The sequence below is a fragment of the Pseudomonas kulmbachensis genome (assembly GCF_963681935.1).
Classification (GTDB): Bacteria; Pseudomonadota; Gammaproteobacteria; order Pseudomonadales; family Pseudomonadaceae; genus Aquipseudomonas; species Aquipseudomonas kulmbachensis.
On record NZ_OY817088.1, the window covers coordinates 2,280,678 to 3,203,423 of the forward strand.

The following is a 922,746-nucleotide window of genomic DNA, read 5'->3' on the forward strand; positions in this document are numbered from 1 at the left end:
GAACCCTTCGACGTGTTTGAGCGGTTCTGGATTACCCCAGGATACGGTCCGGGTTTGATGCCAGGTTCGATTGAAGTCGTCCAAACCTCTGAGCACCGGCCTCATAATCTCCGTATCACCGGATCATGTCGATTGCAGTCCTTTGTGACAGGAAGCAATCGGTGGTGGATTTAACCGGTCAACGCAACAGATAAGCTAAATCCTTCGTGGCACTTTCCGTATCGATGTCGTTGTTTAAACTTGCTGAAACGTTTCTTCAAGTTTATAAAGCGGAACAACTCCAAGAAAGGCTGCTGCCATGACCCCGCTTAAACTCTTTGTTGCCCTCAGCGCACTGTCCGCTGCTTCCCACGCCATGGCCTGGGACTACGTTCTGCTCGACACCGATCATGCCGCCCAGAACTGGCAGATCACCAGCCAGCAACTCGGCGTAAAAACCGACAAACCCTTCAGCGTCACCTTGCGCACCTTGCACGGCGGGCGGCAGGAGGGTGTCAGCATCGTCGACATCGACAACGGTACGATGAAACTGTCGGTAGTCCCGACTCGTGGAATGAACGTCTTGCAGGCTTCGGTCGGCAATGTGCGTATGGGCTGGGATTCGCCGGTCAAGGAAGTGGTCAATCCGTCCTTCGTCGAACTCAATGGCCGCGGCGGCCTGGGCTGGCTGGAAGGTTTCAATGAGCTGGTCGCCCGCTGCGGATACGAATGGGTTGGCCACCCCGGCCTCGACAACGGCGAACTGCTGACCCTGCACGGTCGGGCCGCCAACATTCCTGCGAACAAAGTCACCCTGCACATCGATGAGAAACCACCGTATGCCATCACCCTGCGCGGCGAGCTGAAAGAGCAGGCGTTCAAGAAGGTCGACTTCTCCGTCGCGACCGAACTGGTCACCGAGCCCGGCAGCGTAGTGTTCGCCCTCAACGACACCCTGACCAACAACGGCGATTATCCGAAGGAATACCAGGCGCTGTATCACAGTAACTTCAGCACTCCGTTCCTGGAGCAGGGTGCTCGTTTCGCCGCGCCGGTGAAACAGGTGTCGCCGTTCAACGACAAGGCCAAGGGCGATCTGCCCGACTGGCAAACCTACCGCGCACCGACCAAGGACTACGACGAAACGGTTTACAACGTGGTGCCGTATGCCGATGCCAAAGGCGATACGTTGACCGTATTGCATAACAAGGCCGGCAGTCTGGGTGTTTCGGTCGGTTTCAACACTCAGACGCTGCCGGTGTTTTCTCTGTGGAAAAACACCGATACCCAAGGGCAGGGCTATGTCACGGGTCTGGAGCCAGGGACCAGTTTTTCCTACAACCGCCGTTATCAGCGACCACTGAACCTGGTGCCGACCATTGGGCCGAAGGAGCACAAGCAGTTCCGCATCAGCTACAGCTTGTTAGCAGACAAGGCGGCTGTGGATAAGGCCTTGAAGCAGGTGAGCGAGATTCAGGGTGGGCGGGAGACTGAGGTGCGGCAGACGCCGTTGGTTGATCTGACCAAGGGGTAACACCGGCTAGAGCATTGTCGGCCGATATTGCAGTGTATCGAGCATATGCTTGCGTCTAGTCACATCGGTTTGCTCAAGGTCCGCTAGCGTGTGCGCGACCTTGAGTAGGCGATGGCTGCTCGCAACGATAGAGTTAAACCCTCGTGGCGGATACCTGCCTGTTATTCATACCCTGGATCTGCATTACAAGCCTGTTGCGTCAGATGGGCTTGTATATCGTGCAGCTCTTGTCATTGCGTCATCAAAGCATTAATCGTGATTTGCCGCTGTTAAAGTCACCTGCGCCTCTCTACATTCGCAGGTACAGTTTTCCACTCAAGTCCACAACGGACCATCAACCCCACCAAGGTCTATCGGAAAGCTATTCATGGATCGGGATAAATCTTTGCCCGCTAGAGACTGGGTTCTGCGTAATGCCGAACCAGGGCGAATAGAACGAATCGAGGCATGGTTCGGGGGGCATGGCTACGATCCGCACCGCCATGATACCTACTCCATCGGTCGGACGATGTCGGGGGTACAGAGCTTTCACTACAAAGGTTCTATGCGCCACGGTATACCGGGGAATACGTTGGTGTTACACCCGGACGAGTTGCATGACGGCATGGCCGGGACCGAAGCGGGCTTCCGCTACAGGATGGCCTATGTTGACCCTGCCTTGATTCAGCAGGTGTTGGGAGGTGAGTCACTGCCCTATGTCCCGGGTGGGCTGTCGGACGATTTACGCCTGTATAACGCAAGCCAACCTTTCGTGCAGGCAATGGACCACCCGCTCGACTCCCTTGAGGAACAGGACGCTTTGTTTGACCTCGCCATGGCGCTGCGCGCTGTCGCAGGCAAACCGCGCGGGCGCAAGATGTTGGACTACCAGGCTACCAAGCGAGCGCGGGATTTCATCATGGCCAATCTTCATATGACTATCACTCTGGGGATGCTTGAGCATGCCAGTGGCAGAGAACGATGGAGCCTGTCGCGAGACTTCAGGGCGCTATTTGGTACAAGCCCTTACCGCTTTGTTACGTTGCGTCGCCTCGATCTTTTTCGCGCACTGATCCTTGATCAATTCACCCTCGTGGATGCGGCACTGGCAGCGGGGTTTCATGACCAAAGTCATATGACTCGGCATTTCACCATATGCTACGGAGTACCACCGATGCGCTGGCTTGAGCGTATCCGAGCCCAGCGTCAGCTTGCAGGATCGTACAAGCCGGGACCCGCGCCCGTTCGTTAGTGTGATGGCTCCCTAATGTATAGAGAATCCGTCATGCGCCACACTCAACAACAACCAAGCGAACACGCCATCAATCTTGCCCAAAAAGCCTCCCTCATTGAGCAGCAGTGGAGCCCTCGAGTAATCGCCGAAATGAACGAGTACCAGTTCAAGGTGGTACGCATTGAGGGGGAGTTCATTTGGCATTCACACCCGGAAACCGACGAAGCCTTTATTGTAATAGAGGGCAAGCTGCGCATCGATCTACCCCATGGCAGCGTGTATGTCGCTCCGGGAGAGCTTTATGTAGTGCCACGAGGGGTAGAACACAGAACAGCTGCCGAAAGCGAAACCAAGCTCATGATGATCGAACCTCGCGGGATACTGAATACCGGCCATGAGGGGGGTGAGCGTACGGCCGACAGCGACGTCTGGATCTAGGGCCTACGGTTTTCAAAACCTTGGTGGTGTCTCTGGGTTATCGGCAAACGCTAGCTTCAAATCCTCCACCAAGGCGAACTGTGCCTCACTAGGCTCGCGCCCGCGATGGTTGGCTAAATAAAATTGCACATTAAAACCCAGCGTTTCCGGACCGAGCGGTTGCACAAGGCCACGTGCATGCCAGGGCGCGGCAATGTGGCGGGGCAGGTATCCGATGTGGCCCTCGGGCCATTCGCGCCGCATCAGTGCAGAGCGCCCGGGAGCGCCACTATCCCTGGATGTTTGACCCCTTCGACCATTTGGCCGTGATCGATTACGGTGACTGCGACTTCGACCACAGTCAGCCACAAAAGACCCGGCTGCCATTGAGGCCCATGCCGAGCGCATCCTCGACGCGGGTTGCGCCATGCTGACCCTGGGCGGAGATCATTTCATCACCTACCTATTGCTCAAGGCCCACGCCAAAAAGCACGGGCCAATCTCCCTGGTGCATTTTGATGCCCACAGTGACACCTGGCCTGATGCCGATGATAGCCAGCAGGGCATCAGTCACGGCACCATGTTCTACCACGCCGCCCGCGAAGGCCTGATCGACCCGTCGCGCTCAGTGCAAATCGGCCTGCGCACCACCAACGACGACGTCATGGGATTCCTGGTGATCGAAGCGCGTGAGGTGCATCGCAATACGCCAGAAATCATTGCCGAAATGATCCGCGCCAGGGTAGGGGATAACCCGGTCTACCAGACGTTCGATATTGATTGCCTGGACCCGGCCTTCGCCCCTGCCACAGGCACCCCGGTATGCGGTGGGTTGACCACCCACCAGGCGCTGGAAATCCTGCGGGGTTTGTGCGGCATCAACCTGATAGGTATGGATGTGGTAGAGATCTCACCCCCTTACGACCATGCAGAAGTGACTGCGTTAGCCGGAGCGACATTGCTATGGAGATGGTTTGCTTATATGCGGCGCGGCATAAGGTTAAGGGGTGAGGTGAGGAAGAGGTTGGTATCCCTTAAAAACCAACATGGCCTGTCTTGTCCCGAACGTGCAGATGAAAACAGTGTTTTTGAACCTCGGCGCCTCGTTTTAAGCTCACGCAAACAGATATGCCTTGCTCACGACAAAGTCCTAGAGCAGGGCTCCCTGGTTCAGCTTGTTTGAGAATATCTACGATGTAACTATCTGAAAACGTGCTGTTTTTACAAAAATATCTTTATGTGATTAAGAGAAAGCTCTGCTTTTTGGGGTAATTTTTCATGGGTGATTACCTTTTTATTCTGAATAATTTATACTTGATAGGTGTCAAATCAGTCAGCCCAGGGAAGTGGAGAGAGTTAGATGTCAGTAAGTAAAATTAAAAAAGTACTTCTCCCGTATGTAAATCATATAAGAAAATTACGTATTCGATCGACAATAAGAGAGTATGACCGGAGTGTTGATGTTGGTTCGTGGTCTGGAGCCAGTTTCCATGAAAACTATTTTATACCGTTTGATATTTCTCCACCCGACACGTTCAATGCTCAAGGGGTTGCTAGAAGTAATAAAATCACTCTCGAAATAGCCGAGGTTGCAAAAAATATTATTGATGGTTTTGGTGATTTCGTTACAGGATATTTGGGCGAAAAATCAAGACTTGATGATATGTATCTGTTCTGGTTTGATCCGGAAAAAATAACAGATTGGAGTCTCTCTAATTCTTGGCATGATGATAATGTGGGCAGCCGAGTAAAAATATATATTTGCTTTAGTGGTAATGGGAATACGCCTACAGTGGTTTTGCCGAACTCGCATAACAAACCGTACTCGCCAAGATGGGGCGAGATATCCAGATTTTCTGGTGTGAGAAATATCAGTTCCCTCGATAATCAAATTGCTTTGAGATATAAGTCCGGAGATGTAGCTATGTTTGATACAAGCTGCTTGCATCGAGGGCTCTATGAGCAGCCAGCGGCGAAAAGAACTGTAATGGTTCTTGAGTTTATAAATAGAGATAAATCTAATGTGATTTCAGGGTTTTCGCCGTGCGGCCCTGGGATGTCGCGAACGGGTGAGGTTGTTTTCGACGCAAAAGCATATGAGCTTCTGCGAAATACCGGAACTTTAGACGACGATTTGATATCACAGAGAGGCGGGGATTATATTTATTCATTGAAAAATAAGGGCTAGAGACAGCTTAATTTGAAGTGCTCGCTCCATAGGTATTCACCTATCCCCGGACGGGGCGATGGAGCACGGATTATAGTTTATCGGCGAGGCGTGCTGTTGTCATTCCAGCACGTAGCGCAGAAATGTATAGAGCTCTTAGCCGTTTGTCTTTGTGGTTTCGTCTGTTGTATACGCTAATAGTGAGGGTTACTATTTTGGGGGGGGCGCGTAATTTTCAGGCCTTGGCCTCTATTAAAAAGGTCTGACTTCGCGCTCAACAATTTTCTTATTGATTGGTGAAGAACTGCCTTCCTGTAACGCGCCACTGGACAACAATGGGTTACCTAAAAACTAACTGCCTGCCCCAGAGTAATTTGTGCTGCACTTGGAGGTGGGTGGGGCTTGTGAAGTGGTTCTTATAGCTGGTGGAGAACTTACACTATGAAAGTTGTGAAATTTCGTTTTTCCAGATGAAAAAAACCCGCACAAGGCGGGTATTAATATATGTTTAACATCACTAGCTAGATCAGGAGCCACAACCGTGAGCTTCCTCGGTCGTTACATTCACCTCGCGCTTTAGCTGTTGAGCGGAGCGCGTTGTAAGGCATAGCTGGTGTTGTGACGCTATAATCTCTTGCGCCTAGACGCAGCTTTAACCAAGTATCATCAAGGCTTTTGTGCGGCCTCGCTGATAATGGGACTATCTTTTAGCGCCTCAACCTTGGCCATGAATAACTCATATTGCTTTGATTCTTTGAATAACCACGCTGACATTTTAGAACCATGAATACTAATATGGCTTCCATCGAGAGAGTAGGGCATCCCGTCTTTCGCAAGCCCAGTGTACGCTCCCTCAGCGCCAAAAAGGGACTCTCTATTTAAGTATAAGACATTTTTGTACTTGCGAGAGTACTCTTCTAACTGCAAATTCGCCTGAACCGTACTAATATCCTTTTTCCTATCAAGCTTCTCTATCTGAAATTCAGCCCCGGAAAAAAGTGCTCTTCTGTACATCAAGCCAACATCGACATCGAATCGAATAGGCGCAGCCATTATAACGACAAGATGGCTATTTTTTGCTGCAAAATCGATAGCAGATAGAAAGCTATCCATTTGTTCTTGTTCACTAATCGCTCCCCAATTCCCAGCAAAAACAACAAAGTCATAGTCAGATATGTTTGATTTTAGGTATTCTCTATTTATCAAACACTGCTTATAAGCTCGGCTGGACTTAGGGCCGGTAAACTCGTCATTTATTGCGGGATAACACCAGTTTGTGGCCACCGAATTAATTTTAATATTGCTATCAGAGGCGACAGAGTTCCAGAAAGGATCATAGTGTCCCGCGTAAGAGTCTCCAAACAACAGCCCCTTAGTCCCACCCTTTTTATCTCCTAGCTCACACGTTAGGCCTTTCGAGCCAACCGAGAGATTTTTTGCACTATCGACATTGTAAAAGCACCAACCATTGCTAGTAAGAGGCATTACTAACTCATTCAATTGTTTTTCAAACGCCTCGCTTGCTCGCCATGAAAGTCCCCCGGAGGTAAAAATGATCATACTGCAAACTGCAGCCGTTGCGAACAGGCAAGAAACCTTTACGGATGCTGCCCACTGACCAATCGCCACGGGCCTCTTGCTTGCAAGTTGCTCAACAAAAATAAATGATAAATAACCAAGTGCAATTGAGGCACTAATTGCAAAAACAACCCAAGGTAATTTTTTCTCAACGCCAAAATAGACCAACGCTACGACAAGAGGCCAGTGCCACAAATAAATGGAATATGAGGCCCGTCCTAGAAACTGCGAAATAACGTTAGATGTTACAGCAGAGTCACTTCTGCCGGCCCAGATCACCAACGCTGCTCCCGACACTGGGATGAGTGCTAGCCATCCTGGCCAAACATTACTCTCACTAAAGAAGATGATACTAAAGGCAATTAGAGCAAGACCTGCTGTTTCAAAAAGAACTCGCCATCCTTTACTAAAATTAACAGGAAACAAAAATACGATGGCACCTGCAAGCATTTCCCATGCGCGGGTCGGGAGCAGGTAAAAAGAAGCAGTTTGGTAGCGAGATGAAGCGTAGACCGAAAGAGCAAATGACAGGAAAGCCAAAATTGCTACAACCCATCGTACAATATTAAGCGCTAAAAACTTTCGAAGCAAAACTAGCAGCACCGGGTACAACATATAAAATTGCCACTCAACAGAGAGCGACCAAGTATGGAGCAGCCACTTGCTATGAGACGTCTGATCAAAATAGCCTCCCTCACGCCAAAAAACTATATTGGAGAGAAAGATCAAACTACTGCCTACATGCTTTCCCAGAAGTGAGTATTCAGTAGGATCGAGAAATATAAATCCAAACGCAACTAATGCCAAGCACATGACTGCTAATGCGGGAATGATTCTACGGGCGCGATCAAAATAAAACCCGCCAAACGAAAATTTAAAGCTGTCAATTTTTTTAAAAATAATTCCGGTCATTAAAAAACCTGAAATTACAAAAAAAACATCAACCCCAACAAATCCGCCCTCAAACCCAGAAAAACCGAAATGAAAAAAAACAACGGCCATTACGGCTATCGCCCTTAACCCGTTAATATCTCTTCGAAATTCCATTCAATACCAAGCCTTGGTGATGTGCGGATGAGGCAATCATGTGCACGAGTTTTTTTATAAGCGGTTTACGGTGCATAATTTTTCTTGCCCGCAAAACCGAGGTCCGGTGTAACTATATCATCAAGAGATGATCTGATGCCCACGACACGCTAATCCATGAAACAGATTTCAGAACTAAGTCACACGCTGATATTTGGTGGGTTATCGATATGTTAGTGTTTTATTGACGCGCCTAGCTCGGATAAGGCCTAAACTTTAGCATCAGCCACTGGACAATGGGATGCAGTAATTTGACTTGACCGTCCCCATCGTAAGCGCTCAATCATCCCCTCATTCAAACTGCGAACTGAAGCTTGATGCTACGCCCTAGATCTCTTTAGGTTCTGTTCATCGAACCCGATAGTATTTAATTGATAGTGCTTGAAGGTGATGAAGAACTAGTTGTCCCCGCCCGCGTTGCAGCAAGCCCCAAATCTATTTCGGCAGACCACAGTGTGACGAAATCATCCGTGGGTTCACTGAGCACGAACTGACTCGTAGTGCGGTTGCCGTAAGAACGCCCGCGCCGAAAAACTGGCGCTATTGATCGAAATGGCTAGTTCCTGCGTCCTGGCGATGCTGCGATATCGAAATACATCGGCAGATGACCTGCTTTAATGTTTCGAAAAATCTTTAGTTGGTATGATGTTGATAACTCAGCTCAAATGCTGCTCTGCAGGGCAATAAGCTATAGTGTTTGACCCTTCCCGGTAAGCATCAGATTCGAATGAATATTTTGTGCGAGAGGGAGTAGGACCTGATATGCAGTTTAGGAACGGAGCTTGAGGCGGTTCGACACGTATTTCGAGGCTTGTGATAGGTGTTTGTTATTCGACACTTTTATATTCAGTGTGAATTTTTACTTAAGTTATGAAACTGATCACAGCACAGTCTTAGATGGCGAGACATTGAACTGCGCAAATATACAGCCCTCACTCACTTCCTGTGAGGAGGGCTGTGGTTTCAGTAAATATCTTTTGATATCAATGTAAACGGTGTCTTGATCATGATTTTTATATCGAGCCACAGCGACCAGTTGTTGATGTAGTCGAGGTCGATTTCAACCCGTTTCTGCATCTTTTCAATGGTGTCGGTTTCGCCGCGACAACCACTGATTTGTGCCAGGCCGGTAATTCCGGGCTTGATGCGGTGACGAGCCATATAGGCGTGTATTTTGCCGGTGTAGTAGTCGTTATGGGCAACTGCGTGAGGCCGTGGCCCTACCAAGGCCATATCACCATGTAGCACATTGAAAAGTTGCGGCAATTCATCCAGCGAAGTGCGTCGAATAAAGCGACCTACCGCTGTTACGCGTGAATCATTGCGACTTGCCTGCTTCACTTGCTTGTCGTCGTGCACCTGCATCGAACGAAACTTCCACACTTTAATAACCTTGCCGTTCCAGCCATGGCGATGCTGCTTGAACAGGATCGGGCCTGGTGACGAGAGTTTTACTGCCAGCGCAATGGCTGCAAGTAGGGGGCTCAGGCAGATAATGGCAGCAAGTGACAGCGAGCGTTCCATCAATGCCTTGCTTATAGCTGCAGTGGGGTAGCTTGTTAGGGGGCTTTCATTCAAGTGGATGGCTGGCCGGCCACCAATTTCGCTAACTGAATGGTTGAGCAGCATCATGCTATCCAAGTCTGGCACCCAGACGACGTCGACGTTCAAGTCAAGCAGATCGATATAGAGCGCTTCAATACGTTGGGCTTCTTGCAGAGACAGCGAAATATAAAGTCGACGTATATTATGTTCGGCGATCAGCGAGCGCAGTTGTGCTAGTTCTCCGACGATAAGTGGCGAATTAGTTAAATCTTCAAAGGGGCTAGCGCTGACAACGCCAATCAGCGGGAATTGGTTTTGTCGAATAAAACTGTCAGCCAGCTTGAGAGCGACGCCATCGGAGCCAATAATAAGGCTATTGTAGTGATGGTTATTACGCTGGTGATAAAATTTAGACAATTGGTGCAAAATCAGATAAGGCGGAACTTGAATCAGATAACCTAGCAAGGCCCAGCTAATTAGGGTTTCGCGAGAAAATAATTCACCAGATTTTGTAATAAACCCAATGGTACTCAGGCATGTCAGTGTTAGCGTCCACCCGAGAAACAAGCGGACGGAGCCGTTAAAAACCTTGTGTCTTTTATAATAAACGTGGGTGGCTGAATAGGCCGGTACTGATACGAGCATGGTCAAAATGGCGAGCATGCGGTAATGGAAATCAATGGTGCCGAATTTGGTATAGACCAGTGCTAATAACAATGCGATGACAAAGCACATGGCAACGGACCACTGCCCCCAAAAAGTAAGCCCTCTGGCCACGGTTTTGCGATCTAGACGTGTATGTATCAAGGTAGCAGCCTTGTGATAAGTACTTGACTATAGGGGAGCGGCTGGAGGGGGTAGGTCACAGCACTCTTCCATGTGCAGGCGTCGAGCGGCGCTATTGCTGGAATAGGTAATTGCCGCACGAAACACTGATAATAAGGGTTATCAGCAATAAGGGTTCGACGTTTTATAACAGTGAGGCGGGAGGTGCTATTTTCAATAGAATAATAATCTAAAGGGTGCCGTGATGTCGTAGCGATAGCGTCGCGTCCGGTTATTGCTCTCATATGATTGTAAAGTGCCATCTATCCCGCAACTCGAACATCCTGAACCAGGCAATACCCGCGATTGCGTACTGAACGAAACAGGCGCTCACCAAAAGCATCTCTGAATTTACTCTGAAGTCGGCTCAGGCACATTTCCAGGCCACTGTAACTGTGCGGGTCTTTATTTATGCCGATAACAAGTTCTTGCTTGCTGCAGATGCGCTCTTCTCTGAGTGTTAGTGTTTTGATAAGTAACGATTCAATAGTTGTAAGCTGAATGCAGATGCTATTGTTGCACAGTTTTTGTGCCGCAGAGCAAAATAACCAGATATCAGGGCTTTCCGAATACAGAAAATCTGCTGTTTGTGCAGGAAAAGTCGAAGTTGTTTCCAGCGCTTGACTGGCAGTAAGGTCCGAGGAGCAGGAATGGATGCTCAATGATTGAACTTTTTTTACCGTTATCAAGTTGGAAAGCTCACTGGCGAACTTGTTTGCCGGTGCAAAGCCTGGCTGGTCACTTGCCCATCGTGCCCAGGAAGCAACGTGTGTCGCGCGCCACTGCTGATCTGTGCGTTGGGTAGCATGCTGGTTTGCTGGGTGATATTTGATTTTATCTTGTAGCAGGCTATTTTTTGGTGCAGATGAATGATCATTTGCAGGGGCCATATAACTGGAATGTCCGAGTGTTACCTTCATGCTTCAACGTCTCCATTCGTCGGTGTCAGGCTGGTGCCAGTTGGCGAACTACAGCGGTCTGCAGAGCAGTGCATGAAGTCAGATAATGCCTATTCGCTAATCGTCCCTCGGCGCAGGCGATAGCCAAACGCGCGAACACTAAAAATCAATTCAAGTTCGTAGGCTTTTTTGATCTTTGTTCTCAGGCGGCTAATGGTTTTTTCCAGTGCTCGCGGGTCATAGAAAACAATATTAGGGTCCAGAGTTTTAGCAATACTGTCCTGGCTTAATACATGCTGTGGTGCATGTATCAGGGCATCGATAATTGTCATTTCCGTATATGAGATTTCAAGTCTTTTTGCGGCGCCGCATAATAAAAGACGCGTGCGGTCAAGAGTTAATTTGGTCGTTGTTTTCCAGTGTGACTCTTCGAGAGTACGCGATAATAATGTCGATTTTTCTAGTGGACTGGCAGGTAACTTTATGCAGTGATCGGCGCCTGCCAGATAATAATTGATGCTGGTAAATGACTTGCTATGGGTGGCCAATATAAAAATACACACAATCTGATTGATCAGCCGGATGTGCTTTACCAGTTCCAGGCTGTCGTTAATAGCTTCTGGAGAATTAACTTCAATAAAAACAGCTTCTACCTGATTAAAATCGCACGTCAGGTTCGTCTTGGCGTCGCAGGCATCAAGATGCCTCACGCCAGAAGTGATGAGCTGTTCAATATCGTCGGCCAGCGCTTTGCTGTGTACAAAATTGAGCGCTTTTGGGGCCAAAATATCGGTCTTGCATCCTGCGAAAAGCATATCACCTAACCCAAATACTTAGAGGCTATTGGATTTTGCCATACAAGGATATATGAAATCGGACATTTTGTAACATTTTCCCACGCGGGATGTGATCAGATCTAGTAATCATCAACTCGCTGGTATCGAAGATCGATTTCTATGAGGGTGGTTTTTGCGTGTATTAATAACTATTTTGGTTGTGGGTGAAATACCATGCCACTGTCAAGCCCAGGGTCACCCCAGCCGTGTTAGCCAGCGCATCGTAAAACGATGCGCTGCGTAAAGGCATTAGCGCTTGAGCATATTCAATCAGCACCCCTGCCAGTACGCAGCCGCTGGCGATCCAATACAACTTGCTCTGCAAAAATGCCAATCGGCAGCTGAATGACAGGGCAAAAAAGCCAATAAAGTGATGCAGCTTATCTTCCTGGACAAAAAACTGCGGAATCGGCCGAGAGCGCAGCCCTGTGAACAGCAGGCCCGCGCACACTGCCATAAACAACAGGGTGCGCAGCCAGGATGGCAGCTCAACAAGGCGCTGGATCAGTAGATTCACTCGGTGATCTTCTCGAAATTCTCATAAAACGCATCGCGGTTGCGGCCATCGGTCATGGTATGCAGTGAGTACTGACGATGAAGCATAGCGCCACCGTCTCGAGTCAGTGGAGCCCAAGCGATATTGGCTCGGCTCATGGTTGACACGCTCATGATTTCGTCAAACGGAATCGAGATATAAATCCCTTTGTCAAAACTGCCCTCGCCGTACTCTTCTGCTGAAGCGGTGGTTCGAGTCACCCAGCCACCGAACTTCACGCCATTGGTAAATTTGCGGGAAATATCGATGGTGGTACCCCAGTCGCGAGCGAGATAACGGCCCACACTGACTGCCGCGTCAAGATCAAAGGGCAGTTTTGTATAGGAGGTAATATGACCGGTCACTGTTCTGTAGTCGCGCAGGCCAAAACCTTGGTCAAAGTCCCTTTGGCGAACATAGTTCAAGTCGGCACCCACCGACCAGCGTTCGCCCATAGGGCGGTACAGCAGTTCGCCGCCGACCCCGGCGTACATCGGTTCCAGATAACCGCCATAGACCATGCCATACAGGTCCTGGTCCAGTTTGCGGGCCTGGTTCAGTTGCAAGGCTGGCATGGTCACGTCTGAGGTGGTGATATATTGGCGCAAGTCGGTACGCACACGCGGCAGATTACTCGCTGAGTCGTATTTGAACTTGTCGAAGTTGTTGAACAGATTGACGCTGACGCCACCGCTCGCCCAGGTATTAGGGGTAAAGCGGTATTGCCCTTCGGCATACGTGCTTACCTGATACAACAGAAAACCGTCGGGGCCACCCAGGTTTTGCTGGTAACCCAAGCCAAAACCATAGGTGAAAGGGTTTGGCTTTTGTTGATACAAAGTTTTATCAACGTGAGCGGTCGCGCGGTTGACCTCGGTGGTGCGGTGCAGATCTACCAGATCTTGCTCGTTATTGACCACATTGCGGAAGGTTGCGCGGGGCACGCTGGTTTCTTCCATCGGCATGTCATAACGCTTGTTGACCAGGGTAAACCACTGAATCTCGTCATTGGCGTTATTATCCAGAATTCGACTGGCTCGGCCCACGCCCTTGGCGGAGTAGAAGTATTTAGACTGCTCGCCATAAATCATCAGCTCGGAATCATGCTGGGCAATACGCTCTACGGTATAGCCGGCATTTTTTTCCAGCTTTTTGGAGACCTCGGCCCAGTCAACCTGATCCAGTGGTGTGGTCGGTGCATGTGGGGGGAGGGGGGTTGCAGGCGGGTCGTAACTTTTCACTGGAGCCTTGCGGCTGACGAAGTTGGTATGCAAGGTAATACCAAACAACGCGGTATTGCCACGTTCCCAGCCTGCAGTCAAATCTACAGAGTCGCTCAGCTTGTAGACTGCGCCAATGTTAATTGGTGAGTCCTGTACCTGATTGTTGTTTTGGGGTTCGTGTTTGTAGTCATTGCCGTCGTATTCGACCTTTAGGCTCAAGGGAGCCCATGGTGTTTGGTATACAACCCCGCCAAACAGGGCAGGTGAGCCGCGAAAGTACGAACTAGTATTGACGTCACCGGTGGTCGAACTAGCCGGACGAGTATCAAAACGGTCATCAAGATAGCCCAGTGGGTTGTCCATATCGCCACGATTACCGATGTAACCCCAAGCGATCCCTAGGCTGAAATCCAGGTCTTTATAACGCTTGTTGGCAACAAAATACTCACTGGAGAACAGGCCAGTACCGCCGATATCCCTGAAGCCCAAAGCAACCTCAGGCAGCCAGTGGCTTTCCTGCCAAAGCCTGGCCTTGGCGTCTACCGCCTTGTCCTTGTAGCTTTGGCTGCCACTCAATGCTTCGGAGCCGTACTTGCGGTTACTGATCGCGGTGTAGCGAAAGGTTCCTTCAAGCCAGTCGAGGGGTTGCAACGAAAGGCTATAGCGCGAATACGGATCAGTACGGTTAGCGTTGAAGCTCAGCTCGCCAGCAGGCGCCATACGTGCCGTCGGGGTTTGCAGCAACCCGACGCCACCAAAATCATTCTGGGTATAGCGCGGCTCGGCATGGGCCAGACTGCAGGGCAGTAATACAACAGCAGCAAAACGTAACTTCAAGGGGCAACCTCGGCCAGCGGTTGAGTGGCTAGAAACTGGGCCAGCTGCTCATTTAAATCGGGTGTGGGCAAATCAGCATTGTCGTTACGCACCGGCACTAGAATCGTGCTGCCGGCGACCGCATATACGCCGTCCTGTCGATTCCAAGCGGCAATTGCGACTTGCTGGTAGCGACCGTCGGGATGGATCAGCCATAAAAAGTCGGCATCGGCTTCGGCCAGTCGAGGGCAGCTATCGAGGTAGTCGCGAGCTTCTTGCAGGGCGCGAAAGGGCAGGGTGCAGGGCTGTTTCACTGCGCCCAGTACCTTGATACTGTTAGTCGGAGCAGGGTAAATCAGCTGGTCGCCATCGCTCAGCAGATAGTTGCGAGCAAAGCCGACTTCCAGTGCAATCGGGTCAAGCACGGCGACTTTACGCCCGGTAACGGGTAGCTGATTGACCTGATCAAACAGGCGCGCAGCCAAGGCGGCAAGGGCATCATTATTATTAAGCAAGGCACCACGTTGCAGCATTTTCAGATCAAACAGCACTCCGGCCTTGAGCCGTATCTGCTGTTCCAGCAGCGGAGTGTGCAGCCACGCGGCAGCCAGCCAATAACCTTCAGGGTTTGGTAAGGCCTGGTTGATGGCATCTTGCATGCGCATGCCAGGGGTATATGCCAAATTGCCAGGCTTACCCACGTCACCACTCACCGTCACAGCTGCCTGGCTTTCTATGCTCAGGCACAGTATTGAGCAGCTCAACAATAAGCAGGCGCTCAGCTTCTTCAAATGGCTCACCGTGCGGTCTCCCAGTCTGGGCGCAGATGCACAATCTTCAACGCAAGCTCCGGTGTCAGGTGTTGTTCGCTCTGCAGCACCAGGCCATTGTCTGGGCGGACCCAAAATCGGTTGGTCGCGCTAAACCCGAGTGCCGGGATCTCGATGGCTTCATCTATGCGCTGTAGCACATGGGGCTGGCCGAGAATGGTCACGGTCTCGAGGCCTTTGCGGCGAAAGCGGCTATTCAACGCCAGGCCTACCTGTTCACCTTTATAGATGTCGATCCAGCGGGTGCTGGTCTCACCGTCGGTAATTTGTTGCAGGCCGCGCTTAAAAGGCGAATCACCATCAAAGCGCGTGCCATCCAGGCTGGGCTCCAGCCCTACAGAGCGCACCACCAGTCCGTCACGCATCAACAGTACTTGCTTGCCAGAGGCAACCCAGAACTGCAGATCGCCTTGCTGACGCAGCTTGGCCATCACCCCCTCGCTGGAGGGGGTGGTGACCAAAATTTGTGCGTAAGGCACCGCAGCAACATCAGCCGCTGTTAATTGCAACGGTTCGGTGTTGTTGACGGCGGCCTTGAGGGTGTCGATGGAGCCTTGCATCAGAGGGCTGCAGCCACACAGCAGCAGGCACGCCACCAGGCATGAGCGGTTACGAAGAGTTTTCAAAACGGCTCAAACCTTATCGGTTGTTGGCTTCACTGAGGTTGTTACCCGCGGCGGCGCTAGTACCCAAAATAGTTGCCGATGGCAGCAACTGACTGATCAGACGGTTCCAGCGGGTGACCTGGGCCGGGCCTACATAAACGATGTCTTGTGGTTTTAGTCGAAAGTGGCTGGCAACTGCAAAGGCCACTGGTGACTCGGCATCCAGCTGATAAACCTTGGCCGGTTCGGTCTCAAAGTTATCGGCGCCACGAATGACATACAGTGCATTGCCGTTGGAGGTGGTTTGATTCAAACCGCCAACCGAGCCGACTACATCAGCAAGGTTCATGTTCTTGGTTTTAAACCTGATTGCCTGAGGCATCAGGACTTCGCCCATCACATAGATTTTTTTACGATCATTGTAAGGGAGGTACAGTTGGTCGCCGTCTTTCAAAAACACGTTCTGCAACTGCGATCCGGAGGTGTTGAGGGAGTCTATATCCAGTACAAATTCACGACCATCGCGGGTCAGAGTCAGTCCGGACAGATCGGCATTCCCCGGTTCGATACCAGCAGCTCCAATAGCCTCGACCACACTTAACGGTGACGTGGTAATCGGCATTGGCCCTGCTTTTAGCACGGCACCAGCAAGAACCGCCTTTTGGCTGGCAAAGCGCAGAACACTCAAATCAACCTGCGGGCTGTCTACATATTGCTTAAGGCGTTCAGCGATTGTCGAACGTAACTCTTCGATGGTTTTACCCGCTGCATCGACCTGGCCGATATAGGGATAAAAGATCGTGCCATCCGGACGCACAAGGCGCCCGTTGGCATCAATCTGTTGTTGTGCGCCCGAAGGTGCCGTCAATTCGGGATGGTCCCAAACGGTGATATACAGCACATCGTTGGCTCCGATCCGGTAAGCCGCAGGCTTGAATGCCAGCAGTTCTGCTGGCACCGAGCTTGAGACGTATGTCGCCGCGTTTTGCGCAATCAGCTTGGGGGTGATGGGGATCAGCTCGACCCGACTGCTCTCAGGCGAGCCCTCTTGACCGATCGCACTGGTATCCAGGTATTGACCGGGCGCAAACATACAACCTTGCAGGGCGAACCCTGCAAGTACCGCGAGCGACAAACTACGAATCATCATTGAGGACACTTGTAAAGGAAACACATCAAAATCAAATGCCTGGAAAGCTCCAGGTGGTTTAGTCCTTTCGACCTGGCAGGTACTTAGTGAGTCCCTGTGGTACCTGTTGTGCCTGTGGTGCCTGTAGTGCCGCCGTTGCTGCCACCACCACCACCGCCCGATGCTGCTGCAGCAACAACAGCTACTACAGCAACGCCTGCAGCTACGGCAGTTTTAGTGTTGACGCCACCGAGGACACCGGTATCAGTATTCAGAGAGCCGCTTGCTGCGGGAGCTGGAGCTTCTGCTGCGATTGCAGAGGCGCTCAAGGCTAGGGCGAGTGCGGAAACGAGGAATTTATTCATGGGGAAATCCTTTTGGTAAATAGTCTGTATTGGGGGTAGTACTTGAGTGTGCGTACCCAAGATTACAAACTTGGGTGTTTGCGTGTTGCGCGAAGCTGCAAGCATAGCCCTCAAGAGGTTTCGTTACAGGTATTTTATTTTACAATAACAGCTCAAGAATACCCGTGTAGAGCCCCTTGGGTTGCTGACGTTTTATAACGTGCCGGTTAACTCAGCAATTACTGGCTGATATGTGCGTTGACTGCTGAACCCTGCAAGTAAACTCTGAGTAAGCCCGCTGTTTGCACGGGCTAATGTCATTTCGATAGCCACCTAAAGTGATTCTGCATCAATGTAGGCCTGCCAGCTCTAGTTTCCCAATAACTGGCGAAGAGTCGGGTTGGATTGATCTTTTGCGGACAGTTTAGGGTCTGCTACTGGCCAAGGAATATTAACCTCAGGGTCATTCCAGATCAATCCACCTTCATCTTCGGGATAATACAAATCGGTACACTTGTACTGAAAATCGGCAATATCACTGAGCACACAGAAGCCGTGAGCATAGCCTGGCGGTACCCAGAACTGACGGTGATTTTCATCGCTAAGTTCGACGCCAACATACTGGCCGCAGGTCGGCGATTCAGGGTTTATATCCACTGCCACATCATAGACTGAGCCCTGGCTGACACTCACCAGCTTGCCTTGTGGGCGCGTGCGCTGAAAATGAAGGCCGCGCAGAACTCCGCGCTGCGAGCGAGAGTGATTATCCTGAACGAAGGGCAGGGTGATGCCTGCTTCGCGGTAGCGTTCGGCCTGAAAGGTTTCGAGAAAAAAGCCTCGCTGATCTCCGAACACCTTGGGTTCGATGATCAAGACCCCCGGCAACGCGGTTTCAATAATTTTCACTGCCCTGCCTCCTGGACAAGCAAACGCTGCAAATATTGACCATAACCAGTCTTGCACAGTGCTTCGGCCTGGCAAGCCAATTGCTCCGCCGACAACCAGCCTTGGTGATAGGCGATTTCTTCCAGACACGCGACTTTCAAGCCCTGACGCGCTTCAATGGTATGCACAAAGTGACTGGCTTCCATCAACGAGTCATGCGTGCCAGTATCTAGCCAGGCAAACCCACGGCCCAATAAACTCACATGCAAGTCGCCACGTTGCAGGTAGGCGTTGTTGACATCGGTGATCTCCAGCTCGCCGCGCGCAGAGCGTTTCACCTGTTTTGCAATCTCCACAACCGAATTGTCATAGAAATACAGCCCGGTGACGGCATAGTTGGATTTCGGCTGCTTGGGTTTTTCTTCGATGGAAATTGCCTTGCCAGTGGCATCAAATTCCACAACCCCGAAACGCTCCGGGTCACTGACGTGATAGCCGAACACCACGGCACCGGTGGTCCGACTAGCCGCCTGTTGGAGCATCGCGCTGAATCCGTAGCCATAAAAAATGTTATCGCCAAGGATCAGACAAACATTACTGTCACCAATGAATTCCTCACCAATCAAGAATGCTTGGGCCAAGCCATCTGGAGAGGGCTGTTCAGCGTAGCTGAGTTCAATCCCGAACTCCGATCCGTCGCCCAGCAACTTGCGAAAGTTAGGAAGGTCTTCAGGGGTAGAAATAATCAGCACTTCGCGGATGCCGGCGAGCATAAGCACCGACAATGGATAGTAGATCATCGGTTTGTCGTAAACAGGCAGCAGCTGTTTCGATACGCCACGGGTAATAGGGTGCAAGCGTGTGCCGGAGCCACCCGCTAGAATGATACCTTTCATATGGAATGTCCTTTTTTAAATGATTCGAGAACTGGCTTTTTACGCATGCGGTGATGCGGGATAAGCATTGGTAGGCGCTGAGTGCTTGAGTTAATTATCGCCACCCAACCGACCTAATCGATAGTCCCCGGTCAATACGCGCTGCCACCATTGGTCATTGTCCAAATACCACTGCACTGTCTTGCGCAACCCTGTTTCAAAAGTTTCTTGCGGCACCCAGCCCAACTCTCGTTCGATTTTCGATGCGTCGATTGCATAACGTCGATCGTGTCCAGGTCGGTCCTTTACAAAGGTAATCAGTTCTTTGTAAGAGCGGGAGCGCTCGCTATTGGTATCAAGCGGTACCAGCTCATCCAGCAACTCGCAAATGGTTTCCACCACTTCCAAGTTGCGCTTTTCGTTGTGCCCACCAATGTTGTAGGTCTCACCAACGACGCCTTTGCTCACTACCTCAACCAATGCCCGAGCATGGTCTTCAACGTACAGCCAGTCGCGAATCTGCGAACCGTCGCCGTACAACGGCAATGGTTTACCCTCCAAGGCATTGAGAATCACGTGGGGAATCAGCTTCTCCGGGAAGTGGTACGGGCCGTAGTTGTTGGAGCAGTTGGTCACCAGCACTGGTAAGCCATAGGTACGCTGCCAAGCACGCACAAGGTGGTCTGAACTGGCCTTGGAGGCAGAGTAGGGCGAGCTGGGTGAATAGGGTGTTGTTTCAGTAAACAGGTCCGTTGTACCTTCCAGGTCGCCATACACCTCATCTGTGGATATATGGTGGAAACGGAAGGCTTTCTTGGCCTCGGGGGGCAAGTCATTCCAATAGCGCCGTGTTGCTTCCAGCAGACTATAGGTGCCAACGATATTGGTCTGGATGAAGTCTGAAGGTCCGTCAATAGAGCGGTCCACATGGGATTCTGCTGCCAGATGCATTATCGCAGTTGGCTGAAATTCGGCGAACACTGTATCGAGTGCTTGGCTATCGCATATATCAACCTGATAAAAGCAGTAGCGTGGCGATGCTGCTATCGAGGCCAACGACTCCAGGTTGCCGGCATAGGTAAGTTTGTCAAGGTTGGCAACTTCCATGGCGGTGTCGTCGATCAGGTGACGAATTACGGCTGAGCCGATAAAGCCAGCGCCGCCAGTAACAATAACACGCATCAGTATTTCTCCAAGTAAAGGCTCTTTCAACGACCTTTTAATTTTTCAAACTTTTAATTGTGCCCGGGTATTACTTTTATGGGGTGGCGCCCCATTCGATAGCCTGACTGTCTTGAGTGCTATAGTTGAAATTTGGGTGCAGAGTGAGATGCTTGATGTGAAAGCAGAAGGGCATTAAATGAAATTAACCCGTGTAGTACTTATAGGCATCGATTACATGCATTCTAAGCGCGTGACTTGTAAACAAAGACATCGCTCCACCTTCACTGCATCTTTTACCATCAGCCAAAGCTGTATGCGAGGGGTCATATAATACATAACCTCCATGCTCATAAGCTTTTTCGCAAACTTCTATATCTGCCATAAAAAGGAAATATTTAGGGTTTAGTCCTTTTACTTGTTCCCAGTAACTTCTACGTATAAATACGCAAGATGACTGTAGCCATGGTACTTTTTGCTTCTTGCCAGGATTGAAGTCGCTGAGAAGATATTCAGATATTTTTTTCTTTCCCCATGATGTGTGCTTCAAGAATGTTCTTTTTGCAACTAGGGCTGATACGGAAGGGTAGCCCCGAGCAATGGTAGGTCTTGAACCATCATCATTGATCTGCGCGGGGCCGACAACATAGCACTTTGGGTCTTCAAAGTTTTTTATGATGCCAGAGAGAGTATTCGGATCTTCAATTATTATGTCTGGGTTTAAAAGCAAAATAAAGTCGGTGGGGCGAGACTCTGAGTGGACAGCCATGTTAACTGCTGCAATGTACCCTATGTTTTTTTGTGTTCGAAGTACTTTTACTTGGTGGTCAGACAGGCTGTGTAAGATTTCAAAGTTCTCATCGCTGCAAGAGTTGTCGATGACGGTGATATAAATATCTTCTTGAGAGTAAGACTGGTCGCGCAAAGACTTTATCGAGTCGACAACTCGGTATGCTTTGAAGTAGTCGATGAGAACGACGTGAATTGTTTTGTGATGTTCCATTTAGCGACCTATGATGTGAGTTGCAAGTGAATCCCAACCAAGAATTTTCATATGCTTGCATACTTTAGGTTTTGAGTCGTCAGGCGTTTCTTTATGACGGGCTCGATGAATCGCCAATGCTAATGATTCCGCAGACTCTGGGTCAAACCAATAGATCTTCGAGTAGTTGCCGATGGTTTCATGCGCATATTCAAGGTCAGCAGCGATAATGGGTTTGTTGAATTCTTTAAATTCAGTCAATGGTAAGCCCCATGTTTCGAGCAGCGAGGGGAAAATTAGAGCGTCGCATGTCTCGTAACGCTCCTCTACCTCTGCTTTCTGGAGAAGACCCAATAGGCTTATATTGGTTAGAGGGTACTGTTGAATCAGTTTTCTTGTGTAGTTATTTTCTCGCCCGGAGAGCGTTAGCCAAAACGAAGTGTTTTTTACTAAATGTTGTGTTTTGAATATGATCTCGTGGTTTTTAAAGTAACGCGGATAGGCAGGATAAAATAATTTGAAGGTATCACTGTTAGTCGAGGTATCAGTTTTTTGAGTGCTCTTGGTTCTGATGTCGACGTCAGGAGCAGCAACTATTACATTTGAGATGTCGAAGCGTTTGCAAAATTCATCCGCCATCCATGCTTGTTGAGTAATAACCGAGGTGTTCTTTTTTATATTGATCTTGTACAGATATTTATAAAATTTCGAGAAGGCAAATTGTTTTGGATCCATTAATGCCGATGATAGTGGCATTTTCAGAAAAATTGATGGGTTGTGGCAGTAGACATATCGTTGAGAGGCTTTGACACTGGGTGTCGTGTCGTGGAGGGAAAACCATGTATGAGGTTTTATTTTAAGAGATAAGAGGTAAAAATAAACGTATTCATAAAAAAAACGCAAAAACCAACTTTTTTTAGAGAGAGGAAAATAAATAAACTTTATATGCTTTAGCTCAATGCCGCTGTGCACTGAAGGGTTCGATACAAGAAATATTACTGAGTGTTCCGTGTCGGCGTTAGAGTCAAAAGCCTTCATGGCATCTTGTAATACCGTCAATGCTCCGCCATCGACTATGTTAATGGCAGAGACTACAGTAGTTTTTATCATTCTTACGCTCACGTTTAAATGCGGGTTAACTTTTGTTGGTGAGTAGAGTGCCCATATTTAAAGATGTGTTGGTTCAGGCCGCTTGTGTTCAGGCTGATCTCTAAACTAGGTTTTTTGGGCTATCTGTATATGGGGTCTCTGTGTGTTTGGAATGTTGTGCTTTGTAAGTGTTTATTATGATGATCGTGTTATTTTGGTAAAGTCCGAATCAGGTCTTTTCCCAAGTATTGCTAGTGAAGTTAAACTTTTTAATTACTTTTGCAGGAACACCTACTGCAATAGAGTATTTCGGAATGCTGTGGGTGACGACGGCATTTGCCCCGATAATACTGCCTTCGCCGATAGTTACTCCAGATAAAACAACAACACCCTCTCCGAGCCAAGAGTTACTTTCTATTGTTATAGGAGAACCTTTTAGTTCGCGACTATCGGGCGGCGTGTCCGGGTGAGAAAGGTTGCTACCAACAGCGTCCACATAGACCCCATGTTCGTGATCTACAATAGTCACGCGACTACCGATAAGGCAGTTATCGAAGATGGAGATCGTTGTTATTGCACCTATGTGGCAGTAATCATTTATTTTAACATTGTCTCCGATAAGCACTGCGGCTTCACTTTTTAAAACCTCCAGGCGCAGATCCAATCCCGCTGTAAATTTATCACCGAATGTCAGGCGACCTTTATTTATTAATCGAGGAAAACCTTTTATTATTCTTACTTTTTTGCCGAAAAATACTTTTGACCATAAGAAGAAAAAGATATTTCGGATGGTTATTGTAAAAGAGGTTCTGATGTTTTTGTCTTTGGGTGATTGAATGTATGCTGATTTCATAAGTTACCATGTGCTTTTTTTGATGAAAACATCTTGGCCTCGGAACAGCAGGCTATAAAGATGACAAATACAAGGGAGCTGACGCTGGCAGTACTTTCGAAATTGGAAATTAACAGGTACAGAGAGATAATCAGAAGCTCTTTGGATTTTCTCCTCTTAAAAAGATCGAACATGATGTAGGAGACAAATAAGGAGACTGCAAAAAATAAGACAAGCCCCTGGCTAATAATATAGTTGACGAAAAGAGAGTCAATTTGAATTTTTTTGTCATGAATGCCTGACATGAGCTCTATTCCCGATAACGGTTCAATTACTCTCCGCGCAATAGAAATTCGATAGCTAAAGAGTTGATCCAGGGCTGTTATCGCAGCAGGCCCAAGGAACGAACTCAGCGCTTGCGGGACGGTAACTAACCAAGCTATGAGCATTGATGTTATGCCGAGTAGCAAAATAGGAAGCGTGAAAAAAGCGGTGCGGTGCAATGAAAAAAATTTGGCGGAATAGTAAATGAATATTACTATTGGAATTGGGATGTAAGTTCTGCTTACTGTTTCTTGAATGATGAAAAGATACACGAGTACAGTAGTGAAGATTAGTTTTTTATCGTCTAGATAAAATCCGGAAATCATACAGCTTATAATTAATAGGGATACAACGTTGGGCTGCCAAAATCCAAGGCTTTCTTTACTGCCTGTTGAGAAGGCGACATCGGAATACAGAGTGTTGGTGAATGTTGCTGATTGAATTAAGCCTAGTTTTGCGAGCACTATAGTTAATGTAGTGATTAAAATTAACCACCAGGCTGTTGAGCGTATTATCTTGTCTTTGTCTAGGCGGATTATTAAAATTGATAAAATGAATCCACATCCAGCATCCAGAAAAAACCAATCTTTAAAACCGATACTCCATATTAAGAAGAAAAGACCAACTATGAGCATTTTTCGTGAAATGGAGTAATTGAAAGCGTAAAATGCGATAAAAATTAAAATAGAAGCGCCGCGCGTGATATCAAAAATTATTTTAATGGCAGGGTTATAATATACTTCTTGAGTGGAGGAGAGTGCAAACAAGATAAAACTAGCTATCGCTATTCGGCTGAGCAGTTTTGTTTTAGATATTGCTAAGAGGTTGGCGGTTCGAGTGTTCGTCCTGTATAGCATTTAGTATGTCTTCATTGCTGTGATCTTGATTTGACTGTTTTTTTCGAGGCTTGACGTCAATTCGTTTTTGATGTCTGGGTACAGTTGTTCAACTAAGCTCTGTGCTTTGTCCTTGTCTAGCATTATGTTGAGTCCACCTTTTATTGTGTTCATATAATAGGCGGCAACGAAATTTTTGTTATATGTCTCAGTTATGGTGTTTGGTTTGGCTAATTCGTTTTTCAATGTTTCGAATAGTTTTGACGGGTTTTTTATTGAAGTGACATTCGCATGTTGCTGGTAAAAAACACTTCCAAATAAAAACACTTTTTTCCCCAGTAAAAGGGCTTCATAACCTACCGTGCTAGTTAAGGTTATAACAGCTTTGGAAGCTTTGATTAACTCTTTTGTCGGAGAGTTCGGGTGCAAGATTTTTACGTTTGGCAGCGAAGCAATTGTTTTGTAAAATTTAATCTCAGGGTAGGCAAAGGCACTCATGTGGTCTTTCACATATAGTGTAAGGCCTTGGGGTAGGTTGAAAGCAATGTTGCGGATTACCTCGAGTTCATTTAAATAGGTGCCGGCAAGTATAGAGGTTGATGACTCGGGGTGATAGTGAAGTGGGTAAAGTAAGAAGGCGTCGTCTGTGTTTGGTAGCGAATAGTATTGCATGACCGACGAGGATCGAAGTTTTCGTAATAAACTTCTTTTAAACATTTGCCAGGTTCGATTCAGAGGGTTGCCTCTCTGAAAACTATGATAGTGGTCATCGTTCAAGTGTCTTTTATAAATGAGCAGTTTTTTTATTTTCCCTTTGTTGTAGTATTTGTTTATTAGGTTTGTATTTTCAAGATTGTTGAATTTCATGTAGTCGGGAACAATGTTCTCGATATTTTCAATGTATTCTGAACACCAGTTTCTTATTTCTTGAGGTACTATAATTTCGCCGTTATTTATTTTTTCAAAGGTGTCTTGGATCTTTATATCTTCGCTCAGAGGGTTGTCAGATATGGCGAATCGCCCCGGAAGTCGGCTGCTAGTTACTCCGCGGTAAATGATATTGTTTTCTTGGCAGGCAAACCATGCGAAATGGGCGAATGCATTTGAAACGTTTTCGTATATGACAACATCGATATTTCGTTCTTTGATTATTTTTTCAAAGAACGAAAGCAGTGCGCTTTTCAGGTTTTCATAAAAGTCAGGCTTCTTTGGGCCCCATAAACTGTACACTTCAGCACGTTCGAAGTCTGATAATAGTGCTGAGTTCATGTTGTATGCTGCATAGCGCTCTAATAGGGCGAAGTCTGTAGCGTGGTCTGCGAAAAAAGATGAGAACTCATACACTTTATTCCCAAACTGGTGGAGTTCGTTCTCATCTTCCGATGTTTTGCAGTCAACGGCAAAGAAAACGTTAGCTTCATCGGAGCTGAATTTGTTTGCAAGGCTGTTAAAAAAATTGTGATAACCCGGCGCGCCATTGGATAGTATTAAAATATTCATAGATACCTTAGAGGCTAAAGCCAGGCGTGAAGTGTGCTAGCGTAACTGCGCTATTTGCAGTTGCAGGAGCCGTTAAACGCGCCCCTATTACTTTTGTAAGGAATTTTGGAGGCAAGCCATATCCAGGTCGCACGCTGCGTATTGACTCTTCTGTGATTACATCTCCGGCCTTGAGATCTTTTACGAAATAAAGTGATCGTCTAAATTTGGCATTTCCTTGCTCACTAGACTTGCGCCCGTAATCAACCTGGCCTAGCGCCGCCCATGCAGTTTTGCTATCGCGACACAGAGCTACCAACTCTGCTGGTTCCAACGAGAAACTGTCATCAGGACCGCCGCCACTGCGATCAAGGGTGAAGTGTTTTTCAATAATCGATGCACCCATCACGACGCTGGCAATAGCAGTTGTATTGTCCAGTGTATGGTCCGACAGGCCAGTAACCAGGCCAAAGCGCTGCATCATGTCTGGGATCGTGCGCAGATTGTAGTCCGCTGCTGGAGCCGGGTAGCCACTTACGCAGTGAAGAATAGCCAGTTCCTTGCAACCACCTTCGCGAGCGGCGTCAATGGCTTCCTGGATTTCATCAGCATCGGCCATCCCGGTTGAGATGATCATCGGTTTGCCTGTGCTGGCAACGTACTTGATCAACGGCAGGTCAATGGCTTCAAAGGAAGCAATTTTGTAGGCTGGAGTGTTGAGGCTTTCCAGCAGATCAACAGCGGTGTTGTCGAACGGGGAGCTGAAAATGGTGATTCCCAGCTTACGCGCGTACTCGAACAGCGTTGCGTGCCATTCCCACGGCATTTGGGCTTCTTTGTACAGCTGATAGAGGTTCTTGCCATCCCATAGACCACCGTGAATCTGGAAGTCTTCAGAGTCACAATCGAGGGTGATTGTATCGGCGGTATAGGTCTGCAGTTTGACCGCATCAGCGCCGGCTTTCTTTGCTTCCTCGATGATCTTTAGTGCCGTTTCAAGCTTGCCGTTATGGTTGGCGGAAAGTTCGGCGATGATGTATGGCGGTGCATCTGCAGCAATGCGGCGACCTGCAATGTTAATGCTTGGAATATTTGACATGATTTGATCTCTTAAGTATTCGCGGGTCTATCGGAGGCAAGAAGGCCGAAACATACAACGTCGTGGTATTGCTCACCATCGAAGTGCTGGTGGCGCAGGATGCCCTCCTGTTGGAAACCCTGATTCAGATGGAACTTGATTGAACGTTCGTTATACGCAATTGCTTGACCACAAATTTTGTGCAGTCCTGCATGGCTGAATGCATATTTCAGTGCAGCTTCACCTAATCTACGGCCTGTACCCTGTGGCGCATCGGGGGCGGCGTAAAAACCCCAGTCGGCTATGCCGCCAGGCGCAATTTCATGGATGTTGATAAAACCGACTGGCACAGAATCGATTTCGAAAACCAGTAAATGGCGGCTGCTGTCCAACGTGGCCCGCTCGAACCAGCGAGTGTGCTCCTCAAGACTGATTTCATGCTGCGTGTACATATAACGGCGTACATCTGCATCATTGCGCCAGCTGAGTACTTGCTCGAGATCTTCGTGGGTCATCGGCCGTACACGTGAATCCGTTGGTGCGCTTGCAGTCAATTTAAAACTCCAAATATTGGATGACCCTTGCTACTCCCATGCCATCTGCTATCTGCGAGGCAGCTTGGCTCATGCTTGTTCGTTTAGACGCTGATGCAGCAAGTCTGTTTAATAAATCAGGCAGGCGATCGGGTATTTCCTGCGGTTCATGCAACACGTACACCGCATTGGCATGCTCAAGACTCTGGGCGATTTTCCGTTGGTTATCGGCCAGTACGAGCATTATGGTTGGCAAACCCAAACAGCAGCGCTCCCAGGATGTTGCACCCGCGGCGCCGATGGCCAAGTCACTTTCGGCCATCAATTGGGCCATATCACTGATACCGACTTTGACCGTTGTGGGCCAGGGCATTTGACTGGCCTGTTGGCGAACGTCGTCAAGCCAGGGCGCGGTGCTGCCCATCACCACGCTGATATTGCAGTTGGCTGGCAACTCTGCGCTTCTCAATGCCTTCAGAATCTGCCCGGTGGCATTGTCTTTATCGACGCCACCCATGGTGATCAGCAGGTGTTCGAGTTGCGGTGTTTCCCTGCGTTTCAGGCTGAAGTCACGCAAGTTCGCGAACTCCGGACGCAGCAGGGAATATTGCGAACCACAGAGTAGGGTGCAGGTCTCTGGGGTCCAGGGAGCATAGTCCTTGGCATCACGGCCAAAGGTCTGATCCAGCAGCAGGTCACACCGGTGAGGCCGGTCTGCCAGATCGTCGATCACCATCAGCTTGCGGTAGCGCGGCATTAACGCCGTTTCCCAGCGTGCATCGAGGGCATAGTGATCAACGATCAGCCAGTCAGGTGTCAGTTGCTCAAGAATGGCAGCGCATTCAGCTGCGTCCTGTTCCTGTGTTGCTCCTAACCAAGCAGCATGAGCCAGTTGTGACGGGTTGATCGTCGTCTGTTCAACTGCATGAGCCAGAAGCGGTAAAACATGAACTTGAAAGCCTTTATTGCGGATGTGCTCAACCAGGTTGCCGGGATGTTCCCGGCAAATAAACTGGCATTCGCCGCCTTGCTGCTTGAGCGAGTCGGCCAGGGTCAGGCAACGCATCACATGCCCTGTACCCATTTGCAGTGAGGCATCAACGCGCAAGGCAACCCTGATGGCTTGCTTGCTCACTGTGCTTCAGCCTGCATGGCCTTGAACAACCATTCGGCACGGACCCAGTCTTCCGGGGTGTCGATGTCTTGTACGCGATGTCGCGGCAGAGCCACCGGGACCGAGGCAGGGCTGAAGATCATCCGACCTTGCAGCCAGGCATCGGCCTTGCCCCAATAAAACTGGCCTGCGTCATGAAAGGCCTCTTCAAGGTCTTGCGAGCGGGTGTTGAAGTGCTCAGGGTTGAACATTTCAACCTGCCCTTCAGCATTGAGGCGGATCGCCCGCTGAATCGGGAAGGCGTAGCTGGTGACCGAGAAGGCGTAATCGCTGCCAGTCTCGAGCAGGGTGTCAAAACCACGACGAATATCTTCGGGGCTCACAAATGGGGCCGTGGCATACAGGCAGCAAGCCTGTTCCACGGATTGCCCTTGTGCATTGACCCACTCAATGGCGTGGCGAATAACCGGAATGGTCCCGGTATGGTCGTCAGACAGTTCGGCCGGGCGCACAAATGGCACCGTGGCACCGTAGCGGCGCGCCACATCGGCGATCTCTTCGTCATCGGTAGATACAATGACCTGATCAAAGCAGCCGCTTTGCAGGGCTGCTTCAATGGACCAGGCGATCATCGGCTTTTCGCAGAACAGCTTGATGTTTTTGCGTGGGATACGCTTGCTGCCTCCGCGGGCAGGGATGATCGCCAGCTTCATGCCTGCACCGCCTGGCGCAGGGCAGCAATGACTTCGTCTTGCTGCTCATCGGTCATGGTCTGGAACATCGGGATGCTGATAGCTTCCTGATAGTAGGTTTGCGACTGTGGGAAGTCGTCCGGTTTGAAGCCCATGCGCTCGTAGTAAGGCTGGGTGTGCACCGGGATGTAGTGCAGGTTGACGCCGATTCCCAGTTCGCGCAGTGCTTCAAAGACCTGGCGGTGAGTTTTCTGGATTTGATCCAGGTGCAGGCGAATCACGTACAGGTGCAGACCGGAGTAGCTGTCTGCGTGCTGCCAAGGCGCGGTAACCGGCAGGCCAGCCAGCAGATCGTCATAGCGACGGGCCAGTTGATGGCGGCGGGCTACGTACTGATCCAGACGCTCCATCTGGGTAACACCCAATGCGGCCTGCAGTTCGGTCATGCGGTAGTTGAAGCCCAGATCGATCTGCTGGTAGTACCACGGACCGTCGGCTTCATGAGTCATCTGCGCCGGGTCACGGGTGATCCCGTGGCTGCGCAGCAGGCCCATTTTGGTTGCCAGTTCGTCATCGTTGGTCAGTGCCATGCCGCCTTCTGCGGTGGTAATGATCTTGACCGGATGGAAACTGAAAACAGTGATATCGCTGTAGCGGGAGTTGCCGATGAACTCGCCCTGGTATTTACCACCAATGGCGTGAGAAGCATCTTCAATAATCTTGAAGCCATAGCGCTGGGATAATGCATGAATGGCTTGCATATCGCAGGGCTGGCCACACAAATGCACGGGAACTACTACCTTGGGTAGCGTGCCCTCGCGTTCGGCCTGTTCCAGTTTTAGAGCAAGCGCTTGCGGGCAAAGGTTGTACGTGCGCGGGTCGATATCGACAAAATCAATTTCGGCACCGCAGTACAGCGCACAGTTGGCCGAGGCGACAAAAGTGATCGGTGTAGTCCACAACCGATCGCCCGGGCCAAGCCCAAGGGCCAGGCAGGCAATGTGCAATGCCGAGGTGGCACTGTTCACGGCCAGGGCATGGCGGGCTCCGACGTGCTGAGCAACACTTCGCTCAAAACGCGGCACCATGGGGCCTTGGGTCAGGAAATCAGATTGCAGCACCCCCACGACCGCATCGATATCGGTCTGGGTGATGTCTTGGCGGCCGTAGGGAATCATGCTTTAGATGCTCCCGATCTTGGCGCGGTTGATTTCGATCCAGTTTTCCAGATCGGCATCGCTCATCCATTCGGTGTTGTTGTCGCTGGCGTAAACAAAACCTTCAGGCACGCGCACACCATCTTTGATGCGTTTAGGGCAGTCGGCCCAACCATTGATGGTAGGCAGAATCTTGAAGTGTTCCGGGTATTCGTAGGTGTAGTAGGCGTCTTCAGCGCTGATCATCTGCTCATGCAGCTTTTCGCCTGGGCGGATACCGATAACTTTCTGCTCGGCTTCCGGGGCAACTACGCGGGCCAGATCAGTTACTTTCATCGACGGGATCTTTTTAACGTAGATCTCGCCGCCTTCCATATCTTCGAATGCGTGCCAAACCAGTTTTACTGCATCTTCCAGCGAGATCATGAAACGGGTCATGCGCTCATCGGTAATTGGCAGTACGCCCTTGTCCTTGATCGACATGAAGAACGGGATCACCGAACCACGCGAACCCATTACGTTGCCGTAACGAACTACAGAGAAGGTTGAGTCATGGCTGCCGGAATAGGAGTTGCCGGCGACGAACATTTTGTCGGAAGCCAGTTTAGTAGCACCGTACAAGTTGATCGGGCTGCTCGCCTTATCGGTAGACAGGGCAACGGTACGATGTACGCGCTTGTCAATACAGGCGTCGATCAGGTTCATGGCGCCATTGATATTGGTTTTTACGCATTCAAACGGGTTGTACTCGGCAGTCGGCACGATTTTGGTCGCAGCGGCATGCACTACATAGTCAACACCGTCCAGGGCGCGGTACAGACGCTCTTTATCGCGTACGTCGCCGATGAAGAAGCGTACTCGCGAGTCGCCCTCGAACTTCTTGGCCATGTCCCATTGTTTCATCTCGTCACGGGAGAAGATGATGATTTTTTTCGGGTTGTACTTGGCCAGGGTCATCGGTACGAAAGTATTACCGAAAGAGCCGGTGCCGCCAGTGACAAGAATCGTTTTGTTAGTAAGCATTCAACAGGTTCCTTTGTGAAATTCTTAAACAGTTGGGTGATACGTTATCGGTACTGCGCCGGAGTCAAACGGATAAAAGCCAGGCATTTCCACAGCAAGATAAACAGAAAAGCTACGCACAGCCCCGCAGGCACTGCTTGTACGGGCCAATAGTGGGACAGCAGCCATGTAACGGGAATAAAGATCAGCAGGCTGGCGATATGGCTATGAATAATCGGTCGATCCAGTCCCTGGGCATACAGTGCATAGTGCGGGATCATACCCAGCGAATAGAGAAGGGTAATTAACAACGTCCAGGGGAATAGGTTCTCGTGTTCAAGGTACAGGGGCTTGTTAAGCCATCCCAGCAGGGGATTAATAATTAAGAGTGCAACTATCGAGAATGCAGCAGAAAATATCAGTGTCTGCCACAACAATGCTTTCAGTTTAAGTCGAAACGCAGCAGCATCTTTGTCATGGTGAGCACTGATCAGTCCAGGGTAGATAAAAGCAAAAACACCAGCGTCAAGAAATGATAGCAGAGCACTGCTGATGCCCATAAACAAGACATAAGCACCGAGGGTGTCCAAGTTGGCCAAATCTGCAAACCAATAACGATCTACTGTAAATAAGCCGCGAAGTGCTAAGGTGGCTACAAGTAAGGGGATGGCTGTTTTTAGACCTTTGCTAATCCATTGCCAGTCAATTTTCTTATGCCACCCTGAGACTTTTAGTTGTTTTAGTCTATAAGAACCCAGCACGAGTGCCGCAAAGCTTCCCAGTGCCCAGCCGCCTAGTACCACGTTAAGTTCGCGAGTGTCGGCGCGAAAAAACATTAGTCCTGTCACCATAACGGCCCAGATGCCAGAGCGCAGAAATAGCATTACGCTGGCAAGCAATTGTTCTGAGATAGTGATTAGGAGTCGACTCAACTCCTGGGTCAGGTGCTCAAGAATTAGCAGTATGAAAAACCAGCCTGCAACACTCCATGGTAGGAGCCCTTTTATAAAAATCAAACTCAAAAGCGGCAGGAAAATCATATATAGCACCAAGGATAATGCACCTTGGTCTTTTAGTAGTCCGCCCCACTCATGACGCTCTCGTTTCAAAATTTCTCGAGTTGTGAAAGCGTAGAAATCAAATCCCAGTAGGTAAAGGGCATAACTAATAGTCACCGTCAGCAAACCGTATAGACCAAGTTCCTTTGGCTCGAGAAATTTAGCCAGGAAAAAGATCAACAGAAATTTGCTTGCGAGAGTTATGCCGCGCAGAGCGATATTTGTAAAGCGTGTGAGGCTTTGCTTCGGCATGATTCATTGTGTCTTTTTAAAAGGCGAGCGGGGCGCCAGAAAGTAGTAAGTATAACTACGTAATGCCGCAGGTGATGCGGATTAGTATCGGTTTTTGAATGCTCGGTCTGCTTCAGACACGCTACCGCCCCAGGATTATATGCTAGTCCCTGAAAGCGGCTTAATCAGTTGCGATGTCATGACTTGGTTTGCTTGGACAGTAAAAGAGCGCCCCTAACCATTTAAGGGCGCCCGGAATTCATCTTGCAGTACGGCTTATTAAACGCTGTCAGATTTGTATTCGTAATTGTAATAACCATATGCGCCATAGCCATATTTGGCTGATGCGCGCTTCTCAACACCATTAAAAATCGCACCTTTAAGTTCAATGCCACTTTGGGCAAAGCGCCGTATGGTCAATTCAATCTCGCGTGCCGGGTTCAGCTCAAAGCGAGTAACAATCAAGTTGGTGCCTGATTGGCGACCGACAATCGCAGCATCGGTAACGGCCAAGAATGGTGGTGTATCGAGAATTACCTGGTCGTACTTGGAGCTGATCAAGTCTAGGAACTCGGTAAAGTTCTTGTGCATCAACAATTCGGACGGATTAGGCGGAATCTGTCCACGACCTATAACATCGAGGTTTTCTATTTCAGTTTTATGAATCGCGGTGTCAAGGTCGCAGCGTTTTGCCAGGTAGTCGGACAGCCCGTTCTCTACGGGAATACCGAACATCTTATGGATATAGCCTTTACGCATATCCACGTCGACTAGAAGTACTCGTTGGCCAGATTGTGCAATTACGGCGGCCAAGTTAGCGGAGACGAAAGACTTGCCGACCTTGGGGCTTGGGCCAGAAATCATCAGGCGGTTGTTATTGGCTTCCAGCATGGCGAAGTGCAGGCTGGTGCGCAGGCTGCGCAGCCCTTCAATCGCCAGGTCCGTTGGATGGCTACTTGCCAGTAACGGAGTAGTGCGACTGCCACGACCGTTAGGGCTTTTTTCGTCTTCAACTTTTTGCAGTGAGCTAAACGGAATTGAGGCGTACACCGGCAAGCCAAGCTTCTCGATGTCATCCGGGTTTTCCACGCCGCGGTTAAGCGCCTTGCGAAACAGTACATAACAAATGGCCAAGAAGGCGCCGAGTAGAGTGGCAATCAGTACGATCAGGGCTTTCTTGGGTTTGACAGGGTTTCGCAGGTCTACATCGGCGGTGTCGATCAGGCGCACGTTGCCCACGGTACCTGCCCGCATAACGTCAAGTTCCTGAGATTTATTCAGCAACTGGGTATAAATCTCGGTGCTGACTTTCAAGTCGCGGGTCAGGCTCAGCAATTCTTGTTGGGTAGTAGGCAGCCCTTCAACTTGCTTGGCTAGCCGGTGCTGCTTGCTAGTCAGTTCGGCAAGTTGTCCCATCAACGCACGATAAGCTGGGTGCTGCGGGGTAAATTTTCGGTCCATCTCGGCTTGTTGTAATTTCAGGGTCGAGATATTGGTGTCCAGTGACACGATCTGGTCGAGAATCGCTTTGGCTTCAAGACTGATATCAATCGATTTACTGCGAATCTGGAATTGGTTTAGCGCAGTTTCGGCTTTCTCCAAGTCTTTACGCACCTGTGGTAGCTGATCCTTGAGAAAGCTTAAGCTTTGCGCTGCTTCTGCTGAGGTACGCTCAATATTTTGCTGCACATACAGGCGTGCAATTTCATTCAAGATTTGTATGGACTTTGCCGGATCTGTACTTTCAAGTGCGAGCCCTACCATGCCGGACTCTTTGCCGCGTTCGGTCACATCCAGTACTTGCTGATAATTCAATATCGTGGTTAGGCGTGGGGATCGAACCACGCTAAATGTAGTGCCGGGGTTAGCTTGCAGCGCTTCGACTTCTAAAGTAACCCCATTATCATTTACTGTCTTGCCGACCTGACCCTGGACTAGCAGGTTGCTGTCGTCATCCAGCAGGGTAAAGTTGCCTGCCTCACCGCTGATTAGGGTCAGTTTCTTGCCAAGCAGTTCTTGTGGTAACTCTAATTCAGCAAGCTTCAGATGCTCTCCGCCCCAGGCAAAGCTATTCATTCCGAGTAATGGGCTGGCCACAGGTTGTTCGGCATCAGGCTTAAAGCGACGGGATATAAACTGACCTATAAGCGGAAAAAAATTGGGCTGAGCTTCAATGTCCAAATCAAGGTTGTCGACCGCGGCACCGATATTTTTGCGTGATTTGATCAATTCGATTTCTGTGGCAGACGGTGATTCCTTGCCAAGCATGCTGCTGACATCAGAGAAACCCAGCATGTCGTTTTTCTTGGCTTCAACCTGAATCAGCGCATTCGCCTGATACACCGGTGTCGCCAGCAGGGCATAAGCCACGCCTGCAGCCATAAAGACGCCAGTCACGCCAGCAATCAACCATTTGTGGTCGAGCAATGTGCCCAACAACCCCATCAAGTCAATATTGTCGTTATCGTCATCATGCTCATGGGGCTTTGTCACGGGTGCTTGCTGCATAGGTCGGTTCTTTTTCTTCAAATATAATTCGTGGAGTGACTCAACGCTTAATGCGCTGGGCCCATGCATTTACAGCGACGTCAATCAACGCGTACGCATGTTCAAAGGCTGGCTTGCCTTGACGGTACGGGTCTTTGATTTCGCGGTTGTCTTGCCATTTGCCCAGCAAAAAAACTTTGCCCCTTGCCTCTGGAGCGAGGCTTAGGACACCACCAATGTGCTGTTGTTCCATGACCAATATAAGATCGGCCTCATTGATGGATGCAGCCGTCAGTTGGCTGCCGCTGTGCTCGGTCAGCACGTTGCCGTGTTCTTCGAGGACAGCACGGGCGGTGGCTTCGATGGGCTTGTTTTTGAGTGCACTGAGGCCTGCGGAGCTCACGACGATGTCGGAGGGCGCAAGTGCGACCCGCAAGAGGTGTTCGGCGGTAGGGCTGCGGCAAATATTGCCAATGCAGACAATCATGATTCGTTTAAACAAGGCAGCTTCCTTTGTGCCAAACATGCTCAGCCTGCGAGAGCACTTAACGAATCGTCACGACCAATATCCCCTATCCAGGGAATGGCGGTGCCTATCAATAAAGGCTGCCCTCATCAGTTTGAGTGGCTATGGCCTGGGCTGGAGCACAGGTGCTCCCGCTTTATTACGGATAAAGGGTCGGTACGAAGTTGAACACTTAAAATATTAACTGTGAAGCGAATGCAATATCAACCTTTAAATCAGCAGATGATTTTATTCGAGCTATATAGATGCTTTTCAATAAATATTGCCCGACAATAAATAACATTTTGCCCTTCCTGACCAAAAATAACCCTCGCCAAAGGCCGATATCTCGGGCTTTGCGCGCTGCTGGGTGGGGTTCCGCCTGGGGTTGTCAGGTCTATTGTCATGGGGGTCCTGGTGGCGAGGCGGAACCTTGTCGGCGCAAAAGTGGTTTTTCGGCAGGGTCTGTCTGGTGCGGATTTGCGACCAGTGCTCGGCTGTCTTTTGTAATGGTGGCAATATGATATATGCCAATAAGTTGACTCTATAAATCTGTCGCGACAAATGGCCGTTATTGGTAAGGCCATGATTATTATTTTTCAATAAGGGCATATATAACCGTCGCCTCATTATTCAAACCGTTTAGTTATTGCATGTATCTACGACTGAACCACTGTTTTGTTACCAAAGCATGACTTGCAGGGGCGTTGTGGTCATTGCGGGTGTCGACGATGCTCCTCCCATGGCCGCCTGGTGTTGCGGTAAGGGGTTTTTGAGCGAGGGAGTGTTTGCGTCTGGCGTGGTGAAGGGGTCGTAACAGTGCTTTACTGCACTCTTAATATGGACAAAAAACGCCGAGCAAGGATGCAGCAGATCGGGCATAAACCCGCCTTCACAGCCGCTTATTTGAGCGCTATCCATGTCCAATACCTCTGCCACACTCTTGATTGTTGACGACGATGCCGAAGTTCGTAATCTGCTGGAAATCCTGTTGCAAGAGCAGGGCTATCGCACGTTGACTGCCAGCACGGGTGAGCAGGCCTTGGCCCTGGTTGCCCAGCAGCCACCGGACTTGATCCTGCTCGACGCCATGATGCCCGACACGAACGGTTATCAAGTCGCCCGCCAGCTCAAGGCCAGCGCATCTACTGCAAATATCCCGATAATCATGCTCTCGGGCCTGGGTGAGCAAAGTGCCCGACTTTTGGGGTTGGAGGCGGGTGCCGAGGATTTCCTCTGCAAGCCGTTTGCCAGTGACGAGTTATGGTTGCGGGTGCGCAACTTGTTGCGGCTCAAGGCGTTTGGTGACTATCAGGCAGTCCATACCCTGATGCTTGAGCAGCAACTGCAAAAACGCACTCTGGATCTGGAGCGGTTCCGTTCCGCAATGGGCTCCGATGAGCGTTTGCTGAAAATGGCCAACTACGACCCGTTGACCGGGTTGCCCAATCGCAACCTGTTTTACACCACGTTGCAGATGGGCCTGACCCAGGCGGCGCTCAGGGGTTGGCAATTGGCTGTGGTCACGGTTGGTCTGAACGATTTCAAGAGTATCAACCTGACCTGGGGGCATTTGCTGGGGGATCAGGTGCTGGGTGAGTTCAGTCAGCGCTTGTCCAACTGCTTGAATGTCAGCGACACCCTGGGTCGGATGGATGGTGACGAACTGGCATTGATCCTGATGATCCGCAAGGGCCAGGCTGGCCCGCGCCAAATGGTGGATCGCATACGCGAAGTGTTGCGCGAACCGTTCAAGCTGCAGGGCAATGACATCCCGATGACGGCGAATATCGGTATTGCGCTGTACCCGGACGATGGCGCCGACGCGCATCGTCTGGTCAAGCATGCGAATACGGCCATGGGCCTGGCCAAGCAGGCGGGTAGGGATACTTACCGTTTTTACACGGCGCAAATGAATGTCGAGGTTCTGGCGCGTCAGGAGCTGGAAACCGCGTTGCGTGATGCCGTGCGCAAGCAGGCGTTCGAGGTGTTTTACCAGCCTAAAATCAGTCTGAGTGACGGCCGTATTTGCGGGGTCGAGGCGCTGTTGCGTTGGCCGCGGCCTGGGGGGGAGGCGGTGTCCCCGGCGGTATTTGTGCCTGTGCTCGAGAGCCTTGGGCTCATATCTCGCGTGGGGCAGTGGGTGATCGATCGCGTGTGCAGCCAGATAGCGCACTGGCAGAGCACGGGGTTGGGGGCGGTGGAAGTTGCCGTCAATGTTTCGGCGCTGCAGATCAGCGAAGGCGACTTGATTGACGATATACAGCGCTCGCTCAAAGCCCATCAGCTCGAGCCGCAATGGCTCGAGGTTGAGTTGACAGAAGGCTCGCTGATGGAAAATACCCCGCATACGATTGCCAGCCTGCTGACGCTGCGGGATATCGGGGTGAAAATTTCCATTGATGACTTCGGTACGGGGTACTCAAGCCTTGCGTACCTGAGTCGTTTTCCCATCGATAAACTGAAAATCGATATCGCGTTTATTCGTGAGGTTACCTTCAATCCTCAAGACGCTGCGATTGCCCGCACGATTATTGAGTTGGCTCATAGCCTCAACTTGCAGGTTATCGCGGAGGGCGTAGAGACTCGTGAGCAGTTGGCATTCCTGGCGGATAACGGCTGTGATCAGGTGCAAGGCTATCTGTTTTGTCGGCCTCTGCCTGCGCGCGAGCTGGAAGCCTTGTTGCGGGATCCGCGCAGCTTTATCTGAGCCTGTGTGGGCGATGATTCGGTTGCCCACCCTGCTGTGGGAGTGAGCCTGCTCGCGAAGGTATCAAGGGCATCGCGATTATCCAGCAAGCACGCGGTATCGTTATTGGCCTTCGCGAGCAGGCTCGCTCCCACAGAGGCGCCGCGATATCTGTGCCCACGGTTTATCCCTGCAGCAGCGCCAAAATCCGTTTGCCCAGCGCCTCGGCGCTGGCTTGTGACTCAATATTGGCAAAGCCCAGCAGCAGTCCCGACGTTTTTTCGCCCAGCTGGCTCCACTCGCTCAGAGCTTCTGCAGATAGGCCATCTTGTTGCATGCGTTCAATCAGTTGTGTGTCTGACTGTTGCCCATCAAGGCGCAGGATCAAGTGCATGCCGCCCGGATTGCTGTCGATGTGTACATGGTTGCCCAGCACTTTTTGTAAGCCGTTTACGGTGAAGGCCCTGCGCTCGCTATAGAGTTTGCGCATGCGCTGGATATGTCGCGCGAAATGGCCTTCGCTCATAAAGGTCGCAACAATGGCCTGGGTGAGCTCCGGGCAGCTGCTGCGCAAGGTCTGGCTGGCGTGTTGAAAGCATTCGATCTGAGCCTGCGGGATCACCAGGTAGGCCAGGCGCAATCCCGGAAACAGTACTTTGCTGAATGTGCCGCTGTAGAGCACTCGTCCATCGCGGTCCAGGCTTTTCAGTGCTGGCAGCGGGCGGCTGATATAGCGGTACTCACCGTCGTAGTCGTCTTCGATGATCCAGGCTTTGTGCCGATTGGCCCATGCCAGCAGTTCCAGCCTGCGCGCCAGTGAGAGTGACACGCACAGCGGGCTTTGATGAGCGGGGGTGACCACGGCCGCCTGCGCAACAAGGTCCGCTGATGGTCCGCGCATACCGTCCTGGTCGACGGGCAGGGCGACGGTGTGTATTTGCAGTTGTTCCAGCAATTGGCGGGTAGGTGGGTAGCCGGGGTCTTCAATCAGCACTCGATCCGCAGGCTTGAGTAGCGCGTGGGTGATAAGTGACAAGCTGTCCCGGTAGCCCGAGGTGATAAACACCTGTTCAGGCGAGCAGGCAATGCCTCGGGAAACCTGCAGATAGCTGGCTATGGCTGCGCGCAATGCTTGCAAGCCAGGCCCTGAAGGGTTGGCCATGTCCTGGGCGCGGGTGCTGCGCACGCAGCGTGCGCCAATTTGGGCCCAGATTTTTTTCGGGAAGGCATCCAGTGCGGGCAGTCCCATTTGAAAGGGCAGGGTTGCAGGTGGGTGTCGGGTGACCGGGCTGGCTTGGGGGCTGCGGGTGTCTTGTGCAGGTTTGATCGTGATGTCCGGCGCCACGATGGTCCCGGCCTGGCCGCGAGCTTGCAGGTAGCCCTCCGAGGTCAGGAGTGAATATGCGGTGTCGATGGTGCCTCTGGCCAGCCCTAGCTCCTTGGCCAGCGCTCGGGCGGCAGGTACGCGTTCTCCCGGAGCCAGCAAGCCATTGGCGATGGCATCCCGGAAGCGCCAGTAGAGTTGCCGGTAGATGGGCTCGCTGGAGGTCGGGTCGAGGGGTGAGAGGCGTGATGCGGGGGTTGTCATTGGATAGCCTTGTTCTTGATCCCGGGGCTGAAGTGATCATGGCCTGGAGATAAAGGTAGATCATGGCTCTTTTGGACAGGGCCAAGAAACCGCACTATGGCGTCACTTAAACAGCCAATGCAAGGGCCAGTCATGAATCAACGTATCGATTATTCCAAGGCGTCACCCGAGGGCTCCAAAGCGTTTGGTGGTGTGCATGTATATCTGCAAAACAGCGGTTTTCCCAAGGCGCTGATTGATCTGGTTTACCTGCGGGTTTCGCAAATCAATGGCTGCGCGTACTGCATCGACCTGCATTCGCGGGATTTGCTCAAGGCTGGTCTGGCGGTCGAAAAGCTGGTGCTGGTGCCCGTATGGCACGAAGCCGGAGCACTGTTCACCACCCGTGAGCAGGTTGCACTGGCCTGGGCCGAAACAGTTACTCGAGTTGCTGAAACCGGGATTCCGGATGCGGATTACCAGGCCGCTGCAGATGAGTTCGACGACAAAGAGCTGGCGGATTTGACCTATGCAATCGGGTTGATGAATGCCTACAACCGTTTTGGTGTTGCCTTCCGCCTGAAGCCTGCCGCCGCACGGGTTTGAGCTGCGCTTAAAGCCCGCGGTTGCTCTTGATCAGCTCATAGGCCCGACGCACCAGCGGGTTCACGGTATTGGCGCGAATCCACAGGTAGTAGGTCACGTCCGGCAGGCGGGGCAGGCCATCGTTTTCACCGAGAACGCGCATGTCCGGGCCGAGCATTTCCATGCTTCTTGGGGTCACCCCGAGCCCTGCGCGGATTGCCGCCTTGATACCTATCAGGTTCGATGCCAGGTACGCCTGGCGCCAGGCGATATTAGCCTGCTCCAGGGCCTCCAGAGCATAGCGCCGATAAATGCTCGGTTCATCCACCAGGATCAGTGGCAACGGTTCGCCGGGGTTGTGCGCGTATTGCGCTGAGCAGATCCACCACACCGGGGACGTGCGCAGGGGGAAACCTTCGAGGTTCGGTCCCTGGCGTGTGGAAATCACCATGTCGACCTTGCCCCGGTGCAGGTCGTCCATCAGGAACGGACTGCGGCCGACATCAATCTCCAGGCGCAAGCGAGGTGCCGAGCGGGCGATATGGCTGAGGATCGGCGGCAGGATGGTGTCGGCAATATCGTGGGGCGATCCAATGCGCAGCACGCCACTGAGACTGCTTTCGCGCAGGGAGCTCAAAACATCATCGTTGAGGGCTAGCATTTGTCGCGCATGGCGCAGTAATTGTTGGCCCGCTTCGGTGAGTGTTTTTTGTCGTCCGCGTTTCTCGAACAGGCCGACCCCGACCTGCTGCTCCAGGCGCTGCATCTGCTGGGTGACTGAGGATTGGGTGCGGGCCAGTTGGGTGCCGGCCTGGGCAAAGCCGTGGTGATCGACCACGGCTATAAAGGTGCGTAGTAATTCGAGATCAAGGGTCGACATGGCGTTTTTTGAGCTGCCTTGTATCAAGGGAGTGAACTTAAAGATTACATATTCTTATGTATTTGTTGAGTGTGTTTTTGGGTGGGTGGAGTTATGACCAATAAATACGGGGATATGCATTTTTAGTCTGTCCTTGGAGTGCGTAGAGTTATAACGATATTAGATATTTGCATTTCCGTTGCTTCAGCGCTGTACCTAGGATGCTCGCTTATCAGATCGGGGAACGCCGATCATCCATAAGGGGATATCCATGTTTGAGCGCTCACCCGTTACCCGTTTGTTGCCTGTCATGCTGGGCGCCCTGATCTCCCTTGCGGGAACCACGGCGGCCCACGCCGATGCGACGCTGGACAAAATCGAGCAACGGCATGTGCTGGTGGTCGGTGTGCTGCTTTCTGGTGGCCCCTTTGGCGGGATCGATCCTGCAACCCAAAAACCGCGAGGTTTGAATGTTGATCTTGCGCAAGAGTTGGGGCGCCAACTGGGGGCGCAGGTGCAACTGGTGCCTGTGTTGCCTGCCAACCGCGTGCAGTTCTTGCAGCAGGGTAAAGTCGACCTGCTGATCGCCAATATGGAGTGGACACCTGAGCGTGGTGAGATCCTCGGCTCCGTGCCCACGCCGTTTTACCGAGTTGGCGGGAGCGCAGCGGTGCTCAAGGACAGCCCCATCACCCGTTGGGAAGATTTGAAAGACCAGCCGGTGTGCACCTCCCAGGGCAGCAGTTACGTCAAGCCGCTGACCGAATTCGGGGCGCAGATCAAGGCATTCAAAAGCTCATCCGAGTCGTTGTTGGCACTGCGCGGCAACAACTGCGTAGCCGCCGTGCATGACGCCACGCTGATCAATCCGCTGCTTGCCGACTCTGCCGAATGGCAGGGCTATCGTGCCTTGACCCCCGAGCTGAACCCGGCGCCTTCAGTGATCTGGACCCGACGTGGAGAAACCGACACCCAGGCCAGGCTCGACCCCATTGTCCAGGGGCTGCATCGCAGCGGCTGGCTGATCGAGGCCCAGACCCGTAACCACATCACCCCTGCATCACCGGCACTGGTGGAGTTGCAACAGAAGTTCCAGGCCAGCGGCGCCTGAAATCGTGAATCACTGGCTAGAATTTTTCGTCCACTGGGCTTCCAGCCTAGGCCTCAACTACGGTTTTTTGCTGGATGCCTACCCGCGCTCAACCCTGGCGCAGGGGGCGCTGACCACGTTGTGGCTGTGCCTGCTGACCATCATCGGCAGTTTGCTGACGGGGTTGGGGCTGGCGGCGTTGTTGACCTCGGGCAAGCGCGCGCTGGCAGTCCCGGCGCGGGTGTTTATTGAAGTCACGCGCAATACCCCGACGCTGGTGCAGTTGTACTGCGCCTTTCTGGTGCTGAACATGCTGCTCAATCAGGCCGTAGGCACGGCGAACCCGCTGACGCCCTTTGCCTGGGTGGTAATCGTGATTTCGTTGCACAAAGGGGCGTTCCATGCAGAAGCCTTGCGCGCCGGTATCGAGGCGGTGCCGGCCGTGACCCTCGAGGCCGCCAGATCGCTGGCCTTCAGCAACCGCCAATTGCTGTGGAGCGTGCAACTGCCACTGGCCCTGCGCTTTGCCTTGCCGTCGTTGATCAACAACCTGATCGATCTGGTGAAGATGACAGCTGTGGCCTCTGCCATTGCGGTGGGGGACATTACCTATTCGGCGATCATGATCTGGACCCAGAGCGATAACGTGCTGGAGCTGATGATTCTGTTGCTGGGCTTTTATGGGTTGCTGAGCTTTATCGTCAACTGCGTGGGGCGCTACCTTGAAGCGCGCCTGAGGATGCCCGGTTATGGCCATTGAGTCGGTGTGCATGGCCTTGCTGCAATGGTCGCCCGCGCTGATCGCAGGCTTTGGCCAAAATATTCTGATCAGCCTGCTGGCCATCGGCCTGGGGACAGTGCTGGGCTTACTGGTGGGGATGCTGGCGTTATCGCCGTGGCGTCTGCTGAGCTTGCCGGCGCGGCTTTGGGTGCAAGTTTTTCGCAATGCGCCCTGGCTGGTGCTGATTTACTTCACGACCTATGTGTTTCCGTTCGAAATCCATGTTGGCAGCGCTTACATCCCGTTCCCGGACTGGGTCAAGGTCACTATCGGCCTGGCATTGCCGGCGAGCGCCAATGTGGCTGAGATCCTGCGCGGGGCTGTTGCCTCGATCCCCGGTACACAGTGGGAGGCCGCACGCTCACTGGCTTTCAGTCGCTGGCAGATTGCTGTCTCGATCATTATGCCGCAATGCCTGAAACGCATGCTGGCGCCGTGGATGAACCTCTACGCGGTCGTCACCATGGGTACGGCGCTGGCGTCGCTGGTGGGCGTACATGACGTGATCGACACCGCACAAATTGCCAGCAATACCGTCAACCTGACCGGGTTTACCGTACTGGTTTACCTGAGTCTGCTGGTGCTGTTCTTTGCGTATTGCTATCCGATTTCCCGACTGACCCAACGCCTGGAGCGACGTTATGCCTTCTATTGAATCCGTCGTCGAGCCTCTGGTCAGCCTGCGCGATGTACACCTGGCATTTGCCGGTAACCCGGTGCTCAAGGGCATCAATCTTGATGTCTATCCAGGTCAGGCGGTGTCGATCATTGGTCCTTCGGGCTCGGGCAAGTCGACGATCCTGCGCTGCATCACCGGCCTGTTGCAGCCCCAGCGTGGGCAGATCCGGGTTGCCGACACGCGGGTTGACGCCCTGACCCGCGAGGCCCAGCGTATTGAGTTGCGCAAACGCGTGGGCTTTGTGTTCCAGCAGTACAACCTGTTCCCGCACTTATCGGTGCTGCAAAACCTGATGATTGCGCCGCGTAAGGTGCTGGGGCGTAACCGTATCGATGCTGAGAAAGACGCCCGGGCCCTGCTGGCCAAGGTGCGCATGGAGCACAAGGCCGATGCGTATCCGGGGCAATTGTCCGGCGGCCAGCAGCAACGGGTGGCGATTGCCCGGGCGTTAACGATGCGCCCGCAACTGATCTTGTTCGATGAGGTTACCTCAGCCCTTGACCCCGAGACCGTAGGCGAAGTGCTGACGGTGATTCGCGAACTGACGCAGGAGGGCATGACTTGTGTGCTGGTGACCCATGAAATGCGCTTTGCCGAGGAAATCAGCGACGTCGTGTACTTCACTGAAAATGGCGTGATTGTCGAGCACGGCAGCGCCGAACAGATTTTTGAACACCCTGCCAACGAGCGCACCCGGGAGTTTCTACGTCACGCCCTGGGTGCACCGGCGCGGCGTGGGCCTATCGTCAGCGACCCGTATCTGTTGACAAATCTGAGCCGCTACAGCCTGTCCGTGTAACACCGAGGAGCTACTTTATGAGTACCGATAACCGTGCTGTCGTCATCGAGGATTTCCTGCAGAAAATCCGCCTTATCAACCAGCGCGGTGTAGACCGCGAGGCACTGGAACACATCGTCACCTTGCTCGAAGACCTGGCCGAGCGCCGTGACCTGTTCAATTTCGAGCATTTCCCGGCACCTGTGCCGGGGCAGGGCAGCACCGCGTTTCGCTACCGCCTCAATGACGATGGCAACACCCCGACGCTGTACCTGAACTCGCTGTTGCCAGGCAAAAGCACGCTGGCGCACAACCATGAAACCTGGGCCATTATCAGTGCGGTTGAAGGCCAGGAAATAAACTACGTCTACCGGCGCAGCGATGAGGGGCGCGAGGCGGGCTTCACCTCTCTGCATCTGGAGCGTGAAGTGATCGTGCAGCCCGGCACTTCGATCTCGTTTCTGGGTGAAGACCTGCACGGGATCAAGGTCGAGGGCGAGCAGGCGACCTTGCATTTCCATCTTTACGGCCTGCCGCTGGAGTCCCTGAACGGACGTTATGGCGTCGATGCCCAAGGGCGGATTCTCAATTACAACGCCTCGCAAATGGCCCCGTCGATCAAGGCCTACTGAACACCGACCACGGTCAATAATTCAATTTTTCAGACGGTACATTTATGAGCCAGACCCTCACACCGGGGCAGTTGCAGCAGTGGTTGTTCGACGGGCATGAAATTGCCCTGTTTGACGTGCGCGAACACGGCCAGTATGGCGAAGCTCATCTGTTTTACGGGGTTAATCTGCCCTATAGCCGCCTTGAGCTGGAGGCGCGGCGGCTGGCGCCCAATCTTCAGGTACGGCTGGTGATCTACGATCAGGACGGCGGCGCCGTGGCTGCCGCTGCCGCCGGGCGTTTGCTGGCGCTGGGTTATGCGCAGGTGCACATTCTCGACGGTGGCGCCGATGGCTGGCAGGCCGCCGGGCTGCAACTGTTCGCCGGGGTGCATGTGCCGTCCAAGGCCTTTGGCGAACGGGTGGAAGAAACCAGCCATACGCCGCATATCAGCGCCCAGGAACTGGCCCGCTGGCAAGCTGGCGGTGCGCCGCTGGTGGTGCTCGACGGTCGCCCGTTCGATGAATACCGCAAAATGACCATCCCCGGTTCGATCTGCTGTCCGAACGGTGAGCTGGGCTATCGGGTGCATGATCTGGTGCCGGACGACAGCACGCCGATCGTGGTCAATTGCGCCGGTCGTACCCGCAGCATCATTGGCGCCCAGACGTTGATCAATCTGGGCCTTAAAAACCCGATCTACGCTCTGGAAAACGGCACTCAGGGCTGGTTTCTGCAAGACCTTGAACTTGAGCACGGCAGTAGCCGTCGTTATACCGATGCCGTATCAGCGCAGCACTTGCCTGAACAGCGATTGGCAGCAGAGCAACTGGCGCAACGGGCCGGGGTGCTCAGCGTTAATGCAGCGCAGGTTGAACAGTGGGTCGCAGACGTCGGGCGTAGCCTGTTTGTGTGCGATGTGCGTACCGCCGAGGAGTTCGCGGCAGGCAGCTTGCAGGGTGCGCAACACACACCGGGCGGGCAGCTGATCCAGTCCACCGATTTGTATATCGGCGTGCGTCAGGCGCGGGTGGTGCTGGTCGATAGCGATGGCATCCGCGCACCTGTCGTCGCCAGTTGGTTGCGGCAGTTGGGGCATGAGGCTTATGTGCTGACAGGTGGGGTGAACAGCGGCCTGGTGCTGCCTGTGCTGGATGCGCCCATCGTGCAGGCCTTGCCATTGATCTGCCCGCAGGCTTTGGCCCAAGCCTTGAAGAATGACGCAGTAGCGCTGATTGACCTGCGTCCGAGCATGGCCTGGCGCAAAGCGCATATTGCCGGTTCGCGCTGGTCGACCCGCCCGCTGCTGGTAGCTGAGCCGCGTCCGTTGGTGGTGATCGCGGATGATCCGCGTCTGGCGGCATTGGCGGTTCAGCAGTTACCGGATGCACAGCGTCAGCAGGTGCGACTGCTGGACGGTGGCGTCGATGCCTGGCGCGCCGCCGGTTTTGGTCTGCATGCTGATATCGGCACACTGCCTGATGCGCAGTGCATCGACTTTCTGTTCTTCACCCATGACCGCCATGCGGGCAACAAGGACGCCGCGCGTCAGTATCTGGCCTGGGAAACCGGTTTGCTGGCGCAGATGAGTGCCGCCGAGATTGCCGGTTTCAAACTGCTCCCGGCGCAGCAGAGCGGTGTACGTACCCGGTTGGTACATGCGGCACGTACCGAAAAAGGCCCGGGCGGTCGAGCGGTCAATGTGCCGGTTACACGGGTGAGCACGGTGCTGTTCGACAGCATGGCGCAGATGCGCGACGCCCGTAACCGGCGCGACAGCGAACGCGTCCTGAGCTACGGCGCCAGGGGCAACCCCACGGCCTTCGCCCTGGAAGATCTGGTCACCGAGCTTGAGGGAGGCTATCGCACCCGGCTGTTCGGCACCGGTCTGGCCGCCATCGCGCAGACCTTTTTGGCCTACCTGCGTCCCGGCGATCATGTGCTGATTACCGACGCGGTATACGCCCCCGTGCGGCATCTGGCGCTGGAGCTGTTGGCGCCGTTTGGTATCGAGGTCAGCTACTTCGCGCCTGACGGTCACGACCTGCATGGCAAGCTGCAAGCCAATACCAGAATGGTCTACACCGAAGTGCCCGGTTCGTTGTTGTACGAACTCAGCGACCTGCCAGCCATCGCCGCGCTGTGCAAGCCAAGGGGCATCCTGCTGGCCGTGGACAACACCTGGGGGTCGGGTTATTTGTATCGGCCGCTGGCGTTGGGGGCTGATATTTCGATCATGGCTCTGACCAAATACCTGTGCGGGCACAGCGACGTGATGATGGGCAGCGTGTGTACCCTGCAATCGGCCTGGCGACCGCTGATGTCAATGAGTGACACCTGCGGCACCACCGTCAGCCCGGATGACGCTTATCTGGTACTGCGTGGCGCCCGTACCCTGGCGCCGCGGCTGGAGGTGCATGAGCGCCAGGCACTGCAAATCGCCCGCTGGCTACAGGCGCAACCGCAGGTGAAGCAGGTTTTCCATCCGGCGTTGCCCGAGCATCCTGGCCATGCACTGTGGCGGCGTGATTTCACCGGGAGCAACGGTCTGCTTTCGTTTGAGCTGGGTGATGTTGATGAGCGTTACGTCGAGCGTTTTATCGATGCGTTGCAGTTATTTGGGCTGGGTGCGTCGTGGGGGGGTTATGAAAGCCTGGTGATCAAGGGCGACCTCAAGGACCGCGAGAGTGCGCAGGACCGGGCATTGAACCCGGTCCTGCGGTTGCATATTGGGCTTGAGGACGTGGGAGCGTTGATTGAGGATTTGCAGCGAGGGTTTGCGGCTGCGCAGCCGAACGCAGCCTCGTTTCACTCGTCAGCGGCTACAAGAATGTAGCCGCTGTCGAGCCTCGGCGAGGCTGCGTTCGGCGACGAAGTCGTCGTGAAATCGGACGCTATGGTGTGTCAGTTGAATCCGGTACCGCGGCTGCGATCAATGGGAATGACGCGGTACTTCTGATCCCCGGCAACCTACCAGAAAGTCAAAGTCGCAGCCCTGGTCGGCCTGCATCACATGGTCGATATACAGTTGGCGATAACCGCCTATCAGCAATTTTTGCGGCGGTTCTATATCGGCCAGGCGCGCTGCCAGTTCTGCATCGCTGATATCCAGATGCAAGCGCCCGCTGGCGCAGTCCAGTTCAATCCAGTCACCTTCCTGTACGGCAGCCAACGGTCCGCCCGCAGCCGCTTCCGGCGCTACGTGCAACACCACGGTGCCGTACGCGGTGCCGCTCATCCGAGCGTCCGAAATACGTACCATATCGGTCACGCCCTGGGCCAGCAGTTTGGCCGGCAGGCCCATGTTGCCTACCTCAGCCATTCCCGGATAACCCTTGGGCCCACAGTTTTTCATCACCAGAATTGAATCCGCCGTGACCTCCAGCTCCGGGTCGTTGATCCGCGCTTTGTACATGTCGAAGTTTTCAAACACCACGGCTTGCCCGCGATGTTTCATCAGCGCCGGGGTCGCAGCCGAAGGCTTGAGTACCGCGCCCAATGGCGCCAGGTTGCCGCGCAATACGCAAATACCGCCGTCCGCCACCAAAGGGTTTTCAATGGCGCGGATCACTTCGTCGTCGCCATAAATCGGCGAGTTCTTGACGTTTTCCCATAGGCTTTTTCCGTTGACGGTCAAGGCGTCCGGATGCGGAATCAGGTTGTTTTCACCCAGGCGGCGCAATACCGCAGGCAAGCCGCCCGCGTAGTAGAACTCTTCCATTAGAAAACGTCCCGATGGCTGCAAGTCCACCAGGGTAGGGGTGCCACGGCCGATGCGGGTCCAGTCGTCCAGCTCCAGATCTACACCGATGCGCCCGGCGATGGCTTTCAGGTGAATCACCGCGTTGGTCGAACCACCGATGGCGGCGTTGACCCGGATCGCGTTTTCAAAAGCTTCCTTGGTCAGCACCTTGGATAGGCGCAGGTCTTCGCGCACCATCTCCACGGCCCGCATGCCGGACATGTGGGCCAGTACATAGCGACGCGAATCCACCGCCGGAATCGCCGCGTTATGCGGTAGCGAAGTACCCAGCGCTTCGGCCATGCAGGCCATGGTCGATGCCGTGCCCATGGTGTTGCAGGTGCCTGCGGAGCGCGACATGCCGGCTTCAGCCGAGAGGAATTCGTCGAGGCTGATATTCCCCGCTTTATAGGATTCGTGCATTTGCCAGACGATGGTCCCGGCGCCGATATCCTTGCCCTTGTGCTTGCCGTTGAGCATCGGCCCGCCGGTGACCACGATGGCGGGCACGTCACAGCTGGCCGCGCCCATCAGCAGGGCCGGGGTGGTTTTGTCGCAGCCGGTCAACAGCACCACGCCGTCAATCGGGTTGCCCCGGATCGCTTCTTCCACATCCATGCTTGCCAGGTTGCGGGTCAGCATGGCGGTAGGGCGCAGGTTGGATTCGCCGTTGGAGAACACCGGGAACTCCACTGGCCAGCCGCCAGCCTCGATCACGCCGCGTTTGACGTGTTCTGCGATGGTTCGAAAGTGTGCGTTGCACGGGGTCAGTTCCGACCAGGTATTGCAGATGCCGATGATTGGCTTGCCCTGAAACTGATGGTCGGGGATGCCCTGATTCTTCATCCAGCTGCGGTACATAAAGCCGTTTTTATCCGCGCTGCCAAACCATTGGGCCGAACGCAGTGGAGGGGTTTTATCAGACATGGCGGACATCTCTTATTGTATGACTAATTAGTTTTTATTGATGCAACATAACCCATATATAGTCGCTGGTGAAGAGTTGTTGGGTAAATAGTATTACTATATAGTCGCTGCAACTGAGAGCTGATCCTGGCGTTTCACGCCTGAGGCCACTCCAGAGGTGCCATAACAAAAACAATGGGAGACCGTCTCATGAGCCAGGAACTCGGGCTTATTCGTCGCATTACGCTAAAACTCATTCCGTTTCTGATCCTGCTCTATCTGATTGCCTATGTGGACCGCTCTGCGGTGGGCTTTGCCAAGCTGCATATGGGCGCAGACCTGGGCATTGGTGACGCGGCTTACGGCTTGGGCGCGGGGCTGTTCTTTATCGGTTACTTTCTGATGGAGATCCCCAGCAACCTGATGCTTGAGCGCTTCGGCGCCCGACGCTGGTTTGCCCGGATCATGATTACCTGGGGCGCCATCACCATCGGCATGGCGTTCGTACAGGGACCGCACAGCTTCTATGTGATGCGCTTTTTACTCGGTGTGGCCGAAGCGGGGTTCTTTCCAGGAGTTCTGTACTACATCACCCAATGGTTCCCGGTGCGCCATCGCGGCAAGATCCTGGGGCTGTTTATCCTCTCGCAACCTATCGCCATGATGATCACCGGGCCTGTGTCCGGCGGCCTGCTGGGCATGGACGGGGTGCTTGGCCTGCACGGCTGGCAGTGGTTGTTTATCGTGATCGGCCTGCCTGCCATCTTGCTGACCTGGCCGGTGCTGCGTTATCTGCCGGACGGCCCGCAACAGGTCAAGTGGATGAGCCAGGGCGAGAAAGACTGGCTGGTAGGTGAGCTGGAAAAAGACCTGCAAGCCTACGGCCAGACTCGTCACGGCAACCCGCTGCATGCCTTGAAAGACAAGCGCGTGCTGCTGCTGGCGCTGTTTTATCTGCCAGTCACCCTAAGCATTTACGGTCTGGGCCTGTGGCTGCCGACGCTGATCAAGCAGTTTGGCGGCAGCGATCTGACCACCGGGTTTGTGTCTTCGGTGCCGTACATCTTTGGCATCATCGGCCTGTTGATTATCCCGCGCAGTTCCGACCGTCTGAATGACCGCTACGGCCATTTGGCGGCCTTATATGTGGTGGGCGCGATCGGGCTGTTTTTAAGTGCCTGGCTGACGGTGCCAGTGCTGCAACTGGCAGCCTTGTGCCTGGTGGCATTCTCGTTGTTCTCCTGTACCGCAATTTTCTGGACCTTGCCGGGGCGCTTTTTTGCTGGTGCCAGCGCGGCGGCCGGGATTGCCTTGATCAACTCGGTGGGCAACCTGGGCGGTTATATCGGTCCGTTCGTGATCGGCGCGCTCAAGGAGTACACCGGCAACCTGGCTTCGGGCTTGTACTTTCTGTCGGCAGTGATGGTGTTCGGACTGTTTCTGACCTTCGTGGTGTATCGCGTGCTTGAGCGCAAGCATGTGCTCAAACCGAATGAATTCGCGGCCAGTGCTCGCTCGGCCACTCATCTTTAAGGAGACTCAATATGCGTTTGGTACAGTTTGAATTGAATAACGGTGAGCGCCGCGTGGGTCTGGTGGACGGCGTGCTGGTACGTGAAGTACAGGATGCAACCAGTGTGCGGGATCTGGCACTGGCGGCGATTGAAGCGGGCAAGAGCCTGGCCCAGCAAGTCGATTTACAGGGGTTGGGCACCACGCACGATTACCCGGCGCTGCTGGCCGAGTTGCGCATTCTGCCGCCACTGGATCACCCGGACCCGGCGCATATGCTGATCAGCGGCACCGGCCTGACCCATCTGGGTAGCGCTTCGGCGCGGGACAAAATGCATCAACAGGCGGGTGACGAAGCCACCCTGACCGACACCATGCGCATGTTCAAATGGGGCGTGGAGGGCGGCAAACCTGCAACCGGGCAAGCGGGCATGCAACCGGAATGGTTTTACAAGGGCGATGGCAGCATTGTCGTGCGCCCCGGTGCGGCATTCCCGTTGCCACCGTTTGCCGAGGATGCCGGTGAAGAACCGGAAATCGGTGGCCTGTATGTGATTGGTCATGATGGTAAGCCTTACCGTTTGGGCTTCGCCGTGGGTAATGAGTTCTCCGACCATGTGATGGAGCGCAAAAACTACCTGTACCTGGCCCATTCCAAACTGCGCAGTTGCTCATTCGGCCCGGAACTGCGGGTTGGCGAGTTGCCGCAGCATCTGGCTGGCAGCAGCCGCATCGTGCGCGATGGCAAGGTGCTGTGGGAGAGCGAGTTTCTCAGCGGCGAAGCCAACATGTGCCACAGCCTGGAAAACCTTGAATATCACCACTTCAAATACAGCCAGTTCTTGCGCCCGGGCGATGTGCATATCCACTTTTTTGGCACCGCTACCTTGTCGTTTGCCGACGGCGTTCGCACGCAGCCCGGTGACCATTTTGAAATCAGCCAGACCGAATTCGGCGCGCCATTAATCAACGGAATCGCCCCGGTTGGTGCGGTGTTTGAACCAGGCGCCATTGGCACTCTTTAAAGGAAACCTCGGCATGACTCAGATACTCGGTCACAACTATATCGGCGGCCAGCGCAGCGCCGAAGGCAGCATCATCGTCAAGAGTGTCGATGCGACTAGCGGTGAGAACCTGGCTGCGGATTTTTACCAGGCCACTCCCAGCGAAGTCGACCGCGCAGCCAAAGCTGCCGCCAGTGCGTACCCGACCTTTCGCGCCTTGAGCGCTGAGCGCCGCGGCGAATTTCTCGACGCCATCGCCGATGAACTGGATGCGTTGGGCGATGACTTTGTCGCCATTGTGTGCCGCGAAACAGGATTGCCTGCAGGTCGCATTCAGGGCGAGCGCGGACGTACCAGCGCACAGATGCGCCTGTTCGCCAAAGTGCTGCGCCGGGGCGATTTTTATGCGGCACGGATTGATCGGGCGTTGCCGGATCGCACGCCATTGCCACGCCCTGATTTGCGCCAGTACCGCATTGGTCTGGGGCCGGTGGCGGTATTTGGCGCGAGTAACTTTCCGTTGGCATTTTCAACGGCCGGTGGCGATACCGCCTCGGCACTGGCGGCCGGTTGCCCGGTGGTGTTCAAGGCCCATAGCGGGCATATGGCAACCGCTGAGCTGGTAGCTGATGCATTGCTTCGCGCTGCCGAGCGTACGGGCATGCCCGCTGGCGTGTTCAACATGATTTATGGCTCGGGGGTGGGCGAAGCTCTGGTCAAGCATCCGGCTATTCAGGCGGTGGGCTTCACCGGTTCGCTGCACGGTGGGCGTGCCCTGTGTGATATGGCCGCGGCGCGGCCACAGCCGATTCCGGTGTTTGCCGAGATGTCGAGCATCAACCCGGTGATTATCCTGCCCCAGGCGCTGGCCGTGCGCAGTGCCAACATTGCCCGTGAACTGGCCGCTTCGGTGGTGCAAGGCTGCGGGCAGTTCTGTACCAATCCGGGGTTGGTGGTCGGTATACGTTCGGCAGCTTTCAGCGCATTTATTCAACAACTGGCCGCGCAAATCAGCGAGCAACCGGCACAGACCATGCTCAACGCCGGGACTCTGCGCAGCTATGGCAAAGGTTTGAACGCATTGCTCAAGCATGAGCGCATTGCGCATGTGGCGGGTCAGGCGCAGCTGGGCAATCAGGCCCAACCGCAGCTGTTCAAGGCGGATGTAAGCCTGCTGCTGGAAGGGGATGAGGTGTTGCAGGAAGAGGTCTTCGGGCCGACGACGGTGGTGATTGAGGTGGCGGACCAAGCCCAGCTCAATGCCGCGCTCAACGGTTTGCGTGGTCAACTTACTGCCACCCTGATTGGTGAAGAGGCGGACTTCGCACAGTTCAGTGAGTTGACCGGGCTGCTGGAGCAGAAAGTCGGGCGCATTTTGCTGAATGGCTATCCGACGGGCGTCGAGGTTTGTGATTCGATGGTGCATGGCGGCCCGTATCCGGCCACCTCCGATGCCCGTGGCACCTCGGTGGGCACCTTGGCGATTGACCGTTTTCTGCGCCCGGTGTGCTTGCAGAACTACCCCGACAGCCTGCTGCCCGAGGTCTTGAAAAACGCCAACCCGCTAGGGATTCAGCGCTTGGTGGATGGCCAGTTTACTGACCGTGCGCTTGGCTGAAAAGGCCGGTATTGATCAGTCAATAAACTAAACGCAGGGCAGAGCGCACCCATAACCGTGCAATCACTTGTCACGGTTATGGGTTGCATTGCTTATTTGACCTATCATTACGCCTTTCCTACAGGTGATTGATGAATGAGCGATTCAAACCAGACCTTGCGCGCAGCCCTTGAAACCAGCGATATGCTGGTCATTGACGGGCTGCATGCCTGGGACTTTTCTCTGGATGATGTGCAATTGCTCATCAAGTGCATGGACGGTCGTGCCGAAAAACGCTGGAAGTTCACCCTTGAGCAGATCGACGCCAGCGTTTTTGACGACACCCTGCAAAGCTGGACACTCGTTGGCGATTCCGGTGAACACCGTCTGGTTTGCCTCAGCGCCCTGAGTGCAAATAATGATGACGATGAAGCCGAGGTTGCTGATGAAGTTTAAGAGTCTGCCAGTGCTGATGGCGCTGAGCGTGGGCGCGATGTCGGCTCAGGCCGCGTCGAGCCAGGAAGTCGAGTTGCTGGTTGGCTCCTATACTCAGGGCACCAGCGAGGGTATTTACCGACTGCAATTTGACAGCGAAAAAGGGCGCATCACGCCTGAGCCGCTGCAAGTGTTCAAAGCGGCCAACCCTTCCTGGCTGACCTTGTCCGATGATCAACGGCGTCTGTTTGTAGTCAATGAAAACGGTCAGGGCCAGGCCGATGTTGTCGGCCGTGCCAGCAGTCTGGCTATCGACCCCCAGACCAACGAGCTGATCCTGGTCAATCAGGTCAGCACCCTGGGTGAAGAGCCGACTCATTCCAGCTTGAGCCATGACCAGCGTTACCTGTTTGTCGCCAACTACGGCGTGCACGCCGACCCGGGTGGCAGCTTGGCGGTGTTGCCGATCAATGCACAGGGCCAACTGCAACCCGTGACGCAGATGAGCAGTCATCCGGCAAGCCGGGTCAACCCCGAGCGGCAGATGTCTGCCCATGTGCATTCGGTGGTGTCCTCGCCCGACGGCAAGTTTGTTTACGCCAGTGATCTGGGGGCAGACAAGATTTTTGTTTATCGCTATGACCCGGCCGCCAATCCCGAGCATCCGCTGGTAGCCGCAGACCCGGCGTTTATTGAATTGCCGGCAGGCAGCGGGCCGCGTCATCTGCTGTTTTCCAAAGACGGCAAGCGCGCCTACCTGACCACAGAAATGAGTGCGCAGGTGTTTGTGTTCGACTATGCCAATGGTCAACTCAAGCAGCGTCAGGCGCTGGACCTGGCCCACGGCATGCCCGCGCAAAATCGTGCGGCCGGTGCCGTGCATGCTTCGTCAGACGGCAAGTTTTTGTACGTCAGCAACCGTGGCAAGGCCAATGAGATCCTGGTGTTTGCGATTAACCCGGGCAATGGCCAGTTGACTGAGATCCAGCGCCGCTCGGTGGAAGGCGACCACCCGCGAGAGTTTGCCTTGAGCCCCAATGGCAAGTTCCTGTTGATCGCCAACCAGATGAGCAATGCCATTGTGGTGCTGGAGCGCGACGTCAAAACCGGCAAGCTGGGCAAGACCGTGCAAACCCTGGCAATGGATGCACCGTCTGACCTGAAGTTTATCAACCGCCCTTAATTCAAGGGCGTGCAGCCCTGTATCAATCGTACTGATAGACGCTAGTGCTGCAATGAATTTCTACGCGACAACCCTTGGCGTTAAGTTGGTTTCACGGCCTGAAAAGGCAAGCAAGCCAACTGAATCGTCGAGGGTTAGTGCCATGAACTTGAATCTTTTTTCCGTTATTGCGGCTTCCGCCATCTCCGCCACCGTGGCCCTGCCTGCCAGCGCTACGACCGTGGTCAGCGACAAAAAATCTTCGGCCTATACCCAAAAATATCTGCAACAAAGCGCCAACTTCTATGCTGCGCTGGATCACAAAGCCCACTCCTGAAAAATACGAAAGCCTCGTAGCAGCTGCCGAAGGAACGAGGCTGCGTTCGGCGGCGAAGCCGTCGTAAAACCTGAGCTTGCGGTATCCCAGTTAAACCGAGGGCTCAGGTTTTACGATCGCTTCGCCGCCGAACGCAGCCTCGTTCCTTCGGCAGCTGCTACGGGTTTTGTGTGTTTCTTTACAGCCCCACCGTATCCAGCAACTTTGCTGTCGGCGCGTCAGCCGGGCCGACCATCGCGTAGTTGTAGCCGGGGCCAGACCAGTATTGGGTCTGTAATTCCCCATCCCGTCGATTGCCCCTTGGCAGCAAACTGTTTTGTGGGCCAGGCGGGCGGATATAGAAGCTGATCTGCCGCCCTTGCTGATCTTCGTACAACACCATCGCGGCGCCGCCCTGGTCGGTGGTAAGCAGGCGACAACTGACGGGTTTAAAACCCGCGCCAGTCAGATCCGGCAAGCGTTCAGCGTGACTGAAATAGCGGTCAATCCAGCCCTGCATATCACTGCTTTGCTGGACCTTATAGTCGGCCGGCAGAAATCCCTGTTCAGCAAACATGCGATGGGCAGCGAGGGCGTCACTCATGGGCAGCACATTGCTGGCCTGGGTCAAAAGCCTGGCCTGCCAGCCACCCAAGCCACCAATGCCCACTGCAATCAGCAGCACCGCCGCACTGGCCCATTGGCGCCGGGCTTGGCGGTGCTGGCGCTGGCGAATGGCGACCGGGTCGAGGTTCGGGTTGGCAGGTTGCAGCAAGCTTTGATGCAGTGCGGTGCGCAAGGCTTGAGCGTCGCATTGCCAGGCCTGTACCTGCGCGGCGATGTGCGGGTTGGCCAGCAAGTAGTGCTCAACCTGCTGGCGTTCTGCATCGCTGAGCGCGTGGTCGACGTAAGCGTGCAGATCGCGCTCACTGGGTGGTGTGGTGATCATTTGAGTCTCCGCAGGGCCGGGCGGTTGATTTCGCCCTCACTGAGTTGGCGCAAGGCGTTGCGCGCCCTGGACAGGCGCGACATGACGGTGCCAATGGGTACGTCGAGTATTTCGGCGACTTCCTTGTAGCTCAAACCTTCGACCGATACCCACAGCAGCAAGGCGCGTTGCTCGGGGTTCAGCTGTTCGAAAGCTTCGAGGGTTGATTGGGCAAGCACGGTGCGTTCGGTTGACGGCTGGGTGTCATCACGGCCGGTAAAAAACTCGAGCATGCGCGCATAGCGTCGGGAACGCCGATGGTTGTCGACAAACTGGCGATACAGGATGGTGAACAGCCAGGCCCGCAAATCGCCCTCGGGGCGCTTGCCGGCAACACTGCCCAGCGCCCGTTCCAGGCAGGTTTGCACCAGGTCGTCGGCATTGCTGGCATGACGGGTCAACGACAATGCAAATCGTCGCAGGCGCGGGATGAGTTCGCGCAGTTGCTCATCAAATGAGGTCATGGAGGGGCCAATTGACTGGGTGGGTGCCATAAAGACGCCCGGGATCAGACGTTATTCCCCGTGGCTTGAAAAAAACAGTCAAAAAAATAAAACGTCGTCTGCGGGAATAAGCCTCGGCGGCCTGCGTCTCATAGGCTATCTACCTGACGGCCCGTGGCCCCGGAGTTATTTATGGTTGATCAATTGCCGCCTGCAAGGCCCGCCAAAACGCCGTTGAGTCCTACCAGTGTGATGCTGCGTCTGGCAGGCATTGGCGGCGTAGTGGCCGTTATCCTCGGCGGGTTTTATTACGTCAACGGCACTCTGGACTCGCAGCGCCTGCGGCCCAAAAGCTTTATCAATGCACTGGAGCACAACAACGGCGTACACCCCGGTTACAGGCGCAATCATGCCAAGGGCATGTGCGTAGTGGGTTATTTTCAGGGCAGCGGCGATGCCCATGCGTTGTCTACGGCCCAAGTGTTCGGTGCCGGGCGTACTCCGGTGGTGGGGCGTTTTGCCTTGCCCAGCGGCAACCCGTATGCCCCCGACAGTAGTGTGCCGATCCGCAGTTTTGCGCTGCGCTTCACCCAGGCCAATGGTCAGCAATGGCGAACGGGGATGAACAGCATGCCGGTGTTCCCGGTCGGTACGCCCGAGGCGTTCTATCAGATGCTGCAAGCCGGTGCGCCAGATCCGGCCACGGGCAAGCCCGTGCCCGGTGCGATGCCGGTTTTTTTTGCGGCGCATCCCGAAACAACGGCGTTTTTGCAGTGGGTCAAAACCGCGAAACCTTCGGCCAGCTATGCCACCGAAAGCTATAACGGGATCAATGCGTTCTATCTGGTCAACGCTGCCGGGCAGCGTCAGGCCGTGCGCTGGGGGGTGATCCCGCTAGGGCAGGACGCAGCAGGCGCTACGGCGCCAAACGATGCCGATTATCTCGAACAGGACCTGGCCAAGCGCCTGGCTGCCGGGCCCTTGAAATGGCAGCTCAACCTGACCCTGGCCGAGGCGGGCGACCCCACGGCGGATGCCAGCAAAACCTGGCCTGCAGGGCGCAAAGTGGTGAATGCAGGCACGCTGGTGCTGGAAAAAGCCGAAGCGCAGAACACCGGTGAGTGCCGCGATATCAACTACGATCCGCTGATTTTGCCCAGTGGCATCGAAGGTTCGGATGACCCCTTGCTGGCGGCACGTTCGGCGGCCTATGCCAGTTCCTATGTGCGACGTACCAGTGAAGTTGATCAACTGCCCCAGGAGTCCCGTCCATGAGCGCACCCACCTCGCATTTCGCCCCTTTGGCGCGCCTGCTGCACTGGCTGATGGCACTGATGATTATTGCCATGCTGTTTATTGGCGCGGGTATGGCGGCTTCGGTGTCCGAGCGCCATGAATGGCTGCTCAATCTGCACAAGCCGTTGGGCATCGCCATTTTGCTGTTGGTGGTGGTGCGTCTGTTTGTGCGCTTTGCCACCCGGCAACCGCCTTTGCCAGCTGACTTGCCCGCGGCTCAGGCGCTGGCGGCCAAGCTGTCTCATGTGTTGCTGTATGTCTTGATGTTTGTGTTGCCGCTGGTGGGGTGGGCGATGATATCGGCAGCGGGCGATCCGGTGATGTTGAGCAGTTCATTGCAGTTGCCGGCCATATTGCCGGCCAACCCGAGCACCTTTGCCGTCTTGCGCAAGGCACATACGTTCTTGGCGTATTTGCTGTTTTTTACCGTACTGGTGCACTTGGCGGCGGCGCTGTTCCATGGTTGGGTGCGTCGGGATGGAGTACTGGAGAGCATGCTCAAAGGCAAGGATTAAGCGTGAAGTCCTGTAGTCGCAGCCTCGTACCTCATCAGCGGCTACAGAGATACTTCAAGCGTGGGAGCGAGCCTGCTCGCGAAGTGATCATTCGCGAGCAGGCTCGCTCCCACAGGGGGTTTGACCTAGAACAGAGTATCTACAGGTGGTGTTTTTAGCCATCACCGAGTTAAACAACTCTGAAGCTAAAAACCGTTCCAGCCAGGCATTCAAGTGCGGGAAGGGTGACTGCGCAAACCATTCGCGATCCACATGGGCGAACTGGCGCACAAAAGGTGCCAGGGCCACATCCGCCAAGCTCAATGCGGGCCCGGCCAGGTATGGGGTGTGCGTCAACACGTCTTCGAGCCGCTGCAAAAACTCGGCACCCTGTGCCCGGTAATACTCCATTGGATATTCCGGGTAGCGGATGGCGTATTTGTAGCGGTCCAGCAGCACCTTGAACCTGCGGTCATTGTCTTCGATCAGGTGCACGCCACTCGCCTGTAACCAGTTGTCCGGGTCATGCTGGGCCAGCGCCCAGTGCATGATGTCCAGGCTTTGCTCTATCACTCGGCCATCGGCACACACCAGTACTGGTACCGTACCCTTGGGCGAGGCCGCGAGCATTTCGGCCGGTTTGGCTTTAAGGCTGACCTCGACAATCGACAGCGGCACGCCGCTGTAGCGCAAGGCCATGCGCGCACGCATGGCGTAGGGGCAGCGGCGGAAGGAATACAGCAGGTGTTCGCTCATTTCACCTCCACGGTACTCAAACCGTTGCCTTGGCGTCGTACCTGGATCTGTACGGGGATGCGTTCGTGCATTTCCTGAACGTGGGAGATCACCCCCACCTTGCGCCCCTGGGCTTGCAAACCGTCCAATGCGTCCATCGCCAGTTGCAGCGATTCGGGATCGAGGCTGCCAAAGCCTTCGTCGATAAACAACGATTCGATTTTCAGGGTGCTGGAGGCCATCGAGGCCAAACCCAGGGCCAGGGCCAGCGATACCAGGAAGGTTTCACCGCCGGATAACGAATGCACCGAGCGCAGTTCGTCGCCCATTTCGGTGTCCATCACCAGCAGGCCGAGCATGCTACCGCCGCGCTTGAGGCGATAACGGCGCACCAGTTGGCGCAGTTGCGCGTTGGCGTGATGCACCAGCAGGTCGAGATTGTAGGCCTGGGCGATTTTGCGGAACTTGTCCCCCGTCCCCGAACCGATCAGTTCGCTGAGTCGCGCCCAGCGCTGCCATTCTTCATAGGCTTGGGCGATGCGCTGGGCCAAGGCCTGATTGGCCTGCTGACGACGTTGGTCTTCACTTTGCTGCGCGCGCAATTCGGCGCATTGCTGTTCGCTGGCCGCCAGTTGTGCGTGCAGTTCATCAAGTGCGCGGCTGAGGGCCTCGGCATCCAGATTGCCATTGGCTTGCGCCTGATGTTGGGCCAGACGCTGCTCGCGTTCTTGCAGGAGCACGCGGGTTTGCTCGACGGCTTTTTCGCTGTTTTGCAGTTGCTGGCGCAGTTCGCGCACCTGTGCGTCGTCATACCCGAGTAACTGCTGCAAGCGACGGTCATCCAGTTCGCCATGTTGCGCACGCCACTGTGCGAGCAGGGCGCTGAGGTTGCCGTGTTCCTGTTGCAAGGCCTGCTGGCGTTCCTGTTCGGACTTGAGTTCGGCTGCGAGCTGCAGCAACTGGTTAGCCGTGGCCTGCACGGTTTGCTCGGCCAGGGTCTGGGCGCTGCGGCTCTGTTCGACGGCCTGCTCCAGCGTTTGCTGCCACTGTTCGGCGCTGCTGTAGTCGCCCAGCAACTGCTTGAGGCTATGCTGGCTTGCCTGTTGCTGCTCGCTCAGTTCACTGACACTGTGCTGCAGGCTGTGCAGTTCCTTGCTGCGACTGGCTTGCTGATACTGCTCACGCTCGATGCTGCTCGCCCGTTCCGCCTGTTCGGCTTGTTCGTCGCGCTGCTGATCGAGTTGTGCCACACGATCAGCCACTTGCTGGTCGAGGGCCATAAAACAGGTGGCGGCGTTATCGCGCAATGCGTCGAGAATTGCTGGCGTCAGTACGCTGGCAAACTCGTTAAGTTCATCTTCGAGGCGCTGACTGTCGGCATTCAGGTGCAGTTGCTGCTCTGCCAGTTGCTGGGTCGCGAGCTGGCTGGCTTCGGTACAGCGCTGCACTTGCTGTTGCAGGTGAGCAGCTTCTTTTTGCAGGGCGAGTAACACGTTTTGGCGCTGTTCGTCCTGGGTGATGCTGTGCTGCAACTGATTCAGGCGCAGGGTCAGCCAGGGTTCACGCTTGGCCGGGTCCTGGGCCAGCCATTGCTCATGCAGCGGATGCGCTTGAAGGCTCGGGGCAAGGGCCTGCTGCTCTTGATGGATCCGTTCTTGCTGAAGCAGAAACTCTTTCTGCTGGGCGATCAGGCCGCCGACCTTTTCGCGCAGTTGGGCGAGGGTTTCCTTGAGCCCGTCGACCACGGCCCGGGCGCTGGCTTCTTCCTCTTCATCGTGGCGGGTCAGGCTTTGCAGCAAGGCTTCGGGCTGATGATACGGATGTTCGGCGCTGCCACACACCGGGCAGGGCTGGTCATCCTGCAACTGCCCGCGTAGTTCTTCGACGCTGGCGCTGCGGGCCAGGCGCTGGCGTTCCAGCAATTGGCGGGTGACCTGCAATGTTTGCTCGGCCACTTCAAGGTCGGCCTTGGTCTGTATGCCTTGCTGGCTCAGGCGGTCGCGTTCCTGTTGCACGCTGTGTTGCTTGAGTTGCAGCTCTTGCAGGCGGCTATCGAGCACCTGCTGGCTGCTGCACAAGCGCTGCAAGTCTTCGAAGGCGCGCTGTTGCAGGCGGTTGTCCTTAAGCAGGCTGCCCAGGGTGTGGATTTGTTCGTTGACCGCATGGGGCTCGGCCCCGGCTTCCTGGAACAGGATTTCAAGGCTGTTGCGCAGCTCGCTCAGTTGTTGCGTGGCCTGCTGGGCTCGCTGCTCAAGGCCGGGTAATTCCTTGCGCCCGGTGCTGAGATTATTGCTCAGACGCACCAACTGCTGCAGCCTTGGGCGATAGGCGTCCCAGGCGCTGGCCAGTGGCGCCAGTTGGTTGCTGTGCTCGAGTTGGGAGGCAATCTGCGCCAGGCGTTCGGTGCCTTGTTGCTGACGCTCGAGCAGGGTGTTGAGTGCCTGCTGCCCTTGACTGCAAGCCAGCTCGGCCTGCTGTTGCAGAGATTGCTGGGTGTGCAGGGCCTGGGTCAGGCGATTGAGGTTGGCCTGTTCCAGATGCGCCTGTTGGACCCGTGGCGCGCATTCGCGTTGGTGGGTTTGCGCCTGGGTTGCCGCCAGTTGCGCGCTTTGCAGTTCTGCTTCAAGTCGGGTCTGAGCCTGGCCCAGCTCGGTTTGCTGCTGCAGATGGGCACGAATTTGCTCGGTCAACGGGCTTAGCTGAGCATTCAGTTCGGCCAATCGGGCAAATTGATGACGTTGTGGCGCCAGTTGCTCCAGCAGATGCAGGGTCTGGCGCTGTTCGGTCTGGCTGTCCCACAGGGTTTGGGCCTGTTGCAGTTGTTCTGCAGCGCTGTGGCGTTGCTCTTGCAGGTCGCTCAGGGTTTTGAGCCAGGTGTGTTGCAGTTCAAGTTGCTTGAGCTGGCCTTGCTGGTCTTTTAGCTGCTGCTGCGCCTCGTTGAAGCGCTGGTCCAGTTCGACGCGGGCTTGCGGCTCAAGGGGGGTGACGCCGACGGCCTGGTCCTGCAGTTGCTTGTGCGCGTCCTTGGCTTCTTTGGCCTTGTCGAATGCACGCTTGCCCAGGCGGGTGTAAAGCGCGGTATCGGTGAGTTTTTCCAGCAGCTCGCTGCGCTCGTTGTCATCGGCCTTGAGAAAGGCGCTGAACTCGCTTTGGGCCAGCATCACGGCGCGGGTGAATTGCTCGAAGTTGAGCCCCAGTCGTGCTTCCAACTGGACTTTGTAATCGCCTTTCTGACTGGCCAGCAGTTGGTCGCTGTCCAGATCGCGCAGGCTCTGGCGACTGGCTTGCAGCTTGCCGGTGGCCTTTTCGCGGGCGCGGTTGGCTTCCCAGCGGGCGCGGTAACGGCGCCCGTCAATGCCGACAAAATCGACTTCGGCATAGCCGTCGCCAGTACCACGGCGCAGCAGAGTGCGCGGGTCGCCGGTGGCGATTTCGCCGTCGGCATCCGGCACCTTGGCATCGCGCCCGGTATTGTTCAGCCGTGGCACAGCACCAAACAGCGCCAGGCACAGAGCATCGAGCAGAGTGCTTTTACCGGCGCCGGTGGGCCCGGTGATGGCAAACAACCCGGCACTGGCCAGCGGCTCGGCGGTGAAGTCCAGCTCAAAGGGCCCGGCCAGCGAGGCGAGGTTTTTCAGGCGAATGGCGAGGATTTTCATGGTTGTTCACCTTCCAACTGAACTTCTTGCAGCAACACGGCAAAGTCCTTGAGAGTCTGTTCATCGGCTTCACTGCCGTAGTTTTCTTGCCAGGCGCGGCTGAACAGTTCCTGGGGCGTCAGTTGGTCGAGTTCGATCAGGCGCGTGGCGTCGTCATCGCCGTTGCGGCCGCCGCTACCGGCATATTCGGCAGCAATGCGGACCAGGCGCACGGACTTGCCTTGCAGCGCAGTTTCGATCTGCTGGCGCAGATCGGGCTGTGGTTCGTCGAGTTTTACCCGCACTTCGAGCCAGGGCTGGCGCTGGATATCGGCCAGCAAATCGATATCCGGCAGCTCAGCAAGCTGCGTGAGGATTTCAGCCAGGGGTAACGGGCCGATGCGTTGCAGGTTCACTGCACGCGGAATCAGGCGTGTTTCAACGCTGACCAGGGTTTCGCCTTTGAGTGTGACGTCGAGGATCTGGTGCTGATAGCCGATCTCCGAGAAGGACAACGGGATTGGCGAGCCGCAGTAGCGGATCCGCTCTTCGTTATTGACCCGTTGCGGTTTGTGCAAATGGCCGAGGGCGACATAGCTGATGCTGGGGCCAAACAGGCTGGCGGGCAGGGCCTCGGCATTGCCGATGATCAGGCTGCGTTCGGAATCTTCCGAGATCGAGCCGCCAGCCATATGGGCGTGGCTGATGGCGATCAGGGCTTGGCCCGGCTTGCGTTTGGTGTTGGCCGCTTCGATCAGCCATTCATGGACCTGACCGATACCGCGCAAATAGTCATCGCCAAGATGCGCGCCGGTGACTTCGGCGGGCCTAAGGAAGGGCAGCGCCAGGCACCAGGCGGCGATTTCGCCACTGGCATCGGGCAAGGGAATCAGCAGGCGTTCGGCGTCGAGCTGGCCGTCGTCGAGCCACAGCACCCGGCCCAATGCATGGGTGCGCAAACGGCGCATCAAGGGCGCGGGCAGTTCGATACGCGAGCCGGAGTCGTGGTTGCCGGCAATCATCACGATGGTCAGTTTTGGCTGTTGCTCATGGGCGCTGACGATAAAGTCGTAGAGCCGTTCCTGGGCTTTGACGGGTGGGTTGACGGTGTCGAAGATATCACCGGCAATCAGCAGCACGTCAGGTTGCTCGCTGGCCAACTGGGCCAATAACCAGGTCAAAAAGCAGGCGTGTTCGAAGTCGCGTTCCTGGCCATGGAGGTTTTGCCCCAGGTGCCAGTCGGAAGTGTGAAACAAGCGCATAACAGAATCCGTTTTCAAAGGGGCTGGCAACCCGCTCGCTCAAGCGGGCACGGGTTGCCGTGAAATTATTTAGGGTAGAGCGGTGGCAGGCTGCTCGGTTCGCTGGCGGTGTCTTGCTCGCGTTCGGCGGCAGGGATGCTGCGAATCGCCTTCCACAGTTCTTCGCCTTGCCAGTATTGGCCGGTTTCGCTGTACAGCGCGCCGTTGAGGCCATCGAGGGCATCGGACAGCAACACAAAGCGCGCGGCCATGTCGGCCAGGGTTTCCGGCTGTTGCCGTGCCCAGGCATCCAGTGCCTGGCGCGTGGCGTGCGGGTCATTGGCCAGGCTGGCGCGTTTCAGGTCGTCAAGCAGGGTGCGCGGGCTGGGTCCGGTTTGCGCTGCGCGCAATATTGCCGGTTGCCAGCGCGCACGCCACCACAGGCCCAGGCTCGCCAGGGTGGTACAAGCCAGGAACAGGGTGCTGAGCTGCCAGATCCACAGCGATGACTCTTCGCTCAATGCCGTCGGCGTACCGCTGGCGGGAGTGTCCACGGCCAGGTTGGGATTGGCCGCAGCCATTAGTGTACGGGCGGGCAGATAAGTGCGTTCCAGGTGGTCTTCATGGGTGTTCCACCACACCACTTCGACAGCGGGCAGCTCGATTTGGCCGACCCGTGTCGGCACCAGTGCTTCGCGCTCTTCGCGGCTGCCGATCAGGCCGCTTTCGGTGACTTGGTTGCTCAACTGCGGCAGATCGGGATAGCGCCGCAAGCCGTTGACGTCAGTGGCGGGCAGTGGCGGCAACTGGGCGCTGGACAGGCCCTCGGCCTTGAGGGTGAGTGTGCGGGTCAGCGACTCACCGACCAGCGTATGGTCCGGTTCGGGGTTCCAGGTTTCGCTCATGCTCAAGCTGCGCGCAGGCAGCCATGGAGCATTGGGCGGGTAGGCTTCAGGCTTGGGCAGGACATTCAGCGCGATTTCGGTCGAGGTCACATGGACCATTTTTCCAGGTTTGGGGCCTAGCGGGGCAGGGGCCGTGGCCTGCTGGCTGTCGACCTGGGTGGCGCTAAAGGTTTGAGCCGGGATCATCAGCTCGCCGCTGTGTTGCGGGTAAATCCCGTAGCGGCGCTCAATCACGCCGTGGCGTATGCCGTTGATCAGTTTTTCGTAGGTGCGCGATTCACCTAGTTGCTCGACGATGGCGTCGTCCAGGTGCAAGGGGGTCAGGTTGCTGTCGTCGTAGAGCGCTACGGAATGGTAGATGCGCAGGGTCAATAACGCTTGGGCCTGCACATAGACGCTGGGCTGGTCGAGGCTGGCTTCAATAAACACCGGGGCCAGCTCATTGTCACTGGCCACGCTTTGGGTCACGTTGAGGTTGATCGGCTGGCTGTGGTAATTGCCGATTTGCAGCGCCGGAATAACCACCGTCCCGGTTTGTTTGGGTTGCAGGGTGATGATCCAGCGGGTGGTGCCCTTGTTGTCATCGCTGATGCTGTTGAGTTGGTTGACCTGGCGCGTGCCGCGGACTTCAAACAGCCCGTCCAGCGGTGTCAGGTCCGGCTTGCCGAACAGCGTGACGTCATCGGATTCCAGGGTCAGCTCCACGGTTTCACCGGAGTTGAGCTGGTCGCGGTCAACGCTGGCGGCCAATCCCAGGGCGTGTGCGGGGAGGGTCCAGCAACACAGCAAAAGAAGCAAAACGCAGAGGCGGTTCATTTAGGCGTGTCCTGATGTAGCTGCTGTTCGTACCAGAATTTGCGTCGCAACAATTCGCTGGGGTTGTCGGGAATCTGTCTGAGCCATTGTTCCAGCGCCTGGCGCTGTTCTTCGTCGGTCTGGTTGGCCGCCGGTGCCGGCGGGCGCGTGGGCGGTTCTTCACCTGGCTCGGCCTCGGCATTCGGGGCTGTTCCCGGTGCGAGCTGCTCGTTAGCAGGCGTCTCGGTGGTGGAGCCGCTGGCCGAGCTGTTGTCTTCATTCTGCGCCGTGGTGCTGGAGGCGCCCTGCGCGCTGGTACTGAGCGGGGTTTCAGACTCGGCAGGTGCAGGAGGGGGCTCGGGTGTTTGCTCAGCCTGGGCCTGGGCTTGCTGCTGTTCAAGCAACTGTTCGACCAAGGCCTTGTTCTGTGCGGCGGCCTGCAACTCGGGTTGCAGCTCAAGCGCCTGTTCATAGGCATCGATGGCCGCGGCCAGCTCGCCATTCATGGCCAGTGCATTGCCGCGATTATAGTGCGCGCTGGCGTTGTTGACCTCGGCAAAACGCAGCGCGGCACCGGCGTAGTCGCCCGCCTGATAGAGCGCCAGACCTTGCCAGAGCGGGTCGCTGAAGTGCTCGATGGCTTGCAGCGGCTGTTTTTGCTGCAGCAGACGCATGCCTTGCTGGTCGGGGCGCAGCCACAGATCGGTAAAACTCATGGCATAGCCGGGTTGGGGCGCCAATATCAACAGCAAGGGCAGGCAGAACAGCCAGCCGCGCCGCCCAGCGCAGGCAACCAGCAGCAACAGTGGCAGCAACAGCCAGTAACCCTGGTCAGCCCAGGTATCCAGATGCAGGGTCTGGCCGTCATCGCGCAGGTGTTGAGGGCCGTCGAGCAGGCCCAGCCCGCGCAGGTCATTGTCATCCAGACGTGCCTGGCGATAGCGCCCGTCCACATCCAGGGCAAATGAGCGCAGGCTTGGGCTGTCGAGGCGCGGCAGGAGGATGGCGCCCTGATCGTCCTTGAGGAACTGCCCGTTTTCGTCAACCACCGGCGCTCCCTCGCGGCTGCCAATCCCGAGTATCAGCAACTGTGGGGTGTGGCCATTCAGCGCCTGGCGAATGCCGTTACGCTCCTGTTCGCTGAGCGAAGATGTGATCAGCAGCAAACGACCCTGGCCCAGGGCGCCCTGATCGAGCAGGGCCAGGGCCTTGGTAATCGCCAGGTCTGCGCGATGGCCCGGTTGCGGCATGATTGATGGCTTGAGGGCCTCAAGCAGGTTGCGGCTGGTGGCCAGATCATCGGACAGCGGCACCAGCGTATGGGCGCTACCGGCGTAGACGATCACCGCGGTTTGCGCATCGCTGCGGTTTTGCAGCAGGTCGTAGAGCTTGCGGCGCGCCTGCTCCAGCCGGTTGGGCGAGCTGTCGGTGGCGAGCATCTCGGGGGTCAGCTCAAGCATGACCACCAGCGGGTCGGCGGGTTTTTGTGTGGGCTGCTCAACCCGTTGCCAGCTGGGGCCGAGCAATGCCAGCACTGCCAGTAGCCAGCCGAGCCCGAGGGCAATCCACGGTAACTTGCTGTTGCGGCCATTGCCGCCGCTGAGCAGTACGCGATGGAAGGCGACCGGCAGGATCATCTGCCAGCGACCTGCGCGCTTTTCCCGGTGCCAGCGCTTCCATAGCAGCCAGCCGAGCAGCGGCAGGACCAGCAGCCATTCGGGACGAAACCAGTGTGGCCAGAGTGCGCTCATCGGCGTCTACGCAGGCGCAGGCGTTTGAGCCGTGCGCGCCAGTCAGGGTGTTGCTGCAAAAAATGCTCCTTGCTCAGCCAGCGTTGCACGGGGTTGTTGGGCCACAGTTCGCGTATCACCAGCAGTACGCTTAGCAGCAGGGCAACGGCCAATGGCCAACTGTAAAGTGCATGCGCCGGGCGCGCCTGGGTCGGCTGCTGGGCCACGGGCTCAAGTTGGTCAAGGGTGTCCTTGATGGCCGAGAGTTCACCGCCATCGCGGGCACGGAAATATTGGCCACCGGTTATTTTGGCGATTTCTTCGAGGGCCGGTTCATCAAGATCGACCCCTGGGTTTATGCTGAACATGCCCTTGCTGCTGCTTTCCTGCGGGTCGGCGCCAATCCCGATCGGATAGATTTTTATGCCTTCATCGCCAGCCAGGCGTGCTGCCGTCAACGGGTCGATCTGGCCGCCGTTGTTGGCGCCGTCGGTGATCAAAATCAGCACCCGGCTCTGTGCCGGGCGTTGGCGCAAGCGCTTGAGCGCCAGGCCAATGGCGTCGCCGATGGCAGTGTTTTTACCGGCAATGCCGATCCGCGCTTCGTTGAGCCAGGTGTGAACGGTGTGGCGGTCGAAAGTCAGTGGCGCTTGCAGGTAAGCCTGGCTACCGAACAGGATCAGCCCGACGCGGTCGCCTTCGCGGTTTTCCAGAAAGTCCCCGAGCAGGCTTTTGACCAGGTCGAGGCGGCTGACGTCTTCGCCCTGCCATTGCATATCCGGGTAGTCCATCGAGCCCGATACATCCACCGCCACCAGCAAATCACGGCCACTGGCGGCTATCGGCAGCGGCTCACCCAGCCACTGCGGGCGGGCGGCTGCCGTCAACAGCAGTAGCCATAGCAGCACATAGGGAATTTGCTGGCGCCAGGAGGGCATGCTGGCTCGTGCCTTGCGTTGCACCAGTTGCTCGAGGTCGCCGAGAAAGCTGACCTGCAGCGCCGCTTCGCCGCTGTCGGCAGGCGGCAGCACCAGGCGCATCAGCCAGGGCAGAGGCAGCAGGGCGAAGAGCCACGGCCAGGCAAATTCAAACATGTTTGCGAATCCAGGTTTCCACCGCCTGATTAAGCCCGGCGATGGCTTTGTCATCGAGCTTGCATTCGGGCTTGTAGGCACCTTCAACCAGCACCATCCAGCGGGTCAACCCGGCTGCAGGGCAGCGGTTATCGAGGAAGGCCAGCCACTTGCGGCCATTGAGCGTATGGCTCTGGCTGTACGGGTAGTGGTTGCGGCACAGGCGTTTGAGCAGGCCGTTAAGCTGTTGCAGCCAGGCACCGGCGGGCGCGCCGTCGTAGGGCTTTTGAAAGCGTGCCAGTTCCTCGAGGGCCGCCAGGCGAACCGGGTCCAGTGGCTGCTCGGTGCGACCTGGCTGGCGTTTGGCGGGCAGGTAGCGGCGCAGCCACCACAGCCCCCAACCCAGCGCGGGCAGCACAATCAGCAGCACCCACCAGCCTGGCGCTGGTGGCCACAGGCCAATCGCCGGGGGCGTGATCAGGGGTTGCAACTGTTCGAGTTCTTTCATGAGGCTTTGCCGGGACGTTTGGCGTTCAGGTATTCGCGCAGTTGTTCGATCATTTCACTTTGGGTGCTCAGCGGCATAAGCAACACCCGCAGTTTTTGCGCCAGCAGTTCCCAGCGGGCGATCCGGGCTTCGGCCTGGGCGCGGTAGGCCTGACGCAAATCATAGTTGAGCGTATCGAGTTCCAGCTGGGCGCCGCGCTCGGCAAAGCGTAACAGCCCGGCAGCGGGGAGGGCGTGGTCCAGCGGGTCGGACAGCGGCAGGAGAATCAGGTCGCAGTGGCGCGACAGCAGGCTCAGTTGCTGCTCGGCGGCGTCGGTGAGGGCGCGCTCATCGCAGATCACGATCACCAGGCTGCCGGGGCGCAGTACTTCGCGGGCGCGGATCAGCGCCATGCCCAGGGCATCGCGGTCCGATTGCACCTCGGTGTGCAATGACTGATTGACCCGCACCAGCCGGTTAAGCAACTGCAACAGGCTTTGCTTGCTGCGTCTGGGTTTGATTTCGTAGTGTTCGTGGTCGCCAAACACCAGCCCGCCGACGCGGTCGTTGTGCCCCAGTGCGGCCCAGCCAATCAGGCTGGCGGCCTGGGCGGCAAGCACTGATTTGAACATCAGCCCCGAGCCGAAAAACAGCCGTCGGCTTTGTTCTGCGAGGATGAAAATCGGCCGCTCGCGTTCCTCATGGAACATCTTGGTGTGCGGCTCCTGGGTGCGTGCCGTAACGCGCCAGTCGATGGTGCGTACATCGTCACCGGCCTGATAGACCCGTACCTGGTCGAAGTCGACCCCGCGCCCGCGTAATTTCGAGTGATGCAACCCCACCAGCGGGCTGCGCTGGCTGGGGGAGGAGAACAGTTGCACTTCGCGCACCCGATGGCGCATCTCGATCAGCTCGGCGAGGGTGACGCGGATTCCGGGTTCGGCGGGCAGAGGGTTGTTCATCGGTCAGGCAACGGCAACGACGTCGAGGATGCGTTGCACCACGCGGTCCTGGTCGATACCGGCGGCTTCGGCTTCGAACGACAGGATGATGCGGTGACGCAACACGTCAAACAGCACGGCCTGGATGTCTTCGGGGCTGACGAAGTCGCGCCCGGCCAGCCAGGCGTGGGCCCGCGCGCAACGATCCAGCGCAATTGAGCCTCGAGGGCTGGCGCCGTAGGCGATCCAGTCGGCCATCTCGGGGTCGAACTTGCCTGGGGTACGGGTCGCCATCACCAGTTGCACCAGGTATTCCTCCACGGCATCGGCCATGTACAGCCCGAGGATTTCCTTGCGTGCGGCGAAAATAGCCTGCTGGCTGACCCTGCGCTCTGGCTTGGTTTCGCCGTTGAGGGCTTCGCCACGGGCCTGTTGCAGGATGCGCCGTTCGACGGCAGCGTCCGGGAAGCCGATTTTGACATGCATCAGAAAGCGGTCGAGCTGGGCTTCGGGCAACGGGTAGGTGCCTTCCTGCTCGATGGGGTTTTGCGTGGCCATCACCAGAAACAGCGGTGACAGTTCGTACGTGCTGCGCCCGACACTGACCTGGCGCTCGGCCATGGCTTCAAGCAAGGCGGATTGGACCTTGGCCGGGGCACGGTTGATTTCGTCCGCCAGCACCAGGTTGTGGAAGATTGGGCCTTGCTGAAACACGAAGCTGCCGGTTTCGGGGCGATAGATCTCGGTACCGGTGATGTCGGCGGGCAGCAGATCGGGGGTGAACTGAATTCGATGGAACTGCGCTTCAATGCCTTCAGCCAGTTCTTTGATGGCCTTGGTCTTGGCCAGACCGGGTGCGCCTTCGACGAGCATATGGCCGTCAGCGAGCAACGCGATCAGCAAGCGGTCGATGAGTTTTTCCTGACCGAGGATCTGCGTTGAGAGAAAGGTTCGCAGCGCAAGCAGCGCTTCACGATGTTCCATCGATGACTGTTCCTGAAAAGGACACCGGCGGCGCAAGAGTTACGCCGGGGCTGGGGGCGTTACTTTAATCCATTGAGGGTGCTGCGGACTAATGGCGGGGGGGCTTTTTATGGAAAAATCTGAAATGCGCAGGGTTGTTGAGAATGGTGCTCATCTGTATGGGGTTTGGGAGGTATGAAAGCTGACGGGCATCCCGTAGCAGCTGCCGAAGGAACGAGGCTGCGTTCGGCGACGCAGTCGTCGTAAAACCTGAGAACTCAATATCGCTGACACACCGAGGCGCCTGATTTGCGACGACTGCGTCGTCGAACGCAGCCTTCGTTCCTCGGCAGCTGCTACGCAGGCAGGTCCGCCTGAAAATGCTCCGTCAACAGCGCCGCAAAGGCATCTCGCGGCCCGTGCAGGCCGGTTTCGCTGTGCCAGAAAAACAGGTTGGGCATGGGCGCCAGTTCGGCAAAGCGATAGGTAGTCAGGTGCGCGGTCCCGCCAAAGCGCTGCAGGATGCTCTCCGGCACCAGTGCCAGACCTGCGCCTGCGCTGACGCAACCAATAATGCTGCCCCAGTTGGCGTAATCGACGCTGTTGATTTGCAGGCGGTGCTCAGCCACCCAGTTCTCCAGTGCCGCACGGTACGGGCAACCCACAGGCCACATGAACACGGTGTGTTGATGCACATCGCCCAGTTGTGCGAGAGGCTCAAGTTCGGGGCTGGCAATCAACACCAGTTGTTCGTGATACAGCGTTGTTTTGGACAGTTTGGGCAGGTTGATCTGGCCTGCGACCAGTACGCCGTCAAGGCGGTGGTGTTTTACGTCTTCAAGCAATTGCTGCGACTTGCCTGTCACCAGTTCCAGCGATACCTGCGGGTAGCGCTGATGAAATATCGCCAGTAAGGGTGGCAGTCGGGCCGTGGCGCAAGACTCGATAGCACCGATGCGCAGCTTGCCGGTGGGCACGGCGTGGGGCGTTACGGCGCGTTTGGCCTGATCGACCAAGGCCAGGATCTGTTCGCTGTAACCCAGAAACACCTGGCCCGCCGCACTGATGCACAGCCCCCGACCTGCGCGGGTAAACAGCGCAGTTCCCAACTCGCTTTCGAGCTGTTTGATACGGGTGGTGATGTTGGACGGCACGCAATGCAACTGCCGGGCGGCCAGTGCAATGCTGCCGCACTCTGCCACGGCCTTGACCATGCGCAACTGGCTGAGCTCCATTGTTCACTCCTGATGAATTCTGGGCTCTTTATATCTCACTTGTGGCCGCTTGCGAGCGCGATAAACACTGCTCGCTACTTCATTCGGGTGTACAGGTCGTCAACGTGTCGTTTTCTCTCAAGCTTGTCGCGGCCATGGCCGCCGTTGTGCTGTGTTGGGCATATTCACCGATCGGCATTCATATTGGCCTGGAGAGCTATACACCGGGGCATCTGGCTTTGCTCCGGTTTTTGATTGCATCGGCCTTTATGGCTGTAATTGCGCTGTTTGCCGGGATTGGCCTGCCCCGGCTGCGTGATGTGCCATGGCTGATGTTGCTGGGTTTTTTTGCGGTGGTGTTGCATCACGTGGTGTTGAATATGGGCCAGCGCTGGGTCAGCCCGGGAGCTTCGAGTGTACTGGCGCAGACGGCGCCGTTGTTCAGCACACTAATTGCCGCCATTTTTCTCAAGGAATCGGTGAGCCGCTGGCGCTGGCTATGGGTGGCGGTGGGGCTGGTTGGTGTGGTGCTGGTGATCTGGGCGGACAAGGGTGTTGGTGAGTTTCGCCCTCAAGGGTTACTGCTGCTAGTGGCTGCGCTGTCGTGGAGCATCTACTTCGCCTTGCAAAAGCACTATGGCAATCGCTATAGCCCGCTGACCATCGTCTGTTACATGGTCTGGGCCGGGACGCTGATGTTGTGTGCCTATTGGCCTGGGCTTGTAGATGAAGTGCGCAATGCTCCGGCTCGAGTCAATTGGGCGATATTGCTGCTAGGTCTGTTCCCCAGTGCCCTGGCGTATCTGTTGTGGGCCTATGTGCTGGCGCATACCGAGGTCAGCCGCTCGGTAGGGGTGATGTATCTTATCCCGCCGGTGGCCATGGTGATGGCGGCGGTTGTTCTGGGCAGCCCCGTCTCGGCCGGGGTGGTTGTGGGCGCTGCAATCGTGGTGGGTAGCGTGATTGTGATGAGTCGGCTCAAGGGCTAAAAGTAAAACGCCCTTGCGTTCTGCCACAGGGCCCTGCGCGCACCGTCTTCACCCAGGGCATCAATCAACAGTGGGATGTCGTTGTCGGCAAAGGGGCGGGGAGCACGGGTTGACGGCAGGTCGGTGCCAAACATCAGGACGTTGGGGTTGGCGCTATGGATCTGTTGCAACACGTGCGGTACGGCAAAGTCGACCCGACCAAAGCCACAGGCCTTGACGCGTACGCCGTGCTCGGCCAAACGCAGCAGGCAGGGCAGGCCTTCATGGCTTAACCCCAGATGGTCGATGCTCAACGCAGGCAAGCGTCGCAGGCGGGTTTCTATGGCCTCCAGCTCGCGTGAATCGATATACAGCTCCGAGTGCCAACCCACCTGCTCATATACGCGCCTGGCCAGTGTTTCGAGTTGATCGAGTTGCTCTGAACCACCGCGCTTGAGGTTAAAGCGCAGGGCGCGTACGCCGTGCTGGTGCAGGGTTTGCAGCTCGGCGTCGGTGACACTGGCAGGAAGTTGCGTGACCCCCACAAAGTCTGGCCCCAGCCGCTTCAAGGCAGCGATCAGGTAAGTCTGATCAAAGCCTTGAAATGAGCCGGAAACCACGGCGCCACCGACGATGCCCAGCGGTTCTGCCCGCGACAGGTAATCATCGACACTGAAAAAGTCGGGTAGATAGCCATTGTTGGGAATCAACGGGTAAGCGCTGTCGATGATATGGCAGTGGGCATCGAAGATCGGGGGCATGGCGGTGCTATCTGTGAGCTTCAGTGGAGGTGCATAACTGTGGGAGCGGGCTTGCTCGCGATGGTATTAGTGCAGTGTGCCAGATACACCGCTTCGCCTGCATCGCGAGCAAGCTCGCTCCCACAATGGTCCCTGCAAGGCTCGAGAGTTAATTCAGCTCGCTGATATAGGTGCCGGTGCCTTTGAGGATGTTCTGCAAGGTCTCTTCGACTTCGGCCAGGTCTGCGGCTGCGGTGTTGTGAAGGATTTCCAGATGGTCGTCGCCCTTGAGCACGTCAGTATCGCCAGCGCTGATTTCAATCAGCAGGCGGGTCGGGCTCAAGGTGACTTTGATCCCGTCCAGTGTCGAGGGCTCGTCTTCTAGGGTGATTTCCAGCTCGTCTTCGTCCGGGTAACGGGTCATCAGGAACATTTCGCCCTGATCCGTGTGGCAGCACAGCATGGCCATGTTGTCTTCTTCGTCATCGCACGGGTTGGCGAGCAGGTGGTCGGTGGTCATTTGCATGGGAAATTCCTGGCGCTCTGGGCGCGGGTAGGTCGAACAGAAGCCAATTTTGCCAGCCTGAACCGATTTGTGCTGGTTTGAATGGTGCAATGGGCTAAAAGCTCAGTATTTTCTAATATGCGCTACAGAAACTACGGGGCTTTTATGAAGGTTTTTCGCGTGTGAATGCTAGGGTTGTTCAGTAACCGCGCTTGAGGTTGCGTGCCGATGACCGAATATGTCGCCGCACCGTAAGCAGGCTGTACGGCTCAATCGTTAAGCTGCGCGGTGATAGTTATCTCTAAAGGCACAGCCTGTTTATCCGGCAGTCGTTTTTGTAGATACCCATCCTGGAACGTGAATGTGACCCGCGGGTCACGGCCAGCTTCACCTCCCTGTCATGCTGTGTTTTGCAGGTGAATTGCCAAGTCCGGCCTTGCACAGTATTGGCAGCTCCCCACGCGGGAATAACACGCGACGCTTCTCTCAATAACAAGCCCAAGCGGAGTACCACAGATGGCGTTCTTCACCGCAGCCAGCAAAGCCGACTTCCAGCATCAACTGCAAGCAGCACTGGCGCAGCACATCAGTGAACAGGCACTGCCACAAGTGGCGCTGTTCGCTGAGCAATTCTTCGGCATCATTTCTCTGGATGAACTCACTCAACGTCGGATGTCCGACCTGGCAGGCTGCACGCTGTCGGCCTGGCGTTTGCTGGAGCGTTTCGACCCGGCCCAGCCGCAAGTGCGGGTCTTTAACCCTGATTACGAACGTCACGGCTGGCAGTCGACGCACACTGCGGTCGAAGTACTGCATCACGACCTGCCGTTCCTGGTGGACTCGGTGCGTACCGAGCTGAACCGTCGCGGTTACAGCATCCACACCCTGCAAACCACGGTATTGAGCGTACGCCGTGGCAGCAAGGGCGAGTTGCTGGAAATCCTGCCCAAGGGCACTACCGGTGAAGGCATCTCGCAAGAGTCGCTGATGTATCTGGAAATCGATCGCTGCGCCAATGCCGCTGAACTGAATGTGCTGAGCAAGGAACTGGAGCAGGTTCTGGGCGAAGTGCGTATTGCCGTGGCTGATTTTGAGCCAATGAAGGCCAAGGTTCAGGAGTTGCTGGCGAGTGTCGACAACTGCCAGTACGTGGTTGATGCTGGTGAAAAGGCCGAGGTCAAGAGCTTCCTGGAATGGCTGGTGGGTAACCACTTCACCTTCCTGGGCTACGAAGAATTTGTGGTACGTGACGAGGCAGATGGCGGGCATATCGAATATGACGCCGACTCTTTCCTCGGTCTGACTAAGCTGCTGCGCTCCGGCCTGACCGCCGAAGACTTGCGGATTGAAGATTACGCCGTCAGCTACCTGCGCATGCCGACCCTGCTGTCGTTTGCCAAGGCTGCGCACCCAAGCCGCGTTCATCGCCCGGCTTACCCTGACTATGTGTCGATCCGTCAGATCGATGCCGACGGCAAGGTGATCAAGGAATGCCGCTTTATGGGCCTGTATACCTCTTCGGTGTACGGCGAAAGCGTGCGGGAAATCCCTTATATCCGTCGCAAGGTTGCGGAGATCGAGCGCCGCTCCGGCTTCCAGCCCAAGGCTCACCTGGGCAAGGAACTGGCTCAGGTAGTTGAAGTACTGCCCCGCGATGACCTGTTCCAGACACCTGTGGATGAGCTGTTCACCACCGTGATGTCGATTGTACAAATCCAGGAGCGCAACAAGATTCGCGTGTTCCTGCGTAAAGACCCGTATGGCCGTTTCTGCTACTGCCTGGCTTACGTGCCGCGTGATGTGTACTCCACCGAAGTTCGGCAGAAAATCCAGCAGGTGCTGATGGAGCGTCTGCAAGCGTCGGATTGCGAGTTCTGGACCTTCTTCTCTGAGTCGGTGCTGGCCCGTGTGCAGCTGATTCTGCGGGTTGATCCGAAAAACCGGATCGATATCGACCCGCTGTTGCTGGAAAAAGAAGTGATCCAGGCCTGTCGCAGCTGGCAGGACGACTACGCCAGCCTGGTGGTTGAGAGCTTCGGCGAGGCCAATGGCACCAAAGTGCTGGCGGACTTCCCCAAGGGCTTCCCGGCAGGTTACCGCGAGCGCTTTGCCGCGCACTCAGCCGTGGTCGACATGCAACACCTGATGAGCCTCAGCGAGAAAAACCCGCTGGTGATGAGCTTCTATCAGCCGCTGGGCCAGAGTGCCGGTCAGGAGCTGCATTGCAAGCTGTATCACGCTGATACACCGCTGGCGCTGTCGGACGTGCTGCCGATTCTGGAAAATCTTGGCCTGCGCGTACTGGGCGAGTTCCCGTACCGTCTGCGTCATGCCAATGGTCGTGAGTTCTGGATTCATGACTTCGCCTTTACTGCTGGCGAAGGCTTGAATCTGGATATCCAGCAACTCAACGACACGCTGCAGGATGCATTCGTGCATATCGTCAGCGGCGACGCCGAGAACGATGCCTTCAACCGCCTGGTACTGACTGCCGGTTTGCCGTGGCGTGATGTGGCGTTGCTGCGTGCTTACGCCCGTTACCTGAAACAGATCCGCCTGGGCTTTGACCTGGGTTATATCGCCAGCACCCTGAACAACCACACCGACATCGCCCGCGAGTTGACCCGGTTGTTCAAGACCCGTTTCTATCTGGCGCGCAAACTGACGGCCGAAGACCTGGAAGACAAGCAACTGCGTCTGGAACAGGCGATTCTGACGGCACTGGACGATGTTCAGGTGCTCAACGAAGACCGCATCCTGCGTCGTTACCTGGACCTGATCAAAGCCACTCTGCGCACCAACTTCTACCAGCCGGATGCCAACGGTCATAACCGTTCGTACTTCAGCTTCAAGTTCAATCCGCACCTGATTCCAGAGCTGCCAAAACCTGTACCGAAATTTGAAATCTTCGTGTACTCGCCTCGGGTCGAAGGCGTGCACCTGCGCTTCGGTAACGTTGCTCGTGGCGGCTTGCGCTGGTCGGACCGTGAAGAAGACTTCCGTACCGAAGTGCTGGGCCTGGTAAAAGCCCAGCAAGTGAAGAACTCGGTCATCGTGCCGGTGGGCGCCAAGGGCGGTTTCGTGCCGCGTCGCCTGCCATTGGGTGGCGGCCGTGACGAGATCCAGGCTGAGGCGATTGCCTGCTACCGGATCTTTATTTCCGGCCTGCTGGACATCACCGATAACCTCAAGGACGGCGCACTGGTGCCGCCATTGAACGTCGTTCGTCACGACGATGATGACCCGTACCTGGTGGTTGCCGCCGACAAGGGCACTGCAACGTTCTCCGACATTGCCAACGGCATCGCCATCGATTACGGCTTCTGGCTGGGTGATGCGTTCGCGTCGGGCGGCTCGGCCGGTTATGACCATAAAAAAATGGGCATTACCGCCAAGGGCGCCTGGGTCGGCGTGCAGCGTCACTTCAAAGAGCGCGGGATCAACGTTCAGCAAGACAGCATCAGCGTGGTCGGTGTCGGCGATATGGCCGGTGACGTGTTCGGTAACGGCTTGTTGATGTCTGACAAGCTGCAACTGGTCGCGGCTTTCAACCATCTGCATATCTTTATCGATCCGAACCCAGAGCCTGCGAACAGCTTCGTTGAGCGTCAGCGCCTGTTCGACCTGCCGCGTTCGGCTTGGTCGGATTACGACACCAGCATCATGTCTGCGGGCGGCGGTATCTTCTCTCGTAGCGCGAAAAGCATCGCTATCTCGCCCGAGATGAAAGAGCGCTTCGCAATCAGTGCCGACAAGTTGACCCCGACCGAACTGCTCAACGCCTTGCTCAAGGCGCCAGTAGATCTGCTGTGGAACGGCGGTATCGGTACTTACGTCAAAGCCAGCAGCGAAAGCCACGCCGATGTTGGCGACAAGGCCAACGATGCGTTGCGCGTCAATGGCAACGAATTGCGCTGCAAGGTAGTGGGCGAGGGCGGCAACCTGGGCATGACCCAGTTGGGTCGTGTCGAGTTCAACCTTAATGGCGGTGGCTCCAACACCGACTTTATCGACAACGCTGGCGGCGTGGACTGCTCTGACCACGAAGTGAATATCAAAATCCTGCTCAATGAAGTGGTGCAGGCTGGCGATATGACCGAGAAGCAGCGCAACCAGTTGCTGGGCAGCATGACCGACGAAGTGGGCGGTCTGGTGCTGGGCAACAACTACAAGCAGACCCAGGCCATCTCGCTGGCGGCCCGTCGTGCCTATGAGCGGATTGCCGAATACAAGCGCCTGATGAACGATCTGGAAGCCCGTGGCAAGCTGGACCGTGCCATTGAGTTCCTGCCGTCAGAAGAGCAGCTTAACGAGCGTGTCGCGGCCGGTCATGGCCTGACTCGTGCCGAGCTGTCGGTGCTGATCTCGTACAGCAAGATCGACCTCAAGGAGGCCTTGCTCAACTCCCAGGTGCCTGACGACGTTTACCTGACCCGCGACATGGAAACCGCATTTCCGCCGATGCTGGTCAGCAAGTTTGCCGAAGCCATGCGTCGTCACCGTCTGAAGCGCGAAATCGTCAGCACCCAGATTGCCAACGATCTGGTCAACCACATGGGCATCACCTTTGTCGAACGCTTGAAAGAGTCGACCGGCATGAGTGCAGCCAACGTAGCTGGTGCTTACGTGATCGTGCGCGATATTTTCCACCTCCCGCACTGGTTCCGTCAGATCGAAGCGCTGGACTATCAGGTGCCGGCTGAAATCCAGCTGGCGCTGATGGATGAGCTGATGCGTCTGGGCCGCCGTGCTACACGCTGGTTCCTGCGCAGCCGTCGCAACGAACTGGACGCGGCGCGCGATGTGGCGCACTTCGGTCCGCATCTGGCAGCGTTGGGCCTCAAGCTCGACGAATTGCTGGAAGGTCCTACCCGCGAAGGCTGGCAGACCCGCTACCAGGCGTACGTCGAGGCTGGCGTGCCGGAGTTGCTGGCACGGATGGTGGCCGGTACTACGCACCTGTACACCTTGCTGCCGATCATCGAAGCGTCGGATGTGACCGGTCAAAATGCCGCTGATGTGGCCAAGGCGTACTTCGCCGTTGGCAGCGCACTGGACCTGACCTGGTACCTGCAGCAGATCAGCAACTTGCCGGTTGAGAACAACTGGCAGGCGCTGGCCCGCGAAGCGTTCCGCGACGATATCGACTGGCAGCAGCGTGCAATTACCGTCTCGGTATTGCAGATGACGGATGCTGGCGAAAGTATCGAAGCGCGCCTGGCGCTGTGGCTTGAGCAGAATAACTCGATGGTTGAGCGCTGGCGCGCGATGCTGGTCGATCTGCGGGCCGCAACCGGCAACGACTACGCGATGTACGCGGTGGCCAACCGCGAGCTGCTTGACCTGGCGTTGAGCGGTCAATCAGGGCTCTGACAGCCTGAGTAGCAAAACGAAGCCCCGGCTCATGTGAAGTGAGTCGGGGCTTTTTTGCAATTGATCAACTGTGGGAGCGAGTGTATGGGCTGTAGCGGGCAGGTCAGATCCCGATATTACCCAGGGTTTGCACGATATTGCGCAGCGTCACGGCCAGGGTAGGGTGCTCGACCTCAAAGCGTTCTACCGCGAGGTTGACGCTGTCGGCGAGGCTGGAATCGTTGGTGGCCTTTTCGATGTCGATCTGAGCCTGGATTTGGGTTGAGAGCTGGTTCAAATGATCACGCTCTTCTTGGGTGAGCGGTGGATTCTGTTCCAGTTGCTCGCGCAGGGTGTCGAGTTGTTCTTGCAGTTCGCGGGCAGGCATAGCATTCATCCTTTATTGATAGGCTCTGATGTAGACCTTGGCAGTGAACAAAAGGTCTGCAAGTGAACTTCTAGATTAATCCACTCGTGTCCAGAGTGCATGATCTCTATCAAAATCACTTGGGTACATTGCCCAGCGGGATAAAAGAATTGCGGAGGGCGGAACGTCTATCGTTAATACAAGTCTGTTTTGAGGCTTGCTTGGGGGCTGCCTAAAACAGATTTACCGTTATACTACGGGCCTGACTCAGGGCATAGCGCCCAAGTATCAAGTAACTTCAGGGAGTTTTGCTATGCGCTGGACCGATCGTCTTGCTCAATTATGTGTCTGTGCCGGTGTGGCCATGCTGCCATTTGCTGCCAATGCAGCCTCCGAAGATGACCCGTGGGAAGGGGTCAACCGTGTGGTTTTCAAATTCAACGACACGATTGATACCTACGCCTTGAAGCCGCTTGCTCAAGGCTATCAGTACATCACTCCGCAATTTTTGGAGGATGGCATCCACAACATGTACCGCAATATCGGTGATATTCGAAACCTGGCCAACGATGTCTTGCAAGCCAAGCCTCACGCCGCCGGTGTAGACACCGCTCGTTTGTTGCTCAATACCACCCTGGGTGTAGCCGGTTTCTTTGACCTGGGCACCAAAATGGGCCTGCATCGCAACAGCGAAGACTTCGGTCAGACCTTGGGCCGTTGGGGCGTTGAAAGCGGTCCTTACGTCGTGCTGCCGTTACTGGGCCCGAGCACCGTGCGTGACGCGGTCGGCATTTACCCTGACTCCTTCACCGAACCGTACCGCTACATCAATGATATCCCGGCACGTAACATGACCATCGGCATGGACTTGATCGATACCCGCGCCAGCTTGTTGTCGGCCGAAAAACTGATCACCGGCGACAAGTACATCTTTATCCGCAATGCGTATCTGCAAAACCGCGAATTCAAAGTCAAGGACGGGCAGGTTGTCGACGACTTTTAAGTCGCTCGGCGTGTGCGCAAAAAACGGCCCGGGTGGCCGTTTTTTGCATTGTTGCAGATGAGAAATAGTCTGCTTTAGAACACTTCTGACCTTGGTTTTAGTTGCCGTATTCGTGGTTCTTATAACCCGCGGGAATTTAACGTGACGAACACCTCAAGCCACCATCGGCCTGAGCTTGAAACCCCCCGCGGATGGGAGTACCGTCTGCGCCTTACACGGGCACCTTTGTAGGATCGAGCAACACAGTCGATTTGAATCAGGGATGTTCACAAGCCAATTCAGTCGCTGAGCTCGACGTAATCGAGCCTCCACGACAACCTAATTCTGGCGCCGTTTGCCCACATGCAAAAAACCAGTGCCACGCTGCTGATCATTGATGACGACGACGTAGTGCGCGCCAGCCTGGCGGCCTACTTGGAAGACAGCGGCTTCAGCGTCCTTCAGGCCAGTAATGGCTTGCAAGGCCTTCAGGTGTTCGAGCTAGAGCAGCCAGATTTAATCATCTGTGACCTGCGCATGCCGCAAATGAGTGGTCTGGAGCTGATTCGCCAGGTCACCCTGCGCTCGTCGCAAACGCCTGTGATCGTCATCTCGGGCGCAGGTGTGATGAGTGATGTGGTCGAGGCGTTGCGTCTTGGCGCTGCCGACTATCTGATCAAGCCGCTCGAAGATCTCGCCGTTCTGGAGCACTCCGTACACCGGGCGCTGGATCGTGCGCGTTTAGTACTTGAGAATCAGCGTTATCGCGACAAGCTTGAGTCTGCCAACCGCGAGCTCGAGGCCAGCCTGCATTTACTGCAGGAAGACCAGAACGCGGGCAGGCAGGTGCAGATGAACATGCTGCCGGTCAGCCCTTGGTCCATTGATGAATTCAACTTCGCTCATCAGATCATTCCATCGCTGTACCTGTCCGGTGATTTTGTTGACTACTTCCGAGTCGACGAGCGTCGGGTAGCGTTCTATCTGGCTGACGTTTCCGGTCACGGCGCGTCTTCAGCGTTTGTCACGGTGCTGCTCAAGTTCATGACCACACGCCTGCTGTTTGAATCCAAGCGCAATGGCAGCCTGCCGGAGTTCAAGCCTTCCGAAGTGCTTGGGCACATCAACCGTGGCCTGATCAACTGCAAGCTGGGCAAGCACGTAACCATGGTGGGTGGGGTGATTGATGAAGAAACCGGCTTGCTGACCTACAGCATTGGCGGACACCTGCCACTGCCGGTGCTCTACACTCCTGACAGCGTTAGTTATCTCGAAGGGCGAGGGCTGCCCGTTGGCTTGTTCAACGAAGCCACGTACGAGGATCATGTGCTGAAACTGCCTGAAACCTTCAGCCTTACGCTGATGTCAGACGGGATACTGGATCTTTTGACCGAGCCTACGCTCAAAGAGAAAGAAGCTGCTTTACCGCAATTGGTGAAAACAGCAGGCGGCAGCCTGGATGGTCTGCGCCAGGTTTTTGGATTAGCTACGCTAGGGGAGATGCCGGATGATATCGCCTTGTTGGTGTTGAGCAGGAATCTTAAATGAGTACCGGTAGAATTCAGTTCGCCGAACAGGATGGCACCTTCGTCCTGAAGTTTGTGGGTGAAGTGCGTCTGACGTTGTGTTCGGCACTGGATGCGACAATCGAGAGGATTTTCACGGCGCTGAATTTTAACGCCATCGTGATCGACCTCACCGAAACCCGCAGTATCGACAGCACCACACTGGGTTTGCTGGCGAAACTGTCGATTTTGTCGCGTCAAAAAATAGGCCTGTTGCCAACGGTGGTCACCACCCACGAAGACATCACCCGTCTGCTGCAATCGATGGGCTTCGATCAGGTGTTCAACATCATCGGCAAGCCAATCCCATGCCCTGAGTGCCTGACAGATTTGCCTTCGCAGGACCAGTCCGAAGAAGTGGTTCGGGTCAAGGTGCTTGAAGCCCACAAGATCCTGATGGGGCTCAACGACTCCAACCGTGAAGCGTTCCACGACCTGGTGAATGCGCTCGAGCGTCACTGATCCAAAAGCTGCAGCATCAAAAAAGGGGCCGTCCTGTGCAGGAACGGCCCCTTTTTGATTGCGCCTGGTTTAGCGGCCTTCCAGCAGCTCCCCAGCTTGATCCAGAAGGGCCAGTGGATCCTTGGCCTTATGGATATCCACCGACAGCAACTGGCGGAAGCGTCGGGCGCCTGGGAACCCTTGGCCCAGCCCCAGAATGTGCCGCGTGATGTGATGCATCGAGCCGCCCGCAGCAATATGCGCTGCGATATAGGGCCGTAACAACGCCAGCGCCTGGGCCCGTGAAATCACAGGTGCAGTGCTGCCAAACAACAGTTGATCAACCTCGGCCAAAATGTACGGGTTGTGGTAGGCCTCACGGCCCAGCATCACACCATCGAACACCTGCAAATGCTCCTGGCATTGCTCAAGCGTCTTGATCCCGCCATTGAGAATAATCTCCAGCTCAGGAAAGTCGGCTTTCAACTGCGCAGCCACATCATAACGCAGGGGGGGGATATCGCGATTCTCTTTCGGCGACAGCCCTTCCAGAATGGCGATACGCGCATGCACGGTAAAACTGGTGCAACCCGCATCACGAACTGTGCCGACAAAATCGCACAACTGCTCGTAGCTATCGCGCCCGTTAATGCCGATCCGGTGCTTGACCGTAACCGGAACAGACACCGCATCACGCATTGCCTTCACACAGTCGGCAACCAGCGCCGGGTGCGCCATCAAGCAGGCGCCGATCATATTGTTCTGCACCCGATCGCTCGGGCAGCCGACATTAAGATTCACCTCGTCATAACCCACATCCTGAGCCATACGCGCGCACGCCGCCAAATCGGCCGGCACACTGCCGCCCAACTGCAGGGCCAGCGGATGCTCAGTCTCGTCATGACGCAAAAAGCGTTCGGCATCCCCATTGAGCAATGCGCCCGTGGTGACCATTTCGGTGTAAAGCAGCGCGTTTTTGGATAGCAGGCGCAGGAAGTAGCGGCAGTGGCGATCTGTCCAATCCATCATCGGGGCCACACTGAAGCGGCGAGACGGCTCAGAACGGTTAAGTCTAGTAATTGCTGGTGTTTCAGGTTGTTCTAAATTCATTGATACTGATCTTTTATACAGCGGTTTTTACCCATTATTCCTTGTTTTCTGAGAGCGATTACTACAATGTAGCAAGCAAGATCAGCAATGTAGCAACTGGAAATGGGCACGATCACATCACGCAAGCGCAAGGACAACTCGACGGCCTACACGGCGCAGATACGGATCAATCGGGACGGGAGGACAGTTTATCAGGAAAGCCAGACCTTCGACCGCAAGCTGGCCGCCCAGGCCTGGATCAAGCGGCGCGAGACGGAGTTGTCAGAGCCGGGTGCCATAGAGCGCGCAAATCGCAATGGCGTGACGATCAGGAGGATGATCGAGCAGTACCTAGATGAGTACGAGAAGATCCGACCACTTGGTAAAACCAAAAATGCGACGTTAAAGGCGATCAAGGAAACCTGGTTGGGTGAGATCAACGATTCGGATTTGACCAGCCAGAAGCTGGTCGAATTCGCACAATGGCGGATGAGCGAGAAGGGCGGTGGGGTGCAGGCGCAGACAGTCGGTAACGATTTGGCGCACTTAGGTGCTGTCCTCTCTGTGGCGCGGCCGGCTTGGGGCTATGAGGTAGATCCGCTGGCCATGCCGGATGCGCGGCGGGTCTTGCGAAGGTTGGGAATGGTTAGCAAGAGTAAAGAGCGTAACCGCCGGCCGACACTGGAGGAACTGGACAAGCTCATGGTGCATTTCTTCGAGATGCAGACGCGGCGCAAAGCCCAGATCAATATGCCGAAGATCATTGCCTTTGCGATTTTCTCGACGCGCCGGCAGGAGGAAATCACCAAAATACGCTGGGACGATCTCGACTGCGCCCGGCAAGCTGTCTTGGTGCGGGACATGAAAAACCCGGGGCAGAAAATCGGCAATGATGTGTGGTGTCATCTGCCCGATGAGGCGTGGGCAATCATTCAGTCCATGCCTAAAAAGGAAAAGGAGATTTTTCCCTACAATGGTAAGTCAGTGTCGGCGGCCTTCACTCGGGCCTGTCCCCTCTTGGGAATCGAAGATCTGCATTTCCATGACCTGCGGCATGAAGGGGTTAGCCGGCTGTTTGAAATGGATTGGGACATTCCGAGAGTGTCGAGTGTATCGGGACATCGAGATTGGAATTCTCTGCGTCGCTATACTCACCTGAGAGGTATGGGCGATGTATATTCGAAATGGTCTTGGCTAGGGGTAATCCTTACAGGCTAATTTTTTTGGTGAGGTTTTACACCATGTGCGCTCTCTAATTTCGGCGTATTTACACTGTGTTTGTCTCGGTAATCAGGGAAAGGGGAGAGGGAAATGAAATTCCAGATTTTGGACGTCAAGCGGGAAGGGGGCAGTAGCTGTTATCTGGTTAAGGCCACTTTGCAGGAGTATCTGGCGGCGTTACCGAGTAACTATAGCTCATATGGCGTACAGAGATCTATTGTCAGTAATATCTATTTGGATCGCATGATAAATACGGTCTTGGATAAGGCGCATATTCCCTCAATAACGTTGGTTTCTACCGCTGGTGGCTTAGCTGGTGGTGCATTTCTTGATAGTGATTTTAAGATACTGGACGGGCTGCAAAGAACGCATCGGTTGAAAGTGATTAGTGATACGAAGGATCTTTTTTTAAAGCGAGTAATGAATGATGGCGAGCTAGGTGACTTTCAAATTAGAAGAAAATATCGAGAAGAGCTGGTAGCGATTGGGTCCTCAGGTAATATTCTTTTAGCAATTAAAAATTTCTGTGAGGAGAAAGGAGAAGTTGAGCTTGAACGCTGTTTTTCTGATGCCTCCCAGTGGTTTGAGATTTGGGTTGGCCTAACTCCAAGTGAAGAAATAAAAAAGATGCTGCTGTTAAATGCTGGGCACAAACCTGTCAGCATAAAACATCAGCTGGAATTGTTGTTTCTTAATATACTGCCTATGATGTCTGAAATAAAAGTTGGGCAGATAAAAATTCTGCGAGATAAGGATGTTTCGGCTACGTCGTTCAGTAAGATACGTAAGCTGGGAGAATATCAATTCTCCCAGCTCATATCAGCTCTTGTGTCTTTTGTAGAAAAAAAACCAATTGCTACCAATGCGGAATTTGTAGAGAGTGTCCAAAATGATGAGGGTCGACTGGAAGAGTACATAGAAAAATTTTCATTCGAGTTCTTACAGTCGTTTGTTAGATCTGTATTTGCCATAGATGCTGCTTGTTTTGAAAATTTTGGCGATTTGGGTAACAAATGGGTTGCTCGCGAGGTTTCTTTGGTTGCGGTTTTTGCTGCGATTGGGGAGTGTTGCGTTAATGCTCAAGATATCGATGTTGTTGTGAGTGGGTTGACCCGGAATTTTTCCAAATGCAAGCTTGATGCATATGAGGATGCCAGAAATAGTCTTGATCTTGCAAAAGTTAATATCGGTAGAGTCAATAAGGTGGCAATTTTCTCCGGTTTCAAATACTTCATAAAATCGGAGTTCGCAAGCGAGATCGATTGGTCCAATGCTTTCATGGATGTAGCATGATGAAAAAGGCAGATGCGTTATATTCATTCTTAATTGAGCAGCTGACCAATATCTGTGATGATGAGGAGCGAGCAGTACAGTATATCGAATTTCTTCAGGATGAAAACGAAGGTGAAGAGTTCGAGAGTATTGTCGAAAGCTTGGTTGTTGTAAGGGATGCATTGGTAGAGTGCCACCAGCAGTTGGAGCCCTACGATAACCTCCCTCACTTAGAAGCCTTACTGTTGAATTTTAAGCAGAAGTTTAGTGCGTACCCAGAATTTGATTACAAAAAATGCCTTTATTCCATCAGGCTTGCAGAAAGAGTGTTTCAAGGCATTCAAGAAATTCCTAGTGAGGATGTGATTGCTGGCTTTGATTTTTTTTATGCTGATTTAAGTTTTGAGTGTAAAGCCTTTGCCACCAATTTGGCAGAGGAAAGCAAGAACATTATATGGCTCACCCCTGGATCAAATGATTCCTTGAATGAGCTTTTGAATTTAAGCACCAACCCAGAATTTTGGTTCTGCTTGGCTTCAAATGTTAACGCTATCGATTTTACAAACGGACTGTCGATTGTTTTTTGCCACGGCGGATGCGTGGATGGGCACAGAAAAAACCCTAACGTATTATCTTTGTTGAAGCTGCACATGGTAAGCGCTGGGTATAAGATAAATCGCTCATTTAGTTATAATTGTCCCCCTTCCAATTCTTCTTTGGCTAAATATGACCCTGCCTCAAGTTACTCTCAGTTTGGTGATGTGATTAGTATTCTAGGCGAATATGTTGATCGGCAGGATGTTCTTTCCAAATACCTGTCAATCTATCATGTGATCGAGAATTTCATGTTTAAAAGCCAGATCGTCAAGCTTGAGCGTGCAAACCAAGGTGTAATGTTTTCCATTCGAGATTTTAAAAGGCTTTATAGATCGGTTGATATGGAAGAGCAGAAAGTTTTAGGGAGACTCGTGAGCTCGGTGTTTGATCTTCCATATAATAATGGAGTCTTTGGTGTAGATGCGCTTGCGAAGTGGGAGGCTTTTTTAATTGCTCATGCAGCGGATAGAGCAGAAATCGATACCTTTTTGGCGAAATTGATTTCTCCAGCGATGCCATATGCTCCTTTAGGTAATTTTCGTACGTACTTTTCAACTCTGCTTTACCAGATAAGATGCTCGATTGTTCATAACAAAGAAACTGAGTATCATATATCAAGTGAGACATATACGAATGGGTGTGCCTTGGTTTTGGAGAGATTTTTCTTGCCGGTGCTAGAGGAATTTGTATTCCTAACCATGGCTGAGGATAACTCAATAGTTTGGTATAGCCAAGATAAGATAACTTTGTGGGATAAGACGGCTTGATAGGCGTGTAGTGATCAAGAGAGGGCTGGAAGTGTGTTCAGCCCTCATTGATTAGAAGCTTCTGTTCATCAGTGTGTTTTGTTCTTGTATTGCTTTCTTACGTTGTTTGTCAATATATGCTGCAAGGTCCTGGATGTGGATGCCAAGCGCTGCTTTCTGACTGTTTGCACCTAATCGAACAACTGGAATGTCTATTTCTCCGTGCAAACGCTTGTATTTGAATTTTTCAACGGATAAGTTCATGTAATCTACACATACTCTCTCAATAGGGATCACAGCCTGGCCCTCATATTGAGCCATTAGGAGAAATAATGTGTTCACGTTAGGGCTCCACTATTTGACAGCAGGCTAAATGTTGTCGACGCCACGATAGGAACTTGGCCATTTCCAATGGTTTTAAGTCTGTCCACCCGATGGGCCACCCCATCAGCCACTCGGTCCATTCTGGGTTCAGATGCCCACCGTCCGAGGCCATCACAGCATGATCTAATCGATCGTTGGACCGGTCTGCTCCAGATTTTCGGGTCAGCGCAGCCATCGAGGATCCTTTTGACATGCTGGCCACGGGTGTCGGCCATTTCCTGGTGATGGGTGCACTTTGGATCTTTGGCAACGATCCAGATCCGGTTTCGTTGATGTGGGGCGCCGAGATCAGACGCTCCCACAACACCCCAGCACGCGTCATACCCCATGTCGGTAAGATCACCGAGAACCACGGCAAGTCCTCTTCCCACAAGCATTGGTGAGTTTTCCACGTCGACGAATTTGGGTCGTACCTCATCGATAATTCTTGCCATTTGCTTCCAGAGCCCCGAGCGGCTGCCATCAATTCCAAGTCCGTTCCCTGCGGCAGAGATGTCCTGGCAAGGAAATCCTCCCGAAACCACGTCAACAACGTCTCTCCACGGTCGGCCGTCAAAACTGCACACGTCAGACCAAATTGGGAAAGGCGGGAGTAGGCCATCGGTTTGTCGTTGCGCCAAAACTTGTGCGGCGTAGGCATCACGCTCAACAGCGCAGACGGTGCGCCAACCGAGGAGGTGGCCGCCGAGTATTCCGCCACCAGCGCCTGCGAAAAGAGCCAGCTCATTCACTTGGCCTCCAACGAACGACGCTTAGACCCCACCACAAGCTGCGCGGGCGGGCGATTTTTAGCGTTTAGCGGGGCATCAATGGGCGCTGCCTCGGGCAGCTTTGTGTGGGGTATAAGCACCCCCGCAGTGGTGCGAAAAGATTTAGTAATGCCTGCTGCTGCGCAGCAGAGACTTTTTTTCACAGGCGTGTCGATACCGCTAGTGTTGCGGAGCAAAGCGGGTAGGAGCAAGCGATTGGTCAGTGAGTGCGTCATGCCGCTTTTCTCCGGGTGCGAGGTTCAGGTTGATGCTTGCGACCATCGGCCAGGCCGTTGCGGTAGCCGAGCCAATAGAGCAAGGCCGCGCTCAATATCAAAAAGATCAGCGCACTGATCTGCGTAGGGGTCATGTGGTGTGCTCCTGGTGCTGGTGGTGGCAGCGCTTGGCTAGTCGTCTTTATCCGGTGAGTCGCTTTGCGGTCTGGCCAGCTCCTCATCAGCCTTGTAGGCACGAATATCAATTAGCGCGGCAACGTGGCGGATGTGAGCGAACTTCGGCGCCTTGCGACTGCTGTCGAGCGTGATCACGGGTATTTGTATCCTGCCGCTGATGATCTCTGCCGCAAAGGACTGCTCGTTGAGGTGGCGGAAGTACTGCACGCGCAGCTTGTCGAGGGGGATCAGCACGTCACCGAAATTTCGGTACAGCAGCTCTATGGTGTCCGCGTCCGGTGCTGGCAGCAGCCGTAGCGGACTTTGGTTGGCATTACTCATGGGCTGGCGTGCTCGGTTTAGGGTGGAGTCGGGCCGGGTGGTTCCAGGCATTCAGGCAGTGGCGCTTGGTCAGTTCGCGCAAATGCTCCGGCACTTCAAGGAGTGCAGCGTTGCGCTCCTCGCGTGTCGACATGGCCACGATCTGCCGAGCGTATTCCCTAGGCCACGTCACGGTGATCAGCCGGAATTGCTGGAAGGGCCATGCCCAACTGCTCGGCCAGCCAAGCGATGCCGGACTGACGTACCCGGGTTGATTGGCTGTACTGCATGCCGAGTTCAGCGTGGAACCAGTTGCTGTCCTTTATCCGTAAATACTCACGGTCCCGAACCGGGAAGGCAGGCAGGTTGCGCTCGTTGAGCAGTCCTTTTTCGCGCATCAACTTGATCAGTTTTGGCCGGGTAGTGCTTAGGCACGCAGCGGCTTTGGAGAGGGTGCGTTCCATAACACCCCCTAGGCTGCGAGCGCGGCAGGAGTTGCCGACGCGACCAAGTGATCGAGCGACTGCAGCAGCCGGCTAAAGCTGTGCAGGTCGTCGCCATAAGCGGTAAAGCACTGAGTGCGCGGGGAACTGTCGCCGGCGACCAGAATCGCCGTGATGCCTTTACGGCTCTGCGTGCGATGCACTGCCAAGCTGACAGCTTCATCTAGACCGACATCGAGCAACAACGAGCCGCCATTGCGCACCAACTGGTGCAGCTGATCTTCTTGATTGGTATCCAGTAGTTGGCCGCGGTCGATAGATTCAGCACGCCCGCGCGGTGTTGCTGGCTCGGCAGTGTCCATGCGGCCGTTGGCGATGGACTCAATAAAGTCAGCGAGTACCAGGTGTGTGTCTCTGTCGGGGTCGTAAACTGTCAGGGTGTGCTTCTCTTCGCCGGAAACAATGGTGAAAAGCGTGCCAGAGGAGCCGCGCTCAACCTGCAGCACAAAAAACAACGGAAGGTTGGTATTTTTGAAGCTGCACGAGTGGTGAAATGTGCCGTTCAAATTAACTTGGGCGGCCAGCAGGCGAAGGGTTTTATCAGCCAAAGAAAACCGGTTCATGCTACATGCCCTCCGTTGTTCGGATCGAACGGGGCAGGGCGGTTGCTGTGCGGAACCAGCCGGGGCTTATGGTTGTGGAGGACGACCAGGCAGCCAGTGGTGGCTTGCAGTTGCTCGATCAGTCGACGGTTACTGGTGCACGCTGGGTGGACGTGCAGGGTTGCTGTGGTGTGCATGGTGGTACATCCCTTTGTGGTGAAGAGAAGCACCAATGTCAACCTACGATTGATATATGTCAACAACCGCTTGTTGATATTTTCGTCTGGGGTTGGTTGCTAAGAATTTATGGTGGCGAAATAGTGTCTCGGCAAGGTAGAGTTGAAAATATGGAAAAATAAAGACGTAGTGGTAGAAGATACTGATGTCGATCGTTACCGCTATTTAAAATAAGTATGTTGAGTATTTTGAATTGGATTCAGAACTTTTAGTAAGGGTTGACTATAATGTTGGCCGTAAAGATCCCGCGCAAATATTTGAAGCTATGGCTCTTTATATCAATGCTCAGCGGGATTTTTGCCAGTTGCTGGCAAACTCTCTCGATCTAGATACTGATTTTGAGTTTAGATTGAATGCAGTCAAAGAAGGGTCGATTGTTACTAAACTCGATTCTTTGTGTAAAGTTATAGATGGATACATGCAAAATGCTTTTTACAACTCTGGAAAAGACTTATTTGAAAGCTTAGTTGATGTTGATGTGACAGAGACTGAGGAGCAAGTCGATCAAATCGCCAGTTCTCTTGAAGACAAACTGGCGGCAATGGTTCCTGATACCATCGTGCATCCGGATATTGATAGGCAGGGGTTAGCATTTGTTTTGAAGAAAATGTCTGATGCCAATAAGAAAATGCAGTCCGGAGAAACTGTATCGATTTCTGCTGGTGAGGCTGATGGATATATGGCACTCAACACAGAGTGGAATTTTGTTGGTGATCCAAGAAAAATGTTTTCTGGTACAACCGAATTTTTTGATGGGAGAGATAAACTTTATGCGACAGTTCAGGTCAATGAAGGGAACTCAGTGTGGACTTTTAAAAGTCCGGCTACCCAAAGAAGGTTTCCGGCAAGAATCATTGATAAAGATTGGCTCGGACGCTACCAGGGCGGGTTGGTAAAGGCGATTGGCCCGCTCGATATGATCGAAGCAGATTTGTCATATTCGATATATACTCCTCCTGATGGTAAGGGGAAAGTTGAAATAAGGAATGCAAAAATCAAAAGTATCTTGAATATACATAGGAATGGTGATTATCAGCATGCGTTCAGTATCTGATGAGCGAGAGCGTAAAGCGGTCTTTGCTGATCTAAAAGCTGAGTATTTATATGTGCTTATACCATTTGTACTTTTGGTCGGTATAAAACTATACTCAGCTTGTTGGAAGGAGGGGTTGAAGCAGATTTTTCTCTCCGCGGACTGGTCCCTAATATCATGCGTTGTATTCGGGCAAGTTACATTTAAGATGTCAAAAGCAGTAGCTGCTACAAAGCATAAAACTAATAACCAAATCTATGGTTTTTATACAGCTAAGAGGTTTTTTTGGGTTGTTGTGGCTGCTGCTTTCTATTTTGGCATGGTATCGAAACCCACTTTGGGTCTTGGAGTCGCCCAGATTTTTCTATTTCTACTTGCTACATATTTTCATTTTTCTGATGGCTATGCAGTGTATATGTTGCAAAAAGTCTCTCAAGAAAAGCCATAGTGAATTTATTCTGGCAGAAACGACCCAACCACCTTCCCACAAATCTGCGTCTCTTCCGTAATATCAATGATTGGATATTGCGGATTGATTGGCCGCAGGTAAACCCTTCCTGCATCGGAATCCAGCACCTTGAAGGTCACTTCATTGGTACGCGGCACCCGTGCGACCACTCGATCACCGTTATTGGCCTGCGCTTCTGGATCAACAAAGATGATGCAGCCAGTTGGATAGCTTCTACCCGGCCCTGGGTTGGTCATTGAGTCACCCAAAACCTTCAGAGCATAGCCGCTTTGGCTGATAGGTACTGGGCAGGAGATCCACGCATCTGCGTCGAAAGGCTCAAAATTGCAGATGGCCTCACACCAGGCCCCAGCCTGAACCCACGATAAAAGTGGAACCTTACCGAACTGCTTAGTCATACCGCTGACGTTACTTTCTTCGCCCACCTGGAACTGTTGAGCAACGTTTTCAGTGGACTGCTCTTTCGGCAAAACCCCGTACTCTAGCCATTCACGGCGCACTTTCAACCAGTCGCACAGTGCAACCATGCTGTCAGCTTCAGCCATAGCCTCGCCATTCAGCCACTTGCTGATGGCCTGGGTGGTTTTGTGAACCCCCACGATTTTAAGGCGTTTGTGAATGTCCACCCCGCGTCCACGGCTACGGATGCCGGCGTCGTCGAGTGCTTCGTGTAGGCGCGAGCTGAACTCTGCGCGTAATTCGTCTTTATCAACCATAGGTTGAGACTCTCATATAGCTTGCGCAATTGTCAGTTGATGTTTAATATCAACTGCGAGTTGATAAATGGAGCTTCCCATGCTGAACCCCGCAGATTTTCCGAATGCCATTGCGTTCGCGTTTGAAGCTGTAGGTGGCATCGGTGCCGCAGCCAAGGTGTGTGAGCGTAGCTACCAGGCGCTGAATAAATGGCGTCTGGCGGCATGTTTGCCTCGGACTGATTACACCGGTGAAACCCGTTATGCCGAGTTACTGGCAACAGCGGCACAGAAAAAAGGCCACTCGTTTGAGGCTGCATGGTTGCTTGAAGCATCTTCGCCACACAAGGCTGCAGCATAGTTTAGAAAGAAAAAAGGCGACCAATAAGGCCGCCCAGTTCCTCCCGGCACACACCACCACAGTGTCGCCGGGTCGCGGTCAAGGTAGGCGGGCACACCACATGCAATACCGCCTCCCTTCACCGCGCTTTCCAAGGCTCGGAAGCTTTGGGTTGCTGCCTTCTCCACCACAGATCTGGCAGCTGTTGCGCCAGAGGTGAGCGACGGATCGCTTGCCTCGGCACGGTGCCGGTTTTGGTCTTGCGGACCTCGCCGGCTTTTGGGCCCTTTCAAGCCACGCGGCAAATGTACCACCACAGCACGCCGCGCGGCACTGGCAACATTCAAGGATTAATGCCATGAGCCGTATTGCTCTTAGTTGCACCCAACGAGCGCGTCGCGAAATTCTGCCGCTCGATCTGGCCCTGTATCACGCTGCTCGCGACTACCCGGGCGGCGCCGCTGCCATCGCCGCCACCACCGGCCGTAATCCCACCACGCTGCAGCACAAGCTGTCTCCGACCCACCCAAGCCACGCAGTAAATGTTCAAGAGTTCGCCGAGATCCTGGAGCTGACCAAAGACCGCCGCATCCTGGATGCTGTGCATGCGTTGGTGGGCGACACGATCTGGCAGGAACTGGCCGAGGCCTATACCGACGATATGCCCGAGACGCTGACCACTGGCCTTGCTGTGTATTTCCGTCAGGTAGCCGATCTGGCTGACACTTGGGCCAAGAGCATCGGCGACGGGGTGGTCAGTGACCGCGAACTGGCCGAGATCCGCCTGCAGGTGTTTCGCGGTATTCAGGGACTGTTGGGCATGTTCAATCGTGCCTGCTACGTCAACTCGACCACGCGGGGTACCGATCGTGGCTGATATCGCTGACTTTGCTAATGACCTGGTGCAGGAACGCATCGACCTGGCACTGGCAGCGCGTAAAACGAAGCCTGTGTTTGCGTCTTACGAGTTTTGCGTGGACTGCGATTCATCAATTCCCCTGGCCCGCCGCTTGGCCGTCACCAGCTGCACGCGCTGTGCAGCCTGCCAACAACTGAATGAACAAATAGGTACCCGTTATGCTCGATGACGTTCTCGGTCAACTCGCTGACCACGGCCTTGAGCCTGCGCAACCACTCACGTTCGGCAAGCTGACCCGCTGCAAGACCACGCAGGACAAGGGCAAAGAGAAAAACGGCTGGTATGTGATCCATGAGCATCACACCGAGAAAAACGAGACGCTGATTTTCGGCAGCTTCGGTGACTGGCGTTCTGGCGACAGCAACAAGATCAAGGTTAAGGCCGGCCGTATGAGTCAGGAAGAGCGTGATGTGATGCGCGCTCGCCAGGAGGAAGGTAAACGCCGCGCCGCCGAGATTGCCGCGAATGCCGCACGCCGTGCTGCCAATCGCGCATCTGGCCTGTTCCAGCGCATGCCGGAGAAGGGCCGTAGCGCCTACCTGGATCGTAAACAGATCGTCGGCATGGGCGTGCGTTACGCCCCGCGCTCCGGTGCTGTGTTGGTGCCGATGAGCAATGTTCGGGATCAGATCGTCGGGTTGCAGGTTATCTACCCGGAGAAGCAGCAGGACACTGGCCGCGACAAGTCCTATTGGCCTTATGGCATGTCCAAAGAGGGTGCTTTCCACCTGATTGGCCCACACCCTGAACCGGGCGAGCCGGTCCTAGTCTGTGAGGGCTACGCTACCGGCGCAAGCCTGCATATGGCCACCTCGTTGACGGTGGCCATCGCGTTTGACGCGGGTAATTTGAGCGTGGTGGCCAAGGCCATGCGCGAGCGTTTCCCGGGCCGCGCGCTGATCGTCTGCCGCGACGATGACTGGAAGACTAAGCGCCCCAACGGCGAGCCCTGGAACCCGGGTGAAGAGAAGGGCAGCAACGCGGCCTTGATCGTTGGCGGCCAGGTGGTTGGCCCGGTCTTCTCGGGCGAGCGTGATATCAAGTGGACCGACTTCAACGACCTGCATTGTGCCGAAGGGTTGGATGCTGTCCGCCGCCAGGTGTTATCGGTGGTCAGGCCACCTGCTGCAGGTGGCTGGAAAGACCAGCTGGCACGCACTGAGAACGGCTCATTGATCGCCCATATGCAAAACGTCGAACTGATCCTGGGCAACGATGAGCGCTGGGCCGGTGTGATTACTTTCAGCGCCTTCAGCTCCAAGATCGTCAAATTGCGCACGCCCCCATATGGCGGCGGTACCGGGGACTGGGGCGATATCGACGATATCCGGGTGATGAAGTGGCTGGCCCAGCAGTACAACCTTCGGGTCAAAGCCTCCAGCGTGATTGAGGCGGTCAGCGTTGTGGCCCATGACAACTCCTTTCACCCGGTACGCAACTACCTGAACAAGCTTGAATGGGACCGCGTGCCGCGCCTCGATACCTGGCTGACCACGGTCATGGGTGTGGCCCAAAGCGGTTACAGCGCCAAGGTCGGCAAACGCTGGATGATCTCGGCGATCGCACGGGTAATGCGGCCGGGCTGCAAAGCTGACTCGGTAATGATCCTTGAAGGCGGGCAGGGCGAAGGCAAGTCCACGGCCATGAGCATCCTTGGCGGTTACTGGTTTATGGATACGCCGTTTGCCTTGGGCGACAAGGACGGCTTTCAGGCGATCCGTGGTAAATGGATCATCGAACTGGGCGAGCTGGACAGCTTCAACAAGGCCGAAAGCACCAAGGCCAAGCAGTTTTTCTCGGCATCCACCGACACCTACCGTGAGAGCTACGGCCGCAGAACAAATGACGTGCCACGCCAGTGTGTTTTCGTGGGTACCACGAACCAGGACGAATACCTCAAGGACGCCACGGGCAACCGTCGTTATTGGCCGGTGGCCTGTACCAAGGTCGACCTCGAGCAGTTGCGCGAAATCCGCGACCAGCTCTGGGCCGAAGCAATGTTCTGTTATGAGGCCGGCGAGATCTGGTGGGTCAACCGTGACGAAACTGCGATGTTCTCCGAAGCCCAGGACGAGCGTTTTGTGGTGGATGAATGGGAAGGTCCGATCCTGATCTGGCTGGAAGAATCGCAGATCGGCGAAACCACCACCGGCAGCGAAGTACTGGCCAGCGCGCTCAAGCTCGACTTCGGCCATTGGGGCAAGCCCGAGCAGATGCGCGTCGGCGCGATCATGCACCGGCTTGGATGGCGTCGTGTGCGCCTGCCAGCCCTGGCCAAAAGCGGGCAGCGTCCCTGGGCTTACAAGAAGCCTGATAACTGGGGCGGCCAGTCAGCCTTGCAAGTGCAGAAGATTGAGGAGCCTTGCTTTGATTAAGCACATCGACGCCATGCTCAAACTCTGGGCAGAGGATCTGCACAGCGAAGCGCCCGAAGGCACTGGCAGCGGCAACATGATTGCCATGCTGATGGAAACCAAGGGCGAACTGATTCGCGGCACCCGGGGCAGTCGGATACTGCTCGATGAGTCGGCCGACATTGAGTTGATCGTCAATAAACACCTGCCGCCGCAGTTGTCGGTGGTGGTGCGCGAGCACTACTGCAACCACGACAGCTTCCTGTCGCAGAAGATCACTCACTGCGGGTGCTGCCGGAAAACCTACTACGAGCGGCTGCACGAAGCTCATGAGTGTATTGCTGAACTGCTGCTCGGGAAAAAAGCTGCGTGATCGATGCCTCTCCCTTTGCCCACCCATTATCTATGGCCCACCTTGCCCCGCTGCTTTCAACAGCAGTGGGTCAAGCGCAGCCCGCGCCGTTACTGGGCTGTCCCACCGTCCCGCCTGTAAATGCCCCTCGCACATGTGAGCGTAGCGGGCAGCAATACGCGCGCTTCACGCGCATGCGTGTTCTTAATAATCTTTCTATATATGAGGAAAAAGTAAAAGAAGTAGGACAGTGGGGCACAGCCTTTGATTTAGGCACTCTCCTTTGTCCCACCTTGATCCTGAACAGTGGGGCAGGACAGACAAGCCTCCAAAAGCGCTAGCCGGGGTGATGTATTCGCCGACATTCGCCGGGCGTTCAGCTGCCTAACCCACTTATTGGCCGGTGGCATTAAAACCTGCTTGCTGCCAGTAAATTCCACCTGTAAAAAGTAGTCATCTTCGATAGGTGCGACCGCAGAGAGCGGCCGACACCCACCACTAAACCCGGCCATTGCGCCGGGTTTTTTGCGTTTAGGGGCAGGCAATGACAACAGAGCAACATGCGTTAGCGGATATGCCGATCTGGCTGGTGATTGCACTGTCCTTGATCGGTGGGGTGTCGGGTGAGATGTGGCGAGCGGACAAGGATGGCGCCCGGGGTTGGTCACTGGTGCGGCGCCTGGCCTTGCGGTCAGGTGCCTGTATCGGCTGCGGGCTGTCCACGATGATGCTGCTGCATGCCAACGGCGTGTCGATCTGGGCCGCATCGGCGGTGGGCTGTCTCACCGCAATGGCCGGCGCGGACGTCGCCATCGGCCTTTACGAACGCTGGGCCGCCAAGCGCCTCGGGGTTTGTGAAATTCCACCCCGTTCTGACCAATCAGAATAATTCTCGTCTCTCAAATCCTGTCGGGGACCCTGGGAGATTTTCGGGGGTACGGGGCAGGAAACCCGCGGGAAAGCGTTAGCGAACAGTTCACCAGCTTAGTGAACTGGGGTGAACAGGTGAACCCCCGTATTCATTAGGTGAACAGGACACTTCATCATGACGGTAATCAGTAAAACCGAGTTTGCGGCGAGACGCGGCTGGGCCAAATCGTACGTTTCAAAATTGGCCAATCAGGATCGGCTGGTGTTGACCGAGGATGGCAAGGTGGATCTGGAAGCCACCGAAGCACTGTTGGCTGAGTCTGCTGACCCCAGCAAGGCTGCCGTAACAGCTCGACATCAACAGGAACGGATTCAACGCGGCGTCCGCAGCCAACTGTCGCCCGAGGTCGAGCCGACTTCAACGGCTGCGCCACAGCCAGCGATCAGCCCGGCAAGCAAATTGCCTGACTTCCAGAAGGCCCGCGCCCATCGCGAGTACTACCTGGCACAGCTAGCCGAGGCTGAATTCCACAAGGTCCAGGGTTCGCAGGTCCAATTGGAAGCTGTCAAAACCGGCGCCTTCAATGCGGGGCGTCTGCTGCGCGATCAGTTGTTGGGCATGCCCCCACAACTGGCGCCGGAGTTGGCCGCCATGACTGACCCTTGGGAAATCGAGCGCCGTTTGACTGACGCTATCCGGGCCTCGTTGGAGGAAGCCGAGCGCATGTCTACGGCTGACCTAATCACGGCCCTAAACAACAAGAGCTAATCCATGCACACGGAAATCCCGAACGGTGCAGAGGTGTACCGCGAGGCGTATTTCCGTGGGCTACGACCTGACCCTTCGTTGTGGGTCGACCAGTGGGCCGACGAGTACATGCGTATTCCGCGTGACACCGGTGCCGCAGAGCCTGGTAAATATCGCACCTCGCGGACGCCTTATGCTCGCGAGCCCATGCGCTGTTTGTCACCGGCTCACCCCTGTAAACGCGTGGTCACAATGGTGGCCTCGCAGCTGATGAAAACCCAGATCGCGTTGAACTGGATCGGCGGCCTGATCCACATGGTGCCGTCCAACATCCTGACTTTGCTGCCCAGCCTTAGCTTGGCCAAGCGTGTGTCATCGCGGATCAGCAAGACCATCAAGGCCACGCCGGTCCTGTCTGAGCGTGTCGCGGCCAACCGATCGCGTGACTCGCGCAACACGATGGACACCAAGGAGTTTGAGGGCGGCTCGCTGTACGTCACCACTGCAGGCTCGGCGGCCAACTTGGCCGAGCTATCAGCCCGCTATATCTACGGTGACGAGATCGATCGCTGGGATGTGGACGTGGGTGAGGAGGGCGATCCGATCGAACTGGCCGAAACCCGGGGCAGTACGTTCGGGCGCAACGCCAAGTTTTACTTCTCCAGCTCGCCCACGATCAAGGGCGCTTCGCGCATCGCCGATCTGTTTGAGACCAGCGATCAGCGTTATTACTACGTGCCATGCCCGCACTGCGGCCACATGCAGATTCTTGAATGGGAAAACCTGCATTACTCGGCCGACTTCAACGTGGTGCATTACCAGTGCGCTGGGCCGGAGTGTGACGTGCTGATCGAGGAACACCAAAAGGGGCTGATGCTGGCTCGGGGCGAGTGGCGATCGCACGCCCCGGGTGATGGCGAAACCATAGGTTTTCACCTTAACGCGTTGTATGCACCACTTGGCTGGACAGATTGGCGCTCGCTGGCCAAGCAGTTTGAGAAGGCCAAGAAGGCACAGAATCGTGGCGACCTTGAGCCCATGCAGGTGTTTTACAACACCCGTTTGGCGAAGGTTTGGGACAGCGCCCAGGAGCAGACCAAAGCCGAAGTCCTGAAAGAGCGTGCTCGCCGTGAAACCTACGGCCTCGGCTCGATGGCCTATCGCGTGCTGATGCTCACCGCTTCGGTCGACGTACAGGCCAACCGGCTGGAGCTAATGGTCATGGGCTGGGGCGTTGGTATGGAGCGCTGGGTCATCGACTACCAGGTGATCTGGGGTGACCCGGCGGACGAGCGCACCTGGGCTGTGCTCGATGACAAACTCAAGTTGCGCTACCCGCACCCGTGTGGCGTTGGTCTCGGAATTTTGGCCACAGCCGTCGACTCTGGTGGTCGCCACACAGATGAGGTGTACCAGTTCTGCCGCCTTCGCCGGTGGCGCAACATCTTTGCCATCAAGGGGGCGAGCAAACCGGGCAGGCCAGTGATTGCGCAACGCCCATCGATGGTCGACGTAACCTGGAAAGGCCAGACCGAGCGCAACGGTGCCGAGCTGTGGTTTGTCGGTACTGACACCGCCAAGGACTGGATCTACAACCGCTACCCGTTTGAAGACGGGCCTGGGGCGCTGCACTTTGCAAATGACTTGCCGGACGACTTTTTTGAACAGTGTGTGGCCGAGCGTAAGGTCGCGCGCTACGTCAAAGGCTACAAGCGTATCGAGTGGGTCAAAGGTAAAGCCGAGCGCAACGAAGCGCTCGACCTGATGGTGTACAACCTGGCAATGGCGCATTATTTGGGCCTGAACCGCTACAAGGAACACGACTGGGAGCGCACTCGACAGGCTTTGGCACAGGCCGGGTTGTTCGACGAAAAGCCCCTGCCAGTCGAACGCGTTGCACTGCCAGCTGCAACACAGACGTCACCGGTTGAGAAACTGTCTGAATGTGCTCCAGCACCAACCCCAACCCCGGCCGCACCACCGCAGCCGGTTGCACGACCCCCTCAACGTCGCAGCTCCAGCAGCGGCTATCTCAAGAGACGCTGATTATGTCCTTTACCCAGAAGCACCTCGACGCGGTTGAGGCGGCCATCGCTCGCGGTGAGAAAACCGTGCGCTATGCCGATCGCACCGTGGAGTACCGCACGGTGGATGAGCTGCTCAAGGCCCGCGACCAGATCCGCACTTCGCTGGTCGCCTCGGCGGGGCCGCGCTCGCGGGTCATACGGCTCTACCACGGAGGCAAGGGACTCTAATGGCGCGCCAATATCCAACCCTGACCCGCAACGGCTTCTTGCTGCCGGAACGGATCAAAGCCAGTTACGAAGGGGCCGGAGAGGGCAGGCGCTCGGCCAGTTGGGACGCGCCCGATATCGGCATCAACAGCATCAATACCCCGGCCTTGCGCAATCTGCGCGCTCGATCGCGGGCGGCGGTGCGCAATGATCCGTATGCCTTCAACGTCATCGACAAGCGCGTCAGCAACTTGATCGGCACCGGCATCACCCCACGACCCAAGATCGAGGACGACACCCTGCGCAAAGTGCAGCAGGAGCTGTGGGAGGACTGGGTGGATGAGTCGGATGCTGATGGCCTGACCGACTTCTACGGGCAGCAAGCATTGATTGCCCGCACCGTCGAAACCGCCGGTGAATGCTTTGTGCGCCTGCGACCACGGGGCCAGGACGAAAATCTGGCGGTACCGCTGCAGCTCCAGGTGCTGGCCCCCGAGTTTGTGCCACACGATAAGTTTGAGCCTGCCAAAAACGGCAACAGCATCCGCGCCGGGATTGAGTTCAACCCGGCTCACCAGCGCGTGGCGTATCACATGTACCGGGTGCATCCCCGCGATGCGTCGTCGCTAAACGCCGGTTACAACCAGTTGGTGCGGATACCAGCCGAGCAGGTGCTGCATATCTTTGAGCCGGTTGAACCGGGGCAGTTGCGCGGTGTGCCGCGATTGGCGCCGGTGCTCAAGCGCTTGCGCAGCCTGGACAACTACGACGATGCGGTGCTGTTTCGTCAGGAGGTAGCCAACCTGTTTGCCGGGTTTATCTCTCGGCCGCCACCCGAAGCCACACAGCAACCCCGCGATCCGGTCACCGGCCAGTTGTTGACCGAAGACCGCGACGGCTTCACCCCGATGGTCGCGCTGGAGCCCGGGACCATGCAGGAGCTGGGGCCGGGCGAAGAGGTGGAGTTTTCCAAGCCACCGGACGCCGGCAACAACTACCCGGACTTTATGCGGCAGCAATTGATGGCCGCTGCGGCCGGTACCGGCACTCCTTACGAAATCCTCACAGGCGATATGCGCGAGGTCAACGACCGGGCGCTGCGGGTCGTACTCAACGAATTCCGCCGTCGCCTGGAGCAACTGCAATTCGGGGTGTACGTGCACCAGTTGTGCCGCCCGGTGCGTGCCGCATGGATGGACATGGCGGTGTTGGCGGGTCGTCTGAGATTGGATGATTACGCACAACGGCGCCGCGAATACCTGCGCACCCGTTGGGTACCGCAGGGCTGGGCCTATATTCAGCCGGTGCAGGACATTCAGGCGCGAATGATGGAGGTCAACGCGGGCTTTAACTCCCGTAGCGAAATGGTCCTGCGTTCGGGCTATGACGCCGAAACCGTCGATGCTGAAAACGCCGCCGATCAGGCCCGCGCCCAAAAGCTTGGCCTCAATTACAAAACGCTCGTCGACCAGCCTGAACCGGCTGCTGACAAGGAGACACCATGATCAAGCAGCAACCGCTACGCATTTTCAACAAGGCCGGTGACCCACCGGTGCCGCAGAACAAACACTGGTACAGCCTGAAGGCCAGCGGCGAGGCCGAGACCCGAAGCATTGAGGTCTACGTCTACGGCGAGATCGGCACCTGGGGCATCACTGCCAACCAGTTTGTCCGCGACCTGGCTGCGATCGATGACGGCGTATCACCGATCGTGGTGGCGTTTAACAGCATCGGCGGCGACTTGTTTGACGGCCTGGCAATTCACAACGCGCTGTCGCGGCTTGGCGAGCGCTGTACCGGCCGGGTTGATGCCCTGGCAGCCAGCGCGGCCAGTGTCGCAGTGTGCGGGGCTCACAAGGTCGTGATCGCGAGCAACGCGATTTTGATGATCCACAACCCGTATACCTATGCTTCAGGCGATGCCGAGAATCTGCGCAAGGTCGCTGCTGTGCTGGACCAAGCCACGGAAGTCATTATCGCCGCCTACAAGTCCAAGGCCCCGGACATTGACGAGGTTGAGCTACGGCGCTTGGTTAACGCTGAAACGTGGCTAACGGCCAACGAAGCGGTGGCCTTGGGCTTGGCCGACGAGGTGGGTGAGGGCGTCACGGTCAAAGCCTGTTTGGGTCAAGGGAGTGCGCTGCAGCGTTTCCAGCACGCACCGCAGGCATTGCTGGCACAGCTGGAAGAACCGCCTGAGCCGACCCCGGAGACCATTCCGCCTGAACCCGAAAAACCTCCCATCGCGGACTCGGCCAAGCTGGCCTTGCTGATCACTCAAAGCTGCAACACGGCCGGGATCAGCAATCTGATCGAGTCGCTGATCACCAGTACCAAACTGGCCGATGAAGCCACGGTCAACGCTGCGCTGACCAATGCCAAGGCCGTGCGCGACCTGTGCGTGGCGGCGCGCTTGCCGGAGTTCACCCAGGAGTTTGTTGCGGCCGGGCTGAGTGCTGAAGCCGTGCGTTGCCGGTTGTTCGACAAGCTGGTCAGCGGCGGCGGTTTTGAAATCGATAACAGCCTGCCGATCAACGATGACCCAGCGCCGAAAACCCAGGCCAAACAGCCTGACACCAACGCTATTTATGCGGCCCGTCGCGCCGCCCAGACAGGGGTAAAAGCATGACCATTAAAAAAGAGCCGATGCACGCGGGTGAGTTCCTGCTGTCCGAAGGGGCCGGGAACATCTCTCGTGAAGCGATCAATGTTGCGGCTGGCCCGGCGTTGTATCCAGGCCAAGTGCTGGGTCTGGTGACCGCCTCGGGCGAGTTCGCGCCTTACGTGCCAACTGCCGAAGACGGCAGTCAGCACGCTGTCGCCATTCTGTTCGGCCCGCTGGGCGAGTCCGACATCGTGCGCCGTGGTCGTGCAGTGGTTCGCTTGGCTGAAGTCAGTGAGGCGCATTTGACTGGGCTTGATCCAGAGGGTGAAAAATCCCTGGCTGAACACTTTGTGATCGTGCGCTAAGCCGACCGCCTCTTTATCGCACCCCGCCATCGAGCGGGGTTTTTACTTTCTGGAGAGTCCCCAATGGCCGATATCGCCATCTTTGACGACGAAGCGTTTTCTGTTTCATCGCTGACCGCCGCCATCAACGAACAGCAATACCTGCCCGGCCGCCTGAGCAGTCTTGGCTTGTTCCGTGAAGAGGGCATCACCACCCTGACCGTGCAGATCGAAAAAGACGGTGACACCCTGGCATTGGTCCCGGCCGGTGAGCGCGGTACTTCGGGTCTGGTCGTGGGTGCCAGCAAGCGCACCTTGATTCCGTTCAACACCGTGCACTTGCCTGAGCGTTTCACCATCAAGGCCGACGAGATCCAGGGCATTCGCGCTTTCGGTACTCGTAGTGAGCTGCAGGCTGTACAGGACGTGGTTAATGCGCGCTTGCTCAAGGCCCGCCGTCAGTTGGACGTCACCCATGAATATCAGCGCATGGGCGCGTTGAACGGGCAGATCCTGGATGCGGACGGCAAGACGGTGCTGCTCGACCTGTATCAGCGCTTCGGTGTGGAAAAGCAAAGCCTGAAAATGGGTTTTACTACTGCGGGCGTCAAGTTGCGCGTCAAATGTATGCAGGCCCTGGACAAGCAAGAGGAGGCCTTGGGCAGTACTACCACAAGCGGCTCCCGAGCGTTCTGTGGCAAAACCTTCTGGGAAGCACTGGTCACCCACGAAGATGTCGAAAGCACCTACCTCAACACGCTTCAAGCGGCAGCCCTGCGCGGTGATGCCCGTGAGGCGTTTGAGTTTGGTGGCATCATCTGGGAGCGTTACCGAGGTCGCATTGCTGGCCAGCCTTTTGTCCACGACGACAAAGCGCTGCTGGTCCCCGAAGGCGTCCCTGACCTGTATATCTCGGCCTTTGCCCCGGCCGACTATATGGAAACGGTCAACACCCAGGGCATCCCGTACTACAGCAAGATCGAGCCGATGCCGTTCAACAAAGGCATGGCCGGTGAAGCCCAGTCCAACCCGTTGCATATCTGCACCCGTCCACGCGCCCAGATCCTGCTGGAGCTGTAACCGTGGGCATTCGTGATCTGGTGGCCGATATCGATAGCGTGATCTTCGACGTGCTGGGCGATAGCGCGCGCATCGAAGGTCGCGCCGAACCGGTGCTGGGGATGTTCTCAGCACCGTGGAAACAGCCGCAGATTGGTCGTCTCAATACGGGCCTTCGCGAGCCGCACTTTGTGGTGCGGGTTGCGGACTCGGACGGACTGAGCAAAGGGTTGCTGGTCACCATCGATCTGCCCGATCTGGACGGCGGTGGTGACTACGATTTGCTGCAGCTGGAGCCCAGCGGCGACGGTCTGGTATCGCTGATCTTGAGGAATCGCGCATGAGCATTGGCAGCTTTAGTGAGAACAGGGCCAGCAGCGGGATTTTCAATATTCAGGTCTCGTCCGAGGACCTGAAAGCGTTTGCGGACTTGGCCACGTTGGTGCCAAAGGCTGCTGCTAACGCGCAACGCCGCGCAATCAATAAAACCCTGGGCTGGCTCAGCACCCATATCGCCCGGGCCGTAGGCAAGCAGGAACGAATCGCGGTCAAGGCGGTGCGGCAGCGTTTGCGCAGCTACCCGATTGCAGGCGGCGCGATGCGCGGCAAACTCTGGTTTGGTATCAACCCGCTGGAAGCCAGCCGGACAGGGCGCCCGCGGCAGACTAAGGCCGGTGTGTCCGTGGGCAGTCGTCGCTATCGCGGCGCCTTCTATAAAAAGGTGTACGGCAATCAGGCCGATATCTGGATTCGAACCGCCAGTAAACACTTCGCCAGAGCCGACTACCCCGACAGCGAAGTCACTTCGCAGACCGGGGCCAGCTCCGGTTTTGTGGGGGAAAACAGCGATCGCTTCCCGTTGGCCAAGGCCAAGATTTCACTGGACTCAGTACGACCGCATTTTGAAGCCTGGAGCCGCAAGGCCGATGAGCGCCTGCTGCAGATTCTCCGGCAAGAAATGAACTTTGAAGTGCAGAAGTTTTTGAAGGGGACAAGCCGTGTCTGAGCAGCTGTTTAGCCTCGACCTGTTGTATCAAACCATTGAACAGTATCTGCAGGAGAATCTGTCAGGTGTTCAGTTGGTCCGCTTCTGGCCTGACATCGAGCAGCATATCCCGCTGCCAGCCGTCTTTCTCGATATCGCCGAGATTGAGCCCGGTACCGATATTGGCACCGGGGAAAGCACCCTGAACGTCACCTTTGAAGCACGGGTGATTGTCGACGTGATCCGCGACCAGCATTACCAGCAGGCTATTCACCTGGCCACGCAACTGGCGGTGTTGTTGCGAGCTCAGACGTGGGGCTTGGCCGTTGAGCCTGCCGAGTTCAAACGCTCAACCCAGGACTGGACTCGCCCGGAGCTGGATGGCTATACGGTGTGGTTGGTGGAGTGGACCCAGACGATTTACTTGGGTGAAAAGGAATGGCCTTGGCCGGATGAGAAACCCGGCTCGCTGGTGTTCAGCATGGACGGTGAGGTTGACCCATGAGCCACGCCCTTTCCGAGCACGACCGCATGATCGCGGGCCTGGTCAAGGAGTGCTATGTGGTCGCCCTGGACCTGACAGTCCGCCCGCCCGTGTGTCGTGTTTCTGATGGCGAGTGGATCAGTGCCTGGGTGCGCTGGCACAGTCAGGCAGCGGGCAAGGCGCGGCACTGGCGGGTGCCCAGCATGGGCGAGCAGGGCGCTTTGCTCAGCCCGAGCGGTGACGTGTCACAAGGCACCTTTGTGCCGGGCTTGTTTGGCGATGCCGGGCCTGCCCCGGATAACCGCGATCACGTCGAGCGCTGGCTATTCGATGATGGCGGGTCGCTGATTTACGACTGGCAGGCCCACAGTTACAGCATTGAGCTGCCGTCAGGCTCGGTGGATATCAAGGTTGGTAGTTCGTCAGCCGCCGTTACTGATAACGCCGTGGTGGTGACGTCCGGAGCGATCGCGCTCGATGGTGATGTGACTATCTACGGTGAAGTGCTGATCAACGGCGGGCTGCGCGTTACGGGGGATATCAACGGTGGTGGAGCAATCATCGACACCAGCGGCAATACGCCCAACCACAAACACTAAACGCAACCATCAACCAGCCCGCCCAGTGCGGGCTTTTTTATGCCTGGAGAAAACGATGACGAGCAAAACCGTCTCGATCGACAAACCTGTCAGCCCGGTCGTTTACCGCGACCGAGCCTTTATTTCTCGCGTCCTGGTGATGCCCAGCGGCCGCACATTGGCTGTCAGCGCTCACCGCGTCGAGACGTCTGACGCTGCAGCCCAGGCCTATCTCGATAAACACCCTGACTTAGAGCGTTTGCAGGAGTAGCCCATGATCGGAATGGACCGCCACACCGGGCAGCCTATCTCGGGCCTTGATCACCTGCTGCAGTCCATTGAAGACATTTTAACCACGCCTCTGGGGTCGCGGCTGATGCTTCCCGAGTACGGCAGCACGATCCGCCGCTTTGTCGATTTGCCCGTTTCTGAGGGCTGGAAAAGCGCCGTACAGGCCGAAGCCGCCCGAGCCTTGAAACGCTGGGAGCCGCGTCTGGAGCTGACCCGAGTTCAAGTCGTGTCCGCGCTGAGCGGGCGTATCACCTTTCGCCTGTCGGGCACCTATCTGGGCGACAGCAAGCTATTGGACGTGACTGTATGAGCACACTGGACCTGTCCCGATTACCGGCGCCGACTGTGTTGGAATCACTGGATTTTGAGACGTTGTATCAGGAGGCACTGACCGAGTTTCGCGACTTGATGGGTAAAAACTGGTCGGCTCCGCTGGAGTCTGATCCGGTGGTCAAACTGCTGGAAAAACGCGCCTACGACAAGATGATGGAAAGGGCGCGGATCAACGACGCGGCCAAGGCGCTGCTGTTGGCGTTTGCCCGGGGCAGTGATGTGGATCATCTGGCGGCCAACTACAACGTCAAGCGCTTGACTGTGGTCGAGGCTGATCCCACTGCAGTGCCGCCGATCGAGGCGCAATACGAGTCGGACGATTCTCTGGTCGAGCGCACGTTGCTGGCCTTTGAGGGCATGTCGATCGCGGGGCCCCGGGATGCTTACGTGTTTCATGCGCTGTCAGCGGACGGTCGGGTGGCGGATGCCCGGGCCAGCAGCCCAAGCCCGGCCACGGTGCTGGTCAGCATTTTGAGCCGTCTGGGCAACGGTCAGGCCTCGGCGGACTTGCTGGAAAAGGTGCGGGTTGCGCTCAGCGATGAGGACGTGCGACCGGTGGGTGATCGGCTCCTGGTGCAGTCGGCTGAACTGATCGACTACGAAATCGAGGCGGTCTTGTACCTCTATCCGGGGCCGGAGATGGAGTTGAGCTTGGCCGAGGCAAACGCTTCGCTGGTGCGCTATGTGAACACGCAGCGTCGCCTAGGCCGGGACATTCGCCATTCGGCCATTCATGCCGCGCTGCATGTGTCGCGTGTGCAGCGGGTCGAGCTGATTCATCCGGCGGAAGATGTGGTGGTGCTCGATCACCAAGCGGCCAACTGCACCAAGGCCAGCGTAAGAATCGGTGGCACCGATGAGTGATACCAGCCTGCTGCCGTCCAATCGAACGCCGCTGGAACAGGCGCTTGCGCAGCTTTCGACGGGTGATGTTGAGTTGGCCAACGTGCTGCGCCAAGTCCACTCGGTCGAGAACTGCCCGGCGGCGCTGCTGCCGTGGCTGGCCATCCAGCGCAGCGTCGATCGCTGGGACCCGGAATGGTCTGAGGCGATCAAGCGCAAGGTGACCAAGGATTCGTTCGAGGTTCACAAGCGCAAAGGCACCGTGGGCGCGCTGCGTCGGGTGGTCGAGCCGTTTGCGGACATTCTGGAGATTGTCGAATGGCACGAGCTGGAACCGATGGGCGTACCCGGCACGTTCACCATGAGCCTAGCCCTGTTCGACAGCGGCCTGAGCGACACGGCTATTGCCGAGCTGGAACGGATGATCAACGACACCAAGCCGCTCAGTCGGCATCTGGTGGGTCTGAGCATCACCTATAGCCCGAACGGCAGTTACTACGTCGGCGCCGGTATTTCTTCGGGTGACGAGGTGACTATTTCCTCACCTGAACTGTGGTCTGACGACCTCGACCTGATCAACCTGGAGCTGTCGGCCAATGACCTCCATTACTTCGCCAACTTCGCCTTACCGGGCCTGATGAGGGTTACATGAGCGAGCTTACCGACCGCCAACGCGCTGCCATTGAGAAGTTTGAAGCGGCGGCGCAAGTGGCCAGCGACATCGTCAATAAGCCAGCGGATACCACTGTTGAAACCGGATCCGGGCCGTCCCCCACGTTCCTGGCACTGGCCAAGATGATCACCGACTTGACCGGTGGCCTGTTGCTGCCGCGCAAGCAGACGATCGTGTCAGCCGGTGCCGCGCTGGCTTTGGACGTGGCCTACACCCGCGGCGTGTCGTTCTTCGACGTGACGCTGGATAAGCCGCAATGCGCGCTCAGCTTTCTGAATGCCGATGTACCTGCGGGTTATATGTGGTCATTCACGATTCGCCTGCGCCAAGGCACCGGAGCGAACAAAGTCACGTTCCCGGCCAGTGTTCACTGGTCGAGCAATCGCCCGCCAGTACTGGCCTACGAGGCTGGCACGGCGGATCTGCTGACGTTTATCTCAGACGATAACGGCTGGCTGGGTTTAACCGATGGGAGTTGGTTCGATGTTTCCGTCACCGCTTAACAGTCGTCTCCCGGCCAGTAACAAAACCGGCCTGAACAATGCGCTAAGCATGATTGAAGGCCATCACCGTTTTCTCAAGCGCAACACCGGCGACACAGACGACGCCACGCTGCAGCACTATGCGCAGAACCTGCAGGGCGTGCTGGCCAACAATCGGCACTTTATCGCGCACTCGCAAATGGAGTACCAGCCCAACGGCGACGGCACTACCGAAGGGCAAGCGCTGCATATTCTCGGCTATGCCCATGCGTATCTCGCGACCAAGGATCAGCGCTTTCTGGATGCTGCGGTGTGGCACTGGGAGGCCTACGAGGCGTATTTCTACGCGGGGCAGCCAATCCCCGAGACGCCACAGCGACGGATTGCCAACTGGATCGTTAACTCAAAAGAGCCGGTGCTGGCCAACTGGCCGATCGATGCGACCGAGCCCACGCACAGCGGGTTCAAAGGCGTGCCGTTAGAATTCACAAACGGCGCCTTGAGCATCCCACACGGCGAACCGCACTGGGGTGAGTACCTGGACAAGGCCACCTTTGCCTTTGACGGCGCATTGGCTTGGGAGGCGATCAACGCCACGGTGCAGGCAGTCAAAGAAGACGGTTCGATTGACTGGGACAAGACGGGCAGTCAGTTCGATGTGGACTGGATCATCGCGTGGACCGGGCAAAAGATTAACGCCGATGGCGACGTGCTCTCCGAAGGCCATACCCTGGAAGAGCGCGGCCAATTACAACTGAAGAGCATCACACTCAACGGTGTGCACAAACTCAATTATGCGACCCGGCAACCCGTTGAACACGGCGGCTACTTGATCCCGCGTAATGCCGTCCAGCACAACCGACCGTTACATGTCCCGCTGCTGGGCAGCGTCAACCAGATGGGCAACGCGGCGGACGGTGAGCAGTGGTACATGGATGCCTGTTACATGCTCTGGCGAATCACGGGCGAAACCCGCTACAAAAAGGCGATGGACGCCTGCCGGTTTACCGCGCACGAGTACACGCAGATCGACTCAAGCGACCGTTTCTTTCGTCAGAGCCGCACCGAACTGACGCCTTACACGGACGGTATCGCCTACCAGTTCAGCTATCCAAGTGATGCGGCGCCGGTGATCAATCGCGATTCGATGGGTTTTATTACGGTGGACTGCGATGAGGCGGCGCAAGTGTCCCTAGAGCAGCAGGCGGTGTGGTTTCGGATCACCAAGGATTCACTGGTGCGCACCTGTTACGGCGGTGTCGACACCTTCAACGCGCCGCTCAATGCCAAGGTCGAGCTGGTGGTTTCACCGAGTAAGGCAGAGGGCTCGGGCATTCGTTACAGCTGTGCGCTGCCCAAGTCGGTTTCTAATGTCGAGGTTGTGACGCACGATATACCGCTGACCAGTTTCACCAGGCTGACCAAGGATGACGGTTCTGAGTACATCATGGCTGACCTACGGGCGGTCTCGCACTCGGACGATATCGTTTCGCAGGAAGGCTACGAGCCGGGGATTTTTGAAGGGCGCGGCGGCAACGTGGTCAGCTCGTTGTTCCCCACCGATGACGGCTGGTACAGCGTCGGGCACTGGTTGTTGCCGACCGAGAAGGCGCCGCTGCAGAGCATCACCTACCGCGCGGACGGTAATTTCAATCTGCGCATTGTCGATGATGACGGTTGGCGGTGGTGGTGGATGTTGCCCGCCACGGCAGGGGCTTGGGTCACATTACCTCTACGACCAGAGGATGCCACGCTGTCGGGCTACCAGCCTGGGGCGGCAGATCGCCCTGATCCGGCCGCGCCGGTTTATACCGAGCTGAACGGCTTTTCAATCCTGATGGATGACAGCTCAGACACCAACCTGACGTTCTCGTATTACTGCATCAATGACGTGCCGCCAGCCTTCGCGGCTGAGGACGGCTACACCCTCAACTACCGGCTAACGGTCAAGGGGCAGGCCAAATTCCGGGCGCTGGTGGGCGATTGCACCATCCTGAAGTACCGGGACGACTCTCTGGCGTACTGCCCGGGAGTGATTCCGTTTTCCAACATCTACGCCGAGGGCACTGACCAGATCGGTGCTTGGCACGGCATGCCGTACCCGGGCTATCAGTACCCACTGATTTACTGCATCGACCCGCTCAATGAATACGGGCCGAGGCTCAATCAGATGGTCGAGTTCCTGTATGACTCTCAGCAGTGGTACGCGCAGAAATTCGGTCAGCTTGGCCCGGGCGCCTCGGCCTATGTGTGGAACCGCTGGGACAACTACAAGTACGGCGATCCGGATACCTGGACCATGTACCACTGGGGCACGGGGACTGCGTGGAGTGGCTACCAACCCAGGGCAATGATGGGCGCGTGCCGTGCGTGGTACGAACTGGTCAGTCAGGGCAGGGCGGTACCGCCAAAGCTCAAGGCCTACGCGGAAAACTGGCTGGCCTGGTTGATCACTTTCACCAAGGCTTCGAGCGGGATCTTACCCACCGACTTTCCCATGACCGGCGTGCCGCAACCGGATCCTGATGACTTCACCGGCCATATGACCGGACTGTGGTTGTCGGGCGCCTGCCTGGCGGGGTTGGCGGGCTGTCAGGTGGCGGGGCTGGACGAGCTGATTGAGAACTGCGTCACAGAATTGCAGAGCCACTACGTAGTCACGCCGGTACCGGGCCAGCCCATGAACGGCAGTTGGTCGCCTGCAGTACGACTGGGCACGGATAACGGCATGTTCTTCGGTTTTTGGGCTGGGGAGATTTTGCGCGGCCTGGGCTTGTACATCCTGTACCGCAACCTTGGCCCCGGGGCGAATATCTACGGCGCTCCCATGCCGGTGTAACTTAATTAATAGGCACATTCATGGCAGAGCAAAACACGCTGTATATCGCCATGCTGACGGATGTTGGCGCGGCGCAACAAGCCAAGGCGATCGCAAACGGCACGCCCTGGAACATCACCCATATGGGCGTTGGCGACGGTAACGGCATAACCCCTATCCCGTCGAAGCTGCAGAAAAAACTGATCAACGAAAACGTGCGTCTCAAACTGAACCGTCTGACGGTCCGCGCGGACCGCCCGGTGATCAGTGCCGAGCTTATTCTGCCGCCAGATATTGGCGGCTGGTGGGTGCGTGAGGTTGGGTTGTATGACTCAACAGGCGCCCTGGTGGCGGCGGCCAGTTATCCGGCCACCTACAAACCGACACTGGCTCAGGGCACTGGGCGCACCCAAGGTATCCGCCTGCAGATCCTTGTCAGCAGCACGGCCAACATCACGATCCAAGATGACCCGACACTGGTGACTGCGACCCTTTCGACCGTGCGCGAAGAGATCGAAAAGGGAGAGGCGGGCAGTGCCGTTAAGCTGAAGACGGCACGCAAGATTTCAGTAACGGGCGATGCAACAGGCGAGGCTCAGTTTGATGGGTCGTCCAATGCAGGTATTGCGCTGACACTTGCGGATACAGGGGTGAAGGCGGGTACTTACCCCAAGGTCACGATCAACTCAAAAGGATTGGTTGTTGGTGTTAGTACACTCATTCAGAGCGATATCCCCGCTCTGGATGCAGCCAAAATCACCACTGGCACCTTGAGCCGCCCGACCTCGGCCAACGCCGGTACGGCGACCAAGTTGCTGAATGGCCGGGCGTTGACCTTCAGCGGCGGCGCCACAGGTATCGGCTGGTTCGACGGCAATAGCGACCTGAACATCCAACTGGCCTTGGCTGCGTTCGATGCCAGCAAGGTTGGCAGCGGCATTTTGCCGATCGTGCGAGGGGGCACTGGCGGAGGTACACCCGCGACGGCACGGGCTGCGTTGGGGGCGGGTGTGCCGTCGAGCCTGTATCACGACCCAGCCGGGTTCTGGTGGGACAAGGACACCGGTTTTTTTGTGCAGTGGGGGGCATCGAGATTTGGCGATCAGCCCGGGCTTGCCGCTGTTCGCCCGTTTAAATTCGCTTATGAGTTCGATACGCCGCCTTTTATGGTCATTCCAACGGTGACGGAGATTTTTGGGGGTGCTGTTTCGGCGGCGACGGTGACTTGCGCGCTGATGGAGAAGGATCTGACAGCGTCAGGTTTTAGCCTGTCATTTATGGAGTACACCAGTCTTGTGCAGAACCACGGTGTGCGCTGGATTGCGATCGGGTATCGCATCACACCCATGTAGCTAATGAAGTTTCAGATGTACCGCAACCGCCTATAGGGCGGTTTTTTCGTGTCTATGGAGAAAACCATGAGTCTTACCGACTTCTTTCACGGCATTACCGTGTCGCTGGTCGAGACCGGCGCCCGTGTTATCGCGCTGCCTTCGTCCTCGATCATTGGCCTGGTCGACACCTTTACCCCAGGGCTGGGTCTGGCAGCGTCCAATGTGCCCACTTTGCTGACCCGTGAGAGCGAAGCGGTGGCCGCGTTCGGTGCTGACTCGGCTTTGACCCAGGCGTGCAAGGCGATCTTTAACCAGACGGCGGCGGCCATCGTGGCAGTGGGTGTGCCAGCGGACACCGAGGCGGCTGTGCTCACCAGTGCGGTTATCGGTGGCGTGGCGGCGGACGGAAAGCGCACCGGCCTGCAAGCCCTGCTCGATGGTAAGAGCCTGTTCAACCTGCAGCCGCGGCTGATTATTGCGCCCAAACACAGCGCCACTGAAGCGGTGGCCACCGCAATGGATGTGCTGGCCGGCAAGTTGAAGGGCATCGGCATCATTGACGGGTCAAACACCACTGACGAGGCCGCGATCGCCTACGCCGAAAACTTCGGCTCCAAGCGCCTGTTTATGGTCGATCCGGCGGTTAAGCAGTGGAGCACAACGCTCAACGATGATGTGTCGGTGCCGGGTTCTGCGGTCGCTGCAGGCCTGTTTGCCCAGACTGATTCGCGCTTTGGTTTCTGGTCGTCGCCGTCGAACAAAGAGATTGCCGGTATCACCGGCACGGTGCGCCCAGTCGAGTACCTGGACGGTGACAAGACCTGCCGCGCCAACCTGCTCAACGGCGCCAATATCGCCACCATCATTCGTGACGGCGGTTATCGCCTGTGGGGCAACCGCACCCTGTCGAGCGATTCCAAGTGGGCCTTTGTCACCCGCGTGCGTACCACCGACATGGTGATGGACGCCATTCAGGCGGGCATGAAATGGGCGGTCGACCGGGGCATTACCAAAACCTACGTCAAGGACGTGACCGAGACGATCAACGCCTTTATGCGTGACCTGAAAGCTCAGGGCGCAGTGATCAACTTTGAGGTCTACCCCGACCTGGAGAAGACCACGGCGGCACAGATCGAGCAGGGCAAGGTGTATTGGACCATCCGCTTTACCGATGTGCCGCCTGCGGAAAACCCGATTTTCCAAATCGAGGTCACTAACCAGTGGCTGACTGAAGTTCTGGAAGCCTAAGGAGGCGTTCAATGATTCCGCAAACCCTGTTTAACACCAACATGTTTGTCGCAGGCATGAGCCTGCAGGGCGACGTCCCCAGCCTGAGCCTGCCCAAGGTCACGGTAAAGACCGAGGAGTATCGCGGCGGCGGTATGGATGCCTCGGTGGCAATGGACATGGGCTTGGAAAAGCTGGAGGCCAGCTTTGCCACCAACGGTATCCGCCGTGAGGTGCTGAAGTACTTCGGTGCCTTCGACCAGACCGGTTTCAATGCGTCGTTTCGTGGTGCCTTCAAGGGCCTGAAGGGCGCTACTACCGGTGTGGTAGCCACCTTGCGCGGTGGCCTGCGCGAAGTAGACCCGGGCGAGTGGTCGGCGGGTTCCAAAGCCGAGTTCAAGTACACCGTGGACGTCACCTACTACAAGCTCGAAATCGACGGGCGCGTGATGTTTGAAATCGATCCTATCAACTCTGTGCGCGTCATCGATGGCGTCGACCAACTGGCTGACGTGCGTAACGCCCTGGGCCTTTAAGGAGCAATGAACATGACCACTACCAAAAAACTGCCAAGCTGGCTCGAACTGACGGCGGAAGGTGCCACCATCACCTTGCGCAAACCGACCGAGATCAACCAGATCAAAGTTGATCGGGTCACCCTGCGCGCTCCTACCGTCAAGGATGTACAGCAGGCCACCGTCCAGTCTGGCGGTGATGCGGAAAAGCGCGAGCTGATCTTGTTCGCGTCCCTCACTGGCTCGGGCGACAAGGACATTAGCGCCATGAGCATCGTCGACTATAACCGCCTGCAGGCCGGTTATTTTCGCCTGGTCGAAGATGATGAACCTTACCCCTACCACGATTAAAGCGGCGGCCAAGTACCTGGCCCGAGAGTTTCATTTCTCGGCCAGTGAAATCGAGACCATGCCGTTTAACCGCATGCTGTGGTGGCTCACGGATTGAGCCGCCCCCTCCGTTACGCGTAACAGGGCATTCCTATGGCAAACAACATGTCGCTCGGCCTGGTGATCGGCGGAGCGGTGAGCTCGACCGTGGGCGCTGCATTTAAGGATGTGGAAAGCCGCGTCAAAAAGCTGAGCGAGCAGGGTAAGAAAGCCCGGGTACTGCAGAGCACGATCGGCGAAACCATGCGCCTGCGTGATGAGTGGAGAAAGTCTCACGCTGCAGGTGAAAAGGGTGCGCAAGCGCTGCTGAACCGGCTGGAGCGCAACCTCGGCGTATTGCGCAAGGAAGGTGTGGAGGTCGGCCGGTTGGCCAAGGAGTACGACCGCCTGGGTCGTGCCGGGCGCAGCGCTGAACTGAAGGCCAAAGGCTTTGGCCAGATTGATCAGGGCAAGAAACAAGTACGCGCGGGAGCTGCACAGGGCGTGGTGGCCACCGGCATGGTGGCCGTGACGGCCAAGGTCAGCGCCGATTATCAGGCGATCATCCGGGACATTGCGATCAAGGCCGGTGTGGCGCGCACAGCCCAAGAAGGCGACATGTCGCGCGGCATCATCAAGACGTCGAACGATATCGGTATGGGTCGCAACGAAGTGGCCGATGTGGTTAACCAGTTGGTCGGCGCGGGGATGGATCTGAAGCAGGCGATGAAGTTTGCGCCGGTGGCGGCCAAGTTCGTCGTGGGCCAGGGTTCCAGCGGCGTCGATACCGCCAAGATGATCCAGGCGCTGCAGAGTAACGCCAATATCACCGATCCCAAGGTGCTGGAAAAGGCGCTGGAGGCGGTGGCGTTCCAAGGCCAGGCGGGCAGCTTTGAAGCCAGCGACATGGCGCGCTGGTTTCCGCAGTTGTTGGCGAGTATGCAGAAACAGGGCATCACCGGCATGGATGCGGTGACGCAGCTGGGGGCAATGCTCCAGGTGCAGATGAAAACGGCTGGCACTTCAGACGAGGCGGCCAACAACCTCAAAAACTGGATGGAGAAAATCGGTTCTGGCGAAGTGGTGGATGCCTATTCAAAGGCTGGCATCGACTATCAGGGGTCTCTCAACACGGGTATTCAGGGTGGCATGTCCACGCTGGAGGCCAGTTTTGGGTTGGCCAAGCGTTACATCGAAGCCACCGACCCGAAGAAAGCCGCGAAGATGGCCGAGGCCACGGCCCAGATCAGCAAAGAGGCGAACCCGGAAAAGGCCAAGGCCATGCTCAGCAGCTTGGAGCAGGCCCTGCGCACCGGCGATATCTTTGCCGATATGCAGGTTAAGTCAGCGCTGACGGCCTATGTGCAGAACAAGGCGCTCTACGAGCAGCTTAAAAACGATGCGGCCAGCGCCTCGGGAATCCTCGACAAGAACCTGGCTGAACGACGTGACACCTCGTCTCAGAAGTGGGCCGAGATGTTTCAGGCAGGCAATGACGCCATGCGCAGCGTGGGAGATGCCATTCGGCCGGTCACGGATGCAGTGGCTACCGGGCTGACTACGGTAGTCAAGGGCATCACCAAACTGTCGGACGAGTCACCCAAGCTGGTGATGGGGCTGACGGCGCTGGCCACCGGTGCCAGCGTCGTGACCAGTCTGCTGGGTGCGCTCAAGATCGGCCGGGGTCTGGTCAATCTGGCCCGAGGCGGATTGGGCGGGGGTAGCGGTGCAGGTCGGGCCGGTGTGCAATCGGTCTTTGTGACCAACGCGAAGGATGCACTGGGCGGAGGTGAAGATGACGGCAAGGGGGACGCGGTCAAATCGCTGGTCTCGTCGGGACTCAATGCGTTGCTGGGCCGTAAGGACGAGGGCAAGGAAGGTGAAGATACTCCGGATACCAAGCTGGATCCGGTCGAGACTGGTCTGAAACTGCTCGATGTAATTCGGGATGCCAAGAACGGTGACGATGGTGAAGGCTCCGAGCCGCAGAAGGTGTTTGTGGTCAATGCCCGCGACATTGGCGGTGGTCCTGGTGGCGGTCGCGGCGGGCGTCGATCGCGGCGCCGAGGGCCGCCCCGTCCACCGACACCCCCACCTGTGCCGCCGCGTTTGGGCGATCGGTTGATGAATGCGGTGGGAACAATCAGTAAGGCCGGGAAAGCCATCCCTGCCGGCACAGTGTTTGAGGCCGGTATCAAGGCTTTCGACACTTACACCACAGCCAAGACCGCCCAAGAGAAAGCCGAAGGCTACGGCGGTGCGGCCGGTGGTTTGGCTGGGTCGGTAGCCGGTGCTGCAGCGGGCGCCGCGATTGGTTCCGTGGTGCCGATCATTGGCACGGCGGTGGGTGGTCTGGTTGGCGCGTTCCTGGGAGGCATGGGCGGCGATGCCGTGGGCGGCATGTTCGGCAGGTCGTCGTTTGCCAAATCGCTGTTCGGCAACGATGCAGAACCGGGGGATGTGGTGCGCTCGATGTCGGCTCGGTCCGGCCGTTCAGAATCCCCATCGCCGTTGATGCTCAAGCTCGATCCCAAGCCAGCAATGGTCGATCAGAAAATCACCTTCTCCCCGCATATGCCCATCACCGTACAGGGTGATGTCAAAGATCCGGATGAGTTCATGCGCAAGCTGCAGCCGATGATGCAGGTCCAGTTTCAGGACTTCGCCCGGCAGATGGAAGACGACGCCCGCCGGGCCAATGACCGCAAGTTATACGACGCCCCACATATCGGGTAAGGAGGTGATATGCCCTATATGGAGCAGATGCAAAGCACGCTCAGTTACTTGGCCACGGCCGGGGAGGCTGGGCGGCGAAGTCTGGATGGGATGATGGGCCCGGTAAACGGGGCGATCAGTGAAATCACCGGCGCGGCCTCGGAGTTGGAGACCCTGCCGGTGATTGGCCCGTTGGTTGGGGAAAAGCTGCAGCGGGTCATGCGTGGTATCAGCGCCGCACAGTCCAAGGTGGGTTCGGTGATCGCGGTTTATAACCAAGCCACCCGCGCGGCTTCGCAGATCGAGCAGCGTCTGGGAGTGTTTGGCGAGCAGGCCACCCGGGCTAAAAATGCGATCAACCAGATTGCGGGCCAGATCAATCCCGCGCTGGGCAACATCCTGCCCACCAGCGTGTTTGCGACTGATAACACCCCAGCCGTGGAGGCGGTTAAGCCGTTTCCGCACCTGCTGATTTTGCAGCCGCACAAGCATGAGGCGCCGCCGTACTACTTCAACCTGGACACGGCGGCCTTTGAGGAACTGAACCGGCAGAGCGGTTTCCGCTGGGCCTCACAAGAGCGCTTGATGCGCCGTCCGGCACAGCAGGCGGTGGGCATGGGGGACGACAAAATCACCCTCAAGGGCTCGATCTTTCCCGGGCATCGAGGTGGCCTCAAGCAACTGGACACCCTGCGCAGCATCGGCGGGTTGTTGGTGCCTTTGGGCCTGACCACGGGCTATGGCTACGTCCTGGGGGATTGGTGCCTGACCTCGATCACCGAGGATCAGACCGCGTTCCTGCAGGGTGGTATCCCACGCAAGCAGGCCTTTAGTTTGGAGTTTGTCCGTTATGGCGATGACCTGCAGAACACTTGAGGGCGACAAGCTCTACACCATTTGCCAGAACGCCTATGGCCACCTCAATGGCAGCGTTGAGGCGGTGCTGGAAGCTAATCCCGGGCTGGCCGCCGAACCGGAGCCGTATCGCGGCGGCGTGCTGATCGTGCTGCCGGACTTGCCGCTGGCCAGCGATGATCAGGCCGTCCAGCTCTGGAGCTGATCGTTACGCGTAACGCGTCTTTAAAACCTGAGCCCCGCCTTTGTGCGGGGCTTTTTGTTGGAGCTGGATATGACCCCCGTTTTTCGCATCGTCGCCGATGGCAGCGATATCACCCGCATGATCAATGACCGGCTATTGCTGTTGCGCACCTCGGACAAGCCCGGGATGGAGTCGGACGAGTTTGAGTTGCGCATTGATGACCGGGACAGCACCGTGACGTTGCCGTCTCGGGGTGCCAGCATCGAAATCTATCTGGGCTATGCCGAGTCGACCTTGTCCCGGGAGGGCCGATACGTTGTCGATAAGGTCGAAGTCTCCGGCCCTCCGGATACCTTAGTGATACGCGGCAAGGCTAGCGATATGCGCGGCAGCGGCAAGACCACCCGTAGCGGTAGCTGGGAGGGCGACAGCTTGGCCACCATCGTCAGCACCGTGGCGCGGCGTAACGGTTGGGAGCCTGCCTGTACGGTGGCTACGATCGTGCCCCGGGCTGACCAGTTGGGCGAGTCGGACTTTAACTTTATTACCCGCTTGGCCCGGCAGCACGACTGCACGGCCAAGGTCGCTGACGGCAAATTGATCGTTATGCCACGTCAGGGTGGTGTCACGGCCAGCGGCAAGACGCTGGGCGTCGTCACCATCAACAAAACGGACGTCAGCCGTTACAGCTTTAGTCTGGGCGACCTCTCGACCCACAAGGCCGTCAGAACCAAGTACCAGGACAAAGCCACCGGCAAACTGGCGGTGGTCAATCTGAACAACGACGACGCCCCGGATGGCCTGCCGCCGGTGCATACCGATCGGCATATTCACCCGAACAAGACCGCCGCCGAGCAGGCCGCTAAGGCGCGCCTGGCCGCATTCAACCGCTCGACTGCAGGTGTGCGGCTGGAAATGCCCGGGCGCTCTGATCTGTTCGCAGAACGGATGATCAACGCGCAGGGGTTCAAGGACGGGCTTGATGGCGAGTATCTGGTGGACTCCAGGGAGCAGGTATTCACCCAGTCCGGCTGGTCGACGACGATCGAGTGCAACGCTGGCAAGAAGGGCAAGGCCAAGGCCAAGGCCAAAGGCAAGAAGCCCGCTAAGACGCTGAAAATCGTTCAGCTCTAACCCAATCAAATCTAAATCTAGCCCGCCTTGTGCGGGCTTTTTCGTGAGGGCAATTTATGTCGATTACCCAGCAACAACTGCTGCAGATCCTTCCCAATGCTGGCCAGTCAGTTGGCGTTTATGTGCCGGTACTCAATGCCGCGATGGGGCATTACCAGATTGTTGGAACGAAGCGCGTAGCCGCGTTTATCGCCCAGATTGGGCACGAGTCCGGCCAGCTCAAATACGTTAAGGAAATCTGGGGCCCAACGTCTGTCCAAGCCAAATACGAAGACCGCAAAGACCTGGGCAACACCGTGGCCGGTGACGGCTCCAAGTACCGGGGCCGTGGCCTGATCCAGATCACCGGCCGGGCCAACTACATGGCGTGCGGCGAAGCGCTGGGCCTTGACCTGATCACGCAGCCCGAGCTGCTGGAGAAGCCACAGCATGCCTGCATGTCGGCAGCATGGTTCTGGGCGACCAAGGGCCTCAGTACCCTGGCTGACGCAGGCCAGTTCGACAAGATCACCCGGCGCATCAACGGTGGCCAGAACGGCGCGGCCGATCGGCAGGCGCTACACGCCCGGGCGCTCAAGGTGTTGGCGTGAAGATCGATGGGGTGAAGTGGGGCGGGGGGCTGCTGATCATCCTGGCCCTGATGGCGTGCAGCGCCTGGACAGCATGGGCGTGGCAGGCCAACGCCTACGGCCAGCAACTGGCCGCCAAGGAAGCCGCCCACCAAACAGAGCGCACCAATATGGCAAATGCCAACTCAGCACAAATTCTGGTGGAGCAGGGCAAGCGCCTCGCCCTGGAACAGTGGTTGGCAGCCAGCGACCAATCCCATTACCGAGCCCTTACTAATGAGAAAACGAAACAGGCACTCCTGCGTGATCGTCTTACTACTGCTGACCTGCGGCTGTCAGTCCAACTCGACGCCGCAGCAGCAACTGGTTGTGACGGAGTGCAAGCCGCCACCCGCACCGGCGGCGTGGTTCATGGCGCCCGTAGAGCCCAACTTGACCCAGCGCATGCTCAACGAATTATCGGAATCACCGGCGACGGCGATCAAGGATTGATCGCGCTGCAGGCCTGTCAGACCTATGTTGCAGGAGTGATGGCCTCTGAGTGATGGGTTTAGACCCATGGCCCGGAGTGATCGGAGTACATCTTTCAGAGAACTCAGTATTCTGGTCTTGGTTATTTAGCGGAATTCAAAAAGCTCGATGTGCAAGTTGGTTTTTGGAATATTCAGTGCTCTCATGATTTCACGAACGCTAACCAATAGGCCCTTAGGACCGCAGAAGCTGATTTGAACCTTGTCGGGTGAAGTTTTTTTAACGGCTTGACGCATTGTTTCAGCCAGTACATCAAGGCCCTTGTCATTGCTCACAAACTCGACGCCACGAGCTTGTGCCATACCGAGCAAATGTTCTGCGGGCGGGAAGGCGCGGGCGGGATTAAAGCAATATACAAGCGTAGCTTTATCCAAATTTTTTGCGCTAGGGTCTTTTAGCCAGGAAACAAATGGTGAAATGCCCACGCCTGCGCCAATCCAGATTTCACGTTCGGCTTGGGGCTGGCGTTTAAAGCGGCCATACGGGGCGTAAACATCTGCGAGCATGCCAATCTTGACCTGTTCGCTAAGTTTTTTGGTGTAATCCCCCAGTGGCCGGATCAAGAACTCGATCTGTCCACTTTCATCATTGGCGCTTGCAATGGTGAAAGGATGAGGCTCGCGCAGGCCATTTTGCTTCATTGCCAGAAAAGCAAATTGCCCAGGTCTAAAGGCAAACCCTTTGTGTACCGGAGTTAGTGTTAAGTGAAGTGTTCCGTTTTTACTCGTAACTGCGGTTACCCGATATTCTCCAGCGCGGGCGACAAAGGGGTACAGCGTTAATTTGTAGACTGCTGCAATCACACCCAATCCGCATAGTGAGGCCAGCCATACTCCGGAAGGGCTACTCAAGGTGATCGGTGATTTGAAACTGAGCCAATGCACAATTACGATCAGGAACAAGGGACCAGACAGTTTGTGCCACCAACGCCAAACGTTGTAGGGAATATTACGGTTTAAGGCGAGCAGAACAATCAAACCCAAGGCTACGTAGCTCAATTGACGTACGAGCCTGGTCCAGTACTTGGGCAGTTCCCAAATAGGTACGCTGTTCCAGACATCCAGGTTGGCCTTGAAAACAAAGTGGTAGGTGGCGAATACCAAGGCCCAGACACCTAGCCATTTGTGTGCATCATAGACTCGGTCTAAGCCACCAAAAATGTTCTCAATCACCCTCCAGCGACTCGCCATCAGGCAGGATACGGCCATGTAAACCAAGGCTGTAGCGCCGAGCACTAAACTAAGGGTCGCCGAAGTTAGCCAAGTATTGGCAGGGATCTCGATCAACAGAGTAAAGGTTGTGATTAACAATAAGCCGAGGATCCAGTGCCAGTTCTTCAACGCTTATGCTCCTTTTAGCAGCCCGAGGTATGGTTTGAGACTTAACTTTCATCTTCATTAAGAAGGTGCGTGTCTAAGACCTTAGCAGGTTGCAAAAAAGGGAGGGTGATCTCGATCAGCACCATGGCAAGTGGAGTGTGAGCCTCGTCGGTATTCGAGTGAGGTACAGATAAACACAGAGCTCGTGTCAGCCAGTCCGGCGCTGTGCCACGACTACAAGGAGTAATGCCGATGGCAGATTTTTTGATTGGTGATGTAAAACAGGTGCGTGAGCTGACTCAGCAAAGAATGGTGAATAGCCACCTCAAAGGCGGTTGGTATTGTTGAGCGCGGCCACCGCTGCATCGCTGGAAATGGATGGTCTTGTGTCGTCTACGAAACCCGGGGCGATTCAGTGTTTGCCGAAAGTAAAGCAACTTTCCTCGTTCGGCGACAAGGAAACCTAACTCAGAAAAGACCCACAGTAGGGTGATAGCGCCTTCACGAGCTTGGTGGATAACACTCTTTGCTCACTCATCTATCCCTGACTAATTCGGGCATCGAGACAGTTGAGTGACCACAGACGGTAGTTATGCACCATGGACGGAAAGCCCGATCAGCTCCAACAACCTTCCAAGCATAGCTGCTCATTTGCTGATCGCTCCGTCCACCGTATGCTCATGGCCGATTGCAGCCTTTCGTGACAGGCAGCATCCGACCCGAAGCTGCCTGTCTATAACGGTACCTGTCGCACATGGCAGTGTCTGTTAACAGAGACGTTGCCGCGTATCTCAAGGTCGGATGTTCTGGTATAAAAAAACCCTACCCAAGTCACGGACGACGACCATGCAAATACGCAAGATGACTCAGGAAGACCTACCGAGCGCCAATGCGCTGTGCCTAGAGGCGTTCATGCTGGCGGTTGCGCCCTCGCTGTCGGCGCAGGGCGTGGAAACCTTCGGAAAGGTGGCTGCGCAGAAGGCGTTTGCCGAACGAATGGTAAGTGACAACCTGATGCTGGTTTGCGTCGCAGAGGGAACCCTGGTCGGGCTGATCGAGCTAAAGGAAGGGCGCCATGTGGCGATGCTGTTCGTTTCGCCGGTCTGGCAGCGCAACGGCGTTGGCAAGCGCTTGGTGAATGCAGCTCTGGAGCAGGCTAGGACCAATGTAGTAACAGTCAGTGCGTCGCTGTCTTCAGTGGCCGCTTATGAACGTTACGGTTTTGCGTTGGCAGGGGAAGTGGGCGAGCTTGCCGGGCTGATCTATCAACCGATGGAGAAGCGGTTGACCATTTGAAGGGCCGCTTTCGACCCAAGCTGCCGTTCACTAAAGACTCCAAATGGCCGATTGCTGCCTGTCACGAAAGGCGGCAATCGGCCAAAAGCGGCCCTTCGCGAGGTTTTCTCTAATGACGATAGACCTACTCTAGCCAGTAGATGACCAGGGGCATATGCCAGTCTAACGGGCGTTGGTTTGCGTGGGCACACAAAAAGGCCCCCGCACCTGGTCAACGTGTGGGGGCCTTTTTGACATAAGCGGCGTTACGCGTAACGCCGCCTGCGCTTACCAGCCGGACTGGAACGGCACCTTGACCGGATCACCGGCGCCTTGCCAGCCCAGGGTGTACTTGCTGATTGTTGTACCCTCTATCGGAACGTCAGTCGCGGTCAGCAACGTCCAGCCCGCAGCTAGGTACGCATTGGCCTCAGGCAGGCTAGTGGTAACGAACAATTTCTTGGTCGCTTCAATTGACATGTGCTGCTCCTTGCGATGAATGATGACCCATTGTAACGACGGCCATCAGGGCGGAGGGTTCTTTTCAGATCAAGTTTTGTAGAAAGTCATTTTACTCTGCACGTACGTGGTTTTAGATAGCGAAAAAACGCCTATAGAGAAAACCTTATGCCCTTACTGCATCGTTATGAATCACTTCTACTTAAAAAAAACGTATGCCTATCACAGCCCTATGCGCACCGTATGAGTCAGTGCTTAGCCTTGCGGCTTCAATACTATTCGTCGCTCAGAACGCTAAATAAATTTTCGGTACTAGATGAGATCGCCCTGCTAGAAAAAACATCGACAAGTCGGCCTACGGGTACAAAAGCAGCCGAAAAATTCAGAGGCCCAATTTTAGGGCGGTTCTGGCACAAGCATTACTTTGACGCAAAGCATCTCCCCCAGAACATCTTGAACAAATGGTTCGGCGATTATGCAGTCAAGCAGGGACTGCTGAAGATGAAGCTACATGAAGTTTTGATGGTGGACGAGGATGATACAGACATGGAAAAGTACTGGGAGGCTAAGGCCAACCATGTGTCACACGCACTCGTCTACGGGGGGATTGAGGCGAGAAGAGATAGAGGCGCGTTGACAGGAGAATGGATAGTTTATTATGAGCACGCTGGACTGAATTATTACTTAGATTTAGCTGACCACAAGGAATTAGACGATCAGCAAAAACTTTTCAATCGCCTAAGGGATGAATGCGCATGGGAGTTCCCGTTTGCGTTTAACTCATCAGGTACCAGCAGCCATCCACGCTCTAACTCGTGACGTGTGCGGCTGTCTATGACCGGCGTAATCTCATGATCGCGTCAGTCAGCGCTTGTGCGTTGGTGTCCAAGGTTTCCATAGCCACGGTCGCATTAACGGCCACTTCACCTTCGCCGTTCTCCGAAAGCCATTTCGTGACCTCATCTATTGCCGCACCGATCGCATATTGATTATGCAGAAGCAATGTCAGCGCATCCGCCATGGCGATATTGGAATCTGAGTTATCGGCCATCGAGTCCTTCCTGGATTGAGGGTTTGGAAAAGCGTAGCCCAACCGGCGGGATTGGATGGCTCAACGCCTTTCTTTAGAGTCATTTTTTCGCACCAGAACTGGGCGCCAGTCCCATGTCAGTCCCATATGGCCTTTTTTCATACGCAAAAAAACCACAAACCCTCGACTTTCTCTTGGAAAATCAGTGGTTTGTGGTTTCAAAATTTGGCGGTGAAGGAGAGATTCGAGCCCACATCACAACAGACGCCCATCGCTTCCCATTCAGCATCCGCGCAGTGACTGCTTTTGGCCGATTTCTGCCAGTGACGACAGGCAGGAATCGGCCAATAGCGGTCATTGAATCGCATTTACAAAAGTGAGGGCGACTCATATGACGGCTCAGGAGTATCGCGAACAGCGCCGCCGATCGTCTTTGAAAAAGCCGCCAAAAGCCGCAGCCTTAAAGTCGATAAATTCGTCATCCGCTTGGTAGCTGACTCAATTGTGCAAGCATTAGCATGGCGCCTGGACTGGCCGCGTAAGTTGCTGACGCGCATATAGTTTCATGAGATGAGTATATGCAGCTAAACCATCACCGAATAAGGAAAATGCTGTCAATCCAGCTAGCCGCTGCCCGGGGATCAGTGGCATTAAGGTGCAGGTTTCGCATAATATCTCCAGGAATCTACAAGCACGCTATAGTCTTATCTGAACCATCCCGACTGGACTCTATTAGTTCAGAAACGTTGAATACCTGTTTGTATGGAGCAACCCATGCCTAGTAAACAACCTCAGCTAGAAGCCTTCTGCAAGCTCATAGGAATGTTAGAAACTGTTATTTTTAACGGTAGCACGGGAGGGCCTGATCGAGAGTTTTATACAGTTCCACACCCGGGAATATTCATCGACCCAAGACTTACTGACAAACCTAACAGCAAGGACATGGAGTCAGTTTCCCAACTACTCAATGGATGCTTTGGTGCATCACTACTTTACAACCCTTTAATAACAACAGTAACACAAACGTATAGCGACATCCTTGAACAGGCAGCACTGCCTGAGATGAAGTTAACAGCGGATCAAGAAAAATATTTGACCGCGAAAGAAGCAGAACTGCTCAAAATATTAGATGCCTACATGAAGTATAAGCAACGATATGATGAGATCGTCGGAGGCATTTATCGCGAGCAGGAGAATGGTGCGCCATCAAGCGTTATTTATGAGCTATACAAAAAAAGGGACCTAGCTGACATTGAGTGGAAGCGCAGAGGCTACAAAGAACAATATCAGGACCTCGAGGCTGAAGTTTCGTATTGGAGATCTGTCTCACCTCGTCGGCATTTTGCAAATCTGAAGGCTCGTTTTGACCAGCATACCGCTCAGGCAGGAACCTCTACATACCAGGCGACTTATCTGTCACCGCCTATCCAAGAGTGGAGTTCACCATATGCGGGCTGGGCTCAATTTGAGAAAATATTCAAGTACTCAGAGCTACATACCTTTTCCAAACATACATCCTGGTCAGGTTCTGTAAGTGGTAATTTCGGACTTTGGCATGCTGGAGGCGGGGCAAGTGGGTCAAATACGGAGAAATATGAAAACTCGGAAAATATCGATATAGAACTAAAATTTGAGTATCTGAGAGTGAAAATTCTTAGACCGTGGTTGATTCCTGATGTTTTCAAATATCGCTTTTGGACCTACAAAAAAGCTTTCGGCTTCCGACCAATCAGTGAAGGTTACATACCTGGATCCACATCCCCGCTAGGTCCTCAGGGGCTGATGCCGGTGCTGCCCACGGATATAGTTCTAGCGCGCAACGTATCCATTTCTGCTACCTTTTCTGAGGAGGAGAAGAAATTCGTCCAAAGCACACTATCCGGGTCGGTAAGTGGCGGATATGGTCCGTTCAGTTGTCGTGGCTCTTACTCTACGACGACAACTAAAGAGGATGTCGTAGGAAGTTTCGATGGTACCACGTTAAGAATAGCAAACCCTCAGATTATTGGTTATTTAGGTACACTGCTCCCCCGCTCACCGGATCCAGATAGACGGCTACCATGGACATCTGATGCTGATTTTGGAGATACCACAAAGCAAGATCGGAAAGCAGATGACTATCTAAAAAAAGCTAAAACACAAAGCGAAGTTGCGAATAAAATATTCGACGGGAAGAAAACACCATGAAAAAAACAGCCAGAATTCTGCTTCCATTATTATTAATGTCTGGCTGCACTTTCGATGTCAATGTCTTCGACCATAGAGGAGAGGCCGCTGAGTTCCCAACCTCAGGCAAAAGTGATTTTGCGGAACTGTATTTTAACTCAACTCCTCTATTGGCGACCGTGCGGATAATTTCGGACGGCCTGGATAACTCAATAGACAAAGATATTGGCAAGACGCCACAAACCTTTCGAATGGGCGGGAGCAATACGAGCCCATTTAATAGATCTGTTTGTGGGCGAACAATAATAGTTCTGTTCGAAAAAGAAGGCCATAAAACAGAAAAGGTCGCAACTAAAATAAACTGCTATAAAACTGAGCAACAGTCAGAGGCTAACCCAAATCTCATTAGAGCTTCTTTAAGCCCGACCTAGGTTTGATTTGTTTTGTTGTACAAGGAACTAAGCAAGTACCTTCCTGCCCTGCTAATGCAGGGCTTTTTTAAACCCCCATGAGCCCTACATTCAAACAGCTTACCTGATCCCCGTTCGGGGGAAGCGATCGCTCGTGAAGGGCTGCTTTTGGCCGACTTCGGCCATTCATCAATGGCGGCTTTGGGTCGATTTCTGCCCTTCGCGACAGGTAGAAATCGGCCAGAAGAAGTCACTCAATGCTTTACAAAAGCAGGGGGGATGCACTTCAGGTCTCCACTAAATGCGTAGAGCAACTGCTTCTTAGCGTGCCTCAGTTACACCCGCTCTTGCATGAACCCACTCGGTTATCGTTTCAAGGGCACTAGGGCCTAGGCATGACGACCTTCCGTGAGAAATCTCAGCGTGGTTAGCCAGGGCCATTCGCTGGTTAGTAGTGTGTTGTAGGGACGCTGCTGCGTGCAGAACAAGCTCTGCGGTCTCTTAAGACTTTGCCACCGATATTCCACACCTTTACCTATATTCAGCAAGCATGGTTGCTGATACTCACTCCGCCAAAATGATGTCCATCCTGTTCCGCAAATGTTTTAAGCGTGTCGCCTTCCATTCGGTAGCGCACCCACTCGGGTTGCGGTCTAGCACCAATCGATTGGTAGAACTGAATGGCTGGCTCATTCCAGTCAAGAACACTCCATTCAAATCGGCCACACCCTTTGTTGCGTGCCTCACAGGCCAGGAACTGAAGTAACAACTTGCCAGCGCCAACGCCTCGATGCTCAGGGCTGATGTAGAGGTCTTCAAGATAAAGACCGCTGCGGCCTAACCAGGTGGAATAGCTCAAAAAGTACACCGCGAAGCCGATGGGCTGGTTGCCCCTCATACAGATCAGCGCATGAGCCGGAGCCCCTTCGGTAAACAAAGTGCTCTGAATGTCTTCGACGGTGGCGGTTACTTCCTGCCTTGCCCTTTCATAGTCAGCCAGTTCCGTGATGAAGGTCAGTATCTGTGCGGCATCGTTGGGCTGGGCTGGACGAATATGAAGTTCCACGATGATGTATATCCATGTGAGAAAAGGAGGCTAAATGCTAAATGAGGATTTAAGATGCATGTACTGCAATTTATTCAGTAAAAAGTGAATCCTATGCATTCAGCTCTTCGCCGCCTTGATCTTAATCTCCTGCTTACATTTGACTCTTTATATCGCCATCGAACGGTAACGAGTGCCGCCAAAGAACTGTCGATCAGCCCGTCAGCCTTTAGCCATGCCTTGAACCGCTTGCGCGAGGGGTTGAACGATGCGCTTTTCATCCGACATGGTAATCGCATGCATCCGACTCAACGTGCAGACGTATTAGCGTCGGCTGTGAGCGAAAGTCTGAGGATTCTTTCTGATCAGTTGGGCCAGTGGGAGCCTTTTGACCCGGCTACCAGTCAGCGCACTTTTGTATTCGCCGCGACCGATTACACAGCATTTGCGTTGCTGCCAGAGCTAATTGATACGCTTCAAAAAGTAGCTCCGCATGTAGGTTTGCGAGTGGTTTACTCTGACCGCAAGGTATCGATCGAGGACTTAGCGTGCGGGCGTATCGACTTCGCTCTGGGCTACAGTGAGGAGAAAGATGCGTTACCCGCCGGCGTCGATAGCGAGGATTGGCTGACTGACGATTACATTGTCATTGCTAGCCAGAATCATCCACGCATCAAGGAATGTCCGAATCTATCCGAGTATCTTGCAGAGAGGCATGCGGTCATTACTCCATGGGGGGAAAATCGAGGCGTGGTCGACCATGTTCTGGAGGGTATGGGGTTGAAACGCAGGGTGGTATTGCAGCTTCCAGCGGTGATGATTGCCCCCTTCATCGTTGCCGGTAGCGATTTACTGATGACCATCCCACGCTATGCTGCTGAAACACTCCAGATGGCAGCGGCCATTGCTCTCTATCCTGCGCCTTTTGCCATACCTCCCTATACGCTGAAGCTCTATAGCCATAGCAAGTATGCGCGCACCGACGGGCATGCCTGGATGAGCCAGCAACTGCGATCGTTGTTTGCTAACAAGAATATCTCGCCAAAATCTGATGCCGGTACGTAGTGGGTTGGCTGTGACTGAGGTGTCAGGAAACGTTGTAGGCAGCTTTTCTGGTCTATGGCCGAAGCCTCTGAGATTTTTGATGATTTAGTTTTAATGTAGAGTGGTTTTTCTTGTTGTGTGCCTGCTAGGATTGGGGTGAATTGAACAAGGATGATGATACTGTTATCGCTGTCTGGAGTTGTGATACAAGTGCGTGGGTATACTATTTTTACCTGGCTGATTATAAGTGCAAAAACCCCTTGCAAGGAGGCGATATATGAAAGGTAAAGTGCAGAAGAAACATGTAATTTTAGTCGGTTTTATTGTATTTGCTGTGTTTAGCTTCTTAATGACAAACTGGGATCAGTCACTGTAACTGTGTGAGCGTAGTGATGTAGCGATCTAATGAAACCGGAAATACTTTTAGGCGAGAATGCTCGCCTTATCGAGGTGTCAGATGACCAAACAGCGCCCGTTTCTTTTCTGCTGAATTCAAAAGCCAGGCTGCTGACCTCGTACTAAAGAAAAATTACAGCTTCATCGAAGCCAATCGCTCACTCGGCATTGGCGAGTCGGCTCTGCGCCGTCGGGTTGGCTGAATCGCCCCGGGTTTCGTAGACGTTAGGTGATCGCTATTGGCCGAGGCTGTGTAAAAACGTTTTTCAGTGCGACAGGCACTCAAAACCAGACTGGAAGTCGCGGTTCTACGGAAAATCCACATCAGCAGATGTGCCGATAAATTCCAGATTTGACGTAGAAGCGTACACTTCAATTCTGGCGACACGTTTTTACACGCTCTGGGCCGAAAGCAGACCCTTATACATCACTGTCAGTTTTGGAGTGCCATAAGAAATTATCAGTCAGCAGAACGCTGTAGGAAAAGACAAGAACTCGTACTGTCTTTGATTGGACGGATCGGTCGAGAGCGCTTCAGGATCTGTTTCAATCAAGTCGCACTGGCTGCTTTAATTTTGCTACAGCAACACTAATAGCAATTGTAATATATTGATTTATAAGGATTTTTTAGTTATATGGTTGCGATCCATCATGGGTGCAACAGAAAAGCGCCGAGACAGCGAAGGCCCTGTATTTACTGGCTTTGAAGCAATTTTTTGTACCATTTTGCTCAACGTTTTTGAAGCGGTTTTGGGGGGAAAGGGCGTTTTTTGAAGTCGACTGGTACAAATTACCAATCCAAACAACAACTGTACCAGTTGACTATGGCCACGATCAGAGCTCGAAAACGCACAGACGGCAGCATCAGTTACACGGCACAAATACGCCTGCTCCGTGATGGGGTGCAAATCTACCAACAGAGCCAGACCTTCGCCCGTAAACAGGCCGCTCAAGTATGGGTTGGTAGGCGGGAAGTGGAACTTGATCAACCCGGTGCCATTGAGCGGGCAAACCGTATCGGGCTGCGCGCAACTTCCTTGGGCGATGGAACGGCAAGCTGCTATGCGACGATGTCGCTGGCTACAAAGCCGGTTTCGAGAAAGGCATCACCGAAATTGACTGCATGGTCCACGCCCGTCGCAAGTTTTTCGATCTGCCACGCTATCGGGACGACGGGGCTGTGCCCGTTGACAACAACCAAGTTGAAAGCCAGATCAGGCCGTGGGCACTTGGGCACTCCAACTGGTTGTTCGCCGGATCGCTACGCAGCGGTAAACGGGCGGCAGCAATCATGAGCTTGATCCAGTCTGCATGCATGAATGGGTATGATCCGTATTCGTAATTGAAGGACGTTTTTACTCGTCTGCCAATGCAGTGGGCGAGTGAGATCGCTCGGCTGCTGCCGCATCAGTGGGGCACTGCTAATTTATCGGAGATGGCAAACTCGTTTTAGAGTGGTTGAAAGCGAAATGATAAAAGAGACGGCACGTTACATCTTGATCACAGGCGCGGCAGGTACCGGCACCTCGACCTTAGCGGATGCTTTAGCAAAGGAACTGAGCACAACTCACCTGGAAGCAGATGATTTTTTGTGGCTGCCGAGTAACCCGCCATATCAGCATCTGGCAGACAAAACGCAGCGAGGAGAGCGCTTGCTACAAGAAATGCGCTCTCATGGTCGTGCCGTGGTTGCCGGATCAGTAATGGGCTGGGGTCAACCGCTTGAGAATGAATTTGATCTTGTGGTGTTCCTTTATCTTCCTGTTGAACTCAGGCTGGAGAGATTAAAACGTCGAGAGATAAAACGCTTCGGTCAAGCAAGGCCGGAGTTTTTGGCTTGGGCAGCTCAGTATGATGAGGGAGGCGTCCCTGGACGGAGCTTGGCCAGGCATCAGGAGTGGCTGTCTGTGCTTACTTGTGCTGTCTTAAAGCTTGAGGGGGATATGTCCGTTACAGATCGCGTACGGCAAATACTGGATGCAGTCGACGGGCTGAACCACACACCGCCGGTCATGTGAACGTGTGTTGGCATACGCTTACGAGCGCGGGTGGGTTTGGGTCGATTTGGGAGGCGGCGCAGATCTTTGTGGTCAACGAACTGGAGCCAACTCAATCGTGCATGACGCAGTTGAATGACTGGCTGGGGGAGGAGGTTGTGAAGTTCAAATCGTATGAGATAGCGGTGGATGAAAACCATCCACCGCGAGCAGTAATTTAAGTGCTAACAACCGACTGGGGTAGTTCGACACGCTGTACGGACGAAAATCCTGTGGTCTTTTTGAAGGACATGTTGTTCAGGAAGTTCTTCATCGTGTCCGATGGATCCAGGTGCTCGGTATTAAGACGCTTCAGCGTCTGCCGTGAGAACGCCACACTCAATATCGGGAGGTCCTCTACATGCCCTGTGGCTGTATTCAATATGGAGTCGACTGCTGTGACGACGATCTCGTCTGGCAGGAGTGACAGCAGTTCACGTCCTTTCCGCCATCCGAGTGCTGCGCGCAGGCCTGCAGTCTTTCCTGAAGGTCTATTGATCAACACTGTCCCTTGGGTTACATATTGCTGGGCACCACGTCGCGGATGTGAGTGCTGTATGCCGTACCGAAAGCTGAGGATCGACAGTGCTATTGACTCCCGAAGTTCTGGTTGGCATCGCCATGACCAATCCAGTTAATGTTCAGATTGCGTCGCGCTTGCCTTCTCTGGGGTTGAGCCAATGCATGCTGACAGCTGGCTGTCTGTTTCAGGCTGTCTGGAATTATCAGTTGGATCTGCCACCCGCATCGGGTGTGAAGGACTACGATATTTTCTACTTCGACTCGGATCTGTCCTGGGAGGCAGAGAACGAGGTCATTCTTGAAACCCAGCAGATGTTCAAGGATTTGGGCGTCAAGGTTGATATCAAGAATCAGGCCCGTGTCCATCTGTGGTACGGCGAGCGGTTTGGCAGACCTTGCCCTCGGCTTGAGTCCACCAGGGACGGAGTTGATCGTTACCTTGTTGCAGGGACGTGCATTGGTTTGGATCCTGAGACGGGGGAGGTGTACGCACCTTACGGTTTGGATGATGTCGGGCGGGGCGTGCTACGTCCCAACCCCCAAAATCTCCAGCCGGACTTATTCGTGCACAAGGCAAGAAGTTATCAGGAGCGCTGGCCTTGGCTACGGATACTGGAGTCCAGCTCGCAGGGGGGCGGTTAGTTTGGCTAAGACGACGGGCTGACTTTAAACGCAAGCTTGCTCAGATTTGCTGCCCTGAATAACGCTGCGCTCAGCGTGCTTTAAGTTTAATTGTTGTAGTGCCGGGTACTAGCAGGGTTTGGATATTTGGGTGAGTTAATAGTTGCCATGGGTTGGCACTTTTTATAATTGTTCGCTGCTATATAGGGTGGCGAGTTTTTAATTGTACTTGAAGTTCAAGTATTGGCTTTTGCATGCTGGCGGTAAATGGTATCTGTTGATCGTGGTGTTGTCGTTGCTTGCGTAAAGCTCTCATTAACTTTCATCTTTGCGTTCTCAGGGTTGACGGGTTATTGGCGCCATTAGGCTGGCTGGTTAATAGTGCTCCCTTGCTTTTTGCTTTGTATGGCTTTTCTTTTGTTTTATAATTTTATAAATTGACAATAATGACGCCAGGTCTTGTATCGCTTGGGTTTCTAGCTCCTTACGCGGCAGGCTGAATAATTTCTGGGGCATGGATCCGCCTGATAACAACAAAAAATCATCTGACAGGCCGCTCATGGCTGACTCCTGGGTCCTCCAGGATCATGATCGTTATAAATCGTCTGTATTTTATGTTCTTGGGCAGGTTTCTGTAGCGGGAGGTGAACTAATTTTGCCATGTAGCACTTTGACTTGGTTTCAGGTATCGCCGCTGCAATCTCGCAGGATTCTTCAAGTTTATGGCTAACGTGACCAAGTTACCCCGCGCTTTACGAGAGTCTCCACACGTAGCACATGGAAGGGAATAGAGAGCATGGAACACGGGCATTTTGTGCAGGTTATCGCCGTAACAAGCGGTAAGGGGGGCGTCGGAAAGACAGTTGTAGCTATCAACCTTTCGTTGGCGTTGGCAGAACTTGGCAAGCGGGTTGTGTTACTGGAAGCCGATTTGGGGTTGCCGAATATAGGTGTTCTGCTGGGGCTCTCCCCGCAGTACACGCTTGCCGATCTGATGGAGGGCCGTTGCGAGTTGTCCGATGTGCTGATGCAAGGACCTGGCGGGGTGCTTATTGCCCATGCAGCATCAGGAGCCCAGAGTCCGGCACATTTGTCGCCTGCTCAGTACGCAGGATTGATTCAGGTCTTCAGTGATATAGCGGACACGCTCGATGTGCTGGTTATTGATACCGCTTCCGGTATCGGTGAATCAGTAGTTACTTTCGTCCGGGCGGCCCAGGAGATTTTGCTGGTTGTATGTGATGACCCTGCCTCTATTACTGATGCGTATGCACTCATCAAGCTGCTTAATCGGGAGCACGGAATAAACCGTTTTCGGGTACTGATTAACCTGCAACACAATGCTATTGACGGCCAACGATTGTTCGCTAGGTTGAGGAAAGTTATTGATAGTTTTTTGGATGTAACCTTGCAGTATGTGGGCACAATTCCGTATGACCAGGATATACGCAAGGCCGCGCATCAACACCGCGCGCTCTACCAAAAATTTCCTGCTTCCAAAAGTGCAAAAGAATTCAGGGCTATTGCTAAAAATATGAGTACCTGGCCGATGCCGGGTAGTCCAAGGGGGCATGTTGAGTTCTTCGTAGAGGCGCTGGTTAATAATTCCAGAAGGTGACTCTGCTGTTTTCGGCAGGCGGGAGGAGGGCACGCCTCCTGTTCCTGGTAACAAGGATAATTGTGCTTGCGCATTCTTAATGCGTTTGCAATCACCCTTAATATTGGGAGCGCTCTGTATCGTAACTACCCTTCAATTTTACTCACCTGTTTGTGTCCGGTACTTTTCTTCCTCAAGAGAGCAGGCCCTCTACTCTTGATACCTGCTCATGAAGACAGGAGGCAATCCGCTAGGCCAGGGAGCCCCACATTTGCACCAGGCCGAACAGATGTACCAGCCCATACACCAGACAGACCGCCGAACTGATCGCGATAAAGCGCATGCTGCGCCCGGTGCCGGGCAGCGTGAAAGGGCCTAACAGGCCGCGCAGCAGGTAAATCAGGGTGATTGCGCACAATGCCGGGCGCAGCAGGGGCAGGGGTTCGATCACTCCAGCACCGGACAGTGCGTAGACTGCCCATGCGCCAAGCACCAGGGTAATCCCCATCGTAACCACTGCAGGAAACCAGCGACCGTTCTGGGCCGCACGCACAAAGCGATCGCCCGCCCCAAACAAGTGATACCAGGAAGGCCCGCCAATGATTACTCCGATATGCATCAGGGCAGCCAACAGACTGAGCCCGGCCCCGATCATCAGTGCCATATTGTATTCGTTAGCCATTTCATCGCTCCTTGATGTTCGCCAGTAATGGCGCCAAAGATATCATTTGCGCTGGGCGGTATCACTGGACCCTGCCAACAGGGTTTCGAAAAATCCGGGGGAGCCGGATACACCGCCAAACGCGCAATGCTATTCACTCAAGCGAGCGGTACTGCTGTGGGAGCGAGCCTGCTCGCGAAGGTCGTAAACAATAGTGCGTGTTTACTGGCTAATCGCGACGCCTCGAGATCTTCGCGAGCAGGCTCGCTCCCACAGAGCCCACAGAGCCCACAGAGCCCACAGAGCCCACACGGACCTTACGTGAGCAGCATTGCGCCAAACGCGAGTTTTTCGAGCAATTGGATGAGTTCTTCTAGTCTGATTTTCGGCAGCTTATCTGCACATCAACACTCAGGCTGTTGGCTGAAAAATGGAATTCAAGGCCGGATAAACCCCGGCCAGAAGCGCCTGTCTGCCCGGGATCATCACTAAGTAGCTGTTTTTGAATAAATTTATTTAAAAAGTGCTTCCCCAATCCAAAGAGTGTTGGTATATTTGCGCCCGTTCTTGCAGCGAACCCTTACAGGCTCGCAGCGAATGGCAACATTTGCAGGCTGCAAGCATCAGTAAAAGAGTGCCAGGCACTCATCGCTACAGATACAGGGGCGTCGCCAAGCGGTAAGGCAGCAGGTTTTGATCCTGCCATGCGTTGGTTCAAATCCAGCCGCCCCTGCCATTTTTCAGATCTTGTCCAACACGGACCAGAATCTTCAAGTTCAGCGTCAACGCCGTCCGGCCTGACGCATCATCGCCAGTAACCCACTCCTTTGCTATATCGCCAACAGTCTTTCTGCGTGCCATGCCGGCTTCAGCAGCATGGCCGCATTTTGGCCGGATCAGTCCTGCTCGGTCATCGGGGTTTTGGGATGGGTGGCGGCAAAGTGTTTTTCGTACGCGCGACATACCCGCAGCACTTGATCATCGGCAAACCGCGCACCGACCACTTGCAAACCCACCGGCAAACCGTTTTGGGCGAGGCCGCAAGGGACTGAAGCCGCCGGTTGCTGGGTCAGGTTGAAGGGGTAGCTGAAGGGCGTCCAGTGCATCCACTCGGTGAGTCCCGAATCAGGCGGCACGTTGTGCCCGGCGGCAAACGCGGTGATGGGCAGCATCGGCGAGACCAGTACATCGTAGCGTTGATGGAATGCCGCCATCTGTGCGACCAAAGCCGCTCGCGCTTCAAGGGCCGCGCTGTATTCGCTTAAGGTGATGCGTTCACCCAGCGCGGCAATACGTTGCAGGCCCGGGTCGAGCAGGTCGCGCTGTGCGCTGTCGAGTTGCCCGGCCAAGCGTGCGGCACCGGCAAACCACAAAGTGTTGAAGGTGTCGAGCGGGTCGCTGAACCCCGGATCAATCTGCTCCACCTGGGCACCCAGTTCCACCAGCCTTGCAACGGCGCGCGCGACCACGCTGGCAACTTGCGGATCGACTTTCACATGCCCGAAATCCGGGCTATAGGCGATACGCATGCCTTTGAGGCTGTCACCCTCAGGCAGCCACGGGGTGCTGCGCGGTGCGCCGATCAGACCGTCGCGAGGGTCCGGTTGGGCCACGGTTTGCAGCATCAGCACCGCATCTTCCACGGTGCGGGTCATCGGCCCCAGATGGGAGAGGATGGTCATCGAGCTGGCAGGCCACTGTGGCACATAGCCGAAGGTCGGTTTGATCCCGAAGGTGCCGGTAAAGGCGCAAGGGATACGGATCGAACCGCCCGCGTCGCTGCCCTGGTGCAACACCCCCAGGTTGAGTGACGCCGCCGCCGCCGCACCGCCCGAAGAACCACCCGCTGTCAGGCGGGTGTCCCACGGGTTGCGGGTGATGCCGTAAAGCGGGTTGTCGGTGACACCTTTCCAGCCAAATTCCGGGGTGGTGGTCTTTCCCAGCAGCACGGCTCCGGCCTGGCGCATAAAGCCTGTAAAGGGTGCGTCCACCTCCCAGGGGCCCAGCGCCGAGGTGGTGCGCGAACCTTTGCGCGTGGGCATGCCACGGGTCAGGGTCAGGTCCTTGATTGATGCTGGCACGCCATCCAGCGCACCGCAGGGCTGCCCTTTCAACCAGCGCTGTTCGGATGCCTTGGCAGCCTGGAGTGCGCCTTCGTGAGCCACGTGGCAGTAAGCGTTGACCGCCGGGTTGTAGCGTTCGATACGCAACAAGGCGTCTTCGGTAACTTCCACCGGCGACAGGCTTTTGTCGCGAAAGCGGTTCAGCAGCTCAACCGCGTTCATTTGCCCGATATCCGTCGTGCTCATCGTGCGACTCCTGATTGTGCCGCATTGACCATGGCGCGCAGCAGGACTGCGCAGCCGTCGGCCAGATCCTGAGGCGCGGCGTTTTCGATTTCGTTATGGCTGATCCCGCCTTCGCAGGGTACGAAGATCATTCCCGCCGGGCCCAGTTCGGCGACAAAGATCGCGTCGTGGCCTGCGCCGCTGACAATCTCCATATGGCTCAGTCCCAGTTGTTGCGCACCCTGGCGTACGGCTTCGATACAGGCGGGGTTGAAGTCCAGCGGCGGAAAATCTGCAGTTGGCGTCAGTTCGAAACTCAGACCGTGCTTGGCGCTGGCGACTTCGATGGCTTCGCGCACTTCATCCACCATGGCCTGCAACCGGTCGGCATGCAGATGACGCAGGTCGATGGTCATGTGCACTTGCCCCGGAATCACGTTACGTGAACCCGGATGCAGGGTCAGGCAACCAACCGTACCGCATGCGTGGGGCTGATGTTGATGGGCAATACGGTTGACAGCGCTGACCACATGCGCAGCGCCCACCAGCGCATCCTTGCGCAAATGCATCGGCGTGGGGCCTGCGTGAGCTTCGACGCCGGTCAGTGTCAGGTCGAACCATTTTTGGCCCAGGCAACCCATTACGATGCCCAGGGTGATGTTGCGATCCTCCAGCACCGGGCCTTGCTCGATATGCGCCTCAAAATAGGCCCCCACCGGATGCCCGAGCACAGCCCGGGTGCCGGCATAGCCTATGCGCTGTAATTCGGCCCCCACTGACAGTCCTTGCTCGTCCTGTTTATTCAGGGTTTCGTCGAGGTCGAACTTGCCGGCGAAGACCCCGGAACCCATCATGCACGGCGGGAATCGTGAGCCTTCTTCGTTGGTCCACACCACTACTTCGATGGGGGCCTCGGTGGTCAGGTTGAGATCATTCAGGGTGCGGATCACTTCTAGTCCGGCCATTACTCCGTAGCAACCGTCGAACTTGCCGCCCGTAGGCTGGGTGTCGATATGGCTGCCGGTCATTACCGGTGCCAGGTGCGGTTGACGCCCGGCGCGGCGGGCAAAAATATTACCGATGGCATCCACCGTGACGTTGCACCCGGCTTCCTCACACCATTGCACAAACAGATCGCGGGCCTGACGGTCGAGGTCGGTCAGGGCCAGGCGGCAGACACCGCCCTTGGCCGTGGCGCCGAGTTGCGCCAGATCCATCAGCGATTGCCACAGGCGATCGCGATTGATCAGGGGCGCATTGCTGTTGAAAAGCTCGGATAACAGGATTGGACTGCTCATGGACACGGATCTCCCTTCAGGCGCTCAGGGCCAGGTAACGGTTCTTGATGGCCGGGTTGGCGCGAAAATCAGCGGCGCTGCCTTCGTACACCACGCGGCCTTGCTCCAGTACGTAATGACGGTCGGCCAGCTTGTCGCAGACCATCAGGTTCTGCTCCACCAGCAGCACCGGCAGGCCGTCGTCCTTGATCTTGCGCAGGATTTTCACCAGCTCGTCGACGATCACCGGGGCCAGGCCTTCGGTAGGCTCATCGAGGATCAGCAGCTTGGGGTCATTGATCAGCGCCCGGGCGATGGCGAGCATTTGCTGTTCACCGCCGGACAACGCATGACCGGCATTTTTGCGCCGCTCCTTGAGGCGCGGGAACATGCTGTAGACATCCTCCAACTGCCAGCGGCTGCTTTTGCGTTGGGCAATGCGCAGGTTTTCCTCGACGCTGAGCAGGCGGAAGATGCCGCGATGCTCAGGCACCAGCGCCAACCCTTCGCGGGCGATTTCGAAAATCTTGCGCCCGACCATGTCCTGGCCGTTGAAGCGGATTTGCCCCTGACGCGGGCAGATAATCCCCAGAATGCTGCGCAACGTAGTGGTCTTGCCCGCACCGTTGCGGCCTAGCAACGTCACCAGTTCTCCAGGGTTGACCTGCAGCGAGACGCCTTCGAGGACGTGGCTTTTGTCGTAGTAGGAATGGATGTTTTCGACGGTCAGCATCAGGCGGCTTCTCCCAGGTAGGCGACACGTACGCGCTCATCGGCACGCACGAACTCGGGTGTGCCCTCGACCAGAATCTGGCCGTGGCTCATGACGGTGATGCGTTGGCTGATGGACATGACGATGCTCATGTTGTGTTCGATTAGCAGCACCGTGTGATCGCGCCCCAGATCGCTGATCAGCTGGGTCATGATCGGAATATCGTCAATGCCCATGCCGGAGGTGGGCTCGTCGAGCATCAGCAGCCGGGGTTTGGAGCAGATCGACATGCCCACCTCCAGCACCCGTTGCTGCCCGTGGGACAACTCACCGGCCAGGGTGTCGGCGCGGCGGGTTAGTTGCAGGCGCTCAAGCACCTGATCGGCCATTTCCAGATGCTCGCGACGACTGTCGACCCGGCGCCAGAAGTTCAACGCTGCCAGGCCATCGCGGCCCTGTGCGGCCAGGCGCAGGTTTTCCCGCACGCTGAGGTTTTGAAACAGGCTGGTCAGCTGGAACGAGCGGGCCATGCCCAGGCCAACGCGGCCGTGGGACGGTTTTTTGATGATGTTCTTGCCATCAAACATGATCGCGCCGCCGGTGGCCTGACGCTCGCCGGTCAGGCAGTGGAACAGGCTGGTTTTGCCTGCGCCATTGGGGCCGATCACGGTATGGATAGTGCCTTGCTCGACCTTCAGGCTGACGCCGTTGACCGCATGAAACGCACCATAGGCCAGCTCCAGGTTTTCGGTTTGCAGCAGATATTCAGGCGCGTTCATGGCAGCTCCTCCTGAGTGGGCAGGCTGGGTTTGCGCTGGCCCTTGATACGCTCGTACAAGCTTGAAAAACCGCCCCACAAGCCGCCGCGCATAAACACCACCACCAGAATCAGGATGACCCCCAGCAGCATCAGCCAGCGTGGCCATAGATCAGACAGGAACTCGCCCAGCAGCACGATGGAGCCCGCACCCAGCAAGGAACCGAACAACGAGCCGGTGCCGCCGACAATGGTCATGATCAGAATGTTTTCCGACATCGCCAGGTCGATATTGGACAGTGGTACAAAATGCAGGAGCATGGCGTACAGCGCCCCGGCGATCCCGGTGACGGCGCCCGAGAGCATAAACACCAGAATTTTGAAGTGCCGGGTGTCGTAGCCGATGGCGGCGGCGCGGGTTTCGTTTTCGCGGATTGCCATCAGCGTACTGCCAAAGGGCGAAGCGATAACGCGGCGGGCGCCGATGAAAATCAGCAGGAACAGCACCGCGACAAAAGCATAAAAGTAACGTGCGTCACTCAGGGACATCAGCACGGTATCGCCGATGCGGATTTCGGGCCGTGGCACGTTGAGCAGGCCGTTGTCGCCACCGGTCCAGTCGCTCAGGGTGTAGGTCAGAAAGTACGCCATCTGGCTGAAGGCCAGGGTCAGCATCACGAAGTAGATACCGGTACGGCGAATCGCCAGAGCGCCCACCAGAAACGCCAGGAAGCCGCCAGCCAGTGCTGCGCCCAACAAGGCACTGAACAGCCCCAGTTGCAGATGGATCATCAGCAATGCCGCGCAGTAGGCTCCGGCACCAAAGAAGATCCCTTGGCCGAACGACAACAGTCCGGTGTAGCCCAGCAGCAGGTTGCAGGCCAGGGCCGCCATGGCGAAGATCAGAATTTCGGTAGCCAGGGTCGCCGATGGCAACACCAATGGCAGGCCGATCAATACCGCAACCACCAACAGCAGCATGGAGCGCGACTGGGTTTTGGCGAAGGGCAGGGGGTTTTTCTCGCTCATGTCAGGCTCTCCCGAACAGGCCGTAAGGACGCAGCAGAATGACCACGGCCATCGCGCCGTAAATCATCAGGCTGGCACCCTGGGGCCAGATAGTTGTCATCAGGCTTTGCACCACGCCCACCAGCAGGCCACCCACCAGCGCGCCGCTGAATGAACCCATGCCGCCGATCACCACCACCACAAACGCCACCCCGAGAATTTCCGGGCCAACAAAGGGCTGGGCCCCGCGCAAAGGTGCGAACAGCACACCCGCAACGCCTGCCAGCCCGGCGCCGAGTGCGAAGGTCATGGAAAACAGGCGGAAAATATTGGTGCCCAGCAGCGATACGGTTTCAGTGCTTTCACTGCCTGCACGCACCAGTGCGCCAAAGCGCGTGCGCTCCAGCAACAGCCATAGACCGAAGCCCACCAGCGCAGAGAACACAATCAGGAACAGGCGATAGTAGGGGTACACAAAATCGCCGATCACCAGCACCCCGCGCAGCAATTGCGGGACCGCGACGCTTTTGCCCACCGGGCCCCAGATCATCACGCTGGCTTCCTGGATAATCAGCGCGATCCCCAGGGTTACCAGAATCTGGAACATGTGCGGCAAGTGATAGATCCGCTGGATCAGCAATCGCTCGATCACCCAGGCCAGAGCGGCCACCAGCAATGGAGCAAGCAATAGCGACAGCCAAAAGCTGCCAGTGAGGCTGACCGCGGTGTAGCAGATGTAAGCGCCCAGCAGGAAGAATGCACCGTGGGCGAAGTTGACGAAGTTCAGCAGGCCAAAAATGATCGTCAATCCGACCGCAATCAGAAAGTAGATCATCCCCAGGCCCAGGCCATTGAGAATCTGAAACAGGTAAAGTTCGAGCATGCAGATACCCTCTGCAGGCGATCACGGGTGACCGGCTGCCAGTAGCAAAAGCTGAAAAGTGACCGGGGGTCAGCCCAGAACGCAGCCGGTGTCTTGTACCGGCGCAAACGACTGACCGGAGCTGACCACCTGGGCCAGGTCGTCCTTGTCACTCATTTGGTCAGCTGGCTTGCCAATCAACAGGTAGTAATCCTTGATCACCTGATGGTCACCGGCGCGGATCGACTCGGGGCCGGTCGGGCCTTCGTAGCTCAAGCCCTGCATGGCTTTGGCCACTGTGGGGCCATCGAAACTGCCGGTGGCAGCGATGGTGTCGAGCATGACTTTGGTGCTGATGTAATCAGCGGCCAGCGGGTAGGTGGGGTTGATCCCGTACTTGGCCTTGGTGATCTTGACCAGCTCGCGATTGAGCGGGGTATCAACTTGATGCCAGTACTGGGCGCCGAGGTACACGCCTTCCAGTATGTCGCTGCCCAGTTCCTGAAACTGATCCAGCCCGGCCGACCACACCAGCAGGACTTTCATCCGCTCCTTGATCCCGAAGTTAACCGCCTGGCGCAGGGTGTTGGACGACTGGCTGCCGAAGTTGAGCAACACCAGCACATCGGGTTTGGCAGCAATGGCATTGGTCAGATAACCCGAGAACTCCTGTTCCTGCAGCGAGTGATAACTGTTGCCGACATGTTCCAGGCCATGCTCCTTGAGCACCTGTTTGGTGCCATCAAGCAGCGCTTCGCCGAACACATACTGTGGGGTGATGGTGTACCAGCGCTTGGCTTCGGGCAGACGTTTGATCAACGGCACCAGAGTTTCGCGCACTGCGCCGTAGGTGGGCACCGACCAGCGAAATGTCGCTTTGTTGCAGTCCTTGCCGGTCACTTCATCGGCGCCCACCGGGGTCATGAAAACGCCACCAGCCTTGTCGACTTCCTTGGCCACCGCCAGCGCCGAAGACGACAGGGTGCAGCCCTGGAAGAAGCGTGCACCGTCCTGGGCAATGGCCTCCTGTACCTTGCGCACCGCCTTGCCTGCATTACCCTCGGTGTCGATCACCTTGTAGTTCAAGGGCCTGCCCAGTAACTGTGGATACTGCTCGACAGCCAAGCGTGAGCCCATGTCGGCGAACTTGCCATAACTGGCAAAGGCACCGGACATGGACTTGAGGCCATAAAAGGTAAAGGGATCTGCGGCGAAGGCATGACGCATGCCCAGCGGCAGGCTCAGGGCGCCGGCCGCAGCCAGGCTCGCTTTCAACAAAGTACGACGTTGCATGGGGAAACTCCCTGGTTTGATTAGTTATTGGCAGGAGTAGCAATGGCAAACGGCGGATCAGGGCCTGTGGGCAGACCTTTTATTGGGACAGCTTTTTAACTAGTGGTTGTGATCGAATTCCAGCAGGAAATGCGGGCTGACCTGGCCTTCAAGGGCTGTCATATGGTGTTCGGCGTCACACATGTGTTCATGCATCAGGCTGCGCACAGAGGCTTCATCCTCGGCCTTTAAGGCAATCAACAGTTGTTTGTGATAATCGAGGTTGGCGGCGTCGAACTGTTTGCGTTTGGGTTTGTAGGCTTTTTTCAGCACCACCAGATCGCGCAGCAGGTCGTTGAGAAACTGCGCCATAAAACTCAGCAGCGGATTGGGGCAGGCCCGTGCCAGCAGGTTATGAAACTCCAGCTCAGCCAGGCGTTGCTCGCGCTGACCGGCTTCGCTGTCTTCCGGCGCGCTGCAAAAGTCCACGTTGGCTTGCAAGGCCTGATAATCCTCGGCACTCAGGCGGCCAATCACCGACACCGCCAGTTCGACCTCGATCACCTTGCGTAGTTGATAGACCTGCTCACCGTCCAGATGCTGGAAGTGCAGGTAATTACGCAGGGCGCGGCTGGCCGGTTCGGTCCCGGCCTGGTTCAGGTAGGCACCGCCGCTGGGGCCGGTGCGGGTATTGACCAGCCCTTCGACTTCCAGCGCCTTGAGTGCCTCACGGGCCGAGCCCTTGGAGCACTGAAAGCTCTCCATCAGCTCCCGCTCGGTGGGCAGACGGTCGCCGGGCTTGAGCGCGTCGGTGACAATCGAGCGCTTGACCGACTCGACGATCACATCGGAGAGCTTCTGACGTTTACGGTGCAGCGGGCGACTGAGCATATTTTCTATTTATCGTATTAATGCGGATTAATAGTAATAAATAGCGCTGAGCCCGATCAGTCAATAACTGGCCGGGCGAGGTGTCGCTTTCAGTGGCAAAGGGTCGTAAACCGATAAGAAGTTGCGGCAGTAGACTTGCTGGACCTTGAAGGGTGGTTGCTTGCAACGCAGGTGATGTGATCGCGAGCAACCCGGTGTATCAGCCAATGGCCTGCGAAACGAGGGCGAACTGGCGCATGCCGTCGGCGGGTTGCGGGGGCGTGCCCAGGGCCATTTGCGTCACCCTGTCTACCGGCTCAAGGCCTGCCAGGGTCAGCCACTCACTCAGGCCGCTGCCCGCCGGGACGTCGATGCGTACAAAGCGGTTGGCAATCCGGGCGAGCAGGTTGGCGATCAGGTGTTTGGCCTGTTCGAGGTTTTCAGCAACCACCGGGCCAATACAGTGACCGCGTCCGGCACGCCGCAGCAGGGCAAAAGCCTGCAACTGACCGTCGCGCTCGATGCCGATCGAATGTTCGAGCGTATCCTGCAACTGCGCGAAGATGGCGTGACGATCAAGTCCACTGCCTGCATTGGCCAAGGCAAGTTGCCGGGCTTGATCTGTTGCGCAGAGGGCGCGGCACTGCTCATCTTCGGCCAGGGGCTCGAGTGCCACCGCTTGCGCCAGGCCTTGGCGCTGCTCAATGGTGCCGAACTCGACAAAGCCTTGGCTGAGATAGAGCGGCGCTCCGGCAACCGAGGCGTTGAGGATTGCAACACCTGGCAGGCAAGCGTCGAGCACCTGCTCCATCAATTGGCGGCCAATACCCTGGCCCTGATAATCGGGATTGACCACCACCAGGCCAATGGTTGCATACGCGCCTTGGGGGCAAGCGAATGCCGTGCCGATCAAACGCCCATCCGCGCAAGCCACAAACCCTTTAAACGTCCGATGCAACAGGGCCCAGTCTTCCGGGTTGTGGGGCCAGTTCAACTGTGAAGACAGCGCATGGGCCGCGGGCAAATCCGCCCGGGTCATGGGGCGATAAACACAGGCAGTCTGATGCAGAGCGGACATGGTGAATCTCCTTGAACATGTGCGCACTATCTACCGGTATTGCGCCTGCGTTTTCAACCCCCAGGCATGGTTTCATGCCGGGCCGAGACAATACTCGCCACCTGCCGTGGCTGGCAGTTGAGGTAAGCCGAGGATTGCAGCCAGCGCTTGTCGGGGTACCAGGCGAACATGAACTGGCCGTCCTTGAGTTTATCGACCACTTGACGTGCCACTTGCGGGCGTACCGCCGGGCAGCCAAGGCTACGACCGATGCGGCCCTGGCTCTTGCTCCACAGCGGGTTCACGTAATCGGCGGGGTGGATCACGATCGCACGTTCACGGGCCTGATCGTTGATGCCCGGCTCCAGACCATCCATGCGCAACGAATAGCCGTGGCTACCTATATAGCTTTCCCGGGTACTGAACAGCCCCAGGCTGGACTGGTTGCTGCCTTCTGCGTTGGAGAAGCTGGTGGCGAAGTTCTCGCCGGATTTTTTCCCGTGGGCCACCAGGTCGCGTAGAACCAACGTCTTGCGGTTCAGGTCAAAGATCCAGAGACGGCGCGCGGTTGAAGGTTGCGAGTAATCGATCACCGCCAGATGCCGTGCTTGTTTGGCACCATTGTTGACCGCGCATTGCATGGCGCTTAGAGCGCTTTTCAGCGCCTGTGGGTTGAGTTCGGGAGCAGCATGGCTGAGTTTGTTGAGTAATACCGGGTTGGCCGCGTATGCAGTGCTACAGGTTGCACTCAATGCAATGGCTGCCAAACAGAAGCGACGTAAAAAGATGAGCATAAGGAGCGTTTTCTCGATGTAGTCAGACCAGCAATCCTGCGCCGATAACTTGGCGGTCCTGTTTTAGATGCTAGCCTGTGGGTTTGCCGTGACTGCTCAACCAGTTGACCTTTCAGGTGACGGCCATTGATTGGAGTAAAGCAGTTGTTCAAAAAACGCGCATTTTACTTGAGCATTGCCTTACTGACTGCGCCACTGGTCGCTGTAGCCGATCCCCTACAATCGGATGCCGCCAACCCGGTGCAACAGGCGCTCAGCCAACTGCCCCAGACTTGTCCGAGCCTGGCCCCGCCAGTCAATGAGTCTACCCAGAGTCTGTTGCGGGCTTTTTATCAGGGTCAAAACGACCAGCCGGTATGGACCGACGCCGGACGCCTGAGCGCCTTGCAAGGGGCATTGGCACAACTGGCGGATGACGGTCTGGACCCCAATCACTACAAATTGCCTGCAACCCGGGATCTGTGTGCCGACATCCAGATCAGCCAGCAGTACCTGCAAGCATTGCAGGATTTGCACTATGGTCGCCTGCCGCAAGCACGATTTGAGCCGGTTTGGCATGCCAGCGAAGTGCCGCAAGATCGCCAGGCGGCGATCCTGGCCCTTGCCGGTCCAGGCCTGCAGGACATTCCCGGGGCCTTCGAACGGGCCCGCCCACAAAGCGAGATGTATCAAAACCTGCGCCGGGTTTATGCCCGCCAGCGTCAGCAGCCGCTGGAGCAATGGCAACCTCTGGCCAGTGGTCCGTTACTGCGTCCAGGGATGCAGGATTCGCGGGTGTCCGAGTTGGCCAAACGGCTGGTCAGCGAAGGTTACCTGAGTCATCAGCCGCCGATTATCGATAACACCTACAACAATGAACTGGTGGCAGCGGTGAAGAGCTTTCAGCTTGATCACTCGTTGCAGCCGGATGGGGTGATCGGGGCGGGGACGCTCAAGGAGCTGAACGTCACGGCAGCAGAGCGGCGTGAACAGTTGCGTATCAATTTGGAGCGCTTTCGCTGGATGGCGCAAGACTTCGAGCCTACCAGCCTGCTGGTCAACGTACCCGCCGCGCAGTTGACCGTTTACCAGGGCGGTGTGCCCGTGTGGCAGACCCGTACCCAGGTTGGACGTGCCGAACGCCAGACCCCGCTGCTTAAATCCCGGGTCAACCGCCTGACCCTCAACCCCACCTGGACCATACCGCCGACCATTTTTCGCGAAGACAAACTGCCGCAGATCCGCCGTGATCCTTCTTTCCTCAGTCGCCAGGATTTGCAGATAGTGGACAGCAACGGCCAGCCGTTGGCGGCTCAGGATGTTGACTGGGACCGCCCGGGCAATATCCTGCTGCGCCAGGGTGCCGGGCCGAGAAACCCGCTGGGACGAATCGCCATCCGCTTCCCCAACCCGTTCTCGGTGTACCTGCACGACACGCCCAGCCAGGCGTTATTCAGCAAGGGCCCACGGGCCTTCAGTTCGGGTTGTGTGCGGGTCGAATCGGTATTCCAGCTGCGTGACTTGCTGGTGACCCCGGCCGAGAAAGCGCGCACCGAAGAGCTGTTGGCCACCGGCTTGACCCACGAATTCAGGCTGTCCAACCCCATGCCGATCCTGATGACTTACTGGACGGCCCAGGCGGACAAGGAGGGCAAGGTGACCTATGCGCCGGATATCTATGGTCACGATCCGGTGTTGATCGCGGCGCTGGCGGGTAAAAAATAGTTTTGGGCACATGCAACCCTTGTAGCCGCTGTCGAGCAGCGCGAGGCTGCGTGCGACGGCGCAGCCGTCGAGAAATCAATTTATGCGGTGTGTCAGGCAATGCTCGGCGCCAGGTTCTACGACGGTTGCGCCGCCGCACGCAGCCTCGTTCCTTTGGCCGCGGCTACAAGGATTTGCGCCATAGTCGCTGGAGAACACTATGTAGCTTGCCTCAACCGTAAATCCGCACCTAGTATCCAGCTCCCGATCATTGACCGTGAGAGCCCCCCATGAGCCGCTGGCCCGATACTCGTGTTATCGATTTGCTGGGTATCGCCCATCCCATCATCCAGGCACCAATGCTGGGTGCTGGCGCCGAGATCATGATTGGCGTTGCCAGGGCCGGTGGTTTGGGTTCTCTGGCGTGCGCCACGTTGAATCTGGAGTCGATTCGCGCCGAGGTGGCGGCTTTTCGGGCTGCCAGCGAGCAGCCATTCAATCTGAATTTTTTCTGCCATCAATCCCCTGAGTACGATGAAGCGGCAGTGTTGCAGTGGAAGTCGCTGTTCAAGCCCTATTACACCGAGCTTGGCGTCGACTACGACGCACCGACACCAGTGTCGAGCCGGGCGCCTTTTGACGAGGCTACGTGTGCGCTGGTCGAGGAGCTGCGCCCGGCTGTGGTGAGCTTTCACTTCGGCCTGCCGGCGCCGCAACTGGTGGCTCGGGTCAAGGCCTGTGGGGCGAAAATCCTCAGTTCCGCCACCACGGTGGAGGAGGCGCAGTGGCTTGAACGCCACGGTTGCGATGCGATCATTGCCACAGGCTACGAGGCTGGAGGGCACCGGGCGATGTTCTTGAGCAATGAGCTGACCCGGCAAATCGGCACCTTTGCCCTGGTCCCGCAAATTGTCGATGCGGTATCCGTGCCGGTGATTGCCGCTGGCGGTATTGCCGATGCGCGCGGTATTGCCGCTGCGTTTGCGCTGGGTGCCAGTGCTGTGCAAATCGGCACCGCGTATCTGTTTTGCCCGCAGGCCAAGCTGGCCATACCTCATCACCGCGCATTGCGCCAAGCGGGTTCCAGCGACACGGCGCTGACCAACCTGTTTACCGGCCGACCCGCTCGCGGCATCGTCAATCGAGTGATGCGCGAACTGGGCCCGATCAATCCCCAGGCGCCAGCCTTTCCACTGGCCGGGGGTGTGTTGCTGCCACTCAAGGCCAAGTCAGAGCCCGCAGGCTCTGGGGACTTTATCAATCTGTGGGCAGGCCAGGGTTTTGCCCTGAGTCCCGGTCGCACGGCCGAGCTGTCGTCTTATGAGTTGACCCGCAAATTTGTCGATGACTACGCGGCACGTTCTGCAGGCAAATAGTGGGTTTGCGCGGCATGGCTGGAGGTGCGGATCAGCAGCACGATCGCACCCGCCACCGGCAGGCTTACCAGCAGTAACGCATAGCGCAGCGACTCAACGCCGAAGGCTGGTTGCAGGGCATCACTGAACAGACCGGCCAGCAATGGCCCGACCCCGACCCCCAGGAGTGTCGAGATAATGGTCTGCAAGGCCATCGCCGTACCTCGGCGGTTGGCCGGGACCAGTTGCGTGACCAGGTTGTAAGACGGCGCCACCCACCACACCGCAAAAAAACTGTAGAACGCACACCACAGCATTGAGCTGGGGATGGGCACGCTGCCCAATTGCGTCCACACCGTGTTGGGCCACAGCAGGTAGGCGAACAGCGCACTGAGTGCCGCTACATGGCCAATCACCGGGATCCCGACTTGCCAGTGCGGATTGCGCGGGGTCAGGTGGTCGCTTAACCAGCCGCTGAACAACGCGCCGATCCCGGCAAACCCGCCACAGATAAAACCGGCCAGCAGCCCCGCATGTTGTAGCGACAAACCGTGGGAGCGCACCAGGAAGCTGGTGTTCCACATGCCGATAGCATAGGAGCCCAGCGTAGTCAGGCCACCCGCCATGACCAGGCAGCGGTAGGCGGGCAGGGCCCAGAGTTTGCGCGCCTCGCTGCCCATGCTTTGCAGCGGGTGGGCAGCATGGGCGCTGGCCAGATCCCAGCGGCCCCGGGTCGGGTCTTTTACGACAAAGGCCAGCAGCGTGGAAAACAACAATGCGGGCATGCCGATCACGATAAATGCCGTGCGCCAGCCATAGTGCTCGACGACCCACGCGCCTAGGCTGAGGCCGATAACCGCGGAGAAGGTCGGTGCCGCAGTGAAGCAACTGATGGCAAACGAGCGCCGATGCGGTGGGTATAAATCGGCAATGATCGACATTGACGCCGAGGTGGTCGGCGACTCGCTGACCGCAACCGCCATACGTGCCAAGGCCAGCATCCAGAAGCTCACCGCCAGACCGCAAACCATGGTTGCGACGGCCCATAACAGGCAGGCCATCGCCAGCAAACGGGTGCGCGACATACGATCGGCCAGGCGCCCAGCGGGCAAGGCGAGCAGGGCGTAGACCCCAGCAAAGGCCAGACCGGAAATCAGCCCCATCGCTGTGTCGCTGACCCCGAATTCTGCTTTGATCGGCTCAATCATCACCGCCAAAATCTGGCGACCGACAAAGTTGTCGGCAAACATGGCCGCCAGCAACAACAGCAAAGCATGGCTGCGCCAGCCGACCTGAGCATTGGGCATGGTTGATTTCCTGTCAGATAAAAACACCAAAGGCGCTGACCCGGTCAGCGCCTTTGGCAAGGAGCAAAGCCTCAGGCCCGCTGACGGGCCAGGGTCATCGCGGTGTCTTCGATCATGTCTTCCTGACCGCCAACCATGCCGCGACGACCCATCTCCACCAGGATTTCGCGGGCCGGTACACCGTATTTTTTCTCGGCGCGTTTGGCGAACAGCAGGAACGAGCCATATACCCCGGCGTAACCCATGGTCAGGGCATCGCGATCGCTGCGGATCGGGAAGTCCATGATCGGCACCACCAGGTCTTCGGCGACATCTTGAATGCCGAACACACTGACTCCGGTTTCAATGCCCATGCGGTCACACACCGCCACCAGAATTTCCATCGGTGTGTTGCCCGCACCGGCGCCCAGCCCGGCAGCAGCGGCGTCAATCCGCGTCGCCCCGGCTTCGATGGCGGCGATGGAGTTGGACACGCCCATCGACAGGTTGTGATGGCCATGAAAGCCGATTTCGGTGTCCGGGTGCAGCGCTTCACGCAAGGCTGCTACGCGGGCCTTGATGTCGTGGGGCAGCATGTAACCGGCCGAGTCGGTGAGGTAAACGCAGTTGGCGCCGAAGCTCTCCATCAGCTTGCCCTGCGTGACCAGCCCTTCAGGGCTGTTCATATGGGCCATCATCAGAAAGCCCACGGTGTCCATACCCAGCTTGCGTGCATAGGAAATGTGCTGCTCCGAAACATCGGCCTCGGTGCAATGGGTGGCGACTCGGATCGTGTTGACCCCCAGCTCATAAGCCATTTGCAGGTGATCCACGGTGCCGATCCCGGGCAACAGCAGGGCCGAGACCTTGGCCTGCTTCATCATCGGGATTACCGCCGACAGATACTGCTCATCGGTATGCGCCGGGAAGCCGTAGTTCACCGAGCTGCCGCCCAGGCCATCGCCGTGGGTGACTTCAATCAATGGCACACCAGCAGCGTCCAGGCCACAGGCGATGTCTTTCATCTGTTGCAGGCTGATCTGGTGACGCTTGGGGTGCATGCCGTCGCGCAGGCACATGTCATGCACGGTGATTTTTTTGCCGCGAAGATCCATGGTCGGCTCCTTAAGCGAGGGCAGGTTGAGGGGTGGATGCCTTGAGTTGCAGCTCGCCCTTGAGGATTTCCTCGGCGAACATCTCGGCAGTGCGCGCAGCGGCGGCGGTCATGATGTCGAGGTTGCCGGCGTACCTGGGCAGGTAGTCGCCCAGGCCTTCGACCTCCATAAAGATCGACACTCGATTGCCGTCAAACACCGGCCCGTTCACCAGCTTGTAGCCTGGAACGTACTGCTGTACTTGCTCGATCATGTTGGCAATGGCCAGGCTGATCGCGGCCTGATCCGGCTCGGTTTCAGTCAGGCAATGCACGGTGTCGCGCATGATCAGCGGTGGCTCGGCCGGGTTGACGATAATGATCGCCTTGCCTTTCTTCGCGCCGCCTACCTGCTCGATGGCGCTGGCGGTGGTGCGGGTAAATTCGTCGATATTTTTACGTGTGCCCGGGCCGACTGACTTGGACGCTGCTGTGGCCACGATCTCGGCGTAAGCCACGGGTTGTACGCTGCTTACTGCAGCTACCAGCGGAATGGTCGCCTGGCCGCCGCAGGTGACCATATTGACGTTCATCGCGCCGCGCTTGAGGTTGGCCTTGAGATTGACCGGTGGCACGCAGTACGGGCCAATGGCGGCGGGGGTGAGGTCGATCATCAGCACGCCCAGCTCGTTGAGTTTGCGGCTGTTCTCGGCATGGACATAAGCCGATGTAGCATCGAAGGCGATCTGGATATTGTCCGCCAGCACGTGCGGCAGCAGACCGTCGACCCCGTCACTGGTGGTTTTCAAGCCCATTTCGCGGGCACGGCTCAGGCCTTCGGATGTGGCATCGATGCCTACCATCCATACCGGCTCCAGCACGTCGCTGCGCAGCAACTTGTAGAGCAGGTCGGTGCCGATATTGCCCGGCCCGATCAGGGCGCATTTGATCTTTTTGGTCATGGGAAAGGTCTCGAACGGGGTTTAGGACACAAAGCGCAGTCGGGCCGAGCCCAGGCCGCTGAGGGTCAGGCTGACCTCATCGCCGGGTTGCACCGGCACCAGCGGCGCCAGAGCACCGGAAAGGATGATTTCACCCTTGCGAAACGGGATGTCGAACTTGCCCAGGGTGTTGGCCAGCCAGGCTACGGCCTCGCAGGGGTGGCCCTGGACTGCAGAGCCAAAACCGTTACCGGCGGGCAGGCCGTTTTTCAGCAGGTGCAGTTCGACCTTGGCCAGGTCCAGCTCACGGGGGTTGATGCGCTGCTCGCCGAGGGCAAACACGCCACACGAAGCGTTGTCGGCCACAGTGTCCTGGATGCGGATTTTCCAGTCGGCGATGCGCGAGTCGACAATCTCGAAACACGGCACCACCCATTGACTGGCGGCCATCACGTCCTCGGCAGTAATGCCGGGACCGTGCAAATCTTCGCCAAGAATAAAAGCGATTTCGCCTTCGGCTCGTGGTTGAACCAGATGGTTGGCGGCAAAGCTCACATCGCTGTTGTCAGCCACTTGCATGCGATCGGTCAAAAAGCCGAAGTCGGGTTGATGCACATCGAGCATCTCTTGCACGGCACGGCTGGTGACGCCGATCTTTTTGCCGATTACCTGTTCGCCCAGGGCTTGGCGGCGCTGCAAAAAGCGCAGTGAAATCCGGTAGGCGGTTTCCAGGGTCAAGTCCGGGTAGCGCTGGGTCAGGGGCGCAAGGCTGCGGCGCTCGCGCAAGGCGTGAAACAACTCATCGCCCAGGGCTTCAATCAACTGTGTGTCCATTAATACGCTCTCTCTAAAACCCAATCCCTTTGTGGGAGCGGGCTTGCTCGCGATGCAGGCGACGCGGTCTATCTGATAAACCGCATTGATGCGATCGCGAGCAAGCCCGCTCCCACAGTTGTTATGTGTGCTGGATTAGCCCGGCCAAACGCTCGATTCAGCGCCGCCGTCCACTTCCAGGATCTTGCCGGTGACCCAGCGCGAAGCCGGGGTGGCCAGGTACAGCGCAGCGGCGGCGATATCTTCAACTTCACCCAGACTTTGCAGCGGGGTGGCCTTGATCATGCCTTCGCGCATGGCCACCGGCAGGACGCGGTTCAGGGCGTCGGTCAGGACCGGGCCAGGGGCAATCGCATTGACCCGTACCAGTGGTGCGAAATCCTGGGCCAGCAAGCGGGTCATATGGCTCAGCGCAGCCTTGGCGGTGCCGTAGGCGCTGAATTGGGTTTGCGCATAACGCGCCGCACCCGAGGTGATATTGATAATGTTGCCGTTACCTGCCTCGCGCATGTGCGGCACACACAACTGGCTCAGGTGATAGGCCGAAGACACGTTGAAGCGCATGATTTCTTCAAAGCGTTCAACACTCAGTGTCAGCGGATCATTAGGGCCGGCGCCGCCAGCGTTATTCACCAGATGGGTGATGCGCCCCATCTGCTCACGGGCTTGGGTAACCAGCGCGCTGCGCTGCTCGCTGTCATTCACATCGCAGGTCAGGGCCAGGGCCCGGCGGCCAAGGGCACGTACTTCTTCGGCCACGCCTTCAACGTCGCTCAGGGTGCGGGCTGCCAGTACCACATCGGCGCCTGCTTCGGCGTAGGCCAAGGCGATTCCACGGCCAATGCCGCGTCCGCCGCCGGTGATCACGGCCACGCTACCGGTCAGGTTGAAGCGCTGAATAATGTTCATAAAGGGTCCTGTTCCTTTTTGGCTAAAGACTTAGCGGGGCGCCCACAGATCAGGCAAACCGGGATCACTGGCGGCAATCAAGCGCTTGAGCAGCACCTTGAGGGCCTGGGCATCCCCGGGGCCGAGTTTGGCCGACACGTTCTCTTCCACCGCCTTGGCCAGCGCCAATTGTTGCAGCGAAGCTTCGCGGCCGGTGGCGGTCAGTACATAGCACGGATCTTGCTGGCTGCCTTCGAGGGCGACCAGGTTCTGCTTCTCGAGAAAACGCATGCTCGCCACGCTGACCACATGCCCGGTGTAGCTGACGAAGGTGTTGATTTCGTTGAGGGTCAGGTTGTCGCGGATGCACAGCACCGAGAGGATAAAAAATGCATGCTCGTCCAGTTTCTGGTTGCTCAGCAGGCGATGCAGGGCATCGAGCAACTGGTAATGAGCGCGGCCCAACAAATACCCGAGCAAGTCCTCGGTGTAGCTGCACTCCGGCGGTGGCGGGGTGGTTGCCAAGCGCAACTCGCTGCGTGGTTTGCGGGTCGCCAGAGCGTATTGGCCGCTCTGAAAGGCCAGCGGGGCACGGTCGCTGTGATCGAAGGCGAGCACTTCGCCAACAAAAATCACATGGTCGCCGCCTTCATATTGAAAGGCGGTGCGGCACTGGAAGCGGGCGGTACAGTCCTGTAACAGCGGCGCTTCGCTGATCCCGTTGTCGAGTTCAATCTCGGCGAACTTGTTCTCGCCCTGCATCGCAAAGCGCCCAGACAGAGGCTCCTGCTCGGTCGACAGCACATGCACGTTCCAGTGCTTGCCGGAACTGAATACCGGCAGGCTGCGAGCGGACTTGGCCAGACTCCACAGCACCAGCGGCGGGTTGAGCGACACCGAATTGAAACTGTTGGCGGTAATGCCGATGGGAGAGCCGTCTTCAGCCTGGGTGGTGATGATCGTCACCCCGGTGGTGAAGGTGCCCAGCGCGGTACGGAATGCCTGCGGATCGAAACTGCTTTGCATTGCCATGACGAACCTCATGGATTGGATTTTCGTGCTGGCAGTATTCCCCTCGGCGCAGGGTGCTACATCGTCTTAATGGACTAACGAATCCAGCCGATTATCGTCCGATTGGACGAGGCATTCCGGGGCGCAGTTCGCTAGCGTCGGCTCATCGAACCGGTGTATCAGAGGACTCATCCATGACGTTCAGCAGCACTGCTCCAGAACAGCTGCCCAGCCTGTTGGCGGCGCAGAAACAGGCCTTTGTCGCGGCCGGGCCCGTCAGCGCAGAGCTGCGCCGGGCGCGGATCCAGCGCGTGATAGAACTGCTGGTGAGCTACCAGCAGCCGCTGATCGAGGCTATGGATGCAGATTTTGGCGGCCGACCCCAGGGTTTTTCGTTGATGAATGATGTACTGGGCTCGCTGGCATCGCTCAAATATGCGCGCGATCATCTTGAGCACTGGGTTGAAGACGAGCCACGCCAAGTGTTTTCACCCTATGACCAAATGGGCGCCAAAGCCTGGGTGATGCATCAACCCAAAGGCACCATCGGCATTCTTGGCACCTGGAATGCACCGCTGTTTACCTTGCTCAGCCCTCTGGCGTGCGTATTGGCGGCGGGCAACCGGGCCATTCTCAAACCCTCGGAAGTGGTGCCACGTACCGCTCAGGTGTTGGCCCAGGCTTTTGCCGAGTGGTTCGACCCGCTGGAAATTGCTCTGGTGACCGGTGATGCCGAACTGGCGCAGGTGTTTACTGCGCAGCCTTTTGATCATCTGGTGTTCACTGGCAGTACCGCGGTAGCACGCTCGGTGATGCGCAATGCCGCAGAGAATCTGGTGCCGTTGACCCTTGAGCTTGAGGGAAAGTCCCCGGTGATCATTTCCCGCAGCGCTGACATGAGCAAGGCAGCCTTCAGCATTGCGGTGGCCAAGGCCAATAACGGCGGGCAAATCTGTATCAACCCGGACCTGGTGTACGTGCCGCGAGAGCAGATGGAAGATTTTATCGACCTGCTGGGTGCGGCCTACAGTGAGCTATTGCCCACCACGCAAGACAACCCGGATGTGGTGGCGGTGGTCAACGCCAGGCATTTGCAGCGTATAGAAGGTTATGTGCAAGACGCCCGCGCGCGTGGTGCCCGGGTCGAAAGCTATCCGCAGGCGCTTGAGGCCGATGCCGGTTCACGTCGGCGGCCATTACAAGTGGTGATCAACCCGCCCTGCGACAGCCAGGTCATGCGCGAAGAAATTTTCGGCCCGGCGCTGGTGGTGCTGCCCTATGAGCAACTTCAGTCAGCGCTGGACGACATCCACTCCAGGGAGCGTCCGCTGGCGCTGTACTATTTTGGCCAAAGTGAAGAGGAGCAGCGTCATGTGCTGCAAAACACCATTTCCGGTGGTGTGAGCATCAACGATGTGATGATGCACGCAGCTTTGCACGATGCACCGTTTGGCGGGATAGGCGCCTCTGGCATGGGGCACTACCATGGCCGCGAAGGGTTTCTTGAGTTCAGCCACATGCGCAGTGTTTACAAAGCCCCACCCCATGATCCGCGCCGCGAATGGGGCCTCCTGCCGCCCTATGGCGAGCATTTTTTGCCGACCATGCAATCGATGGTAACGGCCGACTGAAAAACGGCTGCCCTGTGGGAGCGAGCCTGCTCGCGAAGACTTCTATTGCGTCGTAACCTTCGCGAGCAGGCTCGCTCCCACGGTGTGTAAGTCCTCAATAAAAACAAGATATGTTCTGGAGATTGACCTTGCAAAACCCTGTTGAAACACCTGAAGAACCTACTGGCTGGCAGCGTCGTCACGTACTCAAGGCAGGCGCCCTGGCTGTGGGGGCCGGTCTGTTGGGGCGCTTTGCCAATGCCACCAGCGGCACCGGGATCTCGCCCACCGAGTATGGGGCGATGGATGCCACGGATATGGCCCGCGCCGTGCAAAAGGGCGAGCTGAGCCCGGAGAACCTGCTTGCAGCGGCGATGGCCCGTTGCGATGCGGTCAACCCCAAGGTCAACGCCGTCAATATGCGTCATGACGAATACGCCAACGCGCTGCTCAAGGCCCGGCGCGCCAGTGGCGCATCGAGCACTGGCGCGCTGGCCGGGGTGCCGATCCTGATCAAGGACCTCAATACCTACCTTGAAGGCACCCGTACCACCAACGGTTGCCGCCTGTACAAGGATGCGCCGCCAGCACCTCACACCAGCACCCTGATTGCGCGCTATCAGGCGGCCGGTGCCGTGCCGTTTGGCAAAACCACTTGCCCGGAATTCGGCCTGACCACCACCACTGAGTCACTGCTGTGGGGGCAAACCCGCAACCCGTGGAACCTGGCTAAGAGCGCAGGTGGCTCGTCCGGTGGTGCGGCTTCGGCCGTTGCCGCAGGTATTGTGCCGGTGGCCCATGCCACTGACGGTGGCGGCTCGATCCGTATACCGGCGTCCTATTGCGGCCTGGTCGGGCTTAAGCCGACGCGCTACCGCACCCCCAGCGGGCCGGGTAAATATGAAGGCTGGTTTGGTGCCAGCGTGGCTAACGTGGTGTCGCGTAATGTGCGCGATATGGCGTTGTTTCTGGATGTCGGACAGGGGCATGAGGCTGGCAGCCCGTATTGGGCCAAGCCACTGGTCAGGCCCTATGTCGAAGAGCTGCGCACTGCGCCCGGTCGTTTGCGTATCGGCGTAGTGCGCGACTCGTTGACCGGCGCACCGCTGGACCCCGCCGTAGTCAGGGTGCTCGACGATACCGCCAAACGCCTGGCAGCGCAGGGGCATGAAGTGGAAGAACTGCGACTCAACATCGACCCGCGACAGTTGTTCGGTGCCCACGGTTCGGTAATTGGCGATGCGTTACTGACGATGGTTCACGACCGCGAACAAGTGCTGGGCCGCAGCGCCACAGCCGACGACTACGAGCGCATCACTCAGGTAGTGTTGGGCAATGCGCAAAAGGTCACCGGGGAGGGCTTGTACCGGGCGCGTCAATCGTTCGAAAGCATCGGCGGCTACATGGAAGATCAGTTTCAGAAGTACGACGTGATCCTGTCGCCGGTGACAGCCAACGTCACTCCGGATCTGGGCCTGTTGAGCCTCAATCAGCCCTGGGAGAGCTATGCCCACAACGCCATGGGCAGCGCGTCTTTTACCGTGCTGGCCAACGTCAGCGGGCAACCGGCGCTGTCCTTGCCGGTCGGCATGAGCGACAACGGCCTGCCCATCGGCATGATGTTCACCGGGCCGTTGGGTGGGGAAGACGTGTTGCTGCGCCTGGGGGCACAGATCGAGCAGGATCGTCCTTTCGCGAAGTTGCCAGTACTTTAAAGGCATCCTCACCCGAGCCCTCTCTCTTTGGGAGAGGGCTCGGGTGATGGCCAGCCTCCCCGCGATATCCCGACTAGTCCACTTTGACGATGATCCACATCCCGCCTGGCGGGATTATCCGTCATACACCGCCCGCGCATTCGCGCAGCGAGAGACTGACGGAGAACACACGGATGGATCAGCTACGAGAGAAAAGTCCGATTGAGCTTGAGCTGCTGCAACGCGCACGCAATCTGATTCCTGCGCTCAAAAGCCGTTCAGCCCAGGCGGACAAGGACTGCAAACTGCCCGATGAAACCGTGCGCGATATGCAAGAAGCCGGTTTATTTCGTGCCCTGCAACCGAAGATGTGGGGCGGGCATGAAGTCGACCTGCGCACCTTCTTTGAAATTCAGATGACCCTGGCCGAAGGCTGCATGTCCACCGCCTGGGTTTTTGGGGTCGTGGGCGTGCATCCGTGGCAACTGGCGCGTTACCCGGTCGAGGCCCAGCGCGATGTCTGGGGCGAAGACAGCTCAGTACTGGTGGCTTCGACCTATATGCCGGTGGCCAAGGTCACGCCGGTCAAGGGCGGTTATCAGGTCAGCGGGCGCTGGGGTTTCTCCAGCGGCAGCCAGCATGCGCAGTGGTGCCTGCTCGGCGGCATCGTGCCGCAAGACGAAACCGGCCCCACCGAGCATGGCACTTTCCTGATCCCGGCCAGCGACTATCGCATTGAGCAGAACTGGGACGTAGTGGGCCTGCGCGGCAGCGGCAGTCACGACATCGTCGTGGAAGATGCGTTTGTCCCGGCCCATCGGGTACAGCGCACCAACAACTACAGCATCGAAGCCACACCGGGGCGCCTGGTCAATACCAACCCGATGTACTCCATCCCGTTTGCCCAGGTCTTTGCCCGCGCCGTATCGACTTCGGCCCTGGGCGCGCTGCAAGGGGCAATCAACGAGTTCCGTGACAACGCGGCAAAACACATCGGCAAGCACGGTGCCAAAACCGCCGAAGACCCGGCTGCCCAGGCCGTTGTGGCCGAAGCCATCATTACTGTCGACTCGCTCAAACTGGTGCTGATGCGCAACTACGGACACCTGCTGGCGCTGGCTGGCGCCGGAGAATACCCGGATGTTGAGACCCGCCTGCTGTATCGCTACCAGTCGTCCCATGTGACCAATGTGTGTGCCGACCGAGTCAGCGACTTGCTGCGTTGCATGGCGGCTTCGGGCTTGTACAACACCAACCCGGTGGCGCGTTTCTTCCGCGACCTGCACCAGGCACGCGGGCATATCGCCAATAACGAGGCGGCTTACCGTCGTAGTTATGGCCTTGTGCAACTGGGCCTGCCCAATGCAGACCCGTTTGTTTGACTTGATCCTGCACTAAACCTCAGACCTCAGCGCAAGGCATAACAATAATGACGGCTCACGATCAGTCTCAGTCCAGCTATGACGTAATTGTTGTCGGCTCCGGTGCCGGCGCCATGACCTCGGCCCTGTTTGCGGCTGATCAGGGCCTGTCGGTTCTGATTGTCGAAAAAAGCGATAAATACGGCGGCACCTCGGCGATTTCAGGCGGCGGTATCTGGATCCCGAACAACCATTATTTTGCCGCGATAGGCGGCCAGGACAGCCCTGAACTGTCGATGCAATACCTCAAGGCCGCCACCGGTGAACACGGCGACCCGGTCCGCCTGCAGGCGTATCTGGACCACGCCGCACCGATGATCAAAAAGCTCACCGACAACAGTCGCGTGCGCTATGCAGTGGCCGACAAATACCCCGATTACTATCCGCAACTGCCCGGCGCATTGCCGGGCGGTCGTACCCTGGACCCCGAGTTGTTCGACACCAGCCTGCTTGCCGAAGAACTGCCCAACCTGCGCAAGCCTTCGCCCTCGACCCTGTTGATGGGGCGCATCGCCTGGACCGCGCGCGACGCACACAAGGCCATGGCCCGCAGCTTTGGCTGGCAATGGCTGATTTTCAAGCTGATGGCACGCTACAAGCTTGATTTCAAATGGCGCCGCAAAAGCAAATACGATCGTCGCGCTGCCCTGGGCAGTTCGCTGGTGGCCTCGTTGCGCCGCTCCCTGATGGACCGCAACGTACCGCTTTGGCTCAACACCAACTTTGAGGATGTGCTGCTCGACGGTGATCGGGTGTGCGGGATCAAAGTTGCAACCGGCGGCAAAATCCTCGAACTCAAGGCCCGTCGTGGGGTGATTTTTGGTTCGGGCGGTTTTGAGCAAAACCAGACCTTGCGCGAGAAGTACCTGCCGCAACCCACCCGTGCCAGCTGGAGCGCCACGCCGCCGGGCAACAACACCGGGGCTGCGCTTGAAGCCGGGCTCAATATTGGCGCCGCCACGGCACTGATGGATTGGGCCTGGTGGGCACCGACCATTGCCGTACCCGGCGAAGAAAAACCCCGTGGCGTATTTGCCGAGCGGGCGTTCCCTGGGGCGATTGTGGTCAACGGGCTAGGGCAGCGCTTTGTCAACGAGGCAGCGCCGTATTTGGAGTTCGTCGACGCCATGTACACCGACAACCACAAGACGGGCGGCCGCTCGGTGCCGTCGTGGGTGATTTTTGACGGTCATTTCCGTTTCACCTACGCCATGGGCCCGCTGATGCCCGCCCAGGTGGTGCCTGACAGTCGACTGCGCAAGGAATGGCTCAACACCGTGTACTGGAAGGCCGACAGCCTGGAAGCGCTGGCCCGGCAAATCGGAGTTGATACCCAAGGATTAAGCAGCACAGTGGAAAAGGTCAACCGCTACGCGCAAACCGGTGTCGATCTGGACTTCGACCGTGGTGGTAACGTATTTGACCGTTATTACGGCGACAGCAATATCAAACCCAACCCGTGCCTGGCGCCGCTGCGCAAAGGCCCGTATTACGCTATGCGTCTGGATGCCGGGGATATCGGCACCAAAGGCGGATTGCTGACCAACCAACACGCTCAGGTGGTACGTGAAGACGGTGAGCCGATCCCCGGTCTGTATGCCATCGGCAACTGTTCGGCTTCGGTGATGGGCATCAGCTATCCCGGCGCCGGTGGCACCCTGGGCCCGGCCATGACCTTCGGCTATATCGCCGCTAACCATATCGCCAGCGGCGTATCGGCAACAGCGAGCAACAAGGCACGGGTGCTGTTATGAGCCGGAGCAGAAACACCAGCAGCAACAGCAAGATCCTGGCGCCATTGCAAGCCGACCGACTGAGCGGCCGCGACTGGCACGACACCTGCGATGTATTGGTGATCGGCTGGGGTGCGGCGGGTGCCTGTGCCGCGCTGGAAGCCTGCAGTACTGGTGCCCATGTGATCGTTGCCGACCGTTTTACCGGCGGCGGCGCCAGCGCTAAAAGCGGTGGCGTGGTGTATGCAGGCGGCGGAACCCGGCACCAACAGGCTGCCGGTTTTAGCGACAGTACCCAGGCAATGTTTGATTACCTCAAGCATGAAACTCAGGGCGTAGTCAGTGATGCAACCCTGCAAAAATTTTGCGATGACAGTGTCAGTAACCTGAACTGGCTTGAAGGTCATGGTGCGAGTTACGCCCACAGCGTGCCGCCAGGGGGGAAAACCTCTTACCCGTCCGATGGCTATTTTTTGTATTACTCCGGCAATGAGCTGGTGCCATCCCATGCCGGTACTCAGTCACCGGCACCACGCGGGCACCGCACCGTGGGCAAGGGCCAGTGTGGCGCTGTGCTTTACGGCCACTTGAAAGACGCGTGTCTGCGCGCAGGGGTGCAACCCTTGCTGCAATCCGCCGCGCGGCGGTTAGTGGTGGATGGCAGTGGCCGGGTAATTGGCGCGGAGCTCTGGAGCCTGCCTGAGGGCAGCCGCGCGGCCCGGCTACACGCACGCTTGGCGGCGCGGGCCGAGCGCCTGCAAAACTTCGCCCCCGGGTACTCTGACCGCCTGCGGCAAAAACTCAGCCAGCTGGAGCGCGATCACGGTCAACCGGTACTGATTCGGGCCCGACGCGGAGTCATTCTCAGCACCGGCGGTTTTATCTTCAATCGCGAGCTGATCCGCGACTACGCGCCCGATTTTCGCCGCAACTTCAAGGTTGGTGCTACCGGTTGCGATGGCAGTGGCTTGCTGTTGGGGCGGTCAGTGGGGGGCAAAAGCGAGCGCTTGGGACGGGTTTCAGCCTGGCGCTTTATCAACCCGCCGCACTGCTGGCCCAAGGGGATTGTGGTCAATACCAACGGCCAGCGTTTTTGCAATGAAGAAGTGTACGGCGCCACCCTCGGCCAACCGCTGTGCGAAGAGCAGGGGGGGCAGGCCTGGCTGGTGCTGGATGCGCGTTTGCGCAAACAGGCGATCCGCCAGGCGCTGTTCGGCGGCTATTGGTGGTTCCAGACCCTGCCTGCACTGGCCCTGATGTTGTTCAAGGTGCGCAAGGGCGACAACCCCGACCAGTTGGCAAACGCCTGTGGCATGCAGGCCGGTGAGTTGAGCTGTGCGTTACGCGCCTACAACACTGCTGCCCGTGGCGAAGGGCCGGACGCTTTTGGCAAGTCCCAAGGCAGCCGTCAGGTACTGGACAAGGGGCCGTTCTATGCCTGCGATATCAGCGTCGGCAACCCGATATTCCCCCTGGGGGCGCTGACGTTGGGCGGGCTTAAAGTCGATGAATCCAACGGCGCAGTCCTCGACACACAGGGCCTGCCGATTGCCGGCCTGTTCAGTGCCGGGCGCACCGCTATTGGCGTGGCGTCACACCTCTATATCAGCGGACTGTCGCTGGCCGACTGCGTGTTTTCGGGGCGCCGGGCTGGCTTGTCAGCCTCTTGTGGGAGCGAGCCTGCTCGCGATGCAGTACATCAGTCAGATCAGGTTGATGCCTTCGCGAGCAGGCTCGCTCCCACAGAAGCTACAGGGGTGACCTTATGAGCGCACGAGTCAAAGGCAAGATTGCATTGATCACCGGTGGTGCCAGTGGCGTGGGCAAGGCCTCTGTTCTGCTGCTGGCCCGTGAAGGTGCCAGCGTGGTGATCAGCGATATCGATGTTGCTGCCGGGTTGGCCCTGGCCGAAGAAATCGGCCCCGGGGCGCAGTTCATTGAGCACGATGCAAGCAGCGAAGCCGATTGGACGCGGGTGATGGACACTATCCGCCAGCGTCATGGGCGCCTGGATATCCTGTTCAACAATGCCGGCATTCTGCTCAAGGGCGATATTGAAAACACCGATTACGCTGACTGGCAGCGGGTGCAGCGAATCAACTCGGACAGCGTATTTCTGGGCTGCCGGGCCGCCATCAGCCTGATGAAAGAGGGCAAGGGCGGCTCCATCATCAACATGTCCTCCATTGCCGGGATTGCCGGGCGTGATGACTACGTCGCGTACAGCGCCTCCAAAGGGGCGGTTGCCGCGTTGTCGCGCACGGTGGCGGTGCTGTGCCGTCGGCGCAAGTACCGCATCCGCTGCAACTCCCTGCACCCGGACGGCATCCTCACCCCCATGACCACCGCCAGTTTGCCGGCCGGGCTGGACCCCTGGAGCCTGACCATCGACGCCGACCCCATGGGGCGTATGTGTTTACCCGAAGATGTCGCCGCCAGTGTGCTGTTTTTGGCCAGTGACGAGTCGCGGGCCATCAGCGGTATCGAGCTGCGGATCGACAGCGGCCAGTTTGTGATGAGTATCTGATATGAGCCAACCTTCCTATTTCTCCCTGCGCGTCGCGCAGATCGTGGCTGAAACACCGGACTCCAGATCCCTGGTATTCGACGTGCCCCCGGCCTTGCGTGAACAATTTGCCTATAGGCCCGGGCAGTTCTTGACCTTGCGCGTGCCCTTTGAGGGCAGCTGGTTGCCGCGTTGTTATTCGTTGTCCAGCACGCCGCTGCAAGACGAGCCGTTGCGCGTCACCATCAAGCAGGTGCGCGATGGCCGTGCATCCAACTGGCTGTGCCAGCAATTGCGTGAAGGCGATCAGCTTGAGGTGCAGGCCCCGGCCGGGGTATTTGTGCCGCGCCATTTTGACGATGACTTCGTGCTGTTTGGCGGCGGCAGCGGGGTCACGCCAGTGCTGTCGATTTTGCGCTCGGCGCTGATCGCAGGCACAGGTCGCATCCTGTTGATCTACGCCAACCGCGATGAGGCTTCGGTGATCTTCGCTGCCGAGCTCAAAGCCCTGGCCAGTGCCTACCCGCAACGCCTGCAAGTGATTCACTGGCTGGACTCGGTACAAGGTATTCCGGCGGTGGCGCAACTGGCACAAATGGCCCGGCCCTTTGTGCATGCCCAGGCGTTTATCTGCGGCCCCGGCCCGTTTATGGATGCCGCCGTCAGTGCCTTGCACGACATCGGCATGGACCACGGGCGAATTCACGTCGAGCGCTTTGTGTCGTTGCCCGAAGAGGGCAGCGTAGCCGCCCCGGCCCCGGTCAACACCGATGTGATTGGCAGCCAGCTCTCGGTGCGTCTGGACGGCGAAGAGTTTGAAGTGCCCTGTGCCGAAGGCGAAACCTTGCTTAACGCCATGCAGCGCGCCGGTTTGAAACCGCCCAGTTCCTGCCTGGTGGGCTCCTGCGCAACGTGCATGTGCACAGTTGAGCGCGGCAGTGTCGAGATGCTGCGCAATGACGCCCTGGACCAACAAGAACTGAACGATGGCTGGGTGCTGGCGTGTCAGTCAGTGCCTAACAGCGAGCAACTGCGCGTGTGCTTTCCCGAATAATCAGCCAGACGAGTGACCGATGACTTCCAGCCTGCAACAGAGCCTGCCGCGTTCGATTCCGCACATGCTGTTCAACGCGTCGAAACTACATGCCGGGCGTACAGCCATTGAAGAGCATGGCGAGTGCACCGACTACAGCGATTTGCCGCGCCTGGCACTGGCTGTGACCCGCAGCCTGATGGCCCAAGGCATCGGTAAAGGTGATCGAGTGGCGATTTGGGCGCCCAATGGGCGCGACTGGATCATCGCCGCACTGGGCATCCATTGCGCGGGTGCCGTGATGGTGCCCATCAACACCCGAATGAAAGGCAGCGAAGCCGCCGACATTTTGCAACGCAGCGGCAGCCGCCTGTTATTTGTGCAGCCGAGCTTTCTGGGTACGGATTATCTGGCTCTGCTGGCGCCTTATCGACCGGCCAGTCTCAACTGTCTGGTGTTGTTGGGCGAGAACACGGCAAACAGCGGCAGCGGTCTGGACTGGGATGGCTTTTTATCTTTGGGGGCGGCCATCAGCGAGTCTGCTGCGCTGTTGCGTGCGACCGATGTGAGCGCTGATGACCTCAGCGATTTGCTGTTTACTTCCGGCACTACGGGCAAGCCCAAGGGCGTGATGAGCGCCCATGGGCAAAATATCCGCGCCTTTAGCGAGTATGTGACGGTGATTGGCTTGCGGGCCGGTGATCGATATCTGGTGATCAATCCATTTTTCCATGCCTTTGGCTACAAGGCAGGTTGGCTGACCTGCCTGCTGGCGGGTGCGACGATCCTGCCGCATCCGGTGTTCGATGCCGAAGCGGTGTTCCAGCGCATCGCCGCGGAACGCATCAACGTGTTGCCCGGGCCGCCAACTTTGTACCTGTCGATGCTGGCCCATCCCAAACTGGCTGAAACCGACCTGTCGAGCCTGCGCATTGCGGTGACGGGCGCGGCCACCATCCCGCCGATCCTGATCGAACGCATGCGCCGCGAGTTGGGGTTCTCGGTCGTCACCACCGCCTATGGCCTGACTGAGTGTGGCGGGTTGGCGACCATTTGCGACCCGAGCGACCCGGCCTCCATCATTGCAGGCACCAGTGGCCGGGCGATTGCGGGTACCGAAGTCAGCATCCGCGACCCACAAAACCGCGTCTTGCCAGCGGGCGGCACGGGGGAGATTTGCCTGCGCGGCTTTCATGTGATGCAGGGCTATTTTGAAGACCCCAAGGCCACGGCTGAAACCATCGACAGTGAAGGTTGGCTGCACACCGGCGATATTGGAGAGCAGGATGCAGCTGGCAACTTGCGTATCACTGACCGGCTTAAAGACATGTTTATCGTTGGAGGTTTCAACTGTTACCCGGCGGAAATTGAAGCCGGCCTGATCGAGCACCCGGCTATTGCCCAGGTGGCGGTGATCGGTGTGGCGGACGAGCGTATGGGGGAAGTGGGGTGTGCCTGCGTGGTGTTGCGTCAAGGCCAGCAAATGGATGAAGCCGGTTTGATCCTGTGGGCGCGTGAGCATATGGCCAACTACAAGGTGCCGCGGATGGTGCGGTTCTATGAAGCGCTGCCGGTGAATGCGTCAAACAAGGTGGCGAAGAACGAGTTAAGGGCGCAGATGCAAGGTTAGCCCCAATTCTGGGGTGTAGCCGCTGAGGAGCGCAGCGAGGCTGCGCTCCTCAGCGGCTTCTCAATTACCCTCAAACCGCGCCGCCCGCTTCTCGATAAATGCCTGCATTCCTTCTTTCTGATCCCTCGATGCAAACAGCAGCGCATTGGCCTTGCGCTCCAGTGCCAGGCCCGTCTCCAGCGGCGCATCAACCCCGGCCAGAATCACTTCCTTGATTTGTTCGGCAGCCAGCGGCGGCATGGCGGCGATCAGTTGGGCCATCTCCAGGGCATATGCCTGTACCTCGGCATCGTCCACAACGTTACTCACCAAGCCTGAAATCCAGGCTTCATGCGCCGTGATCGGCTGCCCGGTCAGGGCCATGCGCATGGCCTTGGCCTTGCCGACCGCTCGCACCAGGCGCTGGGTACCGCCAATGCCGGGCATGATGCCGATGCGGATTTCAGGCTGGCAAAACTTCGCGCTGTGCCCGGCCACGATAATGTCGGCCAGCATCGCCAGCTCGCAACCACCGCCGTAGGCGTAGCCGCACACCGCTGCAATCACCGGTTTCGGGCAATGCTGGATCGGCGCCCAGACGCGCTCGGTATGGCGCTGGTAAATATCGATGGGGCCGACACCGGCCATGCTGTTGATATCGCCACCGGCAGCAAACACCTTGTCGCCACCCGTCAGCAGGATGCAACGCACTTGTGGGTTTTCAGCCAGCGCAATGAAGTAGCGCGACAACAGCGCCTGCAGCTCAAGGCTCAGGGCGTTGGTGGCTTGGGGGCGGTTAAGGCGCAGCAGCGCCACACCCGGGGTCGGGAATTCAAGCAATACCGGCGCGGCAGATGGGTCTGACATGGGGTTCCTCATTAACGGGAGCTGTCACCACAGCGTGCGCTGGATTGTTGCGCTCAGCCGGGTGGGCTTCATCGTCCGTTCAGACGACGAGCAGCCCCAGGATTGTCCCTAGAGTGGCTCCATCAGTAGAAAAGGAGCACGTCATGGGCCAACTCTCAGGGCTGGACTACAGCGGTAAGGTGGTACTGGTCACCGGTGGCACCAAAGGCATCGGCGCAGGTATCGCCCGCAGCTTTCTGGAAGCAGGAGCACAGGTGATTGTGTGCGGCAGGGCGACGCCAGAAGTGTTGCCCAAGGCGGGTGCGGCGCAGGCGGTTTTCATGGCCTGCGATGTGCGCGATCAGGACTCGCTCAAGGCGTTGTTCGATGGTATTCGCGCTGATTTCGGTCGGCTCGATGTGGTGATCAACAATGCTGGCGGCAGCCCACCGGCCGATGCTGGCAGCGCTTCGCCGCGTTTTCACGAAGGCATCATCCGCCTCAATCTCATCGCCCCTTTGAATGTTGCGCAACAGGCCAACGCCCTGATGCAGCAACAGGCCGAGGGCGGCTGCATCGTGTTTATCGGCAGCATCAGCGCCTTGCGCGCGTCTCCGGGCACCGCCGCTTACGGCGCGGCCAAGGCCGGTGTATTGGCCCTGGTGCAATCGCTGGCCGTGGAATGGGCGCCAAAGGTGCGGGTGGTCGCGGTCAGTCCGGGACTGGTACGCACTGAGCAGGCGCATCTGCATTACGGCGACGAACAGGGCATCGCAGCGGTCAGTGCGGGGATTCCGGCCGGGCGCATGGCGCTACCCGAAGACATCGGCAATGCCTGCCTGTTTATCGCATCGCCCATGGCCGGCTATGCCAGCGGTTGCAATCTGTTGTTGCACGGCGGCGGCGAACGCCCGGCTTTTTTGAGCGCTGCGCACTGACGACCTTCAGCGGCGACCACGGGGTTGCTGCACTTGACACGCAGGAGACGAACTTGGCTGATTCTCAATTGCTAACCGACGTGCGCGCCCTGGTGGGGCGTGAATATGGTCGCGTCTACGCCTGGGACGAAGTCAACGCCCCGATGATCCGCCAATGGTGCGAGATCATGGGCGTGGACAACCCGCTTTATATCGACCCGGCCTTTGCCGCCAACAGCGCCCATGACGGGCTGGTGGCGCCGCCCGCGATGTTGCAGGTGTGGTGCATGGAAGGCTTTCACCTGAACAACTACGCACCGGGTTCGACTACCGAGAACCCGTATGAAGTGCTCAAGCTGATCGAGTCTTACGGCTATCCGTCGGTGGTCGCGGTCAACTCCGAACTGACCTTCGAGCGCAATCTGCGCCCGGGCGAAAAAGTCTACTACACCACTCGGCTGGACTCGGTCGGTGATGAGAAAACCACAGGTCTGGGCACGGGCTTTTTCGTCACCCTGGTGATGAACTACTTCGTTGAGCACAAAAGTGGCGATGAAGCCGTGGGCCAGTTGCTGTTTCGGGTATTCAAGTTCCGCCCGGCCAACAACCATACCGTTGAAGCTGCCCCGGCCAAGGTTGAAGACAAACCTGTGGTCAAGCGTCCGAAGCCGGGCATGAGCGATGACACGCGGTTTTTCTGGGAAGGTTGTGATGCGGGCAAGCTGCTGATCCAGCGCTGCACCCAGTGCCAGACCCTGCGCCATCCACCCGCCCCGGTGTGTATCGAATGCCACTCGTTCGATTGGGACAGTGTGCAGGCCAGCGGCCGCGCCAGCCTGTATTCGTTCGTGATCATGCATTACCCCGAGGTTGCACCGTTCGACCACCCCAACCCGATCGGTCTGATCGAGCTGGAAGAGGGCGTGCGTCTGGTGGCAGGGCTTGTGGGCGTCAAGCGCGAAGAGCTGAGCATTGGCCAGCCCTTGCAACTGGAGTTCCAGACTTTCGACGGCGAGCTGACCTTGCCTCTGTTCAGACCTGTGGTCGGGTAAGGGAGCCAGCATGGATTTCGAATTTACCGAAGACCAGAGCGCTATCGCTGAAATGGCCGGTAGCGTATTTGCCGACTATTGCACCGATGACCGCCTGCGCCAGTTCGACACTAGCGAACAGCCCTATATGCAGCCGCTGTGGCAACTGTGCGTGGAAACTGGGCTGCAGGCTCTGGCCATCCCCGAAGCCCTGGGTGGCAGCGGGCTGGGCATGACCGAGTTGATGCAGGTGCTGCTGGCTCAGGGACGGGCGCTGGGGCAGGTGCCGCTGTGGCGTCATCAACTGACGGCCGCGACCCTGGCGCAGTTTGCCGATCCCGCATTGCAGTCGTGGGCAGTTGAAGCGGCTGCGGGCAGGGCACTGCTGACCCTTGATTTGAGCGGTTTGGATAACGCCCAGGGCATGCAGTTGCACGCCCGGCCAACTGACGGTGGCTGGCGCATCGACGGCCGGGTTGGCGCGCTGGCGCTGGCTGAACAGTCACAGGCTGCGCTGTTGCTGGTGAGCGTTGAGGGGCAGCCCCGGCTGGCTCTGATCGAACTGGTCAACCAGGCGATCAAGCACGTACCGGGGCGCATGACTCACGGCGAGGCGATTGCCGATTTGCATATCGACGGGTTGCTGATCAGCGCCGGGCAATTGCTTCCGGCCAGCGCCTTGAGCTGGCTGGAGCCCCGTGCCATCGCCGCATTGGCCTCGCTGCAACTGGGGGTCAGTAGCGAACAGATCCGCCGCACCGTGGAGTACGTCACCGAGCGTCGCCAGTTTGAACGCAGTATCGGCAGTTTTCAGGCGGTGCAAATGAGCATGGCCAATGCCCATATCGCCCTTGAAGCGTTGCGCAGCAGCCTGTGGCAGTTGTGCTACCGCCTCGACGCCGGTTTGCCTGCGCCGAGCGAGGCCCTGGCCACGGCCTGGCAAGCCTGCGAAGCGGGGCATCTGATCGGGCATAACGCCCAGCACGTACACGGCGGTATCGGCGTCGACCTGACCTACCCGATGCATCGCTTTCTCTACTGGAGCCGCGCTCTGGGCTGTGCCCTGGGTGGATCGGCAGCAAGCCTTGAACGCCTCGGCGACTGGCTGAGCCATAACGACAAGCTGGGATGGAAATATGACCTTGCAGAACACCAAGCGCTTTGACGACGTGCGCCCCGGCGAAACCCTGCCGGAACTGGCGATCCCGATCACCGTGGGCCTGGTCACCGGCGGCGCTATTGCCACCCGCGACTACTTCCCCGGCCACCATGACCTGAACGCAGCCAAGGCCCTGGGTTCACCGCACATCTTTATGAACATCCTCACCACCAACGGGCTGGTGCAGCGTTATGTCGAAGACTGGGCCGGCCCGGAGGCGCGTTTTGCCTCGCTGAAGATCAAGCTCGGCGCGCCGAATTATCCCGGCGACAGCATGACCTTCAATGGCGCGGTTACCGGCCATGACTCCGCCACCCGCACGGTGGAAATCACCCTCAGCGGCAAAAATTCCATGGGCAACCACGTGACCGGTACGGTCGCGCTGGTTCTGCCCTGATCGCGGGAGACAGCACACATGACGCAATCGTCACTATCGGGCAGCGCGGCCATTGTTGGCCTTGGCGCGACCGAATTCTCGAAAAATTCCGGGCGCACCGAACTGCGCCTGGCGCTGGAAGCCACCTTGGCGGCATTGAAAGATGCCGGTATCGACCCGTCCGAAGTCGAGGGTTTCAGCTCGTACTCGGTGGACAAGGTTCCGGAATACGAAATCGCCCGTTTGCTGGGTTGCAAGGACGTCAAGTTCTTCTCCCAGGTGCCCCACGGCGGTGGTGCGGCCTGTGCGCCGATCATGCACGCGGCGATGGCCGTGGCCACCGGTGTGGCCAAAGTGGTGGTGGTATATCGCGCCATGAACGAGCGCTCGTGGTATCGCTTCGGTAGCGGTAGTTACGGCTTTGCCTCCACGCCGATCTTCGAGAATGTGAACTACGGCTGGTACATGCCCCACGGCCTGCATACCCCGGCATCCTGGGTCGGCATGTTTGCCCAGCGTTATATGCACACCTACGGCGCCACCTCCGAAGACTTCGGTCGCGTGGCAGTGGCGGTACGGGATTTTGCCGCCACCAACCCGGCGGCATTCTTTTACGGTAAGCCGATCACCCTGGAAGAACACCAGGCTTCACGCTGGATCTGCGAGCCGCTGCACTTGCTCGATTGCTGCCAGGAATCCGATGGCGCGGTGGCGATGGTGATCACCTCGGCCGAGCGCGCCAAGGACCTGCGCCAGAAGCCGGTGGTGATCAAGGCAGGTTCGCAGGGGATCACCTCGGGCCAACAAATCATGACCTCGTTCTACCGCGACGACATTACCGGCCTGCCGGAAATGGGTGTGGTCGCCAAAGAACTGTATCGCCAGTCGGGCCTTGGCCCTGAGGCGCTGCAAACTGCGGTGATTTACGACCACTTCACCCCGTTTGTGTTGCCGCAACTCGAAGAGTTCGGCCTGTGCGAACGCGGCGAAGCCAAGGAATTTATCCGCGCCGGGCACCATGCCCGTGGCGGCAAGTTCCCGATCAATACCCACGGTGGGCAATTGGGCGAGGCCTATATCCACGGCATGAACGGCGTGGCGGAAGCGGTGCGTCAGGTGCGCGGCAGTGCAGTCAACCAGGTCGATAACGTGGAAAACGTATTGGTGACTGCCGGGACCGGTGTGCCTACCAGCGGCCTGATTCTGGGAGCAGCCTGAATGTTCGTCGACCTCACGCCCGAACAGCATGCCCTGCGCCTGAAGGTGCGGGACTACTTCCAGAACCTGATGACCCCGCAGCTGCGTGAGCAATTGCGCGGCAAAGAGGGCGGCGAACTGTACCGCGACACTATCCGCCAGATGGGCCGCGACGGCTGGCTGGCCGTGGGCTGGCCCAAGGAGCATGGGGGGCAGGGCTATGGTCCTACCGAGCAATTTATCTTCTTTGAAGAAGCCAATATTGCCGGTGCACCACTGCCGTTTGTGACCATCAGCACGGTCGGGCCTGCACTGATGGCCCATGGCACTGAGCTGCAAAAGGCCAAATTCCTGCCAGGGATCGCAGCGGGCGAAATCATCTTCGCCATCGGCTACTCCGAGCAGGATGCAGGCAGCGACCTGGCCGTGCTGAAAACCTCGGCCCGCCTTGAAGGCGACGAGTTTTTGGTCAATGGCGCCAAGCTCTGGACCTCGGGCGCGGAGTCGGCGGATTACATTTGGCTGGCAGCCCGTACCGACCCTGAACGACCACGGCACAAAGGGGTGTCGATCCTGATTCTAGACACCCAGGCACCGGGCTTTTCGACCACGGTGATTCCAACTACCAGCAACCCGACGGCGGCTACCTACTACGACAACGTACGGGTGCCAAAAGACATGCTGGTAGGCGAGTTGAACGGCGGCTGGAAGTTGATCACCGCGCAACTGAACCATGAGCGGCTGGGTCTGGGTGCCTGGTCGGACAAGGTAGTGGGGCTGTTTGGCCGGGTTCTGGCGTGGGCCAAGGCGGCGGATGAAAACGGCGTTCGTGCTACCGACAAGGCTTGGGTGCGCGTTGGTCTGGCGCAGTGTTATGCACGGCTTGAAGCCATGCGCCTGATCAACTTGCGCATTGCCGCTGACCTCGAGCGTGAGCGCATGGATGTAGCGCTGGCTTCGACTACCAAGGTCTACGGCTCGGAATCGGCGATCGAGATATTGCGCGTATTGAGCAACATCGTGGGTGCCAATGGACTGGTGCGCGGTGGTTCGGCGGCCTCCTTGCTGCACGGTGAACTGGAGTACGAAGTGCGTGCCTCGGTGACCCTGACGTTTGGCGGTGGCACCAATGAAATCCAGCGTGAGCTGATCGCCCAATTCGGGCTGGGCATGCCGCGTACCCAGCGTTGAGGCCATTTACGTAGCAGCTGTCGAGCTCCGCGAGGCTGCGTTCGAGGACGAAGTCATCGTAAACCCGGTGAATTCGATATGTCTGGAGTATCTGGTCGCAGGGTTTACGGCGGCTGCGCAGCCGGACGCAGCCTCGCGGAGCTCGACAGCTGCTACGAAAGCTTTCATTACAGGTGAAACATATGAACCCGATTGACCAGTTCAGAGAGCAAACCCGCAGTTGGCTTGAGGCCAATTGCCCGCCATCGCAGCGCAAGGCCATTCCTGAAGGCGAGTTGGTATGGGGCGCGAGCGATGTCGAGTTTCCCAATGCAGATGCTCAATTGTGGTTTGAGCGAATGCGCGATAAAGGCTGGTTTTGTCCGGACTGGCCCGTCGAATACGGTGGTGCAGGGCTGAGCGCGGAATATAACGCGGTGCTCGAAAGCGAACTGCGTCGTCTCAAATGCCGCCCGCCGCAAATCAATCTGGGCATCTGGATGCTTGGCCCGGTGCTGCTGGAATTCGGCAGCGAAGAGCAGAAAAAAAACCTGCTGACACCCATGACCCGTGGCGAAGTACGTTGGTGTCAGGGCTTCTCCGAGCCTAACGCCGGTTCTGATCTGGCCAGCCTGAAAACCTCAGCCCGGGATGCTGGCGATCACTTTGTGGTCGATGGCAGCAAGATCTGGACTTCCTACGGTGACAAGTCGGACTGGATGTATGCATTGGTACGTACCGATGCCAAAGCCAGCAAGCACGCAGGTATCAGCCTGATCGTGCTCGACATGAAAAGCCCCGGGGTCAGCGTCGCACCGATTGATTTGATCAGCGGTAAGTCGGCGTTCTGCCAGGTGTTTTTCGATGGCGTCAAAGTCCCTAAAAGTCAGCTGATCGGCCCGCTGCACGGCGGCTGGAACCTGGCCAAGCGCCTGTTGCAGCACGAACGCAAAGCCATGTCCAAGTTTGGCGAGTTCAGCTTGCCGACCCATTTTCACCTGTTGCCACTGGTCAAGCAGTACTTGCCGGAGCCTGTGGGGCAAAGCGAGTCGGCATTGGTGGCGCGAGCCGTGGCCAGCGCCATGAACGAGCACAGCTACAACCTGACTGTGCAGCGCATGGGCGAAGAAGCCCGGGCAGGGCAGGACGTCAACGGTCTGATGTCGATCATGAAACTGGTCCACACCGAACAGGAACGCGACAAGTTCGAAGTGCTGATGGATGTCATGGGTTATCACGCCCTGGGCTGGGACAAGGGTGCTTTCACTCCTCAGGAACAGGCCATCACCCGTGGCTGGCTGAACAGTTTTGCCCTGACCATCTCTGGCGGCGCGTCAGAAATCCAGCTCAACGTTATTGCCAAGCGGGTCCTGGGCCTGCCTGACGTGAAGTAAGGAAACTCACCATGCACCTGCTTTATAACGACGATCAACGGCTGTTGGCCGACAGCGCCCGCGAGTTTCTGGCGGCGCGCAGCCCGGTATCCCGCCAGCGCGCCTTGCGCGATGAAGCGCAAGCAGGCGGCTTTGACCCGCAACTCTGGCAAGACGCGGTGGCGTTGGGCTGGAGTGCCATTCCATTCCCCGAAAATCTCGGTGGGCTGGATTTTGGCTGCATGGGCCTGGGCCCGATTTTTGAGTCTATCGGCTGCAATCTCAGCGCTTCGCCGCTGCTTTCCAGCGTGGTACTCAGCGGTTCTCTGCTGCATCTGCAAGGCAATGCCCAGCAGCAGGATCGCTGGCTATCGGCGACCATCAGTGGCGAACGACGCCTGGCGCTGGCGCTGGACGAACAGCCGCGGCACAACCCCTCAAAAGTGGCACTGCAAGCTGTGGCCAATGGCGACGGCTATAGCCTGACCGGGGATAAATATTTCGTCATTGATGGGGTCGGTGCCGACGGCTATCTGGTGGCTGCACGCACTGGCGCGGCGGCGGGCATCAGCCTGTTTTTGGTGCCAGCAGATGCTCCGGGGCTGACCGTCAAGGCGTTGCCGCTGATTGACTCGCGTAACCATGCGCGATTGCAGTTGCAACAGGTGCAGGTCGGTCCTGATGCGCTGTTGGGGGACATTGGCTGTGCAATGCCGGCATTGAATATCGCGCTGGATCGCGGGCGTGTGTGCCTGGCTGCCGAGATGCTGGGCATGTCTGAAAAACTTTTCGAACTGACCCTCGATTACCTCAAGACCCGCGTTCAGTTTGATGTCGCGATTGGTACTTTCCAGTCGCTACAACATCGGGCAGCGCAGTTGTATGTCGAGCTGGCACTGGCGCGCAGCGCGGTGATGGCGGGCCTCGCCGCCCTGGACGATAGCGCCTTGAGCGAGGGTGAGCGTCAGCGGCTGGCCAGCCTGGCGAAATGGAAGGCGGGGCAGATGGCACTCAAGGTGGTCAATGAAGCGGTGCAAATGCATGGCGGTATTGGCGTCACCGACGAGCTGGATGTGGGGCTGTTTCTCAAGCGTATCCGCGTTGCACAGGCAAGCTTGGGCGACGCCGATTTTCACTGCGAGCGCTATGCAGCCCTTGAGCTGGCACACGCTTGAGCTGATAGCGAACTGTTCGAGTCAGGAGAATAACAAGATGAAACTTGAGCAATGGCAGAGCGCCTGGCAGCAGTTGATTGGTGTCGGCTCGCCTTTTGAAGTACTGACGCCTTCGGACGGCGGGGCGAAGTATTTTCGTCATAGCGCAGCCAGCGTTTGGGCCGTGATTGACAGTGGTCGCGTACATGCAGATCGCGAATTTCTGGTGTGGGAGCAACAACGCCTGACATTCAGCCAGTTTTTCGATCAGGTGGATCGTCTGGCCGGGCAACTGGTACAGCGCTTTGGTGTACGCAAGGGCGATCGCGTGGCAATTGCCATGCGTAATCAGCCCGCATGGCTGGTGGCCTTTGCCGCTATTCAGCGTTGCGGTGCAGTGTGCGTACCGCTCAATAGCTGGGGCCTGCGAGACGAGTTGTTCCATGGATTGCAGGACAGTGGTGCGTGTTTGTTGCTGTGCGACGAGCCGCGCTTGCAACTGCTTGTTGGCGACTTGCGTGAACAAGGGCTGGCGACGATTGTGGTGGGGCTCAGTGCAGGCGCACCGCTGGACGAACACTGCCAGCGTCTGGAAGACCTGCTGGCCGCCTCGGCGCTAAACGTACCTGTGCAGCAAGTCAGCGCCCAGGATCCGGCCATGATTCTCTACACCTCGGGCACCACCAGCCTGGCCAAGGGCGTTCTGTCGACCCACGGCGCAGTGTGTCAGGCACTGGCAGCGCTTGAGTTTCAGGGCGCGTTTTGCGCGCTGAGTTCACCTGAACGTATCAGCGTGGTGATCAACAGCGGCTATGCCCCCACCACCTTGATGGCGGTGCCGCTGTTTCATGTCAGTGGTTTGCATGCACAGTTCTTGTTGGCTTTGCGCAGCGGCCGGCGCTTGCTGCTGATGTACAAGTGGGACGTGGAAAAGGCTTTCGACCTGATCCGCGATGAGCAGTGCACCCAGTTCAACGGAGCGCCGGTGATGATGCAGCAGTTGCTGACCTCACCACGTTTCGGCAGCCCCGACACCGCGAGTCTGTTTGGACTGGGATTAGGTGGTGCGGCACCTTCCAGCAGCTTGCTGGCCAACCTGACGCAGCGCAAACCCGAAGCGGTCGGTGGCAGCGGTTATGGCCTGACCGAAAGCAACGGTATTTGTGCCGCGATTGGCGGTGATCAGTTTGTCTACAAACCAGCTTCGGCGGGCTGGCCGTTGCCCATTGTTGACGTGCGCATTGGCGACAGCCCGGATCGACCGTTGCCCAGTGGGGTCAGTGGGTTGATCTGGGTGCGCTCGCCAACGCTGATGAGCTCGTATTGGAACCTTCCCGAGGCCAGCGCCCAAACCTTGTGCGATGGCTGGCTCGACACCGGCGATATTGGCCTGCTGGACGACGAGGGTTTTCTCTACATCACGGACCGGGCCAAGGATTTAATCAACCGCGGCGGCGAGAAGATCTCCGCTGCCGAGGTCGAGTCCTGTGCCTGTGAAATGCCCGGTGTGATTGAAGCTGCAGCCTTTGCCGTACCTGACGATGTGCTTGGCGAAGTTGTGTTTCTGGTGGTGCGCGGCGACCCGGCTTCAACCCCGGACAGCGCGGCGGTACGCAGCTTTATCGCGCAGCGTCTGGCGAGCTTCAAGGTCCCGGCGCAGATCCATGTTCAGCACACACCGTTTGCCCGGAATGCCTCGGGCAAGATGCTCAAGAACTTGCTCAAAGAGTTGTTGGTAACGGCCTGAGGGAGGGGCTGATCAAGCCCTTTCTAGTCTTACTGGACGATGTGCTCGCCTGTGATTGGCGAAGAATGGACGCATACCCCCAGCAAGCTTTATCCGCGTAGGAGGCAATACATGAAAATAACAAGAGCAGGCGTAATGCTCGCAGCCGCCATGGCCGTCAATGTGTGCACCATCGGCACGGCAACTGCCCAGGTATCCCCCGCAGAAGCGGCCAAACTAGGCAAAGAGCTGACCTGTGTAGGGGCAGAGCAGGCAGGTAACGCCGCGGGGACCATCCCGCCGTATACCGGCAAGTACCTGGGCGAAGTGCCGGGCTGGAACCATGTGAAGTTCTCGGGCGACCAACCGGTTGATCCGTACGCTGCGGAGAAGCCGATTCTGGTGATCACCGCGCAAAACATGGCCCAGTACGAAGACAAACTCAGCGAAGGCCAGAAGGCACTGTTCAAGCGTTATCCGACCACTTACAAGATGAATGTCTACCCTGGTCACCGTGATTTCCGCTACCCGGACTACGTGTGCCGACGTGCCATGAGCAATGCCCTGAACGCCAAGCTGGTGCACGATGGCATGGGTATTGAAGGATTGGGCCAGGTACCGTTCCCGATTCCAAAAAGCGGCATGGAAGTGCTGTGGAACCACCAGCTCCCAGCTCGAGCCTGGACCGAAGAAAAAACCAGCGACCTGGCCTCCGTATTGCCCAATGGCAGTATCGGTTGGGGACGTGCTTATGCACGCGGGCTGTCACAGGCCAACTCGCCGACAGTCGAACCTAAAACTGAAGACAAGATTCAGGCCATGGGCAACAACACGACCCTTAAACCGGCCCGTGACAATGGCGTGATCAGCATTTCCCACGAACCTTACGATTTCCAGACCAACCCGCGTCAGGCCTGGAGCTACAGCCCGTCCACCCGCCGCGTGCGTTTGTTGCCGGGCTACGGCTATGACCAGCCGATGATCGGCACCAACGGCACCATGACGGTGGACGAAGACCGTTTATTCAACGGCTCGCCGGAGCGGTTTACCTGGAAACTGCTAGGCAAGCGTGAAATCTACATCCCGGCCAACGCCTATAAGCCTAACGCCGGTACGGTCAAATACGCGGACATGCTAACCCCCAACCATCCCAACCCTGAGCTGATGCGTTATGAACTGCGTCGCGTGTGGGTGGTAGAAGGTGACTTGAAAGAAGGTTACCGCCACGTGTATGGCAAGCGTGTGCTGTTTATCGACGAAGACACCTGGAACTCGGTCATGGCGGACAATTACGACGCCCGTGGGCAACTGTGGAAACACGCCATGATCAACTATTACTACCACCCGGACATGAGCGGCTGGCAGGCAGGATCGCAGTTTTTCATGGACTTGAACTCGGGGCAGTACACCGGTTACGGCATGACCAACGAGGCCAAGAAGGGCCCAATTCTCAACGAAGGCAAATTCACTCCTGACCAGTACACCGCAGATGCGGCGCGGGCCATGGGCAGATAAACAACAAGTATCAAGCAGCAAGCTTCACGTTAAAGCCCCGTCGGTTTGCACTGACGGGGCTTTTTCATGGGGGCAGGTCAGCGAGGCAAAGGTCATTTCGGTGGCATGCACCACCTGGCGCATGGTGCGCAGTGTCGGATTGCCTTTGGGGGACAGGGCGCGGTACAGGCTTTCGCGGGAGAGACCAGCCTTTTCGGCTATTTGTGCCATGCCGCCCCGTGCTTCTACAACGTGGCGCAGCGCGGTCAGAAAACTGGCCTGGCCGCCTTCTTCATCCAGCTCTTCAATGGCAATGCGCAGGTATTCAATGGCAAATTCGGGATCCTGGCGGATCATTTCGATAACGGATTCGTCGTGACTGTAGGTTCTGTTCATGGCTTCCTCTTCTGATACGCGTTCCAGCAGCGTACCGCTTTGTCAATGTCGGTCTGCTGCTGGCGCTTGTCGCCACCGAGCAGCAACAGCACCAACTTTTTGCCGTCCTGAGCGTAATAAAGCCGGTAACCCGGCCCATGATCTATGCGTAATTCCCACACCCCCTAGCACAGTGGCTTGCAATCGCCAAAGGCGCCTGCTGAAAGCCGGTTAACCCTCACGGTGATGCGCGCCTTGGCCGTTCGATCCTTTAGGTGGTCCAGCCACTGCTGGTAATGGTCGTTACCCGTTTCGCTGACGTAATGTCTTATCTCGATCATAAGAGATGTAGCTTTAAAGCTACCCTTGGGCAATGGTTTTTAACCGCCAAATGCGGCTGTTCGTCTGATGAGACCCACATCCAATGTGATAGAGGGCAACCGCTGAACGTTAGGAGGGTGGTGTTTCGAGGGTCAATTGAGACAATTCGCAAGGTTGTGCAGGTTTTTTTACTTACGTTCAAATGACGGGGCGACAGTTGGCCCCGGTATTAAGACTGGTCGTTACCGGGGTCAGGGGAGGAGGGTTTTGCTGGAAATGTGTCGTTATGCCTGTGACCAGACCGCCAGCTCATAGCCGTCCGGGTCGGTGAAGTGGAAACGACTACCGCCCGGAAATTTGAATTCAGGCCGGGTAATCAGGCCTCCGGCAGCGGTGATTACCTGCTGAGCCCGGGCCAGGTCGTCGGCATACACAATGATCAGCGGGCCGCCGGGGCGTACCGGTTCGCCCGTGGTGAAACCGCCACTCAGGCGCCCATCAGTGAATTCGCTGTAGGTGGGGCCATAGTCAGTGAACGTCCAGCCGAATACGGCGCCATAGAAGGCTTTGCTGCGCGCAATGTCGTGGACGTTGAATTCGATGTTGTCGATTTTGTAATGGCGGTTATCTGCAGTCACGAGTATCTCCTAGGGTGGTGCTGGCAGGAACTCTTTGGATCCTTAATGGTTCATCGGGAATCGCCTTTTTACAATAGCTGCAGTTCTAAAGTAGTCAGGGACGAGAGCAGTTAACAGAGGATGTTTGATGTGCATCAATTTCAGGTCCGGCTGCAACGTCACCTTTGTCAAAGAAGACGAGTAAGCCAGGCCTGAAATTGTGGGAACGCTGTATTCAGGCCTCTCGCCCAGCCCGGTGGCCAGCACTGATAGCACCCTCGATGTAGCCAATGCTATGGCAATCACCAATGCTGGTAGCGCTCAACCCTGCGCGGGTCAATTCGTCGAGCAGCCCGGTATCAGGCTGTGCACCGATGGCCAGTACCACGGAGTCGGCCTCGCTCTGTGCTGCGGTTCCATCTGCCAATTGGTAACGCACGCAATGCCCATCAATGGCGGTCACGCTGGCGCCAGTGATCAACTTTGCGCCATGCACGCGAATTTCATGCAACACCCGCCAGCGGCGCACGATGGCCAGTTCGCGGCCAAGGTGGGTGCCACTTTCCAGCACGGTTACCTGACGCCCGCGGGCAATCAGGAACTCTGCCAGCTCAAGGCCCACCAGTCCGCCACCGATAATGGTCACGCGCTTGCCCAAGGGCATCCATACCCGCGACAGTTTTTCCATGGCTTCACGGCTGTCGGTAATGCCGGTCAGGCTGCCGGCTTTCATCAGCGCACGCTGGGTAAAGGACAGTTTGCGCTTGGCAATTTCCTCGGCGCGGTCGCCGGTCATCAGGCGGCGTAGTTCGTCGCCGCTCCATACGTGGTCTTGATCGGCGCCGGGGATCGCCGGTGCCGCACGCTCTGCACCGACAGCCACCAGCACCTGATCGGCACCCAGATCGCGGAGCAGGGCGGGACTGGCCTGGGTGTTCAGGCGGATATCGATGGCTGACTGCTGTACCTGAACCTTGAGGTTATCCAGCAGGCGGGCGTTTTCGGCATAGGCCAGGCCCGCAAAAAACAGCGTACCGCCCAGGCGGTCGCTGCGTTCGAGCAGAGTCACGCGATGCCCACGCAAGGAGGCGATGCGTGCGGCTTCCATCCCGGCAGGCCCGGCACCGACCACCACCAGATGTTTTGGCGTGGCCGTGGGGCCAATGACGTATTCGAACTCATGACCGGTCATGGGGTTGACCGCGCATTTGACCCGCTCGTTGATGAATATCTGGCTGACGCACACGTAGCAGTAAATGCACGGACGGATACTGGCTTCCTGATCGTTGAGCAGTTTGTTCGGTAGTTCCGGGTCGGCCAGCAGTTTGCGAGCCATGGCGATAAAGTCGCAGTCGCCACGTTTCAGGGCTGCTTCACCGGCGTGCGGCTCGATACGCCCCACGGCAATCACCGGCACTTGCACGCTGCGCTTGAGCGCGCCGGTCCACTCCAGAAAACCGCCGGGCTGGTGCACCAGAGGCGCTTCGGTAAAGACCACACCGCTGGTGATGCGGGCGCTGGCAGATACGCTGACAGCATCGACGCCAGCCGCCTCGGCCATGCGTGCCACGGCCTTGGCGTCTTCCAGGTTGATGCCGCCGGGGGTGTGCAGCTCTTCGGCGTCCAGACGCAACCAGACAGCGAATTCGTTACCGACCTTGGCGCGTACTGCCGCGATGATTTCCAGGAGCAACCGGGCGCGATTTTCCAGGGTGCCGCCATACGCGTCTTCACGCTGGTTGTAATAGCCGGAGAGAAAGCCGGCAATGATGTAACCGTGGGCCGCATGCAGCTCCACACCGTCGAAACCGGCTCGCTTGGCACGGTCGGCGGCGCAGGCGAACCAGTCGATCATCTGCGCGATATCGGCGCTGTCCATTACCCGGATCGGTGAGCCTTCGGCGCGACGCTTCATGGAACTGACAAAGTTGGCCAGCTCTTCGGGTGTCAGCGCGGCCATCATGTCGCTTTGCAGTACCGGCGGTACGGAAGGCACCCACAGTTGCCGACCTTCGGCCATGTCGCGTACCGAGGTCTTGCCCGCATGCTGCAATTGCATGGCGATTTTTGCCCCGTGCTGGTGGACGCGTTCAGCGAGGCGGCTTAGCCCAGGGATAAACTCATCGCTGGAGACACCAACCTGAAACGGCTCGGCGGTCCCGGCCGGAAACGCCACCGAGCATACGCCCATGATCAACAGCCCGGCGCCGCCACGGGCGCGAGCTTCGTAATAGGCCTGAATACGTTCGCCACACTGGCCGTCGGCTTCGGCGAAATTGGAGCCCATGGGCGCCATGATGATGCGGTTACGCAGCTCAAGAGAGCCAATGCGACCGGGTGCCAGCAACTGAGGGTATTTTGTCATTGTTATTTCAGCCCGAGCGGGTATCTGGAAGGGGATACGGCCGCCCGCAGGCAGCCGTAGGTCATGCGTGTTCAGGGTTCAGCTGCGCAGGAACTCCAGGCACGCCTTGTTGAACAACTCGCGGTGTTCAACTTGCACCCAGTGGCCGCATCGGTTGAGCATGATAAAGCGCGCATTGGGTGCGTGGTTCAACACTTTGAGCGCGCCACTGGCGGGGTTGAAGTTATCGTCGGTGCCCCAGAATCCCAGAATGGGTGCCTGCAGTTCTTCGAGGCGTTCGGTCATGTTCGGCACCATCATGGTGGTAAACAGATTGCGCGGCTGGTGCACGGCCACGGCGACCCGTTCGGCCAGCAGATTGTCGTCCAGCTGCGAGCTGTCAAACAGTTGCAGGCTCATGATCCGGCGCATTTGCTCGATGCCCAGCGGGCCTGCGTTGTACAGCTCGACCATGCGTTGAATACCGACCATTTTGAAGTAGGTTTCGCGATCTTCAACGCCGCCGGGGGCCATCAGGATCAGTTTCTCGACACGCGCAGGCTCGGCCAACGCCAGGCCCAGGGCAATGGCGCCGCCCAAGGAGTTACCGAGCAGGGTCGCCCGTTTTACTCCGACAGCCTTGAGAAAACCCGACATGGCATTGACGAAGAAATCGAGGTTGTACTGCGCATCTTCAGGCTTGTCGGAGCGCCCGAAACCCGGCAAATCCACCACCAGATTGCGAAAACCTGCGGCAACAAACTGCGGATAATTGCCTTTGAAATTGCTGTAACCGCTGGCGCCCGGGCCGCTGCCATGTAACCACAACACCACTGGGCCGCTGCCTTCGTCGAGAAAGTGCAGGCGCAGGCCGCTGTCCAGTGTCACAAAGTGGCCGATGGGCAGGGGAAGGTCTTGTTCAGTCATCACTCAATCTCCAAAAAATCAGGCTGTAGCCGCGTCAGCCAGCTGTGCTGGGGGCAGGGTCTTGTTCATCAGGTGGTTGCGATAGCGCGGCAAGGCCATGGCCAAAAACACCGAGGCAAATACCAGCAGCGAGACACAAGAGGCCAGGGCATAGCGCAAGCCTTCGTTGCCCAGGGTATGAGCGAAACCGTCACTGAGCATGCCGATCAACAGTGGGCCGACGCCGACGCCGAGCAGGGTCATGGCCATTACAAAAATCGCCGTGGCCTGGGCCAGCCGGGTGGCCGGGAACAGATGGGAAATCGCGCCCAGGCACGGTGTTGCCCACCATGTACCGAAGAAACTGAATACGCCGTAAAACAGGAAGGCGGTCGGCACCGGCGTGCTGCCTACATGGAACGCAGTGCCCACTGGCCACAGGAAATAAGCCAGCGCGAACGGGATACTGATCAGCGTGCCCAGCAGCGGCACGCCGATTTGCCAGCCCTTGTCGCGACGCGCCAAGCGGTCACACAAAATGCCGCAGGTCAGGGTGCCGAACGTAGCCCCGGCACCGCCCGCTACACCGGCCAGCAGCCCGGCGTCCTGCAGGCTCAAACCGTGGGAGCGGATCAGAAAGCTTGGGCTCCAGGTGCCGATGGCATAACCGGCAATTGCTGCAGAGCCGCCGGTGAGCACTATCCATAGAAAGGACGGGGTCTGGAACAGTTCGCGCACGGTGACGGCCCAGTGTGCCTGCACCACCTGATTGGGATTGACCAGCATCGCGGGTTTGGGCGCGCGCACGGTGAACAGTAGCAATAGGCCGAGAAAAATCCCTGGTGCACCGATAACCACAAATGCAAAACGCCAGCCGTAATGCTGCGCGATCCAGCCGCCCAGCCCCAAGCCGAAAATCGCCCCCAGGCTTGAGCCGAGCATCAAGACTGACAGCGCGGTTGAACGGCGCTCGGGTGGGTACAGGTCCGAGACCATCGCCATGGACGGTGCCGTGCCACCGGCTTCACCGATAGCCACCCCGATCCGCGCCACCACCAGCATCGAGAAGCTGGCTGCGAAGCCACAGAAAATGGTCATTACGCTCCAGGCGATGCAACTGAATGCGATGACTTTTTTGCGCCCGATACGGTCGGAAAGACGTCCCAGCGGGAAGCCGAAAATTGTGTAAAACACCGCAAAGGTTACGCCTGACAGCAGGCCGATACCGGTGTCGGAAATGCCGAACTCGGCTTTTACCGGCTCGATCAAAATGGCCATCAGCAGCCGGTCGATATAGTTGAAGATATAGATGGCAGCCAAAACGCCTAGTGCGTAATGGGTTCGCCAGGTGGGGCGCAAGGGTATGGACACGACGGGCTCTCCCGGTTTTTGTTCTAGTGAATCAGTTATTCCACGAACCGTGTGGCGAGTACATCGTCCATTTAGACCAGCCGATCATATTGCTGCACCTGCACCTGCACCTGCACCTGCACCTGTAGCCGCTGACGAGCTCCGCGAGGCTGCGTTCGGCGGCGCAGCCGTCGTAAAACCGGATATCGCAGTGAGTCTGAGGGGGTACGGCCGTTCCGCAACCGGACGCAGCCTCGTTCTACTCGTCAGCGGCTACAAGGTGGGGTAGACGGCGCAGCCCTGGTAAAGCCGGATTTAACGGTGAGCCAGGAGCGCGGGCTCGGCTGCTTAGTCCCATCGGACGATGTTCAGCTTTTTTCTCCAGTCAATGATTGCTCCCATACACCGCCCAGGCTTTAGGGCGGCCGACATCGGGCAGGCGGGAGAAACCTATGAAATTGCTGAATAAAGTGGCGTTTGTAACCGGCGCAGGTCAGGGCATGGGGCGAGCTATTGTGCGTCACTTTGCCGAGCAGGGGGCCAAGGTTGTCGCTGCCGATATCAATCTGGACGCCGCGCGCCAGAGTATAGAAGGGCTCGGCGACAAGGCACTGGCCGTGAGCTGCAACGTGGCTGACAGCGACTCGGTCGCCACCGCGATGGCCGCCGTTCACGCACACTTCGGCAGTCTCGATATTCTGGTTAACAACGCTGGGATCGGCTCTATCGATGCCTTTGCGCAAACCCCCGACGAGAACTGGCAGCGGGTGATAGGCGTCAACCTTACCGGCCCGTTTTACTGCAGCCGTGAAGCGGTAAAACTGATGCTCGCAGCCGCCACCCCCGGCGTGATTATCAATATCTCCAGTACTTCGGCCCTCACCGGCGAAGGCCCTAGCCATTACTGCGCGGCCAAGGCTGGCGTGATGGGACTGACCCGCAGCATGGCTCGCGAATTGGCTGGCAACGGTATTCGCGTCAACACCATCGTTCCCGGCCCGACCAACACCCCGATGATGGCGGACATCCCGCAAGACTGGATGCAAAGCATGCTCAATGCCATCCCTCTGGGCCGCATGGGTGAAACCGATGAGATCGCTCGCGTCGCAGCCTTTTTGGCCAGCGATGACGCGGCATTTATCACCGGTCAAAACCTCGCGGTCAACGGCGGCATGGCGTTTATCTGATAGCTGGAGACGGCAATGGGAGAGCAGAGCATGGGTACTCGTTTACAAGGCAAGGTTGCATTTATCAGCGGCGCCGGATCGGGCATTGGTGCAGCCACTGCGCTGCGGTTTGCCGAGGAGGGCGCGCGGGTAGTGCTCTGCGGTCGTCGTATCGAACCGCTGCAAGCAGTGGCTGCGCAGATCCATGATGCCGGTGGCCGCGCTGAATGCGTGGTGGCAGATGTCAGTAATGAATCTGCCTATGTCAGCGCAATCAGCGATGTTGCACAGCGCCACGGTCGATTGGATATTTTGGTCAACAACGCCATGGCTTACAGCTGGGGGGCGATTGACAGCACCTCGACGGCAGATTGGCACTCCAACTTCGCCACCACCGTGGACGGCACCTTTTGGGGCACTCGCACGGCCATGAGTCTGATGCGGGCCCAGGGCAGCGGTTCGATCATCAACCTGGCCTCGATCTGTGGTCAGTTCGGTACGCCCTGGATGGCCGGTTACTCCGCCGCCAAGGCCGCAGTGATCAATTTCAGCCGCGCTGCCGCCAGCGAGGGTGCTAGCCACAACATTCGCTGCAACGTGGTCAGCCCCGGTGTGGTCGAGACGCCAGCCACGGCGGGCATGCTCACCGACGACAAAACTCGCATCAATACCGAAAAGCTGATTCCGCTTCGGCGTGTCGGCCAGCCCGTTGAAGTGGCCAACGCCATTCTGTTTCTCGCCAGCGATGAAGCCTCGTATATCACCGGTGCCTGCTTGCCGGTCGATGGTGGACGCAGCAGTGAGCTGTACACGGTATTGGAATAAGGAATTTTTATGGAACAGAACGCCTTGCTTGCCCGTCTCGACCGGCTTGAGTCAATTGATGAGATCCGCCAGTTGGCCGGCAAATATTCGCTGTCGCTGGACATGCGCGACCTCGATGCCCACGTCAATCTGTTTGCCGAAGACATTCGTGTGGGCCGCGAAAAAATCGGGCGTGCACACCTTAAAGCCTGGGTCGATGACACCCTGCGCGATCAATTTCACGGCACCTCGCACCACCTGGGCCAGCACCTTATCGAATTCACCGATCCGGACCATGCCGTTGGCGTGGTGTATTCCAAGAACGAGCACGAGACCGGCCCCGAGTGGGTGACCATGCAAATGCTCTATTGGGATGACTACGAGCGGATGCAGGGGCGATGGTATTTCCGGCGCCGCTTGCCGTGCTACTGGTACGCCAGTGACCTCAACAAACCGCCGATCGGCACGCAAAAAATGCGCTGGCCGGGCCGCGAACCCTACGCCGGAACCTTTCACGATCTGTTCCCGTCCTGGACCGAGTTCTGGGCCAACCGCCCAGACAAGGATCAACTGCCCCAAGTGGCCACCGCCGCTCCAGTTGAACAGTTTCTTGCCACCCTGCGCCGAGGGGCTGGCGCACCGAAAATTCGCGTGCGCTAAGGAGCCACCATGAGCATTTTGTTTGAACCTGTGCGCCTCGGCGAGCTGGAACTGGCCAACCGTATAGTCATGGCACCGATGACCCGCAGCCGCGCGGATCAGCATGGCGTACCGACTGCCGAGATGGTTGAGTACTACCGCCAGCGCGCGACCGCCGGCCTGATCGTTGCCGAAGGCACTGCTCCTTCGGCCAGTGGCCTGGGCTATTGCCGCACCCCGGCGATTTACAACGCAAAACAGATCGCCGCCTGGAAGGCCGTGACCGATGCCGTACATGCCGAGGGCGGGCTGATTGTGTTGCAACTGATGCATGTTGGCCGTGCATCCAGCGCTCACAACAAACCTGCAGGTGCAGCCACGGTTGCGCCATCAGCCTTGCGCGCACGCACCCAGCTGTTTACCGACACCGCGGGGATGGTCGACACCGACGAGCCTCAGGCCATGTCGCTGCAAGATATCGAACAGGTGATCGAGGAGTATCGCCAGGCGGCGCTGAATGCCCGTGAAGCCGGTTTTGACGGCGTTGAGCTGCACTGCACCAGCGGTTATCTACCGATGCAGTTTATGGCCTCGGGCAGCAACCTGCGCGAAGACCAGTACGGTGGCAGCGTCGAGAACCGCGTGCGTTTCCCGGCACAGGTGCTGGCAGCGATGGCCTCGGCGATTGGTGCCGGGCGCGTGGCGCTGCGGCTGTGCCCAGGTAATCCGTTCAATGACATAGATGACGAAGACCCGTTGGCCACTGCGGTTGCATTGTGCAAGGCCGCCGAGCCTATGGGCCTGGCTTACGTACATATCATGCGTTCGCCTTTGGCGGAACTGGATGCCTTTGCCCTGGCCCAGCGCCATTGCAGTAACGGGCTGATTTTGAATGACGGGTTCGACGGTGAATCGGCAGCTGCTGCGTTGCAGGCCGGGCAGGGTGAAGCGGTGTCGTTTGCCCGACACTTTATCGCCAACCCGGATCTGGTCGAGCGCCTGCGCAAGGGCCTGCCCCTGGCCCGCTTCGACCGCAAGACCTTGTACTCCCCTGGCCCCGAAGGCTACAGCGATTACCCGCTGAGCGAGACGGTGGCGCAATGAACGATATGTCGCGGATCAGCGCTCTGGCAGCGCCAAAACAACAGCCTGTACCACGGGAGCAGACCCAGGCGCTGCTGGACTTGCGTTCTGCGGCCAGCGCCCGGATCAAACCGGCAGACCTGTACACCTTGGCCGACCGTCTTGAGGAGCAGGCGCGGGCTTATCCCGAGCGGGCTTTTTTGATCGACGGCGAGCAGCGTTTCACTTATGCCACCGTGGATGCCCAAGCCAATCGCATGGCTCATGTGCTTTACGCCAAGGGCCTGCGCCCTGGTGATGTGTGCGCGATTGCCATGGAGAACCGCCCGCAGTTTTTCTTCAGTTGGTTCGGGCTGGTCAAGCTCGGTGTTGTGGTGGCGTTTATCAACACTCAGGTCAGCGGTAAGCCGCTGGTTCATGCACTGCAATCCACCGCTGCCAAGGCCGTGGTGGTGGGCGAAGAGTGCCTGGCCAACCTGCTGGGCACTGAAGGCCTGCCGGATGTACCGCTATGGCTGGTCGAAGATGCACTAAACCCTTTTGACGGTGAGCTGCCGACTTTTGTCGACAGCCATTTTGGCGAACTGATTTGCGCGGCACCGGAGACTGTCTTCCCCCGTGAGGTGCGTGCCGCGATCACGGCTGAAACCACCACGCTGCTGATTTTCACCTCGGGCACCACCGGGCTACCCAAGGCTGCGCGTTACAGCCATATGCGCTGGATGTCGTCGGGTGACGTGATGGAAGTTACCCTGGGCGCTACCTGTGACGACGTATTTTACTGCTGTCTGCCGCTGTACCACGGCGCGGCAGCTACTTCGGTGACCTCGACTGCGCTGCGCGTGGGCGCGAGCATCGTGGTGCGGCGCAAGTTCAGCGTGCGCGAATTCTGGGCTGATGTGCGCCGCAACCGCATCACCGTGTTCCAGTACATCGGCGAGATCTGCCGTTACCTGCTCAACCAGCCCGTGGTGGCCGGTGAACGCGAACACAGTTTGCGTTATATGCTCGGTGCCGGTCTGACGCCTGAATCGTGGCAGCGCTGGCTGGAACGTTTTGGCCCGATTCAGGTGTTCGAGGGCTGGGGTGCCACCGAAGCCAACGCCAACCTGATCAATGTCGATAACTATGTGGGCTCCTGTGGTCGCGTACCGGACTGGAGCCGTACCAATCTGCGATTGGTGCGTTACGACGTCGAAAGTGACACGCATCCACGGGACGAGAACGGTTTTTACCAGCTGTGCCAACCCGGTGAATTGGGTGAGGCCATGGGTTTTATCGTTGATCATCCACAGATTGGCGGTGGCCGTTTCGAGGGGTACACCAGCACGGCTGCCAGCGAAAGCAAGATCCGCCGCAACGTGTTCCAGGCCGGGGATGCCTACTGGAGCTCCGGTGATCTGCTGCGCTATGACGACGACGGTTATTTCTATTTTGTCGACCGCATTGGCGATACCTTCCGCTGGAAAAGCGAAAACGTCTCGACTCTGGAGGTGGCCGATACCCTGAGCGACATGCAAGGCCTGGAACTGATCAACGTGTACGGGGTGCAGGTGCCCGAACACGAGGGGCGCGCCGGGATGGCTGCGATTCTGATGCAGTCCGGACACAGGTTTGATCCGCAGGCTTTCTATGAACTGACAGAAGCGCGCTTGCCACGCTATGCCGCGCCAATCTTTGTACGGGTCTCGGCAGCGGCCGACCTGACCAGCACCTTCAAGTTGCGCAAGGTCGATTTGCAGCGCCAAGGCTACTCGCCGGGTTTATTTGCCGATCCGCTGTTTGTGCGCGATGAAAGCACTCGCACCTATCAGCCGTATTCGTTGCAAGTGTTGGCCCGTGCCGGTTTGCCACCCTTTGTGGGCAGCAGCCATGAGTGAATTGGACGCCCAAGGCCACCAATGGCGTGATGGCCTGCGCTATCCCTGGCCGCAAGCACCGGCCAACGGGCAGGTTCAGGAAGTTGCCGAGGGCGTTTTATGGCTGCGCATGCCGCTGCCGTTTGGGCTCGATCACATCAACCTGTATTTGCTGCGTCACGGCGACGGCTGGGTGGCGGTGGATACCGGCCTGAACAGCGATCAATGCCGTGAAGTGTGGGAGCGGGTGTTTGTTGAAGTGCTTGCAGGTTTACCGCTCAAGGCGGTGATTTGCACCCACTTTCACAGCGACCATACCGGCGTGGTCGGCTGGTTGGCCGAGCGTTTTCGTTGTCCGGTGCTGATGACTCATGGCGAGTTCGAAGCGATGCATCATGGCCCGCCAGAGGCCGCTGCACCCGATTGGGCATTTGTGGATTTTTATCAAAAGGCCGGGTTCAGCACCGAGCAGACCTTGGCAATTTTACCGCTGATTCAGGGTGAGCACTTTCGCCCGCAACGGGTGGCGGGCTTTACCCGTTTAACTCAAGGCAGCCAACTCACCATCGGCGGGCGCCGCTGGCAGGTGGTGATGGGCAACGGGCATTCACCGGAGCACGCCTGCCTGTACGCGCCGGACGACGGCTTGCTGATTTCGGGTGACCAGGTGTTGCCGCGTATCACCTCGACCATTGCGGTGTATGTCACCGAACCGCACGCCAATCCATTGCGTGACTGGCTGGACTCTATCGAACGGTTGCGGGTAATCCCCGACAGCGTGCTGGTGCTGCCGGCTCATGAGCGGCCGTTTTTCAATCTGCATCTGCGACTGGATCAGTTGCGTGATCACCATCTCAATCATCTGCAGCAGTTGCTTGTTGCCTGCCAGGAACCACGCACGGCGCTGGAGATGATGGCGGTGTTGTTTAAAAAGCTGTCAGGTCGCTTTGACGAGCTGATGGCGCTTGGGGAGACGTTGGCTCACGCCAATTACCTTATGGCCGAGGGGGCGCTCGTTCGTGAGGAACAAGGAGGGCTGCATCGTTATCGACAGGCCCCGACAGGAGTCGTGAAGTTCGACCCGCTTGAGTTGTTTTGAGCAGTGGCTATAGGCGCGGTACGCAGAACGCAATGACGCTTGAACCCATCGAGGCGGCCACCGAGTCGTCAACCAGGAGAGGCAGAGTGATCAATAAAAATAACAATAAATGTCCAGGGCCGCGCCCGCACCGTTATCAGGTCAGTGGCCTGGCGGTCGCCGTGGCACTGGTCTCCAGCCCAGTGTGGGCAGGGGATACCATCGAGTTTGATGACGGCACCACCATCGATTGGTCGGTCACCACCAGTTATGGCATCGGCATGCGCTTGGGTAATCCCAGCGACAGGTTGATGGGGGTAAACGCTGATGATCCTAACCGCAACTTCGATCAGCACAGCCTCACCACCAACCGAGTCGGCGCGCTGGGCGAGATGATCCTGCGCAAGGACAACTACGGCGCGGTGGTGCGTGCCAGTACCTTTTACGACGATGTATACCACCGTAATAACGACAATAATTCGCCTGCGACCGTCAACAAATACGGCAGCAATGACGAGTTCACCAGCGATACCCGCTATTACAGCGGAGGTCGTACGCGCTTGCTCGACGCTTATGTGTTTGGCGGCTGGCGTTTTGAGAACGACACCATGCTCGATGTTAAAGCCGGTCGACATATCGAGTCGTGGGGCGAGAGCCTTTACTACCCTGGCGTGAATGGTGTGCAGAACCCGTCCGATGCGGTCAAGGCTGCGCAGCCGGGGGTTGAGGTCAAGGAAGTGCTGCTTCCAGTCGGGCAGTTCTCGGCGTCCTACCGGATCAACCCGCAAATTACCTTGGGCGGCTATGTGCAGTACGAGTGGAAGGGTACTGAACTGCCGCCGGTGGGCAGCTTTCTGTCGACCTCGGATGTAATCGGGCCGGGTCGCGAGTTTCTGTATATGGGCGCCAACAAGGTGCCTTACCTGGGCACGGATGAACCACGTGACAGCGGGCAGTGGGGCGCGCAGATCCGTTATCGCCCGGTCAGCGAGCTTGAACTGTCGCTGTTCCATGTGGTGTACCACGACAAAAACCCGGCCACCGCACTGGTGGGCTGGGACCCGATCCCGGCCGGGCCCGGCGGGCTGGCGTACAAGGCCAACGGTTATCGGGTCAAGTATTTTGAAGACATCAAGCTGACCGGTATCAGCGCCACCACCAAGCTGGGCGAGTACCAGCTCGGTGCGGAATGGTCGTATCGCGACGGTGCGCCAGTGATGGTCAACACCGGGCTGGGGCCTGTACCTGCCAGGGGCAAGGGCCAACAGCTGCAGTTTTCGGCCATGCGCATTCTGGGTGACCGCCCATGGGCCAGCCAGACCACATTGACCGGTGAAATCGTCACCGTGCGTGCCGACCATGCCGACGACACCTCGGCAGCACCCAACCTTGAAGGCTTGCCTCTGTTGCCATCGCTGGCACCGTCGGTGCAACCGTCCAATGACTACACCTACAAGACCAGCAGTGCATGGCGTACTCGCTCATCCAGCGCGTACACCGTCGGTGCTTCGTTCAGTTATCCGGGCGTATTCCAGGGCTGGGACCTGGAGGTTCCGTTCACCTTCTCGGACGTGTTCAGCGGCGCGGCGCCGATGTCGGGGACGATTGCCGGGGTAGCGGGTGACCGTCGCCTGAGTGCGGGCACCACCTTCAAATACCTGAGCAACCTGGAAGTGTCGCTCAAGTACATCGGATATCTGGGCTCGCCTGACCCGATCTACCGGCCTCTGGCAGACCGTGACTACGCCACGTTCTCGATGAAATACACCTTCTAAAACACGCCCCACCCTGGTGTGGGAGCGGGCTTGCTCGCGATGCAGGCAGCGCGTTGTTTCTGTCTGATCGCATTGATGCCATCGCGAGCAAGCCCGCTCCCACAGGTGATCCAGTTCGCATTCAAAGAGAGAAACCCATGGGTCTTAAAGGTCACGCGGCCATTGTCGGCAGCGCACAGTACAAACCGGAGAAATACGCTACGGCCCCGCGCATGTTCCATCTGGAGCAAGTTGCCGACCTGGCGGCTCAGGCATTGCAGGATGCAGGTTTGCAGGCATCCGATCTCGACGGGCTGGTGATCAACGGCCCGCAATTTCACGAAGCTTCGGTGTTCGTACCGGCCATGGCCGCCGAATACCTGGGCTTGCGACTCAATTTTGCCGAAGTCGTCGACCTTGGTGGCTGTACCTCGGTGGGTATGGTCTGGCGCGCAGCGGCCGCCATCGAACTGGGTTTGTGCCAGGCGGTGCTGTGCGTATTGCCTGCACGCATGGCACCGATGGGGCCGGATGAAGACGCCAGTTGGATGGCCCGGGCCATGCGCTTTGGGGGGCACAGCACGGCGTTTGGCGCACCTGAAGCCGAGTTCGATTTGCCATACGGCCATATGGGTCAGAACACCGGTTACGCGATGATCGCTCAGCGCTATGCCGCGCAATATGGCTACGACCCGCGGGCGATGGCAAAAATCGCGGTGGATCAACGCACCAATGCGCAGTTCAACCCGCAAGCAATGTTCTACGGCCAGCCGTTGACTATTGAGCAAGTACTGGCCAGCAAAAAAGTCGCTGACCCGCTGCATGTACTGGAAATCGTCATGCCTGTGGCGGGTGGCGCCGCGATGATCATCGCCTCCAAAGAGGTGGCAGCGCGAGCCCGCAAGCGACCGTCCTGGATCACTGGTTTTGGCGAGCACCTGGCATTCAAGTCGCCGTCCTATGCCGCTGACATGTTGCACACCCCAATCGGGCCTGCTTCGCGCCGCGCCTTCGAGATGGCCGGGCTCAAGCCAGGTGATGTGGATGCGGCACAAATTTATGACTGCTACACCATCACTGCCTTACTGACCCTGGAAGACGCCGGATTTTGCGCCAAGGGCGAAGGCATGAGCTTTGTGCGTGAACACGATCTGACCTGGCGCGGCGACTTCCCGATGAACACCCACGGCGGCCAGCTCAGCTTTGGTCAGGCAGGCTCGGCCGGCGGCATGAGCCAGGTAATCGAAGCCGTGACGCAAATTGCCGGTGAAGCCGGTGAACGCCAGCTCAAACGTTGCGACACGGTGTATGTATCAGGCACCGGTGGGGTGATGAGTGAGCAGGGCGCATTGATACTTCAGGGAGCTTGAATCCGATGTCGAATAACAAACCAATGCCGGTAGCGACCGAAATTTCTGCGCCGTTCTGGGAAGGTCTGAAGGCTGAGCGTCTGCTGATTCAGCAATGTGAGCACTGCAGCCATTGGGTATTTTATCCGCGTCGGCATTGCCCGGCGTGCTTCACCCATGCCCTGACCTGGCGTGAAGTCAGCGGCGGGGCGACGTTATACAGCTTTACCGTAACCCGCATCGCGACCCTGCCGGATTTCGCCGATGAAATGCCGCAAATGCTGGCGGTGGTCGAACTGGATCAAGGCGTACGGATCAATACCAACCTGGTGGGGCTGGACGAGTCAGAGGTGAAGATCGGCATGCGTCTGCAACCGGTGTTTGCCGAGGTCGATGGCAAAGGAAATCGGCTGCTGCGTTTTACCGGGCTGGACAAGGACGCAGATGCGTTGAAGACCTTACGCGTGGTCGAGCAACCGGTTGCAGCAGCAGTAGCGGTGCGTCAGATTGCTCTGGATGACGAAGCAGGATTACAGGCCTTGGTCAGCGACCAATTCAGCCCTTGGAGCAATCAGGTGGTGGTCGATCAGGCCTTGATCGACACCTTTGCCCAGTTGTCGGGCGACGACTACTGGATTCATACCGACCCAGAGCGGGCGCGCAAGCAAAGCCCGTTTGGCGGCACCATTGCCCATGGGGCGCTGGTGCAGATTCTGCAATCACGGATGAAACTGAACCTGGGGTACGAGATCACCGGTTTCAGCAACATGATCAACTACGGTTCGGATCGACTGCGCTTTCCGGCACCGGTGCCAGCGGGCTCGACGATTCATGCGCGGGCACGGGTGAAGAAGGTGGAGCGCGTCAAGAGCGGCACCCAGTTGACCCTTGAACTCAACACCCATGTACTGGGCAGCGAGCGGCCGTCGGTGATCAATGAACTGGTGATTCTCTATATGTAATCCCCCCCCCTGTGGGAGCGAGCCTGCTCGCGAAAGCGTGTTTGACTGGATGATCGCTTTCGCGAGCAGGCTCGCTCCTGCAGTTTTTATGTGTGTTCCGCCAATCAAGCTTTAGTCTCAACGGACGATGAGCCTCGCAACCTTCCTTCCCATACTGCTCTCAGCCAATAAATACAGGCATTGAGGAGCAGGCACATGATCGACATTCGTGGTTTGAGCTACTTCGTTGCAGAGTCTGCCGACCCCGTTCAGTGGCAGCGTTATGCCCAGGACGTGCTCGGGATGATGGTCAGCGAAGCACCCGCCGGTGGCGTGTACGTGAAAATGGATGAGCGTCCGTTTCGCATGCTGATCGTGCCAGGCGGTGAGTCGCGCTACCTGGCCTCCGGTTGGGAACTGGCCAGCGAGAAGGCATTCAATGCCGCCATCGAAGTACTGGATCAAGCTGATGTGAACTGGCGCTTGGGCACCCCCGAGCAGTGCGATCAGCGCGGTGTGCAAGCGCTGCTGCATGTCACCGACCCGTCGGGCAACCGTCATGAACTGAGCTGGGGCCATCGCTCCGATTGCCAGCCGTTTATCTCGCCGCAAGGCGTACCGGGTTTTATCACTGGCGATATGGGCCTGGGCCACACCGTGCTGCCTGCACCGAATTTCGATGCCACGCTGGCGTTTGCCAAGGATGTGCTTGGCTTTGAACTGTCGGACATTTTCAACTTCCGGCCCGACCCTTCGGCGCCACCGGTCCGCATCCATTTTTTACATTGCAAAAACAGCCGTCACCACAGCCTGGCGCTGGCCGAATACCCGGTGCCGTCCGGTTGTGTGCACGTGATGGTCGAGGTCGAGTCGATGACCGAAGTCGGTCGCGCCCATGACCGGCGCATCGCCCACCAAGTGCCGTTGTCGGCCACCCTCGGCCAGCACCTGAACGACCGCATGACCTCGTTCTATATGAAAACCCCTTCAGGCTTTGACCTGGAGTACGGCTACGGCGGCTTGCTGGTGGACTGGCAAGAGCACAGCGCTTTTGAATTCACCCGGGTAAGCCTGTGGGGCCACGATTTCTCCGTGGGCCAAGAACAGTAAGGAATCACCATGAACAAGCAAATGACAGCGGCAGACGTGGTCGGCCAGTTGCGCGACGGCATGACCATCGGCTTCGGCGGCTGGGGCCCACGGCGCAAGCCCATGGCGATTGTGCGCGAGATCCTGCGCTCGGACGTCAAGGACCTTACTGTGGTCGCCTACGGCGGTCCTGAAGTCGGGATGCTGTGCGCGGCCGGCAAGGTCAAAAAACTGGTTTTCGGCTTTGCCACCCTCGATGCGATCCCGCTCGAAGCCTACTTTCGCAAGGCCCGCGAGGCCGGTGAACTGGAGCTGATGGAACTGGACGAAGGCATGCTGCAATGGGGCCTGCGCGCCGCGGGTATGCGCCTGCCGTTTTTGCCGACCCGATGCGGCCTGGCCACTGATGTCAGCCGCCTGAACCCCGAGATCAAGCAGGTGCAGTCGCCCTATGACGATGGCGAAGTGTTGCTGGCGATGCCGGCATTGAACCTGGATATGGCCTTTTTGCACGTCAACGTGGCGGACCGTCTGGGTAACACTCTGGTCACCGGTCCTGATCCGTATTTCGATCATCTGTTCGCCCGTGCTGCCAAGCAGTGTTTTGTGTCTTGCGAGCGGATTGAGGAACGCTTGAGCCTGGATGCCGCTCAAGCCCGCTTCAACACGTTCGAGCGCTATCTGGTCAGCGGCGTGGTGCATGCACCGTTTGGCGCGCACCCGACGTCGTGCCCGTCCGACTACGGCTGGGACATGAGCCATTTGAAACGCTACAGCGCCAGTGCCGCTGAGGAAGGCGGCTGGGAAGGCTATGTAGCCGAGTTTGTGACCCCGGGCGAAAGCGCCTACCAGGCCAGCAATGGCGGTGTCGATCGACTCAGCGCTTTGCCGCTGCCCGTGTTTTAAGGAGTTTGGACATGACTGCTATTAGCGAATACACCCTGGCTGAACTGTTGATCGTGGCTGCCTGTGAAGCCTGGCGCGGCAACGGTGAAGTGATTGCTTCGGGCCTGGGCGTGATTCCGCGCCTGGGTGCGAGCCTGGCCAAATTGACCCACAGCCCTGAACTGTTGATGACCGACAGCGAAGCATTTCTGGTGGAAGAACCGATCCCGCTGGGGCCTCGTGGTGATTATGTACCGCGCTACTCGGGTTACCTGTCGTTCGAGCGGGTGTTCGAGTGCGTATGGGGCGGACGCCGCCACGCGATGATCGGCCCGACCCAGATCGATCGCTGGGGCCAGACCAATCTGTCATGCATTGGCGACTATCAAAAGCCCAAGGTGGCGATGCTTGGGGTGCGCGGCTTGCCGGGCAACAGCATCAACCATATCAACTCGTTTTTTGTTCCGGCCCATAACACCCGCGCTTTTGTCTCGGGCGAAGTGGACATGGTATCGGGTGTCGGCTTCAAGGCTGAGCGTTGGGAAGAGGGTATGCGCAGCGACTTGATGGATATCCGCCTGATCGTCACTGACCTGTGCGTGATGGACTTCGGTGGCCCGGATCGAGCGGTACAGGTGCGCTCCCTGCACCCCGGTGTGAGCTTTGAACAAGTGCAGGAAAATACTGGCTTCCCGTTACTCAAGGCTGCCGACCTCAAGCAAACCGTTGCCCCGACTCCGGAGCAACTGGCCCTGATTCGCCGTCTGGACCCCCACGACTATCGCGCAGCAGCGCTCAAGGGCAACCCGCCCGGCATTCGCCAGGCCTGAAGGCAAGGAATTCACATGAGCAGCGACAGCGAATTTGTGCAGCGGGCTGATACCGCTGTGTATGAAACCGAAGAGCCGGTGCTCTATGGGGTGGCCGATGGTATTGCCACACTGACCATGAACCGGCCGACCGTGAACAATGCGCAAAACTCGCAAATGACCTACGCCCTGGACGATGCTTTTCGCCGCGCGGTGAATGACGATGCGGTGAAAGTCATAGTGCTGCGCGGCAATGGCAAGCACTTCTCGGCGGGTCACGATATTGGCACTCCCGGGCGCGATATCAACAAGGCGTTCGATCGCGCCAGCCTGTGGTGGGATCACACCAACAAACCCGGTGGCGAATACCTGTATGCCCGCGAGCAGGAGGTGTACCTGGGTATGTGTCGGCGCTGGCGAGAACTGCCCAAGCCGACCATTGCCATGGTGCAGGGCGCGTGCATTGCAGGTGGGTTGATGCTGGCCTGGGTATGCGATTTGATCGTGGCCAGCGACGATGCATTTTTTCAGGACCCAGTGGTGCGCATGGGCATTCCGGGGGTGGAGTATTTTGCCCATCCCTATGAACTGAACCCGCGTATCGCCAAGGAATTCCTGTTTACCGGTGATCGTATGAACGCCGAACGCGCCTATCAAATGGGCATGGTCAACCGCCTGTTTGCCCGCGAGGAGCTGGAGGCGGGCACATACGCACTGGCCGCGGCCATTGCCAAACAGCCGCGCATGGGCTTGGCCTTGACCAAGCAGGCGATCAATCACGTTGAAGATTTGCAGGGCAAGCGCACGGCGATGGATGCGGTGTTTGCCTGGCATCACTTTGCCCATAGCCATAACGAGTTGCTCTCGGGCGACAAGCTTGGCGGCTATGACGCCAAGGCCATGATTGAAGCGAACAAGACCGCTGCAGGTGATCGTCGATGAGCGAGTATTTGCAAACGGCATTGACCGATGCCTTGGGCTGTCGTTATCCAATCGTGCAAACCGCGATGGGCTGGGTGGCGGACGCCAATCTGGTGATCGCCAGTACCCGGGCCGGAGCTTTCGGTTTTCTGGCCGGGGCGACCATCGCGGCGGATCAACTGGAGGCTGAAATTCAGCGGGTGATCGAGGCCACGGGTGGCAGCAACTTTGGCCTTAATTTCCATATGTTCCAGGAAAATGCCGCGCAGTGCGTGGATCTGGCCATTGAATACCGCTTGCGTGCTGTGAGCTATGGCCGTGGGCCGGATCGCCAGACCATCGACCGCTTCAAGAAAGCCGGGGTGTTGTGCATTCCGACTGTGGGCGCGCTTAAGCATGCGATCAAGGCCGTGGAGCTTGGCGCGGACATGATCACCGTGCAGGGCGGTGAAGGTGGCGGGCATACCGGTGGCGTGCCAAGCACCATTTTGCTGCCGCAGGTACTGGATGCAGTACGGGTGCCGGTGATTGCAGCGGGTGGCTACTCCACCGGCCGTGGGCTGGCCGGGGCGCTGGCCAGCGGCGCTGCCGGGATTGCCATGGGTACGCGGTTCCTGATGACCCAGGAATCGCCAACCCCTATCGCAACTTTGGACCGTTACGTAAAAGTCTCTGATCCCCAACACATTCGCGTGACGACGGCGGTGGACGGCATGCGCCATCGGATGATCGAGAACGCGTTTATCAATCGCCTGGAAAAGGCCAGTGCCTTTGGCCGCCTGCGCATTGCTCTGGGCAGCGCCTGGCACTGGAAGCAACAGACCGGCATGAGTCTTGGGCATATGCTCAGCGTGTTCGTCCAATCGGTGAAGGAAGACCCCGCAGCCTTGTCACAAACCGTTATGGCAGCCAACCAGCCGGTGTTGTTGCAACGCTCGATGGTCGATGGCGTGCCGGATGAAGGGATCCTGCCGTGCGGGCAAGTAGCGGCCGCTATCGGCGAGTTGAAAAGTTGCCAGCAATTGATCGACGAGATGGTGCAAGCAGCTGAACGTTGTCTGATGGCAGTGAATGCACGTCATCAGGCTGTACGCACCAAGGCGTCACAGCCAGCAGGCATCTGAAACGGCTTCCAATGTTGTATCTGTACTTGGTTGGATAACAACACCATCCCCATCCAGGCGGTGGGGCAGGTAGCCAGCCAAGCTGGCCCTACGACAAAAAACCGCCATCCACATTCAGCGAAACACCTGTGGTGTAGCTCGATGCATCGCTTGCCAGATACAACACTGCTCCGGCCATTTCACTCGGCGCGGCCACGCGCTTGAGCGGAACCTGCTGCAGGACGGTCTTGAGGATGGCGTCATTCTTGACCAGCGCCGAAGCGAATTTGGTGTCGGTCAGGCCTGGCAGCAGGGCGTTGCAGCGGATGCCGAATGCCGCACATTCCTTGGCAAACACCTTGGTCATGTTGATCACCGCCGCCTTGGTCATCGAATACACCCCCTGGAATACCCCCGGTGAAACGCCGTTGATCGAGGCCACGTTGATGATGCTGCCGCCGCCGTGCTCGCGCATCAGCTTGCCGGCCTCGACCGACATAAAGAAGTAACCGCGAATATTCACGTCGACGGTTTTCTGGAAGGCGCTGAGGTCGGTGTCCAGCACGTTGCAAAATTGCGGGTTGGTGGCGGCATTGTTGACCAGAATATCGAGGCGCCCGAAGTCTTCGCGGATACGCGCAAAGGTCCGGGTGATGTGTTCCATTTCGCCGATATGGCAAGCGATGGCTGTGGCCTTGCCGCCATCGGCGATGATCGCATCGGCCACGGGCTGGCAGCCTTCGAGCTTGCGGCTGGAAACGATCACGTGGGCACCTTGCTGGGCCAGCAGTTTGGCAATGGCTTCACCGATACCGCGACTGGCACCGGACACGAACGCAATTTTGCCATCAAGGTCGAACAGTTGAGTCCTGGACATGCGGGTTCCTTGTTATCTCGGGCTTAGAGGCTGGAGCGGCGAATGACATTGAGGCTCATCTGCTCAAGCAGGGCGTTCATTTGCACGAATTGCGCGAAGCGTTTGTCCTGGGTCTGGCCGTGGTAGTAGCGGTAGTAGATTTGTTGAACGATACCCGCCAGACGGAACAATCCATAGGTGTAGTAGAAATCGTAGTTGTCGATCTGGATCCCGGAGCGCTCGGCGTAGTAATCGACGAATTCGCGGCGAGTCAACATGCCGGAGGCATTGCTTGGCTGGCGTCGCATTAATTGCACCGGTGCGGGGTCGCCCGCTTCAATCCAGTAGGCGAGGGTATTGCCCAGGTCCATCAGCGGGTCGCCCAGAGTGGTCAGCTCCCAGTCCAGCACACCGATGATCTGCATCGGATCGGCGGGGTCGAGGATCACGTTATCAAAGCGGTAGTCATTGTGAACAATGGCCGGGGTCGGATGGTCGGCCGGCATGTTGGCCTGCAGCCAGTCTTTAACGGCTTCCCAGCGCGGTGCATCCGGGGTCAGGGCCTTGTCGTAGCGCTCGGTCCAGCCACTGATCTGGCGTTGCACGTAGCCTTGCGGCTTACCCAGATCACCCAGGCCGCAGGCGTTGTAGTCGACCTTGTGCAGCTCGACCAGTTTGTCGATAAAGCGCTTGCACAGCGTCCGGATATTGTCGGCGCTAAGCGCCAGTTCGTCGGGTATGTCAGAGCGCAGGATGATGCCCTTGACCCGCTCCATCACGTAAAATTCGGAGCCGATCAGGGTTGTGTCGGTGCAGTGGGCATAGGCTTTGGGGCAGTAGGGGAAGGCGTTCTTGAGCTGGTTGAGGATGTGGAACTCGCGGCCCATGTCGTGGGCTGACTTGGCTTTTTGGCCAAACGGCGGGCGGCGCAGCACCAGTTCCTGCCCGGGGTATTCAATCAGGTAGGTCAGGTTGGAGGCGCCTCCAGGGAATTGACTGATTGCCGGTTGCCCTGCAAGCCCCGGGATATGCGCCTTGATATAAGGATCGATGCGGTTGGCGTCGAGTTCTTCGCCGGAACGGATGCGGGTGGACGAGTCGGTAAGCGCCATATCTATCTCTTCTGCTTATATTTAGGGCTTGGCAATATTCGTTAATCTAATGGGCGGCCACGTCGTCGACAAGGCATGCAGGGCCTTAATAGGTGTGGGTGTTAGTGCGCGATCAGCATCCTTGATAAGCATTGCCTGAGTGAAGTGCAGGCCAAAAAAAACCGAAGCGCGCAGGCTTCGGTTTTGGGTATTGCCTGCTGCTTAAGCCGGGAACAGTTCGCTCAGCTTCATGGCCAGCATCATGTCGCCTTCGGCGCGCAGTTTGCCACCCATGAACGCTTGCATGCCGTCAGTTTCGCCGCTGACGATGCCTTCCAGGGTTTCACCGTCCATTACCAGTGTTACCTGGGCGTCCGGGTTTTCGCCTTCTTTCAGTTCACAGGTGCTGTCTTTGACGATCAGCGAGAAGTTTTTGTCGTCATCAATGCGGAAACCAAATACCAGGTCCAGGCCTGCAGCAGCGGCTGGGTTGAATTTGGCTTTCATTGCTTGAACGGCATCAGCTACAGAAGTCATGGTTCGATCCTTTTGTGGTGGGTTTCAGCGGCGCTGGGCCGCGGTTGCCGACGCTCAACGATAGGTGATGAGTGACGGCGTCTTCAACAGTTGCAAATGCACATGACTGTTGAAGGAAGCCAGGGTCACCTCGCGGCCATGGAACTTGAGTTGGCTGAGCGAGGTATTAACAATTTGCCAGGCCAGCTTGAAGGCATCGTTGGCCGCAATGTTGGTCAGTATGTGGATCAGGGCAGTAATGGTACCTGCCGAGGTGAACACGGCAATGGTCTGTTGGCCTTTGGCCAGGTCGAGAATCCGGTTCAAGCCCGCCTGGGCCCGTTCGACAAACCCCAGCCAGGTTTCCAGCCCAGGGGTGTCGTAGGTGCCACTGAGCCAGCGGTCGATGATCAGCTCAAAGATGCGCTGGAATTCCGCCGGGTTATGGGCGGCATCAGTCATCGCCGCCAATGCGCCAGGTTCGTCTGGCAGCAGGCCAGGAAGCAGGGCGTCAAGTATGGCGAATGCATCGAACTCGTTGAATGCGGCGTCTACTTCAAGTTCTGGGGTAGGCAGTCCGGCAGCGCTGAACTGTGCCAGTGCATGACGCGCGGTGTCTTGCTGACGGGATAGATCCCCCGACAGGCAGCGGTCAAAACGCAGACCCAGATCGACCAGATGCTGGCCGGCAATTTCTGCCTGGCGCACACCCAGTGACGACAGCATGTCGTAGTTATCTGCGCCGAAAGAGGCCTGGCCATGTCTTATCAAGTAGATGCTGCCCACGTCCGCGTCGTCCCGGTCCGCTGAAAGTCTGGCGAGGTTAGGAGGATGGCAAGTGGCTGTCAATGAAAAAACATACGCTTGTTTGAATTCCTGCAAGTGCCAGCGCGTAAGGTGTTTCACGGCTGGCAGGCCCCGGTTGGCGCCGGTATGCTGGTTGCCATTGCGCAGCCCTGACCTGAGGGCTGCAGACGTTCTAAGGAGAGGCTGTGGAATTTCTTGCCGAGTACGCCAGTTTTCTGGCTAAAACCGTGACCTTGGTGATTGCCATTCTGGTGGTACTGGTGACCCTGGCGGCATTGCGTGGCAAAGGACGCCGTTCTGCCGGGCAGTTGCAGGTCACCAAGCTCAATGACTTTTACAAAGGTCTGCGTGAGCGTCTGGAGCAGTCCCTGTTGTCCAAGAGTCAGCTCAAGGCGCTGCACAAACAGACCGCTAAAGCTGAGAAAAAGCTGAAAAAACAGCCTGAAGACAAACCTAATGTCTACGTTCTGGACTTTGCAGGCGATATCAAGGCATCGGCTACAGAAAGCCTGCGTCACGAAATCACCGCATTGCTGAGCCTGGCGAAGCCGACAGATGAAGTGGTACTGCGTCTGGAAAGCGGCGGCGGCATGGTACATAGCTATGGCCTGGCATCGTCGCAACTGGCACGTATTCGCCAGGCGGGCATTCCGCTGACAATTTGTATCGATAAAGTCGCGGCCAGTGGTGGTTACATGATGGCGTGCATCGGGCAGAAGATTATCAGCGCCCCGTTTGCAATCCTGGGCTCCATTGGCGTGGTTGCACAGTTGCCTAACGTCAACCGCCTGCTTAAAAAGCATGATATCGACTATGAAGTGCTGACCGCCGGTGAGTACAAACGAACCCTGACAGTGTTTGGCGAAAATACCGAAAAAGGTCGTGAGAAATTTCAGCAGGACCTGGATATCACCCATCAATTGTTCAAGAACTTCGTGGCCAAATATCGGCCGCAACTGGCGATTGACGAAGTGGCCACTGGTGAAGTCTGGTTGGGTGTAGCGGCGGTGGACATGCAACTGGTCGACGAACTGAAAACCAGTGACGAGTATTTGTCCGAACGCGCCAAGGAAGCCCAGCTGTATCACTTGCACTTTGCCCAGCGCAAAAGTTTGCAGGAGCGTGTGGGGTTGGCTGCCGGTTCTTCGGTAGAGAAGGTAGCCGATTCGTTGTGGTCCCGTTTGACCCAGCAGCGTTACTGGTAAAGCTGTAACCCTGTTGTAAGTGGGTAATTGCAACAGGGTCATTATTTTGGTTGCTAAAGTGCGACTTCAGGTGCGGTAATTATCTAGTATTTAAAGCGTGTTTTTAATTGCGTTAGCCGATTCTTGAACAAGTAATTAACGCGCTAGGTTTTAAGGCTGTCTATAAGCTTGAGGCATGAACTCCATGCCAGGCTAGAATCATGACAGACGCGACCAACGCTCTTGTATCAGATGCTGAACGAACCGTTATTGAACACTCCCGCCGATTGGCCAATACGCTGGCCGTCAATCAACATAAAACCTATATTCCGCCTTTGCTGGAACCTTGGTTCATTCACGCGCCGCCCCGGATACGTGAGGCGTTGCGCGACAGCTTCAAGCAGGGCCAGGCTACCCAGCGCGTAGTCTCTGCGGTATTGGCTCAGGTAAAGCCGATCGAACAGTTTGCCGAGCCGTTGCTCAAGACCGCGCTGGCAGCCCGCGGGTGGGGTGACGTGAACCCCAGGACTTACGGCCTCAAACAGGTTCGATTATTGAGCAACCTGACACTGTTCTTCGCTCGTCAGCAAGTTAAATTGGTCGATACCTTTGCCCAGTTAACCATGCCTGATCTTCTCACGCCCGAGTCGTTGGAGCTGAATCTGGTCTCCGGTATTACCCAGCACAGTTTGCTGCAGGCCGCTCTGCAGAATTTTGAGATTGAAGAAACCGCCAGTGACGGGTTTGATTCAGGCAGCTGTATTTATGAAGTCAGCGCGCGCCGGGCGATTGAACATCTGGCACTTAAGCCGGAACACTTTGCACTGATATGCCGCGACCTCGATCTGGGCTTTCAGTATCAATGGCACTTGGCGCGTGTGTTCGAACCGGTTGATGATAACGTGTCCGCTGAAGATATTAATTCCAAAGCCTATAAGTTGAAATTTGCGTTCACCCAGAACTTACGCCATGAATTTACCTGCGCCTTGCACATGGCTTATATGAAGAAGGAAATAACGACAAATATTCATGCATTCATGATGACCCTGTTAGGCGCGCCTACTGCCCTGTTTTCACTTCTGCAATCAGCCCACGGCACTTTGCAAATCATGGGGTTTGAAGTCCCGGGCGTCATTGTCTTCTGGCCAGAAAGCAAGTCGACCGCACAGGCGCAATCCTGTGTGCTTTATCTGCCGAACAGTCCGCACAAGGCCTTTCATGAATTTGAGTCGTTTGAACTGTTGAAGGCGACGTTACGGGAGTGGTTGAAGGGCCGTGTGTTCGCCAATTATTTTGTTAAATTGGTGCCGCTTCGCCATCGTGCTGAGTTTATGCGCCGCACCGATATGCAGAACGTGACCTGGGACTCGTTATTACTGCGTAGCCCACCCATCATCAATGAACCTGCCCTGATGTCCGAGAGCCGGCATGTGCCTCAGACAGATGATCCGTTTGTTGTGGCCTGGCGCCTGCAACTGGCGCAAATAAAGGACGATGCCAGATTACTGGTCGTGCCCACCGAAGACGAAGACTCCAAAAGTCGTTTGGAACGCCAGGCGTCCTTTTTGAATATCGGGCTGAGCCTGCTCACCATTGCGCTAGGGTTTGTGCCTGTTTTGGGTGACATCCTGCTGGTCACCAGTGTCATTCAATTGGGCGTCGAGTTGTACGATGGCATCAAGGCCTGGGAGCAAGGTGACCGTGCCGCAGCCCTGGAGCACTTGTTCGATATTGCGCAAAACTTTGCCTTGGTCGCGAGCAGCGCCGGGGCGGCAAAAGTACTCAGGCCCGAACCTGTGGTGGATGCTCTGGTGGCAGTGCGCTCGGTAACCGGTCGCCAGCGCCTGTGGCGGCCTGACCTTGAGCCTTACGCGGTGAAAAATGGATTGCTGGCAGGACTTAAGCCTGATGCTCATGGGCTGTATAGCTTGGGCGAGAAGCAGTATCTCCAGTTTGAGCAGCAGATATTCCAGGTCGAAGTTTCCCCGGATAGTCGCCAGGGCGTTATCCGGCATCCCACCGATCCCCAGGCCTACAGGCCGCGGATTGAACATAACGGCAGCGGTGCATGGGTGCATGAACTGGAAACCCCCCGGAAGTGGTCGCGTATGCAGTTGTTCCGTCGTCTGGGGCCTGAAGTACGAGGGTTTTCGGATGCCACGGCCGAGCAGGTTTTGCTGGTGACCGACACCCGTGAAGCGGTGCTGCGCAAGCTCTATATGGATAACCGCCCTATGCCGCCAGCGCTGGCGGACAGCATCAAGCGTGTGCGCTTGAGTGAAATGATCGAGAGTTTCATCGCGCAGATGAAACAGGGGGTCAATAGTTCGCCGGACAATGGGCCATTGCAATTGGAACTGTTGACCCGGCTTCCCGGCTGGCCTGCGGATCGTGTACTGCGTGTGGTTGATATGCAGGGCGTGACAATCAGGGAGTACGGCTCGGATATGGCGCCGTCCAATCCACGGCTGCAAGTCGTCGAAACCCAGGTGAGCAGGGGCGACCTGTTGAAAGTCACGCTGGATTTTTTTTCCACCCAGCAAATTGAAGCGTTGCTGGGGCGGCTAGACCTGGGGCTGGAGCAGCAGGTTCAAGCGCTTTCGCGCAAGCTGGGTCAGTATGCCGAGTCCACCAGGCAGGAGTTGTTTTCGCGTCTTTATGACATTGGCGAAGTTGCTCCGACGCAGACGCATAGCCTGAAAGATCAGTTCCCCGGATTACCAGTGGTGGTGTTGGAGGAGTTGATCAGTCACCTGTCGCCTGAAGAGCTTATAGCGCTGAACAGTGGCGGCCGCTTACCGTTGCATGTGCTCGAGGAGGCCCGCAGTTATGCTCAGGTCATGCGCTTGAATCGTTCGATCGAGGGCCTGTACTTCGAGGCTTTGCGCAGCGCCGACAGCTCGGAGCTGGGATGGCGCACCTTGCTTGATTTGCCTGGCTGGCCAGCCAATCTGCGTCTGGTAGTTCGGGATAAAAGCAACGGTACAGTGCTCAACACTCTGGGCCGTGACACGGCCATCTATAGCCAAGAGCTTTTTAAAACCGGCGATGTTTACGAGTTTCATGGAACCGTAGATCAAGACATTTACCGCAGCCCTGATCTATTGATGTGTGTGGCGCAAGGGTTAACGCCATCGCAACGTACTGCACTGAGTTTGCCCGCCACTGACCCTGGCGTGGTTTTGAAGCGTAAGGTTGCCGACCTTGCGGCCATCAATCGGGGGCGCAGTGCAGGCATATTGGGAATGCAGCGGATAAAACCCTGGTTCAGGTCGCCGCTTCGAATGGCTTCTGGCCGGTTGGGGTACACGCTGGGTGGTCGTTCGGGGCATCTGCTGGAAGAGGACCGTGCCGTGCTGCTTCAGGATCTGGTTGCCGATCTGTTTCCGTTGATGAACGAGGGGCAAGCGGGGCAGTTCTTGTACCGCTTGAAGCTCACCCCGGAGCTGACGATTCGGGCACTGAACAAGCTCAAGGCAGAGCTGCAGACGCTGCGTAGCGGGCTTGACCATTGGGTGGCAGCAACGGTGTGGACTCAAACCTCTGCAGCAGGGCCCCGCGTGTTGGTCCCGCCCCATATCAAGCGGGACATCAGCCAGGCACTGATCAGCACTTGGCGCAGGCAAAGTGAAAGTGTGCAGTTTGCGGATCACTCCGGTTATGCGCTCGATCTCAATGGTTGGCCGGTGGATTGCCTGCCTGAACTGTCGGCCGATTTTGGCCATGTGAGCTCACTGCGTTTACACAACTCGCCAAACGGCAGATTCCCGGTTCAATTTCTGGAACGTTTCCCCAACTTGCGGGTGCTGTCTATAGTCAGTAGCCAACTGACCGAGGTGCCTTCGGCAGTTTTGCTCATGCCTGAATTGATCGATCTGAACCTGCAGGGCAATCAGATTGTTTTGAGCGATCGCACGTCCACGTTGTTGTCTGGGCTGACCAGGCTGAAATCGCTGAATCTGATGGCAAATCCTCTGGGGCGACGTATCTCGGTGCGCCGTATGACTGACCTGGTGCATCTGAGATTACGTTATACCGGCCTGCAAACCTGGCCTGAGGGGGTTGAGGCGCTCAGCCATCTGGAAACCCTTGATCTGCGCGATAACGACATTACGCGTATTCCCCAGGATGTGTTTGATGCCCAGAGAACGTCGGTCAATCGTGTCACTCACTTGCATGACAACCCCCTGAGTGCAGACTCCTTGCGGCGCCTGGATAATTACCGGCGCGAAATGGGTATCGATTTCGGCATCACCCCGCGCCGTCAACATATTGCCCAGGCTGGCGGCGTCCTTAATTGGTCGGTTCAGCCCAGTTACGAGCAACACAGGGTGTGGCGCAACCTAAGCGGCATTGGCCCGTCGGCTGATTTTTTCCGGGTGCTGGAAGACCTCACCGCGTCGGCGCAGTATTTGCACCACCGCGAAAATTTGAGTCGGCGTGTCTGGGCCATGCTCAATGATATGCACTCGCACAGTGAGTTACGCGATCAGTTGTTTGAGGTGTCGGCCAACCCTAATACCTGTGCTGATGGCATTCCGATGATTTTTGCGGATATGGAACTTCGTCAGCAAATCTTCACTGCCCTGAACACGGGCAATACTGAAGGCAAGTTGCTGAACCTGGCACACGGGCTATTTCGCCTGGAGTTGCTGGACAAGCATGTGTTGGGCGTCATTGAAGGCCGAGTGGCTGAGGTTCATGCCGAGCAGCGCGCGTATGTCCAGCAGCTGCAGGGTTTGATTGATGCCGTCAGCCCGGACTTTGTATCCGGCCCGTTGTCCGCCATGACGGCGCAGGAGCAGCAGGGTGTCGCGTATCGGCTGGGCACGGGAGCTGCGTTGCGGCTGGCGCAGCGGTTGAGCCCTGCCGACTTGCAAGCACGCATTGACCGTATTGAGCCTTTGGAAGTGCAGATGTTTTATCAGGTCAAGCTGGCACGGGACCTTGGCTTGCCCGCCCGGCCAAAAAGAATGATTTTTGAGCGGATGGCTAATGTAACGCCACAGCAACTGGAGGTCGCCAAGCAGCTGGTATTGAGTGAGGACACTCCGGCGGCGAAGACGGCTTTTATCGAAAAACAGGGTTTTTGGGGCGCGTTTCTGGAGAAGAAATACCCTGATGAGTTCAGCGCTGCCGACTCTCCCTTGCATGCACGCATGCAGGTGATTTACATCGCGCGTGAGGGTATGTCCAGTCAGGACTATGTTTCGAAGACACATGCAGTGGGCGAAAGCCGTCAGCAGGTGAGGGATGCACTGATTGCCCGGCTGACCAAAAAGGAGCTCGAAGAGCACCCCTTTACCGAGCCGAAAATCTCAACCTCCAGTGATGTCTGACCGGCTGCCCGCGGGCCTTGGGCGAACCCAAGGCCGGCGGGGTGATCAGCGTCGGCGGAACAGTGGCATCGGCTCATCGGTAGACGACTGGTAGGTCACTGAAAAATCTCTCAGGCCTTCCAGCGCTTCGTATGGGTCTTTGTCGGCACGAATGGCAAATGCGTCAAAACCGCAGCGGTGCAGGTAGAACAGCTGGTCGCGCAATACATCGCCAATGGCACGCAATTCGCCTTTGTAACCGTAGCGGTCACGCAGCAGGCGTGCATTGGAGTAGCTGCGGCCATCGGTGAAGGCCGGAAAATTCAGGGCAATGACCTGAAAATTGGCCACATCGTCGCCAATTTCTTCCGCTTCTTCATCGCTGTCCAGCCACACGCCCAGGCCGCCATCGCGAGCCTTGAGGGCGTGGCCGTGTTCGCGCCACATCACCAACGGGACGATAAGGTCGTCGCAGTTGGAGATTTCGTCAAAGGTGGTTTCCTTGGGCAACAAGTGCCAGGTTTCATCGATGACTTGGTTGTTCTTAATTATTCGCTGCATAGACGCGCTCCTTGAAAGGGTCGATGCCGATACGCTGGTAGGTGTCGATGAAACGCTCATCTTCGGTACGTTTTTCAACATACACGTCGATCAGCTTTTCAATCACATCCGGCATGGCGTCCTGGGCGAACGATGGGCCGAGGATTTTCCCCAGGCTGGCATCACGGCTGGCGCTGCCACCCAAAGACACCTGGTAGAACTCGGCGCCTTTCTTGTCCACTCCCAGAATCCCGATATGACCGACGTGGTGGTGACCGCAGGCGTTCATGCAACCGGAAATGTTCAGGTCCAGCTCGCCGATATCGAACAGGTAGTCCAGGTCGTCAAAACGGCGCTGGATTGACTCTGCAATCGGGATCGATTTGGCGTTGGCCAACGAGCAGAAATCGCCGCCAGGGCAGCAGATCATATCGGTCAGCAAACCAATGTTTGGCGTGGCGAAACCGTTTTCGCGCAACTCGCCCCACATGGCAAACAACCGGTTTTCTTCAACATCGGCCAGGATGATGTTTTGCTCATGGGAGGTGCGCAGTTGGCCGAAGCTGTAGCGGTCGGCCATTTCTGCAATGGCGTCCCACTGTTTGTCGGTTACATCGCCCGGTGCAACGCCAGTCGGCTTGAGCGACAGGGTCACGGCGACATAGCCCGGCTTCTTGTGGGCCAGGGTGTTACGGGAGCGCCAACGGGCGAAGCCCGGATGCTGCTTGTCGAGTTCGGTCAGTTCGGCGCCGAAGTCGGGCAGGTCTTTGTAGTCGGGGTCCACGAAGTGCTTGGCGATACGCTGGACTTCGGCTTCGGTCAGGGTGTTGGAACCACCGCGCAGGTGAACCATTTCGGCTTCAACACGCTCGGCGAACACTTCAGGCGTCAGCGCCTTGACCAGAATCTTGATCCGCGCCTTGTACTTGTTGTCACGACGGCCATAGCGGTTGTACACACGCAGGATGGCTTCGAGGTAGCTGAGCAGGTCTTGCCACGGCAAGAACTCATTGATGAAGGCACCGATCACCGGAGTACGGCCCAGGCCGCCACCCACGAGCACACGGAAGCCCAGCTCGCCAGCTTCGTTGAACACCGGCTCCAGGCCAATGTCATGCACTTCAATGGCGGCACGGTCAGACGCCGAACCGTTGATAGCAATCTTGAACTTGCGCGGCAGGTAGGCGAATTCCGGGTGGAAAGTCGTCCACTGACGCACGATTTCGCACCAAGGGCGCGAATCGATCAGCTCGTCGGCAGCGACACCGGCAAACTGGTCGGTGGTGACGTTGCGCAGGCAGTTGCCGCTGGTCTGGATTGCGTGCATTTGCACGGTGGCCAGTTCTTCCAGGATGTCCGGAATGTCTTCCAGCGCAGGCCAGTTGAATTGAACGTTCTGCCGGGTGCTGATGTGGGCATAGCCCTTGTCATAGTCGCGAGCGATTTTGGCCATCATTCGCGCTTGGCGCGAAGTCAGCTGACCATAAGGCACGGCAACCCGCAGCATTGGGGCAAAGCGTTGAACATAAAGGCCATTTTGCAGGCGCAGGGGGCGGAACTCTTCTTCGCTCAGCTCACCTGCCAGATAGCGTCGGGTCTGATCCCGGAACTGCTTGACGCGGTCCTCGATGATCCGCTGATCGTACTCGTCATATACGTACATATAGGTCCTGTTCTCAGGCTGCTAACAGCTTATCTGCGCGCACGGCCGCGCACTCCCCACGGAGCGGGGCACGATACCAGTTTGTAGTTATGCGCAAAAGTGATGTTTAAGCATATGCAAAGAACCAAAACGACTATAAGAGGTTGATTCTCAATCCCTTACTTGTGAGAAGGGCATTGCTGGGCTTAACTGTCCGGAAGTCTTCAAGCAATCACCCATAAAACCGAAAAGAGGCGATGCGATGAGTACTCCAGTCAAAGTGCGTAAAAACGACAGCAAGGTCGATGCGTGGGCCATCTTTTTTCTGATTGTTCTGGTGGTTTCAACTGCCGTGTTCTGGGTCAGTCACCAATAACCTTTAACGTCTGACGCTTTGCCGGTCTTTTGATAAATCCGGCGATGCTCGGTATACGGTAATCGGCTGCGTGCCTGATGGTATTGTGCCTGCAATAATGCAGGTCAATTCCTTGGGGCAGCAGTCCATGCTCAAATTTCTCTGTCAGTGCGCGCTTGTCGTGTGCCTGCCTTTCTCGGCTGTGGCGCACGGGGCTACGGTGTTGTTTCTTAACCCTGGCCATGCCGATGAAACCTTTTGGGTCAGCTATTCGCAGTTCATGCAGGCTGCCGCCAAAAATCTACACCTGCAGCTTCAAATCCGCTATGCCGACCGATCGGCACCAACGGCCGTCGCGCAGGCGCGTGAAGCCTTGAAGGGCGAAGTTCGCCCCGACTATCTGGTATTCGTCAACGAGGAGTACATCGCTCCGCAAATCTTGCGCATGGCCAAGGACAGTGGTGTAAAGCTGTTTATGGTCAACAACGCCCTGACCCCTGAGCAATTGAGTCTTGTGGGCCCTGAACTGGAGCGTGATCCATACTGGATTGGCAGCATGGTGGCCAACGACGAGGAGGCGGGTTACCTGATGCTCAGCGAAATAATTCGCCAGCACGGCCCGGTCAGTGCGGGCCAATCGGTGGATTTGCTGGCGTTCTCGGGGCCAAAAAATACTCCAGCCGCGCAACTGCGGGAGAAGGGCCTGTACAGAGCACTGGCCGAGCATCCTGAAGTTCGTTTGCGGCAACGGGTCTACGGTGAATGGAACAAGAACCGCGCCTATGATCAAGCAACCCTGTTGCTCAAGCGCTACCCCGCAACGGCACTGATCTGGTCGGCCAATGACGAGATGGCGTTTGGCGCCATGCAGGCTGCGCAAGAGGCAGGCAAGGTGGTGGGGCGAGATGTACTGTTCAGCGCGGTCAACAGTTCAATTCCGGCGCTTGAGGCTCGCATCGACGGGCGTTTGAGTGCGTTGGTCGGCGGGCACTTTACCTTGGGCGGTTGGGCCATGGTGCTGATCGGCGATGATGCCAAGGGCATCGATATTAGCCAATTCGGTGGCAGGAACCGCAAAGTGCCGCTGTTGCAACTGATTGATCGCCAGCAGGCGCAACACTTGCTGGTACAGGTTCGTAGCGAAACCTGGCAGGTGCCTTTTGCGCGCCTTTCAGCCCAGGGTAAGCCCGCGTCCTGGCACTATCCCTTCAGCCTCAATACGGTGCTGCAAGCACCCTAGACCCCCGCCAGATACAGGATCAACTTGACGATCCCGAACAGGCTCAGCGCGAAAATCAGCGTAAACAGCAAGCCCATCAGCAGAAACTGACTGGGCTTGCCGTGGCTGAAATCGCGGGAGCGGTTCTTTGCGCTTTGCACCCCGAAAGCGGCGGCCATCACGCTGTGCAGCACTTGCCAGAAGGTCGGGGGCTTGTTGTCTGGATCGTCCATGAGGTCCTCGTGCATCGTCAAGCGAGACTGCTCACATCACAGGATAGTCAAGATGGCCACTGTTTGAAGGCAGGGCCGACATATACATACCGCCATAGCCGCCAACCCTTTCGTTGTACTGGGGCTTCTTAATCGAGCATCAGGAGAGGCTCAATGACCACATGGCGAGTATCCGCAGGCCTTGGGCCGCATGCGGCATTTATCAAAGGCAAAGTCCCCGGCTGGATCAAGCACAGCAGAGTTGCCGATATAAAGCGGCTCAAACAGGGGCTGTTTGTGCACGCGGATGCCGGGGATCACACGCCGCCGTCATGGTTGCGCCGGGCGTTGGCTGCTAGCCAGGAACGTAGTCGTCGGGCCAATGACGAATTGGCTGGAACCCTGAAAGACCTCCAGGGCATCACCCAGTTTGCCGAGCCCAGGCTTAAGGAGGCGTTGCACAGCCACAGTACGACAGGTGTCGAAATTGACGTTAACCAGAACCGTCTTTATTACCTGCGCCGTGAACAACCCGTGCAGCATCAAAGCCTGCTCCAAGCAGCGTTGCAGAACTTTGAAGGCAATGAAGAGTTTTCTCTGGTGGTCAATGGGCAGGTCAGCGCCTTGGCGCCCGAGGGTGCTTTGGATATCGACAAATGGACTCCCGTAAGTTCAACGGGTATCTACTCGCAAATGGCCGATGCGCTGGTGCATGGTTCGGGTTATGCCGTTGGGGCAATTGAGCAAGCCCGGGAAAGTCTCAAGCCTGTGTCGGGCTTCAGTTACCGAGAAGAACTCGATATGACGCCCCAGGTTTTCTCGGATATCTGCCGTGCGCTGGATCTGGGGCAGCAGTATCAGGATCATCTTCATGCCGTGTTCGAGGCACCCGACACAGCGCCTGTGGTGAGCTACCAGATGGTTCGGGCGCAGAAGGAGTTGCTAAGCGTACGGATGAACATCGCGCTGTTGAAAAAGGATATATCCCGGCAAACCTACGCCATGTTGCAGTCAGTGCTGGCCAGTGCTGCGGCCCCGATGTTGTATGGAAAACCCGTGGTTTTAAGTCAACTCCAGTTGTATGGCTTTACCTTGGGCGAGGTCTTGCTCATCGGCCCGTATCGTTCAACGCTACCGGTAACAGAGTGGGCGGATACACGGCTGGGCTTTGAGCTGCCAGTAATGAAAAAGCCTGATATGGAACCTCTGGTGGTTTATATCCCTGGGGCACCGCGGTATCCGCTCAAGGAATACCCTTCGCTCGAAGCATTCCAGTACGAGCTGGGGCTGAACTTGCGCACCGCGCCCTATCAACAGTTGTTCGCAAGCCTGGTGCCGCAAGGGGCCGCCGGGACCTTTTTGGCGCGCCTGAACGACCAGTTGTATAAAACCAAGCCCGACCCCGGCACGGGGCAAGCGCCGGTTTATGTTGATGAAGTGGACCTCAAACTAAACCAGCGTTACATCGAGGCCGCGCCCGCCGACTTGTTCAGCGAGCTGTACAGCTTGCATCTGCAACGTATCAAGGCCAATGCCCGGTTGCTCGCTGTGCCAACCGCCGATGCCGACCGCCAGTTGTTGCAGCAGCGCCTGGATTACTACCTGGGCCTGGGATTGGACGTGGTGAATGTTGCCGCGTTTTTTATCCCCGGTGCAGGGGAGGTGATGATGGCGGTTATGGCGCTGCAAATGAGCCTGCAGGTGTATCACGGCATCGAGTCATGGAGCGTCGGCGATACAGAAGGGGCCTGGTCAAATTTTGAGAGTGTGGCGATAAACCTGGCAGTAGCCGGTGTGGTGGGTGGTATCGGCCATGGCATCAGTAAAATTCCGCCAGGCGCGGTGTCCCGCTGGGGCGATCAACTGGTCTCGATTACATTGCGCGATGGCCAAACCCGTTTATGGAAGCCGGACCTGATCCCGTATCAATGTGATGGCTCGTTGATTTCTCAGCTCAAGCCCAATGCGCTGGGACAATATGAGGTCCAAGGGAGGCTCTATGTTCAGGTGGATCAACAGGTTTATAAGCAGGCCCATGACCAGGTACTGAACGTATGGAAGGTCTTGCACCCGACGGACAGCGAGGCTTATCAGCCGGTGCTCCAGCACAACAATGCCGGTGCCTGGCGTCACAGCCATGAGCAGCCCTTGCAATGGGATCGCCCGACCTTGCTGCGGCGGCTGGGGCATGTGACTCAAGGGTTTGATGACGCAACCCTGGCCCGGATTGGCGACGTCAGCGGTGTCACGGACGACGCATTGCGCAAGATGCATGTTGATGGGCTGCCACCGTCTGCGCTTTTGCTGGATACCCTTGAGCAGTTTTGGGTTGAACGGCAACTGATTGAGCACAAACCATCGCTTAACCAACATTACTACGATGAATTGCGTACCCGAGAAAAAAACCTGTTCAGGCGCCTGACTGACACTGGCGACCGGGAAAAACCGGACGTTGAAAGGTTGTGTCGCAGGTTTCCCATGTTGTCGGAGCGCACGGCGGGGGAGGTACTTGCCCAGGCCAGTCAAAGCGATCTGGCACAGCTTCGCACGCTGGGGCGGATGTCGGGTGCCCTCGATGACCTGGCGCGTGCCGCTGCGCAGCAAAGCCGTCTGAATCGGGCTTTGGCCGGTTTGTATCTGCCGGGTCTGGCGTCGGTCGACAGCGAGCGTCTGGCAGAGTATTGCCTGAAGATACCTGGGGTCAGCCAAGACACACTGGGAAGCTATGCAACCACCCATCGTCTCGAGATGGCGCGCGCCCTGAAGATCCGCCTGCCGCGCTCCAGGCCTGGTCTGCAACGGCTCAATGGGCAAATCGGCTATCCCTTGTCGGGACGTGGAGAGGCGACGGAGGTCGCCCCTTCGCTACTCTCCAGAATGCGCGCCATCTACCCGAACATGACTGACGAGGCGGCCAGCCGCTATCTGTACGACCGGCAGAGTGGGGGCGAGACGGCTCAGCACCTGTTTCACTTTCTGGCCAATCAGCAGCGCGAACTGGAGGGTTTGCGCGCCACGCTGGAGCGCTGGATGCGTACGGGCAACGACTGGGAACGTCAGCCGGTGGCAGACAGGGTGATTGCCTGTTGGCGAACAGGCTTGCTGCGCAATCCGCAGCCCTCTGCGTACCTTGATTTCGGGTCGGTGAGTGATTTCCCTGCTCTGGACGCCGACTTCTCTCATGTCAGGGCAATAAAGCTCGACGTAGACCTGATGTTGAGTGAACCGGGTGCCGGTTTTGTGAAGCGTTTCCCCGGTGTGCAACGATTGGAGTTGAGTGATATCCAGGGTCACATGAGCCCGGTAGCCGCCGCCCTGGCTGAACTACCAAGCCTCAAGGAACTGTCGCTGGAGGCAGGCTACCCGGGGTTCACCCAGGCGTTTATCGAGAGGCTTTACGCCTTGGGGCAAATTGACCATTTGGCGTTGAACGGGTTTGTGGATGCTCTGGATGTGAGTGCCTGGCCACAGTTGCAGGTATTGCGAGTAACCGGGCAACTGGCGCAGTGGCCAACCGGGGTATTCGCGCTTGAGCATCTCCAGACCCTTGACCTGTATGGAACATCAATCCAGACACTGCCTGATGAGCTGTTTGCCGAGCATTTGCAGTTATGGAAGGGGCTGCGTCTGGACTGGTCAAATATAGACCCGCAAACAGTAATGAAAGCCTATCAATACCTGCGTGCCGAGCCGGCCCACTTTAGGGATTTGCAACAGTGGCTGGCGCAGTACTGCCAGGGTTGCCTGAGACGATTTACGGATCAGGATCAGCTGTTTTTCGAGATGGTGCTGGCCCAGTCCGCCCTCAAGGAACAGGGGTTTGCTGAACTGTTCAGCCAGCTCAATAGGCTGCATGAAGAGCATCGGGCACTTGTGGACGCTTTGGACACCTGGTTAAACCAGAGGCCGATGGCCCTCGACATGTTTTTTCGCAGGCACACGGCTGACAGGATTCAAAACTGCTGGAGGCTCAATATTGCTGCTCGGCTGGGGATGGAGGACCAAGCAGCGGGGGCTGCTTGGCGGAGAAACTCAAACTCCGGAGTGCTGGAAGTATCAGCCGGTGTGGTGGGCGATTTGCCGCAGTTGCCTGCGAGTGCCTTTGCTCATGTAGAGCATTTGGATATGAGCAACTTAAGCGTTCCTCTGAATGAAGTTGATCGGTTTTTGGCCGCGTTCACCAATGTTCAGACCCTGGACCTGAGCCGCAACGGCATGACTTCATTGCCAGCAGCACTGAGTGACATGAGGCGGCTCACGGAGCTCAATCTGTCCTATAACGAGTTGACGGTCAGCCCCCCGATACAGGGGTGTTTGAATCGGTTGAGCGAGCTTTGCAAATTGAATCTTGAGCGTAATCGCGTTATGTCCCTGGACGTGCGATCCCTGCCCAAATTGCAGGCGCTCAACCTCAGTGACACGGGTATCCGGGAGTGGCCCACCGGTGTGTTGGAACTGGGGTTGTTGCGACAGCTGAATTTGAGTCGCAGTGCCATCACTCACGTCCCGCAGGCGGTATTGACTGGCCATGAGTTGCTGATGCCGGGCATTCGCCTGAACGGTTGCCAGTTGGCGCCTGCCAGCTGTGCAGAGCTGCTTGCCTATGCTCAACGGGCAGGACGTGACAGTGCGGGAGGGATCGGCGTGCACTTGCTGGAGCAAGGCAAAACCGGAGGCACGCCCGAGTATTTCCCCCGGTCGATATCAGATAGCCCGGAACTGTTGCTGGCCTACCTGCCGGAACTTGCGCAAGGTGCGTCGCAATTGACCCCGGCGGCCATACTCCAGAGGTTGAACCCTGAGCTGACGCTAAGAGATGCGATTGCCTGTATCGATGATCTGCAGGCCACTGGCATGGGGTTGAGCGAGATTGAACTCCAGCTTGCCGAGTGGGGCCAACAACATGGCGCTCTGGTCCAGAAACTCAATGGCTGGATTGACACGCCTGGCTACAGAGAAGGCGGGCGGTGGGTCAGTGCCCTCGATCGCAGACGTGCGGCTGACCGGATCATGCAGGCCTGGGGTCAAACGCTGGGCACCCGGCATGCACAGAGCAGCCAGACGCTGGATTTTTCGGATCTGTGCCTGGGGGATATGCCGCAGCTACCTGTCCAGCTGGAACATGTAATGACGCTGAATTTAAGTGGTGTCAGGCTTACAGCTCAAGGTTCGGATGTCTTCATCGCCGATTTTCCGGAGTTGCAAACCTTGCGACTCAATAACAATGCGCTGACCAGTCTGCCCGAGGCTGTCGGTTCACTGGGCAACCTCACCCGGCTTGAGGCCGGATTTAACAGCCTGGAAGACAGCGAACAGTTGCATCGTCAATTGCAGCCGCTGGCGCATCTGGAGTGGCTCGACCTGAGCCATAACCGCCTTGAGAGTTTTGACTTGAGCGGGCTGGCACAGCTGCAAACCCTCGATCTGAGCGGTAACAATCTGGCGCGATGGCCCACCCGAGTACTCGACACGCCCAACCTCAGAACCCTGAACCTGAGCAACAATCAAATCGAAGACATTCCCACGCAGCTGTTTGCAGGCAACAACGATACGCTGATGGCAGGCACCGATCTGTCCGATAACCTGCTGTCGTACTCGGGGTACAGAACACTGCGCGACTATATGGACTTTTCGGGTAATAACCTTGGCTTTACCCGAGAGGAAGTTGACAGTGCGCTGCAGGAAAGCGACGAATCAGACAGCACCATCAATGATTCCGATGAGGATTACGACCACTTGGTCTCGGAGCCCGTGGCGCAGCAAAAGGCCCGATGGTTTGAAGGTGTTGCCCATGACTCACCCAAGCACGGGATCTGGGCTGGCCTGCAGGCTCAGGAAGATAGCGAAGCGCTTTTCCATCTGCTCAGTGAACTGAAGAACTCCCGCGACTTTATTCAGGACAAGACCGATCTGACAAAACGGGTGTGGGACGTTCTGCGGGCTATAGACTCGGATCCAGAGTTATGCAGAGATGTATTTGCCCGCGCACGCTCCCAGTACACCTGCGGCGACGGCAGAATCCTGTTGTTCAGTAATATCGAAGTGAAAGTGTATGAGTTCACTGTGCTCAAATCAGTGGTTGCGGGTGAGGAGGGGGCCGCTCTGCTCAAACTGTCCAGAGGGCTGTTCCGTCTGGGGCAAGTGGAAGAAATCGCCCAGGCGGCGATTAACCAGCGGCCGAAAATCGACCCTGCGGAAATTCGTATGGCTTATCGCGTCGATCTGGCCAAGCGCCTTGAGCTTCCCAGGCAGCCGAAGGACATGCTCTACAGAAACGCAGCCAAAGTCAGTAGCCAGGAGCTTGAGGCGGCATACGTCGACGTGTTGGCTGCCGAAAACACCCCCGCATTTATGGAGCAACTGCTGGCGCGGGAATATTGGGTGGATTACCTGAAGCGCAAATACCCGCAAGAGTTCACGGAACTTGAGCAGCTTCGCCAGGAGCAGGCTGAAGCGCTGGAAGATCGTCATCCGGATTTTGGTACGGCTTACAGTGTTGAGGTCGAAGCGCTGGGTAAAAAGAACAGCAGCGCAGAGCGGGAGCTACTCTTGCGCCTGACACAGCGTGAGCGAACAGAGATAGAGCACATCTGACAAAAGCCTGCAGGAGCCGTGATGGCTCCTGCAGGTGCATCAGCCCTTAGTTGTCATACCCAAGGTTTGGCGCCAGCCAGCGCTCGGTTACGGCCAAGTCCTGGCCTTTGCGCGCGGTGTAACTGTCGATCTGATCCTTGTCGACCTTGCCCACGGCAAAGTATTGCGCTTGCGGGTGGGCGAAGTACCAGCCGCTGACCGCTGCCGCAGGGAACATGGCGTAGTGTTCGGTAAGGAACACGCCGCTTTTGCCTGCGCGCATTTCTTCGGCTTCTGGGTCCAGCAAGGCGAACAAGGTGCCTTTTTCGGTGTGATCCGGGCAGGCCGGGTAGCCGGGAGCAGGGCGGATGCCGCTGTATTGCTCCTTGATCAGATCCTCATTGGCCAACTGTTCGTCCTTGGCGTAGCCCCAGTAGTTAGTTCGCACTTGCTGGTGCAGCCATTCGGCACAGGCTTCGGCCAGGCGGTCGGCCAGGGCCTTGACCATGATCGAGTTGTAATCATCGCCTGCGTCCTGGTAGGCCTTGGCCACTTCTTCAGCGCCGATCCCGGCGGTGGTGATAAAACCACCTACGTAGTCGGTTACGCCGCTGTCTTTTGGCGCGACAAAGTCGGCCAGCGAGAAGTTCGGCTTGCCGTCGGTCTTGATGATTTGCTGGCGCAAGTGATGCAGTTTGGCCAAAGGCTGGCCATCATCACCGTACAGTTCCAGATCATCGTCGTTGACCTGATTGGCCGGCCAGAAGCCGAACACGGCACGGGCGCTGATCAGCTTTTCGTCGATCAGTTTATTCAGCATTTCCTGGGCATCGGCATACAGTGCAGTCGCCGCTTCGCCGACCACTTCGTCAGTCAAGATGCGCGGGAATTTGCCCGCCAGGTCCCAGGAAATAAAGAACGGCGTCCAGTCGATATATTTGGCCAGTACCTTGAGATCGATATTGTCCAGCACCTTGGCGCCGGTAAAGGTTGGTTTGACCGGCTGATAGTTAGCCCAGTCGAACTGCGGCTTCTTGGCGATGGAGGCCGCGTAGCTCAGGCGTTCGGTGCGCGCGCTGCGGTTGGCGGTGCGCTCGCGGACTTCGATGTACTCGAGACGGGTTTTTTCGACGAAAGCCGGTTTCAGTTCCTTGGACAGCAACTGCGTGGCCACGCCCACGGCGCGTGAGGCGTCAGTCACGTAGATCACTGCATCGTTTTGATACTTGGGTTCGATCTTGACCGCGGTGTGCGCCTTGGAAGTGGTCGCGCCGCCGATCATCAGCGGCAGATAGAAGTTCTGGCGCTGCATCTCGCGGGCGACGTGGACCATTTCATCCAGTGACGGTGTGATCAGCCCCGAAAGGCCGATGATGTCGCACTTCTGCTCCTTGGCCACCTGCAGGATTTTCTCCGCAGGCACCATCACCCCCAGGTCCACGATGTCGTAGCCGTTACAGCCCAGCACCACGCCGACGATGTTCTTGCCGATATCGTGGACATCGCCTTTTACCGTGGCCATCAGGATCTTGCCCTTGGCCTCGGGTTTATCGCCTTTTTCCAGCTCGATAAACGGGATCAGGTGGGCCACGGCCTGTTTCATCACTCGGGCGGATTTCACCACCTGAGGCAGGAACATTTTGCCCGCGCCAAACAGGTCGCCGACGATGTTCATGCCCGACATCAGCGGGCCTTCGATCACTTCGATGGGGCGCTTGAAGGATTGGCGCGACTCTTCGGTGTCTTCGACGATATGGGTGGTGATGCCCTTGACCAGTGCGTGCTCCAGACGCTTGTTGACGTCCCAGCCGCGCCACTCTTCGGTTTCTGCTTCCTTGACGCTGCCGTCGCCCTTGTACTTGTCTGCTATCGCCAGCAAGTTGTCGGTGCCGTCCGGGGTGCGGTTAAGCACCACGTCTTCCACGGCATCGCGCAGCTCGGCGGGGATCTGGTCGTAGATTTCCAACTGGCCTGCGTTGACGATACCCATGGTCAGGCCGTTGCGGATTGCATACAGCAAAAACACTGAGTGGATCGCTTCACGCACCGGGTTGTTGCCGCGGAACGAGAACGACACGTTGGACACGCCGCCCGAGGTCAGTGCATATGGCAGCTCGTCGCGGATATAGGCGCAGGCGTTGATGAAGTCCACAGCATAGTTGTTGTGCTCTTCAATACCGGTGGCCACGGCAAAGATGTTCGGGTCGAAGATGATGTCTTCCGGCGGGAAGCCCACATCATTGACCAGAATGTCGTAGGAGCGCTTGCAGATTTCCTTCTTGCGCGCTTCGGTGTCGGCCTGGCCGGCTTCGTCGAAGGCCATTACCACCACGGCGGCGCCATAGCGCTTGCACAGTTTGGCGTGATGGATGAACTGCTCGACGCCTTCTTTCATGCTGATCGAGTTGACGATGCCCTTGCCCTGGATGCACTTGAGGCCCGCTTCAATCACTTCCCACTTGGAGGAGTCGATCATGATCGGTACGCGGGAGATATCCGGCTCGCCAGCGATCAGATTGAGGAAGGTGACCATCGCCTTCTTCGAGTCCAGCATGCCCTCGTCCATGTTGATGTCGATGATCTGCGCACCGGCCTCAACCTGTTGCAGCGCGACTTCCAGGGCTTCGGTGTAGTTGTCTTCCCGGATCAGGCGGGCGAAGCGGGCAGAACCTGTGATGTTGGTACGTTCGCCGACGTTGACGAACAACGAGCTGCGATCGATGGTGAACGGCTCAAGGCCCGAGAGGCGGCAGGCCTTTGGGATATCCGGGATCTGACGCGGCGCGTAACCGGCCACGGCGTTGGCGATGGCCTGGATATGCCCCGGCGTGGTGCCGCAGCAGCCACCGACAATATTCAGGAAACCGCTTTGGGCGAATTCTTCAATCACCTTGGCGGTTTCGGACGGCAGCTCATCGTACTCGCCGAATTCGTTGGGCAGACCGGCGTTGGGGTGAGCCGAGATGTAGGTGCTGGCCTTGTTCGACAACTCTTCGAGGTAGGGGCGCAACTCGCTGGCGCCCAGGGCGCAGTTCAAACCCACCGAAATCGGCTTGGCGTGGCTCACCGAGTTCCAGAACGCTTCGGTGGTCTGGCCTGACAGGGTACGGCCGGAGGCATCGGTGATGGTGCCGGAAATCATGATCGGCAACTCGATGCCCAGCTCTTCAAACACCCCTTGGACGGCAAAGATCGCGGCCTTGGCGTTGAGGGTGTCGAAAATGGTCTCGATCAGGATCAGATCGGAACCGCCTTCGATCAGGCCTTTGGTGGCCTCGGTGTAGTTTTCTACCAACTCATCGAAGGTGACGTTGCGGTAGCCGGGGTTGTTTACGTCCGGCGACAGGGAACAGGTACGGCTGGTAGGGCCGAGCACGCCCGCGACAAAACGTGGTTTGTTCGGGGTTTCGAGAGTCTTGGCGTCGGCAACCTTGCGGGCAAGGCGTGCGCCTTCTACGTTTAACTCGTAGGCCAGCGCCTGCATGCCGTAGTCGGCCTGTGAAACCTGGGTGGCGTTGAAGGTGTTGGTTTCGAGAATATCGGCACCGGCATCCAGATACGCCTTCTCAATGGCCCCGATCACATCGGGACGGCTGAGGATCAAAAGGTCATTGTTGCCTTTGACGTCGCTCGGCCAGTCGGCGAAGCGTGTGCCACGATAGTCGTGTTCCTCTAGGCGGTAGCTTTGGATCATAGTACCCATGCCGCCATCGAGAATCAGAATGCGCTCTTTGAGGGCTTGCTGAAGTGCTTGGAGACGAGCGCTGCGGTCAGACATAGGACTACCTGTTAGAGCCATGCAAAAGATGCGAAATCATAACAAACCTGCGTGGGATTTGAGTGCTCTGGAATTTACATGAATTTCATTCATGTTGCTGCAGGTGCTCGACGGGTAGAATCGCGACATATTTTTGATATCAGGACAATGGCACATGTTTTTTCGCCTACTCACCAGCGCCGTGACGCTGGTGGTGTGCAGTACAGCGATGGCACAGGCCCCGTTGGTAAGCCCGGCTATTTCCTACACCAGGGATATACAGCCGATCCTCACTGAAAAATGCGTTGCCTGCCACGCCTGTAACGACGCAGCCTGTCAATTGAACCTGGGGAGCGCGGAGGGCGCGACCCGGGGTGCCAGCAAGGTGCCGGTGTACAAAGGGGATCGTGTTGATGCCGTGGCGCCGACGCGGATTTTTTATGATGCCAGCGGCCCAAGTGAGTGGCGTAACAAAGGCTTTTACTCGGTGCTTGATGCTCAGGGCGCCCAAGCTGCCTTGATGGCTCGCATGCTTGAGTTGGGCCACCGTACGCCGCTGACCCCCAATGCCAAATTGCCTGCAGAAATCGTCCTTGGCCTCAATCGCGAGAATGTCTGCCCGGCACCGGGTGAGTTCAACGCTTACGCTCAAAACCATCCCAAAGAGGGCATGCCACTGGCCGTAACCGGGCTGACAGACAAGCAATACACCACGGTGCAAACCTGGCTGGCCCAGGGTGCCAAAGTTGATCAGCACGCGATCCAACCCACTGCCGCTGAGTCGGTACAGATTAGCGAGTGGGAAGAGCTGCTCAATCGCTCGGGTTCGACCGAAGCCCTTGTCGGGCGATGGTTGTACGAGCATCTGTTCCTGGCCCATGCCTATTTCGACAACGGTGTGCCGGGGCATTTCTTCCAGTGGGTGCGCTCGCGCACACCAAGCGGGCAGCCCATTGATCTGATCGCGACCCGCCGTCCGAACGACGACCCTGGCACGGCTTTTTACTACCGGCTGATGCCGGTGCAGGGCGTGATCGTGCATAAAACCCACATCACCTACCCGATGGGGGCCAGCAAGTTGGCTCGGGTCAAACAGCTGTTCTACAGCGGCGACTGGCATGCCACCAGCCTGCCAGGCTACGGGCCGCGCGGGCGAGCCAATCCGTTTGAAACCTTTGAGGCGATTCCGGCGGTTGCGCGATATCAGTTTATGCTCGATAACGCCGAGTATTTCGTGCGTACCTTTATCCGTGGTCCGGTATGCCGTGGGCAAATTGCGACCGATGTCATTCGCGACAATTTCTGGACTGTGTTCCAGGAGCCGGCCCATGACCGCTACGTGACCGATGCTGCCTATCGTGGCGAAGCCACGCCGTTGCTGGCAATGCCTGGCCAGATCGACGACGTTGGTAGCGTCATTTCGCTGTGGCATAACTACCGCGACAAGCGCAACGACTATGAAAAGCTGCGCCAGGAGGCCTATGCCGACATGCCGCCGCCAAGTTGGTCGACCCTGTGGGCGGGCAACGACAACGCCTTGCTGACGGTATTCCGTCACTTCGACAGCGCCAGTGTCAGCAAGGGGCTGATCGGCGAGATCCCGCAAACCCTGTGGCTGTTTGACTACCCGTTGCTGGAACGCACCTATTACCAATTGGCGGTCAACTTCGATGTGTTCGGCAACGTCTCGCATCAGGCGCAGACGCGCTTGTACTTCGACTTGATCCGCAACGGTGCCGAGGTCAACTTCCTGCGCCTGATGCCAGCCTATTCACGCTCTACCATCCTGAGCGACTGGTATCAGAACAGCGGCAAGCTGAAAATGTGGATGGACTATCAAAAAATCGATACTTCCACCCCGACCGGCATGCAGCTCGAACCGGCGGACCCCAAGCGTGACTTCGCGCTCAAGTTGATTGAGCGCACTGGAACCCTGAATGCGCGGCCAGATCCGATCAATCGCTGTACTGGAGCGTACTGTTCGCGGCCCGATATCCCGCAAGAGTTCAAATACGCTGAGCAATCCCTTAGCCGCTTGACCTCGCGCCCCGCGGCCGGGCTGGCAGTCATCAATCAATTGCCGGAAGCCACCATGCTACGCATCGAAGGTGCCGACGGCAAACGCGAGATGTACAGCATGCTGCGCAATCGCGCGCATACCAACGTTGCCTTTATGATGGGCGAGGAATACCGCCTGGTGCCGGGGCTGGACACCCTGACCATTTACCCTGGCGTGCTCAGCAGTTACCCGAACTTTATGTTCAATATCCCGCCGGGTCAGGTCGAGGCCTTTGTTGAGGCCATGGAGCAATGCAAGGACCAGGAGACTTTCGACACCATCGTCGAGCGCTGGGGGATTCGGCGCAGCCATCCGCAATTTTGGCAGTACTTCCACGATATTGGTCAGTACATCAATGAAACCGATCCGGTCGAAGCGGGCGTGTTGGACATGAACCGCTACGAAAACCTGTAAAGGTCCGGTTGTATTCGAACGAATGGGGCGTAGCTTTCCTGACAAAAACACTAGGACTTTGTCAGGGGCGCCGATTGGCGTAAACTCTGTCCCATGTCTGCGAGGAGATTCCATGAGCGCCATAACGATTACCGACGCTGCCCACGATTACCTGGCTGATCTGCTGTCCAAGCAGAACACCCCGGGCATCGGCATCCGCGTCTTTATCACCCAACCTGGTACCCAGTACGCCGAAACCTGCATTGCTTACTGCAAGCCGGCTGAAGTTAAATCTGAAGATACCGCCATCGGCCTGAAAAGCTTCACGGCCTGGATCGATTCGTTCAGCGAACCGTTCCTGGACGATGCCGTGGTGGACTACGCCACCGATCGCATGGGTGGCCAACTGACCATCAAGGCGCCAAACGCCAAAGTGCCGATGGTTAACGCCGATAGCCCGATCAACGAGCGCATCAACTACTACCTGCAAACCGAGATCAATCCCGGTTTGGCCAGCCACGGTGGTCAGGTCAGCCTGATTGAAGTGGTAGAAGACGGTATTGCGGTGCTCAAGTTTGGTGGCGGTTGCCAGGGCTGCGGCCAGGCAGACGTGACCTTGCGTGAAGGCATCGAGCGCACCCTGCTTGAGCGTGTGCCGGAACTCAAAGGCGTACGTGACGTGACCGACCACTCGCAGAAAGAAAACGCCTACTACTAACAGGGCGTTCGCTGCGAAGCTGAAGAAAAAACGGTGCCCCGTGAGCACCGTTTTTTTATGCCTGTATTTTTGTGTGTTGTTGTCGGCGAAACCCGTAGCAGCTGACGAGCTCCGCGAGGCTGCGTTCGAGGACGTAGCCTTCGCAAACCCAATAATCGCGGTGTATCTGAACAGTCAATTTCTCAGGTTTTACGACTGCTGCGCAGCCGAACGCAGCCTCGCGGAGCTCGTCAGCTGCTACGGGTATTCACCGGTTTGGGGGCGATACAAATGCGCATGCCCGGCCCGGTACAGCGACGAGTCAGCAAAGCTGTCACTGGCCAGTACCCGGCCCACCAGAATCAGCGCCGTGCGCCGAAAACCCTTGGCCTGGACCTTGGCTGTAATGTCCGCAAGCGTGCCTTGCACCCAGTCCTGATCCGGCCAGCTAGCACGGTGGATCACCGCAATCGGACAATCACTGCCGTAATGCGGTGTCAGCTCGGCCACAATATTTTCAAGGTTCTTGACCCCCAGGTGAATGGCCATGGTTGCTTTGTGCTGCGCCAGACTGGCCAGTTCTTCGCCCGCAGGCATCACGGTTTTTTCCGCATAACGGGTCAGAATCACGGTTTGTGAAATATCGGGCAGGGTCAATTCTGCACCCAAAATGGCTGCGCAAGCCGCAGTGGCCGTCACCCCAGGAATGATTTCAAAGGCGATATTGAGCTCGCGCAAGCAGCGGATCTGTTCGCCAATCGCCCCGTACAGGCTCGGATCGCCGGAGTGGACGCGGGCCACATCCTGGCCTTTGGCGTCGGCCGCCTTGATCAGCGTGATGATTTGCTCAAGGTGCAGCTCGGCGCTGTTGATCACCTGCTCGGCCTGATGGCCTTGCAACACCGCTTCGGGGACCAGTGAGCCTGCGTAAATGATCACCGGGCAGCTGCGAATCAGGCGCTGGCCTTTGACGGTAATCAGCTCTGGATCGCCGGGCCCGGCGCCGATGAAATAAACAGTCATGGCAGTCTCTTGAAAGGGTCGTGATAGAGCTGTTCTTGAACAACGCTCATAGTGAGGCGGGGGATTATCGCGGGTTTTGCTCGATAGAGGCCAACGCAAAGGTTGCCCCCGGCGATTTTTGTCGTGTTATCAGAAGGCTTGCCGCTGCACCGCCGAGTTGTTCGGCCAGGGCCAGTGCGGCACTTTCGGCAATGCCGAAACATCCGGTTTGTTCGAACGCAAGGGACGAGCGATGGCTCAGTTCTGGCGCGTACGGTGCAAGTTGTTGCGCGCTGAACACCTCGAAACCGAGGTTGAGTTGCGCGGCCAGTTGCAGCAAACCAGGTTCCAGGCGTTTGCGATCGATACTGGCCAAGGCGCTGACTGCGCTCAGTGCGATCCCGGCCCGGCCCAGTGACTGTTCGATCAGCGTCAACAGTTCTTGTGTACTGCAACCCTGACGACAGCCCAGGCCAATCACCAGGATTGGCGCGGTGCTGTGTACTGTCACGCCGAGTACTGACCAGCAGACTTGCGGCGGAACAGCCAGGCGCTGATTACACCCAGAGCCAGCCAAAAGGCAAAGTTGGTCAGTTGCGAGGCAATTTTGAACTGCGACTCCAGCTCTGCGGGCGCCAGGCTGGAGTGCACCAGTGGCTGCGGTGCGCCAAAGAGATGGGGAACCACCAGAATGGCTACGCCCAGCACTTTCAGTGCCCAGTGCTTACCGAATACCAGCAGTGCGATTGCGACGGCGGTTGAGGCTGCAGTGCTGACCCACCAGATTTGCCTTTGCAGCAGATCAGCCGCGGCGGTGCCCGGCAACTCGGGCGGCAAGCCCAAGGTTGGCGCCAGACAGAACACCGCATAACCGGCAAGGCCCCAGAGCAAACCCTGGGATGTGCGAGTTGGCGCGCGCAAGGTGTACAGGCCCGCCAGCATCAGGGCGAAACCAACAGCAACTACCAGATTGCCGCCAGTGTTGGACAGCACGCGCTGCCAGCCGTCCTCCGGCTCCCAGGCCTCGGCATCATGTTCGTGGGCAGGCATGGCCATATCTGCATGCTCGTGTGCTTCGGTGGCGGCCGGTTTCTCGTAGGTTTCCGCTTGCAGAATCAACGGGGCGACCCAAAAACTTTGCAGCAAAGTCAGCAGTAGAGCGGCCAGCAGACCGGTGAAGCCTGCGGTTTGAGCGATACGCTTAATCATGGCAGGCACTCTCAATGGCACGGGAAGGCGGAGCTGTGACGGGTGTCATGGGCCGCGTTGTGGACCGCATCGATATGCGAGAACCCGGCAAAGTACACGAGAAAAGCGCCCAGCACGGCAGCGCCGACAGCGGCCACAATGCGTTGGCTTTGGGTAGCGGTAGTAGCGGCGGAATGGGTACGGCTGGTGCTGATAGACATGGCGCTTGCCTCTGGTCGGACGACGGGCAGCAAAGCGCAAGAAAACCCCGCGAACGAAGCTCGCAGGGTTTAACAGCGCCCGCCCACCGCGGGTTTGTTATTCATATTAACCAGGCCGGTCTCCGGGCTTGCGAGGGGCTCAACTGTTGAGCCTGCAAACATCTCCTTCCCATGCATCGAGCACAGTGGATCTGATGTTTCTCTCGCTTACCGTTGCGGGGGCAGCGCCGGACTTGTCAGAGCAAAACGCCTGACGCACCGGTTTCCCGTTTCACCCTGTGAAGGGCACCTGATACAAGATGTGTAGGAAACCACAGGGATGTGGGTATGCACAAGTCCTGTGGGAGCGAGCCTGCTCGCGAAGGCCTCAAGCGCTTCGCGAGCAGGCTCGCTCCCACAGTTATGAATTCATGCAGTTGCCAGCATGCTTTTGACCTTGTCGCGCAATTGATCAATCGAGAAGGGCTTGCCAATCACCGCCATGCCTTCTGCAATCTCAAGGGTTTCGGCGTAGCCGCTGGCAAACAGGATGGGCAGCCGTTGGCGCAACTCGCGGGCTTTGTCTGCCAGCGCCCGGCCGTCCATGCCCGGCAATCCGACATCGGTCATCAGCAAGTCGATGTGCTGGGCCTGGTCTGCCAGCAGTTCCATGGCGCGCTCGCTGCCATCGGCTTCAAGCACACTGAACTCCAGTTCTTGCAGCACGTCTACGATGAGCATCCTAACAATGGCGTCGTCTTCGACCACAAGGATGGTGGAGGGTGTAGCGGACATAATCATGATCTCGATAAAAATTTAAGCGCGGGTCTCACAGGCAGCAAGAATAGCCTTCACCCGCATTTGAGTGTGTTTGTTTGTGCGTAAAAGTGCTCTTAAAGGTAAGAAAATAGAACTATTGCTCGGTAATCCGGCAAACTCCAGTTTTTTATGACAGTACACGGGCCTGAAGAATGAACTCACCCGCATCAATTGATGAGCGCAGCTTTCGTAAGCTCTTGAGTCGCAACGTTGGCTTGCCCTTAGCCGTCGGTGTGCTTAGTGCCGCACTGTTTGTGGTTATGGTCAGCTATTTGTTGTCAGTGATCAGGTGGGTTGAACACAGTGACCGGGTTATCAGTAATGCCAACGAAGCCGTGCGCCTGACGGTCGATTTGGAGACCGGCATGCGCGGCTTTCTGATCACCGGCGATGAACATTTTCTCGACCCCTATGCCGTGGCCAAACCGCAGATCAATGTGCAATTGAAGAGTTTGCAGGAATTGGTCAGCGATAACCCGCAACAGGTCGACCGCCTCAAGCGCCTGGAAGCGCTGCAAGAGGAGTGGAATACCTATGCGCAATCGATGGTCGATATGCGCCGTCAGGACGGTGACTACCGCTCGGCGGTACAGGCCGGTCTAGGTAAGCGCCTGAGCGATGTCATTCGCAAGGAATACGACGACTTCATCCAAATGGAGCAGCAACTGCGGGTCACCCGCAGTGAAGATGTCAGTCGCACGACAATCATCAGTGTTGGTCTTTATCTGTTTTTTGTATTGGGTTTGAGCGGCTTTCTGGCCTATATCGGGCGTCGTGATTTAATCGAACTTTCAAGTAGTTACAACAATGCCTTCGAGTCACAAATCAAGACTGCGCAGCGTCTCGAGCAGCAGGCATGGCTGCGTAACGGGCAAACTGAACTGGCCGAACAGGTGCTGGGCCGTCTGACCCTCAATATGCTGGGCCGTAATATTCTGCAGTTCTGCGCCCAGTACCTGGGGTCAGTGGTCGCTGCGGTGTATGTACGTGAAGATCACGGTGGCCTCAAGCGTGTGGCCAGTTATGGTTTTTCTCGCGAGCAAGAAGCGCAGGATCAACTGATCCACAATGACGAAGGCATTGTTGGGCAGGCCGCACAGCAGGATCAGCTGATTCGCCTGGACGACGTGCCCGCCGACTACTGCTTAAAAGTCAGCTCAGGGTTGGGCGAAGGCAGTCCGCGCAGCGTGCTGGTAGTACCCACCAGCGATGATGATCGGGTCAATGGCGTCATCGAACTGGGCTTTCTCAGGCCTCTGACCGATCGGGATATCGAGCTGTTCGAACTGATTGCCGACAACATTGGCATGTCGATTGAGGCCGCGCGCTATCGTCAGCGTCTGCAAGAGGTGCTGGCCGAGACTCAGCAGCTCAATGAGCAACTGCAAGTGCAGCAGGAAGAACTCAAAACCGCTAACGAAGAGCTCGAAGAGCAGTCGCGCATACTTAAAGAGTCGCAAACCAGCCTCGAAACCCAGCAGGCCGAGCTTGAGCAGACCAACGAAGAACTGGCAGGCCAGCGCGACGCGATGGACCGCAAGAACAGTCAGCTTAATCAGGTGCAAGTACAGCTTGAAGAGCGCGCCGAAGAGTTGCAGCGCTCCAGCAAGTACAAGTCCGAATTCCTGGCCAATATGTCCCACGAGTTGCGTACGCCGCTGAACAGCTCACTGATTTTGGCCAAACTGCTGTCGGAAAACCCGCAACAGAACCTCAGCGCAGAGCAGGTCAAGTTTGCCGAGTCGATCTATTCGGCGGGCAATGACCTGCTTAACCTGATCAACGACATTCTGGATATCTCCAAGGTCGAAGCCGGCAAGCTCGAAGTACGCCCCGAGAACACCAGCGTGGCGCGAGTGGTCGAAGGTTTGCGCGGCATGTTCCAGCCACTGGCGGGTGAAAAGTCGCTGGCCTTTGAAGTCCAGTTGCAGTCTGGCACTCCGTCGATGATCTACACCGACAGCCAGCGCCTGGAGCAGATTCTTAAAAACCTGCTGTCCAATGCGATCAAGTTCACTGAAAAAGGTCGGGTCAGCCTGGCCGTATCGCGTCAGCCGGGTGTTGGCATTGCGTTTGCGGTCAGTGATTCCGGGATCGGTATTGCCCCGGAGCAACAGGACAGCATCTTCGAAGCCTTCCGTCAGGCCGATGGCACCACCAACCGCCGTTATGGGGGCACTGGACTGGGCTTGTCGATCTCCAGGGATCTGGCGACCCTGCTCGGTGGCTCGATCAATGTCAGCAGTAAACCGGGGCAGGGCAGCATCTTTACCCTGATCCTGCCTGAACAGTATGTAGAGCACGGGCAAGAACCTGCCCAACTGCCGATTGCCGCTGCGCCACGGGTTGCGCTGGTGGCCGCCAAGCCCCAACCGCTGCCAGCGGTGGTTGCACCGCTCGACATCCCACGTTTTATGGATGACCGGGAACAGGCTCCGTTTTCCACGCGCTGTATTTTGGTGATCGAAGACGAGCCTAATTTTGCGCACATCCTCTTCGATCTTGCGCATGAGCTGGGCTATCGCTGCCTGGTTGCCCATGGCGCGGACGAAGGCTTCAGCCTGGCCGCAGAGTTTATTCCTGACGCAATCCTGCTCGATATGCGCCTGCCGGATCACTCCGGGCTGACTGTGTTGCAGCGCCTTAAGGCGCTGGCACCTACCCGGCACATCCCGGTTCACGTGATTTCCGTCGAAGATCGAGTCGAGGCGGCGATGCACATGGGCGCCGTGGGCTATGCGGTTAAACCCACCAGTCGCGAGGAACTGAAAAATGTATTCGCCCGTCTGGAGGCCAAGCTCACGCAGAAGGTCAAGCGCGTGTTGCTGGTTGAAGACGATGACCTGCAGCGCGATAGTATTGCCCGCCTGATCGGCGACGATGATATTCAAATCACCGCAGTTGGCTTCGCCCAAGAGGCACTCGACCTGCTGCGCAGCAATATTTACGACTGCATGATTATCGACCTCAAGTTGCCGGACATGCTGGGCAACGATTTGCTCAAGCGCATGTCGACCGAGGATATCTGCTCGTTCCCGCCGGTGATCGTGTACACCGGGCGCAACCTGACCCGCGATGAAGAGGCCGAGCTGCGCAAGTATTCGCGCTCCATCATCATCAAGGGTGCCCGCTCGCCGGAGCGCTTGCTGGATGAAGTGACATTATTTCTGCACAAAGTTGAATCTCAGTTGTCCCATGAGCGGCAAACGATGCTCAAGACCGCTCGCAGCCGCGACAAGGTCTTTGAGGGGCGCAAGATTTTGCTGGTGGATGACGATGTACGAAATATCTTTGCCCTGACCAGTGCGCTGGAGCAAAAAGGCGCCATTGTGGTCATTGGCCGCAATGGCCGCGAAGCCATCGAGCGCTTGAACGAAATTGAAGACATCGACCTGGTGTTGATGGACGTAATGATGCCGGAGATGGACGGCTACGAAGCCACCGTTGAAATTCGCAAGAATCCACGCTGGCGCAAGCTGCCGATCATTGCGGTCACGGCCAAGGCGATGAAGGACGATCAGGAACGCTGCCTGCAAGCGGGCTCGAATGATTACCTGGCCAAACCGATTGACCTGGACCGGCTGTTTTCCTTGATCCGGGTCTGGCTCCCGAAAATGGAACGACTCTAAAGTGCATCGAAACACCGATATTGAGTTAAGGCTGCTGATCGAAGCGATCTATCTCAAATACAGTTATGACTTTCGCGATTACTCCGGCGCTTCGATCAAGCGTCGGGTCAATCACGCATTGCGTCAGTTCGACTGCAACACCATTTCGGCCCTGCAGGAGCGCATCCTGCATGACCCTACGGCCTTTATGCAGTTGCTGCAGTTCCTGACCATTCCCGTGAGCGAGATGTTTCGCGACCCGGAGCATTTCCTGGCAATTCGCCAGGAGGTGGTGCCGATCCTCAAGACCTACCCGTCGCTGAAAATCTGGATTGCGGGTTGCAGCACCGGCGAGGAGGTGTACTCGATGGCCATCCTGCTGCGTGAGGAAGGCCTGCTGGACCGTACCATTATCTACGCAACCGATATCAATCCGCGGTCCCTGGAAAAAGCCAAGCAGGGGATTTTTTCCCTGGAGAACATTCGAGCTTATACCCACAACTACCAAAAGGCCGGTGGTCAGCGCTCGTTTGCCGATTACTACACCGCCGCCTATGACTACGCGATTTTTGACAAGACGCTGCGCGAGAACGTGACGTTCGCTGATCACAGCCTGGCGACCGATAGTGTGTTCTCAGAAACCAATTTAATTTCATGCCGTAACGTATTGATTTATTTCAATAAAAATCTTCAAAACAGAGCCTTTGGGCTGTTCGAGGAATCGCTCTGCCATCGCGGCTTCCTGATGCTTGGCAGCAAGGAAACCCTGGATTTTTCGGACTACAGCAAGCAATTCACATCCGTGCTCAAACAAGAACGGATCTATCGCAAGCTATGACTGTCCAAAACAGCTGCTGGGCTAACCAGGGACCTGTCGAAGCGGTGGTGATCGGGGCTTCTGCGGGCGGCGTCGAAGCCTTGCTGACGATTTTCGCCGACCTCAAACCCGGTTATCGCCTGCCGATCATTGTGGTCCTGCATTTGCCTGACGAGCGTCGCAGCCAAGTGGCCGAGGTGTTTGCCCGGCGCTTGCCAGTACCGGTCAGGGAGGCTCAGGACAAACAGCCAATCGAGCCGGGCACCTTGTACTTTGCAGCCCCTGGGTATCACCTGTCGATCGAGCATGATCACAGTTTTTCCTTGAGTCAGGAGGAGCGCGTGCATTACTCACGACCTGCCATTGATTACCTTTTTGAATCCGCAGCCGACGTGTATCAACAGCGTTTGGCTGCGGTATTACTGACGGGCGCCAACCAGGATGGTGCGCGGGGAATGAGCCTGGTCAAGGAATTGGGTGGTTTGACGATCATCCAGGACCCTGACGAAGCTCAGGTTTCGACCATGCCGCGAGCGGCACTGGATCTGTGCCAACCGGACTGCATTCTTCCCTTGCGCGGCATTGGCCGTCTGCTCGTCGAGCTGGAACATAACGCATGCTACTAAGTGATATTCAAGCCAAACTGCTGATCGTCGATGATCTGCCGGAAAACCTGCTGGCGCTCGAAGCGCTGATCAAGCGCGAGGACCGCATCGTATACAAGGCCCTGTCTGCGGATGAGGCGTTGTCGTTGCTGCTGCAGCATGAATTCGCAATGGCCATTCTTGATGTGCAAATGCCCGGCATGAACGGTTTTGAACTGGCCGAGCTGATGCGTGGCACGGCCAAGACCAAAAACATCCCGATCGTGTTTGTCAGCGCCGCCGGGCGCGAAATGAACTATGCCTTCAAGGGCTACGAAAGCGGCGCGGTCGACTTTTTGCACAAACCGCTGGATATCCATGCGGTCAAAAGCAAGGTCAATGTATTTGTCGAGCTGTATCGCCAGAGCAAGGCCATGAAGCAGCAGGTCGAAGCCTTGGAACAGAGCCGTCGCGAGCAGGAAACTTTGCTGGCACAGTTGCAATTGACCCAGGTTGAACTGGAACATGCGGTACGCATGCGCGATGACTTTATGTCGATCGTCTCCCATGAGGTGCGCACCCCGCTGAACGGCCTGATCCTGGAAACGCAACTGCGCAAGATGCACCTGGCCCGCGATAACGCGGCGGCGTTCACCATGGACAAGATGCAGGCCATGGTCGAGCGTGATGAGCGCCAGATCCAGAGCCTGATCCGCCTGATCGAAGACATGCTCGACGTATCGCGGATCCGCACCGGCAAGCTGTCTATCCGCCCTGGCCAGTTCGATTTGGCCCAAACCGTCGCGCAGCTACTGGAAAGCTTCTCGGCGCAGATCAGCGCGGCGCAGTCGAGTGTCAACTTCACGGCAGAGCAGCCAGTGGTGGGGCAGTGGGATGAGTTCAGAATCGAGCAGGTGATTTCCAACCTGCTGACCAACGCCTTGCGCTATGGCGCAAAAAAGCCCATTGATGTGTCTGTTTATATCGAAAGTGGCCAGGCGGTGGTCGACGTGCGCGACCAAGGCATTGGCATCAGCGAAGAAAACCAGCAGCGGGTTTTTCAGCAGTTTGAACGGGTTTCATCCAGCCATGTCATCGCGGGGCTGGGTTTGGGCCTGTTTATTTCGGAGCAGATAGTCGCCGCCCACAGCGGTACAATCAGCGTACAGAGTGCATTGGGCGAGGGTGCCTTGTTCAGGGTTTGCCTGCCGCTGGTACAAAAGACATAAACTCGATGCAACCTGTGACCATGCCCGGAGTCTTACTGGGCAGCGACTGCATGAATTAAGGTTCCCCATGAGTGAAGATGCGCAAGATGTTGTTTTGATTGTCGAAGACGATCCCTCGATCCTGATGGTCCTTAGTGCCTACTTGTCCGGCGAGGGCTATCGGGTATTGCAGGCTGAAAACGGTGAGCAGGCCTTCGAAATATTGGCCAGCAAGCCGCACCTGGATCTTATGGTCACCGACTTTCGCCTGCCGGGAGGTATTTCGGGGGTACAGATCGCCGAGCCTGCGCTGAAGTTGCGACCTGATTTGAAAGTCATCTTTATCAGTGGTTACCCGGCAGAAATCCGTGACACGGGCAGCCCGATTACCCTCACGGCGCCGATTCTGGCCAAGCCGTTCGACCTCGACACGCTGCAGGCCCAAATCCAGAAACTGCTGGCCTGACCCAAACTTGTAGCAGCTGCCGAAGGAACGAGGCTGCGTTCGAGTGCGCAGCGCTCGCAATCCCGGCAATCGGGGAGTACCAGATTACCGTGTTGCTCGATTTTACGACGGCTACGCCGCCGAACGCAGCCTCGTTCCTTCGGCAGCTGCTACGTAATCAGGTGTTTCAAAGCCCCTGCTGCAACGCCGGATCATCCGGGTTCTGCTGCTCCAGTTGCGCGAGCAACACCTGCACGTTCTGCAATTGCCCGGCTTCTTTCCAGTAGCCGATCAACAACACCCGTGCCTTGCGATTGGCAGGCTGGCGTTGCAGCAGCTCTTCGAGCTGGCGTTGCGCAGCTTCCAGTTGGTCGAGGTCATGCAGGGCGGTGGCCAGCTTGTAGCGGTAATCACTGTTGTCAGGCTCCAGCTCCACGGCCTTGGCTAGACCGAGCAGGGCGTACTCGGTCTGGCCGTGATTGAGCAGCCAGATTCCCAGCGTATGTTGCAAGTAAGCCGAGTCAGGATGTGCCTCAAGTTGGCTGGCCAATAATTGGCGCGCTTGCTCCGCTTGGCCGCGCTTATCCAGCAGGTCAATCTGCGCGGCCACGGCCTTGATGTCGTCCGGGGCCAGGCGGGTCATTTGCTCCAGTGCAGCCTGGGCGTTATCCAGTTGCCCTTCGTGCAGGTACAGCCGGGCAAGCTGACCCTGAGCTTGCGGGTCGTCGGGACGGGTCTTGAGGTCGCGCTCGAACTCGTCGATTACTTGCTGCAACGGGCCGAAGTACAGCCCCTGTTCATCCGGGGACAACCCGAGCAGGGCATTGGCCGCAGCAAAACGCACAGTCTGCTCCGGATCATCCAATAGCGGCCCCAGCAGCAGCGTGCGCTGGGCGTTGGGTACCAGCCCGACAATGCTCTGGATCGCAGCCGTGCGCACCAGTGGTGAGGTGCTGTGCAAATCGGCGTCGGCCAACTTCAGCGCCTGTGGGCTTGGGTAGTTAGGCAACTCGGCATGCAGTTTGACGCGGCGCGCATCGGTCAAGTCGTTGCGCGCCAGTTGCTGATAGAGCACGCGAGCGGCACCGGGCTTACCGTTTTGGGCCATATCCAGTGCGATGGAATAACGTTGGCTCAGAGTGGGCGTCGGGACAGTCGGAGCAGGGCGCATCGAATACCAAAGACCCGCAGCAATAACCGCGGACAGAAGGCTGATGACGAGGTAGCGGCGTGGCTGGGTCATCCAATATCCAGAAACAGGCGAGCGTATGAGGTGCAAGATTGGGACAGTAGAGGGCTTGAGTCAAACGCTGTAGCCGTTGAAGAGCGAGGCGAGGCTACGACCGGCGCCGCAGCCTGGCGACACTGGCGGATAAAAAAAGCCCCGCGACCGAATGAGCGCGGGGCTAAAAAATGGTTGGTTGCGGCCAACCAAAGGAGCTCGTTGAATCAGTGCGCGCTTGCGACGGTCTCGGCTTGCCAGCCGCCACCCAGCGCTTTGTAGATGGCCACTACGCCGCGATACAGCTCAACCTCGGCCTGGGCCTGGCTGTCTTCAGCCGCCAGACGCTCGCGCTGGGCGTCGAGCAGGACCAGAAAGTCCACTGTGCCTTCGCGGTAGCGGATAGCAGCCAGGTCAGCGGCAGTTCGGCTGGATTCGCTTTGACGAATCAGCGACACCAAACGCTGCTGGCGTTTGCCGTAATCACTAAAAGCGTTTTCTGATTCTTCCAGTGCCAACAGCACTTGCTGTTCATAACTGGCCAGGGCGCCATCGGCTTCTGCGTCGGCACCGCGCAGGCGTGCACGCACGCTGCCCAGATCAAACGCTGGCCAGGTAATGCGCGGGCCGAGGGCCCAAGCATTGGCCGCAGCCGAACCGATTTGCGAACCACGCCCGGCGGTAAAACCGAGGAAGCCGCTCAAGCTGACCCGAGGGAACAAGTCGGCCTTGGCCACCCCGATCCGGGCAGTGGCCGCGGCCAGCTTGCGCTCGGCACTCATGATGTCGGGTCGGCGCTGCAGCAGGTCACCGGGGTTACCGATGTTCAAGGCTTTGGCAATCGCCGGCAGCTGCGCCGGGCTCAGGTCAACGCTGAGCTGCTCAGGGCGTTGGCCCAGCAAGGTGGCGATACGATTGCGTTCGCGGACTTGTTCGGCCTGCAATTGCGGCACACTGGCCTCAACCGCCGCCAAGCGAGCATCAGCGCGCATCACGTCCAGTTCGTCACCAACGCCTGCGTCACGCAGGCTTTCGGTAATGGCCTTGGAGTCTTGCTGGTTTTTCAGGTTGGCCAGGGCAATACGCTCGCGCAGTTGTGCACCGCGCAACTCACCGTAGGCGTCCACCAGCTCGGCAATCATGGTCACTTGCAACTGATACAAATCGGCTGCAGCCCCTTGCTCGTCGGCGTCGCTGGCCTCCAGCTCACGCTGGATGCGGCCAAACAGATCGATTTCCCAGGCCATGTCCAGGCCCAGGTCATAGCGCTCACTGTTGACGCGCTTCTCGGTGGTCCCTGGAATCTGGCCCTTGCCGACATCGCTGCTGACTCGGCTGGTGATGGTCGGCATGGTGTCATTGCTGACGTCATCACGGATCGCCCGGGCCGCGCGCAGGCGGGCAAATGCCACGCGCAGCTCGCGGTTGCCAGCCAGTGACTGAGTCACCAACTGGTTGAGGGTCGGGTCATCAAACTGCTGCCACCAGATCCCTTCAAAATGCGCTCGGTCAAAACCCTTGAGGTTGTCGGCACTGATATGTGCAGGTTCTGTCGCCGGGGTTTTGTAGTCCGGGCCAACGGCGCAGGCGCTCAAGGCCAGTACCAACAGGCTTGGCAGGAATACTCTCACGCTCATTGTTGCGACTCCAGCTTGAGGTGTTTGGCGGCTTTGCGCGCTTCACTGCGCTCCACATAACGGCGGATCAAGACGTAGAACACCGGCGTCAGCAGCAGACCGAAGAAGGTCACCCCGAGCATCCCGGAGAACACCGCTACACCCATGGCGTGACGCATTTCTGCACCGGCGCCGCTGGAGAGCACCAGAGGCACCACACCCATGATGAAGGCGAACGACGTCATCAGGATCGGCCGCAGACGCAGGCGGCAGGCTTCCAGTACCGCATCCAGCGGGTTCATGCCTTCTTCCTGCTTGTCCTTGGCAAACTCGACAATCAAAATCGCGTTCTTGCACGCCAACCCCACCAGTACGATCAATCCGATCTGGGTGAAGATGTTGTTGTCGCCTCCCGACAGAATCACCCCGGTAATCGCTGATAGCAGCGTCATCGGTACGATCAGGATCACCGCCAGCGGCAGGCTCCAGCTTTCGTATTGGGCGGCCAGTACCAGGAACGCCAGCAGTACGCAGAGCGGGAACACGAACAGGGCGGTATTGCCTGAAAGGATTTGCTGATAGGTCAGCTCAGTCCATTCGAAGGTCATGCCGTTAGGCAGTTCTTCCTTGAGCAGTTTCTCCATCGCCGCTTCAGCTTGACCCGAGCTGTAGCCCGGTGCCGCTGCGCCGTTGATTTCTGCGGTGACAAAACCGTTGTAGTGCATGACGCGATCCGGGCCTGCGGTGTCGCTGATCTTGATGAAGGTCGCCAGCGGGATCATTTCGCCCTTGTTGTTGCGCACTTTCAGTTGGCCAATCTGCTCGGGCTCCAGACGGAACTGCTGCTCGGCTTGTACGTTGACCTGATAAGTGCGACCGAAGCGGTTGAAATCGTTGGCATACAGCGAGCCCAGATAGATCTGCAGGGTGTCGAAGATGTCGCTGATGGCAACGCCATGAGTCTTGGCTTTTTCGCGGTCGATGGCAGCATCGACTTGCGGAACGTTGACCTGATAGCTGGTGAACAACCCGGCCAGTTCCGGCACGCTATGGCTCTTGGCAATTACGTTCTGCACTTCCTTGTACAGTTCGTCATAGCCCAGGCCAGCGCGGTCCTCGACTTGCAGGCGAAAGCCGCCAATGGTGCCCAGCCCTTGTACTGGTGGTGGCGGGAAGATCGCGATATAGGCTTCCTGGATATCCGCAAACTCTGCATTCAGCGTGGCGGCAATAGCGGCGGCTGACTGGCTTGGGTCCTTGCGTTGATCGAAGTCCTTGAGCGCGACAAACACGATGCCGCTGTTCGGGCTGTTGGTGAAACCATTGATCGACAGGCCGGGGAAGGCGATCGAGTTGGCAACACCGGGCTGCTTGAGGGCCAGCTCCGACATGCGTTTGATCACCTCTTCGCTGCGATCCAGGCTCGCGGCGTCTGGCAGTTGAGCAAAGGCCACCAGATATTGCTTGTCTTGCGGCGGTACAAAACCGGTCGGGGTGTGGGCAAAACCGGCCCAGGTCAACACCATCAAACCTGCATACACCAGCATTGCGATCCCGCTGCCACGAATAATCCGGCGCACGGTGCCGACGTAGCCATTACTGGCCTTGACGAAGAAGCGGTTGAACGGACCGAACAGCCAGCTCCCGAACAGTCGATCAAGTACACGGGTGAAGCGGTCTTTCGGTGCGTTATGACCCTTGAGCAGTACAGCGGCCAGGGCAGGGGACAAGGTCAGCGAGTTGAAAGCCGAGATCACCGTCGAAATCGCGATGGTCAGAGCGAACTGCTTATAGAACTGTCCGGTCAGGCCCGAGATAAATGCAGCCGGGATAAACACCGCACACAGTACCAGGGCGGTGGCGATGATCGGGCCGGTCACTTCACGCATGGCCCGCTTGGTGGCGTCCACCGGGTTGAGCCCCAGTTCGATATTCCGCTCGACGTTCTCCACCACCACAATGGCATCGTCGACCACGATACCGATGGCCAGCACCAGCCCGAACAGCGACAGGGCGTTGAGCGAAAAGCCGAACATATGCATCACAGCGAACGTACCGATCAGCGATACGGGCACGGCCACTAACGGAATAATCGAGGCGCGCCAAGTTTGCAGGAACAGGATAACAACCAGTACTACCAGAATCAGTGCTTCAAACAGGGTATGGACTACCGCTTCGATCGAACCGCGAACGAAGATTGTCGGGTCATACACGATGTCGAAGTCCATGCCTTCCGGGAAGTTCTGTTTCAGTTCGGCCATCTTGGCGCGAACGTCATTGGATATCTGGATTGCATTGGAGCCCGGGCGCTGGAAGATCGGTATCGCCACCGCCGGTTGGTTGTTCAGCAAGGAACGCAGGGCGTACTGGCTGGAGCCCAGTTCAACCCGGGCTATGTCTTTGAGGCGAGTGATCTGGCCATCATCGCCGGAGCGAATAATGATGTTTTCGAACTCTTCCTCACTGACCAGTCGGCCCTGGGTGTTAACCGACAGCTGGAAGCTGGTTGCGTTGGGGGCAGGGGGGGCACCCAGCGCACCGGCAGCCACCTGGCGGTTTTGCTCGCGGATGGCGTTGACCACATCGGTAGCGGTCAGGTTGCGCGACGCGGTCTTGTTTGGATCGAGCCACACCCGCAACGAGTAGTCACCCATGCCGAACAGTTGCACATCGCCGATGCCGTTCAGCCGTGCCAGCTCATCCTTGATATTGAGGATGGCGTAGTTGGACAGGTACAGCATGTCGTAGCGCTGGTCCGGGGAGGTCAAGTGCACAACCATGGTCAGGTCGGGCGAAGCCTTGTCTACCGTGATACCGATGCGCGTCACTTCTTCGGGCAGCTTGGGCTGGGTCCGGGTGACGCGGTTTTGCACCTGCACCTGAGCGTTGTCCAGGTCAGTGCCCAGGGCAAAGGTGATGGTCAGGGTGATCTTGCCGTCAGCGGTGGACTGCGAAGACATGTACAACATGTTTTCAACACCGGTAATGGCTTGTTCCAACGGCGCGGCGACGGTTTCGCCGATCACTTTAGGGTTGGCACCCGGGAAGCTGGCGCGCACCACGACGGTAGGTGGAACCACTTCCGGGTATTCACTGATAGGTAATTGGAACAGCGAAATGCCGCCCGCAATCAGTATCAACAGTGAAAGCACAGCGGCGAAAATCGGCCGCTGGATGAAGAACTGGGAAAAATTCATCGGTGTTTTCGTCCCTTAACCGCGAGGAGTCGCGACGCTGGCCAGCTTCGGCGCGCCAGAGGCGGGCTTGGCAGGTGACAGGTTGCTGGCTTCCAGGGCTTGTCGTTGTTGTGCCAGTGCGGCGAGGGTTTGTTCGTTGGCCATCGGGATCACCTCAGGCGTCACCGGTGAGCCAGGGCGCACTTTCTGCAAGCCCTTGACGATGATCGTGTCGTCCTTGTTCAGGCCGCTGCGAACAATGCGCAGGCCTTCGATTTTCGGACCAAGATCAACGGCGCGGTACACCGACTTGTTGTCGTCACCCATCACCAGCACGAATTTTTTGCCCAGGTCAGTGCCGACCGCTTCGTCATTGATCAGCACAGCGGAGTAAGTGCCGCTGCCGACCAGCTTCAATCGCGCATACAGCCCAGGAGTGAAGCTGCCGTCGGTGTTGTCGAACACGGCGCGACCACGGATGGTGCCGGTTTTCGGGTTGACCTGGTTATCGACGAAATTCATCTGGCCCAGATGCGGGTTGCCGTCTTCATTGGACAAACCGAGGTACACCGGCGTGCTCTGGCCGCGTTGGCCCTGGCGGGCAAGCTGGCTGTACTTGAGGAACACACGCTCGTCTGCGTCAAAGTAGGCATACACCTTGTCGGTGGACACTACGCTGGTCAGCGGCGTGACATCCGCGCTGACGATGTTGCCTGCGGTGATTTCGGCACGGCTGACGCGGCCACTGATTGGCGAGGTGACGCGGGTAAAGCTCAGGTTGAGTTTTGCCAGGTCCAGCTGTGCCTGAATCGCCGCGACACCGGCGCGTGCAGCCTGGGAAGCTGTGCTGCGCGAGTCGGCCAGCTCAGCCGAGATGGCATTGCTTTGGCGCAGACGTTCGCCGCGCTGGGCTTCGTTTTCACTGCGGGTAGCGTTGGCGCGGGCTTGTTGCACCTCGGCTTCAAGACGACGTACTTCAGCCTGGAACGGGCGCGGATCAATCTGGAACAGCAGGTCGCCCTTTTTCACCAGGGCGCCCTCGGTAAAGGCGACCTGATCAATCTGGCCCGACACGCGCGGACGAATTTCTACGGTTTCCGGTGCTTCGAGGCGACCTGTGAACTCGTCCCATTCATTGACCGGCTGTTCCAGCACCTTGGCCACACTGACTTTTGCAGCGGAAGCAGGAGCAGTCGCTTGTGGTGTTTTACCGCATGCGCTCATCACCACGATGGCCAAGGCCGCGAGTGGGAAGCGCAAATGTTTAAGTGACCGTTCCATGGGGGGAGTCCGCCAATCTATTGAGATGGGCGGATAATGCTGGCACGCGAGCTGGCGCACGAATCGAACCCAGCGAAGATCAATATCATCCGGAATGATAGAAAGCCGAACCGAGCCCTCTAGCCTGCGCTTTTTGTTAGGGTACTATCAATTAAAAAAAGCATGAACTCATTATTGATGTGGAGCGAGCCTGCTCGCGAAGAGCCCTGGTGAGACCTTCGCGAGCAGGCTCGCTCCCACGGTTGCTTCACTGTAATCCTCAAAAGTTGATCGAGGCACTCAACCTGGCCGTCAGCGGAGCACCCTGGAATGCATAGTTGTCACCCATGTATCCGCCCACATCGCGCCAGTAGCGCTTGTCGAACAGGTTGTCGACGCTCAGCCGGAACACTGTGTCATAGCCCTCGATTCGGGTGCTGTAACGGCTGCCGATATTGAAGATGGCGTAGGCGTCCGCCTGTACCCCACCTTGCTGGCTGGCGTACTTTTTGCCGCTGTATTGCACGCCACCCAGCAGCGCCAGCCCATCGACCCATGGCAGGGCGTAATCGCCGTAAAGGCTGGCACGCAGGGTTGGCACATTGATGGTTTGGTGCCCTTCATAGTCAGGGGTGCCGCTACCCGTAACCCGCGAGCGAATCGCCGCCACACTGGCTGCAATCTGCAGGCGCTCGCTGGCCCAACCATTGGCGGCGAGTTCCAGACCGGTGTTTTTCTGCTCGCCCTGCTGCACGTAGGTGAACTCACCCGGAGTCGCATCGGGACGTGCGTACTGGTAGTCCTGACGGATCTGGAACAGCGTGGCGCTCAGGCTGATGCGCCGCCAGTCGTACTTGACCCCAGCCTCGATCTGCCGCGACACGCTAGGGGCCAGGATTTCAAAGGCATTGCTGGCATACCACGGCGCTGTGCCGCCCAGCGACAAGCCCTTGCTGTAGCGGGTATACAGCGACAGGTTTTGCACCGGCTTGTAGATCAGTGCGGCCTGGGGCAGGAACTCGTAGCGTTGGGTATGGCGGGTGGTGTCGCCCTGATCGTCGAAGGTACGCTCATCCAGACGCACTTCACGCCCGCCAATTACGGTCTGCCATTGTTCGTTAAAGCTGATGCGGTCGTTGAAAAATACCCCGTATTGGCGGCTGTCCAGACGGCGATAGCTGTCTTGGAGCGGCCCGTCGTAGCGCGCAAAGTCCTGCGGTTCGCTGTCGATATTGCCGCTGCCGATCATTTCGTTGACCAGCTCGCGCTGATCGACCACACGTCTGAATGCACTGCTGCCGACGGTCAGTTCATGGCCGATGCCGCCCGTATCAAACTGACCACTCAGTGCGGCCTGTACTTCGTCGTTGCGCCGGGTATCGTCCGGGCTCTGGAAGTCGTAAATGTCGTAACCGCCTTCGGGGCTGAAGTAGTTGGGCACCGTGCTGGTGCAACTGGTTGAGCCGTAACAGCCCCAGGCAAACGAGCTGTAGTCATCAATCACCACCTTGCTGCGCGAGGCGCTGAGGCTGCCTTTCCAGTTTTCGCTGAAGTGGTATTCGAAGTTGCCGTTGATATTCAGCGAATCAATGGTCACCGGCCTGGAGCCGCTCTGGTGCGCCAGCAGTTTTTTCGGCGAGGCATGGTGCGGCAACTCGGTGCCACCGAGCAGTTGATAGCCCGGCACCGAACGCTGCTCCTTGTTTTGATACTCCACATCCAGTTGCAGCAGCGCGTCAGGGCTGATGTTCCAGTCAAACGCCACCGCCGCGAAATCGCGCTGGCCATTGGCGTGTTCTACATAGGAGTGGAGATCTTCATGGGCGAAGTTGGCACGTAGCCCGAACTGCTGCTCACTGCCGAACCAGCCACCCACATCGGTGGCCAGGTAGCCACTGCCACGGTCGTCGGTCGAAACGGTGACCGAACGCACATCGGCCGCCCGTTTGGTCACGTAGTTCACCACGCCGCCGGGCTCGGAAACGCCGCTTTGCAGGCCGGACAGGCCCTTGAGCAACTCCACCTGCTGTTTGTTTTCCAGGCCGACGTTTTGCTCGCCGGTGATGGTGCGGCCGTTGATCTTGTAGCTGCTGGCCGAGTTCAGCGAGAAACCGCGCACCACGAAGTTCTCGTAATAACCAATGGGCGCATAGCTTTCACCCACGGAAGCGTCATTGCGCAACACCTCGCTGAGCAGCCGGGCTTGTTGATCCTTGATCAGGGTGTCGGTAAACACCGAAATCGCCGCAGGGGTATCCAGCAGGGGCGCCGCCTCGAAGCCACCGACCCAGGCGTTGTCAGCCTGGTAGCCGCCGGTGTCATCGGCGGTAATGGACGTCGCGGGCAGTTCGGTGTTGGCCGCGTGGGCCACAGGCACTGTGCTGGACAGCAGCAGGCCAAGGGTCAGCAGGTTGAGCGTGAACCGCGGGGCGGACTCTCCCTCGTTGAAAGTCCGGTAAAGCATGTTCATGCAAAGCTCCTGAACGATGGGCAGGCTTGAGGCCAGGCCTGTTTCTCAAGCGCGCATCATACATAACCGTCCGCACAGGGTAGCGGTCAGATGATTTTAAGGCGCGTTTTTTTAGTTTAAATATTGAGAAAATCCCTACATAAATAGCTTGCTGACGTAAGTTAAAGTGCGTGACTTCCAGTATGGATTTTGCGTTTAAAGCCATTTTTATCATTTTGTTTTTCTATCACCCGCAGATGTTGCTTTGCTGTATCCAGCGTGGTTAACGGCGCTCGTCAACTCAATGAATTTACACTTCCCCTCAGCGATATATGCAGGTTTGAGCAGATTGAGGGCAACAAGAGCACCAGGATGAAAGATCAAATCATGAAAGTTTCTGATCGACCCCGTTCCGGGGGGCATGTATTTAAAAGTTGTTTGTTGGGTGCTTGTCTGGTTTTCCTGGCAGGGTTTGCAGCGCCCCAGGTGCTGGCGACGACGGTCGAGATTTCCGCCAAGTTCTCCCCGGATCCGAACAATCCACAGGTCAATAAGTTTAAAAACACCACGCCCAGCACCGGTTTGTGCAACACGTTTCAGTCTTTTTGCACTACTCAAGGGCTGTACAGTATTCGTCTCGGAATCGAGGCACTGACGCAGCGCCCGATCTTAGCCAACCATGAAAATATTCGTGACGGCGCGATGATCAAGGTTCCTGCCGAGGTCAGGTCTGTTCAAGTGACAAACACGACGACGGGGCAGACAGCTGAGGTGCAATTTTCCATAACTGCCTTTAGCGCAACCAACCGGACCCGTAGTGTTTATGACATTATCGATGTGTCAGCTACGGGCCCCAATGGAGCCAACAGTACTCTTTGGGGTGGGTCGGCCTGGTCATACAATGCGCCTGCACCATGTGTACTGGGAGCATCGATGGGTACCTCCAGCTATATCGACGCTGATTACTTCTGGTCTACACCGGTGGCAGCGCCTTGTGGCAAGTCTCCTGCGTATGATATCGACATGCTCAGACTCCGTAATGCCAGTGTGTCTTACCTGATGACTACCCCTGATCCGCTGAAAATGGAGAGTGGCGTGTATACAGGCACGATCAACTACTCAGTTGGCCCGAATGGCGACTTCGACTTTGGCGATAATCTGCTCGCCACCGACAACGTCGTCACGATGAATCTCACCCTGACCGTTGAACATACTCTCAAGTTTCAGTTTCCGGCTGGCTACGGTTCCGTCACCCTTAACCCTGCAGGCGGTTGGCAGCAATGGTTGAACAAGGGGCGACGTCCGGAAAAGTTGTGGGCCGACCAGCGCTTCAAAATATGGGCATCCTCGCCGTTCAGTGTAACGCTGCAATGTGATAACGCATTGAATGACCAGTGCGCGATCAAGAACGCTGCGGGCCACACTGTCCCAGTGGCTACGCGATTAACGTTGCCCGGCGGCTTGCGTAATGCCTCGAATCAAACGGTCGAGCGCTTTCTATTAAGTACCAACCCTGAGGTTATTTCGCCCAGCCAGTACGTGGATAACGGCAATGCTACGTTGCACTTCGAAGTCGATCGAGATCAGGTCAAAACAATGATTGATGAGCACTCGGGTAGCACATACAAGGGCAATATCACGGTGATCTGGAACAGCGAAATCTGAAACTGTCCTGTAGCCGCTGCCGCAGGCTGCGACAAGGCCCAAAGGGCCTTCAAAAGCGGGGCTGGTGCACCGCCCATCGCATCCTGTTGCAGTGGCTACGGCCTGGCAATCAGCAGGTTGGTAGTGGGGCAAACCTTGATTTAGAGGCTTTGGATGGGGTATAGCTAATAGGCCGACTCAACGTAATACAGGAAATTTCAACGCCATATGGATGGAATCACACGTATCAATCGCCAGTTGGGCTCACACTTCGCATCCCTGATTGCAAGCTGTGGGCCTCACGTCAAATGCTGCTTCAGTGCAGTCACAGGGTTTGTTTCCCGCCTTCTTGCACACTTCGCTTTACCTCTCCTGAGACCCTGCTTCTCAGGCAGTTGCGCCAATGGGCGCCTGTGTTACTTCCCTCCGCCTGATCATTTCTGACTACTAGCCCTTCCGGCTCGCGCATGCCCCGCTTTTAACGGTGCGTTCTGCTGCCCGGTTTTTGTATTTGAAACCACTTTTTGATCCGAAGCGTTTCAGCGAGCGGCCCCATCGACGTTCGCGCTACAAGGAGCTGTACTCATGATTTATTTTCAGGGCAAACGAATTTTCAGTGCCATCTTCGATATGGACGGCACCATGTTCGACACCGAGCGCCTGAGGTTCAAGACCCTCAAGCAGGCAGCTCTAGAGATTTACGGTACGCCGCTTAGTGAAGAGACCCTGATCGGCTCACTGGGTTTGAGTGCCAAAAAAGCCGAGGAACTGGCCAAGGCCAACCACGGTCAGGACTTCCCCTACGCACAGGTCAGGTTGCGCGCCGATGAGCTGGAACTGGCTTTTGTGCGTGATCATGGCGTGCCGATCAAGGATGGCCTGCTCGAAGTGCTGGAGCGCCTGCGTAAATACGGTCTGACCATGGCCGTGGCTACTTCAAGTCGCCGGGCTATCGCCGAGGAGTACTTGATCAATGCCAATGTGCTCAAGTATTTCGATGTCACGGTGTGCGGTGATGAGGTCAGCCAGGGCAAACCCCATCCCGAAATCTTCCTCAAGGCGGCCAGCGCGCTCAATTGTCTGCCACAGCATTGCCTGATGCTCGAGGACTCGCAAAACGGTCTGCTGTCGGCCATACGCGCCGAAGGGCAGCCGATCCTGATCGAAGACATCAAGCCTCCGGCGCCCGAGGTCAAGGCCGGGGCACTCAAGGCGTACCTGAGCATGCACGGCTTTTTGGGCGACCTGAACGAGTGCATGCCTGACCTGGGCACCCCGGCGCTGACCGAGAGCTTCCCGCCGACCCTCAATCAATTCAGTGCCGGGATTCATGGTTTCGGTGCGATGGGGGGCGGCTACCTGACGCAAATTTTCTCCCATTGGGATGGCTACACCCGACCGTGCGAGATTATCGCCGCGACCCGTTCACGGATGCTGCGCGAAACCATTCAGGCGTTTGGCCGCTTCAGCGTGCGTTACAGCGCCACGTCTTTCGACCAGACCATCGAAAACCTGAACATGATCGACATGGACGACGCCGAAGCGGTGATCCGCATGTACGACGTGGCAGAAATCATTGGGCTGAGCCTCCCTGAAACGGCAATCCGCAAGCAGGCCGGGGTTATTGCCAAGGGCCTGATCCGTCGCTACGAGCGCCGTGGTCGTGAATTGACGATTCTGATTGTGCTGAACAAAGTCGGCGGCGCGGACTTTGTCCGTCGACATGTGCAGGCGCAACTGGAGCTGCTGGTATCCCCTGAACTGTCGCGCAAGATTCTCGACAACACCCATTTTGTCGAGACCGTGGTCAGCCGCATTGTCTCCAAACTGTCCAACGAAGCGCTGGTGCGCCAGTTGCGGATCAAGTCGAAGATGTTCCAGAACAGCTTGAGCGATGAACCGGTTGTGCCTACGGCAGCCCCGCGGACCCCGGTGCCGGAATACGAGCGTCTGATCAGCCGCTTTCGGCCTTTCGCCCAGTCCAGTAACGCTTTGAGCCAGTTGCATTTGATCCTGTTCAACAGTGAGCCGGACATGCCGCTTTATGCCCAGCGCTGCAGTAATTTGCTTGAGCGCTTGCGCCAGGTGAAGACTGTTGATGACATCACCCAGACCCAGGTAATCAAGAACCTGTTGTGGAACGGCCCCCACGCAATCATTGCCTGGTATGCCAGCCTGCTGGGGTATTCCTGGTTGGGGCAGGGCATGGGCGATCCACGGGTCAGCGAGTTGGCGCAGCGCCTGATCGGCGAGGCAGTCGGCCCGGCACTGGTGGCCGAAAACCCGCATATGGCCGATGCCGTGACCGGGTTTTCGAAAACCTTTCTGCAGCGCTGCAACACTTCCTTCAAGGACCCCTGCGCTCGAGTGGGGCGTGATCCGCTGCGCAAGCTGCAACGTAACGAGCGGATTTTCCGCAGTATCGACCTGGCCAAAAAGCACGGAATTGACAGCAGCGCCCTGGAGTTCGGCACTGCACTGGCGCTGCACTACGCGCTGCGCACAACCGACAGCAAGGATCAGGAGTGCCAACTGATGCGTACTCTGTATCAGGCCAGCGGCAGCATCGAGGCTGTGCTGACCTATACCGGGAGCTACAACGGCCAACCGTATCCGGGGCTGGACCCGATCAAGGATGCAGCGCTGATCACCTCCGTCTGCGGACATTTCCATGGCCCCGTCTGTGCTGAATTCGTCATGCCTGTGATCTGATTCGATCAAGCGGTGAGGTCTGCAATGGGCCAGTCTGGAAGGTCTGTTAAAGGAGCTGATGATGATCCGACTGACCCTGGCCGAGGCTTACGAGCTGGCCGAATCGATCTTGTTGCATAACGGTTTCAACCAGGCCCATGCCCGTGCGGTGAGCGCTACGGTGCTGGCCGGGGAGCGCGATGGCTGTGCTTCCCACGGGCTTTACCGGGTACTCGGTTGTGTGAACTCACTGCGTGCGGGCAAGGTTTGTGCTGATGCCGTGCCACAAGTGATCGATCAGGCGCCTTCAATTGTGCGTGTGGATGCGGCGGGAGGTTTTTCCCAATTGGCATTCCAGGCAGGTTTGCCATTGCTGGAGGAAAAAACCCGGGCTAACGGTATCGCGGCATTGGCGATCAATCGTTGTGTGCACTTCTCGGCACTCTGGGTGGAGATCGAACAGTTGACCGCAGCCGGGCTGGTGGCGCTGGCCTGCAACCCGAGTCATGCCTGGGTGGCGCCGGCAGGCGGTAGCCAACCGGTGTTCGGCACCAACCCCATTGCATTCGGCTGGCCACGGGCGGGGCGTGATCCGTTTGTGTTCGACTTCGCCACCAGCGCTATCGCCCGTGGCGATATCGAGCTGCATCGCCGGGCGGGCAAGGCGATTCCTGAAGGTTGGGGGGTTGATGCCCAGGGGCAGCCGAGCACCGATGCCAATGTGGTGCTCGATACGGGCGCGATGTTGACTTTCGGCGGGCATAAAGGCTCGGCGCTGGCGGCGATGGTGGAGTTGATTGCCGGGCCCTTGATCGGCGATTTGACCAGTGCCGAGTCCTTGGCGTATGACGCGGGCAGCAAGTCGTCGCCGTACCATGGCGAGTTGATTATCGCGTTCGATCCGCAGCGTTTTCTGGGGGCTGCCACCGAGCAGCATCTGGCGCGGGCCGAGGTATTGTTTGCCGGTATTGAAGGGCAGGGTGCGCGTTTGCCGTCACAACGACGCTATGAGGCACGGGCGCGTAGCGAGGTGGAGGGGGTGCAGATCCCGCAGGCTTTGTATAACGATCTGCAGGCGTTGGTGCTTAACTGATCCTGCTGCGTTTGTAGATACTCTGTTCTAGGTCAAGCTCTGGTGGGAGCGAGCCTGCTCGCGAATGTTCTTCGCGAGCAGGCTCGCTCCCACGCTTGAAGTATCTCCTCAGCGGCGACGGTTGTGTTTACGCCAATGAGTCACTACGACGAGAAGCTGGCGCAACAGGCTCGCCCAGCGCCGAGATCCGCGCCGCAGATTCCGCATCAACCTGATGCAGCGACTTGCCACGAGTCTCGCGGGTCAGGGCGACGGCAACGATCGAGATCAGCGATGCTCCGACCAGATACCAGGCGATGGGTGTCGAGCTGTGGTACTTGTTGAGCAAGGTGATGGCGATCAGCGGGGCCAGTGAACCGGCAAAGATCGGCGCTACCTGGTAGCACAGCGACAACGCTGTATAACGCACGTGGGTCGGGAACATCTCGGCCATCAACGCCGAGTACGGTGCGTAGGTCATCGACTCAATCGCCAGCCCCAGCGTAATGGCCGCCATGATCAGCCAGTTGTTGCCGGTGTCCATCATCGGGAATCCGACAAAACCCCAGAACGCAGTGAGTACGGCACCCACCAGATATACTGGCTTGCGCCCGACCAGATCGGACAGATAGCCCATCAGCGGGATCATGAAAAAATGCAGCAGGTGAGCACCGAACATCAGCAGCAGTATTTCTGAGGTGTCCTTGTGCACCACCAGTTTCAGGTAGGTGATCGAGAAGGTCACCACGGTGTAGTACAGAATGTTTTCCGCAAAGCGGGCACCGATGCCCACCAGTACCGAGCGCCAGTGGTGACGCAGCACTTCAACCACACCAAGCTGTTGTTGCTTGTTTTGCGCCTGGCGCGCCTGGGCTTCCTTGAAGATCGGCGCATCATCGACGCTGGTGCGGATCCAGTAGCCGATCAGTACCACAACTGCCGAGAACCAGAACGCTATACGCCAGCCCCAAGCGAGAAAGTCCGCTTCAGACAAGGTTGTCGACAACAGCAGCAAGGCCACGGTGGCTACCAGATTGCCTGCGGGCACCCCGGCTTGCGGCCAACTGGCCCAAAAGCCCCGGCGGTTATCCGGGCAGTGTTCGGAAACCAGCAAAATGGCACCGCCCCATTCTCCGCCGAAGGCGAAGCCCTGAATCAGGCGCAGCAGCACCAGCAGCACCGGCGCGGCATAGCCAATACTGTCGAAACCAGGCAGGCAACCCATCAGGAAGGTGGTGATGCCGACCACCACCAGGCTCAGTTGCAGCAAGCGCTTGCGGCCGAATTTGTCACCGTAGTGACCGAACACCAGACCGCCTATTGGCCGTGCGAGAAAACCGACCGCGTACAGGGCGAAGGCGGCGATGATGCCGTCAATCGGGCTGTCGGTCTGGCGGAAAAACAGCTGGCCGAAGACCAGTGCCGAGGCGGTGCCATAGAGGAAGAACTCATACCACTCGGCGACTGTGCCGGCCATGGCTGCGGCCACGACGCGTTTCAGTCCCGCCGGAGTGGTTGTAGCGTGAGAGGGTTTGGTCGACATGGAGTGTGTCCTGTAGGGCCGTGAAAACAGGTGGGCCGGGCGGTCGCTCAAACGCCCGCCCCGGCAATCAATCAAAGACCGACATCGGGCAGATGCGGACGGTTGGCCAGAGCCTTGGCCATGATCCGCTCGACAAATTCACGATCTTCCCGGGGCAGGGCCAAACGCGGTGGGCGGGTCAGCGCGCTGCCGCGACCGGCAATCGCTTCACACAGCTTGATGCACTGCACCAGGTCGGCGCGGGCGTCCAGGTGCAGGATCGGCATCAGCCACTCATAGATCGGCATGGCTTCGGCAAAACGCCCGGCCTTGGCCAGACGGAAGATGGTTTCGCCTTCTTTTGGGAACACGTTGGACATACCCGATACCCAGCCTTCGGCACCCACCGCGAGGCTTTCGAGGACCACGTCGTCGAGGCCCGCAAACAGCACAAAGCGGTCGCCGACTTCATTGCGAATATCGATAAAGCGGCGGGTATCACCCGAGGAGTCCTTGAAGCACACCACGTTGTCGCAATCGGCCAGGGAAATCAGGATTTCGGGGGTTACGTCGTTTTTGTAGATGGGCGGGTTGTTGTAGACCATCAGCGGCACGTCGGCGTTTTTGGCCACGTAGCGGTAATGCTCGGCGGTTTCGAAGGGCTTGGAGCCATAGACCAGCGCGGGCATCAGCATGACGCCATCGACGCCGACCTTGCGCACCGCGTTGGCCACCTTGGCGGCTTGCACGCTGGTGAATTCGGCCACGCCGCAGATCACCGGCACCCGACCGCGGGAGGCGTCCACCGCGACTTCAGTCACGGCGATTTTCTCTTCGGCGGTCAACGAGGTGTTTTCCCCCACCGAACCGCACACCACCAGGCCCGAGACGCCGTCACGGATCACGTTGGAAATCACCTGGTGGGTCTTGTCCAGGTTGATGGTGAAGTCATCGTTGAATTGAGTGGTCACCGCAGGGAAGACGCCACTCCAGTTGATGCGCTTGCTCATGTTTGTTGCCTCCGGTTTTATAATGGTATTTCGTATACGATTAATTTCGAGCGTTTTGTACAAATTCCAATTGTGGGAGCGAGCCTGCTCGCGATAACGACCTTCGCGAGCAGGCTCGCTCCTACAGGGTGTATCTGGTTCCAGTTGTTCAGGCCCCCGGCCAGGTATCGGAAAGGCGATAGCCCTGCGGCCACGGGTCGCTTGGGTCGAGCAGGTGCTGGTGGGTGCCGGTAATCCAGGCACGGCCTGAAATGCACGGGTAGATCGCTGCGCGCCCGGCGACTTCGGTCATGGAGTCGATGCGGCAATGGAACTCGGAGCCGATGATCGAGCGCCCCACAAAACGATCCCCAACCTTCAGCACGCCCTTGGCCTGCAACACCGCCATGCGTGCCGAGCAACCGGTACCGCAGGGGGAGCGGTCAATCTTGCCCGGACGGATCACTACGGCGTTGGCGCCGCTGGCAATACCGTTTTCATACACCACGGGGGCGGCGATCTGGCAGAAGGAGATATGCGACCAGTCCGGGTTCAGCGGGTGGACGAAGCCCAGTTGCTCGTTGGCGGCGCGGGTGATCTTCAAGCCGACTTCGACGATGTCCTTGGCTTCATCCGGGCTGATGGAAAAGCCCAGTTCCTTGGCATCGGCGAGCACGAAGCTGTCGCCGCCATAGGCGGTGTCGACCTTGATCGAGCCCAGGCCTTGCACTTCGATCCAGGCATCCAGACGGTCAGCGAAGGAGGGTACGTTCTTGATCTCGACCCGCTGCACCTTGCCGTCGCGGCAATCGGCAACCGCTTCGATCAGCCCGCCAGGGGCTTCGAGCACCAGCCGGGTTTGCGGTTCGGTCATCGGCAAAATGCCGCTGTCGAGCAGTACGGTGGACACGCAGATGGAGTTGGAACCCGACATCGGCGGCGTGTCGGCCGGCTCCATGATGATCCAGGCCATTTGTGCCCGTGGATCCTTGGCTGGCACCAACAGGTTGACGTGACGGAACACGCCGCCGCGAGGTTCATTGAGGACGAAGTTGCGCAGGGTTTCGTCCTGGGCAATCCAGCGTGACTGCTCCCACACCGTAGCCCCGGGTGGCGGCGCCACACCGCCAACGATCACGTCACCGACCTCGCCCTCGGCGTGACAGCTGACCACATGAATGACCTTCGATGAACGCATGTTCTGCTCCTATTTGACCGATTTGAGGAACGCCGCGGTTTCCGCGTGCACAGGGTTGCCGATGACTTGATCGGGGGTGCCGATTTCGTGCACCAGGCCATTGCGAAAGAACGCCACACGGTCGGACACATCCCGCGCAAAACGGATTTCGTGAGTGACCAGGACCATGGTCATGCCGTCTTCGGCGAGCATGCGCATGGTGTCCAGCACCTCGCCCACCAACTGCGGGTCGAGGGCCGAGGTGGCTTCGTCGAACAGCATGTAGTCCGGTGACATGGCCAGGGCGCGGGCAATCGCCATGCGCTGTTGCTGGCCGCCGGAGAGCTTGCCGGGGAAAGCTTTAAGCTTGTCGCCAAGGCCCACATGGGTCAGTTGCTGCACGGCCAGCGCCTCGGCTTCGGCCTTGCTTTTGCCCAGTACCTTGCGCGGCGCGAGCATCACGTTTTCGAGCACGGTCAGGTGCGGGAAGGCGTTCCATTGCTGGAACACGATGCCGATTTTCTGCCGCAGGTGGTTGAGGTTGGTGGCGCGGTCGTGGACTTCGATGCCGTCGACGCGGATATGGCCTTTCTGGATCGGTTCCAGGCCATTGATGCACATCAACAGGGTCGACTTGCCGGAGCCTGAGCCGCCGATAATCGATACCACTTCGCCCTTGTTGACGGTCAGGCTCACGCCCTTGACCACTTCAAGTTCGCCGAAGGATTTGTGGACGTTGTCGATCTCAATCATTTTCTTGCCACCTTTTTTCCAGGCGAGCGCCAAGGCGGGCAACCACCAGGCTCATGACGTAATAGATAAGGCCCGCGATGCACAACACCAGCATCGGTTCCTGAATACGAGTGACGATGGTTTGCGAGGCGCGCAGCAGTTCAACGATGCCGATCCACATCACCAGGGCGGTGTCTTTCATCACACTGAGCACCAGGTTGAGCCAGCCGGGAAAGGCCACCCGCATGGCGATGGGCAGCACGATGTAACGCAGGTCCTGCAAGTAGCTCAGGCCCAGCGAGCGGCTGGCCCGGCGCGTGGTAAATGGCACCGCGAGCACACCGCTGCGCACGATTTCGGTGAAGTACGCGGCGGCGTAAACCCCAAGCACGATGCACCCGACGCTGAAGGCGCTGATGTTCAGGCCGACAATGCTTTTGAGCGAGTTGAACAACACAAACTGGATCAGCAACGGCACGCTGCGAAACACATCCAGCACCCAGGCCAGCGGCAGGCTGGCTCGTGGCAGCAAGGCGCGCAGCAGACCGAACAACAACCCGGCAACGGTGCCGAGCAAAATTGCCCAGGTTGTCAGTTGCAGGGTGACCCAGGCCCCGTCCAGCAAAAACAAAAAGTCGTTCCAGGTAAAACTGGTGGAAAACATGGGTGAGTCCTCAGTAACGGAACAGTCGCCAGGCCATCAGCCGGGCTACTGCAACGATCGCTTTGGCAATCAGGTAATACAGCACCGCGGCAATGGCGAAGTATTCGAAGGTGCGGAACGTTTTGACGTTGTAGTCCTGAGTCACGCCAGTGAGGTCATTGTTGAGCCCCACGATCACCCCCAGTGAGGTCATCAGCACGGCCCAGACCATCTGGTTGGTCAGCGGGTAGAAGACAATGCGCAACAGTTGCGGAACCACGATCATGCGGTAGGTCTGAAACGCACTCATGCCCAGTGAGCGTGCCGCGCGGATCTGGGTATCGGGCACGGCTTTGAGGCCGCCGCGAAAGTTTTCCGCCAGGTAGCCTGCGTTGTTGAACGTGATCCCGGCCAACAGAGCGATCCATGAACTGACATGCAGGCCTAGGGAGCCGAGACCGAAGTACAGGACATAAATCTGGAACAGCGACGGGGTATTGCGGGCAATGGATACCCAGGCATTGCCAACGCCGCGCAACAGCGGGTTTTTGGTTTCGCGCATCACCGTCAGGGCCAAGGCGATCAGCACGCCGAAAATCATCGACAGTGCGGCGGTCTCGAAGGTGACCACAGCGCCTGCGAGCATGTCGGGCAAGGCCCGCAGGGCAGAGCGCCATTGGAAGGTGTAGTCAAACATGGGCAGGGTTCTCCAGTGAGGCAGTGGTTTGCAGCCACAACGGCAAGCGACCGCTGGCCGTGGCGCTGCATGCCGCATCCACACACTCGGCGAGGCTGGCGAAATGCACCTTGCGCCCCACCAGGCCGGGGGCGTAATGGGCGTATTTACCCGAATTGGTCATCAGGTTTCTGGCGGCAGGCGGGATCACCGGCTCACCGAGCATGCACCAGCAGGTATCGCTGACCAGCGTGGCGCCGAAGGCTTCGAGCACGGCGATATGCCCGGCTGCGCGAGCTTGTTCCAGGATGGCGCGACCACAGGTGATCGCCAGCACCACCTCCGGGTGGCGCTGGCGGCCCTGACACAGGCGTGCCAAATGGGCGAATTCGCTGAGGGAGAAGTGCGGGTTGCCCAGCGACACCACATCCACCTTGGGGTCGCGGGCACTGTTGAGTTCCTGCCAGCTCAGCCGCAAGTCCTGCAGGCTGATCTTGATCACCGGTAACGGGCCATCCACTACCTGTTCCGGATTCAGCGCTTCGGGTGTAACGCCTGCGATATGAAACAGCGGTGCAGCGCTGGTGGTTGCAAAGGCCGCGCCGAAGGCTTTGAGGTCGTCCTGGTCCGGGTGCTGCTGCTCCAGTCCTGAAACCAGCGGGATGCGGCTGCCGGCCAGGGCTCCAATGTGATAGCCGAGCAGGGGGTAGAAGGCGTCGTCGAGGTTGGCCAGTGGCGGTAACTCGACGTGCAGACGGGCCTTGCGCTGACTTTCCAGATGGCAACCAATCAACGGCGCACGGCCGGTGAGGGCGATGCAAATATCCAGATAGTCGGGGTATTTGAGCGTGCGTGCGCCAAGCACGCTGTTGGCGTAAACCACCGCGTTGGATTCGGCCCAGACGATCTGCTCGCCCGCCTTGGGCGCGCTGTCGAGCAGGTAAGGCGCGCAGGTGAAGCTCAGTTGCGCGCCCATGGCCATATACGCATCGCCCAGCGCACTGGCCGGCACGCCGAGCGCCGGGTCTATGCCCAGTTCACGCCAGCGCCGCTGGTCTACGGAAATCGAATTAAGAGTGGTGGGCACTCGTACCTTGGCGCCCCATTCAACCAGTTGCTGGGCAAAGCGCAGGCTCGCAGGCCCGGTATAAATGCAGCCGTCGATATGGGCCTGGGTAATGTCAATCAGTTGCCCGGCACCTTGCAGTTGCGCCATGCGCAGCACGATTTGCATCGCGACTTGGGCCGCCTTTCCGTAACTACCGTCGAGCAGTGCCCGATCGTGCTCGGTCAGCTCAATCGGGGTAGCGGAATCTGTAGTGGGTACATCGCTGAGCGGTTCTGATGTGGTGTCGTCAGGCACCGAGTCGAACAGGCTCAGGTGTGTGCCGTCGACCCTGGCGAACGCTTTGCCGCGCAAGGCGCCAAACGCTTCCTTGCCGATGCACAGCACCGGCAGGGAACGTTCGAACAGGGTCCGGGCCACCAGCACGCCAAGGGTCAGGATCTCATCGGCTTCAGCCAGCACCAGTGCGGCGGGGGCGTGGCCGTTGCTGATCAATTCCATCATCACGCTGCTGCCGGTACAGGAGCCGCGCCCGCTTGGAATTGCCAGTACCCGGCCAGCCAGGCATTGCCCGCTGAGCGGGTGGTGACGGTCAATCACCTCACCACTGAACGGGTCGACGCCGCCCCAGAAACTCAGGCCGACATCGGCGTACAGCAAAGGGCCAAAGGCCGCGCCATCAACCAGGCTGCGACCGGCAAGAGAACTTTTCCCGGACATGCTGGATACCTCAGTAGTAGACGTGAGGTACGGTCAGATCAGCCGGTGGAATCTCGGTACCGACCCATTTGACCCACAGCTCCTTGTAGCGTCCGGTGCGTACTTGCTGGTTGACGAACAGGTTGAGGTAGTTGAGCAGGCCGTACTCGTTGCGCTTGGCGCCTAGGGACACGTAATCAACCACGTAAGGCGCGTTACCGGCGACTTTGAGGTTTTTGTACTTGCCTGATTTAAGGGTAGCTGCGGCCACGGTATTGGTGACGACGGTGGCTTCAATATGGCCTTGGGCAACGGCCAACAAGGTGTCGTTTTGCGACTGATAGGCACGGAACGAGCCGCTGCCCCAGTTTTTCACGTCTTTTTCCAGGGCGATGGCTTCATAAGTGCCGCTGGTGTTGCCCAGCGCCTTGCCTTTGAGGTCGGCGAAGCTGTTGATGCCGGTATCGTCGCGGGTCAGCACCACCATCTGGAACGCGAAGTACGGAATGCTCAGGCCAACGGTTTTGGCGCGCTCCAAGGTGTCCGAGGTGGATGCCACGATAACGTCGGCGCGACCCGAGACCAGCGCCGGGATACGGTCGGGGAAAGGTGTTTCGACAATTTCGGCATCGACTCCGAGTACTTTCGCCAAGTCGTTGCAGTAGTCCACATCGAAGCCTACCGGCTTGTTGGCGGCATCACGCGAACCCATCGGCGGGAAGTCCAGGGTCACGGCGCAGCGCAGTTTGCCCGAGCCAATAATGTCATCAAGCTTGTCGGCCTGGGCGGTGGCAATAAAGGAGGTACTGAGAACAGCGCTGAGGGCTACGGCAAATACGGGGTTTTTCATAGAAGCCTCGAAGTCGTTGAAGTGCTGTTAAATGTCGTATTGAGAATTTCGTATACGATATTTGTTTAGCAAATCATGTGCCGATTTTTCCTACAGGCCCGCAATTAGTTCGCGAATGAGGTTTTTGCTGGCTTGTGTGATGGCACTCAGGAGCAGGAGGGATGGCCGGGTAGCAGGGTGGTGTTACAGAAGGGAGCATTGCCGTAGGAAATGCCCCACAAGGGAACACTTAGTGGCATTTTGCGGTATTGGTTATGGCTTTGGCTTTGGGCAGTATGGGCGCGAGGGGATTTCTTGAGAGCGTGAACCATCGTGAGCTACATCAATACAGACTTGCTACTGACGGCTCCTGTTGACCTGACTTTACTCGCGCAGGCCATGGCGCCGGAGCATGAGGACAATTGTCCGGTCAGTTGTTTGCAGGATTCTTATTTAGAAGGTGTTGGCCATAGAGTGGTTTTGGAAGGTTTTGGCCCGCAGGGTAGTTACGACACACCTGAAGAGAGCATCAATGTGCTGCTTGATGCTGTTGAGCAGCTCCCGCAAGCGCTGAAACCCCTGTGGCAAGCCTGTACGCAAAAAACAATGGATATCGGTTTTCGAAGTGATGAGTTTTCGCACAGCCTGACTTACCCGCTCTGTTTCGGCACGCTTGCCCGCATGCACATATTGGGGATTGATCTGGCTATCACGGTTTACTGAAACCTGCCTGAGGAGCGTACAGAGATACTTCAACCGTGGGAGCGAGCCTGCTCGCGAAAATCATTCGCGAGCAGGCTCGCTCCCACTAAGGGCTTGATCTGGAACAGAGTATCTACTGGTGTTTGGTCCTTGCGCAGGTCAATGGCTCTGCGGCAAATGCTCAAACAGGGTTTTGCATACACCGGCAATGTGCTCGTCGAGCAATTTGACCGCCCGCTCTACATCACCGGCACGGCAGGCGTCGAGAATCTCGCGGTGTTCGTGATCGGCGCGGTGTTTGCCTGCCGATAAACTCATCTGCATACGCAGGTAGCGTTCAAGCTTGTCATTGACCGAACGGATCAGGCTGATCATGAACGGGCGCTGCGCAGGCTCGTAAAGGCAGGCGTGCAGTTCCCAGTTGAGTTCGGCCCAGCGCCCCACATCATCTTCGCCGACAAATTCCTGGCAGATGCGCTCGGCGCGGGCGAAGGTGTCTTCGGTCATATTAGGAATGGCCAGGCGCAGCAACTTGTCTTCAAGTAGCATGCGCACTTCGAACATCTGTGCCAGTTCCACCTCGGAAATCCGCGTGACCATGGCTCCGCGATTACGCTGGAACATCACCAGCCCTTCAGCTTCGAGGCGTTTGAGGGCTTCGCGCACCGGGATTTTGCTGACATTGAACTGGCGGGCGATATCGTCCTGACGGATCGGCTCGTCTTCAGCGAAGTGCCCGGCAACGATGGCATCACGCAGGTGCAGGGTGATGATTTCCGACGTGGAAGGGGAGTTGCCCAAGTCGGGAGCATTAAATTTTGGGTGGGCCACGGCGGTCATCGTTCGCTGGAAAAAAGATATGGTATACGAAAAACATAGGGTATTCCTTGTGCCGATGGTCGGCCAGGTCTGATTTTTGTGCGGGCGGGCTTGCACCCGCGTCATTATCCAGGTCGTGGCGCTTGCCTGCCCACAGCCGTGCATCACGAAACATCGGGCTGTTCTGGAACGACGCCAAATGGTCGAGTTCGGAGTAGGCCTGGCGCACGTTGAACTTGCTGTCTGCGGCACCGTCGTTCAGGTCTACTGGCAGCACGTTCGCAGCAACCGGTTTTTTTGGTGCTTGCAAGCCGCCGTTACCGGGCAGGGCGCCTGGCCGCAAGTCGGCTGCCCTGCTGCGGTTTGCGCCACTGCAGGCTTGATGTCATGCTCCGGGTCGATATGACTCATGCACAGAGAATCACACAAGGGCAGCTGTAAATGGCTTCGGTTAAAGATGTCGCACGATTGGCAGGGGTCTCCCTGATGACCGTGTCCCGAGCGATCAATACCCCGCAAAAACTCAACGCAGAAACCCTGGCCACAGTGCGCAAGGCCATCGAGACCCTGGGTTATGTACCCAGCGAGTCTGCACGCAAGATGCGCGGCGGTCTTTCCAGCAGCAAGACAATCGGCGTCTTCGCCCTCGACACCGCAACCACGCCTTTCGCCGTGGACATGCTGCTGGCACTGGAGCGCACGGCGCGGGAGAACGGTTGGAGCGTGTTTATCATCAACGTCTTCGAAACCCCTCCAAACCAGCAAACCATCGACCTGATGCTGTCCCATCGACCTGACGGGATTGTGTTCAGTGCCATGCAATTGCGTGAGTTGGATATTCCCGCAGTGTTGCGCGATTACCCTTTGGTGCTGAGCAACTGCTTGAGCAGCAGTCCTGATGTGGCGTGCTATGTCCCGGATGATGAAGACGGCCAGTACCAGGGCGTGCGTCTGGCGTTGCAGCGCGGCTATCGACGCCCGCTGTGCATCAATCTGCCGCGCCACAGCATGGCCTGGCAACTGCGTCAGCAAGGTTTGGCGCGCGCCCTTGAGGAGGCCGGGCTTGCCCTGGACAGCATCCAGCAATACGACCTGTCCGCGGATGATGGCTATGAAGAAGTCATCAGCGAGCTCAGCCGGCAGTTGGCTGAGTCGCCCTCAGTGCCCGGTTTTGATCTGCTGATTTGCGGCAATGATCGTATTGCCCTGATCGCCTACCAGTTTCTGCTCGGCCAGGGCCTGAAAATTCCGGCTGACATTGCCGTGCTCGGTTTCGACAATATGGTGGGCGTTGCAGAGCTGTTCTATCCGCCATTGACCACTGTGCAATTGCCCTATTACGCAATGGGTCAGCGTGCAGCTCTGCACCTGATCGAGAGCAAGGACGAACCCTTCACCCACAGGGTGGGTTGCCCGCTGGTGGAGCGCCTGTCCCTGTAGCAGCCCCTTCACTTGTCGGCTTTCAGTCCGAGTGCTGCAGCAGGCGATTCAGCCGCTGTGGATCGTCCGATTTGAAGGGCGGACGCTGTCGCAGGCGGGCTCATTTCTGAAAAGCGCAACACTTGCTGCCGAAAAATCGGATAATGGCCGCCATTTTGTTTAGCTCGTTATTCTGGTAATCCCGCATGGAAATTAAGGTCAACTTTCTCGACAACCTTCGACTTGAAGCCAAGTTCGATGATTTCACGGTCGTTGCCGATCAACCGATTCGCTACAAAGGCGATGGTTCGGCTCCAGGCCCATTCGACTACTTTTTGGCTTCGTCGGCGTTGTGTGCGGCGTATTTCGTAAAGTTGTACTGCGCGACCCGCAACATTCCCACGGAAAACATCCGCCTGTCGCAGAACAACATTGTTGACCCGGAAAACCGCTACAACCAGATTTTCAAGATTCAGGTCGAACTGCCGGCAGATATCTCTGAAAAGGACCGTCAGGGCATTTTGCGTTCCATCGACCGTTGCACCGTAAAGAAGGTCGTGCAAGCGGGCCCTGAGTTTGTGATTGAAGAGGTGGAAAACCTCGACGCCGATGCCCAGGCGCTGCTGATGCCCGTTTCCGATTCAGAGACCGGCACTTACATTGCAGGCAAGGATCTGCCGCTGGAGCAAACCATCGCCAATATGTCCGGCATTCTGGCTGGCCTGGGCATGAAAATCGAAATCGCTTCGTGGCGCAATATCGTCCCCAATGTGTGGTCGCTGCACATCCGCGATGCGCAATCGCCGATGTGTTTTACCAACGGTAAGGGCGCGACCAAGGAAGGCGCGCTGGCGTCGGCATTGGGTGAGTTTATCGAGCGTCTTAATTGCAACTTCTTCTACAACGATCAGTTCTGGGGCGAAGAAATCGCTAATGCAGCGTTCGTGCATTACCCGGAAGAGCGTTGGTTCAAGCCGGGGCCCAAGGACGCGCTGCCGAGCGAGATTCTTGATGAGTACTGCCTGAAGATTTACAACCGCGAAGGCGAGCTGCGTGGCTCGCATCTGATCGACACCAACTCCGGTAATGAAGAACGCGGCATCTGTTCGCTGCCGTTTGTGCGTCAGTCGGATGGCGAGGTGGTGTATTTCCCGTCCAACCTGATCGAAAACCTGTTCCTGAGCAACGGCATGAGCGCCGGCAATACCCTGCCTGAAGCTCAGGTGCAGTGCCTGTCGGAGATCTTTGAGCGTGCGGTAAAACGCGAAATCATTGAAGGTGAGTTCGCCTTGCCGGATGTGCCGCAAGAGGTGCTGGCCAAGTACCCGGCCATTGTTGCCGGGATCCAGGCACTGGAAGAGCAGGGGTTTCCTGTGCTGGTCAAGGATGCGTCCCTGGGCGGTGAATTTCCGGTGATGTGCGTCACCTTGATGAACCCGCGTACCGGCGGTGTTTTCGCCTCGTTCGGTGCCCACCCAAGCCTGGAAGTAGCACTGGAACGAAGCCTGACCGAGTTGCTTCAGGGGCGCAGTTTTGAAGGCCTGAACGATCTGCCCCAGCCGACTTTCGAAGGTCATGCGGTGACTGAGCCGAATAATTTCGTCGAGCACTTTATTGACTCCAGCGGTGTGGTGTCATGGCGCTTTTTCAGCTCAAAATCCGATTACGAATTCGTTGAATGGGACTTCACCAGCCAGGGTGAAAACGCCAACGCCGAAGAAGCCGCGACCTTGTTCGGCATTCTCGAGGGCATGGGCAAGCAAGTGTATATGGCGGTGTACGAGCATCTCGGGGCGAAGGCCTGTCGCATCCTGGTACCGGACTATTCGGAAATCTACCCGGCTGACGATCTGATTTGGGATAACACCAACAAAGCGCTGTTCTTCCGCGCCGATATTCTGAACCTGCACCGCCTCGACGAAGAAGAGCTGAAAGCGCTGGTTGAGCGTCTGGTTGAAAGCGAGCTGGATGACTACACCGATATAACCACCTTGATCGGCATCGAGTTTGACGACAATACCGCCTGGGGTCAGCTGACGATCCTGGAGCTGAAGCTGCTGATCTACCTTGCCCTCAAGCAGTATGAAGAGGCAAAAGAAGCGGTGGAAATGTTCCTCCAGTACAACGACAACACCGTTGATCGTGGTTTGTTCTACCAGGCCGTGAATGCGGTGCTGGAAATGGAACTGGACGAAGACCTGGAACTGGAAGACTACGAGGTCAACTTTCGCCGCATGTTCGGCAACGAACGGATGGACGCGGCGATCGGCTCGGTGCGAAGCAGCGTGCGTTTCCATGGCCTGACACCTACCAGCATGAAGCTGGAAGGGCTCGACAGGCACCTGCGGTTGATCGACAGCTACAAAAAACTGCATTCGGCACGGGCCAAGGCGGTGGGCCTGTCGGATTGATCTGACGTTGCCATCGCGAACAAGCCCGCGCCCACAAGGTTTAAATAACCACTGTGGGAGCGGGTTTGCTCGCGATGACAACAAGCCGGTCAGTCAGTTATGCCAAGGCATCGCTGTCAATGATGGATCGCAATTGATCGCTCAGCTCCAGGCAGCAATGCTTCAATGAACTGATGAAGTTATCGACCAATGGAGAGTAGGGACGATGCTGGGGGCGCACCACACTGACGGTGAACGGAATGGAAAGTGACAGCCTGCGAATTTCCAACCCGAGCTTCGCGTAGGCCAGTGCCGTGAGCGGGTTGATAATGGAAATGCCTACCCCCAGGGCTACCGTTGCGCAAACTGCCGCTGCGCTGTGCGTTTCAACGACCAATTGCCTGCTGATCCCCGAACTGTCGAATAAATTGTCGATCTTGTTGCGATAGGGATCGTTGCTCGCCAGAGAAATGAACGGCTGGTGCTCAAAGTCTTCGGGGTACAGAACCGCCTTGGCACACAGCGGGTGCCCGGTGTGCAGGATACAGACGATATCCGAGGTGAAGATGGTCTCCAGATCGGTGCCCGGGGGAGCGCTGTTGTCTTCTATCAGCCCCAGATCAAAACGCTGCGAAGAAAGCCACTCGTTGAGCAACGGCGAATCCTGGGGCGTAATGCTGATTCCAACTGCGGGGTATTGATCCAGGAAATGTTTGCAGACCTTGGGCGCCACTGCTTGGGAGAAAGCTGGCAGGCAAACGATGCTGATTTGCCCGTGCCGGTACTGGCGAATGGCGTCAGCGGCCTTGACGATCCGTTCCAGGCCGAAGTAAGACCTCTTGACCTCATCGAAGAGCAGTAGCGCCTGTTCAGTCGGGACCAGCCTGGCATTGGTGCGCTTGAACAAGGTCAAGCCGGTCAGCGACTCCAGCCTGCCCAGTTCTCGACTGATGGTCGGTTGTGAGGTGCGCAACAGGGCCGCTGCGGCGGTAGCGCTACCGGCTGTCATGACCGCCCAGAATATCTCGATATGCCTGAAGTTGAGCGACGCCATGGCGATCCTTGCCTCGGTAATGGTGAGTTTTTGACCATATCAGATATGAATTGATTACGTATAAAGTAGTATTTTTAATCTATCTGAACCTTGCAGAAAATGGCAGGCAAGCAAGTATGCCCGCTGATTTTCAGAGAGGTTCCAATGGATGGTTTCAGTTACAAGCAAGGTGTTTTGCATGCCGAAGGGGTGGACTTGGAAAGCCTGGCTGAAAAGTTGGGTACGCCGTTGTTTGTCTATTCCACGAGTACCCTGGCGGCGCATTTAAAGAGCATGCGTGACGCTTTTCAAACGATTGACCCGCTGATTTGTTTTTCGGTCAAAAGCTGCAGCAATTTGAGCATCCTGAAGCTTCTGGTTGAGCAGGGGGCGGGGCTGGATGTGGTCAGCGGGGGCGAAATCTACCGTGCGCTGTTGGCCGGTGCTCGCCCTGAAACCATTGTGTTTGCAGGCGTGGGCAAGTCTGTGCAAGAGATCACCTATGCACTGCAGGCAGGGATCTATCAGTTCAATGTCGAGTCTGAGGGTGAACTGGCGAGGATCGATGCGATTGCCGCTCAGTACGGCTGCAGGGCCAGGGTTTCAATCCGGATCAATCCCGATGTGGCGGATCGCGATACGCCGCAGAAAACCGCCACAGGAGGGCGTCAAACCAAGTTCGGCATTCCGGTGACACGTTCGGCACGTCTTTACGCTCCAGGGTTGTACGGCAACGTCGACGTTGTCGGAATCCATGCACACATTGGTTCGCCTATCCATGACAGCGCGTCTTATCTGGCTTGCATTGATGTCATCGAGAAACTGCTGGATGAGGTGGAGCAGGCAGGCGCCACTGTCGAAACTATCAATATTGGCGGTGGCTTTGCGGCCATTTATGAGGCCTCTGATTGCGCGAGCATTTCGTTGCAGGAAATGGGGCGGATTATTTCTCAGCGGCTACTGGGGCTCAAGGCGCGGGGGGTGCGGTTCGTGATCGAGCCCGGCCGCTCTATCAGCGCCAATGCTGGTGTGCTGTTGACGCGTGTCGAATACATCAAGGAGGGCTGGGATCGGCAGATTGTGATTGTCGATGCGGGCATGAATATCTTGCTCCGGCCCACGCTTTACGGCGCACACCATGCCATGTGGCCGATCCGATATGGGCATTTCAGCGGGCACTGGACACACCTGAGCACTTCTTCGAAGTCCGATTCACACGCCACGCTATCGCCCGCGGATGTAGTGGGGCCGATTTGTGAAACCGGCGACTTTTTTGCGTTGTCGCGACCTCTGCCAATACTTTCGGAGCGTGACACCCTGGCCATTTTTTCGGCAGGTGCTTACGCCATGAGCATGGCCAGCCAATACAACTCGAAAGTTCGCCCGGCTGAAGTGCTGGTCATGGGCGAGGAGTATCGGATCGTGCGTCACAGAGAGCGCTTTGAGGATCTGGTTGCCAGGGAGATGGATGCTATTGGCTGAGGATCGATCTGGTAAGGCCAATTAAGATAAATAATAAATTGGTCTTGCCAATATTTTTTCCTGCGTGTAGTTTTCGAGGCGTGATCATCCAGGCGGCACTCAAGCCAGCCAACAACAATAGGAGATCCAGATGCCCTGTCTTGCTCCCTGCGTTGCTGCGCCCCCTTGTTTGCCCCCCCCTCACTCGTCTCGCCAATACCCGTTAGCCCTTGCACTAACGACGGAGAATAAAAAATGCTGACTGTGATCTGTAACGAGCCGCGCTCGCTCACCGCTATCGAAAGCCCGATGCCTGACCGCCAGCCCGGCGAAACCCTGATCAGAATCAAGCGGGTGGGGGTGTGTGGCACTGACCTGCACATTTTCACCGGCAACCAGCCGTTTCTGGAGTACCCGCGGGTCATGGGGCACGAGTTTTCCGGGATCGTCGAAGCCAGTGACGAGGGCAGTGGCCTGGTCGCTGGGGATGTTGTGTACGTAATGCCCTACATCTCGTGTGGCTCTTGCATCGCCTGCCGCCAGGGCAAGACCAACTGCTGCACCCGTATCCAGGTGCTCGGTGTGCACTGTGATGGCGCCTTTACCGAATACCTGAGCGTCGCCCATCAGTTCATCCACAAGGCCGTGGGGGTTTCGCTGGACCAAGCGGCAATGATCGAGTTTTTGTCCATCGGTGCCCATGCAGTGCGCCGCTCCAACCTCCAGGCCGGGCAGCGTACGCTGGTAGTCGGCACCGGGCCGATAGGCATGGCGGCGGCAATATTTGCCGGGCTGCGCGGGGCTGTGGTCACCGTGCTCGATACCCGTGACGACCGCCTGGATTTTTGCCGCAAGCACTTGAATATTCACGCGGCAGTGAAAATTGGCGAAGGTGATAAAGAGGCGCTGGCCGAGCTGACTGAAGGCGATTTCTATGATGTGGTGTTCGATGCCACCGGCAACGCCCGGGCGATGGAGCGCGGATTTGAATTTATCGCCCACGGCGGTACCTACGTGATGATCTCGGTGGTGCGTGACTCGATTACCTTCTCCGACCCTGAGTTCCACAAGCGCGAAGCCACCCTGATGGGCAGTCGTAATGCCACCGTTGAAGACTTCCGCTATGTCGAGCAATGCCTGCGCGACGGTTTGATCCCGGATCAGGCACTCAACACCCACCGCATCCCGCTTAGCGAAGTTGCCACCCGGTTCACCACTCTGCTGGACCCGCAGCAAGGCGTGGTCAAAGCCATTATCGAGTGCTAGGAGCGTGGCGCTGCCTCTGCCGCCAAGGCCTGAGCAGCGCACCTGAACCGTTGAGGAACCACCATGAACCCTGCTAACTCATCATTACTGGTACTGACTGCAGGTGATGACGTCGCGGTTGCACGCGGCGATATCGCCTGTGGCCAGCTACTGTGTGCCGATGGCCTGTGCGTTACCGCGCTGGCCGATATCCCGTCGGGACATAAAATCGCCCTGCGCGATGTGGCCCAGGGACAGCCGGTACGCAAATATGGCCAGATCATCGGCCAGGCAAGCAGCGATCTGCGTCCCGGTGAGCATGTTCACGTGCACAACCTGCAGATGCCGCTGGCCAGTTCCACCCACTCGTTGGCCAACGTCTACCAGCCCACCGTTTACCACACTGACCAGGCTCGTTTTGCTGGCTATGTTCGTGCAGACGGTCGTGTCGGTACGCGCAATTACATCGGGGTAATTTCCAGCGTCAATTGCTCGGCCACCGTGTGCAAACAAATTACTGCGGCGTTCGATGCCGGGTATCTGCGCGATTACCCCAATGTTGACGGCGTGGTCGCCATCACCCACGGCAGCGGCTGCGGCATGGGGGCCAAGGGCGAAGGTATCGAGATCCTCAAGCGCACACTTCACGGCTATGCCGATCATGTGAATTTCGCGGGTGTGCTGGTCATCGGTCTGGGATGTGAAGTCAATCAACTGGCCCCGCTGATGGAGCAGTTGGCCGACCGCACTGCAGTACTCAAGGCCAGTCTGGTGATCCAGGACGCGGGGGGCACCCGTGAAACGGTGCAGCGTGGCATCGGTCTGGTACGGGCCATGCTCGCGCAGGTTAACAGCCAGCAACGCAGCAGCGTGTCGGCCAGCCACCTCATTGTTGGCCTGCAGTGCGGTGGCTCGGACGGTTATTCCGGGATCACCGCCAACCCGGCGCTGGGTGCGGCAGTTGACTTGGTGGTGCGTCATGGCGGTACTGCGATCCTCTCGGAAACCCCTGAGATTTATGGTGCCGAGCACTTGCTGACGGCCCGCGCGGCCTCGGCGCCGATAGCCGACAAACTGATGGGGCGGATTCATTGGTGGGAGGAGTACGTACGCCAGCATCACGGCGACATGAACAACAATCCATCGCCTGGGAACAAGGCTGGAGGTATCACCACCATTCTCGAAAAATCTCTCGGCGCAGTGGCCAAGGCCGGTTCTACAGGCCTGATGGGGGTGTATGAATATGCCGAGAGGGTCGAGCACCAAGGCCTGGTGTTCATGGACACTCCCGGGTACGACCCGGTGTCGGCCACTGGCCAGGTAGCGGGCGGGGCGAACCTGATTTGCTTCACTACCGGGCGTGGCTCGACCTATGGTTGCAAACCCACCCCGTCACTGAAAATCGCCACCAACACCCGGCTGTTTCAACGCATGTCATTGGACATGGATTTCAATGCCGGAGGGATTGTCGACGGTGAAGAATCGGTGGCCGAAGCGGGCTCACGCTTGTTCGAACTCATGCTCGCAACAGCCTCTGGGCGCAAAACCTGCAGTGAAGAAAACGACATGGGTGACAACGAGTTTGTGCCCTGGCAAATCGGCGCGGTGATGTGAGACCAACAAGCCAAAGGCCCCAGCACCGAGGTTAGTGCAATGCGCCTCGACCGCTGTGGTAGCCTTTGGCATCATTTCTCGGACTCTGCCTCGATGGTCTCTTCCTTTGCGTCTTCAGAGCGCAAGCTCTACCAGAAAATCGCCGACCGGTTGCGTGAATACATCGTTCAGGGTGACTTCAAGGTAGGCATGCGCTTGCCTCCTGAGCGCGACCTGACGCAGTTGCTCGGTGTATCGCGACCGTCGCTGCGAGAAGCGCTGATTGCTTTGGAAATCGAAGGCAGCATCGAGATCAGGATGGGGTCGGGCGTCTACGTCGCTGCACGCTTGCGCGAGGGTGGCGCACGAACGGTTACGCTCGGCGAGAGCCCGTCCGAACTGATGCAGGCACGGGCGCTGATCGAAGGCGAGGCGGTGGTGCTGGCGTGCATGCACGGGAAAAAAAGCGACTACCGTTACCTCAAGGATTGCATCGAGGCCATGCGTGCGAGCATCGAAGCCAATCGCCCACCGCTGGAAGACGACCGCAAGTTTCACCACCGCCTGGCAAAAATGACCGGTAACTCAGCGTTGCTAAGGATCATAACTTCGCTGTTCGATGAGCGTCACAGTCCAATTTCTGCGCACCTTAGCGAGCGCTCGGAAAACCACGGCACCTGGGATGCAGCAGTGATCGAACATGAAGCGATCTTGCACGCCCTGGAATGCAAGGACGTCATTGCTGCCCAGACTGCCATGCGCCAGCATTTACTGTGTTCCGAAGCGCGTTGGTTGGGGGCGCTGGAGGCTCCCTAGCCTCACACACATCGAATACATGCTCGAACACGTGCAGTGGCGGGCGGCTGAAATGCAAGGCTCGTTACGAAAATCCTCTAGCCGCTGCCGTAGGAACGAGGCTGCGTCCGGCAGCGCAGCCGTCGTAAATTCAGGCAGCGCGGTGTATCAGTCAGACAAGGGGCCTTGATTTTACGATTGCCTCGCAACCGAATTCAGCCTCGTTCCTGCGGCAGCGGCTACCAAGGCCTGCGTTCCCTGTCGGCAGATGAAATCGCGCAATTACCCGCTGAAAAAATCCGCTGGAGCCCTTAATCTAGACGCCTTTATCCTGTGTGCGGATTGACCATGCCTTCAGTTGCCGATGGGTTGCCCAGTAATACACGCTTGCCAGCGGTCATCGCGATCTCCCTGGGGATCGGCATGGCGACCCTGGATACCGCCATCGTCAATACGGCGCTGCCGACCCTGGCCGAAGGCATCGGCACTGACTCTGCCTCAGTTATCTGGGTGGTCAACGCCTACCAACTGGCGACCATTGCTGCGGTACTGCCTTTCGCCGCGCTCAGTGACGTTTTGGGTCATCGAAGGGTGTTTCTCGGCGGCCTGCTGGTATTTATCGTCGCGTCACTGTTCTGCGGTCTGGCCTGGTCACTGCCGACGCTCACAGCAGCGCGAGTGGTACAGGGCTTGGGCGCGGCGGCGATCATGAGCGTGAACATCGCGCTGTTGCGGCATATCTACCCGGCGAAAATTCTTGGCCGTGGGCTGGGCTATAACTCACTGGTGGTGGGGCTGGCCTTTACCTTGGGGCCGACGGCAGCGTCGGCGATCCTGTCCGTAACCACCTGGCATTGGTTGTACCTGATCAATGTGCCGCTGGGCCTGCTGGCCGTTGTTCTCGGGCTGCGTTCATTGCCGGTAATCCCCATCAGCGGGCATGCCTTCGACCGTCTGGCCGCGATCCTGTGTGCCGGGATGTTCGCCTTGCTGGTACTGGGCCTGGGCTCATCGGTGCACGGGGGCGAGGGGGGGTTGAGTCTGGGCCTGATCGGCGTGGCGCTGGCGTGTGGGCTATGGCTGATGCGGCGCCAGGCCGGGCATCCAGCGCCGATGCTGGCGATTGATCTGTTCAAGCGGCCGCTGTTCGCCTTGTCCTCCCTGACTGCCATTTGCGCGTTCAGCGCCCAGGGTTTGGCATTTGTGTCGCTGCCTTTTCTGTTGCAGACGGGGCTCGGCCACAGCCAGGTGGCCACGGGGTTCCTGATGACGCCCTGGCCTGCGGTGGTGGCAGTCATGGCGCTGATTGCCGGGCGCTTGGCGGACCGGGTGTCGCTGGCGCTGCTGTGCGGGACCGGGCTGCTGATGTTGAGCGCGGGCATGGCGTCCCTGGCGCTGTTGAGCAACAACGCTTCGACCTTTGACATCGGTTGGCGCATGGCCTTGTGCGGTGCCGGTTTTGGTTTCTTCCAGTCACCCAACCTCAAGGCAATCATGACCAGCGCCCCGATGGCCCGCAGTGGCGGTGCCAGTGGCATCGTCGCCACCTCGCGGCTGATGGGGCAAACGCTCGGCGCGTCACTGGTGGCGTTGTGTTTTCACCTGTCTACGGACAGCGGTCCGCAATACGCGCTGTGGCTGGGCTGCGCTTTTGCCCTGGCGGGCGCGCTGGCCAGTGTTTTGCGCCTGATGCAGAGCCCGGAACAGAGCTGAAGGGGTCAGGCTCTGCCAATTAAATAGTCAATGTTGATCACAGCACCCGATGATGAAATACCTGCATCTGGTGCTGCCGGTAAGGCGCCAGAGAGGGTTTACTGCGCGACCTCGACAACCCTTGAGCGCAGCCGCGCCGTTTGGCGGCTATAAGCAGTCGGGTAATGGGCGTGAGTGGGGGGAGTCGGGGTTTGACGAATACCTGGAAAGAGCGGTCCGTTCACCTGCTCGACCGTCGTCTGCAGGTGATTTCGATCTGTTTTGTCTTGAGGCTGATTACAGATGATTAGTTGGTGAGGTATCTGGCACCCGCGTGATGTCGGCTTACTTCGATCCAGCGCCGATCTGCCAGACGTAGGGCGGCTCGGTATTGTTGATTTCCCAGTCGCCGATAATGCGTTCCTTGTAAATGAGCGGGTTGTGCGAGGCCGCAGTGCGGGCGTTGCGCCAGTGACGATCGAGGGCCTTGCCAGTGCTGGTGGCCGAGGCGCTGAGGGCGTTGAACAGGTCACTGGTGGCGCGCAGCACAAGGTCGGCGATCACCACTTGGGCCTGGGCCGATTCCAGTTCGGCCGCGATGTTGGCCTCGCGTTCTGCGACTTCGTTATGGGCGAAGCGGCTTTCATACGCTATCTGCAAAGCGGTCGCCGCGCGCAGGGTGGTGGCGCGTGCGGCATAGACCTGCGCCGATGCCTTTCCTACCACTTGCTGCACCTGGACGTCCTGGCTGACGTGGCTGGCATTGCCGGTGCTGAAGATGCGCGTGCGTGTGCGCACTTCTTCCGTGATGTCGCGCACCGCGGCACGGCCGGCACCGGTCTGAACCGCCAACAGCACCAGTTGATAGAAGGCCGTTTGGTACTTGAAGCGGGTGGCGAAGTCGAGCAGGTTTTCGGGCTCCACCACGACGTTTTCGAATACCGAGGTGCCGCTACCAGTGGTGCGCTGGCCAAAGCCATCCCAATCGTCGCTCTGCGTGATGCCCGGTTGTTGCACGCGGACGGCGGCAATCACGTCGGCACCGTTGTCATCGCGCTGGGCATAGAGGTCGATCCAATCAGCGAAGATGCTACCGGTGCTGTAGTACTTGGTGCCATTGACCACCCAGTGTTCGCCCAGACGCGAGACACGAGTGCCGACCTGGCCGATCTTGACACTGCCGATTTCGGTCCAGGCATTGCCCACCAGCTCACCCTCGACAAAACGCTTGAACCAGGTGTCCTGTGGTGCGTCGGCTTGGGCATTGAGGCGGTCTTCGACAAAGGCAAAGTGACCGCGCAACGCCTGTGGCAGATTGGAGTCCGCTTCGGCCAACTCGATCAATAATTCAAACAGTTGGGGCAGGGAAGCGCCTGCGCCACCGTACGGGGTTGGCACACGCACAGCGCCAAAGCCGGCTTCCTTCAGCCATTTCACTTGTTCAAAGGGCAGGCTGCGGCTTTGCTCGCGTTCCAGTGCACCAGCGGCGATGCGTGCAAAGATCGGCCGGAAGCGCTCGGCCAGGGCCTGGTAGTCAGTACCGGTGGAGAGGGGGCGTGGTAGGTGTTGTTGCTGGACTGTCATGGTGCAACTCCTTTTGGAAGGCAAGAGACGCAACAGCGCGGTCGATCTGTTGCGTACTGCTGTCAGTGCACAGGTCGTGCCTGGCGCTGTAAAAGCCGTTTTACAGGCCATGCGAGGTGTCAACGGTCCTCACTCCTGTCGCCTGCCGGGCAATTTGTTGAAGCGCTGACCGCCCGACAACAGAGGTCCGGGTGGGGCTATGTGCCAAACGCCGCGTGACAACTGTTGTGAGTGCAACAGTTGATCAACAGCATGTCCGTCGGGCGACACTGAGCGTTTACGAAATATACATAACTAATTGATTTATATTGAATTACTGAATTGGCACGGTTGCTGCTCTAGTCCTTGCGCAGGTGCCGCGGTGGCCTCTGCCATCACGAGGACGGGCAATGAGCAGCACACTGAAAGTGGTTGCGGTATCCGGGAGCGTGCAGCGGCCTACGCGTACCCTGGTGCTGCTTAAGGCACTGATCGCCGGTCTTGCGCAAAAACTTCCGATCGAGCTGCACCTGATCGAGTTGTCCGAGGTCGGACCGCAGTTTGCCGGGGTGCTGCGCCGTGAAGACTTGCCCGCTGCGGTCGAGGCCGATCTGCAGGCCATTGAAACGGCCAACCTGCTGATTGCTGCCAGTCCGGTATACCGTGCCTCATACACGGGGCTGTTCAAGCACCTGTTCGATTTCGTCCATCACCAGGCGTTGAACAACGTGCCGGTGTTGCTGGCCGCCACCGGTGGCTCGGACCGCCATGCCCTGATCATCGATCACCAGTTGCGCCCGCTGTTCGGCTTTTTCCAGGCCCTGAGCTTGCCCATCGGTGTGTATGCCGCCGAAGCCGATTTCACCGATTACCAAATCACCAGCCCGCAGTTGCTCGAGCGCATCGAGCGCGCTGTCGAGTCGGCGGTATTGAGCCTCACTCCGACTGTTCAACCGGACGCCAGCGCAGCCTGACGTTCCGGCTCAACCCTCACTTCAACGAATCAATGGAGTACATGCAATGAGCCAGGACAACATTAAGTTTGCCTACTGGGTTCCCAACGTCAGTGGCGGCCTTGTGGTCAGCAAAATCGAACAGCGCACTAGCTGGGATATCGATTACAACCGCAAGCTGGCGCAAATCGCCGAAAAGGCCGGCTTCGAATACGCCTTGTCACAGATCCGCTTTACCGCCGGTTATGGCGCCGAAAATCAGCACGAATCGGTGACCATCAGCCACGCACTGTTGGCCGCCACCGAGAAGCTCAAGGTGATCGCGGCCATCCTGCCTGGCCCATGGAGTCCGGTGCTGGCAGCCAAGCAGCTGGCCACCATCGACCAGTTCACCAACGGTCGCGTCGCGGTGAATATCGTGTCGGGCTGGTTCAAAGGCGAGTTTCGCGCCATTGGCGAGCCATGGCTGGACCACGATGAGCGCTATCGTCGCTCGGAAGAATTTATCCAGGCGCTAAAGGGCATCTGGACCCAGGATAACTTCAGTTTTCATGGCGATTTCTACCGTTTCCACGACTACACCCTCAAACCCAAGCCACTGCAGCAACCGCACCCGGAAATCTTCCAGGGTGGCAGCTCGCGCGCGGCGCGGGACATGGCTTCGCGGGTCTCCGATTGGTACTTCACCAACGGCAACACTGTCGAAGGCATCAAGGCCCAGGTCGACGACATTCGGGCCAAGGCCGCGATCAATGGCCACTCGGTGAAAGTAGGGGTGAATGCCTTTGTCATCGCCCGCGAAACCGAGGCCGAGGCCCGCGCGGTGTTGCAGGAAATTATCGCCAAGGCCGACCCCGAGGCCGTTAACGGTTTCGGCAGCGAGGCGAAGAACGCCGGAGCTTCCAGCCCGGAAGGCGAAGGCAACTGGGCCAAGTCCACCTTCGAAGACTTGGTGCAGTACAACGATGGTTTCAAGACCAATCTGATCGGTACGCCTAAGCAGATTGCCGAACGTATCGTCGCACTCAAGGCGGTGGGCGTGGACCTGGTGCTCAGTGGTTTTCTGCACTTTCAGGAGGAGGTGGAGTACTTCGGCCGCAAGGTGTTGCCGCTGGTGCGTGAGCTGGAGCGCGAGGCGGTGGCGACCAAAGCTGTGGCGTAAGAGGAGGGCTTCGCCCTGCACCATAAGCGCCTGGGAGCTCGCCGTCGGCGTGTTTGCCGGGCTTGGGGCCCTCGTCTGTCGCGATCCCGAAACTGGCGGGTTACGACGTGACATTCTGCGAGGGGCCACTGCTGCTGATTTTGACGTGTGTCAGAACCCATGCGTGTTTCGAGAGTCTGAAAAGACTAACGTTCTCAAAGCTCTGTAGGGAGAGGGCGTTCACCCTCTGCAAATCGCTGGGCGCTGAGTGGCCCTGTGAGCGCGTGTAGGACCTGTTTTCATCAATGAACAAGGGATATTCCATTGATCAAGCAATTCGTTTTAGGGCTGTTGGCTGTGTCTGTACTGGCCGGATGTGGTGACGACAAAGAGAAGGTTGTGCGGGAGAAGATTGGGGAAGTGAAGGTCGCTTTCGATAACCGACCACAAGGGGCTCTAAACGAGGCTGGGACTCATAGTCTGACCTCTGCTGACATTAACGCCTGTGTATCTCAGTTGACTGATGCCAAGGCGAAGCTGGACCAGATTCAGACTGAATACGCTTCTACGCAAGCCGTTCAGTCAATGGAAACTCAGATGTTTGCTGGAAAGCTTCGTGGTCAGTTAGCGACCTGCAAGCAAACCAAGGCTCAAATGGGCTGGTAATGCTCGTTGCGGTCCGGTTTGCTTTCTCGAATGGAATCGCCGGACCTCATGACATATGCCGTTGAATGTTCAATAGGTGTTACAGAGAGTTTGAGTGCCTATCTGGTTGCAGTACGTCTGTTTCGGACGATTGCTTTCATAGTTTTGCCACGCTTGGGCTGCTTGCTGAGCCTGAACTGGACATTACTTGCGCTTCGTTTGCGAATTTCTGCATGTCGAATTGGTAGTTGCTCAAATTGGCTGCGATATACCGTTTACCCAAAGCTCCTGTTTCTGGAGACATGTGACCATTTACGACGTATTTATGAACGGCTTTAAATTGTTGTGGCAGTTACCCCTCCACCTCCAATCTGGATCTAAGGTGCCTCCCAAATGTAAGCCAGCGATTAGTCTTCAGGGCAAAGTCAGAGTGATCACGTAAGCTCCCGACAGCACCGGTTTTCCCGAACCTTCCACCAACTCGTATTGTTGATTGTAATAGCGACCATCTGGACTGCTGCCAGCGAGCAACTTGACTTTGACGTTGGAATGCCCGGTAGCACTGACAGAGCTGACCGATTCAACTCTACGCACGCTTACCGCACTGCCAAGCTGTGGGCTCGGGCACCTTTTGAACTCAAAGGTCGAACTCATTTTTACATTGGTGATACAGCCCGACTCCTCAATACTGCCGTGAAACTGGATAACCCCTTGCCCTAACGGGACGGCAGCCAAGCTAACACCGCTCAACGCAAAGACCAGGAATGTACCTATCGCCAATCGATTATTGTCCATGCTAATGCTCCTTTGGATTGTAAGGAACGCATCGATAATTCTGGCTGATATTTTGAGTTTATTTTGGAAACTTCAGATGTTTTTTCTCGAAAGTGAATCGTCCCTAATGTTGTAGAGTCATTGGAGATCCGCTTTTGTCCGATTTCTGCCTGTCGCTATCGGCAGCTATAGGTCGATAGTGTAGTGGTTAACTAATCCCGGACACGACGTTAAGTTTTGTCTCGGCCTGGTCAGCATCCGGGTTTCCTGACAACGCCCAGCCCACTATCTGACGCGCATACAGATCCATAACCACGGCCAGGTAGTGCCATTTTTCTTGCGCCCAGATGTAGGTGATATCACCGCACCAAACCTTGTTTGGCTCGGGAACATCGAACTCACGATTCAGTGTGTTTGGAATGTCAGGCCGCTCTACCGTTGCTTTTTTGTAGGCATGTGCGCCAGGCTGCTTGCTGATCAACCCCAACCCCCGCATCAAGCCACGCACCTTGAAACGTCCGATCTGCTCGCCATCTTCCTGTAACATCAACACAATACTGCGGCTGCCAGCAGCGCTTCGACTTTGGGTGAACAGCTCGTTGACTCGACTACGTAATCGAATCCTCTCAACACCCGGAGATCGCCGCCTCAGGCGATGGGCGTAGTACGTCGAACGGGTGATTTCGAACACCTCGCACAAGCTTTCAATGGGTTCATGGGCGCTTAGCAGATGGATCGGCGCGTGCGCTAGAGGTCTTCCTACATCAAGAGCGCGGTAGTCTTTTTTAGTATCGATTTATCTCGTTCGAGACTAGCGATTCGAGCTTCCCGCTCCAGGATTTTTTGCTGCTATGGGGTCAACGCCTTGCTCTGTGGGGTTACACCTGTGCGTTCCTGTTGAAGCTGGCCAACCCAACGGCGCAGAGCCGACTCGCTAATGCCGAATGAGCGACTGGCTTCGATGAAGCTGTGATTTTGCTTAGCACGAGGTCAGCAGCCTCGCGTTTGAATTCAGCGGAAAAGACACGGCGTTGTTTGGTCATCTGACACCTCGATCTGGCGAGCATTCTCGCCTAAATGGGTGTCCGGAATCATTAGACCACTACAAGAGCACGCCATAGCTCTTGAAAGGGAACCACTCACTTGACTCGCAGCGAGGAGTGTAAATAGTGGGCCGACTTTTCATCGGCTTCACCTGACGCTAAAAGATGGGCAGTTGAATTGGTAAGCTTGTAAATCCGCCACAAAGTTGCTGCATGACGTGGCACCACCGATGAAGAAGCCTTGCGCTTGGTCGCATTCGATACTGCGTAGAAAGTCGAGTTCTGCTCGGGTCTCTACACCTTCAGCAACCACCGTAAGGCCCAGTTTTCGACTCAGATCCACGAGGCTGCTCAGTGCTGAGGCTAGACTTTCATTTTCAGCACAACCATGCACCAATGAACGGTCTATCTTGAGCTCACTGAAGGGCGTGGAAACCAGATTGAAGTAGGAGCTGAATCCCTTGCCGAAGTCATCCTGAGCTAAACCAAACCCCATCATGCGCAATCGGCAAGCGCCGGCGTAATAATTGCCCAGCTCTTCGGTGGTTGAGCTTTCCATCAACTCAAAGACGATGCGGCTCGGCTCAGTACCATGGTTCACAACGTAATTGTGCAAACGGTCAACCAAGTCGTGCTCATTCAGTAAGTGAGTAGGCAAGTTGATTGACACAGGCATATCCCGGCCCAGCGCGCGCCACTGTCTTTGCGCCTGCAAGGTTTGCTCGAGCATCAGCCACAGTAGTCGCTCTTCCAGCCCCAGGCTGATCAGTGCGGATAGAAAATCTTTGGGCAATAACAGCCCGGATTCTGGATGGGCCCAGCGCACCAGGGCTTCGGCACTGAGAATGTTGCCATTACGCAGCGATATCTTGGGTTGGAACCAGGCTTGAATCTGCCCATTGTTCATGGCCAGTTCGATACTGCGCGGGTCAATATTGAGGGTATGTACGCAGGCCGATTCAGCATTGAGTCGGGCTACCGCTAGGCGTGCTTTCAAATGTCTGAGCGCATCGGTCTCAACCGGCTTGGCGATCAGGCCGAGGACTGAGAGCCCAAGGTTTTTAGCCGCCAACTCGGCACTGACCAGCATGCGACGCGGCGCGGCACTGACCAATGCCAGCGCTGGTGGTTGTTCCAGGGCAGCAACTTTCTGGATCAATTGCACGCCGTCCATGATGGGCATCAGTAAGTCGCAGAGAAGCAAATCATAGGCATGACGGGCTAGACACTCCAACGCGACAACGCCATCCCGGACGGTGTCTACGGTAAAGCCGCCAACCTCATTAAAAACTTTCAGCACATACTCAAGCTGAAAAGGATGCGCCTCAACGATCAGTACACGATAGGGTTTCACGGGTCCCTCCTTAAATTGTGTTGAAAGCAGTAATGCCTGATCAGCCAGTTATTCAATCCCGCATTCACACGCGAGCCCGTCCGGCCACCAGTGGGCATCCATGCCCATGCCGTCCAGTCAGTTAAAAACGTGCCAAACGGTTATCAACGCCAGGATTTAAATCGTGATACGGGCAACCTCCGTTACGAGTCGAGATGGATTTCCGGGAGGCTCATAACACCCGAGTTGAGAAGGTCTACACGCTTCCAGGTATTAACCCACCACACTAATGCTTTCAAAATAACGGTATTCATCGAAACCATTAAGATGTTTGCTTGTTCTTTAATTTGGTGCACTTGGCCTGTTTTGAACTTGCAAAGGTGGTGTTTTATGTTGCTCGGTGCCGTACGAAGACTGATGTGCGTATCGGTTGATTCAGCCGCGTTGCCGTTCTGGGATGTAAGAAGCGCCAATATGAGTTTCAGGCTCGATAGCTGGTCGGTCCACTGCATCCACGCTTGTTTTATTTCGCCGCTTATGCTTCGGTCGTGTCGGGTAGCAAGAGTCACTAGGGATTCATAGAGGTTCTGTGGAATGGTCACGTCGAGTTTTTCTGCAGATGTGACTTCTACGTTGTTACTTTGATTCATAACGCTTCTTCCTCCTGGAGCTATATGCAGTCCTGATGTCGCATATGTTGTGTGTATGTGCGGGGTCAATAGGTTTTTGCCCGGCAGTCACCCGTCACAGAGGCAATACTCGGTGATCAAGTTATCGGCTTTAGTGATGATGATGCCAGGGCACAGATTATTTAAATCCATGCCCATTAATGTGGTTATAGAGGGTGAGGACATAGTCCGCACCAGGTGTTATTAAAGAGACCTCACATTAATAGCGGGTAAAGGTACAGCGCTTCAAAAGGCCGATATTGTTTGTGCATTGCGGTACTCATAATTGATGGCAGGTGGCCATTATATATTACTTGAAGGTAATATCGATGTTCGCAGATGCTCGAAAAGGGCCAACTTTAGGCGTAGTACTGAGCCACTTAAGGCTCGCTAAAAAGTTTTTTCTGACGTTGGTGCCATTCACCAGTCCCAGCTCTACGGGGGTGTTCATAGGGATAAAGCTCATCGGTGTATTTTGCTGTGATAGCACAATCCCGAAGCCGCTGTTGCTGGTCGGCAGGATAGTGGTTGTGTCCTGCACGGGGTATGTCGAGCTGAAGCTGGCGTTCAGAACCTGTCCCTGGCAATCCTGGCCACTGTCGGGCCCTGAGATGTCGGCGCTTATGGAGAAGGGCACCTGTTTTTCGATGAACCCCACCCTGGCATTTTGACGTGGAATGCTACCAAAGTTTACAGCCGAGCCGTTATTTGCAGTCACGGTCACTTTAGGGTTACACGAGATAAACCTGATATTGCCCAGCCCGGATACATAGGCATTGAAGTTGCTGTCGGCGACATTGTTAAGTCCGCCCACACCATCGACCTGGAACAAGGAGTACGCCCCGGTGTTGGTTATCCTGCCGCCCGGTGGCGGTGCGGCTCCGGTGGCCTTTATATATATCGAATAGGACACCGTCAAACTGAGAGATTGCGCAGGCGACAAGCAGGTAGAGCCTCTTTTTCGGCAACGTGTTCCGGGGCCGATATCTTGCCGCGCTGAATTCACCAACTTGTAGTCAATACTGCCGTAGTTAACCCCTATTTCAATTGAATTATGAATGCTCTTCAAATTGTTTTTTGGGTCCCAATACAGGTAGGCATTTTCTCCGCCAGGATGGTTTCGATCGTCAACACACTGGAAGGTCGACGTGAACGTCGGGGAGCGCCACAGCAATGCGCCCGGCACGGTATTGGCAGTAGAGACCTTGATCTGTTCAGCGAGCACAATATCCTGACGGATGCTGCCGTTCTTTTTACATGACAAGGCATAACTATTAGATGAGACCGCTGCCAGGGTGATTATCAATCCGGCGGTCAGTCCTCGATGTTTATGCGTTAATAAAAAAAACATATGGTGTCCTTTTATGGCTTCACGCAGGCCAGCGAAAGCTCTTGATAACCGATGTTCTGTTCTTCCATGACGGCCAACTCGGGCACGCGCAATGAGCACGTTTCGTTTATGCCGGCTCCCCATTTCACCAACAAGAGATCACCCGTGGAGGCACCCGAGATGTAGATGTCTCCGTTAGTGCCAACCGTGCCGCTGTTTTTGCCTGTCGCGCTGAAAATATTGGCACCCAAGGGAGGCGAGTTGCCGTCGCTCATCGTGCTGTGTACCAAAAGGCTTTGGCCGGAGTGAGTTTCAAACGTCACACGAGGAATAGCCCCACGTGTTGGCACCACATCCCTGGCCGCCAGAGGGATATCCAGGCCGCTGCCAATGTCTTCAGTCCTTAACGCGATACGGTTGTGACGATAGGGAGTAGCAGAAGTCATGACTGCATAGCCGGAGCTGTCAATTTCCACGCCAGGCTGGTTTTCCAGGCGCACGCCCTTGGCGTTTTCGGCTTCGATCAGTACGAATGTACTTTGCAGCGGCTGGGTCAGAGTGAGCCCACGTGCGTGTGCCACGATGCCCCCTGACACGCCCAGTGTGGTCTGTTGGTAGTCGTTGCTGTAGCTATAACCCGCGTTAATCAGGCCCTTGTTGCCCTGGTAGCCGATGTTGGCCGAGGACGTCTGCCCGGAGTATTCGTCATGTCCGGTCTGCACTACGTAATTGAGCCGGTCATCGTCAAGTGCCGTGCCACTCAGGCCAGAGCTGTAGGTGTTACCCGACTGCTCGCTGTGACCGACATTGAAACTGGCCGTCATGTCTGACGATTCCTTACTGAAAAAGCTGAACGGAACCGATACGGTCACATTCACACTGCGGTCCTTAAAGCCATAGTTACTGCGGCTATCCTGATAGAAAATGCCATAGCTGGTATTTTTGTAGCTGCTGTTAAAACCTGCCTGCACCGTTCGGTCTTCACTGGAGCCGCCCCAGTAAGACTGATTGCTCACGTTGGCATATAACGTCGAACTGGCGCCCATGCGCTGGTTGATAGACAGCTCGACACGTTGGCGTTTATTGCCGAAGTTGTCGGTATAAGTGGTCCGACGACGAGACTCTGCCCAACCTGGCACACCCAGATTGCGGTAATCATTTTCATCGTAGTACTCGTTACGGTAAGTGCCGCTTTCATAGCTGTCACGTTCAGCTACAGCATCAGAAAAGTCGTAATAACCGGAGGTCGAATAACGGTAACCGGCAATGCGAAATTCGGTCCCAAGGTCGCTCAGCGACTTGGAATACAAGAAGCGCACGCTCTGACCTTGTTTGCTATCGCCGTTGGCCAGGTCGGTATCGGAGTAAGAGGCGTCGAACGACACCGCGCCCCAACGGCCCATGTTTTTACCCAAGCCTGCTACGGCGGAACGATAGTTCTGCGCCACCATCAGACCGCCGTAGGGGGTAACGTCATAAGTCATCCCGCGTGACAAAGTGCCCTGTACAAATGACGGTTGGTAGTGGGTAGTCCCGTCATGGTACTTGCCGACTGTCAGCTGATAGTCCCAGATCCCTTCACGCAACATGTTGGGCACCGAGGAAAAGGGCAGGGTAAAGCTGCTTTTTGAGCCATTGGCTTCAGTGATCGTTACATCCAGATTGCCGCTTAAAGAGCTGGGGTAAATATCGGTAAGCGCAAACGGGCCAGGGGGGACGTTCGTGCTGTAGATCGTGTAACCATTCTGCCGGACTTCAACCCGGGCAGCGGTCAATGCAACCCCGCGCACTACCGGGGCGTATCCACGCAGGCTCTCTGCCAACATGTCATTGGCGCTAGACAGTTGCGCGCCACGGAACTGAATACTGTCGAAAACGTTACTGTTGGTGTTGGTTTGCCCAATGATCAAACGGCTACGCCAGGGCACAATATCTGTTTCAGCCCAGGTCGAGATATTATCGAAACTGGAACCCGCGCCTGATTGCTGGCTCAGCGTAGAGTTATTTCGCAATCGCCAGCTGCCGACGTTGATACCGTTGTTGAGGCTCAGAAAGGAGTAATCCGAAGATTTATCCGCTTGCTGATGGCCGTAACGGTTGTGGCTACCATTGAAGTTGTAATTGATAAAGGCGGCATTCACGCCCTGATCATAAACCTTGGGTGAGATGGAACCTTGCGCGCGAGGCTCCAGAAATAATTGCGGCACCTCAATGTCCATGCGTTGCAGCGCAGCGTCATGACTCAGCTGTGCACCTTGGACTTCTTTGTTCAAGGCAAAGCACCCCGTGGGATCTTGCACTTGGCGATCGGACAGTTTGATCCCGTAGCCCCGGTAAGCCAGAGCCGTCAGGCACGGCACTATTGGCTGGTCGGGGGCGAGCTTTTTGAATTCGATATCACGATGATCGATGCGTTGACCATTCAGGAAAACGTCGAACGGATAGCTGCCGGGCAGAATATCGTCGCTGCCCGAAAGTGCCGCCACCTGAGCCGCATTTTCGTTGCCACGAATGAATGACGTGTTGAACTGGTCCGTGGCCTTGGCAAGAGGGGCGAGTAGAAATGGCACAACATAAAAATAACCTGCGCGGTTAACCATTTTAATTCTGCGTGTCAGCTTGTGTGTAGCTGTTTTTAGGTGCACCACGACTCTTTCCCCTGCGAAGCATGACTCATTTCAACGAGACGTTTTTGATCTCGGTGTGCCCGCCATAATTATTGATATAGGTAAACGACAGGCCGTTTGCGGACTGTGCATTTGATGGCAGGGCAATCTTGAGACTGTCATATGGGCCGACCATATCGGCATTTACTTTCCAGGTTTTATCGCCGTTGCTGAGCGTTAAAATACCTAGTGTTACGTACATGGGGCCGTTATTGGTCACGGTTAACACCTGGCCTTGACGCTGCCATTTCAAGGCTTCAGCCTGGGCTTGCAAATTGGTTTGCAACGCCTGTGGCCGATAAAATAATTTAATACGCGTACGAATCGCTACTTGCAGTACATTGTCCTGTTTAGGGGCAGGAGGAATTTCCTGTACATTGACCCAGAACAGGGATTCGCGATCTTGTGCCAGTCCTTTCCCTGAATAGATAAAACGTAAAACAGCCTCTTTATGAGGCGCCAGTTTCAAGATGGGTGGCGTCACAATAATCGGTATGTCGCGCGGTATTTGACTTGCATCGCCCGTATCCAGCCAGGTTTGAACCATGTAGGTTTCCTCGCTGTCGTTATTGATAGAGAGCGATGCGGACTTGCTGTCACTGTTATAAATAACGCGTGTTGCATCTACCTGAATGCCAGCAAACGTGTTCGCGGAACAGGCGAGCAACGCACACAAGAGTACTTTTTTCATAAGGGGTTCAAGCGCTCAGAAAAGTGGCCATCCTTGGCCAGTGATTCTCCTGCGGGGTTATTTACTTGTACTCGATAGCGAATGTCGCGGTAGCGTTCGCCTGACCTGCCGTTACAACGTCCTGGTAAGACTTGTAACGGGCGCGCAGGTTGAATGTGGCAGAGCCCGGGTTAGCGCCGTCAGCAGCAACGGTGACGAGCGCGGGGCTGGTGACATTCTGGCTGATTGGCAATGTGGCGCCATTGTGGTCCAGTACTTCAATACCTACACCGCCTGCGCCGCCAGTCACAGACAACAGTTCTGGATGGCCCGCTGGAGTGTTGCCATCAAAACGCAAGGTGTAATCACCTGCTTCACATTTTTCGAGGTTGATGTCGAATGCTTTCGCGCCGCTGGTAGAACCTGACGTCGGGAATGCAGTGGTTGGGTATTTACCCAGGTAAACTTGTTTGTTCTGGTCTTGGTCCGACACTTTACAGGTGGACTGTACAATTTCGCCGGTGAAGGCTACGTTGCCATTTGCAGCCACTGCGTTATAAGCACTCATGGACAGTGTCAGTGCAGCTACGGACAATACAGTTTTTTTCATTTTTCTTTACTCATCAATTAATAGGGGGGCAAGCAAATAACTGGCAGCACTCTTTTGAGTGAGCCCGCAACTAAAGGGTAATAAAATTCACAGAATAAATAATTACCACCGCGTAAGTCATGACACATCATGGCAAGGGCGGATTAAGTAACTTTCTATTAAGGTATGTCAGATCGCTTAATTGCTGGGCAATACACTGGTTTGTGATATTCGCATCAACATACTCGATGACATTGAAAGATTATTGCCGAGCCGAAACTAGCATGTCAATACAATGGAATTTTTCCAGTACTATGCTCGGTGTCGTTTTATTGACGCTGCATTTGCGCCTGTCTAATATTATTTATGTGTTTAAGATCAGTAAGTAGCTTGCCAATGAGATCTTGAGTGGATAGATAGCCTTAAAATTCAATTTACTAAGGTGTCAGGCAGATGGTCGAAGCTTTACATTGTTTTTGAAAAACGAACTTCATCGTCAAAAAACAGACAGTGCTAAATTTTTTTTGTGAACAAATATCCCCTGAAACTAGTACTCGTCAGATGTGATTTTTTTCTTGGCTGGAGCAAATGTCTCCCAAAAGGGTCAATCCCTGAATGGCCCGGGGTGGATAATGTGGTCGAAACCCAAAGGCGCCGAGTCGACGATTGGGTGAGTGAAGTATCACAGGAGCGGGGAGAAGAGCCTGCAGTTGGACGAAGCGATCTCGAGCAACGATTTCTCAACGCTCAGAACGACATCAAGTCATGGACGGAGAGAAACGACCTCAGGGACGACAGCGGCTTCAGTTCATATGCGAGCGTGTGTAAGGTAAGCCAGGAGAGGAGGCAGTGGTCTTCATCCTTTAAAGCAGTGGAGATCTCGCTCGCTTACTGGACGAAGATATTGACCCTCCTTTTCGGGCTTAGTTTGATCAGATCTGCGAGTCGCATGGCTTCTGGTTCGAGAACAATGATGGCTACTCCTGCTATTTCTTCCAACGACCGCTGCGGTTGGCGTTCCTGGACAGGATTTTCAGGATTTCAGAGGCGCCAGGAGATCGCTTCAGTCTACAAACGGACGTGATTGGATCGCGCTCGACGGCGATTTGAGAGCAGCAGCGTGTGACTTTTCGAGAAGGGGGCTGTTGGACTTCAGGCTGAGGGCATCCTTTTCAAGCCATCCCAAGTATGCCTTCAGATATGCCCCCAATTGCGCCTAGTGTTCGAGCGAAACTGGGGTTGGCTGGGGTGTAGGGAAGTGGCACGTTCAAAGGTTCTCCCTTGGTGAACCGGAACCAAAGCAGGTTAGGTGTAACCCAATTCTTGTTCGGCCCTGCTAATGCAAAGTAACCGGTTCGGTTTCGACACATGTCGGGTAGCGAGGCGCAGCACGCGGGCGGTCGAATGCGAGTGCCCGCGTGCTCAGGTATGCTCGTACAGCTTGGACAGCAAGTGAAATGGCAGGGCGCCCCCGCTTTGGTTAAAAGGAAAATACCCCAGCTCATCAAGTATCACCAGGTCTTTGCGAAGCAGTCCCTGGGCGATTCTCCCGGCCTTGCCATCGTACTTTTCAAGACCTCGGCCACCGTCAGTCCGTTGTACTGCAGATGCACAAGCTCGCTCCAGAGCGACCGGCAGCGTTGACCGATCCAGATATTCAGTTCTTCAAAGGTGGAGTCCCAGCATTTTCCCAAAATCAGGAAGTCTTCTTCAGGATATCCCTAATCGGCAAGTTCAAAGGATCGGGCAACTATTCGACAGAATTGGGTGAGGGGGCGAGGTGAGTTTCAAGTCCAGCCTCGTGGGTGGACTTGAATTGGCGGGGCTCTCGGCGCTTTAGCGGGTTTTTTCGGTGCTTCGCTCCGAATGAAGCGCCTGCCAATGTGAAATCTGCTGTTGGATGTTCCAGTAAATGATGTGCTCGTAGAGTTTTTCCACAAAATCCACATCGAATCCAGCGTCGACGGCCCAATCGCGGCGGTCCTGCAGCATCGCCGCAACCCGTTCCGGTGCGGGGATCGCTTGTTCGTTGGCCTTGAAGCGCACGGCGGCCTTCACGTAACCCAAGCGTTGTTGCAGTGACTCCAGGATCTGGCGGTCGAAAAAGTCGATGCCGGCGCGGATGTCGGTGAGGCTTTCGCACGCCTCGGGTTTTTTCAGTGACGACATGGTGTTTGTCTCTAATAAAAAAGTTCGGTTTCAGATGACGTCGAATCGTGGGCATGCCAGCCGGGAAGCGGCGGGCGGGCGTTGGTGAGTGCCTTGATGGGCACGGGTAGCGCCAATGCCCCAGGCATCGGTGTCACGCTCGGCGATGACCTCATCGATCAAGGCATCGATCATGCAGTTGTCGTGATGATGGGGCGTGGTGATCAAGTGCGCGGTGTCGCCGGAGGTAGCCAGGCAATACTTTTTCGCGATGCGTTCTGACGGGCATGGAAACACCACGGTGATGGAGTTTTCATTGCGCCATGCATCGATGCCGGCTGCCTGAAAGCGATCCACGGCATATTGCGCCTGGTCCAGGCAGTGGCGGATACGCTGGCGCCAGTCGGCGAACGAGTGGCTGCGCAGCGCTGCCCACATCATCAACGGCGTGTGGCCATTGCGTGAGCCGCTGATGGTTTTGTCATGGGCCAGGATGTAGTCGACTTCCACGGAAATGCGCGCCACGTTCTTGCGCTTTGCCACCACGATGCCGCAGGGGATCGGCGACCCGATCATCTTGTGCCCGGACACGCAGATCGAATCGATGCCATCTGCAAATGTGAAGGGTTGCGGATGGTCGACGAAGGGCAGGATCATCCCACTCAGCGCCGCGTCGGCATGCAGGTAGTAGTCGCGCCGGGCAATACCCGCCAGTTGCAGGCGTTGTTGGATGGTCGCGATGTTGTCCACCGCGCCACGCATCGTCGTGCCGATATTGGCGAAGATGATCGGGTGGCGCTCCTGGTCTGCGGCGATCTTGAGCATCAGGTCGTCGTAGTCGATCTCGCCGTTGGGCAGGGATTCGACGGCACGGCATTTGATGCGCAGCAGCTTGACGATCTTGGCCACCGAGTAGTGTGTGTCCTTGGAGTAATACAGCGTGCCGTCGGGGAACAATTCGCGGGCCAGGTAGCAGCCGAACATATTGCCTTCTGTGCCGCCATTGGTGACGTAGCCCCAGCTGTCTTCTAGTGCAATGTCGAACAGCTGGGAGAAGTACGTCATCACGTCCTTTTCAAAGCCGAACGAGTTCAGCACATAGTTGCTGTACTCGTTCCAGTCCCCGCAGTTGTTGATCGAAAACTGCAGAAAGCGGTGCAACTGGGAGTAATCGAAATCGGCGGATTCGGGGTAGCCGATATTGAAGTACTGGTGGGTCACGCAGTGCTGCCAGAAGTGTTCAAGCCTGCTTTGATCGGCCGTTGATAAGGTCATCTCTAACTCCTTTTAAATCGACTGGGCGAAGCGGCCCGGTCAGGCCGCTATTTGCCGTGTGTCCACCAGCAACCACCAGCTGGCGAGCGTGGGCGAGTCGGCCAGCTCTTCAAAGGTGACGGTGATGCCACGTTCCTTGAGTTCGGCGGCGAGTTTCATCACTTGCAGGGAGTCGAGTCCGTAGAAAATCAGGTTTTCCTCCGGGTCCAGTTCTTCACCGTCTTCGATCAATTGCAACACGCGGGTTTTCAGCCAGGCGCGGGTGGTTTCCGCCGTCAGCAGTTGGCGCAGCTGTTTTTTGTCGATCTTGCCTACGGCGGTGAGCGGCATGGTGTCGATCAGCCGGATGCGGTCGGGCAGTTTGTATTCGGCGATGCCCAGCTCCATCAGGTGGCGGCGCAGGGCGGGCGGCTTGAGGTTGGGATTGCGCGAGACGACGAAGGCGCAGCTCTTTTCCCCCAGTGCGGCGTCGGGCATGGCGACCAGCCCGGCGTGGGTGACGTCGGGGTGCAACACGATGAGGTTTTCGATCTCTTCGGAAGCGACTTTTTCGCCACCTCGGTTGATCTGATCCTTGACCCGGCCGACGACGCGCAGGTCACCGCTGGGCGTCATTTGCACCAGGTCACCGGAGTAGTAGTAACCCTCGTTATCGAAGGCTTGGGCGTTCTGTTCGGGGCTCTTGTAGTAGCCGCAGAAGGTGTAGGGGCCCCGGGTAGCCAACATGCCGGGCTCGCCGTTCGCTACGGGCACACCTTGTTCATCGACGATTTTGATTTCGTCCCCTGGGCTGATCGGGCGGCCTTGGGTAGTAAAGATTTGCTCGTCGGTGTCATCCAGGCGGGTGTAGTTGATCAGGCCCTCGGCCATGCCGAACACCTGCTGCAGCTTGCAGCCGAGCACACCGGGGACCTGGCGGGCCAGCGAGTCGGCGAACACAGCGCCGCCGACCTGGAGGTATTCAAGCGATTGCAGTTGCTCGCTGTGCTCCGGCGCGGCTTGCAGCCACAACGCGACGGCACTGGGCACCAGGGCGACGGTGTTGACTTCGTGGCGCTGGATCATTGCGAAGCAGGTCTGCGGCTCTGGGCTCGGTGCCATGATGATGGTACCGCCCGCGTACAACACGCCCAGAGCGCCCGGCGAGCTGAGCAGGAAGTTATGCGCTGCCGGCAGGGCACACAGGAAGCGTGTTTGTGCGGTCAGGCCGCACACCTCGGCACTGGTACGGGCGTTGTAGTGGTAGTCATTGTGGGTGCGTGGGATGAGCTTGGGGGTTCCGGTGCTGCCGCCGGACAACTGGAAGAGGGCAACTTCATCCGGTGCGCTGGGGGAGAAATCCACGCGGCTGTCGCTTGGGCTTTTGATCCAGGCAGCCAGGTTGTTGGGGGCGTGCTGTTCGCCGAGGAACAGCGTGACCTGAGGGCTTGCGCCGACTTCGTTGAGGTCGGCGAGGTAGCCGTCATCACGAAACACTTCATGCTCACGGGAGGCGATCAACAGCTTCGGCGTTATTTGTTTGGCGTAGCTCTTGAGTTCCAGTTTGCGATGGCTGTAGAGCGCGTTGAGCGGCACGATGCCGGCCTTGAGCAACGCGAACAGCACGATGTAGAACTCGGCGATGTTGGGCAGTTGCACCAGCGCGGTGTCGCCGTGGCCAAGCCCGTTGGCGGCCAGGCGCGAGGCCAGGTTGGAGGACAGTTGGTCCAGCTCGCCGTAATTGAAGCGACGCTCGCCGCAAATGATCGCGCAAGCCTGGGGCTGTGCTTGGCTGCGGGCCTGGAGCAAGTGGGTGAGGGGTTGATCGATCCAGTAGCCGTTTTCCCGATAGCGTTGTGCTCTGTCGAGGGGCCAGTGCGTGAATTCTAGAGTCATGGGGGTCACTGATAAAAATGGGGAAGTTAGTGGGCCAGGCCGCATGCGCGCAGCATGGTGCCAAGCTTGGTCTGGACTTCTGTCCATTCGGAGTCGGGGCTTGAGGCTTCGACGATGCCGGCGCCGGCGAACAGGCGGACCTTGTTGCGCTTGATGGTGCCGCAGCGGATGGTCACGACCCATTCGCCGTTACCTTGGGCGTCGCACCAGCCGACCATGCCGGTGAACAGGCCTCGCTCGACGTGTTCGACGAAGCGGATCAGGTGCCGGGCGCGTTCGGTCGGGAAACCACAGACCGCAGGGGTAGGGTGCAGGCGGCAAGCCAGCTGCAGGGCAGAGATATTGGGGGCGGCCAGGGTGCCTTCGATACGGGTGGAGAGGTGCCACAGCGCAGGCGTGCTGATCAGGCTGGGGCGCCGTGGCACGTTCAGTTGTGTGCACAATTCGCCGAGCTGGGAGGCGATGTCTTCGGTCACCAGGCGGTGTTCGTAGTGGTCTTTTTCCGAGGCGGCCAGCCAGTCGGCGTTGCGACGGTCGGCTTCGGGGTCAGCCATGCGCTTGGCCGAGCCGGCCAGGGGGTTGGACACGAAGTCCAGGCCGTCCTTGTGCACCAGCAATTCGGGGCTGACGCCGATCAGCGTGGCGCCGTCCGGCATGGGCACGCGGAAGTGGTAGCCGCTGGGGTTCTGGGCACGCAGATTGTTCTGCATGGTGCTCACGTCCACATCTTGGGCAAACAGCAATTCGCGCTGAACCGAGAGCACTGCCTTGCGTACGTCGCTGTAGCGGAAGTTGACGATGGCGTGTTCGACCGTGCGCTTGAAGCCTTGCTCGTCCGGTATGTTTTTTTGTTCAAGCAGTTCCGGCATTGAGGCCGCACCGGTTTGCACGGCACCGCTGCGGGCGCGCCACTCGGCGTGTTCGGGGATGTAGAGGCAGGACGCTTCAGCGGGATCGAAGGGGATGGCGCCGACGATGATCGGGTTGGCCTGGCCCGCTTTGCGCGCTTGTTCAAAGGCATGCGAAACGGTTTTTTGAAACAGGCTGCTGGCGTTTTCGCCGGCGATGGCCGGAGTTTCGATGCGTTGCAATATGCCGCTGACAGCTAGTTCACGATCACCGGAGGTGAATGAAAAACTCCGCGTTGGGTCCAGCTGTTGCACCTCATCCATGTCGCTCGTCCTAAGGGTGCCCGTTCTCATTTGCAGAAAGCCTCCGTGGCTTGTGGTCAAAAATTTTTACCTTGAAGTATAATCATTATCGTTTCTAATAGGTGACGCTAATCATTTAGATTTGTCAATCACATGAGTGGACCATGAGAGAGTTAACTTCGATGCAAGCCGCCTGTTGGATCGGGCGTACTGCTCATGCCTTTTTAGGGAGAGTTTCGGCTCATCTTTATGTCGAGTTCGATGGACATTCCATCGAACTCGACCGGTTACGCGAAGCGCTTGGGCGGGCCAGCCTGCTGCATCCGATGCTGCGGATGCGGGTGGATGCGCAAGGGCTGCAATCCATTGCTGCCGTGGACCAATCGCCTCAGTTGGAAGTCGAAGACCTGCGTGCGATGACCGAGCCGGAGGCCGCCCGGCACCTGCTAGCCAAACGGGAAACGTGGACACATCAGCAACTGGACCTCGGTCATGAGCCGGGCGCACGGTTTTCAGTGAGCCTGTTGGCGGACGATAGGTTTCGCCTGCATGTCGATACCGACATGATCGCCATCGATCCATCCAGTTTCCGCACGCTGATGGAAGACCTGGCCCGGCTTTACGAGCAGCCCGATGACACGCTGCCGAATACGCCATCCTTCTTTGATTGGTACGATAAGGTCCGTGTCGACCCGGCACTCAAGGCCGCCCGCGATCGCGACCGTGCCTGGTGGCGTGAGCGCCTGGCGCACGTTGCCCCGGCACCCACCTTGCCATTGCTTGAACACCCGCCGGAGCAAGCGCATAGCCACCGACTCCATACCTGGCTGGGTCCCGCCGAGCGCCAGGCCTTGGAACAAGTGGCACGGGAACGCAGGATTACCCTGTCGACCTTGATGATGGGGCTGTTTGCGGCGGCGCTCGGGGCGCAGACCGGCGACCGTAGTTTCCGTCTCAATGTACCGACGTTCTGGCGCCAGCCGTTGGTGGATGATGTTGAGCGCGTGGTGGGTGACTTCGCCAATGTGTTGATTCTGGATGTTGACATCGAGTCCGCCGCCACGCCTGCCGCGCTGTGTGCGCAACTGGCGAAAAAAGTGGTCGGCCTGCTTGAGCATTGTGCCTATCCGGGCGTGAATGTGATGCGCGATCTGTCCCGCCATCAGGGCTCACCACAGCTGGCGCCGGTGGTCTTTACTGCCGCGCTGGACATGCCCGGCGGCGACTTGCTTTCGCCGCGCGTGCGGCGTGTATTCGGCTCGATGAATTGGGTCATCTCCCAAGGGCCGCAGGTGGCTCTTGATGCACAGATTGCCTGCGCCGATGGCGGTATCCTGATCAATTGGGATATCCGTCTTGATGCGTTGCCACTGCCGTGGGTAACGACGCTCTTTGACCGTTTTGTGGCGATCACGCAGGAAGTGGCGGCCGATTCTCGTGCGTTGGATCAAACGCTCAACGTCGGTGTTTCGCGCACTCTCGAAAAACCGCTGTCAGCCCTACAGCAGGCGTACTTATTGGGCCGTGGCACTCAGATGCCTCTTGGCGGTGTGGCCATGCAGGAGTTTCGTGAATACCACGGGGCCATGGACCCGACGCTGCTGCGCAGTCGCCTGGTGGCGATGGTGCAGCGCCATGACAGCTTGCGCACACGGGTGGATGCGCTCAAGTTGGTGAGTTATGTCAGCGATGAAACTTGCATCAATCTTGAGGAAGTTGACCTCACATCGATGTCGTCGCAAGCAGCGCTGGCGCACGTCGATGAGTATCGTGAGGCATACGCCCACACCATCTTCGAGCTGGACCGTTCGCCTTGGAATGTCACGATCTTCCACCTGCCCGACGATCAGCTGACAGTGTTCGTGCGCCTGGATGCGTTGATCCTCGACGGCCGCTCCATTGCTGCGTTGTTGGTCGAGCTGTTCGATGGCCTGATAAGCGATGAGCCCGCTGCCGAGGCTGTGCCTGCCTCTGTGGATCAGACGTGCCAGCGCAAGGCCGACGCGGTTTACTGGAAGACCAAACTCACCGACGTGACGGGCGCACCACGCCTGCCATGGCGCGTGCCGCTCGATCAAGTGCGGGCATCGCGCTACGAGCGCCAAAGCCGACAAGTGCCCAAGGCGGTATTCAACGCATTCTGCAAATTAGGCGCCCGGCAGCGGCTATTCAAGAACTCCGCCCTGATGGCGCTGGTGATGGAAGTGCTGTCCCACTGGCTCGATGAAGGTGGCTTGTGCGTGGCGGTACCGGTTGCGCCGCAAACGGGCGGTGCATTTGCCAACCGTTCCAGCTTTATCGCGATCAACCGAAGCGAGGCTCCCAGCACCTTTACGGAGCGTGCGGCGAAGCTGCAAGTGGACGTGCTGGAAGGGCTGCAACACTTGGCCTATTCGGGCGTGGACCTCGCCCGGTTGCTATTCGAATCCCACGGCCCTGGACCGGTGCTGCCGGTGGTGATTACCAATGGTTTTTCCTGGCCGGTGTTGGCGGCGGATAGTCTCATGCAGTTGCAAGGCGGCCTGACCCAGACGCCTCAGGTGGCCATGGATATTCGCTTCTGGACCAACGCCGAGGGCGCGCTGGTGCTGGATATCGACTATGCACGGGAAGTCCTGGACCCAGCGGTGGTTCACGACATCCTGGATGCGCTGGAAAAGGCCATCAGCCAAATCAGCGCCAGCGGTGAGTTCACCATGGACGCCGCCGCGATCATCGACACGTCTCACTATTGCCTCAATAGCTCGACGACCGAAGCTAGTGCCGAAGGGTTCCTGGCGCAAATCGCCAAGCACCTGTTCGACCCCACCAACCAACGGATCGCCCTGATCAGCGGCGAGCGGCAGATCAGCTACGCCGAACTGGGATCGGGCGTGTCGCGTGTCATTGCGGCATTCAAGGCCCGTGGCATCGGGCCGGGCCAAGTGGTCGCCATCTGCCTGCCACGCAGCCCGGAGCACACCATGCTGACCTTGGCCTCTGCATTGACGGGCGTGATCTGGGTGCCTATCGACGCCTCGGCGCCAGAAGAGCGTCGGCAGTATCTGTTGGAAAACTGCCGGCCAGATCTGGTGGTCATCAGCTCGGGCGAGACGGTCGGGCATGCCCAGGCCACGCCGAACGAGTTGCTGGCCGGGCCGCAAGCCAGTGCGCCAATATTGGATGATCGCTCAATGAGCGAAGCGCCGGCGTATTTCCTCTACACCTCGGGCACCACTGGCAAGCCCAAGTGCGTGGTGCTGTGCAACCGCGCCACGGCCAATGTCATCGGCAGCACCTTGTCACACTGGCGCGTGAGCCAGATCGACGTGTTCATGTCGGTAACCCCGCTGCACCACGACATGTCCGTATTCGATGTGCTCGGCTGCCTGACGGCCGGCGCCACTCTGGTACTGCCTGGCGTCGGCGAGGAAAAGGATGCGGTGCGTTGGAATCAGTTGATCGCCAGGCACCGTGTGACGCTGTGGTGTTCCGTACCGGCTATTCTGGAAATGCTGCTGTCGTGCCGTGGCGAACATGACTTGGCCAGCCTGCGCCTGATCGCCCAGGGCGGCGACTACATCAAGCCGGGCGTGATCGCCGAGTTGCGCGGGCTGCTGCCATCGTCCCGCCTGATTTCCCTGGGCGGGCCGACAGAAACCACGATCTGGAGCATCTGGCACGACATCACTGCCGATGACCAGCTGCAAATTCCCTACGGGCGACCGTTACCGGGCAACCGCTATCTGGTTCTCGACGCCCAGGGAGCGCATTGCCCAGCAGGCGTTGTCGGCCGCATTCATACGGCAGGCGTCAACCTGGCCCTGGGCTACCTGGAAAACGGCGCGCTGGCACAAACCGAATTCATCAGTGTCATCGATGAGCACGGCCGGGCCGTACGTGCATTTCGTACCGGTGACTGCGGGCGCTATCGCCATGACGGCACGTTGATGTTCGACAGCCGCGTGAATGGCTACGTGAAGGTGCGCGGTGTGCGCGTGTCGCTGCCCGACATCGAGATCGAGCTGATCAAGCATCCTGCGGTCAGGCACGTGCTGGTGGTGGACTACGGCGAACAGCGCCAGGGCGAGGTCAACATCGGTGCGCTGTACGTGAGTGCCGAAGACGCCGCACCCTTGACCGCCGCCGCGTTGCGCCAGTTCGCCCGCGAGCACTTGCCGCAATCCCATGTGCCCACGCAATTCCTGGCGGTGGAGGTGCTGCCGTTGTCGCAAAACGGCAAGCCTGATCGCCCGCGTGCCCGCAGCTTGCTGCTGGAGCCTGCCGAAGAGGTCGTTGAAACGCAGGGCAACAAGGTCTTGGCGATCTACCTGAGTGTGTTGGGCAGGCCGCCGCAGGACGGCGCCAATGCTTCGGTCGACTTCATCAGTCTGGGTCTGCGGCCCCAGCATTTGAAAGCCATCGCTGCCCGGTTCCAAGAGGAACTTGCCGTGACGCTTTCCCCCGGACAATTACTGCGTTGCCGTAACGCACAAGATGTCGAGCGATTGCTCGCCTGCGCATAACCACATAGCAATACCCAAGGAGACAGATTGGATGACGGATTTACCCACTGTAGATATCGCCGGTGTAGGCATCGGGCCCTTTAACCTCGGGTTGGCCGCTTTATTGTCCAAACATTCCGGCGTGACCAGCCTTTTCCTGGATCGCAAAGCTGAATTTCGTTGGCATGAAGGGTTGCTCTTGCCGGGCACCACGTTGCAGGTGCCGTTTCTGGCGGACCTGGTGACGATGGCCGACCCGACCCACGAACTGAGCTATCTGAATTACCTGCACCAGCACGATCGCCTGTACCAATTCTATTACTACGAGAACTTCCAGGTGCCGCGCCGCGAGTACGACCACTATTGTCGTTGGGCTTCGCAGCAGTTGCCGACGTGCCACTTCGGCGAGGATATCTGTGATGTGACTTACGACGCGGGAGCCGGGAAATTCCTGATTGAAAGCCAGTCCGTGTCAGGCTTCAAGCGCTACTATTCCAGCCGAAACCTGGCGGTAGGCATCGGCACTACACCGATATTACCGCAATGGGCTCAGGTGAAAAGTACGGTACCCATCATGCATTCGGCGGAGTTTGGCAAGCGCCAGGCGCAGTTGTCGGAATGTCGGCGTGTCACCGTGATTGGCTCTGGCCAGAGTGCCGCCGAGTGCGTGCTCGCATTGTTCAATGAGCTGACCCCCGAGCGGATTGCCGCAGGCGCCTCGATCTGCTGGATCACTCGTTCGGCGGGTTTCCATCCCATGGAATACTCCAAGCTGGGGCAGGAGTGCTTTACGCCGTCCTACATGGAGTACTTCCACAGCCTCCCGCGTGAGCGCCGTCGTGAGGTCGTGGCCAAGCAGGGCTTGTTGTACAAGGGCATCAGTTTTTCCACTATCGCCGCTATCTACGACTTGATCTATGAGCGCTCCATTGGCGGCAGTGATCCGGGTCTGACGTTGCTGTCGAACTGTGAAGTCGAGACGGTCGAGGATGTCGCCGGTACGCTGCGTATTGCCTATCGGCATCGTGAACTGGGCCAGACCAGCAGCCTGGAGGCGGACGCGATTGTGGCCGCGACGGGCTACGGGCATGCCTGGCCGCAGTGGTTTGAGCGGCTCAAAGGCACGGTGCTGGAAACCGATGAGTACGGTGACTGCCTTGTGGAGGATGACTTCACCGCACGTCGCTGTGATGACGGGGCAGGGCGTATCTTTGTGCAGAACGCAGAGATCTTCCAGCATGGCGTGGGCTCGCCGGACCTGGGCGTTGCCGCGATTCGTAATGCGAGCATTGCCAATCAACTGCTCGGCCGTCCGCACTACCGCCTGCCCAAGCGCTCGTCGTTCCAGCGTTATGGCATGCATGAGGTTTAGTGCGTGAAAGGCAGGGCCTTGGTGTTACCAAGGCCCTGTTGAAGGTCAGACGCGGATGTGGTCCAGGGTGATGCCGTCGGCGCCAGGTGTCGCGAACAGCGCGAACATCTGCTCGATCGTAGCGCTCATGCGGGTCATCTGCGCTGCGCTGTAGCGATCCGAACGGTAGGTAATCACTAGGCGCAATGCGCGCTTGCCGTCGAGCGTGTTTTCCATGATCTCGAACTGAATACCGAACATCGACTGGTTCTTGTCCGGGTCAATCTGGCGGTAGCGGATCGCGCCGTTATCCGGTGTGCTCAGGGCGCCGTTCAAGGCGTTGTTGGCGTGAATCTGGATGTACACGTCGAACAGCAGTCCATCCGCTGGCGTCATGCCCAGGGCCTGTTGAATCTGCTCCATCGGCACATCGGCGTAGGCCATCGAATCGTTGATCAAGCGGCTGACGTTTTCAATCATGGCGCCGACGGCTTGCCGGGAATCGAATTGCACGCGGTGCGCGACCATGGTGGTGAAGTAGCCGACCGTGTCGTAATACGCGGGATCTGTGCGACCGGAAGCCGACGTGCCCACTACCAGGTCTTTCAAATCCCCGAGCTTGTGCAGGGAGAGCACGATTGCCGAATAGACCACGCCGAACAGTGAAGCGTTGTTCTGCCGGGCGAAGGCGTACAGGTGGTCGGTCGTGCCTTGGGTGGGCTTGATCTCAAACCACTGGGCCTTGGTCGATACCTGTGCGGGCTGTGCCTCGGAGGAGGGTAGCGTTAGGCCACGGGTGGCATCGCGCAGCATGCTGGTCCAGTAGTCGAGGTGCTTCTGGTTGATCCCGGCAGCTTGCTGGCGCACGGCGAATTCATGGAAGGACGGTGCCGGGCTTTTCCAGACGGGCGCTTTGTCGGCCGCACGGGCCAGGTAAGCCTGGGCCAGTTCTTCCATCATCACGTTGAGCGACCATTCATCAATGGCCATGTGATGGACGAGCAGCGACAAGGTTTGGCGTTGATGTTGCGCGTCCTGAATGAAGCGCACCCGCAGGGGCAACTCGCGGGTCAGATCGAACTGATAGGTGGCTTCGCTTTGCAGGGTGGCACCCTGGCTTTCGCGGCTCGGCCAGAACCACTTGAACTGCGGTAGCTGCGAGGTTGGCACGATTTGCTGGTATGCCTCACCACTCTCGAAGTGGAAGGTGCTACGCAGGCTGGCATGGCGCTCAAGCAGGTCATGGAATGCCTGCTCGAACAGCGCTTCGTCCACCGTGTCGAGAAACTCCATGGCAAACGGCAGGTTGAAGATCGTGCCGAATTCGAAGGCGGCGTAAGCGCGTCCGAGGGATGCCTGGGCCAGTGCAAACGGTGCTTTTTGTACGTCTTGCGGCGAGCAGGTGGCGGTCGTTGGTGCAGCGTTTCTCGCGATGACCTGGGCGCGTGCCGCCAAGGCGGTTGCCGAGGGTGCGCTGAAGAAATCGTTGAACTGGACTTCGATGCCGTGGCTGCTCAACAGCTTGCCGATGATGCGGGTGGCCAGCAGCGAGTGGCCGCCAAAGTCGAAGAAGTCATCCGTCGCCAGCATGCCCGGTTCCGCCAGGGCTTCTCGGAACTCGGCGAGGATAATGGCTGCAACTTCAGGTGTTTCGGTTTGGGCGGCGTTCTCGCCGATGTCCGCATGGCGGTGCAGCCAAGGCAGTGGCGCATCAGGAGTGTGCATGATCTTGCGGTACAGGTCGTTTGCCTGGCAGGTCTGGTCAAGAATCGGGTGAAGGACCAGCGCCAGGATGGGCGCATCCGGCGTTTGCATAATCAGCGCCTTGAACGGCGGCTGATGCTCAGCGTCCCACGGCGCGGCTTGTTCGGGGAGCAGGTAGTGGCTGGCGTCACCGGTCACCTGAATGCGCTCGATGCACGCTTGCCAGTCGCGCGCCTGGACCTTGTCGACTTCGCCGTCATCGTTGAACTGGTAGCGGGCATTCAGCTCGGGGATTGATTCGATCACCGCCTGGAGTGCTGACTCCAGTCTTGCGGAATCGGCATCCGCGTCGAGTTTCCAGGCACTCAAGTGCTTGAGAATGCGATCAGGATATTGCTGCTGCAAAAGCCAGATATGCGCTTCGTAATCGGTGGCAGACCGTTTCGAAAACGTATCTGGAGTGAGTTCCATCATGGAAGTTTCCCGCCTTATCAAACTGAACAGTAAGAAGTAGAGATGGCACCAAGTGCCGACAGACCCATCCTCGGTCTGGTGTAACGCCTGGGAACCCGGGCGTCAGAGGACGTGCAATCCGGTTGCGTTGCAGGAGCTTTATGAACACCGTATGATCGCAAATAATAATCATACATATTCGCATTAGTCAAAAGCTGATCGCGGGTGGATTCGTCTCAGGAGAGGTGTTGTGAACAACGGAGCGTTTGCGTCCAAACAGCAATTCGAAAAGCTGTATGTCGACCATCACCGCTGGCTGTGCAGCCTGCTGCGGCGCAGGCTGGGCAATTCGGCGGACGCTGCGGATCTGGCCCACGATATCTATCTCAACCTCATCAAGAAGGGCTGCGTGCCTTCGATTGAAGACTCGCGCTGCCACCTGACCCAGATCGCCAAAGGCATGGTGATTGACCTGTATCGTCGCCGTCACCGCGAAGCCTGCCACCTGGAATCCCTGATGCAGCAGGCCGAACCGCTGGTGCCGTCGGAAGAGGTGCGGGCGCTGGCCACCGAGGCGCTGGTGCAAATCGATGACGCGCTGCATGCCAAACCGCCCAAGGCCCGCGAAGCACTGTTGCTGTGCAAGCTGCATGGCATGGGCCATCGGGACATCGCCGCCGAATTGAAAGTGTCGGTGTCCTCTGTCGAAAAATACATCGCGGCGGGCCTGCGGGCCTGTCATCCCTTCGCATCGGCGACCGGGCCGTGAACAATTAAATCCGCAGCGCCATTGAGGGTTTTGCCGCGTTGTTCGGAATACACGGTATGCACCGTGCAAAACGCTCAAACGCAAAGGACGCCAGGCACGCCACACGGTGGCCGGCAGTGGTTATTCAGGAGAGCTCATGAGCGTTAAAGACACACCCGTCGGTTCGGTATCCCAAGTATTACGCCCTATTCGTGGGCGGCTGATACTCGCCGCGGTACTGGCCGCTCTTGGGACCATGCTGACCATGGTGCCCCTGGCTGGCATCGCCCACATTGCGCAACTGGCCATGAGTGAAGCAGCCAGTTGGGTCCAGCTGCAAGGCCCAGTCTGGCAAGTGGTGGGTGTCAGTCTGGCCTGCCTGTTCCTCGGCATGACCTTGATTTCGCTGGGGGAGATGGTCGCCCACCTGGCCGACAATCACATCACCGGCCACCTGCGCCAAGCCATCACCCGTCGGTTGGCCAGGGTGCCGCTGGGTTGGTTCACCAGTCGTGCTTCGGGTGAGGTCAAGCAGGCGATGCAGGATGACATCGGCACCTTGCACAGCCTGACGGCGCACTTTTTCACGACCCTCGGCCGTACGCTTGGGGCCGTGATCATCGCTATCCTTTACCTGTTTGCCATGGACTGGCGCATGGCGATTGTCTCGCTGTTGCCATTCCCGCTGTTTTTCCTGTTTTTCACCCGCGCCACCAAGGCCAGTGGGGCGAACATGCAAACGTTCGGCGCGGGCATGATGCGCATCAACAATGCCGTGATCGAGTTCGTCAACGGCATTCCCGTGGTCAAGGCATTTGGCGCCGAGGGCAAGGCCCATGGCAGCTACCGGGGTGCGGTGGATGCCTTTGCTGCTGCGTTTACCGACTTCACCCGGCCACTGGTCAGTGCGATGGCCAACGCCCACGCCATGATCACGCCCGTGGCGGTACTCGGCGTGGTGCTGGCCTTCGGTACGCTGGGGGTGAGCCAGGGCTGGCTGGCCCCGGTAGACATCCTGCCGTTTGCCCTGGTTGCCCCGGGCATCTGCGCGCCGCTGTTGCTCCTGAGCTATATCACCCACGACCTGAACAACGCGACCGCCGCCGCCCAACGCGTGCAGACCCTGCTACAAACCCCTGTGCTCGAAACCCTGCCAAGCACGTCAGCACAATTGCCTGCAAACGCTGAAATTCGCGTCGAACACCTGAGCTACCACTATAACGACGAATCCCCGGTGCTCCAGGACCTGAGCTTCACCCTCAAGCCGGGCACCGTGACCGCCATTGTCGGCGCATCAGGTTCCGGCAAGTCGACCCTGGCCCGCCTGCTGCTGCGTTTTTTCGACCCTACCGAAGGGCGTATCACCTTGGGTGGTGTCGACCTGCGCCACATCGAGAGCACCCAGTTGTACCGGCGCATCGGTTTCGTGTTGCAGGAAGTACGCCTGATTCACGCCAGCCTGCGCGACAACATCGCCCTGGGCCGTCCCTCGGCCAGCCAGCAGGAAATCGAGGCCGCCGCGCGTATCGCGAACATCCACGAACGCATCCTGGACCTGCCACGGGGCTATGACTCGGTGATCGGTGAAGATGTACAGCTCTCCGGCGGTGAGTTGCAGCGCGTCAGCATCGCCCGCGCCGTGTTGCTCGACCCACCCGTGTTGGTACTGGATGAAGCCACGGCGGCAGCCGATGCCGAGAATGAGGTGAAGCTGCAACAAGCGCTGTCGCGATTCGCCCAGGGTCGCACCCTCATGGTGATCGCTCACCGGCTCGACACGGTGATGCACGCCGACCAGATCATCCTGATCGACAACGGCATCCTCTGCGAGCAAGGCACCCACGCCGAGTTGCTCGCACGCAAAGGCCGCTACGCCAGGCTGTGGGCGTTGGGCGGTTATGAACAAGCCAAGGAACAGGCGGTGTCGTCATGCTGAAAACCTTTATTCAACTGCTCGGCGAAGACGCTTCGGTCCTGCGCCGCTATCTGGCGATGGCCCTGGTCTATGGCCTGCTCTGCGGGGTGACGATTGTCATGCTGGTGCCGATCCTCACCCACCTGTTGGGTGGTGATACCTACGCCGCCGCGCAATGGCTGATCGCGCTGGTCATTGGTGTGGTTGCGTGCTGGGCGCTGCGGCGCAGCGTGGAAAAAGCCGGCATCCGCGTTGGCATCGCCGTGCTCCAGCGCGGCCGTCACCGCCTTGGCGACCATGTGGCGCAGTTGCCCGTAGGCTGGTTCAGCGCGCAAAACACGGCGCGGCTCAGCCATCTGGCGACCTCGGGCATGATGGAACTGGCGCAGTTGCCCGCACACGTGTTCACGCCACTGTTGACCGGTGTGGTTACGCCGGTGGTGATTCTTATCGCGCTGTTCACCCTGCACTGGCAAATGGGACTGGTTGCCCTGGCGACCCTGCCGGTGCTGCTGGGCGTGTTCGTGTTGACTGCACGGTTGGGGCAGCGAGCCGACCACGACTTCCAGCACAACGCCGCTCTGACCAGCCAGCGGATGGTCGAGTTCGCCCAGGCGCAGTCGGTATTGCGTGCCTTCAATGGCGAGGACGGCGGTACACAGTTCCTCGAACAGGCCATCGGTCGCCAGCAGCAGGCTGCCAAGCATCTGATCCACGTATCGGCGATGTCAGTGGTGTTCAATGCGTGGGCGGTGCAGGCCGGTTTTGCTGCGCTGCTGGTGGCTGCCACTCTGTGGCTGGGCGACCTGCTGGGCGCCGGTCTGGAAGTGGGCTCGGTCATCGCCGTGATGATTACGCTATTGCTGGTCAGCCGCTTCATCGACCCGCTGCTGGAAGTGGCCGGCTACAGCGAAGTGCTGCGCGGTGCCCGTGGCCAGTTGGGCGCCGTGCGCGAGATTTTTGCAGTCAAGCCACTGCCACAGCCACAGGCACCCGAGGCGCCTCTCGATAGCTCCGTCGAGCTGTGCAACGTCAGCTTCGCTTATGCAGAGGGCCAGCCCGACGTGCTGCGCGATGTCAGCCTGCGCATCGAACCGGGCAGTATGACCGCACTGGTGGGCGCTTCCGGCTCGGGCAAGACCACATTGGTGCGCTTGATCGCACGCTTCTTCGATGTGACCCAAGGCCGCGTGATCGTCGGCGGCGTGGATGTGCGCCAGATGTCCGGTGAGCAACTGGCCGGCCAGATCAGCCAGATCTTCCAGGATGCCTACCTGTTCCAGGGCAGCATTGCCGACAACATTCGTATAGGCAAGCCAGCGGCCAGCGATGCCGACGTGATGGAAGCGGCGCGACAAGCCGGCGTTCTGGAAATCATCGAGCGACTGCCCCAAGGCCTGGACACGCCGGTGGGCGAGGGCGGGGCACGGTTGTCCGGTGGCGAACGCCAACGGATCTCCATCGCCCGTGCGCTGATCAAGGATGCACCGATACTGCTCGTCGACGAAGCCACCGCCGCCCTCGATGCCGAGAACCAGGCCGCCATCGCCGAAGCGCTGGCACGGCTGCGTGGCAAACGTACGCTGATCGTTATCGCGCACCAGCTTTCGACCGTGGTCATGGCCGACCAGATCCTGGTGCTGGATCAAGGCCAGCTCAGCGAACAAGGTTCCCATGCCGAATTGAGCGCCAAGCCTGGGCTGTATGCCCACTTTCTCGCACAGCGCAGGGCGGCAAAAGGCTGGCGGATTGCGGGTGAGGACGCTTCTTGAGTCGTGCAGCGTTAGCCGTCCTGTTTGTAGTGCTGTGCGGCCTGTCGCTGACGGTGGGGGTCAAACAGGTGTCGTGGGTCGAGCTGCTGAGCTTTTCCGATGATGCCTGGCTGACCTTCACCGCCAGCCGGCTGCCACGCCTGGCCGCTCTGATCCTCACCGGGGTCGGGTTGGCCGTGTGCGGGGTGATCCTGCAGCAGATCGTGCGTAACCGCTTCGTCGAGCCCGGTACTTCCGGTGGGTTGGATGCCGCCAAGCTGGGCATCCTGATTTCCCTGACGGTAGCTCCGGGAGCCGGTGCCGCCGGTAGAATGCTGTTCGCCTTGGCCTTTTGCTTTGCCGCCAGCCTGATCTATGTCGCGATCATCCGGCGCATCCAGTTCAAGAACACCGTGATGGTGCCGGTGATCGGCTTGATGTACGGCAGCGTGCTGAGCGCCATTGCCGAGTTCTACGCCTACCGCCACAACATCCTGCAGAGCATGCAGGGTTGGATGCTCGGCGATTTCTCGAAGATCGTGCAGGGCAATTACGAGATCATCTACCTGATCCTGCCCATTGTCGTGCTGACCTACCTGTATGCCCATCGTTTCACCGTACTGGGCATGGGCGAGGGTATGGCCAGCAGCCTGGGCCTGAACTACGCCGCCAACGCGGCGCTGGGCTTGATGTTGGTGGCCGTCACCGTCTCCGCCACGGTGATTACCGTGGGCGCGATTCCTTTCGTCGGGTTGGTGATTCCCAATCTAGTGGCCCTGCACTACGGTGAAAACCTGGAGCGCACGCTGCCCATCGTCGCCCTGTGCGGTGCCTCGTTGCTGTTGGCCTGCGACATCCTCGGCCGCCTGCTGATCTACCCCTTCGAAGTGCCGATCGGTCTGACTGCCGGCTGCATTGGCGGTGTGGTGTTCCTGGTGCTGCTGATCCGGAAGTACACATGAGACACATGGCTACCCGTTATGGCCTTTGGCTGCTGGTCCTGTTGCTGGCCCTTGGGTTCCTGTTGCTGGGCTCGGGCCTGGATTTCGATTACGTCATTCCCAAGCGGCTTACCCGCCTGGCCGCAATGGGCATTGCCGGCGTGTGCATTGCGTATTCGTCGGTGATTTTCCAGACCATCGCCGGCAACCGCATCCTCACGCCAGCCATGATGGGCTATGAGGCGATCTACCTGTTGTTCCAGGCGTTGCTGATTCTGGTGCTGGGCACCCAGAGCCTGGTGCTGCTGGGGCGTGACGGCAACGTGCTGTTATCGGTGCTGTTGATGCTCGGCTATTCGTGGCTCATCCATCGTTGGCTGTTCCGCGACGGCAGTCACAACGTGTACCTGCTGTTGCTGCTGGGGTTGGTGTTGAGCATGGTGATGGGCACCTTCACCCAATTCATCCAGTTGAAGATCAGCCCCGGGGAGTTCTCGATTTTCCAGGGATTCAACTACGCCTCTTTCAACAAAGCGCAACCGGGGCAGGTGATCTATTCGGGCGTATTGGTGGCGGTGGTGTGTTTGATCGCCCAGCGCACGTTGCCGGTGCTCGATGTCCTGGCCCTGGGACGTGACCAAGCGATTTCCCTGGGGGTCGACTACCCACGCAGCGTGCGCCTGCAACTGGCACTGATCGCCATTCTGGTGGCGGTATCCACCAGCCTGGTGGGGCCGACCGCGTTCATGGGCGTGTTCGTCGCCAACATCGCCTATGCCCTGGCCCGCACCACGCGGCACCGGGTCACCTTGCCCCTAGGCTGTGCGATTGCTATTGGCATTTTCATCATCGCTCAGTATCTGGTGGAGCAATGGTTCAACTACAACACCTCGGTGAGCATTCTCATCAACCTGGTGTGCGGTGTGTATTTCCTCGCGCTGATGATCCGAACCCGAGGCACGGCATGATCTCTCTCCAACACGTATACAAAACCTATGGCGCCAAGCATGTGCTGAGTGACGTCAGCGTGCAGTTCCCACCGGGGCAAGTGACCTCATTGATCGGCCCCAACGGGGCGGGCAAATCCACCTTATTGATGTTGATCGCCCGTCTGTTGACGCCTACCCGTGGCGACGTACTGATGGGCGGCCGCAGCATCGCCGACGTACCGGTACGCGACTATGCCAAGCGCGTCGCCACCTTGCGTCAGTCGCCGGATTTCAACCTGCGCCTGACCGTCGAAGAGCTGGTGGCCTTCGGGCGTTTCCCCTACAGCCGAGGCGCGCTCACCACCCAGGACCGGGTGGTGATCGACGAGGCCATCGAGTTCCTTTCACTGCAACCGCTGCGCCTTTGCTACATCGACGAGCTCAGCGGCGGGCAGCGGCAGATGGCGTTCCTGGCAATGACCATCGCCCAGCAAACCGATTACCTGCTGCTGGATGAGCCGCTCAATAACCTCGACATGAAACACGGTGTTCAAATCATGCGCGCCTTGCGCCGCTTGTGTGATGAGCAAGGTCGCACGGTGATCCTGGTGGTGCATGACATCAACTTCGCGGCCAATTATTCCGACCATATCGTGGCGATGAAAGGCGGCGCCATCCACCGTCACGGCCCAGTCGACCAGGTAGTGACTGAGGCCAACCTGCGCGAGCTGTTCGACTTGGATTTCGAGATTCTGCACAGCCAACAAGGCTTCGTTTGCAACTACTTCAACCCATCACCTTCAAGGGAACTGACATGAGCACTGATCACACGAACAGATTGCGCGCGCTGCTGCTGACGATGGCCGTGGCGGCCGGGTTGCAGGGGTGTGACAAACCGGCGCCAGAGGCCAAGGCCCCGGTTGCGGCGCAGGCGGCCTATGCGCCGATCACCATCGAGCATCCGCTGGGCACCACCGTGGTCACTCAGTTGCCCCAGCGTGTAGTGGCCTTCGACATGAGCGAGCTCGACACCCTGGATCAACTCGGTGCCCCGGTGGTCGGCATCGCCAAGGACTACGTCACCAGCTTCCTCACTCGCTACCGTGACGACACGAATGTCGCGGATGTGGGATCGACCATCCAGCCCAACCTGGAACGCCTGCATGCGCTCAAGCCCGACCTGATCCTGATCTCTCCGCTCCAGGCCCAGAGCTATAAGGAACTCAGCCAGATCGCTCCAACCGTGTACGACGACGTGGACCTGACCAACAAAAAAGGCAATCTCATCGAGACCGCCAAGGCCCATTTGACCCTGCTGGGGCGCATCCTCGACAAGCCGGAACTCGCCCGCCAGAAAGTCGCGGAAATGGATGCCAAGGTCGAGCAGACCCGCCAAGTCACTGCCGGTCGCCCCGAGAAGGCCTTGATCGTGCTGCATAACAACGGTGCCTTCACCTCTTACGGCGTGAAATCGCGCTACGGTTTTGTGTTCGATACCCTGGGCGTTAAACCGGCCAGCACCGACATCGAGGCCGGCTTGCATGGTCAGCCGATTTCCAATGAGTTCATTCAGCAGGCCGACCCGGACATTCTGTACGTCATCGACCGTACGGCAGTGATGGAGCACCGCCCGGCCCTCGACCTCAAGAGCCTGGACAACCCACTGTTGCGCAAGACCAAGGCATGGAACAACGGCCGGGTGATCTTCGTCGACGCCCAGACCTGGTACCTGTGCACGGCCAGTGTGACCTGCCTTAACCGCATGGCGGACGAGGTGGTCGAAGGCTACAAAGGCTGATCCAGACACGCGTTCGTGGTACCCAAAGCCGCTGCCATTCAGGTTGCGGCTTTTTATTGTGAATATTTATCATTTAGATTGAGGGTTTGTGGTTCTGGTACGGAAATCTAGTGAATGCACTTCAATACTTCGCATCGAAAGGAATCCAGCATGTCGGAACACGGCCGCCCAACTCGCGCCCACCCTGATTTATCCCAGGCCACACCGCGTACTTTCCCGTTTACCTTGAACCGCACGTACTCCGCCGTGCAGATCGCCTTGCTGCTCGGTTTGAGCGGCGGCTCGCTGGCAGTGTCGGCGGCGCCTGAACCGGAGCCGGCCACCCAGGTCCGGGCCGAAGCGGAAAAGAACAGCCTGGTGCTGTCGGAAACCACCATCGAGGGCGAGCGGCTCGCCACAGATGACCTGCCACCTGCGTATGCGGGTGGGCAGGTCGCCACGGGCGGTCGTATCGGGCTGCTGGGCAACAAGGACTTCATGGAAACACCGTTCAACGCCATCAGCTACACCGATGAATTCGTGCGCAACCACCAGGCCAAGGACATCGGCTCGGTGATCGGTGCCACTGACCCGTCGGTCAACGTGCCGTCCAAGCGGGCCATCCTCGAAACCTTCTTCATCCGGGGCTTCAACACCAGCGCCAACGACATCACCTTCAACGGCCTGGCCGGCATGGCGCCGAACCTGCGCGGTTCGACCGAACTGGCCGAACGCATCGAAGTGCTCAAGGGGCCGTCTGCGCTGCTCAACGGCATGCCGCCCGATGGCAGCGTCGCCGGTAGCATCAACATGGTGCCCAAGCGCGCCGCCGACGAACCGCTGACGCGGATCACCACCAGTTACGAATCCAACGGTCTGTACGGCGCCCACGCTGACGTGGGTCGACGTTTTGGCGAGCAGAACCAGTTCGGTATTCGCTACAACGGCGTGTACCGCGATGGCGATACCAACGTGGACGACCAGCAGCAAAAGATGCAACTCAACGCCCTGGGCCTGGACTGGCGCACTGAGCGCGTACGCCTGTCCCTGGACGCTTACAAGCAGCGCGAGCGCCTGGATGGCGCCAACTATTTCGGCATTTTCGGCATCTCACCGACGGTCAATAAAGTGCCCAGCCCGAAGAAGGGCAACAACTCCCTGGCGCCGGACTGGGCCTATACCATCAACGACACCGAAACCGTGTTGATCCGTGGTGAGGCCGACCTGAATGACTCGCTCACCGCCTTTGCCGCCTATGGCCAGCGCGACGGTGGCCGCAATGCCCTGATGACCCGTGACACGCTGATCAACAACGCAGGGGACATCAACGTGCTGGCTTATCGCTCGGACGGGCAGGGCACGCAGAAATCCGGTGAAGCCGGCCTCAAGGGCACTTTCGACACAGGCCCGGTAGGCCACGCCTGGTCCTTGGCAGCCACCCAGTACAAATCGGAGATGAGCTACAAGGACTTGATGATCCCCAACTATGTGGTCACCAACTACGACAACATCGACTTCGGCCCAACACCGCCTCTGGGCAAATACGGCGCCGTCACCTCCCGCAGCGAAGCCAAGCTGAGAAGCTTTGCGTTCCTCGACACGCTGTCGTTCCTCGATGGCCGCGTGCAATGGACCGTTGGCTGGCGCAACCAGACCGTGGAAAGCGCCAGCCTGACGCCGGCTCGGGTCAAGACGTCCCGTTACAGCGACAGCAAGGTGTCGCCGGCGACGGCGTTGCTGGTCAAGGTCACCGACGATGTTTCGCTCTATGCCAACTACATCGAAGGTTTGTCCCAAGGGGGCACGGCACCCACCAGCGCCGCCAACTCGGGGGAAATCCTCAGCCCTTACCAGACCAAGCAGTATGAGGTCGGCGCCAAGTTCGACCTGGGCACCTTCGCCACTACGCTGGCCGTGTTCCAGATTGAAAAACCGAGCGCCTACACCGACCCCGTCACCAATATTTACGCCACCAACGGCGAGCAGCGTAACCGTGGCGTGGAATGGAGTTTCTTCGGTGAAGCCCAACCCGGCCTGCGCCTGATGGGCGGCGCGTCCTATACCCAGGCTGAGCTGACCAAGGCGTTGGTCAAATCCAACGAAGGCAACCAAGTGACCGGCGTACCGAAGATCATCGCCAAACTGGGCGTCGAATACGACCTGGAGATGGTGCCGGGGCTAACCCTGACCGCCAACACCAACTACGTTGGCAGCCGCTACGTCACCGACGACCATCGTATGGAACTGCCGTCCTACACTGTGTTTGATGTGGGCGGCCGTTACACCACCAAGGTCATGTCCAAGCCAGTGACCTTGCGCGCCAATGTCGAGAACATAGCTAACCGCGCTTACTGGATCGGTTCGTACAACGGTGGCGACGGCAGCGGATTGTCCGGTGGCCTGGGTACGCCACGTACGCTACAACTGTCGGCCTCGGTGGATTTCTGACTACGGGCCAACAGGCGGGGGAGCGCTCTCCCGCCTGATCGCTTAGAGCGACATTCGCCGCGATCTACCGCTCAGTGGCACTACGCTAAATGATGGCAGGCAAAAATGATCAGATGAACAGCCCGCCAGACGGCCCCTAAAGACTCTCAGGATCGCCAAAAAACATCTGAATCCGCGAACGTAACCAGCGTTCCCCAGGGTCGTTGTCCTGGGCGCCGCGCCAGGCCATGTGCAGTTCGAAGCTTTGCACGTCCAGCGGTGGATCTTCGGCGCGCACGCCGCCAGCCGCGGTGAGGGCTTCGGCGGTGTAGTCGGGGACAGTGGCGATGATGTCGGTGCCCGCCAGTAGGGTGCTCAGGCCATTGAACTGCGGTACGGCCAGCACTACGTGGCGCTTGCGGCCCATTTTTTCCAGTTCGGTGTCGATAAACCCGCTCAGGTCACCGGCGAATGACACCAGGGCATGGGGTCGCTCGCAGAAGTCGTCCAGGCTCAGTGCGCCGGGCATGGTGTCGGCGCGCAGCAGTTTGGGTCTGCTGCGGCGCAATACCTTGCGTTTGGCGTTGGCGGGCAGATCGCTGGTGTAGCTTACTCCCACCGAGATTTCACCGGAGGCCAGCAGCGGGGGCATCAGGATGTAGTTGACCCGCCGCACCACCAGAACGATACCTGGCGCTTCAGCACGCAAACGCTTGAGCAGCAGGGGCAGCAGGGCGAACTCGACATCGTCCGACAAGCCGATCCGAAACACCGAGGTACTGGTTGCCGGGTTGAACTCGGAAGCACGGCTGACTGCCGTTGAAATCGAATCCAGGGCAGGCGACAGCAGGGCGAAAATCTCGATCGCCCGGGCTGTGGGTTCCATACTGCGACCGGTACGTACGAAAAGCGGGTCGTCGAACAAGTTGCGCAGGCGTGACAGTGCTGCGCTGATGGCCGGCTGCCCGAGAAAAAGCTTCTCGGCGGCGCGGGTCACACTGCGCTCATGCATCAAGGTTTCAAAGACGATCAGCAAATTCAGATCGACGCGACGCAAGTCGTTACGGTTCATCAGGCAGGCTTCGCTGGGGGGCAACAGGTAGTGAAGTAACGGATCTTACTGGCAAAATTGATTTTTCGTCACTCGGTAGATTTTCTTTCTTGCTGACGGATGGTTGGCTTCTCATCTGTTTACTGCGGTTTCGTTGGCTTTTATCGACCACTCTGGCTTCCAATCTGTCGGCGGATCAATGTCAGGCATGTCGACTATTAATGCTGTCTGTTAGTCTTGCGCACAAAGCCCGGATAAAGTCCTGTGGTATTAGCGATTAATTAGGCGAGGTTTGTAATGTCGCGCACGATCCGTTTTCACAAGTTTGGCCCGGCCGAGGTGCTCAAGTGCGAAGAGCACGAAGTCGCCGCGCCTGCGCCTGGCGAAGTGCAGGTCCGTGTCCAGGCTATTGGCATCAGTTGGTATGACGTGCTGTGGCGCCAGAACCTGGCTCCCAGCCAGGCTCGTTTGCCTGCCGGTATCGGCCATGAAATGGCAGGTATTGTTACCGCCGTCGGTGCGGGTGTGGATGACCTGGCGATTGGTGACAAGGTCGCCAGCTTTCCCGGTCAAAGTGCCAACGATTACCCAACGTACGGCGAGCTGATCCTGATGCCGCGCTCCACGCTGACCCGCTACCCGGATGTGTTGTCTGCGGTTGAAGCCAGCGTGCATTACACCCCTCTGCTGATTGCCTACTTTGCGTACGTCGATCTGGCACAGGTCAAGCCTGGGCAAGCAGTGTTGATTACCGATGCCAGCCATTGTGCCGGGCCATCGTTTGTACAGTTGGGCAAAGCCCTGGGCCTGAAGGTGATTGCCGCGACCAAGGATGCAGCCGAGCGCGAATGCCTGCTGAGCCTGGGTGCCGATCATGTGATCGTCACCGAAGAGCAAGACCTGCTGATGCAGGTCAACAAGATCACCGACAACAAAGGCGTGGACGTTGTGCTGGATGGCCTGGGCGGTCCGCAAATGTCGGTGCTGGGTGATGTGCTGGCGCCCCGTGGCAGCCTGGTTCTGTATGGTTTGCAAGGCGGCAATCAAACGCGCTTCCCGGGTTGTGCGTGCTTCCAGAAGAACATCAAGTTTTTTGTGCATTGCATCGGCAATTTCACCGGCAAGCCGGAGTTGGGCATTAGCCAGGACGAAGAGGCCATGAAGCGCGCCCTGCGTGATATCAACCAGTTGACCGCTGACCGGGTGCTGACGCCACTGGAGATCAAGGTTTTCCCTTTTGAAGCCTATGTCGAAGCGCATCGCTACATGGATGACTGCCCGTGTCGTGGGCGAGTCGCGTTGCAACTGACCACGGCCTGAAGCCTGGCGGGTAACCGCCGTAATTGCTCAAGCGATAAACACGCCCTGGAACATAATGTTCCGGGGCGTGTTTTTTTGTGCTCGCTGAAAGACTTTTTGCTGCCCCGTATTTACGAAATACATGTGTGAATTAATACACCTCAACGGAAGATCAATATTTTTTTATGAATTCATAAAAATGTAATTCAAAACGTTATGTATTTTTTTGAATGTATTTTTGTAGGCGTATTCCTGTGCGTACGTACGCCAGGTCTGTTATGGGTCAAAGAGTTGAGGTAAGTGTGGGCGCGTCTAATCGGGCTGCTGATAATGCGGAAGTCGATCTGGAGGAATAATCCATGAACAACTTTCATGAGCAAGCCATGTGTTTTGTCTATCAGCAAGTATTGCAGCGCCTACTTGGGTTTTTCAGCCGCCCCGAGCGCATTGCATTGCAGTTGTTGATTCAACGTTTATTGGTCGCGGCAGGAGGCGTGGAGCATATAGGGCGCTATCGGGTAATGGTTGTTCATGAAGGCGGCAAGGAGTGTGCTTATACATTGGCATTTTTGCGCGCCGCCCAGCTCAGTATTGCGGGGCGTTCGCCGCATACATTCATATTGCGCATTGCAATATTGCGCCAGCCGCGAATGACGGCCAATGTGATGGAGCGTATCCAGGCCCAATGCAGCGAGTTGTTTATTTATGACGATAGCCGTGTGGAGCTGCTGCTGGTGGATGAGCAGGGCACTGCGCAATTGCATAAGCAGGTTGCGTTTGAAAGCCTCTCGTCGGTCATGGACCGAACGCAGGTACTGATGTCGGGCCATCTGACCCAGGGTGATGCAAGGGCCACATTCTTTTATGCCGATCTGTTGGCGCGGGCCAAGTTGTACCGGCGTGCCTGCGAGTGGGGGGTCAAGGTTGACGCGTTGATTGACCGTCGCCCTCCCGCCCACCTTGGGCAATATGTGCTGTGGATCCAACAGGTAGCTAGGCAGCACGGGCATGCGCCCTATGGCGAGCACCGCGAAGATTTTGAAGGTGCGGTCAAGTTGTGTAGCAAACTGGATGACGACTATAAACAGCAGTTGCAGCTGACGACGGTGCCCAGCCGTGAAATCTCGGCCGTGGAAACGGATAATGATATAAATGTGATCAATGTATTTGATTGTCTCTGCCATGAAGTGGATGTTTTGCACTCTCAGGTGCTGATGTTTATTGAGGGGCCGTGGAATATAAAGACCCTGGATATTGAAGAGCCTCAAACCGCCGTAGTGTTGTTGGCCGCTCATGTGCACGGATTACGGGGAGCCTATCAACATGGAGTTGAATACAGCGTCGGAGTGGATGCTTTTTTGCGCCGCGCTTCGATTGAAAACAAATGCAATGAGCGATTTAAAGGGCAGCTGATAAAGCACTTGGGAACGGTGTTTAATACACCTAAAAGGATAAGCAAGTTGCACGGCGCTGCAACCCGGTATTTGCGTGAGTTGCACGGTGTCAGCGATGAGCAACTGGGCTGTTTGATATGTTCGCCCTTTGTGAATCAGGCGCGTGGCCTTGAACCTTTCCTGCAGAGTTGCTACCCCGAGAAGCTGCAGTTCATTCACCGGTTTCGGCAGGTGTTGATAGACCACAATGCAGCATCCCAGGCTGATGTGAGTTGGCTGGAGTCCGTGAGCGGGCTGTCTCTGGCATCGCTGCAGGCGCTGTATCACATGCAAAAAATCGACTCCAGGCCAGGTAACTCTTTGATTGCCACCCTATGGGCCCACGATCCGAACAACAAGCCCTGGTGTGCAGCACCAGCAGGCCAGGTTTAGCCATATGAGCGCGCAGAAGGGTACCCGCGACGCAAACCGCTCATCCAATAGGATTTGCCAGACCACGGAGCAAACTGCTATCTGTACGCATATCCAGTATCCAAAGCCAGTGGTTTGTTCTGCCAGTGATTTCCAATCCCCTTGAAGACCCGTTTTATTACCTTAAAAACTTCCAGCATGTGCTCGACTGGATTGCAGCCCGTTATGACGACGTATTAAGTGTCGACGAGCAGCGGTTTATCCAAGGTTTTGCTTTGCTGCCTGGTCCCTCGCAAGCGTTGTGGGTACGCATGGTGATGCGCAAGGGGGAGCACTTCAGGGCCAGCAAGCTCAATTACCCGGAAATCGGCGATACACCGCAGGCGGCAGCTCCCTTGCTGGCCTTGGGGTGGCTGGACGATCAGGCACCGCTGGCCCTGGCCGAGGTGTTCGAGGTGCTGCAAAAGCCTGAAATCATGGCCCGGTTCAGCGCAGATATTGCCCGGCCCAAGGCCAAAAAATCGGACTGGCTCGATGAACTTGCCGCCACTTTCACCCAGCGTCAGAGCCTGGCCCAATGGCATCCCGCCCTGGCGGAGCCGCTTTACACGCTCAACCACCGGGCGCTATGCGATCGTCTGCGGCTGATGTTCTTTGGCAACCTTAGCCAGAGCTGGTCAGATCTGGTGTTGGCAGACCTGGGCCTGTTTACCTACGAGAAGGTCGACTTCTGCCGTGAGTCCCGGGCGTTGCGTTGTCGCGCCGATATTGAGGGTTACTTGCACCTTTATGCCTGTCGCGAGCAATTTGAAGGCAGTGGCGATGTAGACGCTGTATTACAACAGGTACTCGACTACCAGGCGGATAACCGCTGGCTGCAGCGCCGTCGCGGGCGCTTGCTGTTTCAGTTGGGTCAGCATCTGGAGCGGGCAGGGGACTTGACCCGGGTGTTGCAGGTCTACCAACAAAGCCAGCACCCCGAAGCCCGTCAGCGCAGCATTCGCGTGCTTGAGCGTCAGCAACAATACCAATCGGCGTTGTCTCTGGCTGAGGCCGCCCAAAAAGCGCCACTTACCGACGCCGAAGATCAGCACCTGCTGCGGATCATCCCGCGCCTACGGCGCAAGCTAGGGCTGCCAGCGCTTGCGGTGGCCAAGCCGAAAGCTCCCGAGCGGCTTGACTTGAGCCTGCCACGGGACGACGCCAGTTGCGTCGAGCTAATGGTTGTAGCGCATTTGCAGGCCCCCGAAGCGCCAGTGCATTACGTGGAAAATACCCTGATCAACGGGTTGTTCGGTCTGCTGTGCTGGCCCGCTATTTTTGCGCCGCTGCCGGGAGCGTTTTTCCACCCGTACCAGAGTGGCCCGGCGGACTTGCTTGAGGACGACTTCTATCAGCAGCGTGCCGCGCTGTTTGAAGATTGCCTGGCGCAATTGGATGACGAGCGTTACCTGGCGACCATCCGTGGGGCGTATACCGCCAAGTTCGGTGTGCAATCGTCCTTTGTCGCTTGGGGCTACTTGAGCGAAGACCTGCTCGAAGAAGCGCTGCTGTGCCTGCCGCCCGAGCACCTGAAGCTGTGGTTTCGGCGCCTGCTGCTGGATATCAAGGCCAATCGAACCGGTATGCCTGACCTGATCCAGTTTGACCCGGTGCAAAAAACCTACCGCATGATTGAGGTCAAGGGGCCAGGTGACCGCCTGCAAGACAACCAGTTGCGCTGGCTGGCCTTTTGCGAGGCGCATCAAATGCCGGTGACCGTGTGCTACGTGCAATGGCAGGAGCCGCAGGAGTGAGCTATCGCGTTGCAGTGCGTGCCTTGTGCGAGTTCACGGCCAAGGTTGGTGATCTGGATTTGCGTTTCACCCCGTCGCCCACGGCGCAACAGGGGATCGCCGGGCACCGCACGGTAGCGTCGCGGCGCAGTGCGCAGTATCAGGCGGAGCTGTGCCTTGAAGGTCAATACCAGGCATTGACCGTGCGCGGTAGGGCAGACGGTTATGATCCCGACGCAAATGTGCTGGAAGAAGTGAAAACCTATCGTGGTGATTTCACCGCGATACCGGCCAATCACCGCCAATTGCATTGGGCACAGGCCCGTGTCTATGGCTGGTTGCTGTGCCAAAGCCTGCAATTGGCGCAGGTCAATCTGGCGCTGGTGTACTTCGATATTGTCAGCGAAAAGGAAACCCGCCTTCAGGAAACCTGGTCGGCTGCGGATTTGCAGCAGTTCTTCGAGCAGCAATGCGGGTTGTTTCTGGCCTGGGCCGAGCAGGAAATGGCCCATCGTCAGGCCCGCGATGCCGCCGCCCGTGCCTTGGCCTTTCCCCATGCGCAGTTTCGTACCGGGCAGCGAGCATTAGCCGAGGCGGTGTACAAGACTGCCAGCACCGGGCGCTGCCTGATGGCCCAGGCACCCACCGGGATTGGTAAAACCATCGGCACCCTGTTTCCGTTGCTCAAGGCCATGCCCGGTCAGCAGCTTGATAAATTGTTGTTCCTGACCGCCAAGACCCCGGGGCGCAAGCTGGCGCTCGATGCCGCGCAGGTGCTCTATCCCGAGGGGGTGGCTGCACCGTTACGGGTGCTGGAGCTGGTAGCGCGGGACAAGGCCTGCGAGTACCCCGAAAACGCTTGTAATGGCGACTCCTGCCCGTTGGCCAGAGGCTTTTATGATCGCTTGCCTGCTGCGCGCCAAGCGGCGGTCGCCCAGTCGGCCCTTGACCAGCAGACCTTGCGCAACGTCGCTCTGGCCCATGAGGTGTGCCCGTACTACTTGAGCCAGGAAATGGCGCGCTGGGCGGACCTGGTGATTGCTGATTACAACTACTACTTCGACTTCAGTGCGTTGCTTTATGGTCTGGCCCAGGCCAACCAGTGGCGGGTCGCGACCCTGGTGGACGAAGCCCACAACCTGGTAGAGCGGGCGCGTCAGATGTACAGCGCAAGCCTGGACCAGCAAACCCTCAACAGCGTGCGTCATTCGGCCCCGGCGCCGCTGGAAAAACCCTTCAAGCGCCTTAATCGCGAATGGAATGCCCTGCACAAGGAGCAAGTCGGGCCGTATCAGGTTCACCCGCAATTGCCGGCCAAATGGCTGAGTGCCTTGTCGGCGTGCATCACCGCTATCGGTGACTACCTCAACGATCACCCCCAAGGGCTGAGCGGCAATCTGCAAGGGTTTTACTTTGAAGCCCTGCAGTTCAACCGGGTGGCAGAGCTGTTCGACGGGCATTTTCTGTTTGACGTCAGTTTGCGCGAAGACGGCAAGCGTCGCTTGTCGCAGCTCAACCTGCGCAATGTGGTGCCCGCCGGGTTTATCGGCCCGCGACTCAAGAGCGCGCAGAGCAATGTGCTGTTCTCGGCCACCCTGAGCCCGCAAATCTATTACGCCAACCTGTTGGGCTTGCCGTCAGACACGGTGTGGATGGATGTCGAGTCGCCGTTCCAGGCGGAGCAACTTAGTGTGCATCTGGTCAACCGGATCTCGACCCGGTTTGTGCACCGCCAGGCCTCGCTGGAACCGATTGTCGAGTTGATCGCTCGCCAGTTCGAGCAGAGCCCGGGCAACTATCTGGCGTTTTTCAGCAGCTTCGACTACCTGCAACAGGTCGCCGAGCTGCTCGCCGAACGCCATCCTCAGGTTACCCAGTGGCTGCAGGCGCGGCGCATGGATGAAGCTGCGCGCCAGGGTTTTCTCGATCAATTCACGATGTCGAGCCAAGGCATCGGTTTTGCGGTACTGGGCGGGGCATTCGGCGAAGGTATCGACTTGCCCGGAGCACGCTTGATCGGTGCCTTTGTTGCCACCTTGGGGCTGGCCCAACTGAACCCGGTCAACGAGCAGATCAAACAGCGCATGGCGGCATTGTTTGGCGCCGGTTATGACTACACCTACCTGTACCCCGGTGTGCAGAAAGTAGTGCAGGCCGCCGGGCGGGTGATCCGCACCCAGAGTGATCAGGGCACGCTGTTCCTGATTGATGACCGCTTTGCCGAGCCCAAGGTGCAGCAACTGTTGCCGCGCTGGTGGCAATTGGGCTGATGGCCCAGGGTATGGCAGACTGCTCTACCCGTGGCGCATGAGGCGCCTTTTTTATCCTGGAGTTCACCCCAATGAGCATCAAACGTTTCGGTACCGGCGCCGTGGGCGCAGGCGGTCAGCCTTTGCCTTTCGCTCGTGCAGTAGAAGCCGATGGCTGGTTGCACGTATCCGGCCAGGTTGCCATGGAAAACGGTGAAATCATTAACGGAGGGATTGTCGAGCAAACCCACAAAACCATGCAGAACCTCATCGCTATCCTCGAAGAAGCCGGTTATGGCCTTGAGGATGTGGTCCGCGCTGGCGTATGGCTGCAAGACCCTCGCGACTTCTGGAGCTTCAATAAAGTGTTCGCCGCGTATTTCAAAAGCGAACATGCCCCGGCCCGCGCCTGTGTGCAGGCAATGATGATGGTCGACTGCAAGGTCGAGATCGACTGTATCGCCTATAAGGCCAAACGCTGAAACCCGAGGACTTGAATGTGTCGAACCCACAGGTACTCAAAGGCGCAGCTAACCCCGCCGACCATTTGGTGCGTGACGTAAGCCTGCCCGCGCTGGTGATCCACCGTGACGCGCTGGAGCACAATATTGGCTGGATGCAGGATTTCGTTACCCGCAGTGGTGCGGTACTGGCCCCACACGGCAAAACCAGCATGGCCCCGGCGCTGTTTCGTCGCCAGCTGGAGCAGGGCGCCTGGGGCCTGACCCTGGCCACGGCAGTGCAAACCTGCACCGCCTATGCCGCCGGGGTACGGCGAGTACTGATGGCCAACCAACTGGTGGGCCGGGCTAACATGGCACTGATTGCCGATTTGCAGGCAGACCCGGCATTCGAATTTCACTGCATGGTCGATCACCCTGACAACGTGGCGGCCCTGGGTGCTTATTTTGCCGAGCGCGGCCAGCGCTTGAACGTGATGATCGAATACGGCGTGGTAGGTGGGCGTTGTGGCTGCCGCAGCGAACAGGAAGTGATGGCCCTGGCGGCTGCGATCAAGGCCCAACCAGCGTTGGCCCTGACCGGCATCGAAGGTTATGAAGGGGTAATTCACGGCGAACAGGCGGTCAGCGGGATTCGCCAGTTTGCTGCTTCGTTGGTGCGTCTGGCCCTGCAACTGCAGAGGGACGGCGCATTTGCATTGGACAAGCCGATCATTACTGCGTCGGGCTCGGCCTGGTATGACCTGATTGCCGAGGGCTTCGAGGCCGAGGCGGCCAGCGGGCGTTTTCTCAGTGTGTTGCGCCCTGGCAGTTATGTGGTCCACGACCACGGCATCTACAAGGATGCGCAGTGCTGTGTGCTGGAGCGTCGCAGTGATCTGCACGAGGGGTTGCGCCCGGCGCTGGAGGTTTGGGCCCACGTACAGTCGTTGCCTGAACCCGGTTTTGCGGTGATTGCGCTGGGCAAGCGTGACGTGGCCTTTGATGCGGGCCTGCCGCTGCCGCTAAAACGTTATCGAGAAGGTGTGTTGCCGGCAGTGGGTGAGGACATCAGCGGCTGCAAGGTCACGGCGGTAATGGATCAACATGCCTTTATGTCGATTGCTGCGGGTACGCAGCTGCGTGTAGGCGACATCATCAGCTTTGGCACCTCGCATCCTTGCCTGACCTTCGACAAGTGGCGCACGGGGTGCCTGGTGGATGAGCAGTTCACTGTGATCGAGAGCTTTGCAATCGAGTTCTGATTTACGGCTGGGCGCATAACCTGTGGGAGCGAGCCTGCTCGCGATGGCATCAGCGCGGTTTGCTTGACAGATCACCGCCTGCATCGCGAGCAGGCTCGCTCCCACAATGACCCCTGCAAAGTTTGAGTTTTGTGGGTGCTGCCAAATCTGATCCAGACAAGTCAATGATGGGAGCGGTTGTGTTTCAGTCCCGGTAAAACACCTGCACCAGGTGATAGCCGAACTTGCTCTTGACCGGGCCATGCACCACTCGCAGCGGCTTTTTAAAGATTATCTGGTCGATAATGCCGACCATCTGCCCCGGCCGCACTTCCCCCAGATCACCGCCACGTTTGCCCGACGGGCAGGTGGAGAATTTTTTCGCCAGCACATCGAAGGCTTCGCCCTTGGCGATGCGTTGCTTGAGCGATTCGGCTTCTTCGGCGGTTTTCACCAGAATATGGCGGGCTTGAGCTTTCATGGGATCTTTACCTTGGAACTGTGGGGCATAGTGCGCGGGCGCGGATTATGCCTGAGTTTTCCCCGGGAGGCAGTGATAGCGCGGCAGGTACAGGCACACGCGGGTGCCACATCCGCTCTTGCTGTTGATACTGACATGCCCGCCCGACTGCTGGGCAAATCCGTAAATCATCGATAACCCGAGCCCCGTACCCAGGCCAACCGGCTTGGTGGTGAAGAAGGGATCAAAGGCCTTGGCAAGAATTTGCGGGGTCATGCCGGAGCCGTTGTCACGGACCTCGAGCATCACGTAGTCGCCTGAACTGACCGATTCCAGGGTGCCGAGATCGCTGGCATCGAGATACTGGTTGGCCGTTTTGACCACCAGGGTTCCACCGTCGGGCATCGCGTCACGGGCGTTGATCATCAGATTGAGCAGGGCACTTTCGAGCTGGCCGGTGTCGGTGTTGACCGGCCAGATGTTCTGGCCCAGTTCGAGGATCAGGTCGATATGGGGGCCTTTGGTGCTGCTGAACAGCGTTTGCAGCGACCTGACCAGCTGGTTTGGGTCCAGCGGTTTGCGGTCCAGTGACTGGCGGCGGGAGAACGTCAGCAGGCGGTTGGTCAACGCGGCGGCACGCTGGGCGGAATTCACCGCAGTATCGGCAAAACGCTGTACTTCATCAATGCGGCCAGCAGCAATGTAGCGCTTCATCAAATCCAGGCTGGTGATAATCCCGGTCAGCATATTATTGAAATCATGGGCGATACCGCCGGTCAACTGGCCCACAGCTTCCATTTTTTGCGCATGCCGCAGGGCCTCTTCCGCCCGCTCGCGTTCCTGCATCTCGCGTTGCAACTGCTGGTTGGCCTCAGCCAGTTCCCGGGTGCGTTCGGCTACACGCTCCTCAAGGGTTTCGTTCAGCTCAAGCAAGGCTTGTCGGGTGGCGTTGGCCTGCAAGCGTTGGCGCCGTCTTGAACTCTTGATTGCCATGGTAGGTCCTGAGAGCGAATCTCGAAATATGCCTATTTAATGCTCGATCCAGGCTAAAGCCCATTAAGCATGCTGCAAGGCTCTATCTTGCCCGTGCGACTAAGGTCCAATGAGGCGCGGGCTAAGCCTTTCGTACAATTGCGCCCCTTTTTTGGGTTGAACAATCGCACGGATCCGCAGTGTGTCTTCGATCGATTTTATCTTGCCAATGTTTGGCGCTGGAGCTTGTACATGGTTCATCCTTTTTCATTGTTGGCGCAGAGCCGGGTAACACACTTGGGCGCGCTGGCAGTGTGTGCCGGTTTTGCTGCGCAGTCACAGGCCGCCGGTTTTTTTGAAGACAGCAGCGCCAAACTGGAAGCGCGTACGGTGTACTTCAATCGCGACTTTCGCGATGGCAGCAGCTCAAACCCCCAAGGCGCCTCCAAGCGCGATGAAACGGCGCAAGGGTTTATCCTCAACCTGCAATCGGGCTATACCGAAGGTACCGTCGGGTTTGGCCTTGATGCATTGGGCATGCTGGGTCTGAAACTGGACTCCAGCCCGGCTGACAGTAACAGCGGCCTATTGCCTTCGACCGGCAGCGATCCGCGTCGTTCCAAGGATCAATACGCGAAATTCGGTTTGACCGCCAAGATGCGCGTGTCGCAAACCGTGCTCAAGTACGGCGCGCTGCTGCCCGACCTGCCGTTGCTCAAGTACAACGATGGACGCTTGCTGCCGAACATGTTCAATGGCGCCATGCTGGTGTCCCAGGAAATCAAGGATCTGAAGTTCATGGCTTCGCGCCTTGATCGCTATACGGCTCGTGATTCTACCGACTCCCAGGACTTGCGTCTGAACTGCAAGAACAAGCGCTATGCCTGCAATATCACCGCCGATCATTTCACTATGTACGGGCTGGACTACAAGGTTAACGAGCGTCTGACCGCGCAGTATCACTACGCTGAACTGCAAGACATCTACCGTCAGCAATTTATCGGTTTGCTGGCCAGCCAGCCGGTTGGTCCGGGTGTGCTCTCAGCCGATGTACGTGTGCTTAAAAGTGATGACGCAGGTTCGGCCAAGGCTTCAACCATCGATAACCGGGCGCTTGGCGCCATGCTCGGTTACTCGCTGGGCGGGCATAAAGTCAGCGCGGGCTGGCAGCGCATGAACGGCGAGACGTCGATGCCGTACCTGGATGGCAGCAACCCGTATCTGGTCAACTATTTGCAGGTCAATGACTTTGCCAATGCCCAGGAGCGCTCCTGGCAATTGCGTTACGACTATGACTTCAAGGCCATTGGCATTGACGGTTTGTCGTTCCTGACCCGCTATGTGAATGGCGATCACATCAAAGTGGTTGGCAGCAGCGAAGAAGGCAAAGAGTGGGAGCGTGACAGCGAGCTTAAATACATCGTGCAGAGCGGCACGTTCAAGGATGTCAGCCTGCGCTTGCGTAATGCGACCTACCGCACCAACTACAGCCAGTTCGCCCGCGACGTGGACGAAACCCGACTGATCGTCAGCTATAACCTGTCAATCCTGTAGATACTCTGTTCCAGATCAAGCCCCAGTGGGAGCGAGCCTGCTCGCGAATGATTTTCGCGAGCAGGCTCGCTCCCACGCTTGAAGTATCTATGTAGCCGCTGAGGAGCTACGGGTTGTGGGGGGGGTTACAGCTGCGTGCGATATGGCAGGTCCGGGCCGGTTTTGCTGCAGGTGAGGGCAGCGGCGCGTGTGGCGAAGTCGAGCAGGGCGTCCAGTTGTGACGCACTCAGCTGTTGCAACCCTTCGATGGAGTCCAGCTCATGCTCCGTCAACCAGGCAATTACTGCGGCTTGAAAGGTATCGCCAGCACCCACGGTGTCCGCGACTTTTACCTTGCTAGCGAGGACTGTGCGCTGGCCATGCTCGCGGCTGAACACACTGGCGCCCTGGCTGCCACGGGTCAGAAATACCAGTTGGCAACGATGGCCCAGCCATGAGCGGGCAATCTGCTGCGGGTCTTGCCCCGGATACAGCAGTTCAAGGTCTTCATCGCTGACTTTGATCACGTCGGCATAGGGGATCAGTTCACTGATCCGTTGGCGCCACACTTCAATATTCGGCTCAGGGTTGAGGCGCACATTGGGGTCGAGGCTGATCAGGCGGCGTCCACTTTCACGCTTGACCAGTTCCAGCAAGGTGTCGGCAATCGGTTGCACCACCAGCGAAAAAGACCCCACATGCAGCCCCCGCACTTCAGCGCCCAACAGCGGCAAATGCCGCGAATGCAATTGCCGGTCGGCGCAGCCTTCGCCGCGAAAGCTGTAGGCGGGCGAGCCGTTGGCATCCAGTGCGACCATGGCCAGGGTGGTTGGCGCTTCCATTTCCAGCAAGTAGCGATCACTCACGCCTTCGTCCAGCAACACTTGCTTCAAACGTTGGCCCAGGTAGTCAGTCGACAGCCCGGCAAACAGCGCCGTCTCGATCCCCAGGCGACGCAAGCCAACGGCTACGTTGAACGGCGAGCCTCCGGCAATTGCCTTGAACTCCACTTTATTGGCTTGCGCGCCGGTGTCCGCTTGCGCGAAAAAATCAAACAGTGCTTCGCCGCATATCACATACATATTTATTACTCGCTTAAGGTCGCGACCTGTTGTCGGTAGCGTCGATAGTAGTGTTCATAGGCCCGCACATTTTCGGGGGCGGGCCGGGTTTCGCTAGTGAGGTCCAGGCGCACGCAGCGCTGGCACAGCTGCGCCAGCGTTGGTGATCCTGCGCCGACACACCATGCCGCCTGGATTGCAGCGCCCAGGGCGGCGGCTTCGCTTTGCTCGGTGCAAACCACCGGGGTATCCATGATGTCGGCGACGATCTGGCGCCACAGCGGGCTTTTCGAGCCGCCGCCCACCAGCCGTATGGCGTGACTTTGCAAACCGTTATGGCGCAACAGGTCCAGACCGTAACGCAGGCCGTATGTGGTGCCTTCGATGGCCGCCCGGCACAGGTTGGCCTGGTTTAGATTGGTCAGGGTCAGCCCTTGAAAACTGCCTGTGGCGTTGGGTAGGGCGGGGACACGTTCGCCATTGAGAAACGGCAGCAGGCTGACCCCTTCAGCACCAATGGGTGACTGGCTGGCCAACCGATTGAAGGCGTCCAGCTGCAGCCCGAACAAATCGCGCACGGCGCTGGTGACATTGGTCAGGTTGAGGGTACAGATCAGAGGCAGCCAACCGCCGCTGGACGAACAGAAGCTGGCCACTGCCGCGTCGGGGCTGACCTGTGGCTGCGGATCAAAGGCATACACGGTGCCAGACGAACCCAGGCTCATGGTGATGATTCCTGGCTCGATATTGCCGGTACCGATGGCCCCCAGCATATTGTCGCCACCACCGCTGGAGACCACCGCGCTGGGGTTTAGCCCCAGTAAACCGGCAATTTCCGGGCGCAAGCAACCGACCGGTTGGTGAGACTCGATCAATTCAGGCAAGGCGCGCTCAAGACGGCCGCCAGAGTCGATATGGCGCAGTATATCGAAGTCCCACTGGCGAGTGCGCACATTGAAGTACCCAGTGCCCGAGGCGTCCCCATACTCACTGCAACAACGGCCGGTGAGCCAGAAGTTCAGGTAATCGTGGGGCAGCAGGACGTGGGCGATTTGATCGAAGATTTCAGGATGATGGATTTTGGTCCAGAGCAGCTTGGAAACCGTATACCCCGGTGCAATCACCAGGCCCAGACGCTCCAGAGAACCGGCTTCGCCCCCCAGCCATTCCAGCAGTTGCTGATTTTGTGCGGTGGACTCGGTATCGCACCAAAGTTTGGCTGGGCGCAAGACTTCGCCGTGCCTGTCCAGCAGCACCAGCCCGTGTTGCTGGCCGCTGACGCCAATACCCTGAATCTGCTGGCCGCTCACTCCGGCCTCAGCCAAGGCCTGGCGGGTGGCCTCTTGCAGTGCGTGCAGCCATTGCCCGGTGTCTTGCTCGCGGCGTCCGTGCTCGCCCTGGATCAGCGTATGCGGCGCCGCGCCCAGTCCTAAGGTCTGGCCGGACTCGCTGTCGAGAATCAGGACCTTGGTGCCCTGGGTGCCGCAGTCGATGCCTAGATACATCTTTGGAGTCCTCGGTTAAGGCAGTTAGCGAGCGCTGATCCCATCGCGGTCTATAAGCTGTTCCAGGGTTTTACTCACCCCCCGTTCACGCAAGCTGTTCAGGCACCACTCAAACGCTGCCACAAATTCCGCCGAGTGAGGAATCGTGGTGCCAAAAATCTCTTCCACCGCCAATAACCGCTGCACGATCAGCGCATCATCGGCGACCAACGCCTGACAAAATGCCGCCCGTGGATCAGGAATGGCATAGGTCTGGCCATTCTCGTCGACACCCTTGAGGTACAACGCCCACGCTGCAACCACCAGGGCCGCTCGCTTCAACTCGGCGCCATCGCTGATCAGGCGGTTAATGGTTGGGATGGTGAACTTGGGAAACTTCGACGAACCATCCGAGCAGACGCGCTCCAACTGGTCGGCAATGGCCTGGTTGGAGAAGCGCTGCACCAGGGTCTGTTTATAGGCAGCAAGGTCAATGCCGGGCACCGGTGCCAGTTGTGGGGTTACGTCCAGGTCCATATAGGCGCGCATATAGGCCACAAACAGCGGGTCGTTCATGGTCTCGTGGACGAAGCGATAGCCTTTGAGAAACCCCAGATACGTCAGCGCCAGATGACTACCATTGAGCAGTTTGATTTTCATCTCTTCGTAGGGCGTAACGTCGTCGGTAAGTTGCACGCCTACGGTTTCCCAGGCCGGGCGGCCATCGGCGAATTTGTCTTCCAGTACCCATTGGATAAACGGCTCGCAGACCACTGGCCAGGCATCGTCGATCCCCAATTGATCGTGCAGTTGCAAGCGGTGGGCGTTACTGGTCATGGGCGTGATGCGGTCGACCATCGCATTGGGGAAACTGACGTTGGCGCCAATCCAGTCATGCAAACTCGCATCGCTCAGTGCGGCATAGGCCAGCAGAGCCTTGCGTGCCACATTGCCGTTGTGTGGCAGGTTATCGCAGGACATCACGGTAAATGCCCGAACGCCGTTGGCCCGGCGTTGGCCGAGGGCGGCACAGAGCACACCAAAGACCGTTTTCGGTGCCTTGGGGTGGGCCAGGTCGTACTGGATTTGCGGCAACGCGACCATAAACTCGCCGTTGCTGTCGTCGATGCAATAACCGCCTTCGGTGATGGTCAGCGAGACGATGCGAATCGCCGGGCTTGCCAGTTTGTCGATCAGTGTTTCAATACTGTCTTCAGCCAGCAGCATGTCACTGATGGAGCCGATGACGCGGCTTTGGGTGTCGTCGCTGTCGCCCAGTTCGAACAGGGTATAGAGGTAGTCCTGTTCGGCCAGATCGTCACGCACCTTGCGGTCCTCGGAGCGCAGGCCGATACCGCAGATGCTCCAGTCCAGATCGCGGCTCTGGTTCATCAGGGCATCGGTGTAAAACGCCTGATGGGCGCGGTGAAAACCGCCCACCCCGATATGGGCGATGCCGTGCTGCGTATTGCTCGCCAGGTAGGTTGGCTTGGCCACTTTGTCGTTGAGATTGTCGAGGTTTCGGCGATTGAGTTTCATGGGTGCAATCTCATTAAATTAGGCAGCTGCGCGCAATGGGCGGGTAAGGGCCAGGCCGTCAGCATCGAATAAATGGCAATGTTCGCTGTCCAGGTGCAGGTGTAGCTGTTCGCCATAGCGGCTGGCCATATCGCCACGGATGCGCATGGTCAGCGGCTCGCCACAGGCAGTGTTGACATGGCAATAGGTGTCGCTGCCCAAGCGTTCGCCTACGTCGGCAGTGACGGTCAGGCTGCACTCACCGGGCTTGGCGAGGTTCAGGTGTTCAGGGCGAATGCCCAGGGTGACCGGGCTTCCCAAGCTCAGCGAGGGGCCGCTCAGGGGCAGTTGAATGCGGGTTCCGGCGTCCAGCTCGACTTCACAGCCCTGGCTGTCGAGGCGGCTGATCCGGCCTTTCAGAAAGCCCATTTTCGGTGTGCCCAGAAACCCGGCAACAAACAGATTTGCCGGCTGGTGATACAGATCGAGAGGTGAGCCGACCTGTTCGATTTTACCGGCATTGAGCACCACCACCTTGTCGGCCAGGGTCATGGCTTCGACCTGGTCGTGGGTCACGTAAATCATCGTCGCTTGCAGTTCCTGGTGCAGGCGCGCCAGCTCCAGGCGCATTTGTACCCGCAGTGCCGCGTCGAGGTTGGACAAGGGCTCGTCGAACAGGAAGATTTTCGGGTTGCGCACAATCGCTCGGCCAATTGCCACGCGCTGACGCTGGCCACCGGACAAGTGTTTGGGCTTGCGCTCAAGCAAGGGAGCCAGTTCAAGAATGCGCGCCGCTTCGTTGACCTTTTTCTCCACCTCGGCCTTGGGTACGCCCGCCAGATCGAGGGCAAACGACATGTTTTTACGCACGCTCATATGCGGGTACAGGGCGTAGGTCTGGAACACCATCGCCAAATCGCGCTTGGCCGGGCTGACTTCAGTGATATCGCGACCATCCAGCTCGATGGTGCCGTCAGACACTTCCTCGAGCCCGGCGATCAGGCGCAGCAGCGTGGATTTACCACAGCCCGAAGGGCCGACAAAAACCACGAACTCGCGGTCATGCACTTCAAGGTCGATACCCTTGATAATGGAAAAGCCTTCAAAACCCTTTTGCAGATTCTTGATTTTCAGGTTGGCCATGATGGGCCTCCAGTCATTATTTTTATTTAACTGCGCCAAAGGACAAGCCGCGTACCAGCTGCTTCTGGCTGATCCAGCCGAAAATCAGGATGGGCGCGCAGGCCAGGGTCGATACCGCCGACAACTTGGCCCAGAACAGACCTTCGGGGCTGGAGTAGGACGCGATCAGTGCAGTCAGCGGCGCCGCACTGGACGACGTCAGGTTCAGCGACCAGAAAGCCTCGTTCCAGCACAGGATCAACGACAGCAGCAGGGTTGAGGCCAGGCCGCCCTTGCTGATGGGCAGCAGCACTCGCACCACCTCTTGCCACAGGGTGGCACCGTCAAGGCGGGCGGCTTCGAGAATGTCCTTGGGGATGTCCTTGAAGTAGGTGTAAATCATCCACACCACAATCGGCAGGTTAATCAGGGTGTAGATGATGATCAGCGCGGTGCGCGTGTCGAGCAGGCCCAGGCTCTTGGCCAGCAGGTAGATCGGCATCAGCACGCCCACCGGCGGCAGCATTTTGGTGGAGAGCATCCACAGCAGCGTGCCCTTGGTCCGCTTGGTTTCATAGAACGCCATCGAATACGCGGCCGGGATGGCAATCAGCATGCACAGCGCGGTGGCGGTGAAGGAGATCACTACCGAGTTCCAGGCGAAGTGGAAATAGCCGCTGCGATCCTCGATATGCAGGTAGTTTTCCAGCGTCGGGGTGAAGATAAATTGCGGCGGCGTGGCGAACGCATCCAGCTCGGTTTTAAAGCTGGTCAGCACCATCCAGAAGATCGGGAAGAAGATCAGGATGGCGATGGCCCAGGCCAGGGTGCCAAGCAGCAGGCTTTGCAAGCGGCGCGATTGTTGAAGAGTCATCACTTTGCCCTCACGGCTTGTCTGTCAGGTTTTTGCCGAGCATGCGCACCAGAATGATGGCCGCGATATTGGCGATCACGACGGCAATCAAACCTCCGGCCGAGGCCATGCCCACATCGAACTGCACCAGTGCCTGGTTGTAGATCAGGTAGGCCAGGTTGGTCGATGCATAGCCGGGGCCACCGTTGGTGGTGGTGAAAATCTCGGCGAATACCGACAACAGAAAGATGGTTTCAATCATCACCACCACAGCGATCGGGCGCGCCAGGTGCGGCAGGGTCAGGTGCCAGAAAATCGCAATGGGCCCGGCGCCATCGAGGCGGGCAGCTTCTTTCTGTTCCTGGTCCAGCGACTGCATGGCAGTCATCAGGATCAGGATCGCGAAGGGCAACCATTGCCACGACACAATGATGATGATCGACAGCAGCGGGTAATGCGCCAGCCAGTCCACTGGTTGGGCGCCGAACAGCTTCCAGACGGCGGCCAGCACTCCGGAGACCGGGTGGAAAATCAGGTTTTTCCAGATCAGCGCGCCCACCGTGGGCATGATGAAAAATGGCGAGATCAGCAACACCCGCACAATCCCGCGGCCCATGAATTCGCTGGCTTCAAGCAGGGCGCTGATCAATACCCCGAGCACTACGCTGATCAGCAACACACTGCCTACCAGCAGCAGGGTATTGGTGGCCCCGGGCAGGAAGCCGGAATCGGTGAGAAAGTAGGTGAAGTTCTCCAGCCCCACAAACTGGTTTTCGCCGGGGTACAGCAGGTTGTAGCGGATCAGAGAAAAATACAGGGTCATGCCCAAGGGCACGATCATCCACAGCAGCAAGAGCGCCACTGAAGGGGTGACCAGAAACCAGCCGGGGTTGAACAGGCGGGATCGGCGAGCCGTTGGCAGGGCCTCCGGCGCTGTAATAACAGTTGAAGTTGTCATGGTGAATACACCTGAGTTGCTGTGCGTGGGAGCGAGCCTGCTTGCGAAGAAGTCGACGCGGTTTGACTGATCGCGAGCAGGCTCGCTCCCACAGGCCAATATGTGCGGTTGGCAGTGCTACTTGGGGTAACCCGCCCGTTTCATTTCGCGCTCGGTGGTTTGCTGGGCGGCTGCCAGGGCTTGATCCACTGTGGTCTGGCCGATCAGGGCAGCGCTGAACAGCTTGCCGACCTGAGTGCCCACCGCCTGAAATTCGGGGATGGTGACCAGTTGAATACCCACATAAGGCACAGGTTTGAGGGTTGGGTCCTTCGGGTTGGCAACTTTCAGGGACTCGAGGGTGACCTTGGCAAACGGCGCGGCCTTGAGGTAAGCGTCGCTGTAGGTCGAGGCGCGGGTGCCCGGTGGTACATTGGCTACGCCGTCTTTTTCGGCAACCAATGCGCCATATTCCTTGGAGGTGGCCCAGGTGCTGAAGGTTTTGGCCGCATCCTTGGCTTTGGAACTGGTGGGGATGGCTAGCGCCCAGGAGTAAAGCCAAGCGCTGCCTTTGTCGGTTACCGCGTGCGGAGCGAAGGTGAAACCAACGTGCTCAGACACCTTGCTTTGGCTGCTGTCGGTGACAAACGAACCGGCGACACTGGCATCGACCCAGATCGCGCATTTGCCGCTGTTGAACAACGCCAGGTTTTCATTGAAACCATTGCTGGTCGCGCCCGGCGGGCCTGAGGCTTTCATGGTGTTGACGTAAAAATCCAGGGCATTTTTCCATTCCGGTCCGGTGAACTCGGGCTGCCACTGTTCATTGAACCAGCGAGCCCCGTAGGCGTTGGCAATAGTGCTGATCAACGCCATGTTTTCACCCCAGCCCGCTTTGCCGCGCAGGCAGATACCGTATTGCTCCTGGGCAGGTTTGTTGAGGGTTTTGGCGAAGTCCGCGATCTGCTCCCAGGTTGGGTGTTCGGGCATGGTCAAGCCCGCGTCCTTGAACAGGTCAGTGCGGTAATAGGTCATCGAGCTTTCGGCATAGAACGGCAGGGCGTAAAGGGTGCCCTTGACCGACAAGCCGTCGCGTACCGAGGGGAACACATCATCGAGGGCATAGGTGGCGGGCAGGTCGGTCATGGGTTCGAGCCAGCCTTTGGCGCCCCAGAGTGCGGCTTCGTACATGCCGATGGTCAGCACATCGAACTGGCCGCCTTGGGTGGCAATGTCAGTGGTCAGGCGTTGGCGCAATACGTTTTCTTCCAGCACCACCCAGTTCAGCTTGATCTCGGGGTGCTCGCTCTCGAAGATTTTCGCCAGTTTTTGCATGCGGATCATGTCGCTGTTGTTGACCGTGGCGATGGTCAGGGTCTGCGCGCCCAGGCTCAAGCCGCTGAGGGTCATGCACGTAGCGACACATAACGCTTTGACAGGAATATTCATTGAGCACTCCACTTCATCGGCCAGGCGGCTTTTGAAGGACGGTTATTGTTTTTATAGCGGCTCGCAAGGGGCAAGCGCCTGGGCCGATTACAGCCCTCAATCACCGTTGTGACAAATCACTGGCAACACTCAAACCGATACTATTTTGCACTGCGCAGGCGTTCATTCAGTCCTGGATGGTTTTGCTCGGTCAAACGCTGCACCGCCAGGCGTCGATAGTGTGACGGGGTCATGCCTTTTAGTTGCTGAAAACGGCGATTGAAGTTGGAAATATTGTTGAAACCCGACTCGAAGCAGACATCGGTGACAGGTTTTTCGCCATCGGCGAGCAGCTCGCAAGACTTGCTGATACGCAAGCGATTGACGAACTCGATAAAACAGCGTCCGGTGGCCTGCTTGAATACGCGGGAAAAGTAGGTGGGTTTCATGCCCATGTAGGCGGCCACCTCTTCAAGCGGCAGCTCTCGTGCGTAGTGGCTGAAGATATAGTCCACGGCCCGGTTGGTACGGTCGATGGTCTGTTCGTCGGCGAGTTGCCCGGCCATGACCCCTGACAGCAACTGGTAGTCATCACAGTCCGCCAGCAACTCCAGCAGAATCAAAAAGTGCCCCAGACGGGTGACGCCAGTGGAACTGGCAATGCATTGCATCAGGTCCACGGCCTTGCGCAGGGTGGCTTTGCAGCGAAACTCGATGCCGTAGTGGGAGCGCTCCAGCATCGGCGTCAGTGTTTTAAGCTCGGTAAACACTGATGCGGCGCCTTCGAGCAACTCATCGGTGAAATTCACCAGCATGTCGCGCGTGCTGATTACTTCGCCCTCGGTGATCTGGCTGATCCAGTTATGGGGCAGGTTGGGGCCGGTGAGGAACAATGTATCGGGGTAGAAATTGCCGATATAGTCGCCCACAAACACTTTGCCGCTGCTGGCGACAATCAGGTGCAGCTCGTATTCCTTGTGAAAGTGCCAGCGCACCAAGGGGCAGGGAAAACCATGCTGGCGATATATGATCGACAAGCCATTGTGGTCGTCCATCAGTTCGTAAGACGGGTCTGTAGCTCTGGCGAGTCGAGTCATGGGCTTAACCGTTTCAGGTTTTCTTGTTCCGGCGATGATGCCGTCTTCTCAAGCTTCCTGCCAGTCAAGGATAAAACGCGATGAAAACACTGTTGTTGATAGGGATGGGCGCTGGCGACCCTGAACACATCACCGTGCAGGCAATCAATGCGCTGAACCGCGTCGCCGTTTTTTTTGTGCTGGATAAGGGGCAGGCCACTGAAGACCTGGTGCGCCTGCGGCTGGAAATCTGCGAGCGCTATATTCGTGAGCCGGATTACCGCGTGGTGCAGGTCAGCGACCCCAAGCGCAACAACTCAACGCCTTCGTACACTCAGGGGGTTGAGGACTGGCATGAGCAGCGGGCCGAAGTGTTCACGAACTTGATCGAGAACCAGTTGGGCGAAGGTGAGTGCGGTGCATTCCTGCTGTGGGGTGAGCCGGGCTTGTACGACAGCACCTTGCGTATTTTGGATCGGGTACGGGCCAATGGCTGCAGCGGTTTCGACTATCAGGTGATTCCGGGCATCAGCAGTGTTCAGGCTTTGGCGGCGCGGCATCGGGTGCCGCTCAATGACATAGGCCAGCCGATTCGTATCACCACGGGTCGGCGTCTGGTGGCCGAAGACCTCGATAATGTGGTGGTGATGCTCGATGCCAACTGCGCGTTCCAGGCCTTTATCGATGAGGATCTGGATATTTACTGGGGCGCGTATATAGGCACTGCGGACGAGATTTTGATTGCCGGCAAGCTGGCTGACGTGTGTGAGCAGATCAAGCAAACCCGTGAAGCTGCACGCCAGCGCAAGGGTTGGATCATGGATACCTACCTGCTCAGGCGTACACACTGACCTACTGGTGGGGTCTTTTAGACGGTGCTTGGACGGTTCTTGGCTTCGATCCACTGCGACATGTATTGGGTACTTTTGTGCTGGTGATGACGCAGCATCGCCCCGGTAAAGTTGTTGCGCCGATGTTGCTCAAGCCCCGCGCGGCAGGCTTCGATGCGCTGCACCAGCGCCGGGCCGTGTTTGCTTTGCAGGTAGCGGGCCTCAAGCAATGCCTGGCCATGGCGTTGGGCCTGATGCCAGGATTCGGAGTTCTGGTACAGCTCAACCGCAGCCGCGGCAATCGCGCTGGCACTCTGTTCGATGGCGCCGGCCCACGGCAAATCGCCGTGCATGCCTTCGGCGCCCACCGGGGTGGTCACGTTGGGGGTTCCGCAAAGCATGGCGTCAGCAATCTTGCCCTTGATCCCCGCGCCAAATCGCAGCGGAGCCATGCAAATGCGCGCATTGCTCATCACTTCAAGGGCATCTTCAGCCCAGTTGAGCACGTGAAAACCCTGCGCCGGATTGTGCAACGCGGTGGCTTTAGGTGGGGTATAAGCACCGTAGACATGCAGTTGTGCTGTCGGCAGTTGCTGGCGGATCAGGGGCCAGATATGAGTCTTCATCCATAGCACCGCGTCCCAGTTCGGCGCATGACGAAAGTTGCCGATGCTCAGGAAGTGCTGGCGCTGTTCATAGGGCACGAACTCGGCGGGCACGCTGTCGACCATCAGCGGGCACCAGTGCAGCAGGGCCTTGGGTACATGGAACTGCTCGACCAGCAGGTCGATCTCGTATTCGGAAATCATCAGGTTCAGGTCGCTGCGATAGATCGCGGCGATTTCCCGTTGTGCCAGATCAGCGTCTGCCATCTGTTCGAAAGTTTCGCGTTGCGCAGGGGCGAACAGGCTGCTGAAGTCGTCCTGTTCGGTGTTTTGCTTGAGGCGCGCCTTGAGCTGTTGCTGACGGGCGTCACGCAGGCTTTGCAGGTCGGAGGTTTCCAGCACGCGCAAGGCCTGCGGGCAATGCTTCTCGACACGCCAGCCAAACTGCTCCTCCATCATGAATCGGTCGAACAGCACGATATCCGGGGCCAGTTCAGTGATAAAGGCATCAAAGCTGCTGTTATTGAGTTCGATGGTCACTTCATCGATGCCCAGCACAGCCAGGTCGGCCTTGTGCTCGCCGATACCGGCCGGGCTGCTGAAGGTGATCTGCCAGCCTTGCTGCAAAAAGCTCTCGATGATTTGCATCATGTGCCCGCCTGCCGCCGAAGAGCGCGGTTCAGGCCACACGTAACCAATAATCAGGACGTGGGTCGGTTTAGAGGCGGGCATGGGCAGATCCTTGAAGCGTGGCGGCTGAAAAAAGGCGGCAATTAAACCACAACTCATGAGCCAGCACCGTAGCCGCAGCCTCGCTCCTCAGCGACAGAGATACTTCAATTGTGGGAGTGAGCCTGCTCGCGAAGAGCATTCGCGAACAGGCTCACTCCCATAAGGGGCTTGACCCGCAATAGAGTATCTACAGCGTGTTGACCTGTTACAAAGCACTGCGTAGCCTTGCGGGTTCGAGGTTCTTCGCCACGCGAAGCTAAGAAGGGAACGCGGTATGCCGCGGCTGCCCCCGCAACTGTAAACGGTCATTGACCCTGCAATGCCACTGCCTCACAGGCGGGAAGGCGCAGGGTTGTGCATCATCAGCTTGATGCACAGCCGTAAGCCAGGAGACCTGCCTCGTGACAGATTCTTACTTCAACCGGGCGGGGTGATCCGGTGGCGAAGACTGACCGCGCTCTGCCTGCGGTCGTCGTCCCGTATGCCCGCCGCTTTGCCAAAGGGCATCCGATGAAAACACTGGCCAAAACCCCTGTCACGATCGTTACCGGCTTTCTCGGTTCGGGCAAAACCACGTTGCTCCGTCATATGCTCGATAACGCTCAGGGCCGCCGCATCGCCGTGATCGTTAATGAGTTCGGTGAGCTGGGCATCGACGGCGAAATCCTCAAGCAGTGCAGCATCGGTTGCACCGAAGAAGAAGCCAACGGTCGTGTTTATGAACTGGCTAACGGCTGCCTGTGCTGCACCGTGCAGGAAGAATTCTTCCCGGTGATGCGCGAGCTGGTGGCGCGTCGTGGCGATATCGACCATATCCTGATCGAAACCTCGGGCCTGGCCCTGCCCAAACCACTGGTTCAGGCCTTCCAGTGGCCGGAAATCCGCAGCGCCTGCACCGTTGATGCGGTGATTACCGTGGTCGACAGCCCGGCTGTGGCCGCTGGCACTTTTGCGGCGTTCCCGGATCAGGTGGATGCCCAACGCAAACTTGATCCGAACCTGGATCACGAGTCGCCGCTGCACGAACTGTTTGCTGACCAACTGGCCAGCGCCGACCTGGTTATCCTCAACAAGGCTGATCTGATCAGCCCTGAAGACCTGGCAAAAGTACGTGCCGAAGTTTTTGAAGAACTGCCGCCTGCGGTCAAGATCATCGAAGCCAGCAGCGGCCGCTTGCCACTGGACGTATTGCTGGGCTTGGGCGCAGGTTCGGAAGATCATATCGATGGCCGCCACAGCCACCACGACCATCACCACGACGGCGATGACGACCACGATGATCACGACCATGATGCCTTCGACTCGATTTCCATCGAGCTGCCACAGGGCGAAGAACGCGTATTGATGGAAGCCCTGACCCAACTGGTGGTCAAGCACGGGATTCTGCGGATCAAAGGCTTTGCCGCAATCCCGGGCAAGCCGATGCGTTTGCTGATCCAGGGGGTGGGCACACGCTTTGACAAGCACTTCGACCGCGCCTGGGGCAGCGATGAAGCGCGCACCACCAAACTGGTACTGATCGGCCAGGATCTGGACGCGGCACTGCTTGAATCCACCTTGCGTACAGCGTTGAGCGTATAAGCCATGCATTTGCTCAGGACCCAGCCCGGTGGCTTTGTATCGGACGACAATATTGCCGATTTAGGCCAGACCCCCGCCGAGTTGGTGATCCTGTGCAGTGGTGATTCAAGCCTGGCACTGCTGGCCGAAGCGGCGCAGCAGTTGCCTGAAGATTATCCAAGCCTGCGTCTGGCCAACCCGATGCAGGTGCAAAACCATGGTTCAGTCGATTTATATTTCGATGAGGTGCTGCAGCACGCCAAGGTGATTTTGCTGTCGTTACACGGCGGTATTGGCTATTGGCGCTACGGTATCGAGCGTCTGGTGCAATTGGCCGAGCGCGGCGTGACCCTGATTCTGGTGCCCGGCGACGACCGCCCCGACCCGGAACTCAGCGCACTGAGCACCGTGCCCGTTGAACAGGGCGAGCGGCTCTGGCATTTTTTGCGTCAGGGCGGGCGGCATAACGCCTTGCAACTCTATCGTTGCCTGGCCAGTCAGTGGCTGGGCCGCGATTATGAGTGGGACGAGCCGCAAACCTTGCCGCGCACCGCGATTTATCATCCGCAGCACTCCAGCGCCGAGCTCAAGAACTGGCAGGCCGACTGGCAAACTGGGCAACCGGTGGCGGCGCTGTTGTTCTATCGCTCACACCTGCAGGCTGCCAACACCGCATTCGTCGATGTGTTTTGCCAGCGGCTGCAGGCCGCCGGGCTGAATCCGTTGCCGATTGCCGTGGCCAGTCTCAAGGAGCCGGGGTGCCTGGCGGTGGTGCAGGACTTGTTGGATGACGTCGAGGCCGGGGTCATTCTCAACACCACAGGCTTTGCCCAATCGAGCCCAGAAGCCCCGCACCTGCGTCCGTTTCGGCGCAATATTCCGGTGATTCAGGCCATTTGCGCCCAAGACAACGAACCCGGCTGGCAAGCCAGTGAACAGGGGTTGGGGCCGCGCGATCTGGCGATGCATATTGCTTTGCCCGAACTGGATGGGCGAATTATCAGCCGTCCAGTCAGTTTCAAGGACCTGGCATGGCGCAGTGAGCGCAGCCAGTCGGATGTGGTGTGTTATCGCGCCCACCCCGAGCGCATGGACTTTGTCGCAGAGCTGGCGCGGCGCTGGGTTGAGCTGGGCCGTGTGGCCAACCCGCAAAAACGTATTGCGCTGATCCTGGCCAACTACCCGACCCGCGATGGCCGGATTGGTAACGGTGTGGGGCTGGATACACCGGCGGCGGCGCTGAACATTTTGCGTGCCTTGCAGGCCCAGGGTTATCCCGTGGACTGCGAACTGCCTGAAACCGGCACTGCACTGATTCAAGCCTTGCTGGGAGGGGTCAGCAATGACCTCGACAGTCTCGATCTGCGCCCGTGCATGCAGAGCCTGGCTCTGGATGAGTACCTGGCGATGTTCAATCGTCTGCCTGAGGCCAATCGTCAGGCAGTGACCGAGCGCTGGGGAGGGCCGCAGAACGATCCGATGTTTCGCAGCGGTCGGTTGATGATTGCCGGGCTGCGTTTTGGCCTGACGTTTGTCGGTATTCAACCGGCGCGGGGTTATCAGGTGGATGCCAGTGCGGTGTACCACGACCCGGACCTGGTGCCGCCCCATGCTTATCTGGCGTTCTACTTCTGGCTGCGCAATACCTATGGTGCCCATGCGGTGGTGCATGTGGGCAAGCACGGCAATCTGGAGTGGCTGCCGGGCAAGGGCGTGGGGCTATCCCAAAACTGCTGGCCGGACGCAATTTTGGGGCCGATGCCCAACGTCTACCCCTTTATTGTCAATGATCCGGGCGAGGGTGCCCAGGCCAAGCGCCGTACGCAGGCGGTGATCATCGATCATCTGATGCCGCCGCTGACCCGTGCCGAAACCTACGGGCCGCTGCGTAATCTGGAGTTGCTGGCCGACGAGTATTACGAAGCGCAGTTACTTGATCCACGTCGCGCCCGCGAGCTGCAGCGCGACATTCTTGCGTTGGTACGTGAAACCCGCATCGACCGCGAGCTGCAACTGGACGAGAAGCTGGACAGTGACGCAGATGCGGCGATCTGGCTACCGCGGCTCGACACCTATCTGTGTGACCTTAAAGAGTCGCAAATCCGTGACGGGCTGCATATCTTCGGTGAATCGCCAGCCGGGCGCCTGCGTATTGACACGCTGCTGGCGTTATTGCGCATCCCCCGTGGTGATGGCCGTGGCGCGCAATCGAGTGTGCTGCGGGCACTGGCCAAAGCCTTTGAGCTGGGCTTTGACCCGTTGGACTGCGCGTTGGCCGAACCCTGGACAGCACGTCAGCCTCGCGTGTTGCAGGCCATCAGCGCCGAGCTTTGGCGTACAGCCGGAGACACTCGCGAGCGTCTGGAATTGTACGCTGCGCAACTGATCGAACAGGCTTTACAGGGCACCCTGCAACTGCCCGATACCGCGCAATGGGCCGAGGTTCGGGCAATTTTCGACGCCTTGCTTGAGGTCGTGGCCCCGCGTCTGGATGCCTGCGGCCCAGCCGAGATGCAGGGCCTGCTGGATGCCCTGGCCGGGCGCTTTGTACCGGCAGGCCCCAGCGGTGCACCGAGTCGTGGGCGGCTGGATGTACTGCCGACTGGGCGCAACTTCTTTTCGGTGGATGTGCGCAACCTGCCCACGACCACGGCTTGGCGGATAGGTTTTCAGTCGGCCAACCTGATTCTTGAGCGTCACCTGCAGGACCACGGCGACCATCTGCGCCAGTTGGGTCTGTCGGTGTGGGGCACGGCGACCATGCGTACCGGCGGTGATGATATCGCCCAGGCCATGGCACTGATGGGCGTGCGCCCGGTATGGGCCACCGGTAGCCAGCGGGTGGATGACTTTGAAATCCTCCCGGTCAGCCTGCTGGACCGCCCGCGAGTGGATGTAACCTTGCGCGTGTCGGGTTTTTTCCGCGATGCGTTTGCCAACCTGATTCGCCTGTTCGATGCTGCCGTACAAGCCGTGGCGGCACTGGACGAGCCAGATGATCTGAACCCGTTGGCGGCCAAGGTCCGTACTGAGCGCGAACAGCTTGAGCGCGATGGCCTCGCGCCTGAACTGGCGGCGCGCCAGGCAGGTTGGCGGGTGTTTGGCGCCAAGCCCGGTGCTTACGGCGCGGGTGTCCAGAACGCGATAGATGGCCGCTTGTGGGAAAGCCGTGATGACTTGGCGCAGGTCTATCTGAACTGGGGTGGGTATGCCTATGGCGGCGCCGATGAGGGCACTGCGGCACGCGGCCAGTTCGCCCAGCGCCTGGGACAAATGCAGGCAGTGGTACAGAATCAGGACAATCGTGAGCACGATTTGCTCGATTCCAACGACTATTACCAGTTCCAGGGCGGCATGCTGGCTGCGGTCGAAAGTTTGAGCGGGCAGGCGGCGGCCAGTTACCACGGTGATCACAGCCAGCCGGACTTGCCGAAAATCCGCACGCTCAAGGAAGAGCTGAACCGGGTGATCCGCTCCAGGGCGGCCAACCCGAAATGGATCGACGGGGTCAAGCGGCATGGCTATAAAGGCGCGTTCGAAATGGCCGCGACCCTGGACAACCTGTTTGCCTTTGATGCGACCACGCATTTGATCGACGACCACCAGTACGCCCTGCTTGCGGATGCTTATTTGCTGGACCCGGATACCCGCGAGTTTGTGCGCCAGCACAACCCGCATGCCTTGCGCGACATGACTGAGCGTTTGCTCGAAGCTCAGCAGCGCGGGCTCTGGAGCGAGCCAGGCGAGTACCAAGCGGCGCTGGAAAACCTGTTGCTGGATATAGAAGAAGAGTGACAGGGCTGGGGTGAGGGGCTTTTTGAAGTGGATCAATATTCTAAAATTTGGAACCCGAAAACATGACTGACACCCCGCATTTCCCGTTATCGGCGGTGGTCGGCGCGGACTCTTTGAAGCTTGCGCTGTGCCTGACAGCCATCGACCCGAAAATTGGCGGGGTACTGATCGAAGGGCCGCGAGGCATGGCCAAATCGACCCTGGCCCGTGGTCTGGCTGATCTGCTCGCCAGCGGTCAGTTCGTCACTTTGCCTCTGGGCGCCACCGAAGAGCGTCTGGTCGGCACCCTCGATCTGGACGCGGCGCTGGGGCAGGGCAAGGCGCAGTTTTCCCCAGGCGTACTGGCCAAGGCCAATGGTGGTGTGCTGTATGTCGATGAAGTGAATCTGCTCGCTGACCATCTGGTGGATGTGCTGCTGGATGTCGCAGCAAGCGGCACCAACCTGGTCGAGCGCGATGGCATTTCCCATCGGCACGCGGCGCGCTTTGTTCTGATTGGCACCATGAACCCGGAAGAGGGAGAGTTACGCCCTCAACTGCTCGACCGTTTTGGTTTGAACGTGGCCATGAGCGGCCAGCCTCAACCGGCTGAACGCGGCGAAATCATCCGCCGTCGCCTGGACTTTGACGCTGACCCGCAAGGGTTTTGCGCGCAGTGGGAAACGGCACAGACAGCTTTGCGCCTGCGTTGCCAGCAGGCCCGTGAATTGCTGAACAGCATTGCGCTGGATGATCAGTCCCTGGCGATGATTACCGAGCGCTGCTTTGCCGCTGCGGTCGACGGCATGCGTGCCGATCTGGTGTGGCTGCGTGCTGCGCGGGCGCATGCCGCATGGCACGGAGCAATGGCGATCAGCCTGGAAGATATCGATGCCGTGGCCGAGTTTGCCTTGCGCCATCGGCGTCGCGCGCAAACGGGGCAGGCACCGACACCTGAACCGCCGCAGTCGCAACCGCAATCCAGCAGCGCTTCGCCCGGTTCGGGGCAGGGCCAGTGGGGTGAACTGCCAGCACAAGCCCAGGCATTGGGTGCGCGCCGAGAAGTGCCGAGCTGGCCAAAAAAGCCCTAGGCATTCGCCCTCGATCTGTTGCGGGGGCGGATGCCAGACCCCGGCCAGGGCAACTCGCCACGGGCAAGCAGGGGGCCAGTCGCAGTGCTGGTAGCGGAATGATCGACTGGGTACAGACTTTGCTGCGTGGGCGTCCACGTCAGCGTGCCGATCTGGCCTGGAAAACCCGGCAAAGTGCTGCCCAGGAACTGTGGCTGGTTGTGGTCGATGCATCGGCCTCGACCCGGCGGCATCAGGCCCTGAGTGACGCCAAGGGGCTGTTGGCGCAATTGTTTGAGGATGCTTATCGACAACGTGCCCGTGTCGCGGTCATGACGGCCAGCGGGCAGACTGCGCAGTGGCAAGTCAGTGGTGCCAAGGCATCCTCAGCCTTGAATGCGTGGCTGCAAGCATTGGGGGCGGGGGGCGGCACGCCGTTACTGGAAGCTTTGCAGGAAGTTGCCAAATGGCTTGAGATGCGGCGCAAACACTACCCGCAAGAGCAGCAGCGCTTTTTACTGCTGACCGATGGCCGTTTGAAACAGTGGTCAGGGATGCCCGCAATAGACTGCCCGGGGCTGTTGATCGATATCGAGAGAGGCCCGATTCGACTGGGTCGCTCGCGTCAGATGGCGACGGAGCTGAATGTCGACTATCAGCATATTGACGGGTTGGAACCCGTGTAAACATGGTTAACCCGCTGTGGGAGCGGTGCTGCGACGAAACGCATTGATTTTGCTGGAAGACCGTTGCGTTTCAATCGCGAGCAAACCCGTTCCCACGTATCAGCTGTGCAGCTGATTACGCTGGCATGACCCAAGGCTGCAGGGTGTAGCCTTCGCTGCTGATTTCAGCGCGGGCTTGTGCCAGCAGGCTTTCGAGCTGGGCAGCGTCTGCGCAGGCGCTGCGCGGGATCTGTTTGCGGCCGATACGGGTGTTGGTGCGGTCAATGACAGTCAGGCTCAATTCGCCGTTGCCATCTTGGGCAGCCCATGCGACGCATTGAAAAGGTTCAAAGGCGTGGCCGGCAATCAAAAGTGCTTCGTTGAAACGGAGCGGGGCGTTCATAGGGTCGTCTCTCTGGTGTGCCCATCAAGTGATTAACCGTCGGCTGGGCGTACCGTTCGGTTGGTTACTTGTACTGATGACTTCAGACCCGTATCAGGTCACACACTTTCGTCACTTTTTTAAAACTTTCTTGACCGGACTGATCCAAGTCAATTTTCAGGCTGTGTCACATCTTGAGCGTAGCTGGCTATTGGCCTTGTTGGTAACCCGCAATCGATTTTGCTCGCCAGCAATCGCTCAACCGCCGCGCAAGCCTGTTGCTGACGAGCCTGCCAGTCGCCGGCAATCACGAGCATGGGTTGCTGATGCTGTTCGAGCCACTGGCGGCTGGCACTGAAAAACGCTTGGCGCTCAGCCAGGGAGGGTTGGCAGCGTTGGCCATCAGCTGTCCACTCCACACCTTCGGGGGACAGCAGTAAATGCAGGTCGTAATGACGGCTCAACAACTCAGGCTCAAGCCAGGAGGGACAGTCGCCAAACAGGGTCTGGCTCCACAGGATATTACTCAGCAGATGAGTGTCCAGAATCAGCAATTCGGGCTGTCTGGCACGGGCTTGATCTTCCCATTGAAGCTGGCCGCGGGCGATGGCCGGGATGTCCGCCAGGCAGGTATCCCGAGGGTTTTGCTCGATAAAGTAACGAACGTATTCGCCCACCAAAATGCCGCCAAAACGCTGCTGCAATAGCGCCGACAACCAGCTTTTACCGCTCGACTCGGGCCCTGCCAGCACCAATACCTTCATGTCCGTAGCGCCGGGTCGCGGTGCCAGTCACGCAAGCCTTGAATGGCAATCACGGTAAACAGCGCGTAGAGACCGGCGGTCAGGTACAGATCCTGATAGGCGAAAAAACCGATGTAAAGCACGTCTATCACGCACCACAGGGCCCAGCACTGCAGGCGTTTTTGGGCCATCCACAATTGCGCAACCAGGCTGAAAGCCGTCAGCGTGGCATCGGACCAGGGGAAATCGGAGTCTGTCCAATGGGCCATTGCGGCGCCCAGTGCAACACTGCCCATGGCGCCTATAGCCAAGCCTGCAAGGACTTGCAAGGTGCTTAATCGAGAGACTACGCGGCCTTCATGTTGTGCGCCGGTGCGAGTCCACTGCCACCAGCCATAGACTTGCAATAGCGCAAAAAACACCTGCAGCAGCATGCCTGAATACAGCTTGATCTCGAAAAAGATCCAGCTGTAAAGCAGCACCATTACCAGGCCAATGGGCCAGCACCAGGGGTTTTGTTTGACTGTTAACCAGACGGCAATGACGCCGAGTGCGGCGGCAAACAGTTCAAGCCCTGACATTGGGATTCCTTGGAAGAAAGAAGAGGGCGCAGATTGTACCTGCAGGCGCAATGTTTGTGGGCGTAACTGCACGCGATACGCGGTATGTAGATACTCTGTGCCAAAGTGGGAGCGAGCCTGCTCGCGAATGTTTTTCGCGAGCAGGCTCGCTCCCACGCCTTGCAATCAAGGCAGATGCAGCAACACGTAATCGTTCTTGTCGAAACGCCCGCTGAGTGCCGGAGCCATGTTGCCCAGCTCGCTGCCTTGCAAGGCCTGATAGTCCTTGCGGTCCATGACGATCCAGGCCGGAGATGGCAATGCTGTCAGCTCGGCGGGCGATTGGGTGAACAGCGGCAGCAGATCGCGGTCAACGTTGACCATGAACTTGATCGCCTTCGCATCCTTGCCCATGCCGTGCAGCACCACAGGAGCCGGCGCCTGATCGATCAGTTGCATAGCCTTTAAAGTAAAGGTGCGGGTGTCATACAGGCTGCGTTCAGCGGGTTCAAACACCGTGATATAGCTGCTCCACAGTGCCAGTACCGCACACGCCGCCAGTCCTGCAACCCGCCATTGGGCCTTGAACAGCAGGCCCAGGGCCAGAACTTGCAGTACCGCGAGGATGACGAAAGTAGCAGTCAATGACGGCAGCTGTTCGCCAAACCGCTGGCGTACCACCACCAGACCGACAATCAGCAAGCCTGGCAGCAGCAAGAACAGGCCTTGAATCAACCCGCGCAAGACCCCAAACACCCGTCCGCTCATGACCTGAAACGGATACGCCGCAATGATGGCCGCCATCGGCAACATGGGCAGCAGATAGCGGGCTTTTTTCGCCTGGGGAATCGACAGCCCTATCATCACTACCAGAGCAGCTGCAACGCAGTATTTGACCAGTTGCAAGGCTGGCCCCGAGTGCTTGCGCCCGGCAACCAGAATCGCCACCAGCACTACAACGGCTAGCGGATAGGCCAGCGCATAGTTGCCCATCGAGCTGGTGAAGTAATACAGCACGCTGCTCGCGCCTTCAGTGCCGTCCATGCGCCCGGTAACTTGCATGCGGATCACTTCGTGGACAAAGGCTTCGCCACCACTGATCCAGGCCAACATCAGCAATGTGCCAATGCACAGCACCAGCAGTGCCAGCGCTTGTAGCCCAAATCTGATCAGGCGGCGCCACTGGCCGTTGAGCAGGTAGTAACTGCACAGAATGCCGGTAGGGATCACCAGGCCGATCGGGCCGCGAATGGCAAACCCCAGCACCAGCAGGGCCAGTAGCCAGAAATGACGGCGTGGCGTGCCAAAGTGATCGTGGGAATAGGCTAGGTAAAATGCACTGAAGCTCACGGCTGCAAGCATTTGGTCCAGCGAAACAGCCCGGGTTTCGGTGATAAAGGTCATGCTCAGTAACAGCAAGGCCACGCTGACCAGCGCCCAGGTTGTCGATTGCGGCGCAACCAGGCGGTACATCAACGTCACCAGCGTTGCGCTGGCAATGGCCGTTGGTAGCCATGCAGTCAGGCTGGTGACTTTGCCAAAGGGCAGCGCCAGTAACCAGGTAAATACCGTGGAAGTAGCGCTGTAGTCCGCATAGGGTTGGCCATAGGTGGTCGGGAAAAAACCGGGGCCATGGCGCAGCATTTCGTTAGCAAACATGACAAAGCGCGAATCAAAGCCTATCGCCGCCTCTTGATGGTTGCCCAGGATAAACAGCAGCAAAGCGAATGCACCCAGAATCAGGGATTGCCTGCGCAGGGTGAGCAAAGCTGTGTCGTTGAAGTCGGCAGGCATCTCGAGTCTCCTTGACTCATCAGGGCGCATAAAAAAGCGCCGCCACTGTTACCAATGGCGGCGCTGTCAGATCATTAAATGGCTGTTGAACCTACCGGCAAGTTGCACGACTCACCCCGGCCCATCGGGAAGTATTGCAGGCCGACCTTGGCCAGACGCTCGCCTTCATACAGGTTGCGGCCGTCGAAAATCACCGGAGTGTTCAGGCGCTGTTTGATCAGGTCAAAATCCGGCGCCTTGAATTGTTGCCACTCGGTACACACGATCAACGCATCTGCGCCGTTGAGGGTCGACTCCGGGGTGCCCATCAGGCTCAGGCGTGGCTCATCGCCGTACAGACGCTGGGTTTCCTGCATGGCTTCGGGGTCAAAAGCGCGCACATCAGCACCGGCTGCCCACAGGGCTTCCATCAGCACACGGCTCGGCGCGTCGCGCATGTCGTCGGTGTTGGGTTTGAATGCCAGGCCCCACAGAGCAAACGTCTTGCCTTTGAGGTCACCCTTGAAAAATGCATTGATGCGATCGAACAGCTTGTGTTTCTGACGTTCGTTGATCGCTTCGACCGCTTGCAGCAAGTCGCTCGAACAATTGACCTGCTGGGCACTGTGGATCAGCGCGCGCATGTCTTTAGGGAAGCACGAACCGCCGTAGCCGCAGCCAGGGTAGATAAAGTGATAACCAATGCGCGTGTCGGCGCCAATACCCAGACGCACGGCTTCGATATCCGCCCCCAGGTGTTCGGCCAGTTCGGCAATCTGGTTGATAAAGCTGATTTTGGTCGCAAGCATGCAGTTGGCAGCGTACTTGGTCAGCTCTGCGCTGCGCAGGTCCATGAAAATAATGCGGTCATGGTTGCGGTTGAACGGCGCATACAGGTCACGCATGACCTCGCGCACTTCTTCGCGGGCGCAGCCAATGATGATGCGGTCCGGGCGGCGGCAGTCGGTAACTGCCGAGCCTTCCTTGAGGAATTCGGGGTTGGATACCACGTCAAATTGCAACGAGCGCCCGGCCAGATCCAGGGCCTGGTTGATATGCGCAGTCAGTGCGTCGCCGGTGCCCACGGGAACGGTGGATTTCTCGACCAGAATCAGTGGTTCATTGCGGTGGCGGGCAACCGCATCACCCACAGAGAACACCTGGCCCAGGTCAGCCGAACCGTCTTCGCTCGGGGGCGTACCTACAGCGATAAACAGTACCTGGCCGTGTTCAACGGCGAGTTTTTCATCGCTGGTAAAACGCAGGCGTTTGCTTTCAAGGTTTTCACGCACCAGGCTGGAAAGCCCGGGCTCAAAAATGCTGACGTGACCTTGCTGCAGCAACTCGACCTTTTTCTGGTCAATGTCCATGCAGATTACGTCGTGGCCGACTTCCGCCAATACCGTCGCCTGCACCAGGCCTACATAACCACTACCAAATACACTGATTTTCATGCGCAGTTCCTGGAACTTGGGGTACGTCGAGAGTTGATCGTAAGCACCCCTAGAATGACCAGCGTCACACCAAGGGTTTTTGAAAGGGTGAAGCTTTCATGGAATACCGGCAGGCTTGCAGCCAGCAGGTAAACCAGTGCGTAACTGATGCTTAACAGCGAATAGGCGCGGCCCAACGGCAAATCGCGCAGAGCCAGCAGCCAGCACAGCATCGACAAGGCATAAGCAGCAATTGCCGCAATCACCACGGCCAATGCCGATATTGATACCTCGCCCTGACTGATTGCACTCACCCATTGGGCAGGTTCCGGCAAGCGGGTCATGCTCCAGCGCATACCCAGTTGGGCAGAACTGACCAGCAACACGCTGCCCGAAGCAAAGATAAATCCACGGCGCAGGCTCATGCGTGTTGCCCCAGTAAAACCACCCCGGCAATGACCAGTCCAACACCCACCCAATGACGCAGGTCGATGGTTTCTTTAAACAGGTAGCGGGCGACCAGAGTGATCAACACAAAATTGAGGCTGAGCATCGGGTAAGCAATCCCGACCTCCAGCCGTTGCAATACCAGCAACCACACCAGCAAACCGAGACCCAGACACAGCAGTGCCAGCCATAACCAAGGGGAGCGCAGTTTTTGCGCTACCCCGGTGTCGATTCCGCGCCAGCCCTCGACGGCATACTTCTGGGCGATCTGGCCGGCGCAAGTCAACAGGCAAGCCAGCAGTAGCAGGGTCAAGGTCATGGAGTGATCTGCGGGAATATCAGAATCACCATATTGCCTTCGTCATAACGCTGGGCATCTTTGGGCAACTCGTCCATTTCATGGCTTTCATCGCTGTCCTTGACCCGCATTACCACGCCTACAGGACCTTGGAGTCGTGCGTCGGTCATCCATTGGCCAATCTGATCCAGGCCAATGCTTTTGCCTTTGGCATCGTCATAGGTGAGGCCGTATTTGACCTCGCCCTGGGTGTTGTAAAGCGTCACGTCCGGACGACGCAGGCGCCAGGCCAGGGCAGAAGCCGCACCCAGGTCGTTGCTGAGAAAGGTTTTGGCCTGGGCCAGTTCGTCGATGTGTTCAAGGATGAACTGGTCGGGCATCTTGTTGTGCACCACGCTGGTCGGCATAGCCGCAGGCAGCGCAAGTACCAGCACGCCCATGGCCACGGCAGGGGCTGCCCACATTTTCAGCGGTTTGGACAAGGTCAGCAGGCCGGTCACGATCCAGGTCAGCAGCACCACGACCAACAGCGCCATGTGCTGCGGCTCGTTGTCATAGAACGGTTTTTTGATCTGGAAGTAGACCAGCGCCAGCAATGCCGCGCCGCCGACCAACAGATTGACCAGCCCGTTAACGCGCAAGGCGCCAGTTTTGGCCTGCTCGACACGTTGCATCATCGCGTGGCCCAGCAGCAGTGCCAGCGGCAGCATGCACGGCATGATATAGGTCGGCAGTTTGCCCTTGCTCAGGCTGAACAAGCCCAGTGGCAGCAACAGCCACAGCAGGATGAACACAACGCTGGCATGGCGTTTGTTTTGCCAGGCGTCCTTGAAGGTCGCGGGCAACAAAGCTGCCCACGGCAAGCTGGAGACCACCATCAGCGGCAAGTAGAACCACCACGGACGACCGTGCTGGGCATCGTCACCGGCAAAGCGGCGGATATGCTCGTGCCAGAAGAAGAAGCGCCAGTAATCGGGCTCCTGGGCGTGAACCGCGAGCACCCATGGCAGCGAGACGGCAGCGGCGACCAGCATGGCTACCAGGCCATACTTGACCAGTTCCAGAAAGCGTTTTTGCCAAATCATGTAGGGCAGGGCGATCAGAACCGGCAGCAGCAGGGCCAGAAAGCCTTTGGTCATAAAGCCCATGCCGCAGGCAAAACCCAGTACCGCCCAGCTGATCAGGCGATCACGGCGCGAGCGGCTGTCCACGGCAAACCATAGGGCAACCATGCTCAGGTTGACCCACAGAGTGAATTGCGGATCGAGGTTGGAATACCCGGCCTGGCCTGCAATCAGGCCAAAGGTCATGTACACCAGCGCGCAGGCAAAGCTCTTGCGCGGGTCATTCCACAGGCGACGGGCCACGGCATAAGCCAGGAACACGCTCAGGCCGGTGGCGATGGCTGAGGCAATGCGTACGCCAAACAGGTTTTCGCCAAAAATGGCCTGACCGATGGCGATCATCCAGTAGCCGGCAATCGGCTTCTCGAAGTAACGCAAATCCATGAAGTGCGGGGTGATCCAGTTACCGTCGACCAGAATTTGTTGGCCGATTTGTGCGTAGCGCGTTTCGTCAGGAATCCACAGGCCGTGAGTGCCCAGCGGTAGCAGGTAAAACGCGATAAAGGCTAAAACCAGCAGCGGTATCGTCCAGCGCTGAGTCATGGCTTCTGCACTCCCAACCAGCCTTCACGGCCTTCAAGCACGCCGCGACTCAGTTGCCCGGCTGGCAGGCTGTCGAGATCGGCGGGGAGCAAGTCCCGCAGGGGTTGGAAATGAATGTCACGCGCCCGGGCCTGGGCAAGCAATTGACGGAAGTCGTTGGCCATTAGAATCCCTTCTACTTCTGCATGGATGGTGTACGCATTCAGCTTTTGTGGGCTGAAGCGATCAAGAATGAATGAGTTGAAATCGGCGGCACTCAGCTCGGGCCCGACCACTTCATCGAAGGTGGGTAAATCCACAGGGATTTGCGGCGCGCCCAGCCTGCCATCAGCCAACCTTGGCCGAAACAGACTGTGCCCGCGGCAATCACTGTTGTAACGAAAGCCAAAGGTTTCCTTGGCCTGGACTACGCGTTCATCGGCACGCCAGCCTGCGGCGGCCGAACACTCGACGGCTTGCCCGGTGATGTCGCTCAACGTCTCGACACCACGGCGGATCTGCTCGATCAATTGCGCTTCGCTCCAGCGTGCGGTGTTGGCTTGCCAGCCATGGTGATCCCAGGCGTGCAAGCCAACCTCGTGGCCCGCGGCCAGGGTCTGGCGCATCAAGTGCCCCAGATCCTTGCCGATCGGTTTGCCTGGCCAGGCGGTGCCGGCCAGCAAAATATCCCAGCCGTACAGGCTGGCAGCCTTGGAGCGCATCATTTTCCAGAAAAACTGGGGCTTGATCAGCCGCCATAAATGGCGGCCCATGTTGTCCGGCCCCACGCTGAAAAAAAACGTGGCTTTGATCTGGGCTTCGTCGAGCAGTTCGAGTAACCGTGGAACCCCCTCACGGGTTCCACGGTACGTGTCGACATCAATACGTAGTCCAGCTTGCATCAGCGTTTTTCCGCGATTTCTACCATGGCTTCACGCAGGAAGAAGTCCAGGGTCTTGCCAATGGTTTCGCTCAGCTCGGTGGTGGGTGTCCAGTCGATCAGACGACGGGCGTTTTCAACACTTGGTTTGCGATGGCTCACGTCCTGGTAGCCGGTGCCGTAGAACGACTGGCTTTCTACGTCGCGGAAACCGGCAAACGGAGGGAAGTTGGCACGCAGTGGATGCGCTTCGAACTGACGCAGCAACTCTTCACCCAGTTGACGAATGCTGGCTTCGTTATCCGGGTTACCGATGTTGATGATCTGGCCGTCGCACTTGCCACCCTTGTTGTCGATGATGCGTGCCAGAGCTTCGATACCGTCGGCCACGTCTGTGAAGCAGCGTTTTTGTTCGCCGCCGTCAACCAGACGGATCGGGGTGCCTTCCACCAGGTGCAGGATCAGTTGAGTGATCGCACGCGAGCTGCCAACCCGTGCCGAATCCAGACGGTCAAGGCGTGGGCCCATCCAGTTGAACGGACGGAACAGGGTGAATTTCAGGCCCTTCTGGCCGTAGGCCCAGATAACGCGGTCAAGCAGTTGCTTGGAGACCGAGTAGATCCAGCGTTGCTTGTTGATCGGGCCAACGATCAGGTTGGAGGTGTCTTCGTCGAAGTTCTTGTCCTGGCACATGCCATACACTTCGGACGTGGACGGGAAGATCACGCGCTTGTTGTATTTGACGCAGTAGCGCACCAGCTTGAGGTTTTCCTCGAAGTCCAGTTCGAATACGCGCAATGGGTTGCGGGTGTATTCGATAGGCGTCGCGATGGCCACCAGCGGCAGAACCACGTCGCATTTCTTGATGTGGTATTCGATCCACTCGGTGTGGATGCTGATGTCGCCTTCCACGAAGTGGAAGTTGGGATTGCTGCGCAGGCGCTCGATGGCGTCGGAGCCGATGTCCAGGCCATACACTTCGTACTGGTCGTCTTGCAGCAGACGCTCGGACAAGTGGTTACCGATAAAGCCGTTTACGCCCAGGATCAGGACGCGGGTACGACGTGCCGGGCGACCGGACTCGCTGCCACGCAGGCGCGAACCTTCAACCAGACCCAGTTCGCGGGCCAGTTGCGGGCCGCTCAGGTACAGGCCGTTGTCGTTGCGCTGACCGGCAGTGATCAGCAGGGAATCTTGAGCGCAGGCAATGCGCAGTGGGTCGCAGCTGATGACCTGGCCAGGTGCAAGGCCCTCATTGCCGGCAACCACTTCGGCGCCCCAGACAATCAGTTTGTGCTCGCCCACGGCGCAGAAAGCGCCCGGGTACGGCTGGGTAACGGCACGCACCAGGTTGAACAGTTCTTCGGCCGGGCGAGTCCATTGCAGCAGGCCGTCAGCCGGGGTTCGGCGACCGAAGTAGGTGGCCTTGGATTCGTCTTGCGCAGTTTCGGTCAGCTTGCCCTGAGGCAGCAATGGCAAGGCTTCGGCAAGCAGTTGAGCGGCGGTTTCGCGCAGCTTGGCGTGCAGGCTCAGTGCGGTGTCCGAGCGCTCGATGCTGATGCGCTGCTGAGCCAGAATGTCGCCTGCGTCAGCACGCTTGACCATGCGGTGCAGGGTGACGCCGGTTTCGGTTTCGCCGTTGACCAGTACCCAGTTGGCTGGTGCGCGACCACGATAACGCGGCAGCAACGAGCCATGCAGGTTGAAAGCACCTTTGCTGACGCTGGCCAGCAGTTCTTCGCCCAGCAGGTGGCGGTAGTAGAACGAGAAGATGTAATCGGCGTTCAGCTTGCGAATGCGCTCGATCCACAGTGGGTGGTTAGCGTCTTCCGGTGCGTGAACCGGGATACCTTTACGGGCACACAGTTGGGCGACCGAGCCGTAAAAGTTATTTTCCTTGGGGTCGTCAGCATGGGTAAATACAGCTGCAATTTCGTAGCCTGCATTGAGCAAGGCTTCGATGCCTGTGCAGCCAATATCGTGATAGGCGAAAACAACGGCTTTCAAACTCATGATTGGACCTGTGTCGAAGTAGAAGAAGTCGAGTTGCAAGTTGAAACAGTGGACGTCGAAGATTCGGCGCGAACAATTTTTTCAATGAAAAACCGTGGTCGTGCACGCACATCGCTGTACATGCGGCCCAAGTACTCACCCAAAAGGCCCATGCCGATAAATTGGCCGCCGGTAAACACGAAGAGCACCGCAAACAGTACAAAAGTACCGTCGCCGGCCCAGCTTGCACCGAAGATCAGGCGCAGCATGATCAGCGCAATCGCGAACACGACGCCAAGGGCAGCCATGCTGAAGCCGATAATGCTCAGCAAGCGCAAAGGCGTGGTGGTCATGCAAGTGATCAGGTCAAACATCAGGTTGATCAGGCGCATCGGGCTGTACTTGGAGTCGCCGTGCTCGCGCTCGGCATGCTCGACCAGCACTTCAGTGGTATGGCGGGCAAAGCTGTTGGCCAGAATCGGGATAAAAGTACTGCGCTCACGGCAGGCGAGCATGGCGTCGACGATGCTGCGGCGGTAAGCGCGCAGCATGCAGCCGTAGTCGCTCATGGCAACCCCGGTGGAGCGTTGCACGGCCAGGTTGATCAGGCGTGAAGGCCAGCGGCGCCAGGCAGAGTCCTGGCGGTTGTTGCGTACGGTGCCGACCACGTCGTAACCCAGTGCTGCCTGCGCAACCAGTCGCGGGATTTCTTCTGGCGGGTTTTGCAGGTCGGCGTCGAGGGTGATGACCACATCGCCCTTGGAGTGCTCGAAGCCGGCCATGATCGCGGCATGTTGCCCGTAGTTGCGGTTGAGGATAACCGCGACCACATGGCTGCCTTCACGCTCAGCGGCCTCTTGCAGGATTTGCGCCGAGTTGTCACGGCTGCCGTCATCGACCAGCACGATTTCGTAGGCTTGGCTCAGTTGTGCGCAGGCAGCTTCAGTGCGGCGCAACAGTTCTGGCAGGCTCTGTTCTTCGTTGTAGACCGGAATGACGATCGACACACACTGGATTGGGTAAGGTTTCAAAGTATTCGTTCCAGTCAGTTTCATTGGCACAAGACGACATGTCTAAGTCAACCTGGTTCAAGCGCACTGTAAGGACTCGCGCCCGCTCCCAGTAAAGCCTATTACTGACAAAGGTAAAGTCACTCGATTGTGTTATCTACATGATTTTCTTGATAACTCTATGGTCTTTGCCATTTGAGATAGTGCATACGTTAAACGCCTCCTTGTGAAAAACCTATGAAAGTTGGATCAACAGTGCATGTTTTCCAGCTGCTAGACAGGTGCTATTCAGGAAAGTATTTGCAGCCCCCGAACAGTATTTGCACAGATGATAATGTTTCTCCTGGATAACAAGCTTCTTACAGTAGAGAAATGACTTTGAACAGTGATGCACGGCAAGAAGCAAGTTTGCGGGGGGGGGGGCGTACGAGGTAAATGCTGCGGCGCCAACCTGTGGGTATGTGACGCGTGTCACATTGGCTGGCGCCGTCGATAAACTTTAGTTCAGGCCCAACTTGCCGCGCAGGGTCGACAAGTCTTCAGCCAAGGTGTTGACCGGGCCGACCAGTGCCTTGCGGTCGTTTTCCTTGACCTTGTCGTAGGTTTCAAAGCCACCGTCGGCAGTTTTGTACTTGGCCAGGATCTTGTTCACCGTGGCGAAGTTTTTATCCACCTTGGCGGCAAAGGCTTTGTCGTTCTGTTCTATTTGCGTGCGGAACAGATCGAAGATCTTTTTCGCGCCATCTACGTTGCCTTGAAAGTCGTAGAGATCGGTGTGGCTATAGCGGTCCTCCTCGCCGGAAATCTTGGTCGCGGCCACTTCTTCCATCAAGGCGGCAGCGCCACCGACGACTTTTTCGGGCGGGAAGGTCAGTCCAGCGACTCGGGCTTGCAGGTCCTTGACGTCTTTGTTCAGGCCGTCGGCCAGTTGATCAAGGCCCTGGGTGCTGTTCTCGGAGAACAGGCTGTATTCGATGCGGTGAAAGCCGGTGAAGTCAGGTGCCGTTACGCCTTTTTCATGATCGTCGACCCGTGAATCGATGGAGGCGTCGAGGTCGCTGAACAGTTCGGCAATCGGCTCGATCGACTCATAGTAGACGCGGGTCGGGGCGTAGAGTTTTTTGGCTGTGGCCAGATCACCCTTTTTTACGGCATCGGTGAATTTTTGCGTGTTGCTGGCCAGCTCATCCAGTTGCTCGGTGACGTAAATCTTATAGTCCGAAACAGGTTGCACCAAATCCAGTGGCGCGGTTGCCGCCAATACCGGGAGCGGGGTGTGGAGCAAGCCTAGGGCCAGGAACAGTGCGAGCGGCGTCTTCTTCATGGGACTCTTTCCGGTTGGGTTGAGGTTCAGGTGCGGGTAAGGGGGGTGGCTGCATCGAGCAATGAACGGCCAATAAAGTCCTGGTTGTCGCGAACGCCCGGCAGGGTGAAGAAGTAGCCGCCGCCCACGGGCTTGAGGTATTCCTCCAGTGGCTCGCCGTTGAGGCGGGTTTGCACGGCAATAAAGCCTTGTTCCAGATCGCGCTGGTAACAGATAAACAGCAGGCCCATGTCCAACTGGCCGTTTTTGTTGACGCCATTGGAGTAGTTGAATGGCCGGCGCAGGATCAAGCTGTTGCGCGTTTGCGCGGTGCGCGGGTTGGCCAAGCGAATGTGGGCGTCCATTTTGGTGATTTTGCCGTGGGGGTCCTTGCTGTAGTCCGGGACGTCGGTTTCGCGACTGCCGTCCATGGGCGCGCCGGTGGCCTTGTTGCGACCGAAGATGCTTTCCTGTTCTTGCAGTGGCGTGCGATCCCAGCGCTCGACAAAGTTGCGGATGATGCGCACTGCCTGATAGCTGCCGTTGACTGCCCAAGCGGGCTCGTCGCTACCGGACTGCACCCAGACAATCTGGTTCATCGTGGTGTTGTTGTTGGAGTCGGGGTTGGCCGAGCCATCGCGAAAGCCTAGGAAGTTGCGTGCGCTCTGCGCTGGTTCGCCAGGCTTGGCGGGAGCTTGTGGTGGTACGGTGCCTTCCTGCTTCCAGCGTACCAACAACAAGTCAGGCAGATTTTTTACGATATCGCGCAGGGCGTGAATATTGGTGTCGGCGGTATTGGCGCAAAATTGCAGGCTCAAATCGCCATGGCACTGCGCAGGCTCCAGTGCGTCGTTGGGGAAGCCTTGCATGCGACTCAGGCGTTTGGGTTTGACGGATGTCAGGCCGAAACGCTCATCAAACAGCGATTCGCCCACCGAGACTGTGACGGTCAGGTTATCCGGGGTTACAACCGGGCCGAGAATCCCGGAGTCAACCGGTGGCAACTTGGGATCTATCTGGGGGACTGCACCGCCCTTCATCAAGAAGGCAATGCGTTCATTCAGGGTGCGAAACAAGCGCTCCAGGTCTTGCCGGTCGCTGGCCAGCACATCAAAGGCCACCAGCATGCCCGCGGCCGGGCGCGGGGTGACAATGCCATTTTGGTGTTGGGCATGAAAAACGTGATGGTCTTGGGTCTTGTCACTGCTGGGCGCTTGGGTCACTTGCGCGCTGGCCGGGTTGCCCGCAGCCAGCGCTGGGCAGCTCAGGGCGCCACCGGCCAGTGCAGCCCCCGCGACCCCCATGCCCATCAGGATGCGGCGGCGTTGCAGGTTGAAGGAGTCCGGGTTGTGTTCTGAATCGCTCATATGCGTCTCGTCTGCAATTACAGGCCGCTAAGGCCGAGGGCGGGATCGATTCCATCGAGTGCATCGGCCAGAACCTTGGCCTTGTTACTGATTTGTTGGCGTTGTTCGGAACTGACCGTGTCGTAGGTGCGGTAGCCCTGTGCGGTTTTCAGACCATTGAGCTCGGCCTCAAGAGAGGTACTGGCGCTGTCTATGCTGTGCAGTAGATCGGCATTTTTCCTGGCCAGCAGTGGGCGCAGCAGGTCAACCACCTTGCGCGCAACTTCAAGATTGGCGGCAAAGCCGCTGAGGTCGATATGGCTGTAGCGTTCCTCTTCGCCGCTGTTGGCGCGAGTGTCGGCCAAGTTGTGGAGGGTGCGCGCAACAATGCTCACCAGTTGCTCGGGGGGCAGCGATTGCGCCAGTAACTGTTGCTTGAGTTGTATGGCATTGGCTTGCAGTTGTTGGGCAACAGGTATCAGGCCCTGGGTGCTGCGTTGATCGAACAGGCCGTATTCCAGGCGATGGAAGCCGGTGAAGCCCGGGTCCTGCTCGCGTTTTTCGAAATAGTCGGCACGCGCGTTGATCGCGTTATCCAGTTCGGCGAGGCGCTGTGCTGCCGGAGCCAGGCGCTGATAGGCCTCGCGGGCGGGAATATATAAAGCCTGCGCCTGCACCAGGTCATCGGCGGCAATGGCCTGCGACAGTGCGTCAACGGCCTTGATCAGTGCGCTGCCCTGGCTGCTCAGGTACACCCGGAACTCCGACAGCGGGCCGATAAACGCTACCATTGACGGTCGCGCATTGGCGCGGGCTTCGGACTCTGCGGTGGGTGTTACGTGCAATGTGCCGCGGGGGTTGCTGAGCAGCCCGCAAGTGATGGCGTAATCACCTGGAGCCAGGGTTGCGTTAATTACTTGGCTCAGCCCAGGAGCGATATTCTCACGCTCTTCAACTACCAGTACGCCGTCCAGGATCTCCCATTCAACCGCCCGTTCCGAGGCGTTGACGATACGAAAGCTGTTGAAACCAGCCGGTACGGTCAGTGCATTGGGTTCACAGCTGTGGGGGTGAATGGTCACCGTGACTTCGTTGTTGTGAACCTTGCGTTTGGCCGCAGCCAGTTGCGAGGCGTAGTAGAACAATCCGCCGGCCGCGATCATCACGATCACCGAGCCGGCCACCGCCCAGCGCAAAGCGCGTGGGGGTGTACCGCTTGCAGGGGTAGGCATGTTTGGCCTTATGGGTTTGTTACTGAGGAGGTGTGTGCAGTTTTCGCTGGTGCCGGCGGGCGGAAGAACATTGCCAGGGTTACCACCAGATAAATCACATAGGCACCGAGCACGCTGACGGTTGGCGCATCCTGATAACCGAACATGCCTGCCAGTACCGAGCCCAGGGGGCCGTCCATTGGCAGGTGGGCGCTGATATCGAACACCACGTCTTGTAAGTGATTCCATAGACCGGCTTCATGCAGGGCTTGCACCGAGTTGGCCAAAATTCCTGCGGCAACCACCAGGATGAATAGACCGGTCCAGCGAAAGAACAGACCCAGGTTCAAGCGCATACTGCCGCTGTAAATCGCAAAACCCACGAAAATAGCCAGAATCAGGCCGAGCAGGGCGCCCAGAGGCGCGGCCGGGCCTTCGCTCTGCTGGAATACGGCGAGCAGGAAGAACACCGTTTCGAGCCCTTCGCGGGCGACCGCAAAGAACACCATGGCAATAAGGGCGGTGACTTGATGTTTGGAGCCAGCCAAAGCCTGGTCGAGAGATGTGTGCAGCGAATGTTTGATGGAGCGCGCCACCTTGCGCATCCAGAACACCATCGAGCTGAGAATGCCGACGGCGATCAGGCCGACGATGCCTTCGAACAACTCCTGCTGCTTTTGCGGGAATTCGGCGCTCATTAATTCCAGGCCGCCACCGACCAGCAGCGACAGTGCAGCGGCCAGAAAGACGCCGATCCACACGGCGGGCATCCACTGACCGCGGCCAGTTTGCTTGAGGTAGCTGGCAATGATACCGACGATAAGTGCGGCCTCAATCCCTTCGCGCAGCATGATCAGAAATGGAACCAGCATGGTGAAAGCCCGCGTGATTAATAGTCAGGGGGCTAATTTGTAACATATTGATACGTATTCCCAAACAGGAATCGATTGCATTAGCTGAACGGTTGCTGAACGAGGATTGCGGATCATTTGTAGCAGCTGCCGAAGGAACGAGGCTGCGTCCGGCGGCGTAGCCGTCGCGAAATCAGACACCGCGGTGCGCCAGTTAAAACAAGTACTCAGGGTTTACGACGGCTACGCCGCCGGACGCAGCCTCGTTCCTTCGGCAGCTGCTACGGGGCTTTGCTTTCGTCCTCATTCTTCTTTCGTGCTTGAAGGCTTTCCAGTGCCGCTTCGGCCTTGATGGCGCGCAGGGCAAGCTCGCTGTTGCTGTGTTGGGTTTCGCTGTGTGCCTGTTTCAAGCCTTCGCTTTCTTGCGTGGCCACACGCAGGCGTTCCTGAAGCAGAGTGCATTCGCTTTGCAGCTTGCTCAGTTGCGCGCTCAACTGTCCGTTGAGATTGCTCAGTTTGTGCTGCTGGTCGTTGGCCTGGTTCAGCTCTTTATTGAGTGCGCGGCTTTCGCTCAGTACGCGTTCGTTGTCGCGATGCAGCTGGGTGATTTCATCCTGGCGTACCAGTGCGCTTTGTTGCGCCTGCCGCAGCTCCATCTGCACTTGTTGCAATTGCCCCTCATGGCGCCGCTGATCCTGCTCGCGTTGTTCCTTGACGGCGCTGCGGTAGTGCTCAAGCGCGTCGCGGGCGTGAAGGTGCTTGTCTTCCAGCGAGCGAATCTGCTCGTCACGATCATTGAGGCGTAGCTCAAAGTCGCTGCACGCCTGGTTCAGCGCGGCGTTGCGGGTCTGTTCGGTTTGCAGCATTGAACGAGTGGCTTCAAGGTTGGTGCTTTCCAGGCTCAGTGCCGCGCCTTGAATCTCAAGCTGTTGTTCAAGTTGTGCCTGGGCGTTTTGCGCCTCGCTCAGTTGATCCTGCAACTGGACTTTCAGCTGCTCGTAATGCGCCTGGGCGCGGTCTATAGGCTCTTGCGCCTGTTCCTGCAGGCGCTGAGCGAGGCGGGCCACCAGCTCGGTCAGCTCGTCACCTATCTGTTCTTGAGGTGCGCCACGGCGCGAATCGACCTCGTCCAGCTCTTTAAGGTAGCGATGGATCGTGGTTTTCGATCCGGTATTTCCCATCTCGATACGTACCGCATCAATGCTCGGGTGTTCACCGCGGGCCAGGATCGCCGTGCGTGCAATTTGAACGACCGCCTTGTTTACGCCGCCACGAGCCATGGCTCTCTCCTACGATTATGTACTGTGGTATGTATCATGTAATTACATACTATATGAGTGTTTAAATTTTGTCTTTATTTGTAATTATAGACACGGGATATACTGGTATTATCCCGTGTTATAGCCTTTAAAGTGCTTTTAACGGCCGTTTTCAGTACGCCAACCAAGAGAACTGCCCATGAGCGAGCTGGATCGCTACTTAAATGCCGCGACCCGTGACAACACCCGCCGTAGCTATCGGGCTGCTATCGAGCACTTCGAAGTGACCTGGGGCGGGTTTCTGCCTGCCACCAGCGACAGCGTGGCGCGCTATCTGGTGGCCCATGCCGGTCAGCTTTCGATCAACACCTTGAAGCTACGCTTGTCAGCGCTGGCTCAATGGCACAACAGCCAGGGCTTTGCTGATCCGACCAAGGCCCCGGTGGTACGCAAGGTATTCAAGGGCATCCGCGCCTTGCACCCGGTACAAGAGAAGCAGGCGGAGCCGTTGCAGTTGCAGCATCTGGAGCAGGTGGTCGACTGGCTTGAAGGTGAGGCGCAGGCAGCGCAAGCCGCTGCAGATCAGCCGGGGCTGTTGCGTGCACGACGCGACGCAGCCCTGATTCTGCTTGGATTCTGGCGCGGGTTTCGCAGTGATGAGTTGTGCCGCCTGCAGATTGAGCATGTTCAGGCCGTCGCAGGTTCAGGCATCACGCTCTATCTGCCGCGCAGCAAAAGTGACCGTGACAATCTGGGCAAGACCTTTCAAACCCCGGCACTACAGCGCCTGTGCCCGGTTCGGGCCTATATCGAATGGCTCAATACTGCAGCGTTGGTGCGCGGCCCGGTGTTCAGGGGGATTGATCGCTGGGGCAACTTGGGCGAGGAGGGGTTGCACGCCAATAGTGTGATTCCGCTGCTGCGTCAGGCACTGGAGCGCGCAGGCATCCCTGCAGAGCAATACACCAGCCACTCCCTGCGTCGCGGTTTTGCAACATGGGCGCATCAAAGTGGTTGGGATTTGAAGTCGCTGATGAATTACGTCGACTGGAAGGACGTCAAGTCAGCCATGCGCTATGTTGAAGCGAGCCCGTTTACCGGGATGAGTCTCACCGCTGAAAAACGTATCGGTAGCTGATCGGCGTCAAGTTGAAAACCTTCAGTGAGGGCCATATTTAGTTTTCAGCTATATATAGGTACCGCTGATAGCCAAAACCAATCGCCAGCATCAGCTTTGCCAATGAGCCAGATACGAAATGTGTTGTTAGGATTCACCTCATCAACTTTTCAACCCTGACGGAGAGTCAACGATGCCTATCATCAACAGCCAAGTTAAACCGTTCAAAGCAACTGCCTACAAAAACGGCAGCTTCGTGGAAGTCTCGGACGCTGACCTGAAAGGCAAGTGGTCTGTCGTGTTCTTCTACCCAGCCGACTTCACCTTCGTTTGCCCAACCGAACTGGAAGACCTGGCTGACAACTACGAAGAGTTCAAGAAGCTCGGCGTGGAAATCTACAGCGTGTCGACTGACACCCACTTTGCCCACGCTGCCTGGCACAACACTTCGCCAGCCATCGGCAAAATCCAGTACACCATGATCGGCGACCCTACGCTGACCATCTCCCGCAACTTCGACGTGCTGATCGAAGAAGCAGGCCTGGCTGACCGCGGTACTTTCGTGATCAACCCGGAAGGTCTGATCAAGATCGTCGAATTGAACGACGGCGGCGTTGGCCGTGACGCTTCCGAGCTGTTGCGCAAAATCAAGGCTGCTCAGTACGTTGCTGCTCACCCAGGCGAAGTTTGCCCAGCCAAATGGAAAGAAGGTGAAGCTACCTTGGCTCCATCGCTGGACCTGGTCGGCAAGATCTAAGTCTGTGAATCAGACAAGGGCGGTGATCCGCACCTGAGTAGTAAGCAGCATCGCCCTCAAAACGCCCGGGCGACATTCGCTCGGGCGTTTTTTTTACACAGAATTCAGTATTAAGGAGATCGCCCGTATGTTGGACGCCAATCTAAAAGCTCAGTTGAAGTCATACCTGGAGCGGGTCACACAGCCGATCGAGATCGTTGCTTCCCTCGACGACGGTGCGAAATCCCGTGAAATGCATGACCTGTTAAAAGAAGTCGCCAGCCTTTCCAGCATGATTACCCTGCTGGACAACGGCAACGATGCGCGCAAGCCTTCGTTCTCGCTGAACCGCCCGGGCGGCGATATCAGCCTGCGTTTCGCAGGTATCCCTATGGGCCACGAATTTACTTCGCTGGTACTGGCCTTGCTGCAAGTAGGCGGCCACCCATCGAAAGCCAGTAGCGACGTGATTGAACAGATTCGCTCCCTTAAAGGCGAGTTCAACTTCGAAACCTATTTCTCGCTGTCATGCCAGAACTGCCCGGACGTGGTACAGGCACTGAACCTGATGGCGGTGCTTAACCCGAACATTCGCCATGTGGCGATTGACGGCGCCCTGTTCCAGGACGAAGTCACCGAGCGTCAAGTGATGGCGGTCCCAAGCGTATACCTGAATGGGGTCAATTTCGGTCAGGGCCGCATGGGCCTGGAAGAAATCCTTGGCAAGCTGGACACCAGCGCCATTGAGCGTCAGGCCGAAAAAATCAGCGCCAAGGAAGCCTTTGACGTGCTGGTGATCGGCGGTGGCCCGGCCGGTGCTGCAGCGGCAATTTATGCTGCGCGTAAAGGCATTCGTACCGGTGTTGCGGCTGAGCGCTTTGGCGGTCAGGTGCTGGATACCATGGCCATTGAGAACTTTATCTCGGTTCAGGAGACTGAAGGGCCAAAGCTTGCAACGGCACTTGAAGAACACGTCAAGCAATACGACGTCGACATCATGAACCTGCAACGTGCTGACAAGCTGATTCCTGGCAAGGCGGGCGAGTTGCACGAAGTGAAATTCGCCAGCGGTGCTTCGCTCAAGGCCAAGACTGTGATTCTGGCGACCGGTGCGCGCTGGCGTGAAATGAATGTGCCCGGCGAGCAGGAATATCGCAGCCGCGGTGTTGCCTACTGCCCGCATTGCGATGGTCCGCTGTTCAAAGGCAAGCGCGTTGCGGTAATTGGCGGCGGTAACTCCGGCGTTGAAGCGGCCATCGACCTGGCAGGTATCGTTGCCCATGTGACGCTGCTTGAGTTCGATACCAAACTGCGCGCCGATGCTGTGTTGCAGCGCAAGTTGCACAGCTTGTCCAACGTAACGGTCATCACCAACGCTCAAACCACCGAAGTCACAGGTGACGGGCAGAAAGTTAACGGTCTGCGTTACAAGGATCGTCAATCGGGTGATGTACACACCGTCGAACTGGAAGGCATTTTTGTGCAGATTGGCTTGCTGCCAAACACTGATTGGCTCAAAGGCTCTATTGAGCTTTCGCCTCGCGGCGAGATCATTGTCGATGCTCGCGGTGCAACGTCTATCCCCGGCATTTTCGCTGCAGGTGACGTGACTACCGTACCGTACAAGCAGATCGTGATAGCGGTAGGTGAGGGCGCCAAGGCTTCGCTGAGCGCATTCGATCACTTGATCCGCTCATCTGCGCCGGAATAAGCGGCCAGATACAAAAAACCCATGAGCAATCATGGGTTTTTTTTGCGTCCGATTTTTACATCGGTTGCGGCTGGATGATCTCGACCCAGTAACCGTCCGGGTCTTTCACGAATGCCAGCGATTTCATGCGGCCATCGTTCAGACGCTTCTGGAAGTCCACGCCCAGGGTTTCAAAACGCTCGCAAGCGGCGCGAATATCCGGCACCGAAATGCAGATGTGACCAAAGCCGCGCGGGTCGGTGTTGCCGTTGTGGTAGACAACGCTATCGTCGGTTTCCGAACCGTGGTTGTGGGTCAACTCCAGGATGCCGGGAATCGACTTCATCCACAGCGTGCGCGCTGCGTCATCTGCCGGGATCTGTGCCTTGTCCACCAGTGCCAGGAAATACAGGCTGAATTCAGCTTCGGGGAAATCACGCTTTTCAACCAGCGAGAACCCCAGGACGCGGGTATAGAAATCCAAGGATTTCTCGATGTTCTTTACACGCAGCATAGTGTGGTTGAACACGAAGTTCTGGGTAGCGCTATCTGGTTCAGCAGTTACGCCGGGAATGTTGTTCAGGTCTTGCAGGCTCATGAACCCTCCGAAAATGATGCGTAGGTGATCGGTCGCTACGGTGAGCGTGATGGGCGAATGATACGGAATGTGACGCCATGCGCCAAACCCGATTCAGGGTAATGGCTGCGTGAGTCAAGGTTCAGGCAGGGAGGTTGGCAAATTTCGGGCAAAAAGAAGCCCGCCGAAGCGGGCATGGGGCGCTAGTCCTTTAGCAGCCCCTATCCTGTGATCTTCCATGTGAAAAAATTGTGAAGCAGCACACTCTTTACCCGCTTTCGGTCGCATGGCTGGCACAGCAAGACAATTCCTACATGGTATTACTGCTTTAGCGGGGGGTTATTCATTTTTGGACGAGTGATACAGGCTAAATAAACAGGCGCCATTTATCAGGAAGCGGATACGACCACCCTGATGCGAGCAATTAGGCCAGCTTTAAATCTTTAGAATTGAATGGCTTGAATTCAAGCTATAAAAAAGCCCTGCACAAGCAGGGCGTTGATCAAGTACAAACTTATGCACGAAGCCAAGTATCTACCGTTGCGGCACCGTACTCTTCTTTCCATGCTTTCAGGCCGCGATGATTGCCGCCCTTGGTTTCAATCAGTTCACCGGTATGCGGGTTTTGGTAAACCTTCAGCACGCGAGCCTTACGCTGTTTAGGTGCTGCCCCGCCCTTTGAAGCTGAAGGATTAGGGTCAAGGATGGCGATAATATCCCGAAGGCTCTTGCCGTACGTTTTCATCAAGTGTTGAAGTTTTTCTTCAAACTCGATTTCTTTTTTCAGTCCGGCATCATTTTTCAAGGCTTCCAATTGCGCCAGCTGTTCTTGAAGCGCTTTTTCGGCAGCGCGAAACTCAGCAAGTCTAGACAAAGTCATTACTCCATTCACAGGTTCGGTGGGGTGATACCGAAGCGAATTAATGATGTTTGGAATGCACAAGATTTACCGGGTTACGCCTCGCTGTTGCTTCTTGTGAGCGAGCCCGCTGATGCAAACATTCAAAAGTTCTTATTGGCACAAAAAAATTGTAGTAGTTAATTCGCAGGCTGCCAAGTGATACAGGCTTACTGTTTAAAATTGTTTTAATCAGTAAGCCTGCTTGTTGTTAAGCAGGTGTTATCGCCCCTGTAAAGCGTTGATAAATTCGGCGGCGGGCATGGGCCGCGCAAACAAATAGCCCTGTAGAAAATCAACGCCTTGAGCGGCCAGGTATTCGCTTTGCTCTTCGGTCTCAACGCCCTCGGCAACAATCCCCAGGTCGAGTTTTGCGCTCAACTCAATGATGCTGTCCAGAATATGTCTGGACAGGGCGTCCACGCCAATCAGGGCGACAAAACTCTGATCAATCTTCAAATAGTCGACGTTGAACTCGCGCAAGTAACTCAAGCTTGAGTGGCCGGTGCCAAAATCATCGATGGCAATCATGACTCCCAGGGTGTGCAATTGACTGAACAATTCATGGGTGGTGGGGGTCGGTACGATCAGGTCGCGCTCGGTAAGTTCCAACACAAGGCTGATTTTTCCGGGTGGGAACGCTTTTAGAAAGCGTCGGCAATCTTCTACCAGTTCAAGGTTCTGGCAATGCCGGGCCGTAATATTGAAGCCTATATGGAAGCCGGGCTCCATATGGCTGGAATGGGGGGCAAGCAGGCGTGATGTTTGCTCCATGAGTGAACGCGTCATGGGCACAATCAACCCCGAATGTTCTGCAAAAGGAATAAACAGGTCCGGGCGAACCAACCCCTCATTAGGATGCTGCCAGCGCATCAATACTTCCGCCCCTGCCCACTGCTTGGTATCACCCCGTACCACCGGCTGAAAGTATGGAATGAACTCTGCAGCGTCCAGGCCGCGGCGCATTTCACTGGAGGGTGATGATGAGCGTTTTTGCAGCCTGTGAACCGTCGCTGCTGAAATAGCGCCTAAAAAGATCAATAAACCCAGGAAGCCGGGGTATTCCACAATGACATGCTGCCAGACTTCGCCCTTGTTAAACCCTGCAATTACTTGGTAGGGGAATTCGGGTGAGGCTACTGCAGTTTGCGCCACTGGAAAATGTGGAGGCGGGGTGTTGCGTACTTGGCCGTAACGATCGATCCAGGCATCGCCCACTGTAATCATTAGTTGGGTCTTGTGGTTGATCAGGCCCAATACGTTAACCAGATGAAAGCCGTACAGGCTGATCAACACCCCACGTTTTTCATCGTTGCGGCGGTACACCAGAACGGGGTCATTGGGTGTGACCATAGTGCCGGGCATCAGCCACAACTCACCATTGGCATAGTTGGCGGGGTTAACCACTTCCTTGTAATTGCCAAATAAAGAAGTGCAGTAAATCTGGTTATCCCACACCAGGTTTACGGAGCGTACAAAAGGGCGGCGCGCGACCTGCTCGCGCAGGGCCAGTTCAACCTGAGCACAGTCCTGACCGGCCAGCGGCAAGACGACATCGGCGGCAAGCCTGGCGTTGTCCAGCATCAAGTCAAACTGGCGTACTGCTTCAGTAGCGGTTTGTTCGGCTTCCAGCTCGAGCGAGCGGTTGGCCTGCCAAAATAGAATAAACATCCCCAGCACAACTGGCAGCAGCCCACTGAGCACAATCAGCGCGTAGCGGTCAGTCCATTTGCGGCTCAGCTTCAGAGTGAGTGGCATTCAAAATCCTGCTCATGCGTTGGGGGGGGGCTTTGGCGTACGCTACAGAACAATAGTAAAAGGCTAGCAGCACAGGCCGGCTATTTTACAATGGGTAGGACAAATAAGATTACGCCATGTAGAATCGGCTTACGCATACAAGAATAACGACTTCTGCATTCAGAAGCCCTACCGCGTAAGAGATGGATCGAAATGAAGCGATTCGGGTTCCAATTGATCTACGGTGATTTCCTTGCGCGCAGTGTACGCGGGATCTCCTGCGCGCCTCCTGCCAGCCTCAGCATTCTTAGTAAATAACCCCTGTTTATTCTAAAAATGACCATGATGAGGCGCCGAAAATGGCTGATCTATACGAAAACCCAATGGGCCTGATGGGCTTTGAATTCATCGAATTCGCGTCCCCTGTACCCAACACTCTCGAACCTGTCTTTGAAATCATGGGTTTCACCAAGGTGGCAACCCACCGTTCCAAGAACGTGCACTTGTATCGCCAGGGCGATATCAACCTGATCCTCAATAACGAACCCAACAGTGTCGCGTCATACTTCGCAGCGGAGCACGGCCCGTCGGTTTGCGGTATGGCTTTCCGCGTGCGCAATGCGCAGCAAGCCTACACCCGAGCGCTTGAACTGGGTGCCCAGCCGGTCCACATTCCTACAGGTCCAATGGAACTGAATTTGCCGGCTATTAAAGGCATTGGCGGTGCGCCGCTGTACCTGATTGACCGTTACGGCGAAGGCAACTCGATTTACGACATCGACTTTGTGTTTATCGAAGGCGTCGACCGTCATCCCGTGGGTGCTGGGCTGAAGATCATCGATCACCTGACGCACAACGTCTATCGCGGCCGCATGGCTTACTGGGCCAACTTCTACGAGAAGCTGTTCAACTTCCGTGAAATTCGCTATTTCGACATCAAGGGCGAATATACCGGCCTGACGTCCAAGGCCATGACGGCTCCGGATGGCATGATCCGTATCCCCTTGAACGAAGAGTCGTCCAAAGGTGCAGGTCAGATTGAAGAGTTCCTGATGCAGTTCAACGGCGAAGGCATTCAGCACGTGGCTTTCCTCAGTGATGACCTGATCAAGACGTGGGATGCGCTGAAGAAAATCGGCATGCGTTTCATGACTGCGCCGCCAGAAACTTACTACGAAATGCTCGAAGGCCGCCTGCCGAACCACGGTGAGCCGGTTGAAGAGCTTCAATCGCGTGGGATTTTGCTGGATGGTTCTTCCGAGTCGGGCGACAAGCGTTTGCTGTTGCAGATATTCTCGGAAACCTTGATGGGCCCGGTGTTCTTCGAGTTTATCCAACGCAAGGGTGATGATGGCTTTGGTGAAGGTAACTTCAAGGCGCTGTTTGAATCCATCGAACGCGATCAGGTGCGTCGTGGTGTGCTGACGGCTGACTAAAAGCCGGTGGCTGCCGCAATGGCAGCCACTTTGCTGATGCAGGCCCAGCTCTTGTGGGAGCGGGCCTGCTCGCGATGTGGGCCGCAGAGATGGCTTCGCGAGCAGGCTCGCTCCCGCAACTTTGAGAGTCTCGTTAGAACAACCCCGCCGCAATATTGATCGAAAACCCCAGCACAGCCGTGTTAAACAAAAAGCCCAACAGGGAGTGCCCCAATACGGCTTTGCGCATTTCGCGGGTGGCAATGCTCACATCAGCTGTCTGCACCGCAACGCTGAGGGTGAAAGAGAAATACATGAAGTCCCAGTAATCCGGGTCCAGTTCCCCTTCAGGAAAGCGCAACGCTGGCTCCGTCCCTTCGTTGTTATAGAACAGCCTTGCGTAATGCAGGCTGAAAATAACCCCGATCATCAACCATGAACCCACCACAGTCAGTCCGGTAAAACCGTAATGCATAAGGCGGTCGCCATCGCTGAGCTTGTTGCCCGACAGCTCAAGGGTAACGGCGGCCAAGCTGGCAATCGATGCAATGCACACGGTGATCAGCACCATACTGGCGTTTTCATCTTCTACTTCAGCCGTGCGTTTTACGTCACAGGCTTTGGAGCGCATCACCAACCACAACGTCAGAGCCAGATACAGCCATACACCGGCGTTCCAGCCCAACAAAAACTTGGTGGTTATTGTGGCAGCGGGGGCGAAAATGCCGACCGCGACCCCCAGCAGGGTAGCGGCGGTCAAGCGAGGATGCGTGCGAGCAAGGTGCGGCATAAACAATCCCTGTTTCTGAGTGTTACTGCACCTTAGCACGCACCGCAGCGTCTTAACCCTGACGTGGTTTGCTTCTTGCGAGTTTCATCACCACCACGAAGAACACCGGCACAAATACCACGGCCAGGGTTGCGACGATCATGCCGCCAATAACCCCGGTGCCAATGGCTTGCTGACTGGCCGAACTGGCGCCCGTGGCAATGGCTAACGGCACCACGCCGAGGATAAATGCCAGGGAGGTCATCACGATCGGACGTAGCCGCAGGCGGGCAGCTTGCACGGTGGCGTCAATCAGATCATGACCTTCGTCGTAGAGAGTCTTGGCAAATTCGATGATCAAAATGGCGTTTTTGGCCGATAAACCAATGATAGTGATCAGCCCCACCTTGAAGAACACGTCATTGGGCATCCCGCGCAACGTCACGGCCAGTACTGCGCCGAGCACTCCCAGCGGCACAACGAGCAACACCGCAGTCGGGATCGACCAGCTTTCGTACAGCGCCGCAAGGCACAGGAACACGATCAGCAGTGACAGCCCCAGCAGAATCGGTGCTTGAGCCCCGGACACGCGTTCCTGCAACGATAACCCGGTCCATTCCAGGCCCAGACCTGTAGGCAGCTGGCTGATCAGACGCTCCATTTCGGCCATCGCCTCGCCGGTGCTGTGCCCTGGAGCCGCCTCACCGGAAACGCTGATCGCCGGGTAGCCGTTGTAGCGCGTCAACTGCGACGGGCCCTTTATCCAGCGGGCTTCGACGAAGGCCGACAGCGGCACCATCTTGCCGAGGTCGTTGCGCACATTCATTTTCAACAAGTCTTCAACCTGACTGCGCTGATCGCCTTCGGCCTGAACCACTACCCGCTGCATGCGGCCCTGGTTCGGGAAGTCGTTGACATAGGCCGAGCCCACCGCGGTAGACAGCACTGCACCGATGTCAGCGAAGGAAATGCCCAGCGCATTGGCACGTTTGCGATCAACCTCAAGCTGCACTTGCGGGCTTTCTGCCAGTGCCTCTTGACGCACATTGGCCAGCACCGAGCTTTTTGCGGCCAGAGCCAGCAGTTCGCTACGGGCTTGCATCAACGTGTCATAACCGACGCCACCACGGTCTTGCAGGCGCAACTCAAAACCGCTGGAGGTGCCCAGGCCACTGACCGGAGGCGGCAGAATGGCAAAGGCAATCGCGTCCTTGAGTTCGCTGAAAGCACCGTTCGCCCGGTCAGCGATAGCCGATGCGGAGTCCTCGGCGCCACGCTGCGACCAGTCCTTGAGGGTGGTAAAGGCCAGCGCTGCGTTTTGTCCGCTCCCCGAAAAGCTGAAGCCCAGAATCATCGTGGTATTACCCACGCCCGGCTCGCTGGCGTTGTGTGCCTCGATCTGCTCGACCACACTGATCGTGCGGTTCTGGCTGGCGCCCGGCGGCAGTTGTATGTCGGTGATGGTGTAACCCTGATCCTCGACCGGCAAAAAGGAGGAGGGCAGACGGGCAAAACACACCACCAGAATCACCAGCAAGCCACCGTACACCAGCAGATAACGCCCGCTGCGCTTGATCAGGTGTACTACCCAGTTCTCATAACCTGCTGACAGGCGTTCGAACTTGCGGTTGAACCAGCCAAAGAAACCGCCCTTGGCATGATGTTCACCCTTGGCAATGGGCTTGAGCAGGGTTGCGCATAGCGCCGGGGTCAGGGACAGGGCCAAAAACGCCGAGAACAGGATCGAAGTCGCCATCGACAGCGAGAACTGCTGGTAAATCACACCCACCGAGCCCGGCATAAACGCCATCGGAATAAACACCGCCACCAGCACCAGGGTGATGCCGATAATCGCGCCGCTGATCTGGGTCATTGCCTTGCGCGTAGCTTCACGGGGCGATAGTCCTTCGCTGACCATGATCCGCTCGACGTTTTCCACCACCACAATGGCATCGTCCACCAAAATGCCGATCGCCAGCACCATGCCGAACATGGTCAGCACGTTGATCGAAAACCCCAACATCAGCATGGTGGCGAACGTGCCCATCAGCGCCACCGGCACCACCAGGGTAGGGATCAAGGTGTAGCGGATGTTCTGCAAGAACAGGTACATCACCAGAAACACCAGCACCATGGCCTCGACCAGGGTGTAGATGACCTTGGTGATCGAGACTTTGACAAACGGCGTGGTGTCATACGGGATGGTGTACTCGACACCGGCCGGGAAATAGCGGCTCAGCTCGTCCATCTTGGCGCGGATCAGGTTGCCGGTATTCAGAGCGTTCGCCTCCGGGGCCAGCTTGACGCTGAAAGCGCTAGCGGACTTGCCGTTCAGACGGGTGCCGTACTGGTATTCCTGGCTGCCGATTTCGACCCGCGCGACATCGCCGACCCGCACGGTAGAGCCATCCGGGTTAGCACGCAGAACAATGTCAGCAAATTCTTGCGGGGTAGATAGCTGCCCTTTGACCAGAACCGTGGCAGTGATTTCCTGTGTAGAGCGGCCCGGCAAGTCACCGATGCTGCCTGCTGAAACCTGTGCGTTTTGGCTGGCAATCGCTTGGTTGACATCAGCCGGGGTGAGGTTGAAGCCAATCAGCTTTTGCGGGTCGATCCAGATACGCATCGCTCGTTCGGCGCCATACAACTGGGCCTTGCCGACCCCGTCGATGCGCTTGACTTCGTTCATCACGTTGCGCGCAAGGTAATCGCTGAGGGCGACCTCATCCAGCGTGCTGGTACTGTCGGCGGTCAGGGTCACCAGCATCAAAAAGCCCGAGGAGATTTTTTCGACTTGCAGGCCTTGCTGAATAACCGCCTGTGGCAGGCGCGACTCGACCGCTTTAAGCCGGTTCTGCACATCGACCTGCGCCATTTCCGGGTCGGTGCCGGGTTTGAACGTTGCGGTAATGCTGGCACTGCCCAGGCTGCTTTGGGATTCGAAATACAGCAGGCCGTCCGTGCCGTTGAGCTCTTGCTCAATCAGGCTGACCACACTTTCGTCCAGGGTTTGCGCAGATGCACCGGGGTAAATCGCGTACACCTCAACCTGTGGCGGTGCCACGTCGGGGTATTTGGCTACTGGTAACTGCGGGATGGCCAAGGCCCCCGCCAGCAGAATGAACAACGCGACGACCCAGGCAAAGACCGGGCGGTCGATAAAGAACTGCGGCATGCTCACTGATCCGTGGAGTGTGCGAGAGGAAGTGTCGGGTCATCGATTTGTACTTGCTCGCCGGGGCGTGCGTGCTGCAGACCTTGAGTGACAATACGGTCACCGGCCTTGAGGCCTGAAGTCACGGCCCAGCGATCATTATGTGCGCTGCCCAGTTGCACTGATTGCAACTGCACACGGTTGTCGGCATCAATCAACAACACTTGGGCAACCCCGGCGCTGTCACGCAGGACTGCGCGCTGCGGCACGCTGATGCCTTCCTTGTTGACTGCCTGCTCCAGACGCACACGCACAAAGCTGCCAGGCAGCAAATCGTAGTCAGGGTTGGGGAACTCGCTGCGCAGAATAATCTGCCCAGTGCTCGGGTCCACGGTCACATCGGTAAACAGCAGCTTGCCCGGCAGCGGGTACAGGCTGCCATTGTCGCGAATCAAGGTGGCCTTGGCTTGCTGCTTGCCAACCTGCTGCAACTCCCCGGCACGGAAAGCCTCGCGCAGGTTGTCCAGATCGCGGGTGGACTGCGTCAGGTCGACATGGATCGGGTTCAGTTGCTGGATGCGTGCCAGCGGCGTGACTTCGCCCTGACCGACCAGTGCGCCCTCAGTCACCAGTGCACGACCAATGCGACCGGAAATCGGCGCGGTGACGGTGGCGTAGCCCAGGTTCAGTTTGGCGCGCTGAACAGCGGCCTGGTTGGCGGCAACATCGGCGTTGGCCTGCTGTGCAGCCGCGCGCGCATTGTCATGGTCCTGGCGGCTGATGGCGTTGATTTCAATCAGCTCGGCGTAGCGCTGGTCTTGCAGTTTTGCCTGCAAGGCAACTGCCTCGGATTTGCGCAGTGCTGCCTGGGCGCTGTCCAGGTCCGCCTTGAACGGTGCCGGGTCAATCAAAAACAGTACATCGCCCTGTTTGACCTCCGAACCTTCGGTGAATGCGCGCTTGAGCACGACACCGGCAACCCGGGCGCTGACTTGCGCCACGCGCGGGGCTACAACCCGGCCGCTCAGCTCGTTGCTGACGGACAGGGGCGCAGTGGCGATGACTTCTGTACGAACCTTGGCCAAAGCAGGTTTGGTTTCAGCGACCGGGGTTTTATCACAGGCACTGATGGCCAGGGCCAGCGCCGTTAGGAATAGCGGGGCGAAGAGCTTTTTCAACGATCGTGCCTTCTTAAATAAGCGGGTTGTTTCTGTAGGCATGCTAAGCGCAGCACGCAAGAGGCGTTGTGAAGCTATGTAGAGGGTGTGTGAAAAAGTGTGAAGGTTGTGCTCCTATCCCTGTGAGGTTGTATATCCTTTGGGTTTTCCCCGGTTGTAAGCACATATTATGCCCACTATTTTGCTGGTCGAAGACGATGCCGCTCTTTCGGAGCTGATTGCCAGCTATCTGGAACGCAATGGCTATCAGGTCAGTGTGATTGCCCGTGGCGATCAAGTCTGTGACAGAGCAAGAAGTAACCCTCCGGATCTGGTCATTCTTGATCTGATGTTGCCAGGGCTCGATGGCCTGCAAGTCTGCCGTTTGTTGCGCGCCGAGTCTGCAAGCCTGCCGATCCTGATGTTGACAGCCCGCGACGATAGTCATGATCAGGTGCTGGGGCTAGAGATGGGGGCTGACGATTATGTGACAAAACCTTGCGAGCCCCGTGTATTGCTGGCTCGCGTGCGTACTCTTTTGCGCCGCAGTAGCCTGGCCGAGCCACAGTTGGCCAGTGACCGGATCATTATTGGCAACCTGTGCATCGACTTGTCAGAGCGCACGGTTCACTGGCGCGGGCAAGTGATCGAGCTGTCCAGCGGCGAGTACAACCTGCTGGTGGTGCTGGCGCGGCATGCCGGTGAGGTGCTGAGCCGTGATCAGATCCTGCAGCGTTTACGCGGAATTGAGTTCAACGGTACGGACCGTTCTGTCGATGTGGCAATCTCCAAGTTGCGGCGCAAGTTCGATGACTGCGCCGGTGAAGCGCGCAAGATCAAGACTGTGTGGGGCAAGGGTTACCTGTTCAGCCGCTCTGAATGGGAATGCTGAGTCCATGTTCAAAATACTGATACGCCTGTATCTGGTAACGATCGTGTCGTTCGCCATGGCCAGTTATCTGGTGCCTGGGGTAATCGTGTCGCTGTTTCATGAGCGTTTCATGAACTACAACGTCGATATGTCGCGGGGCATGCAGACCCTGCTGGTCAAACAGTTCCATCATCTGCCCCCCGAGCAATGGCCGAGTCTTGCCCAAGAACTCGACACGCAATTCCAGCCGATGAGGGTCAATCTGCTGCCCATTACCGATGCGAAATTCACCGCCGAGGAGCAACGCCAGTTGCAGCAAGGGCAGGGCGTATTGCGTATTGGCGAGTGGGGTTGGCGCACACTGGTGGTTTCACCACTGGACGATCAGGTCGCCATTGAATGGGTCATGCCCCCTGATCCGTTTGATATGAGTGTGTTGTACTGGAGTATCAACGTCTTGATCGGTGCTGCCATGCTTGGCGGTTTGCTGCTGTGGCTGCGCCCGCACTGGCGTGATCTGGAGCGCCTCAAGCTAACGGCGGCGCGCATCGGCCAGGGGCAACTGAGCGAGCGTACGCAGATATCCCAACGTTCGAACATTTATGGCCTGGCCACGGTGTTTGACGCCATGGCGCAGGACGTCGAGCATCTGCTCAATCAGCAGCGCGACTTGTTGAATGCGGTGTCCCATGAATTGCGCACGCCGTTGACACGTCTGGACTTTGGGCTGGCGCTGGTACTGTGCGACGACTTGCCTGAGCCCAGTCGTCAGCGCTTGCAGGTATTGGTGGGGCATATTCGCGAACTGGATGAGCTGGTACTGGAGTTACTGTCGTTCAGTCGCCTGCAAAATCCGGCATTGATGCCAGAACGGGTAGAGGTGTCGCTGGATGAGTTTATCGACAGCATTCTCGGCAGTTTTGATGAGGAGCTGGAGGCGCCCGATATCGTGCTGGATGTATTGCTGCACGGAACTCAAGAGCGCTTTGCCCTTGACCCGCGGTTGACTGCGCGGGCGCTGCAAAACCTGCTGCGCAACGCCATGCGTTACTGCGATCGGCGAATTCAGGTGGGAGTGAATGTTACCGGCCAGGGCTGTGAACTGTGGGTGGATGACGACGGGATTGGCATTCCGGAACAGGAGCGTGAGCGTATTTTTGAACCGTTCTACCGTCTGGATCGCAGCCGGGACCGAGCGACCGGGGGCTTTGGCCTGGGGTTAGCGATCAGTCGGCGCGCCCTGCAGGCGCAGGGCGGTACGCTGAACGTCGAACAGTCACCGTTGGGCGGTGCTCGCTTCAAGCTCTGGTTGCCGGCTTGAAGCGAGGTTTTGCACTTTAGATGGAGCGACGCTGACGGCTCACATGCTTCAAGCCTTCAATAATCAACACCACCACCGCAAGCCAGATCGGGCCGTAGGTCAACCATTGACCCTCTGCCAGGCTGTCACCCAGCAACAGGGCGACAGCGACCAGCAGCACCGGCTCGACATAACTGAGCAAGCCGAACAGGCTAAATGGCAGCAGTCGGCTGGCCAGAATATACGCGAAGCCTGCCGCAGCACTGATGATGCCCATCAGCGGCACCAGGGCATACAGCGCCTGGCGTTGCTCGCCAAGGTCGACATGCGGCCCTGCCAGCACAAACCAAAGTGCGGCAGGCACCATCAACAGCATATCCAGCCATAGCCCGCCGAGGTTATCGATGCCGATCTTCTTGCGCAGCACGAAGTACATCGGGTAACCGACTGCGACTACAAGAGTTGTCCAGGAAAAACCTCCCGTGCGGTACAGCTCATTGGCCACGCCGATGACGGCCAGGGCCGTGGCGATTTTCTGCAAGTGTGACAAGTGTTCGCCGTACACGATGCGTCCGGTAAGGATCATCGTCAGTGGCAGCAGGAAATAACCCAGTGATACATCCAGACCATGCCCGTTAAGCGGCCCCCACATAAACATCCACAACTGCAGGCCGACCAGGAAACTGGTGAGCAGCACGCAAGGAATCAGTAGAGGTTTTGCACGTAAGCGATTGAAAATTATGGGAACCCATTTCCAGTCGCCGGAGAGGCAGATAAACAGAGTCATGAAGGGCAGCGAGATCAGTATTCGCCAGCCGAAGATTTCCTGGCCATCGAGGGGCCAGAGAAGGGAAGTGAACCAGTACAAAACGCCAAACAAGCAGGAAGCCAAAATCGATAGAACAATACCTTTAGACACAACAACCTCAATGGATCTACAGCGTTACTCGTGTGAGTGGGCACATAGCTTGAGGGTGTTGGGGGATGTTGGCAAATGCCTTTTAAACCAATTACTTGGGACTGATTCTTGTTGGGGATGCTCAACTCTAAAAAGCGCAAGCAATTACTGGGCCAAAGTCGTTTTAAACGAGCGTTCGTGTTTTTCAAAAAACTGATTAACGGTAGCGCTATGGGCGCGAGCAAGCCCGCACCCACATGCACAGCTACAACCAGGCCGATTACATCGACCTGCGTTGACGCACCAGATGCTTGAAGCCTTCAAAAATCAGTACCAGCACCGCCAGCCAGATCGGCAGATAGGTCATCCATTGCCCGGCGCTGATGCTTTCGCCCAGCAGCAACGCAACAAGAACCAGCAAAACCGGCTCCACGTAGCTGAGCAAGCCGAACAAGCTGAATGCCAGCATCCTGCTGGCCAGGATGTAGCTGATCAGGGCCAGCGCGCTGATGCCCCCCAGTATCGGAATCAGCGCGTACAGCGCGGGGCGCTGGCTGGCCACTGCAAAGCCTTGCTCACCGCTTTGCACAAACCACCAGGCCACGGGTATCAGCAGCAACATGTCGAGCCACAGGCCGCCGAGGTTGTCGGTACCTGCACGTTTGCGCAGCACGAAGTACAGGGGATAACCGATGGCCACCACCAGCGTGGTCCAGGAGAAGCCGCCCACCCGGTACACCTCATTGGCGACCCCGAGGGTAGCCAGTGCTGCGGCGATTTTTTGCAGATGTGACAGTTGCTCGCCATACACCATGCGGCCGGTGAGGAGCATGGTCAGCGGTAGCAGGAAGTAGCCCAGGGACACGTCAAGACTGTGACCATTGAGCGGTGCCCAGAGAAACAGCCAGAGTTGAACGCCCACCAACGCGCTGGACGCAAACAGCACGGCCCAGAGTCGGGGTTGCTGGCGAAGTCGCGAGACGATTGCCGGAACCAGTCGCCAATCACCGGAAATACACATGAACAGGGTCATGCAGGGCAGGGTCAGGAGCATCCGCCAGCCGAAGATTTCGGCTCCGCTCAAGGGCCAGAGCAGAGATGTGAAGTAATACATGACACCGAACAGGCTCGATGCCAGAACAGACAGAACAATACCTTTGGACACAACAGCCTCGTTGAAACACGCATTTTGATTATTAGAAGTGCGTAGCTTGAGGCCCCGTGAACGATAGGGCAAATTCTCGTAGCAGCTGCCGAAGGAACGAGGCTGCGTTCGGGTGCGAAGCGCCCGTGAATCCTGAATCCGGGATTTGCCTGACACACCGCAGTGTCCGGTTTTACGACGGCTGCGCCGCCGAACGCAGCCTCGTTCCTTCGGCAGCTGCTACGGGGATATGCGTATTAGCGTTATGCGTTACTTATGCCACGGGTCATGCGCAGTGCGAGCAGGCTGCCACCCACAATCACCGCTGCCAGCACATACAAGGCCACGTCAGTGGAGCCGGTGGCGTCTTTGACAAAACCCACCAGGTACGGGCTGAGGAAGCCAGCCATTTGCCCCATGGAGTTGATCAGTGCCAGACCGCCTGCTGCCGCACCGGCGCTGAGCATCGCCGTAGGAACTGGCCAGAACATCGGCAAGCCAGTCAGTGCACCCATGGTCGCAATGGTCAGGCCCAGGATCGCAATCGCCGGTTGGGTGGCGAAATTCACCGCTATCACCAGCCCCAGCGCGCCCATCAGCATCGGCACCACCAAATGCCAGCGACGTTCCTTGTGCAAGTCTGCCGAGCGACCCACCAGCAACATGAACACCGCCGCCAGCAGATAAGGAATCGCACTGATCCAGCCGATCACCAAGGTGTCGCTGAAACCCAGGCTCTTGATGATTGACGGCAACCAGAAGTTAATCGCATACACGCCACTCTGGATGCAGAAGTAGATCAGGCCAAAGGCCCAGATGGCCGGGTTTTTGAACACGGCCAATAGCGAATCGGTAGAAGAGGCCGGTTTGCTTGCCGCATCCAGCCGATGATCCGCTTCAAGCACCGCACGCTCATGAGCGCCCAGCCATTTAGCGTTGGCAAAGCTGTCGCTCAGCAGGTAAATCGCCAGTGCGCCCAGCAGCACGGTAGGGATCCCTTGCAGCATGAACATCCACTGCCAGCCTGCAAGGCCGCCCTGGCCTGCAGCGAAGTGGCTAAGAATCCAGCCCGAGAACGGGCCACCAATCAGCCCTGAAACAGGAATGGCGCACATGAACAACGCCATGATCCGGCCACGGCGAAAGGTCGGGAACCACTGCGAGAGATACAACACCACGCCCGGGAAAAAGCCCGCCTCAGCAGCACCGGTCAGCAGGCGCAAGGTATAGAAGCCGGCAGGTGTCGTGACAAACATCAGGCAGGTCGACAGCGTGCCCCAACTGATCATCATCACGGCGATCCAGCGCCGCGGGCCGAACCGGGTCAATGCCAGGTTGCTCGGTACGCCGCACAGCACGTAGCCGATAAAGAAAATCCCGGCACCGAGGCCGTAAACGGTTTCGCTGAACTTGAGTGCGTCGAGCATCTGCAATTTGGCAAAGCCAACGTTTACCCGGTCGAGGTAATTGAACAGATAGCAGATGAAAATGAAGGGGATCAAACGCAGGGTGATGCGCTTGTAGATGGCGTTTTTGTCGTCATCGCTGATCGGCGATGCGTTGGCGCTCTGTGGCATCTTATGTCTCTCTTTATTATGTTTTTTTGCGATCCGGGGGTAACGTTGACCGCTGCTTGAGTCTCGGTCACCGCAACGTCGCTGTCTTTGTGCTATCGCACAGCATTTTGCCGAGTCGCCTGTGCCCGTGAACAAATGTATCCAAGGATAGTCACCCTATGTTTGAACTGGACCATGATTTGGCACAGGACATCGTGGATCGCGCGATGGCCATCTTGCCGTACAACGTAAACGTGATGGACAGCCAGGGCCTGATCCTGGGCAGTGGCGAGCCTGAACGTATCAACACCCGTCACGAAGGAGCGCAGTTGGTACTGGCCAATGGACGGGTGGTGGAAATTGACGCGCAAACCGCCAAATGCCTCAAGGGTGTGCAGCCCGGTATCAATTTGCCGCTGTTGCTCGATCAACGCTTGATCGGGGTGCTGGGGCTTACGGGCGAGCCCGAGTTGCTGCGCACTTACGCCGAACTGGTGCGCATGACCGCCGAAATGTTGGTGGGCCAGCGTTATCAGCAAGCCGAACAGCAATGGCGACGGCAGCGCTGTGATGATCTGGTGGCCCTGTTGCTCAGCGAGGGCGGTGACTCCCCGCGATTGATCGATGAAGCCCAGCAGTTGGGGCTCAAGCCGCAGCTGGCGCGTATTCCGTACCTGTTCGAGCTGGGCAAGGGGCAAAGTGCCGAGGCCTTGAGTGCCTGGCTGCAATCACGTTACCCGGACAGCTGGTGCGTTTGCCCTGCGACGGGTTCGCTGTTGTGGTGCCGACCGGCAACCGCTGTGCTGGACGATGTGCGCCTGCTGGAAAAACTCGACGGCCAGGGCTGGAAGGTCTTGCGCATTGCCGCGGGCGGGCAGGCAGATGCGCTCAAAGGCTTGCGCCGCTGCTATCGCCGGGTCGGTGACTTGTTGGCGTATGGCCGCGATGTACTGCCGCAGACACGTTTGCTGACTCTCAATCGCTACCGCTTACCGGTAATGCTGTGGCGCCATCGCAATGACGATGCGCTGGAGGAGTTGCTCGGACCGTTGCACAAGGTGGTGGCCAAGGACGCCAACGGCCAACTGATTGCTACGCTGCGCAGTTGGTGCGAGCACGATGGCCAGAGCCAGGCCTGCGCCGACGCCCTGGGGATCCATCGCAACAGCCTGCGTTATCGCATGGAGCGCATCGCCGAATTGAGCGGTGTCGATCCGCTAAGCCTCAATGGCATGCTGGCGCTGTATTTGGGCGTTCAGCTTTTACCGCAAAGTTAGTCGCGCACCTAGCTGTGGCCGCTCCTTGTAACAATGAACAACAAACCCTGTGATTGCTTGTGCGCCCGACTGGCGTGTTTGTGCCCGGATACTGGCAGCATGGAAGGCATAAGAACTGGAGATGCGCCCCATGAAAATCGTGATTGCCCCCGACTCGTTCAAAGACAGCCTGAGTGCCGAAAAAGTTGCCGACGCGATCGCCGCAGGCTTGGCTGAGGTATTGCCCCACGCGCACCTGGTCAAATGCCCGATGGCCGACGGCGGTGAAGGCACGGTCGAGGCGATTGTCGCCGCAGGCAATGGCCAGTTACGGCGCAATCAGGTGCAAGGCCCGCTTGGAGAGCCCGTCGAGGCGCATTGGGGCTGGCTGCCGGACAGTCACACAGCAATCATTGAAATGGCTGAAGCCAGCGGTCTGCAACTGGTTGCTCCGGCACAACGTGACGCGTGCATCAGCAGCACTTACGGCACCGGCGAACTGATCAGGGCTGCGCTGGATGCAGGCGCGCGGCGCGTCATCCTGGCTATCGGCGGCAGTGCCACCAATGATGCCGGAGCGGGTGCACTACAGGCATTGGGTCTGGGTTTGTTCGATGACCAGGGCAATAGCCTGGCTCGTGGCGGCCTGGCGTTGGCCGGGGTAGTACGTATCGATCTGACTGGCCTGGATCCGCGCCTGACCGAAGTGCGCTTTGAGATTGCCGCCGACGTTAACAACCCGCTGTGCGGCGAGCATGGCGCCTCGGCAATTTTCGGCCCGCAAAAGGGCGCGTCAGCAGAACAAGTGCGCTTGCTGGATCAGGCCCTGGGGCATTTTGCTGACCATTGCGCGCAGGTCTTGCCCAAGGATGTACGCGACGAGCCCGGTTCGGGTGCTGCCGGGGGCTTGGGCTTTGCCGCCAAGGCGTTTTTCGGCGCGCAGTTTCGCCCAGGGGTGGAAGTGGTCGCCGAGCTGGTAGGGCTGGCCGAAGCGGTAAAGGACGCTGATCTGGTGATTACCGGTGAAGGCCGTTTTGATGCGCAGACACTGCGCGGCAAGACCCCCTTTGGCGTTGCACGTATTGCCCAGGCAAACGGGGTTCCGGTAGTGGTGCTGGCTGGCACCTTGGGCGAAGGTTATCAGGCCCTGTATGAGCACGGGATCAACGCCGCATTTGCGATTGCCAGTGGCCCTATGACCCTGCAGGACGCCTGTGATCGGGCAGGGCAGTTACTGACCGACCGGGCGCGGGATATTGCACGTTTGTTGAGTTTGTAGCAGTTGCAGAGGAACGAAGGCTGCGCTCGGCGACAAAGTCGTCGTAGATCAGACGGCCAAGTGTGTCAGATGTATTGAGAGCCAAGGTTTTACGACGGCTGCTTCGCCGAACGCAGCCGTCGTGCCTCGGCAGTTGCTACAGACTTGAGGCCCAATCGTGTAAGCTTCGCGGTTCTTCGCATTCGACCCTTAGCGAGCCCTATGCCGTCGCTCTTCAAACGCTCTTTGCTGCCCAAGCTGCGCAGCTTTCCGTTGTCCGCCGATGCATTCAGCATCTTGCCCAGCGCTGCGGACTTTCGTCGCTGCCTGCTGGAGCAGATTGCTGGCGCACGCCATCGCATCACGCTGGTGGCCTTGTACCTGCAACAGGACGAGGCGGGGCAGGAAATCCTGGATGCCTTGCATGCCGCTAAAGCCGCACGGCCCGAACTCGAAATCGCAGTGGTTGTCGATTGGCTGCGTGCCCAGCGCGGGCTGATCGGTGCAGGCAAGCAGCCCGGCAATGCGGCCTGGTATCAGGCACAAACCGCGGCTCACGCGAGCCATGTGCCGATTTATGGCGTGCCGGTACAAACCCGTGAGCTGTTCGGCGTGCTGCACCTCAAGGGTTTTATTGTTGATGACTGCGTGATCTACAGCGGTGCCAGTCTGAATAACGTGTACCTGCACAAGCTCGACAAGTATCGCTTTGACCGTTACCACCTGCTGCACAACAAGCAGTTGGCCGACACCATGCAGCGCTTTGTCCAGCAAGACCTGATCGAGGCCAAGGCGGTGCATCGCCTGGACGTGCCAACACTGCCGACGACCCGCAGTTTGCGCAGTGCTATCGGTGATTTGCGCAGCCATCTGAAAAAAGCCAGCTATGACACCAGCGCCGGGACTGTCGGCCACTTTGGCCTATCAGTCAGCCCGTTGCTGGGCGTGGGTAAAAACAACCAACTGAGCCGGGTGATTTGTGAACTGATCGCCAGCAGCCAGCAACAGCTGACTATCTGCACGCCGTACTTCAACCTGCCATTACCGGTGACCCGCGAGATCAATCGGGCCCTGGAGCGTGGAGTGCGGATTGATATCGTGGTCGGCGACAAGACTGCCAACGACTTCTATATCCCGCCGAGCGAACCCTTCCGGATTATCGCAGCGTTGCCGTATCTGTATGAGTTGAGCCTGCGTCGGTTTGCCAAAAACCATCAGCGGATGATCGACAACGGCCTGCTGAACCTGCATTTGTGGCGCGAAGGTGACAACACCTACCACCTCAAAGGCATGTGGGTGGACGACCGCTATACCTTGTTGACCGGCAACAACCTCAACCCACGGGCATTCCGTCTGGATCTGGAAAACGGCCTGTTGATCGATGATCCGCGTCGTGAACTGCTGGAGCCGCGGCGCAAGGAGCTGGACGCGATTTTTGCCCACACCCAGCGCATCGACAACTTCAAGAACCTAGAAACACTGGCGGAGTACCCGCCAGCGGTAGCCAAGTTTTTACGTCGGGTCAGCCGGGTACGGATTGAGCGCTTGTTGTACCGGATTCTCTAAACACCTGTATTTGTGGGAGCGAGCAAGCCCGCTCCCACATTCAGTTGGCTTCAGGGATATACACCACGCTGCCACCCTCACGCCGATGCAACAGCCGGTCGCCGTTGTCCGGCTGGCTGATCACGGTCTGGTGATCCACGCTCAGATAGCCGAGGGGCAGGGGATCACCACTGCGGTATTGGGCGAAGATCAGCGTACGCTGCGGGTTGAAATGCTGGCCGCTGGTTTTATCCAGCCAGGCCATCAGACCGGCACTGTCGCCATTGCGGGGGAAGTCCTGGCTCAGGTCGACAAAGTAGAACGGCTCGTTCTGGTTCTGCACATACATCGGCAATTTGTTGTCGACATCGATCATTACCATGCGCCATTGATCCCAGGGCGCTTGCTCGCTGGCACGTGCTTTCACGTCCTGGCCGAACTGAACAACCCCACCACCACCGTTGGACCACGGGTAAAACACCCCCAGAACCAACAGCACCAGCATAGCGCTTGCGCCAAAACCGATGTTCCAGCGGCGCTGGCTGCTTTTGCCTTGGGCAATGCGGCGTGTGACCCACCAGGCGGCCAATAGTTGGGCGAAGGGCACCAGCGGCAACACGTAATAACTACGCCGACTGCCGCTGGCAGTGAAGAACACAAACAGCAGACCCAGGCCCCACACCAACCAACGGGTATTGGGCTCGATATGCCGCCACTGACGCACGGCAACCCATAGCCCGATCATCCAGAATGGAGCCCAGGGCAAGGTGTAAGCGGGCAGGTAAATCAGGTAGGTGTAAATCGGCCCCATATGGTCAAAGGGGTTGAAAAAACGCACCACGTTTTCACGCAACACCAACCCCAGGCCGCTTTCACCATAAGTAGGTGCGCCATACAGATGCGACAGTACAAAAGGCAGCATGTACACCGCCCCGGCAACGATCAGGGCCAGTAACAGACGCAGGTTCAGGTGCCGCTTCCAGCGTTGCTCGCCGAGCAAATGAGGCAGCAACACCAGCCCTGGCAGGATAAAACCGATCAGTCCCTTGAGCAGCGACGTCAGGGACAGCAGCAGGAAGAACACGCAATAACGGCTAAAGCGTGTGTCCTCCGGGCCGCGCCAGTACCACCATACCGCCGCCAGCAGGCCGAACACGGTGAGAATGTCAGCCGTGGCCACCCGTGCCCAGAATACAAAGTAAAAAGTGGTAGCCAGCATCCAGCCAGCGATCAGCCCGGTGCCTTTGCGAAACAGTTGCTCACCGATCAGGTACACCAGCCACACGCTAAGCCAAGCGGCGATAACTGAAGACAGGCGCAACGACCAGTGCCCCAGGCCACCCATCAGCCCGGCCGTTGCTGTGATCAGCCAATAGGAGGGCAAGGGCTTGTCGTAGTAGGGTGAACCCTTGAGGTACGGGTCCAGATAATCACCGCTTTGCAGCATCTGCAGTGCGATATTGGCCCAGCGGGTTTCCGGCCCCCAGAGTTCCCGCGATCCCAGGCCGAGCAACAAAAGCACGGCAGATACGGCCAATAGCACCAGCAAGGCTTTCTGCTCGGGGTTCCAGCGCTTGATGTCAATCATTTAAGGCTGAACCTTGGGGAAGATGAATATCGACAGATCGCCGCGCTCGTAGCGTTTGCCACCCAACGGCAGCAACTCGACTTCATGGGTTTCCAGTGCCGAATGAACCCGCATGACCACCCCTACGGAACCGCGCAGTTGGGCGTCTTTCATCCAGCGCACGATGTTATCCATATCAACCTGACGCGCAGCTGAATCGGCATAACCAAGGCCGTACTTGAGTTCGCCCACGGTGTTGTAAAGATTCACTTCAGGTCGCCCCAGGCGCCAGGATAGAGCCGATGCCGCGCCCAGATCGTTGCTCAGCAAGGTGCTGGTCTGACTCAGCTCCTGCACATGCTCGGCGATAAATTGATCCGGCATTTTGCTGTTGACGATTTGGCCTGGCATCGCTGCGGGCAACAAGGCCACCAGCAAGCCCATGCCCAGTGCCGGTGCGGCCCACAGCTGCAAGGGGCGCAGGGCTTGCAAGGCATTACTCAACAACCAGCCGAGCAACACAATGTAGCCCAGCGACAGGCTGAATATCTCGGTGTTGTCATAGACCGGGCGGCTGATTTGCAAATAAATCAGCCCCACCAGCCCGGCCACGGCCAGTAGTGTGTTCAATACGCCATTGATGCGGATGGTCCGGCTGCGCGCCTGGGCCAGCCAAGTCACCAGCGCATGGCCCATCAGCAGCGCCAATGGCAGCAGGCACGGCATGATGTAAGTCGGCAATTTGCCTCTGCTCAAACTGAAGATGGCCAGCGGCAGCAGTAGCCACAGCAACAGAAAGCCAATCGCTGGCTGGCGCTTTTGCTTCCAGGCATCAATCAAGGTTGCAGGCAACAAGGCCGCCCACGGCAAACTGGCTGCGAGCAGGATTGGCAGATAGAACCACCAAGGCTGGGTATGTTGTGCATCGGTTGCGCTGAAACGGCGGATATGTTCATTCCAGAAGAAGAACTGCCAGAAGTCAGGCTCCTGATGCTGGATTGCCAGCGCCCACGGTACAGAGATGGCCACGGCAACCAGGATCGCCAGCGGGCCGTAAATCAGGACTTCTTTCAGGCGCCGTTGCCACAGGGCATACGGCACCGCGATCAGCACCGGCAGCAACCAGGCGAGAAAGCCTTTGGTCATAAAGCCCATGCCACAGGCAATGCCGAGCACAGCCCATGAGCTCAGGCCCCCGCGCCGGGTCGTGCTGTCAAAGGCAAACCACACAGCAACCAGGCTCAGGTTGACCCAGAAGGTGAATTGCGGGTCCAGATTGGCGTACCCGGCCTGGCCTGCGACCAGCCCGAAACTCATATAAAGCAGGGTGCTGGCAAAGCGCTTGCGCGGGTCATGCCACAGCCGCCCTGCGATCAGCCAGGCCAGCCACACACTCAGCCCGGTGCTGAGCGCAGAGGCAATGCGCACGCCGAACAGGTTGTCACCGAACACCGCCTGCCCGATGGCAATCATCCAGTAACCGGCGATGGGCTTTTCGAAATAGCGCAAACCCATGAAGTGCGGGGCAACCCAGTTGCCGCTGTGGAGCATTTCCTGACTGATTTGGGCATAGCGGGTTTCATCAGGGATCCACAACCCGTGAGTCATCAGTGGCAACAGATAAAACAGCACAAAAGCCAGTATCAGGCTGGGCAAGGCCCAGCGCTCCAGGCCCCGGGTTCTAAAAGTGTTAGGTACAACGGCAACCATGCTTTCCACCTGCGAGCCCGTTATAGACAGTAGTTATGGGCGGCACGTTAAGCGGGGGCAGGTGGGCGAGAGGTGAAGCCAATGTGAAAAAAACGAATGCCGAAAATTCTCAGGGTGGGCGCAGTCAGCCGATACCGGCAGCAGCGGCTGCCCGTAATCGTCCAAAACTGCCCCTGAGTCGATTTGTCGCAGGCTGGGTGCATCCCCCGGTTTTACTGGCTGCAGGAGACGAAGTGCACCATTGCGGGGCGGGCTAGCCGTGCGACGAACAGGCGACAGTGGTAGATTCTGCGCCCATGCAACACGTCCATCCCACAGCAATCGTGCGCACCGAGCCTGGCCACTCCAGGAATCGAGCAGCGTACACACCTGCCTCGTAGTGCGCAGGGTAAAGGCCTTTATCGTTTCAAAGGCCGCTTAAAGGAACCTTACATGAATGAATTACTGACTCGCCGCCGCGTAGTCACCGGTCTTGGCTTGCTCAGCCTGGGCTTGATCGCAGGTTGCGACAGTGGCAGCGGTTTGTCATACAAGTACGGAAAAGACCTGAGCAATGAAATCCTGGGGCGCAAGTTCAAGCTGCGCGATGCTGATGGCACCGAGATGATGCTGGGCAGTTTTCGCGGGATGATGCCGATGATCTTCTTCGGTTTTACCCAGTGCCCGGCGGTGTGCCCGACCGCGCTGGCGCGCGCCGCACAGGCCAAGAAAATGATGGGCCCTGACGGTGACCGGTTGCAGGTGGTGTTTATCACCCTCGACCCTGAACGCGACAAGCCGGCGATGCTCGATGCTTATGTGAAAGCCTTTGATCCGAGCTTTATTGCCTTGTCCGGCACCCTCGAAGAAACGGCTGCCACGGCTAAAGAGTTCAAGGTGTTTTACGAAAAAATCCCTACCGGTGATTCGTACACCATGTCGCACACCGCCACCAGTTTTGTCTTCGATTCCCGTGGTGTGTTGCGCCTGGGCCTGTCGCCTTCGTTGTCAGCCAAGCAGTGCACCGAAGATCTGCTGACAGTGATGTCCGTCTGTTAATCCACGCCTCCTCAGAAAGAGTCATGCATATGAAGCCTGTAAACTACCTGTTGCTGTCGCTGCTGGGCATGAGCCTGCAAGTTTCGGCACAAACCGTTGTTGACGATGCCTGGGTCCGGGCCACGGTTGCCGGGCAACCTTCGACCGGGGCCTTTATGCACATTACGTCGAGCACCGACAGCAAGTTGGTTGAAGTTCGCTCGCCCGTTGCCAAGACTGTGCAAATCCATGAGTCGAAGATGGCAAACGACGTGATGAGCATGCAGCCGGTGTCATCGGTCGCGTTGCCAGCGGGTAAAAGCGTGGCTATCGAGCCTGAGGGCTATCACGTGATGCTGATTGACCTGGTGGGTCAGGTCAAAGCCGGTGATCAAGTGCCATTGACCCTGATTGTCGAAGACAGCAAAGGGGTAAAGGAGTCGATTGAGGTCAAGGCCCAGGCTCGTGCGTTGAACAGCATGCCGATGCACGACCACGGCGCGATGCACTAAAGGGGGTAGCCGCTGAGGAGCGAAGCCTCGCTGTGCTCCTCAGCGGCTACGGGTATAGCTGGTCAGAACCGCCCCGTCAGCGGGTACTCGACCGCCAGACGGATCTGGTCGGTATCCAGTTCGGCCTGCGCAACATTGCCGCGATGCACATTATGTTGCAATGACAGGATGGTGCCCTTGGCCGCACCGCTCTGGATCACATAACGCGCTTCCAAATCCCGCTCCCAATGTTTCCCGCCTTTGCCATAGCCCAAGTAGGCATAGCCGCCACGCGGGTCGACATGACTGCCGTCGATCTGGCTGCCCCGCACATATGCAGCGCTGAACACCAGACCGGGCATGCCCCAGGGCGTCATCGCAAGGTCGTAGCGTGCCTGCCAGGATTGTTCGTTGGGGGCGTTGAAATCAGACATTTGCACCGAGTTGCTGAGGAAGATTGCGCCACGGGTCACGTAATCGAACGGCGTGTCGCCATGTACCTTCTGATACCCCAGGCTGAAGCTGTGCGGCCCCAGGGCGTAAGTGCTCAGCAGGCTCCAGGTGGTGTTGTCGATATTGCCCGACAACGCCTTGCCTTCATCGGTAGTGCGGTACAGGTTGAAGTTGAACGCCAGCGAACTGTTTTCATCAATTGCCTGGCTAAAGATCGCGCCTAAATACTGCTGGTTCCAGGTGTCCTGATAGCGGGAACTGTAGAGGCTGGCGCTAAGGTTCTTGCTTGGGGTGTAAACCAGCCCGGCGAGGTCGAAGGCATCACCTTTGGGGCCATTCGAGTAATTCACCACAAAGCCCTGGTTGTGGCTGCTGGCATTGCGGTCGGTGCTCTCGGTGAAATGCCCACCGACCATTTTCAGGGCGTTGAACTCGTTGCTGGCCAGAAACACCCCGGTGGCGGTTTCCGGTAGCAGGCGACTGTCGGATGAACTGAACACCGGCGTCTTGACCCGCTGCTCACCATAAGAGACCACGGTATTGGACATGCGCAATTTTACCGCTGCGCCGCCGCGGCTGTAGTTGTCCTTGGGATAGCCGTCGTTATCCAGCGCGAGAAGGCGCGCCTTGCCTGCGCGGCCGCCGCCGCTATCCAGTTTTAGCCCCAAATAGGCGTGGGCATCCACCCCGACGCCGATCAGTCCTTGGGTGAAGCCGGACTGCAAGGTGCCCATCAAGCCGTAGGCCCATTCTTCGGCATAGCCACTACGCTCGGATCGCGGCTTGTAGGCATTGCGTGCACTGCTGTTGCTGGCGCCGTGGCGATATTCACGATTGTCGTAGACCGTGCGATTGAGCACGTTCCAGGTGCTGTCTTCGATAAACCCCCTGGATTGCTCCTGGGCTGACTCGGCAACAGCCAGCGGGCTGGCGAGGGCGATCAGGATCGCGGAGCGCGATCGCACGCGACTCACGGGTTGACCTGTTGTTGAGGCATCAACCTGCCGGCGGTGGCGCTGCGGGTGAGCATTTTTACTTCGAAGGTCTGCGCCAGTGCCGATGAGCAGAGCAGGGCGGTGGACAATAACGGGGTAATGGAAGAAATACGCATACCTGGCTTTCCATACAAGGGCTCAAAAGGGCCGCATTCGTAGAATCCGCGCGCCAGCAGAATGGTCAGTTGCTGCTGGGAGAGTCGATCTTGTTTGTCAAATGGACATGGCGTCGGGTTCAGAAGTACTTGAGCCAGGCGATATCCCTGCGACGGGCTTTCAAGGCCGCGAACCAGCGCACCGGCAAAAACAGCGCTGCCGAGAGTAAAACCGCCGTCAACCACACCGCACCCATGCTGTCGAAGCCGAAGTAATCGCCGTGATTAAGGCCAAACAAAGCAACGCTCGCCAGATACAGCACTTTGAGCACGTACAAGTGCAGCAGGTAGAAGAACATCGGCGCGGCGCCAAACACCGCCAGGGTGGCAATCCATTTGCGTTGTTGCGCGCGCTCAAACCCCCACAACAGCAATAGGCCTACCCCCAGAGTCAAGGCGAGAAACAGCAGCGAGGGCGGGTATTTGGTGATGTTGAAAAAACTCATCAGGCTCTGGGTGACGTTGTCATGAGCCACCCAGGGTGCCTCACCGTAGCCATTGAGCAAACGCAGCACGACAAAACCGAGCAGGGCCCCCACGCCTGCCAACAACAGATACCGCTGACGCACGCCAGCCGGGGCGGAGCGGGCAAACCACGGCCCCATGCAATAGCCCAGCGCAATGACGCCGATCCACGGCAGCACCGGGTAAGAGGTGCGTAGACGCAGGTTGTCCGAGAACTCGAGCCAGCCGCGATCATGCAAAATGGCCCAGGGCACATGCATCACCGAGCCTGCCGGGAAGTGCAGGTTATCGAGCAGATTATGCCCGCCTACAATTACCAGGCCGAGCACCAGCAGTACTGGACGGGGCAGCCAGACCAGCGCGGCGAGGGCAATCATGCTCACGCCAATGGCCCAGATCACCTGCATGTAAATCACCGAGGGCGGTAACTGGAAGGTCCAGGCGAAGTTGACCAGCGTAAATTCCAACACCACCAAAAACAGCCCGCGCTTGAACAGAAACGCCGAAACATCGCGCTTGCCCTGGTATTTTTCGCCATACAGATACGCCGACAAACCGGTGAGCAAGACAAATACCGGCGCACACAAGTGGGCAAGGGTGCGACTAAAAAACAGGGTTGGGTCAGTGATGTCGACGTTCATGGGATCGGACACCTGGCGGTGCAGGAAGAACGTCTCGCGCACGTGGTCCAGCAACATAAAGAGAATCACAAGGCCCCGTAGGGCATCGATGGACAGCAGGCGCTGACTTGGGGAAGGAGTAGCGGTCGTCATTGAGGGATCACAGCAGATAAGCGTTATAGGGTGTGGTTACTTTATAACATATCCAATTGAGCTGTCATCCCCTCTGAGAAATATTCGCAATTGCGCGGGTGGTGCGCATTGCCTGCAGCCGCTGACGCAGGCAGCGGCTGCACTTGCGTTTTAACGCCGTACTTTCACCCAGCCCATTAGCAGCGCCGAGGACAACACGCCCGCAGTCATGAAGATATAAGCCGCTCCGGGATTGCCAGTCAGGCCGATCAGATAACCCACGATCCACGAGCCGACAAAAGCCCCAAGTGCTCCACAGGCATTGATCAGGCCAATTGCACCTCCGAAAACGTTGGCCGGGATAATCTCTGGAATCAACGCGAAGAACGGGCCATACGGTGCGTAAAGCGCAGCACCGGCAATCGTCAGCAGCGCAAACGACAGCCAGAAGTGCGATGACCCAAGCAGGTACGAACAAAAGAAGGCCAGCGCGCCCAGTGCCAGCAGCGGCCAGACAAAGTGTTTGCGTTGCTGGGTTTTGTCCGATGCCCAAGAGACCGCAAGCATCGCCGCAACAGCAGCGACATAAGGCACAGCGCTTAACCAGCCGACGGTGACAATATCTGCCGATGCCGCCTGTTTGATAATGCTGGGCAACCACATGATGAAGCCATACACGCCGATGCTCCACAGCGCGTGCACACAGCACAGTTGGATCACGATAGGGCTGGTGAATGCCTGACGGTAATTGCGAACTTGCTTCATTCCTTTCTGTTCGTCCGCGAGGGTCGCGGCCAATTGGGCTTTTTCCTGGTGGGTCAACCAGTCGACCTGCTCGGGCTTGTCCCGCGCCAGGCGCCACCAGACAAAGGCCCACAGCACCGCTGGCGCGCCTTCAATCACAAACATCTCGCGCCAGCCCCAGGCCTGGATCAGATAACCGGATACCACCGACATCCACAGCACGGTGACCGGGTTACCCAGTACCAGAAAGGTATTGGCCCGCGAACGCTCTTTGCGGGTGAACCAGTTGCTGATGAAAATCAGCATCGCTGGCATCACTGCCGCTTCGACGATGCCCAGCGAGACCCGAATAAACATCAGCATCGGGATATTGGTCACCAGCCCCGTGGCCATGGCGCAAAAGCCCCACAGGATCAGGCTCCAGAACACCAGTTTGCGCACGCTGTATTTCTGCGCGTAGATCGCGCCCGGCACCTGAAAGAAAAAGTAACCGAGGAAAAACAGAGCGCCGATCAGCGAGGACATGCCCTTGGTGATGCCAAGGTCCTGCTCGATTCCCGCGGCACTGGCAAAGCCATAGTTGGCCCGGTCCAGATACGCGAGGCTGTAGGTAATGAAAATCAGCGGGATCAAATACAGCCAGCGTTTGGACGCAAAGCCTTTGCCCGTTGCTTGCGCATTGCCGATATCGTTTGCCGGCAGGGCTTGTTCGTTCAAGTTGCTCATTGGGTGTTCCTTGTTATTGTTTTTTTGCCGGTACGGGTCAAACAACGCTGGTCAATCCTCCGTCTACAAACAGCGTCTGCCCATTGATAAAGTCAGAGGCGGGGGAGGCGAGAAACACCGCCGCGCCGCACAACTCCTCAACCCGTCCCCAGCGCCCGGCCGGAGTGCGTTTGCACAGCCACTCGGAGAACTCCTGGTTGTCGACCAGCGCGCGGTTCATCTCGGTTGCAAAATAGCCTGGCGCCAGGCCATTGGCTTGAATGCCATGGCGTGCCCATTCGGCGCACATGCCCTTGGTGAGCATTTTGACCGCGCCCTTTGAGGCTGCGTAAGGGGCGATGGTCGGGCGCGCCAGTTGGCTTTGCACCGAGCAGATATTGATGATTTTGCCGCGCCCGCGGGCAATCATGTGCCGCGCAACCGCCTGGGAAACATGGAACACACCGTCCAGGTTGGTCCGCATTACGTCGTGCCAATCGCTGGCGGAAAAATCCTCCAGCGGTGCGCGACGTTGAATACCCGCATTGTTGACCAAAATATCGATGGCGCCGATATCGGTCTCAAAGCTGTTGACGGCTGCAAGCAACTGCTCACGGTCGGTGACATCAAACGCCAAGAACTCGGCCTTCAAACCCTCATCGCGCAACTGACCTGCAACCGCACGGGATTTTTCGATATTGCGAGTGTTGATCACCACGATTGCGCCGGCAGCGCCCAGTCCGCGTGCCAGTTCCAGCCCAATGCCTTGCCCTGATCCGGTGATCAGGGCGCGACGACCCTCAAGCTGGAAGCTGCTGATATTGAATGACATGCTGTTCTCCACAAACGGCCGCTTATTATTTTGACCGGCCCTGTGGTTACTTCACCGCAGCCTAAAGGTGGAGTCCAATCGTCATTGATGATCTCGTAATCAATATTTTTGATCAGTGCGTCGGAACGTTACGAGTCCCTGACTTGTCCATCAAGTCTGTACTCCTATTCGCTGAGGTAAATATGCGCAGCTTGATTTCTGCATCGATAATGGCTGGTTTTTTGTGTGTCATTCCTTACGCAGCGCAGGCTGACGACGATAAGCCCGGTGACTGCAAGCCTGGGCAGATACTGGCCGAGTCCATGGACCTGAGCAGTTGCTATGGCCATGGCGACAAGGCACCGGATCAATACTCTCGGGATGACGTGGCGATCAAGGACTGGAAAGCCAAAGGGCTACCGAAGCCCGATGAACATGAGCAATGGGTACTGATCAGCGGGCACTATGTTTTGGTCAACCGGGTGAATGCAGTGATCAAGGAGATCCGCACCAAAAACGCCAAGCTGCTGGGTCAATAACAATATGCCCGGCTCCCGCAACCTTTGCGGGAGTTGTGGCTTGGCTGACAGACCGCGTGCTGGCATCGCAGGCAAGCCAGCTTCCACAGGCTTTGTGTCACTCACAGGACCACTGTGGCAGCGAGCCTGCTCGCGAGGGTATCGACCTTCAAACAGCTTCGCGCCCATGGGCGGCGGTCGCCAGTTGCTCGGTATCGACGCGAACAAAAATGGAATCGCCGACAGCCGTCAGCACATCCCCCGCATACACCTCACAGATGATCCGAGTTTTGCGCCCCACATCGCCTTCCACTTTCGCCCGTAGAGTCAGTGGCACGCCCATTGGCGTCGGCTTGATGAACTTGATCCCCAGGTTTCCCGTCACGCAATTGATCCGCGGATGGCTGTCTGCTTCGCGGTTTTCCATGCGGTAGTGGTAAGCCATCGCCGTCCAGTTCGAATGGCAATCAACCAGCATCGCGACCATGCCGCCGTAGACCAGCTCCGGCCAGCCGCAATACTTGGGGTCCGGCAAGTGTTCGGCGATGACATGCACGCCGTCCTCATGCCAGAAACTCTTGATATGCAGGCCGTGGGGGTTGTTGCTGCCGCAGCCGTAGCAAACGCCATCAGGGGCGGCAGTGTCTTGCAAAGAAGGGGCAAGCCGAGACATACCTTGATCATCCTTGGAAATGTATTCAGACCCGCGAGTCGGGGTCACGTTATTGGCTTTACGTTAACGTAAGGCAAGCGCCGGCTGTGATCAATATCGGCGCCCACAAATAAGTGTCGTTTAACAGGTGTGCAGACCCTTGTGGGTCAGAGGTATCGCGGTGATGCCATCGCGGGCAAGCCCGGCTCCCACAGGTTTTTGGTTGTACAAGAGCCCACTGTTAGGCACACAGACCTACAGCTAAAGATAAAGAGTGGATGCGACGTAAACTTATCAGTTGGCGACACTTGCTTTATAACTTCAGGGTATTTCAAGCGGCTGATTAATTATATGACGAGTGTTATTTCAGTGGGGGCCAAGGCCAAGTTAATAAACGAATGTAGTGACGCTTAATTTAAGTCAATGTACTTAGACTGGGCAGTCAGTATTAGGCCAGTCGTGCCAAAAAAAATACTTTAAATTGATTGTTCAATGTTTACGGCTACTTCATGAGTTTGCGCAAATCGATATTAAAATAACGCTGGACTAAATATTTCTAGTTGTGTCAGTTTCTCCCGGCCATAAACGGCGAGTGATAGGACGATCTCGCCATGGGGTCGTCGTGGTCTGTCAAAATCTTTCTACTGCTAAACAAGGAAATGTTTACATGTCGAAACTTAAAGAGAATGCGGCATTGTCTGTTGGCCAGGTGCAAGCGGCAAACACCGGCAGTTCCGCCTTCACTCAGATTGATAACTTCAGTCATTTCTATGACCGCGGTGATCATCTGGTCAATGGCAAACCTTCGTTCACCACCGATCAAGCGGCCGATCAGCTAACGCGTTCCGGCGCCAGTTGGCATGACTTGAACGGCGACGGCGTGATCAACCTCACGTATACCTTCCTGACGGCGCCGCCGGTGGGCTACGCCACCCGTGGTCTGGGTACTTTCAGCCAGTTCTCCTCGCTGCAAAAGGACCAAGCCAAGCTGTCGCTGGAGTCATGGGCCGACGTGGCCAAGGTGACCTTCACGGAAGGCCCGGCTGCGCGGGGCGATGATGGTCACATGACCTTCGCCAATTTCAGCGCAAGCAACGGTGGTGCGGCGTTTGCCTATCTGCCCAGCAGTTCGCGCAAAGGCGAGTCGTGGTACTTGATAAACAAGGACTACGAGGTCAACAAGACTCCGGGCGAAGGTAACTACGGTCGCCAGACCCTGACCCACGAAATCGGCCACACCTTGGGGTTGTCCCACCCTGGAGACTACAACGCAGGGAATGGCAATCCGACGTATCGCGACGCCGTGTATGGCGAAGATACCCGTGCTTACAGCGTTATGAGCTACTGGAGCGAAAGCAACACCGGTCAGCATTTCACCAATAGCGGCGAAGGTGCTTACGCATCGGCCCCGTTGCTGGATGACATCGCCGCGGTACAGAAGCTCTATGGCGCCAACATGGAAACCAGGGCTGACGATACGGTTTACGGCTTTAACTCCACAGCCGATCGTGATTACTTTCACGCAACTTCGGCCAGCTCAAAACTGATTTTCTCGGTGTGGGATGGCGGTGGCAATGACACGCTGGACTTCTCCGGCTTCACTCAAAACCAGAAGATCAACCTGACAGCAGGCTCGTTTTCCGATGTCGGCGGTATGACAGGTAACGTCTCCATCGCTCAAGGCGTGGTCGTGGAAAATGCGATTGGCGGCTCGGGCAATGATCTGCTGATCGGCAACAGCGCAGATAACGTGCTCAAGGGCGGTGCCGGCAACGACATCATCTTTGGCGGCGGAGGTGCCGATACGCTGTGGGGTGGTACGGGTGCTGACGTGTTTGTGTTTGGCGCGGTGTCAGACTCTGCGCCCGGTGCAGCCGATATCATCATGGACTTCCAGTCCGGGATCGACAAAATCGACGTCTCGGCCATCTCCAAGCTGGCCGGTCTGAGCTTTGTTGACGCCTTTACGGGCCGTGCCGGTGAAGCGATCATCAGCTATGACAAGGCCAGCAATCTGGGCCACTTTGCCGTCGATTTCAGTGGTCATGCGGTCGCTGATTTCCTGGTGAACACTGTGGGTCAAGTGGCAACTTACGACATCGTCGTCTAAGCCTGCCGGTACACGGGCAGCGCGCAAGCGCTGCTCTCTGCCAGGAAGCCTGAATTCATGAGTCATATGGCACGCAGATTTTTCAAGGTGATGGGGTGTATTGCCGCATTGCTGACCTTTACCACAGAGAGCACCATGGCCAATTCCTTGCTGCTGATGAGCCCCGCACAACTGGCGGGCAACTGGACGTTTTACCCGCAGGGTGATGAGAAACAGGCCTGCACGGTGCAGTTGATTGCCGAGCAGAAAACCTTTAGCCCGCAAGTAAAATGCCTGGAAACATGGCTGGGCGAAACACCCAAAAGTTGGTCGCCCACTCCAGACGGTCTGTTCTTGATGGGCAGCAGTGGTACGGCTTTAGTGCATATGAACCGTATTGAACCGGGGCATTATGAGGCACAGCTTAACCCCGAAACTGTACTGGTTATGGTGCGTGTTAATAATTAAGACGCACTAAAAAGCACAACGTCAATCGTCAAAGGTTGAGCAGGCACCTGCAAGGGGCGGCTCACGTGCGTCTGTCTGTTTTGTTTGTGCAGGCCTGCAGTGTTTTATCGATCAAGGAAGATTCATGAGGCGATTGAAAAACAGCACCGTTGCGCCGTTGATACATGCACTGGCCGACTATAAAAGCATTCTGATCAGCGTTGGCTGTTTTACCGCCTTGATCAATATATTGATGCTGGTGCCATCGATTTACATGCTGCAGGTCTATGACCGGGTATTGTCTTCGCAGAACACTACGACGCTGGCGATGTTGTCATTAATGGTGGTGGGTTTTTTCATCTTTATCGGGCTGCTTGAAACTGTCCGCAGTTTTATTGTTATCCGCATTGGTAGCCAACTGGAGCGTAGGTTTAACCAGCAGGTGTACCGTGCCGCGTTCGAGCGCAACCTGTTCAGTGGCCAGGCCCATGCCGGGCAGGCATTAGGGGATTTGACCCTGATCCGCCAGTTTGTCACCGGCCCTGCATTATTTGCCTTCTTTGATGCGCCGTGGTTTCCCGTCTATTTATGGGTAATTTTTCTGTTCAGCCCCTGGCTCGGGCTGATGGCGACCGCAGGCGCGCTGCTGCTGATTGCCCTGGCGTGCATCAATGAAGTGATGACGCGCAAGTCCCTGAGCCAGGCCAGCCAGTATTCCCAGCAGTCCAGCCAACTGGCCACCAGCCATTTGCACAATGCCGAGACGATTCAGGCCATGGGCATGCTGGGCGTGTTGCGCAAACGCTGGTTTAACCTGCACTCACGGTTCCTGGCCGAGCAAAACAAGGCCAGCGACACCGGTGCCGTGATCGGTTCGGTGAGTAAAACCTTGCGCTTGTGCCTGCAATCACTGGTGCTCGGCTTGGGTGCCCTGCTGGTGATCAAGGGTGAGATGAGCGCGGGGATGATGATTGCCGGTTCGATTTTGATGGGCCGTGTGTTGAGCCCCATCGATCAACTGATAGCCGTCTGGAAACAATGGAGTTCGGCCAGGTTGGCCTATCAACGGCTGGACAGCTTGCTACGCGAGCATCCGCCAGGCGAAGACAACATGCAGTTGCCAGCGCCCAAGGGCCAGTTGAGCTTTGAGCAGGTCAGTGCCGCACCGCCGGGCCTGCGATTGCCCACCTTGCATCAGGTCAGTTTCAACCTCAACGCGGGCGAGGTGCTTGGCGTGCTGGGCGCGTCGGGCTCCGGCAAGTCGACCCTGGCGCGGGTGCTGGTGGGTGTATGGCCGACGTTGGCGGGTACGGTGCGCCTGGATGGTGCAGATATTCATCAATGGTACCGCGATCAATTGGGCCCGTATATCGGCTATTTGCCACAGGACATCGAGCTGTTCAGCGGCAGCATTGCTGAAAATATCGCCCGCTTTCGTGATGCAGATCCTCAGCAGGTAGTTGCGGCGGCGCGTCAGGCCGGGGTTCACGAGATGATTTTGCGTCTGGCGCAAGGTTACGACACGGTCCTGGGGGATGAGGGCAGCGGCCTGTCAGGCGGGCAGAAACAGCGGGTGGCGCTGGCCCGTGCTCTTTATGGCAACCCGCGACTGGTGGTGCTGGATGAGCCCAACTCCAACCTCGATGCGGTCGGTGACGCGGCGCTGACCCAGGCCATAGCTCACCTGAAGGCGCAGGGCTGCACTGTGGTGCTGGTGACGCATCGTTCGTCTTCGCTGGCCCAGGCCGACAAGCTGCTGGTACTCAACGAAGGTCGCTGCCAGGTATTCGGGCCGAGTGCCGAGGTGCTCAAGGCGTTGTCCGGGGCCCAACAGCAACACGCCGCGCCCCAAGCGGCGAGTATCAACCGTCAGAGCGCTGACGCATGAGCAAGGACGCTGCAAGCATGAATCAACACGATCAACCATCATCGCGCGAACGCGGTGCCGGGTACTACGTGCGAGCAGGCTGGGTGCTGACCCTGGTCGGTGCGGGTAGTTTCTTCCTGTGGGCCAGCCTCGCGCCGCTGGACGAAGGTATTCCGGTGCAAGGCACGGTGGTGGTGTCGGGCAAGCGCAAGGCCGTGCAGTCGTTGGGCGCTGGGGTGATGAACCGGATTTTGGTGCGTGAGGGCCAGACGGTGCGTCAGGGCGAGCCGTTGTTTCGACTGGACCAGACCCAGGTCGAGGCGGATGTGCAATCGTTGCGCGCCCAGTACCGGATGGCCTGGGCCAGTCTGGCCCGTTGGCAAAGCGAGCGTGACAACCTGGCGCGGGTGAGCTTCCCCCTGGAATTGAGCCAGGACCCTGACCCACGGTTGGCGCTGGTGCTGGAAGGCCAGCAGCAGTTGTTCAGTAGCCGGCGCGAAGCCTTTGCCCGCGAACAGGCCGGGCTCAAAGCCGGTATTGAAGGCGCAACCCAGCAGCTAAGCGGGATGCGCCGAGCGCGTGGCGATCAAACGGCTCAAGCCGACTCCTTGCGGCAACAGTTGAGCAATCTGCGGCCCTTGGCTGAAAACGGCTATATCCCGCGCAATCGCCTGATGGAGTACGAGCGACAGCTGTCCCAGGTGCAGCAGGATCTGGCGCAGAACGCCGGTGAAAGCGGGCGTATCGAACAGGGCATTCTGGAGTCGCGGCTCAAACTGGCGCAGCACATTGATGAATACCAGAAAGAGGTGCGCAGCCAACTGGCCGATGCCCAACTCAAAACCCTGACCCTTGAACAACAATTGGCATCGGCCGGTTTTGATCTATTGCACAGTGAAATCAACGCGCCAGCTGATGGCATCGCCGTCAATCTTAGCGTGCACACCGAAGGCGCGGTGGTGCGGGCGGGCGAAACCCTGCTGGAGATCGTGCCCCAAGGCACGCGCCTCGAGGTGGAAGGGCGCCTGCCAGTGCATCTGGTGGACAGGGTGGGCAGCCAGTTGCCGGTGGACATTCTGTTTACCGCGTTCAATCAAAGCAGTACCCCACGGGTGTCGGGGCAGGTGAATCTGGTTTCAGCCGATCAGTTGCTCGATGAAAAAACCGGCATGCCGTATTACGTGCTGCGCAGCTCGGTCAGTGACCAAGCGCTGGAAAAACTCAACGGACTGGTGATCAAGCCCGGCATGCCTGCCGAGATGTTTGTGCGCACGGGCGAGCGCTCGTTGCTCAACTACTTGTTTAAACCGCTGCTGGATCGCGCAGGTTCTGCGCTGACTGAGCGCTAGGATGCTGCGACTTATGAAGATAGCTGCAAGGGTGGGCCTGGGTTTTGCGCTATGGGTCGGTGTCGCTGGCAGTGCCCAGGCACTGGGTCCGTTTGAGGTATACGAACAGGCGTTGCGCAATGATCCAGAGTTCCTCGGTGCCATCAAGGAGCGCGACGCAGGCCTGGAGAGCCGCAATATCGGCCGTGCCGGGCTGCTGCCCAAGCTGTCGTACAACTACAACAAAGGCCGCAACAACTCCAAGGCCACGTATATGAATGAACGTGGCAATACCCACGAAGACCGCAACTACAACAGTTATGGCTCGACGTTTACGTTGCAGCAGCCATTGATCGACTACGAAGCGTACGCAAATTACCGCAAAGGTGTGGCCCAAGCGCTATTTGCCGATGAGACCTTTCGCAGTAAAAGCCAGGAACTGCTGGTACGGGTACTGACCCATTACACCCAGGCCTTGTTTGCCCAGGACCAGATCGACAATGCCCGTGCCAAGAAAAACGCCTACGAGCAGCAGTTCCACCAAAACGAGCATATGTTCCGCCAGGGCGAGGGCACGCGCACCGACATCCTGGAAGCCGAGTCGCGTTACGAGCTGGCCACCGCCGAAGAAATCCAGGCCCATGACGAGCAGGATGCCGCCTTGCGCGAGCTGGGTGCGCTGATCGGTGTCGCTACGCTGGATATTGAGCAACTGACGCCATTGGCCAGCCGTTTCAACTCGTTGCCGCTGGAACCGGCGAACTTCTCGACCTGGCATGAAATGGCGCTGGAACGTAACCCGTTACTGGCCTCTCAGCGTGAGGCACTGGAAGTGGCGAGGTATGAGGTTGAACGTAATCGGGCAGGGCATCTACCCAAACTTAATGCGTATGCCAGTGTGCGCAAGATGGAATCCGACAGCGGTAATACCTACAACCAGCGTTACGACACTAACACCATCGGTATTGAGATCAGCCTGCCGCTGTATGCGGGGGGCGGGGTGTCGGCGTCGGTGCGTCAGGCCAGCAGCAATCTGGCCCAGGTGGAATACGAACTGGAGGGCAAAACTCGAGAAACCCTTATCGAACTGCGGCGCCAATTCAATGCCTGCCAGTCGGGTGTCAGCAAGTTGCGCGCCTATCAAAAAGCCCTGATTTCGGCCGAAGCGCTGGTGGTGTCGACCCGTCAGAGCATTCTGGGGGGTGAACGGGTCAACCTCGATGCGTTGAATGCCCAGCAGCAGCTGTACAGCACGCGCCGCGACCTGGCCCAGACGCGTTACGACTATTTGCTGGCCTGGACCAAATTGCATTTTTACGCAGGGACCTTGGGCGAGCAGGACCTGGCACGGGTCGATGAGGCGTTTGTGGTGCACGATTGATTTGATCAACCAGGAGAGTAGAACCATGGCAGTGTTTGACTACAAGGATGTGGGTTCCAGCGCATCTACGGCACTTTTCAAGGATGCAATGGCAATCACGCTTTACAGCTATCACAACCTCGACAACGGTTTTGCCGTGGGTTACCAGCAACACGGTCTCGGCACAGGTTTGCCTGCCACACTGGTCAAGGCCGTACTGGGCGGCACCGATTCTCAGGGGGTAGTGCCGGGGATTCCCTGGAACCCGGACTCGGAGAAACTTGCCCGTGAAGCGGTGGAAAAAGCCGGGTGGACCCCCATCAGCGCCGAGCAATTGGGATACGCGGGCAAGGTAGATCAGCGTGGGACATTTTTCGGCGAAAAGGCATATGGCAGCGCCCAAGTGGAAATCCTCGGCAAATACGCCGCCGATGGTCATTTGACGTCTATCGGTATCGGTTTTCGTGGCACCAGCGGGCCGCGTGAGTCGTTGATTACGGACTCCATCGGCGATGCAATCAGCGATTTACTAGCGGCCATCGGGCCTGCGGACTACGCCAAAAACTACAGCGCCAACGCCTTTGACGCGCTGCTCGGCAAAGTGGCTGCCTTTGCCAGTGCTCAAGGGTTGAACGGCAAGGATGTGCTGGTCAGCGGCCATAGCCTGGGTGGTCTGGCAGTCAATAGCCTGGCAGACCTGAGTGGCGATCACTGGTCGGGGTTTTATCGGGATGCCAAGTACATCGCGTTTGCGTCACCCACACAAAGCGAAACCACGTCCAATGTGTTGAATATCGGTTACGAAAACGACCCGGTGTTCCGCACCCTGGATGGCTCGGATTTCAATCTTTCGTCGTTGGGTGTGCATGATGCGTATCAGCCGTCCGCCACCAACAATATTGTCAGTTTCAACGATCACTACGCTTCCACCGCGTGGAACCTGATGCCCTTTTCAATTGCCAATATCTCGACCTGGATCACCCACTTGCCCAGTGGCTATGAAAGCGGGATGACGCGGATTCTCGACTCGGCGTTTTATGACCTGACCCACAAGGACTCGACCATTGTGGTCGCCAATTTGTCCAACCCGACGCGAGAAAACACCTGGGTTCAGGACCTCAATCGCAATGCTGAACCTCATAAAGGCAGCACTTTTATCATTGGCAGCGACGGCAACGATTTGATTCAGGGTGGCCGCGGCAACGACTTCCTGGAAGGGCGCGACGGTAATGACACCTTCCGCGACAGTGGCGGCTACAACATCATTCTGGGTGGCAAGGGCGTCAACACCCTGGACCTGCAGCAATCGTTGAGTCGTGTGGATGTGGTCAATGATGGGCAGGGCAGCCTGTATGTTCGCGATGCCCACGGCGGGATCAGTATTGCCCGTGACATCAGCTTTTTAATAACCGAAGAGCCCGCCTGGCTAGGGTTGAGCCACCACGAGGTTAACCATCGGGTGGCCGATGATGGCTTGTGGTCCGGCAAAGACCGCACTGACTACACCCACTCGATCAAGGCCGGACCGGGCGACAGCACGCTCAAGGCGGTTGAACAGGGCGATTGGCTGCTGGGGCAGGGCGGTAACGATCATTTGATCGGTTTGCAGGGCAACAATGTGTTTATTGGTGGTGCCGGCAATGACCTGCTGGAGGCCGCTGGCGGCAACAATACGTTCGTTTTCAGCGGGCATTTTGGCAACGACACGCTGCTGGGCTATCAGCCCACCGACACGTTGGTGTTTTTGGGGGTTGAGGGTGGCCACGTCGCCGACTACCGGGCCCATGCCAGTGCATCAGGGCATGACACGGTGCTCAGCTTCGGCAGCGACTCGGTAACTCTGGTCGGTGTCGGGCTGGCCTCCCTGGCGGGCACGGATATTGTGATTGCCTGACGGCAAGCTTCACGCTTGCAACTTGCCGTTTGCAGCTGCTTCTAAACCTTGAACTGGCGTAGTTGCCCATTGAGCTGCACGCTTAACTCCTTGAGGTGCGCGCTGGCGGTGCTCGATTGTTCGGCGGCCTGGGCTGTGCCCTGTGACAGTTCGGCGGCCCGGGTTACATTTTGGTTGATGTCTTCCACGACATGGGCCTGTTGCAGTGTGGCGCTGGCAATCGAGGCGTTGAGGTCGTTAAGGTTGTTCAGGGCCTGGCCAATGCTGGTCAGGCTCTGCCCAGCTTGCGTGGCCTGCTCGATGGTCAATTGCGAGGCGCGACTGCTGCTGCCAATCACATTCACCGCCGCTTCGGAGTGTTTTTGCAGGCCCTCGATCATGGTCTGGATTTCAGCCGTGGATTTCTGTGTGCGCTGGGCCAGCAGTCGAACCTCGTCAGCCACCACCGCAAAGCCACGACCTTGCTCGCCTGCGCGTGCAGCTTCGATCGCCGCGTTGAGGGCCAGCAGGTTGGTTTGATCAGCTATCGAACGGATCACTTCCAGCACGCTGCCGATTTCGCTGCTTTGGGTGGCCAGGGTGCGGATCACCTCGACTGCCTGATTGATGGTGCCGGACAGTTGGTCGATCTGGTGCAGGCTGCTGTCGATGTTCTGCTGACCAAGCTCGGCTTGCGACTGGGCACCGCGCATTTCACTGGCCGCGTGCTCGGCGTTTTTGGCGACCTCGTGCACGGCGTAGGTGACTTCGTTGATCGCCGTCGCCACCTGATCCATTTGCAGCGCTTGCTGCTGGCTGCGCTGTTGTGCGTCGGTCGCGTCGTTGCCCAGCTCAGCCGAGGACTGGTCCAAGGCTGTGGCGGTGGACTGCAAGTGGCTGATTACATTTCGCAGCTTGGCGGTGAAGGCATTGAAGTGTTGCGCCAACAGCGTGACTTCATCCTGGCCGTGGGTATCCAGGCTACGGGTCAGATCGCTTTCGCCGCTGGCAATATTGGCCATGGCCTGCACCGCCTCTTGCAGGGGGCGCACGATGCTGCGGGCAATCAGGGTAACCAGCAGCGTCATGATCAGCGCGATGCCAAGGCCTGCCCAACTGGCCTTCCAGGCTTGTGCCTGGAACTCGGCCTGCATGTCATCGATATACACACCAGAGCCAATGACCCAGCCCCAAGGCTCGAACAGCTGTACATAGGAGGTTTTTTGCACCGGTGCGTCGGCACCCGGTTTTGGCCAGCGGTAGTCCACCATGCCGGCGCCCCTGGTTTTGGCCAGGTTGGCCATTTCGTTAAAAATCGCGAACCCGTCGGGGTCCTTGATACTCGACAGGTCTTTGCCGTCGAGCTTGGGGTTGGTGGGATGCATGACCATAAAAGGGCGCAGGTCATTGATCCAGAAATAGTCGTCATGGTCATAGCGCAGTTTGCTGATCACGCTCAGCGCCTGTTGTTGCGCGGCTTCACGGCTTAAACTGCCTGTCGTTTCGAGGCCATGGTAATAGCTGAGAACACCGCTGGCCGCTTGCACCACATGCTGCGTCTTCTGGGCTTTACCTTGATACAAATCGTCATGTATCTGCTTTAGCATCAGCAAACCCAACGCCAGCAGCATGGCGATGGCCACGATCAAAATCAGCCATAGACGTCGGCTGATGGATAACCCGCGCAGGGTATTCATAACTGGTCACTCCTGGTTTTTTATTCTTGTGGTGATTCACTGAACCGCCTTCTGGCCTGCATGTCTTAGCAGCGAAAGTGGAACGTGTCTGATAGGATCTCGGCCGAAATTGGCAAAGCTGCATCTTTATTGATTTCTGACAGTTTTTTCACACCGTTCTGGGGAACATGGCGCACCTGTAACCCACTCCAGGGCAGCGGTTGCAAACACTTAATCAAGACTAATCAGCTCTGCATGAGGCAGGGCTTTATGGGGGAATAATGGATCTTTGGACTGCCGCTCAGGCGTTGATACTTGGCGTCGTTGAAGGCTTGACGGAGTTTTTGCCGATTTCGAGCACTGGCCACCAGATTATTGTGGCCGACCTGCTTAACTTTGGCGGCGAGCGCGCAATGGCGTTCAACATCATCATCCAGCTGGGCGCGATTTTGGCCGTGGTCTGGGAGTTTCGCCGCAAGATCATCGATGTTGTCGTCGGTTTGCCCACCAAACCTGAAGCACGGCGCTTTACCACCAACCTGATCATCGCGGTAATGCCAGCGGTGGTATTGGGGGTGATTTTCGCCGATGTGATCCACGAGTATCTGTTCAACCCGATTACCGTTGCCACGGCACTGGTGATAGGTGGTGTGATCATGTTGTGGGCTGAACGCCGCCAACATGTGATTCGCGCCGAGACAGTGGACGACATGACCTGGAAAGACGCGGTAAAAATCGGCTTCGCGCAATGCCTGGCGATGATTCCAGGCACTTCGCGTTCGGGTTCGACGATTATCGGCGGCCTGCTGTTTGGCTTGTCGCGCAAGGCGGCCACCGAGTTTTCATTCTTCTTGGCGATGCCAACCATGGTTGGTGCGGCGGTGTACTCGGGTTACAAGTACCGTCACCTGTTCCAGCCTGACGATTTGCCGGTCTTTGCAATCGGTTTTGTGACCTCGTTTATCTTCGCGATGATCGCGGTACGCGCATTGCTGAAGTTTATTTCGAACCATAGCTATGCGGCCTTCGCCTGGTATCGCATTGCGTTTGGCCTGCTGATTCTGGCCACCTGGCAGTTCGGCTGGATCGACTGGTCTGCGGCGTCGGCGTGAAGAAACAGGTTAAAGAACGGCGCGAGCCGGTTGCTGCCCGCGAGCAACATGGCGCGCCGATCCGTGGTTTGAAGCTCAAGCTGCTGGTGTTGGCGCTGCTCTGTGCGTTGCCCCTGGGCGGCTCGGTAAGCCTGCTGCTCCACGGGGTTAGCCGGGTGCCGCTGTTGGTCTATGGGGTTGCCAGCGCCCTGGCGTTTGGCCTGTATTGGTACGACAAGCAACAGGCCAAAGCAGGGCAGTGGCGTACCCCGGAGAAGGTCTTGCACGGGGTTGAGCTGCTTGGCGGCTGGCCGGGGGCATTGGTGGCACAACAGATGTTTCGCCACAAAACCCGCAAGCTGTCCTATCAGGTCTGGTTCTGGCTGATCGTGGCGGTGCATCAGGTGGTATGGATTGATGTTTTGTTCCTGAAACTGACCTTTCTCGATCTATAGCGATCAGAGCAGCAAACCGATCTGACGCTTTTTCGCCAGCTTGCCGACCACCAACTGGTGGGAGCGGCGCAACAGCTCCTGCAGTTCTGCAGCGCCCATCGGGTAGGGCGCTTGCATGTTGATCCAGTACGCCCGCGCCAGATACGGCGACGGGCGTATGCCTGGACGGTCGATATAACCTAGAAACAGCTCTTTCTCGACCTTGAACGAGAGTCCGTCGCTATTCAGGTTGAACAGGGCAAACATTTTGCTCTCATCGACAAAAAACACCTCAACACCACCCCATTTCACTGCTTCCTGAGCACCGGGCAGGCTACGGCAGAATTCGGCTACATCCTGTTTGGTCATGCGGCTCATAGCAGTTTGTCTCCACAGCTTTCGAATGATTCGACCAAGTGATCGATCCAGGCTCGGACCGCAGGCATCACTCCGCGTCTATGCGGGTAGACCGCATGCAGCCAGCCACCGGGCAAGGTCCATTTTGGCAATAGTTGAACAAGCTGGCCATTCTGTAGTTCCTGTTCGCAATACATCATTGGCAGCACGGTGAAGCCCAGACCGTCCAGGGTGCAGGCTTTGCGCACGATAAAGTCGTCAATCCCCAGCCGCGCTTCAAGTACCAGATTACAGTCCTTGCCGTGTTCATCGAGCATGCGCAAATGGACCATACGATCCGCCTCGAGCGCTCCCAGCAACGGGACGTTTTTAAGGTCGTCAGGATTGCTGACAGGCCACTTGCCGGCAAACTCGGGGGTAGCCACCATCACGGTGCGGGCCTGACGCAGCCGCCGGGTCACCAGCAACGGGTCCTCATCACCTTCTTCGCGCACGCGCAAGGCCACATCGATGCCTTCGGTGACCAGGTCAACGCGCCGGTTGAGCAAGCTGACTTCCAGTTGTACCAGGGGGTAGGCCAGCAGGAACGAGCTGATTACACCGGGCATAAATTCATGGGCCAGGCCCACCGGGCACGTAACACGCAGGCGCCCCCGTGGTTCACTGGACATGCTGGCAACAGCCTCGTCGGCCATTTCGGCCTCCAGCAGCATGGCCTGGCAATGGCGCAAGTAGCGTTCACCCACCGCGGTCAGTTTGAGCTGGCGGGTGGTGCGTTGCAGCAGGCGGGCGCCGAGGCGTTCTTCCAGTTCGGCGACCCGGCGCGACAGGCGTGATTTGGGAACGCCCAGCAGGCGCCCAGCCGCGGCAAAGCCACCGGCTTCGACAACCTTGGCGAAGTAATAGAGGTCATTCAGGTCTTGCATGGCGTGCTCACTGTCCTACAGGTAGGACGAACTATCGCACGATGGCTGACTTATCGTCGATTGCTTTCATCGGTAGCATTACCTCCATCAGATCGCCCAGTGCGGTCCTCATCTGGAGATCACCATGAAACTTTTGCATATCGATTCGAGCATTCTGGGCGACAACTCGGCTTCGCGTCAGTTGAGCCGTGAAGTGGTCCAGGCCTGGCAGGCTGCCGACCCGCAAGTTGTCGTCAGTTACCGCGATCTGGCTAGCGAGGCCATTGAGCATTTTTCGGCCGCGACCCTGGTGGCTGCTGGCACACCGGCCGAGTTGCGGGATGCGGCGCAAAAGCACGAAGCGCAATTGAGTGCTGACACCTTGGCGCAATTTCTGGCGGCTGACGCGGTAGTGATCGCGGCACCGATGTACAACTTCACCATTCCAACCCAGCTCAAGGCCTGGATCGACCGTATTGCAGTTGCCGGCCAGACGTTCCGTTACACCGAAGCTGGCCCTGAAGGCCTGTGTGGCAACAAGAAGGTGATCGTAGTGTCGACCTCTGGCGGTCTGCATGCTGGCCAGGCGACAGGTGTGGCCCATGAGGACTACTTGAAAGTGATGCTGGGCTTTATGGGGATCACTGACATCGAGTTTGTGCGCGCCCACGGCTTGGCCTATGGCGACGACGTGCGTAGCAAAGCGATGAACGATGCTCATGCGCACATTAAGCAGGATCTGTTCAGCGCAGCGTAAGTTATCTGAACCGCGGCAACAGCTAAACTCTGTACTCTGGACGTCTAGAAATGACCAGAGTACGGAGTTTTTTGCGTTTGGCTTGGGTTATGCAGAGTTGAAGGTCAACGCTCTGGCATTGCCGGTTGCAAGTCACACGCTAGCCAAGGTGAGCATCGATGATGCGTTTATGTATGGTACTGGGATTACTGCTGGCATATTGCCCTCTTGTGGTGCAGGCCGAACCCGCGGTCCAGTGGGGCGTGGGTTTTCATCGCCTGAATTTTCTCGATCCGCTGGATGAGCAGCCCATGCGCGCCATCGCCTTTTATCCTTCCAGGGAAGCCGAAGGGCTGACGAAAATGGGCGGCTATGAGGTCGAGGCCACTGAAGACGCCAAGATTGCAATGGGCCGCTACCCGCTGCTGATGCTCTCTCACGGCAACACCGGCACGCCTCTGGCATTGCATGACCTGGCCACGTCACTGGCGCGCAAGGGCTTTGTAGTGGTGGCGGTGTTGCATCCTGGTGACAACTATAAAGACCACAGTCGCCTGGGCACTCTGAGCAACCTTTATGGGCGACCGATGCAGATATCGGCGGCCATCAGCGCGACATTGGCTGACCGCAGCTTGTCACCTTATGTCTACGACGACCAGGTAGGGGTGATCGGCTATTCGGCGGGAGGGGAAACCGCATTGATCCTGTCTGGCGCCCAGCCTGATCTGGACCGTTTGCGGCGCTACTGCCAGGAGCGCCCGGATGACCATGATGCCTGCACGACAAAGGGTGAGTTGATTGCTGACCGCGATGACCTTGTGCCTGTGGCTGATTCTCGAGTGCATTCACTGTTGCTGCTGGCGCCGCTGAGCTTGATGTTCGGCAGGCAAACACTGGCAGATGTGCATGTGCCTGTGCTGCTGTACAGCGGCGAAAACGACAAACTGGTGTATCCCGATAAAAACGCCGATGCTCTGGCGCGCAAGCTCCCGACAGAACCAGAGTTCAAAGTGATTCCCGGTGCCGGGCATTTTGTATTTATGGCGCCGTGCAACGATGAGCAAATGGCCGCAATGCCTGGTTTGTGTACGGATGCCCAAGGGGTTGATCGAGAGGATATCCATCGCGACCTGATTTACGAGGCGGGCCGGTTTTTCAGCAAGACTTTGCAGGCCCACCCGCACACCGGAATGCGTACTGCCGACCAGTGATCTAAGCAGCCGCGCGCCGCGCCAACCCCAGACTCAACAGCAAGCCCATGCAACACATCACTGCCGCGCTGAAGAAAATCCACGGATAACCCATGTTCAGCGCAATGGCCCCCATGATCGGCCCCGCAATGGCCAGCGCCAAATCGAAAAACACCGCATAAGCACTTAGCCCCGCGCCTCTGCTTGAGACCGGCACTTGCTTGACTGCCTCAACGCCTAGCGCCGGGTACACCAGAGACAGGCCAAAGCCGGTCAGACCAGCGCCAATCAGGGCATAGTTGGTCGAGGGTGCCAGCCACAGCAATATCAGGCCGACGGTTTCGATGCTCATACAGCCGATCGCCACGCTGTAGCCGCCAAAACGATTGATGCTATTGGTGAAAATCAGCCGCGCAAGAATAAAACACACGCCGAAAACCGACAGGCAATAGGCCGCCCCGGTCCAACCGCGATCGATATAAAACAAGGTAATAAACGTGGTCAGCGTGCCATAGCCAATGGAGGCCAGGGTCAGGCTGATGCCGTACGGGGCAATCAGGCTGAACACCGACCAAAAGGGCAGGCGTACGCCGCTGATTATCGGGATGGATGGTTTTTTGCGAATCAGCAGCAACGCCAGTAGAGCCAGCAGTAGCAGGGTCACCCCAAGACTGGCGAAGCCCAACTGGTCGATCATCACCACACCCAGCGGTGCCCCAATGGCGATAGCGCCGTAGGAGGCGATGCCGTTCCAGCCAATTGCCCGGGCGGTGTGTTGAGAGCCGACCTGGGCGATCCCCCAACTGATCGTGCCGACACCGATCAGGCCTTGGGCGATGCCGAGAAAAACCCGGCCGACAATCAAAATGCACAAGCTCAGCAAAGGCCAGCCTTGAAGCGCCACTGCCAGGGAGGTGAGCACACCGCTTATGGCGATCCCGATCAGGCCATAGACGATGGCGGGCTTGGTCCCGAGGCTGTCTACCAGTCGCCCGGCCGAGGGACGGCTGAGCAGCGTTGCCAGGTATTGCGAAGCGATGGTCAGCCCCGCGACCACGGCGCTGAAGCCCAGTTGGTCATGTACGTAGCCCGGCAGCACGGCAATCGGCAGGCCAATGCAGATAAACGCAATGAAGGTGTAAAACACGATCGACAAAATTTGCAGGGTGACCGACAGGGAGCTCGTGGGGGAGGGGTGTTGCGCAGGCATAAGCACATAATCCGGCTGACGATCGATGATCGGCATGATGGCGCGGCGTCGGGATAAATGAAAGCAGGCTAACTATGTTCGCTCCCACAAAACCTGCGGGAGCGAGCTTGCTCGTGATGCAGGCGCTGCGGTTTGTCAGGTAACCCGTCTTAAAACGAAAAACCCCGTCACCAGGACGGGGTTTTCGTTACGACTAGTTGCTTAGCGATACGGGGTGTCTGAAATCAGAACACAACGCCTTGGCTGCGCAGGTAGTCATCGTAGGTGCCGCTGAAGTCGATCACGCCGCTTGGGCTCAGCTCGATAATACGAGTGGCCAGCGAGGATACGAACTCACGGTCATGGCTGACGAATACCAGAGTACCCGGATAGTTCTCGAGTGCCAGGTTCAGTGCTTCGATGGACTCCATATCCAAGTGGTTGGTTGGTTCGTCCATGATCAGCACGTTGGCCTTTTGCAAGATCAGCTTGCCGAACAGCATGCGACCTTGTTCACCACCGGAAATCACTTTGACTGACTTGAGGATGTCATCGTTGGAGAACAGCATGCGGCCCAAGGTGCCACGTACCATTTGCTCGCCTTGAGTCCACTGGCCCATCCAGTCGAACAGGGTCATGTCGTCTTCGAAGTCGTGGGCATGGTCCTGGGCGTAGTAGCCCAGCTCCGCAGCGTCAGTCCACTTCACAGTACCGGCATCCGGGGTCAGTTCGTTGACCAGGGTGCGCAGCAGGGTAGTTTTACCGATACCGTTCGGGCCAATGATCGCGACGCGCTCGCCGGCTTCAACGGTGAAGCTGAAGTCCTTGAACAGAATCTTGCCATCAAAGCCTTTGGCCATGTGCTCGACCATGACTGCCTGGCGGTGCAGCTTTTTGTTCTGTTCAAAGCGGATGAACGGGCTGACACGGCTCGAAGGCTTGACCTCGGCCAGGGTGATCTTGTCGATCGCCTTGGCACGGGAGCTGGCCTGCTTGGATTTCGAGGCGTTGGCCGAGAAGCGGCTGACGAACGCTTGCAGCTCGTTGATCTGAGCCTTTTTCTTGGCGTTTTCCGACAGCAGTTGCTCGCGCGATTGGGTGGCGACGGTCATGTACTCGTCATAGTTGCCCGGGAACAGACGCAGTTCGCCGTAGTCCAGGTCAGCCATGTGGGTGCAGACACTGTTCAGGAAGTGCCTATCGTGAGAGATGATAATCATCAGGCTGTTGCGCTGAGTCAGAATGTTTTCCAGCCAGCGGATAGTGTTGATATCCAAGTGGTTGGTTGGTTCGTCGAGCAGCAGTACTTCAGGGTTCGAAAACAGCGCCTGAGCCAGCAGAACACGCAACTTCCAACCCGGCGACACTTCGCTCATCGGGCCGTTGTGCTGTTCGATACCAATACCCAGGCCCAGCAGCAGCTCGCCAGCGCGGGATTCGGCGGTATAACCGTCCATTTCTGCAAACTCGGTTTCGAGTTCGGCAACGGCCATGCCGTCTGCTTCAGTCATTTCCGGCAGCGAATAGATGCGATCGCGCTCGGCCTTGACCTTCCACAGCTCCTCGTGACCCATGATCACGGTGTCGAGAACGGTGAATTCTTCGTAAGCGAACTGGTCCTGGCGCAATTTACCCAGACGCACGTTCGGCTCCAGCATGACCTGGCCGCCAGACGGTTCAAGATCATCGCCGAGGATTTTCATGAAGGTGGACTTGCCGCAACCGTTGGCACCGATCAGGCCATAACGGTTACCAGCACCAAATTTTACGGAAACGTTCTCGAAAAGCGGCTTTGCGCCGAACTGCATCGTGATGTTAGCTGTGGAGATCAAAGGGGTTACCTATCAAGGAGTTACGCGGTGTGCTTTTGTCGCTTGGGCCAATCCTGGGCCATTCAAGAGCTTTTCCATCTCATCCCGATCACCGCTAGGGTTAAGCCAGCGCGCATAAGTAAAGAGCAACATTTGGACGCTACGGCCAAGTTGCTGAGCAATAAAGGCGGGATTCATGCCGGACATTGAGCATATTGTCGCATAGGTGTGACGACAGTTATATGGCAGGTGGTAGCGTATCCCCAGCTTTTCTTGGGCAGGATGCCTTTGGTGGCGCAAAACAGGGGTTTATTTACCGGGTAGGCTCATTTGTGACGCAAGGACGCCATAGGGTAATTCTCTACTGCCCATCCAGCTATGCCATGAACGATGCCGACAGGCGGGGGCGAGCTGGATTCTGCAGGAGAGCATCTGATGCTGGGTGGCGCCAGCGTCGTTGTGGTACGCCGTTGGCACCTGTGAGCCAGAGCTGTGTTGGCCAAGACTGATAATAAAAGAATAAGTATATTCTTTTTAGTTAATTGACTTGTTGCTGTCTTGTAAGCAACAGCCTCAAGTAAGAGTTGGTTTTAACAAGCCTCCCACGAGATGCTGCCCAATAACTTTACAGTAGGCCGATCAACGGTTTATTCGAATTTTTTTGTGCGTTACTTCACATATAAAGGTGCCCGTATCGCCGCGGAGTACGTAAAGGGCAGCCCTGTAGGCCGCAGAAGCGCGCGAGCAGTGCAGATCGCGCAACTTGCGGTATGCCCATTTCCAGCCACGCTTATTTGTTACGTTCATATGACTCTTCCATAAATGGCATTATGACATGAGTGTAACAGCGCGTTATAAATAAGAAATGTGTCTGAGCAGGTTTATTTTCGATGAATAACGTAAATATATTAAAAATTAAAGGCTTATAGCGCGTTTCGAATGCATTAAATTATGAATGTAATCCATATGAGTTGCGCACCACTTTAGTGCGCTCTAAAACATGGCTATGCACTCGATTGGGCGCTGACGGTAATTTCCTTTGGCCAGCGCTGGCCCAGATGCTCGGTCAAGTAATCCATAAACGCTTTAACTTTGGCAGTTATGGCTGCGCGATCCTGAACACAGGCATATATATCCAGCGGTTCGGCGCTAGATTCACTCGATTCATGGCTGTGCTCAAGCAGGGCAACCAGTTGGCCTGATTCGATCCAGGATGCAGCTACGAACTCGGCCAGACGTGCGATCCCGGCGCCGTGGATGGCCATTTGAGCCAGCGCATCGATATCGTCACTGATCGCGGTGAAATTCAACGTTGCGTAATAGTGCTCCCCCTCGCGAATAAACCCCCAGCGCAACAGCCGTCCGTCCAACGGGTAGCGAAAGGCCAGGCAGGCATGTTGCTGGAGTTCTTCAGGGGTCCGCGGGATGCCGGCGTGCTCCAGATAGGCTGGGGATGCGCAAACTACAAAAGGGATTGAAGCAATTTTGCGCGCTACGATGCCTTCTTCCAGTTGCGGTTTGATCCGCAGGCTCAGGTCGATTCCATCCTGAATATGATTGATCTTGCCATCGGTGGTGCGCAGCTCAAGGGCCAGGCGCGGGTGGCGTTCAGCAAAACCGGCAATCAATGGCGCCAATACATGCCGCCCGAAGGCGGAGGACGCTGCAATACACAGCCGTCCTTGAAGCTCGGTTTCGCCAGTGCTAATGGCCATTTGTGCCGAATCCAGATCTGAAGCAATGCGCTGCACCCGCGCGAAGTACAGCGCACCGTTTTCGGTCAGCGCCATACTGCGCGTGGTGCGTTGTAGCAGACGCGCCCCCAGATGCTCTTCCAGGCGGTTGATGGTCTGGCTCACAGCTGGTGCGCTAACCCCCAGGTTTTTGGCTGCCCCCACGATGGAGCCTGTTTCTACCACTTTGATAAAGCAGGCAATCGCCGCTAACAGGTTCACGTTGGTTGGCTCCCAAAGGCTATTCGTAAGTTTTTCTTTATAAAGTAACTATGCGTAAGCGTCTAGTTGCCTGTTTTTGATCTTGTTAAGGTTCATGCCTCCTGAAATTCAACGCTTAAAAGGGCCTGTCATGACATCAAAAGCATCTTCCGATACCGCTTCTACGACACGTTTCAAGCTCACAGCACGTGCTACGCCGTACGTGTTCGCTTTTTACATGGCAACGATCATGGCGTTTTTGATGTCGCTGGTGATCACTGCAGCAAACTCCGGGATTGAGGGTAATTTCCTAAGCAATGCGCTGCATGCCTATCAGTTGGCGATGCCTGTCGCGTTCCTGTGCATTCTGGTGGTACGCCCAATTGTGACCAAGCTGGTATTTTTCACGGTTCATCCGCACCGCTAGTCAGGAAACGCTTTTTGTGACCTGCGGCAAGGGCGCGCCTGAAAAAGGCTGCTTAACTGCATCAATGATTTTGAGGGCTGCCGTGAGGGGTGCACCTGAGTGGCAGCTGTTGATGATTTTTGATCCGGTAAAGGAAAGCCATCATGAAAGCGCTCACCTATCAGGGGCCTGGCGAAAAAGCCTGGGCCGATATCCCAAAGCCGGTCATTGATAAACCGACTGACGCCATTGTACGAATCCTCCACACCACCATCTGCGGTACGGATTTGCACATTCTCAAAGGCGATGTGCCAGAAGTTACCCAAGGCACAGTTTTGGGTCATGAAGGGGTAGGGGTGGTAGAGGCAGTCGGCTCGGCCATACGCAATTTCAAGCCCGGTGACCATGTCCTGATTTCATGCATCACCTCATGTGGCAGTTGCGCCAACTGTCGCCGCCAGATGTATTCCCATTGTGCTGATGGCGGCTGGATCCTGGGGCATCTGATTGACGGCACCCAGGCTGAATATGTGCGTATTCCCCATGCCGATAACAGCCTGTATCCGGTGCCGGCAGGCGCGGATGAGGAAGCCCTGGTAATGCTGAGCGATATTTTGCCCACCGGGTTTGAAATTGGCGTACTCGCGGGCAAGGTCAAGCCGGGTGACAGTGTTGTGATCGTTGGTGCGGGCCCAGTAGGGATGGCTGCGCTGCTGACTGCACAGTTTTACTCTCCGGCTCAGTTGATCATGGTGGATGGCGATACCAATCGGCTCGAAGTCGCCTTGCGCTTTGGAGCTACAGATGTCATCGATATCAATACGCAAAATGCGGTTGAACGTATTTTCGAGCTGACCCAAGGGGTCGGGGTAGATGTTGCAATTGAAGCGGTAGGCATCCCGGCATCCTTCGATACCTGTCAATCGGTGATCGCTCCGGGCGGGAGTATCGCCAACGTTGGGGTTCATGGAAAAAGCGTTGAGCTGCATCTGGAAAAACTGTGGATTCAAAACGTCACTATTTCAACCGGGCTGGTCAACACCAATACAACGCCCATGCTGATGAAAACCGTGCAATCCGGAAAAATCGATGCAGGCAAGTTGATTACTCACCGCTTTGCACTGTCTGACATCCTCCAGGCATATGAGGTGTTCGGGAACGCGGCAAAGGAGAAGGCGATGAAAGTTATTCTTTCTCAATAAAAGCAAACGTATTACCACCCAGCCGGCTGGGTGAGCAGATGGCTGAATCAGGGGCGAGCTTATAAAGTTATCGCGCGCGAGTTGGTGTGGCTTGATGTTGAGTGTTAAATATTATCAGGTCGGCGCATGGCGATGAAGTTGCTGATAAGTTGGTTGTTTTTTTGACAGACACAACATTCGATACTATGTTCTTTGCGGCAGAACACATGTTACTGAATCTTTGAAAATAGGGATATTTATATATGAAGAAGCACATTCTGTTTGTGGGCGCTGTGGGTCTGGTTGCACTGTCTTCGTTGGTTCAGGCTGAAACCAAACAACCCGTCGCACAGTGGACGTGCGCTGATTTCCTGGCGGTGGACGAAAGCTTCCAGCCGACCGCCGTGGGTTTGGGTGAAGCCATTAACAAAAAAGGCAAAGTTGAAGATGCAGTACTGGATGTAGACGGCATCGCTAAAATCACCCCGCTGGTGGTGACTGCCTGCAAGGAAACCCCAAAAGAATCTTTCGTGTCCAAGCTCAAGGCTGAATGGGCCAAAGTCAAAAAAGACGTATAACCTCGCGCCCCAGGCCTGTACTTCGCAAGAGTACAGGCTGCCCCTATGCTTGAGCCCACCTGCGGCTAAAAACTCCCCAGCTGTTGTGAATTTCCTGCCCGGTTACCCCTCTATATAAAGACAGGCCTGCCTTGCTGGTCAGAAGGGCGTAGTAGACTACGCTGGTTTTATCTCTAACTGTCGGGGAACTCTATGTTAATCAGATCATTAGCCGAACTTGATCGCATTCGTGACGAGTGCAGGTCCATGGTCACCAAACGCTCCGCAGTGTCGGCAGGTGCCGCCGCAATCCCGCTGCCGGGCCTCGATATTGGCACTGATGTGGCGCTACTGGTTGAGATGTTGCCCGCGATCAACGGTAAATTCGGGTTAACCCCGCATCAGATCGAGCAAATGGACTCGCGCTCGAAACGTTTGATTATCGTGGCTGTCACCGGTATTGGCAGTGAAGTTATCGGCAAGTTCATCAGCCGAACGCTGGTCATGTCGCTGGTACGCAAGATGGGCGCCAAAGTGGCGACCAAGTCAGTGATTCGCTTCGTCCCGTTTGTGGGCCAGGCGGTGGCTGCCACCATCAGCTTCGGGGTGATGAAAATGGTCGGCAATGGCCATATCGAAGACTGCTATCAAGTTTGCCGCGAGGCGCTTCTGGCGCAAGCGCGAGAGTCAACAGTGATCGAGATTGGCCCTGAAATCGACACCTGACACGTTTATTTGACCGTGAAACCGAACCTGTCACTCACAGGGCCATCAAAGGTTTAAGGTCGACCAGAAATGGAGGGTGTGATGCATACGGTTAAATTCAGTCTTTTGCTGCTGATAGGGGGGATACTTACCTTCCAGGCGCAAGCGGGTTCAAATGTCACGGATGGCTCAACGCCAACTAACCGCAGCGCGCTGATGGCGCAAAACACCCCGTTAACCAATACCCCACCCGCGAATAATGTCATCCAGCGCATAAATCCCAACAGCCGTCAGGGCTCGGGACCTTCAGTGCCCGGCCCAAGAGGACCGTCGACCGTCCCCATGCAGCCAAACCAGGGCATCGACAACGGCAGAATAGGCAATGGTTACCAGCGAAACCAAGCGCCCCCTCAGACCCTCAAACCGACCGCTCCGTCGCTACAACCGCGAGACAAACCATAATCGAACAAGGAATGACTGATGTTGAGAAAAACCTTGCTGGCCACGTTGTGCGCCGCTTCGCTGCTCAACGTTACGTTATCGGTTCAGGCCGATGCGCAGAAGACGTTTGCTTCCGAGGCTGGAACGGTTACCGCAACTGCGATCGTAGAAGGGCTTGATCATCCGTGGGCGCTGGCTTTCCTGCCTGACAAACAAGGCATGTTGGTGACCGAACGCCCAGGTAACCTGCGCGTTGTAAGCCCTGAGGGCAAACTATCGGCGCCGCTATCGGGGGTGCCAAAGGTGTGGGCCAAAGGGCAGGGCGGCCTGCTCGATGTGGTGTTGTCGCCAAGCTTTGCCGAAGACCGACTGGTGTATTTGTCGTACGCCGAAGGAGGGGAAGATGGAAAGGCGGGAACCGCCGTTGGCCGCGGACGCTTGTCGGATGATTTGACCCGTTTGAGCAACTTTGAAGTGATTTTTCGTCAGCAACCCAAGCTGTCTACCGGCAATCACTTTGGCTCACGCCTGGTGTTCGACCGTGACGGTTACCTGTTTATTGCCCTGGGCGAAAACAACCAGCGCCCGACCTCACAGGACCTCGATAAGTTACAGGGCAAGGTTGTGCGCATCTACCCGGACGGACGTATCCCCAGCGATAACCCTTTTGTCGGCCAGAAAGGCGTGAGGCCGGAAATCTGGTCATACGGGCATCGCAATCAACAGGGCGCTGCGCTGAACCCATGGACGGGGACCCTGTGGACACACGAACACGGTCCCAAGGGGGGAGATGAAATCAACCTGATCGAGCGCGGCAAAAACTATGGTTGGCCGCTGGCAACTCACGGCGTTGACTACTCTTCACTGCCGATCTCCGAAGCTCAGGGCAAAACCGCCGAAGGCACACTTGGCCCGCATCACGTATGGGAGAGGTCGCCCGGCATCAGTGGCATGGCCTTCTACGACTCGGACCGTTTCAAGCCTTGGCAGCACAGCCTGTTTATTGGCGCCTTGGCAGATCAAGAGCTGATCCGGCTACAACTGAGCGACGACAAGGTAGTGCATGAGGAACGCTTGCTGGGTGATCTCAAGGCACGTATCCGCGACGTACGCCAAGGCCCGGATGGTTATTTGTATGTGTTGACCGACGAGGACGATGGCGTGCTGTATCGCGTGGGTTTGCAGTAGCCACAGTCATCTTGTGGGAGTGGTTTGCTCGCGACACCGGTAACGCGGTTGATCCGAGATAGCGCGGTGCTTTCATCGCGAGCAAGCCCGTTCCCACGGAAACAAATCAGGCAGTGCTTACTCGCTCACAGCCTGCTTGATCTGCTTGGAGGCCGACCAGATCCGGTAACGCACTTCGATACCCTTGGGCACGTACACCACGATTGGCAGCTTGCTGTTGTAACGCAACATGAACCCTTCACCCACGACCGGCACAAACTCGGGATGCGCCTTGCCTTCAGGGCAGGCCATCATGGTGCTCATGGGGCCGCTGACCTTGCTCAGGCGATACATCGGGTAGCCCCAGCCCTTGAGGGTCTTTTCTTCCAGCTTACCGCCCAGGCGCTGCTGATTGCAGTCGACCTGCAAGGTCTTGCCCGCGATGATTTGTACTTTGAAGTCGTCTTCATTCTTCTGTTTTGGCAGTTGAATGACCTGACGGCTAAAGCCCGCTTCGGCTTTAGGGTAGGGGGCGACGTCTTCCAGTTTGGCGGCGTTGGCCACGCTGCACAGCGTACTCAGGGAGAGTAATACGGCTGCACTGATCACCAGTGGTTTCATGCTGCTTCCTTATTTCAGAACTAAAAATGTATACCCAGGTGAATTAAACAACGTGTCTGGATCAATATCAGACAACGAATAGTGCATTAAAGTGCAAAACAGAGCACGTGGCGTGGATAGATTGCTTCTCGCCAATGTCGAACTGCCAGTAAACTGTTTTTTTTTCCTCCGAATCATTAATTTCCCGAGGTTTTGCATGACACTCAGTCCTCTTGCGGGCAAACCGGCTCCCGTTCAGTTGCTGGTCGATATACCGCGACTGGTGACCGCTTATTATACCGGTCAACCCGATGCAGCGATCGCCACGCAACGGGTCGCCTTTGGTACTTCCGGGCACCGCGGCAGTTCGTTTGAGCTGAGCTTCAATGAGTGGCATGTGTTGGCTATCAGCCAGGCCATTTGCCTCTACCGTCAAATGAAGGGTATCAACGGCCCACTGTTTGTCGGTATCGACACCCACGCACTGTCGACCCCGGCCGGTGCCAGCGCCCTGGAAGTGTTTGCCGCCAATGGTGTCGAAACCATGATTGCCGCGGGCGACGAGTACACCCCGACGCCAGCCATTTCCCACGCAATTATCTGCTACAACCGTGGCCGCTCCACCGGCCTGGCAGATGGCGTGGTGATTACACCGTCGCACAACCCGCCTGAAAGCGGTGGCTTCAAGTACAACCCGCCTAACGGTGGCCCGGCCGATACCGATGTCACCAAATGGATCGAAGCCAAGGCCAATGAACTGCTGGCGGCCAAACTGGCCGGGGTCAAGCGCATCAGCTATGAGCAGGCACTCAAGGCCAGCACCACGCACCGCCATGACTACCTGAACACCTATGTTGCCGATCTGAAAAACGTGATCGACATGGACACCCTGCGCGGTGCCAATTTGCGTCTGGGCGTCGACCCGCTGGGTGGCGCCGGTGTGCGCTACTGGTCGGCGATTGGCGAACACTACGGTCTCAATCTGGAAGTGGTGAACACCGCGGTCGATCCGACGTTCCGCTTCATGTGCGTGGACTGGGATGGCCGGATCCGCATGGACCCGTCCTCCAGCTACGCCATGCAGGGCCTGATCGGGCTTAAAGAGCGTTTCGACGTGGCATTCGCCTGTGACCCGGATCACGATCGTCACGGCATAGTTACGCCATCAGGCGGCTTGTTGGCGCCGAACAACTATCTGGCTGTGTCCATCGACTACCTGTTCCAGAACCGCCCGCAATGGCGCGCAGATGCTGCGGTTGGCAAGACCGTGGTCAGCAGTGGCTTGATTGACCGCGTTGCTGCGCGTCTGGGGCGCCGTCTGTATGAAGTGCCGGTAGGCTTCAAGTGGTTTGCCGACGGCCTGTTCGAAGGCTCGTTGGGTTTTGGCGGAGAAGAAAGTGCCGGGGCTTCGTTCCTGCGTATGGACGGCAGCGTCTGGTCGACCGACAAGGATGGCTTGATCCCATCGCTGTTGGCCGCAGAAATGACCGCTCGTACTGGCCGTGATCCTTCGCAGCTGTACCAGAAAATGACTGAAGAGCTGGGCCTGCCGTTCTCGACCCGTGTCGATGCCAAGGCTACCCCGCAGCAGAAAGCCCTGCTCGGCAAGTTGTCACCCGAGCAAGTCAAGTCGACGAGCCTGGCCGGTGAAGCCATTACCCGGATCCTCAGCCATGCCCCAGGCAACGACCAAGCGATTGGCGGGCTTAAGGTAATGACCGAAAACGGTTGGTTCGCAGCACGCCCTTCGGGCACCGAAGACATCTACAAAATCTATGCCGAGAGCTTTATCGGTGACGAGCACCTGAGCCGCCTGGTCGAGGAAGCGCAAGTGCTGGTAGATACTGCCATCGCCTGACAACCCAAAAAAAAGCCTGACCCCGCAATGGGGTCAGGCTGATTGTGGGTGATCCAGCCGCTATCAGCCCTTGCTGTTGAGTTGCACCACTTGCTGCATCTTTTCGTTGCAGGCACGGGCTTGCTGGAGCATCGCTTCGAACGGCGCGCTCATGATCTCGTCGTGACTTAACCAACTGTGCTTTTGGGTCATGGAGTACAGGTAGCGATACTCATCCTTGTTACGCTTGCTGCTCAGTTCCATATCAAACCACGGCGAGCTCACGGAGCAGGTGTTGATTGGTTTGCCAACCCTGGCACCTGACAACGTGATGTCGTAGGTGACTTTCTCCGGATCCGCCATATACAAATCAGCCAGTTGCCCGGTGCGGCGATAGTTCATCAGGCTGTCCCAGCGCTCGCTCATAAACGCCGGCTTGTAGATTTGCTGCCCGGACAGGTTTTCCAGTGCCCGCAAATTAGTCAGGGTGGCGTGTACCTTGTAACGCTCGGGCACCACAAAGCCGGTTTTCTCGCGGCTGATCTTGCAGTCGCTGATTTCCTTGCCAAAGTGATTGCACAAGTTCAGATCCGTGGCGGAAACCCCTGAGTCGGTGTCGGCATAGCTGAGCTGCATCAGCGTCATCTGGCCCATTTCGACTTCAGCGGTGGTGCGTGCCTGGCCATCGCGGTTGAAGTGTTCGAACTTCTTCACGGCCATGCTCAGGCTCGGTGCTGCTTCGGGGATGTGATCCTGACGCACCTTGCCTTCGGCATCGACGACCAACGCCCAGCGATTCTGGATGTCGGGCATGCTGCGACCCGGCAAGAACACCGGGTTGGTTGGGTCAAGCCACCAGACCTGGCCGTCGACCTGGGCCCTGACGATTGCATGATTCGCTGAGCTGGTGCCAGGCAGCAGCAGACCCAACGGATTGCTGCCGCGGCTGACCCAGCTGGTTTCAGCCTGGATGCCGCTGGCCTTCAACATGGCAGTCAGCAGTATCGAAAGGTCTTTGCAGTCGCCGTAACCACGTGCTTCGATTTCACTCAAGGTAAATGGCACATAGCCGCGATCTGTGGCGCGCCAGTCGCCCAGATAACGGTACTGATCGTGGATAAATTGCATCAGACCGGACACTTGTTGCGCGGGCGGTAAACCCTTAAGGCCAGACACGGCTTTGGCGGCGTTAGCAGGCAGCTTGGCAGCCAGAATTTCGTTGTAGCGTGTGGCCAGGTTGCCAAAATACTCCTGCACCTGGTTTGAGCTGCCGATTTCAACCCGTGGCATCTCACGGATATAGGCGTTCCCGGCTTCATTGATGTAATTCACGAAACGCGGTTTTTTCTGCTCGATCACCAGTGTCTTGTTGTCGGCAGACGGGGTGAACGTGAAGTCTTCCATCAGCTCACTGCGCCAGACAATCGGCTGCTCGGCGGTAAAAGTACTCTTGAACCCATCGGAGCGCACAGGGGTAGGGCCGAACATCATCAGGTAATGGAAGTGCTCCATCAGCGGTTTTGCCGCCGTATGCTCGCGCACGGTGTAAGTGATCCGGGTGCCAATGCGCAGGTTCGGGAAAGCAATCGAGGTTTGTCTGGCCCGTAAAAAGCCCTGATCCGGGTTGGGCGCCATGCGCGTGTCGATTTGCGATTGGGCAAGTGCCACCGGCTTGGCACCGGGTTGTGTCGATTGGGCGTCGATGATCTCCAGTTGATCTGTCTCGGGAAAACTGAAGTCAATACGCGACAGCATCTCTCGCCCATTGTTGGTGAGGATGGTGTAGCGGTAGGTCGTGGTGCAATCGGTGCTGGTATCTTTGTTGAAATGGCAGGCTCTTTGGGTTTCGCCCGCCAAGGCAGCCTCTGATTCTGGTTGCAACGCCGCGAAAGACGGCAGGCTGATAATCCCCAATGTTGCGCAAATCAATGATTTGCTGAAAGTAAAGCGGTGCATGAGCGCCTCAGGTCATTCCCTTTAAACAGCACCCTGCGACGTTTTGATTTTCTTTAAGTGGAGTAACAGGGTGCTGCGCGAACCGCGGATGATAATTGATCGCAACTGTATTTTCTACATTGTCAGACAATAAATATCGACAAAAGGCCCGTGCTAGAGCCTTTGTCGAGGTTTTTACGCTGTGGGGATGGGGTGTTTGTGGGAGCGCGCCTGCTCGCGAAGGCCTCAAGAGCGTCGTGATTATCCAGTAAAGATCTTCGCGAGCAGGCTCACTCCCACATCAGTACCGCTCGCTTAAGTGAAGGCTTAGATGTCCAGAATGATCTTGCCGAAATGCTGGTTGGTTTCCTGGTACTTGAACGCTTCGACAATCTCGCTCAGCGGGAAGTGACGATCGATCACGGGGCGCATGCCGTTGGCATTGATCGCACGAACCATGGCCTGCTGCTGGCTGCGGCTACCGACCAGCACGCCTTGCAGGCGTACTTGCTTGATCAGCATCGGCACGAAGTTCATTGCGCCGGTTATGCCGCTGAGGATGCCAATGATTGAAATGTGGCCGCCCACCCGAATCGCAATCATCGATTGCTCAAGGGTCGCTGGGCCGCCTACTTCAATGATGTGATCAACACCGCGACCACCAGTAAGGGCCAGGGCAGTTTCGCCCCACTGGGCGTCCTTGCGGTAGTTGATCACGTGATCTGCGCCCAACGCCTTGAGGCGCTCCAGTTTCTCGTCGCTGGAGGAGGTGGCTATCACCGTGGCGCCAGCCATTTTGGCGAATTGCAGGGCGAAAATCGAAACCCCGCCGGTGCCTTGTACCAATACCGTGTCGCCAGGCTTGAGGGCGTCATCAGCCATCAGCGCGCGCCATGCGGTCAGGCCTGCGGTGGTCAGGGTTGATGCTTCGGCATGGCTATAGCCGGTGGGAGCGAGGGTGAACGAAGTGGCCTGGGCGGTCACTTGCTCACGGGCGTAGCCGTCAATGCCGTCACCGGGGACGGTGACAAAACCTTCAACCAGCGGTGTGCCGTCGATCCAGTCCGGGAAAAAGGTGCTGACTACCGAGTCGCCAACCTTGAACTCGCTCACCGCAGCGCCAACGGCAATCACTTCGCCCGCGCCATCGGCCATGGGGATGCGCTTTTCGCTCGGCCCCCACATGCCGCTTACAACTGCAAAGTCATGATAATTCAGAGAGTTAGCGTGTAAACGTACAGTGATTTCACCGATACCGGGGGCACGCGCTTCGCTGCTGCCAACCACTACATTCTGATAACCGCCGCCGGGTTGGACGAAGATTGCTTTAGTGCTCATGGGGCTTCCTCATATTTTTACATTGCGCGAAATAACGAAATGTATAAGTAAAAATTACAACTCGATTTTCAGCCTAGCCGCAAAGTCGTCGATCGCCTGTTCATTGCGTCGATAGTAGGTCCATTTGCCGATGCGGGTGGTCAGGACAAACCCGGCACGCTGCAAAATGGCCAGGTGCGCCGAAGCGGTAGAAGGTGACAGCCCGGCCTTGTGCTGCAAATGGGTCACGCATACGCCAATCGCAGGATCACCGTGATCCTGAGGCGGGAAATTGCTGAGCGGGTCTTTGAGCCACTCCATCATTTGCATGCGAGTGTCATTGCCCAGGGCTTTAAGCTGTTCGAGAATCATGGGTGGCCATGCTACGCTTTTTTACGAAATGTTCAACCGGTACTCAACTCCAGCATTCCCACAAGAAATCCCCCGCGACAACCGGCCGCAGACCGGGCGGATGTTTTGCAATTGCAGGTTCAATCCTGTATTTGTTTCGCCATTGAGCCTTGGCCAAGGCTCGTTTGTTTTTTGAATCTGCCCATCAGGAACCATGATGCCTAACCAGTTCCCCGCTGTTCGTCCGCGCCGCTTGCGCCGCTCCCAGACCCTTCGCGACATGTTCCAGGAAACCGAATTCAGCCTCAAAGACCTGGTGCTGCCGATTTTCGTCGAAGAAGAAATCGACGACTTCGTGCCGATCACCAGCATGCCGGGCGTGATGCGGATTCCTGAGTCGAAGCTGGCCGGTGAAATCGAGCGTTATGCCCGTGCGGGTATCAAGTCGGTGATGCTGTTTGGTGTTTCTCACCATCTGGATGCCACCGGCAGCGATGCCATGCGTGAAGACGGCCTGGTTTCGCGCATGGTACGTATCAGCAAGGATGCCGCACCGGACATGGTCGTGATGAGCGACACCTGCTTTTGCGAGTACACCTCCCACGGTCATTGCGGCGTGATGCACGACCACGGTGTCGACAACGACGCGACTCTGATCAACCTGGGCAAGCAAGCGGTAGCTGCCGCCGCTGCAGGTGCAGACTTTATCTCACCATCCGCCGCCATGGACGGTCAGGTGCAGGCAATCCGCAGCGCACTGGACGGTGCAGGTTTTATCGACACCTCGATCATGGCGTACTCGACCAAGTTTGCGTCAGCACTCTACGGCCCGTTCCGTGAAGCCGGTGGCAGCGCGCTGACAGGCGATCGCAAGTCGTACCAGATGAACCCGATGAACCGTCGTGAAGCCATTCGCGAGTCGTTGCTTGACGAACAGGAAGGCGCGGACGTGTTGATGGTCAAGCCAGCCGGTGCTTACCTGGACATCATTCGCGACATCCGTCAGGCCTCGCATCTGCCTCTGGCCGCGTATCAGGTCAGCGGTGAGTACGCGATGATCAAATTCGCCGCCATGGCCGGTGCCATTGACGAAGCACGGGTTGTGCGTGAGAGCCTGGGCTCGATCAAGCGTGCCGGTGCGGACATGATCCTGACCTACTTTGCGATGGACCTGGCATTGCAGGGCATCTAAGCGGTTAGCTTAAAACGGCCAGTTAGACACTTGCTTCTGACTGGCCGTCTGCATTTGACGATTGCCTTCAAACACAAGGAATGCATCCATGCACAGCGCTCGGCTCGAACGGATTTTGATCACTAACGACGACGGCATTGATGCCCCCGGCCTTGAAGCGCTAGAGGCAGTGGCACACGAGCTGGCGGATGAGGTCTGGGTAGTGGCACCGGACCATGACCAAAGCGGCATCTCCACGGCCATCAGCATTCACCACCCGTTGCGCGTCACCAAGCGCGGTGAACGGCGGTTTTCGGTTTCCGGGACGCCTGCCGACTGTGTCGCGATGGCGTTGCAGCAGTTGATGGACCAGCCGCCGCAGTTGTTGCTGTCAGGTATCAACAAAGGCGCCAATCTGGGGGTTGAAACGCTGTATTCCGGCACTGTAGGCGCGGCCATGACCGGCTTGTTGATGGGCGTTCCGTCCATTGCCTTGAGCCAGTATTTCACCCGTCGCAGCTCGGTACGTTGGGACACTGCCCGCACATTGGCCCCAGGGGTGATTCGTCAATTGCTGGGTAAAGGCTGGGAGCAATCGGCCTGCCTGAACATCAACTTTCCGGACGTACCGGCAGAAGAGGCCGGGCCAATACAAATCACCCGTCAGGGCGCCGGGCGCATGGAGGGAGTGGACGCCATCGAACGCACCGATTTTCGCGAGGCCAAGTACTACTGGCTGAGCATTACTCGGCACCAGCACCCGGAAGCGGCCGACACCGAAACCCAAGTCGTCACCCAGGGCGGCATCTCGGTCACCCCCCTGCAATTTGACCGCACCGCCATTGCCTTGCGCGAGCAACTGCGCGCGGCCACCCAAGTCACTTAGGCCCAGTGTGCCGGGTCATCGACGATGGCCTGGTGTCCTTCCAGTACTTTGGGTATTTCCTGCTTCAAAAACTCGACCCAGGTTTTGACCTTGGCATCCAGAAAACGCCGGGAAGGGTAGAGCGCGTAGATACTTTTCTCATGCAGCCGATACTGCGGCAGCAAGCGCACCAAAGAACCACGCTGATAAGAACCTACCGCCACGTAGTCGGGTAGCAGGCACACCCCGAGCCCGGCCTCGGCCGCTTGCGCCATGGCTTCGGCCACGTTGACCTGAAATACGTTGCCGGGGCGGATCACTTGCTCGCCCTGATCATCGCGAAAGGTCCAGCTGTCGGTAAACAACGGGTCCACAAGATGCAGGCAGCGGTGCTCGTGCAGTTCGTTGGGGGTTTTCGGGATGCCCTGGCCCTTGAGGTACGACGGCGCGGCACTGATGACGCTGAAGATGCTGCCCAGTTGCTGGCCGACCAATTCCGAGTCCGGCAAGTTGGCAGACAGGGTAATCACCACGTCATGGCCTTCTTCAAGCAGGTCTGGCTGGCGTTGCGAGAGGGTCAAGTCGACGTTGACCTGCGGGTAAAGCTCCGTGTAACGGGCCACCAGTGGTGCCAGCAACTGGATGCCCAGCCCGGTGGTGGACTGCACGCGTAAATGACCACGCGGGATCAGGTGCGCACCGGCAGCTTCGGCATTAGCGTCCTCGATTTCCCCAAGAATCATTCGGCAGCGCTCCAGATAGCGCGCTCCCACTTCGGTCAGCGCCAAACGTCGAGTACTGCGTTGCAGCAAGCGGGCTTGCAATGAGGATTCCAGCTCAGACAACAACCGCGACGTCTGTGCGGTGGAATAACCCAGCGCCTGTGCCGCGGCGGTAAAGCTGCCGGTCTCGACCACGCGGACAAACACCCGCATTGCCTGAAAAATATCCATCCTGATTATTACCTCACACGTAAGCGTGCTTTCTTGTGGCGGCAATAATTACACAGACCAGGCAGGCATGCCGTGTTGCAGTCGTTCTTTGCGGCCAATGCTTCAGGCGAGCACTGCCACCGCCTTGATCTGGGCCCAAAGTGCTTGCCCGGGGTACAGATGCAACTGGTCACGTGAGAAGCGGGTGATTCGAGCCAACAGGGTGGTGCCGTCAGCATCCAGGCGCACCAGCACATGGGCCCGGTTATCGGCGGCAGTTTCGCTGACCACCGTCACCCGCAGGCAATTAAGAATGCTGCTGTGTTCGCCAGGCACCAGGCTCAGGCTGATGTCCCGGGCCTGGACCTTGACTCGCAGGGTCTGGCCAACAGCCAGCGATGCATGCGCGACCCGCAACTGCTGGGTGCTACCAGGCAGTTGCAACGTCAGAAGCTGATAGTGCAGGTTGTAATGGCAGACCTGCCCGCCAATCACCACCCCAGCATCATCGCCCCGTGCCAAAGGCAGGTCGAGCCTGGCCAGGGTTTCGCCGATAGGGCCGCTGGCAAGTGCCTTGCCTTCCCTGAGCAACACAATATGGTCGGCGAGGCGCGCAACTTCATCCTGGGAGTGGCTGACGTAGAGCACCGGAATATCCAGCTCCGCGTGCAGACGTTCGAGATACGGCAGAATTTCGCGTTTGCGCTGGTTGTCCAGCGCGGCCAGGGGTTCGTCCATCAGCAACAGTTTGGGACTGGTCAGCAATGCACGGGCGATACCGACCCGCTGACGTTCGCCGCCCGACAAGTTATTCGGTGCGCGCTCCAGCAGGTGGGTGATGCCCAGCAGCTCGGTGGCGTGGGCCAGATCAACCCGGCGCTCATGGCGCGCAATACGCTTGAGCCCGAACTCCAGGTTGGCCCGTACCGAGAGGTGAGGAAACAGGCTCGCCTCTTGAAAGATGTAGCCCAGTGCGCGTTTGTGCACCGGGACAAAGTGATCTCGCTGGCTGTCTTGCCAGACTTCATCGTTGATCTGCACATAGGCCTGGGTAGCGCGTTCAAGACCGGCAATGCAGCGTAGACAGGTGGTCTTGCCAGAGCCGGAATCACCGAAGAGCGCGGTCACCCCCTTGCCGGGCAGTTGCAAGTCCAGATCCAGGGAAAAACCTGGATAGCTGTGCTGCAGTCGAAGGTTGATCTGCGACGTCATGTTCAGCTCCAGCTGGTTTGAGATTTGCGGCTCGAATACAGTGCCAGCAGCACCAGAAACGAAAACACTACCATCGCCCCGGCCAGCCAGTGCGCTTGAGCATATTCCAGTGCCTCGACGTGATCGTAAATCTGCACCGAGACCACGCGGGTTTTTTCCGGGATATTGCCGCCGATCATCAGCACCACCCCAAACTCACCGACTGTGTGGGCAAAGCCCAAAATCGCGGCCGTGATAAACCCGGGCCGGGCCAGCGGCAGGATCACGCTAAAAAAGGTGTCCCACGGGTTTGCCCGCAGGGTGGCAGCAACCTCAAGCGGTCTGGGGCCAATGGCCGTGAATGCGTTCTGCAAGGGCTGCACGACAAAGGGCATGGAGTAGATCACCGAACCGATCACCAGCCCGGCAAAACTGAAGGTCAGCGTGCCAAGCCCGAGGAATTGGGTGAACTGGCCAACATAGCCATGCGGCCCCATTGTCAGCAGCAAATAGAAGCCGATAACCGTAGGTGGCAAGACCAGGGGCAGGGCCACGATTGCGCCGATGGGGCCGCGCAACCGCGACCGGGTATGCGCCAGCCACAATGCAATGGGAGTGCCGACAATCAGCAAAATGACGGTAGTCAATGACGCCAGTTGCAGGGTCAGCCAAATCGCAGCAAAGTCAGCACTCGTGAGCGGCATTTACAGGTGATAACCATAGGATTTGATGATGGCAGTGGCCTTTGGACCTTTCAGGTACTCGGCCAAGGCCTTGGCGGCAGGGTTGTTCTCGCCTTTTTTAAGGATTACCGCGTCTTGCCGGATCGGGTCATGCATCGCCTCCGGGACAATCCACGCGGAGCCGCTGCTGACTTTGCCGTCTTTGTAGATCTGTGACAAGGCTACAAAACCCAGTTCAGCGTTGCCGGTGGAAACAAATTGATAGGCTTGGGTGATGTTCTGGCCTTCAACGATCTTGTTTTTGACCTTGTCTGTCAGGTCCAGCTTTGCCAGCACTTGGGTGGCCGCCAGGCCGTAGGGCGCTGCTTTGGGGTTGGCAATGGACAGGTGCTTGTATTGATTGCCGATCAGCGTCTTGTCAGTACCATCGATGTAGCCGTCTTTGGCCGACCACAGCGCCAGGGTGCCAATGGCGTAGGTGAAGCGCGAGCCCGGAACAATATCGCCTTCTTTTTCAAGCTTTTCGGGGGTGCTGTCATCCGCAGCCAAAAAAACCTCAAACGGCGCGCCGTTCTTGATCTGGGTATAGAACTGGCCTGTGGCGCCATACGCCGCAATCAGCTTGTGCCCGGTGTCTTTTTCAAAATCGCTGGCGATGGCCTGAATCGGCGCCGTGAAGTTGGCAGCTACTGCGACCTGCACCTCATCTGCCTGGGCCGAAGTGAAAGCACTGCACCCGATCAATATGGCGAGCACGGATGGGACAAAGGGGCGAGCACGAGCGGTCATGACAAAACTCCATTTAGAGGCGAGGGCGGCCCATCTGTATTTAGTTGTGTTGGGCGCTGGGAAGATAGTCGCTATATATAAATATTTATAGCGCTTTGTAAACCCGCAAAGGCTCGGGGAGGGGGTAAAGGGTTAAATCCGGTTCACCCTGCCTGGCGCAGGGTGATATTGATTCGCTGCTCGCCCAGCAACGAATGGTGCCCTGGCTTGATCGGCAGCACGCCGTGATAGCGCAAGCGGTCAACGCCACCCCAGACCACAATGTCACCGTGGAACAGCGAAATACGCTGTGTCGGTGCGCTTCGTTGGAACCCGCCAAACTGAAAGGTCGCGGGCAGGCCCAGAGAAATTGACACGATGGGCGCCGTAAGGGAGCGCTCATTCTTGTCTTGGTGCAACGACATTTTGGCGCCTGGAGCGTAGGAATTGATCAGGCAAGCATCAGGTACAAAACCATTGAACCCTGCCGCTTCGGCTGCCGTTCGCGCCAGTGTGAGAAAGGCTGCAGGCAGGGCTGGCCAGGGCTGGGCGCTTAACGGATCGACAGGGCTGTAACGATAACCGTCGCGGTCGCTAGCCCAGCCCAGATCGCCGCAACTGCTCAAGCGGGCGGACATGGTAAAGCCGCCAGGCGTCTGCATCTGCCGCAAGGGCGATTGGCGCAACACGCCATCAAGGGCCGCCAGCAGTTGGGTGAGTGCGGGCAAGGCGAAGCCGCGAAGCACATACGCCTGATCGCCGATGCGCTCGACCCGGGCGGGCTGCTGCAAATCCTGCTCGGCAAACAGATCCAGAGACATGGGGCTTAGAGCGCCTTGCTCGCCTTGATGTCGGTGATTACATCGTCTGCATCGTTGTGGAGCTTCTCAAGTGCTGCGCGGGCTTCTTCTTCCGAGCCTGACTGAAGCTGAGCAAACTCAAAACGGCGTTCGCCATTGAGCTTGTACTTGATCACGTACTTGGTAGTTTGCACTGTAATTCCTGCCTTGGGCTTAGCGGAGTTTGGAGCTGGAGCGACGTACGATTTTAATGGTCGGCTGGAAGCTCGGCTTGCGGGTTACGCTGATGGCGCGGGTGGTGACGGTATCAATGGTGATATTCCAGAAACCGGTGCTCGGCGCAGTGATGCGAGCCGGGAAATCCTTGAAAGCACCGCCATGGTAGGAGTGACGGCCACCATTTTTGAAGCTGCGAAAGTGTGCATCGCTCATCAGGCGAATATTGCAGGGTTGGGAGCACTCGATGACGACAATATCGTCTTCGTTAAGGTGCTCGCGCTGGTGAATAAATTTCATGGGTGCTCCAAAAAGGTGGAATCTGCTGAAAAATCAGCACGATAGCATGTGCTCGAGCCCCGTCAGGGGGCTAAAGCCGAGTATTATGCCGTGATGCGGGTGAGTTTGACGTAAAACGTGGATAATCCGCCACTATTGAGTATTTATTCACTATGACCCGGGAGAAATTCTGAGTTTCTGCGGTCGTAGGGTCTTTAACGGAGAATGTATATGAAGTGGGGCGTATTAGCGGCGATGCTGGTTTTGGGTGGCTGTGCATCTGTCACAGACATAGAACAGACGCTGCCCACGCTGAATGTGATTTCGGGCAAGAAGCCGGACGCCTACGCACAATGCCTGGTGCAGCAGCTGTCCATCACGCGCAAGGCACCCCAGATCGAACCGCATAAAGAAGGGTTCCGGATCATTGTTCCGCAAAAGCTGACTTCCAATCCAACGGCAGTCATCGATATTGAAGAGCGCTCCGGCGGGAGCAGTATCAAGGTCTACGAAAGCATGTCCAATGTGCCGGTGCGTCCGGGAGACATTCGCAAAGCGGCAACACACTGCATTTCCGGTTGATTGAAGCGCCGCTTCAGCTCATCCGTAACTGCCCCGAACCTGACGACTGCCTTGCGCCGCGTCAGGTTTTTTTCGCGACTTCATTGTAAACAGGCTAAAAGCAGTGTTGTGACCTTGTAGGAATTCTCCTACGCTCCATATGCTTATATTTTATAGGCCTAAGCATATAACAATAATGGAGCTGGTCATGATTCCACTTAACCGAACGCTATTGAGCAGCGTAATGTTGCTTGTTTTCAGCAACGTTCAGGCGCAACCCAACATCTACTTGCAGGGCGGAGCCCAGCCGGGCGCAATCGCCTGCGTGGCTTGCCACGGTGCAGATGGCATGGGACTGGCGCCAGCCGGTTTTCCGCGATTAGCCGGTATTTCTGCCGATTACCTGAGCAAGCAGTTACATGATTTTCAAAGTGGCAAGCGGGTCAGCCCCGTGATGCAACCCTTGGCCAAGGCATTGACGGACCAGGAAATCACTTCCGTGACAGGCACTATCGCCGCTATGCCGGCTCCTGCAGTACCCGCCATCAACCGCAGTCGCATGCCCGCCAGCCTGGGTGAGACACTGGCCTTGCGTGGCGCCTGGGATCGCCAGATCCCCGAGTGCGTCAGCTGTCATGGGCCTGGCGGGGTTGGCGTGGGGAGCGCTTTCCCGCCACTGGCCAATCAGCCTGCGTTGTACCTGACCGCGCAGTTGAATGCCTGGCGCGATGGCACGCGTAAAAACGATCCCAATGACCTGATGGGCCATATCGCCAAGGCCATGACCGAGGATGAAATCAAGGCGGTTGCCGACTATTTCGCCACTGTGGGTCACAAGGAGGTCACACCATGAAAATCCTGATGCCCGTCTGCACATTTTCGATTCTCCTGAGCCCGGGAGTGGGTGCGGCGACCATTGCGATGGAGGATCAGTCGCAGATCAAAGTTCCTGTGCCTGCCGAACACATCACCTACTTTCAGCCGCCGCAACAGAGCGAACTGCCGGACAACGCCTACGGCAAAATGGTCATGGACGGTTATGCCCTGTTTGTCGATACCAAGCGTCAGGCGCCACAGTTCGTTGGCAACGGGCTTAACTGCACCAATTGCCATCTGGATCAGGGCCGGCTGGCCAACTCGGCGCCGCTCTGGGGCGCTTACCCCATGTACCCGGCGTATCGAAAGAAGAACGACAAGGTCAATACTTTTGCCGAACGCCTGCAAGGCTGCTTTCAATTCAGCATGAACGGTGGCAAGCCTCCGGCGGCCGATAGCAGGGAAATTACAGCTCTCTCGACATATGCCTACTGGCTGTCGACCAAGGCTCCTGTAGGTGTTGAGCTGCCTGGCCGCGGCTACCCCGATGTGTCAGAGCCTAAAGGTGGCTACAACCTGGTGCGTGGTGCGGCTGTGTACAAGGATCAGTGCGCGATTTGTCATGGCGACAACGGACAAGGGCAAAAGGCTGGCGATGATTACGTAATGCCGCCGCTATGGGGCAAGGAGTCCTACAACTGGGGAGCCGGCATGCACAGGATCAATACAGCGGCCTCGTTTATCAAACACAACATGCCGCTGGGCAAGCCCAACAGCTTGAGTGACGAGCAGGCGTGGGATGTAGCGGCGTATGTAAACACCCATGAACGGCCACAGGACCCACGTTTGGTCGATGGATCAGTGGAAAAAACCCGGCTCAAGTACCACGCCAATGACGGGGTAAACGTCTACGGCCAGACCGTGAATGGCGTGCTGATCGGACAAGGCATCCAATAACCGCAAATGCCGCTGAAGCCTTGCGCTTTAGCGGCATCCGTCAACAAACCCTATTTGCACGTAACCACAATATTTCGGCTGTTGAAATTACCCACATCGACGCCCAAGGTCTTGTCGTCTTCCCTGATCGCAGGCGAACCATTTCTGCCGACGATGTTATATCCCGTACCGGCGCAAGAGGCGTCCGCCTTTTCGTAGCACTTGGCCCACGACATGGCCTCGCCCGAGCAGTCTATGCTCAGTCCTTGTTTGCCGTCGGCAAGGTAGGTATTGGACGCTGTTGCACAACCGCCTAGTGAAACCAGAGCGAGCAAGGTCAGAATTTTTTTCATCGAAGTGTTGTCATCACGAAAGTAGGGTTAGTTTTTCTTGTTGCGCCGACGGGCTGGTGGCGCAGGCTGGTCCTGAAGCACCGAAGCCACCTCAATGGCCGCTTCCTGCGTGTTGAATGGACCTGCAATGTTTTCGCCGGATGCGTCAAACACGCACCATTCGCCCGTTTCGTTGGGTTTGATTTCGTAACCGTTGACGCTGATGGGTGCGGACATCTAAGAACTGCCTTGTTAGCTGCATGAATTGCGTGATGATAGCGCAAGGGCATTACGGGTGTTGCCAGTATGTGAGCAGGTATTTACAAGCGGGCAGGCGTGCGGTTTGATTGGTTGGAACACCCGCTGGGGAACAACCCGCAACAATAGCAATGGAACTAATGCCCTAAATATTTATCTACGTTGGCATCAGTTTGCTATCGAGAGGCATTGTAACGTCGATGCCGCCTGATTAGACTGCGCCAAATTTGGAACACACAGCCCTTTTAAGGACTCATATGATCAAGAAATGCTTGTTCCCAGCAGCCGGCTACGGCACTCGCTTTTTGCCAGCGACCAAGGCCATGCCTAAAGAAATGCTGCCGGTGGTGAACAAGCCACTGATCCAGTACGGGGTTGAAGAAGCACTGGATGCTGGCTTGACTGAAATTTCCATCGTGACAGGACGTGGCAAACGCGCACTGGAAGACCACTTCGACATCAGCTACGAGCTGGAAAACCAGATCAAGGGTACTGATAAAGAAAAGTACCTGGTCGGTATCCGTCGTCTGCTGAGCGAATGTTCGTTCTCTTACACCCGTCAAACCGAAATGAAAGGTCTGGGTCACGCAATTCTGACCGGCCGCCCACTGATCGGTGACGAACCCTTTGCCGTAGTACTGGCGGACGACTTGTGCGTCAACCTGGAAGGCGACGGCGTTCTGACGCAAATGGTTAAGCTGTACAACCAGTACCGCTGCACCATCATTGCGATCCAGGAAGTTGATCCGGCAGAGACCAACAAGTACGGCGTGATCGCTGGCGAAATGATCGGCGATGATCTGTACCGCGTGCGCAACATGGTTGAAAAACCGGCACCGGAAGACGCACCGTCGAACCTGGCCATCATTGGCCGTTACATTCTGACCCCGGACATCTTCGACCTGATCAAACAGACCGAACCGGGCAAAGGCGGCGAAATCCAGATTACCGACGCCCTGATGAAACAGGCACAGAACGGTTGCGTGATCGCGTACAAATTCAAAGGCCAACGTTTTGACTGCGGTGGCGCTGAAGGCTACATCGAAGCAACCAACTTCTGCTTCGAAAACTTCTACAAAACCGGCAAGGCTTACTAAAAGCGCGGTGTTGTAGAGAGCTTCAAGACAAAGCCACCCTCGGGTGGCTTTTTCGTTTTTTTGCCTTCGGCAACCTCCCGCGCTGGTCAATCGCGCTGGAGTGATTATGCTGATGGCCTGCCTAGGAGAGAGAAATGGCCTACGAATTTGATTTGTTTGTAATTGGTGCGGGTTCTGGTGGCGTGCGTGCTGCGCGTTTTGCCGCAGGTTTCGGTGCAAAAGTTGCTGTGGCCGAAAGCCGCTACTTGGGCGGGACGTGCGTCAACGTTGGCTGCGTCCCCAAGAAACTGCTGGTCTACGGTGCGCATTTTGCGGATGACTTCGAGCAGGCCTCAGGCTTTGGCTGGACGCTTGGCGAAGCCAACTTTGACTGGGCAACCCTGATCGCCAACAAGGATCGCGAGATCAATCGCCTGAACGGCATTTACCGCAACCTGCTGGTCAACAGTGGCGTGACCTTGATCGAAGGCCACGCGAAACTGACCGGGCCTAATGAGGTGGAAATCAACGGTCAGCGCCACACTGCCAAACATATCCTGATCGCAACCGGTGGCTGGCCGCAAATCCCTGAAATCCCGGGCCATGAGCACGCAATCAGTTCCAACGAGGCGTTTTTCCTCAAGGAGCTGCCCAAGCGTGTGCTGGTGGTGGGAGGTGGCTATATCGCGGTTGAGTTTGCCGGGATTTTCCACGGCCTGGGGGCCGAAACCTCCTTGCTGTATCGCGGCGACATGTTCCTGCGCGGTTTTGATGGCGCAGTGCGCAAGCATTTGCATGAAGAACTGACCCGTCGCGGTATGGACGTGCAGTTCAATGCCGATATTGAGCGTATCGACAAGCAGGCCGATGGCAGCCTCAAGGCCACGCTTAAAGACGGGCGCGAGCTGATTGCCGATTGCGTGTTTTACGCCACTGGCCGTCGCCCGATGCTCGACAACCTGGGCCTGGAGAACACCGAGGTTAAACTCGACAAGCGCGGTTTTGTCGAAGTGGACGATCTGTACCAGAGTGCCGAACCGTCGATTCTGGCCATTGGTGATGTTATCGGCCGCGTACAATTGACACCGGTGGCGCTCGCAGAAGGCATGGCGGTTGCACGTCGACTGTTCAAGCCTGAGCAATACCGTGCGGTGGATTACCGGATGATCCCGACAGCGGTATTCAGCCTGCCCAACATCGGCACCGTGGGCCTGAGCGAAGAACAGGCAATTGAAGCGGGGCACAAGGTGCAGATTTTCGAGAGCAGCTTTCGGCCGATGAAACTGACGCTCACTGAGTGCCAGGAGCGTACGCTGATGAAGCTGGTGGTCGATGCGCAAACCGATAAGGTGCTGGGTTGCCACATGGTTGGCCCGCAAGCCGGTGAGATCGTGCAGGGGTTGGCGATTGCTCTGAAAGCAGGCGCGACCAAGCAGCATTTCGACGAAACCATCGGTGTTCACCCGACGGCTGCCGAAGAGTTCGTGACCATGCGTACGCCGGTCAAGCGCTAACCGTCAATGTAGCCGCTGCCGAGGAACAAAGGCTGCGATGGGCCGGGAAGGGTGGGTCTTCGCCCCTTATCGCAGCCTTCGTTCCTCGGCAGCGGCTACAATCAGGCGCCGTTACCTGAAGTCGGCATAAGGTATCAACGGTTGCACCGGCATCGGCAAGTTGCCTTGCCAAGTATCGAAGGTATAGCGCAGATAAAGCATCGCCCGGCTTGGGGCGTAGCTTTCACTGTGTTGATAGAGCAAGCCGCCTCCCAGCACCAGGTTGTCCGTCAGCCTGCGCTCCACCAGCCCTTGTAAACGATAGCCAATGCCTGTGCTGCTGCCGCCCGAAGTTTGTCCCAGGGGGTCGGCCAGCTTGTAGCCTTCCTGATCCACCACCTGCAGGATCTTGTCATTCAGCCCGCTGAGCGGGTACAGGTCGTTGGCATCGCTTTTGGAATACGACCAACTCACCGAGCTTTCCAGTGACACCGACCAGTTCGGGGTGCGGAATGCGTAGTTCAGCGGTACGCCAATCGAGTAGTACTTCTGCGGGCTGTAATAACCGCCCTGGCCCAGGGTGTACTCGCTCAAGTCCTTGTCATAACCCCAGTACATCAGCGTCAGGCCGGTGCGCATACGCTCGTCGGCGCGTTCGACCAAGCGATAGTAATAACCCGCCATGGCTGTGCTCTTGTGGTTGTCTTCGACATTCTTGCCGCGTAACCAGTGCTGCCCCAGGCTCGCCCAGACACCGTCCACGCCACCTTCGTCGTGGCTCAGGCTCAGGGTCAGACCGTTCGAGGTCACGCCGCCCCAGGTGACGCCGGTATTGGGATCGGTTGCACCGGCATAAGACAGGATTGAGTTGCTCAATGGGCGACGCGAACCGGTCAGAGTCCAGCCCACTGAAGCAATCTTGCTGCTGTAGGCTACGCCTCCCAGCCAATTGGGTACTTTGAAGGTATCCGGAGTGCGGCCGATATCGACGTTCCAGACCTCGTTTTTCCAACCGGCCGCCATCATGGTGCCGTTAGCCGATTGAGAACGGTCATCGCAACCCGAGAAGTTCGGGCCATTGGTGCCCTTGCGATTGACCGCCACCGCACAGGTGCCGTAATTCTCACGAACGAGGCCGTCCGGATCGGCCTTGAATTGACCCGCGTCCATACTCAGCTGCTCAGCCCGGACAAACCCGGTGCCATCGGCAATCGGCAGGTCCAGCTGCAGGATGGTGGTGCGCGTGTCGGTATCGGAAGTCCCGGCAGAGGCTTTGTCCGAACGCCAGCCGTAATCGGTGTACAGGTGAACCGTAGGGTTTTGCCGCTGGTACAGTTCATCCACATCACTGCGCAGGCTACTGGCCAGCCATTGGTCATCGTCCTTTTCGCGGCTGGCCATGGTCATGGCGCGATTGTCACGTGGGTTAGCCTGCTCAGGTGCAAGCAAGCCCGCCGCGGCCATGCTTTTGGCGTAGTAGTCCAGCGCCTGTTGCGGTTGCTTGACCGCTATCAGCCGTGCCGCATCGCGGTACATCAGAGGGTCGGTCTGGGGTGACTTGAGTAACTGGGCATAAATGGCCTGGGCCTTGTCGGGCTCGCCCACGGCGACCCAGGCATTGGCCACACGACGTTGTTGCGAAGGAGTCAGCACAGTCCCTGGTGCGGGCTGGAACTGTGTCAGCTGCTGTCGGGCAGGGGGCAGTTGCTGACTGGCAATCAGGGTTTCGATTTGCCCCAGTCGTGCATCAGTATTGCCAGGTTGCTTTCTCAACACCTGGGCATAGAGATTTTGCGCCTGGGTAAAATCTCCACGCTCCTGGGCCCAACCGGCGACCGTCATCAGGTCGTCGTTATCCGGGTTCTTCATCAGCAGGGCAATGGCCTGCGGCTCTTGTCCGGCAGCCCGCAGGCTATCGGCGCGGGCCACCAGTACGTTGCGTTGCAAGCGGGTGTCCAGTTCACGCATGGAGGCGGTCCACTGCGTCTTGGGCAGTTGCTCCAGCACGCTCAAGGCACTGGCATCACGATCGGTACCCGACAGGTAAAGCGCATAGGCATACAGTGCTTCGGGGTTTTGCCCCTGACGGCGAATCAGTTGCTTGAAGCTGTCATCTGCCGCACCCGGTTGGTTGATTTCACGCTGGGCGTTTGCCAGGCGGTAAGTCAGCCAAGGTTCATCGGGGGTCAGCTCACGAATCTTGCTGAGCAACGCCACGACTTGCGGCCAGTCCTTGCGTGCCGCCGCCGCGTCGGCTTGCTGGTTCAGCTCGTCCAGCGCCATGCTCTGGCGCAGCCCGGCGAAGTCCTTTTGACTGGAAGGCGGCAGGCTATTGAGAAAATCCTTGGCTTTTTGTGGTGACTGCGCGCTGTACAAGCGCACCAGAGCACGGACGGCACCGCCATTGCCGGGTTCCAGGCGTCGGGCCTGCAACAGCAAAGCTTCGGCCTGGATGTCGTTGTGCTCGGCGAGGGCAATGTTTGCCAGCCCGATCACCGGGTCGGCATCGCTGGCCTTGGCCTTGCGCGCCTGGGTATAGGCTTTGCGCGCCACTGCAAGGTTATTCTGCTCCAGGGCCTTGTCGCCCTGGCTGAGCAGCATGCGGTAGCGGCTGGCATCCATCAGGTCCTGCCACTTGCTGATATTGGAGGTGTCCTGATCCTTGGTCCGCGCCGTGGCGAAGTTGGCACTCGACTCTGCATAGCGGCCCTGGCGAAACAGGGCCATGCCCAGCGCGCCATACAGGGTCGGATCTTCGGGGTATTGCTTGAGGGCACGGCGCAACAGGCCTTCAGCTGCAACCGGGTTGCGCGACTGATCGATCATCTGCTTGCCTTGAGCCCCGGCAATCCAGGCCGGGTCGCCGAGCAAATGCTGCTGTTGTTGCAGGTTTTTACTGGCTTCGCCGATCAGTGGCGAGGTCGGGTAACGGCCGACAAACGATTGCCAGGCCCGGGCCGTAGAGCCATTGACGGGCAATGTATTGAGGTAGATGTATTCGCGCTCGGCCGCCGCGTTACTGGCCAGCGGATCGGTGGACAGTTGTTGCAATACGGCCAGGGCTTCGGGGGCGCGTTTTTCCCGAAACAGCAGGTCGGCCAGGGTTTGGCGCAGACCGACGTTGCCGGGGTACTGTTTGTCCAGGACCTGCAACTGCTCGATGACCTTGGGGTGCTGGCCCGGGATGTTGCTGCGGATGCGCAGGTATTCCAGGGCCGTGGCGAAATCCGGCGGGTCATTGCCGAACAGCTTTTCGAAAATCGCCGCCGCTTCATCCGGTCGGCCGGCAGCGGCGTACAGCCGTGCCTGTTGCAAGTCCTTCTGGCTTTGCGGGTCTTGCAGCTTCATCAGGCTCTGCGCTTGGCGTAGCGCCGCAGAGTTTGGGGCAATGCTTTGCAACTTGGCCAGACGCTGGTTGGCCAGTTCAGGATTCTTGTCCAGCAAGGCCTGGCGAATCGAAGCCATCAGCGCTTGCGGGTTGTTCGGTGCGATCAGTTGCAACCGCGCCAGTGAGTCACGCACCAGGTCTTCGCGGTACATCGCTTCGCCGATCCGCACCTGCTCCAGTAGCCACTGCTGCTGTTCCTGCACGGTGTTCGGTTGGGCAATGGCGGCAGAGGACAACCCGCTGAACAGAAGCGCCCATGTTGTTAGTTTTGGCATGTGTTGGCCCACGCTGGTAAAAGCTGTCCATCCTTGTCAAAGCGATAGCGTTGTTCATCCCAGCCTTGGCCAAACATCAGCAGTGACTGGTTGTAATAAGCATCGGCCGCAGGCGGTTGCTGTTGTACATTTGCCTGTTGTACTGCCAGCGCAGGGGAATCGAGACTGGCCAGCAGTGGCAGCATTGCAGCAGAAAACCCCACTGGGGCCTTGCCGGTGTACTTGCCAGTCAGGGCATTAACGCTTTCAGGCACATAACCCAGGGTCTGGGTGAGGCTGGCCATGGGCGCAAAGTGCTGTTGCAGGGTTTGGCGGTTGGCCGCGTCCTGAGCCAGCATGCCGACCCACAAATAGACCCGAATTGCATCGTAGTCCCCGAGCGAGCCGTCCTTGGGGTCGGGAGCCCAGCCGCCACCGGCCTTCCACAACAGCCAGTCAGGCGCAAAACCCTTGGGTGAGCCTTCGATCAGCATGCGCTGTTGATTACGCGCCAATTCCGCCCAGACCGGAGAGATGCGGGCAAACCGTGCCAGCAGTTGTGGCGGCAAATAGCTGGGGTTCAGGCGCCAGCCTTGGGGGCTGTCAAAACCGACATCCCCCGGCAACAGCATCAGGCCCAGGCCGGGCATCTTGCGCAGACTTTGCGCGGCAGTGCGCCAGAGCATGTTTTGCCCCAGCGCCACGTACTGCGGCCACTGCCACAGGCGTCCTGCTTCAAGCAAGCTATAGGCGATCCACAGATCGGCATCACTGGCATTGTTAGTGTCCAGGATTTGCCACTTGCCGTTTTTGGCACGCCCCCATTGCCACGCCGGCAAATGGTCCTCAAGGCTGCCGCTGGCCAGGTTATTACGACTCCAGTTGAGAATGCTGGCGAAACTTTTCCTGTCGTTGCCGAGCAGGGCGAAAAACAGCCCGTAACTTTGGCCCTCGGAGGTGGTGATCATCTGCTCCGAGGAGCCATCAATGATGCGTCCATCGTTGCTCATCATGGCTTTTTTGTAACTGTCCCAAGCGGGCCAGTTACAGGATGCTGCACTCGCCACCAGAGGAGCGCAGCCTAGGGTCAGAGTCAGGGCGAGTGCCGCCAATCGTTGCATAGCTTCAGTCATCCTTGTGCAGGCGACGGTTGGCCGCCCAGCTGAGGGCACGCCACAACAGGAATGCACTGAGCACCACGCTGATCACTGCCAGTACTGCCAGCAACACCGGGTGTTCAGACAGCTGATACCACAGCAGCAGATACCACGGCAGGTTGCCGACGAAGTACTGGTCACCGACCAGTTGGCTGTAAACCCCACTGCTGCGGATCAAGGCCACCGAGCCCGCAACGGCGTCCATCTTGCCGCTGTCGCCCAAGGCCTCGCGCAGCAGGCTGTAGTCGGCATCGTCATTGCCCAGCAGTGCCACGATACTGCGCTGGTTATGAGACGGCGACTGCATGCCCAGAATTGCCGCAATCGGTGCTTGTGCTGTCACTTCGACCCGGTTGGCCGGCATGTTGCGACCGTCAGTTGAGGGGCCGCGGCGATTACTGGCATCGATGCCGGAAGTGCCGTAAGGCTGTACCAACATGTCGCGCTGGCGCTGCAACAACAGGGTCAAGTCCGGGTTGTCGCGCATATCGGGGGCCATTTCGCCCAACAACAGCAGGTCGGCATCTTCCTTGGATGCGGCTTGCCAGTCATTGCTCAAGCGCACGCCAAAGGCCGGGTAGCCGGAGCGGGCGGAGATGCTGGCCACGGCTTCCAGCAGGGTGCTGATTTGGGTCGGTGTGGTTTTGCTCGGCACCACCACGATGGATTCCGACATATCGGCCATGCGGCTGAACGGGAAGCCGCTACGTGCGAATGCCTTGAGGTCCGGCATGCTGATGTAGTGGTGATAGCCGGACATGTCGATCGTCGAGTCTTCGTCGATGATCGCCTGGGTGTTGGCCGGGAGGATAGTCTGGCAGCGATCACGCTGGGCGCTGCCCATGGTGCTGGCGAAGTTGAAGTCGAAACGCAGGCGGTTGCGGTCGCCAATTTTCAGCGAAGGTACGATCAACTTGTCGTTGACGTTGGCCGTGTCATTGGACAGCACTGCCAGGCGCAGCTCTTCAAGGTTGCTGGTGTCTTTGCGCAGCAACGGCAGGCTGGTGATGAACTGGTCGTTGAGGCTGATGTTAAGGCGCGAATCATCATTGGCCGATGGCGCGGTGTAGCGGTATTGCGTGCGCAGCGGAATACCCTGGTTGCGCCACACAAAAAGGTCGGGCGGCAGGTTCACATCCAGGGTGATAGGCCGTGGTTGCAGCCCGCTGACTTGCAGCTGCTGCGGATAGGAGATCAGCTCGGCAAAGCGCACGGGCCGGTCGGTACGCATCCAGGCCGGGGCGTCATAAGGTTTACGCGGTTGAAGCTCCTGGACCTTATCGATGGTCACGCGTGAGCCACGCAGCAGGTTACCACCCAGCGCGAGCGCCTTGGCGGCTGTTGCCAGGTCTTCCTCGTTGCGGCCCATGACCAGCAAAATCTTGCTGTAAGGCGCATCCGGGTGGTCAATCATCTCGACCACAGGTGCCGTCACGGCCGGGAATTTTTCCAGATCACTCATGAATGCAGGTCGGTGATCGTTGGTGGCGAACACGACTGTTGGCTGGATTGCATCCTTGTTAGGCACCTTGGGCAGGGTGTCGAACAACACAGGGAAATTTGCTCCGCGCCAGTTGGACTGGCTACCGAAGTATGACGCCAGGATGGTTGCCGCTTTTTGCTCGCCAAGCGTTGGGTTGGCGGCGAACACAAACGGCAGCTCCAGCGGGCCGTTGTTGCGTGGATCGAAGAACGGCAGCGGGAAGAACGCCAGGTCATTTTGCAGGCTCAAGGCCTGTTCTTGCAGAACGATGCCGCTGCCACGGCTGATATTGACCCACAAGGTGTTGTTGGCCGGATCTTCGCAGATATCGGTGTAGTGACCGATAAACTCCAGGCGTACCCGGTTAAAGTCCGAAATCAGTCGTGGATCGAGAGCCATTTTCTGCGAGGTTTTGCGCCCCAGCTGGTCTTTCTCGATCGGTAGCACGCCCATCAGCACGTCGTTGAGGTAAACCCGGATATGCGACAGCGTCGGGATCAGCGCAGGCGAGGGTGTGTATTCCAGTTGCAGGCTGGCATCGCTGGCGATTCGGTCGCGACGCAGGCCGAACTCCACTTGCTCGGCGCTGTTGATACCCAGCAATAGGGTGTCGGAAGCGCGCCCCAGTTGCTCAAAGGTGTAGGTCACCGGCCAACTTGGCAACACCTGGTCCGTGTGCTCGGCCGGTGGTTTTGGCAGTGCAGTGGATACAGATGAATTGCCGGGTAAAGGCAAGGGGGCCGACATCAGCTGTGAGGCGAAGGTCATCAGCGCGAGGCTGGCGAAGATTACTTTTTTAGTTATGCGACTCATGATCTGCTCACTGGCCGGAAGATAAGGGGGTGGGCGCTTTTGGCATGCGCGGCAAAAAGCTGCCCAGCCACTGGAAAACGCGTAAAAAAGGTCGTGCCATCAGGCGTAGCCAGGCTGGCATGTATTCGTAGAGGCGGTAGTAGCCCTTAACACCAAGGGCGAGAATCTCTTTGAGACTCTGGATCGGCTTGTCGGCTTCAAATCCGCTGTTGTGATCGAGCCATGCATCGGCGCGGCCAAAGGTGCACTGCACGAACGCAATTTTTTGTTCGGGCGGCAACTGGGCAAAGCTCAAGCCCATAAACAAATCATGGGAGCGAGTCAGCATGCCGGTGAACACAAACTCGCGGTTGCCGCGCTGAAGAATCAGCGACACCGGTGTACCGACAGGCAGTTGTTGCGGCTGGCTGAGTTGCAGGCCGACACCGCCGTCCGAGTAGTCCACCAGCTCACAGGGATAGCTGTGGCCGTCGGCCAACCTGATCGCGCCTGGCAAACGTGTGAGCACGCGGTGGGTGTGACGCACCTGACGCACTTCAGCTGCAACGGCTACCGCGGCACCGATGATCAGCAGGTTGTAAACCACCCACAGCACACTGACCAGCACGGTGAAAATCTCATCCTTGGGCCCGGTAAACAGGCGCCAGACGGCAAACCCCAGACCCAACACATTGAGCAGCGACAGCACCAGGTATGGCTTGGCGGTCTGCCAGTCAAACTGGTTTTCTTCCATCATGCCGCCCTTGGCGGTGACGTTGAACTTGCCCCGCGACGGACTGAACAAGGCCACGGTGGTGGGCCGAGCGATGTACCAGGCCAGTACCGTTTCGTAGACCTCCCCCCAGAATGTCTGGCGATACGCGCCTTGCATTCGCGAGTTGGTCAGGCTGGCGTGGATCATGTGCGGCAACACGTAGAGCAGAATCATCACGGCCGGGGCATAGATGATGTAGGCGTGCAGCAACAAAAAGGCCAGCGGGGCAGTAAGGAACACCAGCCGCGGCAAGCCCACCAGAAAGTGCATCATGGCGTTGGTGTAGCAGATGCGCTGGAAGATCGTCAGGCCCTTACCCAGCAACGGGTTGTCGGTACGGAAAATCTGCACCATGCCTCGCGCCCAACGGATACGCTGACCGATATGCGCCGACAGGCTTTCGGTCGCCAGGCCGGCAGCCTGGGGGATGCGCAGATAGGCCGAGGTCCAGCCATTACGATGCAGACGCAGGGCAGTGTGGGCATCCTCGGTCACGGTTTCGACCGCAAAGCCACCAATGGAGTCGATTGCGGTACGCCGGACGATGGCGCAAGAGCCGCAAAAGAACGCGGCGTTCCACATGTCGTTACCGTCCTGGATCAAGCCGTAAAACAGCTCGCCTTCGTTGGGGCGATTGCGGAATGTACCCAGGTTGCGCTCGAACGGATCCGGCGAGAGAAAGTGGTGCGGGGTTTGCACCAGTGCCAGGCTCGGATCACGCAGAAACCAGCCCACGGTCAATTGCAGGAAGGAGCGGGCGGGCATGTGGTCGCAGTCGAAAATCGCCACCAGATCGCCATCGATCAACGTCAGGGCATGGTTGAGGTTGCCAGCCTTGGCGTGGCGGTTGTCGGTACGGGCAATGTAATTGATGCCTACTTCTTCAGCGAACGTCTTGAAGCTTGGACGGTTGCCGTCATCGAGCAAATGGATGCGCAATTTGTCTTTCGGCCAGTCCAGCCCGAGAGCCGCGTAAACCGTGCCCCGGGTCACCGACAACTCTTCGTTGTAGGTCGGAATCAACAGATCCACCACCGGCCATTCATCGGTATCGGGTGGTAGTTGCGCCGGTTGACGGTTCAGTGGCCAGGAGGTCTGCACATAGCCCAGCAGCAAAATCAGCCAGGAGTAGGTTTCGGCGATCAGCAGGATCAAGCCACACACCAGATCCAGGTTGTCGTTCCAGTTCAGGGTCGAGGTATAGCGCCACCACAGATAACGGCACGAAACAATGATCGACAGCACGATCAGCAACAGGGTAGGAAAGCGCCCCGGCATGCGTCGCACCAGCATTGCCAGTACCCACAGCAGTATCACAAACACCAGTTGCGCCAGGTAACCGAAGGGTTCGGTGATGCACAGCACGATCAACGCCACTGCCAGTGTACCCAGGGCGATGTAAAGCACCTTGCGCGTTGGCCAGCGCATGGTGCTCCACCAGTGCGAGCCTTTGCTCACTTGCGGGCTGAGGGCCGCGGGTAAATGCTCAAAGGAGTTGGACAGCAGGTTCCATGGCCGTTGCACAATATTGAGTACGGCCGACACATACGCGCCAACACGACGGCGGGTACGCTTGCGCCCGATCTGATCCAGATTGGGGGTTCGCACTACCAGCAGCCACAAGGTTTGCACGATGTAGCGCAGCGGGTCGCCAATGGTGGAGCGCTTGTTGGCCAGATGCGGGTACAGACGCCACTGTTGTGCACGCAGGGCTTTCCAGTTGGGTGACTCAAGGCGCAGGAAAACCCAGCCCAGGGCTTGAATCAGCGCCATGGTGTAGGCAGTAAAGCGGGTGCAGTTTTGCTCACGACGCAAGCGTGTATAGGGAAACCAGCGCGATATCATGCAGGCCTCCGGCCACGCAGCAGGCACCAACTGGCCAGGCTGATAATGTCGTGGGCAATCAGGCTGCCAGGTGCATAGCGACCGGCAGGCTCGCTTCTGGCCAGGGCTTCACCCATCGCTTCGTCCGCATGCAGGCTCAGGGGTACCAGCGATTGGGTATAGCGATGTTGCCAGATCAGCACCAGATCGCGCTGTAACTGGCTGGCGGCATCGAAACGGTTAACCAGAAACAACGGCTTTTTCGCCAGTAGCGGCTGCAACAGCACGTGGCAGGCGGCATCGGCATTGAGCACCATCACTGAAATATCGCAGTGGGGGTTGGCCGCGTGCCCTGGCAAACGCTGCGGCAGATCGAACAGTACCCAGTCAAACGCATCCGCCAGCGCGGCCTGACGCTGGCTCCAGAGTTGCGGCTGCTCAAGCAGCAGGGCATCCAGGCGCGTGTATTCGGTCGGCTGCACCTGCCCATAAGGCAGCACACAGAGGCCGGGCTCGACACTCCAGGCGTGTTCATGCCACGGCTGTTGATCCAGCGTCGCCCTGGCCCAGCCTTCGCGCGGGGCCAGGTTGAGGTTGAAATGCAGGCCGAGGGAGTTCTCCGGGCACATGTCTACCAACAGGACTTTCTGCCCCAGTTCATGCAGTGCATAACCCAGAGCCGCCAGTGTCGAACTGGTGCCCACGCCACCACGAACGCCACGCAAACTCATGGCAATCATGCGCTTGGCTCCTTGTGTTTTTGCAGGTCAACGGGCAGTTGGTACTGCGCCTCCAGGTAGGCCAGCAACGGCCACCGTTCGAAAGCCTGCAACAGCTCCATATGGGCCGACACGTCGACATATTCCAGTGCGTGCAACTCCATCATCGATTTGAGGCGCGCGATGTCATCGGCCCGCTGTCTGCGTGACAGAATATCGGCGCTTATTTGAACCGCTGTGGGTAGGGCAGCCATCCGCCATTCTCCTTGATTCGCACATAGGGCTTGCCGTTGTAATCCAGCACAACTGTCCCTGAGTTTTCCGATACTTTCGGGGTTCGCGGCAGGTCGGTGAGCAGTTTCGACCAGTCCACGGTCTGGCCGTTACCCAGTGCCGGATCGGCATACAGGCGCGCAATGATTTCCGCCACGGCCAGGTAGCTGCTTGGTTCGCCGATGTGTACCGGCTGGGTTTGAGCGTTGTCGCCCATATTGATCAGCTTGATACCCACCGGTACATGCGTGATGGAGTCACTCGGGATTTCGCGCATGCCGGCAATCTGCATCCGGTCACCATGCAGCGCCGCACCGTGCTCGGGCACGATGGCTACCACGACGCGGCGCCCGCTTTTTTGCAGTTCTTTAAGGAACGCATTGAGGTCATCGAGCAGGATCTGTGCACGACTGCTGTAGTCAGCCGGTTGGGTGCCGCCATCGGACTGCACCTGGCGGTTGCCGTCGTGCAGGCTGGTGGTGTTGTAGAACAGCGCCATGCTCGGTGTGTCTTCGGCCAGGCGGTGTTGCCACCACTTGCTCAGCACATCGCGGTCGCGCCAGATCGGCGAGCCATCAAAACCGACGTAGGTCCGTGGCAAGCCTGCCGGCACCACACCCAGTGCCGCAGGCGGAAGCTGGCCTTGTTCGCGAACTTCCTGGAGGAAGCCGTCGAATGCCCCGGTGTGGTTAAGCATCAGTTCATTGGAGAAGCCAAGCTTGCGCAAGTCATCGAACAACAGGCACTGATCTGCCGGTGGTTTGTACAGCTGCGCATGGGAGGTCTGACCGCAACTGGCGCGCAACACACGAATCGCCGCCGGGCCGCTGTAGGCGGTAGCCGAGTTGAAGTTGTCGAAAATCACGTCCATCTGGCTGAACAGCGAGTTGTCACGCAACCCCACAGCCTCCAGGTCGTCCCAGGCCATGGAGCAAATATTGATTACCAGCAGGTCGAACGGCTGCGGCTTGACCGCAGGCTCCTTGAATTCGACCTTGCGCGTCGACTCGCTGAGATAAAACTTGTCCAGATAACCATTGAGCGTTGCGTCGTCGGGCTCGCCCGTACTGCCGGTTTGCCCGGTTGGCGCCTGAGTGCCTGCCATTTGCGGCGCGGCAGCAGGTGGCAGCAGCCATTGCAGGTTACCCATGCCCAACCAGGCAAAACCCAGCAGGGTGAAGGTGGTCAGGCGTAGCCACTGGCTGAGGAAGATATAACCGACGATCAGCAACAACAACATGGCACACACTTGCCAGTCGATAAAGCGTCCCAGCAACTCGACGATGTAGTCGAAAGAAAAGTCCAGAACGCCGGGCTGTGCCAGCAGGCGGCTGAACGGCGGGAACCAGGTGTCCTGGTACAAGAGCGCCACAGCCACCGGAATTGCAACCAGCGTACGTACACGGCGCAGTATCGGGTGGGTAATGGGAATCAGCAGGACCACAGCAAAGATCAGGTTGGGCAATACCTGAAAATTAAGATGGCCTGTCCAGGCCAGCAGGAACTTGGCCAGGAAATACAGGTTCCAGGCCCCCAGGCCGCGCCATGCCCCGGCAATTTTTTGTGCCGCGGCATCGGATTTATACAGACTCATCGGGCGTTCTCTGAGCAGGACTGGCAGGTGCGCGACGTCGAACGCCGCGTGATTTCAAGTAGCGAGGCGACAGGTACTGCTCGAAATGATTTTTCAGGTACATCCGGATGCGCTGCCAAAACAGCGTCAGCAATATGGTCACCACGCAGGTCAGGGCGATGACATCAAGCAGCTCAAGAAACGTCATGACGGTGCTCACTGATAGGCAGTGTTAATCTTTTGGGGGTTAGTGGCGCTCGTTCATTGACGCCAGGTGCTGCCTGCAAGACCGTGTTCTCGATCGGGATATGTAAATACGAGGGCACCGAATCCGCCTGCATAAAGGCCTCTTCAGGCAGATCGGAGAGCCCGCTCAGCACGCGACGCTGGACGAACATGTCACGCCAGGGCAGGCGGCAGATATTGCCCAGTGCCGGGTCCAGGCCGTCGGCGCGGCAGGCAAACAGAAACAGGTACAACTCATCGCCCAACAAGCACGCGATGTCGCCGAAACGGCGCAGGCACATCTGGTTCAGAAACAGCTCTTCGCTTAGCCCGGGAACCGGTTGGAACTTCATCAACTGGTGAGTCACCTCACCAGAGCTATCCTCGTAGATCTGCTCGATGGTTTCGTAGAACACGCGAGGGCTCACCAGGCCGCGAATCTGTGGCGGGCGCTGGCGTTCAAGCAGTGTCGCAAAGTCAATATTCTGGGTGTATTGCCAGCGCTGGCCCTGAACGCTTTCGAGCATGCTCAGGAACCGTGACAGCAGGGTGCCGTCAGGCACAATCAAGTTAGCCCCGCACGCCAGTAACAAACGTTCATCGCGGTAGCGCACCGAGGGTTCCATTTCCCGCACCACGATCTTCAGATCAGGGCCGCATTGCTCACGCATATCGTGCAGTTGCTGGGCCAATTCCAGTAACTGGTAGCTGTTGTCGATACCCACGATGACCGTGGCAGCACGGGCTGTCTGGACCGCTGCGAGCAACGCTTCGCGGTTTTCGAACAGATACCAGTGCTTGGACATCGACGGTGCACCTTCCAGTACGGTGCGCTCGGCGAGGTACACGTGCTGATCGTCGGCCACCCGTGGCTGGGTATAGACCTCGGACTGCGGGATCACGCTCAGGGCATTGTCCTGTACCGAAAGCTTGAACTCCTGGCCCGCACTGACGCCCAGATCGTTGTGCCAGAAATTCAACTGGTAGCGCAGATCACCGTTATAGCGATACAGATGGCTTAAACCGGACAGGGTCTGATTGATTTGCAGCAACTGTTTGTGCAGCAGTGCAGCAGTGCAGCTTCGCCGTGGGTGATCAGCAATAACGTTGCGTCGTGCGCTTGCAGCCAGGCAATCACACGCTCACACCAGCGTTTCAACTGTGAGGCCTTGATGGTTTCAGGCCAACTGCTTGAAGGCAAAATCAGCAGGATCGGGCTTGAGGGGGCAATGCCCGCACGGCCAAGATCACGGGTCAACGTCGCCAATCCGCGATCGATAACCCGCTTCTCGATTTCGAACAACTTGAGTTTGTCCGGGCCGCGATCAGGAGCCAGCTCACTGATGATGCTCTGCACCGAACCGGCACCAGCAATCAGCGTTGCAGGAACGTGCTCGGGGATGGCTTCCAGAAATTGGCGAGCCAGCAACCTTGCGTCCGCCGGCTGATCGACCGAGACCCAATACAAGCCGCCAGCGCGCAATACGATCTGTTGATCGAGCAAACCGCTGATGGCCAAACTGATATGAACCAAGCGTAACGTCCCCCCAGGGATAAGCATATTTTAAGGCGTTTAGTACTGTCGTCCATGAGGAGCAATCAGCTATCGCCTTGAGGGTTAACTTTGTTATGGCGCCAATAGAATGACGATTGGCATAGTTATAAGTCAGCCCTGACCGTATATTTTATTTCAGCCCGGCCTAGTCTTTATCGACAAGCGTAGTACTTCACTTTAATTCGTGTAGGAAAGTCAGCATCTTAGCATTTGAAAATACCCAAACCCATGTTCAGAAGCGATAAAAGTCAAAAAAATATCACTTTATATTTTTTAGCCATTAAATTGGCGCCTGATGGGTGAGACTGCTGTTCAAGACGTTCTGAAGTCCGGGCTCGTGTTTACGGGTAAAGGGCAGGCAGCATGACTAATAATCAGCGTTTGGCTTTCTGAGTGACCTATTGCGTGCTATTGCTTAGGTGGGTTCACAGTGAACCGCGTATTTTTGATCGGGCTCGATCACAGCGCCTGATCCCGTTACTGAAACGTCCATGAGGTGTAGATATGCCAGTCAAGCACGACTTGTTACAGGACTTGGGGCTTACTAATGAGGCCGTGAGCAAGTTTCGTAGCGAAAACGCTCATCTGAACCAACTGTTTGTGCAGTACAGCGAAAAAGATGCCGAAGTTGTTGACGCCGAAGCCAACGCTGCAATCGGTGTGCCGGATGATGTGCTGCGCAAGCTCAAGGAGCAAAGGCTCCTCATCAAGGATAAAATTGCGCAACTATTGAGCGCTTAAGTCACCGAAAGCTGTAGGAAGTAGATATGTCTCAAATCATCAAGACTGTTGCCACGTTGCGTGCCAAATCAGGGCATGGCAAAACTGTCGAACAGGCATTGCGCGCCTGTGTCGAAGGTTCACGAGCCGAGCCGGGCTGCCTTTTCTATGACTTGCACGTGGATCGTACTGACCCCGAGTGCTTTGTGTTTATTGAAGGCTGGGCAGATATGGAGGCCTTCGAGCACCACAAAACCACTGCCCACTATCAGGCGATGGCCCACGCGGTGGGTGAGCTGCTGGTACATCGTGAAGTATTGCTGCTGGATGAGCTGAGCATTTAGTTCCCCAGACCATGCTGCAACACTACGCGGCGGCCCTTAGCAGGCCGCCGTTTTATCGAAGGGACTAAAAGTTTGCGGCGTCGAGTTCGAACAGCGAATCACTCCCGGCCCGGATTGCTTGTTCAAGACTCAAGGTGCGTGGCAGCAGGCGGTTGAAATAGAACCGTGCGGTTGCCAGTTTGGCGCTGTAGAACGCAGGATCGGCGCTCAGCGAGCGTTGCGCCACATCGGCCATGCGCGCCCATAGCCAGGCGTACGCTACATAGCCGAACAGATGCAGATACTCGACACAGGCAGCGCCCGTTTCGTTGGGGTTGACCCTGGCCCGTGCTTGCAGCCAGTCGCTGAGGTCTTCAAGCCGCTGGACGGCTTCGAGCAGCTCGCTGGCGTAAGGCTTGCCGGGTTGGGTGGCAAAGTCGCGGATCTGTGCGGTAAACATGCGTAAGGTCACCCCACCATTGGCCAGCACTTTACGGCCCAGCAAGTCCAGCGCCTGAATGCCGTTGGTGCCTTCATAAATCTGCGCAATGCGCACATCTCGAACCAGTTGCTCCTGGCCCCACTCACGAATATAGCCGTGCCCGCCGAATACTTGCTGGCCGAGCACACAGCTGTCGAACCCGGTGTCGGTGAAAAAAGCCTTGGCCACGGGCGTCAGCAAGGCCACCAGCGCACTGGCTTCCTGTTGCTCCCGAGGCTCGGTCGAGAACTTGGCCAGGTCCAATTGCTGGCCCACATAACTGGCAAATGCCCGACCGCCCTCGGTCATGGCCTTCATGCTCAACAGCATGCGCCGCACATCGGGATGAACGATGATCGGGTCAGCCATCTTGTCCGGCGCCACAGCACCGGTAGGTGCACGGCTTTGCAGGCGTTCACGGGCATAGGTACGGGCATTTTGATAGGACGCTTCAGCGCAACCGATACCCTGAATGCCGATCGACAAGCGCTCGTAATTCATCATGGTAAACATGGCTGCCAGGCCCTTGTTGGCTTCGCCGATCAGCCAGCCGCGAGCGGCGTCAAAATTGATCACGCAGGTGGCAGAAGCCTTGATCCCCATTTTGTGTTCGATGGAGCCGCAGCTCACGGCATTGCCGTGCCCCAGCGAACCATCGGCATTGACCAGCACCTTGGGCACTAAAAACAAGGAAATGCCCCGAGGCCCGGCTGGCGCGTCCGGCAGTTTGGCCAACACCAGATGGATGATGTTTTCGGTCAGGTCCTGGTCGCCGCCAGTGATGAAAATCTTGCTCCCGCTGATATTGAAACTGCCGTCTGCCTGCGGCTCGGCGCGGGTGCGGATAATCCCCAGGTCCGTGCCGGAATGGGCTTCGGTCAAGCACATGGACCCGGCCCAGCGGCCTTCATACAGAGGTGGCAAGTAAGTGCTTTTAAGGTCATGGCTGGCATGGGCGTCGATGGCCAAGCAGGCACCACTGGTGAGTGCCGAGTACAGGGCAAAGCTGGAGTTGGCGCCGTAGAGCATTTCTTCGAATTGCACCGCGAGCATTTTCGGCATGCCAAGGCCGCCAAACTCCGGGTTGCCCGACAACCCAACCCAGCCACCTTCGATATAGGTGTCATAGGCTGACTTAAAGCCTTTGGGCGTACTGACCTGACCGGCTTGCCACTGTGCGCCTTCCTCGTCGCCACTGCGGTTGAGCGGGGCAATCAATTGGCCGGTGACTTTGGCTGCTTCTTCGAGAATTGCATCGGCTGTGTCGGCATCCACATGGTCAGCCAGTGCTGGCAGCCGGGCCCAAAGCGCAGGGGCTTCGAATACTTCGTGCAGGACAAAGCGCATGTCGCGAAGCGGGGCATTGAATTCAGGCATAAGAACCTCGTTGTTACGTATTGGGTAGCCGCTGGCGAGGCACGAGGCAGCGATGGGCTGCGCAGCGGCTATACATGATGGTTAAAGCGCTTTGGCCATGTCGCGCAGCACGTACTTCTGGATTTTCCCCGTTGAAGTCTTGGGCAACAGGGTAAACACCACGGTACGCGGTACTTTGAAGCCAGCCAGATGGTCGCGACAAAAAGCGATGATCTCGGTCTCGCGCACCTGCTGGTGGTCGGCCTTGAGGGTGATAAAGGCGCACGGCGTTTCGCCCCATTTTTCGTCCGGGCGGGCAACCACTGCCGCTTCCATTACCCCGGGGTGGCGATACAGCACGCCTTCAACTTCAATCGTGGAAATATTTTCGCCGCCGGAAATGATGATGTCCTTGAGACGGTCACGAATCTCGACATAGCCATCCGGGTGGCACACGGCCAAATCACCGGTATGAAACCAGCCACCCTCGAAGGCCTCGGCCGTGGCGCTGGGGTTTTTCAGGTAGCCCTTCATCACCGTGTTGCCGCGCATGAAAATCTCACCCATGGTCTCGCCGTCACGGGGCGTGGGGATCAGGGTTTTCGGGTCGGCTACCATCACCCCTTCCAGCGTAGGGTAGCGCACGCCCTGGCGGGATTTGATCTGTGCCCGCTCGGCGAGGGGCTGTTCATCCCACTTGTCATGCCAGGCACAGATGGTCACCGGGCCATAGACCTCGGTGAGGCCATAGACATGGGTCACCTTGATCCCCATTTCTTCCACGGCACCAATCACTTTGGCCGGTGGCGCCGCGCCTGCAACCATCGCATGCACCGGGTGGTCGATGGCGGCCTTGGCGGACTCGGGCATATTGACCAGCGCATTGAGCACAATCGGCGCGCCGCACAAATGCGTGACCTGATGTTCACGAATCAGATTGAGGATTTTTTGCGGGTCTACCCGACGCAAAAACACGTGCACACCGGCCAGGGCGGTGATGATCCATGGGTAACACCAGCCGTTGCAGTGGAACATCGGCAAGGTCCACAGATACACCGGATGGTTACCGATGGCCCAGACCATCTGGTTGCCCAGGGAATTGAGGTAAGCGCCGCGATGGTGATACACCACGCCCTTGGGGTTACCGGTGGTGCCGGAGGTGTAGTTCAGGGCAATCGCCTGCCACTCATCCGCGGGCCACTGCCAGTCATAGTCGGGGTCGCCTTCCGCGAGCAGTGCTTCATAATCCAGCAGGCTGACCGGTTGGCCTTCGCCATACTCGGGGTCGTCCACGTCAATGATCAGCGGCGGATGGTCAAGCATGGCCACGGCAGCGTGGACCACGTCATGGAACTCACGGTCGGCAATCAATACCTTGGCTTCGCCGTGAGCCAGCATAAAGGCGATGGCTTCGGCGTCGAGGCGCACGTTGAGGGCATTGAGCACGGCGCCAATCATGGGCACCGCGAAATGCGCTTCAAGCATCGCCGGAATATTGGGCAACATCACCGCCACGGTATCGCCTTGACCAATTCCGCGCCCGGCCAGTGCACAGGCCAGGCGGCGGCAACGGCTGTAGGTCTGCGCCCAAGTGCGGCGAATGGAGCCATGAATCACGGCAGGGTAGTCGGGGTAGACACTGGCGGTGCGTTCGATAAAACCCAGCGGGGACAGGGCTATATGGTTTACGGCAGTCGGCTCAAGGCCGTGCTCAAAAATCGACATGAGGGTCATTCCGGTGGCTGATTGTTAGCTCTGTGGCTGCCCGTTCTGCCGGTGGCGAGCGGGTCAGTTTTATGTCCGGTCTGACTTATAGCTCACTCTGCGTTTGATATGGAAGTAATACCTAAGCACTATAGTAGTTGTACTATATTAAAAAATATCGCTCAGACGCCAGGATGCCGAATGCCGCTTTCCCTGCTGATCCACGATCCTCAACCCACTGTAATCCTCGACGCAGACGGCTTGCCGCTAAAAGCAAACCAGGCGTTGACCGGCCTGCTGGCGGGCAAGGCGCTGACCCACGCGATCACCTTGTTGCCAGGCAACCTGCCCGAGCTGGTGCGTGCCTGCCTGCAACAGGGCAGAGCCATTGAGCAGGTAGAGGCGCAATGCAACCAACAGATCTGGCTGTGGACATTGATCCCCGACCCCGACAGCCAATACGTGATGGCGCGTGGGCGTGAGGCGAGTGCCGAATTGCGCGAGGGGCGTGAAGCGGCCAAGGCCCGGCGTCTGTATCGGCTGATTACCGAAAACACCACGGACCTGATCTCGCGTCATACCCCCGACGGGCGTTTTCTCGATGCGTCTCCGGCGTCCTGGACCTTGCTCGGTTTTTGGCCCGAGGCCCTGCGCGGCACCCTGGCGCAGCGCCTGTTTCACTCTCACGACCTGAAACAAGCACTGCGCCAGGCCCGTGATGCCCTGCAGCTCGATGGCTATCACACCATGACTTATCGCATTCGCCATCACGCGGGGCATTACCTGTGGTTCGAAACGGCGAGCCGGGCAATTCGCGAGACCTATACCGGGGCCGTGGTGGAAGTGGTCAGTGTGTCGCGGGATATCACCGCGCGCATTCAGGCCGAAGAAAACAAGCGGCGGCTGGCGGATGTAGTCGAGGCCAACCCCGATCCGGTGTTGTTTATTGATCCCGCTGGCGGGGTGTCCTATCTCAATCCGGCGGCGCGGCGGATCCTCGGCTTGCTGCCTGCACAGGGTATGCCTTCGCTGAGCGGGTTCCTGACCGCGCAAACCTTGGAGACGCTCGAAGCCAGCGGTTGGAGCAGCGCCGAAAAACATGGGTTGTGGAGCAGTGAAGCCCGCGTACTGCCCTTGAACGGCGAACCCTCGGTGCCGGTGTCGCTGCTATTGCTGGCCCATCGTTCGACCGCCGGTGAGCGGTTCTTCTCGCTGGTGGCGAGGGATATGCGTGAGCGCGAACTGCGCGAAGCCCAACAACGTCATCATCAGGACGAAATGGCCCACACGGCGCGACTCATCACCCTTGGTGAACTGGCCTCCGGGATAGCCCATGAAATCAATCAGCCACTGGCGGCCGTGGTCAATTACGCCAATGCCAGCCAACGTTACCTGCAAACCCTGGGCACTAATCCCCAGGCCGTAGAGCGGGTGGCACAGGGGCTGGAGCGGATCAACCTGCATGCACACCACGCTTGCGAAGTGATCAAGCGCCTGCGCGGCTTTTTGCGCAAAGGTCGACGTAACCTGCAAGCGCTGGATGTCAGTGAGGTGGCGCGTCAGGCCGTAAGTCTGTGCGCCTGGGAAGCCCGCGAGCGTAACGTAAACATCGAGCAGCAATTGCCGGACAACCTGGCGCTGGTCTACGCCGACCGCGTGCTGCTGGAGCAAGTACTGCTCAACTTGCTGCGCAATGCCATAGACGCCAACAACGAGCAGCATCCTGGGCAGGCTTCAAATATCACCTTGCAGGCTCAGGCAATTGCAGGCGGGGCACTGCTGATCAGCGTGCAGGATCAAGGCCCCGGAGTCAGTGCCGAGCAGCTTGAGCAACTGTTTACCCCGTTTTACACCAGCAAGGTAGACGGGCTGGGGCTGGGGTTGTCGATGAGTCGCAGCATCATTGAAGGCTTTGGCGGAGAACTCGAGGCCAGGCCACAACCCGTAGGTTTATTGATGTGCTGCAGATTGCCGTTGATGGCGTCACTCAAACCAACAAGAGAATAAACATGACAACCCAAACCCGGTCTGTGGTGTACGTGGTGGATGACGATCAGGGCATGCTCGACTCGACGGTCTGGCTGCTGGAGTCCGTGGGCCTGAATGCCCAGGCGTTTACCGGTGGGCAGGCCTTTCTCGATGCCTGCAATCCCGCGCTCAATGCCTGTGTAGTACTGGATATTCGAATGCCAGCAATGGGCGGGCTCAATGTGCAGCAGGCCCTGCAGGAGCGCGGGATCAAGATGCCGGTGATCTTTGTCAGCGGGCATGCCGATGTCCCCATCGTGGTCCGTGCCTTCAAGGCTGGCGCCCATGACTTTATCGAAAAACCCTATAACCAGCAGTTGCTGCTCGACAGCGTCCAGCAGGCATTGAGCACCGGTAATGAGCAGCAAAGCGCTGGCCAGGAACAAACGGAACTTGAAGCGCGCCTGCAGAGCCTGACACCCAGGGAGCGGGATGTATTTCTGCCTCTGGTCAAGGGCTACACCACCCGTGAAATTGCCGAGCAACTGGCGGTAAGTCCCAAGACCATCGACCTGTATCGCTCCCGGGTGATGAAGCGCATGCAGGCGCAGCATTTGCCGGACCTGGTAGGCATGGCCATCGCTGCAGGGTTGGTTGATCCGCTCAAGCTGCGCTAGCGAGCAAGGCCTCAACGGCGGCCATGACCTCCGGCTGGTCGGTATGAGCTACGTTGAAACGCAGCAAGCGTTGCAATGCAAGATCGTGGCCGAACAAACTGCCCGGAGCCAGTACCACGTCCTGGGCCAATGCCTGCCGGGCCAGGGTTTGAGCATCGAAACCCGGTGGCAAGGTCGCCCAAATAAACAAGCCGCCTTCGTAGGGGTGGTCGAGGGTAAAACCGAGCCGTTGCAACCACCCGGAAACCTTTGCCCCGCAGGCCTGCAGGCCTTGCACCATGCGCTTGCGGTGTTTGTGATAACTGCCGTCGTTGAGCATCGCAGCCACCACCTGTTCAAGCATTTGCGCGGTGATGCCGCCACACATCAGCTTCATTTGCGTCAGGTTGGCGGCTACTTGTGGCGCGGCAACCACAAAACTGACCCGCAGATTTGCGCTGAGGGTTTTCGAAAAGCCACTGAGGTAGGTCACGTGCTGCACCCCGGCCAACGCAACCAGTCGCGGCGGCGGGCCGGGGTGCAAATCGCCGTAGAGATCGTCTTCGATGATATGGCAGTCATAGCGCTTGGCCAGTTCCAGCAAGCCATAGGCCTGCCCCGGCGAAAAGGAGTGCCCGGTGGGGTTGTGCAGCAGGCTGGTGGTTATATACAGGCTGGGGCGCTGCTCGATCAGGATCTGCTCCAGCGCTTGCAGGTCAAGACCCTGTGCGGTGCGATCAACGGTGACGATACGGGCACCATGCAGGCTCAGGTTTGCGTGAAAGTTGAAGTAGCAGGGCGCATCCAACAGCACCGTATCGCCGGGCCGGATACGCAAGCGCAGCAGCATGTCCAGCCCCTGCACGGTATTGGCGGTGGTGATGATCTGCTCGACAGGCACCTCGATACCTTGCCCTGAGAGTTTTTGCTGCAAGGCCAGACGCAACGGCAAATAGCCTGCCGGGTCTCCATAGCTGGCCAGTTGCAGGGCGGGCGAGCGACTGATCTGACGCACGCTGGCGCCCATGGAGCTGGTTTGCAGCCAGCTTTCCGGCAAGTGCCCGCCGCCCGGACGCAAGGCGCTGCTGGCGTTGATCAGGGAGCGGCGCAACACACTGGTCAAATCCTGTGGCAACAAATCAAGCCCGGCCACCCGTGGCGGTACAGGTTTTGCCGCGACAAAGTAACCAAGGCCCTGACTGGAGGTGATGCGGTTGTGCCCACGCAGGCGATCAAGGGCTTCAATCAGGGTGAATTTGCTCACGCCCCAGTGCTCGGTCATCACTCGCGCAGAGGGCAGCTTGCTGCCGGCACTTAGCAGGCCGCTGTCGATGGCCTCGCTCAGGGCATCAACGATCTGCTGGACCTTGGGAATTCCAGGCTGGAACGAAACGGTAGGTAGGTGCATGCAGGGCCTCATACTTTGCCGGTCATGTTACCAGTAAAGGTCGGTAAAGTTTGCCGGTGGTTCATCTGCCCATTCTGTTGCGCCCTGCCTAGACTGCGGTGTCGCTCGCATAGGTTCGAGCGTTGATTGCGGGATGTAACAATCGAAATGGCCACCCAACTGACACTTGTTTCGTTTTCTTATTTTCTGATTTTCTGCGCCACCATGACCTTTAGCCCCGGGCCCATGACCCTGCTATTGATGGGCTTTGGCATGCAGGAAGGCTTGAAGCGTTCGATGCCGGTGCAACTGGGCGCCAGTGCGGCGTATCTGGTGTCGATCCTGATTTTCGCCGTCGGCTTTGCAGAACTGATCAAGGGCAACCCACTGATCAGTCAGCTGTTGCAGTACATAGGCGTTGCCTATCTGCTGTATCTGGCCTGGCGGCAATGGACCAGTAACGGTCTGGCGCTGGAACGTACGGCAACCCTGGACAGCGGTTTCAAGGGGCGTTTTGGCAAGGGTTTGCTCACTGGCTTTTCCAATCCGAAAACCATCGTCATGTTCAGTGCGGTATTTCCGCAGTTTGCAGGGCAGGACAGTGCTACCAGGGCGCAGGATCTGGTGGTGCTGGGGCTGGCTTTTTTACTGTTGCAGTTCGCCAGCGGCTGCCTGTATTGCTACTTCGGTCAGCGTATTCGGCGAGTCCTGCAAAGCCCGTCGCGCCAGGTGTTGCTGCAAAGGGCAACGGCGCTGATGTTGTTGGGCGTGGCCCTGATGCTGGCGCGGGGATTTGAACGCTGATCAAAACGCTATAACTGCGCTGAATTATCATGGGTATGGGTTATATTAGGTCGTGTTTCAACCCGTATCGAGAGTGCTTTTGTCGACTATTGACCCTGCCGTAACGCTGGTTTCAGCCATTGAGTTAAATCAGGTTCAAGCCCCTGTTGCGCTTTATCTTCAGCGCCTTGCACCGTCCAGCCGCCAGACCATGCGCTATGTATTGCAGGACGCGGCGGATCGCCTGGGCGTTGAAGATGTGGCGATCGATGATTTCCCTTGGCACCAATTGCAACCGGGGCACATCACCGCTCTGGTAGCGGCGTTGCGGGAGGACGGTTACGCCCCCAACACCTCATCACTGTATGTGAATGCCATTCGCGGCGTGATGAATCAGGCATGGCAGCAAAATCTGATTACCCAGGACCATTTGCTCAAGGTTCGCGCAGTAAAGGCGGGCGGTGGCTCGCGCCTGGTCAAGGGCCGTAACCTGCGGCGCAACCTGATTCGTGAACTGATGGATGTGTGTGCCGCAGACCCGCGCCCGCAAGGGCTGAGGGACGCAGCGATCATTGCGATTTTGTATGGCTCGGGGATGCGCAAGTCCGAGTCGGTGAACATGGATCTATGGCAGGTCGATGTAGCGCAGCGCAGCCTGCAGGTGTTGGGCAAGGGCAACAAGGAGTTGATCAAGTTCGCCCCGGCCTGGGCCTTTGAAAAGCTTGAAGCCTGGCTGGCGTTTCGGCGGGCGAATTTGCCGGAGGGGGTCAGTGATGACGAGTTTCTGTTTAATCGCATCCGCCGTGGCAATCACATCACCCGCGAACGCATAACCAAACATGCGATTTACTACATCGCCAAACAGCGGGGCAAGCAGGTTGGGGTGGACATCATGCCCCACGACTTTCGCCGCTCGTTTATCACCCGGGTTATCGAAGAATACGATGTATCGATCGCGCAAAAACTGGCCCACCACGCCAACATTGCCACCACCGTCAGCTATGACGTGCGTGATGACAACGAGCGGCGCAATGTGACAGACCGGTTTTTGCTGTAAGAGCACAATCTTGATACGGGTGGGAGCAAGCCTGCTCGCGATGCAGGCAATGCCCCGAGGGGGGAAGCCATCGCGAGCAGGTTCGCTCCCACACAATCAATGCCTCAAGTATTGGTTTTAAGCTTGGTCCACAAACGTGTGCTCAGGCGCGCGATTTTGGCCGGCAAGTCTTCCACGGTGAACAGCGTGTCTATCACCTCCTTGGAAGGGTAGATCGCAGGGTCTTGCTTGACCTCTGGCGATAGATAGACATCCGCCGCCTGGTTAGGGTTGGCGTAGTGGATATGGTTGCTGATATTGGCAATCACTTGCGGGGTCAGCAGGTAGTTCATGTAGGTGTAGGCATTCTTCTCATGGGGCGCGCTTTTGGGCATGACCACCATATCCAGCCACAAGGTTGAGCCTTCCTTGGGGATTGAATAAGCGATATCGATCCCGTTTTTGGCTTCCTTGGCGCTGGCTGCTGCCTGCACCACGTCACCGTTAAAACCGATCACCGCGCAGATATTGCCGTTGGCCAGATCGCTGATGTACTTGGAAGCGTGAAAGTACTGAACATATGGCCGAATTTTTAACAGCGCCTGCTCGGCTTTCTTGTAGTCATCAGGCTCGTGGCTATGCGGTGGCAAGCCCAGGTAGTTAAGGGTGATCGGCAACACCTGGGTCGGGTTGTCGATAATCGCTACGCCACACTGGCTGAGTTTCTTGATGTTGTTTTCATCAAAAAACAGGCTCCAGGAGCGGGTCACATCAGTCGTGCCAAAGATCGCCTTGATCTTCTCTACGTTGTAACCAATCCCCGCCGTACCCCACATGTAGGGGTAGCCGTACTGGTTGCCGGGGTCGTTCACTTCCAGTTTTTTCATCAACACCGGGTCAAGGTTTTTCCAGTTGGGCAGTTGGCTCCGGTCAAGCTTCTGGATGGCACCGGCCTTGATCAGCCGGGACAGAAAGTGGTTGGACGGGCTGACCACGTCATAACCGGTATTGCCGGTCATCAACTTGGACTCCAGCACTTCGTTACTGTCATGGATGTCGTATGTGGCCTTGATCCCTGTTTCCTTGGTAAAGGTGGTCAGGGTGTCGTCGGCGATATAGCCGTTCCAGTTGGAAATGTTGACGCTTTCGTCCGCATGGCTGACTGTCGAGAACGCCGCAAGCATTACCGCCAGGGAAATCGTGTTGATGTGCATGTTCAATCACCTTTTCAAGGAGCTTTTATTCTTTTGTGGTGTGAGAATTTTTAGATTTCTGTCTTGGCCCTGACGGCTTCCATGCGCATTCGTAACACCGCACCGATATCGAAGAACGGGCGCGGCGGGAGCCAGCCTGGTTGGGCTCTGTCCATGACCGATTGCAACAGGGGGGAACTGACACCGGATGCCACTTCGGCAAGTAGACGCCCCCACAGGGTGCCGCGGGCTACGCCGGAGCCATTGCAGCCAGCTACGGCATAAATGCCTTCTTCCACTTTGGAAAAGTAAGGCTGCCCACTGCGGGAAGCACTCAGATGCCCGGTCCAGGTGTAGTGAATATCTTGCTCGCCAAGACCGGGGAAGCGACGCTGCAAGCCCAGTACGTGATGTTTTCGACGCTGCAACAGATCACTGCTGGATAGATCCCTGGTGCGGTATTCCGCTGTGTTGCGGATCATCACCCGACGATCCGGGGTCAGCCGTACCGTAGCGCCCAATGGGCGGGTCGATAGCACGCCCCACGGCTCCACACCGCCGATAGCCTGGTATTCCTTGTCGGTCAAAGGACGGGTCAGGCTGGCGCTGAGCTCCATCGCAAAGGTCGCGCTGTTATCGATCCCGGCACGGGGAATAAAGGCATTCAGGCACACCAACACCTGGCTGGCCTCGATGCTGCCCTGGGTGCCATTGGCTCGAATACGTCCGCCACTCAAGCGCTCCAGCCTGGTAATTTCGGTGTTCTCAAAGACGGTGACATTGGCCGGCAATGCATCCAGCAAACCTTTGACATACTTGGCGGGCTGCAACAACGCGTTGCCATTGCCGCACCAGATTGCGGCCTGGTAATGCCGAGTGCCGAGCTTTTGTGCCAGTTGCTCGCCTTGCAGAAACTGTGCAGACGCGCCCACCGCGTTGAGGGTTTTGAGCTTGGCGTCGACATGGCTCAACTTGCGCGGATCGTTGACCGCGAAGTAGTAACCGCAATTCCGGTACTCGCAGTCGATGCGATGACGAGCAATACGCATGCGTACTTCATCGCCAGCCGCCTGACCAATCGAAGAGTCCACCGCAAACCCGGCAAAGCCGCTCTTGCCTATCAACTCATCATCGCCCGGATTTTCGTGGGCCACGGCATACCCGGAATTGCGCGCAGAAGCGCCTTGCGCCGCGCGCTGGCGGTCGACAACTACGATGCGTGCTTCAGGATGCAGCTCAGCCAGTGAATGGGCCGCACTCAATCCGGTGATACCTGCGCCAATAATCAGCCAGTCGGCTTTCTCCGAGCCTTTGAGGTGATCACGGCCGGGGGAGGTTCCTGCAAGAGCAATCCAGCCACATTCATTTTTCACGTTTCACCTCGTTTGCCTGTTGTTACGCCTTTGCTGCGAGGCTAATACATGCTCGTTATGCATGACTGCTGTCAGTTGGCGCTCTCTATAGCTGGAATTTATGCCGGGGCTGGTGATATAACCAACGTTATAAATTCATTGATTGATTCTAAAAACGCATGGATAAGATTCGCCACGTACCGTCACTCCAGGGCTTGCAAGCGTTGGTTGAGGTTGCTGACTCGGGCAGCTTCACCCAAGCGGCGCAAACCTTGTGTCTGACCCAAAGCGCAGTCAGCCGAAAGATCCAGCAACTTGAAGCGCACTTCGGTGTTGCTCTATTCGCCAGAACCAGCCGTAACGTGCGCATGACTGCCGAAGGCGAGCAGGTGCTGGTCAGCGCCCGCGCCATTCTTGAGCAACTGAAGACCCTTGAGGACCGGCTGTCACCGCAGAAACGGCCCTTTCGCATTCGCATGCATGTGTCCCTGGCCGTACGTTGGTTATTGCCAAAGCTGAGCGATTTTTACTTGCAGCACCCGGACATCGCCTTGTCGATCGAGACGGTGGCCACCGAAATTGTCGAACCGGCCAGCGATAGCGACGCCTATATTCTCTATCTGCCCGAACCTTCGAGTGATCCAGCTTGCCTGGCACTGTTTGACGAGGCATTGGTGCCGGTGTGCGCGCCGGGCCTGGGGCCGCTGACGTCGATGGACGAGCTGGTGCGCTTTGCGCTGCTGCATCGCTCTGCCGACCAGCAAGCCTGGATTGACTGGCTGGCGGCGAATGACGGCAAGCCACTGGATGCCTACAGGCATATCCCTTTCAACCTGGACGAGCTGGCGCTGGATGCAGCGGCGCGTGGCCTGGGCGTTGCGGTAACGGATATGACGCTGGCGGCAGAGTCGATTCAGCGCGGGGTACTGGTGATTCCGTTCGGTGAAGCGTTGAAAACCGGGGGCAATTATTCGTTGTGCCTGCAACCTGCAGCGGCCTCACATCCGGCGTGCGCGCAGGTGCTGGAATGGTTCGCCCAGCAAGTCGAGTAACACCGGGGCGGGTGGACTTGTTAAATTTTGTAATAAGTCTGCTCACAGGAATTGGGGTTAATCACTGTAGGATTACATCCCCAATTCACTACAGGTTTGTATGAACACCCTTAAGGAACCACCCAGTCGCAGCTCTGAGCCTGCGTCCCTTCTTCGCTTGATCATCGCTATCGAGCACGCGCCACCTTTCTCCAGCCCTCCGTTCTTCGACAGCACATCTGTTGCTGCGTTTGTCTGTGCGCGTTTTTCGTTAACCCTGAACCTTCGTGAGATTGACTGATACCTATGGAATGGATTGCAGATCCCACGGCCTGGCTCGGCCTGTTGACCCTGATTGTGCTGGAACTGGTACTTGGCATTGATAACCTGGTGTTTATTGCCATCCTGGCTGACAAGCTGCCACCGGAGCAGCGTGACCGTGCGCGCGTCATTGGTCTTACGCTGGCGCTGGTGATGCGCTTGGGCCTGCTGGCCAGCATCTCGTGGATGGTGACGCTGACGCAGCCTCTGTTTGAGGTCTTCGACAAAGCGTTCTCTGGCCGTGACCTGATCATGCTGTTCGGTGGTTTGTTCCTGTTGTTCAAGGCCACCATGGAGTTGCATGAGCGGCTCGAAGGGCATGTGGCCGAGCGTTCGTCGGGGATGGGCTATGCCATGTTCTGGCCGATCGTGGCGCAGATTGTGGTGCTCGACGCAGTGTTTTCCCTGGATGCGGTGATTACCGCGGTGGGCATGGTTGAACATCTGTCGGTGATGATGATTGCCGTGGTGTTCTCGATTGGCCTGATGATTATTGCCAGCAAGCCGCTGACCCACTTCGTCAACAGTCGCCCGACAGTGATCATGCTGTGCCTTGGCTTCCTGATGATGATCGGCTTCAGCCTGACCGCCGAGGGCTTGGGCTTCCATATCCCTAAAGGCTATCTGTACGCAGCCATTGGTTTCTCGATCCTGATCGAAGTGCTGAACCAGATCGCCCGCGCACGGCGCAAGAAAAGCGTGCAGGGCCTGCGCCCAATGCGCGAGCGTACGGCCCATGCGGTCATGCGTTTGCTCGGCGGTCGCACCCTGAGCGCGGATGAAGTGGGGGAGGAGATTGCCGACATGCTAGAGGGCGGCAATGACCAGGAAGTCTTCCATCGGCGCGAGCGGGTGATGATCAGTGGTGTACTGCAACTGGCAGAACGCCCGATTCGCACGGTGATGACGCCACGGGCCGAGATCGACCATATCGACCTGGCCGATTCGGCAGAGACCATCCGCACGACTCTGATGCACTCGTCGTACTCCCGACTGCCCTTGATCCGGGACGGACGGGTTGATGAACCGCTGGGTTTTGTCCATAAAAAGGAGCTGCTCAAAGAGCTGCTGGCAGGTCATCAACCTGACCTGGAAGCAATGGCGCGCAAGGCCGTCAACCTGCTGGACAGTTTTACGATCCTCAATGCGCTGGAGCAGATGCGCAAAGAGTCGACGCATATCGCGTTCGTCATCAACGAGTTTGGTGATTTTATCGGCCTGTTGACCATGACCGACATCCTGGAGTCCATCGCCGGTGAGCTGCCGGATGCCAGCGAAATAGAAGGGCCGAATATCGTTGCCCAAGAGGACGGTTATCTGGTCAGTGGCGGCTTGAACTTGAGCCAGATCCGTCAGCACATCGGCTTTGCGGCCAAGGCAACGGATGACTACCAGACGCTGGCCGGGATGGTCATGAGTTTGCTGGATCGCCTGCCAATGGTTGGCGACAATCTGACATGGGAAGGCTGGAACATGACCGTAGTCGAAGTTGAAGAGCGGCGTGTGACGCGGGTGTTGCTGAGCAAGCCAGCTGGAATCAGCTAGTGTGTGAGCCTGCCTGCCGGTGATGGCATCACGGCGGAGTGTCTGAAACACTCCGCCGTCTGCATCGCTGGCAGACCAGCTCCCATTGGAACTAACGCTTACTGGCTGTCAGGCAGCGCGTAAGCGATTACGTAGTCACCGCGATCATTCGACTGGCGGGCTCCACCAGCCGTGATGACGATGTATTGCTTGCCGGTTTTAGGCGAGACAAATGTCATCGGGCCGCCCTGGCTGCCGACCGGCAGACGGGCTTTCCAGGCTTCTTCACCATTGGCCGAGTTAAAGGCGCGCAAGTAGTAGTCCTGCGTCCCTGCGATAAACACCAGGCCACCTTGAGTGGACAGCGTACCGCCGAGAGTCGGCATACCGATTGGTAGTTTCAGGCCCATCTTGATACCCAGAGGACCGGTATCCTGCACAGTACCTACCGGCACTTGCCAAGCGATCTTCTGAGTTTTCATGTCGATGGCCGTCAGCGTCCCGAAAGGCGGCGCCTGGCACGGAATACCTGCCACCGACAGGAAGCGGTTCTTGTTTACGGCATATGGCGTGCCTTTAAGCGGTACTGCGCCCATACCAGTGTTCAGCGCTTCGCCACCGGAGTTGGCAACAGCCTCTTTTTGCTGCGGCACCATCTGTATCCACAAGCCCAGACGCATATCGTTGACGAAGATAAAGCCGTGTACCGGATCAGTCGACAGACTGCCCCAGTTCATGCCGCCCAGTGAACCAGGGAAGCTGAGCGAAACATCGGTGCCCGGTGCGGTGTACAAACCTTCGTAACGCATTTTCTTGAACGAAATACGGCACAGCATCTGGTCGAATGGGGTTGCGCCCCACATGTCCGACTCAGTCAGGGTCTGCGCGCCAATCTGCGGCATGCCCACGGATTTTGGCTGAGTCAGCGAGTAAGGTTCATTCGGGATGTTCGATGCTTTTACCGGTACTTCTTCAACTTTGGTCAGCGGCTGGCCGGTGTGGCGATCAAGCACAAAGATCTGGCCAGCCTTGGTGCCAATCACCAGCGCGGGCACCTTGCTGCCGTCAGGCTTGGCGAAGTCGATCAAGCTTGGTTGCATCGGCAGGTCGAAGTCCCACAGATCATTGTGGACGGTCTGATAAACCCACTTTTCATCGCCGGTGGTGGCGTTAAGCGCCAACACGGATGCGCCGTACTTGTGATTCAGCGCCGTACGCTCCACACCGTAGATATCGGTGGACGAACTGCCCATCGGCAAAAACACAGTGTTCATCAGCGGGTCATAAGACATCGGCGCCCAGCTGTTAGGCGTGCTGCGAACATAGGTCTTGCCGTCAGACGGCGCTTGTTTGTCTTGCGGGTTGCCCGGGTCAAAAGCCCAGCGCATGGCGCCTGTGACCACGTCGAAACCACGGATGACGCCGCCAGGCATATCGGTCTGCACGTTATCGGCAACACGGCCGCCAACCACCACTGTGGTGCCCGCCATCAATGGCGCCGACGACAACTGGTAGTAGGAGTCAGGCACATTGCCAAGCCCGGCCTTGAGATCAACCTGGCCATTGGTGCCGAAGTCCTGGCAGAACTTGCCGGTGTCTGCGTCCACAGCAATCAGGCGCGCATCAATGGTGTTGGTCAGCAGGCGACGCTGGCACGCAGCGCCGGGAGCAACTGTCACAGCGGCGGCAGGAGTGCTGCCATCGGTTGGCTGGGTGACTGCGGCAGTGGCGTCAAAATAGGCCAGGCCACGGCAACGCTGCCAGACAGCCGACTTGGCATTGATGTTGTTTTTCCACAACTCTTTACCCGTGTCGGCATCCAGAGCGATGAGGTTGTTGTGCGGGGTACAGATAAATACCTTGTCACCCACTTGCAGCGGGGTCATCTGGTCTTCCGCGCCGTTACCATTACTGATGGCTACATCACCGGTCTGGTAGGTCCAGGCCGGAACCAGTTTGGAAACGTTGCTGCGGTTGATCTGGTCCAACGCTGCAAAGCGGCTGCCACCCTCGTCGTTACCGTAATGTGCCCAGTCTTTCTGGGCCTTGGCCGGATCGACCTTGGTCAGGCCAGGGCCGTCACCGGTAGGCGATACCGAAGCGTGAGGCTGAAACATTCCCCAGGCACCGGCAACGATGGCCACGGCCAGTACAGCACTCAGCCCGTAACCCCCGTTACCGCTCAGGCCATTGGCTTTGAGCAGTGTCGGGTAAACCAGCGCGACCACCAGGCTCAGCACGGCCAGGGCAAACAGGCGTGAAACCAGTGGCCAGAACACCAGCCCGGCATCCATCAGCGCCCAGATAATACTGGCTACCATCACTGCGGCGAACAGCCAGGCACCTGACAGGCGCTGTTTGAACAGCAACACGGAGGAGACGAGCATGCCAAGGCCCGCAAGCAGGAAATAAAGGCTGCCTCCGAGCGTGGCTAGATAACCGCCACCGGCTATAAACAGCAGTCCGAAGACCAGCACACCGAGAGCGGCGACCCAGATGGGCCAACGGCTTACGGCTGCCGTAGGTTGAGATTTAATCATGGTGCATGACCCTATTGATGCATGAACGGTTGGGGGAGGGCATTGCCTTTAACTGTAGCTGCTTGAAAAGCAGGCGCAGGCGTGACCGGAGTTTCTGCAGAGCGTCAAGACCCCGAGCAGGTCAGATCGACAGACCGGGAAATGTCCGAAACATCTTTGTACTAAATAGTTAGTTTTGAGACTTTAACAAAAACCCGGCCCTGCGACAAATTGTCAGTGCCGGGCGATTGGAGAGGGGGGCGGGCTTAGAAGGTCCAGTCCTGTGCCTGAACTAATTGACAGAACGGTCCGGCAAGGGTTGCGTTGTGATGAGCAACAATCTGCTCAGCCTTTAACTCGGGGGTATCTGAGCAGGTGTGGCCGTCAGCGATCAGCACGGCATCGAAGCCAAGGTCACGAGCAGCCCGGCAAGTGCTGTCGACGCAGTATTGGGTTTTCATCCCGGCAACCACCACACCGGTAGCGCCGCAAGCGCGTAACTGATCCGCCAACCCTGTCAGGCTAAAGGCATTGGGCCGGCGTTTTTCAAACACTACTTCGCCGCCTTGCAACCTCAATTCAGGGGCCAACATCGTCAACGGGCTGCCGGGTTCGATAGGGGAGCCAACAGGGCCGATATGGCGTGCAAGAAAAATCGCGGCACCGGCGCTGCGAGCCTTATCCATCAGGGCGTTCACGGTTTCCAGTAACTCTGGGCTGCGCCAAGGTTTGTCCGGGCCGTGAACAAGTCCAATCTGCATATCAAGAATCAACAGGGCGTACATGGGTGCATCTCCTTGCGTTTAAACCAGCGACACAAGGGCACAAAAAAAGGCCCTATCCATCGCTGGCGGGCCTTTGAAGTTCGTTTGCTATTGCTTCACGACACTTCGCACGCACCGCATTGTGCGGTCGTGGTGGTGGTCGTCGAGGTCTTGCAATAATCAGTCATGCATCGACACTAGCACGTTTAAATCCAGCCCAAAACCCAAAGCTAATTTTTTCAGAGTGCCTCGCATAGTTCTGTCAGTTGGCATTGCAACAGCTTGCCCGCGTGGTTGAGTCCGCTTTGACCGTAAAGAGCCAGAAATACCCCTTGAATGTCAGGCAGGCCACTGCCAGCTTTCAGCACCTTGTGATCCGGGCGGATCACCCGCTCTGGCAGCAAGCTGATTCCCAAGCCAGCAGCCACTGCAGCGCAGACACTGGCCAGGCTTGCACTCGAGTAATTGATGCGCCAGCGCCATCCTGCCATCTCCAGGTGATGAAGCATTTCATTGCGGTACAAACCGCCTACAGGAAAGGCAACGAGAGGCAATGGGTCGCGTCCCAAGGCCGGTAGTGAGCGGCTATCCACCCAACACATGGGTTCAGGCCAGGAAGCCAGGCAATCGACACCTTGTCCCATCTGTTTGACCAGTAGAAGGTCGAACTCGCCTTGGCGATACAGCCCCAGCAGCTCCGGGCCCAAACCGCTGGTGACTTCCAGGCGTACTCCGGGATGCTCTTGGCCAAACCGCGACAGAATCGGCATCAAGCGTTCGGCAGCAAAGTCTTCGGGTACGCCTAGACGCAATACACCCTCACTTTTCAAATTAAACAGCACCTCCAGGGCTTCTTCCTGAAGCACCAGAATGCGTCGAGCATAAGCGAGTAGGCGTTCGCCTTCTGGTGTGGCAATTACCCGGCGCTGTTCGCGGTTAAGCAGCTTGCAGCCAAGACTGTCTTCCAGGCGCCGTATCTGCTGGCTGACCGTGGACTGAGTGAGATGCAGGCGTTGGGCTGCCCGAGTGAAATTGGCGCAGTCCACTACAGCGATAAAGCTGCGTAACAGTACGGGATCGAACATCTGCACCTCCATGCAGAAAGCCACTGAAAGGCATGCTTATATTTAATTTCAGAATACCTTGGGCGCTGACCATACTGGCTTTTCATAAAACTTATAAGAGGGCATGACATGGGTTCCTTGACACTCAAATACGGCCTATTGACGGCCGGGGTGCTTATGATCGGAGTGGTCATGGCCAGCGACAAGACACTGCTCGCTGCCGTGAAGGACGGTGAGCTGGGGAGGGTGCAGCAACTTATAGCGGAAGGTACAAACCTCAACGTCAAGACGATTGATGGCAGCAGTGCGTTACTGCTTGCAACGAGATCAAACCAGACAGAAATCGCCAAGGCATTAATCGAAGCCGGCGCCAACGTTAATCAGAAAAATCTGATCCAGGACAGCCCTTATCTGTTGGCAGGCGCAAGCGGACGCAATGAAATCCTGCAACTTGTCCTGTCCCATGGCGCTGATCTAAAGAGTACCAACCGCTATGGTGGCACCGCCTTGATCCCAGCGTGCGAGCGCGGCCATGTTGAAACAGTGCGCCTGTTGATCGCGGCGGGCGTTGATCTTGATTACAAAAACCGTCTGGGCTGGACTTGTTTGATGGAAGCCATCGTGCTTTCCGATGGAGGCCTGGCACATCAACAAATTGTGACCCAACTGATCGAGGCGGGCGCAGATCTGAACTTGCCCGATAGCAATGGTCTGAGCCCGCTGCAGCAAGCGCAAAAACGCGGTCAGAACACTATTGCACAATTGCTGCGCAATGCCGGCGCGCACTGATTTTCGTTCTGGAGTTCCTATGTATAACGATGAGCATTACCTGCAACGTGCAGTGGAATTGGCCGCCGACAACGTTGCCTCCGGCGGTCGACCTTTTGGTGCAGTACTGGTCAAAGACGGTCGGGTGATTGTGGAAGCGGTAAACACAATCCATATCAGCCAGGACCCTACCGCTCATGCAGAAATGCTAGCGATACGTGCGGCCTGTGAGCAGCTGGGTGCACGTCTGGATGGATGTGTTATCTACGCCAGTGGTCAGCCGTGTCCGATGTGCTTAGGCGCTATGTACCTGTGTGGTGTTTCAAGGGTGGTGTATGCCACCACGAACCAGCAGGGCGAGCCTTTCGGGCTGTCTACCGCCGCGATCTACCAGCAAATGGCTCTACCATTGTGCGACCAGCAGTTGCCGGTACAGTATCTTGCACAACCGGTCATGGTCGAAATCTACCGCGATTGGAAAGCTTTGAATGTGCCTGAATAGAGCCTCTGCACGCACTTTTGCCAATTGGGCGCTGCTGATTGTCATCGGGCTCAATATGCGCCCGATTCTCAGCTCCATTAGCCCGCTGTTACTGGAGATTCGCGCCGACACTCGCATGAGCTTTCAAAGCAGTGCTTGGTTGACCAGCTTGCCAGTGATTTGCATGGGCTTGGTGGCCTTGTACGGGATTGGCCTGCAAGCCCGTTTGGGAGAGCGCCGTGGAGTAGCTTTGGGCCTTACGATGATACTGGGCGCATGCCTCTGGCGTTTGTATGTATTGCAAGCCGAAGCCCTGATGGCCACAGCCTTGTTGGGCGGCGCTGGTGTTGCGCTGATTCAGGCTCTGGTTCCGGCGCTGATCAAACGCCAGTTCCAGCATCGTGTAGCGCTGGCTTTGGGCGTGTATAGCGCATCGCTTATGGCAGGCGGCGGTCTGGCGGCACTGCTTAGTCCGTTCATTGCCGGGCACTTCAGCCACTGGCAGGCTGGGCTGGGGATCTGGCTGGTCCCGGCGGCTGTGGCACTGGTGGCGTGGTGGTTGCTGCCCCTTGCCGGTACTGCCCTGAGTATGGGCGGGCCGTCCAAGCTCCCGTGGTTTAACCGTCGGGCGTGGTTGTTGGCGGTGTATTTTGGCTTGGTCAATTGTGGCTACATGAGCATGGTTGCCTGGCTACCCGCTTATTATTTGCAAATGGACTGGAGCGCAACACAAAGCGGCTCGCTTCTGGCTTTTATGACTGTATTCCAGGTAATAGGCGCACTTGTGATGCCTACGCTGGCACATCGCAGTACAGACAGACGCCCGCTATTGTCGATCAGCCTTAGCGCGCAGGCGCTGGGTTTTGTCGGCCTGGTGATGTGGCCGCTTGATTCGCCACACCTGTGGGTGGCATTGATCGGCTTCGGCCTGGGTGCCTGTTTTGCCCTGAGCATGATTCTGATTCTCGACCATTCGCGCAAATCGTCCGAAGTAGGGCGCCTTGCCGGCTTTGTGCAAGGGGTGGGGTTCCTCATCAATGCTGTGTCGCCATGGATGACCGGCTGGCTTCGAGAGCTCACGGGTAGCTTCGTCAGTGCTTGGTGGGTACTGGTTGTAGCGGTTGTGTCGATGCTGGTATTAACCCGTAACTTCAACCCTGCCACTAACAGTCAGGCGTTAATTACATCGGGGAGGGCGTCAAGAATTTAAACATCATTGAGCCGCGCAAAACTCGAACTGGCTTCACGGCGAAAGAGTTAAGATTCACCCCTAGTTATAACTATACTAAATAGTTCTTTAGTTTAGTTATCGTTTTTTTGCATATAAACCAGCTATTGGTTGGGATGAAAGTCACTCGAGCGCAGTAGGATTTATACCTAGTATTTAGCTGTAATTTCACTCGAGAACGCGGGAAAGGTATTCCGCGTCTCGTCGGTTTTTGCCGACTTTTATCCTGGTGTAATCACGCAATACTGCGATCGACAGTTGCCGAGTCCAATCCAACAAGGGCCTGAAAGGTAGGCTGGCAACCACCATCAATTTCAGCTCAAGAGCTTTTTATATGAAACCAGCCGTACAATTAATCATTGTATTTGTACTTACTCTGGCCTTTTCACAGACAGCCAATGCCTGCGTTAGCATGGGCCAACATACCTGTAAAAATGATTGCTCGTCATGGAATGGCATCATCTATGAAGCCTGTATTTGGGGGGCGACACTTCAAAAATGATCGCGAGCCCCGGTGCAGTAACGGATCGACTTTGACCATGCACAGCAATCAGCGCCACTGATTGCGGCCAACATCTACCGGAGCACAAGATGTTGGCCATCCCTCAAAAAGTTCTGCTCGACAACCACTGCATCAGGTATTCGGCATGGCCGGTTTGCGAGTCAATCTGTTCCTTGATCAGCACAAAGCCTTGCGACTGATAAAAGGCAATACTGGGCGCATTCTCCTTATAAACCGTCAGGTTCAACTCATTGCGCAATGTTTTCGCATGTCCGAGCAACTGTTTGCCCAGGCCAGTGCCTTGAACGTCAGGGTCTACAAACACTGCAGCCAGTTGATCACCCAGCAAGCTACAAAAACCCAGAACCCTGGACTTGTCTTGGATGACAAACGTTTCTGATGCCGGGATGTAAACGTCACGCATCGTCGCAACATGGGATTGCCAGAACGAAGCGTCAATAAATCCATGTGCCTTGATCGATGCGCTCAGCCAGATATCCAGAACGCGTTCCATGTCGTCATGTTCGAATTGTCTAATCATGTGTCATTCCATTGTGGTGTTGGCAGACAAGCTCAATGCAAAGCCTGCAATTATGCAGCAAAGCGATGGGCATGCAAAAAACCGAACAGAGCGCGCAGAATGTTCGTAGCAGATCGTGTCAGGGCATTGTTGTAGGCATCGAAATGCGGGGATCGCTCCAGAGTGGGATTGCCAGCCTTGAAATGTGAGAGACACTGGCCCTGATAGGCGCATGCGTAATTACGCATAATGTATATTATGTTAAATCTCGTATTATGTTAGAGCAGATCAAGATCGCTCCGGCTCCGGGTTCCGATGCTGTGCGATCGCTTCGTGACCTCGCCCGACGAGTTGCTTAACCAATCGCCGCCCTACTTTGCCAGCGGCGCCAATGATGAAAACTTTACTCATGATCGCTTCTCCATCTGACGATGAATAAGCCCCGATCCCGGCATTGACTCAACCGGGATCGGTGAATGCTCAACCTTCGAACTGGTGATAAACCTTGGCGATTACCTTCCAGGCGCCGTCGATTTTGATCAGGGTCAGGTAGTCGTTGTAGTCGGCACCGATCGCATCATTTTCCATATCGACACGCACCACGGCTGTCGTGGGTGTGATTGCCAGTATGTCGAGCCGAGTTGTAATTTTTGGGGCGCTGCCGTTCTTCTGAACGAAATCAAACAAATTTTTGATCGGGCCGCCAAGCAGATCACCATTTGTGAAACCGTACATCACGGCGTCTTTATGGAACGCCTGAGCAACGCCTTCTGCACTGCCCACACGCAGACCTTCAACATATTGATTGGCAGTAGCGATGACAGCGTTGTACTCGGAAGTTGGTACTGCTTTGATGTTCTTCGACATGGTTCTCTCCTTTCATTAGGGCGACGTAAAACACACCTCGCCAGAAGCGCTCAAATGCTCGGATGGGTGTGGTAAATCTTGCTGACGATCGTCCACTTGCCTTCTACCTTCAGCAGGTTGAAGAAGTCGGTGAATCGAAACCCCGAAACATTGTCGGTATCAACACGCGCACTGGCGGCAGTACCCACGATGTCGATGCGAACGATCGCAGCTTTGGCTTCGGGAGATGGGCGGAAAGAGTTGTCGATGACGTCGTACAAATTCTGGATCGCGCCGCCGACGAGCTTGTCGCCGTCGACGCCAAACATGGTCGCTTGCTCGTTGAACGCGGGCTTCATCAAAGTGCTATCAGCCTTGGCGCCACCCTCGTTGTACTGACTCAGAACAGCAACGATCGCGTTGTATTCCTGGACGTAAGTTGGATTGCTCATGATGTACTCCTGGTTGAATGTGCCGGTGACCCTTTTGGTCAATCGGACACGGAAAACTCAAACGACAATTACCAATCCTGGCGAGTCGGCGAGATGATCAAATCGTTGACGGTGACATTTTCCGGTTGGTCGAGGGCGTAGATCACTGCGCGGGCAATATCATCAGGCGCAATGGCAATCCTGTTCAGCGCTTGGGCAGCCTTACGCCCTTCAGGATCACTGACCTTGTCTGCCCAGCCGGTATTGATCACCCCCGGGCTGACGGTGTTGACACGAATGCCATGCTGCACGCCCAACTCCTTTCGCATGGATTCAGTCATGGCCTGGACGAAAAACTTGGTTGCGCTGTAAACACCCGCCGCCGGGCCGACCTGATGACCTGCTACAGAGTCCATGTTGAGAATCTGCCCGGACTTCTGTTCAAGCATAAATGGCAACACAGCAGCAATAGTGTTGAGGTAGCCCTTGATGTTCACATCGATCATCTGTTCCCAATCCTGCACGGCCAGATCGACCCAGTTGGAAAAGAGCATCAGGCCGGCGTTGTTGACCAAGATGTCCACTGCGCCATAGGTGTCTTGTGCAAACTTCGCGAGCGCTTTGGTTTGATCCAGATGGGTAACGTCTGTGGTGAAAGCGACCACCTCACTCCCGGCCTCACGCAGCTCGGCAACAAACGCTTCCAACCCGTGCTGATCGACTGCTGCTGCCACGACGCGAGCGCCCTGTGCGGCCAATGCGCGGGTGGTGGCCGCACCAATGCCGGAAGATGCGCCAGTGACGATGGCGACTTTGTTTTGCAGATAATTCATATTCAAGTGCCTCTTGTGCGGCGAAATGCTTTCGCGACCGAGCCTCCCCGCGCCGAACTGACGCCGAGGAAATCTCTAATTAGTTGGAGTTGGCCGTAGGCCAATCGATGTAGCCCTTGGCGCCTCCGCCGTAGTAACTCTCGCGCGGGGCTATGGCGAGCTCGACGCCGCGACGCAGGCGCTCTACCAGATCGGGGTTGGCAATGAACAATCGACCAAATGCCACGGCATCAATCCGCCCTTGCGCCCTGCGCTCCAGCGCCATTTCCAGGTCATAGTTGTTGTTGCCAATGTACGACCCTTCGAACTGCGCACTCAGCGCATCCAGATCCACTCCCTCGGGAACGATACGAGAGGTGGCGGTGGCGCCTTCAACGAAATGCAGATAGGCCAAGTTGAATCTGTTCAACTGCTGAATGAGGTGACCGTAGGTCGCCATGACGTTGCTGTCTGGAGGCGTGTTACCGGCATCAGGAGTTACTGGTGAAAGGCGGATGCCGACCCGGTCACTACCCCAAATCGCCACCACGGCTTCGGTGACTTCAAGTGTCAGTCGTGTCCGATTCTCGATGGAGCCGCCGTACTGGTCAGTCCGCTGAAGCGACCTACGTGCCACAGTTGACTGACGATCTTGCCGCCTGCCGCGTGTACTGCGTCGGTGACTTTTTTCCAGCCTGCCACCTGCTCTTCCGACCAGATACCCGGCGTCATGGCATAGCCACGCCCCTGAGCTGAAATGTTCGTGGCCTCGGCGATGATCAGGCCTGCGCTGGCACGCTGGGCGTAGTAAGTCGCGTGCATTTCATTCGGCACGCCGTCGTCGGCCATTCGGCTGCGCGTCACGGGCGCCATTACAATTCGGTTAGCCAGTTGCAGCGCGCCCATATTCATGGGCGAAAAAAGGTCGGTGTCTACAGCAATATCAGTCATAAAATTCCAATTAAGTAGACCGGTCGTCTAGTAAAAGTCTTAAAAAAAACGCCCCTATGCCAGCAGGCGCTCACTCGTCATTAGTGCCGTGTCAAAAGCAGCTGTTGTATTGCGCACTTTCACCAGCAGTGATGCCCCCAACCACAATTGATACAGCGACTCAGCCAGTGTTTCTGCGTCTTGGGTCGAAGTGATTGAGCCATCAGCCATTCCTTGCTGAACACACCGCTTGATTCTCTGGATGATCAGCGCGGTGCCCTCCTCCAATACGCCGCGCATATCTTCCGACAGGTCGCACACTTCGGCACCGAGTTTCACCACCAGGCATTTCTCCTCGGGATGATCGAACGCCTGCGTCTTCGCCCAATAGCGCAAATAGCCAAGGAGCCGCTCGGCACCCGTCCCTTGCGCCGCCATAACAACGTCTACCCGCCCGATGTACTCCTGAAAGTATTCTTCCAATAGTGCCTGGCCGAATTCCTCTTTGGAGCGGAAGTAGTGATAAAACGACCCTTTGGGTACACCCGCCGCCTTCAGCACTTCCATAAGACCGACAGCGGTGTAGCCCTTGTGGGTCATCAATGCCTTCGCTACATCGATGATGTGTTGTCGCATGTCTTGAGTAGGTTTTTTCATAGTGGGCAAAGCCTAAAAAAAACTAGACCGGTCGTCTAGAGCCACTATTGAGTATCTGACGAACGACTAGACGCTAGCGGCTGGATGAGCCCGCTCGGGTTCCAGTTCGACCCTTTCCCACTTGGCGATCACCAAAGGTGCGATGGCGTTGCCCAATACGTTCAAGGTGGTGGTACCGCTGTCGATAATCCTGAAAATGCCGGCAATCAACGCCACCCCCTCCAACGGCAACCCGGCAGACGCCAATGTCGCTGACAAGATGATGATGGCAAAACCCGGCACCCCTGCTGCGCCCTTCGAAGTCAGCACCATCGTCACCACCAGCAGGATCTGCTGCGACAGCGACAGGTCGATGCCATAGAGCTGCGCCACGAAAATTGTCGCCACACCGAGAAAAATCGATGCGCCATCCAGGTTGAATGCATAACCCACCGGCACCACAAAACTGACGATCCGACGCGGTACACCGTAGTTCTCCAATCGCGTCATCAACTGCGGCATAACGGCGGCAGACGCGGCACTCGAAAACGCCAGAATCAACTCATTGCGAAAGTAGCGGATCAACTTGAAAATGTTTTCGCCAATCAAGTAGCAAATACCGCCGAGTATCACCAATGCGAAAACAATCAGCGCCAGGTAAACCACCCCGATTAACTTGAGCAACGGCAACAATGAGGCGAACCCAAACGTCGCCACGGTCGCGCCGATCATCCCGAACACACCGATCGGTGCGTAAGCCATGACGATTGAGACGACCTTGAACATTGCATCGGAAAGGCTCTGAACCACCGCGATGAAAGGTGCGCTTTTGTCCTTCGGCAGAGCGTTCAATGCCATGCCTAACAGCACAGCGAAAAACAGCACGGACAGCAACTTCGCTTCTGACATAGCAACCAGCACATTGTCAGGGACGATGTTTTGCAAGATGACCAATGCGCCTTTGGACGGCTCCAGAGTGATCGCTGCAGTACCGTGCGAAATACCGGAAATGTCGGTGCCCGTACCCGGCTCGAAAACGTTGGCGAAACACAAGCCAATAACAATGGCCAAGGCGGTAATGGCAAAAAAGTAGCCCAGCGACTTTATCCCCATGCGACCAAACGACTTGTTATCGCCACCGCCTGCGATGCCCAGGATCATGCAACAGAACACAATCGGTACAACCACCATCTTCATCATCTTGATGAAGATATCGCCGAGTGGTTTGAGGATCTCCGCACTCACCCATGTCTGATAATACGGATGCGTATTGAAGTACCAACCGACAAGCACGCCAAGCAACAGCCCGGCAACGATTTGCCACACCAAGGGAATACGTTTCATGTCTAGCCTTCTTGTTGGAATGAAAGGTCTGCGTCTATTCGCAGTTGCTAGAGTCATGAGCTTCCAGCTCATTTGAGATCAAATGGCACAACGCAGTTGTGCCATGGGTGTTGTTACTTGGCGAAGAGCTGGCTCATATCCTTGAAAGCCTTGAACTCAAGAGCGTTGCCGCACGGATCAAACAAAAACATGGTGGCTTGCTCACCCACTTGGCCTTTGAAACGTATGTACGGTTCGATCACGAATTCGGTACCAAACGACCTCAGACGTTCGGCCAGTGCCTCCCACTGTTCCCAACCTAAAATGATGCCGAAGTGCGGAACTGGAACATCGTGCCCGTCGACCGGGTTGCTATGAACGCTTTCCTGCGAAGCGGTTTTTGGATGTTCGTGAATCACCAGTTGGTGACCATAAAAATCGAAATCTACCCACTGCGTGCTGGAGCGCCCTTCTTCAAGACCAAAAACCTCACCGTAAAAGGTGCGAGCTGCAGCCAGGTCGTAAACGGGGATTGCGAGGTGGAATGGCGAGAGGCTCATCAGAACTCCAAATATTTTTTGTTGGTTAGCGAGTATTTCCACCGTCATTGGCTCTCTGGATTCAGCCGTTGCCGGGGGTGGAAAACATCGTAAGACGGAAAACAAAACATAAAAATCAATATATATTTCTTAGAAACACAATTAATATTTGTGAATGATCAAAGAACTGAAGACACTCATTGCTGTGGCGCGGGAAGGCACATTCGCCGCTGCCGGCAACAAGATCGGCCTGACTCAGGCCGCCGTAAGCGCGCAAATCCAGCGCCTGGAAACCGAGCTCGGTTTTGAAATTTTCGACAGGAAAGGACGCTCAGCCCATCTCAACAAAATGGGCCACCAGATACTTCTGCAGGCGCAAGAGCTGCTGAGGCTTTATGACAATTTGGGCTCTACAACGTTGGGCAAGCCTCCCAGCGTGCTGGTCAACATCGGTGCGATTGCGTCCGTGCAGCGCTCCTATTTGCCCGATGCGCTAGCAAAGTTTCACCAACAGTGTCCGCAGTGCCGCACACGTGTCATCCCGGGCCTTTCAATGGAGCTGGTGAACCTCGTCGACGCCGGTGAGATCGACATGGCCGTGATCATTCGCCCGCCCTTCTCCCTTCAAAGTGACCTGCGCTGGACGACGTTGGCACTAGAGCCCTACCGACTGATCGTGCCAAGTGACCTAGAGGGAGAAGACTGGTCGGAACTGCTGTCCAGCCAGCCATTCATTCGTTATGACCGATCATCCTTCGGCGGCAGACAGGTCGATCGTTTCCTGCGGCAGATGCATTTCACCTTGCAGGAGGTTTGCGAACTGGATGAGCTGGAGGCCATCATCAAGCTAGTTGAAAAAGGTGTAGGCATAGCGCTGGTGCCACAGACAGAACTTCATCAGGAATGGCCCGCAGGTGTACGAGCGATCGATTTGGGACAACACACCTTTCACCGGGATATCGGGCTGGTACATCGGTCTCGACACAGTTTTACGGAGCCTGTGCGAATTTTAGTTCAGCTTATAAGTGATCAGGTAATAGCCGTTTCTAAATAACAGCCTCCAAGCAAAAAGGTCTCTTAGGGGCCCTTTTGTACCCAAACCGAAATCACTTGGAGTGTAATGGTCCAATGATTCCGGACACCCATTCAGGTGTGGCTAGAGCAACTGGCCGCCCGAGATATCAAACGTCGTCCCGTTAGCCCAGGCCATGTCATCCGACAGGATGGCCGCAACTGCACCGCCTATATCGTCCGGAAGACCGACACGACCCAGAGCGATCCCTTGTGCCACATAGGCATTCACATCTTTGTTGTCGCGTACCGCACCACCCCCAAAATCGGTTGCGATGGCGCCTGGGGCAATCGCATTCACCCGGATTTTCCGCGAACCGAGTTCCACGGCCATGATTGGGCAGATTCTTGATACTGATGAGGGGCAGCCCTACGTTGCGGTATCACTAGTGCTGGATCCGGCTATTCTGGCGCAATTGGCCGTGACCATACCTGCGGTCAGCGAGAGCGAGCAAAAAGGAATGGGGATCACAATAAACCCGATGACCAGTTCGCTGCGCGACACGTTGCTGCGCTTATTGTCATTACTCGACACGCCTGCCGACATTCCGGTTCTCGGCCCGATGGTCGAGCGGGAATTACTTTATCGTCTACTGCAGGGCCCACAGGGCCGGCTACTGCGCCAAATAGCCCAACCCGATGGCGCTCTGGGCAGCATCCGGCGGGCAGTTGCCTGGATCAGGGATAATTACAGTGTCCGACTTCGTATCGAGGCGTTATGCGATGCAAGCGGAATGAGCCGGGCAAGCCTGCATCGCCATTTTCGATCGATGACAGGCCTCAGTCCCGTTCAGTATCAAAAACAGCTCAGACTGCAGGAAGCTCGCCAGCTTTTACTTGCTGGCGAGCATCGCGCATCTGATGTGGCTTACGCAGTAGGCTATGAAAGTGCATCACAGTTTAGCCGCGAGTACCTCCGGCAATTCGGTACACCGCCAGCACGAGATGTACGACAGATACGGCAGTCGATCGGCACTCCAACAAGGACGTAAACACAAGACTGACTTTTTGGCTTCCTGCGTTCTCATTTTGCAATACCGTCTCGCTCTATAAGACCTATGCCAGCACTGTCAGCCAGGCCGACACTAACAGCAAGAAAGCCAAAGCATGATTCATGCGCTTGAATGCCTGTGGTGAACCAAACGCCCGGGCACTGCCTGCGCCGAGTAACGCCCACAGGGTCATGCACAGCACTGAGACCAACAGAAACAGCAACGACAACACCATCAGCCGCATGGTGTTATCGCTGCCACCGGCAAATACGCTCACCACTGCTACTGCCATCATCCAGACCTTAGGGTTGACCAATTGCAAGGTGGCGGCACCGAGCACGCTGAGACCATCTTCGCGCGAGGAAGGCGAATCCAGGGTGGGCGGCGCGCTTTTAAATATCTGCCATGCCAGCCAACTCAACCAGAGCACCCCGGCCCAAGCGATAATCTTCTGCACTCGCGGAAACTGCAGCAGGGTTTCACCCATGCCGAGCCCGACTGCAAGCACAATCAGCGTCGCCGCCAGGCATGCGCCAAAAATGATGGGCAGTGTGGCGCCCAGTCCCCAGCGCGAACTATGGCTCAGCACCAGAATATTGGTCGGCCCTGGGGTGATCGAAGCAACGAACGCAAACAGCAGGAAAGGCAGCAAGGACTCCATAAGTCAGTCTCCCTGAAGGCGTATCGAAGGGGCAGAAAAGAACAACGAAAACAACATGGCATGGACTCCTTGATCAGATAGGAGGCCTATGGTCGCGGGTCAACGGGATTCAGTCTGGAATGTTTGAGCAGCGCTTGCGGTAATCGGCCGGTGTGAGCTGGTAGGCGCGACGGAACCAGCGCCCCATATGGCTTTGATCGGAGAACCTGAGGGTACTGGCCACCTGCGCAGGCGACTCGCCCCGCGCCAGCAATTGCCGAGCTTTGGCCAGCCGAAGCTGAATCAAATAAGCATGGGGCGCCAGCCCAAATGCTGCCTTGAAGGCTCGCGTCAGGCGAAAACGATCAACACCACAGGCCTGGGCCAAATCGTCCAGCCCGATGTCCTCGTAGACATGGGCATGCAGATAGTCACGTGCGACTTGGGCCACCAATGGCATTCGGGGGTCAAATACCTTGTGCTTGCGCCAATCAAGGTGGCAAGTAAGCGCCCCCAGCAAAGTGTCGATGGCGTTCTGACGCACAATGCGCAAGTCACCTTCATGGAGTGCCTGGAAAGCGCTATAAATGGCAGTCGCCAAGCCCGGATCCTGACTCAATGTGTCGGCAAAGCCCGGCTGACTGTTGACAGGCGCTTGCTCGAACAATGCGAGCAACTCCCGTTCCAGCCAGTGCGGATCGAGGTAGAGCATGGAATAGGTAAAACCCTCCTCGGTCGGGGCATGTCCATCGTGGATTTCTCCAGGTTCCAGCATGAATACCTTGCCCGGAGTACTGAAGTGGCGAACGCGACGGCAATTGAACTGTTGCACACCCTGCTCGGTGACACCTACCAGAAAACTGTCATGCCAATGCGGATCGTAGGCATGCCCCTGAAAATGGGCGCGAATCGACTCAATCCCTGTATCAGCATCCTGGGACAGTTCAATCCAGTTGCGTTTATTCACGGAGCGCTCCAGAGGTAATGATTTAACGTGAAACTGTGGGGAATGGCTAAATTACAACGCTTTGAAAAGATCGTTTAGAAGATTTGTGCAGGTGTTGATGAGCTACATCTGCAAATTCTGAAATGCGCAACGCGGTCAGCAAGATGGACTGGAGATGTCTACGGTGCCGGGGCGATTCACAGATTATCGATCTGTTGCCGCATAAGTGGGCTATTTAACCCTCGCCATCTGTACGAACTTGACTTTGATTCGGGACGCGCCTCCAAAGCTGCATAAGCGCCAATGAAGCAAGACTAGCGATACTGAGCGCAAGTGAACTGATTCCAATGCTCACCCCCCAGAAGTCGATCAAGTAACCAGTTAACACCGGAATCGCACCGGCAGGCACATATCCCCCCATGTTGAACACGGCGTTGGCTTCGGCTCTTCGCTGCGCTGGCACATTGTCAGCAATAAGGCTCAGTCCGCCTAACTGGCCCAAGCCTTGACCGGCGCCTGCCAGTAGCGCAGAAGTGATCAGCCATGGAGCGGAGCCGGTTTTAAGCGAGATCCATACGAAGATCATTGATGAAATAGTAGCGATCCCGCTTAGCGAAAATACGGTACGGCCGCTGAATTCCTTGGCTGCGAACTGTACGGTTACGGCCACCAGGAACATTGAAAAGGCCATACAACCTGTTACAAGGGGGCTGTTCACGCCCAGAAATGTGGCTATCAGCTTGGGGCCGAGCGACAGGATGAATGAAGTCGATGTGATTCCAGGGCCGAAGAAGGCTATCCCTAACAGCACGATGCCGAGATTTTGCTTGGCAACGGTAGGCAAACGCGGTTTAAACGAACCGATCCCAAGCTTCAGGTTCCTCTGATTAAGCAGCGCCACGAGCGCCACGCACAAAATCGCAATCTCTATTCGGAAGACGGTGTGGATCGGGTTTGGAAAATATTGCGCCACGACCCCCGCCAATAGCGGCCCGGTGCCTGCTCCGGCCACCATTGCGACAGACGCCATTAGCGAAGCAAAGTGTTTGTGATGCGGCTGAGCATGCTCAACAACATTCGCCATCCCCCCAGACACAACGAGGCCAACCGAAACGCCTGTGAGAAAGCGTGCGAGCATCAAGACGCCAATGCTGTTGGCCTGGTCGAAAAGAATGGCTGCAACGATAGCAAGCCCCACACAGGGCAGTAGGAGTGCTTTGCGCCCGTAGTGGTCGGACAACTGCCCCGCTACGGTGAGAGTAAGAAGGAGGCCTATGATGTAGCAGGCAAATATAACGGTCAGCACCCCGGACGTGAAGCCAAGGGATTGCTGCCAGGAGCTGTAGAGCGGCGTAGCAGCATTCGACAGTATAAAGATCGCGGTCACGATCCACGCTGTCCGGTACACAGCCATTGAGCTTTGTTTGGGGTAGGTACTGCTCATGGGTGAATAGCCTCTATCTTCAGTCAGAAATTCAAATTCTGACTAGGGTAGAGATATGCCAGGTGACGGCCTATTCGCTAAAAACACAAACGGGATGTGAAAAAATTCACGGATCTCGCGCCAGCATTAGCCCATCCATGAGGAAATCCAAGACTGCTCGGATTTTTAGAGAGCCGCGGAGATCTTCATGAAACGCGAGCCAGATGGGCAGTTCCAGCGGTGTGTGATCCACATCAACGGCAACCCTCGTCAGCCCATATTCCGTGCCTAAAAAATCCGGAAGGAAAACTATGCCAGCATTACCTACGGCAGCTAATGCCTGGATGCGCAGGTCATTGCTGGTGACGGAGATCGGCCGTCCACCCAGCCGATCCAGGAGCCATTGCTGCTGTATCGAATCGCCCATGCTACGGTCGTAGCCTATGAACTCGAACTGTTCAGGTTCACGTTGATCGATGTAGTCCTTGCTAGCATGAGGGTAAAAACGCAAGGAGCCGAGGCTTTTGGCGACGACGCTCTGTTCTTCCGGCCTGCTGAAGGTAATGGCAATATCCGTTTCTTTCCTCGCTAACGAAGCGGTGGACTTGGCTCCAACGAGCCTGAGCTGTAACCGGGGATAACGCTCGCGCAATACTCCGAGCCGCCGAGCTACCAAAGTTCCGAGGTACGCAGGAGGTGCGGACAAGATTACCTCGCCCTCAATGCGACTTTCTTCCCTGTCAGCAAATCGCCTGAGCGCAAGTGACGCAGACTCCATCTGCGCTGCATATTCACCTACCCTTACACCATCCTCGGTCAGTTGGTAAACACGGCCCCTACGATCTACAAGCTTCATGTTCAAAGAAGCTTCGAGCGCAGCGATTCGGCGAACCACAGTCGCGTGCTCCACCCCCAGCGAGCGTGCCGCTGCGGCTAAGGAGCCCTCATGAACAAAGGCAAAGAAAAAACGGAGGCTATCCCAGTCGAGCATATTGATCATCAGGTGTGGTTACGAGAGGCTTCTCAGCAAGCTATAGGCCTAGCTTACCGAGTAATGAGGTGACACTGCCGCATAAAGGTTGGGCTCGAGGTCGTCCCATGTTATCCGCCCTCAAGAACTTCTGCCGACCTAGCGGGTGCGGGCTGACTGGCTCAAGAAGAGCTGAACGCACACTTAGGCTTCAGCAAGGGCCGTCCGGAGAAAACTTAAAGCATCCCTGAAAACCTGATGCCATCTTTCAGAAGGCTCACTCATCAGAGGATGCCAGAAAAAACTGAATTCATGACCTCCATCATCTTCGGCAAAATGCACCCAAGTATCAGGAAGGTCTTGGGCAACATGACACTCATGAAATGCCCATGTGTGCCCCGTTGCAATGGAATGCCACTCACCCAAATCTCGCCTTGCAGTGGATTGAATCCCAGCTTCTTCTATCAACTCTCGCACAGCCGCCAAGTCGGTTGACTCACCTGGGTCGACACTGCCTTTCACTAATTGCAGGCCTGCCAATGGATGCTCAAACGCCAGGATTTCCAACGTTTCGCGGGTTCGCAGAACCACAGGGCAAGATTTATCTGCTGCCATACCGCGACACCTGTTCAGTCATCCTTATGTGAGTCGAGTAGCATAAGGGAAGCGAGCGGCCATCGAAATTGAATTTGACGTAGCAATTACCCCGTCGACTCATGCTCTGGTGCATGCGGTAACGCCAGAAACGCTGGCAGATGATCTAACCTCTGCCCATTTACTCCTTGCTCGATTTGGGTATCGCAATACGGGTACTGGTCTTGACCTCGCGTAAAGCTAGACTGGACTGAATGGAGGCAATACCCACCTGACGTCTGAGCACCTGCTCGATAAAGTCGCTGTAGCTATCAAGATCCTCTGCCAACACTTGCAGTACGTAATCGGCATCCCCGGTGATCTTGTGACAAGACAACACTTCAGGCAATTGAGCAATCACCGCCTCGAAGGCGTCGGGAGCATGATCGGCGTGGGTTGAAAAACGGATGTGCACGAACGCCATGATATCCAACCCCAGCATTCGTCGATCAAGGTTCGCCTGATAGCCCTTGATCACACCCGCCTCCTCCATTCTCTTTCGCCGTCGCCAGCAAGGCGTCAGGCTTAACGACAGACGTTCACTGAGCTCGGCGTTGGAAATGCTCGCATCTTCTTGCAGCAGCGTGAGTATCGCCAGGTCAGTCTCGTCGAGACTGATGCGTTTGGATAATTTTTTCTTCATTGAGCCAACCCAGAGTAAAAAAGCCCGAACAATCTAGATAATCACGAAAATAAAGCAAAGAAAGCGCATCCAAGCCGGAACAGAATATTTGCACTGGCTCACAATAACGGATGCGCAGAATGTTTACAGTTTTCAGTGATTCCCACCGTTTGCACCACGGCACCGAATTGAAAGACGGCGTGCTCAAGCCGTCGTTCGAACAACCCAGTCGGGCCGATACCGTCCATAACCGCGTCAAGCAGGTTGGCCTTGGTCAGATCATCGAGCCGCGGGCATTTGACCGCTCGTGCTACGTCAACGCGCACAGCGAGCGCTACGTCAGCTTTCTAGAAAGCGCTTGGTCAGAATGGTGCGCGACCGGACGTACGCACGATGCCCTACCGCTGGTATGGCCAGTTCGTGACCTGTCCAACGAGCAAGTCCCGGCTTTCATCGACGGCAAGCTCGGCTTCTTTGCCATGGACGCCGGCTCCCCGATTACCGCTACCACTTGGCAAGCGGTAAAAACCAGTGCAGACATTGCCCTCACTGGCCTGGCACTGATCGATGAAGGCCATGACAGTGCTTTTGCCCTGTGCCGCCCGCCCGGCCATCACGCAGCGCGTGAATACATGGGCGGATATTGCTATCTCAACAACGCCGCCATTGCTGCACAGCAGGCCATTACCCAAGGTGCCAAACGTGTCGCCGTACTGGACGTCGACTTTCATCACGGAAATGGCACCCAGAACATTTTCTACGGGCGTAATGACGTCATGTTTGTCTCGCTGCACGGCGAACCGGCGGTGTCCTATCCGTACTACTCAGGTTTCAGCCACGAAATCGGCGCTGGCCAGGGTGAAGGTTACAACCTCAATTACCCCCTGCCTAAAAACACCACCTGGGAAAGTTATCGCAACGCCCTGCTTCACGCGTGCAAAAAACTGCAGCAATTCGCCCCTGAGGTGCTGGTTATTTCACTCGGCGTCGACACATTCAAGGACGACCCCATCAGCCACTTCCTACTGGAGAGTGAAGACTTCATTGGCATCGGTGAGCTGATCGCAAGCGTCGGCTGCCCTACCCTGTTCGTGATGGAGGGAGGCTACATGGTCGATGAAATCGGGATCAATGCGGTCAACGTGCTGCATGGTTTCGAGAGCAAGCGCGCCTGACCCATCCCCTTGCGCTACAAAATTTCAGTTAGACAACCGGAGAATAAAAACATGACTCTTTTCATTGATGTCGACGATGCCGCACGCCTATTCACCACGATAGGAATTCGCCGGGCAATCCGCGAAATGGCGGCATACATCGAGGCCGACTATTCACGCTGGGCGCAGTTTGATAAATCGCCGCGCACAGCCAATCACTCAGCAGACGGAGTGATTGAGTTGATGCCCACCGACGATGGAAAGCAATATTCGTTCAAGTATGTGAATGGCCACCCTGACAATGGTCAGAGAAAGTTGCTGACAGTCATGGCCTTCGGTCTCCTGGCTGATGTCCACAGCGGCTATCCAACCCTGCTTAGCGAACTCACATTAACAACCGCAGTGCGTACTGCTGCAACCTCCGCATTGGTCGCGCAATCTCTCGCACGAACAGGCGCTAGCTCGATGGCAATCATCGGCAATGGTTCACAGAGTGAATTTCAGGCACTCGCTTTCCATGAAATGCTGGGCATCAACGAAATCCGTATTTTCGATATTGATCTCAACGCGTCACTCAAGTTGAAGCAGAACCTGGAGTCCTTCCCGAATATCAAAGTGATTCTTGCCAGCTCCGTACATGAAGCGGTTAAGGGCGCGGACATTGTTACCACGGTCACCGCCGACAAAGCGTATGCAACGATATTGACGCCAGAAATGATCGAGCCGGGTATGCATATCAACGCCGTCGGTGGTGATTGCCCGGGTAAAACCGAGCTGCACGCCGACATCCTGCGCAACGCTCGGGTCATCGTGGAATTCGAACCACAAACACGAATTGAAGGCGACATCCAACAACTGGAAGCCGACTTTCCTGTAGTCGAGTTTTTCCGAATTGTGCTGGGCGAAGTGCCCGGCCGCGAGAGCGATGCGCAAGTCACTGTGTTCGATTCGGTGGGCTTTGCGCTGGAAGACTTTTCTTCGCTGCGCTACTTGCACGACCTTGCGCGCAACCACCGGATCGGCGAACGCATCCACCTGGTGCCGACTCCGACCAACATAAAAAACCTTTACCAATTGCTTGATCAGCAGCCAGCTGTCCCCTCACGTCTGCGCACGGTCAGCTGATGGCTATCGGCGTTGCCCCTGAGCAATGTGCCTGGGGCCCCTTACCGCCCCACGCAACGCTAAACCTTGCCACCTACCGTCCCTAGCCGTTGCATCCCCAACAAGAAAGATAGACAGCCACTTTTCTGCCAAAACTCAAAAACATAAAATCAAGAGGTTTTGTAATGAAATCGACTCCCTCCGAACGGGCAGAACAGCCCGCGCTGCAGCGCACGCTCAGCAATCGTCACATCCAATTAATGGCCATGGGTGGCGCCATCGGCACCGGCCTTTTCATGGGCTCCGGGAAAATCATCGCCCTGTCCGGTACATCGATCATCCTCATCTATATGATCATCGGACTGTTCGTTTTTTTCGTCATGCGTGCCATGGGCGAAATGCTGCTTTCCAATCTGAATTTCAAAACCTTTGCGGATTTTGCAGGCGCCTATTTGGGCCCAAGGGCGGCTTTTTTTCTCGGCTGGTCATACTGGCTGAGCTGGAGCGTTGCTGTGATAGGCGATGCAGTCGTGGTCGGCGGATTCTTTCAGTATTGGTTTGCGAATGTGCCCGCGTGGATTCCAGCTATCGGGATGCTCGCAACACTGTTCGCGTTAAACGTACTGACTGTCAGGATTTTCGGTGAGGTGGAGTTCTGGTTCGCGATCATCAAGATCATTGCTGTTGTGACCCTAATAGGCGTCAGCATGGTGCTGATTGCGACATCCTTCGTCTCCCCTAGCGGTGTCACTGCATCATTTAATCATTTGGTGGATAAACAGGCGGCATTCCCTAATGGCTTGTTCGGCTTCTTCGCCGGTTTTCAGATGGCGATCTTCTCGTTCGCCGGCACCGAATTAATCGGCACAGCGGCGGCGGAAACCCGCTCCCCAGAGAAGACTCTGCCTAAAGCCATCAACTCCATTCCTCTGCGAATTATCCTGTTCTACGTACTAGCGCTGACCTGCATTATTGCCGTGACTTCCTGGCATCAGGTTTCACCGGTCAAAAGCCCTTTTGTCGAACTGTTCCTGGTTGCAGGGTTTCCAGCAGCAGCCGGGATCGTCAACTTTGTAGTGCTGACATCCGCCGCATCGTCAGCCAATAGTGGCGTTTTTTCTTCCAGCCGTATGCTGTTTGGGCTGGCTAGCCAGAACAACGCTCCGAGGATTTTCCAGCGATTGTCGAGCAACAGCGTGCCTCTTCTAAGCTTGGCTTTCACCACACTGTTGATGCTAATTGGCGTACTGGTGCTGTTTATCGTTCCGGAAGTCATGACTGCGTTCACCATCGTCTCTACCGTGTCGGCGATCTTGGTGATCTTCACCTGGTCGACCATCCTTGCGTCTTACATTGCTTATCGTAAAAAGCGGCCTGAGCTGCATGCACAATCTGCTTTCAAGATGCCTGGCGGCGTTCCGATGGCCTGGATTTCCCTAGCATTCCTGGGCTTTGTTCTTTGCCTGCTAGGGTTGAGACCTGACACTCGTATCGCCCTGATGGTCATGCCCGGATGGTTCGTGTGGTTGGCAATTGCTTATCAGCTGACCCGCTCAAACAAGCCTGAACCTGCAGTCGTTTCGGCAAGTAATTACAGCTGATGCTTTGAAGCTCTGCTTCAATCGCTGCGATATCAGTATCGATGAGGTCGTCGAGCAGGCTGGCCTGCTCGGGATTCATCTGCTCACTGCGCTTGGCAAATTTCAAACGCTTGAGTTGGGCGGTCTCATGGGGCAGTTTTTCGATGAGTGTCTCGACACGCTGCATCAACTGCACCGCCAACCATAGTCAGGTATCTAGCTGCGTCAGAAAACCCTCCACATCAGCTAGTGCAGGCGCATAGGCTCCGGCATGACAGCAAGATATGGATGCGCAAGCCGCTGAAAATCGCAGGCGCTCTTTCAAATCTGCGATCCCCAGCAACTCCGCAGCCAGCCAACCGGCCATACAAGCGTCTCCGGCTCCAACCGTGTCTGCCACTTTCACGGCAATAGCCGGCTGATTAAGTTGACTGTCCGGGGTGTGGAGTATCATCCCACGCTCCCCTCGGGTAAAAAGAATCTGCGCCTGAGGATTAAGAGCCCGAAGCTCATCCATTGCCTGGTGCTCGGTCAACCCAGGATAGATTTGCTGAAGGTCTTCGTCGGAAAGTTTAATCATGTCCGCAAGGGCGGTCATCGTAGGGAAGGTCTGCTCCCTGTAATGGCTGTCCATCAAATTGCGCCAGTTCGGATCATAGCTAATCCGTTTACCGGCTTCCTTGGCCTGTTGAGCAATTTTAATCAGCCTGCCCGCGAGTGGCTGTCGGGCCAAACTGATGCAGCTGAAATGGCACAGCTCTACTTGGTTGATCCAACCATCGGGCATCAGATCAGGATCAAAAAATAGATCGGCATCCCCAGCAAAAAAGTATCTTGGGGGACGGCTCGATGGAACGATGGCGACCAGAGAATCTCGATCTACCCGTTGGATAAAATCCATATTTAACGCAGCCGCTTGCGACTGAAAAACTATCTCGTCACCTAGCGAATCTGTGCTTATCGACCCAGCAAATGCGCTGCTAACACCTAAGCGGCTTAGCGCTCGCGCAACATTCCAGGGAGCACCACCTGGGTAGCCCTTCCACTGTCCAGGGGTGCCTTGGACAAGGTCGGTCAGGGCTTCGCCAAATACTACTACGCGAGGCAATACCATCGTAATCTCCTGATTTTTCTGTCGTAGGGGTGACTGCTGTCTGCTCAGCTTCGACCAGTAATCCCTTACTCAATGCACTTTGGTGAAAGGCAAGAATCGATGAGTACCGATTCGATTGAGCAACGTCATCGCTGTTTCGCGACGATATTCGCTCGGTATCTGTTCCTTTTCGGCGTGAAAGTGTCTGTTGAAGTTAGAGAATTTTTCATCGCCAACCTCAAAGCAGATTTCTCCAACCAACGCCCCTGCTTGCAACGACAACCGGCAGGCGCGCTGGAGACGTGTTGGCCAACGCAGTCAGATACTAAAACCACGTTTCCATTTGCACACCGTATTGCCATACCCCCCCAGCACGGAAGTCCGTCATGCCAAAGGTGTCTGAGGTACTGTATCTGTCCAGATCCGAAGACCAATTCATGAAGCTTGCGAACACTCGTAACTCGGGACGAGTGAGCAAATCTCCAACGTCAGGCTTGAATGTTGGGGCGACAGTGAATTTCCAAAAATTACCGTCGACCGCATTACGTTGTAGATAGCCCTTGGGGTCGAGGTTCATGTTTTGCCAGCTCATTTCGTAGGCCATCTCAAAATTACTGTTAATTGCATTGGCCAAACGCAAGTTCAGGGTCATCCAGCGATAATTGTCACCCTTGACGTATCTATCCTTGCTTTGTTCAGCCAACAAGCTGGGGCCGATGCGCCAACCAGGCGCAATAGGGGTCTCGCCATAAAGTGCCAGACGCAGAGCGCGGGCGTCGTCAATCAGCTCACCATCCGAGCCGATGTTCTTGACCTCTGCCCCCAAACCTTGCCCATAGAGCAGCGCCGTTTTGAAGAAACCTTCCCTGCCAAAAAAGTTTTTCTGGTGGTTGGCCAGCATGCTGTGCAAGCCGGAATCCGCAGGCGTCAAACCTGCTTCATTGGTACGGGAACTGAAATCGTTTTTCTTTGCGCCGATGGCATTGAACATCCACTGCCACTGACCGTTATCGAAGAACTGATTGGAGGTCAGGATGTAGCTTTCCACGTCGGCGTTGAGTCCGCCTTCACTGAAATCACCGTAGTCGCGCCCGATCAAGGAGTAGTTCGAGCGCCAGCTTTTGCTCATCTGCACATCGTAGATTCCACCCCCGGTGCCAGCCAGAAAAACGACGTCCGAGTCCAGCCAGTGGATATCGTAGTTATCTCGATCAAATCGCTTACCAGCCCACAAGGTGGCGTTCTCGAACACCGAATTACCCTTGAATGCAGCAACATGATCAAGCTCTGAAAATACCTGACGCACGTTCAGACTACTTTCATCGGCCGTCCAGTCATTGGAGCTTTCTACTCCGTCAGCGATGGAAACCGTGAATTTTGAACGGGTGCCGTTTTGCGCATAGATTTCTTTCGACAAGTCTATGCGCATGTAGGTGTCGTCTTCGTTTCCGAGCCGCCCAACTGCCCCACCGACTGAACCGGCAGGCGTTGAATATGGGCCGCCACGGCCACCACCAAGTCCATCGTTAATCAGCAATCCCGAGCGGGCGTAGCCCTTGAAACTGAACCCGTCAGTGAGGTTTGCGGTACTGCCTTGTTTCTCCATGCTTTGCTGGCGGGCTTCGAGTTTTGCCAACCGGGTGTCCACAGTGGGCGCCGCAATGGCTGTCGCATTGGACACCGCTGGCTGCAAGGTGGGTGTGGCGAGTTTGATCTGCTGCAATTCCCTGGCGAGTGCCTGGGTTTGTTGTTCGGCTGCGGCTGCACGCTTTTCCGCTGCGCTGGCACGGGCTTCAAACGCAGCCATGCGTTCTTCCAGAGTCGCGGCATGGGCGGTCGCCGTCGTAGTGCCGAGCACGCCTGCGAGTAGCCAGCTTGATGCTTTCTGCATGTGAACTTCCTAGATTGTTTTTATTGTTTTTTGCTCTCGTGACGGCCACTTCTCGTCAACCTCGAATTGTCACAGGGAACGAAAAAAGGATGCCTAATCGCAATTACACTGCTACATTTTGCAATGTTAACGTTACCTTTTTTAAAAACAAAAATAAATGGTGCTCAATGAAACAGCTCAAAACTCTTCTTCCCGCCGCGTTATTCACCCTGTTTGTCGGACTTCCATCCGTCTCCAGTGCCGCCGATTTGACGATCTCGTGCGGAGCTGTGGGTGCGGAGTTGCAACTCTGCAAAGAGGCGGTCGATGCCTGGTCGAAACAGACCGGCAACAACGTCCAAGTGGTTTCCACGCCTAACTCGGCGACCGAGAGGTTGTCGTTCTACCAGCAAATTCTCAGCGCGCAGTCCACTGACATCGACATCATCCAAATCGACATGGTGTGGCCCGGCATGCTGGCCAAGCATCTGCTGGATCTGCGCGAAGTGCTGCCCGCCGATGCGACGCAAGGCTATTTCCAGGCGCAGGTGGATAACGCGACAGTGAATGGGCGGCTAGTGACGATGCCGTGGTTCACCGACTCGGGCCTGCTGTACTACCGCAAGGACTTGCTCGAGAAATACAACAAGCAGGTTCCCCAGACCTGGGAGGAAATGACCACTACCGCCCGGGATGTTCAACAGGCTGAACGCAACGCCGGGAACGCCAATGCGTGGGGTTATATCTTTCAGGGACGCGCTTACGAGGGGTTGACGTGTAATGCGCTGGAGTGGATCAGCAGCCAACCGGAAGGCGGCTTGGTCAATCCACGCGGAGATATCGTGATCAACCGTCAGGCCTCAAGAACTGCTTTGGCCCTGGCAAAAAGCTGGGTAGGCGACATCTCCCCGCGCGGCGTACTCAACTACACCGAGGAAGAAGGACGTGGCGTATTCCAGTCAGGCAATGCGTTGTTCATGCGTAACTGGCCTTATGTCTGGGCCCTGGTACAAGGCCAGGACAGTGTCGTAAAAGACAAGGTCGGGGTCGCTCCCCTGCCCCGCGGCGGGATGACCGGCACCCATGCATCCACTCTCGGTGGCTGGGGCCTGGCGGTATCGCGATACAGCGCTCATCCAGAACTCGCTGCAGAGTTAGTTAGCTACCTGACCAGTGCTCAACAGCAAAGACACCGCGCCCTGATAGGCGCCTATAACCCGGTTATCGAGTCGCTGTATCAAGATCCCGAATTGCTCGCGGCAATGCCTTACTACAGTCAGCTGCACAGCATTCTCAACGATGGGGTCATGCGCCCCGCCTCAATAACCGCCGAGCGCTATCCACGGGTCTCCAATGCGTTCTTCGATCGAGTGCATGGCGTTCTGTCGGGCGAGTTACCTGTCGATCAGGCGCTGGCCGAACTGGAAAGCGAACTCACGCGCATCAAACGCAAAAACTGGTAAGCCACAAGGAAGATAATAACCATGCCTGCCTCTCTTACTCTTGCTGCCCATGATGAGCATCTGCTCACCAGGGAAACGCCCATACAACGTCGCCGAGTACGCGCCGCCTGGCTGTTTCTGGCACCAATGCTGCTGTGTCTGGCCCTTGTCGCGGCCTGGCCGCTACTGCGGACATTCTGGTTCAGCCTGACCGACGCCAACCTAGCGGACAGCGGTGGCGGATCCTTCGTGGGCTTGAGCAATTATCTGTTTCATGACGAGTCCAACTGGTCGGGCATCCTGGTTGATCCACAATGGTGGAACGCTGTGCGCAACACGTTGCATTTCACCGTGGTGTCGGTGGGGCTGGAAGTCGTTCTGGGGCTGTTGGTGGCGTTGCTGCTGAACATCAAGTTCACAGGCCGCTCCCTGGTGCGTGCGCTGATTCTGATTCCGTGGGCGATTCCTACCATTGTCTCGGCGAAGATCTGGTCATGGATGCTCAACGACCAGTTCGGCATCATCAATCATATGATGCTAAGTGTCGGCCTGATTGATGCCCCCCTGGCCTGGACAGCGGATGCGGATCTGTCGATGTGGGCGGTCATCATCGTCGACGTCTGGAAGACCGTACCTTTTGTCACGCTACTGATGCTGGCTGCCTTGCAGATGTTGCCGAGCGATTGTTACGAAGCTGCCAGGGTCGATGGTATTCATCCACTGAAAGTGTTCTGGCGCGTCACGCTTCCACTTTTGATGCCCGCATTGTTGGTGGCGGCAATCTTCCGCATCCTCGATTCCCTGCGGGTATTCGACGTCATCTATGTGCTGACCTCAAACTCTTCCAGCACCATGAGCATGTCGGTCTATGCCCGCCAACACCTGGTGGAGTTCCAGGATGTTGGCTACGGCAGCGCAGCCTCAACTCTGCTGTTTCTGGTCGTTGCGGTAATCGCCATGCTTTATCTCTACCTCGGACGCCGTCAAATGGAGGTTCGATCATGAGCCTGCGCCAACTCAAAAAAACGCTGTTGCGCTTCGGGTTCTGGTGTCTGATCGGGGTTTTGTTGCTGTATGCGGTCTTCCCTTTCTATTACGCCATCGTGACCTCACTAAAGCCGTCCAGCGCCTTGTTCGAGGTCAGTTACTGGATCCACAATCCCGACTTCTCCAATTATGCGACGGTACTTCACCAAGCCTCATTCCTGCGGGCTATCGCTAACTCGCTGATAGTCTCGCTTTGCGTAGTGACGCTGGCGCTGTTCCTCAGTGTGACTGCCGCCTATGCCTTGGGAAGAGTGAAATTCCGTGGGCGTGGCACGGTATTGATGATGGTTCTCGGCGTGTCGATGTTTCCCCAGGTCGCTGTACTGTCGGGGCTGTTCGAAGTGATCCGCGCACTAGGTCTGTACAACACGTCTTGGGCGTTGATCCTGAGCTACACCATTTTCACCCTGCCCTTCACTGTCTGGGTGCTGACCACGTTCATGGGGCAACTCCCTCATGAACTGGAAGAAGCGGCAATCATGGATGGCGCTTCGCCCTGGGTCACGCTTACCCGGGTGCTGTTGCCACTGCTATGGCCCGCACTGGTTACCACGGGGTTGTTAGCCTTTATCGCCGCGTGGAACGAGTTCCTGTTCGCCTTGACCTTCACCCTCACAGATGCACAACGCACGGTGCCCGTCGCCATCGCCTTGATTTCCGGCGGTAGCCCCCATGAGCTGCCCTGGGGGCTGTTGATGGCCGCATCGGTACTGGTCACCGTCCCACTGGTGATCCTGGTTCTGATCTTCCAGCGTCGAATCGTTTCCGGTCTCACTGCCGGTGCCCTAAAGGGTTGATGCCCAAAAACTACAAGGAACAGCATCGTGATCAAATTGAAGCTAGACAACGTGAACAAACAATTGGGCGGCGCGCGGATTCTTCGCGACGTTAGCCTGGAAATTGCTGCGGGTGAATTCGTGGTCTTCGTTGGCCCTTCGGGTTGCGGAAAGTCGACCCTGCTGCGACTGATCGCCGGACTGGATTCGATCTGCGGCGGCGACCTGTTGATCGATGGGCGAAGGGTCAACGATCTGGAACCGCGCGAGCGTGGCGTCGGAATGGTGTTTCAGTCTTATGCTCTGTACCCGCACATGAGCGTCTACGACAATATCAGCTTTGGCCTCAAACTGGCCAAGACTGACAAGATCAGCTTGCGCGAGCGCGTGCTGAAAACCGCGCAAATCCTGCAATTGGACAAGCTACTTCAACGCAAGCCAAAGGAGCTGTCTGGCGGACAGCGCCAGCGCGTGGCAATGGGTAGGGCCATGGCGCGGGAACCGGATATTTTGCTGTTCGATGAGCCGCTCTCCAATCTGGATGCATCCTTGCGAGTGCAGATGCGCAACGAAATCGCCCGGCTGCATGATCGACTTGGTTCGACAATGATCTACGTCACCCACGATCAAGTGGAGGCGATGACCCTGGCCGATAAGATTGTTGTGCTCAACGGCGGTCGCGTAGAGCAGGTCGGCTCACCGCGCGAACTCTATGAGCGTCCTGCAAGCCGCTTTGTCGCCGGTTTCCTCGGCTCGCCCAAAATGAATTTTCTGACGGCGCGCCTGCATGCCCCGGGAGAAACCAGCCTGGTCGACACCCCAGTGCTGGGCATGACCTCCCTGCCCTTCGATAGCTCGAACCTGGCGGCGGGTGCGCTGCTGACCATGGGGGTTCGCCCCGAGCACATCTCGCTCAAAGTGGCAGAGGCAGCCGCTGGAATCGTCGTGACCGGGGTTGAATACCTTGGCAGCGAAACCTATGTGCACCTCGAAACAGGACAGGACGAGCCACTGATCTGTCGTTGTGAGGTCAGCGCCGGATGGCAGGCTGGCGATCGGGTCGAACTGCAGCTGGACATCGACAAACTGCACCTGTTCGATGACGACGGCGCAGCCTTGAAGCGCACCCCACACATCATTGAAAACCTGCGCAGTGATGTGTCTCTGCACGCAGTCCGAGTATAGGGCTTATGACCATGTCGTCGAATGACCTCAGTGATCCAATGCCTTCTTGCCTCGACCTTGCGCAGCGTGCACTGACTGATGGCCAGTCTCGCGTCATCCAGGATTATCGACCCGGTTATCATATCGCCCCGCCGGCAGGCTGGATGAACGACCCTAACGGGGTCGTGTACTTTCGTGGCGAATATCACGTTTTCTATCAACATTACCCCTTCGATGCGAAATGGGGCCCTATGTATTGGGGGCATGCCAAGAGTGCCGATCTGGTTCATTGGCAGCATCTGCCCATCGCGCTAGCACCCGGCGAGGACTTCGACCGTGATGGTTGTTTTTCCGGTAGTGCAGTTGTGTGTGGAGATACGTTGGCACTGATCTACACCGGCCACAACTGGCTGGGAGAAGTGGGTGATGAACGCTTGATCCGTCAAGTTCAGTGCCTGGCCACCAGCACTGACGGCATCCAATTCGTCAAGCATGGCGCCGTCATCGAGACCCCGCCGCAAGACACCATCATGCACTTTCGCGACCCCAAGGTATGGAAGGAAAATGGCCATTGGTACCTCATTGCTGGCGCACGTCTGGGCGATATACCGCTGCTCCCGCTGTACCGTTCCACCGATCTGCACACCTGGGAGTTTCTTGACTATGTGGCAGGCGGCAGCGAGGGCGATGGCTATATGTGGGAGTGCCCGGATCTGTTTCGGCTAAACGGACACGATGTGCTGTTGTACTCGCCTCAAGGTATGCAATCCGAAGGTTACGAACGGCTCAACAAGTACCAGACGGGTTACCGAGTGGGCCGACTCGACAACGAGTGGCACTTCACCGGCGGGCCGTTTATCGAGCTGGATAATGGCCACGACTTCTATGCCGCACAAACGCTATTGGCCCCTGATGGGCGGCGCCTCGTGTGGGCCTGGCTCGACATGTGGGAAAGCCCGATGCCAAGCCAGGCCCATCATTGGTGCGGCATGCTCAGCTTGCCACGAGAACTTGAACTTTGTGCCGATCGCCTCTGCGTGTTTCCGGCACGGGAGCTCACCGCTCTGCGCGAGGCGCCGTTGCCGGGTACGCCCTGGTGGGATGAGCAGGGAACCCGAGGGGTGCCGGAAGTGAGTGGCGATATGCTGGAAATCCATGTGCATCTGGATTTGCTCGGCTGCACCGATGGGCAGTTGGGAATCGCCCTGCGCTGTAGCGACGATGGTCATGAACAAACCCTGCTCTACTACGATGCGGTGTTGCAACGCCTGGTGCTTGACCGCAGCCGCTCGGGTGCGCAAGTCACCGGTCAGCGCAGCGTGTCGATAGACCCGACACAAAAGTCACTGGCACTGCGCGTGTTCCTCGATCGCTCGTCCATTGAGGTATTCGACGAAAACGGACGCTTCAGCCTCAGCAGTCGCATCTACCCACAACCCGGTAGTTTGGGTGTGAAGCTTCTTGCAAGCGGGAGTGGCGGACGAGTCTCGATTCCCAGGGCCTGGACTCTCGCCTCGGGATGGTTATGAGACGCGTCATTCAAGTCGCGAGATAAGGGGTCGCAAGATGGTGGTCGTCAGTTTCGCCAGCGTCTCTGGCGGTACCGCATACACCAGAGCCTGAGCGGGCTGATGCCCGCTCAGGCCGAGAGAAACTTGACGTCGTGTCCGAAGCCCAGAGGGTAAGGAGTTGGTCTACCTGAGGAGGCATTGCAGCCTTACCCTGATGATTCATCCACTCTTTTTGCAGGTCATCTCCTTGGCACCGTAGCCCCAGGCCACCCGCGCTTCACCCTGGTGCTCCCAAAAGCTCTCATTTCGACCTTGGTAATGCGCGCCGCTGGCCGAGGGGACGGCCACCATTAATGATTGCTGATTCTTATAAGTTGCGTTGATGGACGGTGGATCCGTCTGGAAGAACGTCACCACGACATTGCCGTCACTACCGCATTCAAACTTCACCGGACCACTGGAAGCAACCAGTCCATAGCCTGCCTGGATTTCGACGATACGCTGGGTGTAGCTTTCGCGCAGGCATGTCTGCTGGTCCTCAGCTTTCCAACACTCGTCTCGGCCCTTGATCCAGCCACGTTGCTCGGCCTTGAGGATATTGGCCGCACTTGCGGCCTTCTTGAGGGCCGTGTCATAGACTCCGGCCAACGTGCGGTCCAGGGTCGACAGCTCATCACTCTGGCAAATCAGCGCTTCAGCGGAACTGGACATCGTCGGGCTGCACTTGAACGAAGGTCCAGTTTGAGCCTGGACGGCAGTGGCGAACCCTGCAGCCAGCAGTGCGAGCGGCAGGAAGGCTATTGAGTAATTGAAAGGCATGAAGGTGCTCCTGTGAAGGTAAAAAGTGTAGGCAGTGACCCGACCAGCTGTTATCCATACGCCAACCTGTCAACTCAAGATAAAAATGAACGCTCACTTGATACTGACAACGCTTTCGCTGGTCAGTCTGGCTTTTTCCTGCAAAAGAGGCAGATTTATAATTTATATGGGCGATACGGAAAAGCCCCCTGCCGCTGATATCAGGGATGGAGGGCTGTAGAACTCAGCGGGTGGGGAGCAGGAAAACTGTCATTGGCCACTGGACGCGCGCAGTGCCGTCATTGAACAAACCGACCCGATCCATTTGCGCCGCAGGCAACCAGAGCATGCCCTCGCTATCAAGAAACGGGGCATCCACCCAATGCAAACGAGGATCGACGATTAACGTCTCGATACGTCCATCGGGTCGTCGGACCCGTATCGCATCATGGGCCAGGTCCGAGAAGTACAGGTTCCCCTTGGCATCCATCACGGTGCCGCCCGTTGGCGGCAGATCAGCAAAAGATTCAACCCGGCTGGCGAGTTGCGCGGGCGTCAAGTCTGGCGCTGTCAGGTCGCTGATACGCACCTTGGACCATGGGCCCTGCAGGGGGCCGTAATACAACCATTGCCCGTCCGGGCTGACTTCCAGAGGATCGGCGTTCACACGCAGCGCACTCCCCCCCGGAGCCTTGACGGATTGGCCGCTTAGCACAATGTCTCTATCGCTCCCGGCGCTGACGGACTGATGCCCGTCCAGCACGCGCCTGGCGCTGCCACTGAGTAGATCCAGAACGATAATGCCCGCGTTTCCCGCATCGGTCAGGAAGGCATAATTTCCCTGGAACCGAACATCATCGATATAGCTGCCTGGCCGGGCGACCTCGACGGGAAAGAGATAAGTGCGCACCACACGTTTTTTAGCCAGGTCTATGGCGACGAGCTTGGCCCCATCCGGTATCGGGTTGCCACCAAACTCAGCAGCGCCGGTGTCCACCACCCACAGCGTGGTCTTCTCAAGCCGCAGGGCGTTAATGTTGACGAACGCTTGCCGTGCATCCTTTGCCGGTGCCCAGGCATTCCACGCCGAATCCGGGTACGCAGCCCGCCGTCCTTGTCCATCGACAATACTCAACTGCGGTCCGCTGCCTGCGGTCCACCGGGGGCCTGCGACATAGGTTTGGCCTTCAAGGTGAGCCACTGCGTTCCAAATCTTCTCATGACTTTGCAGGGCTACTTCAAGGGTCGCAGGCCTGCTTTGCTGGCTTGCACAACCCGTTAGCGCCACGGCCATTGCCAGCCCGTACCACCAAGGATCGACGCTGCTCATTGTGGAACCTCAGTAAAGGAATGCTGGGCCATGTTTATTCTTCTGATAAGGGTTGAAGAGTACTGCCCGACCAACAAAGCGTGGCGGGCAGCTTTAATGAGCGATTTAAAATTCCTGGTTCGACACTTGCTCAAGAAAAATCAGTTGCAAGGGCTCATCGAGCAGGTCATCGGCGATGGCTGAAAATCGCTGGAAGTACGGCATGGCAAAGTGAGTATCGAGTGCGGCTTGGTCCTCGAAGGCTTCGCGCATGTAAAAAGTGCCGCGTTCATCGCGCAACTCAAACAATACGTAGTCAAGGTTCCCCGGCTCCGCGCGTGTCGGCTCAACCAACGCCAACAGCGCCTCCTTCAAAACCTGCTGTTGACCAGCCTTGGCCTTGAGCACAGCGATTGATACCAACACTTTACTGGACACATTCATCATCAATTCTCCACTCCATCACGATCATTCAAATGCCAATACCGACGGCAGCACCCCGGCGTCAAAGCCATCGCTGCCGTGGCTCAGAAATGTGACGATCATCTTCACCTTCCCAACAGCGGAGAAAAACCTGCAGAATCCGCCAACACTTTCACTGCAGGAGTGAAAATGATCCGTATTGATGATCTGGGTTTGTTTGTGCGCAGCGCAGCGCTGGGTAGCTTCACGGCCGCCGCGCTGGAGGCTGACTTGTTGCCGGGCCAGGTCGCCGCGGCCATCAAGCGCCTGGAGCGAGAGCTGGACGTGCGTTTGTTTGCACGCACCACCCGCAGCATTCGCTTGACCGCCGAAGGCGAGCAATACCTGCCCACCGCTCAAGCGGTACTGGAGACCCTCAAACAGGGGCATGAAAACCTGCGCGGTGAGCACGCGCGTCTTCGGGGCGTGCTGCAAGTGGCTGCACCGTCCGATTTGGGGCGTAATATCTTGCTGCCCTGGCTCTCGGCGTTCCGCCAGCAGAATCCGCAACTCAGCTTGCGGTTTTTCTTGTCCGACCAGGTTTCCGACCTGTTTCGCGACCCGGTGGACGTCGCCATTCGCTACGGTTTGAACGAAGATGCCAGCTATGTTGCCCTGCCGCTGGCACCCTGGAACCGCAAAGTACTGGTGGCTTCAAAAGACTATGTAGCGCGTCATGGCTGTCCGCAAAGCCCGGATGACCTGACCCGGCACGCCTGCTTGTTGTACCTGCAAAATGGTCGGGTCTACGACAAATGGTGCCTGGGCAAAGAGACCATCCAAGTCTCAGGCCCGTTGTTCAGCGACGATGCCGATGTGGTGCGGCTTTGGGCATTAGCCGGCGAAGGCATCGCCTACAAATCCTGGCTGGATGTCAGTGCCGATGTGGCCGCAGGACGGCTCGTCGTCTTGCTTGCAGACCACCCAGGTGAGTCTTCGCCATTAAGCCTGGTATGCCCGCACCGCAAGCAGATATCCCCTGCCGTGTCTCAACTCTACACATGGTTGAGCAGCCAGATCAGCCTCTTGGAACGTATCTGAACTAAGCCTGTGGCGGCCCTGCCCGGCGATATTTCCAGTGCAATCAACGCTGCCTGTTACGTGCTCAGCCGTGTCTTGGCAACAATAAGCTTCACCGAAGGCCTCCTCCGGGAGGCTTTTCCCTTTGCTGTATCGGTATTAAACGCCGGAATTATCAATTTCGTTTGGGCCAAGCAGTAACTGCGTTAGCTGCTTCATGGCAGGTGTGGCCTGACTCCCTCTGCGCGTCACCAGTTCGTAAGGGTCGCTGACCGATTTGATCGAGTGAGGCAGGATTCGTATTCGATGGTGCTGGGCGCATTGGTTCGCCACGTCTATCGAGACCAGGGCCACGAAGTCAGGCTGGTTTTGCAGGAGCGACAAAGTCGCCAGGATTGAAGTGGTCTCGACCAGGTGGAGTGGAAAGCGAATCCCTGCATCGTGGAACTCCCGCTCCAGTTGCACCCGCATCGGCATGTTCGCCCTGTACACAATCCATCGGCTCGCAGCCAACTGTTCAAGGCTTAACGTCTGCGCATCCTTGAGTGGGTGATCGATATTGCCAATGACAGCCAGCGTCTCATCCTGAACACGCGTACTCGAGAACAAGTGCGGCGAGTTGCTCACACACGTCCGACACAGGGCCATGTCCAATCGACCGTTCTCGATCTGCGTCAATAACGATTGACTGGTGTCTTCGATGATTTCGAACGACATCTCGGGCTGGATGGCTGTGAGCTGTGAGATGGCTCCCATCAGCAATGGAACAGCGCCCATGATTGCGCCGACCGCGAGTCGTCCGCCGACACCTTTCAAGATCGCATCAAGTTCATGCCGAAGGTTTGAGATATCCGTTTGAACCACTCGGGCGTACCGGATTGCACAGTAGCCGGCCGCCGTAGGCTCCAGCCCCCGATTGGTTCGTGTGAAGAGCGCCGTGCCAAAGGTCGTTTCGATCTCTTGTAGCGCTTTACTCGCGCCCGGTTGAGTGAGGCCAACGCTGTTCGCCGCCCCGAGGAGCGAACCATGCTCGTCCAGCTCAATGAGCAGGCGCAGGTGTCTGGCATGGAGCCTGGACATGATCGAGTTGAGCGATGGCGTCATTTGATATTACTCCAGGCTATACCTGTATGGATTGTTCTCAATACCATAGCCAGGCATTGATTCCTATACTGGCGCGGCACCCTGTTGCATTTCAAGCGGCAGATCGGCCTATAAAAACAACGCCAGCAGGCTCAAGGAGATCCATGTCCCTGATCAATTACATCACCCAAATTCAATTCGAGGCAGGAGCCATTTCGCTCCTGCCTGCTGAGTGTCAGCGGGTTGGTATAACCAGACCTTTGATCGTTACTGATCGTGGTGTTCGCGCCGCTGGCATCATCGACATTGCGCTCCGCACATTCACCGATGCCTCCACCCAACTACCGATCTACGACGACACCCCTTCTAACCCGAACGAAAAGGCCGTTCGCGAAGCGGTGGCCATGTTCAACCAGTTCAGATGCGACGGGATCATCGCCATCGGCGGTGGCTCGGCAATCGATTTGGCCAAAGGTGTAGCCGTTTGCGCCACCCACGAAGGCCCACTGAAAAGCTTTGCTGTAATCGAAGGCGGCCTGGCCCGCATCACTCCGGCCACCGCTCCCGTGATCGCTGTTCCAACCACTGCCGGTACTGGCAGCGAAGTCGGCCGTGGCGCAATACTGATTCTGGACGACGGTCGCAAGGTCGGCGTGATTTCGCCTTATGTCGTTCCAAAATCAGCTATCTGCGACCCTGAGTTGACCCTGGGCCTGCCTCACGCGTTGACTGCCGCGACCGGTATGGATGCCATCGCTCACTGCCTGGAGACCTTCATGGCTCCGGCGTTCAACCCGCCTGCTGACGGTATTGCCCTGGATGGTCTGTGGCGTGCCTGGCGCTTCATCGAAACCGCCACCCGAGATCCGAAGAACCTGGAAGGCCGTATCAACATGATGAGCGCCTCACTGCAAGGCGCCCTGGCGTTCCAGAAGGGCTTGGGCTGCGTCCACAGCCTCAGTCACTCATTGGGCGGCATCAATCCACGCCTGCACCACGGCACCCTCAACGCGATCTTCCTTCCCGCTGTCATCGCGTTCAACCGCAAGGCCGAGACGGTTGTGACCGAGCACAAGATGTCTCGAATCGCGCAAGCAATGGGCCTGGCTGATGAGAGCAAAATCGAACAGGCGATTCGCAACATGACGCTTGCGCTGGGGCTGCCGACCGGTCTGCGTGAGCTCGAGGTTACCGAGGACATGTTTGCGAAAATCATTCAGGGCGCACTGGCTGATCACAGCCATCGTACCAATCCGCGCGAGGCGTCTGCTGACGATTATCTGTGGATTCTTGAAGCCTCAATGTAAGCAACGATCCGCTTTCCAACAAACAATAAGAAAAGTGAAGTGAACGCCCATGAACAATAAATATGCGCAAGCAGAGCTTGATAGCAAGCCTGAAACGGTCGTGAGCTCTAACCCTTACAAGAAGTACCAGGTCATCACCGTGAGCTTGCTTCTGGTGATTGGCATCATCAACTACGTCGACCGCAGTGCGCTGTCGATTGCCAACACGTCGATCCAGCGGGACATGGGGATCACGCCTTCGCAGATGGGCATTCTACTGTCGGCGTTTTCTCTGGCCTACGCGCTTGCCCAGTTGCCTCTTGGCGTGATCATCGACCGCCTTGGCAGCAAGATATCCTTGGGCGCGGCGCTTCTTGGCTGGTCGGTGGCCCAGACCGCGTCTGGCCTGATCAATAGTTTCTCGTCCTTTATCGGCCTGAGGATTTTGCTGGGTATTGGTGAGGCACCGATGTTCCCGTCGGCGGCGAAAGCCCTGTCGGAGTGGTTCGAAGCCGAGAAGCGCGGCACACCTACGGGCATCGTGCTGTCCTCGACCTGTATCGGCCCGTGCATTGCGCCGCCTCTGTTGACGCTGCTGATGATCACCTGGGGCTGGCGAGGCATGTTTATCGTCACAGGTGTGTTCGGGATTGTGGTTGCCGCTTGCTGGTTCGCTTTCTACAAAAGCAAGGAACGCTACCTGGCTGAGCTGCCTGCCGAGGAGCGGGATCGCCTGCTGGCCTCACAGCCACAGTCGGTTGTTACGGCCAGGCCCAGCATGAAGGAACAACTTGGCGCCTGGGCCGAGCTATTCCGCCACAAAACCACCTGGGGCGCAGTGTTGGGGTTTATGGGTGTGATCTACATGCTGTGGTTGCATCTGACCTGGCTACCCGGCTACTTCGAGCGTGAGCATGGTCTCAGTCTCTATCAAACAGCATGGGTCGTTTCTCTGGCCTACGTGTTTGGTGCTCTGGGCACCATTGTGGCGGGCCGCATCTGCGACCGCTTGGTGAAGAACGGCGCCACCGTGTTGGGCAGTCGCAAGATCGTTGTGGTGTCCGCGCTGCTCTCGGCTGCCGCCTTCACGATTCCGCTTTCGTTTGGCAGCGGCATTGTCCTGAGTGTGATCCTGCTGTGCTGCGCGCTGTTCAGCGTGAACATGGCGAGCTCCACCGCCTGGATGATCGCGAACACCGTAGTGGACAGCCGGCGCGTCGCTTCTTTTGGCTCCATCCAAAACTTCGGCGGATACCTGGCAGGCTCGGTCGCGCCAATTGTCACAGGGTTCAGCATCCAGCAAACGGGCTCTTTTGCCTCTGCATTTTTGATCAGTGCCGTTGTGGCATCTGTGGCAGCGATGGCCTACGCACTGCTACTAAAGCAGCCCATTTCTACTGACAAATAATCAGATTTACGGAGTAAATGTATGCAACTCACTGGCGAACAATTAATTGGCTACCAGGTGATTCGCGGCAAAGGCCGTGAGCTTCTGGCGATTAATCCTGATGACCAGCAGGCCATCAGCACTCCGGTCTTCACCTGCGCGACCGCGGATCTTGTCGATCAAGCCTGCGTGCTTGCAGAGCAAGCGTTCGACCCGTTCCGCGCTACCGATCCCGAGACTCGTGCTCAGTTCCTTGAAGCCATCGCTGACGGGATCGTTGAGTTGGGCTCAACCCTGACTGAGCGAGCGCATATCGAGACCGGCCTGCCAATGGCGCGACTGGAAGGTGAGCGTGGTCGCACGGCTGGCCAACTGCGCCTGTTCGCCTCGGTGCTCCGCCAAGGCCGGTGGCAAACCGCTACGTTAGATTCAGCGCTGCCTGAGCGTCAGCCCTTGCCACGCCCTGACCTGCGCATGTGCAAAATCCCGTTGGGCCCGGTTGCTGTATTCGGTGCCAGCAACTTCCCTCTGGCGTTCTCCGTGGCGGGCGGCGATACCGCCTCTGCTCTTGCTGCGGGTTGCCCCGTGGTGGTGAAAGCCCACCGGGCTCACCTCGGCACCTCGGAGTTGGTTGGCCGGGTGATTCAGGAGGCGTCGAAGCGCCTTGAACTGCCGGAAGGGACATTCTCCCTGGTAGTAGGTGATGGCAGTGACGTCGGCCAGCAACTGGTTTCGCACCCCGCCATCAAAGCGGTCGGCTTCACCGGTTCTCGAGCAGGCGGTCTGGCTCTAATGCGCACTTGCGCAGCACGCCCCGAGCCTATCCCGGTCTACGCGGAAATGAGCAGCATCAACCCAGTATTCCTGCTGCCAGGCGCACTGGCTAATCAGGCCAGTGCGATTGCCACTGCCTTCGTGGATGCCTTGGTAATGGGCGCTGGCCAGTTCTGCACCAACCCCGGAGTCGTATTGGCTGTGGAGGGCCCCGATTTGGACGCTTTCCTGGCCCGTGCGGCAGCTCACCTGGCTGAAAAGGCAGCCCAGACCATGCTCACTCCCGGCATTCACTCAGCCTACGAACTGGGGGTCCGCAGAATATCGGGCGAAGCAGGAATAGAAGCGGTTGCGTCGGGGCAGGCTCACTCCGGTGCGACTCAAGCACAAGGGCATCTCTACCAGACTACTTTTGCCAGCATATCGGCCAATGCTGGCATGCTGGAAGAAGTGTTTGGCCCGGCAGCTATTGTGATTCGCTGTCAGAACGTCGAACAGATGCTGGCTTTTGCTCACTCCATCGAGGGGCAACTGACGGCGACGCTTCATCTGGAAAACGAAGATCTGACGATTGCTCAGGGGCTGGTCCAGGCGATGGAGAAAAAGGCCGGGCGCGTGCTTATCAACGGCTTCCCAACTGGCGTTGAGGTTTGCGACTCCATGGTGCATGGCGGCGCCTTTCCAGCCACCTCGGACAGCCGCACGACGTCGGTAGGCTCGACAGCAATTGAGCGCTTCCTGCGTCCGGTCTGCTATCAGAACTTCCCGGACGTTTTGCTGCCTCGGGCGCTTAAGCATTCCAACCCGCTGAATATCTGGCGCCAGGTTGACGGGAAAACTGCTGCTCCATGTAGCTGATTGGTCGCAGCACAAGGAGCCGGAATGGAGGTCCAGGCTCCTCCTCGCGAAAGTCACTTCACAAGAGCATTAAAACAGGCCTTGGAAATCCCCCCCTTTCCTTTCGGACCTAACAATTTGTGTCGATATGTCGACGATGTATTGATCAGGAAAGACCCGATGCAGGGAATTTTTGCTCCTTCAGCTTCTCCATCACCAATCCAATGAATGCTGATACCGCCAATGGCAAATGTTGTCGGCTGGGATAAAGCACATGCAGGCCGTATCCGGTGCGATGGTACTGCGCAAGCACAGACACCAGGCGCCCTGCTTGAAGATCAAGCTTGGTCATCGCGGGCGGCAGCAAGGCAATGCCTAGCCCAGCCAACGTCGCCTTGCGCAAGGCTTGGGCGGTGTTTCCATTGAAACGGCTAGTGATCTGTACCTCTTGCGCGGCATCGTCTGGCCCGTGAAGGACCCAAGTAGTGACTCCGCTAGGATGGCCAAAACTCACACAGTCATGATTGACCAGATCATCGAGCGTAGTGGGCACCCCTCTTTTTTCAAGGTAATTCGGGCTGGCCACCAGACCTTCGTTACCCGCTTCAAGAAGTTGGCGACCGACGTATCCTGAGTCCTGCAACGCCCCACCTCGAAACGCAATGTCAATGCGATCAGCGATCAAATCGGCGCGTGCATCACTCAGTACGAAGTCGACGTGTACGCGTGGATGGGTGGCCAGAAAATCGGCCACCCATTCCATTGGAAAAAAGTCGAAGAAATCAGCCATTGCCGCGATGCGCACCGTGCCACTCGGTTCCTGGTTTCCCGCAATTAACTGCTGTCCGGCGTCAATCAGGCCTTCTACTGCACCGAAGCATCGCTCGTGAAAAACTTTGCCAGCATAGGTAAGCGTGAGTTTGCGCGTTGACCGCTGCAGCAACCTCGTACCGAGTTGAGCCTCAAGCTGTTGAACGCGCCGACTCAAGGTGTTGGAGGGCATTCCAATCTGCCGCGCTGCCTCAGCGAAACTGCCGTTGCGTACCACTTGTACAAATAATGCGACGTCATTCAGGTCAATCAACTTCCCGCCCACCTCTTCGAAAATTGGATTAGTTCAATCCAATTATGCCATCTAATAAAGCAATTGATAGGCGCATATCCTTCAGGCATTGCTGCAGTTGACCTTCAGTTGCCGGATTGACCTATAGCCGCTGATCGGCATCACTGAGGTCATCCACATCCAGCCCAGGCAGCCGGAACGCTGCTCGAAGACGTTGTCTGGCGGCACGGGTGCTCAAAAAACCGAGAGAGAACATATGACCGCCAGCGTAGTAGTTCAGCAACGCGCTATTGCCCATCGCACAAAAGGCAGCACACATGGCCCCATAACGAGGCTTGTTAGTCCCGGTGATCTAGGCGAGCTTTTGAAGCCCTTTATTTTCCTGGACATTTTCAGCTTGAGCGCAAGTGGTGGTAAGTCGAGTTTCGGCATGCATCCGCACTCAGGGATCGCTACGGTCACCTTTATGACCCAAGGCGATGTCTCTTATGAGGACACCACTGGGGCGACAGGTTTATTGCTTGCCGGTGGTGTTGAGTGGATGCAGGCCGGCAACGGGGTGTGGCACGACGCGACGCTAGCGAGCGATTCCTCAATTCAGGGCTTCCAGCTTTGGGTAGCACTGCCGCCGCCGCTTGAAAACGCGCCCGCAATCAGTACCTACCTTGCGCCGTCCCAAGTTCCACAAACAGGCCCAGCGCGGGTGCTCTTGGGACATTACGGGGCAGCTCAAAGCCTGATTCAGGCACCGAGCGACATGAATTATCTCGCCGTGAACCTCAAAGACGGTGAGCACTGGCGTTACACCCCACCGACTGGTCACAACATTGCCTGGCTCGCGATTAGTTCAGGAAGGCTGGACGCAGGAGAGGTGGTCAATGCCGGCGAGCTCGCCGTGTTTGAAGAGTCAGAGCACCACATCGACTTGGTGGCGAAAGGCGATTGCTCTTTCGTGATGGGCTCGGCGGTAAAACACCCGTACGACCTGGTGATGGGTCACTACTCGGTTCACACGAGCAAGGCTGCTCTAGCTAGGGGCGAAACGGAAATACAGCGGATTGGCACACGGCTGCGCCAGCAAGGACGACTCAATTAAGGCCGCTTAACCCAGCGCGAACATCATTTCGACAATTACCACTCAATATTCCAAATCATACCGAGGCACATCATGACCACGAGCAATCTCAACCTTCTTTTGTCTCCAACACAGATCAACACCCTCCACCTGAAAAATCACATGGTAATGGCGCCGCTGACGCGAAGCCGGGCTGGTGAAGGTGATGTTCCGACATCCACGGTGGTCGAGTATTACCGTCAACGTGCCGGTGCGGGCCTCATCATTACTGAGGGCTCTCAGATATCGGCTCAGGGCAAAGGCTATATAAGAACACCGGGCATCTTCAGCTCCGAGCAAGTCTCCGGTTGGAAACACGTGACCGACGCAGTGCATGCAGAAGGCGGACGGGTATTTCTCCAACTCTGGCACGTCGGACGTCTGTCCCACTCCCTGGTACAGCTCAATAATCGGCTTCCGGTAGCACCTTCAGCGATCAAGGCGGATGGTGAAACTTACACGTCTGAAGGCCTGAAGCCTTACGAGTTGCCACGGGCCCTGAGTCTGGATGAAATTCCTGGAGTGATCGCAGATTTTCGCCAAGGCGCTGAAAACGCGAAACGTGCGGGATTCGATGGTGTGGAAATCCACGGTGCAAACGGTTACTTGATCGATCAGTTCCTGCGCGATGGCACCAATGCCAGAACCGATTCTTACGGCGGTTCTGCAGAAAATCGCGCTCGGTTCCTTAAAGAGGTTGTGGAGTCGGTTATCGAAGTATTCGGGGCGAGCCGCGTGGGCGTTCGTCTGTCGCCGATCTTCAATTACTTCTCCATGAGCGACAGCGATCCCCAAGCGACTTTCAACTACGCGGCAAAAATGCTCAGCCGCTACGGATTAGCCTACATTCACGTAGTTGAAGTCGGTACAGGGTCATTCGATTTCAGAGAGCTAAAGCGCCGTTTCGGTGGTACCTACATCGCCAATGGAGGCTATGACGCAGAGCGCGCAGAAACGTCGCTCCAGGAAGGAAATGCTGATCTAGTGTCGTTTGGTACAGCGTTCCTGGCCAACCCGGATTTGGTAGAGCGATTCAAACATGGGGCAGCACTGAATGACGTAGACCCGACCACCTTCTACCAGGGTGAGGAGCGCGGCTATACGGATTATCCGACCATGGCCGAAATCGCATAAAGCTTGAAGCCTGTCGGGGAATGTTGCTCGTTGATCGCTCGGTACCCAGGCAGGCGCCTCGCTCATGGGTCAAACGGAACGAATGCCTTGCGCCGAATGCTGTTCCCATGGTGCGCAAGGTGACCACGCCTCCACAAGCTTATCGATGAAGAGTCGAATTTTTGGAGAGAGGTGACGCTTGCTAGGGTAGATCACTCGAATAGGCTCTGCGGCCTCTGCATACTCTGCGAGCAATTGAACGAGCTTGCCGTTCCGCAAATCGTCGTTAACCACGTAGGAAGGCAGAGTCGCGATACCCAAGCCAGCAACAGCTGACTGGTGCAATGACTCAGCGCTGTCCATCTGTAGCCTTCCACCATGAGTAACGGACAACGAGCTGCCATTAACTCGAAAATTCCAAGGAAGCAGTCTCCCGCCGCTCACGAAATGCAGACACTGGTGCTCGGACAAATCCTCGGGCGTTTTGGGCTGGGCATGCTCAGCCAGATAGTTGGGTGAAGCGCAGGTAATCATTTGCTGGTAGGCCACAGTGCGCGTGAGCAACCGAGAGTCCTCCTTGGGAGGCCCGATACGTATAGCCAAGTCAAATCCCTCATCAATCAGGTCGACCAGTCTGTCGGAGAAGGTGATATCCACGCTCAAGGATGGCCAATCCTTCAGGCAGCACTCGATGTGCTGGAGAACATAAAGTCGGCCTAACGCAACCGGCAAGCTCATCCGCAGTCGTCCACTGGGTGTCGAACGACGAAACGCAAGGGCGTCCTCAACATCGTCCAGATCCTGAAGAATGCCCACACAGCGCTCATAAAGAACCTGGCCGTCATCCGTCATGCTCAAACTACGAGTGGTGCGATTGAGGAGGCGTACCTGTAAACGGGCCTCTAGTCTGACTATCGACTTACCCACCGCCGAGCGTGTAAGGCCAAGTTGCTTTGCCGCCGCAGTGAAGCTTCCAGCGTTTACCGAGCTTACAAACGCTGCGATATCGTTCAGGTTATGGAGTTCCATGGGGCCTCTGGAGTCTCAACGTTCGGGCGACTTGGCACCTGCTATGGGGAACCCTATTCCCCAATAACAAGCATAACATCTCAATTAGAAACTCCAATGCCCAACGATCAATTGAGATCATTATGAACACTAAAGTACAAGCAGCCGTCCAAACTTGGGCCAACAGCCTTAGCGATCTGGTACCCGTTCTTAAGGGAACCGATACCACCACAAAAATGAGCGACATCCGCGACGCTTACGCAAAAATGCTCGCGCAAAACCCAGCGCCTGCCGGCGTCAAATTTGAAGCAGTAGACATGGGCGGCGTACCAGGCACACTGGTCACTCCAGACGAAATCAAAACCGACGCGGTAGTGATGTACATCCACGGCGGGGCGTACATTGTTGGCCGTCCAGACGGGTACCACGGCATCAGCGGCAACTACGCTAAAATGCTCGGCGCTCGGGTGTATATGCCGGACTACCGTCTTGCCCCTGAGTACAAGTTCCCTGCCTCTATTGACGACACATTGCGCGCCTACGAGTGGTTGCTTGAGCAGAAAATCCCGGCTAACAAGATTGCGTTCTCTGGCGAGTCGGCTGGCGGCGCAATGGTTGTCAGCGTCATGGTTGCGGCTAAATCGAAAGGGCTTCCATTGCCTGCGGTTGGCTCCTCCATCTCACCATGGGCGAACCTTGAACACACCGGTGCTTCCATGAGCAACCGTGAAGGGCTGGACCCTCTGAACTCCAAGCTCGTGCTGGATATCCTGGCTAGAGCGTTCCTGGGCGACACATTGGCCAATCATCCTCTGGCCTCACCTGTGTTCGCGGACGTCACTGGTCTTCCACCAATCCTGGTGCAGATCGGCGAGAACGAACTGATGTTGAGTGATGCAATGCGCCTTGCAACTCACCTGGCTGATAACCGCGTTCGCGTAAACCTGGAAGTATGGCCTGCGATGTTCCACGCCTGGCACTTTTACGCCGCCATGCTCCCAGAAGGTCAGCAGGCAATGGAGAGCTCCGTGCGCTTCATTGAGGCTGGCCTGGCCGACGCAATTCGCTAAAACGCAGACCGACCGCGACAACGTCCTGGCTGTCGCGGTTCTGCTCATTTGGTTTGTAACACTACCCCTCCCAATACCGCTCATCGCTGATGCAGCATGAGGAACGCAATTTAGATTATGATCATAATCAATGTCACCCCATCCGTTGTATCAAGCCCTTGGCCATTGAGGTATCAAATGAGTGCAGCTTCCGAAAAAACGGCGATAGTGACCGGTGCATCATCCGGTATTGGGCGCGCAACTGCCGAGGCTTTGGTGCAGGCGGGATATACAGTGTTCGGTACGAGCCGCAAGGCCGGCGACAGTCCATCGCAGGTGTCCCTGCTCACTTGCGATGTTACAGATGCAGACTCGGTCAGTGCCCTTGTTTCATCTGTGCTCGCACAGACCGGGCGGATCGACCTCTTGGTTAACAACGCAGGTATTGGCCTGCTTGGCGGCGCTGAGGAGTTCTCGATCCCGCAGGTGCAGGCACTGTTCGATGTCAATTTGTTCGGCGTAATCCGTATGGCTAACGCGGTATTACCGTCGATGCGGCAACATGGTCAGGGACGCATCATCAATATGGGATCGATTTTAGGGTTGGTACCTGCGCCCTACTCCGCTCATTATTCGGCGGTCAAGCACGCGATAGAAGGCTATTCAGAATCTCTTGATCATGAGGTGCGCGCCTTCGGTATTCGCGTCTCGGTCATCGAGCCCGCATTCGTGCGTACTGTCTTCGATCAAAACGGCATTGAACCGGACTCGCAGTTGAAGCAATACGATCAGGCTCGACTCGGGTTCAGGGCCCTGCTAGCCGAGGTAATGCCTAAAGCCGACCCTCCGGAAGTGGTGGCCGCGGTAGTCGTGAAAGCGGCGACTGATGTCCGCCCTCGCCATCGCTACACTGCCGGAAAGACAGCTCAACAAATCAGTCTTTTGCGCCGCTTTGCCCCCGCAGGGATCTTCGACAAGACCTTACGCAAGCAATTCCGCCTACCGGCTTGAATCACAAGGTGTGTAAGGCGCAAGAGATCAGCGGCGTCGCAGTGCCGCCGAGTCAATTGCTCGGGCCAATAAACCTGAGCGACTGTCCGGAATCATCAGAGCACTGCAGTCCAATGACTAAAAGGCGAAGCCCGATCAAAGAAGCCTCACTCCTCGCCCCGCTCGACCAAATGATCGTGCATCGCCTTCTCCGCGCCTGAAGGATCGTTGGCCTTAATAAAGCCCAGAATCACTTCGTGTTCCTTGACGGTCATCTCCCGCCCCTTGAAGCGCAGCATGTCTTCCCGGTAATCGGCCATCCACTCGAGGATGGCGCGTGAGATGGCAACATAGATTGGATTACCGGAAATGCGCGCAATCTCGCTGTGGAACTCCATGTCGGCCGGGATGAACTCATCGGTTTTGAGACCTTTGCGCATTTTCTCCAGCACCACTTCCAGCCTTGCCACGTCTGCGGTTGTGGCCTTCTGTGCGGCAATCTTGACCAGGCCGGTCTCGAAGAACGTGCGAGCCTGGCGCAGGTGGTCGACATTCTTCGCAGAACTGGACAGCAGATGACGTGCAGCCAGATCGATCTGGCCGATCATGGAATTCATGTCCACCTGTCCGACCTTGGCCCGCTCACCGTGCTGGATAGTGATCATGCCCATGCCCGCCAGACGCTGCATAGCTTCGCGAACAACGGGTCGCCCCACACCAAAGGTTTCCATTAATTCGCGCTCGGCAGGCATCTGGTCGCCGGGTTGAAGGCCCTCTTCCTCAATGAGGTCGATCAGTTGCTCAAAGACAATGTCAGAAAGCTTCTTACGTTGAATCAGGCGTTTCTTGATCTCTGACATTAACGAATATGTCTCCGTAGGATGCTTAAAAAGTCGGCAAAGGTAGCGCGATTATAATGCCGGCTCAACAGTCAAGCGGCAGTCGATGACCGCCACCGCCCAAGCCTTGAGCGTAGACACCGGCGATTCCCGAACGGGTTGCATGAACTGCGGGTCTGACAACGCCGTAACATAACTATCCTGATCCAGCACCGTGCAACCTGTCACCTCTGCACCGATTATCTCGAAGGTTTGCAATTCGCAACTGAGATTGCCCAACCACAGTCTGACGTTTTCACCGCCATCCTCGGACCATCCTAGCGCAACGATGTCCGGCGATGACGTTTCGAATACCAATGCCGATCTCCCGCGCGCCAGCGACAAGCCTTTGATCACATGAAAAACCGGCCAATAGTGTTGCGCCGACGCCACGCTGAAGGGTTCATTTACCGCCCACAAAGCGATCGCGTCAACGCCGCTGCATTGGGCCGCGTGGTAGTGCGCCAGTGTCCAGACGGCTGCAAGTAACCCCCGTTGACGCGGGTCCTGATCACTGAGGGTCAGTCTCTCGCGCTGGGGGTTCGGCGTGAGTTGCCCACCATAGGGGTTGCGCCATGCGCCGACAGCGCTAGTGGTGAGGCGATAAGGTTTGCCGTCAGCCAGTGCTCTTCCAGAACGAAACACATCTGGCAAGGCTTGCAGCGACTCGACGATAGACGCGTCGTCCGCCGCATGCACAATCGGCGACGTGGCGTGTGTCAAGTAATCGAAGCTGCCCGGGGTGGGTCGGCATCGATTGAGTTCGGTGAAAAACGTGGGCACTCCTGCACCGATCATCACCTGCGGCACATATTCGCGAGCCAGTTGCGCGACCTCTACAGGCGTCATACCGCAAGGCCATATGCCGTCGGGCTGATAGCTTTCCAAATACGCGGCGGGTGTAACCAATACACCGCGTATAACAAACCGCTCATTGATTAGCCCCGCCAATTGTCGAAGCTGAGCGTGAGGTTGCACGTCATCAACCACCACCAGAAGCCAAATGTCGGTTTCGCTGCTTGCACACACGCGCAGCGCCTGCTCCAGTCGATCGAACGCACCGTCGTTGCGCAGGTCCACCAGCAACTCCAGGTGTGCGCTCTGCAACCAATCAATGATTTCCAAAGCTTCGGCGCCGTCATTTAAACGATCCACCCAAAGCCCTTGGCCCAAAGCTGGAAACCCAAGCAACGCTGGCCCGGCGTATTGGATGCTTACTGTGTTCATGAATGCACCTGCGCTGGCCCGATCAACTTCACGCTGATGCACTGCTCCACCGTTTCCCCCGCGTCCAAGATATAAGGGCAAGGCCATGCCAGCGGGCGGTTGTAGGTTTTGAATGAAGCATCGGACCAGTTGCGCTGATCTTCCATTTCGAACACATCACCACTAAAGCTCCATTCAAGGCTCAAGCCCGGCATTGGCGAGTGAACCAGACGCCTGATGTCGAAGAAAGGTTGGATCGGGGCTATCAGATCGGGAAACGCACCCTGCTGGGTCTGCCCGTCACTGTGGGTCACATGGACAGGCATCGCCACCACGCCCTTGAGCGGATGCAATACCATCAAACCCGCCCTGCAAGTGGTGAACGCGCTGCGGGCCTGCAGCCGCACACTGACTGACACTTCTCGTTCGGCCACGCGCATGTCCAGCGACCAGTCCAGCACAGGCTCTTGGCCTTCAGGGGTCACCACCCCCTCGCTCACTTGTCGCCAGAGCCGGTCATCTGCCTGGATCTCACACGAGTGCTGCTGCAGTGAGTAAGTCCCCCAAAATTCATCGCGGATTACCAGTCCAACACTGCGCAAGACCTCGAAGCCACTGACCCGAAGCGTGCGTAGCTGCTGCCCTTCCACGCGAAACGCCAGTGACCCGACGGTCACCGATAACGCAGCAGTAACAGCCTGATCGGTCCCATAAAGGCGCTGGGGAAGGGAGATTTCTGCCGTCATAAACACGCGCTCCGGTGTTTTTATTGGATGGGCACCTGGTAAACGGCGAGCTTTACCGAATGACCTTGGGTGATGAAAAGAGGCTATCACCATTGGTATGATGATGATATATAGTGACCATAGAACCTCCTGACAAGTACAAAAAAATCGCCCCGAGGCGAGGAGATCTGCATGAGCTTAGTGTCGTCTGGAAAAAGTCAGCCCCTTTCTTCGCGCGGCCAGCCAGCCCTCTTTCTTACAGGAGGAATCTGTGCCGTCCTACTTGGGTTATCGGCGCTCAACGGTCCGTTGATAAGCATCCGCAAACTCGACCCGGTGACGGGCAAGGTCGCTCTGAACAACGCTCGCGCGGCCAACGCCGAGGGACAGAACCAGACATTCGCCCTCTCCAGCTTCGACGCCAACCAGTTTGTCACTCAACAATGGGTGGGAGATGTCGAAACGGTCGTGGCTGAACGTACCGTTGACCTCACCCAATTGCTTACCGCCATCAACCAGAACCCCGCCCAGGCAGCCTTGGACTACTCGGTGCCCCACGACGGTCAGGCAAAGAACTTTATCGTCAGCGCCCGCGCCAAGGTCAGTGAAGTCAACGTCAAGTCTCCCATGGGACTTCTGGAGCTGGAACTGCCCGCCGGGTCGGTGCCTGCATCCGTAAAAATCCAGCTACTCGCCGGACCTCTGGTCATCAGCACCACGCTACGCGATGTGGCAACCAACATGTCTCTGAACAACTTCACCAATCAGACCCAGTACGCCGATGTGGCCGCCGCCTTGAACCGAAAAGCGTTGGCTCAGGCTTACGCCGCTGCGCCGGTAGCGGAACTGAAAGGCAAGACCATCGAGTTCACTGGGGTGTTTAACCTGCAATCACCCGCCACCATCCGAATTCTGCCAATCAGCCTGACGGTGGAGGAGTAAGGCATGACCAACGATCTGCAAGCGGCTGGGCCACTCCCCCCTGCCCGCGCACCGTTGTCAATGCGGGCGCGCAATATCAGCAAGGTGTACCAGGGCACTACGGCCCTCAAGGGCGTGGACTTCGATGTGGTGCACGCCAGCGTCAATGTCCTGATCGGCGAAAACGGCGCAGGCAAATCGACGCTGATGAAGATTCTTGCGGGTATCGAGCAGCCCACCTCCGGCCAGCTGTTCAGCGGCGACGACGAGCTGACCCTAAGCACCCCCCGGCAAGCCATGGCCTTGGGCATTGGCATCGTCCATCAGGAGCTGAACCTGTGCCCAAACCTCAGCGTTGCCGAGAATATGTTCATCGGCAAGGAACTGCGCGGCCGCTTCGGCAACGTACGCCACCACCAACAGCGCGAACTGGCCCGCACCACGCTGTTGCGAATGGGCCAGGAGATCGATGTCGACACACTGGTACAGGACCTGAGTATCGGTAAACGGCAAATTGTCGAAATCGCCAAAGTGCTGGTCAGTGACGTACGCGTGCTGATTCTTGATGAGCCCACCTCTTCATTGAGCGAAGCGGAAGTGGAAATCCTCTTTTTGCTGATCGCTGAATTGAAGCAGCAAGGGGTGTCGATCATATACATCTCGCATCGGCTTGAAGAGCTGATCGAAATTGGCGACTACTTCACCGTTCTGCGTGACGGCAACCTGGTCGGCACCGGCCTTAAAGGCACCGTGACAGTGGGCTGGCTGGTGGAACAGATGATTGGCCAGCAGATGACCACTGAGCTGCGCGCCGGTGCCGAACCCTCTGTGCACGAAAACGCACCGCAGGCGCTCAGGGTCGTCGACCTCGACGTGGCCAGCGAGCGCGGTTCGCTGTTGCTGAACAAAGTCTCTTTTAGCGTCAAGCGCGGAGAAATAGTGGCTTTCTATGGGCTGATGGGTGCCGGCCGAACCGAGTTGTTCGAGACACTCATTGGCCTACGTAAAGCCATTGGCGGCGAAATACACATCAACGGACAGCACGTACCCTTGCGTCAGGACATCGCCGCACGTATCCAGGCCGGGATCGCCCTGGTGCCCGAAGACCGGCAAAAGCTTGGGCTAGTTACCGGGGCGTCGGTTCGCGACAACTTGCTGCTGCCTAACCTCAACCGTTACCAGCGTCTGTATGGCCTCGCGACACCCGCCATGGACGCCGACGTATCACGAATCATCCGCGAGCTGCATATCAAGACTGAACATGCAGGCGTCGCCATCTCGTCACTGTCCGGCGGTAACCAGCAAAAAGTCGTGGTGGGCAAAAACCTGCTGACGGATCCGCACATATTGCTCCTGGATGAGCCGACTCGCGGCATCGACATCAAGGCCCGACGCGAATTATTCGAGGTGCTCGATCGCCTGGCCCGCAATGGACTGACCATTTTGTACGCCTCCAGTGATCTCAAGGAAATTCTCGGCGGTGCCGATCGGGTGCTGGTGATGTGTCAGGGCCGGATTACCGCCAATCTGCCGCGCCAGCAACTGTCCGAGGCCAGCCTGGTGGCTTGCTCGCAAGTCATTCGCAAAGACCCGCACGGGGCCACGCACCTTCACAAGGAACACGCATGATGGCTGAATCAATGTCATTGCCCGCCCGCAAGACCCCGTCCATAAACGCACGCAGCTTGCCGCTATTGCTGTTGAAAATGCGGGCCTATCTCGCCCTGATGCTGCTGGTCATTCTCTTTTCCAGCATCGCGCCTTCATTTCTCTCGGCACGCAACCTCGTCATTGTCGCGGAACAAGTCGCGGTGTTCGCGATTCTCGGAATCGGCATGACCTTCGTGATTCTGGCTGCGGGGATAGACCTGTCGGTGGGTGCCATCGCAGGCCTCGCCGCCATGATTGCCGGCTACCTGATTGCCGAAGGCCTGCAGTTGCCCTGGCTGGGAGTCTCGGTGTTTGGCAGCATCCCGGTAATCTGCATGGTGACATTGGCCGTGGGGACTTTGGTCGGAGCCATTAACGGCTGGTTTATCACGCGCCTCAAGGTTACCCCGTTCATCATGACGCTGGGCATGCTGTACATGGCTCGCGGCGCAGCTCAACTGGTATCCGGAGGCGCAACTTATGGTGATCTGGGCGGGCAAGCCGAACTCAACAACACAGGTTTTCTGCTGCTGGGAACCGCACGCATACTCTCGGTCCCGGTGTCCATCTGGCTGATGATCATCCTGACGCTGGTGGCAGTCTATATCTGCCGCAAGACAGTGTTCGGCCGTCAGGTGTACGCCATTGGCGGCAATGAGCGCGCAGCCGAGCTGTCGGGCGTTCGTGTCAATCGGGTGAAGCTGGGGACCTACGCTATTTCCGGATTCTGTGCTGCCTTGGCCGGGCTGATCATCGCCTCACGCCTGGGGGCCGCCAACCCGGCAATTGCGACGTCTTACGAACTGAATGCTATCGCCGTGGTGGTGCTTGGCGGAGCGTCATTGTTCGGTGGTGTGGGCACCATCGGCGGCACCATTATTGGCGCCTTTGTGCTTGGGGTTCTGAGCAACGGCATGGTGCTGGTGGGTATTTCCGATTTCTGGCAAACGGTGATCACAGGTGCGGTCATCGTGCTGGCGGTAGTGGTTGACCAATTGCAGCGGCGCGTCGAGAAATCCAGCGCCGAACGCGAGGCCAAGGCCCAGGAAACACAGGGTTCGACAGTCTCTAATGCTTGATTTTCAAGGGATGGCAACAACAATGAAAAAGAGCTTCTCTGAGCATCTGTTCTCGCTGGCCGCACTGTCGGCGGCCCTTTATGCAACCAGTGCCCTGGCGGTTGAATTCAAACCTTCCGATCATTTGATCGTGATTATCACGCCGTCGCACAGCAACGCCTTTTACAAGGCCGAGTCCGACACCGCACAAGCCGCAGCCAAGAAGCTCGGTTACCGCACCAACGCACTGGTGCATCAGGACGACCCAGACATTCAATTACGCCTGGTACAGACCGCGATCGGTGATAACGCCAGCGCCATCATCCTCGACAATGCCGGCTCGGATTCGTCCATCGCTGCGGTGAAACGGGCTAAAGAAGCAGGAATACCTACCTTTCTGATCGACCGCGAAGTCAACGCCAATGGCATCGCAACGGCACAAATCGTCTCCAACAACTCTCAGTGTGCAACCTCCGTGGCTGAATTTTTCGCCGAGCAGGTCGGTTTTAAAGGCGAGTACGTCGAATTGACCGGGCGCACCTCCGACGTCAACGCCCACGTGCGCTCCGAAGGTTTTCATCGGGTGCTGGACCAGATTCCCGATATGAAGATGGTCGCGCAACAATCGGCCAACTGGGACCAGACCCAGGGCTATAACGTGATGCAGTCGATCATTCAGGCCAACCCGAACATTGTGGGAGTACTTGCTGGCAACGACACCATGGCCCTTGGCGCAGCCGCGGCCTTGAAAAACGCGGGCAACGACAAGGTGATTGTGGTCGGTATCGACGGTAACCCCGACGTGGTGCGGCAGATTGCTGGCGCAGGTCCGATCGCCGCCACCGGCTTGCAGCAAGCAACAAAAATGGCAGCAATGGCCATGGAGCAGGCCGACCAATATCTACGGACCGGTAAAACCGACAAACCGGAAAAACAATCCGTAGATTGTGTGCTGGTGTCCAAGGACAACAGCCATCAGGTACGCGAGGGTGGTTTCGGTATGCAGTAACGTCTGTCGCCGATGTGAATACGCCGTGAGGTTTACCCGCCCACGGCGCTCACGGCGTCATTTCCAGCGTCGGGGTTTGACGGTGGTGCCGGTTTCAGCTGATTGGTAAGCCGCCTCGACCAGCGCCTGAGTATTGTAATTGTCCGTGCCGCTGGTCTCGCATGCCGTGCCTGCGCGTTGATGGTCCAGCCATTGGTTCTGCAGACTCAATACACTCTGCTGAATAGCCGACCATGGCGCCTCGCTCCAGGCAGGTACCTGCGGGGACACGTCAACCTCCCTCAGCCCCCCCTGCATGTCATGCACCTGCAATCGAAAATCGGCCAGCAACCGTAACGATCCAGCATCCCCATCGATCTCCAGCAAGGTTTGTGGAAACGGGTCCTTGTGCAACCGGGTGGCGTAGCTGAAATCCACCACGCTGGTAACCCCCGAATCATGGGCCAGCATCACCGTGGCGACATCTTCGCCAAGGATTGCCGGGTTCACCCGCCGGGTTTCACACGTCAAGCGACTGACATCGCCAAATAATGCCCGGGCCACATCGAGCACGTGCACGCCCAAGTCATCGATGATAAAACGCGGGGTCTTGGCCAGGTAGGGCTGTAAACGATACACATCGAAGCCGCTGCGAAAACTGACACGTCCGAAAAAGGGCGTGCCGATGCTGCCCGTGCGCAGCTGTTCGATGGTCGCCCGGATGGCGGCTTGCCAGCGAAAATTTTCATGCACGGTCAAACTCACCCCACGCTCTGCACAGGCATCAATCATTAGTCGGGCGTCCTCCAGAGTCGCCGCAAAGGGCTTCTGACAGATCACCTGTAGCCCGGCCTGCGCCGCCATCAACACCAGCGGTTTATGGGCTACAGTGGGCGTGGCAATGTCAACGAAATCAAGTTGCAGTTCATCGAGCATTATTTGCGCGTCAGTGAACAGCGCTGCATCTGGCTGATACTCGGCAAAAGCGGTCAGCCGCCGGGGATCGCTGTCACACAGCGCGACGATCGCAACGCCCTGCTGCGCCTGCCAGGCACGCAGTTGATTGAGGGCAAAAAAACCACAGCCAATCAAAGCCCCGCGCAATGGTGTGCAGTCCTGCATAGATACCTCTGTTGATATCGGTCCGGTCAAAAAAAACGCCCGGGGTATTAACCGCCGAGCGCTGAACGTCGCTGAGTATGCGCTTGAATCAGGCAGCGTCGGCTTTACGCACCGCATCGATCTTGAGCATGCGGGCAATGATCAGGTCCAGCTCCTTCTCATCGAAAATTTTCTTCCAATCCGGTTTGATGATTTGCTCACGACCATAGTCGATAGCAATCAGGCAAGCATCGGAGAACGGGTTGGTACTGCGGAATGCCACTGCCAGGGCAATCTGGATATGACCGTAAAGCATCGCCTTGGCTGCCGCTTCAGGCACACCGATGCGGTTGATGGTTTCATCCAGCGCTTCTTTCATGAAGCTGCCGACCATGCAGGCCACGGTTTCCACCAACGTCGGTTCCAGATAGGCCAGTTGTTTGACCGTGACCCAGTGCACCTCCCCCACCGGGCCGTACATCACGCCAATGATCTCGGCCAGTTCTGAACGCTGCTTGTCGTTACCGCTCTCAAAAGCTGCGCAAACATCTTGAATAGCTGCGTTGCCACCGAAAGCATCGGCGTACTCTTCCTTGGTGGTTCGCTCAAGAAACACAGACGGGTGACAGGGGTGAGCGACTGCCTGGTGAATGCCGTCACGCTGCGCCAGCAGCCCGGCGTAAGAGGCAGCAGGGTCGAGGGTCAGCAGAATCGCACCGTTTTTCATCTGCGGCACTACAAGCCCGGAGACAGTTTCCAGTGCCACGTCGGGCACCGCAAGAATCACCACATCGGCGTGAGCCACCACCTCATCGGTGACCGCCAGCTCACGACCGGCGGCGATGATTTGTTCACGCGCCCGGGGCGAGTTTTCGCAGTACGCCACGTTGTAACGGCTGTGCTGCAGGTTGTTGGAAATGCGCATGCCCATCTTCCCGCCGGCGCCCACAATGGCAATTTTTTTCAGTTCGTATGTCATGGGTTATTCCTCGCTTTGCTTGGCATTCAGGTAGTTCAGGTTGTGTCGCGTCCATTGGTCTTCCATGGCGCAGGTAGACGCCGCGTCGAGTTGCCAGGGAAGCCAGTGTTCGATGATCTGGTTGATGTGCTTGTGGTCGGGCTGGACCTTGCCGCGCATGTAGTCGTAATCCAGCAGGCCTTCCCCCATCGGGCAGCCAGCAAAGGTGAACCCCACCCAACCGTCGCGTCGGGAAAAGCTGAAGTCCTTGACGTGCAGGTTCAGCACACGGCTGGCGGTCATGTCGATCACATCCTTGGGATGCTCGAGCGCTGCAACACAGTTGCCAGGGTCCAGACAGATGCCTAACCAAGGGCTGTCGATACGTTCGATCGCCTGCATAATCCTGCTGGTCGGCACCTGCTCATAAGTCTCCAATGCCAGCTTGACGTCCTGCTCGACAAAGCTCGGCATCACCGTTTCCAACAGCCAGACGGCCTCGTCAAGGGTGGGTTGGTGCGTGTTGCTGTTGAACATGCTTCGCAGGAGGCGCACATCAAGAGTTCGGGCGATATCCAGATATTTCCGTAAGTGCGCGGTTTCCAGCCCGCGCGTACCCAGTTCGAGAATAAGGCCCAGGTCATCTGCTTGGTGTTTGAGCTCAAGCAAGGCCCGCGGCGAGAGCGCTTCGAGACCTTTGTAATCACAGATCTGGAACACCCCCGCACCCAGCTCTGCGGTCTGCTGCAGCATCATCGGCAGATCCAGGGGGCGTGGCACACGCTCGGATGCACGCCAGAAAAACGAGTAGGTACTCAAGCCGATTGCCATACGTTGCCCTCCTCCTTGGCGATGACTGCGTCAGCGCACTGTCGCGCCGCTTCTTCGAGAATCGATGCGAAGTTCAGCGGGTCATGGGCAAAGCGGCCAAGGAACAACCCATCAACCTTACCGCCAAGTGCGGTCAGCAAGCCGGGCCCGGCGCTGCCGCCATAGATAACCCGGGTTCCGGCAAGCCCGTTCTCGGCGACCCGCTTGCCGAGAGCTGCGCAAACCTCGCCGATGTAGGCCAAAGAAGCTGGCTGGCTGGCACCGATGGCCCACTGTGGTTCATACGCCAGAATCAAATCCCCTTGCAGCCCGGCATCCACCGCACTGGCCAATGAAGCCTCGAGCTGCTCCAGGCACACTTCAACGGACTCTTCGACGCGTCCGTGGTGCTCCTCCCCAAGACACAACATCGGAGTCAAACCGTTACGCCAGGCTGCGGCCGTCTTGTCGGCAATGCTCCGGGGTGTTTCAGCGAAATAGCGCCGGCGCTCGGCATGCCCGATTTCCACCAGGCTACAACCCATTTCCTTGAGCACTGCCGGGCTGACTTCGCCGGTATAGGCGCCCTCGTCCTCCCAAAATACGTCTTGTGCGCCGACCTTGGCGATGCCGTGGAAAATCTCCAGCGCCGGCGCCAGCATCGGAAAACTGGGGATCACCAACACTTCAATCGCGCCACTGCGCACCTGAGGATGCTGTTTGATCTGCTCGGCCACCGCCGCACACCATTGCAGCGTTCGCTGGTAGCCGAAATACATCTTCAGGCTGACCCCGAGTGTTACCGCCGGGCGATTCATCGCGCACTGACCCGTTCATAGTCATTCAGGGTCTGGACCTTGAGCGCGGATGCCGAGCTTTCGTCAAAGCGATAGGTCAGCCACTCCTTGAGCAGGCGACGTGCCAGTTCCAGGCCTATCACCCGTTGACCGAATGTCAGGACCTGAGCGTTGTTGCTGAGGATCGCGCGCTCCACCGAGAAACTGTCGTGAGCGGTTACCGCACGAATGCCTGGGACTTTGTTGGCGGCGATCGCCACGCCCAGACCAGTACCACAAATCAGCAATGCTCGGTCGGCCTGCCCTGCCGCGACTTTTTCGGCTGCCGCTATTGCTATCAGGGGATAAGCCGTATGGCTCTGGCTGTCTACGCCAATATCGTCGACCGACGCTACGGCCGGGTTCGCCATCAGATCGCGCTTGAGGGCTTCCTTGTATTCGTAACCGGCGTCATCGCAACCAATTACAATGCGTAATTTTTCACCCATGGACTGTCTCCTCGGCAAGGTTTGGCGCTCGAAGGCCGACGCGTAGCAACGGCTCGATCGCATTGATAATCAGGGAAAGGGAAACCGCACCTGCGTCGGGTGTGCCGAGGCTTTTCTCGGCGAGCGGCCGTGCACGGCCAATGCGCGGCCGTAATTGAGCGGTGTCGGCAGCGGCTCTTTGCGCGACTTTGGCGGCGATGCCCCAGGCCTCTCCGAGCTCCAGTGCAGACTGCGCTGATTCGCACAGCGACTGGCTGAATGGAACCAGCACATCGACCATGGTCTTGTCGCCCACCTGTGCCTTGCCAAAATGCATTATCCCTTGGCTAGCCCGACGAACCCCTTCGGCAACCAGCGCGGTATCGGGATCCAGGTGATCCCCAAGAGTGGTGCCCAATGCCGTCAATGCCACCCCCCAGAGCGCACCGGATGTGCCCCCCGCCTGGTCAGCCCAGGCATCGGCGGCTAAACGCAGCAAGGTGCCTGCTCCACACTTGAGTGCCTGTACCTCGCGCGCCCTGGCAACGGCGGCCATCACCCCGCGCTGCATGCCAATCCCGTGGTCACCGTCACCCGCAATGGCATCGATCCGTCCCAGTTCATCGGCATGCTGCAGCACGGTGCGCTCGGCCATTTCCAGCGCCTGCAACACGCACTGCGCGGACCGTCTGGACTTGACGCTGGCTGCCGGAATGACCACCTGTTCGATTACTTGAAACGCCAACTCGCCCAAGGTTTCAGCCAACACCACTGCGCCTTTTCGATACGCCGGGGTCGATACCGGAGCGCACCAGAATCGCTCGAGTTCCTCGTCCAGCCAGCACAGCGTCAGTGAGACACCGGCCATGTCAAAGCTGGTCACCAGCTCACCGACTTCTGGCTCGACCACACGCAGGCCGGCCTCACTCAACAATTGAGAGACGCACCGGTACACCACGAACAGCTCTTCGTATTTCACACTGCCCAAACCGTTGAGGATCACCGCCACGCGCTGGCCATTTACTGAGCCAATGTCCTCGGGCAAGTCCTTGAGCAGCGCCGCCACCATCAATTCGGCCAGCTCATCAGCGCTGGGAACCGGACGCTCATCAATGCCTGGCTCGCCATGGATGCCCATGCCCAGAGCCATCTTTCCCGGTGGCACATCGAACAAAGGGTGTTGCGCCCCCGGCAACGTACAGCCCGCAAATGCCACGCCCAGTGAGCGGGTTCGGGCATTCGCATGCCGCGCTACGCGCACCACCTCAGAAAACTCATATCCGCTTTCGGCCGCGGCCGAGGCGGCCTTGAACACCACCAGATCGCCAGCGATACCGCGTCGCTTGTGCAGTTCGTCGCTGCCGGCGCTGGAAATGTCATCCGTCACGGCTATCACTTCACACTGAATGCCCTCGGCCAGCAGACGGTCCCTGGCCAGACCGAAGTGCAGCACGTCACCTGCGTAGTTGCCGTAGCCCAGCAACACGCCGCCGCCCTTATGGGCAACACGCGCAACGTTGTAGATCTGCTGCGCGGACGGTGAAGCAAACAAATTGCCCATGACCGCCGCATGGGCCAGGCCTTGGCCGACCAAGCCGGCGAAGGCCGGGTAATGACCGGAACCGCCGCCGATTACCACCGCCACGGAGCCCGGCTCACTGCGGGTACTACGTACGACGCCACCGGGAACCTGACGAACTTTATCGCCATGCACCGCGACGAAACCTTGCACCAGCTCGCTGGCAAACGCCGAAGGTTTATTAAACAAACGAGTCATTACTTACTCTCCCTGTAGCGCTTGACGGGTGGGGGTGGGCGGCGTCACGGAAACTGCCCGGCGCTCGCTGCCCAAAGCAACCATAAGCACGGCCGACATCAGCATCAGCCCGCCGACAACGAACATCGGCACGATGTAATCGCCAGTACTTTCCTTGAGCATTCCGGTGACGAAGCCAGCAGAAAAACCTGCCACGTTGCCCACTGTATTGATCAACGCCACCGCGGCAGCCGCTGAAGCACCGGTGAGGAATCGAGTTGGCAAGGTCCAGAAGTTCGGCAGTGCAGCGAAGATCGAACAAGCGGTAATCGTTACCACCGCCACCGTGGCCGCCGGCGAAGCCATAGCCAGGGCGAGCGGGATACTCACGGCACCGGTCAGCGCCGGTAGCGCAATGTGCCAAGTGCGACAGCCTCTGCGGGTGGCATCTCGCGACCATAGATACAGAGCGACCGCGGCAGGCAAATAAGGAATCGCGGTGATCAGGCCTTTTTCGAACACCGTGAAAGTGGTGCCGAACTGGGCCTGGAAGCCGCCAATGATAGTCGGCAGGAAGAATGACAAAGCGTAGAGGCCGTAGATGAAGCCGAAGTAGATCAGGCACAGCATCCACACCCGGCCATTAAGCATGGCGCGTCCGACACCCGGATGGCCCGCACTGGATTGAGTCTCGCCATGCTCGCGTTCAAGCTCACCGACCAACCAGGCTTTCTCTTCGGCGTTCAGCCATTTGGCTTCCGATGGACGATCGACCAGGTAATACCAGGCAATGAATCCGACAAGAATCGCCGGCAGTGACACGCCGAGAAACATCACGCGCCAGCCAGCCAGTCCGAACAGGCCGTCATGTCCGATCAACCAGGCTGCCAGCGGCGCACCAATGACCACTGTCAACGGCTGAGCCAGATAAAACAGCGCGAGGATCTTGCTGCGGTAACGCGAAGGGACCCACAGGCTGAGGAACAGGATGGCGCCGGGAAAGAAGCCAGCTTCGGCGATCCCGAGCAACAAGCGCAGCCCGTACAACCCTTCGACACTGCTAACCCAGGTGAAGAGCAAGGACACCACTCCCCAGGACACCATGATCCGCGCCAGCCACTTGCGGGCTCCGAAGCGGTGCAAAGCGAGATTGCTCGGAATTTCCAGCAGGATATAACCGATAAAGAAAATCCCGGATGCCAGCCCGAACTGCGCAATGGTCAGGCCCAAGTCCTGTGTCATGCCATTAGGACCGGCGAAAGAAATCGCCGTGCGATCAAGAAAGTTGATGAAGAACATGAGGCCCACAAAAGGCACCAGGCGCAGCGATATTTTGCGGATGGCCGATTTTTCGGCGCTAAGTGATGCGCAGACAATGGACATGTCGTTTCTCCGACTCATCTACGGTCATGAAGTGCGTCACGACTGGTGTGATGAGGTGATTTCTTATTATGGTCGCTATAAAGCAGCGATCCGACCTTAGGCCTGGCTCGTGATCAAGCGATGGCTTAGGCAAATTTCTAACACGACCCTTTCTAATTGTATACTGTGATGATGGTATGATCTCTATGCAAGCTAGAATAAACTCTCAGGACTATCCTGAGAGGACCGTGCCAGAGGGGTTAGAAAATCAAACAACTGTTTATTTAAAGTTTAGCGGGGCACGCTCAACCATCCGGATACAGCCTGAAATTGTCACTCCGGGAGAGCTTTATATAAGTGCCGCGAGGGGGCGAAGACAGAACAGCTGAGGCAACCAGGCTAGTGTCGCGTGACCAATCTCGTGATAAACACCTCGCGTGGAAGCCAACTCCCGGGGCTCAACGCAGGGCCCTGTAAATCTCGGAAACAACCTGCATCGTCGCGTCTTCGATGGTCCCTTCATTACGGCATACAACCCAGCCGTGATGTGCACTCGCTTGCTCGAACGCCTGGGTACAGGCGACATGTTCTTCCAGCTTATGGATCACCGTACTGCTTAGCCCCCGTCGCCGCGCTGCCGCCCTCGCCCATGAAAGTTCAGGTGCGGTGACAACCCCGACATGCAGGTCGGGCACTCGCACATTTCGTTCAATGTTCAATTGCAGAATTTCTGCGAACGGGAGTATCCGGCGAAAAGCGGCATCAGACGGATACCAGCGATCGATCAGGATGATGCTATCGGGGGGTTGTTTAGTCAGCACGTGCCGGGAAATCCAGGCACGGCTATCAGCAAAGCGTTCACACACCCTTAACTCTAAATCCCGGGTGGGATTTCTGGCGAATGCGTTAACGAGGGTCATCGTTTCAGCCCTGCCGGGGTCGCTTTTTTTCTCGCAAAGCCGGATCACTTTTTTGTTATCGGCCCTCAGTGCTTTCGTAACGGCCTCCAACAGTGTGGTTTTGCCGGTTCCTTTGGGCCCATCTAGAGAAACAAACAGCGGACGATTCATTCTTCAAATATCGATTGTTTTGCGTTTTTTTGCCCTGTTCGTTTGCTGGAACCGCTTGGTGCGACTACGCGAATCGAGTGCAAGGTCCTTATGAACAGACATCGGCGAGCACTTTAACCTTAAACCCGCTCTTTCTCTCAGCGACGCCCTGCTGGAGTCAGATTAGCCCCCAGATATTCGATTAAAGCACTGACTTTTGGCAGCGCTTCGCGGCTCTTTAGCCATACCAAATTCATCGGAAGGCCTTCCGTGGCCAGATGAGGCAAAACCTCCACCAGCGCTCCCGTGTTCAAATGCGCTTGCACCAGCCAGGTAGGCAGTTGGGCGATGCCAAGCCCGGCCAATACTGCCATCACCTCTCCTTCACCGTCCCCCACGGCAATATGGGGGTGCATGATCCTGCGCTCCTTATCACCCTGCTGACGGCCTTTGAAATACCAGGGGATCGCCATCCCGTCGTTCTGCCCATAACCCACGCAAAGGTGTGCATCCAGGTCCGACTCCGACTGGGGTTGCCCGTAGCGGAGCAGATAATCGGGTGATGCGCAAAAAACCAGCTTCGGCGTGCCGAAAAAACGGTGCCCTATAGAGGCAGGCCACGCATCCGAGCCGCCGATCCTGACAACAATATCAATACCTTCGTGGACCGGGTCGACGTACCGATCCGAGAACGACACATGCGGTGACAGCCGTGGGTGCAGCTTCATGAAATCCAGAATTAGCGGCAGGACATGAAGCCTTCCATAAGAAGCTGGCAGGTCAATACGCACCTTGCCCTGAGGTTCGGTCTGGGTCGAGGTCAGCGCTATTTCAACCTCTTCCAGATCTGAAAGCACCGCCGTACACGTACGGTAGAAGGTTTCTCCCGCGTCGGTCAGTGACAAGCGACGCGTGGTGCGCTGAAACAAACGGGTGCCGAGCCGCCCTTCGAGTCGGGCAATGCTCTTGCTGACGGCAGAGTTGGTCAGGTTCAGGCGGCCAGCGGCCGCCGTAAAGCTGCCCAGATCGGCAACGATAACAAAAACATCAATACCCTTAAGGCGTTCAGACGAAAACATCACCACTCCAATTGATGAATTAAATTCCACTCACTCAGTAGAATTCAGCAAAGATCAAGCTCAGTTTCTCCAATAGGCTATATCAAAACCTATTCTGGAGTTAAGCGACATGCAGTCCTCATCTGCGGCAAGTGCCACATTGGCCCCTGCCGAAACATCACGTTCAGGACTTCAGATTCTGATTATGGCGGTCGCAGCCTTTATTATCGTGACCACCGAGTTCCTGATCGTCGGCCTGCTACCAGCCCTGTCACGAGACTTGAATATCTCTATCGCCCTGGCTGGTCAGGTCGTTACGCTGTTTGCCTTTACCGTAATGTTATTCGGGCCCGTACTCACGGCCAGGCTGGCGCATGTCGAGCGCAAAAAGCTGTTCACCATCATTCTCATGGTGTTCGCGGCATCCAACGTTCTGGCAGCGGTGTCCAGCAATATCTGGGTGCTGGCTGTGGCTCGATTTATCCCTGCCCTGGCGTTACCGGTTTTCTGGGGCACGGCCAGCGAGACTGCAGGCCAACTCGCAGGGCCTGGGCAGTCGGGTAAAGCTGTAGGCCGCGTTTACTTGGGCATTACCGCCGCACTGGTGTTTGGTGTGCCGCTGGGTACCTTGGCAGCTGACACGGTGGGCTGGCGCGGCAGCTTCTGGATCCTGGCAGCCGTCTCCCTGCTGATTGGCATCCTGATGCATCTGGTGATGCCGAAGCTGCCGGTCACCGAAAAATCGCACCCTGACCAGAAACAGACGGCAATCTTGCGCCAACCACGTTTTCTGGCTCACTTGCTGCTGTCGGTCCTGAGCTTTACCGCTCTGTTCACTGCCTATACCTATCTTGCAGACATCCTTGAACGACTCGGCGGCATTCCTGCTGGCCAGGTGGGCTGGTGGCTGATGGGCTTCGGCGCGATCGGCATGGTTGGTAACCACTTGGGCGGCAGTATGGTAGACCGCAAACCGCTGGCTGCCATGGTGGTGTTTCTGGTGCTGGCCGGTGCCGGGATGCTGGCGGCCGTACCGCTTGCACCTCATCACCTTTGGTTGACCGTTGCGTTGGTGGCGTGGGGTATCGGTTACACCGCGCTATTCGTGGTGTGTCAGGTGCGAGTGATGCAGGCCGGTGAGCAATCTCAGGCCTTGGCTGCGACCCTGAATATATCGGCAGCCAACGCCGGCATCGGCCTGGGCGCAATCCTTGGTGGGGTCGGCATCGGTCACTATGGCCTGGGCTCGATCGGCATTATCGCCACCCTGATCGCCGCACTCGCTGTCATCGTTGCACTGCTGATGATGCGTCGTCAGTAACTCAGGCCTGGGAAAGAATGCAATCCAGCAAGCCCGGGAAACGCAGATTGAGTTCCTCCGACCGCAGCGAGTTCATGTGCGTAGTACCGATATTTCGCGTGTGAACAAGCCCGGCGTCGCGCAAGACTCGAAAGTGATGGGACATGCTGGACTTGGGGCGACCGCCGTCCAGCTCGCCGCACGATGCTTCAGCGACGCCCGCAAGATACCGGACAATCTCGAAACGGACAGGGTCACTCAGGGCGTAAAGCAAACGCTCGAGGATGAAATCAGATGGAACTGGATGTTTGAAGGTGCGCATGTGGCGATGATAACGAACGCTTTCAATGAATGCCATATTTCGAATACTATCGAACAAGCGAAACAAACTTTCCAGGAGCCATGACATGTCTGCACTATTCGAACCGTACACGTTGAAGGACGTCACCTTAAGAAACCGTATCGCCATTCCGCCGATGTGTCAGTACATGGCCGATGACGGCATGGTCAACGATTGGCACTTGGTCCACCTGGCCAGTTTGGCAAGGGGCGGCGCCGGTCTGGTTGTAGTCGAGGCAACAGCCGTATCTCCCGAAGGGCGTATCACGCCAGGCTGCGCCGGCATCTGGAGCGATGCCCATGCCCAGGCGTTCGTGCCCATGGTAAAAGCGATCAAGGCTGCCGGTGCTGTGCCTGGCATTCAGATAGCCCATGCCGGGCGCAAGGCCAGCGCTAACCGTCCTTGGGAAGGCGATGATCACATCGCGGATGGTAATCCAAATGGCTGGAAGACCATCGCCCCCTCTCCCATCGCGTTCGGCGGCAATCTGCCGAAAGTCCCCCAGGAAATGACCCTGGAAGACATTGCCCGGGTGCGCCAGGACTTCGTCGATGCTGCACGCCGGGCCCGTGACGCCGGTTTTGAATGGATCGAGCTGCACTTCGCACACGGGTATCTGGGTCAAAGCTTCTTCTCGGAACACTCCAATCAGCGCACCGACGAGTACGGCGGCAGCTTTGAAAACCGTAGTCGGTTCCTGCTTGAGACGTTGGCAGCCGTGCGTGAAGTTTGGCCAGAGAACCTGCCACTGACGGCTCGTTTCGGGGTGATCGAGTATGACGGGCGTGATGAGCAAACGCTGGTTGAATCGATTGAATTGGCGCGGCGCTTCAAGGACGGCGGGCTTGACCTGTTGAGCGTCAGTGTAGGCTTCACTATCGCGCAGACCAATATTCCTTGGGGTCCCGCCTTCATGGGCCCTATCGCCGAGCGCGTGCGTCGCGAGTCGGGCCTGCCGGTGACTTCTGCATGGGGCTTTGGTACTCCGCAACTGGCACAAGCCGCTATCGAATCTCGCCAGCTGGACCTGGTGTCAGTGGGCCGGGCTCACTTGGCTGATCCGCACTGGCCGTACTTTGCAGCCAAAGAGTTGGGGGTTGAAAAGGCTTCCTGGACGCTCCCTGCGCCCTACGCTCACTGGCTTGAACGCTACAGATAAGTTGACCGGGAAATTGCCGCGTTGTTAGCGGCAATTCTACCCAGGCTATGGAGCTCATCTCACCGGGGTGCGTATGGCTCAACTATGCTTGCGGCGAGTTCTCCAGCTTTAATGCTCGCTTCCAGCTGTCCAGTCCAGCCAGACGTTGCAGGTAAGCCTGCACATGAGGATATTGCACCCCTGCCCTCATCTGCTCGATCACCGTGATGGCGACAAAAGCCAGCATGAAATCAGCCCCTGACAATGTATCTCCCACGATGAAGGTTCTGTTCGCAAGCGTACTGTCCAGAAACCCCAGGACCTTCTCAAACTCGGTCTGGGTGTAGCCGTCGAGGAATTTCAATTGAGTCCCGGCGTTGATCTCAAACTGGGTAAATAGCTTGAGTAGCACCGGCACCATCGCCGAACTTTCCGCAAAGTGAATCCATTGCAGGTACTGAAGATAATCCGGTGAATTGAACGCGGGCTCCAGCTGGGGCGCGAACCGGCGGATCAGGTATTCGACAATGGCGCCTGATTCAACGAGCACCTGCCCGTCAAATTCAATCACCGGTGACTTGCCCAGCGGATGAATGTTCTTCAGCGAGGCCGGCGCGAGACGAGTGACCGGATCGCGCTGATAGCGGATCAGGGTGTAAGGCTCGCCAATTTCTTCAAGCAACCAAAGTATACGCAGCGATCGGGACGCGTTGAGGTGGTGAAGTGTGATCATGACGGCTCTCTTTAATGAGGGGGACACCCGCGGCGCCCGGACTGCTCTACAAGCCCGGACGCTGTCAGTGGTTACTTCAGTTGGGCGACCAGTGCTTTGGCAACACCTTCAGAACTCGCCGGGTTCTGACCGGTGATCAGCTTGCCATCTTCAATCACGAAGGGGGCCCAATCCGGCCCTTTTTCATAATGCCCACCCAGGCTCTGGAACTCATCCTCGATCAAAAATGGCACGACATCGGTCAGTTCTACTGCCGCTTCCTCACCATTGGTGAAACCGGTGACCCGGCGCCCTTTAACCAGCGGTGCGCCGTCCGCGGCCTTCACATGACGTAGCGCTCCCGGTGCGTGGCAGACAAAACCAATGGGCTTGCCAGAGCGCTCGAAGGATTCGATCAGGTGGATAGACGTCTTCGACTCGGCCAGATCCCACAGAGGGCCATGCCCACCCGGGTAGAACACGGCGTCAAAGTCTTTAGCGCTCACCGTATCCAGCTTGACGGTGGTCGCCAAGGCCTGCTGTGCGGCAGGATCAGCGTTAAATCGATGGGTCATGTCAGTCTGGAAATCCGGCAGTTCACTCTTTGGGTCCAGCGGTGGCTGACCACCTGCTGGCGACGCCAACACCACCTCGGCCCCGGCATCCTTGAATACGTAGTAAGGCGCTGCGAACTCTTCAAGCCAGAATCCTGTTTTCAAGCCCGTGTCCCCCAGTTGATCGTGGGACGTTAGAACCATCAGAACTTTCATGTCATAGCCCTCATTGCTGCGGTTTGGCCTTTGGCAACGCGATCTGCCTTGGGCTTATGCTGGATGTACTGCATTGCACTGACTATGTACGACCACCGGTTTTTGAATACGTGCAACGCCGAAAAACGCGAATATCATGATAGGCCCCATGCCTGCTGCACAGGCCGCCACATCGATAACTTGGGCGCTGTTTCGACACTGAGTTGTTCCTCTGCAACATAGCAAGAAACCTCGCTCAATATCGTTCGATAAAGATTTCCTCTATTGGCGGTTGCGCCACTCTTGAATTAACGTTTATCCCATCTGTTCATCGTGACTTGGATCCAGTCATCCGCTGCTGTTTCAGGGGGCGGCTTGGTGCACGCGCGCGCATCGCTCATCAAAGTAGTTAACCCACTGATTAATCAGAGTGATTATGAAAGAGCTGCCTCGCCAGTGTGCATCGGGTTCGCGACAGGTGATGCACATCTGCGCGATTTTTCGACAGTCACATTTTCTGGCGCCGTTGAGTCTGCTGTGCATTGCCCTCGCGGGTTGTACCGTGGGACCCGACTTTGTTCGCCCTGATGTGGCCGCAAATGCCGACTATTCCCGAAAGCAGCTCACCACCACCGCCCAAGCTGATGTCGACGCTGGCGGCGCGGCACAACAGCTGATTGCCGGGATGGATATCCCAGGGCAGTGGTGGACGTTGTTCCGCTCACCGGCACTCAATGCCCTGGTGGCAGAAGCGATGCACGCCAACCCGAATGTCAGCGCCGCACAAGCGGCATTGCGCCAGGCGAACGAACTGGTTTATGCCGACCAAGCGTCGCTGTTCCCTTCCATAACCGGCAATGTGTCGAAAACCCGCGAGAAAATATCGGGGGTCACGACAGGGGCACCGTCGTCATCCATTCTCACGCTGAACTCTGCGTCGCTGAGCATTTCCTATGCCCCCGACGTGTTTGGCGGCACCCGGCGGCAAATCGAATCTTCTACGGCGCAAGCCGAGTACGAGCGTTTCCAACTGGAGGCGACGTACCTCACATTGACCTCCAACGTGGTCAGTACCGCGGTCAGCCTGGCGTCTGTACGCGATCAGGTGGCAGCCACCGAAGAAATCATCCGGCTGCAGAGCGACCAGCTCGACCTTCTGCACGCGCAGCGGCGACTGGGCGCGATTGGCGATACTGACGTCCTCACGCAGGAGACCGCGCTGGCACAAACACGCGCCACCTTGCCGCCCCTGCAAAAGCAATTGGCGCAGACCCGCAATCAGTTGATGGCCTACCTTGGGCGGTTTCCCAATCAGGATCAGGACGAGCGTTTCAACCTGGCTTCTTTGCACTTGCCGGAACAACTGCCACTCAGTCTCCCCTCGGCAATCGTCGGCCAGCGGCCGGATGTGCGTTCTGCGCAAGCTCAACTGCATCAGGCCAGCGCCAATATTGGCGTGGCTGTCGCCAACCAGCTGCCACAGTTCAGTATCACCGGATCATTGGGCTCTACCGTGGCCAGCGGAACTAGGTTGTTCTCGGCAGGCAGTGGTGTCTGGAGCCTCGCCGGGTCGATTGCCCAGCCAATATTTGATGCCGGCGCACTCGAGCATCGTAAACGCGCAGCCGTGGCCGCTTATGACGAGTCGGCGGCCCAGTACCGCGGCACGGTGATTGCCGCATTCCAGGATGTGGCCAATGCACTGCGAGCGCTGGAAGCCGACGCTGATGCGCTCAACCAGCAGGTGGTGGCTGAACGTTCAGCGCAAGCTAACCTCGGCCTGGTACAAGCACAGTTCCGACTCGGGGCGGTTGCTTACATCAACCTGCTCACGGCCCAACAAACCTACCAGAACACCGTCCTTGCGCGCGTCAAGGCCCAGGCTGCTCGATACAGCGATACCACCGCCCTGTTCCAGGCACTGGGTGGCGGCTGGTGGAATCGCGCTGACGTGGACCCTGCCACGGCTGGCAGTCCCGATCGCTTCGGCCTGCCGTCTTGGCAAGAGATCATGCCGCCTGCCAACAAAAAGGCTGCACCTGCCAATGCGGCGCGGCTGGACTGAATTGAACGATTGAAACAGTGAGAACCCCCCATGGCTGACGTCAAGACTGCCTCTCCCCTGCCACCCGAGCCCAGTGCACCGGGCGGGCCACGTAAACGTCGGTTGTGGCGGCCGATGCTGATCATGGTCGGAGTGGTACTGGTGATTGTGGCGATCATTGCCGGGGTCAAATTCACCCAGATTTCAGCGCTGATCGCACAGTCGAAGGTGCCCTTGCCCGCCTCCGTGGTGACGGCCATGCACGTGCCGTTCGACGACTGGCAACCCAGTGTCTCTGCCGTGGGATCGATGAAGGCAGTAAGAGGGGTTGATGTAACCACCGAAGTGGGCGGCATTGTGCGCACCATCGGCTTCAAGCCCGGACAAGAGGTTGCGGCACAGACGCTGCTCGTGCAGTTGAACGCCGACTCGGACATCGCGCTACTGCACTCGCTTGAGGCCACTGCCGACCTGGCAGTCATCGTCCTCAAGCGCGACAAGGCCCAACTCGCGGTGAACGCCGTGTCGCAAGCCCAAGTTGACACTGACAGCGCCGACCTGAAGGCCAAGCTCGCCGCTGCGGAACAACAACGGGCGTTAGTAGCGAAAAAAACCATTCGCGCACCGTTTGCCGGACGTATCGGGATTACCAGCGTCAACCCCGGTCAATACCTTAACCCCGGCGACAAAATAGCCACGCTGCAAACCTTTGATCCGATCTACATCGACTTCACCGTGCCACAGACCCAGCTGGAGGAAATTGCCATTGGCCAAAAGGTCGCGGTGACCGCTGATGGCCTCTCCAATCAAACCTTCACGGGGCGAATCAGCACCATCGACACTCAGTTCGACTCAACCACGCGCAACGTCACCGTAGAAGCGACCGTCGAGAATCCCAAACAAAGCCTGGTGCCCGGAATGTTTGCCCGGGCCATCGTCGAGTCCGGTACGCCACAGCGCTACCTCACCGCTCCGCAGACGTCGGTCACCTACAACCCTTACGGCACCACGGTTTTTATCGCCACACCGCACACCAACGACAAGGGTGAAGAAGAGCTGACGGCGCAACAAGCCTTCATCAAGACCGGGCCTACCCGTGGCGACCAGGTCGCCATCCTGTCCGGCGTGAAGGAAGACGACCTGTTGATCACCAGCGGCCAGATGAAGCTCAAAAATGGCTCGCCGGTGCAGATCAATAACAACGCCGCCCCGCTGAACGACCCCGCACCGACCCCACAAGAACACTAAAGGTGTCCCATGAAATTTACCGATACCTTTATTCAGCGACCGGTCTGGGCCGTGGTCGTCTCGCTGTTCATCTTGATCCTGGGGCTGCGCTCGATCTTTGAATTGCCGGTAAACCAATGGCCACGGACTGAAAATACCGTCGTCACCATCACTACCGCTTACTACGGTGCTGACGCCGCCACGGTTGCAGGCTTTATTACCCAGCCGCTTGAATCGGCCATCGCACAAGCCCAGGGCATCGACTACCTGTCCTCGTCGAGTATCACCGGCGTATCGACCATTACCGCAACGCTGCGGCTCAACTACGACGCCAGCAAGGCACTCACCGAAATCAATACCCAGGTCAACTCGGTCAAGAACCAGCTACCGGCACAGGCCCAGGAACCAGTGCTGTCGGTCGCAGTCGGACAGACCACGGACGCCATGTACCTGGGTTTCTACAGCGACACACTGCCTACCAATAACATCACCGATTACCTGGTGCGGGTGGTCAAGCCCAAGCTGGACTCGATCCAGGGCGTGCAGACCGCAGAAATTCTTGGCGGGCGTCAGTTTGCCCTGCGCGCCTGGCTGGACCCGGACAAACTGGCAGCGCATAACGTGACGGCGCAGGACGTGTCCACAGCTCTGGCAAACAATAACTACTTGTCTGCCGTGGGCTCGACCCGAGGTCAAATGGTAACGATTGATCTGACGGCCGGGACCGACTTGCACACGGTGGATGAATTCAAGCGACTGGTGATCAAGCAAAAAGGCGATGCACTGGTCTACCTGGAGGATGTGGCGAACGTCACCCTGGGCGCAGAAAGCTACGACAGCAGCGTGGCGTTTTCCGGCAAGCGCTCGGTGTTTATCGGTATCAAGGCGGCACCCAATGCGAACATCCTGACCGTCGCCACCAGTGTGCGCAACGCATTCCCCGAGCTGCAATCGCAGTTACCCGCAGGGGTGCGCGGTGAAATCGTTTATGACTCCACGGAGTTCATCAACACCTCGATTGTTGAGGTGGTGAAGACCCTGGCAGAAGCGATGATCATTGTGTCGGTGGTCATCTACCTGTTCCTCGGCTCGTTCCGGGCGGTGATTGTGCCCTTGGTGGCGATACCGCTGTCCCTGGTCGGGACATTCTTCGTCATGTACCTGCTGGGTTACTCCATCAACCTGCTGACCTTGCTCGCCCTGGTGCTCGCAATAGGCTTGGTGGTGGACGACGCGATTATTGTGGTTGAAAACGTCGACCGCCATATCAAGGAGGAAGGTAAAGGTGTGATGGAAGCCGCGCTGATCGCGGCGCGGGAACTGGGTGGTCCGATTGTTGCGATGACTGTGGTGCTGATTGCCGCGTACGTGCCCATCGGGTTGCGCAGCGGTCTCACGGGAGCTCTGTTCAAGGAGTTCTGTTTCTCCCTGGCCGGTGCCGTGACCGTATCGGCCGTGGTGGCGTTGACCCTCTCGCCGATGATGACCTCACGCCTGTTCAAGTCCGGGCAGGAAGAAGGTCGCTTCGCCCGCCGGCTCGATCAGTACTTTGATTGGCTGCGGGGGCGCTACCGTCGCGTGCTGTCAGCCGGTCTGGATGTCTGGCCGGTGCTGGTGACATTCGGCTTCGTATTGTTCCTGCTGGTCGCCGCCAGCGGCATGACCGCTAAAAGCGAGCTGTCCCCGACCGAGGACCAAGGCCTGGTATTCATGCAAATCAAAGGCCCGCCGACGGCATCGCCCCAACAGATGGAGCGCATTGCCGACCAGGCTTTCCAGATAGCCAACAAAGAACCCGAATATGCCCAGATGTTCCAGTTGACCGGGCTGCCCGCACTCAACCAGGGGCTGGGTGGGGTGCTGCTCAAGCCCTGGAGCCAGCGCACACGTTCACAAGCCGATGTGGTGAAAGATCTGCAGCAGAAGTGGAATCAGGTGCCGGGCGCAACCATCGCGGCCTTCCCGCTGCCATCACTGCCGGGCGCTCAGGGTTTGCCGGTGCAATTTGTGATCACTACCACCGATTCGGTGGAAAACCTCAACGAAGTCGCTCAAGCGGTAATGGCCGAGGCGCAGAAACAACAGCTGTTCTGGTTCTCCGACATGGATTTGAAACTGGACAAGCCACAAGCCAGGCTTGTGGTTGACCGGGAAAAAATCGCCGCACTGGGCATGACCCAGGCAGACGTCGGTGCTGCTCTTTCAGCCGCACTGGGTGGTAACTACGTGAACTACTTCTCGACAGCCGGGCGCTCGTACAAAGTCATTCCCCAGGTGTTGCAGGTTGACCGCCTGAACCCGGAACAAATTCTCGATTACTACATTCGCACGCCATCCGGATCCATGATTCCGGCGCGCACGGTGGCGCATATCGAGACCTCGACGCAGCCGGAATCGATCAACCACTTCCAGCAACTCAACTCGGCGACCCTTTCAGGCGTCAGTGGCGTGGCCCAGGGCGAACTGCTGGCGAAGTTGAATACGATTCTGAGCAACGTTGCGCCATCGGGTTACACATCAGACTTCTCGGGTGAATCGCGCCAGTTCATGCAGGAATCAGGCGGGTTCGTCGGTTTACTGCTGTTCTCGATTCTTATCGTCTACCTGGCCCTGGCCTTCCAGTTCGAGAGTTTCCGCGACCCGGTAGTGATTCTGTTCTCGGTACCTCCGGCCCTGTTTGGTGCGCTGGCCTTTATCACCATGGGATTCGCCTCGATCAACGTGTACACCCAGGTCGGGCTGGTGACGCTGCTGGGGCTGATCACCAAGCATGGGATTCTGATCGTGCAGTTTGCCAACGAGTTGCAGCGCGCAGGTCGCAGCAAGCGCGAGGCGATTGAAGAGGCAGCCGGCGTTCGTCTGCGCCCGATCCTGATGACCACGGCGGCGATGGTATTGGGCGTGGTGCCATTGGTTTGGGCCTCTGGTGCAGGCGCTGCGGGGCGTCATGACATGGGCCTGGTGATCTTTGCCGGGCTGTCGATCGGCACCCTGCTGACGCTGCTGATGGTCCCGGCGATGTACATGTTTATTGGCACCTCGCACCAGACCGAGCAGACGCACCCTGCGTAGCCGCTGAAGAGCGAAGCGGCTACAAAAGCACTGGCAGTATTTACTGCGTGGTAGCGCCCGTTTGATATAGGCTGACTTGCCGCAAACCGCTGGATTCAGCCCCCAAGGAATGATCGAATGGCAGACAAAATGCACCGCTACGAAGTCCAGGTAAGCTGGACTGGCAATCAGGGCACAGGGACATCTTCTTATCGCGGTTACAGCCGGGCACATGTAATCCGGGCAGCCGACAAAACACCTATCGACGGCTCATCCGACCCTTCCTTTCGGGGCGATCCAACACGCTGGAACCCGGAGGAACTGCTGGTTGCATCCTTATCCGCATGCCATAAATTGTGGTACCTGGGGCTGTGTGCCGAAGCCTCAATTGTCGTGTTGGCCTACGAGGACAATGCACAAGGAGCAATGGTCGAGCAAAGCGATGGCGCGGGTCAGTTCACCTCAGTTGTATTAAGACCCAAAGTGGTTCTGGCTTCAGGCGCTGACATCGAGAAAGCGCGTGCACTGCACTCTGCCGCACACGAAAAATGCTTTATCGCACGCTCGGTCAACTTTCCAGTCAGCCATGAGCCGCAACTGTCCGTCAGTCACAATGCTTGAGCCACTGAAAAGGGCAAAGAGTGCCCTTTCCAGCGTTGCAGGTATCACCTGCGGGCACGGTCGAGAGTTTTATGACTGGCCCGCTCTGCGGCGAGTCATGTGGATGAGTGCTGTTCTACCACCCTCCCAGCTGGCTCGTTCTTCGACAGCAAAGGGCACAAAGCCCAATTTTGGATAAAGCAGCAAACCTGCCGTATTTTCGTTGAAGCACGATAACTGCACTTCTGTCGCGTCATGACGTTCGAACGCCAGGGCAGTCATGGTCTCCACAAGAAAGCTCGCCACACCTTGCCCTCGCGCCTCCTTGGCGACGATGACATTGCCGATACAGCAAACCCCGCCCGTGTCAGCCCGATAAAAGTTAGCGAAACCAACTACCCTGCCCCCGCTTTCGACAACCGTAGAGTCGAAACGCTGAGCAATGGCCCCCGACAACTGGGCTTCAGTCAGAGGGTATTGCGCTTTGGGGAACATGAAAAACAGTTCCCGCTCGCCAAGAGGAAAGCCACATATCGTCCTGATATCATCAGCCTGTACTGGCCTATGTTGAAATTTCATCGCCTGCCCCTGAGGTCCATTTCAAAAAATGCCCGTTACGCGCCAAGCTCTACATAGCTTGACTCTCCACCACCCGTTGCGCCCGATAACCAGCCCCATACGAAATTCAGGGTGGTACGGCCTGCCTGATCAACACCTACAGTGCCACGGGACCAGCCACAGAGAAGCTCGCCGTCCAGGGTCAAACACTGGAAAAGCAGTTCAATGGAATCGGGGCCCGTTACCCGGCCGACTTGATTGCCCGTGCGAATCCGGCCGCCCTGGTAAGTGCCCGAAATAGCATGTTCCTCAACAAGGTAATGAAAAACCGTGCCTGCACCGGATAGCCCCTGGGTGTTGCCCGCGACGATAAATCGGCGATTGTGCAAACGTTCGCTAACTGGAGAAAAAGCGGTTGGCATAAATGTCGCGTCCTGTGATCGAAAGGGTCCATTGCAACTCTGAGTGATCCTACCCGATGTCCGCAAAGACCTGCACCCTGTTCTACCCGGCCCTCGCTGCTCCCTGAACGCTGTCAAAAAAAGAAGAAATCAACCGGCTGGCCCGGCGTTCTGTCAGGCAGTACAGGTACGTTTCGGTGAAGAGCGGCTCGCCCTCGATACGTATCATGCGAATCCGTGGGTCGGGGATAAACTCGGCTTCGGATACCACACCCAGACCGATGCCGCGCACCACGGCTTCACGCAAGGCTTCCCGGCTGCCGATTTCCATGGCAATTCGCGGTTCGACAGCGGCTTCGCTCAAAGCCCGCTCCATAACCAGGCGCGTGGTCGAGCCACGCTCGCGCTGCAACATGGCCTGGCCTTCGAGTGCCTGTAACGGCACGCTCTCATAACGCGCCAGCGGGTGCTTATGGTGGGCAAACAACACAATCGCGTGTCGCGCATAGCGTACGGAGCACAGTGCCGGGTCGTTGTGCAGACCGGCCAGAACGGCAATGTCGGTGGTGTAGTTTTCAAGGTCCGCCAGCACTTGCGCCGAGTTGCCGACCCGTATCGATACATCAATACGCGGATAAAGCTGGTGGTAGCCGTCGACCATTTCGATCACATGAAACGGTCCCACGGCCCCCAGCTTCAATTGGCCACTGTCAAGCCGACCGGAGTCACGCAACAGGTTATGCGCTTCCAGGTCGAGGGCGGCCATGGCCTGGGCAATCGGCAGCAGTTGGCGGCCCACATCGGATAACTCGATGCGCCGGCCACGGCGGTGGAAAAGCTCGACATTGTGCTCGCGTTCAAGCCCTTGCACCTGGGTCGTCAGCGTCGGCTGGCTGAGCCCCAGCGCTCTGGCGCCAGCACTGAAGCTGGCGTGGCGGGCCACTGCGAGAAAAGCGCGCATCCGCGAGGTCGACATCCATAGACTCCATCAATAGTTAACTGCTTAAACCCATATTGAATTGATCACATGACTGTCACGTGACATTCCTAGCCTGTGGCAACTCCATCAGACCTCCTGGAATGCCATGAAAACCCTCTCTCGATTTCTGCGTGTCGCCAGCCTTTCGCTTCTCGCCATCGGCACAGTTGGCCAAGTTTGTGCCAGTGATAAATTGACCATCGGCCTGATTCCGTCCGAAGACTCACAGGCCATGATCGAAGCCAGCAAGCAGGTGTTGAGTCGTCTTGAAAGCACGCTGGGGATGCCGGTCGTGCCTTATGTCGCAACCGACTACAACGGCATCATCGAAGCGTTGCGCTCAGGCAAGCTCGACGTGGCATACCTGGGGCCTTTCTCCTATGTGCTGGCGACATCCGTGGCCGATGTCGAGGCCTTTGCGGTGGCGGTTACCAAAAAGACCGGACAAAGCGCTTACCACAGCGTGATTCTGGCGAGAAAGGACAGTGGAATTCGCGAACTGGCTGACCTCAAGGGGCGCACTTTTGCATTTGTCGATCCAAGCTCGGCGTCGGGCCATCTGTTCCCCAAAGCAGGACTGGAACAGGCGGGTTTCGATCCTGGCACGCTGTTCTCACGGGTAATTTTCTCCGGCTCGCATGACGCCAGCATCCTCGCGGTAGAAAACCACAAGGTGGATGCCGCTGCAGTGGCCGATCGTATTTTCAGCAGCGCCGCGGCCAAGCAAATGATCAAGCAGGACGATTTTCAAGTGGTATGGAGTTCGCGGCCAATTCCTGAGTCGCCGATGGTCTGGCGCAAAAAGCTGGACCCGGCGCTCAAGCTCAAAGTCGCTGCGGCCCTGGCCTCGATCAAGGATGTGCCGTGGGGTGACCAGGGCGTTCTGGATGGCTTTCAGCCCACCACGGACTCGGCCTATGACGTGGTTCGCGACACGGCCAAGGTGCTCAACCTCGACTTGCGGAGCATGAAATGATCCGCATCGGTAATCTGACCAAGCAGTTCGGTAGCAACCCGGTGTTGCGCGGTATCGATCTGCAAGTGGGCGCAGGCGAATTCGTGGTGATTCTGGGCCAGTCCGGTGCAGGTAAATCCACCCTGCTGCGTTGCATCAACCGCTTGGCTCAGGCCGACTCCGGCACCCTTGAAGTGGCGGGTATCGACGCGCTGGGCTGCAGCGACCCGCGACTCCTGCGCCAGCAGGTGGCGATGATTTTCCAGCACCACAATGTAGTGCCGCGCCTGAGCGTGTTGAAAAACGTGCTGACCGGGCGTCTTGGCGCTGTTTCGACCCTGGCATCGGTGCTGCAACTGTTTCGCCGTGACGATATCGAGTTGGCCATGCAATGCCTGGCCCGTGTCGAACTCGATCACAAGGCCCATCAGCGTACTGATTCGCTGTCCGGTGGGCAGATGCAGCGGGTGGGCATCGCCCGCGCATTGGCGCAACGACCCAAGGTAATTCTCGCTGATGAGCCGGTCGCGAGCCTCGATCCAAAGACAGCTCGTCTGGTGCTGCAATACCTGCGCGACGCCAGCCGTGAACTGGGTATCACCGTGCTGTGCAATTTGCATCAGGTCGATTATGCCCGCGAGTTCGGTGACCGGATTGTGGGGCTGGCTCACGGCAGTCTGGTGTATGACGGCAGCGCCGAAGGCCTGAGCGAGGCCGACTTGCAGCGTATCTATCCGGGGCAGCAAGCAACCTGCACTGCCCCCTTGCCTGCCATGAGCTACTGCGCTGAACTGAGGGGCTGAAGATGAAACCGCATAACTATCACTGGACCGTGGACCTGCCCCGTGGCACGCGCAGTTGGCTGAGCACCGGGGCGATTGCCCTGGCGGTGATCATGACCCTGCACTGGAGCGCTCAGGGCGCGCAACTGAGTATCGGCGAGCTGGCCGACGGTTTGCCGCAAATCGGCGACTTTCTGGCCCGTACCGTGCCACCGGATCTGAGCATTCTGCCGCGTTTGCTGGCGCCAGCGGTTGAGACCCTGCAAATCGCAATCTGGGGCACGCTGCTCGGTGTTTTGCTGGCTATCCCGTTGTCATTTCTGGCGGCCCGCAACCTGAGCCGCAACCGCCTGGTGTTTCACGCGACACGCCAGTTCCTTAATTTTACCCGCAGCATCAATGAGTTGATCCTGGCGCTGATTTTCGTCTCGGCTGTCGGCCTTGGACCGTTTCCCGGGGTTCTGGCTTTGGCGCTGCATGGCCTGGGCATGCTCGGCAAGTTTTTTGCCGAAAGCATCGAGGAAATCGACCAGGGGCCCATCGAGGCGCTACAGGCAACCGGTGCCCGACCTCTGCAAGTGATTGTGTTTGGCGTGCTGCCTCAGGTCATCACCGCCTGGATCGCCGTGGTGCTCTACCGCTTCGAGGTTAATCTGCGTTCGGCAACCGTGCTGGGCATGGTGGGTGCTGGCGGGTTGGGATTTGAGCTGGTGAGCAGCCTCAAGCTGTTCAAGTATCAGGAAACCGCCACCTGCATCATCGTCATTACGGTCATGGTGATCATCGCCGATGCCGCGTCGAGCCGACTGCGTAGCGCCATTCAGCGTGGTTCGAGCCATTAACGGCCGTCCTTGTATCGGCTGAGCCGATTCAAACCTGCGATTTATCGATTTGAGCTGTTTTCGCTTGCCCCCGAGTATGGGGCCACCTGCGACAACAACAAAAAAAGGACCCACCATGACATCCCGATTCTACAACCCGGTTGAAACCCGCTTCGGCTGGGGCAGCTTGCTGGAACTTGCCGATATCACCGAACACCAGAGCGTTGCCCTGGTGACGTTTCCCGAGGCGCGGGCGCTGGGGTTGGTGCAGCGTATCGAGGACTTGCTGGGCGAGCGCCTGGTGTATGTGATCGAAGACGTGCAGCCCAACCCGGACGTGGCGCAACTGCGTAACACTTACGAGCGTTTCTGGCGCGAAGCCGGTGACTGCCAGGTGGTGGTCGCCGTGGGCGGTGGCAGCGCGATCGATACGGCCAAGGCTCTGATCGTCGGCACCGAAACCGGCAGCTTCGATGAGTTGCTGACGTTGTTGGCAACCGGCCAACCCTTTACCCCGGCTCGCAGCAAAGTCCTGATCGCGGCGCCTACCACCGCAGGCACCGGCAGCGAAGTAACGCCCTGGGCGACCATCTGGGATTCACTCAGCCAGAAAAAATACTCCCTGCACCTGGACTGTACCTGGCCCAAGGTGGCCATTATCGACCCGCAATTAATGCTCACTGTGCCGGCTTCAGTGACGGTTTCGACGGGGCTGGATGCGTTGTCCCATGCCCTGGAATCGATCTGGAATATCAACGGCAACGCGGTTTCAGACACCTTTGCCGTTGCTGCCATCGAAGACATCCTCGAATGCCTGCCGCTGCTGCGCCACGACCTGTGCAACCCGGAACTTCGTTCGCGCATGGCCCTTGCCGCGCTCAAGGCCGGGATGGCGTTTTCCAATACCAAGACCGCTCTGGCCCACTCTATTTCTTATGAAATGACCCTGCGCTACGGCTTGCCCCATGGCATTGCCTGCTCGTTCACCTTGCCGCTGGTGCTGGGCATGGCATGGGGGCACGACGCAGCACGCGACCGGACCCTGCAGCGAGTGTTTGGCACTGACGTGCACCATGCCCAGCGCCAGCTGCGAGAGTTCCTGCACAACCTCGACGTGAAAACCGAATTCACCGATTACGGGGTGACGGCGGTCGAGGCCGAGAAAATGGTCCAGTTCGCCATGCAGGGCGCACGCGGCAAAAACTTTATCGGTTCACAAGCTGCGTAGCCGCCCCACAGTAATTTCCTGCTGCTCCCATACAGAGTGCCACCCTTGGACCTTGGCCCAAGGGGACGAACAATAATAAGGAAAAGATCATGAATCGTGCCCAAACCCTGTCTGATCTCGCCGTCCCCAGTCCATCGTTTCGCGTGGCTCAGTGGCGCATGCTGCTGGCCGCCATGTTCTGTTATCTGTTTTTCTACACTGGCCGCCAGACCTTCGGCTTCGCCATTCCCGGCATCCAGGCAGAATTTGGCTTGACCAAAGAGACCCTGGGCTGGATTTCTGCCGCGATGCTTTGGTCTTACGCCGTAGGCCAGGCTATCAATGGCAACTTGGCTGATAAATTCGGTGGGCGGCGCATCATGACCTTGGGCGCCGTATTGTCATGCGCCGCCAACTGGGTCACCAGTTTTGCCAGCGGTTTTACCAGCTTGATCCTGCCTTGGGGCATTAACGGCTACTTTCAGGCGCTGGGCTGGGCACCGGGCAGTCGCCTGATTTCCAATTGGTGGAGTGCCGGCGAACGCGGCAAGGTCTACGGCTTTTATGTGTTCGCCGCCGGTTGCGCGTCGGTACTTTCGTATATCACGTCCATCGTTGTGCTCGAAGTGCTGCAACTGGAATGGCGCTGGATCTTCCGCTTGCCCGTATTGCTGATGCTGGCAGGCGGCATCATTTTTTATCTGGTTGCCCGTGAGCGCCCCCAGGACCTGGGTTTTGAGCCTCTGGGTGACACCGGCGTGGCCAATGCCGACGATAAAAACCATGAAGTGGCGCAGGGTGAAGTCGAAACCTCGTTGCAGCGTTACTCCGCAGTATTGAAGAACTTTCGCCTGATCATAGCCGCCGTGTCCCTGGGATTTCAGAACGCCGCTCGCTATGGCCTGATCGTGTGGGTGCCGGTGCATTTTCTGGGTGCTGACTGGAAAAGCGGTGACAGCATGGTCGATCCCAAGTGGATCACCGTTGCCTTGCCGGTCGGCATGGCCATCGGTGCGCTGAGCAATGGCTGGGTCTCGGACAAGCTGTTCGGCTCCAAACGCTACCTGGCGATCATGCTCTATATGGTCTTGGGCGCTGCTACCAGCTTGTGGATGTGGGTCCTGCCGCCCCATAGCGCAATCGGCCTGGTAGCGCTGTTCCTCTGCGGTTTCTTCGTCTACGGCCCGGCTTCCAGTTTTTGGGCCCTGTGTCCCGATCTGGTGGGTGCCAAACGCGCGGGCACCGCCACTGGAGTGATGAACTTTTCGTCTTACCTGTTTGCCGGTCTGGCAGAACCCCTGATCGGCAGCATGCTCGATAGCACGGGCAATACCTCATTGATTTTCGTCGTAGTGACCACTGCGTGCCTGTGCAGCGCCGCGGTCGCGTTGTTTATCAGGCGCTGAACATGTCATTTAGCTGCTTGAATTAACCCGACAGCCCGGCAACAGGAAGCTTTTATGTACCAGTACCACAAGTGGTTACGCTCCTTTCACGCGGTGGCCAAGACCGGCAGTTTTACTCTCGCGGCTGAGTACCTGTGCGTCGGCCAGCCAACCGTCAGCGAGCAGGTCAACGCGCTGGAGAAAAAGTTTTCCGTGGAGCTGTTCCACCGTCGCGGGCGCTTTATAGAAATGAGTTCGGCCGGGCATCAACTCTATGTCATCACCCAGGGCCTGTTCGGCCAGGAAGATGAAGCGGTGCAACTGCTGCAAAGCTTCAAACAGCGCAAGACCGGGATGTTGCGCCTGGGAGCGGTCTCGCCGCCCATTGCGATGAACATGACTTACGCATTGATGCAGCGCCATCCGGATATCGAACTGGAGACCTCGTTCTCCACGGAACGCGAGACCCTGGCACGGCTGTTCAACTTCGATATCGATGTCGCAATCCTCGCGCTGTCCGAGTTCGATGAGCGCTTTCATACCCAGCTGTATCGGCGCTATCCGATTATTGCCGTGGTGCGCGATGACCATCCTTGGGCCCGTCAGGCCGAGGTTCACTTTACTGAAATCAGCCATGAACGCTGGGTAATGCGCGAACAAAGCTCGCGCACCCGGCAATTGGTGGAAGAAAGCTGCAAGCGCCAGGGCGTCGCGCTCAACTGCGTGATGCAACTCAACAGCCGCGAAGCGATTGTGCATGCCATCGCACGGGGCATCGGCATCGGCTTTGTGTCGGCCGTCGAGTATGCAGAAACCCCGGGCACAGTCCCCATCACCTTTGTCGATCACCCACTGTTTATCGACTACCACCTGTGCTGCCTGGGCATACGCAGAAATCGCCCGATGATCGCCGAGCTGTTTGACACCAGCGCCGTGCAATAGACGCCTGAACCCTGAACACAAAACCCCTTGAACCCATCAACACTGGAGATTGACCATGAATTACCAACAACCGACCCGTCTGCAAGCAGTCGTTCTGGACTGGGCTGGCACCGTAGTCGATTTCGGCTCCTTCGCTCCCACCCAGATTTTTGTCGAAGCCTTTGCCGAGTTCGGCGTAGCCGTGAGCCTCGAAGAAGCCCGTGGTCCGATGGGTATGGGCAAGTGGGACCACATTCGCACCCTGTGCAATCAACCGCAGATCGCCGAACGTTACCGCGCGGTCTTCGACCGCCTGCCCAGTGATGCTGACGTCACCGCGCTCTATGAACGCTTTATTCCCCTGCAGATCGAGAAAATCGCCCTGCATTCAGCCCTTATCCCTGGCGCCCTGGATGCCATCGCTGCATTGCGCGACCAGGGTCTGAAAATCGGCTCTTGCTCGGGATATCCGGCAGTGGTCATGGCCAAGGTCGTGGAACTGGCCAGGGCCAATGGCTATGTAGCCGACCATGTGGTCGCCACCGACGAAGTTCCCAACGGCCGCCCACACCCGGCCCAGGCGCTGGCCAACGTGATCGCCCTTGGAGTGAGCGACGTCGCCGCATGCGTCAAGGTCGATGACACCTGGCCCGGTATCCTTGAGGGCCGCAGTGCGGGAATGTGGACAGTCGCCCTCACCTGCTCGGGCAACGCCCTTGGCCTGACCTACGAACAGTACAGGGATCTACCGGAGCAAAAACTGGCTGAAGAGCGTGCCCGCATCAGCCAAATGTTCGAGGGTTCACGCCCCCATTACCTGATCGACACCATTTGCGAGTTGCCGGGCGTGGTCGAAGATATCAACGCACGACTGGCACGGGGCGAGATGCCACAGAGTTACTGATGAAGTTCAGGGGCCCGAGTTTTGCTAGCAAGGTCGAATCTAACCGGCAAACCAATCCTTGCGCCCCTCAAACGTACTGACAATCAAGTCCACCAGCATCTGCACCTCCTTTGGATAGCGCACATCTGCATTCACTGCCATCCATGCCCCCCGCTGCAGGCTATCAGGCAACAACCCTGGCAAGGCGATCAGTTCGCGGTCGAAGTGACTCATATAGTGCGGCAGCAGGCCGATGCAGCCGCCGCAGCGGATAGTTTCCAGCATCAATGAGTAGTCGTGCACGTGTACCACCGAACTCAGCCGCTGTTGCACCAGGTTGTTCCAGGGGCGCAGGGCTTCGATCTGCTGGTCGGGACGCCACTGCACCAGCATGTAGTCGATCAGGTCTTCCAGGTTCTCCGGGCGGGTGATCGAGCGTGAATAGCGTTTGGCGATATGGGGCAGGTAATGCAGGCGAGCCAGCGGTCTCGCTGGCTGGATGCGAAAGCTGGGGCCGGGCCCTGGCGAGTCGACGTCCGACAGCCACAACACCAGGTCGGCCTCTACGCCTTGCAATGATTGCTGGCCATCGAGGGAGATAATGTCCAGCCGCACGCTGGCATTGCGCCGCAGCAAGGCAATCAAGTCGCGACCGAGAATGTCGTGCAGGATCGGTTCGGCCACGGCCAAGCGGATCAGCGGTTGCTCGATCTGCGGCAAGCGCCGGTCCTGAGCGATCAGTTGCGCCTGTAGCTGCTGGCCTGCTTCGCTGAGTACCAACGCCTTGCCCTGATGATTGAACAGTGAGCCGTGTACCTGCTCTTCCAGCTCGGCCAGGCGCTTGCGCAGCAGCGTGGTCTTGATATTCAGGCTGCGTGCCGCTTGGGTGAAGCAACCCGAGCGTGCACATGCCAGAAAGTAACTGGCCACATCGGGGTCCACGGCTGCCGGGGCCAATAGCGGTGCTGGCAACTCAAGGTGTTCTCGGTCATGGGGGGCACCGTGGTGCACCGGGTGTTCAAGGAATATCATGCTCGACTCCGTGTCTTGTTGATCTTGTGCATCCAGGCCTTGCGAGGTGACTTACTCCAGGATCCGGTTCAATTGCGCGCCATCGATAGTCAGGTCTACCGCGCCCACCAAAACCTTCATCATGAAGCCAGTTTATGAACCTGACGTTACAGCGATGGCAAAAAACCATGCGTGTGACACTTGACGAGAGCGGGCTATTTGAGTTCCCATGAAACCGGTTTCAGCGCCCTCGCGCGAAACCGCCTGCGATAACTCAAATAAAAGGTTTCAGGCCGTGAACAGTTTTTCAGCAGCCCAGCGCACCCGCGTAACCATGCTCGATGTTGCCCAGCGGGCCGGTGTGTCCAAGGCCAGCGTGTCGCGCTTTATTGGCGAAGACCGCGCCTTGCTCTCCGAAGCCATTGCCGAGCGTATCGAGCGTGCGATCAATGACCTGGGCTATCGCCCCAATCAAATGGCCCGTGGCTTGAAACGCGGACGTACGCGGCTGATCGGGATGCTGGTGGCCGATATTCGCAACCCCTATTCGATTGCGGTCATGCATGGCGTAGAAACCGCCTGCCGTCAGCACGGTTACAACCTGGTGGTGTGCAACACCGACCGCAATGACGAGCAAGAGCGTCAGCATCTGGCAGCCCTGCGCTCCTACAATATCGAAGGCCTGATCCTTAACACCCTTGGCCATGACCCTGACGCGCTGCTTGAGCTGCATCAGGAAATGCCCATCGTGCTGATTGACCGTAAAGTCGAGCAACTGCACACCGATCTGGTCGGCCTCGATAACGCTGATGCGGTGCGCATGGCCCTTGAGCATCTTGAGCAGCAGGGTTATCGCGACTTGCTGATGGTCAGCGAGCCGGTCGACGGCACCAGTTCGCGGATCGAGCGCATCCACAGTTTTACCAGCCAGCTGGCCGCACGCCCCGCCCTGCGCGGAACCGTGGTGAAAACCGGCGCGGCACTGCACGCTGATATCCAGACTTTCCTGCACACCCCGGGCCACGGCCCCAAGGCTCTGTTTTGCGCCAACGGCCTCGCCGCGCTGGCCTGCACCCAGGTGCTGCGCGAGTTGAACTGCCAGTTGTTTGCAGACGTGGGCCTGATTGCCCTCGATGACCTGGAGTGGTTCCCGCTGGTTGGCAGCGGCATCACTGCCCTGGCCCAGCCTACGCAACAGATGGGTGCCAGTGCATTTAACTGCCTGTTGAAGCGCCTGAGCGGCGACAAGTCGCCTGCTCGGGCGCTGAACTTTGCCCCGCAGTTGATCGTCCGCGGCTCTACACAACCCCTGACTACCTGACACTTTACCGGCTGACAACCCTTGAACCGGTCGCCAGCCGTTTAACGCACAATAAAATGAAACCGGTTTCAGAGATCAATAACAATGACTACATTCCCCGTTTCCATCAGCCTCTCGAGCTACGGCGCCGATCTGGTTCGCCAGCGCGGACAAACCAACTTCATTGAATTGCTGGCCAAGGCCGGTGTGACCCGTATCGAACTGCGCGAAGAGTTGTTGACCAGCGAAGACCCGAGCACCTTTAGCCAGGCCGTTCAGCAACAGGGGCTTGAATGTGTGTTTTCGTCGCCACTGGAACTGTGGGAAGCCGGACAATCGCGGCCCAATACCCAACTGCAGGCTACGTTGCAGCGAGCCCACGCCTTCGGCGCCAAATGGCTGAAAGTATCCCTGGGCTATTTCACCGAACACTGTGACCTGCAAAACCTGGCGGCCTGCCTGAACCAGCAGCCGGTGCAGTTACTGGTGGAAAATGACCAGACCTCCTACGGCGGTCGCATCGAGCCGATGCAGCGCTTTTTTGATCAGGTCGAGCAGCAGCAAGCGCCGATCAGCATGACCTTCGATATCGGCAACTGGCATTGGCAAGACCAATCGGCCAGCACCGCCGCCCGCCTGCTGGGCCGCTACGTCACTTACCTGCACTGCAAAGGCGTGAGCCGTCGCGCGGACGGCAAACTGATTGCCACACCACCGACCGCCACCGACTTGCAGCAGTGGCAACACCTGATGACCCATATGCCCCATGGCCTTACCCGCGCAATTGAATATCCGTTGCAGGGGTCGAACCTCGACGTACTGACCCTGGAACACGTTGCCGTGCTGGCCCGCTTGAGCCAACAACAGCAGGAGTTGAGCCATGTCTAAAGTTGATGTGTTGTCGTTTGGCGAAACCATGGCCATGTTGGTCGCCGAACACACTGGCGATCTGGCGCAGGTCGAGCAGTTCCACAAACGTATCGCCGGGGCTGACAGCAACGTCGCCATTGGCCTGGCGCGTCTGGGTTTCAATGTGGCCTGGTTGAGTCGTGTGGGTGCGGACTCCCTGGGCCGCTTTATACTCAATACGCTGCAAGCCGAAGGGCTGAACTGCCAGCATGTCGAAGTCGACCCGCAACACCCGACCGGTTTCCAGCTCAAATCCCGGGTTGACGATGGCAGCGACCCACAGGTGGAGTACTTCCGCCGCGGCTCTGCCGCCAGCCACCTGAACCGTTCTGCACTTACCCCGGAGTTGCTCGGTGCCCGGCATTTGCACGCTACCGGCATCCCGCCTGCGCTCTCGGCAAGCTGCAACGAATTGTCCTTTGAACTGATGAAGTCGATGCGCGCCGCGGGCAACAGCGTGTCCTTCGACCCCAACCTGCGCCCTTCACTGTGGGCCAGCGAACAACAGATGATTCGCGACATCAACGCCCTCGCCGCCCATGCCCACTGGGTATTGCCGGGGTTGAGCGAGGGCCGTTTGCTGACCGGTTACGACGACCCATCCGACATCGCCGCGTTCTACCTCGACCAAGGTGCTGAGGCGGTGGTTATTAAATTGGGGGCCAAAGGCGCGTTCTATCGCACGGCCCAGATTGAGCAGTTCGTTGCGGCCGTGCCGGTCGCCAACGTCATCGACACCGTCGGCGCCGGGGACGGCTTTGCCGTCGGGGTGGTCAGTGCCTTGCTGGAAAACCTCGGTTTTGCCCAGGCCGTGGAGCGCGGCAACTGGATCGGCAGTCGTGCCGTACAGAGCCGTGGCGATATGGAGGGCCTGCCAACCCGCGCCGAACTCAACGCCTACCACGCGCTGCCCGCGTCCCTTGAAATCCCTTTATCTGCTTGATCCGTCACCTGCTGCGTAAAAACAAAAACAAGCTCAGGAGCACCACATATGCAATCGCTAAAACTCGCCGCCCGTCGTTGGTGGTACATCATGCCGATCGTGTTTATCACCTACAGCCTGGCGTACCTTGACCGTGCCAATTACGGCTTCGCCGCCGCCTCAGGGATGGCCGAAGACCTCAATATCACTCCTGGCCTGTCGTCGTTGCTGGGGGCGCTGTTCTTTCTTGGCTACTTTTTCTTTCAAGTGCCCGGGGCGATTTATGCGCAGAGAAACAGTGTTAAAAAACTGATCTTTGTCAGCCTGATCCTCTGGGGCAGCCTCGCCACGCTGACCGGCGTGGTCTCCAGTGCTTACTGGCTGATCGTCATCCGCTTTATGCTCGGGGTGGTTGAAGCTGCCGTGATGCCTGCGATGCTGGTGTACCTGTGCCACTGGTTCACCCGTGCCGAACGCTCCCGCGCCAATACCTTCCTGATCTTGGGCAACCCCGTGACCATGCTCTGGATGTCCGTCGTTTCGGGCTATCTGGTGCAGCACTACAGCTGGCGCTGGATGTTTATCGTCGAGGGCCTGCCTGCGGTGCTCTGGGCCTTTATCTGGTGGCGTCTGGCCGATGACCGCCCAAGCGAAGCCAAATGGCTGAGCAACCAGGAAAAACAGGACCTGCAAAGTGCGCTGGATGCCGAGCAAGTGGGCCTCAAGCCGGTGAAGAACTACGCTGCAGCGTTCCGTACCCCTGCCGTTATCCTGCTGGCCCTGCAGTTCTTTTGCTGGAGCATCGGGGTCTACGGTTTTGTGCTGTGGCTGCCGTCAATTCTCAAGCAAGGCGCGCAGATGGACATGATCGAAGCCGGCTGGCTCTCGGCCCTGCCCTACCTGGCTGCAGTGATCGCAATGCTGGCGGTGTCCTGGGGCTCGGACAAACTGCAAAAGCGGAAACGTTTCGTCTGGCCGCCGTTGCTGATCGCGTCTATCGCCTTCTACGGATCTTACATGCTGGGTGCCGAACACTTCTGGTGGTCCTACGCCTTGCTGGTGATTGCCGGTGGCTGCATGTACGCACCTTATGGCCCGTTTTTCGCCATCATCCCGGAAATCCTGCCATCCAACGTAGCCGGTGGCGCCATGGCGCTGATTAACAGCATGGGCGCGTTGGGTTCCTTTGCCGGCTCGTACCTGGTCGGTTATCTGAACAGCTCGACCGGCTCAACAGCCGCGTCCTTCCTGCTGATGAGCGGCGCCCTGATGATTTCGGTACTCCTGACACTGATGCTCAAACCCGCTGCCAAAGACCCTGCTGCGCCGCAACACAGCACTTCGCAACGTCTGGCCCACTCTTGAATTCAACGTTGGTGATTCCCTTGAAAAAGAATGTCGTGCTCTACAAAGAACTGTCCCCGGCGCTGATGCAGCGCCTTGAAGCTCACGCCAATGTCACGCTGATCGAGCGCCTTGACGCCGAGGGCATGAACAAACTGCGTGCTGCCCTGCCCCAGGCCCAGGGCATTCTGGGTGCAAGCCTCAAGCTGGATGCCCAGTTGCTGGATCTGGCGCCAAATCTGGAGGCGGTGGCCAGCGTGTCGGTGGGTGTCGATAACTACGACATCGACTACCTGACCGAGCGCAAGATCCAACTGACCAATACCCCCGACGTACTTACCGAAACCACTGCAGACACAGGCTTTGCCCTGGTTCTGGCCAGCGCCCGCCGGGTGGTGGAGCTGGCCAATATGGTGCGTAACGGCAAATGGCAAAAAAACGTCGGTCCCGAGCACTTCGGCACCGACGTGCATGGCAAAACCCTGGGCATTATCGGCATGGGCCGTATTGGTGAGGCCTTGGCTCAACGCGGGCACTTTGGCTTCGGGATGCCGGTGATTTACCACAGCAACTCACCCAAGCCTGCGGTCGAAGCACGCTTCAACGCGCAGTACCGCAGCCTGGATGAGCTGTTGCAGCAAGCTGACTTTATCTGCCTGACCCTGCCCCTGACCGCGCAAACCGAAGGTTTGATCGGTGCCGAGCAATTTGCCTTGATGCGCCCCGAGAGCATCTTTATCAATATCTCTCGCGGCAAGGTAGTGGACGAAGCGGCGCTGATTAACGCCTTGCAACAAGGCCAGATTCGCGGCGCCGGGCTCGACGTGTTCGAGCGCGAGCCATTGGAGCTGACCTCGTCCTTGCTGCAACTGGATAATGTAGTGGCCACGCCGCATATCGGCTCGGCCACCTTTGAGACCCGTGAAGCCATGGCCCGCTGCGCCGTAGAGAACCTGCTGGCGGCATTGGCCGGTGCTCGCCCGGCCAACCTGGTTAACCCGCAAGCATTGCGCTGATCAGCGGCCGGCCTTGATCGTGGTCCACACCCGCGTGCGGACCCGATCAATATTCAGCGGCATGGCCTCCAGCGCAAACAGCTTGTCCATCATTGCGGGGGTTGGGTAGACCTTGGTGTCAGCCTTGATTTCAGGGCTGACCAAGGCATCGGCCTGCTCGTTGCCATTGGCGTAATGCACATGGTTGGTGATCCCGGCCATCACGTCCGGGCGCAGCAGGTAGTTCATAAAGCTGTAAGCGGCTTTTTCGTCTGGCGCATCGGCGGGCATGGCAACCATGTCAAACCAGATGGCCGCACCTTCCTTGGGAATCGCATAGCCGATTTCGACGCCGTTATTGGCCTCTTTGGCCCGGGTTTCGGCTTGCAGAATATCTCCCGAAAAACCGACTGCTACGCAGATATTGCCGTTGGCCAGATCACTGGTGTACTTCGATGAGTGAAAGTAGCTGATATAAGGGCGGACCTTGAGCAGCAGCTCTTCGGCTTTCTTGTAGTCGGCCGGGTTCTTGCTGTGATGGGGCAAGCCCAGGTAGTTGAGCGCTGCCGGCAAGATTTCCGGGCCATTATCGAGAATCGCCACCCCACAGGACTTGAGCTTCTCCATGTTTTCGGGCTTGAAGATCAGATCCCAGGAGTCCACCGGTGCGTTGTCGCCCAGCACGGCCTTGACCTTGGCGATGTTGTAACCAATCCCGGTGCTGCCCCACAGGTAAGGAAAACCATGTTCGTTGCCCGGGTCGTTGACCTGCAATGCCTTGAGCAGCACCGGGTTGAGGTTTTTCCAGTTCGGCAGTTGGCTCTTGTCGAGTTTCTTCAACGCCTTGCCCTGGATCTGCCGCGCCATAAAGTGGTTGGATGGAAACACCACGTCATAACCGGACGAACCCGTCATCAACTTGCCATCCAGCGTCTCGTTGCTGTCAAACACATCATAGCTGAAAGCAATACCGGTATCGCGCTGGAAGTTCTTCATCGTGTCGGGGGCAATGTAGTCCGACCAGTTATAGACCTTCACAGTTTCGGCGGCCTGGCACAGCGTACCGGCCAGCATCAGGGGCAACAGGGTCATACGGATCATGAGTCGATTCCTTGCATATTTTGGGCAGCTGTTTTTATTGGCAGGTTTCGGCGATCAAAGGATCAATACATAGGTCTTGCGCACGGTTTCCTGGATATCCCAGATTCCGGTGCTGTTGGCAGGCAACATCAGTGCGTCGCCTGCTTCTATGGTCAGGGTTTCACCGTTATCCGGGGTGAAGGTGCAGCGACCTTGAATAAAGTGGCAGAACTCCTGCTGCATGATCTGCCGACGCCAACGCCCTGGGGTGCATTCCCAGATGCCGGTCTCGACGCCGTCGTTACGTTCGACGCAGGTCACCGACGTCACTGCCACCGGCGTACCAAGCGGTACGGCCACCGGGAAAGACTCTTGCAAGGTCACGTGGGCGGTGTTCTTGAACTGAGTGATGCTCATGGAATGCTTCCTGTTAAGCGCAAGTGTTGGGTTAGTGCATAAAACTTTCCATAAACCCCGCCATGCGGCTGGCAAATTGCCGACGCCAGGGCGGGCTGTCCGGATTGGCCAGGGTTTTGTCTTCGTACACAAAGCTGCGAATGATCGCGTTGTAGCCCAGCCAGCGGCACGGCTCAGGCTCCCAGGACTTGAGCGCGCCCAGGCCACCTTTGGTCAACACCCATGGTTGTTTTGTTTCAAGGGTGTCGCGCTGCAAAATCAGGTCGGCCAGGGTGCGCCCGCCCAAATGACTGGCCCCTACGCCCTCTCCACCGTAGCCACCGGCCAGCGCTATCCCCTGTTGGCGATCACACAGCATGTGCGGCTGAAAGCGTCGCGACATTCCCAGGTTGCCGCCCCAGGCATGGCTGATTTCGACGTTTTTCAGTTGTGGGAACAGTTCACCAAACAGGTAGCGGCGCAGTTCGATTTCGTCAGTACTGAGGTCGAAGTTCTCACGCAGGCGTCCGCCAAACTGATACCCCCCCCGAGCCCCGAATACCAAGCGGTTGTCCGCGGTGCGCTGGCCATAGGTGACCTGACGACTGCTTTCGCTGAAGGCCTGGCCGTGGGACAAGCCTATTTGATCCCAAATGGCCTGGGATAATGGTTCTGTAGCCACTATCAGGCTCTGCACAGGCAATTGATAACGCCCCAAAGGCGCAAGGGTGTTGGCATAACCTTCCACGGCAGGCACCACCCAACGGCTGCGCACCTGAGCCTTGGCGGTGCGGGCATAACCGGCACGCCACTCTGTGACCGGGCTTTGCTCGTAAATCTTCACCCCCATGCGCTCAACGGCGCAGGCTAATCCGCGTACCAGTTTGGCGGGGTGAATGGTTGCGACATGCGGGGTGAAAATCCCGCCATAAGGCTTGGCGACGCGGATTTGCTGCGCCAGTTCGGACGGGCTCAGCCAGCGGTAGTCAGATTCGTTCAAGCCTTCGCCATAAAGACTGGCCAGATAGCTGCGCAAGCTGACCTCTTGCTCGGGATAGCGCGCAGCGCAATATAACGCACCACCTTTGCGGTAATCGCAGTCGATGCCTTCACGATCGATGACGTTCTTCACTTCATCGGGAATACCGTGCAGCAAGTCGAAGGATTCGCGGCGCTGCTCTGCAGACAAGCCGGCAAGCAAGCGATCCTCGCCCAGCAGGTTGCCCATCAACCAGCCACCGTTGCGCCCTGACGCGCCAAAGCCCGCCGTTTGCGCTTCAACGATGGCGATACTCAGTTCAGGCGCATGTCGTTTGAGGTAGTACGCGGTCCACAGCCCGGTATAACCGGCGCCGATAATGACCACATCGACATCCAAATCGTGCTCAAGGGACGGCCGGGGCGCAAGCTCCTCCCCAAGCTGGTCCATCCATAAACTGATTGAGCGCCATGCTGGCATTACCGACTCCACACCGATCCAAGAATGGCTCGATCCTAGTCGTTAGCGTTATGGCGCGTCTTGCGTGCGTGCCCGCAAAGAAATTTGTTTGGCGTAAGCCTTGGGCGATTGCCCCGTGTGCTGGCGAAAACAGCTGTAAAACGCCGATATCGAGTTAAAGCCCGCCGAAAAAGCCATTTCATCGACTTTGACCTGGACCTCGGCTACATCCATCGCGGCCAGCACATGGCGTAGCCGCGCTTGATTCACATAGCGATAGAAGCTTTGTCCCAGCACCTGATTGAACAAATACGACATCTGATTGCGCGTATAGCCACAGGCCTTGGCCACTTGCTGCAAGTCCAACTCGGGGTCGAGCCAGGGTTGCTGGCGCTCGAAGTAGGTTTGCAGGTCTTGCGCCATAAAACTCAGTTGCCGGGCCGACAGCCCAAGGCGACTGACTGCAGGCCGCAGCGGGCCTTGACGCGCCGGGTTAGCGGCAACTTCGTGCACCAGCGAGGCGTATTCGTTGACCTGCCAGATCAGGCCGTCGCGCACGGTAATGGCCTCGCTGGCGCGGAAAGCCACCAGCCCCTGACTGCCGCGCAAGGTCATGCGGTACTGAATAAACGCGGTATTGCCATCCAGACGAATGCGATCACTGTGCTCCAGTGCTTCGTCCGGTTCTCTGGGCATGGACGACTGCACGTACTCGCGGAGTTCATCAAGGCGCATGATCCGATTCTGAAAGAAGTCGTTGTAGGTCACATCCGGGTGATAAAGCGCCATTACCCCGTCAAGATCCCGATGCTTCCAGCACAGGTGATATCGCATCACGGTTTCGCCAGTGGCGCGGGTGTGCTCGGGGCCGTCGTCTGGGGTTGACATGGAACGCTCGAAGGCAAAAAACAGAGAGTGCCGAGTTTGTGCGCTACCTTCAATGGGCACGTGCAGTAGATAAACAGCCTAAGTACATGATTCACATCAAAGTCTGGACAAACAACCGAGGGCGGGGCAAAAAAAGGCTTAGCGCTATCAGTCTTGGATGCTAGCTTGGATCACGAAGGAGTCGTCAACACACGCGGCCAGAATCAAGCCGCTGACACAATTTGAGCTAAAGGAATCGCTCTATGAATACTCAAGGCAACATCAATAAGGTCACCTTCCCGAACGCCTGCCAACTGATGCGTTGGCATTTCCATCCGATGGGCTTCGAGGCAACCATGGACGCACCGAGCAGCATGGTCGCCAGGCTGTTTGACCGCGCCAGTGGTGAAACCCTGATTGCCGTCGCCGGCATCCCCTGCTCGGTGGTCATGACGCCCGGCCAAGTGGGCCGCATCATCCAGTCCGTTGAAGACGAACTCGAAAGCTTTGTGCCGCCGATGACGTGGCAGGCGCAGGCCTGATTTTGTAATCCTTGTAGCAGCTGCCGAGCAGCGCGAGGCTGCGTCCGATTGCGAAGCGATCGTAAATTCTGATTACCGGGTTTAACTGAACCACTGCGGTGTCCGGTTTTACGACGGCTTCGCCGCCGAACGCAGCCTCGCGCCCGCAGTCCTGCAACAGCTGCATGGCAAGACTGATGGCGCCCTCCTTGTAGCAGCTGCCGAAGGAACGAGGCTGCGTTCGGTTGCGAAGCGACCGCAAATCCTGAGTCCGGGATTTACCTGATCCACCGCAGCGCCCGTTTTTACGACGGCTTCGCCGCCGAACGCAGCCTCGCGCCACTCGACAGCGGCTACAGGTCTACCTTCAATCTCCTAGTGCAGTGCCTTCGCGGCGCGGATCAGCGCCGGCTGCCCAGCCATCTTTATCCCGCACAATGATCTGCGTACCGCTGGTCATCTCGATAAGCGAGACCTCATGCCCGCGGTCCTGCAACTGCTGCACCAGCGCAGGGCTGACACGACCCGCCTCGAGCTCCGTGCCGACATTGCGACTGCCGAAGTTGGCAAGACTGATGGCGTCCTGCGGGTTCAGTTTCCAGTCCAGCAGGCCTACCACCGCCTTGTTGACGTATTCGATTATCTGAGAGCCGCCAGGCGAGCCAATGGTTGCGACTAACTCGCCACTTTTACGGTCAAACACCAAGGTCGGGGCCATTGAAGAACGTGGGCGTTTGCCTGGTTCGATGCGATTGGCCACCGGCTTGCCATTTTCCTCAGGCACAAACGAGAAATCAGTCAGCTGGTTGTTCAAAATGAAACCATTGGTCATCACATGGGAACCAAACGCAGCTTCAACCGAGGTGGTCATCGATATGGCCCCGCCCTGGTCGTCGACCGCGGCTATCTGCGAGGTGGATATACGCAATGGGGATCGATCGGGAGCCAGTGCTAGGTTGATTCCCGCTGGAACCCCCGCCTTGGCGCGCCCCATGCTCTTGTCTCCGATCAGGGCAGCCCGTGTCTTGAAATAGGCTTTATCAGTCAGCCCTTTCACATTGACGGGCACGAAAGCGCTGTCCGCCAGATACAGCGCCCGATCCGCGTAGGCCAGACGTTCTGCCTCGGCGATCAGGTGCACCGCAGACACCGAAGGCTCCAGACCTGCGCCAGAGTTGCTTGGCACGGGCGGCATCGCAGCCAGATCCAGCGCTGGCGATTTATTCTGCAGGGCTTCGAGAATGCCCAAGGTCTGCAACACGGCGACACCACCCGAAGACGGCGGCGGCATGCCGCAAACTTGCCACTGCTTATAGTCACCACAGACAGGCTTGCGCTCCTGAGCCTGGTAACCACTCACATCGGCCAGGGACAGTGTGCCGGGACGGGCGTGGGACCTGACCTTGTCCACCATTGCCTGGGCGACTGGCCCTTGGTAAAACGCGTCCGCGCCCTGAGTGGCAATGGCTTGCAGGGTACGTGCAAGTTCCGGGTTTTTCAGCAATGTACCGACTGGCAGAGCTTGCCCTTGAGGGGTCAGGAAGTACTTGGCCATTTCCGGGGAGTCGGCAATGAATTTGTCGGCGGCGATTTGGCCGTGCAATCGGCGAGACACAGGAAAGCCTTGGCTAGCCAATTGAATAGCCGGTTGGAACAGGTCATGCCAAGGCAGTTTGCCATGTTGTTGATGGGCCATTTCCAGTGCTCTGAGCACCCCTGGCACCCCGACAGAACGCCCGCCTATCTGGGCATCCGCAAAGGGGATTGGCTGGCCATCTGCCCCGAGAAACATACCGGTGCCGGCACCTGCCGGGGCCGTCTCACGACCATCAAAGGCCTGCACCCGCTCGCCATCCCAGTACAGAATAAAAGCACCGCCACCAATGCCACTGGCCTGGGGCTCTACAAGTGCCAGTACTGCTTGCATGGCTATTGCTGCATCAATCGCAGACCCGCCTTTTCGCAGCATCTGTTGCCCGGCGGCGGTTGCCAGAGGGTTCGCTGCCGCTGCCATGTGTCGGGTTGCGTGTACAGGGATCATGTCGGAGCGAAAACCCGAGGATATCTCGGGCGCAGGTGGCAATTCGGCGGTTTTCTGCTGCGGCGGCTGCTCGTTACTGCACCCTCCCATCCACAGGGCCAGCGCTGCCAAACCGATCACACGGGCACTATTGTTTTTGGTAAGCAGGGTGTTAATCAAAACGAGTTCCTTCTACTGATTGTTGTTATTTAGCCGCAAATCATCAAAAAACGCTTTGCCCTGGGGCACGCGGTCCGAGGCTTTGGGGATATTCGGTCCCTGGGCATCCTGACTTTCCAGATACCAGTAGCAATGTTTTACCGCCCGGGTGATACCCACATAGGCCAGGCGCAGGATTTCGTCTTTCTGCGCATTGTCATACGGCTCGGGGTCACCGTCCTTGCCCAGGCCCGCCATGCGATACACCTGATTCTTGTACGGGGACGATGTCAGATGCTGACAGTCACCCAACAGGAAAACAGCATCCGCCTGCAAGCCCTTGGAGCTGTGATAGGTCAGTTGTTTTAACCTGCGGTCTTCTGGTGCCAATCTCGAATCTACATTAACTACAGACTGTATATCCTTTTCTATCAATAACTTATCGCTGCTTTTTCGATACAACATTAAGATGCTATCGCCTGCGTTGTAATGCTCGATCAAGCGCGCAGCCAACCCCTGATCGTCGCGGTGCAAGACACTCACCGGAACTGGAGTCTTGGGTTCGCCGCTGGCCTTGGCCCGTTTACCAGGGATCGATGGCGCAGCACGGACGATATGTTCGGCGGCATCGATGATGTGTTGATGGCTACGAAAGTTGTCGCTGAGCATCACCCTAGTGGTGGCAGGCGACGGGAACTCTTTGTTGAACTCCATAAAGTACTTGGGCGAACTGCCCCGCCAGCCGTAGATCGATTGCCAGTCATCCCCTACACACAACAACGACGAGCGTTGGGCCCCGCGCCCCACATGCATCGCCGGGCCACGGCTGCGGATCTCGCGCAAGCTGGCGCGCAGCCACGATACGATCTGCGGCGAGACGTCCTGAAACTCGTCAATCATCAAGTGCGACAGCGGGCGCAGTTGTGCATGGCTCAGCAATTTGAAGTTCTGCGGGGTGTTCTCGCCAAACAACGAGAACATGCGGTTGTAAGTCATGACCGGCGGGGTCTGTGCCAGCAGGTGAGCTTCGAGCGCCCGCCAGTACAGGCTCAGGGCCTCGAAGAAAAAGCGATCTGGGTCATCCTTGGCAAAGCGCATATCGGCCACGGCAGCTGCCACGTCGAGCCCCAGGTTTTCGATAAAACTTGCCGCCGCGACAAAACTGTCGAGCAACGGCGCCGAACCCAACTCGCCCTTGAGTTTGTAATCAAACCCCGGACCGGCGCTGGCATCACCGGCCAGCGAGCCTACAACACGCTTTGAAGAATCGTAATTTTCCAACCAAATCAATGGCTTATTACAGAAAGCTTGAAACAGGGTGCGTTTGACCGCCCACTCGGCGCGCACGCTGAGTTTGGCTCCGGGACGGCAGATCTGCGGATTCTCACGCGGGTCGAAGCCCAGCACCACCCACGCATCCAGCTCGGCAATATAGCCGTGACAATGGAACTGCGAGCCATTGATCTCGACCGTTTCGCGATTGGGCTCGATACCTTTGATCGGCCACGCCCCGGCGGCAAACCACAGGTCTTCGAGGGTATCGCAGAGTTCTTCGTCACGCTTGGCGGCCAGTTCGGTCACGGCCATGCGCTTTTGCACATCGGGGTGGTCACGCTCCAGCTCCTTGAGCTGCAAGGCGTGCATGCGCAGCGGTGCCAGGGTCTGGCGGAAGCGCTCATCACCACTGTAAAGCTCGTGAAAGCAGGCATTGAGCTGCTGACGCTGAGCATCGTTGATGCGCAAGTCAAACGGGTTGCTGTCGGTATCGTCGTCGTTGAGCAAGCTGCGCGTATTCAGGGTCTCGAATGCCTGCAATTGAGCGTAGCCGGGCAAGCTGCGCACCATGGGCAGAATCCGCGAGTGGAACGTGCGCACCACATCACGTGCTTCCTTGAGTGACAGCGTACGGCCCCACAGAGCAAAGATTTCCTGCAGCTTCTTGATGAAGTCCTTGCGCGACTCGCGGGTAAAGGTCACTACGGTCATTGAATCGAGCTCAAAACCCAGGTAGTGGGTCAACAGCAAGATCCGCAACACCAGCGACGTCGACTTGCCTGCCCCAGCGCCGGCAACCACCGAGGTCGACGGCGTATCGCTGAAAATCATCTTCCACTGCGCCGCGCTGGGCTGAGCGTGCTCGGGCAGGATCGCGGCAACATCGGCCTTGATCTGTTTTTTCAGCTCGGGGCCCAGCGGCAGCCGCCAGTCATCGAACAGGTTGTCATCAATACCGGGGGCACGCAGTTCCTGCGCACGCGTGTCACTGATAAACAGCACCTGGCGGCCCTCTTCCAGCCCTTCGACATGGCCCTCGGCATAGCCGTAATCAACCCCGGCGCTATGCCCGCTGCGAAACCCGTCAGCCTGGCCCTGTAGCCAGGACGCCGCATGTTGTGCGCGCAAGCGGCTTAAACCACTGCCAAACAATCGCGCCGCGAGACGCTTGAGCAAGGGCAATTGGGTAATGGGGGCAAGTTCATCAGGCAGATCGGGATTGTGTTGCGGCACGCTGACTCCAGGGTGTGAGGCTGTCCGGGCGGATGGGCTATGGTCGCCGCATTGTGCGTTGAGATCTAGCTAATTGCTTGAGCATCAGCCGTTTAGAGCATGCAGTGAAGGTAAATAGCGATTTACTGATGCTCGAATACATCCATTAACTAGATTGGTTTAACGCATTTTTTAAGCTTTTTATCGATATGTTGATGCTGGAGAATCATTCCATCATCAACCGGGTAGCCGTTCACGACCCACGCAGGAGACCTATCATGCTTGAACTCAGACCCTTCGCCACCCTGGGCGGCGCAAACCACGGTTGGTTGGACGCCCATCACCACTTTTCGTTCGCCGAGTACCATGATCCAGCGCGGATGAACTGGGGCAACCTGCGGGTATGGAACGACGATATCATCGCCCCTGGCACCGGGTTCCCGAAGCACCCGCACCGCGACATGGAGATCATTACCTATGTCCGCGAAGGCGCAATCAGCCACGAAGACAACCTGGGCAACAAGGGCCGCACCGAAGCAGGCGATGTTCAGGTCATGAGTGCGGGTACCGGGATTGCGCACAGCGAATACAACCTGGAGTCGTCGCCGAGCAAAATCTTCCAGATCTGGATCATTCCGAATCAGCAAGGCGATGCCCCGGCGTGGGGTGCCAAGCCTTTCCCCAAAGGTCAGCGCGAAGGCTTCGTGACCCTGGCGAGCGGCAAGGATGGCGACCATGAAAGCCTGCGCATCCGCGCTGACGCCCGACTGGTTGCAGCCAACCTCAAAGCCGGAGAAACCGCCGAGTACCAACTGGACAGTGGTCGCCGTGCCTATTTGGTGCCTGCCACAGGGGTGATCGAGGTCAACGGCCTGCGAGCCAGCGCCCGGGACGGCGTGGCCGCAGTAGACGAGTCGGTGCTGCGGGTAACGGCGATTGAAGACAGCGAGATCGTGCTGGTGGACATCGCCTGATCCCCCTTCACCTGTCGCCGCTGCCGCTGGCTGCGCTGGGGTCCGCAGCGACCCCGCAGCGACCCCGCTGCGGCCCCCAGCGGCTACATTCAGGAGGTGGCTAATGCCTGGGCATTGGCCTTGCGGCGCTGAATCAAGTACCCCAGTACCGCCAGTGGCGCAGTTGCCAGCATCACCTCAACGGTGATCAACAGTGGCTGGCTGATAAAGGTCGACACCAGTAGGCTGCCCAGAAAGCACAACCCAAGCTGCAAGGTATTCTGCAAACCCGCTGCTTTACCGGAGTTTTGCGAAAACGGCATCAGTGCATTGGCGACCACAATCGGATAGCTCGCACCGTTCACCAGCGCCATCAGACAGAACGGAATCAGCAAGGTCGCCAACGTTGGCTCGGTCTGAGTCGCGACCAGGTACAGCCCCACCATGCTCGCGCAGTAGGCAACCAGCAACCAGGGCAACAGTGTGCGACCACTGATCCGCTGCAAGGCACTGCGACAGCCGTAACCACCCACCATAAACGCCAGAGTCGGCAACGCGTAGCTCAAGCCGATATCGCTTGGGCTGTAGCCCATGTCACCGAGAATAAACGGCGATGCCGTCAACCAGGCAAAGAAGCTGGCCGAACACGCAGCGAAGATCATCACGTTACCGCTGAAATTTGCCGAACGCAGGATCTGCCAATAGCTCACCTTCGACTGTGCAACAGCTTTTGGCGTTGAACGGGGGCTTTCCTTGAGCAGCAGCGTGGGCACGATCAGCAACACCGCCAGGCCCAGCAACACCGCGAAAATCGCCTGCCAGCCCAAGTGGCTCAACACCACGGCGCCCAGCAGAGGGGCCAAGGCCGGTGATAGCCCCATCAGCGGCATGATCCCGGCGAACACGCGATTGGCTTTATCGGCCGGATAGCGATCAATCACCAGCGCTTGCCAGGTCACAGCCGCCGCGCAAATACCAATGGCCTGGATAAACCGCAAGCTGAGCAACAGCACGGTGTTATCGACCCAGAACATCCCGGCACACCCCAACGCGAACAGCGACAAACCTGCCAGCAGCACCGGCTTGCGCCCAAGGCGGTCCGACAGCGGCCCCCAAAGCAACTGGCCAAAGGCAAAACCGGCCAAAAAGATGCTTAGACTCGCCCCCACTGCACCGGCGGACAGCCCTAATTCACTGCGCAACGTGCCGAATGCCGGCAGATACATATCCATCGCCAGATAGCCCAGCATGCTGAGCCCCGCGAGATAACAGGTAAAACCAAAAGAGTTCTTCATGTGCACCCAAAAACTTGCCATCAAACAATTTGTTGACTGGCGCGTATTATCCGGCTGAGGATTTGCTTGTGAAGCGATAATAATTGCCAACTAGCATCAAATATTTTGAAGGCAAACCCATGTGGTCTGAATACTCGTTGGATGTAATTGATGCCGTGGCTCGCCACGGCAGTTTCAGTGGTGCGGCTCAGGAGCTGCATCGCGTGCCCTCCGCCGTCAGCTACACCGTGCGCCAATTGGAACAGTGGTTGGCGGTGCCGTTGTTTGTTCGTCGTCATCGCGATGTGGAGCTGACGCCCGCCGGGCAGATGTTTGTCAAGGAAGCCCGCGACGTGATGAAAAAAATGCTCGGCACCCGGCGCCTGTGCCAGCAGGTTGCAAACGGCTGGAGCGGCCAGTTGCGAGTGGCTGTGGACTCGATCATCAAGCATCCGCGATGCCAGCAAATGGTGATCGACTTCTATCGTCACTTTCCGGATGTGGAGCTGATCGTTCAGTACGAGGTGTACAACGGAGTGTGGGATGCGCTGGTCGACGGTCGTACCGACATAGTCATCGGTGCCACGCGCGCGGTGCCAGTGACGGGCAGCTTCGCCTTTCGCGACATGGGCTTTATGCACTGGCTGTGTGTGTCCAGCCCACAGCATGCGCTGGCCTCGGTTGCCGGGTTGCTCGGGGATGATCATCTACGTCCCTACCCCGCGCTGTGCATGGATGACACCTCACGCAACCTGCCCAAACGTGACACCTGGACCCTGGACAACCAGCGCCGAATGATGGTGCCCGACTGGAGCGCGGGGCTGGCCTGCCTCAGCGATGGCTTGTGTGTCGGCATGGTGCCTGCCCATCTGGCGCAGCCCTTGATCGAGCAAGGCAAACTGGTTGCCCTGAACTTGCAACGCCCCTTCCCGGCCAGTCCTTCCTGCATAGCCTGGTCGCAAAAAAATCATTCCCCGGCCATGAGCTGGCTGCTGGAATACCTTGGCGATACGGCCACCCTTAGCCAGGAATGGCTCAATGAACCTCAAACAGAATCGGATACAGCGACACCACCAACAGAATCGCCATTGTCAGGTTGAAAGCCAGCAACCATTTGGGTTTGGTCAGCACGTTGCGTAGCGCACTGCCGCAGCCCGCCCAGACGCACACGCTGGGTAAATTGATGATGGCAAAGACCAGCGCAATGATGAACACATTGGCGATATAACCCTGGGACGGGGTGTAGGTGGTAATTGCACCGATGGCCATTACCCAAGCCTTGGGGTTGACCCACTGAAAAGCCGCCGCACCCCAGAAGCCCAAAGGCTTGCCCTGGGCCGAATCCGACTCGGAAACCGGCCCCGAGGTCGCAACTTTCCAGGCCAGATACAGCAAGTACGCCGCTCCCAGGTATCGCAGCACGGTATAGGCCATGGGCACGGCCTTGAACACCCCGCCCAGCCCCAGACCAACCGCCAGTACCAGAAACATGAAGCCAAAGCTGATACCCAGGGCATGGGGAATGGTGCGCCGGAATCCGAAGTTGACCCCGGAGGCCAGCAACATGGTGTTATTGGGGCCGGGGGTGATGGAGGACACAAACGCAAACAGTGCGAAGGCAGAAATCAATTCGAGGGAAAACGGCATGGGATTATCCGGCAGTCAGAGGAGCGGTGAACTCACCCTATAGGATTACCGGCTTGGCAGAGCGCTACAGATGGGCTCTATTTTTACCGCACACATTGAAAGTGGATTGCGTTTTTACGACAGCCTTTTCACGTCACGTTCACATCATCAAGTCTAGATTGGCCCCACTCCTTTAATGAATCCCATTTGGCCCGCTCCCCCCAGCGGGCCTTTTTTTGAGCGCTTTTTAATGGCCTTCAATCGTCCAGGGACTTGACCTGTTTCGCCGGTTTTACCGGCTTGGCCGACTTGCCCGCCGCAACGCCTTTGGCTGGAGTCTCAACAGCCACCGGGGCCTGCGTTTCCTTTTCAGCCACTGGCAAGGCATCGATGGTTTTAAACAGCTCGTTAAGGTCAACGTCGCCGACCGTCTCGACCTTCTTCTCACCATCCTTGCCGATCAGGATCACCTTGGCCTTATCAATGATCATCCCCGGCTTGAGCCCGCGAATCAGCGACATCGTGCTCTGGGGTTCAAGGTCCTTGCCATCACGCTTGCCGGTAATCCCGACAATCGTATAAAGCACCATATTGTGCTCGTTAAACGCCTGCTTGGTGGCGGGGTCTTCAAGCGCTTTTTTGAGGGTCACCAGCGTTGGATCGGCATCTGCACGGGCAACGATGACCAGCGGGCGAAACTTGCCGCGGTCCTGCTCAAGGGGGTTGGGAACTTCAACGGCCTGCACTGTGCCAGTCACCAGCACACTGGCGAGGATCAATAAACGGATAAACATCCAGACCTCCTTTTATTATCGGACCGGCTTCGCGAGCGTATTGCCAATGCCTTGAAACCCTTGGCGTTGAGCCTGTCATTCAGAGCTTAGGCCAAGGGCCCAGTCACGCAACCGGGTACTCGGACTTTGCCTTCCATGTTTGTTTTTTGCAACTGCGGTCCAGATCGCTCGCTCATGGAAAGATGAACGCAAAATGCTTGAGCAGCCATGTCAGAGTGATTTGACGGTGCGGTTTTTCGCTCTGTAGTAACGGGCCATTGCTACAACCGCCATCAGCACAATTACACCCAGTGCAATAGGCAAACGATACGGTTTCAGGTCGCCCAGCACACCTTCCAAAAACTCCCCGGCCCAATACCCGGCACTGGCAAACAGCGTTGCCCATGCGGCAGCGCCCAAGGCGTTGATGCAGGTGAATTTCAATGGCGAGACCTTGCACGCACCGATCACCATAGGCCCAACAAGACGCATGCCATACAAGAAACGCACCGAGAAAATCGACACGGTCGGGTACTGGTTGATCAGTTGCGTCACACGATCAATGGCAGCCTGCTGTTTATGCAGCCGCGGTAATAGTCGAGCACCAAAATATCGGCCAGCCCAGAACAGCAACTGGTCGCCCAGCATCCCCGCCAGGCTGGCGTAACCGATCACTGGCAAGAGCTTGAGCACATGCTGGTGCGCAGCCATCCCTCCCAGGATCAGAATGGTTTCACCCTCCAGCAAACAGCCGATAAAGACGGCCAGATAGCCATAGGTTGCCAGCAAGTAATTGAAGTCGATGTGCTCAAACATGCGTGATCTATAGCTCCATTTAAATCAGTGGGTTAAGCGTCCATCTGGTGCAGTCCTGTACACCGCGACTCAATGCCGATGTCGATGATGAATATCCGGAAAATGCGGGTGATTGTGCCTGATCGCGACATGTTGATGCGCATGACTGTGGGGCCCATCCACAGAAACATCCTCGGCATGCTCATGCTGATGATGCTCGTCGTGGGTATGGCGGTGAGTGTGCTCGAGCGACAGATGCTCATGTTCGTGCTCATGGCGTTCCGTGAGATGCAACCAGACCCCGAAAATCATAAAGGCTGCTGCCAGCCAAAACAGCAGCGATACCGACTCCCCCAGCACCAGAATGGCAATCGCCGCGCCCAAAAAAGGCGCTGTCGAAAAATACGCTCCGGTTCGCGCAGCCCCCAGGCCGCGTAATGCCAGCACAAAAAGCACCAGGCTCACGCCATAGCCTAAAAACCCGATCAGCAGTGTCGGGCTCAGCACGGCTAGCGGCACAAGCTTGGCCCCTAGCGTGAATGCAATCGTGCAGTTCACCAGCCCCGCGAACAAGCCTTTGGCCCCGGCGATAAACAGCGCGTCAGAGGCAGACACCTTGCGCGTCAGATTGTTATCAACCGCCCAGCACAAACAGGCAAAGGCAACCGCCAGCGGCCCCAACCAGGAGTGCGACTCCCCCGCTGCCGCCTCCGAGGGCCACGACAACACAACGCCCCCGGCAATGATCGCCAACATCCCCAGCACAATCCGCCGGTCAGCGTTTTCCTTGAACACCACCCACGCCAACAATGCAGTCAGCACGGGCTCAAGATTCAACATCAGCGAAGCCGTCGCGCCGCTGGTGAGCGTCAAACCGAACATCAGGGCCACAGGCCCCAGAATTCCGCCAAATACAATCGCACCGACCAGCCAGGGCCACTCACTTGCACTCAAGCCAGACGCTGACCAGCCGCGGTCGCGAATGCAACGCACCAGCAGCAGGCCCAAGCCACTGCCCAAATACAACAACCCGGCCAGCATCACAGGCGGCACTTCAGTGCCCAGCACCTTGGCCAACGGAGTACTGGCGCCAAACAGCGCGGCAGCTGCCAATGCGTAAATCACACTTGTATTCATCACACCCACTTCTGTAACAGTCGTGCAAGCATCCTAGCCCAGCCCGGCAACATAAGCCGAAACAGCAATGGACATGACTCCCACGAAACGGTCGATTTACCGGGATTAAACCAAGTCCGTTCCATATATCTATGATTTTTCGACGGTTTTATCCCGTCACCGAGCAAAAAAATGTGTACAAATGACCGCTATCGAACTTGCCTCATCGGCGCAGGCTCTATATATTCGTCCACCTGTCACGCAGGCACTGAGTACTTTACTGGTTAAAGCACCTTCCTTCCTGACCCGCTTTACAGCGCTACCGCCCGAATGGCGAAATTGGTAGACGCATGGGACTTAAAATCCCCCGCTCGTAAGGGCGTGCCGGTTCGATTCCGGCTTCGGGCACCAAACAAATCAAGGGCTTGCATGAGATTCTTCGTGCAGGCCATTTGTTTTTTGCACCGCAAAAATTCAGACCGCTCCGCAATTCCTCATTTTCGCCCTTCCCCTGGCGTCCTGCCAAAGCACAAACCCCCAAGCTCATACCACTGCCAAACACCTCGTACCCGACACTCGCAGCTGCATGCCGCACCTTGAGTTCACCTATGGTTTTTAGTGATACTGGATTGATTGCGACATCACGGGAACCGTAGACAATGCCTCTCACCAAGCCCAACCAAGAGCTACGCAGGAATCTGAAAGCCGCAGCCTTCGCTCTCGATGAAGCCGCGCAAGATCTGTTCCGGGAAGCTAAAGGCTATGCTGAACCCGAGTTCCTGATGGCTATGGCAAAAATCGCAAAGCTTCATGAACACGTGGATCGGCTGACGATGCTGGCGGACGAAGTAAAAGCTGGAAAGATTGTCCGGGATTAATTGACCACTACACATCACTATAATATTGACTAGCTATTAGGAATAAATTTGTGAAGCAATATGATCTGGTGTCACAAGAGGATGAGTGGGGTTGCGGAGCGGCCTGTGTAGCCTCGCTTCTGGGGATTACCTATCGAGAGGCAAAGAACCTCGTAGAGGATATTAAAGGCCGATCGGTCAATGCCAAGCCACACGGCCTCGAGCTTCACCACATAGCACTCGCCCTACAGGCCGAAGGCGTAAAAGTAATTGCTGATTGGGATTCTGCTGTGCATCACCCAGACGGTTCGATCGTTTGTATCGGAGGGAAGTCACGCTACAAATATGAGCATTACATTTTGAAGACGCCGAACGGATGGATGGACCCCTGGTTCGACCTCAAAAAGAACAATATGGTAGCTAAGTACCGAGACGATTATCCGAAAGGCGCTGATTTCCTTGTAGCGCTAATACCGGTGCAAGCCTAGAAACTCATTTGATGAGGCGTACATAGCTTTGGCACGCCCGCAACGCGATCAGTCCTTGGTCGCCGTCGTGGGTGATTCCGATAATTCGTTGAGCATGCGCTTGGTTAAGTTGGGCTCGACAGTCTCCATGAACCACGCCACCGGCGTCCTGCCGACCGAACACAATCCACCTATAGCAGTAGTGAACAATCGATACATCGCTGATAATCTCGGCGCCACGTTCGCCATACATTTAGGGATGGAGGCGAAAATAGAAGCCCTGGAGTCGCGAACCTCCGGGGCTTTGCTTTTTCTGGCCAGCCAGCAGAGCAGCCCTGATAAAATATTAGGTAGCAAACTATCTAATATTTAGGCTACATTCCCCGCACATGCTCCTGCCTTACCTCTCAGGGCGGCGTAGCCTTGCCGATATCAGCACGAAAGGAGAGATTTGATGCGCTTTTTTTTAGCGTTGGGGGTGATCACATTGTCCTTGATGGGCTGCACCCATACCCCGAACTCACCAAACATTACGTTGGAAACCAATAAATTACCGAAGGAGTACGCGCTATGCGTTTTCCATAAATGGCAGAAGGAGAAACCAAGCACTACGATCTCTGAGACTAGAGGCCACTATAGAGTCGTGGTCGAAAGTAAGGCCGCAGCAGACGAAATTCTCGACATCTACAAAACCGCTCAGGGCAGTAAGGTCTCTATGTACCAGCGAATGCCACTGTCGTCGGTATTTGGAGGAGGTTATCTTGAGAGCGTTGTTCGCGACTGCTTATAAATCTTATTGGCACACCCTCAACACATACTCCTGAAGCCCCTTCAAGGCTGCCCGGTCTTTGATGATCCTTGCTCTGATATCGAAAACAGTTCGTCCAGCAGCTCCAGCGAGTTCGACGGTTCCGCCATCATCCAGGCGGGAGGCGCTGGTGGTATCGGACAGATTGCTGCCACTGGCACTACAGCGCCCCGCGATGCGCAGCCTACGATCACCAGCGACAACATCAGCACGCAGCTTTTCATTCTCAGCAAGTGCATGGGCTTTCTCCTTGGTTGTTCTGGCATCGAGATCGGCACGGGCTTGCTCTGCTACGCGCTGCTTGTCTAGCGCCTGGCGCGCCTGAGCGGTTGCAGCGCTGGAAATGGCAGTCAGATCAGCTTGATGCGCCGCGTTTAGGCTAGCCAACTCCTTCCCGTAGCGCCAAGCGTCCACTTTCCATGTGGCAAAACAAGCAATGGCCACCAGCGCAACAAGAGCCAGCCAGCGCCCCGGGGTCACGCCAACACCTTCAGCGCTCGGGCATACAGCGCCTGACGATCTGCGGCACCATTCTGGCCGCCATTGATGCGCTGAGTGATCTTGCTGAAGCTACCGGCATCGGCCAGGGTGTTCAGCCCCCTGCTCGCCCAGAACCATGCTGCAGACATGCAGGCGTGTTGCGGCTTCTCCAGCAGCTCAGGGTGATTGATCAAGTCGAGGCCCAGCGCTTCGCCGCACGCGGCGTAGTTGGCGCGACCAGTGATCTGGATCAGGCCGCGCCCGCGATACTTGGAGCCGTCACCCGCCACGGTATTGCCCAGGTCTGCCCTGCCCTCATAACGAGCCTGCGCTTTGGTTGGGCCCCAGATCTCTTTCACATACTTGAACTGGCCAGACTCATGTCCGATCTGGGCGATGAAGGCCGCCACGCGTTTCGTGCCAACAATCTGGTAATGGTTCATGGCCGTGTTTAATGCGGATACAAAAACGCCGGCTGATTGGCCGGCGTTCGGGAGGATCTGTTGCAGCTGCTGTGTGGTGATAGGCATACTTTTCTCCGGGCGATAAAAAGCCCGCTCTGGCGCAACCAGACCGGGCTTGTCGGTTTACTTCTTCGCTACTTCCACTGCATCGGTTCGCACCGCCCGCATGATTGGATTCGCTCCTACAACTGTTGTGAGCTTGCCGGGCTCAGCAGGGTCTACATACAGCCGCTGACCGAAAGTCAGTGCGGTAGTTATTCCGTACAGGTCCGTGTGCTTGACGTGCCCAGACGTTTTAATACGCCCAATCTCATCTGGGTAGAAGTCTTGCAGGGTGATACCGGCAAACATGCTGGGGTCATCCGTAGCCGTCATCTTGCGAATGTTGCGGATGCTCGCATCGTAGACTGTGGCCATCCCCATTCGGATGCCTGACAGGCCATTGTTTTTAGCCTTGCCTTCCTCACCGATGATCAGTGGACGGTAGCGACCACCAATGTTGTAGGCCGTCGCTGACGCCAAGCTGCCGAGCACAGCGTTTATCGCAGCCAGGATCGCCGCGTTATCCTGATTCGTGTAGTCCTGATTAAATACGATGGTGCGGCTTGTCGCGCCATCAATAAGAACGTTCAGGGTTTTGTTTACGGTAGTGCAATTGCCGAGCCGCTTGCCAAGACTGGTGATGTTACCGACCGAAGGAGAGCCAACCTTCTCGCCGGAGATATCCGCCCAGCCGTACGCGTAACCCGGAATACCTGGGCAACCGTCAAGCGAATAGCTCTCTTTGCCGAAAATGACTGGCACCGCATCACCGCTAACTGCCATCTTAGAATCCAAGCCGTCAGTGGCGCTCTGTATTTTCAGAGCGCGCCCAAACTCAAAAATTTCAAAGACCATTGGAGACGTGTCCACGCCAGTTACTGAAATCTCGCAATGGTTCGCAGGCTGGTAATCCAAGGTGTTAGGCATCCATGGGTTAGGCCAGTAATACAGATCACCGATGGCCGAGGCGCCGCGCATCGTTAAGGAGTCGGACTGACCACTACCAAGTGGCTGGATCCATAGAGCCTTACCGCCCTCCTGCGTAGTGACGTACTCGACTTCATCAAGCTCAATCACTACGGGCTTGCTGAAGTTGATGTTGGTGTGAACATAGAAAGCCGATGTTGGGCTTATCAGCTTCGTGCGGCGCATGATGATGTGCTGGCCGCTGGATGCACCGTAACCCCAAGCATGCAAAGAGTCCCAAACCTTAACCCCAGCCGGGAGACTGTCTTGATACGCTTGTGCACCTTTGTTCCCTCGGTGCTCAAGCACGCAATTAATAATCTCGATCAACCCGTCACGGAAAGCACCACCTGTCTCGCAGTGAATCGGGTACCGACCGTTTTCAATTACTATCCATACGTTCTCAATGCGGTGGTTCTTGTTGACGTAAAGAATTTGAATACCTGACAGCAATACTGGGTCAGTATCGTCCGGCGCTCTGTGGTGGATTTTTGCGGGCTTAACCCCACCACCAACAAGACTCACGTAGTCATTGAGGATGACATTGAAGGTGTCCTCATCACGATTCATGATGATTCTGACTGGGTTGGTCAGACTGGCGCTCGCCGACGCAGCATTGGCCTCTACCAGCGTGGCAAAGTCACCGCCAAATTCAGCAACGGTGATGTAGCGCTCAGGGCCGCGCACTGGGATCTTGCTCACCGCCGCATTAATCTGAATTGCGATGAGTTCATCAGCCGGTACCCGGCCCGCAGGCAAGTTTGCAAGGGTGAACTTCATCGACGCAATTGTGATTGAGCGCAGGTAGGCTGCAGCTACTGCAGCACCGCCAATCTGGTACGTCGGGGCGATTGCGATGTCAGCAGCAGTGATCACGTAGTCGAAAGTTTTGGTGATAACCGAACCGTCTTGCGACACACGCAGATTGGCGACAGCTACGTTTACGCTGCTGGCCCCACGCTTAACTTGCGCCACGGTATTACCTGGCGGACAGTCCGATGTGAAGTTGGCGGTAGCGTTGAACATCGCCGTCACACGGATTGTTGTCCCGGCCAGCTTGACGCCGTCAATCGCGAAGAATGGCGAGACGTAAGCGGTACGACCAGACGCTCCGCTAGGGATACTAAGACCAATAAAGTTTCCGTTTGCATCATTGATACGGGCGGACCCGCCGAGAGCCTCGCCATTCCAGGCGTACAGATTCCCGTCCATGCGCTGGCCCGATGTCGGTGTGTTAGCCGCAATCTGCTTTGCCAAAGGATCGAGTCGGCCGCGCAGCTGAAAGTCAGAGAGTGTTTCGTTGCCTTTCGGTTGGCTCACTGCTTTCCAGAAAACCGAACTGATAACGGCTTGTCGATCAGCCGCAGTCGTGCTTACACCGGGTCGCAGAACTGGACAGACATCACTATCGCCTGCCTGAATGGTGTACGTAAGCGACTTATGAATTAGGGCGCCAACTTGAGTCAGGCTATGGGTTTCAGGAATGACGGTTACAGCTGAACCCGCGCGCATTACCTGCATGACCAAGTAGGTCATCTGCGTGTCGGCGACGAAATTTAACGTTGCGTCGTAGTAAACATCGACTGCAATTCTCGTCCCGATCAGCTCAGCAATCCGATCCTGTAAGCCAAGCTCTACGCGCACGTAGGAGCTATCACCTGTCTGTCCTGCAGGGATTTTAACGCCGATATTTCGGCCATAGCTGCCGACGACCAATACACCGCCGTTAAATGCCTGCCCAAAAGTAGCGACGGAACTAAAAATGTTCCCCGACGTAAGCCTGGTGGACTCAATGGCGTTCGCGCTCGGGTAGCGCTTCATCTCCAAGGCTGCGCCCGCGTTATTTTTGTATTCAATGATGTAGTCATTGTCACTGGGGGCGAGCACGGTGAAGGACTGACCAGGGACCGTGTCTCTTAACCCTTCAGCAATGTCGGCTTTCCGGCCGATATTCAGGTTGAATGTGTCGCGAGCCGCCTCAGCCTCAAGCTTTGCCGCGATAGATATCTGAGCCTCAGATTCAGATCGGGCGGCTTCAGACGCAGATCGACCTGCTTCTAGCTCAGAGCGTCCAGCTTCAGACTCCGAGCGGTCTGCTTGCTGCTCTGAGCGCTGCGCTGCCTCAATCGCAGGAATTGCCAGGGACGCATCCTCCATCCACTTCAGGCTTTTCCGCTCACGGCCAAGTCGATCCGTGTATTCGTACGCCTCTCCATTCAAAAGCTTGTCGAGATTCTCGGCGTTATCACTTAAGTCTTTTGCCGCCGTGGAGCCGATTGGGTTGCCGGTGTTGTTGGCCATGTTAATGCTTCTCGCAGACACGCCTTCGGCACTGCTATCAAGGCAGTGCTTAGGTCGTGAGTGTTGATAGTTCCGGCGAGTTGCCGGCGGATATGCGTGAGGGCGTGTAGCTGCGCCGCTATTCGGTCTGCTCAGGCCACTTCTGATTCATGGCCCTGTCGAAGATATCTGCATCGAGGATGTAGTCCGGAATTTCCAATATCAGATCTCGCTCAACTAACGGTCGCTTGAATAACCTGAGCTGGGCGCTGAATTTCCACATATCCACACCAACCAAAATAGGGCCGCTGTAGATGCTGGCGAACTGCGCCTGGTAGTTTTCAAAACCGAGCGGTGTCAGGAGTGGGCATTCAAACGGCAACGTTCCAGACAGTAGGATGTACTCCCACCAGCCTTCAAACAGCCTCGCCTCGGGCGGTGTCAACAACCAGGTCACGGTCGCTACGGTCGGCGTACTGGTGTAAGCCCTGCGCTGAATGGTGCGCCCAGTGACAAACGTGGAACTGGTCATAGGGCTGACAGGATCAAAGCCATACCCCTCGCGCTGCGGGGTTGGCAGGCCTTCAGGGTAGGCAAGCATAGTTAGCTAATCCTTTATCAGTCCGGCGCCGTGGCGTGGTCGTAGGTGTATACGCGGGCGTCATAGGGCATCCCCTTCATAGAGACATTCCCATTAGATGGGTCTGCTGAGGTCACCAGAACGGGGTAAGCCCATTTGTTATCCGGGCCAAACAAGAGGTGCGGCAACTGCACGGTAAAACTGATGTCGGGAACGAAGTCCAGGTCCTCAATCATGACGTGAAAGGCATCGACCTGAGTGGCTGGATATGGACCGGACAGCGTACCGTCAAGGCGCCGGACGCCAATCTTATGAGCACCGCCCGCAGACCAATCCAGTGGTTCCGACGATTCAAGAATCAACCCACCAACAATTGGCTGTACGCCTAACAACAAGGCGCTCTGGCAAAGTCCCGGCGTATCGCTGGCCACCGCACAAAAGCTCAGGTAGCCAGAGTTACGCCCGGAAAGTTCGGTGGACCAGGTGTAGGTGTCCGATCTGAACAGTTGATGCCCCCGTCGGCGCATACCCCATCGATAAGCACGATCTCGGTCAGTAACCCCGGGCAGCTTGATCTTCTCCACCTTCAGCCCAAGGTCGTTTGGCCAGCGACACTCGACAGTCTCCCAAGCCCAGCTCTTGCTCGAATAGAACTCAACGTCCACGCCATCGAAGTCGTTGATAGAGTTGAGCGGTCCGCTGATTTTGAGCATCTCGGTCATGTTCTGCGGGGAGTACGTCTGAGTCTTCGGCCCATACTCGCGCTCGAACACTGCGCGCGGCACATCGCGTACGGGCTTGATCAGGCCATTGGCGATCGTCAATTCCGCCCAGCCGCAAGCTAGCGCATTGTTCAGGCACTCTTTGGTGGTGCTCGATCCATCAATCGTCTCATCGTAGAACTGGCCATCCGCTACGCAGTCAGCATGCAGCTGGTCGAACTCTTCAAGATCGATATCGGCGTCGGTGTAGCCCTGCGACTTCAGTACGTTCAGTACCCACGGCACGATGTCGCGAGTAGCTCCAGGCGCTTGCCAAGCGCCGCCGCTGCGCAATGGCAGAATGCGGGTAGCCTCTGCACTGACTTGGCTTTCCGATTGCGCTGAAAGTCGATCCGCGCCCCGGATCTTAACCGACATAACGGTCATACCCGGGTAGCTAACAGGACGTACCTGGCGCAGGCCGCGCAAGCCGTACCACATCATATCGTCGTTGATCTCGTCCGAGTTTGCGCCGCCCGCCTTGGGCAAGCGTTTGATACGGCATTCCGGGGTCATCGGGTACGGCAGTTCGTGCCGGAACGTAAAGCCTTGAGCATCACGCGAGAACCCACTGACAGATTTCGGCAGTACGGTCCAAGCACCTGCCACATCCATGTCCCGATACTCAAACTGATGGGATGAATAAATAGCGTACATATCCCCTTTCTTACCAAGACCGATTAGGCCGTTGGCAGCGAACACCGAGTACTCGATGGCGGTGACCTTTTCCCCGACCGGGCTGCAGACGAAAGGCCCACGGTACCCGCCCTGCATGCTTGAAGGGTCAAGGTTGATCAGACTGTTGACGCTTTCCAGATAGTCAAACCCGGACCAATCTTCATCTACAGAGCCCTCCGAAGTCAGGCGTTCGACCTCGATGATCGAACTACCAAAAGCGGTAATGCGGTACCGCAATCCTCTCGGACCGATGCACGCCAGCCCAGATCCCAGAGCAAGCCCATTTGCAGGCGAGCCGCCTTCATAGTTCAGAGTCATCTGCGCAGACTGCTCGGGCGTGCCACTGCTGGCCGCTGTGCCGGTAGCGCTAATAGGGTTTCCGCCGAAAATGGTCGTGTCCGTCGAGGTCAACGGCAGACCCGTAAAAGTGGACGCTTCCGTGATCAGCAGTCGACTCAGCGAGACGCTGGCAATGAATGGCGCAGCCCCCTTGGCAACATTAAAAGCTGACACTAGGCCCGCAAGATCAGTTGTCGCTGTGTTCAGAGTAACGGGATATGCCGTCTCGCCTCTGCTGATGGTGAGCGACAGCGGCGTTACATCAAAGTCGTAGCGCTCCGGCGCACTTGAGCCGCGTATCGTTGAAGCGGTTCCCGCACTCGGCGGTACTGCAGGTGCATAGGGCGTATAGCTGTTGACGATGTAGAGCCCACCGTTGGCCCCGACCACCTCGATTGTCATCCCAGCCACAGGATTGAGCATCGCCAGTGGGCCCTGGACAATATCTCGCCCCGCACCACCATCAACGACCGTGTATTCGTAGTAAGCCAGCGCCCGAACCACCAAGCCGCTGGCCCAGTCGGCGGGGAAAGAACCGGCCCCCGCAGGAATCGAAATAGTCTCCCCGTTGAACTGGTAAGCCGAAGCCCGCGCCGATGGCGTGATGCTGTTCGACACAGTCAGTTGCAAGCCGGCCGAGCCGCTTGAGCTCGCGCCAACCTCGGGCACGTTGTACCAAAGCATGGACGCACTATCACCCGACACGTCTGCGCCTGGCGGGTAGATCACCACGCTGGCATCAGCTCCTAGCGAGATAAGTGGCGTTTCACCCACCTTGATCTTGGTGAGTGGAATGTCCAAGTCGCCCGCCGAGACATAGAGCAGCATCTCGATCCACTGCTCCCTCGGCGCCACAAACCAGGTACGCGGCTCGGCCAAGTAAGACGGATAGACCTTCTGGTGGCCGGCGATCTGGCGAATGGTGTCGCCAAGCTTCACCTTGTTGCCCTTGGCGCTGGCCTCTGTTAGCGGGTTGCCCTGGACAGTCGAGCTCGAAGGCATACCCGGCATCTTGGGCATCATCATCTTCATCACTGCTTTCGCGCCCGTGAACAAGGCGTAGGTGATGCTGAACGGGTCAGTCCCTTTGGGTTCACGCCAGATCTGTACATGATCTGAAGGCTTGAACTTGACCTTGTGCCACAGCCGCGAATCGATCAACTCGTCATTCAGCGCAATGCTGATGGGCGGTGACTCCATGCGCTGATAACTGGAAGACTGCTCGATGAGCCATTGTTCCAGCGTCATACGGCGATCAGTCTTGTACGTGGCCAGCGGCGCCGAGGCGGCCATCTTGTTCGGGAAAAATTCGATCACGGTAGAAGACCACCCTTGGAAAGTCAGTTTCAAATTCGCGGACAGTGCGCAGTCGTGCACCACCAGGGTTGGTGTCCAGCACCTTGAGTCGGCCATCGGCCTCAACCACTACACCGACGTGCAGGCAGAGCGCGCCCCGGAACACCGCCGCAATGGCGCCGACTTCGGGCGAGCACACCTCCATGCCCTGCTTCAAGTCGTTGTAAGCGTGAGTGTTCTCGCGCAGGCGATCCTTGCCCACCGCGCCCAAGCTGGGCAGCAGCGGCAAACCCAGCAGTTGATGGCGCGCCGCAATGCACAGCCCCCAACAATCGAAGGCAACAGGGCCCCGGCCGCCATCCCTGTAAGGGGCGGATAAGTATTTTTTGAGCATGGTTAGATGTACGTCAGGCCAGGGGCGACCAGCGTTGTCAGCTTGTCACGGGGGTAGCCAGTGTTCAGCAGATCGAAGAATCCACAAGAAAACTTGGCCGTGTTGTTGGCGTACTCACGATCGAGCACCGTGAGCTGATACACCGAGGTCGGGTAACTCAAATCACTCAGGAGGTACTCACGGTGGGTCATAAGAATCCGCTTCCCGGCCACCTTGTACGCCTCGACGACCTTCTGAACATCGCCCTTGGTGTTATCCAGTTCGATGTTCAGGCTCTGGTACCCGCTGCTGTCGCTCTTGGGTAGAGCGGCGTTCATGGCCATAGCTGAGAAGACCAGAATGCGGCCATCCTCTGTGCCGCACTCCCAGTCATCGAAGCCCTCAGCGAACAGCATCGAGGTTGTCTCACCCTCCCCGCGAGCCTCGACGGTCTTGATGATCTGGTCACCGCCCGAGGCATAGCATTGTTCGATTGGATTCATTTACCACCCCCTATCCGGCATTACGTCGAAGCCCGTAAACAGACTCCATCGTGTCTGATGCTTCGTTGCCGCCCGCACGGATCTGCGCAGCAAACAGGTTCAGATACTCAGTGCCATCGGAGTTTCGTCCGCGCTCCGTCTGACCTGCTTTGCTTGGGTTTTCGATGAGGTTTACGGTAAGACCTTTCCCGCCTGACGCCCCGCCTTGCGCGACCTGCTCCAGCGTACGATCCAACTTTGCACTGGTCTGAGCAGTAGTAACCCGCTCACCCTTTTGCAGCAACCAGGTGCCAGTTTCCGGTACCGCATCGATGCCGTCGTGCGCCATACCGGCCACAGAGCCGATCATCCCCATGAAACTGCCCGCTGCACCCAGGGCAGAAGCCGCAGCCGCCGGCGCCGCAAACGGGCCAACGATAGGAATGGCTGCCGTCGAGGTGAAGGCGTTCAGAGCAGCCATAGCTACCTGAGCCGTACCCCACTGAATCAGCATCTTCAGCGCCGAACTAGCGAACGTCGCGGCCATATCTGAGAAGGACAGCTTGCCGGTGGTCACGAAGTTGTACAGCGCGTCATTCATGCCAGAGAAGGCATCGGTGAACATGTCCTTGGTCTGGCCGGAAATATCTCGACTCTGATCTAGATAGTTGTTCCAGGCATCGCCTACACCATCCATCCAGTTACTCTGGGCGGCATCGAGCTGGTTGTAATAGTCCTGCTGGATCACCATTCGCTCGGCGAGCGCCTCGCTGAGTAGCTCGGTTTCCTGCTTGTACAGCTCCTGGCTGATATCGCCGGCATTGCGCTGTTTGAACAGGTCAGAGACCTGCTTGTCATGCTCCTGCTGGATTTCCAGATCAGCCTGGAGACGCTCTTTGAGCTTATCGCCGGAGCCAGCTCCGGACAGTTCAATTTTGAAGCCCTGGCTGATCGTTTGATTGGTGTCTTTCAGGGTTGCCCCGAATGCAGCCAGCTTGGCGGCGTCTTCATTGGCCTGTTTCAGCTGTTTCAGGCTGTCCAGTTCGACAGCCAGACCTTCAAGGCGCTTTTGCTGCAGGGCATTGATGCCTACCAACTTGCCGCTTTCAATCTCAAACTGCAGCTTGGCTACTTCCGCGGCATTTTTACGCGCATCAGTGGTGGTATTGATCAGCTCGATTTGACGCTGATAATCCTCTTCCGTAGACGCGAATTTCTTCTGCACCTCGGAAATCGACTTGGTGTCAGCTTTCTGCATTTTGAGACTGGCATTAACCTTGTCGATCGCAGCAGCGTGTTTGAGCGCTTCTTTTTCAGACTCTGGATCCAGCTTGAGAATGCCAGCGGAAAGCTGCGCCCGCAGTTTTTCAACCTCGGTCAGCTTACCTGCGACGACAGATTGTTTTTTCAGACTATCCAGATAGCTCTGGCCCGCTTTGTCGCTGGCAAATCGCACACCATTCAGCTCTGCCTGAGTTTTCTGGATGGCACCTTTGAGCGCCTCTACCCGCTCGCCTGCCTGGTCCAGCGGCAAAGCAAAAGGTACGTCGCCACCCGAGTCAGCACCCGACTGCAGGCGGTCGTACACCTCCTCTGCGCTTTTTAGCTCCGTCTGAAGGCCATCAAGAGTACCGCTCAGTTGTTCAAACGAACGCTTTCCCAGATCATCAGGCAACATCCCTTTAACAGCACGACGAATGCGCGTAGACGCATCATCAAATGCGTTTGCAGCCTTGCTTGTACCTTCTTCAGCTTTGTCGCCAAAGTCCAAAAACGAATAGGCGATAAGGCCCACAGTGATAATCAGGCCGGGCCAGCCAGCAGCCAGAGAAAGCAAGGTGCGGCCTGCTTTTGCAGCTATCGCAAAAGCTGCGCCAAGAGCAGTGCTACTGGCGGCCCATGCGGCCATTGTTGATGTTGCGGCCACTTGTGCTACGGCCAGTTGACCATTGACCACGGCAAGCGCTTCAGTCGCAACGGTACGTTGTGCCAGGGATGCAGTGACGGCCGCAGAACCGGCAATGGTGGTTGCCGTCAACTGCGCCTCGGCGGCGGTAAGCTGCCGAATGATCGCCGTTTCTGCCAAGCGCAGTTCAGCCATTCGGGCGACAGATTGTTGCCGGCCAATATCGGAAATTTGCGCACGCAGGCGTTGCTGCTCGAGCTCAAGTTCGGCCACTAATGACTGGCGAACAGTTTGCAGACGGGCCAAAGCAGCCGTCTGCACCTGGCGCGACGCCATTACCGAGGCTTCAGCGCTGGCAACAGAACTTCGCGCCCGCGCCAAATCTGCAACAACACCTGCCTTTACAGCCTCAAGCCTGCGCAGTTCGCCCGCAGTGGCAACAGAATTTGCCAGTGCAAGCTCGGAGGATGCCTTGATGTTGACGCCCATTGCATAAGCGTTGCTGATCAGTGCTCCCGCCGTTCTACCCAAAACAACTAGCAGTCCGGCTTCCAAAATCCGGGTAAAGGTTTGAAGTTTTCCAGAGTCCAGGGCCGCAGATAAATCCAGCACTGCCGTCACAAAAGCCCGGGAAACACCCAAGGTGTTGTCCAGCGTACCGATAGCCCGTGTGGCGCTGTTTTCAAGAACAGTAAATGCACCGCTGATGGTAGTTTGCGCCCGGGCAAACTGATCATCAATGGACTGGGTTTGGCTGAGAATGGCCCGAAACAGCTTTTCGGACGTAATTGACCCGGTTTCGCCGAGTTTTCTCAGGTCACCAACTGCAACCCCCAGGCCGTCAGCAATTGAGCGGGCCAGCCCGGGCGCTTGCTCGAGTACCGAGTTCAGCTCTTGCCCACGCAATACGCCAGAAGCAAAGGCTTGCCCAAGCTGGACCAGTGCCCCCGCTGCGGCACCGGCTGACACGCCGCTGGCCGACATTGCCTTACTGATGGACTCAGTAACCCGGATCATTTCCGTCTGGCTCACGCCCAAAGCGCCAGTGGTCGAAGCGATTCGTTGGTAGAGCTCTGCCGTAGGCTCAAGCGCCGCCTGGGATCGCTGCGCCACCTCAAAAACCTCTTGAGAGACCTTGGCCAGCTCTTGCTGGCTTACGGTCACTTGCTTGAGCCGGTTTTGAACAGAAGTCCATGTTTCGGCGTAGGCAATAAGTTCGCGTGTGCCCAGGTACCCAACAGCAGCCACACCAATTGATTTAAGCGAGCTGACAATCTGGCTGCTCGCGCTTTGGGTCGACCGCTCGATTTGGCCCATGCGGTTTGTTGCCGTTCGGGCGGCGCGATCCATTCCCTGTTCAAAACCGCCAATACGCGCAATGAGATCGAGCGTCAGGGTTCCAAGTGAGCGCGAGGCCATTTAATTTTCTCCAGGCGAAAAAAAACCCGCCGGAGCGGGCCATACTTCAACAACGAATCAAAAAGTGATCGCCATCAACTTCTTCCATGTACCACCATCAGTTGTAGCCATGAATTTTCGGCCATCCTTCAAGTAAGCAGCAAAAGCTACTTCCTTCTTGTTGCCGCCAAGCAACATCCCGCCAATTGCCCCGATCGGGCCCAGCAAAACGGCCCCTGCCACACCCCAGCCGGCTGTGCCTGCAAGTTTCTTGACCTTTTCCTCATCGAGTAACTCGGTTCTCTCAAGCTCTAGCCCAAGGTTGATGGTCTCTCCTTTCCAAGGATGATCCTTGGTGCTTGCCCGGGTCAGAATTGACGTCCCAAACATGCCTGAATACTGCCAGGCACCTTTATCAATATCACCAGCTTCAACTTTAACTGTCGCCATACGTCCTCCTTGATTGATGGCTTAACAATAGCACCAGCTAATGAGACGCAGGCCATAGCTTACGGATTAACCAGAGTTACCACAGAGAATAAACGGGAGAAAAAAGGACCCAAGCGCATGCCACTCACTGCCACGTAGCCATAGCCTCTTCCAGACTGATCGTTGCCTGAGCCTGGCTGTAAACCATGAAATCGCTCAGTTCCATTTTCCCGCCAGCTACCCTGCTGGTCAGATGGGTTAGCAGCGCAAAATGACGTTCCAGGCGCCGGTTTTGATCGAGAGTGCCGTACTTTTCCCGGTAAGCGATCCAGTCCAGCACTTCGCGGTGAGTCAGCCGCTCCTTGGCTTCGGCAATGGTGCTGCCTCCGATGCGGTTCAGCACCAGTTCGTGCCAGAACTCATCGGAGGCGCTTAGTTTTTTGCCTGATCCTTCCCGGTGCCGTTGGCTTCATTGACTGCGGTGAGGATGGCAAAGCCCAGGGAAGACTCCAGGCTGAAGGCGTCTTCGTAGCTAAGCGCTTCAGCACCCTCTTCACCCAGGAACACGCTGGCCGCGATGTATTTGGCGTTGCGGCTTTGCTCGGCTTCGCCCGGGGCAAACAGGCGTTCGATGACACCGAACGACTGGCGGCGGATATGCACGTTGAATTTATCAGTCACGTCCTTGCCGGTGGCCGGGTCGGCGTGGACCCAGGTGACTTCTTTTTTAACCAGCGCGCCGTCGACGATGCCGCCTTTGGCTTTGAGTTGCTTGAGGTTCATGGAAAGCCCTTAGATTGTTTTGCGAATCCAGGCGAGACCGCCGGAACGCTGAATGGAAACGGTCGAGGCAACCACTGCGTTTGCCGCGAAAGAGAACGGGAAATCGGCCACATAACCCTCAAAGGCACACCAGGTGCGCGTTTTCGGGAACTCAAAGTCATCACCCGCCTCATTCAAGGTCGGCGGTGCTTCCCCATCGGCCCAACCAATGGCCCACTTGATATTGTCTTCACCATCCGCTTCCGACAGCTGATGCATGCGGACGTGGCTTGCATTGGTGGGGTCGGCGTTGAGGCCAATGGATGCCTGACCGGGCGTGCGCAAACCCTTCTTGTAACGGCGATCTTTATCGCTGAGGCAGGTGTCTTCAATCTGGTCTGCCGGTGAGCCCGCCGGGTCAAAGGTGGTGATGCACTCCACCTCCATGACGGTCAGCGGGCCGGTACCGGGCGCAGCCGGCACGAGGATGTAGGCCTGCGTGCCCTGTGTGAGAACGGACATGGGTGTCTCCTTTAAACGAAAAAACCCGCTCAAGGCGGGCTGGGGGGGCGGTGTTGGTTTAGCGCGGTACCAACCAATCCACATCGAAGCTGTAGCGGTAAGTCTTGGTGGCCGGGTCGTGTGAGTCGCCGCCCCAGCGCGCAATATTGGCCTTGAGTTCAATAGCGTTTCTGATGGCTTTGGCAACGTCACGGGCCTGTGTCACGGAGAGCCCATAAACATCGATTTGCAGACTGTAACCGTCGATGTCCGGGCGGTGAGCCAGATAATTTTCAGGATTGCCGCCGACCGTTTGCCACACCACATAGGGCTTGGCGACTCCTCCGGGCGCTTCGCCAAAGGGATAGATGCGCACGGGCGAAACGCCCAGCAAGGCCGTTACCGCCGGGTCGGCGGCGCACACGGCGAATATCGGCGCGTACATCAGCGAGCCCCCAGCAAAACGTTGATTTCAGTGTTCAGCACCGCGACAAAGCGATCGGTGACCGCCTGCACGTTGCTGGAAAAGGCCGGGCGCATAAACGGCACCGCCGGGTTGTGCTCGGTACCGAGCTCGATGTAACGCCAGTGCCGGGTGTCGCCACCTGGGTTGCCGGAGGCGTCCTTGCTGTGCTGATTGGAGCCCGAACCGCCGCGCACGCCGACCCGCATCACCACCCCGCCTTCGCGCTTGGACTGCTTGCTCGACTCCTGGGTGATGAGGTTGCGGAACACCTTCTCTTTGGTGGCCGGATCATCGATGGCCTTGGCATTGGCTTTCGCGGCGTCACGCACGATGTTCATCGCCGCCCGCGCCGCTTTGCGCAGACCTTTCTTTTGCAGCCGTGGGCCCAGGGTGCGCATTTTGTCGACCACTCCATTGAGCCCTTGGATATTGAACTGCATTCCGTCAGCCATCATTCACCCCCGTAGCGACAACAAGGGTCAGGTACTCCAGGCCCGAGTTTCTGTCCGGGAGTGGCTGACCGATGATTGTGAAGATTTGCCCGCGATGCAGGATGCGCATGGTTGACAGCACGCCCGGGCGATAGCGGATGGTGATACGCCCGCTGGCCTGGGACTGGCTGGCTTGCGCTGCAATCAGGTCGCGGGCACTGAGTGGGTCGACAGCAGCCCAGACTCGCGCAAAATCGACCCAGGCTGTTGCCATCTCGCCTGTGGCCGGGTCTTGCTGTGCGATTTGGAGCTGGATGACGACCGGGTGTCGCAGATCTCCCGCTCTCATGGCTCAGGCTCATTTCTGGCCGGGCCAGTGAAGTTGCGAGACGACCACAGCAGAGACTCGACGCCGAGCGGCACCTTGTCCGCCGTAGTGCCCACAACAACCGCTTCGCGGACGGCGTAGGAGTTGCCAAGCAGCAATAGCAGCGCTGATTTGAATGATGCGGGTATATCGCTGGCTTGAAGAAATGCAGGGTTGTCGCAGAACCATAAGGCCCAGGCCAAAGCAGACTCGGCATACAGCTCGATCAGGTCGTCGTCCTCTTGGTGATCGACCCGCAGGTGCTTGCGCATCAGCTCAATCGACAGCAGATCCGCGACGGTGATGGTCATTTTTTCGAGCCTTTCTTCTCAAGGTCGACCGGAGTTGTGGGCTCTGGCTCTGGCTCTGGCTCTGGCTCTGGCTCTGGCTTCAGGATTGGATCGGCCTGGACCTCCTCTGCCAAGCCCATTCCGATCAATGCTTCTGCATATTCGTCTTTAACCACTCGCACCTCGAACTGGTTGAAGCTGCCAGCGTGATAGTGCGAAAACTGACGCAGTGCGCGAATTTTGGTCATTGCGGTACCGGGGCAGTTGCCTGCCCCGCCTCGATAATCAGCCGCCTGCAGCTGGAGTGAAGGTGCCTTTGATGATCGCGGTTGGACGGTAGTGAGCCAGGGCCAAACGCTCTTCACATAGGATGGTCAGCATGTTTTTGACGAAGTTGTCGCGGTCCTGATTGCTGACCTCGACCGTGGCGTCCATGCGATCCCATACCTGCGAAGCGAGATCAAAACCGCCCACGGTGAAGGTGCCCAGCGCCTGGGCCTTGGTGGCCACCACCGGCAGGCCCCACATGACCTTCGCCGCAAATGCAGCTGGGCCACCGAAGATGTAACGGCCATCCGCGTCTTTCAGCAGCGCAATGGCGTGCCAGTCACGGGGGTTAAGGATCAAGCCAGAGGCTTCAAACTCGGACTCGCTGGTCTGGAAGATCGCATGGGCAATCTGGTCGGCGCGGGTATCGCCCTCGACATCCAGGCCTGCATCGTAGGCCGTGGCCACCTTGTTCAGGCCAATCAGGTTGTCGCCAGTGCCGTCACCGTTGAGCAGTTGGCCTTCTTCAACAAGCGCCAAACCAAACAGCAGCCGGTTGTTGACGTAGGACTCCAGCATCGGCGCGTCATCCATCACCTGGCGCGATGCCTGAATCCAATGCGCGATGGTTTTGACGTTGGCGGTTTCTTTGGTGAAGGTCAGTTGAGATTCAGGCTTCAGAGTGCCTTCGGCCACCGATGCGGCGCTGTTGACGAAGACGTTTTCACGAACGTACTCGATAGCATTGGACGTGGTGCGGCCCTGGGCCAACAGGTCACGGATGGTCAGGCGGCGCAGGCCGGGCATCAGGATGCCAGGATTTTGCTGCGCCTGAATCAACGTACCGGCAGAGCCTGCGCCACTGCCCAAAGCCTTGTTGAAGGTCTTCACGTCAACTTTCCCGGAGGTCGAGCCGTTCCAAGACTTCTTGAGGTCTTCAGCGGTGCGCTCGGCAAAGGACTTTTTGGTCTCAGGGTTGTCCAGGCTGCCAGCCGCCAGTTTCTGCTCCAGATCAAACAACCGGGTGCTGGATTTGGTCAGATCAGCCTGGACGGTCTGCAGGTCGGTTTGCAGTTTTTTGCTGATCTCGCCGGTGGCGGCGATCTCTTTTTTCTGCGCATCGAACAGTTGGGTCATGTTCGTTTGCGCGGTTTCGATTGCCTTTTGGATATCAGCCAATTCGGACATGAATTAGTTTCCTACAGATGGGAAGGACTTGATGCGATCAAGGATCGCGTTGATTTCGCCACCTTCGGAGTCGCTCCGAACTGCGGACTTGATGCGGGCGATAAACGCCAACGCTTCCGACTTGGAGAGCCCGGCGGAATCTCTCAGCCAGTTCTCCGCATCACGGATGGTTTCAATGGTGTCCATGCTCTTGAGCGCCGATACCGTGGCGTGCTCATTCGCGGGGAAGGTGCAAATGCTGATTTCGCTCAACCGGGAGACGTTTTTGAACGAGTAGCCGGTCGCAATAGGCGCGCAGTCATCTTTGGCCGCCGAGAACCCCACCGACATGCCGCCCACGGTGCCGTGGATCATTGCCGCCTTGAGGGCGTCCGACTGCGGGTTGCCGGGGGTCAGCTCACCCCGGACATGCAGGCCCGTGCTGTCCTCCGACAAATCCAGCCACTTGCCCACCGGGATTTCATTGCGCCGGTGGTTGAAGAACATAGCCACGGCCCGGGATTGGGTTTTCAGTGCCGCAGCAAAGGCGCCCGGCTCGATAATGTCGCCGTCGCTATCGACCACGCTGAAGACGCTGGCATAGCCTTCAAAAATGCCCTGGGCGCCGCCGCTGGAAAACTTGATTGCGGCCTGATCGAAGGCCAGTGTTTTGCAAATGCTCGGCATTTCAGTCTCCAGAAAAACTAAACCCCGCTGGGTGCGGGGTTCGTTTTGCCAAGTTGGGTAAGCGGCACGTTCTGAGACTGCCGGGTTGCGACGTCGCCGCCGGGGAGTGGCGGACGGTTATCAACGCGCCGGCCCTCGTTCACCGTGAGCAGGCCCGTGTCGATTTTGGTCTTCATGTAATTGGCCCGTGCCGTCGAGTCACCGCTCAACAATCCGTCGCGGTTGTGCTCGGCGTGGATGCGGCCCAAGTCCGCGGGCTTGATCAGCCAGCGCAAAATGCTGGTTTCCCAGATTTCGAGGTACGGGTCCAGGGTGTACTGCAGGAAACCGAGGTTCTGCTGCTCGATGCCGGAGCCCCAACTAGTGGATTTTTCGACATCGCCCACCAGGTGCGGCGGTACGCCGAAGAAACGGGCCAGTTCGCTGACCTGAAACTTGCGCGCTGCCATGGTTTCGGCGTCCTGCGGGCTGACGCCGATGGCCTGGGTGGTGAACCCCGCCTCCAGCACCCACAGGCGCTTTTTGACCGGGCCGCCGGAGATCTCCTTGAAGTTTTCCTCAAGCTGGTCGCGCTGGGTCTTGTTGAGCGTCTTGCCGTCGCCGGTCATTAGGATCTGCGGGGACTTCGCACCATTGGCATAGAAGTCGCGCTGCTGATCCTCCATCGCCACCGCGACACCGACTGTTTTGGCGCCGAAGGCAATCGGGGAAAGCCCCACCAGCCCGTTAAAGCCAAAGCCCTTGAGGTGGAATATCTCCGACTGTTTGAAGTCAGCGTATTCACTGTCACGGCGGTAGCGGTAAACGACCCGCTTGCCTTCAAGTCGCACGTCCATATTGACTGACATCAGCGGCACCAAGCTGATGATATCGCCCACGCTGTTGCGCTCGATCAGCGCGTAGGCGTTGCCGTAATAGCAAAGCTGCATGGTCATGGCGGCGCGAAAGTCGAAGGCGGTCATAAACTGGTTGGGGCTGTAGCGCAGCAAGCGTGCCAGCGGATTATCAAAGCCGACCTTGGAGCGGTCCTCACCCTTGGTTTCAAACACGTCCAGCGGCAGGCAGGCCGTCACGCTGGAGATCAGCCGCACGCAGGCGAACACGGTGGAGATTTGCAACGAGCGTTCATCGTTGACGACTGAGTCGCCCACAACGCCGGTAGCGGATACAGGCCCGGTCTGAGAGCCCTTCTCGGGAGAGACCAGACGCCCACCAACGAAGAAGCTCGCCATACGCGCCCAGAAAGGACTGCGGGTGCGCAGGTCAATGCTGTAGTCGGTGTCTGCCATTACATACTCATTGGTCGATTAAGGAAGTCATCGATGTTTGCCGAGGGCATGGGATTCAGTGACAACAGCGTCACCGCGTTAAACGTGGCCATCAGCGGGTCGATCTTGGCCGAGCCTGACGCCTGCTTTGTGATCAGGATCGAGTTGCCCCTAGGCTCGACTTTGGCGTTGCCGCAGCACCAGGCCATCATCGGCTGGCCGCCATGGATCAAGGTGCCTTCGGCCAGCTTGCGTTCGGCGGTTTTGATCGCGCCGCCCAGCTTCCAGCCCTGAGAGATACCAATGACCTTTTCTTCGGGTACACCGGCTTCGACTAGGGCATCGAGAATCGCGCCAATACCCGCCGGATCGAGCCCGACTTTGTCCAGTAAGCCAGCTTGCTCAACTCGGGCGACCAGACTGGCCACCTGCTCCACGTCCTGACCAATCTGCTCGACCAGGGTGAGGTTTTTGTCTTTGGCGAAGTCGTGGAAGTTGGCCGCAACGGATTGGCGGCGGACCAGCACCGAGGGGTGAGCCCAGGCGTGGGTCCACAGCAACCACTCGCGGGTCGCCCGGTGCCGGCCAACAGCCGCAAAACCTAGCAAGTCATCCAGACCGCCGCCATCAATGCCGATATCGATTACTTCGCACTGGCGCAGCAGGTCATCGAAGCTCAAGCCCGGACGTTTGCCCTGCACTTCCCAAAAGTCTGCACCGGCCCAGCGCTCGGACAGCAGCGCCAAACCGACTTCGATATTGGCGTGCTTGGCCAAAAAGCCGCGCAGCTCTTCTTCGCCTGCTTCTTGCGCCATTTTGAAACTGCGCAGCAGGAAAGCTTCGTCCACCGAGAACCCCATGTTCGGGTTCACCAGGTGGAAGTTTTCGATCAGGCGGGCTTCGCCACTTTTAATCATCGCCTGCGGAAACTCGTAGATCACCGGCAGGAACTGGTTGTCATCGATACGCCCGTCGCGCACGGCGCGGGAGTACTTGAGCTTTTCGCGGAACACACCGGCAGGCGGCTCGTTGGACTGCGTGGTCAGCCAGATCACAAAGCCTTCAGGCCGAGACGCCAGACCGCCCGTGGCTTCGCGGATGATGTCAGGCGCCTTAACGTTCTTGCCAAACAGCCAGGCCTCGTCGATCAACACGCCCACGGCCTTTTTGCCGCCCACCGTGTCGCCATCGGCGGCCACCACCTTGAGCGTGGCGCCGGTTTCGCGGTGGGTGATGGTGCGCAGGTGCGGCTGGACGTGCATCAGGTCGCGCAACTCCTCATCGTGCTTGACCATATCGGCCGCAGGCTTGAACGAGTTGTCGGCAATTTCCTTGGTCGGGGCCAGGATGATGAACTCGGCCGACATACGCCAATTACGGATCAATGCGGTGAGCATGATCCCGGCAGCAATGGTCGACTTGGAGTTCTTCTTCGGAATACACAGCATGTATTCCGAAATCATCCGGCGCCCGGTGTTGTAATCGTAGGCGCCGAAGATCGCCCCGGCGAAGTCGAACACCCACTCGGCGCAGGACTCGCCAATGGTCGGGCTACCCGGGGCGTCCACGATCTTCAGTTCGCGCAATACGGCCAGACCCGCTTCGGCCTCTTGTGGAAACAGAGGGCGCGGGATAATCGACTGCCCCAGGCGCAGTTTCTGCTCCCAGTCCGGGCAGGCGGTCGTCCATTGCATTTACTTGACCGCCTTCAATGGTGGTGGGCTTGAGCCGAAGCGCCCTGCCCCGGCAACCTTCGCCGCGTTTTCGCGCTCAGTCTTCTTGCCGGTCTCGCCTTTGCGCGGGTGCATAAAGGGCATCAGTGCTTTGGCAGCATCAACCCGCAGCTTTTTTTCCGTTTCGTGATCATTCATGGCTGCCAACAGGAAGGCCTTCGGGTCGGAGTAGGACAAGACCTTGCTCAAATCGAAGCCCGGGCTGTCGTCGGGCTCGGCTGTTTGCGACGCCTCGACAGCCGGTTGTTGCGCTGCTGGAGCTTTAACAATTTTGTTAACTTTTTTGTTAAAGGTTGTCCCGGCCATTGCAGCCATGACGTAAGGGTCTTTTGCCAGCCGCGATCCGGCAGCCGATGCGCTGGACGCCGCGTAGCCTGCGGCGATGGCTGCGTCCTTGTTTGAGGCACCGCCCCGCAAAGCGTCGACGAATGCCCGCTTCTTGGGTGTTAAAGCCATTAACAAAAATTCCTGAAAAGGGGAAAAAATGTGCGCGTGCGGGGATGGGTGGTCTAGGAGCAAAAGACCTCTGGAGTTTTACCCCCCCCCTCCCGACAAACGAGAAAGATTCGCATTTATTCAAATGAGAATTAATATCATTTGAATAAATGCGAACGAATCGCAACAACTGCTAATGCGATTTATTCCCATCCGCTTATTTTTAATTATTTTGCTTGTTTACCTTGACTTTTAGATCGCACTGACTAGCAACATTCTTCGCGTTTTTTGACAATATCGTGGCAAGGCCTGCACAGCGACTGCCAGTTGCTGCGATCCCAGAACAGCTTCATGTCGCCACGGTGCGGGATGATGTGGTCAACCACGCTGGCTGCTGTAACCCGGTCATCACGCTCGCAGTAGGCACACAGAGGGTGAGCACTGAGGTGCACCAGTCGCGCCTGCTGCCATGCATAGCCGTAACCACGCTGGGTCGAACTGGCCTTGTCGCTGCGCCATGACCCAGATATTGCGGTTGCTATGCGATTGGCCTGGGGTTGCAGCCGTGTGGCCAGTGTCTTGAGCCGGCTCATGCAGGATGGCGTGGCGCGCCACTCATGTAGGTCAGGGGCTCTGACTCGGGATCCTGCTCAATCCCCTCCTCGGCCAAGACTGTGATCAATTGGGTCTGCTGGGTCGCTATCCGTTGGAGGATCGCTGTCTGCTTGATCTGTTCCGCCAGTACTTGGCTGAGCAGGCCAGCCAAAGAGTTCTGCTGCGCGCTCATATGCAATTGCCTTCCACTTGTTGAGTTGTTTGCGCCGGGCGGCGCAGCCCGTGCAAGCCATCAGAGTTCATCTGCCTTGCGCTCAGCCCACCGCTTGCCCAGCTGGCGAGCCCACTCCACGCCGAGCACACCAATGAATCCGGCAGTGGCGAATGACCACGCTATGCTGAGGCCGAACTCTTTCACTGTAAGGCCAACGACCATCACGATCAGTGCACCGAGTGTTGCCTCAATGAACTGACGCCAAGGCGTGGTCTCTTTCGCGTCGTATTGGATGCGGAGCCAGGTCAGCGCGAACGTCAGGACCATGGCGAGGCCGTTTTCTCTCAGGGCGGTCATGACCAACACCCAGAATGACGGGTCTTTTTCTGGCATGTGGGGCATCTCGTGTTCCTCCCTCTTTGGGAGCTTTGAATAAAAGGTCGATCAATGAGGCGTGAAGGCTAAAAGCCACTACCATCATTGGCATGAAATACAAGGACGAAACCATGGATAGGACAAGGGTCGTAAACACGGATCAGTTTGAGGTTAAAAGCATCACAGGGAGGATCTACGAGATATTCGAACAAACCACCCAAACCAAGACCACGTGCGGGGGTGACTCAGACACGGGGTGGGTGGACGGAGCCAAGCATTACAAAGTGAGAAGCGGCGGATGCGCGAATAAACTCAGCCAAACCGGGTTTCACATACTGGCGTCAGGGGAAGACGCTACTCGTATCTGAATAGAGCTGCGAGCATATAGAGGTGGGAGATCCTCCCTTTCCGGGAGAATAATTGATTCGGCCCCGACAGCACTCCCAGCTTGAGGCGATGGGTGTGGCGGGGCCGAAAACGAAAAGCCCAGCGGGATGGCTGAGCCTGAAATTAGCGGTGTATCAATGCCGTAATGGCTTCATGCTATCGTCATTGCTCCTACAGCTATAACGAAGTGAAACCAATGGCAGCTACGCGAATTATTCAAACCGATCAGTTCCAAGTGAAAGGTTCTTCAGGAAAGGTTTATACAATCACTGAGGAAACAACACAGCATGATGGAACCACCATCTCTGACACGCATACGCAATGGAAAAACGGCTTAGCGGGCTACACCGTTCAAGGCGGTGGAGCAGCGAACAAAAGCGCAAGCGGTGAGTTCGTTATCGTGGCTACTGGCGAGTCTTGTGTCAGGATTTGATTGCTGATTTCATACTGCTATCTGAAAGCGCGGTCACGTCCACCAGATCGCGCTTTCTCTTTAAATAAGAGTACAGAGCAGCCTCGACACTTTCTGGAATTTGGATGCCCGATACAACGATGTGCGCTTCATCAAGAACAACATCGTTCTGACCATATGCCAGCACACCAATCTCAACGCTTGGGATGCCACCGCCCAGACAAGAAACCTTAAGCTCGCGGGTTACGCTTGAAACATCTACGCCATCAATCAAAAGCTTGCCTACACCATCTTTGCGGATGAATTGGACAGTTGCCATGAGTGAACTCCAGAAACGAAAAAGCCCAGCGCGATGGCTGGGCTTTGGGAATTGGTTATGTGTTGTTGCGGGCTGTTCAGTATCACCACACGCAAGATCGACATGATGGGTTCAATTTACGATCAAACCGCCACTGTGGTCAAGCAGCATCTATAAAGATTTCTTCACGGTCAAAGATCTCGGTTGCATGGATGACAGCGGCCTCTTCCAATCGCTCAAGACATTTGGCAATGCCAGTCTTCCAGCGGCGTCTCGTGGACTCAGGCTTGCCCTCAGTGTCCCAGGTGTTCATGTCGTAAAACTCAACGGGCAACACGATCATGTCCGTGGAGCGCTTGATGTATTGGTCACGTCCAACAGTCACATCAATCGTCCGGCCGGAAGCAATCATTTTGCCGATAGCAGCATGCTCAAGATCGTCGCGAAGGCTTCTGCTTATAACCTCTCGCCCTGTGCGAGCAGGCACCTGTAGCCCTTTCATCTTGGGTATGGCCCAAGCAGTGACCGCTTTGTAGACGAACAACTGCGGGGCCGGGGATGTAACGCGGCTGATAAGTCGCCCAATTGCCCCGACCTTGTTCGCCTTATGCGTCGAGTACTTCGCCACCAGCACATCCCACTGGGCTGGGGACAGCTCACGGTGCAGCAGCGCATACAGACAGCAGTCATAGTCGAACTTGTCCCGCACCGAGATACCCGCGCCCTGCCCGCCTGATTGCAGCTCGGCATCGATCAGCTTCTGCCAGCTCTGCTTGGTGGAGTTGTCGATGTTGTCTGCCGCAAGCACACGCACCAGGGTGCCCATTACGTCTTTGTACATACCCATCACTTGATCTCCAACGCTACTGACTGGGTGGACTTCAAAGCCCGCACACCACATCTGGCCAACACCATGTTCTGGCAGGCATGAATAGCGCTGCAGAACTCTTTCTGTTCCATCGGATGCTCGATGGGCAGCTTCAGGTATTCATTCCAAGCATCCCCCAGCATCTGAGCAACCCTGGCTTCTTGATCAGTCAACTCAGCAGCTGCGGTGGCCATTTTTAATCCTCGCCCTTAACAAATTGTGGTTCTGGCTCGCAGGCCCCGCCGTTCAAGGCGTCTACGAGGTTTTGCGAATCTTCATATCTAACGCCTGTCTGCGCGTGAATCACCTTAAAGCCACGTTGATCTAACCAGTTGTGCCACTTAACCAGTGCCAGGCGGCGCTGCTCTTTGGCCTGGGTGTTGATGTACGTGGAGGTGATCTTGCCCAGGGAGTGGTTGAGCAGCATCTCGCCGATGTGCCCGTCTACGCCGAGGTCAGTCCAGGCAGTGCGGGCCACCTTGCGCAAGTCGTGACTGGTCCAGGCGCCCTGCCCTAACCGGGTGAATACGGCGCTGGCTTGGTTGTCACTCAGCGGCTTTCCACGCCGCGACGGGAACAGAAACGCCCCTTCGTAGCCTTGGGCAATCTGGCGCTCGCGGTAACGGCGCAGCAGTGCGCATACCTGATCTGTCAGCGGCACGCGTAGTTCGGTTTTGGTCTTGGTGTGTTCGGCGGGCAAAAACCACTCACTCGGAGTGAATGTAATGTCAGCCCAGCGCGACTGGCGTGTCTCGCCGATCCGGGTACCGTGGCACAGCATCATCAGGGCCAGCATGACGTCACCTGGTGCGCTGTCGAAACGGGCGGCCAGGGACGCCACCAGATCGGCCAGTTGGACATCGCGCAGGCGCGCGGGCTTGGGCTGGATGCGTGCAGTGGTGAACTGACTGAATTTGAGCTCTGCCACCGGATTGACAGGGATCAGATCGAGCTTGCGCGCCTGGCGGAAGGCCATGGCCACAAGGCGGAACAGCTGCTGCACATACGACAGCGACAGTTCCTGCTGAGCGGGCCACATCAGCCGATTATCCAGGGTCTGCGCGCTGACATTGCAGATCAGCAAATCATCCAGGCGAGGTTTGAGCTGGCAACTGGTCGCGGACTTGATCGCCTTCCGGCGTTTGTCGGACAGCGCGCGCGACTTGGCCATACGCTCAGCGAACCAGTCGAGCAGTTCACCCACGGTCACCCAGCCGGACACGCTGGCCGCGCCGTCAGCAGCAACTCGCAGGCGTACCGCGGGCAAGGCTGCGATCACCTGCTTGGTGCTCAGGTCAGGAAAGGCGCCGATCCGGTGCCATTGGCGCTTGTTGAGCAGGTACCAGGAGCCGCGCGTGCGGTTCTTGGCGAAACGGAAGTGCAGCGCTGGGTGGCCAGCATCGCGCAGGTCGCGCACATGCTCAAGCTTGGCATTGCGGCCAATCTCCGCGTCCGACAGCTTCACAGTCAGGGTTTTGATGTGGGTGTTCGGTGAGCGCTTTTCCGTGGCTGACCGGCTCATTCGATAACCACCTTACGCTCAAGCTCAATCAGGATTTCCAGAAAGTGCTTGGCCTTCTCCAGATCGGCCAGCCCGCCCTTGTCACGCCACCGCGTCACGTACTTGATGACACTACCCTCGGCAAAGGGGATGCCGTTGGCATGAATGAATTCGATGGGTTGAATTTTCAGCGACTTGTAGTGCTCGCCGGACACTTGCCTTTCGAGTGCGCTCATCAGAATTTTTCCTTTTGTCGATAGTGGCTGGCCAAGCTAGTGACCTTCTCGGCTTTCGGTGGCGCGACCCAGCCCGCCGCCAGTTGTTCGAACCGACTGTACTGGCCCAGAAATGCTGTGCGCACGGTGCCGGCTTCAATGTCCCGGCCTTTGCCAATGATGATTTCTGCGATGCCTTTGGCGTCGCTTTGTTCGTGATAAACCTCGTCGCGGTACACGAACAGGATGATGTCGGCGTCTTGCTCGATAGCCCCGGATTCGCGCAGGTCAGAGCACAGCGGGCGCTTGTTGGGGCGCTCTTCGCATTTGCGCGAAAGCTGGCTGAGTAGGATCACCGGGATACCCAGCTCACGAGCCATCAGCTTGGCGCTGCGGGTCATGTGACTGACTTCTTGCTCCCGGCTGAAGGTGCGCGAATCAGAGTCCATCAGTTGCAGGTAATCGATCACGATCAAATCCAGACCGTGGCGTCGCTTATGGCGGCGGGCAGCTGAACGAATCCGATTGATCGTCATCGAGGCCCGATCAGAAATGGATAATTTGGAGTGCTTGAGCTTGCCGGCAGCGCTCATCAATTCGGGGCCGTGAGACTGCGGAGCCGTACCGTTCTTGATCAATTGCAGTGGGATACGCCCTTCGGATGCCATAAAGCGATCCATCAGGCCGGTTTTGTTCATTTCCAGACTGAACACCATCGCGCTCTTGCTCTCGCGGATAGCGACATGGGAGACGATGTTCATTGCCAGGGTGGTTTTACCCATCGCCGGGCGCCCAGCGATAATGATCAACTGCTCGGGCTTGAGCCCTTGAAGCTTGGCGTCCAGGTCAGGAATGCCGGTAGATAGGCCGTCGATGCCCTCCCCGCGATCTGCCCGGGCCTGCAAAACCTCGATGTAGTCATCAAGAATATCTTCGGCCATCACCACTTCGGACGTGGCCGACTGGCTGTCGATGGTCTGGGCCTCAGCCTGCACCGCCGCGACCTTGTCCACGGTTGGCTGGTCGCTGTGGGCAATCTCGTTGATGCGATCGCTAAGCGCGATCATGGCCCGGTCTAGGCTGCGCTCACGCACGGTGATGGCGTATGACGCAGCATTGGCGGCGCTGGGCGTGTTCCGGGTGATTTCAGCGGCGTACCAAGTGGCGTTCTTGCTGCTGGGCAGCTCACCCAGATAAACACCCACCGTTACGGCATCGGCCGGCTTGCCTTCGGCGTGCAAGGCCAGAATGCCGCGATACAGGGCTGCGTTGTCTTGGTAGTAAAAATCAGCGACAGCCAAGTCTGCACTCAGGATGTCGATCAGCTCAGGGCGAAGGAACATCGCACCCAGCACGCCGTGTTCGGCCTCAACGCTGAAGGGATCACGCATTGTAATTACCCTCCACAACCTTCACGAAGTTGCTCGGGGCGATCAGCCAGTCAAACGTGGCGCGGAATGGCTTTGCACCGTTACGAGCCTCCCCTTTCCCCATCAAGAATTCACTTTCGCCAACCAATGCGAAGAAATCAGCCCAGAAGTCCAGATCCTGATGAACATCGCTTTCGCTCCAACGGGCACCGATCTTGGTTTTCCGATCCTTGGTGAGCATTGCCACTTGCGGCAACCCTGGAAGAGTCTTGTTGAACAAGTCGACGATAGCTTGAGGGTCGCACTTCGGCTTCGAGGCTTTCGGCGAATTCTCACCTTCGCAAAGAGGTGATGGTTCACTTGATGGTTCTATTACGGTTCTGGGTGCGGCTGCTGCGGGGGTTTGTGTCGTGAGCTGCGGGGGTGGTGGTGCATCTGCTGCGGGGTGCAGTTTCTGCGGGGGTGCATATGACGCGGGGGTCAAGGTGTACATAGTCGAGCGCCCCATGCGCTCACGGACCGACAAAATACCCGCCAGGGTTAGCCACTTTATTGCCGCTTGAACTGTCCTTTCAGCCAGGCAAGTTCGCTCAGAAATACGCGCAACCGAAGGCCAGCAAAAGCCCTCGTCATTGGCATTGTCAGCAAGCGAGATCAGAACGGCCTTTTGAGGTCCGCTCATGTCCTGCAATGGCCAGCAAGCGCTCATGATGATCGTGCTCATGCAGAAGTCTCCTGCCCAGGCGCAAGCGATGCCTTCAGGTGATCAAGGCATTCTCGACTGAACTGGGTTTTCGATTCTCGGGAGTACTGAAAACGAACCAGAAGCGCGGCACTCATGGCGGCGGACTGGTGTTTTGCGCGGGGCTTGGGTGTATTTCCAGGGGTATTGCGTGATGATTCTGTGGCGCTCATAATAACTCCCGAAGTTTGTTGTAACGCTGTGAAAAAGCTCGCCCTCGCCGGCGGGCTTTTTTTTGCTTGCGATTCATCAACTGGATGAATTAACAGCTAATCCAAGGTGCTACTTCTTGCCCCCTAAGAGGCTGATAATTCGATTGCCTGCGCTGGGCGCGCAGGTGGGAAAACATCATCCAATGTGACCGCTGCACCACTGGAGTTGAGCGCATCGACAATTTTTCGACACTCGTCAAGCCCGGGCTTCCGACGCTCATTCTCGTAATGGGCGATAGCGCCTTGCGTCAACCCTACTGTTTTGGCTAGGGCAGCCTGGGTTACCCCAGCTTTTTCGCGAATAGCCTTGATGTTTGACATGGGTAATCTCCGTACTCTCGCAAGGATATTACGTTTAGTAATCTTTCATCGCAAGACGTATTACTCATTGTCCCTAGAGCAAGACTCTACAGAGCGTAATAATGTGTTCATGAAAAAATGGCACGAGCTGGCGAAGGCCAGAATGAAAGAACTCAAAATCACCCAGGAGGCTCTCTCGGTTCATATGGGGGTTACTCAGGGTGCTGTCGCGCATTGGCTAAGCGGACGGCGGGAGCCGTCCCTTGAAGTCATTGCAAAGGTTCTGCAGTTCCTCGACCTTCCTCCTATGTCAATTAATACGGATCTAGTCAGCCGCAGAGGCAAAGAAACAGAATCAAACGCAGAGTATCTGGGTGAGATGGCCGTATGGGATGAGGCTGACCCACTAGAAGATGACGACTGTGAAGTGCCTTATTATGCAGAGGTTGAGTTTGCCGGCGGCTGTGGAATGACAGAGGTTGTCGAGGTTGCAGATAGAACCCTACGCTTCAGTATTGCCACCCTGAGAGCTGCTGGTGTTGACCGAAAAAGCGCTGCAGTCGCAAGGCTTCGAGGTCGCAGCATGGAGAGATTGATTCTCGACGGCGCCGCAATAGGTTTTGATAGGTCCGACACAAACATCATCGATGGCGAAATTTACGCCTTCAACCATGAGGGCATGCTGCGCGTAAAGTATCTTTATCGCCTTCCTGGTGGAGTCGTGAGAATTCACAGCGAAAACAGTGAAGAATTTCCAGACGAGTATTTGACGGCTAAGCAATGGCAAGACGACGTCCGTATGCTGGGGAGGGTTTTTTGGTGGTCGACAGTCAGGCGATCACCAAAACAGAGATAAGCCCAGCCTTCCACGCATCCCTTCTAAAAAATCAAGCCCGCCACTGAGCGGGCTTTTTTGCGCCCACACCAAACCAAAATCTAAACATCATCAGCGAATGAAGCGACTCGGTAATTTTATTACATGTAGTATTGACTGTGAATATTACGAAGCGTAATGTTTGTCTCGTCACCGAACAACACCGGCGACACGGCAGAGATGCCAGGGGCAACCCGAACGCTCTTTAACAACCCGCAGACACACCCTGGCGCCATACGGCATTTGAGTTCAGGGAACAGCACGCAATACAGCCTGCTTCCGTGACCGATAACTCGGCACGCAAGGTTTGCTGAGCAACACCGGGCACTTTCACTGCTGCACCTGGGTAACCGGGTGCATCGGGAAAACAACCGAGTAAACATCATGGAATCGACAATCGTAGACGGTGCATGGAAGGGCCACCTCGGCCGAGGCCTTGCGCCACGGGAACTGCAATTCGTGCTGTCAGTTGCCCAGGGACTGACCGCCAAAGAGATAGCCAGAGCGTTCGACATTGCGCCGGGCACCGTGGTTAAGCGACTGGCCTGCGCCATGTACAAGCTTGGCGTGCACCGCCAGGGCGCGATGGTCGCCGAAGCGATGCGCCGACAGATCATCACCCCTCTCTGCTTGCTGCTCATCGCGGTTATGACCATGCAAGGTCTTGACGACAGCGGGATGGCTCGACGCGATCGCCGCCCAACTGAGCGACGAGGCGGCGAATTGAGAATGACACGCCGCGCTGACTCTTTTGATCTGGTCGGTTAATCCGAATCAACCAGCGCCACGACAGCCTGTCGCTAACTGCCCGGTCACCTGCGTGCCGAAGCGCAGGCTGTATCGGAGTGTGATGTGTTTGCCGCGCAATGGGTGGGCCCAGCAATGGGAAGCCGGAGCGGAGGAATATGGGAGTCGCAAGACAGTAAGCCGGGCAGCCCAGACCGGACGACAAATCACACCCCGATGCGGACGCCAACCCAGCAGACGCTGGACACCTGTATCACCCCTTCCCTACTGACGGTCAAAACGGAGGATTCCGCCATGCACAAGTAAATCGTGATGGGCACGCCCGCACAGCCTGGCTCTTACATACGGTGGCGTTTTAAGAGTGCAACACAGCCCGGTTTCGACTGGGCTTTTTCATGCCTGCAGTTATTCGTCAGCCCTCCCTTGCCGCAAGACCTGAGCGCTGACGAATACCCGCAACCCAAGTCGAGGATCGACCATGCACCCATCTTTCGCCCAACGCGTCACTGCCCTCGAAGGGTTGCGCGCACGTGCCCGCCAAGCTACGGCCGAGTTCTACCAAAAGCCCGGCGTACAACCGCCACCGCTGGCTCCGCTGATTGTTGTGCACTCTAGCGGCAACAACATATTCACCCTCGTCAATCGCGCTACTGGCGTGGTCGTAGCCGAGCGCTTCGGCCACAACAATGCCACTGCTCATGCTCGTGAGCTGGAGGCAAAAGAAGCGCAGTTCAACGTTAAGCAGTTCGGGAAATTCCTGAGCAGCTGGACTTTGCGCTTTGGCATCACGCTGACCGTGTTCGCCTTCTTCGGCAGTCACATTTGAAACGCGCCAACGCATCCGCGCAACGCCGCCTTCGCCAGCCCCAACACCACTTGCCGCCAAGCGGACTCTAAGCCAGACCGGAGTAACAGCCATGTCCAAACCTACTGATACCGCGCAGTTTCTCGAAGACCTCAATGGAGGTGCTTTCATCAGCCAAATCGGCCATGCCCTCTCAGAAGTAGCTGCAGGCGTAGTCGACCACGGCAAAGCCGGAAAGCTGGTGATCACCCTCGATATCACCCAGATCGGCGAGTCCAGCCAGGTAAAGATCAATCACAAACTGGATTACAAGGTGCCGACCAAGCGCGGCACTCGCAGCGAAAACACCAGCCTCGACACACCGATGCATGTCGGTACCGGCGGAAGCATCACGATGTTTGCTGAAAAACACGACCAGCTATTCAGCCGAGAAGAAGCCCCAATCACCCCGCGCACTTAAGCCCGCCCCCACAGGTACTTGAACCATGTCCTTAAGCCAAGAAGCAATTCAACTAATCACCGACACCGCCCTTGCAGCTGCTGGCAAGTCGCTGTCGACCTACTCGCCAACTGCCGTCCTGCCAGAAGGCACAAAAGTCATCGATCTGGAAAAGTACCAGGTAGGCCGCAGCCGCTTCCGTGGCGTGCTCTCCACTAACTCCCTGGTTGATTTCAGTACCTACGTCAAAGAACGCGCCATTGAAGGCGCCCGCGGCTTCATCGATCAGGACGAAATGACCTGCACACTGATCTTCAACCTGGGCACCAACGTTGCGCCCGGGCATGCAGATGATCGCGCTGTGCTGCGCCTCAAGCCGTCAGCAGGTTACAAGGCTGTCCAAAGTATCCCGGGGCGCGCGCTGTCGCAGAAAGACCTGAGTGATTGGATCGAAGACTGGAATGCCTCGTTGAGCGCCACTGACGAAGCCGGCCAGGCAATGAGCATTGCCAAAGCTATCGCAGCGGTACGCACGATCACCATCAAAGCCTCATCGGAAAGCGACCACGCCGTCAGCGAGACGCGCACCAGCCGTAGCGCGATGGACCAGATCGAAGCCACCAGCAAAGAGACCTTGCCGGCTGCGCTGGTGTTCTCGGTGGTGCCTTACGAGGGGTTGAGCGTGCGCAACATCACGCTGCGTGTGTCCGTCATCACCAGCGGCGCCCAGCCAATGCTTAAGCTGCGCTGGGTCGGCGAAGAAGTTCAGCGTGAGGAAATCGCACAGGAGTTCAAGGCAGTGCTTCAAGAGAAGATCGGCACCAGTGCGGCACTATCTCTTGGTGCGTTCGATCCGAAGTAGCCTTTGCGAGTGATCCTGCTGATGATTCAGCAGGATCTTGATGGTCTGCCCTGCCTAAGTCAGTTGTGAGGCTTACGCGCCCAGGCAGCTGTGCACATCGTTCGCAACCGGTCGATTACCACTGGATCGCATGGATCTTCAACTTCGATAAATAACATGCGCTGTACGCTTATCGACTCGGGTTCAATTCGTGTAGCTAATACGTTGATCTGCCGGGACCGCCATATTTCTACGCCTACACGCTGGCCAGGTAGGACTGCGATTACGTCGTCATAAAGCTTCAACTCAACGCCAGGTAGCTGGTCTTCAGTTACCACAGTTCCATATCTACTCCCTTAGTCCGGCACCATGCCGGTCACCCGTAATACCCGATATCAAGCCAGTCGGAGAGGCAGGTGCTGATTTTCTCGCCCAAGCATTCTAGTCAGAGGGCCACCACCACTTCAGTCTTCTTCGAGCGTCGGCCTGCATCTCCAGAAGGTTGATTGTTGCATTTGTTATTCGCCTGATGTTTGCATCAAAAAACTCGATCTCATGGGAGTAATCATTGTCCTCGTTATCCGCCCAAGAAGACGTGAGGCTCTTGATGTCAACGAGTGCATTCTTCACTTCCATGACCGCGGCTGAAATCTGACTATCCACTAACGGGCCTGCTCGGGCCTCATCAACGTAGCTCGATGCCTGATCAATAACTCGCATAAATCGAGGAATCATGCTTCTTGCAATTGAGTTGCACGTAAAAAACTCAAATGTGTTTTTGGCTACTTTCAGAGCAAACTCGCTAGCCTGAATGGATCGTTCTATAGCCTCAATGCGAGCCTTTTTATCTAGTACGGACTTATAGCGCCTTTCGCTCCCGGCTAGTCGAATTGCAACGGCAATTGCAATTATCGATCCAAATGCCTGCACCCACGATGCCAGGCCAGGGTGAGACTCTACCCAGCTTAAAAAGCCTTCCCATGCCGTAACAAAATCCATAACCCACTCCCCTGTAGATCCCGGAACTATACCGGCGAGGATCCCCTATGTCCGCACAACAGAAGAAACACCCCTTCGATTTCAAAACCCAGTACGGCCTTGGCTTCAACCAACAGGACGATGAGATCATCGTGGACTTCTTCTGCGGCGGTGGCGGCGCCGGTACCGGGCTGGAAATGGGCCTTGGCCGTTCTGTAACGGTCGCCAAAAACCACAGCCCCGCCGCGATCAGCATGCACACGGTTAACCACCCGCACGCGAAGCACTTCACCACCGATGTGTTTCAGGGCGACCCTGACACTGAATGCGGTGGCCGAGCCGTGGGATGGTTCCATATGTCGCCGGACTGCACTCACCACAGCCAGGCCGCTGGTGGACAGCCCCGTAAGCGTGAGATTCGCAACCTGTCGTGGATCGGCTTGAAGTGGGCTGGCATGAAACAACCCCGGGTGATCAGCTTGGAGAACGTGAAGCAAATCCTGCAATGGGGACCGCTGGTGGCCAAGCGCTGCAAATCAACCGGGCGCGTCACCAAACTGGGTGGCGTGATTGCTGAGCCAGGTGAGGTGGTGCCCGTCAGCGAGCAGTTTCTGGTACCCGACCCCAAACGCCGAGGTCAAACCTGGGCGGTGTTTGTCGCCGAGTTGCAGCGCCTGGGCTATAACGTTGAATGGCGCGTAATCAAGGCTTGCGACTTTGGGGCCCCAACCAGCCGGGAGCGCCTGTTTATGATTGCCCGTTGTGATGATCAGCCCATCGTGTGGCCTGAGCCAACCCACGCCAAGAACCCAGCCAAAGGTCAGCAGAAGTGGCGCACCGCAGCCGAGTGCATCGATTGGAAAATCCCGAGCAAAAGCATCTTTGGCCGTAAAAAGGATCTGGCCCCGGCCACCCTGCGGCGCGTAGCCAAAGGTATGCGCAAATTCGTGCTAGATGCCGCAAACCCTTTTATCGTGCCGATCGCTAACTGGTCCGGGGAAAGCGTGCAGTCTGCAGACGAGCCCTTGCGCACAGTGACCTCCTACCCCAAAGGCGGCGCTTTCTCGATAGTCAGTCCCGTACTGGTTGGCGCGGGCGGCCCGATTTATGCAGGCCAACCGACAGCTGTAGATAAGCCGATTGGGACGCTGATGACTCGCAGCCACCGTGCGTTCGCATCGGCTTGCATCGTGCAGGCCGGGCACGGAGAAGGGTCTGGCAAAAGCAAACGCCGTAGTCACGGAGTGAACGACATCTGCGGGCCGCTCGGCACGGTTACCGCCAGTGGTGGCGGTCAGTCCATAGCTACTGTGTTCATGGCCCAAATGAATGGCGGTTTCAATACGACTGCCGCGAAGAGCATCGAAGACCCCATGACCACTGTGACCAACACCGGAAGCCAGCAGCAACTGGTCACCGCCAATCTGGTGCACTTGCGTGGCAACTGCGATGCACGGGACTTAAACGACCCACTGCACACCATCAGCGCAGGCGGTACTCACCACGGGCTGATGACGGCATTCCTTGAGCGTCAGTTCGGCGCCAGTGTCGGCCAGGGCCTGAACGAACCGGCACCCACCATCACAGCGGGCGGCGGCGGCAAAAGTTCGCTGGTCGAGTTGAAGCTCTCGCCGGAGGTTGAAGCAGGGGCGCTGCGGGTCGCAGCCTTTCTGATCAGCTACTACGGCACCGAGAATGTGAGTGACGCCAACGAGCCCGCACCAACCATCACCACCCGTGATCGGCTGGCACTGGTCACCGTGACCATCAAGGGCACGCCGTATGTGATCGTCGATATCTGCCTGCGGATGCTACAGCCGGCAGAGCTGTACAAGGCCCAAGGCTTCCCGCCCGACTACATCATTAGCCGCGGCGCCGACGGTAAGCCCTTCACCAAAACCCAGCAAGTGCACATGTGCGGGAACAGCGTCAGCCCGCCGCCGATGGCTGCACTGGCAAGAGCCAACGACCCTTGGCGCGCAAGTAATTACGACGCAGAAGCTGCGTAGCCAGCTTCACCCCTCACCGGGGATCTACGCGAGACCGCGAACAATTACTTTGAATTGCTCAGCTAGGCCAGCCACAGCAAGAGAGACCTGGGTGCATTGGTACGTGTCGTGCTCATGCGCGTACATGCAGTCAACGGAAAGTTAACAAAAACCTATCAAAAGCATTAGCTCCGGGATGGAGTTCAAGAAACTCTGCCAGCACGCATAAATGACCTCGTCCAAAAAGACGCTATGACTACAACGATAAGCCCCCAAACAATCGGTGCAAAATCCTCGCCCTCAAGCATTACGCCAATGAATCTGGATCCTCTATCGGCGAAGCCAACAAATAAGGAAAAGCAAAGAACTACCAACAACAAGTAACCGGTAACTCCTAAGGTTTTTTCAATTAGATGCTTCTGGGCCGCGTTCATTATTTTATTCCTGAATGAATTGCGCACACAAATACCCCAATCAGGCCAATTGCGCTACCCACTGGTTCGAGTGAGCGGGAACAGAGTGAATCCTCGACAGCTGAACCAGCACTGGCACATGACCCGTTAGGCGTAATAGTGCGCCAAGAAGAAGCAGTATGACCAACCTCGTAACTGCCGTACGCGAGCAAGCCGGAGCCCTGTCAGCCGTCTAAAAAATCGCCATGGAGCCAGCATGACCACCCTACGCCGAACAGTTCGGATACGCAGCGCCCCCATGGGCCAGCTCGATCTGCAAACGATCTGTGACAAATGCAACAAGTCACGCGCCCACGGAAACCACACCAAATGCAGCAAGTTGCGCCAGGCCGAAGCGGTTGAGCGGCGTGCGCAGGAGAAAGCATGAGAAATATTAAGACGCGTGAAGGTTACGACCTGTGGGACAAAGTTCACGAGCTACCGCGCTTCAACTTCTGGCGCGGCGGAGAGGATGAGAAAGGTTGCGTTATCCGCGTGCCGGAAAAGCATGGCAACTGGATCAACTTTAACGACCTGACAACCTTGGCCGACCAGTATCAGGACGAAATAAACAGCCTCCGCGAGCGACTTGCACGCCTCGAACCGAAAGCGCACCCGTAACTCCCCTCCCCCTTCAAGGTCATGTTGCCGATTCAGCGCGATGCCAGCACGGTCATCGTCCGCTGCACTGACTTCAAGCGGCAGCTTTAACCACAAACATTACAACTCAAAACACATAGCTGCGCTCATCAGGCGGCAGGAGAAAGGTATGGACGGAATTCAGTTCCTGTCGCATGAAGATGTCTGCACCCTGACAGGCGCAAAGACAAAAGCGGGCCAAGTAATGGTGCTAAAGCGCAACGGTATACGGCACACAATAAAACGCAACGGCTGGCCCTGTGTAATAACTTCAGCGCTGATGAGCGAACCGACAAGCACAATCGAAAAGCAGGTTTGGCAACCGCGTAAGGCCGGATAAATGGGACGTAAGCCGATCAAGCCTGACAGCGTTACACGCCTCAGGAAGCGCACTCAGCGTAGCGGGAATATCTTTTACTACTATGACCTTGGAGGAAAGCCACGCAAAGAGATCGCCCTGGGCAGCGACTACGGCATGGCCATCATCGAATACGCCAAACTCGAAAAAAGCAGGACGTCATCGGCATTGGTTCAAACCGTTCTGACTTTTGCTTATGTCGCTGAAATCTACATGAAAGAGGTGGTACCGACCAAAGCACCCGCTACACAAAAGGATAATGCCCGCGAGCTGAAGCAGCTTCTGTCCTTCTTCAATGATCCCCCTGCGCCGCTCGAGGGCATCGAGCCGCAACATGTGCGCCAATACCTGCGGTACAGGGCCAAGACCGCCCCGGTGCGGGCCAACAGGGAAAAGGCTTTGCTCAGTTCGATCTGGAACTTTGCCCGCCAGGCTGGCTATACCTCTCTGGCCAACCCCTGCTCAGGTGTTAAGGGAAACAAGGAAACTGGGCGGGATACCTACATTGAGGACGATGTAATGGCCAAGGTGTATGCCCACGCAGATCAGCCGCTCAAAGACGCCCTGGACCTTTTCTATCTCACGGGGCAACGCATCGCCGATACGCTGAAAATGGATGAGCGGGACATACGGGATGACAAGCTGTCCGTCCAACAAGGCAAGACCAAAGCAAAGCGCCGAATTGAAGTCATCGGCGAACTTAAAGTTGTTATTGATCGGATTATGAAGAGGAAGGAAGGTTACAGGATCCGCTCAACTCGATTGATAGTGATGGATAACGGTCAGCCGATGACAAGTAGCATGTTGCGGGGAAGGTTTGACGCTGCTCGTAAAGCAGCAGGTGTTGAGAAAGAGGACTTTCAGATGCGCGACCTGCGCGCCAAGGCGGGTACCGACAAGGCCGAGTCGAGTGGCGACATTCTCCAGGCACGCGACCAGCTGGGGCATACAACGGTCGTGATGACCGAGAACTACATCCGTCAAAGGGTCGGCAAAAAGGTAACCCCAACCAAGTGATTTTTGACGGAAATTCTGCACCGCAACATTTTTTGACCCCGCAGAAACAAAGGCTCTCAGGGCAGGTAGTACCGTCTCGCTGCGAAGCAGATACAGATCTAACCTACTGTTTTTAAACAATAAATCCTTGGACTTAAAATCCCCCGCTCGTAAGGGCGTGCCGGTTCGATTCCGGCTTCGGGCACCAAACAAATCAAGGGCTTGCATGAGATTCTTCGTGCAGGCCCTTTGTTTTTTGTTCCGTAATTCTGAAAGCTGTTCCGCAATTCTTGATTTTCGCCCCTCCCCCTGGCGTCCTGCCAAAGTACAAAATCCCAAGCTCATACCACTGCCAAACACCTCGCGCCCGACATTCGCAGCTGCATGCCGTACCTTGAGTTCACCTATGGTTTTTACTCATGCTGAATTGATTGCAACATCACGGGAACCGCACACCATCCCTCTCACCAGCCCGGAATCGGTCGTCGCACAACTCAGGAGTAAAGCGATAACTTTGGCTAGCGTAACGGGCAGGTCGTGCCAAACGCGTAACCTGGACACTCCACTTATGCTTCAGCGTCTAGAGGATCAAAATAAGAACAAGGCTACTTGCATTATTGGGTCGGCAGAACATTATTCTTGGCCTTGCCCTACCGTAAAACTCACAACCCAAGCGCCAACGCTGCAAGCTTCGCCACTCCAAGGGGGATGGCCGGCTCAATGCCGTCCTCGAGCATCCAGGCTGCTGACAACCCGGCCCACGCGAGCACCCATTGCAATAACCTGTGGCGATCGATGTCGGATGCCTGTGTCACGATACCGATCCGGCGCGCGAAACAACTTGGGGCCAAAGCGCTTTTGATATCGGGATTACAGAAAATATTCGCGTAATCGAAGCCGCGCTCACCGTACAGTCCCTTAGGATCGATAGCGAGCCACCCCTTAGATCCGAAGTCCAACACATTGCCGTGATGGATGTCACCATGCAGTACCCTTAAGTCGCGCGGCGCATCCAGGAGTTCGCGAGCGGTTTTCGCGCTCTGTACAAATACCCCTCGGTGCGTTGCCGCTGCGCTCCATAGGGCTTCGAACCGTTGCACCAGTGGGACTAAAGCAGGAGCCGGTTTTGCGCGTGGTGTGTGAAGGCGGCTGGCCACAGCACAGAGAATGCGAGTAGCCTCATCGTCCTGGCCGCAGCTCACCATACGTGTAAGCGAGGCCAAGCCGCTCGCGCGCTCCATCAGTAAGGCCTCGCCATCATGTCTCAACACGGGCGCCGCCCCGTCACCATCCCACCAAGCCATGAGCAGATTGCCTGCTTGCTCTTCCACTTCTTGCGAGATTTTGAGCATGGCGGGCATGCCGTAGTGGCGAACGGGAAGTAGATTGCCATTCAGCGAGACGAAAGCATCACCGTCGATGGTCAGTTCCCATCGTTTCAAGTATTGATCAAACATAAACGCATTAATTTTCGCTTTTAATCGAGCAATCATTATGAATGATTGGGACATAAGGCTAAACGTCTGCTTTTGGCCGAGGCTGTGTAAAAACGTTTTTCAGTGCGATAGGCACTCAAAACCAGACTGGAAGTCGCGCTTCTACGGAAAATCCACATCTGCAGATGTGCCGATAAATGCCAGATTTAACGTAGAAGCGCACACTTCAATTTTGGCGACGCGTTTTTACACGCTCTGGGCCGATAGCTGCCGCTCGCGAACAACCACTGTCGGCCAAAAACGGACGGTCGGTGACCTGCAAGCACGTCAACGAATCCTGTGCCCTTTAACGGTGATTCATCGCTCTAGCTACCCCGCCGTCGCTCACCGGTTCAGGAACTTGATGACAGCACTGGCGAACAGTTCTGGCTGATCAAGCATGATGAAGTGAAAACTGCCGTCAATGCGCCTGAAGCTGATGTTGGGGGTCGAGGCATAGGCGTTATGGAACATTGCATCAATGTGGGATGCCTCTACGCCGTAAAGCAGGTCGTAGGCATAGACGACCTCGACAGGCACCTTGATGCGTTCAAGCTCAGGCCGGAGGTCGGTGACCATCAGTTCATACATGGCATCGGCCATCGTCTTTCGGTCCGAGTTCATCCCCGCTGCGACCAGGGCTGGCCTGACCGCTTCAGTTTTAGCGAGACGGGCGATGGCGGCCTGCTGCATGGCGTGCGCCTGCTCAGGCGTTGCCGCCAACATTGCATCGCGCATCGCTACAGCATGCGGGGTCGCCGTTTCACTGGTCGCGGAGGGGTCAAAGAGCAACGTATAGAAGGGCATCGCATCGACAATCATCAGGCGTCCCACTTGATCGGGATGACGCGCACCCAGCATCAGTGCCACCTCACCACCCAACGAATGACCGATGATGACCGGCGCCTCGATGCGCTGGCTGCGGATGTATTCAGCGATCGCTTCGACCGTCGGCGCGACGACTCTCCCGTCTGGATTGGATACGGCAGGCGAGCCGGCAAAGCCAGCTACCTGCACGAGATGGAGACGGTGGCTGTGCCGTAATCTGGAGGCCAAATCAGCCCAGACTTCGTAGGACGACGCAAATCCTGGAATTAAGATGATATCTGTTCCCGAGCCTTGTACCAGCACTGAGATACCACCCTGGTTGACAGTGACTGGCGGCAGCGGTGCAGGCTGGGCTGGCGATGCAGACAACAGCGCCAACATGGTGCCAATCCCGGCAAGGATCACGCCTGCACGCATGGCGTTCCCCTTTTCGCGCAATGCGACGTGACATTTACAGTGTCACGGTCGCCGATTACACCGACGGGTAGGCCGCTTAGCGGGTTCATAGCCATTCCTTTGACCGAAAAAGTATTGCCACTATACGGCGCACAAAGGCATCAGGAAACTCTCCCTGCCGGCAATCCTTGGCGTCCGCTCCGGGTCGATTTCTGCCCTTCGCGACAGGCAGAAATCGGCCAGAATCAGACGTCAGAGTCGTGCAAAAAAATGTGCTCCATTTAGCGTTCCTGGCCCGTTTTCAGGCGCGAAGAAAAGACAGTTTGCCGCCCGTACTTGACTCAAACTTCGTAAGCAATGGTGTAGGTGTTACCGGAGCGCTTGATATGAGCAAAGCCGAGCGCGCCCAAGTGCATGCCAGCGATCATCAAGTTGTCTGAACTGGCAACATCCAGCAGCCTCGTTCGCGTGGCCGCTGATAGCAGCGGGTCCAGGTCGAAGGCAATCGTGACATCAGGGCGCGCAATTTGAATTTGAGGAAAATGAACGATATCGCCCCACACCAGCAGGCTGCCCGCCGCGGATTCGAAGCGGTAACCGCAATGCCCGACGGTATGCCCAGGCAATGGCATCGCGCTGATGCCAGGCAGTACATCATTAGTCGTGAGCGGGCGCAGATTTTTCCGGTATTGCTCGAACACTCTTCGTGCCAATAGAAAATTGCCACGCGCTCGTTCACTGGCCTGGCCAAGGTGGCTATCGTCCTCCCAGAACGCTAGCTCTCGCGGGTCCACAACCAACTCAGCATTGGCGAAGGCCATTTCTCCCGATGCGTTCAACAAGCCACCGATGTGGTCGGGGTGCGCGTGGGTCAGCAGAATCGTGTCTATTTCGTCGGGTTGCACGCCAGCCAATGCAAGATTGGTCAGCAACTCGCCGCCCCATTGATTGAATCCGCCGGCGCCAGCGTCGATCAGAATCGTTCGGCCACGCCCACGTACAAGATAGCAATTGATATGAATCGACGCTGGCTCGCTGATTCCGGCGGCTAGCTGTAGCCGGACCGCCTCCGTTGGCGCGATGTTGGCGAGAAAATCCAGGCTCGCCCCCAAGTAGCCGTCGCTGATGGCGGTGATTGAAAACTCGCCGACTTGCTGGCTGGGGAGTCTCCAGCGATGTACGTCCACGTTACTCATGACTGTAACTGCACGGTCATGGAGCGATATACATTCAACCCCTGCAGATCGCAGGCTCTGGCCTGAGTGCAATCCAGTTTGGCAAGCCAACGCTGTACAGGTGTCTTGTCCAAAGCAACGGCGTGCAGCGCTCGCGGTGTAAGGCCTACCTCAATCAGTGCTTGCGGCCCTTGCTCACTGACCAAAAGGTATTCGTCCGCGCCCACGGCAATTGCTCGGTCCACCCCGGCATAGAGGTTGCGCCTCCAATCAGTGATGTGCGACTGCCAGCGGGAAAAGTTGCCGCCCCCTTTTTTGCGGTACTCGTCGCTTTGCAATACGGCAAGTGTGTCGACTGAATGCAGGGCCAAGTAGGCCGGGCAATCGCCTCTCAAGGCCTTGAAGCGTTGTGAGGTGCTAAACCCGCTGACCGAGATCAGCGCGGGCAGTTTTTCCAGGCTGTAAAACTCATTCCACTCGGCTTCGCTGGCGGGTTCAGCATAATTGCATTCGACTGTATAAATCATAAAAGCCACTTCATTGATTGATGTTTCATCATGCTAATGGCACGGTAACGATTGAAAAAACGACTTTTCGGCACTGTTCAGTGATTAAACATCAAGATGGCTGCCTTGACTTCAGGAAAGACCATGCGTCGAAAACTCCCTAGTAATGCAGCCCTGATTGCCTTTGAAACAGCAGCCCGGCATGGCAGTTTTGCCCGTGCTGCCGACGAGTTAGCCTTGACCGAAGGCGCCATCAGTCGGCAGATAGGTCGCCTGGAAGCCTTTCTGGGTGTCACCCTGTTTGAGCGCGTTGGCAACCGCGTGCGGCTCTTGCCTAACGGTGAGCGCTACGCGGCGCAAGTGCGCGAACTACTCGACCGCCTCGACAGGGACAGCCAGTATTTGATGGGCCAACCCAGCGACGGCGCAAGCCTGGATATCGCCGTCAGTCCAACCTTTGCCCTGCGCTGGCTAATCCCTCGGTTGCCTGGCTTTAGCCAGCAACATCCGAATATCTGCGTACACCTCTCGGAACGCATGGAACCGTTCGTGCTTGCCGGTAGCGGCTTTGATGCCGCTATCCATTTTCAGCACCCAGCCTGGACAGGCATGCACACGCACCGCCTGTTGAACGAAGTGTTAATTCCGGTTTGTCATCCTGCCCTTCTGAACCCGGTCAAGCAGGCAACGGACCTGGATTCACTGCCACGATTACACCGACGGCAGAACCCGGATGCCTGGCAGCGCTATGCACAAGAAACCGGGATTGTCCTGAGCAACGCAGCGATGGGCGCGCGCTACGATTTGCATGCGATGTTGATCGAGGCCGCACTGGCTGGTCTCGGCGTGGCACTCGTACCGCGCCTGTACGTGGAAGCGGAACTGGCGCAAGGCCGGCTGGTTGCGCCATGGCCGCAGGAAAAGAATGTCGCCAAGACCTTTTGCCTCGTGTTACCCGAACCCCTTGAGCTGAGCCGCGCGCCCATCCAGGCATTTGCGCATTGGCTGTTGGAGGAGGCGCAGGTGAGGTAGGGTCGTGCGCAGGTGCCAGGACCGGTTCGGTTTCGTAGGCCACGTTAGTGCTGATCCCACGGGGTGATGATGTCTATGCACGACCAGCTATTCAGTGGATAGGTGATAAAGCTTTTGTGTCTGCTTTTGGCCGATTTCTGCCTTTCGCCACCGGCATCTATGGGTCGTTTTTAGCCGGTCGTGACAGGCTGAAATCGACCCAAAGCTGTCGGTCAAGAATGCCGAAGACATGAATGCATTAATGCACTCATGTCGTTCGGACGCATCTCAGATCATTGCTTGATCAAGTCCCCCGGTTTCCATGCCTTGTCGAAGAACGCCTTGGTCGGGCCGTATAACCGCAGAATTACGAAGTAACCTTCGCCCGGCAGGGTTTTGATCCAGTTTTTACCGGTACCCGGTGAGTCTGGGCCGAAGTGCACGTCGATTGAGCCGTCGGTGTTGGTGACGGGTTTGTCCATGGTGTTCAGCGATGGGAACGGCTGGCCGTTATCCAGGCCTGATGCAGTGATCGAGTCATACGCCGTCACCGACCAGAACAATGCCGCCGGAATGCCTTTGGGAAGGTTCAGCGAGTAGCTGTTGCTACCGGACAGGAATTGGCCTTTGGTATCGACGAAAGTGGCCGGGTACTTGGCGCCGACGTTTTCCATGTTCACCGCCATGCCCGGGCTGGCCGAGTAGGCATTGGTGAAGAAACCGGTGCGCGGGTCGATGTAATTGAAGGTGTCGGCGGTGAACGTCGCATTGCCGGGGAATACGTTCAACCACTTGCGATCCGGATACCAGGTGCCATTGGCGACAATGGTTTGCGGCATGTAGGAAATGGCATGGCCGATCTTGCTTGCAGTTTTCGCTGCCTTGTCGAGCAGGTCGCGGGTGGTAGGCTCCGGCTTGAACGGTTTGCCTTTGACGATACCCAGTGCGGCAAGCATGCCGCGCATTTCCATGTCTTGCGGGTCAACGTATTCGTGGTCGATGAACCGCGACAGCATGTCGAACGCGCTGCCATCGGTGGGGTAGAGCATGTTGACCGGAGTTTTCGAGGCGTTGGGAAACTCCATCGCTTTGGCCGTGGCCTGTTTGCCCAGCGGATAGATACGCGTCTGCTCCATGACCGCGACCGGTGCCTCCAGTTGTTTCGGATCCTTGAAGAATCCGCGCCAGAACACGAACACGCCGTAAGTGCGCGAGCGGTAGGTCAGATAGCCCGGCGGTACCTCACCCTTGTAGTCCGGTGGCAGCACAAGATACTTGCCACCCTTACCTTTGTCCGGCCCCGGCAGCCCAACATCACCACACCACTGGCGACCTTCGATCTGACCTTCAGAGCAGATTGGCCGCTGGAAGAAGTCATCGATAATGCCCTGCAAACCTGGCGGGACCTCGATGACCATCGGGCCGTCCTGCTTAAGATCCAGATAACCCATGGCGTAGATCACGTCGGAGTTGGGCGTGGTGACCCGGGTCTTGGCGTTGAGGCGATCCTTCCAGATCGGCAGCACGTTGTAACCGGTGCCGAAGGCTTTCTCCGAGCCTTCCTTCATGGCGTACATGTTCAACGCCGGCAACGCCCAGATGTACGACTGCACGGCGCGCTGGAACAGCAATTCGTTTTGCAGTTGTTCCACGCCTTCGAGCGTGGGATACCCGCCCGCAAACGGCAAATCGGCCAGTTGCTCATAGTGCGTGGCGGCCTGGGCGCTGGTGCTGATCGACAGGGCCAGGCCCATTGCGGTCAATGATTTTGCAAGTGTGTTCATCTTGAACATCCTGTCCCGGTCAATTGGTTTTCACTACGGCTGGCGGCACCCACTGGCCGTTCAGCGCGGCCGGTTCAGGCCAATAAGCGCGGATGTATAGCGAGAAATCGGCGCCTTTTGGTGTCGGCAGCCAGTTGCTTTCCTTGTCCTTGCCCGGCGAATCGTTTTGCACGTAGATCGTCAGCGAACCATCGGTATTGGCTTGCAGCGATTTGTTTTTGGTGCCGATCGAATAACGCTTGAGTTCATTCGGGGAGAAGAAGTGTTGTTCGTTGTAGAGCGTCAGCGACCAGAAACCTTTCACCGGTGGCAGCTGACCTTTGGCAAAGGTCACGGTATAGCCATTTTGACCATTGAGGCGGGTGCCGGACTTGTCCAGATCCTGATAGAAGTATTTGGTCTCTTTCTGTTGATTGACGAAGATGTTCGAGCGCGCCACAGCGGTACGGCTGAAGTAGTCGGTACCAAACGCCGCACCGTTGCTGATGGTGCTCCAGTGATCAGGTAGTTGCAGGCCGTAGTTGCGAAATTGCAGCAGCGGATCAATCACTTCGCTGTCGGCTTTTTTCGCCTCATCGATCATCGCCGCCTTGAGTTGCGGATCGGCCTTGGCGATGGCAGCGAGGGCGGCCATTTGCGCGTAACGGGCTTCTTCGCCCGGCAACGGTTTGGCGTCCTTGAGCAGGGCCGGCAACTCGTCGAAGAATTTCTCCGGCATCACCCATTTGGTTTCGTCGCTGCCCGCTGCCTGCGCCGGGAATTTCGGCAGTTTCGCCCAGTCGCGATGTTTGACCTTGCCGTCGTATTGCGACAGCGGGTACATGTCCACGCCCGACAGCGACGCTTGAATGGCTGCGCGGTCGGCTGCGGTATCGTCCTGGAACACTCGGGGAATCACGAAGCCGGTGTTGGTGCGTGCACGGAAGACTTTGGTGATGCCCGCCGGAACTTTGCCATTCCAGTCCGGGCCAACCAGCAGATAGAAGCCAGGTTTGCTGCCGTACATCTTGCCGAGTTCGGCAAAGCTGTCGGAGCGCAGGTCCACCACCTGATACACCCAGAAACGGCTGCCGAAGTCCGGCACTTGCAGCACCACCGGCTCCAGATCCAGCGCAATGCTGCCCGCGCCGTACACCACGTCCTGATTCGGGCACGCTACCAGACGTTCGGCCGGATCAATGTAATCGCTGAGCATCGACAGTCGATTGATTGGCGCGACCGGGACGATGCCACCCATCAAGCCAGGTTCGGGCAGGTCTTTGAAAGCCTGGCGACGGTTGAAAATATTGGCCATCGGCCAACCCCAGAAATACGCTTCGCGCGCCATCATGCGTACATAGGGTTCGGTGACTTTGGTGCCGGCGACGGGGCCGGAAACTTCGTCAGCGCGGCTTTGCGGTGCCAGCAAGGTTGTGGTTGCCAGTGCACCAATCAACGTCAGTGCGAACAGGTTCAGGCGATGGGGCGATTGATTCATAAAGCATCCTTACTTGCGGGATCACCCTTTGCAGGTGAGTCGCAGAAAAGATAGCCTAAGTTTGGCGGGGTGACGCCTGAACGTCTGCTTTTGGCCGATGGTGTGTAAAAACGTTTTTGAGCGCGACAGCCACTCAAAACTGTACTGAAAATTACGCCTCTACGCGAAATCCACATCTGCTTACGCGCCGATAAATTTCAGATTTAACGCAGACGCGCATACTTCAATTTAGGCGAAGCGTTTTTACACACTCTGGGCCGACAGCAGTCCTTCGCGAGGACTACAATCGGCCAAATATGGACATTAGAGACTCTTACAAAGTCAGAACGACTCTCCTTTAAAAAATTATCCTGGCTAAAAAAGCCCCCCAGATCACTCGGCACCCAGCTCATAACAATCAACTCCCCAGTCACCTCAGCCCTTCCCTGCCGCTGATTTGTGGTTGTATACCGGATCTTAGTCGCTTCAAAATGAACCCCTTCAAACACCCGCCGAATGTCTGGGTGGCCGTTGATACTGAGCATCACCTTCCCTTTGTAACGCCGCATAAAATCAGCCATACGCTCGTAGCTTTCAAACGGGAAGTCGACGCCATAGCCAGCGGTCTGCCAGTAAGGTGGGTCAATATAGTGGAAGGTGTGTGCCCGGTCGTAGCGCTCTGCGCACTCAAGCCTGGGCAGGTTTTCAACTTAGGTACACCTGCATCGAGGACGACATGCTGGCCTCGGTGTATCTGCACGCTGACCAGCCGCTCAAGAGTGGGGGCGGATTGCTTATTAGGAAGGCTCGTCGCCTTACTGGTCTGGTTCATAGAAAATGTAACTGAAAATCGACTAGCCTCAGTCCACTGCCTGCAACCAATTAAGTAAATCCATTTCCAAGCTGCCTGGCTTAGGTGCTGTGGGAAATAGCAGGCAGTAGCGTGAGCCGTCTTCAACAAAACCTAGTGGCGCGGCCAACACACCGCTCTGGATATCGTCGCGCACTAAATGCCATGGACCAATGGCCACCCCGAGGCCTGCGACAGCTGCTTGGATGCTGAAATAAAAGTGCTCAAACGATTGCATCTCCATGGAAGGAGTGGGCAGTCCTTTTGCACTAGCCCACTCCTGCCAAGCCATAGGTCGGCTAGTAGTCTGAAGCAGTGGGGCCATGGAGCGCAGACATTTCCTGCTTTTACTGAACCACTGATCTGCCATTTCTGGTCTGCATACAGGGCCGACCTTTTCTGGGAATAGGCTCTCAACATGATAGCCGGGGGGGCGAGGAAAATCGTCCCGCCGAATGGCCAAATCTATGCCATGGTCGAACGAAAAGCTGCCGCCGCCGGCCACTAAATGAATTTCTGGCCCCCTATGATGTGTTTGGAAGTTGCTCCAACGAGGGATCAACCATCGCATTAACAGCGTTGGCTCGCAGGACAGGACAAGCTGGCGAGCACGACGGGCATCGGTACGTATCTCGCGAACTGCCTGGTTCATCAATCCAAGCCCTTCACTAACGGCTTTCGCCAAACGTCGTCCAGCGTCTGTTAAAAAAACCCTTCGGCTACGCCGCTCGAACAGGTCAACACCTAGATCCTCCTCAAGCAAGCGCACTGCTCGGCTTATGGCACCTGGCGTCAGATGCAACTCCTCAGCCGCACGGGCGAAGTTTTCGAACCGTCCGGCCGATTCGAAGCAACGCAGCGCGAGCAGAGAAGGCGTGCGAGCTTCAGAGATTAGTGAGCTGTACTCACTATTTTCTTCAGAAATCATCGTTATTACCAGAGCAAATAATCTGTAAATATTGCTTTTTACCACTAAGAATTCGAAGAGTACGGCATGAACGAATGGATAGCTGTAATCACCATTACAATACTCGCATGCGTCAGTCCGGGGCCGGATTTCGCCATGGTTTCTCGCAATGGATTGCTACTGTCTCGACGGGCGGGAGTCCTCACAGCTGTGGGAATTGGTACTGGGGTTCTAGTCCACGTCTGCTATACCTTGCTCGGACTAGGCTTAGTGCTTCAACAAACGCCTTGGTTGTTCAATGCGCTGAAGCTGGCTGGAGCTGCGTATCTTGTCTACCTAGGCATCAAAATGCTTCGTTCCAGGCCGGTTATTGAAGAGCTGGATGCACCGTTAACCGCAATGTCAGATCTGGCAGCTTTACGCACGGGATTTCTCACAAACGCGTTGAATCCGAAAACATCGATCTTCATCGTTAGTTTGTTCATTGGTGTAGTACGACCGGACACCTCCCTGACAGTGCAAATTGCATATGGCGTGTTCATCGCTGGGGCGCACGCGGTATGGTTTAGCCTCGTCGCGTTGTGCTTCTCTGCCGGGATAGTGCGCGAGAAACTAGTGGCCTCACGGCAATGGATTGACCGATTTTTTGGAGGCCTACTGGTGAGTTTCGGGATTCTGCTGACAATCGCTCAGCGTTCAGTCTGAGGTGAATTTGCCCCTGCGCTGGGCCTTCAAGCACGCCGCGTGTTCGAGTTGTTTCTCGACCTGACTCTGTTATGTATGAATGTGTACTTGAGCAGTTTGAGTGACAGTCACTGATGAGAATGAGCAGCTTTGCTCGAACGAAAGACCCAGCAGCTCGCTGCCACCAGCACCCATGCTGCAATACCGCCATACAGCATTACCCAGCCAAACCCATGCGCCAACGCTGCATTCGCGACATCGACCGGAATCGTAGTTCCCTGGCCAGTCTGCGCCAACACGGCAGCATTGCCGGCTGAAATACTCTCCGCCAACAACCTCAGTTGCACATCATCGGGCGAGCCAGGTAACTGGCTGCGCAAGGAAGACAGGATGCCTTCCACCAAGATGAATCCCATCAACGCAATATTGATTGCAAGACTGATCATACGAGCGCTGATATCAATTCCTGATGCCATGCCAGCACGTGCGCTGGGCACCGATCCGGTGGTGGTATTGGTTACCGGCGTGTTGGTCAGTCCCAGGCCGATCCCGGCGATCAGACAGCCTGGAAGCATCGTCAGCCAGCTGGCCTGCGTGACACTGCTGCCCCATTTCATCAGCAGGAACCCTAGGCCGATGGTGAACAAGCCTGCGGGAATCACCACGTCAGGTCGATAGCGCAGCGCCAGCCGTTCGCCTAACGGGGGGATAACCAACGTCGGTAGTGTGTAAGCCAGCAGTGCCAGACCGGTGCCCACACTGGCGTAGCCAAGGCTATTTTGAAAGTACAGAGGCAGGTAGATCATGAATGGCCAGAAGCTGAAGTTCATGCCTGCCGACCCTAGCAAAGCACCCGAGAAGCGGCGGATGCGCAATACAGAGAAGTCGAACATGGGATCGACATGGCGTCGCTGCGCAACGACAAAGACAATGAAGCTGACCATTGCCACTATCAGGCTGGCGATGGACGAACCGCTGGAGAAACCCACCCCCGCTCCCTGCGTGATGAACCAGGAAAGACCCAACACTGCCAGCGACAGCGAAATAATGCCCAACACATCCAGCCTGCGACGCTGCGGATCACGTGATTCATCGACACCGACGATCACCAGTACCAACGCGAGTACCGCAATTGGCGCATGCACCAGGAATACCCATTCCCAACTCGACAACGCCACGATAGCGGCGCCGATAATCGGACCGAACCCCAAACCAATGCCGAACACGATCCCCCAGGCACTGAAAGCTTTACCGCGCGAAACTCCAGACTGGAATCGATGAGACAGAACGGCCACCTGGCAGATCAGCATGGCACCACCGGCCATGCCTTGCAGGAATCGGCTGGCAATCAAGACACTGGCGCTGTCCGCCCATCCACAGCCTAGTGAGGTCATACCGAAAAGCACCAGGCTAATGATAAACACTCGCTTGCGCCCATACCGATCCGCCAGTGTGCCGGTGGCCATCAGTACCGTGGTGCAGGCGATGGTGTAGGCATTCATGATCCACTGCATATCTTTGAAATCGCTGCGCAGAACCGATTCAAGTGTGGGCAGAATGGCCGGCACGCTCGAGATTTCCAGGCCGAACATCAGCGAGGCCAAGCAAACGGCGGCTATCGTGAAAACATCTTTTTGCGAAGAAGAGAACTGCATCGTGATCTTCCAGATCAAGTTGATGGGCTCCGGCAAGACCGCTCTGAATGTCAGCCTCGCCAGACATAACGCCAAGTGACCGGCCGCATTCTGGAAGTAATTAAAAAATGACAGAAATGATTTAATTTCGTAAGTTTTATTAATATTCGTCATGAGTTGACTAAATGGACTTCGACCCAGCGCTATTGCGTGCTTTTGTCGCGATCAAGGAAACCGGCAGTTTCACTCGTGCCGCAGAGCGGCTGCACTTGAGCCAGTCAGCGATCAGTCATCAAATCCGTCGTTTGGAAGAACAGGCCGGTACCACGCTACTGGTGCGCACCACCCGACGTTTGACGCTGACAGAAGATGGCGAAGATTTCCTGCGCCATGCCGAACACGTCCTAAGAGCGCAAGACGCCCTCTCCCGGCGTTTCGAAGCGTCGTCGGTATCCGGGGCCGTGCGCTTCGGAGTGCCTGAAAATTTTATCGGCGACGGCCTACCGCCGTTACTGACTCGGTTCGCCAGGCAATTTCCCGCCGTACGTCTGGATGTAACCGTTGGCACCTACCTTGATCTGCGCGCGCTGGTCGATGCCGATGGGCTCGATCTGGCCGTCGTCATGGCATTGCCGGGCAGTCCCCCCGGCGGTACCGTACTGCGCGAAACCCGGTTTGTCTGGGCCGCAGCGCAGAGTTTCGACTTTACCGGCGACTCCCCTTTGCCGCTGGCGTTTGCACCAACGCCCTGCTTGCACCGCCAAGTGGCCGTAGAGGCATTGGAGCATTCCACTGTGGATTGGCGGGTCGCCTTTACCTCCCCAAGTCAACAAGGACTGCGGGCAGCAGTGTTGGCGGGGCTTGCCGTCACCGCTCTACCGTTGGGAGATCTAGAGCCCGGCATGGTAGTTATTGACGGCCAACATGGCCTGCCAGCGCTGCTGGATGCTGACTTCAGACTGATTTGGAGTGCCACAGGAAAGACGCCTGCGGCCAATGCATTTGGGCAGCTGCTGGTAGAGATGTCTGAGTCGCCATCAATCTAGAACAAGCTGACTGCCATTGGCATTCCAGAGTCAGTGCCCTGTTGATTATGAAGGGTGGCTTTGGATGGTTGCGGCTCTTAGCGACAGGCCGCAACTCGACTATCGCAGTTGACCGGCAGTGACCCAATGACAACATCTCAGACGGTTCGCACGCTCCTCGCCAATGGTCTGCTCGAGCGGAATGCCCATCCTACCGACACTCGGGCCAAGGTAATTTCCGTCACCGATGCCGGGCGAGAATTGGCGCACGAGGCCGTCCTTGTTGTGGAGGAAGTTGACCGCCAATTTTTCTTACCGTTGGGCGAGCAGCGGTCCAGCTTGGTACAGTTTTTTCAAATGATGCTCGACAAAGGGCCAGTGCCGGATGAATTGTCTTGATTATGTAGACACGCAATGACCGCTTCTGGCCGATTCTGTTGAAAAATTGCTCTTTTAAAGGTCAGCTTGCAGACGTCTGCTTTAACCAGTCCAGAATTGTCTTGGTTGTCTCTTGTGGCTTTTCTTCCTGAATCCAGTGGCCTGTGTCCAGGCTGACAACCTCGACGTTTGGCACAAAGTCACTCAGATTTGGGGACTTTGGTATCGTATCGCGGTCCCCGTAGATCATTAGCGCGGGGTGATGAACAATCGGGTCAACGTCCGCCAAAAGATGCCAGTTGCGGTCCAGATTTCGATACCAGTTGATACTGCTCGTGAAGCCAGAGACCTCAAACGCGGCGTCGAGGACAGACAGCTCGGCATCTGTCATGAGCGGCTCTCCGGTATCAGCCTCAGCCTCAGCCAAGTTGATCATTGCCATTCCTACTTCGGGTGCTTGTGTTTGTTCGTTCTTGCGATACAGATTTCGAAGGAACTGTTGCCTGTTTTGATCCAGGATCGCATCCGCCACTCCGGGGTGCCGATTGAAATGCACCATGTAGTTATCAGGCCCCATGAAGCTTTCGATCAACTCCACCCACGGGATGTCACCCCGTTCCTGATAGGGAAGTGCGAGCGCGATGAGCTTGCTCACGCGGTTTGGATGCAGTAGCGCCGTACCCCAGACAACATTAGCGCCCCAATCATGGCCGACAAAGACGGCATCGTCGTATCCGAAGTGATCAAGCAGCGCGACAAGGTCGTCAGTCAAATGCGCGAGGTCATATGCGGTCACGTCAGTCGGCCGTGCAGAATTGCCATACCCACGCTGGTTCGGCACGATGACGTGATAGCCAGCGGTCGCAAGCGCTGGCAATTGATGCCGCCAGCAAAAGGCATGCGCCGGCCAGCCGTGACAAAGTACGATCGGGTTTCCAAAATTTTCTTTTCCTGCTTCAAAAACTTCCAATTCAACACCGTTTACCGAGATCAAAGTGGGCATGGGAAAGCCGTTGGAGTTAAACATTTATCTTCCTTTTTGGTTTGGATGGGCGATCAGGCAGCGGCGCAGCACTTGATGCCGGTAGTTCCGAGGATTCGTGCCAGACATCCAGCTGACGTCGACACTCGTAAACTACGAGGTAAAGGTGTCAAAATCTGACACCTTTGATTATTGATCCAAAGAAGATGAATGTTCGCCTTCGACAAGAAGCCATCATACGCAGCCTCCGCCGCAACGGATCATCAACCATTGCCGAGCTCGCAGGCCAGGTAGGGGCATCCCGCAGCACGCTGTTACGTGACATTAATGCGTTGCGAGAACAGGGTTTTGTCATTCGCTCTGAACCTGGTCGCGGCGGCGGGCTGCAACTTGACCCCCGTTCAGTTCAGACCGCGCCACGTCTTTCAGTGATCGAGGTTTTTGCGCTTTTGATCAGCGTGGCATCTATGCGTGCGGCGGGAAATCTACCATTCTCAAGCGTTGCAGATACCGGACTTGCAAAGATTGAAAAGGCACTGCCGTCAGACAAAATTCGGGATTTGCGGCATTTTCTGGACTGTCTGTATATTGGAGAACTTGCCCCGCAGGTGGACAGAACCAATATCGGAACAATGGACCCTGCCTTGCTTCCGGAATTTGAGGCAGCCTTTCTTCAGCGCCTGCATCTGCGATTCAATTACCGCGATGCAAAAGGTGAAAGCAGCACACGTGTGGTTGAGCCGCAAGCGATGCTGATTCTGCCGCCACTCTGGTATCTGGTGGCCTGGGATCCTGCACGTGAAGATTTCCGGCATTTCCGCATGGACAGGATCAGAGAACCGTACTGTATCGAAGGAACGACGTTTCGAAAACGGAACGTCGTTTTCGATGATGGCGTCCGACCTCTGGATAATTCACAGCGCTAGTGTTTCGCGGCGGTTTCCTATCCCGAATCAGTGGCACACAGAACTTAAAACCAAAGTGGGTGGTATGCCATACAGGTGCAAGGAAATGTGATTTACGTACCCACAAAGAAAGGCTCTCACGCTCAGCTTAATGTAGGGGCTGTTTTATATAAGCGGAGTCATTCAGTGAGAATGCTTCTGTGAGCGTTTTACCAAGATTGCCTTGACCAATAGCTGATTCGGTTCGATACCTAATCCTCATGACACAACTAAAGGGTTTTTCGTGATCCTGCGCCTCTACGGCCCTACCAAGAGCTTTTTCGACAAGGCATGGAAACCTGGCGACCTGCAAAAACAGTAGTCACCATGCTGCACTGCGCAGAGGAGCATTGATGGGGTGCTTCGTGAACCGGCTTGAGAGGTTCACGAATGCACTTCGTTGCTCAGTTCACGTGTAATGAACTACCCGCGCAGCCTTGTTCGGCAGGATGAGCGCGGCACACACAAACCCCACTACCACCATGCAGGCAGACACCAGGATGGCGTAGCTGAAGCCTTGCACTGCACTACCCCCGTCCGCCAGCACGGCGATGCTCACCGCGACACCCACGGCCAGACCGACTGCAGACCCGACTTCCTGGGTCGTGGTCAGCATGCCGCCCGCCAAACCATGATCGACCGCATCGACGCCCTCGATACCGGCCACGGTCCAGGCCGGGAATGCGATGCCGTAACCAATGCCCGCCAACAAGGTTCCGGGAAGAATCGAACCGGCCCAGGAAGTATCCACGGCCAAGGAAACGCCCAGCAAAGCCAGGCCACAGATAAACAGCGTCATACCGCCCAGAATCACCGGTTTGGTATCGACCCTGGCGATCAGGGTAGGTCCGACCCAGGCGCTGGAGAGCGTGAAGGCTATCGCCATCGGCAACAGCCCCAGGCCTGTCTGAGTAGCACTGAAACCGAGGATTTCCTGCATATACAGAGCCACGACGACAAAAGTCGGCCCCAACGCGGTATTCGCCAGCAGCGACACCAGGTTTGCGCCGCCGGTCATGCGCCGCCAAAAAATCGGAATGGGCATCAGCGGATACTCGACCCGGCTTTCAACCCACACAAATACCGCGAGCAGCCCCACGGCCAGAGCAATCAACCCGTATGTGACGGGAGATGCAAGACCTACGTGCTCGCTGTTGGCAAACGCGAACACCAATGTTGCAGCACCCGCTGCGACCAGAATCGCGCCGCCGATATCCAGGCGCATCGCAGCCATTGAAGCCTCGCGCTTGCCTTCTGGCAAATACCCTGCAAGGGCAATCACCAGTACACCCACGGGGACGTTGATCCAGAGCACCCAGCGCCAGCCCAGCGCGTCGGTGATCAGGCCACCCAAAATCAACCCTGCGACGAAACCGCTTGCAGCTACGGCCGTCCAGGCCCCTAACGCACGGTTGCGCGATTTCTCGTCAGGAAACAGCGCCAGCAGCAACGAGAAGGCCGCCGGTGAAAAGAGTGCCGCGCCAAAGCCTTGCATGGCCCGGGTCACGATGAGCATTGCGGGGCTCTGCGAGAAGCCGCCGAGCAACGAACCCAGGGTGAAGATCACCAGGCCCAGCAAAAATACCCGGCGACGGCCAAACATGTCGGCAGCGCGCCCACCCAACAGCAGAAACCCCGCAATGGCGACGCCATAGGCATTGATGACCCACTGCAAGGCCCCAGGGGTGAACCCCAGGCTTTCCTGAATCTGTGGCAAGGGAATCATGGTGATAGAAAAGTCGAGCAATGCCACAAATTGAGTCGTGCATAACAAAATGAGGCAAAGCCGCCAGCGAGGATTATTCATTGGTACATCCTTGTTGATTTAGTTTTACTAAATTTGTTTAGAACCTCTAAACACGCTGTATCATCGCCCTCACGCCTGGATAGCGGAAACGATCATTTGTGCCCACAACAGTCAGGAAAACTAAACCCCATGGCCACGTCACTGCCCCTTCTCGCGCTGCGTACCTTTGTCGAAGTAGGGCAACGAGGCAGCATCAAGGCGGCTGCTCAAGCGCTGAGTGTCACTTCAGGCGCTGTCAGCCAGCAGATTCGTCTGCTGGAAGAACGGGTCGGCATGGCGCTGTTCACACGGGAGCGAAGCGGGTTGCGCCTGACAGAAGCCGGGGCCAGCGTTCACCCTGCGTTACTCCAGGCCATTGAAAACATGCAGCAGGCGTTGCAGTCGCTGGAGGGCATCAAGTCCCGGCAGACCTTGACCGTCAGTACAGTCGCGACGTTTGCAGCTTCCTGGCTGGTACCGCGCCTTGGCCGTTTCAACCTGCGCCACCCACACATTGAAGTCAGGGTCGAAGCGACGTCCGCCGTGGTCGACATGCGCCGGGACCGCGTCGATGTGGCACTGCGCCATGGGCTTGGGATCTACCCCGGTTTGCAGGTCACCCGTCTGATGGCGCCCGTGATGGTGCCGGTGGCCAGCCCTGCCCTGATGGCCACCAGCCCGAAAATCACAGACCCCGTGGACTGTCTTGAATTTGCGCTGTTGCACGACTCTGACCGGGCAGACTGGTCCCTCTGGCTCACGGCCCACGATGTCGCCAAAGACCCGCGCGCCGAACGCGGCACTGCGTTCGAGGATGATTTCCTGCTGATCCGCGCCGCCGAGGCCGGTCAAGGGCTGGCCTTGGTGCCCCGGGAATACGCGCTGGAAGAAATCAACGCCGGCCGTCTCGTTCAAGTCCTGGACAAACCCTGGCCTGCGCGCTTTGCCTACTACGTGGTGACCCGCCAGGACGCCATGCACAGAGAAGAGGTCAAGGCGTTCGTGGACTGGATCATGGAAGAAGCTCAGGACGTGGTTTAGCGAGCCTTGGCAGATCGCCGTGGGCGCTGAACCAGAGAGTCAGTCAGCACGACAGCCGCCATGCAAACGCAGGTAGTCAAGGCAACTTATTTATCGACCCAGACTTTTCAGGGTCGATTGCCACGGGCAACACCTCCTGCTCTAGAGGATCGTTTGTCGCCCCCCCTCGCGCGAACCATGGTTTAGAAAAACTAACCCCATGATGGATAAAACATCGTTTTAAATTCTGCGCGCCAACGGCTAGGGTGCCCCTTCACCTTTTGACTGCCCCGTCGTTCTCCAAAGGCCCCGCCATGAACGCCCCTGACCTGACGCTCTACACCGACAGTTCGCCCAACGGCTTCAAGATCACCATTGCCCTGGAAGAGCTGGACCTGCCCTATAGCCTTCACCACGTTCATATCGAGCAGGGCGAACACCGCCAGCCGGAGTTTCTAAAGCTCAACCCCCATGGGCGCATCCCGGTACTGGTTGACCACGCGACGGGCATCACTCTGTTCGAGTCTGCCGCCATCCTGCTCTACCTGGCCGAAAAGACAGCACGGCTATTGCCTGTAGAACCCTCAGAGCGTTGGGCGGCCATTACCTGGCTCATGTTTCATACTTCAAGCATGGGCCCCATCCTGGGCCAGCGCGTGCATTTCGAACTGTTTGATCAACCTGCGAACCCCACCGCCATCGCCCGCATGCGACAACTGACGGAATCGACGTTCGCGACACTCGATCAACATCTGTCCAACCAGCTATGGCTGGCGGGTGCGCAATACTCGATTGCCGATATCGCGACCTTCGGTTGGATGCATATCGCCCGCATCATCGACTTTGACTTCAGCCGGTTTCGCCACTTGAGCGCATGGTACGAGCGAATTGCCCTGCGCCCGGCCGTGCAACGAGGCATTGCGCTTCCCCAGCCCGCGACGGGCGCCTGACACTACACACCAAGGAACCGGTAATGAACCAGATTGCGATACCCCCGGCCCAGGCTTTGACCTGCGGCGCGGATGCGACGGCTTTTGCTCATCACCCCGGCTACCGCCGGATGTTTGAGCAGGATCAACTGACCCTGGGCATTTTCTTGCCCCTGCGGTTCTACGAAGGCGATATGTCGGTCCTGGCCGGCCAGGCTGATCTGGTCAGTGAACTCGACCGGCTGGGCTTCGCCGCCACGTGGGTACGCGATGTGCCTTTGTACGACCCTTCTTTTGGCGACGCGGGCCAGGTGTTCGACCCCTTCACCTACCTCGCCTACCTCGCCGCACGCACCAAGCAGATTGCGCTGGTGACGGGCAGTGCGATCTTCACCTTGCGTCACCCCATCGACCTGGCCAAGGCCGCGGCCACCCTCGACCAGCTGTCTGGCGGGCGCCTGGTGATGGGTATCGCCTCCGGTGACCGACCGATAGAATTTCCGGCCTACGGTCTCGAACATGGCGAACGCGGGGAGCGTTTTGCCCACTCGGTGGATTACTTCCGGCAATTGCTGCAGGCAAGACCCACAGCGATCCAGTCGGCACTGGGCAGTCTGAGCGACGCTCAGTTGCTGCCAAAACCGGTGACCGGCCGCATACCGTTGATCGTGACAGGGCGCTCGCAACAAAGCATGCAGTGGCTGGGTACTCAAGCTGATGGCTGGCTGACCTATCCTGATTCCACCCAGGACCGCAGGGGCCCACAACGCCTGGCGGAAAGAATTCGCACCTGGCGTTCGAGCATTCCAGGGGGTGGGTTCCGCCCGCACATGACCAACGAATGGATCGATCTGGCAGAGGACCCCAACTTTCCGCGCACTCCTCTGCGCGGCGGTTATGTGCTCAAGACTGGACGCAATGGGCTCATTGATCTGCTGGGGGAATGGCGCGAAGCGGGAGTCAACCACGCGGCCTTGGGGATTCAGATGGCACAGCGCCCGGCAGCCGACATTATTCAGGAACTGGCGCAGGACGTACTGCCACTATTCCCCTCGCGCACAGGTCCTGCGCCCTACCCTCAGCACTGGTAAGTCACCATGCCCTTTGCAGAACCTCGCTTGCTCAGGGGCTATCTCGATAGCCATCTGGGCAGGATCAACCTGTTGATCGACCCCGATGGGGCCCTAAAAAGACTGGACTTCAGCCTCCCTGGCCTCGTCGATGCCCGACCTGAATACCGCGACGTCCCCTTGGATCAGGAGGCAACTGCTGACATTCGCCAGCAATTGAGCGAGTACCTCAAGGGTATCCGCCGGGAATTTGATGTCGTTCTGGCACCTACCGGCAGTGCGTTTCTCAAGGAGGCCTGGGCGCTGCTCAGGGGCATACCTTACGCCACCACAACCACCTACGGCGAGTTGGCCAAGGCAATGACCAAACCCTCGTCGGCACGGGCAATCGGCATGGCCAACGCGGTTAATCCCATCTCCATCATAGTGCCCTGCCACCGGGTCATCGCCGCCACGGGCCAGCTCACCGGCTACAGCGGTGGGCTGGACAAAAAACGCGGCTTGCTGATGCTTGAGGCCAGGTTTGCGGGCGCGGATGCCTATGACCTGCAGCCCTAGCTACCCCACTGCGATCCTTAACCCTGCGCCATAAATTGTGGCGCAGTGCTGTCGGCCACTAACACTTTGACCAGGGCTGCACCGTCCATGGGCTTGTGGAACAGATAGCCCTGCGCAGAATCAATACCCAACTGCGTAAGGTGTTTTCTCTGCTTATCGGTCTCGACGCCTTCGGCAACGATCTCCAGATTCAAAGAACTGGCCAGCGAAACGATAGATTCAATAATCCGGCTTTCCTTGAAACCTGACGACCGCGCTACAAACCCGGCATCCAGTTTGATCTGATGGAACGGTAATTGAGCCAGACGGGTAATGGACGAAAATCCGCTTCCGAAGTCATCCAGCGACAAGCTGACGCCGCTTCTGATCAGGGTTGTAATATTTTCGATGCTCGCCATATCAAGGGGCAGCGTCTGTTTTTCGGTTATTTCCAGGGTAATAAAACGTACGGGAAGCCCTGCCTTGCGGACTTTCTTTATCAAGTGTTGGGCAAAGCCCTCAATCAGTAATTGCGACGCTTCGATATTGTACGAAAACACCAGCGACTCACCGATGGAATACAAATACTTATGCAGTTTTAAACCTTGCTCCAACAAGCACTCAAACAGTTGATCATGAAGTTGATCCTGCTCAACTACATCCAAAAACAACGAAGGCAACAACAGGCCTTTTTCCGGATGTTGCCAGCGGGCCAATACTTCAACACCGAGCATTCTGTTGGTTTTCAAGCATATTTTTGGCTGGAAATAGGGAACCATATGTTGTGCCTCCAGCGCCTGTACCACCGCACTCCCGCCCAGATCGCCGGTGCTTTCAGACGGGACATGCACCGGGCGCATGTGGCTTGAGCGAGAGTGATCATTGACGCATCTTTTCACGGTTGCCACCTTGAGGAGCAAGCTGTTGAACGGTGCCTGCTCCAGGCTGGCGCTATAACCACCGGCGTTATATTTGCGCGCCTTGGCAAGAAAACTGGAGATGCCCCATCTGACGCCGGGTTCGAGCTCATCGCTCTTGAGGATTGAAAAAAAGCCACTGGTTTCACAGAGCATTCTGAAAAATGAAATTTCATCATGTGAACCGAAAGAGTCACAAATCACCAGATCAACCGTTAATGTCGACAGGTCCAGTGAATGCTGTTCACCCGCGCCGGATATAACATGAGTATGGTTTACTCCCGTCATTCTTAAGCGTTCAAGAATATGTTTGACTCTGGCGCCAATAGAGCAAAACACAATTACATCAAGAGAACGCATACATCCGGACCTCGGGTTAAAAATCATGGTGGGACACCCTAGCAAATAAGCGACCAGGAATTTTCTTGCAAGAATGCTGAATTTTCTTGAACTGACCTGCATCGGTAGCGAACGCGTTAGCACCCGACTTCTTTCCCACCCCAACAGAGTGCGACCTTGCGTACCTGAACTACCCATGTATGCAGCCCTGATATTTCACCCTACCTCGCAAGAGCACCGTGTAGCTGCTGCGCGTACCCAGCGGATGGCGGCTGACTCGAAAGCGGTCCGCCAGACAAAACCGCCAACAGGGTTGTTGACTGGCAAAAGATCTAAACATTTAATTGATAATTCAACATTTCGTTGATATTTTTGACGCCTACGACAAATCACTTGAAGGCGTCCATGAAGCTTTCTGAAGCATTACCAGCCGAGCGAAAGCTGATTCTTGACGTGCTTCACAGCACCCTGAAAATGCTCAGCAATGCGGTTGGTCATCACATTGAAATCGTGTTGCATGACTTGACGAGCCCGGAGCGATCCATCCTTGCCATCGCCAATGGCCATGTCACTGGGCGCAAAGTGGGCGGCTCAGTGCTGGGCGGTCCAAGCCAGGACTTAGGGGTCACGGCTGTCAGGCGTGCGATGGAAAATCGCTCAAGCGCTGAGCCCGTAGTGGTGGAAAATTACCCGACACTCGCGCCTGATGGCCGCCCGCTACGCAGTTCCACCGTGGTGTATCGCGATAGCAGCGGGCAGCCTTTCGCCAGTCTGTGTATCAATGCGGATTTGAGCGGGGTTGCTGCCGCACACACCATTCTCGGAGGGCTTCTGGGGCTGGAGCGCGCGCCCAGGTCACTCGTTGATGAACCGAGAGATATGGAGCAATTGATGGCGCAAATCATCCAGGGAGCATGCCCCGGCGGGGTCGTAGGGATGAGAAAACCTCAAAAACTTGAAGCTGTACGGCAAATGCAGGATCGCGGGATTTTCATCGTCAAAGGCGGTATTGAAAAAGCTGCTTCCGCGCTCGGCGTGACCCGATACACCATCTACAACTATCTGGAACAGATCCGGGTTTCAGAAAACGCTGACGAGCAGGAATGATCAAAATGCAACTCGATATTTTCCAGGTGGACGCTTTTTCCTCTGAGGTTTTCGGCGGCAACCCGGCTGCGATTTGCCCGCTGCAGGCCTGGTTGCCTGATGCGACGCTGCAACACATCGCAGCAGAGAACAACCTGTCCGAGACTGCGTATGTAGTGCGTAACGGTGAGTTGTTCGAGTTACGCTGGTTTACTCCCACGGTGGAAGTCGACTTGTGTGGTCACGCTACCCTGGCAGCAGCTTGGGTGCTGTTCGAACAGCTTGGTGAAAGCCGCGACATACTGCGTTTTTCCACTCGCAGCGGTGAATTGCGTGTGCGGCGCGAAAACGGCTGCCTGGCGATGGACTTCCCTGCCAAGCAGCCTGAAGCCGTAGCTGTCCCGCCAGGCCTTTTGCAAGCCTTGGGCCTGGATCGGATCGATGCACTTTATCGCACAGATGATTACATCGTGGTGGTGGAGGATGCCGCCATCATCGCTGGCCTCAATCCCGACTTCGTTGCACTGGCCTCGTTCGACGTGCGTGGTGTCGCGGTTACCGCGCCGAGTCGTGACTTCGATTTTGTCTCTCGCTGGTTCGGACCTCGAGTGGGGGTAAATGAAGACCCGGTTACCGGCTCGGCCCACACTTCCCTCGCGCCGTACTGGGCCAAGCGTTTGGGCAAGCGTAGCCTGAGTGCCGAGCAAGGTGGGGCGCGCAAGGGCCAACTGCACTGCGAAGTCCTGGACAATGACCGGGTCATTATCAGCGGCTACGGCTCGCTGTACCTGCGCGGCACCCTCTTCATCTGATATTCAAGAACTGCTTCGGGTTACGGCAATCCATCAATTGCTGTTTTCCAGCCCCTTCAATATGTGTTGCAGGCGTACTTTCAGGCTTTCACTGCCACGCTGCATCGGTGCTCGCAATTCGTCACTGATCAAGCCTTCAATGGCCAGGGCGGATTTCACCGGAGCCGGATTTGGCTCCATGAACAGGCTATGAATCAATGGCACTAGCTGGAAGAAGGTTGCGCGGCCAGCGGCTAGCTGGTTGTCGCGGATCTGTTGATACAGCGCCACGAAGAGCTCGGGATGAACATGTGCCGAGGCAGCAATTGCGCCCGTTGCTCCGAGGCACAATGCACTGAAAATCTGGTTGTCTTCGCCACACAGGACATCAACGTTGCCACTGCCCAGCAATGCCAGCGTGTTGGCCTGGTTGCCACCGCAATCCTTGACCGCAACGACCCGTTCATGGGCAACAACGTTTAGCAAAGTGGCTTGTTCGAAGACCACGCCGGTACGGTAAGGAATGTCATAGACAATGATGGGAACGCTGGAGGCATCGGCGACCGTATTGAAAAAAGCTTCGAGCCCCGCCTGAGATGGGCGGATGTAATACGGTGGCGGAACCAGCAAACCGGCCACAGGGCGCTTGAGAATTTCGCTCTGAAATTGCAGCAGCTCAGTCAAATTGTTGCCCGCCAGGCCCATGACAACCCTCTGCGCCGGCACCAGCTCCAGCACCGCATCAAGCACCGCCAGTTGCTCATGCTTGCTCAGTGCTGCTGCTTCGGCCGTGGTGCCGCACACCACAATGCCGTCGATCCCACCTTCCAGCAGATGACTGACCAGACGCTGCAACCCGACAAAGTCGATAGCACTATTGTGGAATGGTGTAACGAGTGGAACCCAGATGCCTTGAAACGATGACATGTACCTTCTCCTTAGGGTAGACCGATTACGTCACCGTCAGAAGCGCAGAAAGGAGGTAAGCAAGGGAGGGAGTCCGTAGCGCTCATGTCCTGTCAGCCCATCTGACGGGACAGCGCGCCCCGGTCAAATGAGCGACTGTTTCTTCGATTTGGAGGCGCAGCGGGCACGACCTGTCGCTTCAGCATTTAAGCCGACAGCACACATCAACAGGTCAGTGATTAGCAACATCCGAGGTTCGCCTTGAATCAATTGCCTCTTTTTTTAAAGGCTTACAGCCCATATGTCAACCGGAGAAGTATTCCTGGGTTGTGAACGAGCGAGAGTTGGACGATTGAAGATCTCGAAACCCAATCAAGTTTTATGCGCCGATCAGAGCGGGCCTTGACCCGCTCTGATGGAAAACCAAAGAGACTCAGTCGTCTCTATCGTCGCGATCGCGATTGTGGTCATAACGTCGATCATTATTGTCGCGACGATCGTACCTTTGATCATAACCACGACCATCATTCCCCCGGTCGTATCCACGACCGGAATCATAACCCCGGTCACGATCTCGACCATGCCCGCCGCCCTCGTCCCAGATTGGCACGCAGCCTCCCAGCAGAAGAGAACCTGTAAAGGCCAAGATCATTATGGCGGTGCGTTTCATGTGGGTGTCCTGAAAGTAATGGGCATAAATAAGACTGCAAAACCGTTAATTAATTCCGCGCAGAGGTGCGTTTTAGGGGCGTAAAAACTGATGTAAGCCGCTGGTTTCAGTAAGCGATCATCGGCGTCGTTTTAGAGCCAAAATGTTCAACCTGCATGATCAAGTTCTCACTCGAGGCCAGTAGTCCATAAATACAAATCTCCCAATCTATACGCCGATGGACTACAGGCGGATAGGAATCCGGCGATAGACGCTGGTTCGGACAAATCTTCTTACTAAATGGCCGCCGTCAGGTCGGTCCATAAAAACAAGAAGAGGTGTCAGTCATGAGCGAATCTATCGCTGTCAGTGCGGTACGCGTTGCGGTGGTGCAATTTGATCCGCAAACAGGAACTCACAACAGCCAGAACAACCTGCAAAACAGTCTGGATCTGGCTCTGCAAGCGTTCGAGAACGGAGCGAATCTCATTGTGCTGCCGGAGCTGGCCAACACCGGATATGTGTTTAGCAGTCGCCAGGATGCCTTTAACCACGCAGAAACCGTTCCTGACGGCCCAAGTGTTCAGGCCTGGACCCGTTTTGCTCAAGAGCATCAGGTGTATCTGGTTGCAGGCATGGTCGAGCAGGACGATATGCGTTTGTTTGACACGGCTGTATTGCTGGGGCCAGACGGGTTTATCGGCAAATACCGTAAAGCGCATCTATGGAACAAGGAAAAGCTCTGGTTCACCCCCGGCGATCTCGGGTTCCCGGTGTTTGAAACCCCGATCGGGCGAATCGGCCTGCTGATTTGCTGGGACATCTGGTTTCCTGAAGTCCCCCGTCTGTTGTGCCAGCAAGGGGCTGACATCATTTGCAGCCTGAACAACTGGGTATGGACACCACCGCCACTGTTCGACGACTCCGGCAAGTGCATGGCGTCATACCTGACGATGACCGCCGCCCACGTCAACAACGTGTTTATAGCTGCTGCCAATCGCATTGGTGAGGAGCCGGATGCACGTTATCTGGGTTGTTCGCTGATTGCCGGAACCAATGGCTGGCCCATCGGTGAAGTGGCGCCAGCTGACGAGCAAACCATTCTTTATGCCGACATCGATTTGTCGGCTGCTCGCAGCGCACCCGTATGGAACAACTTGAACGACCTGCTCCGTGACCGCCGCACGGATCTGTATGACGAAATGCTCGGCTATGACCATCACCTTCGCTTGCCTCGCTGATCGGGTGGTCACCATGGAATCCCTATCCGAAAGAAAAACCTCAGTGGCTGCGGTCAGACTTCTGATCCTGCTTTTTAGCGCCGTGGCGATTATTGGTGTAGTCACAGCTTGGGTGGCCGTGGACTACAACTCCACAGCCCCAGCTTACTGGCCCGCCTACAGCGACATGATAACCAGCATGCCCTCTGCCCTGGCGTGGTTACGCTGGGTGTTGGGTGACATCAGCGAAGTAGCGTTCTACAAACATGAACTCTCCTCTCTGGGCTTGTTGCTTGGCGGTGCGCTGGGATACTGGGCCAGCCGCTACGCTCAGGCGTGGCAAGGGTTCAGCATCAGCTATGGTACGGGGCTGTGGCCCTGGCTGGTGACCAGTTCTCTGTTGGGCCTGTTGTTGAGCAATGCACTCTGGGGCTGGACCCTGACGGCTGGCACCTGGCAACCCACCTTCGCCGCTTTCGTGTCATTGCCCGCGGCTATGGTGTTGCTCTTTGGAGGTGGCTGGAAAGTCACGATCAATGGGGCAATCCTCGGCGCCCTCCTCGTCACGCCATCCTGTCTGCTGATCGTTAACTTCGTGTGCCTGCCCTTGGGTTTGCCAGCGGTGATAGGCAATGTTCTGGGAATGGCATCGGGCAGCGTGGTGGCCTTTTTGCTGTGCCGGACTTGGCCAATACTGGTGACTGCCAAACACGGGCAAACAGCTACAAACCCGCCGCCAGTGTCAGTAAAAGCACCGAATTATGGGGTGATCTGGACGTTGCGGCGCGTACTGGCTGACTTCTCGGAAGCTCCGTTCTACGGCAACGAATGGGCAAGCCTGGGCATGCTCGCCGGGGTATTACTGGCCTGTGCGTTGAACCCGCTAAGCCCTGCTTATGGTTCTGGCCTGCTGTTACACATGGTCGCGGCGCAAGCATTGACCTCACTGGTGGGCGTCATTGTGTGGCGCCAGCAATGGCAGCAACGCGGTTGGTATCCCACTTATGTGCCACTGGTTTCAGTCGTGCCTGCTGCAGTGCTGACCTACGGCGGCAGCTTTACCGTCATCATCGCCAGTGCAGTGCTGGGCGCCTTGATCGCACCGCCACTGGCCTGTGCCATTGCTCAACGGTTGCCCAACTACCTGCATCCCTTTATTGGCAATGTGTTGTCGATGGCGATCAGTACCTTGCTGATCCTGCCTGTAATCGGAGCTCTGGCCGTTGATTAGTTTTTAGAATGAAAGAATTGGGCACGCTGGTCTGAAAAGACGAACCCTGCCAACTGGTAGTGGTCGGAAAGTCATGGCATCAAAAATGCCACCCGATTTCTGCAATCAGCATTGGAGATTTTGTTATGGCGACCCTGACAATCGAAGGTTGGTGTGAAAACAGTGGCGATCACAAACCTGCTGCAATAGGAGACATTCACTTTAACGTTGATGGCCCACTCCACTTGCGTCTGGAGCAAGCTGAAGAGCGTCTGCAGAAGACCCAGGAGCACGAAGCCATGGTCGATGTCGACATGAGCACCATGGACTTGATCATGCCTGAGGGGTACGGCCCCTTGTCCGACTGCCAGATGCGGGTCTACTTGCACCACGAACGCGGTCAGTTCCATTTGGTCGGGCATCGTGCGAGCGATGGCAACTTGATCTATTCCAATGCGGTCTTGATTGATCAGTTGCTGTAAAAGCAGCCGTATGACCGCATACGTGGGAGCGAGCCTGCTCGCGAAGGCCTCAAGAGCGTCGCGATCAGCCAGTAAATACGCGCTGTCGCGAGCAGGCTCGCTCCCACTGCAATACCGCTCGTTCAAGCACTTGCAACAGCTGTGGCGCTCCTGATATCGCCTTACTTCTGACTCAGGGCAGCTATCGATACGCCGGATGCGACGAAAGTCAGTCCTGCGCCTACATTCAGACCATTAACCAGTCGAGGCCGCGGGCGTAACCACTGGGTCAGGACTGTGGCAAATACGCCCATAAGCGAGAAGCCAATGGCCGTAAGCAATGCGAACCAGGCACCGTACACCAGCATTTGCGTGCTCACCGACCCGCGTAGTGGATCAACGAACTGAGGGATAAATGCCAGTACAAACAACCCCGGCTTCGGGTTGAGCGCCGCCGAGAGAAAACCGGTGAAAAATATACTGGTCAGTGGTTGTTTGGCCGCAGGTTGGAAACTGATAAGGCTACGTGAGCGCAGTACCTTGATGCCAAGCCAGAGCAGATAACCGGCGCCAATCAGCTTGACGATCCAGAACGCCACAACGGACGTTTGCATAAGCAGCGTCAGCCCCAACGAAGCGGTCGCCACATGGAACAGAATACCTGCGCCAGATGCCATTCCTGACACCAGCGCCGCTAGCCTGCCTTGGCTCAGACCGCGGCCTACAGCCAGCAGATTGTCCGGCCCAGGAGCAATCACCAAGAGCAAACAGGCTGCGGAGTAAGCAAGCCAGATATCGATTGGAAACACGCTATTACTCCCGAAGTGTCATTGAGCCATCCATTTTTTAAGCAATATAAATACTGCCTTGCCCACCTGTAAACTGGCTTATGCGCCTATTACGGGGAGTTCCTCCAGGTCGCAACTCTCGTCAGTTTGCAGGCACAGGGCTTCTTGCAGCACCTGCTCCAGGATGGCAAAAAAACATTTTATATGGGCCTGCTTCAATGCCTGAGGCCGGGTCACCAAATAAACTTCCAGGTCCGGAAGTTCAATTTCGTGGAACAATTCGACCAGGTCCTTCGCCAGAAGACGAGGCAATACACCCACCCCCAAACCCCGTTTCACTGATTCGAGCTGCACGGCGAACGAGTTCACGCTCAATTGCGTACGGTCAAGACCGGCGGCCTTTGCGGCACGCATTTGCGGCAACATGTCGAGCGGAGGCAGCAAGGCTACATTGACTGCTGTGGCCACAGTTACCCCTGGAAATCGCCTCAGGTAACCGGCATCAGCGAATACACCGTAGGTGAACCTACCAATGGGTCGATAAATCAACGAGGGTTCGCCCAGATGCATGGTGCGCACCGCTATATCGGCCACACCGCGGACGATTTTCTGAAAGTCGGCGGTGACCAGCAGCTCCACCGAGCAGCGCGGGTGCAGAGCAGTGAAGCGACTCACAGCCTCCAGTACCCCGGAAGTAAACCCCTCCCCGGCACTGACCAGCACACTGCCCGACAGCTCGGTGTGCAAGCCAGTCATGTCAGCCGCGGTTTGACGCCTGAGGCCCGCTTCAGCAGCCATCGCAACGTCCACAAGGGATTGGCCCCGTGAAGTCAACCGGCATCCTTCAACGCCGCGCTCGACCAGTGGCTCGCCCAGTGCTACCTCCAGTTGGGTCAGCCTGCGGGATACCGTAGACGCCGCAATGCCCAGTAACTGCCCGGCCTGAAGAAAGCTGCCACGCCGCGAGACCGCCAGCAGCAGTCGTAGATCGTCCCAATTTGCTTGCAACGCCATGCGTCATATCCTCCCTGGTCTGCATATGTGCAAAACCATTATGCAGTAGTCGCTATTTTTCAGAAGCGCTCTGAACGGTATATCTAGCGAACTTCGAAACCACTGGAATGGATTGTATGACAACCGCCCCCAAGGACTATGTGCAACACGCCGCGTGCAACGTATTCGTGACTGGCGCGACCGGCTTGCTGGGCAATAACCTGGTGCGGGAATTGCTCGCTCGTGGCTATAGCGTCAAAGCCCTGGTCCGCTCCAGAGCCAAGGGTGAACAGCAGTTCAACGACCTGCCGGATGTACAACTGGTCATTGGCGATATGGCCGATGTCGGTGCATTTGCAGCATCACTGCAAGGCTGCGATACGGTGTTTCACACGGCGGCGTTTTTTCGCGATAACTACAAGGGCGGCAGTCACTGGAAGGACCTCGAAAAGATCAATGTCGCCGGTACTCGAGACCTGATTGAGCACGCCTACCGTGCAGGCATACGGAGGTTTGTTCATACATCTTCGATTGCGGTGCTCAACGGCGAACCTGGCTCGTCCATCGATGAGACATGCCTGCGGGCCGAGGCCGACGCCGATGACTACTACCGCAGCAAGATTCTCGCCGACCAGGTGGTGCTGTCGTTCCTCGAAGACCATCCCCAGATGCATGCCTGCATGGTCCTGCCCGGCTGGATGTGGGGGCCTGGCGATATTGGCCCGACGTCCTCGGGACAGTTGGTCAACGATGTGGTGAACGGCAAGTTGCCCGGGCTGGTGCCCGGCAGTTTCTCTGTGGTGGATGCCCGTGATGTGGCAGTAGCGCTGATCGCTGCCGCCAGGCATGGACGCCGAGGCGAGCGCTATCTCGCGGCGGGCCGGCATATGACGATGCGTCAGTTGATACCTGTTCTGGGACGTATTGCAGGGGTCAAGACACCCACACGCCAACTGCCTTTGCCCTTTCTGTACACGCTGGCGGCGGTGCAGGAGATCTATGCGCGCCTGACCGGCAAGCCCATTCTGTTGAGCATGGCAACCCTGCGTTTGATGGTACGAGAGGAGCACCGTACCCATTTCAATCAGCAAAAAAGTGCACAAGAACTTGGCCTGAGTTTCCGGGCGCTGGATCTGACCATCATGGACACCGTGGCCTGGTACCGTGATCACGGCTGGTTTGAAGGCCTCAGGGCGCCTACCTCAAAGAGAAAAGCCTCATCCGTCACCGCCGACAACTAACGGTCAAACACGGGATTATTAGCTAACCCCAAAGCCGATAGTCTGGGGGCTATTGGCAGTTCTGCGTCGACACTTGGATGTATTATCAAAACCGCATTTCTTGTATATCCACTGCACTTGGCACAAGGACGTCAATACACTGTGAACAGGAAAATAATCCTGATGCGACATGGCCAGCCTCAGCTAGGCGAAGTCGGCAAATTGTCAGCACTCGACATGAAAGACTGGATCGAACACTACAACCAGTCGCACATTACCCACCAACCCGTTCCGGAAGCCAGCCTGCAACTCGCGGCAACCGCCACGGTAATCGTCTCGAGCAGCGCCCCCCGCGCGCTGACCTCCGTCCGGGCGCTCGGTTTAGAGCCCACCCTCGTCGACGCAATTTTTTGTGAAGCGCAGTTGCCGTACGGTCGCTGGAAACGGCCACGGCTATCGCCGTTTACCTGGGCATTTATCCTGCGCATTCTATGGTTATGCGGTTACTCACCGGGCGTCGAATCTGCCACCACTACGCGGACCCGTGCCTGCACGGCGGCTCAGCGACTGCAATCCATAGCTGACGAAGGAACGGTTCTGCTACTCGGTCACGGGGTGATGAATCGATTGATCGCCAAACAACTGGAGGCCGATGGATGGTCTCGCGAAAAACGCAGTAGCAGCCGGTACTGGAGTGCGCAGGTGTATCACTACAAAGGTGTTTGAGGGGTATCCACGGGGCGCAGGCATAAGTAACCATCCCCGTCTGCTACAGTCCGCCCCACTGGATCTCAATCACTTTTGTTGAAGAGATCCATAAACCCTGTATTTCAAGCCGGGTGATCTGGCGCCGAAGAAGTTCTGACAATGCCCAAGAAGCAAGCCGTAGTGAGCCCGACAGCAACTGCTGCAGACATCGAAAAATCCATCCAGGCCCTCAACAAGATGGCCGAACGCCTTTGGGGAGAAGGTCGAGAGGCCGAAGCAAAAGCCCTTATCGATGCCCTGGATGCTTTAAATCGGGCGCTGGACCGGATCAGGATTGGCGAAATTGGTCGGACCGCCACACTTCACTGACGAGTGCTATGGTTTGGGGGCGACATCACGCCCAGCCTTTAAGCAATAACGTGGCGCGCACCAACGTTGTCGGATACAGACCTCTAACAAAAATAATCGAGTGTCGTGAGCCGCCATGAACATTCTCTACGATGAACGCGTCGACGGCATTTTGCCTGACGTCGATAAAGCCGTACTGCTGCAAACCTTGCAAGCACGCTTGCCGGATCTTGAAGTCCTGCATCAGCGTGAAGAACTCAAGCCTTACGAGTGCGACGGGCTGTCTGCGTATCGCACTACCCCCTTGCTGGTGGTGTTGCCACGCTATCTCAACGAGGTGCAAGGGGTGCTGCGCATCTGCCATGAGTTGCGTGTGCCGGTCGTTGCGCGCGGGGCCGGTACTGGTTTGTCCGGTGGCGCATTACCACTGGAAAAAGGCGTGTTGCTGGTAATGGCCCGCTTTAACAATATCCTCCACATCGATCCCGCCGCCCGCACTGCACGGGTTCAACCGGGGGTGCGCAACCTGGCGATTTCTCAGGCGGCGGCGCCGTTTGGCCTTTACTACGCGCCCGACCCTTCCTCGCAAATCGCCTGTTCTATCGGCGGCAACGTCGCAGAAAACGCCGGTGGCGTGCATTGCCTGAAATATGGCTTAACCGTACATAACCTGCTCAAGGTCGAAATTTTAACCGTCGATGGCGAACACCTGACGCTGGGGTCCGAAGCCCTGGACTCGCCCGGTTTCGATCTATTGGCGCTGTTTACCGGCTCCGAAGGCATGCTCGGGGTGATCACCGAAGTGACGGTCAAACTGCTGCCCAAACCGCAGACCGCCAAGGTGCTGCTGGCAGCGTTCGATAGTGTCGAGAAAGCAGGCCGGGCCGTGGGTGACATCATCGCCGCAGGTATCATCCCCGGCGGCCTGGAAATGATGGACAACCTGGCCATTCGTGCCGCCGAAGACTTTATCCATGCAGGCTACCCTGTCGACGCCGAGGCCATTTTACTGTGCGAACTCGATGGCGTTGAGGCCGATGTCCACGACGACTGCAACCTTGTGCGCCAGGTGCTGGAACAGGCCGGAGCCACCGAGGTGCGTCAGGCCAGGGACGAGGCTGAACGGGTGCGATTCTGGGCCGGGCGCAAAAATGCCTTCCCTGCCGTGGGCCGCCTCTCGCCGGACTACTACTGCATGGACGGCACCATACCGCGCCGCGAATTGCCGGGGGTTCTGCAGGCCATTGCCGCGTTGTCGGCCGAGTACGAGCTGCGTGTAGCCAACGTGTTCCACGCCGGTGACGGCAATATGCACCCGCTGATTCTGTTCGATGCCAACCAGCCGGGCGAACTCGATCGCGCCGAAGCCCTGGGCGGCAAGATCCTCGAATTGTGCGTCAAGGTCGGTGGCAGCATTACCGGTGAACACGGTGTGGGCCGCGAAAAAATCAACCAGATGTGCGCGCAGTTCAACAGCGATGAACTGACCCTGTTCCATGCCGTCAAGGCTGCCTTCGACCCAAGTGGCCTGCTTAACCCCGGCAAGAATATTCCGACCCTGCATCGTTGCGCCGAGTTTGGCGCCATGCACGTTCACATGGGCCAGTTGCCTTTTCCCGAGCTGGAGCGTTTCTGATGCGCACCGCACACGATATCGATGACAGCGCCGTGCTGCTGGAGCAGGTCAACCAGGCACTGGCGTACGCCACCCCGCTGCGCATCCAGGGTTCCAACAGCAAGCTGTTCCTGGGCCGCACCGTGGCAGGGGAAATACTCGACACCCGCTCCCATCGCGGCATTGTCAGCTATGACCCGACCGAACTGGTAATCACGGCCCGCTGTGGCACCCCTCTGTCCGAGTTGGCGCACGTGCTCGATGCCGCGCAGCAAATGCTGCCCTGCGAGCCGCCAGCCTTCGGGGATGCTACGGTGGGTGGCATGATTGCCTGCGGGCTGTCGGGGCCACGCCGTCCCTGGTCAGGCTCGGTCAGGGACTACGTCCTCGGGACTCGGGTTATTACCGGGCACGGCAAGCATTTGCGATTTGGCGGCGAGGTCATGAAAAACGTCGCCGGTTACGATCTGTCGCGCTTGATGGCAGGCAGTTACGGCTCGCTTGGGGTGGTGACCGAAGTATCCCTCAAGGTCCTGCCCAAGCCACGCCAATGCCTGAGCATCAGCCTGGAAATAGACGCCGATCGTGCCCTGCTGCGTCTTGCCGAGTGGGGCCAGCAACCACTGCCGATCAGCGCTGCCTGTCATGATGGTCAGCGCCTGCACCTGCGACTCGAGGGCGGCGCAGGCTCGGTGGCCGCGGCCCATGAACGCCTGGGAGGCGAGCTGCTGGATTCTTCGTTCTGGACCGATCTCAACGAACACCAATTGGTTTTTTTCGATGAAGACCAGCCCCTTTGGCGCCTGTCCTTGCCCAACAACACACCCGGCCTGGCCTTGCCGGGCCGACAACTGATCGATTGGGGCGGTGCCCAGCGCTGGCTCAAATCGGATGCCGACGCGGCCTTTGTTCGCAATGTCGTTGCTGAGGTCGGCGGGCATGCGACCTGCTACAGCCACGGCCTGGTCGACAGCCCGTTCCAGCCGCTACCCGATGCCCTGATGCGCTACCACCGCACCCTCAAACAACAACTCGATCCACGGGGCATCTTCAACCCCGGGCGCCTGTACGCGGAGCTTTGAGCCATGCAGACCACCTTGAGTAAACAAGCGCGCCAATTGCCCCGCGCCCGAGAGGCCGAAAGTATCCTGCGCAGTTGCGTGCACTGTGGTTTCTGTAACGCCACCTGCCCGACCTACCAGTTGCTCGGTGATGAACTGGATGGGCCGAGGGGGCGTATTTACCTGATCAAGCAGGTGCTCGAAGGCAACCAGGTGACGCAAAAAACCCAACAGCATCTCGACCGCTGCCTGTCGTGTCGCAATTGTGAAACCACCTGCCCTTCCGGCGTCGATTACCACAACTTGCTGGATATCGGCCGGGCGGTGGTCGATGCCCAAGTACCAAGGCCACTCGCACAGCGCCTGCTGCGCGAAGGTTTACGCAGCATCGTGCCCAGAACGGCGCTGTTCAAACGGCTGGTCGGCAGCGCTCAGCTTTTGCGTGCATGGCTACCCGCCCCCTTGCAAGACAAGTTGCCGCGCAACGTGCCCGCAGTGAAACCGAGACCGACCACCCGCCATGCTCGGCAAGTGCTGATGCTCGAAGGCTGCGTACAGCCGAGCCTGTCGCCCAACACCAACGTGGCCGCCGCCAGAGTGCTGGATCGACTGGGGATCAGCGTAACCCCTGCCCGCGAATCCGGTTGCTGCGGTGCCGTGGACTATCATCTGGACGCCCAGGCGGCTGGCCTTGATCGCGCCCGGCGCAATATCGATGCCTGGTGGCCGGGGATTGAGCAGGGAGCCGAGGCCATCGTGCAAACCGCCAGCGGCTGTGGTGCTTTTATCAAAGACTATGGGCACCTGCTCAGCAGCGACCCGGCTTATGCCAGCAAGGCCGCCAGGGTCAGTGCCCTGGCCAGGGATCTGGCTGAAGTGCTGCGCGATGAGCCACTGGAGCAGCTTGGGTTACACAGCGAGCAACGCCTGGCATTCCACTGCCCCTGCACCTTGCAGCACGCGCAAAAACTCGGGGGCGCGGTTGAAGACATCCTGTCCCGCCTGGGATTCAACCTCACTGCCGTGCCCGACAGCCATCTATGCTGCGGCTCGGCGGGTACTTACTCACTGACCCAACCAGAACTGTCCCGACAGCTGCGCGACCATAAACTCAATGCACTGGAAAGCGGCCACCCCGACGTCATTGTCACGGCCAATATCGGCTGTCAGTCCCATCTCGACAGTGCCGGCAGAACCCCGGTCCGGCACTGGATCGAACTGGTCGAAGCCGCACTGCCCTAGCGGACTATTGGGCTGGCGACGCAGACGAAACCTTGGTGCAATGAAGGCCAAAGGATTCGGCAAACCACTCATTCAAGAGCGCCTTTGGGCGGGGGCGTATATCCGTATTGCCTATACGCAGGGCGAAGCCGTCGCGAAATCAGGCACTGTTGTGTGTCAGTTAGAATCAGCACTCAGACCTTACGAGGCTGCGCCACCGAACGCAGCCTCGTTCCTTCGCCAGTTACGACAGATTTCTCGCCGAGCTCTGAACTGACCATTATTCACACGAAACCCGCCAAAGCTGATCCACCCGCGTGGTATAGCTCTGGCTCATCAACTCCCTTTTCATCCCCCAGTCCGGATTGCCCGGCACGCTGGCCGCACGCAGCGTGCCTCGGCCCCAGCGGTCATTGATTGCATCCAGCACCGCCATCACCCTTGAAGCTTCTGCCGGCTGATTGACCGCAAACAGATCATCGGAAAACTCACCCGGTTGGCGCAGATCCAGCAATAGCACCTCGGCCTTGCTGTATCTGAAACCGGGTTGAAATACATGCTCCAGCGCATCCACCGCGGCCTTGGTCAGCAGACGCACATCATCGGTCGGGTATGGCAAGGTCACCACCACACCCTTGGCGTACTTCGCCTCGTCCGGGTTGAACATGCCTGTACGAATGCTGACCCGGATCTTTTTACAGTACGACTTTTGCGCCCTCAGTTTTTCCGAGGCGCGCATCATGTAAGTGGCCACGGCCTCCTTGATCGGAGCCAGTTCGGTCAGGCGCTTGCCGAACATGCGACTGCAGCAGATTTCCTGCTTGGGCGGGTCGGGTTCATCCAGCGCCAGGCAAGAGGTACCCGACAGCTCACGGGCAGTCTTTTCGATAACCAGGCTGAATTTTTTGCGCAGCGACCACGGGTCCGCCTTGGCCAGATCCATTGCGGTGCGGATGCCCATACTCTCCAGGTGAGCGGTCATGCGCCGCCCTACTCCCCAGACCTCTGACACGGCGGTATTTCGCAGCACCCAATCTCGCTCATGGTCGCCACAGAGGTTCACCACTCCGCCCGTATGGGCTTGCAACCGTTTGGCAGTGTGATTGGCCAGCTTGGCCAGGGTCTTGGTATGCGCAATACCGACCCCGACCGGAATCCCGGCACATTGCAGGATTCGGCTGCGCAACGCTCGGCCCATGGCGGTGGCATCAGCGATACCGGTCAGGTCGGCAAAGGATTCGTCGATGCTGTAGACCTCGACCGCAGGCAGCATCGACTCAATCAGGCTCATCACCCGCTCGCTCATGTCACCGTACAAGGCATAGTTGGACGAGAACGCCACAATCCCCAACTGTTCGAGTCGGTGCTTGATCTGAAAATACGGCTCGCCCATCTTCACATGGGGCTTGGCATCATAACTGCGGGCGATCACGCAACCGTCGTTGTTGCTCAGCACCACGATGGGCACCTTGGCCAGGTCAGGCCTGAACACACGCTCGCAACTGGCGTAAAAACTGTTGCAGTCAATCAGCGCGAAAACCGGGTCAGGCTTAGTGGCCATGGCTGCGCACGGTGTAAGTGACCACGCCCCAGACTGAAAACTCATCACCCTCGAGTACATAACGATCCGGATATTTCGGGTTCTCGGATTGCAAGATAACGCTCTTGCCGCGCAAACAAAGGCGCTTGCAGACCGGGTCGTTATTCAGCAGCGCCACCACCACATGGCCGTGCCCCGCCTCAATGGCACGGTCCACCACCGCCAGATCCCCTGAAAAAATTCCGCCCCCCTGCATGCTATCGCCGTCGATCCGTACCAGATACACATGAGGCGCGCGGATACCGAGCAACTCGTCGAGCGAGATTTCCTTCTCAATATGATCCGCCGCCGGTGACGGAAACCCGGCCGGAACCTTGAAGGAACAAAGTGGCAAGCGAACGCCATCTTCAGCAATTGGCCCGAGGGAAGTGAAACTCATGACGCACGCCTTACGTTAACTGTATGAACATACAGTTAACTGCGTAGGATCATTCTGGTCAATTTATCTGTCAGAGATTTCGACGAGAGGAGCGTGTGGGCGGCTTACAGCCTCCAGAACGGGTTTGTCGGGAACTGTGTACTGAAGTCACTGGCCAATCGGGTTTCACTTTCGATTTGACCGTAATTGGCTTCAATGGCGTTACGCCCCGCCCACCAGACACCGCCCGTCGACGGGCGAATGGCGAATGGCTGTGACGGAGTAACAGGCCATATAGATTATGTGCTGCTACTTCGGGGCTGGAGCCGGCATAACGTATGAGCCGTTTGCCCCCCTGACACCTATCATTCCGGCCGGTTTCGTGGCTTGAGGGCCCGCTTGCCCTCAAAAGCATCCCGTCCTGGACTGCGCTAACCGAATATCCATACCTTCTTGTCCCAACTAACAAGAAACCCGACCGATACTAGGTTCGTGATTTCTCAAAACGAACATCACCCTCAGGCAAGTTTTCCACCACTTTCCAACCTAAGTTTCGATAAAAACCGCTGGCGCGGCTGCCTTCAGCGGTTTCCAGCCAGATTGTCCGGTGCTGCTGAAACAGGAAAGCCTCGGCCTTGGCCATCAGGCTGCGACCCAGACCGTGCCCCTCGAATTCAGGCAGAACAAAAGCGGCAAATACGCAGCCATCCTCCGCGTCAGCCATGGAAAACCCCACCGGGACCCCATCGACCTCTGCCACCCAGACGCATGGCGAAGCCAAAATTGCCTGTTGTATGGCTTCGGGGGTGATGCCCATTTCGGCTAGCTGATCGTGGGAGAGATGGTTTTCCCTGACGCTGGTGCGGATATCGAAGATTGCCTTGATATCCGACTGACCGGCGATTCTTATGATCTTATCCATGAGTTCAGGACTCCTTAGCTTCCAGCTTTCGCTTAAGGCGCTTGAGATAGCGGCTGACGATGAGTTTGTGCGCCGGGCCAACCGGCAACATATAGAGGCGACCGAACGTGTTATGGGTTACGACAGATGAGGTAATCGTGAGCACACGATCGGCTATCGAAACACAGGTCATTACATCCAGATGTCGATCACGCTCGGTCAGAACCAGTATCTGCGGGGCACTGTGCTCAACCACAAAGAAGTCCAGATAATCACCGGTCTGGACTGTCTCTTTGCGGGTGCCGGAAAACCCGCCGATCCGTTTAACACCAAATAACGAGGAAATCGCATCTCTGGTTCGAAAAGCCAGTTGCATCAACAGCCCCTGTTCGGCCGTCATCAGGTTCCAGGCTTCCAATGCGGTGATCTGCACAGGCAGCAGAATCGATCTGCTGTCATGGTAATCAAGTTCCGAGAGTTCACGCAGCGTATGCACAGCACGGCTTCCTTTCATTACATACTCCTTTGCCCTGAACTTTCTTGGATAGGCCGGGACTTGGCATAATTTCGGCATTTGATCCGATGCCGCCGGATACCGTGGCCTACGCTAACAGCCTGGACGATATCGTCAACATCAGCGTCGCCTGTAATCGCCACAATACGCCGGTCATCCTGCAGTCAGTTGCCCCGCCCGCCCCCGAACGACCAGTCCTCGGCCTTTGTACTGGTAATAACCACCATCACATCCTCCGGGTCGAGGCCCGGCGCACACTTTAGTTTCTGGGTAAGGTTCTGATAAAAGCGGCGTTTGGTCTCGGTAGAACGTGGGAGACCCGCGGTAATCGCAATCAGCACAAAGTCATGACTGCGCGGCCCGCCAAGGTAGCCGGGATCAAAAATCAGCTCGCCCGGTTCATGCTGGTGAATGACTTGAAATCGATCCTTCAGGGGTACTTCAAAGCTTTCTACCAACGCATCGTGCAAGCCCTGAGAAAGCGCCTGCAAATACTCAACGGACTTGCCCCGGTGCAGTGAAATTCGTGCAAATGGCATCTGTCATTACTCCTTTGCCGTGACAAGGCAGCTTGAATAGAACGCCAAATAGGTGATGACATCATCTGGCGAGATAAAAACTATCAAGTCGCAACCATTGCGAATATCAGATTAAATGAAAGCCATTGTTCCAAAATTATGGATGATAAAATGCGCCGCCCAGTCTTCGACCTTGATGTGTTACGCACTTTCGTAACCGGCGTGGAGCTCAACAGCTTTGCCAAGGCGGCAGACCGCCTGGGCCGCTCGACCTCTGCCGTTAGCGCACAACTAAAGAAACTTGAGGAGCAGATCGGCACGCCAGTACTGGCCAAATCCGGTCGAGGGCTGATGTTGACGGCAATGGGTGAATCCTTGCTGAGCCATGCCCGTCGGCTGCTTGAACTCAACGACAGCATCTTCCAGACCCTGCATGAAAACCAGACGGCAACGACGGTACGCCTCGGGCTGCAGGAGGACTTTGGCGAGCATTTTCTGAGCGATATTTTGCGCCGGTTTGTCACCACCTACCCGACGGTAAATCTCGAAGTCCGGATCGCGCGCAATGCTGAACTACTGACCCTTATGGACAACGGCGGCCTGGACCTGGCTCTGGCTTGGGACACTGGCTACATTTCCCCTTATGCCACGCGGCTGGGTGCAACGCAGATGCACTGGATCGGTTCGCGTGAGATGCCAGCTCGCAACATGCCTGGTGACTCGCCATTGCCACTGATTATGTTCGACGCCCCTTGCGTACTGCGCAGCGCTGCAATCCAGGCGCTGGACGAGGCGAAAATCACCTGGCGCATTGCCCTGACCAGTCCTAGCGTGGCAGGCATCTGGGCAGCCGTCGCGGCTGGGCTGGGAGTGACACTGCGCACCCGCATTGGGCTGCCGGGCCATCTCGCCATCATTCCAGGGTTACCTGCGGTACAGACCCTGGGGTATGTGCTTCACGCGGCAACCGAGCAACCCACGCCTGCAGCCAGGTTACTGGCCACACTGATAAAAGAGAGCCTGCAATCCCCGTAGCCGCTGACGAGATACTTCAAACGTGGGAGCGAGCCTGCTCGCGAAGAACATCCGCGAGCAGGCTCACTCCCGCTGGGGGCCTGACCTGGAACAGAGTAGCTACAGGAAAAACGCAGGGCAGCGATCAAAATCACATCGGGAGGTGAGTGACAATAACCAGTCCTTCGTCTGCACCTGGAGCACGAAAATAGCTGGTGATTAAATCAAACTCGGCATCTGACGCTGCAAAATCATGCTCGGCGAGCTTGTTGCGAATATGCAGCCGCGAACGGCACACGGCGTCATCCACTTCGAGATAGTGCAAACAGTGCGGCACCCGCGCGGCCTCTGCCAGGCTGCGCAGCCATTCGCGATTGGCGAGCGTATTGGCAGGAAAATCCAGAACCACACTGACACCGGACTCAAGCATGTCGATCACAAGGGGACCCACCACACCCCGAATTCGCTGGGCGTAACGTACGTAATCCGCTACCGAGTTGATCTCGCCGGGATAGAGCGATGAGAGCCACTTGTCTTCGCTCAGCACAATGGCGCAGTGTTCGGTTGCGAGTGCTTTGGCGAGGGTTGATTTACCTGATGCGATCTTGCCGCACATGAGGTGCAGTGTCGGTGAGCTCACGGGAACGCCTCCTGAAGTCGGAGCATGGATGATGCCCAGCGCAGGTTCAAGACGCAATTGAAGGTACGTCCACCCTGACAACAGAGTGGACGCCGGGCATGCAGGCTGGGCTGCTAGTTTTTCTTGCCCAGATTGCCCAGTCCGCCGAGCAGGCCGCCAAGCCCACCCAGACCACCTGTAGTGCCTGTTCCAGCAGAAGTGCCGGTGTTTGCCTGAGCGCCTTGCGAACCGGCGTACCCACCCAGACTGCCGAGCAAGCCACCGCTGCCGCCCAGCCCCAGCAAACCGCCCAGCCCACCGGTGTTTGTACCTGTGGCGGACGCCGGGTTCAGATAGCCGCCGGATTTATCCAGCGCACCACCCAACCCGCCAAGTACACCGCCAACGAGATGGGTGACCGGGTTTTTTCCAGTATCCGCCACTTTGCCACCAAGCCCGCCTACCACGCCGCCAACCTGACTCAGCAGTCCATCCACAGGCGCGCCCAACCCGGTGGTTGTACCCACTTTGCCCGTCACGTTTTCGACCAGTGAAATCACGGGCACTACAACCTTGTCATTCACACCGCCGGTCACCTTGCCCAGTTGACCACTGGTAACGTCGGTAGTCAGCGTATTGCCGAGCATGGTCACTGTGGTGCCGACCTTGTACACCAGCCCGCCGGTGGTGTCGGTGACTTTACCCACCAGCCCCCCTACCAGTGGAACCTGGCTGATCGGCGTCTGGTCAACCAGGCCGCTGACACCCGTGCCGAGTGACGATACACCTTTACCAATATCGCTCACCCCGTTGGTGACACCACCCACGGTGATTCCCAGCGAATTCTTGTCAGTACCCAACGACCCCAGGCCATTGGTCACGCCATCGGTAATGGAGGACACGGCATTGCCGGTATTGACCACCAGGCCACCTGCTGCACCAACCACAGGAACGGTGGTCAGCGTAGTGCCCACACTGCTGACCAGCTCACCCACACCGTCCAAGCCGTTACCGACTTCATTGACAACCTGACCTGTAACCAGGGGCGTTTGGCTTGTGACTGGGGTAGTTGGCGAACTGGTCGAGACCGTGCTTCTCGACCCCCCGCCGCCACTATGGCAACCCGCAACGCTGGCGGTCATTACCATCAATACTGCTGTGCTCGTTTTCAACCATCGTTGAGTGCTCATGATCAGCTCCCTTGAACCTGTTATGCCTAAGTTCGAAAGCCCCCTGCTCTGACGTCAGCGGTACATTCCATCCGTTCAGACATGACAACCCCATGAGCCTCAACAAACAATTCACCCCTTGGTATTAACACTCTATATAGCGCTACCAATACTCAACTCAAGCATTAACACTCACGTATTAAAAGCTCGAAAAAAACGATTGATTATCACGTTTACAACCGCGTTTATTAATGACCACTGCCCGGTTCCCTACTTAAGTTATAAGCACAATTAATAATTAAACTAAGCATGCCAATCGACCTGCACGATTGCGCCAGCGAAAACTTCGCCCTCACCCCGCAAGCCTTGGGCAGCGACTATCACAGTCGACTGATCGTCTAGAACCTGGTCTGTACGCCCATGCGCAGCGTGCGCCCCGGCGCGGGCATAAAACTCTGTGCCAGAGGGTCGAGGTAATAGCGGTCGGTCAGGTTTTGCAGCGAAACGTTCAGGTTGGTGTGGTCCTTCCACTTGTAGTTGAGGAACAGATCAAAAAGCGCTACCTCGCGATAGACCAGTTGCGGTGTGGTAGCACCGGTTTGCCATTGCTCGTCGGCCTTGACCGTCGGGCCAGAGGTATAAGTGGCGCGCCCGCCAACCGTCAGCGTCTGGTCAAAGAAGCGCAGCCCCGTGGTCAGGTTCGCCGCGAAGCGTGGTGGGTTTTGGGTGTTGGAGTAAGACCCCATAAAGCTGCCCGGCGTGCAGTTCGGTGTCTTGCTCAAGTCCTGATAGGGGTTGGAACTGGCGCGCAAGCGGGCCGCGAAGGTCGAATCGCAGGTTTGCGTCTTCAAGTAGTAGGTTGACGACAGGTCTGCAAACACCCGGCCCGCGTCGTAGCGCGACTGCAACTCCAGGCCGCTGGTTTTAAAGCTGTCGGTATTACTGAACTGCATCAGACCCATCAGCCCTGGGCTCGGGTCGTAATAACGGGTGATGTAGTTCTTGATGGTGTTGTTGAAATAGGCAACCTTGATTGCCGCCGAGTCGTTATCCACCAGCAGGTTTTTTTGCAGGGTACTGGCGCCGATTTCCCAATTGCTTGCGCGCTCTGGCTTGAGGCTCTTGCCGGGCATGGTCTGCAATACACCTTGGCTGGTTTCGAACAGTGAAGGCATGCGTAGGCCTTGGGTATAGGACGCGTAGAAAAACGTGTCCGGGGCCAGCTCGATATTGAAGCCGACGGCGGGAGCAAAAGCGCCGCCGCTGTCGCTCTGCTTGCCGGAATACTCATACCCGCTGACCACCTCGCCAACCTGGGACGGATAGACCGTCGATTCGGTAGCGCCAAAGTCGTTGTAACGCGTACCCTCGAAGGGAAAGTTGGTGTTATTGAAGACGATACCGTTGTTCAAACGCGGGTCCGTGGCGTCGGTGTATTGGCCGTTCTGGTCCGGGAACCACATCATGTTGCCGTAGCTTTGCGGGCTGAAAACTCGCAGATAGCGCAACTCACGTTCCTGGTACTGCGCCGTTGCGTGAGCGACGTGATCCTTGGTTCGGTAATAGGTGTAACGACCGCCGCCCCACAGCGTCAGGCTGTCGACCGGTTTGTAGTCCAGCTTGCCGTGCAGGCTGAACTCCTGCCTGGAACCATCACGCAAGCTGCGATTGGCGTTGATATCGTGCTGAGTGGTGACCACGCCTTTTTGCGGACGAAGCTCTTCGACCTGAAACGATCCACCCACGTCCAGCTTCAACCCGCCATAGTCCGTGTCGAACTGCGAGATATTGCCCAGGTCGCCACCAATGCGCCGGTCGGCCTGGCGGGTCCAGTTGCGGTCCGAGCGATAGGCCTGCGAAGCCGGTGCCAGCACCGAGGTCAGGTTGCTGGTTTGGGCATCGGTCATCCACAAATTGGCCTTAAGGTCCACCAACGGATTGCCGCTTGGCAGGTAGTTGTAACGAGCGGTCCAGGTATCGATTTTGGTATGGCCCAGCGGATACTGGTAAATGCCCCCGGTGCCGAAACGGAAAATGTCCGACGGCATGATCTCACCTATCCGCCCGTCGTAGCGGCGAAAGCCTAGGTCAAGGGTATGGTCGTCAGCCGGGCGGATCGTGGTTTTGAGCAGGTACGACTCGGTCTCTGCCGACGAATTCAACACCTCTTCGCCGGGGTTGTAGGTGGTGGCTACCGTCATGTCTTCCCGACCATAGCGGTCAAAGGTACGGTAGCGGTCCTGGCCCTTCTTGCCAGCGAAATAGTTGCCTTGATTACGATGGGCATACGCCGCCACCACATCGAAAAATTCGTGGGTATAAGCAAAGGCGGCACTGCCGGATTCTGCTTCGGAGCCAAGCAGGCCACCACGGTCCCGGTGCGGTTCCGAGTACAGTGTTTCAGTTGCCGAGTGGCCATCGCGAGAGGCGGGAGCGACGCCGTTGTTCCACATGTCGCCCTTCAGACGCAGGCCAACCGTGTTGCCATCGCGTAAAATGTCATCCACCCCCAGGGTGCGCATTTGTACCGTGCCGCCGATGGCGCTTGATGTCAGGCTCGGGCCCTTGTCGATGGTGATGTCGCTGATCAGATCAGGGTCAATGTAGCTGCGCTGCTGGGTGCCGGCATAACCGCGATAGACATCCAGTGCCTGTTGCGAGCCATCGACCGTTACCGCCACCCGGCTTTGCCCCTGAATACCGCGAATATTCACATCCAGGCCACCGCCATTGCGGCTGTCCCCCACCTGCACTCCAGGTTGGCCTTTAAGCACATCGCCCACCGAAATCACGCCAAAGCGCTGCATGTCTTCACCGGAGATATACACGGACGATCGCGGTGCCGAGTAGACTTCCTGGATCGCAGGATCTTCACCTGTGACTTTCTGCGCAGGAAGCATAACCGCCCCGCCCCCCTGAAACAGCTCGAAGCCACCGTCAAGCTGACGCTGGTAGCTCAGGCCGGTTCCTGCCAGCAGCCGCGTCAGACCGGCCTCAGTGCTGAAATCTCCCTGCAGCCCCTTGCTGCTCTTGCCCGCTGTCAGCGTCGCACTCCCCGCCATGCTGATTCGCGCCTGCACGCCGAAACGCGAGAGCGCTTGATCCAGCGGGCCGGCATCAATGCTGAAATGCTGACGCTCATCAGCGGCGAATACAGCTGTGCTGTAAAGCGGTTGCAGGCCCAGAATAAGCAGGCCAAAGGTGCGAACGCATAAAACACTTGCGGGGGAAATCATGCAGGGCTCCTGGAAGTGAAGACCCACCTGTTTCGGTGGGTTATTCCAATAGGCCCCGCCAGTTTTGAAAAACTATCGCGTAGAACAAAAAATAATTTCAGACCGGCACCACAGTGACCCAATAGCGGGTGCGCCGTTCAATACGCACCGGCAACGCATGGGCGACCAATGCCAGCGCAGCATCGGTATCGTCCAGTTCAAAGCTGCCCGTCACGCGCAAGGACGCAACCTGTGCACTGCAGCGCAAAATGCCTGGCCGGTAACGCGACAGTTCGGCCAGCAGAGCATCCAGGCGCATGCGCTCAGCCGGTAGAATGCCCCGTAGCCAGGCCTGGGCCAGAAACGCATCCGAGGGGCTCGCCGGATGGATACCTCCATTGTCTACCCGAGTTTGCCAGCCTTCCCCAAGCAACAATGGCGCCCGGGTATACCGTGAACTGACTTGCACCAGGCCACGCAGCACCGTCACCCGAGTACCCTGTCGATCATGGCGAACCAGCAGATTGGCGCCACGGCTGCGCAGCACGGCGTCGGGTGTGACCAGTTGCAGCTCCACCGATCCGACTTGCGTATCCAGCGCCAGTTCGCCTTCAATCAACTGCACACGCCCACTGTCCGCGTGCAGCTCCACATTTGCCGCGCTGGCAGTGTTCAGCCATAGCAAACTGCCGTCTGCCAGCCGCCAGTGGCGACGCTCACCGGTAGCCGTGCGGTAACTGGCCAGAGCCGAGCGCACATAGGTAGAGTCCGCGCCTTGCCAGGAAATCCCGCCAAACAGGCTGATTGCCAACAAGCACTTGAGTAGCTGCCTACGCCGCTGCGGATCTGCACCGGCAGACTCCAACGCCCTGCGTGCCGTGGCATCGGACAAAAGACTGGCCCCGGGTTGCAACAACAGCACCAGGCTGCTGACACGCTGCCAGGCGTGTTCATGCTCGGCGCTCGCCTGGCGCCATTGCTGCAAAGCCAGATGGTCAGCCGCACTCATAAGCCCGGACTGCAGCCGCACAATCCAGTCGATGGCTAGATCACGAACACCGGGATCAACAGAAACGCCGCTCATTCAAAACGGCTCGCATAACAAACACTGAACGCCTTGCCCATGGCCCGCTGCACCTGGGCCACACTCAGGCTCAACTGCGTGGCAATCTGCGGATAGGTCAAGCCATCGAGCTGGGACAAGAAGAAAATCTGCCGCACCCGGGCAGATAACCCGATCAGTAGCGAATCGAGTTGCAACAGAGTTTCGATCGTCAGGTAGCGCTCTTCGGGAGAAGGCTCCTCGGCCATCGGCCGCGCTGCCAGCGTCTCAAGATAAGCCCGCTCGATTGCCTGGCGACGCCAGCGGTTGATCAGCAGGCCGTTGGCAATCGTCGCCAGAAACGCCATGGGTTGACGCAGTTCCTGCGCATCGTGCTTTGAACGCAGCACGCGGATAAACGTGTCATGAGCCAGGTCCTCGGCATCGGCACTGTGCCCCAATCGCCTGTGCAACCAGCCCCGCAGCCAACCATGATGATTCGCGTACAGCTGCTCGACGGGCGAGACGATCCTGTCGTGAGACATGTGATATTCGCTTGATGTTAATGATAATACTTCTCATTTTATTATTTTTAACGGACGATTGTACAGCGCCGATAATTACTTATGACGTTCTTTGATATATGCCCCAGGCACAGACCGGAATTGTGATCTTGCATTTAATATATGGATATCCGTATATTTGAATAACCATATATCAAGAGCTCCACCCATGCTCAATCCCGCGGCACTTTTCAAATGCCTGGCCGATGAAACACGCGCCAGGACCACCCTGCTGATCGCCCGCGAGGGGGAGTTATGCGTCTGTGAGCTGGTCTGTGCACTGGATGACAGTCAGCCCAAAATATCCCGTCATCTGGCCCAGCTTCGCGGTTGCGGATTGCTGCTCGACCGTCGTCAGGGGCAGTGGGTGTATTACCGGCTCAACCCTGAATTGCCGGAGTGGGTAGGCCGCGTACTTGAAGTCACCTTGCTGGCCAACGCCGACTGGCTTGAGCAAAACAGCCTGCGCCTCAATGCCATGGGCGACCGCCCACTCAATACTACTGCTTGCTGCTGACCCGGCATCTGTCGAGACTTCTTATGTTCATAGCATTCGCGATTTTTTTACTTACCTTGGTCCTGGTTATCTGGCAACCCAAAGGCCTGGGTGTGGGCTGGAGCGCTTCCTTCGGCGCGGGGCTGGCTCTGATTGCAGGCGTCGTGTCGTTCCATGATATTGCGCTGGTGTGGGCCATTGTCTGGAATGCCACCGCCACATTTATCGCCGTTATCATCATCAGCCTGTTGCTCGACGAGGCGGGGTTTTTTCAGTGGGCAGCACTGCATGTGGCGCGCTGGGCCAAAGGCGACGGCCGTAGGTTGTTCGTGTTTACCGTGTTGCTGGGGGCCGGGGTATCCGCCCTGTTTGCCAATGACGGTGCCGCCCTGATCCTGACCCCCATCGTTATTTCGATACTGCTCGCTTTACGCTTTTCTCCTGCCTCGACCCTGGCCTTTGTCATGGCCGCAGGTTTTATTGCCGATACCGCCAGCTTGCCGCTGGTGGTCTCTAACCTCGTCAATATCGTTTCGGCGGACTATTTCGGCCTGGGCTTCAGTGAATACGCTGCGGTCATGGTGCCGGTCAACCTGGTTGCCGTAGCCGCCACGCTGCTGGTGCTGTACGGGTTTTTCCGGCGTGACATTCCACGGCATTACTCGCTGGAAGACTTGCCCGAGCCACGGGATGCCATTCGTGACCCACTTACCTTCTATGTCGGCTGGGCCGTTTTGCTCTTGTTGCTCACAGGACTGTTCGCGCTGGAGCCGATGGGCATTCCGATCAGTGCCATTGCTGCGGTGTGCGCCGCCCTGCTGTTCGCGGTCGCAGCGCGCGGCCACGTCATTTCCACCCGACGCGTGCTGCGTGAAGCGCCCTGGCAGGTGGTGACGTTCTCGCTGGGCATGTACCTGGTGGTTTACGGGATGAAAAATGCCGGGCTGACCACCTGGCTGACGATGGCCCTCAACTCTATGGCCGAACTCGGGCTCTGGGGGGCAACCTTGGGGACGGGCGTGCTGGCGGCGCTGTTGTCTTCGGTCATGAATAACATGCCTGGGGTGTTGCTTGGCGCGTTGTCGATTCAAGCCAGTGATGCCAGCGGCGTGATCCGCGAGGCCATGATCTACGCCAATGTCATCGGCTCTGACCTGGGCCCCAAAATCACCCCCATCGGTAGCCTGGCCACACTGCTCTGGCTGCATGTTCTGGAGCGCAAGGGGATCCGCATCACTTGGGGTTACTACTGCAAGACCGGATTGATCCTGACCCTGCCAATTTTGCTTGTCACCCTGTCAGCCCTGGCCTTGCGCCTGAGCGTTTAAGAGGAAAGACCATGCGCGTTTTGTTTATGTGTACCGCCAATAGCTGTCGCAGCATCTTGTCTGAAGCCATGTTCAACCATCTTGCACCGCAGGGCTTCCAGGCCATCAGTGCCGGCAGCTTTCCGAAGGGGCAGGTCTTGCCCCGCAGCCTGACTACCTTGCAAGAGGCCGGAATCGATATCGATGGTTTGAGCAGTAAAGGTAATGACGCCTTCCAGAGCAACCCGCCGGATATTGTCATTACCGTCTGCGACAAGGCCGCCGGTGAGGCGTGCCCGGTATATTTCGGGCCCGCGCTCAAAGCCCACTGGGGGTTGGAAGACCCTTCAGAGGTCAAGGGCGACGAGGCAACCGTCGCGGCCGCCTTTCACGCCACCCTGGCGCACATCGAAACGCGCTGCCGGGCGTTCCTCGCCCTACCCTTTGCCCAACTTGAGCCCGCGGCACTAAAGCGCGAACTCGACCGCATCAGCACCCTGTAACGGTAAATTCCGGCAATTCACAGATGCCTGAATACTGCTGCCGCGATGACCCCTGCCGCAATCGCGGGCAGAGGTTTCTTGAGCAGCAGCATTACCACTGCCGTGGTCAGCAAGGCCAGCCGTGCGCCGTTATCACCGTTAAGCGCCAAGGGCGCCAGGAGTGCGACCAGTACTGAGCCAGACATGGCGCTGATAAACTGCTGCACCCGGTAGTTGATGGGCACGAAGGACATGACGAAGACGCCCCCCAGGCGCGTGACCAGAGTCACCACGGCCATGATAAGGATGATGATAAATGCGCCGTAGCCTGCGCTATCAATGCTCATTTCTTCTTCTCCATCCAGACCGCACCCAGCACACCACCGGCCAATGCGCCGACTACTACATGGCTATTTTCCGGCAAATACCGGTGTGCCAGCAGTGATGAGGCGGCTGCCACGCACCAGATAATCAGCATGCGCAGGTTCTTTTGCCCGCCGATCACCATCGCCAGCAGAAAGCAGCCCATCACCATGTCCAGCCCAAGACTTACCGGGTCCTGGATTTCGCTGCCGAAATACACGCCCAGCCAACTGCCCAGTACCCAGGCCGCCCACAGGGCAATGCCGCCGCCCAAAATCAGGCCAACACCTGATTTGCCGCTGTTGAACGATTGCATCGACATCGCCCAGTTGGCATCCGAGATCACCATCATCACCCCGTAGCGCTTGGCAGCGGGAAGCTCGCGCAACCAGGGATACAAGGTCGCACCCATCAGAAGGTGTCGGGCATTGATCGCAAACACCGTAACGATCAAAGGAACAACAGGAACCTGCGCGCCCCATAGATCGAGAGCAGCAAATTGTGACGCCCCGGCAAATACCAGGGCGCTCATCAGCAGACTCGACGAATCGTCCAGCCCGGTCTGCGCAGCGGCAAGACCAAAGGCTACCCCGAAGACCACCACAAACAGGGATATGGGCAAGAGCTGTTTGAAGCCATCCCATACCTCGCTCCAATCCAGCTCGACCGAGCGTTTATCCGCACTCAACAAAACATCATCTCCTTTGTGCTTCGACATGCTGCTTTTTTGCCAGCATTTTGTGGGTTCGAATTTAATCCAGAAAGGCCAACAAGTGTTAGAGCCTGATTCGACTTTCGAATAACCACAACCGACACAGTACTTGAAGAATTTGCAGAGGGTTTGGTGCTGCGCATGACCGGGAGACCAGCGCCTCTCACAAGAAAGGCGCCGGGTTTGTTCATATATTCAGATCGGCAAGACGCCATACTGATATGTCACTAAAACACCCGGTTCCGTTGACGGCAAAAGCGCTGGCCAACAGGCTGTCGTGGCGCGGGTAAATCCGACTGCTCAAGGTATAGGCACCATCGTCGACAAACACTTCGATCGACGAGCGATCAAGGAAAATCCGCAGCGCGATACGGGTTTGCTCCGCAGCAATCGGTACGCTGCGAACACCGCTCACACCGGCCCCCGAGCTTTGCCGGTCGAGTACCAGGCGGCGAGCCATCGCATCGAAATACAGCAAGGTGCGCTCCTTCCCGTCTTCGCTACAGCGCAGCGCCAAGCCAAAGCGCTCGGCGCTGCTGCCCGTCAGGTCGAGTTCAAGCTCGAACTCCAGAAGCGCGCCCTGCACATCGAGTACACAACTACCGGACTTGACCTCGCAGCTCTGCAACAGGGTCTGCGATTGCCTCAGCGCCGCCAGTTCACGGGCGGGACGCATGCGCAGCCGTTCACCGTCACGGCTCAACTCACGCGGCAACGATAGCGCTCCGCACCAATGATCGGCCTGAGTGGGCATCGGGCTCTCCCACATATCCATCCAGGCCCACAGCAGGCGGCGCCCGTCTGGCGCCAACAGGGTCTGTGCGGCATAAAAATCGTGGCCGTGATCCAGCTCATGCAGATCACCGCGCACATGGAAGCAGCCGCTGTCATCCAGCTGGCCTGTTCGATAGCTGTTCTGAAACAGGTTCCAGTTATCGTAACCGGCGGGTTTCAGACCTTGCGGCGAATATAGAAAAAAATCGCGCCCATCCAGTTCAAAAATATCCGGGCATTCCCACATATAGCCATCCGGAACGCGTTGCCCCTGCAGCGCGCAGCCCAGATACTCCCAGTCATGCAAATCCCGGGAGCGGTAGAGTAAAAGCTGTGGGTCGTCGCCCTGGCGAGCACCCAGTGCCATCCACCATTGGCCATCCCGGTTCCAGACCTTTGGATCACGCCAATGCATGACCGAGGGATCCGGTGGCGTTTGCAGGACCACGCCATGCTTGGTGAAATTAATCCCGTCCGTGCTGCTGGCCAGGCATTGCACTTGGCGAATCTTGTCGTCATCGCGCACCTCCCCCAGCCAGAGGTGCCCGGTGTAGATCAAGTACAAGGTATCGTCCAACACCACCGCCGAACCTGAAAAACAGCCGTCCCGATCGTAAGCTTCACTCGGCGCCAGGGCGATGGGCAAATGCTCCCAATGCACCAGGTCAGAGCTTTTGGCATGCCCCCAGTGCATCGGTCCCCACTGCGCTGAATAGGGATGGTGTTGATAAAACAGGTGGTATTCGCCGCGAAAAAACACCAGGCCATTCGGGTCGTTCATCCATCCCGCTGGCGGTGACAAGTGATAGCCAAGGCGATAGTCATTACCTCGTTCAGGCAATTTCTTTTCGATGGCGCGATGCGCTTGATCCAGCAGTGCAGCGTGCATGGCTTGGTCCTTACTTAAGGTTCATAACGGGTGACTGATTGAGCAATGGCGGGCAGTTCCCGCACCTGCAAGGCAGCGGATTTTTCTCCAGGGCGCAGCGGATCCGCGCGCAACAAGGTCCAGGACAGCACCAGACAAATGCCGACAAGTCCGGACATCAGAATGTAAACGTTGGCAAAGCCAAACTGGTCATAGCCAAAACCCACCAGCGGCGACAGCAGCATCGCCGTCAGTTGCTGGGCGAACTGGAAGCCCACCAGATAGATGGAAGCCGACAGGCGTGAATCAAAGTTCAGCGAAATATATTTGAATACCGAAACCAGCAGGATCGGAACTTCAATGGCGTGCATCATCTTGCAGGCCGCAACAGTCCAGACGTCTGTGGCCAGCCCGGAGCCAAGAATGCGCACAAACATGATGGCGCCAGCCAGTATCAACCCGTATTTGGCACCGGTACGGCTGACCACCCAAGGCGCCAGCAACAACAAGGCCGCCTCAAGCAATACCTGGCTTGAGTTCAAATAACCGTAGGCACTGGTCCCTTCTTGTGGTGTGGAAAAGAAGGATGAGAAATACACCGGGAACTGTTGTTCGTAGATCATGTAAATCCCGCAAACACCGGTCAGGTACACGCTGAATGCCCAGAAACGGGGCATCTTGAGCAACTGCCAGAGATCATCCAGATGCACCGGAGCCACTGCTGCGCCGGTATTCACGCCCTTTTGATGAAACCTGCTCAGATCCAATTGAGACAAAATCAGCAAGAAAGCGATCCCGGCTGCACTGCTCATGTAAAAGGCGATGTCAGGGTCAATGTTGAAGACCACGCCCACTACACATGTCGCCGCCGCCCAACCTAAAGACCCCCACATTCTGGTAGTGCCGAACTCGAACCCCATATGCCGTGAAAGGCGTTCGGTATAGCTCTCGATCACGCCAACGCCCGCGAGCATCGCAAGCGCCAGGAAAGCAGCGCCGACAATCGCCCCCAACACTACGTTTTCAGCCAGTAAATTGGCATACACGTAAATTGCGAACGGCGCCGAAGCACAGAGCAGAATGCCAATCCAGACCAGCAGCTTCTTCGACAGCCCGAGCCGGTCCTGAAGTGCGCCATAGAACGGTTGAATCAGCAGTGCCGCCACGGCATTGGCGGCGAACACATACCCGGTTTCCGTACCGCTGAGGCCTATCACTCGATGAAGCCATATAGAGAAAAGGGAGTAACTGGAAGACCACGCGAAAAAGAAAAAAAACAGCAAACCACTAATAAGCCAGTACTCACGTTTGACCGTCAGTTGCATGTGATGCCCCAATTATTTTTATTTAAGTTAACGTTAACATTTGCTCCATTATTACGCGCGGCAAACGCTTCGCTGTCAAGGTCCTGGAGTGCACACATACTCAAAAAGATCGTGTTGGCTGCATCACGGGGCTGCTGGGAGTGGGCTTGCTCACGATCGAATTGAATCCGGCTTGCGCCTGAAACCATCAATCACGATGTACAGCAACGGCCCTATGGACACAAAAACCGCCGTCACCAGCAAGTAAGGCAGCACCGATGCCAGCGATCGGCCTTTGGCACGTGCATCCCGGTACATCCAGATGCAGGCCATGACCGCGAGCAAATAGAGATCGATGACAACTTGAGCCGTGCCCGGGCTCGACATCAACCCAAGCCCGAACGCAATCAGCGACTGGTCGGCCTGCAGCATCGTGAATGCCGTGTATACACAGAAGCCCAGCAATACAGCGAGGGCGATATAAGGTCGGTTCATTGGCTTATCCGATTGAGGAGTACGGGCAATAAGTAAGTGATACTTTTGCCCCATCAGCAATGACCTCACAGGTCATGGACTGAACCCTGTGTCACTGCCAGAGTTAACGCATGAGCATCCAACCGTTCCCCCGCCCCACCCCCCCGATAACTGCCGGCCCGCAGCTTCGATTATTGCGGCGTCAGGCCCGATTGAGCCAACTGGATCTGGCCTTGATCACGGGTATTTCCCAGCGCCATTTGAGTTGCATTGAAACCGGGCGGGCCAAACCGAGCCCCGGTACATTGCATAACCTGTTGATGGCCCTTGAAGTCCCGCTGGAACACTGCAACAGCCTGTTTCTGGCCGCGGGTTACGCGCCACGCTACAAGACCACTGAGCTCTCCTCTGCGGCAATGACAGCGGTGCGTGACGCCATTAGCCATGTGCTGCACGCCAACAACCCCGCCCCGGCGATTGTGCTGGGCAGTCACTGGGAAGTCCTGGCCGCCAACGCCAGCACCGGTGTGTTGTTCGACTTGGTCGGGCTGCCCACGGATTCAGCACAGGAATTGAATTTGCTGACCACGCTGCTGCAACCCGGTGGTCTGGGCGACCACTTGATCAACCCCGAAGAAATAAGACGCCTGGCCTGGCAGAGAGCAACTCGCGAAGCTCTGGACAACCCCACACTGGCCAGCCTTCTGCAAACCCTCACCGCCCCGGACTACTGCGCATCAATGGCCAGCGAGTTGCCGCCGCTGGTGTTGACCCGCATCAGAACACCCCAGGGCGAGCTGAACTTTATGTCCACTTTCACCACGTTCGGCATGCCGCTGGATATCACCGTGACCTCATTGCGTATCGAACACTTGATCCCGGCCGACGCGCAAACCTGGCAAACCATGACCGCTGCGTATGAGCGGTCACTGTGCTGAGTCGTATCAAGGGGAGTGTTATCAGCTCTGGCAGAACCGAATCCGGTTACCGAACGGATCATGGACTTCAAGAACCTGCCCCCAGCCTTGCTGGACAACTTCCGGTCGACCATACCCATAGCGTTTACCTAGCAGCTCGTCGCGAAGCAGCTGGATATTGTGCATCGGGACAAATACCGTCGAGCCCGGGCTGGCATCGCCATGATGCTCCGACAGATGCAATTGCAGACCAGCGCGGCCAATCCCCAGATACAACGGTAAATCCGCTTCAAAGCGATGCTCGAACTCAACACTGAAACCCAGAAAGTCCAGATAGAACTCCCGTGCCTTGGCTTCGTCGAACATGCGCAATATGGGGATGGGTTTGTCGAACGTGACAGCAGGCACTGTGCTCTCGTGGGGGAGCCGGGTGCAGGCGGTATTCCAGTCCTTGTAACCCAATTGCAGGGCGACCAGTTCAAGGGCGATGGAGTGAGAGACCTCCTGATTGCGCTCCTGCAGCGAGGCTCGCAAGCTCTTGGCCATTTGTTTGGCTTTCTCGATTGACAACATGACTGCTCCTGGAGTCGAAGACTTTTGGTGCTCGCGTTGCCAAACCTCGACCGTCAAGAGAGATACGACAGGGCTTGAAAAGGAATGCTTTCACCTTCCCCATCGGGAGCGAGCGGCGGGCAGCATCGGCCAGTGCCGATAGTACACACCCGCCGCCTCGAGTCACAACCTCAGCCCGTAATTGTTACTTTGTAGCCGCTGAGGAGCGTAGCGAGGCTGCGTCCGGCTGCGCAGCAGGCGTAGAGTCAGATCATGCGGTGTATCAGGAGATTCCGGCACTTAGGTTTTACGACTGCGGCGCAGCCTCGCCAGCAGCTACTGACCCTGCACTACCCCCATGGCCCAGACCCAGCGGGTGATAACGAAGAATCGCGAGTGCTCATTCAATACTTGATCGACGGTAGAAACGCCTCGGCCAATACCGATGAAACCCTGCCGCTGCCATTGCCCACCACCCTGGCTGATGGCCTGTCCACGGTAGACGTGGGTGGCGAGGCCTTTCGCGTACTGGTCAGGACCACCGCACGGGGCGAACGGATTGCCGTTGCCCAGGAAGTAGACGCCCGCAACAAGGACGCCCGCGAAAGTGCCTGGCGCAGTTTGTTGCCCTTTCTGATTCTGTTTCCAGTCCTGCTGCTGGTAGTCAGTGATCTGGTGCGCAAATTGTTTCGTCCTATCGCGACCCTCGCCGCGCAAATCGACCAGCGTGCCGAGCAGGAGCTGCACCCGATTGACGAGCAGCATCTACCCACCGAAATCCGCCCCTTTGTGGTGGCCATCAACCGCCTGCTCGCACGCGTTGCGCTGTCCATGGACAGCCAGCGCCGGTTTGTCGCCGATGCTGCCCATGAACTGCGCTCGCCCATGACCGCGCTGTCACTGCAAGCCGAGCGACTGGCCGCGACCGAGATGCCGCCCCAAGCCCGCGAACGTTTGCAGCCGCTGTCCCTGGGCATTGAACGCAGCAGGCAACTGATCGACCAATTACTCAGCCTGGCCGCCGCGCAATTTGCCTCGCAGCGTCCGCAAACCAGCGTTTCAGTGCATGCCGTGTATCGCCGGGTACTGGAAGATTTGTTGCCGCTGGCCGAACGCAAACAACTCGATATCGGGGTGGAGGGCGTGGAGGATGTGCAAGTCATGATCAACGAAATGGATCTGTTTACCCTGGTCAAAAACCTCACCGATAACGCGATCCGCTACACCCCTGAAGGCGGCAAAATCGATCTTTGCGTAGACCTGATCCAGGGCAACGCGCGCCTGCAGATCAAGGACACGGGGCCAGGCATTGCCCTCGAAGAGCAGGCCCGCATTTTTGATCCGTTCTATCGCAGCCTGGGCTCCGGTGAGACGGGCTCCGGGCTGGGGCTTTCAATCGTCAAGGCGATTGCCGAACGCATCGGCGCCAGGGTTGAACTGGATTTTTCGGATAAGCTCAACCACAGCGGTCTATGTGTCTCGGTCTGGTTGAACACCGGCCTGCGCTGACACCAAAGCACCTTCACTTACCTTCCAGGCAGATTTATGGGCTCGTCTTTCTATTCAAGCTGGACATTCTGGGCACTGCTTTCGGCGGTATTCGCCGCCATGACGGCGATTTTCGGAAAAATCGGCATCACCGGCATCAACTCCGACTTCGCCACCCTGTTGCGTACCGTGGTGGTGTTGGTCAGCCTGGCACTGATTCTGTATGCCACCGGCCAATATCAGTCGCTGGGTTCAATCTCGGCGCGCAGCTATCTGTTTTTAGTGTTGTCGGGGCTTGCCACCGGGGCATCATGGATTTGCTACTACCGCGCCCTGCAACTGGGCCAGGCATCGCTCGTGGCCCCCGTGGACAAACTCAGCGTGGTGATTGTCGCCGTGCTCGGGGTCACGCTGCTGGGCGAGAAACTCGACATCCGCCAATGGGCTGGTATCAGTTTAATCACCGTGGGCGTGGTATTGCTTGCCTGGCGCAAGTAATCCGCGTCATCAGCGCCGGTGAGCCAGAGAACGCACCAGCCGGTCGCCCAGACTCTGCACACTCTGGACCAGAATCACCAACACCAGGACGGTGGCAAACATCACCTGATTGTTAAAACGCTGGTAACCGTATCGGATCGCCAGATCCCCCAACCCGCCGCCGCCAATGATCCCGGCCATGGATGAAAAGCCAATCAGCATCACCAGAGTCAGGGTAATGCCCGCCAGCAGCGCGGGCAGCGCCTCGGGCAGCAGCACTTTGAAAATCACATGCCAGATATCGCCGCCCATGGCCAGAATGGCTTCGATGCGACCCTTATCGACTTCATCAAGGGCATTTTCAACAATCCGGGCAAAGAACGGAAAGGCGCCAATGGTGATTGGCACCACCGCAGCCGTACTGCCCAGCGTCGTACCGACCAGCAACCGGGTCAACGGAATCAAGGCAATCAGCATCACCACAAAAGGTAGCGAACGGCCGATATTGACCAGCCCACCCACAGTTTTGTTGAGCCTGGGCATCGGGTACAGGCCGTTGCTGCGACTGATAAACAGCAACACGCCCAGAGGCAGACCGATCAGCAGGGTGAAGAGCCCCGCCAGCAGCACCATGTACAGGGTTTCACCGGTGGCATTGAGCACCAACTGCAAGATGTCGCTCCATTCAATTGTACGGTTCATGGACGTTCCACCCTGACGCCGCGTTGCTTGAGAAAATCCACCACCCGGCTCAATTGCGGCTCGGCGCTGTGCAGCCCAAGGGACACACGCAAACGCCCGACCCTGCGCCCAGCAACCGACTCGACGCCACTGGCCAGTAAGTCGACCTGTACGCCTTGCTGCTGAAGTTCGTTGATCACAGGAGCCGCCAGCAGATTGTCAAAAAAACTCAATTCCAGTGCCTGACTCTGATTGCCCAGGACGGTGCTGTAACCCGGCAGCAATGACCGGCCCAGGCTTGAATCCGGATTGGCCAGCAACTGCGCAATCGGCCCGGCTTCGACCAACCGACCGTGGGCCAGTGAGGCCGCGTGATTACAGATGGCCTTGACCACATCCAACTCGTGAGTGATCAGCACAATGGTCAACCCCAGTTGCCGGTTGATGTCGCGCAGCAGCTCAAGAATCGACGCCGTGGTGTCCGGGTCCAGGGCGCTGGTGGCTTCATCCGACAACAGATAAGCCGGTCGGGCAGCCAGGGCGCGGGCGATACCCACCCGCTGCTTCTGGCCTCCGGACAACTGCGAAGGAAACGCCTGGGCCTTGTCGCTCAACCCCACCAGATCGAGCAACTCACGCACGCGAATAGTGCGTTGCTCCTTGCTGACCCGGGCAATTTCCAGCGGCACCGCGATGTTGTCGAACACGTTGCGCGAGTGCAGCAGGTTGAAGCCTTGAAAAATCATGCCGATGCGCTGGCGTTGCTGGCGCAGTTCAAGTTCCGACAAGGCGGTCAGGTCCTTGCCGTCGAGTAAAATACGCCCTGAACATGGCCGCTCGAGTAGATTGAGGCACCGCAGCAGCGTCGATTTACCGGCACCGCTGCGCCCCAGAATCCCGTAGATCGCACCATCGGGGATACTTAAGGACACCTGGTCCAGCGCAGGTGCCTGCCCTGCCCCGTAGGTTTTGCTCAACTGCTCGACCGTGATCATGGCTTAGTGTCCAGCGCTGCAACCGGAATCACCGACCCGGAATAGTTGTCGGTAATGAACTTGCTCACCTGGGGCAAAGCCAGGTCCCTGGCCAGTTGCTTGATCCGTGGATCGTCCTGCAACTTGAGCGTGGTCACCACGATATTGGCATAGGGGTTGTGCTCGACCTTCTCCAGCCCCAGTGCATCCTTGGCCGGTACCAGTCCTGCTTCCAGGGCGTAATTGCCATTGATCACCGCCAGGTCCACGTCATCCAGCGCCCGGGGAATCTGTGGTGACTCGATTTCAAGGATTTTCAGTTGCTTTGGGTTCTCTGCGATGTCCTTGGGCGTCGCCTGATTGGCAGCAGGGTCGTTGAAACCTTCCTTTAGCTTGATCAGCCCGTTGTCCTGCAGCAGATACAGAGCGCGGCTCAGGTTAGTCACGTTATTGGGGACCGCCACCGTGCCATTTTGCGGCACTTGGTCGAAGCGTTGGTGGCGGTGAGAATAGATCCCCAGCGGCTCGATATGCACCGTCGCGGCGACGGCAAACTTCACCCCGAGGGCCTGCTCCTGAGAACGCAAAAACGGCAAGTGCTGGGTGTAATTGGCATCCACATCGCCATGTACCAGCAGTTCATTGGAGTTAACACCGGGCGGGATCTCGATGATCTTGAGGTTCAGTTGCGGGTCGATTTTTTGCACGTACTCCAGAATCTGCGCATGGGGCACCGCATCTGCTGCCACCCGTAGCGGCTGCTGGGCCAGCGCGTTGAAAGAAGCTACCAAAGCGCCGAGCACGGCCAGGGTCAGTCCTGTTTTTTTAAACATGTGGGTAATCCTTGATCTGGAGAAGGCTCAAGCGCTCAGCGCATTGGGGATCAACGCATCGGCGTAATAACGTTGTGCAACATCGGGGTGCGAGCGCAGACGGCCCTTGAGGTAGTTCCAGCCCACATCGCGAAACAATGGATTGGCCGGATCACTGACCGGGCCTCGTGCCTCGCGCAGCAGTGCAGCCGGCAAGGGATAAAGTGGCACCACGGCGTCCAACTGCGCGCCGAGGAAAAACGCAATCGACAAGCGCTCGCTGCCCTTGGCAGGTGACAGCACCCGATGCACCGTGGCACGCAGATAGCCGTTGGTGGCCAGTTCCAGCAATTCGCCGATGTTCACCACCAGGGTGTTGGCCCGAGGTAGCGCGTCAATCCAGCGCCCCTCTTCAATTTCGACTTGCAGACCCGCCTGTTGATCCTGCAACAGAAAGCTCAGGAAGCCCGAGTCCTTGTGGGCGCCGACGCCTTGATTACTCTCGTCAGACGCCTGCCCCGGGTAACGCATCAGTTTGATATGTTCATTGGGTTTATCGCCGTACAGCTGGTCAAAAGCTTCTGGCCCCAATGCCAGAGCCTGGGCAAAGGCACGCAACAAACGCAGCGACATGACGGTCATGGCCTGCTGCCAGTCCAGCAACAGTGGTTTGAGCGTGGGCAAGGCTTGCGGCCATTGGTTGGGCCCCTGCAAACGCGCCCAATACGGGCTGTTATCCGCGGTTGGCAATACCTCCCTTTCGGCTCCCAGATCGAACTGCTCGCGAAGGTCCGGCTTGCCCCGGGTAATCTCGGAAGCAGCGCGGTTATAACCGCGAAAATGGGGGGAATTGATCATGCCGACCGCGGTTTTGTCGCGGTCCGGCAAGGCAAAAAAACGGCGGGCGTGATCCTGTACCTGCTGCAACAACTCACTGTCGATGCCATGCCCCGTCAGGTAGAAAAAACCCACATCGCGAGCTGCGTCACGCAGATCTTCAAGGAACCCCTGGCGCTGGGCAGCCGTGCCATCGAGCAACGACAAGTCCAGGGTTGGCAAGGCAATGATGTCTCGTGTATGCGGCATGGTTCACTCCCATGTGAAGCAGCTGAAAGACCCTGGACCGAGAAGTGTCCGGCGCTGACTTAAAGCTAAACGATCTTAAAAACAGGTAATAAATATCGTTTTAGCATTAGCTTAGGTTCATTTCAGGCAGCTTTTCCCCGCCGATGACAGCCTGCAAACCACGCCCTGTACGGCACAACGACACTTTCAGACAGATCCGCGGCCGAGGGAGTGACATTTCCTGCAAGCCGATCCTAGTATTGCGGGCGTTACCCCCTGCCTCTAAAAAAATAACGTATGGAAACTCGACAAATGCCCTTCACCCGTACTCTTCTTGCTCTCTCTTTGGGCATGGCTCTACTGCAAAACCCGGCCTTCGCTGCGCCACCTCTGTCGATGGCCAACGGTGTTGCCCAAGTCAACACACAGGACAGCAACGCCTGGGTCGAGATCAACAAAACCGCGTTCGAACACAACATCCGTGTGCTACAAGCCACCCTCGCCGACAAGTCGAAAATCTGCGCTGTACTCAAGGCTGACGCCTACGGTCACGGTATCGGCCTGCTGATGCCATCGATCATCGCCACGGGTGTTCCGTGCGTGGGTGTCGCCAGCAACGAAGAAGCTCGCGTAGTGCGTGAAAGCGGCTTCAAGGGCCAGTTGATCCGCGTGCGTACGGCCGCCCTCAGCGAGCTGGAAGCCGCGCTGCCGTACAACATGGAAGAGTTGGTCGGAAACCTTGATTTCGCCGTCAAAGCCAGCCTGATCGCCGAAAAACACGGCCGTCCATTGGTGGTTCATCTGGGCCTTAACTCCAGCGGCATGAGCCGAAACGGCGTGGAAATGACCACTGCCGAAGGCCGCCGTGACGCGGTCGCGATCACCAAAGTACCTAACCTTGAAGTCCGTGCGATCATGACCCACTTCGCGGTTGAAGACGCCGACGACGTGCGTGCCGGTCTCAAGGCGTTCAACCAGCAGGCCCAGTGGTTGATCGACACGGCTCAACTGGATCGCAGCAAAATCACCCTGCACGCAGCCAACTCGTTTGCCACGCTTGAAGTGCCCGAGTCGCATCTGGACATGGTCCGCCCTGGCGGCGCGCTGTTCGGTGACACCGTGCCGTCCCACACCGACTACAAGCGCGTGATGCAATTCAAATCCCACGTCGCTTCGGTCAACAGCTACCCCAAAGGCAACACCGTGGGCTACGACCGCACTTACACCCTGGGCCGTGACTCGAAGCTGGCCAACATCACCGTTGGCTACTCCGATGGCTATCGTCGGGCCTTCACCAACAAAGGCATCGTGTTGATCAACGGCCACCGTGTACCAGTGGTGGGCAAAGTGTCGATGAACACACTGATGGTCGACGTTACCGACGCGCCGGATGTAAAAAGCGGCGATGAAGTTGTGCTGTTCGGACAACAGGGCAAGGCTGAAATCAGCCAGGCAGAAGTTGAAGACATCAACGGCGCACTGTTGGCCGACCTGTACACAGTGTGGGGCAACTCCAATCCCAAGATCCTGATCGAAAAATAACTCGACCCGGCAAACAACATGCGTGGGAGCGAACCTGTTCGCGAACTTCTCAAACCTTCGCGAGCAGGCTCGCTCCCACAGAGTGTCAGGTCGGGATGTATTCCTCCCTGACACCCGGCACTTGCAGAATCTTCCTGATCATCTCATCAGCCATCACTTTGGTCGTCCCCCTGAACTCGATGGTGACGCTTTCGGTATCACTGGTCGGCCCCTGCTCGATAACCAGCTGTTTGATCCTGTCCGAGCGCTCGCCTAAAATTTGCGTAAGCGTTTGCCACGACAACGCACTGGATGGCGCCACCAGCTTGACCACATGAATCTGCACATAATCGCGGTAGATTCGTTCCAGCGGTTTAATCACTACCAGAATCATCAGGATCAAAAAGGTAGCCGCCAGTCCCAACAGATAAAGCCCGCCCCCCACCGACAAACCGATGGCTGCCACAGCCCACAAGCTGGCTGCCGTATTGAGCCCCCTGATAACTTCACCACGGACCAGAATCGATCCGGCACCTAAAAAACCAATGCCGGTGACAACCTGAGCCGCGATCCGCGATGGGTCGAGCTGGGTGCCAGGCATGGTCAGCGCCTGCTGAAAACCAAAAGCCGAGACAATCATGAACAGGCAGGCACCGGTTGAGACCAGCATGTGCGTGCGAAGCCCGGCTGTCCAAAAATGATGCTCTCGCTGAAAGCCTATAAGGCTGCCGTAAAATGCCGCCAACAGCAGGCGAACACACATTTCTCCCTCAGAAATCATATCCGCTCCTCTTGCGCCGACGAGGCGCCAAGAATGCAGCATAGCTCGGCGCGAAGAATCGGCAGGCAAACCTGTGGCAGCGTCGCTCACAGAACAGAATCAAAGAATGTAAACAAGCCTGCTATGATCGGCGCTTTTCATCGACAGGATCGAATCGCGCCCAATGGATTACCGTCAGCCCTCCGAGCGCAAAAGCATGCATGCGCGCATCGTTCAAGAACTCGGCATGCAGATTGTTTCCGGGCGCTTTAAACCCGATGACAAACTGCCCGCCGAAGCCTTGTTGTGCGAAGAGTACGCCGTCAGCCGCCCCGTGTTGCGCGAAGCCACACGGGTATTGGTTGCCAAGGGCCTGGTGTATTCCCGCCCCCGGGTGGGCACCGTGGTCAAGCCGCGCCGCGAATGGCATATGCTCGACCCTGACGTACTGCACTGGCTGATGCAAAGCTCTCCGCAAAACGAGTTTTTTGCATTGCTGACCAGCGTGCGCAGCATCATCGAACCTGCCGTTGCAGCCCTCGCTGCTCAACACGCGACTGATGAAGAAGTGGCCTCGATCCGCGAAGCCTACGAGCGTATGGAAAACGCAGCGAGCCCCGAAGCGCTGTTGCAACCGGATCTGGACTTCCACAGCCGGATTGCCGACGCGACTCACAACGACCTGCTGGCCAATCTGTGCAATATGTTGTCGCTGGCTTTGCGTGAGGCGTTGAAGCACTCCAATCGCCGACCCAACCTGCATGAACTGGCCTTGCCTCGGCACAAGGCGATATTGACCGCCATCGAAAACCACGACGCCCTCGGCGCCCGGCATGCCACGCTGGTGCAACTGGATGATGCGCGAAACGCGCTGGATGTGGTGTTGGGTAACTGTTGAACACAGCGTTGTAGCCGCTGCCGAATGTATTGGGGATAGACAGAGACAAAAAAGGCGCCGCCCGATCACTCGGGCGACGCCTTTTGTACCCACGCAGTTTACGCCAGGCTTTTGCTCACCACTTCAAACACGTCGCTGGACAGCTCGCCCGAGCTGCGGATGCGCTCAAGCTCTGCCTTCATCAACGCCTGACGGGCGCTGTCGTATTTGCGCCAGCGGGTCAACGGTGCCAGTTGCCGCGAAGCAATCTGCGGGTTGAAGGCATTGAGCTGGATCACCAGATCCGCCAGGAAGCGATAGCCCGAACCATCAGCCGCATGGAAGTTGATCAGGTTTTGTCCGGCAAACGCACCGACCAGCGCCCGCACCTTGTTCGGGTTCTTGATGTTGAACGCCGGGTGCTCCATCAGCTCACGCACGCGCTGCAAACCACCAGGCTGGGTGCTTCCCGCCTGAACGCTGAACCACTGATCCATGACCAGCGGGTTGTCCTTGAACTGCTCGGCAAAACTGGCCAGCGCGGCGGCCTTTTCAGCCACAAATGGCGAGTTGATCAAGACGGCCAGGGCCGTCAGGCGCTCGGTCATGTTATCGCTGTGCTCGAACTGCTCCAGGGCCGCGGCCAGAACGTCAGGCTTGCCGGTAAGCATCAGGTACGACAGCGCGATGTTTTGCAGTGCGCGACGGGCAAAGTGCTCGGCTTCAGCCAGGTACGGGGTGACTTTCGACACGGCACGATTGGCCTGGTAACGCGCCCACAATCCTTCAAACAGGCTGTCGGCCAATTGCTTGCGAGCGAACTCGCGGGCAATGTGAATCGCGTCGACATCGGCCACGTCACTGATTTCAGTCAGGTAGGCTTCCCCTGGCAACGACAGCATTTCAGCCACCATCGCCTGATCCAGCTCAGGGTTGCCCAGCACACTGCGCAAGGCCTCAACCAGACGCTGGTCCATGACCAGTGCTTCGCCGCGTTGATGTTGAGCGATCAGCTCTTGCAGCACCTGCACTGACAGCTGTTGACCGGCATCCCAACGGTTAAAGCCGTCGGTGTCATGCTGCATCAGGAACATCAGTTGGTCACGGCTGTAGGCAAAGCTCAGCTTCACCGGGGCCGAGAACCCGCGCAGCAGCGAAGGCAACGGCTTTTGGTTGACGCCGATAAAGGTAAAGGTCTGCTCGGCTTCGGTCACCGACAGCACACGGCTGGTGCCGGACGCGGCAGTTTCACCCGCCAGTTGCAGCGCGATTTCAGCGCCCTGGGCGTTGAGCAGGCCCAGCTCCACCGGAATCACAAACGGCAGTTTTTCGACCTTGTCCGGGGTCGCCGGGCAGCTTTGGGCAAAGGTCAGGCTGTAGGTTTTTTGCTGTGCGTCATAGTGCTCACTCACCGCCAGACGCGGCGTACCCGCCTGGCTGTACCAGCGCTTGAACTGGCTCAGGTCGGCGCCGTTGGCGTCTTCCATGGCCTTGATAAAGTCGTCGCAGGTCACGGCTTGGCCGTCATGGCGCTCGAAGTACAGATCGCTGCCTTTGCGGAAACCCTCGGCCCCCAGCAAGGTGTGGATCATGCGCACCACCTCCGAACCCTTCTCATAAACGGTCAGGGTGTAGAAGTTGGAGATTTCGATAAAGCTGTCCGGGCGCACCGCGTGGGCCATCGGGCCTGCGTCTTCAGCGAACTGGTGGGTGCGCAAAAAGGCCACATCCTGGATGCGTTTAACGGTGCGCGAGTTCATGTCTGCCGAGAACTCGGAATCACGGAATACCGTAAAGCCTTCCTTGAGCGACAGCTGGAACCAGTCACGGCAGGTCACGCGGTTGCCCGACCAGTTGTGGAAGTACTCGTGGGCGACGATGGCCTCGACCCGCTGGTGAGCGGCGTCGGTAGCGGTTTCGGCGCGGGCCAGCACGGCGCTGGAGTTGAAGATATTGAGGCCCTTGTTCTCCATCGCGCCCATGTTGAAGTCGTTCACGGCCACGATCATGAAGATATCCAGATCGTACTCACGACCGTAGGTTTCTTCGTCCCAGCGCATGGATTTTTTCAGGCTGGTCATGGCGTGCTGGCACTTGTCGATGTTTTCCGGCTCGACATAAATACGCAGCGCCACAGTGCGCTCGCTCATGGTGGTGAAGGTATCTTCAACGCACCACAGATCACCGGCAACCAGCGCAAACAGGTAGGCCGGTTTCATGAACGGGTCCTCCCAGGTCGCCCAGTGCCGACCGTCTTCATCGGGGCCGCTGGCAATCGGGTTGCCGTTGGACAGCAGAATCGGATAGCGGTGCTGCTCAGCCACCACAGTGGTGGTGAACGTGCTCATCACGTCCGGACGGTCGAGGTAATAGGTGATCTTGCGAAAGCCTTCGGCCTCGCACTGGGTGCAGAACATCCCGCCGGACTTGTACAGGCCTTCCAGCGCGGTGTTGGTTTCGGGGTGGATCCTGACGCTGGTATCGACCACAAACTGCGCGGTGGTCGGGTGCAGGGTCAAGTGGCTGTCGTCGAGCTGATAATCAACCGCCGTGAGTTCGGCGTCGTCGAGTTTGACCGACAGCAATTCAAGCTGCTGACCGTCCAGCATCAGTGCCGGGAAACCCGCGCCACGGGCAGGATTACGGCGCATCACCAGTTGCGCATGGACCAGCGTGTGGTCCTCGAACAACTCGAAGGTCAGGTGCGTTTCGTCGATCAGATACTCAGGCGCCTGGTAGTCCTTCAGGTAGATCATTTGCGGTTGTTCGGTGCGCATGCTGGAGTCCTTTTACTGATGCACGGCCATCTGGTAGGCCGTGTATTTGCGGATATTGATAACGCCGGTGTCAAAGATCAGGTACTGGCCCTTGATCCCCATCAGCGTGCCTTCAACGATCGGATCTTTATCCAGATTAAAGCTGACGATCTTGCTCGGGTACTGCTCGACCGGGTAGTGAATCTCGATGGGCTCGACCTCATGTAGCGGCTGGACCGCTTGCAGGCCAAAACGCTCCTGCAGGGTTTGCATGCCTTCGGCGCAGCTCTCGAACAGTTGTGCACGCACCGCGGCGAGGTCCACAGGCGCAGCGTCGCCCTTGAGCAGTGCACGCCAGTTGGTGCGGTCGGCCACTTGCGAGCGGAACAGGTCTTCAACAAACCCCGATTGCTGACGGGTTGCCACCCGCACAATCGGCAGTGCCTGACTGGCACCCTGATCCAGCCAGCGCGTGGGTAACTGCGTGGCACGAGTAATACCGACCTTGACCCCGGAGGAGTTGGCCAGATACACCACGTGATCAGTCATGCAGAACTGCTCGCCCCACGACGGATCACGGCAGGTGCCTGCATCGTAATGGCAACGCTCCGGGCTCATGATGCAGACATCGCATTGCGCCAGCTTGGTCATGCACGGGTAGCAGTAGCCCTGACTGAAGCTTTTTTTGGTTTTGCGCCCGCAGTGGGAGCAGTTGATCTGCCCCAGGTATTCGAGACGCAGTTTGGTGCCGATCAAGGGATTGACCGGCACCTCGGTATCGCCCAAACGAAACGCATATTGAACGGTCGGCGTTTCAAGGCTTGCCGACATTTTGCTGATTGCACCGCGACCAATCTCAATCAATGGATAGCATCCGATTTGAACAGGATGTTCGGCACTGGCGCCGATTTGGAGCTGCACTCTTGCGGCCCCATGTAACCGGTGCGCTGGTCTTCTGGCAGGTTTTGCACTTCCCAGGCAATCATCGCTTGCAGCGACAGTTCGCGTTGTTCGGCAGTCAGCTTATTGCCATCAGCCCATTTACCGATTTCCACGGCCAGTTTCAGGCTCTGATAAATATCGGGGGTGATGTTTTGAATCATTTCGTTGAAAGAGGACATGGTTCTGTTTCCACTCTTTAATAATTTGAGGTGTAAGGCTTATCGCAAATCCATTCGTAGCAGCTGCCGAAGGCTGCGTTCGATTGCGAAGCGATCGTAAAACCTGAAAACCGGATTCAACAGGTATAACGCAGTGCCTGATTTTACGACGACTGCGTCGCCGAACGCAGCCTTCGGCAGCTGCTACGGGTGCATAGCAAGCTTACGCCGCGCCCACAGACCGCCCAGTAAACCGGTCAGGCAACCGATCAGCAAGCCGCCCACATGGGCCGCGTTGGCAATCTGGCCGAAGCCGATCATCGACACCAGCCCGGACATGCACAGTGCCAGCCACACCAGCATCATCACCAATACCCCGCGAGGCAGGTGGTACATGGGGTTTGGCGCCATCATCTGGTAAATCCAGACATGCCCCAACAGCCCGTACAACACACCCGACAACCCGCCGAACAGGCTCGGCCCGCCAAACAGGTACTGGGCGAAGTTGGACACCAGGCTAAACAGCAGGCTCAGGCCGATCAGGTTGATACTGCCCTGGCGCATTTCAATGCGCCGTCCCAGCTCCCAGTACCACATGCCGTTCATGGCGATGTGCAGAAAGCCGAAGTGAATCAGCATCGGGGTAACCAGTCGCCACCACTGCCCCGACGCCAGGCTGTCGGACAACGGCACAAATGTTATGTACTGTCCTTGAATACTGAAATCGACGAAGGTCAGCGCGCTCAGGGTCGACAAGTTGTCACCCAGTTGCGTCACGGCCGCCACGATCACGCACAACAGCAACACGATTGCGGTAGCCGGGCTGTCGCGCAGTTGCTGGGCGAAGCCGGGCCGGGTCATCGCAGGTGGCCGCTCAACGATAGGCAACTCATGCTCGGGATCACCCGCCGGGAAGCGCTGATACAAACTGCGCACATCGTCAGCAATAGTTTCGGGGGCCCACAGCACCTGTTCGCCAGCCTCTTCACTGACCCGATGCGGCACCTGCATGCGCCTGAGCAGACCAACAAAAGCGCTGAGATCAACAGACAGCGGCAAACGTAAAACAGCTACAACACTCATTGAATGGCCTCAGGGCGATCTACGTCTACCCATACAAATTTGTTCGGATCCAGCCGGGTTTCCTGATCCAGACGATAAGCCACCAGCTTGCCGTACAACACCGCGCTGTAATCCAGGCACGCCAGGTTTGGCCGGATCGGCGCGGGTTGGCCACTGCGCCAGTAATGCCCGACAAACAACAGCGGCTCATCACTGCCGTAGCGTAACAAGGCACCTTTTTCCGTGGAGGACAGGGGCTGCTGCGCTACCCGCTCGGGCAAAGCATCAGGCTGGAACACGATATCGCCGTAGGTCTTGGGGTCGTCTTCCCAGAATTTGGTGCGAAAGAACGCCCGCGTCAGGCCGTCGCCACCGGTCAGGGTCATGCCGCCTGGCAGACGCATGTCGGTGCCGCGCAACAGTCGATTGAAGCTGAGGTTGGCAAAACTATCGGGCTCTGCCGCCGCCTGCAAGAACGCCTCGTCGATACAGCCGTCGGGGTATTGCGCACGCAAGGTACTGATCACCTCGGCATCCCAGCAGGCATGGACCACCCGGAAGCGCCCTGCGTCGACAAACAGCGGCATGTCGTAAAACCACTGCACGAATTCACGCCATTCAACGGGGTACTTGTCGAACTGCTCAAGGGTTTCGTGAATCAGACGGGCATGCCGTGCTGTGTGCTCACGCACAAATTGCTTGCCACTGCTGACCGGTGCGGGGGTGCACCAGCCCAGCGCGTTGAATTCATGGTTGCCCATCAGGCACAGGGCCTGACCGGCGCGAACCATGTCGTAAACAATATGCAGCGACTCGCGAATCCGCGGGCCGCGATCAATGATGTCACCCAGGAACACCGCTATCCGTTGCGGGTGTCGCCAGATACCGGCGAGTTTGCGATAGCCCAGACGCTCCAGCAGGTGCTCAAGAGTATGAGCACAGCCATGCACGTCACCGATCAGATCGTAACTGCGCGCTGGATCGAGCATCAGTCAGCCCTACCGCCCAGTCGGCTACCCCAGCCAAGCTTGGTCCGACACACTTCATAGTAGTTGTGGTCCAACGGGTGGATCAGGCGCAGCTTTTGCGCTTTTTTGCTGACGTTAATAGTATCGCCAGGTGCACAGGTGAAATGGTTCTGACCATCGCATGAGACTTGCGGGTAGATCTGCATGTCCTTGGCCACCACGATTTTAAGCTCGCTGTTGCCATCGACCACAATCGGGCGACTGCTGAGGGTATGCGGGTACATTGGCACAATTACGATTGCGTCGAGCTTGGGGTGCATGATCGGGCCACCCGCTGACATCGCGTAGGCCGTGGAGCCGGTGGGCGTTGCCACGATCAGGCCGTCGGCCTTTTGGCTGCATACGAACTGACCGTCGATATGCAGTTCGAACTCGATCATGCGCGTGGACTTGCCGGGGTGCAGCACCACGTCATTCAGGGCGTCGCCCTGGCCAATGGCCTCGCCGTGACGGCGGACTTCGGCTTGCAACAGAAAACGGTTTTCAACCAGGTAGTGGCCGTCGAGCACCTCGGCCACCTTGACTTCCAGCTCATCGGGGCGGATGTCGGTCAAGAAGCCCAGGCTGCCACGGTTGATGCCCAGTACCGGGACATTGTGCCGGGCCAGTGCCCGCGCGGCGCCAAGCAAACTGCCATCGCCGCCGACCACTATCACCATGTCGCACACTTCACCGAGCATTTTACGCGACGAGGTTTGCAGACCATGACCGGGCAACACCTCGGCGATGGTGTCTTCAAGGATCACGTGCATGTGCCGCTCAAGCAGGAATTTTTTCAGTCGGCGAACCGTGTCGAGCACTTGCGAGCTGCCCAGACGACCTATGATGCCGATATTGCGAAATTGCTCCATGGGGCTCCTGCGGGATTCAATACGTGCGAAAACAACGATTATGGGCGAAAGACCACGATAGACAAAACCCTTTCAGCCCTCAGGACAGCTATGCTCGGACAATGACCCTCTTCCCCGACTTGCTCAACCTGCCCCGCCAACTGCGCCACCCTGCGGTGCGCGATCTGGCGTGGGTGATTCTCGCCCCGCCGATGCTGATCCAGACACCCTGGCCACAACGCCATCCGTTGGCGGGCAGTGACTGGGTCCAGGCTCCGGAACAACTGGAACGCTGGTTGCGTGAACTGGATCAGCACAGTGAGCCCCTCCAGCACTGGCTCGAACTGGCCACTACCCGGCGGCTGGGGCGCTATTACGAACGGTTGTGGCAATTTGCCGTGCAGCACGCCCCCGGCGTTGAGTTGGTGGCCGCCAACCTGCCGATCCGCCTGGGCGGGCATACACTGGGCGAACTCGACTTATTGCTGCGTGACCGCGAAGGCGTGCATCACCTGGAACTGGCGATCAAGCTCTACCTCGCTCCTCAGGACGGTGACGGCACGGACCCTGCGCAATGGCTCGGCCCCGGCAGCAATGACCGGTTGGACCGCAAACTCAAGCACTTCAGCCAACATCAGTTACCCATGTCGGGCCGCCCCGAAAGCCGCGAAATCCTCGCCAGCCTGGATATCCAGACGTTCAGCGCGCACTTGTGGCTCGGTGGTTACTTGCTGTACCCGTGGCCCGGTGAGGCCAGCTCACCTGCCGGGGCCAACCCGCAGCACCTGCGTGGGCGCTGGCTGCATCAGCGCGACTGGCCAGCGTTTGCCCGCCAGAGCCCTGCCGGCTGCTGGCAACCCCTGCCCCGACATGCCTGGCTCGCCCCGGCGCACTATGGCCCTGAAGGTATATGGACTGCACAACAGCTGGACATCTGGCTGACAGAACTGCACCCCCAGGCCCCAGCGCAACTGCTGGTGCGCCTGAGTGAAAATGAAGACGGTGACTGGGAAGAAGCCGAACGCTTGTTTTTAGTCTCTGATTTTTGGCCAAATGTGCCGGGAACCCCCGAAAGCTGACACATCTCAAGTGCAAAATTGCCCAACGCGCTTAAAGTAACAGCACTCCGTCAAACAAGAATGGAGGCTTCAGACCTGAACTGTGAGGAAACACCATGTCCTGGAAAAGCACCGCCCAACATTACAGCCGAATGTCCATCGCCCTGCACTGGCTTATGGTGCTGTTGTTTGTACTGATTTATGCGTCAATCGAATTTCGCGGCATCTTCCCCAAAGACAGCGACGGCCGCAACCTGATGAAGGACGCGCACTTTATGCTCGGGCTGACGGTGTTTGCGCTGGTCTGGCTGCGACTGCTGGCCCGAACGCTGGGTGCAGCGCCGAAAATCACGCCAACCCCGCCTGCCTGGCAAACAGCCCTTGCCACGTTGATGCACTGGGCGTTGTACGTGTTCATGATCGCCATGCCGGTATTGGGCTATCTGGTATTGAGCTACAACGACAAGCCAGTGTACTTCTACGGCTTCGACATCCTGCCGCTGACCGCCAAAGACCCGGACTTCGCCAAGCAAATCAAAAGCTGGCACGAACTGGGCGGCACCATCGGCTATTGGCTGATCGGCTTGCACGCCGTAGCAGGGCTGGCGCACCACTATTTGATCAAGGACAACACCCTGTTGCGCATGCTGCCTAAACGCGGCTAAACCCAGCCCCCCTTTTTTTAAACTACAAACCCCCGGCGGCCTTGTAAGCCGCCGGTGTGGACGAATACCAGACGTTTGCCCCGTGTAATACTCCCCTCTTTCACCGCTTGCTCAAGCGCCATTAATGCCTTGGCTGTATACAGCGGCTCCAATGGCACACCACTGGCCGTTTCACTGGCCTGAATAAACCCCAGTAATGCCGGATCAACCTTGGCAAAACCGCCACGGCTGGCATCGATCAGCTCGAAATTGCGTTCGTTGTGCCCTGCCGTCTGCAAGATCGCCGCCACCTGCGGGGCCACCCCGTGATCCGTCGGCACTGCCAGCGCGCCATAAACCCTGCGCTCACCCCCCTCGCCCAACACCAGCCCGGCCAGGGTTGTGCCAGTACCTGCCGCCAACCACCAGCCGTCGTAATCATCCCAGCCCACATCCACCAGTTGCTCACGCAGCATAGCCACCAGCGGCACACAGCCCAGTGCACCCGCCAGGCCACCACCGCCTTCCGGAACCTGCTGCAAACCCGGATACAAGGCTTGCCAGGGCTGCCAGAAATCGGGCTCATGGCGTGCCCGGTAACCAGCAAAGCCCAGCCAGTGCAACTGCATGCCATAGCGTTCAAGGTCCAGCGTAGTGGGGGTTTGCTGCACATGGCCGCGCAATAGCCCCACCGTGGCAAAGCCAAAACGCTTGCCGGCTGCCGCCAGGGCATGCAAATGGTTGGAGTGGGCACCGCCCAAGCTGATCAGCCCCTCAGCCCCCGCCTCCTGGGCCGCACGTAAATGCTCGGTCAGCTTGAACCACTTGTTGCCGCTGATCAGCGGATCAATCAAGTCCAGGCGCAGCACTGCCACCTCCACCCCGGCCTGTTGCAGCCAGTCAAGATGCAAACGCTGCAAGGGTGCATGGGGGTGCCAGTCGATCAAGGGCAGCATGGGAAGGCTCAATTGGAAAAAGAGCGAGTTTACAGCAGCCTGTCGATTTTCATGTTCAGGGTGCCCAATAACCTGACTCGACTGCAGGCTTCTTGGTAAGGTGTGCGCCGAATTTCGTAGCCTCGCTGTGGCTGCTGCTATCTGTTTAATGACGCGAGACCATCCGACCATGCCTGAGCCGATCCCCCTTAAAGATCACGAAAGCGAAAAACGCTTGGTCAATAAAAGACTGATCGCGTGCGCCGGGCTGGTGCTGGCGATCAGCTGCGCGCTGATCGGGCGTATGTATTTTCTGCAAGTCACCGAGTTCGATTACAACTCGACGGTGTCCGAGAACAATCGGGTGCATGTGCTGCCGATCCCGCCTGAACGCGGTTTTATCTACGACCGCAACGGCGTACTGCTGGCCGACAACCAGCCCAGTTTCAATATGACTATCACCCGCGAACGGGCCGGCGATACCGCCAAGGTGCTGGACTCGGTGATGAGCATTCTGCATTTGCCTGAAGAAGACCGCGCGGTGTTTGCCAAAGCCATGAAGCAGGCGCGCCACCCGTTTGACCCCTCGACTCTGCTGTACGAGCTGAGTGAGGAGCAAATCGCCCTGCTGGCGGTCAATCAGTTCCGCCTGCCGGGCATTGATGTCGAGGCGCAGTTCGTACGCCATTACCCGCAGGGCGATCACTTTGCCCATTCGGTCGGTTATGTTGGCCGGATCAACGAGAAAGAAGCCAAACAGCTGGATCCCACCCAATACCGCGGCACGCAGTCGATAGGCAAAACCGGCATCGAACGTTTTTATGAAAACGAATTGCACGGCAAGGTCGGTTTTGAAGAAGTCGAAACCAACGCCCAGGGCCGGGTCATGCGCGTGCTGCGTCACACCGATGCGGTAGCGGGTAAAAACATCGTCCTGAGCCTGGACATCAAGCTCCAGGAAGCCGCCGAAGATGCACTCGGAGACCGTCGCGGCTCGATCATCGCCCTGGACCCGAAAACCGGCGAAGTGTTGGCCATGGTCAGCAAACCCAGCTTTGACCCTAACCTGTTCGTGACCGGTATTAGCTCAAAAGACTACTCCGGGCTGCGTGATTCCATCGACAAGCCACTGTTCAACCGAGCGTTGCGCGGGCTGTATGCGCCGGGCTCGACAATCAAGCCCGAAGTGGCGATTGCAGGTCTGGACAGCGGCGTGATTTCGGCCTCGACCAGGGTGTTCGACCCCGGCTATTTCCAACTGCCGAACGTCGACCACAAATACCGCAACTGGAACCACAGCGGCGACGGCTGGGTGGACTTGAACGCTGCCATCATGCGCTCCAACGACACCTACTTTTATGACCTTGCATCCAAGCTGGGCATTGACCGCATGCACGACTACATGGCGGAGTTCGGGTTGGGGCAAAAGGTGTCGCTGGACATGTTCGAAGAGTCGTCAGGTTTGATGCCGTCCCGCGAGTGGAAGCGCAGTACCCGCCGCCAAGCCTGGTTCCCGGGCGAAACGGTGATTTTGGGGATTGGCCAGGGCTACATGCAGGTCACCCCGCTGCAACTGGCGCAAGCCACGGCACTAATTGCCAACAAAGGGGTATGGAACCGTCCGCACCTGGCCAAAACCGTTGACGGAACGCCACCGGTGGATGAGCACCCGATTCCCAATCTAGTGCTGCGCGATCCGCGAGACTGGGATCAGGTCAACCACGCCATGCAACTGGTGATGCACGACCCGCGCGGCATTGCCCGGGCAGCGGCCCAGGGCGTGCAATACCGGATTGCCGGTAAAAGTGGTACTGCGCAGGTGGTGGCGATCAAGCAGGGCGAACGTTACAACCGCCTGAAAACCGCCGAGCGCAATCGCGACAACGCCCTGTTTGTCGGCTTCGCCCCTGCCGAAGACCCGCAGATTGTGATCTCGGTGATGATCGAAAACGGCGAAGCCGGTGGCCGGGTTGCAGGCCCGGTGGTGCGCAAAGTGATGGACGCCTGGCTGCTCGACAACCAGGGCGTGCTAAAACCACAGTACGCCAGCCCGCAGATCAAGGCACACACGACCCCGCACGTCTGAAGCTGCAACCGGGTTGACTGAATCGCGAGCAAGCCCGCTCCCACAGATTTTGCGTCGATCTTGTGGGAGCGGGCTTGCCCGCGATGGCATCAACTCAGTCTGGCTGGCACTTCACGGCTCAGTACCGCGCATCCACCGGCTTGCCGCCCTTCGGCCAGTCCTTGGCCTTGTCGACAAAGTCAGGCCGTGGTTGATGCGAGAAGTACTCGGCCACATCCACCGCCTCCTGATCCGATAGTCCGCCCTGCCCCAACGGGAACTTCTCATGGAAGCCAATCGGCATATTGCGTTTGACGAACGCCGCCGCCGTGTAGGTGCGCGCCATGCCCGCGCCGATATTGAACGACTCATCACCCCACAACGGCGGATACACAAAGCTGCCATCGGCGTGCTTCAAGCCCTCGCCGTTGTCACCGTGGCACACCGCGCATTGCTGCACATACACTGCCTTGCCGTTTACCGGATCGGGCTTGATGTTCGGATCAACCTTGCCCACACCCCGGCCCGCAACCTTGTCGCCAGCAACGGTATTCATTTTCATCCAGTCAAAGTACGCCACCATCGCTTGCATATCGGGCGAAGTCACCGGCAACGGCTTGCCATCCATCGAACGACGGAAGCAACCATTGATCCGCTCCTCCAGCGTCACCTCCTTGCCCGCACGGGGCGCATAGCTGGGGAAGAACGCCGACACGCCAACAAACGGCGAACCATCGGCCACGGTGCCCGCGTTCAAGTGACAACTGGTGCAGTTGAGCGCATTGCCAACGTTGTCCGGCAGCAATGCCTTGGTTTGCAGGTGCAAGCGCATGCCACGCACCACTTGATCGGCATTGGCTGCACTGAGCAGATTGGCCAGCCTCGGGGTGACAAAGGCTGTCTCGTCGATGGTCTGCGGGTTAAGTTGTTTGCGCATTTTGGCCACTTGCGCAGACTTGATCGCTGGGGCGTCATTACCCCAACTGCTGCGCACAAAACTCAGGATCTCGGCAATTTCATCATCCGCCAACCGCGCAAAGCCGGGCATGGTGTACACCCTTGGGTGCGCGGCCGTTTCCGGAGTTTCCCAGCCGGTCAGAGTGATATGCAGCAACGTGGTCGGATTAGCCGCCACGATCCCCGGGTTGCCGTTTAGCGGCGGGAAAATCCCCTTGACCCCACCGCCATCCGGGCGATGGCAGTCGGCGCAGAACTGGGTATATCCCAAACCACCCCGAGTACTGAACAAGGTGTCTGGCGCCCTGACCGGCCCGGTTGCAACGGCGGGCATCGGCAAATCATCCTTGCCCGGTGGCAGCGACTTCAGATAGCTGGCGATGGCGGTCAGATCCGCATCGGTGAAGTGCTGGGTGCTGTGGTGAATCACGTCGGCCATATTGCCCGAGACCGTGGCAAAGCGGTTTTGCCCGGTTTTGAGCAGTTGTACGGTGTCCTCCACTGTCCACAGATTACGCAGGCTCAAGGCGCGCCACGCTTCAACGGTCTCGCCCGCCAAGTAGTGCTTGCCGCTGCTGCCCGCATCACTCATGGCCTTTTCCTGGAAGGCGATCCCGCGAGGCGTGTGGCATGAGCCGCAATGCCCCAGCCCCTGCACCAGATAGGCGCCACGGTTGAGCTCGGGGCTCTTGGCCGGGTCGCCAACAAATGGCTGAGTGTCGACAAAGGCCCAGTTCCACAATGCCAGCCCCCAGCGCTGGTTAAACGGAAAGCCCATGTCTGCCTCAAGGTTGGTCTGTTTGACCGGGGTAACGCCTTGCATCAGGTAGCCGTACAAGGCGCGCATATCGTCTTCGCTCATCTTGGCGTAAGACGGATACGGCATGGCCGGGTACAGGTTCTGCCCCGCAGGGGTGACCCCTTCACGCATGGCCCGGTCGAATTGCTCAAAGCTGTATTGACCGATGCCAGTCTCGGGGTCCGGCGTGATATTGCTCGAATAAATCGTGCCCATCGGCGTTTTCAGCTCCAGGCCACCGGCCATCACCGCACCGCCCTTGGCGGTGTGGCAGGCAATACAGTCGCCAAGCTGGGCCACGTACTGACCGCGTTGAATCAGGGGGTTGGTTGCCGTTGTCGGCTCACCGGCCTGCACATGGGCTGTGCAAAGCAACATCAGGCCGGTAAACGCCAGACGTGGGAAGGTAGAAAGCATCGCGTTATTCCTTTAAGGCGTCGATCTGGGGTGGTCCCCTCGAAACGGGCCATGCTGGTTTTGTTATTGATTCCTCACACTGGGGTTGTACCGGCTTTTAAATGCATGGCGTTTGACCCCGGTCATGGGCGGCGCAACCAGACGGCGCAAGCGAGCGCTCTAAGCTAGTTCCAAAACGATATTTTCGCCTTTTATTTAAAGCACTTAGATTCAGCAGACCGGACCACCGGACCTCGTCTTTTTACCTCATCAGAACAAGGTCCACCCATGTCCATGCGCACACTTTTGATTGCTCTTTCCATCGCAGGGCTCAGCTTCGGCGCGCAGGCGGCTGATGTGACCATCGGCTATATCACCGGCATTGATCCCACCAAATTGGCCCAAGCCGAAGGCAGCTATGAAAAGGCCATTGGTGAAAAAATCGACTGGCGCCGCTTTGATTCAGGCCCGTCCGTGGTTGCAGCACTGGCCTCCGGTGATCTGCAAATCGGCAATCTGGGCTCAAGCCCCCTGGCTGCTGCGGCCTCGCGCAACGTGCCGTTGGTGACCTTTATCGTCACGGCGCAAATCAAGGGTTCCGAAGCGCTGGTAGTGCGTGATGGCAGCGGCATCAACGGCCCGCAGGACCTGATCGGCAAGACCATCGCCACGCCCTTTGTGTCTACTTCGCACTACAGCCTGCTGGGCGCGCTGAAACACTGGAACCTTACCCCGCAACAAGTGAAGGTGGTCAACCTCAGCCCCGCGCAAATCACCGCGGCCTGGAAGCGCGGTGATATCGACGGTGCGTTTACTTGGTCACCTGCGCTGGGGGAAATCCGCAAGACCGGAAAAATCCTCGCCGACGCAGGCCAGGTCAGCGAATGGGGCGCGCCGACCTTTGAAGTCTGGGTCGCCCGCAAGGATTTTGCCGATAAACACCCTGAGATAGTCGCGCAATTTGCCAAAGTCAGCCTCGACGCAATCGCCGACTACAATGCCCACCAGGCCGCCTGGACTGCAGATTCGGAACAAGTGCAGAAAATCGCCAAACTGACCGGCGCCAATGCCCAGGACATTCCCGAATTGCTGCACGGTGCGCACTTCCCTTCCGCCGCCGAGCAAAAATCACCGCAGTTGCTGGGCGGCGGTACGACCAAGGATATCGCCCGGACTGCCTTGTTCCTCAAGGATCAAGGCAAGATCGAAAGCGTACTGGCGGACTATTCACCCTATGTCAGCGACAAGTTTTTGCCTGAATAACCCGTTATGAGGAGCGTGGAGGAGCGACCCGGTAAACGCGTTAGTGGGAGAGAGCCTGCTCGCGAATGATCTTCGCGAGCAGGCTCGCTCCCACAAGGGGCCCACTTACATTGACAGCCATTGCGCGAGGCTGCGATAAGGACCGCCAGATTAATCCCACAAAGGTGGCGCCCATCATCTGCGCAATTTCGAGTGTTTGAGTTAACCAGCTATTTGGGTCTGTTCCTGGCCGCCTTCGGGGCCGCGTCGATACTGCCCATGCAGTCAGAAGCCGTACTGGTCGGCATGCTGTTGTCCGGCAAGTATGTGGCGCTGACATTGCTGGCAGTCGCCACTCTGGGCAATGTCCTGGGCTCGGTATTGAATTGGGTACTGGGCCGATCAGTCGAACGTTTTCGGCACAAACGCTGGTTCCCGGTCAGCGAGCAAAAACTCGACAAGGCGCAGCAGTTTTACCTGCGTTATGGCCGCTGGTCGCTGTTGCTGAGTTGGGTACCAATCATCGGCGACCCGATCACGGTCATCGCCGGAGTTATGCGCGAACCACTGTGGAGTTTCGTGCTGATCGTCACCCTGGCCAAGGGCGCGCGCTATCTGCTGCTGACAGGGCTAACCCTGGGCTGGGCGTAAACGCCCAGCCCGCAGGCAAGTTAAACCGGCTCTGCCGAAATGCGGCCGTCCATTACCGGCGGGTATTCGGGCAGCCAGGATAAGGGCGTCAATTGATTGTACTTTTGATAGAACGACGACTGAATTCGCGTACGAATCTGCTCCAGCTGCTCAATCAAACCCACCAGCGCCAGTTGCTGTGCAGCCAGGCGAACTTGATCATCGGCGGTGTCGATCTCGGATAGCTCAATGGGCTGCAGCGCAATGCTTTCATTGAAGTAAGCAGGCACTCGCCGACCATTGCGATGCAATTGGTTCTCGGCGCGATAGCATTGAACAAGCCCCGCCAAAATCATTTCCGCCTTGTTCAAACCACTGGCCCGCAACGATCTTACAGTGCGTTTTTCGTCCAGAACCGACTGGTAACTGACCAATTGTTGATTACATGCCAATACATCCGATTCGAGCTTTTCCAGGAACTCTTGCTTGAGTGCCATAAGCTCATTGCGTACATCTGCAATTTCATCCTGATAGACACCCAACGCGTCATTACGGCGCTTTTGCTGCTTGAGCAATCCGGAGTGATTTTGTGCCTTGAAAGCACACAGTTCAGCCTCCTGCTCCCGCGCGCTGTACTCCAGGCGCTGCAGCCGTACAGCGTAGTCATTCAGAAGACTGTCTATGGCACGCTCAAACTCTTGATCAAACTGAGCGCAGCGGTCCACCGTACTGATGATATCCAGAGCACTTAGCTGATTCTGGATCGTGGCAATCCGCGAGTCGGCCCACGCCAGCACCTTGTTGCGCTCGGACTCAAGTGTGGTGCGGATACTCTCTTCGATGGCAGTCAACCGAGTGGCTTCTACCGCAGGGTAGCCCTGCTCACCGTGGCGGCTGGCTTGCTCAACAATATTGAGTTCGCGTTTGAGACTTTCAAACTCGGCCGGGATAAACACTGGATTGTCTGCACGCTCGCGGCTGCAATCAGCCTGCCCCAGAATATTCAACAGCTTTCTGAATAACTGCATGGCGTTCGCTCCGATAGAGAGGTAGTGATGCCAAATTGCTTAACTATACGCAACGGCAAGGTAGCACTTAGCCATCAACCTATCACACGTCTTTGAAAAAAAAGATCTTTAAATTTCAAAACCGGTATTCAGACGGCGAATCGGTTTAACCCCAAGCGAGAGCCGAGGGTGCTCTGAGCTAAAGGTGAGGATAGCCATCAGGAGCGGTACGTCCAGTAATGCAAATACATACGGTTTCATTGAGCAATCAGTGTTGCATGCCCCAGCGCTTCACCGTGACCCGCTCAAGGGTATCGAATACCAGGTTCTCCACCAGCAAACCGATCAGAATCACCACTGCCAACCCGGCAAACACTTTGTCGGTATACAACTCGTTGCGGTTCTGAAAGATGTACCAGCCCAGGCCGCCCTTGCCGCTGGTTGCGCCGAACACCAGCTCGGCGGCGATGAGCGTGCGCCAGGCGAATGCCCAGCCGATTTTGAGGCCCGCCAGGATCGAGGGTAACGCCGCCGGGATCAGGATCAACAGCACAAAGCGAATACCCTTCAAACCGTAGTTACGCCCGGCCATGCGCAAGGTTTGCGAAACCCCGAGAAATCCCGCATAGGTATTCAGGGCCAGGGCCCAGAGCACCGAATGCACCAGCACGAAAATCAGGCTGTTCTGCCCCAGCCCGAACCACAGCAGCGCCAATGGCAACAGGGCAATGGCCGGCAGCGGGTTGAACATCGAGGTCAGGGTGCTCAGCAGGTCACGCCCCAACTGGGTCGACACCGCCAGCGTGGTCAAGGCGAACGCCAGTGCGATACCGATCAGGTAACCCTTGAGCAGTACCACCAGGGAAATGCCGACTTTGTTCAGCAGTTCGCCGCTGATCAAACCGTCATACAGGGCGCTGGCGGTTTGCACAAAAGTGGGCAGTAACAGGTCGTTGTTCTGGTAGCGCGCCACCAGCTCCCAGAGTACCGCGAGCACGATCAGAATCAGGCTTTTACGTAACCAGCCCTGCTGCCAGAGTCGCTGGCCGAGCGGTAATTCGCGTTCCACTGGCACTGTCAGCAGCGGCTCCAGAACGACTTCGTATTCCTGGCGTACAGATGATGATTGGCTCATCGGGCAATCCTCCACAGCTCAATAAGCGATACGAATATCGGCGAAGTTCAGCGCTTGTTCGCTGCTTGCAGCGTCATTTTCATCAAACAGCAGCCGGTGGATGCGCCGCGCCGCCTGTTGGAACTCCGTACCGCCAAGGCTGTGCAGCCCGTATTGATGACTGTTGATTTCAGCGCGCACACGGCCCGGATGCGGCGACAGCAACAATATCCGGTTGCCGACCACCAGCGCCTCTTCGATGGAGTGGGTGACAAACAGCAAGGTAAAACGTACTTCTTCCCAGAGCAGCAACAACTCCTCCTGCATCTTGCGCCGGGTCAGAGCATCGAGCGCGGCGAAAGGCTCGTCCATCAACAGGATTTTCGGCTGCATCGCCAAGGCTCGAGCGATTGCCACGCGAGCCTTCATGCCGCCGGACAAGGTATGTGGGTAAGCATCGGCAAACGCCGTCAAACCGACCTTGTCCAGATAGTGCAGCGCTCGCTCCTCGGCTTCGCGCCGTGGCAGGGTTCTGGAAGCCAGCAGCGGGAACATCACGTTTTGCTTGACCGTCTTCCAGGGCGGCAGTTGATCGAACTCCTGAAACACCACCATGCGATCCGGCCCCGGGGCGGTGACGGCTTGCCCCAGCAGGCGGATGTGTCCTTCGCAGGGCGAATGAAACCCGGCGACCGCCTTGAGCAGCGTTGACTTGCCGCAACCCGAAGGGCCAAGGAGGATAAAACGGTCAGCGGAGTCGATTTCGAAACTCACCTGATGGGTAGCCCGCACCACACGCTGCGGTGTGCGGTACTCGAGGCTGACCTGGTCGACCGACAACAGGGCCGGGCCTGTTGCGGTCAGGTGGCTGGCCGTGTGGCCTTGCACGGAAGCATTCATGGGTATCAGCTCCCCTGCAGCGGTTTTGCATCCTGGAAGAAGTAATCTTTCCAGGACTCAGGTTTGTTTTTGATCGCCCCGACGCGGTACAAAAATTCGGCCAGCGGGTAGGTGTTTTTCGGCGTCACGCTGAATTCGTACTGTGGGTTGTCGATGATTTTCAGCAACTCGGCGCGGTCAATCTTGGCCTTGGTGACGCGGATATACGTGTCAGCGGCAGCACCCTTGTCGTTTTGGGCAAACTCGGCGGCTTCGGTTAACGCCTCGACAAAGGCCTTGTAGGTTTTCGGGTTGTCGTTGCGGAACTTCTCGGTGGTGAACAGCACCGTGGGCGAGTTCGGGCCGAGCAGGTCATAGGTATTGAGTACCACATGCACATTAGGGTTTTTAAGTGCCTGGTCCTGGAAAGGCGGGTTGGAAAAATGCCCGCTCAACTCCGTACCACCGGCAATCAACGCCGCAGTGGCGTCCGGGTGCGGGACGGCAATGGTGTACTTGTCCAGCCGGTTGAACTCCTTATCGCCCCATTGCTTGGCGGCGGCGTATTGCAAAAAGCGCGACTGCACGGATACACCCACGGCAGGCACTGCGATGCGGTCCTTCTCGGTGAAATCGGCAATGGTTTTGACCTGCGGGTTATTGCTCAGCAGGTAGTACGGAAAGTTGCCCAGCGACGCCACAGCCTTGACGTTCTGCCTGCCGTGGGTACGGTCCCAGATGGTCAGCAGCGGGCCAACCCCGGCCCCAGCAATATCAATCGAGCCCGACAGCAAGGCGTCGTTGACCGCCGCACCGCCGGACAATTGGGTCCAGTCGACCTTGATATCAATGCCCTCCTCTTTGCCGTGCTTCTCGATCAGGTTTTGATCGCGCACCACGTTGAGCAACAGGTAAACAATGCCGAACTGCTCGGCGATTCGGATCTCGCCTTCAGCATGGGCCACGTTCGGAGCCACAAGACTGCTGGCGAGTAGACTCAAGCCCAGACCAAGACTGGCGGCCACGGATTTGATTGATGTGGGCATGGTTATGCTCCTTGAAATATGGGGACGATCAGTAAGGGGCATTGCCCTGAATGGTGGTGCGGTAGAGCTTGCGGCGCAGATGGCTCGGGCATCCGGCAGCGAGATGGATCAGTGAGCGGTTGTCCCAGAACACCAGGTCGTGGGGCTGCCATTGGTGGCGATAGATGTTCTCTGGCAGCACGCTGTAGGCGTAAAGCTCGGCCAGCAACTGACGGCTTTCGTCTTCGGGCAGGCCGACGATACGGGTGGTGAAACCCTCACTGACAAACAGCGCCTTGCGGCCATTTTCCGGGTGGGTACGGACCACCGGATGCACCACTTCGCTGACCTGTGCCAGTTGCTCCGGGGTCAGGGTCGGGCGCCAGTTGCCTTCGAATTTGCTTTCGCTGTAACGCGCGGTATACGAGTGCGCGGCCGAGCGGCCCTCAACTGCATTGCGCAACGCTTGCGGCAAGCCATCCCAGGCTTTGTGCATATCGGCAAACAGGGTGTCACCACCTTCGGATGGCAGCTCTTGGGCATGCAGCATCGACCCCAGGCTCGGCAGCTCCTTATAGGAAAGATCGGAGTGCCAGAACTTGCCCGCATCGCCTAGACCGATGGATTGGCCGTTTTCTATAATGTTGGAGACGATCAGGATTTCCGGGTGGCCGGTCAGCAGAAACTGCTTGAGCACATGGATTTGTAAAATGCCGAAGCGACGGCTGAAGGCAATCTGTTGCTGCGGGGTAATGCGCTGATCGCGGAACACCACCACGTGATGCTCCAGATGGGCGCGGTGAATACGCGCAAAGTCCTGGTCATTGATCGACAATGCCAGATCAAGGCCGATAATCTCGGCACCCACTGCGCCGCTGAACGGGCGGATTTCAAAGGCTTGAGGGGCGATGCTCACGGCAATCGCAGAGGCAGACGGTGCAGACATAAATCACTCCCACGCAGGGCACACCCAATGGCGCGCCAATCGATCAGAAACTCACGGAGGTCCCGTGCTGGTTCATTTCGTGCGGCGCGTCGATTGGTCGACCTGTACGCAGGGATATGACTTTATAGATATAAGAAATTTAATTTAAATACTTTTATAGAATAAGCATATGAGTGGTTGCTCGTTGTTTTTTGCCTTTTTGACTAAAGCACCGGCGCGATCTGCCGATGGCCTTGAATGACATAAAGTCAAAAGGACGAATCGACATGGTTGGCAGCATCAATCCCCTGGCATCGAGCCTGAATATTCAGAGCACGCCCGGCACGACCACCATCAAAGCCCCCGACAGCACCGCGGTGAGTGACACCAGCACGGCAGCCACCGACCCGGTGAAACCGCGGGCATCCAGAGACGCGAATGCGGCGCCAGCGGCTGACACCAGTGATGACAGCTCGGACGCGGTCAAGCAGCTTAAAAAACACATCGCCCAACTGCAGAAACAACTGCAGCAGCAGATGCAGGAATTGCAAAAGATCCAGGCCAGCAACATGAGCGCCGAGGCAAAGATGGCAGCAGTGGCTGGCGCCCAGGCACAAGTGGCCGCGACCGTTGGGGCGTTGCAGGAGGCGACGGCAGCATTGCTACAAGCGCTGACAATTCAGGGTAAAGGTGGTTCGGGTTCCATGGTCAGCACCTCGGCCTGACGATACGCCACCCCTGTAGCCGCTGACGAGTAGCACGAGGCTGCGTTCGGCTGCGCAGCAGTCGCAAACCCTAAATCCCGGACTCAACTGACACACCATAGCGTCTGATTTCACGACGACTTCGTCGCCGAACGCAGCCTCGCTACTCTCCTCAGCGGCTACAGTACGAATCAACCTGGGCAAGATTTAGCCTTTCAGCTTTTTTTCTGATTTTGCTGCTATAGTCCGCCCCCTCTTTGGGGAGTAGCTGGCCGTCACGCAAGTGGCGGCGCTCTGGTCAACATTCTCGGCAACCTGCCGTGGCCATAGCATCCGTCTGGATTTGCGAGACCAACGTCATACCTGTGCTGAAGTCGGGCGCGCAGTGCTATGTCGTTGTCTCAAGCCCGACTGGATGACTGAATTGAACCCAATTGCCCTGATTCTCCTGGCCTTTGCCATGTCCACCGACGCTTTTGCCGCCGCCATCGGTAAAGGCTCCAGCCTGCACAAACCACGTTTCAGCGAAGCACTGCGCACCGGCCTTATCTTCGGCGTGATTGAAGCCATTACGCCCGTAATCGGCTGGGCCATCGGCCAGGCCGCCAGCAGTTACGTCACGCAATGGGATCACTGGATTGCCTTCACCCTGCTGCTGGGGCTGGGCCTGTACATGATCTACAACGGGGTCAAGCCCGAAGAAGACGAACCCGAAGACAAACCGTCGCAACACGGATTCTGGATTCTGGTGGTCACAGCTATTGCCACCAGTATCGATGCCTTGGCAGTCGGCGTTGGCCTGGCATTTGTCGACGTCAATATCCTGGTGGCCGCAGCCGCCATCGGTCTCGCCACCATGACCATGGTGATCATCGGCACCATGCTCGGACGCGCACTCGGTAGCCTGGTCGGCAAGCGTGCCGAGATTGTTGGCGGGGTGGTGTTGATCATCGTGGGTGCCACGATTCTGTATGAGCATCTGAGCGCGGTGTAACACTTGCAGGGCTCTGGCCTTGCGCCAGAGCCCTGTGCCGTTACGGCACCTGCGCCCCCGCCACAGCCACATGAATCATGTAGAGCGAGGTATTGGCCGCAATAAACAGCCGATTGCGTCGCGGCCCACCAAATGTAAGGTTGGCGACTTTTTCCGGCAATTTGATCTTGCCCAGCATGACCCCATTCGCATCAAAGCACTGAATCCCGTCCCCCGCGCTGGTCCAGATATTACCCTGGACATCAATGCGCAACCCGTCAGGTATGCCCGGCTCGATATGAGTCAGAACCCTAGAACTGCCCAAGCGACAGTTGTCGACAACCTGTATGGCGCGGATATGGTGCGCCGCATCCGGGTCGTGGGAACGGGCCGAGTCGGCGATATACAGGGTTTTCCCATCCGGGGAAAACGCCAGGCCGTTGGGCTGTTCAAAGTCGTCAGCCACGCAGGCAATTTGCAACGTGTGCGGGTCGATGCGGTAGACGTTTCGCCCGCTCTGTTCAGGCTCGGCCTGGTAGCCTTCGTAGTCGCTGAGAATGCCGTAAGTCGGGTCGGTGAACCAGATGCCACCGTCGCTGTGCACCACTACGTCGTTGGGCGAATTCAAGCGCCGGCCTTCAAACTGGTCAGCCAGCACGGTAATGCTGCCGTCGGGTTCGGTGCGGGTGACGCTGCGGGTGCCGTGCTGGCAGGTTACCAATCGCCCTTGTATGTCGCGGGTGTTGCCGTTGGCAAAGTTGGAGGCGGCACGAAACACCGAGACGCCCTGCTCCGGGGTCCAGCGCAGGATGCGCTGATTGGGAATGTCACTCCATAACAGGTAGCCACCGTCGTTGAACCACACTGGCCCCTCTGCCCAGCGGCACTGATCGTAAAGGCGCTCAAGCTGGGTGTTGGGCAAGGTCAGGCTGCGAAAACGCTTGTCGTGAAACTCGTAGATATCGTCGCTCATGGTTCTATCCTGATTCAAAGGCTGCGCTGGCTTTTGCGCCCGCTAACGGCGGCTATCACCGCGATAATGATCACGCCGGTAAGAATCAACCGCACTCCGGCACTGGCGCCAAAGGTGTTGAGCATGCTCACCAGCAAATACAAAAACAGCGCCGCACCCCACAAGCCCGGCACGTTGGAGAAACCGCCCGCCACCGAGGTACCGCCGATGACCACCACCGCAATCGAGGCCAGCAGGTATTCATCGCCCATGCTCAGCGATGCGCCGCCGGAAAACCCGGCCAGCAACACGCCGCACACACTGGCAAAAACGGCACTCAATACGTAGGTGGCCCAACGCACCCGCTCGACCCGCACACCGGCCAATTCTGCGGCGCGCATGTTCTGCCCCACGGCCAGAGTCCAGCGCCCATAAAGGGTTCGGCTCAAGACATAACCGGCCACCACTGTCAGCAACGCGACCGCCAATGCCAGGTACGGGATGCCCAGCAGACGCCCGGTGGAAAATTGATAGAACAGCTCCGGCGGAGCTATGCGCACACTGCGGCCGTAGGCAATGGCCATGGACTGCAACAGAAAGCTGGCGGACAAGGTGGCGATGATCGGCGGAATGCGCAGCACACGGATCAACGCGTAGTTGGCGCAACCGATCAGCACTCCGACCGCCAGTACACCGGCCACCCCCACGGCAATCAGGCTGTCCTGACCCTCCATAAGCTTCATGCCCACCGCACCGCTCAGGGCGATATTGGCCGGAATCGACAAGTCGATATTGCCGGGACCGGTGGTGATGACGAACATCTGCCCAACCCCGACGATCACGAAGAATGCCGAGAACGCCAACGCACCGGAAGTCAGCGCACCCGCACCCTCGCCACGGGTGAACGCCAGGGTCGCCAGCCACACCAGTAACGCCGCCAGAAACGACCACAACCAGGGCTTGCTGCGCACGCGATTCAACTGCAAGGACAGGTTCATGCCGGGCGTACCTCGAGACGGTTAACGGCAGTGCGCAACGCCAGCACCAGGATCAGGATTGCCCCTTGGGCACCTATCTGCCAGTCAGGCGAAATGCGAATAAACGACAGCAACGAACCGGCCAGCACCAGGGTCAACGCGCCCAACACCGCACCGATCGGCGAGACCCGGCCTCCGGTGAACTCACCCCCGCCCAGAATCACCCCGGCAATCGACAGCAGGGTGTAACGCAGTGCCATATTGGCGTCCGCCGATGTGGTAAGCCCCACCAGAAACAGCCCCGACAACACCCCAAAGCTCCCGGCCATGGCGTACAGCGTGACCTTGATCCGCAGCAGCGACCAACCCGCCTTGGCAATCGCCAACGGGTTGCCCCCCGCACCGCGCAACACCACGCCCCAGGTTGAGCGCATCAAAAACAGGTGCACCGCGATGGCCAACAAAACACAGACCACCACCGCAAACGGCAGCAGCGGAGTCTTGATCTTGACCAGTGCCTGCAACCATTGCGGCGCGCTGCCGCCGGGTGCAGGCAACAGCAGCACGGCGCCGCCGACCCAGATAAACGACATGCCCAGCGTCACCACAATCGCCGGTAGCTGGCGGATATGGATCAGCGCCCCCAGCAATGCATACACCCCGATGCACCCGAGCAGCGCCAGGCTGCCCAACAAAGGGTGATCGTTGAGCAGGGTCGCAGCGACACAGGCGACAAAACTGATAAAGCTGCCCAGCGAAAGGTCCAGATCGTTGACCGTGATAATCAACATCTGCGCGATGGTCGCCAAGGCAATGGGCACCGCCAGGTTGAGCATCAGGTTCATGCCCATGTAGCTCATGGCCCGCGGCTGCATGATAAAGATGGTGCCCAGCAATACGATCAACGAAAAAGCCGGCAAGGCATTGCGCAGCCAGCGGGCGCGGTTGACCGCCGCACCCTGAGTGCCACTGAGCATGGGTTGGGGTTTTAACGTCATGGGTTGAGGCGCGTTCATGCCACCTCCTCCTGAAAGGAACTGCGCAGGATTTGCGCTTCACTCAGTTCATTACGGGGCACATCTGCTACCGCCTGACCGCTGCGGAACACGTAGATATGGTCACAGTGGTCAAGCTCTTCCAGCTCCGTGGTGTACCAGATAAATGTCCGGCCACGGGCCGCCTCCTCCTTGATGATCGCGTAGACCTCGCGCTTGGTGCCTACATCGACACCACGCATCGGGTCGTCCATCAGGATCAGGTCGCTGTCGCTGCCCAAGGCGCGGGCAAACAGGGCCTTTTGCTGGTTGCCGCCTGAAAGCGACAGGATCGGCTGGTTCATGTCCGGGGTGCGAATACCCATACGCGCTTGCCACTCGGCCGCCATCGCCTGTTCGGCCTGCGGGTCAATCAACGCGCCGCGCTTGAGTGCAGCCAAGGAACTGATGGTGATGTTTTCGGCTATCGACCACAGGCTGAACACGCCATCGGTTTGTCGATCCCCCGCGACCAGCGCCACACGCTTGCCGCTTGCAATGCGTTCGCGCAACAACTGCACCAGCAACTGGCTTTGGCCCTGCCCGGCCAACCCCGCCAGCCCGACAATCTCACCGGGCCAGGCGGCAACAGTCTGGCCATTTTGCTGGCGGGCCGGGCGTTGGTTGACGACCGGCTGTGCACTGCCGCGTTTGGAGACGAATTCATAATGTTCACCCTGCGAGCGGGTCACGGTGCCCATCGACTCCACCAGTGTGGCATGGGTAAACGCACGGGCCGCACGCACATCAACCACGCAGCCGTCACTCATTACCGCTATCCGGTCACAGGTAGCGAGCATCTCGCCGAGGATATGACTGATCAGCACCACACAACCGCTGCTTTCAACATAGCGCCGTACGTAACCGAGTAATTGCTCGGCAACTCGCGCGTCCAGAGACGAGGTCGGTTCGTCAAGAATCACCAACGCCAGGTGCTCATCAACACAGGTAAAGGCCCGGGCGATTTCCACCATCTGGCGCTGGCCGATAGGCAGGTCGGCCACCACATCGGCGGGGTTGATGCCGTGGCCGGGGAAGATACTGTCCAGGCTCGCCACAATCAGCGCGCCAGCTTTGCGCCGCCAGCCAAAGCCGCGCAATCCGGGGCACATCAGCCGGGTATTTTCGGCCACGGTCAGGTTGGGACACAGCGACAACTCTTGAAACACGCAGCGGATACCGTGCTGGCGTGCCACCTGCACCGAGTAGCCGTGGCGTACATCTTCACCGCCCATCAGCAACACGCCGCAGTCAGCGCGCAGGGTGCCCGCAAGAATATGCATCAGCGTCGACTTGCCCGCGCCGTTGTGGCCAATCAGGCCCAGACACTCCCCGGCCTGACACGACAGATCCACTTCATTCAATGCGCGCACGGCGCCAAAATGCTTGCCAACCCCTTTAAGGTCAACCAGCGGTGCTGGGGTCATGGTCATGACTCTTTTCCTCGGCTGGCTGCGCTTACTGCGCCACAGGGCTCTTCAGTTGGGCGACGTCATCAACGCTATAGACATGGCTGACGATGCCGCCCTTCTCCACCCCCTTGAGCGAGCTTTCGAGTGTGTCCTGAGTCACGCTGATGGCGGGCGACAACAGGTCATGGGGCATTTGCTTGCCGTCGAGCAATTGCTGGGCGACCCAAAATGCCAGGCTGGAAATGCTTGGCGCACTGGAGATCGAGAAGGCCTCATAGCCATTGGCATCCTTCTGTTTTTTCCACCAGGCCAACTCCTCTTCGCGGTTGCCGAAGATGATCACCGGCAGCGGGCGACCGGCTGCCGTAAATGCCTGGGCCACGCCAAAACCGTCATCGCCTTGCGTCACTACCGCGTCGATTTTCGGCAGGCTCGGCAAGATCCCCGCTACCGCCTTTTGCGCGGCCGTCTGCGACCAGTTGCCGTTGACTGAACCGACGACTTTCAACTGCGGATGTTTACTCGTCCCGGCCATGACCCCGGTGTGTATCAACTCGTCCACCGAGACACCAGCCAGACCGCGCACTTCAAGGATATTGGCGCCGCCAGGAAAGCGCTTGGCCAGATAGTCCATGCCATCCAGACCGCTTTGCTTGAAGTCCATGGAGATGCGATACGCGCAGGGCTCAGTCACCACACCGTCAAAGGAGACCACGATGATTCCGGCATCGCAGGCCTGTTTCACTGCGCCGTTCAAGGCCGTTGGCGACGCCGCATCAATGACGATGGCGTTGTAACCCTGAAGGATCAGGTTCTGGATTTGTGCCGCCTGCTCGGTGGCCTGGTTTTCGCCGGTGGTAAATGAGTCGGCACCGGCAATGATCCCCGCCTTCACCGCCTGGTCAGTGGTTTGCTGCCAACTGCTGAGCATGCTTTGGCGCCAGGAATTACCGGCGTAATTATTCGACAGTGCAATGGTTTTATCGGCCGTGTCGGCCTGGGCGGACATAAAGGGGGCAAGCAACAATGCAGAAGACAACAAGGCGCAGCGCAGCATGTGACGTTCCATGACATAACCCTTTTTATTATTGTGGGTATCGGTCGCCGATTGATTCGGTCGTACCTGCTTACTGAGTGGCGCCGCCAGTGTGCTAGGGCTCAAGGCCTGTGTCTGGAGCGTTACTGCACACTTGATACCCTTTGCACGCAAATAACCTGCGGGATCCCGCAAAAGAAACGCGCATCCATGCAGCTCTTTTGCCTCTGCGCCGCCTGCTCTTTGGGCCATACTTCGCCCCAGGGCTACCACCGGGGAGCCTTTTCATGGAATGCAGGTCATGGCGCAAAGAGTCCCCATCGCGGCAGAGAACGTGTTGCACCACTTTCTGGGAATTTCCCGCGCACTGGCCGGACGCCTGGACTTTCAGTCAATGATTGAAGCAGTGTCCGAAGAGATTCGTTTTATCCTGCCCCATGACCATCTCGACGTCAGCCTGCTGCTGGACGACGACAATCACCTGTCGGCTTACGAGACCGGTCTGCATACGGTCTGGAGCGAATTTGCGATTCATCCGCTGGAAATAGCGCGCAGCCCGATCCGCACACTGCTGCTGGGCATGGAGCCGTATATCCTCAGCGACGACGCCATGAACGATGAACGTTTTCAATTCCCCGGCGCGCTCAACAACCCGATTTTCGACGCGCACTTGCGCAGCCGCCTGCATGTGCCGCTGCGCGCCCGGGGTGAAGTGATCGGCGCACTAAGTTGCTCCACCCATGTGGCCAACTTCTATACCCTCGATGACGTGCGCCACACCCAGCATGTGGCTGACTTGCTGGCGTCCTATCTGTACGCCTTGCGCCAGACTGAGCAAGCCAAGCAACTGGCCATTGCCCAAGCGCAGATCCGGGCCCGTGAAGAAGGCCTGCGCCTTGGTGTGCTGCGCCTCACCGAGGAGCTGGAAAACGAACGCCAGCGCATCGGTATGGACCTGCACGACCAGACCCTGGCTGACATGACCCGCCTGCACCGGCGCCTTGCCCGCCTGCAATTGCTCGACCAGGTTGCAGCCAGTGATCTGGCCCCCATCGGCCAAGCGCTATACGAAAGCATGCAGGAATTGAGGCTGATCATTGATGCGGTCAAACCGACCATCTTGCAACTGTTCGGTTTTGTCGAAGGCCTGGAAGACCTGTTGCTGCGTAGTGTGCGCAACAGTGGCCTGGCGATAGTCACGCATCTGCGCGATTACACGGACGGGCTGGCCAACGATTTGGCCGAGCCGCAAAAAATTGCCTTGTTTCGCATTATTCAGGAGGCCGTCAATAATGCGATCAAGCATGCCGCGCCGCATGCAATTGTGGTCGAAATTACCGCTACCCTCAGCCACTTGCACCTGACCATACTCGACGACGGCCCCGGTCTGAACAGCGTCAGCCGCCTGGAAACCGGGGGCATCAAGAACATGCAGGTTCGCGCTCAACTGCTCAGCGCCCATGTGCAAATCGACAAAGGCCCGGACGGTAAAGGCACCTGTGTGCAAATCAGTCTGCCGCTGCCGTCGAACGCGGGTCAGGCATAGGAAACAGTCATGGAAATCCTGTTAATCGAAGACGATCCGGTGCATCGCGCGTTCTTCAAGGAAGTCATCGAAGGCGCACTGCCCGAATGCGTGCGCTTGCATGAGGCCGAAGACGGACTGGTAGGCGAGCGCCTGGCGCAAGAGTTTGCCATCACTTCGGTCGTCATGGACCTGCAAATGCCGCGTCGCACCGGGGTTGAGGCCGCACGGGCGATCTGGCGTGAACGCCCGCACACCTCGATCATGTTCTGGTCCAACTACGCCGATGAAGCCTACGTGCGGGGGATCTCGCGGATCGTGCCGGAGGGAGCGGCCTACGGCTACATCCTCAAGACCGCCTCGGAAGATCGCCTGCGGCTGGCACTGCGCAGCCTGTTTATCGAACAACAATGCGTGATCGACCGTGAGGTGCGCGGGGTACAGCAGAAAAGCCAGAACCAGCTGCTGGGTCTGACCGATACCGAGTATGAAGTGCTGCAAGATATCGCGCTGGGGCTGACGGACCGGGTTATTGCCCAGCGGCGCAACTTGTCGTTGCGCAGCGTGCAAAATCGCCTGCAACAGCTTTACGAGAAGCTGGGTGTGCGCCAACCCGGCGATGACAATGACAGTGCACCGGCCTTTAACCTGCGCTCGCGGGCGGTAAATGTGGCATTGCTGCGCAAGTTGCTGAACCGCACTGCACTGGAACAGGCGGAAATTGAACTGCAGGAATGGTTAAAGGACCCGCGCTTCAACTACCCACGGCACTGATGCCAGTTGACGGCCCAAGGCCGTCAACACTTCAGGTTGCCTGGCCCGCTTGTTTCAAACGGTACATTGTCCAGCCAAAACCCGCCAACGCCAGCCCTGCCAATGAACCCCCCACCAGGCCGATCCAGGCAAAGCCGAAATGGCTGCCAACCGAGCTGCCCAGCAGTGCACCGCCGCCGATGCCAATGTTGTAAATGCCCGAGAACATGGCCATCGCCACATCCGTCGCATCGGGCGCCAGGGTCAGCACCCTGGACTGCAACGCCAGGCCAAAACCCATGATCGCCAACCCCCAGACAATACTCAGCACGCCCAGGGACTCGATCCAGTTGCTGGCCGGCAACAGCAGCAACAGGCACAGCGCAAGCAGCCCCACAGCCGTGAGCAGGAAGCCTTGCGGGCTGTACTTGTGGAACCAGCTGAAGCACAGCGAACCGATAATCCCGGCGCCACCGAACAGCAACAGAATCAAGGTGACGGTGCTACCGCTCATGCCAGCCACGTTTTGCACAAAGGGTTCGATATAGCTGTAAGCGGTGAACTGCGCAGTGATCACCACCGCTGTCAGAACATAAACCGCCACCAGCGCCGGGCGCTTGAACAGTACCGGCAGGCTTCTGAGGGAGCCGGAGTTCTGGCTCGGCAGCAATGGCAGAGTACGAGCCAGCCAAAACACCAGCAACGCGGCCAGCCCGCCAATCACGATAAAGGTCGTGCGCCAGCCCATGGCCTCACCCAGCAAACGCCCCAGAGGCACACCCATCACCATCGCCAGTGATGTACCGGTTGCCAGCAGGCCCAGCGCCTGTACCTGCTTGCCCTCCGGCGCCAGCCGCACCGCCAGCGACGCAGTGATGGACCAGAACAACGCATGGGACAGCGCTACACCGATCCGGCTCAGCAACAGGATCCCGAAGTTGTTCGCCAGGCTCGACAGCACGTGGCTGACAATAAACAGCCCGAACAGAATCAGCAGCAACTTGCGCCGCTCCACGTTGCGGGTCATCAACATGATCGGCAGCGAGGCCAGTGACACCACCCACGCATAGATGGTGAGCATCAACCCGACACTGGCCGTGGTCATGTCAAAGCTTGCACCAATCGCGCTTAACAGCCCCACAGGCACAAATTCAGTGGTGTTGAACACAAAAGCGGCCAGCGCCAGCGCGATGACCGGCTGCCAGTTGGCGCTGGAGGAAGAAGTGGGGTTGCTCATTTAAGGGATGCACTGCTCGCTATCGATGATCTAACAGGCCCATGACCAAGGAGTCAGAACCACACAGGCTTGTAGTTTATAGCCTTATCGCAAAAGCGTTGATGAACATCAGCCATTGATCCAGATATTTTTAATGGATCCACTATGCGTGTGCGTTTTTAATTTTGTGTTCGGTAATCGCCAAAAAACCTAAATAAGCCGCATATTTCCAGCGCGGCAAATTGACTTGAAAGTTCAAGATGCCGCCTAATGGATCCATAAAAGCAATAACACCTGATCTGGAGATTGGTCATGTACCCAAAAAACACTTGGTATGTCGCGTGCACCCCCGATGAAATTACCGACAAGCCCTTGGGCAGGCAGATATGCGGCGAAAAGATGGTTTTCTATCGCGGCCATGAAAACCGGGTGGCCGCTGTCGAGAATTTCTGCCCGCACCGCGGCGCACCGCTCTCGCTGGGCTATGTCGAAAACGGCAATCTGGTATGCGGCTACCACGGCCTGGTGATGGGCTGCGACGGCAAGACCGTCGAGATGCCCGGACAGCGGGTACGCGGCTTCCCGTGCAACAAAACCTATGCCGTGGTCGAACGCTACGGCTTTGTCTGGGTATGGCCCGGCGATCAGGACCAGGCCGACCCGGCACTGATCCACCACCTGGAATGGGCGGTGAGTGACGAGTGGGCCTATGGCGGAGGACTGTTTCATATCGCCTGCGATTATCGCCTGATGATCGACAACCTGATGGACCTGACCCACGAGACCTACGTCCACGCCTCCAGCATTGGCCAAAAGGAAATCGACGAAGTGGCCCCGACCACCACCGTTGAGGGCAACGAAGTGGTCACAGCGCGCCATATGGAAAACATCATGCCCCCGCCGTTCTGGCGCATGGCATTGCGCGGCAACAATCTGGCCGACGATGTGCCGGTGGACCGCTGGCAGATTTGCCGTTTCTCGCCACCGAGCCACGTCCTGATCGAAGTCGGGGTCGCTCACGCAGGCAAAGGCGGATATCACGCGGCGCCCGAGTTCAAGGCAGCGAGCATCGTGGTTGACTTTATCACTCCCGAAACCGACACCTCGATCTGGTATTTCTGGGGCATGGCACGCAACTTCAACCCTCAGGACCAGGAGCTTACAGCCACTATTCGCGAGGGTCAGGGCAAGATTTTCAGCGAAGACCTGGAAATGCTCGAGCGCCAGCAGCAAAACCTGCTGGACCACCCGCAACGCGCATTACTCAAGCTCAATATTGACTCGGGCGGCGTGCAGTCACGCCGGGTTCTGGACCGCATCATTGCCAGCGAACGCACCCCCGAACCACAACTGATCGCCACCGCGCAGTAACTCCCCGGGCATGGCGCATACACCTGCGCCCGCCCCCAGAATGGCAACGCTTCGAGGATGTAACATGATTGATGTGGTGGTGGTATCGCGCAACAACGAAGCCCAAGGTATTTGCAGTTATGAACTGGCCAGCGTCGATGGCAGCGCTCTGCCCGCGTTCAGCGCCGGTTCGCATATTGATGTTCATCTGCCCGGCGGCCTGATCCGTCAGTATTCCCTGTGCAACCATCCCGAGGAGCAGCACCGCTATCTGATTGGCGTGCTCCGGGACCCGGCTTCACGCGGCGGATCACAAAGCCTGCATGAGCAGATCAATAGCGGCGACCGCCTGCGCATCAGCGAACCGCGCAACTTGTTCCCGCTGATCCATGAAGCCCGGCGCAGCCTGTTGTTTGCAGGCGGAATCGGGATCACCCCGATTCTGTGCATGGCGGAACGCCTGGCCCACAGCGGGGCAGATTTCGAGGTGCATTACTGCGCCCGCTCCAGCGAGCGAGCGGCCTTTGTCGAGCGTATCCAGCTTTCGCCTTTTGCCGACCGGGTGTTTTTACACTTCGACGAACAGCCCGAAACGGCGCTGGATGCAGCCCGGGTACTGGCCAATCCACAAGCCGGCAACCATCTGTATGTGTGTGGCCCCGGCGGTTTCATGCAGCACATTCTGGAAAGTGCCCGCACTCAAGGCTGGCAGGAACAGGCGCTGCACCGCGAATACTTCGCCGCCGCCCCCGTGGACAGCAGCAATGACGGTAGTTTTGCAGTCAAGGTAGGCAGCACCGGCCAGGTCTTCGATATTCCAGCCGATAAAACCGTGGTTCAGGTGCTGGAAAGTCACGGCATCGAGATCCCCATGTCGTGCGAGCAAGGGGTGTGCGGCACGTGCCTGACCCGGGTGCTTGAAGGCGTGCCGGATCACCGCGACATGTTCCTCACCGAGGACGAGCAAGCCTGCAACGACCAGTTCACACCGTGCTGCTCGCGCTCGAAATCCCCTCTGCTAGTGCTGGATATCTAAGCCTCAACCGGAGCGGTGAATGACCTTCATCCGCTCATCAGCCGTCGCCGAGCCGAAGATTTCGGCATAGCGCAAGGTCGCATTGGCATGCTCGCGCATAATTGCTTCGGCGCGAGCACCCTGGCGACTGACCAGCGCATCGAACACCGAATGGTGCTGCATATGGGCGTAGTTGAAACGCCGGTACTCACGCGCCATATCCTTGCGATCAACCGCCAGCGCCGTCACCGAAGCAAACGGCAAATGATCATTGCGCGCCAGCGCATCCGCGATAGCCGGGTTGTGGCTGCCCTCAACGATAACCTGATGAAAACGCATATTGAGATCGTGATACACCTCAAGATCGTCTTCATTGACAAAGCCCTTGTCGAACAACTCATCACCTTGCAGCAAACATAACTCCAGGGCCGCCCGCGCCTCTACCGACAATCCGCGTTCGGCCGTTAACCGTGCCGCAAGGCCTTCTAGCACACCGCGTACTTCAACCGCACCCGCGATGTCATTGGCACTCACCGAACGCACCTGAAAACCGCGCCCGCCAAACCGCACCAACAGGCCTTCCTGCTCCAGAGTGCGGAAAGCCATACGGACCGGCATCCGAGAGACACCGAACAATTCAGCGGTGGGAGTTTCCATCAAGCGTTCGCCTGCGGCCAGTTCGCCCGAGGCAATCATTTTGCGCAGTGCGATCAGCACCAATTGACCTGGTTTGCTCATCCAGACAACATCCAGAAAACGTGAGCAGGCATAGTAACGCAAGAGCGGCTACAGGAATCAGGCAAGGTACAAACCAAACCTGTAGATACTCTGCTCCAGGTCAAGCCCCAGCGAGAGCGAGCCTGCTCGCGAATGATCTTCGCGAGCAGGCTCGCTCTCACGCTTGAAGTATCTTAAGCCGCTGCTGAAGGAACAAGGCTGCGGCTACAAGGCACGCAAAGACTTCTCGCGTTACATCGACAACGGATAACTCACCACTACCCGGGTCTGGTCGAAGTCGCTGTTAAAGCTGCGCCGGTTGGTGGCGTTGTTGACCCGCACACTCAGATTCTTCAGCGTACCGCTCTGGAAGGTATACCCGACCTCGGTATCGCGCTCCCACTCCTTGCCGTTGCTGCCCTGCTTGGTCGTTGCATTGTCGCCATGCCCATAGCGAACCATCGCCAGTAACCCCGGCACCCCGAGCGCAGCAAAGTTGTAGTCATAACGCGCTTGCCAGGAACGCTCGTCGGCGTTACTGAAATTACCGTTGAACATGTCGTTGCCCAGCGTACGCCCGCTGCTACCGTAGACCGACATCCAGCTGCTGTCGCCACTGACCCGCTGCAACCCCAGGTACAGTGTATGGCCACCGGTTGCCGCCGAAAACAGTCCGTATGCCGTGCGGCTGCTGACCTGGCCGATACGCGCACTGCCATCGTCCTTGTCGATAAAATAACCGAGGTTGGCGCCCAGCACCCAATCGCCTACCGGCTGTTTGTGCAGCACGTTGAAATAGCTTTGCTGATAGATATCCGCCAGCTGCGAATGCCACACGCCGACCTGCGTACGCTGCTCATTGAAGCGATATTCCGCACCGGCATAATTGAATCGGTCAGAGGTCACCCCCGGCGCAGCCCAGGCCGAGAGATCTTGCATATCCGAAGAGTTGCGCAAGCTTACAGCCCGGTATTGCCCAGCCTGCAGCCCCAGGCCTTCAATCTCTTTGGACACCAGCATGGCCCCGCGGAAGGTCTGGGGCAGCAGGCGACCATCGTCATAGCGCAACACCGGAACATCCGGCAGCAACTCGCCAATTTTCAACTCGGTTGCCGAAAAGCGGGCCTTGGCCGCCAGCCCCGCACGACCAAAATTGTCGGCTGCGCGCCCATCACTGTTCACCGGCAATAGCTCAGAGCCGCTGGCCACACGGCTGCTGTCGAGCTTGACCCCGAGCATCGCAATGCCTTCCAGACCAAAGCCCACTGGTCCTGGGGTGTAACCGGAACTGAACTTGAGAATAAAGCCCTGCGCCCATTCATCGACCTTGCTTTTACCTGCGCTGTGATCGCGAAAATCCCGATTGAAGTAGTAGTTGCGCAACAGCAAATCAGCCTTGGCACCGTCAATAAAACCTTCGTCCTGGGCCATTGCCGATGCGCAAACAGACAACGACAGCAAACTGGTGAGCATCTTCATTATTATTGTTCTCCGGTTTTTTGGGCGCAGCCGCTCCCCGCAGCTGAAATAGCCCGCCCAACTCTGTAGGTATGAGGAATGTGCCCGGCCAGGCCGGGCATTAATCAGGCGGCTGAATCAGGCCTCGGCCAATGCTGGCTGCGCCTGAGCCGCAGAAGGTTTGAGCAGCAGCAAACAACCTGCGGCAATGACAAAGACGACGGCAAATACCCCGTACAGATGCAGCGGCTGCCAGCCGCCATCCAGCAGGAAACCGGCCACGATAGGCGACAAAATTGCGCCAACACGGCCAATGCCGATACCCCAGCCCACGCCCGTGGCGCGCACTGATGCGTCATACACGACGGGGGACAACGCATAGAGCCCGGCAACGCAGCCATTGGCAAACATCCCGATCAGCAAGCCAAGCCCCAACGCAGTCATGACCGAAGACCCGGAGCCGACAAACAGCACCAGCAAACCTGCAGTAATCAGCATAAACAGCGACAACACACGGGTCAGCGGCCAGCGTGATGACAAGCCACCGATCAGTGCCGCGCCGAAGATTCCGCCCACACTCAGCAGCACGCCACCCGTAATGCCCTGCTGCGCCGAAAGCCCGGCCGACACCAGCAGTTTTGGGGTCCAGCTCATTACAAAATAGAACCCGAACATCACCAGGAAGAACAACAACCAGATCAGCAATGTGGTGCGCCGCATGGCCGGCGCCAACAGCTTGCTCAGGCCGGTACGGGTCCCGGCAGGGCTCGCCACCACAGCAGGCAATTGGCTCAGGACCGGCTGGCCGAGTCGGCGGGCCAGACGGTTGATGCGCTGCAAGGCCGTGGCCGGGCGGCGGGCCAGCAAGAAGTCGAGCGACTCGGGCAGCCATAGCAGCACCAACGGAATCACTGCAAAGGTGGCAACGCCACCGAAAACAAACACCGAACGCCAGCCCCAATGCGTCAAGAACCAGACCGCCAGCAAGCCACCCAGGGTTGCGCCAAGGGCATAACCGGTGGATTGCAGGCTCACCGCCAGACCACGCCAGCGCTTGCTGGCATATTCACTGGCAATCACGTTACTGCTGGCCAGAATCCCGCCGATGCCCAACCCCGTCAGCCCGCGCAACAGCGCCAGTTGCAGCGGTGACTGGCTCAATGCCGAGAGCAGCATGCCCGTCCCGCTCACCACCAGACACAACAGGATCAACGGGCGCCGACCGATACGGTCCGCCCAGGGCGCGATAAACAGCGAACCCGCCGCCATGCCGAACAATCCGGCACTGAGCAACATGCCGATTTGCGCTCCGTTCAGCGCCCACTCGGCCGACACCGAAGCGGCAGTGAACGCCATCACCAGTACATCAAAACCATCGATCATGTTCAGCACGATGCAAATCCCGATGGCAAGCCATTGAAATCCCACCATCGGACCGTTATCCACGCGTAATTTCAGATCGATAGCCATCACTGCACCTGCCTGTCGCAAATGATCGGGGCATGGCAAGCAACGGTATTGCGCGCAGACATAAAACGGGCAGAACTCAGGCAGTTCTGCGCCCTGGATAAGCCTTTCATGACGAGACCCTTTTTTTTGTAATTTTTATGGGTGACGGTCAGGAGGGGATCCAGCCGTCACCAGGGCGCTAGTCAACCTGTTAATGGATCCACAGGCAATATGAGGAACTGGCGCACTCGCCAGAAAATCTGCAGATGAATACTGAAACCAATATGCTTAAATAATTTATATCCTTCAAAAACAAGAAGTTACATTTAGGCTATCGACTCAACTTTACCGTTCGATTATCGACCAGTCTCGTCACAAGGAGGCGCTGACACCGGGCTCAATTGGTTTTTAGCTTAGACAACCAGTCAATTGGATCCACTAACCCGACAACCTAGGGCTCAATAAACGCCAGGCCTGCCTTTGCCGCATGGATTGACGCAATGCGATAGTCAGCCTCGGGAAGCCCATAGGCGAAAAAGAAGTGTGCGGTTTGCAGCTTGCTGGCTTGCAACGGATCACTGTCGGGCAGCAACCGGGAAACACGCGCCGCACGCGCCCAGGCAAACCCCAACAGCGCAACTCCGCACAATTGCAAAAAGTCCCCAGCAACCCGATAGGGATATTCGCCTTCCTCTACAGCCCGCTCACGCACCGCACTCACTACCGCTGCCAGCTTGTCGCAGAGCACCGCCAGTTCAGTGCCAAAACTGGCGCAATCATTGGTACTCAAGGCCTGCGCAGCCTCTTCGCGCATCACCAGCAACAATTGGGCAAACGCCTGACCGTCATCGCCCAGCACTTTACGCAGCAACAGATCATTGGCCTGAATTTCGTTGCTGCCCTCGTAAATCATCGCGATCCGGCTGTCGCGCAGGGTTTGTTCGATGGCGAACTCGCTCACATAGCCGTAACCACCAAATACCTGCAGCGCACTGCTGGCCAGGTGGAACCCCTGGTCGGTGAAAAACGCCTTGATCACGGGTGTCAGCAGTTGTGCCAGTTGCAAGGCACGCTGACGTTCGACCGGGCTCGAGTGATGCTCGGCCTGATCAAGCAGATGCGCCACCCAATAGCCCACAGCCCGCATGCCCTCGGTACAGGCGCGCAACTCAAGCAAGGTGCGGCGCATGGCCGGGTGGAAATGGATCGGGTCGGCGTCTGCGGCACTCACCCCGGCAGGCCGCACGGGGGCGCGCATTTGCTTGCGCTCCCGTGCATAGCTGCGCGCGTTCTGCCACGCCGCCTCGGCATGTCCCAGGCCTTGCAGGCCAACATGCAGCCGCGCCGAGTTCATCATCACAAACATCGCGGCCAGGCCGCGGTTGGCCTCGCCAATCAGCCAGCCTTGCGCTTGTTCGAACACCAGAGAGCAGGTGGCGCTCGCCCTGATTCCCATCTTGTGTTCGATACCGTCGCAACGCACGTTGTTGGTCTGATGGTCGTCCAATAGCTTGGGCACCAGGAACAGCGAAATGCCGCGACTGCCAGCAGGCGCATTGGGCAATCGGGCCAGTACCAGATGCAGGATATTGGCGCTCAGGTCGTGCTCACCACCCGAGATAAACAGCTTACTGGCGGTCACGCGGTAACTGCCGTCATCCTGCGGCTCGGCACGACTGCGTAGCAGGCCGACATCGCTGCCCGCCTGCGGCTCGGTCAGGCACATGGTCGGCAAGATTTCACCGCTGACAATCTGCGGTAAATATCGCGCCTTGATCCACTCCGGCGCATGGGCCTTGAGGCACAGGTAGGCACCGTGGGCGATGCCGGTGTACATGGCCCAGCCGTGGTTGCTGGCATAGAGCATTTCCTGCAGCGCCGCATCGAGCAACTGCGGCAACCCCTGCCCACCATCGGCCTCATCGCAGGCCAGGGCTGACCAGCCGCCTTCGGTATAGGCACGATAAGCCTCAACAAAACCGCTCGGAGTGGTCACCTGGCCTGCCTCAAAACCGCAGCCCTGGCGATCGCCGCTGCTGTTGAGCGGCGCAAGAACCTGGCTACTGAATCGCCCGGCCTGTTCCAGGACCTGCTGCGCCAGGGCCAGATCCAGCCCCTCGAAACGCGTGGTTTGCGCCCAGGCTCGCGGGGCATCAAGCCAGTGTTCAAAGACAAATTGCATATCGCGCAACGGCGCCTGGTACTGCCACATGGGAAAACCTCAATTCGTCGAAAAAAGCGGGTTCTCGATCAGTACCGCCATGCCCTGACCGCCACCCACACAGGCTGCGGCAATCCCGTAACGCAGATTTTGTTCGCGCAGTTGCCGCGCCAGGGTCAGCACCAGACGCAAACCGGTCGCCGCCAAAGGGTGCCCCAGGGCGATAGAGCCGCCACGGCAGTTAAGCTTTTGCCTGTCCAGTTCCAGCCCCTGCGCCACAGCCAACACCTGCGCTCCCTGCGCCTCGTTGATTTCGAAACGGTCGATGGCATCCAGCGCCAGACCGCTGCGCTGCAGCAGTAGCTGGATTGCAGGCACCGGACCGATCCCCATCAGTTGCGGTTCCACGCCAACCACCGCAGTGGCCAGCAGGTGAGCCAGGGCTGGCTGGCCCGCCGATGCGCGAGCGACCAGCGCTGCCGCCGCACCGTCCACCACCGCGCAACTGTTGCCCGCGGTTTGCACGCCGCCAGGATGGATTGCCCCAAGCCTGGCCAGAGCCGCTGCATCGGTCGAGCGCGGGTGGCTGTCAAGGCTGACCGTCTCACAACGGCGCGGCAGGCTGATGCCCCGCGACTGATAGCCATCAAGCTCAAACACTTCATTGCGCAGGGTGACTATTTCATCCGCCAGCCAGCCGCTGGCCTGGGCATGTAACGCCTGCTGGTGGCTGTTCAGGGCATAGCTGTCCACCGCCTCGCGGCTCAAGTCATAACGAATGGCGAGGTGTTCCGCCGTGGCGATCATGTCCAACCCTGGGGCCGGGTCGTACAGTGCCTCCCAGAGAAAGTCCTTGAACTCCACCGCAGCCCCCAGACGAAAGCCGCCGCGATGGGTGTAGGCGGCAATCGGGTTGCGCGACATGGACTCCGTACCCACGCACAGCGCCAGTTGCATGCCGTCGCGCACCTGCCCGGCGGCCTGGTGCAGCAGTTCGAACCCGGTAGCACAAATACGGTGCACCGCCAGCGCCGGTACTTGGTGCGCCACGCCGCTGTAAAGGCCGATATGCCGCGGCAGCATGTAGGCATCAAAACTGGCCTGAGCCATGGAGCCGGCCAGTACCGAATCCACCATTTGCCCATCCAGCCCGGCACGCGCCAGCACTTCGCGACCGACCTTGATCCCCATGTCGATTGGCGATACCTGGGCCAGCGCCCCACCGAGGTCGACCCATGGCGTGCGCAACGCTTCAACAATGGCCACATCCGTGAACGCCGAGTATTGCCCCGTACTGCTCACGACGGTTTACCGGCACGCAGGATCGAAGGCTCCAGGCCTCGATACAACGCCTCGACGTGTGCTGCTCGCCATTGCAGTACCGCACGCTGATTGATCGAACCCTTGTCGGTAATTTCACCGCGGTCAATCGACGCAGCTTCATCCTGCAATGCAATCCACTCAAGGCGGCTGGCATTTCCGCTGGCCTGACGATTAAGGCGCTGCAACCAATCAGCAAACCACAGGCGCACCGGCTCGCTGGCCAGCACTTGTGCATCGCTGGCCTGCACGGGCAAACCCGACAAGCGTCGGCACTCGTACAACCGCGCAAACACCAAAGCCCCCAGGCATTCACGATCCGGCGCTGCAATCACAAGATCCTGAACATAGGGCGAACCCTCGAGTACTGCCCGGTTGCGCAACGGCCCGACGCTGACAAAGACCCCGGACGACAGCTTGAAGTCCTCGGCCAGTCGGCCATCGAACATCAGCCCGAATTGAGGGTTGCAAGGGTCGGCCAGCTTGATCGCATCACCGGAGCGGTAATAGCCTTCATCATCAAACGCCTCGGCGCTCTGCTCGGGGGCGCGCCAGTAACCGGGCATGATATGCGGTCCGCGAAAACGTCCTTCCAGCTTGCCATCCACCGGCACCAGTCGCACCTCGCAGCCCGGCGCGGGCAGACCGATATAACCGGCCATGGACAATGGCCCGGTGGTAAACGTGCACGAGGGCGAGGCTTCGGTCATGCCGAGCCCGGCCATCATCCGGATACGCTCGCCGCAATGTTGCTCGGCAACCCGGTCGAGCCGGTCCCAGACACTTTGCGAGAGCCCCGCGGCAGCGAAAAAGAACAGCTTGATGCGGGCAAAAAAGCGCTCGCGCAATTCACCGTCGGTTTCCAGCGCCGTGACCAGCTCCTCCCAGCCCTTGGGCACGGTGAGGTAAGCGGTGGGCGAAATCTCCTTGAGGTTGCGCAGGGTTTCGGCAAAGCCCTGGGCGGTCGGCTTGCCACCATCCAGATACAACGTGCCGCCGTTGTAGAGCACGATACCGAGGTTATGACTGCCGCCAAAGGTATGATTCCAGGGCAGCCAATCCACCAGCACTGGCGGTTCTTCGGCAAACACCGGGAAGGTCTGCAGCAGCATTTGCTGATTGGCGCAGAGCATGCGCTGGGTGGTGATCACGGCCTTGGGCAGTTTGGTTGAGCCCGAAGTGAAGAGAAATTTGGCGATACTGTCCGGACCGCACGCCCGGAAAGCCGCTTCGGCCTCGGCGCCACCCGGGTGCGCCAGCAAACTGGCGAAACTCACTTGGGGGCGCCCTGCCAACTCACCGTGCACGGCCACCAATGGCGTGTCGCCGGGTAATACGGCTTCGATGGCGCGCTGATAGATCGCAGCATCGCTGACAAAAATCAAACCCGGCTGCAACAGGTCGCAGACATGGCGCAACTTGGCGAAGTCCTGGGACAGCAACGAATAGGCTGGCGAAACCGGGCAGTAAGGTATGCCGGCGTACATCGCACCCAGTGCCATCTGTAAATGCTCGATATCGTTACCCGACAGAATCGCCAACGGACGCTCAGCACTCAGACCATAAGCGAGCAGGCTTTGCGCAATGGCGCGCACATCCGCAAGCATTTGTGCATAGCTGATGCGCCGCCATTCACCGCTGGTATCCCGGGCGGCGATAAAGGTCTGCTCAGGCGTTACCTGCGCCCAGTGCAACAGGCGGTCAAGCAAACGCTCGGGTCTTGGCAACAGCGCTTCGAGCGAGCGCATATGCAAGATGCCGCCTTCTTCCACCACTTCGACCTGCGGGTGCCCGATGGTTACCTGGCGATAACGCGGCGCAGGTGCATCGCCCCGTGCCTGCAATTTGAATTCGAAACTCACGTCGTATTCCTCCAGCAAGGCATGCGCTGCCCGTCCGACATCTAAGCGGCATGGCGCAGGCATGGCAGCGCGTGGCTGCATCCTTGTTATTGTTATGCCTTGTGCAGACGATCAGATCGGGTAGTGACGCGGCCCGTTCTGCAAGGTGATCCAGCGCAACTGAGTGAATTGCTCGATCGATGCCTTGCCGCCGAAACTGCCGTAACCGCTGGACTTGACTCCGCCAAAGGGCATTTGCGCTTCGTCGTGAACCGTGGGTCCGTTGATATGGCAAATGCCCGACTCGACCCGCTGCGCCAGTGCCAGGGCGCGCCCGGTATCACGGCTGAAAATCGCCGCCGACAAACCGAACTCCGAATCGTTGGCCAGCTTCAGCAGCGCTTCATCCCCCTCCCCGCGCATCAGTACCGCAACCGGGCCAAAAGACTCTTCGCGGTACAGCCGCATGCTCGGGGTCACGCCATCGAGCAAGGTCGGTTGCATGATGCTGCCCTCAACCTGACCGCCCACCACCAGCCGTGCGCCTTTGGCGACGGCATCGTCGATCAGCGCCTTGATCCGCGCTCCTGCGCTGGCATCGACCAGCGAACCGAGCACCGAGTCGCCCGCTTCGGGGTTGCCTGCACGCAAGGTCGCAACCTTGGCTGCCAGCTTGGCGACAAAAGCGTCTGCCACCTGACTGTCGACGATCAGACGCTCGGTGGACATGCAAATCTGGCCTTGGTTGAAGTAAGCGCCAAAGGCTGCCGCTTCGACCGCGGCATCGAGATCCGCATCGTGCAGCACCAGAAACGGCGCCTTGCCACCCAACTCCAGAAGTGCCGGTTTCAGGTGACGTGCTGCCAACTCGGCAACAATGCGCCCCACATGGGTTGAGCCGGTGAAGTTGACACGGCGTACCGCCGGGTTGGCGATCAGCCGCTCAACAATTGCCGGGGCATCGGCTGGGGCATTGCTGATGATGTTGACCACCCCATCACCCAGCCCGGCGTCCTGCAAGACCTGGCCGATCAGCCGGTGGACCGCCGGGCTCAGTTCAGAGGCCTTGAGTACCACGGTGTTACCGCACGCCAGCGGCATGGCCAGGGCACGGGTAGCCAGAATCACCGGGGCATTCCAGGGCGCGATCCCCAGGATCACGCCACAGGGTTGACGCAAGGCCATGGCGAAACTGCCGGGCACATCGGAGGGGATCACTTCACCGTTGATTTGCGTGGTCATGGACGCGGCTTCGCGCAGCATCCCGGCCGCCAGCTTGACGTTGAAACCATACCAGTTGGGCATGGCCCCGGTTTCCGGGGCGGTTGCAATAAACTCGGCGGCCCGCGCCTGCATCAGCTCGGCGGCGGCGAGCAGTCGCGTACGCCGCTCGTTGGGCGCCAGTGCGGCCCAGACAGGAAACGCCGCCTGAGCTGCCGCAACGGCGGCATCGGCATCTTCCAGGGTGGCGGCGGCCACGCGCGATACCACTTCACCGGTCACCGGGTTGCAGCGCTCGTACGTTCGGCCATCACGGGCCGGGCACGACTTTCCGCCGATCAGCAGGGGCACGTCCAACATGGTGATTCCTCTTTATTGTCGTTATCGGGAATTCATTTGCAGGGTGCAACCGGCGCACCCTGAACATCGTGATTAGCGCTTGTAAGCCTGCAGGCCGGGCTTGATGCTCTTGTCATCGAGAAACTGCTTCATACCCTGCTCACGCCCGCCTTCAGTATCCAGCAATCGCGATTGATCGAGCTTGGCGTACAGGTAGTCTTCGTTCTGTTCCCAGGTCAGTTCGCGGCAACGCTTGAAGCCATGCTTGGCCGCACGCAGTACCACCGGGTTTTTCTCCAGCAGGTTGCGCGCCAGCTCAATGGTGACTTCACGCAGTTGCGCCAGCGGCACGCTTTCATTGACCAGGCCCATTTCGGCGGCCTTACGCCCGTCAAAGGTTTTGCCGGTCATGATGTAGTACAGCGACTGGCGGTGGCCCACGGTGTCTGCCATAGCCTTGCTCACCAGATTACCCGGTGGAATGCCCCAGTTGATCTCCGACAGGCCAAAGGTCGCTTCATCGGCACAAATGGCCAGATCGCATGCCACCAGTGGGCTGAAGCCACCGCCAAAGCACCAGCCATTGACCATCGCGATGGTCGGTTTAGCGTACATGCGCAGCAACTTCCATTGCCATTGCGAGGCTTCGCGGCGGATTTTTTCCTGGAGGATTTCGGGACCGGCGTCCACTTCGCGGAAATACTCTTTCAAGTCCATGCCCGCCGTCCAGGCATCGCCCGCACCGGTCAGCACCAACACCCCAGCATCGGAATCCTGTTCGAGGGTTTCCAGTACATCAATCATTTCGCGGTTCAGGGTCGGGCTCATGGCATTGCGCTTTTCCGGGCGATTGAGGATCACCCAGGCGATGCTGTTTTCGATTTCTACTTTGACGGTTTTCCAGCGGCCTTCGTACTTGCTCATGGCGATAGCTCTCTTGTTGTTCGCTTGAAGATGAGTAAAAACTAACCGGCAAAATTAGTTATGTCAATTAACCATTAATTAAATTAACCAAATTTATTCCCTGCAAATGCACGTCAAACAAAGCAACGGTGGCTATCACCTTGCAATCGCGGCAAACTAGATACGTTTATTAACTTCATTCGCGCAAGGACCTTTTCTTTATGGCCAAGCCTGCCACCCCTGCCGACGTTCAGGAGGCCCTGCCTGCAACCCCGGACGCACAGGCCCCCTTGGACACCGCGCTGGACGAACTGATTGGCTATGCCATGCGCCGCGCCCAGCTCAAGCTGTTCCAGAACCTGATCGGCCGCCTGGCGACCCATGACCTGCGCCCCGCGCAGTTTTCGGCGATGGCGATCATCGACCAGCATCCCGGCCTGATGCAGGCCGACCTGGCCCGTGCGCTGGCCATTGAGCCGCCGCAAGTGGTGCCGTTGCTGAACAAACTGGAAAGTCGTGCGCTGGCGGTACGGGTCCGATGCAAACCCGACAAGCGCTCCTACGGCATATTCCTCAGCAAGACCGGTGAAGCGCTGCTCAAGGAACTCAAAGCCATCGCGGCCCAGAGCGATATCGACGCGACTTCGGCGCTGGATAGCGCCGAGCGCGAAGAACTGCTGCGGCTGTTGAAGAAGGTGTATCAGAACTGAGCAGTGTGCGATTAGTGGATACCTGTAGCAGCTGACTCGCGGAGCGAGGCTGCGTTCGGCGACGCAGTCGTCGTAATCCGGACCAATGCAGTGCATCTGAAACACCACGTTGATTGGTTTAGCGACTGCTGCGCAGCCGAACGCAGCCTCGCAAGGCTCGTCAACTGCTACGGGAATTTCGCGGTGCCTGTAGCGCCCTACCAGATCGGCAAGGTGTAAATCGCCAGGAAGCGGGTCTGGTTTTCATCACGAAAGGCAGCACCAGTCGGGAAATCGTTGCGATAGATCGACTTTCGCGCCAGAAGCCCGAGGTTTTTCAGCGGCCCGCTCTGGATCACATAACCCAGCTCCATCTGAAATTCCCGCTCCTTGCGATCATCCGCATTCAGGGCCGCCAGCTCGATATTGTCACCGCGCACATAGCGCAGTCGCCCTTTCAAACCCACCAGCCCCACCGCCGTAAAGTCGTAGTCATAGATGGCTTGCCAGGTGCGCTCCTTGGCATTGAGGAAGTCCGAACTCATGGTCAGTTCGCTCATGCCCATCAGCTCGGTGCCGGAAATATAGGGCGTGGCCGTATCACCACTGGAATGCATATAACCCACGCTGAAGCGATGCGCGCCCAGTCGATAACCCAGTAACGCCGAAGCGTTGATATTGTCGACTTTGCCAGCCTTGGCGCTGCCCGCTTCATCACTGAAAAAACTGCGCACATCGGTAGTCAGCACACCGTCACCCAGGGGCAGGTCATGCAGCAATGCCAGGGTGCTTTGCTTGTACAAGTCCGCCACTTCGACATGGTAGGCGCGCAGGCTAAGCTCCTTGCTGACCTGATAATCACCGCCCGCGTAGGCCAGGTGCGAAGTTTCTGCCGAGCCCTTGAATCGGCCATTGGGCGAAGCAATGGTCATGGCCTGGTAATTGGTGGAGTCGCGCTTGTTGATGGCGTCGATATAGCCGGTGTTGAAGGTCAGGCCTGCAATCTCTTTCGAGCTGAGGATGGTTCCGCGAAAAGTTTGGGGCAGCAAGCGCGACGGGCTGGCAAAGGCAAACGGCAAGAAGATCGAGACATCCCCGGTCTTGAGCGTGGTCTGGCTAACACGCAGTTTGCCGGTGAAGGCCAGCCGCGAATACTCATCTGCGGCCTGCTTGTCACTGTTGACCGGCAACAGTTCGGTACCGCTGCGATCAGGCGAAGAGTCCAGCTTGACCCCCAGTAAACCGCGCACATCCAGGCCAAAGCCGACCGTGCCTTCGGTAAAGCCCGATTCCACGTTGGCGATAAAACCCTGGGCCCATTCCCGTGCAGCGGTTTTGGCACCGCCGTCCTTGTAGTCGCGGTCCATGTAGTAGTTGCGCAGGGTCAGAGTGCCGTGGCTGTCCTCAATAAACCCCTGAGCCCAAAGCGGAGTGGAAAACAGGCTCAGGGCAAGGCACGAGAGAGGGAATAAACGAAGGGCGCTTTGGTTGAGCTTATGCATATTGAATGTCCATTTATTGTTGTTTTTGAACGAACCAGAACGCTCTTGTGGCGTTTCCTGGGCACGAGAATGTAAACAACTCATGGCAACGTCAATCATAAACAGCCGATAATCGAACGTTATGTTTATTATCTAGTTATGCATTCAGACTGGTTAAACAAGCTAAAACCTTGTTTTAAACGGCTTAAATGGCATTTTTATCCCATCAGTCATCACAGCTTCTTTTTTTAGTTATCTTTGTTAATCTTTATTTGGCTCGCAGAAAGCCCCCCTACAAAAACAATAATGAGGTTCGCCCATGAACACTCCACAGCAGCGTTCAACGCTGACAATCGCTTTGTGCTTCATCGTTGCGCTTATCGAAGGATTTGACCTGCAAGCTGCAGGCACCGCCGCTGCAGGCCTGCGCCAAACGTTCACCCTGGACCCGAAAATGATGGGTTGGGTGTTCAGCGCCGGGATCATCGGCCTGCTGCCCGGCGCATTCTTCGGTGGCTGGATTGCCGACCGGATCGGGCGTAAAAAAATCCTTGTCGCAGCGGTCATCCTGTTTGGCGTCTTTTCGTTACTGACCGCCTATGTAGACAGTTACTCACACCTGCTGTTGGTGCGCTTCATGACCGGCCTGGGCCTGGGCGCCGCCCTGCCCAACCTGATCGCCCTGTGTGCCGAAGCGGTGGACGAACGCCGTCGCGGCACGGCCATCAGCATCATGTACTGCGGCGTGCCACTGGGTGGCGCACTGGCTGCGGTGGTGGCGATGTTCTCCCATGAACACTGGCAAACCACCTTTATCATCGGCGGGCTGGCACCGCTGCTGGTGGTGCCGTTGATGATCATCCTGCTGCCCGAATCGCGGGTGTTCCGCCAGGACGTCAGCCAGGCCTCGCGCGTCTCCACCGGCCAGGCCCTGTTCGGTGAAGGCCGTGGCCGTTCGACCCTGGCGTTGTGGCTCAGTTACTTCTTCACCTTGACCGTGATGTACATGCTGCTGAACTGGCTGCCCACGCTGCTGCTCGACCAGGGCTTTAGCAAGCCGCAGGCGGGCATGGTGCAAATGCTGTTCAATATCGGCGGCACCTTGGGTTCCTTGCTCGGCGGGCTGCTGCTGGACCGCTGCAACCCGATCAAGGTGGTGCTGGCGGTGTATGCCGGTTTGCTTGCGTCACTGGCCGGGATTGGTTTTTCGGTGGGGATCGTACCCGTGGCCACGGCCGGTTTTGCGGTGGGCCTGTTTGTGATGGCGGCGCAGTTGGTGCTGTATGCAATGGCCCCGCCGCTGTACCCGACTTCAGTGCGGGCTACCGGCGTCGGTGCGGCTGTGGCCATCGGGCGTTTGGGTTCGGTTGCTGGTCCCTTGGCCGCAGGGCAGATCCTTGCCGCCGGGGCCGGTACTGCCGGTGTGTTGTTGGCAACCTCGCCGGGGCTGGTGATTGCAGCCTTGGCGGTGATTACGGTGATTGCCCGCGCCAATCAGGACCCGAGCCTGAAACCGGGGCTTTGTAGCCGCTGACGAGCCACGCGAGGCTGCGAAACCGTGGTTAAAAAACGGTCTCGGCCGCGTACCAGCGCTCTGTTTGTTTAGAGCATGCCGATCTCAGGATTCAAATCTTTGAATCCTGAGATCGCGGGGCTGTCTGTTATTAAGGTTCGACGCACTACAATAATCGAACCTCAAGGAAGACCCGCCATGCCATCCTCCCCTCCCAGCCAGGCAAAGGGCGTCTTCGGACTGTTCTGCCTGGCCAGCTACCTGTTGTCGGTGTCTTATGGCAGCACATTTTTATTGGCCATGATGCTCAGGGCCCACGGCGGCAGCGAGTCGGATGCGGGCACAATCATCTCGGTGGCCATGCTCAGTACCTTTATGGCAGTGATTTTTTCCGGGCACCTGACCGACCTGTTCGGCGCCCCCAAGGCGATTGCCGCCGGGGCGCTGCTGCTGGCCGCAGCCTGCCTGGGCTTTGCCAGCGTGCCAGGGTATGGCGCAGCAGTGCTCGTGTTCGGCTTGTTACTGGGGTTGGGCTGGGGGGTGTTTTACACCCTTGGGCCAATCGTCGTGGCCATGCTTATCGAACCCGCGCAAAGGGTTAAATACTTCGCCTTGCTGTCGGGCAGCATGATGAGCGGGATCGGCACCGGCCCCTTGCTCGGGCGCGCGGCCCAGGGGTTGGGTTACCCGGTGGAGTCGGCGTTTCTGGTGGCGGCGCTTGCCAGCCTGCTGGGCGGCCTGATGTTTATCGCCATCGGCCCGAAAATCAAACACCAGCACAGCACATCCGGCCCGGTCACCGTGTGCAAAATCACCCCCCGGGCTGCGGGGTTGGTGCTGCGTTCCAAAGCCGTGTTCGCGATTATCATGGTCGGGCTGGGCGGAGCCATTTTTGGCGGGCTGTCGAGTTTTCAAACCTCTTATGCCGCGCTCAACCAGCTGGACTACTCACTCTTCTTTTTGGGCTTCATGGGTGCAGCGATCTCCTGCCGCCTGTTGATTGCAGGTTTTATCGTCAAGCGCGATCCCTATGTCATGGCTTGCCTGCTGACGGCTTTGATCGTGGTTTCGGTGCTGATGCTGATGTTCTTCGTCAGCAGCGGCATTACCTATTTGCTGGCCGCCGTTGTGCTTGGGGTTGGCTACGGCCTGACGTATTCGGTGATCAATGGGCTGGCGGCCAACGAGGCGCCTGCCGGGTATACGCCGCAGTCGCTGGTGCTGTTCAGCCTGGCGTACTTTATCGGGGTGTTCGGGTTTCCCTGGCTAGCCGGGCAGATCATCGTCAACTACGGGATGCCTGCCCTGCTTTGGATCATTCTGGCAGTTGCTGTGTGCAACTGGACGATTACCCTGGGGCGCCTGGTATGGCGGCGTACTACCAGACTGGCACCGGGCTGTCCGGTGCAACACGCTGGTATCCGCTAAGGCTGTTGCCGAGCCACCCGCTCCTGCGAGATCAAACGCTCGGCCAGTCTCAGCATGCCTTCCGGGCCACCGGCACTTTGATCAAACCGGTACTTGCGATCGACGATCAGTACCGGCACCCCGGTAACACCATATGCACGGACTTTCTGTTGTGCATCAATGACCCTGGCCTGTACTTCATCGGAGGCATAAACCTTGATAAACAGCGCCTTGTCGATGCCCTGCCCCAGCAAAAAGTCGCCCATTTGATCGGGGCTCACCAGTTTTTGACGATGACGAATCGCCTCAAACACGGCCCGATGTACCGATGGCTCGGCCTGCATGACCTGCAAGGTCAGGAAGAGCCGGCCGTGGATATCCCAAATGCCGCCGAACATGGCAGGGATACGCTCGAATTTCACATCTGCAGGCAAGGTTTCAACCCAGGGGTTGATGGTGTTTTCCAGGTTGTAGCAGTGCTGGCAACCATAGGAAAAAACCTCGACCACCTCGATTTGCGTGCCTTCGAGCTTCTCTACGGGGGGCGATAATTCGATGTACTGATTAGCCGCTACCGCGATGCTTGCGCCCAGAGCGCCTGAAATTAAAACCGCACACAAAAAACGTACCGTGAATCCGTAAAACATGAGTATCCCTTAGCCTTGCAGCAAGAAGCGTTGTAGGGGCTTGTCCGCCAAAATCACTTTCAGCAATACAGCACCCCCCATGGGTTTGTGAAACCAATAGCCCTGGGCCGAATCAACGCCCAGATGTTGCAAGTGCGCGCACTGCGCTTGTGTTTCGACCCCTTCGGCGACCAGTTCCAGATCCAGAGATCGGGCCAGGGCCGCGACACACTCGATGATGCGAGTCTCTTTTACCCCCTGGGACCTGGCGACAAACTCCGCATCCAGCTTGATCTGACTGAAGGGCAAATCGGCCAGACGCATAATTGACGAATACCCTGTACCGAAGTCATCAAGGGACAGCTTCAAGCCGTGTTTAATCAGCGTGGCTATGTTTTCGACACACTCCGCATCAAGGTCCAGGCCCTCTTTTTCGGTGACTTCAAGGGTGATTTGATTGAGCGGCACCCCGGCCTTTTTGATCTGCCATACCAACGCTTCGGCAAAACCGCTATCGGCCAGTTGACTGGCTTCAATATTGTAAGAGAACACCAGCGACTCACCGATGGAGTACAGGTACTTGTGCAACTTCAACCCCTGGGCAAGCAGGCAAGAGAACAACTGCTGGTGAAGGTCTTCGTTACTGATCAAATGCAGGAAGAACAGAGGCGACAACAGGCCATGTTGAGAATGCTTCCAGCGGGCCAATACTTCCACTCCGAGGATTTTTTGTGTGGCAAGGCATACTTTTGGCTGAAAATAAGGAATGATTTCTTTCTCATCCAGCGCGCGCAGCACCTCGAGTTCACACATCAACTCAGCACGCAGGGCCGTCGATGAAATCGACTGACCATTATTTGTTTGCACTTAATTATCCCCGCCCACAACGTGTAAATTCACCACCCCGCAGCATGGCTGCAATGCAGTCATTCGAGGCCTGCGAAAAAAAACAACAGCCCCAAGCTCCTGCACAGGAATCACCTGCGGAAAAATACCAGCCTATCGTCTTGCTCTTTGACGCAACATAAGACAATTCTTGAATAGCTCGCCGAGCGGTCTTGTTTGACCGCTCAAGAACGCGCCATCAACTATTATTTATACGTCACACTAAAAGCCGCCTTGGCATTCGCCACACCCGGTTCCGGCCCCATTGGGCTGTCACTGGTCTGGATATAGCGGGCTTTCAAATCAATACTCATGCTAATGCCCTTTATTTGTGCAAGGGGCACATCCTCATTGAGCTTCAAGGCCGTGACCCCGTCTTTACGCATGATTTGCACCGCCACGCCCTTGGCGGTTGAATCTGTGGTCAGGCCCACAATACCTCTGGCCGCATCAATAATTGCCGAACCGCCAGCGCCCTCAAACTTTATATTCACATTGGAATTTTCATAAAAGTTCCAGGACTGGTCTGTCGGGTAAGTACCGGCAACACAACTGGTTAACGGAATGGAGAAGGCCTTGCTGTCAAGGTAGCTGTCCTTGCCTTTGAACTCACGGCGCTGAACACTCCCCATGGGCACATCGATATACGTCTGCCCACCGGGTGAGGTGTTAGGCAAGGAGCATTCGGAGCGGATAACAGAACCTGTAACAAAAGTACTGAACAGAATTTTACTGCCCGAATAAAACCTCACGGCAGACGTACCATTTACCAGCTTGGTCGTGCCAACAGGGATATCATGACTTGTTTTAACCAAGGTAAACCGGACAACAGCGGGAAAACTAATCACCCCATTCAATTGGGTCATTCGAATGGTAAAGGGTGAATAACTGTAGTTACCAGACACTACTTCCCACCCTTTCAATGCTAACCATCTGCTCTCCACGATCATTCCAACGCCTGGAATATTGGTTTTGAAGACTGTCCCATCTTGTAAAAGGGCAGGAACTTTAATGCCCGGCACAACGGGCCAATTTGCCAGGGTGGAGAGAGTATCACCGCGATTACATCGGAGACTACCCGAGAAGCTATACGTATAACTTTTATTTGCCGTCCCTATCACCGAGCCTATTGGCGCATCACGAGGAACATAGTGGCTACCCATATCAAACGTCGGAAACTCGTTGTCAAAGTCAGCCGTACAGTCAGCCCGCGCAACACCACTGACTAACACACAAACCCACACCATCGCGAGACTTGTCACATAACGTTTATCTACACCGATAAACTTCATAAACACCCAACCTGCATAAATACGTCTGTATCCATACCCTAAAGAACAATCCGTGTTCGAGCACCCTGCACTTTCTTGAAAACACACAAGAACGGTCTTGAATTCACTCAGTGGCTTATATCAATGCCCCCAAACCACCGTTTAACTGACATGGTGAGCATTTGCGTCGCTATACTGCCACTCGCTTTTTTCAGTCATATTTGCGCGAGTGGATTTATGAATAAAACCATTATCATCGTCGACGACCACCCTATTATATGCAGTGCAATCAAGGCGATGCTGGAGCGCAATGGCTTTGACGTGCTGGCCGAATCCGCCGACGGTATCGATGCACTGAGCAAAATTCGCGCCTTGGCGCCAGAATATCTGTTGCTGGATATCGGTATCGACGGTCTGGACGGACTCTCGGTGCTACAACGTATTAATGCCGAACAACTGCCCGTCAAAACCATGGTGTTCACCTCTAACCCGGCCAACACCTATGCCTCCCGTTGCATGCAAGCCGGGGCAGTGGGTTTTATTAATAAAAACGCCAGCCTGGATGTGCTATTAAAAGGGCTCAATACCCTCGCCGAGGGGTATCTGTATTTCCCCAGAGAAGTCCTGGCGCATTACCGCGAATCGGATCAAAAAGCGGATAACACGCAGCACCAACTGACCGATAAAGAAGTAATCGTGCTGCAATTGCTGGCCAAGGGCCTGAGCAATCTTGAAATTGCCGAAAAGTTGCATTTAAGCAACAAGACCATCAGTGGGCACAAAATCAAAATCCTCAGAAAGTTCGGCGTGCGCACCAATATCGAACTGGCCAGCATCGCCAAAGAACTGAACCTGTTGTGAGTATCAGCCCATGAAGCGCAATTACCTGGGCATGACGCTGGCCGCGCTGCTGTTGATCGTACTGGTCCGTCATTCCTTTGCGATGACCGCTACTGCCGTCCAGCTGTCCAACGTCGGGCAAAACATCGGGTTTAGCGCGCCAGTCACTGAGCAGGAACACCAGTGGCTCGAGGGCAAAAAAGTCGTCCGTTTGGGAGTGAGCAGCCCCAACTTCCCGCCTTTCACCATTACCACAGCCAAGAATGAGCTCGAAGGTATCTCCGCCGACAACTTGTACGGTCTGCAGAAAAAACTGGGTATCCACTTTGACATCCTGCGCTTCGATAATCGGGCGCGGGCCTTTGATGCCTTGAGGCGAGGCGAGATTGATCTGGTCGATGCCGTCACACCGGCCGAGGCCAGGGAGTACGGCTCCGGGCTGACCGCCGAGTACACGTACACCCGTGTCGCTCTTTACTCAAAGACCGGCAGCCTGTTGAGCCTGGACCTGAAGAACCCAGCATCGGTTATAGCGACCACAAAAGACGGATTTGTCAGCGACCTGGCATTCTCAAAATTTCGCAACACCACGATCAAAAGCTACCAGTCACCCTACGAAGCCATTGCCGCTGTGCTCGACGGTTCTGCAGAGGCCTATCTGGGTGACACCGTCAGCACCAGTTATCTGATCAACCAGACCTTCAACAATCAGTTGGTGACCAATCTCACTGTTGAGAACACCGACACCCCGATCAGTTTCGGCGTGATGCCAAGCAACCATGTTCTTGAAACCATCATCAGCCGACAACTGCGTACCCGCAGTCGCTGCCAAAAAGTGGATATGGTGAATTGGTGGGTGTCGACGCTCAAATGTTACAACGGCGAATTCCTGCACCTGTTGAGCGATGAAGAAAAAGCACTGCTAAGTCGCAACACGACGTTCAAAATAGCGGTCAGCGAGGATCTGGCGCCTTATGCGTTGTTTGACACCAGCGGTCAGTTTGGCGGTTCCATGTCCGACTTTCTGGAGTTGGTACGCCTGAGTTCCGGCCTGAATTTCGAAGTCATCAGAACCCGCTCGGTTCACGACGCCCAGGTGTTGCTCGACAATGGCAGCGCACAGTTGAGCATTCTGTCCGAGACCCGCTCGCGGGATAAAAAGTACCTGTTTACCCAGCCCATCATCACCACCCCATATACCGTGATTACCCGCACCAGCGACTACGACAATTTCGACCTGAGCGACTCTAACCTCAAAACAATTGCACTACCCCGCTCGGACGCGCTTGAAGAGTTTATCAAGCAGCGCTATCCGAACCTGAACCTGATCTCCACCGACAATATCGCCGATGCCTTGAATATGGTCCGGGACGCAAAAGCCGATTACACGGTGACCTCGGCCAACCAGGCCCGCTACTACTTGTCTTATAAGTATGAAAACACCCTGAAGACTTCAGGCGTACTGCCTGGGGTCAATGCCCTGATCGGGGTTGCCGGCACAATGGACAATCCGCAGCTGATTTCCATCATTGAAAAAGCCCTGATGAAAATATCGCCCAATGAAGCCGCGGTTATTGCCGGGCGCTGGCGGGCCAATGCAGCAACCGACAATATGTACTGGGAAGGCCTCAGTTTGCGGGTGTATCAGGGGCTGAGCGTGTTGTTTGTGTTGCTGCTGGCGACCTGTATCTGGATCGTTTATCTGCGCAAGATCATTTTCAAAAAATCCACAACCCGAAAAGTCCTGCAAGATCGCCTGAGCCTTGTGCAGAACATCGTCAACAGCATCCCCCAACCGATCTATGTCCGGGATCGCGAAGGCCAATTACTGTTGTTCAACACGGCATACGCGCAAAGCATCTCGGCCAACGCCACCCATAACACCCACGCCAGATTGCTGGACAGCCTGCTGAACCAGCCGACTCTTGCACTGTGGCAGCAGGATTACGCCCATGTGGTCGCCACGGGTGAAGCCGTGGCCAAGGACCAGCAATGGGTGCTGGATGACCTCGCTCTGGACATCTATCACTGGATACAACCCCTGCGCGATGACCGCAAGCACATCATCGGCGTGGTGTGCGGTTGGCTGGACATCAGCGACCGCTCGCGCATGCTTGAGCAGTTGCGCCAGGCCAAGGCCGATGCGGACAAGGCCAACAGCGCTAAAACGGTGTTTTTGGCAACCATGAGCCATGAAATCCGTACGCCCATGAACGCCATGATCGGCATGCTTGAACTGGCACTGACCCCTGATCGCTCCCCGGAAAAGAACCGTGAGTCCATTCAAATTGCCCACGAGTCGTCACTGAGTCTTCTGCAATTGCTGGGCGGGATTCTGGATATTTCCAGCATCGAGGCAGGCCAGACTCAATTGCACCTTCAAGCCACGCACCTCAAGGATATTGTTGACTCCGTGGTGGATGTTTTCCAGGTCAGTGCCGAGAAAAAGGGCCTATGGATCAACACCCAATTCGACGATTACGCCTTGCATGTCGCAGGCTTTGATCGCCTGAAGGTCAAACAGGTACTGACCAACCTGATCAGCAACGCAATCAAGTTCACCGAAAGCGGCGGCCTGATCATCCGCGTAGCTGGCAAGGCCCTGGAAAAAGGCAGTTTTGAATTTGTTATCAGCGTGCAGGACACGGGCCGGGGTATCCCGCCCTCCGAGATGGCCACCCTGTTTATTCCGTTTTCCCAGGTCAATATCAGCCAAAACAGCGGGGCCGGGCTTGGACTGTCGATTGCCCAATCCTTGAGCCGGATCATGGGGGGTGATTTACAGGTCGATAGCGTGTTGGGCTCAGGAACTACCATGACGTTCAAAGGGATTGCAGTCGATGCCAGCCTGGTCCTGGCAACGCCTTCCACCCTGCACGCCCCCGCGAGCACAACCAGACGCCTGAACATCCTGATCGTCGATGATCACGTGCCCAGCCTCAAGCTGCTGCAAGAGCAGATCCAGCTGCTGGGGCATTTACCGCTGATTGCCCATGACGGGCTGGAGGCGCTGTTCAAATGGGAGGATCACGAAGTTGACATGGTGATCACCGATTGCAACATGCCGGAACTGGACGGCATCGGGTTGACCGAAGAAATCCGCAAGCTCGAGCAACAGTTCAAGAGCAAACCCTGCACCATCATCGGGGTCACCGCCAGCGCACGCGCCGAAGACATGCGCGCCTACCTCAAGGCGGGGATGAACGTATGCCTGCTCAAGCCCGTCAGCCTGCCCTTGCTGCGCCAGCACATTCCGGTGCTGGCCACCACCGGGCAGCCAGAGGGCTACCTGGGCGATATCTCTGACAGCGCACAACAGGCGATCATGGCCGAACTTGTCATCAGCAACCGCAAGGACCTGCTGACGTTGCAAGCCTGCCTGACAGCCTTTGACCTGGAGGGGATGGCCAACACCGCGCACAAACTCAAAGGCTCTGCGCGGCTGATGCAATCGGATGCGCTGTGGAACCATTGCCAGGAGTTGGAGTACGCGCTGTCAGGTCAACCGGAACCGGCTGAACTGGAGCGCCTGGTAATCGAGTTGCGCACGGCGCTTGAAATCACGTCGTAACTTGACTGCAGGAGGGAGCGAGCCCGCTCCTGCATCAGCTTCCCTTGAGCCTGCATACGGCTTCTATCACCTTGAATCCTTCGTCGTCGTAGGCGCTTGCCAAATCGACTTCAAAGGCACACTGCTGGTTTACAGCCGTGCCCCATGACAGGTGATAGAGGGTTTCGTCACCCACTGACAACAACACCTGCCCCCGTTGCCCAATGGCGTTGATGCGCTCCCCTTCGTTATCAACCACTGCCGCGCCGAAAGGTACGAATTCACCGTTGGCCAGTTTGACCGAGGCCAGTACTTTCTCTGTGCGAGACGCCTTGAAACGTGCCATGACCACCGCACCACGTCGCGGGACAACCGTGGTCACGCCGCTTTCAATATCGATATTGGCGTCGAGATTGGTAGTGTCCAGGCTGATGCGGTTCTTGCGATACGGCTGCACATAGGGCACCAGACTGTAACCCTTGCTGTTGGTGAAAGTGCCGGGGGCATTGTTGGTGCCTACGTTCGGTGTGTCCTTGACCTCAATCAGAGCCATGGTTTCGCCCATGCTTTGCCCTAATTGAATACCACCGGCATGGGCCATGACTGAACCGGAAATACCCACGTTGGCCGTTTTGTATTCGCTGCTGCTACTGAGCCCCGCATTGACGTTGGCCCAGGGTGCACGGTAACCCACAGAACCAGATGTCGTATTGGCCGAGCGTTCGTTGCGGCGCATATCCAGGTTGTAGTTGAGATCATTGTAGCGCCCCGTGCTACCACTCAACCCCAGGCGCTGATCGTTGGAACCGTCCGCATTGCGATCCATGCTCACGCTCGCATTCTGGTTGCCCAGAGGGAAGCTGGCGGTGAGCCCCACCTGAAGCCCATCGTTGTAAGTTTCACTCAAGCTCTTGCTGGCGTAGAGCGACACGTTCGCCCTGGAAACCTGAGTGCTGACACCAAACTGCAACTGACGCTGTTGGCGCGAACTGTTCCAGTAGTCTTGCTGGTTCAAGTTCAAGTACAACGAAGTGCTACTGGCAAAAGTCTGGGAAATGTTGGCTTCAAGACGGCTGCGGCGGCTGACGTTACGAAAGTCATCCTGCTCGCCATACAAGAACTGATCCTGCCCCACCGTCTCGCTGAAATCACGATAACCCGGCGTGGAATAGCGATAGCCCGCAAAACGAATATTGGTCCCGGTTGCGAAGGCCTTGCCATAACGCACCCCGTAACTCTGCCCGCTTATGGTGCGGTGACGCATCTCGGTGGTGGCTTGGGTGACGTCCAGCGACACCGCCCCGAAACTGCCGAGGCCCTTGCCGACGCCTACTTGATACGCACGGTACGAAGCACTGAGCAAACCTGCCAACGAGAGCGTGTAGTCATTGGCAAAACCATAAGCCACGGACGCTTGAGTAAATGTCGGCTGTTCAAAGTCGGCGTTTTGCTGGTGATACTGGCCAGCGGTGACGCTGTAACGCCAGGTACCGGCACGCAGCAGGTTGCCCAACGTGGCATACGGCTGGATAAAGCGCCGTTCTGTGCCGTCCGCTTCAATGATCACCACCTCCAGGTCGCCGCTGCCGGAAGCCGTGTTCAAGTCACGAATTTCGAACGGGCCGGGAGGCACAAAGGTGCTGTAAATCGAATAGCCGTGCTGGCGAACTTCGACACGGGCCTGGGTCTGGGCGATGCCATGGATGATGGGGGCATAGCCTTGCATGGAGTCGGGCAACATATCGACATCGGTGGCCAGTTGCACACCGCGAAACGGAACGCTCTGGAACATATCTCCCGGGGTAACGCTTTCGCCCACGGTGAGGGTACCGATGGTGCCCGGCAAGTCACGCTGGGCATAGGAGCTCGAACGCTCCCACGTGCCGTCCTTTTGATAGGAAGCGCTTGAACGCAGCCGCCAGCTGCCCAGGTTGACACCGCCGTTCAGATACAGGTTATAGCCTGTGTCACGGCTGTATTGGTTGTTGTTTTGCGACCCTGAGAACTGATAGTTCAAGAAACCGGCATTGATGCCCTCGTCCCATTCTTTGGACGACACATAACCGCGCGCATCACTCACCATGGAAATCTGCGGCACACTGATATCCAGCGTGAGCTTCTGGCTGTTGAAATGCACTTTCGCATCGGAGACCCGTGACGCAAGATCCAGGCATTGTGTTTGCTCCTCCGGTTCATCGGCGGGCAACATAAACTTGATGCCCATCTCAGTGAGCATCGCTGGCGAAAGACAAGGCACCAGATCGTTGCCCTGACGGATAAAACGAATCTCCCGCTGACCGAAAAAGTCCTGGTTGACACTGATGCCGACGACATAATTGCCGGGACCAATATCGCGGTCTTTAAGCATGGCCTCCAACTGACTTTTGAGCGCCGAGCTCTGCGACCCGAAACCGGCAATAAAACCGGCATCGAACTCCAACTCGGTGGCGTCTGCATGTTTAACGGCTAAAAACAATAATGCACCGGCAAAGACGGGTGCAGATCTCCATAAACGAAGCAACACTTTGACCTCGACCCTTGTAGAAGACATCTCGCGCTCGATCCTTGAGTGACAGGGAGCTTTAACGAGCGGCACTGGATTTCAGGATGTCGCTGTAACCGCCGTAGTCATTAATGAATGAAAACTCGACAGCTACCTTCTGCGCCTTGACCGAATGCCCCAGAGGGAAATCCAGACTGGAATTTGGCGCTACCATGTCGACATCTTTGAGCTCGGTCGGAGCCGTGCCTTCAAGCACACGAATACCAATAAACGTCACGTGATAAGGCGTTGGGTTACTGACTCTCAGAACACTGCCCGAAGCCGTATCGACAAGCTTCCAGAGCAATTGGCCGGGGGCTTCGCTGGCGGTGCCGGATAAGTGTTGCGGGCGATAAAACACCTTGACCCGAGTGCGGATCGCAACTTTCAGCGTATTTCTTTCGCCGCTGGTAAGTACCGGTATTTCCTGGGCATTGAAATAAAACACCGACTCCCGATCACTCGGCAGTTGCCCTGGCGTTTTAATGATACGGACCACTTGCTCTTCACCAGAGCGGATTTTGAACAGGGCGGGCAATGCAATAAACGGGCTGTGCGAGACGTTATCGTCTTTCTCGTCATTCACCCAAACTTGCACCGCATAGTCAGACTGGGTCAGGTTAGTGACAATGGTTGAGGCGTTTCGATCATTGGCATTCAATACAATGCGCGTGCCGTTAAGCATCACCCCGGCAACCCCATAGGGCATATAACAAACACCCACTACAAGTACAACCAACAACCAGGTGCTATAAAAATAGCCCACGAAAAAAGTGCGCAGTGTATTCATCTGAATTTCACATTATCAACAAATTTCAAAACGGCCGCCGCCTTTGAAAAAGCGGACTTTCAAGTCCGCTCTTGTGCAACGTTTGCTCGCATGATTACCCTTGATGTACACAGGATGCGAGGAGCGACAGCGTCGGTTAATTACTTGTAATCGATGCTGAACGCTACTTTGGCGTTGGCCTCACCAGCGGTTGCAGCACCTGTCGCGATGTAGTTCGCGGTGAAACGCATTGGCTCGGTCAGGTTTTCGTAGATGGTGGAGTCCTGCCCCATTGCCACAACGTTACCGGTTGTGTCGCGGATCTGAATGGCGACGTTCTTGGCAACACCCTCAGTACCGACGTTGGTCAGGCCAACCCACTCGCCGTTGGCACCCGCGGCACCGTTCATGCTCATAAAGCGCACGGTGGCCGTACCCGCTGCCAGGTCACAGTTGTTCGTTTCACCTTCTCCAACTGCAGGTGCTACAAGGGACAACTCAAAAGCTGAAGCGCCAGCCCGATCACCCGCCTTGGCAAGGGAAAGAGCAGTAACGGTACCCATTGTTACAGAACCTGCACCGCCCCCGTTCACGTCAGATACGGCGGCAGAACATGTATTGGAAGTTACAGTGCCCTGAAAGTTAATTTCACCGTCAGCAGCCTGGGCTTGAACAGCAAAGCAAGAGGCACTAAACAGCATAGCCAAGGATAATTTAGCAAATTTCATTTTTTTAAGACTCAATAGGAGGGAGTAGTTGCCTATTCCTTAAGGCAAAACAACTGTACCGCATACCATCCTATAAGATGAGCAGCCCATTCTCGAGAATGGCCGAGACGGTTCTTGTTCAAGGGCAAGATATAACCACGGGATAATTAAAGACCTGCTATCAGATCTAATAACAGGCTACTTAACATTTAGGCATGGTTAATAGTACGCACTATCCGAATACAAAAGATTGAACTTTGATCGGACGGAAAGTTTTGCAAGAGGTGATACTAGCGACGATACGCACACATGTAGCCGCTGAGGAGATACTTCAAGCGTGGGAGCGAGCCTGCTCGCGAAGATTATTCGCGAGCAGGCTCGCTCCCACTGGGGCTTGACCTGGAACAGAGTATCTACACGATTTCGGGGTTTACGTACCGCTTTTGACCTTGCTCCACACCCGTGTGCGTACCCGCTCAAGTTTCAGCGGCAACGGCTCTAGCGGGTACAGCGTGTCCATCACCTGTTGGCCAGGGTAGATCTGCGGATTGTCGCGGATCTTCGCGTCTATCAGCGCTTTGGCATCCTGGTTGGCATTGGGGTACTTGAGGTAGGTGGAGGTCTGTGCAATCACCTGTGGGCGCAACATGTAGTTGATAAACGCCAGGCCCTGCTCCGGGTTGGGCGCATCGTTGAGCAGCACCATGCTTTCAACCCAAATCGGCGCCCCTTCGCGGGGGATGCTGTAGCGGATGGTGCGGCCGTTGCCAGCCACTTCCGAAGCGGTTTTGGCGTCCTGCACGCCGCCTGCCCAACCCACCACCGCGCAGACGTTGCCATTGGCCAGGTCGGTGATGAATTTGGATGAGTCAAAGTAGCGAATATATGGCCGCAAGGTCAGCAGCAACGCCTCGGCTTTCTGGTAGTCCTTGGGGTTAGTGCTGTTGTAAGGCAGACCGAGGTAATGCAGGGCGATGGGGATTATTTCACTGGGGGCGTCCAGCATCGCCACCCCACACTGGCTGAGCTTGCTCAGGTTCTCGGGCTTGAAAATCAGGTCCCAGGAATCAACCGGTGCATCCGGCCCCAGGATTGCCCTGATTTTGTCGACATCATAACCAACCCCCGTGGTGCCCCACAGATAAGGCACGGCATAACGATTACCCGGATCGTTGCTTTGCATCTTGGCCAGAATGGCCGGGTCAAGGTGCGAGCGATTAGGCAACTTCGAGGCGTCCAGTTCCTTGAGGACCCCAGCCTTGATCAGGTTGGGCAACAGATCACCGGTAGCCACGACAACGTCATAACCACTGCGACCGGCCATGAGCTTGCTTTGCATCACATCGCTGTTGTCGAACACGTCATACATGGAGCTGATGCCGGTTTCGGCCTGGAAGTTTTTCATCGTGTCCGGGGCGATAAAATCGTACCAGTTGTAGATGTTGACCCTGGGCTCAGCCGCAACGGCGTTCACGGCACTGCAACTGAACAGCGCGGCCAGGGCCAGGCGCATAACGGGCTTGGAATTCATGTGTAGGCTCCGATCAACAATTCGCGACGACCGTCGGCATGTTCAAGCTGCTCGCCCGAGAGCAACAAACGGCGATCCTTGAGGTAGTCGTAATCACGGCGGGCGGCCTTGAGCTGATCGAAATCCAGCTCGACAACATGCCGTACTTCTTCGCGGCCGGCCTCGAACAGCACATGCCCGAACGGGTCGACCACCATGCTGCCACCCGCGAACACCAGCCCGTCATCCCCGGCCCCGACGCGATTGACCATCACCGCAAAAGCCTGGTTCTCCTGAGCGCGGGCCATGATCGCGGTGCGATGCACTGGGCCGTAGGGGTCCATGTTGCCATTGGTGACGATGATCAGCTCGGCACCCAGTTGTGCCAGGGCGCGGCTGGTTTCCGGCAGTTCGATGTCGTAACAGATCAGCAGACCCACCCGAACGCCCTTCCAGAGCACAGTGCCAAAACGGTCGCCGGGGCAGAAGTCGCCACGCTCGGTTGGCCACAGATGCGTTTTGCGATACTGCAGTGCGATCCCTTCGGGTGTCACCAGTACCGAGGTGTTGTAGAAACTGCCGTCATGCACCTCAGCAATCCCCACCACCACACTCACACCCCGCTCGCGCACGGCCTGCAATACGGTTTGCAGGGTCGGACCGGTCAATGGTTCGGCAACCTGCGCCAACTGCTGGCCACCCACAAAACCGCTCAGGTGGGTCTCCGGAAACACCAGCAAATCGGTATCGTGAGCACAGGTGGCGATGGCATTCAGAGTGCGCAACAGGTTATAAGCGGTGTCGCCGTCATGGCCTTCCAGTTGCACCAATTCAATTTTCATCTCGGATCCTTGCAGGGAGGGATGAGCCGAGTATGGTGCGCGGCATAGCGCCAATATATGACTTCGATGGGGTAACACCCAGTGGGTAGTGAGATGACTCTGACGTTGCAGGATGTGGCCTGGCATGACGCGATGGGCCGGGTTATTGAAACCCTCGACCAGCCCGGTTTCTGGACGGCGCTGGTGCGTTTGCTGGGTCGGTATGTGCCCGTTGATAACTGGGTGGTGCTGATTTACAGCGCAGGCAAACCGCACGTACTGGCCGAATCCCCCGGCGCAGACGGTGGCATGGATTCGCTGTTTCAGGACTACCTCAAGGGCCTGTACCTGCTGGACCCGTTTTACATCGCCAACCGCGAATCACCGCGCAGCGGGTTGTTCCGCCTGCAGGACGTGGCCCCGGAATGCTTTGAGCAGACCGATTACTATCAGCGTTATTTCCGCCTGAATATCGTCACCGACGAGGTGCATATCAATGTGCAACTCGACGACGAACGCACCCTGAGCCTTTCAGTGGGCAGCCAATGCCGCTTCAGCCTGGAGCAGACCGCGTTGCTGGGGCTGGTGCAACCGTGGGTAGCCGCACTGATGCGCCAACGCCTGAACTTTGAGCGCGAACCCAAGGAGGCGCCGGAGCTGACGCCCAACTGGCAAAGCCGCCTGGAAGCAGCCACTGAGCAGTTGACTACGCCACTGACCGCACGGGAAATGGAAGTCGGCCTACTACTGCTCAGCGGCTGCTCGAACAAGGAAATCGCACGCAAACTGGCGATTTCGGCCGAGACGGTGAAAGTGCACCGCAAGCACATGTACAGCAAGTTGGGGATCAAGTCACAGTCCGAACTGTTCTCGTTGTTTTTACAGGCGCAAGAGTAAAAAGCACCTACCGTTGCCCTCCCTCGCAGTGTAAGTTGAGAAATGTTTTGTTTCATTTAACGCCCATTTCTAACCAACTGCCTGCAAAGGAATGCCCCACACAATGGATTTTTCAGTCAAGCAACTGGCTGCTGCAACCTTGGTGATGGCCAGCCTCACCGCGTTCAGCAGCACTGCATACGCCACCCTCACGCCGCAACAGAGCGCGGTCATCCTCAAGACTTTCGACAACGCGCCGGTTACCGACTTCAGGCAGTTTCTGGGAGCTGTAGCCAAAAGCGAACTGGCCAAAACCGATAACCTGGAGCCAACCATCAGTGCCTTTATCGACCACAAGGCCCTGACCGCTGAACAGCAGAACGAAATCTACCGTCTGCTGGGCCTCTACACACGCCTGAAATACGGCCAGGCGGCCACCGAAACCCTACGTGAACTGGTTGCCATCCCGACCGTCAACGTGGACGGCGTGCCCCAGTACGAGAACCCGCAATTTCTCAAGATTGCCGACAAGATCAAGGACCTGGCCAAGGCCTTTAACCTGAATTTTCGCAATATCGACAACCGCGTCTACGAAGTATCCCTCGAAGGCAGTGGCGATGAAGTAGTCGGCATTCACGCCCACGCCGACGTAGTACCCGTGACCCCTGAAAACTGGGTGCTCAAGGACGGGACCAAACTCGATCCGTTCAAGGTCACACTGATCGGCGACCGTATGTACGGACGCGGCACCGAGGATGACAAAAACGGCATAGTGGTGGCGATGTACGCCATGAAAGTGATCAAGGAAGAGAAGCTGCCACTGGCCAGGAACTTCAAGCTGCTGATCGACACCACCGAAGAAACGTCCGGTGATGCCATCCCCTATTACTTCGAACACAACCCGGTGCCCAACTACAACCTGGCGCTGGATGGCGGCTACCCGGTGGTCATTGCCGAAAAAGGCTACGGAACCGTCATGGCCAGCTTTGCGCGACGTAACGCCGAGGGTCAGGGCGCAGAAATCATCTCGCTCACGGGCGGCATGGCAACCAACCAGATTCCGTCGACATCGATCGCCACCCTGGTCACCGACAAACCGGACGAACTGGCCGCCAGTCTGAACAAGGCCGGTGCTGAATATGTGCGGCGCAATGGCGACAATTTCGAGGTGAACGCCAAGGTAGTCGGCAAAGACGTCGTGCTTACGGTGACTGGGGTTTCCGCGCACTCCTCCGAGCCCGAATCCGGGATCAACCCGGTGGCCCGGATGCTTGATTTCATCAGCAGCGTTGACGGCCAGATCGCCCTCAAGCACAACCACATTACCGACGCCGCGCACTATGGCGCCGACAACTGGGGGCTGGACTACGAGGGTGGCAAGCTGGGGATCGGTTTTGCCGATGCGTTCATGGGACCGCTGACCACTTCACTGACCTTTGTCGGGCTGGATGACAAGGCACTCAAGCTGGCGGTGAACCTGCGCGTACCCAAGGGCAAGTCGCCTGAAGCACTCAAAGCGCAAATCGCCGAAAAACTGGATGCCTGGAGCAAGCGCAAACAAGTGCCGGTGACCTTTGCCTACACCATCGCCGAGCCGATGTATCGCAACCCCGAGGGAGAGTGGGTCAAGGCCCTGCTGGCCGTAGCCAGCGAGAACCTTGGCATGGAACACAAGTTCGGTACTTCGGCGGGTGCGACGTCGGTGCATGACCTGCCCAACGGCGTGCAATTTGGTCTGGCCATGCCCGATGTCAAGTACACCGGGCATACCGACAACGAGTTCAAGACTGTAGAGCAGTTCATGCTGGACCTGCAGATCGTCACCGAGATGATGGCCCGCATCGGGCAATTGCCGAAACTCTGAGGGTAAATATCCGTAGCAGCTGCCGCAGGAACGAGGCTGCGTTCGACGGCGCAGCCGTCGTAAAAACTAAACTTGCGGTCTATCAGTTAGACCGAGGATTCAGGATTTACGATCGCTTCGCAATCGAACGCAGCCTCGTTCCTGTGGCAGCTGCTACGCAAGTTTGATATTCGGCTTCCAGCCCACCTGCTTCAAGGCTGCCAGCAAACGTTCGGGCTTGAGCGCCAGCACGGTATTGCCGCACCCTGACAGGTCTTCAGCGCCAAGCATGGCATTGAGAATCGCCTCTTCAACCGCATCCGCCGCTGCTACAAACAGCGGCGAGATGTAGTCGTTGTTGACCATCTGCAGCGCCGTGGTCGGCTCGCCCGGATGGCCTAAATTGGCCGCTGGCAGATTGTTGTTGCCCACCGCGAAGGCAATGAAAATATCGCCGCTGGAGTCTTCCGTTCCCCCACCCACCCGCGCCAGCCCGACGCTGGCACGCTGCGCAAGACGGGTGCATTGGTGCGGCAACAAGGGCGCATCGGTCGCAATAGTAATCACGATAGAACCCATGCCCGGTACGCCAACATTAACCGCGCTTTTAAACGGCGACGGCACGTCATCCAGCACTGTACCGACCGGGTACCCACCCACCCGCAAGGCTTCACGTACGCCGTAGTTGGCCTGCACCAGCGCGCCCACGGTCCAGCCACCCTGCTCCGGGCTCAAGACCCGTGAAGACGTGCCGATCCCGCCCTTGAATTCGTGACAGATCATCCCCGTACCACCACCCACATTGCCTTCCTGCACCGGGCCGGACTTTGCGTCCTGCAGTGCCAGGTGCAGATGTTCTGCAGTAACGTGCTGGCCCCAGATATCGTTCAGCGTACCGTCGTAGGTTTCCAGCACCACGGGCATGCACCAATAGGTGTGTTGCTTGCCCAATTCGCGCTCGGCCGAAACCAGAGCATCGCGCACCACGCCCACGCTGTGAGTGTTGGTATAGGCGATGGGCGAAGTCAGCAACCCTGCCTCGCGAATCCACTCCAGCCCCGTGGCATCACCGTTGCCATTGAGCACATGCACGCCCGCAAAGCACGGTTGTAGATGCGTTGCACCGGCCCGTGGTTCAATCACGGTCACACCGGAATGGATGGAAACCTCATCGGTTTCAACATTGAGGGTGTGATGACCCACTCGCACACCGGGTACATCGGTGATGGCGTTGTACACGCCCGGAGTGCCCGAACCGATGGTGATGCCAAGCTCACGGATACGCATGGTGCTGTTCTCGTCGTTCGATAAAGTGCCCCCAGTGTAGAAACCCGGCAAGCACTTGACGATAACCCCCATTCACTACCCCCGAGGGGTTACTTGTCGGATTTGATACTGGTCCAGACCCGAGTCCTTACGCGCTCCATTTTCTGCGGCAACGGTTGCACCACATACAAGGATTTAAGTGCCTCACTGGTCGGTGTCAGGTTCGGGTTGCCGGTGATGTCCTTGTTGATCAGTGGCAGCGAATCCTTGTTGACGTTGGGATAGCCGAGGAAATCACTGATCCCGGCGATGACCTTGGACTCCAGCAGGTTGTTGAGAAACTCATGCGCTTGCTCGACATTCTTCGCGCTTTTAGGGATCGCAAACGTATCAAACCAGATCGGCGCGCCTTCCTTTGGCAGGCGCCAGTCGACCACTACGCCGTTGCCCGACTCCTTGGCGCGATTGCCGAACTGGTAAAAGCTGCCGGAGTAACCGATGGCCACGCAGATGTCGCCATTGGCAATGTCGGTCATGTACTTGGCCGAGTTGAAGTAGGTCACATAGGGACGAATCTTCAGCATCAGTTGCTTGGCTTTTTCATAGTCTGCCGGGTTCTGACTGTTGGGGTCCAGGCCCAGATAGTGCAGTGCCAACGGCAGGATTTCCGACGGTGAGTCGAGCATCGCTACGCCGCAGGATTTGAGCTTGGCCATGTTCTCCGGTTTGAACACCAGGTCCCAGCTGTCCACCGGCGCATTCTCGCCCAGCGCGGCCTTGACCTTGGCCGGGTTGAAGCCGATCAGCACCGTGCCGTACATATAAGGCACCGCGTACTGGTTGCCGGGGTCATTGGTGTCCAGCAACTTGAGCAGGGCCGGGTCCTGGTGCTGCCAGTTGGGCAGCTTGGACTTGTCCAGTTTCTGGAACACCCCGGCCTTGATCTGGGTATCGAGAAACTGATTGGACGGCACCACCAGGTCATACCCCGAGTTGCCGGTCAGCAGCTTGGCTTCCAGGGCTTCGTTGGTGTCGAACGAATCCCAGGTCACCTTGATCCCCGTTTGCTTGGCGAAGTCCTTGGGCACCGACGGCAGGATATAGTCCGCCCAGTTGTAAACCCGCAATTGCCGCTGTTCGGCCTGTACACCGCTGGCCAGCAGCGTCAGCCCGCAAACAGTGGCGCCCAGTAAGCGTTTCATAGTGTCCATGAGTCAGTTCCCCAGGTTCGGCGTGAGATCGTTAGTTGTTATGTTCTGTACACGGCAGCGGCCTGCAAATGGCCAAGGGTAAGGACGAAAGGTTTGTTTTTATGGCGTGGCGGCTTTGATTCTTGCCGAGAGCTCTGCCCGATCACAGAGGGAGGCAGGCCAAAAGGGGATCTTTATGGCCACTGTGCGTGTCCGATTCTATGTCCGGGCGCCACACGCTGTTGCCAGACAAACAGCCAATCAGCAAATGTTTCACCCACCGACAGCACCCGACTGCTCTAAGCTGGGATTTGTGCAGTCGCAACGGCTGGTACGCAGATTGCTCAAGAGAATACGAACACACCTGAACGATGAGGATTTGATGACTTATATCGCTGCCGCAAACCGCTACGATTCCATCCCTTACCGCCGCACGGGTCGCAGCGGGCTGGTGCTGCCCGCATTGTCTCTGGGCCTGTGGCACAACTTTGGCGACAGCACACCGATCGACACCCAGCGTGCGCTGCTGCGCACCGCGTTCGATCTGGGCATCAATCACTTCGACCTGGCCAACAACTACGGCCCGCCCTACGGCAGCGCCGAGACCAATTTCGGCCGCCTGCTGCGCGAAGACTTCAAGCAGTACCGCGATGAGCTGATTATCTCCAGCAAGGCTGGCTGGGACATGTGGCCCGGCCCTTACGGTCAGGGTGGCGGTTCGCGCAAATACGTACTGGCAAGCCTCGACCAGAGCCTGCAGCGCATGGGCCTGGACTACGTGGACATTTTCTACTCGCACCGCTTCGACCCCGACACGCCGCTGGAAGAAACCGCCAGCGCTCTGGCCACGGCCGTGCAACAGGGCAAGGCGTTGTATATCGGTATCTCGTCGTACTCCGGGGTCAAAACCCGAGAAATGGCGGCATTGCTCAAGGAATGGAAAGTCCCGCTGTTGATTCATCAACCGGCGTACAACCTGCTTAATCGCTGGATCGAGAAGGACCTGCTGGACACTGCCGAAGCACTCGGTACCGGCGTGATCGCCTTTACCCCGCTGGCACAAGGTTTGCTGACCGACAAATACCTCAATGGCATACCGGCAGATGCGCGGATCAATCGTCCGGGCGGTGGTTCGTTGCAATCATCGCACTTGTCCCAGGCCAATATTGCCCACGTACGGGCGTTGAACGAGATTGCCAAGCGTCGGGGCCAGAGCCTGGCCCAGATGGCGCTGGCCTGGACCCTGCGCGACCCGCGCGTGACCTCGGCACTGATCGGCGCAAGCCGCCCGGAGCAGATCATCGAGAACGTCGCAGCGTTGCAGAACTTGAACTTTAGCCATGAGGAACTGGCAGAGATCGACCGCTTTGCCCAGGAAGGCGGGATTAACTTGTGGCAAAAACCTTCGACGGCTGAATAAGCGCTACCGGCTTTTTGGTGGGAGCGAGCCTGCTCGCTCCCACCGTTAGCTAAAACTGCATTGCCAGTCGTTGCGCCAAGGCCTTGGCCTGTAACGCAACGTCTGTCACCGCAGTACTTTCCCACCACATCCCACGCAATGGCGGCCCCATCGCAAACAGTCGTTGCGCGGGTTCTGCTTGCGCATTCAACACCGCTCCCCCCGCATCGGCCGCAATTCCCAGGCCCAGATTTCCGGGCAGGATCAGCCCGCGCAGCAGCAGTTGCCGAGGCAAGGCTTTATCGACCCGGCGCCAGTCATACTCGATGCCGGTGGAGTTGATCAGGCCATCGCCTTCAACCCATACCGCCTCGGCTTGCCCACGGTAACGCAGACGAACCCGCGGGCCAGAGTTGTCGACCCCTTGCAGCGACGCCGCACGAATAGTCAGCCGCCCTTGTGAAAGCAACCGCTCCAGCAAGGCATTGCCCTGGGGCGGTGAGCGGTGGTGATGGCTCTCCCACCAGGGTCGCACGTGACGCACAAACTGGCGCCGCTGTGCGTCGTTGGCCTGGCTCCAGAGCCTGGCGATGTGCACCCGCACGGTGTCCAGCGGCGCTTGCCAGTCGATACCTTGCGCCTGCGCCAGAACACATTGGCGGCGTAATTCGCGCAGCAACTGCAAAGGGCTGCGCAGCTCCGGCGCCAGGCTCAAAAAATCTTCCCAGACCGGTGGCTGACGACGCACATGGGGTAACAGACCATGACGGGAAAAGACCTCGATTGGTCCGCGATGACCCGCCTGATTCAGCGACTCCAGCGCATCGACCATGGTCAGCCCCGAGCCGATGATCAACACCCTGGCATCAGTCGGCAGCGCTCGCAATGCTTCAACATTCCACGGGTCCAGCGCCGCTGCGTTAAGACCACTGGAGTCACGCTGAGCGGTACGGGCTGCCGCAAACATGCCGGTGGCCAACACTGCTGCACCTGCCTGCCACTGGCTACCGTCCTTGAGCGTAACCCTGACACCGTGTTCAAGGGTTTGCAGGTCGATCACTTCATCGCGCACATGGCTCAAACTAGAACCGTTCGGCTCGCCGATAGCCAGAGCTTCGGCCAGGCGTTGCTGGACATACAACCCGAACAGACCGCGTGGCGGGAACAGTTCGGCAACCGGCACATGCTGCTTGTCGGACTCGGGCCAGCCACCGTCAGCGATATAGGCTTGCAGCCAGCGGGTCAGGTCATCGCTATCCTCCGGCTCGACGCTCATGCGCGCCGCATTACCATTGAGGGTATGCCCCAGCTCGGTGGCGCTGTAGGCCTCCCCCCGACCCAGTTCGGGCCTGGGCTCCACCACCACGATGCGCCGGGCACCCGGCAAGCGCAGCAGTTGCATGGCCAACAAGGTGCCGCTCAGGCCACCACCCACTATCAAAACATCGGCCTCGCGAATGGCAGGGGTTTGCTGTCCGGTTTGCGGCTCACTCATGGTCATTCACTCGTTCCTGAATTTATAGAGCGCTGAACGCAGGGGTTTGTCACTGATCTTCCTGTGTTCAGCGCCCGGATTCAAGCACTCGCTTTCTCAGTTGAGGTCACCCGAACCTTCAGTGATCAGCTGTCCTGCAACGCTCGCGGGCGATGGCTGCGCAGTTCGGCGGCCGGGGCGGCTGCCTGCTGCAACTGGAAATCGAACGTCAGCTCGGCATAACGCCCAGCCACATCACGGGCGCCATCGTCGCGAAACTGTACTTCGCCGACCAGACCTTCGCGGGTGGCATAGGCAAAGTCGTCCCACAGGTATTTATCGCCCGACAGGTTGATCTGGGTGGTCAGGTGGCGGTGGCCAGAAGCCGAGATAAAGAAGTGCACATGGGCCGGACGCTGGCCGTGACGCCCCAGCAGATCCAGACACTCCTGGGTCGGGCCTTGCGGATCGCAACCGTAGCCCGATGGCACGATACTGCGGGCGCGATAGCGACCCTGGGCATCGGTGATGATGCGCCGACGCAGGTTGTATTCAGACTGGCTCTGGTCGAAGAACGAGTAAGTGCCCTTGGTGTTGGCATGCCACAGATCGACGGTGGCTCCGGCCAACGGGTTGCCTTGGGTATCGAACACCTGCCCTTCGAGGAACATCACAGTGGCAATGCCCTCCTCGCTGCCGTCGTCCATGCGTGCCTGGCCCTCGAAGATCGGGGCGCCGGCCACGTACAGCGGGCCTTCGATGGTGCGCGGGGTGCCGCCGAACTGACCGGCCTGCTCATCCTTGGCGTCCTGCAAGAGATCGATAAAATGTTCGATGCCCAGGCCTGCCACCAAAAGACCGGCCTCTGAGCGACCGCCCAGACGGTTGAGATAGTCCACGGACTTCCAGAATTCGTCTTCGGTAATGTCCAGGTCTTCGATGATTTTGGCGCTGTCCTGCAGCACCCGCAAAATGATGCTTTTGAGGCGCGGGCTGCCGTTGTCGCTGCCAAAGCCGGCGGCTTCCTTGAAGAAACTCTGGATCGCGGCAGTATGGGAAATTTTCACGGTCATGGGGCTCACCTTATTTTTTTTATGCAGGGATGAAAGCGTTAGCGGTCGTCGTCATGGATCGAGGACGGATGGCGGCACAGCCCTTCTATCTCGATATCCATGTAAGGAAAGAGCGGCAACTGCAGCAGGGTGTCGTGCAATGCCTCGACACTGGCCAGGTCAAATACGCTGTAGTTGGCGTAATGCCCGGCAATGCGCCACAAATGGCGCCATTTGCCTTCCTGTTGCAGGCGCTGGGCCAGTTCCTTTTCATCAGCCTTGAGTTTCGCGGCCTTGGTCGGGTCCATATCCAGCGGTAGGTTTACCGTCATTTTTACGTGGAAAAGCATGGGGTTCTCCTTGAATAAACGGGAATGCCATTTGTGGGAGCGAGCCTGCTCGCGAAGACATCGAGGCGCCTGCATCGCGAGCAGGCTCGCTCCCACAAGGTTTGGTTCAGCGGCGAAAACGCGCCAGCCGCTCTTCGTCCAGCGTCAGGCCCAGGCCCGGGGTACGCGGGATATGCAGTTCAAAATCGCGGTACAGCGGCGCCTCGGTGACGATGTCTTCGGTGAGCAACAGCGGCCCGAACAACTCGGTACCCCAGGTCAATTGCTTGAGGGTGAGGAACGCATGGGCCGATGCCAGGGTGCCCACCGAGCCTTCAAGCATGGTGCCGCCGTACAGGGCGATGCCCGCCGCTTCGGCGATGTGCGCAGTGCGCAAAACAGCACGGGGGCCACCGTTCTTGGCGATTTTTAGAGCGAATACGCTGGCCGCGCCGTCCGCCGCGAGGCTGAACGCGTCTTCAACACTTTCGATGGACTCATCGGCCATGATCGGCGCCGGGCTGCGCAGGTTCAGGCGCACCTGCCCCGAGCGATTGACCCGAGAAATTGGCTGCTCGATCAGGTCGACACCGTTATCCCCCAGTACCTGACAGCCACGGATGGCCTGGGACTCGTCCCAATACTGGTTGACGTCGACACGTACGCTGGCCCGGTCGCCGAGGGCCTTTTTGATCGCCAGCACATGTTTAAGATCCTGCTCCAGCGGGTTAGCGCCGATCTTCAACTTGAAGATCCGGTGGCGGCGCGCCTCCAGCATCTGCTCGGCTTCGGCGATGTCGCGGGCGGTGTCGCCGCTGGCCAGGGTCCAGGCCACTTCCAGGCTGTCACGCACCCGACCGCCGAGCAGTTCGCTTACCGGCAACCCCAAGCGCTTGCCCTGGGCATCGAGTAGCGCACTTTCGATACCGGACTTGGCAAAGGTGTTGCCCTTGGCGATCTTGTCCAGGGTCTGCATGGCGGCATTGATATTGTCTGCAGGCTTGCCCACCAGCATCGGCGCCAGGTGCGCATCAATGTTGGCCTTGATGCTTTCCGGGCTTTCATAACCGTAGGCCAGACCGCCGATAGTGGTGGCCTCGCCGATACCTTCGATACCGTCACTGCAACGCAGGCGCAGGATCACCAGGGTCTGCTTGCGCATGGTGTGCATTGCCAGCGTATGCGGGCGAATGGTGGGCAGGTCGACGATCAGGGTCGTCAGGCTTTCAATCAGGACTTGGGGCATTTCAGTCTTCCCGTCAGATAGGTAATAGCAGTCTTTCAGCCGAGATCGCCGCCGCCGACCGGCAGGGTTACGCCGGTGATATAGGAGGCTTCGTCGCTGGCCAGAAACAGGATCGCACCGACCTGTTCATCCAGCGTGCCGTAGCGTTTCATCAGGCTGGTGTCGAGGGTCTGGTCGACGATTTGCTGATACCAGCCCTTCTCGTCTTCGCTTTGTTCGCCGGGGTTGCGGGCAATACGGCGCGGCGGAGCCTGGGTGCCGCCGGGGGCTGTGGCATTGACCCGGATGCCGCGCTCGGCGTTCTCGAAGGCCAGGCAGGCAGTCAATGCGTTAACGCCGCCCTTGGCCGCGCCATACGGCACGCGGTTGATGCTGCGAGTGGCGATGGACGAGACGTTGACAATCGCCCCTTGGCCCTGCTCCAGCATGTACGGCAGTGCCGCATGGCAGCACCACAAGGTGGGGAACAACGAACGCCGCACTTCTGCCTCGATTTCTTCAACCTGGTAGTGCTCGAACGGTTTGGCCCAGATGGTGCCGCCCACGTTGTTGATCAGTACGTCCAGTCGGCCGAAGGCTTGCACCGCCGCCGCCATCACTCGGGCGCAGTCGGTGTACTGCTCAAGGTCGGCAGTCAGGGCCAGCACGCCCTCGCCTTGCAGCTCAAAAACCAGCTCGGAACGGTCTACCGCAATGACTTGCGCACCTTCGGCCAGCAACCGTTCACACACACGGCGGCCAATGCCTTGAGCGGCGCCGGTCACCAGCGCGACCTTGTTATCGAATCTGTTGTTCATGGCAACCTCGGATAAAAGGGATCAAGCAGCAGCGGCAAACTTTTCGTAGTAGAAGTTGGCCGGTGTAATGCCTTGCTCGCGGATGTACAGGTTGACCGCTTCCACCATCGGTGGCGGGCCGCACAGGTACACGTCGACATCGCCCTGGTTCAGATGGCAGGCCTCGATATGCTGGGTGACATAACCCTTGAGCGGGTGCTGGCTCTGCGGGTTGGCCACGCAGGCACTGAAACTGAAATTGGCAATGCACTCACTAAGGGCTTGCAGGCGATCCAGCTCAACCAGATCAAAGTCGTTGCTCACGCCATAGATCAGGTGCACCGGGTACGGGCTGCCGTGCTCGGCGATTTTTTCCAGCATGGCGGTAAACGGCGCTAGCCCGGTCCCACCGGCCAGCAGCAGCAATGGGCGCTGGATCTGACGCAGATAGAAGCTGCCCAGTGGTCCGGCCAGGGTCATGTTGTCGCCCGCCTTGGCAATGCCGGTCAAAAAGCTGCTCATCAGCCCGCCCGGCACATTGCGGATCAGAAAGCTGACCTCGCCATTCTTTTGCAGGGTGCTGAAGGAATAGGCCCGCGTCTGCTCGCTGCCCGGTACTTGCAGATTGACGTACTGGCCCGGCAAAAATGCCAGGGTGTTCAGGGACTCGCCCTTGATCGACAGCGCAATGGTGCTCTCTGACAGCTGCCGCACATCGCTGATAACCGCTTCAAAGCTGGCTTGCTGGGTCTTGCACACTGCCGAAGAGGCTGGAACGCGCACTACGCAGTCGCTTGCGGCGCGCATCTGGCAGGTCAGCACATACCCTTGGGCAACCTCCTCTTCGCTGAGGGCATCTTCAATATATTCGTCGCCCAGCTCGTATTGCCCGGCTTCGGCAAAGCACTTGCAGGTGCCGCAAGCACCGTCGCGGCAATCCAGCGGGATATTGATGCCCTGGCGGTAAGCCGCGTCGGCGACGGTTTCCTGGTCGTTGGCCTGGATAAAACGGGTGACCCCGTCTTCGAAATTGAGCGCAATTTGAAAGCTCATAATGTACCTCGCGGGCGATGCCGGGCCCCGGGCGCCCACTGGCACCTTCAGGCACGCATCACAACGTTGATCAGATGTGGTAAATGTCGATGACCTGACGCACGTAGTCATTCTTCAACACGACTTTTTTGGCCTTGATCAGCGGCTGCGTGCCGCGCATGTCGAGGGTGTAGAAGCTGGTGCCGAAGTAGCTGTCGGTGGTCTTGTAGCGAAAGCTCAGGGTGTGCCAGTTGAAACGCACGCGGCACAGCCCGTCGGCTTCGTCGACGATCTCGATATTGCTCAAGTTGTGCGAGGTGCGGGTGTCCGGCATGGTCGCACTGGAGCGCTCGGTCTTGATCCGGAACACCCGGTCTTCCAGGCCGCCACGGTTGCCGTACCAAATCAGCGAAATTTCACTTTGCGGGTCTTCGGTCAGCGTGTCGTTGTCGTCCCAGCACGGCATCCAGAAACTGGCATCGGCGGCGTACAGCTCCAGCCACTGATCCCATTCAGCGTCGTCCAGGTAACGCGCTTCGCGATACAAAAAATCCCGCACGCTGGCATAGAGGCTATTCATTACACGGCCTCCACGGGGATCAGCGTTGGCTCGCTGGCAACGGCCTTGAGCATGGTTTGCTGCCAGTACTTGTGTTGCAGCACAAACAGGCCTTCGTCTTCGGTACGAATACCGGACAACAAGGGTTTGAGGTCGATTTCCTCGGCAGCGGCATCCGCGCCTTCGACCCAGTGCTCGGCCCCGCGAGACATATCATTCCAGCCCCGACCTGCGCCGTAGCCGGTCTGACAGGAACGGAACTCTTCCAGGTCATCCGGGGTGGCCATGCCGCTGACGTTGAAGAAGTCTTCGTACTGACGAATACGTTTGGTGCGCGCCTCGCTGCTCTCGCCCTTGGGCGCGATGCAGTAAATGGTGATCTCGGTCTTGTCGACGGAGATTGGCCGGGCGATGCGGATTTGCGAGCTGAACTGATCCATCAGGTACACGTTGGGGTACAGGCACAGGTTGCGCGAATTTTCGATCATCCAATTGGCGCGGGCCTGGCCAAAGTCGCGGGCCAGTTCGTCTCGGCGCTCGTAGGCCGGGCGATCCTCGGGGTTAGCCCAGCGGGTCCAGAGCAGCAAATGGCCGTGGTCGAAAGAGTAGAAACCACCACCGCTCTTGGCCCAGCTGCCAGCGCTCATGGTTTTGATTTCTTCGCCAGCTTCGCGCAGGGTGCGCTGGTTTTGCGTGGCGGCGTAGTTCCAGTGCACGGAGCTGACGTGGTAACCATCGGCGCCGTTTTCGGCTGCGAGTTTCCAGTTGCCTTCGTAGATATAAGAACTGGCGCCGCGCAGCACTTCCAGGCCATCGGCAGACTGGTCAACGATCATGTCGATGATCCTGGCCGATTCACCCAAGTGCTCGCTCAGGGATTTGACGTCCGGGTTGAGGCTGCCGAACAGAAAGCCGCGATAGGACTCAAAACGGGCCACCTTGGTCAGGTCGTGGGAGCCTTCACAATTGAACCCTTCGGGATAACCGGCGGCACTCGGGTCCTTGACCTTGAGCAGCTTGCCGCTGTTGTTGAAGGTCCAACCGTGGAACGGGCAGGTGTAGCTGGCGCGGTTGCCGGTCTTGTGCCGGCACAGCATGGCGCCGCGATGGCTGCAGGCGTTGAGAAAGGCGTTGAGCTCACCCGCTTTATTGCGCGCGATAAAGATCGGCTGACGGCCAATAGTGGTGGTCAAAAAATCGTTGACGTTGGGGATCTGACTTTCGTGGGCGAGGTAGATCCAGTTGCCCTCGAAGATTTGGCTCATTTCGAGTTCGAAGAGATCAGGGTCGGTAAACATCTCGCGCTTGCAGCGGTAGATGCCCTTCTCCTTGTCTTCTTCAAGCATGGCATTCAAGTAATCGATTCCCAGGGACATGGCCAGGGCCTCCGTTGTTATTATCAGGGCCGGGTCAGGTTAGGGAATCGATACAAGGAGCAATATCCGTTTACTGCGGATCGCTATCCGATTACTGCACAAAGGCTAAAGACAGCACTCGCCAACTTGTAGCAGCTGCCGAAGGAACGAGGCTGCGTTCCTTCGGCAGCTGCTACGGGTTTTTGGGTATCTCAATGCCGGCGTTTAAGGGTGCTCGACGGCAGTTCGCCGAACTGCAAGCGATAGCTTTCGGAAAACCGTCCCAGGTGCAGAAAACCGTAATCCAGCGCCAGTTCGGTCAGGCTGCGTACCGGGCAACTCGGGTCACTCAGGCAGGCATGGACCCGCGCAAGTTTGCGTTGGCGGATGTACTGCAAGGGCGTGACGCCCAGTTGGCGTTCGAACAGGGTATAGAGCGAACGCTGGCTCATGCACGCCTGTACGGCCAGGTCTTCACCGCTCAGCTCCAGCTTCAGGTTGCGTTCGATGTAGTCGAGGATGCGCTCGATACCGGCACTGGCTGATGCCAGGTTTTCACGGCTGATATTGGTCTGCATCAGGGTCAGCAGCTTGCTGCCGACAATCTGCGTGTAGTGCTCCTGCACCCGCAACAACGGGTCGCTGGCCTCGGACTCCTGGCACACCATGCCCAGCAAACCGAGAAACCCTTCCAGTTCGTCGAGCCGGTAGTGGTTGCGCATAAAGCGCACACCGCCCGCGGGCCGCCGCCAGCGCTGTGCGTCGCAAATCGATTCGAGCAGGCTGACCGGTAGTTTTAGGATGAACTTCTCGCAGTCCTGGGAGTAGGTCAGGTCGACCGGGTCATCCGGGTTGATCAGCAGCAGCTCGCCCGGCACCAGGTGGTGCTCGCGGGTCGGCCCGCGCCACAAGCAATTGCCGCTCAACAGCACCTGCAAGTGAAAGAGGGTCTCCAGCGCGGGCGAGGTCACCCGCACACTGCCGCCATAACTGATACGGCACAGGTCAAGCTCGGCGAATTTACGGTGATTGAGGCTGGCCAGCGGCCGGGTGGTCCTGGAAAGGCCAATACAGTGCGGGCCGACATGCTGGTTCACATAATCGGAGACGGCATGTGGGTCTGCGTGTCGGAACACGCTACTGCGCTCACTCAGCAGGCGGCTATCCATCGGCAAGGTACTCGGTACTGTCATTATTATGGTTGTCAGAGTAGGCCTGGGCACGATGACAGAGCAATTGGACTCTTGGCTAACGTTCGGTAATCGAACACTTTTAGCCCGCCGGTTGCGCAACTGCGGTGGGCGACGACATACCCTGTGCGATCTAAAAACAAGCAAGAGAAGACCGATGTTCACTCGTCTACGCCCTGCCCCTTTGTATCTTGCATTGCTCAGCGCACTGACTGCCACCACCAGCCAGGCTGGCGACCTGAGCTGGGTTGACCCGGCCGTCGCTGCGGTCAATACGCAGGTGATCGACCTGCGCCACACCATTCACCAGAACCCTGAAATGGGCAATCAGGAGTTCAAGACCGCCGCCCTGGTCGCCGAGCAGCTCAAGGCCCTGGGCTTTCAGGTGCGTACCCAAGTGGGCAAAACCGGCGTGGTCGCCGTGCTCAAGGGCGGCCTGCCTGGCCCGGTAATGGCCCTGCGGGCCGACATGGACGCACTGCCCGTCAAGGAGATGACCGGCCTGCCCTTTGCCAGCCAGGCTACCGGCATTCGCTTGGGCAAAACCGTGCCGGTGATGCACGCCTGTGGGCATGACACCCACACCGCCATGCTGCTGGGCGCCGCCAAAGTGCTCGCCGAACATCGCGACCAGGTGGCGGGCACGGTGGTGTTCCTGTTCCAGCCTGCGGAAGAAGGCGCGGCAGATGTGGACGAGTTCGCGGCCGACACCCTGATTGGCGCGCAGGCGATGATCCGCGACGGCGCCCTGGATTCGCCCAAGGTCGAAGCCATCTTCGGCGTGCATGTGATGGCGGGCTATCCCACCGGTCATTTGTATTACAAGGCCGGTACGGTGCTGAACAGCAGCGATGGCTTTCGTATCATCGTCAAGGGCAAGCAAACCCATGGTTCGGCGCCCTGGAGCGGCGTTGATCCGGTGGTGGCCAGCGCCGGCATCATTAACGGCCTGCAAACCCTGGTCAGTCGGCGTGCCGACCTGACCCAAGGCATGGGCGTGATCAGTGTCGGCACAATCAATGCGGGTTCTGCGGCCAACATCATTCCCGAGACCGTGGAAATGACCGGCACCATTCGCAGTAACAGCGCTGCGGTGCGCGACACCCTGCTGAAAAAAATGCCGCCACTGGTGCAAGGCATCGCCAGTGCCTATGAGACCGAAGCCAATTTGCTGCTGGTCAACCATGCCCCGGTCACCCGCAACGACCCGCAACTGACCGCAGCCATGGTTCCGGCACTGGAACTGGCAGCTCCGGGCAAGGTGCAACTGTTGCCAGCTTCCCTGTCGCCAAGCGAAGACTTCTCGTACTACGCCGAAAAGGTGCCGGGTTTGTTCGTGTTCCTGGGCGCCACGCCTGAAGGACAGGACATGAGCAAAGCGGCGAACAACCACAGCCCCTACTTCACCGTCGACGATGCAACCCTGGCCACGGGCGTGAAGGCCCATGTGCAGTTTGTGATGAATTATCCGGGACGAGCGGCAAGCAGCCTCTGAGTTGTGGGAGTGAGCCTGCTCGCGATAGCAGCACCGCGAGCAGGCTCACTCCCACGGTGGATCTGCGGTGTTCCCCACATAACTTGCAACGTCTGCACCTGCCTCGTCGATTTCCTTCGCGGGAAGTTTCCGAGAGAATCCCCACCGCCTTGCGGCGCTGAAATGGCGTGGATAGTCTCGCCCGGTCACTGATGTCAGTGACCGGTCCTGACAGACTGCCCGGATTTACCAAATTCAGCGCTTTACACATTTTCCTGTGTTATGGCGGCTGCGTGCGGGGCACTTTCGAGTGCACCGAGCTTTGGTACTTTCCCTCGGCCTGTCAGCCCGCACGCAGCTGCCACCCTATTTCGCTACTGCTCAAAGGCGCAGAAACCAACGCCGACGATATCCGCCCCCACCTCAGCGGCTTTGACGCCGAGCAGTTATGGAATGTGATTCACGGCGTTGAATTGGCGCGCGGCGTAATTGACTCATTATTGGCAGATGCGGCCCGGTCAAACTGACAGACCGTGGTGTTGCCATCGCAGGCAAGCCAGCTCCCACAGATCCACGGTTGTACTGAAAAACTGTGGGAGCGAGCCTGCTCGCGATGCAGCAACTTGCACCGCAGCTCCCGCACAGGGTTCGGCGCCCCCGAATATGACATCCCCAGGCATCGCCCATCGATATTGCTCGATATCAATTTGACATCTGTTTAGCAGAGGCTAGAGTTCAGAGACCAAGGAATCTGGACAGTTACAAGGATGAACACTCATATCCGACTGTTTTCGGCGTACTGGACAGACCTGCCCATGACGTCGCTCTTTCCCCCCCTTTCGTTTTCCAACAGACCGCCTGCCTGGGCTGTCGTTGTGACCTCATACTTTACGCACTGACGTTCCGGCCAAATCTGTCTGGTAACGCTGTATTGGCTCCTGTCGTCTTGCGGTGACCTGCAAGCAACCCCCTACGCCTCTGCATGGGCTGCGGGACTATGGAAAGCAAGACAAGGAGAGCGGTAATGAAGTATGTAATCGGTCCCAGCATCGGTATTGCGCGTGTGGGCAACAGTCTGACCGACTTTTATCTGGCCCCGGAGCAATTGGGCGGCAGACCATTGGTTTGCAGCCCACAGGGAGACCAAGTTCTGGATAACGGGCAACCCGTGTATGTCAGTCAGTACAAGGACGGGCAGGCCTGTATCAAGCGTCAGGCCGCGCGCTTTTGCCTGTTTGCAGTGGATGATGACGGAACAAGCCATGAGGTAACACTGGCCGACCCCGCTATTGCCGGTATGGAGTGGACGGTTCACCTGGCCAACAAAAAAGCCGCTTGGTATACCTTCAGTGAATTACAGGGCAACCTGCTGTTGGGGGCTGACAACAGCTATGAGGCCTGGAAAGTGCCCTTGCGCAACAGCAACGTTGCTACCAACGATCGACAAAGCCAGTTGCTTATTGATCCAGGCCCACGCTCTGTATCCGGCTCGCTCCAGCCTCAACTGCAATTCGCCCGCACCAACATCCCCCCGGACTACACCCACGGTTCGTTTCCGTCGTACGCCCCTAACGACAAGCCAGACCAGGGCCTTGCCATCAATACGTTAGGTGCGATCCTTACCGACAGTCAGGGTCGGTTGCTGGTACTGGGCGGATTCGGCCATGCCGGAGGCAATTTGCCCATCACCAGCTTTGCCGGGGCCGACAGTTGGCATGACGATATCTCTGATGGCCCGGTTACCTGCAAGCTGACGTTCAAGGACAGTAGCGAGCCGCAAATCCTCAAGGCCTGGTGTGTTGTGGCCTCACCCAAGTTCGCACCCGAACTGCAGAACATTGTCACTCTCGATGATGTGGCGTTCGATGTAGGTGTCCGTGAGCTGAACCTTAACCCTGAGCTTTACAGCCAACAACAGTACAACACCAATTACATCGCCAACTACCAGCGCGATATTGAGCCGATTATCAAGCGTCCGGCGGGTTACCGTTGGGTGGCAGCGATCCCGGCACTCAACAGTTTTTCGCCTGCACCTTTCGATGCGACTGACCCCAGTGAAAAGGCCCTGCAGTACCGTCAGGCTTATTTCAGCTTATTCCGCAGGCCCGGCGAAAACGGTTTTACCGGTGGCCAAACCGCCGAGTTATTCGACAAGGGCAGCAACGCTCCGTTGATGCCGCTCAATTCGGGTTCCAACTCTGTCAGCAATGAGGTACTGGACAAGTTCCTGACCTTGACCCGGACCCAATACTTCCTGCTAAGCCAATGGGCAGACGGCAAGTTTGACAACCTTGAGTGCGAGCCCGTGTCGCAGGTGGTCGAATTGGACCGCGCAAGCATCGGGAACTGCGTTGGCGGGCCGTTCTGTCCGGGCATTGAGGTCACATGGAGTCTTTACAGCAAGGAGCTTTATGAAGCCCCTTATCGGATCAAACACAGGCACGATGAAGACTACTACCGCCAACACGGCCTGCAGCCTGGTGAAAACGAGACCGACCCCTCGACCTCCTTCCAGGGTTGCGAACCCGGAGACTTGACCAAGCGCATGGCCACACCATGGCAGTCGGACTTTTATCAGTGCACCGTGCAGAACATCAACTTCACTGACCCGCAAACCAACAAGGCAGACGGCATTCCTAAACCTCCTGCGTACTACGCCTACTGGTGGCCGCCACAAAGCCCCTGGAACATTATCCCCGGCAATCTATCGGCACAGGCTCAGGAGCAGGCCGGAATACCCGCGGGCATGCAATCGATCTACAACCGGGGCATCAATAGCTTCGCGGAGATGATCCAGGCCTGGCATTACCTGGGGTTTATCACCAACGAAGTGACAGGGCCTTATCGCGATCTGTTCCCCAACTTCGTGGAGACCGAGCGCAATAACGAGCGTTTCATCAGCGCCAGTGTGGCGGTGGCCAGTGCGGCCAACGTGGTAAGCGGTGCTGACGTCAACTTCTTTAACACCTGGTATCTGGCGCCCGACCCGCAGCATAAGAAAATCCAGGTCTTCGGGGCCATGTCGACTCGAGGTCATGTTGGCCGCTAACGAGCCGAAGATCGTTGATGTGGTGATTGCAGGAGGAGGTCCCGCCGGTTGTGCGGCGGCCCTCACCCTGCTTCGTCATACCGGTCTCTCGGTGATGCTGGTGGAACAAACCGGCTATGGACAGGACAAGGTTGGTGAGACTTTGTCCCCTGCCGTCCTGCCTTTGCTGGACTATCTGGGGGTTGGCGAGCATTTTCGCCAGGGTAATTTTGCCCCATCCCATGCCTTCACGGCTGCCTGGGGAGATGCACAGGTCAGCACCCGCGACTTCCTGTTTACCGGTCGCGGGCACGGCTGGCATCTGGATCGCGCACGTTTCGATGCTGGCCTGGCCAATGCAGCCCGCAGTTTCGGCGCACATCTGGTGCTGGGGGCACGAGTAAGGCAGGTCCACAGGCAAGCGTCAGGCTGGACAGTCAAACTGGACAATGAGCCTGATCAACCAATTTGGTGCCGCTACCTGATCGACGCCAGTGGGCGCAGTGCCTGGCTCGGGCGAGCGCTTGGCGCAAAGACGGTACAACATGATCGTCTGGTGGGCGTGTCAGCCTACTTTGCCGCCAGCGATACGCCGGTCGAATCCAGCTCATTGGTCGAAGCCATTTCGCTGGGTTGGTGGTACAGCGCACCGATCCCGGATGGCAGGACAATTGCCGTGCTGATGACCGACGCCGACGTCTTGCAAGCCTCCCATTGCGACCGGTCCATGCTCTGGAAAAGCGCACTCGCACAGGCCCCCAATACACGCCTGCGCTTGGGAGAACGGACCCTGACGGGTGAGTTGCACGTATGGCCTGCCCATTCACAGCAACTACAACCCAGTTGTGGCAATGGCTGGGTTGCAGCGGGTGATGCCGCAGCGGCGTTCGATCCCTTGTCATCCATGGGTATCGGCTACGCCTTGAGCACTGGAATACATGCCGCGCGACTTGCCGCCAGTTGCATTGACCGGGCTCAGGATCACGCCCTGCAACAGGCTGCTTACGCTGACGATATCCAGCGGCATGTGGAGGAGTATCAAACCCTCAAGCGCAGCTATTACAACGTCGAAACCCGGTACAGCGATCAACCGTTCTGGGCTCGTCGCCAGGGCAATGCTGAGGTGATTTGAGTTAGCCCTGTTTTGCTACAGTCGCTGATTTTCCCGAATCAACTTCTTGTTGATCTTGCCAACACTGGTTTTCGGGATTTCGGCCACAAAGTCGAACTGCTTGGGGATGGCCCATTTGTTGATCCGGCCACAGGCCACAAACTGTAGCAGGTGGGCTTCGAGCATCGGCTGATCGACCGTGTGCCCTGGCACACACACGACCAGCGCCATTGGCCGCTCCCCCCATTGTTCGTCAGCAATCCCCACCACGGCGACAGAGATCACCGAGGGGTGTTCGCTGATCAGGTTTTCCAGGTCCAGAGAGCTGATCCACTCGCCTCCTGTCTTGATCACGTCCTTGATTCGATCCTTGATTTCAACCCGCCCCTTGGGGTCGATGGAGGCCAGGTCGCCGGTGTGCATCCAACCGCCTTGCCACAGTTCGGCGCCCTTTTCGGGCTCATGCAAATAGCCCTGGGTCAGCCATGGCGCCCGTACCACGATCTCGCCCAGGGACTCGCCATCGTGGGCCACGACATGGCCGCTGCCATCGATGAGTTTCAGGTCCACCATCGGCGTGGGCATGCCGGTCTTGATGCGCTGAGTGAGCTGCACCTGGGTCGACTGTTGGATCTCGGCTGCACTGAGGAAACTGGTGCACAGCAACGGGCAGGTCTCGGACATACCGTAGCCGCTGTAAACCTGGATCCCTTTGGCGCTGGCCTGGCTGGCAATTCCCAAGGTCAGGGCACTGCCGCCCAGGAGCATTTTCCAGCCGTCGAAGCGCGTATCCTTGGCTTCGTCGCAGCCGAGGATCATTTGCAGGATGGTCGGTACGCAATGCGAGAATGTGACCTTCTCTTCGCGAAACAGCCTGACCAGGCTGTTGGGTTCGTAACGTCCGGGGTACACCTGCTTGATGCCCATCAGGGTCGCCACATAGGGCACGCCCCAGGCATGCACATGGAACATCGGGGTGATGGGCATATAAACGTCATCGGAGCGCAGCAGTGGCATGCTCTGGTAACCGCTCAGGGAACCGGCGGCCGTCAGAGTGTGCAGCACCAACTGGCGATGGGTGAAGTACACCCCTTTGGGGCTGCCGGTGGTACCCGTGGTGTAGAAAATCGTCGCCACCGAGTTTTCATCAAAGTCGGGGAAGTCATAGTCAGCCGAAGCCTCGGCCAGCAGGTTTTCGTACTCGCCCAACACCGGTAATTGAGTGCCGCTCGCGGGGTTATCCGAAAGCCTGATATAGCCTTTAACCGTGGTCAACCCAGCGTGAATCTGCTCGATCAAGGGCGCAAAGTCATCATGCACCAGTACCAGATCATCTTCGGCGTGGTTCATGGTGTAGAGCACCTGATCCGCTGAAAGACGAATATTGACCGTGTGCAGCACGGCACCAATCATCGGCACCGCAAAAAAACACTCCAGGTAGCGGTGGCTGTCCCAATCGAGCATGGCCACCGTGTCTCCCGCCTTGACCCCTGCAGCAGTCAACGCATTGGCCAGCCTGCGGATGCGCTGGTTAAGAGTCTTGTAGCTGTAGCGCAGCGTGTCGGCATAGACGATTTGATTGTCGGGCTCATAGCGCTCACCCGACAGCAGCAAGCTCTTGATTAACAGGGGGTAGGTGTAGGCCCCGGGTGCTGGTGGAATTATTTTTGTGTTCAGCATTGTGGTTGTTCCTGAAACTGTTTTAGAACTGCGCTGCATCGAGCAGGTAGAGGCTTTCGCTGCCCGCCTTGACTGACGCGCTCAGGGAGTGAATTCGCGGTAACAGGCGAGCGAAGTAGAAACGCGCAGTGCCCAGCTTGCTGGCGTAGAAGTCATCTTCCTGCTGTTTGCCCAGCGCCGCCCCGGCCATCCGTGCCCACATGTAAGCGTAGGCGGTATAGCCGAACACCTGAAGGTACTCGACCGAGGCTGCGCCGACTTCATTGGGGTTGTTTTGGGCGCGATCCAGCAACCAGGCGGTCAGTTCGTCCAGATTATCCAGGGCCGCGTTCAGCGGTTTGCAGAACTCGGCCAGCTCGGCACCAGCAGACGCGGTGAACTGACGCATCTCGTCGGCGAACAACCGGTAAAGTGCCCCGCCGCTGCCCACAGTCTTGCGCCCTGCCAGGTCCAGGGCCTGGATGCCATTGGTGCCTTCGTAGATCTGGGTGATGCGCACGTCGCGCACCAGTTGCTCCTGGCCCCATTCACGAATATAGCCATGACCGCCGAAGACCATCTGCCCGTGCAGCGTGGTTTCCAACCCCATATCGGTGAGAAACGCCTTGGCCACAGGGGTCAGCAGGGCTACCAAGTCTTGCGCGCGCTGGCGGGTGGCCGCGTCTTCGCTGTATTTGGCGGTGTCCAATTGCAGGGCCACGTAGCTGGAAAATGCCCGCCCACCCTCGTTCAACGCTTTCATGGTCAGCAGCATGCGGCGCACGTCCGGGTGCACGATGATCGGGTCGGCGGCCTGATGCAGATACTGCGCGCCGGACGGTGCACGACTTTGCAGACGCTCCCGAGCATATTCGACAGCGCCCTGATAAGAGCGCTCGCCCTGGGCCAGCCCCTGGATACCCACGCCCAGACGCTCGTAGTTCATCATGGTGAACATTGCCGCCAGGCCCTTGTTCGGTGCATCGATGATCCAGCCGGTGGCCTGGTCGAAGTTCATCACACAGGTGGCGGACGCCTTGATCCCCATCTTGTGCTCGATGGAGCCGCAGGACAGCGCGTTGCGCTGGCCCAAGGAACCATCGGCATTGACCATCACCTTGGGCACCAGAAACAGCGAGATACCTTTGGGCCCCGCGGGTGCATCCGGCAGGCGTGCCAGTACCAGATGAATGATGTTCTCGCTCAGATCATGCTCGCCGCCGGTGATAAACATCTTGCTGCCGCTGATCGCGTAACTGCCATCAGCCCGTGGCTCGGCGCGGGTGCGGATCAGCCCCAGGTCGGTGCCGCTGTGGGCCTCGGTCAGGCACATGGAACCGCTCCAGACCCCGGCATACAGGTTCGGCAGGTACTTTTGCTTCAACTCTTCGCTGGCATGGGCGTAAATCGACAGGCAGGCCCCGGCGGTCAACATCGGGTACAGGCCGAACGACAGGTTGGCCGAGTTGACCATTTCCTCGACCTGGGCGCTAATTGCCTTGGGCATGCCCATGCCACCGAACTGCGGAGCACCGCCGAGCCCCACCCAACCACCGGCGGCAAATGCCTGGTAGGCGGCGACAAAACCTTCCGGGGTTTTAACCCCCGCACTGCTCCAGGTACAACCTTGCTCATCGCCTGTCTGGCGCAGCGGCGCGATGATCCCGGCGCTGATCTTGCCTGCTTCCTCAAGGATCGCGGCAGCGGTTTGCTCATCCACCACCTCGGCCATACCTGGTAGTTGGGCCCAAAGCCTGGACACCTGAAAAACTTCATTTAGCACGAAACGCATGTCTCGCAGGGGAGCTGTGTATTCAGACATGATTGGCTTTCTCGGACAGTGTGCGGGCACGACGCATGCCCGGTTTTTGAATGTTGGCGGCCGGTTGCTCAGGGGCAACACGAGGGATAAACGCGGGGCCGCGCAACAGGAAATATGACAAGGCCGGAATCAGGATCAGCGCGCCCAGCATGTTCCACAGGAACATGAAGGTCAGCAGAATGCCCATGTCCGCCTGGAACTTGATCGGCGACCAGACCCAGCACACCACGCCAGCCGCCAGGGTAATGCCCACCAGCCCCACTACCCGACCGGTGAAGGACACCGCCTTGCGGTAGGCCTCGCCCAGTGACAGACCCTGGCGCTGGTAATGCAGTTGCACGCTGAGCAAATACAGCGCGTAGTCCACGCCAATCCCCACGCCGAGGGCAATCACCGGCAGGGTCGCGACTTTTACCCCGATGCCCATGAACACCATCAGGGCTTCGCACAGGATCGAGGTCAGCACCAGCGGCAGCAAGGCCACCAGCGTGGCGCGCCAACTGCGAAAGGTGATCAGGCAAAACAGCGTGACCGCCGCATACACGTAAAGGAGCATGGTGCGGTTGGCTTCGCGCACCACAATATTGGTCGCGGCCTCGATCCCCGCCGTACCGGCAGCCAGCAGGAACTGACGATCCGGGGTGCTGTTTTGTCTGGCGAAGGTGTCGGCAATGTTCACCACTGCGTCCAGGGTCTGGGCCTTGTGGTCCTTGAGAAAGGCAATCACCGGCATCAGCGAACAGTCGGTATTGAACAACTCCGGGGAATTGACCGAGGCCTGCTGGGCGGCATAGTTGAGCACGTCCTGATTACGCTGAATGCTGTTGAGCTTGGGGTTGCCTTCGTAGGAACCCGCCGTAATCTGGCGCACGGCGTTGACCAGCGACGACGTGGCCTGGACACCGGGCGACTGCTGTAACTCCCAGGCCAGTCGGTCGGCGAGAATCAGCGTCTGGTAATTCAGGCACCCTTCCGGCGCGGTCTTGATCATCACCGCGAACAGGTCGCTGGACAGTGCGTAGTGACTGGTGATGTAGGCGTTGTCACGGTTGTAGCGCGAATCGGCGCGCAACTCCGGAGCGCCGCTGTCGAGGTCGCCAATTTGCAGTTGCAGACTGACCACAAAGCCGCCAACACCCATCAGGAGCGCCACCAGCACCGCGCCTGTTGCCCATTTGCGTGTAGTGAAACGGTCGAGCAGATCCCAAAGCTTGCCGAACCCTTTGTGCCCGTCTGCCCGTGTTTCGAGCTTCAGCGCACGTTCGGCCGCCTTGCGCCCGACGCCTACATAGGACAGCGCCACTGGCATCAACAACAAAGAGGTAAAAATCAGCACCGCGACCCCGATACTCGCGGTGACGGCCAGGTCCTGGATCACCGGGATATCGATCAGCATCAACACCGCAAAACCCACCGCATCCGCCAGCAACGCGGTGACCCCGGCAATAAACAGGCGGCGGAAGGTATAGCGGGCGGCGATCAGCTTGTGGGTGCCACGGGCGATGTCCTGCATGATGCCGTTCATCTTTTGCGCCGCATGGGACACGCCGATGGCGAAGATCAGGAACGGCACCAGTACCGAGTACGGGTCAATCGCATAGCCCAGCCATGCAACGATACCCAGTTGCCAGACCACCGCGACCAGCGAACACCCCACTACCAGTAGCGTGCTGCGCACACAGCGGGTATAGCAGTAGATGATCAGCAGCGAAGTGAGCACCGCCAGGCCGAAGAACATCATGACCTGAATCAGGCCATCGATCAGGTCGCCCATCAGTTTGGCGAACCCAATCACCCGCACCTTGTACTGGCCCTTGCCCTCCTCCCCGGCCTTGCGGGCGGCACTGTCACCGGCGAATTCGATTTTGTCGCGCAACTGTTCCTCGAGCAAACGCGAGAACTGCTGGTAGTTGATGCCCTGGCCCGTGGCCGAGGTTTTATCCAGCAGAGGCACGATCAACATGCTGGATTTAAAGTCACTGGCTACCAGGCTGCCGACGATCCCGGCACGGCTGATATTCTGGCGTAGTTGCTCGATGTCGGCAGGCGAACCCCGATAAGTCCCGGGCATTACCGGGCCACCCTGAAAACCCTCTTCAGTGACTTCGGTCCAGCGCACGCCGGGGCTCCACAGCGATTTCATCCAGGCCCGATCAACCCCTTCAGTGATAAACAGTTGGTCGTTGACCTGTTTGAGAACCTCCAGATAAGCGGGGTCGAAAATATCCCCCCCGGTGTTCTCGACCACCACCCGTACCGAGTTGCCCAGGCCACGCAAGGATTGGCGGTTCTCCAGGTAGTTCTGGATATAGGGCTGGCTCTGGGGAATCATCTTTTCAAAACTGGGCCGCAACTCCAGACGTGTCACCGCCATATAGCCCAGCACCACCGTAATCAGTGCCATCAGCACCATGAACAGCGGGCGGTGGTTGAACACCAGCCGTTCCAGCAGGTTGCCGGATTGGCGATCGAAGTCACGCAGATCGTGGATCACCGGCATGCTGTCTTGCTTGATATTGCCCATGTCTGGGTTCTCGCTCTAGATTTTCGAGGTCTTACTTGCCGACCAGTGCCTGGGCACCACGGCTACCCACCACCACCCGCGAACCGTCGGCGGCCAAGGCAGCGCCAGCCACCGGCGGCAGGTTCTGCTGCGCCAGCGCCCGCAAGCCGCTGCCGCCCGCCTGGCTGACCAGCACGTGCCCGGCTTGGCTAAACAGCTCGTATTGACCTTGCGCATCGATGATCGCGGCCGTGATGCTGCTCTGCACCCCGCTGTTGAGCGGGCTCCAGTGCGCCCCGCCATCAGTGCTGCGCAGCACATTGCCGCGCAGGCCGTAGACGATCACTTCACCAGGCTTGCCGACCACCCCGAAAAAACTGCCCTGATACGGCGGCTGCAAGGCCGCGAACCGCTGCTGGTCAGCCTGCCATTTGAGCAGCAGGCCCTGCTCGCCGGCGATATACAGGCCGTCGCCGGTCGAGGCGATGGCATTCAGATGAAACCCCTGGGGGTTGTCGGTGCGGTCCTGAAACGGGGTCCAGCTCTGACCGCCGTCCTCGGTACGCAGGATCAGGTTGAAGACGCCAATCACATAACCGAGCCGGTCATTGGCGAACCACAGATCCAGCAACGGCTTGTCGGCGCCTTCTGCGGCCAGGCGCTGACCTTCGGCGACCAGCAATGGCCATTGCTCATTGGCCGGTTCGGCAGTTGCCAGCGCGGTGTAATGCCTGACCAGCAAATCGCCGATCTGGCGACCGTCCAGCTGTTTGCTCCAGGTGACGCCAGCGTCGCTGCTGTGCAGTACCACCCCATCATTGCCCACCGCCCAGCCCTGGCGGGGCGACGGAAAAAACACCGCATTCAGATCACTGCTCAGCGGCACGCTGGCTTGCACCCAGTGCTGGCCCGCATCATCGGAATACACAATGTGGCCGCGCTGCCCCACGCTGACCAATCGCTCACCTGCGCGAGCGATACCCACCAAAGGGCTGTGCACGGCCAAAGCACTGGGCTTGGCCGGCAGTTCCAGCACATCCACATAGCCCGCCGCCAGAGCGGCGACCGGCAACGGCGCGAGCATCGAACACAGCAGCACCCGCATGATTTTTTTCAAAGAACCCATACCGCACCTTCCAGGCAAGCGACGCCGGGCTGCGCCTGAGCACAACCCGGGGCCAGAGTCGGTCACTTAGCGAATCCCGGCCCCTGCCAGGGCGTCCGGTGCCCACTGCACTTTAGACAGGGTCTCGCTGTACTTGATGCCGCCGTACGGACCCACAATGCCGTTGATGTTGTAGTTGCCGCCCACCAGGTCATAGATCATGAAAGGTGTCGTGTCAGGGGTCTGCTTGTCGTAGCTCTGACTGAGAAAGGTGAAGGCGCCACGGTAGAGTTTGCCGCTCGAATCGTACTGATCGGAGGCCAGAGCGATCCAGCTGTCTTCATCCAGATAGAAGCGACGCTTGTGATAGATGTGGCGTGCACCGGGCTTGAGCGTGGCTTCCACCACCCAAACCCTGTGTTTCTCCCAACGCACATAGTCGGGGGCAAGGTGGTTGGGCGTTATCAGCAACTTGGCCTGCTGCGCGTACGTGAGTTTGTAGGTGTTGTAGGGCACGATCATTTCCTGCTTGCCCACCAGCTTCCAGTCGTAGCGGTCCAGCGCCCCGTTGAACACAAACGTATCGTCGTAGGTATTGGCTCCGGCCGTGCCGGGGTTGGGCGTGTCATAGGCCAGGTCCGGCGCCAGCTTGACTCGGCGCTGCCCCGGCAAGTACTGCCAGGCCTTGCGCGGCTGGGCCAGCGGGTCGGCGGAGTCCTTGAGCATGATTGCCTCGCCCGCACGCCGCGCAGGCCCGGTGTAATACAGCTTCATCTGGTAAAAAATATCGCTGCTGGCAACCGGCTTCGACATATTTTCGTAGATCGGATAATTCATGTACGCCAGCGCCGTGGTGGACAGTGTCGGCACCCCCGCAGCGTCTACGTTCCATGAATCGTACTTGGCATTGAAATTGGTACCCAGGTAGCGCAACAGGTGGTTCCACATGGCTTCGCTGCCGTTTTGCGGAATCGGAAACGGCACACCGGGCAGTACGTTATCGATGGCCAGGCCGCCGTTGAGACTCTTGGCATCGGTGGCATTTTTCAGGCTGTTGTCCAGCACCGTCTTGGGCAAGGCGACCGTGCGGTGGGTGGGGTACACATCGATACGATAGGTGGGGTAACGCTTGGCCAGTTCCACCGTGGTGGCAGTCAGCATTCCCTTGTACTGGTCGACGTTTTTACCATCGATAACCAGTACCGGCTTCTCATCGACAAAGGGGTCGGGCCGCATGTTTTCACCGGCCTTGAAACTGGCCGGAGGGGTGGTCAGTCCGCCCTTGTAGGCCGGGATCGAACCGTCGGCATTGCCCGCCATCTCGCCGCCGACTCCGGTCAGGCTGGTGCCCAGCCTTGCCGCGTCCTGAGCCGATACACCAGCCTGGGCCTGGGCGCTGATCACTGCAGCGAGGGACACTGCCAGTATGTTGTTTAGAAATCGCATCTGAATTCTCTCCACTTGTTTTTATAATTCGAGCGTCAATCAGAAGGTGGTCTTGAACGAGGCCGTGACCATGCCGCGGTCTTTCAACAGCGGCGACAGTCCGGCTTGGGAAGTGATCTGGCCGGGGATGCACTGGTACAGGCCATTGGCACCCGGGGTGTTGTTGTCGAAGCCGGTTTCACACGTATCGAAAGGGCCAAAAGCATCGACGTACTTGAGGTCCAGCTTGTACTTCTGATAGATATCCGCCGCGACGCCGATGGAGTAGCTGCCGGCATTTTCGTTGCCGCCCAGTTGCACCGCCGAGTTGCCCTTGAGGCCAACGTTGTAGGCCAGCGGCATATACATATCGACGCCCGGGAACACCTGAAACCAGGTCGGGGTCAGGTTGACCGCCAGGGTGTAGGCATTGGTGTCGACCTTATCGACGCCTCTGTAGCTGGAGTCGCCCTTGAAGGTCTGCTTGCCCTTGTCGACACTCACCAGATGGGTCATCGCACCTTCAACCGCCAGTGACGATGAGTCCCACAGCGGCGTCTTGCCAAAACTCATCAGGCCATTGAGCACAACATGCAAGGTCTTGCCCCGGGCAAGCCCGGTATCACCCTTGCCCGGTACGCCGCCAATCAGGTTGGCGCCGTTGACCAGCCCCGCCCCCGCCTGCGCCGCCAGCGTCGAGTTGATGGTGCTGAAGTTGCTCACCAGCGGCATGTTTTCGCGGTAGTTCAGGTCAAGCCCCACGCTGACCGGCCCCACGCCCTTCGACAGGCTGATGCCGTAGATATCGATGTCATCGGCATAGGCCGTCAGGTACTCGACGCCTTCCAGACCGGCCAGCCCCGGCAGGTGCAGGTTGGGCGCGTTGATCAGAACCGAGGGCATGGGGTCCGAGGTGTTGCGGTAGTAGAAGCCCAAGGTGCCGTCCAGCCACTCCGGGCTCCATTTAGCCATCAACCCGTAATCACCGGAGTTGCGCGGTTTGACATCATGCCCACGGGGGGCACCGTAGTAGGCACCGGCCCCACCCAGCAATCCCGGCACGGGCAACCAGAACACATCGGCGCCCTCGCCCAGCATGTCGTAGCCGCCCATATAGGTTCCGCCTTCAGGCAGGCGCGAGTTCTGGAACTCCAGGAAATACTGCGCGCCCAGGGTCAGCTCAGGGTTGACCGTGAAAGACACGGAGAGCTGGTTGCGCGGCAGGAACAGTTCCTTGGTTTCGGTGCCGGGTACGTTGTACAGCTTTGCCAGGTCAAGGGCCGACTGCCCGTAGTTGATACCGTTGGCCGCGTTGAACAGGGTTTCGCCCCAATACACGTTGTGCTTGCCGAGCTTGGCGCTGAGCATCGACTCGTCACCGATTTCGGTGCTGTAAAACACAAAGGCATCGAGGATTTCGCCGGACGGCCCGTTGTAATAACGGTCGGTGTAGTTGCTTAGCCCATGTTTGCGAGCGGTATGGCCGTTGAGCGAGTCACCGGGCTGAATCGCCCCTCCGCCAGCAGGTCGGGCCGCCACCAGATTACCGGCGTTGCCCGCCTGCCCCGGAAACGGATTGGAGTTGGAGCCCACATGGTCATACGCGTGGTCGTACCAGCTTGCGCCGCTGACCCGAAAGCCCATTTTCCCCTGATAGACAACATCCAGCTCGGTCAGCAAATCAACGCGCTGGGTGACGGCGCTGCCGACACTGAAGTTGTTGTCGCCGTCATTGAGGTTGGCGGTGTCGGCAATTTTCGAGTTCTGACTTTCAACCCGTTGCCCATAGCTGGCCTTGAGCGTGTTATCGAAGCGTACGGCCCAGTCTTCAGTGCCGTCGGTAAGTTCAAATCCTTGAGCTGCGGGCATGCAAGCGAGCAGCATGGCGCTGCTCAGCAGGCTGCGACCTGTGATGTTATGCATTACGTTGTCTCCGTTTTTCTTGTTTTTGTTTTTTGGTTTTAACAACGGCTCACACCCGGTCCTGGCGATGGTGCGAGCATATTTGAGGCAGGACATTCAGCGGGTTTGGCTAGCGATCCAGCGTGCGGATCAACTCATCGGCTTGTGGCCAGTCGCCGTAGCCAGCGGCAGGATTGAGATGACCTACCGCGCCCAGGTTGACCAATTCACTGCCCCAGCCCAAGGCCAGCCTGGTGACTGCCTGCAAGCTGGCAAGGTGGTCATTGGTGCTGGCCGCCACAATCGAGGGGAATGGCAGAGCCCCTTTGGGGAGCGGGTCCCAGCCATTGGCGCGCAGACTTTGCGAGGTCGGATAGCCTTGCGGCCAACTGGCCTCAAGGTCCGGCGGTGCAGCCAGCAAGGCGCCCTTGATCGGGCGCTGATGAACCGCCGCCCAGTGCGCAACCATCAGCACACCGGCACTGTGCGCCACTAGAATTACCGGGCCGCTGATGGTCTGCAGCTCGCGCTGAATTGCGTCCACGCGAGCCGCCAGGCTGAGTTTGTGTTCCTCCAGCGGTGGCACCGAGCGAACCTTGCCCAGCCGCGCCTGCAGTAGCGTCTGCCAATGCTGCGGCACGTGATCACGCAAGCCCGGAACAATCAAAACCGTGGTTTCACTCATCGATCCATTCACCCTTGAACATGCCATCGAACCGTTCGCCAACGCTGCGAACCCTGCTGACTGCACAGTAGATTTCGACTGCCCCCAACGCTTCACATTTGGCGTCAACCACTTCTCTTTTGATGACAGCGGGAGCGGATCACAGCGATGGTTTGCCCTTGGGTACTTTTCATTGCACGACCAAAGCTCTATAAATGCGCGGCAGTAGCGCTGGTGAGACCTCTTTTGTCACCCAAGGGAAGACATACACGCCATGACCGTTCTAGCCCGATCCGCCGCACTGACCAATTACCTGGAAGTGGCTCGCCATTTGCGGCTGAACGTGAACACGCTATTGGCTGATGCAGGCTTGAGCCCTGCAATCCTCAGCGACCCCAAGCAGCGCATTCCGGCCAATGCCGCTGTCACGCTGCTGGAGCACTCGGCGCAACAAAGCGGTTGTGAAACCCTGGGCCTGCGCATGGCCGAGTTGCGTCACTTGTCAGACTTCGGTGAAGTCAGCCTGCTGCTCAGCCACCAAAACAATCTGCGCGATGCCCTGCAAGTGATCGTGCAGTACCGTCACCTGCTCAACGACTCGCTGGCGATTTTCATTGAGGAGACCGGCAAGACCGTGATCATTCGTGAAGAGCTGATCACCGAGGTCGCCACAAGCAACCGCCAGGCCATCGAACTGGCCATCGCCGTCATGCATCGCTTTTGTGCCGCCCTGCTCGGCGCGCACTGGAGCCCGATCAATGTGTGCTTTACCCATGAAGCGCCAAGCGACCTGAGCGTGCATCGGCGGATTTTCGGCTGCAAGATTGAGTTCGGTTGCGAGTTCAACGGTATCGTTTGCCCCGCCACCAACCTCGACACTGCCAACCCGCTGGCCAATGAAGCAATGGCTCGGCATGCGCAGCGCTACCTGGATTCGCTGCAAGGCAAAAACAACGGTTCACTGGCGTTCGATGTGCGCAAATCAATCTACCTGCTGCTGCCCATGGGGCGCGCCACCATCGAACAGATTGCCCAGAGCCAAGGGATGAACGTGCGCACACTACAACGCCGTCTGGTAGAGGACGGGGCCAGTTTCAGCGAGTTGATCAATAGCGTGCGCCGCGACCTGGTCATTCGCTATCTGGAGAACCCCGGTTACTCGCTGGGCCGGATCACGGACATGCTCGGTTACTCCATGCCCAGTTCATTCACCCGCTGGTTTATTTCCCAGTTCGACATGCCCCCCGCTGCCTGGCGTAGCGAGCATAAAATCGCGCTGCGCAAAGACAACTGAGCACAAACAAAAAAACGCCCGCACGTGACCACGGGCGAGCGCAAAAGGAGCATCGGTTTACAGGCCCCAGCGCATCAATAGCAGCACCAGCACCACCAGAAATACCGTCTCCCCCAGCATCAGCAAAATAGGTTTGATGCCTACGGCCGCCAGTTCCTTGAGCTGGGTTTTCATGCCCAGGGCGCTGATTGCGACCACCAGGCACCAGCGCGACAGTTCATTGGTAAAGCCCTGCACCACCGGCGCCACCCAACCGGTGCTGTTGATACACGCCAGGATCAAAAAACCGACGGCAAACCATGGCAACAGTGGTGGGCGTTTGCCTGTGGGATCGGCGCCCTGCATACGAGTAATCATTGCGGCGCAGACGATCACCGGCAGCAGCATCGCGACCCGCATCAACTTGACCACGGTGGCGGTGTCGCCGGTCTCGGTGGACATGCTGTAGCCGGCACCGACCACTTGGGCAACGTCATGAATGGTCGCTCCCAGAAACACCCCGGACTGTTGCGGTGATAGTTCGAGCCAGTTGGCAATCATCGGATAGATGATCATGGCCATGGTCGACAACGCCGAGACGCCAATCACGGTAAACAGCGTGGCCCGCTCTTTCTGCGGATGGTTAGGCAAGGCCGCCGCCAGCGCCAATGCCGCGGAGGCACCGCAGATGGCCGTGGCACCACCGGTCAGCATGCCGAACAGGCGCTGAAAACCCATAGCCTTGGCCGCCACCACCGAGACCACGATGGTCACCAGCACGAGCGTCACCACCAGTACCACGGGTTTCCAGCCCAGCGCCGCAATCTGCTCCAGGGTGATGCGCATCCCCAGCAGTGCCACGCCTATGCGCAACACGGTACGCGAGGTGAACTCGATACCCGCCTTGCATGTGCCCTCCCCCGCAAGAAAGTTCAGCGCCATGCCCAGCAACAGGGCAAACAGCATCACCGGCGCACCGTAGTGCTCAGAAAGAAAACTCGCCGCTGCGGCGACCGTCAGGCTAACGATAAAACCGGGAGCCAGTTCCCGCACACGGCTGTGGGCGCAGGCCAAGGCGATAACACTCATACGGCAAGTTCCTTTGCAGCAAAGACAATAAATACCTGGCCGTCGATTACCTCGATCGGGTAGTTGGCGACTTTCAGGTGGGTGGAATTGAGCAGATAACCGCTGGCCAGATCAAAGCGCAGGCCGTGGGCACAGCACTGGATCACCCGGCCCTCAAGTCGGCCACCGCACAGCGAAGAGCCCTGATGCGGGCAACTGTCGTCGATGGCATAGAGCTGACCGGCGACATTGAACAGCGCCAGGCTGTTACCCGGGGGCTCGAACAGTGTGCGCATGCCGGGTGCCGGAACCTTCTCGGCGGGCACGGCAATTCGCATCACCGCGCTCACGACAGCACCTCGCAGGCAGGCTTGTGGGGTGTCTCAACCACCTCCTGAATCCTGGCGCTGGCCACATCGTTGAGGTAATGGTGGCGGGTGTAGAAGAACACTGCCGCTGCAGCGATGCTCATCAATGGCATCCACTGGAGTGCTCCATGCAGACCAATAACGTCCGAAACCCGGCCGGTGATAAAAGGTCCAGGAGCCAGGCCCAGCAGGTTGTTGGCCAGGGTCAGGGTGGCAAACGCAGTACCGTGCACCGAATAGTGGGTCAAGTTGGCAACCATAGCGGCGCAAGTACCGTTAGTGCCCGCCACCATCAACATGCCCATGCCGATCAGCACCAGTTGTACTGGCCCGGCAGGCAGGATCAACGCCAGCGACAGCAGCAGGCAGCTGCCCAAGCAGTAAGCGATGGATATCTCGATTTTGCGCAATGGTGACTGACGGCAAAGACGATCACTGAGCATCCCGCACAGGATTGCCCCGGCGCCACAACACAACACCATGATTGCCGCGACACTGCCCGCCCTGGCCTCGCCCATCGCGTAATAGCGATTCAGATAGCTGGGCATCCATACGATCAAGCTGCCCGTGACGGCCATCTGTAACCCGCTGCCCACATAGGCTGCGATCACCGAGCGGGTACTGTACAAGGTCCGCAGCGGACGTTTGAACACGGTCTTGCTCTGGTTCCTTAAGCTCGCCAGACGTTGTGGAGCGATGCGGGCTTCCTTGACGATCAACGGGTAAAGCACTGCCAGTACCAGACCAAACAGCGCCATGCTGGCGAACGACCAGCGCCAGCCCAGTTTGGCCGCGATGGCTCCGCCCAGGGCGATGCCGAGCACCGAACCAAACAGACCACCCGCCATAAAGGCACTGGCCAAGGTGGCACGCATGCTTTTGGGGAACACCGAGACCACCACGGCGATACCGACGCTACCGTAGGCCGCTTCGCCGACACCGACCATAAAGCGCGCAATCAGCATGTGCTGGTAATTCTGCGCCAGCGCGCAACCTAAAGTGGCCAGACTCCAAAGCAAGGCCATCAGAGCCAGGCTTTTGACTCGCCCAAAGCGGTCGGCCATCAGTGACAGGGGGAAGGTCAAAAGGCCGACCATCAGGGCAACGATGCCACTGAGCAGGCCCAGTTGGCTGTCACTCAGTGCCCATTCACTTTTGAGTGTCGGGAATACGGCATTGAGTACCTGGCGGGACATGTAATCAGAAATCAACAAGCCAAAAGTCAGCGCGAACACAATCCAGGCGTATTTGCGCGGGATACCGGCCGACGTGTCTTCTTCATCGCCCACAGTGCTGTGGTGATAGGCCATGCAGCCTCCTCGGTGTCTTGCACCTGTTTTTTATTGTTGTTTTTTGGTCCTGCGCAAGCAGGAAGCCTCGAGCTTCCTGCTTCATGTCACCTCACGCGCGACGCGGTACGCCTTTTTGCCCCGGCTTGCGGTTGGGCGCCATGCCGTTGGCCAGCAGGGTTTGTTCGACCGTCTCGTACTGCACCCCGATACGGTAGATGTCGCGGGCCTCTTTGCCGGTGGCGATCTCACGTCCCAGTTCGTGGGCGATGCGCACGGTCTGCTGGATCTGCTGCACGCTGGTAAAGCGTTTGCCGTGCTGGTCGATGATCGTGTCTTCAGTCCCCACGCGCGGGTGCAAGCCCATGGCCAAGGCGATGGTATTGAGCGGCAGCATGTTCTTGATCAGCGACTCGGAAGTCAGCGTGCAGCCATCCGGTACGCGATTGATAAAGTTGAACATATTGAACGGGTTGGGGCCGTCGAAACCGCCACCAATACCGATCCAGGTCAAGTTCAACGGACCTTTGTAGAGCCCCTTGCGCACCATGCGTTCCAGGGTTTCGTAGGCATGGATGCCGGTCAACTGGAAGTGCGGCTGGATATTGTTGGCCTGCAAACGCTTGAGGTGTTCGGTCACCCAGGCCGGACCTGCCGGAACCGTCATTTCGCTGTAGGCAGCTTCGTAAAGCGGATTGTCCAGGGAGGTGCCTTCGCGATACTCCGGGTACAGCAACTCCATGATGTTCATTTGAGTGGTGTTGATCGCTACCGTCACCTGATCCGGCCGAGGCGACAGCTCCGCGAGCATGTGCCGGGTGTCGTCGGACAGCCACAGGGCCGCTTCGCCATCGCTTTCAGGCGCGAAGGAAATCGAGCCGCCAACCTGGATAATCATGTCGGGCACGGCTTCACGCACACCGGCGATCAACTCGTTGAACTTGGACAAACGCTTGGAACCTTTGCCGTCCAGCTCGCGTACATGCAAGTGAAGTACGGTGGCGCCTGCTTCATAGCAGTCAACAGCCTTCTGTACCTGCTCATCCATGGTCACCGGAATATCTTCCGGAAAGTCTTCGGGCATCCACTCAGGGGCATAAGGGGCGACGGTAATAACCACCTTTTCCATGTTTTCGGGGTGCAGGGAATCGTCGAAAAATTGCATGTCGGTGTCCTTTTTATTGTTGTTCGCCCAACGGGCATTGATCTGGCTTCAGGTGAGGTTGTTCAGTCGGTAGTTGAGCCGCGGATCCCGGCGCGTTCCATTTTTCGATGGCACGCGGGGTAGTCCATCACCGCATAGTGCTGGGTACTGCGGTTGTCCCAGATAGCGATGCTGTTTGGCTTCCAGCGCCAGCGCACCTGGTATTCCGGAATGCTCGCCTGACCAATCAGGTAGCGCAGCAACTCGGACGCACCGTGGCTGAAGTCCTGGCCGTAACGCACGCGCTCGGCGGTGTGGTAGTTGCTGAAGTGGGTGGCGAATGAATTGACGAACAGCACTTTCTCGCCTGTCTCCGGGTGGGTACGCACCACTGGGTGTTCCGCATCCGGGTACTGGGCCTTGAGCGCCAGACGTTTTTCGATGGGCATCGCCGCGCCGAAACTGGCCTCGATGCTGTGCCGGGCACGCAGGCCCTCAAGCTTCGCTTTCACGTCGTTTGGCAAGCGTTCATAAGCCACCACCATATTGGCCCACATGGTGTCGCCCCCAACCGGCGGGCACTCGACACAGCGCAGTACGCAACCCATCGGCGGCTCATCGCGCCAGGTGGCATCGGTGTGCCAGCTGTTCTCGTAACGGTCAGCCGGACTGTCCGGGGTCTTGTAAATCTGCACCAGCCCGGGATGGTCCGGGTGGCTGCCAAGCACCGGATGGTTTTCCAGCTCACCGAAGCGCCGGGCGAAGGCCACGTGATCGGCGCGACTGATGTCCTGGTCCCTGAGGAACAGCACGCGATGCTTGAGCAACTGGGCACGGATCTCAGCGAACAGGCCCGCGTCATGCACGGCATCGGCAAGGTTGACGCCGGTAAGCTCGGCGCCAATGTGACAGGTAAGTTGTTCGACTTGCATGACGAATAACCTCCTTGGTCCTTAGATAACGAAGATCGACGAGCCAGTGGTCTTGCGCGATTCCAGGTCACGGTGAGCCTGGACGGCATCCTGCAAGCTGTAATGCTGGTTGATCTCGATCTTGATCCGGCCGCTGCCCACCAGATCGAACAGCTCACCGGCCAGGTCGGCCTTCTCTGCCGGGTCTGCGATGTAATCAGCCAATGCCGGGCGCGTCATGAACAGCGACCCTTTCATCGCCAGCAACGCCGGGTTAAATGCCGGGATCGGGCCGGAAGCGGTACCCACGCAGACCATCAGGCCGCGGCGTTTAAGCGAGTCCAGCGAACCCATAAAGGTACTTTGGCCCACGCTGTCGAACACCACGTTGACGCCCACACCATCGGTCACTTCGCGGACGCGGCTGGCAACATCCTCGTGACTGTAATTGATCACATGATCGCAACCATGGGCGCGGGCAACTTCGCCCTTGGCATCGCTGGACACGGTGCCGATCACTTTCAGGCCCAACAGCTTGGCCCACTGCGAAACGATCAGACCCACGCCACCGGCGGCGGCATGCAACAGGATGCTGTCCCCGGCCTTGAAGTCATGGATGCGGCGCATCAGGTAGGCAGACGTCAGCCCGCGCATGGTCATGGCTGCGGCTGTTTCGAAAGAGATGCTCTCCGGCAGTTTGATCAATGGCGCAGCCGAGATCAGGCGCTCGGTGCTGTAGGCACCCAGGGTGTTGAGGAAGCCGGTATAGGTGACACGATCCCCGACCGCGACATTGCTCACCCCCTCACCCACTGCGGCTACGATACCGGCCGCCTCAACGCCCATGCCGTTGGGCATCGGGATCGGGTAGGTGCCGTTGCGAAAATAGGTATCGGCATAATTGAGGCCAACGGCGACGTGACGCAGCCGAACCTCACCCGGGCCCGGGTCACCGACTTCCACCTCCTCGAAGCGCAGCACCTCGGGACCACCGGTTTCGTAAAAACGTACGACTTGGGCCATGCTTTTGTTTCTCCAATCAGCGTTCTGAGCGCACTACGGCGATTTACGTTGACTGGAATGTAAACAACGGGGGGGTCAGGTGCTTCTCATCAGACGACAACGACTTCTCTTTTCATGACAGTTGACGAGTAGAACGAGGCTACAAACGATTGATACACAACAAGTCGGCGCCTACTCAAAATCACTGGCTACCCGCCACTTACCCAGCAAGCTGTCAAACATCGCCTGGGCCGCGGCCGACAACTCATGACCGGGCTTGGTCAGTATGCCTATGGCCCGCTCCACCACCGGTTCATGCAGGGTGATGCAACACGCGCCGAGTTCGCGCATCTGCTCGGCGCACAGGGCCGGTACTGCGCTGACGCCCAGCCCGCTGGCGACCATGCGCCCCACCGTGGCCAGTTGATGACTCTCGAACTCAACCGGCAACTTCATCTGCCGTGCCTGCAGGTGTTCCTCAAGCATCACCCTTACCGCAGAGGGCCGTTGCAAGGTAATGAACGGCTGTTGGAGCAGGGTTTTCCAGTCAATCAGCGAGCGCCCTGCCAACTCGGACTCTCGAGGCACCACCGCAACAAAACGGTCCAGATACAACGGGGTAAACGTCAACGACGAACCGGCAGCAGGCTCAAAAGCCACGCCCAGTTCCACCTGCCGGTCACGCACCATTTCCAGCACTTGCTCGTTGATCACGTCATTCACCGTGACGTTGACCTTGGGATAGCGCACGCGAAAACTCTTCAAAATAGCTGGCAGCACGTTGCCCGAAAACGAAGGAATGGCCGCCAGGGTCACGCGCCCACGTTGCAGGGTGAAGCGCTGGCGCATCTCATCCTCGGCATTGTCCCAGTCGGCGATCAGGCGCCGGGCCAGCGGCAGCAGCGATTCGCCTTCCGAGGTAAGGGCCACATTGCGCGTGGTCCGGCTGAACAAGCGCCCGCCCAAGCCCTCCTCCAATGCTTTGATGGTCAGGCTCAAGGCAGACTGCGATAGATGCAGGCGCTCGCAGGCCACGGCAAAACTCAGGCTCTGGGCCACAGCAAGGAAAGCGCGGATCTGTTTCACGGTCATGGGCTTGGTCTCAAAATGATTAATTCATTTTACCTATTAATAAACATTAAAAATCAACTTAACAAATCAATCCCGTGCGGTAACACTCGCTACAAATGGCTAAGCACAGCCCACAAACAATAAAAGAGGTGCATATGGCAGGTTTCGACAAGCGCGTGGCGTCCTACGAGGAAGCCCTGGCCGGTCTCAAGGACGGCATGACTGTGATCTCTGGCGGCTTTGGCCTGTGCGGGATCCCGGAGAACCTGATCAACGAGATCAAGCGCCAGGGTATCCGCGACCTGACCGTGGTTTCAAACAACTGTGGGGTTGACGGTTTCGGTCTCGGTGTACTGCTCGAAGATCGCCAGATCAGCAAGGTGATCGCCTCGTATGTGGGTGAAAATGCCCTGTTCGAAAAGCAGCTGCTGAGCGGCGAAATCGAGGTGGAATTGACCCCTCAAGGCACCCTCGCCGAAAAAATGCGCGCTGGCGGTGCCGGTATCCCGGCATTTTTCACCGCCACCGGCGTCGGCACGCCCGTGGCCGACGGCAAGGAAACCCGTGAATTCAAGGGCCGCGCCTACCTTATGGAAGAGTCCATCACCGGCGATTTCGCCATTGTCAAAGGCTGGAAAGCCGACCACTTCGGCAACGTGATCTACCGCCACACTGCACAGAACTTCAACCCGCTGGCCGCCACTGCGGGCAAGATCACCGTGGTTGAAGTCGAAGAAATCGTCGAACCCGGCGAGCTGGACCCGACGCAGATCCACACCCCAGGCATTTACGTCGACCGGATCATTTGCGGCACGTTCGAAAAACGTATCGAACAGCTCACCGAGCGTTCCTGATCCCCACCTGAATTTGCCCAAGCCCCAGCTCAAAGCTCTTGACCCGGAGCACGGAGAATAAAAATGGCTCTTTCCCGCGAACAAATGGCTCAGCGCGTCGCCCGCGAAATGCAGGACGGCTTCTACGTAAACCTCGGTATCGGCATCCCGACCCTGGTGGCCAACTACATCCCCGAAGGCATGGAAGTCATGCTGCAATCAGAAAACGGCCTGCTTGGCATGGGCGCATTCCCCCGCGTCGGTGAAGCGGATGCCGACATGATCAACGCCGGCAAACAAACCGTCACCGCCCGTACGGGCGCGTCGATTTTCTCCTCGGCCGAATCGTTCGCGATGATTCGCGGCGGCCATATCGACCTCACCGTACTCGGCGCTTTCGAGGTCGACGTACACGGCAACATCGCCTCCTGGATGATTCCCGGCAAGATGGTCAAGGGCATGGGCGGCGCGATGGACCTGGTGGCGGGCGCGGATAACATCATCGTCACCATGACCCATGCCTCCAAGGACGGAGAGTCAAAATTGCTCTCGCGGTGCAGCCTGCCGCTGACCGGCGCCGGGTGCATCAAACGCGTACTGACCGACCTTGCCTACCTGGAAATCGACAACGGTGCGTTTATCCTCAAGGAACGCGCACCCGGCGTCAGTGTTGACGAGATCATCCGCAAAACCGCGGGCAAGCTGATCGTTCCGGACCACGTACCGGAAATGCAATTCGCCTGAACCGGCCATTTTTAGGAGAGATTTGATGCAAGAAGTCGTCATTGTCGCCGCTACTCGTACGGCGATTGGCAGTTTTCAGGGCGCGCTGGCCAATATCCCGGCAGCCGAACTCGGCGCTGCGGTGATCCGTCAGTTGCTGGCAAAAACTGGCCTCAAGGGTGATCAGGTAGATGAAGTAATCCTCGGCCAGGTGCTGACCGCAGGCTGCGGGCAAAACCCGGCACGTCAGGCGTCGATCCTTGCCGGGCTGCCCCACACGGTCCCGGCACTGACCCTCAACAAACTCTGCGGTTCCGGCCTCAAGGCCTTGCACCTGGCGACCCAGGCGATTCGTTGCGGCGATGCCGAGGTGATTATCGCCGGTGGCATGGAAAGCATGAGCCTGGCGCCCTATGTGCTGCCTGCCGCTCGCACCGGCTTGCGGATGGGCCATGCGAAGATGCTCGACAGCCTGCTGCACGACGGTTTGATGGACGCTTTCAACGATTACCATATGGGTATCACTGCCGAGAATCTGGCAGAGAAATACCACCTCAGCCGTGAACAACAGGACGCTTTCGCCGCCGCCTCGCAACAAAAAGCCAGCGCGGCCATCGAATCCGGGCGCTTCGCGGACGAGATCACGCCGATCCTGATTCCACAGCGCAAGGGCGATCCACTGTCCTTCGAGGTCGATGAACAACCCCGCGCCGGGATCACTGCCGAGTCGCTGGGCAAGCTCAAACCAGCATTCAAGAAAGACGGCAGCGTCACCGCCGGCAACTCCTCGACCATCAATGATGGCGCCGCAGCCGTGGTGCTGATGAGTGCCGACAAGGCCAAGGCCTTGGGCCTGCCGGTACTGGCCCGGATCGCCGGTTATGCCAGCGCCGGTGTCGACCCGGCAATCATGGGTATCGGCCCGGTAGCGGCGACCCGCACTTGCCTGAGCAAGGCTGGCTGGGACCTCAACCAACTGGACCTGATCGAAGCCAACGAAGCCTTCGCCGCGCAATCGCTGGCGGTGGGCAAAGAGCTGGAATGGGATATGGCCAAGGTTAATGTCAACGGTGGCGCCATTGCTCTGGGCCACCCGATCGGGGCCTCAGGTTGCCGTGTGCTGGTGTCGCTGCTGCACGAGATGATCAAGCGCGACGCCAAAAAAGGCCTCGCCACCCTGTGCATCGGCGGCGGCATGGGCGTGGCCCTGGCCATCGAGCGCAGCTAAGGTGTAAAGCGTTCAAACAGCCAGCGTGCGGACCCACGATATCCAAGCGTTGGCTGGCACTACTCCCGGCGTGACTTCGGTCACGCCGGGTTTTTTTTGACCCGGGTTTGCTCGGGAGCAATCACCTGACCATCGTCAGTGACAGGTTGCATCAGGCCCAGCGGCAGGCCTGTGGCGCTGTCCACCAACTGCGAACGCGCCTCTTCGGGCTCGAACAAGTACTGCTCGGCCCATTGCCGAAATGCAACGACCACCGAGAACAGGCTCTCGCCCTTCGCCGTCAGCACGTACTCCTGGTACGAGGTCCCGTCTGATGCCGGGCGCACTTCAAAAATACCGGCCTCAACCAGGTTTTTCAGGCGATTGGTCAATACGCTGCGCGCAACCCCCAGACCACTCTGGAAATCACCGAAACGCCGAACGCCATCAAACGCGTCGCGCACAATCAGCAACGACCAGCGATCGCCGATCAAGTCCACAGACCTGGCCACCGGACAGGTTGGCGCTGGATCAATGTGCTGCTTGGCCATACAGGCTCCTTTGCTTGCCTCGGAAATCAGATTGACTTCACGCAACAAGTTTTATTTTAAGACTGGTTAGCCTAGAATGAAACAAGTCTTATTTTGAGACTAGATTGCCAAGAGGTTTGCCCGTGCACAGTGATCATGTTTACCCAGCCCCTGCGGCAACTCCACGCGGGCTGGTCGCGCTGCTTGCCTGCGCCAGCGGGCTGAGCGTGGCCAACGTTTATTACGCCCAGCCGTTGCTGGATCAACTGGCTGCCGACTTTGCCATCAGCCCTGGCGCCGTTGGCGGGGTAATTACTGCCACCCAAATCGGCAGTGTACTGGCCTTGCTGCTGGTCGTGCCGCTGGGTGACCAGATCAACCGCCGCCGCTTGATGTTGGCCCAGATTGGCGCATTGATCGCGGCACTATTTTGCGTCGGCGCAACCCACTCCCCCGCGATCCTGCTTTTAGCCATGCTCGCGGTCGGGCTGTTGGGAACCGCCATGACCCAGGGTCTGATTGCCTTCGCCGCCACCTCGGCCCTGCCCCAGGAACGTGGCCGGGTGGTCGGCACAGTTCAAGGCGCCGTTGTGATTGGCCTGTTGCTGTCACGGTTGGCTGCCGGGCTGATCTCGGACCTGGCCGAGTGGCGTTGGGTTTATCTGGGTTCAGCGCTGGTGATGACGGTGCTCGGCTTGATCCTTTGCAGCGTCTTGCCGACGCAGCGACCTTCAGCCGCCCCGATGCCGTATCCACGACTGGTTTGGTCAATGTTTACGTTGCTCAAACAAGACCGCGTACTGCAAATCCGCGGCATGCTCGCGTTGTTTATTTTTGCGGTGCTGGGCATTTTCTGGAGCGCCTTGGTGTTTCTCCTGACCCGGACGCCCTACGAGTTTTCGCACACCGCCATTGGCACATTCGGTCTGGTCGGTGTAGTGGGCGCGCTCGCCGCCACGCGCGCAGGCGTGTGGGCAGATAAAGGCCTGGGCCAATGGACAACCGGTGTATCACTGGGGTTGCTGATACTGGCCTGGTTTGCCCTGTGGCTCACCCCTTACTCGATGCTGTGGCTGGTCATCGGGGTGGTCATCCTCGACCTCGGCGCGCAGGCCATTCATGTGACCAACCAAAGCATGATCTTCAGTGCAAGTCCCGACTCACATAGCCGGATCGTGGGTTGCTACATGCTCTTTTATGCCGTCGGCAGCGGGCTGGGAGCACTGGCATCCACAGCCCTTTACGCAGCTTACGGTTGGACTGGCGTGTGCGTGCTTGGCGCCGGTGTCAGCGTGATAGCACTGGGGTTTTGGGCCGTGACATTGCGTTATATCCCTGGGACGGCTGAGCAACCGGCAACTTGTACTTAAAGACCTGCATCGGTGCCTGTCCTGTTATAGCTGCTCACATATCCACCCTGCTTCGATGAATCCCGGTTGCTAGTCTTTTTCCAGACAACCGGCGCGCAGCCACACCCACTCATCGGAGAATAGGATGCAGGCACGTATCAGTACTTGCCATCTGTCTCCAAATAGAGACAATCACTTATGAATCATGAAATACAGCAAACCAGGGTATTTGCTCTTTGGCTGCTGAATGTAAGAGATTTGCGTGCACGCATTGCCATCGCACGACGGATTGACCGGGTAATAACGGGCAACCTTGGAGACTTTAAATCCGTAGGCGATGGCGTATCCGAGCTGCGCATTGATGTCGGAGCCGGCTATCGCGTTTATTTCACCCTGCGCGGCGGCTCGATCGTGATTTTGCTGGCCGGGGGTGACAAGTCCACACAGCCTGCCGATATCCGCCAGGCAAAAAAATGGCAAAGGAGATATAGCATGACCACTACACTGCTGCCGTTTGATATGGCAGAACTGCTGAACACCGACGAAGCCATCACTGAATACCTGACACAAGTGCTGGCCGAAGGCGATACTGACGAGCTTATCCGTGCCGTTGGCTACGTAGCAAAAGCCCGAGGTATGGCGCACATTGCAAATGACACAGGCCTTGGCCGTGCCAGTTTGTACAAAGCCTTCGCTCCGGGTGCCAAGCCCCGGTTTGAAACCGTGATTAAAGTGATGCATTCCTTGGGTATTGATTTGCAAGCAACAGCTCAACGCAGCAAACCCCGTAAATCCATGCCAACTACACGCTGACTAACCGCCTCGTCACAAGCGTTCACATATCCGCCCTATCGTGCCAAATGGCCGGCAGCTAGTCTTTTTTGGTGCAGTTGCGCCCACAGAGCTGCGCGTCCCCTTCCAAAAATAAAGGCACGCACATGAACAACACTCTTCACGCTTTTTTCCTGCTGCTGACAACCTTGCCCATTGGCGTTCAAGCGCATGAGTCTGAATCACTGACCCTTGTCACCCTCGCGGACGGCAACCGTGGGATCAAGAATGCTGTCGACATCGGCCCACCAGGTCCCTCGCAAGGCGATCTGTTTGTATTTGACCAACCCCTGATGAACGAAGCGCATCAGGATATCGGCACCAACAGTGGCTACTGCATCAATACAGTGCCCGCGGTTCACAGCCAGTGCCAATGGACCCTGTCCTTCACCGACGCTGCGGGAAAAGTTGAAGCCAGCATTGTTGTGGCAGGCCAAGAGCATGAGGTCGGCACATCGGTGGTGGCGGTCATTGGCAGCACCGGGAAATACGCAGGCTTTACGGGTGAAATGAGTACGCAACCGAAGCCGGATGGCACCTTTAGCCAGACACTCAAGCTGGTGCGTCAGGGCCCAACGCCGCAGTGACCTCTACTTGACCAAACGGACTTCCTTGGACGGCCGGTAGCCAAAGTAGGCGCTGTAGCACTTGCTGAAATGACTGGGCGACACAAAGCCGCAGGCCACCAGCACATCGACCTGGGACAACTCGGTGTGTTGCAGTAACCGGCGCGCTTCGGTGATGCGCAGCTCAAGGTAATAACGTTGTGGCGTGGTGCCCAGCTGCTCCTTGAACAGACGCTCGAGCTGACGCCGGGAGCGCCCGACAAACACGGCCAGTTGCTCAAGCTCCAACGGCTCTTCAAGGTTGGCATCCATCAGTTTCACCACTTCACGCAGCGGCGCACTGACGCAGATATTTTGCACCGGTTTGATCCGACGATAACGGGACTCTTCGAACGCCAGAATATCCTCGATGCCCTCGACCAGTGCCTTGTCGTGCAGCCCCTTGATCCAGCCCAATGCCATCTGGAAGGCTCCGGCAGGGCTTGAAGCGGTCAGGCGGTCGCGGTCAATAACGTAGGGCTCACTGGTAACCTGTGCCGCCCTGGCCACTTCAGCCAGAGCGGGTCGATGTTCGGGGTGAATCGCACATCTGTAGCCGTCCAGCAGCCCGGCACTGGCCAGGAACCAGGCACCGTTCCATAACCCACCCAAGGTGATGCCCGCGTTTGAAGCGGCGCGGAGCAAGCCGATCAGTTCGTCGCTGATCTTCAGCTCTGTCCTGTAGCCACCACAAATCACCAGCAGGTCCAGCTCATTGATCATCGAAGGATCAATCCGCGCATCGGGCCGGATCACCAGGCCCAGATCGCTGACTACTTCGCTGTCGCTCAGGCCATAGGTGCGTGCCGAAAACAAGTCGGCGCGCAGCAGGTTGGCGGTAATGATGCTGTCCAGAGCCTGGGTAAAGGCCGGTAGCGAAAAGTGCTCGAGCAGCACAAAACCGGTACGAACCATTGGGCCTGTCTCAGCGGGGCTGTCTTTGAGATAGCGCAGGTTTTTGCCCTTCATGCCTGTGCTGAACTGACGTCGCTCGATCAAGGTCCGATCCATTTTTGTGCATTTATAAGGCGTAATGCTACCCGCCAGCAGGCGAAAAAGCTCCTGCTGGCGGTGCCTGCACGTTCGATGGCGACCCGGACCCGTTTGCCTGGTGAAAACGGTGCCCTCAGAACCCCACCGTTGCACTCAACAGATAAGTGCGCGGCGTCGAGAGGGTCAGGCCCGGCTCGCTGTCATCCGAGGCGCCCGCCGAGCTCCAGTAGCGCTTGCCCAGCACGTTCTCGACACTGGCCCGCAGGGTCACAGCCTTCTCATCGACCTTGAAGGCGTAACGCGCACCCACGTCGAAACGCTCCCACGCGTCGATTTCCTTGGTATTGGCCTGGTCCAGATACTGCGAGCTGGTGTAAATACCGCGCCCGGTGAGGGTCAGGCCCTGTACAGCCGGCACATCCAGCTCGGCTCCCAGATTGACGTTGTACTTGGGCGTGGCAGGCGCACGGTTACCGTCATATTTGCCGTCAAGGGTATCCGTCAGCTTGCTGTCGATGTACATCACCCCACCCAGCAGGCGCAGGCCCTTGCGCGGTTCGCCAAACACGCTCACTTCGGCCCCCAGGTTCTGCCGTTTGCCATTAGGACCAAAGACACTGGTCGTGGCATTGGTTTCGTAGGCAGGCTGCCTGATCCGGAACACACTGGCGGTGATCGCAAACGGGCCCGTGTCGTACTTGGCCCCGGCTTCAATTTGACGGCTGATAAACGGCGGGAAGATTTCATCTTCGTTGACCGAGATCGACGGCGCCGTCTTGCCCTGGCTCAGGCCTTCCATGTAGTTGGCGTACAGCGAGAGTTCGTCGGTGGCCTTGAACAGGATGCCCCCCGAAGGCGAGACCTTCTCTTCGTCGTAAGCGGTTTTGCTCTTGATGTCATTGTTCCAGTCATCAACCTTGACCCGCTGCCAGCGGGCGCCCAGGGTCAGGAGCAGACGATCGTCAAAAAAACCGAGGGTGTCGGACAACGCCACACCGCTGTAGCGACTCTCGGTGTAGACCTCGGGATCAAGACGCGTGGGCGTGCCGGGCGTCGGGGTTACAACGGGATCGTAGAGGTTGCTGGTCGACTCCGCATAACGGGCGCCACCATTGGTGAAGTCCATGTAGAAGTAACTCGCGGCCAGATTGACCTCATGGCTCACAGCACCGGTGTGGAACCAGTTGCGTACACCGGCTGAAGCCGTGCGCACATTCTCGTCACGGGTAAAATCGCGGGGCTGGACGCGGAAGTCACCGGCATCGTTGCTCACTGAAACTGCATGGCGCAGGAACTCGTGGTTGCTTTTGCGGGCACCCACGGCACCGTAGACCATGACCGAGTCGTTGACGTCATACTCGGCATTCACTGCGCCGAAGGTGTCCTTGGTGTGTGCCTGGGTCCAGGGTTCTGCGTAGTTATGGCGCACATCGTTGGCGTCCGGAACCTTGGCTTTGGGGCCAACCTGCACCCGCTCCTGCGGGGCGTCGGTGATGCGCTCGGTGCGGCCGATATCCGTCGACAGGCGCAAACGTTCGCCGCGAAAGTCCAGGCCCAGGACGGCCATCTCGCGGTCAACGCTCTGGTGGTCCCACTCGGTATCACCGGACTGTTTTACCCCGTTGAAACGCAAGCCGAACTGGTTCTCGTCACCAAACCTGCGGCCTATATCCACGGCACCGCCGACCTGACTGTTGGAGGCATAGCTGCCGGTGAATTCGGTGATCGGCTGGTCGGTGGCACGCTTGGGCACCACGTTGATGCCTCCGCCCACACTGCCGCGCGGCGAGATGCCGTTGATCAGTTGGCTTGGCCCTTTGAGGATGTCGACGCGGTCGGCCATTTCCATGTCGATGGTGTAAGTCGGCAGGATGCCGTAGAGGCCGTTATAGGACACGTCGCTGTTGAACAGGCTAAAGCCACGAATGGTGAATTGCTCATAGCGCCCGCCCGCCGGGTTGGTTGCGCGCACCGACGGGTCGCTACCGATCAGGTCACCCAGGGTGCGGGCTTGCAGATTCTTGACCGCCTCGCTGGTGTAGGTGGTCATGCTGAACGGGGTTTCCATAAAGTCCCGCGAGCCGAGCATGCCTTGCGAACCACGGCGTGCGACCTGGCCACCGGCGAACACTTCACCGCCCGCAGTACCGTCGGCACCGAGAACCGAGGTACTGGGCAGTTCTACGCTGCCTTGAGGGATAGGAATCAGGGTATAGGCCTGGTCGCCTGCGGGCACCAATTGCAGGCCGGAACCCTGCAGCAGCCGGGCAAAGCCCTCTTCTACCGCGAACGCGCCGGACAGGCCGTTGCTGTTGTGGCCGTTGACGAGCGCAGGGTCTACCGAGAGGTTGACTCCGGCCAACCCGGCGAAGCGGGTCAAGGCCGCACCCAAAGTTCCGGCTGGCACCTGATAGGTTCGGCGCTCGCTACTGTCGGCCCAGCTGCAGGCAATAAACAACGGACTGGCACTGAGGGTCACCACAAGACCCAATCGAAACAACGGGCGCAAGCGCAAGGACGGTACTGCAAGCATGGGACAAGGCTCTCGTATTTTATTCACTTGCCTTGGATGACCGCTGAGATGAAAAAAAGGGACAGCAAAATCTGCTCAAAACCTGTAACCGCTGCCGCAGGCTGCGATAAGGGCCAGCGCGAGCCCTTCGAGCCCGATCGCAGCCTGCGGCAGCGGTTACAGGTTTTGGAGGGTTTACGCCTGCCTGTTTCGTGGTACCAGCGTGACCCAGTAACGCGTGCGTGTTTGCACTTGCAGCGGCAAGGTCGCGGCCAGTAGCGTCAGGATGCGGTCGGTATTGCCCAGCTGAAAACTGCCAGTCACCCGTAGTTGTTCAAGTGCCGGTTCCCAACGCAGTAAACCGGCGCGATAGCGGCTCAGTTCACGCAAGAAATCCCCCAAGGGCTGGTTTTGCGCCATCAGCACCTGCTCACGCCAGCCGGGCTGAAGCCGATCGAACTGACTTAGTGCCCCCGCTCCCGTCACGCCCAAGCTGACCTGCTGGCCTTCGTGCAACAGCAGCGCGGCCCCCTGTAATGGCTGCAATTGCGCCGTTCCGCTGATCACCGAGACCCGACAGTCGCCAGCTTCAAGACGCAGGCAAACTTCGCTGCGGCTGAGCGTGACCCGGCCATAAGGCACTTCGATGGTTAACGGCGCACTGCCTGCGACTTTCAGTGCCATTTCGCCGCGTACCAGCGTCAGCAACCGGGCGTTCATATCCACATTGACGGCACTGGCAGTATTGAGTTGCAGCATGCTGCCGTCGGCCAGCGGCACGCGGGTGTGCTCGCCGGTAGCGGTTTGCAGGTCGGCGCGCCATACGTCCAGCGGCAACTGGCGTGTCACCAGCCAGGCGGTTGGCACCACAGCCGCCACACACAGTGCCTGCTTCAAGAGCGCACGCCGTCCAGGGTCAGGACGGTCAAGAGTGGCCATCGCCAACGCTGTGGGTAGCTTGTGGAAACGCTGGCGCAGCAATTGGGCCTTCTGCCATGCCGACTCGTGGGCACTGTTGCTGTCGCGCCACTGTTGCAGATGCACGCGATCATGCTCGCAGGCTGTTCCGGACTCCATCAGCGCCAACCACTGGGCCGCGGCCCGGGCAACATTGCGCAGTTCGGATGAAGGGGCAGAGTGTTTCAAGCGTCCACCAACAGACAGTGCTCGTAAGCCTGGGCCATATAACGTTTGACCGTGCGCTCAGACACTTTCAGGCGTTCGGCTATCTGCCGATACCCCAGCCCTTCGAGCTGGCTCCAGAGAAACGCCCGACGCACCACTGGCGGCAAGCCGTTAAGCAACTCGTCCAGCGCCTGCAGGGTTTCAAGCAGTAACCAGCGCTGCTCGGGCGACGGCACACTCTCCTCGGGCAACTGCGCCAGCGCATCCAGATAGGCCTGTTCCAGGCTGCGCCGGGTGTAGAAGTTGCTCAGTAGACGCTTGCCCACCGTCAACAGATAGGCCCGCGGCTCACGTAAGTCAGCCAGGGGCTGGGTACTGGCAAGCACCCGAACAAAGGTGTCCTGGCTCAGGTCTGCCGCATCCCATGCGTTGCCCATGCGTCGGCGCAGCCAGTTTTCCAACCAACTGCTGTGATCGCGATACAGCGCATGCAGGGTCTGCTCTTTCGGTGTCGCGGCTTCCATCATCTCAAGAGCCCCTGTGCGTAGGACGAGGTAAATGAGAGTGATTCTAATTTGTGTTATATCTTTAAACCAAGCTCTTTTTCGTCAGGCTCAGCGCTTTGATGCTCCCAGCGGCGCTCTGCTGTGTAGATGAAGCACTAAACTGCTACAAATTATGTAGGCAACGTACTCAGAACTTGTAGTCCCCTGCACAGGCTGCGATAAGCTCCGCCATTAGTTCAATCAACAGCAATCAGGAATAATTGATATGTACGTGGTTTTTGCATGAAGTGGCTCAAGGGCATCATTCTGGGCACGGTCCTGCTTGCAGTCGGCGCCGTAGCGCTTGGGCTGTTTTACTTTCTTCCCCAGCACGATGTGGTGATGGTCACGGGGGTTGAAGTCAAACGGGTCGATCACAATGGCGTGATCAACGCTGAAAACCCGGCTGATGGCCCAACCCGGGATGTTTACTTCATCAACACTGAAGACCCGGTCACCAAGGAAGTCATGGTGTATCGCAACGAGGATACCGGCTGGTCCTTCCCCTGGTATTTCAAGTTCGATTCTGCCGATATCCAGGCCAAGGCCCAGGGGTACTCCCGCGATGCCGAGCAACTGGCACTGATTCGATACTACGGCTGGCGCATCAAGATCTTCTCGGTTTTTCCTAACATTACCGCGATCGAAGCCACCAAAACTCGCACTGAACCCTTCCCCTGGTTCAATACGGTGTTTTTCAGCGTGATGGCCCTGGGGCTGGTGTTTATTGCCGTATTTATCAAGCGCCGCGTGAAACGACGTCCGCAAATGCCGGTAAATTGATTGAATCACTCAGTTGAGCGGTGGTGCCTTTTAATACGGTACATATCGTCATCGGCATGGTTGAGCAGCGTATCGGCGTCCTCCCCGTCCGCGGGGTAAAGGGCCACGCCGATACTGCAGGACGGCATTTTGATCGCGCCAAACTCAGCGCCAAGTGGCTCGGCCATTTTCATCAGAATCTGCTCCACCCGCTTGGACACGGCGTCCGGCGACTGGATATCGGTCAACAGAACCGTGAACTCATCACCGCCCATCCGGGCTACCGTGTCCGTCTCTCTTACGCAGCCTTCCAGCCGTCGCGCCGTCATGCAGAGCACGCTATCGCCCATTGCATGCCCATGAACATCATTGATCCCCTTGAACTCATTGAGGTCCAGAAACAGCAAGGCCAGCGTGCTCTTGTGCTGGCGTGCCTCGCGCAGGGCCGCGTCCAACCGCTCATTGAACAGCGAGCGGTTGGTCAGCTTTGTCAGCGGATCATGATGGGCGAGGAAGCGTAATTCATCCTCCGCCTGCCTGAGTGCCGTTATGTCTCGCGCGACACCGATCCGCGCCCCGACCTCCATGGACCAGAAGGCAGCCCACAGGATATGCACGATACCTCCATCCTTGCGGATGTAACGGTTACGAAAATCCATGTGGGATTGACCATTCATGACCCGGGCAATGGAGGCATGCGAGGCTTCCAGATCATCAGGGTGCATATAATCGGTAATTGTGGTTCCCGTCAGCTCGGACGCACGGTAGCCGAGCAATGCCTCACAGGCATCACTCACAAAAACGATCTGGTTGTCCCTGTCGACCACAAACACCGTATCCAGCATCAGATGGACCAGTTTGGGATAGAGCGCTAGGAGGTCAACGGCCATAGGTCACGGGCATCCAATTGGAAGTCGTCTTGATAATAGACTGATGGCTAAATAATGGCCAAGCAACCATTTCAAATGGCCCTATCGACCTCAATGTTCGAGGTTGTAAAAGAAAGCCGTCGCGAGACGGACCAAGCCGAGATAGTTAAGATTGCGTTTTTTCACCTGCACGGACGGGCACATGACTGAGGTATACCAAGGAAGCTGCCTGTGCGCAGCGGTCAGATATGAACTGCTCACTGCGCCAAAAGCAGTGAGTCATTGCCATTGCAGCCAGTGCCGTAAAGGTCACGGTGCGGCATTTGCTTCGTATGCCAGCGTCCCCCGCAGTGCGCTTCGGATACTTGAAGGCGCCACCAGCATTACAGCCTATCGCTCCTCGGCGACGGTCTTGCGCGAGTTCTGCACCCGGTGCGGCTCGACCTTGTTCTGGTCACGCTCAGAAGGCGAATTTGCCGACTGGGTTTCGATAGCACTGGGCACACTCGACACGCCCTTCGCCACTCAAAAACAGAAACACCTGCATCATGCCTGCGCCGTCCAGTGGTATACGCCAGCCAACTCTGGCCCTCAGGTTGACTGACTACCCGGATCGGCAGGCGGGGTGTCTTGTTCCAGTAAGACGGCACCTTCACCCTGCAGACGCAAATGATCACCTGGGTTGCGCAGAGGGCAGTCCTCCATCGACAGGCATCCGCAGCCGATACACCCATCGAGCTGATCACGAAGCTGGGTAAGGCTGTGAATCCGTTCAGTCAACATGTCCCGCCAATTAGTGGAAAGGGACGCCCAGTCTTTTGCAGTTAGAGGTCTTCCAGCGGGTAGCTCGTCCAGCGCAGCCTTGATTGCAGCCAGCGGTATACCCGCACGCTTCGCAATCTTGATGATGGCAATGCGCCGAAGAGTATCGCGAGCATAACGACGCTGGTTGCCTGCAGTCCGCTGCCCCTGAATCAGTCCCTTGGCTTCGTAGAAGTGGACGGTCGCTATTGTAACGCCCGATCGGCGGGCTAACTCTCCTACCGAAACAGGTACGCGCACATCGATCATGAATTCCTGGCCCCCTCTTGACCTCATCTATACATGAGGTTTTATAAAGAGTGTCGGCTTGCCTTTGCAAGCCTTCATTCGCTGGGGCGGGTGAGTTCTCGAAGTGGAGCCAACATGGACAAGCGTCACATCCCATCTGATCAACCCTCACACAACAGATCGAACCCATGGGCATCTGGAGATAACGCGCCCTCAACTACAGGCTGGGGAGCACTGCTCTCTGGTACAAATGGCGTGCGTTCGCTTGCGCTCGCAGGCGGCGTCGTCCTGCATGCGGTCAATGTTTATATTTCCACGACAATTCTGCCATCTGTCGTAAGGGACATCGGCGGTATCGACTACTACGCCTGGAATACCACACTGTTCGTTGCAGCCTCGATTCTCGGCTCGGCGTTGTCGGCGCGATTACTCATTCGCGCGGGGCCACGCGGCGCTTACGTCAGCGCAACCCTGGTATTTGCAATTGGTACGCTCATCTGCGCATTCGCCCCCTCAATGCCTGTCATGCTTGCCGGGCGACTGATTCAGGGGCTAGGCGGCGGATTTCTGTTCGCGCTGTCCTATGCCATGATCAGGCTGGTCTTCAATGAAAGCCTATGGCCGCGCGCAATGGCCTTGGTCTCCGGAATGTGGGGAGTGGCAACGCTCGTTGGCCCTGCCGTAGGCGGGGTCTTCGCGGAACTCGGTATATGGCGGGCTGCGTTTTGGTCGCTGATTCCAGTCGCACTACTGTTCGCCCTGCTCGCTGTGGCCGTACTGCCCAAACGCAGCACACAGAGCACTGCCCCCTCCCCGCTTCCTCTCACCCAACTGGTCCTTCTGACATCGGCTGTTCTCGTCGTGTCGGCTGGCAGCGTCTCGGCAACCTTCCTCTGGAACATGGTCGGTCTGGCGGCGGCCGTCATCCTGACAGCCTTGTTGGTCACAACGGAAAGCCGCGCCCGACACAGGCTGCTGCCACAAGATGCATTGCGCATCACATCAGCCTTGGGGGCGCTTTATGCAACTATGTCGTTGCTGGCGATAGCCGTTACCAGTGGCGAAATATTTGTGCCGTTATTCCTTCAGGTTCTCCACCACCAGTCACCGCTCGCCGCTGGCTATCTTGCAGCGCTGATGGCGGCCGGGTGGACCCTGGGTTCACTGGCAAGCGCCGCCGTGAGCGGTAGAAACATCCGGCGCGCGATCCTCGCTGGCCCAATCCTTGGATTAGCGGGCATGGTTGCGCTTGCCGTTTTGATGCGAACTGAAACTGAAGGTGGCTGGCAGGCACTTACCCCTATCTGCCTTGCATTGGTCGCAATCGGGCTGGGCGTAGGGCTGGCTTGGCCGCATCTGCTGACCCGCGTCTTTCAGGTGTCTACGGCGGGGGAACAGGACCTGGCAGCCGCTTCGATCACAACCGTGCAGCTGTTCGCTACAGCGCTCGGTGCGGCGCTGGCGGGAATGGTGGCAAACCTCGCTGGCCTGACTGATCCCGGAGGCGTCGGCGGCGTATCAAGAGCAGCAACCTGGCTTTTTGGAGTGTTCGCACTCGCACCGGTTCTTGGTGTTTTTACGGCCTTGCGTGTAGTGCGGCATCGGCTGAATCGCCCCAAGTTTTAGGAGCTCGCTAAGTGCTCAAATGCACGGTCGTCTATAGAGGCAGACGACCGTGTGCTACGGGGCGAAAGCGGCCTGTTACGGCTTCACAGTTTCGGCCAGGAACGGTCAAGGATAGACGTTCCATCTGTATGTAAAAAGGCCGGTAGCCCAGTGGATCTAGCCACTCAACTTGGCCCAGAACTCTTCTGCAGAAGGGCAAATAGCCGCTGTAGGGCGGGTTAGATGAATCTCTAAAGGAATATCCCAGCTTTCGTCGAGCGCCCTGACAAGGCGCCCATCAGTCATTTCCTGTTCTGTCAGGCTTTTGGGCAACCAGGCGACGCCTTTGCTCTCCAAGGCCATTGACATCAAAACGGCGGCAAGGTGACTGCTGAAAAGAGGTTTAAGATGAAGATAATCTTCTTTGCCGTGGAGTCGGTGAGCGACGATTCGGCCTAACCCCGACTCGTGGGTATAGGCCAGGTAAGGCAGTGTTTCAGGAGAAGTACCAAAATTGGCAGAGGCGCTCGCCAGTGGCACGAGTACATCCCCTCCGACCTTCTTTCCAATGAACTGATCAGGTGCTAGCAAGGGTGGGACGTCGGGGTGGCGATGGCAAAGCAGGAATTGAACCTGACCGTGGATTAGCATCTGCTCGCAAACAGCCATGCTGTCTGAATATAGACGTACCGAATCTATCGGCGCGCCATTTTCTGCACCTCTCAACCATCGTGGGAAGAAGGTGAATGACAAGGAGTGTGTGGCTGCAAATTGCAGTGTTTTGGCGGCTACCCCAGCCACCTCCTGTGCCTCGGAACGCATCAGGTACAAACCTCTAGCAGCCTCTTGGGCACTAGACAAAATCTGTCTTCCTGCCTCGGTTAAGGTCGCGCCTTGGGGCGTGCGAACAAACAACTCGACGCCCATCCAGTTCTCCAGGGAACGGACTCTACGACTGAAAGCAGGCTGAGTAACGTGGCGAGCTTCAGCCGCCCGAACAAAGCTGCCGTACTCCGCAAGCGCTGAAAAATCCTCTAACCAAACGAGTTCCAAGGGCAATGCCTCCTGTGCATAGGGCGCGGCATTAATAGCATTGGGCGGGGATCATCGCAAAGCATAACGTGGGATCACAAACAACAAGAGGAACCCGTCATGCGTATCGTAGACATCCGTGAAAAAACTGTCTCTATTGCTTCCCCAATTGCTAACGCCTATATCGACTTCTCCAAAATGACCTGCTCGGTCGTCGCTGTCATCACGGACGTAATTCGCGATGGTAAACCCGTCATCGGCTACGGTTTCAACTCCAACGGTCGCTATGGCCAGGGTGCTCTGATGCGTGATCGTTTCCTGGCGCGTATCACGGAGGCTGATCCGGACACCCTTGTCGACCATGAAAACAACAACCTGGATCCGTTCGCCATCTGGAAAGCCCTGATGACCAACGAGAAGCCAGGCGGCCACGGCGAGCGATCGGTCGCAGTTGGCACCATCGACATGGCTGTATGGGATGCAGTGGCCAAGATTGAAGGCAAGCCTCTCTATCGCCTACTGGCTGACCGTTACCGTAACGGCGTGGCGGATGACAAGGTCTGGGTCTATGCAGCCGGTGGCTATTACTACCCCGGCAAAGACCAGACTAAACTCAAGGCAGAAATGCAAAGCTACCTGGATCGCGGCTACGACGTCGTCAAAATGAAGATCGGTGCAGTGCCGCTGGACGAGGATATCCGTCGCATCGAAGCTGTACTTGAGGTGGTAGGCGATGGTCGTCGGTTGGCAGTCGATGCTAATGGGCGCTTCGATCTTCAGACTGGTATTGCTTACGCTGAGGCGATCAAACAGTACAACCTGTTCTGGTACGAGGAGATTGGCGACCCTCTGGATTACGCACTCCAGGCTGAGCTGGCCAATCACTATGAATTACCCATGGCTACCGGTGAAAACCTGTTCTCCCACCAGGATGCTCGTAACCTGCTGCGCCACGGAGGTATGCGCCCTGATCGCGACTTCCTCCAATTCGACTGCGCCCTGTCCTACGGGTTAGTAGAGTACATGCGCACCCTCAAGGTGATGGAAGAAATGGGCTGGTCTTCCCGACGCGTAGTTCCGCATGGCGGCCACCAGATGTCCCTGAACATCGCAGCAGGCCTGCACCTGGGCGGCAACGAATCCTACCCGGACGTGTTCCAGCCTTTCGGCGGTTTCGCTGACGGCATCCGCGTCGAAAATGGCTACGTCGGTCTGCCGGATATTCCAGGTGTTGGCTTCGAAGCCAAGTCCGCCTTGTACGCAGTAATGCGTGAGTTAGGCGAAGGCTAATCGCCCTCAATCTGCGGTCTCTTGTAAAGAGGCCGCAGAATCCGGCGTCCCCCACTGACGCCAAGCCACACGCCCATCACAAAAATAAAATGAGGTGCTTACGTGGAAATTTCCAAGTCACACTGGTATAGCCAGCTGTATGTGCAAGTGCTGATCGGCATTGTGATCGGTGCCGCCATCGGTTACTTCATGCCTGATATTGGAGCCAAGCTCCAACCGTTTGCCGATGGTTTCATCAAACTCATCAAAATGCTGTTGGCGCCTATTATTTTCGGTACGGTGGTCGTCGGTATCGCGAAAATGGGCAGTATCAAGGAAGTTGGACGGATTGGTGTGAAAGCGCTGATCTACTTCGAGATTCTTTCAACCATCGCCCTCGTCGTCGGCCTTATTGTGGTCAACATCGTGAAGCCTGGTGCAGGTATGAACATCAATGCTAGCGCGCTTGATGGAAGTGCAGTCAGTAAATACAGCCAAGCTGCCAGTGAGCAAGGTGGCACCATTGATTTCTTCCTCAATATCATCCCGCATACATTCATCGGCGCCTTCTCGAATGGTGTAATGCTTCAGGTTATCCTGCTTTCAGTACTAATGGGTGTTGCTCTGGTTCAAATGGGCGAAACCAGCAAACCGCTAATCAACACCATTGATCTGTTCCTGCAAGGTCTGTTCAAGATCGTTGCAATGGTCATGCGCTTGGCGCCGATTGGTGCTGGTGCCGGTATGGCGTTCACTATCGGCAAGTACGGGATTGGTACCTTGCTGTCACTCGGCCAGTTGCTGGTCGCGCTCTACATCACAACCTTGATTTTCATCGTGGTGGTGCTGGGTACTGTTGCCAGATGGTCAGGCATGCCGCTCATGCAATTTCTTCGTTATTTCAAAGATGAAATTCTCATCACGCTTGGCACCTGCTCAACCGAAGCCGTACTGCCGCGCATGATGGTGAAGCTTGAAAAGCTTGGCTGCAAAAAATCAGTAGTGGGCATGGTGTTGCCAACGGGGTACACCTTTAATGCAGACGGCACCTGCATCTATCTCACCATGGCCGCCATCTTTATCGCCCAAGCGACCAATACGCCACTGACGTTTGTGGATCAGATGATTTTGCTCGGTGTATTCCTGCTGACGTCAAAAGGCTCGGCTGGCGTTGCGGGTGCAGGGTTTGTGACGCTGGCTGCAACACTCACAACCATCCATTCAATCCCTCTCGTAGGCCTTGTTTTGCTTTTGGGCATTGACCGGTTCCTGAACGAAGCGAGGGCCGTAACCAACCTGATCGGTAACGGCATCGGCACCATCGCCATTGCCATTGCCAAGTGGGATAACTCGTTTGATGTCGAGGCCTGCGAGCGTGAAATCGCCGCAATGAAACACGAAAAGGCGCAAAGGAAGATGTTACTGGCGCAAAAATAATCCGTCACACGCTCCGGTCATTCCGCGTCAGAAACGGTTATGACCGGTTCCGATTTTTAAGGTTGCGCGTTTCTCTTTAAGCTTTCGGGGCTGCCAGCGCACAGACCATCCATCACCAAGGTCATCAATCTGGCGAGACGCGAGCGCCAGTCGCTCTGGGAGTCCATTTGCCATATTCCAGCAATGGCGAGAAAAAAGTCGTCGTTAGTAATCCCGCTACGAATCGTTCCGGCTTTCTCATTTGCCCTCAAAAGCGACTCGGCAGCTGCTTGAACTGGTGCGTATCCTGACTTCCCCGGGAACTCGTAAATAGACGCAGCTTGTTGTATTGCGGTAGCAAGTCCTGCTTTTGTCATTGCATATTCAGCGAGGCAGTCCATCCATTCTCGGAGGGCCTCCTTAGGTGGTTTTATCGCCAGGAGCTGTTCCGCTAACGAGGCTACCTGCTGCATCTCGAATTGATAAACCTCGAATACCAGCTTCTCTCTGGTGGCGAAGTGCCGATAGAACGTGCCCTGCCCCACCCCTGCCTTCTTCGCAATCGTGCTCAACGGAACCGCAGGATCACGAGTCAGCTCCACCACCGCGACCTCCAGAATCCGTTCACGGTTTTTCTTGGCGTCAGAACGCATCACCAAATCGTCAGTCATGAGCAAAATTTTCCTTGAGTGCATTGCTAAACGGACAATTGTCCGATACATTTTTCTCAAGCGGACACTTGTCCACTTAAGCATCGTTTCTGGAGTTTACTATGAACAGCACTGGCAATACGATTCTGGTCACTGGCGGCACCTCGGGTATCGGCCTTGGTCTGGCGCTTAGGCTTCACAAGGCAGGCAACAAAGTCATCATCGCGGGACGTCGCAAAGCTCTGCTCGACAAGATCACGTCGCAGCACCCAGGTATTGAATCAGTATTGCTGGACGTTTCCGATCCACAATCCATCCAGCGCAGCAGCGAAACGCTTGCGATCAGCCATCCGAATCTAAACGTTCTTATAAACAACGCTGGAATCATGCACTGGGAGGATCTGACTGATCCGCAAAGCCTAAGCACAGCCGAAGATATCGTAACAACGAACTTACTGGGCACGATCCGCATGGTGTATGCATTTACTCCCCACCTGCTCACGCAGTCCAGTGCAACGATTGTGAATGTAAGCTCGGCTTTGGCATTCGTACCGCTGCCTGCAACACCGACCTACAGCGCAACCAAAGCGGCAGTTCACTCGTTCACTCAAAGCCTTCGAGTTCAGCTGGAAGCCTCATCAGTCGAGGTTATCGAGCTTGCGCCACCGGGTGTGCGTACCACTTTGCTTGGGCAGGAAAACGACGAGCACGCAATGCCGTTGGAGGCGTTTTTGGATGAAATCTTCGAGCTACTCGAGATCTCTCCGACCCCACGCGAACTGATCGTCGAACGTGCCAAGCCATTACGGTTTGCTGAAGCGAGCGGCTCACATGATGAAGTGTTGAAAATGCTTGCGGGATACAAACCACCGGCAGAGTGACGGTAAGCTTCGGCGCACGCGCTGTTACCAAGGAAGAGGCTGCCGAGGAACAAGCCCCAAGCAGCCGCTGTATGCTCCAGAAAACGCGGCTCTGTCACTACTGAAAGTTGCTGCATGACTGCTAGGGTGCGCCTTACCCACACCGACTGGATTCAGCCATGCAGCTTAACCTCTACCAAATCGACGCATTCACCTCCACGGTATTCTCGGGCAGCCCGGCAGCCGTGGTTCCTCTTGAAGCCTGGCTACCTGCCGAGGTCATGCAGTCGATTGCCATTGAAAATTCGCTGCCGGAAACTGCGTTCTATGTGCTTAACCAGAGCGGACAATACGAAATCCGCTGGTTCTCGCCATTCACTGAGATCGACTTCTGCGGCCACGCCACGCTGGCAAGCGCTTTTGTGCTGTTCAATCAGCCCGGTGCCAGCAAGTCCATCACGTTCTGGGCCAAGGCAGTTGGAGAAATTCCGGTCACCCAGTTACCTGGCGGCGAGATAGAGTTGAATTTCCCCGAACTCGCTCCCCGCCCGCTGGTTGATGTGCCTGCCCAGTTGCTCGAAGGTCTTTCGATCACACCCAACGAATATTGGGTCAGCCGCCAAGCCTACTTTGCGATTTATACCGATCAACAGCAGGTCGAGAGCGTGGTGCCGCGACTCGATAAGCTGAAAGAGCTGGGCCCGCGGGATGTGGTCGTCACTGCGCCCGGTCAACAGTACGATTTTGTCTCGCGCTACTTCTGGCCAGCCAACGGTGGCGATGAGGATCCTGTCACCGGATCCATTCATGCAGGGTTGGCTCCGTTCTGGGCAAAACGCTTGAACAAGTCGCGGTTGTTAGCGTTGCAGGCCTCCCGTCGGCGCGGTGTGCTGGACTGCCGGGTTGATAACGGCCGGGTATTTGTCTCAGGTCGGGCGGTGCAATATCTGGAAGGGATTATTAACCTGTAAGCGCTTGGTGAAGGCGCAATGAAATGCTGACCCCCGTCGCCACGGATTCCATTCCAGGCGAGTGTCGGGGGTCAGATTTCTGCAACCATCAAATCCAGATTCTGCACCGCGGCGCCAGCAGCGCCCTTCCCCAAATTGTCAAATATGGCAGCCAGCAAGACTTGCCCCGTCTGTTCATTTGCACACACCACCAACTGCAGATCATCAGTCCCGTTAAGCGCCTGAGGATCAAGGTGCGTCAGTTGTTTAGCCTCCTGCAGCGACATCACCTGTACATGGGCTGCATCCAGATAGTGCCGCACAAGACACTCATGCAGCTGCGCCGCATCCACCCCCGGCGCCAGTAACCGAAGTTGCACCGGTATGCTCAGCACGATCCCCTGCCGAAAAGCGCCATAGGCCGGTACGAACATTGGGGGCTGGCTCAGGCCGCTTTGCTGCTGGATCTCCGGTACATGCTTGTGCTCAAGCCCCAGGCCATACACCTGAAATGCCGGGGGCGGCGACGCGCCTTCGCCTTCATATTCCTGCACGCCGACGCGGCCTTTTCCCGAATAGCCCGACACGGCATAAATGTTTGCCGGATAGTCTCTTGGCAACAACCCGGCCTCCAGTAACGGACGCAGCAGCCCTATCGCCCCGGTAGGGTAGCAACCGGGATTACTGACCCGCCGGGCTGTGGCAATGCGCTGCGCCTGCTGCGGGTTCATTTGCGCGAAACCATAGGTCCAGTCCGGATGGGTACGGTGTGCCGAACTCGCATCGATCACCCGTACTGCGGGGTTTTCGATACTCGCTACCGCGTCGCGTGCGGCCTGGTCGGGCAAGCATAAAATCGCGATATCGCAGGCATTGATGATCTCGGCTCGGCGTTGTGGATCCTTGCGATGTTCAGCGCTGAGCGTAACAAGCTGCAGATCGGTCCGGTGGCGTAGCCGCTGATGGATTTGCAACCCGGTGGTGCCTTGGTCGCCGTCGATGAATACAAGTGGACTTGCCATGGAATGCTCTCGGACTCAGGAAATGAGGAGCCCAATCATCAGTCGGGAGTTAAGATAGGAAAAGTTGAATTTATAAACGATGAGATTCAGTTTTTCTGAATAAGGAGCGCTCCATGCGTGAAATCAGCCTCGACCGTCTGCGCACGCTGGTTGCTATCGCCGATCTGGGCTCATTTGCCGAGGCGGCCCGCGTGCTGAATCTCTCGCCGCCCACGGTCAGTTTGCATATCGCCGACCTGGAGTCGCGGGTGGGCGGCAAGCTGTTGTCACGCACCCGTGGCCGCGTTCAGCCTTCGGCAATCGGTGAAACACTGGTGGAGCGCGCGCGACGTCTGCTGGCGGATGCGGAGCAAGCGCTGGAGGACGTGCAGCGTCAGGTGCAGGGCCTTTCAGGGCGTGTGCGGCTGGGCGCCTCCACCGGTGCCATCGCCCAGTTGATGCCGCAAGCGTTGGAGATCTTGAGCCAGCGCCACCCTGCAATCGATGTGCAGGTTGCAGTGCTGACGTCGCAGGAAACGTTGAAAAAACTTGCCGAGGGCTCTTTGGAAATAGGTCTGGTCGCGCTGCCTCAGACTCCCGTCAGGCAATTACGGATCAAGCCATGGCGACGGGACCCGGTCATGGCTTTCTTGCCCGCTCGCTGGGAATGTCCGCAGGTTGTCAGCCCCGACTGGCTGGCTGCTCAGCCATTAATTCTGAATGACAACACGACCCGGCTTTCGCGCTTGACCACAGAGTGGTTTGCCAGTGATGGACGCCAGCCAACCCCGCGTATCCAGCTGAACTACAACGATGCGATCAAAAGCCTGGTGGCAGCCGGTTATGGCGCGACCCTGTTGCCGTATGAGGCCTCAACACCCTTGCCTGATACCAGAATCGCCATGCGGCCTTTACATCCCTTGCTATGGCGGCAGCTGGGCATAGCTCACCGCGAAGGCGACATCGAACGATCTACGCAATATGTACTGGATGTGTTGTGGGGGTTGAGTGCGCAGTAGCCGACAAGGATCACAAAAGGCGCGTCAGAGCGCTACTTGCAGCGCTGTATTCACTCGCCAGGAAACAACCTCTCAATAGCTGCCCAATGACTTCAGGGGCAGCAGCGGCTTGTACTCGCACTTCTCGCGCACAAAAGCGGTTGGCACTATCACCCTGCTTTCAAAGAAAGTGGCAAAGTCGAAGTCCTCCAGGCGGTATGGCGCCACCAGCACGGACTCCTGACCGGCACCGAGAAAAACCACAGGACGCTCGGGATCGACATTCGCGCACTCATGTCTTTGGTTGAAATCCAGCGCCTGCGCGATCAGATAGACCTTCTCCGGAATACGCGTATCGCTCAACTGATCGCTGGGCCAGCTCCAACCGAAAAACAGAATCACACCCGCCACCGCACTGCACAGCACAGAGAACCACGGGACATCCCCGGTCGCTTTGCCCTTGACCCAATTGCTGATGAACAAGAGATGAAGCGCCAGAATCAGCGCCGCGATGCTCAGCACAAAAGGCACCAGCAGTTTGAACAGCACCAGGCCTGTGGTCAGGACCAGGGTGATGGGCAAGGCGGAGGCGTCCACATGGAACACGCCATTGATGTGCCCCGCTGCTCTGCCGCGCGCATAGAACAACGCCCCGGAAAGGATCAGCGACAACAATAACTTGGTGACGGCGAAGCTCCACAATGACTTCACCACTGACGAACGCTCGACCAACACGCCGACGAAAATCAGACACAAGCTCACCCCCCACAGCCGAAATGCCAGGGTATGTTCGCGCACCCACTCCATGTCACTGGCGGCAGATCGCACAATGGCCAGCAGGACGCCGATGACGCCAATCACCACCATGGCACGGAGCAAATCTTGGCGCTGCTTTTCCTGCTGGTGGCGGTGCTCGATCAACCATTCGGACAATCTGCGCTGGATATCCCGTACGTAGTACTTCAACGACCTCGGGGAGTTACTCGACAAGTCACGTTCGGAGCCGCTCAGCTCGTGATGGATACGTTCGAGCCTCTGCTCAATTTCTTTGGTCATCTGTCTTTCCAACTCCTGTCGGGGATAGTTCAGTTTGCCCGCCTGGGCCGGTCTTTCCGGGAAAGCGTCGAGGCACAGGCCACACGTGGACATTGAAATGGAGCGGTGAGCGAACGCCCCCGGTCACTACTTACGCCTCACATAGTGACACTCAGCACCCATCCCGCGATTCCGCTCCCAATGACGACCAGCCACGGCGCAACCTTCCAGAACATCAGCGCAACCAGGGCCAGCACGGCCAGACCGAAATCCTGCGGCTGCAAAATGGCACTCGTCCATACCGGATGGTAAAGCGCAGCCAACAGCAGACCAACCACCGCGGCATTGACCCCGGCCAACGCGGCCTGAGTTCGTACGCTACGGCGTAATTGTTCCCAAAACGGCAAGGCGCCCAGAGTGATCAAAAAGGACGGCGCATAGATCGCCAAGAGGCAGATTATCCCCCCTGCCCATCCTGATGGAGGGACATTCATCGACGTGCCGAGGAATGCGGCGAACGTGAACAGGGGGCCAGGTATGGCTTGCGCGGCGCCATATCCTGCCAGGAACACGTCATTACTGACCCAGCCGGAGGGCACCACTTCGGCCTGCAACAGTGGCAGCACCACGTGCCCGCCACCGAAGACCAGTGAGCCGGAGCGGTAGAAGGCATCCACCAGTGCCACGGTTTGACTGGGCCACAGTTGGGTCAATAGCGGCAGCCCCACCAGCAATACCAGGAATAAAGACAGGTAAATCCCCCCGGCCCGGCGGCTGATGGAGATCGGCAATGGATCGTGCTCGGCACACTGCCCGGGTTTGAACAGCAGCAAACCTGCAAGCCCGGCAGCAACAATCACGCTGACCTGCCCCCCTGCAGACGGCTCAAGCAAGGCGACGCAGGTAGCAATCGCCATCAGGGTGACTCGCGTCACGTCTGTGCACAGATGCCGCGCCATCCCCCAAACGGCTTGAGCAACCACCGCGACAGCGACCACTTTGAGGCCATGCAGGACGCCGGGAGAGATGGCTGATCCATATCGGGAGATGCCCAGCGCAAACAGGATCAGCGCAATGGCCGAAGGTAGCGTAAAACCAGCCCAGGCCGCGAAAGCCCCACCGTATCCTGCACGTGACACCCCCAGAGCGATGCCAACCTGACTGCTTGCCGGGCCAGGTAATAATTGGCAGAGCGCGACCAAGTCCGCATAGGTGCGCTCGGTCAGCCAACGCCGTCGTGTGACAAACTCATCGCGAAAGTAGCCCAAGTGCGCAATAGGGCCACCGAACGAGGTCAACCCAAGGCGCATGAAGATGAAAAAAACTGACCAGGCGCTGCTGCGTTTATCGACATAAGAGTTGGCCATGCATGTGCCTACCTGGTTAGAACAAGACCGGTAAATTAATCGAATTACGATAGCGAATTTCGCCTATCTAAAACGGCCCCTCTCGAGGAGTTTGTTTTGATCACATCGCGGCGCTATACGCCTTCGAAATGGCACACCTTCCGATCCTGGTTCGAAGGTGCACCCTAAAATTTGGCCTTTCATAACAGGGCCCTGACTGGCCGCTTCCGACCAATCGTGGAAATTGTCGACCCAAAACAGACACGCCCTCCTCTCACGATCCACGCCTGCGCAGGTCGATTTTTCCGGCTTTTCTTTTGAGATTTCCCGTCGCTATAGCGCTCAGCATTTTCTGAAATTTTGAGCATTCAATGTGATGTGCCGCAGGGCAAGACGCTACTCGACGAAGCTCATCGCGTACGGCGCCAAGTCGCTCGATGGTACGGTCCAGTTCGTCAGCTTTTTCGTTAAGCCGCTGGCGATCGATATCAGGCTGGCCCTGCGCATCCTGCATGGCAACGAGATCGTCCAGTGAAAACTCTGCCGACTGCCCGAGCGCGATCAAGGACAATCGCTGGAGTACATCGCCATGAAACACGCGACTCAGGCCCCGACGCCCTATCGAACGGATAAGACCTTTCTCTTCGTAGTAGCGCAGCGTTGAAGCCGGTAGACCGGAACGTCGTGCCACCTCACCAATATCCAGCTCTTTCATGCTTGACCTCAAGTCGACTTGAACCTGCAGACTACTCGGATCAAACCTCCAAAACAGGTTCAAGGCAAGGAGCAATACCATGGAAATAGCCGAGACAGCACTGCGTATTCTGTTGGTTGGAATTGGGGCCACGCTGATCATGGACCTATCGGCTTTTGTTCAAGCACGAGTATTTGGCCTGACGTCGCCTAACTATGGGCTGGTCGGTCGTTGGCTTGGCCACATGCTGCAAGGGCAGTTTCGTCACTCCACAATCATGACGGCGGCTCCTGTCAGGAATGAGCGCCTGCTGGGGTGGGTATTTCATTACGTCACCGGCATAGTCTTCGCAATGGTGCTGATCGGTGCGAAAGGACTTGCCTGGCTCTGCAACCCCACACTGGTGCCTGCGCTGGTGATGGGGTTGGTCACTGTGATTGCGCCTTTCTTCATCATGCAGCCCGCGTTCGGTTTCGGCATTGCTGCTTCGAAGACAGCGGCACCAAGCGTGGCAAGGCGCAGAAGCATCACTGCGCATCTGATTTTCGGACTAGGGCTTTTTGTAGCTGGATGGCTGTTGATGCAGATCTTTCCGGCATCGTTATGCCTAAGTTGAGTGCCTTTGGGCAGCGCTGGTGCTTAGGGTAAGAGCGTAAGTTCTGAGTGTCTGTTTGTAGCCGATTGCTGCACGGGGTAAAAGGCGGGTGCATTGAATGTGAGTCAAGGGCTACTTCTGACCGAACGCAGCCCGCCACGAGGGGCTGCTTTCATCCTAGTAAGAGACCGATAGACTTCTATGCGCAAGAACACAAAATTGTGAAATTCAGCAAACAACACTGTGCAATAACAGCGAGCTCCAGGAAGCGGAACTCCAATGTAAAGGCAGTCAGATGGACAGCAAGCGCTGTTGAGTTCCGGGGGAGAGTCAACTTCACTTTGAATCGCCAATAAGGGCCTAAAACGAAGTAATGGGTGTGTCGACTCAAAAGACTAATCACCCTAAAAAATCACAACCTCATATCATTGGTTTTGTTTTACCTCGTAGTGCAGGAACAGCACTCCCGAGTCAAACAATTTACTTTTCACCAGCGTGAGTGCAGTTCTGTCCTTAATATTTTTGAATAAAGGAATACCCTGTCCCAACAGTATCGGATTGATGAATAGCCAGTACTCGTCGATGAGGTTTTCCGCCATTAGCGCGTGTGTGGCGCCGGGACTGCCAAACACTAAAATATCGCTGCCCGCGCTATGCTTAAGCTTGCTGATTTCATCGCTTAAATGGCTGCTGATGATTTTAGTATCAGGATTATTCTTTTCCAGCAGGGTTTTCGACAACACAATTTTTCGGGCGGTTTTATACCATCGCGAATGCGCCTGGTCATGCGTACTGGCGTTGGGCTGCTCGGTAGCGGTTGGCCAATAGGACTCCATCATCTGATAGGTGACGCGCCCGTATAACGCGGTGTCGGTCTGCTGAATCCGCTGGTCCACATATGCAAACAAATCGTCGCTCAGACTGATCCAGCCCAAGCTAGCCATGCCTTCATCGGTGGAGGCAACAAAACCATCCAGTGACACATGCATAAACGAAACAATTTTCCGCATGACTATCTCCTTGATTTTATTTTGATTACATAGTCGTTAAGTCCCGCCAGTGCTTGGTATCTGCCTTCATTTCCATCCTTCCTCTCCCCACCATGTTGCGTGGTTACGCAGTAGAAAATCAGCCGAACGTCATTCTTAAACTGCCTTCCGTAAATGAGCCAGTCCCGACTGTCTCTTTTGGCCCAGAGTGTGTAAAAACGCGTCGCCAAAATTGAAGTGTGCGCTTCTACGTTAAATCTGGAATTTATCGGCACATCTGCAGATGTGGATTTTCCGTAGAAGCGCGACTTCCAGTCTGGTTTGAGTGCCTGCCGCACTGAAAAACGTTCTTACACAGCCTGGGCCGATAGCAGCCCTTCTTGACAGAGGGCTATCAACCCAAAACGATCATCTAGCGAGGTATTGAACGGGTGCCGGAAATACGCTCAGTGCTTAAGCATAGAGCTATTACATTAGTCCAAGTGTTGAAACTCCCTGACGATAAAGTCGATGAAAGCGCGCGTTTTCGCTGGCAAATGCAACCGCGATGTGTAAACGAGATTGATGGCTAACCCAGGCAACTCCCAGTCGGTCAGAACCGGGATCACCCGAGCTTTCGAAAAGATTTGCAGGATCGCTCCAGGGACATTGCCGCCATCGACGAAAACCCCCTTCGCGCCGAAAACCATCAGGCCGTGACCGGTGCTTGTGTCCTGAAGGGAGGCAGGGCCAGGCGCTCACCTACCTTGCCCTGTTGCAATGGCTCCCGATCACGGCGGAAAAACAGAGCCACACATTAGTTGTATACAATAACTTTAAGTTCTGGTTACATTATTCCGCGCCTACGACCCCGGTAATCGCCGGGGCGTATTGCGACGGTCAAAAAACCATGCAACATCCACAGCCGCTCCAACCCATCGAACGTCATCCACGGATGTCGTTCAACGACCTCTACGATGCTTGCTTGAGCCATCGTTCAAGCAACACATTCGTCTTCCTGCCGTTCGCCGACCACACCTACGGGAACCTCCTGGAACCCACTGCGGGTCAATGTCTGCTGAAGTCTGAGCCTGACAGCAACACGTTGCATCCAGGCAGTACCTGCCTGCAAGGGCTTCGCTGATGCCGAAAACAGGTGTATGCCCAGAATCAACTTGTATCCAAGATCCATACGGAAGAGGAGCACCCATGCCCAAAACTTTACTGGTCAAAAACGCCGAGCTTTTGGTGACAATGGATGGTGAGCGCCGGGAAATCAGGCGCGGTGGTCTGTTCATCGAGGGCAACCTGATCAAGCAGGTCGGCCCTACCGAAACGCTGCCCCAACATGCTGACGTGATTCTGGACATGGCCGGGAAAGTAGTAATTCCAGGCCTGGTCAATACCCACCACCACATGTACCAGAGCCTCACCCGCGTAGTGCCGGCGGCTCAGGACGGTGAGCTGTTCAATTGGCTAACCAACCTGTATCCAATCTGGGCCCGGCTTACGCCCGAAATGATTGCGGTATCGACTCAAACGGCGATGGCCGAGCTGATTCTCTCAGGCTGCACCACCTCCAGTGACCACCTCTATATTTACCCCAATGGCTGCAAGCTTGATGACAGCATCCATGCCGCCGCAGAGATTGGCATGCGCTTTCACGCTGCACGCGGCAGCATGAGTGTGGGCCGCAGCCTAGGCGGTCTGCCACCCGACTCCGTGGTGGAGAAAGAGAGTTACATCCTCAAGGATTCCCAGCGCCTGATCGAAGAGTTCCATGATGCCAGCCATGGCTCAATGCTGCGCATGGTCGTGGCGCCCTGCTCGCCCTTTTCCGTGAGCCGTGACCTGATGCGCGAATCAGCAGTTCTTGCGCGCCAGTACGGTGTGTCATTGCACACGCACCTTGCAGAAAACGTCAGCGACATCGCCTACAGCCGCGAGAAGTTCGGCATGACCCCTGCCGAATACGTCGAAGACCTGGACTGGGTCGGCCACGATGTATGGCACGCCCATTGTGTGCAACTCGACCAGCACGGTATTGAGCTGTTCGCGCGCACCGGGACCGGAGTTGCCCACTGCCCGTGCTCGAACATGCGTCTGGGCTCCGGGATCGCTCCGATCCGCAAGATGCGCGACCAGGGTGTCCCGGTGGGCCTGGGTGTGGACGGTTCGGCTTCCAACGATGGCGCCAGCATGATCGGCGAGGTACGCCAGGCGCTGCTGTTGCAGCGTGTCGGTTTTGGCCCCGATGCAATGTCTGCTCGTGAAGCACTGGAAATCGCAACACTGGGCGGCGCCAAGGTGCTCAACCGCAATGATATTGGCGCCCTCGCCCCCGGCATGGTGGCGGACTTCGTCGCCTTCGACCTTGGACATCTGGCCTATGCCGGCGCCCTTCACGACCCGCTGGCCGCCTTGGTGTTTTGCACCCCGACCCACGTCGACACCAGCGTGATCAACGGCCGTGTGGTGGTCAAGGACGGTCACCTCACCACCGTCGACCTACCCCTGGTGCTGGAACGCCACAACCGGTTGGCCCGGCAGTTGGTCAGCGGCGAGTGACCCGTACCAACCGCTGCCCTCGACACTGAGTGCAACGACGGGCGCAACTGCGCCCACCCACTCATCGAATGCGACTGAGAACGTGCTGTTAGACGCATCTAAAATAACAAAAGCGAGCTACTCACCATGACTTCTTCAGCTTCATCTCGTCCAGAGGACGAAAACCTCGGTATTGGCGCCAACCTGGCCTACGGTCTTCAACATGTGTTGACGATGTACGGAGGCATCATCGCTGTCCCCCTGATCATCGGTCAGGCTGCCGGGCTTTCTTCAGCCGACGTGGGCCTGTTGATCGCCGCGTCGCTGTTCGCCGGAGGCCTGGCCACCTTGCTGCAGACACTTGGGATTCCATTCTTCGGCTGTCGCCTCCCTCTGGTTCAAGGGGTGTCTTTCGCCGGTGTTTCGACCATGGTCGCGATCATTGGCAGTGACGGTACAGGCGGACTGCCCGTGGTATTCGGGGCGGTAATCGTGGCGTCGGTGATCGGCCTGCTGATCACGCCGCTGTTCTCGAGCATCATCAAGTTCTTTCCGCCGCTGGTGACGGGAATCGTCATAACCACCATCGGATTGACTCTGATGCCTGTCACGGCACGCTGGGCCATGGGCGGTAACAGTCAGGCAGCCGACTTTGGCAGCATGGCCAACATAGGCCTGGCGGCACTCACACTGGTCACCGTACTGCTGCTCAGCAAGCTGGGAAGTGCGAGTATTTCGCGCCTGTCGATTCTGCTGGCAATCGTCATCGGCACACTGGTCGCTACCGCTTGTGGGATGGCCGATTTCTCCCAAGTACTCGAAGGCCCCTTGGTGGCGCTGCCCGAAGTCCTGCACTACGGCCTTCCGCAATTTCGGTTCGCCGCTATCCTGTCGATGCTGATCGTAATTCTCGTGACCATGGTCGAGACCTCCGCAGACATTCTCGCCGTCGGTGAGATCATCGATACCAAAGTCGACTCGAAACGCCTCGGCAACGGCCTGCGGGCGGATATGATTTCCAGCGCCCTGGCGCCCCTGTTTGGCTCCTTCACCCAGAGTGCCTTTGCGCAGAACGTTGGTCTGGTCGCCGTGACTGGTATCAAGAGCCGCTATGTGGTGGCCACCGCCGGGCTGATCCTGGTGACTCTGGGGCTGCTGCCGGTGATGGGAAGACTGGTCGCCGCGGTGCCTACCGCCGTCCTCGGTGGTGCCGGTCTGGTGCTGTTCGGCACCGTCGCAGCCAGCGGTATCCGTACCCTGGCCCAGGTGGACTACCGCAACAACATGAACCTGATCATCGTGGCCACATCAATCGGCTTCGGCATGATCCCGATTGCAGCGCCAAACTTCTACAATCACTTCCCGACCTGGTTCGAGACCATTTTCCACTCCGGCATCAGCTCGGCAGCGATCATGGCCATCCTGCTCAACCTGCTGTTCAACCATCTGCGGGCCGGTAACTCCGACCAGCAATCGGTATTCGTTGCTGCCAGCGATCGCATCCTGCGCTCCCGGGATATCTGCGAACTCAATGACGGTGATGTTTTCCGCGATGGCAAGCTGTTCGACTGCAACGGCAAGGAAGTACCGATTATAGAGAGTGACGAGAGCCATGAGCAGGCCCCGGCACTGCGCAAAAAGCGCTTCGAGCAGGAACACTAGGCCACCCTGAGCCAAGGAAAGCGGCGTGCACGCGCCGCTTTCCATACTGCCGTTGTGGATGCCTGTTCAAGGGCAATATAACGGCTGATCAACCAGGTTTTCACACGCTCCAAGCCAAAAACGCATGTCGAAACAGCAAGTCTAAAAACCACCGCACTCTGGGGCCGTTGGCGATTTAAGCAACGGGCACCTAGAACTTTTCCCTGTTTATTGGTCTATGTGAATAAGCACATCTGCGCGGCAGGCCCGAACCCGAAGGTTCCCGCAGCCAGATGGCGACACGTCCAATTGTTAATCAGAGGTTTTCTGCGCTCATGAAATTCCATGACCCACGAATGGTGCTTTTCGGCCTGTTCGCGTTGGCGGCAGTGGGCTCGGCATCAGCCACACAAATGAAAGCCTCAAGCCCTGTTTTCGCCCCCGAAGTCGCAGCCGTTGAGGTTCCGGTCCAGGCTGGCGAAAACCCTTGGCCGACCCTGGCCAGTATCGACGCCAGGCAACCAGCAACATTACTTGCCCATGACGACCGATACAGGGATGACGGTCGCTGGCACGATCGCAGGGACGATTCACGCCGGGAGAACTGGCGTCGAGAACAATGGCGCAGAGAACAGGCGCGCCGGGAAGCCGAACGCCATAGAGATTGGGAGCGCCGCCATGATCGGGCCATGCGCCAGCGCTACGAGGACGAACACCGCTACTATCGTCGCTAGCATCGGTACAACACGGGAGCTGCTGCGAAGAGGTCAGCAGGCCCGCAATACCGACTTTCTCAGCAGCCGCTCAACGCCACCTGCCGACGCTCGCCGGCGAAGAACCACGGGCGCAGGCGCACACCCACGCTGTTCCCGATAAACGCAGCCACCAACCACACCCAGCCATGCAGGCTGCCCGAGGCGATGCCGCTAAAGTACGCACCGATATTGCAGCCATAGGCCAGACGCGAACCATAACCAAGCAGCAAACCACCGATCACCGCCGCCAACAGCGAACGGGCCGGGATTTTAAGGCTGGGCGCAAAGCGTCCGGCCAAACCTGCGGCCAATAGCGCACCGAGGACGATGCCGATGTCCATGACACTGGTGATGTCTTCCCAAACTGGCGCGGCCAGGGCCTTGGCATTGCCCGGCATTTGCCAGAACCCCCAACTGGCGACATCCACACCCAACCCGCTCGCAGCCTTGGCGCCCCAAAGCGCGAATGCCGAAGTAATGCCCCATGGCCGCCCAGCCAGCGCCAGCGTGGCGTAGTTGAGCAGCGCCAGGCCAATCGCCCCCCATACCAATGGCCACGGACCGCGCAAGAAGCGGCGCAGGCCCAGGTGTTCGCTGGTCACGCCTTCTTCAAGCGTGCCATGGCGACGTTTTTCCAGGCGTACGGTCACCACCGCAATGATCGCAAACACGCTCAGGCTCACGAGCAATGCTGGAACCACGCCGAAGCTTTTAACGATGGAGGTGGCCGGGAACGCAGGCAACGCAAACCACCAGTCAACGTGATGAGTAGCAATCAACGAACCGCATATAAAGAACAACAGAGTCACCAGCATCCGCGCGTTACCGCCGCCGACGGTAAACAGGGTGCCAGAGGCGCACCCACCGCCCAGCTGCATGCCGATGCCGAAAATAAACGCACCGAACACGACCGAAATCCCGATTGGCGCCACCAGCCCGACCACAGGCTGGCCAAACAAAGTGCCCGCTCCCAGCGCGGGGAAAAAAAGCACCACCGCCACGGCCAGCATCACCATTTGCGCACGCAGACCAGCACCCCGCCGGTCATTGAGAAACACCCGCCAGGCCGAGGTAAACCCGAAGGCTGCGTGATAAAGGGTCAAACCCAGCGCCGCGCCGACCACCAGCAACAGCACCTGGCGCGAGCCGACGCTGTTTTGCAGAAATACGGCGCCAAGCAACAAAAGGACAAAAGCCACCAGCGGCGCGACGGGCTTGCGCGCAGGTGTCATGGGAAGCGAACTGCTCATGGGAAATCTCGGCTCAATGGATTTTGATTGATTGCAATGGCGCCGAGTATAAACCTGAGCGTGAGACTGATCCTGTTATAGATGGCTATTGCTGTAGATACGCTGTTCCAGGTCAAGCCCCCCCAGTGGGAGCGAGCCTGCTCGCGAAGATCATTCGCGAGCAGGCTCGCTCCCACGCTTGAAGTATCCCTCATGCCGCTGGAGAGGAACGAAGGCTACGCCTACATCCCCAGCCAGTTCGGCAGCGCCAGCGAAACAAATGGTACGTAGGTCACCAGGACCAGGAACGCCAGCATCACCAGCAGCCACGGCGATACCGCTCGCACCACGCGGGTCAGCGGCATGCCCGTGACTGCCGAGGTAACAAACAGGTTGAGTCCGGTGGGCGGCGTGATCAGGCCGATTTCCATGTTCACCACCATAATGATGCCCAAGTGGATCGGGTCGATGCCCAGCTGCATGGCGATAGGGAACAGGATCGGCGCCAGGATCAGGATGATCGCCGAAGGCTCCATAAAGGTCCCGGCAACCAGCAGCACAATATTGACCACCAACAGGAATTCAAGCGGCGTAAAGCCCTGCTCCACCACCCAGGCGGTGATCGACTGCGGGATCTGCTCGGTGGTGAGGACATGGGCAAAAAGCATGGCGTTGGCGATGATAAACATCAGTACCACGCTCAGCTTTCCCGCTTCGATAATCACCTTCGGGCATTCGCGAACGGTCATGTCCTTATAGATAAAGATGGCCACAAACGCGGCATAGACGGCGGCGACCGCAGCGGCTTCGGTGGGTGTGAACATGCCCGAGTAGATACCGCCGAGAATGATCACGATCAGCATCAGGCCCCAACCGGCCCTGCGGCCTGCGGTCATGATTTCCTTGAGCGAGGCACGCGGCAGCGACGGCATATCCTTGACCCGCGCCATGATGTAAATGGTGACCATCAGCACCAGCCCCAACAGCAAGCCCGGCACCACACCGGCCATAAACAGCTTGCCCACCGAGGTTTCGGTCGCGGTGGCGTAGACCACCATGACGATCGACGGTGGAATCAGGATACCCAGGGTCCCGGCATTACAGACGATGCCAGCAGCGAAGTCCTGCTTGTAACCGGATCGCACCATGCCCGCGATGACAATCGAACCGACCGCCGCCACCGTGGCTGGCGACGAACCGCTGAGTGCGGCAAACAGCATGCAGGCAAGAATTGCAGCGATGGCCAGGCCACCTTTGATGTGACCGACGCAAGCATTGGCAAAGTCGATCAGGCGCCGGGCCACGCCCCCGCTGGTCATGAATGCGCCAGACAGCAGAAAGAACGGAATGGCCAGCAACGTGTAGTGCTCGCTGGTTTCGAACAACTTGATCGCCAGCGAACGCACCGAGTCGTTGCTGAAGAACAGGATGGTCATAGCCCCGGATAAACCCAGGGAAATCGCCACCGGAATGCCGACAAACATCAGCACGAACAGGGCGACAAAAAGGAAGGCGATGGTCATTTTTCGGTCCCCGACTTGTCGTTTTCCGCCAGCTTGACGGCGTCATCCACTTCACTGTGCAAGCCCAGGCCTTGTTGCTTGCCTTGCGCTATACGGATGAAAATCTGCAGAAAACGTACGAACATCAGGGCAAAGCCGATTGGCACGATCATTACGATTTGCCACTGTTGAATGCCAAAGCGGTCCAGGTCTTCGGCACTGGTGCCGACCGCATACAGCGTGGCTACCCACTGTTCGCTGGAGTACGCCATCAGGGCGCAGTAGCCCAGGCAAATGAGTACCGCCAGCAAGGCAACGCGGCGCTGGTTGGCGGGGTTGAACTGGCGCACCAGCAAATCGACACCAATGTGCGCGCCAATGCGTACGCCCCAGGCCAGACCTACAAAGATCAGCCAGCCGAACATGGCCTTGGTCAGCGCCACGCTCCAGGTCATCTCCTGAGCGATAAACAAAATACCGTCGCCGATGCTGAGCAGGGTCTCGTTGGCGAAGGGCAGCGAATCCCCCAGCGAGTAGAAAATGCCATAAAGGTTGTTGAACACCACATACGAAAAAGTGACCAGGGTCATGCCTGCAAGCAGGAACGCCACCAGCATTTCTTCCGCGTGATTCCAGACACGAACGACTGCGTGCATGGGGTATCTCCCTATAAAGAGCGGTCGCCAAGCGACAAATGGGACCGATGAAGTCGCTGGCGACCCCGCACGGGGTCACCGGCGACAATCCGGGTCTTAGCTGCTTTGGTTAGCTTGCTCGGCGGCTTCGATCACATCGGTACCGATGGCGCTCTCGAACTTCTTCCACACCGGGCGCATGGCTTCACGCCATAGCTCGCGCTGCTCCGGAGTAAGGGAGATGATTTCGCTGTTGCCGGAATCGGCAATGCGCTGGCGGGAAGCCTGGTTCAGCGCCTCGGCCTGTTTGTTGACCTCGACCGTCACCTCGGTCATGACCGTATCCAGCGTGGTGCGCACGTCTGGCGGCAGGCCGTTCCAGAACTTGGTGTTGGTGATTACCATGTAATCGATGGCGCCATGGTTGGACTCAGTGAAGAACTTTTGCACCTCATACACGTTCTGGCTCTCGTAGTTCGACCAGGTGTTCTCGGTGCCATTCACCACGCCGGTCTGCAAGCCCTGATACACCTCGGCAAAGCTCATCTTGCGCGGCGCGGCGCGCAGGGCCTTGAACTGCTCATCCAAAACTGCGGAGGCCTGTACCCGGAACTTCAGGCCACGGGCATCCTTGGGTTCGTACAGGGCCTTGTTGGCGGACAACTGCTTCATCCCGTTGTGCCAGTAACCGAGGCCGGTAATGCCCTTGCCTTCCATGGACTTGAGCAGGGCCTGCCCCTGCGGGCTCTGCTGGAAGCGGTCGACCGCCTGGATATCGTTGAACAGAAATGGCAGATCGAAAATCTGGATCGGCTTGGAATAGTGCTCGAACTTGGCCAGCGACGGCGCCAGCAATTGCACGTCACCCAGCAGCAACGCTTCCATTTCCTTGCCGTCGCCGAACAACGACGAGTTCGGATAAACCTCGACCTTGACCCGCCCTGGCAGGCGCTCTTCAGCCAGTTTTTTGAACAGCAACGCGCCCTGCCCCTTGGGCGTGTGTTCGGCGACCACGTGGGCGAACTTGATACTGATGGGGTCGGCCGCGCTCGCAAAACCTGCGAATAATGGAAGTGCGCAGGCCAAGGCCTTGAGAGTGTGCTTGAACATGGGTACATACCTCTTGTTGTTATAAGTTTGGTAGTGCCTGGTGTTGCCTGAACTTCGTTTGAACTTGACTGCCAATCTGCTTTTTTGACTCAGGCAGACGGCAAGCCTGCCCGGCGCAATATTCGCCGGGCATGCTCGATCACTGGGGCATCGACCATCTGCCCGTCGACCACGAACACTCCGTTTCCGCTCGCAACCGCGGCCAGAACCTGCCTTGCCCACTCAAGCTCTTCCTGCCTTGGCATATAGGCTGTGTGAATCAATGCAACCTGACCGGGATGGATACACAGCAGGCCGCCAAACCCCATATCCCTCGCATCGGCGGCCATTCGGGTCATGCCTTGAGTGTTTTTGATATCCGGGAACACGCTGTCCAGCGGTGGCGCCAGTTGCGCCAACCGGCTGTGCAGCAAAATGGCGTAGCGGGCCTGATCGAGTATCCGCAGCGCTGCGGCGCTCGCGCTGGCCAACCCCAAATCCAGGCCCAGATCCAGAGCGCCAAATGTCAGGCGCTCGACCCCGGCTGCGCGCACGATGGCCGGTAATTCCAGCAGGCCCTTGGCACTTTCGATAATTGGCCAGATCGGTTTGCCACACGCCGCAGCCAGTTCGACCTGTGTAGCACTCTCGGCCTTGGGCAGTAATACCGCCACCACACCGGGCTGACGGCGACACAGCGCCAGATCTGCCGCTTGCTGCTCATGCTGCGGCGCATTGATACGCACCAGTACCCGGGCCTGCGGGTTGGCATCCAGAAAAGCATCCAGGTTGGCTCGCGCCTGGACTTTGAGGTTATCCGCTACAGCGTCTTCCAGATCGACGATCACCGCATCGGCGCCGCTGCCCAGGGCTTTGGCAATACGCTCGGGGCGGGTGGCCGGGACAAACAGCGCCGAACGAATAGTGGTGTTATTCATAAATGTGCTCCATGGCTCATACCGCTCCTTGTTGGTGAAGACGCTGGATGTCAGCAATCCCATAGCCCAACTCGCTCAGCAGGCTATCGGTGTGTTCGCCCAAGTACGGCACCGCATCCATGCGCGGCTCGAAGGCTGCGTTGCGCCCCGGTGGCAACAGCGCAGGCAGCTTGCCAGCCGGGCTGTCCACCTCGCGCCAGCGATCACGGGCTTGCAGTTGCGGATGCGCCCAGACACCCGCCATATCATTGACATGGGCATTGGCTATCGATGCCGCGTCGAGCCGTGCAATCACTTCATCGGCGCTCATCCGGGCAAAGGCCGCAACAATGATCGCCCGCAACTCGGTGCGATTATCCGAGCGCCGCGCGTTTGCATTAAAGCGTGGGTCGCTCGCAAGATCCGGCTGCAGCAACACCTTGTCGCAAAACTGCTGCCATTCGCGCTCGTTCTGCAGGCCGAGCATCACCGTACCGCCGTCGCCCGCAGGGAAGGGTCCGTAGGGGTAGATCGTGGCGTGCGCGGCACCGGCACGCGGAGGTGGAGGCGCCCCGTCGTAGGCGTAATACATCGGGTAGTTCATCCACTCGACTAGGCTTTCGAGCATCGACACATCAATGCGGCTGCCCTCCCCGGTCTTGTCCCGCAGCAGCAGCGCCGAGAGCACGCCGGTGTAGGCGTACATGCCCGCGGCGATGTCGGCAATCGAGCAACCGGCTTTGGCCATGTCGTTTTCGCCCGGCCCGCCGGTTACGGACAGAAATCCGCCTTCGCTCTGGATCAGCAGGTCGTAGGCTTTTTTCTGTTCGTAGGGACCGCCATCTCCGTAGCCGGAAATATCGCAGACGATCAACCGCGGGAAACGCTCATGCAGGGCTGCAAAAGACAGCCCCATGCGCTCTGCCGCACCTGGAGCCAGGTTCTGCACCAGCACATCGGCCGTGGCCAACAGTTTATCGAGCACCTGCCCCGACTCCTGCTGTTTGACGTTGAGGGTCAGGCTTTCCTTGGAGCGGTTAGTCCAGACAAAGTGCGAGGCCAGGCCTTTGACCCGCTCGTCATAGTCACGGGCAAAGTCGCCGGAGCCAGGACGTTCGATCTTGATGACCCGTGCTCCTAGGTCTGCCAGTTGGCGGGTGCAAAACGGCGCCGCGATGGCGTGCTCCAGGCTTACCACGGTAATCCCGTCCAGCGGGCGGGGCTTGGCTGTAGTGGCGGTCATGAGGAGCTCCCGGTGCGGGTCAGCACACTCAGATCGTCGAGATGGCGCAGATGCCAGACCAGCTCGACAAGCCCGCTGGCCTGTTCGTCATTCCGCGCTCCCGAGAAAGCCAGCAGGCGGCGAAATTTATCTTCCAGCTCGTCGCGAGTCAGGGTATTGCCAGGGTCGCCCTTGGGCTCGTCGATGCGGCCGTGCACGGTTCGGCCCTGCACCGTGGTCACCTCCACCCGGCCCAGCCAGCGTTGCGGATAGGCGCTGTCGACTTCGTCGTCCAGCACCATATGTACTTTGTCGCGAAACTCACTGATGCGCGGGTCGGTCAATGCGTGTTGCTGAAATTCGGGCAATCCGGCCTTGCCGTAAACGGCGATCAAGCCCAGCACCGTGCCCATGGAGAACTTGGCCTGATGGACGCTCTGCGGCACCAGCACACGGCCTAATACATCGATGGCGCCCTGATGCACGCGGGTGGTGACGCGGGCAATGTCCTCGGCGCGCAGCTGCTCGCGCTGCATCAGATCCAGCAGCGCATCCGCCGCCGGGTGCGTATGGCGGCACGACGCGTGAAACTTGAACGAGGTTTCAGTCAGCGCCCAGCGCCTGCCCAGACCATCGGACAAGCAGGCTGGGTTGGCATCGCTGGACATCCCGGCGGCCATGCCCTGCTCGCCCTCAAGAATGTTTCGTGCACCGCTCAGCCCGTCGGCGGTCAAGTAGGCGGCAAGCAGGCCATCGGCTGCTGCCTTGGCGGTATGCAACTGCTTGGAGTCAGCTGCATCACGCAAGAACTCCCACAAGCCCGCCGCCTGGGTTCCGGCGCTACCGAGCAGGTTGGTGAACTGCTCCTGATTGAAATCCATCAACTTGCCGACGCCAACTGCCGCCGCCAGCGTGCCGACCGTGGCGGTAGTGTGGAAGGTGCGATAGTGCGAGCGGCCGAGAAATTCACCGATGCGAATACCCGCTTCATAACCGGCGACAGCGGCGAGGATCAGTTCGCGGCCGGTTTTGCCCAGGTCCTGGGCGCCAGCCAGCACCGCCGGGAACACCACTGTTGCCGGATGCAGGACCGAGCTGTTGTGCAGGTCATCCTGCTCCACCAGGTGTGAGCTAGCGCCGTTGACCAGCGCAGCAAAATACGCGGAGCTGGTCGTGCCATTGACCAGGACCCCGGCAGGCCCGCTGGCCGGGCCCATCATTGCCGCATAGCGCTCGAACAAAGGGATCGGATGTGCTCCCTGACTGGCCAAGGCCGAGCCCAGCCAGTCGAGAAACAGGTCTTCGGTGCGGCTGATAACTGCTTCGGGCAGTTGCGTGTAATTCAGGTCGGCCAAAAAACCGGTGAGTGCTTGAGTGTGCTGACTCATGCCGCGTTCTCCATCAATGTCTATTTGTAGAACTTGCTTAGAAAGAACGCGGCAACTCGAGCAGGTGCTCGGCCACGTAAGACAGGATCAGGTTGGTGGAAATGGGCGCTACCTGGTACAGACGCGTTTCGCGGAACTTGCGCTCGACGTCGTATTCATTGGCGAAGCCAAAACCACCGTGGGTCTGCAGGCAGGCATTGGCCGCTTCCCAGCTGGCCTTGGCCGCCAGGTACTTGGCCATGTTGGCCGCCGCACCGGCCTTGCGCCCGCTGTCGTATTCCTCGCAGGCGCGCCAGCGCATCAGGTCGGCGGCTTCAAGCTCGATATGGGCTTCGGCAATCGGGAACTGAACACCCTGGTTTTGCCCGATCGGACGACCGAACACCACGCGGTCACGGGCGTACTGCGCGGACTTTTCATTGAACCAGCGACCATCACCAATGCACTCGGCAGCGATCAGCGTACGTTCGGCATTGAGCCCGTCGAGAATGTAGCGAAAGCCCTTGCCTTCCTGCCCGATCAAGCTGCTGACCGGGATTTCAAGGTTGTCGAAGAACAGTTCGTTGGTCTCGTGATTAACCATGTTGGCAATCGGCTGCACGGTCAGGCCGTTGCCGATGGCTTCGCGCAGATCGACCAGAAAGATCGACATGCCGTCGACTTTTTTCTCGACCTCCGCCAGCGGCGTTGTGCGGGCCAGCAGGATCATCAGGTCCGAGTGCTGAACCCGCGAGATCCAGACTTTCTGCCCATTGATCACGTACTTGTCGCCCTGGCGCACGGCGGTGGTCTTGATTTTGGTGGTGTCGGTGCCGGTAGTCGGTTCGGTCACGGCCATGGACTGCAGGCGCAACTCGCCGCTGGCCAGCCTGGGCAGGTAGTAGCTCTTCTGCGCCTCACTGCCGTGCCGCAACAAGGTGAACATGTTGTACATCTGACCATGCACGGTGCCGGAGTTGCCGCCGCAGTGGTTCACCTCTTCCAGAATCACCGAGGCTTCGGCCAGCCCCAGGCCCGAGCCGCCGTACTGCTCCGGAATCATTGCCGACAACCAGCCGGCTTGGGTCATCGCCGTGACAAAGGCCTCGGGGAAGCCCTTTTGCTCGTCGATCTCGCGCCAGTACTGCGCCGGGAACTCGGCACACAGGGCTCGCACGCCCTCGCGGATGGCGTTGTAGTCTTCGTTCAGATACGGATTCATTGCAGATCCTTGTTGTAGTTATCGAACTGAATGCCGCCGGGTAATCGTCAGTCGAATGTCACTTCGCCCTGCTGGGCCACACCGTCTGTATTGCCCACCCATAGCTCGGCCTTACCCTCAGCGACGATGCGCCCCCTCAGCACAAAGGGATGGGGCGCCATCAGCGGGCGTATGCCGCGATACGCGAAGCCACGCACACGAGCCTGGGGATTGGCGCGGCAGAAGGCGCGCAGACTCAGCGTGGCCATCAACGGCCCATGCACCACCAGCCCCGGATAACCCTCGGTTGCAGTCGCATAGGGCCAGTCGTAGTGAATACGGTGACCATTGAAGGTCACTGCCGAATAGCGGAACAGCAAGGTGGTGCTGGGCGTGACGGACTCCTGCCAGGCGCCCGTGGGCAATGGCTCACTGCCCACGAGCCTAGGCGGTGTCGGCTCGCGATAGACGATGTCCTGCTCTTCGCGAATTGCCAGTTGCCCATCCTGCAGATAGTCATGCTGGAGCGTGACAAACAACAGCGAACCGGTCCTTCCGTGCTTTTGCTGAACATCGATGATGGTGGAAATACGTGTCGCGTGAGCATCCACCTTGAGCGGTGTATGGAACTCCAAACGGCCACCCGCCCACATGCGGTTGCGGTTATCGGCGGGTGGCAGAAAGCCCCCACGGGCCGGATGCCCATCGCCGCCCAGAGCGCCTTCCTCCATCGCTGACTGGAAGAAACACCACTGCCACAACGCTGGCAGGTCTTCCCCGGCCTGCGGCACCGGCTCACCGAGAGTGGCGGCAATCCGGGTGATCAGGTTCAGGCTCAGGTGATCCTGGGTTTCTTCAGTTCGACCGATCCAGGCGGACAGTGCGTTATCGCTCATCGGTGGTTTCCCCGTGGCTTGTTATTTTGGCCATGATTGCCAAAAGCTAGGCGATCTGTGAATCTGCGTTTCGGTAAGGGGGCGTTCGGTTTTACTTAACGCCAGAACCAATCCATAGCGGAAAGCAGTCATGCATTTTGATCTGGTCGACCTGCGCCTGTTCATTCATATCGCCGAATCCCCCAGCATGACCCAGGGCGCGCGCAAGGCATTTATCTCCCCGGCAGCGGCCAGTGCCCGGATCAAAAGCCTGGAAGAGAACCTCTCCAGCCGCTTGTTGTACCGTGACAGCCGTGGCGTCGAGCTAACCCCGGCAGGCGAGCTGTTTTTGCACCATGCGCGCGTGATCATGCGCCAGGTGGACTACATGAAAAGCGAGTTCACCGAGTACGGAACCGAGTCTTCGGGGCATATCAAGATCTTTGCCAACACCACGGCCGCCACCGAATTCCTGCCCGAAATCCTTGCCGGTTTTCTCGCCGAACGACCGGGAGTGACGGTTGATCTGCAAGAGCGACTGAGCCGTGACATTGTTCGCGGAGTGATGGATGGCTCAACAGATATGGGCATCATTGCAGGCCCGGTCGAGGCCGACAGTTTGCAGGTCATCCACTTCAGCACTGACCAGTTGATTCTGGTCACCCCTCTCGGCCACCCGCTGGCCCAACGCAAGTCGATCAAACTGGCCGAGACTCTGGCCTATCCGCACATCGGCCTGCACGAAGGCACTACCCTATTGCGCTTTTTGAATGAGCAAGTCGCCCTGCACGGCAAGACATTGAACATGCGCATCAAGGTCTACAGTTTCGAAGCGATGTGCAGGATGGTCGAAGCGGGAGTGGGTATCGCCATCCTGCCGGAGTCATCAGCCCGTCGTCATCAGCAGACTATGGGCTTGTCAGTCATCGAGCTGGACGAACCCTGGCGGGTTCGTGAGCGAAGTATTCTGGTCCGCGACCTGCAAGCGCTGCCCAATGTGATCAGGGTCTTGATCAATTTGTTGTTGGCGCATAACAAGAGCGTTGAATAAACACGGTCGAACCCGGTGGTTCGAGCAGGGTCGCCGCAACAACGTCCACCCCATTGAACGCTGAATCGCCCCTACCGGGGCGCGCTCAGGCCAGAAGCGTATTCTGGCCTCCGTTCAAGATAAGGCCACGTTCAGCAGATCACCAGAGAGCGATGTCGTAGGTAAAGTAGATTCGGTTGCTGTCTCGCCCACGTGAATAATCAGAGCGATAAACGTAATTACGCAACCGCACGCCCAAGCCTTTGAGGGTGCCTTGTTGCACGACATAAGCAAGTTCGGCATCACGTTCCCACTCCTTGACCGTGGTGTTGGACTTACCGTCGTTACCGCTCAGATAGCGAGTGGTAAAGGCCAGACCAGGCACTCCGAGGGCGGCAAAGTTGTAGCCGTAGTTCAGCATCCATGTCTTCTCGTCCTCCTCGATGAACTTGCCTATGCCGGCGTTGCTGAACGAGTAAACGGTTGCACCGCTGATGTAGGGCAACCCTGCGTCGCCGCTGAGGGTCTGGTAACCACCACCGAAGGTATGCCCGGAGATGGCGTAAGACAGTTGCCCACTCAGCATGTTGTTATCGATTTTGCCGCCGTAAGCCGATCCGCTATCGACACTGTTGAAATAGCGTAGGTCACTGGTCAGCACGCCAGTGCCCAAGGGAAGATCGTGCTGGATACCGGCGAAATTCTGACGGTAAAAATTTTCCAGTTCGCCGTAGAAGTAACTCAAGCGTACGTTTTTCCTCAGCATGTACTCGGCACCGGCATAGCTGAAGTCCCCTGATTTATCTCCGCCATAGCCATCGGGCACAATCGGCATACTGTCGGTGGAGTCTCGCAGTTTGAATCGGTCCAGGTAGCCCCCGGTCAGAGTGAGGTTCTCGATATCTATGCTGCTGATCTGGGTGCCTTGATACGTTTGGGGCAAGAGGCGTGCATCGTTGTAAATCAGTACCGGCGTCTTGGGGAGCAAAGTGCCGTATTTCAACGTGGTTTTAGCCAGCCGGGCTTTAGCGGTCACCCCGAGACTTGCGAACTCGTCTGCCGCACGTCCATCATCATGGACAGGCATCAAGCCAGTACCGCTACGACCACGGCCAGAGTCGAGCTTGACCCCGAACAGGCCCAGCGCATCAACACCCAAACCGAGGGTGCCAGGGGTAAATCCCGACTGGTAATCCAGCAGAAAGCCTTGGGCCCATTCCGTCCTCTCACTCTTCGCGATTCTTGCCGCTCGAGCGCTCAAGCCATGTTCATCACGAAAGTTTTCATTGAAGTAAACATTGCGTAGCTGCAACTTGAGCTTACTGTCTTCAATAAACCCTTCTGCACTTGCACTGGCCAATGGCAGCATGGCAACAAGAGGAAAAGAAACCCAACGGGTAAATGAAATGCTCATATGAAACCACTCTTTTATTGTTATTCAGGGTGCAACTCAGCGCACGCCCCACACGTGAGGCATCCGGCACTATCGAGGCGAGTCGGGTAACTCAGGAGAACAGGCTTATCGCCCCGGTCAGCAAGGCCAGAGCGGTAATCACCAGGGACGTCAACACCGCCCATTTAACGGTAGCCTTCTGGAAGTCGCCGATGTCACGGTCAACCATCCCCACCAGCAACAGGGTTGAAGCCACCAGCGGGCTCATCAAGTGCACTGGCTGCCCGAGTATCGAGGCCCGGGCGATTTCAACCGGGTCGATGCCATAGGCCGCCGCGGCGTTGGCCAGGATCGGCACCACCCCAAAGTAGTAAGCATCGTTGGAAAGGATAAAAGTCAGCGGCATGCTGGTTATCGCCACCACCAGCGGGAACAGATGCCCCCATGACGGTGGAATCCAGTCCACCATAGTTTGCGCCAGAGAGTCGACCATCTTGGTGCCCGAGAAGATCCCGGCAAAGATACCGGCGGCAAACACCAGTAGCACCACCGTCATCGCATTGCCGGAATGAGCGAGGATGCGCTCTTTCTGAATATCCAGTTGCGGGTAGTTGATCATCAGTGCCAGGACAAAGCCGATCAGGAACAGGATCGCCGAATGCATGATCCCCATTACCAAAGCCACCATCACCGCGATCACCAGCAGCAGGTTGATGTAGGCCAGCTTGGGACGTTTATGCGGCGTATCTTCAAGAATCGCCTTGATGTAGCAATTGCCCCCACCGCTTTGCAATTGGACATTACCAATGCGTTTGCGCTCGCCACGGCCCAGCATAAAAGCCGTAAACACTACCCACAGTGCACCACCAATCATCGTCGGCAGCAGCGGGACGAAGTATTCACCGGCATCCAGGCCCAGGACCGCGATTGCTCTGGTTGCAGGCCCGCCCCAGGGCGTCATGCCACTCATGATGCTCAAGGACAGCATGGCGATGGTTGCCAGGATCATGGGGTTCATGCCGATCCGTTTGTACAACGGCAACATCGCCGCACAGGTAATCATGTAAGTGGTTGTACCGTCGCCGTCGAGTGCGACCACCAATGACAACAGAGCAGTACCAATAGCGATTTTCATCGGATCGCCATTCACGCGCTTGAGGATTTTTCGAATCAGCGGGTCGAACAACCCTGCATCAATCATCAGGCCGAAGAACAAAATGGCGAACAGCAGAAGCGCAGCCGAAGGGGCGACCATTTTCAGGCCATCGAGCATCATCTTGCCAGTGGTGCCGCCAAAGCCACCAATGACAGCAAAGACGATCGGCACTACAACAAGCGCGACAATCGGTGAGAGCCGTTTGGTCATAATTAGAAAGGTGAAGACGACCACCATGGCCAAACCAAGAAATGCGAGCATAGGTCAATTCTCTTGTTTTTATGAATAGCGCGGCCGACGCAAAGGCGCACGACCCCAATCCCGCCGGACGACACGAACCAACGGTGTCTGGCGGGAGGACTTACGAGATATTTATTGGATTATGAAACTGCAGTGACGGGTCAGACGCGCTCAACGACCTTAGGGCCATCCCAAGGCTCGTTCCGAGATTGGGCCGCATCGAGCAATGGCTTGCCGTCCAATGTCCGCATCAGGGTTTCGCGATCGCAGGCATTTTCCGAGATGGACATGACCACGGTAGCCACGGCGTTGCTTGCCAGGCTGGTCAACGCCCTGGCTTCCGACATGAAACGGTCGATACCAATCAACAGAGCAAGGCCAGCCAGAGGAATGTCATGGATTACGGTAAGGGTCGAGGCCAGCGCGACAAAGCCGGCCCCGGTGACGCCTGCGGCCCCTTTGGAGGACAACAGCATGACTGCCAGCATGGTCACGGTTTGCGTCAAGCTCAGGTCGATATTACAAGCCTGGGCGATGAAGACCGCTGCCAGCGACAGGTAGATTGCCGTGCCGTCGAGGTTAAACGAGTAACCCGTTGGTAACACCAACCCCACCACACCTTTTTTGCATCCCAGGGCCTCGAGTTTTTCCAACATCCGCGGCATTACCGGCTCGGTGGAAGAAGTCCCGAGCACCACCAAAAATTCTTCCCGAAAATAGCGCAGCAGCTTCCAGAGACTGAAGCCGTTAGCCCGGCAAATACTCCCCAACACTACAAAGACGAAGAAGGCACAGGCGATGTACAAGGTCATGATCAGCTTGGCCAACGAGCCCAGCGATGTAATACCGTACTGGCCTACGGTGAATGCCAAAGCCCCAAACGCACCAATCGGAGCAAAGCGCATCAGATAGGAGAAAATCTTGAACACCATGTGTGATGCAGATTCCAATACATCCAGTACCGGCTTGCCCCGCTCACCTATGGCCGAAAGCGCAAAACCGCAAAGTACTGCAATGAACAACACAGGAAGCACTTCACCTTTATTGAAAGCACCCATGAAGGTGTCAGGAATGATGTGCATGAAGAACTCGACCACTCCCAGCTTCGCAGCCGAATCGGTGTACTGCGACAACCCCTTGGTACTTAGCTGGGTCGGGTCAATATTCATCCCGACACCGGGTTTGAACAGGTAGACCGACACCAAGCCGATGATCAGGCTAATCACGGTCAGCGCCAGGAACAGCAGCATGGTCTTGCTTAACAAACGCCCTAGCGAGCGCTTGTCGCTCATTCCGGCGATACCGGTAACGATCGTGCAGAACACCACTGGTGCGATCATCATCTTGATCAGCTTGATGAACGCATCACCAAGCGGTTTCAAGGCAATGGCTTGTTGCGACCAAAAGTGTCCAAACAGCACGCCCAATACTACGGCGCAAAGAATCTGGAAGTAGAGCGATTTTACAACTTTCATGGCATCACCCATTTTTAGAATTGTGCTGATGCAAAAGCGGCAATGACCTGGAGGAAATTACCCGGCGAGTCGTTGGGAAGCCGTGGCGTAAACAAAACCGGAGAACAGCCTGCGCGATGTTCGCACTACCGAGGCACGAATTGTCTCGCCCTGAGCACCGGTGTAAGACAATACAACGTCTATCCCCCCACTTGGATGTTCGATACGCACGTGCTTCAAGCGCGGCTCGCTGACGTTGCCGAGCAGTTGCGCGATCACACTGCCTTCGGTGACACAAGCAGTAGCCAGGCCAATGGCACCGGTGATCGCCAGCGCGCGATGACAGTTGTGAGGCATGAAGTAGCGCACTTGAATAGTGCCGCCAGCCTTGGCCGGTGACACCAGCACTGGCTTGGGAATCACTTTGTCACTGACATCACCCAGGCCCATTGCCAGACCGGCTTTCAGGCGCAGGGATTCCAGGCGACGAAGGAACTCGACGTCGGCATCTAATTCAGCAGGACTTTCATCTCCGCGCTTACCCAACTGACCAGCTTCAATGATCACCATAGGCATCGCCATGTCGATGCAAGTCAGCGCAACACCGTCAATCAAATCCAGGGGTTGCCCGGTCGGGAAAAGTTTGCCGGTCTTGCTACCCGCAGCATCAAGGAAAGTCAGTTGCACGGGAGCGGCGGTACCCGGCACACCGTCGATGGCAGTGTTGCCTTCATAGCTGACCTTTCCGTCAGGGGTCTGTACTTGCGCGTTCACAAATGTCCCGGTGTTGAGATTGCGAATACGCACACAAGTCAGGTCTTTGGCGGCTTTTACCAGCCCCTGCTCGATGGCAAACGGGCCGACGGCACACAACATGTTGCCGCAATTGGGTGCGGTATCGACCCGACGCTGAGAGACCATGACCTGAACGAACAGATAGTCGACATCCGCATCAGCGTGCAGCGACGGACTTACGATTGCCACTTTGCTGGTTTGTGGGCTCCCCCCACCGATACCATCAATTTCCAGTTCATGGCCAGAGCCCATCAGGTTGAGCAATAACTCGTCCCGCTCCTGGATCGCAGCAGGAAGATCCCAGGCGAGAAATACCGGCCCCTTGGAGGTACCACCGCGCATTAGCACACAGGGAATTCGTTGCATGACATCGACTCTTGTTGATCAATCGGGGTGATTGATGTCTTGAAAGCAAGAGTCGCAGGCTTCCAGAATTGTTTCCAATGCAAATATCAGCCGGATTATTGCGTTTGACGAATGATAAATTTAGGATGATTTAGCTGCATTCTTCTCTTCGGCTGAGATACAGACATGAACTATGAGCTCAATGACATCCGATCTTTCGTGAAAATCGCAGAACTTGGCAGCTTTCACGAAGCAGCTGATGCGTTGCATCTATCCCAACCGGCATTAAGCCGCAGGATGAAAAAGCTCGAAGATGGACTGGGCACAGCGCTTCTTGATCGCACGACAAGAAGAGTAAGTCTTACAAGTGTTGGACGGGACTTTCTACCAAAGGCTCGCCGCTTGCTGGATGACTTCGACGATTCGATACTTAACATCCGAGAGCTGGCCGAGCGCCAAAGTGGCCGTGTCACCCTCGCCTGTATCCCCACCGCAGCCTTCTACTTCCTGCCTTCGGTGATTCGCCTCTACAACGAGCGCTACCCGCAAATCCGCATCCGCCTTCTTGATCTCAGTGCAAACGAAGGACTGGAGGCTGTGCTGCGCGGCGAAGCCGACTTTGGCATCAACATGATGAGCGGCCAGCACCCCGACATAGAGTTTGTGCCTTTGGTCAACGAACCTTTTGTTCTAGCCTGTCGACGCGATCATGAGTTGGCAGAACGTAGCTCGGTGTCCTGGGCTGAACTCAGCAATTACCGCCTTATCGGGGTCGGTCGACTGAGCGGCAACCGGATGTTGCTTGACCACGCCTTGTCGGGCCTGAGCTGGCGCCCGCAGTGGTTCTACGAGGTGCAACACCTGTCAACTTCGCTTGGCCTGGTAGAAGCCGGATTGGGTGTATCGGCAATGCCGAGTTTGGCCATGCCTGCCGTGGATCATCCAACACTGGTGAGCGTGCCTTTGATAGATCCCATCGTAAACCGATCGCTGGGGCTGGTTTACCGTCGAGGCGCCTCACTATCTCCGGCAGCGGAAAAATTCGTATCAATATTGCTCGAGCAGTGGGAGCAATAACGCAACTGTTTGAGTGGCCCTGGTTTCACAGACACCTCCAACGCACAAAGCAAAACGCCGCTCAAAGAGCGGCGTTTTTGCATAGGGAACGGGAAGCGCGATTCACCTTCGTTTCAGGTGTCTCAGACGTTGCTGTTCCAGGGACGATCTCCATTCTCGTCCTTGATGCGGGTCGGCAGCCCCATCACATCCAGCGCCTTGAGGAACGGCTCTGCTGGCAGTTCTTCGACGTTGGCCATACGTTGCACGTCCCACTCGCCACGGGCCACCAACAGGGCCGCAGCCACTGGAGGAACGCCGGCGGTGTAGGAGATGCCCTGGCTTTCCGTCTCGGCAAAGGCCTCTTCGTGGCAAGCCACGTTGTAGATGAACATCTCCCGGGGCTTGCCATCCTTGGTGCCTTTGACCAGGTCACCGATGCACGTCTTGCCGGTATAGCCGGGTGCCAGCGAACTCGGGTCAGGCAGTACGGCCTTGACCACTTTGAGCGGCACGACTTCCAGGCCTTCAGCCGTGGTAACCGGTTTTTCCGAGAGCAGGCCAAGGTTGTTCAGTACGGTGAACACGTTGATGTAGTGTTCGCCAAAGCTCATCCAGAAACGCACATTGGGCACGTCGAGGTTTTTCGACAGTGAGTGCACTTCATCGTGACCCGTCAGGTACAGGTTCTGCGAACCGACCACCGGCAGATCATCGGTGCGCTTGACTTCGAACATGGCGTTGCTGGTCCACTGGCTGTTCTGCCAGCTCCATACCTGTCCGGTGAATTCACGGAAGTTGATTTCCGGGTCGAAATTGGTAGCAAAGTATTTGCCATGCGAGCCCGCATTGACGTCGAGAATGTCGATCGAATCAATGTGGTCGAAATGCTGTTGCTGCGCCAGCGCTGCATACGCGTTGACGACACCCGGGTCGAAGCCCACGCCAAGGATGGCGGTAATGTTCTTCTGTTTGCACTCTTCCAGGTGGTTCCATTCATAGTTGCCGTACCAAGGCGGGGTCTCGCAGACCTTGCCCGGCTCTTCATGAATGGCGGTGTCGAGGTAAGCCACGCCGGTATCAATACAGGCGCGCAGTACCGACATGTTGAGGAAAGCGGAACCGACGTTGATGACGATCTGCGATTCGGTCTCGCGGATCAACGCTTTGGTCGCTTCTACATCCAGGGCATTGAGCGAGAAAGCCTGGATATCGGCGGGCACTTTGAGGCTGCCCTTGGCCTTGACGCTATCAATGATGGCCTGACATTTGGAGATGTTGCGCGACGCGATAGCAATACGACCGAGTTCGTCGTTGTGCTGCGCGCACTTGTGGGCCACCACCTTGGCGACACCTCCTGCACCAATGATAAGAACGTTCTTTTTCAATTGCTTTGTCTCTCCTATATCCGCCAGCTTAAGAAAGGCTGGACAGGTAGTCGTCGTAACCAAATTCACGAACCACTTCGACTGTACCGTCGAGTTGTTTCACTACGATGGACGGCATTTTCAGACCGTTGAACCAATTTTTCTTGACCATGGTGTAGCCCGCGGTGTCGATAAACGACAGCCGATCGCCGATGGCCAACGGACGATCAAATTGGTACTCCCCGAAAATATCACCGGCCAGGCAGGATTTGCCGCACACCATGTAGGTATGCTCGCCTTCACTCGGCGCCAGCTTGGCGTTCAAGCGATAGATCAGCAGATCCAGCAGGTGAGCTTCGATGGAGCTGTCTACCACGGCGAGGTTCTTGCCGTTGTAGAGGGTGTCGAGCACGCTGACTTCCAGCGAGGCACTGTTGGTGATCGCCGCTTCGCCGGGTTCCAGGTAGACCTGCACGCCGTACTTTTGCGAAAAAGCCTTCAAGCGTGCGCAGAACTCGTCCAGCGCATAATCTTCACCGGTGAAGTGAATGCCGCCACCGAGGCTGACCCACGAGACCTTGTGCAGCAACTCGCCGAAGCGCTCTTCGATGGTACACAGCATCTTGTCGAACAGGCTGAAGTCGCCGTTCTCGCAGTTGTTGTGGAACATGAAGCCCGAGATCTGATCAATGACGCCTTCGATTTTCACCGGATCCCATTCGCCCAAGCGGCTGAACGGACGCGCCGGATCGGCCAGCAGGTAGTCAGAGCTGCTCACCTGCGGGTTGACGCGCAGGCCACGAGGCTTGCCTTCGGAGCGTTCGGTAAAGCGCTGCAACTGGCTGATGGAGTTGAAGATGATTTTGTCGCAGTTGGCGAGCATCTCCTCGATCTCATCGTCGGCCCAAGCGACGCTATAGGCGTGAGTCTCGCCAACGAACTTCTGTCGACCGAGCTTGAGCTCATAGAGCGACGACGATGTGGTGCCGTCCATGTATTCCTGCATCAGGTCGAACACCGACCAGGTGGCGAAGCACTTGAGTGCCAGCAGGGCCTTGGCCCCGGACTGTTCGCGCACGTAAGCGATCTTCTGCATGTTCGCCAGCAGCTTTGTTTTATCGATTAGGTAGTATGGCGTTTTGATCATTTCGAGGCCTCGGGCAAGGCTAGCCAAAAAAAGGATGCGTATTGTGCCCGCACTCACTGCAGATCGAAAGAGCAGAAAGTGCGGCATGCCAGCAGTCGATGATTAGTGTTGATGCCTCAGGAGGAAAAAGCTTCAGTGCGTTTGCGCACCGGCTCCTTGTACCGGTGTGGTTGCTGCCAGGCGAGCTGGGCCTGGACTGCAGTGACTGCATCGAGGACTTTCTGCGCCCAGTTCTCATCATCCGGACGTACTACAACGACCCGAAAGCCGTGATCCTTGCCTTCTATCTGCACACCTTCGGAATCATCGACATGCAAGTCGATATCGAATGCCGGTGGAAATTTCGATGGCGAGTTCGAAAGCCCATGCACTGTCAGAGCACGGTTATGCAGCACGCTGTTGACCACTCCGTCGACGCGGATACCGTACAGCAATAGCCAACGCCGGATGTAGGCCGGAGTGCGACCCGACGAGGTGTACACCCAAATACTGCAGTCCTGGCGACGTAACTCCCGGATCAGGGAGCGGGTTCCGATCCGCAACGGCTCACCCAGCCAACGATGAACACAGGCTGGCAGCCGGCTTCGCTCGACGGCGCAATGGTGGAGCTGGCAGGCCAGCGTGTCATCGATATCAAACGAAATCCGTATGCGCGGCCGACCGAACAGTTGCCTCGCAAAAACACAGCCGATTGCCTGCCATGCCCGACCAACGGAAGCTCGGCAGGTATCGAGAATTGGATAGCGGCTCATCGATGCCTGCCCTTACAGGTGGACATGGGCTTGTCACTGAGAAAAAACTTCATTGGGTCTGGTGCCTGTTCTTCCAGGAATGCTGCATATTTTTTCTTGATCTTGGGCAGTTCGTACAATGCCTTGACACCATGTTTAGCTGAGTTGCGAATAACCGATGACGGGTTGAAATAGCCCTCGGCGTTGTCCAGTGTCAGCACGAACGGTGGCAGCCCGGCGCGCATCAGCAAGTAGCTGACGATCAGCGACCCGCTGCGGTTATTGCCTTCTATAAACAGTTGCGGCTTGCTGAGGATGCGCACATAAACACCCGCCGCCCGCTTCCAGACTGACTCGCTGCGATACGAGCAGTACCAATTGTATAAGTCCTTGATCCCACCCTCAACGTTATTGAAGAAGTGCTCCTCGGTCGCAGCCAGGTGCTGGGCGTACTCCAGTCGGCGTGCCGGGTCTCGGCCACAAAGAACGGTGGCGTTGATTTCCAGCATCAGGTTCAGTTGCTGAAGATCAAACAGGTCGACACCACGTGCAACGTAGTCGTCAATCAGCGCATAGCCCTCAAGCACATTGTGCAGAACTTCATCAGTCAAGGGATCACGCTGCTCGGTAAAGTGCATGCTCAGCTCGGCAAAGCGGCTTTGCACCTCACGCAGTGCGCGTTCAATCGCTGGCAAATCAAGACGATGAGTTACAGACATTGGCAATCCCGCAAACGGTAGATAAGTAAGTAAAGCGAGCAGATACCGGTCAAGGCCGTTGGTTGTTGCAGACCTGTGGCCTTGACCGGACGGAGGGGTTGCCTAGCTGAACTTGCCGCTGATGTAATCCTCGGTCATTTGTTCACGCGGGTTGTCGAATATCTGGGTCGTAGGCCCCATCTCAACCAGATAACCGGTGCGCGATCCCTGGGAAATATCCACCGAGAAAAAGGCCGTGGTGTCAGCGACACGGATGGCCTGCTGCATATTGTGGGTGACCAGCGCGATGGTGTAGTCCTTCTTCAACTCGACCATCAACTCCTCGACTCGGCGGGTAGCGATCGGGTCGAGCGCCGAACACGGCTCATCAAGCAACAGTACTTCGGGTTCAGTCGCAATCGCGCGAGCGATGCACAGTCGTTGCTGCTGGCCGCCCGACAGGGACAGGCCGCTGACCTTGAGCTTGTCCTTGACTTCATCCCACAGCGCGGCGCCCTGCAAGGCGTGCTTGACGCGATCACCCAGGTCGCCCTTGTAGCGGTTGAGGCGCAGGCCAAATGCAACGTTGTCGAAAATGCTCATCGAGAACGGATTGGGCTGTTGAAACACCATGCCGATATAGCGGCGCACGACCACTGGATCAACACCCTTGCCATAGACGTCCTGGCCGAGGAAATGCACATGCCCTTCAAAACGAAAACCTTTGACCAGGTCGTTCATCCGGTTAAGGCTGCGCAACACCGTGCTTTTGCCACAGCCGGAAGGGCCGATGAAGCCGGTGATCTTGTTTTTTTCGATTGGCACATGGCTGTCACGTACAGCCATAAAGTTGCCGTAGAAAATCTTGTCCAGTTTGCAATCCATGACCACAGGCGTTTGGGCGACAAACGGAGCGGTTTTTTGCGCAGTTGATACGTTCAAAATTCAGGTGCTCCCGTGCTCAATACTTGGGTTTGCCGAAAATACGGCTGATAACGTTCACGACCAGCACAATCATCACCAGAACCAGCGAGGCCGCCCATGCGAGCTCGAGCTGGTTGTCGAAAGGCATGCCGGAGAAGTTGTAAATCAGTACGGCAAGCGAGGCCGTCGGGTTCATGACCGCCAGGCTGCCGTCGTGGTAGATCCAGTAGTTGCTGAACAACGCGGTAAACAATAACGGCGCGGTCTCGCCCGCAGCGCGGGCTACGGCCAGCATTACACCGGTCAGGATCGCCGGCAGGCCGGTAGGCAATACGATTTTCCAGATCACCTGTGAGCGGGTGCAGCCCATGCCATAAGCGGCATCCTTCATGATCTTGGGCACCATCTTCATCGACTCTTCAGCCGTCAGCACCACGATGGGCAACATCAGTACCGCCAGTGCCACGCCACCTGCAGGTGCCGAGTAGGTACCGGTGGTCATCACCACCAGGGCGTAGGCAAAAACCCCGGCCAGAATGGAAGGCAGGCCCGTGAGCATCTTGGCGGCAAAGCGCGCAGCGTTCGCCAGCTTGCTGTCCGGTCCCAGTTCGGCCAGGAACACGGCCGCCATGATGCCGACCGGCACCGCGATTGCAGCCGCGATACCGACCATGACAAAGGTGCCGGCCATCGCGTTGCCGAAGCCGCCACCGGTCTCGAAACCGGTTGGAGGCAGCTCGGTAAATACTTCCAGGCTCAGGCGCGCCCCTCCACGCATGATCAGCATGTAGAGCACGGAAATCAGCGGTACGCTGGCCAGCAGCGCGCCAACCCAAACCAGTGTGGTCAACACCAGACTGCGCAGAGCGCGGCCTTCAAATTTGCGTTGCAGGCTTGGCAAGGCGGTTATATGGGACGTTAAGTCAGTCATCACTTATTACCACGCTGGGCATAAACCATAATCATCGAGCCGAGGACGTTCACGATCAGCGTGATCAGCATGAGTACCAGTGCGGCATACATCAGCACCTCGATCTCATTCGGTCCTGCTTCGGGAAAGTTCAGCGCCAACAGGGCTGCCAGGGTATTGGCCGGTGCGAACAGAGAAAGGGAAATATTGTTCGCGTTGCCGACCAGCATGGCCAAGGCCATGGTTTCGCCCAGCGCGCGGCCCAGTCCCAGAACCAAAGAACCGAAGATGCCGGTGGCGGCGGACGGCACCATCACTTTGAGAATCGCTTCCCAATGGGTGGTTCCCATGCCATAGGCGGCCTGCTTGGTTTTCATCGGTACGCCGGTCAGGGCGTCCTGCGAAACGGCGGCAATGGTCGGCAGAATCATGATGGCAAGTACCAGTGCTGCCGGTAACAGCCCCGGCCCGCTCAAGGACGTGCCGAAAAAGGGTATCCAGCCGAGTTCCGTATTCAACCAGGTCGCGAGCGGGCGAATTGCCGGAATTACCACGTAGATCCCCCACAGGCCATAGACGACACTGGGGATGGCTGCGAGTAGTTCGACAATGGTGCGAAACACCGCTGCCAGTTGGGCGGGCAGGAAATCCTGAGTAAGGAAAATCGCCATGCTGACGCCGAAAACGCCTGCGATCAGCAACGCAATCATGGCGCTGTAAAGCGTGCCCCAGATAGCCGGCAAAATGCCGTACTTTCCTTGGTTAACGTCCCAGACACTGCCAAAAATCACGTCAAAACCGTGTTTTTCCATGCCTGGAAGCGCCTTGCGCCCTACTTCGAATACCAGGGCAAATACCAAGGCCAACACCAGGACCACCCCTATACGCGCAAGAGCACGAAAGGTGCGATCAACCAGAAAGTCCTTCGCAGAAGGTGGTTGGCAGGCAGAGTCCGGGTTAACCGGCACCACAAAAGGTTTGTTCATTGGCTAAGTCCGGAACAGAGGGGGAAACTCTCCCGGCATGGCTGACAGCGCACACCGAGAGAGGCCTCACGAGCTTTACTGGATGTTGGCGGACGCTTTGCGAACCTGATCGACAACCGATTGCGGCAGCGGGATGTAACCCATCGAGTCGGCGATTTTCTGCCCCTCAGTCAGGCTGTACTCAACCATTTCACGCATGGCCTTGGCCTTGGCCGGGTTGCCGTTGTCCTTGCGGAAGATCATCCAGGTGTAGGAAGTGATCGGGTAGGACTTGGCGCCGTCCGGGTCCGGCAACCAGGCCACCAGGCTTTCCGGCATTTTCACCGCAGCCAGTGCCTCGGCACCGCTCTCAGCGTTCGGTACAACGTACTGCCCGGCCTTGTTCTGCAACTGGGCGAAGTCAACCTTGGCCAGCTTGGCGAAGCCGTACTCGATGTAACCAATCGCGCCCGGGGTCTGGCGTACGGTAGCTGTCACACCATCGTTCTTGGGCGATTTGATGAATTTGTCGCTGGCTGGCCAGTTGACGGTATTGCCCTCACCCAGCGCCTGCTTGAACTCCGGGTTGATGGCCGCCAGGTGCTTGGTGAACACCGCAGTCGTACCGCTGGAGTCTGCACGCACGACAACGGTGATCGGCGTGTCGGGCAGTTTCAGCTCGGGGTTGGCAGCGACGATCTGCGGATCGTTCCAGCGCGTGATCTTGCCCAGGAAGATGTTGGAGTAAACGTCACGAGGCAGTTTAAGGCCCTTGGGATTACCCGGCAGGTTATAGGCCAGAACGATTTCACCCGCGGTCATCGGCAGCAACTGCACACCCTCGGGGACCTTGGCAATGTCCTCCTCTTTCATGGCCGAGTCACTGGCGGCGAAATCGACGGTTCTATTCAGGAAGTCCTGTACACCCGCGCCGCTGCCCTTGGATTGGTAATCCACAGTGACACCCGCGGTTTTCTTGCTGAAATCCTTGAACCATGTGAGGTAGATCGGTGCCGGGAAACTGGCACCGGAACCTGTCAGGCGTACGCTCTCTGCGGCGAAGGATGCCGAGGTGGCACAAAGAGAAACCGCAACGGCGAGTGCAGCAGACTTCATCAAGCTTTTCATTAAAGGAACTCCTTGTGATTACGGGCTCCCGAACTTTGCAGCAGCATTGTTACGTTTTTATGAAAGCCGGATGACAAACTGTCCTTTTGCCACCCTGCCCGCCGCTGCTGGCAGTCGTAATAGTGCGTCGTTAGTACACAAGGATGGCGAGCATATCGAAGGGTTTAAGGTTCGGGCGGCGGTTCAGGAACCGGCATTGATCGTAAAAATATAAAATTCCGCCCAGAAATGGAAAGAACGTATTAAAATCGCGCGCTTGACGGTTGACTTTTCAGATGCACTTCCTGCTCCCGACATCATCAATCCCCCTCAAAAAACATCACACTGTTTCATAAACAGTGATTGGAGCTCTATTGTTCGGCCAGCAAGCACCCCCTCCCCTGAATCAAGCTAACCCCGATCCAATGCTAATCCGAACCGTGATTGTCGATGACCACCCCATCACACTGATCGGAATGCGCGCCCTGTTGAACGGTTACCCGAAAATCTCAATCGTGGGTGAAGCGCAAGACGTCAGCGGGCTTCTGGAGCTACTGGAACGACAACCCTGCGACTTGCTGATCACCGACCTGATGATGCCCGACAGTGAACAGGCGGACGGCCTGCGGCTAATCCAGCAACTACGCCGCCGCTACCCGCAACTGGCAATAGTGGTGGTCACAATGCTCAACAACCAGGCACTGATTGGCTCGTTGCTCAAACTCGGAATCCAGGGTCTCGTAAGCAAGCGAGGGCTGCTCAACGATTTACCCAAAGCCATTAATGCCAGTGCCCGAGAGCCCTTTCTCTCGGGTCTGTTCAAGAAACTGCTGGACCTGGGGGTGGCCGAGCACGGTAAACCGCTGCTGCAACTCGAACAACTTTCGCCGCGCGAAGTCGAAGTGTTACGCCTTTACGGCAGCGGTATGACAATCGGCGAGATTGCCCTGCACCTGAATCGCAGCAAACAAACCATCAGCAACCAGAAGACCAGTGCCATGCGCAAACTGGGGCTAGACACTAACGCCGCTCTCTACCTCTATATCCAGGAGAACGGACTGACGTGAGGGCTGTTCACCTGCCTCGTATCCTCCAGTCTTTGATCACCATTTGCCTGCTCGGCCTGTGTGCCCTGCCCAACATTGCCCACGCCAGCCACTCCGAATCGCCCTCAATCACCCTCGCGCAGCTCGACGCTATGCGTCAGGCACTGCCGAGCAAGACGTTGCGTGTGGCACGTATTATTGCGCCCGAACATGCGCATGAAATCGGTGCCGACCAAACCTTGCGCGCCATCACCGAGGATTACCTGCGGTTGATCGGCGACTTTCTCGACCTGACAATCGAGGAAGTGCCCTGTCCCAGTGTTGCTGCGGCAATCGATAAGCTTAACGCTGGAGATATTGACCTGCTCACGCGTGTCACCGACTTTGAGCGCCAACATGCCAAGCTGACACTCAGCCACCCGTACCTGGCCAATGCACCGATCATCGTCGGGCGCAACGATGACAACAGCCTGCCCCCAGACCTTCAGGGCAAACGAGTACTGCTGCTCGCCGACTATATGGACCTGTCCACTGTGCGCCATGTTTACCCGGGCGCAAGGATCAACGCGGTACCCAGCGCCGCGGAGGGGCTGCGCCGCTTGGCGGACGGTGAGGCAGACGCGTTTATTGGCGACAAGGTACGCGCCAACTTTCATATGCTTGCCCTGCCCGAGATGCAACTGCAGAACAAGTTCGCCGCCCACCTGAACAGTGAGGGTTTTTCTTTCGCCGCACGGGACAGCGCGCACGATCTGATTACCCTGATCAACGTTGCCCTGGAAAGCATCCCCGAAGCACGCAATCGCGAGATCGTCGAGCAACGCACCCAGTCCACCAGGCTATTCGCCCCGACGGACGCGTTTGCCCTTACCCCAAAAGAGCGCGAATGGCTGCACCGGCATCCAACCCTGAGCCTGATCGCCAGCGAACAACAGTCCTACTTCTACCGTAACGCGCAGGGCCAGTGGAGCGGCTTGGGCATGGACATCCTGCGCGGCCTGGCCGACGCCTACCAGCTTCAGTTGGAAGTGCTCGACAGCCAATCGCCAGTCGCCGACCAGCAACTGCTGCAAAGCGGACGCGCCCAGTTTGCAACCAGCCTGCCGGCCACCGCAGAGCGTCGACAAAGCCTGCTGTTCAGCGAGCCCTTTGGGGCCCTGGCCTGGACTTTCGTTATTCGCCGCGACGCCAGTTCACCGAGTTCCCTGGAAGCCATGGCCGGCCGGCGCCTTGCCTTGCCACTCAAACACCCACTGGATAACTGGCTGAAAACGCGCTACCCACAGATTGAAGTGGTGCGCACTCAAACCACTGAACAGACCCTGGAGCTGGTGGAAAGTGGCAAGGTCGACGCCACCCTGAATACCGCATTGAGCACTCGAGGACGCCAACCCTGGATGATCGGGCGCGACCTCAGGCCCGGGCAAGTCATCCAGGCCATGTCCCTGCCCCAGGTGTTCGCGATCAGCCCAAGCGCCCCTGAGCTGCGCGGCATTCTTGATAAATTGCTCGGATCGGTAGCCGGTGAGTTCAACGGCAAAGTCAAGTTATTGACCAACCACCAGAACGACAAAGCGCCCTGGGAGCAACTGCCGGAAGGCTTCTGGCATGCCGTGGTACTGGCGCTGGTGGTGATCCTGCTGTCTCTGCTATGGAACTGGCGGCTCAAGGTGCAAGTCCGACAACGGCGTGCCGCCCAGCATCAACTGAGCGACCAGTTGGCCTTCCAGTTCTCTTTGCTCAACGGCCTGCCGACACCGCTTTACGTGCGTGATCTGGAGTTGCGTTTGAGCACCTGCAACCGTGCTTACGAGAGTTTCTTCGGCAGTTCCCTGGAGCAACTGCAAGGCACCACCCCGCAGGAGCAGGGCATGGCCCCGCACAATTTGGCACTGAACCTCGAAGACCAATACCGGGCACTTCTGGAAAACCGCCAACCGCAATTCTTCGATGGCTGCCTCGAGAGCAACGGCGAGCGGCGGCATATCTACCACTGGCTAGTGCCGTTCTACAATGCGCGCGGCAGGCTGCAGGGCCTGCTCGGCGGCTGGATAGATATCAGCGAGCGCAAGGGCCTTGAACTCAAACTGCGCGAGGCGCAACAGGCCGCCATCAACGCCAGTGCTGCCAAGAGCAACTTCCTGGCCACCATGAGCCACGAACTACGCACCCCGCTCAATGCGCTGGTCGGTCTGCTGGAACTGGAAAGCCAGGACGAGCGAGCACCGTCGGAAAACTTGCGAATTGCCCAGCAGTCGGCCAATTCGATGATCGACCTGATCGGAAACATCCTTGATCTCGACAAGATCGAGAGCGGGCAAATGCAACTGGCCCCTCAACCGGTGGCCCTGACAGCGCTGCTGCAAGACTGCCTTGATCTGTTTGCCGCCCAGGCCGGGCAAAAAACCCTGGCCCTGAGCCTCGACGATACTGGGCTGACGCCCCAGAGACAGCACCTGCTGGACCCTATGCGCTTGCGCCAGGTGCTGCAAAACCTGCTGGGTAATGCACTCAAGTTCACTGCTCGTGGCCAGGTTCGACTCAGTGTTGAAGAACTGGATCTGGGAGGTAACAAAAGCCTGTTGACCCTGCTGGTCAGTGACACCGGCATCGGTATACCCCAGGCCATCCAGTCGCGTATTTTCGAACCCTACATGCAAGCCCACGCCGAAGTCGCGCACCTGTATGGCGGCTCTGGTCTGGGGCTAAATATCTGCAGCCAACTGGTGCAATTGATGGGCGGCCGAATTTGGCTCGATAGCCAGCCGGGCCAAGGCTGCCGGGTCAGTGTCGAACTACCGCTGACCTGGCAGACGGCACCGGACACCAAGCCGCAGCGCGCTGTGGTGCCAGCCTTAAGCCAACCGCTCAAAGTACTGATCGTGGACGACGTATCGACCAACGGCCTGGTGTTACAACAACAGCTGAGCAACCTGGGTCATCATGCCACCTTCGTCTGCAGCGGCCTGGCTGCGTTGGACGCCTGGGAGCGCGAACCATTCGACATGCTGATCAGCGACTGCAACATGCCCGGCATGGACGGTTACACACTGGCTCAGGCCATTCGTCAACGCGAACAGGCATTGGGTTTGGCGCCAAGGCCTATCATTGGCTGCACCGCCAGCGCCCTGACGGTGGAGAGCCAACGCTGTCGCGACGCGGGCATGAACGATTTGATGATCAAACCCGTGACCTTGGCCCGCCTGCGCGAAGCACTCGCTGGGCAAGTACCGCAACCTTTCGAAACCGACGACCCGCCAAGCCTGCACTGCGCGACCGAAGGCTTCGACCTGAGCCATCTGGAAGACCTGGCGGGAGCTGATCCGAGCCTGATCTCCCGCTTGCTGGTGGAGTTGCACCGCAATCTCACCGAAGAATGCCAACGGCTGCAACAGCCTTTGGCCAACAGCAGCGACGAAGCCATCGAGCAATTCATGCACCGCCTTGAAGGCCTAGCCTGCAATATCGATGCGCTTGGATTGCTACGGGCCTGCCAGGGCGTACGCCAGGCCATCGGCGAGAGTGTCAGCGTGACAGTGGCGCAGGTACATTTATTGTCAGTGTTGAACGGTCTGCTGGACGATATCAAGCGTCGCAGTCCAGGCCGTTAGCCGCCCCAGCCATAACTGATGCTGTAGTCCGCCGGTCCAGTCTACGATCGGCGTGATTCCATACGGCAGCGGTTCAACGTCTATCTTGCCCAAGAGCTGACTTGCGCGGCCTATACCTGCTGCACAACACATCTTCGTTCCCCCTCGCCAGCACCTGCAGGGTGCTCAACCGAGCACTGGCGTGCGCCGCGAGGACGGTCACAGGTCGGCGCCCTCCAATCACACACTCCGCTAACCGGCACTTCCCCTGCGGGCGTATCTCGTACTCGTCCCATGTTCGCACACCCCCACCCCGGGCATCATGAACGGGTCTTCAAAGACCGGATGAACACTCCCCCCCGATCTTGCTGGCGCCACACTCAATTAAAAAAACTATCTAGGATTCACAATGATTCAAAGCAAACGTGCAAGCGCGCTGCGCAAACTACCTCTGGCCATGGCGATTGGCCTGGCCACTCTGGCTTCGCAGCAAGCATTCGCTCACGGTTATATTGAAAGCCCCAAGTCCCGCCCTTTCATGTGCAGCCCCGTAGGCGGAGCGCTTAACGCAAATTGCGGCAGCGTTACCTACGAGCCACAAAGCGTTGAGTACGTACCTGCCTCCCAGCAGCATCACAACGGTGCGTACTGCCCTGGCGACTTCACCAAATGCGGCCCGGCAGATGATCACATCGCCAGCGGCGGTCTGCAGAAGTTCAATGAGCTTGACGAGCAGTCGAGCACTCGCTGGTCTAAAACCAACATCAAGTCCGGCATGAACGAGTTCCGCTGGAAGTACGCTGCCGGCCATGCCAGTGCCTACTACCAGTTCTATATCACCAAGAAAGACTGGAACCCGAACCAGCCACTGACCCGTGATTCTTTCGACTTGATCCCGTTGCTGCATGAAAATGGTAACAACAACATCCCGTCCACCGACGTACCCACCAAGCACCAGGTCAACATTCCGGCCGATCACACTGGTTACCACGTCGTCCTCGCTGCCTGGCGCATCGCCGACACTGACGCCACCTTCTACCAAGCGATCGACGTCAACATCGATAACGACGGTGCCCCTGAGTCCCAATGGAGTCAGATAGGCGCGGTACAGCCTGAACAATTGCAAATCGGCGATAAAGTGATGACCCGCGTGTTCACCGCAACCGGTGAACAGAATGCTCGCCAGACCGTGCTCGAAATCAGCAACACCGAACAGGCCCAGGCCAAAACCTGGCCATTCCTGCTGGCTGAGAAAGTAAACAAAGCCAGTGCTGGCTACCAGATGGGTCAGGTCGGTGCTGACGACAAGATCACGCCAAGCTACGGCCTCAACGGCATCTTCAAAATGGCCAAGAGCGACGTGGTACGGGTAGAAATCCAGAAAGATCAAGCATCTATGCCGGGTACCCTGACCCTGAGCGGACTGGCTGCCGATTACACCCTGAACAACGGCACTGCCAACCTGCACTTCAACGCTGTGGCACAAGGCGGCAAGTACACCATCGACGCCACTGTGTTCAATTCCAAGGGTGAGAGCATCGCTCATAAACAGGCCAATGCCGGGGAAAACACGCCGCACTTCTCACTGCCAGTGACGGACGCCACTGCCGGTGACTACGACCTGGTGGTCGTGGCCAAGCCGGAAAAAGGCGAGCTGCTGCAAAAGACCCACAGCTTCAAACTCAAGGATGCAGCGGCAGGCGGTGAGTACGACTTCGTCTTCCCAGATGGCCTCGCCTCCTACAAAGCTGGTACCAAAGTACTGGCCAAAGACGGCAACACCTACGAGTGCAAACCGTACCCCTACAGCGGCTGGTGCAAGATCTACACCCCAGCCAACAACGCCTACGAGCCTGGTGCTGGTCGCGCCTGGGACCAGGCCTGGATCCGCAAGTAACTCATAAGGTCGTAATACGAGCGTGACGCCTGGCGTCACGTTCTATTGTTCAGGAACACCCAATGTCTGCTCTTAATTACTCCACACCACGCAGGCTGCTGCACTGGTGTTTTGCCCTGATCATTATCTGGGCCTCCATCAGCGGTTTTGCCAACTCGTTGCTGCATTTTCCGCCTTCGATAGAAACCAGCATTACTTTTATCAACGTTTCGCTGACTGCACTGCTGCTGCCACTGTTTGCAGTGCGTGTATTTTTCGCCGTGGCCCACCCCGCACCCAAAGAGTGCGCAGCTATCGGAGCCCGCAACCACCTGCTGGCCAGGCTCGGTCACCTGGCGCTGTATATCGTCACCGCACTGGTGCTGGTAACCGGCGTGCTGATGATGGATCGACCCATTGATTTTTTTGGCGTGCTGACCATTCCCCAGCCGCTTGAAGCAACACTGTTGCTGAACTTTTTCAACGACGTGCACCGTGCTTGCTGCGTGGTCCTGGCCCTGCTGGTGCTCGGACATATCGGCGCGGTAGTGCTGCACCAGCGCCGGGGCTGCGGTGTACTGCAGCGGATGCTGCCTTGATCAGCCTGAATACGCTGAAGCCTATGCTCGCAAAGATGCCGCTCAACCGCGACCTGCTGCTGCTCAGCGCCTGCGCGCTATGTGCCTGGCTCGCCCTTGGCAGCTGGGACTTCATCCAGCAACTGCCCGCGCAACCAGCCCAGAGCGCCACCGCGGCAGAGGCTCCCAAGCCTCTGCAAGCGCTGGACACGCAAGGCATAACCAGAATGTTCGGCGCCACGCCGCCCGAGATGCAGAGAGCTGCCCTTGCGGTGCCGCTAACCCTGCTGGCGAGCCTGACAGCCGCTCACAGCAAGGACTCACGTGCGCTGATCCGTGCCCCAGACAGCACCGCGTTCTACAGCATTGGCGATCGCCTGCCCGGCGGCGTCAGCCTCAGCTCAATCAACCCGGATCACATTGTGGTGCTGGGTGGGGGCCTGGAACAAACCCTGGCTTTTCCCAGCCATACCGCGCGTCTGCTGACCCCCACACCCACTGCCGACGCACTCCCCCCTCCAGCAGAGATGCAACCATGAACCTCTCCCTGATCACCGGTACCGTGCTGATGCTCGGCACCCTGCTTTCACCCCTGGCCACGGCCGATGCCAAGCACAAGTGGACCTTGAACATGAAGGACGCCGAGCTGCAGGACCTGGTCAGTGAAGTCGGTAACATTACCGGCAAGACCATGGTCCTGGACCCTCGCATGAGCGGCAAGGTCACAGTGCAGTCGGCCTCTGCCATGGACCGCGAGGGTATTTACTCACTGTTTCTTACCGTGCTGCGCAGCCAGGGGTTCGCCGCCCTCGACCAGGGTGACCGAGTGCTGATCGTGCCTGTCAGCGAAGCCAAGACCAAGGCTGTCGGAAGCAAAATGGCCGTGGGTGATATGTTCATCACCAAAGTATTGCCTCTGTATAACGCCACTGCCAGTGAAGTGGCGACCGTGGTGCGACCGCTGGTGGCACCGGACGCTTACCTCGCCCCCTCGGCCAGTGCAAATGCACTGGTCATCACAGACAGCGCCAACAACGTCGAACGTATTCGCCAGGTGGTCAGCGACCTCGATGCCGCCGGGCACAAGGCCGTTACCACCCTCAACCTGAAACATGCCTGGGCGGTCGACGTGGCCAAGATCCTGAGCGAAAGCGTCGCCCAGAATAACAGCGGCAATAGCACCGCCAAAGCCATCGGCGACGCCCGCAGCAATCGCCTGATCCTGATCGGCCCGGCGCCGGCACGCCTACAGATGGAACGCCTGGCCAAAACCATGGACGTAGCCTCCAACGCCGACGATGGCACCCGCGTGGTACGCCTACGCCATAGCGACGCCAAGCAAATGGCCGAGCTGCTCAACGGCATCGGCAAGCGCATCGAAGGCGGTGGCCGTGGCAGTTCCGAGGGCAGCTCCCAAGGCAACTCAATCCTGGTCAGCGCCGACCAAAGCCAGAACGCCCTGGTACTCATGGCAGAACCCTCGCAACTGAGCATGCTTGACAAGGTCATCGCCGAGCTTGACCGCCCACGGGCCCAAGTGCTGGTGGAAGCGGCCATTGTCGAAGTCAGTGGCGACATCAATGAGGCCCTCGGCGTGCAGTGGGCCGCAAGGGCGGGCAATCTGACCGGTGGCACCAACTTCCCGGCCAGCGGCCTGGCCATCGGCACCCTGCTGGGCAACCTCAACAACGACAAGAGCCCGACGCTGCCCGATGGCGCAATCATAGGCCTGGGAAGCCGCAACTTCGGGGCTCTGGTCACCGCGCTGTCCAGCGACTCCAACAACAACCTGCTGTCGACTCCTAGCCTGCTGACCCTGGACAACGAGGCTGCAGAAATCCTGGTCGGGCAGAACGTGCCATTCCAGACGGGCTCCTACACCACCGACAGTGCCGGTGCCAGCAACCCCTTCACCACCGTGGAGCGCAAGGACGTGGGGATTACCCTCAAGGTGACACCCCATATCAACGATGGCAAAACCTTGCGCCTGGAGGTCGAGCAGGAGAGCTCAGAGCTGGCCGCCGCCCCGGCGGGCATCAGCACCAGCGACATAATCACCAACAAACGCTCTGTAAAAAGCACCATCCTGGCCGACGATGGGCAGATCATCGTGCTTGGTGGCTTGATCAAGGACAACGTCAAGACCCAAGTCAGCAAGGTCCCGATATTGGGCAGCATTCCGTTTATCGGCCGCCTGTTCAGCAGTACTCGTGAGGTCACTGAAAAGACCAACCTGATGGTCTTCCTGCGCCCGACACTGCTGCGCACCAGCAATGACAACAGCAACCTTAGCGACCGCAAGTACGAGAACCTGCGCCAGCTTCGGGCTCTGGACGGCAGCCCCAATAGCATGCGTCTGCCAAATGATCCGCGACAGATGTTCGATGCCAACCCGCAAGGCGGGGTGACCGACATGCGCAGCGAGACCAAGCCATGACCCAGGCAGTACGTCTGCCTTTCAGTTTCGCTCGGCGCCACGGCGTTTTGCTGGAGCACGACCAATTGCTGTGCCGCAACGACACGTCGCTGGAAGTCCTGGCCGAAGTGCGCAGGCGTCATGGCGCCCAGCCCCACACTCAAGTGATTAGCGCCGAAAACTTCGCCTTGCGCCTGGCCGAGTGCTACCGCGATGGGCAGGATGATGCCATGCAAATGGCCGAAGGCCTGGGCGACCAAATAGCTGACCAGGACGATATGGCCAGCCTGGCCGAACACCTGCCGCAGACCACAGACCTGCTGGAGCAGGAAGACGATGCACCGATCATCCGTCTGATCAACGCCATCCTCGGTGAGGCGGTCAAGGCCAAGGCCTCGGACATCCACCTGGAGACCTTCGAGCAACACCTCTCGGTGCGCCTGCGCGTCGATGGCCTGCTGCGCGAAGTGCTGCGCCCTCGGCGCGAACTGGCCGGGCTACTGGTGTCGCGGATCAAGGTCATGGCACGCCTGGACATAGCCGAAAAACGCATCCCCCAGGACGGCCGTATCGCCCTGCGAATTGGCGGCCATGAAGTTGACGTGCGCGTTTCCACCCTGCCCTCAGCCCACGGTGAACGCGTAGTGATGCGCCTGCTGGACAAACAGGCCGGGCGCCTGGACCTGGCGCGTCTGGGCATGGCCACGGCTTGTCGCGAACGCCTGGAAGCCACCCTCGCGCGGCCCCACGGGATCCTGCTGGTGACTGGGCCCACCGGCTCCGGCAAAACCACCACCCTGTATGCGGGCCTTGCCAGTCTCAACACGTTGTCCCGCAATATCCTGACCATTGAAGACCCGGTGGAATATCACCTGACGGGCATCGGCCAGACGCAGGTCAACACCAAGGTGGACATGACCTTCGCCCGTGGCCTGCGGGCCATCTTGCGGCAAGACCCGGACGTGGTGATGGTCGGTGAAATTCGCGACCGTGAAACCGCCGAAATTGCCGTGCAGGCGTCCCTCACTGGACACCTGGTGCTATCGACCCTGCACACCAACAGCGCAGTGGGCGCGGTTACGCGCTTGGTCGATATGGGCGTGGAGCCGTTTTTGCTCTGCACCTCGCTGATAGGGGTACTGGCCCAGCGCTTGGTGCGGGTGCTGTGCGTCGAGTGCAAGGTCGGCGCACCCGCTGATACCAGTGCATGCGCGCGCCTGGATCTCGCCCCCCTGGCGCCACCCCTGCTGTATCAGGCAAAAGGCTGCGCGGCCTGCCAGCACAGCGGCTATCGCGGACGCCAGGGCATCTACGAACTGGTGCTGTTCGACGAAAAATTGCGCCAATTGGTACACCAGGGTGCCGGTGAAGCCGAACTCAGCCGCCATGCCCGAGCACACGGGCCAAGCCTGTTCGCCGATGGCCGCGAAAAGGTACTGCAAGGCAGCACCAGCCTCGAAGAATTACTGCGCGTAACCCGGGAGGACTGACCATGGCCGCCTTCGAATACCTCGCCATGTGTAACGCTGGCCGCAAAACCAAGGGTGTGCAGGAAGCCGACAGCATCCGCCAGGCACGCCAACTGTTGCGCGAGCGCAACCTGATTCCATTGCAAGTCAAGCCTGCCCGCGGTAACCAGGACCGGAGTATGGGGTCCTCAAGACGCAGCCTGAGCACAGCGCAGCTGTCCCTGCTGACACGCCAGTTCGCGACCTTGGTACAAGCTTCGCTACCCCTGGCAGACGTACTGGCGGCGGTAGCCGCCCAGTGCGAAAAAAACGCCCAGCAGAGCATGGTCCTGGCGATTCGCGCACGCGTTCTGGAAGGTCACAGCCTGGCCCGCGCCATGGGCGAATTCCCCCGTGCCTTCCCCGCGCTGTACCGAGCTACTGTGGCCGCTGGCGAACGCTCCGGGCACCTGGGCCATGTGCTGCTGCAACTGGCCGATTACACCGAGGCACGCCAGGCCGCGCAGCAACAGATACAGCTGGCCGTGCTCTACCCGAGCATCCTGATGGTGGCGGCTTTTAGTATCGTCGGTTTTCTGCTCGGTTTTGTGGTGCCGGACGTGGTCAAGGTGTTTATCGACAGCGGCCAGCAACTGCCCCTGCTCACCCGAGGCCTGATTGCCGCCAGTAACTTGCTGCACGACTACGGTCTGCTGCTGCTGTTACTGATCGCAGGCTTGCTGGCAGCTGCCCGGTTGGCACTGAAAAAACCGGCGACGCTCCTGCGCTGGCACCAATTGCAACTGCGTGTGCCACTGCTCGGCCGGGTGATCCGGGCCAGCAACTGCACACGTTTTGTCAGCACCCTGGCGATTCTTGGACGTAGCGGCGTGCCGTTGGTGGACGCCCTGGAAATCTCCGCTCAGGTTGTCGCCAACCAGAAAATTCGTACCTGTCTGAAAGACGTCGCCCAAGCGGTGCGCGAAGGTAGCGGCCTGACTCGTGCCTTGGAACACAGCGGCCAATTCCCGCCAATGATGCTCTACATGATCGCCAGCGGCGAACGCTCCGGCGAGCTGGACGCCATGCTCGACCGCGCCGCGCAACAGCAGGAAGCGCAACTGGCCAACCGCATCGCCATGCTGGTGGGCCTGTTCGAACCGGTGATGCTGGTGTTCATGGGCGCCAGCGTACTGCTCATCGTCCTGGCGATTCTGATGCCGATCCTCAGCCTTAACCAACTCATCACCTAAAACACGGGAGTGCGCATGCACAAGCGACACAAGCAAAGGGGTTTCACCCTGATCGAAATCATGGTGGTCGTGGTAATCCTCGGGGTACTCGCCGCGCTGGTGGTACCACAGATCATGAGCCGCCCGGGCCAGGCCAAGGCCACCGCGGCGCAGAGCGACATCAAGGCCATCGCCATGGCCCTGGACATCTACAAGCTCGACAACCACAACTATCCCAACACCCAGCAAGGCCTCGAAGCCCTGGTCAGCAAACCATCGGGCGCCCTGATGCGCAACTGGAATGCGGACGGCTACCTCAAGCGCCTACCGGTCGACCCCTGGGGCAACGCTTACCAGTACCTGTCCCCGGGTAGCCGGGAGAATGCATACGATCTGTTCTCCTTCGGTGCCGATGGCCGCCTCGGTGGCGAAGGCCTGAACGCCGATATCGGTAACTGGGACTTCTGAAGTGAAGCACTCCGCCCGCGGCTTTACCTTGCTCGAAGTACTGGTGGTGATCCTGATCGTCGGCCTGATGGCAGGCCTGGCAGGGCTGTCCCAGGTCGATAGCATCCAGCAGGCCCGCCGCGAGGCAGAACAGCTGCGCAGCCTGATCGGGCTGCTGCGCGTAGACGCCCTGATTAACCACCGCGACTATGGCCTGCGCCTGGACAACGACCGTTACTCGGTCCAGTCGCGCACCAGAGACGGACGCTGGCAGCCCGCCCTGCAATACCGCGAGCAGCAACTGCCGGTAAACGTACGCCTGCAATTGCAAGCGGGAGCAAACCTGCTTGAGCCCAACGCCCCTGCCAACAGCAAAGCACCGCAACTGCTGGTGCTGTCCAACGATGAAATTTCGCCTTTTACCCTGCACGTAGAACATCGCCTCAAACCGGTGCTCTCTCTGCACAGCGACGGGCTGGAAGAGGTGCGCATTGAAACGCTGTGACGGTTTTACCTTGCTCGAAGTAATGGTCGCCCTGAGCATCTTTGCCACCCTTTCAGTGGCCCTCTACAGCGCTGCCCAGCACATAGCCAGCAACAATAGCGGCCTTTCCGAACGCAGCCTTGCACATTGGCTGGCGGACAACCGCTTGACCGAACTGCGCGCTGGTATGCGCCAGATCGCCGCCGGTCAGCAACCAGAGAAACTGGACTTCGGCGGCCGTCAGTGGCTGCTCGACAGCCGTGTGACGAGCGCCCCCGACCCACGCCTGCGCCAGGTCAGCCTGGAGGTTTACATCGTCGGCCCACGACCGCTGCGCCGGGCCTTGCTCAGCGGATTCATCGAGGCACACCCATGAAACAGCGTGGTTTTACCCTTCTGGAAGTGCTCATCGCCATGGCCCTGTTCAGCCTACTGGGCCTGGCCTGCTATCAACTGCTGGAGCGCGTGATGCACAGTGAGCGGCGCATCGACCAACACGAACAGCAACTGCGCAACCTGCAACGGGCCCTCGCGATCTTCGAGCGCGACCTGACACAAGCCATCGCCTACCCACTGAGCGATGACCCCAGCCGACGCCAGGCACTGATCGGGCGCAGCGATAACCTGCGCCTCGTAAGGGGCGGCTGGAGCAACCCGCTGGAGCAGGCACGCAGCGATGTACTGCAAGTCAACCACCGCTGGAGCCAGGGCCAATGGCTGCGCGACTACCACCCCCTCACCGGGCAAGTACCCCTGCCAGGGGAAGTTCGCCAGCAGCGCTTGCTCGATGGCGTGCATCTCAAACACCTGCGCTACATCGACGCCAACGGCACCGCGCATTCGGCCTGGCCGGCCCTGAGCCTGCCGCTAAGCCTGCCGCAAGCGATAGAGATTGAACTCGACGCCCCCGGTTACCCGGATATCCGCCGGGTTATCTTGCTGCCCGGTTTCCAGGGCACCGCCAGTGAATAACCCACGTCGGCAACGAGGGGTGGCGCTGATCAGTGTGTTGCTGATCACCGCACTGGTGACCCTGATCATCAGCGACATGCTCGCCCGACAACGCCTGAGCGTGGCCAGTAGCGCCAACCAATTGCAACAGCAGCAACTCTGGCAGTTGGCCCTCAGCGGCGAGACCTGGGCCCGCGAGCAATTGCGCAGCGACCTGCGCGCTGACGACGGCCTGACCCGAGTGCATTTGGGACAGCGCTGGCCCCAGGACGGCGGCGAACTCGAGATCGAGGGCGGGCGTATCCGCATCCACCTGGAAGACTTGGGCGCGCGCTTTAACCTCGACCGCCTGCGCAATCCCAACGACGAACTGAACCGTGCTCGCTACCAGCGCCTGCTGGCACAACTCGGTCTGCCCCCCCACGACCCAGCAAGCCTGCCCACGACTGCAGGCTACAACCACAAGCCCTTACCCTTCGCCGACAGCAGCGAATTGCGCCGTCTGGTAGCCCTGGACTTCTCGGGCTGGCAGCGCCTGCAACCTTGGGTTGCGACCACCGGGTTGGCTGCCTTGAACATCAATACCGCAAGCGCCCAACTGCTGGCTACCCTCGAAAGCCTGGACCTCGGTATCGCCCAGGCCCTGGTGCAGCAACGCCCTGCCGACGGTTACAAAAGCGTGCAGGAGTTTCTTGAGCAACCGCTGCTGCAAGGCCGCCAAGTCAATGGTGCAGGGCTGACCACCAGTAGTAGCAACTTTCGCGCGACCCTCGAGGTAGCGCTGGGCGAACGTCGCCTGCACCTGATCAGCGACCTGCGCACTGGCATTGACGGCCAGGTTCAGGTGCTGCGCCGACAACTCGTCGCCCCTCTGCGCACTTTTTCGGAGTGACCCCCACGTGAACGCCTTACTTTATATCTCCTCCCTGATCGAGGACGCGCCCCTGACCTGGTGGCATGGCGACGGCCCCGTGACCCAGGGCGATCTGGATCAGGCGGCCCAGGCCCTTGCTGGTCAGCCTCTGGTATTGCTGCTGCCCAGCGAAGCCGCCAGCCATCACCGCATCGAAGTACCCCCAGGCAGCGGCCGCTGGCTGCGTCAGGCGATCCATTCGGCACTTGAAGAAAAACTGCTGGATGACCTCGACCAACTGCACCTGGCCCAGGGGCCGTTACACCAACGGCGTCATTGCCGATTGTGGGTGATACGCCGCGACTGGCTACAACCACTGCTCGCGCGCCTGGAGGACAAAGGCCTGGTCCCAACGCGGATTCATATCGATGCCGACTGCGTGCAGGGCGAGCAGCCGACAGCCTTGTACTGCGCAGGTCGCTGGTTGCTCGGCGGTACGATCGTCCATCCCTCGGCCCTCATCGAAGAGGAGCTGGAAACCCTGGTCACATTGCTGCCAGACGACCTGCATCGCTGCGAAGAGTCACCTTGGCCTTTGCTGGCCGAAGGCGCGAAGCACGCCATCGACTTGCGCCAAGGCGGATTCTCCCTCGGCGGTCGGCGCCGCCCACCCTGGCGCGCCCTGGCTTTACTGGCCGTATTGGGCTGTGGCGCCAGCCTGTTGCAGGACTTCGGCCACCGGATGGTGTTGGAACAACGCAGCGTCGAACTGCATCAAGCCAACCTTGATACTTGGCAACAGCGGGCGCCAGATGAGTCTCGGGTCGTCGACCTTAACCGTCAGGTCCAGGCGCGACTGCAGCAAAACCAGACACCCCATCAGGACCTGGCACGGCGCCTGGAAACACTGGCTCGACACTGGAGCAACAGCAGCGGCGCCTTGGCCCGGGTCGACCAGCTGGATTATCAAAATGGTGAGGGCTGGACCCTGCGTGTAATCGCTCCGGCTTTCGCCGACCTCGAACGCTTGCGTGAGGGCCTGGGCCGCGCTGGCCTGACGGTGCAAGCCGACTCCACCGTCCGTGATGACCAAGTGGTCAGCGCCCGTTTGAAGATCAAGGAATGAATATGCCCTTTCGCAATTTATCCGAACGCGAACGCTTGGCCTTGTCTCTGCTGGCCCTGCTGCTCGGCCTGGTGCTGACCTGGACGCTGTTGTGGCAACCACAGCGTGCGGCCTTGCAGGACGCAGAACGTCAGTACCGCGACGAGCTGCAACTGGCGGCAGACCTGCAGCGCATGCCCGCCACTAGTGGCGGACAGCATGGAACGACAATTAACTCCGGGGACTTGCCGGGGTTACTGGCACGAACCAGCGCTGAGGCCAACCTGAATCTGGAACGCCTGGATAACGAACAACAAGGCCGAGTCAATCTCGGCCTCTCCGGTTCTCTGGATGATCTGCTTGCCTGGTTGCAGCAACTCGGCGAGCAAGGGGTGGAGGTTATTTCGGCCAACCTTGAGGTCAATCCAATGGCCCACGTCCGGGCAAGGCTGGTGCTGGAGGTCAGATAGACCTGGCACTCACTGACGCATACAGATCATCAATAGCTGGCTGCCCTGTTTACCCCTCAATTGGCGACCATTCTCACGGTCTAAAGGCCTCTGAGTACGGCGCCAAGTACTTGCACACTTACCCACCTGGATCAGCGATTTGAACATGGCCCTCACTGAAGTCCTTGCCAGTTTCCCTCTGGTTTTCGTCATATACGCACTGGTGCTAGGACTGATCGTAGGCAGTTTTATCAATGTGCTGGTCTGGCGCCTGCCGAAGATGCTCGAACGCGACTGGCGAGCACAGGCCCATGAAGCGCTCAATCTGCCCGCTGAACCTGCCGGGGCGCCCTATAATCTGATGTACCCGCACTCCGCCTGCCCCCATTGCGCAGAGTCGATTCGTCCGTGGCAAAACATCCCTCTGGTGAGCTACCTGCTGCTGCGTGGTCGTTGTTCAGGCTGCCAAAAAACCATCAGCCTTCGCTACCCGCTGACAGAGCTGGCCTGCGCTGTGCTCTCGGGATTTATCGCCTGGCATTTCGGGTTTGGCTGGCAGGCCGCCGGAGTATTGGTCTTGAGTTGGGGTTTGCTGGCAGCGAGCCTGATCGATGCCGACCACCAATTATTGCCTGATGAGCTGACACTGCCGCTGCTGTGGCTCGGCTTGATCGTGAACAGCTTCGGAGTATTTGTCCCGCTGACGGACGCGATGTGGGGCGCGGTGGCTGGCTACCTGAGTCTATGGTCAGTGTTCTGGCTGTTTCGACTGCTCACCGGCCAGGACGGCTTGGGCTATGGCGACTTCAAATTGCTGGCCCTGCTGGGGGCCTGGGGCGGCTGGCAGATATTGCCGCTGACCATCCTGCTGGCGGCCCTGGCTGGCACGTTGGGCGGCCTGACGTTGCTGCGTTTGCGCAACGCTCAAGTATCGACACCGATCCCCTTTGGTCCCTATCTGGCCATGGCCGGCTGGGCTGCATTGATATGGGGTGATCAAATAACCAACTTCTATTGGCAATTCGTCGGTTAGTGCTCAGCGCATTTTGTACAAAAAATACGCTGCCGCAGAAACGAAAAAAGGACCCTAAGGTCCTTTTTTCTTGCCCTGTCGAATTGCGATGAATTCGTAGGGCCATGTCTGGAGCGGGAAACGAGACTCGAACTCGCGACCCCGACCTTGGCAAGGTCGTGCTCTACCAACTGAGCTATTCCCGCTTGGTGTGGCGCATTCTATAGCAATAAAAGAATGCGTCAAGCCATTGATTCAAAAAGTTTTATTTATTTGACCGAGGTCGTCTTCAGATGCGGCCAGGCAGCCCGCAAATATTGAACCATCGACCATAAGGTCAACCCGGCAGCCACCAGCAGCAACCCGTAACCCACCAGGACCCAGAAACTGAAGTCCGAAGGGTTGGCCAGCAAGATGATCAGCGCCAGCATTTGTGCTGCGGTTTTCCATTTGCCCATGTTCGATACGGCAACCTGAGCCCGCGCGCCCAGTTCCGCCATCCACTCGCGCAACGCCGAGATGACGATTTCACGACCGATAATCACGGCCGCAGGCAGGGTCAACCATACGTTGTGGTGTTCTTGCACCAGCAAAACCAAAGCCACAGCGACCATCAGCTTGTCGGCAACCGGATCCAGAAAGGCGCCAAAAGGCGTGCTTTGCTCCAGTCGCCGGGCCAGATAGCCGTCGAGCCAATCGGTCGCCGCCGCAAATGCGAAGACTGAGCTGGCGGCTACATAACTCCAGCTGTAGGGGAGATAGAACAGCAGGATGAAGAAAGGAATAAGTAGAACGCGTAGTACGGTGATCAAATTAGGGATATTCATCGGCACAACTAGCTACGAGGTGAGGTGGCATTCTACTCGCTGTGCAGGTTTGCATAAATCAACTCAGCGAGCTTTTTACTGATCCCGGGTGCTTTGGCGATCTCCTCGATGCTGGCACGAGATAGCTCCTGTAAGCCACCAAAATGTTTCAATAAATCTCGGCGACGTGTCGGCCCTACCCCCGCAATGCCTTCCAGGGTTGAGGTTCGACGGGTTTTGCCGCGTCGCGCCCGATGTCCGGTAATTGCAAAGCGGTGAGCCTCGTCACGGATTTGCTGGATCAAATGCAAGGCCGGCGAGTCGCCTTTTAATGTGAATTCATGGGCCGCGTCGTTCAAATAGAGGGTTTCAAAGCCCGCCTTGCGGGTCGCCCCCTTGGCCACGCCAAGCAGAATCAGGTCCGGCACCGCCAGCTCATTGAGCACATCACGGGCCATCGACAGCTGGCCCTTGCCACCGTCGACCAAGAGGATGTCCGGCAGCTTGCCCTCCCCCTCTTTAAGCCGACTGAAGCGGCGCATCAGCGCCTGGTGCATGGCGGCATAGTCATCACCAGGGGTTACCCCTTCAATGTTGAAACGCCGGTAATCCGACTTGATCGGACCTTCGGGGCCAAACACCACGCAGGATGCAACGGTGGCTTCGCCGCTGGAGTGACTGATGTCATAACATTCCAGACGCTGCGGAATTTCGTCCAGCTTCAATACTTGCGCCAGGGCCTCGAAGCGCGCCGCGACATGCAGGCGGTTGGTCAGGCGCGCCGTCAGCGCCTGCTCGGCATTGGTGACCGCCAACTGCTGCCAGCGCGCCCGGGTGCCACGCACCCGGTAGCTGATAGCCAGCTCTCGGCCGCGCAGCTCGTCTATCGCCTCGACAATCGCCCCGAAGCTCTCATGCTCCACGTTGACGATCAGCTCACTCGGCAGGTCGCGCTCAGGGCTGCTGATGTAGTACTGCCCGAGAAACGCCGCCATGACTTCGGCCACATCTTCCTCGATGCCTACCAGAGGAAAGAAGTTCTTGCTGCCCAGTACCCGCCCGCCGCGCACGTTGATCAAATGCACACAGGCGCCGCCGGGGTTCACAAAGGCGGCAATCACGTCCACGTCGCCGGTTCCGCCTTCCATGCTCTGCTGATCCTGAACCCGACGCAGCAGGGAGATCTGATCACGCACCTCTGCTGCACGCTCGAAATCGAGGGTACTGGCAGCCTGCTCCATCGCACTGTTCAACTCGTCGGTCAGCGCACTGCTGCGCCCTTCGAGGAACATGATCGAGTGACGCACGTCTTCGGCATATTCCTGCGGGTCGACCAAACCGACACACGGGGCCTTGCAGCGCTTGATCTGATACTGCAAGCAAGGTCGTGTTCTATTTTTGAAATAGCTGTCTTCGCACTGACGCACCAGAAAAGTCTTCTGCAAGATGCTCAGGCTTTCGCGAATAGCGCCAGCACTGGGATAGGGCCCAAAAAACTTGCCTTTTTTCTTCTTGGCGCCGCGATGAATACTCAGGCGCGGGTACTCGCCATCTGACAGAAACACGTAGGGGTAGGACTTGTCGTCGCGCAACAGAATGTTGTACGGCGGGCGCCACTCCTTGATAAGCGTCTGCTCAAGCAACAGCGCTTCGGTTTCGTTGGCGGTAATAGTGGTTTCAATTTGCGCGATCCGCGCAACCAGAGCCGCCGTTTTGGGCGCCAGACCGGTTTTGCGAAAGTAGCTGGCCAGGCGTTTTTTCAGGTGCTTGGCCTTGCCCACATAAAGCAACCGCGCATCGCTATCAAACATGCGATACACGCCAGGTCGACCGCTACAGGTCGAAAGAAACGCACTTGCGTCGAACACGTCAGTCATCGTTAGCCAGCATCAACCATGCCGTGACGAACGGCCAACAACGCCAGTTCAACATCGCTTTTGACTGAAAGCTTCTCGTAGATACGGTAGCGGTAGGTATTGACCGTCTTGGGTGACAGGCAAAGCTTGTCGGAAATAACCTGAACCTTCTGGCAACCGACAATCATTAGCGCGATCTGAATTTCACGCTCGGACAAGGCATCGAAAGGGGAATCACTGGCGGGCTGAAAGGACTTGAGCGCCAATTGCTGTGCAACTTGTGGGCTGATATAACGCTGACCGGCGAATACCAGGCGAATGGCCTGGACCATTTCAGCCAGGCCCGCGCCCTTGGTCATATAGCCCGCCGCACCTGCTTGCAGCAAACGCGTCGGAAAAGGGTCTTCTTCGCACACGGTCACAGCGACAACCTTGATATCCGGGTGGCTGCGCATCATCTTGCGAGTAGCCTCAAGGCCACCGATGCCGGGCATTTTGACATCCATCAAGACCACATCCGGTTTCAGCTCACGAGCCTTGATAAGCGACTCCTCACCGGACTCGGCTTGACCGACCACTTGCAAGCCCTCGATATCGGCCAGCATTCGTGTGATCCCTGTACGCACCAGATCGTGATCATCGACCACTAGAACCCGAATCAAGTCGACACCTCGCAAATTGGTCTTGTTTGATTGCCGATACCATAGCAAAAACTAATGCACCAACCTACCGGCATGCGTCAACTATCCATGCCGAAACGTTAAAGCCTTGTAAAGAATCACCCCTTGACGGGATCGACCTCCTCAAGATCTCAACGTTCTTTGACCATCTGCGGGGCCGACAACTCTGCCAGGGTTGTGGTCAAACGGCGGATAGCGTCCTGATCTTCCTTATGCAGCACCCGGTAACTGATCAGAACCTTTTCTTCTATCTGACTGAGATTATCGATTAGTGTTGGGGTTGGGCTGCCCGTCAACACATAGAGCACATCCACACCGCGCCCTGCGACACGTGACAGATAGTCCGCTTTTGGAGCGCGATCGCCATTTTCGTACTTGCCTTGGGCGTTCGCCTCGACACCACCGATTTCGCCAAAAGATTTCTGCGACAAACCAAGTCGCTCTCTCTCTTGCCTCAAGCGCAAACCAATTCCACCCATTTGGATGTAAGACCTCATTTTAAACACCCACGAGGATGGTATAATCGATGAATATTAAACAACTTTGAACGGTTTTGAACTATGACCGGAATCCGTACTGCCGCACAAGCCAAGGCATGGCTGGAACACCAGGGAAAGTCCGTTCAAGAGTTTGCTCGAGAGCATGGAATCGACCCTGCAACTACCTATCAAGTGCTCTCCGGCCGCAAAAAAGGAAAACGCGGTGAAGCTCACAAGGTAGCGGTTCTTTTGGGTATGAAGGACGGCATCATTGTGCCAAGGACTATGCATCCGACAGAGTCAAAAGATGATGTACTCGCCTGAGTATGCGCTTTATTGGCCAACCCTCCCGATTTAGTGTGCAGGCCATTTCGCACCTCACTAAAATGGGTCGCAAAAGCCCAAATAGAGCGTTTCAGGGCAAGAACCCAACGGAGGGCAACCCACCGCTACGCCTTGGGTACGCACATTGGCGTCAGGCAATAGCCTTTATCGTTCTTCCAGATAGTATTTTTTTATTGAATCAGTCGGTTCGCGTCGAGTAAGCTGCAAACCACTAATCGGAGACAACCCATGTTGCATCACGCCAACACAGCCATTTGCAAGACCACACGCCAATCGCGTCTGGCTGCTGCTGTGTGCGCGAACAACATGCACTCCACAGCACGATTTTATTTTGGGTATTGGTTTAGCCACTGGCGCGCCTGATACCCACACGGCGCCCACTACTTAGGGGTCGCCTACCAGAGAATTCTCACCCCCGGTCGGCTTCCCGACCGGGGGTTTTGTTTTTTCAGCCCCTGACATTTTCTTGAATTGAGGATTTACCCCATGAACTACGCCACTTATTACCGCTTCGACCTTTGCACTGCATGGCGATTTATCAGCCGCCGTTCGGGACAGCCTGCCGCCTCCGAACGGACCCACATTGGTGGCACGCAAGCACTCACAGCCAGTCTGGCCAATTGTCGAACACCCCAGTAGGGCTGAGCGCGCGGGACAACCCGCCGCCTGCCCAGGAAGCACACACCATGAACGCATCCGTTTCAGCTCTGCCAACCGTACACACTGCCACTGCCACCGTTTCGACCCGTCGTCTGCCCAGCGCATCGCAACTCAAGCAGCAGCTGCCGCTGAGCGACATGCTTGGCAACCAGGTCCGCAATCAGCGCCAAGCCATTCGCGCCATCCTCAACGGTGAAGACTCCCGTTTACTGGTTGTCGTAGGCCCCTGCTCCATCCACGACCCCCTCGCCGCACTGGAATACGCCAGCAACCTCGCAGCCCTGGCACATGAAGTGCGCGACGACTTGCTGCTGGTCATGCGTGCCTATATCGAAAAACCGCGCACCACCGTCGGCTGGAAAGGCCTGGCCTACGACCCGCACCTGGATGGCAGCGATGACATGGCCCACGGCCTGACCCTGTCACGCGAACTGATGCTTGAAATGCTGCGCATGGGCCTGCCGGTTGCAACCGAACTGCTGCAACCCATTGCCGCTGGCTACTTCGACGACCTGCTGGGCTGGGTGGCCATTGGCGCCCGCACCACCGAATCGCAAATCCACCGCGAAATGGCCAGCGGTCTTGATCTGCCGGTGGGCTTCAAAAACGGCACCGACGGTGGTGTTGCAATTGCTTGCGACGCCATGCGCTCTGCGGCACACAGCCATCGTCACTTCGGCGTCGATAGCCAGGGCCATCCGGCAATCGTCGAGACACACGGCAACCCCGACACCCACCTGGTGTTACGTGGCGGCCACAGTGGCCCGAACTACGACCGTGCCAGCCTCGCCAAGGCCCGCGCCGGACTGCAAAAGAGCGCTATTTCAACCCGCATCATGGTCGACTGCAGCCACGCCAACAGCGGCAAAGACCCGTTGCGTCAGCCTGAAGTGTTCAATGAGGTACTTGAGCAGCGCCTGGCAGGCGACCATTCGCTGATTGGGATGATGCTCGAAAGCCATCTGTTCGAAGGCTGTCAGCCCCTGAGCACGAACATGCGCTACGGGGTTTCCGTGACCGATGGCTGCCTGGGCTGGGATGCAACCGAACAACTGCTGCGCAACGCCGCCCATCAACTGCAAGCGCAGCGCCACAGCGCCAAGGCCATCGCCTGACAACCACGCTCTGCAAACAACAGCGCAACCCGGGAAAATGCCCACGGTTGCGCAAAGCCGGTTTCGACTAAGGTGTTTTTATGACTCAAAAACACCTAGCGAGATTGATCATGGATGACTCTGCAAACACCCAATACCCGATTTTACTGGTGCATGGCCTTTTTGGATTCGACCGGATTGGCTCCCACCATTACTTCAATGGCATCAAGCAAGCGCTCACTGAGTGTGGTGCCAGCGTCTTTGTGCCGATTATTTCTGCCGCCAACGGCAATGAAGCCCGTGGCGACCAACTGCTCGAGCAAATACACAGCTTGCGCAGACAGACCGGAGCACCACGGGTCAACCTTATTGGCCACAGCCAGGGCGCCCTGACTGCACGTTATGCGGCAGCCATCGCCCCCGAGGTCATCGCCTCCGTCACTTCAGTCAGCGGCCCCAACCAGGGCTCGGAACTGGCCGACCGTTTGCGCTTGGCCTTGATCCCGGGACGACTTCCCGAAACAGTCGCGGCAGCCTTGACCACCGCACTCAGCGCATTCCTGTCGGCCCTCAGCGGCCACCCGCAACTGCCTCAACATGCTTTGAACGCACTGAATGCCCTGACCACCGAAGGCGTTGCCGCCTTTAACCTGAAATACCCTCAAGGCTTGCCCACCACGTGGGGAGGCATGGGGCCCGGACAAGTCAATGACGTCTTCTATTACTCCTGGAGCGGCATCATCAAAGGTTCACGGCTGACGGAGTCACTGAACTTGCTCGACCCCCTGCACAATGCCCTGCGTGTTTTTGGCAGCTTCTTTACCCGCGAGACCAGGGAAAACGACGGGATGGTCGGGCGCTTCAGCTCGCATCTGGGCCAGGTGATACGCTCGGATTACCCCATGGACCACCTCGACACCATCAACCAGGTAGCAAGAGGAAACCGCAGGAACATTGACCCGATGCAGCTCTACGTGGAACATGCCAGACGGCTGAAGCAAGCAGATCTGTAGCGGGTAATGAAATCCCCAAAACCGCACATTTGCCGAGAAAAAAACCACTGAATCCGGTAGGCTCGGCACTTTCTTGAAAGGAGTACACCCTCATGGCCAAAGCCACTGCCCGTCACATCCTGGTTGCCACCGAAGACAAGTGCAACGAACTGAAAGCACAAATCGAAGGCGGCGCTGATTTCGCCGAAGTTGCCAAAGCCAACTCTTCTTGCCCATCCAGCCGTCAGGGCGGCGATCTGGGTTCTTTCGGTCCAGGCCAAATGGTTAAAGAATTCGACACCGTCGTCTTCAGCGCACCTATCAACGTGGTGCAAGGCCCGGTTAAAACCCAGTTCGGTTACCACCTGCTGGAAGTCACCAGCCGCCAGGACTAATCCTCCCCGCGCTGCGTGAAAACGGCCCACCTTTTGGTGGGCCGTTTCGTATCCGCAATTGCAAACCGCGTGCTACGTTTCCTCATTCACGAAACCATCGTACTGAGGAATTGATCATGAGCCTTAATGGCAAAACTGCATTGGTTACTGGTTCTACCAGCGGCATCGGCCTGGGCATCGCACTGAGCCTGGCCAAAGCCGGAGCGGACCTGATACTCAACGGCTTTGGCGATGCCAGCAAAGTCATTGCCGAGATCGAACAGTTCGGCGGCAAGGCTGGCCACCATCCGGCGGATGTCAGCGACCCCGCGCAGATCGCCGATATGATCAGTTATGCCGAACGCGAGTTTGGCGGCATCGACATTCTGGTCAACAACGCTGGCATCCAGCATGTCGCCAGCGTCGAGGAATTCCCGGTAGAGCGCTGGGACTCGATCATCGCGATCAATCTGTCTTCGGTATTCCACAGCACCCGTCTGACCTTGCCCGGCATGCGCAAACGCGGCTGGGGCCGTATCGTCAACATCGCCTCGGTTCACGGGCTGGTGGGTTCGGTCGGCAAAGCCGCCTATGTTGCCGCCAAACATGGGGTGATCGGCCTGACGAAAGTGGTAGGCCTTGAAACCGCCACCAGCAACATCACCTGCAACGCCATCTGCCCGGGCTGGGTGCTGACACCACTGGTGCAAAAGCAAATTGACCAGCGCATCAGCCAGGGTATTGACCCCTACCAGGCGCAGCATGATTTGCTGGCCGAAAAACAACCCTCACTGGAGTTCGTAACCCCGCCGCAACTGGGCGAACTGGTGCTGTTTCTATGCAGTGAGGCTGGCAGCCAAGTACGCGGCGCAGCCTGGAATGTGGACGGCGGGTGGCTGGCGCAATAAGTTCGCGCAATACTGCACGCCGGACATGCAAAAATGCACACCAACCCTGCACTTATCAGGGTTGTAATGGGCAAATTTGCACTGTTAGCATCGCCTATCGTTCGCCCGTGAACACCTTCTAAAAATAATACAAAGCAGGGAGTTAGTGATGACTGCTCAGGTTTCCTCCTCACCGACACCGGATGTCGCGCCGCTACAAGACACGATTCTGGCCGAGGTCCGCAACCATATTGGCCACCTGACCCTCAACCGCCCCAGCGGCCTCAACGCCATCAATCTGCAGATGGTCCGCAGCCTTCAGCAACACCTGGATAACTGGGCTACAGACCCACAGATCAAGGCTGTAGTGCTGCGCGGCGCGGGTGAAAAAGCCTTCTGTGCTGGCGGCGATATTCGCTCGTTGTATGACAGCTATCAAAACAAAGACACCCTGCACAGCGTGTTCTTCGAAGAAGAATACGCCCTCGACCTGACCCTGCACCGCTACCCAAAACCTGTGGTTGCCTTGATGGACGGATTCGTCCTCGGCGGCGGCATGGGGCTGGTGCAAGGCGCGGATCTGCGCCTGGTCACCGAGCGCAGCAAACTGGCGATGCCGGAAGTGGCTATCGGTTATTTCCCTGACGTCGGCGGCAGCTATTTTCTGACCCGTACACCGGGCCAACTGGGTACATATCTCGGCGTCAGCGGCGTGCAAATCCGCGCTGCCGATGCGTTGTATTGCGGACTGGCTGACGGCTACCTGGAGAGCAGCAAACTGGCTGAACTGGATCAGTGCCTGAACGCCCTCGCTTGGCAAACATCTCCCATTGACGACCTGACTGCGCTGGTAGCCAGGTTCGCGGTAGCTGCATTGCCCGATCCGCCGCTGGCCAGGCTGCGCCCTCTGATTGACAGTGTTTTCTCCCAGGACGACCTGCCGCGGATTGTTGCCCACCTGCGCGCCGTCATTGCACCAGAAACCCGCGACTGGGCCATTGAAACCGCTGACCTGCTGCAAACTCGCTCGCCACTGGCCATGGCCGTCACCCTCGAAATGTTGCGCCGTGGACGCGAGTTGCCCCTTGAACAGTGCTTCGCCCTGGAGCTGCACCTGGACCGCCAGTGGTTTGATCGCGGTGACCTGATGGAGGGCGTGCGCGCGCTGATTATCGACAAGGACAAAACCCCGCACTGGAACCCGCCAACCCTGGACGCGCTGGATGCGAACCATGTCGCCAGTTTTTTCACCGAATTCAACGCGAAGGGAGCCTGAGCCATGCAAGACATCGAACTGAGCGAAGAACAAGTGATGATCCGCGACATGGCCCGCGACTTTGCCCGTCGCGAAATCGCTCCCCATGCCCAGGCCTGGGAAAAGGCCGGCTGGATCGACGATGCACTGGTCGCCAAGCTCGGCGAACTGGGACTGCTCGGCATGGTGGTCCCGGAGGAATGGGGCGGCACTTATGTCGATTACGTCGCTTATGCTCTGGCCGTGGAAGAGATCTCGGCCGGGGATGCCGCAACCGGGGCACTGATGAGCATCCATAACTCGGTGGGCTGCGGGCCCATCCTCAAATATGGCAGCGAGACGCAAAAGCAAACCTGGCTGGCGGAGCTTGCCAGCGGCCAGACCATCGCCTGTTTTTGCCTGACCGAACCACAAGCAGGCTCCGAAGCCCACAACCTGCGCACCCGGGCTGAGCTGCGCGACGGGCAATGGGTGATCAACGGTGCCAAGCAATTTGTCAGCAATGGCAAGCGCGCCAAACTGGCCATCGTATTTGCAGTGACCGACCCCGACTTGGGAAAAAAAGGCATTTCGGCCTTTTTGGTGCCCACCTCCACCCCTGGTTTTATCGTCGACCGTACCGAACACAAAATGGGCATCCGCGCCTCGGACACCTGCGCCGTTACCCTGAACAATTGCAGCGTGCCTGAAGCCAATATGCTCGGCGAGCGCGGCAAGGGGCTGGCCATCGCCCTGTCCAACCTTGAAGGCGGCCGCATCGGTATTGGCGCACAGGCATTGGGGATCGCCCGGGCGGCCTTTGAGGCGGCACTGGGCTATGCCCGCGACCGGGTGCAGTTTGACAAAGCGATCATCGAGCACCAAAGCATCGCCAACATGCTGGCCGACATGCAAACCCGAATCAATGCTGCACGCCTGTTGATCCTGCATGCGGCGCGCCTGCGCAGCGCGGGCAAGCCCTGCCTCTCGGAAGCCTCGCAAGCCAAGCTGTTTGCTTCGGAAATGGCCGAGTATGTGTGCTCCAAAGCCATCCAGATCCACGGCGGCTATGGCTACCTTGAGGACTATCCGGTGGAGCGTTACTACCGGGACGCGCGAATCACCCAGATCTATGAGGGATCGAGCGAGATTCAACGGATGGTGATTGCGCGGGAATTGAAGAATTATCTGATTTAAGGGGTGCTACGAGAGCCCCTAACCCTCTCGCAAAGGGAGAGGGTTAGGGTGAGGGGACTTTGATCTTTAGCGGTTTTTGAACTCCGCCTCACGTTTACCCACAAACGCCGCCATGCCTTCTTTCTGGTCGTGTGTCGCAAACATCGAATGGAATACCCGACGCTCGAAACGCACACCTTCAGCCAAGTTGACTTCAAAAGCGCGATTCACACATTCCTTGGTCAGCATCAGCACCGGCAGAGATTTCCTGGCGATCAGCGCCGCCACTTTCAGCGCTTCGTCGAGCAACTCATCCACTGGCACCACACGGGCTACCAGCCCTGAACGCTCGGCCTCTTCGGCGCCGATCAAGCGTCCGCTCAAGCACATTTCCATCGCCTTGGCCTTACCCACGGCACGGGTCAGACGCTGCGTACCGCCCATGCCCGGCAACACCCCCAGGTTGATTTCCGGCTGGCCGAATTTGGCATTGTCACCGGCCAGAATAAAGTCGCACATCATCGCCAGTTCACAGCCACCGCCCAAGGCAAACCCGGCCACCGCAGCAATAATCGGCTTGCGTCGGGTCGCTACGCGATCACTGTCCGAGAACAGATCGTCGAGATAAATTTGCGGGTAGGTCAGGTCCGCCATTTCCTTGATATCCGCACCCGCGGCAAAGGCTTTTTTCGAGCCGGTAATGACGATACAGCCAATCCCGTTATCGGCTTCCAGCGTGTCCAGCGCCTGGTTGACCTCGCTGACCAACTGCGCATTCAGGGCGTTGAGCGCCTGCGGTCGGTTCAGGGTAATCAGGCCCACCTGCCCATGAATGTCCAACAGAATGGTTTCGTAACTCATCGCTTATGCCCTCGATTCAAAGATTGCGCGAAATGACCATGCGCTGAATATCACTGGTGCCTTCATAAATCTGGCACACCCGTACATCGCGGTAGATCCGTTCCAGCGGAAAATCGCTCAAATAGCCATAACCACCCAAGGTTTGCAACGCTTTGGAGCACACCCGCTCGGCCATTTCCGATGCAAACAGCTTGGCCTGCGAAGCCTCGACCAATGCCGACTGGCCACTGTCACGCAGCGCTGCGGCGTAACGAACCATCTGCCGGGCGACGGCTATTTCAGTCGACATATCGGCCAGACGAAACGCCACCGCCTGATGCTCAACCAATGGTTGGCCAAAGGTCACGCGTTCGCGGGCGTAGTCGCGGGCAGCTTCAAAGGCAGCCCGGGCCATGCCCACTGCTTGCGAAGCAATACCAATGCGCCCGCCTTCCAGGTTGCCGAGGGCAATTTTATAGCCCTGCCCTTCTTCACCCAAGCGGTTGGCCACCGGCACTTTCAGGTCGGTAAACAGGATCTGGCAGGTGTCTGAAGCATGCTGCCCCAACTTGTCTTCAACCCGGGCCACGCTATAGCCCGGCGAATCAGTAGGGACGATAAACGCAGTGATCCCACGCTTGCCCGCCGCTGGGTCCGTCACCGCAAAAACTATCACCACCCCGGCGTTTTGCCCCGAGGTGATGAACTGCTTACAGCCATTGAGTACGTAATGATCGCCTTCACGGCGGGCACGGGTTTTCAGGTCACTGGCATCGGAGCCGGCCTGCGGTTCGGTCAGGGCAAAAGCGCCAAGCATCGCACCACTGGCCAGGGGGATCAAAAACTCCTGTTTTTGCTGCTCGGTGCCGTACTTGAGGATTGGCACGCAACCCACCGAGTTATGCACGCTCATGATCGTGGAGCAGGATCCGTCGCCGGCGGCGATTTCTTCGAGGGCCATTGCGTAGGCCTGATAGCCGGTGTCGCAACCGCCCCACTCCTCAGGTACGAGCATGCCGAAAAACCCCAGTTGCGCCATCTCATCAATGGCCTCGCGAGGAAAACGGTGCTGCTTGTCCCACTCAGCCGCAAAGGGTTTCAAACGTTCCTGGGCAAACTGTTGGGCCGCTTCGCGAATTTGTAATTGTTCGGATGTGGGCAGCATAAAAAATCCTTAATACAGACATTCCACGGCAATCGCCGTGGCTTCACCGCCGCCGATGCAGATGGCTGCAACGCCGAATTTGGCCTTTTGCTGACGCAATGCCGAAAGCAGGGTCACCAGGATCCGTGCTCCCGAAGCGCCTATCGGATGCCCCAGTGCACAAGCCCCGCCGTAGATATTGACCTTGCTGTGGGGGATATCCAGCTCGCTCATCGTCACCAGGCTGACCACTGCAAACGCTTCGTTGATCTCGAACAGATCAACTTGGTTCAGATCCCAACCGGTCTTGCTCATCAGCCGCTTGATCGCGCCCACAGGGGCCGTCGGGAACAGCCCTGGCTCATCGGCAAACGCCGCATGGCCGTGGATCACCGCCAGGGGTTTGAGCCCGCGTTTTTGCGCCTCGCTGCTGCGCATCAAAACCAACGCCGCAGCACCATCGGAAATCGAACTGGAGTTGGCCGCCGTCACCGTGCCGCCATCGCGGAACGCCGGTTTCAGGGTAGGAATTTTTGCCAAATTGGCCTTGGGCGGTTGCTCATCATCACTGATCAGGCGTTGCTCCTTGCCCACGGTCACCTGCACCGGGACGATCTCGGCGCTGAAACTGCCGTCTTTGATCGCCTGCTGCGCACGGGTCAGCGAAGCCACGGCAAACGCATCCTGCGCCTCGCGACTGAAACCATGAAGCTGGGCACAGTCTTCGGCGAAAGTGCCCATCAGGCGACCACGGTCATAGGCATCTTCCAGACCGTCGAGGAACATGTGGTCCAGTACCCGGCCATGGCCCATGCGGTAACCGCTACGGGCACGGTCCAGCAAGTACGGCGCATTGGACATGCTCTCCATGCCCCCCGCCACCACCACATCGACGCCCCCGGCCAGCAGCCGGTCGTGGCCCAGAATGGTGGCTTCCATACCCGAACCGCACATCTTGTTCAGCGTGGTGCAGCGCGTGCCCTTGTCCAGCCCGGCGCCCAGGGCGGCCTGACGCGCAGGTGCCTGACCGAGACCGGCCGAGAGCACGCAGCCAAACAGCACTTCTTCCACACCATCAGGCGCCACCCCGGCCCGCTCTACCGCTGCACGGATCGCCGCAGCGCCGAGTTGCGGTGCGGTCAGGCCCTTGAAGTCACCTTGAAAACCACCCATGGGCGTGCGTGCAACACTCACAATCACGACCGGATCATTGGCTATTGTCATTTCACACCTCTTATTTGGCGGCCATGCGCAAGGCACCGTCGAGACGGATCACCTCGCCATTGAGCATGCTGTTTTCGATAATATGCCGCACCAGCGACGCGTACTCGTCAGGCTTGCCCAGGCGTGGCGGGAACGGTACACCGGCAGCCAGGGAGTCACGTACTTCGGGAGTCATGCCGGCCATCATCGGGGTTTCAAAGATGCCCGGGGCGATGGTCATGACCCGAATCCCGAAGCGAGCCAATTCGCGAGCAGCAGGCAAGGTGAGGCTGGCGATAGCCCCCTTCGACGCGGCATACGCGGCCTGGCCGATCTGGCCGTCAAAGGCTGCCACCGAAGCCGTATTGATGATCACTCCGCGCTCGCCATCGGCATCGGCGCCGGTTTCAGCAATTGCCGCAGCGGCCAGACGCAGCATGTTGAAGCTGCCAATCAGGTTGACGTTGATCACCTGGCTGAAGCTCTCCAGCGCATGCGGGCCGTTTTTACCGATGATCTTTTCACCGCGCACGATACCTGCGCAATTGACCAGCCCGTTGACCCCGCCAAAGGCGGCCACTGTAGCCGTGACCGCCGCTTGCGCAGCATCTGCCTGGCTGATGTCGGCCACTGCGCTACGCGCCTGGCTGCCGAGTCTGGCTGCCTGGGCGGCCACTGCATCGGCGTTCATATCCACCAACATCACCTTGGCGCCCGCCTTGACCAGCATCTCGGCGGTGGCTGCACCCAGTCCCGATGCACCACCGGTGACGATAAAAATCTTGTTCTCGATTTGCATGATAATTCCTGATTATTAAGCAGAGACTTTGGCGCTTGCGGCCAGTTCAGCCTTGGCAATTTCCTGGTTGCGCAAAATAAAGCGCTGCAGCTTGCCGCTCGGCGTTTTCGGCAGCTCGCTGACAAATTCGATTTCACGGGGATAGGCATGCGCGGCCAGACGCTGGCGTACATGCAGGCGCAGGGTTTCAGCCAGTTGCGCATCGCCCAGGTACTGCGGGTTCAAAACCACGAAGGCTTTGACCAGCTCGGTGCGCTCGGGGTCCGGCTTGCCGACCACGGCGGCTTCGACCACGGCCGGGTGCTCGATCAGGGCGCTTTCCACATCGAACGGCCCAACGCGATAACCGGAGGTGGTGATCACGTCATCACTACGCCCGACGAAGCTGATGCTGCCGTCCGGGTTCAGCTCCACGGTGTCGCCGCTCAGGTAATAATTGCCGACGAACGCCTTGGTCTTGAAGCCTTCGTAGCCACCAAACCAGCACATTGGCGATTGGCTGCGATCAACTGCCAGAATCCCCGGTTGGCCGACGGGCAATTCCTGATAGTTATCATCGAGCACCACGATCCGATGCCCCGGCGAGGCGAAACCTGCGGCGCCCATATGCACCGGGTGATCGAGCCCGTGGTGGTTGCACAGCACCATGCCGACTTCGGTCTGGCCGTAGTGGTCATGGATGGTGACGTCGAGTTCTTCGGCAAACCAGCGAATCACTTCAGGGTTGAGCGGCTCACCGGCGCTGCTCACCACCCGCAACTGGCCCTTGATCTTGCTGGAGAACGCGTCCCCGGCAGCGATCAGCATCCGATACGCAGTGGGCGAACCGGTGAGGTTGGTGATGCCGTACTTCTTGATCACCCGACAGGTGCTTTCGACCGTGAACGGGCCATCGTACAAAGTGATCGGGTGGCCCATGGACAACGGCCCGGTGATCCCGAAGTAGATACCGTAGGCCCAGCCCGGATCAGCCAGGTTCCAGAACGAATCCTCAGGGCGCAGCCCCACCGCATCGCGGGTGTAGCTCTGGAACGCGACAATCGCCTTGAGCGGCACCAGCAGCGGCTTGGCCGGGCCGGTGGTGCCCGAGGTGAACATCAGCAAAAACGGGTCTTCACCGGTGAGCATCACCGGCTCGCAGGTGGCCGGATAGTTATCCAGCTCCGCCCAAAAGCTGAAGTCGCCGCGCACCAGACCCTGCCCTTTGGCCCCTGCCACCGTGACAATCGCCGGGCAATCATTGACCTCGTTGAGTTTGGCCCGGTTTACCGCATCCGTAACCACCAGCGCAGCGCCGGAACCATTGAGCCGGTGCTCGATGGCCTTGGGCCCAAATGCGGTGAAAAGCGGCTGGTAGATGGCGCCAATCCGCCAGGTTGCAAAGGCAACGATCAGCAACTCGACGTTACGCGGCAGCAAGCCTGCAACTTTATCGCCACGCTTTACGCCCTGGGCCAACAGAAAATTGGCAAAGCGCGCGGCCTGATCCTGTAACTGCGTGAAGGTATACGTTGCGCTGCTGGCATCGCGACCCTCCCAGAACAACGCAATACGACCCGGCAAGGCATGCCGATCACAGCACTCGACACAGGCATTGATGGCCGCCAAATGGCCGTCCAGTGCGCCCGTCACGGTACGTTGGTAGTCAAAATCATTCATCGCAGTCAGATAGTCGCGCATCAGCAGAATCCCTCGGTCTTTATTTTTAGGATGGGAACCGTGAAAAATCCTGCTGATAATCGCCTTGCGAAGGCTCTGCAACAATGGTCAAACCGCTCAAGCTGGGTGACTGCTTTGGCCAATGCCGGACCACACGCGGTAGCTGCTACGAAACCGTGTTGCCCGCCTGTTCGCGCAGATACTCAAGCACTGCCGCCTGATCACCGGCAAAGGCAATGCGCGAGCCTTTTTTCTCGCGCTGGAAGGCGTACATCGGGTCGTAATATTCGCGCAGCAAAGCCTCGATCCAGACCCGGTGCAGGTCCACCGCACCACAGCTTTCCTGCTCTTGCAGGGCGGCTTCCATGACGGCCTGCAAACGCTGATGGCGTTCGCCGCCCAGACGTCGCTGAATATTCGCCAGGCTTTCCAGCAAACGCTGGGCAAACAGGGTGAAGCCGTGTTCGCCATTTTTGACAGTGAATTCAGCGCTCAAATCCACGACGTAGTCGCGCAAAATACGCTCGACACGGCTTTGCAGGCTGTCTTCCAGCCAGACCATCGGCGCGTCTTGCATGCGTTGATACAGCGCCAGTGGCAAGGCGCAGCTGCCGACCGTGCGGCTTTCGTCTTCGACCACAAAACCTTCGTGACCTTTGGCGCGCTTTTTCAGCACGTCGATCGCCAGACGGTTTTCAAAGTCGATATTCGACGGTTGTCCGGTCGCCCGCTTGCCGAAACTTGAGCCACGATGATTGGCATGGCCTTCAAGGTCCAGGCCATTGTTCAGTTGCACCAGCACATCGGTTTTTCCGGTGCCGGTCATGCCACCGAGTACCGTCATGGCGCATTGCGCAACGGCATCATCAACGGTCTGGATCAGAAAGGTACGCAGCGCCTTGTAGCCGCCGGTGACACGCGGGTAATCGATCCCGGCATCCTGTTTGAGCCACTGCTGGACGATTTGCGAGCGCATGCCACCGCGAAAGCAGTACAGGCAGCCATCGGGGTTGGCCCGGGCAAAATCGGCCCATGCCTGCAGGCGTTCGGCTTTAGTCTGGCCCGACACCAGTTGATGCCCCAGCACCACAGCAGCCTGCTGGCCTTGCTGCTTGTAGCAGGTACCGACACGTTCGCGCTCGTGGTCGGTCATCAACGGCAGGTTGACTACACCGGGGAACGCCCCCTTATGAAATTCAATCGGCGCACGGGTGTCCATCATCGGCCGATCATTGAGAAACAGCTCGCGGAAGTCGGTTACGTCATAAGCCATCATGACACCTCAACCGCGTACGTCTGTCGCTCAACCAACTGGCCGATCGGCTCCAGTGCCAGGCCATGCTCGCTGGCCATTTGCAGGAACGCCTGGTTGCCCTCCGGACTGACGGCAACCAACAGGCCGCCGCTGGTTTGCGGGTCGCATAGCACACGCTTGTGCAATTCCTGAAGCGGCGAAAGCTTGCTGGCGTAACTGTCAAAGTTGCGCAATGTGCCGCCAGGTACACAGCCCTGTTCCAGGTAGTACTCAACCGAGGCCAGAAGCGGCACTTTGGCGTACTGGATCTGCGCAGTCAGGTGGCTGCCGTCGGCCATTTCCACCAAATGCCCGAGCAGGCCAAAACCGGTGACGTCAGTCATCGCCTTGACCCCATCAAGCTTGGCAAACTGGCTGCCGATCTTGTTCAGCGTGCACATCCAGTCCCGTGCCAGACCGACGTCTTCAGCGCGCAACTTGCCCTTCTTCTCGGCCGTCGTGAGGATGCCGATACCCAAGGGTTTGGTCAGGTACAGCAGGCACCCGGCGGTCGCCGTGTCGTTGCGCTTCATGTGGCGCTTGTTGACCACACCGGTCACGGCCAGGCCGAAAATCGGCTCTGGGGTGTCGATCGAATGCCCGCCCGCCAGCGGGATGCCAGCGTCATCGCACACGGCACGACCACCGCGAATCACTTCACGGGCCACTTCGGGTGGCAGCAAATGCACCGGCCAGCCCAGAATCGCAATCGCCATCAACGGATCGCCGCCCATGGCATAGATATCGCTGATGGCATTGGTGGCCGCAATCCGGCCGAAATCGTAGGGATCATCGACAATCGGCATGAAGAAGTCGGTGGTCGAGACCACTCCGCGTTCGTCATCCAGCGCATAAACCGCCGCATCGTCGCGTGACGCATTGCCTACCCAAAGTTTGGGATCGAGGTTTTGCGCGCCACTGCCGGCGAGAATCACTTCCAGTACCTGAGGCGAAATCTTGCACCCGCACCCCGCGCCGTGGCTGTACTGGGTCAGGCGAATCGGCTCGCTCATGGAGGCACCTCTAGTCAATGTCAAAGCGCCTGATACTAGCAGAGCGGCGCCTTGCACCGCAGGTCTTCTGTAGCCGCTGCCGAAGGCTGCGACAAGGGCCACAGGACCTTCGCCTTTGGTGTAAGCGCCCTGGGGCCGCTGCGCAACCCATCGCAGCCTGCGGCAGCGGCTACAGGTTTTGTGGCCATCGAGGGATGACCGGCATGCTGAAAATCGACCTGCCAGTCACATATGTAGTGCTAAAAAATAATCACTACATATGTATTGACGACAGGTTTTTCCCCCAGCATTATGCAGACGTCTTCCCCACCGGAAGCACTGGAAAGGGTTGTTGCATGCATGCTCGACGAGCTGTCGGGCTGTTCCGGGATAGGTACTGCCCACAAGGCAGAATTGATGAAGCTGACCTGGCTTGATCGTCCGCGTCAAAGACGACAGAGGCTAGCGAAAGGTCCTCAAGAAGCTTGTGGCTGATGCGTCATGTCACCCTGGCATCCTGGTTCACGCTGCTCTCCCTCGCTTTACGCTCTTTATGTAGCGCTTTGTTTTACGACTACATATGACGAACTCAAGGCAGATCTGCTTTAGATGGACACTACGTAGCGCTGCAGGTGCAGTTGCGCGAATCAATTAGACAGATCAACGAGTAGTCACGGAGTTAGCCATGAACCTGAATAACCAACCGACTGTTAACGAGCTGGCTCGACTGTTCGCCGCTCAGAAAGACACGCTGAACGACCACATCCTGTGGATCAGCGACGCCGGTGATGTGCGTATCGACGCAGTGACATCGTGCAAGGAAGAAACCAGATTCGAGGAGGAACGCCCACAAATGCGAGCCCACCTCAAAATGTACCGCCGTGGCCAAGGCTACGTGGGCAAGAAGGCCGCCGCCGATAGCGACTACATGGCGCGCGTCCTGCAAACCTTGACCCTGACCTGGGAAAAGGCTCAAACCGAGCCGGCACTGGTCAAAGTTAACAGCTACAGCTGATAACCCCGCCGTACAAAAAAGCCCCGGATAATCTCCGGGGCTTTTTTTGGGCTGCTATACCGCCTGTTCCAGCTCAGGCACCGCCTCGAACAAGTCCGCTACCAGACCGTAATCCGCTACCTGGAAGATCGGTGCTTCTTCGTCCTTGTTGATCGCAACGATCACTTTGGAGTCTTTCATACCGGCCAGATGCTGGATCGCGCCGGAAATACCAACGGCGATGTACAGCTGTGGCGCAACGATTTTGCCGGTCTGTCCGACCTGCATGTCGTTGGGTACAAAGCCTGCGTCCACAGCAGCACGAGAAGCCCCGACACCTGCGCCCAGCTTGTCGGCCAGTGAATACAGGTACTTGAAGTTGTCACCATTCTGCATCCCGCGACCGCCGGAGACGACGATTTTGGCTGCGGTCAGCTCAGGACGGTCCGACTTGGCCAGCTCTTCGCCAACGAACGACGAAGTGCCTGCATCGTGAACCGCTGCAAGTGCTTCAACCGCTGCCGAACCACCTTGTGCGGCAACCGGATCGAAACCGGTGGCACGCACGGTAATCACTTTGACCGGTGCAGTGGACTGCACGGTGGCAATGGCGTTACCGGCGTAGATCGGACGGGTGAAGGTGTCAGCGCTGATGACCGAGATGATCTCGGAGATCTGGTCAACGTCCAACTGCGCAGCAACGCGCGGCAGGATGTTTTTGCCGTTGGAGGTGGCAGCAGCCAGGATATGGCTGTAGCCAGCAGCAAGCTCAGCTACCAGCGGGGCAACGTTCTCAGGCAACTGATGCGCGTAAGCCGCGTTGTCAGCCACCAGGATTTTAGCCACGCCAGCAATGTTAGCAGCAGCTTCAGCTACAGCACCAATGCCCTGGCCTGCGACCAGAACGTTGATATCGCCACCGATTTTAGCGGCAGCGGCTACGGTGTTCAGCGTGGCCGGAGCCAGCGTTTTGCCGTCGTGCTCTGCGATTACCAAGATAGTCATTGTCAGATTACCTTCGCTTCGTTTTTCAGTTTCTCGACCAGTTCAGCCACCGACTTGACCTTGATACCCGCGCTGCGTGCAGCAGGCGCTTCGACTTTCAAGGTTTTGTTGGTCGACGCAGTGGAAACGCCCAACGCTTCTGGCGTCAGCACTTCAAGCGGCTTCTTCTTGGCTTTCATGATGTTTGGCAGGGACGCATAACGCGGCTCGTTCAAACGCAGATCCGTGGTGATGATCGCTGGCAAGCTCAGCGAAACAGTTTGCGCGCCACCGTCAACTTCACGGGTCACGACAACCTTGTCGCCCGCCACTTCAACTTTGGAGGCGAAAGTGCCCTGACCGTAACCGGTCAGCGCAGCCAGCATCTGGCCGGTCTGGTTGTTGTCGCTGTCGATGGCCTGTTTACCCAGGATCACCAGCTGAGGCTGCTCCTTGTCGACCACTGCCTTGAGCAGCTTGGCCACGGCGAGCGAGGTCAGGTCTTCGGCGGACTCGACGAGAATGGCGCGATCTGCACCCAGTGCCAGCGCGGTACGCAGCTGTTCCTGAGCAGTGGTCGGGCCGATGCAGACGACGACGATTTCAGTCGCAACACCCCCTTCTTTTATAGAAAGCTCTTTCAGGCGTACGGCTTCTTCCACAGCGATTTCGCAGAAGGGGTTCATCGACATCTTGACGTTGGCGAGGTCAACACCGGAGTTGTCCGCCTTGACGCGTACTTTAACGTTGTAGTCGACCACGCGTTTGATACAGGCCAGCACCTTCATGGTTTTTTCCCTCTATGGCTGCAGGGGCAGCGCCGACAGCAAACAGCACCGCACACCTGTGTTGATTGGAAAGCCCTTAAACCGTCGCCGGTTCAACGGGCAAAATCAGTTGATCCGGCACCGCTTGCCCCGAGTTACGCGCCACGAAGTAATACACCAGCGCTGGCAGCGTCAGGCCGATAATCCACGAGATATCAGTCCCGCCCAGCGGCTCGACCAAAGGCCCGGTATAGAAGCTGGTGGCAATAAACGGCAGCTGAATTACCACCCCAAAGGCGTAGACCAGAATACCCCGCAGATTCCAGCGCCCGTATCGGCCATTCGGGTTAGACAGTGCCGGTACGTCATAGCGCTCTTTGCTGATCAAGTAGAAATCAACCAGATTTATCGCACTCCAAGGGGTGAAAAAAGCCAACAAAAACAGGATGAATGCAGAGAAGTCCTTGAGGAACGAATGCTGCCCCAGCAACGCCAACGCGGTAGCAAAGCCCACCATGAGCAGGATGTAAAACAGGCGCAAAGCTTTGGAAATTTCATGGTTGCCACGAAAGCCACTGACAATGGTCGCCAGTGACATGAAACTGCCGTAAGCATTGAGTGTGGTGATGGTCACCTTGCCGAATACCACACAAAAATACAGCAACGCCGCCATTGCCCCGCTCGCTCCCATGCCAACGATGTACGACACCTCATGCCCGGCAAACTTGCTGCCCGCCAACGCGGCCACAAACACCCCGAAGACCATCGAAATCTGCGAACCGACGACCGACCCCAGACCCACCGCCAGAAAGGTTTTCAGCGACGAGGTATTGGATGGCAAGTAACGCGAGTAATCCGCCACATATGGCCCAAAGGCGATCTGCCAGGACGCCGACAAGGAAATGGCCAGCAAAAAGCTACTCAATGAAAAGTGTTTGTTGCTCAGCAACAAACCAATGTCGTTTTGTGAAATCAAGGTGTAGAACAGGTAGAAAAACGCCAGCACCCCGACCACACTCGCCACGCGGCCGATCATGTGAATAGTGCGATAGCCCAGAATGGTCAGCAGCACGATCAGCGCGGCAAAAATCAGTATGCCCCACGAATCACTCACCCCGATCAGTTGCCCCACCGCCTGCCCGGCCAGCACTGAACCGCTGGCCGAAAAGCCCACGTACATCAGGCACACCAGCACAATCGGGATCACTGCGCCGTAGACTCCGAATTGCACTCGGCTGGAAATCATCTGCGGCAAGCCCAGTTTCGGCCCCTGCGCCGCGTGCAACGCCATGATGGTTCCGCCCAGTACTTGCCCGATCAGCAGACCGATCAGCGACCAGAACACATCGCCGCCCAGCACCACGGCCAGGGCCCCGGTGACAATTGCAGTGACTTGCAGGTTTGCCCCGAACCACAAGGTGAACTGGCTGAACAGGCGCCCATGGCGCTCTGATTCAGGGATGTAATCAATAGAACGCTGTTCTACCAGCGTAGCCCGCGGCGAATCTTGGTTGAGCGTGGACATAAGCAGTTCCTTCAGGCTGGCACCACTGGTGCGCCGTGTTGTTTTGGGAAAGACTTTTCCAATCCTTGACCGGACTTCAGTGCATCCATGCAACAACGGGCAGGCCCCAACCTGCACCTGCCACAGGTTGATTACCTGGTAGCGTCGAGCAAGGCGCGGGAGATGATGATCTTCTGCACCTCGGAGGTGCCTTCAAAAATCCGCAAAATCCGTGCATCACGCACATAGCGCTCCAGCGGTAAATCCCGGCTGTAACCATAACCACCGTGCAGTTGCAGCGCGGCATCAGTAATAAACCCGGCGCATTCGGCGGCCACCAATTTGGCGGTGGCCGAGTCCAGGCTGAAACGTTCGCCGCTGTCACGCCGGGCGGCGGCTTTCATGGTCAGCATGCGCGCACTTTCAAGCTGAGCGTACATGTCTGCCAGTCGCCATTGCGTACCTTGATACGCCGCCAGAGGCTTGGGCCCGATCTGACGCTCACGCACCCAGCTCAGGCTGGCTTGCAGTGCCGCATTGGCAATCCCGAGCGACATGGCTGCCACCTCCACCCGTCCGCGATCCAGCACCGCCATTGCCGTGTTGAACCCCTGGCCCTCAACACCGAGCAATGCCGACTCCGGCAACCAGCAGTCCAGCGCCAGCTCATAGATGGTACTGCCACGCAGGCCCATGGTTTTTTCCGGACTGGAGAAGCTGATGCCCGCCGTGCCCCTGGGCACCATAAAGGCACTGATGCCCTTGTGCCCGGCGTCTGCGTCAGTCTTCACGTACAGCACAATAAAGTCGGCTTCCTTGGCGTTGGTAATGTAGTGCTTGCTGCCGCGTATGCGCCAACCGCCCTCTTCACGTGCTGCGCGACTGCGCATATCGGCCGGGTTCGAGCCCGCCGCTGGTTCAGTCAGGGCAAAGGCACCGAGTAACTCGCCGCTGGCTGCACGTGGCAACCATTCCTGTTTTTGTTGCTCGGTGCCGCCGAGCAGGATCGAGTCCGTGGCCAAAAAGTGTGCGGTCATTGCCGATGCGGTGGAGGCACAGGCCCCCGCCACCGCTTCCACTACACGACTCATCGCCAGGCTACCGATGCCCAGGCCGCCGTATTCTTCTGGCAGGTTGATGCCCATGCAGCCCAAATCGCCCAGGGCCCGGATGCTCGCCAGACAAAAGCTTTCGGTTTCGTCGTAGTGCTGGGCCAGTGGTTGAATCACTTCGCGGGCCACTTGCTCGGCGCTGTCGACCACGGCCAACTCTTCTGCAGTCATTTCGAAGTTCATGCGTGTGCTCCTGCTTTACTCAAGCCAAATACGGCGTTGTCTGCCCCCAAAAGTGGGGCAATAGTGGTTGCGTGGGGTTTAAGGCCATTGAAGAACACCGGTTGCGGCACCAGCGGCAATACCGCGCCCGCAGGCTGAAACTGCAACTGGCGCACACGGGCGTGCTCACTGCTCGCAGCTTGTGCCAGATCCCACACGGGCGATGACGGAACACCTGCATCGAGCAGGCCGTCGCACAAATGTTCAACACTGTGCTGCGCCGTCCAGGCTTCAATGGTGGCGCGCAGAGCCGGTTCATTCAGGGTGCGCTGGGTGTCATTGATAAAGCGCGCATCGGTCGCCAGTTCCGGCTGGCCCATGCACTGGCACAAGCGCTCAAACAAGCGATTACTTGCCACCGCAATGACCACCTGACCGTCTGCCGCGCAGTAGGTATCAAAGGGGGTCGAGACCGGATGCCGATTACCCACCAACCCCGGCGCCACACCGTTGGCGTAAAGGTTGGACAGACCGGTCATTTGCAGACTGAACAGCACATCAAACATGGCCACATCGATGTACTGCGCGCCCGGTGCATGCCGCTCACGGGCAAACAGCGCCGAGCTGATGGCCCAGGCCGCATAAACCCCCGCACACAAATCGCCAATGGCCTCACCGCTGCGGGTCGGGCCGGTGGCAGCGAATCCGGTGACACTCATCAGGCCGGACATGGCCTGCGCCACGATGTCGTATGCCGGGCGCTTGGACAGCGGACCTTCCTGGCCAAAACCGGAAATGCTGGCGTAGATCAGACGCGGGTTGTACTGCTTGAGGCTGTCGAAATCGATGCCCAGACGCTGAGTGACGCCGGGGCGAAAATTCTCGACCACAACATCAGCATCGGCCACCAACTCGTAGAAACGCTGGCGATCCGCTGGGTTTTTGAAATCAATTTCAACGCTGCGCTTACCGCGGTTAATCAGGCCGAAGTAGACACTTTCACCGTCCAGAAACGGCCCCAAGTGACGGGCATCATCACCCTCCTCGGGCACTTCGAACTTGATCACATCGGCCCCCAAATCAGCGAGCATCGCAGTGCAATGCGGCCCGGCCAGTACGCGACTGATATCCAGCACCCGTACACCTTGCAGTTGTTGCGTAAACGGACTGTTGTTCATGCCACCCCCTCAAATGCTCAAGCAGCGCAAACTAGTGCGCACTTATACCAACCTGTATGTACAAGTGAATGCAAGTGAAGGGCCAACACGCCAAAGGCATCGCGCAGACAGGCCAAAATTAATGAAAAATATTATTTAAAATCAGTCAGTTAAAAAACTTTTGTTTTTTACCAAAAGAATTTTACGCACGGAAAAGTTGCAAAAATGTGCCGCAACTTTGTGCATCAACAGGTAGGAAGGTAACAAAAACGCACCAAAAGTAACGCGAGTAACACACCGCTACCCGCTACAAACCACCACTCAGTTCCCGCATTGACCCTGCAGGCGATAGCGCGAACCCGGATACACCAGCCGGGCACAACCCACCAGGCCTTGAGCGGCCCAGGTGCGGCGACGAATCAGCAGGCATGGCTCATTTCGCTTGACGTTCAGCAAGCGGCATTCCGCAGATTTGGCATGAATCGCTTCCACCACATGTTCACCGCCGGTCAGTGGCGCCAGGTTCATCAGGTAGGCATAGGCGGTGGTACGGGTGAAGTCCTGCCGCAAGTATTCCGGGGCAATCTCGGCATTCACATAGCGCTCTTCGATTTGCACCGGCACATTGTTTTCGTAATGCACCATCACCGAGTGGAAGAAGCGTTTGACCCCATCCAGGGCAAACGGCAGCACAGGTGTAACCTTGGCCGGGACCTCTTCCAGCACCATTACCTCACAGCGATGCACGTGGCCGCGATCGGCGATTTCCTGGGCAATATTGTGGATCTCGAACAACGCCGCATTACCTTTGGGCACCGCCACAAAAGTTCCCACCCCCTGCATGCGCACCAGCAGCCCTTCGATAGTCAACTCACGCAATGCGCGATTGATGGTCATGCGGCTCACGCCCAGCAGGGTGAGCAGCTCGCTCTCGGAAGGCAGCTTGGAATTGGGCAACCAGGCACCCGAACGGATTTTTTGCGCGATGGCCTGTTTGACGCGCGCGTACAGCGGCGCAGGACTCTCAATGGAAAATGACTCAAGGGATGAATTGTCATCGACTGACTTGGACACAACGACTCCTGTTCGTAGGGTTGGGCATGCTGGTGCGCCGGGCCAGTTTACGCCCAGCGTGGGCGAAGAAAAACGGGCGTTTAGCGCGGCATGTAATCGCGCTGCCAGCGACGCGGAATTCTCAGCGACAGCAGCCCCAGAGCGGCGGCAAAACCGGCGCTGAAAAGCATGGCCTTGAGCCCGAACTGCGCCTCCAGCAGAGCGCCCAGCACCGCACCCAGCAACATCCCGGTCCAGGGCACCAACTGCACTCGCCAGCCGCTGCGCCGCTCGCCCAGCATCCATCGCCCCAGACCCCGGCCAAAACGCGATAACGCCCCGGTCACATACGTCAAACCCACCGGCAAGCCATTAACCTGCTCCACCGCCGCATTGAGCATGCCCATCGCCACAATCGCCGCCAGCAACGCGGGTACTTGTGTCGCCAGCGGCAGCAACGCGGCGGTACACAACAAGCCGGCAATCACCAGCATCAACGGCAATGCCCGCCGCCCACTCCAGCGCCCCAACAATACTCCCAGGGCATTGCCGAGAATAAACGCCAGCACCGCAAGCAGCAGGCGTACCACCATGCTCACGTCACCCTCACCGACCGCCACGGCCAGACGCGTAGTATTGCCACTCATAAACGAGATGAAATTGCCGGTGGCCAGAAAGCCAATGGCGTCAGTCATGCCAGCCAGAACCGACAAGCTCGCGACCATTGCCAAACCCACCCGGCCGCGCCAGGCACGAACACGCAGGTGCACGGGATTGGTCGGTTTTCTGAATGGCGCTGGGAGCATTTCGGGAGCCTCTGTCGAGATACCGGACTAAAGAGCGAACGATTTTGTCATATAAAAAAGCCACCATAGCACTCGACCTGTAGGACTATTAGCTATCTAGCGCAGGTAAAATCGAACCAATTTTGAAACCGGTATCTAATGAACGCTTTGTTCAGGAATGAAAAAGCTTAGATAGTGCAGCACTAACAAGGAGAAACACACGGGCTGATACGCTCGATGTGCCAGGCCAATCAGCCTCAATAGATGTAATCAGAAGAACCCCATGACCCAGTCTGTTTGGATTAAACCTCGACTCAAGCCCTACGCACTGGCGGCTATCCCGCTGTTATTGGTCGCTGGCGCCATTACTCTGGCCATACATGCGGATGACGTCTTTGCCCAGCCGGTAGACGGTGTGCAGACCCTGGTGTTTATGCGCCACGCCGAAAAACCGGCCGACGGCCTTGGCCAGCTCACCTGCCAGGGGCTTAACCGCGCGATTGATCTGGCTACCCTGCTGCCGCAACGCTATGGCAAGGCCGACTACGTGTTTGCCGCCAACCCCTCACGCCAGGTTGAAGAGGGCGCCGATGATGACGCCTACAGCTACGTACGGCCACTGATGACCATCAACCCCAGCGCCATCAAGCTGGGCTTGCCAATCAATCTGGAGTACTCGGCCAATGACACTCGTGCCCTGGCCAATGAGTTGACCGACGACCAGTATCACAACTCGACCATCTACACCGCCTGGTCCCACGGCTACCTGCCAGAGCTGATCAATGACGTCGCCAGCAACGCGCTGGGCAAGAAAACCTCATTGATTGAAGACTGGCCCGGCAGTGACTTTGACTCACTGTATGTGCTGACCCTGACCTGGAAAGACGGCAAGGCCACACTGCTCAACCGCACTGAAAAGCAGCTTCTGGACAATGGCTCCAGGACCTGCCCGAGCTGATCGGCCAACGGTCTGCCCCGGTATAAACATTGTCCGCGCCAGAACATGCCTATACCATCACCACGATTTTTTGTAGCCCCTATAGCCCCTGACGAGGCACGGGGCCTCAGCCCATCGCAGCCTCGTGCCTCATCAGCGGCAGAGATACTTCAAGCGTGGGAGCGAGCCTGCTCGCGAAGATCATTCGCGAGCAGGCTCGCTCCCACTGGGGCTTGACCTGGAACAGAGTATCTACAGGTACATTCCTCGCCAGCAAAGACGTCAGGCACAAAATCGAAAAAACGCTGTCAGATCCAGCAACTGCTTCGCAGCGCTGGCGGCAGAACGAAGCCCGGCGCGACTATTTTCTTACTTGCCAACAGCTCAAGGTACACGCATGAAGATCAACGTTATCGGTTTACCCCTGCTTTTGGTGGCCTTACTGGGATTGGCTGGCTGCGCGACCCCGAGCGTTGTGACCCTGCAAAACGGCACGCAGTACCTGACCAAAGACCTGCCAAACACCACCAACAAGGACGGCTTCTATGAGTTCGTGGACATTGCAGGCAAACACATCAAGATCAGGGCTGATGATGTCTCCACCATCAAGTCGGACTGACAACAGCATCAGGCTGTAAGCGGCAACCTTGAAACTTGCCGCTGCCCTTACCCGTTCAGCGCATCCAGCAGCCGGTAGTAGCTGATACCCGCCGCCACGTACAAGCGCTGCAAGCTGTGAAAGGGAATTCGGCGAATCGGCGTCACCGGAAACGGGAAGTCATCGCTGGCGCCTGAGATCCGCGCCGCAAGGTGCTTGCCCAAGGTGCTCGACATCGCAATACCGCGCCCGTTGTAGCCCATCAGGATTGATAGCCCCGGTTGCGGCTCATGTAATTGCGGCAGCATGCTATGGTTGAGCGCCACACGACCGCTCCAGCGGTATTCAATCGCGACCCCCGCCAATTGTGGAAACACGCTGACCAGCGAGCGCTCCAGATGCCCCCAATCTTCAGCCCGACGCGGCTCGGCGAAGGGCCCTCGCCCGCCCAGCAACACGCGGCCCTGAGCATCCTGCTTGAAATACAACAACAAGCGCCGGGCATCCGAACACACTTCCCCACCGGGCAAGATGGTTTTGCGCAACTCTGGTGAAAGTGGCCGGGTCGCGATCATGAAACTGTTGGCCGCCAGCACGGTTTGGCGCAGCCCGGGCCACAAGCCATCGGTATAGCCATTGGTCGCCAGCACCACGCGCTCGGCGGTGACAGTGTGCCCCTGGGCGGTGGTCAATTGCCATTGCGGGCCAATTCGGCGCAGGTCTGTCACCCGGCTGTCGCTGTGAATCATCACCCCACGGCCCAGTGCCGATCTGGCCAAGCCCCGGGCATAGTTCAGCGGATGCAGACTGCCAGCTCGCGGATCAACCCACCCGCCCACGTAATTTTGCGTGCCGATACGCTGGCAAACAGCATCGCTGTCCAGCAACTCGGCTGCGATGCCGCGCTGCTGCCACTGTCGGGCACGGTGCTCCAGGGTCTTCATCGTGGCACAGGAAAAAGCCGGCTGGATCCAGCCCTTGCGCGTGGCATCGCAAGCAATGCCGTACTCGCGAATCAAGGAAAACACTTCGTCCGCTGCCCCGCCGCACGCTTCGATGATCTTCTCACCGCGCACCGCACCGAAGCGCTCAATCAACTGATCCGGATCGTATTTTAGCCCCGGAATCACCTGCCCGCCGTTGCGCCCCGAAGCCCCCCAGCCTGGCTCTCCCGCATCCAGCACACACACACTGACACCCGACTCCGCCAGGCGCAGCGCAGTCACCAGCCCGGTGTAGCCGGCACCGACAATCGCCACATCGACGCGCTTGTTTTCTGCCAGGGGCCGGGTCAGCGCTCCAGGACGAGAGGTCGCGGACCATAGCGAAGGCGGCAGTTTCAGTTTTGACGTTGGCTTCATGTACGCCTCCGCAGCGCAAAACGGCCTTCCAGACGACGCAAGCCATAGGACAGCGGCAAGCTCATCGACAGATAGAGCAACGCAACCAGGGTGTAGACCGTCATGTTTTCAAACGTCGAAGACGCGATCAGTTGCCCTTGGCGAGTCATCTCGGCCACGGTGATGGTCGATACCAGTGACGAGTCCTTGAGCATCATCACCAGCGTGTTGCCATAGGGTGGCAAGGCAATGCGAAACGCCTGGGGCAATACGATCCTGCGCATGATCAGCAGGCCGCGCATGCCAAAAGACTCGGCAGCTTCGATCTGGCCAATGTCGATGGCTTGAATTCCGGCCCGGAAGTTCTCGGCCTGATAAGCCGAATAGGCTATCCCCAAACCGACCACCCCAGCCTGCATGGCGCTGAGCTGGATACCGAAGTCGGGTAATACAAAATAGATATAAAACAGCTGCACGATGATCGGCAGTCCGCGAATCACATTGACCACGCCAATGGCGAACAAGGCGACGGCACGAATTTTGGAAACCATCATCAGTGCGAACAGCAGGCCAATCACTGAACTGAGCAGGAACGACCCCGCCGTGACCTGAACCGTGACCACAGCGCCTTTGAGCAGAATCGGAAGAAAGTCCAACGCATCCTGGAGAAACATAAACTACCTGCGCACCGCTACAAAAAGTGGCCCACCGCATCGCGGGGGCCACAGGATCATCAGTTCAGCTTCCACTTCTCGATGATGCGTTGCAGCGAGCCGTCCGCCTTGATCGCAGCAATGCCCTTGTTGACCTGCGCCAGTTTCTCGGCGTCGCCCTGACGCATGACCAGGCATACGTCGCCCATCACCACCGGCACATAACTGCTCGACAGTTTCACGTCCGGGTTTTTGCCCTGGGCCAACTGGTAGGCGATGATCGGGCGATCACCGAATGCGGCCTTGATACGGCCCAGTTTCAGGTCGCGCATCATGTCTGGAATGGAGTCGTAGCTACGGACTTCCTTGAAGCCACCGTGCTTGTTCAGCGCATCAAGGAACACCGTGCCCACTTGCGCACCGACCACTTCACCGGCCAGGTCAGCCATGGTCTTGTATTCTTTCTGATCATCAGCCTGAACCATCAGGCCTTCGCCGTAGCTGAAGATAGGATCGGAATACTGCACAACCTTCTCACGCTCGGGGGTCTTGAGCATGGCGGCGGAAATCAGGTCAATCTTGTTGGTAGTCAGCGAAGGGATCAGTGCGGCAAACGTGGTTTGCTGGATTTCGGTACCAAACCCACCGGCTTTGCCGACAGCTTCAGCTGCGTCGACCATCATGCCCTGGATTTTACCGCTCTTGATATCGAGGAAGGTGAACGGGATGCCCGTCGCCGTTGCTCCGACTTTGTACACAGGCTCTGCAACAGCTGCGGCTGATCCAATCAGCCCGGCAGCCATGGCGCAAACAAGCGTCAGTACTTGAAAAGGTTTTTGCATAGCGAATCTCCCTGTGGTCGCTTTTGGTTGTTCCTATGCGGCACTCAACAACCCTTGCACCCTCTGGTACAAAATGCCGCCATCGACTATAACCAATTTACTTAAATCGTAAAGAGATTTATAAGTATCGAATATCGATACTTATATGCCAGAAAAATGCATAGGATGCGCCATGAGCGATAACAACAACCCTCTTTTCAACCAGTCACTGGAAAAGGGCCTGGCCGTTCTTCGCGGCTTTGGAGCAGCGCGGCGCACCATGACCCTGGCGGATATCGCACTGGCGGCGGGCATCAGCAAAAGCTCGGCCCAGCGCATGGTGCATACCCTTGAGGAGCTCGGCTATGTGCGCAAACATCCGCAAAGCCGACGCTTTCAGTTAACGCCCAAGGTCATGGAGATCGGCTACAACTACCTGACGGCTGACATCCTGGTCGATGTCGCCAACCCCTACCTGGCCGAGCTCAACCAGATCACCGGAGAGACGGTCAACCTGACAGAACCGGACGGTCTGGACATGGTGTTTGTCTCGCGTTTTGTCGCGCCAAAATTTATCCCGATCCATATGCCCATCGGCAGCCGCATCCCCATGTACTGCTCCGGGGGCGGTCGTGCGTACCTGAGTGGCCTGACCGACGACGAGGTTCACAGCGTGCTGCAAGCCAGTGAACTGGTTGAACTGACCCGCTACACCCTGACCGATGCCTCGGCCATTTTTGAGCGCGTGCAAATCAGCCGCAAACAGGGCTATGCCACCAACAAGGAAGAAATGTTCCTCGGCGACATGACCATTGCTGCGCCGATTTTCAACAGCCACGGCCTGCCGGTTGCCGCCGTACACGTAGTAGTGCCCAGCAGTCGTTGGGTCATGCAAGACGCCGAAGACAAAGTTGCCTCGACCGTTATCCAATGCGCCCGTGGAATCAGCAATTCGATCAGGACCTTGTAACCCCGATCTTGTCGATACTCTGCTCCAGGCTCGCTCCCACGCTTGAAGTATCTGTAGCCGCTGACGAGTAGAACGAGACTGCGTCCGGTTGCGCAGCGACCGTAAACCCTGAACCCTGGTTTTGCTGTCTCATCGCGAACGCAGCCTCGCGGAGCTCGTCGGCGGCTACAGGATTTATGGTCCGGGGACAGGTATCATGCGGCGCTATTTCCCTGCGTTTGGTAACTCTTTATGTCCAGTATTTCCCCAGCCAAGCCCACTAGAGGCTGGTCATTCTGGTGCAAGCCCCTGCTGTTTTTGCTGATTGCCGGTATTGGTCTGTACTACGTCAAGTGGTCGCCCTACTACCTCAAGGCTTTTGTCGCCGCCGACAACCACAGCATCGGTGCCTCGATCCTCAACGATAATCAGGGCGAACCCATCGCCGCCGCACTTGCCTATGCCCAGGTGTACTTTCTGGCGATCTGGAAAGCCGCCGTGCTGGCGGTCATTCTAGGCTCGCTGATTCAGGTACTGATCCCCCGTGACTGGCTGCTGCGCCTGTTCGGCAAGGCCGGGCTGGGCTCGACCCTGCGTGGTGGCCTGTTCGCCTTGCCGGGCATGATGTGTACCTGCTGCGCGGCGCCTGTGGCCGCTGGCATGCGTCGGCAAAAAGTCTCGGTAGGCGCGGCACTGGCCTTCTGGATCGCCAACCCGGTACTCAACCCTGCAACCCTGGTGTTTATGGGCTTTGTACTGGGCTGGGGCTTTAGTGTTCTGCGCCTGGTCGCCGGGATCGTGCTGGTGGTTGGTGTGTCACTGATTGCACAACGCATCTCGCGCCCCGAAAGTATCCCCGACGCGGCACTGGACGCAGTGTCCGAGGCCAGCCAGATTGACCAGCAGAACTTCTTCAGCCGCTGGGGCCAGACCTTGTGGCAATTGTTCTGGAATACCATTCCGGTGTATCTGCTGGCAGTGCTGTTGCTGGGCGCAGCACGCGTATGGCTGTTCCCCCATGTGGACGGCGCCATGAGCGATAACCTGATGTGGCTGGTGCCTCTGGCCATTATCGGCACGCTGTTTGTGATCCCCACGGCGGCGGAAATTCCGATTGTGCAGACCATGATGGCTCTAGGCATGGGCACAGCCCCAGCCGTGGCGCTGCTGATGACCTTGCCGAGCGTCAGCCTGCCGTCACTGCTGATGCTGCGCAAAGACTTCGACACCCGGGTTCTGGTCAGCGTGGCTCTGATGACCATGCTGGTCGGTGTACTCAGCGGTCTGGTCGGAATGTGGTTGCTTTAAAACCGCCAACAACACCCTGCGCCTGTGGAGCGGGCGGGCTCGCGAAACTTCTGACTATCACCGTAAAGCCCGTGCTAGAGCGGTCAATTAAGGTTCAGTTAAGTTTCGGGGGCTAACGTGACCAGCGAGTCACAAATGACTCGCATTAGCTATTCCCCTGCTCCACCACAGAGGATGAACGATGGATAACAAGGTGACACAGCTCCCGACTGCAACTACTACCCTTCCTGACTTGCATCTCCTCACCGAAGACAACTCCTTGCGCGATACCTGAAGCGCGCGTCCAAACCTATCCCAACGAGGTATCGGTGGCGGCCGAACATGACGCCAGGCCTTGCCACGCCTCCAGGAATCCCCAGGGAGAATCATCATGCGTGCTGCGCAATTAAAAACGCTACTGCCACGGGAGCTATTGGCCTCTGTGGTTGTGTTTCTGGTGGCCCTGCCCTTGTGCATGGGCATCGCCATCGCCTCCGGGATGCCACCGGCCAAAGGCTTGATCACCGGCATCATCGGCGGCCTGGTCGTGGGGTGGCTGGCGGGGTCGCCGCTGCAAGTCAGTGGCCCGGCAGCCGGTCTGGCAGTACTGGTATTCGAAGTGGTGCGCCAGCATGGCATGGTCATGCTGGGGCCGATCCTGCTGCTGGCAGGTTTTCTGCAACTGTTGGCCGGACGTTTGCGCCTGGGCTGCTGGTTCCGCGTTACCGCCCCGGCTGTGGTCTACGGCATGCTTGCCGGGATCGGGGTGCTGATTGTGCTGTCGCAAATCCATGTAATGCTCGACGGCGTGCCAAAACCTTCCGGCCTGGACAACCTTGCAGGTTTCCCGCAGGCATTGGCGCAAGCCATTCCAACCCTGGGTGGCGGCCTTGGATGGCAGGCAGGACTCCTGGGCCTGGCAACCATTCTGGTGATGTGGTCGTGGGACAAATTACGCCCGCAAAAACTGCGCTTTGTCCCCGGCGCCCTGCTCGGCGTGGGCTTGACCACTCTGGTCAGCCTGATATTGGCGTTGCAGGTAAAACGGGTTGAAGTCCCGGAAAACCTGGCGGACGCTATCGACTGGCTGCGCCCAGCCGACCTGCTGAACCTGGCCGATCCCAATCTGTTGATCGCGGCGTTTGCAGTGGCGTTTATCGCCAGTGCAGAAACCTTGCTGTCCGCAGCGGCCGTCGACCGTATGCACAACGGCAAGCGCTCTGATTTTGACAAGGAACTGACGGCACAGGGAGTCGGCAATATGCTCTGTGGCGTGCTCGGTGCATTGCCAATGACCGGAGTGATCGTGCGCAGCTCGGCCAATGTTCAGGCAGGCGCCACCACCCGTCTTTCGGCAATGTTCCATGGCCTTTGGCTGCTGGCTTTTGTGATGTTGCTGTCCAGTGTGCTGCAAAGCATTCCAGTGGCAAGCCTGGCGGGAGTACTGGTCTACACCGGGATCAAATTGGTGGACCTCAAGGCCTTCCGCGGCCTGGCCCGTTATGGCCGCATCCCGATGCTGACCTATGCCGCAACCGCGCTGTCGATCATCTTCACCGACTTGCTGACCGGGGTACTGCTGGGTTTCGGCTTGACCCTGGCCAACTTGGCGTGGAAAGCAGCACGTCTGAAAATCAGCTTGATTGACCTGCCCCAAAGCGGCGAGATGGAGTTGCGGCTCAATGGTTCTGCGACCTTCCTCAAAGTACCGGCATTAACTCAGGTACTGGCTCGCGTACCAGCAGGCAGCAGCGTGTATGTACCACTTAATAACCTGAGCTATATCGATCACTCCTGCCTGGAGTTGTTCGAGGAATGGGGGCGGGCCAATGCCGCCAAGGGCTCGAAGCTGATCATTGAACCCCAGGGGTTGAAACGCCGTCTGGAAGGCCGACTGCGCACCACCCGAGGCCTGGGTTCAGCCACCGCCTAAAATCAAACTCCGGTAATGCCCAGGATTGGTCCCCGACCATTTGCGAAAGGCCTTGTAAAACGAGCTGGTGTCGGCAAAACCCAGGCGCTGGGCGATGTCGGCAAAGCTGTGGTCGGGGTCGGCCAGCCAGCCAATCGCCAGTTCCTTGCGCACGCCGTCCTTGATCCCTTGAAAGGTTTGCCCCTCGTCCGCCAAACGGCGGCGCAGGGTTGACGCCGACATGCACAGGCTCTGCGCCATGCCCTGGGTTTCAGGCCACTGCTCGGCTGGCAACTGGCGCAAATCCTGTTTGATCTGGCTGGCCAGGCTCAACGGGTCACGGTACTTGACCAGAATATTGGCCGGAGCTTCGGCCAAAAAACGCTTCAGTTCCTGGGCGTTGCGCTTGATCGGTGCATCCAGGCAATCGGCGGCAAATATCATCCGTGTGCGTGGCCGCTCAAAGCGCAGGTTCTCGGAGAACATCACTTCGTAGTCACCGCAGTAATCGGGCGCTTCACAGCGCAGCTCGATGGCCAGAATCGGCAGTCGTCGCCCGGCCAGCCAGCAGGCCACACCGTGCACGATCATCCAGTAGGTGAAGTAGGTAAAGCCACGGCTCGTCTGCTGGTCAGGTTCCTGCAAGACGATTTCGGCCAGGCTTTGCTGGCGCACCAACCGCGCCGGCAAGCGCTCAAGCATCAACGACAGAAACCCCAGCACCACCTCCAGCCCCTGGGCCAGCGTCGGCTGCGCCATGGCCGTGCGGCACATGAATTCCAGGCTGCCGGAGCGCAACTTGTGTGGGTCCATGCCAAAAAATTCGTCATCCAGACGTCGCGCCAACAGCCGCCACAGACGTGCATAGACTATTGCAGGCACGCGGGCCTGCGGCTCGTCGAGCAGCGCCGGAGCGATACCGACCTTGTGCAAAACTTCATCCGTGGCACTGCCCGGCGCGCAACTCTGCAACAGCGCCTCGCGCACCAGATGAATGGAGATGGTGTCCTTGTTCAGCATTGGCCCGGTTCCAAGCCCGATGACTTTTAGATGACGGCCATCTTAAGCAGCACGGATCAAAAAGCCAGCAGTACCTTAGCCTTATACGGCCAGCGCCAATGGCGGTGCTGCCAAACGTTTGGCCAGCAACCCGGCAAACGCCACCACCGGGACCACCGCGGTAGCCAGAGCCAGCCATAACAGACCGGCAAAACCGTCCACCACCAATTGCCCGGCCAGCGCTGGCCCGACCATAGAGCTCAAGGCAAAGGCAGCAGGAATCAACATGATCGAACGCCCGCTCGGGTCGAGCCTCGCAACCGCAGCGGTCTGGTAGATGCAGCCCCAGCAGAAACCCACCTCCCAGATCCAGGCCCCCAGGGCGTACAGGACAAAGCCTTCGGCATAGGCCAGCAACAGCAAACCCGTACCGATTACCGCTAGCACCAGCAAGTGCGGCCAGCGTGTACCGAGTCGGTCGCCAATCAGCGCCAGCGCCAGCGCCAGGGCCGCACCGCCACCGAGCAGTTTAAGCACCGCAAACACCACACCCATTTGTGCGGGCGCCACGTCCAGACCATGCCCAAGACGTTCAAGAAATGCCCACAGACCGATCTGCCCGGCACCAAACACAAAGAAAAACCCCAGTGCCCAATACGCAGGCACAGGGAAGAGAAAACGGCCTCGAAGGGAATTGTCTTTAGCCAAATCCGCCTGTACCGCGAAATCACTGCGGCGCGGCAACGCAAAGGCGCTCAGGCTCAGTAACAGAATCATGGCCGCCAGCACCAGCGCGCCACCGGCGTAGTGATAGTTGCTGATCACCATCGAAGGCAACACAAACAGCACCAGCGCCACCAAGCCCAGCTCAATCCCCTGGCGCATGCCAAACGCCCGCTCCTTGTTGGGCATCTCGGCCATGATCCGCAGCCCGAGGCAGGTCATCAGTGCGGCAAAAAAACCGATCAGCGCCCACAACGGCAGCTGTGCAGGGGCCGGCAACTGTGAAGAGGCCAGCAATGCCAAGGCCGCGCCCAATGCGCAGCCAAACGTCAGGACGCGCCAGTTGCAGCGGTCGATAAAGCCCACAGCAACCAGCGTCCCCACCAGATAGCCGCTGAAGCACACAGAGCCGAGCAAACCGATTTGCGACGGTGCAAAACCGAAACTGTCCGCCAGTGAGCCCAGCAGAATAGGCAGGGTATTGAAGGGCAAGCCACCGATGGTCGACGCCAGGCTGGCGGCCAACATAAAGGTCAGGGTTTTACGTTGGTTCAGCGTCATCGGCAGTGCCCTTCGCTCAAGCAATCAATCAGCGGTGATCTACGGTAGTGATTTCACGACGCTCGGCCATGTTCGCCGCAACGCTGGCTTCGTCTGTAAAAAACTGCTGATACCACTCGCGCAACTGATACACCGGACCATCACCCTCGGCCAAAACCGGGTTATTGACCCGCACTTTGTGAGTCCAGATATCCACGTCCTGATAGAACGAATCGCGGTTGCGTTGCACGTAATCCAACGCCAGGGCTTCGTTCTGTTCCTGGGTCCAGCCCGGCACTTTTTTCACCATGCAGCCAAAGCGCAGTTCAAAACTATTGGGGCCGATAGGCACGTGGCAATTGAGCAGGATGGACTTGATTTCCTGACCATCGAACATGGCGCGCATGCGGGTCAGGTGAGTCGCGGGGCCGTAATAGGCCGATTCAGCAACCAGGTCGCCGCCCAAGCGTTCGGAGTCGCCGTGGAAAATTTGCTGAGCGATATGGCCTTCGAACACATTGTGGAAATACTTGGTTGGCGTGCCATGTACCGGACCGAAATGCTGGGCATCCACCAGGTTGTCGACCAGTTCACGAGGGTTGGTATTGATGATCAGCTTGTCCATGTACCAGCTGTGCAGCCACTCATCGCTGTCCATTTCCGGCAGATGCGGGATCACCACGCCTTCGGCAGGCGGCTTGCCTTCAGGGTTGTTCCACACAAACAGCAGCTTGTTCACTTCGCAGGTCTGCCAGGCGCGGGTTTTGGCCTTGGGCGGAATACGCTTGCAGTAAGGGATCTCGACACACTTGCCACTGGCGTCGTACTGCCAGTGGTGGAAGGGGCAGACCACCCGGTCATTCTCGATAGTGCCCTGGGACAGGTCGGCCCCCATATGCGGGCAATGGGCGTCCAGCACACTGATCGCGCCAGTGGACGTGGCGAAAGCCAGCAGTCGCGAGCCAAACACATTCAGGGTATGCAACTTGCCATCACGGAATTCATTAGCTTCGCCCAGGCAATGCCAACCACGGCCAAAACGCGGTGACAAAGTATTCTCGACGTGGATTTCTGCGAGTTTAGTCATTTTTATTATTCCTCAGGTTAAGGGCCAGGGCGCTTACCGAATGATCTTCACCGAGGTCCGAGGCGGGTTCATCGTTCAGATGGACTAGTACACCGAGGCGCCGTAGCTGCTGTCGAGGAACGAGGCTGCGATGGGCTGCGCAGCGGCCTCGATGTTTTGAAGGTCCTTCGTCCCTTATCGCAACCTCGTTCCTCGACAGTGGCTACAGCATTTGAGAGTGCAAATTCGTATTACCGCCAGTCCTCGACAATCCCGTGTTCCCTGGCAAATGGCTGGCAATGAATGGTCTTGCGCTGGTGATCGACTGCCGCATCGTTGGTCGCCAGCCACAGCATCACCGCTGCTGGCACCTGGGGTGGCGCAGAACCTGCGCGCAAGGCAATCACGCCCTTGTCACCGATGGTGGCGCGCAAGGCATCGGTGGTCACGACGCCGGGGTTGAGGGTGTAGGCGCGGATCCCCTGCTCGCCGAACTCCACCGACAAAATACCCGACAAACGCGACACCGCCGCCTTGCCCGCGCCATAGGCATAGCCCCAGCCGCCCTTGCCCGCCGCCACCGGCGGATCAGTTTCACCCGCGCCGGAGGTGACGTTAATCACCACCCCGGCGCCCTGCTCCAGCATCTGGCTGACCACGGCCCGGGTCAGCAAAAACGGGGTCATTACATAGCCCTGAAACACCCGCTCCAGGGTCTCGGGCTGCAACTCCATAAACGCTGCGTTAAGGTCGCTGCCCTGATAGATCGCATTGTTGACCAGCACATCCACCCGACCATATTCGGCAACCACCGCACGGCTTGCCGCGAGCACCGATTCGCTGTCGAGCAGGTCCATGCGTACCACCAGCGCCTTGCGCCCCAGTTCGCGGATCGCTGCCGCCGTAGCGTTCAAACTGCCGGGTAGCGCTGTGCCGTCGGGGTTGCGCAAACCGTGGGTATGGCTTTCGCCCTCATCCAGGCTGCGAGCGCTGATGGCCAGATCGAAACCTGCACGGGCAAACGCCAGCGCGGTTTCACGACCGATACCGCGACTGGCGCCGGTAATAAATGCCACTTTGTTCATAAGAGCTCCTTAAAGGTCAAAAGCGCTGCGCGCGCACCATCGCATCCATGCCACCGTCGACAAACATCACGCTGCCAGTGACAAAACTGGCCTGTGTCGACTGCAGAAATGCCACCACCTGGGCAATTTCAGCAGAACTTCCCGCACGCCCCAATGGCGCGACAAACTCACGTACTGCCTTGCCGAACCGGGCATCCTCCTTGGCCGCTTGATGCAGCGGAGTTTCCACCGCGCCCGGTGCAACCACGTTCAAGCGGATACCTTGCGCAGCCCATTGCACCGACTTGCGCCGTGCCTCACAGGTCACCGCGTATTTGGAGCTGGCATAGGCGATATGGGGCTGGCCCAGTGCATCGGCCAGCGCCAGGGCTTGCGTCTCGTCACCGGCCAGCAGCGCTGCAACCATCGGCTGTTGATCAGCACCGGGCTGGGTGGCGGCCACCGAGCCAATCACCAACGCGGCCGGGTTTTCACCCTTGGCCAGCGCGTCAGCCAAACCGTCAAGCAGTTCACTGACGCCGAAGTAGTTCACTGCCAGCACCAGGCTGCTTGAAGAAGCCGTCACCCCAAGACCGGCGCAGCACACCAGGCCATCAAGCACCCCGCCCGACTGCTCAAGCACCTGGGCCACGGCTGTCTGGCGCCCGGTACGGGTCGACAGGTCAGCGACCACCTCGGCATTAGCCCGGTCGATCCCGATAATGCGGTGCCCCGCAGCCCGTAATACCGCGCACACGGCGGCGCCGATCCCGGAAGCGGAACCGCTGACAGCTGTAACTGGCATATGACTTTCCTTGATGATGCAGGCGCAGTAGCCTGGCTGAAGAGCAACCGACAGTGGCGATCAATCGCCACCGTCGGCCGGTAAACGATGTTTAAGCGCTTTTACGAAGCGGCCGCGCCAACTGTGGCGCCGGCACTATCACTGACTCAGCCGCTCGCAAGGCGCACTTGGGCTTTCCCAGCGCGACCACGCTGTTCAGCAGAATCCTTACCAGCTCGGTCTGACGGCGCACACCGGTCTTGGAGAAAATAGAACGCAGATGCGCCCGTGCGGTGTTGCGTCGAATATTCAGGTTTTCCGCGGCCTCTTCCAAGGACAAACCGTTGGCCAACTCCATCGCCAGCGCCGTTTCGGCCTTGGTCAGATTGAACAGCTGCTTGGTCACCACCTCGCTGGCCAGCGACTTGCCGACCGAGTCGCGGATATAGATCACCGCCGCCGGTTTGCTCTTGCCTTCAGCCCATTCCAGCGAAGGAATAGCCTCGACCACCAGCCCCAAGCTGACCTGCCCCGAAGGTCGGGTCACGGACATCGCATCGGCCGTCACCCCGCCATCGCGCACTTCCTGACTAAAGGCATGCTTGACCAGACGCTGCAGCTCACGGTTGTCGCTGGGGTAAGTGGCTTCCAGCCTGCCACCCACCAGTTTCAGGCCATCGGCGTTTTTGAGGATTTCTTCGGCCACCGGGTTCAGGCGCAGCACCTTGCCGGTTTCGTCGAGCACAATGGTCGCCACGGACAGGCGACTGATAGCCTGCGCATAAAGCTCGCTCATGGACTCGCTGCGATCGAGCAGGTTGTGCAAGTGCAAGGCCCGGCGCAAATGCGGCAGGAAGCTGCTGCACAACGCACGTTCGGCACTGGAAAATTTCGGAGAGGTTTTGGGCCGGGTCAGACGAAAACGCAGCTTGCCACCTTCAGGAGTGGAAATATCGGCCCCCATTACATGGAAGACATTTTGCGGGCCGCAGTAAGCCTTGAAATACGCCGAACTCATCCATTCGGACTCGCTCATCAGGTCTTCAACCGTAAACACCTGATCCAGCGCTTGCCCGGCGAACGGGGTATTGGCTTGCGGGTAGGTTTGATACGTCAGTTCACCCTCGCCTTCAATATCCCCGGCCACAATCATCAGGCCCAGGTCAGGCTGATCCGGCACGCGCAGAATCAAGGTCGCGTAGTTGGCCTGGAACATGTTGCGAACCGCGCACAAGGTACGACCCATGACTTTCGGGTCTAGCGCCCCGTCGTAGAAGCTGCCGATCATTTGATCGTAATCGGCCAGTTCAAGTCCCAGACTGGCCAGGGTTTGATGATTCAGGGTCACTGTATCCACGGACATTTCCTCGCATTGGGTCAGGTTCAGGACCTGCCCTTTTTATTGTTCTTATTACCAGCGGCTTGCCTCTGCGCAGGTACTGCAGCCCTGCGCAAAAGCACCTCAGTGTGTCTTTATGTTGGTCGCCATACAAGCCCGGCAAGCTGTCTGTTTCAGCGGTTTGACGAGTCCTTGGCGGCAACGCTCGGCTTGAGCGGGTAATGCCCGGCAGGCACATCCTGGCCCCGGGGTTTAACCTTGACCAACGGGCGCCCCAGATTGAACCAGGCCGCCAGCGCAGGCAGTAAAAAGATCGCCCCGAGCACGTTAACCAGGAACATGAACGACAGCAGCACACCCATATCGGCCTGGAACTTCAAGGGGGCAAAGGCCCAGGTACAAACGCCGATGGACATGGTCAGTGCAGTAAAAACCGCCGCCGTACCGCGTTGGCACATGGCCTGGTAGAAGGCGTTACGCAGGTCCTTGCCGTCGGCCATTTCATGGGCAATCCGCTCGTACAGGTAGATCCCGTAATCGACCCCGACGCCCACGCCCAGCGCCATCACCGGCAACGTCGCGACTTTCAGACCGATGCCCAGGGTTGCCATCAGGGCATTACACAGGATCGCGACAATCGCCAACGGCACCAGAATGCACAGTACTGCGCGCAATGAGCCAAAGGTCAGCCAGCAGAACAGCGCCACCGAGCCGAACAGGGCAGCGAGCATCACCACCTCGGCCTGCTTGACCGCTTCGTTGGACGCGGCCATCACACCGACGTTGCCGCCCGCCATCAGAAACTCCACATTCGGACCTTGCAGACCGGCAATGATGCGCTGGGTTTCGTCGACCACATGGCTCACCGTCGCACCTTCGTGGTCGGTTAGAAACACCAGTATCTGCATGCGCTGGCAGCCTTCAGTCACCAGCCCGTCATCCGGCATGTAAGCACGGGATCCCTGGCTCAAACCGCGTTCGGAACCCGGGATCGCCGACCAGCGCGGGTTGCCTTCGTTATTGCCGGCAATCACGGTTTTACCCATGCCCGCCACACTCTGTACCGACTGCACCCCGGCCACGCTGCGGATCTGAAAGTCGAACGACTCGATGGCCCGCATCACCTGCGGCGCCAGGCAACCTTCTTCAATGCCTTTGACCTGTACAAACACCGACATCACATCCAGACCAATGGAGTAGCTGTTAATGATCTTCTGGTTGTCCTGGTTGTAACGCGAGTCTGCCCGCAGTTCCGGCGCACCAACGCCAATATCGCCCACCGCTAGATCCCGGGCCTTCCAGGCGCCGACGCCGAGCAGCAACAGGCTGACTACAAAGACTGCCAACGCTGGTTTCGGCTCGGCCAGCGCCGACAGCCGCCACCACAATGCGTGCTTGCCCTGAACCTTGAGTCCTTGCGCCAGAGCGCTCGGCTCGAGCTTCAAATACGACAGGATGATCGGCAGCATCAGCTTGTTGGTGATGATCATCAGCATCACCCCAATGCACGCGGTCACGCCCAGTTCATGCACGATGGGAATATCAATCAGCATGATCACGCCAAAGCCCAGGGCATTCATCAGCAAGGCCAGGGAGCCGGGGATGAAAATCTTGCAAAAGGCACCGCGCGCCGCCTGCACCGACGAGCAGCCGCCCAGCACATCCTGTTTCCAGGCATTGGTCATCTGTACCGCATGGGACACGCCAATCGAGAAGATCAGGAACGGCACCAGAATCGACATCGGGTCGATCCCCAGCCCCAGCAAAGGCAGCAACCCCAGCAGCCAGACCACCGGCAACAGCGCCACAGCCAGAGCCACGACGGTCAGCCGCCATGAGCGTGAATACACCCACAGCATCAGGGCCGTGATCACAAAGGCAATCACAAAGAAGCCGATCACTGTAGTCAGCCCTTCAACCACATCTCCCACCAGCTTGGCAAAGCCGACGATATTGATCTCGATCTCGTCATTGCTGTACTTGGAGCGAATATCCTCAAGCCGCTTGGCGACCTCGGCATACGACACCGACTTGCCGGTCTGGGGGTCCAGATCCTGCAGGTCGGCGCGCACCATCGAGGAGGTCAGGTCGTTGGCTACCAAGCGTCCGACCTGCCCAGAACGGGCGACGTTGTTGCGTACCTGGGACAGGTCCTCGGCCGAGCCAGTAAAGCGCGGAGGCACCACCACATCACCAAAAAAACCGTCTTCAGTAATTTCGATGTAACGCACATTGGCGGTAAACAACGAAGTCACACTGGCGCGACTGACACCATTGATGAAGAAAACATCATCCGTAACCTTGCTCAGGGTTTCGAGGTATTGGCGGTTATAGATATCGCCCTCGCCCTTCCACTTCACGCTGACCAAAAAGCGGTTGGCGCCGGTGAAGTACTGGCTGAAGTTGAGGAAGTTGACCATAAACGCGTTGCGTACCGGGATCTGCTTGTTAAAGCCCGGGTCCAATTGCGTATGGGTAGCGCTGTAACCCAGGGCCAGGGTCAACAGCACAAACAGCGCCAGCAAACCCTTGCGCCAAGTAATCAACAGGTCGGCGATACGCTCGACCACACGGTTTATCGCAGTTTTCTGACTACTCACTGGGCACCTCCCAGCGCCGCAACACCACCATCAGCGCCCTGGAACACACCGCGCTCGCCGCCCACCAGCAAGCGCCGAGAGCCGATCAATACCGCCGAAGTCAGTGTGCCCAGACCCGGCAGACGAGTAGCGCTGACCAGCGCACCATTACCATCCAGACGCACCAGCGAGCTGCCCGCGCCGACAATCAGCAAGCCCCCACCATTGGGCAACAGAGCATGCCCGTAGAGGGGCAACTGATTGCCAACATTCACCGCCTGCCAGGTCTGGCCAAAGTTCTGGCTGACAAACACATGGCCGCGCATGCCGTAGGTCACCCAGCGATCCGGGCTCAAGCGCACCACGCCAAACAATGAACCGTTGTAGAACGGAGCCAGCTTCTCCCAACTGCGGCCCGCATCGTCACTGCGCAACACCAGCCCTTGCTCGCCGACCACCATCCGCCGACCGTCGGCACCGCCGTCCATGCCGTTCAGGTGGGCACTGTCCACTTCCAGTGGCTGGGCTTGCCAAGTGCGACCGTCATCATCGGACTGGTAGAACTTGCCAAAACTACCGAACGCCAGCACACGATTACCGCCTGCACTCCAGACACCCAGCAACGGTTCGGCGATTTCAGCGTCATAGCGAACCTCGGACCAGTTCGCGCCTGCATCATCAGAGCGCAGAATCCAGCCATCATGACCCACTGCCAGCAAGCTTTTGTCTTGCAGTGCCACCAGTGCGGTCAGGGTCAAATCACGTTGTGGCTTGACCGCAGCCGACTGCCAGGACACACCCTGATCATCGCTGAGCAAAATATTGCCGCGTTCACCCACTGCAACTACACGCTGATCGAGATACAGCATGCCGTTGATTTGCAGACGATCGGGGCGCAACTGGGCCGAAGCGACGTTAGAGGCATGACGGGGGGAGAAGGTAAACGCGATGGTTGCAGCGACAATCAGGCAAACCAGATAGCCGATTATTGAGCGCATGGTCGATGCCTCGCTGCACGATTCAGTTGCTGGGCAGAGTTCATGCAGCCAGTCCTCTTTTTATAATCGTGGATGCTCTGGCTACCTACTCGGCGAGGTGCCAGAACCTGCCTTCGATCATCGGACTGGTCAGTCACGGGCACATCGTCCAAATGGCCTAGCCCTGATGGTGGGTGATGCACGCCACCTGTAGCCGCTGACGAACTACGCGAGGCTGCGGCTACAGAGATACTTCAAGCGCGGGAGCGAGCCTGCTCGCGAAGATCATTCGCGAGCAGGCTCGCTCCCACTGGGGCTTGACCTGGAACAGAGTATCTACAGAGAGTGGCTCAAACCAGCCGCTGAATCTGCTTGTGCCGCCAGACCAGCCGGTAGTACGCGGTCTGCAAGCCCAGCATGGCGATATAGGTCACCGGGAACGCCATCCATACGCCCTCAAGCCCAAAATGCGCATTGAGCGCATAGGCCACCGGCAACTCGATGCACAGCACGCAGAAAATCGTGATTCCCATCGGCACCAGTACTACGCCGCTGGCACGCATGATCCCGCCGATGACTGCCTGGAAGCCAAATACCAGAATGCTCCACAACATGATGTGCAACAGGTGCTCAGCCCGTACACGTGCTTCAACGTCGGTAATAAACAGCCCCAGCAGCCAGTGCGAGAGCACATAGCCCAGCACAATCAGAGCTCCGGTCAGGCACAGGTTGATCAGCAAACCGGTACGCAGGATCGGCCCAATGCGCTCGATACGCCCGGCGCCAATGGCCTGGGCACCCAGAATCGAGGCAGTAATGGCAATCGACAGCGCCGGGAACTGCACGTAGTTAACGATCTGGGTCACCGCGCCATAAGCCGCCGTAGCCTGGGAACCGTGGCTGTTGACCAGCGCCAGAATCACCAGCTCCGACAGAGATAGCACTACCATCTGCACGCCGGTAGGCAAACCGATGCGCAGCACCTTGCCCAGAATCTCCCGGTTCAGGCGCAATGCAGCCCACAGCTCACGGTCCGGGGCCATCACATGGTTTTTATGGCGCAGGCGCAGCACCAAAAACAGCATGGCCAGAATATTACCCACCAGCCCCGCATAGGCCGCGCTTTGAATGCCCATCGGTGGCAGCCCGATCCAGCCGAGGATAAGGGCCGGGGTCAATAGCAAGCCCACCGCCGTAGACACCATCAGCGCCAGCAACGGCGAAACCGTATCACTGACCCCACGCAGTATTTGCGTAAAAAGAATAAACACCAGCAGCAACGGCATGATCAACATCATCACCCGGGCATAGCCGACTGCCTCTTCCAGCACGTCAACCGGTGTGCCCAATGCCTGCAGGGCTGGCCGTGCCAGCAGGCTGCCCAGCACCGCCGCCAGCAGGCCGATCAGCGCACCAAGGGTCAAGGTAGCCCCGGTGATCTGTTTGACCATCGTGGTCTCCCGCGCGCCCCAGGCCTGGCCAATCAGCACCGACGCACCGGCCCCCAGACCAATCACCAGCGCGATAAAGAAGAACACGATGGGAAACATTCCCGACACAGCAGCCAGCGCCTGGGTGCCGAGCAGTTGCCCGACATAAATCCCGTTGAGGGTGCCGGAAAAGCTCTGCAGGAAGTTGGACAGCACCATCGGCGCGAGGAAAATCAGGTAGGTTCGCCACAGCGGCCGTTGCGAGGGGGTTTGCATGAACAAAGTGCCTGAAGAAATTAACAACGGGGGTTATACCGCAAATGTATCCGTATGTTCCTGTTGAACATGAACATAACCACGACCGGGCTCAACACCTGAACATGGGTTTTTCGACTACCCTTGCTGACGGTTTGCTGAACATGAAGAAACATTAAGAAACGTTTCAGCTTTTTTGTGGGCAAAATGTGCTTATCGCAGCAAAAGCCCATCAGGTGACGGTATGACCCGTATTTTGACCATTGAAGACGATGCCGTAACAGCGAAAGAAATCGTGGCTGAATTGACCAGCCACGGCCTTGAGGTCGATTGGGTAGCCAATGGCCGTGAAGGCCTGGTCCGGGCGGTCAGTGGCGACTACGACCTGATCACCCTCGACCGCATGCTCCCCGAGCTGGACGGTTTGGCGATCGTGACCACCCTGCGCACCATTGGCGTCAGCACCCCGATTTTGATGATCAGCGCCCTCTCCGATGTCGACGAGCGGGTACGCGGCCTGCGCGCCGGTGGGGATGACTACCTGACCAAACCTTTTGCCAGCGACGAAATGGCGGCCCGGGTTGAAGTTCTGTTACGACGCAAAAGCCCGGTCGACAAATTCGAAACTTCATTGCGGGTTTGCGATCTGGAACTCAACCTGATTACCCGCGAAGCCAGCCGCAACGAACAACAGCTGAGCCTGCTGCCCACCGAGTACAAGCTGCTGGAATTTTTGATGCGTAACACCGGGCAAATCCTCTCTCGCATGATGATTTTCGAGGAAGTCTGGGGCTATCACTTCGACCCGGGCACCAACCTGATCGACGTGCATATCGGTCGCCTGCGCAAAAAAATCGACCCGCCCGGCCAAGTGCCTCTGATTCGCACCGTTCGAGGCTCGGGTTATGTCATTGCCGAACCCCTCTAAGGGCTGGCGTTCTTCCAGCAGTCGACTGCTGGCGTTGTACAGTTTTCTGTTCGTGGCCTGGAGCTGCATCCTCATGGGGGTGCTGTATTACGAAGTCTCGGATTACCTGGGCAACCTGGCCAAGCATTCACTGATGCAGCGCCAGCATTTGTTTGCCCGGTTCGAAGGCGAGCAACTGGACGAAGCGCTGGCCACCAGCATGACGTTCGATATGCGTGCAGTTGATGCCTATGGGCTGTTCGACGCGCAACGCAAGCCGCTGAGCGGCCCCATCCAGACAATCCCTGCTGGCTTGCCTCTGGATGGCCAGATCCACGCCTTGAGCACCTGCATCGACTCCGACGATCCCAACCTGCCGCAAGACAGCTGCGATGCCGTGGCCAGCCAGACCAATGACGGGCGCTGGCTGGTACTGGTGCGCGACAACGGATCGCTGTTTGCCGTCACCCGGATCATTTTGCACGCGCTGTTCTGGGGCTTGTCGCTGACCATTATCCCTGGGATTGCGGGCTGGCACTTGTTGCGCAGGCGCCCGCTGCAGCGCATCCGAGCCATCCAGGCCAGCGCCGAAGCCATTGTCGCCGGGGATTTGACCTACCGCCTGCCCTTGTCCAATCGCCGTGACGAGCTGGACATGCTCGCCGCTATTGTCAACGCCATGCTCGACCGTATCGAACGGCTGATGCACGAGGTCAAGGGCGTGTGCGACAACATCGCCCACGATCTGCGTACCCCGCTCACTCGCCTGCGGGCGCAGCTCTACAGAATTCGACAGCAAGCCGTGGAAGGTTCGCCCGAAGCGCTGCAACTGGACGAAGTGATTGGTGAAACCGACACCCTGATGGCGCGTTTTCGCGGCTTGCTGCGTATTTCCGAGCTGGAAGACCATCAACGGCGCTCGGGCTTTGTGCAACTCGACCCGCTGCCCTTGCTGCAAGAACTGTACGACTTTTACCTGCCACTGGCTGAAGAGGGCCAGGTCACGTTGACTCTCGACGCAGCGCAAACATTGCCCAGCCTGACAGGCGATCGGGCGCTGCTGTTCGAGGCGCTGGCCAACCTGCTGAGCAACTCGATCAAATTCACCCCGCCCGGTGGTGAAGTGATCTTGCGTGCCACAGACGATGGCGCCAGCCCGCGCATTGAGGTGCTCGACACCGGCCCCGGTATCCCCGAAGCCGAGCGGGTCGCCGTGTTCCAGCGCTTTTACCGTTGTGATGACAAGCACGGTGGTTTTGGCCTTGGGCTGTCCATCGTCGCCGCCATCGTCAGCCTGCATGGCTTTACTTTGGACGTCAGTAACCGCGAAGGCGGCGGCGCCTGGCTAACTCTGCATTGCCGGCAAAGTCTGATAAATCAGGGGTAGACCAATTTTGCACAATACCTGTGGGAGTGAGTGGCGCCACTGCATATACCAAAATAGAATATTTAAATCGTTTTATATTCTTTTTTAAAAGCTAATTTTCCTGCAAGACTCTCGTCATAACTCTTCCAACTCATGATGAGAACGAAATGAAAAAACTCACTGCCCTCACCGCTCTGACCCTGGCTGTTTTGTCTGGCCTGGCCCACGCCGATCGTCTGGATGACATCAAAAAATCCGGTGTGCTGCGCGTGGCGTCGTTTGACAGCAACCCGCCGTTTGGTTTTGTCGATGCCAAGAGCAAGCAGATTGAGGGTCTGGATGTCGACTACGCCAAGGCCATTGCCGACAAGCTGGGCGTGAAGCTGCAACTACAGCCGACCAACCCGGCCAACCGTGTGCCGTTGCTGGTGGCAAACAAGGTGGATCTGGTACTGGCCAACTTCACCATCACCCCTGAACGCGCCGAGCAGGTGAATTTCAGCATTCCGTATTTCGCCTCGGGCCAGCAATTTATCGTCAAGAAAGGCACGCTCAAGTCCCCGGAAGAACTGAACAAATGGCGCGTGGGTGTCGACAAGGGCACGGTCAACGAAGGTGTGCTGCGCGAGAAGTTCCCGGGCGCCAAAGTGGTGGCCTACGATGACACTCCGTTCGCCTTCACTGCCCTGCGCAACGGCAACGTGCAAGCCATCACCCAGGACGGCCCGAAGCTGATCGGCCTGCTGGCCAATGTGCCGGACAAGGACAAATACGAAGTGCCGCCGTTCACCATTTCCAATGACCTGATCGGCGTCGGTATTCCAAAAGGTGAAGCGCGCCTGACCGAAGTGGTCAACCAGACCCTCACCGACCTGGAAGCCCAGGGCAAGGCACAGGGCATCTATGACACTTGGTTCGGCCCGACTACCAAGACCCCGCTGACCCGTCTGTACAAGATCGGTGACAAAAGCTAACTCCCCTTTTTCGCGGCACCTTTAAGCCCGTCCCGGTCAACCGGACGGGTTTGTTCGTTTCTGGATGGACGCTGTTTATGTTCGGTGAACTGCTTGCCCCGCAATACCTGCACTGGTTGCTCGATGGTTTTGTCCTCACCCTGATTCTTTCGCTCCTGACCTGCCTGGTGGCTACCGGACTGGGCTTTTTGCTGTGTCTGGCGCGCCTCTCACCGTCGCGCCTGTGGTCGTGGCCAGCACGGGCCTACCTGGCCCTGTTTCGTAATACACCGCTGCTGGTGCAGCTGTTCTTTTGGTACTTCGGGGTCACGGCGATGCTGCCCGAAGGGCTGGTGATGTGGCTCAATCAGCCGCGCAGCCTGTCATTGGGTCTGTTTGAAATCGAATGGCCGTCCTTCGAGTTTCTTGCCGGGTTCTGGGGCTTGATGCTTTATACCGCCGCCTTTATTTGCGAAGAGTTTCGCGCAGGGGTCAGTTCGGTGCGCATTGAGCAACGGGCGGCGGGCCTGGCGCTGGGCTTCAAACCGGCGCAGGTGTGGCGCTATATCGTGTTCCCGCAGGCACTGCGCACGGCCTTGGGACCATTGTTGGGGCAGTACATGAATGCCCTGAAGAACTCGTCGCTGACCATGGCCATTGGCTTGGCTGAACTGTCTTACGCCTCGCGTCAGGTCGAGACTGAAACCTTCAAGACCTTTCAAGCCTTCGGTTTTGCCACCCTGCTATATGTGGCCAGCATTGCGTTGATCGAGGTGATCGGCCAATTGATTGCACGCAGCAAGTGGTATCGCCAGGGAGTGGTGTAAAAATGGATTTTTCGGTGATTAGCGACAATCTGTCGTACTTCTTGATTGGCGCCTGGCCCAACGGCCCGCTGGGCGGCGCAGCCCTGACCTTGCTCTTGAGTGCACTGTCCGGGGTAATCTCGGCGGTGCTGGGGCTGGTGTTGGGTATTGCGCTAGTGATGATTCGCGGCAAAGTGCGCTGGCTGTTGCTCGGCGTATTGGGCTTTTTGCGAGCGATTCCAGTGGTGATGCTGATTTTCTGGAGTTACTTCCTGCTGCCCATCATGTTCAAGGTCGATGTACCGGCACTGGCCACGGTGGTATGCGCGCTGTCGCTGATCGGTGGCGCGTATCTGGCGCACTCGGTGTATGCCGGGATCAGCAGCCTGCCTCCCGGGCAATGGGCTGCGGGCAAGGCGCTAGGGCTCGGGAGCTGGCAAGTGCTGCGCCTGATCATCCTGCCGCAGGCTTTGCCAATGATGCTGCCGTCTTTTCTCAATCAATGGATCTCACTGATCAAGGACACCTCGCTGGCGTATGTGATCGGGGTTGGCGAGCTGTCGTTTGTCGCCACCCAGGTCAGCAATCGGGTGATGGTGCACCCGACCGAGATCTTCCTGTTTGTGGCACTGGTGTACTTCGTGTTTTGCAGCAGCCTGGACTTGATTGCCAATCGTTGGGTAAAACCCAAGACCGCACGCAAGTAAACCTGTAGCCGCTGCCGCAGGCTGCGATGGGCAGCGCAGCGGCCCCCACGCTATCAAGGTTACAAACGAAGGTCCTGCGGACCTTATCGCAGCCTGCGGCAGCGGCTACAGGTTTCAGGTTTCAGGTTTCAGGTTTCAAGCCAGGGTTTCAATCAGCGCCCACACCGGCACAAACCCCATGGGCAACCACACTGCCAGCCGTGACCGGTACGGCAACAGCATCAGTAACCCAAAACCACTCAATGAGAGCATGCCAAACCAGCCGACCGGCCCCATCGCCCAACCCCAGGCCTGCCCGCAAAACCAGAAGCTAAAACCCAGGCTCACCCAGCCTGCAACCCGCAGCAATCGGCTCAAGCGAACCGACGGGGGTTTGCCCCAGACCTGTTTGTAATGGCGTTCCAACCCCTGACACAGGGCAAGCATGCCGATGTAAGCGAACCCCAGTGCGGCAAAAAAATTAGCCAGCATGTCAATTCACCTCGGCCATAGCGGCAGTCTTTTTACGCGGCACCCGCTCAACCACCGGTTGCGATACTTTCCAGCAGGCCCACAGCAACAAGCCACCCAGGGCCATCGCGGTCAGCTCCAGGCCCATGCTGCTATGCAGTGCCCAAGGCCGATTAACCGTCAACACGCTGAGCAAGGGCAAGCCCAAACACATCAGCCCCGCCAGCCCTAGTTGCTCGCGCCAGGCCTGCATGCGCGGACGCAACAACGCATGGACCAGGCTCAAGGCCCAAACACCAAAGAACACGTTCAATTCAGCATCGGCACGTTCTGCCATCCCTGACGCCAGCAAGCGGTTGCCCCACAGCAGGCTGATGCAGGCCAGGCTCAGGCCAGCCATGACGGTGATGTTGAACGCTTCAACCACACGATAGAGGGCCTGCGCCACGCGGCTTTCGCTGGCGTATTTACGCCGCCGCTTGACCGTGAACAACACCAGCCCGCTGCCGATCATGGCGCTGCTGATCAGGCCGCAAACGAAGTACAGCCAGCGCATCGGATAGCCGCCAAACTGGGCAAAGTGCAGCCCCGAAATCACCCGGTGCGTCAACACCGTAGGACGCATTTCAGTCGGCCCGGATATTTGCTCGCCTGTGACCCCGTCGAAGCGCATGCCTCCACCTTTGATCAGAGCGATGCGATTGCCCAGGATCGGCCGGATCTGAATTTCGGCATTGCTCTGCCCTGGGTTGCTGATGCTCACTCCGCTCAATGGGCCCATCACCTCGCGGGCTTTGCTCAGCAACGGCCCAAGAGCCACCAGCGGCGCCGGTTCGACAGTCGCCCCGCGCTTGACCTCAAGCGCCGGTGGCGCCGAGTCCTGGGCCTTGAAAAAAGCCTCGCGATTGCCATCGAACAACGCATCCATTGCGGCGGGCATGTAGATCACCAAAAAAATCGCCAGCCCGCTGTAAGTGATCATCAGGTGAAACGGCAACAGCAGCACGGCACTGGCGTTGTGGGCGTCAAGCCATGAGCGCTGGCCCTTGGCAGGCCGGAAGGTGAAGAATTCCTTGAAGAACTTCTTGTGAATCACGATGCCGCTGACCAGTGCCGCGAGCATGCCCATGGCCAGTGCACCGACCAGATAGATGCCGATCATGCGTGGCATATGCAAGGTGAAGTGAAACAGGAAGAAAAACCGCCCACCGACCGTCTCGCGTACCGGTATCACTTCGCCGGTGTCGGGATCGAGTGTCACCGACACGCCGTCGCGGCGCCCGCCAGTAGAGGCCTGAAGCTGCGGCGAACGCTCGTAAGGCAGGCTGATCCCCCATTGCTTCGCGTCCGCCTTGTGCTCTCGCAGGTAGGCCAGTGCCCGCTGCGCGGCCTGCTCATCGGTGAGGTGGTGCGCAGGCAGTTCGGGGGTCATCCAGTTATCGATCTCTTGATCGAATACCGCCAGGCTGCCGGTCAAAAAAATCACGAACAGCAACCAGCCAACAATCAGGCCACCCCAGGTGTGTAGCCAGGCCATGGATTGGGTCAGGGTCTGTTTCATCCCAGTTGCTCCAGCAATTGCGGCCAAAAACCGATGGCGGCCAACGGTAGCGCAAGTACCGCGCCCATCCAGGCCGACCACTGGTGGCGGGCGGCAAACGCCCACAGGATGGCGAAGGTGTAGATCACAAACGACAGCAGACTGGCGACGATCATGGCATCTACATTGTCCAGCGGCAGCAGCCGCGCCAATGCAGCAGTAAAGGCATAGGTAAAAACGTAGCCACCGACCAATGCAGCCAGTGTGCGAGACACAATCGGCGCCCAGGCCGACGTTGCGAGTTTCATGTTTTTCAATTCCTCATCAAGCTCTGCGTTTTGCCTGCGCCAGATGCGACAACGGCGCGGCACCCGTTATTCACGAATGTCGCGCCTGTTAGTGCCTGCACCGCTAACGGTGATCAGGCCCGAGTTGTTATCAGAACGAGCTGGTCACCGAGGCGAAGTAGGCACGGCCCGCTTCGTTGTAGGTCTGCGCGCCCGCTTCGTCAGAGTTGCCCTTGCGGTACAGCTGCTTGTCGAACAGGTTGTTGATGCCCACCCGCACACTGAAGTTTTTATTGAACTCATAGCCACTGCTCAGGCCCACCAAACCATACGGGTCAACGGGCTGCTGCACCGATTTGTCGAGTGCTTCGTTGGCGCGATTATTACGCTTGGGCGCTTCCTGCTTGCCGTAGTAAGTACCGCTGACCTGGAACGACAGCTTCTCGGTGGCATACCAGTCGAGCATAGTGTTGAGGGTGTACTTGGGGATAATACTCAGCGGATCGCCAGTTTCCTTGTCCTTGCTTTCGATCATGTAGGTCAGGTTGGTGTTCCAGTCCAGATCGTCGCGCAAGCTGACAAATAGATTGCCCTCAACCCCTTGCACGATGGCCTTGCCGCTGTTTTCCCATTGCAGCACGCGACGCCCGTTGGGCAGGCGGAATGCCGATTCGTTGCTGGCATTGATCTTGTTCTGGTAGTCGTTGCGGAAATACGTGGCGCTGGTGCGCCATGTGCCTTTGTCGAATGCCAAGCCGATCTCTTTGTTGATGCTGATTTCCGGTTTCAGGTCCGGATTGCCCACCAGGTAGCAACCACCGATATTCACCTCTGCCGAACTGCAACCCGTGCCACGGCTGTACAGCAGGTAGTTGGGGTTGGACTGGTACAGGTTGGGGGTTTTGTAGGCCCGGGCAATACCGCCCTTGATGCTCAGCTCATCAGTGATCTGGTGCGAAGCGTTGAGGCTCGGGCTCCAGTTACCGCCAAACTCGCTGTGGTGATCGAAGCGCACGCCGGGGGTGACGATGGTCTTGGCGCCGACTTCGATATTGTCCTCGACGTAGAACGCATAGCTGTTGGCAGTGGATTTGGTTTGCGTACGGTCCGTACCGGGAATGCCCGGAGTGCCATCTGTGCCCGGATCCCAGCTTTGCACACGTAATGAGCCCGGGTCATTGAGCGACTCGTAGAGGTACTCGCCGCCCAGTGTCAGTACCTGAGCGGTGCCCATGTTCAACGGCAGGTTCACTTCGCCGGTGGCTCGGGTGTTGCGCAACCGCGATTCGAATCTGCCAGCACTTTCAGACGGCGCACCTTCGCCATAACCTGCCAGGCCTTCGTTGAGGCGTGCGTTGCGGGTCAGGTCGTGGGTTAGCGAAGCCATGGTGGAGCCCCAGTCGAACGAGCCATTGTGGGTCGCCGAAAAGCTGCTGCGCTGCAGCACGCTGGTTTCTTTGCCGGTCAGGCTGTTAACGAAATCACCACCGCTGTTGAGCATGGTGTCACCGGCAAAAATATTGCCCTGGCGGCTATAGCTGGCTTCCAGATCCAGGCTCTGCTCCGGGGTGAACTGCCAGCTGAGCAAGCCATTGACGTCCTTGTTGCGCACGCCTTCGCGGCCAGCCACTACACTGTCGGGGGACGCTTGGGCTGCGGTGTTGATGCCCGCATCATCGGCATCCGTCTTGTTTACACCGCCATATACACGAAACACCAGATCGTCCGTGATCGGCCCGCTGAGATTGAAGTTCGTGCGCTTGCTGACGCCTTCCGAGTCGTCTTCCGGCGACAGGTAATAGGCCGTCATCGAACCGCTAAGCTTGTCCGAAGGGCGCTTGGTGATGATATTGACCACCCCGCCCATTGCCCCTGAGCCATAACGTGCCGCTGCCGGGCCACGCAGGATCTCGATGCGTTCGACTTCTTCGGCCGGCACCCAGTTGGTTTCGCCACGGGTATCACGGTCGCCGCTCCAGCCATAACGTTGGGCGTTACGCGAAGAAGACGGTTTGCCGTCGATCAGGATCAAGGTGTTTTCCGGGCCCATGCCGCGCAGGTCGATCTGGCGGTTGTTACCGCGCGCGCCGCTGGAACTGTTGCCAGTGAGGTTGACCCCCGGCTCACGACGGATGATGTCGGAGAGATCATTGGCGGGCGGGCGTTTTTTGATGTCTTCGGCGGTGATGATCGACACACCCGGAGCCTGCTTCAGCTCTTGGGCTGCGGTGCCTAGTACGCGGGTTTCTTCAAGTTGCAGCGCCTGTCGGGTGCCATCCACCGGCAAATCGGCGGCCTCTACCGGTACTTCGTCACGCTCGCGTTCAAGTGCATCGGCGAGCAGGGTTGGCGAAGCCAGTGCGGCCATGAGAGCCAGTGAAAGATGACTGCGGTTGAATCGAGACGACATGTCCAGTTGATCCCTTAACAATGGAGTGTGCTCAGCAGGCCAAAGGCTGGAAATCGCTGACGCACGCCCCCAAAAGGGCACGTCGTGGTTTAGCTCTCCCCGGCACTGCCAGGGTTGTAATGATAAACACTCTCAATTGAGAGTAAAGCGCAATTGACATCGAACCTCATTCGCAAGTTCCCCAATCCCTTTGTTTTAGAGCCTTTTCCCACAGAAAAAAAATTTAAATCCATTGCTAAATGCTCTTCAAATTGAGAAAAACCCTGCCTAAATCAATCGTTCATCCTACTTTCTGAGCCTGCCCATGACTGACGAACTGCACATCACTGACCTGTTACACGGCGACGGCAAAGCCGTGGTCAAAGGCGCATTGATCACTACGCAATACACCGGCTGGCTCGAAGATGGCACTGTGTTCGACTCTTCGTTTCAACGTGGCAAGCCGTTCCAGTGCGTTATTGGCACCGGCCGGGTAATTAAAGGCTGGGATATTGGCCTCATGGGAATGAAGGTAGGCGGTAAACGTGCACTGCAGGTTCCCGCACACCTGGCCTATGGTGAAAGAAGCATGGGCGCGCATATCACTGCGAACTCTAACCTGCGGTTTGAGATCGAACTGCTGGAAGTGCTGACGCGCGACGATTGATTGCCTGCGCACCCACACTGCATTGTTTAAGGAGTTTGATCGGGTGAATCGATTTTTCAGGCGTTTATTACCGCTGATGCCGCTGGTTGTACTGGCGGGTTGCAGCAGCCAGGCCTCGCGCACACTGCCGGATATAACCCCCGATCAGGCCCGCTCACGCATCGTGCAACTGCTACCGGCCAAGACCTCGGATCGCCAGGGCTGGGCAACTGACATTTATGCAGCCTTTGCCGCACAAGGGCTGTCCCCCACCGATGAAAACCTGTGTTCGGTATTGGCCGTTACAGAGCAGGAGTCGACCTTTCAGGCCGATCCGCCGGTGCCGGGGCTGGCCACTATCGCCCGTACCGAAATCAACCGCCGCGCCGGCAAGCTGCATATCCCCGAATTTGTGGTGCGCAGCGCGCTGAATATCACCTCGCCCACCGGTAAAACCTACAACCAACGCCTCGATGCGGCCCGCACCGAAGGTCAGCTGAGCGCTATTTTTGACGACTTTATCGGCATGGTGCCACTGGGCAAAAGCCTGTTTGGCAGCTTGAATCCTGTTCACACCGGCGGCCCGATGCAGGTCAGTATTGCCTTTGCCGAGAAACAGGCGCGGGAATATCCCTACCCCGTTGCCCACTCGATCCGCCGGGAAGTCTTTACCCGACGCGGTGGCATGTATTTCGGCATCGCCCACCTGTTGGGCTACCCGGTCGACTACACACAATCGCTGTACCGTTTTGCCGACTTCAATGCCGGCTGGTACGCCAGTCGCAATGCCGCGTTTCAGAGCGCCGTAAGTCAGGCTTCAGGCATCCCGCTGGCACTGGATGGCGATCTGACCATCCCCGGGTCTTACAACCTCGGCTCGACTGAGCTGGCGGTGCGCGCCTTGGGCAAGCAATTGGGCTTGAGCAATAACGCTATCCGCCGCCAACTCGAAAAAGGCGACAGTCTGGACTTCAATAAAACCGATCTCTACCAGGGCGTCTTTGCCCTCGCCGATCGCCAACAAGGCAAACCCCTGCCCCGCGCCGTACTGCCGGGGATCACCCTGCAAAGCCCGAAAATCACCCGCAACCTGACCACCGCCTGGTTTGCCAAGCGGGTAGATGAACGTCGTCAGCAGTGCATGAACCGGGCGAAGACACTGCCAAGGCGCTGAACATATTCAGATACGAACTGTTTTCTTGAAATAATTCATATCGGGTGTAGGCTGAGGGCATAAACACCTTGGAGGCAGTCATGCATCTAGTTGCCCACGACCCCCAGCCCGATATCACCAGCGGCGATGCCGGTCGCGTTGCCCTGACCTTTTTCTTCAGCCTGATGGAACATTGGGGGTGCACCAAGGAGCAACAGTGCACACTGCTCGGCTCCATCGGCAACACCACCTACTTCAAGTACAAAAAGCTGCCGAACGTGCGTTTGCCTCATGACACTCTGGAGCGCATCTCATACCTGATGGGCATGCACAAGGCGTTGCGCATTCTGTTCAGTAATCAGCCTGAGCGTGCCTATGAATGGGTGCACAAAGCCAACACCGCCGCGCCTTTTAATGGCCAGAGTGCCTTGAGCTATATGCTTGCGGGCCAGGTGGTCGACCTGGCGGATGTGCGCCGTTATCTGGATGGAGTACGCGGCTGATGCCAGATGCAGTGCTGCCTGGCTGGAACAAGGCTTATCGCATCATCAACAGCGCTTTCCCGCCCATCTCAGTATTTGAAGACACCCTGGACCCGGCCGATCTGGAGATTGCCTTTGTCCTCGAAAGCTTGACCAATGATCGCCTGCGAGACCAGGCCGGGGTGCTGAACAGGGTCAGGCCAGAAGACCGCCTGTGCGGCGAAGGCTCAACACCGGTGATGGCCGCCTTTACCCATATTGGCCGAGCCAGTCGCTTTACCGATGGCAGCTACGGTGTGTATTACTGCGCCAGCAGCGTCGAGGCGGCGATTGCTGAAACCTGTTTTCATCAGGAGCAATTCTGGCGGGCCACCCGCGAACCCAGTATTGAAATCACCATGCGTACCTATATCAACCGTGTGGTGCAGCCGATGATAGACGTGCGTGGCGACCCCGGCTTGCATCAGCCGGCACCTGCCAGCTATGGCCTGTCCCAGGCCTTCGCCCGGCCATTGCGCGAAGAGGGTGTTTGGGGGCTGCTGTACAAC

The 922,746-nt window shown here is 57.5% G+C and carries 821 protein-coding genes, 3 tRNA genes, 20 pseudogenes and 3 riboswitches (1 of these 847 cut by a window edge); of the genes and pseudogenes, 372 read left to right on the top strand and 472 right to left on the bottom strand.

Features of this window, described 5'->3' with window-relative positions; translation table 11 throughout:
• Positions 1-298: 298 nt before the first annotated feature.
• Positions 299-1,513 carry an aldose 1-epimerase family protein gene (locus tag U5A05_RS10395; protein WP_261742002.1) on the top strand — a complete coding sequence of 405 codons (1,215 nt, stop codon included), beginning with the start codon at positions 299-301 and terminating at the stop codon, positions 1,511-1,513.
• A gap of 6 nt (positions 1,514-1,519) precedes the next feature.
• Here U5A05_RS10395 and U5A05_RS10400 read toward each other — a convergent pair.
• A pseudogene (locus U5A05_RS10400) lies at positions 1,520-1,656 on the bottom strand (magnesium chelatase subunit ChlI family protein); the annotation flags it as partial.
• 224 nt (positions 1,657-1,880) lie between these two features.
• Between U5A05_RS10400 and U5A05_RS10405 the strand changes: the two are divergent.
• The 4 genes and pseudogenes from U5A05_RS10405 (at position 1,881) to U5A05_RS10420 (ending at position 5,331) form a co-directional block, all read left to right on the top strand.
• Positions 1,881-2,744, top strand: coding sequence for an AraC family transcriptional regulator (locus U5A05_RS10405; protein WP_321836286.1), 864 nt, complete (start codon positions 1,881-1,883; stop codon positions 2,742-2,744).
• 33 nt (positions 2,745-2,777) lie between these two features.
• Positions 2,778-3,164 carry a cupin domain-containing protein gene (locus U5A05_RS10410; protein ID WP_261742004.1) on the top strand — a complete coding sequence of 129 codons (387 nt, stop codon included), beginning with the start codon at positions 2,778-2,780 and terminating at the stop codon, positions 3,162-3,164.
• A gap of 206 nt (positions 3,165-3,370) precedes the next feature.
• Positions 3,371-4,154: pseudogene (gene speB / locus U5A05_RS10415) on the top strand (agmatinase); the annotation flags it as partial.
• A 349-nt stretch (positions 4,155-4,503) separates the two neighbouring features.
• On the top strand, positions 4,504-5,331 hold the full coding sequence (locus tag U5A05_RS10420; RefSeq protein ID WP_321836287.1) for a phytanoyl-CoA dioxygenase family protein: 828 nt from the start codon (positions 4,504-4,506) through the stop codon (positions 5,329-5,331).
• A gap of 645 nt (positions 5,332-5,976) precedes the next feature.
• On the opposite strand, the gene U5A05_RS10425 is transcribed toward U5A05_RS10420, so the two are convergent.
• From U5A05_RS10425 to U5A05_RS10555, 27 genes are all read right to left on the bottom strand, one after another.
• Positions 5,977-7,935, bottom strand: a complete 1,959-nt coding sequence (locus U5A05_RS10425; RefSeq protein ID WP_321836288.1) for an acyltransferase family protein — start codon at positions 7,933-7,935, stop codon at positions 5,977-5,979.
• Positions 7,936-8,937: 1,002 nt separating this feature from the next.
• Complete coding sequence (locus tag U5A05_RS10430) at positions 8,938-10,254, bottom strand: undecaprenyl-phosphate glucose phosphotransferase (RefSeq protein ID WP_321836289.1); 1,317 nt, start codon at positions 10,252-10,254, stop codon at positions 8,938-8,940.
• Positions 10,255-10,607: 353 nt separating this feature from the next.
• Positions 10,608-11,264, bottom strand: a complete 657-nt coding sequence (locus tag U5A05_RS10435) for a helix-turn-helix domain-containing protein (protein ID WP_321836290.1) — start codon at positions 11,262-11,264, stop codon at positions 10,608-10,610.
• Between the two features lie 89 nt (positions 11,265-11,353).
• Entirely contained in the window at positions 11,354-12,058 is a 705-nt protein-coding gene (locus U5A05_RS10440) for a winged helix-turn-helix domain-containing protein (RefSeq protein ID WP_321836291.1), read from the bottom strand.
• A 163-nt stretch (positions 12,059-12,221) separates the two neighbouring features.
• Positions 12,222-12,536, bottom strand: coding sequence for a VanZ family protein (locus U5A05_RS10445; RefSeq protein WP_425262905.1), 315 nt, complete (start codon positions 12,534-12,536; stop codon positions 12,222-12,224).
• Between the two features lie 56 nt (positions 12,537-12,592).
• Positions 12,593-14,674, bottom strand: coding sequence for a YjbH domain-containing protein (locus U5A05_RS10450; RefSeq protein ID WP_321836293.1), 2,082 nt, complete (start codon positions 14,672-14,674; stop codon positions 12,593-12,595).
• Entirely contained in the window at positions 14,671-15,417 is a 747-nt protein-coding gene (locus U5A05_RS10455) for a capsule biosynthesis GfcC family protein (protein ID WP_410012281.1), read from the bottom strand. Before U5A05_RS10455 ends, U5A05_RS10450 begins: the two co-directional genes overlap by 4 nt.
• A gap of 32 nt (positions 15,418-15,449) precedes the next feature.
• Positions 15,450-16,109, bottom strand: a complete 660-nt coding sequence (locus tag U5A05_RS10460; protein ID WP_321836294.1) for a YjbF family lipoprotein — start codon at positions 16,107-16,109, stop codon at positions 15,450-15,452.
• Positions 16,110-16,122: 13 nt separating this feature from the next.
• Positions 16,123-17,235 (bottom strand): polysaccharide biosynthesis/export family protein, encoded by a 1,113-nt coding sequence (locus U5A05_RS10465; protein WP_321836500.1) that lies wholly within the window; start codon positions 17,233-17,235, stop codon positions 16,123-16,125.
• Between the two features lie 86 nt (positions 17,236-17,321).
• The gene (locus U5A05_RS10470) at positions 17,322-17,582 is read right to left on the bottom strand and encodes a hypothetical protein (RefSeq protein WP_321836295.1); all 261 of its coding nucleotides are present in this window, start codon (positions 17,580-17,582) and stop codon (positions 17,322-17,324) included.
• Between the two features lie 348 nt (positions 17,583-17,930).
• Positions 17,931-18,467 carry a dTDP-4-dehydrorhamnose 3,5-epimerase gene (rfbC, locus tag U5A05_RS10475; protein WP_321836296.1) on the bottom strand — a complete coding sequence of 179 codons (537 nt, stop codon included), beginning with the start codon at positions 18,465-18,467 and terminating at the stop codon, positions 17,931-17,933.
• Complete coding sequence (rfbA, locus tag U5A05_RS10480) at positions 18,464-19,342, bottom strand: glucose-1-phosphate thymidylyltransferase RfbA (RefSeq protein WP_261742014.1); 879 nt, start codon at positions 19,340-19,342, stop codon at positions 18,464-18,466. Before rfbA ends, rfbC begins: the two co-directional genes overlap by 4 nt.
• A gap of 90 nt (positions 19,343-19,432) precedes the next feature.
• Positions 19,433-20,503 carry a dTDP-glucose 4,6-dehydratase gene (rfbB, locus tag U5A05_RS10485; protein WP_321836297.1) on the bottom strand — a complete coding sequence of 357 codons (1,071 nt, stop codon included), beginning with the start codon at positions 20,501-20,503 and terminating at the stop codon, positions 19,433-19,435.
• Between the two features lie 184 nt (positions 20,504-20,687).
• Complete coding sequence (locus U5A05_RS10490) at positions 20,688-21,485, bottom strand: glycosyltransferase family 2 protein (RefSeq protein ID WP_321836298.1); 798 nt, start codon at positions 21,483-21,485, stop codon at positions 20,688-20,690.
• Positions 21,486-22,574 carry a glycosyltransferase gene (locus tag U5A05_RS10495; RefSeq protein ID WP_321836299.1) on the bottom strand — a complete coding sequence of 363 codons (1,089 nt, stop codon included), beginning with the start codon at positions 22,572-22,574 and terminating at the stop codon, positions 21,486-21,488.
• Between the two features lie 208 nt (positions 22,575-22,782).
• Complete coding sequence (locus tag U5A05_RS10500) at positions 22,783-23,406, bottom strand: DapH/DapD/GlmU-related protein (RefSeq protein ID WP_321836300.1); 624 nt, start codon at positions 23,404-23,406, stop codon at positions 22,783-22,785.
• A complete protein-coding gene (locus tag U5A05_RS10505) occupies positions 23,403-24,476 on the bottom strand; it encodes a hypothetical protein (protein WP_321836301.1) in 1,074 nt (357 codons plus the stop codon). The genes U5A05_RS10500 and U5A05_RS10505 overlap by 4 nt, the downstream gene beginning before the upstream one ends.
• 90 nt (positions 24,477-24,566) lie before the next feature.
• Positions 24,567-26,045 (bottom strand): capsular polysaccharide export protein, LipB/KpsS family, encoded by a 1,479-nt coding sequence (locus tag U5A05_RS10510; protein ID WP_321836302.1) that lies wholly within the window; start codon positions 26,043-26,045, stop codon positions 24,567-24,569.
• Between the two features lie 7 nt (positions 26,046-26,052).
• Entirely contained in the window at positions 26,053-27,123 is a 1,071-nt protein-coding gene (gene pseI / locus U5A05_RS10515; RefSeq protein ID WP_321836303.1) for a pseudaminic acid synthase, read from the bottom strand.
• An 11-nt stretch (positions 27,124-27,134) separates the two neighbouring features.
• Entirely contained in the window at positions 27,135-27,617 is a 483-nt protein-coding gene (gene pseH / locus U5A05_RS10520; protein WP_261742021.1) for a UDP-4-amino-4,6-dideoxy-N-acetyl-beta-L-altrosamine N-acetyltransferase, read from the bottom strand.
• Positions 27,618-27,657: 40 nt separating this feature from the next.
• Positions 27,658-28,719: a UDP-2,4-diacetamido-2,4,6-trideoxy-beta-L-altropyranose hydrolase gene (pseG, locus tag U5A05_RS10525; protein WP_425262906.1), complete on the bottom strand. Its 1,062-nt coding sequence runs from the start codon at positions 28,717-28,719 to the stop codon at positions 27,658-27,660.
• 47 nt (positions 28,720-28,766) lie between these two features.
• Positions 28,767-29,462 carry a pseudaminic acid cytidylyltransferase gene (gene pseF / locus U5A05_RS10530; protein ID WP_321836305.1) on the bottom strand — a complete coding sequence of 232 codons (696 nt, stop codon included), beginning with the start codon at positions 29,460-29,462 and terminating at the stop codon, positions 28,767-28,769.
• The gene (pseC, locus tag U5A05_RS10535; RefSeq protein WP_321836306.1) at positions 29,459-30,619 is read right to left on the bottom strand and encodes a UDP-4-amino-4,6-dideoxy-N-acetyl-beta-L-altrosamine transaminase; all 1,161 of its coding nucleotides are present in this window, start codon (positions 30,617-30,619) and stop codon (positions 29,459-29,461) included. Before pseC ends, pseF begins: the two co-directional genes overlap by 4 nt.
• A 3-nt stretch (positions 30,620-30,622) precedes the next feature.
• Positions 30,623-31,621 (bottom strand): UDP-N-acetylglucosamine 4,6-dehydratase (inverting), encoded by a 999-nt coding sequence (gene pseB / locus U5A05_RS10540; protein WP_235574709.1) that lies wholly within the window; start codon positions 31,619-31,621, stop codon positions 30,623-30,625.
• A gap of 44 nt (positions 31,622-31,665) precedes the next feature.
• Positions 31,666-32,910 carry a lipopolysaccharide biosynthesis protein gene (locus U5A05_RS10545; protein WP_321836307.1) on the bottom strand — a complete coding sequence of 415 codons (1,245 nt, stop codon included), beginning with the start codon at positions 32,908-32,910 and terminating at the stop codon, positions 31,666-31,668.
• A gap of 258 nt (positions 32,911-33,168) precedes the next feature.
• Entirely contained in the window at positions 33,169-35,397 is a 2,229-nt protein-coding gene (locus U5A05_RS10550; protein ID WP_321836308.1) for a polysaccharide biosynthesis tyrosine autokinase, read from the bottom strand.
• 40 nt (positions 35,398-35,437) lie between these two features.
• The gene (locus tag U5A05_RS10555; RefSeq protein ID WP_261742027.1) at positions 35,438-35,878 is read right to left on the bottom strand and encodes a low molecular weight protein-tyrosine-phosphatase; all 441 of its coding nucleotides are present in this window, start codon (positions 35,876-35,878) and stop codon (positions 35,438-35,440) included.
• Between the two features lie 922 nt (positions 35,879-36,800).
• Here U5A05_RS10555 and U5A05_RS10560 point away from each other — a divergent pair.
• Entirely contained in the window at positions 36,801-38,591 is a 1,791-nt protein-coding gene (locus U5A05_RS10560; protein ID WP_321836309.1) for a putative bifunctional diguanylate cyclase/phosphodiesterase, read from the top strand.
• A gap of 163 nt (positions 38,592-38,754) precedes the next feature.
• Here U5A05_RS10560 and pdxR read toward each other — a convergent pair whose 3' ends face one another.
• The gene (gene pdxR / locus U5A05_RS10565; protein ID WP_321836310.1) at positions 38,755-40,158 is read right to left on the bottom strand and encodes a MocR-like pyridoxine biosynthesis transcription factor PdxR; all 1,404 of its coding nucleotides are present in this window, start codon (positions 40,156-40,158) and stop codon (positions 38,755-38,757) included.
• 132 nt (positions 40,159-40,290) lie between these two features.
• Here pdxR and U5A05_RS10570 point away from each other — a divergent pair, with 132 nt between their 5' ends.
• On the top strand, positions 40,291-40,743 hold the full coding sequence (locus U5A05_RS10570) for a carboxymuconolactone decarboxylase family protein (RefSeq protein ID WP_261742030.1): 453 nt from the start codon (positions 40,291-40,293) through the stop codon (positions 40,741-40,743).
• Positions 40,744-40,750: 7 nt separating this feature from the next.
• Here the strand turns inward: U5A05_RS10570 and U5A05_RS10575 are convergent, their stop codons facing one another.
• Positions 40,751-41,602 carry a LysR substrate-binding domain-containing protein gene (locus U5A05_RS10575; RefSeq protein ID WP_261742031.1) on the bottom strand — a complete coding sequence of 284 codons (852 nt, stop codon included), beginning with the start codon at positions 41,600-41,602 and terminating at the stop codon, positions 40,751-40,753.
• 250 nt (positions 41,603-41,852) lie between these two features.
• Between U5A05_RS10575 and U5A05_RS10580 the strand changes: the two genes are divergently transcribed.
• From U5A05_RS10580 to metC, 6 genes are read left to right on the top strand one after another with little or no spacing between them, the layout of a single operon-like run.
• A complete protein-coding gene (locus tag U5A05_RS10580) occupies positions 41,853-42,692 on the top strand; it encodes a transporter substrate-binding domain-containing protein (RefSeq protein ID WP_321836311.1) in 840 nt (279 codons plus the stop codon).
• Positions 42,693-42,696: 4 nt separating this feature from the next.
• Positions 42,697-43,431 (top strand): amino acid ABC transporter permease, encoded by a 735-nt coding sequence (locus U5A05_RS10585; protein ID WP_321836312.1) that lies wholly within the window; start codon positions 42,697-42,699, stop codon positions 43,429-43,431.
• Positions 43,421-44,107, top strand: coding sequence for an amino acid ABC transporter permease (locus tag U5A05_RS10590; RefSeq protein WP_321836313.1), 687 nt, complete (start codon positions 43,421-43,423; stop codon positions 44,105-44,107). Before U5A05_RS10585 ends, U5A05_RS10590 begins: the two co-directional genes overlap by 11 nt.
• Positions 44,094-44,930 carry an amino acid ABC transporter ATP-binding protein gene (locus U5A05_RS10595; protein ID WP_261742035.1) on the top strand — a complete coding sequence of 279 codons (837 nt, stop codon included), beginning with the start codon at positions 44,094-44,096 and terminating at the stop codon, positions 44,928-44,930. The genes U5A05_RS10590 and U5A05_RS10595 overlap by 14 nt, the downstream gene beginning before the upstream one ends.
• A 17-nt stretch (positions 44,931-44,947) precedes the next feature.
• Positions 44,948-45,541: a cysteine dioxygenase family protein gene (locus U5A05_RS10600; protein WP_321836314.1), complete on the top strand. Its 594-nt coding sequence runs from the start codon at positions 44,948-44,950 to the stop codon at positions 45,539-45,541.
• A gap of 44 nt (positions 45,542-45,585) precedes the next feature.
• Positions 45,586-48,357, top strand: coding sequence for a cystathionine beta-lyase (metC, locus tag U5A05_RS10605; RefSeq protein WP_321836315.1), 2,772 nt, complete (start codon positions 45,586-45,588; stop codon positions 48,355-48,357).
• 96 nt (positions 48,358-48,453) lie between these two features.
• Here metC and U5A05_RS10610 read toward each other — a convergent pair whose 3' ends face one another.
• Positions 48,454-50,190 carry an IlvD/Edd family dehydratase gene (locus tag U5A05_RS10610; RefSeq protein WP_261742038.1) on the bottom strand — a complete coding sequence of 579 codons (1,737 nt, stop codon included), beginning with the start codon at positions 50,188-50,190 and terminating at the stop codon, positions 48,454-48,456.
• 189 nt (positions 50,191-50,379) lie between these two features.
• On the opposite strand from U5A05_RS10610, the gene U5A05_RS10615 reads away from it, so the two are divergent.
• From U5A05_RS10615 to U5A05_RS10640, 6 genes are all read left to right on the top strand, one after another.
• Positions 50,380-51,702 (top strand): MFS transporter, encoded by a 1,323-nt coding sequence (locus U5A05_RS10615; protein WP_261742039.1) that lies wholly within the window; start codon positions 50,380-50,382, stop codon positions 51,700-51,702.
• Positions 51,703-51,713: 11 nt separating this feature from the next.
• Positions 51,714-52,706 (top strand): AraD1 family protein, encoded by a 993-nt coding sequence (gene araD1 / locus U5A05_RS10620; protein ID WP_321836316.1) that lies wholly within the window; start codon positions 51,714-51,716, stop codon positions 52,704-52,706.
• Positions 52,707-52,779: 73 nt separating this feature from the next.
• Positions 52,780-54,303, top strand: coding sequence for an aldehyde dehydrogenase (NADP(+)) (locus U5A05_RS10625; RefSeq protein WP_425262907.1), 1,524 nt, complete (start codon positions 52,780-52,782; stop codon positions 54,301-54,303).
• A 135-nt stretch (positions 54,304-54,438) separates the two neighbouring features.
• Complete coding sequence (locus U5A05_RS10630) at positions 54,439-54,738, top strand: DUF5629 family protein (protein WP_261742042.1); 300 nt, start codon at positions 54,439-54,441, stop codon at positions 54,736-54,738.
• The gene (locus tag U5A05_RS10635; protein ID WP_321836318.1) at positions 54,728-55,900 is read left to right on the top strand and encodes a lactonase family protein; all 1,173 of its coding nucleotides are present in this window, start codon (positions 54,728-54,730) and stop codon (positions 55,898-55,900) included. The genes U5A05_RS10630 and U5A05_RS10635 overlap by 11 nt, the downstream gene beginning before the upstream one ends.
• A gap of 142 nt (positions 55,901-56,042) precedes the next feature.
• Complete coding sequence (locus tag U5A05_RS10640; RefSeq protein ID WP_321836319.1) at positions 56,043-56,216, top strand: hypothetical protein; 174 nt, start codon at positions 56,043-56,045, stop codon at positions 56,214-56,216.
• A gap of 178 nt (positions 56,217-56,394) precedes the next feature.
• Here U5A05_RS10640 and U5A05_RS10645 read toward each other — a convergent pair whose 3' ends face one another.
• Both U5A05_RS10645 and U5A05_RS10650 read right to left on the bottom strand, forming a co-directional pair.
• Positions 56,395-57,144 carry an anti-sigma factor family protein gene (locus U5A05_RS10645; RefSeq protein ID WP_321836320.1) on the bottom strand — a complete coding sequence of 250 codons (750 nt, stop codon included), beginning with the start codon at positions 57,142-57,144 and terminating at the stop codon, positions 56,395-56,397.
• On the bottom strand, positions 57,141-57,647 hold the full coding sequence (locus tag U5A05_RS10650) for an RNA polymerase sigma factor (protein WP_261742046.1): 507 nt from the start codon (positions 57,645-57,647) through the stop codon (positions 57,141-57,143). Before U5A05_RS10650 ends, U5A05_RS10645 begins: the two co-directional genes overlap by 4 nt.
• 171 nt (positions 57,648-57,818) lie before the next feature.
• Here U5A05_RS10650 and U5A05_RS10655 point away from each other — a divergent pair, with 171 nt between their 5' ends.
• Together U5A05_RS10655 and U5A05_RS10660 are read left to right on the top strand one after the other, a co-directional pair.
• Entirely contained in the window at positions 57,819-58,901 is a 1,083-nt protein-coding gene (locus U5A05_RS10655; protein ID WP_321836321.1) for a catalase family peroxidase, read from the top strand.
• Complete coding sequence (locus U5A05_RS10660) at positions 58,898-59,437, top strand: cytochrome b (protein ID WP_321836322.1); 540 nt, start codon at positions 58,898-58,900, stop codon at positions 59,435-59,437. The genes U5A05_RS10655 and U5A05_RS10660 overlap by 4 nt, the downstream gene beginning before the upstream one ends.
• 87 nt (positions 59,438-59,524) lie before the next feature.
• Here the strand turns inward: U5A05_RS10660 and U5A05_RS10665 are convergent, their stop codons facing one another.
• The 10 genes from U5A05_RS10665 to U5A05_RS10710 all read right to left on the bottom strand — a co-directional run bounded on the left by U5A05_RS10665 (position 59,525) and on the right by U5A05_RS10710 (position 73,159).
• The gene (locus U5A05_RS10665; protein ID WP_321836323.1) at positions 59,525-60,172 is read right to left on the bottom strand and encodes a glutathione S-transferase; all 648 of its coding nucleotides are present in this window, start codon (positions 60,170-60,172) and stop codon (positions 59,525-59,527) included.
• Positions 60,169-63,810: an AAA family ATPase gene (locus tag U5A05_RS10670; protein WP_321836324.1), complete on the bottom strand. Its 3,642-nt coding sequence runs from the start codon at positions 63,808-63,810 to the stop codon at positions 60,169-60,171. Before U5A05_RS10670 ends, U5A05_RS10665 begins: the two co-directional genes overlap by 4 nt.
• Positions 63,807-65,051: an exonuclease SbcCD subunit D C-terminal domain-containing protein gene (locus tag U5A05_RS10675; RefSeq protein WP_321836325.1), complete on the bottom strand. Its 1,245-nt coding sequence runs from the start codon at positions 65,049-65,051 to the stop codon at positions 63,807-63,809. The genes U5A05_RS10670 and U5A05_RS10675 overlap by 4 nt, the downstream gene beginning before the upstream one ends.
• Positions 65,052-65,116: 65 nt before the next feature.
• Positions 65,117-66,751 (bottom strand): BatD family protein, encoded by a 1,635-nt coding sequence (locus tag U5A05_RS10680; protein ID WP_261742052.1) that lies wholly within the window; start codon positions 66,749-66,751, stop codon positions 65,117-65,119.
• Positions 66,748-68,481, bottom strand: a complete 1,734-nt coding sequence (locus tag U5A05_RS10685) for a vWA domain-containing protein (protein ID WP_321836326.1) — start codon at positions 68,479-68,481, stop codon at positions 66,748-66,750. The genes U5A05_RS10680 and U5A05_RS10685 overlap by 4 nt, the downstream gene beginning before the upstream one ends.
• On the bottom strand, positions 68,478-69,554 hold the full coding sequence (locus U5A05_RS10690; RefSeq protein WP_261742054.1) for a vWA domain-containing protein: 1,077 nt from the start codon (positions 69,552-69,554) through the stop codon (positions 68,478-68,480). Before U5A05_RS10690 ends, U5A05_RS10685 begins: the two co-directional genes overlap by 4 nt.
• Positions 69,547-70,041 carry a DUF4381 domain-containing protein gene (locus tag U5A05_RS10695; protein WP_261742055.1) on the bottom strand — a complete coding sequence of 165 codons (495 nt, stop codon included), beginning with the start codon at positions 70,039-70,041 and terminating at the stop codon, positions 69,547-69,549. Before U5A05_RS10695 ends, U5A05_RS10690 begins: the two co-directional genes overlap by 8 nt.
• A complete protein-coding gene (locus U5A05_RS10700) occupies positions 70,038-70,982 on the bottom strand; it encodes a DUF58 domain-containing protein (protein ID WP_261742056.1) in 945 nt (314 codons plus the stop codon). The genes U5A05_RS10695 and U5A05_RS10700 overlap by 4 nt, the downstream gene beginning before the upstream one ends.
• A gap of 3 nt (positions 70,983-70,985) precedes the next feature.
• Positions 70,986-71,945 carry an AAA family ATPase gene (locus U5A05_RS10705; protein ID WP_003444726.1) on the bottom strand — a complete coding sequence of 320 codons (960 nt, stop codon included), beginning with the start codon at positions 71,943-71,945 and terminating at the stop codon, positions 70,986-70,988.
• A gap of 335 nt (positions 71,946-72,280) precedes the next feature.
• Complete coding sequence (locus U5A05_RS10710; protein WP_261742057.1) at positions 72,281-73,159, bottom strand: LysR family transcriptional regulator; 879 nt, start codon at positions 73,157-73,159, stop codon at positions 72,281-72,283.
• Positions 73,160-73,293: 134 nt separating this feature from the next.
• On the opposite strand from U5A05_RS10710, the gene U5A05_RS10715 reads away from it, so the two are divergent.
• Entirely contained in the window at positions 73,294-74,127 is an 834-nt protein-coding gene (locus U5A05_RS10715; protein WP_321836501.1) for a DMT family transporter, read from the top strand.
• Here U5A05_RS10715 and U5A05_RS10720 read toward each other — a convergent pair.
• Positions 74,124-74,867, bottom strand: coding sequence for an amidohydrolase family protein (locus U5A05_RS10720; protein WP_321836327.1), 744 nt, complete (start codon positions 74,865-74,867; stop codon positions 74,124-74,126). The genes U5A05_RS10715 and U5A05_RS10720 overlap by 4 nt on opposite strands.
• A gap of 148 nt (positions 74,868-75,015) precedes the next feature.
• Positions 75,016-75,372, bottom strand: a complete 357-nt coding sequence (locus U5A05_RS10725) for a hypothetical protein (RefSeq protein WP_321836328.1) — start codon at positions 75,370-75,372, stop codon at positions 75,016-75,018.
• 495 nt (positions 75,373-75,867) lie between these two features.
• Here U5A05_RS10725 and U5A05_RS10730 point away from each other — a divergent pair, with 495 nt between their 5' ends.
• Positions 75,868-80,724 (top strand): NAD-glutamate dehydrogenase, encoded by a 4,857-nt coding sequence (locus U5A05_RS10730; protein WP_261742060.1) that lies wholly within the window; start codon positions 75,868-75,870, stop codon positions 80,722-80,724.
• Between the two features lie 103 nt (positions 80,725-80,827).
• On the opposite strand, the gene U5A05_RS10735 is transcribed toward U5A05_RS10730, so the two are convergent.
• Complete coding sequence (locus U5A05_RS10735) at positions 80,828-81,091, bottom strand: DUF4404 family protein (protein WP_261742061.1); 264 nt, start codon at positions 81,089-81,091, stop codon at positions 80,828-80,830.
• A gap of 292 nt (positions 81,092-81,383) precedes the next feature.
• Here U5A05_RS10735 and U5A05_RS10740 point away from each other — a divergent pair, with 292 nt between their 5' ends.
• The 3 genes from U5A05_RS10740 to rssC all read left to right on the top strand — a co-directional run bounded on the left by U5A05_RS10740 (position 81,384) and on the right by rssC (position 84,079).
• Positions 81,384-82,073: an MlaA family lipoprotein gene (locus U5A05_RS10740; RefSeq protein ID WP_261742062.1), complete on the top strand. Its 690-nt coding sequence runs from the start codon at positions 81,384-81,386 to the stop codon at positions 82,071-82,073.
• A 342-nt stretch (positions 82,074-82,415) separates the two neighbouring features.
• A complete protein-coding gene (rssB, locus tag U5A05_RS10745) occupies positions 82,416-83,600 on the top strand; it encodes a two-component system response regulator RssB (RefSeq protein WP_261742063.1) in 1,185 nt (394 codons plus the stop codon).
• Positions 83,597-84,079, top strand: a complete 483-nt coding sequence (gene rssC, locus U5A05_RS10750; RefSeq protein ID WP_010657349.1) for an anti-sigma factor antagonist RssC — start codon at positions 83,597-83,599, stop codon at positions 84,077-84,079. The genes rssB and rssC overlap by 4 nt, the downstream gene beginning before the upstream one ends.
• Positions 84,080-84,148: 69 nt before the next feature.
• On the opposite strand, the gene dusA is transcribed toward rssC, so the two are convergent.
• The gene (gene dusA / locus U5A05_RS10755) at positions 84,149-85,168 is read right to left on the bottom strand and encodes a tRNA dihydrouridine(20/20a) synthase DusA (RefSeq protein ID WP_321836329.1); all 1,020 of its coding nucleotides are present in this window, start codon (positions 85,166-85,168) and stop codon (positions 84,149-84,151) included.
• A gap of 102 nt (positions 85,169-85,270) precedes the next feature.
• Here dusA and U5A05_RS10760 point away from each other — a divergent pair, with 102 nt between their 5' ends.
• The 3 genes from U5A05_RS10760 to U5A05_RS10770 all read left to right on the top strand — a co-directional run bounded on the left by U5A05_RS10760 (position 85,271) and on the right by U5A05_RS10770 (position 89,004).
• Positions 85,271-86,365 (top strand): site-specific integrase, encoded by a 1,095-nt coding sequence (locus U5A05_RS10760; protein ID WP_321836330.1) that lies wholly within the window; start codon positions 85,271-85,273, stop codon positions 86,363-86,365.
• A 93-nt stretch (positions 86,366-86,458) separates the two neighbouring features.
• A complete protein-coding gene (locus tag U5A05_RS10765) occupies positions 86,459-87,661 on the top strand; it encodes a hypothetical protein (RefSeq protein ID WP_321836331.1) in 1,203 nt (400 codons plus the stop codon).
• Entirely contained in the window at positions 87,658-89,004 is a 1,347-nt protein-coding gene (locus tag U5A05_RS10770; protein ID WP_321836332.1) for a hypothetical protein, read from the top strand. Before U5A05_RS10765 ends, U5A05_RS10770 begins: the two co-directional genes overlap by 4 nt.
• A gap of 51 nt (positions 89,005-89,055) precedes the next feature.
• Here U5A05_RS10770 and U5A05_RS10775 read toward each other — a convergent pair whose 3' ends face one another.
• From U5A05_RS10775 to U5A05_RS10810, 8 genes are all read right to left on the bottom strand, one after another.
• Positions 89,056-89,325, bottom strand: coding sequence for a pyocin activator PrtN family protein (locus U5A05_RS10775; protein ID WP_321836333.1), 270 nt, complete (start codon positions 89,323-89,325; stop codon positions 89,056-89,058).
• The gene (locus U5A05_RS10780; protein ID WP_321836334.1) at positions 89,322-90,098 is read right to left on the bottom strand and encodes a DNA cytosine methyltransferase; all 777 of its coding nucleotides are present in this window, start codon (positions 90,096-90,098) and stop codon (positions 89,322-89,324) included. Before U5A05_RS10780 ends, U5A05_RS10775 begins: the two co-directional genes overlap by 4 nt.
• 250 nt (positions 90,099-90,348) lie before the next feature.
• A complete protein-coding gene (locus U5A05_RS10785) occupies positions 90,349-90,486 on the bottom strand; it encodes a hypothetical protein (protein ID WP_321836335.1) in 138 nt (45 codons plus the stop codon).
• A gap of 37 nt (positions 90,487-90,523) precedes the next feature.
• Positions 90,524-90,850 carry a pyocin activator PrtN family protein gene (locus tag U5A05_RS10790; protein WP_321836336.1) on the bottom strand — a complete coding sequence of 109 codons (327 nt, stop codon included), beginning with the start codon at positions 90,848-90,850 and terminating at the stop codon, positions 90,524-90,526.
• Complete coding sequence (locus U5A05_RS10795; protein ID WP_321836337.1) at positions 90,843-90,983, bottom strand: hypothetical protein; 141 nt, start codon at positions 90,981-90,983, stop codon at positions 90,843-90,845. The genes U5A05_RS10790 and U5A05_RS10795 overlap by 8 nt, the downstream gene beginning before the upstream one ends.
• Before the next feature lie 25 nt (positions 90,984-91,008).
• Positions 91,009-91,293, bottom strand: coding sequence for a phage antirepressor KilAC domain-containing protein (locus U5A05_RS10800; protein ID WP_321836338.1), 285 nt, complete (start codon positions 91,291-91,293; stop codon positions 91,009-91,011).
• Between the two features lie 8 nt (positions 91,294-91,301).
• On the bottom strand, positions 91,302-91,880 hold the full coding sequence (locus U5A05_RS10805) for a hypothetical protein (protein WP_321836339.1): 579 nt from the start codon (positions 91,878-91,880) through the stop codon (positions 91,302-91,304).
• 11 nt (positions 91,881-91,891) lie between these two features.
• Positions 91,892-92,071 (bottom strand): hypothetical protein, encoded by a 180-nt coding sequence (locus U5A05_RS10810; RefSeq protein WP_321836340.1) that lies wholly within the window; start codon positions 92,069-92,071, stop codon positions 91,892-91,894.
• Between the two features lie 233 nt (positions 92,072-92,304).
• Between U5A05_RS10810 and U5A05_RS10815 the strand changes: the two genes are divergently transcribed.
• On the top strand, positions 92,305-93,165 hold the full coding sequence (locus U5A05_RS10815; RefSeq protein WP_321836341.1) for a hypothetical protein: 861 nt from the start codon (positions 92,305-92,307) through the stop codon (positions 93,163-93,165).
• Positions 93,149-93,592: a hypothetical protein gene (locus U5A05_RS10820; RefSeq protein ID WP_321836342.1), complete on the top strand. Its 444-nt coding sequence runs from the start codon at positions 93,149-93,151 to the stop codon at positions 93,590-93,592. The genes U5A05_RS10815 and U5A05_RS10820 overlap by 17 nt, the downstream gene beginning before the upstream one ends.
• A 5-nt stretch (positions 93,593-93,597) precedes the next feature.
• Here the strand turns inward: U5A05_RS10820 and U5A05_RS10825 are convergent, their stop codons facing one another.
• Positions 93,598-94,329 (bottom strand): LexA family protein, encoded by a 732-nt coding sequence (locus U5A05_RS10825; protein WP_321836343.1) that lies wholly within the window; start codon positions 94,327-94,329, stop codon positions 93,598-93,600.
• Positions 94,330-94,408: 79 nt separating this feature from the next.
• Here U5A05_RS10825 and U5A05_RS10830 point away from each other — a divergent pair, with 79 nt between their 5' ends.
• From U5A05_RS10830 to U5A05_RS10990, 33 genes are all read left to right on the top strand, one after another.
• Positions 94,409-94,669 (top strand): hypothetical protein, encoded by a 261-nt coding sequence (locus U5A05_RS10830; RefSeq protein WP_159259498.1) that lies wholly within the window; start codon positions 94,409-94,411, stop codon positions 94,667-94,669.
• A gap of 337 nt (positions 94,670-95,006) precedes the next feature.
• Positions 95,007-95,525 carry a phage regulatory CII family protein gene (locus tag U5A05_RS10835; protein ID WP_321836344.1) on the top strand — a complete coding sequence of 173 codons (519 nt, stop codon included), beginning with the start codon at positions 95,007-95,009 and terminating at the stop codon, positions 95,523-95,525.
• A 73-nt stretch (positions 95,526-95,598) separates the two neighbouring features.
• Entirely contained in the window at positions 95,599-95,736 is a 138-nt protein-coding gene (locus tag U5A05_RS24260; protein ID WP_425262908.1) for a TraR/DksA C4-type zinc finger protein, read from the top strand.
• Positions 95,726-97,942: a virulence-associated E family protein gene (locus U5A05_RS10845; protein ID WP_321836346.1), complete on the top strand. Its 2,217-nt coding sequence runs from the start codon at positions 95,726-95,728 to the stop codon at positions 97,940-97,942. The genes U5A05_RS24260 and U5A05_RS10845 overlap by 11 nt, the downstream gene beginning before the upstream one ends.
• Positions 97,935-98,294, top strand: coding sequence for a PA0613 family protein (locus tag U5A05_RS10850; RefSeq protein WP_321836347.1), 360 nt, complete (start codon positions 97,935-97,937; stop codon positions 98,292-98,294). The genes U5A05_RS10845 and U5A05_RS10850 overlap by 8 nt, the downstream gene beginning before the upstream one ends.
• 523 nt (positions 98,295-98,817) lie before the next feature.
• Positions 98,818-99,162, top strand: coding sequence for a phage holin family protein (locus tag U5A05_RS10855; RefSeq protein WP_321836348.1), 345 nt, complete (start codon positions 98,818-98,820; stop codon positions 99,160-99,162).
• Positions 99,163-99,318: 156 nt separating this feature from the next.
• Positions 99,319-99,912, top strand: coding sequence for a terminase small subunit (locus U5A05_RS10860; protein WP_321836349.1), 594 nt, complete (start codon positions 99,319-99,321; stop codon positions 99,910-99,912).
• Positions 99,913-99,915: 3 nt separating this feature from the next.
• On the top strand, positions 99,916-101,937 hold the full coding sequence (locus U5A05_RS10865; RefSeq protein ID WP_321836350.1) for a phage terminase large subunit family protein: 2,022 nt from the start codon (positions 99,916-99,918) through the stop codon (positions 101,935-101,937).
• A gap of 2 nt (positions 101,938-101,939) precedes the next feature.
• Entirely contained in the window at positions 101,940-102,146 is a 207-nt protein-coding gene (locus U5A05_RS10870; RefSeq protein WP_133079633.1) for a phage head-tail joining protein, read from the top strand.
• Positions 102,146-103,630, top strand: coding sequence for a phage portal protein (locus U5A05_RS10875; RefSeq protein ID WP_321836351.1), 1,485 nt, complete (start codon positions 102,146-102,148; stop codon positions 103,628-103,630). The genes U5A05_RS10870 and U5A05_RS10875 overlap by 1 nt, the downstream gene beginning before the upstream one ends.
• Complete coding sequence (locus U5A05_RS10880; RefSeq protein WP_321836352.1) at positions 103,627-104,754, top strand: head maturation protease, ClpP-related; 1,128 nt, start codon at positions 103,627-103,629, stop codon at positions 104,752-104,754. The genes U5A05_RS10875 and U5A05_RS10880 overlap by 4 nt, the downstream gene beginning before the upstream one ends.
• Positions 104,751-105,095: a head decoration protein gene (locus tag U5A05_RS10885; protein WP_321836353.1), complete on the top strand. Its 345-nt coding sequence runs from the start codon at positions 104,751-104,753 to the stop codon at positions 105,093-105,095. The genes U5A05_RS10880 and U5A05_RS10885 overlap by 4 nt, the downstream gene beginning before the upstream one ends.
• Before the next feature lie 63 nt (positions 105,096-105,158).
• Positions 105,159-106,154, top strand: coding sequence for a major capsid protein (locus U5A05_RS10890; protein WP_321836354.1), 996 nt, complete (start codon positions 105,159-105,161; stop codon positions 106,152-106,154).
• 2 nt (positions 106,155-106,156) lie between these two features.
• Positions 106,157-106,477, top strand: a complete 321-nt coding sequence (locus U5A05_RS10895; protein ID WP_321836355.1) for a head-tail joining protein — start codon at positions 106,157-106,159, stop codon at positions 106,475-106,477.
• A complete protein-coding gene (locus U5A05_RS10900) occupies positions 106,474-107,139 on the top strand; it encodes a hypothetical protein (RefSeq protein WP_321836356.1) in 666 nt (221 codons plus the stop codon). Before U5A05_RS10895 ends, U5A05_RS10900 begins: the two co-directional genes overlap by 4 nt.
• Positions 107,132-107,623 (top strand): hypothetical protein, encoded by a 492-nt coding sequence (locus U5A05_RS10905; protein ID WP_321836357.1) that lies wholly within the window; start codon positions 107,132-107,134, stop codon positions 107,621-107,623. The genes U5A05_RS10900 and U5A05_RS10905 overlap by 8 nt, the downstream gene beginning before the upstream one ends.
• On the top strand, positions 107,620-108,201 hold the full coding sequence (locus U5A05_RS10910) for a phage baseplate assembly protein V (RefSeq protein WP_321836358.1): 582 nt from the start codon (positions 107,620-107,622) through the stop codon (positions 108,199-108,201). The genes U5A05_RS10905 and U5A05_RS10910 overlap by 4 nt, the downstream gene beginning before the upstream one ends.
• A 55-nt stretch (positions 108,202-108,256) precedes the next feature.
• Positions 108,257-108,451: a hypothetical protein gene (locus U5A05_RS10915; protein ID WP_321836359.1), complete on the top strand. Its 195-nt coding sequence runs from the start codon at positions 108,257-108,259 to the stop codon at positions 108,449-108,451.
• Positions 108,452-108,454: 3 nt separating this feature from the next.
• Positions 108,455-108,781, top strand: coding sequence for a GPW/gp25 family protein (locus U5A05_RS10920; protein ID WP_321836360.1), 327 nt, complete (start codon positions 108,455-108,457; stop codon positions 108,779-108,781).
• Positions 108,778-109,668, top strand: coding sequence for a baseplate assembly protein (locus U5A05_RS10925; RefSeq protein ID WP_321836361.1), 891 nt, complete (start codon positions 108,778-108,780; stop codon positions 109,666-109,668). Before U5A05_RS10920 ends, U5A05_RS10925 begins: the two co-directional genes overlap by 4 nt.
• Complete coding sequence (locus U5A05_RS10930) at positions 109,661-110,299, top strand: phage tail protein I (protein ID WP_321836362.1); 639 nt, start codon at positions 109,661-109,663, stop codon at positions 110,297-110,299. The genes U5A05_RS10925 and U5A05_RS10930 overlap by 8 nt, the downstream gene beginning before the upstream one ends.
• Entirely contained in the window at positions 110,296-110,823 is a 528-nt protein-coding gene (locus tag U5A05_RS10935) for a hypothetical protein (protein ID WP_321836363.1), read from the top strand. Before U5A05_RS10930 ends, U5A05_RS10935 begins: the two co-directional genes overlap by 4 nt.
• Positions 110,804-113,641: a phage tail protein gene (locus U5A05_RS10940; protein ID WP_321836364.1), complete on the top strand. Its 2,838-nt coding sequence runs from the start codon at positions 110,804-110,806 to the stop codon at positions 113,639-113,641. The genes U5A05_RS10935 and U5A05_RS10940 overlap by 20 nt, the downstream gene beginning before the upstream one ends.
• 20 nt (positions 113,642-113,661) lie before the next feature.
• Positions 113,662-114,972 (top strand): phage tail protein, encoded by a 1,311-nt coding sequence (locus tag U5A05_RS10945; RefSeq protein ID WP_321836365.1) that lies wholly within the window; start codon positions 113,662-113,664, stop codon positions 114,970-114,972.
• A gap of 66 nt (positions 114,973-115,038) precedes the next feature.
• Complete coding sequence (locus U5A05_RS10950; RefSeq protein WP_321836366.1) at positions 115,039-116,202, top strand: phage tail sheath family protein; 1,164 nt, start codon at positions 115,039-115,041, stop codon at positions 116,200-116,202.
• An 11-nt stretch (positions 116,203-116,213) separates the two neighbouring features.
• On the top strand, positions 116,214-116,717 hold the full coding sequence (locus U5A05_RS10955; protein ID WP_321836367.1) for a phage major tail tube protein: 504 nt from the start codon (positions 116,214-116,216) through the stop codon (positions 116,715-116,717).
• A gap of 12 nt (positions 116,718-116,729) precedes the next feature.
• Entirely contained in the window at positions 116,730-117,047 is a 318-nt protein-coding gene (locus U5A05_RS10960) for a phage tail assembly protein (protein ID WP_321836368.1), read from the top strand.
• 132 nt (positions 117,048-117,179) lie between these two features.
• A complete protein-coding gene (locus U5A05_RS10965) occupies positions 117,180-119,801 on the top strand; it encodes a phage tail tape measure protein (protein ID WP_321836369.1) in 2,622 nt (873 codons plus the stop codon).
• A gap of 9 nt (positions 119,802-119,810) precedes the next feature.
• The gene (locus tag U5A05_RS10970) at positions 119,811-120,656 is read left to right on the top strand and encodes a phage tail protein (RefSeq protein ID WP_321836370.1); all 846 of its coding nucleotides are present in this window, start codon (positions 119,811-119,813) and stop codon (positions 120,654-120,656) included.
• Complete coding sequence (locus U5A05_RS10975; protein ID WP_321836371.1) at positions 120,631-120,840, top strand: tail protein X; 210 nt, start codon at positions 120,631-120,633, stop codon at positions 120,838-120,840. Before U5A05_RS10970 ends, U5A05_RS10975 begins: the two co-directional genes overlap by 26 nt.
• Positions 120,841-120,909: 69 nt before the next feature.
• Complete coding sequence (locus U5A05_RS10980) at positions 120,910-121,953, top strand: phage late control D family protein (RefSeq protein ID WP_321836372.1); 1,044 nt, start codon at positions 120,910-120,912, stop codon at positions 121,951-121,953.
• 56 nt (positions 121,954-122,009) lie between these two features.
• Positions 122,010-122,543, top strand: coding sequence for a glycoside hydrolase family 19 protein (locus U5A05_RS10985; RefSeq protein WP_321836373.1), 534 nt, complete (start codon positions 122,010-122,012; stop codon positions 122,541-122,543).
• Positions 122,540-123,067, top strand: coding sequence for a lysis system spanin subunit (locus U5A05_RS10990; RefSeq protein WP_321836374.1), 528 nt, complete (start codon positions 122,540-122,542; stop codon positions 123,065-123,067). Before U5A05_RS10985 ends, U5A05_RS10990 begins: the two co-directional genes overlap by 4 nt.
• A 72-nt stretch (positions 123,068-123,139) precedes the next feature.
• Here U5A05_RS10990 and U5A05_RS10995 read toward each other — a convergent pair whose 3' ends face one another.
• A complete protein-coding gene (locus U5A05_RS10995; RefSeq protein WP_321836375.1) occupies positions 123,140-124,393 on the bottom strand; it encodes a ferredoxin reductase family protein in 1,254 nt (417 codons plus the stop codon).
• Positions 124,394-125,218: 825 nt separating this feature from the next.
• Here U5A05_RS10995 and U5A05_RS11000 point away from each other — a divergent pair.
• On the top strand, positions 125,219-125,668 hold the full coding sequence (locus tag U5A05_RS11000; RefSeq protein WP_196884422.1) for a GNAT family N-acetyltransferase: 450 nt from the start codon (positions 125,219-125,221) through the stop codon (positions 125,666-125,668).
• A gap of 267 nt (positions 125,669-125,935) precedes the next feature.
• Here the strand turns inward: U5A05_RS11000 and U5A05_RS11005 are convergent, their stop codons facing one another.
• Positions 125,936-126,127: a hypothetical protein gene (locus U5A05_RS11005; protein WP_321836376.1), complete on the bottom strand. Its 192-nt coding sequence runs from the start codon at positions 126,125-126,127 to the stop codon at positions 125,936-125,938.
• A 147-nt stretch (positions 126,128-126,274) separates the two neighbouring features.
• On the opposite strand from U5A05_RS11005, the gene U5A05_RS11010 reads away from it, so the two are divergent.
• Positions 126,275-126,925, top strand: coding sequence for a hypothetical protein (locus U5A05_RS11010; RefSeq protein WP_321836377.1), 651 nt, complete (start codon positions 126,275-126,277; stop codon positions 126,923-126,925).
• Between the two features lie 13 nt (positions 126,926-126,938).
• Here U5A05_RS11010 and U5A05_RS11015 read toward each other — a convergent pair whose 3' ends face one another.
• Entirely contained in the window at positions 126,939-127,157 is a 219-nt protein-coding gene (locus U5A05_RS11015; protein WP_321836378.1) for a hypothetical protein, read from the bottom strand.
• Positions 127,158-127,910: 753 nt separating this feature from the next.
• Here U5A05_RS11015 and U5A05_RS11020 point away from each other — a divergent pair.
• Positions 127,911-129,323 (top strand): hypothetical protein, encoded by a 1,413-nt coding sequence (locus U5A05_RS11020; protein ID WP_321836379.1) that lies wholly within the window; start codon positions 127,911-127,913, stop codon positions 129,321-129,323.
• Complete coding sequence (locus tag U5A05_RS11025; protein WP_321836380.1) at positions 129,320-129,733, top strand: hypothetical protein; 414 nt, start codon at positions 129,320-129,322, stop codon at positions 129,731-129,733. The genes U5A05_RS11020 and U5A05_RS11025 overlap by 4 nt, the downstream gene beginning before the upstream one ends.
• A gap of 520 nt (positions 129,734-130,253) precedes the next feature.
• Here U5A05_RS11025 and U5A05_RS11030 read toward each other — a convergent pair.
• Entirely contained in the window at positions 130,254-130,778 is a 525-nt protein-coding gene (locus tag U5A05_RS11030) for a GNAT family N-acetyltransferase (RefSeq protein WP_321836381.1), read from the bottom strand.
• Between the two features lie 93 nt (positions 130,779-130,871).
• Between U5A05_RS11030 and U5A05_RS11035 the strand changes: the two genes are divergently transcribed.
• The 6 genes and pseudogenes from U5A05_RS11035 to U5A05_RS11060 all read left to right on the top strand — a co-directional run bounded on the left by U5A05_RS11035 (position 130,872) and on the right by U5A05_RS11060 (position 135,397).
• Complete coding sequence (locus tag U5A05_RS11035; protein ID WP_321836382.1) at positions 130,872-131,822, top strand: LysR family transcriptional regulator; 951 nt, start codon at positions 130,872-130,874, stop codon at positions 131,820-131,822.
• A gap of 436 nt (positions 131,823-132,258) precedes the next feature.
• A pseudogene (locus tag U5A05_RS11040) lies at positions 132,259-132,394 on the top strand (transposase); the annotation flags it as partial.
• A gap of 627 nt (positions 132,395-133,021) precedes the next feature.
• A pseudogene (locus tag U5A05_RS11045) lies at positions 133,022-133,222 on the top strand (site-specific integrase); the annotation flags it as partial.
• Positions 133,222-133,650 (top strand): annotated as a pseudogene (locus tag U5A05_RS11050) (IS66 family transposase); the annotation flags it as partial. The pseudogenes U5A05_RS11045 and U5A05_RS11050, both read left to right, overlap by 1 nt.
• A 1-nt stretch (position 133,651) precedes the next feature.
• Entirely contained in the window at positions 133,652-134,215 is a 564-nt protein-coding gene (locus U5A05_RS11055) for an AAA family ATPase (protein ID WP_321836383.1), read from the top strand.
• A gap of 603 nt (positions 134,216-134,818) precedes the next feature.
• Positions 134,819-135,397 (top strand): nucleotidyltransferase family protein, encoded by a 579-nt coding sequence (locus U5A05_RS11060; RefSeq protein WP_321836384.1) that lies wholly within the window; start codon positions 134,819-134,821, stop codon positions 135,395-135,397.
• Positions 135,398-135,751: 354 nt separating this feature from the next.
• On the opposite strand, the gene U5A05_RS11065 is transcribed toward U5A05_RS11060, so the two are convergent.
• A complete protein-coding gene (locus U5A05_RS11065) occupies positions 135,752-135,937 on the bottom strand; it encodes a hypothetical protein (protein WP_261742106.1) in 186 nt (61 codons plus the stop codon).
• 235 nt (positions 135,938-136,172) lie between these two features.
• On the opposite strand from U5A05_RS11065, the gene U5A05_RS11070 reads away from it, so the two are divergent.
• On the top strand, positions 136,173-136,994 hold the full coding sequence (locus U5A05_RS11070) for a MinD/ParA family protein (RefSeq protein ID WP_261742107.1): 822 nt from the start codon (positions 136,173-136,175) through the stop codon (positions 136,992-136,994).
• 229 nt (positions 136,995-137,223) lie between these two features.
• Here U5A05_RS11070 and U5A05_RS11075 read toward each other — a convergent pair whose 3' ends face one another.
• A complete protein-coding gene (locus U5A05_RS11075; RefSeq protein ID WP_321836385.1) occupies positions 137,224-137,655 on the bottom strand; it encodes a hypothetical protein in 432 nt (143 codons plus the stop codon).
• A gap of 640 nt (positions 137,656-138,295) precedes the next feature.
• Between U5A05_RS11075 and U5A05_RS11080 the strand changes: the two genes are divergently transcribed.
• A tRNA-Gln gene (locus U5A05_RS11080) sits at positions 138,296-138,370 on the top strand.
• Positions 138,371-138,530: 160 nt separating this feature from the next.
• On the opposite strand, the gene U5A05_RS11085 is transcribed toward U5A05_RS11080, so the two are convergent.
• From U5A05_RS11085 to U5A05_RS11130, 10 genes are all read right to left on the bottom strand, one after another.
• The gene (locus tag U5A05_RS11085) at positions 138,531-139,943 is read right to left on the bottom strand and encodes an amidase (protein ID WP_321836386.1); all 1,413 of its coding nucleotides are present in this window, start codon (positions 139,941-139,943) and stop codon (positions 138,531-138,533) included.
• Positions 139,940-141,220 carry a Zn-dependent hydrolase gene (locus U5A05_RS11090; RefSeq protein ID WP_321836387.1) on the bottom strand — a complete coding sequence of 427 codons (1,281 nt, stop codon included), beginning with the start codon at positions 141,218-141,220 and terminating at the stop codon, positions 139,940-139,942. Before U5A05_RS11090 ends, U5A05_RS11085 begins: the two co-directional genes overlap by 4 nt.
• A 16-nt stretch (positions 141,221-141,236) precedes the next feature.
• On the bottom strand, positions 141,237-141,932 hold the full coding sequence (locus U5A05_RS11095; RefSeq protein WP_261742110.1) for an ABC transporter ATP-binding protein: 696 nt from the start codon (positions 141,930-141,932) through the stop codon (positions 141,237-141,239).
• Positions 141,932-142,690: an ABC transporter ATP-binding protein gene (locus U5A05_RS11100; RefSeq protein WP_261742111.1), complete on the bottom strand. Its 759-nt coding sequence runs from the start codon at positions 142,688-142,690 to the stop codon at positions 141,932-141,934. Before U5A05_RS11100 ends, U5A05_RS11095 begins: the two co-directional genes overlap by 1 nt.
• Positions 142,687-143,697 (bottom strand): branched-chain amino acid ABC transporter permease, encoded by a 1,011-nt coding sequence (locus tag U5A05_RS11105; RefSeq protein WP_261742112.1) that lies wholly within the window; start codon positions 143,695-143,697, stop codon positions 142,687-142,689. The genes U5A05_RS11100 and U5A05_RS11105 overlap by 4 nt, the downstream gene beginning before the upstream one ends.
• 1 nt (position 143,698) lies before the next feature.
• The gene (locus tag U5A05_RS11110) at positions 143,699-144,559 is read right to left on the bottom strand and encodes a branched-chain amino acid ABC transporter permease (protein WP_261742113.1); all 861 of its coding nucleotides are present in this window, start codon (positions 144,557-144,559) and stop codon (positions 143,699-143,701) included.
• Positions 144,560-144,628: 69 nt separating this feature from the next.
• A complete protein-coding gene (locus U5A05_RS11115; protein ID WP_321836388.1) occupies positions 144,629-145,831 on the bottom strand; it encodes an ABC transporter substrate-binding protein in 1,203 nt (400 codons plus the stop codon).
• Between the two features lie 99 nt (positions 145,832-145,930).
• Positions 145,931-146,701 carry a FadR/GntR family transcriptional regulator gene (locus tag U5A05_RS11120; protein WP_261742115.1) on the bottom strand — a complete coding sequence of 257 codons (771 nt, stop codon included), beginning with the start codon at positions 146,699-146,701 and terminating at the stop codon, positions 145,931-145,933.
• Positions 146,702-146,900: 199 nt separating this feature from the next.
• Positions 146,901-147,758 carry a GNAT family N-acetyltransferase gene (locus U5A05_RS11125; RefSeq protein WP_321836389.1) on the bottom strand — a complete coding sequence of 286 codons (858 nt, stop codon included), beginning with the start codon at positions 147,756-147,758 and terminating at the stop codon, positions 146,901-146,903.
• A gap of 53 nt (positions 147,759-147,811) precedes the next feature.
• Positions 147,812-148,531 carry a murein L,D-transpeptidase catalytic domain family protein gene (locus U5A05_RS11130; RefSeq protein WP_261742117.1) on the bottom strand — a complete coding sequence of 240 codons (720 nt, stop codon included), beginning with the start codon at positions 148,529-148,531 and terminating at the stop codon, positions 147,812-147,814.
• A 144-nt stretch (positions 148,532-148,675) separates the two neighbouring features.
• On the opposite strand from U5A05_RS11130, the gene U5A05_RS11135 reads away from it, so the two are divergent.
• Together U5A05_RS11135 and U5A05_RS11140 are read left to right on the top strand one after the other, a co-directional pair.
• Positions 148,676-150,235, top strand: coding sequence for a L,D-transpeptidase family protein (locus tag U5A05_RS11135; protein WP_321836390.1), 1,560 nt, complete (start codon positions 148,676-148,678; stop codon positions 150,233-150,235).
• 269 nt (positions 150,236-150,504) lie between these two features.
• Positions 150,505-151,590, top strand: coding sequence for an NAD(P)H-dependent flavin oxidoreductase (locus tag U5A05_RS11140; protein WP_321836391.1), 1,086 nt, complete (start codon positions 150,505-150,507; stop codon positions 151,588-151,590).
• Here U5A05_RS11140 and U5A05_RS11145 read toward each other — a convergent pair.
• The 6 genes from U5A05_RS11145 to U5A05_RS11170 form a co-directional block, all read right to left on the bottom strand.
• The gene (locus tag U5A05_RS11145) at positions 151,563-152,876 is read right to left on the bottom strand and encodes a spinster family MFS transporter (protein ID WP_321836392.1); all 1,314 of its coding nucleotides are present in this window, start codon (positions 152,874-152,876) and stop codon (positions 151,563-151,565) included. The genes U5A05_RS11140 and U5A05_RS11145 overlap by 28 nt on opposite strands.
• A 71-nt stretch (positions 152,877-152,947) precedes the next feature.
• Positions 152,948-153,970, bottom strand: a complete 1,023-nt coding sequence (gene dmpG, locus U5A05_RS11150) for a 4-hydroxy-2-oxovalerate aldolase (RefSeq protein WP_321836393.1) — start codon at positions 153,968-153,970, stop codon at positions 152,948-152,950.
• 10 nt (positions 153,971-153,980) lie between these two features.
• A complete protein-coding gene (locus U5A05_RS11155) occupies positions 153,981-154,910 on the bottom strand; it encodes an acetaldehyde dehydrogenase (acetylating) (RefSeq protein WP_321836394.1) in 930 nt (309 codons plus the stop codon).
• 21 nt (positions 154,911-154,931) lie between these two features.
• On the bottom strand, positions 154,932-155,723 hold the full coding sequence (locus tag U5A05_RS11160; RefSeq protein ID WP_321836395.1) for a fumarylacetoacetate hydrolase family protein: 792 nt from the start codon (positions 155,721-155,723) through the stop codon (positions 154,932-154,934).
• A 135-nt stretch (positions 155,724-155,858) separates the two neighbouring features.
• Positions 155,859-156,632: a glucose 1-dehydrogenase gene (locus U5A05_RS11165; protein ID WP_261742123.1), complete on the bottom strand. Its 774-nt coding sequence runs from the start codon at positions 156,630-156,632 to the stop codon at positions 155,859-155,861.
• A gap of 30 nt (positions 156,633-156,662) precedes the next feature.
• Complete coding sequence (locus tag U5A05_RS11170; RefSeq protein WP_261742124.1) at positions 156,663-157,643, bottom strand: flavin reductase; 981 nt, start codon at positions 157,641-157,643, stop codon at positions 156,663-156,665.
• 173 nt (positions 157,644-157,816) lie between these two features.
• On the opposite strand from U5A05_RS11170, the gene U5A05_RS11175 reads away from it, so the two are divergent.
• From U5A05_RS11175 to U5A05_RS11210, 8 genes are all read left to right on the top strand, one after another.
• A complete protein-coding gene (locus tag U5A05_RS11175; RefSeq protein ID WP_321836396.1) occupies positions 157,817-159,253 on the top strand; it encodes a coniferyl aldehyde dehydrogenase in 1,437 nt (478 codons plus the stop codon).
• Between the two features lie 110 nt (positions 159,254-159,363).
• A complete protein-coding gene (locus U5A05_RS11180) occupies positions 159,364-160,947 on the top strand; it encodes an amidase (protein ID WP_261742126.1) in 1,584 nt (527 codons plus the stop codon).
• A gap of 173 nt (positions 160,948-161,120) precedes the next feature.
• Complete coding sequence (locus tag U5A05_RS11185; RefSeq protein WP_261742127.1) at positions 161,121-162,308, top strand: acyl-CoA dehydrogenase family protein; 1,188 nt, start codon at positions 161,121-161,123, stop codon at positions 162,306-162,308.
• Positions 162,309-162,355: 47 nt separating this feature from the next.
• Positions 162,356-164,101: an FAD-binding protein gene (locus tag U5A05_RS11190; RefSeq protein WP_321836397.1), complete on the top strand. Its 1,746-nt coding sequence runs from the start codon at positions 162,356-162,358 to the stop codon at positions 164,099-164,101.
• Positions 164,098-165,849 (top strand): FAD-binding protein, encoded by a 1,752-nt coding sequence (locus U5A05_RS11195; protein WP_321836398.1) that lies wholly within the window; start codon positions 164,098-164,100, stop codon positions 165,847-165,849. The genes U5A05_RS11190 and U5A05_RS11195 overlap by 4 nt, the downstream gene beginning before the upstream one ends.
• Entirely contained in the window at positions 165,846-166,607 is a 762-nt protein-coding gene (locus U5A05_RS11200; protein WP_321836400.1) for an SDR family oxidoreductase, read from the top strand. The genes U5A05_RS11195 and U5A05_RS11200 overlap by 4 nt, the downstream gene beginning before the upstream one ends.
• Before the next feature lies 1 nt (position 166,608).
• Positions 166,609-167,640 (top strand): ferredoxin--NADP reductase, encoded by a 1,032-nt coding sequence (locus U5A05_RS11205; RefSeq protein WP_321836401.1) that lies wholly within the window; start codon positions 166,609-166,611, stop codon positions 167,638-167,640.
• Positions 167,641-167,659: 19 nt separating this feature from the next.
• Complete coding sequence (locus U5A05_RS11210; protein WP_321836402.1) at positions 167,660-169,249, top strand: FadD3 family acyl-CoA ligase; 1,590 nt, start codon at positions 167,660-167,662, stop codon at positions 169,247-169,249.
• Positions 169,250-169,309: 60 nt separating this feature from the next.
• On the opposite strand, the gene U5A05_RS11215 is transcribed toward U5A05_RS11210, so the two are convergent.
• Entirely contained in the window at positions 169,310-170,095 is a 786-nt protein-coding gene (locus U5A05_RS11215; RefSeq protein WP_321836403.1) for an enoyl-CoA hydratase, read from the bottom strand.
• Positions 170,096-170,238: 143 nt separating this feature from the next.
• Here U5A05_RS11215 and U5A05_RS11220 point away from each other — a divergent pair, with 143 nt between their 5' ends.
• The 10 genes from U5A05_RS11220 (at position 170,239) to U5A05_RS11265 (ending at position 181,692) form a co-directional block, all read left to right on the top strand.
• Entirely contained in the window at positions 170,239-171,012 is a 774-nt protein-coding gene (locus U5A05_RS11220; RefSeq protein WP_261742134.1) for an SDR family oxidoreductase, read from the top strand.
• 53 nt (positions 171,013-171,065) lie between these two features.
• Positions 171,066-172,043, top strand: coding sequence for a bifunctional MaoC family dehydratase N-terminal/OB-fold nucleic acid binding domain-containing protein (locus U5A05_RS11225; protein ID WP_321836404.1), 978 nt, complete (start codon positions 171,066-171,068; stop codon positions 172,041-172,043).
• Positions 172,044-172,053: 10 nt separating this feature from the next.
• Positions 172,054-173,187 (top strand): acyl-CoA dehydrogenase family protein, encoded by a 1,134-nt coding sequence (locus U5A05_RS11230; RefSeq protein WP_261742136.1) that lies wholly within the window; start codon positions 172,054-172,056, stop codon positions 173,185-173,187.
• Entirely contained in the window at positions 173,159-173,578 is a 420-nt protein-coding gene (locus tag U5A05_RS11235) for a MaoC family dehydratase (RefSeq protein WP_261742137.1), read from the top strand. The genes U5A05_RS11230 and U5A05_RS11235 overlap by 29 nt, the downstream gene beginning before the upstream one ends.
• A gap of 18 nt (positions 173,579-173,596) precedes the next feature.
• Entirely contained in the window at positions 173,597-174,775 is a 1,179-nt protein-coding gene (locus tag U5A05_RS11240; RefSeq protein WP_261742138.1) for a lipid-transfer protein, read from the top strand.
• On the top strand, positions 174,776-175,945 hold the full coding sequence (locus tag U5A05_RS11245; protein WP_321836405.1) for an acyl-CoA dehydrogenase family protein: 1,170 nt from the start codon (positions 174,776-174,778) through the stop codon (positions 175,943-175,945).
• 182 nt (positions 175,946-176,127) lie between these two features.
• Positions 176,128-177,318, top strand: a complete 1,191-nt coding sequence (locus U5A05_RS11250; protein ID WP_321836406.1) for an acyl-CoA dehydrogenase family protein — start codon at positions 176,128-176,130, stop codon at positions 177,316-177,318.
• 11 nt (positions 177,319-177,329) lie between these two features.
• Positions 177,330-178,472, top strand: coding sequence for an acyl-CoA dehydrogenase family protein (locus tag U5A05_RS11255; protein WP_261742141.1), 1,143 nt, complete (start codon positions 177,330-177,332; stop codon positions 178,470-178,472).
• A gap of 37 nt (positions 178,473-178,509) precedes the next feature.
• Entirely contained in the window at positions 178,510-180,198 is a 1,689-nt protein-coding gene (locus U5A05_RS11260; protein WP_261742142.1) for a class I adenylate-forming enzyme family protein, read from the top strand.
• Between the two features lie 111 nt (positions 180,199-180,309).
• Complete coding sequence (locus U5A05_RS11265) at positions 180,310-181,692, top strand: DUF1329 domain-containing protein (protein ID WP_425262901.1); 1,383 nt, start codon at positions 180,310-180,312, stop codon at positions 181,690-181,692.
• Positions 181,693-181,716: 24 nt separating this feature from the next.
• On the opposite strand, the gene U5A05_RS11270 is transcribed toward U5A05_RS11265, so the two are convergent.
• From U5A05_RS11270 to U5A05_RS11295, 6 genes are all read right to left on the bottom strand, one after another.
• Positions 181,717-182,067 (bottom strand): addiction module antidote protein, encoded by a 351-nt coding sequence (locus tag U5A05_RS11270; protein WP_321836407.1) that lies wholly within the window; start codon positions 182,065-182,067, stop codon positions 181,717-181,719.
• Positions 182,064-182,228: a type II toxin-antitoxin system RelE/ParE family toxin gene (locus U5A05_RS11275; RefSeq protein ID WP_321836408.1), complete on the bottom strand. Its 165-nt coding sequence runs from the start codon at positions 182,226-182,228 to the stop codon at positions 182,064-182,066. The genes U5A05_RS11270 and U5A05_RS11275 overlap by 4 nt, the downstream gene beginning before the upstream one ends.
• A 423-nt stretch (positions 182,229-182,651) precedes the next feature.
• Complete coding sequence (locus U5A05_RS11280) at positions 182,652-183,005, bottom strand: VOC family protein (protein ID WP_321836409.1); 354 nt, start codon at positions 183,003-183,005, stop codon at positions 182,652-182,654.
• Positions 183,006-183,219: 214 nt separating this feature from the next.
• The gene (locus U5A05_RS11285) at positions 183,220-185,349 is read right to left on the bottom strand and encodes an oxidoreductase (protein ID WP_321836410.1); all 2,130 of its coding nucleotides are present in this window, start codon (positions 185,347-185,349) and stop codon (positions 183,220-183,222) included.
• 78 nt (positions 185,350-185,427) lie between these two features.
• Entirely contained in the window at positions 185,428-186,255 is an 828-nt protein-coding gene (locus U5A05_RS11290) for an alpha/beta fold hydrolase (protein WP_261742147.1), read from the bottom strand.
• An 18-nt stretch (positions 186,256-186,273) separates the two neighbouring features.
• Positions 186,274-187,605 carry a spinster family MFS transporter gene (locus U5A05_RS11295; protein ID WP_261742148.1) on the bottom strand — a complete coding sequence of 444 codons (1,332 nt, stop codon included), beginning with the start codon at positions 187,603-187,605 and terminating at the stop codon, positions 186,274-186,276.
• A gap of 431 nt (positions 187,606-188,036) precedes the next feature.
• On the opposite strand from U5A05_RS11295, the gene U5A05_RS11300 reads away from it, so the two are divergent.
• From U5A05_RS11300 to U5A05_RS11365, 14 genes are all read left to right on the top strand, one after another.
• The gene (locus U5A05_RS11300; RefSeq protein WP_261742149.1) at positions 188,037-188,771 is read left to right on the top strand and encodes an SDR family NAD(P)-dependent oxidoreductase; all 735 of its coding nucleotides are present in this window, start codon (positions 188,037-188,039) and stop codon (positions 188,769-188,771) included.
• Between the two features lie 30 nt (positions 188,772-188,801).
• Positions 188,802-189,575, top strand: a complete 774-nt coding sequence (locus tag U5A05_RS11305; protein ID WP_261742150.1) for an SDR family NAD(P)-dependent oxidoreductase — start codon at positions 188,802-188,804, stop codon at positions 189,573-189,575.
• A gap of 9 nt (positions 189,576-189,584) precedes the next feature.
• Positions 189,585-190,214: a nuclear transport factor 2 family protein gene (locus U5A05_RS11310; RefSeq protein WP_321836411.1), complete on the top strand. Its 630-nt coding sequence runs from the start codon at positions 189,585-189,587 to the stop codon at positions 190,212-190,214.
• Positions 190,215-190,223: 9 nt separating this feature from the next.
• The gene (locus tag U5A05_RS11315) at positions 190,224-191,297 is read left to right on the top strand and encodes an alkene reductase (protein WP_321836412.1); all 1,074 of its coding nucleotides are present in this window, start codon (positions 190,224-190,226) and stop codon (positions 191,295-191,297) included.
• Complete coding sequence (locus tag U5A05_RS11320; protein ID WP_321836413.1) at positions 191,294-193,156, top strand: long-chain-acyl-CoA synthetase; 1,863 nt, start codon at positions 191,294-191,296, stop codon at positions 193,154-193,156. Before U5A05_RS11315 ends, U5A05_RS11320 begins: the two co-directional genes overlap by 4 nt.
• On the top strand, positions 193,149-194,234 hold the full coding sequence (locus U5A05_RS11325; RefSeq protein ID WP_261742154.1) for an MBL fold metallo-hydrolase: 1,086 nt from the start codon (positions 193,149-193,151) through the stop codon (positions 194,232-194,234). The genes U5A05_RS11320 and U5A05_RS11325 overlap by 8 nt, the downstream gene beginning before the upstream one ends.
• A gap of 86 nt (positions 194,235-194,320) precedes the next feature.
• A complete protein-coding gene (locus U5A05_RS11330) occupies positions 194,321-195,988 on the top strand; it encodes a DUF1302 domain-containing protein (RefSeq protein WP_261742155.1) in 1,668 nt (555 codons plus the stop codon).
• 137 nt (positions 195,989-196,125) lie between these two features.
• On the top strand, positions 196,126-197,337 hold the full coding sequence (locus U5A05_RS11335) for a thiolase family protein (protein ID WP_261742156.1): 1,212 nt from the start codon (positions 196,126-196,128) through the stop codon (positions 197,335-197,337).
• Positions 197,338-197,342: 5 nt separating this feature from the next.
• Positions 197,343-198,278 carry a bifunctional OB-fold nucleic acid binding domain-containing protein/MaoC family dehydratase gene (locus tag U5A05_RS11340; RefSeq protein WP_261742157.1) on the top strand — a complete coding sequence of 312 codons (936 nt, stop codon included), beginning with the start codon at positions 197,343-197,345 and terminating at the stop codon, positions 198,276-198,278.
• Positions 198,279-198,473: 195 nt separating this feature from the next.
• Positions 198,474-199,367, top strand: a complete 894-nt coding sequence (locus U5A05_RS11345) for a VOC family protein (RefSeq protein WP_261742158.1) — start codon at positions 198,474-198,476, stop codon at positions 199,365-199,367.
• A 9-nt stretch (positions 199,368-199,376) separates the two neighbouring features.
• Positions 199,377-200,252 carry a CoA transferase subunit A gene (locus U5A05_RS11350; RefSeq protein ID WP_261742159.1) on the top strand — a complete coding sequence of 292 codons (876 nt, stop codon included), beginning with the start codon at positions 199,377-199,379 and terminating at the stop codon, positions 200,250-200,252.
• Between the two features lie 11 nt (positions 200,253-200,263).
• Complete coding sequence (locus U5A05_RS11355; RefSeq protein WP_321836414.1) at positions 200,264-201,061, top strand: CoA-transferase subunit beta; 798 nt, start codon at positions 200,264-200,266, stop codon at positions 201,059-201,061.
• A gap of 15 nt (positions 201,062-201,076) precedes the next feature.
• The gene (locus U5A05_RS11360; RefSeq protein WP_261742161.1) at positions 201,077-201,982 is read left to right on the top strand and encodes an enoyl-CoA hydratase; all 906 of its coding nucleotides are present in this window, start codon (positions 201,077-201,079) and stop codon (positions 201,980-201,982) included.
• Entirely contained in the window at positions 201,979-203,085 is a 1,107-nt protein-coding gene (locus U5A05_RS11365) for an NAD(P)H-dependent flavin oxidoreductase (RefSeq protein WP_321836415.1), read from the top strand. Before U5A05_RS11360 ends, U5A05_RS11365 begins: the two co-directional genes overlap by 4 nt.
• An 88-nt stretch (positions 203,086-203,173) precedes the next feature.
• Here the strand turns inward: U5A05_RS11365 and U5A05_RS11370 are convergent, their stop codons facing one another.
• The 4 genes from U5A05_RS11370 to U5A05_RS11385 form a co-directional block, all read right to left on the bottom strand.
• A complete protein-coding gene (locus U5A05_RS11370; RefSeq protein ID WP_261742163.1) occupies positions 203,174-203,941 on the bottom strand; it encodes an SDR family oxidoreductase in 768 nt (255 codons plus the stop codon).
• A gap of 23 nt (positions 203,942-203,964) precedes the next feature.
• On the bottom strand, positions 203,965-205,032 hold the full coding sequence (locus tag U5A05_RS11375; protein WP_321836416.1) for a phosphotransferase family protein: 1,068 nt from the start codon (positions 205,030-205,032) through the stop codon (positions 203,965-203,967).
• A gap of 201 nt (positions 205,033-205,233) precedes the next feature.
• Complete coding sequence (locus tag U5A05_RS11380; protein WP_048358034.1) at positions 205,234-205,548, bottom strand: SCP2 sterol-binding domain-containing protein; 315 nt, start codon at positions 205,546-205,548, stop codon at positions 205,234-205,236.
• Between the two features lie 54 nt (positions 205,549-205,602).
• Positions 205,603-206,313 (bottom strand): histidine phosphatase family protein, encoded by a 711-nt coding sequence (locus U5A05_RS11385; protein ID WP_261742165.1) that lies wholly within the window; start codon positions 206,311-206,313, stop codon positions 205,603-205,605.
• A 206-nt stretch (positions 206,314-206,519) separates the two neighbouring features.
• Here U5A05_RS11385 and sohB point away from each other — a divergent pair, with 206 nt between their 5' ends.
• On the top strand, positions 206,520-207,539 hold the full coding sequence (gene sohB / locus U5A05_RS11390; protein ID WP_261742166.1) for a protease SohB: 1,020 nt from the start codon (positions 206,520-206,522) through the stop codon (positions 207,537-207,539).
• Positions 207,540-207,739: 200 nt separating this feature from the next.
• Positions 207,740-212,857: an NEL-type E3 ubiquitin ligase domain-containing protein gene (locus U5A05_RS11395; RefSeq protein WP_321836419.1), complete on the top strand. Its 5,118-nt coding sequence runs from the start codon at positions 207,740-207,742 to the stop codon at positions 212,855-212,857.
• Positions 212,858-212,902: 45 nt separating this feature from the next.
• On the opposite strand, the gene U5A05_RS11400 is transcribed toward U5A05_RS11395, so the two are convergent.
• Positions 212,903-213,397, bottom strand: coding sequence for a DUF934 domain-containing protein (locus U5A05_RS11400; RefSeq protein WP_321836420.1), 495 nt, complete (start codon positions 213,395-213,397; stop codon positions 212,903-212,905).
• Positions 213,381-215,039, bottom strand: a complete 1,659-nt coding sequence (locus tag U5A05_RS11405; RefSeq protein ID WP_261742171.1) for a nitrite/sulfite reductase — start codon at positions 215,037-215,039, stop codon at positions 213,381-213,383. Before U5A05_RS11405 ends, U5A05_RS11400 begins: the two co-directional genes overlap by 17 nt.
• A 482-nt stretch (positions 215,040-215,521) precedes the next feature.
• Between U5A05_RS11405 and U5A05_RS11410 the strand changes: the two genes are divergently transcribed.
• Positions 215,522-216,613, top strand: a complete 1,092-nt coding sequence (locus U5A05_RS11410) for an ABC transporter substrate-binding protein (RefSeq protein WP_261742172.1) — start codon at positions 215,522-215,524, stop codon at positions 216,611-216,613.
• Here U5A05_RS11410 and U5A05_RS11415 read toward each other — a convergent pair.
• Positions 216,610-216,825 (bottom strand): DUF2970 domain-containing protein, encoded by a 216-nt coding sequence (locus U5A05_RS11415; protein ID WP_261742173.1) that lies wholly within the window; start codon positions 216,823-216,825, stop codon positions 216,610-216,612. The two genes, U5A05_RS11410 and U5A05_RS11415, sit on opposite strands and share 4 nt — an antisense overlap.
• Before the next feature lie 153 nt (positions 216,826-216,978).
• Between U5A05_RS11415 and U5A05_RS11420 the strand changes: the two genes are divergently transcribed.
• Positions 216,979-223,398, top strand: coding sequence for an NEL-type E3 ubiquitin ligase domain-containing protein (locus U5A05_RS11420; protein WP_321836421.1), 6,420 nt, complete (start codon positions 216,979-216,981; stop codon positions 223,396-223,398).
• 46 nt (positions 223,399-223,444) lie between these two features.
• On the opposite strand, the gene metH is transcribed toward U5A05_RS11420, so the two are convergent.
• Positions 223,445-227,155, bottom strand: a complete 3,711-nt coding sequence (metH, locus tag U5A05_RS11425; protein ID WP_321836422.1) for a methionine synthase — start codon at positions 227,153-227,155, stop codon at positions 223,445-223,447.
• Between the two features lie 154 nt (positions 227,156-227,309).
• Here metH and U5A05_RS11430 point away from each other — a divergent pair, with 154 nt between their 5' ends.
• The gene (locus U5A05_RS11430) at positions 227,310-229,607 is read left to right on the top strand and encodes a fatty acid cis/trans isomerase (RefSeq protein WP_321836423.1); all 2,298 of its coding nucleotides are present in this window, start codon (positions 227,310-227,312) and stop codon (positions 229,605-229,607) included.
• Positions 229,608-229,719: 112 nt separating this feature from the next.
• On the top strand, positions 229,720-230,304 hold the full coding sequence (gene nfuA / locus U5A05_RS11435) for a Fe-S biogenesis protein NfuA (protein WP_019827280.1): 585 nt from the start codon (positions 229,720-229,722) through the stop codon (positions 230,302-230,304).
• Between the two features lie 237 nt (positions 230,305-230,541).
• Here nfuA and cobM read toward each other — a convergent pair whose 3' ends face one another.
• The 5 genes from cobM to U5A05_RS11460 all read right to left on the bottom strand — a co-directional run bounded on the left by cobM (position 230,542) and on the right by U5A05_RS11460 (position 233,468).
• Positions 230,542-231,306 carry a precorrin-4 C(11)-methyltransferase gene (gene cobM, locus U5A05_RS11440; protein WP_261742177.1) on the bottom strand — a complete coding sequence of 255 codons (765 nt, stop codon included), beginning with the start codon at positions 231,304-231,306 and terminating at the stop codon, positions 230,542-230,544.
• Positions 231,307-231,370: 64 nt separating this feature from the next.
• Positions 231,371-231,796, bottom strand: coding sequence for a cobalamin biosynthesis protein (locus tag U5A05_RS11445; RefSeq protein ID WP_321836424.1), 426 nt, complete (start codon positions 231,794-231,796; stop codon positions 231,371-231,373).
• Positions 231,793-232,494: a CbtA family protein gene (locus tag U5A05_RS11450; RefSeq protein WP_321836425.1), complete on the bottom strand. Its 702-nt coding sequence runs from the start codon at positions 232,492-232,494 to the stop codon at positions 231,793-231,795. Before U5A05_RS11450 ends, U5A05_RS11445 begins: the two co-directional genes overlap by 4 nt.
• Positions 232,495-232,505: 11 nt before the next feature.
• A complete protein-coding gene (locus U5A05_RS11455) occupies positions 232,506-232,694 on the bottom strand; it encodes a CbtB domain-containing protein (RefSeq protein WP_019827274.1) in 189 nt (62 codons plus the stop codon).
• A gap of 96 nt (positions 232,695-232,790) precedes the next feature.
• Positions 232,791-233,002: riboswitch (cobalamin riboswitch) on the bottom strand.
• Positions 233,003-233,102: 100 nt separating this feature from the next.
• A complete protein-coding gene (locus U5A05_RS11460; protein WP_261742180.1) occupies positions 233,103-233,468 on the bottom strand; it encodes a response regulator in 366 nt (121 codons plus the stop codon).
• A 176-nt stretch (positions 233,469-233,644) separates the two neighbouring features.
• On the opposite strand from U5A05_RS11460, the gene U5A05_RS11465 reads away from it, so the two are divergent.
• From U5A05_RS11465 to U5A05_RS11485, 5 genes are all read left to right on the top strand, one after another.
• Positions 233,645-237,121 carry a response regulator gene (locus tag U5A05_RS11465; protein ID WP_321836426.1) on the top strand — a complete coding sequence of 1,159 codons (3,477 nt, stop codon included), beginning with the start codon at positions 233,645-233,647 and terminating at the stop codon, positions 237,119-237,121.
• A gap of 1 nt (position 237,122) precedes the next feature.
• Positions 237,123-237,938: a CheR family methyltransferase gene (locus U5A05_RS11470; protein ID WP_261742182.1), complete on the top strand. Its 816-nt coding sequence runs from the start codon at positions 237,123-237,125 to the stop codon at positions 237,936-237,938.
• Complete coding sequence (locus tag U5A05_RS11475) at positions 237,935-238,543, top strand: chemotaxis protein CheB (protein WP_321836427.1); 609 nt, start codon at positions 237,935-237,937, stop codon at positions 238,541-238,543. The genes U5A05_RS11470 and U5A05_RS11475 overlap by 4 nt, the downstream gene beginning before the upstream one ends.
• Positions 238,534-239,730, top strand: a complete 1,197-nt coding sequence (locus U5A05_RS11480) for a hybrid sensor histidine kinase/response regulator (protein WP_261742184.1) — start codon at positions 238,534-238,536, stop codon at positions 239,728-239,730. The genes U5A05_RS11475 and U5A05_RS11480 overlap by 10 nt, the downstream gene beginning before the upstream one ends.
• A gap of 67 nt (positions 239,731-239,797) precedes the next feature.
• Positions 239,798-240,175, top strand: a complete 378-nt coding sequence (locus tag U5A05_RS11485) for a response regulator (RefSeq protein ID WP_095000393.1) — start codon at positions 239,798-239,800, stop codon at positions 240,173-240,175.
• Between the two features lie 166 nt (positions 240,176-240,341).
• Here the strand turns inward: U5A05_RS11485 and U5A05_RS11490 are convergent, their stop codons facing one another.
• From U5A05_RS11490 to U5A05_RS11510, 5 genes are all read right to left on the bottom strand, one after another.
• On the bottom strand, positions 240,342-241,397 hold the full coding sequence (locus U5A05_RS11490) for a tetratricopeptide repeat protein (RefSeq protein WP_261742185.1): 1,056 nt from the start codon (positions 241,395-241,397) through the stop codon (positions 240,342-240,344).
• A gap of 206 nt (positions 241,398-241,603) precedes the next feature.
• Positions 241,604-243,013, bottom strand: a complete 1,410-nt coding sequence (locus tag U5A05_RS11495) for a TolC family protein (RefSeq protein WP_321836428.1) — start codon at positions 243,011-243,013, stop codon at positions 241,604-241,606.
• The gene (locus tag U5A05_RS11500) at positions 243,010-246,189 is read right to left on the bottom strand and encodes an efflux RND transporter permease subunit (protein WP_321836429.1); all 3,180 of its coding nucleotides are present in this window, start codon (positions 246,187-246,189) and stop codon (positions 243,010-243,012) included. The genes U5A05_RS11495 and U5A05_RS11500 overlap by 4 nt, the downstream gene beginning before the upstream one ends.
• Positions 246,190-246,204: 15 nt before the next feature.
• Positions 246,205-247,449 (bottom strand): multidrug efflux RND transporter periplasmic adaptor subunit MexE, encoded by a 1,245-nt coding sequence (gene mexE / locus U5A05_RS11505; RefSeq protein WP_261742188.1) that lies wholly within the window; start codon positions 247,447-247,449, stop codon positions 246,205-246,207.
• Between the two features lie 259 nt (positions 247,450-247,708).
• The gene (locus U5A05_RS11510) at positions 247,709-249,898 is read right to left on the bottom strand and encodes a TonB-dependent siderophore receptor (RefSeq protein WP_261742189.1); all 2,190 of its coding nucleotides are present in this window, start codon (positions 249,896-249,898) and stop codon (positions 247,709-247,711) included.
• 351 nt (positions 249,899-250,249) lie between these two features.
• Here U5A05_RS11510 and U5A05_RS11515 point away from each other — a divergent pair, with 351 nt between their 5' ends.
• The 3 genes from U5A05_RS11515 (at position 250,250) to U5A05_RS11525 (ending at position 255,305) form a co-directional block, all read left to right on the top strand.
• Positions 250,250-251,542 (top strand): hypothetical protein, encoded by a 1,293-nt coding sequence (locus tag U5A05_RS11515; protein WP_321836430.1) that lies wholly within the window; start codon positions 250,250-250,252, stop codon positions 251,540-251,542.
• Between the two features lie 564 nt (positions 251,543-252,106).
• Positions 252,107-254,233: a bifunctional mannitol-1-phosphate dehydrogenase/phosphatase gene (mtlD, locus tag U5A05_RS11520; protein WP_321836431.1), complete on the top strand. Its 2,127-nt coding sequence runs from the start codon at positions 252,107-252,109 to the stop codon at positions 254,231-254,233.
• 61 nt (positions 254,234-254,294) lie between these two features.
• On the top strand, positions 254,295-255,305 hold the full coding sequence (locus U5A05_RS11525; RefSeq protein WP_321836502.1) for an Ldh family oxidoreductase: 1,011 nt from the start codon (positions 254,295-254,297) through the stop codon (positions 255,303-255,305).
• 127 nt (positions 255,306-255,432) lie between these two features.
• On the opposite strand, the gene abaF is transcribed toward U5A05_RS11525, so the two are convergent.
• The 8 genes from abaF to U5A05_RS11565 all read right to left on the bottom strand — a co-directional run bounded on the left by abaF (position 255,433) and on the right by U5A05_RS11565 (position 263,638).
• Entirely contained in the window at positions 255,433-256,827 is a 1,395-nt protein-coding gene (gene abaF, locus U5A05_RS11530) for a fosfomycin efflux MFS transporter AbaF (RefSeq protein ID WP_261742193.1), read from the bottom strand.
• Between the two features lie 71 nt (positions 256,828-256,898).
• Positions 256,899-257,816 carry a dihydrodipicolinate synthase family protein gene (locus U5A05_RS11535; protein WP_261742194.1) on the bottom strand — a complete coding sequence of 306 codons (918 nt, stop codon included), beginning with the start codon at positions 257,814-257,816 and terminating at the stop codon, positions 256,899-256,901.
• Positions 257,817-257,964: 148 nt separating this feature from the next.
• The gene (locus U5A05_RS11540; RefSeq protein WP_261742195.1) at positions 257,965-258,993 is read right to left on the bottom strand and encodes a trans-3-hydroxy-L-proline dehydratase; all 1,029 of its coding nucleotides are present in this window, start codon (positions 258,991-258,993) and stop codon (positions 257,965-257,967) included.
• A gap of 9 nt (positions 258,994-259,002) precedes the next feature.
• Entirely contained in the window at positions 259,003-259,725 is a 723-nt protein-coding gene (locus U5A05_RS11545; RefSeq protein ID WP_261742196.1) for an amino acid ABC transporter ATP-binding protein, read from the bottom strand.
• A complete protein-coding gene (locus tag U5A05_RS11550; protein ID WP_261742197.1) occupies positions 259,718-260,368 on the bottom strand; it encodes an amino acid ABC transporter permease in 651 nt (216 codons plus the stop codon). The genes U5A05_RS11545 and U5A05_RS11550 overlap by 8 nt, the downstream gene beginning before the upstream one ends.
• 10 nt (positions 260,369-260,378) lie before the next feature.
• Complete coding sequence (locus U5A05_RS11555) at positions 260,379-261,044, bottom strand: amino acid ABC transporter permease (RefSeq protein WP_261742198.1); 666 nt, start codon at positions 261,042-261,044, stop codon at positions 260,379-260,381.
• Positions 261,037-262,809, bottom strand: a complete 1,773-nt coding sequence (lhpI, locus tag U5A05_RS11560; protein WP_321836433.1) for a cis-3-hydroxy-L-proline dehydratase — start codon at positions 262,807-262,809, stop codon at positions 261,037-261,039. Before lhpI ends, U5A05_RS11555 begins: the two co-directional genes overlap by 8 nt.
• 10 nt (positions 262,810-262,819) lie before the next feature.
• Entirely contained in the window at positions 262,820-263,638 is an 819-nt protein-coding gene (locus U5A05_RS11565) for an ABC transporter substrate-binding protein (protein ID WP_261742200.1), read from the bottom strand.
• Positions 263,639-263,950: 312 nt separating this feature from the next.
• On the opposite strand from U5A05_RS11565, the gene U5A05_RS11570 reads away from it, so the two are divergent.
• Positions 263,951-264,340, top strand: coding sequence for a hypothetical protein (locus U5A05_RS11570; RefSeq protein WP_321836434.1), 390 nt, complete (start codon positions 263,951-263,953; stop codon positions 264,338-264,340).
• A gap of 138 nt (positions 264,341-264,478) precedes the next feature.
• Here the strand turns inward: U5A05_RS11570 and U5A05_RS11575 are convergent, their stop codons facing one another.
• Together U5A05_RS11575 and U5A05_RS11580 are read right to left on the bottom strand one after the other, a co-directional pair.
• Entirely contained in the window at positions 264,479-265,150 is a 672-nt protein-coding gene (locus tag U5A05_RS11575) for a GntR family transcriptional regulator (RefSeq protein ID WP_321836435.1), read from the bottom strand.
• Positions 265,131-265,448: a hypothetical protein gene (locus U5A05_RS11580; RefSeq protein ID WP_321836436.1), complete on the bottom strand. Its 318-nt coding sequence runs from the start codon at positions 265,446-265,448 to the stop codon at positions 265,131-265,133. Before U5A05_RS11580 ends, U5A05_RS11575 begins: the two co-directional genes overlap by 20 nt.
• Positions 265,449-265,579: 131 nt before the next feature.
• Here U5A05_RS11580 and U5A05_RS11585 point away from each other — a divergent pair, with 131 nt between their 5' ends.
• The gene (locus U5A05_RS11585; RefSeq protein ID WP_321836437.1) at positions 265,580-266,578 is read left to right on the top strand and encodes a LacI family DNA-binding transcriptional regulator; all 999 of its coding nucleotides are present in this window, start codon (positions 265,580-265,582) and stop codon (positions 266,576-266,578) included.
• Positions 266,579-266,763: 185 nt separating this feature from the next.
• A complete protein-coding gene (locus U5A05_RS11590; RefSeq protein ID WP_321836438.1) occupies positions 266,764-268,968 on the top strand; it encodes an OsmC domain/YcaO domain-containing protein in 2,205 nt (734 codons plus the stop codon).
• Between the two features lie 97 nt (positions 268,969-269,065).
• On the opposite strand, the gene U5A05_RS11595 is transcribed toward U5A05_RS11590, so the two are convergent.
• Entirely contained in the window at positions 269,066-270,001 is a 936-nt protein-coding gene (locus U5A05_RS11595) for a LysR family transcriptional regulator (RefSeq protein WP_321836439.1), read from the bottom strand.
• A 144-nt stretch (positions 270,002-270,145) separates the two neighbouring features.
• Here U5A05_RS11595 and lysA point away from each other — a divergent pair, with 144 nt between their 5' ends.
• The 6 genes and pseudogenes from lysA to U5A05_RS11625 form a co-directional block, all read left to right on the top strand.
• Positions 270,146-271,462 carry a diaminopimelate decarboxylase gene (gene lysA / locus U5A05_RS11600; protein ID WP_321836440.1) on the top strand — a complete coding sequence of 439 codons (1,317 nt, stop codon included), beginning with the start codon at positions 270,146-270,148 and terminating at the stop codon, positions 271,460-271,462.
• Positions 271,463-271,696: 234 nt separating this feature from the next.
• Complete coding sequence (locus U5A05_RS11605; protein WP_261742208.1) at positions 271,697-272,707, top strand: zinc-binding alcohol dehydrogenase family protein; 1,011 nt, start codon at positions 271,697-271,699, stop codon at positions 272,705-272,707.
• A 63-nt stretch (positions 272,708-272,770) separates the two neighbouring features.
• Positions 272,771-274,300, top strand: coding sequence for a UxaA family hydrolase (locus tag U5A05_RS11610; RefSeq protein WP_321836441.1), 1,530 nt, complete (start codon positions 272,771-272,773; stop codon positions 274,298-274,300).
• A gap of 93 nt (positions 274,301-274,393) precedes the next feature.
• Positions 274,394-275,095, top strand: a complete 702-nt coding sequence (locus tag U5A05_RS11615) for a FadR/GntR family transcriptional regulator (protein WP_321836442.1) — start codon at positions 274,394-274,396, stop codon at positions 275,093-275,095.
• Positions 275,096-275,422: 327 nt separating this feature from the next.
• On the top strand, positions 275,423-276,787 hold the full coding sequence (locus tag U5A05_RS11620) for an MFS transporter (RefSeq protein WP_321836443.1): 1,365 nt from the start codon (positions 275,423-275,425) through the stop codon (positions 276,785-276,787).
• Positions 276,788-276,920: 133 nt separating this feature from the next.
• Positions 276,921-277,073 (top strand): annotated as a pseudogene (locus tag U5A05_RS11625) (aldehyde dehydrogenase family protein); the annotation flags it as partial.
• A gap of 38 nt (positions 277,074-277,111) precedes the next feature.
• Here the strand turns inward: U5A05_RS11625 and U5A05_RS11630 are convergent.
• A complete protein-coding gene (locus U5A05_RS11630; protein ID WP_321836444.1) occupies positions 277,112-278,350 on the bottom strand; it encodes an acyl-CoA dehydrogenase family protein in 1,239 nt (412 codons plus the stop codon).
• Between the two features lie 389 nt (positions 278,351-278,739).
• Here U5A05_RS11630 and msuE point away from each other — a divergent pair, with 389 nt between their 5' ends.
• The 3 genes from msuE (at position 278,740) to U5A05_RS11645 (ending at position 281,089) form a co-directional block, all read left to right on the top strand.
• The gene (gene msuE / locus U5A05_RS11635) at positions 278,740-279,303 is read left to right on the top strand and encodes an FMN reductase (protein ID WP_261742212.1); all 564 of its coding nucleotides are present in this window, start codon (positions 278,740-278,742) and stop codon (positions 279,301-279,303) included.
• Positions 279,304-279,349: 46 nt separating this feature from the next.
• Positions 279,350-280,444: a dimethylsulfone monooxygenase SfnG gene (sfnG, locus tag U5A05_RS11640; protein ID WP_261742213.1), complete on the top strand. Its 1,095-nt coding sequence runs from the start codon at positions 279,350-279,352 to the stop codon at positions 280,442-280,444.
• Positions 280,445-280,747: 303 nt separating this feature from the next.
• On the top strand, positions 280,748-281,089 hold the full coding sequence (locus tag U5A05_RS11645; protein WP_261742214.1) for a hypothetical protein: 342 nt from the start codon (positions 280,748-280,750) through the stop codon (positions 281,087-281,089).
• Between the two features lie 393 nt (positions 281,090-281,482).
• Here U5A05_RS11645 and U5A05_RS11650 read toward each other — a convergent pair whose 3' ends face one another.
• From U5A05_RS11650 to U5A05_RS11710, 13 genes and pseudogenes are all read right to left on the bottom strand, one after another.
• On the bottom strand, positions 281,483-281,863 hold the full coding sequence (locus U5A05_RS11650; protein ID WP_321836445.1) for a type 1 fimbrial protein: 381 nt from the start codon (positions 281,861-281,863) through the stop codon (positions 281,483-281,485).
• A gap of 229 nt (positions 281,864-282,092) precedes the next feature.
• Positions 282,093-282,885: pseudogene (locus U5A05_RS11655) on the bottom strand (IS3 family transposase); the annotation flags it as partial.
• Positions 282,886-283,033: 148 nt separating this feature from the next.
• Positions 283,034-284,239 (bottom strand): response regulator cyclic di-GMP phosphodiesterase PvrR, encoded by a 1,206-nt coding sequence (pvrR, locus tag U5A05_RS11660; protein WP_321836446.1) that lies wholly within the window; start codon positions 284,237-284,239, stop codon positions 283,034-283,036.
• 182 nt (positions 284,240-284,421) lie between these two features.
• Positions 284,422-284,868 carry a hypothetical protein gene (locus U5A05_RS11665; RefSeq protein ID WP_261742217.1) on the bottom strand — a complete coding sequence of 149 codons (447 nt, stop codon included), beginning with the start codon at positions 284,866-284,868 and terminating at the stop codon, positions 284,422-284,424.
• Between the two features lie 328 nt (positions 284,869-285,196).
• Positions 285,197-286,237, bottom strand: coding sequence for a fimbrial protein (locus U5A05_RS11670; RefSeq protein WP_019822634.1), 1,041 nt, complete (start codon positions 286,235-286,237; stop codon positions 285,197-285,199).
• An 11-nt stretch (positions 286,238-286,248) separates the two neighbouring features.
• Positions 286,249-288,786: a fimbria/pilus outer membrane usher protein gene (locus tag U5A05_RS11675; protein ID WP_321836447.1), complete on the bottom strand. Its 2,538-nt coding sequence runs from the start codon at positions 288,784-288,786 to the stop codon at positions 286,249-286,251.
• Between the two features lie 103 nt (positions 288,787-288,889).
• On the bottom strand, positions 288,890-289,573 hold the full coding sequence (locus U5A05_RS11680; RefSeq protein ID WP_019822636.1) for a fimbrial biogenesis chaperone: 684 nt from the start codon (positions 289,571-289,573) through the stop codon (positions 288,890-288,892).
• 61 nt (positions 289,574-289,634) lie between these two features.
• A complete protein-coding gene (locus tag U5A05_RS11685; RefSeq protein ID WP_321836448.1) occupies positions 289,635-290,162 on the bottom strand; it encodes a fimbrial protein in 528 nt (175 codons plus the stop codon).
• 1,404 nt (positions 290,163-291,566) lie between these two features.
• Positions 291,567-291,713 (bottom strand): annotated as a pseudogene (locus tag U5A05_RS11690) (ATP-binding protein); the annotation flags it as partial.
• Between the two features lie 264 nt (positions 291,714-291,977).
• Positions 291,978-292,310, bottom strand: a complete 333-nt coding sequence (locus U5A05_RS11695; RefSeq protein ID WP_261742219.1) for an isochorismate lyase — start codon at positions 292,308-292,310, stop codon at positions 291,978-291,980.
• 30 nt (positions 292,311-292,340) lie between these two features.
• Complete coding sequence (locus U5A05_RS11700) at positions 292,341-293,564, bottom strand: histidine decarboxylase (RefSeq protein ID WP_321836449.1); 1,224 nt, start codon at positions 293,562-293,564, stop codon at positions 292,341-292,343.
• 39 nt (positions 293,565-293,603) lie between these two features.
• Entirely contained in the window at positions 293,604-295,439 is a 1,836-nt protein-coding gene (locus U5A05_RS11705; protein WP_321836450.1) for a (2,3-dihydroxybenzoyl)adenylate synthase, read from the bottom strand.
• Positions 295,440-295,465: 26 nt separating this feature from the next.
• Complete coding sequence (locus U5A05_RS11710; RefSeq protein ID WP_425262902.1) at positions 295,466-296,641, bottom strand: isochorismate synthase; 1,176 nt, start codon at positions 296,639-296,641, stop codon at positions 295,466-295,468.
• A gap of 113 nt (positions 296,642-296,754) precedes the next feature.
• Here U5A05_RS11710 and U5A05_RS11715 point away from each other — a divergent pair, with 113 nt between their 5' ends.
• Together U5A05_RS11715 and basC are read left to right on the top strand one after the other, a co-directional pair.
• On the top strand, positions 296,755-301,095 hold the full coding sequence (locus U5A05_RS11715) for an amino acid adenylation domain-containing protein (protein WP_321836452.1): 4,341 nt from the start codon (positions 296,755-296,757) through the stop codon (positions 301,093-301,095).
• A 31-nt stretch (positions 301,096-301,126) separates the two neighbouring features.
• Positions 301,127-302,446 (top strand): putative histamine N-monooxygenase, encoded by a 1,320-nt coding sequence (gene basC / locus U5A05_RS11720; RefSeq protein WP_261742224.1) that lies wholly within the window; start codon positions 301,127-301,129, stop codon positions 302,444-302,446.
• 45 nt (positions 302,447-302,491) lie between these two features.
• On the opposite strand, the gene U5A05_RS11725 is transcribed toward basC, so the two are convergent.
• Positions 302,492-304,603: a condensation domain-containing protein gene (locus U5A05_RS11725; protein WP_321836453.1), complete on the bottom strand. Its 2,112-nt coding sequence runs from the start codon at positions 304,601-304,603 to the stop codon at positions 302,492-302,494.
• A gap of 229 nt (positions 304,604-304,832) precedes the next feature.
• Here U5A05_RS11725 and U5A05_RS11730 point away from each other — a divergent pair, with 229 nt between their 5' ends.
• The 8 genes from U5A05_RS11730 to U5A05_RS11765 all read left to right on the top strand — a co-directional run bounded on the left by U5A05_RS11730 (position 304,833) and on the right by U5A05_RS11765 (position 315,091).
• A complete protein-coding gene (locus U5A05_RS11730) occupies positions 304,833-305,351 on the top strand; it encodes a sigma-70 family RNA polymerase sigma factor (protein WP_321836454.1) in 519 nt (172 codons plus the stop codon).
• 136 nt (positions 305,352-305,487) lie between these two features.
• Positions 305,488-307,266, top strand: coding sequence for an ABC transporter ATP-binding protein (locus U5A05_RS11735; protein WP_321836455.1), 1,779 nt, complete (start codon positions 305,488-305,490; stop codon positions 307,264-307,266).
• Positions 307,260-309,017: an ABC transporter ATP-binding protein gene (locus tag U5A05_RS11740; protein WP_321836456.1), complete on the top strand. Its 1,758-nt coding sequence runs from the start codon at positions 307,260-307,262 to the stop codon at positions 309,015-309,017. The genes U5A05_RS11735 and U5A05_RS11740 overlap by 7 nt, the downstream gene beginning before the upstream one ends.
• Positions 309,014-309,958, top strand: a complete 945-nt coding sequence (locus tag U5A05_RS11745) for an ABC transporter permease (protein WP_261742229.1) — start codon at positions 309,014-309,016, stop codon at positions 309,956-309,958. Before U5A05_RS11740 ends, U5A05_RS11745 begins: the two co-directional genes overlap by 4 nt.
• Complete coding sequence (locus tag U5A05_RS11750) at positions 309,955-310,905, top strand: iron chelate uptake ABC transporter family permease subunit (RefSeq protein WP_321836457.1); 951 nt, start codon at positions 309,955-309,957, stop codon at positions 310,903-310,905. The genes U5A05_RS11745 and U5A05_RS11750 overlap by 4 nt, the downstream gene beginning before the upstream one ends.
• On the top strand, positions 310,902-311,684 hold the full coding sequence (locus tag U5A05_RS11755; protein WP_261742231.1) for an iron ABC transporter ATP-binding protein: 783 nt from the start codon (positions 310,902-310,904) through the stop codon (positions 311,682-311,684). The genes U5A05_RS11750 and U5A05_RS11755 overlap by 4 nt, the downstream gene beginning before the upstream one ends.
• A complete protein-coding gene (locus U5A05_RS11760) occupies positions 311,681-312,664 on the top strand; it encodes a siderophore ABC transporter substrate-binding protein (protein ID WP_261742232.1) in 984 nt (327 codons plus the stop codon). The genes U5A05_RS11755 and U5A05_RS11760 overlap by 4 nt, the downstream gene beginning before the upstream one ends.
• A 150-nt stretch (positions 312,665-312,814) precedes the next feature.
• Positions 312,815-315,091: a TonB-dependent receptor gene (locus U5A05_RS11765; RefSeq protein ID WP_321836458.1), complete on the top strand. Its 2,277-nt coding sequence runs from the start codon at positions 312,815-312,817 to the stop codon at positions 315,089-315,091.
• Between the two features lie 136 nt (positions 315,092-315,227).
• Here the strand turns inward: U5A05_RS11765 and U5A05_RS11770 are convergent, their stop codons facing one another.
• On the bottom strand, positions 315,228-316,142 hold the full coding sequence (locus U5A05_RS11770; protein ID WP_257622947.1) for a LysR family transcriptional regulator: 915 nt from the start codon (positions 316,140-316,142) through the stop codon (positions 315,228-315,230).
• A 276-nt stretch (positions 316,143-316,418) separates the two neighbouring features.
• On the opposite strand from U5A05_RS11770, the gene U5A05_RS11775 reads away from it, so the two are divergent.
• From U5A05_RS11775 to U5A05_RS11800, 6 genes are all read left to right on the top strand, one after another.
• Positions 316,419-317,441 (top strand): zinc-dependent alcohol dehydrogenase family protein, encoded by a 1,023-nt coding sequence (locus U5A05_RS11775; RefSeq protein ID WP_261742234.1) that lies wholly within the window; start codon positions 316,419-316,421, stop codon positions 317,439-317,441.
• A gap of 431 nt (positions 317,442-317,872) precedes the next feature.
• Entirely contained in the window at positions 317,873-319,246 is a 1,374-nt protein-coding gene (locus U5A05_RS11780; protein ID WP_321836459.1) for a hypothetical protein, read from the top strand.
• Positions 319,247-319,371: 125 nt separating this feature from the next.
• Positions 319,372-321,021 carry a VRR-NUC domain-containing protein gene (locus U5A05_RS11785; protein WP_321836460.1) on the top strand — a complete coding sequence of 550 codons (1,650 nt, stop codon included), beginning with the start codon at positions 319,372-319,374 and terminating at the stop codon, positions 321,019-321,021.
• Entirely contained in the window at positions 321,018-323,270 is a 2,253-nt protein-coding gene (locus tag U5A05_RS11790; RefSeq protein WP_321836461.1) for an ATP-dependent DNA helicase, read from the top strand. Before U5A05_RS11785 ends, U5A05_RS11790 begins: the two co-directional genes overlap by 4 nt.
• Before the next feature lie 71 nt (positions 323,271-323,341).
• Entirely contained in the window at positions 323,342-323,731 is a 390-nt protein-coding gene (locus U5A05_RS11795) for a RidA family protein (RefSeq protein ID WP_261742240.1), read from the top strand.
• Positions 323,732-323,742: 11 nt separating this feature from the next.
• Complete coding sequence (locus U5A05_RS11800) at positions 323,743-324,954, top strand: amino acid deaminase (protein WP_321836462.1); 1,212 nt, start codon at positions 323,743-323,745, stop codon at positions 324,952-324,954.
• A gap of 184 nt (positions 324,955-325,138) precedes the next feature.
• On the opposite strand, the gene U5A05_RS11805 is transcribed toward U5A05_RS11800, so the two are convergent.
• Both U5A05_RS11805 and U5A05_RS11810 read right to left on the bottom strand, forming a co-directional pair.
• Positions 325,139-325,414 (bottom strand): peptidylprolyl isomerase, encoded by a 276-nt coding sequence (locus U5A05_RS11805; protein ID WP_083369510.1) that lies wholly within the window; start codon positions 325,412-325,414, stop codon positions 325,139-325,141.
• A 72-nt stretch (positions 325,415-325,486) separates the two neighbouring features.
• Positions 325,487-326,338, bottom strand: a pseudogene (locus tag U5A05_RS11810) (sensor histidine kinase); the annotation flags it as partial.
• A 279-nt stretch (positions 326,339-326,617) separates the two neighbouring features.
• On the opposite strand from U5A05_RS11810, the gene U5A05_RS11815 reads away from it, so the two are divergent.
• Positions 326,618-327,919, top strand: a complete 1,302-nt coding sequence (locus U5A05_RS11815) for an OprD family porin (protein WP_321836463.1) — start codon at positions 326,618-326,620, stop codon at positions 327,917-327,919.
• Between the two features lie 125 nt (positions 327,920-328,044).
• On the opposite strand, the gene U5A05_RS11820 is transcribed toward U5A05_RS11815, so the two are convergent.
• From U5A05_RS11820 to U5A05_RS11855, 8 genes are all read right to left on the bottom strand, one after another.
• Positions 328,045-328,980 carry a carbohydrate kinase family protein gene (locus tag U5A05_RS11820; protein WP_321836464.1) on the bottom strand — a complete coding sequence of 312 codons (936 nt, stop codon included), beginning with the start codon at positions 328,978-328,980 and terminating at the stop codon, positions 328,045-328,047.
• Positions 328,981-328,985: 5 nt separating this feature from the next.
• Positions 328,986-330,464: a xylulokinase gene (gene xylB / locus U5A05_RS11825; RefSeq protein ID WP_321836466.1), complete on the bottom strand. Its 1,479-nt coding sequence runs from the start codon at positions 330,462-330,464 to the stop codon at positions 328,986-328,988.
• Positions 330,465-330,488: 24 nt separating this feature from the next.
• On the bottom strand, positions 330,489-331,982 hold the full coding sequence (locus U5A05_RS11830; protein ID WP_261742245.1) for a mannitol dehydrogenase family protein: 1,494 nt from the start codon (positions 331,980-331,982) through the stop codon (positions 330,489-330,491).
• Positions 331,983-332,000: 18 nt separating this feature from the next.
• Positions 332,001-333,104 (bottom strand): ABC transporter ATP-binding protein, encoded by a 1,104-nt coding sequence (locus U5A05_RS11835; protein ID WP_261742246.1) that lies wholly within the window; start codon positions 333,102-333,104, stop codon positions 332,001-332,003.
• A gap of 22 nt (positions 333,105-333,126) precedes the next feature.
• On the bottom strand, positions 333,127-333,960 hold the full coding sequence (locus tag U5A05_RS11840) for a carbohydrate ABC transporter permease (protein WP_261742247.1): 834 nt from the start codon (positions 333,958-333,960) through the stop codon (positions 333,127-333,129).
• Between the two features lie 7 nt (positions 333,961-333,967).
• Positions 333,968-334,894: a carbohydrate ABC transporter permease gene (locus U5A05_RS11845; RefSeq protein WP_261742248.1), complete on the bottom strand. Its 927-nt coding sequence runs from the start codon at positions 334,892-334,894 to the stop codon at positions 333,968-333,970.
• Between the two features lie 117 nt (positions 334,895-335,011).
• Positions 335,012-336,322: an ABC transporter substrate-binding protein gene (locus U5A05_RS11850; RefSeq protein ID WP_321836467.1), complete on the bottom strand. Its 1,311-nt coding sequence runs from the start codon at positions 336,320-336,322 to the stop codon at positions 335,012-335,014.
• 140 nt (positions 336,323-336,462) lie between these two features.
• Positions 336,463-337,398, bottom strand: coding sequence for an AraC family transcriptional regulator (locus U5A05_RS11855; RefSeq protein WP_261742250.1), 936 nt, complete (start codon positions 337,396-337,398; stop codon positions 336,463-336,465).
• 80 nt (positions 337,399-337,478) lie between these two features.
• Between U5A05_RS11855 and cobF the strand changes: the two genes are divergently transcribed.
• Positions 337,479-338,228: a precorrin-6A synthase (deacetylating) gene (gene cobF / locus U5A05_RS11860; protein ID WP_261742251.1), complete on the top strand. Its 750-nt coding sequence runs from the start codon at positions 337,479-337,481 to the stop codon at positions 338,226-338,228.
• Between the two features lie 17 nt (positions 338,229-338,245).
• Here the strand turns inward: cobF and U5A05_RS11865 are convergent, their stop codons facing one another.
• Positions 338,246-339,544: a glycosyltransferase gene (locus U5A05_RS11865; protein ID WP_321836468.1), complete on the bottom strand. Its 1,299-nt coding sequence runs from the start codon at positions 339,542-339,544 to the stop codon at positions 338,246-338,248.
• Positions 339,545-339,763: 219 nt separating this feature from the next.
• A riboswitch (cobalamin riboswitch) is annotated at positions 339,764-339,960 on the top strand.
• 94 nt (positions 339,961-340,054) lie between these two features.
• Between U5A05_RS11865 and cobW the strand changes: the two genes are divergently transcribed.
• From cobW to U5A05_RS11885, 4 genes are all read left to right on the top strand, one after another.
• Positions 340,055-341,125, top strand: a complete 1,071-nt coding sequence (gene cobW / locus U5A05_RS11870; protein WP_321836503.1) for a cobalamin biosynthesis protein CobW — start codon at positions 340,055-340,057, stop codon at positions 341,123-341,125.
• A gap of 3 nt (positions 341,126-341,128) precedes the next feature.
• Positions 341,129-344,899 carry a cobaltochelatase subunit CobN gene (gene cobN / locus U5A05_RS11875; protein WP_321836469.1) on the top strand — a complete coding sequence of 1,257 codons (3,771 nt, stop codon included), beginning with the start codon at positions 341,129-341,131 and terminating at the stop codon, positions 344,897-344,899.
• A 62-nt stretch (positions 344,900-344,961) separates the two neighbouring features.
• Positions 344,962-345,969, top strand: a complete 1,008-nt coding sequence (locus tag U5A05_RS11880) for a magnesium chelatase ATPase subunit I (RefSeq protein WP_321836470.1) — start codon at positions 344,962-344,964, stop codon at positions 345,967-345,969.
• Between the two features lie 98 nt (positions 345,970-346,067).
• The gene (locus U5A05_RS11885; RefSeq protein ID WP_315968158.1) at positions 346,068-346,634 is read left to right on the top strand and encodes a vWA domain-containing protein; all 567 of its coding nucleotides are present in this window, start codon (positions 346,068-346,070) and stop codon (positions 346,632-346,634) included.
• Positions 346,635-346,749: 115 nt separating this feature from the next.
• On the opposite strand, the gene U5A05_RS11890 is transcribed toward U5A05_RS11885, so the two are convergent.
• From U5A05_RS11890 to U5A05_RS11965, 16 genes are all read right to left on the bottom strand, one after another.
• Complete coding sequence (locus U5A05_RS11890; protein ID WP_261742255.1) at positions 346,750-347,016, bottom strand: hypothetical protein; 267 nt, start codon at positions 347,014-347,016, stop codon at positions 346,750-346,752.
• A gap of 149 nt (positions 347,017-347,165) precedes the next feature.
• Positions 347,166-347,759: an AAA family ATPase gene (locus U5A05_RS11895; protein ID WP_321836471.1), complete on the bottom strand. Its 594-nt coding sequence runs from the start codon at positions 347,757-347,759 to the stop codon at positions 347,166-347,168.
• The gene (gene pnuC, locus U5A05_RS11900; protein WP_321836472.1) at positions 347,756-348,319 is read right to left on the bottom strand and encodes a nicotinamide riboside transporter PnuC; all 564 of its coding nucleotides are present in this window, start codon (positions 348,317-348,319) and stop codon (positions 347,756-347,758) included. The genes U5A05_RS11895 and pnuC overlap by 4 nt, the downstream gene beginning before the upstream one ends.
• Before the next feature lie 165 nt (positions 348,320-348,484).
• Positions 348,485-350,092, bottom strand: coding sequence for an ArnT family glycosyltransferase (locus U5A05_RS11905; RefSeq protein ID WP_321836473.1), 1,608 nt, complete (start codon positions 350,090-350,092; stop codon positions 348,485-348,487).
• 74 nt (positions 350,093-350,166) lie between these two features.
• Complete coding sequence (locus U5A05_RS11910) at positions 350,167-351,525, bottom strand: UDP-glucose dehydrogenase family protein (RefSeq protein WP_321836474.1); 1,359 nt, start codon at positions 351,523-351,525, stop codon at positions 350,167-350,169.
• Positions 351,522-351,929, bottom strand: coding sequence for a 4-amino-4-deoxy-L-arabinose-phosphoundecaprenol flippase subunit ArnF (gene arnF, locus U5A05_RS11915; RefSeq protein WP_321836475.1), 408 nt, complete (start codon positions 351,927-351,929; stop codon positions 351,522-351,524). Before arnF ends, U5A05_RS11910 begins: the two co-directional genes overlap by 4 nt.
• Complete coding sequence (gene arnE, locus U5A05_RS11920) at positions 351,926-352,270, bottom strand: 4-amino-4-deoxy-L-arabinose-phosphoundecaprenol flippase subunit ArnE (RefSeq protein WP_261742261.1); 345 nt, start codon at positions 352,268-352,270, stop codon at positions 351,926-351,928. Before arnE ends, arnF begins: the two co-directional genes overlap by 4 nt.
• A complete protein-coding gene (gene arnT / locus U5A05_RS11925; RefSeq protein ID WP_321836476.1) occupies positions 352,267-353,916 on the bottom strand; it encodes a lipid IV(A) 4-amino-4-deoxy-L-arabinosyltransferase in 1,650 nt (549 codons plus the stop codon). Before arnT (U5A05_RS11925) ends, arnE begins: the two co-directional genes overlap by 4 nt.
• Positions 353,913-354,797: a 4-deoxy-4-formamido-L-arabinose-phosphoundecaprenol deformylase gene (arnD, locus tag U5A05_RS11930; RefSeq protein ID WP_261742263.1), complete on the bottom strand. Its 885-nt coding sequence runs from the start codon at positions 354,795-354,797 to the stop codon at positions 353,913-353,915. Before arnD ends, arnT (U5A05_RS11925) begins: the two co-directional genes overlap by 4 nt.
• A complete protein-coding gene (arnA, locus tag U5A05_RS11935) occupies positions 354,797-356,788 on the bottom strand; it encodes a bifunctional UDP-4-amino-4-deoxy-L-arabinose formyltransferase/UDP-glucuronic acid oxidase ArnA (RefSeq protein WP_261742264.1) in 1,992 nt (663 codons plus the stop codon). The genes arnD and arnA overlap by 1 nt, the downstream gene beginning before the upstream one ends.
• On the bottom strand, positions 356,785-357,798 hold the full coding sequence (gene arnC / locus U5A05_RS11940; protein ID WP_261742265.1) for an undecaprenyl-phosphate 4-deoxy-4-formamido-L-arabinose transferase: 1,014 nt from the start codon (positions 357,796-357,798) through the stop codon (positions 356,785-356,787). The genes arnA and arnC overlap by 4 nt, the downstream gene beginning before the upstream one ends.
• A gap of 478 nt (positions 357,799-358,276) precedes the next feature.
• Positions 358,277-359,101 carry an iron uptake system protein EfeO gene (gene efeO, locus U5A05_RS11945; protein WP_261742266.1) on the bottom strand — a complete coding sequence of 275 codons (825 nt, stop codon included), beginning with the start codon at positions 359,099-359,101 and terminating at the stop codon, positions 358,277-358,279.
• A gap of 26 nt (positions 359,102-359,127) precedes the next feature.
• The gene (gene efeB / locus U5A05_RS11950; protein WP_321836477.1) at positions 359,128-360,447 is read right to left on the bottom strand and encodes an iron uptake transporter deferrochelatase/peroxidase subunit; all 1,320 of its coding nucleotides are present in this window, start codon (positions 360,445-360,447) and stop codon (positions 359,128-359,130) included.
• Positions 360,448-360,464: 17 nt separating this feature from the next.
• Complete coding sequence (efeO, locus tag U5A05_RS11955; protein ID WP_261742268.1) at positions 360,465-361,658, bottom strand: iron uptake system protein EfeO; 1,194 nt, start codon at positions 361,656-361,658, stop codon at positions 360,465-360,467.
• An 8-nt stretch (positions 361,659-361,666) separates the two neighbouring features.
• Positions 361,667-362,509 (bottom strand): iron uptake transporter permease EfeU, encoded by an 843-nt coding sequence (gene efeU / locus U5A05_RS11960; RefSeq protein ID WP_261742269.1) that lies wholly within the window; start codon positions 362,507-362,509, stop codon positions 361,667-361,669.
• A 260-nt stretch (positions 362,510-362,769) separates the two neighbouring features.
• On the bottom strand, positions 362,770-363,768 hold the full coding sequence (locus U5A05_RS11965; protein ID WP_321836478.1) for a DNA-binding protein: 999 nt from the start codon (positions 363,766-363,768) through the stop codon (positions 362,770-362,772).
• A 178-nt stretch (positions 363,769-363,946) separates the two neighbouring features.
• Here U5A05_RS11965 and U5A05_RS11970 point away from each other — a divergent pair, with 178 nt between their 5' ends.
• From U5A05_RS11970 to ahpF, 3 genes are all read left to right on the top strand, one after another.
• Entirely contained in the window at positions 363,947-364,885 is a 939-nt protein-coding gene (locus U5A05_RS11970) for a site-specific integrase (protein ID WP_321836479.1), read from the top strand.
• A 172-nt stretch (positions 364,886-365,057) separates the two neighbouring features.
• Complete coding sequence (gene ahpC, locus U5A05_RS11975) at positions 365,058-365,621, top strand: alkyl hydroperoxide reductase subunit C (RefSeq protein ID WP_261742272.1); 564 nt, start codon at positions 365,058-365,060, stop codon at positions 365,619-365,621.
• Between the two features lie 127 nt (positions 365,622-365,748).
• Positions 365,749-367,311 (top strand): alkyl hydroperoxide reductase subunit F, encoded by a 1,563-nt coding sequence (gene ahpF, locus U5A05_RS11980; protein WP_321836480.1) that lies wholly within the window; start codon positions 365,749-365,751, stop codon positions 367,309-367,311.
• 55 nt (positions 367,312-367,366) lie between these two features.
• Here ahpF and gloA read toward each other — a convergent pair whose 3' ends face one another.
• From gloA to U5A05_RS11995, 3 genes are all read right to left on the bottom strand, one after another.
• Positions 367,367-367,888, bottom strand: coding sequence for a lactoylglutathione lyase (gene gloA / locus U5A05_RS11985; RefSeq protein ID WP_261742274.1), 522 nt, complete (start codon positions 367,886-367,888; stop codon positions 367,367-367,369).
• Positions 367,889-368,381: 493 nt separating this feature from the next.
• The gene (locus U5A05_RS11990; protein ID WP_261742275.1) at positions 368,382-368,741 is read right to left on the bottom strand and encodes a histone-like nucleoid-structuring protein, MvaT/MvaU family; all 360 of its coding nucleotides are present in this window, start codon (positions 368,739-368,741) and stop codon (positions 368,382-368,384) included.
• A gap of 246 nt (positions 368,742-368,987) precedes the next feature.
• Positions 368,988-370,523, bottom strand: coding sequence for an EAL domain-containing protein (locus tag U5A05_RS11995; protein WP_321836481.1), 1,536 nt, complete (start codon positions 370,521-370,523; stop codon positions 368,988-368,990).
• A 338-nt stretch (positions 370,524-370,861) separates the two neighbouring features.
• Here U5A05_RS11995 and hppD point away from each other — a divergent pair, with 338 nt between their 5' ends.
• Positions 370,862-371,938 carry a 4-hydroxyphenylpyruvate dioxygenase gene (gene hppD, locus U5A05_RS12000; RefSeq protein WP_261742277.1) on the top strand — a complete coding sequence of 359 codons (1,077 nt, stop codon included), beginning with the start codon at positions 370,862-370,864 and terminating at the stop codon, positions 371,936-371,938.
• A 133-nt stretch (positions 371,939-372,071) separates the two neighbouring features.
• Here the strand turns inward: hppD and U5A05_RS12005 are convergent, their stop codons facing one another.
• Genes U5A05_RS12005 through U5A05_RS12015 form a run of 3 tightly spaced genes read right to left on the bottom strand, consistent with a single transcriptional unit; the run spans position 372,072 to position 377,018 of the window.
• Positions 372,072-372,707 carry a DUF1345 domain-containing protein gene (locus tag U5A05_RS12005; protein WP_261742278.1) on the bottom strand — a complete coding sequence of 212 codons (636 nt, stop codon included), beginning with the start codon at positions 372,705-372,707 and terminating at the stop codon, positions 372,072-372,074.
• A 52-nt stretch (positions 372,708-372,759) separates the two neighbouring features.
• Positions 372,760-375,861, bottom strand: a complete 3,102-nt coding sequence (locus U5A05_RS12010) for an efflux RND transporter permease subunit (RefSeq protein WP_321836482.1) — start codon at positions 375,859-375,861, stop codon at positions 372,760-372,762.
• Positions 375,862-375,863: 2 nt separating this feature from the next.
• Positions 375,864-377,018: an efflux RND transporter periplasmic adaptor subunit gene (locus tag U5A05_RS12015; RefSeq protein ID WP_321832999.1), complete on the bottom strand. Its 1,155-nt coding sequence runs from the start codon at positions 377,016-377,018 to the stop codon at positions 375,864-375,866.
• Positions 377,019-377,187: 169 nt separating this feature from the next.
• Here U5A05_RS12015 and U5A05_RS12020 point away from each other — a divergent pair, with 169 nt between their 5' ends.
• Together U5A05_RS12020 and U5A05_RS12025 are read left to right on the top strand one after the other, a co-directional pair.
• Positions 377,188-377,889: a response regulator gene (locus U5A05_RS12020; protein WP_261742281.1), complete on the top strand. Its 702-nt coding sequence runs from the start codon at positions 377,188-377,190 to the stop codon at positions 377,887-377,889.
• A 4-nt stretch (positions 377,890-377,893) separates the two neighbouring features.
• Complete coding sequence (locus U5A05_RS12025; RefSeq protein ID WP_261742282.1) at positions 377,894-379,189, top strand: ATP-binding protein; 1,296 nt, start codon at positions 377,894-377,896, stop codon at positions 379,187-379,189.
• A gap of 16 nt (positions 379,190-379,205) precedes the next feature.
• Here U5A05_RS12025 and rarD (U5A05_RS12030) read toward each other — a convergent pair whose 3' ends face one another.
• The 3 genes from rarD (U5A05_RS12030) to U5A05_RS12040 form a co-directional block, all read right to left on the bottom strand.
• Positions 379,206-380,087: an EamA family transporter RarD gene (rarD, locus tag U5A05_RS12030; RefSeq protein ID WP_261742283.1), complete on the bottom strand. Its 882-nt coding sequence runs from the start codon at positions 380,085-380,087 to the stop codon at positions 379,206-379,208.
• A gap of 259 nt (positions 380,088-380,346) precedes the next feature.
• Entirely contained in the window at positions 380,347-381,231 is an 885-nt protein-coding gene (gene rarD / locus U5A05_RS12035; protein ID WP_261742284.1) for an EamA family transporter RarD, read from the bottom strand.
• A gap of 242 nt (positions 381,232-381,473) precedes the next feature.
• A complete protein-coding gene (locus tag U5A05_RS12040) occupies positions 381,474-382,787 on the bottom strand; it encodes an MFS transporter (RefSeq protein WP_261742285.1) in 1,314 nt (437 codons plus the stop codon).
• A 158-nt stretch (positions 382,788-382,945) separates the two neighbouring features.
• Between U5A05_RS12040 and U5A05_RS12045 the strand changes: the two genes are divergently transcribed.
• From U5A05_RS12045 to pssA, 3 genes are all read left to right on the top strand, one after another.
• Complete coding sequence (locus U5A05_RS12045; protein ID WP_321833009.1) at positions 382,946-384,043, top strand: sugar diacid recognition domain-containing protein; 1,098 nt, start codon at positions 382,946-382,948, stop codon at positions 384,041-384,043.
• 130 nt (positions 384,044-384,173) lie between these two features.
• On the top strand, positions 384,174-385,301 hold the full coding sequence (locus U5A05_RS12050) for a glycerate kinase (protein ID WP_321833011.1): 1,128 nt from the start codon (positions 384,174-384,176) through the stop codon (positions 385,299-385,301).
• 201 nt (positions 385,302-385,502) lie between these two features.
• On the top strand, positions 385,503-386,846 hold the full coding sequence (gene pssA, locus U5A05_RS12055; protein ID WP_261742288.1) for a CDP-diacylglycerol--serine O-phosphatidyltransferase: 1,344 nt from the start codon (positions 385,503-385,505) through the stop codon (positions 386,844-386,846).
• A 40-nt stretch (positions 386,847-386,886) separates the two neighbouring features.
• Here pssA and U5A05_RS12060 read toward each other — a convergent pair whose 3' ends face one another.
• Together U5A05_RS12060 and arnT (U5A05_RS12065) are read right to left on the bottom strand one after the other, a co-directional pair.
• Positions 386,887-388,413 carry an ArnT family glycosyltransferase gene (locus U5A05_RS12060; RefSeq protein WP_321833015.1) on the bottom strand — a complete coding sequence of 509 codons (1,527 nt, stop codon included), beginning with the start codon at positions 388,411-388,413 and terminating at the stop codon, positions 386,887-386,889.
• Positions 388,414-390,102 (bottom strand): lipid IV(A) 4-amino-4-deoxy-L-arabinosyltransferase, encoded by a 1,689-nt coding sequence (arnT, locus tag U5A05_RS12065; protein ID WP_321833016.1) that lies wholly within the window; start codon positions 390,100-390,102, stop codon positions 388,414-388,416.
• A 432-nt stretch (positions 390,103-390,534) separates the two neighbouring features.
• Between arnT (U5A05_RS12065) and U5A05_RS12070 the strand changes: the two genes are divergently transcribed.
• Entirely contained in the window at positions 390,535-391,140 is a 606-nt protein-coding gene (locus U5A05_RS12070) for an SCO family protein (RefSeq protein WP_261742291.1), read from the top strand.
• A gap of 29 nt (positions 391,141-391,169) precedes the next feature.
• Positions 391,170-391,631, top strand: coding sequence for a copper chaperone PCu(A)C (locus U5A05_RS12075; protein WP_261742292.1), 462 nt, complete (start codon positions 391,170-391,172; stop codon positions 391,629-391,631).
• A 62-nt stretch (positions 391,632-391,693) separates the two neighbouring features.
• Here the strand turns inward: U5A05_RS12075 and U5A05_RS12080 are convergent, their stop codons facing one another.
• The 5 genes from U5A05_RS12080 to U5A05_RS12100 all read right to left on the bottom strand — a co-directional run bounded on the left by U5A05_RS12080 (position 391,694) and on the right by U5A05_RS12100 (position 396,711).
• The gene (locus U5A05_RS12080; RefSeq protein WP_261742293.1) at positions 391,694-393,037 is read right to left on the bottom strand and encodes an OprD family porin; all 1,344 of its coding nucleotides are present in this window, start codon (positions 393,035-393,037) and stop codon (positions 391,694-391,696) included.
• Positions 393,034-393,174 carry a hypothetical protein gene (locus U5A05_RS12085; RefSeq protein ID WP_261742294.1) on the bottom strand — a complete coding sequence of 47 codons (141 nt, stop codon included), beginning with the start codon at positions 393,172-393,174 and terminating at the stop codon, positions 393,034-393,036. The genes U5A05_RS12080 and U5A05_RS12085 overlap by 4 nt, the downstream gene beginning before the upstream one ends.
• A 119-nt stretch (positions 393,175-393,293) precedes the next feature.
• Positions 393,294-394,451 (bottom strand): acetyltransferase domain-containing protein, encoded by a 1,158-nt coding sequence (locus tag U5A05_RS12090; protein WP_261742295.1) that lies wholly within the window; start codon positions 394,449-394,451, stop codon positions 393,294-393,296.
• A 150-nt stretch (positions 394,452-394,601) separates the two neighbouring features.
• Complete coding sequence (locus U5A05_RS12095) at positions 394,602-395,900, bottom strand: MFS transporter (protein ID WP_321833020.1); 1,299 nt, start codon at positions 395,898-395,900, stop codon at positions 394,602-394,604.
• Between the two features lie 37 nt (positions 395,901-395,937).
• Positions 395,938-396,711, bottom strand: a complete 774-nt coding sequence (locus U5A05_RS12100; RefSeq protein WP_261742297.1) for an SDR family NAD(P)-dependent oxidoreductase — start codon at positions 396,709-396,711, stop codon at positions 395,938-395,940.
• A gap of 182 nt (positions 396,712-396,893) precedes the next feature.
• Here U5A05_RS12100 and U5A05_RS12105 point away from each other — a divergent pair, with 182 nt between their 5' ends.
• The gene (locus U5A05_RS12105) at positions 396,894-397,229 is read left to right on the top strand and encodes an RcnB family protein (RefSeq protein ID WP_261742298.1); all 336 of its coding nucleotides are present in this window, start codon (positions 396,894-396,896) and stop codon (positions 397,227-397,229) included.
• 148 nt (positions 397,230-397,377) lie between these two features.
• Here the strand turns inward: U5A05_RS12105 and U5A05_RS12110 are convergent, their stop codons facing one another.
• Positions 397,378-397,881 (bottom strand): PaaI family thioesterase, encoded by a 504-nt coding sequence (locus tag U5A05_RS12110; RefSeq protein WP_261742299.1) that lies wholly within the window; start codon positions 397,879-397,881, stop codon positions 397,378-397,380.
• 646 nt (positions 397,882-398,527) lie between these two features.
• On the opposite strand from U5A05_RS12110, the gene U5A05_RS12115 reads away from it, so the two are divergent.
• From U5A05_RS12115 to U5A05_RS12140, 6 genes are all read left to right on the top strand, one after another.
• The gene (locus U5A05_RS12115) at positions 398,528-399,970 is read left to right on the top strand and encodes a serralysin family metalloprotease (protein WP_321833023.1); all 1,443 of its coding nucleotides are present in this window, start codon (positions 398,528-398,530) and stop codon (positions 399,968-399,970) included.
• A 66-nt stretch (positions 399,971-400,036) separates the two neighbouring features.
• Positions 400,037-400,417 (top strand): protease inhibitor Inh/omp19 family protein, encoded by a 381-nt coding sequence (locus tag U5A05_RS12120; RefSeq protein ID WP_261742301.1) that lies wholly within the window; start codon positions 400,037-400,039, stop codon positions 400,415-400,417.
• A 124-nt stretch (positions 400,418-400,541) separates the two neighbouring features.
• A complete protein-coding gene (locus U5A05_RS12125; RefSeq protein WP_321833024.1) occupies positions 400,542-402,284 on the top strand; it encodes a type I secretion system permease/ATPase in 1,743 nt (580 codons plus the stop codon).
• Positions 402,285-402,301: 17 nt separating this feature from the next.
• Positions 402,302-403,612 (top strand): HlyD family type I secretion periplasmic adaptor subunit, encoded by a 1,311-nt coding sequence (locus tag U5A05_RS12130; protein ID WP_425262882.1) that lies wholly within the window; start codon positions 402,302-402,304, stop codon positions 403,610-403,612.
• Between the two features lie 13 nt (positions 403,613-403,625).
• On the top strand, positions 403,626-404,972 hold the full coding sequence (locus U5A05_RS12135; RefSeq protein WP_321833026.1) for a TolC family outer membrane protein: 1,347 nt from the start codon (positions 403,626-403,628) through the stop codon (positions 404,970-404,972).
• A 25-nt stretch (positions 404,973-404,997) separates the two neighbouring features.
• Positions 404,998-406,845, top strand: a complete 1,848-nt coding sequence (locus U5A05_RS12140) for a polyurethane esterase (protein WP_321833027.1) — start codon at positions 404,998-405,000, stop codon at positions 406,843-406,845.
• Positions 406,846-406,886: 41 nt separating this feature from the next.
• Here the strand turns inward: U5A05_RS12140 and U5A05_RS12145 are convergent, their stop codons facing one another.
• On the bottom strand, positions 406,887-408,521 hold the full coding sequence (locus U5A05_RS12145; RefSeq protein WP_321833028.1) for a methyl-accepting chemotaxis protein: 1,635 nt from the start codon (positions 408,519-408,521) through the stop codon (positions 406,887-406,889).
• Positions 408,522-408,781: 260 nt separating this feature from the next.
• On the opposite strand from U5A05_RS12145, the gene U5A05_RS12150 reads away from it, so the two are divergent.
• Both U5A05_RS12150 and U5A05_RS12155 read left to right on the top strand, forming a co-directional pair.
• Positions 408,782-409,612, top strand: a complete 831-nt coding sequence (locus tag U5A05_RS12150; protein WP_261742306.1) for an undecaprenyl-diphosphate phosphatase — start codon at positions 408,782-408,784, stop codon at positions 409,610-409,612.
• Positions 409,609-410,046, top strand: coding sequence for a DUF1294 domain-containing protein (locus tag U5A05_RS12155; protein WP_405046597.1), 438 nt, complete (start codon positions 409,609-409,611; stop codon positions 410,044-410,046). The genes U5A05_RS12150 and U5A05_RS12155 overlap by 4 nt, the downstream gene beginning before the upstream one ends.
• A 3-nt stretch (positions 410,047-410,049) precedes the next feature.
• Here U5A05_RS12155 and U5A05_RS12160 read toward each other — a convergent pair whose 3' ends face one another.
• Complete coding sequence (locus tag U5A05_RS12160) at positions 410,050-410,394, bottom strand: MmcQ/YjbR family DNA-binding protein (protein ID WP_321836505.1); 345 nt, start codon at positions 410,392-410,394, stop codon at positions 410,050-410,052.
• A 5-nt stretch (positions 410,395-410,399) separates the two neighbouring features.
• On the bottom strand, positions 410,400-411,308 hold the full coding sequence (locus U5A05_RS12165) for a LysR substrate-binding domain-containing protein (protein WP_261742308.1): 909 nt from the start codon (positions 411,306-411,308) through the stop codon (positions 410,400-410,402).
• A 124-nt stretch (positions 411,309-411,432) separates the two neighbouring features.
• Here U5A05_RS12165 and U5A05_RS12170 point away from each other — a divergent pair, with 124 nt between their 5' ends.
• Positions 411,433-412,044 carry an FMN-dependent NADH-azoreductase gene (locus tag U5A05_RS12170; protein ID WP_261742309.1) on the top strand — a complete coding sequence of 204 codons (612 nt, stop codon included), beginning with the start codon at positions 411,433-411,435 and terminating at the stop codon, positions 412,042-412,044.
• 158 nt (positions 412,045-412,202) lie between these two features.
• On the top strand, positions 412,203-413,234 hold the full coding sequence (locus U5A05_RS12175) for an alpha/beta hydrolase family protein (RefSeq protein WP_321833033.1): 1,032 nt from the start codon (positions 412,203-412,205) through the stop codon (positions 413,232-413,234).
• A gap of 1 nt (position 413,235) precedes the next feature.
• Here the strand turns inward: U5A05_RS12175 and U5A05_RS12180 are convergent, their stop codons facing one another.
• The 4 genes and pseudogenes from U5A05_RS12180 to U5A05_RS12195 all read right to left on the bottom strand — a co-directional run bounded on the left by U5A05_RS12180 (position 413,236) and on the right by U5A05_RS12195 (position 418,168).
• A complete protein-coding gene (locus U5A05_RS12180) occupies positions 413,236-414,423 on the bottom strand; it encodes an MFS transporter (RefSeq protein WP_321836506.1) in 1,188 nt (395 codons plus the stop codon).
• Between the two features lie 224 nt (positions 414,424-414,647).
• The gene (locus U5A05_RS12185) at positions 414,648-416,234 is read right to left on the bottom strand and encodes an ABC-F family ATPase (protein ID WP_261742311.1); all 1,587 of its coding nucleotides are present in this window, start codon (positions 416,232-416,234) and stop codon (positions 414,648-414,650) included.
• A gap of 12 nt (positions 416,235-416,246) precedes the next feature.
• Positions 416,247-416,486: pseudogene (locus tag U5A05_RS12190) on the bottom strand (site-specific integrase); the annotation flags it as partial.
• A gap of 731 nt (positions 416,487-417,217) precedes the next feature.
• A complete protein-coding gene (locus tag U5A05_RS12195; RefSeq protein WP_321833035.1) occupies positions 417,218-418,168 on the bottom strand; it encodes a LysR family transcriptional regulator in 951 nt (316 codons plus the stop codon).
• A gap of 130 nt (positions 418,169-418,298) precedes the next feature.
• Between U5A05_RS12195 and U5A05_RS12200 the strand changes: the two genes are divergently transcribed.
• From U5A05_RS12200 to U5A05_RS12220, 5 genes are all read left to right on the top strand, one after another.
• Positions 418,299-418,574: a DUF2798 domain-containing protein gene (locus U5A05_RS12200; RefSeq protein ID WP_261742427.1), complete on the top strand. Its 276-nt coding sequence runs from the start codon at positions 418,299-418,301 to the stop codon at positions 418,572-418,574.
• 143 nt (positions 418,575-418,717) lie between these two features.
• Complete coding sequence (locus tag U5A05_RS12205; RefSeq protein ID WP_321833037.1) at positions 418,718-419,755, top strand: zinc-dependent alcohol dehydrogenase family protein; 1,038 nt, start codon at positions 418,718-418,720, stop codon at positions 419,753-419,755.
• Positions 419,756-419,997: 242 nt separating this feature from the next.
• Positions 419,998-420,312 carry an acid-activated periplasmic chaperone HdeA gene (hdeA, locus tag U5A05_RS12210; RefSeq protein ID WP_261742314.1) on the top strand — a complete coding sequence of 105 codons (315 nt, stop codon included), beginning with the start codon at positions 419,998-420,000 and terminating at the stop codon, positions 420,310-420,312.
• Positions 420,313-420,558: 246 nt separating this feature from the next.
• On the top strand, positions 420,559-421,017 hold the full coding sequence (locus U5A05_RS12215; RefSeq protein ID WP_261742315.1) for a hypothetical protein: 459 nt from the start codon (positions 420,559-420,561) through the stop codon (positions 421,015-421,017).
• A 459-nt stretch (positions 421,018-421,476) separates the two neighbouring features.
• Complete coding sequence (locus tag U5A05_RS12220; RefSeq protein ID WP_321833039.1) at positions 421,477-422,625, top strand: PQQ-dependent sugar dehydrogenase; 1,149 nt, start codon at positions 421,477-421,479, stop codon at positions 422,623-422,625.
• Between the two features lie 117 nt (positions 422,626-422,742).
• Here the strand turns inward: U5A05_RS12220 and eco are convergent, their stop codons facing one another.
• Positions 422,743-423,225 carry a serine protease inhibitor ecotin gene (eco, locus tag U5A05_RS12225; RefSeq protein WP_261742317.1) on the bottom strand — a complete coding sequence of 161 codons (483 nt, stop codon included), beginning with the start codon at positions 423,223-423,225 and terminating at the stop codon, positions 422,743-422,745.
• 196 nt (positions 423,226-423,421) lie between these two features.
• Here eco and pgm point away from each other — a divergent pair, with 196 nt between their 5' ends.
• Positions 423,422-425,062 carry a phosphoglucomutase (alpha-D-glucose-1,6-bisphosphate-dependent) gene (gene pgm / locus U5A05_RS12230; protein WP_321833042.1) on the top strand — a complete coding sequence of 547 codons (1,641 nt, stop codon included), beginning with the start codon at positions 423,422-423,424 and terminating at the stop codon, positions 425,060-425,062.
• Positions 425,063-425,125: 63 nt separating this feature from the next.
• Here pgm and U5A05_RS12235 read toward each other — a convergent pair whose 3' ends face one another.
• The 3 genes from U5A05_RS12235 to U5A05_RS12245 all read right to left on the bottom strand — a co-directional run bounded on the left by U5A05_RS12235 (position 425,126) and on the right by U5A05_RS12245 (position 428,665).
• The gene (locus U5A05_RS12235; RefSeq protein WP_321833044.1) at positions 425,126-426,997 is read right to left on the bottom strand and encodes a DUF3857 domain-containing transglutaminase family protein; all 1,872 of its coding nucleotides are present in this window, start codon (positions 426,995-426,997) and stop codon (positions 425,126-425,128) included.
• A gap of 306 nt (positions 426,998-427,303) precedes the next feature.
• Positions 427,304-428,314 carry a zinc-dependent alcohol dehydrogenase family protein gene (locus U5A05_RS12240; protein ID WP_321833046.1) on the bottom strand — a complete coding sequence of 337 codons (1,011 nt, stop codon included), beginning with the start codon at positions 428,312-428,314 and terminating at the stop codon, positions 427,304-427,306.
• Positions 428,315-428,368: 54 nt separating this feature from the next.
• Positions 428,369-428,665, bottom strand: coding sequence for an ArsR/SmtB family transcription factor (locus U5A05_RS12245; protein WP_019822791.1), 297 nt, complete (start codon positions 428,663-428,665; stop codon positions 428,369-428,371).
• Positions 428,666-428,861: 196 nt separating this feature from the next.
• Here U5A05_RS12245 and hemB point away from each other — a divergent pair, with 196 nt between their 5' ends.
• Together hemB and surE are read left to right on the top strand one after the other, a co-directional pair.
• Positions 428,862-429,836, top strand: coding sequence for a porphobilinogen synthase (gene hemB, locus U5A05_RS12250; protein WP_261742321.1), 975 nt, complete (start codon positions 428,862-428,864; stop codon positions 429,834-429,836).
• Positions 429,837-429,924: 88 nt separating this feature from the next.
• Positions 429,925-430,701, top strand: a complete 777-nt coding sequence (gene surE / locus U5A05_RS12255) for a 5'/3'-nucleotidase SurE (protein ID WP_321833054.1) — start codon at positions 429,925-429,927, stop codon at positions 430,699-430,701.
• On the opposite strand, the gene U5A05_RS12260 is transcribed toward surE, so the two are convergent.
• The 7 genes from U5A05_RS12260 to U5A05_RS12290 all read right to left on the bottom strand — a co-directional run bounded on the left by U5A05_RS12260 (position 430,698) and on the right by U5A05_RS12290 (position 435,570).
• A complete protein-coding gene (locus tag U5A05_RS12260; RefSeq protein ID WP_261742323.1) occupies positions 430,698-431,633 on the bottom strand; it encodes a LysR family transcriptional regulator in 936 nt (311 codons plus the stop codon). The two genes, surE and U5A05_RS12260, sit on opposite strands and share 4 nt — an antisense overlap.
• A 102-nt stretch (positions 431,634-431,735) precedes the next feature.
• On the bottom strand, positions 431,736-432,824 hold the full coding sequence (gene modC, locus U5A05_RS12265) for a molybdenum ABC transporter ATP-binding protein (RefSeq protein WP_261742324.1): 1,089 nt from the start codon (positions 432,822-432,824) through the stop codon (positions 431,736-431,738).
• 2 nt (positions 432,825-432,826) lie between these two features.
• Positions 432,827-433,507 carry a molybdate ABC transporter permease subunit gene (gene modB / locus U5A05_RS12270; RefSeq protein ID WP_321833057.1) on the bottom strand — a complete coding sequence of 227 codons (681 nt, stop codon included), beginning with the start codon at positions 433,505-433,507 and terminating at the stop codon, positions 432,827-432,829.
• Positions 433,508-434,275, bottom strand: a complete 768-nt coding sequence (modA, locus tag U5A05_RS12275) for a molybdate ABC transporter substrate-binding protein (RefSeq protein ID WP_321833058.1) — start codon at positions 434,273-434,275, stop codon at positions 433,508-433,510.
• Between the two features lie 143 nt (positions 434,276-434,418).
• Positions 434,419-435,075 (bottom strand): DNA oxidative demethylase AlkB, encoded by a 657-nt coding sequence (gene alkB, locus U5A05_RS12280; RefSeq protein ID WP_321833060.1) that lies wholly within the window; start codon positions 435,073-435,075, stop codon positions 434,419-434,421.
• Between the two features lie 5 nt (positions 435,076-435,080).
• A complete protein-coding gene (locus U5A05_RS12285; RefSeq protein ID WP_321833061.1) occupies positions 435,081-435,248 on the bottom strand; it encodes a hypothetical protein in 168 nt (55 codons plus the stop codon).
• Between the two features lie 19 nt (positions 435,249-435,267).
• On the bottom strand, positions 435,268-435,570 hold the full coding sequence (locus tag U5A05_RS12290) for a DUF1883 domain-containing protein (RefSeq protein ID WP_048361752.1): 303 nt from the start codon (positions 435,568-435,570) through the stop codon (positions 435,268-435,270).
• Between the two features lie 210 nt (positions 435,571-435,780).
• On the opposite strand from U5A05_RS12290, the gene U5A05_RS12295 reads away from it, so the two are divergent.
• From U5A05_RS12295 to U5A05_RS12305, 3 genes are all read left to right on the top strand, one after another.
• Positions 435,781-436,131, top strand: coding sequence for a hypothetical protein (locus U5A05_RS12295; protein WP_261742329.1), 351 nt, complete (start codon positions 435,781-435,783; stop codon positions 436,129-436,131).
• A gap of 187 nt (positions 436,132-436,318) precedes the next feature.
• Positions 436,319-436,963, top strand: a complete 645-nt coding sequence (locus tag U5A05_RS12300; RefSeq protein WP_321833063.1) for a c-type cytochrome — start codon at positions 436,319-436,321, stop codon at positions 436,961-436,963.
• Positions 436,960-437,883, top strand: a complete 924-nt coding sequence (locus U5A05_RS12305) for a c-type cytochrome (protein WP_321833064.1) — start codon at positions 436,960-436,962, stop codon at positions 437,881-437,883. Before U5A05_RS12300 ends, U5A05_RS12305 begins: the two co-directional genes overlap by 4 nt.
• Before the next feature lie 50 nt (positions 437,884-437,933).
• Here U5A05_RS12305 and U5A05_RS12310 read toward each other — a convergent pair whose 3' ends face one another.
• Together U5A05_RS12310 and U5A05_RS12315 are read right to left on the bottom strand one after the other, a co-directional pair.
• Positions 437,934-438,215, bottom strand: coding sequence for a hypothetical protein (locus U5A05_RS12310; protein WP_261742332.1), 282 nt, complete (start codon positions 438,213-438,215; stop codon positions 437,934-437,936).
• A gap of 27 nt (positions 438,216-438,242) precedes the next feature.
• On the bottom strand, positions 438,243-438,431 hold the full coding sequence (locus U5A05_RS12315) for a DUF2188 domain-containing protein (protein WP_261742333.1): 189 nt from the start codon (positions 438,429-438,431) through the stop codon (positions 438,243-438,245).
• Between the two features lie 278 nt (positions 438,432-438,709).
• On the opposite strand from U5A05_RS12315, the gene galU reads away from it, so the two are divergent.
• Both galU and gorA read left to right on the top strand, forming a co-directional pair.
• On the top strand, positions 438,710-439,549 hold the full coding sequence (gene galU / locus U5A05_RS12320) for a UTP--glucose-1-phosphate uridylyltransferase GalU (RefSeq protein ID WP_095036572.1): 840 nt from the start codon (positions 438,710-438,712) through the stop codon (positions 439,547-439,549).
• Between the two features lie 134 nt (positions 439,550-439,683).
• Positions 439,684-441,042, top strand: coding sequence for a glutathione-disulfide reductase (gene gorA, locus U5A05_RS12325; RefSeq protein WP_261742334.1), 1,359 nt, complete (start codon positions 439,684-439,686; stop codon positions 441,040-441,042).
• A gap of 111 nt (positions 441,043-441,153) precedes the next feature.
• Here gorA and bcsC read toward each other — a convergent pair whose 3' ends face one another.
• Genes bcsC through U5A05_RS12375 form a run of 10 tightly spaced genes read right to left on the bottom strand, consistent with a single transcriptional unit; the run spans position 441,154 to position 455,018 of the window.
• A complete protein-coding gene (gene bcsC, locus U5A05_RS12330; RefSeq protein WP_321833068.1) occupies positions 441,154-444,684 on the bottom strand; it encodes a cellulose synthase complex outer membrane protein BcsC in 3,531 nt (1,176 codons plus the stop codon).
• Positions 444,672-445,784 (bottom strand): cellulose synthase complex periplasmic endoglucanase BcsZ, encoded by a 1,113-nt coding sequence (gene bcsZ / locus U5A05_RS12335; RefSeq protein WP_321833069.1) that lies wholly within the window; start codon positions 445,782-445,784, stop codon positions 444,672-444,674. The genes bcsC and bcsZ overlap by 13 nt, the downstream gene beginning before the upstream one ends.
• A 4-nt stretch (positions 445,785-445,788) precedes the next feature.
• Positions 445,789-448,116, bottom strand: coding sequence for a cellulose biosynthesis cyclic di-GMP-binding regulatory protein BcsB (gene bcsB / locus U5A05_RS12340; protein WP_261742337.1), 2,328 nt, complete (start codon positions 448,114-448,116; stop codon positions 445,789-445,791).
• A gap of 7 nt (positions 448,117-448,123) precedes the next feature.
• Positions 448,124-450,715 carry a UDP-forming cellulose synthase catalytic subunit gene (gene bcsA, locus U5A05_RS12345; protein WP_425262883.1) on the bottom strand — a complete coding sequence of 864 codons (2,592 nt, stop codon included), beginning with the start codon at positions 450,713-450,715 and terminating at the stop codon, positions 448,124-448,126.
• On the bottom strand, positions 450,712-451,434 hold the full coding sequence (gene bcsQ, locus U5A05_RS12350) for a cellulose biosynthesis protein BcsQ (RefSeq protein WP_321833072.1): 723 nt from the start codon (positions 451,432-451,434) through the stop codon (positions 450,712-450,714). Before bcsQ ends, bcsA begins: the two co-directional genes overlap by 4 nt.
• Positions 451,431-451,667 carry a cellulose biosynthesis protein BcsR gene (bcsR, locus tag U5A05_RS12355; protein ID WP_321833073.1) on the bottom strand — a complete coding sequence of 79 codons (237 nt, stop codon included), beginning with the start codon at positions 451,665-451,667 and terminating at the stop codon, positions 451,431-451,433. Before bcsR ends, bcsQ begins: the two co-directional genes overlap by 4 nt.
• Complete coding sequence (gene bcsG, locus U5A05_RS12360) at positions 451,637-453,280, bottom strand: cellulose biosynthesis protein BcsG (RefSeq protein ID WP_321833074.1); 1,644 nt, start codon at positions 453,278-453,280, stop codon at positions 451,637-451,639. The genes bcsR and bcsG overlap by 31 nt, the downstream gene beginning before the upstream one ends.
• The gene (bcsF, locus tag U5A05_RS12365) at positions 453,267-453,467 is read right to left on the bottom strand and encodes a cellulose biosynthesis protein BcsF (protein ID WP_321833075.1); all 201 of its coding nucleotides are present in this window, start codon (positions 453,465-453,467) and stop codon (positions 453,267-453,269) included. The genes bcsG and bcsF overlap by 14 nt, the downstream gene beginning before the upstream one ends.
• Positions 453,454-454,536 (bottom strand): cellulose biosynthesis protein BcsE, encoded by a 1,083-nt coding sequence (bcsE, locus tag U5A05_RS12370; protein WP_321833077.1) that lies wholly within the window; start codon positions 454,534-454,536, stop codon positions 453,454-453,456. The genes bcsF and bcsE overlap by 14 nt, the downstream gene beginning before the upstream one ends.
• Positions 454,503-455,018 (bottom strand): BcsE family c-di-GMP-binding protein, encoded by a 516-nt coding sequence (locus U5A05_RS12375; protein ID WP_321833078.1) that lies wholly within the window; start codon positions 455,016-455,018, stop codon positions 454,503-454,505. The genes bcsE and U5A05_RS12375 overlap by 34 nt, the downstream gene beginning before the upstream one ends.
• 525 nt (positions 455,019-455,543) lie before the next feature.
• Between U5A05_RS12375 and U5A05_RS12380 the strand changes: the two genes are divergently transcribed.
• On the top strand, positions 455,544-455,780 hold the full coding sequence (locus U5A05_RS12380) for an HP1242/YdcH family protein (protein ID WP_261742343.1): 237 nt from the start codon (positions 455,544-455,546) through the stop codon (positions 455,778-455,780).
• Between the two features lie 26 nt (positions 455,781-455,806).
• Positions 455,807-456,103 carry a putative quinol monooxygenase gene (locus tag U5A05_RS12385; RefSeq protein ID WP_261742344.1) on the top strand — a complete coding sequence of 99 codons (297 nt, stop codon included), beginning with the start codon at positions 455,807-455,809 and terminating at the stop codon, positions 456,101-456,103.
• Between the two features lie 64 nt (positions 456,104-456,167).
• Here U5A05_RS12385 and U5A05_RS12390 read toward each other — a convergent pair whose 3' ends face one another.
• Both U5A05_RS12390 and U5A05_RS12395 read right to left on the bottom strand, forming a co-directional pair.
• Positions 456,168-457,940 carry an acyl-CoA dehydrogenase C-terminal domain-containing protein gene (locus U5A05_RS12390; protein WP_321833079.1) on the bottom strand — a complete coding sequence of 591 codons (1,773 nt, stop codon included), beginning with the start codon at positions 457,938-457,940 and terminating at the stop codon, positions 456,168-456,170.
• 81 nt (positions 457,941-458,021) lie between these two features.
• The gene (locus U5A05_RS12395; protein ID WP_261742346.1) at positions 458,022-459,644 is read right to left on the bottom strand and encodes an acyl-CoA synthetase; all 1,623 of its coding nucleotides are present in this window, start codon (positions 459,642-459,644) and stop codon (positions 458,022-458,024) included.
• A 180-nt stretch (positions 459,645-459,824) separates the two neighbouring features.
• On the opposite strand from U5A05_RS12395, the gene U5A05_RS12400 reads away from it, so the two are divergent.
• Entirely contained in the window at positions 459,825-461,630 is a 1,806-nt protein-coding gene (locus U5A05_RS12400) for a PAS domain-containing sensor histidine kinase (RefSeq protein WP_321833081.1), read from the top strand.
• Between the two features lie 2 nt (positions 461,631-461,632).
• Positions 461,633-462,268: a response regulator transcription factor gene (locus U5A05_RS12405; RefSeq protein ID WP_321833082.1), complete on the top strand. Its 636-nt coding sequence runs from the start codon at positions 461,633-461,635 to the stop codon at positions 462,266-462,268.
• Here the strand turns inward: U5A05_RS12405 and U5A05_RS12410 are convergent.
• The gene (locus tag U5A05_RS12410; RefSeq protein ID WP_321833084.1) at positions 462,255-463,655 is read right to left on the bottom strand and encodes an aminotransferase-like domain-containing protein; all 1,401 of its coding nucleotides are present in this window, start codon (positions 463,653-463,655) and stop codon (positions 462,255-462,257) included. The two genes, U5A05_RS12405 and U5A05_RS12410, sit on opposite strands and share 14 nt — an antisense overlap.
• 147 nt (positions 463,656-463,802) lie before the next feature.
• Here U5A05_RS12410 and U5A05_RS12415 point away from each other — a divergent pair, with 147 nt between their 5' ends.
• Complete coding sequence (locus tag U5A05_RS12415) at positions 463,803-464,438, top strand: LysE family translocator (RefSeq protein WP_261742350.1); 636 nt, start codon at positions 463,803-463,805, stop codon at positions 464,436-464,438.
• A gap of 88 nt (positions 464,439-464,526) precedes the next feature.
• Positions 464,527-465,474, top strand: coding sequence for a site-specific integrase (locus U5A05_RS12420; RefSeq protein ID WP_261742429.1), 948 nt, complete (start codon positions 464,527-464,529; stop codon positions 465,472-465,474).
• A 104-nt stretch (positions 465,475-465,578) separates the two neighbouring features.
• Here U5A05_RS12420 and U5A05_RS12425 read toward each other — a convergent pair whose 3' ends face one another.
• On the bottom strand, positions 465,579-466,667 hold the full coding sequence (locus U5A05_RS12425) for a polyamine ABC transporter substrate-binding protein (protein WP_321833085.1): 1,089 nt from the start codon (positions 466,665-466,667) through the stop codon (positions 465,579-465,581).
• A 50-nt stretch (positions 466,668-466,717) separates the two neighbouring features.
• Positions 466,718-468,019: an NAD(P)/FAD-dependent oxidoreductase gene (locus U5A05_RS12430; protein WP_321833087.1), complete on the bottom strand. Its 1,302-nt coding sequence runs from the start codon at positions 468,017-468,019 to the stop codon at positions 466,718-466,720.
• 158 nt (positions 468,020-468,177) lie between these two features.
• On the opposite strand from U5A05_RS12430, the gene U5A05_RS12435 reads away from it, so the two are divergent.
• Both U5A05_RS12435 and U5A05_RS12440 read left to right on the top strand, forming a co-directional pair.
• Entirely contained in the window at positions 468,178-469,050 is an 873-nt protein-coding gene (locus U5A05_RS12435) for a LysR substrate-binding domain-containing protein (RefSeq protein ID WP_321833089.1), read from the top strand.
• Positions 469,051-469,335: 285 nt separating this feature from the next.
• Positions 469,336-470,895, top strand: coding sequence for a TerC family protein (locus tag U5A05_RS12440; protein ID WP_321833090.1), 1,560 nt, complete (start codon positions 469,336-469,338; stop codon positions 470,893-470,895).
• A gap of 98 nt (positions 470,896-470,993) precedes the next feature.
• On the opposite strand, the gene U5A05_RS12445 is transcribed toward U5A05_RS12440, so the two are convergent.
• The 3 genes from U5A05_RS12445 to U5A05_RS12455 all read right to left on the bottom strand — a co-directional run bounded on the left by U5A05_RS12445 (position 470,994) and on the right by U5A05_RS12455 (position 475,242).
• Positions 470,994-473,414, bottom strand: a complete 2,421-nt coding sequence (locus U5A05_RS12445) for a glucose/quinate/shikimate family membrane-bound PQQ-dependent dehydrogenase (protein ID WP_261742355.1) — start codon at positions 473,412-473,414, stop codon at positions 470,994-470,996.
• A 245-nt stretch (positions 473,415-473,659) separates the two neighbouring features.
• Entirely contained in the window at positions 473,660-474,178 is a 519-nt protein-coding gene (locus U5A05_RS12450; protein ID WP_261742356.1) for a cysteine hydrolase family protein, read from the bottom strand.
• A 218-nt stretch (positions 474,179-474,396) separates the two neighbouring features.
• Positions 474,397-475,242, bottom strand: a complete 846-nt coding sequence (locus U5A05_RS12455) for a LysR family transcriptional regulator (protein ID WP_321833092.1) — start codon at positions 475,240-475,242, stop codon at positions 474,397-474,399.
• Between the two features lie 156 nt (positions 475,243-475,398).
• Between U5A05_RS12455 and U5A05_RS12460 the strand changes: the two genes are divergently transcribed.
• Genes U5A05_RS12460 through U5A05_RS12470 form a run of 3 tightly spaced genes read left to right on the top strand, consistent with a single transcriptional unit; the run spans position 475,399 to position 477,680 of the window.
• On the top strand, positions 475,399-476,010 hold the full coding sequence (locus U5A05_RS12460; RefSeq protein WP_395246429.1) for an ankyrin repeat domain-containing protein: 612 nt from the start codon (positions 475,399-475,401) through the stop codon (positions 476,008-476,010).
• Between the two features lie 19 nt (positions 476,011-476,029).
• Entirely contained in the window at positions 476,030-476,491 is a 462-nt protein-coding gene (locus U5A05_RS12465; protein WP_261738220.1) for a nucleoside deaminase, read from the top strand.
• A complete protein-coding gene (locus U5A05_RS12470; protein ID WP_261738221.1) occupies positions 476,478-477,680 on the top strand; it encodes a CynX/NimT family MFS transporter in 1,203 nt (400 codons plus the stop codon). The genes U5A05_RS12465 and U5A05_RS12470 overlap by 14 nt, the downstream gene beginning before the upstream one ends.
• A gap of 623 nt (positions 477,681-478,303) precedes the next feature.
• Here the strand turns inward: U5A05_RS12470 and U5A05_RS12475 are convergent.
• The 9 genes and pseudogenes from U5A05_RS12475 to U5A05_RS12515 form a co-directional block, all read right to left on the bottom strand.
• A complete protein-coding gene (locus tag U5A05_RS12475) occupies positions 478,304-478,741 on the bottom strand; it encodes an N-acetyltransferase (protein ID WP_261738222.1) in 438 nt (145 codons plus the stop codon).
• Positions 478,742-479,023: 282 nt separating this feature from the next.
• A pseudogene (locus tag U5A05_RS12480) lies at positions 479,024-479,131 on the bottom strand (NAD-dependent dehydratase); the annotation flags it as partial.
• A gap of 69 nt (positions 479,132-479,200) precedes the next feature.
• On the bottom strand, positions 479,201-479,587 hold the full coding sequence (locus U5A05_RS12485; RefSeq protein ID WP_321833097.1) for a nuclear transport factor 2 family protein: 387 nt from the start codon (positions 479,585-479,587) through the stop codon (positions 479,201-479,203).
• Positions 479,588-479,637: 50 nt separating this feature from the next.
• Positions 479,638-480,018, bottom strand: coding sequence for a nuclear transport factor 2 family protein (locus U5A05_RS12490; RefSeq protein WP_261738260.1), 381 nt, complete (start codon positions 480,016-480,018; stop codon positions 479,638-479,640).
• 68 nt (positions 480,019-480,086) lie between these two features.
• The gene (locus tag U5A05_RS12495) at positions 480,087-480,830 is read right to left on the bottom strand and encodes an SDR family oxidoreductase (RefSeq protein WP_321833099.1); all 744 of its coding nucleotides are present in this window, start codon (positions 480,828-480,830) and stop codon (positions 480,087-480,089) included.
• A gap of 79 nt (positions 480,831-480,909) precedes the next feature.
• Positions 480,910-481,760, bottom strand: a pseudogene (locus U5A05_RS12500) (oxidoreductase).
• A gap of 54 nt (positions 481,761-481,814) precedes the next feature.
• Positions 481,815-482,396, bottom strand: coding sequence for a TetR/AcrR family transcriptional regulator (locus U5A05_RS12505; RefSeq protein WP_321833101.1), 582 nt, complete (start codon positions 482,394-482,396; stop codon positions 481,815-481,817).
• 66 nt (positions 482,397-482,462) lie between these two features.
• On the bottom strand, positions 482,463-483,719 hold the full coding sequence (locus U5A05_RS12510) for a cation:dicarboxylate symporter family transporter (protein WP_261738264.1): 1,257 nt from the start codon (positions 483,717-483,719) through the stop codon (positions 482,463-482,465).
• 113 nt (positions 483,720-483,832) lie between these two features.
• A complete protein-coding gene (locus tag U5A05_RS12515) occupies positions 483,833-484,258 on the bottom strand; it encodes a VOC family protein (protein ID WP_321836507.1) in 426 nt (141 codons plus the stop codon).
• Between the two features lie 154 nt (positions 484,259-484,412).
• Here U5A05_RS12515 and U5A05_RS12520 point away from each other — a divergent pair, with 154 nt between their 5' ends.
• The gene (locus U5A05_RS12520; RefSeq protein WP_261738265.1) at positions 484,413-485,291 is read left to right on the top strand and encodes a LysR family transcriptional regulator; all 879 of its coding nucleotides are present in this window, start codon (positions 484,413-484,415) and stop codon (positions 485,289-485,291) included.
• A 102-nt stretch (positions 485,292-485,393) separates the two neighbouring features.
• On the opposite strand, the pseudogene U5A05_RS12525 reads toward U5A05_RS12520, so the two are convergent.
• Positions 485,394-485,642: pseudogene (locus U5A05_RS12525) on the bottom strand (SDR family oxidoreductase); the annotation flags it as partial.
• Between U5A05_RS12525 and U5A05_RS12530 the strand changes: the two are divergent.
• A pseudogene (locus U5A05_RS12530) lies at positions 485,641-486,300 on the top strand (AraC family transcriptional regulator); the annotation flags it as partial. The pseudogenes U5A05_RS12525 and U5A05_RS12530 sit on opposite strands and share 2 nt — an antisense overlap.
• A gap of 64 nt (positions 486,301-486,364) precedes the next feature.
• On the opposite strand, the gene U5A05_RS12535 reads toward U5A05_RS12530, so the two are convergent.
• From U5A05_RS12535 to U5A05_RS12560, 6 genes are all read right to left on the bottom strand, one after another.
• Positions 486,365-486,961: a LysE family translocator gene (locus U5A05_RS12535; protein WP_321833104.1), complete on the bottom strand. Its 597-nt coding sequence runs from the start codon at positions 486,959-486,961 to the stop codon at positions 486,365-486,367.
• Positions 486,962-487,070: 109 nt separating this feature from the next.
• Positions 487,071-487,907, bottom strand: coding sequence for an AraC family transcriptional regulator (locus U5A05_RS12540; protein WP_321833106.1), 837 nt, complete (start codon positions 487,905-487,907; stop codon positions 487,071-487,073).
• Between the two features lie 214 nt (positions 487,908-488,121).
• Positions 488,122-489,330 carry an MFS transporter gene (locus U5A05_RS12545; RefSeq protein WP_321833107.1) on the bottom strand — a complete coding sequence of 403 codons (1,209 nt, stop codon included), beginning with the start codon at positions 489,328-489,330 and terminating at the stop codon, positions 488,122-488,124.
• Between the two features lie 106 nt (positions 489,331-489,436).
• Positions 489,437-490,300, bottom strand: coding sequence for a LysR family transcriptional regulator (locus U5A05_RS12550; protein WP_321833108.1), 864 nt, complete (start codon positions 490,298-490,300; stop codon positions 489,437-489,439).
• A gap of 183 nt (positions 490,301-490,483) precedes the next feature.
• Complete coding sequence (locus tag U5A05_RS12555) at positions 490,484-490,894, bottom strand: NUDIX hydrolase (RefSeq protein WP_321833110.1); 411 nt, start codon at positions 490,892-490,894, stop codon at positions 490,484-490,486.
• Between the two features lie 160 nt (positions 490,895-491,054).
• The gene (locus U5A05_RS12560; RefSeq protein WP_261738273.1) at positions 491,055-491,555 is read right to left on the bottom strand and encodes an Lrp/AsnC family transcriptional regulator; all 501 of its coding nucleotides are present in this window, start codon (positions 491,553-491,555) and stop codon (positions 491,055-491,057) included.
• A gap of 119 nt (positions 491,556-491,674) precedes the next feature.
• On the opposite strand from U5A05_RS12560, the gene U5A05_RS12565 reads away from it, so the two are divergent.
• The 3 genes from U5A05_RS12565 (at position 491,675) to U5A05_RS12575 (ending at position 495,393) form a co-directional block, all read left to right on the top strand.
• Positions 491,675-492,709 carry a histone deacetylase family protein gene (locus tag U5A05_RS12565; protein ID WP_261738274.1) on the top strand — a complete coding sequence of 345 codons (1,035 nt, stop codon included), beginning with the start codon at positions 491,675-491,677 and terminating at the stop codon, positions 492,707-492,709.
• Between the two features lie 51 nt (positions 492,710-492,760).
• On the top strand, positions 492,761-493,813 hold the full coding sequence (locus tag U5A05_RS12570) for an ornithine cyclodeaminase (protein WP_321833112.1): 1,053 nt from the start codon (positions 492,761-492,763) through the stop codon (positions 493,811-493,813).
• Positions 493,814-493,977: 164 nt separating this feature from the next.
• Positions 493,978-495,393, top strand: a complete 1,416-nt coding sequence (locus tag U5A05_RS12575; protein WP_321833115.1) for an amino acid permease — start codon at positions 493,978-493,980, stop codon at positions 495,391-495,393.
• On the opposite strand, the pseudogene U5A05_RS12580 reads toward U5A05_RS12575, so the two are convergent.
• The 4 genes and pseudogenes from U5A05_RS12580 to U5A05_RS12595 form a co-directional block, all read right to left on the bottom strand.
• A pseudogene (locus tag U5A05_RS12580) lies at positions 495,392-495,574 on the bottom strand (transposase domain-containing protein); the annotation flags it as partial. The gene U5A05_RS12575 and the pseudogene U5A05_RS12580 sit on opposite strands and share 2 nt — an antisense overlap.
• Positions 495,575-495,580: 6 nt before the next feature.
• Positions 495,581-496,486, bottom strand: coding sequence for a carbohydrate kinase family protein (locus U5A05_RS12585; RefSeq protein ID WP_261738276.1), 906 nt, complete (start codon positions 496,484-496,486; stop codon positions 495,581-495,583).
• A gap of 69 nt (positions 496,487-496,555) precedes the next feature.
• A pseudogene (locus U5A05_RS12590) lies at positions 496,556-496,768 on the bottom strand (helix-turn-helix domain-containing protein); the annotation flags it as partial.
• Positions 496,769-496,790: 22 nt separating this feature from the next.
• The gene (locus U5A05_RS12595) at positions 496,791-498,356 is read right to left on the bottom strand and encodes a carbohydrate porin (protein WP_261738277.1); all 1,566 of its coding nucleotides are present in this window, start codon (positions 498,354-498,356) and stop codon (positions 496,791-496,793) included.
• 167 nt (positions 498,357-498,523) lie between these two features.
• Here U5A05_RS12595 and U5A05_RS12600 point away from each other — a divergent pair, with 167 nt between their 5' ends.
• Genes U5A05_RS12600 through U5A05_RS12620 form a run of 5 tightly spaced genes read left to right on the top strand, consistent with a single transcriptional unit; the run spans position 498,524 to position 504,293 of the window.
• The gene (locus U5A05_RS12600) at positions 498,524-499,798 is read left to right on the top strand and encodes an ABC transporter substrate-binding protein (RefSeq protein WP_321833120.1); all 1,275 of its coding nucleotides are present in this window, start codon (positions 498,524-498,526) and stop codon (positions 499,796-499,798) included.
• Between the two features lie 21 nt (positions 499,799-499,819).
• Positions 499,820-500,782 carry a carbohydrate ABC transporter permease gene (locus U5A05_RS12605; protein ID WP_321833121.1) on the top strand — a complete coding sequence of 321 codons (963 nt, stop codon included), beginning with the start codon at positions 499,820-499,822 and terminating at the stop codon, positions 500,780-500,782.
• Positions 500,779-501,621 carry a carbohydrate ABC transporter permease gene (locus U5A05_RS12610; RefSeq protein ID WP_261738280.1) on the top strand — a complete coding sequence of 281 codons (843 nt, stop codon included), beginning with the start codon at positions 500,779-500,781 and terminating at the stop codon, positions 501,619-501,621. Before U5A05_RS12605 ends, U5A05_RS12610 begins: the two co-directional genes overlap by 4 nt.
• 27 nt (positions 501,622-501,648) lie before the next feature.
• Positions 501,649-502,785: an ABC transporter ATP-binding protein gene (locus U5A05_RS12615; RefSeq protein ID WP_261738281.1), complete on the top strand. Its 1,137-nt coding sequence runs from the start codon at positions 501,649-501,651 to the stop codon at positions 502,783-502,785.
• Between the two features lie 38 nt (positions 502,786-502,823).
• Complete coding sequence (locus tag U5A05_RS12620; protein WP_425262909.1) at positions 502,824-504,293, top strand: glycoside hydrolase family 32 protein; 1,470 nt, start codon at positions 502,824-502,826, stop codon at positions 504,291-504,293.
• Positions 504,294-504,494: 201 nt separating this feature from the next.
• Here U5A05_RS12620 and U5A05_RS12625 read toward each other — a convergent pair whose 3' ends face one another.
• The 3 genes from U5A05_RS12625 to U5A05_RS12635 form a co-directional block, all read right to left on the bottom strand.
• Positions 504,495-505,094 (bottom strand): MliC family protein, encoded by a 600-nt coding sequence (locus U5A05_RS12625; RefSeq protein WP_261738283.1) that lies wholly within the window; start codon positions 505,092-505,094, stop codon positions 504,495-504,497.
• A 223-nt stretch (positions 505,095-505,317) separates the two neighbouring features.
• Positions 505,318-506,403, bottom strand: coding sequence for an L-dopachrome tautomerase-related protein (locus U5A05_RS12630; RefSeq protein WP_321833131.1), 1,086 nt, complete (start codon positions 506,401-506,403; stop codon positions 505,318-505,320).
• A 105-nt stretch (positions 506,404-506,508) separates the two neighbouring features.
• A complete protein-coding gene (locus U5A05_RS12635) occupies positions 506,509-506,826 on the bottom strand; it encodes a putative quinol monooxygenase (RefSeq protein WP_321836508.1) in 318 nt (105 codons plus the stop codon).
• Between the two features lie 168 nt (positions 506,827-506,994).
• Between U5A05_RS12635 and U5A05_RS12640 the strand changes: the two genes are divergently transcribed.
• Positions 506,995-507,885: a LysR family transcriptional regulator gene (locus tag U5A05_RS12640; protein WP_321833133.1), complete on the top strand. Its 891-nt coding sequence runs from the start codon at positions 506,995-506,997 to the stop codon at positions 507,883-507,885.
• Between the two features lie 138 nt (positions 507,886-508,023).
• Here U5A05_RS12640 and U5A05_RS12645 read toward each other — a convergent pair whose 3' ends face one another.
• A complete protein-coding gene (locus U5A05_RS12645; RefSeq protein WP_321833135.1) occupies positions 508,024-508,968 on the bottom strand; it encodes a LysR family transcriptional regulator in 945 nt (314 codons plus the stop codon).
• Positions 508,969-509,111: 143 nt separating this feature from the next.
• On the opposite strand from U5A05_RS12645, the gene U5A05_RS12650 reads away from it, so the two are divergent.
• From U5A05_RS12650 to U5A05_RS12660, 3 genes are read left to right on the top strand one after another with little or no spacing between them, the layout of a single operon-like run.
• Positions 509,112-510,254, top strand: a complete 1,143-nt coding sequence (locus U5A05_RS12650) for an iron-containing alcohol dehydrogenase (RefSeq protein WP_321833137.1) — start codon at positions 509,112-509,114, stop codon at positions 510,252-510,254.
• A 49-nt stretch (positions 510,255-510,303) separates the two neighbouring features.
• Positions 510,304-511,641, top strand: coding sequence for an MFS transporter (locus tag U5A05_RS12655; RefSeq protein WP_321833139.1), 1,338 nt, complete (start codon positions 510,304-510,306; stop codon positions 511,639-511,641).
• Positions 511,642-511,662: 21 nt separating this feature from the next.
• A complete protein-coding gene (locus tag U5A05_RS12660) occupies positions 511,663-513,252 on the top strand; it encodes an aldehyde dehydrogenase (NADP(+)) (RefSeq protein ID WP_321833141.1) in 1,590 nt (529 codons plus the stop codon).
• A 145-nt stretch (positions 513,253-513,397) separates the two neighbouring features.
• On the opposite strand, the gene U5A05_RS12665 is transcribed toward U5A05_RS12660, so the two are convergent.
• On the bottom strand, positions 513,398-514,315 hold the full coding sequence (locus U5A05_RS12665) for a LysR family transcriptional regulator (protein ID WP_321833142.1): 918 nt from the start codon (positions 514,313-514,315) through the stop codon (positions 513,398-513,400).
• A gap of 235 nt (positions 514,316-514,550) precedes the next feature.
• Between U5A05_RS12665 and U5A05_RS12670 the strand changes: the two genes are divergently transcribed.
• Both U5A05_RS12670 and U5A05_RS12675 read left to right on the top strand, forming a co-directional pair.
• Positions 514,551-515,390 (top strand): pirin family protein, encoded by an 840-nt coding sequence (locus U5A05_RS12670; protein ID WP_321833143.1) that lies wholly within the window; start codon positions 514,551-514,553, stop codon positions 515,388-515,390.
• Positions 515,391-515,462: 72 nt separating this feature from the next.
• Positions 515,463-516,542: an alkene reductase gene (locus U5A05_RS12675; RefSeq protein WP_321833145.1), complete on the top strand. Its 1,080-nt coding sequence runs from the start codon at positions 515,463-515,465 to the stop codon at positions 516,540-516,542.
• Positions 516,543-516,611: 69 nt separating this feature from the next.
• Here U5A05_RS12675 and U5A05_RS12680 read toward each other — a convergent pair whose 3' ends face one another.
• Positions 516,612-517,550 (bottom strand): LysR family transcriptional regulator, encoded by a 939-nt coding sequence (locus tag U5A05_RS12680; protein ID WP_321833147.1) that lies wholly within the window; start codon positions 517,548-517,550, stop codon positions 516,612-516,614.
• A 122-nt stretch (positions 517,551-517,672) separates the two neighbouring features.
• Here U5A05_RS12680 and U5A05_RS12685 point away from each other — a divergent pair, with 122 nt between their 5' ends.
• On the top strand, positions 517,673-518,599 hold the full coding sequence (locus tag U5A05_RS12685) for an alpha/beta hydrolase (protein WP_261738292.1): 927 nt from the start codon (positions 517,673-517,675) through the stop codon (positions 518,597-518,599).
• Between the two features lie 177 nt (positions 518,600-518,776).
• A complete protein-coding gene (locus U5A05_RS12690) occupies positions 518,777-519,589 on the top strand; it encodes an oxidoreductase (protein WP_321833149.1) in 813 nt (270 codons plus the stop codon).
• 146 nt (positions 519,590-519,735) lie between these two features.
• Here U5A05_RS12690 and nanR read toward each other — a convergent pair whose 3' ends face one another.
• Genes nanR through U5A05_RS12705 form a run of 3 tightly spaced genes read right to left on the bottom strand, consistent with a single transcriptional unit; the run spans position 519,736 to position 522,398 of the window.
• Positions 519,736-520,428, bottom strand: a complete 693-nt coding sequence (nanR, locus tag U5A05_RS12695; protein ID WP_261738294.1) for a transcriptional regulator NanR — start codon at positions 520,426-520,428, stop codon at positions 519,736-519,738.
• Between the two features lie 51 nt (positions 520,429-520,479).
• A complete protein-coding gene (locus tag U5A05_RS12700; protein WP_321833150.1) occupies positions 520,480-521,673 on the bottom strand; it encodes a D-apionate lactonase family protein in 1,194 nt (397 codons plus the stop codon).
• Positions 521,670-522,398, bottom strand: a complete 729-nt coding sequence (locus U5A05_RS12705) for a D-apionate lactonase family protein (protein ID WP_321833152.1) — start codon at positions 522,396-522,398, stop codon at positions 521,670-521,672. The genes U5A05_RS12700 and U5A05_RS12705 overlap by 4 nt, the downstream gene beginning before the upstream one ends.
• 171 nt (positions 522,399-522,569) lie before the next feature.
• Between U5A05_RS12705 and U5A05_RS12710 the strand changes: the two genes are divergently transcribed.
• From U5A05_RS12710 to U5A05_RS12725, 4 genes are read left to right on the top strand one after another with little or no spacing between them, the layout of a single operon-like run.
• Entirely contained in the window at positions 522,570-523,319 is a 750-nt protein-coding gene (locus tag U5A05_RS12710; protein ID WP_321833153.1) for a DUF2291 family protein, read from the top strand.
• A 3-nt stretch (positions 523,320-523,322) separates the two neighbouring features.
• Complete coding sequence (locus U5A05_RS12715) at positions 523,323-524,927, top strand: sugar ABC transporter ATP-binding protein (RefSeq protein WP_321833154.1); 1,605 nt, start codon at positions 523,323-523,325, stop codon at positions 524,925-524,927.
• Entirely contained in the window at positions 524,924-526,027 is a 1,104-nt protein-coding gene (locus tag U5A05_RS12720; RefSeq protein WP_261738299.1) for an ABC transporter permease, read from the top strand. Before U5A05_RS12715 ends, U5A05_RS12720 begins: the two co-directional genes overlap by 4 nt.
• Positions 526,028-526,049: 22 nt before the next feature.
• On the top strand, positions 526,050-527,015 hold the full coding sequence (locus U5A05_RS12725) for a D-ribose ABC transporter substrate-binding protein (RefSeq protein ID WP_321833155.1): 966 nt from the start codon (positions 526,050-526,052) through the stop codon (positions 527,013-527,015).
• Between the two features lie 57 nt (positions 527,016-527,072).
• Here the strand turns inward: U5A05_RS12725 and U5A05_RS12730 are convergent, their stop codons facing one another.
• The 9 genes from U5A05_RS12730 to U5A05_RS12770 all read right to left on the bottom strand — a co-directional run bounded on the left by U5A05_RS12730 (position 527,073) and on the right by U5A05_RS12770 (position 536,373).
• The gene (locus U5A05_RS12730) at positions 527,073-528,116 is read right to left on the bottom strand and encodes a Gfo/Idh/MocA family protein (RefSeq protein WP_261738301.1); all 1,044 of its coding nucleotides are present in this window, start codon (positions 528,114-528,116) and stop codon (positions 527,073-527,075) included.
• An 88-nt stretch (positions 528,117-528,204) separates the two neighbouring features.
• On the bottom strand, positions 528,205-529,074 hold the full coding sequence (locus U5A05_RS12735; protein WP_261738302.1) for a phosphogluconate dehydrogenase C-terminal domain-containing protein: 870 nt from the start codon (positions 529,072-529,074) through the stop codon (positions 528,205-528,207).
• 3 nt (positions 529,075-529,077) lie between these two features.
• Complete coding sequence (locus U5A05_RS12740) at positions 529,078-529,884, bottom strand: sugar phosphate isomerase/epimerase family protein (RefSeq protein ID WP_261738303.1); 807 nt, start codon at positions 529,882-529,884, stop codon at positions 529,078-529,080.
• Positions 529,869-530,681: a triose-phosphate isomerase family protein gene (locus U5A05_RS12745; RefSeq protein WP_321833156.1), complete on the bottom strand. Its 813-nt coding sequence runs from the start codon at positions 530,679-530,681 to the stop codon at positions 529,869-529,871. Before U5A05_RS12745 ends, U5A05_RS12740 begins: the two co-directional genes overlap by 16 nt.
• Complete coding sequence (locus U5A05_RS12750) at positions 530,678-531,148, bottom strand: ribose-5-phosphate isomerase (protein ID WP_261738305.1); 471 nt, start codon at positions 531,146-531,148, stop codon at positions 530,678-530,680. Before U5A05_RS12750 ends, U5A05_RS12745 begins: the two co-directional genes overlap by 4 nt.
• The gene (locus tag U5A05_RS12755) at positions 531,141-532,904 is read right to left on the bottom strand and encodes a dihydroxyacetone kinase family protein (protein WP_321833160.1); all 1,764 of its coding nucleotides are present in this window, start codon (positions 532,902-532,904) and stop codon (positions 531,141-531,143) included. Before U5A05_RS12755 ends, U5A05_RS12750 begins: the two co-directional genes overlap by 8 nt.
• A 3-nt stretch (positions 532,905-532,907) precedes the next feature.
• Positions 532,908-534,266: an MFS transporter gene (locus tag U5A05_RS12760; protein ID WP_321833161.1), complete on the bottom strand. Its 1,359-nt coding sequence runs from the start codon at positions 534,264-534,266 to the stop codon at positions 532,908-532,910.
• Between the two features lie 437 nt (positions 534,267-534,703).
• The gene (locus U5A05_RS12765) at positions 534,704-535,315 is read right to left on the bottom strand and encodes a dTMP kinase (protein ID WP_321833163.1); all 612 of its coding nucleotides are present in this window, start codon (positions 535,313-535,315) and stop codon (positions 534,704-534,706) included.
• 137 nt (positions 535,316-535,452) lie between these two features.
• On the bottom strand, positions 535,453-536,373 hold the full coding sequence (locus U5A05_RS12770) for a LysR family transcriptional regulator (protein ID WP_261742431.1): 921 nt from the start codon (positions 536,371-536,373) through the stop codon (positions 535,453-535,455).
• Between the two features lie 109 nt (positions 536,374-536,482).
• Here U5A05_RS12770 and U5A05_RS12775 point away from each other — a divergent pair, with 109 nt between their 5' ends.
• The gene (locus U5A05_RS12775; protein ID WP_261738309.1) at positions 536,483-537,673 is read left to right on the top strand and encodes an MFS transporter; all 1,191 of its coding nucleotides are present in this window, start codon (positions 536,483-536,485) and stop codon (positions 537,671-537,673) included.
• 1 nt (position 537,674) lies between these two features.
• Here U5A05_RS12775 and U5A05_RS12780 read toward each other — a convergent pair whose 3' ends face one another.
• Positions 537,675-538,010, bottom strand: coding sequence for an ArsR/SmtB family transcription factor (locus U5A05_RS12780; protein ID WP_261738310.1), 336 nt, complete (start codon positions 538,008-538,010; stop codon positions 537,675-537,677).
• A gap of 49 nt (positions 538,011-538,059) precedes the next feature.
• On the opposite strand from U5A05_RS12780, the gene U5A05_RS12785 reads away from it, so the two are divergent.
• Entirely contained in the window at positions 538,060-539,151 is a 1,092-nt protein-coding gene (locus U5A05_RS12785) for an NADH:flavin oxidoreductase/NADH oxidase (RefSeq protein ID WP_321833165.1), read from the top strand.
• Positions 539,152-539,233: 82 nt separating this feature from the next.
• Here the strand turns inward: U5A05_RS12785 and U5A05_RS12790 are convergent, their stop codons facing one another.
• Positions 539,234-539,863: a glutathione S-transferase family protein gene (locus U5A05_RS12790; protein ID WP_321833166.1), complete on the bottom strand. Its 630-nt coding sequence runs from the start codon at positions 539,861-539,863 to the stop codon at positions 539,234-539,236.
• A 71-nt stretch (positions 539,864-539,934) separates the two neighbouring features.
• Positions 539,935-540,612, bottom strand: coding sequence for a type 1 glutamine amidotransferase domain-containing protein (locus tag U5A05_RS12795; RefSeq protein ID WP_261738313.1), 678 nt, complete (start codon positions 540,610-540,612; stop codon positions 539,935-539,937).
• A gap of 415 nt (positions 540,613-541,027) precedes the next feature.
• Here U5A05_RS12795 and U5A05_RS12800 point away from each other — a divergent pair, with 415 nt between their 5' ends.
• The 4 genes from U5A05_RS12800 (at position 541,028) to U5A05_RS12815 (ending at position 547,534) form a co-directional block, all read left to right on the top strand.
• Complete coding sequence (locus U5A05_RS12800) at positions 541,028-542,656, top strand: efflux transporter outer membrane subunit (protein ID WP_321833167.1); 1,629 nt, start codon at positions 541,028-541,030, stop codon at positions 542,654-542,656.
• 30 nt (positions 542,657-542,686) lie between these two features.
• Positions 542,687-543,883 carry an efflux RND transporter periplasmic adaptor subunit gene (locus tag U5A05_RS12805; protein WP_321833168.1) on the top strand — a complete coding sequence of 399 codons (1,197 nt, stop codon included), beginning with the start codon at positions 542,687-542,689 and terminating at the stop codon, positions 543,881-543,883.
• A gap of 9 nt (positions 543,884-543,892) precedes the next feature.
• Positions 543,893-546,934, top strand: coding sequence for an efflux RND transporter permease subunit (locus tag U5A05_RS12810; protein ID WP_261738316.1), 3,042 nt, complete (start codon positions 543,893-543,895; stop codon positions 546,932-546,934).
• A gap of 117 nt (positions 546,935-547,051) precedes the next feature.
• Complete coding sequence (locus tag U5A05_RS12815) at positions 547,052-547,534, top strand: OsmC family protein (protein WP_321833172.1); 483 nt, start codon at positions 547,052-547,054, stop codon at positions 547,532-547,534.
• Positions 547,535-547,603: 69 nt separating this feature from the next.
• Here U5A05_RS12815 and U5A05_RS12820 read toward each other — a convergent pair whose 3' ends face one another.
• The 3 genes from U5A05_RS12820 to U5A05_RS12830 all read right to left on the bottom strand — a co-directional run bounded on the left by U5A05_RS12820 (position 547,604) and on the right by U5A05_RS12830 (position 549,448).
• Positions 547,604-548,092: a GNAT family N-acetyltransferase gene (locus tag U5A05_RS12820; RefSeq protein ID WP_261738318.1), complete on the bottom strand. Its 489-nt coding sequence runs from the start codon at positions 548,090-548,092 to the stop codon at positions 547,604-547,606.
• A gap of 35 nt (positions 548,093-548,127) precedes the next feature.
• On the bottom strand, positions 548,128-548,493 hold the full coding sequence (locus U5A05_RS12825; protein ID WP_321833176.1) for an avidin-fold protein: 366 nt from the start codon (positions 548,491-548,493) through the stop codon (positions 548,128-548,130).
• A gap of 82 nt (positions 548,494-548,575) precedes the next feature.
• Complete coding sequence (locus U5A05_RS12830; RefSeq protein WP_321833177.1) at positions 548,576-549,448, bottom strand: LysR substrate-binding domain-containing protein; 873 nt, start codon at positions 549,446-549,448, stop codon at positions 548,576-548,578.
• Between the two features lie 109 nt (positions 549,449-549,557).
• Here U5A05_RS12830 and U5A05_RS12835 point away from each other — a divergent pair, with 109 nt between their 5' ends.
• The 7 genes from U5A05_RS12835 to phnX all read left to right on the top strand — a co-directional run bounded on the left by U5A05_RS12835 (position 549,558) and on the right by phnX (position 556,426).
• On the top strand, positions 549,558-550,427 hold the full coding sequence (locus tag U5A05_RS12835) for a phosphate/phosphite/phosphonate ABC transporter substrate-binding protein (protein ID WP_321833179.1): 870 nt from the start codon (positions 549,558-549,560) through the stop codon (positions 550,425-550,427).
• The gene (phnC, locus tag U5A05_RS12840) at positions 550,424-551,209 is read left to right on the top strand and encodes a phosphonate ABC transporter ATP-binding protein (RefSeq protein WP_261738322.1); all 786 of its coding nucleotides are present in this window, start codon (positions 550,424-550,426) and stop codon (positions 551,207-551,209) included. Before U5A05_RS12835 ends, phnC begins: the two co-directional genes overlap by 4 nt.
• 2 nt (positions 551,210-551,211) lie before the next feature.
• A complete protein-coding gene (gene phnE / locus U5A05_RS12845; RefSeq protein WP_261738323.1) occupies positions 551,212-552,030 on the top strand; it encodes a phosphonate ABC transporter, permease protein PhnE in 819 nt (272 codons plus the stop codon).
• A 115-nt stretch (positions 552,031-552,145) separates the two neighbouring features.
• Positions 552,146-553,237 carry an iron-containing alcohol dehydrogenase PsrA gene (psrA, locus tag U5A05_RS12850; RefSeq protein ID WP_261738324.1) on the top strand — a complete coding sequence of 364 codons (1,092 nt, stop codon included), beginning with the start codon at positions 552,146-552,148 and terminating at the stop codon, positions 553,235-553,237.
• An 89-nt stretch (positions 553,238-553,326) separates the two neighbouring features.
• Positions 553,327-554,622 carry an MFS transporter gene (locus tag U5A05_RS12855; RefSeq protein ID WP_261738325.1) on the top strand — a complete coding sequence of 432 codons (1,296 nt, stop codon included), beginning with the start codon at positions 553,327-553,329 and terminating at the stop codon, positions 554,620-554,622.
• 54 nt (positions 554,623-554,676) lie between these two features.
• Positions 554,677-555,543, top strand: coding sequence for a LysR substrate-binding domain-containing protein (locus U5A05_RS12860; RefSeq protein WP_261738326.1), 867 nt, complete (start codon positions 554,677-554,679; stop codon positions 555,541-555,543).
• 55 nt (positions 555,544-555,598) lie between these two features.
• Complete coding sequence (phnX, locus tag U5A05_RS12865; protein ID WP_321833184.1) at positions 555,599-556,426, top strand: phosphonoacetaldehyde hydrolase; 828 nt, start codon at positions 555,599-555,601, stop codon at positions 556,424-556,426.
• Positions 556,427-556,465: 39 nt separating this feature from the next.
• On the opposite strand, the gene U5A05_RS12870 is transcribed toward phnX, so the two are convergent.
• Positions 556,466-557,437, bottom strand: coding sequence for a LysR family transcriptional regulator (locus U5A05_RS12870; protein ID WP_261738328.1), 972 nt, complete (start codon positions 557,435-557,437; stop codon positions 556,466-556,468).
• 274 nt (positions 557,438-557,711) lie between these two features.
• On the opposite strand from U5A05_RS12870, the gene U5A05_RS12875 reads away from it, so the two are divergent.
• The 5 genes from U5A05_RS12875 to U5A05_RS12895 all read left to right on the top strand — a co-directional run bounded on the left by U5A05_RS12875 (position 557,712) and on the right by U5A05_RS12895 (position 562,907).
• Complete coding sequence (locus U5A05_RS12875) at positions 557,712-558,737, top strand: LacI family DNA-binding transcriptional regulator (RefSeq protein ID WP_321833186.1); 1,026 nt, start codon at positions 557,712-557,714, stop codon at positions 558,735-558,737.
• 84 nt (positions 558,738-558,821) lie between these two features.
• Positions 558,822-559,604 carry a sugar phosphate isomerase/epimerase family protein gene (locus U5A05_RS12880; RefSeq protein ID WP_321833188.1) on the top strand — a complete coding sequence of 261 codons (783 nt, stop codon included), beginning with the start codon at positions 558,822-558,824 and terminating at the stop codon, positions 559,602-559,604.
• Positions 559,597-560,568 (top strand): sugar kinase, encoded by a 972-nt coding sequence (locus U5A05_RS12885; protein ID WP_261738330.1) that lies wholly within the window; start codon positions 559,597-559,599, stop codon positions 560,566-560,568. The genes U5A05_RS12880 and U5A05_RS12885 overlap by 8 nt, the downstream gene beginning before the upstream one ends.
• 48 nt (positions 560,569-560,616) lie before the next feature.
• Positions 560,617-561,912: an MFS transporter gene (locus tag U5A05_RS12890; protein WP_261738331.1), complete on the top strand. Its 1,296-nt coding sequence runs from the start codon at positions 560,617-560,619 to the stop codon at positions 561,910-561,912.
• Between the two features lie 20 nt (positions 561,913-561,932).
• Entirely contained in the window at positions 561,933-562,907 is a 975-nt protein-coding gene (locus U5A05_RS12895) for a 2-hydroxyacid dehydrogenase (protein ID WP_321833190.1), read from the top strand.
• Here U5A05_RS12895 and U5A05_RS12900 read toward each other — a convergent pair whose 3' ends face one another.
• Genes U5A05_RS12900 through U5A05_RS12915 form a run of 4 tightly spaced genes read right to left on the bottom strand, consistent with a single transcriptional unit; the run spans position 562,908 to position 566,688 of the window.
• Complete coding sequence (locus tag U5A05_RS12900; RefSeq protein ID WP_261738333.1) at positions 562,908-563,987, bottom strand: polyamine ABC transporter substrate-binding protein; 1,080 nt, start codon at positions 563,985-563,987, stop codon at positions 562,908-562,910.
• 54 nt (positions 563,988-564,041) lie between these two features.
• Complete coding sequence (locus U5A05_RS12905; protein WP_261738334.1) at positions 564,042-564,383, bottom strand: cupin domain-containing protein; 342 nt, start codon at positions 564,381-564,383, stop codon at positions 564,042-564,044.
• Positions 564,384-564,414: 31 nt separating this feature from the next.
• Positions 564,415-565,821 (bottom strand): NAD(P)/FAD-dependent oxidoreductase, encoded by a 1,407-nt coding sequence (locus U5A05_RS12910; RefSeq protein ID WP_321833194.1) that lies wholly within the window; start codon positions 565,819-565,821, stop codon positions 564,415-564,417.
• A gap of 48 nt (positions 565,822-565,869) precedes the next feature.
• Positions 565,870-566,688 carry a helix-turn-helix domain-containing protein gene (locus U5A05_RS12915; protein WP_321833196.1) on the bottom strand — a complete coding sequence of 273 codons (819 nt, stop codon included), beginning with the start codon at positions 566,686-566,688 and terminating at the stop codon, positions 565,870-565,872.
• Positions 566,689-566,930: 242 nt separating this feature from the next.
• On the opposite strand from U5A05_RS12915, the gene U5A05_RS12920 reads away from it, so the two are divergent.
• The gene (locus U5A05_RS12920; protein ID WP_261738337.1) at positions 566,931-567,209 is read left to right on the top strand and encodes a DUF1652 domain-containing protein; all 279 of its coding nucleotides are present in this window, start codon (positions 566,931-566,933) and stop codon (positions 567,207-567,209) included.
• Between the two features lie 346 nt (positions 567,210-567,555).
• On the opposite strand, the gene ggt is transcribed toward U5A05_RS12920, so the two are convergent.
• Positions 567,556-569,319 carry a gamma-glutamyltransferase gene (ggt, locus tag U5A05_RS12925; RefSeq protein WP_261742433.1) on the bottom strand — a complete coding sequence of 588 codons (1,764 nt, stop codon included), beginning with the start codon at positions 569,317-569,319 and terminating at the stop codon, positions 567,556-567,558.
• An 81-nt stretch (positions 569,320-569,400) separates the two neighbouring features.
• A complete protein-coding gene (locus tag U5A05_RS12930) occupies positions 569,401-571,875 on the bottom strand; it encodes a UvrD-helicase domain-containing protein (protein ID WP_321833198.1) in 2,475 nt (824 codons plus the stop codon).
• 257 nt (positions 571,876-572,132) lie between these two features.
• Between U5A05_RS12930 and U5A05_RS12935 the strand changes: the two genes are divergently transcribed.
• Positions 572,133-572,828 (top strand): pirin family protein, encoded by a 696-nt coding sequence (locus tag U5A05_RS12935; protein WP_321833200.1) that lies wholly within the window; start codon positions 572,133-572,135, stop codon positions 572,826-572,828.
• Positions 572,829-572,917: 89 nt separating this feature from the next.
• Here U5A05_RS12935 and punC read toward each other — a convergent pair whose 3' ends face one another.
• Positions 572,918-574,102 carry a purine nucleoside transporter PunC gene (gene punC / locus U5A05_RS12940; RefSeq protein ID WP_261738340.1) on the bottom strand — a complete coding sequence of 395 codons (1,185 nt, stop codon included), beginning with the start codon at positions 574,100-574,102 and terminating at the stop codon, positions 572,918-572,920.
• Between the two features lie 119 nt (positions 574,103-574,221).
• Here punC and punR point away from each other — a divergent pair, with 119 nt between their 5' ends.
• Positions 574,222-575,181, top strand: a complete 960-nt coding sequence (gene punR, locus U5A05_RS12945; RefSeq protein WP_321833203.1) for a DNA-binding transcriptional activator PunR — start codon at positions 574,222-574,224, stop codon at positions 575,179-575,181.
• Here punR and U5A05_RS12950 read toward each other — a convergent pair.
• From U5A05_RS12950 to U5A05_RS12965, 4 genes are all read right to left on the bottom strand, one after another.
• Positions 575,117-575,728 (bottom strand): LysE family translocator, encoded by a 612-nt coding sequence (locus U5A05_RS12950; protein WP_261738342.1) that lies wholly within the window; start codon positions 575,726-575,728, stop codon positions 575,117-575,119. The two genes, punR and U5A05_RS12950, sit on opposite strands and share 65 nt — an antisense overlap.
• A 236-nt stretch (positions 575,729-575,964) precedes the next feature.
• The gene (locus U5A05_RS12955; protein WP_321833204.1) at positions 575,965-576,501 is read right to left on the bottom strand and encodes a DUF4174 domain-containing protein; all 537 of its coding nucleotides are present in this window, start codon (positions 576,499-576,501) and stop codon (positions 575,965-575,967) included.
• 210 nt (positions 576,502-576,711) lie between these two features.
• Positions 576,712-577,296 carry a DedA family protein gene (locus U5A05_RS12960; protein WP_261738344.1) on the bottom strand — a complete coding sequence of 195 codons (585 nt, stop codon included), beginning with the start codon at positions 577,294-577,296 and terminating at the stop codon, positions 576,712-576,714.
• A 69-nt stretch (positions 577,297-577,365) separates the two neighbouring features.
• Positions 577,366-578,412, bottom strand: a complete 1,047-nt coding sequence (locus tag U5A05_RS12965) for a DMT family transporter (RefSeq protein WP_321833206.1) — start codon at positions 578,410-578,412, stop codon at positions 577,366-577,368.
• A gap of 303 nt (positions 578,413-578,715) precedes the next feature.
• Between U5A05_RS12965 and U5A05_RS12970 the strand changes: the two genes are divergently transcribed.
• From U5A05_RS12970 to U5A05_RS12980, 3 genes are all read left to right on the top strand, one after another.
• Positions 578,716-578,802 (top strand) — tRNA-Leu (locus U5A05_RS12970).
• A gap of 248 nt (positions 578,803-579,050) precedes the next feature.
• Complete coding sequence (locus U5A05_RS12975; RefSeq protein WP_321833207.1) at positions 579,051-579,269, top strand: hypothetical protein; 219 nt, start codon at positions 579,051-579,053, stop codon at positions 579,267-579,269.
• Between the two features lie 50 nt (positions 579,270-579,319).
• Entirely contained in the window at positions 579,320-579,736 is a 417-nt protein-coding gene (locus U5A05_RS12980; protein ID WP_321833208.1) for a hypothetical protein, read from the top strand.
• Positions 579,737-579,740: 4 nt separating this feature from the next.
• Here U5A05_RS12980 and U5A05_RS12985 read toward each other — a convergent pair.
• Positions 579,741-579,881 (bottom strand): annotated as a pseudogene (locus tag U5A05_RS12985) (lysis protein); the annotation flags it as partial.
• On the opposite strand from U5A05_RS12985, the gene U5A05_RS12990 reads away from it, so the two are divergent.
• Positions 579,864-580,088 (top strand): hypothetical protein, encoded by a 225-nt coding sequence (locus tag U5A05_RS12990; RefSeq protein WP_321836560.1) that lies wholly within the window; start codon positions 579,864-579,866, stop codon positions 580,086-580,088. The pseudogene U5A05_RS12985 and the gene U5A05_RS12990 overlap by 18 nt on opposite strands.
• A 420-nt stretch (positions 580,089-580,508) precedes the next feature.
• Here the strand turns inward: U5A05_RS12990 and U5A05_RS12995 are convergent, their stop codons facing one another.
• The 25 genes from U5A05_RS12995 to U5A05_RS13115 all read right to left on the bottom strand — a co-directional run bounded on the left by U5A05_RS12995 (position 580,509) and on the right by U5A05_RS13115 (position 602,533).
• On the bottom strand, positions 580,509-581,003 hold the full coding sequence (locus U5A05_RS12995; protein WP_321833209.1) for a lysis protein: 495 nt from the start codon (positions 581,001-581,003) through the stop codon (positions 580,509-580,511).
• Complete coding sequence (locus U5A05_RS13000; RefSeq protein ID WP_321833211.1) at positions 581,000-581,533, bottom strand: glycoside hydrolase family 19 protein; 534 nt, start codon at positions 581,531-581,533, stop codon at positions 581,000-581,002. Before U5A05_RS13000 ends, U5A05_RS12995 begins: the two co-directional genes overlap by 4 nt.
• A 57-nt stretch (positions 581,534-581,590) precedes the next feature.
• Positions 581,591-584,776, bottom strand: a complete 3,186-nt coding sequence (locus tag U5A05_RS13005; protein ID WP_321833213.1) for a hypothetical protein — start codon at positions 584,774-584,776, stop codon at positions 581,591-581,593.
• Between the two features lie 118 nt (positions 584,777-584,894).
• Positions 584,895-585,356, bottom strand: coding sequence for a hypothetical protein (locus U5A05_RS13010; protein WP_321833215.1), 462 nt, complete (start codon positions 585,354-585,356; stop codon positions 584,895-584,897).
• 17 nt (positions 585,357-585,373) lie between these two features.
• Positions 585,374-588,430 (bottom strand): host specificity factor TipJ family phage tail protein, encoded by a 3,057-nt coding sequence (locus U5A05_RS13015; protein WP_321833216.1) that lies wholly within the window; start codon positions 588,428-588,430, stop codon positions 585,374-585,376.
• Positions 588,369-588,803 (bottom strand): hypothetical protein, encoded by a 435-nt coding sequence (locus U5A05_RS13020; protein ID WP_321833217.1) that lies wholly within the window; start codon positions 588,801-588,803, stop codon positions 588,369-588,371. Before U5A05_RS13020 ends, U5A05_RS13015 begins: the two co-directional genes overlap by 62 nt.
• A 2-nt stretch (positions 588,804-588,805) precedes the next feature.
• The gene (locus U5A05_RS13025) at positions 588,806-589,285 is read right to left on the bottom strand and encodes a DUF1833 family protein (RefSeq protein WP_321833219.1); all 480 of its coding nucleotides are present in this window, start codon (positions 589,283-589,285) and stop codon (positions 588,806-588,808) included.
• Positions 589,286-589,295: 10 nt separating this feature from the next.
• Positions 589,296-592,589, bottom strand: coding sequence for a phage tail tape measure protein (locus U5A05_RS13030; protein ID WP_321833221.1), 3,294 nt, complete (start codon positions 592,587-592,589; stop codon positions 589,296-589,298).
• A 57-nt stretch (positions 592,590-592,646) separates the two neighbouring features.
• On the bottom strand, positions 592,647-593,018 hold the full coding sequence (locus U5A05_RS13035) for a hypothetical protein (RefSeq protein ID WP_127196279.1): 372 nt from the start codon (positions 593,016-593,018) through the stop codon (positions 592,647-592,649).
• Positions 593,019-593,142: 124 nt separating this feature from the next.
• Positions 593,143-593,400 carry a phage tail assembly protein T gene (locus U5A05_RS13040; RefSeq protein ID WP_086797694.1) on the bottom strand — a complete coding sequence of 86 codons (258 nt, stop codon included), beginning with the start codon at positions 593,398-593,400 and terminating at the stop codon, positions 593,143-593,145.
• 29 nt (positions 593,401-593,429) lie between these two features.
• Positions 593,430-593,780: a phage tail assembly chaperone family protein, TAC gene (locus U5A05_RS13045; RefSeq protein WP_019822894.1), complete on the bottom strand. Its 351-nt coding sequence runs from the start codon at positions 593,778-593,780 to the stop codon at positions 593,430-593,432.
• 9 nt (positions 593,781-593,789) lie between these two features.
• Positions 593,790-594,281, bottom strand: a complete 492-nt coding sequence (locus U5A05_RS13050) for a phage tail tube protein (protein WP_321833224.1) — start codon at positions 594,279-594,281, stop codon at positions 593,790-593,792.
• A gap of 58 nt (positions 594,282-594,339) precedes the next feature.
• On the bottom strand, positions 594,340-594,705 hold the full coding sequence (locus U5A05_RS13055) for a DUF3168 domain-containing protein (protein WP_321833226.1): 366 nt from the start codon (positions 594,703-594,705) through the stop codon (positions 594,340-594,342).
• Positions 594,705-595,178, bottom strand: a complete 474-nt coding sequence (locus tag U5A05_RS13060) for an HK97-gp10 family putative phage morphogenesis protein (RefSeq protein WP_321836509.1) — start codon at positions 595,176-595,178, stop codon at positions 594,705-594,707. Before U5A05_RS13060 ends, U5A05_RS13055 begins: the two co-directional genes overlap by 1 nt.
• Entirely contained in the window at positions 595,171-595,506 is a 336-nt protein-coding gene (locus U5A05_RS13065) for a phage head closure protein (RefSeq protein ID WP_321833227.1), read from the bottom strand. Before U5A05_RS13065 ends, U5A05_RS13060 begins: the two co-directional genes overlap by 8 nt.
• Entirely contained in the window at positions 595,503-595,835 is a 333-nt protein-coding gene (locus tag U5A05_RS13070; protein WP_321833229.1) for a head-tail connector protein, read from the bottom strand. Before U5A05_RS13070 ends, U5A05_RS13065 begins: the two co-directional genes overlap by 4 nt.
• Complete coding sequence (locus tag U5A05_RS13075) at positions 595,832-596,062, bottom strand: hypothetical protein (protein ID WP_321833230.1); 231 nt, start codon at positions 596,060-596,062, stop codon at positions 595,832-595,834. The genes U5A05_RS13070 and U5A05_RS13075 overlap by 4 nt, the downstream gene beginning before the upstream one ends.
• Before the next feature lie 37 nt (positions 596,063-596,099).
• Positions 596,100-597,269, bottom strand: coding sequence for a phage major capsid protein (locus tag U5A05_RS13080; protein ID WP_019829235.1), 1,170 nt, complete (start codon positions 597,267-597,269; stop codon positions 596,100-596,102).
• Between the two features lie 3 nt (positions 597,270-597,272).
• Positions 597,273-597,935 carry an HK97 family phage prohead protease gene (locus U5A05_RS13085; RefSeq protein ID WP_321833232.1) on the bottom strand — a complete coding sequence of 221 codons (663 nt, stop codon included), beginning with the start codon at positions 597,933-597,935 and terminating at the stop codon, positions 597,273-597,275.
• A gap of 17 nt (positions 597,936-597,952) precedes the next feature.
• The gene (locus tag U5A05_RS13090) at positions 597,953-599,224 is read right to left on the bottom strand and encodes a phage portal protein (protein WP_321833234.1); all 1,272 of its coding nucleotides are present in this window, start codon (positions 599,222-599,224) and stop codon (positions 597,953-597,955) included.
• Positions 599,224-600,897 carry a terminase large subunit gene (locus U5A05_RS13095; RefSeq protein ID WP_321833235.1) on the bottom strand — a complete coding sequence of 558 codons (1,674 nt, stop codon included), beginning with the start codon at positions 600,895-600,897 and terminating at the stop codon, positions 599,224-599,226. Before U5A05_RS13095 ends, U5A05_RS13090 begins: the two co-directional genes overlap by 1 nt.
• Complete coding sequence (locus U5A05_RS13100) at positions 600,898-601,392, bottom strand: terminase small subunit (RefSeq protein ID WP_321836510.1); 495 nt, start codon at positions 601,390-601,392, stop codon at positions 600,898-600,900.
• A 245-nt stretch (positions 601,393-601,637) separates the two neighbouring features.
• Entirely contained in the window at positions 601,638-601,964 is a 327-nt protein-coding gene (locus U5A05_RS13105) for an HNH endonuclease (RefSeq protein WP_321833236.1), read from the bottom strand.
• Positions 601,961-602,158 carry a hypothetical protein gene (locus U5A05_RS13110; RefSeq protein WP_321833238.1) on the bottom strand — a complete coding sequence of 66 codons (198 nt, stop codon included), beginning with the start codon at positions 602,156-602,158 and terminating at the stop codon, positions 601,961-601,963. The genes U5A05_RS13105 and U5A05_RS13110 overlap by 4 nt, the downstream gene beginning before the upstream one ends.
• A 60-nt stretch (positions 602,159-602,218) precedes the next feature.
• Positions 602,219-602,533, bottom strand: a complete 315-nt coding sequence (locus tag U5A05_RS13115) for a phage holin family protein (protein WP_321833240.1) — start codon at positions 602,531-602,533, stop codon at positions 602,219-602,221.
• Positions 602,534-603,098: 565 nt separating this feature from the next.
• Between U5A05_RS13115 and U5A05_RS13120 the strand changes: the two genes are divergently transcribed.
• Entirely contained in the window at positions 603,099-603,335 is a 237-nt protein-coding gene (locus tag U5A05_RS13120; protein WP_321833242.1) for a hypothetical protein, read from the top strand.
• Here the strand turns inward: U5A05_RS13120 and U5A05_RS13125 are convergent.
• The 8 genes from U5A05_RS13125 to U5A05_RS13160 form a co-directional block, all read right to left on the bottom strand.
• A complete protein-coding gene (locus U5A05_RS13125; RefSeq protein WP_321833244.1) occupies positions 603,325-603,633 on the bottom strand; it encodes a hypothetical protein in 309 nt (102 codons plus the stop codon). The genes U5A05_RS13120 and U5A05_RS13125 overlap by 11 nt on opposite strands.
• 139 nt (positions 603,634-603,772) lie before the next feature.
• Positions 603,773-604,459: a hypothetical protein gene (locus tag U5A05_RS13130; RefSeq protein ID WP_321833245.1), complete on the bottom strand. Its 687-nt coding sequence runs from the start codon at positions 604,457-604,459 to the stop codon at positions 603,773-603,775.
• Positions 604,459-604,674, bottom strand: coding sequence for a hypothetical protein (locus U5A05_RS13135; protein ID WP_321833246.1), 216 nt, complete (start codon positions 604,672-604,674; stop codon positions 604,459-604,461). Before U5A05_RS13135 ends, U5A05_RS13130 begins: the two co-directional genes overlap by 1 nt.
• Before the next feature lie 2 nt (positions 604,675-604,676).
• Positions 604,677-606,002 (bottom strand): tyrosine-type recombinase/integrase, encoded by a 1,326-nt coding sequence (locus U5A05_RS13140; RefSeq protein WP_321833248.1) that lies wholly within the window; start codon positions 606,000-606,002, stop codon positions 604,677-604,679.
• Positions 605,999-606,217: a DUF3310 domain-containing protein gene (locus U5A05_RS13145; protein ID WP_046810649.1), complete on the bottom strand. Its 219-nt coding sequence runs from the start codon at positions 606,215-606,217 to the stop codon at positions 605,999-606,001. The genes U5A05_RS13140 and U5A05_RS13145 overlap by 4 nt, the downstream gene beginning before the upstream one ends.
• Positions 606,217-607,587 (bottom strand): replicative DNA helicase, encoded by a 1,371-nt coding sequence (gene dnaB, locus U5A05_RS13150; protein ID WP_321833250.1) that lies wholly within the window; start codon positions 607,585-607,587, stop codon positions 606,217-606,219. The genes U5A05_RS13145 and dnaB overlap by 1 nt, the downstream gene beginning before the upstream one ends.
• Complete coding sequence (locus U5A05_RS13155) at positions 607,580-608,290, bottom strand: helix-turn-helix domain-containing protein (RefSeq protein ID WP_321833251.1); 711 nt, start codon at positions 608,288-608,290, stop codon at positions 607,580-607,582. Before U5A05_RS13155 ends, dnaB begins: the two co-directional genes overlap by 8 nt.
• Positions 608,291-608,604: 314 nt before the next feature.
• Positions 608,605-608,841 (bottom strand): helix-turn-helix transcriptional regulator, encoded by a 237-nt coding sequence (locus tag U5A05_RS13160; RefSeq protein WP_153433738.1) that lies wholly within the window; start codon positions 608,839-608,841, stop codon positions 608,605-608,607.
• Positions 608,842-608,950: 109 nt separating this feature from the next.
• Here U5A05_RS13160 and U5A05_RS13165 point away from each other — a divergent pair, with 109 nt between their 5' ends.
• The 5 genes from U5A05_RS13165 to U5A05_RS13185 all read left to right on the top strand — a co-directional run bounded on the left by U5A05_RS13165 (position 608,951) and on the right by U5A05_RS13185 (position 612,547).
• The gene (locus U5A05_RS13165) at positions 608,951-609,676 is read left to right on the top strand and encodes a LexA family transcriptional regulator (protein WP_321833254.1); all 726 of its coding nucleotides are present in this window, start codon (positions 608,951-608,953) and stop codon (positions 609,674-609,676) included.
• A gap of 402 nt (positions 609,677-610,078) precedes the next feature.
• Entirely contained in the window at positions 610,079-610,462 is a 384-nt protein-coding gene (locus tag U5A05_RS13170; protein ID WP_321833256.1) for a LuxR C-terminal-related transcriptional regulator, read from the top strand.
• 457 nt (positions 610,463-610,919) lie between these two features.
• Positions 610,920-611,267 (top strand): hypothetical protein, encoded by a 348-nt coding sequence (locus U5A05_RS13175; RefSeq protein WP_321833258.1) that lies wholly within the window; start codon positions 610,920-610,922, stop codon positions 611,265-611,267.
• A gap of 91 nt (positions 611,268-611,358) precedes the next feature.
• Positions 611,359-611,706, top strand: coding sequence for a hypothetical protein (locus U5A05_RS13180; protein ID WP_235572703.1), 348 nt, complete (start codon positions 611,359-611,361; stop codon positions 611,704-611,706).
• Positions 611,707-611,731: 25 nt separating this feature from the next.
• The gene (locus tag U5A05_RS13185) at positions 611,732-612,547 is read left to right on the top strand and encodes a YfdQ family protein (RefSeq protein ID WP_321833259.1); all 816 of its coding nucleotides are present in this window, start codon (positions 611,732-611,734) and stop codon (positions 612,545-612,547) included.
• Between the two features lie 420 nt (positions 612,548-612,967).
• Here U5A05_RS13185 and U5A05_RS13190 read toward each other — a convergent pair whose 3' ends face one another.
• Complete coding sequence (locus tag U5A05_RS13190; RefSeq protein WP_321833260.1) at positions 612,968-613,525, bottom strand: hypothetical protein; 558 nt, start codon at positions 613,523-613,525, stop codon at positions 612,968-612,970.
• Positions 613,526-613,572: 47 nt separating this feature from the next.
• Here U5A05_RS13190 and U5A05_RS13195 point away from each other — a divergent pair, with 47 nt between their 5' ends.
• The 4 genes from U5A05_RS13195 to U5A05_RS13215 all read left to right on the top strand — a co-directional run bounded on the left by U5A05_RS13195 (position 613,573) and on the right by U5A05_RS13215 (position 617,958).
• Entirely contained in the window at positions 613,573-615,513 is a 1,941-nt protein-coding gene (locus U5A05_RS13195; protein WP_321833262.1) for a DNA cytosine methyltransferase, read from the top strand.
• Between the two features lie 815 nt (positions 615,514-616,328).
• Positions 616,329-616,565, top strand: a complete 237-nt coding sequence (locus U5A05_RS13205) for a hypothetical protein (RefSeq protein ID WP_321833264.1) — start codon at positions 616,329-616,331, stop codon at positions 616,563-616,565.
• Positions 616,566-616,788: 223 nt separating this feature from the next.
• Positions 616,789-616,923, top strand: a complete 135-nt coding sequence (locus U5A05_RS24265; protein ID WP_425262910.1) for a hypothetical protein — start codon at positions 616,789-616,791, stop codon at positions 616,921-616,923.
• A complete protein-coding gene (locus tag U5A05_RS13215; RefSeq protein WP_321833267.1) occupies positions 616,924-617,958 on the top strand; it encodes a site-specific integrase in 1,035 nt (344 codons plus the stop codon). It begins immediately after the preceding gene.
• A gap of 641 nt (positions 617,959-618,599) precedes the next feature.
• Here the strand turns inward: U5A05_RS13215 and U5A05_RS13220 are convergent.
• The 4 genes from U5A05_RS13220 to U5A05_RS13235 form a co-directional block, all read right to left on the bottom strand.
• The gene (locus U5A05_RS13220) at positions 618,600-619,394 is read right to left on the bottom strand and encodes an aminoglycoside phosphotransferase family protein (RefSeq protein WP_321836511.1); all 795 of its coding nucleotides are present in this window, start codon (positions 619,392-619,394) and stop codon (positions 618,600-618,602) included.
• 363 nt (positions 619,395-619,757) lie between these two features.
• Positions 619,758-620,657 carry an alpha/beta fold hydrolase gene (locus tag U5A05_RS13225; RefSeq protein ID WP_321833269.1) on the bottom strand — a complete coding sequence of 300 codons (900 nt, stop codon included), beginning with the start codon at positions 620,655-620,657 and terminating at the stop codon, positions 619,758-619,760.
• A 320-nt stretch (positions 620,658-620,977) separates the two neighbouring features.
• Positions 620,978-621,832, bottom strand: coding sequence for an MBL fold metallo-hydrolase (locus tag U5A05_RS13230; RefSeq protein ID WP_321833271.1), 855 nt, complete (start codon positions 621,830-621,832; stop codon positions 620,978-620,980).
• On the bottom strand, positions 621,829-622,338 hold the full coding sequence (locus U5A05_RS13235) for a sugar ABC transporter (RefSeq protein WP_321833273.1): 510 nt from the start codon (positions 622,336-622,338) through the stop codon (positions 621,829-621,831). The genes U5A05_RS13230 and U5A05_RS13235 overlap by 4 nt, the downstream gene beginning before the upstream one ends.
• A 123-nt stretch (positions 622,339-622,461) precedes the next feature.
• Here U5A05_RS13235 and U5A05_RS13240 point away from each other — a divergent pair, with 123 nt between their 5' ends.
• The gene (locus U5A05_RS13240; protein ID WP_321833274.1) at positions 622,462-623,349 is read left to right on the top strand and encodes a LysR substrate-binding domain-containing protein; all 888 of its coding nucleotides are present in this window, start codon (positions 622,462-622,464) and stop codon (positions 623,347-623,349) included.
• A 272-nt stretch (positions 623,350-623,621) separates the two neighbouring features.
• Here the strand turns inward: U5A05_RS13240 and U5A05_RS13245 are convergent, their stop codons facing one another.
• From U5A05_RS13245 to U5A05_RS13260, 4 genes and pseudogenes are all read right to left on the bottom strand, one after another.
• The gene (locus U5A05_RS13245) at positions 623,622-625,112 is read right to left on the bottom strand and encodes a DUF1254 domain-containing protein (protein ID WP_321833275.1); all 1,491 of its coding nucleotides are present in this window, start codon (positions 625,110-625,112) and stop codon (positions 623,622-623,624) included.
• A gap of 19 nt (positions 625,113-625,131) precedes the next feature.
• Positions 625,132-626,589 (bottom strand): DUF1214 domain-containing protein, encoded by a 1,458-nt coding sequence (locus U5A05_RS13250; protein ID WP_161719348.1) that lies wholly within the window; start codon positions 626,587-626,589, stop codon positions 625,132-625,134.
• Between the two features lie 356 nt (positions 626,590-626,945).
• Positions 626,946-627,278: pseudogene (locus U5A05_RS13255) on the bottom strand (DNA adenine methylase); the annotation flags it as partial.
• A gap of 150 nt (positions 627,279-627,428) precedes the next feature.
• Complete coding sequence (locus U5A05_RS13260) at positions 627,429-628,346, bottom strand: LysR family transcriptional regulator (RefSeq protein WP_321833277.1); 918 nt, start codon at positions 628,344-628,346, stop codon at positions 627,429-627,431.
• A gap of 66 nt (positions 628,347-628,412) precedes the next feature.
• Here U5A05_RS13260 and U5A05_RS13265 point away from each other — a divergent pair, with 66 nt between their 5' ends.
• A complete protein-coding gene (locus U5A05_RS13265) occupies positions 628,413-629,030 on the top strand; it encodes a LysE family translocator (protein ID WP_261738354.1) in 618 nt (205 codons plus the stop codon).
• Between the two features lie 107 nt (positions 629,031-629,137).
• On the opposite strand, the gene U5A05_RS13270 is transcribed toward U5A05_RS13265, so the two are convergent.
• Entirely contained in the window at positions 629,138-630,664 is a 1,527-nt protein-coding gene (locus U5A05_RS13270; RefSeq protein WP_321836512.1) for an MFS transporter, read from the bottom strand.
• Positions 630,665-630,828: 164 nt separating this feature from the next.
• Between U5A05_RS13270 and U5A05_RS13275 the strand changes: the two genes are divergently transcribed.
• Together U5A05_RS13275 and U5A05_RS13280 are read left to right on the top strand one after the other, a co-directional pair.
• A complete protein-coding gene (locus U5A05_RS13275; RefSeq protein ID WP_321833278.1) occupies positions 630,829-631,689 on the top strand; it encodes a LysR family transcriptional regulator in 861 nt (286 codons plus the stop codon).
• Positions 631,690-631,815: 126 nt separating this feature from the next.
• The gene (locus U5A05_RS13280) at positions 631,816-632,067 is read left to right on the top strand and encodes a MarR family winged helix-turn-helix transcriptional regulator (RefSeq protein ID WP_341850363.1); all 252 of its coding nucleotides are present in this window, start codon (positions 631,816-631,818) and stop codon (positions 632,065-632,067) included.
• Positions 632,068-632,128: 61 nt separating this feature from the next.
• Here the strand turns inward: U5A05_RS13280 and U5A05_RS13285 are convergent, their stop codons facing one another.
• Positions 632,129-633,073: an alpha/beta fold hydrolase gene (locus tag U5A05_RS13285; protein ID WP_321833280.1), complete on the bottom strand. Its 945-nt coding sequence runs from the start codon at positions 633,071-633,073 to the stop codon at positions 632,129-632,131.
• Positions 633,074-633,213: 140 nt separating this feature from the next.
• Between U5A05_RS13285 and U5A05_RS13290 the strand changes: the two genes are divergently transcribed.
• Positions 633,214-633,954 (top strand): helix-turn-helix transcriptional regulator, encoded by a 741-nt coding sequence (locus U5A05_RS13290; RefSeq protein ID WP_321833282.1) that lies wholly within the window; start codon positions 633,214-633,216, stop codon positions 633,952-633,954.
• Positions 633,955-634,381: 427 nt separating this feature from the next.
• Here U5A05_RS13290 and U5A05_RS13295 read toward each other — a convergent pair whose 3' ends face one another.
• Positions 634,382-635,779, bottom strand: coding sequence for an MFS transporter (locus U5A05_RS13295; RefSeq protein WP_261738361.1), 1,398 nt, complete (start codon positions 635,777-635,779; stop codon positions 634,382-634,384).
• A gap of 129 nt (positions 635,780-635,908) precedes the next feature.
• On the opposite strand from U5A05_RS13295, the gene U5A05_RS13300 reads away from it, so the two are divergent.
• The 4 genes from U5A05_RS13300 (at position 635,909) to U5A05_RS13315 (ending at position 639,335) form a co-directional block, all read left to right on the top strand.
• Positions 635,909-636,799: a LysR substrate-binding domain-containing protein gene (locus U5A05_RS13300; RefSeq protein ID WP_261738362.1), complete on the top strand. Its 891-nt coding sequence runs from the start codon at positions 635,909-635,911 to the stop codon at positions 636,797-636,799.
• 293 nt (positions 636,800-637,092) lie between these two features.
• The gene (locus U5A05_RS13305) at positions 637,093-637,728 is read left to right on the top strand and encodes a glutathione S-transferase family protein (RefSeq protein WP_261738363.1); all 636 of its coding nucleotides are present in this window, start codon (positions 637,093-637,095) and stop codon (positions 637,726-637,728) included.
• Between the two features lie 23 nt (positions 637,729-637,751).
• Positions 637,752-638,798, top strand: coding sequence for an LLM class oxidoreductase (locus U5A05_RS13310; RefSeq protein WP_261738364.1), 1,047 nt, complete (start codon positions 637,752-637,754; stop codon positions 638,796-638,798).
• 6 nt (positions 638,799-638,804) lie between these two features.
• Positions 638,805-639,335 carry a methylated-DNA--[protein]-cysteine S-methyltransferase gene (locus U5A05_RS13315; protein WP_321833284.1) on the top strand — a complete coding sequence of 177 codons (531 nt, stop codon included), beginning with the start codon at positions 638,805-638,807 and terminating at the stop codon, positions 639,333-639,335.
• A 17-nt stretch (positions 639,336-639,352) separates the two neighbouring features.
• On the opposite strand, the gene U5A05_RS13320 is transcribed toward U5A05_RS13315, so the two are convergent.
• Entirely contained in the window at positions 639,353-640,591 is a 1,239-nt protein-coding gene (locus U5A05_RS13320) for an EAL domain-containing protein (RefSeq protein ID WP_261738366.1), read from the bottom strand.
• Between the two features lie 384 nt (positions 640,592-640,975).
• Between U5A05_RS13320 and U5A05_RS13325 the strand changes: the two genes are divergently transcribed.
• Positions 640,976-641,677: a helix-turn-helix transcriptional regulator gene (locus tag U5A05_RS13325; protein ID WP_321833286.1), complete on the top strand. Its 702-nt coding sequence runs from the start codon at positions 640,976-640,978 to the stop codon at positions 641,675-641,677.
• Positions 641,678-641,682: 5 nt separating this feature from the next.
• Positions 641,683-642,468, top strand: a complete 786-nt coding sequence (locus tag U5A05_RS13330; RefSeq protein WP_321833288.1) for a PhzF family phenazine biosynthesis protein — start codon at positions 641,683-641,685, stop codon at positions 642,466-642,468.
• A gap of 33 nt (positions 642,469-642,501) precedes the next feature.
• On the opposite strand, the gene dapA is transcribed toward U5A05_RS13330, so the two are convergent.
• Entirely contained in the window at positions 642,502-643,374 is an 873-nt protein-coding gene (gene dapA, locus U5A05_RS13335; RefSeq protein WP_321833290.1) for a 4-hydroxy-tetrahydrodipicolinate synthase, read from the bottom strand.
• A 412-nt stretch (positions 643,375-643,786) separates the two neighbouring features.
• Positions 643,787-644,023: a hypothetical protein gene (locus U5A05_RS13340; protein WP_261738370.1), complete on the bottom strand. Its 237-nt coding sequence runs from the start codon at positions 644,021-644,023 to the stop codon at positions 643,787-643,789.
• Positions 644,024-644,349: 326 nt separating this feature from the next.
• Here U5A05_RS13340 and U5A05_RS13345 point away from each other — a divergent pair, with 326 nt between their 5' ends.
• From U5A05_RS13345 to U5A05_RS13355, 3 genes are all read left to right on the top strand, one after another.
• Positions 644,350-645,243, top strand: coding sequence for a nitrilase family protein (locus tag U5A05_RS13345; RefSeq protein WP_321833291.1), 894 nt, complete (start codon positions 644,350-644,352; stop codon positions 645,241-645,243).
• Between the two features lie 13 nt (positions 645,244-645,256).
• Positions 645,257-646,453, top strand: coding sequence for a hypothetical protein (locus U5A05_RS13350; RefSeq protein WP_321833293.1), 1,197 nt, complete (start codon positions 645,257-645,259; stop codon positions 646,451-646,453).
• Between the two features lie 125 nt (positions 646,454-646,578).
• The gene (locus U5A05_RS13355) at positions 646,579-646,914 is read left to right on the top strand and encodes a hypothetical protein (RefSeq protein WP_261738373.1); all 336 of its coding nucleotides are present in this window, start codon (positions 646,579-646,581) and stop codon (positions 646,912-646,914) included.
• Positions 646,915-647,075: 161 nt separating this feature from the next.
• Here U5A05_RS13355 and U5A05_RS13360 read toward each other — a convergent pair whose 3' ends face one another.
• Together U5A05_RS13360 and U5A05_RS13365 are read right to left on the bottom strand one after the other, a co-directional pair.
• Positions 647,076-647,702, bottom strand: coding sequence for a LysE family translocator (locus U5A05_RS13360; RefSeq protein ID WP_261738374.1), 627 nt, complete (start codon positions 647,700-647,702; stop codon positions 647,076-647,078).
• 78 nt (positions 647,703-647,780) lie between these two features.
• Positions 647,781-648,695 carry a LysR family transcriptional regulator gene (locus U5A05_RS13365; RefSeq protein WP_321833295.1) on the bottom strand — a complete coding sequence of 305 codons (915 nt, stop codon included), beginning with the start codon at positions 648,693-648,695 and terminating at the stop codon, positions 647,781-647,783.
• A 116-nt stretch (positions 648,696-648,811) separates the two neighbouring features.
• On the opposite strand from U5A05_RS13365, the gene U5A05_RS13370 reads away from it, so the two are divergent.
• The 6 genes from U5A05_RS13370 (at position 648,812) to glcF (ending at position 654,868) form a co-directional block, all read left to right on the top strand.
• Positions 648,812-649,915, top strand: a complete 1,104-nt coding sequence (locus tag U5A05_RS13370; RefSeq protein ID WP_261738376.1) for an SDR family oxidoreductase — start codon at positions 648,812-648,814, stop codon at positions 649,913-649,915.
• Between the two features lie 162 nt (positions 649,916-650,077).
• The gene (locus U5A05_RS13375) at positions 650,078-650,620 is read left to right on the top strand and encodes a histidine phosphatase family protein (RefSeq protein ID WP_261738377.1); all 543 of its coding nucleotides are present in this window, start codon (positions 650,078-650,080) and stop codon (positions 650,618-650,620) included.
• 141 nt (positions 650,621-650,761) lie between these two features.
• The gene (locus tag U5A05_RS13380) at positions 650,762-650,971 is read left to right on the top strand and encodes a hypothetical protein (protein WP_261738378.1); all 210 of its coding nucleotides are present in this window, start codon (positions 650,762-650,764) and stop codon (positions 650,969-650,971) included.
• Positions 650,972-651,086: 115 nt separating this feature from the next.
• The gene (gene glcD, locus U5A05_RS13385; RefSeq protein WP_261738379.1) at positions 651,087-652,586 is read left to right on the top strand and encodes a glycolate oxidase subunit GlcD; all 1,500 of its coding nucleotides are present in this window, start codon (positions 651,087-651,089) and stop codon (positions 652,584-652,586) included.
• The gene (gene glcE / locus U5A05_RS13390; RefSeq protein WP_321833296.1) at positions 652,586-653,647 is read left to right on the top strand and encodes a glycolate oxidase subunit GlcE; all 1,062 of its coding nucleotides are present in this window, start codon (positions 652,586-652,588) and stop codon (positions 653,645-653,647) included. The genes glcD and glcE overlap by 1 nt, the downstream gene beginning before the upstream one ends.
• A 3-nt stretch (positions 653,648-653,650) precedes the next feature.
• A complete protein-coding gene (glcF, locus tag U5A05_RS13395; protein ID WP_321833297.1) occupies positions 653,651-654,868 on the top strand; it encodes a glycolate oxidase subunit GlcF in 1,218 nt (405 codons plus the stop codon).
• A 259-nt stretch (positions 654,869-655,127) separates the two neighbouring features.
• Here glcF and umuC read toward each other — a convergent pair whose 3' ends face one another.
• The 5 genes from umuC to U5A05_RS13420 form a co-directional block, all read right to left on the bottom strand.
• Complete coding sequence (umuC, locus tag U5A05_RS13400; protein ID WP_261738382.1) at positions 655,128-656,408, bottom strand: translesion error-prone DNA polymerase V subunit UmuC; 1,281 nt, start codon at positions 656,406-656,408, stop codon at positions 655,128-655,130.
• Positions 656,398-656,826: a LexA family protein gene (locus tag U5A05_RS13405; protein WP_261738383.1), complete on the bottom strand. Its 429-nt coding sequence runs from the start codon at positions 656,824-656,826 to the stop codon at positions 656,398-656,400. The genes umuC and U5A05_RS13405 overlap by 11 nt, the downstream gene beginning before the upstream one ends.
• Before the next feature lie 463 nt (positions 656,827-657,289).
• The gene (locus U5A05_RS13410) at positions 657,290-657,727 is read right to left on the bottom strand and encodes a GNAT family N-acetyltransferase (protein WP_321833302.1); all 438 of its coding nucleotides are present in this window, start codon (positions 657,725-657,727) and stop codon (positions 657,290-657,292) included.
• A 4-nt stretch (positions 657,728-657,731) separates the two neighbouring features.
• Positions 657,732-658,220: a DUF2867 domain-containing protein gene (locus tag U5A05_RS13415; RefSeq protein ID WP_321833304.1), complete on the bottom strand. Its 489-nt coding sequence runs from the start codon at positions 658,218-658,220 to the stop codon at positions 657,732-657,734.
• A 164-nt stretch (positions 658,221-658,384) separates the two neighbouring features.
• On the bottom strand, positions 658,385-658,759 hold the full coding sequence (locus U5A05_RS13420; protein WP_321833306.1) for a tautomerase family protein: 375 nt from the start codon (positions 658,757-658,759) through the stop codon (positions 658,385-658,387).
• Between the two features lie 150 nt (positions 658,760-658,909).
• On the opposite strand from U5A05_RS13420, the gene U5A05_RS13425 reads away from it, so the two are divergent.
• The gene (locus tag U5A05_RS13425) at positions 658,910-659,773 is read left to right on the top strand and encodes a LysR substrate-binding domain-containing protein (RefSeq protein ID WP_321833307.1); all 864 of its coding nucleotides are present in this window, start codon (positions 658,910-658,912) and stop codon (positions 659,771-659,773) included.
• 130 nt (positions 659,774-659,903) lie between these two features.
• Here U5A05_RS13425 and U5A05_RS13430 read toward each other — a convergent pair whose 3' ends face one another.
• The 5 genes from U5A05_RS13430 to U5A05_RS13450 all read right to left on the bottom strand — a co-directional run bounded on the left by U5A05_RS13430 (position 659,904) and on the right by U5A05_RS13450 (position 666,342).
• A complete protein-coding gene (locus tag U5A05_RS13430) occupies positions 659,904-660,392 on the bottom strand; it encodes a P-loop nucleotide/nucleoside kinase family protein (RefSeq protein ID WP_261738388.1) in 489 nt (162 codons plus the stop codon).
• Positions 660,393-660,505: 113 nt separating this feature from the next.
• Entirely contained in the window at positions 660,506-661,561 is a 1,056-nt protein-coding gene (locus U5A05_RS13435) for a collagen-like triple helix repeat-containing protein (protein WP_261738389.1), read from the bottom strand.
• A 377-nt stretch (positions 661,562-661,938) separates the two neighbouring features.
• Positions 661,939-664,776 (bottom strand): TonB-dependent receptor, encoded by a 2,838-nt coding sequence (locus tag U5A05_RS13440; RefSeq protein WP_321833309.1) that lies wholly within the window; start codon positions 664,774-664,776, stop codon positions 661,939-661,941.
• Between the two features lie 97 nt (positions 664,777-664,873).
• Positions 664,874-665,839 (bottom strand): FecR domain-containing protein, encoded by a 966-nt coding sequence (locus U5A05_RS13445; RefSeq protein WP_321833311.1) that lies wholly within the window; start codon positions 665,837-665,839, stop codon positions 664,874-664,876.
• Positions 665,836-666,342, bottom strand: coding sequence for a sigma-70 family RNA polymerase sigma factor (locus U5A05_RS13450; RefSeq protein ID WP_321833312.1), 507 nt, complete (start codon positions 666,340-666,342; stop codon positions 665,836-665,838). The genes U5A05_RS13445 and U5A05_RS13450 overlap by 4 nt, the downstream gene beginning before the upstream one ends.
• Before the next feature lie 187 nt (positions 666,343-666,529).
• Between U5A05_RS13450 and U5A05_RS13455 the strand changes: the two genes are divergently transcribed.
• The 3 genes from U5A05_RS13455 to U5A05_RS13465 are packed head-to-tail and all read left to right on the top strand — an operon-like array spanning position 666,530 to position 668,666.
• The gene (locus U5A05_RS13455; protein ID WP_321833314.1) at positions 666,530-666,877 is read left to right on the top strand and encodes a metalloregulator ArsR/SmtB family transcription factor; all 348 of its coding nucleotides are present in this window, start codon (positions 666,530-666,532) and stop codon (positions 666,875-666,877) included.
• A gap of 23 nt (positions 666,878-666,900) precedes the next feature.
• Complete coding sequence (locus tag U5A05_RS13460) at positions 666,901-668,184, top strand: arsenic transporter (protein ID WP_261738394.1); 1,284 nt, start codon at positions 666,901-666,903, stop codon at positions 668,182-668,184.
• 11 nt (positions 668,185-668,195) lie between these two features.
• Positions 668,196-668,666, top strand: a complete 471-nt coding sequence (locus U5A05_RS13465; protein ID WP_261738395.1) for an arsenate reductase ArsC — start codon at positions 668,196-668,198, stop codon at positions 668,664-668,666.
• Positions 668,667-668,683: 17 nt separating this feature from the next.
• Here U5A05_RS13465 and U5A05_RS13470 read toward each other — a convergent pair whose 3' ends face one another.
• The 5 genes from U5A05_RS13470 to U5A05_RS13490 all read right to left on the bottom strand — a co-directional run bounded on the left by U5A05_RS13470 (position 668,684) and on the right by U5A05_RS13490 (position 673,161).
• Entirely contained in the window at positions 668,684-668,992 is a 309-nt protein-coding gene (locus tag U5A05_RS13470) for an AzlD family protein (protein ID WP_261738396.1), read from the bottom strand.
• Entirely contained in the window at positions 668,989-669,699 is a 711-nt protein-coding gene (locus tag U5A05_RS13475) for an AzlC family ABC transporter permease (protein ID WP_321836513.1), read from the bottom strand. The genes U5A05_RS13470 and U5A05_RS13475 overlap by 4 nt, the downstream gene beginning before the upstream one ends.
• A gap of 208 nt (positions 669,700-669,907) precedes the next feature.
• A complete protein-coding gene (locus tag U5A05_RS13480; protein ID WP_321833319.1) occupies positions 669,908-671,383 on the bottom strand; it encodes a glycoside hydrolase family 32 protein in 1,476 nt (491 codons plus the stop codon).
• A 14-nt stretch (positions 671,384-671,397) separates the two neighbouring features.
• A complete protein-coding gene (locus U5A05_RS13485; protein WP_261738399.1) occupies positions 671,398-672,687 on the bottom strand; it encodes an MFS transporter in 1,290 nt (429 codons plus the stop codon).
• A 150-nt stretch (positions 672,688-672,837) separates the two neighbouring features.
• Entirely contained in the window at positions 672,838-673,161 is a 324-nt protein-coding gene (locus tag U5A05_RS13490; RefSeq protein ID WP_321833320.1) for a DUF2834 domain-containing protein, read from the bottom strand.
• Positions 673,162-673,271: 110 nt separating this feature from the next.
• Here U5A05_RS13490 and U5A05_RS13495 point away from each other — a divergent pair, with 110 nt between their 5' ends.
• The gene (locus tag U5A05_RS13495) at positions 673,272-674,078 is read left to right on the top strand and encodes a helix-turn-helix domain-containing protein (protein WP_321833323.1); all 807 of its coding nucleotides are present in this window, start codon (positions 673,272-673,274) and stop codon (positions 674,076-674,078) included.
• A 21-nt stretch (positions 674,079-674,099) separates the two neighbouring features.
• Here the strand turns inward: U5A05_RS13495 and U5A05_RS13500 are convergent, their stop codons facing one another.
• A complete protein-coding gene (locus U5A05_RS13500; protein WP_321833326.1) occupies positions 674,100-674,630 on the bottom strand; it encodes a glyoxalase superfamily protein in 531 nt (176 codons plus the stop codon).
• A gap of 309 nt (positions 674,631-674,939) precedes the next feature.
• Between U5A05_RS13500 and U5A05_RS13505 the strand changes: the two are divergent.
• Positions 674,940-676,118, top strand: a pseudogene (locus U5A05_RS13505) (ATP-binding protein); the annotation flags it as partial.
• 36 nt (positions 676,119-676,154) lie between these two features.
• Positions 676,155-676,595, top strand: a complete 441-nt coding sequence (locus U5A05_RS13510) for an EamA family transporter (RefSeq protein ID WP_261738409.1) — start codon at positions 676,155-676,157, stop codon at positions 676,593-676,595.
• A gap of 9 nt (positions 676,596-676,604) precedes the next feature.
• Here U5A05_RS13510 and U5A05_RS13515 read toward each other — a convergent pair whose 3' ends face one another.
• The 4 genes from U5A05_RS13515 to U5A05_RS13530 are packed head-to-tail and all read right to left on the bottom strand — an operon-like array spanning position 676,605 to position 680,127.
• On the bottom strand, positions 676,605-677,276 hold the full coding sequence (locus U5A05_RS13515) for a methionine ABC transporter permease (RefSeq protein WP_343228827.1): 672 nt from the start codon (positions 677,274-677,276) through the stop codon (positions 676,605-676,607).
• Positions 677,273-678,250 carry a methionine ABC transporter ATP-binding protein gene (locus U5A05_RS13520; protein WP_321833328.1) on the bottom strand — a complete coding sequence of 326 codons (978 nt, stop codon included), beginning with the start codon at positions 678,248-678,250 and terminating at the stop codon, positions 677,273-677,275. Before U5A05_RS13520 ends, U5A05_RS13515 begins: the two co-directional genes overlap by 4 nt.
• Positions 678,247-679,062 (bottom strand): MetQ/NlpA family ABC transporter substrate-binding protein, encoded by an 816-nt coding sequence (locus U5A05_RS13525; protein WP_321833330.1) that lies wholly within the window; start codon positions 679,060-679,062, stop codon positions 678,247-678,249. Before U5A05_RS13525 ends, U5A05_RS13520 begins: the two co-directional genes overlap by 4 nt.
• Before the next feature lie 27 nt (positions 679,063-679,089).
• Positions 679,090-680,127: an isopenicillin N synthase family dioxygenase gene (locus U5A05_RS13530; RefSeq protein ID WP_321833332.1), complete on the bottom strand. Its 1,038-nt coding sequence runs from the start codon at positions 680,125-680,127 to the stop codon at positions 679,090-679,092.
• Between the two features lie 291 nt (positions 680,128-680,418).
• Here U5A05_RS13530 and alr point away from each other — a divergent pair, with 291 nt between their 5' ends.
• Entirely contained in the window at positions 680,419-681,648 is a 1,230-nt protein-coding gene (alr, locus tag U5A05_RS13535; RefSeq protein WP_261738413.1) for an alanine racemase, read from the top strand.
• Positions 681,649-681,733: 85 nt separating this feature from the next.
• On the opposite strand, the gene U5A05_RS13540 is transcribed toward alr, so the two are convergent.
• Positions 681,734-682,498, bottom strand: coding sequence for an MgtC/SapB family protein (locus tag U5A05_RS13540; protein WP_261738414.1), 765 nt, complete (start codon positions 682,496-682,498; stop codon positions 681,734-681,736).
• Between the two features lie 73 nt (positions 682,499-682,571).
• Between U5A05_RS13540 and U5A05_RS13545 the strand changes: the two genes are divergently transcribed.
• Positions 682,572-683,285 (top strand): FadR/GntR family transcriptional regulator, encoded by a 714-nt coding sequence (locus U5A05_RS13545; protein ID WP_261738415.1) that lies wholly within the window; start codon positions 682,572-682,574, stop codon positions 683,283-683,285.
• Between the two features lie 98 nt (positions 683,286-683,383).
• Here U5A05_RS13545 and pepN read toward each other — a convergent pair whose 3' ends face one another.
• The 6 genes from pepN to U5A05_RS13575 form a co-directional block, all read right to left on the bottom strand.
• Positions 683,384-686,041, bottom strand: a complete 2,658-nt coding sequence (gene pepN / locus U5A05_RS13550; protein ID WP_321833335.1) for an aminopeptidase N — start codon at positions 686,039-686,041, stop codon at positions 683,384-683,386.
• A gap of 12 nt (positions 686,042-686,053) precedes the next feature.
• Complete coding sequence (locus U5A05_RS13555; protein WP_321833336.1) at positions 686,054-686,884, bottom strand: DUF2797 domain-containing protein; 831 nt, start codon at positions 686,882-686,884, stop codon at positions 686,054-686,056.
• On the bottom strand, positions 686,881-687,141 hold the full coding sequence (locus U5A05_RS13560) for a YeaC family protein (protein WP_261738418.1): 261 nt from the start codon (positions 687,139-687,141) through the stop codon (positions 686,881-686,883). Before U5A05_RS13560 ends, U5A05_RS13555 begins: the two co-directional genes overlap by 4 nt.
• Positions 687,142-687,324: 183 nt before the next feature.
• On the bottom strand, positions 687,325-688,203 hold the full coding sequence (locus U5A05_RS13565) for a rhomboid family intramembrane serine protease (protein WP_261738419.1): 879 nt from the start codon (positions 688,201-688,203) through the stop codon (positions 687,325-687,327).
• Complete coding sequence (locus tag U5A05_RS13570) at positions 688,200-689,171, bottom strand: metallophosphoesterase (protein WP_261738420.1); 972 nt, start codon at positions 689,169-689,171, stop codon at positions 688,200-688,202. Before U5A05_RS13570 ends, U5A05_RS13565 begins: the two co-directional genes overlap by 4 nt.
• Positions 689,171-690,061 (bottom strand): NAD(+) kinase, encoded by an 891-nt coding sequence (locus U5A05_RS13575; protein ID WP_095000386.1) that lies wholly within the window; start codon positions 690,059-690,061, stop codon positions 689,171-689,173. The genes U5A05_RS13570 and U5A05_RS13575 overlap by 1 nt, the downstream gene beginning before the upstream one ends.
• A gap of 101 nt (positions 690,062-690,162) precedes the next feature.
• On the opposite strand from U5A05_RS13575, the gene U5A05_RS13580 reads away from it, so the two are divergent.
• Complete coding sequence (locus U5A05_RS13580) at positions 690,163-691,119, top strand: DUF1853 family protein (RefSeq protein ID WP_321833345.1); 957 nt, start codon at positions 690,163-690,165, stop codon at positions 691,117-691,119.
• Between the two features lie 95 nt (positions 691,120-691,214).
• Positions 691,215-691,763 carry a cytochrome b gene (locus U5A05_RS13585; RefSeq protein ID WP_261738422.1) on the top strand — a complete coding sequence of 183 codons (549 nt, stop codon included), beginning with the start codon at positions 691,215-691,217 and terminating at the stop codon, positions 691,761-691,763.
• Between the two features lie 17 nt (positions 691,764-691,780).
• Here the strand turns inward: U5A05_RS13585 and U5A05_RS13590 are convergent, their stop codons facing one another.
• Entirely contained in the window at positions 691,781-692,698 is a 918-nt protein-coding gene (locus tag U5A05_RS13590) for a 1-aminocyclopropane-1-carboxylate deaminase/D-cysteine desulfhydrase (RefSeq protein ID WP_321833347.1), read from the bottom strand.
• Positions 692,699-692,867: 169 nt separating this feature from the next.
• Between U5A05_RS13590 and mrdA the strand changes: the two genes are divergently transcribed.
• A complete protein-coding gene (mrdA, locus tag U5A05_RS13595) occupies positions 692,868-694,763 on the top strand; it encodes a penicillin-binding protein 2 (protein WP_261742438.1) in 1,896 nt (631 codons plus the stop codon).
• 118 nt (positions 694,764-694,881) lie between these two features.
• Here the strand turns inward: mrdA and U5A05_RS13600 are convergent, their stop codons facing one another.
• The gene (locus U5A05_RS13600; RefSeq protein ID WP_321833350.1) at positions 694,882-696,915 is read right to left on the bottom strand and encodes a c-type cytochrome; all 2,034 of its coding nucleotides are present in this window, start codon (positions 696,913-696,915) and stop codon (positions 694,882-694,884) included.
• A 267-nt stretch (positions 696,916-697,182) separates the two neighbouring features.
• Here U5A05_RS13600 and tauA point away from each other — a divergent pair, with 267 nt between their 5' ends.
• Both tauA and U5A05_RS13610 read left to right on the top strand, forming a co-directional pair.
• The gene (gene tauA, locus U5A05_RS13605) at positions 697,183-698,157 is read left to right on the top strand and encodes a taurine ABC transporter substrate-binding protein (protein WP_321833351.1); all 975 of its coding nucleotides are present in this window, start codon (positions 697,183-697,185) and stop codon (positions 698,155-698,157) included.
• A 192-nt stretch (positions 698,158-698,349) separates the two neighbouring features.
• On the top strand, positions 698,350-698,787 hold the full coding sequence (locus U5A05_RS13610) for a YqaA family protein (protein ID WP_261738426.1): 438 nt from the start codon (positions 698,350-698,352) through the stop codon (positions 698,785-698,787).
• Positions 698,788-698,807: 20 nt separating this feature from the next.
• On the opposite strand, the gene U5A05_RS13615 is transcribed toward U5A05_RS13610, so the two are convergent.
• The 5 genes from U5A05_RS13615 to U5A05_RS13635 form a co-directional block, all read right to left on the bottom strand.
• Entirely contained in the window at positions 698,808-699,794 is a 987-nt protein-coding gene (locus U5A05_RS13615) for a hypothetical protein (RefSeq protein WP_261738427.1), read from the bottom strand.
• A gap of 247 nt (positions 699,795-700,041) precedes the next feature.
• A complete protein-coding gene (locus U5A05_RS13620; protein WP_321833356.1) occupies positions 700,042-700,908 on the bottom strand; it encodes an ABC transporter permease in 867 nt (288 codons plus the stop codon).
• A gap of 18 nt (positions 700,909-700,926) precedes the next feature.
• Positions 700,927-701,787, bottom strand: coding sequence for an ABC transporter ATP-binding protein (locus U5A05_RS13625; protein WP_321833358.1), 861 nt, complete (start codon positions 701,785-701,787; stop codon positions 700,927-700,929).
• A 5-nt stretch (positions 701,788-701,792) separates the two neighbouring features.
• Positions 701,793-702,812, bottom strand: a complete 1,020-nt coding sequence (locus tag U5A05_RS13630) for an ABC transporter substrate-binding protein (RefSeq protein ID WP_261738430.1) — start codon at positions 702,810-702,812, stop codon at positions 701,793-701,795.
• Between the two features lie 28 nt (positions 702,813-702,840).
• A complete protein-coding gene (locus U5A05_RS13635) occupies positions 702,841-703,737 on the bottom strand; it encodes a TauD/TfdA dioxygenase family protein (protein WP_321833361.1) in 897 nt (298 codons plus the stop codon).
• Between the two features lie 266 nt (positions 703,738-704,003).
• Between U5A05_RS13635 and U5A05_RS13640 the strand changes: the two genes are divergently transcribed.
• Both U5A05_RS13640 and mntP read left to right on the top strand, forming a co-directional pair.
• The gene (locus tag U5A05_RS13640) at positions 704,004-704,441 is read left to right on the top strand and encodes a hypothetical protein (protein WP_321833363.1); all 438 of its coding nucleotides are present in this window, start codon (positions 704,004-704,006) and stop codon (positions 704,439-704,441) included.
• A 226-nt stretch (positions 704,442-704,667) separates the two neighbouring features.
• A riboswitch (yybP-ykoY riboswitch) is annotated at positions 704,668-704,837 on the top strand.
• Positions 704,838-704,844: 7 nt separating this feature from the next.
• Positions 704,845-705,414: a manganese efflux pump MntP gene (gene mntP, locus U5A05_RS13645; RefSeq protein ID WP_261742442.1), complete on the top strand. Its 570-nt coding sequence runs from the start codon at positions 704,845-704,847 to the stop codon at positions 705,412-705,414.
• 40 nt (positions 705,415-705,454) lie between these two features.
• On the opposite strand, the gene U5A05_RS13650 is transcribed toward mntP, so the two are convergent.
• Genes U5A05_RS13650 through U5A05_RS13670 form a run of 5 tightly spaced genes read right to left on the bottom strand, consistent with a single transcriptional unit; the run spans position 705,455 to position 710,837 of the window.
• Positions 705,455-706,366, bottom strand: coding sequence for an SMP-30/gluconolactonase/LRE family protein (locus U5A05_RS13650; RefSeq protein WP_261738437.1), 912 nt, complete (start codon positions 706,364-706,366; stop codon positions 705,455-705,457).
• A gap of 14 nt (positions 706,367-706,380) precedes the next feature.
• The gene (locus tag U5A05_RS13655) at positions 706,381-707,343 is read right to left on the bottom strand and encodes an ABC transporter permease (RefSeq protein ID WP_261738438.1); all 963 of its coding nucleotides are present in this window, start codon (positions 707,341-707,343) and stop codon (positions 706,381-706,383) included.
• The gene (locus tag U5A05_RS13660) at positions 707,340-708,338 is read right to left on the bottom strand and encodes an ABC transporter permease (protein WP_261738439.1); all 999 of its coding nucleotides are present in this window, start codon (positions 708,336-708,338) and stop codon (positions 707,340-707,342) included. The genes U5A05_RS13655 and U5A05_RS13660 overlap by 4 nt, the downstream gene beginning before the upstream one ends.
• Positions 708,335-709,789, bottom strand: a complete 1,455-nt coding sequence (locus tag U5A05_RS13665; RefSeq protein WP_321833369.1) for a sugar ABC transporter ATP-binding protein — start codon at positions 709,787-709,789, stop codon at positions 708,335-708,337. Before U5A05_RS13665 ends, U5A05_RS13660 begins: the two co-directional genes overlap by 4 nt.
• A 25-nt stretch (positions 709,790-709,814) precedes the next feature.
• Positions 709,815-710,837: an ABC transporter substrate-binding protein gene (locus tag U5A05_RS13670; protein ID WP_321833371.1), complete on the bottom strand. Its 1,023-nt coding sequence runs from the start codon at positions 710,835-710,837 to the stop codon at positions 709,815-709,817.
• Positions 710,838-711,105: 268 nt separating this feature from the next.
• Between U5A05_RS13670 and U5A05_RS13675 the strand changes: the two genes are divergently transcribed.
• Entirely contained in the window at positions 711,106-712,350 is a 1,245-nt protein-coding gene (locus U5A05_RS13675) for a GAF domain-containing sensor histidine kinase (protein WP_321833373.1), read from the top strand.
• Positions 712,351-712,359: 9 nt separating this feature from the next.
• Positions 712,360-713,103: a response regulator transcription factor gene (locus U5A05_RS13680; RefSeq protein ID WP_261738443.1), complete on the top strand. Its 744-nt coding sequence runs from the start codon at positions 712,360-712,362 to the stop codon at positions 713,101-713,103.
• Between the two features lie 31 nt (positions 713,104-713,134).
• On the opposite strand, the gene U5A05_RS13685 is transcribed toward U5A05_RS13680, so the two are convergent.
• Complete coding sequence (locus U5A05_RS13685) at positions 713,135-714,319, bottom strand: sugar transporter (RefSeq protein ID WP_321833375.1); 1,185 nt, start codon at positions 714,317-714,319, stop codon at positions 713,135-713,137.
• A gap of 291 nt (positions 714,320-714,610) precedes the next feature.
• Between U5A05_RS13685 and U5A05_RS13690 the strand changes: the two genes are divergently transcribed.
• Together U5A05_RS13690 and U5A05_RS13695 are read left to right on the top strand one after the other, a co-directional pair.
• A complete protein-coding gene (locus U5A05_RS13690; RefSeq protein ID WP_321833376.1) occupies positions 714,611-715,669 on the top strand; it encodes an aromatic ring-hydroxylating dioxygenase subunit alpha in 1,059 nt (352 codons plus the stop codon).
• Positions 715,670-715,733: 64 nt separating this feature from the next.
• Complete coding sequence (locus U5A05_RS13695; RefSeq protein WP_261738446.1) at positions 715,734-716,684, top strand: PDR/VanB family oxidoreductase; 951 nt, start codon at positions 715,734-715,736, stop codon at positions 716,682-716,684.
• 3 nt (positions 716,685-716,687) lie between these two features.
• Here the strand turns inward: U5A05_RS13695 and U5A05_RS13700 are convergent, their stop codons facing one another.
• The 8 genes from U5A05_RS13700 to U5A05_RS13735 form a co-directional block, all read right to left on the bottom strand.
• Positions 716,688-717,401 carry a GntR family transcriptional regulator gene (locus U5A05_RS13700; RefSeq protein WP_321833377.1) on the bottom strand — a complete coding sequence of 238 codons (714 nt, stop codon included), beginning with the start codon at positions 717,399-717,401 and terminating at the stop codon, positions 716,688-716,690.
• A gap of 231 nt (positions 717,402-717,632) precedes the next feature.
• Positions 717,633-718,859 carry an OprD family porin gene (locus U5A05_RS13705; protein WP_321833379.1) on the bottom strand — a complete coding sequence of 409 codons (1,227 nt, stop codon included), beginning with the start codon at positions 718,857-718,859 and terminating at the stop codon, positions 717,633-717,635.
• A gap of 117 nt (positions 718,860-718,976) precedes the next feature.
• Positions 718,977-720,308, bottom strand: a complete 1,332-nt coding sequence (locus U5A05_RS13710; RefSeq protein ID WP_321833380.1) for an MFS transporter — start codon at positions 720,306-720,308, stop codon at positions 718,977-718,979.
• A gap of 430 nt (positions 720,309-720,738) precedes the next feature.
• On the bottom strand, positions 720,739-722,499 hold the full coding sequence (locus tag U5A05_RS13715; protein ID WP_321833381.1) for an acyl-CoA dehydrogenase: 1,761 nt from the start codon (positions 722,497-722,499) through the stop codon (positions 720,739-720,741).
• 9 nt (positions 722,500-722,508) lie between these two features.
• Entirely contained in the window at positions 722,509-723,750 is a 1,242-nt protein-coding gene (locus tag U5A05_RS13720; RefSeq protein WP_321833383.1) for a thiolase family protein, read from the bottom strand.
• Entirely contained in the window at positions 723,747-725,630 is a 1,884-nt protein-coding gene (locus U5A05_RS13725; protein ID WP_321833384.1) for a feruloyl-CoA synthase, read from the bottom strand. The genes U5A05_RS13720 and U5A05_RS13725 overlap by 4 nt, the downstream gene beginning before the upstream one ends.
• Positions 725,631-725,741: 111 nt before the next feature.
• Positions 725,742-727,190 (bottom strand): aldehyde dehydrogenase, encoded by a 1,449-nt coding sequence (locus U5A05_RS13730; RefSeq protein ID WP_261738453.1) that lies wholly within the window; start codon positions 727,188-727,190, stop codon positions 725,742-725,744.
• Between the two features lie 72 nt (positions 727,191-727,262).
• Positions 727,263-728,093 (bottom strand): p-hydroxycinnamoyl CoA hydratase/lyase, encoded by an 831-nt coding sequence (locus U5A05_RS13735; protein ID WP_321833388.1) that lies wholly within the window; start codon positions 728,091-728,093, stop codon positions 727,263-727,265.
• Positions 728,094-728,293: 200 nt separating this feature from the next.
• On the opposite strand from U5A05_RS13735, the gene U5A05_RS13740 reads away from it, so the two are divergent.
• Complete coding sequence (locus U5A05_RS13740) at positions 728,294-728,782, top strand: MarR family winged helix-turn-helix transcriptional regulator (protein WP_261738455.1); 489 nt, start codon at positions 728,294-728,296, stop codon at positions 728,780-728,782.
• Positions 728,783-728,979: 197 nt separating this feature from the next.
• Here U5A05_RS13740 and U5A05_RS13745 read toward each other — a convergent pair whose 3' ends face one another.
• A complete protein-coding gene (locus U5A05_RS13745; RefSeq protein WP_261738456.1) occupies positions 728,980-730,263 on the bottom strand; it encodes an OprD family porin in 1,284 nt (427 codons plus the stop codon).
• A gap of 298 nt (positions 730,264-730,561) precedes the next feature.
• Here U5A05_RS13745 and mhpT point away from each other — a divergent pair, with 298 nt between their 5' ends.
• Both mhpT and U5A05_RS13755 read left to right on the top strand, forming a co-directional pair.
• Positions 730,562-731,776 carry a 3-(3-hydroxy-phenyl)propionate transporter MhpT gene (gene mhpT / locus U5A05_RS13750; protein ID WP_261738457.1) on the top strand — a complete coding sequence of 405 codons (1,215 nt, stop codon included), beginning with the start codon at positions 730,562-730,564 and terminating at the stop codon, positions 731,774-731,776.
• 177 nt (positions 731,777-731,953) lie between these two features.
• Positions 731,954-733,183: an MFS transporter gene (locus U5A05_RS13755; protein ID WP_321833393.1), complete on the top strand. Its 1,230-nt coding sequence runs from the start codon at positions 731,954-731,956 to the stop codon at positions 733,181-733,183.
• Here U5A05_RS13755 and U5A05_RS13760 read toward each other — a convergent pair.
• From U5A05_RS13760 to U5A05_RS13770, 3 genes are all read right to left on the bottom strand, one after another.
• Positions 733,180-733,809, bottom strand: a complete 630-nt coding sequence (locus U5A05_RS13760; protein ID WP_321833395.1) for a thiol:disulfide interchange protein DsbA/DsbL — start codon at positions 733,807-733,809, stop codon at positions 733,180-733,182. The genes U5A05_RS13755 and U5A05_RS13760 overlap by 4 nt on opposite strands.
• A 9-nt stretch (positions 733,810-733,818) precedes the next feature.
• A complete protein-coding gene (locus tag U5A05_RS13765) occupies positions 733,819-734,655 on the bottom strand; it encodes an EAL domain-containing protein (protein ID WP_261738460.1) in 837 nt (278 codons plus the stop codon).
• Between the two features lie 224 nt (positions 734,656-734,879).
• Positions 734,880-735,965 (bottom strand): fimbrial protein, encoded by a 1,086-nt coding sequence (locus U5A05_RS13770; RefSeq protein ID WP_321833397.1) that lies wholly within the window; start codon positions 735,963-735,965, stop codon positions 734,880-734,882.
• Positions 735,966-736,181: 216 nt separating this feature from the next.
• Here U5A05_RS13770 and U5A05_RS13775 point away from each other — a divergent pair, with 216 nt between their 5' ends.
• Both U5A05_RS13775 and U5A05_RS13780 read left to right on the top strand, forming a co-directional pair.
• A complete protein-coding gene (locus U5A05_RS13775; RefSeq protein ID WP_261738462.1) occupies positions 736,182-736,805 on the top strand; it encodes a response regulator transcription factor in 624 nt (207 codons plus the stop codon).
• Between the two features lie 10 nt (positions 736,806-736,815).
• Complete coding sequence (locus tag U5A05_RS13780; protein ID WP_261738463.1) at positions 736,816-740,355, top strand: ATP-binding protein; 3,540 nt, start codon at positions 736,816-736,818, stop codon at positions 740,353-740,355.
• Positions 740,356-740,389: 34 nt separating this feature from the next.
• Here the strand turns inward: U5A05_RS13780 and U5A05_RS13785 are convergent, their stop codons facing one another.
• The 5 genes from U5A05_RS13785 to U5A05_RS13805 all read right to left on the bottom strand — a co-directional run bounded on the left by U5A05_RS13785 (position 740,390) and on the right by U5A05_RS13805 (position 746,704).
• Positions 740,390-742,885: a fimbria/pilus outer membrane usher protein gene (locus U5A05_RS13785; protein ID WP_321833401.1), complete on the bottom strand. Its 2,496-nt coding sequence runs from the start codon at positions 742,883-742,885 to the stop codon at positions 740,390-740,392.
• 31 nt (positions 742,886-742,916) lie between these two features.
• Entirely contained in the window at positions 742,917-743,666 is a 750-nt protein-coding gene (locus U5A05_RS13790; RefSeq protein ID WP_261738465.1) for a fimbrial biogenesis chaperone, read from the bottom strand.
• Positions 743,667-743,806: 140 nt separating this feature from the next.
• A complete protein-coding gene (locus U5A05_RS13795) occupies positions 743,807-744,373 on the bottom strand; it encodes a fimbrial protein (RefSeq protein ID WP_315968111.1) in 567 nt (188 codons plus the stop codon).
• A gap of 409 nt (positions 744,374-744,782) precedes the next feature.
• On the bottom strand, positions 744,783-745,883 hold the full coding sequence (locus U5A05_RS13800) for a polyamine ABC transporter substrate-binding protein (RefSeq protein ID WP_261738466.1): 1,101 nt from the start codon (positions 745,881-745,883) through the stop codon (positions 744,783-744,785).
• Entirely contained in the window at positions 745,880-746,704 is an 825-nt protein-coding gene (locus U5A05_RS13805) for a carbon-nitrogen hydrolase family protein (RefSeq protein ID WP_321833407.1), read from the bottom strand. The genes U5A05_RS13800 and U5A05_RS13805 overlap by 4 nt, the downstream gene beginning before the upstream one ends.
• 93 nt (positions 746,705-746,797) lie before the next feature.
• On the opposite strand from U5A05_RS13805, the gene U5A05_RS13810 reads away from it, so the two are divergent.
• Positions 746,798-747,580, top strand: a complete 783-nt coding sequence (locus tag U5A05_RS13810) for a helix-turn-helix transcriptional regulator (RefSeq protein WP_321833408.1) — start codon at positions 746,798-746,800, stop codon at positions 747,578-747,580.
• 103 nt (positions 747,581-747,683) lie between these two features.
• On the top strand, positions 747,684-749,423 hold the full coding sequence (locus tag U5A05_RS13815; RefSeq protein ID WP_321833409.1) for a dipeptidase: 1,740 nt from the start codon (positions 747,684-747,686) through the stop codon (positions 749,421-749,423).
• Positions 749,424-749,576: 153 nt separating this feature from the next.
• Here the strand turns inward: U5A05_RS13815 and U5A05_RS13820 are convergent, their stop codons facing one another.
• Both U5A05_RS13820 and U5A05_RS13825 read right to left on the bottom strand, forming a co-directional pair.
• Complete coding sequence (locus U5A05_RS13820; RefSeq protein ID WP_321833410.1) at positions 749,577-750,689, bottom strand: DmpA family aminopeptidase; 1,113 nt, start codon at positions 750,687-750,689, stop codon at positions 749,577-749,579.
• Between the two features lie 89 nt (positions 750,690-750,778).
• Entirely contained in the window at positions 750,779-751,879 is a 1,101-nt protein-coding gene (locus U5A05_RS13825; protein WP_321833411.1) for a polyamine ABC transporter substrate-binding protein, read from the bottom strand.
• A 361-nt stretch (positions 751,880-752,240) separates the two neighbouring features.
• On the opposite strand from U5A05_RS13825, the gene mgrA reads away from it, so the two are divergent.
• Complete coding sequence (gene mgrA, locus U5A05_RS13830; protein WP_321833412.1) at positions 752,241-753,278, top strand: L-glyceraldehyde 3-phosphate reductase; 1,038 nt, start codon at positions 752,241-752,243, stop codon at positions 753,276-753,278.
• 49 nt (positions 753,279-753,327) lie between these two features.
• Here the strand turns inward: mgrA and U5A05_RS13835 are convergent, their stop codons facing one another.
• The 9 genes from U5A05_RS13835 to U5A05_RS13875 all read right to left on the bottom strand — a co-directional run bounded on the left by U5A05_RS13835 (position 753,328) and on the right by U5A05_RS13875 (position 762,249).
• Complete coding sequence (locus U5A05_RS13835) at positions 753,328-754,752, bottom strand: FAD/NAD(P)-binding protein (protein WP_321833413.1); 1,425 nt, start codon at positions 754,750-754,752, stop codon at positions 753,328-753,330.
• 125 nt (positions 754,753-754,877) lie between these two features.
• The gene (catA, locus tag U5A05_RS13840) at positions 754,878-755,804 is read right to left on the bottom strand and encodes a catechol 1,2-dioxygenase (protein WP_321833414.1); all 927 of its coding nucleotides are present in this window, start codon (positions 755,802-755,804) and stop codon (positions 754,878-754,880) included.
• Between the two features lie 38 nt (positions 755,805-755,842).
• Positions 755,843-756,133 (bottom strand): muconolactone Delta-isomerase, encoded by a 291-nt coding sequence (gene catC / locus U5A05_RS13845; protein WP_261738474.1) that lies wholly within the window; start codon positions 756,131-756,133, stop codon positions 755,843-755,845.
• Between the two features lie 106 nt (positions 756,134-756,239).
• On the bottom strand, positions 756,240-757,358 hold the full coding sequence (locus U5A05_RS13850; RefSeq protein ID WP_321833417.1) for a muconate cycloisomerase family protein: 1,119 nt from the start codon (positions 757,356-757,358) through the stop codon (positions 756,240-756,242).
• A 35-nt stretch (positions 757,359-757,393) separates the two neighbouring features.
• Positions 757,394-758,155: a 1,6-dihydroxycyclohexa-2,4-diene-1-carboxylate dehydrogenase gene (locus U5A05_RS13855; protein ID WP_261738476.1), complete on the bottom strand. Its 762-nt coding sequence runs from the start codon at positions 758,153-758,155 to the stop codon at positions 757,394-757,396.
• Between the two features lie 21 nt (positions 758,156-758,176).
• The gene (benC, locus tag U5A05_RS13860; protein WP_261738477.1) at positions 758,177-759,187 is read right to left on the bottom strand and encodes a benzoate 1,2-dioxygenase electron transfer component BenC; all 1,011 of its coding nucleotides are present in this window, start codon (positions 759,185-759,187) and stop codon (positions 758,177-758,179) included.
• 70 nt (positions 759,188-759,257) lie between these two features.
• The gene (gene benB / locus U5A05_RS13865) at positions 759,258-759,746 is read right to left on the bottom strand and encodes a benzoate 1,2-dioxygenase small subunit (protein ID WP_261738478.1); all 489 of its coding nucleotides are present in this window, start codon (positions 759,744-759,746) and stop codon (positions 759,258-759,260) included.
• Complete coding sequence (benA, locus tag U5A05_RS13870; protein ID WP_261738479.1) at positions 759,746-761,101, bottom strand: benzoate 1,2-dioxygenase large subunit; 1,356 nt, start codon at positions 761,099-761,101, stop codon at positions 759,746-759,748. The genes benB and benA overlap by 1 nt, the downstream gene beginning before the upstream one ends.
• 191 nt (positions 761,102-761,292) lie before the next feature.
• Entirely contained in the window at positions 761,293-762,249 is a 957-nt protein-coding gene (locus U5A05_RS13875) for an AraC family transcriptional regulator (protein WP_321836514.1), read from the bottom strand.
• Between the two features lie 178 nt (positions 762,250-762,427).
• Between U5A05_RS13875 and U5A05_RS13880 the strand changes: the two genes are divergently transcribed.
• The 3 genes from U5A05_RS13880 to U5A05_RS13890 all read left to right on the top strand — a co-directional run bounded on the left by U5A05_RS13880 (position 762,428) and on the right by U5A05_RS13890 (position 767,904).
• Complete coding sequence (locus U5A05_RS13880) at positions 762,428-763,765, top strand: amidohydrolase (protein WP_321833421.1); 1,338 nt, start codon at positions 762,428-762,430, stop codon at positions 763,763-763,765.
• A gap of 1,003 nt (positions 763,766-764,768) precedes the next feature.
• On the top strand, positions 764,769-766,793 hold the full coding sequence (lodA, locus tag U5A05_RS13885; protein WP_321833422.1) for a CTQ-dependent lysine 6-oxidase LodA: 2,025 nt from the start codon (positions 764,769-764,771) through the stop codon (positions 766,791-766,793).
• Positions 766,780-767,904 carry a tryptophan 7-halogenase gene (locus U5A05_RS13890; RefSeq protein ID WP_321833423.1) on the top strand — a complete coding sequence of 375 codons (1,125 nt, stop codon included), beginning with the start codon at positions 766,780-766,782 and terminating at the stop codon, positions 767,902-767,904. Before lodA ends, U5A05_RS13890 begins: the two co-directional genes overlap by 14 nt.
• Before the next feature lie 15 nt (positions 767,905-767,919).
• On the opposite strand, the gene U5A05_RS13895 is transcribed toward U5A05_RS13890, so the two are convergent.
• From U5A05_RS13895 to U5A05_RS13925, 7 genes are all read right to left on the bottom strand, one after another.
• Complete coding sequence (locus U5A05_RS13895; RefSeq protein WP_321833424.1) at positions 767,920-769,563, bottom strand: fatty acid--CoA ligase; 1,644 nt, start codon at positions 769,561-769,563, stop codon at positions 767,920-767,922.
• A 22-nt stretch (positions 769,564-769,585) separates the two neighbouring features.
• Positions 769,586-771,364, bottom strand: coding sequence for an acyl-CoA dehydrogenase C-terminal domain-containing protein (locus tag U5A05_RS13900; protein ID WP_321833425.1), 1,779 nt, complete (start codon positions 771,362-771,364; stop codon positions 769,586-769,588).
• The gene (locus tag U5A05_RS13905; protein WP_321833427.1) at positions 771,357-773,888 is read right to left on the bottom strand and encodes an efflux RND transporter permease subunit; all 2,532 of its coding nucleotides are present in this window, start codon (positions 773,886-773,888) and stop codon (positions 771,357-771,359) included. Before U5A05_RS13905 ends, U5A05_RS13900 begins: the two co-directional genes overlap by 8 nt.
• Positions 773,889-773,919: 31 nt before the next feature.
• Positions 773,920-774,993 carry a WD40/YVTN/BNR-like repeat-containing protein gene (locus U5A05_RS13910; RefSeq protein WP_261738487.1) on the bottom strand — a complete coding sequence of 358 codons (1,074 nt, stop codon included), beginning with the start codon at positions 774,991-774,993 and terminating at the stop codon, positions 773,920-773,922.
• Between the two features lie 66 nt (positions 774,994-775,059).
• Positions 775,060-776,418: a DUF1329 domain-containing protein gene (locus tag U5A05_RS13915; protein ID WP_261738488.1), complete on the bottom strand. Its 1,359-nt coding sequence runs from the start codon at positions 776,416-776,418 to the stop codon at positions 775,060-775,062.
• Between the two features lie 39 nt (positions 776,419-776,457).
• The gene (locus U5A05_RS13920; RefSeq protein ID WP_321833430.1) at positions 776,458-778,320 is read right to left on the bottom strand and encodes a DUF1302 domain-containing protein; all 1,863 of its coding nucleotides are present in this window, start codon (positions 778,318-778,320) and stop codon (positions 776,458-776,460) included.
• A 109-nt stretch (positions 778,321-778,429) separates the two neighbouring features.
• Positions 778,430-778,984: an RBBP9/YdeN family alpha/beta hydrolase gene (locus U5A05_RS13925; RefSeq protein WP_261738490.1), complete on the bottom strand. Its 555-nt coding sequence runs from the start codon at positions 778,982-778,984 to the stop codon at positions 778,430-778,432.
• A 253-nt stretch (positions 778,985-779,237) separates the two neighbouring features.
• Here U5A05_RS13925 and U5A05_RS13930 point away from each other — a divergent pair, with 253 nt between their 5' ends.
• A complete protein-coding gene (locus tag U5A05_RS13930) occupies positions 779,238-780,257 on the top strand; it encodes an AraC family transcriptional regulator (protein ID WP_261738491.1) in 1,020 nt (339 codons plus the stop codon).
• 57 nt (positions 780,258-780,314) lie between these two features.
• Here the strand turns inward: U5A05_RS13930 and U5A05_RS13935 are convergent, their stop codons facing one another.
• The 7 genes from U5A05_RS13935 to U5A05_RS13965 form a co-directional block, all read right to left on the bottom strand.
• A complete protein-coding gene (locus U5A05_RS13935; protein WP_261738492.1) occupies positions 780,315-781,325 on the bottom strand; it encodes a YeiH family protein in 1,011 nt (336 codons plus the stop codon).
• Positions 781,322-781,642 (bottom strand): Rieske (2Fe-2S) protein, encoded by a 321-nt coding sequence (locus U5A05_RS13940; protein ID WP_321836515.1) that lies wholly within the window; start codon positions 781,640-781,642, stop codon positions 781,322-781,324. Before U5A05_RS13940 ends, U5A05_RS13935 begins: the two co-directional genes overlap by 4 nt.
• Positions 781,643-781,650: 8 nt before the next feature.
• Positions 781,651-782,982 (bottom strand): MFS transporter, encoded by a 1,332-nt coding sequence (locus U5A05_RS13945; RefSeq protein WP_321833437.1) that lies wholly within the window; start codon positions 782,980-782,982, stop codon positions 781,651-781,653.
• Between the two features lie 91 nt (positions 782,983-783,073).
• The gene (locus U5A05_RS13950) at positions 783,074-784,126 is read right to left on the bottom strand and encodes a beta-keto acid cleavage family enzyme (RefSeq protein WP_261738494.1); all 1,053 of its coding nucleotides are present in this window, start codon (positions 784,124-784,126) and stop codon (positions 783,074-783,076) included.
• Positions 784,127-784,188: 62 nt separating this feature from the next.
• Positions 784,189-785,037 (bottom strand): TauD/TfdA dioxygenase family protein, encoded by an 849-nt coding sequence (locus U5A05_RS13955; protein ID WP_261738495.1) that lies wholly within the window; start codon positions 785,035-785,037, stop codon positions 784,189-784,191.
• 21 nt (positions 785,038-785,058) lie between these two features.
• Positions 785,059-786,039, bottom strand: a complete 981-nt coding sequence (locus U5A05_RS13960; RefSeq protein WP_261738496.1) for a quinone oxidoreductase family protein — start codon at positions 786,037-786,039, stop codon at positions 785,059-785,061.
• A gap of 171 nt (positions 786,040-786,210) precedes the next feature.
• Entirely contained in the window at positions 786,211-787,110 is a 900-nt protein-coding gene (locus tag U5A05_RS13965) for a LysR family transcriptional regulator (protein ID WP_321833441.1), read from the bottom strand.
• A 134-nt stretch (positions 787,111-787,244) separates the two neighbouring features.
• Here U5A05_RS13965 and U5A05_RS13970 point away from each other — a divergent pair, with 134 nt between their 5' ends.
• The 3 genes from U5A05_RS13970 to U5A05_RS13980 all read left to right on the top strand — a co-directional run bounded on the left by U5A05_RS13970 (position 787,245) and on the right by U5A05_RS13980 (position 789,873).
• Entirely contained in the window at positions 787,245-787,943 is a 699-nt protein-coding gene (locus U5A05_RS13970) for a CoA transferase subunit A (RefSeq protein ID WP_261738498.1), read from the top strand.
• Positions 787,944-788,006: 63 nt separating this feature from the next.
• Positions 788,007-788,666, top strand: coding sequence for a CoA transferase subunit B (locus tag U5A05_RS13975; protein WP_261738499.1), 660 nt, complete (start codon positions 788,007-788,009; stop codon positions 788,664-788,666).
• 25 nt (positions 788,667-788,691) lie between these two features.
• Complete coding sequence (locus U5A05_RS13980; RefSeq protein ID WP_261738500.1) at positions 788,692-789,873, top strand: acetyl-CoA C-acetyltransferase; 1,182 nt, start codon at positions 788,692-788,694, stop codon at positions 789,871-789,873.
• An 80-nt stretch (positions 789,874-789,953) separates the two neighbouring features.
• Here the strand turns inward: U5A05_RS13980 and U5A05_RS13985 are convergent, their stop codons facing one another.
• Positions 789,954-790,403, bottom strand: a complete 450-nt coding sequence (locus U5A05_RS13985) for a winged helix-turn-helix transcriptional regulator (protein WP_321833447.1) — start codon at positions 790,401-790,403, stop codon at positions 789,954-789,956.
• 122 nt (positions 790,404-790,525) lie between these two features.
• Here U5A05_RS13985 and U5A05_RS13990 point away from each other — a divergent pair, with 122 nt between their 5' ends.
• The 4 genes and pseudogenes from U5A05_RS13990 (at position 790,526) to U5A05_RS14005 (ending at position 793,149) form a co-directional block, all read left to right on the top strand.
• Entirely contained in the window at positions 790,526-791,752 is a 1,227-nt protein-coding gene (locus tag U5A05_RS13990; RefSeq protein WP_321833449.1) for an MFS transporter, read from the top strand.
• A gap of 177 nt (positions 791,753-791,929) precedes the next feature.
• A pseudogene (locus tag U5A05_RS13995) lies at positions 791,930-792,205 on the top strand (type II toxin-antitoxin system RelE/ParE family toxin); the annotation flags it as partial.
• A gap of 18 nt (positions 792,206-792,223) precedes the next feature.
• Entirely contained in the window at positions 792,224-792,544 is a 321-nt protein-coding gene (locus U5A05_RS14000; protein WP_321836516.1) for an addiction module antidote protein, read from the top strand.
• A gap of 125 nt (positions 792,545-792,669) precedes the next feature.
• Positions 792,670-793,149 (top strand): hypothetical protein, encoded by a 480-nt coding sequence (locus tag U5A05_RS14005; protein WP_321833451.1) that lies wholly within the window; start codon positions 792,670-792,672, stop codon positions 793,147-793,149.
• A gap of 3 nt (positions 793,150-793,152) precedes the next feature.
• On the opposite strand, the gene U5A05_RS14010 is transcribed toward U5A05_RS14005, so the two are convergent.
• From U5A05_RS14010 to U5A05_RS14025, 4 genes are all read right to left on the bottom strand, one after another.
• On the bottom strand, positions 793,153-794,178 hold the full coding sequence (locus U5A05_RS14010; protein WP_261738506.1) for a GlxA family transcriptional regulator: 1,026 nt from the start codon (positions 794,176-794,178) through the stop codon (positions 793,153-793,155).
• Positions 794,179-794,293: 115 nt separating this feature from the next.
• On the bottom strand, positions 794,294-796,693 hold the full coding sequence (locus tag U5A05_RS14015) for a TonB-dependent receptor (RefSeq protein ID WP_321833454.1): 2,400 nt from the start codon (positions 796,691-796,693) through the stop codon (positions 794,294-794,296).
• A gap of 174 nt (positions 796,694-796,867) precedes the next feature.
• Positions 796,868-797,818, bottom strand: coding sequence for a FecR domain-containing protein (locus tag U5A05_RS14020; protein ID WP_321833456.1), 951 nt, complete (start codon positions 797,816-797,818; stop codon positions 796,868-796,870).
• A complete protein-coding gene (locus U5A05_RS14025) occupies positions 797,815-798,324 on the bottom strand; it encodes a sigma-70 family RNA polymerase sigma factor (protein ID WP_261738509.1) in 510 nt (169 codons plus the stop codon). The genes U5A05_RS14020 and U5A05_RS14025 overlap by 4 nt, the downstream gene beginning before the upstream one ends.
• Before the next feature lie 261 nt (positions 798,325-798,585).
• Here U5A05_RS14025 and U5A05_RS14030 point away from each other — a divergent pair, with 261 nt between their 5' ends.
• Positions 798,586-799,125, top strand: coding sequence for a DUF1523 family protein (locus tag U5A05_RS14030; protein WP_261738510.1), 540 nt, complete (start codon positions 798,586-798,588; stop codon positions 799,123-799,125).
• Positions 799,126-799,130: 5 nt separating this feature from the next.
• Here the strand turns inward: U5A05_RS14030 and U5A05_RS14035 are convergent, their stop codons facing one another.
• Positions 799,131-799,994 carry a sensor domain-containing diguanylate cyclase gene (locus tag U5A05_RS14035; RefSeq protein ID WP_261738511.1) on the bottom strand — a complete coding sequence of 288 codons (864 nt, stop codon included), beginning with the start codon at positions 799,992-799,994 and terminating at the stop codon, positions 799,131-799,133.
• 181 nt (positions 799,995-800,175) lie between these two features.
• Here U5A05_RS14035 and U5A05_RS14040 point away from each other — a divergent pair, with 181 nt between their 5' ends.
• Entirely contained in the window at positions 800,176-800,577 is a 402-nt protein-coding gene (locus U5A05_RS14040) for a GFA family protein (RefSeq protein WP_261738512.1), read from the top strand.
• Here U5A05_RS14040 and soxR read toward each other — a convergent pair.
• A complete protein-coding gene (gene soxR / locus U5A05_RS14045; protein ID WP_261738513.1) occupies positions 800,565-801,044 on the bottom strand; it encodes a redox-sensitive transcriptional activator SoxR in 480 nt (159 codons plus the stop codon). The two genes, U5A05_RS14040 and soxR, sit on opposite strands and share 13 nt — an antisense overlap.
• Positions 801,045-801,158: 114 nt before the next feature.
• Between soxR and U5A05_RS14050 the strand changes: the two genes are divergently transcribed.
• Positions 801,159-802,649 carry an MFS transporter gene (locus tag U5A05_RS14050; protein ID WP_261738514.1) on the top strand — a complete coding sequence of 497 codons (1,491 nt, stop codon included), beginning with the start codon at positions 801,159-801,161 and terminating at the stop codon, positions 802,647-802,649.
• A 156-nt stretch (positions 802,650-802,805) separates the two neighbouring features.
• Here the strand turns inward: U5A05_RS14050 and U5A05_RS14055 are convergent, their stop codons facing one another.
• Positions 802,806-803,681 (bottom strand): LysR family transcriptional regulator, encoded by an 876-nt coding sequence (locus tag U5A05_RS14055; protein ID WP_321833467.1) that lies wholly within the window; start codon positions 803,679-803,681, stop codon positions 802,806-802,808.
• A gap of 99 nt (positions 803,682-803,780) precedes the next feature.
• Between U5A05_RS14055 and U5A05_RS14060 the strand changes: the two genes are divergently transcribed.
• Both U5A05_RS14060 and dctA read left to right on the top strand, forming a co-directional pair.
• Positions 803,781-804,950: a mandelate racemase/muconate lactonizing enzyme family protein gene (locus tag U5A05_RS14060; protein WP_261738516.1), complete on the top strand. Its 1,170-nt coding sequence runs from the start codon at positions 803,781-803,783 to the stop codon at positions 804,948-804,950.
• 102 nt (positions 804,951-805,052) lie between these two features.
• Positions 805,053-806,366 carry a C4-dicarboxylate transporter DctA gene (gene dctA, locus U5A05_RS14065; RefSeq protein WP_321833470.1) on the top strand — a complete coding sequence of 438 codons (1,314 nt, stop codon included), beginning with the start codon at positions 805,053-805,055 and terminating at the stop codon, positions 806,364-806,366.
• A 56-nt stretch (positions 806,367-806,422) separates the two neighbouring features.
• Here the strand turns inward: dctA and U5A05_RS14070 are convergent, their stop codons facing one another.
• Entirely contained in the window at positions 806,423-807,016 is a 594-nt protein-coding gene (locus U5A05_RS14070; RefSeq protein ID WP_261738518.1) for a TetR/AcrR family transcriptional regulator, read from the bottom strand.
• A 101-nt stretch (positions 807,017-807,117) separates the two neighbouring features.
• Here U5A05_RS14070 and U5A05_RS14075 point away from each other — a divergent pair, with 101 nt between their 5' ends.
• Together U5A05_RS14075 and U5A05_RS14080 are read left to right on the top strand one after the other, a co-directional pair.
• The gene (locus tag U5A05_RS14075) at positions 807,118-807,876 is read left to right on the top strand and encodes an SDR family oxidoreductase (protein ID WP_261738519.1); all 759 of its coding nucleotides are present in this window, start codon (positions 807,118-807,120) and stop codon (positions 807,874-807,876) included.
• A gap of 158 nt (positions 807,877-808,034) precedes the next feature.
• On the top strand, positions 808,035-808,826 hold the full coding sequence (locus U5A05_RS14080; protein ID WP_321833475.1) for a PhzF family phenazine biosynthesis protein: 792 nt from the start codon (positions 808,035-808,037) through the stop codon (positions 808,824-808,826).
• Positions 808,827-808,897: 71 nt separating this feature from the next.
• On the opposite strand, the gene argC is transcribed toward U5A05_RS14080, so the two are convergent.
• Positions 808,898-809,827 carry an N-acetyl-gamma-glutamyl-phosphate reductase gene (argC, locus tag U5A05_RS14085; RefSeq protein ID WP_321833478.1) on the bottom strand — a complete coding sequence of 310 codons (930 nt, stop codon included), beginning with the start codon at positions 809,825-809,827 and terminating at the stop codon, positions 808,898-808,900.
• Between the two features lie 113 nt (positions 809,828-809,940).
• Here argC and U5A05_RS14090 point away from each other — a divergent pair, with 113 nt between their 5' ends.
• A complete protein-coding gene (locus U5A05_RS14090) occupies positions 809,941-810,825 on the top strand; it encodes a LysR family transcriptional regulator (protein ID WP_261738522.1) in 885 nt (294 codons plus the stop codon).
• Positions 810,826-810,897: 72 nt separating this feature from the next.
• Here the strand turns inward: U5A05_RS14090 and U5A05_RS14095 are convergent, their stop codons facing one another.
• From U5A05_RS14095 to U5A05_RS14105, 3 genes are all read right to left on the bottom strand, one after another.
• Complete coding sequence (locus U5A05_RS14095; RefSeq protein WP_321833480.1) at positions 810,898-811,860, bottom strand: hypothetical protein; 963 nt, start codon at positions 811,858-811,860, stop codon at positions 810,898-810,900.
• Positions 811,861-811,997: 137 nt separating this feature from the next.
• A complete protein-coding gene (chrA, locus tag U5A05_RS14100; protein WP_321833482.1) occupies positions 811,998-813,206 on the bottom strand; it encodes a chromate efflux transporter in 1,209 nt (402 codons plus the stop codon).
• 253 nt (positions 813,207-813,459) lie between these two features.
• Positions 813,460-813,900: a helix-turn-helix domain-containing protein gene (locus U5A05_RS14105; protein ID WP_261738525.1), complete on the bottom strand. Its 441-nt coding sequence runs from the start codon at positions 813,898-813,900 to the stop codon at positions 813,460-813,462.
• A 79-nt stretch (positions 813,901-813,979) separates the two neighbouring features.
• Here U5A05_RS14105 and U5A05_RS14110 point away from each other — a divergent pair, with 79 nt between their 5' ends.
• Positions 813,980-814,495, top strand: coding sequence for a DUF2938 domain-containing protein (locus U5A05_RS14110; RefSeq protein ID WP_321833484.1), 516 nt, complete (start codon positions 813,980-813,982; stop codon positions 814,493-814,495).
• Between the two features lie 404 nt (positions 814,496-814,899).
• Here the strand turns inward: U5A05_RS14110 and U5A05_RS14115 are convergent, their stop codons facing one another.
• Positions 814,900-815,484, bottom strand: a complete 585-nt coding sequence (locus U5A05_RS14115; protein ID WP_321833487.1) for a dihydrofolate reductase family protein — start codon at positions 815,482-815,484, stop codon at positions 814,900-814,902.
• Positions 815,485-815,936: 452 nt separating this feature from the next.
• Positions 815,937-816,152: a hypothetical protein gene (locus U5A05_RS14120; RefSeq protein ID WP_321833489.1), complete on the bottom strand. Its 216-nt coding sequence runs from the start codon at positions 816,150-816,152 to the stop codon at positions 815,937-815,939.
• Positions 816,153-816,651: 499 nt separating this feature from the next.
• On the opposite strand from U5A05_RS14120, the gene U5A05_RS14125 reads away from it, so the two are divergent.
• The 3 genes from U5A05_RS14125 (at position 816,652) to U5A05_RS14135 (ending at position 820,364) form a co-directional block, all read left to right on the top strand.
• Positions 816,652-818,010 (top strand): 8-oxoguanine deaminase, encoded by a 1,359-nt coding sequence (locus U5A05_RS14125; RefSeq protein WP_321833491.1) that lies wholly within the window; start codon positions 816,652-816,654, stop codon positions 818,008-818,010.
• Between the two features lie 126 nt (positions 818,011-818,136).
• Positions 818,137-819,651 (top strand): nucleobase:cation symporter-2 family protein, encoded by a 1,515-nt coding sequence (locus U5A05_RS14130; protein ID WP_321833493.1) that lies wholly within the window; start codon positions 818,137-818,139, stop codon positions 819,649-819,651.
• Positions 819,652-819,965: 314 nt separating this feature from the next.
• Positions 819,966-820,364 (top strand): hypothetical protein, encoded by a 399-nt coding sequence (locus U5A05_RS14135; protein ID WP_261738532.1) that lies wholly within the window; start codon positions 819,966-819,968, stop codon positions 820,362-820,364.
• A gap of 59 nt (positions 820,365-820,423) precedes the next feature.
• On the opposite strand, the gene U5A05_RS14140 is transcribed toward U5A05_RS14135, so the two are convergent.
• From U5A05_RS14140 to U5A05_RS14180, 9 genes are all read right to left on the bottom strand, one after another.
• The gene (locus tag U5A05_RS14140) at positions 820,424-821,635 is read right to left on the bottom strand and encodes a YeeE/YedE family protein (protein WP_261738533.1); all 1,212 of its coding nucleotides are present in this window, start codon (positions 821,633-821,635) and stop codon (positions 820,424-820,426) included.
• 221 nt (positions 821,636-821,856) lie between these two features.
• Positions 821,857-823,137 carry a C4-dicarboxylate TRAP transporter large permease protein DctM gene (gene dctM / locus U5A05_RS14145; RefSeq protein WP_321833496.1) on the bottom strand — a complete coding sequence of 427 codons (1,281 nt, stop codon included), beginning with the start codon at positions 823,135-823,137 and terminating at the stop codon, positions 821,857-821,859.
• Entirely contained in the window at positions 823,134-823,772 is a 639-nt protein-coding gene (locus U5A05_RS14150; RefSeq protein WP_321833498.1) for a TRAP transporter small permease, read from the bottom strand. The genes dctM and U5A05_RS14150 overlap by 4 nt, the downstream gene beginning before the upstream one ends.
• A 96-nt stretch (positions 823,773-823,868) precedes the next feature.
• On the bottom strand, positions 823,869-824,861 hold the full coding sequence (locus tag U5A05_RS14155) for a TRAP transporter substrate-binding protein (protein ID WP_261738536.1): 993 nt from the start codon (positions 824,859-824,861) through the stop codon (positions 823,869-823,871).
• 89 nt (positions 824,862-824,950) lie between these two features.
• Complete coding sequence (locus U5A05_RS14160) at positions 824,951-825,778, bottom strand: HpcH/HpaI aldolase/citrate lyase family protein (protein WP_321833500.1); 828 nt, start codon at positions 825,776-825,778, stop codon at positions 824,951-824,953.
• Positions 825,779-825,794: 16 nt separating this feature from the next.
• Positions 825,795-827,000 (bottom strand): CaiB/BaiF CoA transferase family protein, encoded by a 1,206-nt coding sequence (locus U5A05_RS14165; protein WP_321833501.1) that lies wholly within the window; start codon positions 826,998-827,000, stop codon positions 825,795-825,797.
• A complete protein-coding gene (locus tag U5A05_RS14170) occupies positions 826,997-828,367 on the bottom strand; it encodes an MmgE/PrpD family protein (RefSeq protein WP_321833502.1) in 1,371 nt (456 codons plus the stop codon). The genes U5A05_RS14165 and U5A05_RS14170 overlap by 4 nt, the downstream gene beginning before the upstream one ends.
• A 37-nt stretch (positions 828,368-828,404) precedes the next feature.
• Entirely contained in the window at positions 828,405-829,568 is a 1,164-nt protein-coding gene (locus U5A05_RS14175; RefSeq protein WP_321833504.1) for an acyl-CoA dehydrogenase family protein, read from the bottom strand.
• A gap of 47 nt (positions 829,569-829,615) precedes the next feature.
• Positions 829,616-830,443 (bottom strand): HTD2 family dehydratase, encoded by an 828-nt coding sequence (locus tag U5A05_RS14180; RefSeq protein WP_321833506.1) that lies wholly within the window; start codon positions 830,441-830,443, stop codon positions 829,616-829,618.
• Between the two features lie 130 nt (positions 830,444-830,573).
• Here U5A05_RS14180 and U5A05_RS14185 point away from each other — a divergent pair, with 130 nt between their 5' ends.
• Complete coding sequence (locus U5A05_RS14185) at positions 830,574-831,473, top strand: LysR family transcriptional regulator (protein WP_321833508.1); 900 nt, start codon at positions 830,574-830,576, stop codon at positions 831,471-831,473.
• 139 nt (positions 831,474-831,612) lie between these two features.
• Here the strand turns inward: U5A05_RS14185 and U5A05_RS14190 are convergent, their stop codons facing one another.
• The 4 genes from U5A05_RS14190 to U5A05_RS14205 all read right to left on the bottom strand — a co-directional run bounded on the left by U5A05_RS14190 (position 831,613) and on the right by U5A05_RS14205 (position 836,856).
• Complete coding sequence (locus U5A05_RS14190; RefSeq protein WP_321833510.1) at positions 831,613-832,866, bottom strand: OprD family porin; 1,254 nt, start codon at positions 832,864-832,866, stop codon at positions 831,613-831,615.
• 91 nt (positions 832,867-832,957) lie between these two features.
• Positions 832,958-834,262, bottom strand: coding sequence for a CitMHS family transporter (locus tag U5A05_RS14195; protein ID WP_261738544.1), 1,305 nt, complete (start codon positions 834,260-834,262; stop codon positions 832,958-832,960).
• A gap of 140 nt (positions 834,263-834,402) precedes the next feature.
• Positions 834,403-835,728, bottom strand: a complete 1,326-nt coding sequence (locus U5A05_RS14200; RefSeq protein WP_261738545.1) for a dicarboxylate/amino acid:cation symporter — start codon at positions 835,726-835,728, stop codon at positions 834,403-834,405.
• 45 nt (positions 835,729-835,773) lie between these two features.
• A complete protein-coding gene (locus U5A05_RS14205; protein ID WP_321833513.1) occupies positions 835,774-836,856 on the bottom strand; it encodes a 4-oxalomesaconate tautomerase in 1,083 nt (360 codons plus the stop codon).
• 165 nt (positions 836,857-837,021) lie between these two features.
• Here U5A05_RS14205 and U5A05_RS14210 point away from each other — a divergent pair, with 165 nt between their 5' ends.
• Positions 837,022-837,912 (top strand): LysR family transcriptional regulator, encoded by an 891-nt coding sequence (locus U5A05_RS14210; protein ID WP_261738547.1) that lies wholly within the window; start codon positions 837,022-837,024, stop codon positions 837,910-837,912.
• Between the two features lie 122 nt (positions 837,913-838,034).
• On the opposite strand, the gene U5A05_RS14215 is transcribed toward U5A05_RS14210, so the two are convergent.
• From U5A05_RS14215 to pstS, 8 genes are all read right to left on the bottom strand, one after another.
• Positions 838,035-839,279, bottom strand: coding sequence for a saccharopine dehydrogenase family protein (locus U5A05_RS14215; protein ID WP_261738548.1), 1,245 nt, complete (start codon positions 839,277-839,279; stop codon positions 838,035-838,037).
• Positions 839,280-839,307: 28 nt separating this feature from the next.
• Complete coding sequence (locus U5A05_RS14220) at positions 839,308-840,405, bottom strand: carboxynorspermidine decarboxylase (RefSeq protein WP_321833516.1); 1,098 nt, start codon at positions 840,403-840,405, stop codon at positions 839,308-839,310.
• 116 nt (positions 840,406-840,521) lie between these two features.
• Positions 840,522-841,157: a hypothetical protein gene (locus U5A05_RS14225; RefSeq protein ID WP_321833518.1), complete on the bottom strand. Its 636-nt coding sequence runs from the start codon at positions 841,155-841,157 to the stop codon at positions 840,522-840,524.
• Positions 841,154-841,855 carry a hypothetical protein gene (locus U5A05_RS14230; protein WP_321833519.1) on the bottom strand — a complete coding sequence of 234 codons (702 nt, stop codon included), beginning with the start codon at positions 841,853-841,855 and terminating at the stop codon, positions 841,154-841,156. The genes U5A05_RS14225 and U5A05_RS14230 overlap by 4 nt, the downstream gene beginning before the upstream one ends.
• Before the next feature lie 102 nt (positions 841,856-841,957).
• A complete protein-coding gene (gene pstB, locus U5A05_RS14235) occupies positions 841,958-842,719 on the bottom strand; it encodes a phosphate ABC transporter ATP-binding protein PstB (protein WP_261742447.1) in 762 nt (253 codons plus the stop codon).
• Between the two features lie 76 nt (positions 842,720-842,795).
• Positions 842,796-843,689, bottom strand: a complete 894-nt coding sequence (gene pstA, locus U5A05_RS14240; protein WP_261738552.1) for a phosphate ABC transporter permease PstA — start codon at positions 843,687-843,689, stop codon at positions 842,796-842,798.
• Positions 843,689-844,654: a phosphate ABC transporter permease subunit PstC gene (gene pstC / locus U5A05_RS14245; protein WP_261738553.1), complete on the bottom strand. Its 966-nt coding sequence runs from the start codon at positions 844,652-844,654 to the stop codon at positions 843,689-843,691. Before pstC ends, pstA begins: the two co-directional genes overlap by 1 nt.
• A 75-nt stretch (positions 844,655-844,729) precedes the next feature.
• Positions 844,730-845,761, bottom strand: coding sequence for a phosphate ABC transporter substrate-binding protein PstS (gene pstS, locus U5A05_RS14250; RefSeq protein ID WP_321833521.1), 1,032 nt, complete (start codon positions 845,759-845,761; stop codon positions 844,730-844,732).
• A gap of 404 nt (positions 845,762-846,165) precedes the next feature.
• Between pstS and U5A05_RS14255 the strand changes: the two genes are divergently transcribed.
• From U5A05_RS14255 to U5A05_RS14330, 16 genes are all read left to right on the top strand, one after another.
• The gene (locus U5A05_RS14255; RefSeq protein WP_261738555.1) at positions 846,166-846,807 is read left to right on the top strand and encodes a response regulator; all 642 of its coding nucleotides are present in this window, start codon (positions 846,166-846,168) and stop codon (positions 846,805-846,807) included.
• Complete coding sequence (locus U5A05_RS14260) at positions 846,804-850,397, top strand: ATP-binding protein (protein ID WP_261738556.1); 3,594 nt, start codon at positions 846,804-846,806, stop codon at positions 850,395-850,397. Before U5A05_RS14255 ends, U5A05_RS14260 begins: the two co-directional genes overlap by 4 nt.
• Before the next feature lie 388 nt (positions 850,398-850,785).
• Entirely contained in the window at positions 850,786-852,273 is a 1,488-nt protein-coding gene (gbpA, locus tag U5A05_RS14265) for an N-acetylglucosamine-binding protein GbpA (protein WP_321833524.1), read from the top strand.
• A gap of 62 nt (positions 852,274-852,335) precedes the next feature.
• On the top strand, positions 852,336-852,851 hold the full coding sequence (locus U5A05_RS14270) for a cytochrome b/b6 domain-containing protein (RefSeq protein WP_261738558.1): 516 nt from the start codon (positions 852,336-852,338) through the stop codon (positions 852,849-852,851).
• A 23-nt stretch (positions 852,852-852,874) separates the two neighbouring features.
• Entirely contained in the window at positions 852,875-853,369 is a 495-nt protein-coding gene (locus U5A05_RS14275) for a type II secretion system protein N (protein ID WP_321833527.1), read from the top strand.
• Entirely contained in the window at positions 853,366-855,267 is a 1,902-nt protein-coding gene (gspD, locus tag U5A05_RS14280; RefSeq protein ID WP_261738560.1) for a type II secretion system secretin GspD, read from the top strand. Before U5A05_RS14275 ends, gspD begins: the two co-directional genes overlap by 4 nt.
• Complete coding sequence (gene gspE / locus U5A05_RS14285) at positions 855,264-856,736, top strand: type II secretion system ATPase GspE (protein ID WP_261738561.1); 1,473 nt, start codon at positions 855,264-855,266, stop codon at positions 856,734-856,736. Before gspD ends, gspE begins: the two co-directional genes overlap by 4 nt.
• A gap of 2 nt (positions 856,737-856,738) precedes the next feature.
• The gene (gene gspF / locus U5A05_RS14290) at positions 856,739-857,947 is read left to right on the top strand and encodes a type II secretion system inner membrane protein GspF (protein ID WP_321833530.1); all 1,209 of its coding nucleotides are present in this window, start codon (positions 856,739-856,741) and stop codon (positions 857,945-857,947) included.
• Positions 857,948-857,962: 15 nt separating this feature from the next.
• Positions 857,963-858,394, top strand: coding sequence for a type II secretion system major pseudopilin GspG (gene gspG / locus U5A05_RS14295; RefSeq protein ID WP_261738563.1), 432 nt, complete (start codon positions 857,963-857,965; stop codon positions 858,392-858,394).
• Between the two features lies 1 nt (position 858,395).
• The gene (gspH, locus tag U5A05_RS14300) at positions 858,396-858,878 is read left to right on the top strand and encodes a type II secretion system minor pseudopilin GspH (RefSeq protein WP_321833532.1); all 483 of its coding nucleotides are present in this window, start codon (positions 858,396-858,398) and stop codon (positions 858,876-858,878) included.
• Positions 858,865-859,233, top strand: a complete 369-nt coding sequence (gene gspI, locus U5A05_RS14305) for a type II secretion system minor pseudopilin GspI (protein WP_321833533.1) — start codon at positions 858,865-858,867, stop codon at positions 859,231-859,233. Before gspH ends, gspI begins: the two co-directional genes overlap by 14 nt.
• Entirely contained in the window at positions 859,230-859,829 is a 600-nt protein-coding gene (gene gspJ / locus U5A05_RS14310; protein ID WP_321833534.1) for a type II secretion system minor pseudopilin GspJ, read from the top strand. Before gspI ends, gspJ begins: the two co-directional genes overlap by 4 nt.
• Entirely contained in the window at positions 859,822-860,700 is an 879-nt protein-coding gene (gspK, locus tag U5A05_RS14315; protein ID WP_321833536.1) for a type II secretion system minor pseudopilin GspK, read from the top strand. The genes gspJ and gspK overlap by 8 nt, the downstream gene beginning before the upstream one ends.
• 7 nt (positions 860,701-860,707) lie before the next feature.
• Complete coding sequence (gene gspL / locus U5A05_RS14320; protein ID WP_321833538.1) at positions 860,708-861,787, top strand: type II secretion system protein GspL; 1,080 nt, start codon at positions 860,708-860,710, stop codon at positions 861,785-861,787.
• A gap of 2 nt (positions 861,788-861,789) precedes the next feature.
• Positions 861,790-862,236, top strand: a complete 447-nt coding sequence (gene gspM / locus U5A05_RS14325; RefSeq protein WP_321833540.1) for a type II secretion system protein GspM — start codon at positions 861,790-861,792, stop codon at positions 862,234-862,236.
• 145 nt (positions 862,237-862,381) lie between these two features.
• On the top strand, positions 862,382-863,248 hold the full coding sequence (locus tag U5A05_RS14330; protein WP_321833541.1) for a prepilin peptidase: 867 nt from the start codon (positions 862,382-862,384) through the stop codon (positions 863,246-863,248).
• 109 nt (positions 863,249-863,357) lie between these two features.
• Here U5A05_RS14330 and U5A05_RS14335 read toward each other — a convergent pair.
• From U5A05_RS14335 to U5A05_RS14355, 5 genes are all read right to left on the bottom strand, one after another.
• Positions 863,358-863,433: transfer RNA gene (locus U5A05_RS14335), tRNA-Gly, on the bottom strand.
• A gap of 63 nt (positions 863,434-863,496) precedes the next feature.
• Positions 863,497-864,054 (bottom strand): CDP-diacylglycerol--glycerol-3-phosphate 3-phosphatidyltransferase, encoded by a 558-nt coding sequence (gene pgsA / locus U5A05_RS14340; RefSeq protein WP_261738571.1) that lies wholly within the window; start codon positions 864,052-864,054, stop codon positions 863,497-863,499.
• A 32-nt stretch (positions 864,055-864,086) separates the two neighbouring features.
• Positions 864,087-865,910 carry an excinuclease ABC subunit UvrC gene (uvrC, locus tag U5A05_RS14345; RefSeq protein WP_321833542.1) on the bottom strand — a complete coding sequence of 608 codons (1,824 nt, stop codon included), beginning with the start codon at positions 865,908-865,910 and terminating at the stop codon, positions 864,087-864,089.
• Positions 865,911-865,912: 2 nt separating this feature from the next.
• Positions 865,913-866,551: a response regulator transcription factor GacA gene (gacA, locus tag U5A05_RS14350; RefSeq protein WP_261738573.1), complete on the bottom strand. Its 639-nt coding sequence runs from the start codon at positions 866,549-866,551 to the stop codon at positions 865,913-865,915.
• Between the two features lie 149 nt (positions 866,552-866,700).
• Positions 866,701-867,048, bottom strand: coding sequence for a helix-turn-helix domain-containing protein (locus U5A05_RS14355; protein ID WP_261742448.1), 348 nt, complete (start codon positions 867,046-867,048; stop codon positions 866,701-866,703).
• An 81-nt stretch (positions 867,049-867,129) separates the two neighbouring features.
• Between U5A05_RS14355 and U5A05_RS14360 the strand changes: the two genes are divergently transcribed.
• From U5A05_RS14360 to U5A05_RS14390, 7 genes are all read left to right on the top strand, one after another.
• Positions 867,130-867,372 carry a DNA-binding protein gene (locus U5A05_RS14360; protein WP_261738574.1) on the top strand — a complete coding sequence of 81 codons (243 nt, stop codon included), beginning with the start codon at positions 867,130-867,132 and terminating at the stop codon, positions 867,370-867,372.
• Positions 867,373-868,079: 707 nt separating this feature from the next.
• Positions 868,080-869,168, top strand: coding sequence for a 3-deoxy-7-phosphoheptulonate synthase (locus U5A05_RS14365; RefSeq protein WP_321833545.1), 1,089 nt, complete (start codon positions 868,080-868,082; stop codon positions 869,166-869,168).
• Between the two features lie 110 nt (positions 869,169-869,278).
• The gene (locus tag U5A05_RS14370) at positions 869,279-870,160 is read left to right on the top strand and encodes a triacylglycerol lipase (RefSeq protein WP_321833547.1); all 882 of its coding nucleotides are present in this window, start codon (positions 869,279-869,281) and stop codon (positions 870,158-870,160) included.
• Between the two features lie 92 nt (positions 870,161-870,252).
• A complete protein-coding gene (locus U5A05_RS14375; protein ID WP_016781241.1) occupies positions 870,253-870,534 on the top strand; it encodes a peptidylprolyl isomerase in 282 nt (93 codons plus the stop codon).
• Positions 870,535-870,650: 116 nt separating this feature from the next.
• Positions 870,651-871,421, top strand: coding sequence for a 3-hydroxybutyrate dehydrogenase (locus U5A05_RS14380; protein WP_321833561.1), 771 nt, complete (start codon positions 870,651-870,653; stop codon positions 871,419-871,421).
• A gap of 148 nt (positions 871,422-871,569) precedes the next feature.
• Complete coding sequence (locus U5A05_RS14385) at positions 871,570-872,676, top strand: enoyl-CoA hydratase/isomerase family protein (RefSeq protein ID WP_261738578.1); 1,107 nt, start codon at positions 871,570-871,572, stop codon at positions 872,674-872,676.
• A gap of 3 nt (positions 872,677-872,679) precedes the next feature.
• Complete coding sequence (locus U5A05_RS14390) at positions 872,680-873,831, top strand: acyl-CoA dehydrogenase family protein (RefSeq protein ID WP_261738579.1); 1,152 nt, start codon at positions 872,680-872,682, stop codon at positions 873,829-873,831.
• 66 nt (positions 873,832-873,897) lie between these two features.
• Here the strand turns inward: U5A05_RS14390 and U5A05_RS14395 are convergent, their stop codons facing one another.
• From U5A05_RS14395 to selD, 7 genes are all read right to left on the bottom strand, one after another.
• On the bottom strand, positions 873,898-874,671 hold the full coding sequence (locus tag U5A05_RS14395) for an enoyl-CoA hydratase (protein ID WP_321833564.1): 774 nt from the start codon (positions 874,669-874,671) through the stop codon (positions 873,898-873,900).
• Between the two features lie 16 nt (positions 874,672-874,687).
• Positions 874,688-875,815: an acyl-CoA dehydrogenase gene (locus tag U5A05_RS14400; protein ID WP_261738581.1), complete on the bottom strand. Its 1,128-nt coding sequence runs from the start codon at positions 875,813-875,815 to the stop codon at positions 874,688-874,690.
• A gap of 9 nt (positions 875,816-875,824) precedes the next feature.
• Positions 875,825-877,018 carry an acetyl-CoA C-acyltransferase gene (locus U5A05_RS14405; protein ID WP_261738582.1) on the bottom strand — a complete coding sequence of 398 codons (1,194 nt, stop codon included), beginning with the start codon at positions 877,016-877,018 and terminating at the stop codon, positions 875,825-875,827.
• Positions 877,019-877,028: 10 nt separating this feature from the next.
• On the bottom strand, positions 877,029-877,796 hold the full coding sequence (locus U5A05_RS14410) for an SDR family NAD(P)-dependent oxidoreductase (protein WP_321833565.1): 768 nt from the start codon (positions 877,794-877,796) through the stop codon (positions 877,029-877,031).
• Positions 877,797-877,811: 15 nt separating this feature from the next.
• A complete protein-coding gene (locus tag U5A05_RS14415) occupies positions 877,812-879,476 on the bottom strand; it encodes an AMP-binding protein (RefSeq protein ID WP_261738584.1) in 1,665 nt (554 codons plus the stop codon).
• 145 nt (positions 879,477-879,621) lie between these two features.
• Positions 879,622-880,728 (bottom strand): tRNA 2-selenouridine(34) synthase MnmH, encoded by a 1,107-nt coding sequence (mnmH, locus tag U5A05_RS14420; RefSeq protein WP_321836517.1) that lies wholly within the window; start codon positions 880,726-880,728, stop codon positions 879,622-879,624.
• Entirely contained in the window at positions 880,728-881,762 is a 1,035-nt protein-coding gene (gene selD / locus U5A05_RS14425) for a selenide, water dikinase SelD (RefSeq protein WP_321833567.1), read from the bottom strand. The genes mnmH and selD overlap by 1 nt, the downstream gene beginning before the upstream one ends.
• Positions 881,763-882,426: 664 nt before the next feature.
• On the opposite strand from selD, the gene U5A05_RS14430 reads away from it, so the two are divergent.
• On the top strand, positions 882,427-882,756 hold the full coding sequence (locus U5A05_RS14430) for a hypothetical protein (protein ID WP_261738587.1): 330 nt from the start codon (positions 882,427-882,429) through the stop codon (positions 882,754-882,756).
• A 54-nt stretch (positions 882,757-882,810) separates the two neighbouring features.
• On the opposite strand, the gene U5A05_RS14435 is transcribed toward U5A05_RS14430, so the two are convergent.
• The 7 genes from U5A05_RS14435 to U5A05_RS14465 all read right to left on the bottom strand — a co-directional run bounded on the left by U5A05_RS14435 (position 882,811) and on the right by U5A05_RS14465 (position 890,280).
• A complete protein-coding gene (locus tag U5A05_RS14435; RefSeq protein WP_321833568.1) occupies positions 882,811-883,740 on the bottom strand; it encodes an electron transfer flavoprotein subunit alpha/FixB family protein in 930 nt (309 codons plus the stop codon).
• Positions 883,741-883,742: 2 nt separating this feature from the next.
• Positions 883,743-884,507, bottom strand: a complete 765-nt coding sequence (locus U5A05_RS14440) for an electron transfer flavoprotein subunit beta/FixA family protein (protein WP_321833569.1) — start codon at positions 884,505-884,507, stop codon at positions 883,743-883,745.
• A 76-nt stretch (positions 884,508-884,583) separates the two neighbouring features.
• On the bottom strand, positions 884,584-886,011 hold the full coding sequence (locus tag U5A05_RS14445; protein WP_261738590.1) for a purine-cytosine permease family protein: 1,428 nt from the start codon (positions 886,009-886,011) through the stop codon (positions 884,584-884,586).
• 131 nt (positions 886,012-886,142) lie between these two features.
• Positions 886,143-887,285 (bottom strand): acyl-CoA dehydrogenase family protein, encoded by a 1,143-nt coding sequence (locus U5A05_RS14450; RefSeq protein WP_261738591.1) that lies wholly within the window; start codon positions 887,283-887,285, stop codon positions 886,143-886,145.
• Positions 887,282-888,442, bottom strand: coding sequence for a CaiB/BaiF CoA transferase family protein (locus U5A05_RS14455; RefSeq protein ID WP_321833571.1), 1,161 nt, complete (start codon positions 888,440-888,442; stop codon positions 887,282-887,284). The genes U5A05_RS14450 and U5A05_RS14455 overlap by 4 nt, the downstream gene beginning before the upstream one ends.
• Before the next feature lie 300 nt (positions 888,443-888,742).
• Positions 888,743-889,495: a histidine utilization repressor gene (gene hutC / locus U5A05_RS14460; RefSeq protein ID WP_321833573.1), complete on the bottom strand. Its 753-nt coding sequence runs from the start codon at positions 889,493-889,495 to the stop codon at positions 888,743-888,745.
• Positions 889,496-889,575: 80 nt separating this feature from the next.
• Positions 889,576-890,280 (bottom strand): YoaK family protein, encoded by a 705-nt coding sequence (locus U5A05_RS14465; protein WP_321833574.1) that lies wholly within the window; start codon positions 890,278-890,280, stop codon positions 889,576-889,578.
• 262 nt (positions 890,281-890,542) lie between these two features.
• On the opposite strand from U5A05_RS14465, the gene U5A05_RS14470 reads away from it, so the two are divergent.
• Together U5A05_RS14470 and U5A05_RS14475 are read left to right on the top strand one after the other, a co-directional pair.
• Positions 890,543-891,217, top strand: coding sequence for a histidine phosphatase family protein (locus tag U5A05_RS14470; protein ID WP_261738595.1), 675 nt, complete (start codon positions 890,543-890,545; stop codon positions 891,215-891,217).
• Positions 891,218-891,593: 376 nt separating this feature from the next.
• The gene (locus U5A05_RS14475; protein WP_261738596.1) at positions 891,594-891,815 is read left to right on the top strand and encodes a YgdI/YgdR family lipoprotein; all 222 of its coding nucleotides are present in this window, start codon (positions 891,594-891,596) and stop codon (positions 891,813-891,815) included.
• A gap of 47 nt (positions 891,816-891,862) precedes the next feature.
• Here U5A05_RS14475 and U5A05_RS14480 read toward each other — a convergent pair whose 3' ends face one another.
• Genes U5A05_RS14480 through U5A05_RS14490 form a run of 3 tightly spaced genes read right to left on the bottom strand, consistent with a single transcriptional unit; the run spans position 891,863 to position 894,629 of the window.
• Positions 891,863-893,155, bottom strand: coding sequence for an NAD(P)/FAD-dependent oxidoreductase (locus U5A05_RS14480; protein WP_321833575.1), 1,293 nt, complete (start codon positions 893,153-893,155; stop codon positions 891,863-891,865).
• On the bottom strand, positions 893,152-893,808 hold the full coding sequence (locus tag U5A05_RS14485) for an amino acid ABC transporter permease (RefSeq protein WP_261738598.1): 657 nt from the start codon (positions 893,806-893,808) through the stop codon (positions 893,152-893,154). The genes U5A05_RS14480 and U5A05_RS14485 overlap by 4 nt, the downstream gene beginning before the upstream one ends.
• Before the next feature lie 59 nt (positions 893,809-893,867).
• On the bottom strand, positions 893,868-894,629 hold the full coding sequence (locus U5A05_RS14490; RefSeq protein ID WP_261738599.1) for an ABC transporter substrate-binding protein: 762 nt from the start codon (positions 894,627-894,629) through the stop codon (positions 893,868-893,870).
• 172 nt (positions 894,630-894,801) lie between these two features.
• Here U5A05_RS14490 and U5A05_RS14495 point away from each other — a divergent pair, with 172 nt between their 5' ends.
• From U5A05_RS14495 to U5A05_RS14505, 3 genes are all read left to right on the top strand, one after another.
• Complete coding sequence (locus tag U5A05_RS14495) at positions 894,802-895,578, top strand: IclR family transcriptional regulator (RefSeq protein ID WP_261738600.1); 777 nt, start codon at positions 894,802-894,804, stop codon at positions 895,576-895,578.
• A 231-nt stretch (positions 895,579-895,809) separates the two neighbouring features.
• Positions 895,810-896,865 (top strand): permease, encoded by a 1,056-nt coding sequence (locus U5A05_RS14500; protein ID WP_321833577.1) that lies wholly within the window; start codon positions 895,810-895,812, stop codon positions 896,863-896,865.
• Between the two features lie 370 nt (positions 896,866-897,235).
• Positions 897,236-898,777: a SulP family inorganic anion transporter gene (locus tag U5A05_RS14505; RefSeq protein WP_321833580.1), complete on the top strand. Its 1,542-nt coding sequence runs from the start codon at positions 897,236-897,238 to the stop codon at positions 898,775-898,777.
• Here U5A05_RS14505 and U5A05_RS14510 read toward each other — a convergent pair.
• The 9 genes from U5A05_RS14510 to U5A05_RS14550 form a co-directional block, all read right to left on the bottom strand.
• A complete protein-coding gene (locus U5A05_RS14510) occupies positions 898,763-899,776 on the bottom strand; it encodes an AraC family transcriptional regulator (RefSeq protein ID WP_261738603.1) in 1,014 nt (337 codons plus the stop codon). The genes U5A05_RS14505 and U5A05_RS14510 overlap by 15 nt on opposite strands.
• An 81-nt stretch (positions 899,777-899,857) precedes the next feature.
• Positions 899,858-901,039 carry an MFS transporter gene (locus tag U5A05_RS14515; RefSeq protein WP_321833582.1) on the bottom strand — a complete coding sequence of 394 codons (1,182 nt, stop codon included), beginning with the start codon at positions 901,037-901,039 and terminating at the stop codon, positions 899,858-899,860.
• A 28-nt stretch (positions 901,040-901,067) separates the two neighbouring features.
• Entirely contained in the window at positions 901,068-902,105 is a 1,038-nt protein-coding gene (locus U5A05_RS14520; protein ID WP_261738605.1) for a 3-ketosteroid-9-alpha-monooxygenase, oxygenase component, read from the bottom strand.
• 230 nt (positions 902,106-902,335) lie between these two features.
• Positions 902,336-903,169, bottom strand: coding sequence for an SDR family NAD(P)-dependent oxidoreductase (locus tag U5A05_RS14525; RefSeq protein WP_261738606.1), 834 nt, complete (start codon positions 903,167-903,169; stop codon positions 902,336-902,338).
• Between the two features lie 16 nt (positions 903,170-903,185).
• A complete protein-coding gene (locus U5A05_RS14530; protein ID WP_261738607.1) occupies positions 903,186-903,953 on the bottom strand; it encodes an SDR family oxidoreductase in 768 nt (255 codons plus the stop codon).
• 91 nt (positions 903,954-904,044) lie between these two features.
• Entirely contained in the window at positions 904,045-905,295 is a 1,251-nt protein-coding gene (locus U5A05_RS14535) for a helix-turn-helix transcriptional regulator (protein ID WP_261738608.1), read from the bottom strand.
• Positions 905,296-905,444: 149 nt separating this feature from the next.
• Positions 905,445-907,871: an efflux RND transporter permease subunit gene (locus tag U5A05_RS14540; protein WP_261738609.1), complete on the bottom strand. Its 2,427-nt coding sequence runs from the start codon at positions 907,869-907,871 to the stop codon at positions 905,445-905,447.
• Entirely contained in the window at positions 907,868-908,848 is a 981-nt protein-coding gene (locus tag U5A05_RS14545; RefSeq protein ID WP_321833590.1) for a WD40/YVTN/BNR-like repeat-containing protein, read from the bottom strand. Before U5A05_RS14545 ends, U5A05_RS14540 begins: the two co-directional genes overlap by 4 nt.
• 329 nt (positions 908,849-909,177) lie before the next feature.
• Positions 909,178-910,533 carry an MATE family efflux transporter gene (locus U5A05_RS14550; protein ID WP_321833592.1) on the bottom strand — a complete coding sequence of 452 codons (1,356 nt, stop codon included), beginning with the start codon at positions 910,531-910,533 and terminating at the stop codon, positions 909,178-909,180.
• A 223-nt stretch (positions 910,534-910,756) separates the two neighbouring features.
• Here U5A05_RS14550 and U5A05_RS14555 point away from each other — a divergent pair, with 223 nt between their 5' ends.
• The 5 genes from U5A05_RS14555 to U5A05_RS14575 all read left to right on the top strand — a co-directional run bounded on the left by U5A05_RS14555 (position 910,757) and on the right by U5A05_RS14575 (position 915,251).
• Positions 910,757-911,440: a response regulator transcription factor gene (locus U5A05_RS14555; protein ID WP_321833593.1), complete on the top strand. Its 684-nt coding sequence runs from the start codon at positions 910,757-910,759 to the stop codon at positions 911,438-911,440.
• A complete protein-coding gene (locus U5A05_RS14560; protein ID WP_321833594.1) occupies positions 911,418-912,806 on the top strand; it encodes a sensor histidine kinase in 1,389 nt (462 codons plus the stop codon). The genes U5A05_RS14555 and U5A05_RS14560 overlap by 23 nt, the downstream gene beginning before the upstream one ends.
• A 146-nt stretch (positions 912,807-912,952) precedes the next feature.
• Positions 912,953-913,759, top strand: a complete 807-nt coding sequence (locus U5A05_RS14565) for an ABC transporter substrate-binding protein (RefSeq protein WP_261738614.1) — start codon at positions 912,953-912,955, stop codon at positions 913,757-913,759.
• A 77-nt stretch (positions 913,760-913,836) separates the two neighbouring features.
• On the top strand, positions 913,837-914,565 hold the full coding sequence (locus U5A05_RS14570; RefSeq protein WP_261738615.1) for an amino acid ABC transporter permease: 729 nt from the start codon (positions 913,837-913,839) through the stop codon (positions 914,563-914,565).
• Between the two features lie 2 nt (positions 914,566-914,567).
• The gene (locus tag U5A05_RS14575) at positions 914,568-915,251 is read left to right on the top strand and encodes an amino acid ABC transporter permease (protein ID WP_321833596.1); all 684 of its coding nucleotides are present in this window, start codon (positions 914,568-914,570) and stop codon (positions 915,249-915,251) included.
• 135 nt (positions 915,252-915,386) lie between these two features.
• Here U5A05_RS14575 and U5A05_RS14580 read toward each other — a convergent pair whose 3' ends face one another.
• The 4 genes from U5A05_RS14580 to U5A05_RS14595 form a co-directional block, all read right to left on the bottom strand.
• Positions 915,387-915,722: a DUF3325 domain-containing protein gene (locus U5A05_RS14580; protein WP_261738617.1), complete on the bottom strand. Its 336-nt coding sequence runs from the start codon at positions 915,720-915,722 to the stop codon at positions 915,387-915,389.
• Position 915,723: 1 nt separating this feature from the next.
• Positions 915,724-917,262 carry a PepSY-associated TM helix domain-containing protein gene (locus U5A05_RS14585; RefSeq protein WP_321833597.1) on the bottom strand — a complete coding sequence of 513 codons (1,539 nt, stop codon included), beginning with the start codon at positions 917,260-917,262 and terminating at the stop codon, positions 915,724-915,726.
• The gene (locus U5A05_RS14590; RefSeq protein ID WP_261738619.1) at positions 917,259-917,549 is read right to left on the bottom strand and encodes an iron transporter; all 291 of its coding nucleotides are present in this window, start codon (positions 917,547-917,549) and stop codon (positions 917,259-917,261) included. The genes U5A05_RS14585 and U5A05_RS14590 overlap by 4 nt, the downstream gene beginning before the upstream one ends.
• A 130-nt stretch (positions 917,550-917,679) precedes the next feature.
• On the bottom strand, positions 917,680-919,938 hold the full coding sequence (locus tag U5A05_RS14595) for a FepA family TonB-dependent siderophore receptor (RefSeq protein ID WP_321833598.1): 2,259 nt from the start codon (positions 919,936-919,938) through the stop codon (positions 917,680-917,682).
• A 304-nt stretch (positions 919,939-920,242) separates the two neighbouring features.
• Between U5A05_RS14595 and U5A05_RS14600 the strand changes: the two genes are divergently transcribed.
• From U5A05_RS14600 to U5A05_RS14615, 4 genes are all read left to right on the top strand, one after another.
• Positions 920,243-920,584, top strand: coding sequence for an FKBP-type peptidyl-prolyl cis-trans isomerase (locus U5A05_RS14600; RefSeq protein ID WP_261738621.1), 342 nt, complete (start codon positions 920,243-920,245; stop codon positions 920,582-920,584).
• 76 nt (positions 920,585-920,660) lie between these two features.
• On the top strand, positions 920,661-921,737 hold the full coding sequence (locus U5A05_RS14605) for a DUF1615 domain-containing protein (protein WP_321836519.1): 1,077 nt from the start codon (positions 920,661-920,663) through the stop codon (positions 921,735-921,737).
• Between the two features lie 80 nt (positions 921,738-921,817).
• Positions 921,818-922,219 carry an MbcA/ParS/Xre antitoxin family protein gene (locus U5A05_RS14610; RefSeq protein ID WP_261738622.1) on the top strand — a complete coding sequence of 134 codons (402 nt, stop codon included), beginning with the start codon at positions 921,818-921,820 and terminating at the stop codon, positions 922,217-922,219.
• Positions 922,219-922,746, top strand: the 5' portion of a protein-coding gene (locus tag U5A05_RS14615) for an RES family NAD+ phosphorylase (protein WP_321833601.1). The gene runs 150 nt beyond the window's last position; only the first 528 of its 678 coding nucleotides appear in the window; it begins with the start codon at positions 922,219-922,221; its stop codon lies beyond the right edge, outside the window. Before U5A05_RS14610 ends, U5A05_RS14615 begins: the two co-directional genes overlap by 1 nt.

What these genes read in the sequence shown, in the direction of transcription:
- U5A05_RS10395 (WP_261742002.1), top strand. Translation starts at nt 299, where the DNA reads ATGACCCCGCTTAAACTCTTTGTTGCCCTCAGCGCACTGTCCGCTGCT.
- U5A05_RS10405 (WP_321836286.1), top strand. Translation starts at nt 1,881, where the DNA reads ATGGATCGGGATAAATCTTTGCCCGCTAGAGACTGGGTTCTGCGTAAT.
- U5A05_RS10410 (WP_261742004.1), top strand. Translation starts at nt 2,778, where the DNA reads ATGCGCCACACTCAACAACAACCAAGCGAACACGCCATCAATCTTGCC.
- U5A05_RS10420 (WP_321836287.1), top strand. Translation starts at nt 4,504, where the DNA reads ATGTCAGTAAGTAAAATTAAAAAAGTACTTCTCCCGTATGTAAATCAT.
- U5A05_RS10425 (WP_321836288.1), bottom strand. Translation starts at nt 7,935, where the DNA reads ATGGAATTTCGAAGAGATATTAACGGGTTAAGGGCGATAGCCGTAATG.
- U5A05_RS10430 (WP_321836289.1), bottom strand. Translation starts at nt 10,254, where the DNA reads ATGTGCTTTGTCATCGCATTGTTATTAGCACTGGTCTATACCAAATTC.
- U5A05_RS10435 (WP_321836290.1), bottom strand. Translation starts at nt 11,264, where the DNA reads ATGAAGGTAACACTCGGACATTCCAGTTATATGGCCCCTGCAAATGAT.
- U5A05_RS10440 (WP_321836291.1), bottom strand. Translation starts at nt 12,058, where the DNA reads ATGCTTTTCGCAGGATGCAAGACCGATATTTTGGCCCCAAAAGCGCTC.
- U5A05_RS10445 (WP_425262905.1), bottom strand. Translation starts at nt 12,536, where the DNA reads ATGGCAGTGTGCGCGGGCCTGCTGTTCACAGGGCTGCGCTCTCGGCCG.
- U5A05_RS10465 (WP_321836500.1), bottom strand. Translation starts at nt 17,235, where the DNA reads ATGATTCGTAGTTTGTCGCTCGCGGTACTTGCAGGGTTCGCCCTGCAA.
- U5A05_RS10470 (WP_321836295.1), bottom strand. Translation starts at nt 17,582, where the DNA reads ATGAATAAATTCCTCGTTTCCGCACTCGCCCTAGCCTTGAGCGCCTCT.
- rfbA (WP_261742014.1), bottom strand. Translation starts at nt 19,342, where the DNA reads ATGAAAGGTATCATTCTAGCGGGTGGCTCCGGCACACGCTTGCACCCT.
- rfbB (WP_321836297.1), bottom strand. Translation starts at nt 20,503, where the DNA reads ATGCGTGTTATTGTTACTGGCGGCGCTGGCTTTATCGGCTCAGCCGTA.
- U5A05_RS10490 (WP_321836298.1), bottom strand. Translation starts at nt 21,485, where the DNA reads ATGGAACATCACAAAACAATTCACGTCGTTCTCATCGACTACTTCAAA.
- U5A05_RS10495 (WP_321836299.1), bottom strand. Translation starts at nt 22,574, where the DNA reads ATGATAAAAACTACTGTAGTCTCTGCCATTAACATAGTCGATGGCGGA.
- U5A05_RS10500 (WP_321836300.1), bottom strand. Translation starts at nt 23,406, where the DNA reads ATGAAATCAGCATACATTCAATCACCCAAAGACAAAAACATCAGAACC.
- U5A05_RS10510 (WP_321836302.1), bottom strand. Translation starts at nt 26,045, where the DNA reads ATGAATATTTTAATACTATCCAATGGCGCGCCGGGTTATCACAATTTT.
- pseI (WP_321836303.1), bottom strand. Translation starts at nt 27,123, where the DNA reads ATGTCAAATATTCCAAGCATTAACATTGCAGGTCGCCGCATTGCTGCA.
- pseH (WP_261742021.1), bottom strand. Translation starts at nt 27,617, where the DNA reads ATGACCCACGAAGATCTCGAGCAAGTACTCAGCTGGCGCAATGATGCA.
- pseG (WP_425262906.1), bottom strand. Translation starts at nt 28,719, where the DNA reads ATGGGTACAGGGCATGTGATGCGTTGCCTGACCCTGGCCGACTCGCTC.
- pseF (WP_321836305.1), bottom strand. Translation starts at nt 29,462, where the DNA reads ATGAAGCTGGCGATCATCCCTGCCCGCGGAGGCAGCAAGCGTATCCCA.
- pseC (WP_321836306.1), bottom strand. Translation starts at nt 30,619, where the DNA reads ATGATTCCCTACGGCCGCCAAGACATCACCCAGACCGATATCGATGCG.
- pseB (WP_235574709.1), bottom strand. Translation starts at nt 31,621, where the DNA reads ATGCTTACTAACAAAACGATTCTTGTCACTGGCGGCACCGGCTCTTTC.
- U5A05_RS10545 (WP_321836307.1), bottom strand. Translation starts at nt 32,910, where the DNA reads ATGCCGAAGCAAAGCCTCACACGCTTTACAAATATCGCTCTGCGCGGC.
- U5A05_RS10550 (WP_321836308.1), bottom strand. Translation starts at nt 35,397, where the DNA reads ATGCAGCAAGCACCCGTGACAAAGCCCCATGAGCATGATGACGATAAC.
- U5A05_RS10560 (WP_321836309.1), top strand. Translation starts at nt 36,801, where the DNA reads ATGTCCAATACCTCTGCCACACTCTTGATTGTTGACGACGATGCCGAA.
- pdxR (WP_321836310.1), bottom strand. Translation starts at nt 40,158, where the DNA reads ATGACAACCCCCGCATCACGCCTCTCACCCCTCGACCCGACCTCCAGC.
- U5A05_RS10570 (WP_261742030.1), top strand. Translation starts at nt 40,291, where the DNA reads ATGAATCAACGTATCGATTATTCCAAGGCGTCACCCGAGGGCTCCAAA.
- U5A05_RS10575 (WP_261742031.1), bottom strand. Translation starts at nt 41,602, where the DNA reads ATGTCGACCCTTGATCTCGAATTACTACGCACCTTTATAGCCGTGGTC.
- U5A05_RS10580 (WP_321836311.1), top strand. Translation starts at nt 41,853, where the DNA reads ATGTTTGAGCGCTCACCCGTTACCCGTTTGTTGCCTGTCATGCTGGGC.
- U5A05_RS10590 (WP_321836313.1), top strand. Translation starts at nt 43,421, where the DNA reads ATGGCCATTGAGTCGGTGTGCATGGCCTTGCTGCAATGGTCGCCCGCG.
- U5A05_RS10595 (WP_261742035.1), top strand. Translation starts at nt 44,094, where the DNA reads ATGCCTTCTATTGAATCCGTCGTCGAGCCTCTGGTCAGCCTGCGCGAT.
- U5A05_RS10600 (WP_321836314.1), top strand. Translation starts at nt 44,948, where the DNA reads ATGAGTACCGATAACCGTGCTGTCGTCATCGAGGATTTCCTGCAGAAA.
- metC (WP_321836315.1), top strand. Translation starts at nt 45,586, where the DNA reads ATGAGCCAGACCCTCACACCGGGGCAGTTGCAGCAGTGGTTGTTCGAC.
- U5A05_RS10610 (WP_261742038.1), bottom strand. Translation starts at nt 50,190, where the DNA reads ATGTCTGATAAAACCCCTCCACTGCGTTCGGCCCAATGGTTTGGCAGC.
- U5A05_RS10615 (WP_261742039.1), top strand. Translation starts at nt 50,380, where the DNA reads ATGAGCCAGGAACTCGGGCTTATTCGTCGCATTACGCTAAAACTCATT.
- araD1 (WP_321836316.1), top strand. Translation starts at nt 51,714, where the DNA reads ATGCGTTTGGTACAGTTTGAATTGAATAACGGTGAGCGCCGCGTGGGT.
- U5A05_RS10630 (WP_261742042.1), top strand. Translation starts at nt 54,439, where the DNA reads ATGAGCGATTCAAACCAGACCTTGCGCGCAGCCCTTGAAACCAGCGAT.
- U5A05_RS10635 (WP_321836318.1), top strand. Translation starts at nt 54,728, where the DNA reads ATGAAGTTTAAGAGTCTGCCAGTGCTGATGGCGCTGAGCGTGGGCGCG.
- U5A05_RS10640 (WP_321836319.1), top strand. Translation starts at nt 56,043, where the DNA reads ATGAACTTGAATCTTTTTTCCGTTATTGCGGCTTCCGCCATCTCCGCC.
- U5A05_RS10645 (WP_321836320.1), bottom strand. Translation starts at nt 57,144, where the DNA reads ATGATCACCACACCACCCAGTGAGCGCGATCTGCACGCTTACGTCGAC.
- U5A05_RS10650 (WP_261742046.1), bottom strand. Translation starts at nt 57,647, where the DNA reads ATGACCTCATTTGATGAGCAACTGCGCGAACTCATCCCGCGCCTGCGA.
- U5A05_RS10655 (WP_321836321.1), top strand. Translation starts at nt 57,819, where the DNA reads ATGGTTGATCAATTGCCGCCTGCAAGGCCCGCCAAAACGCCGTTGAGT.
- U5A05_RS10660 (WP_321836322.1), top strand. Translation starts at nt 58,898, where the DNA reads ATGAGCGCACCCACCTCGCATTTCGCCCCTTTGGCGCGCCTGCTGCAC.
- U5A05_RS10665 (WP_321836323.1), bottom strand. Translation starts at nt 60,172, where the DNA reads ATGAGCGAACACCTGCTGTATTCCTTCCGCCGCTGCCCCTACGCCATG.
- U5A05_RS10670 (WP_321836324.1), bottom strand. Translation starts at nt 63,810, where the DNA reads ATGAAAATCCTCGCCATTCGCCTGAAAAACCTCGCCTCGCTGGCCGGG.
- U5A05_RS10675 (WP_321836325.1), bottom strand. Translation starts at nt 65,051, where the DNA reads ATGCGCTTGTTTCACACTTCCGACTGGCACCTGGGGCAAAACCTCCAT.
- U5A05_RS10680 (WP_261742052.1), bottom strand. Translation starts at nt 66,751, where the DNA reads ATGAACCGCCTCTGCGTTTTGCTTCTTTTGCTGTGTTGCTGGACCCTC.
- U5A05_RS10685 (WP_321836326.1), bottom strand. Translation starts at nt 68,481, where the DNA reads ATGAGCGCACTCTGGCCACACTGGTTTCGTCCCGAATGGCTGCTGGTC.
- U5A05_RS10690 (WP_261742054.1), bottom strand. Translation starts at nt 69,554, where the DNA reads ATGTTTGAATTTGCCTGGCCGTGGCTCTTCGCCCTGCTGCCTCTGCCC.
- U5A05_RS10695 (WP_261742055.1), bottom strand. Translation starts at nt 70,041, where the DNA reads ATGAAAGAACTCGAACAGTTGCAACCCCTGATCACGCCCCCGGCGATT.
- U5A05_RS10700 (WP_261742056.1), bottom strand. Translation starts at nt 70,982, where the DNA reads ATGAACAACCCTCTGCCCGCCGAACCCGGAATCCGCGTCACCCTCGCC.
- U5A05_RS10705 (WP_003444726.1), bottom strand. Translation starts at nt 71,945, where the DNA reads ATGGAACATCGTGAAGCGCTGCTTGCGCTGCGAACCTTTCTCTCAACG.
- U5A05_RS10710 (WP_261742057.1), bottom strand. Translation starts at nt 73,159, where the DNA reads ATGGAGCTCAGCCAGTTGCGCATGGTCAAGGCCGTGGCAGAGTGCGGC.
- U5A05_RS10715 (WP_321836501.1), top strand. Translation starts at nt 73,294, where the DNA reads ATGGCCGCCGTTGTGCTGTGTTGGGCATATTCACCGATCGGCATTCAT.
- U5A05_RS10720 (WP_321836327.1), bottom strand. Translation starts at nt 74,867, where the DNA reads ATGCCCCCGATCTTCGATGCCCACTGCCATATCATCGACAGCGCTTAC.
- U5A05_RS10725 (WP_321836328.1), bottom strand. Translation starts at nt 75,372, where the DNA reads ATGCAAATGACCACCGACCACCTGCTCGCCAACCCGTGCGATGACGAA.
- U5A05_RS10730 (WP_261742060.1), top strand. Translation starts at nt 75,868, where the DNA reads ATGGCGTTCTTCACCGCAGCCAGCAAAGCCGACTTCCAGCATCAACTG.
- U5A05_RS10735 (WP_261742061.1), bottom strand. Translation starts at nt 81,091, where the DNA reads ATGCCTGCCCGCGAACTGCAAGAACAACTCGACACCCTGCGCGAGCAA.
- U5A05_RS10740 (WP_261742062.1), top strand. Translation starts at nt 81,384, where the DNA reads ATGCGCTGGACCGATCGTCTTGCTCAATTATGTGTCTGTGCCGGTGTG.
- rssB (WP_261742063.1), top strand. Translation starts at nt 82,416, where the DNA reads ATGCAAAAAACCAGTGCCACGCTGCTGATCATTGATGACGACGACGTA.
- rssC (WP_010657349.1), top strand. Translation starts at nt 83,597, where the DNA reads ATGAGTACCGGTAGAATTCAGTTCGCCGAACAGGATGGCACCTTCGTC.
- dusA (WP_321836329.1), bottom strand. Translation starts at nt 85,168, where the DNA reads ATGAATTTAGAACAACCTGAAACACCAGCAATTACTAGACTTAACCGT.
- U5A05_RS10760 (WP_321836330.1), top strand. Translation starts at nt 85,271, where the DNA reads ATGGGCACGATCACATCACGCAAGCGCAAGGACAACTCGACGGCCTAC.
- U5A05_RS10765 (WP_321836331.1), top strand. Translation starts at nt 86,459, where the DNA reads ATGAAATTCCAGATTTTGGACGTCAAGCGGGAAGGGGGCAGTAGCTGT.
- U5A05_RS10770 (WP_321836332.1), top strand. Translation starts at nt 87,658, where the DNA reads ATGATGAAAAAGGCAGATGCGTTATATTCATTCTTAATTGAGCAGCTG.
- U5A05_RS10785 (WP_321836335.1), bottom strand. Translation starts at nt 90,486, where the DNA reads ATGACCCCTACGCAGATCAGTGCGCTGATCTTTTTGATATTGAGCGCG.
- U5A05_RS10790 (WP_321836336.1), bottom strand. Translation starts at nt 90,850, where the DNA reads ATGAGTAATGCCAACCAAAGTCCGCTACGGCTGCTGCCAGCACCGGAC.
- U5A05_RS10795 (WP_321836337.1), bottom strand. Translation starts at nt 90,983, where the DNA reads ATGTCGACACGCGAGGAGCGCAACGCTGCACTCCTTGAAGTGCCGGAG.
- U5A05_RS10800 (WP_321836338.1), bottom strand. Translation starts at nt 91,293, where the DNA reads ATGGAACGCACCCTCTCCAAAGCCGCTGCGTGCCTAAGCACTACCCGG.
- U5A05_RS10810 (WP_321836340.1), bottom strand. Translation starts at nt 92,071, where the DNA reads ATGCACACCACAGCAACCCTGCACGTCCACCCAGCGTGCACCAGTAAC.
- U5A05_RS10820 (WP_321836342.1), top strand. Translation starts at nt 93,149, where the DNA reads ATGCGTTCAGTATCTGATGAGCGAGAGCGTAAAGCGGTCTTTGCTGAT.
- U5A05_RS10825 (WP_321836343.1), bottom strand. Translation starts at nt 94,329, where the DNA reads ATGGTTGATAAAGACGAATTACGCGCAGAGTTCAGCTCGCGCCTACAC.
- U5A05_RS10830 (WP_159259498.1), top strand. Translation starts at nt 94,409, where the DNA reads ATGCTGAACCCCGCAGATTTTCCGAATGCCATTGCGTTCGCGTTTGAA.
- U5A05_RS10835 (WP_321836344.1), top strand. Translation starts at nt 95,007, where the DNA reads ATGAGCCGTATTGCTCTTAGTTGCACCCAACGAGCGCGTCGCGAAATT.
- U5A05_RS10845 (WP_321836346.1), top strand. Translation starts at nt 95,726, where the DNA reads ATGCTCGATGACGTTCTCGGTCAACTCGCTGACCACGGCCTTGAGCCT.
- U5A05_RS10855 (WP_321836348.1), top strand. Translation starts at nt 98,818, where the DNA reads ATGACAACAGAGCAACATGCGTTAGCGGATATGCCGATCTGGCTGGTG.
- U5A05_RS10860 (WP_321836349.1), top strand. Translation starts at nt 99,319, where the DNA reads ATGACGGTAATCAGTAAAACCGAGTTTGCGGCGAGACGCGGCTGGGCC.
- U5A05_RS10865 (WP_321836350.1), top strand. Translation starts at nt 99,916, where the DNA reads ATGCACACGGAAATCCCGAACGGTGCAGAGGTGTACCGCGAGGCGTAT.
- U5A05_RS10870 (WP_133079633.1), top strand. Translation starts at nt 101,940, where the DNA reads ATGTCCTTTACCCAGAAGCACCTCGACGCGGTTGAGGCGGCCATCGCT.
- U5A05_RS10875 (WP_321836351.1), top strand. Translation starts at nt 102,146, where the DNA reads ATGGCGCGCCAATATCCAACCCTGACCCGCAACGGCTTCTTGCTGCCG.
- U5A05_RS10880 (WP_321836352.1), top strand. Translation starts at nt 103,627, where the DNA reads ATGATCAAGCAGCAACCGCTACGCATTTTCAACAAGGCCGGTGACCCA.
- U5A05_RS10885 (WP_321836353.1), top strand. Translation starts at nt 104,751, where the DNA reads ATGACCATTAAAAAAGAGCCGATGCACGCGGGTGAGTTCCTGCTGTCC.
- U5A05_RS10890 (WP_321836354.1), top strand. Translation starts at nt 105,159, where the DNA reads ATGGCCGATATCGCCATCTTTGACGACGAAGCGTTTTCTGTTTCATCG.
- U5A05_RS10900 (WP_321836356.1), top strand. Translation starts at nt 106,474, where the DNA reads ATGAGCATTGGCAGCTTTAGTGAGAACAGGGCCAGCAGCGGGATTTTC.
- U5A05_RS10910 (WP_321836358.1), top strand. Translation starts at nt 107,620, where the DNA reads ATGAGCCACGCCCTTTCCGAGCACGACCGCATGATCGCGGGCCTGGTC.
- U5A05_RS10915 (WP_321836359.1), top strand. Translation starts at nt 108,257, where the DNA reads ATGACGAGCAAAACCGTCTCGATCGACAAACCTGTCAGCCCGGTCGTT.
- U5A05_RS10920 (WP_321836360.1), top strand. Translation starts at nt 108,455, where the DNA reads ATGATCGGAATGGACCGCCACACCGGGCAGCCTATCTCGGGCCTTGAT.
- U5A05_RS10925 (WP_321836361.1), top strand. Translation starts at nt 108,778, where the DNA reads ATGAGCACACTGGACCTGTCCCGATTACCGGCGCCGACTGTGTTGGAA.
- U5A05_RS10930 (WP_321836362.1), top strand. Translation starts at nt 109,661, where the DNA reads ATGAGTGATACCAGCCTGCTGCCGTCCAATCGAACGCCGCTGGAACAG.
- U5A05_RS10935 (WP_321836363.1), top strand. Translation starts at nt 110,296, where the DNA reads ATGAGCGAGCTTACCGACCGCCAACGCGCTGCCATTGAGAAGTTTGAA.
- U5A05_RS10940 (WP_321836364.1), top strand. Translation starts at nt 110,804, where the DNA reads ATGTTTCCGTCACCGCTTAACAGTCGTCTCCCGGCCAGTAACAAAACC.
- U5A05_RS10945 (WP_321836365.1), top strand. Translation starts at nt 113,662, where the DNA reads ATGGCAGAGCAAAACACGCTGTATATCGCCATGCTGACGGATGTTGGC.
- U5A05_RS10950 (WP_321836366.1), top strand. Translation starts at nt 115,039, where the DNA reads ATGAGTCTTACCGACTTCTTTCACGGCATTACCGTGTCGCTGGTCGAG.
- U5A05_RS10955 (WP_321836367.1), top strand. Translation starts at nt 116,214, where the DNA reads ATGATTCCGCAAACCCTGTTTAACACCAACATGTTTGTCGCAGGCATG.
- U5A05_RS10960 (WP_321836368.1), top strand. Translation starts at nt 116,730, where the DNA reads ATGACCACTACCAAAAAACTGCCAAGCTGGCTCGAACTGACGGCGGAA.
- U5A05_RS10965 (WP_321836369.1), top strand. Translation starts at nt 117,180, where the DNA reads ATGGCAAACAACATGTCGCTCGGCCTGGTGATCGGCGGAGCGGTGAGC.
- U5A05_RS10970 (WP_321836370.1), top strand. Translation starts at nt 119,811, where the DNA reads ATGCCCTATATGGAGCAGATGCAAAGCACGCTCAGTTACTTGGCCACG.
- U5A05_RS10975 (WP_321836371.1), top strand. Translation starts at nt 120,631, where the DNA reads ATGGCGATGACCTGCAGAACACTTGAGGGCGACAAGCTCTACACCATT.
- U5A05_RS10980 (WP_321836372.1), top strand. Translation starts at nt 120,910, where the DNA reads ATGACCCCCGTTTTTCGCATCGTCGCCGATGGCAGCGATATCACCCGC.
- U5A05_RS10985 (WP_321836373.1), top strand. Translation starts at nt 122,010, where the DNA reads ATGTCGATTACCCAGCAACAACTGCTGCAGATCCTTCCCAATGCTGGC.
- U5A05_RS11000 (WP_196884422.1), top strand. Translation starts at nt 125,219, where the DNA reads ATGCAAATACGCAAGATGACTCAGGAAGACCTACCGAGCGCCAATGCG.
- U5A05_RS11005 (WP_321836376.1), bottom strand. Translation starts at nt 126,127, where the DNA reads ATGTCAATTGAAGCGACCAAGAAATTGTTCGTTACCACTAGCCTGCCT.
- U5A05_RS11010 (WP_321836377.1), top strand. Translation starts at nt 126,275, where the DNA reads ATGCCCTTACTGCATCGTTATGAATCACTTCTACTTAAAAAAAACGTA.
- U5A05_RS11015 (WP_321836378.1), bottom strand. Translation starts at nt 127,157, where the DNA reads ATGGCCGATAACTCAGATTCCAATATCGCCATGGCGGATGCGCTGACA.
- U5A05_RS11020 (WP_321836379.1), top strand. Translation starts at nt 127,911, where the DNA reads ATGCCTAGTAAACAACCTCAGCTAGAAGCCTTCTGCAAGCTCATAGGA.
- U5A05_RS11025 (WP_321836380.1), top strand. Translation starts at nt 129,320, where the DNA reads ATGAAAAAAACAGCCAGAATTCTGCTTCCATTATTATTAATGTCTGGC.
- U5A05_RS11035 (WP_321836382.1), top strand. Translation starts at nt 130,872, where the DNA reads ATGCATTCAGCTCTTCGCCGCCTTGATCTTAATCTCCTGCTTACATTT.
- U5A05_RS11065 (WP_261742106.1), bottom strand. Translation starts at nt 135,937, where the DNA reads ATGAGCGGCCTGTCAGATGATTTTTTGTTGTTATCAGGCGGATCCATG.
- U5A05_RS11070 (WP_261742107.1), top strand. Translation starts at nt 136,173, where the DNA reads ATGGAACACGGGCATTTTGTGCAGGTTATCGCCGTAACAAGCGGTAAG.
- U5A05_RS11075 (WP_321836385.1), bottom strand. Translation starts at nt 137,655, where the DNA reads ATGGCTAACGAATACAATATGGCACTGATGATCGGGGCCGGGCTCAGT.
- U5A05_RS11085 (WP_321836386.1), bottom strand. Translation starts at nt 139,943, where the DNA reads ATGAGCACGACGGATATCGGGCAAATGAACGCGGTTGAGCTGCTGAAC.
- U5A05_RS11090 (WP_321836387.1), bottom strand. Translation starts at nt 141,220, where the DNA reads ATGAGCAGTCCAATCCTGTTATCCGAGCTTTTCAACAGCAATGCGCCC.
- U5A05_RS11095 (WP_261742110.1), bottom strand. Translation starts at nt 141,932, where the DNA reads ATGCTGACCGTCGAAAACATCCATTCCTACTACGACAAAAGCCACGTC.
- U5A05_RS11100 (WP_261742111.1), bottom strand. Translation starts at nt 142,690, where the DNA reads ATGAACGCGCCTGAATATCTGCTGCAAACCGAAAACCTGGAGCTGGCC.
- U5A05_RS11105 (WP_261742112.1), bottom strand. Translation starts at nt 143,697, where the DNA reads ATGAGCGAGAAAAACCCCCTGCCCTTCGCCAAAACCCAGTCGCGCTCC.
- U5A05_RS11110 (WP_261742113.1), bottom strand. Translation starts at nt 144,559, where the DNA reads ATGCTCGAACTTTACCTGTTTCAGATTCTCAATGGCCTGGGCCTGGGG.
- U5A05_RS11115 (WP_321836388.1), bottom strand. Translation starts at nt 145,831, where the DNA reads ATGCAACGTCGTACTTTGTTGAAAGCGAGCCTGGCTGCGGCCGGCGCC.
- U5A05_RS11120 (WP_261742115.1), bottom strand. Translation starts at nt 146,701, where the DNA reads ATGCTCAGTCGCCCGCTGCACCGTAAACGTCAGAAGCTCTCCGATGTG.
- U5A05_RS11125 (WP_321836389.1), bottom strand. Translation starts at nt 147,758, where the DNA reads ATGTCCGCTCTGCATCAGACTGCCTGTGTTTATCGCCCCATGACCCGG.
- U5A05_RS11130 (WP_261742117.1), bottom strand. Translation starts at nt 148,531, where the DNA reads ATGCTCATCTTTTTACGTCGCTTCTGTTTGGCAGCCATTGCATTGAGT.
- U5A05_RS11140 (WP_321836391.1), top strand. Translation starts at nt 150,505, where the DNA reads ATGAGCCGCTGGCCCGATACTCGTGTTATCGATTTGCTGGGTATCGCC.
- U5A05_RS11145 (WP_321836392.1), bottom strand. Translation starts at nt 152,876, where the DNA reads ATGCCCAATGCTCAGGTCGGCTGGCGCAGCCATGCTTTGCTGTTGTTG.
- dmpG (WP_321836393.1), bottom strand. Translation starts at nt 153,970, where the DNA reads ATGGATCTTCGCGGCAAAAAAATCACCGTGCATGACATGTGCCTGCGC.
- U5A05_RS11155 (WP_321836394.1), bottom strand. Translation starts at nt 154,910, where the DNA reads ATGACCAAAAAGATCAAATGCGCCCTGATCGGGCCGGGCAATATCGGC.
- U5A05_RS11160 (WP_321836395.1), bottom strand. Translation starts at nt 155,723, where the DNA reads ATGGACACACAGTTGATTGAAGCCCTGGGCGATGAGTTGTTTCACGCC.
- U5A05_RS11165 (WP_261742123.1), bottom strand. Translation starts at nt 156,632, where the DNA reads ATGAACATTATTCAGCGCTTCAACCTGACCGGTAGCGTGGCCGTGATC.
- U5A05_RS11170 (WP_261742124.1), bottom strand. Translation starts at nt 157,643, where the DNA reads ATGGCAATGCAAAGCAGTTTCGATCCGCAGGCATTCCGTACCGCGCTG.
- U5A05_RS11175 (WP_321836396.1), top strand. Translation starts at nt 157,817, where the DNA reads ATGACGTTCAGCAGCACTGCTCCAGAACAGCTGCCCAGCCTGTTGGCG.
- U5A05_RS11180 (WP_261742126.1), top strand. Translation starts at nt 159,364, where the DNA reads ATGTTCTGGAGATTGACCTTGCAAAACCCTGTTGAAACACCTGAAGAA.
- U5A05_RS11185 (WP_261742127.1), top strand. Translation starts at nt 161,121, where the DNA reads ATGGATCAGCTACGAGAGAAAAGTCCGATTGAGCTTGAGCTGCTGCAA.
- U5A05_RS11190 (WP_321836397.1), top strand. Translation starts at nt 162,356, where the DNA reads ATGACGGCTCACGATCAGTCTCAGTCCAGCTATGACGTAATTGTTGTC.
- U5A05_RS11195 (WP_321836398.1), top strand. Translation starts at nt 164,098, where the DNA reads ATGAGCCGGAGCAGAAACACCAGCAGCAACAGCAAGATCCTGGCGCCA.
- U5A05_RS11200 (WP_321836400.1), top strand. Translation starts at nt 165,846, where the DNA reads ATGAGCGCACGAGTCAAAGGCAAGATTGCATTGATCACCGGTGGTGCC.
- U5A05_RS11205 (WP_321836401.1), top strand. Translation starts at nt 166,609, where the DNA reads ATGAGCCAACCTTCCTATTTCTCCCTGCGCGTCGCGCAGATCGTGGCT.
- U5A05_RS11210 (WP_321836402.1), top strand. Translation starts at nt 167,660, where the DNA reads ATGACTTCCAGCCTGCAACAGAGCCTGCCGCGTTCGATTCCGCACATG.
- U5A05_RS11215 (WP_321836403.1), bottom strand. Translation starts at nt 170,095, where the DNA reads ATGTCAGACCCATCTGCCGCGCCGGTATTGCTTGAATTCCCGACCCCG.
- U5A05_RS11220 (WP_261742134.1), top strand. Translation starts at nt 170,239, where the DNA reads ATGGGCCAACTCTCAGGGCTGGACTACAGCGGTAAGGTGGTACTGGTC.
- U5A05_RS11230 (WP_261742136.1), top strand. Translation starts at nt 172,054, where the DNA reads ATGGATTTCGAATTTACCGAAGACCAGAGCGCTATCGCTGAAATGGCC.
- U5A05_RS11235 (WP_261742137.1), top strand. Translation starts at nt 173,159, where the DNA reads ATGACCTTGCAGAACACCAAGCGCTTTGACGACGTGCGCCCCGGCGAA.
- U5A05_RS11240 (WP_261742138.1), top strand. Translation starts at nt 173,597, where the DNA reads ATGACGCAATCGTCACTATCGGGCAGCGCGGCCATTGTTGGCCTTGGC.
- U5A05_RS11245 (WP_321836405.1), top strand. Translation starts at nt 174,776, where the DNA reads ATGTTCGTCGACCTCACGCCCGAACAGCATGCCCTGCGCCTGAAGGTG.
- U5A05_RS11250 (WP_321836406.1), top strand. Translation starts at nt 176,128, where the DNA reads ATGAACCCGATTGACCAGTTCAGAGAGCAAACCCGCAGTTGGCTTGAG.
- U5A05_RS11255 (WP_261742141.1), top strand. Translation starts at nt 177,330, where the DNA reads ATGCACCTGCTTTATAACGACGATCAACGGCTGTTGGCCGACAGCGCC.
- U5A05_RS11260 (WP_261742142.1), top strand. Translation starts at nt 178,510, where the DNA reads ATGAAACTTGAGCAATGGCAGAGCGCCTGGCAGCAGTTGATTGGTGTC.
- U5A05_RS11265 (WP_425262901.1), top strand. Translation starts at nt 180,310, where the DNA reads ATGAAAATAACAAGAGCAGGCGTAATGCTCGCAGCCGCCATGGCCGTC.
- U5A05_RS11270 (WP_321836407.1), bottom strand. Translation starts at nt 182,067, where the DNA reads ATGAACAGAACCTACAGTCACGACGAATCCGTTATCGAAATGATCCGC.
- U5A05_RS11285 (WP_321836410.1), bottom strand. Translation starts at nt 185,349, where the DNA reads ATGACAAAATACCCTCAGTTGCTGGCACCCGGTCGCATTGGCTCTCTT.
- U5A05_RS11290 (WP_261742147.1), bottom strand. Translation starts at nt 186,255, where the DNA reads ATGACTGAACAAGACCTTCCCCTGCCCATCGGCCACTTTGTGACACTG.
- U5A05_RS11300 (WP_261742149.1), top strand. Translation starts at nt 188,037, where the DNA reads ATGAAATTGCTGAATAAAGTGGCGTTTGTAACCGGCGCAGGTCAGGGC.
- U5A05_RS11305 (WP_261742150.1), top strand. Translation starts at nt 188,802, where the DNA reads ATGGGTACTCGTTTACAAGGCAAGGTTGCATTTATCAGCGGCGCCGGA.
- U5A05_RS11310 (WP_321836411.1), top strand. Translation starts at nt 189,585, where the DNA reads ATGGAACAGAACGCCTTGCTTGCCCGTCTCGACCGGCTTGAGTCAATT.
- U5A05_RS11315 (WP_321836412.1), top strand. Translation starts at nt 190,224, where the DNA reads ATGAGCATTTTGTTTGAACCTGTGCGCCTCGGCGAGCTGGAACTGGCC.
- U5A05_RS11320 (WP_321836413.1), top strand. Translation starts at nt 191,294, where the DNA reads ATGAACGATATGTCGCGGATCAGCGCTCTGGCAGCGCCAAAACAACAG.
- U5A05_RS11325 (WP_261742154.1), top strand. Translation starts at nt 193,149, where the DNA reads ATGAGTGAATTGGACGCCCAAGGCCACCAATGGCGTGATGGCCTGCGC.
- U5A05_RS11335 (WP_261742156.1), top strand. Translation starts at nt 196,126, where the DNA reads ATGGGTCTTAAAGGTCACGCGGCCATTGTCGGCAGCGCACAGTACAAA.
- U5A05_RS11340 (WP_261742157.1), top strand. Translation starts at nt 197,343, where the DNA reads ATGTCGAATAACAAACCAATGCCGGTAGCGACCGAAATTTCTGCGCCG.
- U5A05_RS11345 (WP_261742158.1), top strand. Translation starts at nt 198,474, where the DNA reads ATGATCGACATTCGTGGTTTGAGCTACTTCGTTGCAGAGTCTGCCGAC.
- U5A05_RS11350 (WP_261742159.1), top strand. Translation starts at nt 199,377, where the DNA reads ATGAACAAGCAAATGACAGCGGCAGACGTGGTCGGCCAGTTGCGCGAC.
- U5A05_RS11355 (WP_321836414.1), top strand. Translation starts at nt 200,264, where the DNA reads ATGACTGCTATTAGCGAATACACCCTGGCTGAACTGTTGATCGTGGCT.
- U5A05_RS11360 (WP_261742161.1), top strand. Translation starts at nt 201,077, where the DNA reads ATGAGCAGCGACAGCGAATTTGTGCAGCGGGCTGATACCGCTGTGTAT.
- U5A05_RS11365 (WP_321836415.1), top strand. Translation starts at nt 201,979, where the DNA reads ATGAGCGAGTATTTGCAAACGGCATTGACCGATGCCTTGGGCTGTCGT.
- U5A05_RS11370 (WP_261742163.1), bottom strand. Translation starts at nt 203,941, where the DNA reads ATGTCCAGGACTCAACTGTTCGACCTTGATGGCAAAATTGCGTTCGTG.
- U5A05_RS11375 (WP_321836416.1), bottom strand. Translation starts at nt 205,032, where the DNA reads ATGGCGCTTACCGACTCGTCCACCCGCATCCGTTCCGGCGAAGAACTC.
- U5A05_RS11380 (WP_048358034.1), bottom strand. Translation starts at nt 205,548, where the DNA reads ATGACTTCTGTAGCTGATGCCGTTCAAGCAATGAAAGCCAAATTCAAC.
- U5A05_RS11395 (WP_321836419.1), top strand. Translation starts at nt 207,740, where the DNA reads ATGACAGACGCGACCAACGCTCTTGTATCAGATGCTGAACGAACCGTT.
- U5A05_RS11400 (WP_321836420.1), bottom strand. Translation starts at nt 213,397, where the DNA reads ATGCAGCGAATAATTAAGAACAACCAAGTCATCGATGAAACCTGGCAC.
- U5A05_RS11405 (WP_261742171.1), bottom strand. Translation starts at nt 215,039, where the DNA reads ATGTACGTATATGACGAGTACGATCAGCGGATCATCGAGGACCGCGTC.
- U5A05_RS11410 (WP_261742172.1), top strand. Translation starts at nt 215,522, where the DNA reads ATGCTCAAATTTCTCTGTCAGTGCGCGCTTGTCGTGTGCCTGCCTTTC.
- U5A05_RS11415 (WP_261742173.1), bottom strand. Translation starts at nt 216,825, where the DNA reads ATGGACGATCCAGACAACAAGCCCCCGACCTTCTGGCAAGTGCTGCAC.
- U5A05_RS11420 (WP_321836421.1), top strand. Translation starts at nt 216,979, where the DNA reads ATGACCACATGGCGAGTATCCGCAGGCCTTGGGCCGCATGCGGCATTT.
- metH (WP_321836422.1), bottom strand. Translation starts at nt 227,155, where the DNA reads ATGTCTGACCGCAGCGCTCGTCTCCAAGCACTTCAGCAAGCCCTCAAA.
- U5A05_RS11430 (WP_321836423.1), top strand. Translation starts at nt 227,310, where the DNA reads ATGTTTTTTCGCCTACTCACCAGCGCCGTGACGCTGGTGGTGTGCAGT.
- nfuA (WP_019827280.1), top strand. Translation starts at nt 229,720, where the DNA reads ATGAGCGCCATAACGATTACCGACGCTGCCCACGATTACCTGGCTGAT.
- cobM (WP_261742177.1), bottom strand. Translation starts at nt 231,306, where the DNA reads ATGACTGTTTATTTCATCGGCGCCGGGCCCGGCGATCCAGAGCTGATT.
- U5A05_RS11450 (WP_321836425.1), bottom strand. Translation starts at nt 232,494, where the DNA reads ATGATTAAGCGTATCGCTCAAACCGCAGGCTTCACCGGTCTGCTGGCC.
- U5A05_RS11455 (WP_019827274.1), bottom strand. Translation starts at nt 232,694, where the DNA reads ATGTCTATCAGCACCAGCCGTACCCATTCCGCCGCTACTACCGCTACC.
- U5A05_RS11460 (WP_261742180.1), bottom strand. Translation starts at nt 233,468, where the DNA reads ATGTCCGCTACACCCTCCACCATCCTTGTGGTCGAAGACGACGCCATT.
- U5A05_RS11465 (WP_321836426.1), top strand. Translation starts at nt 233,645, where the DNA reads ATGAACTCACCCGCATCAATTGATGAGCGCAGCTTTCGTAAGCTCTTG.
- U5A05_RS11475 (WP_321836427.1), top strand. Translation starts at nt 237,935, where the DNA reads ATGACTGTCCAAAACAGCTGCTGGGCTAACCAGGGACCTGTCGAAGCG.
- U5A05_RS11480 (WP_261742184.1), top strand. Translation starts at nt 238,534, where the DNA reads ATGCTACTAAGTGATATTCAAGCCAAACTGCTGATCGTCGATGATCTG.
- U5A05_RS11485 (WP_095000393.1), top strand. Translation starts at nt 239,798, where the DNA reads ATGAGTGAAGATGCGCAAGATGTTGTTTTGATTGTCGAAGACGATCCC.
- U5A05_RS11490 (WP_261742185.1), bottom strand. Translation starts at nt 241,397, where the DNA reads ATGACCCAGCCACGCCGCTACCTCGTCATCAGCCTTCTGTCCGCGGTT.
- U5A05_RS11495 (WP_321836428.1), bottom strand. Translation starts at nt 243,013, where the DNA reads ATGAGCGTGAGAGTATTCCTGCCAAGCCTGTTGGTACTGGCCTTGAGC.
- U5A05_RS11500 (WP_321836429.1), bottom strand. Translation starts at nt 246,189, where the DNA reads ATGAATTTTTCCCAGTTCTTCATCCAGCGGCCGATTTTCGCCGCTGTG.
- mexE (WP_261742188.1), bottom strand. Translation starts at nt 247,449, where the DNA reads ATGGAACGGTCACTTAAACATTTGCGCTTCCCACTCGCGGCCTTGGCC.
- U5A05_RS11510 (WP_261742189.1), bottom strand. Translation starts at nt 249,898, where the DNA reads ATGAACATGCTTTACCGGACTTTCAACGAGGGAGAGTCCGCCCCGCGG.
- U5A05_RS11515 (WP_321836430.1), top strand. Translation starts at nt 250,250, where the DNA reads ATGAAAGATCAAATCATGAAAGTTTCTGATCGACCCCGTTCCGGGGGG.
- mtlD (WP_321836431.1), top strand. Translation starts at nt 252,107, where the DNA reads ATGATTTATTTTCAGGGCAAACGAATTTTCAGTGCCATCTTCGATATG.
- U5A05_RS11525 (WP_321836502.1), top strand. Translation starts at nt 254,295, where the DNA reads ATGATCCGACTGACCCTGGCCGAGGCTTACGAGCTGGCCGAATCGATC.
- abaF (WP_261742193.1), bottom strand. Translation starts at nt 256,827, where the DNA reads ATGTCGACCAAACCCTCTCACGCTACAACCACTCCGGCGGGACTGAAA.
- U5A05_RS11535 (WP_261742194.1), bottom strand. Translation starts at nt 257,816, where the DNA reads ATGAGCAAGCGCATCAACTGGAGTGGCGTCTTCCCTGCGGTGACCACT.
- U5A05_RS11540 (WP_261742195.1), bottom strand. Translation starts at nt 258,993, where the DNA reads ATGCGTTCATCGAAGGTCATTCATGTGGTCAGCTGTCACGCCGAGGGC.
- U5A05_RS11545 (WP_261742196.1), bottom strand. Translation starts at nt 259,725, where the DNA reads ATGATTGAGATCGACAACGTCCACAAATCCTTCGGCGAACTTGAAGTG.
- U5A05_RS11550 (WP_261742197.1), bottom strand. Translation starts at nt 260,368, where the DNA reads ATGTTTTCCACCAGTTTTACCTGGAACGACTTTTTGTTTTTGCTGGAC.
- U5A05_RS11555 (WP_261742198.1), bottom strand. Translation starts at nt 261,044, where the DNA reads ATGTTTGACTACACCTTCCAATGGCGCTCTGCCCTGCGGGCCTTGCCC.
- lhpI (WP_321836433.1), bottom strand. Translation starts at nt 262,809, where the DNA reads ATGTCCGGGAAAAGTTCTCTTGCCGGTCGCAGCCTGGTTGATGGCGCG.
- U5A05_RS11565 (WP_261742200.1), bottom strand. Translation starts at nt 263,638, where the DNA reads ATGAAAAACCCCGTATTTGCCGTAGCCCTCAGCGCTGTTCTCAGTACC.
- U5A05_RS11585 (WP_321836437.1), top strand. Translation starts at nt 265,580, where the DNA reads ATGGCTTCGGTTAAAGATGTCGCACGATTGGCAGGGGTCTCCCTGATG.
- U5A05_RS11590 (WP_321836438.1), top strand. Translation starts at nt 266,764, where the DNA reads ATGGAAATTAAGGTCAACTTTCTCGACAACCTTCGACTTGAAGCCAAG.
- U5A05_RS11595 (WP_321836439.1), bottom strand. Translation starts at nt 270,001, where the DNA reads ATGGCGTCGCTCAACTTCAGGCATATCGAGATATTCTGGGCGGTCATG.
- lysA (WP_321836440.1), top strand. Translation starts at nt 270,146, where the DNA reads ATGGATGGTTTCAGTTACAAGCAAGGTGTTTTGCATGCCGAAGGGGTG.
- U5A05_RS11605 (WP_261742208.1), top strand. Translation starts at nt 271,697, where the DNA reads ATGCTGACTGTGATCTGTAACGAGCCGCGCTCGCTCACCGCTATCGAA.
- U5A05_RS11610 (WP_321836441.1), top strand. Translation starts at nt 272,771, where the DNA reads ATGAACCCTGCTAACTCATCATTACTGGTACTGACTGCAGGTGATGAC.
- U5A05_RS11615 (WP_321836442.1), top strand. Translation starts at nt 274,394, where the DNA reads ATGGTCTCTTCCTTTGCGTCTTCAGAGCGCAAGCTCTACCAGAAAATC.
- U5A05_RS11620 (WP_321836443.1), top strand. Translation starts at nt 275,423, where the DNA reads ATGCCTTCAGTTGCCGATGGGTTGCCCAGTAATACACGCTTGCCAGCG.
- U5A05_RS11630 (WP_321836444.1), bottom strand. Translation starts at nt 278,350, where the DNA reads ATGACAGTCCAGCAACAACACCTACCACGCCCCCTCTCCACCGGTACT.
- msuE (WP_261742212.1), top strand. Translation starts at nt 278,740, where the DNA reads ATGAGCAGCACACTGAAAGTGGTTGCGGTATCCGGGAGCGTGCAGCGG.
- sfnG (WP_261742213.1), top strand. Translation starts at nt 279,350, where the DNA reads ATGAGCCAGGACAACATTAAGTTTGCCTACTGGGTTCCCAACGTCAGT.
- U5A05_RS11650 (WP_321836445.1), bottom strand. Translation starts at nt 281,863, where the DNA reads ATGGACAATAATCGATTGGCGATAGGTACATTCCTGGTCTTTGCGTTG.
- U5A05_RS11665 (WP_261742217.1), bottom strand. Translation starts at nt 284,868, where the DNA reads ATGAATCAAAGTAACAACGTAGAAGTCACATCTGCAGAAAAACTCGAC.
- U5A05_RS11670 (WP_019822634.1), bottom strand. Translation starts at nt 286,237, where the DNA reads ATGTTTTTTTTATTAACGCATAAACATCGAGGACTGACCGCCGGATTG.
- U5A05_RS11680 (WP_019822636.1), bottom strand. Translation starts at nt 289,573, where the DNA reads ATGAAAAAAGTACTCTTGTGTGCGTTGCTCGCCTGTTCCGCGAACACG.
- U5A05_RS11685 (WP_321836448.1), bottom strand. Translation starts at nt 290,162, where the DNA reads ATGAAAAAAACTGTATTGTCCGTAGCTGCACTGACACTGTCCATGAGT.
- U5A05_RS11695 (WP_261742219.1), bottom strand. Translation starts at nt 292,310, where the DNA reads ATGTCGTCACTGAAAAAACCCGAGGCGTGCGAAAGCCTCACCGACATC.
- U5A05_RS11700 (WP_321836449.1), bottom strand. Translation starts at nt 293,564, where the DNA reads ATGACCTTATCAACGGCCGATCAAAGCAGGCTTGAACACTTCTGGCAG.
- U5A05_RS11705 (WP_321836450.1), bottom strand. Translation starts at nt 295,439, where the DNA reads ATGACTCTAGAATTCACGCACTGGCCCCTCGACAGAGCACAACGCTAT.
- U5A05_RS11710 (WP_425262902.1), bottom strand. Translation starts at nt 296,641, where the DNA reads ATGAGAACGGGCACCCTTAGGACGAGCGACATGGATGAGGTGCAACAG.
- U5A05_RS11715 (WP_321836452.1), top strand. Translation starts at nt 296,755, where the DNA reads ATGAGAGAGTTAACTTCGATGCAAGCCGCCTGTTGGATCGGGCGTACT.
- basC (WP_261742224.1), top strand. Translation starts at nt 301,127, where the DNA reads ATGACGGATTTACCCACTGTAGATATCGCCGGTGTAGGCATCGGGCCC.
- U5A05_RS11725 (WP_321836453.1), bottom strand. Translation starts at nt 304,603, where the DNA reads ATGATGGAACTCACTCCAGATACGTTTTCGAAACGGTCTGCCACCGAT.
- U5A05_RS11735 (WP_321836455.1), top strand. Translation starts at nt 305,488, where the DNA reads ATGAGCGTTAAAGACACACCCGTCGGTTCGGTATCCCAAGTATTACGC.
- U5A05_RS11740 (WP_321836456.1), top strand. Translation starts at nt 307,260, where the DNA reads ATGCTGAAAACCTTTATTCAACTGCTCGGCGAAGACGCTTCGGTCCTG.
- U5A05_RS11750 (WP_321836457.1), top strand. Translation starts at nt 309,955, where the DNA reads ATGAGACACATGGCTACCCGTTATGGCCTTTGGCTGCTGGTCCTGTTG.
- U5A05_RS11755 (WP_261742231.1), top strand. Translation starts at nt 310,902, where the DNA reads ATGATCTCTCTCCAACACGTATACAAAACCTATGGCGCCAAGCATGTG.
- U5A05_RS11760 (WP_261742232.1), top strand. Translation starts at nt 311,681, where the DNA reads ATGAGCACTGATCACACGAACAGATTGCGCGCGCTGCTGCTGACGATG.
- U5A05_RS11765 (WP_321836458.1), top strand. Translation starts at nt 312,815, where the DNA reads ATGTCGGAACACGGCCGCCCAACTCGCGCCCACCCTGATTTATCCCAG.
- U5A05_RS11770 (WP_257622947.1), bottom strand. Translation starts at nt 316,142, where the DNA reads ATGAACCGTAACGACTTGCGTCGCGTCGATCTGAATTTGCTGATCGTC.
- U5A05_RS11775 (WP_261742234.1), top strand. Translation starts at nt 316,419, where the DNA reads ATGTCGCGCACGATCCGTTTTCACAAGTTTGGCCCGGCCGAGGTGCTC.
- U5A05_RS11795 (WP_261742240.1), top strand. Translation starts at nt 323,342, where the DNA reads ATGAGCATCAAACGTTTCGGTACCGGCGCCGTGGGCGCAGGCGGTCAG.
- U5A05_RS11805 (WP_083369510.1), bottom strand. Translation starts at nt 325,414, where the DNA reads ATGAAAGCTCAAGCCCGCCATATTCTGGTGAAAACCGCCGAAGAAGCC.
- U5A05_RS11815 (WP_321836463.1), top strand. Translation starts at nt 326,618, where the DNA reads ATGGTTCATCCTTTTTCATTGTTGGCGCAGAGCCGGGTAACACACTTG.
- U5A05_RS11820 (WP_321836464.1), bottom strand. Translation starts at nt 328,980, where the DNA reads ATGTATGTGATATGCGGCGAAGCACTGTTTGATTTTTTCGCGCAAGCG.
- xylB (WP_321836466.1), bottom strand. Translation starts at nt 330,464, where the DNA reads ATGTATCTAGGCATCGACTGCGGCACCCAGGGCACCAAGGTCCTGATT.
- U5A05_RS11830 (WP_261742245.1), bottom strand. Translation starts at nt 331,982, where the DNA reads ATGAAACTCAATCGCCGAAACCTCGACAATCTCAACGACAAAGTGGCC.
- U5A05_RS11835 (WP_261742246.1), bottom strand. Translation starts at nt 333,104, where the DNA reads ATGGCCAACCTGAAAATCAAGAATCTGCAAAAGGGTTTTGAAGGCTTT.
- U5A05_RS11845 (WP_261742248.1), bottom strand. Translation starts at nt 334,894, where the DNA reads ATGACAACTTCAACTGTTATTACAGCGCCGGAGGCCCTGCCAACGGCT.
- U5A05_RS11850 (WP_321836467.1), bottom strand. Translation starts at nt 336,322, where the DNA reads ATGAATATTCCTGTCAAAGCGTTATGTGTCGCTACGTGCATGACCCTC.
- U5A05_RS11855 (WP_261742250.1), bottom strand. Translation starts at nt 337,398, where the DNA reads ATGACTCGACTCGCCAGAGCTACAGACCCGTCTTACGAACTGATGGAC.
- cobF (WP_261742251.1), top strand. Translation starts at nt 337,479, where the DNA reads ATGAAAACACTGTTGTTGATAGGGATGGGCGCTGGCGACCCTGAACAC.
- U5A05_RS11865 (WP_321836468.1), bottom strand. Translation starts at nt 339,544, where the DNA reads ATGCCCGCCTCTAAACCGACCCACGTCCTGATTATTGGTTACGTGTGG.
- cobW (WP_321836503.1), top strand. Translation starts at nt 340,055, where the DNA reads ATGAAAACACTGGCCAAAACCCCTGTCACGATCGTTACCGGCTTTCTC.
- cobN (WP_321836469.1), top strand. Translation starts at nt 341,129, where the DNA reads ATGCATTTGCTCAGGACCCAGCCCGGTGGCTTTGTATCGGACGACAAT.
- U5A05_RS11880 (WP_321836470.1), top strand. Translation starts at nt 344,962, where the DNA reads ATGACTGACACCCCGCATTTCCCGTTATCGGCGGTGGTCGGCGCGGAC.
- U5A05_RS11885 (WP_315968158.1), top strand. Translation starts at nt 346,068, where the DNA reads ATGATCGACTGGGTACAGACTTTGCTGCGTGGGCGTCCACGTCAGCGT.
- U5A05_RS11890 (WP_261742255.1), bottom strand. Translation starts at nt 347,016, where the DNA reads ATGAACGCCCCGCTCCGTTTCAACGAAGCACTTTTGATTGCCGGCCAC.
- U5A05_RS11895 (WP_321836471.1), bottom strand. Translation starts at nt 347,759, where the DNA reads ATGAAGGTATTGGTGCTGGCAGGGCCCGAGTCGAGCGGTAAAAGCTGG.
- pnuC (WP_321836472.1), bottom strand. Translation starts at nt 348,319, where the DNA reads ATGTCAGGGCTTGAACTGTTTGCCGCCGCACTCGGCGTCATTGCCGTC.
- U5A05_RS11905 (WP_321836473.1), bottom strand. Translation starts at nt 350,092, where the DNA reads ATGCCTGCCGACTTCAACGACACAGCTTTGCTCACCCTGCGCAGGCAA.
- U5A05_RS11910 (WP_321836474.1), bottom strand. Translation starts at nt 351,525, where the DNA reads ATGAAAATCAGTGTATTTGGTAGTGGTTATGTAGGCCTGGTGCAGGCG.
- arnF (WP_321836475.1), bottom strand. Translation starts at nt 351,929, where the DNA reads ATGAGCCTGCGCCGTGGATTTATCTTTGCTTCGGGCAGCGTGTTGCTG.
- arnE (WP_261742261.1), bottom strand. Translation starts at nt 352,270, where the DNA reads ATGACCTTGACCCTGCTACTGCTGGCTTGCCTGTTGACTTGCGCCGGC.
- arnT (WP_321836476.1), bottom strand. Translation starts at nt 353,916, where the DNA reads ATGACTCAGCGCTGGACGATACCGCTGCTGGTTTTAGCCTTTATCGCG.
- arnD (WP_261742263.1), bottom strand. Translation starts at nt 354,797, where the DNA reads ATGCAAGCTGGACTACGTATTGATGTCGACACGTACCGTGGAACCCGT.
- arnA (WP_261742264.1), bottom strand. Translation starts at nt 356,788, where the DNA reads ATGAGTTTGAAAGCCGTTGTTTTCGCCTATCACGATATTGGCTGCACA.
- efeO (WP_261742266.1), bottom strand. Translation starts at nt 359,101, where the DNA reads ATGAAGAAGACGCCGCTCGCACTGTTCCTGGCCCTAGGCTTGCTCCAC.
- efeB (WP_321836477.1), bottom strand. Translation starts at nt 360,447, where the DNA reads ATGAGCGATTCAGAACACAACCCGGACTCCTTCAACCTGCAACGCCGC.
- efeO (WP_261742268.1), bottom strand. Translation starts at nt 361,658, where the DNA reads ATGCCTACCCCTGCAAGCGGTACACCCCCACGCGCTTTGCGCTGGGCG.
- efeU (WP_261742269.1), bottom strand. Translation starts at nt 362,509, where the DNA reads ATGCTGGTTCCATTTCTGATCATGCTGCGCGAAGGGATTGAGGCCGCA.
- U5A05_RS11965 (WP_321836478.1), bottom strand. Translation starts at nt 363,768, where the DNA reads ATGGCTCGTGGCGGCGTAAACAAGGCGGTCGTTCAAATTGCACGCACG.
- U5A05_RS11970 (WP_321836479.1), top strand. Translation starts at nt 363,947, where the DNA reads ATGAGCGAGCTGGATCGCTACTTAAATGCCGCGACCCGTGACAACACC.
- ahpC (WP_261742272.1), top strand. Translation starts at nt 365,058, where the DNA reads ATGCCTATCATCAACAGCCAAGTTAAACCGTTCAAAGCAACTGCCTAC.
- ahpF (WP_321836480.1), top strand. Translation starts at nt 365,749, where the DNA reads ATGTTGGACGCCAATCTAAAAGCTCAGTTGAAGTCATACCTGGAGCGG.
- gloA (WP_261742274.1), bottom strand. Translation starts at nt 367,888, where the DNA reads ATGAGCCTGCAAGACCTGAACAACATTCCCGGCGTAACTGCTGAACCA.
- U5A05_RS11995 (WP_321836481.1), bottom strand. Translation starts at nt 370,523, where the DNA reads ATGCCACTCACTCTGAAGCTGAGCCGCAAATGGACTGACCGCTACGCG.
- hppD (WP_261742277.1), top strand. Translation starts at nt 370,862, where the DNA reads ATGGCTGATCTATACGAAAACCCAATGGGCCTGATGGGCTTTGAATTC.
- U5A05_RS12005 (WP_261742278.1), bottom strand. Translation starts at nt 372,707, where the DNA reads ATGCCGCACCTTGCTCGCACGCATCCTCGCTTGACCGCCGCTACCCTG.
- U5A05_RS12010 (WP_321836482.1), bottom strand. Translation starts at nt 375,861, where the DNA reads ATGCCGCAGTTCTTTATCGACCGCCCGGTCTTTGCCTGGGTCGTCGCG.
- U5A05_RS12020 (WP_261742281.1), top strand. Translation starts at nt 377,188, where the DNA reads ATGCCCACTATTTTGCTGGTCGAAGACGATGCCGCTCTTTCGGAGCTG.
- U5A05_RS12025 (WP_261742282.1), top strand. Translation starts at nt 377,894, where the DNA reads ATGTTCAAAATACTGATACGCCTGTATCTGGTAACGATCGTGTCGTTC.
- U5A05_RS12040 (WP_261742285.1), bottom strand. Translation starts at nt 382,787, where the DNA reads ATGCCACAGAGCGCCAACGCATCGCCGATCAGCGATGACGACAAAAAC.
- U5A05_RS12045 (WP_321833009.1), top strand. Translation starts at nt 382,946, where the DNA reads ATGTTTGAACTGGACCATGATTTGGCACAGGACATCGTGGATCGCGCG.
- U5A05_RS12050 (WP_321833011.1), top strand. Translation starts at nt 384,174, where the DNA reads ATGAAAATCGTGATTGCCCCCGACTCGTTCAAAGACAGCCTGAGTGCC.
- pssA (WP_261742288.1), top strand. Translation starts at nt 385,503, where the DNA reads ATGCCGTCGCTCTTCAAACGCTCTTTGCTGCCCAAGCTGCGCAGCTTT.
- U5A05_RS12060 (WP_321833015.1), bottom strand. Translation starts at nt 388,413, where the DNA reads ATGATTGACATCAAGCGCTGGAACCCCGAGCAGAAAGCCTTGCTGGTG.
- arnT (WP_321833016.1), bottom strand. Translation starts at nt 390,102, where the DNA reads ATGGTTGCCGTTGTACCTAACACTTTTAGAACCCGGGGCCTGGAGCGC.
- U5A05_RS12070 (WP_261742291.1), top strand. Translation starts at nt 390,535, where the DNA reads ATGAATGAATTACTGACTCGCCGCCGCGTAGTCACCGGTCTTGGCTTG.
- U5A05_RS12075 (WP_261742292.1), top strand. Translation starts at nt 391,170, where the DNA reads ATGAAGCCTGTAAACTACCTGTTGCTGTCGCTGCTGGGCATGAGCCTG.
- U5A05_RS12085 (WP_261742294.1), bottom strand. Translation starts at nt 393,174, where the DNA reads ATGCGTATTTCTTCCATTACCCCGTTATTGTCCACCGCCCTGCTCTGC.
- U5A05_RS12090 (WP_261742295.1), bottom strand. Translation starts at nt 394,451, where the DNA reads ATGACGACCGCTACTCCTTCCCCAAGTCAGCGCCTGCTGTCCATCGAT.
- U5A05_RS12095 (WP_321833020.1), bottom strand. Translation starts at nt 395,900, where the DNA reads ATGAGCAACTTGAACGAACAAGCCCTGCCGGCAAACGATATCGGCAAT.
- U5A05_RS12100 (WP_261742297.1), bottom strand. Translation starts at nt 396,711, where the DNA reads ATGTCATTCAATATCAGCAGCTTCCAGCTTGAGGGTCGTCGCGCCCTG.
- U5A05_RS12105 (WP_261742298.1), top strand. Translation starts at nt 396,894, where the DNA reads ATGCGCAGCTTGATTTCTGCATCGATAATGGCTGGTTTTTTGTGTGTC.
- U5A05_RS12110 (WP_261742299.1), bottom strand. Translation starts at nt 397,881, where the DNA reads ATGTCTCGGCTTGCCCCTTCTTTGCAAGACACTGCCGCCCCTGATGGC.
- U5A05_RS12115 (WP_321833023.1), top strand. Translation starts at nt 398,528, where the DNA reads ATGTCGAAACTTAAAGAGAATGCGGCATTGTCTGTTGGCCAGGTGCAA.
- U5A05_RS12120 (WP_261742301.1), top strand. Translation starts at nt 400,037, where the DNA reads ATGGCACGCAGATTTTTCAAGGTGATGGGGTGTATTGCCGCATTGCTG.
- U5A05_RS12125 (WP_321833024.1), top strand. Translation starts at nt 400,542, where the DNA reads ATGAGGCGATTGAAAAACAGCACCGTTGCGCCGTTGATACATGCACTG.
- U5A05_RS12130 (WP_425262882.1), top strand. Translation starts at nt 402,302, where the DNA reads ATGAATCAACACGATCAACCATCATCGCGCGAACGCGGTGCCGGGTAC.
- U5A05_RS12135 (WP_321833026.1), top strand. Translation starts at nt 403,626, where the DNA reads ATGAAGATAGCTGCAAGGGTGGGCCTGGGTTTTGCGCTATGGGTCGGT.
- U5A05_RS12140 (WP_321833027.1), top strand. Translation starts at nt 404,998, where the DNA reads ATGGCAGTGTTTGACTACAAGGATGTGGGTTCCAGCGCATCTACGGCA.
- U5A05_RS12145 (WP_321833028.1), bottom strand. Translation starts at nt 408,521, where the DNA reads ATGAATACCCTGCGCGGGTTATCCATCAGCCGACGTCTATGGCTGATT.
- U5A05_RS12150 (WP_261742306.1), top strand. Translation starts at nt 408,782, where the DNA reads ATGGATCTTTGGACTGCCGCTCAGGCGTTGATACTTGGCGTCGTTGAA.
- U5A05_RS12160 (WP_321836505.1), bottom strand. Translation starts at nt 410,394, where the DNA reads ATGACCAAACAGGATGTAGCCGAATTCTGCCGTAGCCTGCCCGGTGCT.
- U5A05_RS12165 (WP_261742308.1), bottom strand. Translation starts at nt 411,308, where the DNA reads ATGCAAGACCTGAATGACCTCTATTACTTCGCCAAGGTTGTCGAAGCC.
- U5A05_RS12170 (WP_261742309.1), top strand. Translation starts at nt 411,433, where the DNA reads ATGAAACTTTTGCATATCGATTCGAGCATTCTGGGCGACAACTCGGCT.
- U5A05_RS12175 (WP_321833033.1), top strand. Translation starts at nt 412,203, where the DNA reads ATGATGCGTTTATGTATGGTACTGGGATTACTGCTGGCATATTGCCCT.
- U5A05_RS12180 (WP_321836506.1), bottom strand. Translation starts at nt 414,423, where the DNA reads ATGCCTGCGCAACACCCCTCCCCCACGAGCTCCCTGTCGGTCACCCTG.
- U5A05_RS12200 (WP_261742427.1), top strand. Translation starts at nt 418,299, where the DNA reads ATGACATCAAAAGCATCTTCCGATACCGCTTCTACGACACGTTTCAAG.
- U5A05_RS12205 (WP_321833037.1), top strand. Translation starts at nt 418,718, where the DNA reads ATGAAAGCGCTCACCTATCAGGGGCCTGGCGAAAAAGCCTGGGCCGAT.
- hdeA (WP_261742314.1), top strand. Translation starts at nt 419,998, where the DNA reads ATGAAGAAGCACATTCTGTTTGTGGGCGCTGTGGGTCTGGTTGCACTG.
- U5A05_RS12215 (WP_261742315.1), top strand. Translation starts at nt 420,559, where the DNA reads ATGGTCACCAAACGCTCCGCAGTGTCGGCAGGTGCCGCCGCAATCCCG.
- U5A05_RS12220 (WP_321833039.1), top strand. Translation starts at nt 421,477, where the DNA reads ATGTTGAGAAAAACCTTGCTGGCCACGTTGTGCGCCGCTTCGCTGCTC.
- eco (WP_261742317.1), bottom strand. Translation starts at nt 423,225, where the DNA reads ATGAAACCACTGGTGATCAGTGCAGCCGTATTACTCTCCCTGAGTACG.
- pgm (WP_321833042.1), top strand. Translation starts at nt 423,422, where the DNA reads ATGACACTCAGTCCTCTTGCGGGCAAACCGGCTCCCGTTCAGTTGCTG.
- U5A05_RS12235 (WP_321833044.1), bottom strand. Translation starts at nt 426,997, where the DNA reads ATGCACCGCTTTACTTTCAGCAAATCATTGATTTGCGCAACATTGGGG.
- U5A05_RS12240 (WP_321833046.1), bottom strand. Translation starts at nt 428,314, where the DNA reads ATGAGCACTAAAGCAATCTTCGTCCAACCCGGCGGCGGTTATCAGAAT.
- U5A05_RS12245 (WP_019822791.1), bottom strand. Translation starts at nt 428,665, where the DNA reads ATGATTCTCGAACAGCTTAAAGCCCTGGGCAATGACACTCGCATGCAA.
- hemB (WP_261742321.1), top strand. Translation starts at nt 428,862, where the DNA reads ATGCCTAACCAGTTCCCCGCTGTTCGTCCGCGCCGCTTGCGCCGCTCC.
- surE (WP_321833054.1), top strand. Translation starts at nt 429,925, where the DNA reads ATGCACAGCGCTCGGCTCGAACGGATTTTGATCACTAACGACGACGGC.
- U5A05_RS12260 (WP_261742323.1), bottom strand. Translation starts at nt 431,633, where the DNA reads ATGGATATTTTTCAGGCAATGCGGGTGTTTGTCCGCGTGGTCGAGACC.
- modC (WP_261742324.1), bottom strand. Translation starts at nt 432,824, where the DNA reads ATGACGTCGCAGATCAACCTTCGACTGCAGCACAGCTATCCAGGTTTT.
- modB (WP_321833057.1), bottom strand. Translation starts at nt 433,507, where the DNA reads ATGCCGCTCACGAGTGCTGACTTTGCTGCGATTTGGCTGACCCTGCAA.
- modA (WP_321833058.1), bottom strand. Translation starts at nt 434,275, where the DNA reads ATGACCGCTCGTGCTCGCCCCTTTGTCCCATCCGTGCTCGCCATATTG.
- alkB (WP_321833060.1), bottom strand. Translation starts at nt 435,075, where the DNA reads ATGTCTCTGGATCTGTTTGCCGAGCAGGATTTGCAGCAGCCCGCCCGG.
- U5A05_RS12290 (WP_048361752.1), bottom strand. Translation starts at nt 435,570, where the DNA reads ATGAAATTTATTCACCAGCGCGAGCACCTTAACGAAGACGATATTGTC.
- U5A05_RS12295 (WP_261742329.1), top strand. Translation starts at nt 435,781, where the DNA reads ATGAAGTGGGGCGTATTAGCGGCGATGCTGGTTTTGGGTGGCTGTGCA.
- U5A05_RS12300 (WP_321833063.1), top strand. Translation starts at nt 436,319, where the DNA reads ATGATTCCACTTAACCGAACGCTATTGAGCAGCGTAATGTTGCTTGTT.
- U5A05_RS12305 (WP_321833064.1), top strand. Translation starts at nt 436,960, where the DNA reads ATGAAAATCCTGATGCCCGTCTGCACATTTTCGATTCTCCTGAGCCCG.
- U5A05_RS12310 (WP_261742332.1), bottom strand. Translation starts at nt 438,215, where the DNA reads ATGAAAAAAATTCTGACCTTGCTCGCTCTGGTTTCACTAGGCGGTTGT.
- U5A05_RS12315 (WP_261742333.1), bottom strand. Translation starts at nt 438,431, where the DNA reads ATGTCCGCACCCATCAGCGTCAACGGTTACGAAATCAAACCCAACGAA.
- galU (WP_095036572.1), top strand. Translation starts at nt 438,710, where the DNA reads ATGATCAAGAAATGCTTGTTCCCAGCAGCCGGCTACGGCACTCGCTTT.
- gorA (WP_261742334.1), top strand. Translation starts at nt 439,684, where the DNA reads ATGGCCTACGAATTTGATTTGTTTGTAATTGGTGCGGGTTCTGGTGGC.
- bcsC (WP_321833068.1), bottom strand. Translation starts at nt 444,684, where the DNA reads ATGCCAAAACTAACAACATGGGCGCTTCTGTTCAGCGGGTTGTCCTCT.
- bcsZ (WP_321833069.1), bottom strand. Translation starts at nt 445,784, where the DNA reads ATGCAACGATTGGCGGCACTCGCCCTGACTCTGACCCTAGGCTGCGCT.
- bcsB (WP_261742337.1), bottom strand. Translation starts at nt 448,116, where the DNA reads ATGAGTCGCATAACTAAAAAAGTAATCTTCGCCAGCCTCGCGCTGATG.
- bcsA (WP_425262883.1), bottom strand. Translation starts at nt 450,715, where the DNA reads ATGATATCGCGCTGGTTTCCCTATACACGCTTGCGTCGTGAGCAAAAC.
- bcsQ (WP_321833072.1), bottom strand. Translation starts at nt 451,434, where the DNA reads ATGATTGCCATGAGTTTGCGTGGCGTTCGTGGTGGCGTGGGCACCAGT.
- bcsR (WP_321833073.1), bottom strand. Translation starts at nt 451,667, where the DNA reads ATGGCTGCCCTACCCACAGCGGTTCAAATAAGCGCCGATATTCTGTCA.
- bcsG (WP_321833074.1), bottom strand. Translation starts at nt 453,280, where the DNA reads ATGAGTCTGTATAAATCCGATGCCGCGGCACAAAAAATTGCCGGGGCA.
- bcsF (WP_321833075.1), bottom strand. Translation starts at nt 453,467, where the DNA reads ATGACGTTTCTTGAGCTGCTTGATGTCATCGCCCTGACCTGCGTGGTG.
- U5A05_RS12380 (WP_261742343.1), top strand. Translation starts at nt 455,544, where the DNA reads ATGCCAGTCAAGCACGACTTGTTACAGGACTTGGGGCTTACTAATGAG.
- U5A05_RS12385 (WP_261742344.1), top strand. Translation starts at nt 455,807, where the DNA reads ATGTCTCAAATCATCAAGACTGTTGCCACGTTGCGTGCCAAATCAGGG.
- U5A05_RS12390 (WP_321833079.1), bottom strand. Translation starts at nt 457,940, where the DNA reads ATGCCTGAATTCAATGCCCCGCTTCGCGACATGCGCTTTGTCCTGCAC.
- U5A05_RS12395 (WP_261742346.1), bottom strand. Translation starts at nt 459,644, where the DNA reads ATGTCGATTTTTGAGCACGGCCTTGAGCCGACTGCCGTAAACCATATA.
- U5A05_RS12400 (WP_321833081.1), top strand. Translation starts at nt 459,825, where the DNA reads ATGCCGCTTTCCCTGCTGATCCACGATCCTCAACCCACTGTAATCCTC.
- U5A05_RS12405 (WP_321833082.1), top strand. Translation starts at nt 461,633, where the DNA reads ATGACAACCCAAACCCGGTCTGTGGTGTACGTGGTGGATGACGATCAG.
- U5A05_RS12410 (WP_321833084.1), bottom strand. Translation starts at nt 463,655, where the DNA reads ATGCACCTACCTACCGTTTCGTTCCAGCCTGGAATTCCCAAGGTCCAG.
- U5A05_RS12415 (WP_261742350.1), top strand. Translation starts at nt 463,803, where the DNA reads ATGGCCACCCAACTGACACTTGTTTCGTTTTCTTATTTTCTGATTTTC.
- U5A05_RS12425 (WP_321833085.1), bottom strand. Translation starts at nt 466,667, where the DNA reads ATGCACATCAACACGATTTCCCTGGCGGTAATGCTTGCGGCGTTCTCG.
- U5A05_RS12435 (WP_321833089.1), top strand. Translation starts at nt 468,178, where the DNA reads ATGGATAAGATTCGCCACGTACCGTCACTCCAGGGCTTGCAAGCGTTG.
- U5A05_RS12440 (WP_321833090.1), top strand. Translation starts at nt 469,336, where the DNA reads ATGGAATGGATTGCAGATCCCACGGCCTGGCTCGGCCTGTTGACCCTG.
- U5A05_RS12445 (WP_261742355.1), bottom strand. Translation starts at nt 473,414, where the DNA reads ATGATTAAATCTCAACCTACGGCAGCCGTAAGCCGTTGGCCCATCTGG.
- U5A05_RS12450 (WP_261742356.1), bottom strand. Translation starts at nt 474,178, where the DNA reads ATGTACGCCCTGTTGATTCTTGATATGCAGATTGGACTTGTTCACGGC.
- U5A05_RS12455 (WP_321833092.1), bottom strand. Translation starts at nt 475,242, where the DNA reads ATGTTCGATCCCGTACTGTTACGCAGCTTTATCGCTGTAGTGGACTGC.
- U5A05_RS12460 (WP_395246429.1), top strand. Translation starts at nt 475,399, where the DNA reads ATGATCGGAGTGGTCATGGCCAGCGACAAGACACTGCTCGCTGCCGTG.
- U5A05_RS12465 (WP_261738220.1), top strand. Translation starts at nt 476,030, where the DNA reads ATGTATAACGATGAGCATTACCTGCAACGTGCAGTGGAATTGGCCGCC.
- U5A05_RS12470 (WP_261738221.1), top strand. Translation starts at nt 476,478, where the DNA reads ATGTGCCTGAATAGAGCCTCTGCACGCACTTTTGCCAATTGGGCGCTG.
- U5A05_RS12475 (WP_261738222.1), bottom strand. Translation starts at nt 478,741, where the DNA reads ATGATTAGACAATTCGAACATGACGACATGGAACGCGTTCTGGATATC.
- U5A05_RS12485 (WP_321833097.1), bottom strand. Translation starts at nt 479,587, where the DNA reads ATGTCGAAGAACATCAAAGCAGTACCAACTTCCGAGTACAACGCTGTC.
- U5A05_RS12490 (WP_261738260.1), bottom strand. Translation starts at nt 480,018, where the DNA reads ATGAGCAATCCAACTTACGTCCAGGAATACAACGCGATCGTTGCTGTT.
- U5A05_RS12495 (WP_321833099.1), bottom strand. Translation starts at nt 480,830, where the DNA reads ATGAATTATCTGCAAAACAAAGTCGCCATCGTCACTGGCGCATCTTCC.
- U5A05_RS12505 (WP_321833101.1), bottom strand. Translation starts at nt 482,396, where the DNA reads ATGAAAAAACCTACTCAAGACATGCGACAACACATCATCGATGTAGCG.
- U5A05_RS12510 (WP_261738264.1), bottom strand. Translation starts at nt 483,719, where the DNA reads ATGAAACGTATTCCCTTGGTGTGGCAAATCGTTGCCGGGCTGTTGCTT.
- U5A05_RS12515 (WP_321836507.1), bottom strand. Translation starts at nt 484,258, where the DNA reads ATGAGCCTCTCGCCATTCCACCTCGCAATCCCCGTTTACGACCTGGCT.
- U5A05_RS12520 (WP_261738265.1), top strand. Translation starts at nt 484,413, where the DNA reads ATGATCAAAGAACTGAAGACACTCATTGCTGTGGCGCGGGAAGGCACA.
- U5A05_RS12535 (WP_321833104.1), bottom strand. Translation starts at nt 486,961, where the DNA reads ATGGAGTCCTTGCTGCCTTTCCTGCTGTTTGCGTTCGTTGCTTCGATC.
- U5A05_RS12545 (WP_321833107.1), bottom strand. Translation starts at nt 489,330, where the DNA reads ATGAGCAGTACCTACCCCAAACAAAGCTCAATGGCTGTGTACCGGACA.
- U5A05_RS12550 (WP_321833108.1), bottom strand. Translation starts at nt 490,300, where the DNA reads ATGCTCGACTGGGATAGCCTCCGTTTTTTCTTTGCCTTTGTTCATGAG.
- U5A05_RS12555 (WP_321833110.1), bottom strand. Translation starts at nt 490,894, where the DNA reads ATGGCAGCAGATAAATCTTGCCCTGTGGTTCTGCGAACCCGCGAAACG.
- U5A05_RS12560 (WP_261738273.1), bottom strand. Translation starts at nt 491,555, where the DNA reads ATGAAGAAAAAATTATCCAAACGCATCAGTCTCGACGAGACTGACCTG.
- U5A05_RS12565 (WP_261738274.1), top strand. Translation starts at nt 491,675, where the DNA reads ATGTTTACAGTTTTCAGTGATTCCCACCGTTTGCACCACGGCACCGAA.
- U5A05_RS12570 (WP_321833112.1), top strand. Translation starts at nt 492,761, where the DNA reads ATGACTCTTTTCATTGATGTCGACGATGCCGCACGCCTATTCACCACG.
- U5A05_RS12575 (WP_321833115.1), top strand. Translation starts at nt 493,978, where the DNA reads ATGAAATCGACTCCCTCCGAACGGGCAGAACAGCCCGCGCTGCAGCGC.
- U5A05_RS12585 (WP_261738276.1), bottom strand. Translation starts at nt 496,486, where the DNA reads ATGGTATTGCCTCGCGTAGTAGTATTTGGCGAAGCCCTGACCGACCTT.
- U5A05_RS12595 (WP_261738277.1), bottom strand. Translation starts at nt 498,356, where the DNA reads ATGCAGAAAGCATCAAGCTGGCTACTCGCAGGCGTGCTCGGCACTACG.
- U5A05_RS12600 (WP_321833120.1), top strand. Translation starts at nt 498,524, where the DNA reads ATGAAACAGCTCAAAACTCTTCTTCCCGCCGCGTTATTCACCCTGTTT.
- U5A05_RS12605 (WP_321833121.1), top strand. Translation starts at nt 499,820, where the DNA reads ATGCCTGCCTCTCTTACTCTTGCTGCCCATGATGAGCATCTGCTCACC.
- U5A05_RS12610 (WP_261738280.1), top strand. Translation starts at nt 500,779, where the DNA reads ATGAGCCTGCGCCAACTCAAAAAAACGCTGTTGCGCTTCGGGTTCTGG.
- U5A05_RS12620 (WP_425262909.1), top strand. Translation starts at nt 502,824, where the DNA reads ATGCCTTCTTGCCTCGACCTTGCGCAGCGTGCACTGACTGATGGCCAG.
- U5A05_RS12625 (WP_261738283.1), bottom strand. Translation starts at nt 505,094, where the DNA reads ATGCCTTTCAATTACTCAATAGCCTTCCTGCCGCTCGCACTGCTGGCT.
- U5A05_RS12630 (WP_321833131.1), bottom strand. Translation starts at nt 506,403, where the DNA reads ATGAGCAGCGTCGATCCTTGGTGGTACGGGCTGGCAATGGCCGTGGCG.
- U5A05_RS12635 (WP_321836508.1), bottom strand. Translation starts at nt 506,826, where the DNA reads ATGAATGTGTCCAGTAAAGTGTTGGTATCAATCGCTGTGCTCAAGGCC.
- U5A05_RS12640 (WP_321833133.1), top strand. Translation starts at nt 506,995, where the DNA reads ATGATCCGTATTGATGATCTGGGTTTGTTTGTGCGCAGCGCAGCGCTG.
- U5A05_RS12645 (WP_321833135.1), bottom strand. Translation starts at nt 508,968, where the DNA reads ATGACGCCATCGCTCAACTCGATCATGTCCAGGCTCCATGCCAGACAC.
- U5A05_RS12650 (WP_321833137.1), top strand. Translation starts at nt 509,112, where the DNA reads ATGTCCCTGATCAATTACATCACCCAAATTCAATTCGAGGCAGGAGCC.
- U5A05_RS12655 (WP_321833139.1), top strand. Translation starts at nt 510,304, where the DNA reads ATGAACAATAAATATGCGCAAGCAGAGCTTGATAGCAAGCCTGAAACG.
- U5A05_RS12660 (WP_321833141.1), top strand. Translation starts at nt 511,663, where the DNA reads ATGCAACTCACTGGCGAACAATTAATTGGCTACCAGGTGATTCGCGGC.
- U5A05_RS12670 (WP_321833143.1), top strand. Translation starts at nt 514,551, where the DNA reads ATGACCGCCAGCGTAGTAGTTCAGCAACGCGCTATTGCCCATCGCACA.
- U5A05_RS12675 (WP_321833145.1), top strand. Translation starts at nt 515,463, where the DNA reads ATGACCACGAGCAATCTCAACCTTCTTTTGTCTCCAACACAGATCAAC.
- U5A05_RS12680 (WP_321833147.1), bottom strand. Translation starts at nt 517,550, where the DNA reads ATGGAACTCCATAACCTGAACGATATCGCAGCGTTTGTAAGCTCGGTA.
- U5A05_RS12685 (WP_261738292.1), top strand. Translation starts at nt 517,673, where the DNA reads ATGAACACTAAAGTACAAGCAGCCGTCCAAACTTGGGCCAACAGCCTT.
- U5A05_RS12690 (WP_321833149.1), top strand. Translation starts at nt 518,777, where the DNA reads ATGAGTGCAGCTTCCGAAAAAACGGCGATAGTGACCGGTGCATCATCC.
- nanR (WP_261738294.1), bottom strand. Translation starts at nt 520,428, where the DNA reads ATGTCAGAGATCAAGAAACGCCTGATTCAACGTAAGAAGCTTTCTGAC.
- U5A05_RS12700 (WP_321833150.1), bottom strand. Translation starts at nt 521,673, where the DNA reads ATGAACACAGTAAGCATCCAATACGCCGGGCCAGCGTTGCTTGGGTTT.
- U5A05_RS12705 (WP_321833152.1), bottom strand. Translation starts at nt 522,398, where the DNA reads ATGACGGCAGAAATCTCCCTTCCCCAGCGCCTTTATGGGACCGATCAG.
- U5A05_RS12710 (WP_321833153.1), top strand. Translation starts at nt 522,570, where the DNA reads ATGAGCTTAGTGTCGTCTGGAAAAAGTCAGCCCCTTTCTTCGCGCGGC.
- U5A05_RS12715 (WP_321833154.1), top strand. Translation starts at nt 523,323, where the DNA reads ATGACCAACGATCTGCAAGCGGCTGGGCCACTCCCCCCTGCCCGCGCA.
- U5A05_RS12720 (WP_261738299.1), top strand. Translation starts at nt 524,924, where the DNA reads ATGATGGCTGAATCAATGTCATTGCCCGCCCGCAAGACCCCGTCCATA.
- U5A05_RS12725 (WP_321833155.1), top strand. Translation starts at nt 526,050, where the DNA reads ATGAAAAAGAGCTTCTCTGAGCATCTGTTCTCGCTGGCCGCACTGTCG.
- U5A05_RS12730 (WP_261738301.1), bottom strand. Translation starts at nt 528,116, where the DNA reads ATGCAGGACTGCACACCATTGCGCGGGGCTTTGATTGGCTGTGGTTTT.
- U5A05_RS12735 (WP_261738302.1), bottom strand. Translation starts at nt 529,074, where the DNA reads ATGACATACGAACTGAAAAAAATTGCCATTGTGGGCGCCGGCGGGAAG.
- U5A05_RS12740 (WP_261738303.1), bottom strand. Translation starts at nt 529,884, where the DNA reads ATGGCAATCGGCTTGAGTACCTACTCGTTTTTCTGGCGTGCATCCGAG.
- U5A05_RS12745 (WP_321833156.1), bottom strand. Translation starts at nt 530,681, where the DNA reads ATGAATCGCCCGGCGGTAACACTCGGGGTCAGCCTGAAGATGTATTTC.
- U5A05_RS12750 (WP_261738305.1), bottom strand. Translation starts at nt 531,148, where the DNA reads ATGGGTGAAAAATTACGCATTGTAATTGGTTGCGATGACGCCGGTTAC.
- U5A05_RS12755 (WP_321833160.1), bottom strand. Translation starts at nt 532,904, where the DNA reads ATGACTCGTTTGTTTAATAAACCTTCGGCGTTTGCCAGCGAGCTGGTG.
- U5A05_RS12760 (WP_321833161.1), bottom strand. Translation starts at nt 534,266, where the DNA reads ATGTCCATTGTCTGCGCATCACTTAGCGCCGAAAAATCGGCCATCCGC.
- U5A05_RS12765 (WP_321833163.1), bottom strand. Translation starts at nt 535,315, where the DNA reads ATGAATCGTCCGCTGTTTGTTTCTCTAGATGGGCCCAAAGGAACCGGC.
- U5A05_RS12770 (WP_261742431.1), bottom strand. Translation starts at nt 536,373, where the DNA reads ATGTTTTCGTCTGAACGCCTTAAGGGTATTGATGTTTTTGTTATCGTT.
- U5A05_RS12775 (WP_261738309.1), top strand. Translation starts at nt 536,483, where the DNA reads ATGCAGTCCTCATCTGCGGCAAGTGCCACATTGGCCCCTGCCGAAACA.
- U5A05_RS12780 (WP_261738310.1), bottom strand. Translation starts at nt 538,010, where the DNA reads ATGGCATTCATTGAAAGCGTTCGTTATCATCGCCACATGCGCACCTTC.
- U5A05_RS12785 (WP_321833165.1), top strand. Translation starts at nt 538,060, where the DNA reads ATGTCTGCACTATTCGAACCGTACACGTTGAAGGACGTCACCTTAAGA.
- U5A05_RS12790 (WP_321833166.1), bottom strand. Translation starts at nt 539,863, where the DNA reads ATGATCACACTTCACCACCTCAACGCGTCCCGATCGCTGCGTATACTT.
- U5A05_RS12795 (WP_261738313.1), bottom strand. Translation starts at nt 540,612, where the DNA reads ATGAAAGTTCTGATGGTTCTAACGTCCCACGATCAACTGGGGGACACG.
- U5A05_RS12800 (WP_321833167.1), top strand. Translation starts at nt 541,028, where the DNA reads ATGAAAGAGCTGCCTCGCCAGTGTGCATCGGGTTCGCGACAGGTGATG.
- U5A05_RS12805 (WP_321833168.1), top strand. Translation starts at nt 542,687, where the DNA reads ATGGCTGACGTCAAGACTGCCTCTCCCCTGCCACCCGAGCCCAGTGCA.
- U5A05_RS12810 (WP_261738316.1), top strand. Translation starts at nt 543,893, where the DNA reads ATGAAATTTACCGATACCTTTATTCAGCGACCGGTCTGGGCCGTGGTC.
- U5A05_RS12815 (WP_321833172.1), top strand. Translation starts at nt 547,052, where the DNA reads ATGGCAGACAAAATGCACCGCTACGAAGTCCAGGTAAGCTGGACTGGC.
- U5A05_RS12820 (WP_261738318.1), bottom strand. Translation starts at nt 548,092, where the DNA reads ATGAAATTTCAACATAGGCCAGTACAGGCTGATGATATCAGGACGATA.
- U5A05_RS12825 (WP_321833176.1), bottom strand. Translation starts at nt 548,493, where the DNA reads ATGCCAACCGCTTTTTCTCCAGTTAGCGAACGTTTGCACAATCGCCGA.
- U5A05_RS12830 (WP_321833177.1), bottom strand. Translation starts at nt 549,448, where the DNA reads ATGTCGACCTCGCGGATGCGCGCTTTTCTCGCAGTGGCCCGCCACGCC.
- U5A05_RS12835 (WP_321833179.1), top strand. Translation starts at nt 549,558, where the DNA reads ATGAAAACCCTCTCTCGATTTCTGCGTGTCGCCAGCCTTTCGCTTCTC.
- phnC (WP_261738322.1), top strand. Translation starts at nt 550,424, where the DNA reads ATGATCCGCATCGGTAATCTGACCAAGCAGTTCGGTAGCAACCCGGTG.
- phnE (WP_261738323.1), top strand. Translation starts at nt 551,212, where the DNA reads ATGAAACCGCATAACTATCACTGGACCGTGGACCTGCCCCGTGGCACG.
- psrA (WP_261738324.1), top strand. Translation starts at nt 552,146, where the DNA reads ATGACATCCCGATTCTACAACCCGGTTGAAACCCGCTTCGGCTGGGGC.
- U5A05_RS12855 (WP_261738325.1), top strand. Translation starts at nt 553,327, where the DNA reads ATGAATCGTGCCCAAACCCTGTCTGATCTCGCCGTCCCCAGTCCATCG.
- U5A05_RS12860 (WP_261738326.1), top strand. Translation starts at nt 554,677, where the DNA reads ATGTACCAGTACCACAAGTGGTTACGCTCCTTTCACGCGGTGGCCAAG.
- phnX (WP_321833184.1), top strand. Translation starts at nt 555,599, where the DNA reads ATGAATTACCAACAACCGACCCGTCTGCAAGCAGTCGTTCTGGACTGG.
- U5A05_RS12870 (WP_261738328.1), bottom strand. Translation starts at nt 557,437, where the DNA reads ATGATATTCCTTGAACACCCGGTGCACCACGGTGCCCCCCATGACCGA.
- U5A05_RS12880 (WP_321833188.1), top strand. Translation starts at nt 558,822, where the DNA reads ATGACTACATTCCCCGTTTCCATCAGCCTCTCGAGCTACGGCGCCGAT.
- U5A05_RS12885 (WP_261738330.1), top strand. Translation starts at nt 559,597, where the DNA reads ATGTCTAAAGTTGATGTGTTGTCGTTTGGCGAAACCATGGCCATGTTG.
- U5A05_RS12890 (WP_261738331.1), top strand. Translation starts at nt 560,617, where the DNA reads ATGCAATCGCTAAAACTCGCCGCCCGTCGTTGGTGGTACATCATGCCG.
- U5A05_RS12900 (WP_261738333.1), bottom strand. Translation starts at nt 563,987, where the DNA reads ATGATCCGTATGACCCTGTTGCCCCTGATGCTGGCCGGTACGCTGTGC.
- U5A05_RS12905 (WP_261738334.1), bottom strand. Translation starts at nt 564,383, where the DNA reads ATGAGCATCACTCAGTTCAAGAACACCGCCCACGTGACCTTGCAAGAG.
- U5A05_RS12910 (WP_321833194.1), bottom strand. Translation starts at nt 565,821, where the DNA reads ATGCCAGCATGGCGCTCAATCAGTTTATGGATGGACCAGCTTGGGGAG.
- U5A05_RS12915 (WP_321833196.1), bottom strand. Translation starts at nt 566,688, where the DNA reads ATGTCAACCCCAGACGACGGCCCCGAGCACACCCGCGCCACTGGCGAA.
- U5A05_RS12920 (WP_261738337.1), top strand. Translation starts at nt 566,931, where the DNA reads ATGAATACTCAAGGCAACATCAATAAGGTCACCTTCCCGAACGCCTGC.
- ggt (WP_261742433.1), bottom strand. Translation starts at nt 569,319, where the DNA reads ATGGGAGGGTGCAGTAACGAGCAGCCGCCGCAGCAGAAAACCGCCGAA.
- U5A05_RS12935 (WP_321833200.1), top strand. Translation starts at nt 572,133, where the DNA reads ATGCTTGAACTCAGACCCTTCGCCACCCTGGGCGGCGCAAACCACGGT.
- punC (WP_261738340.1), bottom strand. Translation starts at nt 574,102, where the DNA reads ATGAAGAACTCTTTTGGTTTTACCTGTTATCTCGCGGGGCTCAGCATG.
- punR (WP_321833203.1), top strand. Translation starts at nt 574,222, where the DNA reads ATGTGGTCTGAATACTCGTTGGATGTAATTGATGCCGTGGCTCGCCAC.
- U5A05_RS12950 (WP_261738342.1), bottom strand. Translation starts at nt 575,728, where the DNA reads ATGCCGTTTTCCCTCGAATTGATTTCTGCCTTCGCACTGTTTGCGTTT.
- U5A05_RS12955 (WP_321833204.1), bottom strand. Translation starts at nt 576,501, where the DNA reads ATGTTTATCCGTTTATTGATCCTCGCCAGTGTGCTGGTGACTGGCACA.
- U5A05_RS12960 (WP_261738344.1), bottom strand. Translation starts at nt 577,296, where the DNA reads ATGTTTGAGCACATCGACTTCAATTACTTGCTGGCAACCTATGGCTAT.
- U5A05_RS12965 (WP_321833206.1), bottom strand. Translation starts at nt 578,412, where the DNA reads ATGAATACAAGTGTGATTTACGCATTGGCAGCTGCCGCGCTGTTTGGC.
- U5A05_RS12975 (WP_321833207.1), top strand. Translation starts at nt 579,051, where the DNA reads ATGCCTCTCACCAAGCCCAACCAAGAGCTACGCAGGAATCTGAAAGCC.
- U5A05_RS12990 (WP_321836560.1), top strand. Translation starts at nt 579,864, where the DNA reads ATGAACCACGCCACCGGCGTCCTGCCGACCGAACACAATCCACCTATA.
- U5A05_RS13000 (WP_321833211.1), bottom strand. Translation starts at nt 581,533, where the DNA reads ATGCCTATCACCACACAGCAGCTGCAACAGATCCTCCCGAACGCCGGC.
- U5A05_RS13005 (WP_321833213.1), bottom strand. Translation starts at nt 584,776, where the DNA reads ATGGCCAACAACACCGGCAACCCAATCGGCTCCACGGCGGCAAAAGAC.
- U5A05_RS13010 (WP_321833215.1), bottom strand. Translation starts at nt 585,356, where the DNA reads ATGCTTGCCTACCCTGAAGGCCTGCCAACCCCGCAGCGCGAGGGGTAT.
- U5A05_RS13020 (WP_321833217.1), bottom strand. Translation starts at nt 588,803, where the DNA reads ATGCTCAAAAAATACTTATCCGCCCCTTACAGGGATGGCGGCCGGGGC.
- U5A05_RS13025 (WP_321833219.1), bottom strand. Translation starts at nt 589,285, where the DNA reads ATGAATCCAATCGAACAATGCTATGCCTCGGGCGGTGACCAGATCATC.
- U5A05_RS13030 (WP_321833221.1), bottom strand. Translation starts at nt 592,589, where the DNA reads ATGGCCTCGCGCTCACTTGGAACCCTGACGCTCGATCTCATTGCGCGT.
- U5A05_RS13035 (WP_127196279.1), bottom strand. Translation starts at nt 593,018, where the DNA reads ATGGCGACAGTTAAAGTTGAAGCTGGTGATATTGATAAAGGTGCCTGG.
- U5A05_RS13045 (WP_019822894.1), bottom strand. Translation starts at nt 593,780, where the DNA reads ATGAACCTCAAGCAACTCAAAGCCAAAGGCGGCATCGTCGACGGCGCG.
- U5A05_RS13050 (WP_321833224.1), bottom strand. Translation starts at nt 594,281, where the DNA reads ATGTCCGTTCTCACACAGGGCACGCAGGCCTACATCCTCGTGCCGGCT.
- U5A05_RS13055 (WP_321833226.1), bottom strand. Translation starts at nt 594,705, where the DNA reads ATGTACGCGCCGATATTCGCCGTGTGCGCCGCCGACCCGGCGGTAACG.
- U5A05_RS13060 (WP_321836509.1), bottom strand. Translation starts at nt 595,178, where the DNA reads ATGGCTGACGGAATGCAGTTCAATATCCAAGGGCTCAATGGAGTGGTC.
- U5A05_RS13065 (WP_321833227.1), bottom strand. Translation starts at nt 595,506, where the DNA reads ATGAGAGCGGGAGATCTGCGACACCCGGTCGTCATCCAGCTCCAAATC.
- U5A05_RS13070 (WP_321833229.1), bottom strand. Translation starts at nt 595,835, where the DNA reads ATGACCATCACCGTCGCGGATCTGCTGTCGATTGAGCTGATGCGCAAG.
- U5A05_RS13075 (WP_321833230.1), bottom strand. Translation starts at nt 596,062, where the DNA reads ATGACCAAAATTCGCGCACTGCGTCAGTTTTCGCACTATCACGCTGGC.
- U5A05_RS13080 (WP_019829235.1), bottom strand. Translation starts at nt 597,269, where the DNA reads ATGTCCGAATTGGCTGATATCCAAAAGGCAATCGAAACCGCGCAAACG.
- U5A05_RS13085 (WP_321833232.1), bottom strand. Translation starts at nt 597,935, where the DNA reads ATGCCGAGCATTTGCAAAACACTGGCCTTCGATCAGGCCGCAATCAAG.
- U5A05_RS13090 (WP_321833234.1), bottom strand. Translation starts at nt 599,224, where the DNA reads ATGGCAGACACCGACTACAGCATTGACCTGCGCACCCGCAGTCCTTTC.
- U5A05_RS13095 (WP_321833235.1), bottom strand. Translation starts at nt 600,897, where the DNA reads ATGCAATGGACGACCGCCTGCCCGGACTGGGAGCAGAAACTGCGCCTG.
- U5A05_RS13100 (WP_321836510.1), bottom strand. Translation starts at nt 601,392, where the DNA reads ATGGCTTTAACACCCAAGAAGCGGGCATTCGTCGACGCTTTGCGGGGC.
- U5A05_RS13105 (WP_321833236.1), bottom strand. Translation starts at nt 601,964, where the DNA reads ATGAGCCGGCTCAAGACACTGGCCACACGGCTGCAACCCCAGGCCAAT.
- U5A05_RS13110 (WP_321833238.1), bottom strand. Translation starts at nt 602,158, where the DNA reads ATGAGCGCGCAGCAGAACTCTTTGGCTGGCCTGCTCAGCCAAGTACTG.
- U5A05_RS13115 (WP_321833240.1), bottom strand. Translation starts at nt 602,533, where the DNA reads ATGCCAGAAAAAGACCCGTCATTCTGGGTGTTGGTCATGACCGCCCTG.
- U5A05_RS13120 (WP_321833242.1), top strand. Translation starts at nt 603,099, where the DNA reads ATGGCAGCTACGCGAATTATTCAAACCGATCAGTTCCAAGTGAAAGGT.
- U5A05_RS13125 (WP_321833244.1), bottom strand. Translation starts at nt 603,633, where the DNA reads ATGGCAACTGTCCAATTCATCCGCAAAGATGGTGTAGGCAAGCTTTTG.
- U5A05_RS13130 (WP_321833245.1), bottom strand. Translation starts at nt 604,459, where the DNA reads ATGGGTATGTACAAAGACGTAATGGGCACCCTGGTGCGTGTGCTTGCG.
- U5A05_RS13135 (WP_321833246.1), bottom strand. Translation starts at nt 604,674, where the DNA reads ATGGCCACCGCAGCTGCTGAGTTGACTGATCAAGAAGCCAGGGTTGCT.
- U5A05_RS13140 (WP_321833248.1), bottom strand. Translation starts at nt 606,002, where the DNA reads ATGAGCCGGTCAGCCACGGAAAAGCGCTCACCGAACACCCACATCAAA.
- U5A05_RS13145 (WP_046810649.1), bottom strand. Translation starts at nt 606,217, where the DNA reads ATGAGCGCACTCGAAAGGCAAGTGTCCGGCGAGCACTACAAGTCGCTG.
- dnaB (WP_321833250.1), bottom strand. Translation starts at nt 607,587, where the DNA reads ATGCGTGATCCCTTCAGCGTTGAGGCCGAACACGGCGTGCTGGGTGCG.
- U5A05_RS13155 (WP_321833251.1), bottom strand. Translation starts at nt 608,290, where the DNA reads ATGAGCACGATCATCATGAGCGCTTGCTGGCCATTGCAGGACATGAGC.
- U5A05_RS13160 (WP_153433738.1), bottom strand. Translation starts at nt 608,841, where the DNA reads ATGTCAAACATCAAGGCTATTCGCGAAAAAGCTGGGGTAACCCAGGCT.
- U5A05_RS13165 (WP_321833254.1), top strand. Translation starts at nt 608,951, where the DNA reads ATGAAAAAATGGCACGAGCTGGCGAAGGCCAGAATGAAAGAACTCAAA.
- U5A05_RS13170 (WP_321833256.1), top strand. Translation starts at nt 610,079, where the DNA reads ATGGAATCGACAATCGTAGACGGTGCATGGAAGGGCCACCTCGGCCGA.
- U5A05_RS13175 (WP_321833258.1), top strand. Translation starts at nt 610,920, where the DNA reads ATGCACCCATCTTTCGCCCAACGCGTCACTGCCCTCGAAGGGTTGCGC.
- U5A05_RS13180 (WP_235572703.1), top strand. Translation starts at nt 611,359, where the DNA reads ATGTCCAAACCTACTGATACCGCGCAGTTTCTCGAAGACCTCAATGGA.
- U5A05_RS13185 (WP_321833259.1), top strand. Translation starts at nt 611,732, where the DNA reads ATGTCCTTAAGCCAAGAAGCAATTCAACTAATCACCGACACCGCCCTT.
- U5A05_RS13190 (WP_321833260.1), bottom strand. Translation starts at nt 613,525, where the DNA reads ATGGATTTTGTTACGGCATGGGAAGGCTTTTTAAGCTGGGTAGAGTCT.
- U5A05_RS13195 (WP_321833262.1), top strand. Translation starts at nt 613,573, where the DNA reads ATGTCCGCACAACAGAAGAAACACCCCTTCGATTTCAAAACCCAGTAC.
- U5A05_RS13205 (WP_321833264.1), top strand. Translation starts at nt 616,329, where the DNA reads ATGAGAAATATTAAGACGCGTGAAGGTTACGACCTGTGGGACAAAGTT.
- U5A05_RS24265 (WP_425262910.1), top strand. Translation starts at nt 616,789, where the DNA reads ATGGTGCTAAAGCGCAACGGTATACGGCACACAATAAAACGCAACGGC.
- U5A05_RS13215 (WP_321833267.1), top strand. Translation starts at nt 616,924, where the DNA reads ATGGGACGTAAGCCGATCAAGCCTGACAGCGTTACACGCCTCAGGAAG.
- U5A05_RS13220 (WP_321836511.1), bottom strand. Translation starts at nt 619,394, where the DNA reads ATGTTTGATCAATACTTGAAACGATGGGAACTGACCATCGACGGTGAT.
- U5A05_RS13225 (WP_321833269.1), bottom strand. Translation starts at nt 620,657, where the DNA reads ATGCGTGCAGGCGTGATCCTTGCCGGGATTGGCACCATGTTGGCGCTG.
- U5A05_RS13230 (WP_321833271.1), bottom strand. Translation starts at nt 621,832, where the DNA reads ATGAGTAACGTGGACGTACATCGCTGGAGACTCCCCAGCCAGCAAGTC.
- U5A05_RS13235 (WP_321833273.1), bottom strand. Translation starts at nt 622,338, where the DNA reads ATGATTTATACAGTCGAATGCAATTATGCTGAACCCGCCAGCGAAGCC.
- U5A05_RS13240 (WP_321833274.1), top strand. Translation starts at nt 622,462, where the DNA reads ATGCGTCGAAAACTCCCTAGTAATGCAGCCCTGATTGCCTTTGAAACA.
- U5A05_RS13245 (WP_321833275.1), bottom strand. Translation starts at nt 625,112, where the DNA reads ATGAACACACTTGCAAAATCATTGACCGCAATGGGCCTGGCCCTGTCG.
- U5A05_RS13250 (WP_161719348.1), bottom strand. Translation starts at nt 626,589, where the DNA reads ATGAATCAATCGCCCCATCGCCTGAACCTGTTCGCACTGACGTTGATT.
- U5A05_RS13260 (WP_321833277.1), bottom strand. Translation starts at nt 628,346, where the DNA reads ATGATTTCTGAAGAAAATAGTGAGTACAGCTCACTAATCTCTGAAGCT.
- U5A05_RS13265 (WP_261738354.1), top strand. Translation starts at nt 628,413, where the DNA reads ATGAACGAATGGATAGCTGTAATCACCATTACAATACTCGCATGCGTC.
- U5A05_RS13270 (WP_321836512.1), bottom strand. Translation starts at nt 630,664, where the DNA reads ATGCAGTTCTCTTCTTCGCAAAAAGATGTTTTCACGATAGCCGCCGTT.
- U5A05_RS13275 (WP_321833278.1), top strand. Translation starts at nt 630,829, where the DNA reads ATGGACTTCGACCCAGCGCTATTGCGTGCTTTTGTCGCGATCAAGGAA.
- U5A05_RS13280 (WP_341850363.1), top strand. Translation starts at nt 631,816, where the DNA reads ATGACAACATCTCAGACGGTTCGCACGCTCCTCGCCAATGGTCTGCTC.
- U5A05_RS13285 (WP_321833280.1), bottom strand. Translation starts at nt 633,073, where the DNA reads ATGTTTAACTCCAACGGCTTTCCCATGCCCACTTTGATCTCGGTAAAC.
- U5A05_RS13295 (WP_261738361.1), bottom strand. Translation starts at nt 635,779, where the DNA reads ATGAATAATCCTCGCTGGCGGCTTTGCCTCATTTTGTTATGCACGACT.
- U5A05_RS13300 (WP_261738362.1), top strand. Translation starts at nt 635,909, where the DNA reads ATGGCCACGTCACTGCCCCTTCTCGCGCTGCGTACCTTTGTCGAAGTA.
- U5A05_RS13305 (WP_261738363.1), top strand. Translation starts at nt 637,093, where the DNA reads ATGAACGCCCCTGACCTGACGCTCTACACCGACAGTTCGCCCAACGGC.
- U5A05_RS13310 (WP_261738364.1), top strand. Translation starts at nt 637,752, where the DNA reads ATGAACCAGATTGCGATACCCCCGGCCCAGGCTTTGACCTGCGGCGCG.
- U5A05_RS13315 (WP_321833284.1), top strand. Translation starts at nt 638,805, where the DNA reads ATGCCCTTTGCAGAACCTCGCTTGCTCAGGGGCTATCTCGATAGCCAT.
- U5A05_RS13320 (WP_261738366.1), bottom strand. Translation starts at nt 640,591, where the DNA reads ATGCGTTCTCTTGATGTAATTGTGTTTTGCTCTATTGGCGCCAGAGTC.
- U5A05_RS13325 (WP_321833286.1), top strand. Translation starts at nt 640,976, where the DNA reads ATGAAGCTTTCTGAAGCATTACCAGCCGAGCGAAAGCTGATTCTTGAC.
- U5A05_RS13330 (WP_321833288.1), top strand. Translation starts at nt 641,683, where the DNA reads ATGCAACTCGATATTTTCCAGGTGGACGCTTTTTCCTCTGAGGTTTTC.
- dapA (WP_321833290.1), bottom strand. Translation starts at nt 643,374, where the DNA reads ATGTCATCGTTTCAAGGCATCTGGGTTCCACTCGTTACACCATTCCAC.
- U5A05_RS13340 (WP_261738370.1), bottom strand. Translation starts at nt 644,023, where the DNA reads ATGAAACGCACCGCCATAATGATCTTGGCCTTTACAGGTTCTCTTCTG.
- U5A05_RS13345 (WP_321833291.1), top strand. Translation starts at nt 644,350, where the DNA reads ATGAGCGAATCTATCGCTGTCAGTGCGGTACGCGTTGCGGTGGTGCAA.
- U5A05_RS13350 (WP_321833293.1), top strand. Translation starts at nt 645,257, where the DNA reads ATGGAATCCCTATCCGAAAGAAAAACCTCAGTGGCTGCGGTCAGACTT.
- U5A05_RS13355 (WP_261738373.1), top strand. Translation starts at nt 646,579, where the DNA reads ATGGCGACCCTGACAATCGAAGGTTGGTGTGAAAACAGTGGCGATCAC.
- U5A05_RS13365 (WP_321833295.1), bottom strand. Translation starts at nt 648,695, where the DNA reads ATGGCGTTGCAAGCAAATTGGGACGATCTACGACTGCTGCTGGCGGTC.
- U5A05_RS13370 (WP_261738376.1), top strand. Translation starts at nt 648,812, where the DNA reads ATGACAACCGCCCCCAAGGACTATGTGCAACACGCCGCGTGCAACGTA.
- U5A05_RS13375 (WP_261738377.1), top strand. Translation starts at nt 650,078, where the DNA reads ATGCGACATGGCCAGCCTCAGCTAGGCGAAGTCGGCAAATTGTCAGCA.
- U5A05_RS13380 (WP_261738378.1), top strand. Translation starts at nt 650,762, where the DNA reads ATGCCCAAGAAGCAAGCCGTAGTGAGCCCGACAGCAACTGCTGCAGAC.
- glcD (WP_261738379.1), top strand. Translation starts at nt 651,087, where the DNA reads ATGAACATTCTCTACGATGAACGCGTCGACGGCATTTTGCCTGACGTC.
- glcE (WP_321833296.1), top strand. Translation starts at nt 652,586, where the DNA reads ATGCGCACCGCACACGATATCGATGACAGCGCCGTGCTGCTGGAGCAG.
- glcF (WP_321833297.1), top strand. Translation starts at nt 653,651, where the DNA reads ATGCAGACCACCTTGAGTAAACAAGCGCGCCAATTGCCCCGCGCCCGA.
- umuC (WP_261738382.1), bottom strand. Translation starts at nt 656,408, where the DNA reads ATGGCCACTAAGCCTGACCCGGTTTTCGCGCTGATTGACTGCAACAGT.
- U5A05_RS13405 (WP_261738383.1), bottom strand. Translation starts at nt 656,826, where the DNA reads ATGAGTTTCACTTCCCTCGGGCCAATTGCTGAAGATGGCGTTCGCTTG.
- U5A05_RS13410 (WP_321833302.1), bottom strand. Translation starts at nt 657,727, where the DNA reads ATGGATAAGATCATAAGAATCGCCGGTCAGTCGGATATCAAGGCAATC.
- U5A05_RS13415 (WP_321833304.1), bottom strand. Translation starts at nt 658,220, where the DNA reads ATGAAAGGAAGCCGTGCTGTGCATACGCTGCGTGAACTCTCGGAACTT.
- U5A05_RS13420 (WP_321833306.1), bottom strand. Translation starts at nt 658,759, where the DNA reads ATGCCATTTGCACGAATTTCACTGCACCGGGGCAAGTCCGTTGAGTAT.
- U5A05_RS13425 (WP_321833307.1), top strand. Translation starts at nt 658,910, where the DNA reads ATGCGCCGCCCAGTCTTCGACCTTGATGTGTTACGCACTTTCGTAACC.
- U5A05_RS13435 (WP_261738389.1), bottom strand. Translation starts at nt 661,561, where the DNA reads ATGAGCACTCAACGATGGTTGAAAACGAGCACAGCAGTATTGATGGTA.
- U5A05_RS13440 (WP_321833309.1), bottom strand. Translation starts at nt 664,776, where the DNA reads ATGATTTCCCCCGCAAGTGTTTTATGCGTTCGCACCTTTGGCCTGCTT.
- U5A05_RS13445 (WP_321833311.1), bottom strand. Translation starts at nt 665,839, where the DNA reads ATGAGCGGCGTTTCTGTTGATCCCGGTGTTCGTGATCTAGCCATCGAC.
- U5A05_RS13450 (WP_321833312.1), bottom strand. Translation starts at nt 666,342, where the DNA reads ATGTCTCACGACAGGATCGTCTCGCCCGTCGAGCAGCTGTACGCGAAT.
- U5A05_RS13455 (WP_321833314.1), top strand. Translation starts at nt 666,530, where the DNA reads ATGCTCAATCCCGCGGCACTTTTCAAATGCCTGGCCGATGAAACACGC.
- U5A05_RS13460 (WP_261738394.1), top strand. Translation starts at nt 666,901, where the DNA reads ATGTTCATAGCATTCGCGATTTTTTTACTTACCTTGGTCCTGGTTATC.
- U5A05_RS13465 (WP_261738395.1), top strand. Translation starts at nt 668,196, where the DNA reads ATGCGCGTTTTGTTTATGTGTACCGCCAATAGCTGTCGCAGCATCTTG.
- U5A05_RS13470 (WP_261738396.1), bottom strand. Translation starts at nt 668,992, where the DNA reads ATGAGCATTGATAGCGCAGGCTACGGCGCATTTATCATCATCCTTATC.
- U5A05_RS13480 (WP_321833319.1), bottom strand. Translation starts at nt 671,383, where the DNA reads ATGCACGCTGCACTGCTGGATCAAGCGCATCGCGCCATCGAAAAGAAA.
- U5A05_RS13485 (WP_261738399.1), bottom strand. Translation starts at nt 672,687, where the DNA reads ATGCAACTGACGGTCAAACGTGAGTACTGGCTTATTAGTGGTTTGCTG.
- U5A05_RS13490 (WP_321833320.1), bottom strand. Translation starts at nt 673,161, where the DNA reads ATGAACCGACCTTATATCGCCCTCGCTGTATTGCTGGGCTTCTGTGTA.
- U5A05_RS13495 (WP_321833323.1), top strand. Translation starts at nt 673,272, where the DNA reads ATGAGCATCCAACCGTTCCCCCGCCCCACCCCCCCGATAACTGCCGGC.
- U5A05_RS13500 (WP_321833326.1), bottom strand. Translation starts at nt 674,630, where the DNA reads ATGTTGTCAATCGAGAAAGCCAAACAAATGGCCAAGAGCTTGCGAGCC.
- U5A05_RS13510 (WP_261738409.1), top strand. Translation starts at nt 676,155, where the DNA reads ATGGGCTCGTCTTTCTATTCAAGCTGGACATTCTGGGCACTGCTTTCG.
- U5A05_RS13515 (WP_343228827.1), bottom strand. Translation starts at nt 677,276, where the DNA reads ATGAACCGTACAATTGAATGGAGCGACATCTTGCAGTTGGTGCTCAAT.
- U5A05_RS13520 (WP_321833328.1), bottom strand. Translation starts at nt 678,250, where the DNA reads ATGATCACGGTCGAGCAGTTGAGCAAAACCTACGGGGCAGGGCAGGCA.
- U5A05_RS13525 (WP_321833330.1), bottom strand. Translation starts at nt 679,062, where the DNA reads ATGTTTAAAAAAACAGGACTGACCCTGGCCGTGCTCGGCGCTTTGGTA.
- U5A05_RS13530 (WP_321833332.1), bottom strand. Translation starts at nt 680,127, where the DNA reads ATGCCGCATACACGAGACATCATTGCCTTGCCAACCCTGGACTTGTCG.
- alr (WP_261738413.1), top strand. Translation starts at nt 680,419, where the DNA reads ATGCCCTTCACCCGTACTCTTCTTGCTCTCTCTTTGGGCATGGCTCTA.
- U5A05_RS13545 (WP_261738415.1), top strand. Translation starts at nt 682,572, where the DNA reads ATGGATTACCGTCAGCCCTCCGAGCGCAAAAGCATGCATGCGCGCATC.
- pepN (WP_321833335.1), bottom strand. Translation starts at nt 686,041, where the DNA reads ATGCGCACCGAACAACCGCAAATGATCTACCTGAAGGACTACCAGGCG.
- U5A05_RS13560 (WP_261738418.1), bottom strand. Translation starts at nt 687,141, where the DNA reads ATGTCCTCTTTCAACGAAATGATTCAAAACATCACCCCCGATATTTAT.
- U5A05_RS13565 (WP_261738419.1), bottom strand. Translation starts at nt 688,203, where the DNA reads ATGAGTGTTGTAGCTGTTTTACGTTTGCCGCTGTCTGTTGATCTCAGC.
- U5A05_RS13570 (WP_261738420.1), bottom strand. Translation starts at nt 689,171, where the DNA reads ATGCTCGATCCAGCGCGCAGTTACGATCTGATCGGTGACGTGCATGGC.
- U5A05_RS13575 (WP_095000386.1), bottom strand. Translation starts at nt 690,061, where the DNA reads ATGGAGCAATTTCGCAATATCGGCATCATAGGTCGTCTGGGCAGCTCG.
- U5A05_RS13580 (WP_321833345.1), top strand. Translation starts at nt 690,163, where the DNA reads ATGACCCTCTTCCCCGACTTGCTCAACCTGCCCCGCCAACTGCGCCAC.
- U5A05_RS13585 (WP_261738422.1), top strand. Translation starts at nt 691,215, where the DNA reads ATGTCCTGGAAAAGCACCGCCCAACATTACAGCCGAATGTCCATCGCC.
- U5A05_RS13590 (WP_321833347.1), bottom strand. Translation starts at nt 692,698, where the DNA reads ATGCTGCCCTTGATCGACTGGCACCCCCATGCACCCTTGCAGCGTTTG.
- mrdA (WP_261742438.1), top strand. Translation starts at nt 692,868, where the DNA reads ATGCCTGAGCCGATCCCCCTTAAAGATCACGAAAGCGAAAAACGCTTG.
- U5A05_RS13600 (WP_321833350.1), bottom strand. Translation starts at nt 696,915, where the DNA reads ATGCTTTCTACCTTCCCACGTCTGGCGTTTACCGGCCTGATGTTGCTT.
- tauA (WP_321833351.1), top strand. Translation starts at nt 697,183, where the DNA reads ATGTCCATGCGCACACTTTTGATTGCTCTTTCCATCGCAGGGCTCAGC.
- U5A05_RS13615 (WP_261738427.1), bottom strand. Translation starts at nt 699,794, where the DNA reads ATGCAGTTATTCAGAAAGCTGTTGAATATTCTGGGGCAGGCTGATTGC.
- U5A05_RS13620 (WP_321833356.1), bottom strand. Translation starts at nt 700,908, where the DNA reads ATGAGCCAATCATCATCTGTACGCCAGGAATACGAAGTCGTTCTGGAG.
- U5A05_RS13625 (WP_321833358.1), bottom strand. Translation starts at nt 701,787, where the DNA reads ATGAATGCTTCCGTGCAAGGCCACACGGCCAGCCACCTGACCGCAACA.
- U5A05_RS13630 (WP_261738430.1), bottom strand. Translation starts at nt 702,812, where the DNA reads ATGCCCACATCAATCAAATCCGTGGCCGCCAGTCTTGGTCTGGGCTTG.
- U5A05_RS13635 (WP_321833361.1), bottom strand. Translation starts at nt 703,737, where the DNA reads ATGTCTGCACCGTCTGCCTCTGCGATTGCCGTGAGCATCGCCCCTCAA.
- U5A05_RS13640 (WP_321833363.1), top strand. Translation starts at nt 704,004, where the DNA reads ATGGTTGGCAGCATCAATCCCCTGGCATCGAGCCTGAATATTCAGAGC.
- U5A05_RS13650 (WP_261738437.1), bottom strand. Translation starts at nt 706,366, where the DNA reads ATGAGCGACGATATCTACGAGTTTCACGACAAGCGTTTTCGCAGCCTG.
- U5A05_RS13655 (WP_261738438.1), bottom strand. Translation starts at nt 707,343, where the DNA reads ATGAACCTGTCCTTGCAGTTGAATCGCGTGCGCAGCAAGCCCTGGTTG.
- U5A05_RS13660 (WP_261738439.1), bottom strand. Translation starts at nt 708,338, where the DNA reads ATGAACGCGCCTCAACCCATGACGTTAAAACCCCAACCCATGCTCAGT.
- U5A05_RS13665 (WP_321833369.1), bottom strand. Translation starts at nt 709,789, where the DNA reads ATGACCATGACCCCAGCACCGCTGGTTGACCTTAAAGGGGTTGGCAAG.
- U5A05_RS13670 (WP_321833371.1), bottom strand. Translation starts at nt 710,837, where the DNA reads ATGGAACGTCACATGCTGCGCTGCGCCTTGTTGTCTTCTGCATTGTTG.
- U5A05_RS13675 (WP_321833373.1), top strand. Translation starts at nt 711,106, where the DNA reads ATGGCGCAAAGAGTCCCCATCGCGGCAGAGAACGTGTTGCACCACTTT.
- U5A05_RS13680 (WP_261738443.1), top strand. Translation starts at nt 712,360, where the DNA reads ATGGAAATCCTGTTAATCGAAGACGATCCGGTGCATCGCGCGTTCTTC.
- U5A05_RS13685 (WP_321833375.1), bottom strand. Translation starts at nt 714,319, where the DNA reads ATGAGCAACCCCACTTCTTCCTCCAGCGCCAACTGGCAGCCGGTCATC.
- U5A05_RS13690 (WP_321833376.1), top strand. Translation starts at nt 714,611, where the DNA reads ATGTACCCAAAAAACACTTGGTATGTCGCGTGCACCCCCGATGAAATT.
- U5A05_RS13695 (WP_261738446.1), top strand. Translation starts at nt 715,734, where the DNA reads ATGATTGATGTGGTGGTGGTATCGCGCAACAACGAAGCCCAAGGTATT.
- U5A05_RS13700 (WP_321833377.1), bottom strand. Translation starts at nt 717,401, where the DNA reads ATGAGCAAACCAGGTCAATTGGTGCTGATCGCACTGCGCAAAATGATT.
- U5A05_RS13705 (WP_321833379.1), bottom strand. Translation starts at nt 718,859, where the DNA reads ATGAAGATGCTCACCAGTTTGCTGTCGTTGTCTGTTTGCGCATCGGCA.
- U5A05_RS13710 (WP_321833380.1), bottom strand. Translation starts at nt 720,308, where the DNA reads ATGGCTATCGATCTGAAATTACGCGTGGATAACGGTCCGATGGTGGGA.
- U5A05_RS13715 (WP_321833381.1), bottom strand. Translation starts at nt 722,499, where the DNA reads ATGTGGCAGTACCAGGCGCCGTTGCGCGATATGCAATTTGTCTTTGAA.
- U5A05_RS13730 (WP_261738453.1), bottom strand. Translation starts at nt 727,190, where the DNA reads ATGTTGGACGTGCCCCTGCTGATCGGCGGAAAGTCGTGCCCGGCCCGT.
- U5A05_RS13735 (WP_321833388.1), bottom strand. Translation starts at nt 728,093, where the DNA reads ATGAGCAAGTACGAAGGCCGCTGGAAAACCGTCAAAGTAGAAATCGAA.
- U5A05_RS13740 (WP_261738455.1), top strand. Translation starts at nt 728,294, where the DNA reads ATGGCCAAGCCTGCCACCCCTGCCGACGTTCAGGAGGCCCTGCCTGCA.
- U5A05_RS13745 (WP_261738456.1), bottom strand. Translation starts at nt 730,263, where the DNA reads ATGCATAAGCTCAACCAAAGCGCCCTTCGTTTATTCCCTCTCTCGTGC.
- mhpT (WP_261738457.1), top strand. Translation starts at nt 730,562, where the DNA reads ATGAACACTCCACAGCAGCGTTCAACGCTGACAATCGCTTTGTGCTTC.
- U5A05_RS13755 (WP_321833393.1), top strand. Translation starts at nt 731,954, where the DNA reads ATGCCATCCTCCCCTCCCAGCCAGGCAAAGGGCGTCTTCGGACTGTTC.
- U5A05_RS13760 (WP_321833395.1), bottom strand. Translation starts at nt 733,809, where the DNA reads ATGTTTTACGGATTCACGGTACGTTTTTTGTGTGCGGTTTTAATTTCA.
- U5A05_RS13770 (WP_321833397.1), bottom strand. Translation starts at nt 735,965, where the DNA reads ATGAAGTTTATCGGTGTAGATAAACGTTATGTGACAAGTCTCGCGATG.
- U5A05_RS13775 (WP_261738462.1), top strand. Translation starts at nt 736,182, where the DNA reads ATGAATAAAACCATTATCATCGTCGACGACCACCCTATTATATGCAGT.
- U5A05_RS13780 (WP_261738463.1), top strand. Translation starts at nt 736,816, where the DNA reads ATGAAGCGCAATTACCTGGGCATGACGCTGGCCGCGCTGCTGTTGATC.
- U5A05_RS13785 (WP_321833401.1), bottom strand. Translation starts at nt 742,885, where the DNA reads ATGTCTTCTACAAGGGTCGAGGTCAAAGTGTTGCTTCGTTTATGGAGA.
- U5A05_RS13790 (WP_261738465.1), bottom strand. Translation starts at nt 743,666, where the DNA reads ATGAATACACTGCGCACTTTTTTCGTGGGCTATTTTTATAGCACCTGG.
- U5A05_RS13795 (WP_315968111.1), bottom strand. Translation starts at nt 744,373, where the DNA reads ATGAAATTTGCTAAATTATCCTTGGCTATGCTGTTTAGTGCCTCTTGC.
- U5A05_RS13800 (WP_261738466.1), bottom strand. Translation starts at nt 745,883, where the DNA reads ATGAATTCCAAGCCCGTTATGCGCCTGGCCCTGGCCGCGCTGTTCAGT.
- U5A05_RS13805 (WP_321833407.1), bottom strand. Translation starts at nt 746,704, where the DNA reads ATGAAAATTGAATTGGTGCAACTGGAAGGCCATGACGGCGACACCGCT.
- U5A05_RS13810 (WP_321833408.1), top strand. Translation starts at nt 746,798, where the DNA reads ATGACTCTGACGTTGCAGGATGTGGCCTGGCATGACGCGATGGGCCGG.
- U5A05_RS13815 (WP_321833409.1), top strand. Translation starts at nt 747,684, where the DNA reads ATGGATTTTTCAGTCAAGCAACTGGCTGCTGCAACCTTGGTGATGGCC.
- U5A05_RS13820 (WP_321833410.1), bottom strand. Translation starts at nt 750,689, where the DNA reads ATGCGTATCCGTGAGCTTGGCATCACCATCGGTTCGGGCACTCCGGGC.
- U5A05_RS13825 (WP_321833411.1), bottom strand. Translation starts at nt 751,879, where the DNA reads ATGGACACTATGAAACGCTTACTGGGCGCCACTGTTTGCGGGCTGACG.
- mgrA (WP_321833412.1), top strand. Translation starts at nt 752,241, where the DNA reads ATGACTTATATCGCTGCCGCAAACCGCTACGATTCCATCCCTTACCGC.
- U5A05_RS13835 (WP_321833413.1), bottom strand. Translation starts at nt 754,752, where the DNA reads ATGAGTGAGCCGCAAACCGGACAGCAAACCCCTGCCATTCGCGAGGCC.
- catA (WP_321833414.1), bottom strand. Translation starts at nt 755,804, where the DNA reads ATGACCGTGAAAATTTCCCATACTGCCGCGATCCAGAGTTTCTTCAAG.
- catC (WP_261738474.1), bottom strand. Translation starts at nt 756,133, where the DNA reads ATGCTTTTCCACGTAAAAATGACGGTAAACCTACCGCTGGATATGGAC.
- U5A05_RS13850 (WP_321833417.1), bottom strand. Translation starts at nt 757,358, where the DNA reads ATGCCCCAAGTCCTGATTGAAAGCCTGACGACCCTGATCGTCGACCTG.
- U5A05_RS13855 (WP_261738476.1), bottom strand. Translation starts at nt 758,155, where the DNA reads ATGAACAACAGATTCGATAACAAGGTCGCGCTGGTGACCGGCGCCGCT.
- benC (WP_261738477.1), bottom strand. Translation starts at nt 759,187, where the DNA reads ATGAGCTTTCAAATTGCGCTCAATTTCGAAGACGGGGTCACCCGTTTT.
- benB (WP_261738478.1), bottom strand. Translation starts at nt 759,746, where the DNA reads ATGAATAGCCTCTATGCCAGCGTGCGGGATTTTTTGTATCGCGAAGCG.
- benA (WP_261738479.1), bottom strand. Translation starts at nt 761,101, where the DNA reads ATGTCCCTGGGAATCGATTACTTGAATGCCATGCTTGAAGAAGACAAG.
- U5A05_RS13875 (WP_321836514.1), bottom strand. Translation starts at nt 762,249, where the DNA reads ATGGATAGCCGCCTGCTGAGTGAGCGCAGTAGCGTGTTCCGACACGCA.
- U5A05_RS13880 (WP_321833421.1), top strand. Translation starts at nt 762,428, where the DNA reads ATGTTCACTCGTCTACGCCCTGCCCCTTTGTATCTTGCATTGCTCAGC.
- lodA (WP_321833422.1), top strand. Translation starts at nt 764,769, where the DNA reads ATGAAGTATGTAATCGGTCCCAGCATCGGTATTGCGCGTGTGGGCAAC.
- U5A05_RS13890 (WP_321833423.1), top strand. Translation starts at nt 766,780, where the DNA reads ATGTTGGCCGCTAACGAGCCGAAGATCGTTGATGTGGTGATTGCAGGA.
- U5A05_RS13895 (WP_321833424.1), bottom strand. Translation starts at nt 769,563, where the DNA reads ATGCTGAACACAAAAATAATTCCACCAGCACCCGGGGCCTACACCTAC.
- U5A05_RS13900 (WP_321833425.1), bottom strand. Translation starts at nt 771,364, where the DNA reads ATGTCTGAATACACAGCTCCCCTGCGAGACATGCGTTTCGTGCTAAAT.
- U5A05_RS13905 (WP_321833427.1), bottom strand. Translation starts at nt 773,888, where the DNA reads ATGGGCAATATCAAGCAAGACAGCATGCCGGTGATCCACGATCTGCGT.
- U5A05_RS13910 (WP_261738487.1), bottom strand. Translation starts at nt 774,993, where the DNA reads ATGGGTTCTTTGAAAAAAATCATGCGGGTGCTGCTGTGTTCGATGCTC.
- U5A05_RS13915 (WP_261738488.1), bottom strand. Translation starts at nt 776,418, where the DNA reads ATGCGATTTCTAAACAACATACTGGCAGTGTCCCTCGCTGCAGTGATC.
- U5A05_RS13920 (WP_321833430.1), bottom strand. Translation starts at nt 778,320, where the DNA reads ATGCATAACATCACAGGTCGCAGCCTGCTGAGCAGCGCCATGCTGCTC.
- U5A05_RS13925 (WP_261738490.1), bottom strand. Translation starts at nt 778,984, where the DNA reads ATGAGTGAAACCACGGTTTTGATTGTTCCGGGCTTGCGTGATCACGTG.
- U5A05_RS13930 (WP_261738491.1), top strand. Translation starts at nt 779,238, where the DNA reads ATGACCGTTCTAGCCCGATCCGCCGCACTGACCAATTACCTGGAAGTG.
- U5A05_RS13935 (WP_261738492.1), bottom strand. Translation starts at nt 781,325, where the DNA reads ATGAGTGTTATCGCCTTGGCCTGCGCCCACAGCCGTGTGCGGGAACTG.
- U5A05_RS13940 (WP_321836515.1), bottom strand. Translation starts at nt 781,642, where the DNA reads ATGCGAATTGCCGTGCCCGCCGAGAAGGTTCCGGCACCCGGCATGCGC.
- U5A05_RS13945 (WP_321833437.1), bottom strand. Translation starts at nt 782,982, where the DNA reads ATGGCCTATCACCACAGCACTGTGGGCGATGAAGAAGACACGTCGGCC.
- U5A05_RS13950 (WP_261738494.1), bottom strand. Translation starts at nt 784,126, where the DNA reads ATGCAATTTTTCGACGATTCCCTGCACCCCGAAAACATGGAAAAGGTG.
- U5A05_RS13955 (WP_261738495.1), bottom strand. Translation starts at nt 785,037, where the DNA reads ATGCAAGTCGAACAACTTACCTGTCACATTGGCGCCGAGCTTACCGGC.
- U5A05_RS13960 (WP_261738496.1), bottom strand. Translation starts at nt 786,039, where the DNA reads ATGGCCCAAGTCGTACGTTTTTACGAAACCGGTGGTCCCGAGGTGCTG.
- U5A05_RS13965 (WP_321833441.1), bottom strand. Translation starts at nt 787,110, where the DNA reads ATGACCGTGAAACAGATCCGCGCTTTCCTTGCTGTGGCCCAGAGCCTG.
- U5A05_RS13970 (WP_261738498.1), top strand. Translation starts at nt 787,245, where the DNA reads ATGGCAGGTTTCGACAAGCGCGTGGCGTCCTACGAGGAAGCCCTGGCC.
- U5A05_RS13975 (WP_261738499.1), top strand. Translation starts at nt 788,007, where the DNA reads ATGGCTCTTTCCCGCGAACAAATGGCTCAGCGCGTCGCCCGCGAAATG.
- U5A05_RS13980 (WP_261738500.1), top strand. Translation starts at nt 788,692, where the DNA reads ATGCAAGAAGTCGTCATTGTCGCCGCTACTCGTACGGCGATTGGCAGT.
- U5A05_RS13985 (WP_321833447.1), bottom strand. Translation starts at nt 790,403, where the DNA reads ATGGCCAAGCAGCACATTGATCCAGCGCCAACCTGTCCGGTGGCCAGG.
- U5A05_RS14000 (WP_321836516.1), top strand. Translation starts at nt 792,224, where the DNA reads ATGACCACTACACTGCTGCCGTTTGATATGGCAGAACTGCTGAACACC.
- U5A05_RS14005 (WP_321833451.1), top strand. Translation starts at nt 792,670, where the DNA reads ATGAACAACACTCTTCACGCTTTTTTCCTGCTGCTGACAACCTTGCCC.
- U5A05_RS14010 (WP_261738506.1), bottom strand. Translation starts at nt 794,178, where the DNA reads ATGGATCGGACCTTGATCGAGCGACGTCAGTTCAGCACAGGCATGAAG.
- U5A05_RS14015 (WP_321833454.1), bottom strand. Translation starts at nt 796,693, where the DNA reads ATGCTTGCAGTACCGTCCTTGCGCTTGCGCCCGTTGTTTCGATTGGGT.
- U5A05_RS14025 (WP_261738509.1), bottom strand. Translation starts at nt 798,324, where the DNA reads ATGATGGAAGCCGCGACACCGAAAGAGCAGACCCTGCATGCGCTGTAT.
- U5A05_RS14030 (WP_261738510.1), top strand. Translation starts at nt 798,586, where the DNA reads ATGAAGTGGCTCAAGGGCATCATTCTGGGCACGGTCCTGCTTGCAGTC.
- U5A05_RS14035 (WP_261738511.1), bottom strand. Translation starts at nt 799,994, where the DNA reads ATGGCCGTTGACCTCCTAGCGCTCTATCCCAAACTGGTCCATCTGATG.
- U5A05_RS14040 (WP_261738512.1), top strand. Translation starts at nt 800,176, where the DNA reads ATGACTGAGGTATACCAAGGAAGCTGCCTGTGCGCAGCGGTCAGATAT.
- soxR (WP_261738513.1), bottom strand. Translation starts at nt 801,044, where the DNA reads ATGATCGATGTGCGCGTACCTGTTTCGGTAGGAGAGTTAGCCCGCCGA.
- U5A05_RS14050 (WP_261738514.1), top strand. Translation starts at nt 801,159, where the DNA reads ATGGACAAGCGTCACATCCCATCTGATCAACCCTCACACAACAGATCG.
- U5A05_RS14060 (WP_261738516.1), top strand. Translation starts at nt 803,781, where the DNA reads ATGCGTATCGTAGACATCCGTGAAAAAACTGTCTCTATTGCTTCCCCA.
- U5A05_RS14070 (WP_261738518.1), bottom strand. Translation starts at nt 807,016, where the DNA reads ATGACTGACGATTTGGTGATGCGTTCTGACGCCAAGAAAAACCGTGAA.
- U5A05_RS14075 (WP_261738519.1), top strand. Translation starts at nt 807,118, where the DNA reads ATGAACAGCACTGGCAATACGATTCTGGTCACTGGCGGCACCTCGGGT.
- U5A05_RS14080 (WP_321833475.1), top strand. Translation starts at nt 808,035, where the DNA reads ATGCAGCTTAACCTCTACCAAATCGACGCATTCACCTCCACGGTATTC.
- argC (WP_321833478.1), bottom strand. Translation starts at nt 809,827, where the DNA reads ATGGCAAGTCCACTTGTATTCATCGACGGCGACCAAGGCACCACCGGG.
- U5A05_RS14090 (WP_261738522.1), top strand. Translation starts at nt 809,941, where the DNA reads ATGCGTGAAATCAGCCTCGACCGTCTGCGCACGCTGGTTGCTATCGCC.
- U5A05_RS14095 (WP_321833480.1), bottom strand. Translation starts at nt 811,860, where the DNA reads ATGACCAAAGAAATTGAGCAGAGGCTCGAACGTATCCATCACGAGCTG.
- chrA (WP_321833482.1), bottom strand. Translation starts at nt 813,206, where the DNA reads ATGGCCAACTCTTATGTCGATAAACGCAGCAGCGCCTGGTCAGTTTTT.
- U5A05_RS14105 (WP_261738525.1), bottom strand. Translation starts at nt 813,900, where the DNA reads ATGAAAGAGCTGGATATTGGTGAGGTGGCACGACGTTCCGGTCTACCG.
- U5A05_RS14110 (WP_321833484.1), top strand. Translation starts at nt 813,980, where the DNA reads ATGGAAATAGCCGAGACAGCACTGCGTATTCTGTTGGTTGGAATTGGG.
- U5A05_RS14115 (WP_321833487.1), bottom strand. Translation starts at nt 815,484, where the DNA reads ATGCGGAAAATTGTTTCGTTTATGCATGTGTCACTGGATGGTTTTGTT.
- U5A05_RS14120 (WP_321833489.1), bottom strand. Translation starts at nt 816,152, where the DNA reads ATGGTTTTCGGCGCGAAGGGGGTTTTCGTCGATGGCGGCAATGTCCCT.
- U5A05_RS14125 (WP_321833491.1), top strand. Translation starts at nt 816,652, where the DNA reads ATGCCCAAAACTTTACTGGTCAAAAACGCCGAGCTTTTGGTGACAATG.
- U5A05_RS14130 (WP_321833493.1), top strand. Translation starts at nt 818,137, where the DNA reads ATGACTTCTTCAGCTTCATCTCGTCCAGAGGACGAAAACCTCGGTATT.
- U5A05_RS14135 (WP_261738532.1), top strand. Translation starts at nt 819,966, where the DNA reads ATGAAATTCCATGACCCACGAATGGTGCTTTTCGGCCTGTTCGCGTTG.
- U5A05_RS14140 (WP_261738533.1), bottom strand. Translation starts at nt 821,635, where the DNA reads ATGAGCAGTTCGCTTCCCATGACACCTGCGCGCAAGCCCGTCGCGCCG.
- dctM (WP_321833496.1), bottom strand. Translation starts at nt 823,137, where the DNA reads ATGACCATCGCCTTCCTTTTTGTCGCCCTGTTCGTGCTGATGTTTGTC.
- U5A05_RS14150 (WP_321833498.1), bottom strand. Translation starts at nt 823,772, where the DNA reads ATGCACGCAGTCGTTCGTGTCTGGAATCACGCGGAAGAAATGCTGGTG.
- U5A05_RS14155 (WP_261738536.1), bottom strand. Translation starts at nt 824,861, where the DNA reads ATGTTCAAGCACACTCTCAAGGCCTTGGCCTGCGCACTTCCATTATTC.
- U5A05_RS14160 (WP_321833500.1), bottom strand. Translation starts at nt 825,778, where the DNA reads ATGAATAACACCACTATTCGTTCGGCGCTGTTTGTCCCGGCCACCCGC.
- U5A05_RS14165 (WP_321833501.1), bottom strand. Translation starts at nt 827,000, where the DNA reads ATGACCGCCACTACAGCCAAGCCCCGCCCGCTGGACGGGATTACCGTG.
- U5A05_RS14170 (WP_321833502.1), bottom strand. Translation starts at nt 828,367, where the DNA reads ATGAGTCAGCACACTCAAGCACTCACCGGTTTTTTGGCCGACCTGAAT.
- U5A05_RS14175 (WP_321833504.1), bottom strand. Translation starts at nt 829,568, where the DNA reads ATGAATCCGTATCTGAACGAAGACTACAACGCCATCCGCGAGGGCGTG.
- U5A05_RS14180 (WP_321833506.1), bottom strand. Translation starts at nt 830,443, where the DNA reads ATGAGCGATAACGCACTGTCCGCCTGGATCGGTCGAACTGAAGAAACC.
- U5A05_RS14185 (WP_321833508.1), top strand. Translation starts at nt 830,574, where the DNA reads ATGCATTTTGATCTGGTCGACCTGCGCCTGTTCATTCATATCGCCGAA.
- U5A05_RS14190 (WP_321833510.1), bottom strand. Translation starts at nt 832,866, where the DNA reads ATGAGCATTTCATTTACCCGTTGGGTTTCTTTTCCTCTTGTTGCCATG.
- U5A05_RS14195 (WP_261738544.1), bottom strand. Translation starts at nt 834,262, where the DNA reads ATGCTCGCATTTCTTGGTTTGGCCATGGTGGTCGTCTTCACCTTTCTA.
- U5A05_RS14200 (WP_261738545.1), bottom strand. Translation starts at nt 835,728, where the DNA reads ATGGGTGATGCCATGAAAGTTGTAAAATCGCTCTACTTCCAGATTCTT.
- U5A05_RS14205 (WP_321833513.1), bottom strand. Translation starts at nt 836,856, where the DNA reads ATGCAACGAATTCCCTGTGTGCTAATGCGCGGTGGTACCTCCAAGGGG.
- U5A05_RS14210 (WP_261738547.1), top strand. Translation starts at nt 837,022, where the DNA reads ATGAACTATGAGCTCAATGACATCCGATCTTTCGTGAAAATCGCAGAA.
- U5A05_RS14220 (WP_321833516.1), bottom strand. Translation starts at nt 840,405, where the DNA reads ATGATCAAAACGCCATACTACCTAATCGATAAAACAAAGCTGCTGGCG.
- U5A05_RS14225 (WP_321833518.1), bottom strand. Translation starts at nt 841,157, where the DNA reads ATGAGCCGCTATCCAATTCTCGATACCTGCCGAGCTTCCGTTGGTCGG.
- U5A05_RS14230 (WP_321833519.1), bottom strand. Translation starts at nt 841,855, where the DNA reads ATGTCTGTAACTCATCGTCTTGATTTGCCAGCGATTGAACGCGCACTG.
- pstB (WP_261742447.1), bottom strand. Translation starts at nt 842,719, where the DNA reads ATGGATTGCAAACTGGACAAGATTTTCTACGGCAACTTTATGGCTGTA.
- pstA (WP_261738552.1), bottom strand. Translation starts at nt 843,689, where the DNA reads ATGACTGACTTAACGTCCCATATAACCGCCTTGCCAAGCCTGCAACGC.
- pstC (WP_261738553.1), bottom strand. Translation starts at nt 844,654, where the DNA reads ATGAACAAACCTTTTGTGGTGCCGGTTAACCCGGACTCTGCCTGCCAA.
- pstS (WP_321833521.1), bottom strand. Translation starts at nt 845,761, where the DNA reads ATGAAAAGCTTGATGAAGTCTGCTGCACTCGCCGTTGCGGTTTCTCTT.
- U5A05_RS14255 (WP_261738555.1), top strand. Translation starts at nt 846,166, where the DNA reads ATGCTAATCCGAACCGTGATTGTCGATGACCACCCCATCACACTGATC.
- gbpA (WP_321833524.1), top strand. Translation starts at nt 850,786, where the DNA reads ATGATTCAAAGCAAACGTGCAAGCGCGCTGCGCAAACTACCTCTGGCC.
- U5A05_RS14270 (WP_261738558.1), top strand. Translation starts at nt 852,336, where the DNA reads ATGTCTGCTCTTAATTACTCCACACCACGCAGGCTGCTGCACTGGTGT.
- U5A05_RS14275 (WP_321833527.1), top strand. Translation starts at nt 852,875, where the DNA reads ATGCTCGCAAAGATGCCGCTCAACCGCGACCTGCTGCTGCTCAGCGCC.
- gspD (WP_261738560.1), top strand. Translation starts at nt 853,366, where the DNA reads ATGAACCTCTCCCTGATCACCGGTACCGTGCTGATGCTCGGCACCCTG.
- gspE (WP_261738561.1), top strand. Translation starts at nt 855,264, where the DNA reads ATGACCCAGGCAGTACGTCTGCCTTTCAGTTTCGCTCGGCGCCACGGC.
- gspF (WP_321833530.1), top strand. Translation starts at nt 856,739, where the DNA reads ATGGCCGCCTTCGAATACCTCGCCATGTGTAACGCTGGCCGCAAAACC.
- gspG (WP_261738563.1), top strand. Translation starts at nt 857,963, where the DNA reads ATGCACAAGCGACACAAGCAAAGGGGTTTCACCCTGATCGAAATCATG.
- gspJ (WP_321833534.1), top strand. Translation starts at nt 859,230, where the DNA reads ATGAAACAGCGTGGTTTTACCCTTCTGGAAGTGCTCATCGCCATGGCC.
- gspM (WP_321833540.1), top strand. Translation starts at nt 861,790, where the DNA reads ATGCCCTTTCGCAATTTATCCGAACGCGAACGCTTGGCCTTGTCTCTG.
- U5A05_RS14330 (WP_321833541.1), top strand. Translation starts at nt 862,382, where the DNA reads ATGGCCCTCACTGAAGTCCTTGCCAGTTTCCCTCTGGTTTTCGTCATA.
- pgsA (WP_261738571.1), bottom strand. Translation starts at nt 864,054, where the DNA reads ATGAATATCCCTAATTTGATCACCGTACTACGCGTTCTACTTATTCCT.
- uvrC (WP_321833542.1), bottom strand. Translation starts at nt 865,910, where the DNA reads ATGACTGACGTGTTCGACGCAAGTGCGTTTCTTTCGACCTGTAGCGGT.
- U5A05_RS14355 (WP_261742448.1), bottom strand. Translation starts at nt 867,048, where the DNA reads ATGGGTGGAATTGGTTTGCGCTTGAGGCAAGAGAGAGAGCGACTTGGT.
- U5A05_RS14360 (WP_261738574.1), top strand. Translation starts at nt 867,130, where the DNA reads ATGACCGGAATCCGTACTGCCGCACAAGCCAAGGCATGGCTGGAACAC.
- U5A05_RS14365 (WP_321833545.1), top strand. Translation starts at nt 868,080, where the DNA reads ATGAACGCATCCGTTTCAGCTCTGCCAACCGTACACACTGCCACTGCC.
- U5A05_RS14370 (WP_321833547.1), top strand. Translation starts at nt 869,279, where the DNA reads ATGGATGACTCTGCAAACACCCAATACCCGATTTTACTGGTGCATGGC.
- U5A05_RS14375 (WP_016781241.1), top strand. Translation starts at nt 870,253, where the DNA reads ATGGCCAAAGCCACTGCCCGTCACATCCTGGTTGCCACCGAAGACAAG.
- U5A05_RS14380 (WP_321833561.1), top strand. Translation starts at nt 870,651, where the DNA reads ATGAGCCTTAATGGCAAAACTGCATTGGTTACTGGTTCTACCAGCGGC.
- U5A05_RS14385 (WP_261738578.1), top strand. Translation starts at nt 871,570, where the DNA reads ATGACTGCTCAGGTTTCCTCCTCACCGACACCGGATGTCGCGCCGCTA.
- U5A05_RS14390 (WP_261738579.1), top strand. Translation starts at nt 872,680, where the DNA reads ATGCAAGACATCGAACTGAGCGAAGAACAAGTGATGATCCGCGACATG.
- U5A05_RS14395 (WP_321833564.1), bottom strand. Translation starts at nt 874,671, where the DNA reads ATGAGTTACGAAACCATTCTGTTGGACATTCATGGGCAGGTGGGCCTG.
- U5A05_RS14400 (WP_261738581.1), bottom strand. Translation starts at nt 875,815, where the DNA reads ATGCTGCCCACATCCGAACAATTACAAATTCGCGAAGCGGCCCAACAG.
- U5A05_RS14405 (WP_261738582.1), bottom strand. Translation starts at nt 877,018, where the DNA reads ATGACAATAGCCAATGATCCGGTCGTGATTGTGAGTGTTGCACGCACG.
- U5A05_RS14410 (WP_321833565.1), bottom strand. Translation starts at nt 877,796, where the DNA reads ATGCAAATCGAGAACAAGATTTTTATCGTCACCGGTGGTGCATCGGGA.
- U5A05_RS14415 (WP_261738584.1), bottom strand. Translation starts at nt 879,476, where the DNA reads ATGCGCGACTATCTGACTGCGATGAATGATTTTGACTACCAACGTACC.
- mnmH (WP_321836517.1), bottom strand. Translation starts at nt 880,728, where the DNA reads ATGGCTTATGACGTAACCGACTTCCGCGAGCTGTTTCTCAATGATCGG.
- selD (WP_321833567.1), bottom strand. Translation starts at nt 881,762, where the DNA reads ATGAGCGAGCCGATTCGCCTGACCCAGTACAGCCACGGCGCGGGGTGC.
- U5A05_RS14430 (WP_261738587.1), top strand. Translation starts at nt 882,427, where the DNA reads ATGAACCTGAATAACCAACCGACTGTTAACGAGCTGGCTCGACTGTTC.
- U5A05_RS14435 (WP_321833568.1), bottom strand. Translation starts at nt 883,740, where the DNA reads ATGACTATCTTGGTAATCGCAGAGCACGACGGCAAAACGCTGGCTCCG.
- U5A05_RS14440 (WP_321833569.1), bottom strand. Translation starts at nt 884,507, where the DNA reads ATGAAGGTGCTGGCCTGTATCAAACGCGTGGTCGACTACAACGTTAAA.
- U5A05_RS14445 (WP_261738590.1), bottom strand. Translation starts at nt 886,011, where the DNA reads ATGTCCACGCTCAACCAAGATTCGCCGCGGGCTACGCTGGTAGAACAG.
- U5A05_RS14450 (WP_261738591.1), bottom strand. Translation starts at nt 887,285, where the DNA reads ATGAACTTCGAAATGACTGCAGAAGAGTTGGCCGTGGTCGACAGCGCC.
- U5A05_RS14455 (WP_321833571.1), bottom strand. Translation starts at nt 888,442, where the DNA reads ATGAACAACAGTCCGTTTACGCAACAACTGCAAGGTGTACGGGTGCTG.
- U5A05_RS14465 (WP_321833574.1), bottom strand. Translation starts at nt 890,280, where the DNA reads ATGCTCCCAGCGCCATTCAGAAAACCGACCAATCCCGTGCACCTGCGT.
- U5A05_RS14470 (WP_261738595.1), top strand. Translation starts at nt 890,543, where the DNA reads ATGACCCAGTCTGTTTGGATTAAACCTCGACTCAAGCCCTACGCACTG.
- U5A05_RS14475 (WP_261738596.1), top strand. Translation starts at nt 891,594, where the DNA reads ATGAAGATCAACGTTATCGGTTTACCCCTGCTTTTGGTGGCCTTACTG.
- U5A05_RS14480 (WP_321833575.1), bottom strand. Translation starts at nt 893,155, where the DNA reads ATGAAGCCAACGTCAAAACTGAAACTGCCGCCTTCGCTATGGTCCGCG.
- U5A05_RS14485 (WP_261738598.1), bottom strand. Translation starts at nt 893,808, where the DNA reads ATGTTTCTCCAGGATGCGTTGGACTTTCTTCCGATTCTGCTCAAAGGC.
- U5A05_RS14490 (WP_261738599.1), bottom strand. Translation starts at nt 894,629, where the DNA reads ATGCAAAAACCTTTTCAAGTACTGACGCTTGTTTGCGCCATGGCTGCC.
- U5A05_RS14495 (WP_261738600.1), top strand. Translation starts at nt 894,802, where the DNA reads ATGAGCGATAACAACAACCCTCTTTTCAACCAGTCACTGGAAAAGGGC.
- U5A05_RS14500 (WP_321833577.1), top strand. Translation starts at nt 895,810, where the DNA reads ATGTCCAGTATTTCCCCAGCCAAGCCCACTAGAGGCTGGTCATTCTGG.
- U5A05_RS14505 (WP_321833580.1), top strand. Translation starts at nt 897,236, where the DNA reads ATGCGTGCTGCGCAATTAAAAACGCTACTGCCACGGGAGCTATTGGCC.
- U5A05_RS14510 (WP_261738603.1), bottom strand. Translation starts at nt 899,776, where the DNA reads ATGCTGAACAAGGACACCATCTCCATTCATCTGGTGCGCGAGGCGCTG.
- U5A05_RS14515 (WP_321833582.1), bottom strand. Translation starts at nt 901,039, where the DNA reads ATGACGCTGAACCAACGTAAAACCCTGACCTTTATGTTGGCCGCCAGC.
- U5A05_RS14520 (WP_261738605.1), bottom strand. Translation starts at nt 902,105, where the DNA reads ATGACTAAACTCGCAGAAATCCACGTCGAGAATACTTTGTCACCGCGT.
- U5A05_RS14525 (WP_261738606.1), bottom strand. Translation starts at nt 903,169, where the DNA reads ATGAACAAAGTGGCATTTATTACCGGCGCCAGTCGCGGTATCGGTCGT.
- U5A05_RS14530 (WP_261738607.1), bottom strand. Translation starts at nt 903,953, where the DNA reads ATGCCAGTTACAGCTGTCAGCGGTTCCGCTTCCGGGATCGGCGCCGCC.
- U5A05_RS14535 (WP_261738608.1), bottom strand. Translation starts at nt 905,295, where the DNA reads ATGTCCGTGGATACAGTGACCCTGAATCATCAAACCCTGGCCAGTCTG.
- U5A05_RS14545 (WP_321833590.1), bottom strand. Translation starts at nt 908,848, where the DNA reads ATGCGCTCAATAATCGGCTATCTGGTTTGCCTGATTGTCGCTGCAACC.
- U5A05_RS14550 (WP_321833592.1), bottom strand. Translation starts at nt 910,533, where the DNA reads ATGCAAACCCCCTCGCAACGGCCGCTGTGGCGAACCTACCTGATTTTC.
- U5A05_RS14555 (WP_321833593.1), top strand. Translation starts at nt 910,757, where the DNA reads ATGACCCGTATTTTGACCATTGAAGACGATGCCGTAACAGCGAAAGAA.
- U5A05_RS14560 (WP_321833594.1), top strand. Translation starts at nt 911,418, where the DNA reads ATGTCATTGCCGAACCCCTCTAAGGGCTGGCGTTCTTCCAGCAGTCGA.
- U5A05_RS14565 (WP_261738614.1), top strand. Translation starts at nt 912,953, where the DNA reads ATGAAAAAACTCACTGCCCTCACCGCTCTGACCCTGGCTGTTTTGTCT.
- U5A05_RS14570 (WP_261738615.1), top strand. Translation starts at nt 913,837, where the DNA reads ATGTTCGGTGAACTGCTTGCCCCGCAATACCTGCACTGGTTGCTCGAT.
- U5A05_RS14575 (WP_321833596.1), top strand. Translation starts at nt 914,568, where the DNA reads ATGGATTTTTCGGTGATTAGCGACAATCTGTCGTACTTCTTGATTGGC.
- U5A05_RS14580 (WP_261738617.1), bottom strand. Translation starts at nt 915,722, where the DNA reads ATGCTGGCTAATTTTTTTGCCGCACTGGGGTTCGCTTACATCGGCATG.
- U5A05_RS14585 (WP_321833597.1), bottom strand. Translation starts at nt 917,262, where the DNA reads ATGAAACAGACCCTGACCCAATCCATGGCCTGGCTACACACCTGGGGT.
- U5A05_RS14590 (WP_261738619.1), bottom strand. Translation starts at nt 917,549, where the DNA reads ATGAAACTCGCAACGTCGGCCTGGGCGCCGATTGTGTCTCGCACACTG.
- U5A05_RS14595 (WP_321833598.1), bottom strand. Translation starts at nt 919,938, where the DNA reads ATGTCGTCTCGATTCAACCGCAGTCATCTTTCACTGGCTCTCATGGCC.
- U5A05_RS14600 (WP_261738621.1), top strand. Translation starts at nt 920,243, where the DNA reads ATGACTGACGAACTGCACATCACTGACCTGTTACACGGCGACGGCAAA.
- U5A05_RS14605 (WP_321836519.1), top strand. Translation starts at nt 920,661, where the DNA reads ATGCCGCTGGTTGTACTGGCGGGTTGCAGCAGCCAGGCCTCGCGCACA.
- U5A05_RS14610 (WP_261738622.1), top strand. Translation starts at nt 921,818, where the DNA reads ATGCATCTAGTTGCCCACGACCCCCAGCCCGATATCACCAGCGGCGAT.